Source organism: Neorhizobium petrolearium, from assembly GCF_029854435.1.
Classification (GTDB): Bacteria; Pseudomonadota; Alphaproteobacteria; order Rhizobiales; family Rhizobiaceae; genus Neorhizobium; species Neorhizobium petrolearium.
The window spans coordinates 1,006,490-1,905,146 of the sequence record NZ_CP123000.1 but is presented as its reverse complement, the minus strand read 5'-3'; the positions used below and the strand labels follow the sequence as shown (position 1 = coordinate 1,905,146).

Annotated in this window: 870 protein-coding genes, 18 tRNA genes, 20 pseudogenes, 1 riboswitch and 1 other annotated feature (2 of these 910 cut by a window edge); of the genes and pseudogenes, 378 read left to right on the top strand and 530 right to left on the bottom strand. The window is 60.7% G+C overall.

All coding sequences use genetic code 11. The features are described 5' to 3' along the window. Positions 1 to 2,647 carry the 5' portion of a transcription-repair coupling factor gene (gene mfd, locus QEO92_RS09730; RefSeq protein WP_227702869.1) on the bottom strand. 863 nt of this gene lie to the left of the window's left edge, so 2,647 of the gene's 3,510 nt are visible here — the first part of the coding sequence; it begins with the start codon at positions 2,645 to 2,647; the stop codon falls past the left edge of the window. A gap of 11 nt (positions 2,648 to 2,658) precedes the next feature. Then, positions 2,659 to 2,988, bottom strand: coding sequence for an FAD assembly factor SdhE (locus QEO92_RS09725; RefSeq protein WP_227702868.1), 330 nt, complete (start codon positions 2,986 to 2,988; stop codon positions 2,659 to 2,661). Positions 2,989 to 3,077: 89 nt separating this feature from the next. Here QEO92_RS09725 and recG point away from each other — a divergent pair, with 89 nt between their 5' ends. Beyond that, positions 3,078 to 5,186 carry an ATP-dependent DNA helicase RecG gene (gene recG / locus QEO92_RS09720; RefSeq protein ID WP_227702867.1) on the top strand — a complete coding sequence of 703 codons (2,109 nt, stop codon included), beginning with the start codon at positions 3,078 to 3,080 and terminating at the stop codon, positions 5,184 to 5,186. 1 nt (position 5,187) lies between these two features. Here the strand turns inward: recG and QEO92_RS09715 are convergent, their stop codons facing one another. The 8 genes from QEO92_RS09715 to pcsA all read right to left on the bottom strand — a co-directional run bounded on the left by QEO92_RS09715 (position 5,188) and on the right by pcsA (position 14,964). Beyond that, positions 5,188 to 5,883, bottom strand: a complete 696-nt coding sequence (locus QEO92_RS09715; protein WP_037146851.1) for a DUF502 domain-containing protein — start codon at positions 5,881 to 5,883, stop codon at positions 5,188 to 5,190. A gap of 90 nt (positions 5,884 to 5,973) precedes the next feature. After that, a complete protein-coding gene (glmS, locus tag QEO92_RS09710; RefSeq protein ID WP_037146848.1) occupies positions 5,974 to 7,800 on the bottom strand; it encodes a glutamine--fructose-6-phosphate transaminase (isomerizing) in 1,827 nt (608 codons plus the stop codon). A 122-nt stretch (positions 7,801 to 7,922) separates the two neighbouring features. Then, positions 7,923 to 9,284, bottom strand: a complete 1,362-nt coding sequence (glmU, locus tag QEO92_RS09705; RefSeq protein ID WP_227702866.1) for a bifunctional UDP-N-acetylglucosamine diphosphorylase/glucosamine-1-phosphate N-acetyltransferase GlmU — start codon at positions 9,282 to 9,284, stop codon at positions 7,923 to 7,925. A gap of 138 nt (positions 9,285 to 9,422) precedes the next feature. Next, positions 9,423 to 10,496, bottom strand: a complete 1,074-nt coding sequence (locus tag QEO92_RS09700; protein WP_037146844.1) for a BMP family ABC transporter substrate-binding protein — start codon at positions 10,494 to 10,496, stop codon at positions 9,423 to 9,425. Positions 10,497 to 10,541: 45 nt separating this feature from the next. Beyond that, a complete protein-coding gene (locus QEO92_RS09695) occupies positions 10,542 to 11,456 on the bottom strand; it encodes an ABC transporter permease (protein ID WP_227702865.1) in 915 nt (304 codons plus the stop codon). Continuing rightward, the gene (locus QEO92_RS09690) at positions 11,456 to 12,544 is read right to left on the bottom strand and encodes an ABC transporter permease (protein WP_227702864.1); all 1,089 of its coding nucleotides are present in this window, start codon (positions 12,542 to 12,544) and stop codon (positions 11,456 to 11,458) included. Before QEO92_RS09690 ends, QEO92_RS09695 begins: the two co-directional genes overlap by 1 nt. Then, the gene (locus QEO92_RS09685) at positions 12,534 to 14,108 is read right to left on the bottom strand and encodes an ABC transporter ATP-binding protein (RefSeq protein ID WP_227702863.1); all 1,575 of its coding nucleotides are present in this window, start codon (positions 14,106 to 14,108) and stop codon (positions 12,534 to 12,536) included. The genes QEO92_RS09690 and QEO92_RS09685 overlap by 11 nt, the downstream gene beginning before the upstream one ends. Positions 14,109 to 14,280: 172 nt before the next feature. Continuing rightward, entirely contained in the window at positions 14,281 to 14,964 is a 684-nt protein-coding gene (gene pcsA / locus QEO92_RS09680; protein WP_227705126.1) for a phosphatidylcholine synthase, read from the bottom strand. Between the two features lie 233 nt (positions 14,965 to 15,197). On the opposite strand from pcsA, the gene QEO92_RS09675 reads away from it, so the two are divergent. Continuing rightward, the gene (locus QEO92_RS09675; protein ID WP_227702862.1) at positions 15,198 to 16,400 is read left to right on the top strand and encodes a UbiH/UbiF family hydroxylase; all 1,203 of its coding nucleotides are present in this window, start codon (positions 15,198 to 15,200) and stop codon (positions 16,398 to 16,400) included. On the opposite strand, the gene QEO92_RS09670 is transcribed toward QEO92_RS09675, so the two are convergent. Both QEO92_RS09670 and QEO92_RS09665 read right to left on the bottom strand, forming a co-directional pair. Continuing rightward, a complete protein-coding gene (locus tag QEO92_RS09670; RefSeq protein WP_227702861.1) occupies positions 16,377 to 17,339 on the bottom strand; it encodes an AEC family transporter in 963 nt (320 codons plus the stop codon). The genes QEO92_RS09675 and QEO92_RS09670 overlap by 24 nt on opposite strands. A 45-nt stretch (positions 17,340 to 17,384) precedes the next feature. After that, entirely contained in the window at positions 17,385 to 18,140 is a 756-nt protein-coding gene (locus tag QEO92_RS09665) for a cytochrome c biogenesis CcdA family protein (RefSeq protein WP_227702860.1), read from the bottom strand. A gap of 201 nt (positions 18,141 to 18,341) precedes the next feature. On the opposite strand from QEO92_RS09665, the gene QEO92_RS09660 reads away from it, so the two are divergent. The 8 genes from QEO92_RS09660 to QEO92_RS09625 all read left to right on the top strand — a co-directional run bounded on the left by QEO92_RS09660 (position 18,342) and on the right by QEO92_RS09625 (position 25,808). Continuing rightward, positions 18,342 to 18,417: transfer RNA gene (locus tag QEO92_RS09660), tRNA-Lys, on the top strand. Positions 18,418 to 18,968: 551 nt separating this feature from the next. Next, positions 18,969 to 20,495, top strand: coding sequence for a DegQ family serine endoprotease (locus QEO92_RS09655; RefSeq protein ID WP_227702859.1), 1,527 nt, complete (start codon positions 18,969 to 18,971; stop codon positions 20,493 to 20,495). A gap of 151 nt (positions 20,496 to 20,646) precedes the next feature. Next, complete coding sequence (locus QEO92_RS09650; protein ID WP_265105682.1) at positions 20,647 to 20,772, top strand: hypothetical protein; 126 nt, start codon at positions 20,647 to 20,649, stop codon at positions 20,770 to 20,772. 136 nt (positions 20,773 to 20,908) lie between these two features. Continuing rightward, positions 20,909 to 21,487, top strand: a complete 579-nt coding sequence (locus QEO92_RS09645) for an NADPH-dependent FMN reductase (protein ID WP_227702858.1) — start codon at positions 20,909 to 20,911, stop codon at positions 21,485 to 21,487. Between the two features lie 420 nt (positions 21,488 to 21,907). After that, the gene (locus QEO92_RS09640) at positions 21,908 to 23,197 is read left to right on the top strand and encodes an efflux RND transporter periplasmic adaptor subunit (protein ID WP_265105681.1); all 1,290 of its coding nucleotides are present in this window, start codon (positions 21,908 to 21,910) and stop codon (positions 23,195 to 23,197) included. An 11-nt stretch (positions 23,198 to 23,208) separates the two neighbouring features. After that, positions 23,209 to 23,925, top strand: coding sequence for an ABC transporter ATP-binding protein (locus QEO92_RS09635; RefSeq protein WP_227702857.1), 717 nt, complete (start codon positions 23,209 to 23,211; stop codon positions 23,923 to 23,925). Further along, entirely contained in the window at positions 23,915 to 25,120 is a 1,206-nt protein-coding gene (locus tag QEO92_RS09630) for an ABC transporter permease (RefSeq protein ID WP_227702856.1), read from the top strand. The genes QEO92_RS09635 and QEO92_RS09630 overlap by 11 nt, the downstream gene beginning before the upstream one ends. 64 nt (positions 25,121 to 25,184) lie before the next feature. After that, on the top strand, positions 25,185 to 25,808 hold the full coding sequence (locus tag QEO92_RS09625) for a GntR family transcriptional regulator (protein ID WP_227705124.1): 624 nt from the start codon (positions 25,185 to 25,187) through the stop codon (positions 25,806 to 25,808). Between the two features lie 5 nt (positions 25,809 to 25,813). Here the strand turns inward: QEO92_RS09625 and sufA are convergent, their stop codons facing one another. From sufA to QEO92_RS09590, 7 genes are all read right to left on the bottom strand, one after another. Further along, the gene (gene sufA, locus QEO92_RS09620) at positions 25,814 to 26,203 is read right to left on the bottom strand and encodes a Fe-S cluster assembly scaffold SufA (protein WP_210055455.1); all 390 of its coding nucleotides are present in this window, start codon (positions 26,201 to 26,203) and stop codon (positions 25,814 to 25,816) included. A gap of 78 nt (positions 26,204 to 26,281) precedes the next feature. Then, on the bottom strand, positions 26,282 to 26,662 hold the full coding sequence (locus tag QEO92_RS09615; protein WP_037146799.1) for an SUF system Fe-S cluster assembly protein: 381 nt from the start codon (positions 26,660 to 26,662) through the stop codon (positions 26,282 to 26,284). Between the two features lie 10 nt (positions 26,663 to 26,672). Beyond that, positions 26,673 to 27,914, bottom strand: coding sequence for a cysteine desulfurase (locus QEO92_RS09610; protein ID WP_227702855.1), 1,242 nt, complete (start codon positions 27,912 to 27,914; stop codon positions 26,673 to 26,675). Between the two features lie 192 nt (positions 27,915 to 28,106). Next, the gene (gene sufD / locus QEO92_RS09605) at positions 28,107 to 29,393 is read right to left on the bottom strand and encodes a Fe-S cluster assembly protein SufD (RefSeq protein WP_227702854.1); all 1,287 of its coding nucleotides are present in this window, start codon (positions 29,391 to 29,393) and stop codon (positions 28,107 to 28,109) included. A 21-nt stretch (positions 29,394 to 29,414) separates the two neighbouring features. After that, positions 29,415 to 30,170 carry a Fe-S cluster assembly ATPase SufC gene (gene sufC / locus QEO92_RS09600; RefSeq protein WP_227702853.1) on the bottom strand — a complete coding sequence of 252 codons (756 nt, stop codon included), beginning with the start codon at positions 30,168 to 30,170 and terminating at the stop codon, positions 29,415 to 29,417. A gap of 63 nt (positions 30,171 to 30,233) precedes the next feature. Further along, positions 30,234 to 31,703: a Fe-S cluster assembly protein SufB gene (gene sufB, locus QEO92_RS09595; protein WP_227702852.1), complete on the bottom strand. Its 1,470-nt coding sequence runs from the start codon at positions 31,701 to 31,703 to the stop codon at positions 30,234 to 30,236. 146 nt (positions 31,704 to 31,849) lie between these two features. After that, entirely contained in the window at positions 31,850 to 33,016 is a 1,167-nt protein-coding gene (locus QEO92_RS09590) for a cysteine desulfurase family protein (protein ID WP_227702851.1), read from the bottom strand. 242 nt (positions 33,017 to 33,258) lie between these two features. On the opposite strand from QEO92_RS09590, the gene QEO92_RS09585 reads away from it, so the two are divergent. Continuing rightward, positions 33,259 to 33,936 (top strand): alpha/beta hydrolase, encoded by a 678-nt coding sequence (locus QEO92_RS09585; RefSeq protein ID WP_037146789.1) that lies wholly within the window; start codon positions 33,259 to 33,261, stop codon positions 33,934 to 33,936. Between the two features lie 45 nt (positions 33,937 to 33,981). Here the strand turns inward: QEO92_RS09585 and QEO92_RS09580 are convergent, their stop codons facing one another. After that, positions 33,982 to 35,169 (bottom strand): GGDEF domain-containing protein, encoded by a 1,188-nt coding sequence (locus QEO92_RS09580; RefSeq protein WP_227702850.1) that lies wholly within the window; start codon positions 35,167 to 35,169, stop codon positions 33,982 to 33,984. A 56-nt stretch (positions 35,170 to 35,225) separates the two neighbouring features. Further along, positions 35,226 to 35,438: a hypothetical protein gene (locus QEO92_RS09575; RefSeq protein ID WP_227702849.1), complete on the bottom strand. Its 213-nt coding sequence runs from the start codon at positions 35,436 to 35,438 to the stop codon at positions 35,226 to 35,228. Here QEO92_RS09575 and tyrS point away from each other — a divergent pair. Next, complete coding sequence (tyrS, locus tag QEO92_RS09570; protein ID WP_227702848.1) at positions 35,425 to 36,678, top strand: tyrosine--tRNA ligase; 1,254 nt, start codon at positions 35,425 to 35,427, stop codon at positions 36,676 to 36,678. The two genes, QEO92_RS09575 and tyrS, sit on opposite strands and share 14 nt — an antisense overlap. A gap of 51 nt (positions 36,679 to 36,729) precedes the next feature. On the opposite strand, the gene QEO92_RS09565 is transcribed toward tyrS, so the two are convergent. Then, on the bottom strand, positions 36,730 to 40,122 hold the full coding sequence (locus QEO92_RS09565; protein ID WP_037146781.1) for a YhdP family protein: 3,393 nt from the start codon (positions 40,120 to 40,122) through the stop codon (positions 36,730 to 36,732). Between the two features lie 110 nt (positions 40,123 to 40,232). Here QEO92_RS09565 and QEO92_RS09560 point away from each other — a divergent pair, with 110 nt between their 5' ends. The 5 genes from QEO92_RS09560 (at position 40,233) to QEO92_RS09540 (ending at position 45,075) form a co-directional block, all read left to right on the top strand. Beyond that, entirely contained in the window at positions 40,233 to 40,700 is a 468-nt protein-coding gene (locus tag QEO92_RS09560; protein WP_037146777.1) for a peroxiredoxin, read from the top strand. 13 nt (positions 40,701 to 40,713) lie between these two features. Then, positions 40,714 to 41,541 carry a ferritin-like domain-containing protein gene (locus tag QEO92_RS09555; protein ID WP_037146775.1) on the top strand — a complete coding sequence of 276 codons (828 nt, stop codon included), beginning with the start codon at positions 40,714 to 40,716 and terminating at the stop codon, positions 41,539 to 41,541. Positions 41,542 to 41,612: 71 nt separating this feature from the next. Continuing rightward, positions 41,613 to 42,920, top strand: a complete 1,308-nt coding sequence (locus QEO92_RS09550) for a M23 family metallopeptidase (protein WP_227702847.1) — start codon at positions 41,613 to 41,615, stop codon at positions 42,918 to 42,920. 211 nt (positions 42,921 to 43,131) lie between these two features. Continuing rightward, complete coding sequence (locus QEO92_RS09545) at positions 43,132 to 44,649, top strand: DEAD/DEAH box helicase (RefSeq protein ID WP_037146771.1); 1,518 nt, start codon at positions 43,132 to 43,134, stop codon at positions 44,647 to 44,649. Between the two features lie 6 nt (positions 44,650 to 44,655). Continuing rightward, positions 44,656 to 45,075 carry an NUDIX domain-containing protein gene (locus tag QEO92_RS09540; protein WP_227702846.1) on the top strand — a complete coding sequence of 140 codons (420 nt, stop codon included), beginning with the start codon at positions 44,656 to 44,658 and terminating at the stop codon, positions 45,073 to 45,075. Between the two features lie 185 nt (positions 45,076 to 45,260). On the opposite strand, the gene QEO92_RS09535 is transcribed toward QEO92_RS09540, so the two are convergent. Genes QEO92_RS09535 through QEO92_RS09505 form a run of 7 tightly spaced genes read right to left on the bottom strand, consistent with a single transcriptional unit; the run spans position 45,261 to position 51,177 of the window. After that, positions 45,261 to 45,587, bottom strand: a complete 327-nt coding sequence (locus QEO92_RS09535; RefSeq protein ID WP_037146769.1) for a TfoX/Sxy family protein — start codon at positions 45,585 to 45,587, stop codon at positions 45,261 to 45,263. A 3-nt stretch (positions 45,588 to 45,590) separates the two neighbouring features. Beyond that, the gene (locus tag QEO92_RS09530; protein ID WP_227702845.1) at positions 45,591 to 47,225 is read right to left on the bottom strand and encodes an NTP transferase domain-containing protein; all 1,635 of its coding nucleotides are present in this window, start codon (positions 47,223 to 47,225) and stop codon (positions 45,591 to 45,593) included. Between the two features lie 4 nt (positions 47,226 to 47,229). Beyond that, entirely contained in the window at positions 47,230 to 47,925 is a 696-nt protein-coding gene (locus QEO92_RS09525; protein WP_227702844.1) for an XdhC family protein, read from the bottom strand. Continuing rightward, a complete protein-coding gene (locus QEO92_RS09520) occupies positions 47,925 to 48,251 on the bottom strand; it encodes an XdhC family protein (RefSeq protein WP_037146766.1) in 327 nt (108 codons plus the stop codon). Before QEO92_RS09520 ends, QEO92_RS09525 begins: the two co-directional genes overlap by 1 nt. Continuing rightward, the gene (locus tag QEO92_RS09515) at positions 48,248 to 49,504 is read right to left on the bottom strand and encodes a vWA domain-containing protein (RefSeq protein ID WP_227702843.1); all 1,257 of its coding nucleotides are present in this window, start codon (positions 49,502 to 49,504) and stop codon (positions 48,248 to 48,250) included. The genes QEO92_RS09520 and QEO92_RS09515 overlap by 4 nt, the downstream gene beginning before the upstream one ends. 5 nt (positions 49,505 to 49,509) lie before the next feature. Further along, the gene (locus tag QEO92_RS09510; protein ID WP_227702842.1) at positions 49,510 to 50,463 is read right to left on the bottom strand and encodes an AAA family ATPase; all 954 of its coding nucleotides are present in this window, start codon (positions 50,461 to 50,463) and stop codon (positions 49,510 to 49,512) included. 24 nt (positions 50,464 to 50,487) lie between these two features. Further along, positions 50,488 to 51,177: a flavin reductase gene (locus QEO92_RS09505; protein ID WP_320443016.1), complete on the bottom strand. Its 690-nt coding sequence runs from the start codon at positions 51,175 to 51,177 to the stop codon at positions 50,488 to 50,490. On the opposite strand from QEO92_RS09505, the gene QEO92_RS09500 reads away from it, so the two are divergent. The 4 genes from QEO92_RS09500 to purB all read left to right on the top strand — a co-directional run bounded on the left by QEO92_RS09500 (position 51,155) and on the right by purB (position 55,103). Continuing rightward, the gene (locus QEO92_RS09500; protein WP_227702841.1) at positions 51,155 to 52,228 is read left to right on the top strand and encodes a branched-chain amino acid ABC transporter substrate-binding protein; all 1,074 of its coding nucleotides are present in this window, start codon (positions 51,155 to 51,157) and stop codon (positions 52,226 to 52,228) included. The genes QEO92_RS09505 and QEO92_RS09500 overlap by 23 nt on opposite strands. 59 nt (positions 52,229 to 52,287) lie before the next feature. After that, positions 52,288 to 52,977: a ribulose-phosphate 3-epimerase gene (gene rpe, locus QEO92_RS09495; protein ID WP_037146758.1), complete on the top strand. Its 690-nt coding sequence runs from the start codon at positions 52,288 to 52,290 to the stop codon at positions 52,975 to 52,977. Further along, a complete protein-coding gene (locus tag QEO92_RS09490) occupies positions 52,974 to 53,723 on the top strand; it encodes a DUF2259 domain-containing protein (protein ID WP_227702840.1) in 750 nt (249 codons plus the stop codon). Before rpe ends, QEO92_RS09490 begins: the two co-directional genes overlap by 4 nt. Positions 53,724 to 53,798: 75 nt before the next feature. After that, positions 53,799 to 55,103: an adenylosuccinate lyase gene (purB, locus tag QEO92_RS09485; protein WP_227702839.1), complete on the top strand. Its 1,305-nt coding sequence runs from the start codon at positions 53,799 to 53,801 to the stop codon at positions 55,101 to 55,103. A 74-nt stretch (positions 55,104 to 55,177) separates the two neighbouring features. On the opposite strand, the gene QEO92_RS09480 is transcribed toward purB, so the two are convergent. Next, positions 55,178 to 56,026, bottom strand: a complete 849-nt coding sequence (locus tag QEO92_RS09480; RefSeq protein ID WP_052182678.1) for a DUF2189 domain-containing protein — start codon at positions 56,024 to 56,026, stop codon at positions 55,178 to 55,180. 258 nt (positions 56,027 to 56,284) lie between these two features. On the opposite strand from QEO92_RS09480, the gene QEO92_RS09475 reads away from it, so the two are divergent. Both QEO92_RS09475 and QEO92_RS09470 read left to right on the top strand, forming a co-directional pair. Beyond that, entirely contained in the window at positions 56,285 to 56,839 is a 555-nt protein-coding gene (locus tag QEO92_RS09475; RefSeq protein ID WP_227702838.1) for an RBBP9/YdeN family alpha/beta hydrolase, read from the top strand. Between the two features lie 123 nt (positions 56,840 to 56,962). After that, positions 56,963 to 59,521 (top strand): sensor domain-containing protein, encoded by a 2,559-nt coding sequence (locus tag QEO92_RS09470; RefSeq protein WP_227702837.1) that lies wholly within the window; start codon positions 56,963 to 56,965, stop codon positions 59,519 to 59,521. A 111-nt stretch (positions 59,522 to 59,632) separates the two neighbouring features. On the opposite strand, the gene QEO92_RS09465 is transcribed toward QEO92_RS09470, so the two are convergent. Together QEO92_RS09465 and QEO92_RS09460 are read right to left on the bottom strand one after the other, a co-directional pair. Then, positions 59,633 to 59,947, bottom strand: a complete 315-nt coding sequence (locus tag QEO92_RS09465) for a DUF1476 domain-containing protein (RefSeq protein WP_037146750.1) — start codon at positions 59,945 to 59,947, stop codon at positions 59,633 to 59,635. Between the two features lie 158 nt (positions 59,948 to 60,105). Next, positions 60,106 to 60,420 carry a DUF1476 domain-containing protein gene (locus QEO92_RS09460; RefSeq protein WP_227702836.1) on the bottom strand — a complete coding sequence of 105 codons (315 nt, stop codon included), beginning with the start codon at positions 60,418 to 60,420 and terminating at the stop codon, positions 60,106 to 60,108. 247 nt (positions 60,421 to 60,667) lie between these two features. Between QEO92_RS09460 and purC the strand changes: the two genes are divergently transcribed. The 11 genes from purC (at position 60,668) to QEO92_RS09405 (ending at position 68,658) form a co-directional block, all read left to right on the top strand. Then, the gene (gene purC / locus QEO92_RS09455) at positions 60,668 to 61,432 is read left to right on the top strand and encodes a phosphoribosylaminoimidazolesuccinocarboxamide synthase (protein WP_037146748.1); all 765 of its coding nucleotides are present in this window, start codon (positions 60,668 to 60,670) and stop codon (positions 61,430 to 61,432) included. A gap of 16 nt (positions 61,433 to 61,448) precedes the next feature. Next, on the top strand, positions 61,449 to 61,691 hold the full coding sequence (gene purS, locus QEO92_RS09450; protein ID WP_037146747.1) for a phosphoribosylformylglycinamidine synthase subunit PurS: 243 nt from the start codon (positions 61,449 to 61,451) through the stop codon (positions 61,689 to 61,691). A 17-nt stretch (positions 61,692 to 61,708) separates the two neighbouring features. Then, the gene (locus QEO92_RS09445) at positions 61,709 to 61,966 is read left to right on the top strand and encodes a hypothetical protein (protein ID WP_037146745.1); all 258 of its coding nucleotides are present in this window, start codon (positions 61,709 to 61,711) and stop codon (positions 61,964 to 61,966) included. Further along, positions 61,963 to 62,643, top strand: coding sequence for a phosphoribosylformylglycinamidine synthase subunit PurQ (purQ, locus tag QEO92_RS09440; RefSeq protein WP_227702835.1), 681 nt, complete (start codon positions 61,963 to 61,965; stop codon positions 62,641 to 62,643). The genes QEO92_RS09445 and purQ overlap by 4 nt, the downstream gene beginning before the upstream one ends. Positions 62,644 to 62,699: 56 nt before the next feature. Then, entirely contained in the window at positions 62,700 to 63,095 is a 396-nt protein-coding gene (locus QEO92_RS09435; RefSeq protein ID WP_052182677.1) for a hypothetical protein, read from the top strand. A 217-nt stretch (positions 63,096 to 63,312) separates the two neighbouring features. Continuing rightward, complete coding sequence (locus QEO92_RS09430; protein ID WP_037146743.1) at positions 63,313 to 63,861, top strand: acyloxyacyl hydrolase; 549 nt, start codon at positions 63,313 to 63,315, stop codon at positions 63,859 to 63,861. Positions 63,862 to 64,022: 161 nt separating this feature from the next. Then, on the top strand, positions 64,023 to 66,230 hold the full coding sequence (gene purL, locus QEO92_RS09425; RefSeq protein ID WP_227702834.1) for a phosphoribosylformylglycinamidine synthase subunit PurL: 2,208 nt from the start codon (positions 64,023 to 64,025) through the stop codon (positions 66,228 to 66,230). Positions 66,231 to 66,359: 129 nt separating this feature from the next. Next, positions 66,360 to 66,596 (top strand): BolA/IbaG family iron-sulfur metabolism protein, encoded by a 237-nt coding sequence (locus QEO92_RS09420; protein WP_037146739.1) that lies wholly within the window; start codon positions 66,360 to 66,362, stop codon positions 66,594 to 66,596. Positions 66,597 to 66,604: 8 nt separating this feature from the next. Then, a complete protein-coding gene (locus QEO92_RS09415) occupies positions 66,605 to 66,835 on the top strand; it encodes a hypothetical protein (protein ID WP_227702833.1) in 231 nt (76 codons plus the stop codon). A 148-nt stretch (positions 66,836 to 66,983) separates the two neighbouring features. Continuing rightward, entirely contained in the window at positions 66,984 to 67,319 is a 336-nt protein-coding gene (grxD, locus tag QEO92_RS09410; protein WP_037146737.1) for a Grx4 family monothiol glutaredoxin, read from the top strand. 133 nt (positions 67,320 to 67,452) lie between these two features. Beyond that, positions 67,453 to 68,658 (top strand): multidrug effflux MFS transporter, encoded by a 1,206-nt coding sequence (locus tag QEO92_RS09405; RefSeq protein WP_037146735.1) that lies wholly within the window; start codon positions 67,453 to 67,455, stop codon positions 68,656 to 68,658. 37 nt (positions 68,659 to 68,695) lie between these two features. Here QEO92_RS09405 and QEO92_RS09400 read toward each other — a convergent pair whose 3' ends face one another. From QEO92_RS09400 to cckA, 5 genes are all read right to left on the bottom strand, one after another. Continuing rightward, positions 68,696 to 69,520 (bottom strand): inositol monophosphatase family protein, encoded by an 825-nt coding sequence (locus QEO92_RS09400; protein WP_037146734.1) that lies wholly within the window; start codon positions 69,518 to 69,520, stop codon positions 68,696 to 68,698. A 29-nt stretch (positions 69,521 to 69,549) separates the two neighbouring features. After that, complete coding sequence (ttcA, locus tag QEO92_RS09395) at positions 69,550 to 70,416, bottom strand: tRNA 2-thiocytidine(32) synthetase TtcA (protein WP_037146732.1); 867 nt, start codon at positions 70,414 to 70,416, stop codon at positions 69,550 to 69,552. 52 nt (positions 70,417 to 70,468) lie between these two features. After that, positions 70,469 to 73,129: an alanine--tRNA ligase gene (gene alaS, locus QEO92_RS09390; protein ID WP_227702832.1), complete on the bottom strand. Its 2,661-nt coding sequence runs from the start codon at positions 73,127 to 73,129 to the stop codon at positions 70,469 to 70,471. Positions 73,130 to 73,310: 181 nt separating this feature from the next. Continuing rightward, positions 73,311 to 74,399 (bottom strand): recombinase RecA, encoded by a 1,089-nt coding sequence (gene recA / locus QEO92_RS09385; RefSeq protein ID WP_037146730.1) that lies wholly within the window; start codon positions 74,397 to 74,399, stop codon positions 73,311 to 73,313. A gap of 245 nt (positions 74,400 to 74,644) precedes the next feature. Then, positions 74,645 to 77,251 carry a cell cycle histidine kinase CckA gene (gene cckA / locus QEO92_RS09380; RefSeq protein WP_227702831.1) on the bottom strand — a complete coding sequence of 869 codons (2,607 nt, stop codon included), beginning with the start codon at positions 77,249 to 77,251 and terminating at the stop codon, positions 74,645 to 74,647. 253 nt (positions 77,252 to 77,504) lie between these two features. Here cckA and QEO92_RS09375 point away from each other — a divergent pair, with 253 nt between their 5' ends. After that, positions 77,505 to 78,539 (top strand): flagellar biosynthetic protein FliO, encoded by a 1,035-nt coding sequence (locus tag QEO92_RS09375; RefSeq protein ID WP_227702830.1) that lies wholly within the window; start codon positions 77,505 to 77,507, stop codon positions 78,537 to 78,539. An 86-nt stretch (positions 78,540 to 78,625) separates the two neighbouring features. Here the strand turns inward: QEO92_RS09375 and dksA are convergent, their stop codons facing one another. Further along, the gene (gene dksA / locus QEO92_RS09370) at positions 78,626 to 79,045 is read right to left on the bottom strand and encodes an RNA polymerase-binding protein DksA (RefSeq protein WP_037146726.1); all 420 of its coding nucleotides are present in this window, start codon (positions 79,043 to 79,045) and stop codon (positions 78,626 to 78,628) included. Positions 79,046 to 79,316: 271 nt separating this feature from the next. On the opposite strand from dksA, the gene QEO92_RS09365 reads away from it, so the two are divergent. From QEO92_RS09365 to QEO92_RS09350, 4 genes are all read left to right on the top strand, one after another. Then, entirely contained in the window at positions 79,317 to 79,826 is a 510-nt protein-coding gene (locus QEO92_RS09365; RefSeq protein ID WP_227702829.1) for a SixA phosphatase family protein, read from the top strand. A gap of 71 nt (positions 79,827 to 79,897) precedes the next feature. Then, the gene (locus QEO92_RS09360) at positions 79,898 to 81,367 is read left to right on the top strand and encodes a YcjX family GTP-binding protein (RefSeq protein ID WP_227702828.1); all 1,470 of its coding nucleotides are present in this window, start codon (positions 79,898 to 79,900) and stop codon (positions 81,365 to 81,367) included. After that, positions 81,364 to 82,443 carry a YcjF family protein gene (locus QEO92_RS09355; protein WP_227702827.1) on the top strand — a complete coding sequence of 360 codons (1,080 nt, stop codon included), beginning with the start codon at positions 81,364 to 81,366 and terminating at the stop codon, positions 82,441 to 82,443. Before QEO92_RS09360 ends, QEO92_RS09355 begins: the two co-directional genes overlap by 4 nt. A gap of 102 nt (positions 82,444 to 82,545) precedes the next feature. Continuing rightward, positions 82,546 to 83,100, top strand: coding sequence for a hypothetical protein (locus QEO92_RS09350; protein ID WP_210055368.1), 555 nt, complete (start codon positions 82,546 to 82,548; stop codon positions 83,098 to 83,100). Between the two features lie 18 nt (positions 83,101 to 83,118). On the opposite strand, the gene folK is transcribed toward QEO92_RS09350, so the two are convergent. The 3 genes from folK to folP are packed head-to-tail and all read right to left on the bottom strand — an operon-like array spanning position 83,119 to position 84,795. Continuing rightward, positions 83,119 to 83,661 carry a 2-amino-4-hydroxy-6-hydroxymethyldihydropteridine diphosphokinase gene (folK, locus tag QEO92_RS09345; protein ID WP_407721093.1) on the bottom strand — a complete coding sequence of 181 codons (543 nt, stop codon included), beginning with the start codon at positions 83,659 to 83,661 and terminating at the stop codon, positions 83,119 to 83,121. Further along, complete coding sequence (gene folB / locus QEO92_RS09340) at positions 83,630 to 83,995, bottom strand: dihydroneopterin aldolase (RefSeq protein ID WP_037146714.1); 366 nt, start codon at positions 83,993 to 83,995, stop codon at positions 83,630 to 83,632. The genes folK and folB overlap by 32 nt, the downstream gene beginning before the upstream one ends. Then, positions 83,995 to 84,795 (bottom strand): dihydropteroate synthase, encoded by an 801-nt coding sequence (gene folP / locus QEO92_RS09335; RefSeq protein ID WP_081952718.1) that lies wholly within the window; start codon positions 84,793 to 84,795, stop codon positions 83,995 to 83,997. The genes folB and folP overlap by 1 nt, the downstream gene beginning before the upstream one ends. A 181-nt stretch (positions 84,796 to 84,976) precedes the next feature. Between folP and QEO92_RS09330 the strand changes: the two genes are divergently transcribed. Then, a complete protein-coding gene (locus QEO92_RS09330; protein WP_152601048.1) occupies positions 84,977 to 85,597 on the top strand; it encodes a DUF922 domain-containing Zn-dependent protease in 621 nt (206 codons plus the stop codon). Between the two features lie 394 nt (positions 85,598 to 85,991). On the opposite strand, the gene QEO92_RS09325 is transcribed toward QEO92_RS09330, so the two are convergent. Together QEO92_RS09325 and QEO92_RS09320 are read right to left on the bottom strand one after the other, a co-directional pair. Further along, positions 85,992 to 86,312 carry a 2Fe-2S iron-sulfur cluster-binding protein gene (locus tag QEO92_RS09325; RefSeq protein WP_227702824.1) on the bottom strand — a complete coding sequence of 107 codons (321 nt, stop codon included), beginning with the start codon at positions 86,310 to 86,312 and terminating at the stop codon, positions 85,992 to 85,994. A 135-nt stretch (positions 86,313 to 86,447) separates the two neighbouring features. Continuing rightward, complete coding sequence (locus QEO92_RS09320) at positions 86,448 to 86,816, bottom strand: Hpt domain-containing protein (protein ID WP_037148405.1); 369 nt, start codon at positions 86,814 to 86,816, stop codon at positions 86,448 to 86,450. Positions 86,817 to 87,289: 473 nt separating this feature from the next. On the opposite strand from QEO92_RS09320, the gene QEO92_RS09315 reads away from it, so the two are divergent. After that, complete coding sequence (locus tag QEO92_RS09315) at positions 87,290 to 93,718, top strand: apolipoprotein A-IV repeat region-like domain-containing protein (protein WP_227702823.1); 6,429 nt, start codon at positions 87,290 to 87,292, stop codon at positions 93,716 to 93,718. Positions 93,719 to 93,805: 87 nt separating this feature from the next. On the opposite strand, the gene QEO92_RS09310 is transcribed toward QEO92_RS09315, so the two are convergent. The 4 genes from QEO92_RS09310 to QEO92_RS09295 are packed head-to-tail and all read right to left on the bottom strand — an operon-like array spanning position 93,806 to position 97,820. Then, positions 93,806 to 94,423 carry an ABC-type transport auxiliary lipoprotein family protein gene (locus tag QEO92_RS09310; RefSeq protein WP_227702822.1) on the bottom strand — a complete coding sequence of 206 codons (618 nt, stop codon included), beginning with the start codon at positions 94,421 to 94,423 and terminating at the stop codon, positions 93,806 to 93,808. A 32-nt stretch (positions 94,424 to 94,455) separates the two neighbouring features. Further along, complete coding sequence (locus tag QEO92_RS09305) at positions 94,456 to 95,826, bottom strand: MlaD family protein (protein ID WP_037155331.1); 1,371 nt, start codon at positions 95,824 to 95,826, stop codon at positions 94,456 to 94,458. 3 nt (positions 95,827 to 95,829) lie between these two features. Continuing rightward, entirely contained in the window at positions 95,830 to 96,675 is an 846-nt protein-coding gene (locus QEO92_RS09300; RefSeq protein WP_227702821.1) for an ABC transporter ATP-binding protein, read from the bottom strand. After that, complete coding sequence (locus tag QEO92_RS09295) at positions 96,675 to 97,820, bottom strand: ABC transporter permease (RefSeq protein ID WP_407721089.1); 1,146 nt, start codon at positions 97,818 to 97,820, stop codon at positions 96,675 to 96,677. Before QEO92_RS09295 ends, QEO92_RS09300 begins: the two co-directional genes overlap by 1 nt. Positions 97,821 to 97,937: 117 nt before the next feature. Between QEO92_RS09295 and dgcA the strand changes: the two genes are divergently transcribed. Beyond that, positions 97,938 to 98,921, top strand: coding sequence for an N-acetyl-D-Glu racemase DgcA (gene dgcA, locus QEO92_RS09290; RefSeq protein ID WP_227702820.1), 984 nt, complete (start codon positions 97,938 to 97,940; stop codon positions 98,919 to 98,921). Here dgcA and QEO92_RS09285 read toward each other — a convergent pair. Beyond that, positions 98,873 to 99,982: an MFS transporter gene (locus tag QEO92_RS09285; RefSeq protein ID WP_407721087.1), complete on the bottom strand. Its 1,110-nt coding sequence runs from the start codon at positions 99,980 to 99,982 to the stop codon at positions 98,873 to 98,875. The two genes, dgcA and QEO92_RS09285, sit on opposite strands and share 49 nt — an antisense overlap. A 206-nt stretch (positions 99,983 to 100,188) precedes the next feature. Next, entirely contained in the window at positions 100,189 to 101,004 is an 816-nt protein-coding gene (locus QEO92_RS09280) for a UDP-2,3-diacylglucosamine diphosphatase (protein WP_037155318.1), read from the bottom strand. A gap of 233 nt (positions 101,005 to 101,237) precedes the next feature. On the opposite strand from QEO92_RS09280, the gene QEO92_RS09275 reads away from it, so the two are divergent. Continuing rightward, positions 101,238 to 103,565: an NADP-dependent malic enzyme gene (locus QEO92_RS09275; RefSeq protein ID WP_227702818.1), complete on the top strand. Its 2,328-nt coding sequence runs from the start codon at positions 101,238 to 101,240 to the stop codon at positions 103,563 to 103,565. 120 nt (positions 103,566 to 103,685) lie between these two features. Beyond that, on the top strand, positions 103,686 to 104,348 hold the full coding sequence (locus tag QEO92_RS09270) for a hypothetical protein (protein ID WP_227702817.1): 663 nt from the start codon (positions 103,686 to 103,688) through the stop codon (positions 104,346 to 104,348). 3 nt (positions 104,349 to 104,351) lie between these two features. Here the strand turns inward: QEO92_RS09270 and bluB are convergent, their stop codons facing one another. From bluB to rpiA, 7 genes are all read right to left on the bottom strand, one after another. Next, positions 104,352 to 105,038, bottom strand: a complete 687-nt coding sequence (gene bluB, locus QEO92_RS09265; protein ID WP_227702816.1) for a 5,6-dimethylbenzimidazole synthase — start codon at positions 105,036 to 105,038, stop codon at positions 104,352 to 104,354. A 77-nt stretch (positions 105,039 to 105,115) separates the two neighbouring features. Continuing rightward, positions 105,116 to 105,303: riboswitch (cobalamin riboswitch) on the bottom strand. A gap of 69 nt (positions 105,304 to 105,372) precedes the next feature. Beyond that, positions 105,373 to 107,046, bottom strand: a complete 1,674-nt coding sequence (locus tag QEO92_RS09260) for an NAD+ synthase (protein ID WP_227702815.1) — start codon at positions 107,044 to 107,046, stop codon at positions 105,373 to 105,375. Between the two features lie 64 nt (positions 107,047 to 107,110). Next, positions 107,111 to 107,521 (bottom strand): GFA family protein, encoded by a 411-nt coding sequence (locus QEO92_RS09255; RefSeq protein ID WP_227702814.1) that lies wholly within the window; start codon positions 107,519 to 107,521, stop codon positions 107,111 to 107,113. Between the two features lie 154 nt (positions 107,522 to 107,675). Next, complete coding sequence (locus QEO92_RS09250) at positions 107,676 to 109,049, bottom strand: class II 3-deoxy-7-phosphoheptulonate synthase (protein WP_037155298.1); 1,374 nt, start codon at positions 109,047 to 109,049, stop codon at positions 107,676 to 107,678. Between the two features lie 171 nt (positions 109,050 to 109,220). Next, complete coding sequence (gene gor / locus QEO92_RS09245; RefSeq protein ID WP_227702813.1) at positions 109,221 to 110,609, bottom strand: glutathione-disulfide reductase; 1,389 nt, start codon at positions 110,607 to 110,609, stop codon at positions 109,221 to 109,223. Positions 110,610 to 110,724: 115 nt separating this feature from the next. Then, a complete protein-coding gene (locus QEO92_RS09240) occupies positions 110,725 to 111,354 on the bottom strand; it encodes a DUF2059 domain-containing protein (protein WP_227702812.1) in 630 nt (209 codons plus the stop codon). 18 nt (positions 111,355 to 111,372) lie between these two features. After that, on the bottom strand, positions 111,373 to 112,071 hold the full coding sequence (gene rpiA / locus QEO92_RS09235) for a ribose-5-phosphate isomerase RpiA (RefSeq protein ID WP_037155289.1): 699 nt from the start codon (positions 112,069 to 112,071) through the stop codon (positions 111,373 to 111,375). 179 nt (positions 112,072 to 112,250) lie between these two features. On the opposite strand from rpiA, the gene QEO92_RS09230 reads away from it, so the two are divergent. Continuing rightward, complete coding sequence (locus QEO92_RS09230; RefSeq protein WP_227702811.1) at positions 112,251 to 112,952, top strand: phosphoglycolate phosphatase; 702 nt, start codon at positions 112,251 to 112,253, stop codon at positions 112,950 to 112,952. Between the two features lie 31 nt (positions 112,953 to 112,983). After that, entirely contained in the window at positions 112,984 to 113,385 is a 402-nt protein-coding gene (locus QEO92_RS09225; RefSeq protein WP_227702810.1) for a VOC family protein, read from the top strand. A 166-nt stretch (positions 113,386 to 113,551) separates the two neighbouring features. Here the strand turns inward: QEO92_RS09225 and QEO92_RS09220 are convergent, their stop codons facing one another. Then, entirely contained in the window at positions 113,552 to 115,468 is a 1,917-nt protein-coding gene (locus QEO92_RS09220; RefSeq protein WP_227702809.1) for a L,D-transpeptidase family protein, read from the bottom strand. 398 nt (positions 115,469 to 115,866) lie between these two features. Between QEO92_RS09220 and fumC the strand changes: the two genes are divergently transcribed. Both fumC and QEO92_RS09210 read left to right on the top strand, forming a co-directional pair. After that, positions 115,867 to 117,258: a class II fumarate hydratase gene (gene fumC / locus QEO92_RS09215; protein WP_227702808.1), complete on the top strand. Its 1,392-nt coding sequence runs from the start codon at positions 115,867 to 115,869 to the stop codon at positions 117,256 to 117,258. A gap of 299 nt (positions 117,259 to 117,557) precedes the next feature. Next, complete coding sequence (locus QEO92_RS09210) at positions 117,558 to 118,628, top strand: GGDEF domain-containing protein (RefSeq protein ID WP_037155277.1); 1,071 nt, start codon at positions 117,558 to 117,560, stop codon at positions 118,626 to 118,628. Positions 118,629 to 118,662: 34 nt separating this feature from the next. Here QEO92_RS09210 and QEO92_RS09205 read toward each other — a convergent pair whose 3' ends face one another. Both QEO92_RS09205 and QEO92_RS09200 read right to left on the bottom strand, forming a co-directional pair. After that, entirely contained in the window at positions 118,663 to 119,271 is a 609-nt protein-coding gene (locus QEO92_RS09205) for a pyridoxamine 5'-phosphate oxidase family protein (protein ID WP_037155274.1), read from the bottom strand. A 66-nt stretch (positions 119,272 to 119,337) separates the two neighbouring features. Next, on the bottom strand, positions 119,338 to 120,264 hold the full coding sequence (locus QEO92_RS09200) for an alpha/beta hydrolase (protein WP_227702807.1): 927 nt from the start codon (positions 120,262 to 120,264) through the stop codon (positions 119,338 to 119,340). A gap of 47 nt (positions 120,265 to 120,311) precedes the next feature. On the opposite strand from QEO92_RS09200, the gene QEO92_RS09195 reads away from it, so the two are divergent. After that, positions 120,312 to 120,788: a MarR family winged helix-turn-helix transcriptional regulator gene (locus QEO92_RS09195; protein WP_037155267.1), complete on the top strand. Its 477-nt coding sequence runs from the start codon at positions 120,312 to 120,314 to the stop codon at positions 120,786 to 120,788. 3 nt (positions 120,789 to 120,791) lie between these two features. Here QEO92_RS09195 and QEO92_RS09190 read toward each other — a convergent pair whose 3' ends face one another. Then, positions 120,792 to 121,166, bottom strand: coding sequence for a gamma-butyrobetaine hydroxylase family protein (locus tag QEO92_RS09190; RefSeq protein WP_037155264.1), 375 nt, complete (start codon positions 121,164 to 121,166; stop codon positions 120,792 to 120,794). Between the two features lie 221 nt (positions 121,167 to 121,387). Here QEO92_RS09190 and moaA point away from each other — a divergent pair, with 221 nt between their 5' ends. Then, positions 121,388 to 122,377 (top strand): GTP 3',8-cyclase MoaA, encoded by a 990-nt coding sequence (gene moaA, locus QEO92_RS09185; RefSeq protein WP_052183023.1) that lies wholly within the window; start codon positions 121,388 to 121,390, stop codon positions 122,375 to 122,377. 22 nt (positions 122,378 to 122,399) lie between these two features. Here moaA and QEO92_RS09180 read toward each other — a convergent pair whose 3' ends face one another. The 3 genes from QEO92_RS09180 to QEO92_RS09170 form a co-directional block, all read right to left on the bottom strand. Continuing rightward, positions 122,400 to 123,170, bottom strand: a complete 771-nt coding sequence (locus QEO92_RS09180; RefSeq protein WP_227702806.1) for an SDR family oxidoreductase — start codon at positions 123,168 to 123,170, stop codon at positions 122,400 to 122,402. 85 nt (positions 123,171 to 123,255) lie between these two features. Next, a complete protein-coding gene (locus QEO92_RS09175) occupies positions 123,256 to 123,774 on the bottom strand; it encodes a hypothetical protein (RefSeq protein ID WP_227702805.1) in 519 nt (172 codons plus the stop codon). Continuing rightward, positions 123,755 to 125,170 (bottom strand): lactonase family protein, encoded by a 1,416-nt coding sequence (locus QEO92_RS09170; protein ID WP_227702804.1) that lies wholly within the window; start codon positions 125,168 to 125,170, stop codon positions 123,755 to 123,757. Before QEO92_RS09170 ends, QEO92_RS09175 begins: the two co-directional genes overlap by 20 nt. A 59-nt stretch (positions 125,171 to 125,229) precedes the next feature. On the opposite strand from QEO92_RS09170, the gene QEO92_RS09165 reads away from it, so the two are divergent. Next, positions 125,230 to 126,123 (top strand): LysR family transcriptional regulator, encoded by an 894-nt coding sequence (locus QEO92_RS09165; RefSeq protein WP_280107509.1) that lies wholly within the window; start codon positions 125,230 to 125,232, stop codon positions 126,121 to 126,123. Here QEO92_RS09165 and QEO92_RS09160 read toward each other — a convergent pair. After that, positions 126,120 to 128,681, bottom strand: a complete 2,562-nt coding sequence (locus QEO92_RS09160; protein WP_037155249.1) for a methyl-accepting chemotaxis protein — start codon at positions 128,679 to 128,681, stop codon at positions 126,120 to 126,122. The genes QEO92_RS09165 and QEO92_RS09160 overlap by 4 nt on opposite strands. A gap of 280 nt (positions 128,682 to 128,961) precedes the next feature. Here QEO92_RS09160 and QEO92_RS09155 point away from each other — a divergent pair, with 280 nt between their 5' ends. Genes QEO92_RS09155 through mobB form a run of 4 tightly spaced genes read left to right on the top strand, consistent with a single transcriptional unit; the run spans position 128,962 to position 132,270 of the window. Continuing rightward, positions 128,962 to 129,867, top strand: coding sequence for a DMT family transporter (locus QEO92_RS09155; protein ID WP_227702802.1), 906 nt, complete (start codon positions 128,962 to 128,964; stop codon positions 129,865 to 129,867). Positions 129,868 to 129,905: 38 nt separating this feature from the next. Beyond that, complete coding sequence (locus QEO92_RS09150; RefSeq protein WP_037155245.1) at positions 129,906 to 131,135, top strand: multidrug effflux MFS transporter; 1,230 nt, start codon at positions 129,906 to 129,908, stop codon at positions 131,133 to 131,135. Then, positions 131,132 to 131,758 (top strand): molybdenum cofactor guanylyltransferase MobA, encoded by a 627-nt coding sequence (gene mobA / locus QEO92_RS09145; RefSeq protein ID WP_227702801.1) that lies wholly within the window; start codon positions 131,132 to 131,134, stop codon positions 131,756 to 131,758. Before QEO92_RS09150 ends, mobA begins: the two co-directional genes overlap by 4 nt. Continuing rightward, positions 131,755 to 132,270 (top strand): molybdopterin-guanine dinucleotide biosynthesis protein B, encoded by a 516-nt coding sequence (gene mobB, locus QEO92_RS09140; protein WP_227702800.1) that lies wholly within the window; start codon positions 131,755 to 131,757, stop codon positions 132,268 to 132,270. Before mobA ends, mobB begins: the two co-directional genes overlap by 4 nt. Positions 132,271 to 132,386: 116 nt before the next feature. Here mobB and QEO92_RS09135 read toward each other — a convergent pair whose 3' ends face one another. Then, positions 132,387 to 134,564, bottom strand: coding sequence for an OmpA family protein (locus tag QEO92_RS09135; RefSeq protein ID WP_227702799.1), 2,178 nt, complete (start codon positions 134,562 to 134,564; stop codon positions 132,387 to 132,389). Positions 134,565 to 134,716: 152 nt separating this feature from the next. Continuing rightward, a complete protein-coding gene (locus QEO92_RS09130; protein ID WP_280107508.1) occupies positions 134,717 to 134,872 on the bottom strand; it encodes a hypothetical protein in 156 nt (51 codons plus the stop codon). On the opposite strand from QEO92_RS09130, the gene QEO92_RS09125 reads away from it, so the two are divergent. The 4 genes from QEO92_RS09125 to QEO92_RS09110 all read left to right on the top strand — a co-directional run bounded on the left by QEO92_RS09125 (position 134,871) and on the right by QEO92_RS09110 (position 137,787). Further along, the gene (locus tag QEO92_RS09125) at positions 134,871 to 135,647 is read left to right on the top strand and encodes an ABC transporter substrate-binding protein (RefSeq protein WP_227702798.1); all 777 of its coding nucleotides are present in this window, start codon (positions 134,871 to 134,873) and stop codon (positions 135,645 to 135,647) included. The genes QEO92_RS09130 and QEO92_RS09125 overlap by 2 nt on opposite strands. A gap of 115 nt (positions 135,648 to 135,762) precedes the next feature. Further along, positions 135,763 to 136,545, top strand: a complete 783-nt coding sequence (locus tag QEO92_RS09120; protein ID WP_227702797.1) for an ABC transporter permease — start codon at positions 135,763 to 135,765, stop codon at positions 136,543 to 136,545. Next, entirely contained in the window at positions 136,542 to 137,372 is an 831-nt protein-coding gene (locus tag QEO92_RS09115; protein ID WP_037155228.1) for an ABC transporter permease, read from the top strand. The genes QEO92_RS09120 and QEO92_RS09115 overlap by 4 nt, the downstream gene beginning before the upstream one ends. Positions 137,373 to 137,523: 151 nt before the next feature. After that, positions 137,524 to 137,787 (top strand): usg protein, encoded by a 264-nt coding sequence (locus QEO92_RS09110; RefSeq protein WP_407721078.1) that lies wholly within the window; start codon positions 137,524 to 137,526, stop codon positions 137,785 to 137,787. Positions 137,788 to 137,808: 21 nt separating this feature from the next. On the opposite strand, the gene QEO92_RS09105 is transcribed toward QEO92_RS09110, so the two are convergent. Next, a complete protein-coding gene (locus tag QEO92_RS09105; protein WP_037155222.1) occupies positions 137,809 to 138,531 on the bottom strand; it encodes a DUF2270 domain-containing protein in 723 nt (240 codons plus the stop codon). Between the two features lie 122 nt (positions 138,532 to 138,653). Here QEO92_RS09105 and QEO92_RS09100 point away from each other — a divergent pair, with 122 nt between their 5' ends. The 4 genes from QEO92_RS09100 to QEO92_RS09085 are packed head-to-tail and all read left to right on the top strand — an operon-like array spanning position 138,654 to position 141,008. Continuing rightward, positions 138,654 to 139,463: a methyltransferase domain-containing protein gene (locus QEO92_RS09100; protein ID WP_037155218.1), complete on the top strand. Its 810-nt coding sequence runs from the start codon at positions 138,654 to 138,656 to the stop codon at positions 139,461 to 139,463. A 29-nt stretch (positions 139,464 to 139,492) separates the two neighbouring features. Then, on the top strand, positions 139,493 to 140,047 hold the full coding sequence (locus QEO92_RS09095) for a DinB family protein (RefSeq protein WP_037155215.1): 555 nt from the start codon (positions 139,493 to 139,495) through the stop codon (positions 140,045 to 140,047). 8 nt (positions 140,048 to 140,055) lie between these two features. Further along, positions 140,056 to 140,466 (top strand): CopD family protein, encoded by a 411-nt coding sequence (locus tag QEO92_RS09090; RefSeq protein WP_227702796.1) that lies wholly within the window; start codon positions 140,056 to 140,058, stop codon positions 140,464 to 140,466. 8 nt (positions 140,467 to 140,474) lie between these two features. Then, on the top strand, positions 140,475 to 141,008 hold the full coding sequence (locus QEO92_RS09085; protein ID WP_227702795.1) for a GNAT family N-acetyltransferase: 534 nt from the start codon (positions 140,475 to 140,477) through the stop codon (positions 141,006 to 141,008). 3 nt (positions 141,009 to 141,011) lie between these two features. On the opposite strand, the gene QEO92_RS09080 is transcribed toward QEO92_RS09085, so the two are convergent. Beyond that, the gene (locus QEO92_RS09080; protein ID WP_227702794.1) at positions 141,012 to 142,970 is read right to left on the bottom strand and encodes a cation:proton antiporter domain-containing protein; all 1,959 of its coding nucleotides are present in this window, start codon (positions 142,968 to 142,970) and stop codon (positions 141,012 to 141,014) included. Between the two features lie 77 nt (positions 142,971 to 143,047). On the opposite strand from QEO92_RS09080, the gene QEO92_RS09075 reads away from it, so the two are divergent. From QEO92_RS09075 to QEO92_RS09065, 3 genes are all read left to right on the top strand, one after another. After that, complete coding sequence (locus QEO92_RS09075; RefSeq protein WP_037155213.1) at positions 143,048 to 143,317, top strand: helix-turn-helix transcriptional regulator; 270 nt, start codon at positions 143,048 to 143,050, stop codon at positions 143,315 to 143,317. Between the two features lie 103 nt (positions 143,318 to 143,420). Then, positions 143,421 to 144,293, top strand: coding sequence for an NAD(P)-dependent oxidoreductase (locus QEO92_RS09070; protein WP_227702792.1), 873 nt, complete (start codon positions 143,421 to 143,423; stop codon positions 144,291 to 144,293). Further along, complete coding sequence (locus QEO92_RS09065) at positions 144,290 to 144,979, top strand: DNA alkylation repair protein (protein ID WP_227702791.1); 690 nt, start codon at positions 144,290 to 144,292, stop codon at positions 144,977 to 144,979. The genes QEO92_RS09070 and QEO92_RS09065 overlap by 4 nt, the downstream gene beginning before the upstream one ends. 3 nt (positions 144,980 to 144,982) lie before the next feature. Here QEO92_RS09065 and QEO92_RS09060 read toward each other — a convergent pair whose 3' ends face one another. The 3 genes from QEO92_RS09060 to QEO92_RS09050 all read right to left on the bottom strand — a co-directional run bounded on the left by QEO92_RS09060 (position 144,983) and on the right by QEO92_RS09050 (position 146,750). After that, positions 144,983 to 145,471 (bottom strand): Lrp/AsnC family transcriptional regulator, encoded by a 489-nt coding sequence (locus QEO92_RS09060; RefSeq protein WP_037155205.1) that lies wholly within the window; start codon positions 145,469 to 145,471, stop codon positions 144,983 to 144,985. A gap of 65 nt (positions 145,472 to 145,536) precedes the next feature. Then, complete coding sequence (locus QEO92_RS09055; RefSeq protein ID WP_227702790.1) at positions 145,537 to 146,181, bottom strand: uracil-DNA glycosylase family protein; 645 nt, start codon at positions 146,179 to 146,181, stop codon at positions 145,537 to 145,539. A gap of 2 nt (positions 146,182 to 146,183) precedes the next feature. After that, positions 146,184 to 146,750, bottom strand: coding sequence for a thermonuclease family protein (locus QEO92_RS09050; protein WP_037155200.1), 567 nt, complete (start codon positions 146,748 to 146,750; stop codon positions 146,184 to 146,186). Positions 146,751 to 146,871: 121 nt separating this feature from the next. On the opposite strand from QEO92_RS09050, the gene QEO92_RS09045 reads away from it, so the two are divergent. Genes QEO92_RS09045 through QEO92_RS33220 form a run of 3 tightly spaced genes read left to right on the top strand, consistent with a single transcriptional unit; the run spans position 146,872 to position 148,851 of the window. Beyond that, the gene (locus tag QEO92_RS09045; RefSeq protein WP_227702789.1) at positions 146,872 to 148,407 is read left to right on the top strand and encodes a sensor histidine kinase; all 1,536 of its coding nucleotides are present in this window, start codon (positions 146,872 to 146,874) and stop codon (positions 148,405 to 148,407) included. A 55-nt stretch (positions 148,408 to 148,462) separates the two neighbouring features. Then, positions 148,463 to 148,690 carry a hypothetical protein gene (locus tag QEO92_RS09040; RefSeq protein WP_037155194.1) on the top strand — a complete coding sequence of 76 codons (228 nt, stop codon included), beginning with the start codon at positions 148,463 to 148,465 and terminating at the stop codon, positions 148,688 to 148,690. Beyond that, on the top strand, positions 148,687 to 148,851 hold the full coding sequence (locus QEO92_RS33220) for a type II toxin-antitoxin system RelE/ParE family toxin (protein ID WP_161784781.1): 165 nt from the start codon (positions 148,687 to 148,689) through the stop codon (positions 148,849 to 148,851). Before QEO92_RS09040 ends, QEO92_RS33220 begins: the two co-directional genes overlap by 4 nt. A 123-nt stretch (positions 148,852 to 148,974) precedes the next feature. On the opposite strand, the gene QEO92_RS09035 is transcribed toward QEO92_RS33220, so the two are convergent. Together QEO92_RS09035 and cobT are read right to left on the bottom strand one after the other, a co-directional pair. Next, positions 148,975 to 149,367, bottom strand: coding sequence for a diacylglycerol kinase (locus QEO92_RS09035; protein WP_037155192.1), 393 nt, complete (start codon positions 149,365 to 149,367; stop codon positions 148,975 to 148,977). 5 nt (positions 149,368 to 149,372) lie between these two features. Beyond that, complete coding sequence (gene cobT, locus QEO92_RS09030; RefSeq protein WP_227702788.1) at positions 149,373 to 150,392, bottom strand: nicotinate-nucleotide--dimethylbenzimidazole phosphoribosyltransferase; 1,020 nt, start codon at positions 150,390 to 150,392, stop codon at positions 149,373 to 149,375. Positions 150,393 to 150,476: 84 nt separating this feature from the next. Between cobT and QEO92_RS09025 the strand changes: the two genes are divergently transcribed. The 3 genes from QEO92_RS09025 to QEO92_RS09015 are packed head-to-tail and all read left to right on the top strand — an operon-like array spanning position 150,477 to position 152,207. Further along, positions 150,477 to 151,265 (top strand): adenosylcobinamide-GDP ribazoletransferase, encoded by a 789-nt coding sequence (locus tag QEO92_RS09025; RefSeq protein WP_037155186.1) that lies wholly within the window; start codon positions 150,477 to 150,479, stop codon positions 151,263 to 151,265. 19 nt (positions 151,266 to 151,284) lie between these two features. After that, positions 151,285 to 151,506: a DUF1289 domain-containing protein gene (locus QEO92_RS09020; RefSeq protein ID WP_037155183.1), complete on the top strand. Its 222-nt coding sequence runs from the start codon at positions 151,285 to 151,287 to the stop codon at positions 151,504 to 151,506. After that, positions 151,503 to 152,207, top strand: a complete 705-nt coding sequence (locus QEO92_RS09015) for a TIGR02281 family clan AA aspartic protease (RefSeq protein ID WP_227702787.1) — start codon at positions 151,503 to 151,505, stop codon at positions 152,205 to 152,207. The genes QEO92_RS09020 and QEO92_RS09015 overlap by 4 nt, the downstream gene beginning before the upstream one ends. Before the next feature lie 2 nt (positions 152,208 to 152,209). Here QEO92_RS09015 and QEO92_RS09010 read toward each other — a convergent pair whose 3' ends face one another. After that, positions 152,210 to 153,187 (bottom strand): AraC family transcriptional regulator, encoded by a 978-nt coding sequence (locus QEO92_RS09010; RefSeq protein WP_407721072.1) that lies wholly within the window; start codon positions 153,185 to 153,187, stop codon positions 152,210 to 152,212. Between the two features lie 87 nt (positions 153,188 to 153,274). Between QEO92_RS09010 and QEO92_RS09005 the strand changes: the two genes are divergently transcribed. Continuing rightward, positions 153,275 to 154,483, top strand: a complete 1,209-nt coding sequence (locus tag QEO92_RS09005; RefSeq protein ID WP_227702785.1) for an MFS transporter — start codon at positions 153,275 to 153,277, stop codon at positions 154,481 to 154,483. 35 nt (positions 154,484 to 154,518) lie between these two features. Here QEO92_RS09005 and QEO92_RS09000 read toward each other — a convergent pair whose 3' ends face one another. The 7 genes from QEO92_RS09000 to QEO92_RS08970 form a co-directional block, all read right to left on the bottom strand. Continuing rightward, a complete protein-coding gene (locus QEO92_RS09000) occupies positions 154,519 to 155,280 on the bottom strand; it encodes an ABC transporter permease (RefSeq protein ID WP_227702784.1) in 762 nt (253 codons plus the stop codon). Beyond that, positions 155,277 to 156,203, bottom strand: coding sequence for an ABC transporter ATP-binding protein (locus QEO92_RS08995; RefSeq protein WP_227702783.1), 927 nt, complete (start codon positions 156,201 to 156,203; stop codon positions 155,277 to 155,279). The genes QEO92_RS09000 and QEO92_RS08995 overlap by 4 nt, the downstream gene beginning before the upstream one ends. A 153-nt stretch (positions 156,204 to 156,356) precedes the next feature. Next, the gene (locus QEO92_RS08990; RefSeq protein WP_227702782.1) at positions 156,357 to 156,818 is read right to left on the bottom strand and encodes a DUF5680 domain-containing protein; all 462 of its coding nucleotides are present in this window, start codon (positions 156,816 to 156,818) and stop codon (positions 156,357 to 156,359) included. A 140-nt stretch (positions 156,819 to 156,958) separates the two neighbouring features. Further along, positions 156,959 to 157,726, bottom strand: coding sequence for a sulfite exporter TauE/SafE family protein (locus QEO92_RS08985; RefSeq protein WP_425272377.1), 768 nt, complete (start codon positions 157,724 to 157,726; stop codon positions 156,959 to 156,961). A gap of 627 nt (positions 157,727 to 158,353) precedes the next feature. Next, entirely contained in the window at positions 158,354 to 158,677 is a 324-nt protein-coding gene (locus QEO92_RS08980) for an MmcQ/YjbR family DNA-binding protein (RefSeq protein ID WP_037155168.1), read from the bottom strand. Positions 158,678 to 158,686: 9 nt separating this feature from the next. After that, on the bottom strand, positions 158,687 to 160,117 hold the full coding sequence (locus tag QEO92_RS08975) for an extensin-like domain-containing protein (RefSeq protein ID WP_227702780.1): 1,431 nt from the start codon (positions 160,115 to 160,117) through the stop codon (positions 158,687 to 158,689). Between the two features lie 288 nt (positions 160,118 to 160,405). Continuing rightward, positions 160,406 to 162,238, bottom strand: coding sequence for a methyl-accepting chemotaxis protein (locus QEO92_RS08970; RefSeq protein ID WP_227702779.1), 1,833 nt, complete (start codon positions 162,236 to 162,238; stop codon positions 160,406 to 160,408). Between the two features lie 245 nt (positions 162,239 to 162,483). Between QEO92_RS08970 and QEO92_RS08965 the strand changes: the two genes are divergently transcribed. Together QEO92_RS08965 and QEO92_RS08960 are read left to right on the top strand one after the other, a co-directional pair. Beyond that, positions 162,484 to 162,873 carry an acyl-CoA thioesterase gene (locus tag QEO92_RS08965; protein ID WP_037155161.1) on the top strand — a complete coding sequence of 130 codons (390 nt, stop codon included), beginning with the start codon at positions 162,484 to 162,486 and terminating at the stop codon, positions 162,871 to 162,873. Between the two features lie 5 nt (positions 162,874 to 162,878). Continuing rightward, positions 162,879 to 163,466: a hypothetical protein gene (locus QEO92_RS08960; protein ID WP_037155158.1), complete on the top strand. Its 588-nt coding sequence runs from the start codon at positions 162,879 to 162,881 to the stop codon at positions 163,464 to 163,466. A 15-nt stretch (positions 163,467 to 163,481) separates the two neighbouring features. On the opposite strand, the gene QEO92_RS08955 is transcribed toward QEO92_RS08960, so the two are convergent. The 3 genes from QEO92_RS08955 to QEO92_RS08945 all read right to left on the bottom strand — a co-directional run bounded on the left by QEO92_RS08955 (position 163,482) and on the right by QEO92_RS08945 (position 167,038). After that, complete coding sequence (locus QEO92_RS08955; RefSeq protein WP_227702778.1) at positions 163,482 to 164,660, bottom strand: DUF1501 domain-containing protein; 1,179 nt, start codon at positions 164,658 to 164,660, stop codon at positions 163,482 to 163,484. A 2-nt stretch (positions 164,661 to 164,662) separates the two neighbouring features. Further along, complete coding sequence (locus QEO92_RS08950; protein ID WP_227702777.1) at positions 164,663 to 166,132, bottom strand: DUF1800 domain-containing protein; 1,470 nt, start codon at positions 166,130 to 166,132, stop codon at positions 164,663 to 164,665. Positions 166,133 to 166,336: 204 nt separating this feature from the next. Further along, a complete protein-coding gene (locus tag QEO92_RS08945; RefSeq protein WP_227702776.1) occupies positions 166,337 to 167,038 on the bottom strand; it encodes an IMP cyclohydrolase in 702 nt (233 codons plus the stop codon). A gap of 270 nt (positions 167,039 to 167,308) precedes the next feature. On the opposite strand from QEO92_RS08945, the gene QEO92_RS08940 reads away from it, so the two are divergent. Continuing rightward, positions 167,309 to 169,303, top strand: a complete 1,995-nt coding sequence (locus QEO92_RS08940) for a putative bifunctional diguanylate cyclase/phosphodiesterase (RefSeq protein WP_227702775.1) — start codon at positions 167,309 to 167,311, stop codon at positions 169,301 to 169,303. Between the two features lie 104 nt (positions 169,304 to 169,407). Then, positions 169,408 to 172,611: an excinuclease ABC subunit UvrB gene (gene uvrB, locus QEO92_RS08935; protein ID WP_227702774.1), complete on the top strand. Its 3,204-nt coding sequence runs from the start codon at positions 169,408 to 169,410 to the stop codon at positions 172,609 to 172,611. A gap of 319 nt (positions 172,612 to 172,930) precedes the next feature. Here the strand turns inward: uvrB and QEO92_RS08930 are convergent, their stop codons facing one another. Further along, positions 172,931 to 173,242 carry a putative quinol monooxygenase gene (locus QEO92_RS08930; protein ID WP_227702773.1) on the bottom strand — a complete coding sequence of 104 codons (312 nt, stop codon included), beginning with the start codon at positions 173,240 to 173,242 and terminating at the stop codon, positions 172,931 to 172,933. A gap of 192 nt (positions 173,243 to 173,434) precedes the next feature. On the opposite strand from QEO92_RS08930, the gene QEO92_RS08925 reads away from it, so the two are divergent. Next, a complete protein-coding gene (locus QEO92_RS08925) occupies positions 173,435 to 173,944 on the top strand; it encodes a DUF4231 domain-containing protein (protein ID WP_227702772.1) in 510 nt (169 codons plus the stop codon). A 1,000-nt stretch (positions 173,945 to 174,944) separates the two neighbouring features. On the opposite strand, the gene QEO92_RS08920 is transcribed toward QEO92_RS08925, so the two are convergent. Beyond that, positions 174,945 to 175,295 (bottom strand): hypothetical protein, encoded by a 351-nt coding sequence (locus QEO92_RS08920; RefSeq protein ID WP_227702771.1) that lies wholly within the window; start codon positions 175,293 to 175,295, stop codon positions 174,945 to 174,947. Between the two features lie 491 nt (positions 175,296 to 175,786). On the opposite strand from QEO92_RS08920, the gene QEO92_RS08915 reads away from it, so the two are divergent. After that, the gene (locus QEO92_RS08915; RefSeq protein ID WP_227702770.1) at positions 175,787 to 175,990 is read left to right on the top strand and encodes a hypothetical protein; all 204 of its coding nucleotides are present in this window, start codon (positions 175,787 to 175,789) and stop codon (positions 175,988 to 175,990) included. Between the two features lie 740 nt (positions 175,991 to 176,730). After that, on the top strand, positions 176,731 to 177,201 hold the full coding sequence (locus QEO92_RS08910) for a hypothetical protein (RefSeq protein ID WP_227702769.1): 471 nt from the start codon (positions 176,731 to 176,733) through the stop codon (positions 177,199 to 177,201). Between the two features lie 135 nt (positions 177,202 to 177,336). On the opposite strand, the gene QEO92_RS08905 is transcribed toward QEO92_RS08910, so the two are convergent. The 5 genes from QEO92_RS08905 to cysG form a co-directional block, all read right to left on the bottom strand. Continuing rightward, a complete protein-coding gene (locus QEO92_RS08905; RefSeq protein ID WP_227702768.1) occupies positions 177,337 to 178,149 on the bottom strand; it encodes a ferredoxin--NADP reductase in 813 nt (270 codons plus the stop codon). A gap of 139 nt (positions 178,150 to 178,288) precedes the next feature. After that, positions 178,289 to 178,798, bottom strand: a complete 510-nt coding sequence (locus QEO92_RS08900; RefSeq protein WP_227702767.1) for a DUF934 domain-containing protein — start codon at positions 178,796 to 178,798, stop codon at positions 178,289 to 178,291. After that, positions 178,799 to 180,472, bottom strand: a complete 1,674-nt coding sequence (locus QEO92_RS08895) for a nitrite/sulfite reductase (RefSeq protein ID WP_227702766.1) — start codon at positions 180,470 to 180,472, stop codon at positions 178,799 to 178,801. It abuts the gene before it with no gap. Positions 180,473 to 180,479: 7 nt separating this feature from the next. Next, positions 180,480 to 180,794, bottom strand: a complete 315-nt coding sequence (locus QEO92_RS08890; protein WP_227702765.1) for a DUF2849 domain-containing protein — start codon at positions 180,792 to 180,794, stop codon at positions 180,480 to 180,482. Then, positions 180,791 to 182,233: a siroheme synthase CysG gene (cysG, locus tag QEO92_RS08885; protein ID WP_227702764.1), complete on the bottom strand. Its 1,443-nt coding sequence runs from the start codon at positions 182,231 to 182,233 to the stop codon at positions 180,791 to 180,793. Before cysG ends, QEO92_RS08890 begins: the two co-directional genes overlap by 4 nt. A gap of 364 nt (positions 182,234 to 182,597) precedes the next feature. On the opposite strand from cysG, the gene QEO92_RS08880 reads away from it, so the two are divergent. The 4 genes from QEO92_RS08880 (at position 182,598) to QEO92_RS08865 (ending at position 186,754) form a co-directional block, all read left to right on the top strand. Continuing rightward, entirely contained in the window at positions 182,598 to 183,959 is a 1,362-nt protein-coding gene (locus tag QEO92_RS08880) for a GGDEF domain-containing protein (RefSeq protein ID WP_227702763.1), read from the top strand. A 104-nt stretch (positions 183,960 to 184,063) separates the two neighbouring features. Then, entirely contained in the window at positions 184,064 to 184,651 is a 588-nt protein-coding gene (locus tag QEO92_RS08875; RefSeq protein WP_227702762.1) for a deaminase, read from the top strand. 15 nt (positions 184,652 to 184,666) lie between these two features. Next, the gene (gene mazG, locus QEO92_RS08870; RefSeq protein WP_227702761.1) at positions 184,667 to 185,500 is read left to right on the top strand and encodes a nucleoside triphosphate pyrophosphohydrolase; all 834 of its coding nucleotides are present in this window, start codon (positions 184,667 to 184,669) and stop codon (positions 185,498 to 185,500) included. A gap of 30 nt (positions 185,501 to 185,530) precedes the next feature. Next, positions 185,531 to 186,754 (top strand): FAD-dependent oxidoreductase, encoded by a 1,224-nt coding sequence (locus tag QEO92_RS08865; RefSeq protein ID WP_227702760.1) that lies wholly within the window; start codon positions 185,531 to 185,533, stop codon positions 186,752 to 186,754. Between the two features lie 168 nt (positions 186,755 to 186,922). Here the strand turns inward: QEO92_RS08865 and hflX are convergent, their stop codons facing one another. The 9 genes from hflX to dusB all read right to left on the bottom strand — a co-directional run bounded on the left by hflX (position 186,923) and on the right by dusB (position 198,604). After that, positions 186,923 to 188,275 (bottom strand): GTPase HflX, encoded by a 1,353-nt coding sequence (hflX, locus tag QEO92_RS08860; RefSeq protein WP_227702759.1) that lies wholly within the window; start codon positions 188,273 to 188,275, stop codon positions 186,923 to 186,925. A 74-nt stretch (positions 188,276 to 188,349) separates the two neighbouring features. Next, positions 188,350 to 188,592 (bottom strand): RNA chaperone Hfq, encoded by a 243-nt coding sequence (hfq, locus tag QEO92_RS08855; protein ID WP_037155370.1) that lies wholly within the window; start codon positions 188,590 to 188,592, stop codon positions 188,350 to 188,352. A gap of 105 nt (positions 188,593 to 188,697) precedes the next feature. Beyond that, positions 188,698 to 189,561, bottom strand: a complete 864-nt coding sequence (locus QEO92_RS08850; protein WP_227702758.1) for a D-amino-acid transaminase — start codon at positions 189,559 to 189,561, stop codon at positions 188,698 to 188,700. Between the two features lie 31 nt (positions 189,562 to 189,592). Then, a complete protein-coding gene (trkA, locus tag QEO92_RS08845; protein WP_227702757.1) occupies positions 189,593 to 190,969 on the bottom strand; it encodes a Trk system potassium transporter TrkA in 1,377 nt (458 codons plus the stop codon). A 35-nt stretch (positions 190,970 to 191,004) separates the two neighbouring features. Then, complete coding sequence (gene ntrX / locus QEO92_RS08840) at positions 191,005 to 192,369, bottom strand: nitrogen assimilation response regulator NtrX (protein ID WP_037155107.1); 1,365 nt, start codon at positions 192,367 to 192,369, stop codon at positions 191,005 to 191,007. Continuing rightward, positions 192,359 to 194,647 carry a sensor histidine kinase NtrY-like gene (locus QEO92_RS08835; RefSeq protein ID WP_227702756.1) on the bottom strand — a complete coding sequence of 763 codons (2,289 nt, stop codon included), beginning with the start codon at positions 194,645 to 194,647 and terminating at the stop codon, positions 192,359 to 192,361. Before QEO92_RS08835 ends, ntrX begins: the two co-directional genes overlap by 11 nt. A 332-nt stretch (positions 194,648 to 194,979) precedes the next feature. Continuing rightward, positions 194,980 to 196,431 (bottom strand): nitrogen regulation protein NR(I), encoded by a 1,452-nt coding sequence (ntrC, locus tag QEO92_RS08830; RefSeq protein ID WP_037155105.1) that lies wholly within the window; start codon positions 196,429 to 196,431, stop codon positions 194,980 to 194,982. After that, a complete protein-coding gene (locus tag QEO92_RS08825) occupies positions 196,428 to 197,588 on the bottom strand; it encodes a two-component system sensor histidine kinase NtrB (RefSeq protein ID WP_037155103.1) in 1,161 nt (386 codons plus the stop codon). The genes ntrC and QEO92_RS08825 overlap by 4 nt, the downstream gene beginning before the upstream one ends. Then, positions 197,585 to 198,604 carry a tRNA dihydrouridine synthase DusB gene (gene dusB, locus QEO92_RS08820; RefSeq protein WP_227702755.1) on the bottom strand — a complete coding sequence of 340 codons (1,020 nt, stop codon included), beginning with the start codon at positions 198,602 to 198,604 and terminating at the stop codon, positions 197,585 to 197,587. The genes QEO92_RS08825 and dusB overlap by 4 nt, the downstream gene beginning before the upstream one ends. 155 nt (positions 198,605 to 198,759) lie before the next feature. On the opposite strand from dusB, the gene QEO92_RS08815 reads away from it, so the two are divergent. Both QEO92_RS08815 and QEO92_RS08810 read left to right on the top strand, forming a co-directional pair. Further along, positions 198,760 to 199,983, top strand: coding sequence for a bifunctional 2-C-methyl-D-erythritol 4-phosphate cytidylyltransferase/2-C-methyl-D-erythritol 2,4-cyclodiphosphate synthase (locus tag QEO92_RS08815; RefSeq protein ID WP_227702754.1), 1,224 nt, complete (start codon positions 198,760 to 198,762; stop codon positions 199,981 to 199,983). Then, positions 199,980 to 200,498 (top strand): CinA family protein, encoded by a 519-nt coding sequence (locus tag QEO92_RS08810; protein WP_227702753.1) that lies wholly within the window; start codon positions 199,980 to 199,982, stop codon positions 200,496 to 200,498. Before QEO92_RS08815 ends, QEO92_RS08810 begins: the two co-directional genes overlap by 4 nt. Here QEO92_RS08810 and QEO92_RS08805 read toward each other — a convergent pair. Next, positions 200,489 to 200,944, bottom strand: coding sequence for a type II toxin-antitoxin system RatA family toxin (locus QEO92_RS08805; RefSeq protein WP_227702752.1), 456 nt, complete (start codon positions 200,942 to 200,944; stop codon positions 200,489 to 200,491). The two genes, QEO92_RS08810 and QEO92_RS08805, sit on opposite strands and share 10 nt — an antisense overlap. Before the next feature lie 9 nt (positions 200,945 to 200,953). Continuing rightward, on the bottom strand, positions 200,954 to 201,538 hold the full coding sequence (locus QEO92_RS08800) for a P-loop NTPase family protein (RefSeq protein ID WP_227705121.1): 585 nt from the start codon (positions 201,536 to 201,538) through the stop codon (positions 200,954 to 200,956). Positions 201,539 to 201,824: 286 nt separating this feature from the next. On the opposite strand from QEO92_RS08800, the gene QEO92_RS08795 reads away from it, so the two are divergent. After that, positions 201,825 to 202,010 carry a hypothetical protein gene (locus tag QEO92_RS08795; protein WP_037155363.1) on the top strand — a complete coding sequence of 62 codons (186 nt, stop codon included), beginning with the start codon at positions 201,825 to 201,827 and terminating at the stop codon, positions 202,008 to 202,010. A gap of 23 nt (positions 202,011 to 202,033) precedes the next feature. Here QEO92_RS08795 and lipA read toward each other — a convergent pair whose 3' ends face one another. The 12 genes from lipA to QEO92_RS08735 all read right to left on the bottom strand — a co-directional run bounded on the left by lipA (position 202,034) and on the right by QEO92_RS08735 (position 213,719). After that, complete coding sequence (gene lipA, locus QEO92_RS08790) at positions 202,034 to 203,008, bottom strand: lipoyl synthase (protein ID WP_227702751.1); 975 nt, start codon at positions 203,006 to 203,008, stop codon at positions 202,034 to 202,036. 28 nt (positions 203,009 to 203,036) lie between these two features. Then, positions 203,037 to 203,282, bottom strand: a complete 246-nt coding sequence (locus QEO92_RS08785) for a GlsB/YeaQ/YmgE family stress response membrane protein (RefSeq protein WP_227702750.1) — start codon at positions 203,280 to 203,282, stop codon at positions 203,037 to 203,039. Positions 203,283 to 203,355: 73 nt separating this feature from the next. Beyond that, positions 203,356 to 204,801 (bottom strand): dihydrolipoyl dehydrogenase, encoded by a 1,446-nt coding sequence (gene lpdA, locus QEO92_RS08780; RefSeq protein WP_227702749.1) that lies wholly within the window; start codon positions 204,799 to 204,801, stop codon positions 203,356 to 203,358. An 80-nt stretch (positions 204,802 to 204,881) separates the two neighbouring features. Continuing rightward, positions 204,882 to 205,148, bottom strand: coding sequence for an HP1242/YdcH family protein (locus QEO92_RS08775; protein WP_037155035.1), 267 nt, complete (start codon positions 205,146 to 205,148; stop codon positions 204,882 to 204,884). 86 nt (positions 205,149 to 205,234) lie between these two features. Further along, positions 205,235 to 205,873 carry an SGNH/GDSL hydrolase family protein gene (locus QEO92_RS08770; RefSeq protein WP_227702748.1) on the bottom strand — a complete coding sequence of 213 codons (639 nt, stop codon included), beginning with the start codon at positions 205,871 to 205,873 and terminating at the stop codon, positions 205,235 to 205,237. A 60-nt stretch (positions 205,874 to 205,933) separates the two neighbouring features. Next, positions 205,934 to 207,295: a pyruvate dehydrogenase complex dihydrolipoamide acetyltransferase gene (locus QEO92_RS08765; protein ID WP_227702747.1), complete on the bottom strand. Its 1,362-nt coding sequence runs from the start codon at positions 207,293 to 207,295 to the stop codon at positions 205,934 to 205,936. A gap of 15 nt (positions 207,296 to 207,310) precedes the next feature. Next, entirely contained in the window at positions 207,311 to 208,705 is a 1,395-nt protein-coding gene (locus tag QEO92_RS08760; protein ID WP_227702746.1) for a pyruvate dehydrogenase complex E1 component subunit beta, read from the bottom strand. Between the two features lie 18 nt (positions 208,706 to 208,723). Further along, the gene (pdhA, locus tag QEO92_RS08755; protein ID WP_037155014.1) at positions 208,724 to 209,809 is read right to left on the bottom strand and encodes a pyruvate dehydrogenase (acetyl-transferring) E1 component subunit alpha; all 1,086 of its coding nucleotides are present in this window, start codon (positions 209,807 to 209,809) and stop codon (positions 208,724 to 208,726) included. 195 nt (positions 209,810 to 210,004) lie between these two features. Continuing rightward, positions 210,005 to 210,322: an FtsB family cell division protein gene (locus tag QEO92_RS08750; RefSeq protein ID WP_227702745.1), complete on the bottom strand. Its 318-nt coding sequence runs from the start codon at positions 210,320 to 210,322 to the stop codon at positions 210,005 to 210,007. A gap of 276 nt (positions 210,323 to 210,598) precedes the next feature. Then, on the bottom strand, positions 210,599 to 211,873 hold the full coding sequence (eno, locus tag QEO92_RS08745; RefSeq protein WP_227702744.1) for a phosphopyruvate hydratase: 1,275 nt from the start codon (positions 211,871 to 211,873) through the stop codon (positions 210,599 to 210,601). A 120-nt stretch (positions 211,874 to 211,993) separates the two neighbouring features. Continuing rightward, positions 211,994 to 212,842: a 3-deoxy-8-phosphooctulonate synthase gene (gene kdsA / locus QEO92_RS08740; RefSeq protein WP_227702743.1), complete on the bottom strand. Its 849-nt coding sequence runs from the start codon at positions 212,840 to 212,842 to the stop codon at positions 211,994 to 211,996. Positions 212,843 to 212,846: 4 nt separating this feature from the next. Continuing rightward, a complete protein-coding gene (locus QEO92_RS08735) occupies positions 212,847 to 213,719 on the bottom strand; it encodes a VOC family protein (protein ID WP_227702742.1) in 873 nt (290 codons plus the stop codon). 199 nt (positions 213,720 to 213,918) lie between these two features. On the opposite strand from QEO92_RS08735, the gene lexA reads away from it, so the two are divergent. Next, positions 213,919 to 214,641 carry a transcriptional repressor LexA gene (gene lexA, locus QEO92_RS08730; protein ID WP_227702741.1) on the top strand — a complete coding sequence of 241 codons (723 nt, stop codon included), beginning with the start codon at positions 213,919 to 213,921 and terminating at the stop codon, positions 214,639 to 214,641. Here the strand turns inward: lexA and QEO92_RS08725 are convergent. Further along, complete coding sequence (locus QEO92_RS08725) at positions 214,622 to 216,895, bottom strand: ComEC/Rec2 family competence protein (RefSeq protein WP_341871452.1); 2,274 nt, start codon at positions 216,893 to 216,895, stop codon at positions 214,622 to 214,624. The two genes, lexA and QEO92_RS08725, sit on opposite strands and share 20 nt — an antisense overlap. A 511-nt stretch (positions 216,896 to 217,406) precedes the next feature. Here QEO92_RS08725 and gltA point away from each other — a divergent pair. Continuing rightward, complete coding sequence (gene gltA / locus QEO92_RS08720; protein WP_037154982.1) at positions 217,407 to 218,696, top strand: citrate synthase; 1,290 nt, start codon at positions 217,407 to 217,409, stop codon at positions 218,694 to 218,696. A 30-nt stretch (positions 218,697 to 218,726) separates the two neighbouring features. Here gltA and lpxB read toward each other — a convergent pair whose 3' ends face one another. From lpxB to QEO92_RS08645, 15 genes are all read right to left on the bottom strand, one after another. Next, a complete protein-coding gene (lpxB, locus tag QEO92_RS08715) occupies positions 218,727 to 219,905 on the bottom strand; it encodes a lipid-A-disaccharide synthase (protein WP_227702739.1) in 1,179 nt (392 codons plus the stop codon). Beyond that, complete coding sequence (locus tag QEO92_RS08710) at positions 219,902 to 220,792, bottom strand: LpxI family protein (RefSeq protein WP_227702738.1); 891 nt, start codon at positions 220,790 to 220,792, stop codon at positions 219,902 to 219,904. The genes lpxB and QEO92_RS08710 overlap by 4 nt, the downstream gene beginning before the upstream one ends. Before the next feature lie 6 nt (positions 220,793 to 220,798). Then, positions 220,799 to 221,614, bottom strand: coding sequence for an acyl-ACP--UDP-N-acetylglucosamine O-acyltransferase (gene lpxA, locus QEO92_RS08705; RefSeq protein WP_227702737.1), 816 nt, complete (start codon positions 221,612 to 221,614; stop codon positions 220,799 to 220,801). Next, positions 221,611 to 222,075, bottom strand: coding sequence for a 3-hydroxyacyl-ACP dehydratase FabZ (gene fabZ, locus QEO92_RS08700; protein ID WP_037154974.1), 465 nt, complete (start codon positions 222,073 to 222,075; stop codon positions 221,611 to 221,613). Before fabZ ends, lpxA begins: the two co-directional genes overlap by 4 nt. Then, a complete protein-coding gene (lpxD, locus tag QEO92_RS08695; protein ID WP_227702736.1) occupies positions 222,068 to 223,135 on the bottom strand; it encodes a UDP-3-O-(3-hydroxymyristoyl)glucosamine N-acyltransferase in 1,068 nt (355 codons plus the stop codon). The genes fabZ and lpxD overlap by 8 nt, the downstream gene beginning before the upstream one ends. Positions 223,136 to 223,186: 51 nt before the next feature. Beyond that, positions 223,187 to 225,550, bottom strand: coding sequence for an outer membrane protein assembly factor BamA (gene bamA, locus QEO92_RS08690; protein ID WP_227702735.1), 2,364 nt, complete (start codon positions 225,548 to 225,550; stop codon positions 223,187 to 223,189). 199 nt (positions 225,551 to 225,749) lie between these two features. Continuing rightward, positions 225,750 to 226,871 (bottom strand): RIP metalloprotease RseP, encoded by a 1,122-nt coding sequence (gene rseP, locus QEO92_RS08685; RefSeq protein WP_227702734.1) that lies wholly within the window; start codon positions 226,869 to 226,871, stop codon positions 225,750 to 225,752. A 39-nt stretch (positions 226,872 to 226,910) separates the two neighbouring features. Then, positions 226,911 to 227,744 (bottom strand): phosphatidate cytidylyltransferase, encoded by an 834-nt coding sequence (locus QEO92_RS08680; RefSeq protein ID WP_227702733.1) that lies wholly within the window; start codon positions 227,742 to 227,744, stop codon positions 226,911 to 226,913. Beyond that, positions 227,744 to 228,487 (bottom strand): isoprenyl transferase, encoded by a 744-nt coding sequence (locus QEO92_RS08675; RefSeq protein WP_037154963.1) that lies wholly within the window; start codon positions 228,485 to 228,487, stop codon positions 227,744 to 227,746. The genes QEO92_RS08680 and QEO92_RS08675 overlap by 1 nt, the downstream gene beginning before the upstream one ends. A gap of 36 nt (positions 228,488 to 228,523) precedes the next feature. Beyond that, complete coding sequence (frr, locus tag QEO92_RS08670; protein WP_037154961.1) at positions 228,524 to 229,084, bottom strand: ribosome recycling factor; 561 nt, start codon at positions 229,082 to 229,084, stop codon at positions 228,524 to 228,526. Between the two features lie 48 nt (positions 229,085 to 229,132). Next, entirely contained in the window at positions 229,133 to 229,855 is a 723-nt protein-coding gene (pyrH, locus tag QEO92_RS08665) for a UMP kinase (protein ID WP_227702732.1), read from the bottom strand. A 116-nt stretch (positions 229,856 to 229,971) separates the two neighbouring features. Then, a complete protein-coding gene (gene tsf / locus QEO92_RS08660; RefSeq protein ID WP_037154955.1) occupies positions 229,972 to 230,898 on the bottom strand; it encodes a translation elongation factor Ts in 927 nt (308 codons plus the stop codon). A gap of 168 nt (positions 230,899 to 231,066) precedes the next feature. Continuing rightward, positions 231,067 to 231,834 (bottom strand): 30S ribosomal protein S2, encoded by a 768-nt coding sequence (rpsB, locus tag QEO92_RS08655; RefSeq protein WP_037154952.1) that lies wholly within the window; start codon positions 231,832 to 231,834, stop codon positions 231,067 to 231,069. Positions 231,835 to 232,048: 214 nt separating this feature from the next. After that, positions 232,049 to 232,750 carry a pentapeptide repeat-containing protein gene (locus tag QEO92_RS08650; protein ID WP_037155355.1) on the bottom strand — a complete coding sequence of 234 codons (702 nt, stop codon included), beginning with the start codon at positions 232,748 to 232,750 and terminating at the stop codon, positions 232,049 to 232,051. Between the two features lie 121 nt (positions 232,751 to 232,871). Then, positions 232,872 to 233,705, bottom strand: a complete 834-nt coding sequence (locus QEO92_RS08645) for a cell envelope integrity EipB family protein (protein WP_407721061.1) — start codon at positions 233,703 to 233,705, stop codon at positions 232,872 to 232,874. A gap of 109 nt (positions 233,706 to 233,814) precedes the next feature. Between QEO92_RS08645 and QEO92_RS08640 the strand changes: the two genes are divergently transcribed. The 4 genes from QEO92_RS08640 to QEO92_RS08625 are packed head-to-tail and all read left to right on the top strand — an operon-like array spanning position 233,815 to position 236,679. After that, the gene (locus QEO92_RS08640; protein WP_227702730.1) at positions 233,815 to 234,285 is read left to right on the top strand and encodes a RidA family protein; all 471 of its coding nucleotides are present in this window, start codon (positions 233,815 to 233,817) and stop codon (positions 234,283 to 234,285) included. Continuing rightward, complete coding sequence (locus tag QEO92_RS08635) at positions 234,282 to 235,019, top strand: glycerophosphodiester phosphodiesterase (RefSeq protein ID WP_227702729.1); 738 nt, start codon at positions 234,282 to 234,284, stop codon at positions 235,017 to 235,019. The genes QEO92_RS08640 and QEO92_RS08635 overlap by 4 nt, the downstream gene beginning before the upstream one ends. A gap of 7 nt (positions 235,020 to 235,026) precedes the next feature. After that, positions 235,027 to 236,220, top strand: coding sequence for a GNAT family N-acetyltransferase (locus QEO92_RS08630; protein WP_227702728.1), 1,194 nt, complete (start codon positions 235,027 to 235,029; stop codon positions 236,218 to 236,220). Between the two features lie 27 nt (positions 236,221 to 236,247). Then, positions 236,248 to 236,679 carry an HIT family protein gene (locus tag QEO92_RS08625; protein ID WP_227702727.1) on the top strand — a complete coding sequence of 144 codons (432 nt, stop codon included), beginning with the start codon at positions 236,248 to 236,250 and terminating at the stop codon, positions 236,677 to 236,679. Here QEO92_RS08625 and QEO92_RS08620 read toward each other — a convergent pair. Continuing rightward, complete coding sequence (locus QEO92_RS08620) at positions 236,676 to 236,984, bottom strand: LexA family protein (protein WP_037155434.1); 309 nt, start codon at positions 236,982 to 236,984, stop codon at positions 236,676 to 236,678. The genes QEO92_RS08625 and QEO92_RS08620 overlap by 4 nt on opposite strands. Positions 236,985 to 237,026: 42 nt before the next feature. Here QEO92_RS08620 and QEO92_RS08615 point away from each other — a divergent pair, with 42 nt between their 5' ends. Continuing rightward, positions 237,027 to 238,151 (top strand): IS630 family transposase, encoded by a 1,125-nt coding sequence (locus QEO92_RS08615; RefSeq protein ID WP_227702726.1) that lies wholly within the window; start codon positions 237,027 to 237,029, stop codon positions 238,149 to 238,151. Positions 238,152 to 238,248: 97 nt separating this feature from the next. Beyond that, positions 238,249 to 239,206 (top strand): IS630 family transposase gene (locus QEO92_RS08610; RefSeq protein WP_227702725.1). Its coding sequence is split into 2 segments (ribosomal slippage): positions 238,249 to 238,590 and positions 238,592 to 239,206, totalling 957 coding nucleotides; the frame shifts between segments, so codons are not numbered across the junction. Positions 239,207 to 239,218: 12 nt separating this feature from the next. On the opposite strand, the gene QEO92_RS08605 is transcribed toward QEO92_RS08610, so the two are convergent. From QEO92_RS08605 to QEO92_RS08570, 8 genes are all read right to left on the bottom strand, one after another. Next, positions 239,219 to 239,557: an AzlD domain-containing protein gene (locus tag QEO92_RS08605; RefSeq protein WP_227702724.1), complete on the bottom strand. Its 339-nt coding sequence runs from the start codon at positions 239,555 to 239,557 to the stop codon at positions 239,219 to 239,221. Next, a complete protein-coding gene (locus QEO92_RS08600) occupies positions 239,554 to 240,303 on the bottom strand; it encodes an AzlC family ABC transporter permease (protein ID WP_407722066.1) in 750 nt (249 codons plus the stop codon). Before QEO92_RS08600 ends, QEO92_RS08605 begins: the two co-directional genes overlap by 4 nt. A gap of 80 nt (positions 240,304 to 240,383) precedes the next feature. Further along, entirely contained in the window at positions 240,384 to 242,912 is a 2,529-nt protein-coding gene (clpA, locus tag QEO92_RS08595) for an ATP-dependent Clp protease ATP-binding subunit ClpA (RefSeq protein ID WP_037154931.1), read from the bottom strand. 10 nt (positions 242,913 to 242,922) lie between these two features. Beyond that, positions 242,923 to 243,276, bottom strand: coding sequence for an ATP-dependent Clp protease adapter ClpS (gene clpS, locus QEO92_RS08590; RefSeq protein ID WP_210055531.1), 354 nt, complete (start codon positions 243,274 to 243,276; stop codon positions 242,923 to 242,925). Positions 243,277 to 243,531: 255 nt separating this feature from the next. Beyond that, the gene (locus QEO92_RS08585) at positions 243,532 to 243,882 is read right to left on the bottom strand and encodes a phasin family protein (protein ID WP_037154928.1); all 351 of its coding nucleotides are present in this window, start codon (positions 243,880 to 243,882) and stop codon (positions 243,532 to 243,534) included. A 277-nt stretch (positions 243,883 to 244,159) separates the two neighbouring features. Beyond that, entirely contained in the window at positions 244,160 to 244,363 is a 204-nt protein-coding gene (locus QEO92_RS08580; protein ID WP_037154925.1) for a DUF3126 family protein, read from the bottom strand. A gap of 119 nt (positions 244,364 to 244,482) precedes the next feature. Next, complete coding sequence (gene cysE, locus QEO92_RS08575; RefSeq protein ID WP_037154922.1) at positions 244,483 to 245,307, bottom strand: serine O-acetyltransferase; 825 nt, start codon at positions 245,305 to 245,307, stop codon at positions 244,483 to 244,485. Positions 245,308 to 245,400: 93 nt separating this feature from the next. Then, complete coding sequence (locus QEO92_RS08570; protein ID WP_227702722.1) at positions 245,401 to 246,198, bottom strand: alpha/beta fold hydrolase; 798 nt, start codon at positions 246,196 to 246,198, stop codon at positions 245,401 to 245,403. A gap of 165 nt (positions 246,199 to 246,363) precedes the next feature. On the opposite strand from QEO92_RS08570, the gene QEO92_RS08565 reads away from it, so the two are divergent. Further along, the gene (locus tag QEO92_RS08565) at positions 246,364 to 246,609 is read left to right on the top strand and encodes a zinc-finger domain-containing protein (protein ID WP_210055100.1); all 246 of its coding nucleotides are present in this window, start codon (positions 246,364 to 246,366) and stop codon (positions 246,607 to 246,609) included. A gap of 23 nt (positions 246,610 to 246,632) precedes the next feature. Next, entirely contained in the window at positions 246,633 to 247,796 is a 1,164-nt protein-coding gene (locus QEO92_RS08560; RefSeq protein ID WP_227702721.1) for an FAD-dependent monooxygenase, read from the top strand. Here the strand turns inward: QEO92_RS08560 and QEO92_RS08555 are convergent, their stop codons facing one another. After that, a complete protein-coding gene (locus QEO92_RS08555; RefSeq protein ID WP_227702720.1) occupies positions 247,797 to 248,987 on the bottom strand; it encodes a cystathionine beta-lyase in 1,191 nt (396 codons plus the stop codon). It abuts the gene before it with no gap. A 368-nt stretch (positions 248,988 to 249,355) separates the two neighbouring features. Between QEO92_RS08555 and QEO92_RS08550 the strand changes: the two genes are divergently transcribed. The 4 genes from QEO92_RS08550 to QEO92_RS08535 all read left to right on the top strand — a co-directional run bounded on the left by QEO92_RS08550 (position 249,356) and on the right by QEO92_RS08535 (position 253,649). Next, positions 249,356 to 250,378, top strand: coding sequence for an amino acid ABC transporter substrate-binding protein (locus QEO92_RS08550; RefSeq protein WP_037154914.1), 1,023 nt, complete (start codon positions 249,356 to 249,358; stop codon positions 250,376 to 250,378). Positions 250,379 to 250,489: 111 nt separating this feature from the next. Then, entirely contained in the window at positions 250,490 to 251,683 is a 1,194-nt protein-coding gene (locus tag QEO92_RS08545; protein WP_227702719.1) for an amino acid ABC transporter permease, read from the top strand. 4 nt (positions 251,684 to 251,687) lie between these two features. Further along, on the top strand, positions 251,688 to 252,845 hold the full coding sequence (locus QEO92_RS08540; RefSeq protein ID WP_227702718.1) for an amino acid ABC transporter permease: 1,158 nt from the start codon (positions 251,688 to 251,690) through the stop codon (positions 252,843 to 252,845). Between the two features lie 30 nt (positions 252,846 to 252,875). Continuing rightward, positions 252,876 to 253,649: an amino acid ABC transporter ATP-binding protein gene (locus QEO92_RS08535; RefSeq protein WP_227702717.1), complete on the top strand. Its 774-nt coding sequence runs from the start codon at positions 252,876 to 252,878 to the stop codon at positions 253,647 to 253,649. 52 nt (positions 253,650 to 253,701) lie between these two features. On the opposite strand, the gene QEO92_RS08530 is transcribed toward QEO92_RS08535, so the two are convergent. Further along, positions 253,702 to 254,364: a hypothetical protein gene (locus tag QEO92_RS08530; protein ID WP_227702716.1), complete on the bottom strand. Its 663-nt coding sequence runs from the start codon at positions 254,362 to 254,364 to the stop codon at positions 253,702 to 253,704. A 510-nt stretch (positions 254,365 to 254,874) separates the two neighbouring features. Here QEO92_RS08530 and QEO92_RS08525 point away from each other — a divergent pair. After that, a complete protein-coding gene (locus QEO92_RS08525; RefSeq protein WP_227702715.1) occupies positions 254,875 to 256,017 on the top strand; it encodes a glycosyltransferase in 1,143 nt (380 codons plus the stop codon). Positions 256,018 to 256,091: 74 nt separating this feature from the next. Here QEO92_RS08525 and QEO92_RS08520 read toward each other — a convergent pair. The 5 genes from QEO92_RS08520 to QEO92_RS08500 all read right to left on the bottom strand — a co-directional run bounded on the left by QEO92_RS08520 (position 256,092) and on the right by QEO92_RS08500 (position 257,794). Then, a tRNA-Arg gene (locus QEO92_RS08520) sits at positions 256,092 to 256,168 on the bottom strand. A 48-nt stretch (positions 256,169 to 256,216) separates the two neighbouring features. Further along, positions 256,217 to 256,522, bottom strand: a complete 306-nt coding sequence (locus tag QEO92_RS08515) for an ETC complex I subunit (protein WP_227702714.1) — start codon at positions 256,520 to 256,522, stop codon at positions 256,217 to 256,219. Positions 256,523 to 256,571: 49 nt separating this feature from the next. Beyond that, positions 256,572 to 256,648: transfer RNA gene (locus tag QEO92_RS08510), tRNA-Pro, on the bottom strand. Positions 256,649 to 256,739: 91 nt separating this feature from the next. Next, on the bottom strand, positions 256,740 to 257,216 hold the full coding sequence (locus tag QEO92_RS08505) for a DUF192 domain-containing protein (protein ID WP_227702713.1): 477 nt from the start codon (positions 257,214 to 257,216) through the stop codon (positions 256,740 to 256,742). Beyond that, on the bottom strand, positions 257,216 to 257,794 hold the full coding sequence (locus QEO92_RS08500) for a cold-shock protein (protein WP_037154893.1): 579 nt from the start codon (positions 257,792 to 257,794) through the stop codon (positions 257,216 to 257,218). Before QEO92_RS08500 ends, QEO92_RS08505 begins: the two co-directional genes overlap by 1 nt. A gap of 196 nt (positions 257,795 to 257,990) precedes the next feature. Here QEO92_RS08500 and gloA point away from each other — a divergent pair, with 196 nt between their 5' ends. The 5 genes from gloA to QEO92_RS08475 all read left to right on the top strand — a co-directional run bounded on the left by gloA (position 257,991) and on the right by QEO92_RS08475 (position 259,699). Further along, positions 257,991 to 258,431, top strand: a complete 441-nt coding sequence (gene gloA / locus QEO92_RS08495; RefSeq protein WP_037154890.1) for a lactoylglutathione lyase — start codon at positions 257,991 to 257,993, stop codon at positions 258,429 to 258,431. Positions 258,432 to 258,628: 197 nt separating this feature from the next. Then, a complete protein-coding gene (locus QEO92_RS08490) occupies positions 258,629 to 259,147 on the top strand; it encodes a hypothetical protein (RefSeq protein WP_227702712.1) in 519 nt (172 codons plus the stop codon). 118 nt (positions 259,148 to 259,265) lie between these two features. After that, positions 259,266 to 259,340, top strand: a tRNA-Glu gene (locus QEO92_RS08485). Between the two features lie 152 nt (positions 259,341 to 259,492). Continuing rightward, a tRNA-Glu gene (locus tag QEO92_RS08480) sits at positions 259,493 to 259,567 on the top strand. A gap of 57 nt (positions 259,568 to 259,624) precedes the next feature. Next, positions 259,625 to 259,699 (top strand) — tRNA-Glu (locus QEO92_RS08475). Positions 259,700 to 259,728: 29 nt separating this feature from the next. Here the strand turns inward: QEO92_RS08475 and recJ are convergent. The 5 genes from recJ to QEO92_RS08450 form a co-directional block, all read right to left on the bottom strand. After that, positions 259,729 to 261,561: a single-stranded-DNA-specific exonuclease RecJ gene (gene recJ / locus QEO92_RS08470; protein WP_227702711.1), complete on the bottom strand. Its 1,833-nt coding sequence runs from the start codon at positions 261,559 to 261,561 to the stop codon at positions 259,729 to 259,731. Between the two features lie 92 nt (positions 261,562 to 261,653). Further along, on the bottom strand, positions 261,654 to 261,866 hold the full coding sequence (locus QEO92_RS08465) for a hypothetical protein (RefSeq protein ID WP_037154881.1): 213 nt from the start codon (positions 261,864 to 261,866) through the stop codon (positions 261,654 to 261,656). Positions 261,867 to 262,038: 172 nt separating this feature from the next. Beyond that, entirely contained in the window at positions 262,039 to 263,361 is a 1,323-nt protein-coding gene (locus QEO92_RS08460) for a homoserine dehydrogenase (protein WP_227702710.1), read from the bottom strand. Positions 263,362 to 263,431: 70 nt separating this feature from the next. Further along, positions 263,432 to 264,649: an LL-diaminopimelate aminotransferase gene (locus tag QEO92_RS08455; RefSeq protein WP_037155344.1), complete on the bottom strand. Its 1,218-nt coding sequence runs from the start codon at positions 264,647 to 264,649 to the stop codon at positions 263,432 to 263,434. A gap of 105 nt (positions 264,650 to 264,754) precedes the next feature. Further along, positions 264,755 to 265,156 (bottom strand): hypothetical protein, encoded by a 402-nt coding sequence (locus tag QEO92_RS08450; protein ID WP_227702709.1) that lies wholly within the window; start codon positions 265,154 to 265,156, stop codon positions 264,755 to 264,757. A gap of 124 nt (positions 265,157 to 265,280) precedes the next feature. Here QEO92_RS08450 and QEO92_RS08445 point away from each other — a divergent pair, with 124 nt between their 5' ends. Together QEO92_RS08445 and sfsA are read left to right on the top strand one after the other, a co-directional pair. After that, positions 265,281 to 267,128 carry a PHA/PHB synthase family protein gene (locus QEO92_RS08445; RefSeq protein ID WP_227702708.1) on the top strand — a complete coding sequence of 616 codons (1,848 nt, stop codon included), beginning with the start codon at positions 265,281 to 265,283 and terminating at the stop codon, positions 267,126 to 267,128. A gap of 12 nt (positions 267,129 to 267,140) precedes the next feature. After that, positions 267,141 to 267,848 carry a DNA/RNA nuclease SfsA gene (gene sfsA / locus QEO92_RS08440; RefSeq protein WP_227702707.1) on the top strand — a complete coding sequence of 236 codons (708 nt, stop codon included), beginning with the start codon at positions 267,141 to 267,143 and terminating at the stop codon, positions 267,846 to 267,848. Here the strand turns inward: sfsA and QEO92_RS08435 are convergent. Together QEO92_RS08435 and QEO92_RS08430 are read right to left on the bottom strand one after the other, a co-directional pair. Then, on the bottom strand, positions 267,845 to 268,126 hold the full coding sequence (locus QEO92_RS08435; RefSeq protein ID WP_227702706.1) for a type II toxin-antitoxin system RelE family toxin: 282 nt from the start codon (positions 268,124 to 268,126) through the stop codon (positions 267,845 to 267,847). The two genes, sfsA and QEO92_RS08435, sit on opposite strands and share 4 nt — an antisense overlap. Next, positions 268,116 to 268,364: a type II toxin-antitoxin system Phd/YefM family antitoxin gene (locus tag QEO92_RS08430; protein ID WP_227702705.1), complete on the bottom strand. Its 249-nt coding sequence runs from the start codon at positions 268,362 to 268,364 to the stop codon at positions 268,116 to 268,118. Before QEO92_RS08430 ends, QEO92_RS08435 begins: the two co-directional genes overlap by 11 nt. Positions 268,365 to 268,542: 178 nt before the next feature. Between QEO92_RS08430 and map the strand changes: the two genes are divergently transcribed. Together map and radC are read left to right on the top strand one after the other, a co-directional pair. Continuing rightward, positions 268,543 to 269,379 carry a type I methionyl aminopeptidase gene (gene map / locus QEO92_RS08425; RefSeq protein ID WP_227702704.1) on the top strand — a complete coding sequence of 279 codons (837 nt, stop codon included), beginning with the start codon at positions 268,543 to 268,545 and terminating at the stop codon, positions 269,377 to 269,379. Between the two features lie 2 nt (positions 269,380 to 269,381). Next, complete coding sequence (gene radC, locus QEO92_RS08420; protein ID WP_227702703.1) at positions 269,382 to 270,185, top strand: RadC family protein; 804 nt, start codon at positions 269,382 to 269,384, stop codon at positions 270,183 to 270,185. 11 nt (positions 270,186 to 270,196) lie between these two features. On the opposite strand, the gene QEO92_RS08415 is transcribed toward radC, so the two are convergent. The 7 genes from QEO92_RS08415 to QEO92_RS08385 form a co-directional block, all read right to left on the bottom strand. Next, the gene (locus tag QEO92_RS08415) at positions 270,197 to 272,008 is read right to left on the bottom strand and encodes an ABC transporter ATP-binding protein (protein ID WP_227702702.1); all 1,812 of its coding nucleotides are present in this window, start codon (positions 272,006 to 272,008) and stop codon (positions 270,197 to 270,199) included. Further along, entirely contained in the window at positions 272,005 to 272,769 is a 765-nt protein-coding gene (locus QEO92_RS08410) for a DUF1028 domain-containing protein (RefSeq protein WP_227702701.1), read from the bottom strand. Before QEO92_RS08410 ends, QEO92_RS08415 begins: the two co-directional genes overlap by 4 nt. Positions 272,770 to 272,772: 3 nt before the next feature. Continuing rightward, positions 272,773 to 274,557 carry a gamma-glutamyltransferase family protein gene (locus QEO92_RS08405; protein WP_227702700.1) on the bottom strand — a complete coding sequence of 595 codons (1,785 nt, stop codon included), beginning with the start codon at positions 274,555 to 274,557 and terminating at the stop codon, positions 272,773 to 272,775. A 21-nt stretch (positions 274,558 to 274,578) separates the two neighbouring features. Beyond that, on the bottom strand, positions 274,579 to 275,454 hold the full coding sequence (locus tag QEO92_RS08400) for an ABC transporter permease (RefSeq protein ID WP_227702699.1): 876 nt from the start codon (positions 275,452 to 275,454) through the stop codon (positions 274,579 to 274,581). Further along, positions 275,451 to 276,398: an ABC transporter permease gene (locus QEO92_RS08395; protein WP_227702698.1), complete on the bottom strand. Its 948-nt coding sequence runs from the start codon at positions 276,396 to 276,398 to the stop codon at positions 275,451 to 275,453. Before QEO92_RS08395 ends, QEO92_RS08400 begins: the two co-directional genes overlap by 4 nt. An 82-nt stretch (positions 276,399 to 276,480) precedes the next feature. Continuing rightward, complete coding sequence (locus QEO92_RS08390) at positions 276,481 to 277,992, bottom strand: ABC transporter substrate-binding protein (RefSeq protein WP_227702697.1); 1,512 nt, start codon at positions 277,990 to 277,992, stop codon at positions 276,481 to 276,483. 67 nt (positions 277,993 to 278,059) lie between these two features. Continuing rightward, positions 278,060 to 278,821, bottom strand: coding sequence for a FadR/GntR family transcriptional regulator (locus QEO92_RS08385; protein WP_227702696.1), 762 nt, complete (start codon positions 278,819 to 278,821; stop codon positions 278,060 to 278,062). Between the two features lie 215 nt (positions 278,822 to 279,036). Here QEO92_RS08385 and sthA point away from each other — a divergent pair, with 215 nt between their 5' ends. Beyond that, complete coding sequence (gene sthA / locus QEO92_RS08380) at positions 279,037 to 280,533, top strand: Si-specific NAD(P)(+) transhydrogenase (RefSeq protein ID WP_227702695.1); 1,497 nt, start codon at positions 279,037 to 279,039, stop codon at positions 280,531 to 280,533. Between the two features lie 60 nt (positions 280,534 to 280,593). Here the strand turns inward: sthA and rpsD are convergent, their stop codons facing one another. Continuing rightward, a complete protein-coding gene (gene rpsD, locus QEO92_RS08375) occupies positions 280,594 to 281,211 on the bottom strand; it encodes a 30S ribosomal protein S4 (protein WP_210058264.1) in 618 nt (205 codons plus the stop codon). Between the two features lie 301 nt (positions 281,212 to 281,512). Here rpsD and QEO92_RS08370 point away from each other — a divergent pair, with 301 nt between their 5' ends. Next, entirely contained in the window at positions 281,513 to 281,758 is a 246-nt protein-coding gene (locus QEO92_RS08370; protein WP_227702694.1) for a DUF982 domain-containing protein, read from the top strand. A gap of 5 nt (positions 281,759 to 281,763) precedes the next feature. Here the strand turns inward: QEO92_RS08370 and QEO92_RS08365 are convergent, their stop codons facing one another. From QEO92_RS08365 to QEO92_RS08310, 12 genes are all read right to left on the bottom strand, one after another. Continuing rightward, positions 281,764 to 283,281 carry a helicase HerA domain-containing protein gene (locus tag QEO92_RS08365; protein WP_227702693.1) on the bottom strand — a complete coding sequence of 506 codons (1,518 nt, stop codon included), beginning with the start codon at positions 283,279 to 283,281 and terminating at the stop codon, positions 281,764 to 281,766. Positions 283,282 to 283,399: 118 nt separating this feature from the next. Continuing rightward, complete coding sequence (locus QEO92_RS08360; RefSeq protein ID WP_227702692.1) at positions 283,400 to 283,810, bottom strand: VOC family protein; 411 nt, start codon at positions 283,808 to 283,810, stop codon at positions 283,400 to 283,402. A gap of 8 nt (positions 283,811 to 283,818) precedes the next feature. Continuing rightward, positions 283,819 to 284,451 carry a LysE family translocator gene (locus QEO92_RS08355; protein WP_227702691.1) on the bottom strand — a complete coding sequence of 211 codons (633 nt, stop codon included), beginning with the start codon at positions 284,449 to 284,451 and terminating at the stop codon, positions 283,819 to 283,821. A 9-nt stretch (positions 284,452 to 284,460) separates the two neighbouring features. Continuing rightward, positions 284,461 to 284,832, bottom strand: a complete 372-nt coding sequence (locus QEO92_RS08350) for a GFA family protein (RefSeq protein WP_037154822.1) — start codon at positions 284,830 to 284,832, stop codon at positions 284,461 to 284,463. A gap of 22 nt (positions 284,833 to 284,854) precedes the next feature. Continuing rightward, on the bottom strand, positions 284,855 to 285,493 hold the full coding sequence (locus QEO92_RS08345; RefSeq protein WP_227702690.1) for a LysE family translocator: 639 nt from the start codon (positions 285,491 to 285,493) through the stop codon (positions 284,855 to 284,857). A gap of 73 nt (positions 285,494 to 285,566) precedes the next feature. Then, positions 285,567 to 285,854, bottom strand: coding sequence for a HigA family addiction module antitoxin (locus QEO92_RS08340; RefSeq protein ID WP_037154815.1), 288 nt, complete (start codon positions 285,852 to 285,854; stop codon positions 285,567 to 285,569). A gap of 11 nt (positions 285,855 to 285,865) precedes the next feature. After that, entirely contained in the window at positions 285,866 to 286,144 is a 279-nt protein-coding gene (locus QEO92_RS08335) for a type II toxin-antitoxin system RelE/ParE family toxin (RefSeq protein ID WP_227702689.1), read from the bottom strand. Positions 286,145 to 286,183: 39 nt separating this feature from the next. Then, positions 286,184 to 286,627, bottom strand: a complete 444-nt coding sequence (locus QEO92_RS08330) for a GNAT family N-acetyltransferase (protein ID WP_227702688.1) — start codon at positions 286,625 to 286,627, stop codon at positions 286,184 to 286,186. A gap of 61 nt (positions 286,628 to 286,688) precedes the next feature. Next, positions 286,689 to 286,925 (bottom strand): DUF1127 domain-containing protein, encoded by a 237-nt coding sequence (locus QEO92_RS08325; RefSeq protein ID WP_037154807.1) that lies wholly within the window; start codon positions 286,923 to 286,925, stop codon positions 286,689 to 286,691. 370 nt (positions 286,926 to 287,295) lie between these two features. After that, complete coding sequence (gene murI, locus QEO92_RS08320; protein ID WP_227702687.1) at positions 287,296 to 288,096, bottom strand: glutamate racemase; 801 nt, start codon at positions 288,094 to 288,096, stop codon at positions 287,296 to 287,298. After that, on the bottom strand, positions 288,077 to 288,907 hold the full coding sequence (locus QEO92_RS08315) for an RNA methyltransferase (RefSeq protein WP_227702686.1): 831 nt from the start codon (positions 288,905 to 288,907) through the stop codon (positions 288,077 to 288,079). The genes murI and QEO92_RS08315 overlap by 20 nt, the downstream gene beginning before the upstream one ends. Positions 288,908 to 288,998: 91 nt before the next feature. Further along, entirely contained in the window at positions 288,999 to 289,529 is a 531-nt protein-coding gene (locus QEO92_RS08310; protein ID WP_037154797.1) for a hypothetical protein, read from the bottom strand. Positions 289,530 to 289,756: 227 nt separating this feature from the next. On the opposite strand from QEO92_RS08310, the gene QEO92_RS08305 reads away from it, so the two are divergent. The 3 genes from QEO92_RS08305 (at position 289,757) to QEO92_RS08295 (ending at position 292,181) form a co-directional block, all read left to right on the top strand. Further along, on the top strand, positions 289,757 to 290,971 hold the full coding sequence (locus QEO92_RS08305) for an NADP-dependent isocitrate dehydrogenase (protein WP_227702685.1): 1,215 nt from the start codon (positions 289,757 to 289,759) through the stop codon (positions 290,969 to 290,971). 69 nt (positions 290,972 to 291,040) lie between these two features. Continuing rightward, positions 291,041 to 291,484, top strand: coding sequence for a GNAT family N-acetyltransferase (locus QEO92_RS08300; protein WP_227702684.1), 444 nt, complete (start codon positions 291,041 to 291,043; stop codon positions 291,482 to 291,484). A 67-nt stretch (positions 291,485 to 291,551) separates the two neighbouring features. Next, positions 291,552 to 292,181, top strand: a complete 630-nt coding sequence (locus QEO92_RS08295) for a glutathione S-transferase family protein (protein ID WP_227702683.1) — start codon at positions 291,552 to 291,554, stop codon at positions 292,179 to 292,181. A gap of 62 nt (positions 292,182 to 292,243) precedes the next feature. On the opposite strand, the gene QEO92_RS08290 is transcribed toward QEO92_RS08295, so the two are convergent. After that, positions 292,244 to 292,642, bottom strand: coding sequence for a hypothetical protein (locus QEO92_RS08290; protein WP_227702682.1), 399 nt, complete (start codon positions 292,640 to 292,642; stop codon positions 292,244 to 292,246). Positions 292,643 to 293,017: 375 nt separating this feature from the next. On the opposite strand from QEO92_RS08290, the gene QEO92_RS08285 reads away from it, so the two are divergent. Continuing rightward, positions 293,018 to 293,359 carry a hypothetical protein gene (locus QEO92_RS08285; protein WP_227702681.1) on the top strand — a complete coding sequence of 114 codons (342 nt, stop codon included), beginning with the start codon at positions 293,018 to 293,020 and terminating at the stop codon, positions 293,357 to 293,359. 78 nt (positions 293,360 to 293,437) lie between these two features. Here QEO92_RS08285 and QEO92_RS08280 read toward each other — a convergent pair whose 3' ends face one another. From QEO92_RS08280 to QEO92_RS08240, 9 genes are all read right to left on the bottom strand, one after another. Next, entirely contained in the window at positions 293,438 to 293,647 is a 210-nt protein-coding gene (locus tag QEO92_RS08280) for a hypothetical protein (RefSeq protein ID WP_210058293.1), read from the bottom strand. Between the two features lie 255 nt (positions 293,648 to 293,902). Beyond that, on the bottom strand, positions 293,903 to 294,064 hold the full coding sequence (locus QEO92_RS08275) for a hypothetical protein (protein WP_200883984.1): 162 nt from the start codon (positions 294,062 to 294,064) through the stop codon (positions 293,903 to 293,905). A gap of 255 nt (positions 294,065 to 294,319) precedes the next feature. After that, the gene (locus QEO92_RS08270) at positions 294,320 to 294,505 is read right to left on the bottom strand and encodes a hypothetical protein (RefSeq protein ID WP_037154776.1); all 186 of its coding nucleotides are present in this window, start codon (positions 294,503 to 294,505) and stop codon (positions 294,320 to 294,322) included. 56 nt (positions 294,506 to 294,561) lie between these two features. Continuing rightward, positions 294,562 to 296,061 (bottom strand): FAD-dependent oxidoreductase, encoded by a 1,500-nt coding sequence (locus QEO92_RS08265; RefSeq protein WP_227702680.1) that lies wholly within the window; start codon positions 296,059 to 296,061, stop codon positions 294,562 to 294,564. Positions 296,062 to 296,993: 932 nt separating this feature from the next. Further along, a complete protein-coding gene (locus QEO92_RS08260) occupies positions 296,994 to 298,616 on the bottom strand; it encodes an ABC-F family ATP-binding cassette domain-containing protein (protein ID WP_227702679.1) in 1,623 nt (540 codons plus the stop codon). A gap of 93 nt (positions 298,617 to 298,709) precedes the next feature. Then, positions 298,710 to 299,969: a group II intron reverse transcriptase/maturase gene (gene ltrA, locus QEO92_RS08255; RefSeq protein WP_227702662.1), complete on the bottom strand. Its 1,260-nt coding sequence runs from the start codon at positions 299,967 to 299,969 to the stop codon at positions 298,710 to 298,712. A 206-nt stretch (positions 299,970 to 300,175) separates the two neighbouring features. Then, positions 300,176 to 300,307 (bottom strand): hypothetical protein, encoded by a 132-nt coding sequence (locus QEO92_RS08250; protein WP_265105677.1) that lies wholly within the window; start codon positions 300,305 to 300,307, stop codon positions 300,176 to 300,178. A 321-nt stretch (positions 300,308 to 300,628) separates the two neighbouring features. Beyond that, on the bottom strand, positions 300,629 to 302,122 hold the full coding sequence (gene tig, locus QEO92_RS08245) for a trigger factor (protein WP_227702678.1): 1,494 nt from the start codon (positions 302,120 to 302,122) through the stop codon (positions 300,629 to 300,631). 159 nt (positions 302,123 to 302,281) lie between these two features. Then, positions 302,282 to 302,366 (bottom strand) — tRNA-Leu (locus QEO92_RS08240). Between the two features lie 714 nt (positions 302,367 to 303,080). Here QEO92_RS08240 and QEO92_RS08235 point away from each other — a divergent pair. The 3 genes from QEO92_RS08235 to trmFO all read left to right on the top strand — a co-directional run bounded on the left by QEO92_RS08235 (position 303,081) and on the right by trmFO (position 305,211). Continuing rightward, positions 303,081 to 303,233 carry a DUF1127 domain-containing protein gene (locus tag QEO92_RS08235; RefSeq protein WP_265105678.1) on the top strand — a complete coding sequence of 51 codons (153 nt, stop codon included), beginning with the start codon at positions 303,081 to 303,083 and terminating at the stop codon, positions 303,231 to 303,233. A 260-nt stretch (positions 303,234 to 303,493) separates the two neighbouring features. Then, positions 303,494 to 303,637 carry a DUF1127 domain-containing protein gene (locus QEO92_RS08230; protein ID WP_081952840.1) on the top strand — a complete coding sequence of 48 codons (144 nt, stop codon included), beginning with the start codon at positions 303,494 to 303,496 and terminating at the stop codon, positions 303,635 to 303,637. A gap of 164 nt (positions 303,638 to 303,801) precedes the next feature. Beyond that, on the top strand, positions 303,802 to 305,211 hold the full coding sequence (trmFO, locus tag QEO92_RS08225; protein ID WP_227702677.1) for a methylenetetrahydrofolate--tRNA-(uracil(54)-C(5))-methyltransferase (FADH(2)-oxidizing) TrmFO: 1,410 nt from the start codon (positions 303,802 to 303,804) through the stop codon (positions 305,209 to 305,211). Here trmFO and QEO92_RS08220 read toward each other — a convergent pair. The 4 genes from QEO92_RS08220 to yajC all read right to left on the bottom strand — a co-directional run bounded on the left by QEO92_RS08220 (position 305,189) and on the right by yajC (position 307,456). Beyond that, positions 305,189 to 305,656, bottom strand: a complete 468-nt coding sequence (locus tag QEO92_RS08220) for a hypothetical protein (RefSeq protein ID WP_052182865.1) — start codon at positions 305,654 to 305,656, stop codon at positions 305,189 to 305,191. The two genes, trmFO and QEO92_RS08220, sit on opposite strands and share 23 nt — an antisense overlap. Before the next feature lie 117 nt (positions 305,657 to 305,773). Further along, the gene (locus QEO92_RS08215; protein WP_227702676.1) at positions 305,774 to 306,628 is read right to left on the bottom strand and encodes a phytoene/squalene synthase family protein; all 855 of its coding nucleotides are present in this window, start codon (positions 306,626 to 306,628) and stop codon (positions 305,774 to 305,776) included. 1 nt (position 306,629) lies between these two features. After that, positions 306,630 to 307,016 carry an Mth938-like domain-containing protein gene (locus QEO92_RS08210; protein ID WP_227702675.1) on the bottom strand — a complete coding sequence of 129 codons (387 nt, stop codon included), beginning with the start codon at positions 307,014 to 307,016 and terminating at the stop codon, positions 306,630 to 306,632. Between the two features lie 92 nt (positions 307,017 to 307,108). Next, positions 307,109 to 307,456: a preprotein translocase subunit YajC gene (yajC, locus tag QEO92_RS08205; protein WP_227702674.1), complete on the bottom strand. Its 348-nt coding sequence runs from the start codon at positions 307,454 to 307,456 to the stop codon at positions 307,109 to 307,111. Between the two features lie 197 nt (positions 307,457 to 307,653). Here yajC and QEO92_RS08200 point away from each other — a divergent pair, with 197 nt between their 5' ends. The 3 genes from QEO92_RS08200 to QEO92_RS08190 all read left to right on the top strand — a co-directional run bounded on the left by QEO92_RS08200 (position 307,654) and on the right by QEO92_RS08190 (position 309,688). Beyond that, entirely contained in the window at positions 307,654 to 308,526 is an 873-nt protein-coding gene (locus QEO92_RS08200) for an ATP-binding protein (RefSeq protein WP_227702673.1), read from the top strand. A 253-nt stretch (positions 308,527 to 308,779) separates the two neighbouring features. Then, complete coding sequence (locus tag QEO92_RS08195; protein ID WP_227702672.1) at positions 308,780 to 309,364, top strand: TetR/AcrR family transcriptional regulator; 585 nt, start codon at positions 308,780 to 308,782, stop codon at positions 309,362 to 309,364. A gap of 36 nt (positions 309,365 to 309,400) precedes the next feature. Continuing rightward, the gene (locus tag QEO92_RS08190; RefSeq protein ID WP_227702671.1) at positions 309,401 to 309,688 is read left to right on the top strand and encodes a YciI family protein; all 288 of its coding nucleotides are present in this window, start codon (positions 309,401 to 309,403) and stop codon (positions 309,686 to 309,688) included. An 86-nt stretch (positions 309,689 to 309,774) separates the two neighbouring features. On the opposite strand, the gene QEO92_RS08185 is transcribed toward QEO92_RS08190, so the two are convergent. The 14 genes from QEO92_RS08185 to QEO92_RS08120 form a co-directional block, all read right to left on the bottom strand. Then, positions 309,775 to 311,352 carry a peptidoglycan DD-metalloendopeptidase family protein gene (locus tag QEO92_RS08185; protein ID WP_227702670.1) on the bottom strand — a complete coding sequence of 526 codons (1,578 nt, stop codon included), beginning with the start codon at positions 311,350 to 311,352 and terminating at the stop codon, positions 309,775 to 309,777. A 159-nt stretch (positions 311,353 to 311,511) separates the two neighbouring features. Further along, complete coding sequence (locus QEO92_RS08180) at positions 311,512 to 312,153, bottom strand: protein-L-isoaspartate(D-aspartate) O-methyltransferase (RefSeq protein WP_407721040.1); 642 nt, start codon at positions 312,151 to 312,153, stop codon at positions 311,512 to 311,514. Between the two features lie 8 nt (positions 312,154 to 312,161). Beyond that, positions 312,162 to 312,932, bottom strand: coding sequence for a 5'/3'-nucleotidase SurE (gene surE / locus QEO92_RS08175; protein ID WP_037151380.1), 771 nt, complete (start codon positions 312,930 to 312,932; stop codon positions 312,162 to 312,164). Continuing rightward, positions 312,932 to 314,212 (bottom strand): serine--tRNA ligase, encoded by a 1,281-nt coding sequence (gene serS, locus QEO92_RS08170; protein WP_227702669.1) that lies wholly within the window; start codon positions 314,210 to 314,212, stop codon positions 312,932 to 312,934. The genes surE and serS overlap by 1 nt, the downstream gene beginning before the upstream one ends. 51 nt (positions 314,213 to 314,263) lie before the next feature. Further along, positions 314,264 to 315,088: a twin-arginine translocase subunit TatC gene (gene tatC, locus QEO92_RS08165; RefSeq protein ID WP_037151386.1), complete on the bottom strand. Its 825-nt coding sequence runs from the start codon at positions 315,086 to 315,088 to the stop codon at positions 314,264 to 314,266. Next, entirely contained in the window at positions 315,085 to 315,789 is a 705-nt protein-coding gene (gene tatB / locus QEO92_RS08160) for a Sec-independent protein translocase protein TatB (RefSeq protein WP_227702668.1), read from the bottom strand. Before tatB ends, tatC begins: the two co-directional genes overlap by 4 nt. A 33-nt stretch (positions 315,790 to 315,822) precedes the next feature. Beyond that, on the bottom strand, positions 315,823 to 316,035 hold the full coding sequence (locus QEO92_RS08155; protein ID WP_037151391.1) for a twin-arginine translocase TatA/TatE family subunit: 213 nt from the start codon (positions 316,033 to 316,035) through the stop codon (positions 315,823 to 315,825). Positions 316,036 to 316,075: 40 nt separating this feature from the next. After that, complete coding sequence (locus QEO92_RS08150) at positions 316,076 to 317,176, bottom strand: ABC transporter ATP-binding protein (RefSeq protein ID WP_280107506.1); 1,101 nt, start codon at positions 317,174 to 317,176, stop codon at positions 316,076 to 316,078. 50 nt (positions 317,177 to 317,226) lie between these two features. After that, complete coding sequence (gene scpB / locus QEO92_RS08145) at positions 317,227 to 317,943, bottom strand: SMC-Scp complex subunit ScpB (protein WP_037151396.1); 717 nt, start codon at positions 317,941 to 317,943, stop codon at positions 317,227 to 317,229. Then, the gene (locus tag QEO92_RS08140; protein WP_152601130.1) at positions 317,940 to 318,785 is read right to left on the bottom strand and encodes a segregation and condensation protein A; all 846 of its coding nucleotides are present in this window, start codon (positions 318,783 to 318,785) and stop codon (positions 317,940 to 317,942) included. Before QEO92_RS08140 ends, scpB begins: the two co-directional genes overlap by 4 nt. A gap of 18 nt (positions 318,786 to 318,803) precedes the next feature. Then, positions 318,804 to 319,820 (bottom strand): beta-N-acetylhexosaminidase, encoded by a 1,017-nt coding sequence (gene nagZ, locus QEO92_RS08135; protein WP_227702666.1) that lies wholly within the window; start codon positions 319,818 to 319,820, stop codon positions 318,804 to 318,806. Positions 319,821 to 319,899: 79 nt separating this feature from the next. Then, positions 319,900 to 322,896, bottom strand: coding sequence for an SPOR domain-containing protein (locus QEO92_RS08130; protein WP_227702665.1), 2,997 nt, complete (start codon positions 322,894 to 322,896; stop codon positions 319,900 to 319,902). Between the two features lie 66 nt (positions 322,897 to 322,962). Beyond that, positions 322,963 to 324,720, bottom strand: coding sequence for an arginine--tRNA ligase (argS, locus tag QEO92_RS08125; RefSeq protein ID WP_037151403.1), 1,758 nt, complete (start codon positions 324,718 to 324,720; stop codon positions 322,963 to 322,965). 63 nt (positions 324,721 to 324,783) lie between these two features. Beyond that, entirely contained in the window at positions 324,784 to 326,001 is a 1,218-nt protein-coding gene (locus QEO92_RS08120) for a deoxyguanosinetriphosphate triphosphohydrolase (protein WP_227702664.1), read from the bottom strand. A gap of 132 nt (positions 326,002 to 326,133) precedes the next feature. Here QEO92_RS08120 and erpA point away from each other — a divergent pair, with 132 nt between their 5' ends. Further along, complete coding sequence (gene erpA / locus QEO92_RS08115; RefSeq protein WP_227702663.1) at positions 326,134 to 326,463, top strand: iron-sulfur cluster insertion protein ErpA; 330 nt, start codon at positions 326,134 to 326,136, stop codon at positions 326,461 to 326,463. Positions 326,464 to 326,534: 71 nt separating this feature from the next. Continuing rightward, the gene (gene xth / locus QEO92_RS08110) at positions 326,535 to 327,323 is read left to right on the top strand and encodes an exodeoxyribonuclease III (protein WP_037151411.1); all 789 of its coding nucleotides are present in this window, start codon (positions 326,535 to 326,537) and stop codon (positions 327,321 to 327,323) included. A 39-nt stretch (positions 327,324 to 327,362) separates the two neighbouring features. Here the strand turns inward: xth and exoR are convergent, their stop codons facing one another. From exoR to QEO92_RS08065, 9 genes are all read right to left on the bottom strand, one after another. Next, positions 327,363 to 328,133, bottom strand: coding sequence for an exopolysaccharide production regulator ExoR (gene exoR, locus QEO92_RS08105; protein ID WP_407721033.1), 771 nt, complete (start codon positions 328,131 to 328,133; stop codon positions 327,363 to 327,365). Positions 328,134 to 328,608: 475 nt separating this feature from the next. After that, the gene (locus tag QEO92_RS08100; protein ID WP_037151416.1) at positions 328,609 to 329,838 is read right to left on the bottom strand and encodes an OmpP1/FadL family transporter; all 1,230 of its coding nucleotides are present in this window, start codon (positions 329,836 to 329,838) and stop codon (positions 328,609 to 328,611) included. Positions 329,839 to 330,207: 369 nt separating this feature from the next. Then, positions 330,208 to 331,467, bottom strand: a complete 1,260-nt coding sequence (gene ltrA, locus QEO92_RS08095) for a group II intron reverse transcriptase/maturase (RefSeq protein WP_227702662.1) — start codon at positions 331,465 to 331,467, stop codon at positions 330,208 to 330,210. 206 nt (positions 331,468 to 331,673) lie between these two features. Further along, positions 331,674 to 331,805 (bottom strand): hypothetical protein, encoded by a 132-nt coding sequence (locus QEO92_RS08090; RefSeq protein ID WP_265105677.1) that lies wholly within the window; start codon positions 331,803 to 331,805, stop codon positions 331,674 to 331,676. Between the two features lie 324 nt (positions 331,806 to 332,129). After that, the gene (locus QEO92_RS08085; protein WP_037151419.1) at positions 332,130 to 334,961 is read right to left on the bottom strand and encodes a valine--tRNA ligase; all 2,832 of its coding nucleotides are present in this window, start codon (positions 334,959 to 334,961) and stop codon (positions 332,130 to 332,132) included. A gap of 121 nt (positions 334,962 to 335,082) precedes the next feature. After that, positions 335,083 to 335,952, bottom strand: coding sequence for a PopZ family protein (locus QEO92_RS08080; protein WP_227702661.1), 870 nt, complete (start codon positions 335,950 to 335,952; stop codon positions 335,083 to 335,085). Between the two features lie 253 nt (positions 335,953 to 336,205). Beyond that, entirely contained in the window at positions 336,206 to 336,856 is a 651-nt protein-coding gene (locus QEO92_RS08075) for a protein-L-isoaspartate O-methyltransferase family protein (RefSeq protein ID WP_227705118.1), read from the bottom strand. A gap of 181 nt (positions 336,857 to 337,037) precedes the next feature. After that, on the bottom strand, positions 337,038 to 337,235 hold the full coding sequence (locus QEO92_RS08070; RefSeq protein ID WP_227702660.1) for a hypothetical protein: 198 nt from the start codon (positions 337,233 to 337,235) through the stop codon (positions 337,038 to 337,040). Between the two features lie 173 nt (positions 337,236 to 337,408). Next, positions 337,409 to 337,482 (bottom strand) — tRNA-Cys (locus QEO92_RS08065). 242 nt (positions 337,483 to 337,724) lie between these two features. Here QEO92_RS08065 and QEO92_RS08060 point away from each other — a divergent pair. Beyond that, complete coding sequence (locus QEO92_RS08060) at positions 337,725 to 337,982, top strand: DUF982 domain-containing protein (protein WP_227702659.1); 258 nt, start codon at positions 337,725 to 337,727, stop codon at positions 337,980 to 337,982. A gap of 12 nt (positions 337,983 to 337,994) precedes the next feature. Here the strand turns inward: QEO92_RS08060 and QEO92_RS08055 are convergent, their stop codons facing one another. After that, positions 337,995 to 338,279: a hypothetical protein gene (locus tag QEO92_RS08055; RefSeq protein ID WP_227702658.1), complete on the bottom strand. Its 285-nt coding sequence runs from the start codon at positions 338,277 to 338,279 to the stop codon at positions 337,995 to 337,997. A gap of 402 nt (positions 338,280 to 338,681) precedes the next feature. Here QEO92_RS08055 and QEO92_RS08050 point away from each other — a divergent pair, with 402 nt between their 5' ends. Further along, entirely contained in the window at positions 338,682 to 339,329 is a 648-nt protein-coding gene (locus tag QEO92_RS08050) for an exopolysaccharide biosynthesis protein (protein WP_037151436.1), read from the top strand. Positions 339,330 to 339,359: 30 nt separating this feature from the next. Here the strand turns inward: QEO92_RS08050 and QEO92_RS08045 are convergent. Next, a pseudogene (locus QEO92_RS08045) lies at positions 339,360 to 339,641 on the bottom strand (hypothetical protein); the annotation flags it as partial. Between the two features lie 158 nt (positions 339,642 to 339,799). Between QEO92_RS08045 and QEO92_RS08040 the strand changes: the two are divergent. Beyond that, positions 339,800 to 339,874, top strand: a tRNA-Asn gene (locus tag QEO92_RS08040). Between the two features lie 416 nt (positions 339,875 to 340,290). Further along, positions 340,291 to 341,237, top strand: a protein-coding gene (locus QEO92_RS08035) for an IS630 family transposase (RefSeq protein WP_407721030.1) whose coding sequence is annotated in 2 segments (ribosomal slippage) — positions 340,291 to 340,629 and positions 340,632 to 341,237 — 945 coding nt in all. Because the reading frame shifts where the segments join, the coding sequence is not laid out codon by codon here. 2 nt (positions 341,238 to 341,239) lie between these two features. Here the strand turns inward: QEO92_RS08035 and QEO92_RS08030 are convergent. From QEO92_RS08030 to QEO92_RS08020, 3 genes are read right to left on the bottom strand one after another with little or no spacing between them, the layout of a single operon-like run. After that, the gene (locus QEO92_RS08030) at positions 341,240 to 341,482 is read right to left on the bottom strand and encodes a hypothetical protein (protein ID WP_227702656.1); all 243 of its coding nucleotides are present in this window, start codon (positions 341,480 to 341,482) and stop codon (positions 341,240 to 341,242) included. Next, on the bottom strand, positions 341,466 to 342,524 hold the full coding sequence (locus QEO92_RS08025) for a recombinase family protein (RefSeq protein WP_227705117.1): 1,059 nt from the start codon (positions 342,522 to 342,524) through the stop codon (positions 341,466 to 341,468). The genes QEO92_RS08030 and QEO92_RS08025 overlap by 17 nt, the downstream gene beginning before the upstream one ends. A gap of 54 nt (positions 342,525 to 342,578) precedes the next feature. Further along, entirely contained in the window at positions 342,579 to 342,836 is a 258-nt protein-coding gene (locus QEO92_RS08020) for a hypothetical protein (protein ID WP_037151444.1), read from the bottom strand. A gap of 220 nt (positions 342,837 to 343,056) precedes the next feature. Between QEO92_RS08020 and QEO92_RS08015 the strand changes: the two genes are divergently transcribed. The 3 genes and pseudogenes from QEO92_RS08015 to QEO92_RS08005 form a co-directional block, all read left to right on the top strand. Continuing rightward, complete coding sequence (locus tag QEO92_RS08015; protein ID WP_052182863.1) at positions 343,057 to 343,773, top strand: hypothetical protein; 717 nt, start codon at positions 343,057 to 343,059, stop codon at positions 343,771 to 343,773. Then, on the top strand, positions 343,760 to 344,353 hold the full coding sequence (locus QEO92_RS08010) for an RES family NAD+ phosphorylase (protein WP_227702655.1): 594 nt from the start codon (positions 343,760 to 343,762) through the stop codon (positions 344,351 to 344,353). Before QEO92_RS08015 ends, QEO92_RS08010 begins: the two co-directional genes overlap by 14 nt. Before the next feature lie 252 nt (positions 344,354 to 344,605). Then, positions 344,606 to 345,165: pseudogene (locus tag QEO92_RS08005) on the top strand (DUF932 domain-containing protein); the annotation flags it as partial. A 281-nt stretch (positions 345,166 to 345,446) separates the two neighbouring features. Here QEO92_RS08005 and QEO92_RS08000 read toward each other — a convergent pair. Both QEO92_RS08000 and QEO92_RS07995 read right to left on the bottom strand, forming a co-directional pair. Beyond that, positions 345,447 to 346,031, bottom strand: coding sequence for a dioxygenase family protein (locus tag QEO92_RS08000; protein WP_037151447.1), 585 nt, complete (start codon positions 346,029 to 346,031; stop codon positions 345,447 to 345,449). Between the two features lie 25 nt (positions 346,032 to 346,056). Further along, positions 346,057 to 347,019 carry an MBL fold metallo-hydrolase gene (locus QEO92_RS07995; protein ID WP_037151461.1) on the bottom strand — a complete coding sequence of 321 codons (963 nt, stop codon included), beginning with the start codon at positions 347,017 to 347,019 and terminating at the stop codon, positions 346,057 to 346,059. A 101-nt stretch (positions 347,020 to 347,120) separates the two neighbouring features. Here QEO92_RS07995 and QEO92_RS07990 point away from each other — a divergent pair, with 101 nt between their 5' ends. The 3 genes and pseudogenes from QEO92_RS07990 to QEO92_RS07980 all read left to right on the top strand — a co-directional run bounded on the left by QEO92_RS07990 (position 347,121) and on the right by QEO92_RS07980 (position 349,144). Beyond that, the gene (locus QEO92_RS07990) at positions 347,121 to 348,095 is read left to right on the top strand and encodes a LysR family transcriptional regulator (protein WP_227705116.1); all 975 of its coding nucleotides are present in this window, start codon (positions 347,121 to 347,123) and stop codon (positions 348,093 to 348,095) included. A gap of 135 nt (positions 348,096 to 348,230) precedes the next feature. Continuing rightward, positions 348,231 to 348,923 (top strand): annotated as a pseudogene (locus QEO92_RS07985) (TraB/TrbI/VirB10 family type IV secretion system protein); the annotation flags it as partial. Next, positions 348,923 to 349,144, top strand: a complete 222-nt coding sequence (locus QEO92_RS07980; RefSeq protein WP_037151338.1) for a DUF2274 domain-containing protein — start codon at positions 348,923 to 348,925, stop codon at positions 349,142 to 349,144. The pseudogene QEO92_RS07985 and the gene QEO92_RS07980, both read left to right, overlap by 1 nt. Positions 349,145 to 349,243: 99 nt before the next feature. Here the strand turns inward: QEO92_RS07980 and QEO92_RS07975 are convergent, their stop codons facing one another. The 7 genes from QEO92_RS07975 to QEO92_RS07945 all read right to left on the bottom strand — a co-directional run bounded on the left by QEO92_RS07975 (position 349,244) and on the right by QEO92_RS07945 (position 356,873). Then, entirely contained in the window at positions 349,244 to 350,365 is a 1,122-nt protein-coding gene (locus QEO92_RS07975) for an SDR family oxidoreductase (RefSeq protein ID WP_227702654.1), read from the bottom strand. 184 nt (positions 350,366 to 350,549) lie between these two features. Further along, the gene (locus QEO92_RS07970; protein WP_037151332.1) at positions 350,550 to 351,464 is read right to left on the bottom strand and encodes an SDR family oxidoreductase; all 915 of its coding nucleotides are present in this window, start codon (positions 351,462 to 351,464) and stop codon (positions 350,550 to 350,552) included. A 504-nt stretch (positions 351,465 to 351,968) separates the two neighbouring features. Further along, positions 351,969 to 352,811 carry an IS21-like element helper ATPase IstB gene (istB, locus tag QEO92_RS07965; RefSeq protein ID WP_227702653.1) on the bottom strand — a complete coding sequence of 281 codons (843 nt, stop codon included), beginning with the start codon at positions 352,809 to 352,811 and terminating at the stop codon, positions 351,969 to 351,971. After that, positions 352,808 to 354,319 carry an IS21 family transposase gene (gene istA, locus QEO92_RS07960; protein WP_425272364.1) on the bottom strand — a complete coding sequence of 504 codons (1,512 nt, stop codon included), beginning with the start codon at positions 354,317 to 354,319 and terminating at the stop codon, positions 352,808 to 352,810. Before istA ends, istB begins: the two co-directional genes overlap by 4 nt. Positions 354,320 to 354,423: 104 nt before the next feature. Then, on the bottom strand, positions 354,424 to 355,260 hold the full coding sequence (locus QEO92_RS07955) for an SDR family oxidoreductase (protein ID WP_227702651.1): 837 nt from the start codon (positions 355,258 to 355,260) through the stop codon (positions 354,424 to 354,426). 261 nt (positions 355,261 to 355,521) lie between these two features. Then, positions 355,522 to 356,304, bottom strand: a complete 783-nt coding sequence (locus tag QEO92_RS07950) for a DUF2306 domain-containing protein (protein WP_280107505.1) — start codon at positions 356,302 to 356,304, stop codon at positions 355,522 to 355,524. Positions 356,305 to 356,402: 98 nt separating this feature from the next. Continuing rightward, positions 356,403 to 356,873, bottom strand: coding sequence for a DUF2147 domain-containing protein (locus QEO92_RS07945; protein ID WP_037151322.1), 471 nt, complete (start codon positions 356,871 to 356,873; stop codon positions 356,403 to 356,405). Positions 356,874 to 357,266: 393 nt separating this feature from the next. On the opposite strand from QEO92_RS07945, the gene QEO92_RS07940 reads away from it, so the two are divergent. Both QEO92_RS07940 and QEO92_RS07935 read left to right on the top strand, forming a co-directional pair. Further along, a complete protein-coding gene (locus QEO92_RS07940; RefSeq protein WP_037151319.1) occupies positions 357,267 to 357,728 on the top strand; it encodes a MarR family winged helix-turn-helix transcriptional regulator in 462 nt (153 codons plus the stop codon). Continuing rightward, positions 357,725 to 358,540: an NAD-dependent epimerase/dehydratase family protein gene (locus QEO92_RS07935; RefSeq protein WP_037151317.1), complete on the top strand. Its 816-nt coding sequence runs from the start codon at positions 357,725 to 357,727 to the stop codon at positions 358,538 to 358,540. Before QEO92_RS07940 ends, QEO92_RS07935 begins: the two co-directional genes overlap by 4 nt. Positions 358,541 to 358,669: 129 nt before the next feature. On the opposite strand, the gene QEO92_RS07930 is transcribed toward QEO92_RS07935, so the two are convergent. Together QEO92_RS07930 and QEO92_RS07925 are read right to left on the bottom strand one after the other, a co-directional pair. Further along, complete coding sequence (locus tag QEO92_RS07930) at positions 358,670 to 359,593, bottom strand: AraC family transcriptional regulator (RefSeq protein WP_037151314.1); 924 nt, start codon at positions 359,591 to 359,593, stop codon at positions 358,670 to 358,672. A 43-nt stretch (positions 359,594 to 359,636) separates the two neighbouring features. Continuing rightward, positions 359,637 to 359,759: a hypothetical protein gene (locus QEO92_RS07925; protein WP_265105676.1), complete on the bottom strand. Its 123-nt coding sequence runs from the start codon at positions 359,757 to 359,759 to the stop codon at positions 359,637 to 359,639. Between QEO92_RS07925 and QEO92_RS07920 the strand changes: the two genes are divergently transcribed. From QEO92_RS07920 to QEO92_RS07895, 6 genes are all read left to right on the top strand, one after another. After that, positions 359,758 to 361,074 carry an MFS transporter gene (locus QEO92_RS07920; RefSeq protein WP_227702650.1) on the top strand — a complete coding sequence of 439 codons (1,317 nt, stop codon included), beginning with the start codon at positions 359,758 to 359,760 and terminating at the stop codon, positions 361,072 to 361,074. The genes QEO92_RS07925 and QEO92_RS07920 overlap by 2 nt on opposite strands. Positions 361,075 to 361,137: 63 nt before the next feature. Continuing rightward, a complete protein-coding gene (locus QEO92_RS07915) occupies positions 361,138 to 361,986 on the top strand; it encodes an SDR family oxidoreductase (protein WP_037151308.1) in 849 nt (282 codons plus the stop codon). Between the two features lie 232 nt (positions 361,987 to 362,218). Continuing rightward, on the top strand, positions 362,219 to 363,013 hold the full coding sequence (locus QEO92_RS07910) for a MipA/OmpV family protein (RefSeq protein WP_037151305.1): 795 nt from the start codon (positions 362,219 to 362,221) through the stop codon (positions 363,011 to 363,013). A 136-nt stretch (positions 363,014 to 363,149) separates the two neighbouring features. Continuing rightward, positions 363,150 to 363,791 (top strand): DedA family protein, encoded by a 642-nt coding sequence (locus QEO92_RS07905; protein ID WP_037151302.1) that lies wholly within the window; start codon positions 363,150 to 363,152, stop codon positions 363,789 to 363,791. 50 nt (positions 363,792 to 363,841) lie between these two features. Beyond that, positions 363,842 to 364,459 (top strand): class I SAM-dependent methyltransferase, encoded by a 618-nt coding sequence (locus tag QEO92_RS07900; RefSeq protein ID WP_037151301.1) that lies wholly within the window; start codon positions 363,842 to 363,844, stop codon positions 364,457 to 364,459. 83 nt (positions 364,460 to 364,542) lie between these two features. Further along, positions 364,543 to 365,088 carry a LysR family transcriptional regulator gene (locus QEO92_RS07895; protein WP_052182856.1) on the top strand — a complete coding sequence of 182 codons (546 nt, stop codon included), beginning with the start codon at positions 364,543 to 364,545 and terminating at the stop codon, positions 365,086 to 365,088. Positions 365,089 to 365,109: 21 nt separating this feature from the next. Here QEO92_RS07895 and QEO92_RS07890 read toward each other — a convergent pair whose 3' ends face one another. The 10 genes from QEO92_RS07890 to QEO92_RS07845 form a co-directional block, all read right to left on the bottom strand. After that, positions 365,110 to 365,235, bottom strand: coding sequence for a type IV toxin-antitoxin system AbiEi family antitoxin domain-containing protein (locus QEO92_RS07890; protein WP_280107504.1), 126 nt, complete (start codon positions 365,233 to 365,235; stop codon positions 365,110 to 365,112). 341 nt (positions 365,236 to 365,576) lie between these two features. After that, the gene (locus QEO92_RS07885) at positions 365,577 to 366,386 is read right to left on the bottom strand and encodes a hypothetical protein (protein ID WP_037146288.1); all 810 of its coding nucleotides are present in this window, start codon (positions 366,384 to 366,386) and stop codon (positions 365,577 to 365,579) included. 31 nt (positions 366,387 to 366,417) lie between these two features. Beyond that, positions 366,418 to 367,416, bottom strand: a complete 999-nt coding sequence (locus QEO92_RS07880) for a polysaccharide pyruvyl transferase family protein (RefSeq protein ID WP_227702649.1) — start codon at positions 367,414 to 367,416, stop codon at positions 366,418 to 366,420. 41 nt (positions 367,417 to 367,457) lie between these two features. After that, complete coding sequence (locus QEO92_RS07875) at positions 367,458 to 368,939, bottom strand: lipopolysaccharide biosynthesis protein (protein ID WP_227702648.1); 1,482 nt, start codon at positions 368,937 to 368,939, stop codon at positions 367,458 to 367,460. A 686-nt stretch (positions 368,940 to 369,625) separates the two neighbouring features. Further along, entirely contained in the window at positions 369,626 to 370,192 is a 567-nt protein-coding gene (locus QEO92_RS07870; protein ID WP_227702647.1) for a potassium-transporting ATPase subunit C, read from the bottom strand. Between the two features lie 19 nt (positions 370,193 to 370,211). Then, positions 370,212 to 371,894 carry a potassium-transporting ATPase subunit KdpA gene (gene kdpA / locus QEO92_RS07865; protein ID WP_200883909.1) on the bottom strand — a complete coding sequence of 561 codons (1,683 nt, stop codon included), beginning with the start codon at positions 371,892 to 371,894 and terminating at the stop codon, positions 370,212 to 370,214. Between the two features lie 124 nt (positions 371,895 to 372,018). Beyond that, positions 372,019 to 374,079 (bottom strand): potassium-transporting ATPase subunit KdpB, encoded by a 2,061-nt coding sequence (gene kdpB, locus QEO92_RS07860; RefSeq protein ID WP_037146280.1) that lies wholly within the window; start codon positions 374,077 to 374,079, stop codon positions 372,019 to 372,021. A gap of 43 nt (positions 374,080 to 374,122) precedes the next feature. Then, positions 374,123 to 374,290: a hypothetical protein gene (locus QEO92_RS07855; RefSeq protein ID WP_161784733.1), complete on the bottom strand. Its 168-nt coding sequence runs from the start codon at positions 374,288 to 374,290 to the stop codon at positions 374,123 to 374,125. 46 nt (positions 374,291 to 374,336) lie between these two features. Continuing rightward, positions 374,337 to 374,426 carry a K(+)-transporting ATPase subunit F gene (kdpF, locus tag QEO92_RS07850; RefSeq protein WP_081952684.1) on the bottom strand — a complete coding sequence of 30 codons (90 nt, stop codon included), beginning with the start codon at positions 374,424 to 374,426 and terminating at the stop codon, positions 374,337 to 374,339. Positions 374,427 to 374,644: 218 nt separating this feature from the next. Beyond that, entirely contained in the window at positions 374,645 to 375,286 is a 642-nt protein-coding gene (locus QEO92_RS07845; RefSeq protein WP_227702646.1) for an alpha/beta hydrolase family protein, read from the bottom strand. A 226-nt stretch (positions 375,287 to 375,512) separates the two neighbouring features. Between QEO92_RS07845 and QEO92_RS07840 the strand changes: the two genes are divergently transcribed. The 3 genes from QEO92_RS07840 to QEO92_RS07830 all read left to right on the top strand — a co-directional run bounded on the left by QEO92_RS07840 (position 375,513) and on the right by QEO92_RS07830 (position 377,498). Next, positions 375,513 to 376,154, top strand: a complete 642-nt coding sequence (locus tag QEO92_RS07840) for a DUF47 domain-containing protein (RefSeq protein ID WP_037146276.1) — start codon at positions 375,513 to 375,515, stop codon at positions 376,152 to 376,154. Next, a complete protein-coding gene (locus QEO92_RS07835) occupies positions 376,154 to 377,158 on the top strand; it encodes an inorganic phosphate transporter (RefSeq protein ID WP_037146274.1) in 1,005 nt (334 codons plus the stop codon). The genes QEO92_RS07840 and QEO92_RS07835 overlap by 1 nt, the downstream gene beginning before the upstream one ends. Positions 377,159 to 377,258: 100 nt before the next feature. Beyond that, positions 377,259 to 377,498 (top strand): DUF982 domain-containing protein, encoded by a 240-nt coding sequence (locus QEO92_RS07830; RefSeq protein WP_037146272.1) that lies wholly within the window; start codon positions 377,259 to 377,261, stop codon positions 377,496 to 377,498. A 53-nt stretch (positions 377,499 to 377,551) separates the two neighbouring features. Here the strand turns inward: QEO92_RS07830 and QEO92_RS07825 are convergent, their stop codons facing one another. Beyond that, positions 377,552 to 378,196: a cupin domain-containing protein gene (locus tag QEO92_RS07825; protein WP_280107503.1), complete on the bottom strand. Its 645-nt coding sequence runs from the start codon at positions 378,194 to 378,196 to the stop codon at positions 377,552 to 377,554. A 339-nt stretch (positions 378,197 to 378,535) separates the two neighbouring features. On the opposite strand from QEO92_RS07825, the gene QEO92_RS07820 reads away from it, so the two are divergent. The 7 genes from QEO92_RS07820 to QEO92_RS07790 all read left to right on the top strand — a co-directional run bounded on the left by QEO92_RS07820 (position 378,536) and on the right by QEO92_RS07790 (position 383,989). Next, on the top strand, positions 378,536 to 379,573 hold the full coding sequence (locus QEO92_RS07820) for a cysteine synthase A (protein ID WP_227702645.1): 1,038 nt from the start codon (positions 378,536 to 378,538) through the stop codon (positions 379,571 to 379,573). Between the two features lie 24 nt (positions 379,574 to 379,597). Then, positions 379,598 to 380,335: an alanyl-tRNA editing protein gene (locus QEO92_RS07815; protein WP_227702644.1), complete on the top strand. Its 738-nt coding sequence runs from the start codon at positions 379,598 to 379,600 to the stop codon at positions 380,333 to 380,335. A gap of 27 nt (positions 380,336 to 380,362) precedes the next feature. After that, the gene (sseA, locus tag QEO92_RS07810) at positions 380,363 to 381,229 is read left to right on the top strand and encodes a 3-mercaptopyruvate sulfurtransferase (RefSeq protein WP_227702643.1); all 867 of its coding nucleotides are present in this window, start codon (positions 380,363 to 380,365) and stop codon (positions 381,227 to 381,229) included. A gap of 5 nt (positions 381,230 to 381,234) precedes the next feature. Next, positions 381,235 to 381,804 (top strand): GNAT family N-acetyltransferase, encoded by a 570-nt coding sequence (locus tag QEO92_RS07805; protein ID WP_037146261.1) that lies wholly within the window; start codon positions 381,235 to 381,237, stop codon positions 381,802 to 381,804. A 76-nt stretch (positions 381,805 to 381,880) separates the two neighbouring features. After that, positions 381,881 to 382,384, top strand: a complete 504-nt coding sequence (locus tag QEO92_RS07800) for a DUF1203 domain-containing protein (RefSeq protein ID WP_227702642.1) — start codon at positions 381,881 to 381,883, stop codon at positions 382,382 to 382,384. A 14-nt stretch (positions 382,385 to 382,398) separates the two neighbouring features. Further along, on the top strand, positions 382,399 to 382,812 hold the full coding sequence (locus QEO92_RS07795) for a nuclear transport factor 2 family protein (protein WP_227702641.1): 414 nt from the start codon (positions 382,399 to 382,401) through the stop codon (positions 382,810 to 382,812). Positions 382,813 to 383,042: 230 nt separating this feature from the next. Continuing rightward, a protein-coding gene (locus QEO92_RS07790; RefSeq protein ID WP_407720929.1) for an IS630 family transposase occupies positions 383,043 to 383,989 on the top strand; the annotation gives its coding sequence in 2 pieces (ribosomal slippage) (positions 383,043 to 383,381 and positions 383,384 to 383,989; 945 coding nt in all). Here the strand turns inward: QEO92_RS07790 and QEO92_RS07785 are convergent. Continuing rightward, a complete protein-coding gene (locus QEO92_RS07785; RefSeq protein ID WP_227702640.1) occupies positions 383,961 to 384,647 on the bottom strand; it encodes a PadR family transcriptional regulator in 687 nt (228 codons plus the stop codon). The genes QEO92_RS07790 and QEO92_RS07785 overlap by 29 nt on opposite strands. 206 nt (positions 384,648 to 384,853) lie before the next feature. After that, entirely contained in the window at positions 384,854 to 385,972 is a 1,119-nt protein-coding gene (gene ald / locus QEO92_RS07780; RefSeq protein ID WP_227702639.1) for an alanine dehydrogenase, read from the bottom strand. 155 nt (positions 385,973 to 386,127) lie between these two features. Here ald and QEO92_RS07775 point away from each other — a divergent pair, with 155 nt between their 5' ends. The 4 genes from QEO92_RS07775 to QEO92_RS07760 all read left to right on the top strand — a co-directional run bounded on the left by QEO92_RS07775 (position 386,128) and on the right by QEO92_RS07760 (position 390,059). Continuing rightward, the gene (locus QEO92_RS07775; RefSeq protein ID WP_037146253.1) at positions 386,128 to 386,589 is read left to right on the top strand and encodes an Lrp/AsnC family transcriptional regulator; all 462 of its coding nucleotides are present in this window, start codon (positions 386,128 to 386,130) and stop codon (positions 386,587 to 386,589) included. 92 nt (positions 386,590 to 386,681) lie between these two features. Then, the gene (locus QEO92_RS07770; RefSeq protein ID WP_037146252.1) at positions 386,682 to 387,020 is read left to right on the top strand and encodes a PilZ domain-containing protein; all 339 of its coding nucleotides are present in this window, start codon (positions 386,682 to 386,684) and stop codon (positions 387,018 to 387,020) included. A 125-nt stretch (positions 387,021 to 387,145) separates the two neighbouring features. Beyond that, positions 387,146 to 389,134, top strand: coding sequence for a bifunctional 2',3'-cyclic-nucleotide 2'-phosphodiesterase/3'-nucleotidase (locus QEO92_RS07765; RefSeq protein WP_227702638.1), 1,989 nt, complete (start codon positions 387,146 to 387,148; stop codon positions 389,132 to 389,134). Positions 389,135 to 389,222: 88 nt separating this feature from the next. Then, on the top strand, positions 389,223 to 390,059 hold the full coding sequence (locus QEO92_RS07760; RefSeq protein ID WP_227705114.1) for a PhzF family phenazine biosynthesis protein: 837 nt from the start codon (positions 389,223 to 389,225) through the stop codon (positions 390,057 to 390,059). Between the two features lie 9 nt (positions 390,060 to 390,068). Here QEO92_RS07760 and QEO92_RS07755 read toward each other — a convergent pair whose 3' ends face one another. Next, positions 390,069 to 390,629 (bottom strand): DUF2087 domain-containing protein, encoded by a 561-nt coding sequence (locus QEO92_RS07755; protein ID WP_227702637.1) that lies wholly within the window; start codon positions 390,627 to 390,629, stop codon positions 390,069 to 390,071. 196 nt (positions 390,630 to 390,825) lie between these two features. Further along, entirely contained in the window at positions 390,826 to 391,794 is a 969-nt protein-coding gene (locus tag QEO92_RS07750; protein WP_227702636.1) for a LysR family transcriptional regulator, read from the bottom strand. Positions 391,795 to 391,935: 141 nt separating this feature from the next. On the opposite strand from QEO92_RS07750, the gene QEO92_RS07745 reads away from it, so the two are divergent. Beyond that, on the top strand, positions 391,936 to 392,553 hold the full coding sequence (locus QEO92_RS07745; RefSeq protein ID WP_227702635.1) for an FMN-dependent NADH-azoreductase: 618 nt from the start codon (positions 391,936 to 391,938) through the stop codon (positions 392,551 to 392,553). On the opposite strand, the gene QEO92_RS07740 is transcribed toward QEO92_RS07745, so the two are convergent. Next, positions 392,550 to 393,836 carry a GGDEF domain-containing protein gene (locus tag QEO92_RS07740; protein WP_227702634.1) on the bottom strand — a complete coding sequence of 429 codons (1,287 nt, stop codon included), beginning with the start codon at positions 393,834 to 393,836 and terminating at the stop codon, positions 392,550 to 392,552. The genes QEO92_RS07745 and QEO92_RS07740 overlap by 4 nt on opposite strands. A gap of 294 nt (positions 393,837 to 394,130) precedes the next feature. Next, positions 394,131 to 394,454, bottom strand: coding sequence for an HlyU family transcriptional regulator (locus QEO92_RS07735; RefSeq protein WP_227702633.1), 324 nt, complete (start codon positions 394,452 to 394,454; stop codon positions 394,131 to 394,133). A 110-nt stretch (positions 394,455 to 394,564) separates the two neighbouring features. Here QEO92_RS07735 and QEO92_RS07730 point away from each other — a divergent pair, with 110 nt between their 5' ends. After that, the gene (locus QEO92_RS07730) at positions 394,565 to 395,584 is read left to right on the top strand and encodes a glycerophosphodiester phosphodiesterase family protein (RefSeq protein WP_227702632.1); all 1,020 of its coding nucleotides are present in this window, start codon (positions 394,565 to 394,567) and stop codon (positions 395,582 to 395,584) included. A gap of 56 nt (positions 395,585 to 395,640) precedes the next feature. Continuing rightward, positions 395,641 to 396,639: an alpha/beta hydrolase gene (locus QEO92_RS07725; RefSeq protein WP_227702631.1), complete on the top strand. Its 999-nt coding sequence runs from the start codon at positions 395,641 to 395,643 to the stop codon at positions 396,637 to 396,639. On the opposite strand, the gene ilvA is transcribed toward QEO92_RS07725, so the two are convergent. Beyond that, complete coding sequence (gene ilvA / locus QEO92_RS07720) at positions 396,632 to 397,846, bottom strand: threonine ammonia-lyase (RefSeq protein WP_265105788.1); 1,215 nt, start codon at positions 397,844 to 397,846, stop codon at positions 396,632 to 396,634. The two genes, QEO92_RS07725 and ilvA, sit on opposite strands and share 8 nt — an antisense overlap. Positions 397,847 to 397,984: 138 nt before the next feature. On the opposite strand from ilvA, the gene QEO92_RS07715 reads away from it, so the two are divergent. Further along, positions 397,985 to 399,436 (top strand): TrkH family potassium uptake protein, encoded by a 1,452-nt coding sequence (locus QEO92_RS07715; protein WP_227702629.1) that lies wholly within the window; start codon positions 397,985 to 397,987, stop codon positions 399,434 to 399,436. On the opposite strand, the gene QEO92_RS07710 is transcribed toward QEO92_RS07715, so the two are convergent. Both QEO92_RS07710 and QEO92_RS07705 read right to left on the bottom strand, forming a co-directional pair. After that, the gene (locus tag QEO92_RS07710) at positions 399,433 to 400,080 is read right to left on the bottom strand and encodes a metallophosphoesterase family protein (protein WP_037146231.1); all 648 of its coding nucleotides are present in this window, start codon (positions 400,078 to 400,080) and stop codon (positions 399,433 to 399,435) included. The genes QEO92_RS07715 and QEO92_RS07710 overlap by 4 nt on opposite strands. Before the next feature lie 58 nt (positions 400,081 to 400,138). Next, positions 400,139 to 400,223, bottom strand: a tRNA-Leu gene (locus QEO92_RS07705). 194 nt (positions 400,224 to 400,417) lie between these two features. Between QEO92_RS07705 and QEO92_RS07700 the strand changes: the two genes are divergently transcribed. Together QEO92_RS07700 and QEO92_RS07695 are read left to right on the top strand one after the other, a co-directional pair. Continuing rightward, entirely contained in the window at positions 400,418 to 400,573 is a 156-nt protein-coding gene (locus QEO92_RS07700) for a hypothetical protein (protein ID WP_227702628.1), read from the top strand. Between the two features lie 108 nt (positions 400,574 to 400,681). Continuing rightward, positions 400,682 to 400,886: pseudogene (locus tag QEO92_RS07695) on the top strand (hypothetical protein); the annotation flags it as partial. Between the two features lie 137 nt (positions 400,887 to 401,023). On the opposite strand, the gene QEO92_RS07690 reads toward QEO92_RS07695, so the two are convergent. Next, entirely contained in the window at positions 401,024 to 401,527 is a 504-nt protein-coding gene (locus QEO92_RS07690; RefSeq protein WP_227702627.1) for a hypothetical protein, read from the bottom strand. A gap of 755 nt (positions 401,528 to 402,282) precedes the next feature. On the opposite strand from QEO92_RS07690, the pseudogene QEO92_RS07685 reads away from it, so the two are divergent. Next, positions 402,283 to 402,399: pseudogene (locus QEO92_RS07685) on the top strand (IS630 family transposase); the annotation flags it as partial. 332 nt (positions 402,400 to 402,731) lie between these two features. Here the strand turns inward: QEO92_RS07685 and QEO92_RS07680 are convergent. Beyond that, positions 402,732 to 402,884, bottom strand: coding sequence for a hypothetical protein (locus tag QEO92_RS07680; RefSeq protein WP_227702626.1), 153 nt, complete (start codon positions 402,882 to 402,884; stop codon positions 402,732 to 402,734). A 107-nt stretch (positions 402,885 to 402,991) separates the two neighbouring features. On the opposite strand from QEO92_RS07680, the gene QEO92_RS07675 reads away from it, so the two are divergent. Together QEO92_RS07675 and QEO92_RS33215 are read left to right on the top strand one after the other, a co-directional pair. Then, complete coding sequence (locus QEO92_RS07675; RefSeq protein ID WP_227702625.1) at positions 402,992 to 403,522, top strand: DUF1643 domain-containing protein; 531 nt, start codon at positions 402,992 to 402,994, stop codon at positions 403,520 to 403,522. A gap of 295 nt (positions 403,523 to 403,817) precedes the next feature. After that, on the top strand, positions 403,818 to 404,114 hold the full coding sequence (locus QEO92_RS33215; protein ID WP_081952681.1) for a DUF982 domain-containing protein: 297 nt from the start codon (positions 403,818 to 403,820) through the stop codon (positions 404,112 to 404,114). 168 nt (positions 404,115 to 404,282) lie between these two features. Here QEO92_RS33215 and wrbA read toward each other — a convergent pair whose 3' ends face one another. Then, the gene (wrbA, locus tag QEO92_RS07670) at positions 404,283 to 404,882 is read right to left on the bottom strand and encodes an NAD(P)H:quinone oxidoreductase type IV (protein WP_227702624.1); all 600 of its coding nucleotides are present in this window, start codon (positions 404,880 to 404,882) and stop codon (positions 404,283 to 404,285) included. Positions 404,883 to 405,131: 249 nt separating this feature from the next. Here wrbA and QEO92_RS07665 point away from each other — a divergent pair, with 249 nt between their 5' ends. The 3 genes from QEO92_RS07665 to QEO92_RS07655 all read left to right on the top strand — a co-directional run bounded on the left by QEO92_RS07665 (position 405,132) and on the right by QEO92_RS07655 (position 408,622). Continuing rightward, entirely contained in the window at positions 405,132 to 405,917 is a 786-nt protein-coding gene (locus QEO92_RS07665) for a competence/damage-inducible protein A (RefSeq protein WP_037146216.1), read from the top strand. 103 nt (positions 405,918 to 406,020) lie between these two features. Further along, on the top strand, positions 406,021 to 406,863 hold the full coding sequence (locus QEO92_RS07660; RefSeq protein WP_037146214.1) for a universal stress protein: 843 nt from the start codon (positions 406,021 to 406,023) through the stop codon (positions 406,861 to 406,863). Positions 406,864 to 407,299: 436 nt separating this feature from the next. Then, the gene (locus QEO92_RS07655; protein WP_227702623.1) at positions 407,300 to 408,622 is read left to right on the top strand and encodes a multidrug effflux MFS transporter; all 1,323 of its coding nucleotides are present in this window, start codon (positions 407,300 to 407,302) and stop codon (positions 408,620 to 408,622) included. Positions 408,623 to 408,665: 43 nt separating this feature from the next. Here the strand turns inward: QEO92_RS07655 and QEO92_RS33210 are convergent, their stop codons facing one another. After that, a complete protein-coding gene (locus QEO92_RS33210) occupies positions 408,666 to 408,863 on the bottom strand; it encodes a YjiS-like domain-containing protein (protein WP_425272363.1) in 198 nt (65 codons plus the stop codon). Between the two features lie 429 nt (positions 408,864 to 409,292). Here QEO92_RS33210 and QEO92_RS07650 point away from each other — a divergent pair, with 429 nt between their 5' ends. The 3 genes and pseudogenes from QEO92_RS07650 to QEO92_RS07640 all read left to right on the top strand — a co-directional run. Further along, positions 409,293 to 410,528 carry an MFS transporter gene (locus tag QEO92_RS07650; RefSeq protein WP_227702621.1) on the top strand — a complete coding sequence of 412 codons (1,236 nt, stop codon included), beginning with the start codon at positions 409,293 to 409,295 and terminating at the stop codon, positions 410,526 to 410,528. 139 nt (positions 410,529 to 410,667) lie between these two features. Continuing rightward, positions 410,668 to 410,976 (top strand): annotated as a pseudogene (locus tag QEO92_RS07645) (phosphotransferase enzyme family protein); the annotation flags it as partial. 35 nt (positions 410,977 to 411,011) lie between these two features. Next, a pseudogene (locus tag QEO92_RS07640) lies at positions 411,012 to 411,357 on the top strand (TSUP family transporter); the annotation flags it as partial. A gap of 160 nt (positions 411,358 to 411,517) precedes the next feature. On the opposite strand, the gene QEO92_RS07635 reads toward QEO92_RS07640, so the two are convergent. Beyond that, on the bottom strand, positions 411,518 to 411,859 hold the full coding sequence (locus tag QEO92_RS07635; RefSeq protein WP_037146208.1) for a chaperone modulator CbpM: 342 nt from the start codon (positions 411,857 to 411,859) through the stop codon (positions 411,518 to 411,520). After that, on the bottom strand, positions 411,856 to 412,779 hold the full coding sequence (locus QEO92_RS07630) for a DnaJ C-terminal domain-containing protein (protein WP_227702620.1): 924 nt from the start codon (positions 412,777 to 412,779) through the stop codon (positions 411,856 to 411,858). The genes QEO92_RS07635 and QEO92_RS07630 overlap by 4 nt, the downstream gene beginning before the upstream one ends. A gap of 65 nt (positions 412,780 to 412,844) precedes the next feature. Here QEO92_RS07630 and QEO92_RS07625 point away from each other — a divergent pair, with 65 nt between their 5' ends. Further along, positions 412,845 to 413,213, top strand: a complete 369-nt coding sequence (locus QEO92_RS07625) for a hypothetical protein (protein WP_227702619.1) — start codon at positions 412,845 to 412,847, stop codon at positions 413,211 to 413,213. A 150-nt stretch (positions 413,214 to 413,363) separates the two neighbouring features. Here QEO92_RS07625 and QEO92_RS07620 read toward each other — a convergent pair whose 3' ends face one another. From QEO92_RS07620 to QEO92_RS07610, 3 genes are read right to left on the bottom strand one after another with little or no spacing between them, the layout of a single operon-like run. Continuing rightward, complete coding sequence (locus QEO92_RS07620; protein ID WP_227702618.1) at positions 413,364 to 414,095, bottom strand: ABC transporter ATP-binding protein; 732 nt, start codon at positions 414,093 to 414,095, stop codon at positions 413,364 to 413,366. 4 nt (positions 414,096 to 414,099) lie between these two features. Continuing rightward, complete coding sequence (locus QEO92_RS07615) at positions 414,100 to 415,245, bottom strand: ABC transporter permease (protein WP_037146201.1); 1,146 nt, start codon at positions 415,243 to 415,245, stop codon at positions 414,100 to 414,102. Continuing rightward, a complete protein-coding gene (locus QEO92_RS07610) occupies positions 415,242 to 416,489 on the bottom strand; it encodes an efflux RND transporter periplasmic adaptor subunit (RefSeq protein ID WP_052182629.1) in 1,248 nt (415 codons plus the stop codon). Before QEO92_RS07610 ends, QEO92_RS07615 begins: the two co-directional genes overlap by 4 nt. A gap of 243 nt (positions 416,490 to 416,732) precedes the next feature. On the opposite strand from QEO92_RS07610, the gene QEO92_RS07605 reads away from it, so the two are divergent. Beyond that, on the top strand, positions 416,733 to 416,900 hold the full coding sequence (locus QEO92_RS07605; protein ID WP_227702617.1) for a thioredoxin family protein: 168 nt from the start codon (positions 416,733 to 416,735) through the stop codon (positions 416,898 to 416,900). Next, positions 416,893 to 417,315, top strand: a complete 423-nt coding sequence (locus QEO92_RS07600; RefSeq protein WP_425272361.1) for an OsmC family protein — start codon at positions 416,893 to 416,895, stop codon at positions 417,313 to 417,315. The genes QEO92_RS07605 and QEO92_RS07600 overlap by 8 nt, the downstream gene beginning before the upstream one ends. Before the next feature lie 245 nt (positions 417,316 to 417,560). On the opposite strand, the pseudogene QEO92_RS07595 reads toward QEO92_RS07600, so the two are convergent. After that, positions 417,561 to 417,689: pseudogene (locus QEO92_RS07595) on the bottom strand (type II toxin-antitoxin system VapC family toxin); the annotation flags it as partial. Between the two features lie 175 nt (positions 417,690 to 417,864). After that, positions 417,865 to 418,566: a GntR family transcriptional regulator gene (locus QEO92_RS07590; protein WP_227702616.1), complete on the bottom strand. Its 702-nt coding sequence runs from the start codon at positions 418,564 to 418,566 to the stop codon at positions 417,865 to 417,867. A gap of 143 nt (positions 418,567 to 418,709) precedes the next feature. Between QEO92_RS07590 and QEO92_RS07585 the strand changes: the two genes are divergently transcribed. From QEO92_RS07585 to arsH, 16 genes are all read left to right on the top strand, one after another. Further along, on the top strand, positions 418,710 to 419,753 hold the full coding sequence (locus QEO92_RS07585) for a zinc-dependent alcohol dehydrogenase (RefSeq protein ID WP_037146198.1): 1,044 nt from the start codon (positions 418,710 to 418,712) through the stop codon (positions 419,751 to 419,753). Continuing rightward, complete coding sequence (locus tag QEO92_RS07580) at positions 419,750 to 420,778, top strand: NAD(P)H-quinone oxidoreductase (RefSeq protein ID WP_227702615.1); 1,029 nt, start codon at positions 419,750 to 419,752, stop codon at positions 420,776 to 420,778. The genes QEO92_RS07585 and QEO92_RS07580 overlap by 4 nt, the downstream gene beginning before the upstream one ends. 2 nt (positions 420,779 to 420,780) lie before the next feature. Continuing rightward, positions 420,781 to 422,520: an acetolactate synthase catalytic subunit gene (locus QEO92_RS07575; RefSeq protein WP_227705111.1), complete on the top strand. Its 1,740-nt coding sequence runs from the start codon at positions 420,781 to 420,783 to the stop codon at positions 422,518 to 422,520. Positions 422,521 to 422,563: 43 nt separating this feature from the next. Further along, positions 422,564 to 423,766, top strand: coding sequence for an ABC transporter substrate-binding protein (locus QEO92_RS07570; protein ID WP_037146195.1), 1,203 nt, complete (start codon positions 422,564 to 422,566; stop codon positions 423,764 to 423,766). A gap of 58 nt (positions 423,767 to 423,824) precedes the next feature. Further along, positions 423,825 to 424,712, top strand: coding sequence for a branched-chain amino acid ABC transporter permease (locus QEO92_RS07565; protein ID WP_227702614.1), 888 nt, complete (start codon positions 423,825 to 423,827; stop codon positions 424,710 to 424,712). Between the two features lie 50 nt (positions 424,713 to 424,762). After that, positions 424,763 to 426,520 carry a branched-chain amino acid ABC transporter ATP-binding protein/permease gene (locus QEO92_RS07560; RefSeq protein WP_200883910.1) on the top strand — a complete coding sequence of 586 codons (1,758 nt, stop codon included), beginning with the start codon at positions 424,763 to 424,765 and terminating at the stop codon, positions 426,518 to 426,520. Further along, positions 426,507 to 427,211 carry an ABC transporter ATP-binding protein gene (locus tag QEO92_RS07555; RefSeq protein ID WP_037146189.1) on the top strand — a complete coding sequence of 235 codons (705 nt, stop codon included), beginning with the start codon at positions 426,507 to 426,509 and terminating at the stop codon, positions 427,209 to 427,211. Before QEO92_RS07560 ends, QEO92_RS07555 begins: the two co-directional genes overlap by 14 nt. A 1-nt stretch (position 427,212) precedes the next feature. Beyond that, the gene (fabG, locus tag QEO92_RS07550; protein ID WP_037146187.1) at positions 427,213 to 428,022 is read left to right on the top strand and encodes a 3-oxoacyl-ACP reductase FabG; all 810 of its coding nucleotides are present in this window, start codon (positions 427,213 to 427,215) and stop codon (positions 428,020 to 428,022) included. 52 nt (positions 428,023 to 428,074) lie between these two features. Next, positions 428,075 to 428,920, top strand: a complete 846-nt coding sequence (locus tag QEO92_RS07545) for a shikimate dehydrogenase family protein (protein WP_227702613.1) — start codon at positions 428,075 to 428,077, stop codon at positions 428,918 to 428,920. Continuing rightward, a complete protein-coding gene (locus QEO92_RS07540) occupies positions 428,917 to 430,341 on the top strand; it encodes an FAD-binding oxidoreductase (protein WP_052182626.1) in 1,425 nt (474 codons plus the stop codon). The genes QEO92_RS07545 and QEO92_RS07540 overlap by 4 nt, the downstream gene beginning before the upstream one ends. Then, positions 430,341 to 431,948, top strand: coding sequence for a GMC family oxidoreductase (locus QEO92_RS07535; protein ID WP_037146184.1), 1,608 nt, complete (start codon positions 430,341 to 430,343; stop codon positions 431,946 to 431,948). The genes QEO92_RS07540 and QEO92_RS07535 overlap by 1 nt, the downstream gene beginning before the upstream one ends. A 47-nt stretch (positions 431,949 to 431,995) precedes the next feature. After that, entirely contained in the window at positions 431,996 to 433,450 is a 1,455-nt protein-coding gene (gene gabD, locus QEO92_RS07530) for an NADP-dependent succinate-semialdehyde dehydrogenase (protein WP_037146183.1), read from the top strand. Between the two features lie 606 nt (positions 433,451 to 434,056). Beyond that, positions 434,057 to 434,554, top strand: coding sequence for a xanthine phosphoribosyltransferase (gpt, locus tag QEO92_RS07525; protein WP_210052691.1), 498 nt, complete (start codon positions 434,057 to 434,059; stop codon positions 434,552 to 434,554). 677 nt (positions 434,555 to 435,231) lie between these two features. Beyond that, positions 435,232 to 439,047 carry a vitamin B12-dependent ribonucleotide reductase gene (locus QEO92_RS07520; RefSeq protein WP_227702612.1) on the top strand — a complete coding sequence of 1,272 codons (3,816 nt, stop codon included), beginning with the start codon at positions 435,232 to 435,234 and terminating at the stop codon, positions 439,045 to 439,047. 783 nt (positions 439,048 to 439,830) lie between these two features. Further along, complete coding sequence (locus tag QEO92_RS07515) at positions 439,831 to 440,154, top strand: ArsR/SmtB family transcription factor (RefSeq protein ID WP_210052686.1); 324 nt, start codon at positions 439,831 to 439,833, stop codon at positions 440,152 to 440,154. Positions 440,155 to 440,191: 37 nt separating this feature from the next. Then, on the top strand, positions 440,192 to 440,908 hold the full coding sequence (arsH, locus tag QEO92_RS07510) for an arsenical resistance protein ArsH (RefSeq protein WP_227702611.1): 717 nt from the start codon (positions 440,192 to 440,194) through the stop codon (positions 440,906 to 440,908). Positions 440,909 to 440,936: 28 nt separating this feature from the next. Here the strand turns inward: arsH and QEO92_RS07505 are convergent, their stop codons facing one another. Next, on the bottom strand, positions 440,937 to 441,578 hold the full coding sequence (locus tag QEO92_RS07505; RefSeq protein WP_227702610.1) for a winged helix-turn-helix domain-containing protein: 642 nt from the start codon (positions 441,576 to 441,578) through the stop codon (positions 440,937 to 440,939). Between the two features lie 78 nt (positions 441,579 to 441,656). Here QEO92_RS07505 and QEO92_RS07500 point away from each other — a divergent pair, with 78 nt between their 5' ends. The 3 genes from QEO92_RS07500 (at position 441,657) to QEO92_RS07490 (ending at position 443,657) form a co-directional block, all read left to right on the top strand. Next, complete coding sequence (locus QEO92_RS07500; RefSeq protein ID WP_280107502.1) at positions 441,657 to 442,331, top strand: metallophosphoesterase family protein; 675 nt, start codon at positions 441,657 to 441,659, stop codon at positions 442,329 to 442,331. Positions 442,332 to 442,551: 220 nt separating this feature from the next. Further along, positions 442,552 to 442,965 carry an MbcA/ParS/Xre antitoxin family protein gene (locus tag QEO92_RS07495; RefSeq protein ID WP_037151210.1) on the top strand — a complete coding sequence of 138 codons (414 nt, stop codon included), beginning with the start codon at positions 442,552 to 442,554 and terminating at the stop codon, positions 442,963 to 442,965. After that, entirely contained in the window at positions 442,959 to 443,657 is a 699-nt protein-coding gene (locus QEO92_RS07490; RefSeq protein WP_227702608.1) for an RES family NAD+ phosphorylase, read from the top strand. The genes QEO92_RS07495 and QEO92_RS07490 overlap by 7 nt, the downstream gene beginning before the upstream one ends. Before the next feature lie 386 nt (positions 443,658 to 444,043). On the opposite strand, the gene QEO92_RS07485 is transcribed toward QEO92_RS07490, so the two are convergent. Then, positions 444,044 to 444,475 (bottom strand): EF-hand domain-containing protein, encoded by a 432-nt coding sequence (locus QEO92_RS07485; RefSeq protein ID WP_037151204.1) that lies wholly within the window; start codon positions 444,473 to 444,475, stop codon positions 444,044 to 444,046. A 137-nt stretch (positions 444,476 to 444,612) separates the two neighbouring features. Continuing rightward, positions 444,613 to 445,095 (bottom strand): DUF2380 domain-containing protein, encoded by a 483-nt coding sequence (locus tag QEO92_RS07480; protein ID WP_037151271.1) that lies wholly within the window; start codon positions 445,093 to 445,095, stop codon positions 444,613 to 444,615. Between the two features lie 415 nt (positions 445,096 to 445,510). Between QEO92_RS07480 and QEO92_RS07475 the strand changes: the two genes are divergently transcribed. Continuing rightward, the gene (locus QEO92_RS07475; RefSeq protein WP_227702607.1) at positions 445,511 to 446,191 is read left to right on the top strand and encodes a hypothetical protein; all 681 of its coding nucleotides are present in this window, start codon (positions 445,511 to 445,513) and stop codon (positions 446,189 to 446,191) included. 104 nt (positions 446,192 to 446,295) lie between these two features. Here QEO92_RS07475 and QEO92_RS07470 read toward each other — a convergent pair whose 3' ends face one another. The 5 genes from QEO92_RS07470 to QEO92_RS07450 form a co-directional block, all read right to left on the bottom strand. After that, the gene (locus QEO92_RS07470; RefSeq protein WP_227702606.1) at positions 446,296 to 446,922 is read right to left on the bottom strand and encodes an outer membrane protein; all 627 of its coding nucleotides are present in this window, start codon (positions 446,920 to 446,922) and stop codon (positions 446,296 to 446,298) included. Positions 446,923 to 447,458: 536 nt separating this feature from the next. Continuing rightward, complete coding sequence (locus tag QEO92_RS07465; RefSeq protein ID WP_227702605.1) at positions 447,459 to 448,388, bottom strand: HEPN domain-containing protein; 930 nt, start codon at positions 448,386 to 448,388, stop codon at positions 447,459 to 447,461. A 281-nt stretch (positions 448,389 to 448,669) separates the two neighbouring features. After that, positions 448,670 to 449,455, bottom strand: coding sequence for a class I SAM-dependent methyltransferase (locus QEO92_RS07460; RefSeq protein ID WP_227702604.1), 786 nt, complete (start codon positions 449,453 to 449,455; stop codon positions 448,670 to 448,672). A 126-nt stretch (positions 449,456 to 449,581) separates the two neighbouring features. Continuing rightward, positions 449,582 to 449,767, bottom strand: a complete 186-nt coding sequence (locus tag QEO92_RS07455; protein WP_037151193.1) for a hypothetical protein — start codon at positions 449,765 to 449,767, stop codon at positions 449,582 to 449,584. Between the two features lie 33 nt (positions 449,768 to 449,800). After that, positions 449,801 to 450,751, bottom strand: coding sequence for a homocysteine S-methyltransferase family protein (locus QEO92_RS07450; RefSeq protein WP_037151191.1), 951 nt, complete (start codon positions 450,749 to 450,751; stop codon positions 449,801 to 449,803). Between the two features lie 283 nt (positions 450,752 to 451,034). Here QEO92_RS07450 and QEO92_RS07445 point away from each other — a divergent pair. Then, positions 451,035 to 451,608 (top strand): annotated as a pseudogene (locus QEO92_RS07445) (TetR/AcrR family transcriptional regulator). A gap of 9 nt (positions 451,609 to 451,617) precedes the next feature. Here QEO92_RS07445 and ftsZ read toward each other — a convergent pair. Next, positions 451,618 to 452,643, bottom strand: coding sequence for a cell division protein FtsZ (gene ftsZ, locus QEO92_RS07440; RefSeq protein ID WP_037151188.1), 1,026 nt, complete (start codon positions 452,641 to 452,643; stop codon positions 451,618 to 451,620). A gap of 219 nt (positions 452,644 to 452,862) precedes the next feature. On the opposite strand from ftsZ, the gene QEO92_RS07435 reads away from it, so the two are divergent. Beyond that, the gene (locus QEO92_RS07435) at positions 452,863 to 453,084 is read left to right on the top strand and encodes a hypothetical protein (RefSeq protein ID WP_037151184.1); all 222 of its coding nucleotides are present in this window, start codon (positions 452,863 to 452,865) and stop codon (positions 453,082 to 453,084) included. An 81-nt stretch (positions 453,085 to 453,165) separates the two neighbouring features. Beyond that, positions 453,166 to 454,170 carry a ketopantoate reductase family protein gene (locus tag QEO92_RS07430; RefSeq protein ID WP_227702603.1) on the top strand — a complete coding sequence of 335 codons (1,005 nt, stop codon included), beginning with the start codon at positions 453,166 to 453,168 and terminating at the stop codon, positions 454,168 to 454,170. A gap of 96 nt (positions 454,171 to 454,266) precedes the next feature. Here the strand turns inward: QEO92_RS07430 and QEO92_RS07425 are convergent, their stop codons facing one another. Further along, positions 454,267 to 455,208 (bottom strand): alpha/beta fold hydrolase, encoded by a 942-nt coding sequence (locus QEO92_RS07425; RefSeq protein WP_037151179.1) that lies wholly within the window; start codon positions 455,206 to 455,208, stop codon positions 454,267 to 454,269. Positions 455,209 to 455,541: 333 nt separating this feature from the next. Here QEO92_RS07425 and QEO92_RS07420 point away from each other — a divergent pair, with 333 nt between their 5' ends. After that, a complete protein-coding gene (locus QEO92_RS07420; protein ID WP_037151261.1) occupies positions 455,542 to 455,856 on the top strand; it encodes a DUF1883 domain-containing protein in 315 nt (104 codons plus the stop codon). A gap of 30 nt (positions 455,857 to 455,886) precedes the next feature. Here QEO92_RS07420 and QEO92_RS07415 read toward each other — a convergent pair whose 3' ends face one another. Continuing rightward, positions 455,887 to 457,203, bottom strand: coding sequence for a replication-associated recombination protein A (locus QEO92_RS07415; RefSeq protein WP_037151176.1), 1,317 nt, complete (start codon positions 457,201 to 457,203; stop codon positions 455,887 to 455,889). After that, positions 457,200 to 458,603 carry a DegQ family serine endoprotease gene (locus tag QEO92_RS07410; protein WP_227702602.1) on the bottom strand — a complete coding sequence of 468 codons (1,404 nt, stop codon included), beginning with the start codon at positions 458,601 to 458,603 and terminating at the stop codon, positions 457,200 to 457,202. Before QEO92_RS07410 ends, QEO92_RS07415 begins: the two co-directional genes overlap by 4 nt. A 134-nt stretch (positions 458,604 to 458,737) precedes the next feature. Here QEO92_RS07410 and QEO92_RS07405 point away from each other — a divergent pair, with 134 nt between their 5' ends. After that, the gene (locus QEO92_RS07405) at positions 458,738 to 459,118 is read left to right on the top strand and encodes a YkvA family protein (protein WP_037151171.1); all 381 of its coding nucleotides are present in this window, start codon (positions 458,738 to 458,740) and stop codon (positions 459,116 to 459,118) included. Between the two features lie 39 nt (positions 459,119 to 459,157). Next, positions 459,158 to 459,520: a lysozyme inhibitor LprI family protein gene (locus QEO92_RS07400; protein ID WP_407721001.1), complete on the top strand. Its 363-nt coding sequence runs from the start codon at positions 459,158 to 459,160 to the stop codon at positions 459,518 to 459,520. Between the two features lie 9 nt (positions 459,521 to 459,529). Here the strand turns inward: QEO92_RS07400 and QEO92_RS07395 are convergent, their stop codons facing one another. Beyond that, positions 459,530 to 459,937 carry a DUF3024 domain-containing protein gene (locus tag QEO92_RS07395; RefSeq protein ID WP_227702601.1) on the bottom strand — a complete coding sequence of 136 codons (408 nt, stop codon included), beginning with the start codon at positions 459,935 to 459,937 and terminating at the stop codon, positions 459,530 to 459,532. A 37-nt stretch (positions 459,938 to 459,974) separates the two neighbouring features. On the opposite strand from QEO92_RS07395, the gene QEO92_RS07390 reads away from it, so the two are divergent. Further along, positions 459,975 to 460,418, top strand: coding sequence for an SWIM zinc finger family protein (locus QEO92_RS07390; protein ID WP_052182851.1), 444 nt, complete (start codon positions 459,975 to 459,977; stop codon positions 460,416 to 460,418). Between the two features lie 12 nt (positions 460,419 to 460,430). Here the strand turns inward: QEO92_RS07390 and ilvD are convergent, their stop codons facing one another. Both ilvD and QEO92_RS07380 read right to left on the bottom strand, forming a co-directional pair. After that, positions 460,431 to 462,266 carry a dihydroxy-acid dehydratase gene (gene ilvD, locus QEO92_RS07385; protein WP_227702600.1) on the bottom strand — a complete coding sequence of 612 codons (1,836 nt, stop codon included), beginning with the start codon at positions 462,264 to 462,266 and terminating at the stop codon, positions 460,431 to 460,433. 145 nt (positions 462,267 to 462,411) lie between these two features. After that, on the bottom strand, positions 462,412 to 462,804 hold the full coding sequence (locus tag QEO92_RS07380; protein WP_037151164.1) for a DUF4112 domain-containing protein: 393 nt from the start codon (positions 462,802 to 462,804) through the stop codon (positions 462,412 to 462,414). A 236-nt stretch (positions 462,805 to 463,040) separates the two neighbouring features. Between QEO92_RS07380 and msrP the strand changes: the two genes are divergently transcribed. After that, positions 463,041 to 463,982 (top strand): protein-methionine-sulfoxide reductase catalytic subunit MsrP, encoded by a 942-nt coding sequence (gene msrP, locus QEO92_RS07375; RefSeq protein ID WP_037151162.1) that lies wholly within the window; start codon positions 463,041 to 463,043, stop codon positions 463,980 to 463,982. Positions 463,983 to 463,984: 2 nt separating this feature from the next. Then, on the top strand, positions 463,985 to 464,626 hold the full coding sequence (gene msrQ / locus QEO92_RS07370; protein WP_227702599.1) for a protein-methionine-sulfoxide reductase heme-binding subunit MsrQ: 642 nt from the start codon (positions 463,985 to 463,987) through the stop codon (positions 464,624 to 464,626). A 257-nt stretch (positions 464,627 to 464,883) separates the two neighbouring features. On the opposite strand, the gene rplQ is transcribed toward msrQ, so the two are convergent. From rplQ to rpsL, 31 genes are all read right to left on the bottom strand, one after another. Beyond that, the gene (rplQ, locus tag QEO92_RS07365) at positions 464,884 to 465,309 is read right to left on the bottom strand and encodes a 50S ribosomal protein L17 (protein ID WP_037151152.1); all 426 of its coding nucleotides are present in this window, start codon (positions 465,307 to 465,309) and stop codon (positions 464,884 to 464,886) included. Between the two features lie 45 nt (positions 465,310 to 465,354). Beyond that, positions 465,355 to 466,365 carry a DNA-directed RNA polymerase subunit alpha gene (locus tag QEO92_RS07360; RefSeq protein WP_037151252.1) on the bottom strand — a complete coding sequence of 337 codons (1,011 nt, stop codon included), beginning with the start codon at positions 466,363 to 466,365 and terminating at the stop codon, positions 465,355 to 465,357. A gap of 202 nt (positions 466,366 to 466,567) precedes the next feature. After that, the gene (gene rpsK / locus QEO92_RS07355; protein WP_007766864.1) at positions 466,568 to 466,957 is read right to left on the bottom strand and encodes a 30S ribosomal protein S11; all 390 of its coding nucleotides are present in this window, start codon (positions 466,955 to 466,957) and stop codon (positions 466,568 to 466,570) included. 115 nt (positions 466,958 to 467,072) lie between these two features. Beyond that, positions 467,073 to 467,441: a 30S ribosomal protein S13 gene (gene rpsM / locus QEO92_RS07350; RefSeq protein ID WP_037151149.1), complete on the bottom strand. Its 369-nt coding sequence runs from the start codon at positions 467,439 to 467,441 to the stop codon at positions 467,073 to 467,075. Between the two features lie 294 nt (positions 467,442 to 467,735). After that, positions 467,736 to 468,386: an adenylate kinase gene (locus QEO92_RS07345; RefSeq protein ID WP_037151146.1), complete on the bottom strand. Its 651-nt coding sequence runs from the start codon at positions 468,384 to 468,386 to the stop codon at positions 467,736 to 467,738. Further along, positions 468,383 to 469,723, bottom strand: coding sequence for a preprotein translocase subunit SecY (gene secY, locus QEO92_RS07340; RefSeq protein ID WP_037151143.1), 1,341 nt, complete (start codon positions 469,721 to 469,723; stop codon positions 468,383 to 468,385). Before secY ends, QEO92_RS07345 begins: the two co-directional genes overlap by 4 nt. 238 nt (positions 469,724 to 469,961) lie before the next feature. Then, positions 469,962 to 470,441, bottom strand: coding sequence for a 50S ribosomal protein L15 (rplO, locus tag QEO92_RS07335; protein WP_037151140.1), 480 nt, complete (start codon positions 470,439 to 470,441; stop codon positions 469,962 to 469,964). 16 nt (positions 470,442 to 470,457) lie between these two features. Then, entirely contained in the window at positions 470,458 to 470,664 is a 207-nt protein-coding gene (rpmD, locus tag QEO92_RS07330; protein ID WP_037151137.1) for a 50S ribosomal protein L30, read from the bottom strand. A gap of 12 nt (positions 470,665 to 470,676) precedes the next feature. Beyond that, on the bottom strand, positions 470,677 to 471,246 hold the full coding sequence (gene rpsE / locus QEO92_RS07325; protein ID WP_037151134.1) for a 30S ribosomal protein S5: 570 nt from the start codon (positions 471,244 to 471,246) through the stop codon (positions 470,677 to 470,679). A 185-nt stretch (positions 471,247 to 471,431) separates the two neighbouring features. Next, positions 471,432 to 471,794, bottom strand: coding sequence for a 50S ribosomal protein L18 (gene rplR, locus QEO92_RS07320; RefSeq protein ID WP_037151131.1), 363 nt, complete (start codon positions 471,792 to 471,794; stop codon positions 471,432 to 471,434). Positions 471,795 to 471,806: 12 nt separating this feature from the next. Beyond that, the gene (rplF, locus tag QEO92_RS07315) at positions 471,807 to 472,340 is read right to left on the bottom strand and encodes a 50S ribosomal protein L6 (protein WP_037151128.1); all 534 of its coding nucleotides are present in this window, start codon (positions 472,338 to 472,340) and stop codon (positions 471,807 to 471,809) included. A gap of 44 nt (positions 472,341 to 472,384) precedes the next feature. Next, complete coding sequence (rpsH, locus tag QEO92_RS07310; protein WP_037151125.1) at positions 472,385 to 472,783, bottom strand: 30S ribosomal protein S8; 399 nt, start codon at positions 472,781 to 472,783, stop codon at positions 472,385 to 472,387. Between the two features lie 12 nt (positions 472,784 to 472,795). Beyond that, the gene (gene rpsN, locus QEO92_RS07305; RefSeq protein ID WP_037151122.1) at positions 472,796 to 473,101 is read right to left on the bottom strand and encodes a 30S ribosomal protein S14; all 306 of its coding nucleotides are present in this window, start codon (positions 473,099 to 473,101) and stop codon (positions 472,796 to 472,798) included. 33 nt (positions 473,102 to 473,134) lie between these two features. After that, on the bottom strand, positions 473,135 to 473,692 hold the full coding sequence (gene rplE / locus QEO92_RS07300; RefSeq protein ID WP_037151110.1) for a 50S ribosomal protein L5: 558 nt from the start codon (positions 473,690 to 473,692) through the stop codon (positions 473,135 to 473,137). Then, positions 473,685 to 473,993 (bottom strand): 50S ribosomal protein L24, encoded by a 309-nt coding sequence (gene rplX / locus QEO92_RS07295; protein ID WP_037151108.1) that lies wholly within the window; start codon positions 473,991 to 473,993, stop codon positions 473,685 to 473,687. The genes rplE and rplX overlap by 8 nt, the downstream gene beginning before the upstream one ends. 15 nt (positions 473,994 to 474,008) lie before the next feature. Next, positions 474,009 to 474,377: a 50S ribosomal protein L14 gene (rplN, locus tag QEO92_RS07290; RefSeq protein ID WP_007770138.1), complete on the bottom strand. Its 369-nt coding sequence runs from the start codon at positions 474,375 to 474,377 to the stop codon at positions 474,009 to 474,011. Between the two features lie 233 nt (positions 474,378 to 474,610). Continuing rightward, positions 474,611 to 474,847, bottom strand: a complete 237-nt coding sequence (gene rpsQ, locus QEO92_RS07285; protein WP_003495195.1) for a 30S ribosomal protein S17 — start codon at positions 474,845 to 474,847, stop codon at positions 474,611 to 474,613. An 11-nt stretch (positions 474,848 to 474,858) separates the two neighbouring features. After that, entirely contained in the window at positions 474,859 to 475,059 is a 201-nt protein-coding gene (rpmC, locus tag QEO92_RS07280; RefSeq protein ID WP_037151107.1) for a 50S ribosomal protein L29, read from the bottom strand. Between the two features lie 12 nt (positions 475,060 to 475,071). Next, the gene (gene rplP / locus QEO92_RS07275) at positions 475,072 to 475,485 is read right to left on the bottom strand and encodes a 50S ribosomal protein L16 (RefSeq protein ID WP_037151105.1); all 414 of its coding nucleotides are present in this window, start codon (positions 475,483 to 475,485) and stop codon (positions 475,072 to 475,074) included. A 38-nt stretch (positions 475,486 to 475,523) separates the two neighbouring features. Beyond that, entirely contained in the window at positions 475,524 to 476,258 is a 735-nt protein-coding gene (gene rpsC / locus QEO92_RS07270) for a 30S ribosomal protein S3 (protein ID WP_037151102.1), read from the bottom strand. Further along, positions 476,258 to 476,647 carry a 50S ribosomal protein L22 gene (rplV, locus tag QEO92_RS07265; RefSeq protein ID WP_037151099.1) on the bottom strand — a complete coding sequence of 130 codons (390 nt, stop codon included), beginning with the start codon at positions 476,645 to 476,647 and terminating at the stop codon, positions 476,258 to 476,260. Before rplV ends, rpsC begins: the two co-directional genes overlap by 1 nt. A 2-nt stretch (positions 476,648 to 476,649) precedes the next feature. Further along, on the bottom strand, positions 476,650 to 476,928 hold the full coding sequence (rpsS, locus tag QEO92_RS07260; protein WP_029620128.1) for a 30S ribosomal protein S19: 279 nt from the start codon (positions 476,926 to 476,928) through the stop codon (positions 476,650 to 476,652). A gap of 16 nt (positions 476,929 to 476,944) precedes the next feature. Beyond that, a complete protein-coding gene (gene rplB / locus QEO92_RS07255) occupies positions 476,945 to 477,778 on the bottom strand; it encodes a 50S ribosomal protein L2 (RefSeq protein WP_037151096.1) in 834 nt (277 codons plus the stop codon). 11 nt (positions 477,779 to 477,789) lie between these two features. After that, entirely contained in the window at positions 477,790 to 478,083 is a 294-nt protein-coding gene (locus tag QEO92_RS07250) for a 50S ribosomal protein L23 (protein WP_037151093.1), read from the bottom strand. Beyond that, complete coding sequence (rplD, locus tag QEO92_RS07245) at positions 478,080 to 478,700, bottom strand: 50S ribosomal protein L4 (RefSeq protein ID WP_227702598.1); 621 nt, start codon at positions 478,698 to 478,700, stop codon at positions 478,080 to 478,082. Before rplD ends, QEO92_RS07250 begins: the two co-directional genes overlap by 4 nt. 14 nt (positions 478,701 to 478,714) lie before the next feature. Then, positions 478,715 to 479,356, bottom strand: a complete 642-nt coding sequence (gene rplC / locus QEO92_RS07240) for a 50S ribosomal protein L3 (RefSeq protein ID WP_037151085.1) — start codon at positions 479,354 to 479,356, stop codon at positions 478,715 to 478,717. Positions 479,357 to 479,405: 49 nt separating this feature from the next. After that, the gene (gene rpsJ, locus QEO92_RS07235; RefSeq protein WP_003547547.1) at positions 479,406 to 479,714 is read right to left on the bottom strand and encodes a 30S ribosomal protein S10; all 309 of its coding nucleotides are present in this window, start codon (positions 479,712 to 479,714) and stop codon (positions 479,406 to 479,408) included. A 261-nt stretch (positions 479,715 to 479,975) separates the two neighbouring features. Then, positions 479,976 to 481,151 carry an elongation factor Tu gene (gene tuf, locus QEO92_RS07230; RefSeq protein WP_037154426.1) on the bottom strand — a complete coding sequence of 392 codons (1,176 nt, stop codon included), beginning with the start codon at positions 481,149 to 481,151 and terminating at the stop codon, positions 479,976 to 479,978. Between the two features lie 67 nt (positions 481,152 to 481,218). After that, complete coding sequence (gene fusA, locus QEO92_RS07225; protein ID WP_037151035.1) at positions 481,219 to 483,318, bottom strand: elongation factor G; 2,100 nt, start codon at positions 483,316 to 483,318, stop codon at positions 481,219 to 481,221. A gap of 33 nt (positions 483,319 to 483,351) precedes the next feature. Beyond that, positions 483,352 to 483,822, bottom strand: coding sequence for a 30S ribosomal protein S7 (gene rpsG / locus QEO92_RS07220; protein ID WP_037151038.1), 471 nt, complete (start codon positions 483,820 to 483,822; stop codon positions 483,352 to 483,354). Between the two features lie 80 nt (positions 483,823 to 483,902). Beyond that, complete coding sequence (gene rpsL / locus QEO92_RS07215) at positions 483,903 to 484,274, bottom strand: 30S ribosomal protein S12 (RefSeq protein WP_003507760.1); 372 nt, start codon at positions 484,272 to 484,274, stop codon at positions 483,903 to 483,905. A 490-nt stretch (positions 484,275 to 484,764) separates the two neighbouring features. Here rpsL and QEO92_RS07210 point away from each other — a divergent pair, with 490 nt between their 5' ends. Further along, complete coding sequence (locus QEO92_RS07210; protein WP_037151041.1) at positions 484,765 to 485,058, top strand: hypothetical protein; 294 nt, start codon at positions 484,765 to 484,767, stop codon at positions 485,056 to 485,058. Between the two features lie 125 nt (positions 485,059 to 485,183). Here the strand turns inward: QEO92_RS07210 and QEO92_RS07205 are convergent, their stop codons facing one another. From QEO92_RS07205 to QEO92_RS07155, 11 genes are all read right to left on the bottom strand, one after another. Next, positions 485,184 to 486,248, bottom strand: a complete 1,065-nt coding sequence (locus tag QEO92_RS07205; RefSeq protein WP_227702597.1) for a cytochrome-c peroxidase — start codon at positions 486,246 to 486,248, stop codon at positions 485,184 to 485,186. Between the two features lie 180 nt (positions 486,249 to 486,428). Next, entirely contained in the window at positions 486,429 to 490,637 is a 4,209-nt protein-coding gene (gene rpoC, locus QEO92_RS07200; protein WP_037151047.1) for a DNA-directed RNA polymerase subunit beta', read from the bottom strand. Positions 490,638 to 490,835: 198 nt separating this feature from the next. After that, entirely contained in the window at positions 490,836 to 494,975 is a 4,140-nt protein-coding gene (gene rpoB / locus QEO92_RS07195) for a DNA-directed RNA polymerase subunit beta (RefSeq protein WP_037151050.1), read from the bottom strand. A 253-nt stretch (positions 494,976 to 495,228) separates the two neighbouring features. Then, positions 495,229 to 495,612 carry a 50S ribosomal protein L7/L12 gene (rplL, locus tag QEO92_RS07190; protein WP_037151054.1) on the bottom strand — a complete coding sequence of 128 codons (384 nt, stop codon included), beginning with the start codon at positions 495,610 to 495,612 and terminating at the stop codon, positions 495,229 to 495,231. A 57-nt stretch (positions 495,613 to 495,669) separates the two neighbouring features. Beyond that, on the bottom strand, positions 495,670 to 496,188 hold the full coding sequence (gene rplJ / locus QEO92_RS07185; RefSeq protein ID WP_037151056.1) for a 50S ribosomal protein L10: 519 nt from the start codon (positions 496,186 to 496,188) through the stop codon (positions 495,670 to 495,672). 343 nt (positions 496,189 to 496,531) lie between these two features. Further along, on the bottom strand, positions 496,532 to 497,227 hold the full coding sequence (gene rplA / locus QEO92_RS07180) for a 50S ribosomal protein L1 (protein WP_037151061.1): 696 nt from the start codon (positions 497,225 to 497,227) through the stop codon (positions 496,532 to 496,534). A gap of 1 nt (position 497,228) precedes the next feature. Further along, positions 497,229 to 497,660, bottom strand: a complete 432-nt coding sequence (gene rplK / locus QEO92_RS07175; protein ID WP_037151064.1) for a 50S ribosomal protein L11 — start codon at positions 497,658 to 497,660, stop codon at positions 497,229 to 497,231. Positions 497,661 to 497,836: 176 nt separating this feature from the next. Continuing rightward, entirely contained in the window at positions 497,837 to 498,367 is a 531-nt protein-coding gene (nusG, locus tag QEO92_RS07170; protein WP_037151067.1) for a transcription termination/antitermination protein NusG, read from the bottom strand. 16 nt (positions 498,368 to 498,383) lie between these two features. After that, positions 498,384 to 498,584: a preprotein translocase subunit SecE gene (secE, locus tag QEO92_RS07165; RefSeq protein WP_037151073.1), complete on the bottom strand. Its 201-nt coding sequence runs from the start codon at positions 498,582 to 498,584 to the stop codon at positions 498,384 to 498,386. A gap of 199 nt (positions 498,585 to 498,783) precedes the next feature. Further along, positions 498,784 to 498,859, bottom strand: a tRNA-Trp gene (locus QEO92_RS07160). 113 nt (positions 498,860 to 498,972) lie between these two features. After that, entirely contained in the window at positions 498,973 to 500,367 is a 1,395-nt protein-coding gene (locus tag QEO92_RS07155; protein ID WP_227702596.1) for a capsule biosynthesis protein, read from the bottom strand. Positions 500,368 to 500,530: 163 nt separating this feature from the next. Between QEO92_RS07155 and QEO92_RS07150 the strand changes: the two genes are divergently transcribed. Then, positions 500,531 to 501,829 carry a capsule biosynthesis protein gene (locus tag QEO92_RS07150; RefSeq protein WP_227702595.1) on the top strand — a complete coding sequence of 433 codons (1,299 nt, stop codon included), beginning with the start codon at positions 500,531 to 500,533 and terminating at the stop codon, positions 501,827 to 501,829. Positions 501,830 to 501,926: 97 nt separating this feature from the next. Here QEO92_RS07150 and tuf (QEO92_RS07145) read toward each other — a convergent pair whose 3' ends face one another. From tuf (QEO92_RS07145) to QEO92_RS07135, 3 genes are all read right to left on the bottom strand, one after another. Beyond that, the gene (gene tuf, locus QEO92_RS07145; protein WP_037154426.1) at positions 501,927 to 503,102 is read right to left on the bottom strand and encodes an elongation factor Tu; all 1,176 of its coding nucleotides are present in this window, start codon (positions 503,100 to 503,102) and stop codon (positions 501,927 to 501,929) included. A 267-nt stretch (positions 503,103 to 503,369) separates the two neighbouring features. Next, positions 503,370 to 503,443, bottom strand: a tRNA-Gly gene (locus QEO92_RS07140). Between the two features lie 25 nt (positions 503,444 to 503,468). Next, positions 503,469 to 503,553, bottom strand: a tRNA-Tyr gene (locus QEO92_RS07135). Positions 503,554 to 503,757: 204 nt separating this feature from the next. Here QEO92_RS07135 and QEO92_RS07130 point away from each other — a divergent pair. The 3 genes from QEO92_RS07130 to QEO92_RS07120 all read left to right on the top strand — a co-directional run bounded on the left by QEO92_RS07130 (position 503,758) and on the right by QEO92_RS07120 (position 506,992). Then, the gene (locus QEO92_RS07130) at positions 503,758 to 504,666 is read left to right on the top strand and encodes a TrmH family RNA methyltransferase (RefSeq protein ID WP_037149950.1); all 909 of its coding nucleotides are present in this window, start codon (positions 503,758 to 503,760) and stop codon (positions 504,664 to 504,666) included. A 5-nt stretch (positions 504,667 to 504,671) separates the two neighbouring features. Beyond that, positions 504,672 to 505,457, top strand: coding sequence for a 3'(2'),5'-bisphosphate nucleotidase CysQ (gene cysQ, locus QEO92_RS07125; RefSeq protein WP_037150268.1), 786 nt, complete (start codon positions 504,672 to 504,674; stop codon positions 505,455 to 505,457). A 230-nt stretch (positions 505,458 to 505,687) separates the two neighbouring features. After that, complete coding sequence (locus tag QEO92_RS07120) at positions 505,688 to 506,992, top strand: UDP-glucose dehydrogenase family protein (protein WP_037149953.1); 1,305 nt, start codon at positions 505,688 to 505,690, stop codon at positions 506,990 to 506,992. Positions 506,993 to 506,999: 7 nt separating this feature from the next. Here QEO92_RS07120 and QEO92_RS07115 read toward each other — a convergent pair whose 3' ends face one another. The 28 genes from QEO92_RS07115 to QEO92_RS06980 form a co-directional block, all read right to left on the bottom strand. Next, complete coding sequence (locus QEO92_RS07115; RefSeq protein ID WP_227702594.1) at positions 507,000 to 507,464, bottom strand: hypothetical protein; 465 nt, start codon at positions 507,462 to 507,464, stop codon at positions 507,000 to 507,002. Positions 507,465 to 507,632: 168 nt separating this feature from the next. Then, positions 507,633 to 508,706 (bottom strand): ACR3 family arsenite efflux transporter, encoded by a 1,074-nt coding sequence (gene arsB / locus QEO92_RS07110; protein ID WP_037149959.1) that lies wholly within the window; start codon positions 508,704 to 508,706, stop codon positions 507,633 to 507,635. A gap of 49 nt (positions 508,707 to 508,755) precedes the next feature. Beyond that, complete coding sequence (gene arsC, locus QEO92_RS07105; protein ID WP_227702593.1) at positions 508,756 to 509,190, bottom strand: arsenate reductase (glutaredoxin); 435 nt, start codon at positions 509,188 to 509,190, stop codon at positions 508,756 to 508,758. Then, complete coding sequence (locus QEO92_RS07100) at positions 509,187 to 509,714, bottom strand: arsenate reductase ArsC (RefSeq protein WP_037149964.1); 528 nt, start codon at positions 509,712 to 509,714, stop codon at positions 509,187 to 509,189. The genes arsC and QEO92_RS07100 overlap by 4 nt, the downstream gene beginning before the upstream one ends. Beyond that, positions 509,711 to 510,064, bottom strand: coding sequence for an ArsR/SmtB family transcription factor (locus QEO92_RS07095; protein WP_037149968.1), 354 nt, complete (start codon positions 510,062 to 510,064; stop codon positions 509,711 to 509,713). The genes QEO92_RS07100 and QEO92_RS07095 overlap by 4 nt, the downstream gene beginning before the upstream one ends. A gap of 196 nt (positions 510,065 to 510,260) precedes the next feature. Further along, positions 510,261 to 511,103, bottom strand: coding sequence for an alpha/beta fold hydrolase (locus QEO92_RS07090; RefSeq protein WP_037149973.1), 843 nt, complete (start codon positions 511,101 to 511,103; stop codon positions 510,261 to 510,263). A gap of 61 nt (positions 511,104 to 511,164) precedes the next feature. Next, the gene (locus tag QEO92_RS07085) at positions 511,165 to 512,667 is read right to left on the bottom strand and encodes an ABC transporter substrate-binding protein (protein ID WP_227702592.1); all 1,503 of its coding nucleotides are present in this window, start codon (positions 512,665 to 512,667) and stop codon (positions 511,165 to 511,167) included. Positions 512,668 to 512,744: 77 nt separating this feature from the next. After that, positions 512,745 to 513,887 (bottom strand): PLP-dependent cysteine synthase family protein, encoded by a 1,143-nt coding sequence (locus QEO92_RS07080; protein WP_280107501.1) that lies wholly within the window; start codon positions 513,885 to 513,887, stop codon positions 512,745 to 512,747. A gap of 3 nt (positions 513,888 to 513,890) precedes the next feature. Then, entirely contained in the window at positions 513,891 to 514,277 is a 387-nt protein-coding gene (locus QEO92_RS07075) for a RidA family protein (RefSeq protein ID WP_037150271.1), read from the bottom strand. A 19-nt stretch (positions 514,278 to 514,296) separates the two neighbouring features. After that, positions 514,297 to 514,875: a peroxidase-related enzyme gene (locus QEO92_RS07070; RefSeq protein ID WP_227702591.1), complete on the bottom strand. Its 579-nt coding sequence runs from the start codon at positions 514,873 to 514,875 to the stop codon at positions 514,297 to 514,299. Then, complete coding sequence (locus QEO92_RS07065) at positions 514,872 to 515,363, bottom strand: CMD domain-containing protein (protein ID WP_227702590.1); 492 nt, start codon at positions 515,361 to 515,363, stop codon at positions 514,872 to 514,874. Before QEO92_RS07065 ends, QEO92_RS07070 begins: the two co-directional genes overlap by 4 nt. 4 nt (positions 515,364 to 515,367) lie before the next feature. Then, positions 515,368 to 517,638, bottom strand: a complete 2,271-nt coding sequence (locus QEO92_RS07060) for a molybdopterin-dependent oxidoreductase (RefSeq protein WP_227702589.1) — start codon at positions 517,636 to 517,638, stop codon at positions 515,368 to 515,370. 4 nt (positions 517,639 to 517,642) lie between these two features. Beyond that, on the bottom strand, positions 517,643 to 518,560 hold the full coding sequence (locus QEO92_RS07055) for an ABC transporter ATP-binding protein (RefSeq protein ID WP_227702588.1): 918 nt from the start codon (positions 518,558 to 518,560) through the stop codon (positions 517,643 to 517,645). Next, positions 518,557 to 519,567 (bottom strand): ABC transporter ATP-binding protein, encoded by a 1,011-nt coding sequence (locus tag QEO92_RS07050; RefSeq protein ID WP_227702587.1) that lies wholly within the window; start codon positions 519,565 to 519,567, stop codon positions 518,557 to 518,559. Before QEO92_RS07050 ends, QEO92_RS07055 begins: the two co-directional genes overlap by 4 nt. Before the next feature lie 7 nt (positions 519,568 to 519,574). Further along, positions 519,575 to 520,765: a M24 family metallopeptidase gene (locus QEO92_RS07045; RefSeq protein ID WP_227702586.1), complete on the bottom strand. Its 1,191-nt coding sequence runs from the start codon at positions 520,763 to 520,765 to the stop codon at positions 519,575 to 519,577. Next, a complete protein-coding gene (locus tag QEO92_RS07040) occupies positions 520,762 to 521,619 on the bottom strand; it encodes an ABC transporter permease (protein WP_227702585.1) in 858 nt (285 codons plus the stop codon). Before QEO92_RS07040 ends, QEO92_RS07045 begins: the two co-directional genes overlap by 4 nt. Before the next feature lie 12 nt (positions 521,620 to 521,631). Then, positions 521,632 to 522,549: an ABC transporter permease gene (locus QEO92_RS07035; protein WP_227702584.1), complete on the bottom strand. Its 918-nt coding sequence runs from the start codon at positions 522,547 to 522,549 to the stop codon at positions 521,632 to 521,634. 34 nt (positions 522,550 to 522,583) lie between these two features. After that, positions 522,584 to 524,071 (bottom strand): NAD(P)-binding domain-containing protein, encoded by a 1,488-nt coding sequence (locus tag QEO92_RS07030; protein ID WP_407722060.1) that lies wholly within the window; start codon positions 524,069 to 524,071, stop codon positions 522,584 to 522,586. After that, entirely contained in the window at positions 524,071 to 525,042 is a 972-nt protein-coding gene (locus tag QEO92_RS07025; RefSeq protein ID WP_227702582.1) for a LysR family transcriptional regulator, read from the bottom strand. Before QEO92_RS07025 ends, QEO92_RS07030 begins: the two co-directional genes overlap by 1 nt. Positions 525,043 to 525,306: 264 nt before the next feature. Beyond that, the gene (locus QEO92_RS07020) at positions 525,307 to 526,212 is read right to left on the bottom strand and encodes a LysR family transcriptional regulator (protein WP_265105675.1); all 906 of its coding nucleotides are present in this window, start codon (positions 526,210 to 526,212) and stop codon (positions 525,307 to 525,309) included. 164 nt (positions 526,213 to 526,376) lie between these two features. Next, on the bottom strand, positions 526,377 to 527,870 hold the full coding sequence (locus QEO92_RS07015; protein ID WP_227702580.1) for a carboxylesterase/lipase family protein: 1,494 nt from the start codon (positions 527,868 to 527,870) through the stop codon (positions 526,377 to 526,379). 7 nt (positions 527,871 to 527,877) lie between these two features. Next, positions 527,878 to 528,672, bottom strand: coding sequence for an ABC transporter permease (locus tag QEO92_RS07010; protein ID WP_227702579.1), 795 nt, complete (start codon positions 528,670 to 528,672; stop codon positions 527,878 to 527,880). 8 nt (positions 528,673 to 528,680) lie between these two features. Then, on the bottom strand, positions 528,681 to 529,562 hold the full coding sequence (locus QEO92_RS07005) for an ABC transporter permease (protein ID WP_227702578.1): 882 nt from the start codon (positions 529,560 to 529,562) through the stop codon (positions 528,681 to 528,683). Next, positions 529,559 to 530,626, bottom strand: a complete 1,068-nt coding sequence (locus tag QEO92_RS07000; RefSeq protein ID WP_227702577.1) for an ABC transporter ATP-binding protein — start codon at positions 530,624 to 530,626, stop codon at positions 529,559 to 529,561. Before QEO92_RS07000 ends, QEO92_RS07005 begins: the two co-directional genes overlap by 4 nt. A 24-nt stretch (positions 530,627 to 530,650) precedes the next feature. Then, the gene (locus QEO92_RS06995; RefSeq protein ID WP_227702576.1) at positions 530,651 to 531,733 is read right to left on the bottom strand and encodes an ABC transporter substrate-binding protein; all 1,083 of its coding nucleotides are present in this window, start codon (positions 531,731 to 531,733) and stop codon (positions 530,651 to 530,653) included. A gap of 130 nt (positions 531,734 to 531,863) precedes the next feature. Further along, on the bottom strand, positions 531,864 to 532,865 hold the full coding sequence (locus QEO92_RS06990; protein WP_227702575.1) for a dipeptidase: 1,002 nt from the start codon (positions 532,863 to 532,865) through the stop codon (positions 531,864 to 531,866). Next, complete coding sequence (locus tag QEO92_RS06985) at positions 532,865 to 533,500, bottom strand: 2-hydroxychromene-2-carboxylate isomerase (protein ID WP_227702574.1); 636 nt, start codon at positions 533,498 to 533,500, stop codon at positions 532,865 to 532,867. The genes QEO92_RS06990 and QEO92_RS06985 overlap by 1 nt, the downstream gene beginning before the upstream one ends. Further along, positions 533,493 to 534,959: an NAD(P)-binding domain-containing protein gene (locus QEO92_RS06980; protein ID WP_227702573.1), complete on the bottom strand. Its 1,467-nt coding sequence runs from the start codon at positions 534,957 to 534,959 to the stop codon at positions 533,493 to 533,495. The genes QEO92_RS06985 and QEO92_RS06980 overlap by 8 nt, the downstream gene beginning before the upstream one ends. Before the next feature lie 250 nt (positions 534,960 to 535,209). On the opposite strand from QEO92_RS06980, the gene QEO92_RS06975 reads away from it, so the two are divergent. The 3 genes from QEO92_RS06975 to arsK are packed head-to-tail and all read left to right on the top strand — an operon-like array spanning position 535,210 to position 538,234. After that, the gene (locus QEO92_RS06975; RefSeq protein ID WP_037150282.1) at positions 535,210 to 535,530 is read left to right on the top strand and encodes an ArsR/SmtB family transcription factor; all 321 of its coding nucleotides are present in this window, start codon (positions 535,210 to 535,212) and stop codon (positions 535,528 to 535,530) included. A 53-nt stretch (positions 535,531 to 535,583) separates the two neighbouring features. After that, entirely contained in the window at positions 535,584 to 537,002 is a 1,419-nt protein-coding gene (locus QEO92_RS06970; protein ID WP_037150024.1) for an FAD-dependent oxidoreductase, read from the top strand. Next, positions 536,999 to 538,234: an arsenite efflux MFS transporter ArsK gene (gene arsK, locus QEO92_RS06965; RefSeq protein ID WP_037150027.1), complete on the top strand. Its 1,236-nt coding sequence runs from the start codon at positions 536,999 to 537,001 to the stop codon at positions 538,232 to 538,234. Before QEO92_RS06970 ends, arsK begins: the two co-directional genes overlap by 4 nt. Positions 538,235 to 538,319: 85 nt before the next feature. Here arsK and QEO92_RS06960 read toward each other — a convergent pair whose 3' ends face one another. From QEO92_RS06960 to QEO92_RS06925, 8 genes are all read right to left on the bottom strand, one after another. Further along, positions 538,320 to 539,009, bottom strand: a complete 690-nt coding sequence (locus QEO92_RS06960; protein WP_037150030.1) for a winged helix-turn-helix domain-containing protein — start codon at positions 539,007 to 539,009, stop codon at positions 538,320 to 538,322. Between the two features lie 13 nt (positions 539,010 to 539,022). After that, positions 539,023 to 539,709 carry a phosphate regulon transcriptional regulator PhoB gene (gene phoB / locus QEO92_RS06955; protein ID WP_037150033.1) on the bottom strand — a complete coding sequence of 229 codons (687 nt, stop codon included), beginning with the start codon at positions 539,707 to 539,709 and terminating at the stop codon, positions 539,023 to 539,025. A 42-nt stretch (positions 539,710 to 539,751) separates the two neighbouring features. Beyond that, positions 539,752 to 540,465 (bottom strand): phosphate signaling complex protein PhoU, encoded by a 714-nt coding sequence (gene phoU / locus QEO92_RS06950; RefSeq protein WP_037150036.1) that lies wholly within the window; start codon positions 540,463 to 540,465, stop codon positions 539,752 to 539,754. Positions 540,466 to 540,507: 42 nt separating this feature from the next. Further along, on the bottom strand, positions 540,508 to 541,299 hold the full coding sequence (gene pstB, locus QEO92_RS06945; RefSeq protein ID WP_037150284.1) for a phosphate ABC transporter ATP-binding protein PstB: 792 nt from the start codon (positions 541,297 to 541,299) through the stop codon (positions 540,508 to 540,510). Between the two features lie 35 nt (positions 541,300 to 541,334). Further along, on the bottom strand, positions 541,335 to 542,690 hold the full coding sequence (pstA, locus tag QEO92_RS06940; RefSeq protein WP_227702572.1) for a phosphate ABC transporter permease PstA: 1,356 nt from the start codon (positions 542,688 to 542,690) through the stop codon (positions 541,335 to 541,337). Further along, the gene (gene pstC, locus QEO92_RS06935; protein ID WP_037150042.1) at positions 542,687 to 544,147 is read right to left on the bottom strand and encodes a phosphate ABC transporter permease subunit PstC; all 1,461 of its coding nucleotides are present in this window, start codon (positions 544,145 to 544,147) and stop codon (positions 542,687 to 542,689) included. Before pstC ends, pstA begins: the two co-directional genes overlap by 4 nt. Before the next feature lie 67 nt (positions 544,148 to 544,214). Further along, the gene (locus QEO92_RS06930) at positions 544,215 to 545,255 is read right to left on the bottom strand and encodes a substrate-binding domain-containing protein (RefSeq protein ID WP_037150045.1); all 1,041 of its coding nucleotides are present in this window, start codon (positions 545,253 to 545,255) and stop codon (positions 544,215 to 544,217) included. Between the two features lie 1,340 nt (positions 545,256 to 546,595). After that, the gene (locus QEO92_RS06925) at positions 546,596 to 546,955 is read right to left on the bottom strand and encodes a hypothetical protein (RefSeq protein ID WP_052182821.1); all 360 of its coding nucleotides are present in this window, start codon (positions 546,953 to 546,955) and stop codon (positions 546,596 to 546,598) included. Between the two features lie 920 nt (positions 546,956 to 547,875). On the opposite strand from QEO92_RS06925, the gene QEO92_RS06920 reads away from it, so the two are divergent. Then, entirely contained in the window at positions 547,876 to 548,133 is a 258-nt protein-coding gene (locus tag QEO92_RS06920; RefSeq protein WP_037150051.1) for a BrnT family toxin, read from the top strand. After that, positions 548,123 to 548,443: a BrnA antitoxin family protein gene (locus tag QEO92_RS06915; protein WP_037150054.1), complete on the top strand. Its 321-nt coding sequence runs from the start codon at positions 548,123 to 548,125 to the stop codon at positions 548,441 to 548,443. The genes QEO92_RS06920 and QEO92_RS06915 overlap by 11 nt, the downstream gene beginning before the upstream one ends. 633 nt (positions 548,444 to 549,076) lie before the next feature. Here the strand turns inward: QEO92_RS06915 and QEO92_RS06910 are convergent. Together QEO92_RS06910 and QEO92_RS06905 are read right to left on the bottom strand one after the other, a co-directional pair. Continuing rightward, positions 549,077 to 549,433 carry a hypothetical protein gene (locus QEO92_RS06910; RefSeq protein WP_200883942.1) on the bottom strand — a complete coding sequence of 119 codons (357 nt, stop codon included), beginning with the start codon at positions 549,431 to 549,433 and terminating at the stop codon, positions 549,077 to 549,079. A 70-nt stretch (positions 549,434 to 549,503) separates the two neighbouring features. Then, positions 549,504 to 549,579, bottom strand: a tRNA-Thr gene (locus tag QEO92_RS06905). Between the two features lie 253 nt (positions 549,580 to 549,832). On the opposite strand from QEO92_RS06905, the gene QEO92_RS06900 reads away from it, so the two are divergent. After that, complete coding sequence (locus QEO92_RS06900; RefSeq protein WP_037150056.1) at positions 549,833 to 550,606, top strand: NAD kinase; 774 nt, start codon at positions 549,833 to 549,835, stop codon at positions 550,604 to 550,606. A 4-nt stretch (positions 550,607 to 550,610) separates the two neighbouring features. On the opposite strand, the gene QEO92_RS06895 is transcribed toward QEO92_RS06900, so the two are convergent. Further along, entirely contained in the window at positions 550,611 to 551,267 is a 657-nt protein-coding gene (locus tag QEO92_RS06895) for a TetR/AcrR family transcriptional regulator (protein WP_052182831.1), read from the bottom strand. A 169-nt stretch (positions 551,268 to 551,436) separates the two neighbouring features. On the opposite strand from QEO92_RS06895, the gene QEO92_RS06890 reads away from it, so the two are divergent. Then, positions 551,437 to 552,639: a multidrug effflux MFS transporter gene (locus QEO92_RS06890; RefSeq protein ID WP_037150059.1), complete on the top strand. Its 1,203-nt coding sequence runs from the start codon at positions 551,437 to 551,439 to the stop codon at positions 552,637 to 552,639. A gap of 183 nt (positions 552,640 to 552,822) precedes the next feature. On the opposite strand, the gene QEO92_RS06885 is transcribed toward QEO92_RS06890, so the two are convergent. The 4 genes from QEO92_RS06885 to QEO92_RS06870 all read right to left on the bottom strand — a co-directional run bounded on the left by QEO92_RS06885 (position 552,823) and on the right by QEO92_RS06870 (position 558,644). Further along, positions 552,823 to 553,416, bottom strand: coding sequence for a LysE family translocator (locus tag QEO92_RS06885; protein WP_037150061.1), 594 nt, complete (start codon positions 553,414 to 553,416; stop codon positions 552,823 to 552,825). Between the two features lie 132 nt (positions 553,417 to 553,548). Continuing rightward, positions 553,549 to 554,680 (bottom strand): peptide chain release factor 2 gene (prfB, locus tag QEO92_RS06880; RefSeq protein ID WP_161784755.1). Its coding sequence is split into 2 segments (ribosomal slippage): positions 553,549 to 554,610 and positions 554,612 to 554,680, totalling 1,131 coding nucleotides; the frame shifts between segments, so codons are not numbered across the junction. A 109-nt stretch (positions 554,681 to 554,789) separates the two neighbouring features. Continuing rightward, positions 554,790 to 557,246 (bottom strand): penicillin-binding protein 1A, encoded by a 2,457-nt coding sequence (locus QEO92_RS06875; protein ID WP_227702571.1) that lies wholly within the window; start codon positions 557,244 to 557,246, stop codon positions 554,790 to 554,792. Between the two features lie 252 nt (positions 557,247 to 557,498). Beyond that, positions 557,499 to 558,644: an N-acetylmuramoyl-L-alanine amidase gene (locus QEO92_RS06870; protein ID WP_152601112.1), complete on the bottom strand. Its 1,146-nt coding sequence runs from the start codon at positions 558,642 to 558,644 to the stop codon at positions 557,499 to 557,501. Positions 558,645 to 559,375: 731 nt separating this feature from the next. Between QEO92_RS06870 and QEO92_RS06865 the strand changes: the two genes are divergently transcribed. From QEO92_RS06865 to aat, 6 genes are all read left to right on the top strand, one after another. Beyond that, complete coding sequence (locus tag QEO92_RS06865) at positions 559,376 to 562,261, top strand: Rne/Rng family ribonuclease (RefSeq protein ID WP_227702570.1); 2,886 nt, start codon at positions 559,376 to 559,378, stop codon at positions 562,259 to 562,261. Positions 562,262 to 562,583: 322 nt separating this feature from the next. Then, complete coding sequence (locus QEO92_RS06860; RefSeq protein WP_037150078.1) at positions 562,584 to 563,345, top strand: DsbA family protein; 762 nt, start codon at positions 562,584 to 562,586, stop codon at positions 563,343 to 563,345. A 130-nt stretch (positions 563,346 to 563,475) separates the two neighbouring features. Further along, positions 563,476 to 563,916, top strand: a complete 441-nt coding sequence (gene aroQ / locus QEO92_RS06855; protein ID WP_037150081.1) for a type II 3-dehydroquinate dehydratase — start codon at positions 563,476 to 563,478, stop codon at positions 563,914 to 563,916. 28 nt (positions 563,917 to 563,944) lie between these two features. Next, positions 563,945 to 564,412 carry an acetyl-CoA carboxylase biotin carboxyl carrier protein gene (gene accB / locus QEO92_RS06850; RefSeq protein WP_227702569.1) on the top strand — a complete coding sequence of 156 codons (468 nt, stop codon included), beginning with the start codon at positions 563,945 to 563,947 and terminating at the stop codon, positions 564,410 to 564,412. 5 nt (positions 564,413 to 564,417) lie between these two features. Continuing rightward, on the top strand, positions 564,418 to 565,764 hold the full coding sequence (gene accC / locus QEO92_RS06845) for an acetyl-CoA carboxylase biotin carboxylase subunit (RefSeq protein ID WP_037150085.1): 1,347 nt from the start codon (positions 564,418 to 564,420) through the stop codon (positions 565,762 to 565,764). A gap of 244 nt (positions 565,765 to 566,008) precedes the next feature. Further along, the gene (aat, locus tag QEO92_RS06840) at positions 566,009 to 566,626 is read left to right on the top strand and encodes a leucyl/phenylalanyl-tRNA--protein transferase (RefSeq protein WP_227702568.1); all 618 of its coding nucleotides are present in this window, start codon (positions 566,009 to 566,011) and stop codon (positions 566,624 to 566,626) included. Positions 566,627 to 566,629: 3 nt separating this feature from the next. On the opposite strand, the gene QEO92_RS06835 is transcribed toward aat, so the two are convergent. The 6 genes from QEO92_RS06835 to QEO92_RS06810 form a co-directional block, all read right to left on the bottom strand. Further along, positions 566,630 to 567,049: a DUF2155 domain-containing protein gene (locus QEO92_RS06835; protein ID WP_037150291.1), complete on the bottom strand. Its 420-nt coding sequence runs from the start codon at positions 567,047 to 567,049 to the stop codon at positions 566,630 to 566,632. Between the two features lie 75 nt (positions 567,050 to 567,124). After that, on the bottom strand, positions 567,125 to 567,523 hold the full coding sequence (locus QEO92_RS06830) for an NADH:ubiquinone oxidoreductase subunit NDUFA12 (protein ID WP_227702567.1): 399 nt from the start codon (positions 567,521 to 567,523) through the stop codon (positions 567,125 to 567,127). A gap of 102 nt (positions 567,524 to 567,625) precedes the next feature. Beyond that, a complete protein-coding gene (locus QEO92_RS06825; RefSeq protein WP_037150091.1) occupies positions 567,626 to 568,087 on the bottom strand; it encodes a GNAT family N-acetyltransferase in 462 nt (153 codons plus the stop codon). A gap of 25 nt (positions 568,088 to 568,112) precedes the next feature. After that, positions 568,113 to 568,619, bottom strand: a complete 507-nt coding sequence (locus QEO92_RS06820) for a GNAT family N-acetyltransferase (protein WP_227702566.1) — start codon at positions 568,617 to 568,619, stop codon at positions 568,113 to 568,115. A gap of 60 nt (positions 568,620 to 568,679) precedes the next feature. Further along, positions 568,680 to 570,182 (bottom strand): Asp-tRNA(Asn)/Glu-tRNA(Gln) amidotransferase subunit GatB, encoded by a 1,503-nt coding sequence (gene gatB / locus QEO92_RS06815; protein WP_227702565.1) that lies wholly within the window; start codon positions 570,180 to 570,182, stop codon positions 568,680 to 568,682. A 76-nt stretch (positions 570,183 to 570,258) separates the two neighbouring features. Then, positions 570,259 to 570,768: a GNAT family N-acetyltransferase gene (locus tag QEO92_RS06810; protein WP_037150097.1), complete on the bottom strand. Its 510-nt coding sequence runs from the start codon at positions 570,766 to 570,768 to the stop codon at positions 570,259 to 570,261. 309 nt (positions 570,769 to 571,077) lie between these two features. Here QEO92_RS06810 and QEO92_RS06805 point away from each other — a divergent pair, with 309 nt between their 5' ends. Continuing rightward, the gene (locus QEO92_RS06805; protein ID WP_037150099.1) at positions 571,078 to 571,335 is read left to right on the top strand and encodes a YjhX family toxin; all 258 of its coding nucleotides are present in this window, start codon (positions 571,078 to 571,080) and stop codon (positions 571,333 to 571,335) included. Positions 571,336 to 571,383: 48 nt separating this feature from the next. Here QEO92_RS06805 and QEO92_RS06800 read toward each other — a convergent pair whose 3' ends face one another. From QEO92_RS06800 to QEO92_RS06780, 5 genes are all read right to left on the bottom strand, one after another. Further along, positions 571,384 to 571,659 carry a hypothetical protein gene (locus QEO92_RS06800; RefSeq protein WP_037150101.1) on the bottom strand — a complete coding sequence of 92 codons (276 nt, stop codon included), beginning with the start codon at positions 571,657 to 571,659 and terminating at the stop codon, positions 571,384 to 571,386. 26 nt (positions 571,660 to 571,685) lie between these two features. Further along, positions 571,686 to 572,156 (bottom strand): GNAT family N-acetyltransferase, encoded by a 471-nt coding sequence (locus tag QEO92_RS06795; RefSeq protein ID WP_227702564.1) that lies wholly within the window; start codon positions 572,154 to 572,156, stop codon positions 571,686 to 571,688. 20 nt (positions 572,157 to 572,176) lie between these two features. Further along, the gene (gene gatA, locus QEO92_RS06790; protein ID WP_227702563.1) at positions 572,177 to 573,658 is read right to left on the bottom strand and encodes an Asp-tRNA(Asn)/Glu-tRNA(Gln) amidotransferase subunit GatA; all 1,482 of its coding nucleotides are present in this window, start codon (positions 573,656 to 573,658) and stop codon (positions 572,177 to 572,179) included. 55 nt (positions 573,659 to 573,713) lie between these two features. Beyond that, positions 573,714 to 574,001, bottom strand: coding sequence for an Asp-tRNA(Asn)/Glu-tRNA(Gln) amidotransferase subunit GatC (gene gatC / locus QEO92_RS06785; RefSeq protein WP_037150105.1), 288 nt, complete (start codon positions 573,999 to 574,001; stop codon positions 573,714 to 573,716). A gap of 109 nt (positions 574,002 to 574,110) precedes the next feature. Continuing rightward, positions 574,111 to 574,812: a metal-dependent hydrolase gene (locus QEO92_RS06780; RefSeq protein WP_227702562.1), complete on the bottom strand. Its 702-nt coding sequence runs from the start codon at positions 574,810 to 574,812 to the stop codon at positions 574,111 to 574,113. A gap of 126 nt (positions 574,813 to 574,938) precedes the next feature. Between QEO92_RS06780 and ruvX the strand changes: the two genes are divergently transcribed. Beyond that, positions 574,939 to 575,436, top strand: coding sequence for a Holliday junction resolvase RuvX (ruvX, locus tag QEO92_RS06775; RefSeq protein ID WP_227702561.1), 498 nt, complete (start codon positions 574,939 to 574,941; stop codon positions 575,434 to 575,436). Here the strand turns inward: ruvX and QEO92_RS06770 are convergent. The 3 genes from QEO92_RS06770 to QEO92_RS06760 form a co-directional block, all read right to left on the bottom strand. Beyond that, positions 575,370 to 575,705 carry a DUF6105 family protein gene (locus QEO92_RS06770; protein WP_037150111.1) on the bottom strand — a complete coding sequence of 112 codons (336 nt, stop codon included), beginning with the start codon at positions 575,703 to 575,705 and terminating at the stop codon, positions 575,370 to 575,372. The genes ruvX and QEO92_RS06770 overlap by 67 nt on opposite strands. After that, the gene (locus QEO92_RS06765) at positions 575,702 to 575,872 is read right to left on the bottom strand and encodes a hypothetical protein (RefSeq protein ID WP_210052457.1); all 171 of its coding nucleotides are present in this window, start codon (positions 575,870 to 575,872) and stop codon (positions 575,702 to 575,704) included. Before QEO92_RS06765 ends, QEO92_RS06770 begins: the two co-directional genes overlap by 4 nt. Positions 575,873 to 575,995: 123 nt before the next feature. Beyond that, positions 575,996 to 576,640, bottom strand: coding sequence for a TetR/AcrR family transcriptional regulator (locus tag QEO92_RS06760; protein WP_227702560.1), 645 nt, complete (start codon positions 576,638 to 576,640; stop codon positions 575,996 to 575,998). 180 nt (positions 576,641 to 576,820) lie between these two features. On the opposite strand from QEO92_RS06760, the gene QEO92_RS06755 reads away from it, so the two are divergent. Next, positions 576,821 to 577,756: an AEC family transporter gene (locus tag QEO92_RS06755; RefSeq protein ID WP_227702559.1), complete on the top strand. Its 936-nt coding sequence runs from the start codon at positions 576,821 to 576,823 to the stop codon at positions 577,754 to 577,756. On the opposite strand, the gene QEO92_RS06750 is transcribed toward QEO92_RS06755, so the two are convergent. Next, the gene (locus QEO92_RS06750; protein WP_227702558.1) at positions 577,738 to 579,390 is read right to left on the bottom strand and encodes an acyl-CoA dehydrogenase family protein; all 1,653 of its coding nucleotides are present in this window, start codon (positions 579,388 to 579,390) and stop codon (positions 577,738 to 577,740) included. The two genes, QEO92_RS06755 and QEO92_RS06750, sit on opposite strands and share 19 nt — an antisense overlap. A gap of 201 nt (positions 579,391 to 579,591) precedes the next feature. On the opposite strand from QEO92_RS06750, the gene QEO92_RS06745 reads away from it, so the two are divergent. The 4 genes and pseudogenes from QEO92_RS06745 to QEO92_RS06730 all read left to right on the top strand — a co-directional run. After that, complete coding sequence (locus tag QEO92_RS06745; protein WP_227702557.1) at positions 579,592 to 580,533, top strand: aspartate carbamoyltransferase catalytic subunit; 942 nt, start codon at positions 579,592 to 579,594, stop codon at positions 580,531 to 580,533. 11 nt (positions 580,534 to 580,544) lie between these two features. Next, positions 580,545 to 581,831 carry a dihydroorotase gene (locus QEO92_RS06740; RefSeq protein ID WP_227705108.1) on the top strand — a complete coding sequence of 429 codons (1,287 nt, stop codon included), beginning with the start codon at positions 580,545 to 580,547 and terminating at the stop codon, positions 581,829 to 581,831. 12 nt (positions 581,832 to 581,843) lie between these two features. After that, complete coding sequence (gene plsY / locus QEO92_RS06735) at positions 581,844 to 582,461, top strand: glycerol-3-phosphate 1-O-acyltransferase PlsY (RefSeq protein WP_037150118.1); 618 nt, start codon at positions 581,844 to 581,846, stop codon at positions 582,459 to 582,461. A 64-nt stretch (positions 582,462 to 582,525) separates the two neighbouring features. Further along, a pseudogene (locus tag QEO92_RS06730) lies at positions 582,526 to 582,839 on the top strand (DNA-processing protein DprA); the annotation flags it as partial. A 496-nt stretch (positions 582,840 to 583,335) separates the two neighbouring features. Here the strand turns inward: QEO92_RS06730 and QEO92_RS06725 are convergent. Together QEO92_RS06725 and QEO92_RS06720 are read right to left on the bottom strand one after the other, a co-directional pair. Then, entirely contained in the window at positions 583,336 to 584,565 is a 1,230-nt protein-coding gene (locus QEO92_RS06725; protein WP_037150121.1) for a type II toxin-antitoxin system HipA family toxin, read from the bottom strand. Further along, positions 584,562 to 584,801, bottom strand: coding sequence for an XRE family transcriptional regulator (locus QEO92_RS06720; protein WP_200883944.1), 240 nt, complete (start codon positions 584,799 to 584,801; stop codon positions 584,562 to 584,564). The genes QEO92_RS06725 and QEO92_RS06720 overlap by 4 nt, the downstream gene beginning before the upstream one ends. A 371-nt stretch (positions 584,802 to 585,172) precedes the next feature. Here QEO92_RS06720 and QEO92_RS06715 point away from each other — a divergent pair, with 371 nt between their 5' ends. From QEO92_RS06715 to rpmG, 7 genes are all read left to right on the top strand, one after another. Next, a complete protein-coding gene (locus QEO92_RS06715; protein ID WP_227702556.1) occupies positions 585,173 to 585,433 on the top strand; it encodes a hypothetical protein in 261 nt (86 codons plus the stop codon). Positions 585,434 to 585,687: 254 nt separating this feature from the next. Next, positions 585,688 to 588,354, top strand: a complete 2,667-nt coding sequence (topA, locus tag QEO92_RS06710) for a type I DNA topoisomerase (protein ID WP_227702555.1) — start codon at positions 585,688 to 585,690, stop codon at positions 588,352 to 588,354. Positions 588,355 to 588,425: 71 nt separating this feature from the next. Then, the gene (gene rnr, locus QEO92_RS06705; protein WP_227702554.1) at positions 588,426 to 590,717 is read left to right on the top strand and encodes a ribonuclease R; all 2,292 of its coding nucleotides are present in this window, start codon (positions 588,426 to 588,428) and stop codon (positions 590,715 to 590,717) included. Between the two features lie 2 nt (positions 590,718 to 590,719). Then, positions 590,720 to 591,172, top strand: a complete 453-nt coding sequence (locus QEO92_RS06700; protein ID WP_037150129.1) for a DUF983 domain-containing protein — start codon at positions 590,720 to 590,722, stop codon at positions 591,170 to 591,172. 32 nt (positions 591,173 to 591,204) lie between these two features. Beyond that, complete coding sequence (locus QEO92_RS06695; RefSeq protein WP_227705107.1) at positions 591,205 to 591,855, top strand: NUDIX hydrolase; 651 nt, start codon at positions 591,205 to 591,207, stop codon at positions 591,853 to 591,855. Between the two features lie 10 nt (positions 591,856 to 591,865). Further along, positions 591,866 to 593,050, top strand: a complete 1,185-nt coding sequence (locus QEO92_RS06690) for an MFS transporter (protein WP_037150131.1) — start codon at positions 591,866 to 591,868, stop codon at positions 593,048 to 593,050. A 91-nt stretch (positions 593,051 to 593,141) separates the two neighbouring features. Further along, on the top strand, positions 593,142 to 593,309 hold the full coding sequence (gene rpmG, locus QEO92_RS06685; protein ID WP_003547442.1) for a 50S ribosomal protein L33: 168 nt from the start codon (positions 593,142 to 593,144) through the stop codon (positions 593,307 to 593,309). Between the two features lie 784 nt (positions 593,310 to 594,093). Here rpmG and QEO92_RS06680 read toward each other — a convergent pair. Beyond that, entirely contained in the window at positions 594,094 to 595,464 is a 1,371-nt protein-coding gene (locus QEO92_RS06680) for a PleD family two-component system response regulator (RefSeq protein WP_037150132.1), read from the bottom strand. A gap of 16 nt (positions 595,465 to 595,480) precedes the next feature. After that, positions 595,481 to 595,852 carry a response regulator gene (locus QEO92_RS06675; protein WP_007765577.1) on the bottom strand — a complete coding sequence of 124 codons (372 nt, stop codon included), beginning with the start codon at positions 595,850 to 595,852 and terminating at the stop codon, positions 595,481 to 595,483. Positions 595,853 to 595,976: 124 nt separating this feature from the next. On the opposite strand from QEO92_RS06675, the gene QEO92_RS06670 reads away from it, so the two are divergent. Both QEO92_RS06670 and QEO92_RS06665 read left to right on the top strand, forming a co-directional pair. Continuing rightward, positions 595,977 to 596,285, top strand: a complete 309-nt coding sequence (locus QEO92_RS06670; RefSeq protein WP_227705106.1) for a DUF3572 domain-containing protein — start codon at positions 595,977 to 595,979, stop codon at positions 596,283 to 596,285. A 1-nt stretch (position 596,286) separates the two neighbouring features. After that, complete coding sequence (locus tag QEO92_RS06665) at positions 596,287 to 596,949, top strand: hypothetical protein (RefSeq protein WP_227702553.1); 663 nt, start codon at positions 596,287 to 596,289, stop codon at positions 596,947 to 596,949. 1 nt (position 596,950) lies between these two features. Here QEO92_RS06665 and QEO92_RS06660 read toward each other — a convergent pair whose 3' ends face one another. Then, positions 596,951 to 597,529, bottom strand: a complete 579-nt coding sequence (locus QEO92_RS06660) for a GNAT family N-acetyltransferase (RefSeq protein ID WP_227702552.1) — start codon at positions 597,527 to 597,529, stop codon at positions 596,951 to 596,953. A 72-nt stretch (positions 597,530 to 597,601) separates the two neighbouring features. Here QEO92_RS06660 and QEO92_RS06655 point away from each other — a divergent pair, with 72 nt between their 5' ends. Together QEO92_RS06655 and QEO92_RS06650 are read left to right on the top strand one after the other, a co-directional pair. After that, on the top strand, positions 597,602 to 598,894 hold the full coding sequence (locus QEO92_RS06655) for a DNA polymerase IV (protein ID WP_037150139.1): 1,293 nt from the start codon (positions 597,602 to 597,604) through the stop codon (positions 598,892 to 598,894). A 107-nt stretch (positions 598,895 to 599,001) separates the two neighbouring features. Next, complete coding sequence (locus QEO92_RS06650; RefSeq protein WP_081952802.1) at positions 599,002 to 600,363, top strand: L,D-transpeptidase family protein; 1,362 nt, start codon at positions 599,002 to 599,004, stop codon at positions 600,361 to 600,363. A 35-nt stretch (positions 600,364 to 600,398) separates the two neighbouring features. Here the strand turns inward: QEO92_RS06650 and dnaE are convergent, their stop codons facing one another. Beyond that, positions 600,399 to 603,896: a DNA polymerase III subunit alpha gene (gene dnaE / locus QEO92_RS06645; RefSeq protein WP_227702551.1), complete on the bottom strand. Its 3,498-nt coding sequence runs from the start codon at positions 603,894 to 603,896 to the stop codon at positions 600,399 to 600,401. 378 nt (positions 603,897 to 604,274) lie between these two features. Here dnaE and QEO92_RS06640 point away from each other — a divergent pair, with 378 nt between their 5' ends. Beyond that, positions 604,275 to 604,838, top strand: a complete 564-nt coding sequence (locus QEO92_RS06640; protein ID WP_227702550.1) for an FG-GAP repeat protein — start codon at positions 604,275 to 604,277, stop codon at positions 604,836 to 604,838. A 311-nt stretch (positions 604,839 to 605,149) separates the two neighbouring features. Here QEO92_RS06640 and QEO92_RS06635 read toward each other — a convergent pair whose 3' ends face one another. The 27 genes from QEO92_RS06635 to QEO92_RS06505 form a co-directional block, all read right to left on the bottom strand. Beyond that, positions 605,150 to 605,833 carry an ABC transporter ATP-binding protein gene (locus QEO92_RS06635; protein WP_037150148.1) on the bottom strand — a complete coding sequence of 228 codons (684 nt, stop codon included), beginning with the start codon at positions 605,831 to 605,833 and terminating at the stop codon, positions 605,150 to 605,152. Positions 605,834 to 605,846: 13 nt separating this feature from the next. After that, entirely contained in the window at positions 605,847 to 607,154 is a 1,308-nt protein-coding gene (locus QEO92_RS06630; RefSeq protein WP_037150151.1) for a lipoprotein-releasing ABC transporter permease subunit, read from the bottom strand. A 61-nt stretch (positions 607,155 to 607,215) separates the two neighbouring features. Beyond that, positions 607,216 to 608,541, bottom strand: a complete 1,326-nt coding sequence (proS, locus tag QEO92_RS06625; protein ID WP_227702549.1) for a proline--tRNA ligase — start codon at positions 608,539 to 608,541, stop codon at positions 607,216 to 607,218. 529 nt (positions 608,542 to 609,070) lie between these two features. Next, a complete protein-coding gene (locus tag QEO92_RS06620) occupies positions 609,071 to 609,340 on the bottom strand; it encodes a DUF1467 family protein (protein WP_227702548.1) in 270 nt (89 codons plus the stop codon). 122 nt (positions 609,341 to 609,462) lie between these two features. Continuing rightward, positions 609,463 to 609,846 carry a PAS domain-containing protein gene (locus tag QEO92_RS06615; RefSeq protein WP_227702547.1) on the bottom strand — a complete coding sequence of 128 codons (384 nt, stop codon included), beginning with the start codon at positions 609,844 to 609,846 and terminating at the stop codon, positions 609,463 to 609,465. A 105-nt stretch (positions 609,847 to 609,951) separates the two neighbouring features. Beyond that, complete coding sequence (gene mce / locus QEO92_RS06610) at positions 609,952 to 610,356, bottom strand: methylmalonyl-CoA epimerase (RefSeq protein WP_227702546.1); 405 nt, start codon at positions 610,354 to 610,356, stop codon at positions 609,952 to 609,954. Between the two features lie 153 nt (positions 610,357 to 610,509). After that, positions 610,510 to 612,177, bottom strand: coding sequence for a ribonuclease J (locus QEO92_RS06605; RefSeq protein ID WP_037150163.1), 1,668 nt, complete (start codon positions 612,175 to 612,177; stop codon positions 610,510 to 610,512). Between the two features lie 8 nt (positions 612,178 to 612,185). Next, a complete protein-coding gene (locus QEO92_RS06600; protein ID WP_037150166.1) occupies positions 612,186 to 612,956 on the bottom strand; it encodes a biotin--[acetyl-CoA-carboxylase] ligase in 771 nt (256 codons plus the stop codon). Positions 612,957 to 612,958: 2 nt separating this feature from the next. After that, positions 612,959 to 614,401, bottom strand: coding sequence for an NADH-quinone oxidoreductase subunit NuoN (gene nuoN / locus QEO92_RS06595; RefSeq protein WP_037150169.1), 1,443 nt, complete (start codon positions 614,399 to 614,401; stop codon positions 612,959 to 612,961). Between the two features lie 18 nt (positions 614,402 to 614,419). After that, positions 614,420 to 615,931 (bottom strand): NADH-quinone oxidoreductase subunit M, encoded by a 1,512-nt coding sequence (locus QEO92_RS06590; protein WP_227702545.1) that lies wholly within the window; start codon positions 615,929 to 615,931, stop codon positions 614,420 to 614,422. Continuing rightward, positions 615,931 to 617,931 (bottom strand): NADH-quinone oxidoreductase subunit L, encoded by a 2,001-nt coding sequence (gene nuoL / locus QEO92_RS06585; protein ID WP_037150174.1) that lies wholly within the window; start codon positions 617,929 to 617,931, stop codon positions 615,931 to 615,933. Before nuoL ends, QEO92_RS06590 begins: the two co-directional genes overlap by 1 nt. 7 nt (positions 617,932 to 617,938) lie before the next feature. Beyond that, positions 617,939 to 618,247 carry an NADH-quinone oxidoreductase subunit NuoK gene (nuoK, locus tag QEO92_RS06580; RefSeq protein ID WP_037150176.1) on the bottom strand — a complete coding sequence of 103 codons (309 nt, stop codon included), beginning with the start codon at positions 618,245 to 618,247 and terminating at the stop codon, positions 617,939 to 617,941. A 20-nt stretch (positions 618,248 to 618,267) separates the two neighbouring features. Beyond that, entirely contained in the window at positions 618,268 to 618,882 is a 615-nt protein-coding gene (locus QEO92_RS06575) for an NADH-quinone oxidoreductase subunit J (RefSeq protein ID WP_037150178.1), read from the bottom strand. A gap of 147 nt (positions 618,883 to 619,029) precedes the next feature. Further along, positions 619,030 to 619,521: an NADH-quinone oxidoreductase subunit NuoI gene (nuoI, locus tag QEO92_RS06570; protein WP_037150180.1), complete on the bottom strand. Its 492-nt coding sequence runs from the start codon at positions 619,519 to 619,521 to the stop codon at positions 619,030 to 619,032. Positions 619,522 to 619,561: 40 nt separating this feature from the next. After that, complete coding sequence (gene nuoH / locus QEO92_RS06565) at positions 619,562 to 620,605, bottom strand: NADH-quinone oxidoreductase subunit NuoH (protein ID WP_227702544.1); 1,044 nt, start codon at positions 620,603 to 620,605, stop codon at positions 619,562 to 619,564. A gap of 7 nt (positions 620,606 to 620,612) precedes the next feature. Next, the gene (gene nuoG / locus QEO92_RS06560; RefSeq protein ID WP_227702543.1) at positions 620,613 to 622,694 is read right to left on the bottom strand and encodes an NADH-quinone oxidoreductase subunit NuoG; all 2,082 of its coding nucleotides are present in this window, start codon (positions 622,692 to 622,694) and stop codon (positions 620,613 to 620,615) included. A gap of 57 nt (positions 622,695 to 622,751) precedes the next feature. Then, positions 622,752 to 623,450: a hypothetical protein gene (locus QEO92_RS06555; RefSeq protein ID WP_052182823.1), complete on the bottom strand. Its 699-nt coding sequence runs from the start codon at positions 623,448 to 623,450 to the stop codon at positions 622,752 to 622,754. 4 nt (positions 623,451 to 623,454) lie between these two features. Continuing rightward, positions 623,455 to 624,759, bottom strand: coding sequence for an NADH-quinone oxidoreductase subunit NuoF (gene nuoF / locus QEO92_RS06550; protein WP_037150193.1), 1,305 nt, complete (start codon positions 624,757 to 624,759; stop codon positions 623,455 to 623,457). Between the two features lie 10 nt (positions 624,760 to 624,769). Next, positions 624,770 to 625,918 carry an NADH-quinone oxidoreductase subunit E gene (locus QEO92_RS06545; protein WP_227702542.1) on the bottom strand — a complete coding sequence of 383 codons (1,149 nt, stop codon included), beginning with the start codon at positions 625,916 to 625,918 and terminating at the stop codon, positions 624,770 to 624,772. Positions 625,919 to 625,934: 16 nt separating this feature from the next. After that, the gene (locus QEO92_RS06540; protein ID WP_052182824.1) at positions 625,935 to 626,198 is read right to left on the bottom strand and encodes a hypothetical protein; all 264 of its coding nucleotides are present in this window, start codon (positions 626,196 to 626,198) and stop codon (positions 625,935 to 625,937) included. Then, positions 626,198 to 627,388: an NADH-quinone oxidoreductase subunit D gene (locus QEO92_RS06535; protein WP_037150199.1), complete on the bottom strand. Its 1,191-nt coding sequence runs from the start codon at positions 627,386 to 627,388 to the stop codon at positions 626,198 to 626,200. The genes QEO92_RS06540 and QEO92_RS06535 overlap by 1 nt, the downstream gene beginning before the upstream one ends. Positions 627,389 to 627,537: 149 nt before the next feature. Continuing rightward, positions 627,538 to 627,660 carry a four helix bundle protein gene (locus QEO92_RS06530; RefSeq protein WP_280107499.1) on the bottom strand — a complete coding sequence of 41 codons (123 nt, stop codon included), beginning with the start codon at positions 627,658 to 627,660 and terminating at the stop codon, positions 627,538 to 627,540. A 194-nt stretch (positions 627,661 to 627,854) separates the two neighbouring features. Then, positions 627,855 to 628,457, bottom strand: a complete 603-nt coding sequence (locus QEO92_RS06525) for an NADH-quinone oxidoreductase subunit C (RefSeq protein WP_037150201.1) — start codon at positions 628,455 to 628,457, stop codon at positions 627,855 to 627,857. Between the two features lie 18 nt (positions 628,458 to 628,475). Continuing rightward, on the bottom strand, positions 628,476 to 629,057 hold the full coding sequence (locus tag QEO92_RS06520; RefSeq protein WP_227702541.1) for a NuoB/complex I 20 kDa subunit family protein: 582 nt from the start codon (positions 629,055 to 629,057) through the stop codon (positions 628,476 to 628,478). Beyond that, positions 629,048 to 629,413, bottom strand: coding sequence for an NADH-quinone oxidoreductase subunit A (locus QEO92_RS06515; RefSeq protein ID WP_037150205.1), 366 nt, complete (start codon positions 629,411 to 629,413; stop codon positions 629,048 to 629,050). The genes QEO92_RS06520 and QEO92_RS06515 overlap by 10 nt, the downstream gene beginning before the upstream one ends. A gap of 267 nt (positions 629,414 to 629,680) precedes the next feature. Beyond that, positions 629,681 to 629,757, bottom strand: a tRNA-Asp gene (locus tag QEO92_RS06510). 75 nt (positions 629,758 to 629,832) lie between these two features. Further along, positions 629,833 to 629,909 (bottom strand) — tRNA-Asp (locus QEO92_RS06505). 263 nt (positions 629,910 to 630,172) lie between these two features. Between QEO92_RS06505 and QEO92_RS06500 the strand changes: the two genes are divergently transcribed. The 3 genes from QEO92_RS06500 (at position 630,173) to QEO92_RS06490 (ending at position 632,423) form a co-directional block, all read left to right on the top strand. After that, positions 630,173 to 630,248, top strand: a tRNA-Val gene (locus QEO92_RS06500). A 694-nt stretch (positions 630,249 to 630,942) separates the two neighbouring features. After that, positions 630,943 to 631,668, top strand: a complete 726-nt coding sequence (locus tag QEO92_RS06495) for a helix-turn-helix transcriptional regulator (protein ID WP_037150207.1) — start codon at positions 630,943 to 630,945, stop codon at positions 631,666 to 631,668. Positions 631,669 to 631,787: 119 nt separating this feature from the next. After that, a complete protein-coding gene (locus tag QEO92_RS06490) occupies positions 631,788 to 632,423 on the top strand; it encodes an acyl-homoserine-lactone synthase (protein ID WP_052182825.1) in 636 nt (211 codons plus the stop codon). Positions 632,424 to 632,686: 263 nt separating this feature from the next. Here the strand turns inward: QEO92_RS06490 and QEO92_RS06485 are convergent, their stop codons facing one another. Beyond that, positions 632,687 to 633,199: a helix-turn-helix domain-containing protein gene (locus QEO92_RS06485; protein WP_227702540.1), complete on the bottom strand. Its 513-nt coding sequence runs from the start codon at positions 633,197 to 633,199 to the stop codon at positions 632,687 to 632,689. Positions 633,200 to 633,275: 76 nt separating this feature from the next. Between QEO92_RS06485 and QEO92_RS06480 the strand changes: the two genes are divergently transcribed. Continuing rightward, a complete protein-coding gene (locus tag QEO92_RS06480; protein WP_037150210.1) occupies positions 633,276 to 633,578 on the top strand; it encodes a hypothetical protein in 303 nt (100 codons plus the stop codon). Between the two features lie 183 nt (positions 633,579 to 633,761). Here QEO92_RS06480 and QEO92_RS06475 read toward each other — a convergent pair whose 3' ends face one another. Beyond that, complete coding sequence (locus QEO92_RS06475) at positions 633,762 to 634,370, bottom strand: hypothetical protein (RefSeq protein WP_227702539.1); 609 nt, start codon at positions 634,368 to 634,370, stop codon at positions 633,762 to 633,764. A gap of 151 nt (positions 634,371 to 634,521) precedes the next feature. On the opposite strand from QEO92_RS06475, the gene QEO92_RS06470 reads away from it, so the two are divergent. The 12 genes and pseudogenes from QEO92_RS06470 to QEO92_RS06415 all read left to right on the top strand — a co-directional run. Continuing rightward, positions 634,522 to 635,478, top strand: coding sequence for a lytic transglycosylase domain-containing protein (locus QEO92_RS06470; RefSeq protein WP_227702538.1), 957 nt, complete (start codon positions 634,522 to 634,524; stop codon positions 635,476 to 635,478). Between the two features lie 12 nt (positions 635,479 to 635,490). Continuing rightward, the gene (locus tag QEO92_RS06465) at positions 635,491 to 635,832 is read left to right on the top strand and encodes a TrbC/VirB2 family type IV secretion system protein (RefSeq protein WP_037150214.1); all 342 of its coding nucleotides are present in this window, start codon (positions 635,491 to 635,493) and stop codon (positions 635,830 to 635,832) included. Between the two features lie 3 nt (positions 635,833 to 635,835). Beyond that, positions 635,836 to 636,135, top strand: coding sequence for a VirB3 family type IV secretion system protein (locus tag QEO92_RS06460; RefSeq protein ID WP_081952804.1), 300 nt, complete (start codon positions 635,836 to 635,838; stop codon positions 636,133 to 636,135). 2 nt (positions 636,136 to 636,137) lie between these two features. After that, a complete protein-coding gene (locus QEO92_RS06455; protein WP_227702537.1) occupies positions 636,138 to 638,597 on the top strand; it encodes a VirB4 family type IV secretion/conjugal transfer ATPase in 2,460 nt (819 codons plus the stop codon). Between the two features lie 251 nt (positions 638,598 to 638,848). Beyond that, a complete protein-coding gene (locus tag QEO92_RS06450) occupies positions 638,849 to 639,565 on the top strand; it encodes a type IV secretion system protein (protein ID WP_407720955.1) in 717 nt (238 codons plus the stop codon). A 6-nt stretch (positions 639,566 to 639,571) separates the two neighbouring features. Next, positions 639,572 to 639,784 carry a hypothetical protein gene (locus tag QEO92_RS06445; RefSeq protein ID WP_037150219.1) on the top strand — a complete coding sequence of 71 codons (213 nt, stop codon included), beginning with the start codon at positions 639,572 to 639,574 and terminating at the stop codon, positions 639,782 to 639,784. 15 nt (positions 639,785 to 639,799) lie between these two features. After that, positions 639,800 to 640,828 carry a TrbL/VirB6 family protein gene (locus tag QEO92_RS06440; RefSeq protein WP_037150222.1) on the top strand — a complete coding sequence of 343 codons (1,029 nt, stop codon included), beginning with the start codon at positions 639,800 to 639,802 and terminating at the stop codon, positions 640,826 to 640,828. Between the two features lie 40 nt (positions 640,829 to 640,868). Beyond that, entirely contained in the window at positions 640,869 to 641,567 is a 699-nt protein-coding gene (locus QEO92_RS06435; RefSeq protein WP_037150224.1) for a VirB8 family type IV secretion system protein, read from the top strand. Then, positions 641,564 to 642,367: a TrbG/VirB9 family P-type conjugative transfer protein gene (locus QEO92_RS06430; protein ID WP_037150226.1), complete on the top strand. Its 804-nt coding sequence runs from the start codon at positions 641,564 to 641,566 to the stop codon at positions 642,365 to 642,367. The genes QEO92_RS06435 and QEO92_RS06430 overlap by 4 nt, the downstream gene beginning before the upstream one ends. Further along, positions 642,367 to 643,575, top strand: coding sequence for a type IV secretion system protein VirB10 (gene virB10 / locus QEO92_RS06425; RefSeq protein WP_227702536.1), 1,209 nt, complete (start codon positions 642,367 to 642,369; stop codon positions 643,573 to 643,575). The genes QEO92_RS06430 and virB10 overlap by 1 nt, the downstream gene beginning before the upstream one ends. Beyond that, complete coding sequence (gene virB11, locus QEO92_RS06420; RefSeq protein ID WP_227702535.1) at positions 643,556 to 644,584, top strand: P-type DNA transfer ATPase VirB11; 1,029 nt, start codon at positions 643,556 to 643,558, stop codon at positions 644,582 to 644,584. The genes virB10 and virB11 overlap by 20 nt, the downstream gene beginning before the upstream one ends. Continuing rightward, positions 644,581 to 646,266 (top strand): annotated as a pseudogene (locus QEO92_RS06415) (type IV secretory system conjugative DNA transfer family protein); the annotation flags it as partial. The gene virB11 and the pseudogene QEO92_RS06415, both read left to right, overlap by 4 nt. A 16-nt stretch (positions 646,267 to 646,282) precedes the next feature. Here QEO92_RS06415 and QEO92_RS06410 read toward each other — a convergent pair. From QEO92_RS06410 to QEO92_RS06355, 12 genes are all read right to left on the bottom strand, one after another. Continuing rightward, complete coding sequence (locus QEO92_RS06410) at positions 646,283 to 646,432, bottom strand: hypothetical protein (protein WP_161784756.1); 150 nt, start codon at positions 646,430 to 646,432, stop codon at positions 646,283 to 646,285. A 128-nt stretch (positions 646,433 to 646,560) separates the two neighbouring features. Further along, complete coding sequence (locus tag QEO92_RS06405; RefSeq protein WP_037150235.1) at positions 646,561 to 647,736, bottom strand: M20 aminoacylase family protein; 1,176 nt, start codon at positions 647,734 to 647,736, stop codon at positions 646,561 to 646,563. After that, the gene (locus QEO92_RS06400; protein ID WP_081952805.1) at positions 647,733 to 648,344 is read right to left on the bottom strand and encodes an SRPBCC family protein; all 612 of its coding nucleotides are present in this window, start codon (positions 648,342 to 648,344) and stop codon (positions 647,733 to 647,735) included. Before QEO92_RS06400 ends, QEO92_RS06405 begins: the two co-directional genes overlap by 4 nt. A 9-nt stretch (positions 648,345 to 648,353) precedes the next feature. After that, complete coding sequence (locus QEO92_RS06395; RefSeq protein ID WP_037150237.1) at positions 648,354 to 649,247, bottom strand: NAD(P)-dependent oxidoreductase; 894 nt, start codon at positions 649,245 to 649,247, stop codon at positions 648,354 to 648,356. A 29-nt stretch (positions 649,248 to 649,276) separates the two neighbouring features. After that, on the bottom strand, positions 649,277 to 651,625 hold the full coding sequence (locus QEO92_RS06390) for a xanthine dehydrogenase family protein molybdopterin-binding subunit (protein WP_227705103.1): 2,349 nt from the start codon (positions 651,623 to 651,625) through the stop codon (positions 649,277 to 649,279). Positions 651,626 to 651,630: 5 nt separating this feature from the next. Next, complete coding sequence (locus QEO92_RS06385) at positions 651,631 to 652,113, bottom strand: (2Fe-2S)-binding protein (RefSeq protein WP_037150241.1); 483 nt, start codon at positions 652,111 to 652,113, stop codon at positions 651,631 to 651,633. Next, complete coding sequence (locus tag QEO92_RS06380; RefSeq protein ID WP_227702534.1) at positions 652,110 to 652,988, bottom strand: FAD binding domain-containing protein; 879 nt, start codon at positions 652,986 to 652,988, stop codon at positions 652,110 to 652,112. The genes QEO92_RS06385 and QEO92_RS06380 overlap by 4 nt, the downstream gene beginning before the upstream one ends. Positions 652,989 to 652,992: 4 nt before the next feature. After that, a complete protein-coding gene (locus QEO92_RS06375; RefSeq protein WP_227702533.1) occupies positions 652,993 to 654,090 on the bottom strand; it encodes an ABC transporter ATP-binding protein in 1,098 nt (365 codons plus the stop codon). A gap of 14 nt (positions 654,091 to 654,104) precedes the next feature. Next, positions 654,105 to 655,097: a carbohydrate ABC transporter permease gene (locus tag QEO92_RS06370; RefSeq protein ID WP_227702532.1), complete on the bottom strand. Its 993-nt coding sequence runs from the start codon at positions 655,095 to 655,097 to the stop codon at positions 654,105 to 654,107. Continuing rightward, positions 655,098 to 656,012, bottom strand: a complete 915-nt coding sequence (locus tag QEO92_RS06365; RefSeq protein ID WP_210165750.1) for a carbohydrate ABC transporter permease — start codon at positions 656,010 to 656,012, stop codon at positions 655,098 to 655,100. Between the two features lie 163 nt (positions 656,013 to 656,175). Further along, positions 656,176 to 657,504 carry an extracellular solute-binding protein gene (locus QEO92_RS06360; protein WP_037150252.1) on the bottom strand — a complete coding sequence of 443 codons (1,329 nt, stop codon included), beginning with the start codon at positions 657,502 to 657,504 and terminating at the stop codon, positions 656,176 to 656,178. Between the two features lie 157 nt (positions 657,505 to 657,661). Continuing rightward, positions 657,662 to 658,357 carry a TetR/AcrR family transcriptional regulator gene (locus QEO92_RS06355; protein ID WP_200883945.1) on the bottom strand — a complete coding sequence of 232 codons (696 nt, stop codon included), beginning with the start codon at positions 658,355 to 658,357 and terminating at the stop codon, positions 657,662 to 657,664. A gap of 183 nt (positions 658,358 to 658,540) precedes the next feature. On the opposite strand from QEO92_RS06355, the gene QEO92_RS06350 reads away from it, so the two are divergent. Further along, positions 658,541 to 658,852, top strand: a complete 312-nt coding sequence (locus QEO92_RS06350; protein ID WP_037150255.1) for an NIPSNAP family protein — start codon at positions 658,541 to 658,543, stop codon at positions 658,850 to 658,852. Between the two features lie 709 nt (positions 658,853 to 659,561). Here QEO92_RS06350 and QEO92_RS06345 read toward each other — a convergent pair. Next, positions 659,562 to 660,536, bottom strand: coding sequence for an aldo/keto reductase (locus QEO92_RS06345; RefSeq protein ID WP_227702530.1), 975 nt, complete (start codon positions 660,534 to 660,536; stop codon positions 659,562 to 659,564). Positions 660,537 to 660,715: 179 nt separating this feature from the next. Between QEO92_RS06345 and QEO92_RS06340 the strand changes: the two genes are divergently transcribed. The 11 genes from QEO92_RS06340 (at position 660,716) to QEO92_RS06290 (ending at position 672,355) form a co-directional block, all read left to right on the top strand. Next, positions 660,716 to 661,750 (top strand): GntR family transcriptional regulator, encoded by a 1,035-nt coding sequence (locus QEO92_RS06340; RefSeq protein ID WP_227702529.1) that lies wholly within the window; start codon positions 660,716 to 660,718, stop codon positions 661,748 to 661,750. A 43-nt stretch (positions 661,751 to 661,793) separates the two neighbouring features. Beyond that, positions 661,794 to 663,329, top strand: a complete 1,536-nt coding sequence (locus QEO92_RS06335) for an ABC transporter substrate-binding protein (RefSeq protein ID WP_227702528.1) — start codon at positions 661,794 to 661,796, stop codon at positions 663,327 to 663,329. A gap of 62 nt (positions 663,330 to 663,391) precedes the next feature. Beyond that, the gene (locus QEO92_RS06330; protein WP_227702527.1) at positions 663,392 to 664,567 is read left to right on the top strand and encodes a M24 family metallopeptidase; all 1,176 of its coding nucleotides are present in this window, start codon (positions 663,392 to 663,394) and stop codon (positions 664,565 to 664,567) included. A 38-nt stretch (positions 664,568 to 664,605) separates the two neighbouring features. Then, positions 664,606 to 665,586, top strand: a complete 981-nt coding sequence (locus tag QEO92_RS06325; RefSeq protein ID WP_227702526.1) for an ABC transporter permease — start codon at positions 664,606 to 664,608, stop codon at positions 665,584 to 665,586. Between the two features lie 5 nt (positions 665,587 to 665,591). Beyond that, on the top strand, positions 665,592 to 666,437 hold the full coding sequence (locus tag QEO92_RS06320) for an ABC transporter permease (RefSeq protein WP_227702525.1): 846 nt from the start codon (positions 665,592 to 665,594) through the stop codon (positions 666,435 to 666,437). 47 nt (positions 666,438 to 666,484) lie between these two features. Continuing rightward, a complete protein-coding gene (locus QEO92_RS06315; RefSeq protein ID WP_227702524.1) occupies positions 666,485 to 667,429 on the top strand; it encodes a succinylglutamate desuccinylase/aspartoacylase family protein in 945 nt (314 codons plus the stop codon). A 45-nt stretch (positions 667,430 to 667,474) separates the two neighbouring features. Further along, a complete protein-coding gene (locus tag QEO92_RS06310; RefSeq protein ID WP_227702523.1) occupies positions 667,475 to 668,464 on the top strand; it encodes an ABC transporter ATP-binding protein in 990 nt (329 codons plus the stop codon). Beyond that, positions 668,457 to 669,431: an ABC transporter ATP-binding protein gene (locus tag QEO92_RS06305; RefSeq protein WP_227702522.1), complete on the top strand. Its 975-nt coding sequence runs from the start codon at positions 668,457 to 668,459 to the stop codon at positions 669,429 to 669,431. Before QEO92_RS06310 ends, QEO92_RS06305 begins: the two co-directional genes overlap by 8 nt. A gap of 11 nt (positions 669,432 to 669,442) precedes the next feature. After that, positions 669,443 to 669,922 carry a GAF domain-containing protein gene (locus tag QEO92_RS06300; protein WP_227702521.1) on the top strand — a complete coding sequence of 160 codons (480 nt, stop codon included), beginning with the start codon at positions 669,443 to 669,445 and terminating at the stop codon, positions 669,920 to 669,922. A 13-nt stretch (positions 669,923 to 669,935) separates the two neighbouring features. After that, complete coding sequence (locus QEO92_RS06295; RefSeq protein WP_227702520.1) at positions 669,936 to 671,165, top strand: metal-dependent hydrolase family protein; 1,230 nt, start codon at positions 669,936 to 669,938, stop codon at positions 671,163 to 671,165. A 2-nt stretch (positions 671,166 to 671,167) separates the two neighbouring features. Further along, entirely contained in the window at positions 671,168 to 672,355 is a 1,188-nt protein-coding gene (locus tag QEO92_RS06290; RefSeq protein WP_227702519.1) for a hypothetical protein, read from the top strand. 258 nt (positions 672,356 to 672,613) lie between these two features. Here QEO92_RS06290 and QEO92_RS06285 read toward each other — a convergent pair whose 3' ends face one another. The 7 genes from QEO92_RS06285 to aztA all read right to left on the bottom strand — a co-directional run bounded on the left by QEO92_RS06285 (position 672,614) and on the right by aztA (position 677,653). Continuing rightward, the gene (locus QEO92_RS06285) at positions 672,614 to 672,913 is read right to left on the bottom strand and encodes a GNAT family N-acetyltransferase (RefSeq protein WP_265105674.1); all 300 of its coding nucleotides are present in this window, start codon (positions 672,911 to 672,913) and stop codon (positions 672,614 to 672,616) included. A gap of 287 nt (positions 672,914 to 673,200) precedes the next feature. Beyond that, positions 673,201 to 673,452, bottom strand: a complete 252-nt coding sequence (locus QEO92_RS06280) for a hypothetical protein (protein ID WP_227702517.1) — start codon at positions 673,450 to 673,452, stop codon at positions 673,201 to 673,203. A gap of 38 nt (positions 673,453 to 673,490) precedes the next feature. Beyond that, positions 673,491 to 673,775, bottom strand: coding sequence for a hypothetical protein (locus tag QEO92_RS06275; protein WP_227702516.1), 285 nt, complete (start codon positions 673,773 to 673,775; stop codon positions 673,491 to 673,493). Further along, positions 673,772 to 674,899: a CobW family GTP-binding protein gene (locus QEO92_RS06270; RefSeq protein ID WP_227702515.1), complete on the bottom strand. Its 1,128-nt coding sequence runs from the start codon at positions 674,897 to 674,899 to the stop codon at positions 673,772 to 673,774. The genes QEO92_RS06275 and QEO92_RS06270 overlap by 4 nt, the downstream gene beginning before the upstream one ends. Positions 674,900 to 674,972: 73 nt before the next feature. Beyond that, positions 674,973 to 675,968 carry a zinc ABC transporter substrate-binding protein AztC gene (gene aztC, locus QEO92_RS06265; RefSeq protein ID WP_227702514.1) on the bottom strand — a complete coding sequence of 332 codons (996 nt, stop codon included), beginning with the start codon at positions 675,966 to 675,968 and terminating at the stop codon, positions 674,973 to 674,975. A 19-nt stretch (positions 675,969 to 675,987) separates the two neighbouring features. Beyond that, positions 675,988 to 676,854 carry a zinc ABC transporter permease AztB gene (gene aztB / locus QEO92_RS06260; RefSeq protein ID WP_227702513.1) on the bottom strand — a complete coding sequence of 289 codons (867 nt, stop codon included), beginning with the start codon at positions 676,852 to 676,854 and terminating at the stop codon, positions 675,988 to 675,990. Next, positions 676,847 to 677,653: a zinc ABC transporter ATP-binding protein AztA gene (aztA, locus tag QEO92_RS06255; RefSeq protein ID WP_227702512.1), complete on the bottom strand. Its 807-nt coding sequence runs from the start codon at positions 677,651 to 677,653 to the stop codon at positions 676,847 to 676,849. Before aztA ends, aztB begins: the two co-directional genes overlap by 8 nt. A gap of 120 nt (positions 677,654 to 677,773) precedes the next feature. On the opposite strand from aztA, the gene QEO92_RS06250 reads away from it, so the two are divergent. The 7 genes and pseudogenes from QEO92_RS06250 (at position 677,774) to QEO92_RS06225 (ending at position 681,371) form a co-directional block, all read left to right on the top strand. Beyond that, positions 677,774 to 678,763: a CobW family GTP-binding protein gene (locus QEO92_RS06250; protein WP_227702511.1), complete on the top strand. Its 990-nt coding sequence runs from the start codon at positions 677,774 to 677,776 to the stop codon at positions 678,761 to 678,763. 40 nt (positions 678,764 to 678,803) lie between these two features. Beyond that, the gene (gene aztD / locus QEO92_RS06245) at positions 678,804 to 680,045 is read left to right on the top strand and encodes a zinc metallochaperone AztD (protein ID WP_227702510.1); all 1,242 of its coding nucleotides are present in this window, start codon (positions 678,804 to 678,806) and stop codon (positions 680,043 to 680,045) included. 75 nt (positions 680,046 to 680,120) lie between these two features. Further along, positions 680,121 to 680,534: a Fur family transcriptional regulator gene (locus QEO92_RS06240; RefSeq protein WP_037150258.1), complete on the top strand. Its 414-nt coding sequence runs from the start codon at positions 680,121 to 680,123 to the stop codon at positions 680,532 to 680,534. Positions 680,535 to 680,652: 118 nt separating this feature from the next. After that, positions 680,653 to 680,904: pseudogene (locus tag QEO92_RS06235) on the top strand (TRAP transporter large permease subunit); the annotation flags it as partial. Between the two features lie 4 nt (positions 680,905 to 680,908). Beyond that, entirely contained in the window at positions 680,909 to 681,034 is a 126-nt protein-coding gene (locus QEO92_RS06230) for a hypothetical protein (protein WP_265105673.1), read from the top strand. Continuing rightward, a pseudogene (locus QEO92_RS33205) lies at positions 681,034 to 681,165 on the top strand (hypothetical protein); the annotation flags it as partial. The gene QEO92_RS06230 and the pseudogene QEO92_RS33205, both read left to right, overlap by 1 nt. Before the next feature lie 59 nt (positions 681,166 to 681,224). After that, positions 681,225 to 681,371 (top strand): hypothetical protein, encoded by a 147-nt coding sequence (locus tag QEO92_RS06225; protein WP_227705271.1) that lies wholly within the window; start codon positions 681,225 to 681,227, stop codon positions 681,369 to 681,371. Between the two features lie 274 nt (positions 681,372 to 681,645). Here the strand turns inward: QEO92_RS06225 and QEO92_RS06220 are convergent, their stop codons facing one another. The 4 genes from QEO92_RS06220 to QEO92_RS06205 all read right to left on the bottom strand — a co-directional run bounded on the left by QEO92_RS06220 (position 681,646) and on the right by QEO92_RS06205 (position 686,394). Next, positions 681,646 to 682,683: a zinc-dependent alcohol dehydrogenase family protein gene (locus QEO92_RS06220; RefSeq protein WP_227702509.1), complete on the bottom strand. Its 1,038-nt coding sequence runs from the start codon at positions 682,681 to 682,683 to the stop codon at positions 681,646 to 681,648. 272 nt (positions 682,684 to 682,955) lie between these two features. Then, positions 682,956 to 683,972 carry an AraC family transcriptional regulator gene (locus QEO92_RS06215; protein WP_037150265.1) on the bottom strand — a complete coding sequence of 339 codons (1,017 nt, stop codon included), beginning with the start codon at positions 683,970 to 683,972 and terminating at the stop codon, positions 682,956 to 682,958. A gap of 876 nt (positions 683,973 to 684,848) precedes the next feature. Beyond that, a complete protein-coding gene (locus QEO92_RS06210) occupies positions 684,849 to 685,202 on the bottom strand; it encodes a hypothetical protein (protein WP_227702508.1) in 354 nt (117 codons plus the stop codon). A 202-nt stretch (positions 685,203 to 685,404) separates the two neighbouring features. Continuing rightward, entirely contained in the window at positions 685,405 to 686,394 is a 990-nt protein-coding gene (locus tag QEO92_RS06205; protein WP_227702507.1) for a hypothetical protein, read from the bottom strand. A 347-nt stretch (positions 686,395 to 686,741) separates the two neighbouring features. Between QEO92_RS06205 and QEO92_RS06200 the strand changes: the two genes are divergently transcribed. After that, positions 686,742 to 688,445 carry an ATP-binding response regulator gene (locus QEO92_RS06200; protein WP_227705102.1) on the top strand — a complete coding sequence of 568 codons (1,704 nt, stop codon included), beginning with the start codon at positions 686,742 to 686,744 and terminating at the stop codon, positions 688,443 to 688,445. A 64-nt stretch (positions 688,446 to 688,509) separates the two neighbouring features. Here the strand turns inward: QEO92_RS06200 and QEO92_RS06195 are convergent, their stop codons facing one another. Beyond that, positions 688,510 to 689,136, bottom strand: a complete 627-nt coding sequence (locus QEO92_RS06195) for a response regulator transcription factor (RefSeq protein ID WP_227702506.1) — start codon at positions 689,134 to 689,136, stop codon at positions 688,510 to 688,512. 358 nt (positions 689,137 to 689,494) lie between these two features. Between QEO92_RS06195 and QEO92_RS06190 the strand changes: the two genes are divergently transcribed. From QEO92_RS06190 to QEO92_RS06175, 4 genes and pseudogenes are all read left to right on the top strand, one after another. Further along, positions 689,495 to 690,001, top strand: coding sequence for a hypothetical protein (locus QEO92_RS06190; RefSeq protein WP_037156190.1), 507 nt, complete (start codon positions 689,495 to 689,497; stop codon positions 689,999 to 690,001). A gap of 131 nt (positions 690,002 to 690,132) precedes the next feature. Continuing rightward, positions 690,133 to 690,180: pseudogene (locus tag QEO92_RS33200) on the top strand (hypothetical protein); the annotation flags it as partial. Positions 690,181 to 690,688: 508 nt separating this feature from the next. Further along, the gene (locus tag QEO92_RS06180; protein WP_227702505.1) at positions 690,689 to 690,922 is read left to right on the top strand and encodes a hypothetical protein; all 234 of its coding nucleotides are present in this window, start codon (positions 690,689 to 690,691) and stop codon (positions 690,920 to 690,922) included. A 532-nt stretch (positions 690,923 to 691,454) separates the two neighbouring features. Then, a complete protein-coding gene (locus QEO92_RS06175; protein WP_037156255.1) occupies positions 691,455 to 691,658 on the top strand; it encodes a cold-shock protein in 204 nt (67 codons plus the stop codon). 23 nt (positions 691,659 to 691,681) lie between these two features. Here the strand turns inward: QEO92_RS06175 and dnaE2 are convergent. Further along, positions 691,682 to 692,393: pseudogene (gene dnaE2, locus QEO92_RS06170) on the bottom strand (error-prone DNA polymerase); the annotation flags it as partial. A 231-nt stretch (positions 692,394 to 692,624) separates the two neighbouring features. Between dnaE2 and dinB the strand changes: the two are divergent. Continuing rightward, positions 692,625 to 693,716 (top strand): DNA polymerase IV, encoded by a 1,092-nt coding sequence (gene dinB, locus QEO92_RS06160; RefSeq protein WP_037156201.1) that lies wholly within the window; start codon positions 692,625 to 692,627, stop codon positions 693,714 to 693,716. Between the two features lie 198 nt (positions 693,717 to 693,914). On the opposite strand, the gene QEO92_RS06155 is transcribed toward dinB, so the two are convergent. After that, complete coding sequence (locus tag QEO92_RS06155; protein WP_280107496.1) at positions 693,915 to 694,265, bottom strand: DUF309 domain-containing protein; 351 nt, start codon at positions 694,263 to 694,265, stop codon at positions 693,915 to 693,917. A 376-nt stretch (positions 694,266 to 694,641) separates the two neighbouring features. On the opposite strand from QEO92_RS06155, the pseudogene QEO92_RS06150 reads away from it, so the two are divergent. Beyond that, positions 694,642 to 694,938, top strand: a pseudogene (locus QEO92_RS06150) (transposase domain-containing protein); the annotation flags it as partial. Here QEO92_RS06150 and QEO92_RS06145 read toward each other — a convergent pair. Then, complete coding sequence (locus QEO92_RS06145) at positions 694,843 to 695,088, bottom strand: DUF6429 family protein (RefSeq protein ID WP_037156256.1); 246 nt, start codon at positions 695,086 to 695,088, stop codon at positions 694,843 to 694,845. The pseudogene QEO92_RS06150 and the gene QEO92_RS06145 overlap by 96 nt on opposite strands. A 58-nt stretch (positions 695,089 to 695,146) precedes the next feature. Further along, positions 695,147 to 696,064 (bottom strand): LysR family transcriptional regulator, encoded by a 918-nt coding sequence (locus QEO92_RS06140; protein ID WP_227702502.1) that lies wholly within the window; start codon positions 696,062 to 696,064, stop codon positions 695,147 to 695,149. A 277-nt stretch (positions 696,065 to 696,341) separates the two neighbouring features. On the opposite strand from QEO92_RS06140, the gene QEO92_RS06135 reads away from it, so the two are divergent. The 7 genes from QEO92_RS06135 to QEO92_RS06105 all read left to right on the top strand — a co-directional run bounded on the left by QEO92_RS06135 (position 696,342) and on the right by QEO92_RS06105 (position 702,877). Next, positions 696,342 to 697,946, top strand: a complete 1,605-nt coding sequence (locus tag QEO92_RS06135) for an ABC transporter substrate-binding protein (protein WP_227702501.1) — start codon at positions 696,342 to 696,344, stop codon at positions 697,944 to 697,946. A gap of 72 nt (positions 697,947 to 698,018) precedes the next feature. Beyond that, complete coding sequence (locus QEO92_RS06130) at positions 698,019 to 699,128, top strand: NAD(P)/FAD-dependent oxidoreductase (protein ID WP_227702500.1); 1,110 nt, start codon at positions 698,019 to 698,021, stop codon at positions 699,126 to 699,128. Between the two features lie 78 nt (positions 699,129 to 699,206). Further along, positions 699,207 to 699,557, top strand: a complete 351-nt coding sequence (locus QEO92_RS06125; RefSeq protein WP_037156213.1) for a RidA family protein — start codon at positions 699,207 to 699,209, stop codon at positions 699,555 to 699,557. 60 nt (positions 699,558 to 699,617) lie between these two features. Next, entirely contained in the window at positions 699,618 to 700,715 is a 1,098-nt protein-coding gene (locus QEO92_RS06120; protein WP_037156215.1) for an alpha-hydroxy acid oxidase, read from the top strand. Positions 700,716 to 701,117: 402 nt separating this feature from the next. After that, positions 701,118 to 701,678 carry a Fic family protein gene (locus QEO92_RS06115; RefSeq protein WP_052183056.1) on the top strand — a complete coding sequence of 187 codons (561 nt, stop codon included), beginning with the start codon at positions 701,118 to 701,120 and terminating at the stop codon, positions 701,676 to 701,678. A 240-nt stretch (positions 701,679 to 701,918) separates the two neighbouring features. Continuing rightward, the gene (locus QEO92_RS06110; RefSeq protein WP_037156217.1) at positions 701,919 to 702,188 is read left to right on the top strand and encodes a hypothetical protein; all 270 of its coding nucleotides are present in this window, start codon (positions 701,919 to 701,921) and stop codon (positions 702,186 to 702,188) included. Beyond that, positions 702,188 to 702,877 (top strand): nucleotidyl transferase AbiEii/AbiGii toxin family protein, encoded by a 690-nt coding sequence (locus tag QEO92_RS06105; protein ID WP_081952952.1) that lies wholly within the window; start codon positions 702,188 to 702,190, stop codon positions 702,875 to 702,877. Before QEO92_RS06110 ends, QEO92_RS06105 begins: the two co-directional genes overlap by 1 nt. Before the next feature lie 31 nt (positions 702,878 to 702,908). Here QEO92_RS06105 and QEO92_RS06100 read toward each other — a convergent pair whose 3' ends face one another. Next, complete coding sequence (locus tag QEO92_RS06100; protein ID WP_037156219.1) at positions 702,909 to 703,796, bottom strand: LysR family transcriptional regulator; 888 nt, start codon at positions 703,794 to 703,796, stop codon at positions 702,909 to 702,911. 282 nt (positions 703,797 to 704,078) lie between these two features. Between QEO92_RS06100 and QEO92_RS06095 the strand changes: the two genes are divergently transcribed. From QEO92_RS06095 to QEO92_RS06045, 11 genes and pseudogenes are all read left to right on the top strand, one after another. Then, complete coding sequence (locus QEO92_RS06095) at positions 704,079 to 705,533, top strand: amidohydrolase family protein (protein ID WP_227702499.1); 1,455 nt, start codon at positions 704,079 to 704,081, stop codon at positions 705,531 to 705,533. Beyond that, positions 705,524 to 707,602 (top strand): alpha-amylase family protein, encoded by a 2,079-nt coding sequence (locus QEO92_RS06090; protein WP_227702498.1) that lies wholly within the window; start codon positions 705,524 to 705,526, stop codon positions 707,600 to 707,602. The genes QEO92_RS06095 and QEO92_RS06090 overlap by 10 nt, the downstream gene beginning before the upstream one ends. Next, positions 707,599 to 709,179, top strand: a complete 1,581-nt coding sequence (locus tag QEO92_RS06085; RefSeq protein ID WP_227702497.1) for an ABC transporter substrate-binding protein — start codon at positions 707,599 to 707,601, stop codon at positions 709,177 to 709,179. The genes QEO92_RS06090 and QEO92_RS06085 overlap by 4 nt, the downstream gene beginning before the upstream one ends. A gap of 69 nt (positions 709,180 to 709,248) precedes the next feature. After that, complete coding sequence (locus tag QEO92_RS06080; RefSeq protein WP_037156221.1) at positions 709,249 to 710,169, top strand: ABC transporter permease; 921 nt, start codon at positions 709,249 to 709,251, stop codon at positions 710,167 to 710,169. Then, on the top strand, positions 710,166 to 711,020 hold the full coding sequence (locus tag QEO92_RS06075) for an ABC transporter permease (RefSeq protein WP_037156222.1): 855 nt from the start codon (positions 710,166 to 710,168) through the stop codon (positions 711,018 to 711,020). The genes QEO92_RS06080 and QEO92_RS06075 overlap by 4 nt, the downstream gene beginning before the upstream one ends. A gap of 3 nt (positions 711,021 to 711,023) precedes the next feature. After that, positions 711,024 to 711,743, top strand: a complete 720-nt coding sequence (locus QEO92_RS06070; RefSeq protein WP_227702496.1) for an MBL fold metallo-hydrolase — start codon at positions 711,024 to 711,026, stop codon at positions 711,741 to 711,743. 2 nt (positions 711,744 to 711,745) lie between these two features. After that, complete coding sequence (locus QEO92_RS06065; protein ID WP_227702495.1) at positions 711,746 to 713,047, top strand: amidohydrolase family protein; 1,302 nt, start codon at positions 711,746 to 711,748, stop codon at positions 713,045 to 713,047. A 15-nt stretch (positions 713,048 to 713,062) separates the two neighbouring features. Further along, entirely contained in the window at positions 713,063 to 713,893 is an 831-nt protein-coding gene (locus QEO92_RS06060) for a phosphorylase family protein (RefSeq protein ID WP_227702494.1), read from the top strand. Between the two features lie 94 nt (positions 713,894 to 713,987). After that, positions 713,988 to 714,959: pseudogene (locus QEO92_RS06055) on the top strand (class I SAM-dependent methyltransferase); the annotation flags it as partial. 50 nt (positions 714,960 to 715,009) lie between these two features. Then, complete coding sequence (locus QEO92_RS06050) at positions 715,010 to 716,443, top strand: hypothetical protein (RefSeq protein WP_407720939.1); 1,434 nt, start codon at positions 715,010 to 715,012, stop codon at positions 716,441 to 716,443. A gap of 78 nt (positions 716,444 to 716,521) precedes the next feature. Beyond that, on the top strand, positions 716,522 to 717,034 hold the full coding sequence (locus QEO92_RS06045; protein WP_407720937.1) for a GNAT family N-acetyltransferase: 513 nt from the start codon (positions 716,522 to 716,524) through the stop codon (positions 717,032 to 717,034). Between the two features lie 44 nt (positions 717,035 to 717,078). Here the strand turns inward: QEO92_RS06045 and QEO92_RS06040 are convergent, their stop codons facing one another. From QEO92_RS06040 to QEO92_RS06030, 3 genes are all read right to left on the bottom strand, one after another. Next, on the bottom strand, positions 717,079 to 718,362 hold the full coding sequence (locus QEO92_RS06040; protein ID WP_227702493.1) for a type II toxin-antitoxin system HipA family toxin: 1,284 nt from the start codon (positions 718,360 to 718,362) through the stop codon (positions 717,079 to 717,081). Continuing rightward, the gene (locus tag QEO92_RS06035; RefSeq protein WP_037156231.1) at positions 718,362 to 718,712 is read right to left on the bottom strand and encodes a helix-turn-helix domain-containing protein; all 351 of its coding nucleotides are present in this window, start codon (positions 718,710 to 718,712) and stop codon (positions 718,362 to 718,364) included. Before QEO92_RS06035 ends, QEO92_RS06040 begins: the two co-directional genes overlap by 1 nt. Positions 718,713 to 719,591: 879 nt before the next feature. Further along, positions 719,592 to 720,512, bottom strand: coding sequence for an AraC family transcriptional regulator (locus QEO92_RS06030; RefSeq protein WP_227702492.1), 921 nt, complete (start codon positions 720,510 to 720,512; stop codon positions 719,592 to 719,594). A 74-nt stretch (positions 720,513 to 720,586) separates the two neighbouring features. Here QEO92_RS06030 and QEO92_RS06025 point away from each other — a divergent pair, with 74 nt between their 5' ends. Both QEO92_RS06025 and QEO92_RS06020 read left to right on the top strand, forming a co-directional pair. Beyond that, positions 720,587 to 721,324 carry an SDR family oxidoreductase gene (locus QEO92_RS06025; RefSeq protein WP_407720935.1) on the top strand — a complete coding sequence of 246 codons (738 nt, stop codon included), beginning with the start codon at positions 720,587 to 720,589 and terminating at the stop codon, positions 721,322 to 721,324. Positions 721,325 to 721,521: 197 nt separating this feature from the next. Beyond that, a complete protein-coding gene (locus QEO92_RS06020) occupies positions 721,522 to 721,794 on the top strand; it encodes a hypothetical protein (RefSeq protein ID WP_152601237.1) in 273 nt (90 codons plus the stop codon). A 117-nt stretch (positions 721,795 to 721,911) separates the two neighbouring features. Here QEO92_RS06020 and QEO92_RS06015 read toward each other — a convergent pair whose 3' ends face one another. Continuing rightward, positions 721,912 to 723,702 carry a sensor domain-containing diguanylate cyclase gene (locus tag QEO92_RS06015; RefSeq protein WP_244446949.1) on the bottom strand — a complete coding sequence of 597 codons (1,791 nt, stop codon included), beginning with the start codon at positions 723,700 to 723,702 and terminating at the stop codon, positions 721,912 to 721,914. A 260-nt stretch (positions 723,703 to 723,962) separates the two neighbouring features. Here QEO92_RS06015 and QEO92_RS06010 point away from each other — a divergent pair, with 260 nt between their 5' ends. Next, positions 723,963 to 724,358 carry a YybH family protein gene (locus QEO92_RS06010; RefSeq protein ID WP_227702490.1) on the top strand — a complete coding sequence of 132 codons (396 nt, stop codon included), beginning with the start codon at positions 723,963 to 723,965 and terminating at the stop codon, positions 724,356 to 724,358. Positions 724,359 to 724,418: 60 nt separating this feature from the next. Here the strand turns inward: QEO92_RS06010 and QEO92_RS33130 are convergent. Both QEO92_RS33130 and QEO92_RS06005 read right to left on the bottom strand, forming a co-directional pair. Next, positions 724,419 to 724,508, bottom strand: a pseudogene (locus QEO92_RS33130) (transposase domain-containing protein); the annotation flags it as partial. A gap of 26 nt (positions 724,509 to 724,534) precedes the next feature. Beyond that, on the bottom strand, positions 724,535 to 725,218 hold the full coding sequence (locus QEO92_RS06005) for a DAPG hydrolase family protein (RefSeq protein ID WP_227702489.1): 684 nt from the start codon (positions 725,216 to 725,218) through the stop codon (positions 724,535 to 724,537). Between the two features lie 134 nt (positions 725,219 to 725,352). Between QEO92_RS06005 and QEO92_RS06000 the strand changes: the two genes are divergently transcribed. After that, positions 725,353 to 725,952 carry a TetR/AcrR family transcriptional regulator gene (locus QEO92_RS06000; RefSeq protein ID WP_407722052.1) on the top strand — a complete coding sequence of 200 codons (600 nt, stop codon included), beginning with the start codon at positions 725,353 to 725,355 and terminating at the stop codon, positions 725,950 to 725,952. Further along, positions 725,918 to 726,175, top strand: a pseudogene (locus QEO92_RS05995) (aminoglycoside phosphotransferase); the annotation flags it as partial. The gene QEO92_RS06000 and the pseudogene QEO92_RS05995, both read left to right, overlap by 35 nt. Here QEO92_RS05995 and QEO92_RS05990 read toward each other — a convergent pair. Together QEO92_RS05990 and QEO92_RS05985 are read right to left on the bottom strand one after the other, a co-directional pair. Further along, the gene (locus QEO92_RS05990) at positions 726,172 to 726,306 is read right to left on the bottom strand and encodes a hypothetical protein (protein WP_265105672.1); all 135 of its coding nucleotides are present in this window, start codon (positions 726,304 to 726,306) and stop codon (positions 726,172 to 726,174) included. The pseudogene QEO92_RS05995 and the gene QEO92_RS05990 overlap by 4 nt on opposite strands. A gap of 39 nt (positions 726,307 to 726,345) precedes the next feature. Beyond that, on the bottom strand, positions 726,346 to 727,725 hold the full coding sequence (locus QEO92_RS05985; RefSeq protein WP_227702487.1) for an enoyl ACP reductase FabMG family protein: 1,380 nt from the start codon (positions 727,723 to 727,725) through the stop codon (positions 726,346 to 726,348). Positions 727,726 to 728,268: 543 nt separating this feature from the next. On the opposite strand from QEO92_RS05985, the gene QEO92_RS05980 reads away from it, so the two are divergent. The 3 genes from QEO92_RS05980 (at position 728,269) to QEO92_RS05970 (ending at position 730,521) form a co-directional block, all read left to right on the top strand. After that, entirely contained in the window at positions 728,269 to 728,697 is a 429-nt protein-coding gene (locus QEO92_RS05980) for a MerR family transcriptional regulator (RefSeq protein WP_037156268.1), read from the top strand. Then, positions 728,633 to 729,052, top strand: coding sequence for a carboxymuconolactone decarboxylase family protein (locus QEO92_RS05975; RefSeq protein WP_227702486.1), 420 nt, complete (start codon positions 728,633 to 728,635; stop codon positions 729,050 to 729,052). Before QEO92_RS05980 ends, QEO92_RS05975 begins: the two co-directional genes overlap by 65 nt. Before the next feature lie 287 nt (positions 729,053 to 729,339). After that, positions 729,340 to 730,521 (top strand): MFS transporter, encoded by a 1,182-nt coding sequence (locus tag QEO92_RS05970; RefSeq protein WP_227702485.1) that lies wholly within the window; start codon positions 729,340 to 729,342, stop codon positions 730,519 to 730,521. A 75-nt stretch (positions 730,522 to 730,596) separates the two neighbouring features. Here the strand turns inward: QEO92_RS05970 and dctP are convergent, their stop codons facing one another. The 3 genes from dctP to QEO92_RS05955 are packed head-to-tail and all read right to left on the bottom strand — an operon-like array spanning position 730,597 to position 733,343. Further along, on the bottom strand, positions 730,597 to 731,565 hold the full coding sequence (dctP, locus tag QEO92_RS05965) for a TRAP transporter substrate-binding protein DctP (RefSeq protein WP_037156246.1): 969 nt from the start codon (positions 731,563 to 731,565) through the stop codon (positions 730,597 to 730,599). A gap of 18 nt (positions 731,566 to 731,583) precedes the next feature. After that, positions 731,584 to 732,897, bottom strand: a complete 1,314-nt coding sequence (locus QEO92_RS05960; RefSeq protein WP_037156247.1) for a TRAP transporter large permease — start codon at positions 732,895 to 732,897, stop codon at positions 731,584 to 731,586. Then, a complete protein-coding gene (locus QEO92_RS05955; RefSeq protein WP_052183064.1) occupies positions 732,894 to 733,343 on the bottom strand; it encodes a TRAP transporter small permease in 450 nt (149 codons plus the stop codon). The genes QEO92_RS05960 and QEO92_RS05955 overlap by 4 nt, the downstream gene beginning before the upstream one ends. A 208-nt stretch (positions 733,344 to 733,551) precedes the next feature. Here QEO92_RS05955 and QEO92_RS05950 point away from each other — a divergent pair, with 208 nt between their 5' ends. Continuing rightward, on the top strand, positions 733,552 to 734,085 hold the full coding sequence (locus QEO92_RS05950) for an AAA family ATPase (protein ID WP_227702483.1): 534 nt from the start codon (positions 733,552 to 733,554) through the stop codon (positions 734,083 to 734,085). A 111-nt stretch (positions 734,086 to 734,196) separates the two neighbouring features. On the opposite strand, the gene QEO92_RS05945 is transcribed toward QEO92_RS05950, so the two are convergent. Beyond that, positions 734,197 to 735,987, bottom strand: coding sequence for an ABC transporter ATP-binding protein (locus QEO92_RS05945; protein WP_227702481.1), 1,791 nt, complete (start codon positions 735,985 to 735,987; stop codon positions 734,197 to 734,199). A gap of 538 nt (positions 735,988 to 736,525) precedes the next feature. Next, positions 736,526 to 738,282, bottom strand: a pseudogene (locus QEO92_RS05940) (peptidoglycan D,D-transpeptidase FtsI family protein). A 436-nt stretch (positions 738,283 to 738,718) separates the two neighbouring features. Between QEO92_RS05940 and QEO92_RS05935 the strand changes: the two are divergent. Then, a protein-coding gene (locus QEO92_RS05935) for an IS630 family transposase (protein ID WP_407720929.1) occupies positions 738,719 to 739,665 on the top strand; the annotation gives its coding sequence in 2 pieces (ribosomal slippage) (positions 738,719 to 739,057 and positions 739,060 to 739,665; 945 coding nt in all). Between the two features lie 121 nt (positions 739,666 to 739,786). Here QEO92_RS05935 and QEO92_RS05930 read toward each other — a convergent pair. Then, positions 739,787 to 740,713 carry a HEPN domain-containing protein gene (locus QEO92_RS05930; RefSeq protein WP_227702480.1) on the bottom strand — a complete coding sequence of 309 codons (927 nt, stop codon included), beginning with the start codon at positions 740,711 to 740,713 and terminating at the stop codon, positions 739,787 to 739,789. A 273-nt stretch (positions 740,714 to 740,986) separates the two neighbouring features. Further along, the gene (locus QEO92_RS05925; protein WP_052182998.1) at positions 740,987 to 741,445 is read right to left on the bottom strand and encodes a helix-turn-helix domain-containing protein; all 459 of its coding nucleotides are present in this window, start codon (positions 741,443 to 741,445) and stop codon (positions 740,987 to 740,989) included. A 420-nt stretch (positions 741,446 to 741,865) separates the two neighbouring features. On the opposite strand from QEO92_RS05925, the gene QEO92_RS05920 reads away from it, so the two are divergent. The 3 genes from QEO92_RS05920 to QEO92_RS05910 are packed head-to-tail and all read left to right on the top strand — an operon-like array spanning position 741,866 to position 744,999. Beyond that, on the top strand, positions 741,866 to 743,131 hold the full coding sequence (locus QEO92_RS05920) for an 8-amino-7-oxononanoate synthase family protein (protein ID WP_227702479.1): 1,266 nt from the start codon (positions 741,866 to 741,868) through the stop codon (positions 743,129 to 743,131). Positions 743,132 to 743,133: 2 nt separating this feature from the next. After that, positions 743,134 to 744,435 (top strand): aspartate aminotransferase family protein, encoded by a 1,302-nt coding sequence (locus QEO92_RS05915; protein ID WP_227702478.1) that lies wholly within the window; start codon positions 743,134 to 743,136, stop codon positions 744,433 to 744,435. Between the two features lie 54 nt (positions 744,436 to 744,489). Next, positions 744,490 to 744,999 (top strand): GNAT family N-acetyltransferase, encoded by a 510-nt coding sequence (locus QEO92_RS05910; protein ID WP_227702477.1) that lies wholly within the window; start codon positions 744,490 to 744,492, stop codon positions 744,997 to 744,999. Positions 745,000 to 745,279: 280 nt separating this feature from the next. On the opposite strand, the gene QEO92_RS05905 is transcribed toward QEO92_RS05910, so the two are convergent. The 5 genes from QEO92_RS05905 to QEO92_RS05885 form a co-directional block, all read right to left on the bottom strand. Continuing rightward, a complete protein-coding gene (locus QEO92_RS05905) occupies positions 745,280 to 746,806 on the bottom strand; it encodes a M81 family metallopeptidase (protein ID WP_280107495.1) in 1,527 nt (508 codons plus the stop codon). Between the two features lie 29 nt (positions 746,807 to 746,835). Beyond that, entirely contained in the window at positions 746,836 to 747,885 is a 1,050-nt protein-coding gene (locus QEO92_RS05900; RefSeq protein WP_227702475.1) for an ABC transporter substrate-binding protein, read from the bottom strand. Between the two features lie 86 nt (positions 747,886 to 747,971). Continuing rightward, positions 747,972 to 748,850: an ABC transporter permease gene (locus QEO92_RS05895; protein ID WP_227702474.1), complete on the bottom strand. Its 879-nt coding sequence runs from the start codon at positions 748,848 to 748,850 to the stop codon at positions 747,972 to 747,974. Next, positions 748,840 to 749,745, bottom strand: coding sequence for an ABC transporter permease (locus QEO92_RS05890; RefSeq protein ID WP_227702472.1), 906 nt, complete (start codon positions 749,743 to 749,745; stop codon positions 748,840 to 748,842). The genes QEO92_RS05895 and QEO92_RS05890 overlap by 11 nt, the downstream gene beginning before the upstream one ends. Further along, positions 749,742 to 750,854 (bottom strand): ABC transporter ATP-binding protein, encoded by a 1,113-nt coding sequence (locus QEO92_RS05885; RefSeq protein ID WP_227702471.1) that lies wholly within the window; start codon positions 750,852 to 750,854, stop codon positions 749,742 to 749,744. Before QEO92_RS05885 ends, QEO92_RS05890 begins: the two co-directional genes overlap by 4 nt. A gap of 253 nt (positions 750,855 to 751,107) precedes the next feature. Between QEO92_RS05885 and QEO92_RS05880 the strand changes: the two genes are divergently transcribed. The 4 genes from QEO92_RS05880 to fabG (QEO92_RS05865) all read left to right on the top strand — a co-directional run bounded on the left by QEO92_RS05880 (position 751,108) and on the right by fabG (QEO92_RS05865) (position 755,706). Next, the gene (locus QEO92_RS05880) at positions 751,108 to 751,800 is read left to right on the top strand and encodes a GntR family transcriptional regulator (RefSeq protein WP_227702470.1); all 693 of its coding nucleotides are present in this window, start codon (positions 751,108 to 751,110) and stop codon (positions 751,798 to 751,800) included. 86 nt (positions 751,801 to 751,886) lie between these two features. Further along, on the top strand, positions 751,887 to 753,227 hold the full coding sequence (locus QEO92_RS05875; RefSeq protein WP_227702469.1) for an aspartate aminotransferase family protein: 1,341 nt from the start codon (positions 751,887 to 751,889) through the stop codon (positions 753,225 to 753,227). Next, the gene (locus tag QEO92_RS05870) at positions 753,224 to 754,933 is read left to right on the top strand and encodes an acetolactate synthase catalytic subunit (protein WP_227702468.1); all 1,710 of its coding nucleotides are present in this window, start codon (positions 753,224 to 753,226) and stop codon (positions 754,931 to 754,933) included. The genes QEO92_RS05875 and QEO92_RS05870 overlap by 4 nt, the downstream gene beginning before the upstream one ends. Then, positions 754,930 to 755,706 carry a 3-oxoacyl-ACP reductase FabG gene (gene fabG / locus QEO92_RS05865; RefSeq protein WP_037154458.1) on the top strand — a complete coding sequence of 259 codons (777 nt, stop codon included), beginning with the start codon at positions 754,930 to 754,932 and terminating at the stop codon, positions 755,704 to 755,706. The genes QEO92_RS05870 and fabG (QEO92_RS05865) overlap by 4 nt, the downstream gene beginning before the upstream one ends. Before the next feature lie 8 nt (positions 755,707 to 755,714). On the opposite strand, the gene QEO92_RS05860 is transcribed toward fabG (QEO92_RS05865), so the two are convergent. The 3 genes from QEO92_RS05860 to QEO92_RS05850 all read right to left on the bottom strand — a co-directional run bounded on the left by QEO92_RS05860 (position 755,715) and on the right by QEO92_RS05850 (position 759,166). Further along, entirely contained in the window at positions 755,715 to 756,419 is a 705-nt protein-coding gene (locus QEO92_RS05860) for a GntR family transcriptional regulator (protein ID WP_037154460.1), read from the bottom strand. 196 nt (positions 756,420 to 756,615) lie between these two features. Further along, a complete protein-coding gene (locus QEO92_RS05855; protein WP_227702467.1) occupies positions 756,616 to 758,796 on the bottom strand; it encodes a relaxase/mobilization nuclease domain-containing protein in 2,181 nt (726 codons plus the stop codon). A gap of 1 nt (position 758,797) precedes the next feature. Further along, positions 758,798 to 759,166 carry a plasmid mobilization protein gene (locus tag QEO92_RS05850; protein WP_037154463.1) on the bottom strand — a complete coding sequence of 123 codons (369 nt, stop codon included), beginning with the start codon at positions 759,164 to 759,166 and terminating at the stop codon, positions 758,798 to 758,800. 781 nt (positions 759,167 to 759,947) lie between these two features. Here QEO92_RS05850 and QEO92_RS05845 point away from each other — a divergent pair. Beyond that, positions 759,948 to 760,274, top strand: a complete 327-nt coding sequence (locus QEO92_RS05845) for a sunset domain-containing protein (protein ID WP_227702466.1) — start codon at positions 759,948 to 759,950, stop codon at positions 760,272 to 760,274. A gap of 294 nt (positions 760,275 to 760,568) precedes the next feature. Here QEO92_RS05845 and fcl read toward each other — a convergent pair whose 3' ends face one another. From fcl to QEO92_RS05830, 3 genes are all read right to left on the bottom strand, one after another. Next, positions 760,569 to 761,540, bottom strand: a complete 972-nt coding sequence (fcl, locus tag QEO92_RS05840) for a GDP-L-fucose synthase (RefSeq protein ID WP_227702465.1) — start codon at positions 761,538 to 761,540, stop codon at positions 760,569 to 760,571. Next, a complete protein-coding gene (gene gmd, locus QEO92_RS05835; RefSeq protein ID WP_407720924.1) occupies positions 761,533 to 762,636 on the bottom strand; it encodes a GDP-mannose 4,6-dehydratase in 1,104 nt (367 codons plus the stop codon). The genes fcl and gmd overlap by 8 nt, the downstream gene beginning before the upstream one ends. A 570-nt stretch (positions 762,637 to 763,206) precedes the next feature. Beyond that, positions 763,207 to 764,085: an AraC family transcriptional regulator gene (locus QEO92_RS05830; RefSeq protein ID WP_227702463.1), complete on the bottom strand. Its 879-nt coding sequence runs from the start codon at positions 764,083 to 764,085 to the stop codon at positions 763,207 to 763,209. 214 nt (positions 764,086 to 764,299) lie between these two features. Between QEO92_RS05830 and melA (QEO92_RS05825) the strand changes: the two genes are divergently transcribed. From melA (QEO92_RS05825) to melA (QEO92_RS05800), 6 genes are all read left to right on the top strand, one after another. After that, positions 764,300 to 765,766, top strand: a complete 1,467-nt coding sequence (gene melA / locus QEO92_RS05825) for an alpha-glucosidase/alpha-galactosidase (RefSeq protein ID WP_227702462.1) — start codon at positions 764,300 to 764,302, stop codon at positions 765,764 to 765,766. A 124-nt stretch (positions 765,767 to 765,890) separates the two neighbouring features. Next, positions 765,891 to 767,978, top strand: a complete 2,088-nt coding sequence (locus QEO92_RS05820) for an ABC transporter substrate-binding protein (protein ID WP_265105670.1) — start codon at positions 765,891 to 765,893, stop codon at positions 767,976 to 767,978. Between the two features lie 111 nt (positions 767,979 to 768,089). After that, entirely contained in the window at positions 768,090 to 769,097 is a 1,008-nt protein-coding gene (locus QEO92_RS05815) for an ABC transporter permease (protein ID WP_227702461.1), read from the top strand. 1 nt (position 769,098) lies between these two features. Then, positions 769,099 to 770,232 carry an ABC transporter permease gene (locus QEO92_RS05810; RefSeq protein WP_037154490.1) on the top strand — a complete coding sequence of 378 codons (1,134 nt, stop codon included), beginning with the start codon at positions 769,099 to 769,101 and terminating at the stop codon, positions 770,230 to 770,232. A gap of 10 nt (positions 770,233 to 770,242) precedes the next feature. Further along, positions 770,243 to 771,910 (top strand): ABC transporter ATP-binding protein, encoded by a 1,668-nt coding sequence (locus tag QEO92_RS05805; RefSeq protein WP_037154536.1) that lies wholly within the window; start codon positions 770,243 to 770,245, stop codon positions 771,908 to 771,910. Positions 771,911 to 771,931: 21 nt separating this feature from the next. Beyond that, a complete protein-coding gene (gene melA / locus QEO92_RS05800; RefSeq protein ID WP_227702460.1) occupies positions 771,932 to 773,302 on the top strand; it encodes an alpha-glucosidase/alpha-galactosidase in 1,371 nt (456 codons plus the stop codon). Positions 773,303 to 773,452: 150 nt separating this feature from the next. Here the strand turns inward: melA (QEO92_RS05800) and QEO92_RS05795 are convergent, their stop codons facing one another. The 11 genes from QEO92_RS05795 to QEO92_RS05745 form a co-directional block, all read right to left on the bottom strand. Further along, on the bottom strand, positions 773,453 to 774,511 hold the full coding sequence (locus QEO92_RS05795) for an ABC transporter ATP-binding protein (protein WP_227702459.1): 1,059 nt from the start codon (positions 774,509 to 774,511) through the stop codon (positions 773,453 to 773,455). A 4-nt stretch (positions 774,512 to 774,515) separates the two neighbouring features. Beyond that, on the bottom strand, positions 774,516 to 775,346 hold the full coding sequence (locus QEO92_RS05790) for a carbohydrate ABC transporter permease (RefSeq protein ID WP_037154495.1): 831 nt from the start codon (positions 775,344 to 775,346) through the stop codon (positions 774,516 to 774,518). Positions 775,347 to 775,350: 4 nt separating this feature from the next. After that, positions 775,351 to 776,286 carry a carbohydrate ABC transporter permease gene (locus QEO92_RS05785; RefSeq protein ID WP_037154498.1) on the bottom strand — a complete coding sequence of 312 codons (936 nt, stop codon included), beginning with the start codon at positions 776,284 to 776,286 and terminating at the stop codon, positions 775,351 to 775,353. Positions 776,287 to 776,373: 87 nt separating this feature from the next. Next, positions 776,374 to 777,630: an ABC transporter substrate-binding protein gene (locus tag QEO92_RS05780; RefSeq protein WP_037154500.1), complete on the bottom strand. Its 1,257-nt coding sequence runs from the start codon at positions 777,628 to 777,630 to the stop codon at positions 776,374 to 776,376. 32 nt (positions 777,631 to 777,662) lie between these two features. Further along, positions 777,663 to 778,829, bottom strand: a complete 1,167-nt coding sequence (locus QEO92_RS05775; RefSeq protein ID WP_227702458.1) for a PLP-dependent transferase — start codon at positions 778,827 to 778,829, stop codon at positions 777,663 to 777,665. Next, entirely contained in the window at positions 778,826 to 779,533 is a 708-nt protein-coding gene (locus QEO92_RS05770; RefSeq protein ID WP_037154504.1) for a FadR/GntR family transcriptional regulator, read from the bottom strand. The genes QEO92_RS05775 and QEO92_RS05770 overlap by 4 nt, the downstream gene beginning before the upstream one ends. A gap of 339 nt (positions 779,534 to 779,872) precedes the next feature. Continuing rightward, positions 779,873 to 781,084 carry an alpha/beta hydrolase gene (locus QEO92_RS05765; protein WP_227702457.1) on the bottom strand — a complete coding sequence of 404 codons (1,212 nt, stop codon included), beginning with the start codon at positions 781,082 to 781,084 and terminating at the stop codon, positions 779,873 to 779,875. Positions 781,085 to 781,308: 224 nt separating this feature from the next. Further along, complete coding sequence (locus QEO92_RS05760; protein WP_227702456.1) at positions 781,309 to 782,673, bottom strand: DUF1254 domain-containing protein; 1,365 nt, start codon at positions 782,671 to 782,673, stop codon at positions 781,309 to 781,311. Beyond that, on the bottom strand, positions 782,670 to 783,692 hold the full coding sequence (locus tag QEO92_RS05755; RefSeq protein ID WP_227702455.1) for a DUF1214 domain-containing protein: 1,023 nt from the start codon (positions 783,690 to 783,692) through the stop codon (positions 782,670 to 782,672). Before QEO92_RS05755 ends, QEO92_RS05760 begins: the two co-directional genes overlap by 4 nt. A 51-nt stretch (positions 783,693 to 783,743) precedes the next feature. Then, a complete protein-coding gene (locus tag QEO92_RS05750; RefSeq protein WP_227702454.1) occupies positions 783,744 to 784,535 on the bottom strand; it encodes a hypothetical protein in 792 nt (263 codons plus the stop codon). 48 nt (positions 784,536 to 784,583) lie between these two features. Next, a complete protein-coding gene (locus QEO92_RS05745) occupies positions 784,584 to 785,441 on the bottom strand; it encodes a transporter (protein WP_227702453.1) in 858 nt (285 codons plus the stop codon). A gap of 364 nt (positions 785,442 to 785,805) precedes the next feature. Between QEO92_RS05745 and QEO92_RS05740 the strand changes: the two genes are divergently transcribed. The 5 genes from QEO92_RS05740 to QEO92_RS05720 all read left to right on the top strand — a co-directional run bounded on the left by QEO92_RS05740 (position 785,806) and on the right by QEO92_RS05720 (position 790,961). Beyond that, positions 785,806 to 786,495 (top strand): Crp/Fnr family transcriptional regulator, encoded by a 690-nt coding sequence (locus tag QEO92_RS05740; protein ID WP_037150835.1) that lies wholly within the window; start codon positions 785,806 to 785,808, stop codon positions 786,493 to 786,495. Between the two features lie 33 nt (positions 786,496 to 786,528). Beyond that, positions 786,529 to 787,746: an MFS transporter gene (locus QEO92_RS05735; protein ID WP_052182843.1), complete on the top strand. Its 1,218-nt coding sequence runs from the start codon at positions 786,529 to 786,531 to the stop codon at positions 787,744 to 787,746. Between the two features lie 397 nt (positions 787,747 to 788,143). After that, positions 788,144 to 789,166: an ABC transporter substrate-binding protein gene (locus QEO92_RS05730; protein WP_037150996.1), complete on the top strand. Its 1,023-nt coding sequence runs from the start codon at positions 788,144 to 788,146 to the stop codon at positions 789,164 to 789,166. Beyond that, positions 789,163 to 790,203, top strand: coding sequence for a FecCD family ABC transporter permease (locus QEO92_RS05725; protein ID WP_407720917.1), 1,041 nt, complete (start codon positions 789,163 to 789,165; stop codon positions 790,201 to 790,203). The genes QEO92_RS05730 and QEO92_RS05725 overlap by 4 nt, the downstream gene beginning before the upstream one ends. Next, complete coding sequence (locus QEO92_RS05720; RefSeq protein WP_037150831.1) at positions 790,200 to 790,961, top strand: ABC transporter ATP-binding protein; 762 nt, start codon at positions 790,200 to 790,202, stop codon at positions 790,959 to 790,961. Before QEO92_RS05725 ends, QEO92_RS05720 begins: the two co-directional genes overlap by 4 nt. A gap of 128 nt (positions 790,962 to 791,089) precedes the next feature. On the opposite strand, the gene QEO92_RS05715 is transcribed toward QEO92_RS05720, so the two are convergent. Next, positions 791,090 to 791,485: a hypothetical protein gene (locus QEO92_RS05715; RefSeq protein ID WP_320443009.1), complete on the bottom strand. Its 396-nt coding sequence runs from the start codon at positions 791,483 to 791,485 to the stop codon at positions 791,090 to 791,092. Between the two features lie 506 nt (positions 791,486 to 791,991). Between QEO92_RS05715 and QEO92_RS05710 the strand changes: the two genes are divergently transcribed. The 6 genes from QEO92_RS05710 to QEO92_RS05685 all read left to right on the top strand — a co-directional run bounded on the left by QEO92_RS05710 (position 791,992) and on the right by QEO92_RS05685 (position 796,682). Next, positions 791,992 to 792,432, top strand: a complete 441-nt coding sequence (locus QEO92_RS05710) for a helix-turn-helix domain-containing protein (RefSeq protein WP_227702452.1) — start codon at positions 791,992 to 791,994, stop codon at positions 792,430 to 792,432. A gap of 12 nt (positions 792,433 to 792,444) precedes the next feature. Then, positions 792,445 to 794,256, top strand: coding sequence for a peptide antibiotic resistance protein (locus tag QEO92_RS05705; RefSeq protein ID WP_227702451.1), 1,812 nt, complete (start codon positions 792,445 to 792,447; stop codon positions 794,254 to 794,256). 29 nt (positions 794,257 to 794,285) lie between these two features. Beyond that, positions 794,286 to 794,504: a hypothetical protein gene (locus QEO92_RS05700; protein ID WP_227702450.1), complete on the top strand. Its 219-nt coding sequence runs from the start codon at positions 794,286 to 794,288 to the stop codon at positions 794,502 to 794,504. A gap of 18 nt (positions 794,505 to 794,522) precedes the next feature. Next, positions 794,523 to 795,674: a YcaO-like family protein gene (locus tag QEO92_RS05695; protein WP_227702449.1), complete on the top strand. Its 1,152-nt coding sequence runs from the start codon at positions 794,523 to 794,525 to the stop codon at positions 795,672 to 795,674. Beyond that, positions 795,671 to 796,366 carry a TfuA-like protein gene (locus QEO92_RS05690; protein ID WP_227702448.1) on the top strand — a complete coding sequence of 232 codons (696 nt, stop codon included), beginning with the start codon at positions 795,671 to 795,673 and terminating at the stop codon, positions 796,364 to 796,366. Before QEO92_RS05695 ends, QEO92_RS05690 begins: the two co-directional genes overlap by 4 nt. A gap of 88 nt (positions 796,367 to 796,454) precedes the next feature. Next, the gene (locus QEO92_RS05685) at positions 796,455 to 796,682 is read left to right on the top strand and encodes a hypothetical protein (RefSeq protein WP_227702447.1); all 228 of its coding nucleotides are present in this window, start codon (positions 796,455 to 796,457) and stop codon (positions 796,680 to 796,682) included. Positions 796,683 to 796,879: 197 nt separating this feature from the next. Here the strand turns inward: QEO92_RS05685 and QEO92_RS05680 are convergent, their stop codons facing one another. Next, a complete protein-coding gene (locus QEO92_RS05680) occupies positions 796,880 to 797,167 on the bottom strand; it encodes a hypothetical protein (protein ID WP_227702446.1) in 288 nt (95 codons plus the stop codon). A 703-nt stretch (positions 797,168 to 797,870) separates the two neighbouring features. Between QEO92_RS05680 and QEO92_RS05675 the strand changes: the two genes are divergently transcribed. Further along, the gene (locus QEO92_RS05675; protein ID WP_227705270.1) at positions 797,871 to 798,122 is read left to right on the top strand and encodes a hypothetical protein; all 252 of its coding nucleotides are present in this window, start codon (positions 797,871 to 797,873) and stop codon (positions 798,120 to 798,122) included. Between the two features lie 287 nt (positions 798,123 to 798,409). Here QEO92_RS05675 and QEO92_RS05670 read toward each other — a convergent pair whose 3' ends face one another. From QEO92_RS05670 to QEO92_RS05655, 4 genes are all read right to left on the bottom strand, one after another. Continuing rightward, a complete protein-coding gene (locus tag QEO92_RS05670; RefSeq protein WP_037150806.1) occupies positions 798,410 to 799,024 on the bottom strand; it encodes a biliverdin-producing heme oxygenase in 615 nt (204 codons plus the stop codon). 22 nt (positions 799,025 to 799,046) lie between these two features. Then, a complete protein-coding gene (locus QEO92_RS05665; protein WP_227702445.1) occupies positions 799,047 to 801,614 on the bottom strand; it encodes a TonB-dependent receptor domain-containing protein in 2,568 nt (855 codons plus the stop codon). Positions 801,615 to 801,752: 138 nt separating this feature from the next. Beyond that, positions 801,753 to 802,685 carry a FecR family protein gene (locus tag QEO92_RS05660; protein ID WP_227702444.1) on the bottom strand — a complete coding sequence of 311 codons (933 nt, stop codon included), beginning with the start codon at positions 802,683 to 802,685 and terminating at the stop codon, positions 801,753 to 801,755. After that, positions 802,678 to 803,208, bottom strand: a complete 531-nt coding sequence (locus QEO92_RS05655; protein ID WP_052182839.1) for an RNA polymerase sigma factor — start codon at positions 803,206 to 803,208, stop codon at positions 802,678 to 802,680. Before QEO92_RS05655 ends, QEO92_RS05660 begins: the two co-directional genes overlap by 8 nt. A 491-nt stretch (positions 803,209 to 803,699) precedes the next feature. Here QEO92_RS05655 and QEO92_RS05650 point away from each other — a divergent pair, with 491 nt between their 5' ends. Next, positions 803,700 to 804,485 (top strand): metallophosphoesterase family protein, encoded by a 786-nt coding sequence (locus tag QEO92_RS05650; protein WP_037150801.1) that lies wholly within the window; start codon positions 803,700 to 803,702, stop codon positions 804,483 to 804,485. 13 nt (positions 804,486 to 804,498) lie between these two features. Here QEO92_RS05650 and QEO92_RS05645 read toward each other — a convergent pair whose 3' ends face one another. The 4 genes from QEO92_RS05645 to QEO92_RS05630 all read right to left on the bottom strand — a co-directional run bounded on the left by QEO92_RS05645 (position 804,499) and on the right by QEO92_RS05630 (position 815,635). Beyond that, complete coding sequence (locus tag QEO92_RS05645; RefSeq protein ID WP_037150799.1) at positions 804,499 to 805,281, bottom strand: SDR family oxidoreductase; 783 nt, start codon at positions 805,279 to 805,281, stop codon at positions 804,499 to 804,501. Between the two features lie 32 nt (positions 805,282 to 805,313). Next, positions 805,314 to 806,672 carry an aminotransferase class I/II-fold pyridoxal phosphate-dependent enzyme gene (locus QEO92_RS05640; RefSeq protein WP_227705095.1) on the bottom strand — a complete coding sequence of 453 codons (1,359 nt, stop codon included), beginning with the start codon at positions 806,670 to 806,672 and terminating at the stop codon, positions 805,314 to 805,316. A 71-nt stretch (positions 806,673 to 806,743) separates the two neighbouring features. After that, positions 806,744 to 814,192, bottom strand: a complete 7,449-nt coding sequence (locus QEO92_RS05635) for a type I polyketide synthase (protein WP_227702443.1) — start codon at positions 814,190 to 814,192, stop codon at positions 806,744 to 806,746. A 255-nt stretch (positions 814,193 to 814,447) separates the two neighbouring features. Beyond that, positions 814,448 to 815,635, bottom strand: coding sequence for a polysaccharide biosynthesis/export family protein (locus QEO92_RS05630; protein WP_037150794.1), 1,188 nt, complete (start codon positions 815,633 to 815,635; stop codon positions 814,448 to 814,450). A gap of 456 nt (positions 815,636 to 816,091) precedes the next feature. On the opposite strand from QEO92_RS05630, the gene QEO92_RS05625 reads away from it, so the two are divergent. Beyond that, positions 816,092 to 816,964 carry a DUF6030 family protein gene (locus tag QEO92_RS05625; RefSeq protein WP_227702442.1) on the top strand — a complete coding sequence of 291 codons (873 nt, stop codon included), beginning with the start codon at positions 816,092 to 816,094 and terminating at the stop codon, positions 816,962 to 816,964. Here QEO92_RS05625 and QEO92_RS05620 read toward each other — a convergent pair. Together QEO92_RS05620 and QEO92_RS05615 are read right to left on the bottom strand one after the other, a co-directional pair. Beyond that, on the bottom strand, positions 816,942 to 820,394 hold the full coding sequence (locus QEO92_RS05620; protein WP_227702441.1) for a YhaN family protein: 3,453 nt from the start codon (positions 820,392 to 820,394) through the stop codon (positions 816,942 to 816,944). The genes QEO92_RS05625 and QEO92_RS05620 overlap by 23 nt on opposite strands. 3 nt (positions 820,395 to 820,397) lie before the next feature. Continuing rightward, positions 820,398 to 821,630: a metallophosphoesterase family protein gene (locus QEO92_RS05615; RefSeq protein ID WP_037150960.1), complete on the bottom strand. Its 1,233-nt coding sequence runs from the start codon at positions 821,628 to 821,630 to the stop codon at positions 820,398 to 820,400. A gap of 104 nt (positions 821,631 to 821,734) precedes the next feature. On the opposite strand from QEO92_RS05615, the gene QEO92_RS05610 reads away from it, so the two are divergent. Beyond that, on the top strand, positions 821,735 to 822,721 hold the full coding sequence (locus QEO92_RS05610) for an aldo/keto reductase (RefSeq protein ID WP_037150779.1): 987 nt from the start codon (positions 821,735 to 821,737) through the stop codon (positions 822,719 to 822,721). 61 nt (positions 822,722 to 822,782) lie between these two features. On the opposite strand, the gene QEO92_RS05605 is transcribed toward QEO92_RS05610, so the two are convergent. The 6 genes from QEO92_RS05605 to clpP form a co-directional block, all read right to left on the bottom strand. Beyond that, complete coding sequence (locus QEO92_RS05605) at positions 822,783 to 823,247, bottom strand: GNAT family N-acetyltransferase (RefSeq protein ID WP_037150776.1); 465 nt, start codon at positions 823,245 to 823,247, stop codon at positions 822,783 to 822,785. Between the two features lie 66 nt (positions 823,248 to 823,313). Then, on the bottom strand, positions 823,314 to 825,506 hold the full coding sequence (locus QEO92_RS05600) for an esterase-like activity of phytase family protein (protein ID WP_227702440.1): 2,193 nt from the start codon (positions 825,504 to 825,506) through the stop codon (positions 823,314 to 823,316). Between the two features lie 180 nt (positions 825,507 to 825,686). After that, entirely contained in the window at positions 825,687 to 825,962 is a 276-nt protein-coding gene (gene hupB / locus QEO92_RS05595; RefSeq protein ID WP_007753405.1) for a DNA-binding protein HupB, read from the bottom strand. A 200-nt stretch (positions 825,963 to 826,162) separates the two neighbouring features. Continuing rightward, on the bottom strand, positions 826,163 to 828,583 hold the full coding sequence (gene lon / locus QEO92_RS05590) for an endopeptidase La (protein ID WP_037150768.1): 2,421 nt from the start codon (positions 828,581 to 828,583) through the stop codon (positions 826,163 to 826,165). Between the two features lie 422 nt (positions 828,584 to 829,005). Continuing rightward, on the bottom strand, positions 829,006 to 830,283 hold the full coding sequence (gene clpX, locus QEO92_RS05585) for an ATP-dependent Clp protease ATP-binding subunit ClpX (RefSeq protein WP_210050942.1): 1,278 nt from the start codon (positions 830,281 to 830,283) through the stop codon (positions 829,006 to 829,008). 278 nt (positions 830,284 to 830,561) lie between these two features. Beyond that, positions 830,562 to 831,194 carry an ATP-dependent Clp endopeptidase proteolytic subunit ClpP gene (gene clpP / locus QEO92_RS05580; protein ID WP_037150763.1) on the bottom strand — a complete coding sequence of 211 codons (633 nt, stop codon included), beginning with the start codon at positions 831,192 to 831,194 and terminating at the stop codon, positions 830,562 to 830,564. A 362-nt stretch (positions 831,195 to 831,556) separates the two neighbouring features. On the opposite strand from clpP, the gene QEO92_RS05575 reads away from it, so the two are divergent. The 3 genes from QEO92_RS05575 to QEO92_RS05565 all read left to right on the top strand — a co-directional run bounded on the left by QEO92_RS05575 (position 831,557) and on the right by QEO92_RS05565 (position 835,922). Further along, entirely contained in the window at positions 831,557 to 832,807 is a 1,251-nt protein-coding gene (locus QEO92_RS05575) for a GGDEF domain-containing protein (protein ID WP_037150761.1), read from the top strand. 67 nt (positions 832,808 to 832,874) lie between these two features. Continuing rightward, positions 832,875 to 834,632 carry a gamma-glutamyltransferase gene (gene ggt / locus QEO92_RS05570; RefSeq protein WP_227702439.1) on the top strand — a complete coding sequence of 586 codons (1,758 nt, stop codon included), beginning with the start codon at positions 832,875 to 832,877 and terminating at the stop codon, positions 834,630 to 834,632. 42 nt (positions 834,633 to 834,674) lie between these two features. Continuing rightward, positions 834,675 to 835,922 (top strand): cytochrome P450, encoded by a 1,248-nt coding sequence (locus QEO92_RS05565; RefSeq protein WP_227702438.1) that lies wholly within the window; start codon positions 834,675 to 834,677, stop codon positions 835,920 to 835,922. A 6-nt stretch (positions 835,923 to 835,928) separates the two neighbouring features. Here QEO92_RS05565 and QEO92_RS05560 read toward each other — a convergent pair whose 3' ends face one another. Continuing rightward, positions 835,929 to 836,744, bottom strand: coding sequence for an SDR family NAD(P)-dependent oxidoreductase (locus QEO92_RS05560; RefSeq protein ID WP_227702437.1), 816 nt, complete (start codon positions 836,742 to 836,744; stop codon positions 835,929 to 835,931). A gap of 151 nt (positions 836,745 to 836,895) precedes the next feature. On the opposite strand from QEO92_RS05560, the gene QEO92_RS05555 reads away from it, so the two are divergent. Continuing rightward, positions 836,896 to 837,375 (top strand): MarR family winged helix-turn-helix transcriptional regulator, encoded by a 480-nt coding sequence (locus tag QEO92_RS05555; RefSeq protein ID WP_227702436.1) that lies wholly within the window; start codon positions 836,896 to 836,898, stop codon positions 837,373 to 837,375. Between the two features lie 2 nt (positions 837,376 to 837,377). On the opposite strand, the gene QEO92_RS05550 is transcribed toward QEO92_RS05555, so the two are convergent. Together QEO92_RS05550 and QEO92_RS05545 are read right to left on the bottom strand one after the other, a co-directional pair. Beyond that, a complete protein-coding gene (locus tag QEO92_RS05550) occupies positions 837,378 to 837,722 on the bottom strand; it encodes a cupin domain-containing protein (RefSeq protein ID WP_037150746.1) in 345 nt (114 codons plus the stop codon). Between the two features lie 2 nt (positions 837,723 to 837,724). Continuing rightward, positions 837,725 to 838,321: a TetR/AcrR family transcriptional regulator gene (locus tag QEO92_RS05545; protein WP_037150743.1), complete on the bottom strand. Its 597-nt coding sequence runs from the start codon at positions 838,319 to 838,321 to the stop codon at positions 837,725 to 837,727. A gap of 97 nt (positions 838,322 to 838,418) precedes the next feature. Between QEO92_RS05545 and bdcA the strand changes: the two genes are divergently transcribed. Further along, complete coding sequence (gene bdcA, locus QEO92_RS05540) at positions 838,419 to 839,132, top strand: SDR family oxidoreductase (protein ID WP_227702435.1); 714 nt, start codon at positions 838,419 to 838,421, stop codon at positions 839,130 to 839,132. 31 nt (positions 839,133 to 839,163) lie between these two features. On the opposite strand, the gene QEO92_RS05535 is transcribed toward bdcA, so the two are convergent. After that, positions 839,164 to 840,447 (bottom strand): O-acetylhomoserine aminocarboxypropyltransferase, encoded by a 1,284-nt coding sequence (locus QEO92_RS05535; protein ID WP_227702434.1) that lies wholly within the window; start codon positions 840,445 to 840,447, stop codon positions 839,164 to 839,166. A 131-nt stretch (positions 840,448 to 840,578) separates the two neighbouring features. On the opposite strand from QEO92_RS05535, the gene QEO92_RS05530 reads away from it, so the two are divergent. Further along, positions 840,579 to 841,007 carry a DUF6455 family protein gene (locus QEO92_RS05530; protein ID WP_227702433.1) on the top strand — a complete coding sequence of 143 codons (429 nt, stop codon included), beginning with the start codon at positions 840,579 to 840,581 and terminating at the stop codon, positions 841,005 to 841,007. 5 nt (positions 841,008 to 841,012) lie between these two features. Here QEO92_RS05530 and QEO92_RS05525 read toward each other — a convergent pair whose 3' ends face one another. After that, entirely contained in the window at positions 841,013 to 841,441 is a 429-nt protein-coding gene (locus tag QEO92_RS05525) for a CoA-binding protein (protein ID WP_227702432.1), read from the bottom strand. A gap of 86 nt (positions 841,442 to 841,527) precedes the next feature. On the opposite strand from QEO92_RS05525, the gene QEO92_RS05520 reads away from it, so the two are divergent. Together QEO92_RS05520 and QEO92_RS05515 are read left to right on the top strand one after the other, a co-directional pair. Beyond that, positions 841,528 to 841,881: a hypothetical protein gene (locus QEO92_RS05520; RefSeq protein ID WP_227702431.1), complete on the top strand. Its 354-nt coding sequence runs from the start codon at positions 841,528 to 841,530 to the stop codon at positions 841,879 to 841,881. Positions 841,882 to 842,302: 421 nt separating this feature from the next. Continuing rightward, positions 842,303 to 842,728 carry a PaaI family thioesterase gene (locus QEO92_RS05515; RefSeq protein WP_227702430.1) on the top strand — a complete coding sequence of 142 codons (426 nt, stop codon included), beginning with the start codon at positions 842,303 to 842,305 and terminating at the stop codon, positions 842,726 to 842,728. Here QEO92_RS05515 and QEO92_RS05510 read toward each other — a convergent pair. Further along, positions 842,707 to 842,985 carry a hypothetical protein gene (locus QEO92_RS05510; RefSeq protein WP_227702429.1) on the bottom strand — a complete coding sequence of 93 codons (279 nt, stop codon included), beginning with the start codon at positions 842,983 to 842,985 and terminating at the stop codon, positions 842,707 to 842,709. The two genes, QEO92_RS05515 and QEO92_RS05510, sit on opposite strands and share 22 nt — an antisense overlap. Between QEO92_RS05510 and rplM the strand changes: the two genes are divergently transcribed. After that, the gene (rplM, locus tag QEO92_RS05505; RefSeq protein ID WP_037150730.1) at positions 842,984 to 843,448 is read left to right on the top strand and encodes a 50S ribosomal protein L13; all 465 of its coding nucleotides are present in this window, start codon (positions 842,984 to 842,986) and stop codon (positions 843,446 to 843,448) included. The two genes, QEO92_RS05510 and rplM, sit on opposite strands and share 2 nt — an antisense overlap. A gap of 2 nt (positions 843,449 to 843,450) precedes the next feature. Further along, positions 843,451 to 843,918, top strand: a complete 468-nt coding sequence (gene rpsI, locus QEO92_RS05500; protein ID WP_037150728.1) for a 30S ribosomal protein S9 — start codon at positions 843,451 to 843,453, stop codon at positions 843,916 to 843,918. Between the two features lie 75 nt (positions 843,919 to 843,993). Here the strand turns inward: rpsI and QEO92_RS05495 are convergent, their stop codons facing one another. Further along, positions 843,994 to 844,455: an Lrp/AsnC family transcriptional regulator gene (locus tag QEO92_RS05495; RefSeq protein ID WP_037150725.1), complete on the bottom strand. Its 462-nt coding sequence runs from the start codon at positions 844,453 to 844,455 to the stop codon at positions 843,994 to 843,996. Between the two features lie 151 nt (positions 844,456 to 844,606). Between QEO92_RS05495 and QEO92_RS05490 the strand changes: the two genes are divergently transcribed. The 4 genes from QEO92_RS05490 to QEO92_RS05475 all read left to right on the top strand — a co-directional run bounded on the left by QEO92_RS05490 (position 844,607) and on the right by QEO92_RS05475 (position 848,275). Beyond that, positions 844,607 to 845,398, top strand: coding sequence for a phenylalanine 4-monooxygenase (locus QEO92_RS05490; protein WP_037150722.1), 792 nt, complete (start codon positions 844,607 to 844,609; stop codon positions 845,396 to 845,398). Between the two features lie 83 nt (positions 845,399 to 845,481). Continuing rightward, positions 845,482 to 846,438, top strand: coding sequence for an agmatinase (gene speB, locus QEO92_RS05485; RefSeq protein ID WP_227702428.1), 957 nt, complete (start codon positions 845,482 to 845,484; stop codon positions 846,436 to 846,438). Between the two features lie 65 nt (positions 846,439 to 846,503). Then, positions 846,504 to 847,436: an N-acetyl-gamma-glutamyl-phosphate reductase gene (argC, locus tag QEO92_RS05480; protein WP_037150716.1), complete on the top strand. Its 933-nt coding sequence runs from the start codon at positions 846,504 to 846,506 to the stop codon at positions 847,434 to 847,436. Beyond that, a complete protein-coding gene (locus QEO92_RS05475; protein ID WP_037150714.1) occupies positions 847,436 to 848,275 on the top strand; it encodes an aminoglycoside phosphotransferase family protein in 840 nt (279 codons plus the stop codon). The genes argC and QEO92_RS05475 overlap by 1 nt, the downstream gene beginning before the upstream one ends. Here the strand turns inward: QEO92_RS05475 and QEO92_RS05470 are convergent. Beyond that, positions 848,272 to 848,697, bottom strand: coding sequence for a DoxX family protein (locus QEO92_RS05470; RefSeq protein WP_227702427.1), 426 nt, complete (start codon positions 848,695 to 848,697; stop codon positions 848,272 to 848,274). The two genes, QEO92_RS05475 and QEO92_RS05470, sit on opposite strands and share 4 nt — an antisense overlap. A gap of 98 nt (positions 848,698 to 848,795) precedes the next feature. Further along, positions 848,796 to 849,896 (bottom strand): COX15/CtaA family protein, encoded by a 1,101-nt coding sequence (locus tag QEO92_RS05465; protein ID WP_227702426.1) that lies wholly within the window; start codon positions 849,894 to 849,896, stop codon positions 848,796 to 848,798. Between the two features lie 149 nt (positions 849,897 to 850,045). Between QEO92_RS05465 and QEO92_RS05460 the strand changes: the two genes are divergently transcribed. Both QEO92_RS05460 and QEO92_RS05455 read left to right on the top strand, forming a co-directional pair. Beyond that, positions 850,046 to 850,258, top strand: a complete 213-nt coding sequence (locus QEO92_RS05460) for a DUF2842 domain-containing protein (protein ID WP_037150708.1) — start codon at positions 850,046 to 850,048, stop codon at positions 850,256 to 850,258. 104 nt (positions 850,259 to 850,362) lie between these two features. After that, positions 850,363 to 851,610 carry a GNAT family N-acetyltransferase gene (locus QEO92_RS05455; RefSeq protein WP_227702425.1) on the top strand — a complete coding sequence of 416 codons (1,248 nt, stop codon included), beginning with the start codon at positions 850,363 to 850,365 and terminating at the stop codon, positions 851,608 to 851,610. A 5-nt stretch (positions 851,611 to 851,615) separates the two neighbouring features. Here QEO92_RS05455 and QEO92_RS05450 read toward each other — a convergent pair whose 3' ends face one another. Continuing rightward, on the bottom strand, positions 851,616 to 853,850 hold the full coding sequence (locus tag QEO92_RS05450; RefSeq protein ID WP_227702424.1) for a GumC family protein: 2,235 nt from the start codon (positions 853,848 to 853,850) through the stop codon (positions 851,616 to 851,618). A 185-nt stretch (positions 853,851 to 854,035) separates the two neighbouring features. Between QEO92_RS05450 and QEO92_RS05445 the strand changes: the two genes are divergently transcribed. The 6 genes from QEO92_RS05445 (at position 854,036) to QEO92_RS05420 (ending at position 859,626) form a co-directional block, all read left to right on the top strand. Next, positions 854,036 to 854,611 carry a polysaccharide biosynthesis/export family protein gene (locus QEO92_RS05445; RefSeq protein ID WP_037150702.1) on the top strand — a complete coding sequence of 192 codons (576 nt, stop codon included), beginning with the start codon at positions 854,036 to 854,038 and terminating at the stop codon, positions 854,609 to 854,611. A gap of 13 nt (positions 854,612 to 854,624) precedes the next feature. Continuing rightward, positions 854,625 to 855,785 (top strand): glycosyltransferase family 4 protein, encoded by a 1,161-nt coding sequence (locus QEO92_RS05440; protein WP_227702423.1) that lies wholly within the window; start codon positions 854,625 to 854,627, stop codon positions 855,783 to 855,785. Positions 855,786 to 855,863: 78 nt separating this feature from the next. After that, positions 855,864 to 857,417: an undecaprenyl-phosphate glucose phosphotransferase gene (locus QEO92_RS05435; RefSeq protein WP_037150699.1), complete on the top strand. Its 1,554-nt coding sequence runs from the start codon at positions 855,864 to 855,866 to the stop codon at positions 857,415 to 857,417. After that, positions 857,414 to 858,670 (top strand): O-antigen ligase family protein, encoded by a 1,257-nt coding sequence (locus tag QEO92_RS05430; protein WP_227702422.1) that lies wholly within the window; start codon positions 857,414 to 857,416, stop codon positions 858,668 to 858,670. The genes QEO92_RS05435 and QEO92_RS05430 overlap by 4 nt, the downstream gene beginning before the upstream one ends. A 31-nt stretch (positions 858,671 to 858,701) precedes the next feature. Beyond that, the gene (locus QEO92_RS05425; protein ID WP_227702421.1) at positions 858,702 to 858,998 is read left to right on the top strand and encodes a DNA-binding protein; all 297 of its coding nucleotides are present in this window, start codon (positions 858,702 to 858,704) and stop codon (positions 858,996 to 858,998) included. A gap of 439 nt (positions 858,999 to 859,437) precedes the next feature. Next, complete coding sequence (locus QEO92_RS05420) at positions 859,438 to 859,626, top strand: hypothetical protein (RefSeq protein ID WP_227702420.1); 189 nt, start codon at positions 859,438 to 859,440, stop codon at positions 859,624 to 859,626. A 151-nt stretch (positions 859,627 to 859,777) separates the two neighbouring features. Here the strand turns inward: QEO92_RS05420 and QEO92_RS05415 are convergent. After that, a tRNA-Pro gene (locus QEO92_RS05415) sits at positions 859,778 to 859,854 on the bottom strand. A gap of 288 nt (positions 859,855 to 860,142) precedes the next feature. Between QEO92_RS05415 and QEO92_RS05410 the strand changes: the two genes are divergently transcribed. Then, positions 860,143 to 861,189, top strand: a complete 1,047-nt coding sequence (locus QEO92_RS05410) for a phytanoyl-CoA dioxygenase family protein (RefSeq protein ID WP_227702419.1) — start codon at positions 860,143 to 860,145, stop codon at positions 861,187 to 861,189. Between the two features lie 133 nt (positions 861,190 to 861,322). On the opposite strand, the gene QEO92_RS05405 is transcribed toward QEO92_RS05410, so the two are convergent. From QEO92_RS05405 to QEO92_RS05375, 7 genes are all read right to left on the bottom strand, one after another. After that, complete coding sequence (locus tag QEO92_RS05405) at positions 861,323 to 861,757, bottom strand: BA14K family protein (protein WP_227702418.1); 435 nt, start codon at positions 861,755 to 861,757, stop codon at positions 861,323 to 861,325. 104 nt (positions 861,758 to 861,861) lie between these two features. Continuing rightward, positions 861,862 to 862,398: a MerR family transcriptional regulator gene (locus tag QEO92_RS05400; RefSeq protein WP_037150693.1), complete on the bottom strand. Its 537-nt coding sequence runs from the start codon at positions 862,396 to 862,398 to the stop codon at positions 861,862 to 861,864. A 156-nt stretch (positions 862,399 to 862,554) separates the two neighbouring features. After that, positions 862,555 to 862,893 (bottom strand): integration host factor subunit alpha, encoded by a 339-nt coding sequence (locus tag QEO92_RS05395; protein WP_037150692.1) that lies wholly within the window; start codon positions 862,891 to 862,893, stop codon positions 862,555 to 862,557. Positions 862,894 to 863,012: 119 nt separating this feature from the next. Beyond that, positions 863,013 to 863,984 (bottom strand): beta-ketoacyl-ACP synthase III, encoded by a 972-nt coding sequence (locus tag QEO92_RS05390; RefSeq protein ID WP_227702417.1) that lies wholly within the window; start codon positions 863,982 to 863,984, stop codon positions 863,013 to 863,015. Between the two features lie 18 nt (positions 863,985 to 864,002). After that, positions 864,003 to 865,049 carry a phosphate acyltransferase PlsX gene (gene plsX / locus QEO92_RS05385; protein WP_037150950.1) on the bottom strand — a complete coding sequence of 349 codons (1,047 nt, stop codon included), beginning with the start codon at positions 865,047 to 865,049 and terminating at the stop codon, positions 864,003 to 864,005. 148 nt (positions 865,050 to 865,197) lie between these two features. After that, positions 865,198 to 865,764 (bottom strand): YceD family protein, encoded by a 567-nt coding sequence (locus tag QEO92_RS05380; protein WP_227702416.1) that lies wholly within the window; start codon positions 865,762 to 865,764, stop codon positions 865,198 to 865,200. A 6-nt stretch (positions 865,765 to 865,770) separates the two neighbouring features. Further along, positions 865,771 to 866,319 (bottom strand): ubiquinol-cytochrome C chaperone family protein, encoded by a 549-nt coding sequence (locus QEO92_RS05375; RefSeq protein WP_227702415.1) that lies wholly within the window; start codon positions 866,317 to 866,319, stop codon positions 865,771 to 865,773. A 224-nt stretch (positions 866,320 to 866,543) separates the two neighbouring features. Between QEO92_RS05375 and QEO92_RS05370 the strand changes: the two genes are divergently transcribed. Continuing rightward, on the top strand, positions 866,544 to 867,068 hold the full coding sequence (locus tag QEO92_RS05370) for an outer membrane protein assembly factor BamE (RefSeq protein WP_227702414.1): 525 nt from the start codon (positions 866,544 to 866,546) through the stop codon (positions 867,066 to 867,068). Between the two features lie 74 nt (positions 867,069 to 867,142). Here the strand turns inward: QEO92_RS05370 and QEO92_RS05365 are convergent, their stop codons facing one another. The 4 genes from QEO92_RS05365 to ribH form a co-directional block, all read right to left on the bottom strand. Next, on the bottom strand, positions 867,143 to 869,284 hold the full coding sequence (locus QEO92_RS05365) for a sodium-translocating pyrophosphatase (protein WP_037150680.1): 2,142 nt from the start codon (positions 869,282 to 869,284) through the stop codon (positions 867,143 to 867,145). A gap of 215 nt (positions 869,285 to 869,499) precedes the next feature. Beyond that, on the bottom strand, positions 869,500 to 870,720 hold the full coding sequence (locus QEO92_RS05360; protein ID WP_227702413.1) for an MFS transporter: 1,221 nt from the start codon (positions 870,718 to 870,720) through the stop codon (positions 869,500 to 869,502). A gap of 14 nt (positions 870,721 to 870,734) precedes the next feature. Further along, entirely contained in the window at positions 870,735 to 871,214 is a 480-nt protein-coding gene (gene nusB, locus QEO92_RS05355) for a transcription antitermination factor NusB (protein ID WP_037150948.1), read from the bottom strand. A gap of 4 nt (positions 871,215 to 871,218) precedes the next feature. Beyond that, a complete protein-coding gene (gene ribH / locus QEO92_RS05350; RefSeq protein ID WP_037150676.1) occupies positions 871,219 to 871,674 on the bottom strand; it encodes a 6,7-dimethyl-8-ribityllumazine synthase in 456 nt (151 codons plus the stop codon). A 710-nt stretch (positions 871,675 to 872,384) separates the two neighbouring features. On the opposite strand from ribH, the gene QEO92_RS05345 reads away from it, so the two are divergent. Both QEO92_RS05345 and QEO92_RS05340 read left to right on the top strand, forming a co-directional pair. Further along, entirely contained in the window at positions 872,385 to 872,669 is a 285-nt protein-coding gene (locus QEO92_RS05345) for an acylphosphatase (RefSeq protein WP_227702412.1), read from the top strand. Positions 872,670 to 872,764: 95 nt separating this feature from the next. Further along, positions 872,765 to 873,379 carry a GNAT family N-acetyltransferase gene (locus QEO92_RS05340; protein ID WP_227702411.1) on the top strand — a complete coding sequence of 205 codons (615 nt, stop codon included), beginning with the start codon at positions 872,765 to 872,767 and terminating at the stop codon, positions 873,377 to 873,379. Positions 873,380 to 873,382: 3 nt separating this feature from the next. Here the strand turns inward: QEO92_RS05340 and QEO92_RS05335 are convergent, their stop codons facing one another. From QEO92_RS05335 to QEO92_RS05305, 7 genes are all read right to left on the bottom strand, one after another. Next, on the bottom strand, positions 873,383 to 873,997 hold the full coding sequence (locus QEO92_RS05335) for a riboflavin synthase (protein ID WP_227702410.1): 615 nt from the start codon (positions 873,995 to 873,997) through the stop codon (positions 873,383 to 873,385). Continuing rightward, positions 873,997 to 875,100, bottom strand: a complete 1,104-nt coding sequence (gene ribD, locus QEO92_RS05330) for a bifunctional diaminohydroxyphosphoribosylaminopyrimidine deaminase/5-amino-6-(5-phosphoribosylamino)uracil reductase RibD (protein ID WP_227702409.1) — start codon at positions 875,098 to 875,100, stop codon at positions 873,997 to 873,999. The genes QEO92_RS05335 and ribD overlap by 1 nt, the downstream gene beginning before the upstream one ends. Positions 875,101 to 875,113: 13 nt before the next feature. Then, positions 875,114 to 875,593 carry a transcriptional regulator NrdR gene (gene nrdR / locus QEO92_RS05325; protein ID WP_037150667.1) on the bottom strand — a complete coding sequence of 160 codons (480 nt, stop codon included), beginning with the start codon at positions 875,591 to 875,593 and terminating at the stop codon, positions 875,114 to 875,116. A gap of 29 nt (positions 875,594 to 875,622) precedes the next feature. Further along, positions 875,623 to 876,912 (bottom strand): serine hydroxymethyltransferase, encoded by a 1,290-nt coding sequence (glyA, locus tag QEO92_RS05320; protein ID WP_227702408.1) that lies wholly within the window; start codon positions 876,910 to 876,912, stop codon positions 875,623 to 875,625. Between the two features lie 175 nt (positions 876,913 to 877,087). Then, positions 877,088 to 878,419, bottom strand: coding sequence for a L,D-transpeptidase family protein (locus tag QEO92_RS05315; protein ID WP_037150937.1), 1,332 nt, complete (start codon positions 878,417 to 878,419; stop codon positions 877,088 to 877,090). 357 nt (positions 878,420 to 878,776) lie between these two features. Further along, positions 878,777 to 879,292, bottom strand: a complete 516-nt coding sequence (ldtR, locus tag QEO92_RS05310; protein ID WP_037150934.1) for a transcriptional regulator LdtR — start codon at positions 879,290 to 879,292, stop codon at positions 878,777 to 878,779. Positions 879,293 to 879,525: 233 nt separating this feature from the next. Continuing rightward, positions 879,526 to 879,963, bottom strand: a complete 438-nt coding sequence (locus tag QEO92_RS05305) for a DUF6163 family protein (protein WP_227702407.1) — start codon at positions 879,961 to 879,963, stop codon at positions 879,526 to 879,528. Positions 879,964 to 880,080: 117 nt separating this feature from the next. Here QEO92_RS05305 and QEO92_RS05300 point away from each other — a divergent pair, with 117 nt between their 5' ends. From QEO92_RS05300 to QEO92_RS05275, 6 genes are all read left to right on the top strand, one after another. Next, complete coding sequence (locus QEO92_RS05300; RefSeq protein ID WP_227702406.1) at positions 880,081 to 880,458, top strand: cupin domain-containing protein; 378 nt, start codon at positions 880,081 to 880,083, stop codon at positions 880,456 to 880,458. Positions 880,459 to 880,535: 77 nt separating this feature from the next. After that, positions 880,536 to 881,552, top strand: coding sequence for a porphobilinogen synthase (gene hemB, locus QEO92_RS05295; RefSeq protein ID WP_227705094.1), 1,017 nt, complete (start codon positions 880,536 to 880,538; stop codon positions 881,550 to 881,552). A gap of 62 nt (positions 881,553 to 881,614) precedes the next feature. After that, on the top strand, positions 881,615 to 882,073 hold the full coding sequence (locus QEO92_RS05290) for an RDD family protein (protein ID WP_227702405.1): 459 nt from the start codon (positions 881,615 to 881,617) through the stop codon (positions 882,071 to 882,073). Between the two features lie 120 nt (positions 882,074 to 882,193). After that, a complete protein-coding gene (locus QEO92_RS05285) occupies positions 882,194 to 882,955 on the top strand; it encodes an arginyltransferase (RefSeq protein WP_227705093.1) in 762 nt (253 codons plus the stop codon). Positions 882,956 to 882,970: 15 nt separating this feature from the next. Beyond that, positions 882,971 to 883,870, top strand: a complete 900-nt coding sequence (locus tag QEO92_RS05280) for a DMT family transporter (protein ID WP_227702404.1) — start codon at positions 882,971 to 882,973, stop codon at positions 883,868 to 883,870. Positions 883,871 to 883,931: 61 nt separating this feature from the next. Further along, a complete protein-coding gene (locus QEO92_RS05275; RefSeq protein WP_227702403.1) occupies positions 883,932 to 884,174 on the top strand; it encodes an AbrB/MazE/SpoVT family DNA-binding domain-containing protein in 243 nt (80 codons plus the stop codon). On the opposite strand, the gene parC is transcribed toward QEO92_RS05275, so the two are convergent. Continuing rightward, positions 884,175 to 886,460 (bottom strand): DNA topoisomerase IV subunit A, encoded by a 2,286-nt coding sequence (gene parC / locus QEO92_RS05270; protein WP_037150648.1) that lies wholly within the window; start codon positions 886,458 to 886,460, stop codon positions 884,175 to 884,177. Positions 886,461 to 886,692: 232 nt separating this feature from the next. On the opposite strand from parC, the gene QEO92_RS05265 reads away from it, so the two are divergent. Beyond that, complete coding sequence (locus QEO92_RS05265) at positions 886,693 to 887,883, top strand: hypothetical protein (protein WP_037150646.1); 1,191 nt, start codon at positions 886,693 to 886,695, stop codon at positions 887,881 to 887,883. Between the two features lie 60 nt (positions 887,884 to 887,943). On the opposite strand, the gene QEO92_RS05260 is transcribed toward QEO92_RS05265, so the two are convergent. Together QEO92_RS05260 and QEO92_RS05255 are read right to left on the bottom strand one after the other, a co-directional pair. Then, on the bottom strand, positions 887,944 to 889,431 hold the full coding sequence (locus QEO92_RS05260) for a SulP family inorganic anion transporter (RefSeq protein ID WP_227702402.1): 1,488 nt from the start codon (positions 889,429 to 889,431) through the stop codon (positions 887,944 to 887,946). Between the two features lie 72 nt (positions 889,432 to 889,503). Further along, positions 889,504 to 889,561 (bottom strand) — a sequence feature (sul1 is cis-regulatory element that is thought to sense ions involved in sulfur or methionine metabolism; They are found in Alphaproteobacteria). A 93-nt stretch (positions 889,562 to 889,654) separates the two neighbouring features. Beyond that, positions 889,655 to 889,978: a DUF1236 domain-containing protein gene (locus QEO92_RS05255; RefSeq protein ID WP_037150643.1), complete on the bottom strand. Its 324-nt coding sequence runs from the start codon at positions 889,976 to 889,978 to the stop codon at positions 889,655 to 889,657. 192 nt (positions 889,979 to 890,170) lie between these two features. Between QEO92_RS05255 and QEO92_RS05250 the strand changes: the two genes are divergently transcribed. From QEO92_RS05250 to QEO92_RS05240, 3 genes are read left to right on the top strand one after another with little or no spacing between them, the layout of a single operon-like run. Further along, complete coding sequence (locus tag QEO92_RS05250) at positions 890,171 to 891,583, top strand: cytochrome P450 (protein WP_037150641.1); 1,413 nt, start codon at positions 890,171 to 890,173, stop codon at positions 891,581 to 891,583. Positions 891,584 to 891,589: 6 nt separating this feature from the next. Continuing rightward, on the top strand, positions 891,590 to 892,597 hold the full coding sequence (locus QEO92_RS05245) for a lysophospholipid acyltransferase family protein (protein WP_227702401.1): 1,008 nt from the start codon (positions 891,590 to 891,592) through the stop codon (positions 892,595 to 892,597). A 38-nt stretch (positions 892,598 to 892,635) separates the two neighbouring features. Next, the gene (locus QEO92_RS05240) at positions 892,636 to 893,787 is read left to right on the top strand and encodes a serine hydrolase domain-containing protein (protein ID WP_227702400.1); all 1,152 of its coding nucleotides are present in this window, start codon (positions 892,636 to 892,638) and stop codon (positions 893,785 to 893,787) included. An 18-nt stretch (positions 893,788 to 893,805) separates the two neighbouring features. On the opposite strand, the gene QEO92_RS05235 is transcribed toward QEO92_RS05240, so the two are convergent. The 3 genes from QEO92_RS05235 to QEO92_RS05225 all read right to left on the bottom strand — a co-directional run bounded on the left by QEO92_RS05235 (position 893,806) and on the right by QEO92_RS05225 (position 896,890). Next, a complete protein-coding gene (locus QEO92_RS05235) occupies positions 893,806 to 894,387 on the bottom strand; it encodes a hypothetical protein (protein ID WP_037150635.1) in 582 nt (193 codons plus the stop codon). A 12-nt stretch (positions 894,388 to 894,399) separates the two neighbouring features. Continuing rightward, on the bottom strand, positions 894,400 to 896,190 hold the full coding sequence (gene aspS, locus QEO92_RS05230) for an aspartate--tRNA ligase (RefSeq protein ID WP_227702399.1): 1,791 nt from the start codon (positions 896,188 to 896,190) through the stop codon (positions 894,400 to 894,402). 169 nt (positions 896,191 to 896,359) lie between these two features. Next, on the bottom strand, positions 896,360 to 896,890 hold the full coding sequence (locus QEO92_RS05225; RefSeq protein ID WP_037150632.1) for an isoprenylcysteine carboxyl methyltransferase family protein: 531 nt from the start codon (positions 896,888 to 896,890) through the stop codon (positions 896,360 to 896,362). 171 nt (positions 896,891 to 897,061) lie between these two features. On the opposite strand from QEO92_RS05225, the gene QEO92_RS05220 reads away from it, so the two are divergent. Continuing rightward, entirely contained in the window at positions 897,062 to 898,300 is a 1,239-nt protein-coding gene (locus tag QEO92_RS05220) for an MFS transporter (RefSeq protein ID WP_227702398.1), read from the top strand. A gap of 77 nt (positions 898,301 to 898,377) precedes the next feature. Beyond that, positions 898,378 to 898,657: the 5' portion of a ribonuclease D gene (gene rnd / locus QEO92_RS05215; RefSeq protein WP_227702397.1), read on the top strand. The gene runs 866 nt beyond the window's last position; 280 of the gene's 1,146 nt are visible here — the first part of the coding sequence; its start codon is at positions 898,378 to 898,380; its stop codon lies off the right edge, out of view.

Below are 898,657 nucleotides of genomic sequence, written 5' to 3'. Positions count from 1 at the left end.
CGTCGTAGAAGGCATTCATGATGTCTTCGAGTTCGCCGGCCGGCATCTGCCCGTGGGCAACCGCAACCTTCAATTCCGGCACGTCCGACTGCAGGAAATCCTGGATCTCCGGCAGATCGGCAATCCTCGGGCAGACATAAAAACTCTGGCCACCGCGATAATGCTCTCGCATCAGCGTCTCGCGGATGACGAGCGGGTCGAAGGGCGAGATGAAGGTGCGTACCGCCATGCGGTCGACCGGCGGCGTCGTGATGAGCGAGAGTTCGCGCACACCGGTCATGGCAAGCTGCAGCGTGCGCGGGATCGGCGTCGCCGACAGCGTCAGCACATGCACATCACTCTTGAGTTCCTTCAGCCGCTCCTTGTGCTTGACGCCGAAATGCTGCTCCTCGTCGATGATGAGCAGACTGAGGTTGGCGAACTTGATCCCGGCACCGAGCAGCGCATGGGTGCCGACAACGATATCGACCTTGCCCTCGGCCAAGCCCTTCTTGGTATCCGCCAGCTCCTTGGCGGAGACGAGGCGCGATGCCTGGGCGATCGTGATCGGCAGGCCGCGGAAGCGTTCCTTGAAGGTCCTGTAGTGCTGGCGGGCGAGCAAAGTGGTCGGCACGACGACCGCCACCTGTGCGCCGTTCATCGCAGCAAAGAAGGCGGCGCGCAGCGCTACTTCCGTCTTGCCGAAACCGACGTCGCCGCAGACGAGGCGATCCATCGGCCGGCCGGCGCCGAGATCGTCGCGTACGGCGTCAATCGCATTCGCCTGATCCTCGGTCTCGTCATAGGGGAAGCGGGCGGCGAATTCGTCATAAAGCCCCTCCGGCGTCGTGAGCACCGGCGCGCGGCGGGTCATGCGTGCGGCGGCGATGCGGATCAGGTCGTCCGCCATGTCAAGCAACCGCTTCTTGAGCTTCGCCTTGCGGGCCTGCCATGCACCACCGCCAAGCCTGTCGAGTTGGGCTTCGGCCGCATCGGAACCGTAGCGCGACAGAAGATCGATGTTTTCAACCGGCAGGAAGAGCTTTGCCTGATCGGCATAATGCAATTCCAGGCAAGCGCGCGGCGCACCGGCCGCCTCGATCGTGACGAGACCTACGAAACGGCCGATACCGTGTTCCGCATGGACGACGAGAGAACCTTCATCGAGACCGGTGACTTCCGTCAGGAAATCCGCCCCGCGCTTGCGCCGCTTGCCGCGGCGGACCATGCGATCGCCCAGGATGTCCTGCTCGCCGATGACCGCGATGCTATCCGTCTCAAAACCCGCTTCGAGGCTGAGGACGGCGGAAGCCGCCTCGCCCTTTTCGAGCAGATCCAGGTCGGAGAGCTTTTCAACGGGTCTGATGCGCTTCAGGCCGCGCTCATCCAGAACCTGCAGCAGGCGGTCGAGCGAGCCGGCCGACCAGCCGGTGACGAGGACCTTGATGCCTTCGGCGCGCTTGTCGGCGATGTGCTTGACCACGAGGTCGAAGACGTTGACGCGTTCGTCGCGCGCTTTGTCTTCGGCCTGGTTTTTTGCCCAGCGCGGGCCGGCATGGGCGCCTACTGTCACCACGTGGCGCCCTTCTGCATCCACCTCGTTGAAGGGTGTCACCCGGAGTGCGCCGACGGCGTCGAGCGCCGATGCAAACGCCTTGCCATCGAGATAAAGCTGACCTGGCGAAATGGGTTTGTAAGGGGCGGCCTGTGCTGCAGCGCCCTTTCCTTCTCTGCCGCTATCGCGCCGCGCCTCATAATAGTCGAGAACGAGTTTCGAACGCTCGGTCGCCGCTTCACGCGCCGTATGGTCGGTAACGATGCGGAAGCCCTGGAGGTAGTCGAAGGCGGTTTCAAGCCGTTCGTAGAACAGCGGCAGCCAATGTTCCATGCCGGCATAGCGGCGGCCTTCGGATACCGCCTGATAGAGTGCGTCATCGCGAGTCGCGGCACCGAAAAGCGAAAGGTAGTTCTTGCGGAAACGGCTGATCGTATCGGGCGTCAGCGTCACCTCGCTCATCGGGTTCAGATCGAGCGACCTCGCCTGGCCTGTCGTGCGCTGGCTGGCCGGATCGAAGGACCGGATCGACTCCAGCGTATCGCCGAAGAAATCAAGCCGCACCGGCTCTTCCGTACCCGGCACGAAAACGTCCAGAATGCCGCCGCGCACCGCGAACTCACCGACCTCGCGCACGGTCGCCACGCGCTCGAAGCCGTTGCGCTCCAGTCGTGCGGCGATGTCGTCCATGCGCACCTGATTACCGGGTTTGGCCGAGAAGGCGAGACTTTCGATGATCTCGGCGGGAGCGATCTTCTGCAGCATGGCGTTGACCGTGACGAGCACGATCGCCGCATGCGGCTTCTTCCGATGCGCAATCAGGCCGGAGAGTGCCGCCAGCCTCCGCGCGGAGACATCGGCGCTCGGCGAGACCCGGTCATAGGGAAGGCAGTCCCAGGCCGGCAGCGTGAGGACCGGAATTTCCGGCGCGACGAAGGACAGCATCTGTTCCAGATCGGGCATGCTCTGCCCGTCGGACATGACATAGGCGATCGGCTGGCCGGCGCGCGCGAGCTCCGCCAGGATGAGCGGCTCCATGCCAGGCGGCACGTTGCCGATGGTGAGCGAACTTCCTGCCGCCGTTATTCTTTTCGCGTCAAATCCGGGAATCATCGAGCCAGAAGTCATCGGATGAGGCCGAGCCTCGCTTCCAGAGAAGCCTTGGTGACCGGGTCGAAATCCGGCGTGTAGGCAGCTATGCGCGCAAAAAGCGGTGTCCTCAGATGTTCCGGGAGCGGCTTTGCGCCTGTAATCCAGGCATGCAGATCATGATCGTCCTCACCCATGATCGCCTCGAACTGATCGAGTTCGGCATCGGACAGACGAGCAATCTCCGTTTCCGCAAACTGCCCGAATACGAGATCCATCTCGCGGATGCCGCGATGCCAGCAACGATAGAAAATGCGACGGCGGCGCGGATCGAGATCCGCGCTGGTGCGTGATAGTCCTGTCATGTCGGTGTCCCTGTTTGCGGTTCATATAGGACGCTTTTCCGCCGTCGTCACCTTGCCAAATAGGCAAAATCCATCGCATTTTGCGCTTTATGCGTCCCGCCATTCTCGATCCACTGTTCTCGCCCGTCGCCTCGCTTGCCGGCGTCGGGCCGAAACTCGCCGACCTGATCGCGCGTGTTACCGGCCGCGAGGATGCGGACGATTGCCGTGTCATCGACCTCCTCTTCCACGCTCCCTATTCGCTGATCGATAGGCGCAACCGGCCGGGCATCGCCCTCGCGCCCCAAGGGGCGATCGTCACCATCGAAGGACGTGTCGATCGGCATCAGCCTCCGCCGCGCGGCAAGTCGAACTTGCCCTACCGTGTTTTTCTCCATGACGAGACGGGCGAACTGGCGCTGACCTTCTTCCATGCCAAAGGCAACTGGCTGGAGAAATCGCTGCCGATCGACGAGATGGTGATGGTGAGCGGCAAGGTAGACTGGTTCAACGGCCGCCCTTCCATGGTGCATCCGGATTTCATCGTGAAATCCTCAGAGGCCGAAAACCTGCCTTTGATCGAGCCTGTTTATCCGCTAACGGCAGGCCTGTCGCCCAAAGTGCTGCGCAGGGCGATCGACGGCGCCGTCGCACGTCTACCAACCCTGCCGGAATGGGCGGATGCAGCACTCACGCAGCGTCAAGGGTTTCCTTCCGTTGCGGAAGCCTTCAGGCGTCTGCACGATCCGCGCGATGAGACGGATATCGATCCGCAGTCGCCCGCCCGCCGTCGGCTTGCCTATGACGAGTTCCTGGCCGGCCAGGTGTCGCTCTCGCTGGTGCGCCAACGCCTTCGCAAGGTGCCGGGCCAGCCGATCCGGGTAAAGGGCGATCTATCCGCCAGGATCATAGCCTCCCTACCCTTCTCGCTGACACCGAGCCAGAAGCTGGCTGTCGATGATATTCTGAAGGATATGGCGGCTGATGAGCGCATGCTGCGGCTTCTACAGGGCGATGTCGGCGCCGGAAAGACGCTGGTTGCGCTGCTCGCCATGGCGGCGGCTGTCGAAGCCGGTGGTCAGGCCGTGCTCATGGCACCAACGGAAATCCTTGCCCGCCAACATTTCGCAACAATCTCCAAACTGGCCGGAGCGGCAGGCGTGACGGTCGAAGTCCTGACCGGGCGCACGAAAGGTCGAGAACGCGAGCAGATTGCCGAAAGAATCGCCTCCGGCGAAGCCCGGATCATTATCGGCACCCATGCACTCTTCCAGGATGCGATCAACTATCACAATTTGATGCTTGCCGTCGTGGACGAGCAGCACCGGTTTGGCGTGCATCAGCGTCTCCGGCTGACCGCCAAGGGTATCTCGCCCCACATGCTGGTGATGACCGCGACGCCGATCCCGCGCACTCTGGTGCTTGCCGCCTTCGGCGACATGGACGTTTCCAAGCTCACCGAGAAACCTGCCGGCCGCAAGCCGATCCAGACCGTCACCATCCCGACCGAACGGCTCGGCGAGATCGTCGCACGGCTGAGAAGGGCGATCGATGAAGGAAAGAAGGCTTATTGGATATGCCCACTGGTCGAGGAGTCGGATGTCTCCGACCTCATGTCGGCGGAGGAGCGGTATGCGGTGCTGGCGAAAGAGCTGGGCCGTGAGAATGTCGGGCTCATCCACGGCCGCATGAGCGGTCCGGAAAAGGATGCGGTCATGTCCGCATTCAAGAATGGCGAATTGCGTTTGCTGGTCGCGACTACCGTCGTGGAGGTGGGCGTCGACGTGCCGGATGCAACGATCATGGTGATCGAGCATGCGGAACGCTTCGGGCTTGCCCAACTCCATCAGTTGCGCGGTCGCGTCGGGCGCGGCGACGAAGCTTCCACCTGCATACTGCTCTACAAAGGGCCACTCAGCGAAACCGGACGCGCGCGGCTTTCGATCCTGCGCGACAGCGAGGACGGTTTCCTGATCGCCGAGGAGGATTTGCGCCTGCGTGGCGAAGGCGAGCTGCTAGGCACCCGCCAGTCCGGCACGCCGGGTTTCAGGATCGCCAGTCTCGAAGCGCATGCCGACCTCTTGGAGATCGCCCGCAAGGATGCAGCCTATCTGTTGGAACGTGACCCGGAATTGATGAGCGAACGCGGCCAGAACATGCGCGTGCTGCTCTATCTGCACCGTCGCGACGAGGCTATCCGTTTCCTGAGAGCGGGATAGATCAGCCTTGCGTTACCGGCGGAGGAAGAACTGCCGTGGGTACGCCTCTGGCAGGCTTATAGTCCGGCGCGATCAGCCCCCCGGAAATCAGCAGTTTCGCCCCCTCTTCCGGCGTCATGTCAAGCATGATGAGCTTGCTCTTCGGCACGAACATCAGGAAACCGGCTGTCGGCACCGGCGTCGGAGGCAGGAAGACGGCGACCATCTCCTCGCCATCCGCATTGAGCTTTGCCGCGATCTCTCCCTGTGCGTCACCGGAAATGAAAACCAGCGCCCACATGCCGGGGCTCGGGAATTCGATCAGCCCGCATTTCTTGAAGGAGGTCGACTGTTCCTTCAGCACCGTCTCCAGGATCTGCTTGACGCTCCTGTAGATCGTCCGGACGAGCGGCATGCGATGCAGGATCGACTCGCCGAAATTGACGATCGACCGCCCGATGAGGTTCTTGCCGAGGAAGCCGATGATAGTGATCAAGACGACCGCAATCACCAGACCCGTGCCGGGAATGGTGATATTGAAATAATATTGCGGGTCGTAGCGTTTCGGAATGTAAGGTGTGACCCAGCTATCCGCCCAGTCGATAAAGGTGAAGGTCAGCCATATGGTGATCGCGAGCGGCGCGCAGATGACGAGCCCCGTAAGGAAATTATTCCTGAGCCGGCCCGCCAGCGATATACGCTCTGGACTGTCGCTCATCCGGCTTCCCTGACCCATCTAAACATTGCAGCATTCATCGAGGCGACAATGCCGGATGCGATACTGCGTTGCAAGAAAAAGCCGCAGAGATCACTCGACAGTGACGGATTTCGCCAGGTTGCGCGGCTGATCGACATCCGTGCCCATGAAGACTGCCGTGTGATAGGCAAGCAACTGGATCGGCAGCGAAAAGATCATCGGCGCGATGATCTCGTCCACATTTGGCAGCGCAATGGTCGCCATGGTCGGCAGTTTCGAGGCGGCTGCCCCTTTCTCGTCGGTGATGAAGATGATCCTGCCACCGCGCGCCGCCACTTCCTGCATGTTGGAGACGGTCTTTTCGAAGAAACGATCGTGCGGCGCGATCACGATTACCGGCATGTTCTCGTCGATCAGCGCGATCGGCCCATGCTTCAGCTCGCCGGCGGCATAACCCTCCGCATGGATATAGGAGATTTCCTTGAGCTTCAGCGCACCTTCCATGGCAAGCGGAAAGCTCGTGCCGCGACCAAGATAAAGAACATCCTTGAAACGGGAGAGTTCACGAGACAGGCCCTCGATCTCGGGCTGGATGTCGTTCAACACCCGACTCATGATACGCGGCATCTCGGCAAGATGCTTGACCATCGCCTTTTCGTCGTCTGCATTCACGGTGCCACGGGCGCGACCGGCGCCGATCGCAAGTGCAGCCAGGACGGCCAACTGGCAAGTAAAGGCCTTGGTAGACGCGACGCCGATCTCCGGTCCGGCGAGGATCGGGAAGATCGCGTCCGCTTCGCGGGCAATGGTGGATTCCCTGACGTTCACCACCGCTCCGATCTTCAAGCCCTGATCCTTGCAGTAACGTAGCGAGGCCAGCGTATCCGCCGTCTCCCCGGACTGCGAGATGAACAATGCCGCCTGCGAGGGCGACAGCGGCAATTCGCGGTAACGGAATTCGGAGGCAACATCGATCTCGACGGGCAGGCGTGCATAACGCTCGAACCAGTATTTGCCGATCAGGCCCGAAAGATAGGCTGTACCGCAAGCGGCGATTGCCAGGCCGGAGACCTTGCCGAAATCGATCGCCGTATCGTTCTTCTTCACCGTATGAGCGGCAAAATCGATATAGTTGCCGAGCGCGTGAGAAATGATCTCAGGCTGCTCGTAGATCTCCTTCTCCATGAAATGGCGGTGGTTGCCCTTGTCCACCATGAAGGCGGTGGCTTGAGAAATCTGGCTCTGCCGCTTGAGCAGCTTGCCTTCGTAATCGATAATCTCGACACCTTTGTGGGTCATGATGGCGCAATCGCCATCCACCAGATAGGTGATCTCATTGGTGAAAGGCGACAACGCGATCGCGTCGGAGCCCAAAAACATCTCGCCCCGGCCATGGCCGATCGCCAGTGGCGGTCCGAAACGCGCAGCCATGATCGTGTCCGGATCGTCTTCGAACATCACGACGAGCGCATAGGCCCCGGAGACGCGGTTAAGCATGGCAAGCATGGCCTCGCGGTGATCCATGCCCTGGCGGGTGTATTTGGCGAGCAGATGCGCCACGACTTCCGTATCGGTCTGGCTCTCGAAGACGGCGCCTTCGGCAAGCAGTTCGTCCTTCAGTTCGGAAAAGTTCTCGATGATGCCGTTGTGGACGACGGCGACACCCGCGACGAAATGCGGATGCGCGTTGGTTTCATTCGGCACGCCATGGGTCGCCCAACGGGTGTGGGCAATACCGATCGTGCCGGGCAACGGTTCCGCATCGAGCTTCTTTTCAAGATTGAACAGCTTGCCCTCGGCCCGGCGGCGATCCATCCGGCCCTCGCAGATCGTCGCGATTCCGGCGGAATCATAACCGCGATATTCGAGCCGCCGAAGCGCATCAACCAAGCGTGATGCTACCGGCCCTCTTCCGACGATCCCGACAATCCCGCACATGGATGCTTATCTCCGCTTGGTTGAACCGCGTGAATTCCTATCCGATTACGCGTTTTGCGCAATCGGTTCAGTAGTCACTTTCGATGTCGGAAAGTAATGGTTGGCGGTTAAGGTGCTCTTGTTTATTTCGCTGCTTTTTTAGCGGCCTTGAAAGCAAGCGCACGCTCCCGGATCACTTTGGCACGCTCAGGCTTTATTTCCTGGCGTGCACGGCCAAGGGCCAGCGCATCGGCGGGCACGTCTTCGGTAATCACGCTGCCGGAGGCCACATAGGCGCCGTCGCCGATCGAAACCGGGGCTACCAGCGAAGAATTCGAGCCGATGAAGGCATTCGCGCCGATGCGGGTCTGGTGCTTGTTCACTCCGTCATAGTTGCAGGTGATGGCACCAGCGCCGATGTTCGAATGGGCACCGATGAACGCATCGCCGATATAGGTCAGATGATTGACTTTGGCTCCTTCGCCAATTTCGGCATTCTTGACCTCGCAGAAATTGCCGACCTTGGATTTGGAAAGCAACGTGGCGCCTGGCCGGAGACGCGCAAACGGACCTATTTCCGCCCCCGCCCCGATATGGGCGCGCTCCATATGCGAAAAGGCATGAATGAGAGCCCCGGCCTCGACCTTCACGCCAGGTCCGAAAAAGACATTCGGCTCGATAAATGCGTCCTGGCCGATTTCGGTATCGTAGGAAAGGAAGACAGTCTCCGGCGCGACCATGGTGACGCCCGAGAGCATCAGTTCGTGGCGGCGGCGCTCCTGCCACAGCCTTTCAAGGGCGGCAAGCTCGGCGCGGTTGTTGCAGCCGGCGACCTCCGTTTCGGGTGCATCGACGGCCACCACCCTGCCGCCGTCAGCACGCGCGATCTCGACCAGATCGGTAAGATAATATTCACCCTTGGCATTGTTGTTGCTGATTTTTTCGAGAAGCGACAGCGCCTTGCGGCCATCGATCGCCATCAAGCCGCTGTTGCACCAGGTGACCTTGCGTTCTTCCTCGCTTGCATCTTTCTCCTCGCGAATGGCGATGAGTTCGCCGTTTTCGACAAGGAGCCGACCGTAACCAGTCGGCTTGTCGGTATGAAAGCCGATCACCACGACATCCGCCCCGTCAGCAAGTCCTTCACGCGCCAGGGTAAAGGTCGCGGATGTCACCAGCGGCACGTCACCATAGGCAATCAACACATCGTCGTAGCCGTGAGCGATGGCATCTTTTGCTGTGAGGACCGCATGGCCCGTTCCGCGTCGTTCGGCCTGGAGAAAGGCCTCGACCGTAACGCCCTCGACAGCGCCCGCTTTGGCAACCGCATCCGCATCCCGGCCGACCACGAGCGCTGCGGCGGAAACGCCCGTCGATGCGACCGCGGCCATCACATGCGCGATCATCGGCCGACCGGCCACCGGATGCAGCACCTTTGACATCGATGACCTCATGCGTGTGCTATCGCCGGCGGCGAGGATGACGGCAAGGCAGGAACGGCTCATCGGGAATCTCCTTCATGCAATTGCCCGGCTTTTAGCAGCAAGACAGTTGAAGCGCGATAAACGGCTTGTGTGCAGCAGAAACAAAAAGGGCGCCCGAGGACGCCCTCCATGCTTCCCAAAAGGGAAGTGGATCAGACACTATTGAGGCAGCTTGTCGTCGACGCCTTCAACATAGAAATTCATGCCGAGCAAAACGCCATCCTGAGCCTTTTCGCCCGCAGCAAGCCAGGCAGTGCCGTCCTGCTTGTTGATCGGGCCGGTGAAGGGATGGAGTTCACCCGACTTGATCTTGGCTTCGGTCTCCTCGGCCATCGCCTTCACGTCGTCCGGCATGTTGGTATAGGGCGCCATGGTCAGGATGCCGTCCTTCAAGCCGTCCCAGATCTGTTCGGATTTCCAGGTGCCGTCGAGGAGTGCCTTGGTGCGCTTGATGTAATAGGCACCCCAGGTGTCTACGATCGCGGTGAGCTGGGTTTTCGGGCCGGCGGCGATCATGTCGGAAGCCTGCCCGAACGCCAGGATGCCTCGCTCGGCCGCGACCTGCATCGGAGCCGTCGTGTCGGTGTGCTGGGTCAGAATATCGACGCCCTGGTCGATGAGAGCCTTCGCAGCGTCGGCTTCCTTGCCGGGATCGAACCAGGTATTGGCCCAGACCACCTTCAGCTTGAAGTTCGGGTTGATCGACTTGGCGCCGAGCTCAAAGGCGTTGATGCCCATCACCACTTCCGGGATCGGGAAGGAAGCGATATAGCCTGCCAGCCCCTTCTTCGACATCTTCGCAGCGATCTGCCCCTGGATATAGCGACCTTCATAGAAGCGTGAGTTGTAGGTTGCGAGATTCGGAGCCGACTTGAAGCCGGTCGCATGTTCGAACTTCACGTCCGGAAACTTTTGAGCCACCTTGACGGTGGCGTCCATGAAGCCGAAAGACGTGGTAAAGACCATGGCGCAGCCGGACCGGGCCATACGCTCGATGGCGCGCTCGGCATCCGGGCCCTCCGGAACGTTTTCCAGGAAGGGCGTCTCGATCTTGTCATCGAGAGCCTTCTGGAGCTCCTGGCGGCCGAGGTCATGCGCCTGTGTCCACCCGCCGTCCGTCTTCGACCCGACGTAGATGAAACAGACCTTCTTCTTTTCCTGGGCCTGGGCGCCGGTCGAAAACCCGCCGAGCAAGGCGGCCGATGCGGCAAGGGCAATAATCAGTTTCTTCATTTCCGAACCTCTATTGGCTTGAAGACGTTTGTTTTTGCACCGCGGTCACCGGTCGGGGACAAAGGGTTTCCCGAGCGATGCCGGCGTATTGATGAGCGTCGTGCGGCGATTATGCGAGATGATGATCAGCACGACAATAGTGGCCGCATATGGAAGGGCGGACAGCAGTTGTGAAGGCAGGCCGACACCGAAGGCCTGCGCGTGCAATTGGCCAACCCCGACTGCACCGAAAAGATAACCGCCGGCAAGCACACGCCATGGCCTCCATGAGGCGAAGACGACGAGCGCCAATGCGATCCAGCCCCGGCCGGCAGACATGTTCTCCACCCATTGCGGCGTATAGACGAGCGAGAGCTGCGCTCCGGCAAGCCCGGCGCAGGCACCGCCGAACATGACCGCCAGATAGCGTGTGCGGATGACATTGATGCCCAGCGCATGAGCGGAGGCATGGCTGTCGCCGATTGCCCGGACCTGCAAGCCGGTGCGGCTCCTGAACAGGAACCAGTTGATGCCGATCACCAGCGCGATGGACAGATAGAAGATCAGGTCCTGGCTGAAGAGAACCCGGCCGACGAACGGAATATCGGAAAGCAGCGGGATGACGATCGGCGGCAGCTTGATGCCGGGCTGACCGACGAAGGCCTCGCCGATCTGGCCGGAAAGACCAAGCCCCAGGATGGTGAGTGCAAGGCCGGTCGCCACCTGGTTGGCAACGAGCGTCAGCGTCAGAAAGCCGAAGAGCAGCGAGAAAATCGCCCCGCCCAGAATGCCGGCAAGAATGCCGAGATGAGGCGAGCCGGTCAGTTGCGCGGCGGCGAAGGCGCAGACTGCGCCCATGATCATCATCCCTTCGACACCGAGGTTCAGCACGCCGGCGCGTTCCGTCACAAGCTCACCAAGCGACGCAATGACGAGCGGTGTCGATGCGGTGATGACGGTAAGGAGGATAGCCTCGAACATCAGGCCTTCACCTCCGCCGGTTTGGTGCCTGCAACGATCAGTCGAATTCTGTAGTGAATGAGCGTGTCACAGGAAAGTACGAAGAAAAGCAGCAGCCCTTGGAAAACGCGGCTGACCTTGTCCGAAATGCCGATCGAAAGCTGCGCCGCTTCGCCGCCAAGATAAGTCAGCGCCAGCACAAGGCCCGAGGCGATAATGCCGAGCGGATTGAGGCGTCCAAGGAAGGCGACGATGATGGCGGTGAAGCCATAGCCAGGCGAGATGGTGGGCTGCACATGGCCGATCGAGCCTGACACTTCCGATATACCGGCAAGCCCCGCCAGAGCGCCGGAGAGCAGCATCGAAAACCACACCATGCGGCGAGCAGAAAAGCCGGCAAAGCGCCCTGCCCTTTCTGATTGACCGAGCACGGAAACTTCGAACCCTTTCAGCATGAAGCGCATCATGAACCAGAGCGCGACGGCTGCGATAATCGCGAAGACGAAGGCCCAATGGGCGCGGCCGGAGGAGAGTATTTCCGGCAGGACCGCCTCGACCGGAAAACTCTTGGTCTGCGGGAAGTTGTATCCCTGCGGGTCGCGCCACGGACCACGCACCAACCAGTCGAGATAGAGCTGGGCGATATAGACCAGCATGAGGCTCGTCAGGATCTCGTTGGTGTTGAAGCGGGTTTTCAGAAGGGCCGGAATCCCGGCATACAGGGCGCCGCCCACCATTCCCATGATCAGCATGAGCGGCAGGATCATCGGTGAATGCCAGTCGGGATACAGCACCGGCAGGATCGAACCGGTAGTCGCGCCGATGGTAAATTGGCCTTCTGCGCCAATGTTCCAATTGTTGGACCGATAGCAGACCGCAAGCCCGACACCGATCAGAATCAGAGGGGCTGCCTTGATCGCCAGTTCGTGCAGCGACCAGACTTCCAGCAGCGGCTCGACGAAGTAAACGTAGAGCGCGTTAAGCGGGTTTTTTCCGAGCAGCCAGAACATGACCGCGCCGAAGATCAATGTGAGCGTCAGCGCAAGCAGTGGCGACAGGATCGAAAACAGCGTCGAGACGCGGGCGCGCTTTTCAAGCTCAATGCGCATGCGCCGCCTCCGGAACTGAATGGCTCTCGTGGATGCCGCCCATCATGAGACCGATGCGCTCGAGGCTGAGCGTTCCGGCCGGATACGCCTTGGACAACCTGCCTTCCGAGATTACGGCGATATTGGTCGCGACTTCGAAAATCTCGTCCAGATCCTGGCTGATAACAACAACGGCCGAGCCTGCCTTCGCCAAATCGATCAGCGCCTGGCGAATGCGGCTTGCCGCACCCGCATCGACACCCCAGGTCGGCTGATTGACGACCAGCACAGCCGGCTGACGGTCGAGCTCGCGCCCGACGATGAATTTCTGCAGATTGCCGCCGGAAAGCGAGCCCGCGAGCGGATCCTCACCGCTTTTTCTCACATCCATCGCCTCGCAGATGCGCCGCGTTGCCGAACGGATCGCATCGTGGCGGATGATTGCGGCGAAGCCGGCAGATAAAAATGCCTTCCTATCCGACTGACTGCGGGCGAGCAAAAGATTGTCGGAAAGCGGCATACCCGGGACAGCCGCATGGCCATGGCGCTCCTCCGGCACGAAGCCGGCGCCGAGCAGTCGGCGTCCGTTGATGCCGGTGTGGCCGACCGCCTTGCCGCGGATACGGATCGCCTCGTCTTCGGCGACGGGATATTCGCCCGAGAGCGCATCGAAGAGTTCACCCTGGCCGTTGCCGGCGACGCCTGCGATCGCCAGCACCTCTCCGGCCCGCACCTTCATCGAGATATTCTTCAGCGAGACGGCAAAGGGCGTGCGCGCCGGCACCGAAAGATCGCTGACCTCGATGCAGGTATCCCCAAGCGGCGCTTCGCCATCCCGATGCACCTCGGCCACGTCGGAGCCGACCATCATGCGGGCGAGCGAGGCCGGCGTCTCCTGCTTCGGATCGCAGGCGCCGGTAACCTTGCCGTGACGAAGCACGGTTGCACGATCGCAGATGCGCCGCACCTCCTCCAGCCGATGGCTGATATAGAGAACCGATCGACCTTCGGCCTTCAGCTTGAAAAGCGTTTCAAACAGACGATCAGCTTCCTGCGGCGTCAGAACCGAGGTCGGCTCGTCGAGGATGATCAGCTTGGGATTTTGGAGCAGGGCCCGAACGATCTCGATGCGCTGGCGCTCGCCGACGGAAAGGTCCGCTACATGCGCCTTGGGATCGAGCGGCAGACCATAGGCTTTCGAAAGCGACGCCGCTTCGTCGGAAATCCTCGACAGCGAAATTCTCGGGTCGAGCGACAGCGCGATGTTCTCCGCCACCGTCAGCGCCTCGAAGAGCGAGAAATGCTGGAAGACCATGCCTATGCCGAGATGGCGGGCTTCGCCGGGCGAAGCGATTGTCATTGGTGAGCCGTCCCAAAGGATCCGACCCGCGCTCGGTTGCAGCACGCCGAAAAGCATCTTGACCAGCGTGGATTTGCCGGCGCCGTTTTCGCCGAGAAGCGCATGAATCTCGCCCGGCGCGATATCCAGATCGATCGCACTGCAGGCGGCGAAGCTGCCGAAAAGTTTGGTCAAACCTCGAACCGACAAGAGCGGAACGGTCGCCGGACCTTCGGATAACGTCACTGAACCCCCTGTTTCGCCTGTGTACAGCCTTCTTGCGAGGCTCGGCCGGCACGGCGGCGCATTGTTCTTTGAACGCTTCTCAAGCCTGATGCTGAGCGTTCTTTTGTCATATTGATACCGTTTTTGTTGCTTCGCACAACATCAAAGAAAAAGCACAAGAAGCAACGTCCAACTATTTCCCCAGATTGGGGAAAAGCTGCAGCACGGCACCGATGCAATAAAGGTAGACGCCACTCACGACGACGCCCCAGACCACCCAGTCCGGCGTGGCGAAATGCAGGAGGAGTGCATAGCCACCCAGTGCGCACCAGACAAGACAGACGGCGAGGTTGAATGGTCTCAAGCGTTTCACCCGCACCGGATGCAGGAAATTGATCGGCAGGAACGTGAGGATCACGGAGATTGAGACGACGATCAGCGCCGTCAACGCACTGGCATCGATAGCAAAAAGCGTGAAGATCACCATGTTCCAGACGACCGGGAAACCGGAGAAGAAATACTCCTCCGTCTTCATGCCCGTGTCGGCGTAATAGACGGCGCTCGACACGACGATCGCGCCGGCAGCGAAGAAGGACCAGGGCTCGCCGATCATGCCGCTCTGGTAGAGTGCGAAAGCCGGCAGCAGGACATAGGTCACGTAGTCGATGATATTGTCGAGCGTGTCGCCCGACCAGTTGGGCAGGACTTCCTTGACCCGCACCTTGCGGGCAATCGGTCCGTCGATACCGTCGACAAGCAGCGCAAGGCCGAGCCACCAGAACATGTCCACAAAGCGGTGTTCGGCTGCCGCGACAACACCCAGGAAGGCCAGGAACGAACCCGAAGCAGTTAGAAGATGAACCGAAAAGGCGCGCATTTCCGCATAAGGAACTTTCCGGTAGTTGAAGATTCGTCTGATCACGCCGCCAGTCCACCTCTCTCTCGTTGGGCTGGTATGCGGCCAATCAGCACGCTTTGCAACCTGCCAGCCCTACGCGGCGCGGATAAACCCTTGCTTTTTCTATGCTGCGCCGCGATGCCCCATGGATATGCACGCTTTGAAGTTCTAAATAGTTTCGTCAAGGATATTCGCAGATCAGGACAACGGAAATGCAGCATTTCGAGATCGCCGTGGTGGGCGGGGGGCTTGCCGGATCGCTTGCGGCCCTGGCTCTCGCGCGCGCCGGGCGCAAGGTAGCCCTCATTGCTCCCGCATCCGAAAAAGCAGACGAGCGCACGACGGCCCTGATGGACCAGTCGATCCGCCTCCTGGAACGGCTCGGCGTGTGGGATGATATTGCCCCCTCGGCGGCGGCCCTGTCCATCATGCAGATCATCGATGGCACGAAGCGGCTGCTGCGGGCGCCGACGACACAGTTCCGGGCACAGGATGTCGGCTTGTATGCCTTCGGCTACAATATCCCGAACAAGGCGCTGTCGGGGACGCTGGATGCAGCCGTCACCGCGGAACCGAACATCACCAAGATTACGCAGAGCGTTCAAACCGTGGATTATTCCGCCGAACGGGCAGCGATCACGCTTTCGGATGCCTCCACCATCACGGTCGATTTTATTGTGGGGGCCGATGGACGGAAGTCAAAGACCCGCGACGCGGCCGGAATCGGCGTGCGCCGTTGGTCCTACAGCCAATCGGCACTGGTGCTGAATTTCGCCCATACGCTGCCGCACGGCAATGTCTCGACCGAATTCCACACGGAGACTGGACCTTTTACCCAGGTTCCGCTTCCGGGCCTTCGCTCCAGTCTCGTCTGGGTCGTGACGCCGAAGGAAGCTCAGCGCCTCGTCGCTCTGCCCGTCGAAGACCTGTCGCAGGCTATTGAAGATCGCATGCAGTCCATGCTCGGCAAGGTGACGGTGGAAGACACCCCGCAGATCTGGCCGCTTTCAAGTCTGATGGCGGACCGTTTCGGCAAGGGGCGCCTAGCCCTGATCGGCGAAGCCGCGCATGCCTTCCCGCCGATCGGCGCGCAGGGCCTCAACCTGTCGCTGCGCGACGTGATCGCCCTTTCCGAGCTTCTGGCGCCTATCGGCGACCGGCCGATCCCGGCGGATGCAGGCGATCGTTTCAACCGGCGCCGGCGGCCGGACGTCATGAGCCGCACCTTCGGCGTCGACGTTCTCAACCGCTCTCTGCTGTCGGATTTCCTGCCCGTGCAGATGCTGCGTGCAGCCGGCCTGCATTTCCTCGGCAGCGCCCCGCCGCTCCGCAACCTCCTGATGCGCGAGGGAATCGAGCCTGGCCGCGGGTTCCGTGCCGTCCTTGACGCCTTAAGGAATGAGGTCCGGCGGTAGAATTCCAGCGTTAATGAGGTAGAGAAACACCGGCAAGGTCAGCACCGAGAGTACGGTGATGATCAGGATGCTCGCGGACGCCCTTTCCTGCCAGACGTGATATTGCTGGCTGATGACGAAAACGTTCGTCGCCGTCGGCAGCGCCGAAAGCAGGGTTGCCGAATAGATCCAGACGGGATCGAAATTGCCGATCAGCGACAGCACCACATAGGTCGTCATCGGCAGCATGATCAGCTTGAAAACGGCGATATAGCCGATCTCCACGGGCACGCGGCGGATGGGCCTCAGCGCCAGCGTCACCCCCATGGCGAAGAGAGCGCAAGGGGCTGCCGCCTGCGCCAGATAATCGACCAGGCGCTGGAATGCCTCCGGCGGCCTGATCGCCAGGGCGGCAAAACAGAAGCCCAGCACGGTCGAGATGATGAACGGGTGCAATGCCACCCTTCGGGCAATGTCGGCCGCAACCCGGATCGCCGGGCGCCTGTCGTCCCCGGCGGCCGCCATCATGGCAGGCGCAACGATGAAATGCGCGGCATTCTCGAAGCAAACGATCAACGCCACCGGCACGGCGGCCGCTTCACCGAAGGCCAGCAACGTCAGCCCCGGTCCCATGTAACCGATATTGCCATAGGCACCCGCAAACGACTGGATTGTGCAATCGGCGAAGGAATTGCGCCTGATGAAGAAGCCGATGAGAAAAAGAAGGAAGAAGATCAGATAGGTCGCGCCGATCTCGCCGAGAATGAAGTCGACCCGGGTCAACTGTTCGACCGGCGTGCGGGAGACGAGTTTGAAGAACAGCGCCGGAAGTGCTGCGTAGATGATGAAAGTGTTCATCCAGCCAAGCGCTTCGGCGGGCTGTTTGGTAACCTTGGCAGCAAGGTAACCGATGAATATCAGCCCGAAGAAGGGCAACAGCATTGCAATAATGTCGGCCATCTTTGCTAGCCCAAGGTCCCGGGTCGCGTTGGAAGGAGATTCCCGTTAGCCGATTTGCATGAGGATTGGAAAGGTCTGCTGGAACCAGATCGCGGCAGAACTGACGAAGCCGAAGATGAAAGCGAGACCGGTCAGGATCAGGAATACGCCCATAACTTTCTCGACCGTGCCGAGATGGCGGCGGAAGCGCGTCAGGAACCGCATGAAGGCTCCCGAAAAGCCGGCGGCGATCCAGAAGGGCACGGCAAGGCCGAGCGAATAGATGGCAAGCAGCATAGCCCCCTCGCCTACGGTGTCGCGCGAGGCGGCAACACCAAGAATGGCGCCGAGCACCGGACCTATACACGGCGTCCATCCGAAGGCAAAGGCGAGCCCCATGACATAGGCGCCCGAGAGAGTTGCCGGCTGCCCGCCGCCCTGGAAGCGCGCCTCGCGGGCCAGGAAACCGATTCGGAAGACGCCGAGGAAGTTGAGGCCCATGGCGATGATGATCAGGCCGCCGATCTTGGAGAGAAGGTCCAGATGCTGGCGCAGCAGTACGCCGATCGTCGAAGCCCCTGCCCCAAGCGCCACGAAAACGGTTGCGAATCCCAGGGTGAAGAACAGCGCAGACATCAGCACCGCCCTGCGCGTTCCGCTCCTGAACTCGACAACCGCGGCACCGCCGCCGCGGAACTGTTCAACGGAAATACCCGCCATATAACAAAGATAGGGCGGCACGAGCGGCAGCACGCAAGGGGAAAGGAACGACAGCGCGCCGGCAAGAAGCGCACTCAGCAATGATATTTCGGCAATCGACACGTGTGGCTCCGGATGGCAGTCTTTTCAGACCCGGCATTGCGCTTCACGTAGCGATTCAAGGCGGCGAATGCCAATCACCTTTTCGCATCATCATGGAAAAGCGGCAAGAAGCCGCATTTTTGCTGTTTTTGCGGGTTGACCGCAACGGGTCACCTGCATATGTTCCGCGCACTTTCAAGGACGCGCTGCAGCGCACCACGGGAGAGCGTAGCTCAGCCGGTAGAGCAACTGACTTTTAATCAGTAGGTCCAGGGTTCGAATCCCTGCGTTCTCACCACCTTAAAAATTCTTCATCTTCTCAGCAGAAACATCATTCTTACGAAGAATTCAGGTTTCATCGGACGCGCGTCGGTGAATAAGATGCGGGTAAACAATTGATAAACATCAATTATTCTAATTTTTCCGCGCTCCCGAAACTCAGGTTTCGGCCGAAAATCCGGCAGGTCGCCGGTCTATAACCTTATCAATTGTTAAGCTGACTATCGCGGCTTCGAGGCGTAGTTTTCAATGCAAGACTGAATACCGCCGGCGGCCGCACATGCCGCGACGCGACGGTATGAGACAGCCGATTGAACTTCTTTGATCAAGAACGGAGGCGCCATGCGCTCGTTCATGTCGATAGATCGTCGCCCACCAATCCGGCTACGCCATCCACCGAACTGAACTTCCGAAGAGCACGACCATTCCGTGGTCTACCTGGCTCTCCTTCTCTTCTGACCTCACCGAAAGCCGATCGGCCGCGGGCTTAGTCCGCGGCTTCGATCCCCCTCGCCCCGGAACCCGTCATCAATGCGGGGCCGGAGCCATCAATCAGAAAGGAAAACCAGCATGTCCGATATCCTTCGCAAACACCGCCTCGCCGCCCTTCTTGGTGCAGCCATTGCCGTTGCTCCGCTTGCCATGCCCGTCATCTTCGGCCTCAACGCCGCCGAGGCCGCGACCGACACTGCGCCGATTACCGGCACAGTCGCCCCGGGCGGTTCCTTCGCACCGATCGTCGCAGCCGACAAGCCGGCCGTCGTCACCATCACCACCGTGATGAAAGCCCAGAATGCCGATACTGGCGACAATTCGCCATTCAGCGATGCTTCACCCTTCGATGAGCAGTTCAGGCAGTTCTTCGGCCAGCAGGGCATTCCGATCCCGCGCCAGATGCCGCAACGCCCGACCCCGCATGCAGAGGCCCTCGGTTCCGGTTTTATCATCACCGCAGACGGCTATATCGTCACCAACAATCACGTGATCGACAGCGCGACGAGCATCAGGGTAACCTTGGACGACGGCACGGAACTACCCGCCAAGCTCGTCGGCGCCGACCCGAAATCCGATCTCGCCGTCATCAAGATCAATGCGCCGAAGCCGCTTGCCACCGTTGCCTGGGGTGATTCCGACAGGCTCAATGCCGGCGATCAGATCCTTGCGATCGGCAATCCCTTCGGCATCGGTACGACGGTCACCGCCGGCATCGTCTCTGCCCGCGGCCGTGACCTGCACAGCGGTCCCTACGATGACTTCATCCAGATCGACGCACCGATCAATCACGGAAACTCCGGTGGCCCGCTTGTCGATCTCCAGGGCAAGGTGATCGGTATCAACACTGCTATCTACTCGCCGAATGGCGGTAGCGTCGGCGTCGGATTCGCGATTCCCTCCGATCAGGCGCAAAAGGTCGTCGCCAAGCTGATGAAGGACGGCTCGATCGAGCATGGCTTCATCGGCGTGCAGATCCAGCCGGTAACGGCGGACGTTGCGAGCGCCATCGGCCTTGGCAGGCCTGAAGGCGCGCTGGTCGCCAATGTGAGCGATGACACGCCGGCGTCCCGGGCCGGTATCGAGACCGGCGACGTCATCACGGCCCTCGGCGGGCAGGAGATCAAATCACCCCGCGACCTGTCGCGCATGGTCGCCGATCTCGCGCCAGGAGCCAGGGAAAGCCTCACCGTGTGGCGCGAAGGCGAGACCAGGGACCTGCGCATCACGATCGGCGGCAATCAGGACGACCAGCAGCAGGCCTCCGCCGATAACGGCGACAAGTCGAGCCCGGCCGCACAACGCGTTCCGACGATCGGCGTCGGCCTTGGCGACATTACCCCGGATGTTCGCCAGGCGCTCAACCTGCCGCGCCGGGAAAGCGGCGCGGTGATCGAAAGCGTCGCTCCCGACAAGCCGGCAACCGATGCCGGCCTGCAGCCCGGGGACATCATCGTCTCGGTCAACCAGCGGCCGGTGAAGTCAGCCAAGGAAGCCAAGGCAGCAGTTGCTGATGCGGGCAAGGCCGGTCGCAAATCGGTCCTGCTTCTCATCCAGCGCGGCGACAGCCAGACCTTTGTAGCGGTCCCCTTCTCGGTCAGCTAAACCGCCAGCTCCCGCATCATCATATGGCACAGCCCGGTCTTCGGGATCGGGCTATGTCCACACCGACCATGAATGGTCATCACGTTCTATTGAAACCCAACCAGGAACCTCTACATGTCCGGCACCGTTTATGCGGGCGAAGGAGTTCCTGATGCGGATCATTTTCGTCGTTCTCATCGCCTCGGTGCTCAGCATCCTGGCATTCAAATATGCAGACCAATCCCTCGGCAACGCCGATATCCTGGCGCCCTCCACAGAACTCTCGTCCACGAACTGAGCCGTTTTGGCGAGCATGATCGCGTGAACCCCGCAGCCGCCCCGTCGCAGCCCTCCGGCCGGCTTGACCATTTTCTTCTTGCGACCATATTGCTTCGGTCCCATCCAAATCCCTTTCCCGAAAGCGAGAAAATTTTATGGCCAAGCCGAAGATTGCCATCATCATCACGAGCACGCGCGACGTCCGTTTTGGAGAAAAGCCAGCCAAGTGGATTTACGAGACTGCGTCGCAGCGCGAGGACATGGAATTCGAACTCGTCGACTTGCGCGATTTCCCGCTGCCGTTCTTCAATGAAAAGGCATCCAATGCCTGGGTACCAACCGAAAACGAAGTCGGTCAGCGTTGGCAGAAGAAGGTCGCCAAATTCGATGGCTACATCTTTATCGTGGCAGAATACAACCGTTCGATCACGGCCGTACTCAAGAATGCCCTCGACTACTCCTACAAGGAATGGAACCGCAAGCCGGCGGCGGCCGTGGGCTACGGCAGCGTCGGAGGCGCACGTGCGGTCGAGCATTTGCGCAACATAGCCGTCGAGCTACAGATGGTTCCGACTCGCCCGGGCGTGCACATCCAGGGTGCCGATTTCTTCGCAGTCTGGCAGCAAGGCAAGGATATCAAGGAACTCACCCATCTCGAGCCAGGCGTGAAGACCATGCTGGACGACCTCGCCTGGTGGGCGGCGGCACTGAAAACAGCCCGCGAGACGGCCTGACCTTCTTCACGAGAGGTTGACCCAAAGGTTCCGACCATGGCCGGAACGTTTCGGCGTCCCGGGCTCGGTGCAATAATCACAGATTTGAAAACGACAAAAAGCCGGCATCCCGCGCGAGATGCCGGCTTTTCCATTAACGAACCGATTTGTCGCCCTGTTCTTCTTCGAACGAGACGGCAGCGTCGCCGTCGCGGAAGCCGCATTGATGCCGGCTTCGACGTTCCCAGAAAAAGAGCCGCCGTCTGATGCGGATCAAGGCAGAACTACCTTACCGATATTTAAGTTCCTCCTACACGCGTTTCATGTCATTGGAAGCATAGAGAAATCCGCGACGACCACGCTTCCGGCGGATTCGCGCCGTGTGGCGGCGGGACGGACACGTACGGCCGTCCCATATATCATCCAAAGAGGGACTTGACCTTGAACGTGCAGAAGACACCCGACCCAGCGGTAAAGACGAGCGATGCGCCCGATCTCGCCGCGATCCTGGCAGCGTCGGGCAGCGGCAAGAAGCGCCGCTGGCTCTTCTGGCCAATCGTTTCCATCGTCCTTCTGATCGCTGCCGCCGGCGCCTATACCTATTTCGGCAGCAACGGGACGCGATACGACTATACGACGCAGCCCGCGAAGCGCGGCGATCTTTCGGTCATCGTCACTGCAACCGGCTCCGTCCAGCCGACCGACCAGGTGGATATATCGAGCGAGCTCTCCGGCACGGTGCGCAAAGTCAATGTCAGCTACAACAGCCCGGTGAAGACGGGCGATGTGCTCGCCGAACTCGACACCAACAAGCAGGAGGCCGATGTTCAGAGCGCTCGCGCCCAGCTTGCCTCCGCAAAGGCGAGCGTGCTCAAGGCAGAAGCGGAAGCCGCATCGGCCAAGAATACGCTTGACCGGCTGACCGGCCTTGTCAGCAACCGCATTTCCAGCCAGCAGGAGCTGGACGCCGCCCAATATGCTTATGAAGCTGCCGTCGCGACCAAGGCGGTCAACGAAGCCGCAGTCCTGTCCGCCGAAGCCAGCCTGCAGCTTGCGGAGGTCAATCTCTCGAAACTCAAGATCGTCTCGCCGATCGACGGCGTGGTGCTCACCCGCGATGTGGATCCCGGCCAGACGGTTGCCTCCTCGCTCAATGCGCCGGTGCTCTTCACCATCGCCGGAGACCTGAGGCATATGGAACTTCAAGTCTCAGTCGATGAGGCGGATGTCGGCCAGGTGAGGGAAAGCCAACTCGCGAAATTCTCCGTCGACGCCTATCCGGACCGCAGCTTTCCCGCCGCCATCGAGACTGTCCGCTTTGCATCCGAAACCGTCTCCAATGTCGTCACCTACAAGGCGATCCTGACGGTCGACAATGCCGACCTCCTGTTGCGCCCCGGCATGACGGCAACCGCAGACATTACGGTGGAATCCGTCTCCGATGCACTCCTCGTGCCGAATGCGGCTCTGCGCTATTCGCCACCCGCGACCACCAGCGGCAATCGCGGCAGTTTCCTGACCCGGCTCTTTTCACCACCGCGCCTGCGCACAAACCGCAGCAGCGATGAGGCTTCGGCGGCCAACCGTGCCGTATGGGTCCTGCGTGCCGGCGTCCCCACGCGTGTCCAGCTGGAAACCGGCCCGACGGACGGGCAGTTCACGGTGCTGAAATCCGGCGACATCACGGAAGGCGACCTGCTGATCACGGATGCCGTGGCTCGGGCCAACTGAGGGGCAAGGCCATGACGCTTCCTCCCCTCATTACATTCAAACAGGTCTCCAAATTCTATGGCCGCGGCGAAGCTATGATCCGAGCGCTGGACCATATCGATCTCTCGATCTCGCAGGGCGAATTCGTGGCCATCATGGGGCCGTCGGGCTCGGGCAAATCCACGGCCATGAACATCATAGGCGGGCTCGACGTACCCTCCTCCGGCGAATACTTCTTCCAGGGCATCCCGACGAGCAGCTTCAACCGTTCGCAGCTCACGCTGCTTCGACGGCATATGCTGGGCTTCGTCTTCCAGGGCTTCAACCTGCTTGCCCGCACGTCCGCCGTCGAGAATGTAGAGCTGCCCCTCGTCTACCGTGGCATAGACCACCGTGAACGCCGCCGGCTCGCGCTCGCCGCGCTGGAACAGGTCGGCCTGAAGGGCCGCGAAAGCCATACGACACAGGAGCTCTCAGGCGGTCAACAGCAGCGTGTTGCGATCGCCCGCGCCATCGTCACCAATCCGGCCGTCCTGCTTGCCGACGAGCCGACCGGCAATCTGGACACCAGGACCAGCTCCGAGATCATGGAACTGATCACCCGGCTCAATCGCGAGAACGGCATCACCGTCATCATGGTCACCCATGAGGAAGACATTGCTGCCTATGGCAAACGCCTCCTGCGTTTCGTCGACGGCCGGCTTGCCTCGGATCAAGTGCGGGTGAAGGAGCCGGATCATGTTCTTTGAAACCGCAAAACTCGCCTGGCGCGCGATCAGCCGCAACATGCTGCGCTCATTCCTCACCGTGCTCGGAGTCGTTATCGGCGTCGCTGCCGTGATTGCGATGGTGACGGTTGGCAACGGCACGACGGCACGCGTTCAGAACGAGCTTTCGCGTCTCGGCACCAACACGCTGTTCGTCCGACCCGGCCAATGGGGGCCGGGACGGGTAAGCACCGAGGCCAAGCGTTTTACCGACAAGGATGTGCAGGCGATCCGGGAACAGGTGACCGGTCTGAGGGCCGTTGCTCCGGTAAACCGTGGCACGGCGACCGTGATTGCCGGCGGAGCCAACCATTCGACCAGCGCCATCGGCACCACCAATGATTACCTGATCGCGCAGGACTGGGACCTCGCGTTCGGTCGCAACTTCCTGCCAAACGAAGACCGTGGCAGCCATGCCGCCTGCATTATCGGCGAAACAGTGCGCAAGGAGCTTTTTGGCGCAGCCAACCCGGTCGGCCAGAACATTCGCGTCAGCAACATCGCCTGCCCGGTCATCGGGGTACTTGCCGTCAAGGGTCAGTCGGGCATGGGTGACGACCAGGACGACACGGTGATCATGCCGCTGAAGCTGCACCAGCGGCGGATCGGCGGGACAACGACGATCAGCAGCATCATTCTCTCCGCTCAGGACGGCGTCGCGACGTCGAAGGTGCAGTCTGACGTGGAAAGCCTGCTGCGCGAGCGGCGGCGCATCGCGATCGGCCGCGAGGACGATTTCTCGGTCAACGACATGTCGCAGATCGCCGCGGCGATGACCGGCACCACGGTGCTGCTGACGGGTTTGCTCGGGGCAGTGGCGGCTGTCAGCCTGCTCGTCGGCGGCATCGGCATCATGAACATCATGCTCGTTTCGGTGACGGAGCGCACGCGCGAAATCGGCATCCGACTGGCGATCGGCGCGCTGGAAGGACAGGTGCTCACCCAGTTCCTCGTCGAGGCCGTCATGCTGTCGATTTTCGGGGGCGTCACGGGCATTATGACAGGATTGGCTCTCGCCTTCGGCGTCGTCAGCTATCTCCAGGTGCCCTTCGTAACGAGCCCGACGATCATTGCGCTTGCATTTGTCTTCTCGGCCGCAATCGGCATGATTTTCGGTTACTTCCCTGCCCGCCGTGCGGCTCAGCTTAACCCGATCGAAGCTCTCCGACATGAATAGCGGTTCCGACCGAGCTTCGTCACGGTGCCGGTCTACCGCGATTGCCCGGGGAGAGACCAACATGATGTCATCCGAGGCGGAATCCCTCAGCCGGCAGGCCTATCGGCGGCTGGAGAACCTGATCGTGACGCTGAAACTGAAGCCGGGAGTTCCCGTGACGGAGAGGCAATTGATCGCGCTTGCCGGCCCGGGCCGCACCCCGGTTCGCGAAGCGATTCAGAAGCTCGAATGGCAGGGGCTGATCCGGGTGCGGCCGCGCGTCGGACTGCAAATCGCCGAGATCGTCCCCGGCGATCATCAAGGCATCATGCAGGTGCGCCGGCAGCTCGAACCTCTTGCCGCTGCCCTCGTGGCGGAATATGCGAATGAGGAGCAGCGCTCCGCCTTGGTGGATTGCGCCAAGGCGATGAGTGCGGCTTCCGACACAGGCGACATTTTGGGTTTTCTGGAGGCCGACAGGCGTTTCGATGAGATCTTCGAGGAGGCCTGCCCCAATCGCTTCCTGGTTTCGGCCCTGGCACCGCTTCAGACGCATTCGCGACGGTTATGGTTCTCAAAGGCCTCTGCCCATCGTATGGATCAATCGGCAGCACGACATATCGCCGTCATTCGCGCCATACAGGCGCGTGACATCAACGGCGCGCGACAGGCAATGGAAACGCTCCTCGCCTATCTCGATAATTCATGAGTGGATCAGACGTGGGCCTCGGCCTCGCGCTGCTTTGCAAGCGCGGCCAGATCCGCCGGCTTCAGCTCGACGGACTCGCCGCAGCCGCAGGCGGATGTCTGGTTGGGATTGACGAAGGTGAAGCCGGACCGCATCTTCGTGACTTCGAAATCCATTTCGGTGCCCAGGAGATAGAGGACCGCAGACGGTTCGATCCAGACCTTGGCGCCATCCCGCTCGATCAGATCGTCCTTGGCATTGGGTTCGGTGACGAGATCGATCGTATATTCCATGCCGGCGCAGCCGCCCTTCTTGATCCCGACGCGAACACCTTTCGCATCCGCCCCGGAATTGGCCACGATCTGCTTGACGCGCGCCGCTGCGGCATCGGTCATTGTCATCACTGCAAAGCCCATGGGCCTTTTTCTCCTTCCACAACCGGATTCAAGGTCCGGCGCTTCACGATTCAAATGTAATGTCCTGCCGTAAACGGATCAATACCAACCCACGGCAACCTGAGCTTCTTCGGACATCCGTTCCGGCGTCCACGGCGGATCGAAGGTCATTTCAACCTCTACTCCGGAGACCCCCTCCACGGCGCCGACTGCATTCTCGACCCAACCAGGCATCTCGCCGGCTACGGGGCAACCGGGAGCGGTCAGCGTCATGACGATCTTCACCATGCGGTCGTCTTCGATGTCGATCTTGTAGACGAGGCCGAGTTCGAAGATGTCAGCCGGGATTTCCGGATCATACACGGTCTTCAGCGCGGCAATGATGTCGTCGCCGAGGCGGGCGAGCTCGTCGGCAGGAATAGCGGACTGGATAATCCCCTCGCGGGCATCCCATTTCAGTTCCGTCTCATCGACAGCCATGACAAAATCCTCAGGCAAAGAAATTACGCGCGTATTCCAGCGCATCCGCAAGCGCGTCCACTTCGGCACGCGTGTTGTACATGCCGAACGATGCCCGGCATGTGGAGGTCACGCCGAAGCGTTTCAAGAGCGGCATGGCGCAATGGGTGCCGGCACGCACGGCGATACCTCTGCGGTCGATCACCATCGACACGTCATGGGCATGGATGCCGGCAAGCTCGAAGGAGAAGATGCTGCCCTTGCCCGGCGCATCGCCGATGATCCTGAGCGAGTTGATCGCCCGAAGCCGCTCGGCCGCATAGGCTGCGAGATCCGCCTCGTGGCGGGCAATTGCCGCGCGGCCGATCTTGTCCATGTAATCGAGAGCATAACCGAGCCCGATCGCCTGGACGATCGGCGGGGTGCCGGCCTCGAAACGGTGCGGCGGGTCGTTATAGGTGACGTTGTCCTCGGTCACCTCGAAGATCATCTCGCCGCCACCCTGGAAGGGCCGCATCTCCTTGAGGCGATCCATCTTGCCATAGAGCACGCCGATGCCTGACGGGCCGTATAGCTTGTGTCCCGTCATCACATACCAGTCGCAATCGATATCACGGACATCGACCGGCATATGCACGGCCCCCTGGCTGCCGTCGATCAGCACCGGAATGCCCCGCTCGTGCGCGATGCGGCAAACCTCCTTGACCGGGACGACCGTTCCGAGCGCATTCGACATATGGGTAATCGCGACGAGCTTGGTCTTCTCGGTCAGCGACTTCTCGAAGTCCTCGATGTGGAAAGCGCCCTCGTCATCGACCGGCACCCAGACGAGCTTCGCGCCTTGCCGTTCACGGATGAAATGCCAGGGCACGATATTGGAATGGTGCTCCATGATGGTGACGACGATCTCGTCGCCCTCGCCGATCCTCGGCATGCCCCAGCCATAAGCGACCGTGTTGATCGCCTCCGTCGAGTTCTTGGTGAAGACGATCTCGTCGACCGACCCGGCATTCAGGAAACGGCGCACCTTTTCACGCGCCGCCTCATAGGCCTCCGTCGCAGCATTCGAAAGGAAATGCAGGCCACGATGGACATTGGCATATTCGTGCGAATAGGCATGGCTGATCGCATCAATCACCGCCTGCGGCTTCTGCGCCGACGCGCCGTTGTCCAGGTACACCAGAGGCTTGCCATGCACCATGGTCGACAGGATCGGGAAATCCCGGCGGATCGCTTCGACGTCGTAAGCGGTAACCGGTGTTGTCTGGTCCATTTTCAGACCCTTTCATGTCGCTCCCTAAGGAGCTACCGCAGAATGTTTTGGTTTCGCAGCAGTTGCCGCTTGCTCTACGTCATCCTCGGGCTTGTCCCGAGGATCTATCCACGTCTACGTTCTTGAACTGGCTTAGATCCTCGGGACAAGCCCGAGGATGACGGAGGAGAGATTGCCCCTCCGTCAGCACGCTCAGGCATGCCTTTCAAGCCAGGCCGAAATGACGCCTTCCAGTGCCTCGACCAGCTTCTCGTCCTCGAGTTCCTCGACGATCTCCGCCACAAAGGCGTGGACCAGCATGGCCCGCGCCTTGTTCTCCGGAACGCCGCGCGCCATCATGTAAAACAGATGGTTCCTGTCGATGTCCGCAACTGTCGCACCATGGCCGCAGACCACGTCGTCGGCGAAGATTTCGAGCTCCGGCTTGGCCGAGAACTCGCCATTGTCCGAGAGCAGCAGCGTGTTGCAGGCCATCTTGGCGTCGGTCTTCTGGGCATCCGGTGCAACCCGGATCATGCCCTGGAAGGCGCCGCTGGCGCGATCTAAGACGACGTTGCGGATGATTTCCGTGGAGTTGGTGTGCGGCACGTTATGGCCGAGAACCAGCGTCACGTCCGTATGACCTTCTCCGCCGAGCAGATTGACGCCGCGCAGCGTCAAATCGGCGCCCTCGCCTTCGACGTCGATGCGCAGTTCCTGGCGCACCAGCTTGCCGCCGGCATTGACGACGAAGAGTTTCAGCTTCGCGTTCGTCCCGAGCTTGACGCGAATCTGGCCGAGATGGGTATCGGCAGCGCCCTGGCTCTGCAGGATGATCCAGGTGATCTCCGCACCATCCTCCAGCACGATGTCACTGATCGACGACACGAGCGCGGCATCATCCGTCACCGACCGGTGACGCTCTATGATCGTCGCCTTGGAGGCTGCACCGAAGGAGACCGGGAAACGCGTATGGATCTGCCCCCCTGCATGGAGGGCCTGCAGTTCGATCGGCTCTTCCAGCTCCGCGTTGGCAGGAACCGAGATCGCAAAACCGTCACGTACGAAGCTGCCGTTGATGCGGCCGATGGCATCGTCCCTGTCGAGCGCCGTCAGGCCGGCGACGGCCGAACCATCGGCGAGCTTGTCCCTAAAGCGGGCAATCTCAATTCCGTCGGCCGAAGCATCGTCATCGGCGTCCCCCTGCAGCACCGAAAGGACAACCGAGCCCTCGACCAGCGGCGCTATGGGATCGATCGCGCTGACCGGCGTTGCCTCGGGAACCGCCCGCAACAGGGTTTTCAGGTCCGTATAGTGCCAGGCCTCGATCCGGCGGGTCGGAAGACCGGCCTTCTTCAAATCGTCCAGAAGCCGGTCGCGCGTGCCAGCGACCGCGCCATTGCCCGGCAATTCGCCGAACTGGGCGCCGAAGGCCTCAACCAGAGCGGTTTCCGCAACCGTCATCCGAGCAATAGGCTGGTTTGTCGTCTGCATGTTCATGACACCATCCTTCCCGCGCGCTTAGGCCGCTTCTCCAATGATGTCGGCATAGCCATTCTCTTCCAGTTCGAGCGCGAGCGCCTTGTCGCCGGAGCGGATGATCTGCCCCTTGTAAAGCACATGCACGCTGTCGGGCACGATATAATCAAGCAGGCGCTGGTAATGGGTGATGACGATCACCGCACGGTCCGGCGACTTCAGCGCGTTGACACCGTCGGCGACGATCTTCAGCGCATCGATGTCCAGACCGGAATCGGTCTCGTCCAACACGCAAAGCTTCGGCTCAAGCAGCGCCATCTGCAGGATTTCCGCGCGCTTCTTTTCGCCGCCGGAGAAACCGACATTCAGCGGACGACGCAGCATGGCCTGGTCGATCTTCAGCTTCTCGGCAGCGTCCTTGACGCGACGTATGAAGTCCGGCGTCGTCAGCTCGGCTTCGCCGCGCGCCTTGCGCTGTTCGTTCATCGCGACCTTGAGGAACTGCATGGTGGCGACGCCCGGGATTTCGACCGGGTATTGGAACGCGAGGAAGATGCCCTTGGCGGCACGTTCGGCGGGATCGAGTTCAAGGATGCTCTCGCCGTTATAGAGGATGTCGCCTTCGGTGACCTCGTAGTCCTCGCGACCCGACAAGATGTAGGAGAGCGTCGACTTGCCGGAGCCGTTCGGCCCCATGATGGCGGCGATCTCGCCGGGCTTCACGGTGAGGTTCAGGCCGCGGATGATCTCGGTGCCGTCTTCGGCGATGCGTGCGTGCAGGTTCTTGATCTCAAGCATAATTCTTATCCTTCCGGACTTATTCGGTGACGCGTCAATGCGCGATATTCAGACAGCGGGCCATCAGCCCACGGAGCCTTCGAGCGAAATGCCGATCAGCTTCTGGGCTTCGACGGCAAACTCCATCGGCAGTTCCTGGATGACGTCCTTGACGAAGCCGTTGACGATCAGCGCGATCGCTTCCTCTTCCGGAATGCCGCGCTGCATCACGTAGAACTTCTGGTCGTCGGAAATCTTCGACGTCGTCGCCTCGTGCTCGATTTGCGCGGAGGCGTTCTTCACGTCGATATAGGGCACCGTATGCGCACCGCACTTGTCGCCGATCAGCAGCGAGTCGCAGTTTGTAAAGTTGCGGGCATTCTCGGCGCGGCGATGGATCGACACCTGGCCGCGATAGGTGTTGTTCGACTTGCCGGCGGAAATACCCTTGGAGATGATGCGGCTCGACGTATTCTTGCCGAGGTGGATCATCTTGGTGCCGCTATCGATCTGCTGATGGCCGTTGGATACGGCGATCGAATAGAACTCCCCACGGCTGTCGTCGCCACGCAGGATGCAGCTCGGATATTTCCAGGTGATCGCCGAGCCGGTTTCCACCTGGGTCCAGGAAATCTTGGAGCGCGCACCGCGGCAATCGCCGCGCTTGGTGACGAAGTTGTAGATGCCGCCTTTGCCTTCGGCATCGCCCGGGAACCAGTTCTGGACGGTCGAATACTTGATCTCGGCATCATCGAGCGCCACGAGCTCGACAACAGCGGCATGAAGCTGATTCTCATCGCGCTGCGGTGCCGTGCAGCCTTCAAGGTAGGAGACGTAAGCACCTTCCTCGGCAATGATCAGCGTGCGCTCGAACTGGCCGGTATTCTTCTCGTTGATGCGGAAATAGGTGGAAAGTTCCATCGGGCACCGGACGCCCTTCGGCACGAATACGAAGGACCCGTCGGTGAAGACTGCCGAGTTCAGCGTCGCATAGAAATTGTCGGTGGCAGGAACGACGGAACCGAGATACTTGCGGACCAGATCGGGATGTTCGCGAATGGCTTCGGAAATCGACATGAAGATCACGCCGGCCTTCTTCAGCTCTTCCTTGAACGTGGTGACGACCGACACCGAATCGAAGACCGCGTCGACGGCCACTCTCGGCTTCTCGACGCCGGCGAGTATCTCCTGCTCCTTGAGCGGAATGCCGAGCTTCTCGTAGGTCTTCAGAAGCTCCGGATCGACTTCGTCGAGCGACTTCGGACCGCCAAACTTCTTCGGCGCCGCGTAATAGTAGAGGTCATTGAAATCGATCTTCGGATAGTCGACGCGCGCCCAGGTCGGTTCTTCCATCGTAAGCCAGCGGCGATAGGCGTCGAGACGCCATTCCAGCATCCAATCCGGCTCCTGCTTCTTGGCCGAAATGAAGCGAATGATCTCTTCCGAAAGACCTTTGGGAGCCTTGTCCACTTCGATGACGGTCTCGAAACCGTATTTATACTGGTCGATATCGATCCGGCGGACCTGATCGACTGTTTCCTGGACGGCAGGCATATCATTCTCCAATTCTTGCCGGTTCAAATTCCGGCAATTCTTGTCAGCATTCCGGGGGGACAAACGCCTCCCCTATGTAGTGGCCAAAAGGCTGTTTTCACACCTTTTGGCAAGCGGAAATTTGCGTTTCCGCAAATTCGACAAAATCAGGCCGCTTCGCCCGTCGGCCTCCGGCGGCCGGCAATCTTGGCGAAAGCCGCAAGCGTCCGCGAGATGTCTTCGTCGGTCGTATCAGGCCCGAGCGAAATCCTGAGCGCGCCGAGGTTGGGATCGTACCCCATCGCGCTCAGTACGTGGCTTTCGCCCACTTTTCCCGAAGAGCATGCAGAGCCGGCCGACAGCGCGATGCCTTCGAGATCGAAGGCGATCTGTCCGGTTTCGGACTTCAGACCCGGCAAAGTGAAGAAGCAGGTATTCGCCACACGCGGGACTGTTTCGCCATGGATGATGGCGTCCGGCGCCGCCTGACGCATGCCCGCCTCCAGCCGGTCACGCAGACCAGCGATTGCGGCGTTGCGCTCTTCGAGATTTTCGAGTGCCGCTGCCGCCGCCGCACCAAAGCCGACGATGGCATGAAAATTCTCGGTGCCGGAACGATGGCCCTTCTCCTGTCCGCCGCCGCGGATCAGCGGCTTCGGCATCAGCACCTCGCCGCGCGAGACCAGTGCACCGACGCCCTTCGGGCCGCCAATCTTGTGGGACGAGAGGATCAGGAAGTCGGCATCCAGGGCATTGATATCGACGGGCACGCGGCCGACCGCCTGCACGGCATCCACCACCATCAGCCCGCCATGCGCATGGGCAATCGCGGCGGCTTCCGCCACCGGCTGGATGATGCCCGTCTCGTTGTTGGCCAGCATCACAGCCACCATCGGCAGGCCGGCACTGCGATCATGGCCGGCGAGCAGGTTCTCGAGCGCCGCCAGATCGACGATCCCATCGCGATTGACCGGCACCTCCGTGACCCGCTCCGGGTCGAGACGCCCGCCTTCACGGATCGCCGGATGCTCGATCGCCGAAACATAGAGCCGGCTGACCGTCAACGGAGCGCGGCCCATCCGGAATTCGGGCGTCAGCACATGATTGGCCGCTTCCGTCGCTCCGCTCACGAAGGTCACATGCGGCGCCTCGGCACCCACGAGAGCCGCAACCTGCCGCCGTGCCGTCTCCAGCGCGCCGCGGGCCGCCCTGCCCTCGCCATGCACGGACGACGCATTGCCGGGCAACCGCAACGCATCCAACATGGCAGCGCGGGCCGGCGCACTCAAAGGTGCGGTCGCGTTCCAGTCCAGATATGTGCGGTTTGGCGCCATTGCCTGATCGATTTCCGTTCCTAGATAGCAGTCAAATCTCACGAATGCGGAGAATTCCGCATTTTTGTTGAAATTTCCGCCAGCCTTGCCTTATGAGACATCGCATCGGGCTCCATTTCGATTGGCGCCCAAAGTTTCGAATGGTTCTAAACTGAGTTGTAGAAAAGCTGAGCGACTTCGTCAAGTCAAACTCGACGTGATGACGACCTGTTCGGAACCAGAGCACGTTGACCGGAGTACCAATGCCCGAAGTCATTTTCAACGGCCCCGCCGGCCGCCTGGAAGGTCGCTATCAGCCGTCCAAGGAAAAGAGCGCCCCGATCGCCATCATCCTTCATCCGCATCCGCAGTTCGGCGGCACGATGAACAATCAGATCGTCTACCAACTCTTCTATATGTTCCAGAAACGCGGCTTCACGACGCTCCGGTTCAATTTCCGTGGCATCGGGCGCAGCCAGGGCGAGTTCGACCATGGCGCCGGCGAGCTTTCCGACGCGGCTTCCGCGCTCGACTGGGTGCAGAGCCTGCATCCCGATTCCAAGAGCTGTTGGGTTGCAGGTTATTCCTTCGGGGCCTGGATCGGCATGCAACTTCTGATGCGCCGCCCGGAGATCGAAGGATTCATGTCGATCGCGCCGCAACCGAACATCTACGATTTCGCCTTTCTTGCGCCTTGCCCTTCGTCGGGCCTCATCATCAATGGGGATGCCGATAAGGTCGCACCGGAAAAGGATGTCAACGGCCTTGTCGAAAAGCTGAAGACCCAGAAGGGAATCCTGATCACCCACCGAACCGTCGAAGGCGCCAACCACTTCTTCAACGGCCAGGTGGAAGCCCTCATGGCGGAATGCGAAGACTATCTCGACCGTCGTCTCAATGGGGAACTGGTGCCGGAACCGGCCGCCAAACGCATCCGCTGAGTCGTTCCCTGTGCTCTTGTCAGACGGCTGCCCCGGCGGCCGTTTTCATTTCACGACCCTGATCGATCCAGAAGGCGGAAACCCCGGATGCGCTTGCTTGACGCAATTGCGGCCGGTGCGTTTCGCCTCGTAGAGAGCTGCATCGGCATTGCGCATCGCGTCGGCGAGTTCGCCTCCCGCAGCAAGCTCCGCGACGCCGAAGCTGGCGGTGACGGTAAAGGACGGTGGCAGGGCGCTGATGCGGATCCCCATCGTCCCGGCTCGAAGCGCCTGCGCAAAAATCAGCGCTGTCTCTATCGTCGTATTCGGCATGAAGACACCGAACTCCTCTCCGCCGATGCGGCCGACGATGGTCGTCGTCTTTGTTGCGCTCGTCTTTAAAAGTTCACCGAAAGCACGGATCACCAGATCACCACCATGGTGACCGTAGGTGTCGTTGATGCTCTTGAAGTGGTCGAGATCACAAATGATTACCGCGTGCCGGACATTCGGCGCCATCGAGATCGCCGCCTTCACGCCATTCTCGAAACCGCGGCGATTGGCAAGACCGGATAGGGCATCCTGTTCCGAATTGCTGCGCTCGTCGGCCATGATTTCCAGCACCAGAACCGAAAGCAGCGTCAGCCCGACCGCGACCATCAGCACGGCGGTCGAGCTTTGCGAGATCAGCGCATAATTCGTATGGATGTAATCCTTGGCGGTCGTCCCCGCCCCCGCCAGTACCGCCATGCCGGCCTTGCCGAAGAAATGCAGGCCGGTAACGAGGAGCAGGCCGCCGAGCGCCCGATCGATCGCGAGCCGGCGCGCGGAGGAGAGAACCGCAAATGCGCTGGCCAGGACCACCAAAGCGAAAGGCGTCTGATACGAGAAAGCATGCAGGACAGTCCCGCGCGGCAGGTTGTATATCAGGACATCGAGAATCGTACAGGCAACCAGGAAGCAGATTGCGAAAGGCAGATTGCTCTTCCGGCCATACAGGTCCCCGATGCCGATCCTCAGCAGGATCATGCCGCCGAGCACGGTCGCGAACGCGCCGATCGCCCAAAATCGGGTCAGGGCGGTGTAGGCGACCAGCAGCTCGCAGATCGCCGAGAGCGAAGCGACCGCAAAGCCGGCCGCGAACCAGAGCGCAGCACTTCGGGAGCGGCTGCGAGTCGATACAACCGCGAAGACCAGCGAGAAGGAAATGGCGATGATAAAATTCACCGCCAGGAAGAAGGTCGCCCCGTTCATCAACCCTCAGTGCAGATCGCTGCACGCCACCCGTTTACCGTGTTCCATGACCGATGTTAGATGCGCATGAACAAGAAACGGTTAATACCTAAAATATTAGCGACAATCAGCGTGTCCTGCGTGCCTCCGTATTGGTTGCGGTCCTTCCATTCCTCGCATTGATCGTTCCAAGCATCACTTTTGAAGTGATTGCGGGCAAAAACAGTGCTAGACGCGCCCCACACAGCGAAAACACATCCCTGCCAGAGATTGATCATGTCCAGGTTCAAGTCCGATTTCCTCCGCACGCTCGACGAGCGTGGTTTCATCCACCAGATTTCCGACGAGGCTGGTCTCGACGAACTGTTTTCGAAGGAAACCGTGACGGCTTATGTCGGCTACGACGCTACCGCAACGAGCCTCCATATCGGCAACCTGATCTCTGCCACGATGCTTTACTGGCTGCAGGAGACCGGCCACCGGCCAATCGCGCTGATGGGCGGAGGCACCTCGATGGTGGGCGACCCTTCGTTCCGAGACGAGCAGCGCAGGCTCCTGACCCCAGAGGCGATCGCCACCAATATCGAAGGCATCAAGAAGATATTCTCCCGCATCCTCCGCTTCGGAGACGGCCCGACGGATGCCTTCATGGTCAACAATGCCGACTGGCTCCTGAAGCTGAACTACGTGGAATTCCTGCGCGACGTAGGCCGGCATTTCTCGGTCAACCGTATGCTCTCCTTTGACAGCGTCAAGCTCAGGCTCGACCGGGAGCAGTCGCTCTCCTTCCTCGAATTCAACTACATGATCATGCAGGGCTACGACTTCGTCGAGCTCAGCCGGCGTTACGGCTGCCGCCTACAGATGGGCGGCTCGGATCAATGGGGCAATATCATCAACGGCGTCGACCTCGGTCACCGCATGGGGACACCGCAGCTCTACGCCCTGACGACACCACTCCTGACGACCAGTTCCGGCGCCAAGATGGGCAAGACCGCTTCCGGCGCCGTCTGGCTCAACGAAGATGTCTTCAGCCCTTACGAGTTCTGGCAGTATTGGCGCAATACGGAGGACGCGGACGTCATCCGCTTCCTGAAGATCTTCACGCGCCTGCCGCTTGACGAGATCGCCCGGCTCGCGGCGCTCGCAGGTTCGGAAATCAACGAAGCGAAGAAGATCCTGGCAACCGAGGCGACCGCCATCGTGCATGGCCGGGAAGCGGCGGAAGCTGCTGCGGAAACCGCGCGGACCACGTTCGAGGAAGGCGGACTTTCCGAAAACCTGCCATCCGTCGAGGTTCCAGCCACCGAGCTCGATGCCGGCGTCGGCCTCCTGTCGCTGATGGTACGTGCCGGCCTCGCCGCCTCGAACGGCGAAGCCCGCCGACATGTCCAGGGTGGCGCGGTGCGCCTCAACGATCAGTCCGTTACCGACGAACGCAAGACGGTGGGTGCAGGCGAGATCACCGGCGACGGCGTCATCAAACTTTCGCTCGGCAAGAAGAAGCACATCCTGGTGCGCCCGGTCTGATCCAGTCCTGCGATTTGCAAACAAAACTGGGCCGCGTCTGCGGCCCTTTTTCTATTGAAACTCGAAGATCTGCCGGAAAATGCCGGGAGCGATCAGCGACAGCGGGTTAACGGTGAGCTTCGGCTTGTCGAACGGGCCTTCCAGCTTGAAGGTAATGCCGAGCAGGCCGCGATCACGGCCGTTGCCGAGAATGGCACCGATCAAGGGGAGTTCGCCGAAGAGACGGTTCAATCCATAGGCGGGCATGAACGTTCCGGTCATGTTCATATTGCCTCTGGAATCGCGCACAAGTCCCTGGAAGGTCGCGCCGATCTGTTCGCCGCGCACCACGCCGTTCTCGACGGCGAAAGCCCCGTCGCGGTAAAGAAGGCTCGCAAAACCACGCTGGAATTTGGCCGAGGTGACGTCGATATTACGCTTCGTCGCGGTGCTCAGGCTCCGCCCTTCCTGATCCGGTGTCGAGACCAGAGACTGGAGCTTCGATTCGTTGACGAGCGAAAAGTTGCGCAGATCGATAGATCCCGTCCAGGCGTTACCATTCGCCTTCAGCCGCAGGTTCAGGAGCCCGCCGCGCATGTTGTCGTAAAGATCCGTAAAGCGGATCACCGCGCCTGCATCTCCGCTGGTGATGGAGACCGTATTGCCGCCATTCATCTCGCTGATCACCGCTTGGCCGCTACCCGTCGCGGCAGAGAAATCAGCAGTCGTGACATCGCCGTCGCGCCTGGAAACCAACAGCGACACGTTGGTCAACGTCTGGTCGTTGAAGCCGATCATGCGGTCGAGTTTGGCTCGCACCGTTACGTCATCGTCGTCGCGACCGCCACCACCTTTTCCCTTTTCCTCTGCCCTCAGCCTGGTGATGACCGGCCGCATATCCATTACGGAACCGGTGATCGATATGTCGAAATTGCTCTTCGCTTTCTTCACGGCGACCGCATAATTGTCCGCAGGCGAAAGCTGGACACGGGAGAACTCGGCCGAAGTAAGCTCGTCACTATTGAGCACCAGGCTTCCCCGCGCGCCAAAACCATCACCGGATAGCTCGAAATTGCGGATGTCGGTGCGAGCCCCCTCTCCGGAAAGCTCGAATTGAGCCTTGGCCGGAATGCCGCCGCCCTTCGTCCATCCAAGCCACGGAACGGAGAGAGCCGCGCGACTCAAGTCGAGCGCCACGGTCTGGCGGGCTTCATCAACCCAGATCCAATGCGCAGAGATCGTCCCGTCGATTATCTCGGAAAGTCCCGGAACCAGCTTCTCTCGCTGGTCGTTGTTGAGCACCGTCTTGATAATCCGCTCGCGTTTGACGGGTGATGCGCCATCAACCGGCTCAACGACCGTGATATCCGCCGGCACGTCGTCGATCTCACCCCTGGCGGCAAGCCGAGCGGCTTGCGTGTCGATATCCAGCGTTCCGTTCAGCGCGCCGATCTTGCGACCGGAAAACTCGGTGCCGAGATCGACGTCATCGAGTTCGACATGGGCGTTCCAGGTTGGCTTGGGGGGATTCTGGGCGTTAATCAGACCCATGCGCGCCTTGAGATCGAGCCGGGCATTGCCGGAGAAATCTTCCGGTTTGAACTCTGTCCCCCTAAGAGCGTTGATCGGTCGGAAATTCGCAAGTTCCGCCACTGCGTCCGCAGGTCCTGCAAGTCTCAGCGAAAGATCAGCCATCAAGGGCTTGTCATAAGTGGCGGGAATGGAGAAACGGCCATTCTCCACCGAGACGGACCGCCCCGACGGAAAGAATGACGCCGCATGGGCGATATCGAACTGGAGCACCTGTCCTTTCAGATCGAAACGGCCCTCGATGTCACGGAGCGGTGGGATGTCGCCGGGGAGGTTGATCCGGGCATTGGCAACATCGAAACTGATCTGCAGCTCGTTCCCGTCGAGCTCCATCGGAATGCCAGGGCCTTTCATACGGCCTGCCGGAATGAAGACGGCAATCGAGCCATTGGTCACGGTCCCGCCGAACATATTGCCCATGATCCAATCGCGCGGCTTGCGCGCCATCCAGAAGGGCCAGAGTTGCTTGACGCCGGTCACTTCCATGTTCGGCAGCTGTGCACCGAAGCTGATTTCCGGCGATTGATCGCCGAACCGGATTTTCAAAGCTCCGGCCATCCGTCCAAGAGGGCTGGAAACACCCATTTCATCGAATTGAAGCTCGCGATCAGCCGAGAGGTATCGACCCGTCGCCTTGAGATCGAACTGTGCAGGCTGTTCGCTTTCGGTCGCTCCCACGGCCGTGCCGCTGCTGATCAGAAGGTCCAGGCCGAAGCCAAGCCGCTGATCGTCCGGATTCAGTCGGTTGAGATCGATGACCGCTCCCGTGAACGGCAGGACCGTAGGACCGAAACGGGCTTCCGACTTCAGGAGTTCGATCGAATCCTTGGCAAAATCATAGGCGATATTGATGACGGCGCCGGTAAAGGTCTGCTGGAGGCCATCGAAATAGAAATAGCCCGGAGACTGGCGAAGCGTTGCGGTGATGGCAGGCTTCGTGGTCTCGCGCGCGCGGACGGCGGCAAGGTCGAGATCGAGCGAACCTTCGATCCCCTCGCGCGGCGCTCCCTCCTCGGTTCGCTGCAGCAGGAAGGACGTGACCTCGAGACCCGTTAACTTCGCCGATAGGGATGTGGTGACGCCTCCCACGGTCCTGGACGCAGCCGTCAGCACGGCCTTGCGGCCATTGAGGCTGATCGCACCATTGATCTCCACCTCGCCCTCGATGCTGCGGGTCAGCTCGAGATTATCGACGACCAGCATGATCGGTTTCCGCCCCGGGGCGGCAGGCAGCAGGATTTCGATGCCGGAGATACGAACAGAACCCGTGCCTGTGCGCTCGATGAGACCACGCGCCTCGTCGAGACGTTGAAAAGCCTGTTCGAGCAGAGCGGGCATGGCGTCGATCCGCACCTCGGACAGCGGCAGCGGATCGCCGGACGGCAGTTGCGCCGTGTTGAGGTGGATGTTTTCCGCCTCCATCTGCTTGATGGAGATCCGGCCACCGAGAAGCGCCAGGGGATCGATCGCCATGCGCATGGCGCCCGTCTGGCTCAAATGTTTGCCCGTTGCCTGTTCAACGATATCGACGTCGCGCGCCTCCAGGGCCAGACGAAAACCCGAATCGAAGCGGATGACAGTCGAACCGACCGATGCGGCATAACGCGGGCCGATCGCGTCGTTGAGCGCGCTTTGGGCGCGTGTCGAAAGCGCTCCGTCGACTGCTCCGCCTTCGATCGCGAAGACGGCGCTGCCGAGCGCGACAAGCACCAGCATCAGGAGCAGCACGACCGTCCTGCCGAATCGCTTCACGCGTTTTGGCGGCGGCGGGCAATGGACGATGATCGGATCTTCCGCCTGTGCAGAGGGAAGTTCGTGCAGCGGAATGATGTCCTTCCGGCTGAAACTGACCCTTTCTCCGCGAATTTCCGCCATCAGGTTGAAACTATCTTTCCATACTCGCAAATGATCTGGACGCCGCGGAGGCCAGTATATACCGATTGCGGCGACAATCACTCAAGATACCGGCAAAAGAAAGGAAATCCATGTCCCATTTGATGGTCGGCGACATTGCACCGAACTTCGAGCTTCCACGCGACGGAGGCGGCACCGTTTCCTTGCAGGCTCATTCGGGTAAGCCGATTGTGCTCTACTTCTATCCCAAGGACGACACGGACGCCTGCACCAGGGAGGCGATCGCGTTCTCCGGGCTCTTGCCGGAATTCGAAAAGGCAGGGGCAAGCGTGATCGGAGTGTCTCCCGATAGCGTCAGGAAACATGACAAGTTCGCCAAGAAGCACGAGCTTTCGGTCATCCTCGCCTCCGACGAAGACGCAGCCCTTGCCAATCTCTATGGCGTCTGGAAAGAAAAGAAGATGTATGGTCGCACCTATATGGGTGTGGAACGGACGACCTTCCTGATCGGCGCTGACCGGCGAATCGCAAGGATCTGGCCGAAAGTGAAGGTCACGGGCCATGCCGAGGAGGTGCTGGAAAGCCTCAAGGCACTGTAAGCAGAGGAATCCGATGACGGACACGTTTTCGATCACGTCGCTGAGAGGCGGCGCAACGACTGCGATCCTTTCGGCCGATCTCGACATCAAGACGCGGCTTGCGCAGGAGACCGCCACCCGTTGGTTCGAACGTCGGCTGTCGCTGCGCTCGCCGCTCGATCCGCCGCTGCCCGAGCGGCCGGGCCGACCTGAAAAGCCGGAACTCGTGCCGCCGAAAGCCGTCGAAAAGCGCTCGCTGCATACGCTGAACGGCCGGATCGCGACGCTGCATGCGATCGCCCATATCGAGCTTAATGCCGTCGACCTGGCGCTCGATATCGTCGCCCGCTTTGCGACCGAAGCGGTGCCGAACTCCTTCTTCGATGGCTGGATGCAGGTCGCGTTCGAAGAGGCCAAGCATTTCCGCATGGTCCGCGCACGGTTGAACGACCTGGGAGCCGATTATGGGGATATGCCGGCTCATGACGGGCTCTGGCAGGCAGCCCATTCGACCCGCAACGATCTGACTGCGCGGCTCGCCGTCGTACCGCTCATCCTGGAAGCGCGGGGGCTCGACGTGACGCCGTCGCTGCAGGCCAAGATGCGCGAGACGGGCGATCTGGAAAGTGCGGCGATTCTCGATGTCATCTACAATGACGAAAAGGGTCACGTGGCGATCGGCGCGAAATGGTTCCGCTTCCTCTGCGCCCGAGAGCGAAAAGATCCGGCAGCGACATTCCAGCAACTGGTGCGCGCCAATTTCCGCGGCTCCCTCAAAGCGCCGTTCAACGACATCGCCCGCGCCGAAGCTGGCCTCACGCCCTCGTTCTACCGCTCCCTGACGTCCACCAGCAGCGCATGAAATAAGCATTCATTAACCTTAACCATGTGTAATCGATCCAACGGAACTGGTTGCATCTCCGGGAGATTCACGTGGCGAAGGGAATCGAAAAACGGGCGTTTGGGAAGCGTGCGCCTCAGCACGTCCTCATTCTCGCCAGCGGCGAAAAAATCCGCCACATGACCATTCGCCCCTGGATGGCGGCTCTGACCTTCTGCTTTTTCGGTGTGTTTACGGTCGGCTACCTTGCGGCGACCTCCTATCTCGTCATCCGTGACGACCTGGTCGGCGCGACCATGGCGCGCCAGGCCCGCATGCAACACGATTACGAAGACCGTATCGCGGCGCTGCGCGCCCAACTCGACCGCATTACTTCGCGCCAGCTTCTCGACCAGCAAGTCGTCGAACAAAAGGTGGAAAAGCTGCTTGAGCAGCAGAACGCTCTCTTCGATCGACATGGCAAGCTCGGATCGCTGCTGAACCGAGCGGAAGAATCCGGATTGACCGCGCCCGAGATACCCGCCCCGGCCTTCCAACCGGTCAAGAAGGAGCGGCAGGCCTCGCTTTCCGGAGGAAGCGGCTTCCAGGCCATCGGCAAGCTACTCTCCGGCAAGACTTCCGCCACTCCGCTCGATACAAAGAGTGCGCTCGGGTTTGTGCCGCTGCGCGACAACATTGCCGATCGGGCCGACCGCGTTTTTTCCAATGTGACGCTATCTTTGAAAAACATAGAGAAGGAACAGCTCGCCAAGATTACCAATCTGACAACCGACGCTTCCGCAACGGCAGATGCGATTGCCGCGATCCTCAAGCGCACCGGCGTTCAGGTAGACCCTGCACGAAAGGCTTCAGGAGATACAAGCGAAGGTGTGGGCGGCCCCTATGTCGAGCCGCAAATTGATGTCAGCGGTTTCGATATTTCGCTCGACGAGCTCGACGCAGCACTCAGACGGCTGGAAAGCGTGCGAGAAACGGCTCGCGACCTGCCCTTCGGCAATCCAGCACCCGGCCATGAGATCACCAGTCGCTACGGCAACCGCATCGACCCCTTTCTTGGCCGGCTGGCCCTTCACGCAGGCGTCGATTTCCAGGCGGATACCGGCCAGGCGGTGGTTGCAACCGGCGCCGGCAAGATCATCACCGCCGGGCCTTCCGGCGGTTACGGCAACATGGTCGAAATCGATCACGGCCAGGGCGTCACCACTCGTTATGGGCATATGTCGAAGATCCTGGTCAAGGAAGGCGATATGGTCTCCGTCGGCGATGTCATCGGGCGGGCAGGCTCCACCGGTCGCTCCACCGGTCCACATGTGCATTACGAAGTCCGCCGCGACGGCAATCCGGTCGACCCTATCCATTTCCTCAATGCCGGCATGAAGCTCACGACATACCTCAATTGAGCCTTTCGTTTTGACGAAAGACAACCTTCCTGCCGCGCAAACGATAGCCGGCTTGACTATTTAGTATCTTCGTTCATCAATCCGGCAGCCGAATTGCCTGCTTTCCTTGACTTTCGGGCATTTTGGTCCTATGTCGCGGCCAGTCGTCAGCCATTCGCGCGTCGACCTGCACAGTGTTCGCTTAAGAACCGGAACGGAAACAGAACTCCCTTTGACCACATTCGCTGATCTTGGCCTGAGCCAGAAAGTCCTCTCCGCGGTCTCCGACGCGGGCTACACAATCCCCACACCGATCCAGGAAGGGGCAATTCCCCACGCGCTGCAGCGTCGCGATATCTGCGGCATCGCCCAGACTGGAACCGGCAAGACGGCTTCCTTCGTTCTGCCCATGCTGACGCTTCTGGAAAAGGGACGAGCCCGCGCCCGCATGCCGCGCACGCTCATCCTGGAGCCCACCCGCGAGCTCGCAGCCCAGGTCGCCGAAAATTTCGACAAATACGGCAAGAACCATAAATTGAACGTCGCGCTCCTGATCGGCGGCGTCTCCTTCGAAGACCAGGATCGCAAGCTCGAACGCGGTGCCGACGTGCTGATCGCGACACCGGGCCGCCTGCTCGACCACTGCGAGCGCGGCAAGCTTCTCATGACCGGGGTTGAGATCCTCGTTATCGATGAAGCCGATCGCATGCTCGACATGGGTTTCATCCCGGATATCGAGCGGATCGCCAAGATGATCCCCTTCACCCGGCAAACCCTGTTCTTCTCGGCCACGATGCCGCCGGAAATCCAGAAGCTGGCTGACCGCTTCCTGCAAAATCCGGAGCGAATCGAGGTGGCTAAACCCTCGACGACCGCCAAGACCGTGACGCAGCGCCTCGTCGCCTCGCACAACAAGGATTACGAGAAGCGCGCGGTGCTACGGGATCTGATCAAGGCGCAGGACGACCTCAAGAACGCAATCATCTTCTGCAATCGCAAGAAAGATGTCGCGGATCTGTTCCGCTCGCTGGAACGGCATGGTTTCTCGGTCGGCGCCCTGCATGGCGACATGGATCAGCGTTCGCGCACCACCATGCTGGCGAATTTCAAGGAGGGCGGCATTCAGCTCCTCGTGGCCTCCGACGTCGCGGCCCGCGGCCTCGATATTCCGGACGTCGGCCACGTCTTCAATTTCGACGTGCCGATCCATGCCGAAGATTATGTCCACCGCATTGGCCGCACCGGCCGTGCCGGGCGTTCGGGCCGTGCCTTCACCATCGTTACCCGCTCCGACACCAAATATCTCGACGCCATCGAAAAGCTTATCAACGAGAAGATCGAATGGCAGAGCGGTGACCTTTCCGCGCTCCCCGCTCCCATGGAGAGCCAAGACGATCAGCGTGGCCGCAAGGGTCGCGATCGTGATAAGGAGCGCGGCCGAGGCAGGCGAAGCGATTCGGGCCGCGGCAGCTCTGTTCATAGGGCTGACACGAAGAACCAAGATAATCAGGGCGAGGCCGAAGAGGCATTCGACAAGTCGGGGGCGGAAAACGTGAAACCGGAGCGCAAGACAGACAGGAAGCCGCAGAACGCGAGCGGCAACCGCAACACGCGGCCGAACCCTGCCAATGACGACAACCGCGAACGTCGTGCCCGCTACCATCGCGATCATGATGATGGCCCGACCCCGGTCGGCTTCGGTGACGATATCCCCGCCTTCATGCTGATCGTTGCCAACGCCAAGGCTTAATTCAACGTGACAAAACCGGGCATCGATTTTCCGGGCGTAGGCGCCGGGCTTGTAATCCTGCGCGACGACGGCAAGGTTCTGCTGTGCCGCCGCATGAAGGCACCGGAAGCCGGTTTCTGGAGCATCGTCGGCGGCAAGGTCGATCTTATGGAGCTGTCCGCAGACGCTGCCCGCCGCGAGGCGGAAGAGGAAAGCGGCCTCAGAATCGGCAAAGTCGAATTTCTCTGCGCCGCCGAGGAGATAACCGAAGCCGACCGGCAGCACTGGATTTCGATGATTTATGTCACGCGCGACTTCATCGGCGAACCGACGCTCATGGAACCGGATAAGCTGTCGGAGATCGGCTGGTTCGATCCGCAGAACCCGCCGCAGCCGCTCTCGGCCTTCTGCGTCAAAGCACTGGCCCAGCTCGCAAATCAGCGATGAGAACAACGCCGCTCCGGCGAACCAGAGCGGCTATCTTGATAAAATCATTTTGTTTCTATTCTCGGACGTGATCCTGGTCGATAGTCTCGGCAGCACGCGTCCCCATTACGAAGCAGATGATAAGCTTCCCTGAGTTTCCCGATCAACCTGCGAAATCTTGCACTGTCGGCGGCGACGCCTCGCATTCAGGCTTTCGCGTTCGCCCGCACGGCCGCCTCAAAGGCGAGCCTGACCCATTTCCGCATCTCGTCAGGATCATCATAGGCCGCGTCCGGAACAGACCAGTAGGGCATGGGCACAGGCGTGCCCTTCTTGTTCTGATAGACCCATTGGCGCGCGCCGGCCGCCTCGAATTCCGGACCGCTCAGTTCATCCGCCTTCAAAAGGACCTCGTCGCGCAGATCGATCGCGACGATCAGGCCCTGGTGATAGACACCCTTGCCGCCGAACATGCGACGGATCGAGACCGGACCCAAGCCTTCGAACATTTCCTCGATGCCGGCATTATCCATCACCTATCCCCTCAATATGCCGCCTGCAGCCGTCACCGCTTCGGGCGTATCGACGTCTAGATGCGCGGCCGGCCCGATATCGACATCGATCACCGACAGGCCGGAATTCTCGATGATGGCGCGGGCGCCGACGTCGCCTTCAAGCCTCAGGACCGCGTCATAGGCAATGCGCGGCAGGATGATCGGATTGCCGCGCTTTCCCTCCGAGACGGAACGCACCACCACACCGCCACCCGCCTCGCGGAAAGCGGAAACAAGCATGTTCACATGCTTCGCCGTCACACCCGGCATATCTCCCAGCATGACGAGGACACCATCTCCCGACGCCAGTTCCGGCGCGGAAAAACCCGCAACCAGCGAACTTGCCATGCCGGAGGCATAGTCCGGATTGAATTGGTTGCGAATATCAAGACCGGAAAGCGCCGCCTCGACCTCCTCCCGCCGATGCCCGGTGACGGCAACGACCGGCGCGGCCTGCGAGGCCAACAGCATTTCGGCCACGCGGCGGACGAGCGGCACACCGTCGAATTCCGCCAGCAGCTTGTGCGGGCCATCCTTGCCCATGCGCCGCGCCTGCCCCGCAGCCAGCAGCAAGGCCCCCACCGAGAGAAGTTTCGCTTTCTCCGTCGTGGCGTCGCGCGGACGCGGCCGGGTCGGAATTTCCATCAGAAGCCCGCCGACCCCCATGCCCGTGATATCGAACGACGTGGGCGTCTCGCCGGCCATCAACCGGTTCAGCACCCAATCGAAACCATTCTCCTTCGGCGAGCGGGCGCAACCCGGTGCGCCGAGCACCGGCACGTGACCGATCCGCCCGAGTACCAGCAGATTGCCGGGATCGACCGGCATGCCCACCTGTTCCACATCGCCGCCCGCAGCTCGGATAGCCGCCGGAATTACATCCTCCTTATCGGCTACCGCGGAAGCGCCGAAGACAATAACCATAGCCGGCTCATTAATTTCCTGCAGCGTAAGCTGTTGAAGAACCTCAGTCAGTCGATCGGCAGAATGCGGAATCCGGATTTCTTTTATTAGCCGGCTACCAGATGATGCAAGTCGATGTTCGAGAAGCCTTGCGGTCCGATCCATGACCGAAGCTTTCAGTGATGGAAGTTCGGTCGCCACCAGGGTCACCGCTCGGGGACGGAAGGTTTTTACCTCGAAAGCCACCGATTCTGCCAGAAGCGAAACGGCCTGGGCGATCTTCTCGCCGCCAACCGCCAGAGGAATGATCTTGACGGTGGCCACCATGTCGCCGGCGCGCACCACGACGTGATCGGCAAGACAGGCGAGCGTGATTGCCGGATCAATGCGGTTCAGTGCATCCACCACCGCCTTGTCGGCGACGAAGAGGCCATCGACCCTGGCGTAAACATTCACCCGCCCCGTCGTCGCTTCGGAAAACCGCAAGTTGTCGGGCGCGATCGTGCCGGCGATCACCGCAGCTGCCTCGTCCTCCAGCATATCACCGGGATCAAGCCGGACAGCGACAACGGATGTGATCCCTTCTTCAAAAAGACGGGCAATGTCCTCCTGCGAAAGCACCTGCCCTTTCGATATCCGGCCTGAGGGCAAGCGGATGCTGTGCGCCAGCACCGTGCCCCCTGCTTCCTCAAGCTGAAAGGTTCCGTATTTCATCGCATCACCCCGCAGCGACAAGCTCGCGGCGACGGAAGGCCTGGACGATCTGGGCAAGCGTCGCAAGCGCAATTTCAGCCGGGCTTGCGGCGCCGATGTCGAGGCCGATGGGTGCCGCAATCCGGCCGATCTCGTTATCGGTGCGGCCCATTTCCTTCAGCCTCTCGACACGCTTCGCATGGGTCTTGCGGCTGCCGAGCGCGCCGACATAGAAACAGCCGGCCTTGAGCGCCTCCGACAGCGGGAAATCATCTATTTTCGGATCGTGGGTCAGTGCTGCCAGCGCCGTATAGGCGTCCAGCGGCCGATCTTTCAGCACATCCTCCGGCCAATCGGCGATCAGCTCGACGCCCTCAAAACGCTCCTCCGTCGCAAAGGCGGTGCGCGGATCGATGATCGTCAGGTCATAGCCTGCGACCGGTGCCAGCCGCGCCAGCGCCTGGCTGATATGCACCGCACCGATCACCACGATGCGCGGCGGCGGCAGATGCACGTTGAGAAAGAGAGAGCGGCCTTCGACGTCCACTGTGCCCGCCTTGCCGCTGCGGAAAGCCTTGGCGATTTCCTCGCCGAGCGGGCCGGACACGTCCTCGCCTTCAAGGATCACCTGTATCTTGCCATCGGAAATGTCGGTGACCGCGATCGCCGCCTGGCGCGCGCGCCGGGCCGCATTCAGTTTCTTCAGTGTTTCGAACCGCATCAGGCGAGCCTTTCCACATAGACCCGGATCTTGCCGCCGCAGGACAAGCCGACGCGCCAGGCGGTCTCGTCCGCCACGCCGAATTCCAGCATCTTCGGCGTGCCGGTCGAAATCACGTCGAGCGCCTCGGTGATGACCGCGCCTTCGACGCAACCTCCTGAGACGGAACCTTCGAAATTGCCCTCGCCATCGATGACGAGATGGCTGCCGGCCGGGCGTGGCGCCGAGCCCCAGGTGTCGATCACCGTGGCGATTGCAACATCGCGGCCAGCCTCTTTCCAGCTCTCGGCCGTGGCCAGCGGGTCCAATATTTCGGAAACAGTCATGCGACCCTCCTCATATCCAGATAGCGCCGCGGGTCCGCGGCCTTTGTATGATCATCCGACAACGCAATCGCGAGATCGGCAAGCGACCGCAGATTGTGGACGGCGCGAAATTCGTCCACGTGCGGCAGCATGGCGCGCACGCCGCGCGCTCTCGCCTCGAAGCCGTCGAACCTGAGCAGCGGATTCAGCCAGATCAGCCGCCGGCAGGAACGGTGCAGCCGGTCCATTTCCTTTTCGAGTTCCTCGACACCGTCGCGTTCCAGCCCGTCGGTGATGAGAAGCACCACGGCCCCCTGCCCCAGCACGCGCCGCGACCAGAGACGGTTGAACTCGGCAAGGGTTGCGCCGATCCGCGTGCCGCCCGACCAGTCCCGCACGGCCTCCGTACAGCCCGACAGCGCCTCATCCGGATCGCGACGACGCATCTGGCGCGTCACGTTGGTCAGCCGCGTGCCGAACAGGAAGGTATGCACCCGCGTTCGCTTCTCCGTCAGCGCATGCAGGAAATTGAGAAAAATGCGCGTGTACTGGCTCATCGAGCCGGAAATATCGGCGAGCACGACGAGCGGCGGCGGCGCCCTGCGGCGCTGCCGGAAGCGCGGAAGAATGAGATCGCCGCCGCTCCGCATCGCCTGGCGCATGGTGGCGCGCGGATCGATCCGCTGCGGACGATTCGAGGGCCGGAAACGGCGCGTCATCACCTGGTCGAGCGGCAAAGCGAGCTTTTGGAGCTCACGCCTTGCCTGCGCCAATTCGGCGGCGGTCATCTGGGCGAAATCCATCCGCTTCAGCACTTCGCTGGCGGACGTTGTGAAGCGGGAATCCACCTCGACTTCCGGCGGTTTTCTGCTCGGGTTTTCCGGCTGGTCGGCGGTCAACGCGTCGCTGACGCGGGCAGCACCGGCTTTCTGCTTTTCCGGCTCGCGGTTATCGGCCGCCCGGGGCGACATCATCGCGATCATCTTGCCAACGAGATCGCGCGAGCGCCAGAAGAGCCGGAATGCCTCGTCGAAAACCGGTTGGTCCTCGTGGCGCTTGACGAAAACAGCCGAAAGCGCTGCGTGAAATTCCTCGCGCGAACCGATGCCGATCGCATCGATGGCAGCGATCGCGTCGACGGCAGCGGCCGGGCCGGTCTTCAATCCGGCACGGCGGAGCACGCGGGAAAAATAAACGAGATTGTCCGCAAGCCGCCCGTCGCCGGCCGGGACCGGCGGCATGATCGCTGCGTCTCCATCCAATCCCGCCGCCATTTTCCCTATCCCGCCGCCAGAAGTTCCGCCTTGACCTCATTGAGCACCCGCTCGCCCTCACCTCCCCTGATGCGGGCGATGTCGTCCTGGTATTTCAGGAGCGTGCCGAGCGTGTCGGCAATCGTTTCCGGATCGAGCGCGATGCGGTCTAGTTCGGTCAGCGCCGTCGCCCAGTCGATAGTCTCCGCCACGCCCGGATTCTTGAAGAGATCGAGCGTCCTGAGCTTCTGCACATACGCGACGACCTGTCGCGACAGCGTCTCGGCGCATTGCGGTACCTTGCGGCGGATGATTTCCAGCTCCTGCGCCGCATTGGGATAATCGACCCAGTGGTAGAGGCAGCGGCGCTTCAACGCATCGTGGATTTCGCGGGTGCGGTTGGTGGTGATGATGACGACCGGCGGCTCGGCGGCCTTGATCGTACCGAGTTCCGGGATCGTCACCTGGAAATCCGAGAGCACTTCCAACAGGAAAGCTTCGAAAGCCTCGTCGGTGCGGTCGAGTTCGTCGATCAGGAAGACCGGCGCCGGTCCGCCCGCCTGCCCCAGCGCCTGCAGCACCGGCCGGCGGATCAGATGGCGTTCGGAAAACAGATCGGCCTCAAGCCGCTCGCGATCCTCGATACCCGTCGCTTCCGCAAGCCGGATGTCCAGCATCTGTGCCGGATAATTCCATTCGTAGACGGCAGACGAAATGTCGAGGCCCTCGTAACACTGGAGGCGGATCAGCGGCCGCCCCAGCGCTCTGGCGAGCGTCTTGGCGATCTCCGTCTTGCCGACGCCTGCCTCGCCTTCGAGAAAAAGCGGCCGTTTCATCTTCAGCGCCAGGAAGATCACTGTCGCGAGCGATCGGCCGGCAAGATAATCCTCTTTGCTCAAGAGCGAGATCGTCTCGTCGATCGACCGAGGGATCGATTGGGGAATAGAGGTGGGCAAAGTGCCCGTTTTCCCATCCGGCATATTCATACCCTTTCAAACGGCGTTCTAGAGCGTGCGAAAACCCCGGTCCAGATAGATGAGCGACGGTGCCTCCGGGCCGAAATGGATGGCTTTCACCTCGCCGAACATAACAAAATGCGTCGAGACATGCTTGATGTCGGTCAGCCGGCAATCGAAGCTCACCACGGCGTCGGCGAGCACCGGCGCACCCGTCGCAAGCGTTGTCCAGGTTCCCAGTGCGAAACGTTCTCCCGCCGGCACGCCGCTCAAACCAGCAAAGGCTGTCGCGAGTGCTTGATGACTGGCGGCCAGCGAATTCAATGCGAATATGCCGCTCCTTTCGAAGATCGCGTTATTGGCATTGCTGTGATTGAGGCATACCAGCACGGTCGGCGGATTATCCGAGGCGGAGCACGCTGCGGTCACCGTCACGCCGCGCCGAACCCCTTCGAATTCCGTCGTCACCACCTGAACATGGCCGGCATAACGCGCCATACCGTTGCGATAGATAGCGGGATCGGGAAAAGTCTGGTCCGACAAAGGCATCTCATAAAAGCACCGAGGACAATCGCAGCCCCCTTTTTTGAGATATGGTAGCAAAGATGCTTGATGTCCACGTCCATTGCGGCTTTTTACCATCGCCGGCCGATTCTCTTTGACGGCGGCGACGAGAAGGCTAAATGTGGCCTGAGGTTGAATGCCAGAGCAAAGCATGACAGCACGACGTTTCATCATCGCCGGCCTGCTGGCTTCGCTTGTCGGATGCGGATCGGCATCGGCTGCGGTGATCGGCGTCGTGGCGCCGCGCTCCGGCCCGTATGCCTCTCTCGGCGCCCAGATCGTTCAGGGCGCACGTGCTGCAGCCGAGGCGGCAGGCGATACGGTTGTCGAGGTGGATGAAAGCTGTGATGAAAGCAGTGGTGCTGCCGTCGCCAGGAGCCTTGTGGACGCCAGGGCCGCTGCGGCGATCGGTTTCCTCTGCGTCGAAACCCTTACCACCGCGCTGCCGCAATTGAAGGCGGAGCAGATCCCGGCCATCAGTATTTCCGTCCGCTCGAAAATCCTCATGGAGGACGCCTCGCGCAACGGCTGGCCCTTCTTCCGCATGGCGCCGGTCGAAGGCGACGAGGCGGAAAAGCTTGCCGAAATCATTCTCGACCTCTGGAAGGCCGAGCCGATCGCGCTCGTCGACGACGGCACGATCTACGGCCGCGAGTTGGCCAGCGCCATTCGCCAACAACTGGAGCCGATGGGAATCACGCCGGTCTTTACCGACACCTTCCGCCCCGGTCAGGAGCAACAGGTGGCGCTGGTACGCCGCCTCGCCAAGGCGGGCGCCACGCATGTCTTCGTCGGTGGCGACCGCAACGACATGGCGATCATCGCCCGCGATGCGGTATCGGAGGGCATCCCGTTGACATTGATCGGCGGCGACACGCTTCGTGCCGCCAACCGGCCTGTGCCGTTGCGTGACGGCGTGCTCGCGGTAGCGCTTCCCGATTATGCGACCCTGCCCTCGGCTGCTGCTGCGATCACGGCGCTGCAGACAAGGAATATCGATCCCGATGGCTATGTGCTGCCGGCCTATGCCGCGGTAGAAGTCGTGCATCAGGCAATATCGAGGGCTGGCAACAGGCCAGCGACCGCGGCAATCGCCAGCGGCTCCTTCAATGCGGCCATAGGCCCGATCGCCTTCGGTGTCGACCAGGAACTGAAGGAGAATCCATTCCGCCTGCTCGAATGGCGCGGATCGGCCTTCGCCCTCTCGCATCCGGCAACCGAGTGACGATTGTTCATGAAGCCTGCCGGTGCTAAGTGGCGGGGAAAACCGGAGCTCTTTCGACCATGACCCCAGCCACGCCCTTGGCGATCCGAATCGCACCTTCCATCCTCGCCGCCGATTTTTCCAAACTCGGACAGGAGGTGCGCGACGTCATCGAAGCCGGCGCCGATTGGGTGCATCTCGACGTGATGGACGGTCATTTCGTGCCGAACATCTCCTTTGGTCCCGATGTCATCAAGTCGCTCCGGTCCTATACCAAGGCCTTCTTCGACTGCCACCTGATGATTTCGCCGGCCGATCCCTATCTCGAAGCCTTCGCGAAGGCAGGCTGCGACGGGATTACGGTGCATGCGGAAGCAGGCCCGCACCTGCATCGGTCGCTGCAGACGATCCGCGCGCTCGGCAAGAAGGTGGGCGTCACACTCAACCCGGCAACACCGCTTTCCGTTCTCGAAAACGTGTTGGATGACATCGACCTGATCCTGATCATGAGCGTCAATCCGGGCTTCGGCGGCCAGAAGTTCATTCCCGCGATGGTGGAGAAGATCCGCACTGCGAAGGCAATGATCGGCAGCCGGCCGATCGAGCTCGAAGTCGACGGCGGCATCACCGCAGAAACGATCGCAGCAGCAACCGCTGCCGGCGCGAATGTCTTCGTCGCGGGTTCTGCGGTTTACAAAGGCGAGGGAATCGCGGCCTATCGGGAAAATATCGCGCGGCTGAAAGCTGCGGCGGAGGATGGACGCAGATGACATTGCGCTTGCGATCTTCGGTTCCTGCCTGTGCGGCGATGTTCTTCGCCGGTTCCACATCCGCAGCCGATATCGCCAGCATCCACCCCATCGGCTTTTCCACCGACGGCCAGATCTTCGCCTATGAGGAATACGGCATTCAGGATGGCTCCGGTTTTCCCTATGCCAATATCCATGTGCTCGATCTCACCAAGGACACCTATCTGCCGGGAACGCCCTTCCGGGTGCGCCTTGAAGAGGACGACGCGACGATAGGCAAAGCCCGCTGGAAGGTTCAAAACGATGCGGAAGTGGTGATTGAGGCTCATGAACTCGCCAATCATCCAGGCGAACTCGTCGCGTTCAATCCGATCACCGAAGTCGACAACGATCCTCACCGGCTGCGCTACCGCAGCGTGGCCGTCGTGCCTTCCGTCGGTGAACCCAACACGCTCGTACTTGAGGAAATCCCGCAACCGCATGATCCGCGCTGCGAAGGCCTGGTCGAAAGAAACGTTTCGCTCCGCCTGCATTTTAGCGAACGGGATGGAAAGCCGGTAGATGACATGGTTCACGAGGACCAGCGCATCCCCTCCTCGCGCGGCTGCGTTAGCGGCTATCGCTTGGGCGGTATCGTCACCGGCGTCGTTCCCGGTGGAGCCCGGATCGAGGTCGCCCTCATCATGGTTTTCAGCGCCGGTTTCGAGGGGCAGGACGGCCGCTGGATTGCCATTCCGATCAAAACAGCAAGTCCTGACCTGCGTTGAGACGCCTGCAAACTTGAGCTTGCTCGCACTTCTTGCTACAGCGGCGCCGAACACCATTGAGAAAGCCGAAAGCCCATGATCCCCCGCTATTCGCGGCCCGAAATGGTCGCCATCTGGTCGCCCGAAACGAAATTCCGCATCTGGTTCGAGATCGAAGCGCATGCCTGCGATGCACTGGCTGCGATTGGCGTGATCCCGAAATCGGCCGCCGAGACCATCTGGGAAAAAGGCGGCAAGGCTCAGTTCGACGTTGCCCGCATCGATGAGATCGAGGCCGTCACCAAGCATGACGTCATCGCCTTCCTGACCCATCTTGCCGAATTCGTCGGTCCCGACAGCCGTTTCATCCACCAGGGCATGACCTCGTCCGACGTGCTCGATACCTGTTTCAACGTGCAGCTCGTGCGGGCGACGGACATTCTGCTTGCCGATATCGACAGGCTTCTCGAAGCGCTGAAGCGTCGCGCCTTCGAGCACAAGGACACGGTCACGATCGGCCGCAGCCACGGTATCCATGCGGAGCCGACGACCTTCGGCGTGAAGCTCGCCCAGGCCTATGCGGAATTCGACCGCAACAAGACCCGCCTCATGGAGGCCCGCGACGAGATTGCGACCTGTGCTATTTCCGGCGCCGTCGGCACCTTCGCCAATATCGATCCACGCGTCGAGGAGCATGTCGCGGCCGCCATGGGTCTGAAACCGGAGCCGGTCTCGACGCAGGTCATCCCGCGCGACCGGCACGCCATGTTCTTCGCCACCCTTGGTGTCATCGCCTCGTCGATCGAGCGACTGGCTGTCGAAATCCGCCACCTGCAGCGCACCGAGGTGCTGGAGGCAGAGGAATATTTCTCACCGGGCCAGAAGGGTTCCTCGGCCATGCCGCACAAGCGCAATCCGGTGCTCTCCGAAAACCTGACGGGGCTTGCCCGCATGGTCCGCTCCTATGCCATCCCGGCCATGGAGAATGTTGCGCTGTGGCATGAGCGGGATATTTCCCACTCCTCCGTCGAACGCATGATCGGCCCGGACGCCACGATCACGCTCGATTTCGCGCTCGCGAGATTGACCAGCCTGATCGATAAGCTGCTCGTCTATCCGGAAAACATGATGAAGAATATGAACAAGTTCCGCGGGCTTGTTCATTCGCAGCGTGTGCTGCTTGCGCTGACGCAAGCCGGGGTTTCCCGCGAAGACGCCTACCGGCTCGTGCAACGCAACGCCATGAAGGTCTGGGAAGAGGGCAAGGATTTCCTCGAGGAACTTCTCGCCGATCCGGAAGTCCGTGCGGCACTCTCAGAACAGGATATCCGCGAAAAGTTCGACCTCGGCTACCATACCAAGCATGTCGACACGATCTTCAAGCGCGTCTTCGGGGAATGACGGAAGCTGTTTGACGATGGACGCCGCCGGCTGTTCCGGCGGCGTTTCCATATGACTTGCCTGGAAGCTACGGATCAGGCTTGACCGTTGGTAAGATCATCAATCCTGCGGGGTGACCGGATGGAGATATCAGGAGCCACAAGCTTGCGATAGAGGTGCCAGGTCGCGTGGCCGAGGATTGGCATGATGACAGCAAGGCCGGCGAAGATCGGTATGGTTCCGATGACCAGCAGAGCTGCGACGATCAGCCCCCAGAGCGCCACGGGCACCGGATTGGCCAGCGTGGCCCGGACACTCGTGTCGATGGCTGCTACCGCTCCGACGTCCCGGTCCAGCAGTAGCGGAAATGCCACCACCGTCGTCGCCAGCACGACCACCGCAAAGAGGAAGCCGGCGAGATTGCCCCACAGGATCAGCGCCATGCCCTGCGGCGTCGTCAGGACCTCGTTGAGGAAGGACGAGATGGAGGTTGGAGCCACGTCGCCGAAATAGGCGGTGTAGATCGCCTGCGCCACCAGCAACCAGGATATAAACAGCACGAATAGCAGGAAGCCGACGGCGATGATCGACGGCAACGCCGGCGATTTGAGCACACTGAAGGCATGTCGCCATGAGCTGTCCTCGCCGCGCTCGCGGCGGCGGCTGATTTCATAAAGCCCGATTGCCGCAAGAGGCCCCAGCAAGGCGAACCCGGACATCAGCGGGAAGAGCAGCGGCAGCAGGTTGGCGCCGGAGCTCCAGACCATCAGGAACACACCCGCGAGCGGATAGATCAGACACAAGAACACGTAATGTGAAGGCTTCTCGCGGAAGTCGTTCCAGCCCAGGCTCAGGGCGTCCATAATGTCGGCTACACCGATCTTGCGAACGACCGGACGGACAAAACTGCTGTCTGCACCGGCCATGACATGAAATGTCGTCATAAGGATTCTCCTCCTAGACCCGTCACGGTTCCGCGTTCCCCCATACGCAAAGAACAACGTGGTGGCAGTTCCGATATGGATTCCGCCAAACTGAGCGGAATCGACGATGCATCGATCCACCCGACCACCGTAAGACGTTCGACTAAGAAGAGGCCGACACGCTTCCTCGGCAACCGGCAAAGGAAGTCTAGCAAATTTTGCAGCTTCTGTCGCCTCTTGCCTTGACTTCGAACGCGTTGCTCCTCAAATCGCGCCATCATGAAAGCATCCGAAGCCGATATCCTGATCATCCCCGGCTATACCAATTCCGGACCCAACCACTGGCAGACGCGCTGGCGATCAAAGCTCTCCACCGCCCGCCGTGTGGAGCAGGCGGAATGGTCAAAGCCCGTCCGGGACGATTGGGTCGCTCGCGTCGCCGAAGAGGTCAATGCCTCGATTCGTCCGGTCGTGCTGGTCGCCCATTCCCTCGGCATACCGTCCGCGATCCATGCTATTCCGCTGTTCAATAAGCGCGTCGCCGGCGCCTTCTTTGTGGCGCCGCCCGAGGTGGACAATCCGGAGATCCGGCCCAGGCACCTGATGACCTTCGGCCCTTATCCGCGCGATCCCCTGCCCTTTCCCTCACTGACGGTCGCCAGTCGCAACGACCCGTTCGGCTCGTTCGAACATGCCGACGACATCGCCTCGGCCTGGGGCTCACTCTTCATCGATGCTGGAGAAGCGGGCCATATCAATGCTGAATCCGGCCATGGCCCCTGGCCGGAGGGCACCATGGTCTTTGCACAGTTCCTCAGCCGTCTGAAACCATGACGAGACGATATCTCGTCATGCCCTTGTTGAATTCAGAGGCGGCAATTCGAACGACAATCTTAAGCTGAACTTAATCGGCATTTGCTAAAGTTTTCGCTCATTCGTAGTGAGCCAGGCCCGCCGATGCCGTCAAACGTTCTCTCACGCCGTTTAAACTCCAGTTCAGGAGACGACACCGGCGTTGTAGCGTTGGCCTTGGAAGCTCTTCCTTTCCCGATCGCAGTCATCGATCACGCCGGCGCGCTTTTGGCGGCAAACGCACCATTTCGACGCGATTGGATCGGAAGCGCGGCCGCGACGACCAGCTTTTCGAACCTGTTTGATCCTGAAGGACGCGCGGAGATCGACGAGAAGCTCCTGCAATTGCGCAACGGCTCCTCCTCCGAACTTCTGGAATTGCGGGTCGCCCGGGCGGAGGGGCCTACGCGATGGGCGCTGGTCCATTTGGCTCCGCTTGCACGAAATCCGAAAAACCAGCCACTGCTCTTCGTGCATATCACCGACGTCACCGAGCGAAGACAGCATGTCGAAGAGCTTGCGGAGCGCGAAACCCGCTGGAACAACGCCCTTGTCAGTTCCGTCTCAGGGGTATGGGACCATAACTATGCAACCGGCCAGAAATACTATTCCCCGGTGTGGCGTCAGATTCGCGGAATGTCACCTGAGGATCCGCTTGCCGCCTCCACGCAGGCATGGCTGGAACTCGTGCATCCCGAAGACCGGGAGCGGGTCGCCCACGCAATAGAGCGGCAGAACGCGGGCGACCCGGCCTATGCAGTGTTCGAATATCGCGAGCGCCACAAGCAAGGCCATTGGATCTGGATCGAATGTCGCGGCGCTTGCGTCGAATGGGATGCGAGCGGCAAGGCCACGCGTGTGGTGGGCACGGATACGGATATCACCGCGCGCAAGGCGGCCGAAGAGGCGATGGCAAAGATGTCCCGCCGGCTCGACATGGCCCTCGAAATTTCCGGCATCGGCGTCTACGAATGCGACTTCGACACCGGCGAGGTGGACTGGGATGAGCAGATGTTCCGGATTTATGGCCTGGAAAAAAGCGAAGAGGTCGTCATCGGTGGCCTATGGGAAAGCTTTCTGCATCCGGAGGACGCGGAGCGCGTGCAAGCCAACGTCGAGAAGCATATCCGGGATCAGAAGCGTTTCTCCGATGAATACCGGATCATCCTGCGCGACGGTTCTGAGCGCACCATCCGCACCCAGACCATGTCCTTTACCGACGGCACCGGCCATCAGAAGATGGTCGGCGCCAATTGGGACGTTACCGCTGACGTGATACTCCGTCGCGAGCTCGAACGGGCCAAGACCCTTGCCGAGGCACGCAACCGGGAGCTTGAAGCCGCGCGCAGCCGCATTGAGCACAACGCGATGCACGACTACCTGACCGATCTGCCGAACAGGCGTTACCTGGACGAGATGCTGGAGCGTGTGGCAGCGGAATGCACCCGTCACGGACAGGGCATTGCCATCCTTCATATCGATCTCGATCGTTTCAAGCAGATCAACGACACACTCGGCCACAGCGCCGGCGACATGATGCTGAAGCATGCGGCGAAGGTCTTGAAAGAGACGATCCGGAAAGGAGATTTCGTGGCCCGCATCGGCGGCGACGAATTCGTCATCCTTTCGAAATTCCAGGGATCGCCGCGAAGGCTCTCAAATCTTGCCGAACGGATCATCAAGGAATTGCGCAAGCCGGTTTCGTATGAGGGTCATGATTGCCGTTTCGGCGCCAGCATCGGCATCGCTTGTGAGATGGGGGCAAATGTCGATGCCCGCCAGCTCCTGCTGAATGCCGATATTGCGCTCTACCGAGCCAAGAAGCGCGGCCGCAACCGGCACGAATTCTTTTCGGCGGATACGCAGAACGAGATCATCAGCACCAAACGGATGTCGGACGAGATCCTGCTCGGTCTCGAACGCGATGAATTCGTCCCTTTCTACCAGCTCCAGTTCGACGCCGCGACGCTGGAAATTGCCGGGGTCGAGACGCTTGCCCGCTGGATGCATCCGGAGCACGGTATGCTGCCGCCGGACCAGTTCCTGGAGACCGCCGAAGAACTGGATGCGGTCTCGTTGATCGACGGAATGATCCTTCAAAAAGCGCTGGCGGATTTCCGCGAGTGGAGACAGCAGGGCCTTGAGATTCCGAAGCTCTCGGTCAATGTCTCCTATCGCCGCCTTCACGATGCAGCACTGTCGCGCAAGCTCGAGGCACTGAAGATCGAACCGGGTATGGTATCGTTCGAGCTCCTGGAGTCGATCTTCCTCGATGATTGTGACGACGGCGTGCTGAAGAACCTGGCGCGGCTTAGAAAGCTCGGCATCGATATAGAGATCGACGATTTCGGCACCGGTCACGCCTCCATCATAAGCCTGCTCAGGCTAAACCCACGAGCCCTCAAGATAGACCGGGAGCTGGTGCGGCTCGTTTCGCAATCCCAGGAACAGCGAAAGCTGATAGGTTCGATCGTCGAGATCGGCAAATCCTTGAATATCCGGGTCATCGCCGAAGGCGTCGAAACCTTTGAACAGATCCGCATCCTGCGCGATCTCGGCTGCGACGTGCTGCAGGGTTATGCGCTTGCAAGGCCGATGCCCCGCTCCGGAATTCCCGGCTTCATCCGTTCGGGTCGCGGACGTCTCGGCGAGGTCTCCGCTTAACGAGACCGCCGCAAAGCTCCGCCCACCTGCTGCTTCCTCGATCTTTCCCGCATAAGGAAAGCCGAGCCCGGTCGGGCTCGGCTTTCTTTCGTATCAAAGAACACGGAACGCTTACTGGTTTTCGATCTGATTGACCGCCTCGGCGAGCAGTTCGATCATTTTTGTACGAATGTCCTGGTCGGAGATGGCAACGCCGGCCGCATCAAGATCGCCGCGCAGCTTGCGGAAGACATCCTCATCGCCGGCTTCCTCGAAATCGGCGATGACGACCTCTTTCGCATAGGTTTCCGGATCCGTCTTGCCGAGCAGGCCGGCAGCCCAAAGGCCAACGAGCTTGTTGCGGCGGGCAAGCGCCTTGAACTTCAATTCCTGGTCCAGGGCGAACTTGTTTTCGAAAGCTCTTTCGCGATCGCTGATGCCGCTCATCTCGGGTCTCCCAAAAGTGGACTTTGTGACTGGACCCCTTAATCAAAAGACGCGCGAAGTGCAATCGGCGGCGCTTCGATTCCAGCACAAACGAATTGACGGATGCAAACTATTCAAGGAATGGCGCCAATGTTCCTCCAGCCTTGCTGGCGTCAGCCTCAAGCGGTCTGCATCTCCTTGACGACTTCAATGAGAAGATCGTGCATCTTCGCCTGCAACTGCCCGTCGGTTACAGCGATGCCGGCTGCGTCGAAATCATGACGCAATTTGGTGGCTATGTCGTGCGAAGTCTTGTCGTCGAGGGTGAAGGATACTAGATCCTGAGCATAACCGCCGGCATCGGCCACGCCGAGCAGTGATGCGGCCCAAAGGCCCATCAGCTTGTTACGACGGGCTTCCGCACGAAACTGGAAGGACTGATCGTAGGCGAATTTATCTTCAAGGGCTCTGCCCCGTTCGCGAAGAGCATACATTATGAAATCCCTGCTTTTTACTGGTTATGACTGTCCTTTTCTTGAGGACGCGGTCATTGCTACAGAAAAAGCTTCAAAAATCCGTGTAAGCTGACGATGAATGATTCTTCATTGCTTTTCGTCAAGTCCCCCTCTGCCCACAAGCTTTTGGAGGCCTGCATTGTGAAACCCGTTCTTTTCCGATAAGGGACCGCTCAAACATCATCCATTGCGCCCGCGAGGGGCGCCAACAACGAGACAAGAAACCATGAACCGTCGCCGCCGTATTTACGAAGGCAAGGCCAAGATCCTGTATGAAGGCCCCGAACCCGGCACACTAATTCAGTTCTTCAAGGACGACGCCACTGCCTTCAACAAGAAGAAACATGACGTCATCGACGGCAAGGGCGTTCTCAACAACCGCATCTCTGAATACATCTTCACCCATCTCAACAAGATCGGCATCCCGACGCATTTCATTCGCCGGCTGAACATGCGCGAGCAGCTCATCAAGGAAGTTGAGATGATCCCGCTCGAGATCGTCGTGCGCAATGTCGCCGCCGGCTCGCTCTCGACCCGTCTCGGCATCGAGGAAGGCACGGTTCTGCCGCGCTCGATCATCGAATTCTATTACAAGTCCGATGTGCTTGCCGATCCGATGGTCTCCGAAGAGCACATCACCGCTTTCGGCTGGGCCAATCCGGCCGAGCTTGACGACATCATGGCGCTTGCCATCCGGGTCAACGACTTCCTGTCCGGCCTCTTCCTCGGCGTCGGCATCCAGCTCGTCGATTTCAAGATCGAATGCGGCCGCCTGTTCGAAGGCGACATGATGCGCATCATCCTCGCCGATGAGATCTCGCCGGACAGCTGCCGTCTATGGGATATCGAGACCAAGGAAAAGATGGACAAGGATCGCTTCAGGCGCGACCTGGGAGGGCTTCTGGAGGCCTATTCGGAAGTCGCACGCCGTCTTGGCATCATCAACGAAAACGAGCCGATCCGCGGGATGGGGCCGGTTCTCGTCAAGTAATTCAGGGGGTAGATCAGTGATCAAGGCACGCGTGACAGTCACGCTCAAGAACGGCGTTCTCGACCCGCAAGGAAAGGCGATCGAAGGCGCGCTCGGCAGCCTCGGCTTTTCCGGCGTCGGTCATGTGAGACAGGGCAAGGTCTTCGACATCGAGCTCGACAGCGCCGACAAGGCCAAGGCGGAAGCCGATCTGAAAGCCATGTGCGAGAAGCTTCTGGCAAACACGGTGATCGAGAACTATACTATCGCCCTCGACTGACGGTTGCGGAGCGCGTGATGGCTGAAATCACGAATGAACTGATGTATGAACTCATGAAGCGAATGCATGCAGACATTGCGGATGTGAAGCTTGGTCAACGCGAGCTGAAAGCTGAAATGAACGCAATGCGCGGCACTATGATCTCGATGCAGCAAGACATTCACAATATCTACACGACGCTGTCCAGACACGAAACGCGCCTTGATCGGATAGAAAACCGCCTCGAATTGCGTGAGCTCGCGGAGGCACAAGCAAGGTTTGAACCGCACCCATGAGATCCGCCGTCGTCCAGCTTCCCGGCCTCAATCGCGATCGCGACATGATTGCCGCACTCACCAAGATTTCCGGCAAAGTACCGGTCACCGTCTGGCAGACGGAAACCGAAATCCCGGATGATGTCGATCTGATCGTCATTCCGGGCGGTTTTTCCTACGGCGACTATCTGCGCTGCGGTGCGATTGCAGCTCGCATGCCGATCATGCAGGCGATCAAGGAGAAAGCTGACAAGGGAGTAAAGGTTCTCGGCGTCTGCAACGGCTTCCAGATCCTCGTCGAAGCCGGCATGCTGCCCGGCGCCCTGATGCGCAACGCTTCGCTGAAATTCGTCTGCAAGGAAGTGAAGCTCGAAGTGGTTAATGCGGAGACGGATTTTACGCGGGCCTATGAAAAGGGGCAGATCATCCGCTGCCCGGTCGCCCACCATGACGGCAACTATTTTGCCGATGCCGAAACCCTGGCTTCCATGGAAGGCAATGGCCAGATTGTCTTCCGCTATGCCGAAGGCACCAATCCGAACGGCTCCTTGAACGACATTGCGGGCGTCATAAACAGCCGCGGGAATGTCCTCGGCATGATGCCGCACCCGGAAAACCTGATCGAGGCGGCCCATGGCGGCAATGACGGTCGTGGTCTGTTCGCCTCGGCGCTCGATGTGGTTGCGGCCGCCGCTTAACCCTCTGGTCATCTGCCTCGACCAAAGAGCGCCGTAAATCACGCCAGGACGTTTCGATGCCGTTTTCCATACGCCTTCCCGCCCTCTTTTCCCTCGTTCTCGCGGGCATGGCCCTTTCGGCCTGTCAATCAGGACGGGAAGCCGCGGCACCCAATCGCGCCGCGCTCCCGACCATGGAGCGAGTGGCGCTCGCCGCCAATACCTGCTGGTTCAAGTCGGGCGATGCAACATTCAAACCCTATCGGCTGGCGCCGGAACTCAATTCCTTCTCCGGACGGCCGCGCATCCTCGCCGTTCCGCGCAACAGCCCGGAATCCCGCCCGGTGCTGGTCGTACAGGCGGAAGGAAGCCCCGCGCGCCTCGACGTGTTCGGTCCGTTAATGACCGGGGCCGAAGGAGAGCGAATCAAGCGGGACGTCCTGCGCTGGGCGAACGGCGCGAACGGCTGCTGATATTCGCCATCAACGTTCGCGCCTTCAGGTACAGCCTGTTGCAGGTCTGCACCGCTTTTCCGAATTTTCACATCTTTTTGCCATAAGTCATAACGCCGCCTAAACGCCTGCTGGACGCCCCCCGAGCCCCATTGTACCAATTCGTCCCTGGAGACGGTCGGTCGCATAACGCGGATCGTGCCGGCCGCGAGCAGCGGCAATTGTGAGGGCGATGTTAATGAAGAAGGCATTTTTCGGCTCTGTCATCGGGACAATCATCGCCACTTCGGCGATGTCTTCCTCGGCATTCGCCCAGGAACACCTGCTCGATGAAGTCCGTATCGGCGTTTCCGGCTCGATTCAGGCGAAAAGCACCTTCGAGCCCGGCGCATTCCCGTCAGCCACGGTCTTCTTCGACCCCTTCGACCAGCGCCATGCCCAGAGCTTCCTCGACCATATGCTGCGTCCGAGGGTGCATCTCGGTGCGATTGTCTCGACGGCTGGGGAAGCCAGCCAGGTCTATGCCGGCTTCACGTGGACGGCTCCCCTGACCGACAAGTTCTTCATCGATCTCGGCTTCGGCGGCGCGATCAACAATGTCGACGACGACAACGACGGGCCGCAGGTCGGCTGCAGCGTCCTTTTCCACGAGTCGGCTGCCCTTGGTTACAACATCACCGAAAACTGGCGCGTTCTGGCGACCATCGAGCACTCTTCCAACGCCGGTCTTTGCGACGACAACGATGGACTGTCCTACGCAGGCATCTCGGTCGGTTATAAATTCTGATCGGATCAGATACCATTTTTTGAAAGCGCCGGTTTTTTCCGGCGCTTTTTGTTTTCGCCGCCAGGATGTCGTAACATTCAGCAGCAGCATTTTCCTGTCGCGCCCCCGCGCCACTTAGGTTAAAGAGCGCCAAAGCTTGGCCCTTCAATCCAGAGAAGAACATGACCATTCCGAACAGCATCGCGATCACTCCCGAACTCGTCGCTTCGCATGGCCTGAAGCCGGACGAGTATCAGCGGATCCTCGATCTGATCGGCCGCGAGCCGACCTTTACGGAACTCGGCATCTTCTCGGCCATGTGGAACGAACACTGCTCCTACAAGTCATCGAAGAAATGGCTGCGCACCCTGCCGACCAAGGGACCGCGCGTCATCCAGGGACCAGGCGAGAATGCCGGCGTCGTCGATATCGATGACGGCGATTGCGTCGTCTTCAAGATGGAGAGCCACAACCACCCCTCCTATATCGAGCCTTATCAGGGTGCGGCGACGGGAGTGGGAGGTATCCTGCGCGACGTCTTCACCATGGGCGCACGTCCGATCGCGGCGATGAACGCTCTGCGGTTTGGCGCTCCCGATCATCCGAAGACCAAGCACCTGGTCTCCGGTGTCGTCGCCGGCGTCGGCGGCTACGGCAACTCGTTCGGCGTGCCGACCGTCGGCGGCGAAGTGGAATTCGACCCGCGTTATAACGGCAACATCCTCGTCAATGCCTTTGCAGCCGGCCTCGCGCGTACCGATGCGATCTTCTACTCCAAAGCGGAAGGCGTCGGCCTGCCGGTCGTCTACCTTGGCGCCAAGACGGGCCGCGACGGCGTCGGCGGTGCCACGATGGCGTCTGCCGAGTTCGATGAATCGATCGAGGAGAAGCGCCCCACCGTTCAGGTCGGCGATCCTTTCACCGAAAAGTGCCTGCTCGAAGCCTGCCTCGAACTGATGGCGACCGGAGCGGTGATCGCGATCCAGGACATGGGTGCCGCAGGACTCACCTGCTCGGCTGTCGAAATGGGTGCCAAGGGCGACCTCGGCATTGAGCTCGACCTCGACAAGGTGCCGGTGCGCGAAGACCGCATGAGCGCTTATGAGATGATGCTTTCGGAGAGCCAGGAGCGCATGCTCATGGTGCTGAAGCCGGAGAAGGAAGAGGAAGCAGAGGCGATCTTCGTCAAATGGGGCCTCGATTTCGCGATCGTCGGCAAGACGACCGACGACCTGCGCTTCCGCATCCTGCACCAGGGCGAAGAAGTGGCGAACCTGCCGATCAAGGAGCTTGGGGATCAGGCGCCCGAATATGACCGGCCATGGATCCAGTCGAACGGCCGCGCCCCCCTGCCCGCATCCCAGGTTCCGGCACCGGCCGATTACAACGCGGCGCTGTTGAAGCTGATCGGTTCGCCCAACCAGTCCAGCCGACGCTGGGTCTGGGAACAGTATGACACGCTGATCCAGGGCAATTCTCTGCAGCGCCCGGGCGGTGATGCCGGCGTCGTGCGCGTCGACACCCATCCCAGCAAGGCGCTCGCTTTCTCCTCGGACGTGACGCCGCGCTATGTCGAGGCCGATCCGTATGAAGGCGGCAAACAGGCGGTCGCCGAATGCTGGCGCAATCTCGTTGCGACCGGCGCCGAGCCGCTCGCTGCGACCGACAACCTCAATTTCGGCAATCCGGAAAAACCGGAGATCATGGGCCAGCTCGTCGGCGCCATCAAAGGCATAGGCGAAGCCTGTACCGCGCTCGATTTCCCGATCGTATCCGGCAACGTCTCCCTTTACAACGAAACGAACGGTGTCGCGATCCTGCCGACACCCACAATTGCCGGCGTCGGTCTCCTGCCCGATTGGCAGAAGATGACGCGGATAGGCTCGGCGCGAGAAGGCGACAAGCTGATCATGATCGGCACGGACGGCAGCCATCTCGGCTCTTCCGTCTATCTGCGCGACATCCTCGACACCATCGATGGCCCGCCTCCGGCCGTCGATCTCGCGGCCGAGCGTCGCCACGGCGATTTCGTCCGGTCCATCATCCGCAATGGTCAGGTGACCGCGTGCCACGATATCTCCTCCGGTGGTCTTGTGCTCGCGCTCGCGGAAATGGCCATGGCTTCCGGCAAGGGCTCGAAGGTGAGCTTGTCGGAGCAGCGCGGCCCTGCGCATGCCCTTCTTTTCGGTGAGGACCAGGCCCGTTACGTGATCGCCGTTCCGGCTGACCTAGCCAATTTCGTGCAGGCGAATGCGGAAAGTGCCGGCGTGCCCTTCCGCCCGCTCGGAACCGTTTCGGGCGACAGGCTGGCGATCGACGGTCTTATCGATCTACCGGTGGCTGAACTCGTCAAAGCCCATGAAGGCTGGTTCCCGACCTACATGGATTGATCCCGTGTTTTGCGGATGAGAAGCTGTCGATCGCGGCTCGCTCCCTCTTTGACCCGGGAGCGGCTTTGAGGCACTCTGTCCTCACAAAAGCTCGCGGTGAGTCCGTGAAAAGAAAAAGGGAAAAACATCATGCCTATGAGACCGGGTGAAATCGAGGATCTGATCAAGGCTGGCATTCCGGGAGCCAAGGTCACCATCCGGGATCTTGCCGGAGATGGCGATCATTACGCGGCCGAAGTGGTGGCCGAGCAGTTCCGCGGCAAGAGCCGCGTGCAGCAGCATCAGATGGTCTACGAGGCACTGAAAGGCAATATGGGCGGCGTCCTGCATGCGTTGGCATTGCAGACATCGGCCCCGACGGACTGAGACGATCCATGCCGAACCTGATCAACGAGATCGTCACAGGCATCGTCGAGAGCGCCATGAAGGAGCTTTTGGGGAAGTCGCATGGTCGCACGAGCACCAAGCGCAAGAAACGGCAGACCCGCTCCGCCACGTCGGGCCGCTTCGTCAGGAAGACCACTGCGCGGACCGCCAAACCCGCGAAGAAGCAGGTGAGCCGCCGGCGTACGACGGCAAGCCGCAGCAGCCAACGGAGCCGCTGAGCACAGGTGTGCCGCGCAGATAGCGTCAAAACCCGATGCCGATTGGCGTCTAGCCGACTATTCCGCTGGAATTCCCGGGGCTGCGTTGCTATTTAGGAGAAATGACGCAGCGCAGCGGCCCTTGAAACCGCGTGTGAAAGGATATGACATGAGCGGAGTTCACGAATTCATCGACAACGAAGTGAAGGCGAACGACGTAGTTCTCTTCATGAAGGGTACGCCCCAGTTCCCGCAGTGTGGTTTCTCTGGCCAAGTGGTGCAAATTCTCGATTACCTTGGCATCGACTACAAGGGCGTGAACGTGCTTGCCGACGCCGAAATCCGCCAGGGTATCAAGGACTATTCCAACTGGCCGACCATTCCGCAGCTCTATGTCAAGGGCGAGTTTGTCGGCGGTTGCGATATCATCCGCGAGATGTTCCAATCGGGTGAACTGCAGAATCATCTGCAGGAACAGGGCATCGCCGTCCGCGGCGCCGCCTGAATTCTTCCGGACCACCCGGTCCGGGTTTTATCGAAGACATTTTCAAGGCGCCGCTCCCAACGGCGCCTTTCCCATTGTTTAGGAAACCACTGTGACAAATCCTTCACAAACGGCCCCGGATCGCCTGCGCGCCATGGGCCGAGCCGAATTCATTGCGATGATGGCCATGCTGATGGCGCTCAACGCCCTGGCGATCGATATCATGCTTCCCGGCCTGGGCGAGATTGGCGCCTCGCTGGGCGTGGTGAACGAAAACCACCGCCAATATGTCGTTTCTTCCTATGTATTCGGGCTTGGTGCGGCGCAGATCCTGTATGGCCCGCTTTCGGACCGCTTCGGCCGCCGAAAGCCCATGCTCTTCGGCATTGCGGTCTATATTCTGTGTGCGATCGGCATCGTGGTCGTGCCTTCCTTCGGCGCAATGCTGGTGCTGCGTTTCATCCAGGGTGCCGGCGCCGCAGCAACCCGGGTCATCACCATCTCGATCGTCCGTGACGTCTATGGCGGCCGCGCCATGGCGGAGGTCATGTCGCTGATTATGATGGTCTTCATGATCGTGCCGATCATCGCGCCAGGCACCGGCCAGCTCATCATGTTCCTCGGTAACTGGCACCTGATCTTCGTATTCATCGCGATCGTTTCGCTCTGTATCGGCTTCTGGATGTATAGCCGCCTACCCGAGACGCTGGACGCTGCCGACGTTCGCCCCTTCACTGTCTCCTCGATCCTTGACGGCTTCCGGATCGTGCTGACCAATCGCATCGCCCTCTGCTACACGATCGCCAGCACATTCATCTTCGGCGCCCTGTTCGGCTTCATCAATTCGGCCCAGCAGATTTACGGGGGGATTTACCAGCTCGGCGTCTGGTTCCCGGTTGCATTCGCAGCCGTGGCCGTGTTCATGTCGACCGCTTCCTTCCTGAATGCCCGTTTCGTCGGCCGGTTCGGCATGCGCCGCCTGTCGCACGGCTCGCTCATCGGCTTCATCACCATCACCTTCCTGTGGATGCTGATGCAGGTTTTCGGGCCGCAGCCCATGCCGATCCTTCTGTTCCTGGTGTTTTTCTCGCTCGCCATGTTCCAGTTCGGCTGGATCGGCTCGAACTTCAACTCGCTGGCCATGGAGCCGCTCGGCCATGTGGCGGGCACCGCCTCTTCGGTGCTCGGCTTCATGAGCACGGTCGGCGGATCGGTGATCGGATTGGTGATCGGCCAGGCCTTCGACGGCACGGCCCTGCCGCTCGTCGCCGGCTTCTTCACCGTGTCCATTATCGGCCTGATTTTCGTTTTGATCGGCGAGAAGGGAAAACTCTTCCAGCCGCACAATCCGCGGATCTGAACAGCAAAAAGGCCGGAATAAATCCGGCCTTTTCCAATTAGGCTCCGATGATCTCGTTCCGCAGCATCTGCCAGCTTTCCTTGTCGGTGGCCAGCAGCAAACCGCCATCGACATGATGCGGCAGATAGGCTGAACCGTCGAAGCGCGCCGCATAACCGCCGGCCTCGGTCGCGATCAGCGTGCCGGCCAGATGATCCCAGGGCATCAGCTTGTTGTAGAGCACGAATTGCACATGGCCACCCGCAAAGGTGCGATATTCATGCGCCGAGCAGCGATAGCTCGAAAAGAAGCGTACCTTGGCAAGATTCCCCAGGATACGGTGGCGCATGTCACCGAAGAAATAGCCGGCTGAAGCCATGCCCACCATCGCATCCAGCGGCCGGGGTTGAGCCACGGAAAGACGGATTGCCTCCCCCTCAGGCCTTATCAGGAAAGCGCCGCCCCCCTTCTCCGCCATCACCCAGTCATCGCCCATCGGGTCATAGATGATGCCGGCGACCGTCTCGCCCTTCCAGACGATGGAGGCCATGACACCAAAAGCTGGAATGCCGGAAGCAAAGTTGAAGGTGCCGTCCACGGGATCGACAACGATCGCGAATTCCGCGTCGGCGAGCCTGCCAAGCAAGGCGGGGTCGGCGGCGACCGATTCCTCTCCGACGAACAATGCATCCGGAGCAATCGTTTCGAGCTCGCGCCGGATCAACCGCTCTGCCGCTTCATCTGCCTCCGTCACGAGGTCGGACGGTTCGCTTTTCGAGCGCACGTCGCCGTTTCCGAGCCGACGGAAGCGCGGCAGGATTTCGGATCTGGCAGCAAGGCGCAAGAGATCGGCAAGCTTCGTGACGTCGAGCGGAAGGGTCATCGTTATATCTCAGGTTCTGAAAGAGGAACTCAGGGTGACGGGTTGGTCTGCAGGCCGGCAAAATCGAAGAGTTTCGGATCAAGAAGATGGGACGGATTCACATGGGCGAGAGCGCGCAGCATCGCATCCTTGCGGCCGGGCATGCGTGCCTCGATCTCGCCAAGCATCTGCTTCATCGCATTGCGCTGCAAGCCGTCCTGCGAGCCGCAGAGATCGCAGGGGATGATCGGGAACTGCATGGCGGCGGCGAATTTCGCGAGATCGTCCTCGGCGCAATAGGCGAGCGGACGCAGCACCATCAGGTCGCCTTCGTCGTTCAGGAGCTTGGCCGGCATGCCTGCAAGACGGCCGCCGTGGAAGAAGTTCATGAAAAAGGTTTCAAGGATGTCTTCGCGGTGATGGCCGAGCACCAGCGCGTCGCACCTCTCCTCCCGCGCGATCCGGTAAAGATTGCCGCGGCGTAGCCTGGAACAGAGCGAGCAATAGGTGGCGCCTTCCGGCACCTTCTCCTTCACGATCGAATAGGTGTCGCGGTATTCGATCCGGTGCGTCACCCCGATCGAGGTCAGATAGTCCGGCAGGATGTGTTTCGGAAAATTCGGCTGGCCCTGATCGAGGTTGCAGGCGATCAGTTCGACCGGCAGAAGCCCGCGCCATTGCAGATCGAGCAGTACGGCGAGCAGCGAATAGGAATCCTTGCCGCCTGAAAGGCCAACCAGCCAGCGCTTCTGCCCTTTCAGCATCTGAAAGTCATCGAAAGCCTGGCGCACCTGCCGAAGCAGGCGCTTGCGCAGCTTGTTGAATGAGACCGAACTCGGCGCATCGCGGAACAATGCCGGCACCAGGCCATCGACGGCCTCATCCGGCTCATCCTCGATTCTGGCGTTCACACCCATTCGCCTTCCCTCAAAAACGGAGAAGCGGGCCTCGCCCGCTTCCTATATATCATCAGGCATCGAGCGCCGCTGCCACCGCCTCCAGCGCTTCGTCCGCCCTGGCTCCATCCGGACCACCCGCCTGAGCCATGTCCGGCCGTCCGCCGCCGCCTTTGCCGCCGAGGGCCGCGGAGGCGAGCCGCACCAGATCCACTGCGCTGAACCGGCCGGTCAGGTCCGGCGTCACCGCAACGACAGCACTTGCCTTGCCATCTTCCGACACACCGATCAGCGTTACGACGCCGGAGCCGAGGCTCACCTTGCCTTCATCGGCCAAACCCTTCAGATCCTTGGCATCGATGCCGGTGAGCGCCTTGCCCATGAATTTGATGCCGCCGATTTCGCGGACATCGCCGGCCGAGCCGCCCTGCCCGCCGCCCATGGCAAGCCGGCGCTTGGCATCGGCCAACTCTCTCTCAAGCTTACGCCGTTCGTCGATCAGCGCCTCGACGCGCGAAACGACCTCCGTCGGCTGTACCTTCAGCGCGCCAGCCAGCGTCTTCACCCGCTCGTCCTGCTCGGCGAGATAGGCGCGTGCCGCCTCGCCCGTCACCGCCTCGACACGGCGGACACCGGCGCCGACCGCGCTTTCGCCCAGAATGCGGACCAGGCCGATATCGCCGGTCGCATTCACGTGCGTGCCGCCACAAAGCTCGACCGAATAGGGCTTGCCGGACTTCGGTCCCTCGATGGCCCTGCCCATGGAAACGACGCGCACTTCGTCGCCGTATTTCTCTCCGAACAGCGCCATCGCGCCTTCCGCGATTGCATCGTCGACACTCATCAGGCGCGTGGTGACCGGCGCATTCTGAAGAACGATGGCATTTGCCATGTCTTCGACCTTCTGCAATTCCTCGCTGGTCATCGGCTTCGGATGCGAAACGTCGAAACGCAGGCGTTCCGGCGCGACCAGAGAACCCTTCTGCGCCACGTGCGTGCCGAGAACTTCGCGCAGCGCCTCATGCAACAGGTGGGTCGCCGAATGGTTCGACCGCAGGCGTGAGCGGCGACTGTGATCGACCGCCAGCGCCACGGCATCTCCGACCTTCAAGGTGCCATCGGCGACGATCGCGCTATGAACAAAAAGGCCCTCGCCCTTCTTCTGCGTATCAGAGACGTCCAGCCGGGCACTGTCCGTAGAGATTGCACCGGTATCGCCCATCTGGCCACCGGATTCCCCATAGAACGGTGTCTGATTGACGATCACCTGCACCTGATCACCAGCCGATGCGCTATCGACCGCCTTGCCGTCGCGGACGATCGCCTGGACGACGCCCTCCGCCGTCTCTGTGTCGTAACCCAGGAATTCGGTCGCACCGAACTTTTCCTTGAGTTCGAACCAGATCGTCTCGGTTGCCTTGTCGCCGGAGCCCGCCCAATGGGAGCGGGCTTCGGCCTTCTGGCGCTCCATGGCGTCGGTAAATCCTGAAATGTCGACACCGATTTCACGGGCGCGCAGCGCATCCTGGGTCAAGTCGAGCGGAAAGCCGTAGGTGTCGTAGAGCTTGAAGGCTGTTTCACCGTCGAGCATATCGCCCTTGTGAAGCGTGCTCGTTGCGTCGGACAGCAGCGAGAGGCCGCGTTCCAGCGTCTTGCGGAAGCGGGTCTCCTCGAGTTTCAACGTTTCGGAAATCAGGGCCTCGGCGCGCACCAGCTCCGGATAGGCGCGGCCCATCTGCTGGACGAGCGCCGGCAACAGTTTCCAAAGCAGCGGCTCCTTGGCGCCAAGCAACTCGGCATGACGCATGGCGCGGCGCATGATGCGGCGAAGCACATAACCGCGTCCTTCGTTGGACGGAAGCACGCCATCGGCGATCAGGAAAGCGGTGGACCGCAAGTGGTCGGCAATCACGCGATGGCTCGCGCGACGCTCGCCTTCCGCCTTGACGCCGGTTGCCTCCTCGGAGGCCGAAATCAGTGCGCGGAACAGGTCGATATCATAGTTGTCATGCTGCCCCTGCAAAACGGCCGCAACGCGCTCCAGACCCATGCCGGTGTCGATCGAAGGACGCGGCAGGTCGATGCGCTCCTCCTTCGTAACCTGCTCATATTGCATGAAGACGAGGTTCCAGATCTCGATGAAACGGTCGCCATCCTCCTCCGGCGAACCGGGAGGGCCGCCCCAGATATGCTCGCCATGGTCGTAGAAGATTTCCGAGCATGGACCGCAGGGGCCGGTATCGCCCATCGCCCAAAAATTGTCGCTGGTCGGGATGCGGATGATCTTCTCGTCGGCCAAGCCGGCGATCTTCTTCCACAGGCTGAAAGCATCGTCGTCCGTATGGTAGACGGTCACCAGAAGACGGTTGCGGTCAAGGCCGAATTCCTTGGTGATCAGGTTCCAGGCAAGCTCGATCGCACGCTCCTTGAAATAGTCGCCGAAGGAGAAATTGCCGAGCATTTCGAAGAAGGTATGGTGGCGTGCCGTATAGCCGACATTGTCGAGGTCGTTATGCTTGCCGCCGGCCCGCACGCATTTCTGTGCGGTCGCGGCCGTCGAATAAGAACGGGTCTCCAGACCGGTGAAGACGTTCTTGAACTGCACCATCCCGGCATTGGTGAACATCAGCGTCGGATCGTTGCGCGGCACCAGCGGACTGGAAGCCACGACTTCGTGTCCGTTCTTTCGGAAATAGTCGAGAAAGGTCGACCGAATTTCATTCACGCCGCTCATGCTACGCCCTTCTTCACCGCCGGATGCGGTCCGTTATTTGAAAACCAGAGGCTTGTATCGTCCGCACCCCCAACTGTCCAGCCGCACACCGCTCAACCAAACGAGAAACCGGCCGCGCATCTTTCGATTCGCGGCCGGCTATAAAGTAACCGAGGAGAAGCTCCAAACGCGACGGAACCGCCTACATTTCGGCGGCTTCGCCGCCGTCGTCCGCGTCGGGACCGCCATTCTGGAGGAAACGATCGGCGATGAGACCGGCATTCTGGCGAAGCGACATTTCGATCTCGCGGGCAAGTTCGGGATTGTCGCGCAGGAACGTCTTCGCGTTCTCGCGGCCCTGGCCGAGACGCTGGCTGTTATAGGAGAACCACGCACCCGATTTTTCGACGATGCCGGCCTTCACACCGAGATCAACGAGTTCGCCGGTCTTGGAAACGCCCTCGCCATACATGATGTCGAATTCCACCTGCTTGAAGGGAGGCGCCATCTTGTTCTTGACGACCTTGACGCGGGTCTGGTTGCCGACCACTTCCTCGCGTTCCTTGACCTGTCCGATGCGACGGATGTCGAGGCGAACCGAGGCATAGAATTTCAGCGCATTGCCGCCGGTCGTGGTTTCCGGCGAACCGAACATGACACCGATCTTCATGCGGATCTGGTTGATGAAGATGACCATGCAGTTGGAGCGCGAGATCGAGGCCGTCAGTTTGCGCAGCGCCTGACTCATCAGTCGCGCCTGCAAGCCCGGAAGGCTGTCGCCCATCTCGCCCTCGATTTCAGCACGCGGCGTCAGCGCCGCAACCGAATCGACGACGAGAACATCGACGGCACCGGAGCGCACCAGCGTATCGGTGATCTCGAGCGCCTGCTCGCCGGTATCGGGCTGGGAGATCAGGAGATTCTGGAGATCGACCCCGAGCTTGCGGGCATAGACCGGATCGAGTGCATGTTCGGCGTCGACAAAGGCGCAGATGCCGCCCTTCTTCTGGGATTCGGCGATCGTCTGCAGTGCGAGCGTCGTCTTGCCTGAGCTTTCAGGGCCATAGATCTCGACGATACGGCCCTTCGGCAGACCACCGATACCAAGCGCGATATCGAGACTGAGGGAGCCGGTCGAAACCGTCTCGATCTCGACGATGTTCTCGTTCGAGCCGAGCTTCATGATCGATCCCTTACCGAAGGATCGTTCGATCTGCGACAGTGCCGCCTCCAGCGCCTTGCTCTTGTCCACGCCTTTATCCTCTACGAGCCGCAAAGTATTCTGTGCCATATGATCCCACCTTTAGGTTATTGCCACCGCGCAAGCAATGAAGCAGCCGATAAAGATGATGTACATGTTTTGTTCTCATTTGACAAGCGCCAATCAACTGCTTGACTGCAAATCGTTATTTCCATTCCGTTCTCAAGATGTTCACGTATTCTGGCATGTGGAAAATTCATCAAGGAAAACAAGACATCGCCACATCCAGCGGACGAATCGCAGCGTTTCGAAATTTTTAGAAACCGGCCCGCTTCTCAGTTCGAATCAAGCATCTCCCGGACCGCGACAGCGAGCTGCTTCAGCGAAAACGGCTTTGGCAGGAAGCCGAACTTGGCGTCAGCCGGCAGGTTACGGGCAAAGGCATCTTCCGCATAGCCGGAAACGAAGATGAACTTCAGGTCCGGATAGGATTTGCGCAGCTCGGTAAGCAGCGTGGGCCCGTCCATTTCCGGCATGACGACATCGGAAACGACGATATCGACCTTGCCCTGAAGTTCCTCCATGATCTCCAGCGCCTCGGTGCCGGAACCCGCTTCGTGAACGGTATAACCGCGCGTTTCCAGCATGCGCTTGCCGCCGCGACGGACTGCTTCCTCGTCCTCGACCAACAGCACGACTGCGGACTTGCCTGTCAGATCGAGGTCTTCCGCGGGCGTCACCGAGACGACCGGTGGCGGGGCGGCCTGACCGGCCGGGGCATTGGTGGCAGCCCCCGGAGCGACCGCGACTGCCGCCTCGGGCACGTGGCGGGGCAGGAAGATGCGGAAACTCGTGCCGCGGCCGACTTCCGACTCCGGATAGATGTAGCCGCCGGATTGCTTGACGATCCCATAAACCATGGAGAGGCCGAGGCCGGTACCCTTGCCCACTTCCTTAGTGGTGAAGAAGGGTTCGAAAATCTTGTCCATGATTTCGGAGGGAATACCGGTGCCGGTATCGGAGACTTCCACCATCACGAAATCTTCCGAAGGCAGGTCCGCCTGATGAAAACCCGCGGCTTCCTCCGCGGAGACGTTGCGGGTCTTGATCAGGATCGTGCCGCCCTGAGGCATGGCATCGCGGGCATTGACGCAGAGGTTGATCAACACCTGTTCGAACTGCGAGAGATCGGTGCGCACCGGCCAGAGATCGCGGCCGTAATCCACTTCGAGCTTCACATTCGTGCCGGAGATCAATCGATCCACCAGCATGCGCAGATCGCCGACGACATCGGTGAGGTTCAGCACGACAGGCCGCATGGTCTGCTTGCGCGAGAAGGCAAGCAACTGGCGCACCAGCACCGCCGCACGGTTGGCGTTCCTCTTGATCTCCATGAGGTCCGCGAAACTCGCGTCGGAAGGACGCGCCTGCAAAAGCAGGTGATCGGACGAAAGCAGGATTGCGGTGAGCACATTGTTGAAGTCGTGCGCGATGCCGCCCGCAAGCGTACCGACCGCATTGAGCTTCTGTGTCTGCGCCATCTGGGTCTCGAGCGCCTTCTGCTCGGTCGTTTCGACCGCATAGACGATTGCCGCTTCTTCAGGCGCCTCGTCGCTCTCGTCGATCACGGCATTCACGTAGAAGCGCATATAACGGTTTTCGTCGGCAGGATGGCGCGAATCAATGGGTGCAATGTCACCCTGCCGGTCCTTTGCGGCGGCAAGCGCCTGCATGAGTTGCTGGCGGGAATTTTCATGCACGATGCGGTCGAGATCCGCGCCGGCCTCGACGTCGTCGCGCGATACCACGCCGGCGAACAGTTTCAGGAACGGTGCGTTGATGCGCAGGATCCTGCCTTCGCCGTCGACGGAAGCGATCGCCATCGGCGTGTTGTTGAAGAAGCGCGTGAAGCGCATCGCCGAGGCCGACTGATCTCCCTCGCCGCCCTTCGGCCGCGTCAATACGATCGTGCGGCTTTCACCCGGCGCACCGTCGCGGGTGGCGCTGACACTGTGCACCAGGCGCACGGGCAGGCTCTGGCCGTTGGTACGGCGCAGGTCGAGATCGAGCGTTTCGGTCCGCTGCAGCCCAGGGGCCGCCTGCACCGACTGAATGAGCGCCATGCCCTCACCCGCCACAAGGTCCGAAATCGTCATCGAACGCGGCATGAATTTGGTCAGATCAATGCCGAGCCATTCGGCGAGCGTGGCATTGAGATAGAAGATCTCGCCCTTCTTTCCGGCAGAAAAGAAGCCCGCCGGAGCATGGTCGAGATAGTCGATTGCATTCTGCAGTTCCCGGAAGAAGCGCTCCTGGTCCTCACGTTCGGAGGTGATGTCGGTAATCTGCCAGATATCGAGCTGGCCCTTGCCGGCCGGCCCGAGCAGCCGCGCCTTCAGACGATACCAATGGGCACCCGAGCCGTTGCCGGTGACGCGGCCAAGAGGCTGCATAAGCCGGAACTCCTCGTGACCCTCACGACCCTCACGGAGCGCCGTGGTCAGCCGGTAGAGCGCCTCGGTCGATTCACGGGTCTTGGAAAGCAGTGCTTCCAGGGATTGCACATTGCTTGCCTTGGTCGCGCCGGTCATCCGGCCATAGGCGGCGTTGGCATAGAGAATGCGACCCTTCGGATCGGTGATCAGAATTCCGTCGGGATGGCTGGCGAGGAACCCGCGTGCCAGCTCGTCGGATCGCGACTGCGGCATGACTTCGACAAGGCCGATAAGCGAGGAAACCAGGAAGAAAATGCCGACCATGGCGAGGATGCCGAGCAGTCCGAGCACCACCTCGTTGGCGAGCGCATGCTGGAACAGCACGAAGCCGGCGGCCACCCCGCAAAGCACGAGAGCCAGAAGAACGATCCGGATGATGGTGCCGCCGCGTGCCCCGCGCTCCACCAGAGGCGCCTCGTAGTTGCCGCCTTGCTGCAACTTCGTCATCAATTCCTCGCATTTCGGCCGGCGCCGCGGCCATGGACATCCGCAGGAAGAAATCCCCGCGATTCCTTCTTAGCAAGTTGCAGGTGAAGCAAAAAGCTCCGCAAGGCCACAAAACCCGGGACAGTTCGCAGGTGCGACCTATCTTTACCATTTCATCCCGCTTTTCCGGGATGGGACAACGACAGCGGACGGCTTGCCTCGGCATAAAAAAAGTCGTCTTTTACGGCAGCGTTCATATGAGGAGTGGCAAAAAATGTTGGAAGATCTGTTGAGCGCCTACGGTAGCCGCCTCGTGATCGCAGTCCTCGGTGTCGGCATTGCGCTTCTTCTGCTCGTTGTCGCGCTGTGGATGATCCGCGGCCGCAATGGCCCCTCGCCCTTCGTGCGCGGCGGGAAGAACCGCCAGCCACGGCTGCAGGTACTGGATGCCGCCGCCGTCGACGCACGCAGGCGCCTCGTCCTCGTCCGCCGCGACAATGTCGAACATCTGGTGATGATCGGCGGCCCGACGGATATCGTCATCGAGAGCGGGATTTCGACAGGGGCCACCGGCGTGAATGCGGCATCGGCGTCCGCAGCAAGCCGTTCCACACCTTTAGATCCTTCGGATATGACGGTTCCCTTCTCCGCTTTGCCGGCCGCCGAGCCGCGAACTGCTCTCGCCCAGCGTCCCGTGCCTCCGGAACCTCGCGTGGAGCCGGCAAGGGAACGTTCCGTTTCCCGCGACGCGACGCGTCCGGCGCCAGCCGTCATGCCGCTCGCCACCGGATCGGGGCCGATGGATGCAACGCCCCCGCGGCCCGCGCCGCCCATTCCTGCAGCGCCTCCCGAACATGCGGTCGCGCCGAAGACCGAACTTCCTGTCCGGCAGGCAACTGACGTGAAACCCGAACCCTTGCGGCCGGTCGGAGCAGTGGCGGCCGCCACCACGTCGGCTCATTCGCTCGACATTGCCGCCAATGTGCTTGATGCCGCCCGCGAACGGGTCCTGCAGGACGTCCCCGAGCCGCGCGTCGCGCCCGCCAATCCTGCGGCGGTTCCCCCCGTGCTCCAGCCCGCAGCCGAGAAACTGAAACAGCTCGGCAGCGATTTCGAACGAATCCTCGAACAGGAGATGGCCAACAATCTGGCCGCCCGCGAGGCCGCAGCGCTGGGGCAGCCGCCCGCTCCGACGCTGCCGCGCAATCCATCAGCAGCACCACGTGTCACCGGCGCCACGCCCGAGCCGTCCCTGCAGACGGAGGTCGCCCGCATCTTCGGCGAGATGTCTGTCAACCGCGACAAATGAGCGACGGCCCCCCCTATGATTTCTCGCCAATAAAAAAGGCACGGAGAACCGTGCCCTTGAAATTGCGTTTCGGCGAAATCGTGAAACTATTCGTCCCGGTAGACCTTCTCGCGGCGCTCGTGCCGTTCCTGCGCTTCAATCGACAGCGTTGCAATCGGTCGGGCGTCAAGACGCTTGAGCCCGATCGGCTCACCGGTCTCTTCGCAATAGCCGTAGGTGCCGTCTTCGATACGCTGGAGGGCGGCGTCAATCTTGGAAATCAGCTTGCGCTGGCGATCACGGGCGCGGAGTTCGATGGCTCTGTCGGTTTCGGAGGAGGCCCGATCGGCGAGATCGGGATGATTTGCGCTTTCTTCTGCCAGATGATCCAGCGTTTCGCGCGCTTCTCTCAGGATGTCATTTCTCCAAGCAATCAACTTTGCTCGGAAATACGCTTTTTGATTTGCATTCATGAACTCGTCGTCTTCCGAGAGCACATAATTGCTAAGATCGATCTTCTCACTCAACGCGATTCTCCTGAAGAACATCTCATGCGGCGCCTCTATATCCTATTCGCCTATGCCGGTTCAAGCCTTCCGCCAAGCATTAAGATATTTTTAAAACCGTCACAAAATTCAGCTAAATGGCTATTTTTTAAGCTTTATTGACTGCAGCCAGTATTCTTGTGCTTGACCTTGCCGGCTCATGTCGGTTCCAGCGGAAACATTTCGGGCAGTTGACGAGTATCCCATCGAAAGGCTACCCATCCAGTGAATTTCTTTGGTTCCGGCGCCGGGCATGACGACGATCACTCCTCCTCCTTCCCGCATCTATCTCCTGCGTCACGCCAAGTCTGGCTGGGCGGAGCCGGGACAGCATGATTTCGACCGGGCGCTCGACAATCAGGGCTTTGCCGAGGCCGAGATCGTCGCCGACAAAGCGGCCGACAGGAAATACTGGCCCGATATCGTGATCAGTTCGACCGCGGTCCGCTGCCGTCAGACGGCGGAAGCCGTGCGGCGTGCGACCGACGAGGCGATCGAGCCGGTCTATATCGACGAGCTCTACAGCGGCTCGCTCAGCACCTATCTTGCCGTCCTCGAAGGCCAGAAGGAAAGCACGTCGGTGATGCTGATCGGCCATAACCCGACCATGGAAGAGGTGCTGGAAGCGTTGATCGGCGCCGACCAGATGGTTGCCGCCATTCCGGGCGGCTATCCGCCTGCGGGTCTCGCCGTGCTCGATTATCGCGGGATTGTTGCAGGTTCCGGCGCGGCCTGGGTGCTGATCGACTTCCTGACGGCCTGAGACGTGCCGTCGCCTTTGCGGCATCGTCTCCGCTTCCTATATAGCTGGAACATTGAACCCGGAACGACGCCTTGCCGCCTTCGCTTACCAGCTTCACCGACGACGCGCGGATTGCGCTCGATAATATCACCGATCGGGCCTCGGGCCTCATGCATCCCGCCATCCGGCTTGGTGTCACTGGCCTGTCGCGGGCCGGCAAGACGGTGTTCATCTCATCGCTCGTCCACAACCTTTTGAACGGCGGTCGCCTGCCGCTCTTCGAAGCCGTCCGCTCCGGACGCGTTTCCGCGGTGCGGCTCGAACCACAACCGGACGATGCGATCCCGCGCTTCCAGTATGAGGACCATATCCAGGCGCTGGTGCGCGACCGCATCTGGCCGGATTCGACCCGCGCCATTTCGGAGCTGCGCATCACGCTGGACTATCAGAGCGCCAGCGGCTGGAGCCGGATGTTCTCGCGCGGCCGGCTTTCGATCGACATCGTCGATTATCCCGGCGAATGGCTGCTCGACCTTCCGCTTCTCACCCAGGATTTTCGCGCGTTCAGCGAGAACACCGTAACGCTCGCCGAAACCGGCATCCGCAAGGAATTGTCGCGCGAGTGGCTGGCGCTGGCATCGAGCATCGACATGGACGCGCCGGCGGACGAGATGACGGCGCGGCGCCTTTCGGAGGCTTTTGCAGCTTATCTGAGGGCCTGCAAGGCTGATGAGCGCTCGCTGTCGACCTTGCCGCCCGGACGCTTTCTGATGCCCGGCGATCTGGAGGGTTCGCCCGCGCTCACCTTCGCGCCGCTGCCGAACATTCCGGAGACCAAAGCCTCCAAGGGTTCGCTGCGGGCCATGATGGAACGCCGCTACGACGCTTATAAAAACGTGGTCGTCAAACCCTTCTTCCGCGAGCATTTCGCCCGGCTCGACCGACAGATCGTGCTGATCGACGCTCTTCAGGCGATCAACCGCGGCCCGGAAGCCGTGCAGGATCTGGAACGCGCGCTGACGGACGTGCTCGCCTGTTTCCGCCCCGGCAGCAACAGCTTCTTCTCGTCGCTCGTCGGCCGAAGGATCGACAAGGTTCTGGTCGCCGCCACCAAGGCGGACCACCTGCATCACGAAAGCCATGACCGGCTGGAAAGGCTCACCGGCCGTCTGGTCGATCGCGCGATCCAGCGGATCGGCATGGCAGGCGCGGGCATCGAGGTGATGGCGATCGCTTCCGTCCGCGCCACCCGCGAGGCGACCGTCAAGGAAGACAACCACATCCTGCCGGTCATCGTCGGTACGCCGATGGCGGGAGAGACAATCAATGGCGAACGTTTCGACGGAAACAAGAAAACTGCCATATTTCCCGGTGACTTACCTGATAATCCTGAAGCATTGTTTCAAAATCTCGATGCACCAAATGCGGAACTCCCGGAAATCAACGTCGTTCGCTTCCGCCCGCCGGCGCTGGAAGAATCGAACGGCGGCCTGAAGCTCTCCGTGCCGCATATCCGGCTCGACCGCGCCATGCAGTTCCTGTTCGGAGACCGCCTCGCATGAAACCGCCCGAGACACCTCAGAACGGCAAGCGCCGGCCCGCCTCCTTCACGGTGGAAGAAGAAGCGATATCTCATGGCGAGGCAGCCCCCCCGGTTCGTCGCAGCCCGCGCAGTTTCGAGGGCGAGGTCGTCGTCACCCCTGATGACCAGGACCCTTTCGTGACGCCGGCCGAGCTCGCCCCGGAAGCGATCCCTGTTGCCGAGCCGCGGGCGCGCAAGAAATTCTCCTTCGTCAATCTGGCGCTCGCCGCCTTCGGCACCTTCCTGTCGCTCGCCTTCGGACTGTGGGCCGACCAAGTGATCCGCGACCTCTTCTCGCGCGCCGACTGGCTCGGCTATGCGGCACTGATCGCGCTCGGGGCCGGGCTTCTCGCGGTGGCGGTGATCATCGGTCGTGAAATCTTCGGCATGATGCGGCTTTCCGCCGTCCAGACGTTGAAGACGGAAGCCGAGGAAGCGATCCTTTCCCCTCGTCCGGCAGCGGCACGCACTGTCGTCTCGAGGCTTGCGAAAATCCTCAGCCATCGCGCCGAGACCGCCAGGGGCCGGGCCACGCTCGATGCCACGAAAGATGACATTATTGACGGCCCACAGCTTCTGGAACTGGCCGAACGGGAACTCCTGGCTCCTCTCGACCGCAAGGCCCGCGCACTGATCCTCGGCTCATCCAAACGCGTTTCGATCGTCACCGCCGTCAGCCCCCGCGCGGTCGTCGACCTTGCCTATGTGCTCTTCGAAGTCACAAGGCTCATCCGCGCCATGGCGGAACTTTATGGGGGCCGACCGGGTACTCTCGGCCTCATGAGGCTGATGCGGGACGTGATCGCGCATCTCGCCGTCACAGGCTCCATCGCGGTCGGCGACGGCCTCGCCCAGCAGGTTCTCGGCCACGGGCTTGCCTCGAAACTGTCGAAGAGGCTTGGCGAAGGGGTCATCAACGGGATGCTCACCGCTCGAATCGGTATCGCCGCCATGGACCTCTGCCGGCCACTTCCTTTCAAGGCAGTCAAGCGCCCGGGGATCGGTGATTTCATCTCGGATATTGCAGCGGTCGGCAGCCGGAAAGACGAAGAATAGGCCGATCGAGGGTCGCTGCAATCCGGCCACGGATACCACTCGTTAACCATTCCCGCCTAAATTACGAAGCACTTAACGTCGCTGCTTGTCGGGGAAAGTATCATGTATCCGCGCCTCCTTTCGCTTATCGGCGGGCTTGCCGTTCTGACTGTCGCGGCCACGTCGGCCATGGCTCCGCAAGCGGAAGCCGCTCCTCGCGACAAGGTTTTCTTCCAGTCGGTCGCCGGCGCCTGGAAAGGCCCGGGCGAAATCGTCGCCGGCAAATACAAGGGCACCAAATTCAGTTGCAGCCTGACCGGTGCACCGACTCCGGACGGCGATGTCGGCATCAAGCTCGACGGCACCTGCCGGGTCGGCGTCTTCCAGCAGCCTATGTCGGCGGTTATCACCCAGAGCGGTCGCGGCTACACCGGCAAATTCCTGGACGGCGCGGAAGGCAAGGGTCTCGACATCATCTCCGGGTCGGTCAATGGCGACAAGGTCGTGATGGGCATCAACCGTGCCAAGCTCAACGGCGCCATGGTGGCGAGCCTGCGCGGCGAGAACAAGATGAACATCACGATTTCGGTCAAGGTCGAAGACCAGATGATTCCGGTCATCGGGCTCAGCCTCGACCGGGACCTCGACTCGATCGCCGTCGGTTCGATCAACCAGTAAAGACTGCGTCCGCGGCGCTTACACGCCCCGCCACCAATCCTGGCTGTCCCTTGCGATCTTGATGCCGGCGGTATCCGTTTCCTGGAGCCACTCGCCCACTTTTCGTCCCTTGACCAGAAGGTCTGGTGCGATATCTGCAAGCGGCATCATCACAAAGCCCCGCTCGGTCATGCGGGGGTGCGGCAATTCCAGTTTCTCGCTCTTCTGCTTACGCGTCCCGTAGGTGAGGATGTCTATGTCGATAGTACGCGGCCCCCAGCGCTCCCGTCGCACTCTCTTCATGCCCTGTTCGATCGACAGGCAGACATCGAGAAGTTCCTCGGGGTCCAGCGACGTTTCCACAAGCGCACAGCAGTTGAAGAAATCCGCCTGATCCGTCTTTCCCCAGGGCGGAGTAGAATAAAGTTTCGAAACGGCGAGGACGCGGCAATCTTCGCGCTGGTCGAGTTGCCGCAGGGCTTCGGCCATGGCGGCCGGGGGATCGCCGATATTGCCGCCGATACCCAATGCGGCGATCTCGACGGGCTTTTCAGGCGACGTGCTCAACGCGCACCTCCGCATAATCCAGGATACCCGGGATCGGCACGCTCGGCTTGCGAACGGTGATATCGGCACGCTTGATCTGCGGAGACCAGGCGCAGAGCGCCACGGCGATATCCCTGGCGAGCGCCTCGATCAGGTTGCGGCGGTTCTGCGTCACGACTTTTTCGACAATCTCATAGGCGATGCCGTAGTGGACCGTACTCTCGACATCATCGTTTTCGAGCGCCTCGTCCGCTGCCACATGCATGACGACGTCGACGAAGAAGCGCTGGCCGAGCGTGGCTTCCTGCTCAAATGCGCCATGCCGGGCGTAAAAGCCGCAGTTCTTCAGCGTGATCGTATAGGTGCCCATCAGGTATTTCCTTTTTCCTCATGAGCCCAGGCGGCAGCCAGCACGGCATCCGCCATCGCCAGCGCATCGCGGTTGGCGGCGACATTGTGGACGCGGAAGATCGCCGCTCCCGCAAGCCGCAGGATGGCAGTAGTCGCGGCGGTCGCGACATCGCGCTCCTCCGGCTTGTCGCGGCCTGTCCCAGCGCCGATGAAACGCTTTCGCGATGTACCGACAAGCAGCGGAAAGCCAAGCCGGTGCAGCTCGGCAAAGCGCGCCATCAGCTCCATGTCGTCGTCGCGGTTCTTGGCGAAACCGAAGCCCGGATCGAGTACGATCGCCTCTTCCGGAATACCGGCGGCACGGGCGATCTCAAGCGATTTTGTGAGGAAGAATTCCTGGTCCGCGATGCGGTCGGCCCGCTTTTCCTGCTCGCGGCCCCGGCCGGTATGCATGATGCAGATGCCGGCTCCCGTCGCCGCGGCGACCGTTGCGATCTCCGGCTCGCGCTGCAGGCCGTGCACGTCGTTGATGATGTGGGCGCCTGCCGCCATGGCGAGCCTCGCCGTCTCGGCACGATAGGTGTCAATGGAGATCAGCGCGTCAGTCTCTGCCGCAAGCCTCTCGATGACCGGCAGGACACGGCCCTGCTCTTCCGCGGCCATTACTTCCGCCGCGCCTGGCCGCGTCGATTCGCCGCCGATGTCGAGAATTGCGGCACCGTCGCGGACGCAGGCGAGCGCGTGAGCCACCGCAGCGTCGACGCTTCCGTAGCGTCCGCCATCGGAGAAGGAATCCGGCGTGACGTTGATGATCGCCATGATATGGCCCGTCGGGCCAAGCTCGAGGGTCCGGCCCCGCCCAACGTGCCATGACCTGTTGCGCCGCGATGTCACCGGCTGTCCATCTGTCGAGGGGTAACGCAAAATTTCATGCCTTTGTGTTGCGCTCCCATTGGCTATGCCCCAAGCTTGATTGAAGTTCAACGTCGCAGGCCAGAGAATGTTTTTAATGCGCAGGGTCCGCCGGCTTTCCGGTGCAATTCTTTTCCTCTGCGTGATCCCGGCGGTGGCTTCGGCCCAGCCAGCCATCACCAAGACCTATTCCTATTTCCGGATCGGCGGACGCACGGCGGAAGATCTCGACAAGGAACTCGAGAAGCGAGGCCCCGTCACGCGCACGACCGGACACCGCCACCCGGGGGCGACGGAGATCAAATTCGGCGGCGACGTCACCTATATGGAAAAGGGCGGGCGCTGCGAGATCAGCGGCGCGCGGGTGACGTTGCGCACCCGCATCGTCCTGCCACGCTGGAGCAATCGCAGACGCGCCACAGCCGACCTCGGTTTCATCTGGGACACGCTGTCGACGGATATCAAGCGGCACGAGGAGCGCCATGCGGAGATCGCCCGCAACCATGCCTACCAGTTGGAACGGGAACTGCTCGCCCTTCGTCCGAACAGGAGTTGTGAGGTTCTGGAAAAACAGGTGGCGGAGATCACAAGCCGGCTTCTCGAATCCCATGACAGGGAACAGTTGCGCTTCGATCAGGTCGAGGCGGCGAATTTCGATGCGCGCCTGATGCGGCTCCTGCAGTACAACCTGAAGCGCAGAGGCAAGTAAGCCGCGTTCCTTGAAATCGCCAACTCGAACGCAGCGAAGCTTTCGTGAAGCTTGCGCCTCATCCGGCCAATGACGGATGATTTATCGCGATAGCCTAAAATACGAATCTCATATATAGATGAGACATGGTTGATCTGCCGGCGAGTCGTCGAAAGGCGAAGCAAACGAGGTAGATAGCAACGAGATCAGTGTGCGTTCCGATCGGGCGGCGATATGTTGCACAGCCCCCCTCGGCATCCGTGAGTATCGTTTTCCGCGCTTTTTAGGTTCTCCTGGCGCGTCTTCAGCCACAGGTGTCTCCTCCCTCGCCTGTTGGTGATGCGCCCGCCTCGCCTCGCTTGCAGTTTTGCGCAGCGAGGCTTCTTTTTGCGCTTCTTTCGTGAAAAAGAGAAGGTCAGGCCTGCCGCTCAGGCACGTTGACGATCAGCCCGTCGAGCTCGGGCTTCACCTTGATCTGACAGGAAAGCCGGGAATTCGGCCTCACCTCGAAGGCGAAGTCGAGCATGTCCTCCTCCATCGGTGCGGGCGGCCCCACCTTTTCGGTCCAGGCCTCATCCACATAGACATGACAGGTCGCACAGGCGCAGGCGCCGCCGCATTCCGCCTCGATGCCGGGAACGGAATTGCGAACCGCATTCTCCATGACTGTGGAGCCGGGTTCGGCGTCGATATCGAAGCGCGTTCCGTCGAAGGCAACGATGGTCAGTTTCGTCATGATGTTGGAAATCCGGGATGTTGAAGGGTTACGGCTTATTTAAGCGCGCTGTCTTCCAATAAAACCCCGGTCCAGTCAACATTTTCGGGCGCCGCAGGCTGTCCCATGGGCGCCCTGAGCCAAAAATTAATGCCTCTAGCGGCAGAGCTTATTGATGAAGTTTTCCACTTCGATGACGGCTGCGTCGACAGCGGCCTTCAGAGCGGCGTCCGCACTCTTGTTTTCGAGTTTCTCGGCTGCTGCTGAAACCTGGAAAGCACCGACCGCGCTGGCGGCTCCCTTCAGGCGATGGGCGACAGCCGCGGTCGTCGCAGCGTCGGCGCCGGTCATGTCCTGCAGCGCACGCCGCGCTTGGCGCGCGAACATCTGCAGCACTTCGATTTCGAGCGCCTTGTCGCCCATAGTCTGGTGCGCGAGATGAACGAGATCAATCGGACGGGAGTGCGAGGGGCACGCGCCCCGATGATTTTCCGGCGCTTCGAACGCGATACTGACGGCTGCCATTGCCATGGACCAGTTTTCCCTATTGTTATTCTAAAAGTGTCCCGAATTGTGCGGGGCACATGCCGCTATCCCGTTAAATTCCGGCACAATCGGGGCTGAAATCTTCCCATATGGTTAATTTCTGCTAAGCTCCCGGGATTTTAGGACTTTTGCATCTTTCCATGGTTTAAATTCTGTTAACAACAATCCGAGCCACCGGCCTCAGGCAGGCGTTTTAATTGTGCCAGATGGCCGGATGTGCCACTACAGTACGACTAAGGTGGCGAGGAATATTCTCCTTTTGCCGCAGATGTCAGGTTGGTAAGCTTTCGTTATCATCCGTTTGAAAGAACGGCCGTCCGACCTGAAAGTGAATAGGAAACAGGCTCCATGAGGGAGTTGGGTTTCCGGCAGGCAGTGTTCCGTCTTTCGGTCTGCGGGCGGCAGAGCGTCGGATGGGATGGCCGGGCGAGTATGTAACGAGGCGTAACCGCATGGCGAAGAAAACCAGCAGCGAATCGATCGACGAGACGGCGTTCCAGGCGTTGGAAGATGCTCTGAAGATCAATTTCGACGATGAGCCGCCGCGCCCCAAACCAGCGCTCCATGCCTCGGAGGCCCGCGTGTCAGATACATCCAAGCAGCGTCCGGCTCCCTCGCAGAATCAGGAGGACACCGCCGAATCCTACAGATCGTCGGCTTCCGAGACCGTTGCCAAGTCTCCTGCCCTCCAGCCTGCCAATGACGCCGGCAGGCGCAGTACGACGGCCCTTCTCAGGACACTGGAAGGCGGCGCGATGCGTTCGGCCATCCGCAATGCGGTGATCATCTCGATTCTCTGGGCGATCGCCGGCATCGGGCTTGGCCAGCTCATTTATGGCAGCCAACTGTGGGAAATCACTTCCGTCGCCGGCGTGCTTGCTGCGCCGGGCCTCGTCGCGCTCGTGGTCGGCATCCTTGTGCCAATCATGCTGTTCTTCGCCTTCGCCATCATGATGGCGCGCGCGCAAGATCTCAGGAACGCTGCCCGCTCCATGGCCGAAGTGGCGCTTCGCTTGTCCGAGCCGGAGACGATCGCCTCCGAGCGGATCATGAGCGTCGGACAGGCCGTGCGCCGCGAAGTCTCGGCGATGAATGAAGGCATCGAGCGCACCATCGCACGCGCCACCGAGCTCGAAACCCTTGTGCATTCGGAAGTCAATGCGCTGGAGCGCAGCTTCACCGACAATGAGTTGCGCGTCAGAGGGCTCGTGCACGAACTCGGCGCCGAGCGCGATGCAATCGTCAATCACGCGGAACGCATCCGCTCCTCGATCGTCGGCGCTCATGACCAGCTCAAGGAAGAGCTGTCGCTGGCGACCGAAGAGATTTCGGTCCGCCTGGCAACATCCGGCGAAGCATTCGCTTCGATGATCGATACCCGTGCCGCCGCGCTGATGGAGAAATCCGACGCAGCCGGCGAGGCGCTGGGCACGTTGCTCACCAACAAGGCGGAAAGCCTGCTACAGACCCTGAACTCCTCCGGCTTCGCGCTCGCCCACGAATTCGACGAGCGGATGGAAGAGATCACCTCGGTGCTTTCGCAACGCGGCCAGGCGCTGCTGAACGAATTCGAAACCCGCGCCTCGACGCTCGACGCCAATACTGAAAAGCTGAACGCGGCCCTTGCCGACCGCACCCGACAGCTCAACGAAACCCTGCTCGCCCGCACACGCGAAATCACGGAAGGCCTCACAGACAGCGAAAGGACGCTCACCGGCTCCCTCGACGGTATCCTCGCCACCCTCAACAGCTCGCTCGATGAAAGAGGCTCTTTCTTCCGCCAGAGCTTGCAGAGCACGGTTGACGACGTCGTCATGGACCTCGACATGCGTTCCGGCTTCTTCGAGGAACGCCTGCAGGCAACCGTCGGCCAGCTCAGCACGACGTTTGACGAGAGCATCTCGCAGTTCACGTCGGCATTCGATCAGCGTGCCGGCACGCTCGACAGCAAGCTGATGGACAGCCTTGCCCGCATAAACGAGACCGTTGCAAGCGGCTCGGAGTCGATCGAGAACATCTTAAGCTCCAGCATCGAGCGCATCAGCTCCTCGCTGACCGACCAGTCGCTCGCGCTTGCGACCACACTCGACACCGGCCAGGAAGTGCTCGATTCCGTGCTTGAAAGCCGCGCGCGCGAGCTGTCCGGCGCGCTGACGGCCCGCAGCAGCGAGATCCAGGATACGCTCGCCTCTCGCACGGCCGAAATCCACACCGTGCTTGCATCGCGGACAGGCGAGATCCAGGACGCGTTTTCGAATGTCCACGAGACGATCGACGGCACACTGACCTCCCACGTCGCCGGCATCCAGGATGCGCTTGGATTACGTATCGGCGAGCTTCAGCAAGGGCTTGCGAGTGTTCAGCAGACGATCGACGGTACGTTTGCCGAGCGCAGCAACTACCTTCTCGATGCGCTCTCGGAAAACCAGACGAGGTTCGAGCAGGGGCTGGCAGTCCGCTCCGGCGCGATCATCACCGCCCTTTCCAGCAGCCACGATCATCTGACCGAGGTTCTCAGCCAGAAGACCGCCGCGCTCGACACGCTGATCTCCAATGCGCCGGAGCGTCTGGCAGGCATGTTCGACGAGAAGTCGGCACATATCGCCCGGACACTCTCGGAAAGCGAAGAGCGCATCAGCGGCGATCTCGGCCGCCATGCCACTGCCATGCAGGCATCGCTTGATACCAATCGGGAACGCATTTCCGAGATCCTCGAAGACAAATCGATGGAAATCGCAACGTCCTTTGCGCTCGGCGAGGATCGCCTCACCGGCATGCTGGATGAAAAATCGGAATCCATTGTCCACGCGCTTTCCGAGACCGAACAGAGGATCGGCGACAATCTCGGTCGCCGTACGTCGGAAATCCATGAGACCTTGAATACCAACCGCGAAAAGCTCGCGGAGATCCTCGAAGACAAGTCGATGGAAATCGCAACGTCCTTCGCGCTCGGCGAGGATCGCCTCACCGGCATGTTGAATGAAAAGTCGGAATCCATTGCCCGCGCGCTTTCCGAGACCGAACAGAAGATCGGCGACAATCTCGGCCGGCGGACGTCGGAAATCCATGAGACGTTGAACACCAACCGCGAAAAGCTCGCCGAGATTCTCGACGACAAGACGATGGAAATCGCCACCTCCTTCGCGCTCGGCGAGGACCGCCTCACCGGCGCGTTGAATGAAAAGTCGGAATCCATCCTCCGCGCGCTTTCCGAGACCGAACAGCAGATCGGCGACAATCTCAGCCGGCGCACGTCCGAAATCCATGAAACGCTGAATACAAACCGCGAAAAGCTCGCCGAGATTCTCGACGACAAGTCGATGGAAATCGCCACTTCCTTGGCACTCAGCGAAGATCGTCTCTCGGGCATGCTGGACGAAAAGGCCACCGCGCTTGCGAGCACGCTCACCGATGCGGACGGCCGCATCGAGCAGTCCTTCGCTGCCCGGGTGGATGCCATTCGCAACGCCTATGCCGACAACCAGCTCAATCTCGACCTTTCCCTGGAGAACCGGACCGCCGAGCTCTCGCGTATTCTCGAAAGCGGCGGAGCTCGTCTGGAACAGACCGTCGGCGGGGCAGCAGGTCGCATCGAGAGCACGCTCGCAGACGGCACGCAACGGTTCGAGACGGGCATGGCCGACGGGCTGGAACGCATGGAGACGGTTCTCGGTTCAACACAGGACCGCATTGCCGCGACCATCGGCCTCGGCCATCAGCAGATGGAAGCGACCCTCGGCTCCGGATACGAACAGCTGCGTGAGACGCTCGAAGAACGCACCGCCATGATCGCCGGCGCACTGGGCGAGGCGCATGAGCAGATCGGCAGCCTGATGAACGATCAGGCGACGTCCATCAGCACCTCCATCGCGGCGAGTGCCGGCATGCTGGAAATGTCGCTCGAGCACCAGCAGAGCACGCTGAGGGATGCCATCGACGCGGCTGGCCAGTCGCTGGAAGAACGGCTGCGCAACAATGTCGGCGCGCTCACCACGCAGCTTTCCGACGCGGCCAGCGGCATCGGACAGTCGGCGGATGCCTTTTCCAACCGTGTCCGTGAGACCGTCGGCGATGTCCAGCAGGCGCTCGAGGAAACCGGAAGCCGGATCGAGTCCACGTTCGGTGGTCTCGAAGGCCGTATCCGCGGCGAAATCCTCAACGCAACCCAGCTCGTCGAAGATGCCGGCACCAAGCTTTCCACCACGCTTGGCAGCCGTACGGCCGATCTGGAGCGTGCCGCGGGCGAAGCGACGGACCGGATCGCCGAGACCATGGACAGCCGTACGGCCCGGATCGAGGAACGGCTCGGAACGGTCGACAGGGCGTTGACGATCGGTCTCGACAACGTGACAAAAACCATCGAAAGCAAGGCCGTCGGCCTCGCCTCGACACTGCGCGAAGCGGTCAGCGCCGCGGCCCAGAGCATGGATGGCGAGGCCACCCGATCGGCTGAAGCGCTCGCCCGCGCCGGCTCCGAATTCACGCAGGAACTCGCCAACCGAAATGACGAGTTCACCAAGGCGATCGAAGAGCGTTCCACGGAGATCGTCGGTCGGATTTCGGAAACGCAGAACCGGCTTGCCGGCCAGGCGGCGACCGTGGCGCATGCCTTCTCCGAGGCTGGCAGCGCGATCGTCAGCAAGGTGGCGGAAGCCGACAATCTCGTCAAACGCCAGGTGGCAGCGATTTCGGAAGCGCTCGACGATGCCCAGAAGGTGCTCGGCACCCGCGGCGACGATATCCGCGGCGCGCTCGCCGAAACCGCGAGCCAGCTCGACAGCGCGATGGACGCCGTAGACCGTGCACTTGCCGCGCGCGGCGATGCGATCCGCTCGGCCCTCGATACTCGCGCCCGCGATCTCAATTCCATGCTCGCAAGCCGTTCGGCGGAGCTGTCGCGCATTCTCGACGAGAAGGCAAAGCCGATGGTCGAGGAATACGCAGAGACCGGCCGAGCCGCCGTCACGCAGATCACCGCCGCGGCCCAGCAGGGTGCAGAACGGCTCTCGACCACGGCCGAGGAAACAAGCGCGCGCATCCGTAACGAAAATTCGGCGCTTATCGATGCCATCGCCGCCCGGACGAACGAAACGCTTGCGGCAATCAGCCAGCGGACCGAGGATGCCGCCGGCACCATGCGTCGTGTCGAACAGGGTCTGTCGGTCGCAGTAAACGGCCTCATCGACAAGCTTGCAGAAAGCAATTCCAGCATCAGCGCACTGGTTCAACAGGCGACGCAGGAACTCGGCAGCACCACGGAGCTGGTCGTGGAGCATCTGGCAGAGGCCGACCGCAAGTTTGGCGTGACGGCCAATCGCTTCACGCAATCGGCAACACAAGCCGCGGACATCGTTTCCGGTTCGACCCGCATGCTGGAGACCAATATCGAACGGATGACGGAGGTGTTCAGCCAGACGTTCGACCAGGTGGGTGGCATCGTCAGCCGTTTCGACGAACATTCCAAGATGCTTGCGCAGGCGTCCGATCTCCTTGACGCCGCCCAGTCCAACCTCACCAGCACGCTGGACGAGCGCCAGAGCGCCCTCAACAGCCTGGCTGGCGGTCTCGTCAGGCGCTCAGAGGAAATCGAAGCGACGATGCGCAGCCTGACAAGCCTCGTCGACGGAGCCTTTGAGCGTGCGGAAGAACGTTCACTGCAGGTGGGGTCGCGGCTGCGTGAAAGCCTGCACACCTCGTTTGCCGATATCGGCCGCACGCTCGGAGAAACCCAGCACCGCGCCGAAGTCACTGCGGATGCGATGCGCGAAGCGCTGACCAATGCCGGCGGCGACGCCAATCGTGCCATCGAGGCAACGCTCTCGGAGGCCGAAAAGCGCACCCGCGACCTGTCCGAGCGGATGCGCGGCAGCATCTCGCAGTCGCTCGGCGATATCGAACGGCTGTTGTCGGATGCCACCAACCGGTCCGGCAGCGCGGCCGAGCAGCTTCGCGAGACGCTGCGCGAGTCGGTCGAGGAGGCGATCAACCGGTTCTCCGGAGCGACCGACGAGATCCGCCGTTCGGCCCAGGATATCCGCCGCGAACTCGACGTCACCCGCTCGGAGCTGAAACGCGGTGCCTTCGATCTTCCGGAGGAAGCCAAGGAAAGTGCGGCGGCCATGCGCCGCGCTGTCGCCGAGCAGATCAAGGCCCTTCAGGATATTTCCGCGCTGGTCGGCCGCTCCACGCAGAACTTCGAGGTCTCCGAAGCCTCGACGCCCCGCCCCGCCCCGGCGCCTCAGCCTCAGCCGGCGCCGGCCCGTCCGCAGCCGGCTCCGGCTCCATCCCGCAATGATCCCTATGCCTCGGGCTCGCTGCGCGGCACGCTTCCGCTCGACCGGCCGGCATCGACGCCGGCTCCGCGTGCGCCCGAACAGCAGGGATCGCGCGGTGATGAAGGCTGGATCAGCAACCTCCTGCGCGGCGCCTCGCGCGACGAGCTCGGGGAAGCGCCGGCGGCACGCCAGCCGCAACCCTCCCGTCCGGCCGAACCGGCTCCCGCACCACGCAGCAATGGCGACAACCGCAATCCGCGCCACATGGTCGAGTCGCTGAATTCGCTCTCGGTCGATATCGCCCGCGCCATCGACCACGACGCGTCGGTCGACCTTTGGCGGCGCTACCAGCGCGGCGAGCGCGACGTCTTCACCCGTCGCCTCTATACGCTGAAGGGCCAGCAGACCTTCGACGAGATCAAGCGCAAGTACGAGCGCGAGCCGGAATTCCGCAAGGCCGTCGATCGCTATATCGCCGATTTCGAAAAGCTGCTTGCCGACGTCGCCCGCACCGACCGCGACAAGACGGTGACGCAGAGCTACCTGACTTCGGATACGGGCAAGGTCTATACGATGCTCGCCCACGCCGCCGGCCGGTTCAGCTGAGATTAGGTCAATCGCCTGCCAAACAGAAAAGGCCGCCTTCAAGGCGGCCTTTTCTGTTTTCGCGATGATTTCAGAAGCGACGGTCTATCACATCGACTTCAGCGCCCAGTCGACGATCTCGGCGCCGACCTTGGCAAACGCTCTGTCGAGCGCCTCGATGAAATCGCGGTTCTCCTGGCCGGAAACGGGCGCAGTTGCCGTGAAGACGCTCTGGGCGCGTACCGTGCCGTTGCGGTCGTTGAGAAGCTTTGCGGAGATTTCCACATTCGCTACGCGCGGGCTGGTCGCTGTCACTTCAAAGGCGCGAATATCGGTGACGACCTGATAGTCGATCGCAAGCCCCTGCCCCGGCTTGCCGACGCCGCCAAGGCGGCCGGAATTCTCGAAGGCCTCGACGAGCTTCGATTGAACGAGAGCCGGCAGGCGGTCGCCCCAGCGGGAATCGGCGAGATACTGGATCTCCGACGGCGAAACGCGCACGACGACCTGCTCGCTGTTCAGCAATTTCAGCGCCGTCGGCTCCGGCACCAGGATCTGGCGGTTGCGGGCGGCCGGACCCTGCCCGGAAGGCGTGATCGACAGGTCGAATGTATCGTTGTTCGCCTTGCTGCCGCAGCCGGTTACCAGCATGGCCACGAGCGGCAGCGCCGCGAGCAGAAACGGACGGCGGTCCGCACGTTGTCCCAGGAACTCCGAACCGGTCATCAAACCCCCATTCTCCGACATGAACGTCCCGCTTACCGCCGTGTCCTGCCGTCATATTGCTTTACTGTCTCGCCGCCGAAGATCAGCCGCTGCGGATTCTGGTCGAAATTGCTGATCGTCTGGTCGAGTGACTGCACGGTACGTCGGGCGTCGTTCACGAGCGTCTGGATATCCCTCAGACCGCTCGACGAGAAACGTGACAGATTGTCTGCTATCGGGCCAACGCGCGCATTGATGTTGTCGGCGACGGTGCGGAAGGATTCAAGCGTTCTGCGGGCCTCTACGAAAAGACCTTGTGAATCGTCGCTGGAAACGAGCCCATCGACCTTGGCCAGGATACCGTCTACGCGGCTGGAGGCCTCGTTCAGCTTTCTCGCCAGTTCCGTGAAGTCGCCGATGGCGCGGTTGATATCCTCGCGGCGCTCGGTGAAGCCGTCCACCACATTACGGGCCGAGCTGACGGTCTGCCGGGCATCCTCGGAGGCTGCGGTGATGTTGGCAATGGTCGTCTTGACCTGATCGGGATCGACGGAATTCATCACCGTATCGACCCGCTTGAGAACGTTCTGGGCCTGCACTCCGGCCTGTTCGAAGCTCGCGGCGGCATTCTTCACATTCGTCACGAGGTCTCCGAAATTGTCGGAAGCATTGGCGATGTTGCGGGTGGCGCGTTCGGTGTTGGAAACGACGGCGTTGATCTTTTCCGCGTCGATCGCGCTGACCAGTTTCTCGGCGGCTTCGAGCGTCGAATTCAGCGTTCCGGAGACGCTGTCGATCGTCACCGAGAGCGTCGAAAGGCTGTTCAAAAACTTGTCGATGCTGTCGGAGTTCTGGGCGAGCGACGACGTGAAGGTCTCGACGTTGCGGATGGTCTGGGTCAGCGGCCCGCGTGCATCCGCGGCAAACCCCTGAATATCGCCGATCGCTTCATCGGCGCGCTGGAGGATCTTGTCGGCGGTCGCGAGCAGGTTCGTCACGCTCGATTGTTCGGCAATCAGCACCGCCGGCCGGCCGGTCTCCAGCGATTTCTGGAGGATGTTCTCCTCGCCCTTTGCGCCGCCGGACAGCTCGATATAGGCGGCCCCCGTCAGTCCCTGCACTTCCAGCCTCGCCTGGGTGGACTGGTAGACCGGCGCGTCGGCCCTGACTTCCGTGAACGCGATCGAATAGCGCGGATCGTCCGGGTCGATCGTGAGGCCTCGCACGGAACCGACGGGAATGCCGTTGAAACGGACCGGCGAACCGACGGAAAGGCCGTTGGCCGAACCCGGGATGCGAATCGCCAGCTCGGCCGTGGGTCCGCCGCGGCCGGATTGGGCCATCCAGTAGACAAACCCGAAAGCGGCTGCGATCACCAGAAGTGTAAAGAAGCCGACAAGGGCGTAGTTGGCTCTGGTTTCCATGGATTACGTCTTCTCTACTTCTGCTGTCGGCTGCTTTTCGTGAGCCACGACCGAGCGCGCCCGTTTGCCACGGAAATAGGACTGAACCCATGGATCGTCACAGGCAAACATATCCTCAAGTGTTCCTTCCACCAATACCCGTTTCTGGCCAAGGACGGCAATACGGTCGCAAACCGAAAAAAGGCTGTCCAGGTCATGTGTTACCATATAGACGGTCAAGCCCAGCGTATCGCGCAGCTTGGCGATGAGCGCGTCAAAATCGGCCGCACCGATCGGATCGAGGCCGGATGTCGGCTCATCGAGGAAGACGAGGTCCGGATCGAGCGCGAGCGCCCTCGCAAGCGCGGCACGCTTGATCATGCCGCCTGACAGTTCGGAGGGATATTTGTCTGCCGCATCCGGCGACAGGCCGACCATCTCGACCTTCAGATAGGCAAGCTCGTCCATCAGCGATTGCGGCAGGTCGAGATATTCGCGCATCGGAAGCTGGATGTTTTCCTTGACCGTCAGTGCCGAGAACAGAGCACCGTGCTGGAAAAGCACGCCGAGCCGCATGTCGACCAGCATGCGCTCCTCTTCCGAAGCATTGTCGTAATCGACACCGAGGATTTCGATCGTGCCGGACCGATGCGGCAGAAGGCCGAGCACCGTGCGCATCAGCACCGACTTGCCCGTCCCGGAAGCGCCGACAAATCCCAGGATCTCACCGCGATAAACGTCGAGGTTCAGGTGATCGAGCACAAGCTGGCTGCCGAAGCCGACTGTCACGTCTCGCACCGAAAGCACGACCTGCCGGCCATCCGCATTGACCTCTCCCTCTTGCATCACCGCTTCCAAACCCTTCTCCATCAGAAATCGATCGCGGAATAGAAGATGGCGAAAACTGCATCCATAAGGATGACGACGAAGATTGCCTTTACGACGGATGTGGTGACGTGCTGGCCGAGGGATTCCGCGCTGCCGCCGACCTTCATGCCCTCGACAGCAGCAACGATGCCGATCGACAGCGCCATGAAAGGGGCCTTGATCATGCCGGATGCGACGGACGTGTGGTCGATCGCCTCGTGCAGGCGTGACAGATAGGTATCGAAGGTGATGCCGGAATAAGCCCAGGCAACGACCGCCGCTCCCATAAGCGCGGCGAAGTTGGCAACAATGGTCAGGAGCGGCAGCGCGACCGTCAGCGCCACGAGGCGCGGGAAGATCAAGACGCCCACGGGGTTGAGGCCGATCACCGTCAGCGCGTCGATCTCCTCGCGCATCTTCATCGAGCCGATCTCGGCGGTGATCGCGCTTCCGGATCGGCCGGCGATCATGATTGCTGTCAGGAGCACACCGATCTCGCGCAGCTGCAGGATGCCGACGAGGTCTACGACGAAGATTTCGGCTCCGAAATAGCGGAGCTGGAAAGCGCCCTGCTGCGCGATGATTGCACCGATCAAAAACGACATCAGCACGATGATCGGCACGGCGCGCACGCCCATGCGGTCGATATGGGTGACTACGGAAGCGGGCGAGACGCCGGCGCCGCGGCCGAGCTTCATCTGCGCGCCGCGAACCGCGGAGCCGAGAATATGCATCGCCGCGTAGAAATCGCTGCCGAGTTCCGCCATGGCCTTGCCGGTCGGCGCAAAAAGGCGCTCGAAGAGCGTGCCCTTGTCGCCCTGGTCCGACGGCGGTGCCGGCGCCTTTTCCGGCAATACCCCGATCAGCTCGCGAATTGGTCCTTCACCGCCGATCAATACGGCTTCGCTGCCCTGCTCGCCCTTCGCCGTCATCAGCCGGCGGATCAGCCAGGCTCCGGCCGTGTCGATGCCGGCTATGCCGGAAAGGTCGATTTCCACCCTGCCCCGGCTCCGGACCTGCTCCAGATGTTGGAACTCCTTCAGCATCGACAGGATCGTCTGGCCGCGCCAGTCGCCGGACAGCAGGTAACGCTCACCGTCGCCGCCGGGCAGATCTTCGGCCTTGATTTCGGCAGACCTAAACGTCACAGGCTTCTTTCGTAACAGCGGCTAAAAAAGGTTTCATACGATACAGTTGATCGCATTTTTTGCGACGGGCAATATAGCCACCTCGTAAATATTTGCCACAACGGGAAGCGTAAAACCATGAGCCGTCACCTCGAAGCCACAATCGAATCCTTCCCGATCGCCGGCAAGTTCACAATCTCGCGCGGTTCCAAGACGGAAGCGGACGTCATCACCTGCATGATTCATGAAAATGGCCGTTCCGGCCGTGGAGAATGCGTGCCCTACAAGCGTTATGGTGAAACCGTGGAAGGGGTGATTGCCGATATCCGGTCCATCGCCGAGGCGATTCGCGACGGTTTGACGCGTGAAGAGTTGCAGGCGCGGATGAAGCCGGGGGCTGCCCGCAATGCGGTGGATTGCGCCCTCTGGGACCTCGAAGCCAAGCGGACCGGCCGGCGTGTCACCGATATGATCGGCGCTTCGAATTCCAAGCCCTTCGTCACGGCCTTCACGCTTTCGCTCGGCGAACCGGAGGCCATGGCGGCCGAAGCGCGGAAGAATGCGAATCGCCCCCTCCTCAAGATCAAGCTGGGAACCGACAATGACGAGGTCCGCCTCCGCGCCGTCCGCGAGGCAGCGCCGGATTCCCGCATTATCGTCGATGCCAACGAGGGATGGACGGAGGACAATCTTACCCACCATATGGCGATTGCCGCCGAAACCAATGTGTCGCTGATCGAGCAGCCGCTGCCGGCCGGGAGGGACGCCGCACTCACCGGCATCCGTCATCTGGTCTCTGTCTGCGCCGACGAAAGCGTGCATGCGACCAAGGATTTGGCAAGTCTTCGCGACCGCTATGACGCGGTCAACATCAAGCTCGACAAGACCGGTGGTCTGACTGAGGCACTTGCCATGAAGGAGGAAGCACAGCGTCTCGGATTTGCCGTGATGATCGGCTGCATGGTCGGATCCTCGCTTGCCATGGCACCGGCCGTCCTGCTCGCCCAGGATGCCGATTATGCCGATCTCGACGGTCCGCTGCTCTTGGCCCGCGACCGGCAGGGCGGATTGCGCTACGAGAGCTCGCTCGTGTATCCGCCGGAAGCCAGCCTCTGGGGCTGAAGCTTCGCCGCGAGCGCGATGATCGCAAGACCGATAAGCGCCAGGACCGACATCGCAACATAGCTCGTCAATCCGAACTGCCGGTAGAGCATACCGGAGAGTAACGTCGAAAGTGCCAGAAAGACGCCGTTATAGAAGACATAGGCGCCCTGCATCGAGGTCTCCTGATCTTCGCGCACGGTTTCCACCAGCCTGTGCTGCAGCCCGATATGCACGAAAGCGAAGGTGAAGGCGTGCGCGACCTGCAGCGCCATATAACCCCAAAAGCCCAGCGGCAACGGGAACAGCGTCCAGCGGACAACGGCAACCGCGCAGCCGATTCGCATCAGCGACCAGGGTGAAAGGCGTCTCGCAATCCGCCCGGCCGCAAACAAGACCAATATCTCGGAAAGAACCGCCGCACTCCACAGCACGCCGATCGAACCGCTCGATAGCCCGATCTGCTGCCAATGGATGGTGCCGAACGTATAGAACATTCCATGGCTGGCCTGAGCCACCGACGCACCGATCATCAATACATGCAGATCGAACCGTCCAAGTGAACTCGGCTGCAGCGCCTTGTCTGTTCCGGGCCGCGTCGCCGCCCGCCCGAGCCTGGGTGCTGCGAAGGCGACGGCGACCGTCAGCAGGAAACCGATCACCATGGCCGAAGGGATGGCCTGAACGCCCCAGACGCCGCGCAACTCGCCGACGAAAAGGGTCGCGGCCACGAAACCAATGGAACCCCAGACGCGCATCGATCCGTATTGGAACCCCCAGCGGCGCACTCCGGTCACTGCGATCGATTCGACGATCGGCGGGTAAGGCGCAAACACAGCCGCCTGAATCCCGATGACCAGAAGGACCGACCAGAAGTCACGAACAAAGAACATGGCCAGGGCCGTCAACAACGACAGCGCGCCGGACCATGCAAGAATCAAAGTCCGCTCGCTCAGGCGGTCTGCGAAAAAGCCCGATACCGGCGCTGCAAGCACGCGCAGGAGAAGCTGCATCGCCAATATGATGCCGATTTCGAATTCCGTGAAAGCCAGTGCGTCGAGCCAGACGGGCAGGTAGGGCAAGATAATGCCATTGACCCCGAGCGGCGCTCCGTAGGCAAGGGCACAGCGCAGTTGGAATAACCGGGGCGCTGGAGGCGCCGTATGGGGAGGAATCACGACTTCACGGGCAGGTTGCTGAAATTTCCAGCTTACCTAACACAAGCGCCCCGACCCTGCCTATGGCCAGAAATAGCCATCTGATACGATCCGCCATCCACGGCCGCTTCTCAAGCGGCCTGCATATCCTCGACCGACTGCGGCTTCGGCAGAGCCTTGATCTCGGCCGTGTTGCCGATCTTCTGCCACGAGATCATTTCGAGCGTGCCGTCGTGGTTCTCGGCAATCGCCGTGCAGCTTTCCACCCAGTCGCCGGTGTTGACGTAATGGATGCCCTCGATATCTTCCATCACCGCGTGATGGATATGGCCGCAGATGACGCCGTCGACATTGTTGCGGCGGGCTTCCTCGGCCACGACACGCTGGAACTCGCCGATGAAGTTGACCGCATGCTTGACCTGCAGCTTCGCCCAGGCGGAGAAGGACCAATAGGGCATGCCGAGGCGGCGGCGGACGGCGGCAAGCACGACGTTGATGGCGATCGCCGCGTCATAGGCCCAATCGCCGAGATAGGCGAGCAGACGGGCATTGCGTACGACCACGTCGAATTCGTCACCGTGCAGGATCAGGTATTTCTTGCCGTCCGCCATTTCGTAGATCGCGCGTTCGGCCACTTCGATGCCGCCGAAATGCATTCCCGGAAACGAACGCAGGAACTCATCGTGATTGCCGGGAATATAGACGATGCGGGCGCCCTTTCGCGCTTTGCGCAGGAGCTTCTGCACGACGTCATTGCAGCCTTGCGGCCAGTACCAGTTGCGCTTCAGGCGCCAGCCGTCAACGATATCGCCGACCAGAAACAGCGTATCAGCTTCATGATAACGCAGGAAATCCAGGAGAAAATCGGTTCGGGCGGCCTTGGAACCCAGATGCACGTCCGAAATGAAAAGCGTTCTGAAATGCCTTGTATCCACTTGACCGGTCACGAAGTCGTCCTTTCGCTGCCGCCTCTCGTGATTTCCAAAACCAGACTCGTGTTTCAGGATGATGACAAAACATGGAAAAGCCGCTCCTGAGGGCAGCCGAGCGTCATTCCCGCTCTCCTTCCGATTTCCGCCACGACCGCAAATTAGCTGCTGTTCCGTCGGGTCGATTGATGTAAGGAGGACTCTCTCCTTTCGATCCAGCAGAGACAGAACAAGACAAGCCAGGAGGAACCATGAACGCGCAAGAAAAACCGAAATCGACCGCCACGCCAGCCAGCGGCGATCTCGATGAACAGGCGCTGTTCTTCCACCGCTATCCCCGCCCCGGCAAACTGGAAATCCAGGCGACCAAGCCGCTCGGCAACCAGCGCGACCTGGCGCTCGCCTATTCGCCCGGGGTGGCGGCACCCTGCCTTGCGATCCGCGACAATCCCGATATGGCGGCGGATTACACCGCCCGCGCCAATCTTGTCGCCGTCATCTCCAATGGTACTGCCGTACTCGGCCTCGGCAATATCGGACCGCTCGCCTCGAAGCCGGTGATGGAAGGGAAAGCCGTTCTCTTCAAGAAATTCGCGGGCATCGACGTCTTCGACATCGAAATCGATGCGGCGAGTATCGATGCCATGGTCTCGACCGTCTCGGCGCTGGAGCCGACCTTCGGCGGTATCAACCTCGAAGACATCAAGGCGCCGGAATGTTTCGAGGTGGAGCGTCGGCTTCGCGAAAAAATGAACATTCCAGTCTTCCATGACGACCAGCACGGCACCGCGATCATCGTCGCCGCCGCGATCCTCAACGGACTGGAGCTTGCCGGCAAGAATATCGCCGACGTGAAAATCGTCACGTCGGGCGCCGGTGCCGCGGCTCTCGCCTGTCTGCATCTCCTCGTCTCGCTCGGTGCAAGGAGGGAGAATATCTGGGTCCACGATATCGAGGGCCTCGTCTATGAAGGCCGCACCGAGCTGATGGACGAATGGAAGGCGATCTACGCGCAGAAGAGTGACAAGCGCGTACTTGCCGACAGCATCGACGATGCCGATGTCTTCCTCGGGCTTTCCGCCGCGGGTGTGCTCAAACCGGAACTGCTCGCCCGCATGGCACCGAAGCCGCTGATCATGGCGCTTGCCAATCCGACTCCGGAAATCATGCCTGAGCTTGCGCGCGCAGCGCGCCCGGACGCGATGATCTGCACCGGCCGCTCGGATTTCCCGAACCAGGTCAACAACGTGCTGTGCTTCCCCTATATCTTCCGTGGGGCGCTCGATTGCGGCGCCCGGACGATCAACGAGGACATGAAGATGGCGGCGGTCAAGGCGATCGCAGCCCTCGCGCGCGAAGAAGTCTCCGACGTTGCCGCACGCGCCTATTCCGGCGATACGCCGGTCTTCGGTCCGGATTACCTGATCCCCTCGCCCTTCGATCCACGCCTCATCCTGCGCATCGCGCCGGCCGTCGCCAGAGCTGCCGCTGAAAGCGGCGTCGCGTCGAGGCCGATCCAAGATTTCGATGCCTATCTCGACCAGCTGAACCGTTTCGTCTGGCGCTCCGGCTTCGTGATGAAGCCGATCTTCAACGCCGCCAAGACGGCCGAAAGGAAGCGAGTCATCTTTGCCGAAGGCGAGGACGAACGCGTGCTGCGGGCAGCCCAGGTGCTCTTGGAGGAAAAGACGGCAACGCCGATCCTGATCGGCCGCCCGTCGGTGATCGAAGCCCGGCTCAAGCGTTTCGGCATCCGCATCCGCCCGAATGTCGATTTCGCCGTGGTCAATCCGGAAGACGATCCGCGCTACCGCGATTATGTTGACGATTATTTCGCCCTGGTCGGCCGCAAGGGCATCAACCCGGAAAGCGCCCGCACCATCGTGCGCACCAACAATACGGTGATCGGTTTATTGTCGGTGAAACGCGGCGAAGCCGATGCGCTGATCTGCGGCGTCGAGGGCGGTTATGACCGGCACCTGAAGGACGTCGACCAGATCATCGGCCGGCGTCCGGGCGTCTGCGCCTTCTCGGGGCTCAGCCTCGTGATCTCTCAGCGCGGCGCGCTCTTCCTCGCCGATACGTTCGTCAACTACAATCCGTCGGCGCAGGAGATCGCCGAGATCACCATCCTGGCGGCCGAGGAAGTCCGCCGCTTCGGCATCCTCCCGAAGGCAGCGCTGATCTGCCATTCGAACTTCGGCTCACGGGATTCCGAAAGCGCCCAGAAGATGCGCAGTGCCCTGAAGCTGGTGCGCGAACAGGCTCCTGGCCTGGAAGTGGACGGCGAAATGCAGGCCGGTTCGGCGCTTTCCGAAACGGTGCGCAAGCGTGCTATGCCGAACAGTTCACTGACTGGTGACGCCAACCTGCTGATCTTCCCGAACCTCGATGCCGCGAACATCTCGCTCGGCGTCGTGCGGAACATGACCGACGCGCTGCATGTCGGCCCGGTCCTGCTCGGCGCCGCCATGCCGGTGCATATCCTGTCGCCCTCGGTCACCTCGCGCGGCGTCGTGAACATGGCTGCGCTTGCGGTGGTGGAAGCATCGCAACCCGATCTGGAGATTCAACTTTAAATTTTAAATATAACCACATGATAATTAAGTAATAATCTTTGGGCAGCGGATTTTATGATATTGTCAACCGGCCTGCTCCATGATGCAATCATGTGATTGGAGAGAGCCGGACAATACCTCATGCGCCTTTGCGGCCTGATGATCGCCCCGCTGCTGCTTGTTCCCGCCGCGGCCTCCGCGCGGGATATCGCGACCTGTGCAGCCCTTTACCGGCAGCTCAACAACGCACCGCAGATCATCGGCAACACGGCCGAGATACGGCGCTATGCGCGGGAACTCAGCGACCAGAACAGCGAAATCCGCGGGCTCAGGATCGAGATGCGCCGGGCGGGCTGCGGCACGGGCAGTGTCGTTGTCCTCGGCGGCCCGAAGGACGAAGTCTGCGATCAGATGCGGCAGACGCTCGATGCCATGGAGCAAAGCCGCGACGCGCTTGTTGCGGAAAGAGACAATGCCCGGCAACTGGTTCGCTCCTCCGGCGAGCGCGGCGCGATCCTGGCTGCAATCCGCTCCAACAACTGCATTCCTTCCGATGTGGAAGAGGACCGCAAGGAGAGAATGAAGCTGCAGGGTATCGAGTTGCCGAAGGAGGAGCCCTACTCCGGCATCATCGATCTGCGTGTCAAACAGCCGCAGGCGGCTGCCGCCCAGCCGAACCTGCCGGGGCCGGAACGTCCCTACGATCCGAACAAAAAGGTACGTATGGTCGGCCCGACATTCCTGCCTGAGGAAGACATCGACCTCGCCCATCCGAAATCCAGCGGGCCGCAGCCGCAGCAGTAGTTGTCAGCACTCGCCCCATCGATCGGTGAAAACCAGGTCTTCGAGCGGTAGCCGCTCGCGCCAGCCCTTCACCGCCAATTCCGGCTCCCGATAAAGCTGATCGACGTAGCCGACGCACAGCCAGGCGACGATCCTGATCCGCTCGGGAATGCCGAGCAGGGCGCGCAGATCCTCCTCATGAAAGATGCTCACCCAGCCGACGCCGACCCCTTCGGCGCGGGCGGCAAGCCACAGGTTCTGCACGGCGCAGACGGTCGAATAGACATCCATGCGCGGATCATGGGTACGGCCGATGACGACCGGCCCGGCGCGATCCGGATCGCAGGTCACGCAGATCGAGAGCGGCGCCTTTCGGATGCCTTCGAGCTTCAGGCTGCGGTATATGTCGCGGCGCTCCTCCGGAAACATTTCCGCCGCCTCGTCATTGGCTCGCGAAAAGGCACTCCATGCCGCCTGGCGTATCTCGGGATCCCGCACGAGGATGAAATTCCATGGCTGCATGAACCCCACCGAGGGCGCCGAATGTGCGGCGCCGAGCAGCCGCATCACGAGGTCGTCCGGAAGCGGGTCCGGCAGAAACTGGTCGCGCACGTCGCGGCGGGTTTCGATCACGCGATAGACCGCAGCGCGGTCGCATTCCGGAAATTCGCCTGCAGATATCAAGGCATGCGCAAAAGGATCGGGCTGCATCGTCTATCCCCAACAATGCTGACGCCGCCTGCGCGAACGCGCAGGAGCATCAAGAAACCTCGCCGCCGTCCGCGCGGTTCGATCTATCTTGCCAGGCCGGTCTTCTGACTTGGCTTCATCCGCCCCTGCCGCCGCCTTCCCGGAAATTCCAGTGGCTTTCGAATTGCGGCCAAGCGTCCGCCTCACAGCGTTGGGCACGTTCCGGTTTCCCACCGGATTCCCGATTCTCCTGCGCAAGGCAGGCACCTGACGGAGGCGTTATGCCAAGCCATGATCAGCGTTTCAAGTGGAGCCGCCCGATCTTCCCGTCTCACCCGGTCAAATGATCGGTCACCTATCGGTCCCGGAACCGGTTGGTGATCGGATAACGCCGATCGCGGCCGAAATTCTTCCTGGTGATCTTGACGCCTGGCGCCGATTGCCGCCGCTTGTATTCGGCCAGATAAAGCAGATGCTCGATGCGGTGGACGGTCGTGATGTCGTGGCCGCGCGAGACGATCTCCTCCGTGCCCATTTCCATCTCCACCAGGCATTCGAGAATGTCGTCGAGGACGGGATAAGACGGCAACGAATCCTGGTCCGTCTGATCAGGCCTGAGTTCCGCCGACGGCGCCTTGGAGAGGATATTCTTCGGGATCACTGCGCCCGACGGTCCAAGCGCATCCGGCGGCAGGTGCTGGTTGCGCCAGGCAGCAAGCGCATAAACCTGCATCTTGTAGAGATCCTTGATCGGATTGAAGCCGCCGTTCATGTCGCCGTAGAGCGTCGCGTAACCCACCGACATTTCCGACTTGTTGCCGGTCGTCACCACCATCGAACCGAACTTGTTGGAGATCGCCATGAGAATGGTGCCGCGCGCCCGGCTCTGCAGGTTCTCTTCGGTAACGCCCTCGTCCGTGCCATCGAAAAGCTCCGAGAGCGCCGACGAAAAACCCTCGACGGGCTCGGCGATCGGCACAATATCGTAGCGGCAGCCGAGCGCACGGGCGCAATCGGCGGCATCCTTCAGCGACTCCTCGGAGGTGTAGCGGTAAGGCAGCATCACGCTGCGCACCCGCTCCGCACCCAGTGCATCGACGGCGATGGCCGCGCACAATGCCGAGTCGATGCCGCCGGACAGGCCGAGGATCACGGATTTGAAGCCGTTCTTGTTGACATAATCGCGGAAGCCGAGCAGGCAGGCGCGGTAATCCGCTTCCTCCTTTTCCGGGATGCGCGCCATCGGCCCATCGGTGCAGCGCCAGGTATCGTGGACCCTGTTCCATTCCGTCACCGTCACCGCCGGTTGGAATTGGTCCATCTGGAAGGCAAGTGTCTTGTCCGCATTGAAGGCAAAACTCGCGCCGTCGAAGACCAGTTCGTCCTGGCCGCCGACTTGCGCAGCATAGATCATCGGCAGGCCGGTCTCGATGACCTGTTTCAGCACCACCTGATGGCGGATATCCATCTTGCCGCGATAATAGGGCGAGCCGTTCGGCACGAGCAGGATCTCCGCGCCGCTTTCCGACAGAGTCTCGCAGACGCCGAGCTCACCCCAGATATCCTCGCAGATCGGAACGCCGAGCCTGACGCCGCGGAAATTCACCGGCCCCGGCATTTCGCCGGCAATGAAGACACGCTTTTCATCGAACTCGCCGTAGTTCGGCAAATCTACCTTGTCGCGGATTGCTATCACCTTGCCGCCATCGAGCACGGCGATCGAATTGTGCCGGCCCTCCCTGCCCTGGCGTGGAAAGCCGATGACGACGCCCGGCCCGCCGTCGGCCGTATCGGCCGCAAGCTGTTCGACGGCATCCAGGCAGGTTTTCAGAAAGGCCGGCTTCACCACGAGGTCCTCCGGAGGATAACCGGCAATAAAGAGTTCGGTGAAGAGAACAAGGTCGGCCCCGTTGCGGGCGGCGTCCCGACGTGCTTCACGGGCGAGCGCCAGATTGCCGACGACATCGCCGACGGTCGGATTGAGCTGGGCTATGGCGATGCGGAGGGTCTGGCTGATGTCCTGGGTCATGGTCAGGATTTAGCGCCGGCCGAAGATGGCGGCAACGTGCTCCAGGGAAAATTTTTATGACGTTTCAAGCAGATGTGGGCCTACCGCCGGGATGATGGGGTACGCCATCCTCGGGAATGTCGTAAAAATCCCCCTTATCGGCGCAATAGATGTGTTCACCCATGACAAGCCCGCTCGGCTGATCGAATGCACCGGCCATGATCGAAATCTGATCCACCCCGTCGGCCTGCCAGAAAAGCGCGGATCCGCATGTGGAGCAGAAACCGCGCCGGGCCATGTCGCTCGCGCGGTACCAGGAGAGCGTCTCCTCCCCTTGAATGCGAAGGTTCTGAGGCCGCACGGCGGTTGCGACATAGAAGAGCCCGGTCTGCCTGCGGCATTGCGAGCAATGGCAGGCCGTCGCCGTCCGCAGGGGCCCCGTCGTCTCAAACCGGATGGAACCGCATAGACACCGGCCGCTGTTCGTCTGCTCCACGGGAGCCTCCATTCGAATATGCCCGAATGCAATGTCGCGGGCATGACAGCGCAGGTCAAATCGATTTCGCTTATCCTTATTGTGAGCTGCAGCCATGAGATAACGAAAAGGCCGGCATCGCTGCCGGCCTATCGTTGTCTCGACATGAAAAATGTCAGCCGTTGACGGCCATGCGCTTCTCGTCGCGGCCGCTTTTCATCCGCTCGGCGAGCAGGAAGGCCAGTTCCAGCGCCTGATCGGCATTGAGGCGCGGATCGCAATGGGTGTGGTAGCGGTCCTGCAGGTCGCCGGCCGTCACCGCGCGGGCGCCGCCGGTGCACTCCGTCACGTCCTTGCCGGTCATCTCGACATGGATGCCGCCGGGATGCGTGCCTTCGGCGCGGTGAATCTGGAAGAAGCTTTCCACTTCCGACAGAATACGGTCGAAGGGCCGCGTCTTGTAGCTGTTGAGCGTGATCGTATTGCCATGCATCGGGTCGCAGGACCAGACGACCTTCTTGCCCTCGCGCTCGACGGCGCGGATCAGCTTCGGCAGGGAGTCGGCGACCTTGTCGTGGCCGAAGCGGCAGATCAGCGTCAGGCGGCCAGGCTCATTGGCCGGGTTCAAGGCATCGATCAGCTCGATCAGATTGTCGGCCTGCAGCGACGGGCCGCATTTCAAACCGATCGGATTCTTGATTCCGCGGAAATATTCCACATGCGCGTGGTCGAGCTGGCGGGTACGGTCGCCGATCCACAGCATGTGGCCGGAGGTCGCGTACCAGTCGCCCGAGGTGGAGTCGATGCGGGTGAAGGCCTCTTCGTAACCGAGCAGCAGCGCTTCATGACTGGTGAAGAAGTCGGTCTCGCGCAGGCTGGGCTGGTTTTCGGAGGTGATACCGATCGCCTTCATGAAATCCATGGTCTCGCTGATGCGGTCGGCAAGCTTGCGATAGCGCTCGCCCTGCGGGCTATCCTTCACGAAGCCCAGCATCCACTTGTGCACGTTTTCCAGGTTGGCATAGCCACCCATCGCGAAGGCGCGCAGCAGGTTGAGGGTCGCCGCCGATTGACGGTAGGCCATCATCTGGCGCTCCGGATCCGGCGCGCGGGCCGTCTCGGTGAATTCCGTGCCGTTGACGATGTCGCCGCGATAGGTGAGCAGCGTCTTGCCATCCTGCGTCTCGTGGGAATTGCTGCGCGGCTTGGCGAACTGGCCGGCGATACGTCCGACCTTGACCACCGGAAGCTGAGCCCCATAGGTCAGCACGACGGCCATTTGCAGGAACGAACGGAAGAAGTCGCGGATATTGTCGGCGCCATGCTCCACGAAGCTTTCGGCGCAATCGCCCCCCTGGAGCAGGAAGGCATCGCCTTCCGCCACCTTGGCGAGCTGGCTCTTCAGGCGACGGGCCTCGCCGGCAAAAACGAGCGGCGGAAAGGTCGCGAGCTGAGCTTCCGTCGCGGCCAGCGCGGCCTGGTCCGGATAGTCCGGCACCTGCTGGATCGGTTTTTTCCGCCAACTGCTCGGGGTCCAATTCTGTGCCATCTCACTCACCTGTTTTCACCACGGCGATCGCCTGCCGGGCAGCCTTTCTCGAAATAGACGCGGCTTATAAACCTTAACGGAGCCCTTGCATAGCCGCCTTTCCGGCATTGATGCAGCCATGTTTCACCGTTTCCGGCGTCGCCGTCAGTAGGGCTGTCCGCCGCGAGTGCGTCAGATGCGCTCGCCGTTCCGGACGCGATAGCTCGGGTTATACATGGTGACGAATTCCTCCGCCGCCGTTGGATGGACAGCCATGGTGCGGTCGAAATCGTCCTTGGTGACGCCCGCCTTCAGCGAGATGCCGAGAAGCTGCGCCATCTCGCCCGCATCGTGGCCGAGCACGTGAGCGCCCACCACCTTGCGGCTTGCCGCATCAACGACCAGCTTCATGATCATCTTTTCCGCGCGGCCCGACAGCGTCGCCTTCATCGGCCGGAATTCGGCGCGGTAGATTTCGAGTTCCGGATAGCGTTTGGCCGCCTCTTCCTCCGAGAGGCCCACCGTGCCGATCTCCGGCTGCGAGAAGACCGCGGTCGGGATCAGTTCATGATCCGGGGCCGTCGGATTGTCCTTATAGACGGTTTCGATGAAGCACATCGCCTCATGGATCGCCACCGGCGTCAGCTGCACCCGATCGGTGACATCGCCGAGCGCATAGATATGCGGCACGCTGGTGCGGGAATATTTGTCGACGACGATGGCGCCACGTTCGTTCACTTCGACGCCTGCTGCTTCAAGGCCCAAACCGTCTGTGTTCGGGTCACGGCCAAGCGCCAGCATCACCGTATCGACGGCAATGGTCTCACCGCACATCGTCTTGGCGACCAGTCCGCCAGCCGGCGCCCTGGTCACGTCCTCGATCACGTCGGTCAAGATGATGCGGATGCCCTTCTCCACCATCGCCTTGTGGAGGCCCTGGCGCATGTCGTGGTCGAAGCGCGAGAGAATTTCCTTGCCGCGGTAGATCAGCGTCGTATCGACGCCAAGGCCGTGGAAGATGTTGGCGAATTCGACCGCGATATAGCCGCCGCCTGCGATCAGGATCGAACGCGGCAGTTCCGGCAGGTGGAAAGCTTCGTTGGAGGAGATGCAGAGTTCGTGACCCGGCAGGGCCACGTGAGGGTTAGGAGCGCCGCCGGTCGCGATGACGATCTTCTCCGCCGTCACGGTCTTGCCGGTTTTCGTGAGCCGGATCGTATGGGCGTCGACCAGTTCGGCACGGGTTTCGAGGATTTCGGCGCCGTTGTTCTCCAGACCTTTCCGGTAGAGGCCTTCGAGGCGGGTGATCTCCTTGTCCTTGGCGGCGATCAGCTTCTTCCAGTCGAACGTACTTTCACCGACCTGCCAGCCATAACCTGCGGCATCTTCGAAATGCTCGGCGTATTGGGAGGCATAGACGAACAGTTTCTTCGGCACACAGCCGCGGATGACGCAAGTTCCGCCGAAGCGGTATTCCTCCGCGATCGCCACCCGCTTGCCGAGAGAGGCGGCGACACGGCCCGCCCTCACCCCGCCGGATCCGCCACCAATCACGAAGAGATCATAGTCATAGGCGGCCATCAAAATTCTCCTTCAGGCAGGCGGCGGGATGTGGCCCTCATATAGTGTTTCGAGCCGGCAAAGGAAAAGCCCGGATCGCTCCGGGCTTTCACAAAATTATTGGTCTGTATCGCGATCAGGGTTTCGGCGCGGGGGTCGGCGCCGGCTTGGCTGCAGGAGCAGCAGGCTTGGCCGGCGCGGGTGCCGGCGTTGCAGCCTGGACGTCCGCCGGTGCGGGATCGACGACGGGCGCCGGAATCTGAGCCGCGTCGATGATGCCGCGCAGTTTTGCGGTGCTCTGGTTGGTGAGGTCGCGGGAAATGCCGTTCGCCCAGATTTCGGCTGCCTTGACCAGTTCGCGGGTCACGAGCGGCTGGGTATTGAGCAGCTTCTTGCCCGTGTCGGTGTTGAAGAAGGTCGAGATCGCCTTCAGCTCGTCGGTCGAAAAACTCTTGGCATAGATGGTCGCAGCCTCCTTCTCGAGATCGGCACGGCGCGCCGCAAGCGCGAGTGCCTGCTCGTCGACCACATTCGAGATCTGTTCCTGGAAATTCGGAGAGGCCTGGATGAACTGTGCCTTCAGGCGTTCCGCCAGATTGGGCAGAATATTATCGTAACGGTCCGTGACGTTCAGCGAAGCGATCGCTTCCCGTGCAGCAGCAAGCTGGGCTTCCGACACCTCCTGCGCGCGAGCCGATACAGTGAGGGCGCCGGAGACGAGAATCGCCAGGGCGGCGGCACGGCCGAGAACCGCGAATCTGATCATGAGTAGATTGCTCCTAAGTTACGTCTTCGCCTGAAGCGTCCGCGCTCCCGCCTTGCCGGCGATGATCGCAAGGGACGCCATATGGATGAACAGCCCGTGTTCCACGACACCGGGAATGGAATTGAGTTCCGCAGAGAGAGCCTCTGCATCAGGAATGCGGCCAAAAGATGCGTCGAAAATATGGTGGCCGCCGTCCGTCATGAAGATATCGCCGCCGGATTTGCGCAGCTTCAATTCGCCGCTCAAGCCCAGCTTTGCCGCAGCCCTCTCGATCGCAATGCGGGTCGCCGCCTCGCCGAAAGGATTGACCTCGATCGGCAATGGGAAGGCACCGAGTACGCCAACAAGCTTGCTTTCGTCGGCGATCACGATCATGCGGCTCGAAGCGGCCGCGACGATCTTCTCGCGCAAGAGAGCGCCGCCACCGCCCTTGATGAGGGTCAGATCGGCATCGACTTCGTCGGCGCCGTCGACCGTCAGGTCGAGTTCGGGAAGTTCGTCGAGCGATTTCAGCGGAACGCCGAGTTCGAGGCAAAGTCTGGCCGTCCGCTCGGATGTCGGGACCCCCTCGACCTTTAGGCCCCCATGAACCTTTTCAGCCAGGAGCCTGACGAATTCCTCAGCCGTCGAACCGGTGCCGATGCCGAGCCGCATGCCGTCCTCGACATATGCCAGTGCAGCTTTAGCCGCCTCGACCTTCATTTCCCGGGCGTCCATCCGCCAAAAGCTCCCGCTGTTTCGCCGAACCGCTGTTTACACGCCTCCTCCCGCAAACGAAAGTCCCCCAGCCTGTGTTTTAAGCCGGGTTTTGCCAAGGGCGCGAATCTCGCATATTTGCATTTCGCGGCTACATTCCTTAAGCCGGAAGATATCCCGAAGAGCCCAGCGAGGTTTCATTGACCGCTCCCCTCGTCATTTTCGATCTCGATGGTACGTTGATTGATACCGCACCGGACCTCATCGACAGCCTCAACCATACGATCGCGGCAGCCGATCTTGCTCCCGTCACATTCGATGATCTGACCCATCTCGTGGGCCAGGGTGTGCGTGTGATGATCCGCCGCGCCTTCGAACTGAAGAAAACGCCGCTGGACGAGCGGACAGCCGACCGGTTGTTCGACCGGTTCATCGAGCATTACGAGGGGCATATGCCGGGCAAGAGCCGCCCCTACACCGGTGTCATCGAATGCCTCGACCGGCTGTCGTCAGCCGGCATGCTGCTTGCGGTCTGCACCAACAAGGCTGGCCAGCTCGCCTTTCCGCTCATTGAGAAACTCGGCCTTGCCGATCGGTTTGTGACCATGACATACGGGGATACCTTCTCCGTGCGCAAGCCAGACGCCCGCCACATCCTGGGCACGATCGAACAGGCCGGTGGCGACGCCTCGCGGAGCGTGATGATCGGCGACAGCGTCAACGACATTCTCGCGGCCCACAATGCTCGCATCCCCTCGGTCGCCGTGACATTCGGCTATTCCGACGTCGCGGTCGAAACACTTGGCCCCAATCATGTCATCGGCGGCTACGATGAACTGACGACAGACCTGGTGGAAAAGCTGATGTCCCGCAGCATGCCCATAGCCGCAGCTGCGAAATAAAAACGGAGATCAAATTTCAGGAGGGAATGCGATGCGCTTTGTGAATCCCATCCCTTTTGTCCGCGACATCAATCGCTCCAAGGAATTTTACCAGAAGAGGCTCGGCCTGAGAATATTGGAGGATTTTGGCAACTTCGTCCTTTTCGAGACCGGTTTTGCGATCCACGAGGGAAGTTCGCTCGAACAAACAATTTGGCGGAGAGTGTCTGTTGCGGAAGAACCCTACGGACGAGGAAACCTGCTGTTGTATTTCGAACATGAGGATATTGAGGCGGCCTTCGAAAAGATTGCGCCCCATGTGGAACTGATCCACCTCATTGAGCGGCAGGCATGGGGACAGCGGGTGTTTCGATTTTACGATCCAGACAGACATGCCGTCGAGATTGGCGAGCCACTAAGTCTCGGGCCTTCTGGCAATTCGCAGAAATCCTAGACTAAATTTCAGGAACGGAACGGCATCCCTGAATTCACAAGGAAATAGCTCTCGCGAAATCCGCTCGCAAAACTCCGAGTTATGCGGCTGATTTCGCGACAGCAAGCATTTCCACGTTCCGGCTGAGACCGGACGGATCACCCTTTCTCCAACAGAAAAACCAGACTTAACTATGGGCCGCGCGAGCCTTGGTCGTTGCCTCGAAAGCCTTCATCACCGCAGCATCGCGGCCATAGACGTCGTCGAAATATTCCACCTTGCCGTCCTTGTTCGGCCAGGCCGTGAAATAGGAGACGTAGACCGGAATCCTGACCGGCACCTTGGCGGCCACGTTCTGGCCGGCGGCGATACGTGCGTTGATGTCCTCGACCGTCGTGCCCATTACGGCGGCCGCCATCATGCGCGGCTCGGCAAGACGCACGCAACCGTGGCTCAGCGCACGCATGTCGCGCTGGAAGAAGCTTTTCGACGGCGTGTCATGCATGTAGATCGCATGGGAGTTCGGGAAAAGGATCTTCAGGTCGCCAAGCGCATTGTCGCTCGACGGCGGCTGGCGCACGGAGATGTTCTGCGTCGAGCCGTACCAATTGACGCTGCTCGACGAAACGGCCCGACCATTGACCGATACCTCGTAACCCAACCGGTCGAGATAGCTCGGGTCCTGGCGCAGGTGCGGCAGCATCTCGTTGATGATGATCGACTGCGGCACACCCCAGTAGGGATTGAACTCCACCGTCTCGATCTGATCCTGGAAGAAATAGGTCTGGTTCGACTTGGAGCCGACGACCACCCGCATGGAAAACTGCTCGGCACCATGGTCATAATAATAGACCCTGAAGGCCGGCTGGTTGATGAAGACGTAACGCTGGCCGAGATCGTCGGGCAGCCAGCGGGCCTGCTCCATGGCGACGACGACCTTCTCGATCTTGTCCTCGGATGTGTGGCCGACCAGTTTGCGAACCGTGGCAGCGCCGACCACGCCGTCCGGCTTAAGCCCGGCCTCGGACTGGAAGGATTTCACGAGTTCGACGAGATCCGGCGTGTAGTCCGGTGTCTGCTGATATGCGGCGAACGTGGCCGCATGCGTGGTCCTCAGCTCTTCCGAACCGAAGTGCTCGATCGCCGCGACGACATTGGCCATGTCGGGGTTGCTGCTGCCTGGCTTCAGCAGAAGATTGTCCGGTAGCGACACCTGCATTCCGTCACTGGCGGCCTCGGCGCGCAGCTTCGCGAGCTCTGCCTTCAGCGTCTGGAAATGCGCACTTTGCGGCGTCAGTCCCTCCAGATAGGCGGCGGCATCCGGCCCGTTCTTGGCAAAAGGCAGAACCAGCGAAAGCTTGACGTCCTTTCGCTTGAAATCGTGGTAGCCCGACACCCTGTTCGGATCGATGCGGCCGCGGATCATGTCCTGAGCGAATATCAGCACCTTTTCGGACAGTGCGAGCTCGAACTGCATCAGAGCCCGGTCATGCGTATCCGAGGGGGAAGCTGACGCAGCCGTGACGGAAGCATCCGTCGCGACAGCCGGATCTGCGGGCACCTCAACGCTGGCGGTCGTCAGAGCCGGAACCGGCAGCAGATAGTCGGCCGGCTCAAGACCATATTCCCCGGCCCGCTCGAAAAGAGCCAGCACGCCCCTCGCTTTTTCATTGGCATCGCTGTCGGAAACCCAGATCGGCTTCGCATTCTTACCGTAGAAGGCTTCGAGAGCGGCGGCGATTTCGGCCGGGGCCGATACCTTCGCCTCGGCCAGGAACCGCGTGCCGTCGGTCGCTGAAGCCGCGGCAAAACCGGCGGTCTTTACCGCACGCTCGGCATCCGGCTTATAGGTGTAGTAACGCGGGCCGGAGACCTTCGGCAGCGGCTCGGGGTCGGCGAGCGCCCGTTCGCTCGGCATGCCGGAACGCCCGGTCGCAACGCCCGGAAGCCCGTTGTCGGCCTGCCTGTTCCTGTTGGCGCCGGGGCCACCGCGGAGGATATCGAGCAGCGTTATGGCATGGGCAGGAGCTGCAGCTCCCGCAAAAACCGAAATGCCCGACACGAGCGCCAGCGCGATCGAAGTTTTCTTGTGTTTGTGCTGCAAAGTCGTCCCCGTCACCTGCTTCCGCGTATGATCCGCGGGCTCGAAATATATCACGCCATCTAACCGATCGCGTAAGGGATGGAAAGAAACGCTCAGCTGTCCCGACAGGTTCGCACCCGCCGGAAAAAAGCGTCAAAGCGCAGGCAGAAGGTTAAGAAAATATTCGTTAAATTTTTACTGACGCCAGACAGGTGACGGAGAAGAACGTAACAGAACCGGTGAAACAATTCTCTGGTCCGTGTCATAAAAGGCACGCCAAAAGTCGCACCGAAAGCGGGACATGCCGTCTTGCGGACGCATAACAATCGTATAGTAATGCCGCCGGCCGGCGTTCACGCGATAACGCGTTGTTGATCATCGCGACCGGCAGCGAGCAAGAACAGACAGAGGCAGCGAAGATGGCATCGACCCGCACCGAAACCGATACGTTTGGCCCGATCGAAGTGGCAAGCGACCGTTATTGGGGCGCTCAGGCGCAACGCTCGCTCGGCAATTTCAAAATCGGCTGGGAAAAGCAGCCGCTTGCGGTCGTCCGTGCTCTTGGAATCGTCAAGCAGGCCGCGGCCCGTGCCAATATGGCACTCGGCGGTCTCGACCCGGATCTCGGCAAGGTGATCGTCGAGGCAGCGCAGGAAGTCATCGACGGCAAGCTCGACGACCATTTCCCGCTCGTCGTCTGGCAGACCGGTTCCGGCACTCAATCGAACATGAATGCCAACGAAGTGATCTCCAACCGCGCGATCGAAATGCTCGGTGGCGTCATGGGCTCCAAGAAGCCGGTGCATCCGAATGATCACGTCAACATGAGCCAGTCGTCGAACGATACTTATCCGACGGCCATGCACATCGCCTGTGCCGAGCAGATCGTCCGCCATCTCGTTCCGTCTCTCAAGCACCTCCACGCAGCCCTCGACGTGAAGGTCAAGGCCTTCGCTCATATCATCAAGATCGGCCGCACCCACACGCAGGACGCCACACCGCTCACCCTCGGCCAGGAATTTTCCGGCTACGCGGCGCAGGTCGCCTCGGCGATCAAGCGCATCGAACTCACGCTTCCCGGCCTCTACGAACTTGCCCAGGGCGGCACGGCGGTCGGCACGGGCCTCAATGCCCCGGTCGGCTTTGCCGAGAAGGTCGCGGAGGAGATCGCCAAGATCACCGGCCTGCCCTTCGTGACGGCGCCGAACAAGTTCGAGGCGCTGGCCGCCCACGATGCGATGGTTTTCGCCCACGGCGCGATCAATGCGGCTGCCGCCGCCCTCTTCAAGATCGCCAACGACATCCGCTTCCTCGGCTCCGGTCCGCGTGCAGGCCTGGGTGAACTCGCTCTGCCGGAAAACGAACCGGGCTCGTCGATCATGCCGGGCAAGGTCAATCCGACGCAGTCGGAAGCCATGACGCAGGTCTGCGCCCATATCTTCGGCAACCAGGCCGCGATCACCTTCGCCGGCAGCCAGGGCCATTTCGAGCTCAACGTCTACAATCCGATGATGGCCTACAACTTCCTGCAGTCGGTCCAGCTCCTCGGCGATGCCGCCGTCTCCTTCACCGACAATTGCGTGGTCGGCATCGAGGCCCGCGAAGACAATATCAAGCGCGGCGTCGAGAACTCGCTGATGCTGGTTACCGCGCTCAACACCAGGCTCGGCTACGACATCTGCGCCAAGATCGCCAAGACCGCCCACAAGAACGGCACGACGCTGCGCGAGGAAGCTGTCGGCGGCGGATATCTCACGAACGAGGAATTCGACCAGTATGTCCGCCCGGAGAACATGATCGGCCCGAAATAGGCAGCTTAGGCCAGCAAAAGAACAACAAGGCCCTGCCCTTCAAACGGCAGGGCCTTGTTGTTACAAATATAGATCAAGAACGATATTTTATGACAATGTATCGCATTTACAGACGCGAACCACTGTCCCGAATTGGTACTGTAAAAACCCTTTGTTTCTAGGGGAAATAAGGTATTCCTGAAATGCAAAATGATTTTAAGAACAAGCTCTTCGGTGTTTATCCTTAATTCTTTTCCAATATCTTTCACATACTAATTCCGCTAAGTATATATACGGACGGGATTGAGTGGGGATCGTCGATGACGACGGCAATGGCGCCGAAGGCGCAATCTAGCGATCTGATCGGTCAGATCATCTACGCTGTGCGGTCGATGGGCGTCGCGCCGATCCCGCGCAACTACCAGCTCTTCTACGAAGCCTATATCGGCTCCAATCCTGACTTGACCCGGGAACTTGCCTCGCTCGGAAACCGGGCAACCCAGGAGGAACTGGACGAGTTATCCCATCGCCATCTCGGAACAGGTCAGGCTGTCGTCATCGAGAATGCACATGCCAGGCTTGCGGGTGAGCTCGACTCGCTTCTGAAGCTTCTGCGCCAGGAGCAAAGTTCGCTGGAAAGCTACAGCAAGCTGCTGGGCGAAACCGCCCAGCGGATCAATTCCAAAAGCAATTTTTCGGTCGATCTCCTGAGCAGCGCCATCTCGCTTCTCAGCGAAGCGACGGGCACGACGATTTCCCATGGTGAAATGACCGCTGGAGGCGTCGTGCAACGTTCGCAGGAGATGGATCAGGTCCGGCGGGAGCTTGATGAGTACAAGCGTATCGCCAACACCGATTCGCTGACGCGCATTGCCAATCGCCGGGCCTTCGACGAGCGGCTTGCAGGGGTCTACAATCATCCCGTTGTCCTGCCGCTCACCGCGCTGGTGCTCGCCGATATCGACAATTTCAAGAAGATCAACGACAGCTTCGGCCATCCGGTCGGTGACAAGATTCTCGCCACCGTCGCCTCGGTGATCCGCTCGAACGTCCGCAAGGATGTCTTCGTCGCCCGCTCCGGCGGCGAGGAATTCGCCATGATCGTCGAGGGCAACACGCCGGATGAGGTCATGATCATCTGCGAGCGGATCCGGCGGGCGCTTGAAACCCGCACCTTCCGCAATTCGCGTTCCGGCGTCGACTACGGCCCGATCACCATTTCGCTCGGCTTTGCAATGGGTTCGCAGGCCGATGACCCGGGCGCGCTCTATGCCAATGCCGATACCGCCCTCTATCATGCCAAGAATACCGGCCGTAACCGCGCGATCTTCTTCGAGGAGGGCATGAAGAAGGATTATGTCGGCAAGGGCTGGCTGATCTACAAGAATTGAAATCTTCCGGAACGCCGGCTCGATCCGAACCAACTCACCACATGGTCTTGGCAGCGCGGGCCGGCCATTCACGGTCGTAGGTTTCCTTGTCGAAATCGGCCTTGGCGGCTTTCAGAAGCGTGCCGGGCGTCGGCAGGCTCTTCGGATCGACGAAACGTTCGGGATTCCAGAGTTCGGCGCGCATCAGTGCCCGGGCGCACTGGAAATAGACCTCGTTGACGGTGATGACCGTGACGCTGCGCGGATGTCTACCGTCCATCTCGAAGCTGTTGAGCAGTGTCGGCTCCACCGACACCACGGCATGGCCGTTGATGCGCATCGCCGTGTTCGAGCCGGGGATCAGGAACATCAACGCCACGCGCGGATCGCGGACGATGTTGACAAGCGAATCGATGCGGTTGTTGCCGCGCCAGTCGGGCAGAAGCAGCGTCGCCTCGTCCTGAACACGCACCGCGCCACCCAGGTCACCGCGCGGTGAACAATCGAGCCCCTCCGGCCCGACGGTCGCGAGCGCCAGGAAAGGCGAGGCCTCGATCATCCGGCGGTATTCCGGCGTCAGGACCTTGGTCACCTTGACGAGCGAAGCCTCCGACACGCCGTCGTAGATCGCCTTCAATTCCTCGACGGATGTGATGATGGTCATGCTTCGCCCCTTTGCATCGTCGGCCCTAACCGGCGCAGGCGACAGTATGATGACAGATTTTGCCGATCAAGCGGCCGCGTCGCCACCCGAGGCTTCATGCACGGGCCTGCCATTTTCCGAAAGGAACGAGGCTATCGTTTCGATGACGCCGCGATCGCTGACGATACGGCGATGGCCCAGTCCATTCGCCCAATGAAGCCGCGCCGTCGCAAGGCCGTCAAAACGGCGGGCGTGGTCGGCTGCGACCTCCTTGTCTTCCTCCGCATGCACGACCAGCAGAGGCGTGCGGCCCCGTGCCGCCGCGGCAACCGTATCGAAATCTTCAAGCGAGGCGCCGGCCACCTGCTCCGCCCGCACGATCAACTGTTTCTTGACGCGCGGCGTGAGCCCGATCATCCGCGAAAACTCGTCGAACAGCCAATGGATATGGCTTGGAGAGCCTATGACCACCAGCTTGGAAGGGTTGATCGCACCCGCGCCCCTCATCACGCCGCCGGCGGCAAGCATCAGGGCCGCGCCGCCGAAGGAATGGCCGATCGCCGCATCGAACCTGCCGAAATGCCGCTCCGCCTCGACGACCGCATCCACCGCCTGGCGCATGTTCAGGCTGCGACCGCTGGAACGCCCATGACCCGGAAGATCGAGCACCACGACCTCAGCTCCCGTTTCGGCAAGTCCCGCCGGCAGGGCGGAGATATAGGCGGCGTTCGATCCCCAGCCATGCACCACCAGATAGCGCGGCCGGCCGGTTCTGCCAGAGCCATTGAAACGATAGGCCATGACGGTTGATTTCCCGACTGGAAAGGGCATCCTCTCGGCGGCCTCCAGCCGCTTTCGCCCCTCCGCCTCGGCCGCCTGCGCCTTGCCGCCTTTCGGTCGTCGCGACGGCGTACGGCAGAAAAGCGCGAAGGCAAGCTTCGCCGAGGCTTTGGGGAACGGCCGGCCCAAAGTGGCGAAACCGAGACGGATGACCTTCAGTGCAAAGTTTGGCATAGTGAGGAAATCCCATAATGTTCAATGTTGAACAATAAAGTACAGGAATGAACAAAAATCAATCCCTCCCCTGGGACCACCCTCGTTTTCGAAGCTGGATCGCGGTAGCGCGTGCCTGCCAGCTCATGCAGAGCGTTCTGACCCGCGAGCTCGCGAGCCTGGACATCAAGCCGCCGCATCTCGATGTCCTCGTCAATCTCTACCGTTTCGAGGGGATCTCGCAGCAGGAACTGGCGCGCAAACTGCTCGTCGGCCGCTCCAACATGAGCATGACGCTGCCGCAGATGGAAAAGCGCGGCCTGATCGAGCGGCGCGGCGACGCGAATGACAAGCGCGTGCTGCGTCTCTACCTTACGCCAGAGGGCCGCCATGTCGCCGAGGAGGCGATGGCGATCCAGACCGCGCTCATCGAACGGACGCTTTCGGCGACCCCCATCGAGCAATGTCATGCCATGGCCCAATCCATGGAGAAGATCATTCTCGCGCTGCAGGCGGAGAACGTCGAGGAAACCGAGTCGGCCTGACGATCAGCGCGACCGTTGCGGCGGATCGCGGCTCAGTCCTTTCGCGGCCAGCTCGCGCTCGTAGTCGGCAAACAGCTCGGCGCCACGTTCTCCGAGCTCCCGCAGATAGGACCAGGTAAAGATGCCGCTGTCATGCCCGTCATCGAAGGCGATGCGCACCGCGTAATTGCCGGTCGGCGTGATGGTCCGGATTCCGACATTCCGCTTGCCCGGCACCGTCACCTTCTGCCCCGGGCCGTGGCCCTGGACCTCGGCGGAAGGCGACAGGACCCGCATCGTTTCGGCAGGCAGCGGAAAGGCCGCGCCGTCGCTGAAGGTGATATTCATCGTGCGGCGGTCCTTCGAGACCCTGAGTTCCGTCGGCCAGATATCGCTCATGGTGAAACCTCCGCCTTGTCGTGCATCCGCCGCATGGATTATGAGCTTCACCGGCCGGCTGCAAGCTGTTTTCTGCTCGCCCCTGTTCTTGCCGGGCAGACTGTCATACACTTGACGAGAAGGTTCAAAATCCCCACGTTCGGCCAAAGGGAGATCATCACGTGAACGGTTTCGCAGGGCAGGTTGAAGGTGCAACGCCATTGGTTGCCGGCAAGGCGCCGATGATCGATCCGTTCGGCCGCACTGTCAGCTATCTGCGCGTCTCGGTGACCGACCGCTGCGATTTCCGCTGCACGTACTGCATGGCGGAAAACATGACCTTCCTGCCGAAGAAGGACCTGCTCACGCTGGAGGAGATGAACCGACTCTGTTCCGCCTTCATTTCCAAGGGCGTCCGCAAGATTCGTCTTACGGGCGGCGAACCGCTGGTGCGCAAGAACATCATGTTCCTCGTGCGCGAGCTTGGCCGCCATGTCCATTCCGGCGGGCTCGACGAACTGACGGTCACCACGAACGGGTCACAGCTCGCCCGCTATGCCGATGAGCTCTACGATTGCGGCGTACGCCGCATCAACGTCTCGCTCGACACGCTCGATCCGGCGAAATTCAAGGCGATTACCCGCTGGGGCGATTTCAGCAAGGTCATGGAAGGCATCGACGCAGCACAGAAGGCGGGCCTCAAGATCAAGCTCAATGCCGTGGCGCTCAAGGACCTCAATGCGGCCGAAATCCCTGAGATGATCCGCTTCGCGCACGGCCGCGGCATGGACCTGACGGTGATCGAAACCATGCCGATGGGCGAGATCGAGGAAGACCGCACCGACCACTATCTGCCGCTTTCAGAGCTGCGTGCCGATCTTGAAAGTGAGTTCACCCTTGCCGATATCCCCTACAAGACCGGCGGCCCTGCCCGCTATGTCGAGGTGAAGGAAACCGGCGGGCGGCTTGGCTTCATCACCCCGATGACCCATAATTTCTGCGAGAGCTGCAACCGCGTCCGGCTGACCTGCACGGGTACGCTCTACATGTGCCTCGGCCAGAACGACGCTGCCGATCTCCGCACGGCGCTGCGCGCCTCCGAGAGCGACGAATATCTTTATGCTGCGATCGACGAAGCGATCTCGCGCAAGCCGAAGGGCCACGATTTCATCATCGATCGCCAGCACAGAAAGCCCGCCGTCGCTCGCCACATGAGCGTCACGGGCGGTTAGAAACGGTCAGCGTTTTTCTTCCTCACGTCCGGCAGATCGATACGCCGCCGTCCGCGAGCATCGAGGCCCCCGTCACGAAGCTTGCCATGTCGGACCCCAGAAACAAGGCGGCTTTCGCGATCTCCTCCGGCTGGGCAACGCGTTTCAGCGCATGCAGGCCGTTGATGAAGTGGACTGTTTCCGGAAGCGCTCCGGGAAAATTGATCGGATTGGCATCCGTATCCACCCCGCCCGGCAGCAGCGCATTGACCCGCACGTTATGGGGTCCGAGTTCCGCCGCCAACACCTGCACCAGGCCCGTAAGCCCGGCCTTCGCCGCCGCATAGGCGCCCATGCCCGGCATGCCGGCACTGTGACCGACGAATGTGGATGTAAAGATCATCGAGCCGCCGCCGCGTGCCATCATCGCCGGCGCTTGGTATTTCGCGGCGAGAAAACCGCTCGTGAGATTGAGCTCCAGCGTGGCGCGCCAGTCGTCCGTCGATGTCTCCGTCATCGGCCCGTAACCGACCGTGCCGCCCGCATTGTTGAAGGCGATGTCGAGCCCGCCGAAGCGCTCCACCGCTGTTTCAACCAACCGCCGATGCAGATCCTCGTCGCGGATGTCACCTGCGACGGCCGCGGCGCTGCCGCCTCCTGCCTCGATTTCCTCGACCAACATGCCGAGCAGTTCGCTCCGTCGGGCCGTAACGACCACGTGCGCGCCCTCATCGGCAAAAAGCCTTGCCGCGGCCCGGCCTATGCCGGCGCTCGCGCCGGTGACGATTGCAATCTTCCCTGCAAGGATTCTCATGGGGATCTCCGCTTTGCTGTTTGCATCAATGCGGCATCCAAATTTCAGATCAGGGCACCTTCGGCCACCCGTTTCCTGCTTCGCATCAACGCGATGTCCGCGCGTAGACATCCGGGCTGCAGGGCGAGCGGCCCGACCGGTCGCAGAAGGTCCGCTGAACGTCCCCGGCCTTTACGAAACCGTCCAGCATCGGCCGGGTGAACATGCCGTCGCCCGCGCCGGCGGCTCGATGACAGGTCGCACAGGGCGGATTCGGCCGGAATGCCTCCATACCTTCGCCCCGCCTGATCGAACCATAGGTCCAGCGGCCCGCTTCGCGACGCTTGACGAAGATGGCTGTCAGTTCGTCGCCTGAAAAGCTTTCCATCAGGATCATCATCTCCTCTGCAGGCTTGCCTTCACGCAGTGCGGCAAGCGAAGCATTGTCGACCAGCATGTTGCGATAGCTCCCATCCGGCCGATCGACCCGTGCATAGCGGGTAAAGCCGTCACCGTGATTGTCTGCGGCAACAGCGAAGACCGCGGCCATCGCGGAGAACAACCCCGTGACAGCCGTCAACATGACCGCCGATCGCGCCGGCCGTTCATCGCGAAAGAACGACATGATGAACTCCGTGCGGCAAGGCGACCCGCCCGATCCTTTCCAGCGAAGGAGCCTCCCCCTTCAATACCCGGAAAATCTCCAGCCCCGCCCCGGCGTCCGGCCCGGCGCCTGGATGCCCCTCGAACACCGTCGCCAGCAGATGGTCGCCCGTGAGGTCGAAAGTCCCACCTTCGGGAAGCACGCCCTCGAACGGATGGTCACCGGCCTTTTCCAGCCTGCCGGTTTGCGCATCGAACGTCAGCAGCGAGACTGTCGCCTCACGCTGATGGCGCGGTGATCCCGGCGGAAAGGCGGTTGCGCGCATGTTGATGGTGGCCACGAAGCGACCGTCCGGGCTCACGGCCATGCCCTCCGCCGAATTGCCGGTCTCCACGGCCATCAAATGCTCGTGACGGGCCTCGCCGGCGTCCGGATCGGCAAAGCGTATGACACTCATGGTCGATGGCGTCGTGGGGATGCGTCCGTCGAGGGTCGTTGCGGAAAAATCGCGACCCCAGTTCGAGGTCAGATAGTGCCGCCCGTCCGGGGTGAAGCGCCCGACAAAGGGATCCCTGCCGACGTCGACGACATTGCCCCAGGGCTGCAGCGCAGGCCCTGATTCGCCGTCTGAAAATTCAAAAAAAGCCACGCGATCCTGCGTGTTGATGTTCACCGCAAGGAATCGTCCCGAGGGGTGCCAGTGCACGTTCGTTGCCGTTACCCCTCCGCGGGGTGCTTCGGCCGAGCCGGTGATCCCCAGGCCGGCGAGATCGGTACGGCTAATCTTGCCGAACCTGCCGCCGGTGAACTCGACGATCTGCAGCAGGCTTGCCTCAGCGGTATTGGACACGACGGCGATATATTGTCCGTCCGGGCTCACTGCCAGCGCCTCGGGATGGGTGCCGATTTCGATCGTATCAACAAGTCTCAGATCGGCGAAGTCGGAAAGATCGACTGCGAACAGGCGGTTGCCGGGCGGCAGGTCTCTGACCGTCGTGCCCCCTTCCGGCCTTTCACCAAGACGTTCCGTCACGAAAGCGGTGTGCCCATCCGGCGCCAGTGCAAGGACCTCCGGCGCTGCGGTCACCGAATTCGAGATCGGCAGCGCGCTTTTCGACACGCGGCCGTCGGCAATGGAAAGAACGGTCAGCATATCCCTGTACCCGGCCTCCTTCGGGGCCAGGATCGAACTGCCATAGGTCCCGGCGACAAAGTCGCCATCGGATATTGCGACAACCCGACCGGCTGAAATCGCGCCAAGGATGTCGGCGGATTGCGCCGACGCGCTGCCTGCGCCGCTTATCCCGAGAGCCAGCGCGACAGCCGTGCTGCCTAGAGGATGCGATATCTTCATGATCCAGATTCCTTCCTTCGCTGCGAGGGCAAAGCCCTTGTCTTCGAAAAGGATAAGGATCACTCTGATTGCTTTCCAATCGGAATATCACGATCTGTGATAGGCAATCCGCATCAGGAGACATGATGGATATCCGCTCGATGGCCTGCTTCGTCGCCGTCGCCGAGGAACTTCACTTCCGCCGGGCGGCTGAGCGGCTGCACCTCACCCAGCCATCGCTCAGCCAGCGTATCCGCGCGCTGGAATTCGAAGTCGGCACGGATCTTTTTGCCCGTGATCGCCGCAGCGTAGCTCTCACGCCCGCCGGCCAGGCGTTCCTCGAACCGGCTCGTCGGGCGATCGAGAATGCCAAGGTGGCCAAGGAACAGGCTCTTCGAGCCATGCGCGGCGAAGTTGGCCGGCTGCGGCTGGGCTTCACCGTGATCGCCTTCTACGGTGTTCTGCCTGAGGCGGTGCGGGCTTTTCGCCACCAATATCCACAGGTGAAGGTCGAGCTCTTCGAGATGAATTCGCCGTCGCTTGAAACGGCGCTGATGACCGGAACGATCGATCTAGCCGTCCTGCATCCGCCGCTCGCCAATCCGGACCTTGCGATCCGCAGCCTGCCCGATGAACCCCTCGTCCTCGCCCTGCCCTCCGGCCACCCGCTCGCGTCGCGGGCCGAGATCCGGATTGCCGATCTTGCGGAGGAACCGCTGCTGATCGCACCGCGCAGCATCGGCCCCAGCATCTACGATCGCGTCATCGCGCTCTTTCAGGCGGAAGGCATCAGCCCGCATATCGTTCAGGAAGTAACACCCATGACGACGCTCGCCGGGCTGGTCGCCGCCGGCGTCGGCACCGGTTTCGTGACCGCGGGGCTTTCCCGCCTGCCCCGGCCAGGCGTCAGCTACCGCCCGGTCACGCCGACGCCGCCATCGTTGCCCATGGCGGCGTCCTGGTTGAAACCGGCGCTTTCGGCGAGCGGGCAGCGTTTCCTCGAAACGGTCTCCGCCCTGATCGGCAGGAGTGCCTAGGCGGCGTCGCTTTGGCGCATGGCCGCCCGGCGCTCGTAGGCTCCGGCGTGGAACGAGACGTTCGGATCGCGCGTCTTGAAGCGCTCGATCTTTTCCGACAGGATTTCCACGCGGCGGCGCAGGCCGTGGATCTCGGCATTGTTCTCCTCGACCATGGCGGCGTTGCGCTGGGTGATGAGTTCCACTTCCTGGACAGCCTTGGTCACCTCGTTGATACCCGTCGACTGCTCCCCGGCCGCCGCGGAAATCTCGGCGACCAGTTTGCGGACATCAGTGATGTGCGAGATGATCTCGGTCAGCGCCGTGCCCGTTTCCTCGACGAGATGCACCCCGTTGCTGACCTGATCCGAGCTTGCCGAAATGAGACCCTTGATCTCGCGCGCGGCACCTGCACAGCGCTGCGCCAGTTCGCGCACTTCCTGCGCCACGACCGCGAAGCCGCGGCCGGCATCGCCTGCACGCGCCGCCTCGACGCCGGCATTCAATGCGAGCAGGTTGGTCTGGAAGGCGATCTCGTCGATCACACCGATGATTGTCGCGATCTTGTCGGAGGAGCGACTGATCTCGCCCATGGCGTCGACCGCACGGGCCACGACCTCGCCGGAGCGAACGGCGAACTCTTCCGTCTCGTTCACCGAAACCGAAGTCTGTCTGGCGCTTTCGGCAGTCGAACGGACGATGTCGCTCAGATGCCGCAGCGCCCGCGAGCTTTCCTCCAGCGCCGCCGCCTGCTGTTCGGTGCGGCGAGCCAGATCGTCGGCGGAGGAAGCAAGATTGCCCGTGCCGCCGTCGATTTCCTCGGCGGTCGAGCGGACATCGGCAAGCGTCGCACGGAGCGCTTCAACGGCCTGATTGTAGGTGCGGGCCATTTCGACGAAATCGTCCGGCAGGTTCTCGTCCATGCTGCGCTCCAGATCGCCCTCGGCGAGCTGGCCGAGCACGTCGGACAGCGCAGTCAGCGCCTGACGCTGTTCGGCGGCGATCCGGGCGCGTTCTGCGGCGCGGCGTTCTGCCTCGGCATTGGAGAGGTCCCGCGCCGCGGCGGCTTCCTGCTCCAGGCGGACATTCTCGAGCGCCGCATCGCGGAAGACGGTGACCGACCGGACCATGTCGCCGATTTCGTCGCCACGTTCACGGCCTTCGATCCTCACTTCGAGATCGCCGGCGGCAAGTCGCTTCATCACCTCGGTGACGCGGCGCAACGGACCACGCAGCGTTTCGACCAGCATCAGGCCGCCGGCGATCGCAAGCAGCGTGCCAACCACCATGGCGACGACAGAAAGCTGGGCTGAACGTTCGCTGTCCTCCTTGCCGACTTCCTGGGCCTGTGCGACGAAGTTCTTGAGGCCCGCCATGCCGGCCGTCAGGGTTTCCGTCGCCGTGGCGCGGGCCTTGCTCCATTCGGCGGCGATCGCCAGAAGCTGGGCCGTCTCGTCCTCCATAGACTTCAGCCGCGGCTGCAGCATGGGCGCAAACTCGCGCATGGCGGGATTGCGGGCGAGTTCGGAAACCTCGGCGCTTGCCTGGCTCAGCTTCTCCATGACATCCAGGACGGTCTGCCGTGCCTCTTCGGTCTGGGTGGTGCGCAGACGCTCGACGTAGAGCTCCATGGCGTCGATGAGGCGCAGCGATTCTGCGCTGCGATCGAGGAGCGTGCGCAAGCTGGCAACTTCTCCCTCGATGCTGGCGAAGCGCGAAGCCGCATTGCCGGCCTTGTTCGTAACCTCGGCCTCCATCTCCGACTGGTACTTCATGAATGCGCTTGCGGCGAGCCTGATCGCCTGCGCCTTCTGCGGCACTGGCTGGTCGCTCTTGAGAAGCGCGGTCATTTCGTCGATCGCGCCACGGATCGGCTTCAGCTGCTTCACGCCGTTCGGCGTCAGCATGGGCTGCACTTCCTCGAAGGTCTTGGCCAGGATGCCGAGATACATGTCGGCGGTACCGATCGTGCCGTCATCCGTGCCGGTCCCGCGAACATTGTTGCGAAGCTCGCCGATCTGTTCGGCGATCGCCTTGTAGGCATAGGCTTCGAGCACCATGCCCTTGGCGAACTTTTCCTTGCCTTCGAACTGCTTGCGGACGTTGGCAACCTGATCGGCAACCCCGGTCGCGATGGTGCGGATATCTTCGACGTTGTAATCCAGTGCCGCCGCATTCTGATCGCGTTTCTGCTTGATGGCCCAGAGAGCCTCCGTATCGGCACGCAGCTTCGGGGCAAGGCCGGACACGACGGCGACGCGCTCGCGATCGCCATCGGTGACAAGCAGGCCTTCCAGCACGTCCACGCCGCTCGCCTGCCTGTCGATGCCAGCCTGCACGGCAGCCAGGGATGCGTCGTCAGGCTTGCTTGTGAAATCCTGGAGCACTGCCTGGAGGTTTTCGAAATCGCCGATATTGTCGATTGTCGCGCGCGTCACGGTCATGTGTCCGTTCAGCATGTTCGCGGTGTAGTAACCGGCAAGCCCGATGCCGGCGATCAACAGGACCAGCGGCACCACAAAAAGAAGGACCTTGGTGACAATCCTTCGGCTCTGAAGAAGACGATCGATGAAAGACATTTTTCCCCCACGGCAACCTGGCGCCGGTTTCGCGCCAGCGGCATTCGCGAAACGGTAACGGCATGATTCCAGCCTCATGCGGGAATGATTTCGCCTACAGTCGACAAATTCAGTTGAACAAGGGTTAATTCGGCACCCTTACAAATCGCTTTGCCACATCCCATTGCATATTAGACCCCCTCTAACTCTACTCAAAAGAGTACCGCCCGGTGCATGATCGGGCTGGCGACAGGTAAGCCGTTGCTTTAAGAGAAGCGCTCGATACCGGAGGGAATCGGGAATGGCATCGTCGGAAAACTCGCGGGGAGCGCTCTTCATGGCGCTCGCCATGGCGGCTTTCACCTGTAACGATGCCATAGTCAAATCGATCACGTCCGAACTCGGCGTCGCCCAGATCATGGCGGTACGCGGTGTCATGGCGACTGCGCTCATCTACTGTGTCGCGCGTTACCTCGGCGTCACCCTGTCTCTCAAGATGGTCATGCATCCGCTGGTGCTGCTGCGCACCTTTTTCGAGATTGGGGCCACTCTCACCTTCCTCTCGGCGCTGGCTCATATCGAATTCGCCGCCGCATCCTCAATCATGCAGTCGCTGCCGCTTGCCGTGACGTTGGGAGCGGCCCTTTTCCTGGGTGAACCGGTCGGCTGGCGGCGCTGGACGGCGATCTCCGTCGGTTTCCTCGGTGTCCTCCTGATCATTCGGCCAGGGCCGGAAGGCTTCACACCGGCTGCCCTGCTCGCCGTCGCCGCCTGCTTCTTCACGGCAAGCCGCGATCTCACGACAAGGCGGATCACCGCGGATATTCCGACACTCACCGTTACACTCTTCACGTCGTTTGCCAACACCGTCGTCGGCGTGATCCTGATCGCGCCGATGGGCGGCTGGCAGCCGATCAGCACCCCCACGCTCGGTTATCTGGCGCTTGCCTCCGTCCTCGTCTTCGCCGGATATCAGGCGGTCATCAAAGCCATGCGCGTCGGCGAAATCTCCTTCATCGCACCCTTCCGTTATACCGGCCTGCTCTGGGCATTGGTGATCGGCATCTTCCTGTTCGGAGAGCATCCCAATGCCTATATGCTCACAGGTGCTGCCATCGTCATCGGCTCCGGCCTCTACACCTTCTACCGTGAACGCAAGCGGCGGAGTCCTGTAGCGGAAAAGGCAAGCGTGGCACCGCCGGTCTGACGGACGCCGGAAAGCAGTTTGACGAGAGGAAGGACGACGTGCAGCAAAGCCGATTTCTGGACAGACAGACCCCGCCCCATATCCTGACGCTGGTCGTCTGCGCGGGCCTTGGAGCGCTATCGCTCAATGTCTTCCTTCCGTCTCTTTCGGCCATGGCGATCCATTTCGGCACAGACTATGCCGTCATGCAGCTTGCCGTTTCCGGCTATATCGCCGGCACAGCACTGCTCCAGCTCGTGCTCGGGCCGCTTTCCGATATTTTCGGCCGCCGTCGCGTGATGATCGGCAGCATCCTCATCCTGCTCGTCGGCACGCTGATCTGCCTCGCCGCACCGAATGTCACCGTCTTCATGTTCGGGAGAATGCTGCAAACGGCGGTCGTCGCCGGTTTCGTGCTGCCGCGCGCCATCATCCGCGACACGGTCCCGATGGAGAGCGCCGCCTCGATGATCGCCTATGTCACCATGGGCATGTCGCTGGTGCCGATGATCGCGCCGACGATCGGCGGTACGCTCAGCGACCTGTTCGGCTGGGAAGCGAATTTCGTCCTCATATTGGGACTCGGGCTCATCACCCTGATACTGGTCTCCGTCGACCTCGGCGAGACGAACCGCACGCCGGCGGCGAGTTTCACGGCGCAGTTTAGAAGCTGGCCGGACCTTTTCCGGTCGCGCCGCTTCTGGGGTTATACGCTCACCTCGACCTTCTCCTCCGGCGTCTTCTTCTCCTTCCTCGGCGGCGCGCCCTTCGTCGGCACGGCGATCTACCATCTCACGCCTACCATGCTCGGCGTGCAGTTCTTCCTCATTGCCGCCGGTTACATGGTCGGCAATTTCATCTCGGGACGTTACACCCGGCGCTTCGGCACAATGACCATGATGATCTCCGGCAGCGTCGTCAGCCTGATCGGCGTCTGCATTACCACCGCCATTCTTCTCGGAGATGTCGCGTCGGCAACCGCCTTCTTCGCGCCGCTGGCGCTGACCGGCGTCGGCAACGGGTTGACGCTTCCGAGCTCGAATGCCGGCATCGTCAGCGTGAGACCGCATCTTGCCGGGTCCGCCTCGGGCCTCGGCGGCGCGATCACGGTCGGCGGCGGCGCCGCTCTTTCGACGCTTGCCGCGGCGGTGCTGAAAGAGGAAGGCGGGGCGATACCGCTCCTCGTGGTAATGGGCATCTCGACACTGCTCGCGCTCGCCGCGACCGCCTATGTTCGTCGGATCGACCTTCGTGAAGGTGCGATCGAAACCCGGGATGCCGACCGATGACCGGTCCCGCGCTCCCCCCCGGCCTGATCCTCGCCGGCGGCAAATCGAGCCGCATGGGTTCCGTCAAGGCGCTTCTGGAGGTCGGCGGCGACACCATTCTCAGCCATATCGTCCGGCGGCTCTCACCCCAGGTTTCGGGGATCACGCTCAATGCGTCCGACGATTTTCCCAACCCGCTCGGGCTACGCCTCCTTCCGGACAGGCTCGCCGGCCGGCCAGGACCGCTCGCGGGCGTCCTCACCGGTCTGCGCGACGTGGAAACCCGCGGCATCTCTGCAACCCACCTCCTGACCGTGCCGTCGGACAGCCCCTTCGTGCCGACTGATCTCGTCAACCGCCTTCAAACCGGAACCGACGATCCGGATGCGATCGTCATCACCGCTTCGGACGGACGCAGTCACCCGGTTTTCGGGCTCTGGCCGATCTCGATCGCCGAGGATCTCGAAACCTGGCTCGCCGATCCGGAAAACCGACGCATCAAGGCTTTCCTGCAGCGTCACCGGGTGGCGACCGTCGAATTTCCGCGGATCGAGACATCTCACGGCCTGCTCGATCCTTTCTTCAACATCAACACGCCTGAAGATCTCGAAGAGGCCCGGCGTTTCGCGGAGGTTCTTCAATGAGCTCTCCCCGTGTCTTCGGCATTTCCGGCTGGAAGAATTCCGGCAAGACCGGATTGACAGTGCGGCTCGTCGCCGAACTTACCCGCCGTGGCTACCGGATCTCGACGATCAAGCATGCCCATCATGATTTCGACATCGACAAGCCTGGTGCAGACTCCTTCCGCCATCGCGAGGCCGGTGCGTGCGAGGTGGCGATCGTCTCCGGCAGGCGCTTTGCCATCATGCACGAGCTGCGCGAGGAGTCGGAGCCGCGTCTTGACGATATCCTGGCCCGGCTGGAGCCTTGCGATCTGGTCCTGATCGAAGGCTACAAGCGGGAACCGGTTCCGAAAATCGAGACCCGGCGCCTCGAATCGAAAAGCCGCGAACCGCTTTCGTCAAACGATCCGCATATCGTCGCCATTGCCGCCGACCATGCCGTGACGGACACGGCTGTGCCGGTCTTCGACCTCGACGACACGGCGGCAATCTCCGATTTCATCGTGAAGGTGACGGGACTTCCCAGACAATGAAAAGCCTGCGTGCCGACCGCTCACTCGTCATCCTCGTCCTCGGATTGAACCCGAGGATGAGGACAAGCTGAGCCGCCGGATCGCTCCGGCGGCTTTGTCTTGGGCAGCAGAAACCCTTACTGGTTCGAGGCGACCGGCTTCACCAGCGGCGTGATGCGGCGGATGGTGACGCGGCGGTTTTCCTGGTTCGGGCCGTCGGTCCGAACCTTGAGGTAACGTTCGCCATAACCCTGGGTCGCCAGGTTTTCCGGAGGAATGCCGAAGGCATCGGTCAGCACCCGGGCGACCGATTCCGCTCGCTCGTCGGAGAGGATGAGATTGCTCTCGTCCGAGCCGACCGCATCCGTATGGCCTTCGATAAAGAACGTCTCGGACGGATCTTCCTCCAGGACCCGGTTCATCGCCTCGGCGACCCGGCGCAGCGAACTCGCCTGGTTCATCGGGATCTCGGCGCTTCCGGTCGCGAAGGTGACCGTATCGAGGTCGATGCGCGGCACCTTGTCACGGATACGGGCCGAATAGCGGACTTCATCCAGCGAATAGACGCGCTCGACCTGTTCGACCGGCGGCTGTTCGAGGAACTCGTAATAATCCCGGTCCGGCTCGCTCGAGGTGTCGATGATATAGTTCTCGATCGGCACCGTGAGCCGCATCGGCGGCAGGTCATAGCCCGGATCGCGCCAGACATAGTCGCGGTCGCGGCGCTCGTCCATCAGTTCCGGCGCATAATAGAGAACGTATTCATCCCCGCCCCGGACGATGCGCGACCGCTGGACGATCTCGCCGTAACGGTTGCGGATCGTGACGATGCGGGTGCCGTCGTCACGGATGAAGACTTCGCGTACCCGGCCGTCGCGCAGGCGCTCATATTCCGGCTCCCGGCCGTCGACGTAGAAGCGACGGCTGTCGTCATGGCGGACGAAGGTCTGGTTGTCGATCGAAATGATCGTTCTCGCGCCGTCGCGATCCCGTTCGCGGTCTTCGTCGCGGCTGACGTCCTCGCGGAATTCCCAGCCGCGCGGCCGTTCGAATCGGGGACGCCGGTCAAGCCGTTCGCCGCGTTCCTCGATCATGGCGCGAACCTGCTCTTCCTGCTCACGGCTGAACTGGGTATTGGCCTGGGCTTCGGCGTCGGACTTGGGCGGGGCGAGTTGCTGCTCGGTCTGCTGCGCTGGCCGGCGGCGCGGCCGCTCGCCTTCACGGGGCGGTCGCGGCTCTTCCTTGGCGCTGTCGAGCACCGCAGCACCGTTCTCGACGGGCAGCAAGACCTGCTCGCCCTCGCGGGCCGAAGACGGGTCGCGGGCGATCTGACGGGCCCGTTCGATCTGCTCGGGTGTGCGCGGCGGTTCGGGCCGGGCCTGCTGCTGATCTTCCAGCGGCTCGCCGGGAGCGGGTCGGGCCGGGCTGGCCTGGTCGCGCGGGGTCTCTCCCCGGGGCGGCAGCGGCGGCTGGCCTTCCGTTGTCTGACGGCGCGGCTGTTCGCCCCGGGCAGGTTGCCCCTCGGTGGTCTGGCCTTCCCTTGCCGGCGGCCGGGGACGCGTGTCCTGCGCAGTACCTCTGCCGGAATCCTGATCCCGGGCATTGCGGCGGGTCGGCGCCTCCGGCGCAGTTTCAGGCGCCGCCGCACGGTCTCTCGCGCGCGGCCGGGGTGTCGGGGTTTCAGCCTGATTTTCCGTGGGGGCCGCGTTGCGATCCTGGGCATTGCGGCGCTGCTGGCGGTCACCGCCTTCCGGTGCAATCTCGCGCTGCGGCTGGGCTTCTCTCGTTGTCGGCCGCTCGGTCTCCGGAGCCGCCTGTTCACGCTGGCGGTCCCGGCGCTGCGGGCGCTCGCCGCCCTCGCCCTGTCCGGTCTGCTGTTGCTGACGACGCAGCAGACGTTCTGCGCCACCCTGGTCCTGGTCGGCCTGCTGCTGGCGGCGCTGCGGACGCTCTGCCGGTGCTTCCGCAGCCGGCCGTTCCGCCTGAGGTTCGCGGCGCGGTGCGGCTTCGCGCGGAGCTTCCGGCTCCGCCTGACGCTGGGCGCGCGGCGCCTGTCGCCGTTCGGCACCACCCTGCTCGCGGTCACCGCCCTGCTCGCGCCGCGGCCGCTGCTGCTCTCCGCCGCCTTCGCCTTCCTGCTGCTGCCGCCGCTTCCTCAACAGCAGCGGATCTTCTTCCTGGATCTTGATGATGCCCGGCATCTGGCCGGCCTCGATCATGGGTTTCGGCGGCATGGCCGCCGCCGGCTGCATCATCAGCGGCAGCGAAACGAAAGGCGCTGCGACGCTGGCGAACAGTCTGAATTTCCTCGACATGGACATTTCCTCTTCTCGGGGTGCTATCCCTTTCACGCGTCCTTTATTGCCTTTTTTCAGGCGGACTTACGCTTCGGCTGAATGCTATCCAGCCGGAGATGGTTCCGTTCAAGGCTGTGCCAGCCGGTCTGAACCTCGCGTGAATGTGTTGTTCATGTTTCAGCGGCAAGTGAACGTGCACGTAAAATGCCGTTGCAATTTCGTCCGAGCCGGTATCTATAAAATCCAGAGGGGGCGAAGCGCCCCGCTCCTGACGGCAAAACAAGATGAACCATGCCGTCGGCGCTGCCAACAGAGAGGATCATCATGAATATCTCCACCCGCTTCTTCGCCGCCGCTTCGATCGCCGCGCTGTCGTTCTTCGCCGGCTCGGCGATCGCCCAGGAAAAGCTCGTGATCGGCACGGAAGGCGCCTATCCCCCCTTCAACAATCTCGAAGCCAATGGCGAGCTCACCGGCTTCGACGTCGATATCGCCAAGGCGCTCTGCGAGGAGATGAAGGTCACCTGTACTTTCGTCACCAATGACTGGGACGGCATCATTCCGGCGCTGCAGTCGAAGAAGTTCGACGCGATCATCGCCTCCATGTCGATCACGCCGGAGCGCGAGGAACAGGTCACCTTCTCCAAGAAATATTACAACACGCCGCCGGCGATCGCCGTGCCGAAGGATTCGCCGATCAAGGACGTGGCCGGCCTCAAGGGCAAGACGATCGGCGCACAAGGGTCGACCACCCACTCCAACTATGCCGAAAAGCACATGCCGGATTCCGAGCTGAAGCTCTATCCGACGGCTGACGAATACAAGCTCGACATTGCCAACGGTCGTATCGACGCCGTCATCGACGACATCGTCGTGCTCTCCGAATGGCTGAAGTCGGATGCCGGCAACTGCTGCAAGATCCTTTCGCCCCTGCCGATCGATCCGGAGATCAACGGCGCAGGCGCAGGCGTTGCGGTGCGCAAGGGCGAAACCGCGCTGGCCGACAAGTTCACGGCCGCGATCGCCGCGATCCGCGCCAACGGCAAGTACAAGGAAATCAACGACAAATATTTCGATTTCGACGTTTACGGCGACAAGTAATCGTCTGAATAGCCCTGACAATCCGGCGGAAGGCTTGCCCTTCCGCCGTTTTTCTTTTTAATGAGACCAACATAACATCAGCGGCGCGACAGAAGCCGCGGGGGAAAACGACCTTATGAGCGGATTCTTTTCCGCCCTCTTTGGCGCGCTCGATCCGCTTTGCGGTCCTCTCGGCCTTTTTTCACTGTTCGGTTCGGGCACGCTTGTCGCCTGTGGTGAAGCCGGCTGGGGCGACGAAATCGCTTTTGGCGTAAAAGTGACTATCTCATTGGCGCTTGCCACGCTTCCTGTCGGGCTCGTGATCGGCTTTCTGATCGCGCTTGCGGCGCAATCCGAGGAAAAGCTGCTGAGGCTTGCCGCCGGCATCTACACGACGATCTTCCGCGGTCTGCCGGAACTCCTCACCCTCTTCATCGTCTATTACGGCCTGCAGATCCTCATCCAGTCGGTGCTTTCCTCCCTCGGCTACGAAGGGCGTATCGAGATCAACGCCTTCCTGGCCGGCATGGCGGCGCTGGCGGTCGTCTTCTCCTCCTATTCGTCCGAGGTGCTGCTGTCGGCCTTCCGGGCGATCCCGCGCGGACAGTACGAGGCGGGCGACGCTCTCGGCCTGCGGCGCTGGCGCACCATGCGGCTTATCATCCTGCCGCAGCTCATCCGCATCGCCCTTCCGGGTCTCACAAATCTCTGGCTGATCCTTTTGAAGGATACGTCCTACGTCTCGGTCATCGGGCTTGCCGATATCCTGCGCCAGACCGGCATCGCCGCGCGCGTCAGCAAGGAGGCCTTCTTCTTCTATCTCATCGCCTGCATGCTTTACCTGATTCTGGCGATGATTTCGTCCTTTGGCCTCGGTTTCATCGAGCGCTGGGCCAAACGTTCGGAGGTCAGCCGATGACCGCCGTTACGGAACTCATCCCGCCTCAGCCTGCCCCCGCGGCCGTGAAACGAAAACTCGGCGCCGCCAGGATCGCCGGCATGGCGGTTCTAGCCGTTTGGGTGCTGCTGGCCATCGCACTCGCCGGCATGGTCATCGGCGGTTGGGATCAGGCCAAATTCCTGCGCTACGGGCCGCGCTATCTCCATGGCCTATGGGTGACCATCTCGCTGGTCGGGCTTGCCGTCATCCTCGGCGCGATCCTGTCGTTGCCGATCGCTTTTGCACGCATGTCGAAGAACCGTTTCCTGAACGGCATCGCCTATGCCTATGTCTATGTCTTCCGCAGCACGCCGCTGCTTGCCCAGCTCTTCCTGATCTATTACGGGCTCGGCAGTTTCCGCCCGCAACTGGAGGCCGTCGGTCTCTGGTGGTTCTTCCGCGAGGCCTGGTATTGCGGCCTCTTCTCGTTCGTGCTCAACACCGCCGCCTATCAGGCGGAAATCCTGCGCGGCGCGATCGAGAGCGTGCCCCGTGGCCAGCATGAGGGTGCGGCGGCACTCGGCATTTCGAAATATATCACCTTCCGCAAGATCATCCTGCCGCAGGCGCTCATCGTGGCACTCCGCCCCTATGGCAACGAGATCGTGCTGATGATGAAAGGCTCGGCGGTTGTCGCCATCGTCACCGTCTACGACCTGATGGGCGAGACGCGTTATGCCTTCTCGCGCACCTTCGACTACCAGGCCTATCTCTGGGCGGCGATCTTCTATCTTGCCATCGTCGAGGCGTTGCGGCACGTGTGGGCCTTCCTCGAAGCCCGCCTGACACGCCATCTGAAGCGTTAGCAGCACTCGCCGAAATTCGCTGCTAACATACTGAATATTTTCACGAATACCTCCTTATGAAGCAATTGTAAAGCCTCGGTTAACCGTGGCATGCTCCCCTTGTCGGGTGACGTGAAAGCGTCATCCGGAAAACAAGAAATGGGAACTGCTGATGTCTGAAATGGAAATGATGCTGAAGGGCTACGGCCTCACCACGGCGCAGATTTTCTACCGCCTGCCCGATCACCCCGTGCTGCTGCAAAGCTATGTCTGGCAGGACTACGATCTCGCGCCCGATTTTCCCGCCATGAAGGATTTCCTGAAGTTCTGGCAGGAGAAGCTCGACGGACCGCTGCATTCGGTCCATTACGTCCACCGCAAGCTGATCTCGGCCAGCGAGTGGCGCTCGGTCAAGGGAGAGATCGTGGTCCACTGACGGAGCGTGGACGCCTACGGCCTAGACATGCACCTCGCCGTGGGCGAATTCGCCCTCATCGGGTTCGCGATGCATGGCGGCATATAGGATGGCGCCGTAGAAAAGTGCGACGACCATTGTCACGCTCCACCCCGGCAGCGGCCCAAGCGCCGCGTTCTGCACCGCCTCGGAAATCGTAGAGACGCCATCTGTCGCCGGTTGATCAGGCAGGAGCTTGGGCGTCGATATCTTCAGGAACCATGCAAACAGCAGGATGAGGTACATCCAGACGTAGTTGCGCCGGATACGCCGGAACAACGCCTCGCGATAGCTGATGATGAAGCGGGGATTGCGCAGGCTTCCGGCAATGCCCGCCGCCCAATCCGGCCTGAGATCGGCCTGCGGATCGAGCGCCTGCGCGAAATAGTGCCGCTCCAGCTTGCGCACCCTGGCGCGGTAGACATCGAAGAAGCGGTAGCGCCGCGCCTCGATCAGCAGAAGCAGCGATACCAGCAGCATGGCGAAGATCACCACGCCGTGATGCGAAGTCGGCGTCGACAGCGAGATCGACAAGAGTGCCGCCACCATTGTGATCGCCCAGTTGGAGGTGCGGTCGATGCGGTCGCGCCAGCTCGTCATCCGGCCCAGCTCGCCGCGGTAGTAGTGGATGATCATATTGGCCTTCTCACCGGACGTGATCGGCAGCATGGGCGCCCGCCGCTCGACATTCTTCTCCAGTACACTCGGCTCCTCGACCGCGGCCATGATCCTTTCCTCCCAAGGTTTTATTTGCTTTATCTTTCAACGAACGAACCGGCACGGCGTTCCGTCTCATGGACAAACGCCGGCCGGCGGCTTAAAGCCGCTGCCAAACGAGGAATGCGACCATGAAGAAGATCGACGAGGAAGCGCTGGCAGAGGCCTATAACCGGGCGCTCGCGCTGGAAAAGGCGGGCGACGTCGACGCCGCCGTGAACGCCTACAGACAGGTGCTGGAGATCGATCCGGAAGACCACGGCGGGGCTGCCGTTCGCATCGCCGCCATGGGCCGTGGCGAGACGCCGCCAAAGGCGCCGGACGCCTATGTCGAAACCCTCTTCGACCAGCATGCAGGAAGCTTCGAGGACATCCTGGTCGAACAGCTCGGTTACGCCGTGCCGGTCATGGTGCGCCAGCGCCTGCAGGCATTGGAGCTCGGGCCTTTCAAACGCATGCTCGATCTCGGCTGCGGCACGGGCTTGACCGGCGGCACGCTGCGGGACATGGTCGACGATATCACCGGCATCGACCTTTCCGAGAACATGGTCGAGATCGCCCATGAGAAGGATCTCTACGAAACGCTCTACGTCGCGGAAGTCGAGGATTTTCTCGAAGATAACGACGACGAACCGTTCGATCTCGTAACCGCCACGGACGTACTTCCCTATCTCGGCGCACTCGAACCGCTCTTCTTCGGCGCGGCGGAGAACATGGTTCCCGGCGGCATCTTCGTCTTCTCGTCCGAAACCCTGCCGGCATCCGACGGTCGGCCCTATGTCGTCGGGCCGCACCAGCGCTTCCTTCATTCGGAAGCCTATATCCGCACGCGGCTCGCCGACACCGGCTTCGAGATCGTCGAGATTTCGGAGATCAACGTACGCATGCAGGACGGGCATCCGAGCCCGGGCCATCTGGTCATTGCGCGGTTGAGGGGTTAGTTTTCCCGCCGACAGAGGGAGGAATCGCGATGAGCCCGCAGCGCTATCTTCTCGCGCAGGCCTATAACAATGCCTGGGCCAATCACCGGCTCCTGAAAGCCTGTGGCCGGCTTTCGCCGGAAGAAGTCGCCGCAAAGCGTGTCAGCTTCTTTCCGTCGATCATCCATACGCTGAACCATATCCTGACGGTCGACTGGCTTTATATCAGTGCACTCGAAGGCAACTGCATAGGTGCGGCGGCCTTCGATCCGGAAATCCCTTTCCCCTTCTTCGCTGATTTGGAACGCGAGCAGCGGGCCGCCGACCGACGCCTCATCGATCACTGTCGTGGCCTCGATACCGAGACGCTCACACAAGAGGTTCGCATCCCGCGCCAGACCCATGTGCAGGTGGAGAACACCGATCGCGTGTTGCTGCATCTCTTCCAGCACCAGATTCATCACCGCGGCCAGGTTCACGCCATGCTGTCGGGAACATCCGTCCCTCCGCCGCAGCTCGATGAATTCTTTGCCGCCGACGAGGAACAATTGCGAAAACAGGATTTTGCCGAACTCGGTTTCACCGAAGCCATGATCTGGAGTTGATCTGAACCATGCTTTATTTCGTCATCAAGGCCCTGCATCTCCTTTCCGACTTCCTGCTGATCGGCGGCATGCTGATCAATGCCTTCGTCATCGGCATGGTCCCGCCGGCGATCCGCGTGGGCGTCATCTCGGCGCTGCGCAGGTACGACCGCATCGTGACCACCGCAGCGCTGGGCGGCGCATGGATCTTCGGCCTCTGGCTCGCCTTCGGTTACGGTTTCTACACAAGCGGCTGGTTCGGCTTCAAATTCCTCATCGTCGTCATGCTGTCGGCCCTGCACGGCATGCAGGGTGGCTGGATGCGTCGCATGGAAGCCGATCCGAAACTCGATCCGCCGGCCTTCGTACGCGCCGGCATGCCGATCATTCTCATCTCGGTCGTACTGATCGTGGCACTCGCGGTGATCAAGCCGTTCTGATCCCGGCAATGTCTCCGCCCCGCACCGAGATCAGGACAGATCGCCTGGTCCTTCGTCCGACCTTTGCCACCGACGCGGAACGCGCATTCGAAATCCAGTCGGACTGGGAGGTCACGCGCATGTTGCGCATGGCCAGCTTTCCTGCGGACCGGCAGGCGACCCTCGACTGGTTCGCCGACCATGAACGGGAATGGTCCGCCGGTGAAGCCTATCGCTTTGCGGTGGAGGTCGCCGGCCGCATGGTGGGCCTTGTCGATGTCGATGAGATCAAAGATGGCGAGGGCGACCTCGGCTACTGGCTGGATCGAGCTGCCTGGGGGCGTGGCTATGCATTCGAGGCCGCGAACGCTGTGGTCCGCTTCGCCTTCGGCGAGATCGGTCTTTCGATGCTGAAATCCGGGCATGCAGCGGACAATCCCGCCTCCGGGCGCGTCCTGGCCAAGCTCGGCTTCGTCCCGGTCGACATCGTGGAACGCTTTTCCCGGCCGCGCGGCGAAACCATCCGGCAATGCCGGTATGTCCTCGCTTCCGCGTGCCGCTAGAGGTCAGGTTTTCGGCAGTTCGGCCGGCGGTTCGACATCGGAGGGCGCTGCCGGCTCATCATGAGCCTTGTTCAGTTCAACTCCGCTCAGCTCTGAAGACACCGCAGGCTGCTCGCCTGCGCTCTCCTCGGCGGCGACCTTCTCCAGTATCTCCGCTTCCTCTGTCCGGTAATGCACTTGGTCGAGGCTGCCGAGCATGCCGTTGGCGATCTCCCGCTCGCCCATGATCGTCCTGTCGGCGCCGAGTTTTTCCAGATACTCGATCTCGGCATCGGAATTCGCGCGGCAGAGGATGAGCAGCGCCGGGTTTACCTGCCGCGCCTGCATGACCACGTTACCCGCTTCGAAGGCGTTCGGGATCGCCACGACAAGGCTTTTGGCCGCACCGAGATTGGCAAGCTCCAGCACCTTGGGTGAAGCGGCATTGCCGACAATCACCTCGATGCCCTTTTTCAACAGTTCCTGGACGCGGTTTTCGGAATCCTCGATCACCAGGAACGGAATGCCGGAGGATTTCAGGTTGGCGACGACGATGCTGCCGACCCGTCCGTAGCCGACCACGACGGCATGGCCGCTCAGTCGCGTTGCGGCCACCTCGCCATCCTCGCCGGCCGTCGTCAATACGGGCTCACTCTCCTCCAGCCTGGCGGAAGCCTCCGCCTCGGTCATCGGACCGCTCCCTTCCATCGCTACCTCGGCATCGCTCGGAGCCTCAGCCGGCGCGCGATAGATGCGCGCCTCAAGCCCCGGCCTGATCTTGTCGCAGAGATAGAACATGACCGGGTTCAGGATGATCGAAATGATCGCCCCGGCCAGGATCAGGTCCCGGCCCTCTTCCGGCAGCATGTTCAGGCCGACGCCGAGTTCTGCAAGAATGAAGGAGAATTCGCCGATCTGCGCGAGGCTTGCTGAAATCGTCAGCGCAGTGCCCGCCTTGTGGCCGAATGCCATCACGATCAGGAAAGCGGCGATCGACTTGCCGATAACGATGATGAACACCGTGCCGAGCAGGGTCAGCGGGCTGTTGAGCACGATCGACGGATCGAACAGCATGCCCACCGACACGAAGAAAAGCACGGCGAAAGCATCCCTGAGCGGCAGGCTTTCCTGTGCGGCCCGGTGTGACAGTTCGCTTTCAGACAGGATCATGCCGGCGAAGAAGGCGCCGAGCGCCAGCGACACGCCGAAGAGTTTTGCCGCGCCGAAGGCGACGCCGAGCGCGATCGCCAGCACGCCCAGCCGGAAGAGTTCGCGCGAGCCGCTATGGGCGATGCGATGCAGGATCGCCGGGATGACCCGCCTTCCGACCACCAGCATCAGGCCAAGGAAGGCAGCGACCTTCAATAGCGTCACGCCGATGATGCCCGTGATTCCGAGGTCGATGTTGAGGAGTTGCGCGACGGCGATCGCCACCGGGTCCGAATGCGTCGCCTCGCCGCCGATGCTCGCCAACGCCGGGATCAGCACCAGTGCCAGAACCATGGCGAGATCCTCGACGATCAGCCAGCCGACGGCGATCTTGCCACGATCTGTCTCGACCAGGCGGCGCTCCTGGAGCGCCTTCAGAAGCACCACGGTGGAGGCGACGGACAGGGCAAGGCCGAAAACGAGGCTGCCGCCGAGCGGCCACCCCAGCAGCGTTCCCATGCCCCAGCCGAGCAGCGTGGCAAAGCCGATCTGCACGATCGCCCCGGGCACGGCGATACCGCGCACGGACAAGAGGTCCTTGAGCGAAAAATGCAGGCCGACGCCGAACATCAGCAGGATGACACCGATTTCAGCCAATTCCGGCGCAAGGCTCTGGTCCGCCACGAAACCGGGCGTATGCGGACCGACAAGGATGCCCGCGAAGAGATAACCGACCAGCGGCGGCAAGCGGAAACGATTGGCGATGGCGCCGAAGATGAACGCAAGCACAAGACCGCCGACGATCGTGGAAATCAATGGCGTCTCATGCGGCATCGACGTCTCCCTCTGGAAATCTCCTGACAAACCTGCCATATATGGCTTATGTTGACCAATATGGGCAGCTTTGACACATGGGTCAAGACGCAAGGCAGATGATTTTGACGCCGGCTTTGTGCCGCGCGGCCAGAGGCCTTCTCGATTGGACGCAAAGCGATCTCGCGGAGCGTTCGGAAGTCTCCCGCAGCACGATCCGCGACTTCGAAGGCAGCCGCCACGACATTCACCGCGCGACCGCTGCGCAGCTTCGTCGCGCCTTCGAAGAAGGCGGCGTTATCTTCATGGACGTAGATGGCTGCGGCATGGGCGTCTGCCAGAGGAATGGCAGCCTGCCGCAAGCCTGATATCTCCCGGCAGCGGGCAAAAAGACAGCACCGCCGGCAGACTCTGCTTTTCGAGACGGTCGCATTGCTCTAATCCTCCCTACCGCACACAAGGAGATTCAGCATGGCGAAGGTGGCATTCATCGGTCTTGGGGTCATGGGGTTCCCGATGGCGGGGCATCTTAAGGAAAAAGGCGGCCATGACGTCACCGTCTATAACCGCACCGCGTCCAAGGCTGCCGAATGGGTCAAGAGATATGGCGGCAAGGCTGGCGCCACGCCCTCCGAAGCGGCGAAGGATGCCGATTTCGTCTTCACCTGCGTCGGCAATGACGACGATCTCCGCTCGGTGACATTGACCGAAACGGGTGTGCTTGCCGGCATGAAGCCAGGCTCGATCCTGATCGACAATACGACCGCCAGCGCCGAAGTCGCCCGCGAACTCGAAGCCGCCGCCGGGGAAAAAGGCATCGGCTTCATCGACGCCCCCGTCTCCGGCGGCCAGGCGGGTGCGGAAAACGGCGTGCTCACCGTCATGTGCGGCGGCGACCCGGCGACCTTCGACAAGGCAAAGCCGGTCATCGACGCCTATGCCCGCATGGTTGGTCTGATGGGGCCGGCAGGCAGCGGCCAGCTCACCAAGATGATGAACCAGATCTGCATTGCGGGCATCGTCCAGGGGCTGGCGGAAGCCGTCCATTTCGGCAAGCAGTCCGGCCTCGATATCGAGAAGGTCATCGAGGTGATTTCCAAGGGAGCCGCCGGCTCGTGGCAGATGGAAAACCGCTACAAGACGATGATCGCCGGCAAATATGATTTCGGCTTTGCCGTCGACTGGATGCGCAAGGATCTCGACATCGTGCTCTCCGAGGCCCGCCGCAACGGCGCGAAGCTCCCGCTGACGGCGCTTGTCGATCAGTTCTACGGCGACGTGCAGGCAATGGGCGGCAATCGCTGGGATACGTCCTCGCTGCTGGCACGGCTTGAAAAAAAATGAAGCTGTCGCCGGATTCTCCTGCAGAGGATATCGTTGCGCATCTTCAGACGCTGCGCAACGAGGCCAATATCGCCGGCATGAGCCGCTTCGGCATCGATACCGCCACTGCGCTCGGCATCACCACGCCGCAGATGAAGGCGATCGTTCGCCAGGTCAAGAAAGATCACGCCCGTGCGCTGAAGCTCTGGAATACGGGGCTTCGCGACGCCCGCATGGCCGCCATCCTCACAGCCGATCCGAAAACGCTGACCAGGGCGGAGGCCGATCTCTGGGCGGGCGATTTCAATTCGTGGGAGATCGTCGATACCGCCGCCGACCTCTTCACCAAAACGCCGTTCTGGAAGGAACTCGTCGCTGAATTCGCGGAGGACGAGCGGGAATTCGTGCGCCGCACCGCTTTCGCGATGATCGCCGGCGCGGTCGTGCACAACAAGAATGAGCCGGACGAGACGTTCATCACCTACCTGCCGCTGATCGAGGCCCATTCCGCCGATCCGCGCAATTTCGTGAAGAAGGCGGTCAACTGGGCGCTGCGCAATATCGGCAAGCGCAACCGGACCTGTCACACCCCTGCGCTTGCCTTGTCGCAGAAGCTCGCCGCGTCTGCCGACAAGACTGCCCGCTGGATCGGCAAGGATGCCGTGAGAGAGCTGTCAAACGAAAGGATTCTGGCGCGGCTGAAATAGCCGTTAATCCTCTCCCGACTTCTGGTTGTCGAGCACCATATAGTCGAGCGGCAGTTCGGTCGTGTATTTGATCTGCTCCATGGCAAACGCCGAGGAAACGTCGCGGATCTCGATCTTGGCGATCAGCCGCTTGTAGAAGGCGTCATAGGAGCCGATATCCGGCACGACGACCCGCAGAAGATAATCGACGTCGCCGCTCATGCGGTAGAATTCAACGACTTCCGGGAAATCCACGACGACTTCGGAAAAGCGCTTCAGCCATTCGATCGAGTGGCTGGCAGTGCGGATCGACACGAAGACGGTGACCTTGGTGTTGACCTTGACCGGATCGAGCAGCGCGACGCGGCGGCGGATGACACCGTCCTCTTCCATCTTCTGAATGCGCCGCCAGCAGGGCGTGGTCGACAAGCCCACCTTCTTGGCGAGGTCCGCGACGGCGAGAGTGGAATCTTCCTGCAGAATGCGCAGGATCTTGCGGTCCAGGCGGTCCATTGACAGTCCTTTCGAAATGATTTTTCGTTATACACATAAATCATAGCAGTTAACCGAATTTTGTTTCAACGGATCAGGCTATCCACATTCTGTCGCAGAACCGGCAGCACATCGGCCTCGAACCAGGAGTTCTTCTTCAGCCAGCCGGTGTTGCGCCAGCTCGGATGCGGCAGCGGCAGAACGCGCGGCGCCTCGTTCACGAAGAAATGTTCGCGCCAGTTCCGGACCGTTTCCGTCATGCCCTTCTTTGTGCGGCTGCCGAGATGCCAGCCATGCGCATAACCGCCGACGGCGAGCACGAGCTCGATCTGCGGCATGGCGGCGATCACTCTTTGCCTCCACAATGGCGCGCATTCCCGCCTCGGCGGCAGGTCGCTGCCCTTGTCGTCGTAGCCGGGAAAACAGAAACCCATCGGCACGATCGCGAACCGGTCGGGATCGTAGAACTCCTCGCGACTGACGGCCATCCAGTCGCGCAGCCGATTGCCGGAGGCATCGTTGAAGGGAAGCCCGCTTTCGTGCACGCGCAGGCCCGGCGCCTGCCCGGCGATCAGCACCCGGGCCGTTCGCGAAAGCACGGCCACCGGCCGCGGCTCGTGGGCCAGGCGGTCGCCCTCGCCTTTCGCTGGCGTGTCCCGACAGACGCGGCACGCGGCGATCGCGGCCCGCAGCGTCTCGATCTCCTCATCACGATCGACAATCCGGTCCATGCCTATTCCCAATAGATCACCTGCTTCACCCAGTCCATGAACGTCTCCAAAAGGTTCGGGTCGTCCATCATGCCGCGGGATGTGCGCCAGTCCCGCGGGTCTTCGAATTGTCCGGCCCAGAGCCCCCGCCGTTCCCGCCGGGCGGCCGCCTGTTCCTCGGCATAGCGGCCGGAGGCGATCGCCAGCCCCTGCCGCACCAGCGCGGCGTTGATATTCGACGTGCCCGCATGGCAGCGCACGAGAAGCCGGCGATAACGGTCGCGCTCGCGTCCGAGGCATTCCGTCCCGGGATCGGCCGCGAGCCTCGCCAGAAGCCGCCTCGCCTCGTCTCCGCACGCCCATGTCATGCCGCGGCCGTCCTCGCAGGTCTGACGGAGTTCCGGTGCGTCGATGCCGTTCAGCCGCAGGCGTTCACTACCCGCAGACAGCGTGTCGCCGTCTATGGCGTAGAAAGGTCCGCGGACCACGCTGTCGGCCGCCTCATCCAGCTTCGTAATGATCAGCATTAGAAGGATGAAGAAGCATGCGAGCACCACGCCGTCGCGAAGAAACCTGAATATACGCGCCACAATCCGGCCTTATTGGAAAACGGAAACTTCAGAGAAATGGCAAACAAAACCTTTCCCGGCAGGACTCTCTTAAGGATTTGCCCCTAGTCTCTCAAGCACCCGGGTAAGTAGTTCAGTAGCCATGAGTAACGGCGTCAGCACCTCGACCGACAAGATCATCGTGGATCGATCGCGCAGCCATCGCAACAAGGCTGTGTCGAAAGCCGTACGCGCCACCCGGGAACGCCTGCAGTCCAGCGCCAAGGGCAACCAGATTTTCGACCGCGACATGCTCGCCATGCATGTCAACGCAGTGCTGCAGAGCGCATCCATCATGCCGCTCTTCATCGTTCTGGTGACGGCAATCGGCGTATACCTCAATCCGGATACAGGTCTTTTCGCGTGGGCGCTCCTGATGCTGAGCGTCCACGCCATCAACGTACTTCTGGCGCGGCGCGCGAGCCGCAAGGAAATCACTGCGATCGAGACCAGGAAATGGCGCAACAGGCTGCTTGCCGCGCAGGTGCTGGTCGGTTTCGGCTGGGCGCTTTTTTCGTTTCAGAGCTGCAATACCTGCGCCGGTGACAGCTATTATTTCTACAAGGGGGCTGTTCTTCTCTTCGCGATCTCGATCACGGCGATGAGCGGCTTCATGCTGCGGCTCGGCGTGCTGTTCGGCTTCCTGCCGATGATCGCGGCCCTGCTTGCCACTGCCATTCTCTCGCGACACGTGCTCGATATCGGCCTGACGGCCATATGCGCCGTCGCTGTCGTCTTCTTCCATTACATTGCCGACCGGCTCTATCGCTCCAATCTCACGCTGATGTCCTACCAGTCGGAGAAGGACGACCTGATCGCCGAGCTCGAAGTGGCAAAGTCGATGTCGGACGAGGCGCGCCGACGCGCCGAAGAGGCGAACCTCGCCAAATCCCGCTTCCTCGCCTCCATGTCGCATGAGCTGCGCACGCCGCTCAACGCCATCCTCGGTTTTTCGGAGGTGATGAATTCGGAAGTCCTCGGCCCGCTCGCCAATCCGACCTACAGGGAATATGCGGGCGACATCCACCGCTCCGGCCAGCATCTCCTGAACCTGATCAACGAGATCCTCGATCTTTCGCGCATCGAAGCCGGCCGTTACGAGCTGAGCGAGGAGGCGCTTTCGCTTCTGGAGATTGCCGAGGACTGCATCGGCATGGTGCAGCTTCGCGCCCGCGCCAAGAACATCACCATCCGCGAACAGTTCGAGCAGCAGTTGCCGCAGGTCTGGGCCGATGAGAAGGCCCTGCGCCAGGTGCTCCTGAACCTCCTCTCCAACGCGGTCAAGTTCACGCCGCAGGGGGGCGAGGTAACCGTCAAGGTCGGCTGGACAGCCGGCGGTGGCCAGTATATGGCGATCAAGGACAATGGGCCCGGCATTCCGGAAGACGAGATTCCGGTCGTTCTCTCGGCCTTCGGCCAGGGTTCGATCACGATCAAGAGCGCCGAACAGGGCACCGGTCTCGGCTTGCCGATCGTGCAGGCGATCCTCGCCAAGCACGACGGCCAGTTCATCCTGCGCTCCAAGCTGCGCGAAGGGACCGAAGCGATCGCCATCCTCCCCGCGACCCGCGTGTTGCAAAGCGTCCCCGCCGTCGCCGATGCGCCTGCCGTCGAACGGCGGCGCCGGAGCTTTGCGTGAGGTTTGAACGCAGCCGGGCCTTTTGCATGTGCACCGATTGGTGCACAATGCACACATGACAAAACTTCTCGACCGTGCCCTGAAAATCGTTAGCCAGCTTCCTGCTGAGCGGCAGGATGAGATCGCTCGCGTTGTGCTCACCCTAGCAAGCGAGGAGGAGCTGCTTTATCAGCTTACGCCTGAGGAAGAGGCTTCCTTCGCGAAATCGCTTGATCAAGCTGCAAGACGTGAGTTCGCCAGCGAGGAACAGGTCCACGCCGTCTTTTCAAAATACGCGTCGTGAAGATCCGTTTCACGCCTGAAGCGCTCGATGAACTCCAAAAAGTCCTGGACTATATTGGAGATCGATCACCACAAGGCGCTCGGAACGTAAATGCGCGTATTCAAAGAGTCTTGGCCAATCTCTCTAGCCACCCCCTCACCGGAGCGCCAACCCAGTCTTGAGGGAATGCGGCGTGTCGCGGTGCCGCCGTATTATCTGTCTCAAGATGAAGAGATTGTCGTCGTCGGCATCCGCCACGCGGTGCGAAATCCGTCGTCCATGCCGGATCAGGAGTGACGGCAAAGTCACCCCCACACGCTGCGTACCACCACATAAAGCGTAAACAGCCCGTTGGCGCAGAGCAGGCAGAAGACGGCAAAGGAGCCGAGATCCTTGGCATGCCGGCCGACGGTGGAGATTTCCGGCGAGATGCGGTCGACCAGTTCCTCGACCGCTGTGTTGAGCGATTCGACGCTGAACAGCACCAGCATCAGGACGAGATAAACGAGATAGTCGGTCAACGTGGCGCCGACGATCGCGAAAAGCACGAGACCGGCGACGAAGGCGATCACCTCATGGCGGAAGGCCTCCTCGCGCCAGAGCCGTCTCAGCCCCTGCATCGAATAGCGCGTCGCCGCGATCAGCCGGCGGATGCCGCTCGCCCTTTCGATATCGCTGTCGAGCGGCGTCTTTTCCATGAGGCTCAGTTGCCCTTGTTGCTGACGCCGGCCTGCTCGAAGGTCGCCATGCCGGAATGGCAGGCTGCTGCGGCCTTGACGATGCCCGCAGCCAGCGCCGCGCCCGTCCCCTCACCGAGCCGCATGCCGAGCGCCAGAAGCGGCGTCTTGCCGAGCCTCTCGATTGCTCTCAGATGCCCCGGTTCGCCGGAGACATGGCCGATCAGGCAATGATCGAGCGCGGAGGGATTGGCGGCCTTGAGGATCGATGCCGCCGCCGTCACCACATAACCGTCGAGCAGCACAGGAATCTTCTCGACACGGGCGGCTAGGATTGCGCCGGCGATCGCCGCGATTTCGCGGCCGCCCAGCCGCCGCAGCACTTCCAGGGGATCGGAGAGATGATCCTTGTGAAGCTCGACGGCCTGTTTCACTACGGCGATCTTGCGTTCCAGAAGCTCCCCATGCGAACCGGTGCCGGGGCCGACCCAGTCTTCCGCCTCGCCGCCATAGAGCGCAAGGTTGATCGCGGCGGCGATCGTCGTGTTGCCGATGCCCATCTCGCCGATGCAGAGAAGATCGGTGCCGCCGGCGATCGCCTCCATGCCGAAAGCCATGGTCGCCGCGCAATCGCGCTCGGAAAGTGCGGCTTCGGTGGCGATGTCACCGGTCGGGTAGTCGAGCGCCAGGTCGAAGATCTTCAGGCCGAGATCGTAGGTCACGCAGATCTGGTTGATCGCCGCGCCACCGGCCGCGAAATTCTCGACCATCTGCTGTGTCACCGACGAGGGATAGGGCGTAATTCCGTGTTTCGTCACGCCATGATTGCCCGCGAAGATCGCCACCAGCGGCCGGTTGACTGCCGGTGCTCTTCCCGTCCAGGCTGCGAGCCAGAAGGCAATCTCTTCAAGCCGTCCGAGCGAACCCGGCGGCTTCGTGAGTTGGGCGTCGCGCTCGCGGGCGGCCGCAAGCACCCGCGCATCCGGTCCCGGAAGGTTGGCCAGCAGGGTACGGAAGTCGTCGAAGGGAAGGCCGGTCACGCTCATCTGCAGTCTCTCTCGTCTTTACGCCGGTCTGCTTGTCTTTCCCGGCAAATCGCGCTTCTGTGCGCTTCTCATAGTCGGGGACTCATGGAGGGACAACTGCCAAACGCAAGCGAATTCGTCGCAGACCTCGCCCGGTCCGTGGGTTTTTTAAGCCGCCTGCCGGTGCCGGACCGTTTTTTCCGCGGCCACGACGGCTCGATTTCTCGCGCCGTGCGTGCCTTTCCGGTCGCCGGCCTCGTCATCGCGGCACTCCCCGCATTCATCCTTTTGTTCCTGGCGTCCGGTGATGCTCTGCTCGCTGCGCTGATCGCGCTTGCCCTCATGAGCTTGATGACCGGCGCTCTGCACGAGGATGGATTGGCAGATACTGCCGATGGGCTCGGCGGCGGGCGCGACAGGGACCAAGCGCTTGCGATCATGAAGGACAGCCGCACCGGCGCCTATGGTGTCGTAGCGCTGATCCTTTCCTTCGGGCTCAGGGCCGCCGCGCTTGCCGCCCTCGCCCGCCATGCCCCCCCAGCCGCCGCCCTGGCCTTGCTTGCCGCAGCCGCCGTCAGCCGCGCGGTTATGGTCGCCCATTGGCAGGCGCTTCCGCCCGCCCGCGAGAATGGCGTCGCAGCCGGCGCCGGCCTGCCGGAGGAGAGCGCCCGCAACCTCGCGCTCCTTATCGGCGGTGTCGTGGCGCTTCTCCTGCTGGTGCCGGCGCTAGGCCTGCCCAAAACGCTCCTGGCGCTGATCGTGGCGGCGCTTGCAGCGTTCGGTTTCACCCGTCTTGTCCGCAGGAAGCTTGGCGGTCACACGGGTGACACGATCGGTGCCACGCAACAGTTCTCCGAAATCGCCATGCTGGCCACCCTTGCTCTCGTCATCTGAACCCACGATATAGAACGTCATGATATCGCCCTGCATCCTCGTCTGCTCCATCGACATGAAGACCGGCTATTGTTTCGGATGCGGACGTACGCGCGACGAGATCGCCGCCTGGATGGACTATACCGACATGGAGCGCCGTATGCTGATGGAGATCCTGCCCGCCCGCCTCGATACCGTCGAACGCAGGCCGCGGCGGGAAACGCGGCGCCGGCGTCTCGCCCAGGAGCGGGACAACGCATGAATCCGCTGACGATCATCCTCCTCATCCTCGGCATCGGCCTGGCGCTCCTCATCTTCAATCACGATAACGGCCAGACGTTCGGCATAGCCAACGAAGACTTCGGCCAGATCATCTATCTCCTGCCGATCGCCGGCCTGCTCTCGGTCGGCATCCTCGCCGGCCGGCGCGGCAATTCCGGCCAGGTGCTGCGCAATCTTGCCATCTGGCTGCTGATCGTGCTCGGCCTCGTTGCCGTCTATCTCTATCGCGACGACGCCCGCGGCGTCGGCGCACGCATGGTCGCAGGCCTGCTGCCCGGCACCGCCGTCGTCGTGACGACGAGCGAGGGCCGCAACGAGGTCATCATCCATAAGACGAACGGCGGCCATTTCCAGACCAATGTCCGCGTCGAGGGCCAGGTCCTGCCGATGCTGGTCGATACCGGCGCGAGCACCGTCGTGCTCTCCTATGACGACGCCCGTGCCATTGGTCTCGATCCGGAGAATCTCGCTTACACGGTCAGCGTGATGACGGCCAACGGCCGGGCCCTGGCGGCGCCTGTGCGGCTCGACGAGATCGCCATCGGCCCGATCGTGCGAAACAATATCCGGGCGATGGTGGCCGAAGACGGGCGCCTTCATGAAAGCCTGCTCGGCATGAGCTTCCTCTCCACGCTCGGTTCGCTGCAGATGCAGACGGATGAGCTCAGGCTGAGGGACTGAGATCAGCCGAAATCCTGCGCCGCCTCGCCGTCGCCCTTCTTGCGGAACTGACTGGGCGGTGCGCCGATGATGCGTTTGAAGGCGCGGCTGAAGGAGGCCTCCGCATCATAGCCCAGCCGGTCGGCGACGACGGATACCCGCATCCCGTCCTTCAGCCATTGCCGCGCCTGGTGCATGCGCACCCGCGCCACGTAGCGTGCGGGCGTTTCGCCCACCACCTTCAGGAAGCGCTCGGCAAAGCCGGACCGTGAAACCCCCATGATCCGCGCCAATGCCGCCACGCTCCAGTCCCTGTCCGGCTGCAGGTGAATGGCGGCAAGCACCCGGCCGACCTCGGGATTGCGCACCGCGGCGATCCAGCCGGTCGTATCGCCGCAGCCGTGCTCCACCCAGGTGCGGATCAGCGTGGCGGTCAGCACGTCGGCGAGCCGGGCCAGAATGCCGCCGGCGCCGACCCGGTCCATCTCCACCTCGCGCGCCATGGCGTCGAGAAGATGCGGAATGGCCGGCTCGTTCTTCGCGAGCGCGCTGGTCAGCATCGCCTCCGGCATCATCTGCAAAAGCGGATGCAGCCTGTCGAGGTTGAAGCGCATGGATGCGGTAAACGCCAACGTGCTGCCGGGAGCATCGGCACATTGCACGTCGAAAACCCCCTGGCAAACCTCCTTGCGGCCGAACCGGTCGAAGGGCTTCGGCGTCACACCTTGTGCGCTTGCCAGCACATGCGCGTTGCCGCGCGGCAGAAGCACCGCGTCGCCCGCCTGCAGTGGCAGCCATTCGCCGCACGGCGTCTGGAGCCAGCAGCTGCCGCAGCCGATGAAGTGGAACCGCGCCGCCTCCTGCGCCGGAAAGGATGTCGCCCACGGCTCGGCGAGCCGGCAGCGTCCGTATTCGACGCCGTCGAGCCTAAGCCCGCGCAGCATCTCGCTCAGCGGGTCGGTGAAAACTTCCGGTTCCATTCTGGACGATCTGTCAAGCATATCGGATTTTCTAGCATAGAAACGACAGACTGTCACGCCTAACTCTAAGGCGGTCTCCCAAGATTCCTCCCAACATAGGAAACGACCATGACAGATTACACCTTGGAACGGGAAAATCCGTCGTCAGACGCCCGCCGAAAGGCCGCGTGGGACGCGGTGTTTTCGCTGTCGCTCGGCGTCTTCGGTCTCGTGACTGCGGAATTTCTGCCGGCGAGCCTGCTTACTCCCATTTCCGCCGACCTCGGCATCAGCTCGGGCACGGCGGGGCAAACCGTCACCGTGACCGCCGTGGTCGGCGCCATTGCCGGTCCTGCCGTCGTCATCGGCACGCGAAGCTTCAACCGGCGCTGGACGCTCTTCGCGCTGACGGCATTGCTCATCATTTCCAGTGCTCTTGCGGCACTCGCGAACGGCCTCCCCCTCCTTCTCCTGTCGCGCGTCCTGCTCGGTATCGGGCTTGGCGGCTTCTGGGCCATGTCGGCAGCCCTTGCCATGCGCCTCGTGCCGATGGATCTCCTGCCGCGGGCGATGGCGGTCATCTTCACCGGCGTTTCGGTGGCGACCGTCTGCGCCGCGCCACTCGGCGCCTATATCGGCGCGACGCTCGGCTGGCGGGCGGCCTTTGTGCTGACCGCCGCGGTCGGCCTGCTGGCGCTCCTCGTCCAGGTCGTCACCATGCCCTCGCTGCCGCCCACGGGAAGCGCCGGATTGGGCACGATGGTCGCCGTGCTCAGGAGACCGAAGGTCCGCATCGGCCTTTTCACCACGCTTCTCATCGTCGCGGGACATTTTGCGGGCTTCACCTATATCCGCCCCTATCTGGAGGAAATCCCGCGTCTCGATGTGGAGATGGTCTCGCTTGTCCTCCTCGCCTACGGCATCAGCGGCTTTTTCGGAAACATCGTCGGCGGCATGATCGCCGAGCGCAGTTCAAAGCTCGGCGTGGCCTTCGCATCCAGCCTGGTCGCGGTTGCCGCCGTGATCCTCGTTTCCACCGGCCAGTCGGTCGCAGCCTCGTCTGTCGCCGTCGCCATCTGGGGCTTCGCCTTCGGCGCGCTTCCCGTCAGCATCCAGAGCTATGTGACACGCGCGGCATCGGACGAGGCGGAAAGCGTCGGCGCCCTTCTGCTGACAACCTTCCAGATCGCGATTTCCAGCGGCGCGGTGCTCGGCGGCCTTCTGGTCGACATGCAGGGACCGCTCGGCGTCATGTCCTTCCTCGGCGTGGCCGCGCTGCTTGGAGGCTCGGTCATACTCGCCCGCGGCGGCAGGCAGATGCAGCTGAGCGAAGGCTGACCGCCTCCCTGCCCCGACAATCGTACCGGCTGCGGTCAGCTCCGCAGCCGGTATCCCGTCTTGAAGATCCAGCCGAGGACGGACAGGCAGATCGCCAGGAACAGCCCGATCATGCCGAGGCTGATCAGCGGGTTGACGTCGGCGATCTCGTAGAAACTCCAGCGGAAGCCCGAGACGAGATAGAGGACCGGATTGAAATGGCTGACCGCCTGCCAGAATGGCGGCAACATGTCGATCGAATAGAAGCTTCCACCCAAAAAGGTCAGCGGCGGGACGACCAGCATCGGCACGATGTTGAGCTGTTCGAAATTCTTCGCCCAGATGCCGATGATGAAACCGAACAGGCTGAAGGTCACCGCCGTCAGCACCAGGAAGACGATCATCATGAACGGATGGGCGATCGAGATGTCGACGAAGAACGAGGCGGTGGCCAATATGATCAGGCCGATGATCAGCCCCTTGGTCGCTGCCGCCCCCACATAGCCGATCAGTATTTCCGTCATCGCCACCGGCGCCGACAGGATCTCGTAGATCGTGCCGGTGAATTTCGGGAAATAGATGCCGATCGAACCGTTGCCGATGCATTGCGTCAGAAGCGTCAGCATGATCAGCCCCGGCGTGATGAAGGAGCCGTAGGAAACGCCCTCGATCGTCTGGATGCGTGAGCCGATAGCGGTGCCGAAGACGATGAAATAGAGCGAGGTGGTGATGACCGGCGAGATGACGCTCTGCAAGAGCGTGCGCTGCATGCGGGCCATTTCGAACGTGTAGATCGACTTGATCGCCTCGAAATTCATGCCTTCTCTCCCACCAATGCGACGAAAATGTCCTCAAGCGAGCTCTGCCGCGTGGAAAGATCGCGGAAATGGATGTCCTCGGCGGCGAGCGTCGCCAGAAGCGAGGCGATACTGCCCTGCCCTTCATCGCCTTGGTATTCGTGAACAAGCGCGGTGCCGTCATCCGCAAGCGTCAGGTTGTAGAGCGCCAGGCTGTCCGGCAGCGCTGTCAGCGGCTCGGATAGCTCGAGCCTGAGCTGCTTGCGGCCGAGCTTCTGCATCAGCGCCCTCTTCTCCTCGACCAGCAACAGCCTGCCGCCGTTTATGACGCCCACCCGGTCAGCAATCTCCTCCGCTTCCTCGATATAGTGGGTCGTGAGGATGATGGTGACGCCGTTTTCGCGCAGCCTCTCCACCACCTGCCACATCTCGCGACGCAGATTGACGTCGACGCCGGCCGTCGGCTCGTCGAGAAAGAGGATTTTCGGCTCATGCGCCAGTGCCTTGGCGATCAGCACGCGACGCTTCATGCCACCCGAAAGCTCGCGCAGCGTGTTGTCCTTCTTTTCCCAGAGCGACAGGTCCTTCAAAATACTCTCGATCAGGGCGGGATCCGGTTTCTTGCCGTGCACGCCGCGGGAAAAGCTCACGGTGTTCCAGACCGTCTCGAACATGTCGGTCGTCAGTTCCTGCGGCACGAGCCCGATCAGCGCCCGGGTCGCGCGGAAATCCTTCACCACGTCATGGCCGGCTACCATCACCTTGCCGGAACCGGGATTGACCAGCCCGCAGATGATCGAGATCAGGGTCGTCTTGCCGGCGCCGTTCGGCCCGAGCAGAGCCAGGATTTCCCCCTCCTCGATGTCGAGGTCGATGCCTTTCAGGGCCTCGAACCCGTTGCCGTAGGTCTTGGTGAGTCTGTCAATGGAAACGATAGGTGCCATGTGGAAACGGGTCTTTGCGGAATCGATTTTCGGAATTTGCCGCGAATATAGGTATCGAGGCCTGTGAAACTATCCCCGCTGGAAGAATATTGCGTTCGCTTTTTGCGACCAATGGAGCTGTCCTGGGCGGCCCCGGGAGATTCTCGCGGGGCCTCATGCCCTCAGCAATCCCCCATGATAGTCGAGCGCATAGGCTTCCCGGCTTTCCACCCATATGGCCTCGTGACCCCGGAAATGGGCGGCGTCACCGACGTTTTCGTCGGTATATTTCCCATGCTCTCCTGACCACTCGAAACCGCCGAGAAAGCGGCCCTGCCGATACATCGACGAAAGTGCCGCCTTGATCGTCGCACCAGCACGATGTCCGTCGATCAATTGCGGATGGCGGATATATCCATGGTAGTTCATGGCCCATACCGGCTCCTGCCGGAACCAGATGACTTCCTGGCCGATAAAATCTGTGCCTCCGAAATAGCTGTCGAGATATCGCCAATCCCCATCCGCCCAAGTCAGATCATGAGAGCCCATCCGGCTTGATCTCGCCTTATCGCCACCCCCGACATATGTCGCGGCTTTTGCCTTTACGATCACCCCGGTCAGAAGCTGAATATCCATATCTTGCCCCCTCGCCACAAGAACATAAAGGGAACAAATTATATCGTCATCGTCAAGGGCGTTTGTGAAACAAAATGCGGGTCATCCTGGGAGACTTTGGAGAGACGTCCGGGTTGGCCAGGCAATCGGCGGCGTCTGCCTTACAGGATAACCGTCAGGAAAAACTGCAGCGAGATGACGATGAGAAAGATGCCGAAACCGGCTTCGAGCTGGCGCTTCGACATGGCATGCGCGAGCCGGGCGCCGATCGGTGCCATGTAGAGCGTGATCGGGATCAGCAGCAGAACCGCCAGCCAGTTGATGTAACCGGTGGAAAACGGCGGCAGGCCGGGAACGCCCCAGCCACCCCAGACATAGCCCGCAAGACCCGGCAGCGAGATCAGCACGCCGACGCCGGAGGATGTCGCGACCGCCTGGTGAATCGAACGGCCATAGAGCGTCATGAAGGTATTGTTCAGCACACCGCCGCCGATACCCATCAGGCCCGAGAGCACGCCGATGCCCGTTCCCACCATGAATTTCAGCGGATTGCCGGGCAGGTCGTCGCCGAGTTTCCAACTCGCGCGGTTGAAGATCATCCGGAAGGCGAGCGCCAGCGCGATTACCGCGAAGATCAGACGCAGCTCGACGCTGGAGGCCTTGGCGGCGATCACGGTGGCGATCAGCGTGCCGAGCGGCACGGCGACGATCCAGCCCCTGAGCAGCGCGGTATCGACCGATCCCCTCTGCCTGTGCGCCATGAAGGAACGGATCGACGTCGGCACGATGATCGCCAGCGACGTGCCGAGCGCGAGCTGCATGCGCACGTCCTCGGCAATGCCGAGCAGCCCGAAGACATGGAAGAAGATCGGCACCAGGATGGCGCCGCCGCCGATGCCGAACATGCCGGCCAGCAATCCGGCAACCATGCCGCCGGCGACAAGCGCCAGGATGAAGGGAAGAATCTCAGCGGCGAAATGCAATCTGCTCTCCACTCCGACACCGGGTCTGAAGAAGGAGAATTCATCCACTACCGCTGTCATTTTTCCGTGACGTTCTTACAGCATTGTTCCCGCCAGGCAAGCAACGGTCCCGCCTCTACGCCGCACGTAACCTTCGCGCGACCGTCATCACCAAAGCGTTTCAGCTTCTCTTATTTCCGCTTGCCTCGCATGGACTGCTTTTGAGTATGAGTTTCTCGTTTCGGAGGCCCTGGCTTCTCCCCGCGAGCCCCGCCCCCGCCCTCGCCGGCCACAGCGCCGGCTTTCTTTTTTCAAATCGGGCATCATATGCATGAAAACGGCCAACCCGTTCCGTCACTGGGATGATGAACCTTCGTCAAAGCCTACCTGTAGCGGAGAGCCATGCTCTTTGGAGTAAAGGTATGCGCCTTTTTTGCCATTGCCGCATGACGCGCTTTTTGTTTTCCTTTCTGGTGAGGCATGTGTCGCCCCTCGCCCCGCCTATCCCAACGACGATGCAGCTTCAGCGGCCGGGTCCCCTGCCCGGCCGCCTCGCGTTGATGCGGGGAGCGGCGGGCATTCGGCGACCAGCCGCTATTGCCGTCGCGTTCCAGGCTGCGCATGTTTCCAGGCCATTTCCAGCGCATCACGAAGATCGGCCCGGTCGAGCTTCGACAGGATGCCCGTCGTCCAACCCTGCCGGCCCCAGGCGTTTTGGACAGGCGAGAAGGCTTCCGGAAGCATCATGCACTTGAACTGCTGCTCGTCGGGCGTGAACTTGAAGTTCGCCGTCAGACCGTCGGCGGCGAGTGTCACGTAGGTGCGCCTGACCTTGAAGGCCGCACGGTCGAAATGCGGCGCTTCAACTGTTCCCTCGAGGGAAAGGGCCAGGCTGCGCAGCATCTCACCTGTCGCCATCGTCAGACCTCAATCGCAGTAACGCCTGCCGCTCTTGCGCGAGCGAAGGTCGAAGTGGAAATGGTTCCAGTGTTCCGCATTGCTGCCGGGGCCGAGAACCGTGCTGAAATACTTGCAGCTATCGTTGCGCACCGATTTCAGGAGCCCGCCCTCGCGGAAGGAGAAAAGCCCCTTCTTGCGCACATCGATTTCGTGGCCGTTCTTCAGCACGATCCGGCCGATATCGATCGCATTGCCGCGCGCGTGTTCCGACATCGGATTGTAGCGCTGGCGGCTGTTGTTCATGCGGCGGCAGGAATAGCCGCCCATCGGCACGATCCTGCGGACCCCGGTGAGATAGCGGGTGCGCGCCGAAACGGCGAGCTCGTTCTTGACCCATTTGGCGAAGGCGAGCGTCGTCTGGCAGTTGAGCGTAACGGCCGGCTTGACGTCGATATTGCCCGACAGGCCGGAAAACTTGACCGGATAATCGATGCCGCAGCTCCGACCTTGGGAAATGCGCGGCCGGTCCTCGAACTCGACGCCGAGGCGGCGCAGTTCGGCGCGGCAGCTTGCTTCCGACCGGGGCATGGCGCCCCTGAGTGAGGGCTGTTGACGCTCGCTCATCGGGCCGTCGTCGCTCATCGGACCCCTATTGTTCGCCGGATTGTCCGGACGGATCATCGCCACCTGCTGTGCGCCGGCAGCGGGCGCGCGGCCTGGCGGGATGACGCGCGATCCGTCACTCCAGGTCATGCCCTGGCCGGCCATGCTTCCGTTCGTCAGGTCCCCCTGCAGGCCGGCGCCCTGGCGCTTCGGCGGAACGATCACACGATCGTCGGAGATCGGCTGGGAAATCGGCTGACGGCGGGGCTGCAACGCGACGGGATTGTCGGTGCCGATGCCGTCGACCACCGGCTGGTCGCCGACACCTTCGGCGATATCGCTGTCCTCTTCCTCGGCAAGTCCCGTGACGTCGCTCTCGTCAGGGCCGAAGCCGAATTCGGCATCCATGTTGACACCCTCTTCGGGGATGACCGTCGGCCCGGCGCCTGCCGCAGGCTGCCCCGGCGACATCTGCTGCATCGCCTCGTCGCTGTCGATCATCGGCAGGCGGCCCTGGCGCGCGGCGGCCGGGGCAGTCCCGCCGAGCGGCGCGGACTGTACCGATCCCGGCGCCCTCAGATACTGCCCGGCATGACCGGCTGTGTCGGTCCCTGCAGGATTCGCGGTATTCATGTAATCGACGGCGCTCGCCTGCGAAACGGGCGCGGGGCCGACCGGATAGGCCTGTTGAGAAAGGGGCTCGCGCGGCAGTGAGCGCATCGGTTCGATCGCGCCGACGCGCGTGCCGCTGTCGATCGGCGCGGGCGGAACGAGGTCCACCGCGGAACAGGCAACCAGCATTGTCGAAATCATCAGCGAGGTTACCGCCCGCCGAGAAAGGGAAGCATACGCCATACCAGTTGCCACTCTTCCGGTGCCGAAATGGCACACACGGAAAGTTTAGGCAAAGCCGGTAAACGAAAGCTTGAGGAAACAAGGCCATTTCGGGGCGTTATGAGGCTCTGATCCCAGGTTTTGCAGCTTGGGAGCCGTTGACACCGCCGATACGACAATGCCGCTCAATGGAGCACGCCCGGCAGCCGGCGAGGATGACTGATCCGTGCGAATGAGGACGGGAGCGTCCGATAGAAAAGCCGCCGGACTTGTGAAATCCGGCGGCTTTTTCCTGATGGGCGTCGATCGTTACGCGGCGCGGGAACGCGATGCGGTACGGTACCCCGCCTGCCTGCCGCTGCCGGCGAGCTGGAACGCCGAAAGCAGGGCCTGCAGGTGCAGGCTCTGTTCGGCGAGCGTCTGGCTTGCCGCCGTGGTTTCCTCCACCATCGCCGCATTCTGCTGGGTCATCTGGTCCATCTGGTTGACGGACTGGTTGATTTCCTGAAGGCCCGTCGCCTGCTCGCGGGCGGCGGTGGCGATCGTTTCCACATGCGCATTGACCCGCTCGACCAGCGTGGCGATCTCCACCAGCGCGTCGCCGGTGGAACGCACCAGCGTGACGCCGCCTTCGACCTCACGGGCGGAATTGCCGATCAGCGTCTTGATCTCCTTCGCCGCATTGGCGGAGCGTTGCGCCAGCTCGCGCACCTCCTGCGCCACGACCGCAAAGCCGCGGCCTGCCTCTCCGGCCCGCGCCGCCTCGACGCCGGCATTCAGCGCCAGCAGGTTGGTCTGGAAGGCGATCTCGTCGATCACCGAGATGATCTGACCGATACGGTTGGACGATTCCTCGATGCGGCCCATGGCGTCGATCGCATTGCGGACGATCTCGCCCGAGCGGCTGGCGCTGTCCTTGGTTTCGTTCACCATGGCGCGCGCCTCGTGCGCCCGCTCCGATGCGGTGCGGACCGTGGCGGTGATCTCGTCGAGCGCGGCAGCCGTCTCTTCGAGAGAGGCCGCCTGCTGTTCGGTGCGCTTGGAGAGGTTGTTCGTCGCGCCGGAGATGTCGGCGGCGCTGTCGCGGACCACGAGACCCGTTTCGGCGATCGCCTCGACCGCCCGATGCAGCGAACCGACGGCCGCGTTGAAATCGTCGCGCAGCTTGGCATAATCCTCGCCGATATCGCCGAGCGAGACGGAAAGGTCGCCGCCCGCCAGCGCCTCCAGCGCCAGCCCGAGCTCGCCCATCGCCCGGGTCTGGCGTTCGGCAGCGGCGGCCATCGTCCGTTCGTTGCCGGAGCGCTCGTCGGCAAGCGCACGCGCCTGATCGGCCTCGCGGGCCTGCAAGGCGGCGCGTTCCTCGACCGAATCCCTCAGCACGGCCACCGCGCGGGCGATATCGCCGATCTCGTTCTTCTCGTCGGTGCAGGGGACGGCGCCGCCGGTCTCGCCCGCGGCGATCGACTGCAGCACCTGATTGACCTTGCCGATCGGCCCCGTGACGGTTCTCACCACGAAGGCCGCCCCGCCGACCAGCACCAGCGCGCCGATGCCGAAGATCGAGGCGAAGTTGATCAGGTTACGCCGGAACATGGCATGCAGGTCGTCCACATAGACGCCGGTGCCGATGATCCAGCCCCAGGGTGCAAAGCCGGCCACATGCGAATATTTCTCGACCGGCTCCTCGAAACCCGGCTTCGGCCAGTAGTAGTCGACGAAACCCTTGCCCTTGGCCTTCACGACATCGGCGAATTCCACGAACAGGAACTTGCCGTTGGGATCCTTGTCATTGGAGAGGTCCTTGCCGTTCATCTCCGGCTTGATCGGGTGCATGACCATCCGCGGGGTCATGTCGTTGATCCAGAAATAGCCGGTCCCGTCGCCGTAGCGCATGACGGAAATGGTCGCCTTTGCCTCGGTCTGCGCCTCATCGCGGGTGATGGCGCCCGAGGCTTCGAGCGCCTGGTATTTCTTCAGCACCGTCAGTGCGGCGTCATTCATCTGCGCGAGGCCCGCCTTGCGCTCCACCTCGGACGACCGGTAGCTCTGGAACAGGCTGAAGGTCATTGCGCCGCCGAGAATGATGAGCGACAAAAGCACAAGACAATAAAGCCGCCAGGAAATGGTAAGACGTTTCATGACCCCCTCCGTTTGAAATTCGTCAAACTCTAACCGTGGATAGTTACCAGGTAGTGAAACGGCCACCCATCGCGCGCAGCGCGAATTAGAACCGTCTAATTCCTTGATCGAACGACTGTTTCGGCAGCCGAGGCATGAAATTCCAGCATGAAAGCATGACGAGAACGGCATGGGCTTTTTCGGTCTTTGGCTCTAATTTCCCGTTGGGAGGAGAATCGATCCCCGGATACAAAGGAACCCATGCGATGACCGACGAGACCAGGCCGACCGGCGAACTGACGCTGCGCACACTCGCGATGCCTGCGGATGCCAATGCCGCCGGCGACATCTTTGGCGGCTGGGTCATGGCGCAGATGGACCTTGCGAGCGGTATCCGCGCTGCCGAGCGCGCCCGCGGCCGGGTGGTCACCGCAGCGGTCAAGGAAATGGCCTTCCAACTGCCGGTGAAGATCGGCGATACGCTCAATGTCTATACGGAGATCACCCGCGTCGGGCGCACCTCGATCACGCTCTCGGTCGAAGCCTGGGCGCACCGGGCCCGCCACCGGATGCTGGAAAAGGTCACGGCCGCGACCTTCATCATGGTGGCGCTGGACGAGGACGGCAAGCCGACGCCGGTTCCAGCAGAGGAGTAAGACCCGTGGAAGCCGTGACCAGTGCCGAAGCTTTTACCCATATCCGCATCGTGATGGGCATGGTGGTCAGCCTCGGCCTAGCGCGGCTGCTCAATGGCCTTGCCGGCATAGTCCAGCATCCGCAGTCGGTCCGCATTTACGCCGTCCATCTCGGCTGGGTGGCGTTCATGTTCCTCTTCCTCGTGCATTTCTGGTGGTGGGAACACCGGCTGCACGCCGTGCCGGTCATCAGTTTTGTCGCCTTCCTGTTCCTGATCGTCTTTTGTGCGCAGTTCTTCTTCCTCTGCGCCCTCCTCTTCCCGACCTCGATGCAGGATTACGATGGCTACGAGCACTATTTCCTATCGCGGAAGACGTGGTTCTTCGGCTTTCTCGCCGGACTGCTGGTCACCGATATCGTCGATACGGCGCTGAAGGGGCGGGACTATTTCCTGTCGCTCGGCATCGAATATCCGGTGCGCACCGTGCTTTATATCGTGCTCAGTCTCATCGCCGCGGTGACCACGAACCGGCGCTACCATGTGGCGCTGGTGATCTTCGCGCTCGCCTATCAGTTCTACTGGATCTTCCGCATCTACGACTTCATGACCTAGACGCTTCAGTCCGGATCATCCTTTGAGATAAACCGACGATTCGTTGAAGGTAAGTCCCGGAAAGACCTTGGCGGTCAGGTTGCCCGGCTTGATGCCGAACTGCCTGTAGAGCATGGCGGCGGCGACCTCGCGCACATCGCCGGTCGGCATCAGGTCGCGCTGCTCGAGCAGCTTGTCGTCGGCCAGCCCCGGCCATTGTCCCAGCACCTTGCCGCCGGAGATGGTGCCGCCGGCGACAATCGCAAGCCCGCCGGTTCCGTGGTCGGTGCCGTTGGTGCCGTTCTCACGCGCCGTGCGGCCGAACTCCGTCATTGCCAGCACGACGGTCTTCTTCCAGGCCTCGTCGCCCAGCGCCTCCTTCAGCGTGGTGAACGCGGTCGAAAGATCGCCGACGGCCTTCTTGAACTGCGTCCGCTGGCCTACATGCGTATCCCAGCCGTTGATCGAGAAGCTGGCGATCCGGTATTCCTCGCGCAGCATGCCGCCGGCAAGCCGCGCCATGTCGGCGATGCCCGCGCCGCGCCTGGCGTCGCCATAGAGGGAATCTGCCGCCATGTCCGTCATCTTCGCCTCCTGCATCGCCTTCGCGAAGGTTTCGTCGCCGGCATAGAGCCGGTCCAGAAAGGCGATCTCGTCTTCGGCGAGCGCGAAATTGCTCTGGCTCGACCAGGAATCCGCCTCGTTCGGGCCCGTCAGGATCAGTTCCATCGACGTGTTGATATCGATCGCCTTGCGGGAGGCCGAACGCGGAATGACCGCTAGCGCCCGGTTCAGCCAGCCGGTACGCTCGCTCTTGTCGTTGCCGCCGGTCTCCAGCATGTCCTGCCCGTCGAAATGGCTGCGCTGGTTGCGATAGGGAGTCGAGACGGCATGCACGAAGGACAGTTCCCCCGCCTGCCAGAGCGGCATCAGCGCGGAGGCGGCGGGATTGAGGCCGAAGAAGCCGTCGAGATCGAGAAGACCGGTGTCCGGCGTCAACGCCAGCTTGGGCCGGAGTGCCTGATAGGCCGGGTCGGCGTAAGGCTGCACGAGATCGAGCCCGTCCATGGCGCCGCGCAGGATGATCGTCACGAATCGATTGTCCCCCGGCATGGCGGCAAAAGTTACGGGGGTCAAAACCGGTGCGGCGGCTGCGCAGCAGGCCCCGGCCAGAAAACCGCGGCGCGATAACAGGATGCTTTCCGGAAAGGTCATCGTTATCTCCTGTTGAATTCGGGGGATGCGAGCACCATGGTGATGCCGTGCACCTTGTTGGGCGCCTGCGAAATGATCTGCCGTGTCTCCGGGCGGGCGGCATCGCCGAGCGCCGCCTCCAGAAATTCCGAGGGTCCCATCTTCTGCCCGAAGATCCGGGCGATCAGGCGCGACCAGGCAATCCGTTCGCTGAGCTGGCCCGGAGCCAGCCAGACCAGCGCCTCGTCGGCGAAACCGGCCGGGCTCGGCGGCTGCCAGATCGGCTCTCCCATGCGCTGCAGAGCGCCGAGCGTGATAGCATTGGCCCGCCCTGCCCTGCGTCTTGCATTCTCCCGGGCCGCCGCGCCGCCGGCCATTTCCATGGCCTTGCCGATGGGGCTTTCGTCCTCATTATCCATGTCGCTGACGAGGGTTGCGAAGCTTTTCTCCGGGAGGTCGAGCGCGCGAAAACCGGAAACCACGAATTCGAAGGGCTTCTTGATCTTCTGGCCGGGATCCGACCAGGCGCGCGGATGTTGCAGCATGGCGCGATAGACGTCCGAAAGATTGCCCTGGCTTTTCGTCCAGGCGTCCACCATCGTCTGGACGACCTCGTCCGGTGGATCGTCCGCGATGAAATGGCGGACGAGCTTGCGCGAGACATGCTGGGCGGTCTTGGGATTGGCTGCGAGATCCTCCAGCATCAGGATGTGATCCTGACCGTCGCCCTCGTCATCCTGATATGTTCGGCCCAGAAGGCTGATCGGCCCGGCCTCCGCCAGACGCGGCCGATAGACCACCTCGAGGGCCCGGTTATCAACCGCAAGACCGGTCAGGACGAGGGCTGCGGCGCGCACGTCGTCCTGCGTATAGCCGCTGCCGGCACCGAGTGTATGGAGTTCCAGGAGTTCGCGGCCGAGGTTCTCGTTCAGTCCGCGACCGCTTCTGCGCGCAGCAATCGAATCCGGCCCGACACTCTGGTTCTGGTCGAGATAGATCAGCATGGCCGGATGCAGGATTGCAGCCTGAAGCAGCTTCGAAAAAGACCCGCCGAGATTCGGCCGTATCGCCTGCGCTTCGTAAAGCGGAACGATCGCCCGCATGGGCAACGTTTTCAGCACGCTGGTCGAAAAATGATCGACCCAGAAGCTCGCCAGCCTTTCATAAAAACCCATCGGAGAATGCAATGCCTGCGCGATGCGTGCCATGGCATCCTGACGGTAGATGCGCTGCGCCTCGCGCTGCACTTCCTTGCGGATGTCCTCGTTCGGCTTGCCGGCCTGCCGCGCCTTCGCTTCGGCAGCGAGCACGGCCTGGATGCGCGTCGCGGTTTCGACCCGTCCCGTCAGTCCTTCGCGCGGAAAGCGAGGCTTTTCCGACACCCCTTTGTCGATTTGCGCGAGCAACGCATCAGCGTCGCCCGACACGTCTTCGCCCGGGCGAAGGCCGTAGCCAAAGCGGATTGCGGCCAAAGTCGGGGGTGAAAGAACCATTCGATCATTCCTCGTTGGACCGTCGCTAGCGTCTGCGACAATTGTGGTGGAAACGGTCGAGAAATGCGGCCATTTTGCGACATGGACAATTTGTAATAACCGGCAACGGACGGCTCTCCCCTCTCGGAATCTGGGGGGCGGGCCCCGTAAATTGAGCCGACGCTAGATAACGGCTTCCGGGGCCGAAGCGGTCATTGCATAGACTCAACGGATAGCATTGAGGGTTGCAACTTCAACCCCGGATGGTGACGCAACCCAGGATGCCGCGCAAACCGGCTTCTCGAACTGAGAGAAGACCGATGCATCGGTTATGTGCCGGCAGACTGCTTTCGGGTCGACGGCGTCAAAGTCAGCATCGACCTGTTCAATCCGCGGAAGGGGAAATTCATAGGTCGTGATATACGCGAGTTGGCCATGCGGGACCTCTATCGGCAAAATCGATAAGCTGGTGGCGGTTATGCTGCCGAGCCAAAGCTTGTTTTCCGCAAGGTCAACCAAGCCGCAGATTCGAGGCGTATCATGCTGGTCGAATTCACGGTCCAGGCCAACCAGCACGCTTACAATGGCATCTCGCGGATGGTTACCTGCATTCAGCCGCTCGTAAATTGGTCTGGTGTGAGTGCCGTTGCTGACAACGGCAAAACGAGGACCCCAGATCAGACATTCATAGACGATATACGGGCTGTCCGATGCTGCGTCCGCACTTCCTGGCTTGGCAACGATTTGCACGGTGTTGCCCAGCTTTTCCGCGCTCCTGTTAGGAAATGATCTGCTCGAAACCCTGTAGGCAGCGACTAAATTCCCTTGTCGACTGCGACCAACTCCAACAATCCGACCAACATACATCTCGATCTTCTCCAGCCTAATATGGTTGCCAACGTAGCAATCGATCACCAGGCTGCCCATATCGCTGATCCTGAATACACACCGACTTTTCGTGCTGTCTAAATGCTCCCGGCGACGCAAACGGTCGTTGCGAAACTTTCGTTCCGGCTTGGTAAATGCGTCCTGACCAGGTCTTCAATCGCATGATTACCGTGGATCCGTTAGGCGATGCCGTGGCAGCACGGCCGCCGCGCATAACAATGCTGCAAGTATTTGCAGGCCCTTAAAGGAATTTTATAAGAGACTGAAGCATCGTTCGGCGTCTGATGACCTCGTGACCCAACGGCCTTTATGGAAGCGGATCTGAAAACCGGCAAGACGGACCCCGCGCTTGAAGTCGATGTCAAGCGGGCCCAGGCTTCGATCATGCTCGAACGCCTGCCGTCGACGCTCTTCACCAATGCCGGCATCTCTGCTTCCGCGCTTTTCGTGACGACGCTCAACCGCGGCCTGACGTTCTCCGCAAGCATGTGGTTCGCCGCCGTCATCGTCAGCCTCGTCCTGCGCACCGTCATGGCCGCGATCCTGAAGCAGTGGGAAACCGTGGAGCAGGAACCGCAACAGGCGCTCAATGTCATGGCCGTCGGCGCCCTGCTCAGTGGCACCGCCTGGGCTGCCCTTCCCCTCTCTGTGCCGAATTTCGAACCGCTCGGCGGAGATAGCGGGCTCTATCTCATCATGTGCGGCACGGCGACCGGCGCGGTCCTGATGGGCGTCGGGCACAGTCCTCTCTCGCTTGCCTTCGCGCTGCCCCCGCTCGCAGCCGTCATGTTTTCACTTGCCGTCAGCGGTCAGGTCAGCGGCTGGCTGCTCGCCCTCAACGTCCTGGCGCTGACCATGGTCCTGATCCGCAGCAGCCGCACGAGCGAGGCCATCTTCATCAGCAATGTGCTCGCCAAGCTGAAGGCGACGGCGCTCGCCGACTCGCTGTCGTCGGCCAATTCCGATATCCTGCGTGCCAATCAGCGGCTGGAAGTGCTCGCCAACTGCGACCCGCTGACCGGCCTTGCCAACCGCGCCGCCTTCAACACGGCGCTCTCCGCCGGCATTTCCGCGGCGGTCGTCAGGGAGGAGCAGCTTGCGCTCCTCATCCTCGATCTCGATCGCTTCAAGTCCATCAACGATACGCTCGGGCACGGGGCGGGCGATGCGGTGCTCGTCGAGGTCAGCGACCGGCTGCGTTCGGCGATCAACGGCAAGGGCGTCATCGCCCGGCTCGGCGGCGACGAGTTCGCCGTCATCTTCGGCGGTCGGGATGCGCACGGCCTTGCCCGCGCGCAGGCCGAACGCATTCTCGAACACAGCCGCCAGCCGGTCATGCTCGAAGGGCATCCGACAATCGTCGGGACATCGATCGGCATCGCCATCTTTCCGGACCATGCCGATACCGCCGAGGACCTGTTCAGTTCCGCAGACATGGCGCTCTACCGCGCCAAGGACGGTGGCCGCCGCCAGTGGCGCGAATTCGAACCCGCCTTCCGCTCCCAGGCCGATCGCCGGCACCAGGTGGAGCAGGCGCTCGGCGATGCGCTGGCCGCCGGCGACATCGAGGCGTGGTTCCAGCCGCAGATCGACCTAACATCCCGGGAGATCGTTGGCTTCGAGGCGCTGGTGCGCTGGCACCACCCTTATCTCGGACCGGTCTCGCCCCCCGAAATCGTCGCTGCCGCGCAGGCCGCCAATCTCCCGGACCGGCTGACGGCCACGGTCGCCGAGGCCGCCTGCCGGCTGCTTGCCCGGCTACCGTCGCTGGGCCTGCCGCGCGCGACCGTCGCGATCAACGTCTCGCCCCGCGAATTCGACCTCTACTGCGTTCCCAGCCTGCTCGACCGGATCACTGCGGCGCATCATATCGATCCCGCCCTGTTCGAGATCGAGATCACCGAGGAGGCGATCCTCGATACGCTGGTTTCCGGCGAGCAGCTCAAGCATATCGAGCGCTCCGGCTACAAGCTGGCGGTCGACGATTTCGGCGCCGGCCATTCCTCGCTCGCCTATCTCGTACAGCTCAAGGTCGACCGGCTGAAGCTCGACCGCCGCTTCATCACCGGCATCCGGGCAAGCCGGCAGAACCAGGAGATCGTCGGAGCCATGGCCGGCCTCGGCCGGGCGCTCTCCATGCAGGTGGTGATGGAAGGCGTCGAAAGCGAGGAGGAGGCTGAAGCCCTCAAGCCGCTCGGCATCGAGATCGCCCAGGGCTATTTCTTCGGCCGACCGATGCCCGCCGAGCGCATTCCCGGCTGGATCGAAAGCCGCCGCGCGGCCCTGAAGCGGGCCGTCGCCTGAGCGTTTCGCCGGCTCCCCCGCCTCCGGAAATCCGTTTCCCTTTTGTACTCGTTTTGTGACCCCGCCCCCTTCCCTTCGGCGCGATTCCTCTCCATATTCGGCGCATGGCCAGATCACCGAAAAAATCCCCGACCTCGAAGCCTGACGACAACTGGGGTTTCGAGGAAGCTCCGCAATCGTCCTTCGAAGGCGCGCCCCTGTCGGGCTCCGTCGCCGACTGGGTGAAGCAGCTCGAAGCGGAGGCGGAGGCCTCGTCGGTCGAAACGCAGCGCGAGATCGCCTCCAAGGCGGGCAAGCACCGCAAGAAGATCGAGATCGCGGCGCGCGAAGAGGCCATCAGGCAGGCCGCGAAGGACGCGGGCAAATCCGCGCCCAAGACCGCCAAGAACACCACCGCCTCGAAGACCGCCCGCGGCGTGTCGATCGGCGCCTCGTCGGACCCGAAGACGCGCGCCCGCGCCGGGCTCAACCCGGTCGCCGGCCTCGACGTCTCGCTGGAAGACGCGCAGGCGCTGGCCCCCGGCGCCGTCACCGCCACGGTCGATGCACTGGCGAAACTGATCGAGAGCGGCAATCCGCTGTTCAAGCACGGGCAGATCTGGACGCCGCACCGGCCCGAACGCCCGCAGAAATCCGAGGGCGGCATCGCCATCGAGATGGTCACCGAATACGCCCCCTCCGGCGACCAGCCGACCGCGATTGCCGACCTCGTCTCGGGCATCAACGACGGCGACCGTTCGCAGGTCCTGCTCGGCGTCACCGGCTCGGGCAAGACCTTCACCATGGCCAAGGTGATCGAGGCGACGCAGCGCCCGGCCGTGATCCTCGCGCCCAACAAGACGCTCGCCGCGCAGCTCTATTCCGAGTTCAGGAACTTCTTCCCGAACAATGCGGTCGAATATTTCGTCTCCTATTACGACTATTACCAGCCGGAAGCCTACGTGCCGCGCTCCGATACCTATATCGAGAAGGAATCGTCGATCAACGAGCAGATCGACCGGATGCGCCACGCCGCCACCCGCGCCATCCTGGAGCGCGACGACTGCATCATCGTCGCCTCGGTCTCCTGCATCTACGGTATCGGCTCGGTCGAGACCTATACGGCGATGACCTTCCAGATGACGGTCGGCGACCGGCTCGACCAGCGCCAGCTGCTCGCCGACCTCGTCGCCCAGCAATACAAGCGGCAGGATATCAATTTCGTGCGCGGCTCGTTTCGCGTCCGGGGCGACACGATCGAGATCTTCCCCGCCCACCTGGAGGATGCCGCCTGGCGCATCTCCATGTTCGGCGACGAGATCGACGCGATCACCGAATTCGATCCGCTGACCGGCCAGAAGACCGGCGACCTGAAAAGCGTCAAAATCTACGCCAATTCGCACTACGTCACCCCGCGCCCCACCCTCAACGCCGCCATCAAGGCGATCAAGGAGGAGCTCAAGCAGCGCCTCGCAGAGCTCGAAAAGGCCGGCCGCCTCTTGGAGGCCCAGCGCCTCGAACAGCGCACCCGCTACGATGTCGAAATGATGGAGGCGACCGGCTCCTGCGCCGGCATCGAGAACTATTCGCGCTACCTCACCGGCCGCCGCCCCGGCGAGCCGCCGCCGACGCTGTTCGAATACATCCCGGACAACGCGCTGATCTTCATCGACGAGAGCCATGTCACCATCCCGCAGATCGGCGGCATGTATCGCGGCGACTTCCGCCGCAAGGCGACGCTGGCCGAATACGGTTTCCGCCTGCCGTCGTGCATGGACAACCGGCCGCTGCGCTTCGAGGAATGGGACGCCATGCGGCCGCAGACCGTCGCCGTCTCGGCGACCCCCGGCGGCTGGGAGATGGAACAGGCGGGCGGCGTCTTCGCCGAACAGGTGATCCGCCCGACCGGCCTCATCGACCCGCCCGTCGAGGTGCGCCCCGCCCGTTCCCAGGTGGACGACGTGCTCGGCGAGATCCGCGAGACATCAGCCAAGGGTTACCGCACGCTCTGCACCGTGCTCACCAAGCGCATGGCGGAAGACCTCACCGAATACCTGCACGAGCAGGGCATCCGCGTCCGCTACATGCACTCGGACATCGACACGCTGGAGCGCATCGAGATCATCCGCGACCTGCGTCTCGGCGCCTTCGACTGCCTGGTCGGCATCAACCTCTTGCGCGAGGGCCTCGACATTCCCGAATGCGGCTTCGTCGCCATCCTCGACGCCGACAAGGAAGGGTTCCTGCGTTCCGAAACCTCGCTCATCCAGACGATCGGCCGCGCCGCGCGAAACGTCGACGGCAAGGTCATCCTCTATGCCGACAATGTCACCGGCTCGATGCAGCGCGCCATGGACGAGACCGCCCGCCGCCGCGAAAAGCAGACGGCCTACAATATCGAGCACGGCATCACGCCGGAATCGGTGAAGGCGAAGATCTCCGACATCCTCGATTCGGTCTACGAGCGCGACCACGTCCGCGCCGACATTTCCGGCGTCTCGGGCAAGGGCTTTGCGGATGGCGGCCACCTGGTCGGCAACAACCTGCAGGCGCATCTCAACGCGCTGGAAAAATCCATGCGCGACGCCGCCGCCGACCTCGACTTCGAAAAAGCCGCCCGCCTCCGCGACGAGATCAAACGCCTCAAGGCAGCCGAGCTTTCGGTCATGGACGATCCGATGGCCAAAGAAGAGGCACGCAGCCAGGAACGACGTTCAAGAGGCGGGAAAGCCGCGCCTCCTTCGATCTCCCCCCTTGAGGGGGAGATGTCCGGCAGGACAGAGGGGGGCAATCCACCCTCCGACACCGCGGCAACACCCCCCTCTGCCCCTGCCGGGGCATCTCCCCCTCAAGGGGGGAGATCGACTCGCGGCTCCCTCTTCGCCAAACCCTCGCTCGACGACATGGGCCCCGGCACCGACATGCCGACGCCGCTCTTCCGCAAGCCGCAGTTGGATGAAATGGGCCGCGACATCGCCGAACCCGCGAAAGCATCACTGTTCCGGAAAAACACGCTCGACGAAATGACGGTCGGCCGCACGGAAAAGCCGGTCGACAAGAGGCGTGAAGTGCCGGAGGCACGACAGGGATCAGAAGAAGGCAAGCTGCCGCCGAAACCGGCGAGCGCGCAGCGCTCTACCTCTCCCCTGGCGGGAGAGGATAGTTCGCCCCAAGAGGCGAAGCCGATTGGCGAGGCGAACTTGGTGAGGGGGTCGGACGACCCTCGCCCGTTGGTCCGCGGCAAGATCGGCGCCGGCTCCTATGAAAACGCCGGCGAGCAGAAGCGCAAGAGCCGCACCAAGGGCAAGACCGGCCGGCCGGGACGGTGAGGCATCCGCGACTCCTTATCTCTCCCCTTGTGGGGTGAGGCGTGGTCGGCGCAGCCGGCGAAACGATCCGGCGAATCGTTTCGAACGACGAACGCCCTGATCCATAGCGAAGGGCCGGGGCGGTGAGGCATATGCGGCGCCCTACCTCTCCCCTTGCGAGAGAGGCTTTGAAGCGGTGGCCGTAGGCCAGAAATCGATGAAGTCGATTTCAGCGCACAAAGGCCTGAGCGCACCCCTGCGCGAAGGCAATCACGATCTTAGCGCAGCTAAGTCGTAGATTTTGTTGGAGAGGGGGTAAACCCTCGGTCATACCCGCCCCTCACCCGAACCTTTCATCGGTATGCTGCACGTGCTCGGAAATCACGTTGTCGATCACCACATGCGAGAGCAGGGTCGGACCGACAGCCCAGAGCGCGCGCATATGGTCGGTATCCTCGTGACGGCGATGCGCCTCCTCGCTGGTGAAGGCTTCGGCCAGCAATATCCTGTCCGGATCGTCCGGCATGGGCACGAGCTCGATATAAAGACAGTCCGGATCGAGCCGGCTCTTCTCCAGATGCTCCCGCGCCGCCTCCAGATAGTCCGCCCGCTTTCCCGGCTTGGTGGTGAAGAACCCGACGATGACTTTCATGACGTGCTCCGGAGGTTAGAATTGGAGGGAAGTGGAGCAGATGCAGGGCGAGGCAAGGGTTGAATAGACGGCAAGACGGGCAGGGTAATCCGCCCCACCCGCAATTCCAGGCTGCATGCCTGCGGCCCGCCTCTCGACAATTGAAATCTTCGATGAAATACTCCCGCAAGTTGATATTACGGGGGTAAGTCAATGACAGGGCAGCAGGACACAGCAAAGTGGGAACAGATCGCCGATGATCATGCTGCAAAAGTATCGGCCACGATAAAATACTATCTCAAGGAGATTGAAGACTGCGCGACGCGTGACAGGCAATTGTCGGTCGCGGTCATGATTCTCGGCATTCTGACGCCTGTGCTCGTCGCGCAGGTCGCGGTGTGGGACGGTGATGTGGGGCTTGTGCTGAAGGTCGGTTCGATCGTGACCGCGACAGCGCTCGCGGTCACCGAGGGGCTAAGGAAAATCTACGCCTACGACAAACGATGGGCGGCCAGTTACACCGCTCTGCTGGCTTTGCGGCGCGCACGGGCCGACTACAAGATCAGGAGGCTCGGTCTGCCGCCCGGCAGCGAGGAATGGAAAAAGAATTTCATCACCTACCAGAATCTCTATCACGACACGATCGCCAAGGAGACCCAGGACTTTTTCACGCATCTCGGAAAGGCGGAAAAACAAACCGAAGCCGACACGCCAGCGACTTGAAACGAGTTGTCTCCGTCGAGACCTTGTCGAGGTGCAGTGCTCCCTCACCCGATGCGCCTCCTCGCTGGTGAAGGCTTCGGCCAGCAATATCCTGTCCGGATCGTCCGGCATGGGCACGAGCTCGATACAGAGACAATCCGGATCGATCCGGCTCTTTCCAGATGCTCCCGCGCCGCTTCCAGATAGTCCGCCCGCTTGCCCGGCTTGCAAGGGCACGACGAGAGAGCAACTCGAAAAAGTGATTGGCTAACTCTGGCTGTCGCGCCACCGCCACGACTGCAGTTAAAGACCGTCTTTAACTTTTTAACTGCAGCTTCTCCTTATTCCGGACTCATTTGGAGGAACAGCCTCGCCCAAGCCTCATACAGTAGGCTCATTGTTGGGCACAGGAGCCTCTAATGCAGAACACATCACACGCCGTCATGTCACAGAGGTTTGAGGGGCGAGACAGTCCCGACGATTTTCCAACGCCTCCATGGGCGACAAGGGCTCTGATCGAGCATGTCATCGGGCCTGCGAATGTGGCTGGCATGACGTGCCTTGAGCCGGCAGCAGGTCGCGGATACATGTCCAGACCGCTCGCCGAGTATTTCGGAACCGTAGACTCCGCGGACGCCTATCCCTATGGCTTCGCACCCGTACGGAATTTCCTAACCTATCCGTATGAAGCGCTCTCACATGACTGGGTAATAACTAACCCACCATTCAGATTGGCGGAAGAATTCGTGGCACGCGCGATGAGTGTTGCGCGAGAGGGCGTCGCTATATTGGCACGGACAGTCTTTTTGGAAAGCGTCGGTAGATACGAGAATATTTTTCTTTCCCATCCACCTACGATTTTCGCGCAGTTTTGCGAACGTGTCCCAATGGTGAAAGGCAGAGTGGATCCCAAGGCCTCAACTGCTACCGGTTACGCTTGGTTCGTTTGGCAGAAAGGCAGCACAAGTTCCAAACTTACATGGGTGCCTCCCTGCAGACGATCCTTGGAACGTCAGCAAGACTACACGTCGAGTCCCTCCACCTGATTTAGAAGCTCCCGCCCATTTTGCGTGATTGTCCAACCTTGACGCTGTTGATCATAGACCGCCCAGCCGCGAGCTTCTAATCCCGTGCTATTGGTGCGGTGGGACACCAGATTGCGGACCTTTTGACTGAAATGGCTGTCGGAGCGCCCTTGTAAAGTCGCTGCGTCGATCCCGGAGGGCGAGAAGTAATCCTCGAGGCGAGCAATCAACGTACTTGTTGCGGCAAAGCCGTTGGGAGAGGCCGCAAGGATTCTAAGTGTCGGAATTAAAAGATCTGACTCTCGAACTGACATACTTCCCTCATAGCTGTAATTTGTATTGATCATATGCGGTCTAATTCTTCTTACGACTCTCCCGAGAAATCAATATGGTTTCCGCTATCTACAATAGCTAAAGTAGGTCGATTAAAAGCCACGTTTGACCTGTGTAGTCATTCAGCTTGCTACGAATTTGGAGAACACGCCGATCACCGTGCAGACGCACGGCGGCTCGATCCCGGCTCAGGGCCGGGATGACGGAGGAGAGCCTTGCCGCGCGTGCCCAAAACGCATACTCACCCCCCAAATATCAACAACTTACCCCATCCAAATTCACCTTGCTCAACCCATGCCTACACTCCTCCCGTCCCGCATCGGATACACTCCAAAGTACGGGCCGGCGCGGGGTGCAAGGAAACGACGTAAGTCCCTGCATTCGGGGTCCGCGGAAAATGGCCTCCCTCCGCCAACCTCCCCGCCCCCCTCAAATTGCCCCGCGTTAAACCTCCCTCAACCGGCCCGTGGCTATATCTCCCCCGCGCGAACAGAAGGGAGAACCCATGGCGATGATCGGCTTCAAGAACACCCATAACCAGGATGTCTACGTCAATCCGGCGCAGGTGCTCTATGTGACGCCCTTCGAGGACGGCGTTTCGATCATCGCTTTCGCCATCGCCGGCAGCGGCGGCAAGCCCGTCGCGCTTTATGTCCGGGGCGGCGTCGATGCCGTCCAGCAGCGGCTGAGCGGCAAGCCGGCCCGCTGAACCGCGCCACGTCTTACGCAGAAGACCGGCTTTCCGGACGCCGCCCGCGCCCCGCGCGCGGGGACGATCCCGTGTGCCCGTTCCAATGGGATCAACGGCTTGCGCGAAATTCCGTCCGCACCCATCCCCGTCCTCTTTACCTGTGCCTACAATCTTGCCGTCCCGCATCGGATACACCGCAAGGCGTTGCGGCGAGGCGGGACCGGCGCCGGGTGTGAGGAAACGACGTAAGTCCTTGCATTCGGGGTCCGCGGAAAATGGTCTCCCTCCGGCGACGTGGGGCGGATGAGACGCTGTCGGGCCGACGTCTCGTTTCGCTTCCTTGCATTATGCGCCGGGCGTGCCTGTGAGGCATTGGAGGGTGACGGGACAGCGCCATGCGGCGTCCGAGGGTTTTCTAAACCCGGGCCGCGCGGCACAGGTGGAAGACGGTGCTCCTGAGCAATCAGGATCGGTGGTCATGGCCGCGGCACCGCAAGTCTAAGGGCGTGCATGATGCCTTCCTTTAAGGAGGGGCGCGCCACCGTTCCCACAAATCCCGTCATCGCAGAGGGACCGGAGTCGCGGATAAAAACCGCCGAACGGGGCGCTGAGAGGTGTCACCTAAAACTAAAACTTAAGAGGCAGCTTTCAGCGCCCCGTCCGATCCTCGAGTCAAGCCCGAGGATGACGAAAGAAACGGCCATCGCCAAGGGAGGACTCCGTCCAGCCCATCCCACCCATTCATCAACGGAGCCCCCATGACAGATCCCAGCCTCCCGTCCCTTGACACCCGCATCAGCCGCCGTCTCGCCGAAGTCCTCGGCATGCCGCTGCTCTGCCCGCGCCGTGCCTGCCGCCGCACCGGGTGCTGCGCCGCCGCCGTCTCCGCGGATGGCGAGCCCGAATGCGTCGGCGCCCTGCAGGACTTCCATCGCAATCTGTTCGCTGACCAGAGAAGGATCGCCGGCGGCTGTGCCGCGCGGTTTTCCCGACGCGACCCCTTGCCCGAAGCGGAAAACGAGGCGCAGACTTTTATGCTGAGGCTCAACCTCTCCGCGGCCGTCGCCGCGCTTGCCGAGGAGCCCGCCAACCGTCCGGCCCTGCGCGGCTGGCTGCGCCGTCTTCGCCTCCCGCCACTCGCCCCGCCTCCTCGGAGCATTGCCGGCGCCTTTCTGAGATTCGGCAGGGTCGCGGAGGAGGAAGAGACATTCGTGGAGGGCGGGCAATAGGGAAGCCGAGGCTGTGGAGATGGCGCATGAGGCCGAGTATGCCGCACCGGCGTCCCGGCCGCTCGCTTTGGGCTCGCGGCGTTCCTCGCTGCAATCGATTCACTGGATCGTTTCGTCGGCTGCGCCGACCGGACCTCACCCCACAAACGCCCTTTCGATGACGAATTCGGCGGGCTTGCTGTTGGCGCCCTCGGTCAGCCCCGCCTTTTCAAGCAGCGCCTTGGTGTCCTTCAGCATGTCGGACGAACCGCAGATCATGCCGCGGTCGGTCTGCGGGTCGAGCGGCGGGACGCCGAGATCGGTGAAGAGCTTGCCGCTTTCGATCAGGTCGGTGATGCGGCCCCTGGTCGGGAACTCTTCGCGGGTGACGGTCGGGTAATGCTTCAGCTTGTCCCCGACGATCTCCGCCAGGAACTCGTGGTTCCTGATCTCCTCCACGAGGTCGAAGCCGTATTTCAGCTCGGCCACCTCGCGGCAGGTATGGGTGAGGATCACCTCGTCGAATTTTTCGTAGGTCTCCGGGTCGCGGATGAGGCTCGCAAAGGGCGCGATGCCCGTGCCGGTCGAGAACATGTAGAGCCGCTTGCCGGGGGTGAGCGCATCGAGCACCAGCGTGCCGGTCGGCTTCTTGCGCATCAGCACGATATCGCCCGGCTTTATCTTCTGGAGATGCGAGGTGAGCGGACCGTCCGGCACCTTGATCGAGAAGAATTCCAGCTCCTCGTCCCAGGCGGGACTCGCCACCGAATAGGCGCGGTAGATCGGCTTGTCGCCGACCATCAGGCCGATCATCGCGAACTCGCCGGAGCGGAAGCGGAAACCGGCCGGCCGCGTCATGCGGAAGCGGAACAGGCGGTCGGTGTAATGCTCGACGTCAAGCACCGTCTCGGCATAGACGCCGTCGGGGATCTTGACCGCAAATTCTTCTGTCTTCGCTGGAGCGTTCATGCCTGTCCGTCTCGTCTCAGTCTGTGGCCCATCTTTCGCACTAGCGAAATATACCATAAGGCCGTTCATTTGAAGGCACCCGCGTCCTCAAGTCGCGGGGCTTCAGGGAAAATATGTGCCGGAAAATCCGCTTTTCGCCTCAGGCGGTCGCGGTGCGGCGGCGCCAGCTGTAGCCGGGCGCCTTTTCCGCCGCCCTCGCCGTCGGCTGGTAATGGACCGCGATACCCGGCAGGCGCCCCTCCTCCAGCCGCTTCAGCGCGGTCGCGTTCGTCACCGCAAAACTGTCGATGCCGACCCGCAGCATCAGCGGCACCTGGTCGATCAGCACGTCGCCCACGGCGCGCAGCTCGTTGCGGTAGGCGAGCCGGTCGCGCAGCAGCGAGGCATGGCTGAACGCGCGGCCGTCGTTGAAGGCGGGAAACTCCACCGCGACGATCTCGAGCCGGTAGAGATAGGGCTCGAGCTTGTGGACATCGTCGCCGGGCCTGATCAGCACGCCGAGGCCGACATCGTTGCTGGATTCCGCCTTCTCGATCAGCGCGTCGAGCGGCAGCAGCGCCTTCTGCTCCTCGGTCGCCTTCACCTCTTCGGTCTCGATCACCCAGGGGTCGTTCTCGACGAAGCCGGTTTCTCTCCAGATCCTGGTCATTTACGCAGCCTCCGCCTTGGCATCGCCATAGAGCGCTTCCTTGAACGGCTGCGGCCCGACGCGGCGATAGGCTTGAAGGAAGGTCTCCTCCTTCGAAAGGCGCAAGGCCAGATAGGTGTCGACGATCGTCTCGACCGCGTCCGTCACCTTGCTCGGCTCGAAACCGCGGCCGATGATCTCGCCGATCGAGGTGTTCTCGTCGCCGGAACCGCCGAGCGTGATCTGGTAGAGCTCGGCCCCCTTCTTCTCGACGCCCAGAAGCCCGATATGGCCGACATGGTGATGACCGCAGGCATTGATGCAGCCGGAGATCTTGATCTTCAGCTCGCCGATTTCCGCCTGGCGTTCGGGCGCGCCGAAACGGGTGGAGATTTCCTGCGCCACGGGAATGGAACGGGCATTCGCCAGCGCGCAGTAGTCGAGCCCCGGACAGGCGATGATATCGGTGATCAGCCCGGCATTGGCGGTCGCGAGGTTCTGCGCCACCAGCGCCCGGTAAAGCGGCTCCAGATCAGCCAGAGCCACATGCGGGAAGATCACGTTCTGCTCATGGCTGATGCGGATTTCGTCATGGCCAAATTCTTCCGCCAGATCGGCGATCAGGTCCATCTGCTCGTGCGACGCATCGCCCGGAATGCCGCCGATCGGCTTCAGCGAGATCGTCACCATGCCGTAATCGGGATGCTTGTGCGGCTGGACATTCTGGCTTACCCAGCGGGCGAAGGCCTCGTCCTGTTTCTTCCAGCCCGCAAGCTGCGCCCAGCCTTCGGCGCGATCCGGCAGCGCCGGCGGCGCGAAATAGGCGGCGATCGCCTGGATGTCGGCCTCGGGAAGCTTCAGTTCCGTACCGGCCAGGTGAGAGAATTCTTCCTCGATCCGGCGGGTGATCTCCTCGACGCCCGTCTCGTGGACGAGGATCTTGATGCGCGCCTTGAACTTGTTGTCGCGACGCCCGAACAGATTGTAGACGCGCACGATCGCCGTCACGTAGGACAAGAGGTCCGCTTCCGGCAGGAAGTCGCGGATCTTCTTGGCGATCAAAGGCGTACGCCCCTGCCCGCCGCCGACATAGACGGCGAAGCCCAGCTCGCCCTTGTCGTTCTTCTTGAGATGCAGGCCGATGTCGTGCACCTGGATCGCCGCGCGGTCGCGCTCGGCGCCGGTTACGGCAATCTTGAACTTGCGCGGCAGGTAGGAAAATTCCGGATGCACCGAGGACCACTGGCGCAGGATTTCGGCGTAGGGCCGCGGGTCGGCCACCTCGTCGGCGGCGGCGCCGGCAAAATGGTCCGCCGTGACGTTGCGGATGCAGTTGCCGGAGGTCTGCAGCGCATGCATCTCGACGGTCGCAAGTTCCGCCAGGATATCCGGCGTGTCGGAGAGCTTCGGCCAGTTGAACTGGATGTTCTGGCGGGTGGTGAAATGCCCGTAACCGCGGTCATACTTGCGGGCGACATGGGCTAGCATGCGCATCTGCTTCGAATTCAGCGTGCCGTAGGGGATCGCGATGCGCAGCATATAGGCGTGGAGCTGCAGATAGACGCCGTTCATCAGGCGCAGCGGCTTGAAGGCGTCCTCTGCCAGTTCACCGGAAAGGCGGCGCGCCACCTGATCGCGGAACTGCTCCACGCGGCTCGTGACAAAAGCGTGGTCGAATTCGTCGTAACGGTACATGGTTTCCTCAGACTGCGATGAAGGCCGGATCGGCTGCGCGATAGCCGGCGGCATATTCCATGGTCGGGCCTTGAGCGCGAATGCGCTCGCGAAGGCGGATCGGCCAGAGCTTGCCGCCCTGCTCCTCGACGTCGACGACTGCGACGTCCACGACCTTGTTCTCGGCGAAATCGCGCTTGCCGATCGCCTCCAGCGAAGCAACGGCTTCCGCGTGGCGCGCGACAAGCGCATCCTGCAGGTTTTCCACCCAGCGGCCGTTCGCATCGAGCCAGACGGCGATGCCATCGGAAAGGCGGTTGGCGGTCAGAACCTTGTCGGTCATGCTTTTATTCCTGTCGTTTCCCGAACCGAAACCCTGAAAGATGACAAGTGCTCGGATTTTTCGAAATTCGCACCGGCGACGGCCTCGCCGATGATCACCATGACGGGGCCGACGAGATCGTCGCGCGCCTGAAGATCCGGCAGTTCGCCGAGGACCCCATGGAAAAGCCGGCGGTCGGCGCGGCTGGCATTCTCGACCACGGCGACCGTCGTCTCCGGCGCGAGGCCGGCGCCCATCAGACGTTCCGCCACGGAAGCGGCGACCGTGCGGCCCATATAGACGGCGATCGTCGCGCCCGAAACGGCAAGGCTTGCCCAGTCCGGCAGCACGTCGCCGGTCAGGTCGTGTCCCGTCGTGAAGATCAACGAGGAGGCGACGCCGCGCAGCGTCAGCGGCAGGTCGAAATCGGCGGCGGCGGCAAAGGCGGAGGTGATGCCCGGCACGATCTCGTAGGCGATGCCCGCCTCACGGAGCGCCGCCATCTCCTCGCCGGCGCGGCCATAGACGAGCGGATCGCCGGATTTCAGACGCACGACACGCTTGCCCTGGCGGCCGAGTTCGACCAGCAGACGATTGATCTCATCTTGAGATTTCGAATGGCAGTTCTTGCGCTTGCCGACCGGCAGACGCTCGGCATCGCGGCGGCCCATGTCGACGATCGCCTGGGGCACCAGCGCGTCGTGGACGATCGCATCGGCTTCCATCAGCACGCGCTGGGCGCGCAGCGTCAGAAGGTCCTCCGCGCCGGGGCCGGCGCCGACCAGCCAGACCCTGCCTTCCGCATGGCCGCTTGTCGAAAGCAGCGTATTGGCGGCACGGCGGGCGGCGGCGCTGTCGTTCGCGGCGACCGCATCGGCCACATCTCCGGAAAAGAAGCGGCTCCAGAAGATACGGCGCGACACGCCGCGCGGCACAAACTTCTCGGCAGCATCGCGATATTCGGCCGCAAGCCGGGCAAGCGCACCCAGCGAGGGCGACAGCATCCGGTCGATCCGGGCACGGATCATCTGGGCGAGAACCGGCCCCGCCCCTTCGGTGCCGATCGCGATGGCGACCGGGGCCCTATTGACGATCGCCGGCGTGTAGAAATCGCAGAGTTCCGGTTGGTCGACCGCATTTGCTGGTATCTTCTCGGCGCGGGCGGTCGTGACGATCACCCGGTCCAGCGCGGCATCACCGGTCGCGGCAAACACCAGCACCGCACCCTTCACCTGCTCCGGTGAAAACCGGTCGCGAACGGTCTCTATGCCCTCAGCGGCGAGCCAGGCGGCATAATCGGCTTGCGGCGCTGATGCATAGGCGACGATCCCGGCATCCGTATTGCGCAACAGCCGTGCCTTGGCGAAAGCCTCGTCGCCATTGCCGAACACCAGCACGCTCCTGCCGCTGATGCGAAAGAAGGCCGGGAAAACCGACAGGCGGTCTGGGCTTGAGAACATGCGGGCACCTTGAACCATAGCAGTGCACTATCCGCGATTGAGCATCGAAGTTGAAGGAATGGATATGCGAAGTGTGCTGCGTCGCGGTATTTCTGTTTCGCGTTCCGCGGCTTCTTGAGCAAAAGCCACCGCAGGCTGTCTTTCTCAGCCTTTTCCGAGGCTTGGAACTGGGTTCCCGTTTTGCGGCCCTTCGCTTTCGGCAAGGCGCAGCAGCAAAGGAGGACGCCGCCTTACATCCGGCAGCCCAAGGTCGGGAAGAAATACCCTGCGAAGTGACATGACAACCCGCAATTTTAATAGAATTGAAACAGAAGAATGCTCAGAAAACCGTGTCCGTCCCTCTCGAAAAGCGATGTTTCCGCACATGAGCCCGCCACCTCTGAATTTCTGGCAGTCCTGCGACAGAAACCTTCTTTCATCTGCCCGGGAGACACTGCTGGAGGTGCTCGAGCGGGACGCCGATCGACTGGTCAATCGCTTCTACGACGCTTTCCTCGCCCATGAGAAAGCCTTGCCGTTCCTCAGTCATTCGGTGGTCCATGAGCGGCTGAGCCATTCCCTGCGGAAATGGCTCCTGACGCTCATGGAGATCGAGCCCGACGGCGATCTCTCCGATTTCAACGACCGGCAGAGGCGCACCGGCGAAGTGCATGCGCGCATCAGGCTGCCGATGCACCTCGTGCTCGAAGGGGCAAGCCTGATCAAGACCGATGTGTCGAAGGCCCTGCTCGCCCAATACGGCAACCGGCAGGCAGCGATCGCCATCGTGCTGTTCAACGAGGTCATGGACTACGCCATGCTGCAGATGAGCGAGGCCTATGTCAGCGGTGCGGCGCAGCGCGCCAAGGTCGAGGAGGCCTACAGGCTGTTCACGCTCGGCCAGGATGTCGGCGTGGAGCGGGAAAGCCAGCGGGCCGCGCTGATGGAATGGAGCCAGTCGGTGATCTTCGGCCTCTTCGGCGCCGCCGGCAGCAAGCCACGGATAGAGCCGATCTCCTCATCCGAGTTCGGCCTGTGGTTCCGGCATCGCGCGAGCATCATGTTCCAGGGCTCACTGATGCTGAAGAACATCGAAAAGGACATGCGGGAAATCGACGACCGGCTTCTTCCGAAGATCGAAAATCGCGACGCCGCGGACGGAACGGAGATTGCGGCGGTGGTGGCGCGGCTCCAGTCGCTCGTGGAGGAGATCAAGTTCCTGCTGGCCGATCTCTTCCAGAGCCTCTCGGCCTCCGCCGGCGCGCGCGATGCCCTGACCAATGCCCTGAACCGCAAATTCCTTCCCTCGATCCTCGGCCGCGAGGTCTCGCTCTGTCTGCAGCACGGCACGCCTTTGTCGGTGCTGATGATCGATGTCGACCATTTCAAGCAGATCAACGACCGCTGGGGCCATCCGGCCGGCGACCAGGTGCTGCGGCAGGTGGCCGAGATCATCATCGAACACACCCGCGCAGCCGACATCGTCTTCCGTTACGGCGGCGAGGAATTCCTCGTGGCACTCGTCGAGACCGATCACGACAAGGCGTTCGAGGTCGCGGAGCGGGTCAGGGCCGGTTTCATGAACACGGACCTGAATGTCGCCGACGGGACGAGCATTCGCGGAACGATCTCGATCGGCGTAGCGACGCATCGCGGCCATCCGGACTTCCAGCATCTGATCGATGCCGCCGACAAGGCCCTCTACCTGGCGAAGAACGGCGGCCGCAACCAGGTGATCGCGGCCTGAGACGGCGGTAGCTGCGGATAAGCCCGGACGGCGGCCACAAAGCGCTTTTCCCGCAGGTCCGATGGCCATAGATTGGCGCCAGCCATCTTTGAAGGAAGCCCGCCTTGACCGCCAAGACTATTGCCGCCCGTCTGTTGGACGTGATCGAAACCGACATCCTGCCGCTGACGGAAAAAGGCGTCGCAGCCGGCAACAAGGTGTTCGGCGCGGCGATCCTGAAAAAATCCGACCTTTCGCTGGTCATCGCCGAAACTAACAACGAGGTTGAAAACCCGCTCTGGCACGGCGAGGTACACACGCTGAAACGCTTTTATGAGAAGACTCTAAATTTTCCTTCCAAGGAATTGATTTTCCTGTCGACTCACGAACCGTGCACGATGTGCATGTCGGCGATCACCTGGGCCGGCTTCGACAATTTCTACTCCTTCTTCACCCATGAGGATTCGCGCGACGCCTTCGCCATTCCGCATGACCTGAAGATCCTCAAGGAAGTGTTCGGGCTGGAGCCCGGCGGCTACCGGCGCCAAAACGCCTTCTGGAACTCCTACTTCATCGCCGATCTGGTGGAGAGCGAGGACGAACCGCTGCGCGGCAGTCTCAAGGCGCAGACAGCACGCATCAAGGCGACCTATCAGCGGCTTTCGGACAGTTATCAGTCCGGGAAGACCGAAAACAATATTCCGCTCGCTTGAGCGAAGGATCGCTTCATGGAACCATCGAAGGACATTTCGCGGCTGATCGAGATCATGGCGGCGCTACGCACCCCCGTCACCGGCTGCCCCTGGGACCTCGAGCAGAATTTTTCGACCATCAAGCCCTATACGATCGAGGAAGCCTACGAGGTGGCGGACGCGATCGAGCGCAACGACATGGACGACCTCTGCGAGGAACTGGGCGACCTTTTGCTGCAGGTGGTTTTCCATGCCCGCATGGCGGAAGAGGCAGGTGAATTCTCGTTCGGCGACGTGGTCGAGGCGATCACCAAAAAGATGATCCGCCGCCATCCGCATGTTTTTGCCGTCTCGGATGCCGCCACGCCTGATGCGGTGAAGGTGCAGTGGGACGACATCAAGGCGGAGGAAAAGCGCGAGCGCGCCGAGCGGCGGGCGAAGCGCGGGATCACGGAAGACTTCAAGCACGGTTTCCTGAGCTCCGTCCATCGCAGCCAGCCGGCGCTGACCGAAGCACTGAAACTGCAGCAACGGGCCGCCAAGGTGGGTTTCGACTGGTCGGAGGCCGAGCCGATCCTCGACAAGATCGAGGAGGAAATCGGCGAGTTGCGCGAGGCGCTGCGGGAAAGGCGGCAGGACAAGGTCAGCGACGAACTCGGCGACCTGATCTTCGCGCTCGTCAATATCGGCCGGCACGTGAAGGCCGATCCGGAAGAGGCTTTACGCGGCACCAATACGAAATTCCGGCGCCGGTTCAGCCATATCGAGACAGAACTTCAGAAATCGAATGAAACGTTGGAGGACGCCACGCTGGAGCGCATGGAAGAACTCTGGCAGGCGGCGAAGGCGATCGAGCGGCAGATCGGCTGACAGAATGGCACGACCGGAGGAAGGATCGCCGTGAAGCTCGACGCTCTTGAGGTGGCGATCGCCGGCGCCGGGATCGGAGGGCTCTCGCTCGGGGCGATGCTCGCCAGACGCGGCGTGAAAGTCGTGATCTACGATCAGATGACAGCACCGCAGCCGGTCGGCTCCGGTTTCGTGCTGCAGCCGACCGGCTCGGCCGTGCTTGCGGTGATGGGACTCGCCGACGGAGTGCGGATGCGCGGAGCAAACATTACCCGCATGCACGGCAAGCTGGCGGGGACGAACAAAACGGTGCTGGAGATCGGCTATCGGCAAGGCGAATACGGCATCGCCATCCAGCGCGTTGCGCTGTTCGACCTCCTGTTACAGACTGCGGTTTCTGTCGGAGTCGCATTCGAGACATCGTCGCGGATAACCGGTCTTGCGGAGGGAGAGAAGCCGGCGATCGTGCTCGATGGCGGGCGGATGGCTCCTACTGCCGATCTCATAGTCGACGCCATGGGGGCGAGTTCGCCGGTCGGATATGATCCGGCAAAGGAGCTCGGCTATGGAGCGCTGTGGGCTACCGTTCCGTGGCCGAAGGACGGGCCATTCCATGCCAGCGAACTCGAACAGCGCTACGAACGCGCCAGCCACATGGCCGGCGTGTTGCCGGTCGGTACAGCGCATGACGGCGCCGCCGAGATGGCGACTTTCTTCTGGAGCCTGCGCAACGGGGATATCGAAGCCTGGCGCCGGGCGGGTCGGGCGGCGTGGATCGACGAGGTCGCAGCCATGTGGCCGGAGGCGGCGCGGTTCGCGGAAATCGCCGAACCGGTGCATGCGCGTTATCGGCACCATACGCGCAAACCGATCGCCGGAAGGAGGATGATCCGGATCGGCGACGCCTGGCACGCCACAAGTCCGCAACTTGGCCAGGGAGCGAACATGGCGCTGCTCGACGCGCTGTCCCTAACACTCGCGCTGGAAAAAGCGGAAACAGTCGAGGAAGCCTTCGCACTGCATCTGAAGCAGCGCCAACTACACATCTGGCTCTACCAGATGCTAAGTCGTGTTCTGACGCCCTTCTATCAGTCGGACAGTCGCGCCCTGCCTTTCATGCGCGACGTCGTGATCGGCCCAGCAACACGGCTGCCGCTGGTGCGCTATCTCGTCAGCCGGCTGGTAACGGGAGATTTTCTCAACCCAGTCGGGAGGATCGGCGCAGGGAATTATTCAACAACGGAAATCCCCTCACTTGCGATTTCTAACACTTAGCCTCCGGCCAAGGTGTTGAAATCGCTTTCTCTCCCCCAAGGGGAGAGATAGGAATGCCGCACCGCTGCGAATCTACCTCTCCCCTTGTGGGAGAGGTTACAAAATCATGATCTTAGCTTTAGCTAAGTCATAGATTTTGTTGGTGAGGGGAAAAGCAGCGGCAGCTGACTAACGCTCCCAATCCTCTTTCACCGGCTTCGGGGCGTTGCCGAGCCGGCGTTCCAGATCGGCAGCCTGACGCTCGGTCAGCCGCACGTCGAGCGTGACGGAGCCGTCGTCATTGTCCTTCCGGTCGTCGACGACGGCATCGCCGTAGATCCACGAGACCAGCGAAAGCCTGTCCGGCGGAATGGTGATGGTGGTTTCGGTCAGAACGCCGGAAAGGCGCCTTGCGATCTCCTCCATCAGGGCGTCGATGCCCTCGCCGGTGATCGCCGACACCGCCATGACGTTCTTGCGGCCGGCGGCCCGTTCCGCAATTGCCTCGTGCGCTTCCGGGTCGAGCCGGTCGATCTTGTTCCAGACCTCGATGATGCGCTCGGCCCCTTCTTTCTCGCCGATGCCGAGATCGGCAAGGATGCGCAGGACATCGGAGGCCTGGGCAGCATTGTCCGGGTCGGACATGTCGCGCACATGCAGGATGAGATCGGCCTCCAGTACCTCTTCCAGCGTGGCGCGGAAAGCGGCGACCAGATGGGTCGGCAGGTCGGAGATGAAGCCGACCGTATCGGACAGGATGACCGTGCGGCCATGCGGCAGCTTCATGCGGCGAAGCGTCGGGTCCAGGGTGGCGAACAGCATATCCTCGGCCAGCACGCCGGCACCGGTGATGCGGTTGAAGAGCGTCGACTTGCCGGCATTGGTGTAGCCCACCAGGGCCACGATCGGATGCGGTACCTTGCGGCGCTTGGCGCGATGAAGCTGGCGGGTGCGGACCACCTGTTCCAGTTCGCGCTCCAGCCGCACGATTCGCTCCTGCAGGAGCCGACGGTCGGCCTCGATCTGGGTTTCGCCAGGACCGCCCATGAAGCCCGCGCCGCCCCGCTGGCGCTCCAGGTGGGTCCAGCTTCGCACGAGGCGGCCCTTCTGGTAGTTGAGATGCGCCAGATCGACCTGCAGCGTGCCCTCCTTGGTGGAGGCGCGGCGGCCGAAGATTTCGAGGATCAGGCCCGTGCGGTCGATGACCTTGGCGTTCCATTCCTTTTCGAGATTGCGCTGCTGCACCGGCGTTAGCGGATGATCGACGATGACGAGCCCGGCGTTCTTCTCGTCGAGCAGCGCCTTGATCTCCTCGATCTTGCCGGTGCCGATGAGGGTCGCCGGGCGGGGCTGGCCGACGGGCACGATGAGGCCCTTGACCACCGTCAGGTCGATTGCCTTGGCCAGTCCGATCGCCTCGTCGAGGCGGGCCTCGCTGGACCGCTGCGGCACCGGTGTCGCGGGCGAATCACCCTGCCCGGCCCTATGTCCCGCTTGGGGCCTTGCCTGCTTGAGGACCGGCACCACCACGACCGCACGCATATCGTCCCGGAGCCTTTCAGACTCCGGAACAAGCGATTCGTTCGAAGTGTCGCGCGTTGTGATTTCGTTCGTCCTTAAGCGGCGTTCTCTTCACTTTCGAACATCTGCATGGGCTGGCCCGGCATGATGGTCGAGATCGCGTGTTTATACACGAGCTGAGAGTGGCCGTCACGACGAAGAAGGACGCAGAAGTTGTCAAAAGAAGTGACAACGCCTGTGAGCTTCACCCCGTTGATCAGGAATATCGTCAGGGAAATCTTCTGCTTGCGAACGGTATTAAGAAATAAATCCTGCAGGTTCTGAGAACGTTCCGCCATAGCGCCGCTTCTTTCTTTTTTGCCGGCAAGGGCCGGGATCATGATCAAGCTGGTGAGAGACGACCGGGAAATGCCCTCGTATTCCCTTCCCCTCACGTCTGGTTATCAAATCGGCGTCTTTTCCGCAATGTCGAAAAAGGCGTCACGGATGCTTGCCGACACGGTGCCCGGATGGCCGTTGGCGATGGGCTTTCCGTCGATTTCAACGATCGGGACGCAGATGCCGGTCGCCGACGTGAAGAAGACTTCGCGGGCCGCCATCATTTCCTCGATTTTGAACTCGCGTTCGGCGACCTTGAGATCGAGCGTTGCGGCGACATCCATCAGCGTCGTGCGGGTGATTCCCTTCAGGATTCCATGCTCCGCGGGACGCGTGACCAGTTCACCCTCAGGCGTGACGATCCAGACATTGGAGGAGGCTCCTTCCATGACAATGCCGTTGCGATCGACAAAGATGGCGTCCTGAGCACCCTGCTCTTTCGCCTGCTGCTTGGCGAGTACGTTGGGCAGAAGTCCGACGGTCTTGATGTCGACGCGGTCCCAGCGGTTTTCCGGCACAATGATGACCTTGATGCCATTGGCGTATTTCTTCGCCGCCACGGATGGATCGGTGCTTTTGGCGGTGATCGTGATGGTCGGCGGCGTATCGGGGGCCGGGAAATAATGGTCGCGGCGGGCGGCACCGCGCGTCACCTGCAGATAGAAGATGCCATTCCTGACCCGGTTGCGGCGGAGCACCTCGCGGATCACGAAGGTCAGGGCCGCGCGGCTCATCGGGGATGCCATCTTCAGTTCGCGGAGTGACCGGTCGAGGCGGTTCAGATGCCGCGTCAGATCGACGATCATGCCCTGGCGCACCTCGCAGACCTCGTAGACACCGTCCGCGAACTGGAATCCGCGGTCTTCCACATGCACGGCGGCTTCGGCATGGCGGACATATTGTCCGTTCACATAGGCAATCCTCGACATCAAATGTCCCCTGCTCTTTTCAGAATGCTGCTCAGAAATACTGGATGGAAACGCGGAAAAGCTGCTCTACGTCGCGCACGGCATCGGCGGTGGCGAAGAGCACGACCCGGTCGCGCGCCTTGATCCTCGTATCGCCATCCGGGCGGATGACGGTGTCGCCGCGATAGATCGCGCCGATGCGGATGCCGTCCGGCAGGTCGAGTTCGCGGAACGGCCGGCCGACCAGCGGCGAGGTTTCGAGCGCCTCGGCCTCGATCACTTCCGCCGCGCCCTTCTGCACCGCGTAAACGGAGCGGATCCGGCCCTTGCGGACATGCTGCAGAACGCGGGAAACGGTCACCGCGCGCGGATTGATCTGCGCGTCGATGCCGATGGAATCGGTGATCTGGTGGAGCGAGGTGGAATTGATCAGCACCAGGTTCGACTTGCAGCCGAGGGACTTGCTCAATACCGCGCCGAGAATATTGATCTGGTCGCTGTTGGTCAGCATCACCATCAGGTCGGTATCCTGGATATCCGCCTGCATCAGGATGTTCTGGTCGAGCGCCGAACCGTGCAGCACGATCGTGTTGCGAAGCTGTTCGGAAATTGCCACGGCCCTTTCCCGATTGCTTTCGATGATCTTCAGCCGCGTTCTCGGCTGATGCTCCTCGATCATCTGGGCAACATAGTGCCCGATATTGCCGCCACCGGCGATGATGATGCGCCGCGCTTCCTGTTCCTCGTGACCGAAGAGGCCAAGCGTGCGGCGGATGTGCTCGCGGCAGCAGATGACATAGGCGAGGTCGCCGACCTCCAGCTGGTCGGCGGAACGAGCGGCCGTCAGCCCGCCGTTGCGGAAAATACCGACGACCGTTGCCATCAGATCCGGAAAGAGAGCAGAGAGCTGGTGCAACGGCGTCGCGATGACCGGACAATCCTCCATGCACTCGATCGCCACCATGACAATCTGGTCCTCGGCGAAACGGACCACGTCGGTGGCGCCGGGAAAGGAGATACGCCGCAGCACCATCTTGCCGACCTCGACCTCCGGCGAGATCGTCACGTCGATCGACATGTTCTGGTGATTGAAGAGATCGGCATATTCCGGCTTCAGATAGTTCTGGGCACGGATACGGGCGATCTTGGTCGGGACGGAGAACAGCGCGTGCGCCACCTCGCAGGCGACGATATTGACCTCGTCATAAAGCGTCACGGCGATGATCATGTCGGCATCCTCGGCGCCCGCCTTTTCCAGCGTATCCGGATGCGCTCCGTGGCCTACATAGCCCTTCACATCGAGTGTCTCGGTGATCGCCGCAACCAGGGCGGCGGAAGTGTCGATCACGGAGACGTCGTTGTCTTCCTGCGACAGCTGTTCGGCGATGCCGTAGCCCACCTGCCCTGCGCCGCAAATGATGACTTTCATCGGTCGAGGACCTTTCCAGCGGGGACTTCCATGGATCAGACGCCAAGCGACTTCAGCTTGCGGTGAAGGGCGGAACGCTCCATGCCGACGAACTCGGCCGTGCGGGAGATGTTGCCTCCGAAACGGTTGATCTGGGCGATCAGATAATCGCGCTCGAACATCTCGCGCGCTTCGCGCAGCGGCAGGGTCATGATGTGATAGTCGCCCTTGCCCGCCACTTTGGGCAGCATGTCGCCCAGATCGGTCGGCAGCATATCGGCGGAGATCTGCGTGTCGGGGCCATCGGAGCGGGCGAGAATCATCAGCCGCTCGATATTGTTGCGAAGCTGACGGATATTGCCCGGCCAGTCATGCGCCTGCAAGACGGCCATGGCATCCTCACCGATCCTGCGCGGGCGAATGCCGGCCTGTTCGGAAATTTGCCGCATGAACATGTCGACCAGGAACGGGATATCCTCGCGGCGCTCGGCCAGCGCCGGGACCTTGACCGGAACCACGGCGAGGCGGTGATAGAGATCCTCGCGGAACGAGCCGTCGGCGATGAGATTTTCGAGATTATACGCAGTCGACGAGATGATGCGGACGTCGACCTTGACGCGCTTCGAACCGCCGACGCGTTCGAACTGCTGGTCGACCAGCACGCGCAGGATCTTGTTCTGCGTCTCGCGCGGCATTTCGCCCACTTCATCGAGATAGAGAATGCCGCGATGGGCCTCTTCCAGCGCGCCGATCTTGCGCTGCTGGCCGGGACCGCCTTCGGTGCCGAAAAGCGCCACTTCCATCCGGTCCGGGGTGATCGTGGCGGCGTTCAGCGCCACGAACGGCCCGCCGGAGCGTGCCGACCTCTTGTGGATCATGCGCGCCACGAGCTCCTTGCCGGAACCCGACGGGCCAAGGATCATGATGCGGCTGTTGGTCGGCGCCACCTTCTCGATCGTCTGGCGAAGCTGCGAGACGGCAACCGATGTCCCGACCAGTTCCGCCGCATCACCAGCCCGTTTCTTGAGTTCGGTCACCTCGCGCTTCAGCTTGGAATTTTCGAGCGCCCGCTCGGCGATCAGGATCAGTCGGTCCGCCTTGAACGGCTTCTCGATGAAGTCGAAGGCGCCGCGCTTGATCGCGGAAACGGCCGTCTCGATATTGCCGTGGCCGGAGATCATGACCACCGGCAGCTCCGGATGGCGGCTCTTGATCTCGTCGAGCAATGCAAGCCCGTCGAGCTTCGATCCCTGCATCCAGATGTCCAGGAAAACGAGCCGCGGCACGCGATCCGAAATCGTGGCAAGCGCGCTGTCGCTGTCATGCGCGGTGCGGGTCTCATGCCCCTCATCGGACAGAATGCCGGAAACGATTTCCCGAATATCTGCCTCATCATCCACGACCAGAATATCAGACGCCATAAGCCAATTCCTTGTTTTTGTCCGTCCCGGGAACCACTGCCTTCTGTACGTGCGGCAGCAGAACCCTGATCATGGCGCCCTTGCCATGATCGAAATCGGCGGGTGCGTCGTGCAATTCGAGCTGCCCGCCGTGTTCCTCAATGATCTTCTTGACGATTGCGAGCCCAAGACCCGTGCCCTTTTCGCGCATGGTCATGTAGGGTTCGAGAATGCGATGCCGGTTCTCCTTCGGCAGGCCGCTGCCGTTGTCGATGACGTCGACGACATAGGCCTCGCGCGCCGCATCGAAGACGGAGCGCACCTTGATCTTGCGGCCGTCGCGCTCATCGCCGCTCGGCACCGACTCGATCGCCTCCACAGCATTCTTGATCAGATTGCCGAAAGCCTGGCCGAGCATGCGCGTATCGAACATGCCCCGGAGCGGCTCGTCGCCGAGTTCGCGGATGAATTCCACGTGGGAGGTGCCCATCTCCCTGAGGAAGATCGCGTCCCGCAGGATATCACGCAGATCCGCCTCCTCCTTGGTGGGCTTCGGCATGCGTGCGAAAGCGGAGAATTCGTCGACCATACGGCCGATATCACCGACCTGACGCACGATCGTATCGGTGCACTGGTCGAAGACGGCACGATCATCCTCGGCAATCTGCTTGCCATAGCGGCGCTTCAGGCGCTCGGCCGAAAGCTGGATAGGCGTCAGCGGGTTCTTGATCTCGTGCGCGATGCGCCGCGCCACATCCGCCCAGGCGGTCGAACGCTGGGCGATGACGAGATCGGTGATGTCGTCGAGCGTGACCACGTAAGATTCATGCGCGGCGTGCTGCTCCTCGCGCGTGACCTGGACGGACAGCGTCCGCTCCTTGCCACCGCGCATCAGGTTCACCTGCTTGCGGAAATCAGCACGAGCGCGCGTCCTGGCCTCCGTCAGCACTTGGTCAACCTCGGGCGCGACATCCTGCAGCTTCTCGCCAATCAGCTTCTCGGCGGGGGCACCGAGAACATCCTCCGCGGAAGGGTTGACGATGGTGATTCGCCGGTCCTCCTCGACCCCGATCACCGCTGCGGTGACGCCCGAAAGCACGGCCTCGATGAAGCGACGGCGATCGTCGACCTCATCCTTTGCCTCGAGAATCTCGTCGCGCTGGCTGCGGATTTCCGAAATCATCTTGTTGAAGGTGCGCGACAGGTTGCCGACATCGCCATCCGCCGCCCGCACCGGCACCACGACGTTGAGATTGCCGGCCGCGACGTTATCGGCCGCACTGATCAACAGCCGGATCGGCCGCACGATACGGTCGGCCACCGCGATCGCCGTCCAGATCGCCGCAAGCAGCACGATCAGGGCGAAGCCGAGATAAAGCACCGCGAATGCTATCTGCAGCGACGTGCGTCCCGCCTCCATCTGCTGGTATTCGGCGGTATTCTCCTCCATGAGCCGCATGGCCGAGATGACCTTCGGATCAACCGCCCGGATCGTGTAGAGGAAGGAGCCCGGAATGGCATCAAGCCGGATGACGGCGCCGACGAGATTGGTGATGCCCGGCGGGATCAGTGTCGGCTGGCCTGCGGCTGCGGACTTCAGCGCGTCCTCGGGGATCGCCGGCAGCGGCTTTTCCGTCTTGATATCTGCCTGGACGATCGCCTGGCCGTCCTCCTGCACCAGAAAGGCGCCGAGCATGCCGCGACCACGCGCCTGACGCGTCATCAGCTCGACGAACCCGGTGCGATCGAGATAGAACATCGCGCGATTGCGTTCGAGGTCGTTCGACATCGAGACCGTCTGGCCCTGAAGATAGCTGGCATTCTCAAGCATGTAGGCGCGGGCGACATCCTGCGAGGACTGCACGATCGACTGGGTGCGCAGCGAGAACCAGCGGTCGAGGCCGACATTCAGGGTCAAACTGGCAAAGATCGCCACGAGCACGGCCGGCGTGATCGCCACGATCGAGAAGAGAACCACGATGCGGACGTGCAGGCGGGCAGCGGCGCGTCCGCGATTGCGGGCCTTCAGCAGCCGCGCGACCTCACGGCCGATCAGGTACATCAAGCCCAGGATGAAAAGCGAATTGACGACGGCTGAGGCGATGACGACATTGGTGGTCGGCGCAATCGGCGTCAGGCCCAGGAGCACGAAGAGCGTCAGCGTCGCACAGATCAGCGCGCCGCTCGCCAGCAGGAGACCGGGAAGCGCAAACGACGCACGCCGGTCCTGTGCCGAGGCTGCCAGTTCGATCCCTGGCGGATCGCTATCGGCCTCGGGCGCTTTCACGCCATCCGTCATCGAATCCACTCCAATCCTCGCGGGTCGATCGCTTCGGCCCGGTCAGACCGGGTGAAGCACTAACAACTTCCTGGAAAACGCCCGATTCATCTTCTCAACGGCCGCCACTCCGTCGAGGATTCACCAAGTCCTGCGTGACCTTTAAGCAACGCTTTGTGGCGAAAATGCAACGATGGGCCAAGGGTGTCAAGAAGCCGGGAACAAGGTTTGTCCGTCATTCGCCTACCGGCGCCTTTTTTCCGTTCAGACGGGGAGAAGGACGTAAGCTGCGAACTCCCGGCCCTCTCCGCGCTTGCGGCGAGGGGGCCAGGACGAGAGACAAATTCCAGGTGTCAGGCGCTGCGGGAACTGCGATAAACGGACACGCCGAGTTCGCGGATCTTCTTGCGCAGCGTGTTGCGGTTAAGGCCGAGCAGGTCCGCCGCCTTGATCTGATTGCCGCGGGTGGCGGTGAGCGCCGCGAGAATCAGCGGATATTCCATCTCTGTCAGGACGCGGTCATAGAGGCCGGGCGGGGGCAGGCCGTCGCCAAAGCTCGCGAAATAGGATCGCATGTTCTCTTCCACGGCCTGCGCGATGGTGAGCGAGCCGGTGCGGGCGCCCATCTTGTCGATCGGGCTGTCCGGCACGTCCGAGCGCAATTCCGCCTCGATAATCTCGCGAGTGATGACGTCCTGCGGATAAAGCGCCATCAGGCGGCGCACCAGGTTTTCCAACTCGCGCACGTTGCCCGGCCAGGCATAGGCCTTCATGAGGTCCAGCGCCTCGTTGTCGAAGCGCTTGGCGTCCAGCCCCTCCTTCTCGGCCATCTGCATGAAGTGGCGGACGAGGTCCGGAATATCCTCGGCGCGGTCGCGCAGCGGCGGCAGGCGCAGCGGCACGACGTTCAGGCGATAATAGAGGTCCTCGCGGAACAGACCCTGGTTGATGAGGTGCTTCAGATCCTTGTTGGTCGCCGCGACGATACGGACATCGGTGCGGATCGGGGTGCGGCCACCAACCGTCGTATATTCGCCCTGCTGCAGGACACGCAGCAGGCGCGTCTGTGCGTCCATCGGCATGTCGCCGATCTCGTCGAGAAACAGCGTGCCGCCCTCGGCCTGTTCGAAGCGGCCGGTCGAGCGGTTCTGCGCACCGGTGAAAGCGCCCTTCTCATGGCCGAAAAGCTCCGACTCGATCAGGTCGCGCGGGATGGCGGCCATGTTGATCGCCACGAACGGCCCGTTGCGGCGCTTGCCGTAATCGTGCAGCGCGCGAGCGACGAGTTCCTTGCCGGTGCCGGATTCGCCGGTGATCATCAGCGTCAGGTCCGTCTGCATGAGGCGGGCGAGGACGCGGTAGATTTCCTGCATGGCGGCGGAACGACCGACGAGCGGCATGCCGTCCTGCATGTCATCGTCGAGACGGGCAGGCTTGCGCTTCGGCTCGGCAAGCGCGCGGCCGATGATGGCGATCAGCTCCGTCAGGTCGAAAGGCTTGGGCAGGTAGTCGTAGGCGCCTTTCTCCGAAGCCTTGATGGCCGTCATGAAGGTGTTCTGGGCGCTCATCACGAGAACCGGCAGCTCCGGCCGTGCCTTCTTGATGCGCGGCAAAAGGTCGAAGGCGTTCTCGTCCGGCATGACGACATCGGTGACGACCAGGTCCCCCTCGCCGGCCGAAATCCAGCGCCAGAGGGTCGCGGCGTTGGAGGTGATGCGTACTTCATAACCCGCCCTGGTCAAAGCCTGGTTCAGCACGGTGCGGATCGCCGCGTCATCGTCCGCGACAAGGATCGTGGCAGTCATTTTTCACTTCCTGTGGAGTTCAAAGCGCGGCCGTCGCCGGCCTCTTCCTTATGCATGGGCATCAGAACCCGGAACGTGGTGCGGCGCGCCTGGCTGTCGCATTCGACAATGCCGCCATGCGCGCCGATGATCTTGGCGACCAGCGCGAGGCCAAGGCCGGAGCCGTTCGTCTTGGTGGTGATGAAGGGATCGAAAAGATGCGGCAGCAGATCCGGCGGCACGCCGGGGCCATTGTCGATGACGCAGAATTCGAGCGGCAGCGAAATCTTCTCCCGCGTTCCCGCGACGGACAGCCGGATGCCGGGACGGTAGGCCGTCGTCAGCATGATCTCGCCGTCCGGCTGGTCGCCGATCGCTTCCGCCGCATTCTTGATGAGGTTCAGGAAGACCTGCACGAGCTGGTCGCGGTTGGCATAGACCGGCGGCAGCGACGGATCGTATAATTCGGTGATCTTGATTTCCCGCGCGAAACCGGCCTTGGCGACTGCCTTCACATGGTCGAGGACCGAATGGATGTTGAGCGGCACCCGATCCACCGGGCGTTCGTCGGAGAAGACCTCCATGCGGTCGACCAATGAGACGATGCGGTCGGTCTCGTCACAGATCAACCGGGTCAGCGCGCGGTCCTCGTCCTGCACGGACGTTTCCAGGAGCTGGGCGGCGCCGCGGATGCCGGAAAGCGGGTTCTTGATCTCATGCGCCAGCATGGAGGCAAGCCCCGTCACGGACCGGGCCGCTGCACGATGGGTGAGCTGGCGGTCGATCTTGTCGGCCATGGACCGCTCCTGGAAGACGATCACCACCGAGCCCGGCTCGCTCACCACCGGGGCGACATAGAGGTCCACCAGCTTGTCCTGGCCGAGACGCGGCGAGGAGAGATCGACACGATACTCGTTGACCGGCGCCTTGCGCTCGCGCACCTGATCGATCAGCGCCAGGAGCGGACTGCCGAAAGGAATGAAGGTGGAGATCCTGTTCTTCGCCAGATGGGCGGCGCTGGAGCCGAAAAAGGCTTCCGCCTCCCAATTGGCGAAGGCGATCCGGCCTGCCGCATCGACCAGGATCACCGGGTTCTGCACCGAATTCAGGACGGCCATGGCGAGCGCATTGCCGTTCGCAGCATTCTGCCCATTGTTCGACCCTGGCGACTTCGTCATGCGGCCTCCTTGCGTGCCACGAAGGCTTCGCCGGACAGCGCGGCAATCATCCGGCGCGAGACATCGGCCGGGTCTTTCGAGATCATGATGGCAGCCTTTTCTTCCACGGGCAGGGCCGACGCAAAACGGTCGAGATACCAGCCGAGATGTTTGCGGGCATGACGCAGCCCTGCCTCGCGGCCGTAGAGGGCCAGCATCGCCTCGTAATGCTCGATGACGAGGCCGGCCACCTCGTCCTGCTGCGGCGCCGCATGGCCAGCGAGCCAGCCCGCATGCCAGGGGCGCCCCTGCGCGGCACGGCCGACCATGACCGCGTCGGCGCCGGAACGCTTCAGGATATCGGCGGCGTCTTCCAGCGATTCGACGTCACCATTGGCGATCAGCGGGATGGAGACGGCATCACGCACAGGCCGGATCGCATCCCAATCCGCCCGACCCTCATAAAATTGCATGCGGGTGCGGCCGTGGATCGTCACGAGCCGGACCCCGGCCTCTTCGGCGTGGCGGGCGATCTCGGGTGCGTTGATGGAATTTTCGTCCCAGCCGAGCCGCATCTTCAGCGTCACCGGCACCTTGACAGCATTGACGGTCGCCTCGATGAGCGACAGGGCGTGATCGGGATCGCGCATCAGCGCCGAGCCGGAATAACCGCCCGTCACCTTCTTTGCCGGACACCCCATGTTGATGTCGATGATGTCGGCGCCGTTATCGGCCGCGATTTTCGCCGCTTCTGCCATCCAGTGCGCCTCGCGGCCGGCAAGCTGAACCATATGCGGCGAAATGCCCGCCCCTTTCAGCCGCGCCCAGGATTCGCCGCGGTTCATGACGAGCTCTCGGCTTGCCACCATTTCGGTCACGACGAGCCCGGCGCCGAAACGCCATGCAAGCTGCCTGAACGGCAGGTCGGTCACGCCGGACATCGGCGCCAGGGCGACGCGATTGCGAATGGCGACAGGCCCGATCTGGAAAGGCTTGGCAAGATCCTGGAAACGCAAGTGATGATCTTTCGGGCACATGAGAGTTTTGCACTATTTTTATTCAGTTCCTGAGCGTTTGCCAAGAGCAATTCCGGAACTGCGTTATTTTTGGGCGGGCTGCTGGAAATGGAGCTTTTGAGTCTATAGTTCTCCCGCTGTCAATCCTTCAAGGAAACGCAAACGGGTTACGGTCGATGGACGACAGAACCATGACAATCGGTATCGTCATCGTCGCAGCAGGCCGTGGCGAGCGGGCCGGCTCGCTTGAGGATGGTCCGAAACAGTACCGGCGAATCGGTGGGCGGCCGGTCATCACCCATACGCTGGAACGGTTTCTCACCTGGTCCCGCAGCGGCCCGATCGTGGTCGTCATCCATCGGGACGACGAGGCTCTTTTTGCCGAAGCATGCGGCAAGCTTCCGGGAGCAGAGCGGGTCATCACCACATTCGGCGGCGAGACCCGACAGCGCTCCGTCTATGAAGGCCTCCGGGCACTATCCGGCACCGATGCGACACACGTGATGATCCACGACGCGGCGCGGCCTTTCGTGGACCGGGACGTCCTCGACCGCGTGGCGCAAGCGCTCGACGAGGGGCAGGAAGGCGTGCTGCCGGCAATCCCCGTCACCGACACGCTGAAGCGTGGCGGTTCCGATGGGCTGGTGCACGACACCGTGCCGCGCGCCGGGCTCTACGCCGCCCAGACACCCCAGAGCTTCCACCTTTCCGCAATCCGTATTGCGCATGAGAAGGCGGCGGCACTTCGCCGCGAGGATTTCACCGACGATGCCTCGATCGCCGAATGGGCCGGCCTGACCGTAACGCTGGTCGAAGGCTCGGTCGACAACATCAAGCTCACCGTCAAGCGGGATATCGCCATGGCCGACGAAAAGCTTTCGCAGAGCACCCTTCCCGCCAACTTCCTTCCCGATGTGCGCACCGGCAACGGCTACGACGTGCATCAACTGGAACCGGGCGACGGGGTGACACTCTGCGGCGTCTTCATTCCCCATGACCAGAAGCTCAGCGGCCACTCGGATGCGGATGTCGCCCTGCATGCGCTGACTGACGCGCTGCTCGCCACCTGCGGCGCCGGCGATATCGGCGACCATTTCCCACCGTCGGACATGCGGTGGCGCGGCGCGCCATCAAAGATCTTCCTGGACCATGCGGCAAAGATCGTGCGCGAGCGCGGCGGCACGATCATGAACGCCGACATCTCGCTGATCGCCGAAGCGCCGAAGATCGCCCCGCATCGGCAGAAGATGCGCGAGACCCTGGCAGACATCCTCGGCATTTCGGTCGACCGCTGCTCGGTGAAGGCCACAACCAATGAGAAGATAGGGTTCATCGGCCGCCGCGAGGGCATCGCGGCGATTGCCACCGCCACTGTCGTCTATCGCGGGGAAACCGCATGAGCCTCTTTCCCGGCGATATCGAAGAGCAGGCGCGCAAGATCGTTGTCGACTTCACCGCTCGAGGCCTGATGGTCGCGACCGCAGAATCCTGCACGGGAGGGCTGATCGCCGGCGCCCTGACGGAAATTTCCGGTTCATCCGCCGTCGTTGATCGTGGCTTCGTGACCTATACGAACGAGGCGAAGGTGGACATGCTCGGCGTCACGCAGGCGACACTGCTCGCCTACGGTGCGGTTTCGAAGGAAACGGCGCTGCAGATGGTGCATGGCGCGCTGTTCCGCTCGCGCGCGTCTGTCGCCGTTGCGGTGACGGGGATTGCCGGCCCCAGCGGCGGGACATCGGAAAAGCCGGTAGGCCTCGTGCATCTCGCCGCCCAAAGCCGATCGGGAACGATCCTGCATCGGGAAATGCGTTACGGCGATATCAGCCGGACCGAAATCAGGCTCGCGACCGTCAGGACGGCACTGGAGATGCTGGTCGAGGCCGCCTTCGGCATGAAAAAGGGTCAGGCGTAGACCTTGTCCGCCCGCGTTTCGAAGGCTTCGGCGAACATTCGGAAGGCGCGGTCGAACATCGAGCCCATCAGAGCGCCGAGGATCATGCTCTTGAATTCGTAGTCGATGAAGAAATGCACCACGCAGGCGTCCGGCGAACCGTCCGCGGTTGGCTCGAAACGCCAGCGGTTTTCCAGATACTTGAACGGCCCTTCGATATATTTCACGTCGATGGCGCGCTCGGGCGGATTGAGCAGGACCTGGGTAGTGAAAGTCTCACGGATCGCCTTGTAGCCCACCGTCATATCGGCAACAAGCAGCACCTTGCCGTCACGCTCCTTGCTGGAGCGGATGGCCAGCGCCTCGCAAAGCGGCAGGAATTGCGGATATTTCTCGATATCGGCAACGAGCGCGTACATTTCATCGGCGCTATGCTTGACGGGACGGCGGATTTCGAACTTGGGCATGGAACGCAGTTAAGCGCGAGCTCCGACAAGATCAAGAAGTTCCCGCATTTCCCGACGCGATTTCAACATCAGGACCGGCTTTTCGCCGGCATGTTCGGCCAGCCCGGCCAGAACGCGCTGCGCAAACTTTTGCTCCCAGGTCCACACGAACCGGAAAAATTCCCAATCCACCTTTTCCGGGCAGCCGGGCGCCATGTCCGGCCGCGTGCGGCCCCAATGTTTCGCCGCGCGGCTGAGGATACCCCAGACGCAGACGAGGCGCGGCATGCGCACCCAGATGACGATATCGCTGCGCGGCACGCGGATATCGAAGGTGGAGGAATTGGTGCCATCCATGACCCAGCGATCCTGAAGGATCAGCTTCTCGATGATGCGGCGCTGCTCGCCCCTTTCCCGCTGCACCCAGCCAGGCAGCCACAGCACGTCGCGATCAATCGAGAGATAGACGAGGCCGAAACGGCGGGCAATCTTCTGGGAGAGCGTCGATTTTCCGCCGCCGGAACAACCGACGACCAGGATGCGATCCGCATGCCGGACCTTGTCGGCGGCCTCTGCAATCCCCACGTAGCGGATCACATTCGAGCCCGATTTCATGTCCATGATAAGCTCCCCCGAGAATCAGGCCCCGACCCCACAGAACGCGGCATTAGCCGCCGATGATGACAGGAGGATTTCAATATCGCGCAGAGAATATTATAGAAGTCCGCCGAATACGTCACGGTAGTCTGGTCAGGCAGCCGATCCGACAATCGCCGGGCATTATTCGGATTAAGAAAATTTAATCTAGGATTCATCCGGTTGTAATGTTCCGCTGTAGCGAACACGTACAATGGAATATTCAATCAGCAGAAGACCGGACGCACCCGAAAGAGAAGCATCCATGGACGATTTCTCACAGATGATAAAGCTGCTCGAATCCGCAAAGCAGCTCGCCGACATGAACCAGCTTCCAATGCTCGTCTATCTGATTGAAATGGCAAAGGCCGAAGCGCGAGGTCACCGATTCATCCTGCGCGACCGCAGGCGTGGTCACGACAAGCACGAAAAGGTCGAGGCGGCCGAATAAAGAGCAGAAAACGTGACTGCCGCTTATTCGGCGGCAGCCAGCAGCTTCTTCTCACGTGCAGCCCTGAGGCGGGCGAAATCGTCTCCCGCATGATGCGAGGACCGGGTCAGCGGGCTCGAAGACACCATCAGGAAACCCTTGGTATAGGCAACCGTCTCGTAGGACTTGAATTCCTCCGGCGTGACGAACTTCTCGACCTTGTGGTGTTTGCGGGTCGGCTGCAGGTACTGGCCGATCGTCAGGAAATCGACGTCCGCCGTGCGCAGGTCGTCCATGAGCTGAAGCACTTCGTTACGCTCCTCGCCCAGCCCCACCATGATGCCCGACTTGGTGAACATGGTCGGGTCCAGTTCCTTCACCCGCTGCAGCAGGCGGACGGAGTGGAAGTAGCGCGCACCCGGGCGAACCGTCAGGTAATTGCCGGGCACGGTCTCCAGGTTATGGTTGAAGACGTCCGGCTTGGCTGCAACGACGCGCTCCAGCGCACCGGGCTTCTTCAGGAAGTCAGGCGTCAGGATCTCGATGGTCGTCATCGGAGACGCCGCGCGGATCGCGAAGATCACCTTCTCGAAATGTTCGGCACCGCCATCGTCCAGGTCGTCACGGTCGACCGAGGTGATGACGACGTGGGACAGGCCCATCTGCCGGACGGCTTTGGCGACGTTTTCCGGCTCATCCATGTCGAGCGCGTTCGGCCTGCCGGTCGCGACGTTGCAGAAGGCGCAGGCGCGGGTACAGATCTCGCCCATGATCATGAAGGTGGCGTGCTTCTTGTCCCAGCACTCGCCGATATTGGGGCAGCCCGCTTCCTCGCAGACCGTCACCAGCTTGTTTTCCTTCACGATCGAGCGGGTTTCCGCATACCCTTTCGAAACCGGCGCACGCACACGAATCCATTCGGGCTTGCGCAGCACTTCCGTATCGGGCCGATGCGCCTTTTCCGGATGACGGACGCGCTTTTCTTCGCTGGACCCGATCGTATCGAGAATGGTGACCATAAAAACCTGCTTTCAACCGCGTGCTTTTTCAGCGCCTGACGAGTTTGGCAACGAATAGCAAAATGCAGGCGCCCACGAAACCCTGCACCAGGTAACCCAGCCATCCGCCAGCGACATGGATATTGGCGCTCTCGAAGACGGCGTTGGCGATCACCGCGCCGACGATGCCGATCACGATGTTCATCAAGACGCCGAACCGGAGGTCCATCAGGATGCCGGCAAGCCAGCCGGCCACGCCGCCGATGATGATCGCTGCAATCCAACCAATACCCATATGAATAACCCCGTCCTAAAAAGATGTTCCAGAGATATGGGCGGTTGCCCGCCCTTTCGCAATGCCGGGAATGTCAGGCATTCAGCGCCCTTCCATAGGCGTCGAGCACGCTTTCCTTCATCGTCTCCGAAATGGTGGGATGCGGGAAAATCGTGTGCATCAATTCCTCTTCCGTCGTCTCCAGGTTCATTGCGACGACGAAGCCCTGGATGAGTTCGGTCACTTCCGCGCCGACCATATGGGCACCGAGAAGTTCGCCGGTCTTCTTGTCGAAGATGGTCTTCACCAGCCCCTGGTCCTCGCCGAGCGCGATCGCCTTGCCGTTGGCGACGAAGGGGAAACGGCCGACGCGGATGTCGCGGCCCTCGGCCTTCGCCTTTGCTTCGGTCAAACCGACCGAGGCGACCTGCGGGTGGCAATAGGTGCAGCCGGGAATCTTCAACTTGTCCATCGGATGGACGTTAGGGAGGCCGGCGATCTTCTCGACGCAGATGACACCCTCGTGCTCGGCCTTGTGAGCGAGCAGCGGCGGACCGGCGACGTCACCGATGGCATAGATGCCCGGCACGCTGGTCTTGCCGTAGCCGTCGATGACGATGAAGCCGCGGTCGGTCTTCACGCCGACAGCCTCAAGGCCGATGCCTTCGATATTGGCCTGTACGCCGACGGCGGAGATCATCCGGTCTGCTGTGATCTCCCGCGTCTTGCCGTCCTTGAGCTCGATCGTCGCGGTGACCGAGTTGGCGCCCTTCACGACCTTGGCGACCTTGGCTTCGAGCAGGATCTTCATGCCTGCCCGCTCGAACTGCTTCTTCGCAAGCGCGGAGATTTCCGCATCTTCCACCGGCATGACCTGGCTCATGATCTCGACGACGGTGACGTCGACGCCGAGCGTCCGGTAGAAGCTGGCGAATTCGATGCCGATCGCGCCCGAGCCCATGACCAGCAGCGATTTCGGCATTTCCTCCGGCTTCATCGCCTCGAAATAGGTCCAGATCAGCTTGCCGTCCGGCTCGATGCCGGGAAGCGCGCGCGGGCGGGCGCCGGTCGCGACGATGATATGCTTGGCGGTATAGGTGCCTTCACCGAGCGTGTTCTTCGGAATCGGGCCGATCGGCTCGACCGGTTTCTTGGCGGTCTTGGAGACGACGACCTCACCGGGCTTGGTGATCTTGGCATCGCCCCAGATGATATCGACCTTGTTCTTCTTGAAGAGGAAGCCGACGCCATTGTTCATGCGGTGCGCGATGCCGCGCGAACGGGCGACGATCGCCTTCAGGTCGGCGGTAACCGAGCCCTCGATCTTGATGCCGTAATCGCCCGGATGCTTGGCATATTCGTAAACTTCGGCCGAACGCAGCAGCGCCTTGGTCGGGATGCAGCCCCAGTTGGAGCAGATGCCGGCGAGATGCTCGCGCTCCACGACCGCGACCTTCATGCCAAGCTGCGCGGCGCGGATGGCGGCAATATATCCGCCCGGACCGGATCCGATGATGATGACGTCGTAAGCATTGGCCATAGGCGCTTCACTCCTTGTCTAGCCGGCAAAGGCTGCTGCCGCAGCCCTGCCCTTGTTCTTCCGGGAGTGAAGCTTGGCCCCTATTCGCCGAGTTTTTCGGCTGCCGGTTCGGCCCGCGTCAGCATCCCGTATATTTCATCCTTCAAGGCGAGGCGCCGCTTTCGCATTTCCTCCATGCGGATGTCGTCGCATGGCTCGATATTCGTCTCGGCCTTGTGGATCTGATGGTTCACATCCTCGTAGTCACTGCATATCCGGTGAAAATGTCCGTCCCTCTCACGCAGATGGCGCATCTGGACGGCATATTCCGGAAATTCTTCGGCGAGATGGTGTGGTGTGTTCGACATTTCCCTGACCTCCGTTGGACAATCCGGGAAATGCTAGAACCATTCCATTCCGCTACTCCTTGACCCCGATCAATCCCTCGTTTTCATCAGAGCCCCAGCATCATCCGGACGATGGGCTCCAGGCCCCGTCCGATCGCGCGGGTATTATCCGCATCGAGATGGATGCCGTCGATCGGCGTCGTTTTCGCAACCGAGCCCGCATCGAAGAAACCGCAACCCATCTCGTCGGCGAGATCACGGTAAAGCGAAGCAAGCATTGCCGACTCCTCGATGCTTCCCCTGTAGAGAGCACCGGTCAGCGGATTGGCCGTTTCGCAGAGGCTAGGTGGCGATACGATCAGTATTTCCGGCGGCTCGCATTCCCGCGTCCAATCATGGAAACGAATGAGGCTGATGAGCTTCTTTATCCCTTGTCGCGCGCCGATCGCCGTGCCGTGGATCATCGGCTTCATGTCGTTGGTGCCGAGCATGATGATCACCAGATCCAACGGGCCATGGGTATGCAGGATCGTCGGCAACAGGCGCGCGCCGTTGCGGTCGCAATCCCCAAGCCCGTCGTCATAAGCGGTGGTGCGGCCGCCGAGCCCCTCGGCCACGACGTTCACAGACGGGCCAAGGGCGGCCGCAAGCACGCTTGGCCAGCGATCCTCAAAGGCATGGCGGCCGCCGGTTTCGGCGTCCGTGCCCCAAGTCAGAGAATCGCCATAGCAGAGAACGGTTTTCATCGACGCACTCCTGGTTTCCCCCTCACGCGGACACCCTCCCCGCGAGGGGGAGGAAAGCCATCACACCAGCATCGCCATCGGGTTTTCGATGTAGCGCTTGAACGCAGAGGCAAGCTCCGCCCCCAGCGCGCCATCGATGACACGGTGGTCGAAGGCGAAGGTCGCCGTCATCACCGTGCCCACCTCGATCTTGCCGTTCCTGACGACCGGCTTTTCGACGCCCGCGCCGATCGAGACGATCGAGGCCTGCGGCAGATTGACGATCGAGGTGAAGCTGGAGACGCCGAACATGCCGAGGTTGGACACCGAAGTGGTGCCGCCCTGGTATTCTTCGGGCTTCAGCTTCTTGTCGCGGGCGCGCCTGGCAAGGTCCTTCACCTCGTTGGAGATGACGGACAATGCCTTCTCTTCCGCCTTGCGGACGATCGGGGTGATCAAACCATCCGGGATCGATACGGCCACGCCGACGTCCGAATGCTTGTGCAGGACGCGAGCGGTCGAGGTCCAGGACGCATTCGCCATCGGAACGTCGCGAAGTGCGAGCGCCATTGCCTTGATGATGAAGTCGTTGACCGACAGCTTGAAGGCCGGAACGTCGCCCTTCTCCGTCTTCTTCACCGGGGCCGAGGCGTTGATCTCGGCGCGCAGCTTCAGGAGCGCATCGATCTCGCAATCCATGGAGACGGTGTAGGACGGTACCGTCTGGGTCGACTCGGTGAGCCGAGCGGCGATCGTCTTGCGCATGCCGTCATGCGGCAGAAGCTCGTAGGAGCCTTCCGCGAACAGCTTGAGCACGGCGTCATCCGACGGGCCTTTTGCCATGGCCGGCGCGGCAGCGGGTGCAGCTTGCGGAGCAGTTGTCGGAGCGGCCTTTCCGGTGCCAGAGGCGACGGCCTTCTCGACATCGGCCTTGACGACACGGCCATGCGGACCGGAGCCGGTAACGGCGGAAATATCGATACCGGCTTCCTTCGCGAGGCGACGGGCGAGCGGCGAGGAAAACAAGCCGTTGCCGATACCGGTGCCGCTTTGGGCCGATGCCGGGGCGGCAGCGGGTGCCTGTGCCGGAGCGGGCTCGGAAGCCTTCGGAGCCGGAGCGGCTTCCGCCTTCGGCGCAGGGGCGGCCTCGGCCTTCGGAGCGGAAGCGCCACCACCGGCGGCAGCAGCCGAGACATCCTCGCCCTCTCCGGCGAGGATCGCGATCAGGGCGTTGACCTTGACCGCTTCCGTGCCGGCCGGGACTACGATCTTCGCAACGGTGCCCTCATCGACAGCTTCCACTTCCATGGTCGCCTTGTCGGTTTCGATCTCGGCGATTACATCGCCGGACTTGACCTTGTCGCCTTCCTTGACCAGCCACTTGGAAAGGTTGCCCTCTTCCATGGTCGGCGAAAGGGCAGGCATGGTGATGTTGATCGGCATCGAAACGCCCTCCCCTTATTTGTAGCAGACGGTTTTGACCGCCTGGACGACTTCGCCGACATTCGGCAGCGCCAGCTTTTCGAGGTTCGCCGCGTAAGGCATCGGAACGTCCTTGCCGGCGATCGTCAGGATCGGCGCGTCGAGATAGTCGAAGGCCTGCTGCATGACGCGGGTAGCGATTTCCGTGCCGACCGACGACTGCGGATACCCTTCCTCGACGGTGACGAGGCGGCCGGTCTTCTTGACCGATTCGATGACCGTCGGCAGATCCATCGGGCGGATGGTGCGAAGGTCGATCAGTTCGACGTCGATCCCTTCCTTTGAAAGCTCCTCGACCGCCTTCACGGCATAGGTCATGCCGATGCCGAAGGAGACGACGGTCGCGTCCTTGCCGGTCTTGTGGATGCGGGCCTTGCCGATCGGCAGCACGAAATCATCAAGCTTCGGCACTTCGAAATGATGGCCGTAGAGGATCTCGTTTTCCAGGAAGATGACCGGGTTCGGATCGCGGATGGCAGCCTTCAGGAGGCCCTTGGCGTCGGCTGCCGTGTAAGGCATGACGACCTTGAGGCCCGGGACATGGCTGTACCAGGCGGCATAATCCTGGCTGTGCTGGGCGGCGACGCGGGCGGCCGCACCGTTCGGACCGCGGAAGACGATCGGAGCGCCCATCTGGCCGCCGGACATGTAGAGCGTCTTGGCAGCCGAATTGATGATCTGGTCGATCGCCTGCATGGCGAAGTTGAAGGTCATGAACTCCACGATCGGCCTGAGACCGGCCATGGCGGCACCGACGCCGACGCCTGCGAAACCGTGCTCGGTGATCGGGGTATCGACCACGCGGCGGGGACCGAACTCCTGCAGCAGGCCTTGCGTGATCTTGTAGGCACCCTGGTATTCGGCGACTTCCTCGCCCATGACGAAGACATCCTCGTCGCGGCGCATTTCCTCGGCCATGGCGTCACGAAGCGCTTCGCGGACGGTCATGGTCACCATTTCCGTGCCGGCCGGAATATCCGGGTCGGAGGCCGTCGGCGCGATCGGCTGGGCCGGAACAGGTGCGGATGCGGAGCCGGTTTCGGTCGGCTTTTCTTCCTGCGGCACCTGCGGAGCGGCAGCCTTCGGAGTTTCGGCGGACGCTTCAGAACCAATGTCGGCAGCGCTTTCGCCGTCGGCGAGGAGAACGGCGATCTTGGTGTTCACCTTGACGTTTTCGGTGCCGGCCGGAACGAGCAGCTTGCCGATCACGCCCTCATCGACGGCTTCCACTTCCATGGTCGCCTTGTCGGTCTCGATTTCGGCGATCACGTCGCCGGAGGTGACCTTGTCACCTTCTTTTTTCAGCCATTTGCTGAGCGTGCCTTCCTCCATGGTCGGGGAAAGGGCGGGCATAAGGATATCGATAGGCATAAAATTCCCTCCCCTCGATCAGAGCAGAATGTCGGTATAGAGCTCGGACACATCCGGCTCCGGATCGGCCTGGGCGAAATCGGCGCTGTCGGCGACGATGTCGCGGACGTCCTTGTCGATCGCCTTCAATTCGTCCTCGGTCGCCCAGCCCTTTTCGAGAAGGCGAGCACGCACCTGCTCGATCGGGTCGTGCTCGGAGCGCATCTTCTGCACCTCGTCCTTCGAGCGGTACTTGGCCGGATCCGACATGGAGTGGCCGCGATACCGGTAGGTCAGCATTTCGAGGATGATCGGCCCCTTGCCGGACCGGCAATGTTCCATCGCCTCGTCGGCGGCAGCCTTCACGGCGCGTACATCCATGCCGTCTACCTGGAAACCGGGAATGTTGAAGGAAGCGCCGCGTTGCGAGAAATTGGCCTGCGCCGTGGCCCGGGCGGTCGAGGTGCCCATGGCGTAGCGGTTGTTCTCGATCACATAGACGACCGGCAGCTTCCAGAGCTCGGCCATGTTGAAGCTCTCATAGACCTGGCCCTGGTTGGCCGCGCCGTCACCGAAATAGGCGGTGCTGACCGCATTGTTGCCGCGGTATTTGTTGGCAAACGCAAGGCCGGTGCCGAGCGAAACCTGGGCGCCGACGATGCCGTGACCGCCGTAAAAATTCTTTTCCTTGGAGAACATGTGCATGGAGCCGCCCTTCCCCTTGGAATAGCCGCCCCGGCGCCCGGTGAGCTCCGCCATGACGCCACGCGCACTCATGCCCGTCGCCAGCATGTGGCCATGGTCACGGTAGCCGGTGATGACCTGGTCGCCTTCCTTCAGCGCCATCTGCATGCCGACGACGACTGCTTCCTGGCCGATATAGAGATGACAGAAGCCGCCGATGAAACCCATGCCGTAAAGCTGGCCGGCCTTTTCCTCGAAGCGGCGGATCAGCAGCATGTCACGGAGGGCCTTGAGCTCCTCCTCCTTGCTGAAGTCAGCAAAGGTGCCGCCGTCGAAATTCTTCTTTGCCGGCCTGGATGCCGTCTTGGTAACAGATTTTGCCGTAGCAGACTTTGCCGCGGATTTGCGGCCGGATACAGACGCGGTTTTGGTCGGCGCCATTCATCCCTCCCTCTCGTGCTGCATGGAGAGCGGCTTTAGTGCCCCGACGCTGGCCGTCGGAAACCCGCTCCGGTTTCGAGGCCGTACCATAGGCAAGAAACGAGACCCCAGCAATGCCATAAATGCATGGCTCACATTCCGCACAACACACTGAAAAGACTTGCGAAATGTTAAGTTAACCAGATTCCGGTTAACTCAGAAGTAGTTATTGAAGATGACGATTTCGTCGTTGCGCGAAACATTGAGCTGATAGCGGGCGATCTCATCGAGCATATCTTTCTCCAGAGAGCCGTCACTCATGAGCTGCACCTGCCGCTCAAGCGCCTCGCGTCTGGCCGTCAGCTTGGCGAGCTCCTCGGCACGCGCCTGCCGCTGACGCTCGAATTCCTCGGTGGCGATCAGACCCAGATCACCATGCACAGAATGATAGCCGAAGTATGAAAGGAAGGCGACGGTAATGGCGGGAAGGACAAAACGACCGAATTTTCTTTGTCTGTGATGCTTCGTCCACATGCCCAATCAACGCCTTGTCACGCTCTACGGGGATCGCAGAAATCGATCCGAACAGAATTTCAAATTCGCAGAACTTGCTTAAGCAATCGCTAACTAGAATCGAGTCCGTCGATCTCGACATTCAGGACGTGGAAGCCCCTCATCCGCCCTGCCGGGCACCTTCTCCCCGTTCTGACGGGGAGAAGGAAATATGCCGCGCCGCCTTTGCCATTCGCAACGCCGCGCAAAGGGCACGTCCCCCCGCGGGCGAGAGGGCCAGGGTGAAGGGCTTGGAGTTTAGGCCTTCAGAATGCCGCGGCCGGCATAAGCCGCCTGCGGACCCAGCATTTCCTCGATGCGGATGAGCTGGTTGTACTTGGCAAGGCGGTCGGAGCGCGACAGCGAGCCGGTCTTGATCTGCCCGCAATTGGTGGCGACCGCGAGATCGGCGATGGTGGAATCCTCCGTCTCGCCCGAACGGTGCGACATCACGGCCGTGTAGCGCGCCTTGTGGGCGGTCTCGACGGCATCGAGCGTTTCCGAAAGCGAACCGATCTGGTTGACCTTGACGAGGATGGAGTTTGCGACACCCATGCGGATGCCGTCGCGCAGACGCGCGGAATTGGTGACGAAGAGGTCGTCGCCGACTAGCTGGCACGTGGCGCCGATCTTGTCGGTGAGCGCCTTCCAGCCGTCCCAGTCGTCCTCCGCCATGCCGTCCTCGATCGAAATGATCGGATACTTGCCGACGAGTTCAGCGAGGTAATCGGCCATGGCGCCGGATTCCAGCGTGCGGCCTTCGCCTTCCATCACGTATTTGCCGTCCTTGAAGAACTCCGTCGAGGCGCAGTCGAGCGCCAGGCAGACGTCGTCGCCCGGCTTGTAGCCGGCCTTCTCGACCGACTTGATGATGAAATCGAGGGCTTCCGGCGCGCTCTTCAGGCCCGGCGCGAAACCGCCCTCGTCGCCGACATTAGTGTTATGCCCCTGGGCGGCGAGTTCCCTCTTGAGGACGTGGAAGATTTCCGAACCCATGCGCACCGCGTCACGCAGCGTATCGGCGCCAACCGGCATGATCATGAATTCCTGGAAGTCGATCGGGTTGTCGGCATGGGCGCCGCCGTTGATGATGTTCATCATCGGAACGGGGAGGACATGCGCGTTCGGACCGCCCACGTAGCGGTAGAGCGGCAGGCCGGCGGATTCGGCGGCGGCCTTGGCGACGGCGAGCGACACACCGAGGATGGCATTGGCGCCGAGGCGCGACTTGTTCGGCGTGCCGTCGAGCGCGATCATCGTCTTGTCGATGTGGATCTGGCTTTCGGCATCGAAACCGCCGATCGCATCGAAGATCTCGGTGTTGACCGCTTCGACAGCCTTTTCGACGCCCTTGCCGCCGTAACGCTTGCCGCTGTCACGCAGTTCGACCGCCTCGTGCGCGCCGGTCGACGCGCCGGACGGAACAGCTGCACGGCCAAAAGAACCGTCTTCCAGATAGACATCCACTTCAACCGTCGGATTACCGCGGCTGTCGAGGATTTCACGGGCGATGATATCGGTGATGGCGGTCAAAAGACTCTCCCTGGGCTTGGACGTCGGATCTATATGGTTCGGGGTCACTGAACATGTCCCATAGTCAGTGACACGAAAATTACAATGGAGCCGCTTTTCGCGCTTTTTCAGGCGGGCGCTTCAGGCAGCCTTTGCGACCGCATCGAGAGCGATCAGCCTTTCGAGCAGCCGCGGCATGTCCTTGAGGTGTACCATGCTGGGGCCATCCGAAGGCGCATTGTCCGGGTCCTGATGGGTCTCGATGAAGACGCCCCCGACGCCAACCGCGACGGCCGCCCGCGCCAGCGTCTCGACGAATTCCCGCTGGCCGCCGGAAGAGCCGCCCTGCCCCCCCGGCTGCATCACCGAGTGGGTGGCGTCGAAGATCACCGGCGCGCCCATCGCCGCCATGATCGGCAGCGAGCGCATGTCGGAGATGAGCTGATTGTAACCGAAGGAAACGCCGCGTTCGCAGAGCAGCACATTCGGATTGCCGCTCTGGGTGAACTTGGCCAACACGTTCTTCATGTCCCAGGGCGCCAGGAACTGGCCCTTCTTGACATTGATGACGCGGCCGGTCTTCGCCGCAGCGACAAGCAAGTCCGTCTGGCGGCAAAGGAAGGCCGGGATCTGCAGCACGTCCACGGTCTGGGCGACGATGGCGCACTGCTCTTCCGTGTGAATGTCGGTGAGAACCGGGAAGCCGAATTCTTTCTTCAGATCGGTGAAGATTTCCATGGCGCTTTCGAGCCCGATGCCGCGCCTGCCGGAAATCGACGTACGGTTCGCCTTGTCGAAGGATGATTTGTAGACAAGCCCGATGCCGAGCTTGTCGCAAAGCTCCCTCAGCGCACCCGCCATCATGAAGGCGTGGTCGCGGCTTTCCATCTGGCACGGGCCGGCGATCAGCGACAGGCGGGCATCCTGTGCGAACACGACCTTGCCGTGCCCTTCACCGACGGAGACGCGCGGATTGGCGGAGACTTCCATGAGACTATTCCTCGAAACCGAACAACACACCCTGGCCGGGCGCCGCCTGGACCAGCACACGGCCTTCCCGGCGGACGAATGCGACGTCATTAGCAGCAAGGATGATCTCTGTCACGGCAAGATCGGCAGTCTTGAAGATGATCGCCCGGCCGCGCAGACCTTCGGCATTCGGCAACGGTGCAAGGGCGAATTCCGATTCGAGATCTTGATCCTGCATGACGCGGATGCGTGTGTTCGAAGCGACAAGCTCCACGGCCGCAGCTTCGATCCCGGCTTTCGCAAGCAGCACCTCTTCGAGCAGAGGCGCAAAATCGCCGGGCGATGCGGCCGAAAGAACGATCTCGCTCAAGCCGGTCACCGTATTGGAATGGCGTTCCAGTTCGCCTCGATCGGCCGGCAGGGGATTGATCCGCTGTGCGGAGAACAAGAAGAAGTCCGGCGCACGCTCGTCTCCCGCAAAGGCCAGCCGGAAGCTTGCCTCAGTCTCGGAACCATCCGGCATCTTCACGCCGCGGGAGAATTCCAGGATATCGCCCGCGGAAATCCCGCGCAGCCTGAAACGCGCGTGATCGGCTGCCGCATCGCCCGTGGCAACCGCGAGGGCCGAAAAGCCCTGCCTGTTACGCGCCTTGCGGAAGGCGAGATCCCGGGCGGTGAAGACATTGCCGCGCTTGGCCGCGGCTGCCGCCTGACGCCGGTTGGCGATCGCCAGCGGCTCCAGATAGGCCCCATCCGAGAAAAACACGCAGGCATTGGCCGTGCCGAAAGGATGAAAGGCCTCCGGCGCAACTGTAAATCCGAGTTCTGCCAGTCGTGAACGCGCGACGGCAAGGTCCGCCACCGGCAGAACGAGATGATCGATTAGTCTAGCATTCACGCGAGAGCCCCCAGAATCCGGAATCGCAGCACTACATTGGCAGCGGATCGGCTTCGAGCAAGTGGTGTCGGAAGAGATATGTTGCAGACATCCATGAAGAAAAATCATCATACTTCACGAAAATTTAGGGACTTGCGGAACACATATGGAACATATAGTGTATGTTCTTGATTTGTTTCCGACTCTCAAGGTGCCAAATATGCTCACGCGCAAACAGCAGGAATTGCTTCTGTTCATTCACGAACGCATGAAGGAATCCGGCGTGCCGCCCTCCTTCGACGAAATGAAGGACGCGCTCGACCTCGCGTCGAAGTCCGGCATCCACCGGCTGATCACCGCACTGGAGGAGCGCGGCTTCATCCGCCGCCTGCCGAACCGGGCACGTGCCCTTGAAGTCATCAAGCTGCCGGAAGCCTATCAGTCGAGCCTGCAGCCACGCCGCGGCTTCTCGCCGAGTGTTATCGAGGGCAGCCTCGGCAAGCCGCAGCCGGTCGCTGCCGCTCCGGCCAAGCCCGCAGCCAACGACGATCTCTCCAACGCCACCACGGTTCCCGTCATGGGCCGCATCGCCGCCGGCGTGCCCATCTCGGCGATCCAGAACAACACGCATGATATCGCAGTGCCCGCCGAGATGCTTGGTTCCGGCGAACATTACGCGCTGGAGGTCAAGGGTGATTCGATGATCGAGGCCGGCATCCTGGACGGCGACACGGTGATCATCCGCAACAGCAACACCGCCAATCCGGGAGACATCATCGTGGCGCTGGTGGACGAGGAGGAAGCGACGCTGAAGCGCTTCCGCCGCCGTGGCGCCTCGATCGCGCTGGAAGCCGCGAACCCGGCCTACGAAACACGGATATTCCCGCCCGACCGGGTAAAGGTTCAGGGCAAGCTGGTCGGCCTCATCCGCCGCTACCATTGATCAATTGCCGGAGCGGTTCCGGGAGCGCCGAGGCGAACGTCTTGTTCCGCCAGTCATAGTGGCGATGCCTGCTCCAGGGGCGGTCATGGCCGGCCATGGCGGGGCGAATAGTCCATTGCCGGATGTCGGCTGCGCCGTGCAGGGAAATTTCGAGCGCACCAGTCTTTCGCAAAGCATTGCCGTTGATCATCAATGCGCCGGAGCGGCAATGATCGAAACGGGCGCGCGGGGCGATGATGATATGGGCAGCATCGCAGGCCGCACCGGCATAACGGCTGTCTTCGACGGAGGCTATCATGGTGCCTCCGGAAGTTTTCACCCCGCAAAAGACACGCGGCTCGCAAACGAAATGACCGGCAGGCACCTGCCTGATGCGGGACCGCACTGCTTCGATTTCGGCCTGCGTCAGCTCGCGGCGCTCCTCAGATTTCCCATCGGGCGGTTTGTCTCCTGCTGATGACACGTCCGGTTTTATAGGATCGCCCAGGAGAAGTGCCCGTTTCCACTGGCCGTAGATGAAATCGGGCGGACGGGTGCGGTTGGTGGCAATGCCTTCCCTGCCTATCAGGGCAATCATCGTTCCGTCCTCGGAAACGAGAATATCCGGCAGGGGCTTCGATCGTTCGTGCCAGGAGAACAGCAATGCGGCGGCAACGAGCGGAATGCCGACCAGCCGAAGCCTGCTTCTCAAAAGTGTCAGCAGAAGAAAACCGGCCGTGGAGACAGGCAGGAACCAGGGATGCTGACGGCCGATACCGGCGTCGCCGCCCCAGGCCGCGACATGTCTTGCTATGGAGATCACCGCTTCCAGGCCGAGACCCATGAGCTTCAGGAAAGGCGCATCGAGCCCGAACGGTACGAGCAGCATGCCGACAAGTCCGGCCGGCATGACCACGAAAGAAATGATCGGCATGGCGGCGAGGTTTGCCGCCAGACCGCCGTAGGTCGCAATCCGATGGAAATGCTCGACCGAAAAGATCGCCGTCGACGTGCTGCCGATCAGGGTCGTGGCAAGAATGCCCGCAATGAATTTCCAGGAAGCCAGTACCGGCGTCACCACAGGGTGACGAATTTGCAGCGGTTCCGGATCGTGCTTTTTCGATCGATTTTTCCAGAGCGCATAACCGGCGACCAGCGCTGCGGTAGCCGCAAAGGACATCTGGAAGCTGGGCCCCAGGATTTCCGAGGGCGAAACGGCGATAATGATCAGGGCCGAAAGCGCCACGTTGCGCAAGCTGATCGACGGTCGGTCGAAGAAGACTGCGACAAGCATGACCGCCATCATGATATACGCCCGCTCGGCCGAAACACCGAAGCCGGAAATCAGGTAATAGGCGGTCGCCATCACGAGCGCGCCGGCGGCAGCGATCTTCTTCACCGGATAGGCCTGGGCAAACCCGGGAAAAAACGAAAGGACAGTGCGGACGCCGACGAAGAAGATGCCGGCGGCAAGCGCCATGTTCAGCCCGGAGATCGCGACGATATGGGCAAGTCCGGAAAGCCGGAGCGCCTCGGTGGTCTCCTTGGAAATAGCCCGGCGTTCGTCGGTCACGATCGCGGCTGCGAAGGCGCCCGCATCGCCCGGCACCGTTTCGCGAATATGGCTTGCAATGGCGCTGCGCAGATCAAAAAGCCCGCTTTCGAATTCTGCAATCCAGGCTCGCGGCAACGCCGGGCCTGCCTCCTTATTCGGCACTCCATAGAAAAAGCCGACGGCGCCGATACCATCGAAATAAGAAGAGAAGGCGAAATCGTTAAGCCCCGGCAGCGCAGGCCCCGAAGGCGGCGATATGCGTACCCGGCTGCTGATCGTCTCGCCGGTTCCCGCAGATTCGTGCCGCGCCCTGGCAAGCAGCGACACCCGCTCCGGCGGGCGTCGGATCTCGGGATTGGCCGTCCGTCCGACGCGGACTAAATAGCGCCAGCGTCCATTCGCATCGATTTCCCGCCGCTCGACCACGCCGGTCAGTTCGGTCGTCACCGGCGAATCGAGAACGACTGTACTTTGCCTCCATGTTTCCAGCTCCGCGAGCATCATGCCGCCGAGAAAGAGTGCGGCGGCGACCGGGATGATACGTGGCATGCCGAATTGGTGACGCGTTATGGCGGCAATTACGGTGCATGCGAGAAAAGCCACAAAAAACGGCAGAAAAGCCGGATCTTGCGGCAAGGAGAACCAGCATGCGGCCCCTGCACCGACGACAACGGGAACGAAGAGGAAGCCATGCCCATGCGCCTCCTCTTCCAAGATCATGGACGGCGCATTGCGCCACAGGCGCTTCAAACCCACGGATATACGATGCGGAAGCGCCCTCCCCGGATGCGCCACCGACCTTCGTTCGAACGCTGGAGAAAGCTCAGAAAGATGCCCCTGGTCCACCGATCGGGATGCGTCTTCGCCGAACGCGAAATCCATCGGCCTGGTTGCCGGCCGCCCCGTCTTGATCAGCTTCGGAAACGCAGTGTCTTCCGACATGAAACGCTAAGCCCGCCCCGTCGCCAAATCATGCGACGATGCAACCTGCGCGTTTCCCGCCCTCCCGTCAACTGCCCGGGAAACTTCAGCAATCCCAGAGACCTGAACCGGGTTGCAACAACAAGTTGGAAGCCCAAGCAAAAGCGGTTGCCTAATATTCTTTCGCGCTGCACAAAATGCTACCAACGACTGCTTGGCATCAGCTTTCGGATCATATAGCAAAGCATCGGACGCTTAATTCTTGTGACGCTTTTTGGGCGCCACGCCGCCAAAAGGTTGGAGGATCAGCATGACGGATAAAAGCGCAAACGTGGTAGTCGGCGACAGACAAGTCGATCTGCCGATCAAGTCGGGCTCCATCGGTCCGGACGTAATCGACATCGGTTCCCTCTACAAGCAGACCGGTACCTTCACCTACGATCCGGGCTTCACTTCGACAGCATCTTGCGAATCCAAGATCACCTATATCGATGGCGACGAAGGCATCCTGCTGCATCGCGGCTATCCGATCGAGCAGCTCGCCGAGCACGGCGATTTCCTGGAAACCTGCTACCTGCTTCTCTACGGCGAACTGCCCACCGCCGCCCAGAAGAAGGACTTCGACTATCGCGTCACGCATCACACGATGGTGCACGAGCAGATGAGCCGCTTCTTCACCGGCTTCCGCCGCGACGCTCATCCGATGGCCGTCATGTGTGGCTGCGTCGGCGCACTTTCCGCCTTCTACCACGACTCGACCGACATCACCGATCCGCATCAGCGCATGGTCGCTTCGCTGCGCATGATCGCCAAGATGCCGACCCTTGCCGCGATGGCCTACAAATACCACATCGGCCAGCCCTTCGTTTATCCGCAGAACAACCTGGACTATGCGTCGAACTTCCTGCGCATGTGCTTTGCCGTTCCGTGCGAAGAATATGTCGTCAATCCGGTGCTGTCGCGCGCCATGGACCGCATCTTCATCCTGCATGCGGACCATGAACAGAACGCATCGACCTCGACGGTCCGCCTCGCAGGTTCCTCCGGCGCCAACCCGTTCGCCTGCATCGCGGCCGGCATCGCCTGCCTTTGGGGCCCGGCCCATGGCGGCGCCAACGAAGCGGCACTCAACATGCTGACGGAAATCGGCACGGTCGACCGCATCCCGGAATATATCGCCCGCGCCAAGGACAAGAACGATCCGTTCCGTCTGATGGGTTTCGGCCACCGCGTCTACAAGAACTACGATCCGCGCGCCAAGATCATGCAGAAGACGACGCACGAAGTTCTCGGCGAGCTCGGCCACAAGGACGATCCGCTGCTGCAGGTCGCCATGGAGCTGGAGCGCATCGCGCTTACCGACGAATATTTCATCGAGAAGAAGCTCTACCCGAACATCGACTTCTATTCGGGCATCACGCTGAAGGCGATGGGCTTCCCCACCACGATGTTCACCGTCCTCTTCGCGCTTGCCCGTACCGTCGGCTGGATCGCCCAGTGGGCCGAGATGATCGAAGATCCGCAGCAGCGCATCGGTCGCCCCCGCCAGCTCTACACCGGCGAGCCGATGCGGGACTACCTGCCGATCTCCAAGCGCTGATCGAAGCCAAATTCGAAATGAAAAACCCGGTCAAAGATGGCCGGGTTTTTTCTTGTCCAGAATTTCGAGAACGACGCCGGCCGCTGCTTCGCCTGGGGGTACAGGCACCTGCAGGCGCTGCCAGGTCAGATCGAAACCTTCCATCATGGCATACCGCTGCGTGGTATTGCTGGACAGCCGCTCCGCCCAGCGGCAAAGGCTGCCTGGCCGCACCACTTCGTTGATATATTCCGGCACCACGGGATAATCGGCAATCAGGTTCGGTAGCGCGCCCGACCAGATCTTGATCCGCTTCGACATCAGCGTGATCAGCCAGTCCGCCTTGTAGGCCGAGACCACGGGCACGTTCGAGAGGGCGAGTTCGAGGATGACGGTGCCGGAGGCGGCAATCGCCGCATCGGCTTCCGCGAAGGCTGCCCATTTGCTCTCCGCGTCGACGGTGATCTCGGGCTTGACCGGAAGGGCTGCCGCCAGTTCGCGCACCAGTTTTTCCTGGCGCGGTACGGTCGGCAGCAGGAAGCGTGCCTTGCCGTTGCGCGCGACGAATTCCCGTGCCGCTTCGCCGAACACCGGCAGCAGCGCCTTGATCTCGGCCGACCGCGAGCCCGGCAGAAGCAGGATGGTTTTCTCCTCATGCTTTACCTTCGCGGGACGCTCGGCGCGAATGCCGCGCACCTTGAGCAGCGACGGATCGTCGGTAAGCCGATGGCCGACGAATGTCGTCTCGGGACCGCCGAGCCGCTTCATCGCCTCCGGTTCGAAGGGCAGCACGGCCAACACGTGGTCGACATAGGCGAGCATCGCCGTGGCGCGATATTCCTTCCACGCCCAAACGCTCGGGCAGACATAGTCGATGATCGGCAGATCGGGCAGAGCCGCGCGCACCTTCTTCGCGACTCGATGGGTGAAATCCGGGCTGTCGATGACGACCAACACATCCGGCCTGGCGGCGACGATCGCCGCGGCCGTCTGGTTGATCCTTCCAATCAGGTTCGGCAGGCGGGCCAGCACCTGGGTGAGGCCCATGATCGACAGTTCGGAAAAGTCGAAAAGCGAGGCCAGGCCCTGCGCCGCCAGCGCATCACCACCGACGCCGATCAACTCGACCGGTCCGTCATGGGCCGCCTTCAGCGCCGCTATCAGATCGCCACCCAAAAGATCGCCGGAGACTTCGCCGGCGACAACACCGACCTTCAAGGCCCTGCTCATGACAATCCTCCATTCAGCGAGCCGAAATTCGAGAGACCAAGGTCGATGCCGAAGACGAAAATGCCCGCGGCATCCGCGGCAGCGATCATCGTCTCCTCCTCCAGTACCAACGCACGTCCGGCCTCCACAGCGATGCCTGCGAGCCCGGCCTTCACCGCATTCTCGACGGTCGAAGGGCCAATTGCGGGAAGATCTGCGCGCATATCCTGCTGCGGTTTGCAGAGTTTGACCAGCACTCCTTTTCGACGTGCTGAAATACGTCCCTCGGAGCGCAAGGTGGCGACTCGCTCCAGCATGCGGTCCGTGCCCTCCACACCTTCGAGCGCAACCACGCGGCCGCCGACACTCACCGCGCCCTGTCCGATATCGAGTTCGCCTAAGCGCCGGGCCGCCTCCGAAGCCATTTCGATATCGCGACAGTCCTCTTCGGAAGGCTTGTGGGCGCCAAGCGGCCCGGTTCTCGCCAGCAACCCGGGAGCGATCTCATGCGCGCCGATCACCCGGCAACCCTGCGCCTCGATAATACCGATCGCCGCCTGCAGCAGCGCGTCGTCGCCGCCGGAGACCAGTGTGCGGACCAGTTGCGGCAGCTTGCGCAGCGCCTTCCAATTGGGGCGAATGTCGCGCCAGTCCGGCCGCCGGGTAACCCCGCCGGAAAGCACGACGCGATCGATGCCTTTCTCACGGAAAATCCGGTCGAAGCCGACGATGTCGGCAATGCTGGCCGTGGCAGTCTCGAAGCCGTCAAACCGCTGATCGGACTCGTTGCGCAGCGGAATGATAAAGGGATTTTCACCAGTCACACGTGCGGCCTCCGCCAGGTGGACCGGCAGGAATCCGTTTCCGGCGATGATCGCCAGCCGGCCCTTCGGCGCAAGGCCCGGCACGGCAGATCAGCCCTTGCCGCGGAAGGGAGAAGAGAGAGCGCGGTCGCTGTCGGCCGCTATGAAATCAAGAATCTCGATCACTTCCTTGCAGTCGGCATATTCATCACGGATCGCCGCCGCATTGGTGCGGATATTGCCCTCGCCTTCGAAGATCTGCTTGAAGGCGCGTCGCACCGCGTGGATGGTCGAACGCTCGATGCCGGCGCGCGTCATGCCGACCACGTTCAACCCGCCGAGCACGCCCGGATTGCCGTTCAGCATGCCATAGGGAATGACATCGTAGTTCACGGCCGAAAGCCCGCCGATAAAGGCCTGGCGGCCGATGCGGGTGAACTGGTGCACGGCGCAGCCGCCGCCGAGGATGGCGCGATCCGCCACATACACATGCCCCGCCAACATGACATTGTTGGACATGATGATATCGTTGCCGAGCTGGCAATCATGGGCGACATGGGAATTTGCGAGAAACAGGCAATTGTTGCCGACAACGGTCTTGCCGCCACCGCCGACGGTGCCGCAGTTCATCGTGACGCCTTCGCGAATGGTGCAGTTATCGCCGACCGTCAGCGAGGAACTCTCGCCGGCCTCATGAAGACTTTGCGAAACCCCGCCAATCACCGCCATCGGAAAAATGCGGCAATTGCGGCCGATCTCCGTATTGCCGGTGACGACCGCATGGGAAATCAGCTCAACGCCATCCTTCAGCACGACGCGCGGACCGACATGCGAGAACGGGCCGACGATGACATTCTCGCCGATGACGGCGCCGTCTTCGACCACCGCAAGCGGATGGATGCGCGCGCTGGCAGCGATCTTGCTCATTCGCCGCCCTTACGCATCATCGCGCCGATATCGGCTTCCGCAACAAGCGCGCCATCGACCTTGGCGTCACAATGGAATTTCCAGATATTGCCGCGCTGCTTCTGCTTGATGACATGGTATTCGACCCGATCACCCGGCACGACCGGCTTGCGGAAACGGGCGTTGTCGATGGTCATGAAATAGACGAGGTAGCCGCCCTCGCCTTCCTTCCGCGCACATATGGCGCCGGCAGTCTGAGCCATGCCCTCGATCAACAGCACGCCCGGCATGATCGGCCGATCAGGGAAATGGCCGGTGAAATGCGGCTCGCTGGCGGTTACGTTCTTGATGCCGATAGCGGAATTGTCGCCATCGATCTCAATGATCTTGTCGACCAGCAGGAAAGGATAGCGGTGCGGCAGCAGCTTCATGATTTCCTGAATGTCGGCCGCGCCGAGCTCCGGCTTGGTCTCATCAGTCATTCTTCTTTTCTCCTTTGCGCTTTGCCCGCTCATCCGACCGCGCCATGATCTCGGCCATGTCCCGCAAGAAATCCTTCATCGGCCGGGCGGGAATGCCGCCATAGACCACACCCGGCGGAACATTGGCGACCACACCGCTCATCGCAGCAATCTGGGCTCCATCGCCGATGGTGATATGGCCATTAATGCCAGACGCGCCGCCGATCAATACACCGTTGCCGATCTTCGTGGAGCCCGCAATGCCCGCGCCCGCGGCGATGCCGCAATGGCGACCGATGCGGACGTTATGCGCGATCTGAACCTGGTTGTCGATCTTGGTTCCTTCGCCGATCACCGTATCGTCCATCGCCCCACGATCGACGGTCGTGTTGGCGCCTATCTCCACATTGTCCTGGATGATCACGCGGCCGATCTGCACGATCTTCAGCATGCCCCTCGGACCCGGCGCATAACCAAACCCGTCCTGCCCGATGCGGGCCCCGTTGTGAATGATGACGTTATTGCCGATCAGGGCCACGAAGACGCTCGCGCCTGCGGCAATCGTGCAATCCCGGCCGATCCTGACGTCAGCGCCGACAACGCTGCCCGCGCCGATCCGCGTTCCGCTGCCGATCTCCGCCCGGGCACCAATCACGGCCATAGGCTCGACTTCAACCCCCGGCTCCAGCTTTGCCGTGGGATCGACGAAAGCCGCAGGCGAAATGCCCGGCGGCGATGACGTGACCGGCGCCGGCCGCATTGCCTGCGGATGCAAGATCGCTCCGGCCTGCGCAAAGGCCGTATGCGGCGTCTTGGTCAACAAGACAGGAATATGGTCGGGAACGATCGCACTGATGGCCGACTCGCAGAGAATTGCGGACGCCCGGCAGGTCTCGAGTTCATGCCGGCTCTTGCGGGACAGGATATAACAGATCTGCCCTTCGCCCGCCCGCGCAACCGGCGACACCGAATAGATCATCCGGCCGCCGGCACTCTCGTCAAGCAGCTCGGCCCCAAGACGGACGGCCAGCTCGCGCAGGCTCATGCCATCATGGGGCGGAAAGAATTCGTTGGGGTCCATAAAACCGGAACTCCAGAACAGATTTCCGCCCACTGTCGCGGGCGGAAACGATCAGAACTGGTTCGCCATGCTGAACCGGAATTCCTGGGTTTCGTCGAAGTCTTCCTTGACGACCGGCTTGGCGTAGTCGAAGCGGATATTGCCGAACGGCGATGCCCACATGACGCCGACGCCGACGGACGCACGCCAGGACATGTCCGTACCCTGCGCGGTGCTGGTACCCAGGTTGACGTCATTGCCGTAAAGCGTACCGGCATCCGCGAAGACCGCGGCGCGCAGACCGAAATCCTCCGGGAAAGCCGGCATCGGCATGGACATTTCAGCCGAGGCCGTGAAGTAAGTCGTGCCGCCCAGCGGATTGCCATGATCGACCGTGCGCGGACCGATACCGTCGTTCTCGAAGCCGCGAATCTGGCGACCGCCGATGGTAAACTGATCGAAGACGTGCAGATCATCACCCGTCGAGACAACGTGACCGGCACCGACCGCGATCGAGCCGATCAGGTCCGCTTCCGTCGACAGCGTCTGGAAATAACGGGCGCGGCCGGAAATCTTGTAGAAGTCGGAATCGCCGCCAAGACCTGCATATTCATGCGTGATCGTCGCATAGATACCCTCGCGCGGCAGCGTCTGGCTATCGAGCGTGTTGTAAGTCAGCGTCTGCGAGATCGACGACTGAACGAACGTTCCCTCATCGATCATCGCGGCATAAGGATAGGAAACGTTGTCGTCGGCCGTGAACGGCAGTCCATCGCCCCCGAAAGCGCCGTCGTTGTCGTATTTGATTTCCTTGTAGGTGTAGCGGAACGTCGTCGCCAGATCCTCGGTGATCGGCGCCGTGACGCGCAAGGTGACGCCCTGTTCCTCGTAGTCGTAATAATCGTTCGACGACGTGGAGCTCTTGAAGAGGTCGAAGCCCGCGGCCAGACGGTAACCCAGGAAATAGGGCTCGGTGAACGAAATGTTGTAGGTGCGGGCATCGTCGAGACCGCCGCCGACCGCGACACGAATGAACTGTCCGCGCCCCAGGAAGTTCTTCTCTTCGACAGAGGCCTCCAGGATAAAGCCGTCGCCACCGGCGGAATAGCCGGCACCGATACCGAACGAGCCGGTCGGCTGATCTTCCACATCGACCACGACGACCACCCGGTCGGATGCGCTGCCCTGCGTCGTCGAGATGTTGACCTTCGTGAAGTAACCCAGCGCTTCCAGGCGACGCTTGGCGCGCGAAATCATTTCCTGATTGAAGGCGTCGCCTTCGCTGAAATCGAACTCGCGGCGGATCACATAGTCACGGGTGCGGGTGTTGCCGCGAACCTCGATGCGCTCGACATAAGCACGCTCGCCCTGATCAACGAGATAGCTGACGCCGATCGTGTGGTTTTCCATATTACGGTCGCCGCGCGGAGTGACGCGAGCGAACGGATAACCGGCCGCGGCAACGCGCCGGGAAATCCCTTCCATGGTCTTCTGGATCTCGCGCGCATCGTAAGTGCCGCCCTGGCGAGTCTCTACGAGCCCCTGGAGGTCCTCGCCGCTGACGCCTTCGACGGTGGATTCGACCCCGATGTTACCGTACTGGTAACGCTGACCTTCCTCGACGGTGAAGGTGATGTTGTATTTGTTGGTCGACTCGTCGAGTTCGGCACTCGAGGAAATCACCCGGAAATCCGGATAGCCGTGATTGTAATAGAACTGGCGCAGCGCATCCTCGTCGGCGCGCAGCTTGTCCTCGCTATAAATATCCTTGCGGGTCAGGAAAGAGAGCGGGCCGGATTCCTTCGTGATGATCACGGATTTCAGGCGGCCGTCACCGTAAGCCTGGTTGCCGACGAAATTGATGTCGGCAATCTTCGTACGGTCTCCTTCGTTGACCACGAAGGCAAGATTGACACGGCCCTCGCCGACCGGTGCGGTCTGCGTGGTGACCTCCACATCGTCACGGCCGATCGCCCGGTAGGCTTCGCGGATGCGCTCGATATCGGCATTGATCATCGTCTCGCTGTAGGGACCGAGCGGCTGCGTCTGCACCACCGTCTGCAGCTTGTCGTCCTTGATCTTGCGGTTGCCGTTGAACACGACCTGGTTGATGAGCTGATTCTCGCTCACCGTAACAACCAGCGTGCTGCCGGAAACGCTGATGCGGACATCGGAGAAGTAGCCGGTCGAATAGAGCCGGCGTACGGATTCGTCGATGTCATTGTTGGAAAAGGAGACACCGGGACGGATCGTCAGATTGGAACGAACGGCTTCCTCGCCCGCCCGCTGTGCGCCCCGAACCTGGACGCTCCGGATCACCGCCGCTTCGGCAGAAGGTGCGGAAGCAAGTACCAGTACACCTGCGCCCGATGCAACAACACTAGCAGACAGCGCAACCGCCGACACTGCGTTCAAGAACTTTGAACCAGCCTTCATTTTCAATTCTTACCTTTTCCCGTTGTCCCTCACCGGGTGGGAGCCCGACTCCGGCCACGTGTGTCGTTTTACCTTCTTTTGCCCTACAAGCAAGCGATCGCGTTAATTTCTGTTTACTTCCTTCTCATGCGTGACCCAATCGCCACGCAACAGTTAGAAACATGGTGAATAAACAGTTTCCTTCATCATTTGAAGGACATCAGCCGATCAGGTTGCTGATGTCGTTGAAGGTCGCGAAAACCATCAGGCTCAGCACCATGGCAAGTCCGATGCGAAAAGCCATCTCCTGAGCACCGGCTCCCAGCGGTCTGCCACGCACTGCCTCTATGGCATAAAAAACGAGATGTCCACCGTCCAGAACCGGGACAGGCATCAGATTGAGAAGCCCGATCGATACGGAAAGAACGGCGGCAAGCTGGATCACGGCGGCAAAGCCGAGCGTCGCCATCTGTCCGGATGCCTGGGCGACGCGCACCGGCCCTCCGAGCTGATCGGCCTTCATGCGGCCGGTCACCAGGTTGCCGATATAGCGGAAAGTGCCCGTGATGATATGCCCGGTCTCCGTGACACCTTCTGCCACCGCCTGCAGCGGCGTGAAGCTCTCGACCCGGAAATTGCCGCGCTCCTCGTTGGTGACGATGCCGATCAAGCCGAGCTCGACCTTGTTGCCGAACTGGTCGGTGATTTCCGTCCGCTTGGGGATCATCGGCAGGTCAATATCCTGACCGTTGCGCTCGACCGTCACGACGATCGGGGTCTCGGGCCTGACGCTGACATAACGCCGCACGTCGTCGAAGGTGCGGATGCGCGAGCCGTCAAGCGCCACCAGCCGGTCACCGGGCTCAACGCCGGCCGCCAGAGCCGCGCTGTCCGGCTGCACTTCGGCAACCACCGGATCGGCAACGACCTTGCCGTAAACGCTGAACAGGACTGCGAAGATCGCAATCGCGAGAATAAAGTTGGCGATCGGGCCGGCCGCGACAGTCGCCGCCCTCTTCCACAATTTCGCCCCGGCCAGCGTCTGGGCCTTCTCTTCCTCGGTCATCCCCTGAAGCCCGCTCGCATCCGGCAGGCTCGCCGCATCCTCATCGCCGAAGAACTTCACATACCCCCCGAGAGGGATCGCGGAGATCTTCCACCGCGTGCCACGACGATCGGTGAACCCCAAAAGTTCCGGGCCGAAACCGACCGAAAAGGCGGTGGAGCGGATGCCGCACCAGCGGCCGACAAGGTAATGGCCCATCTCATGCACGAAAACGAGCAGCGACAGGACGAGTATGAAGGGGATGATGTAGCCGGTGATGAAGCTGAGGATGGCCATCAAAGTTTCCGTTTCAACATTCTACCGGTCGCAGCGTCCTCAAAAACCGAAAAGGAAGGCGGCAACCGATATACCAAGATGGCCCGTCGAGGCCGAGTAAACAAGAGTCAACAGAAACGCTGCGAAACAGGCGAAAACGAGGCCGTCGACACGGTCCATGACACCGCCGTGTCCCGGAATGAGATGGCTCGAATCCTTCACGCCGAACCGGCGCTTGATGAAGGATTCAAAAAGGTCGCCGATCTGGCTGGTGACGGACAGCAGGATCGAGATCGCCACGGTCCAGAGGGACAGCCGCGAAAAGACGACCAGCGCCACCGCCGAGCTCGCGATGGCAGCGGAAACGGTACCACCGATCGCACCCGACCACGTCTTTCCCGGTGAGATCCTTGGCGCCAGTTTCGGTCCCTGCAAGGCCCGACCGACAAAATAGGCGAAGATGTCGGTTGCCCAAACGACTGCAAAAATAAAGAGCGTCGCAACGAACCCGGCCTGATCGTCGGCCCGAATTGCGGCGAGCGATATCCCGCTCAGGCCCGCATAAACGATGCCGCCCGGCAACCACCAGCTTCCCTTGCGCCACAGCACGAGGAGAATGGCCGTGATCGCAGCGCCGCCGAGAAGCGGGATCGCCAGATCCCTCTCACCGAAGACGATATTGTAGGCGACCAGAAGGATCGCGACCCAGCCGAAGGCATTTGCCGAAAAATCGCGTTCGCCAAGTTTGGTTATCGTCGACCATTCGTAATAGATCAGGATGGCGATCACCGCCGCCAACGCGCGGAAGGAAAAACCGCCATACCAGGTGGCCGCAAGCACGACCACCGCAAGAACCAGGCCGGAAACGATGCGGCGTTTGAGTTCCGGGCTCATCAACCGACCACTGCGGCGGTCTGGTTCGACAAGCCGCCGAAACGCCGGTCGCGCGACGCGAAAATCCTGAGGGCATCATAGAAGAGCTTGCGGTCGAAATCAGGCCAGTATTCCGGCAGGAAGACGAGTTCGGAATAGGCGGCCTGCCACAAAAGGAAGTTCGAGAGCCTCTCCTCACCGCTCGTGCGAATGATGAGATCGGGATCGGGAATGCCGGCAGTGTCCAGGCTCTCGCTGATCCGGTCGGCATCGATATCGGCCGCCGTCAAAAGACCAGCCTCCACGTCGCGGGCAAGCTTGGCGACCGCACGGGCGATCTCGTTTCTCGCGCCGTAATTGAAAGCGATAACGAGCGTGAGAGCCGTATTGAACCGCGTCGTCTCTTCGGCCTCCACCAGCAACGGCAGAATGTCGCCCTGGAGTTCATCGCGCTCGCCGATCACCCGGATGCGAACATTCTCGCGATGAAGTTCGGCGAGATCGCGGCGGATAAAGCGGCGCAGAAGGCCTAGAAGATCATTCACTTCGGATTCAGGGCGGCTCCAGTTCTCCGAGGAGAAGGCAAACAATGTCAGGTATTTGACGCCTGCCTCGCCTGCAGCGCGCACCGTTTCCCGGACTGCTTCCACTCCTTTGCTGTGCCCGACGGTGCGGGGAAGCCCGCGCTTGTTGGCCCAGCGGCCGTTGCCATCCATGATGATGGCAACATGTTGAGGGATGATCGCAAGTTCGGGATTCGCCATATTCTATGCGGTTCCTTTGGCGGCCAAGGTCAAGCCTTAGACCTGCATGATTTCCTTTTCTTTGTCCGCAAGCAAGCGGTCGACTTCGGAAATCGTATCATCCGTCATCTTCTGCACTTTTTCCGATTGCGCGCGGCTGTCGTCCTGGCCGATTACGCCGTCCTTTTCGGCTTTTTTCAGGCCGTCCATACCATCGCGGCGCACATGACGGATCGCAACCTTGGCCTTTTCCGCATAATCGTGAGCAACCTTGACCAGCGACTTGCGGCGCTCTTCATTGAGTTCGGGAAGCGGGATGCGCAGATTCTGGCCATCAACAATCGGATTGAGGCCAAGATGCGATTCGCGGATCGCGCGATCCACCGCGCCCACCATCGACTTGTCCCAGACGGAGACGGAGAGCATGCGCGATTCCGGCACGGTGATGTTGGCGACCTGGTTCAGCGGCATACGCGAACCATAGGCCTCGACCGTCACCGGATCGAGAATATTGGCCGAAGCCCGGCCGGTCCTGAGCGATGCGATATCGCCCTTGAAAGCGGTAATTGCGCCGTCCATGCGACGCTTGATATCGTTGAGATCGATTGCTCCACTCATCACATCTACTCCCTTATTGTTATTTGGGCAGCCCTGAAAACTTGCGGCTCAGTTGTCCGCTACGATGGTCTTGCGGCCGCCGCCGGTCAAGATTTGGGCGAAGCCACCCTTTTCATGAATCGAGAACACGATGATCGGTATCGCATTCTCGCGAGCAAGCGCTACCGCCGCCACATCCATTACAGCCAGCCCTTTTTCGAGCACTTCGCCATGCGTCAGCGTCTCGAAACGGGTCGCGGTCGGATCCTTCTTCGGGTCGGCCGAATAGATGCCGTCCACCTGGGTGCCCTTGAAGATCGCCTCGGCACCGATCTCGGCGGCGCGCAGCGCGGCAGCCGAATCGGTCGTGAAGAAGGGGTTGCCCGTGCCGCCGGCGAAGATCACCACCCTGCCCTGCCCCAGATGATGCAGTGTGCGGAGCTGGGTGAAGCTCTCGCAGATTTCCGGCATCGAGATCGCCGAAAGTACCACAGTGTCGACATTCAGCTTGCGAAGCGAGGTGGCAAGTGCAAGCGCGTTGATCACGGTGCCGAGCATGCCCATGTGGTCGCCGGTCACCCGGTCACCGCCCTTGGACGCCACCGCCACGCCGCGGAAAATGTTGCCGCCGCCGACCACCACACCGACCTCGACGCCCATGGCGCGGGCTTCTGCGATATCGGAGGCGATCCTGTCTGCAACGTTGACATCGATCCCGAAGCCCTGGCTGCCCATCAGGGCTTCTCCGGAGGCCTTGAGCAAGACACGCTTGTAGAGGGGCTGAGGCGACATGGGGGCTCCTTGGAATCGAGACTGCCTGCGGAGGGAAACGGCTTGCGGATACACGAAGGGCACCGGCTTGTCACCCGGTGCCCTTCGGTTTTGTCGGCTTTTGCCAATGAGCTTAATCAGCCCTTGGCGGCTGCGGCAACTTCCGCCGCGAAATCCGTTTCTTCCTTCTCGACGCCTTCGCCGAGCAGCAAGCGTGCCATGCCGGTTACTTCGATCGGGGCGCCGACGTCCTTCTCGGCAGCCTTGATGGCAGCGCCGACGGTCAGGTCCGGATTGATGACGAAAGCCTGCGAAAGAAGCGCGACTTCCTCGAAGAACTTGCGCATGCGGCCTTCGACCATCTTCTCGATGATGTTGTCCGGCTTGCCGGAAGCACGGGACTGCTCGATGAAGACGTTGCGTTCACGCTCGGCAACGGCCGGATCGACTTCCTCGGCACGGATGGCCAGCGGCGCGGTTGCGGCGATGTGCATCGCGACCTGCTTGCCGATGGCGGCGAGCGCGTCCTTGTTACCGGTCGACTTCAGCGCGACGAGAACGCCGAGCTTGCCGAGACTGTCGGCAACCGCGTTGTGGATGTAGGTCGCAACGACGCCATCCTCGACGGAGAGCAGCGCAGCGCGGCGAAGATTCATGTTTTCGCCGATCGTCGCAACCGCGTCCTTGATCGTGTCGGCAACGGACTTGCCGGACGCCGGATAGGTCGCAGCACCGATCGCGTCGACAGAACCCTCGGTCGAAAGCGCCACTTCGGCAACGCCTCGGACGAGGCCCTGGAAGGCGTCGTTGCGGGCGACGAAGTCGGTTTCGGAATTGATCTCGACGGCGACGGCCCTGGTGCCAGCGCTGGCGATGCCGATCAAGCCTTCGGCTGCAGTGCGGCCGGACTTCTTGTCGGCCTTGGCAATGCCCTTGGCGCGCAGCCAGTCGATTGCCGCTTCCATGTCGCCATTGGTTTCAGCAAGCGCCTTCTTGCAGTCCATCATGCCTGCGCCGGTCTTTTCGCGCAGTTCCTTGACCATTGCGGCTGTGATTTCGGCCATTGTTTACCTCTTGTCGATTCATTTAGCGCCCAGCCGGGTTGGCGGGCGCATGGATTTCGGGACGATTATACCCGGAGTATGACAGCGTGATGTTTCGATCCACACCGCCCGGTCTCGGTTCCGGGACGGGGGAAAGAGGCGGCTTGAGCGCCGCCTCTCCATGAGAAATCAAGCTTCGGCTTCGCCTTCCAGCGCCGGCTCGATCGGGGCTTCGGCAGAAGCGCCGACGTCGCGGCCAGAAGCACCCTGCTGACGGGCAATACCGTCGATGGCAGCGCGGGCAACCAGGTCGCAATAAAGAGCGATGGCGCGCGAGGCATCGTCATTGCCCGGGATCGGGTAATCGATGAGGTCCGGATCGCAGTTCGAATCGATGATGGCGACGACCGGGATGCCCAGGCGCTTCGCTTCGTCGATGGCAATCTTTTCCTTGTTGGTATCGATGATGAACATCAGGTCCGGCGTGCCACCCATGTCGCGGATACCGCCGAGAGCCTTTTCAAGCTTCTCGCGCTCGCGCTCGAGGTTCAGGCGCTCCTTCTTGGTGAAGCCCGATGCTTCCGAAGACAGGATCTCGTCGAGCTTGCGCAGGCGCTGGATCGAGTTCGAGATCGTCTTCCAGTTCGTCATCATGCCGCCGAGCCAGCGGGAGTTGACGTAATACTGGGCCGAACGCTTGGCGCTGTCGGCGATCAGTTCCGAAGCCTGGCGCTTGGTGCCGACGAAAAGAACGCGGCCGCCACGGGCGACGGTGTCGCTGATGACCTGCAGGGCGCGCGACAGCATCGGCACGGTCTGTGCGAGGTCGATGATGTGGATGTTGTTACGATCGCCGAAGATGTACGGCTTCATCTTCGGGTTCCAGCGGTGGGTCTGGTGGCCGAAGTGAACACCAGCTTCCAGAAGCTGGCGCATGCTGAAATCAGGCAATGCCATGCCTTTTTCTCCTTTTCCGGTTGAACCTCCGCAAGGCGATCAGCAAACCCTTCGGGAATGCCACCGGCGGAAAAGCCCGGATTTCTCCCGGACGATCCCATGCCCTACGTGTGGAATGCGGCTGGCCATACATTCGATTTGCCGGAAATGCAAGGGTATGGCGAAAAAAGCTTGAACCTTGCGGAACGCCGTGAGGCGGCGCGCCCGTCGGGCTTCAGTCCTTCTCGGCTTCGGCGCAAGGCCATTTCTTGGGCGTAACCAAACCGGCCGGAAGTTTGGTAGCGGCATTGCCGCAGGCTATGTCCACCTGATGCTGATCGAGACCGATCGCCGCCGAAAGATCCACGCCCTCTATCCGCGTCAGAAAAAAGAAGGCGTCCTCGAAATTGATCGCCCCCTCGAAAACGGCTGTCGTCAGATCGGCACGCGACAGATTGGAATAGGAAAAGTTCGCACCGGTGAGCACGGTCTTGTCGAAAATGGCCCGACTCAGATCGGCTTTCTGAAAATTGGCATTTTCCAGCTCAGCCCGGGAAAAATCGGCGCGTTGCAATTCTGCAGCCATAAAGGATGCGTCATTCGCACGGACGTCCTGAAATCCCGCCCGATAGGCCTCCACTCTTTGAAAATTCGCCCTGTCGGCACGCGCACCGGCGAGCGCCGCCCGAACGAGCGTCGCCTTGGTAAGATCGGCGGAAACGAAATTGGAGTTGCGCAGGTCCGTATAGCTGAAATCGACATCGACAAGATTTGCCTGGACGAAATCGCTGCCGTCCAACATGAGGTTCTTCTTGCCGCATCCATGCCAGTCCACACCGGCGAAAGGACTTGTCCGACAATCCTGGGCCTGCGCCGGGCTCGCCACGAGCCCTCCCGCTGCAGTCAGCAGCAACAAGATACCCGCCAAAACGACCAATTCGCGCACAGTTACCAAAGCCTGTCCCCCATACCGATCAGGATCATTCAACCGTTTATGTATGATACAGGGACCACGATGGAATTTCACCTGGGAACACGCAAATCGCTGCAGCAAGACATCATGGTTTGCAATCCGTTTTACCGAGCATTTCCAGCTTTACCAAGCTTCCCGAGAGTACAAAGTCGCCATAATCCATGGTGAGGTCGCGGGTGATGCCGTTCTCGTAGAGCTTGAACGACATGTTGTAGACCGGCATGGGATCGCCCTGCGTGGCCTCGTTGAAATAGGCGATCGTCACCGGCCAGAAGGGTGTCCTGGAAAATTCGCCGGCCTTGTCAGCATCGGCGTCATCCTTTTGCGGGGTTTGCGGCTTGCCGATCACGGTCGTCGTCAACAGCGCCTGATCGCCGTTTTCCGAACCGTCGAATACCCGTGCCTCGAAGAAATGCTTGCCTTGCTTGGCATTCCGGATGACGTCCAGCATATGGCCGGTCGGGAAATCGCTGGCAGGCAGGTCGATCTCGCGCCCGTCCGGCTGGGTGATCTCAACCTTGACGCCTTTTTCCGCAACGCTCGCATCGCCGCTCACCTGCCGGTCGAGCTGCTCATCGGTGAAGGATTTGGTCTCGAAATGGAACTGTCGAGCGGACATGTCCTCGAAGGTCGTGGTCTGCTGGTCGCTAAGGCGCGTTTCCTCGCCGGTGTCGATCCTGGTGACCAGCCGGAAATTTGTGGAGAAGCCGGTGCAGGCGGAACCGGTGAACTCATAGACCATGCGGCCGAACATGCCTTCGATGCCGGAACGTTCGGACGCATCCTTCAGCTTCAGATCGTAAATGGCCCGATGCGGCACAAGCGCCAGGGCGGCGCTGTCGGTATTTGCATCCGCGGAGGTGGCTGCCATGAGGCTCGCACCGCCGGCAAGGATCACACCGAGGCTCATTCGCAGCATGCACATTCTCCTGTTGGACTCAGTCCGGGGTGTTATAAGAACGCCATCCGGCCAAGCTATGGCTTTGATGCAGGATTTTTGAAGAATTTACAACAAACGGGAGTTGAAAATGACCGAAGCCATTGACGGCCGATTGAAGGAGCTAGGGATTACCCTCCCCGTTGCGGCAGCCCCCGCCGCCAACTACGTGCCCTATACGATCAGCGGCAATACGCTTTATCTTTCCGGCCAATTGCCCATCGAAGGGGGCAAGGTTGCCGTGACCGGACTGGTCGGGCGCGACGTGGATGTGCCTGCCGCTCAGCGCGCCGCCGAGCTTTGCGCCATCAACATTCTCGCCCAGGCGAAAGCCGCGCTCGGCGGGGATCTCGGCAGGATTCGCCGCGTGCTGAAGCTCAACGGCTTCATCGCCTCCGCGCCGGATTTCACCGAGCAGCACATCGTCATGAACGGAGCATCCAACCTCCTCGCCAATGTGCTCGGAGATGCCGGCAAGCATGCGCGTGCCGCCGTCGGCATGGCTGCCCTCCCGCTCAACGCCGCCGTCGAAGTCGACGCCATCATCGAGATCGACGCATGACCTCTGCTGCCTGGATCAAGGATCTTCCCGTCGCCCATCGCGGCTATCACGACATGAATCATCAGGTGTGGGAGAACACGCTCTCCGCCTTCGCCCGCGCCGTGGAGGCCGGTTTTGCGATCGAATGCGACGTGCAGCTCGCCGCCGACAGCGTGCCGGTGATCTTCCACGACCATGACCTCGAAAGGCTCTGCGGCATCAAGGGCGACGTGCGCGAAAAGACCGTGGCCGAACTCGGGCTGCTTGCCGTCGGAGGCACGAAGGACAAGGTGCCGACGCTGAAGCAGATGCTCGATCTTGTCGCCGGCAAGGTGCCGCTCGTCATCGAGATCAAGGGGCGGACAGGCGAAGGCGAAGACGACGGCTTTGCCGAGACGGTGCTCGAAGTGCTCGAAGGCTACCAGGGTCAGGTGGCGCTGATGAGCTTCGACCACCACATTCTGCGAGACCTGAAGAGGGCTGGCTCCCCCTACCCGCTCGGCCTCACCGCCATGGGCGACAAGCCGGAGGAATTCTTCCGGCATGACGAGGCCATGCAACTTGGCCTCGATTTCATCTCCTATCACTACCCCCACCTGCCGAACAGTTTTATCACAGCTCAGAGAGCGGCCGGAATTCCCGTCATTACCTGGACGGTAAGGGATGCAAACGGTGTCGAACATACCTATAAATATGCGGACCAGATGACCTTCGAAGGTTTCGATCCACGGGAGGCTTCCTCCCCCTCCCAGTAAAGAGAGCATGACCGGCAATCTCACGATCCGCATCGAAAAATCCTTCTGCGCGATCAGCCAGACGAGCTGGTCGCGCCTTTCGGGCACCTCCAGGGCTTCATCCGCCGAGGTGCCTTACAATCCCTTCCTTTCCCATGCCTTCCTCTCGTCGCTGGAGGAATCCGGCTCGGCTACTGCCAAGACCGGCTGGCTCGGGCACCATCTCCTGCTGGAGAACGACCAAGGCACGTTGATCGGCGCGGTTCCGGGCTATCTCAAGAGCCACAGCCAGGGCGAATATGTCTTCGACCACGGCTGGGCCGACGCCTTCGAGCGCGCCGGCGGACGTTATTATCCGAAGCTGCAATGTTCCGTGCCGTTCACCCCCGCGGCCGGGCCGCGGCTCCTCGCCGCCTCCGGCTACGACAAGGCTTCTACGGAACTGGCGCTGGCCGCAGGTCTCCAGGAGGTGACGCGCCAGCTCGGGATATCTTCCGCGCATGTGACTTTCATCGCCGAAGACCAGCTCGCCGCATTCGAAGAGACCGACTACCTGCACCGCACCGACAAACAGTTCCACTTCATCAATGACGGCTATGCAAACCACGACGCGTTCCTGGAAACGCTGGCATCGCGCAAGCGCAAGGCCTTGAAGAAGGAACGGCGTGCGGCGGTCGAGAACGGCATCACCATCGACTGGCTGACCGGAAGCGATCTCACAGAGGATATCTGGGACCAGTTCTTCGATTTCTATATGGATACCGGCAGCCGCAAATGGGGCCGCCCTTACCTCACCCGCACATTCTATTCGCTGGTCGGCGAGCGCATGGCGGAAGACATCCTGCTGGTCATGGCGAAGCGCGGGGGAAAATACATCGCCGGAGCGATCAATTTCATCGGCGGAGATACGCTCTTCGGCCGCCACTGGGGCTGTATCGAAGACCATCCCTTCCTGCATTTCGAGGTCTGCTACCATCAGGCGATCGACTTCGCACTCGCCAAGGGGCTCAAGCGCGTCGAAGCGGGTGCGCAAGGGGAACACAAGCTGGCGCGCGGCTATATGCCTGTCACCACCCATTCCATGCACTATATCGCCCATCCTGGGCTGCGCCGCGCGGTCGCCGATTATCTGGAGCGCGAACGGGAAGAAGTGGAATATATGAACGAATATCTTTCCGAGCATGCGCCCTTCCGCAAGGGCGAGCGCCAGCAGGAAGACTGATCAGAAATTCAAGGAGAGGACATAACGATGAGCGGCCAGGCTTACGATCCCAACAACATCTTCGGCAAAATCCTGCGCGGCGAAATTCCCTGCCACCGGATTTACGAGGATGACGATACGCTCGCCTTCATGGATGTGATGCCGCAATCCCCCGGCCACCTTCTCGTCATTCCCAAGGCGCCGTCGCGCAATATCCTCGATGCCGATCCGGTGGTTCTCTCCAAACTGATGCCGGTCGTGCAGAAACTCGCTAGGGCTGCCAAGGAGGCCTTCGAGGCGGACGGCATCACCGTCATCCAGTTCAACGAGCCGGCTTCGGGCCAAACCGTCTATCACCTGCATTTTCACGTCATCCCGCGCTACGAAGGGCTGCCGCTCAAGCCTCATTCGGGGCAAATGGAAGACGGTAACGTACTTGCCGCCAATGCCGAAAAGATCATCGGCGTATTGGGAAACTAGTGTGACGTCTCAGAGATTATGACGGGTTGTTCTATGCCCAGAATTGGCAGGTCTTGCGGGGGGACGAGCAGTTGGATGCTGCGCGCGACACCTGGTTGCTTTTGGATCAATCCGATTTTCTCAAGTGTCTTTAGCATCTGGTGGACCGAGGGTGGGGTGACTTTGAAGTATCGCTGGAAGTCTGCCTCGGCTGGGGCACGGCCATTGATCTGTGAATAGGCCCATATGAAGGCAAGATACTGGCCCTGCTTTGCGGTGAAGGGGGTTGGTCCGCCCGGCTTCTTTTGGTCAAGCAATTGATTCATTTCGGATTCATCCAAGGTCCCTCGACGATGAGGGATATTGTGATGAACGTACGATATCGAGTCGATCTTAGCCAGATCGAACGCGACGAGCTTGGCGCTTTGGTGAGTGGTGGCAAGCAACCAGTCCGACGGCTCAAGCGAATGCAGATACTGCTGGCGGCTGACGCCGGCGTCAGCGATGAGGCCATCGAAGCCTCGGTGCAGACCAGCGGCTCCACCATCTATCGCACCAGGAAGCGCTTTGTGGAGATCAGCCTGGAGGCCGCCCTCAGTGAAGAGCCGCGGCCCGGGGCGGCTCGAAAGCTGAGCGGCAAGGACGAGGTGCAACTGGTCGCCCTGGCTTGCTCGGATCCACCCAAGGGCTGCGCCCGGTGGACCTTGAAGCTTTTGGCCAACGCGCTGCTGGAAGTGGTCGAACATCAGAGTGTCTCACGCGAAACTATCCGCCGCAGACTGGACGACAACGACCTGAAGCCCTGGCAGAAGAAGATGTGGTGCATCGCCAAAATCGATGGCGAATATATCGCCCGGATGGAGGATCTCCTCGATCTTTACGCCGAGCCGAGTGATCCTAAGCGGCCAGTCGTCTGCTTCGATGAAAGTCCGATCCAGCTCATCGGCGAGGTGCGCGTGCCTATCGTGCAGAAACCGGGGAAGCGATACCGCTACGACTCCGAATACAAGCGCAATGGCACGGCCAACCTCTTCGTTATGGTCGACGCCAATAGGTCATGGCGCAAGGTCAAGGTCACTGATCGGCGCGCCAACGAGGACTTCGTCGTCTGCATGCGCGACCTGGTCGACCTCGATTATCCCGGCGCCAACCGGGTCCGTGTCGTGATGGATAACCTATCAACCCACACGGCCTCCGCTGTCTATCAGACCTTCCCGGCCGCCGAGGCGCGTCGGATCTTGCGACGTCTGGAATTCCACTACACGCCCCGCCACGCGAGCTGGCTCAATATGGCCGAGATCGAGATCGGCGTCATGCGCCGACAGTGTCTTGACCGCCGTATCGACAACCGCGACTTGCTCAAATCCGAGGTTGACGCCTGGGAGCGGCGTCGAACCGAAAGTGGCGCTCAAATCCGATGGATGTTCTCGACAGACCAAGCCCGCGAAAAGATGGCAAAGTCTTATCCAATACCTTTGCTCAACGAGTCATAATCTCTGGGACGTCACACTAGAGCGTCGGGCGGCTTTTGTGAATCTGTGGATTCCACTGGCTCCGATTTTATGATTCAACATGGCAGGAGGACTTGCCATGTCTCGGGCGTATTCATCTGATCTTCGTCAGCGGATTGTCGATGCGATATCTGAAGGCAAAACGCGGCGAGCGGCTGCGGCGGCCTTCAAGGTTTCGCCCGCCACGGCGGTACGGCTCAAGCAGCGTTCGGATCGAACGGGTTCGGTCGAGCCGTCCCGACGAGGACGGCCCAGCGGAGGCGGCAAACTGGGTCCTTACCGGGACGGCCTGATTGCCAAGGTGGAGGCACAACCGGATATAACCATGCCCGACCTAGCGGCGTGGCTGGAAGAGCGGCATGGCGTGAAGGCCGATCCCTCGAACCTGTCGAAACTGCTCTGCCGGGCAGGCTTCACTTATAAAAAAAACGATGATGGCATCGGAACGCGAACGCGCCGACGTGCGCCGAGAGCGTGATGAATGGCGCCGGCATCGCCAACCCGCGATGCAGAAGAACCCCGGACGTCTCGTCTTTGTGGATGAGACTTCGGTCAAGACCAACATGACGCCGCTGCGTGGCAGGAGCAAAAAGGGCCAGCGTTTGCAGGCGGATGCCCCTTTCGGCAAATGGAATACCCAGACCTTCATCGCCGGTCTGCGCTGCGATGCCATCACCGCTCCCTTTGTCGTCGATGGCGCCATGGATGGCGACAAGTTCGACACCTATGTGCGAACTCAGCTGGCACCGACGCTTCAGCCGGGCGACGTGGTGATCTGGGACAATCTCAACGTCCACAAGAGCCCCAGAGCGGCGGCGGCCATCGCCGAAAGAAAGGCATGGATATTGTTTCTGCCGCGATATTCGCCAGACAACAATCCGATTGAAATGGCCTTCTCAAAGCTCAAGACACTCCTGCGAAGGCAGAAAGCAAGAAACTACGACGATCTCTGGAAGGCCGTCGGGAAAGTCTGCGACCTGTTTACGCCACAGGAATGCTGGAACTATTTTCGGCAAGCCGGATGCGTTGCATATTAATCGCCCGACGCTCTAAACCCCGATCCACCAGAGGCCGGCGATCAGCAGCCCCATCGGCACGGCGACACCGACTGCGACCTTGCGGCCGGTGACCAGGAAGACGGCAAAGCCGATGCCGGCCGCACCCAGCCGCAGCCAGAGCGGCGTGTCGGCGAGCATGCCGTTCGGGAAGACGATCAGCTTTGCGGTGACGGCCATGACCAGCGCGGTCGCCACCGCCCTCACCCAATAAAGCGCCTCGGATTCCTCGTTCAGCCGATTGCCTGCCACGACACCCAGCCAGCGCCAGATGTCGGTCGCCAGGAATCCGGCGACCGCGATGACGATGAAGGTCCAATAGTCCTCGATCATCGCATGCCTCCTACGCCGCGGCGCTTCTTCTTCCGGCGGATCCTGTCGATGAGATAGGCGATCGTGCCGCCGCCGATGCCGGCATAAAGCACGTCGAATTCCGGCGTCACCAGCGCCAGGAGCGGGCCGAGCACAACGCCCATGACAAAAGCAAGCTTCACAACCGGCTGGCGGGCGCTCGCCCAGATCGACGCGTTGAAATAGACTGGCGTCAGGAAGAAGAGCACGCCAGCGACGACCGGCGGAAAGCTCGATGCGATACCGTAGAAGGTCGCCACGACCAGCGTGCCGCATGTCGTAAGCGTGACGCCGAAACCGGCGAAATAGATCGCCCTATATTCGCGCGGCACGTTGCGCAGCGTGGTGATCGCAAAGACCCAGGATGTGATGGCGATGAAATGCGAGAGGATCAACAGTGCCCATGTCGGCGTGCGGCGTGTCCGTATTTCCGGAATGACCGAGGCGACCATCGGCGTCATGCGGATCGAGGAAAGCGTCACGGCAAGAAAGCAGGCGGCGATATTGGCGCCGCTCGCCATGGTGCCGACCAGGATCACCTGGGCCGGAAGCGCCCAGATCGCGAAGGACATGAACACCGCCTCGGCGCGGGTCAGCCCGGATTCGAGCGCGAAGGCGCTGAACCCGACAATGGAGGCCATCAGGATCAATGCCGGCAGGGAAATCATGCCCCGCATGCCGGTGAAGAACCAGGACAGGGCGCTACGGTCACTCTCTGGGGACATCAGGCTTCCGGCGGGGAAAAGGCGAGTCATAAAACGGCGATGCCGGGACAGGCCCGGCATCGCAAGTGTTCAATCTAAAAGTCTTACTTACTCTTCGGCACACGCGGTACGATGCTGCCCTTGCGCGGCGGTGTTCTCGGCGCCTCTTCCGAAGCAATCACATCCGCTTCGGCCATGGCCCGCGCTTTGGCCGAACCGTCCTTGCCCTTGGGCGAGGACTTCTTCGAGGCCTTCGGCTTGGACGCCCTGGCTTCGGCTTCTTCGGTCGCCTCTTCCACCTCGGCTTCCGGCTTCGGCTTCACGGGCGTCGCTTCGGGGATGGCATCGAGGACCAGCTTGTCCTTGCCATCCTCGTCCTTGCCAACGGTGACGCGAACCACGCCGCCCTTGCGCAGCTTGCCGAACAGGATTTCGTTCGCGAGCGGCTTCTTGATATGCTCCTGGATGACGCGCGAGAGCGGGCGGGCGCCCATCCTCTCGTCGTAACCCTTGTCGGCCAGCCAGGCGACGGCATCCTCATGCAGGTCGAAGGTGACGTTGCGTTCCGAAAGCTGCGTCTCGAGCTGCATGACGAACTTCTGCACGACCTGATGAATGACCTCCGTCGGCAGCGAGGCGAACGGGATCACCGCATCGAGGCGGTTGCGGAATTCCGGCGTGAATAGGCGGTTCAGTGCCTCCTCATCCTCGCCGGTACGCTTGGACGAGCCGAAGCCGATCGCGGCCTTGGCCATTTCCGATGCGCCCGCATTGGTCGTCATGATCAGGATGACGTTGCGGAAGTCGATCTTCTTGCCGTTGTGGTCGGTCAGCGAGCCATGGTCCATGACCTGCAGCAGGATATTGTAGATATCCGGATGCGCCTTCTCGATCTCGTCGAGCAGGACCACGCTGTGCGGATGCTGGTCGACACTGTCGGTCAGCAAACCACCCTGGTCGAAGCCCACATAGCCGGGAGGCGCGCCGAGCAGCCGCGAGACCGTGTGGCGTTCCATATATTCCGACATGTCGAAACGCAGGAGTTCCACGCCGAGCGAAGCAGCAAGCTGCTTGGCGACTTCCGTCTTGCCCACGCCGGTCGGGCCGGAGAAAACGTAGCAGCCGATCGGCTTGTTCGGTTCACGCAGGCCCGCCCGGGCGAGCTTGATGGACGTCGACAGAGCCTCGATAGCGTTGTCCTGCCCATAGACCACCGAACGCAACTCCTTTTCCAGGTTGGCGAGAACCATCTCGTCGTCCTTGGAAACGGTTTTCGGCGGGATACGGGCCATGGTGGCGATCGTCGCTTCGATCTCCTTCTCGGTGATCAGCTTGCGTCGCTTGGAGGCCGGCAGCAGCATCTGCGCCGCACCGGTCTCGTCGATCACGTCGATCGCCTTGTCCGGCAGCTTGCGGTCGGAGATGTAGCGTGCCGACAGTTCGACGGCGGACTTGATCGCCTCGTTGGTATAGCGAAGCTTGTGATAGTCCTCGAAATAGGGTTTCAGGCCCTTCATGATCTCGATCGCATCATCGATCGACGGTTCATTGACGTCGATCTTCTGGAAGCGGCGGACCAGTGCCCGGTCCTTTTCGAAGAACTGGCGGTACTCCTTGTAAGTGGTCGAGCCGATGCAGCGGATCGCGCCCGACGACAGAGCCGGCTTCAGCAGGTTCGAGGCATCCATCGCACCGCCGGACGTGGCGCCGGCGCCGATCACGGTGTGGATCTCGTCGATGAAAAGAACCGCACCCGGGTATTCCTCAAGCTCCTTGACGACCTGCTTCAGGCGCTCCTCGAAATCACCGCGATAACGCGTGCCGGCGAGCAGCGTGCCCATGTCCAGCGAGAAGATCGTCGCGTCGGCGAGCGCCTCCGGCACTTTGCCTTCGACGATGCGCTTGGCGAGACCTTCGGCGATCGCCGTCTTGCCGACGCCGGGGTCACCCACGTAAAGCGGGTTGTTCTTGGAGCGCCGGCACAGCACTTGGATCGTGCGGTTGACCTCGGCATTGCGGCCGATCAGCGGATCGATGCGGCCGTCACGCGCCTTTTCATTGAGGTTGACACAATAGGCCTTCAGCGCATCCTGCGGCTTCTTTGCCGAGCCCTCCTCCTGTTCGCGGGACGAGGGCTTGGCGTCGGAATCCGGCTCTTCGGCGCCGCGCGGCGGACGGGCCTGGGAGGAGCCCGGACGCTTTCCGATGCCGTGGGAGATGTAGTTGACCGCGTCGTAACGGGTCATTTCCTGCTCCTGCAGGAAGAAGGCCGCATGGCTTTCCCGTTCCGCGAAGATCGCGACGAGAACGTTGGCACCGGTCACTTCCTCGCGGCCGGACGACTGGACGTGGATCACCGCGCGCTGGATGACGCGCTGAAAGCCGGAAGTCGGCTTCGAATCCTCGTCGTATCCGGTGACGAGGTTGGCAAGCTCGTTATCGACATAATCCGTGACGGTCTTGCGCAGGGCTTCCAAATTGACGTTACAAGCGCCCATGACCGCCGCTGCATCGGCGTCATCGATCAACGCCAGAAGCAGGTGCTCGAGCGTGGCATATTCGTGATGCCGCTCGTTCGCGAAGGTCAGTGCCTGATGCAGCGCCTTTTCAAGACTAGGCGAAAATGTTGGCACGTCGGGTTCCTCACTTCTTTTCCATGACACATTGCAGCGGATGCTGGTGTTGCCGGGCGAAGTCCATGACCTGGGACACTTTGGTTTCCGCTACTTCGTAAGTATATATTCCGCACTCGCCCACGCCGTGGTTGTGGACATGGAGCATGATGCGTGTCGCAGCCTCCCGGTCCTTCTGGAAGAAACGCTCCAGAATGTGGATGACGAATTCCATCGGGGTATAGTCGTCATTCAACAGGAGTACGCGGTAGAGATTGGGCCGCTTGGTCTTTGGTTTCGTACGGGTGATGACCGAGGTTCCGCGGCCCGCGTTGTCTCCGTCGCCACCCTTTTCGCGTTGCATCAAGATCGGCAGTGCGATCATCTTCATTCATTCCCCAGTCGTCCGGCGATGGTTCAGCGAATGGCCGATCGACCAGACTTCAGACTTCCTAACTTAGTTCATTGAAAGCCGATTTTAAGCCCCCTGTGCGCCCGCGCAATCACTATTCCGCTAGAGAGATCGTCGAAGATGCGGAAAATTGAGGTTTTCCGCCTTGGCCTGAATCAAAAAGGCCGGCAGCACTGAATGCCGCCGGCCTTCGGTTGGAAGGTGTCGCCTCGAAAGGCCGTATTGTCCTCACGCGGCGTTTGCGGTCTTTACGGCTGTCGACTTGGCAATGGGCGCCTCGTAGGGCTTGTAGGCCGACTTCGCGAGATCGGCGTACATATCGCCCATCTTGGCCGCCTCGGCGATGAAGCCTTCATAGGCTGACTTTGCGTATTTGGTCTGAAGGTCATAGGCGGCATCGATGCTGCGGGCTGCAGCAAACGCCTCCATGAAAGCCGTCATGTCCTGGAACGACTTCTTGGAATATTCGCTGGCTTCCGTGGCAATCGCCTGAAAACCCTTGGCGGCTTCGGAATAACCCTTCAGCATTCCATCCATCGCTTCCTTGCTCTTCTTGCTGGCTTCATCGAAGTTGAACATACCACGGTCCCCTGTTCTATTCGGATGCGCTGATAAAAGAAGGGCGACCGACAAAAGTCAAGGATGATTTGTGCAGCGCAAAACCACCCATGGTTGCATTTCCATATATGCAAATGCAGGGATCGATTCAGCGCAATGATTTCGCGATGATATATCAGCTTGCCACAACCACTGCGGAATGGTCGGGCTTTTATTTTCTTTTAACGACAGTGGCAAAGAGCCGCAATCGAAAAGCGGGCGCAAGGCCCGCTTTCGAGATTTTCAAGATTTCCGGCGATCACAGGTCGACGTCGAGGATAGCCATCGAAAAGTTGTAGGAGCGGTCACCGTCCTCGTCGTCGACATAGATGACGCCCAGGAATTCGTCGCCGATATAGACCTCTGCGGAATCATTCTTGCGCGGACGCGCCTTTACGACGATCTGCGGATTGAGCACGCGCTTGAAATAGGCATCGAGCTTCTTGATTTCGTCCGGTTTCACACTTCTCTCCGTCAGCGGTTCCAAGTTGGGGCGCTTTTGGCACGGGACAAAGGCGAAAGTAAAGCCGCCAGAATGCGACCCTGCCGCTCTTTCCCATGGTGAAAGTGCAGCAGGAAAGCTCAGATGTCCGAACCCAGGAGCTGATCCATCAGCCGGGCCGGCTCGGAACACCCTGCTTCTCCGACCACTTTGGCCGGCACGCCGGCGACGGTCGATTTCGGCGGAACAGGCTTCAGAACCACCGAGCCGGCGGCAACGCGCGAGCAGGAGCCGACCTCGATATTGCCGAGGATCTTCGCCCCGGCGCCGATCAGCACGCCATGGCCGATCTTCGGATGCCGGTCAGCGCCTTCCTTGCCGGTGCCGCCGAGCGTCACGCCGTGGAGGATCGAGACATTGTCGCCGATCACCGCCGTCTCCCCGACGACAAGGCCGGTGGCATGGTCGAGGAAAATGCCCTTGCCGATCCGGGCAGCCGGATTGATATCCGTCTGAAAGACACTGGAAGACCTGCTCTGCAGATAAAGCGCGAAGTCGCGGCGGCCGCGATTGAGCAGCCAATGCGCCAGCCGGTGCGTCTGGATCGCATGGAAACCCTTGAAATAAAGCACAGGCTCCAGGAAACGCAGGCAGGCGGGATCGCGATCGTAGACAGCCTGGATGTCGACGCGCAGGATCGCGCCCCATTCCGGCCAATCATCCAGCATTTCCATGAAGGTCTGGCGCAGGAGCACAGCCTGGAGGTCGGGATGGTCGAGACGTTCGCAGATGCGATGCACGACGCATTCTTCAAGCGACCGATGGTTCAGCACCGTGGAATAGAGAAAAGCGGCAAGCAGCGGATCCTGCTGGATTGCCGCATGGGCTTCCTCACGCAACGTATCCCAGATGGGATCCACCGACGTGACCGGCTCCTTCTGGCGGACTTCATTTCTTGCGCCCATGGCCGTCTCCTCGTTTGCCGTGAGAGAGCTTATATAAAACAAGTTTACGGGAAGACCAACGGCTCGCAAATCGCATTCCGTTGATCGTTATGATCAGAGAAGCTGTTCTCTTGCCGAAAGCTCTGCGTAAAAATCCAGGACCGCCTTCCTGAATACCCGATCGCCGACGGCCAGCATATGATCGCGGCCTGGAATATCGAGTGCGATCGCATGCGGCATCAACGCCGCGAGCTCCTGCGGTGAACCGGCGATATCGTCCTTCGTCCCGACCCCGATCAACGTCGGCGCTTCGATGCGGCCCATATCGGCGCGTGAAACAAGATCACGCGAGCCGCGAATACAGGCCGCAAGCGCCTCTCTGTCGCTCTTCGTCTGGTCGGCGAAGGCGCGGAATGTCTTCCCGCGCGCATGGGTGACGTGGTCGAGGGACGGCGCAAGCAGAGCGTCGGCGATCGGGTCCCAATCCCCTACCCCATCCGTCATGCCGATCCCGAGGCCCCCGAGTACCAGCGAGCGCACACGGTGAGGATGGGCAAGGGTGGCGAAAACCGAGATGCGGGCGCCCATGGAATAACCGAAGAGATGCGCTTCCGGAATGCGCAGGTGGTCGAGGAGAGCGATCGAGTCCTCGGCCATCACCCAGGGCCGATAGGCTTCCGGATCAAGCGGCTTGTCGCTTGCGCCATGGCCGCGATTGTCGATCGCGATCACCCGGTAGCCCGCATCGCCCAGCGTTTTCAGCCAGCCCGGATGGACCCAGTTGACGAGCGCACTCGAGGCAAAGCCGTGGATCAGCAACACCGGATCGCCGGAAGGATCGCCTTCGTCAAAATAGGCAAGCTTCAGACCATCGTGGGAAAATGAAGAGAAGGCGGGAGCATTGAGATTCATCAGTCGACCTTTGGCGGCATCTTTTTTATCGGACCATAGGTGATCCGCCGTCCGGTTTGAACCCATGCACGATACGAAATCGGGAGGCCCGCGGCGGTTTTCCCACTACACATTTTGAACGCGCGGCGATAATGTCCGCCGCAAATCAGAAGCATGGAGACCATCATGGCCGGGCACAGCATTCCTCATTTCCAGAACGACGGCGGATATCGGATGATCCAGATCGGCGTGAAGGAATTCATGTGCACCGGCGCGTCCGTGCCGTTCGATCATCCGCATATCTTCATCGACATGGGAGACGACGTCGAAAAGGTCTGCTCCTATTGTTCGACCCTCTATCGTTACAATCCGTCCCTGAAGTCCGATCAGACCGATCCGCCGGGCTGTGTCTTCCACGTACAGGCCGCGTGAATTCCCGCTGACCGGCCGATACGATGTCCATTGAGAGAGTAGCGATCATCGGCGCCGGCATGGCCGGGCTGACGGCTGCGCTTTCCTTCGCGCACCGCGGAATCGCCGCCGACATCTTCGAAGAGGCGGCAGCACTGGTCGAGGTCGGCGCCGGCCTGCAGATATCACCGAACGCTTCCCGCGTGCTGTCCGAACTCGGCGTGCTTCCTGCGTTGGAAGCGGTCTGGACCGAGCCCGAGCGGATCGCTCTCGTCTCCGGCCTTTCACTCCGGCCGATCACCCATGTCCCAGCCGGCCGCTTTGCCCGCGAACGATGGGGGGCTCCCTATGGTGTTCTTCACCGCGCCACGCTGCAGAATGCGCTGCTTTCGGCCGTCAAACATAACCCGCTCTGCACGGTTCATCTCGGCACGCCCGTGCGCGAGAACGCACATGAGACGCTGACAAGGATCACCGGCAAGACCTATCCGCTGATCGTCGGCGCCGACGGCGTCTGGTCGAACCTGCGCACCGAGATTCCGCACGCTCCGAAGCCTGACTTTTCGCACAATGTCGCGTGGCGCTTCACGATCTCGAACGGCGCTATGCCTTCATGGCTGGTTCCCGATCAGGTCACCGCATTCCTCGGTCCTTCGACCCATCTTGTCGCCTATCCGCTGAAAGAGGTCGACGGCTTCAACATCGTCGCCATCGCCTCGGGCATCAGTCCCGGCGAGACCTGGGATGCGGAAGCAAGCGAAGCGCAGCGGCACATGCTGCTCTCGCAATTCCATCGCTGGGACCGGCGCATCGTCGATCTCCTCGAGAGGACCGAAAGACCAACATTCTGGCCGCTATACCAGGTCAGCCCTGGACGCTGGCAGAACGGCCGGAACATGGCACTGATCGGCGATGCAGCCCATGCGATGATGCCGTTCGCGGCCCAGGGCGCAGCGATGGCGATCGAAGATGCCTTCGTACTTGCCAATAGGGTGGCAGGTCCCCTGCCGCTTGCCCAAGCCTTGTCCTCGTTCGAGAGCGACCGCACCGCCCGAGCCGCCAAAGTTCGCGCTCGCGGCCTCTTCAACCGCTTTGCCTATCATGCCCGTGGACCAATCAGGCTCGGCCGCAACATCGTGCTGTCGCTTCGCCCGCCGCAATCGCTCGCAGCGGACCTCGACTGGCTTTACGGCTTCAGGGCCGAGTAATCAGACCTCTGCCGCTGCCGCGAAACCCGCTTCCAGATCCTTCCTGAGATCGGCGACATCTTCGAGGCCGATCTGCAGGCGAATGACGGGGCCTTCCGGCGGCGCCTTGCGAATGGTGCGATCCGACAGGTTGACGTGCACGGCAAGGCTCTCGTAACCGCCCCAAGAATAACCGAGGCCGAAGAAGGAAAGCGCATCCAGGAAGGCGTGTGCCTTTGCCTTGGCGTTTTCGGCATCCGCCTTCAGAACGAAGGAGAAGACGCCGCTCGCGCCCTTGAAATCGCGCTTCCAGATTTCATGACCCGGAAAACTCGGCAGCGCCGGATGCAGGACACGGGCCACGTCGTTACGGGTTTCCAGCCACCTGGCGATATCGAGCGCGCTCTTCTGGTGATGTTCGAGACGGATACCCATCGTGCGCAGGCCGCGCAGGATCTGATAGGAATCGTCCGGCGCACCACAGATGCCGAGCGCGATTCGGGATTCCTCGAGCCGCGGCCAGTGTCTGGCATTGGCGGAAACCGACCCCATGATGATGTCCGAGTGCCCGGACGGATATTTCGTCGTCGCATGGATCGACACGTCGACGCCGAAATCGAGCGGCCGGAAATAAAGCGGCGTCGCCCAGGTATTGTCCATGGTGACGACGCAATCGTGCCTGTGCGCCACTTCCGCGATCGTCCGGATATCCTGCATTTCGAAGGTGTTGGAGCCCGGCGCTTCGGTGTGGACGAGCTTCGTGTTCGGCTTGATCAGCGCCTCGATCCCGGCTCCGATTTCCGGATCGTAATAGTCAATCTCGACGCCGAGCCGCTTCAGCATCGTGTCGCAGAAATGACGGCAAGGTGTGTAGACCGAATCCACGATCAGCGCGTGGTCGCCGGCCGAAAGGTAGGCGAGAAACGGGACCGTGATCGCAGCAAGCCCCGACGGGACGAGAATGGTGCCGGCAGACCCTTCCAGTTCATCGAAAGCGGCGCAAAGCGCCTCCGTGGTCGGCGTGGCGCGCGTGCCGTAGGTATATTTCTGAGCCCGCTTCTCCATCGTCGCGGTGTCTGGGAAAAGCACCGTCGAGGCATGCACGACCGGAGGATTGACGAAGCCATGATAGCCGGACGGATCATGCCCCATATGAGCAAGGCGCGTGTTCGGACCAGCATCGGCGAGCAGGGACTCATTCTTAATCTTCATATCGGGGAAAACTTTCGTTGGCAGGGCATGAACTGGAGTTTTGCCGCTGGAACAAGATACGGTCAACCCCGATTGAAGCAGCCGATTAAACATCAGGAAACCTGCCATCTAACGAGAATCGCTTCAGTTTTGATCACGGTCCGCCTAAACTTTAAGTAACTGATGATTTCCTGTGCCGTGACGAGGAATTTACCTTATTTCCGACGCAATTCGAAACAGCGACACTTGACCCTGCGTTGTTTTGCGAATGAGATAGCACGCGCCCGCACCGGGAGGGTTGCCGGGCGACCGGCCGTATTCAAAGAGAATCAGGGGAGCGGCGCGGTGTCACCAAATCACACAAGACCAAGAGATAAGGTTGGGAAAAAATGAAAAAGACGCTTCTGTCGGCCGCTATTGGCGCAGCGGTCCTGGGCTTTGCCTCGGCCGCATCGGCTGCCACGCTGGATAACGTGAAGTCCAAGGGTTTCGTTCAGTGCGGCGTCAATACCGGCCTTGCCGGCTTTGCCGCACCGGATTCGGCCGGCAACTGGACCGGTTTCGACGTCGATTATTGCAAGGCCGTCGCCGCGGCGATCTTCGGCGATGCGACCAAGGTCAAATATACGCCGACCACGGCGCAGAGCCGCTTCACGGCCCTGCAGTCCGGCGAAGTCGATCTCCTCGCCCGTAACACGACCTGGACGATCAGCCGCGATACCGCTCTCGGCCTGAACTTCCGCTACGTCAACTATTATGACGGCCAGGGTTTCATGGTTCCGAAGAGCCTCAACGTGAAGTCGGCCCTCGAGCTTTCCGGCGCCGCCGTCTGCGTCCAGTCCGGCACCACGACGGAACTCAACCTTGCCGACTATTTCAAGGCGAACAACCTGCAATACAACCCGGTCGTCTTCGAAAAGCTCGAGGAAGTGAATGCCGCCTACCAGGCCGGCCGCTGCGACGTCTACACGACCGACCAGTCGGGCCTCTATTCAATCCGTCTCGGACTCTCCAACCCGAACGACCATGTCGTCCTGCCGGAGATCATCTCCAAGGAGCCGCTCGGCCCGGCCGTCCGCCAGGGCGACGACCAGTGGTTCGACATCGTCATGTGGGCCGGCTACGCCCTGGTGCAGGCCGAGGAGTTCGGCATCACGCAGGCCAATGTCGACGAGATGAAGAATTCGACCAACCCGGACATCCGCCGCTTCCTGGGCGTGGAGCAGGACACCAAGATCGGCACCGACCTCGGCCTGACCAATGAATGGGCCTACAATATTGTCAAAGGCGTCGGCAATTACGGTGATGTCTTCGAGCGCAATATCGGCCAGAACACGCCGCTGAAAATCGAGCGCGGCCTGAACGCGCTCTGGACCAAGGGCGGTCTGCAATACGCTCCGCCGATCCGCTGATCGGCAAACGCTAAGGGACAAGACGGCTTTGCCGTCTTGTCCTTCACATAAGAAAAGACGCATAAAAAGAAAAAGACCTCCAAAGCGAGGTCGCCAGGGGAAAAGGCCAGCATGACAGATCACGCTGCAATTGCGCCTTCCGAGGCGCGGACCTTAAGGTCCTACGCGTATGACCCAAGATTTCGGGGTATTTTTTTCCAGGCGCTCACCCTCCTCATCATCATCGTTGCCGGCTGGTGGATCTTCGACAATACCGCTGAAAACCTCGCCAGATCCGGCACCGCCTCGGGCTACGGCTTCCTGAGAGGCCGCGCCGGTTTCGACATCGGCCAGGCTCTCATTCCTTATACCAGTGACTCCACCTATGGCCGCGCCATCTTCGTCGGTTTCCTCAACACGGTGCTGGTCGCCGTTTTTGGTATCATCACCGCCACGATCGTCGGCTTCATCATCGGTCTCGGCCGTCTTTCAAAGAACTGGCTGATCGCAAGGCTCTGCACCGTCTATGTGGAAGTCTTCCGCAACATCCCGGTGCTTCTCATCATCTTCTTCTGGTACAAGGGCGTGCTGGACTCCCTGCCCCAGGTCCGGGATTCGATCGCCCTTCCCTTCAGCATCTTCCTGAACAATCGTGGCCTTGCCTTTCCGCGGCCGATCTGGGGAGACGGGGCCTGGTTGATTCCGCTCGCCATCATCATCGGCATCGTCGCCACCATGGTGGTTGCCCGATGGGCAAAGCAGCGCCAGATCACGACGGGCAAGCAATTCCATACGGTCTGGGCCGGCATCGGGCTGATCGCCGGCCTGCCGGTCCTCGCCTTCCTGGCTGCGGGTGCGCCGCTGACCTTCGATTATCCGATTGCCGGTCGCTTCAATCTGACAGGCGGCACGCGCATTCTGCCGGAATTCGTAGCGCTTTATCTCGCGCTATCGCTTTATACGGCATCCTTCATCGCCGAAGTCATCCGCGCCGGCATCCGCGGCGTTCCGAAGGGTCAAAGCGAGGCCTCTTTCGCGCTTGGCCTGCAGCCCTCGCATACGACGCGTCTCGTGATCGTACCGCAGGCCATGCGCATCATCATTCCGCCGCTTACAAGCCAATATCTCAACCTGACCAAGAACTCCTCGCTCGGCGTTGCGATCGGCTTTCCCGAACTCTTCTCCACGACCAGTACGACGCTGAACCAGACCGGTCAGGCCGTGGAAGCGATCTCCATCATGCTGACCGTTTACCTGGCGATCAGTATCGCGACCTCGATGTTCATGAACTGGTTCAACGCCAAGATGGCGCTGGTGGAAAGGTAAGGCCATGAATCCGAAAAACCTCGCCTACGTCCGCACCGAAATGCTGGGGCCGGAACCCGCCCCGCTCAGCACCAAGACCATCTCAGGCTGGATCAGGACCAATCTGCTTGCAACGCCGAAGGATACCGCGCTGACGGTGATCGCCGCAGCCCTCCTGCTGTGGACCGTGCCCGGCATGCTCGAATGGCTGTTCTTCGATGCCGTCTGGTCGGGCTCCGACCGGAGCGTCTGCACGACGATCGTCCAGGGAGGTATCCAGCCGGACGGCTGGAAAGGCGCCTGCTGGGCCTTCGTGGGTGACCGCTTCCAGCAGTTCATGTTCGGCCGCTACCCGATAGACGAACGCTGGCGGCCGATGCTCGTGGCGATCCTGTTCGTGGCGCTGCTCGTGCCGATGCTGATTCCGAAAGTGCCGCGCAAGGGTCTCAATGCCCTGCTCTTCTTCGTCGTCTTCCCGATCGTCGCCTTCTTCCTCCTGCACGGCAACATCTTTGGTCTCAGAGAAGTGGAAACACCGCTCTGGGGCGGACTGATGGTGACCCTTATCCTCTCCTTCGTGGGGATCGCGGTATCACTCCCGGTCGGCATCCTGCTTGCGCTCGGACGCCGCTCAAACATGCCGGTGATCCGCATGTTCTGCGTCGGCTTCATCGAGATCATCCGCGGCGTGCCGCTGATCAGCGTTCTCTTCATGGCGAACGTGATGCTGCCGCTGTTCCTGCCGACCGGCTGGACGATCGACAATTTTCTGCGCGCTCTCGTCGGTGTGGCGATCTTCGCGTCCGCCTATATGGCCGAAGTCATCCGCGGCGGTCTGCAGGCGATCCCGAAGGGCCAGTCGGAAGGGGCCGATTCGCTGGGCCTGAGCTATTGGCAGAAGATGCGGCTGGTCATCCTGCCGCAGGCGGTCAAGCTCGTCATTCCGGGCATCGTCAACACCTTCATCGGCCTGTTCAAGGATACTTCGCTCGTATCGATCATCGGCATGTTCGATCTGCTCGGCATCGTGCGGCTCAACTTCACCGACACGACCTGGATCACGCCGGTCACGCCGATCACCGGCCTCATTTTCGCAGGCTTCATCTTCTGGCTATTTTGTTTCGGCATGTCGCGCTATTCCGCCTTCATGGAACGGCATCTCGATACGAGCCACACGCGGTAATCGCCGCGAAGGAAACACAAGGGGATAAAAATGGCTGAAGCCCAACTCAAGAAACTGACTGTCTCCACCACCGACATCGCCGTCGAAATCATCAAGATGAACAAGTGGTACGGCGACTTCCACGTGCTGCGCGACATCAATCTCAAGGTCATGGGCGGCGAGCGCATCGTCATCGCCGGCCCGTCCGGCTCCGGCAAGTCGACGATGATCCGCTGCATCAACCGGCTGGAGGAACACCAGTCCGGCTCGATCATCGTCGACGGCATCGAACTTACCAACGATCTGAAGAAAATCGACGAAGTGCGCCGCGAAGTCGGCATGGTATTCCAGCACTTCAACCTCTTCCCGCATCTGACGATCCTTGAGAACTGCACGCTCGCGCCGATCTGGGTCCGCAAGATGCCGAAGAAGGAGGCCGAAGAGATCGCGATGCATTATCTGCGGCGCGTCAAGATCCCGGAACAGGCCAACAAATATCCGGGCCAGCTCTCCGGCGGCCAGCAGCAGCGCGTGGCGATTGCCCGCTCGCTCTGCATGAAGCCGAAGATCATGCTGTTCGACGAACCGACGTCGGCGCTCGATCCGGAAATGGTCAAGGAAGTTCTCGATACGATGGTGGGCCTCGCCGAAGAGGGCATGACCATGCTCTGCGTCACCCATGAAATGGGCTTCGCGCGCCAGGTGGCAAACCGCGTCATCTTCATGGACCAGGGGCAGATCGTCGAACAGAACTCGCCAGCGGAGTTCTTCGACAATCCGCAGCACGAGCGCACAAAGCTCTTCCTCAGCCAGATCCTGCACTGAGCATTCCATCCGGCCTTGGCGATACGGGGCGTGTCAGCGCCCCGTTTTTATTTCACCATTTGAATGAATAGCGGGCGTTGACGCTGGCAACGGGATCGGGCGCATCCGACGTTCGATCGAGCGCGCCACTGATCGTCATATGCCTGCCGAAATTCTTTTCAACGCCGATGCCGGCGCCGACGACCTTGAAACCATTGGTGCCGGACGCTCGACCAATGACCGCCATACCACTTGGCCCGTGCGACAGCCGCACGGACTGGCTGGCATCGAGGCCACACCATTCGCCGGACGCGCCGTCATAACGCATGCCGTAACTGCTCCGCCTCTCGATATCGATCGTCGGCGTTACGATCTCCTTCTCATAATAATTCATGGTGATCGCCGCGCTGCCACTGCTGCCATCGAGATTGACGCCGACGCCGCGGTTCATCTGATAGGCAGGCATTTCAATCTTCTCGGCCGTGAAATTGCTCCAGAACTTGATGGGCGTATCGACAGGTGCGCCGCTTTTCGTGGTGTTCACTCTCATCGAGACGCCAGCCTCCGGCTCAAGCCGCGACGGCAACTTCAGGCCCAGCTTGACCGAATAGCTGGTATCGGACGTCTTGGAAGGTTTCCAAATCAGTGGCTTGTCGTCCGCAGATGCGGAACCGGTGCCCCAAAAGGCCGCACTCATCAGTGCCGCCAAACCGGCAGCAAGAGTCTTAACGTTCATGAATAACAATCCCTACTTCGAAGGCCCATAAAACATCTGGTACGCTGGGATTGCAGCCTTCATCGCTGCCACACGCAATTTCGAATATGAGGGGCAGTTTTCACCCCGATCGGCTGTGCGAATCATCGCTTCGACTTTCGCCTCGAAGCGAACATGAACAGTATATGAATAAATGCGACGCATCGGAAGCCATAATGCGGCAAGAATGCGATTTTGGGCAGTGCAGCAGGCATCTCGGCCTTGCTGTAGGTGCTTGTGTCCGAACCGCAACAGAGTTCCAGAGATGGCGTCTTTCAGTCCAGGAACAAATTCTGGCATCCCCTTCCTTGGCCGGCGCATCGTGCTTTTTTGACAATTGATTTCGATTTTCGGGCCGATGCGCCAGTTGACGATCAACTGTCATCGAACTGACGCATGACAATGCTGTCCTCGGTGCCAAAGCCCGCCGAATCGACATCACTACACATTACCTTCGAGTGATTGCACGAAGCCGCATTGGAGTGATCGTGAATGGAATACTACCTTGCCATCGCTGCGATAGCCTTCCTGCTCGTCAATCTCGTCAGCATAATCATCGCAGCACGGCGGCTCTCGCCGAGCGGTTCTGCGGCTCCATCCCTTCCCAAACAACCTCCCGCATCGATCGTCATCCCTGCCTGCGGGATCGAGAATTTTACCTCCTTGACGCTCGCGCATGCCTTCGCGCTCGACTGGCCACATTATGAGCTGATCTTTTGCGTTGCGGACGAACGGGATCCGGTTGTCTCCAAGATTCAGGATGCGATTGCGGCCCATCCCGCGGTTCCTGCACGCATCCTCATCGGCGACGACCGCATAAGCGCCAATCCGAAGCTGAACAACTGTGTCAAAGGATGGCGCGCAGCGACAAACGACTGGGTCATATTGGCCGACTCGAACGTACTCATGCCGCCCGACTACGTGCAGCACCTCATGGCCGGCTGGCGAAAAGACACCGGCGTTGTCTGTTCGACACCTCTCGGTTCGCGGCCGGACGGTTTCTGGGCCAAGGTCGAATGCGTGTTTCTCAATACGCATCAGGCCAGGTGGCAATATGCCGGGGAGGCCGTCGGGTTTGGTTTCGCCCAGGGCAAGAGCATGCTTTGGTACAAGCCGATGCTCAATGCCGAGGGCGGCATTGAAGCACTGGCGGCGGAGATAGCGGAAGATGCTGCCGCCACGAAGCTGGTCCACGGGATCGGACGAAAGGTCCATCTTGTTGCTTCGCCTTTCGAGCAGCCGCTCGGTCGACGCAACCTCGCCGAAATCTGGGGCCGCCAGAGCCGATGGGCGAGGCTCCGCCGTGTCACATTTCCCGCCTATTTTGCACCCGAAATCCTGCTCGGCAGCCTGCCGCCGCTCCTTTTTGGAATTGCCGCCGCTCTGATAGCCGATGTCAGCGCGACCGCCGTCGCAGTCGCAGTTCTCCTCGCCACCTATCTCCCGGAATTTGGCCTCGCTCTGGCGAAGAACTGGCCTGTTTCGCTTGCATCCTTCGCCGCAATGATGGTGCGCGACATCATGATGCCCGCGATCTGGCTTAGGAGCTGGATCGGCGGCTCGTTCGAGTGGCGCGGCAGTACGATGACAATCGGCACTGAAGGGTCAGAACTGAACACGCCTTCGGCGGCGTGACGTTCGGCATGTTCGGCATCTTGGGAATGTCACCGAAGGATACCTATCCTTCAGGAATGGACACCAGTGAAAGATGGCGACCCCTGCAGGACTCGAACCTGCGACCTGCTGCTTAGAAGGCAGCTGCTCTATCCAGTTGAGCTAAGGGGCCGATCCCGACAGCGTCCGGCATCACAATGCCTGTGGCCGGACCGCGAAATCAGTGTGTCCAGGGTTGGACGCGGTTGAAGCGAAAATTGTCGGTGTACGAAACGACCTGGCGGGCCGGGTCCTTCGGCTGGATCACCCGGTATTCGATACCTTCACGCTTGGCATAGGCTTCCGCCTGTTCCCGGGTCTCAAAAGTCAGCCGCAACTGCTGTTTCATATCGCCGGAAGACGTATAACCGAGAATCGGATCAATGCGGCGCGGCTGTTCCTGATCGAATTCCAAGACCCAGAGATGGGTCTTGGCCTTGCCGGACTGCATAGCGGTTTTTGCGGGGCGATAGATCTTTGCGGACATTCCTGTGACGCTCCATGGACTGGACCGGCGCAAGCCTCGCCTGAAAGCGTGGTCGGAGTGGAGAGATTCGAACTCCCGACCCTCTGGTCCCAAACCAGATGCGCTACCAGACTGCGCTACACTCCGTTCCTACGTTGACTGCGAGATACACGGTTCCTTTTTGTGTCGCAACATCAAAATAAGGCCTTAGCCCATCAAAGGAAAAGTTAAGTGGGGATCACCACTGATTGCCGATGCGCTTGCCGACCGCCTTGTCGCCCACCTTTATGCCAAGCGCCTTCGCCCGGCCGGCATTGATCTCCAGCACGAATTTCACCGGTCCCTGCGAATCGATGATATCCCGCGAGAAGGGCACGGCGTTCTCCTTGATATGGGAAATCGTGCCGTCCCCCTGGAGGAACAGCATGTCGAGGGCGAGAACGGTGTTCTCCATCCACATGGAAACCCGCCGAGCCTGGCCAAAGTCGAACAGCATGCCGTGATCCGGCGCCATTTCCTTGCGATACATCAGGCCATGCTGCCGCTGCGCGTCGGTGACCGCCAACTCGATCGAAAGCCTGTGAGTCTCGCCAGCCGCCGTCCTGATCGAAAGCTCGTCGCGCGGGAACGTCATCTCCTGCGCGATCGCTGCCCCCGCCAGGAGCAGAAAAAGCGCCGCAAGGGCGCTTTTGATAACTTTCAACGAAATACGCATCAGTGTGACCGACTCACAGGATTGGGATTGTCGGGATGAATTTCGGCGGCCATCAGGCCTTTGTCGCCAGGCCCGTAGCGGACCAGGACCACCTGGCCGGGGCGCAATTCGGTGAGGCCGAAGCGCCGTAGCGTCTCCATATGCACGAAAATATCTTCTGTCCCCTCGCCGCGCGTCAGGAAGCCGAAACCCTTGGTGCGGTTGAACCATTTAACCAAGGCGCGTTCGAGCCCGCTGGTAGCAGTCACTTGTACGTGCGTGCGAACCGGCGGAAGCTGCGAGGGATGCACGGCGGTCGACTGATCCATGGAGAGGATACGGAAGGCCTGGTAGCCACGATCCCGCTTCTGGATCATCGCCACGATGCGGGTCCCCTCAAGGATCGTCTGGTAACCGTCGCGCCTGAGGCAGGTCACGTGCAGGAGAACATCCTGCATGCCGTTATCGGGAACGATGAAGCCGAATCCCTTGGCCACGTCGAACCACTTTACGACGCCGGTGATCTCGATCAGCTCAACCGGCTCACCCGAGAGCTCCTCGAAACCGGCAACGCCCTTCGATGACATCCTGTCTGCCATATCCTGTCGGCCCCTCGATTACGCGTTACGACGTGACGGTTTAACTGATTCCCGAAGGATAGATTAACATCCCGCTAACCGTCCAGCGCAAGTCCCCGTCTTGGCTTTATCCACCTTCATCTCTATTCAGGGTGGCTTGCTCCAGGCTGACGTCTGCGCCATATCCGTACGGCATTCATCGGAGGGAGACATCATAATGCGTTATCTTCATACCATGGTCCGGGTGAAAGACCTGGATGCTTCGCTTCATTTCTATACAACTGTTTTCGGGTTGAAGGAGATTCGGCGCAGCGAAAACGAAAAAGGCCGTTTCACTCTGGTTTTCCTCGCCGCGTCAGACGACCTCCAGGCTGCCGAGAAAAATCTCGCGCCTTGCATCGAGCTTACCTATAACTGGGACACCGAAGACTATACGGGCGGGCGCAATTTCGGTCACCTCGCCTATGAAGTCGACAACATCTACGACTTCTGCAAGCATCTGCAGGATAACGGCATCACCATCAACCGCCCGCCACGCGAGGGCCGCATGGCCTTCGTCAAGTCTCCCGACGGCATTTCCATCGAACTCCTCCAGAAGGGCGAGAACCTGCCGGTCGCCGAGCCCTGGGCGTCGATGCCAAATATCGGCACATGGTAATTCCCTCCGGCGCGGCGCTCTTCAAATCGCCGCGCCGGTCCTCACCCAACCTTGCCTCAAGCTGACCCGACACTCGCGCGCCGGCCTCACACGGCTTGTCCACCCGGCACTTCCGGGAGATGCTCCAAATCACGATTCGACGCGAGCTGACGGGGCTTCCCTTGCCAAAAATGCCTTTCTCTTCTTCGAGCATCCGCATGGCGCTGGCTGCTGCATCCGTTTCCGCCTTGTTGCTGAGCGGCTGCACCACGACGAAGGAAACCGCCGAAGCAGGCATATCGCAGCCTGAAACGACAAAGCCGGCGAGCGCCAAGGGGATTCTCGCCAAAGGCGGAACCATCGCTTCGAACCGCTATGTCGATCCGGTGATCTCCAAGGCTTCGGGAAAGCAACAAGCCCAGGCGCAAACTCCTCCCGCGTCCACCGCGTCGCCGAACGAGAGCGGTTTTCCGGTCGCTCCCACCGCTCCGCAGCCCTCCTCTATCGCCGGCCTCGCGACCCAGCCGACAGCCATCCGTGCCGGCAGCAGCACGATCTTCTCGTCCAATCCGCCGGCTTCCGCGCCTTCCACCTCCCCGTCTGCCAGCGGTCCGGTTCCGGCCGAACTGCCAAGGCGTAATTTCAACGCCACAACCGCAAGCCTCTTCGGTCTTCAGCAGGCCGTTCCTGCCGCGACATGCGGCACCGATCCGCAGGGCAATCCGTTAACTTGCTGATTCGACGCTATTTTTGTCCCTAAATTCGACCGCACGACACCTGTCATTTTTTTGCAAAAAAGATGGTTTTGGCGCTTGCGGGAAAGAAATCACCTCTCTATAAGATCGCTCACCGCACGCGCCCTTCGTCTATCGGTTAGGACGCCAGATTTTCATTCTGGAAAGAGGGGTTCGACTCCCCTAGGGCGTGCCACTTCCTTCTCCCAAGTTTTTGTTTTTGCTTCCCTATCTGCTGATCGCCGGCGGCATTTGCGCGCGCCATTTTTTTGCGTCCGCCAAGTGGAAAAAGTGCATTTTTGCGCTTGCGGGAAGTCAGCACCCTCACTATAAGGGCGCTCACCGCACGCGCCCTTCGTCTATCGGTTAGGACGCCAGATTTTCATTCTGGAAAGAGGGGTTCGACTCCCCTAGGGCGTGCCATCCAGCATTTTTTGCATTCCATCTTTTTCATAGTATGGTGCTGATCGTCAGCAGCAGGCGCCCATCGTCTAGCGGTCAGGACGCCGCCCTCTCACGGCGGTAACACGGGTTCGAGTCCCGTTGGGCGTACCACTTCCCTCTTCAAAATGAACTGATCGCGTTTATACCGCTTTTACCGCGTCGAGCAGGCGGAGCTGGATCCGGCGGTTGCCCTGCCAGTGGTCGGCGCTCAGGCAACCGGCGGCGTGGATCTGGCTTCCTCGCGAATTGAGCAGCATGTTTCCGAGCGGCGTCTCAGCGGCGCGGAAAGCGATTCCTTCAATCCTCGAGCCGTCCACCGCCTCCAGCGTCACCTTGATATGCGCCGTGCCGACCAACCGCGCATCCTTCAGCCGATGGGCGGGGATCGCAAAGACCGGCTGGGCATGGCCGGAGCCATAGGGGCCAGCCTGTTCGAGCATATCGAAAAGCTCCAGCGTCGCACCGGAAGCCGACAGAGCGCCATCGATCTTCAGCACATGGTTGGCGACGAGGCCCGGCACGCTTTCGCCCGCCATTTCCTCGAAGAAGGCGCGCAGACGCCCGAGATTGGCCCGATCGACCGTCAGGCCCGCCGCCATGGCATGGCCACCGCCCTTGACGAGCAGGCCAGCGTCGACGGCGGCCCGAACCATACGACCCATGTCAAAACCGTTGATCGAGCGGCCGGATCCCATCCCCTTGCCGGACGGATCGAAAGCGATCGCAAAGGCCGGACGCCTGAACTTCTCCTTCAGTCGCGCGGCGATCAGTCCGACGATGCCGGGGTGCCATTTCTCGCTTGCCGTCACCAGCACTGACGCGCCCTCGCCCGTTCCGTATTCGGCAAGCACTTCGGCTTCCGCTTCAGCGAGCATGGCCGCCTCCATCGCCTGCCGCTCGCGGTTGAGCTCATCCAGCCGACCGGCGATCTCTTCGGCCTCGACCGCGTCGTCCAGCGTCAGCAGACGACTGCCCAGCGCCGCATCGCCGATGCGGCCACCGGCATTGATACGCGGACCGACGAGGAAACCCATGTGATAGGGCGTCACCGGCCCGCCAAGCCCAGCCTTGCGAAAAAGTGCTGCGAGGCCTGCATTGCCCATATGGCGCGCGGCAAGCAGCCCCTTGACCACATAGGCGCGATTGAGGCCCTTGAGCGGCACCACGTCGCAGACGGTCGCGAGCGCCACGATGTCCAGCCAGGCGAGCAGGTCGAGCGACTTTGCGCGCGGATCGCCACGCTCACGCAGAAGGCGCGCGGCGGCTACGAGCACCATGAAAACCACACCGGCGGCGCAGAGGTGGCCCTGGCCGGAAAGATCATCCTCGCGGTTGGGATTAACGAGCGCCAGGCATGGGGGCAGTTCGTGGCCGAGCTGGTGGTGGTCGATGACCACGACGTCGCAGCCTTCGTCGCGGGCGGCAGCGAGCGCATCATGGCTGGTGGAGCCGCAATCGACGGTGACGATGAGTCCTGCACCGTTGGCGATCAACTGGCGGATCGCCGTCGGATTGGGGCCGTAGCCCTCGAAGAGGCGGTCCGGGATGTAGATTTCCGCGTCGACGCCGAAATGCCGGAGGAAGCGATAGAGGAGCGCGGAAGAGGCGGCGCCATCGACGTCGTAATCACCGAAGATCGCTACCTTCTCGCGCCTTGCGATGGCATCGGCCAGACGGTTCACCGCCTTTTCGCAATCTGTCAGGGTGAAGGGCTCCGGCATCAGCGAACGGATGGTCGGATCGAGGAAGGCCGGAGCATCGTCGAGCGTAACACCGCGCCCTGCCAGAACGCGGGCAACAAGATCGGGGATGCCATGGATCTGGGCAATCGCGAGCGCCCTGTTTTGCGCCGCCTGGTCGAGACGCGATACCCAGCGCTGATCGCTTGCAGAGCGTTCAACACCCAGGAATGCGCGCGGGACGGGATCAACCGTTTCCGCCGCCGACGAAAGCGCGGAGATGAGTCTGGTCATCGATCGCTTTTAGCGCATTCGAGGAGAAACAGTAATCCACCCTACCGAACCATCGTGTGGATTGCGTCCTCTCCTGAATTTATTGTGAGCTCTCAGAGCGAGAACCAGATTATCGCACACGCGGCCAAGCCTATCAGGGCCGCAAAGAAGACGAGCATGAAGCTCCAATTCCCGCGCCCTTCGAAATCGTCACTCGCTTGATCGTTTGCATGGACCAGATGCAAGGTCCGCGAACCCATCGACTTGTCGACGGCTCCACCAATTCCCAGCCGGTAGGCCTTTTTCCCAGTGTTCATGGTGATCACGCAAGCGCCTCCTCGCGATGGTGATTACACCTGACAATCTACGCCCGGGAACCTCGCCCGGCTAGTCTTGAAATCCTCATAAAGCCTGCTTTTTTGACGGCGGGTTCAGGACCATACCGTCCCTTCCGCGCATAAAAAGGCCGGCAAGGAAGCCGGCCATTTTCCTGAAATCCTAGAAGGCTTTAGGCCGCTCGATGCGGATCACCTGAGGCTCCCCGACGAGATAGCTTTCCGTCTTGATCGCATCGACCGCCTTGCGGATCGAAGCCTCGGTCGTCGCATGGGTGACGAGGATGATCGTCTTGGGGCTGTCGTCGCCGGCTTCCGGTGTTGCGCGCTGCACGATCGATTCGAGCGAGATGGCGTTTTCCGCCATGCGCGTCGCGATCGAGGCGAAGACGCCGGTGCGGTCGGCCACCGTCAGGCGGATGAAATAGCCGCCCTCGTGGCTGCGCATGCGCGCGCGCTTGTAGGGAGCGAGCGATGCAGCCGGCGTGCCCAGCACCGGCACGCGTTGCGCGCCCGGACGGCTCTTGGCGATATCGGCGATATCGCCCAATACGGCGGATGCCGTCGCATTGCCGCCGGCACCGGGGCCAACCATCAGCAACTCGCCAAGGATATCGGATTCGATCGCCACCGCATTGGTGACGCCGTCGACCTGCGCAATCACCGTGTCGTGCGGCACCATGGTCGGATGCACGCGCTGCTCTATGCCGCTCTCGGTCTTTTGTGCAACGCCGAGCAGCTTGATGCGGTAACCGAGATCGGACGCGGCGCGGATGTCCTCGATCGAGATATTGGTGATGCCTTCGAGATAGATTTCGTCGGCGGCGATTTCGGAGCCGAAGGCCAGCGTCGTGAGGATGGCAAGCTTGTGGGCCGTGTCGTTGCCTTCGATGTCGAAGGCCGGATCGGCTTCGGCGTAGCCCAGACGCTGCGCTTCCCTGAGGCAGTCGGCAAAGGACAGGCCCTCCTTCTCCATACGGGTCAGGATGTAGTTGCAGGTGCCGTTCATGATGCCGTAGACGCGCGAGACGGTATTGCCCGTCAGGGATTCGCGCAGCGCCTTGATGACCGGAATGCCGCCGGCGACCGCCGCCTCGAAATTGAGGAGCGCGCCCTTTTCCTCGGCGATCTTCGCGAGTTCCACGCCGGAGGCGGCGAGCAGCGCCTTGTTGGCGGTCACCACATGGAGACCCCGCTCCAGCGCCGCCCGGACGGAGTTCGCGGCCGGTCCATTGGCGCCGCCCATCAGTTCCACGAAGACGTCGATATCGGCTTCTGCTGCCAGTTTTTCCGGTGTATCGAACCAGGCGATGCCGGAAATGTCGATGCCCCGGTCGCGATTGCGGTCGCGGGCCGTCACGGCCGTGATCTCGATCGCACGGCCGCACGTGACGGCGAGTTCGTTCGCGCGATTCTGGATGATCCGGACGAGCGAGGCACCAACGGTGCCGAGACCCGCAATCCCGACTTTGAGGGCATCTGACATGCTATTCTTCCTGGTTCCTGGGGAGGAGGAGGCGGACCACGGGGACCCGCCTCATGCTAAAGAAATCCGATCAGCGGCGCGTATTGAGCGAGATGACGTTGTGCATCGTGTCATCCGCCGTCGACAGGAACTTCTTGATGTTGCGCGCGGCCTGGCGGATACGATGCTCGTTCTCGACGAGCGCCAGACGGACGTAGTCGTCGCCCATTTCGCCGAAACCGACGCCCGGCGCGACCGCGACATCCGCTTTCTCGACAAGAAGCTTCGAAAACTCCAGCGAACCGAGGTGGCGGAATTTTTCCGGGATCTTCGCCCATGCGAACATGGTCGCAGCCGGCGGCGGCACTTCGAAACCGGCCTTGCCGAAACTCTCGACCATCACGTCGCGGCGGCGCTTGTAGATGTTGCGGACCTCCGCAATGTCGGAACCGTCGCCGTTCAGCGCGTGGGTAGCGGCCACCTGGATCGGCGTGAAGGCGCCGTAGTCGAGATAGGATTTCACCCGCGTCAATGCGGAGATCAGGCGCTCGTTGCCGACGGCAAAACCCATGCGCCAGCCGGGCATGGAGAAGGTCTTCGACATGGAGGTGAATTCGACGGCGATATCCATCGCGCCCGGCACCTGCAGCACGGACGGCGGCGGCTCGCCTTCGAAGTAGATTTCCGAATAGGCCAGATCCGACAGCACGATGATGTCGTGCTTCTTCGCGAAGCTCACCACTTCCTTGTAGAAATCGAGCGATGCCACATGTGCCGTCGGGTTGGACGGATAGTTGAGAATCAGCGCCAGCGGTTTCGGGATCGAATGCTTCACGGCGCGTTCGAGCGGCGGGAAGAAACTGTCGTCCGGCTCGACCGACATGGAGCGGATCACGCCGCCCGCCATCAGGAAGCCAAAGGCATGGATCGGATAGGTCGGGTTCGGGCAGAGGATCACGTCGCCTGGCGCGGTGATCGCCTGCGCCATATTGGCAAAGCCTTCCTTGGAGCCCAGCGTCGCGACGACCTGGGTCTCAGGGTTCAGCTTGACGCCGAACCGGCGGGCGTAATAGGCGGCCTGGGCGCGGCGCAGGCCCGGAATACCCTTGGAAGACGAATAGCGGTGCGTGCGCGGGTCCTGCACCACTTCGCACAGCTTGTCGACGATCGCTTTCGGCGTTGGAAGATCGGGATTGCCCATGCCGAGATCGATAATGTCGGCGCCACCCGCTCGCGCGCTCGCCTTCAAACGGTTGACCTGTTCGAAAACGTAGGGCGGCAGACGCCGGACTTTATGAAACTCTTCCATGGCTCCCTCGAAAAAATAGATGCGGAAAGCAGGCCTCATTGCGCTGCTTCGTGGCGCATCCTAGACGATTTGTGATTTGCGGCCAAACGGGCCGAAACGCAAGCGCTATTTGGCGATGTTGGCCAAGGCGTCGTTGCCGTGCTCGGCAGCGAGCTTGCGATATTCGGCGACGCGTCGCTGATACTCGGCTTCCGAGATCGAGCCGGTCCTGCGGGCGCGGGCCAGTGCGGCAAGCCGCGGCTCGCTCTTATGGTAATCGTCATCTTCGATCTGCTCTGCGGCAGCCGTCAGAGTCGGGGCGAAGGTGGGATAGATGCCGGTGTTTTTCTTGACGAGCGGACCGGGCGCCGGCGAGGTGCTGGACTGGGCGACGACGGCGGGCGGCGGCGTGTTGGGAATGCCGTCGTCGAGCGCGAAGCTCTGGCTGTTGCAGCCGGTCAAAAGAGGCAGTGCGCCAAGACCCACCCATAGCGGTATGCCGACGATTCCATGCCTCAGTTTTTCCATTTCCGTAACCCAGTTTTCGTGCCGGCAATATATCTACCTGAACGCGCCGATCGCTGGCACTTGTATTCGCTTTCGGGCACAATGTACAAACGAAAACAAACGAGAATTCGCTGGGAGGCCGTGCGTGACGGAAAAGACCGAGGATAAGGGCGGCACGGGACAGGAATTTCCGGGCTTCGATCCCAAATCGGTCGAGGCCTATATGGTCAGGGACCCGCACGCGCTTGCGATGAATGTCGCTCGGGCGCTGGAGAATCTCGGCAAGGCGGCGTCGGAATGGCTCAAGCCCCGAGAGAGTGGCGAGATCGTCGATTCGGCCGCCGACCCGATGACCGATCTCGTGAAGACGCTCTCGAAAGTGACGGAATACTGGATCTCCGATCCGAAGCGGACGCTGGAAGCGCAGACGCTGCTTTTCTCGAGCTACATGGGCATCTGGATGCGCAGCTTGAGCCGGTTCTCCGGCCAGCCGGTCGAACTCGCGCCGGAAATGTTGCCCAACGACAAGCGTTTTGCCGATCCCGACTGGGTGAAGAACCCGTTCTTCGCCTTTTTGAAGCAGGTCTATCTGGTCACCGCCTCCTGGGCAGAAAAGCTGGTCAGTGACGCCGAGGGATTGGACGAACACACCAGACATAAGGCCGCTTTCTACGTGAAGCAGATCACGTCGGCTCTTTCGCCGGTCAATTTCGCGCTCACCAACCCGGAAGTCTATCGCGAGACGATCGCAACCAGCGGCGCCAACCTCGTAGCCGGCATGAAGATGCTCGCCGAAGACATCGCCGCCGGCGGCGGGGAACTGAGGCTGCGCCATACGGACGCGACCAAGTTCGCCATCGGCCACAATCTGGCGCTCACGCCGGGCAAGGTCATCGCCCAAAGCGATATCTGCGAAATCCTGCAATACGAACCTTCGACCGAGACCGTGCTGAAACGGCCGTTGATGATCGTGCCGCCCTGGATCAACAAGTTCTACATTCTCGATCTCAACCCGCAGAAGAGCTTCATCAAGTGGTGCGTCGACCGGGGCCACACTGTCTTCGTCATCTCCTGGGTCAACCCGGACGAGCGGCACGCCAGGAAGGATTGGGAATCCTACATGCGCGAGGGGATCGATTTCGCGCTCACCACGATCGAAAAGGCGACCGGCGAGAAACAGGTGAACGCGGTCGGCTATTGCGTCGGCGGTACGCTCCTCGCCGCCACGCTTGCCTATCACGCAAAGCAGAAGAACCGCCGGATCGCTTCCGCGACCTTCCTCACGACGCAGGTGGATTTCACCCATGCGGGCGATCTGAAGGTTTTCGTCGACGAGGAACAGATTGCTGCGATCGAAAAGCAGATGGATGCGGCCGGCTTTCTCGAAGGTTCGAAGATGGCAACCGCCTTCAACATGCTGCGCGCTTCCGAACTCATCTGGCCCTATGTCGTCAACAACTACCTCAGGGGCCAGGAGCCACCGCCCTTCGATCTGCTCTACTGGAATTCCGATTCGACCAGGATGGCAGCCGCCAACCATGCCTATTACCTGCGCAACTGCTATCTCAGCAACAATCTGAGCAAGGGTGAGATGAAGCTCGGCGGCAAGTTGGTTTCCCTCAAGGACATCAAGATCCCGGTCTACAATCTCGCAACCCGCGAGGATCATATCGCGCCGCCGAAATCCGTCTTCCTCGGCTCTTCGCTGTTCGGCGGACCTGTCGATTTCGTGCTGACCGGCTCCGGCCATATCGCCGGCGTCGTCAATCCGCCCGACAAACAGAAGTACCAATACTGGACGGGCGGCAAGGTGAAGGGAGATTTCGAGGATTGGTTTGCCAAGGCTGAGGAGAGCAAGGGGTCCTGGTGGCCGCACTGGCATCAATGGATCGAGGCGAAGGACGACGCCCAAGTCCCGGCCCGCAAGCCCGGCGGCTCGGCACTCAACGCGATTGCCGACGCGCCCGGCACCTATGTGCTTGCCCGCATCTGACCGCCCTTCGCCATGCGCTTTAATCCGCCGCTCGTTCCCGCGACCCTTTTGCAGCGCTACAAGCGCTTCCTCTTCGATGCGGTCGCAGAGGACGGCACGCCGTTTACCGGCTCCTGCCCCAATACCGGCTCGATGCGTGGGCTGACGGCTCCGGGTTCACGTATCTGGGTGTCGATGCATGACAGCCCGACCCGCAAATACCGGCACATGTTCGAGATGATCGAGGTGGATGGCGAAACGGTCGGCATCAATACCGGCCTGCCGAACCGGCTTGCAGAGGAGGCAATCCGCGCCGGTCTTATCCCGAGCCTCGCCAGCTACGGGGCGATTTTGCGCGAACAGCGCTATGGCCGCAATTCGCGCATCGATTTCCTGCTCTCCGGGGATGGCCTGCCGGATGCCTATGTCGAAGTGAAGAACGTCCATTTCATGCGGGAAACCGGATTGGCCGAATTCCCCGATACCGTGACCAAGCGCGGCGCCAAGCATCTGGAGGAACTGGGCGACATGGCGGAAGCCGGTCACCGGGCGGTGATGATCTACCTGATCCAGCGGCACGATTGCACGCGCTTTTCGATCTGCGCCGACCTCGACCCGCTCTATGCCCTGGCCTTCGAGCGGGCAAAATCCCGCGGCGTCGAAGCCTATGCGGTCCGCTGCCGCGTTTCGCCCGAAGAGATCGTCCCTTCGGGACTGATTCCGGTCGACGGTCTCGGTTAACGCTTCTCGGCCGCCTTGTAGACGGCATTCCGGTCACGCCGGCCAACTGCGATCACTAGCACGATCAGTTGCGCATCGCGGACCTCGTAGACGAGACGATAACCGGCGCTTCTGAGCTTGACCTTGTAGCGGTCCTTGGCGCCGTAAAGCTGGGCGGAGGGCACGCGCGGATTTTCAAGCCGCTCGGCAAGCTTCTTCCTGAATTGATCGCGGATATTGGCGTCGAGCTTTCGCCACTCCTTCAAAGCAACGTCGAGAAAGGCGAGCTCATAGCTCATCCAGCGTCACCTTGACGACGGCTTCCCCTGCCCGGCTGTCCGCCAGCGCATTGAGTTCAAGGTCTTCGAGCCTATCCATCATGACTTCGTAAGCCTTGGCGGGAATGCAATAAAAGGCCGGCTCGTTGCGGTTCAGGATGGCGACCGGGGCTCCCTCGCCTGCGGCGACGGTTCCCATTGGATTGCGCTTCAGTTCCGATACGCTGGCTGTCACTTCGGCAAGGACAACGCTAACCATGGCTCTCTCTTTCGTATATCAATCCGCTCCTTATATAGAGCGCTAAACAGCACTTTAAAAGGCTCTTTCAGTGCGATCAATCCACATCGCCGCCAACAAACCGCTCACGATTCGCTGAACCCGATGGACGAACCCTGTCCTGCTGCTTTATGAACGGAGGAATTGCGAGAGAAGAACCATGGTCAACTACATCGAGGCGGTTTCCGCCCCTCTTAAGAACACGGGCGCGATCCGTCTCTATACTCCGGAAGACTTTGCCGGCATGCGCAAGGCCTGCCTGCTCACGGCACGCTGCCTTGACGAACTCGCGTCGATCGTCAAGCCCGGCGTCACCACCAGTGCAATCGACCGCTTCGTCTTTGAGTTCGGCATGGATCATGGTGCCCTGCCTGCCACGCTGAATTATCGCGGCTACAAATATTCGGTCTGCACCTCGATCAACCACGTCGTCTGCCACGGCATGCCGGATGACAAGCCGCTGCGCGAAGGCGACATCGTCAATATCGACGTCACCTATATCCTGGATGGCTGGCACGGGGATTCGAGCCGCATGTATCCTGTCGGACAGATCAAGCGCGCCGCCGAGCGCCTGCTCGAAGTCACCTATGAATGCCTGATGCGCGGCATCGCGGCCGTCCGCCCAGGCGCGCGCACCGGCGCGATCGGTGAAGCGATCCAGACCTATGCGGAAGGCGAACGCTGCTCGGTGGTGCGCGATTTCTGCGGCCATGGCGTCGGACGGCTTTTCCATGACTCGCCAAACATCCTGCATTACGGCCGCGCCGATGAAGGCCCGGAAATGAAGGAAGGCATGATCTTCACGATCGAGCCGATGATCAATCTCGGCAAACCGCATGTGAAAGTGCTTTCCGACGGCTGGACGGCGGTTACCCGCGACCGCTCGCTTTCGGCGCAATACGAGCATGCCGTCGGCGTGACGGCCACAGGCTGCGAGGTCTTTACGCTGTCGCCCGCGGGTCTCGACCGGCCGGGCCTGCCGCCGCTTTCGAGGTAGCCATGGCGAACCGCTCGGCCTCTCCGCCGGACGATCAGGCGTCCTTCATCGAGGACGAGCGCGGCTTTTTCGCCGAACAGCTTTCCAAGCCGAAAGCCATCAGGAAATCGACGGCTCTGGACAAGGAAGAGCCGAGCGCCCATTACCATGGCCATCGCGAGCGACTGCGCACCAAATACCGCGACCATGGCGACACAGCACTCGCCGATTACGAAGTCCTCGAACTGCTGCTCTTCCGGCTGATCCCGCGGCGCGACACCAAGCCGATCGCCAAGGCCCTGATCGATCGTTTCGGGACGCTGGCCGGGGTCTTCGGTGCGCCGCCGGCGCTGCTGCAGGAGGTCAAGGGCGTCGGTGAGGCCGTAGCACTGGACCTCAAGCTCGTCGCGACTGTCGGCCAGCGGATGCTGAAAAGCGAGTTGCGCGGCAAGCAGGTGCTCTCCTCCTGGTCATCGGTCATCGATTATTGCCATGCCGCCATGGCCTACGAATCCCGCGAGCAGTTCCGCATCCTCTTTCTCGACAAGCGCAATGCGCTGATCGCCGACGAGGTGCAGGGTCACGGCACGGTCGACCACACGCCGGTCTATCCGCGCGAAGTGGTGCGCCGGGCGCTGGAGCTTTCCGCCACCGCCATCATTCTGGTCCACAACCATCCGAGCGGCGACCCGACGCCCTCGCGCGCCGATATCGACATGACGAAGACGATCATCGATACGGCGAAGCCGCTCGGGATCACGGTGCACGACCACATCATCATCGGCAAGGACGGGCATGTGAGCCTGAAAGGCCTCAGGCTGATCTGATTTCCCGGACGTTAGGCCACCTGCACCAGGTGGCCTTCGGAAACCTCACGATATTCCCGCTTCGGCGGCCGGTAATCCATCGGGCGCACGGGGCTCTTCAGTTCCTCGTTGGAAATGCCGCGGCGGATGCCGCGCCGCGCCGGGTCCGGCACCGGAACGGCAGCCATCAGCTTCTTCGTATAGGGATGCTGCGGGTTCTCGAAGACCGCCGCCCGCGGGCCGATCTCGACGATCTCGCCGAGATACATCACCGCCACCCGGTGGCTCACCCGCTCCACCACCGCCATGTCATGGGAGATGAACAGGAAGGCGAGGTTCAGGCTCTGCTGCAGGTCGAGCAAAAGGTTGCAGACCTGCGCCTTGATCGACACGTCGAGCGCCGAGACGCTTTCGTCCGCCACGATCACCTTCGGGTCGAGCGACAGCACCCGGGCGATCGCGATGCGCTGCCGCTGGCCGCCGGAGAATTCGTGCGGATAGCGGCTCGCCATGTCGGGTGAAAGCCCCACCTTGCGCAAGAGGTCGGCGGTCTTCTCCCTCGCCTGCTTCGCCGTCCCGAGCCTGTGCTTGATGAACGGCTCGGCAATCGCCTGGCCTACCGTCATGCGCGGGTTGAGCGATGAAAACGGATCCTGGAAGATCATCTGGATCGTCTTGCGCATGTTGCGCAGACCAACCTGGTCGAGATGCAGCACGTCGTAACCGTCGAGCGCCACCTCGCCGCCGGTCGGCTCGATCAGCCGCATGATGGAGCGACCGGTCGTCGACTTGCCGCAGCCGGATTCACCGACCAGTGACAACGTCTCACCCTGAAAGAGATCGAAGGAAATGTTCTCGACCGCATGCACCGCACCGGTCTGGCGCGCGAAGAGGCCGGAGCGGATCGGAAAGCGGGTGACGAGGTTCCTGACGGCAAGGACCGGCGTCTTGCGCGTATCGACGGTGCCCGCGACCTCGGCGGGTTCGGCCGCTTCGCCGGTCGAAACATCGACAACCGGGAAACGGGTCGGCCATTTGCGGTTCCGCATCGAGCCGAGCCGCGGCACGGCGGAGAGAAGTGCGCGCGTATAGGGGTGCTTGCCGCGGTGGAAGATTTCCTCCGTCGGGCCGCTCTCCACCGCCTCGCCGCGATACATGACGATGGTGCGGTCGGCGATCTCGGCGACGACGCCCATATCGTGCGTGATGAAGAGGACGGACATGCCCTCTTCTTCCTGCAGCACCTTGATCAGATCGAGGATCTGTCCCTGGATGGTGACATCAAGCGCCGTTGTCGGTTCGTCGGCGATGAGCAGTTTCGGCCTGGAGGCGAGCGCCATGGCGATCATCACCCGCTGGCGCATGCCGCCGGAGAACTGGTGCGGGTAATCGTCGAAGCGCGCCGAGGCGTTCGGAATGCGCACCTTTTCCAGAAGCCGCACCGTCTCGGCGCGCGCCTCGTGTTTCGACAGGCCCTTGTGGCGGGTCAGCACTTCCGAGATCTGCCGACCGATGGTGAAGATCGGGTTGAGCGAAGTCATCGGCTCCTGGAAGATCATCGAGGCGTCGTTGCCGCGCACGCCGCGCATCTCCTTCTCGGAGAGCGCCAGCAGGTTCTTGCCGGCCAGCAGGATCTTTCCCTCGATGCGGCTCGAACCCGGCGAAAGCAGCCGCATGATCGAGAGCGATGTGACGCTCTTGCCGGAGCCGGATTCCCCGACGATCGCCACCGTTTCGCCGGGGCCGACGTCGAAGGAGACGTCGCGCACGACGCTCTTCCATTCGCCGTCGACCAGGAAGGAGGTCGTGAGGTTCTTGACGGAAAGGACGGGTGTTTCGCTCATTGGGGCTTCCAGGGCGTGGCAAAGGAGGCGGAGGGGCGGCCTTCCGCCTCGCGGGCGGCTTCAAGCGCTGCGATCTTCTCGTCGATCACACGGCGGTCGATCATGCCGTGCGGGTTCTCGCGAGTCGGCATGGTCTCGGCGACATGCAGGTAACGCTCCTGCGCCACCGCGTAGAGCCGCCGCAGTTCACGAAGCGGATCGGTATGATCGTCGGCGTGGATGCGCAGCCACGGATAATCCTGGTCGCGATAGATAACCATGGCGGCGGATTGCTTGCCCCGCTTGTCACCGCCGGCCGCCTCGCCCGCATCCATGGCATCGAGCAGCCGTTCGGCAAGCGGCGCGCCGGCCGCCGCCCTCTCCTTATAGACGCGCAGCGTCTCGGCGATCACCTCAGGCCCGGCCAGCATGTTGCCGGCGACGGACACATTGTCGTCCACCAGATGGCCGGCCCAGTCGACGCAGTTCTCGCCGGTATAGGCGGCGTTGCGGCCGCTCGCGTCGATCAGGTGGAACTGGCGCTGCCGCCGCCCGTCGTCGCGGGCCGTCAGCGTCCCGACGATCTCTTCCGGCAACTTTCCCTCTTCGAGCAGCTTCAGCCCGTCCGTACCGTAGAGCGGACTGACGAAGGCCTGGGTGGCGACCGCGCCCACCCTTCCCCTGATATGCGGCACGGCGGCGCCGACGGCGAAGAAGCGGCTCGCGACGGCAATCCCCAGATGACCCGTTTGCGGGTCGCGCGCGACGATCGACCATGTCATGGACTACCTCCCTACCGCATAGGCCTGCATCAGGCGCGGCGTCGCCGCCGCCCGCATCAGGCCGTCCGCATCGCGGCGGGCGGCGGTCAGGCGGCCGACGCTCCAGGGATCGGCCACCGTCACCTGATGACCGCGGCGGCGCAGTTCGTCCAGGACCTCGGCGCCGATATTGCTTTCCACCATAATGTTCCCGGGCTCACTGGTGCGCGGATAGAAGGAGCCAGGGAAATGCGTCGTGTGGAAGAGCGGCATGTCGATCGCAGCCTGCAGGTTCTTCTTGTAGTGGACGTAGCGCAGGAAGAACGGCAGTTGCCACTGGTCCTGCTGGTCTCCGCCGGGCGTGCCGAAAACCAGCGTCGGCCGGCCCTGATGCAGCGCAAGCGATGGCGTCAGCGTGGTGCGCGGCCGCTTGCCCGGTGCGAGCGAGGTCGGCAGGCCGGGCTTCAACCAGAACATCTGGGCACGCGAATTCAGTGCGAAACCAAGGCCGGGCACGATCGGCGAAGACTGCAGCCAGCCACCGGACGGCGTGGTCGAGACCATGTTGCCCCATCGATCGATGACGTCGATATGCACCGTGTCGCCGCGCTTCTCGGTGAGGTGCGACATGGTCGGCTCGTAAACCGCCCCCTTGCCGCTTACTTGCGCCAGCATCGCCATCGTCAGGTCGAACTGGTTGTCGTAACCCGGCACGCGGCCGGGGCGGAGTTCAAGCGAGGCTTCCTTGGTGATCAGCTTGCGGCGCTCGGCGTTGTAGCCTTCCGACAGCAGGTATTCGGTCGGGATCTGCGCGAATTCCGGATCGCCGTAATAGACCTCGCGGTCGGCATAGGCGAGCTTCATGGCTTCGACGACGACATGCACGAAGTCCGGGCCCGTCGGGTCCATCGTCGACAGGTCGAACCCCTTCAGCAGCGCCAGGGACTGAAGCAGCACTGGGCCCTGACCCCACGCCGGCGTCTTGGCGACCGTCCAGTCGTGGTAGTCGTAGGTCTGCGGTGCCTCGATGGTGGCACTCCAGTTCGCCATGTCGTCGGCGTTGAGAACGCCCTTATGCCTGGCGCCGCTTGCATCCATGACCGCGGTGGTGCTCACATACTTGTCGATCGCCTCCGCCACGAAGCCGCGATAGAAGGCGTCGCGGGCAGCCTCGATCTGGTTTTCGCGGCCGGTCTTCGCCTCGGCCTCGGCAATGATCCGCTTCCAGGTTTCGGCGAGAACCGGGTTCCTGAAATTCGCCTGCGGCTCGGGTGCGGCGCCGCCCGGCAACCAGGTCGCGTAGGAGGTCGGCCATTCCTTCTCGAAGAAGCCGGCAAGCCCCTTGATGGTGGCGGAAACACGGGCAAGCACCGGATGGCCGTTCTCGGCGTAATAGATCGCCGGCTCCAGCACTTCGCGAATGCTCATCGTGCCGTAGTCGCGCAGCATCAGCATCCAGCCGTCGAAGGCGCCCGGAATGACGGTCGCGAGCAGGCCGTCGCCGGGGATCAGCGTCAGGCCTTCCGACGTATAGTGCTCGATCGTCGCGCCGGCCGGCGCCGGCCCTTGCGCGCAGATGACCTCGACCTTGTCATTCTTTTTCGAGTAGAAGACGGCCGGCATGTCACCGCCCGGACCGCAGAGATGCGGCTCGACGATCTGCAGCACGAAGCCGGTCGCAACCGCCGCATCGAAGGCATTGCCGCCCTTTTCCAGGATCGCCATGCCGACGGCGGATGCAATCCAGTGGGTGGAGGTGACGACGCCGAACGTGCCGAGAATCTCGGGCCTTGTGGTGAATTCAGTCATAATATCGATATTCCTTTCAAATCAGGATTCGCGCGGGTCGAGCGCGTCGCGCAGGCCGTCGCCGAGCAGATTGAAGCCGATCACCACGAGGAAGATCGCCGCGCCCGGCCACATCGCCATCCACGGCGCCTGGGTGAGAAAATTCTTGGCGACGTTCAGCATCGAGCCCCAGGAGGGCGCCGGCGGCTGCTGGCCGAGGCCGAGGAAGGACAGGCTGGCCTCGGCGATGATGGCGGTCGCCACCGTCAGCGTCGCCTGCACGATGATCGGTGCGAAGACGTTCGGCAGGATGTAACGAACCATGATCTCCACATGGTTCAGGCCGACGGCACGCGCGCCTTCGACATAATCTTCCGTCTTTACCGCAAGCACCTGGCCACGGGTCAGCCGCACGAAGATCGGCATGGCCGAAAGCCCGATGGCGATCATCGCGTTCATCAGGCTCGGCCCCAGGAAGGCGGCGAGCGCGATCGCCATGATCAGGAACGGCATGGCGAGCAGCGCCTCGGTGATGCGCGAGATCACCATATCCACCCAGCCGCCGAAATAACCGGAAACGAGGCCGAAGGGCACGCCGATCACGACGGCGATCGCCACCGAGACGACGCCGGCCATCAGCGATGCCTGCGCACCCCAGATCATCCGGGAGAGAATATCGCGGCCAAGATCGTCGGTGCCGAGCCAGTACGCCGCGGACGGCGCCTTGCGGATCGCCGACCAGCTCGTGGCGATCGGATCGATGATCGGCAGGATCGGCGCGGCGACCGCCAGAATGGCGAAGAAAAGAACGATTGCCGCGCCGACGAGTGCGCTTCTGTTTCGCGTCATCTTGCGCCAGGCGCGGCTTTCCCCGCGCTTTGCCACCGTTATGGACGGCACTTGATCGATCGTGGTCATAGGGCTGCCCTCAGACGCGGATTGAGCAGAACGTAGAGAACGTCCGCGATGAGATTCATGAGGATGAAGCCAGCGGCCGTGCACAGCACGACGCCCTGCACCACCGCATAGTCGCGGTTGAAGACGGCATCGACGATCAGCTTGCCGAAACCCGGAATGGTGAAGATCTGTTCTGTCAGGACCGCGCCAGCAAGCAGCTCGCCGAAAAGCAGCGCCGAGAGCGTGACGACGGGAAGCAGCGCGTTGCGGAAACTGTGGCTCAGGACGACCTCGCGGGGCGAAAGCCCCTTGGCGCGGGCGGTGCGGATATAATCCGCGCTCATGACGCCCACCATGGCGGAGCGCGTGTGGCGCATGAGCTGGGCTGCGAGCGCGGTGCCGAGCACAAAGGCCGGCATGATCATGGTCTGCAGGGAGCGCACGGGGTCAACAAAAATCGACTCGTAGCCGGAGGCCGGCAACCAGCCGAGATTGACCGAAATCAGCAGGATCAGCATGATTCCGAGCCAGAAATTCGGGATCGACAGCCCGGAAAGCGCGAAGATGTTCGCGATATAGTCGAGGGCCGTATTCTTCTTGACGGCGGCCAGGATGCCGGTCGGTATGCCGATCACGAAGGCGATGATCATCGACATGACAGCAAGCTGAATGGTCACCGGCAACTTCTGCAGGATGAGTTCGAGCACCGGTTGATTGGTCCTCAGTGAAATGCCGAAATCGCCCTGCACGATGCCGCCGAGCCAGCGGACATATTGCACCGGCACGGGATCGTTCAGATGGTATTTCTCGCGCAGGAATTCGATCACCGCCGGATCACGCTCCTCCCCGGCCATGGCGAGAATCGGATCGCCGGGCAAGAGCTTCTGCAGCGAAAAGACGAAGACGGAGATGATCAGCAGGGTCGGGATGGCGACCAGCAGACGCTTTCCAATATAGACAGGCATGATGCCGTCCCTTGTTGAAGTATGCGGTTCAAAGGTGCGAGGGAAAGATGCCGCACGGGGATCCCCGCGCGGCACCGGCAGATCAGCCTTCCTTCTTGACGCCTTGCAGGCGGATCATCCCGTCCGGGCTCGGCACAAAGCCGCTGACGCTGTTCTTGTAAGCCCAGATCCACGACTGGTGGCCGAGATAGATGACCGGCAGTTCGTCGTTCAGGATGGCGGTCGCCGCGTCGTACTTCTCCTTGCGGATCGCATCGTCGGTCGAGGCGCGCGCCTCGTTGAGCAACTTGTCGACTTCCGGGTTGCAGTATTTGGTATCGTTGATGCCGCCCTTGCAGGTGACGAACTGATGGATGTTGCCGTCGGGATCGACGCGGCCGGACCAGTCGGAGCGGCTGAGCTGGTAGTTGCCACGGGTCTGCTCGTCGAGCAGGGTCGCAAATTCCGTCGACTTCAGGCTGACGTCGAAACCGGCTTCCGCCACCATCGACTGGACGATCTGCATCATCTGCTGGGCGACCGGGTTGTTCGGAATCTGCATCTCGATCGGCACACGGTCGAAGCCGGCTTCCTTGATCAAGGCCTTGGCCTTTTCGACATCGCGCGCCGGGACCGGAATCGCTTTGTTGAACCACGGGCTGTTCGGCGGGAAAGGCTGGTTGCCGCCGACGGCCGTGCCTTCATAGACGATCTGGGTCAGGGCATCGCGATCAATCGCCAGCGAGAAGGCCTGGCGCAGGCGCTTGTCCTTGCCGAACGGATTGTCGGCGCGCGGGCCGTTGCCGATGTTCGCATAAAGCGCCATGTAGCCGATGTTGACGACGGCATCATATTTCAGGCCGGAATCCCCCTTGACTGACGCAACATCCGTCGGCGCCAGACGCTCGATGAAATCGAGGTCGCCGGAACGCAGGTTGGCGAGGCGGACGGTCGTATCCGGGATCGGAAGGTAGGTGACCTTGTCGATGAAGACCTTGTCCTTGTCCCAGTAATCGGCGAACTTTTCGAGTACGATGCGGTCCTGCTGGACGCGCTCGACGAATTTGAACGGGCCGGCGCAGGCAGGCTTGGAACCGAAGTTGGCGCCGAGTTCCTTGGCCGCCGTCGGCGAAACGATCATGCCGGCGCGGTCGGAAAGCTGGGCGAGCAGCGTCACGTCCGGAGCCTTCAGCGTAAACTTGACTTCCAGCGGGCCGGTCGCCTCGACCTTTTCCACCGAGGAGAGCTCGCTCTTGCGTCGGGATTCGGGCAGCGTCATGTTGCGTTCGATCGTGGCGACCACGGCGGCCGCATCGAGCGGCGTTTCGTCATGGAACTTGACGCCCTCGCGGATCTTCATCGTCAGTTCCTTGCCGTCGGCGGACCAATTCCATTCGGTCGCAAGCTGCGGAACGATTTTCAGATCCGGGGAGACATCGACCAGCTTGTCGCACATGGCGGTGTAGACGATGCGGCCCACGAAGGTGCGGGACTGGGCCGGGTCGAGAACATCCGCATCGTCCTGCAGACCGATACGGAGTTCGGCGGACATGGCCGGAAGGGCAAACAGCGCGCCAGCAAGCAACGCTGTCGTCAGCTTGGCAAGTCGTTTCATATGGTCATTCCTCTCTTTTGGTTCTCTGGTTCCTGTTTTTCTGCTGTCCGGCTTGGCTGCCGGCTTCTCATGCAGTCGCGTTCCTTGTCTTCAAATCCTCCGGGGCAGTCTCCGCGCCCCCGTGATCGACGGAGGTCGCACGGATCAGCACCTCCTGGAGCCCGAGAAGATGTTCGCGCATCGCCTCCCCGGCTCGCGCCGGGTCCCGTGCCTCGATCGCATCGATGATGCCGGCATGCTGGATATGGATGGCGCCCTGTCGGCGGTTGCTGGCACGCGCCCGCTCCCGGATCGCCTGCCAGGCCTCGTCCTGGCGAACACGGTTGATGAGGTCGAAAATCGACAGGAAGAGCTGGTTGCCGGCCGCCTGCGCGATCTGGCGGTGAAACGCGCCGTCCCAAAGTTCCTTTGAATCCGCGTCAGTGCTCTCGGCGATCTTGCGGGCAAGATCGCGCATCTTCTCCACGTCGCGGGGCTTGGCGCGCATGGCAGCAAGCTGGGCAAGCTGCGGCTCGATCCTCAACCGGACTTCCATGATTTCCATGAAATCGGTGCCGGCGACGAGATCGCCGAGATGTTCGCTCCAGCGGGCGGGCCGCTCGCCGATGAACGTTCCCGAGCCCTGGCGGCGCCAGATCAACCCCTCGGCCTCCAGCACTTCGAGCGCTCGGCGCACCGCGCGGCGGCTGATCCCGAGCATCTCGGCCAATGCCCGCTCGGTCGGCAGACGTCCCTCAGCGCCGAATTCCCCGGCAGCCATAAGCTCCCTCAGGCGATCAAGCGCATAGTTCGAATTGTCGTGAGCCTCGCTCGTTTTCCCCTGAACCATTTTTGTACCAATTCTTGATTGGTTCAAGTGGATGGCATTTCGCGTGCCCAGTCAAGACACTTTTTCATCAATTTTTGCAGCGCACAAAATTTGTGCAGAAAGGTCGGAATCGAGGCTTGGACGCGCCGCAATCAAAACTTTAGAATAGGTGGTTACAAACGGAATCGTGAGCGCTGCCGCAGTGCGGCAGCCGGAGTTTCGAAGCGGAGTAATCCATGAACCAATACGACCTCATCGTCGTCGGCAGCGGTCCGGCAGGCCGCCGGGCGGCCATCCAGGCAGCCAAACTCGACAGGAAGGTGCTTGTCATCGAGCAAGGCCGCCGGGTTGGCGGCGTCTCCGTCCATACCGGCACCATTCCGTCGAAGACGCTTCGCGAAACGGCTCTCAACCTGTCCGGCTGGCGCGAGCGCGGCTTCTACGGACGCGCCTATCGCGTCAAGGAGGAAATCAGCGCGGAGGACCTGCGCCGCCGCCTCCTGATCACGCTCGATCACGAGGTCGAGGTCCTGGAGCATCAGTTCGCGCGCAACCGGGTCCAGCACATTCGCGGCAAGGCCAGTTTCGCGACGAACGAGACATTGGCCATCGTCAAGGACGACGGCGATATCATGCACGTCACCGGCAAGTCGATCCTGCTGGCCGTCGGCACGCGGCCCTTCCGGCCCGACTACATACCCTTCGACGGCAAGACGGTCCTAGACAGCGACGAGCTTCTGGAAATCGAAGAGCTCCCGCGATCCATGGTGGTGATTGGCGCGGGCGTCATCGGCATTGAGTATGCGACGATCTTCAGCGCACTCGATACCGCCGTCACGGTCATCGATCCCAAATCGACCATGCTCGACTTCATCGACAAGGAGATCGTCGAAGACTTCACCTATCAGCTCCGCGACCGCAACATGAAGCTCCTGCTCGGCCAGAAAGCCGAGAAGGTGGAGCGCCTGCCCGACGGCAAGGTCTCGGTGACGGTCGACAGCGGCCGCCGCATCGTCACCGACATGGTGCTTTTCGCCGCGGGCCGCATGGGTGCCACCGATACTCTGAATCTCGCTGCCGCCGGCCTGGAAGCCGACAGCCGCGGACGTTTGAGGGTGAACCCCGAGACTTTTGAAACCAACGTTCCGGGCATCTATGCGGCCGGCGACGTCGTCGGCTTCCCAAGCCTTGCCTCGACCTCGATGGAACAGGGCCGCATCGCCGCCCGTGTCGCCGTCGGCGCGATAGCCAAGGAGCCGCAGAAATATTTCCCCTACGGCATCTATGCGGTGCCGGAAATCTCCACCTGCGGCTTGACCGAAGAGGAGATGAAGGAGCGCGGCATCCCTTACGAATGCGGCATCGCCCGTTTCCGCGAAACCTCGCGCGGCCATATCATGGGCCTCGACACCGGCCTTCTGAAGCTCATCTTCTCGCTGAAGACCCGCCGCCTGCTGGGCGTGCATATCGTCGGCGAAGGCGCCACCGAGCTCGTCCATATCGGCCAGGCCGTACTGAACCTCAAAGGCACGGTGGAATATTTCGTCGAGAACACGTTCAACTATCCCACGCTCGCCGAAGCCTACAAGATCGCCGGCCTCGACGCCTGGAACCGCATGGGCGAACTGCCGAAGGAAGCACCGATCGCAACCGCCCAGCCGCTCGACACGGCAACGACCGTGACGGGGGCCGAAACCGCAACGACGGAAAAGAAAAAAGCCGCCTCGAAATGAAGCGGCTTTCCCGGAGCCTCGATATGAAAATGGCCCCTTCCGGGGCCATTTTCGTCAGGATCAACGCGAATAGAATTCGACGACCAGATGCGGTTCCATGATGACCGGATACGGCACGTCGGAAAGGCTCGGAACGCGGACGAAGGTTGCCGTCATCTTGTTGTGGTCGGCTTCGATATAGTCCGGAACGTCGCGCTCAGCGAGGCTTACCGCTTCCAGAACCGAAACGAGCTGCTTCGACTTCTGGCGGACTTCGATCACGTCACCGGCCTTGCAACGGTAGGAGCCGATGTTGACGCGAACGCCGTTGACGGTCACATGGCCGTGGTTGACGAACTGGCGGGCCGCGAAAACCGTCGGCACGAACTTGGCGCGGTAGACGATGGCGTCGAGGCGCGATTCCAGAAGGCCGATCAGGTTCTCGGACGTGTCGCCCTTGCGGCGGTTGGCTTCGTCGTAGGTGGCGCGGAACTGCTTCTCGCGGATGTCGCCGTAATAGCCCTTCAGCTTCTGCTTGGCGCGCAACTGCACGCCGAAGTCGGAAAGCTTGCCCTTGCGGCGCTGGCCGTGCTGGCCCGGGCCGTATTCGCGGCGGTTGACCGGGGACTTCGGACGGCCCCAGATATTTTCGCCCATACGGCGGTCGATTTTGTACTTGGACGATTCGCGCTTGCTCATCGCATTTCCTTCTCAACAGGTTACACCGGTTTGTTGCCAAACCGGATCAAGGAAACACGCCCTCCTCTGAGCCTCGATCGAGAAGCTCTGACAGGTTTCTCACGAAAGCGATCGGAGACAACCACGGGACATGTCAAATGAAACACCGGGCGTTGCCACCCGGTGCTGGCGGGGTCTTTAGGCGGATGTCATGGAAATGTCAACAGCAGCGGTTCCTTAACCTCTCAGCAAGGCTGTTTCCAAGGTCGGTTTGACTCTTCGAATCTTCAACCCATCTCATATTTGAGGGAGGTAATGTGTCATGAGACGCACAAACTGGACCAGCCCGCTGAGAGTCGAGGATCCCGAAACCGGCATCATCCGCGCTGTCAAGACCGTACGACAGGCAAAGACCGTGCTGGACCGCTTCTGGCCCGCCCATCACGGCAGCCAGCATCATCGGGCCGAACAGGCCTGCGACGATGCCCTGAAGGGAAAATCCGATCCCACGGAAGCGCGCCGAGCCTTCATCGCCGCTGCCGTGGAAGCGCATTTCCACATTCAGTAAGATCTCTATTCGGCTGCGGCTCTCGCCTCGCCCTCGTCCGCCGCATCTGCATTGCCGGGCGCGGTTTCCGCCTGCAGATCCGGGAAGGCGACGACGCGTTTTCCCGAAAAATCCGTGTGGACGACGATCAGACCCTGCTCCTCGAAGTAACCGAGCAGACGCCGCGCACGGCGGGCCGAATGGGTGCCGTAGGCCCGTGCGATCCGGGCATCCGACGGGCATGGCTCGCCCGTAATCGCTGCCTTCGCCATCATCAGGAAAACACCCTGCAGGTCGTCGGAAACACCGGCCGACAGGGACACCGCCGTGGCCCAGGCCTCGCCCGCGGCGGTCTCGGCATCGACGCCCGAGCGGGCGATCGCCGCCCGGCGGCGGAATTCCGAAAGCGACAGCGGTGGCCCTGGCAGACGCCGCATGCGGGCGCGCACCAGGAAATCCTGGTAGAGCACCGAATCGGTCCGGTAACCCGATTGCGGATCGTCGAGGATTTCCGAGAGCACGGCGGAAAGCCGTTCCTCGCGCTCTTCCGGCGATATCTCCTGCTGGGCGGCGCGCGGCTCCTGCGGCGCGGACGAAGCGGCCGGCATGGAGCGGGAAAGTTCGGCAAGGATATCCGTCGTCGGGCGCGGCGCAGGCGTTGCCCGGCGCACCACGATCGGCCGGGCAAATTCTTCCGGGTCGGGCGTGAAGATCAGATCCTCGACGTCCTGCGGCGCGTCCGGCAGCGGCATCAGCTTCGGGCTCGACGAGCGGGCCGACGTTTCGACCGCGCCGATCACGATCGGCAGCGGCCGCCGCGAGAGCGCCGGGCCGAGGGCGACGAAATTGCCGCGCTTCAAATCCCGGAACATTTCAGCCTGGCGGCGGTCCATGCCCAGAAGGTCGGCGGCGCGCGCCATGTCGATATCGAGGAAGGTGCGGCCCATCAGGAAGTTCGAAGCTTCCGCGGCAACATTCTTGGCAAGCTTCGCCAGGCGCTGGGTGGCGATGACACCGGCGAGCCCCCGCTTGCGGCCGCGGCACATGAGGTTGGTCATCGCACCAAGCGACAGCTTTCGCGCATCTTCGGAGACATCGCCGCCGACGGAAGGCGCAAACATCTGCGCCTCGTCCACCACGACGAGCACCGGATACCAGAATTCCCGGTCGGCATCGAACATGCCATTCAGGAAAGCGGCGGCCGCCCGCATCTGCTCCTCGAGGTCGAGGCCTTCGAGCGTCAGCACGCAGGAGACCCGGTGCTGGCGGATGCGGTTGGCAATGCCGGCAAGTTCGGCTTCGGTGCGTTCTCCATCGACCACCACGTGGCCGAACCTGTCGGAAAGAGTGACGAAGTCGCCTTCCGGATCGATCACCACCTGCTGCACCCATTGGGCGGATTGTTCGAGCAGGCGCCGCAGGAGATGCGACTTACCCGAGCCGGAATTGCCCTGCACGAGCAGGCGGGTGGCCAGAAGCTCCTCGATATCGAGCTTGGCCGGATCGCCCCCGGACACAATTCCCATATCGATGCCGACTTGCAATGCACTTTCCTCTTATGCCGTCTCTTCGCGGCTCCTCACTGGACCGCGACTCTTGAGCCTTAACAGAGATCGGGATTCGTTTCGCCGGGCAAGAGCGAAAATGCACAGGGCTTTGCAGCTACTCGAAATTGATCTGCCAGGAAACGCCGAAGCGGTCATTCAGCCAGCAGAACTTTTTGCTGAAGCCGTAATTGTCGATCGGCATCAGAAAGGACCCGCCTTCCCCAAGAGCTCCAGCCAGCCGCTCGAGTTCCTCCTCCGTCCCGCATTCCACGAAGAACGAAAAGGACGGCGTGAAATCGAAGGCGTGCCTGACCGGACTGTCGATGCAGTCGACTTTCTGGCCGGCAAGCTCGAAGGTGGCGCGAAACACGCTGCCTTCCGCTCCCATCTCGCCTGGTCCGTAATGCTTGATGTCGACTACCCGGCTTTCGGGCAGAACCGAGGTGTAGAAAGTGATTGCTTCCTCGCATTTATTGCCCTGGAACATCAGGAAAGGCCGGACGGATTTGGTCGGGCTTGCCATCATATTCTCCCTCAGGATGCGGCTCGACGGTAGAACGCAAGCGAACCGGCAAGCGCCAGAAGTGCGCCGCCGCAGGCACGGTCCAGCCAGAGCGCACCTTTCCGCTTCAGCAGATGCACGGCCCGTGACCCGAGCAGCGCATAGGCGAACATGACCATAAAGTCGATCAGAGCAAAAACGATGGCGAGAATGGCATATTGCGGAACCTGCGGTGCATCCGGTGTAATGAACTGCGGCAGGAAGGCCGAGAAAAAGAGATACCCCTTGGGATTGGTGACAGCGACGAGAAAGCTTTTCAGGAAAATCGACCTTGCAGACCCCGAGCCTGACGCTGCAGTACCTTCCGTAACGTCAAGCGACCCCTTCGACCGCAAAAGCATGATACCGAGGAAGGTGAGATAGGCCGCTCCCAGCCATTTGACGATGGTGAACCAGAATTCCGAGGCGGCAAGCAGCGCGCCGAGACCGAGCGCTACCGCACCGATCAGCACGAAATCCGAGAGCATGGCACCCGCCATGCCGGGAACCGCGCGGCCGAGACCGTAGCGCGAGCCGTTGGTCAGCGCCAGCAGCACGGTCGGTCCGGGCGTTGCGATCCCAATGAAGGCGACGATCGCGAACGCGAGCAAGGTCACTTCACCCATCTCTCCCTCCTACCAGAGATTCTTGCCGTCGATGACCGTATGCGGCCATTCCTCGGCGTCGAAATCGTCGAACAGACGCGCGTTCACCCCGAAGCGGCGCGTCTTGCCGTCCCAGGTGCCGTCCATCTGGAAATCCGGGCTGTCGCTATAGGTCGTGCAGCCACAGATGCCGCAGAAATGGTGCGCCACCAGCTTCGTATTCCAGCGGTAGACGCTGTCGCTTGCGGGATCCGCCTTCACGCGAACCTGCTTCGGCTCGTAATAGGCGTAAAGCGTGCCGCGCCTGGAGCAAAGGGAACAAGTGCAGCGGGTGAGCGCCTGCGGCAGCTCGCCGTCGATTTCGAAAACGGTCCCGCCGCAATGGCAACGTCCGGTCAGCATCAGATACTCCTCCCAGATTTCCTCAGGCGGCGGCGCGCTTGAAGCCGATCGACAGGAGGCCTGCGCCGATCATCAGCGATCCGCCTGTGCGGTTGACGATCCTCTGGATCTTCGGCTTGCGGATCTGATTGCGCGCCAGGGCGGCCAGCAGGCCGTAAAGGGTGGCGTTGAGCGTCGCGAGCGTCAGGAACGTGACCTCGAAAATCGCCATCTGCATAAAGAGCGGCTGGGTCAGATCCAGGAACTGCGGCAGGAAAGCCACGAAGAAGACGATGCTCTTCGGGTTCAGCGCCGTCACCGCATAGGCATGCAGGAAGATGCGGAAAGGTTTTGCCGATGGCGCCTCGGCCTCTTCCATATCGGCCGCACGTTCGGAGACCGGAGCACGCCAGAGCTTGATGCCGAGATAGATGAGATAAACGGCCCCCGCCCATTTCAGCACCGTGAAGAGCGCCGCGGACGTCGCAAGCAGCGCGCCGAGGCCGAGCATCGAAGCCGTCATCGCGGTGAAATCGCCGAGCGCGACCCCTGCCACCGTGGCCGAGGCGACATTGCGGCCGTGGCTGAGCGCATAGGAAATGACAAGCAGGATCGTCGGGCCAGGGATGGCGAGCAGGACGGACGAAGCGGCGACGAAGGCGAGCCAGTGTTCAAGCGACATGCAAAAAATCCTCTCGATGAGAAAGCGAGCAAGCCATCGAATTTTGCGCTTTGCAAGCGGTGTTTTGTTGGGATCAGGCGGCCTCGTCGCCGATCGGCCTGACCGGCGGCTGCTCTCGCATCAGTGCCTGCGCCAGATCATAATTGGCCTGCATGGACAACCACGCCCGAGCGGTGCTGACACCAGCCCGCTCCAGACGCACGGCGAGATCGGGACTGACAGCAGCCCGACCGTGGAGCACTCGCGACAGAGCGACCCGGGACATGCCGAGGCGCTTGGCCGCTTCCGTCACCGACAGATCAAGCGGCAAAAGGACATCCTCACGGAGCAGTTCGCCAGGGTGAGGCGGAAATTTCATCATCACAAGCTCCTTCAGGGATAATCCTGATAGTCGACCAGTTCGATGTCGACGCCAACAAATCGAAACGTCACTCGCCAATTTCCATTGACCCAAATGGACCATTGTCCTTTCAGGTCTCCCTTAAGCGGGTGAAGCTTGAAGCCAGGCAGATTCAGGTCTGCCGGACCAGCAGCGGCATCGAGCAAGCCCAGGATACGTCCTAACTTGGCGGCATGGGCCGCCTGAATGCCCTTCGTCGTACCCGAATGGTAGAAGGCTTCGAGTCCTTTATGCCGAAAGCTGACTATCATGATTCAATGTATCGTGTATCTTAACGCGATACAAGTCTTCTAGCGTACCCACCGATAGAGCACGTCCGGCTCCTTCTCCTCGTTCGCCGCACCGTCGGTTTCCTTCACGGCCACAAAGCCGTGCCGCTCATAGAAGCGGCGGGCAAGCGTGTTGCGCTGAAAAGTCCAGAGAAAAAGCTCGGGACAGGCTCCCTTGGCGATCTCCAGAAGCGCCGAGCCGATCCCCTGCCCCTGCGCTTCCGGCAGAATATAAAGCTGGTCGATCCAATCCTCGCGAAAAGCGTTGACGGCGAGCAAGGTCCCGTCCCGCTCAGCGCCCCATATTTCGCAGGCCGGAAGAAGATGGCCAGTCCAATAGTCGCGATCTTCCTCGGGCGTATGCAGGCCGGCGAGCCAGGGCAGCCGCTCGTAGAAGGCGGCACGATGCACACGCGCGGCGGCCGGCATGTCGGCAAGGGTGAGCTTGCGAATGATTAGCGTCATTGTACCTCCAGCCGAAAGCAGCTTCGGCGGGCACACCGCCGAAGCTGAACGACAGTTTCTCTCAAAGTCGGACATCCCAGAAGGAACGCCTGGCTTCCCCGGGCGCGTCTTCGCTTTCAGGCACGCCGATATCGCGGCGCATGCGGTTCGACAGATCGGAGATATGATTCTTCATCCGGCGACGCCTCCAGGCGGCCATCACCAGCGCATGCGCCGTCTTCCAGACGCCATGTTCCCGGTACAGTTCATCGACCGTCGCCGACAGCGCATCAGCAACTAAAGATTGTGATTTATACATAGGTTTTCCGTCCCGGCGCAGTCACGCAGCCAGGTCCTCTCGAAGGGAAAGACGCAGTCGGGCAGACGCGGAAACCCCGTCGGCCGGTCACGTCAGTTCATTTGGGAAACGCCGAAAGGCGGATTACGGGCGTATAATCAAGCCCGGAAGCAGATTCCGGCCGGCATAGACACGCCAAGGCTCGACCCCGCGAGGGTCGCTCCGCCGAACAGGCGTACAAACACGGTAATCGATTTCATTGCACGCCTCCTAGTTCGAATTGCGGATGGCGCCCATGATACACGAGCGCCGGCGCTCGGCAAGCGATACAATCGCGAATTGCAAAAATCTCGCAAATTTGTTGCGAGAAAGCAACACCAACCGGGCACGTTTACGCCCGCAAGCCGAACCCCTGCATCAGCCGCCGGGTCGCGAAATCCGGATTGCCGGAAGTGAAGACGGCGAAGTCGGAATTGTCCGGATGCTCGGCGCCATCGATGAGCGGTACTTTCCGTCGCGCCTGTCTTGCGATCGCCTCTGCCGGATCGAGCCAGTCGACCGGCCAGGGAGCCAGCCGCCGGAAGACATTGGCCATGAAGGGATAGTGGGTGCAGGCGAGCACGACGATATCGGTCTTCCTGCCGTCCTTTTCGATGAAGCAGGGAGCGATTTCCGCCATCACCGCTTCGTCGGAGATCGTCTCGCCGCGGATATAGGCTTCCGCCATGCGGGCCAGGTTTTCAGAACCCACGAGCCGGACGTGGCATTGCGTCGCGAAGGACTGGATGAGGTCGCGCGTATAGGCGCGCTTGACCGTACCCGGCGTGGCGAGCACCGAGACAAGCCCGGAACGGGTACGTTCCGCCGCCGGCTTGATCGCCGGCACCGTGCCGACGAACGTCATGTCCGGGAATTTTTCGCGAAGGTCCGCGCCGGCCAGCGTAAACGCCGTGTTGCAGGCGATGACGCAGACTTCGGGATCATAGTCCTTCAGGAGCTTTTCGAAGAGGGTGAGAATGCGCTCCTTCAGCGCCGGCTCCTCCCAGCCCCCATAGGGAAAGCCCGCATCGTCGGCCACGTAGATGAAGCCGCGCTCCGGCATCAGCACACGCGCCTCACGCAGCACGGTCAGGCCGCCGATGCCCGAATCGAACATCAGCACCGGCTTCAATTCATTCCGCGTCCCCGTCATTCCCCGTCTGCTCCCCCGGCTCGCCGGCCTTCGTCTGCTGTTTCGGCCATCTGCGCGGAAAGCGGTCGAGCGAATTGATCACGCCCCGGAACACGCTGATCTCCTGTTCCGTGAAATCCCGCCGCGAGATGACGGCGCGGAGATTGTCGATCATTTTGGGCTTTTTCGCGGGCGGATGAAAATAGTTGCGGGCGTCGAGCGCCTCTTCCAGATGTTCGAACAGGCCGAAGATCTGTTCCTTTGTGGAAGGCCGCTGTTCGACCGGCTGGAAGAGAGTTTCGGACAGGTCCTCCATGCCCGACTTCATCCACTCATAGGACATCAGCAGCACGGCCTGCGCGATGTTGAGCGACGCAAAGGCTGGATTGACCGGAAAGGTGACGATCTCGTCGGCCAGCGCCACCTCCTCGTTGGTAAGGCCCCAGCGCTCGCGGCCGAAAAGGATGCCGGTCTTTTCGCCGGCCCGGAATTTCGCCCGCAATGTCTCGGCCGCGACCACCGGCGAGCGTACCGGCTTGAAGCCGTAGCGCTCCCGCGCGGTCGTGGCATAGACGAAATTCAGGTCGCCGATCGCCTCTTCAAGCGTTTCATAGACCTTGGTTCCGTCGATGACATGGTCTGCCTTCGATGCGGCGGAGCGCGCCTTCTCGTTCGGCCAACCGTCGCGCGGGTTGACGAGACGCAGTTCGGCGAGCCCGAAATTGGCCATGGCGCGCGCCACCATGCCGATATTTTCGCCAAGCTGCGGCTCCACCAGGACGACCGCCGGCCCCTCGGCAATCAGTTCGCGCTCGCTGTTCGTGCCTGACATGGTCCCTTTCCGATGATTGTCCGTGCGGAAATAACCAGCGCAACCCGGATCGGCAAGGGGGGGTGAAAGCTGTTAGGGCGTTGTCGAAGCCTCATTCGCCCTTGGCGATCGACTGCATTTCCTCGATGAGAGAATCCCGCTCGCCGTCAGCGACGCGATGGATATCGTCGATGACCGGCTTGCCATCCTCCTCGACCACGTCGAAATGCACTTCGCTGACGCTGTCCTTCACCTCCGGTTCGTCGACACAGGTCCACATCTTGAAGGTGACCGTCACGTCCGTTGATCCGTTGGCGCCCGGCGCGGAGTTCATGGTGATATCCTTGAGCGGACAGCCGTCCTGCGAACTGGTGATGACGTCGTAGCCGAAGGGATCGCCCGGCTGGTTGTTCTCGGTCTCATAGGCCGGATGCTTGGCGGCTTCCGCATAGGCACCCTGAAATTTCCTGCTGAACAGCCGCGCCAGCGGGTCCGGATCGAAGATGTATTTCCATTCGCTGTCGACGGTGTTCCAGTTGTCCTCGGTGACCTTCATCACCTCCTTAATCGGATCGGCGGCGTCAGTCGCCATGGCGAAGGTGGAGGTCAGCGAAAAGACGATGGCGAGCGGCAAGGTCCGCATGGCGATGATCCGATTTGTTCGAGAGGGATTCCGGCGGACATTAAACCGGGTTTGTGGTTTGGCAAGGGCAATCCTTCGCGAACGCGAAGACACGGTGATTTCTCGCGCGAAAACCCGCGCGCGGCGAGCCGAATGCCTTTGCGTTCCGGCCCGGCGATGCTATAGCGCACCCCACTGGTGTCCACCCGTCGGGATCAACGGTCCCCCTTAGTCTCAAGAGGAATTCCATGCAAAAGATCAAGGTAGCAAACCCTGTCGTCGATCTCGACGGCGACGAGATGACCCGCATCATCTGGCAGCTCATCAAGGACAAGCTGATCCTGCCCTATCTCGATCTCGACATCGAATATTACGACCTCTCGGTTGAGAACCGCGACGCCACCAACGACCAGGTCACGATCGACGCCGCCAACGCCATCAAGAAGCACGGCGTCGGCATCAAGTGCGCCACGATCACGCCGGACGAAGCCCGCGTAAAGGAATTCAACCTCAAGGAAATGTGGAAGAGCCCGAACGGCACGATCCGCAACATCCTCGGCGGCGTCATCTTCCGCGAGCCGATCATCTGCAAGAACGTGCCGCGCCTCGTTCCGGGCTGGACCAAGCCGATCGTCGTCGGCCGCCACGCCTTCGGCGACCAGTATCGCGCCACCGACTTCAAGTTCCCCGGCAAGGGCAAGCTGACCATCAAGTTTGTCGGCGAGGACGGCCAGGTCATCGAGAAGGAAGTCTTCAACGCGCCGGGTGCCGGTGTGGCCATGGCCATGTACAACCTCGACGAATCGATCCGCGAATTCGCCCGCGCCTCTATGATGTACGGCCTGATGCGCAAGTGGCCGGTCTATCTCTCCACCAAGAACACCATCCTGAAAGCCTATGACGGCCGCTTCAAGGATATTTTCGAAGAAGTCTACCAGACCGAGTTCAAGGCTGAGTTCGACAAGGTCGGCATCACCTACGAGCACCGCCTGATCGATGACATGGTCGCCTCCGCGCTCAAGTGGTCCGGCGGTTATGTCTGGGCCTGCAAGAACTATGACGGCGACGTCCAGTCCGACACGGTCGCGCAGGGCTTCGGCTCGCTGGGCCTGATGACCTCGGTGCTGCTCACCCCGGACGGCAAGACGGTCGAAGCCGAAGCCGCCCACGGCACGGTCACCCGCCACTACCGCCAGCACCAGAAGGGCCAGGAAACCTCGACGAACTCGATCGCCTCGATCTTCGCCTGGACCCGCGGCCTCGCACACCGCGCCAAGCTGGACGACAATGCCGAACTCGCCAGGTTCGCCCAGACGCTCGAAGAAGTCTGCGTCGCAACCGTCGAGTCGGGCTTCATGACCAAGGATCTCGCGCTCCTCATCGGGCCGGACCAGCCGTGGCTCTCCACCACCGCCTTCCTCGACAAGATCGACGAGAACCTCCAGAAAGCCATGGCTGCGTAAACCCCAAAAATCGGCTAGACATCGAACGGCAGGACGCAAGTTCTGCCGTTTTCTTTTGGGGAATCAGCCATGACAACCGTCCGCCCGCTTGAACCCTCCGACCGCGCCCAATGGGAGCCGCTCTGGGAGGCCTACCTGCGCTTCTACGAAACCGTGCTGCCGAAGCAACAATACGACCTCACCTGGAGCCGGCTGCTTGACCCCGCCGAGCCGATGCATGGTTTCGGCGCCTTCGACGAGAATGGAAAAATGGTCGGCATCGCGCACGTGATCTTCCACCGCTCCTGCTGGCTGCCGGACTGGACGTGTTATCTGCAGGACCTCTATGTTGCGATGAGCGAGCGCGGCAAAGGCACCGGCGAAGCGCTGATTGACGCTGCCGCCGAGCTGGCGCGGCAGAACAAGGCCGGCCGGCTTTACTGGCTGACCCATGAGAGCAACGCCACCGCCCGCAGGCTTTACGACCGCGTCGCGCAGAATTCCGGTTTCATCCAGTATCGCAAGCCGCTGTGAGCGCTTCTGTCTTGATTCCGCAACATCCGGATTTTAGCACTGAGGGAAAGATCAAGAGGAGGACGTCATGACGGATGAGCTGATACTTTACACCAACCCGATGTCGCGCGGCCGCATCGCCCGCTGGATGCTGGAGGAAGTCGGCGCTCCCTACCGCACCGAGATCCTTCAATTCGGCACGACGATGAAGGGCGACGCCTACAAGACCGTCAACCCGATGGGCAAGGTGCCGACGATCGTTCACAACGGCAAGGTCGTGACCGAATGCGCGGCAATCTGCGCCTATCTCGCCGATGCCTTCCCCCAAGCGGGCCTTGCGCCCCCGACCGACCGGCGCGCCGATTATTATCGCTGGCTCTTCTTCGGGGCAGGCCCGCTGGAAGCAGCCGTCAGCAACAGGGCGCTCGGCTTCGAGGTGCCGCCCGACCGCGAGCGCATGATCGGTTATGGCAGCTATGCCGACGTGATGGACACGCTCGAAAAGGCAGTGCAGGCGAACCCCTATATCGCTGGAGATGTGTTCAGCGCCGCCGACGTCTATGTCGGTGCCCAGATCGGATGGGGCCTGCAGTTCGGTACGATCGAAAAACGTCCGGCCTTCGAGGAGTATTTCGGGCGGCTCGCTTCGAGAGAAGCTTGCCGGCGCGCCAATGAAAAAGACAATGCCGCGGCGGCCGAACTGCAAAAGGCAGGGTGATACTGACGGAATACCCGATTTCAATCGGATCTCCGACAAGCAAGGGCTGCCTTGGCGCCCTTCTAATGCCTGGAGCGCTCGCAATTGGGGGCGGTAGAGATTCGGACGCCGTCGGGACGGCCACGATTACTGCCCCTCTTGCCGTACCCGTCGATATCATAATATCGGCGGTGCACCGACCTGATCCGCGGATCGTCCAGATATCTCGAAGCCGCGGCCAGAGCCTGACGGGGGCTGCAGCCTGGCCGACCATATTCGCCATATCTGCGCTCGTATCGCCGATCGTCGCGCCACTCATCACGGCGGTAATACCGCCTGTCGTCGTCCGGTCTGATGATGCGAACGTCGCCGTCGCCGAAGTCGAATTGCACGACCTGGGCGACTGCCGGTCCGGGCAGGACGCCCAAACCTACAAGCAGGACGGACATGCCCGCCAGCAAAGCCAATTGTTTCGCTTTCATGTGTTCCTCCCAAGCTGGGCTCAAAACCGAGTTCCAATTTAGTGTCGGCAAAATGAACGGGAGCATAACAAAGTTCCATCCCACCCTCCCGGCCGCCAGAATGCTGCACAAGCGGTATAGAAAGCTCCAATCCGGGAAGCGCGCCGGATCTTCTGCCAATATGGCGAATGCTTTTCGGGAAGGGGACCTTGCGCAACCGACAAAACTACACGCCGACTACTACCGCTGGCGCTGCTTCGCGGCCGGTCAGCCTGTAAACGACGGCTAATCCGCGAATACACATTTAAGATTCATGATGAATGCGGCCACGCATTGCCGCCTGAATAGATTATGTTAGGAAGACCTCGCCCGATTCCGGGCTGAGGGGATTTATCCGTGACAAAGTTTATCTATGCCACTGCGGGCGCTCTCGCAGCTATCTTAATATCGGCCAGTGCTTCGCAGGCCGAGGACCTCGTCTTCACGCTGACGAACAAGACGAAAGGGACGCTCGAGCGCTTCTATACATCGCCAGTCGGCATCGACGAGTGGGAAGAGGATGTTTTTGGCGATGATGTACTCGGCCCGGGCGAGAGCATCGAGATCACTATCGCCGATGGCCGCGCGGTCTGCAAATACGACATGCGTTTCGAATTCACCGAGGACTCCGATTTCGAAGACCTCGAAGACGCGCAGGACCTTTGTGAGATGGGCTCCTATACCATCACTGCCAGGTGACAAGCGTCCGCTTCGAGCTGCTCACAACCCCGCCTCGTGCGGGGTTTTTGTTGTCGGAAAAGCTTTCTTCTGTCGGCACTATTCTTCGGCATCGAACGCCAGAGATGTCGCAAGATAGCCGAGCCCGAAAACCGAGCCGAAGCCGTAGATCGTCAGCCATATCTCCAGGAGCCCGATGGAAAGGATCGAACCGGATAGCGACTGCGTCAGTATGGCGACTGCGGTGGCAGCGCCCAGCGCGAAGCCGATCGACACTCGAATGAGGATGTAACTGATCAGAGCGGGCATCTTTCTGCTCCGGCATGTCCTGGAGCAGATAACCGGAAATGCCGGCAAAAGTTCCGCCACCGGATTTCGCCGGGACGGCCGCCTGCCCCGGCGGCCGAAGGGGTTCGCGCCTGAGCGCGTCACCCAAGCCGGATGCAGGCTCCGGCGTGCTGCAAGGCAACCGCAGGAGCCGGTGCTCTTGCTCAAAAGCGCCGGCTGGAACCCCGGCGCGGCGAGCATAACCCCGGCTGTATTATCCGATTTCCAGGAAGCCGCTCAGTTTGAGGGAGCAGGCGTCGTCGGCGCAGGCGTGGTTGGGGCTGTCTCCGTCCCCGTCCCGGTCCCCGCCGGCGGCGTGGTGGAGCTCGGCCACAGGAAAAGGGCCAGCAGGATGACGACGATGACCACGATGATGCCGATGATGGCGTTTCTGCTCATGGGTTCCTCCCCTCACGAAACGATCGGTGGAACAATCATGGCCGACTGTGGCGAGAGTGTGGACTGATGAGCGGCTTTTTTGGAGGTGACGACAGCTCCTCTTCGGATTCGCTGCCGGTATTCCGCTTTCGACGCTCATCTTCCCTCGCTTTGCTGATGTCAGCGGCAGCATGGACCGGCTATCAGTCGTGAGCAACGTCTGAAGCCGGCGCAGAATCCGAAATGGTCGCGACACAAGCGCTGCAATGTCGACCGTCAGATCGAGATATGTGCCTGAATGTAGTCGATATTCTCCTTGATCGGGATATCGCCTGCTGCAGTCACCAGTTTGGTAAACTGACCATCCTCGTGCGGTAGGATTGCAACCACCTGATCAAAGTTGACCAAAAGGTTCACGCCGTCGGACCGCGTGACTTTTAGCCATAGGCCCTGATTGTTCATCTTATCCTCCCAAGGGGCAGGGTTTTCCGTAATGCCCCATTCGTGGTGCGAGCCGTTCAATCGCTCTGCACCGGCAAGGATCCATCTTTATCTCTATTTCTGTCTTCTGAGGAATGGCAATCGGCTGCATCGCGGACAAAAGCGCCTTGAGCGCGCAGGGTCGACTGCAACTCCGCAATCTCGACATCCCGCGGCGTCACACCGCGGTTGGCCGCAATGCCGGCCGCCGCTCCCGCCGCCTGCCCTGTCAGCCAGCATTGGGGAATTTCCCGCATGAAACCATGACTGTTCGCATCGCAGGAGATGTGACGCCCGGCGGCCAGCAATCCGTTCAGCCTCAGAGGCACAAGAGCTCCGTAAGGCACGGAAAGGACCGGAAACTTCGGCGAAACCGAGGGGCTGACGCCCACCTCGTCGGGTTGGATCGCGCCGCTCCCCCACTGGCTGCGCTCGATCCGCCCGACACCCGCCAGACGCCTCGTGTGCCGGACGCCGAGTTGCGGCGCGCTCAGGAGCATGTAGGCGTCCTTGAAACCCGGCGCATGCTTCCGGAAGAATTCGCAATGCGACTGCATGAACCGATGCGAGCGGATTTCGACTTCGGTCATGTCGTCCACGTTGAGCGCCGAGAGGCCCGATTGCCGGGGGCCCAGAAAAAGCGCGATGTCGTTGCGCCAGGAAACGTAGGGCGTCTGAAAGAAGCCGAGCTGCTCTCGTCCCAACGTGTTGAAATCCGCGAATGCCTGCTCTTCCGTTCCGCGGAAAGTCAGCCATGTCTCCATGTCCACGCCGCCCAGCATGAAGCCCGTATTCATCGAGTGATGGACGTCGCCTTCCTCGATGTCGGCCTCGAAGCTTGCTCCCGCGCGGGCAAAGATGTCGCCGTCACCGGTACAGTCCACCACGACCTTGGCCATGATCGCCTGGCGACCCTCCTTGCTTTCGAAGATCACGCCCTCAACGGCGCCATCCTGCACGACCGGCATCGCTGCCCAGGAATGGAAGACAATCCGCACCCCCGCCTCGATCAGCATTTCCTGTGAGGTCAGCTTCAGTCTCTCGGGATCAATGGTCGGGGCCCAGGTGACGATGCCGTGAAAGGCCGATGTGCGGAGCCGCCAGTATTTCGCAAGATCAGGGTCCCGCACGCCCCAAAGCGTCCTGTCCGGGCCGGCCACGGCCTCAGGAGGAAGCCGGCCGATCGCCTCCTCGGCAAATCCGCGAACGACCTGCCGCCCTTCCCAATCGGTCATCCGGTCGATCCAGATCACGACGCCGCCCGTGGAAAGCCCGCCGAGATGATTGTAGCGCTCCAGGACCACGACCTCCGCCCCGGTTCTGGCCGCGGCAAGTGCGGCCGCGGTCCCGGATGGCCCGCCGCCTACGACCAGCACATCACAGCGATGATAGAGGGGGATGTCGCGCGCTTCTTCCCGCAGAACCCCCTCGCCGTTGCGACGGGGGAAAACATGCTGCCCCGATTCAAAGATATCGGAGCTCAGGAAGCGGTTTTCGCTCTGGCGTATCTCCTTCACCGATACGTTGCGGTCATCCATGGCATCCTCCCTCATCTCCGCCGGCCGCCGCTCCCGAGCGAGCCGAAGCGAAATTTAGCCAGGGAAAGGCAGCCTCGGAAAGACACCAATATGCCGATAGAGCTTTCTCGATTCACGATAGATGAAGAAGTGCCGCCCATCGTTCTAGACCCAAGCTAACTTGTGCACCAACCTCACCCCCCTCTGGCCTGCCGGCCATCTCCCCCTCAAGGGGGGAAGATCGGCTGGGCGCATCAGCTTCCCCAAAACAAGCAACCATGCTGGCTGGCGGGAGGTAATGGGACGGGAAGGTCATGCCGCTTGTGATCTCCCCTCTTGAGGGGGAGATGCCCGGCAGGGCAGAGGGGGGTGTGGTGAGGCAAATCAAGGCCTTGAAAGAAATCGGCAGGAAAAATCGCCTTTCTTCATCCCCGCCCTCTTGCGTCATGCCTAGAATTGTCCCGCTTCCGTCGCCGGAGTGTTTCGCGAGACGTTCGCGGGCAGGCGGGAGCCGGCGCTTCCATCGGAACGGTAACGTGCGGGAAAGGTGGAAGAGGTGAAAGCCATGGAGAGTTCGTCGCAAGACAAACGCTCCTATCAAGCCTCCCCCGGGCAGCCATGTCCGGTTCGGTTGAGCCGTGCAAGTGGTGAGCCTGTCCCGAAAAGACGGGCGTGAACGAGACCACGCAGCGAGGCGAGATGATCACCTGTAGGGGCCGGAAGCCCCGAGAGAACGCCGAAGGCCACGCGAATGCGGAGCCACTTTTATTACTATAATCCGAGGTTCCGCATTCGCGTGCGCTTCTCCGGATTGCTCTTTGAAAACCACGGCAGGAAGCTGCGCGTGGGCGAAAATGTTGGAAAAGCCTCGGCGGGGGCACCCTATCTCCCCCTGTGTTCGGCAGGCCAGAGGGGGGCGGACGCGGCACGCCCTCACCTCCGCAAACCGCCGATCAACTCCGCAAACCCGGAGCCTCATAACCCGTCCGCTCGACATACTCGGTATAGCCGCCGTCATAACGGTGAATGCCGTCGGGCGTCAGTTCGAGCACGCGATTGGAAAGTTCGGCGAGAAAATGCCGGTCGTGGCTGACGAACAGCATCGTCCCCTCGTATTCCGACAGCGCCCTGATCAGCATTTCCTTGGTGTCGAGGTCGAGATGGTTGGTCGGCTCGTCGAGGACCAGGAAATTGGGTGGATCGAAAAGCATGGCGGCCATCACGAGGCGCGCCTTCTCGCCGCCGGAGAGAACCCGGCACTTCTTCTCCACGTCGTCGCCGGAAAAGCCGAAGCAGCCAGCGAGCGTGCGCAAAGCCCCCTGGCCTGCGCGCGGAAACTCGGCCTCCAGCCATTCGAAAACCGTGAGATCCCCATCGAGCAGGTCCATGGCATGCTGGGCGAAATAGCCCATCTTGACGCTGGCGCCCACCGTCACGCTGCCCGTGTCCGGTTCGGTCGCGCCGGCCACCAGCTTCAAAAGCGTCGACTTGCCGGCGCCGTTAATGCCCATGATGCACCAGCGCTCCTTGCGGCGAACCATGAAGTCCAGCCCTTCGTAGATCGAACGGCTGCCGTAAGCCTTGTGAACGTTCTTGAGGTTCACCACGTCCTCGCCGGAGCGCGGCGCCGGCTGGAATTCGAAGGCGACCGACTGTCGGCGCCTGGGCGGTTCAACGCGCTCGATCTTGTCGAGCTTCTTCACCCGGCTCTGCACCTGCGCGGCGTGACTGGCGCGCGCCTTGAAACGCTCGATGAACTTGATCTCCTTGGCGAGCATCGCCTGCTGGCGCTCGAACTGCGCCTGCTGCTGCTTTTCGTTCTGGGCCCGCTGCTGCTCGTAGAAGCTGTAGTCGCCGGAATAGCTGGTAAGCGACCCCGCATCGATCTCGATGATCTTGTTGACGATACGGTTCATGAACTCGCGGTCGTGCGAGGTCATCAGCAGCGCGCCGTCATAACCCTTCAGGAAATCTTCGAGCCAGATCAGGCTTTCGAGATCGAGATGGTTCGACGGTTCGTCGAGCAGCATGACATCGGGGCGCATGAGCAAAATGCGGGCGAGCGCCACGCGCATCTTCCATCCGCCCGAAAGCTTGCCGACGTCACCGTCCATCATCTCCTCCGTGAAGCTCAACCCCGCCAGCACCTCGCGGGCGCGGCCTTCCAGCCCGTAACCATCGAGCTCCTCGTAACGGGCCTGCACCTCGCCGTAACGCTCGATGACGGCCTCCATCTCGTCCATGCGATCCGGATCGACCATGGCTGACTCGAGTTCGCGCAACTCGGTGGCGACGACACTCACGGGGCCAGCGCCTTCCATCACCTCGGTTACCGCGCTCACGCCCGCCATCTCGCCGACGTCCTGACTGAAGTAACCGATGGTGATGTTCTTCTCCGTCGCGATCTGCCCTTCATCCGGCAGCTCCTGCCCGGTGATCATCCGGAAAAGCGTCGTCTTGCCGGCGCCGTTCGGACCGACGAGGCCGATCTTTTCGCCACGGTTCAGCGCCGCGGAGGCTTCGATATAGAGAATGCGGTGGCTGTTCGACTTGCTGATGTTTTCGATGCGGATCATGGGAGGACTTCAATCGTTCATGGATCGGGTAGGAGGGGCCTTACGGCATCCCTCCTCCCACACCACCGTGCGTACGGTTCCGTACACGGCGGTTCATGAAGCGTGGTTTAGGCGGTGCAGTTCCCGTTGTAAAGAAATCAGCCCGAGTTGGTCGAAGAGGGCCTTACGGAAGGCATCGTTCATGTGGCTGGCCCCGGCATTCCACCAAGGACCGTGACCATTACTGGTCGAGTCACGTGCCCGTTGCTCCGTCAGGCCGCGCTGCACCAACCGCATGCACCGAGTACGTGGCCGTTTCCATTGCCGCCATAGGATACAGCGCAACCTGCGCCGCAACCAACCATCAAGCTCCTCCAGGATCCCCTTGCCTTCGGTCAGCCGGAAATAGGCCATCCAGCCGCGCAGGATCGGGGTGAGGTCTTTGACGGTGGCGCCGAGGGCGCGACCGCGCCCGGCACGAAAGGCAGCCTTCAGCTTCCCCCTGAACCGCGCCACGCTGGACGCCGCGATCCGTAGACGCGGCGCCCTGTGGAAGGTCATGGTGTAGCCAAGGAACGTGCGCTTCCACGGTCGGTCCACGGCGCTTTTGGCACCGTTGACCGTGAGCTTCAGCCGTTCGGCAAGGAAGCGGGTGAGCGAGGCCATAACCCGCTCGCCGGCACGCTGCGACTGCACATAGACGTTACAGTCGTCGGCGTAGCGGCAGAAGGCATGGCCGCGTCGCTCCAGTTCCTTGTCGAGGTCATCGAGCAGAATGTTCGACATCAGCGGCGAAAGCGGACCGCCTTGCGGGGTCCCTTCGCTGCGTACCGTTTCGATCCCACCCGTCATCAACCCAGCCTGCAGGTAGCGGCGGACCAGTCGCAGCACCCGCTTGTCGGTGACCTTGCGTGCCACGCGTGCCATCAGAGCATCGTGGTTTACTCGGTCGAAGAACTTCTCCAGATCAAGATCGACCACAAAACGGCGACCACCGGCCACATGTGACCGGGCGGCGAGCACCGCGTCGTGAGCGCTCCGCCCCGGCCGGAAGCCGTAGGAGGAGGCCGAGAAGTCCGGGTCGAAGATCGGCATCAGCACCTGATGCATCGCCTGCTGGAGCAGCCTATCGAGGCAGGTCGGAATGCCTAGTTGACGCATTCCTTTGCCGCCGGGCTTGGGGATTTCCACCCCGCGCACCGGCGCCGGCCTGTAACAGTCCGCCAGCAAGTCTTCCCTGATACGCGGCCAATGCTCCGCAAGGTATGGCTTCAGTTGTTCGACAGACATCTTATCGATGCCCGGCGCACCCTTGTTCGCCACCACCCGACGGTAAGCCGCCATCATGTTCTCGCGGCTGAGGATCGTCTCCATCAGTCGCTCATTCGCCTCCGGTCGAGAGGCTAACAGTCCTGCCGTGGTGTCGGATGCACCCAATGCCTGCCCTCGCGGCTTCCGGCCGCTACTCTCAGCTTGGGCACAGGGCATCTCAGCCCCAACTTCTGCACCTGTTCTCACCATCGAAAGACCGATCTCCGTCCCGCACTCCATGTTCAGCCCTTCGCCGCTTGGTCCGGCTACTACGGCTTCTGCTGTCCCCTGCCGCCCCATCCCGACGCCTCTCGACGCCGGTAGCCCACCTGTTTCCAGGGGCAGATCGACAGGTCTCCCAGGGTAAGACGCGTGACCTTCATGCCATATACCTGTCGCATCTACGGCCGCATCCTCCGGGTGATATCGGGCTTCGGGTCTGTTGGCTCCCTCGCCCGGATGCGGACGCCTCATATGCGCTTCCTGTTCGTCAGGCCGGCATTTTGCTTGCAGCTTCCTTCAGACCCTACCTCGCGGCAACGCCCTTGCTGTTCAGCTAACAGTTCCCATCACCAGGGCCTGCAGAGGACTTGCACCTCAAAGTCATCGGCCGGATACCAGCCCGGCCAAACGGTGCTCTCGCACCACGCGCCATGCCTGGCGCACCAACAAAAAAGCCGGATCGTCTCCGACCCGGCTTTTCTATCTCTTGTCTGCGAAATTTATTCGGCGCTGTCTTCAGCGGCCTTCTTCTTCGGCGCAGCCTTCTTCTTCGGAGCGGCAGCTTCCTCGCCTTCGGCCGCATCAGCAGCCTCGGCCTTGGCGGCAGCCTTCTTCGGAGCGGCCTTCTTCTTGGCCGGCTTCGCGGCGGTTTCGCCTTCCTCGTCTTCGGCGAGCAGTTCTTCCTTGGTCACCGTCTTGTCAGTGACGTTGATTTCGGAGAGCAGCTTGTCGACGACCTTTTCTTCGAAGATCGGCGCACGCAGCGAGGCGGAAGCACCCGGCGTCTTGCGGAAGAAGTCGAGGATTTCCTTCTGCTGGCCCGGGAACTGCTGGAGCTGAGCATAAAGGGCGCGCTGCATTTCCTCCTCGGTCACCTCGACGCCGGCCTTTTCGCCGATCTCCGAGAGAACGAGGCCGAGACGAACGCGGCGTTCGGCGAGCTTGCGGTATTCGGCGCGGGCGTCTTCCTCGGTCGTGCCTTCATCCTCGAAGGTCTTGCCGGACTGCGAGAGATCGGTGTTGATCTGGCGCCAGATGTTTTCGAATTCCGCATCGACCAGGCTCTGCGGGGTGTCGAACTGATACATCTCGTCGAGCTGGTCGAGAATCTGGCGCTTCACCTTCTGGCGGGTGACGCTGCCATACTGGCTTTCGATCTGGCCGCGGACGATCTCCTTCAGGCGATCGACGGATTCGATGCCGAGCTTCGTGGCGAGCTCATCGTTGATCTCGATGGCGGCCGGGGCTGCAACGTCCTTGACGGTAATGTCGAAGGTCGCTTCCTTGCCGGCGAGATTTGCCGCCGGATAATCGGCCGGGAAGGTCACGGTGATCTGCTTCTCGTCGCCGGCCTTGACGCCAACCAGCTGATCTTCGAAGCCCGGGATGAAGCGGCCGGAGCCAAGAACCAGTTCGGCATCCTCGGCAGCGCCGCCGTCGAAGGCTTCGCCGTCGACCTTGCCGAGATAGTCCATGGTGACGCGGTCGCCTTCGGCAGCCTTGCCCTTCTTGCTCTCGTAGGTGCGGGCGCTTTCGGCGACCTTCTCGATTTGCTCGTTGACCTCGTCTTCGGTGACTTCGACGACTTCACGCACGACGGAGAGACCGCTGGTCGGCTTCAGCTCGATCTGCGGGATGACCTCGTAGGAGACCGTGAATTCGAAATCGGTCTGAGCGTTCAGGATCTTCTCGGCTTCGGCCTCATCCTCGGTCATCGTGACCGACGGCTGGGTAGCGGACTTTTCGCCGCGATCGGAGAGGATCTGGCTCGGGCGTTCGTTGACGATCTCCCTGACCAGGTCGGCCATGATCGACTTGCCGTACATCTTCTTCAGATGCCCGACCGGAACCTTGCCCGGACGGAAACCATTGATGCGGACCTTGTCCTTGGCGTCGGCGAGACGCTGGTTGAGCTGCGCTTCCATATCCCGCTTCGGGATAACGACCTTGATTTCGCGCTTCAGCCCTTCAGCGAGCGTTTCGGTAACCTGCATTTTTAAACCTTCATATCGTGGCGGCGGTGCCCAAATATCTGGCGTCTACAGCCGTAGTTTCAGTGAGCACATCGCCGGAACTTCAAAGAGACCAGCCGCGGCTTTGCGGAGCGCATGTCGTCCAGCCGAAAGCGGCTCCGACCGCACTCCCGGCGGTTCTGGTGCGGGTAGAGAGACTTGAACTCCCACGCCTTGCGGCACCAGAACCTAAATCTGGCGTGTCTACCAATTTCACCATACCCGCGCCCCAACCGCGTCGAAAATCCTCGTGGCCAGAGGCCTTCCGGAGCGCGCGTCTCTATATCACCCGTTTCAGCCCACGCAAAGGAAAAATGACGCTTTTTTGGCGCTTCCGGAAAAGCCGGGTTCCTGCAGCGGAAGCAGGCCGAAACCGGCTTGAGGAAGATCAATAACTTTTTATTAAATTCGAATATGCATACTTAGAGTCGCGAGCAATGGAAGCCATGCATCAGTCGCATGCCATCCATTCGAATATTGCACTGCACAATGACAGCGCAGTCTCATAGTATGCAGATACAGAGATTGATTGGAACGGATTTCGATCTCTCTGGCTCGGGCGGTCTGGCACCCGCCCGGAAGAAAGAAGTGCCCTCGGGATTGAACCCGTGACAGGAATTCGGGCCACGCACTCCTCCTCCCAGCGTAAGCCCGATGGGACTGGCGATCCTCCTCCTCCCAAATCGCCGGTCATTACAAATGACGCCCACCGGACCTCCTCCCCCGGTGGGCGTTATTTTTTTGCCCCGCAGCATAGAGCCTTGCAAACTTGCCTATGAATTACCCAGGAAGCCGCTTGGTTAATCGTTTCGTAATGCGCAGGACGCATAGGTGCCATACCTAATGAGCGCTGTTTCTTTTTGCGGCGCAACATATATTAGCGGTCATGAGATCGAAGTCAGCGCCGAAGGGGCTGCTGGCAAGGACCCGAGAAAAGGACATGACCGTGAACATCGCACAGAAGATCAGCAGCTGGCGCAAGTACCGCGAAACCGTCAACGAACTCGGCCGCATGAGCGACCGTGAACTCAGCGACCTCGGCATCGGCCGCGCCGACATCCGCCGCGTCGCTCGGACCGCAGTCGGCTTCTAAGCCGCTCGACATATTCGCGTCAGCGACCTTTGGAAAGCGCCTCCTCCGGGAGGCGCTTTTCGTTTGTGCCCCGAAATTTTACGCCTCAAGCACCTGCCCACTTTTCAAGCTTAGCCGGAAAATTCATCAACCCCCTGCACATTTGCATGGCAGTCGCATATTTTTTGCACTGCACTTTCTTATTATGCGGTTGTATAAGACGGTCATCGCTGATGCCGAGACAGAGCGTCAGGACAAAGATGAAATTCGAGGAAACAACCATGAACCCGATCCGCATCGCTAAGAACTGGATCAGCTACCGCCGCACGATGAACGAGCTTGGCAATCTTTCCAACCAGGCGCTCAACGACATCGGTCTGACCCGTTACGACATCCGCCACATCGCGGCCCGCTCCTTCCGTTAATCCGCTTCTCGCAGGCGGGCCCGCGCGGTATCAAGCCGCTGCGACGAGAGGAATAAGTCCGGGAGAACATCCAAGGACGTATCAAAGGCACCTTCTGAGGTGCCTTTTTGATTCCGGCCCATTTTTGATTCCGGTCAAGCAAATGGCGTGATATTGAGCCGGCCATGAACACGAATTCTTTCTCCCCCATTCATGTCGTTGGCGGCGGCCTAGCCGGTTCCGAAGCCGCCTGGCAGATTGCATCGGCCGGTATCCCGGTCATTCTCCACGAAATGCGCGGCGTGCGCGGCACGGACGCCCACAAGACGGATGGACTGGCCGAGCTTGTCTGTTCGAATTCCTTCCGGTCGGACGATGCAACGTCCAACGCGGTCGGCGTCATCCACGCGGAAATGCGGCTCGCCGGTTCGCTGATCATGGCCTCGGCCGACAGGAACCAGGTGCCGGCCGGCGGCGCACTTGCCGTCGACCGCGACGGTTTTTCGGAAGCCGTCACCGAAGCAATCGAAAAGCACCCGCTGATCACCATCGTGCGCGAGGAAATCCAGGGCCTGCCGCCCCGAGAATGGGATCTCGCGATCATCGCGACCGGTCCCCTCACCTCGCCGGCCCTCGCCGCGGCGATCCAGAGCGAGACCGGCGAGGATCAGCTCGCCTTCTTCGACGCGATCGCGCCGATCGTGCATCGCGATTCGATCGACATGGACATCTGCTGGTATCAGTCGCGCTATGACAAGATCGGCCCCGGCGGCACCGGCAAGGATTACATCAATTGCCCGATGGACGAAGCTCAGTACAACGCTTTCGTCGATGCGCTGATCGCCGCCGATACGGTCGGCTTCAAGGAATGGGAGGGCACACCCTATTTCGACGGCTGCCTGCCGATCGAGGTGATGGCGGAGCGCGGCCGCGAAACCCTCAGGCACGGGCCGATGAAGCCGATGGGCCTTACCAATGCCCACAATCCGACGGTCAAGCCCTATGCAGTCGTTCAGCTCCGCCAGGACAATGCGCTCGGCACGCTTTACAATATGGTCGGTTTCCAGACGAAGCTGAAATACGGCGCGCAGGTCGACGTCTTTCGCCTGATTCCCGGTCTGCAGAACGCAGAATTCGCGCGTCTCGGCGGCCTGCACCGCAACACTTACATCCATTCGCCGGTGTTGCTCGACAGGACGCTGACGCTGAAGAGCCGGCCGGGCCTGCGTTTTGCGGGCCAGATCACCGGCTGCGAAGGTTATGTGGAAAGTGCCGCGATCGGGCTGCTCGCCGGCCGTTTCGCTGCCGCCGAACGCAAGGGTGAACCGCTTGTTGCCCCACCGGTCACAACCGCTTTCGGTTCCCTGCTCGGCCATATCACCGGCGGGCACCTGGTTTCGGAGGACGAACCGGGCAAGCGCTCCTTCCAACCGATGAATATCAATTTCGGGCTGTTCCCCGAACTGGAGCCGGGTTCGATCGTCAGGCCGGAAGGCGTCAAGCGCTTCCGCGGCAAGGACAAGACGATCGTGAAGCGGCAATTGCTCTCCGCCCGCGCGCTCAGGGACTGCGCTAGCTGGCTCGGTCGGGAGTGACGTCTTCGGCCGGGGCCTCCGCCTCGGCCGGCGCCTCCGCAATCTCATCGATCTCGCGATCCGTGACGCTGACGTAGTTGTCGAGCAGCCAGAGGGAGACTTCGGCGGCCTCCTTCTCTGTCGGGAAGACGAAGGTTCCGTTCTGGGTGGGCGCATCAAGGAATTCTACGCTGAAACCTTTGGCGTCCGGAAGGGGCGTGACACGCACACGTCCCGGCTCGATCAGATGGCAGGCGTAGTGGTTGCGTCGGCTGCGCATGAAGCCGGCCTTGTTGTCGTGCAGACGCACGAAGATCGCCTCACCATCCGCCGTGACATGCAGGCTACGGATCGCTTCATTGGGAAAGGCACGGCCGAATTCCAGGATCGCCAGACCGGTATCGTGACGATTGCCTTCGGTGCGCTCCCCGCTGACGAGGCGGGTCACGTAATAGGCAAGCCCCATCAGGAGCACGAAGATGATCGACCAGACGATGATGGGGCTCACATCGCTTCTCCTTTGATGGACCTACCTCTGCCCATGCCTCCTTTAGCCGGCGAGGCTTGTGCGAATTTGGTGTCGTCAGAAGCGGCGGCTGACCGCTGCTTTCAAAAGGCGGAGCTGACGCCGCCATTGTGGAGATTGCAGGGACGTATCAAGCACAGCCGCGCCCGCCCGCACGGCCTGACGCAGAACAGGTCCGGCAAGCGCCACCGGCAGGAAAGCCGGCAACACGGAGGCCGGAACGGCACCTGCCTTTCGCGCCCTGGCCAAATGTTCGAGCCCCAGCCCGGCGAAAGCCTCGATGGCAGCAGAGATACGCGGCTTGTCTTCGCCATCCAGGAACGTGTCGCGGTCCAGTCCAGTCGCCGAGAGAATATCGAGCGGCAGGTAGAGCTGGCGGCGGCGGCGATGGATCGGCATCAGCAGCAGGAAGCCCGCGATCGCCTGCGCCACACCGGCATGGCCGGCCGCGTCGGCCGAACGGGCAGCATCGTCGGGGCTGAGGATCAGGCTCGCAAGCTGGATCAGCGCCGAAGCCGTCTCGCCGGCATATCCTTCGAGCGCGTGTCTATCGGTCAGCGGGTCGTCGTAGAGATCGAAGATACGCGCTTCGATCATATCGACGAAGGTCTGGCGCGGCAGACGGTACTTCTCGATTGCGCCGAGCAATTCAACGGCCACCGGATTGCCGCCGCTGTCGCCCTGGGCATTGCCTTCCAGAAGGTCGCGCCACCATTGCAGGCGGATCTCGCCCGGCAGCGGTTCCCGCACCACGTCGCGCACGCGAGCAATCTCGGCATTGAACGCATAGAGCGCGGCCAGCGCGCCGCGCTTGTCTTCCGGCGAGAGGAGGCAGGCAAGATAGCGGTCACGATCCGTCTCGCGGAGCATGGCGAGGCAGGGATCGGAGGTCTCTTTCGGACTTTCAGCCATATCAGACTGCAATCAGCGCAGCCGCCACGGCGCGCGATTCGGCCAGCATGATATTGAAGGTGCGGACAGCGGCCCCCGTGCTCATGGGATCGGACGCGATGCCTCTCGCCTTTAGCGCGGCTTTCAGATCGGCGGGGATCGGCTTCAAATTCTGGCCGGAGCCAACCAGCAGGACTTCGATTTCGCCGGATTCGGCAAGCACCTTGGAAAAGGCCTCAGCCGTCAGCGGATCGCCCTCCTTCATATCCCAGCCATAGATGCCGGACGGCAAGCAGAGCAATGAGCCGCGATGCGACATATCGGCAAAGCGAAACCCGCCGTTGCCATAAGCATCGATGGGAGCGCGACCGGGAAAATGGGCTTCGCGAATTTCGATGCCTTTCGCCATGGTCGAGAGCTTTCTTGAGAAAGTTTCGGGCCGGACGATCCGGCCCTCGGGAAGTTCAACGGACTTGCGGCAACCGCGTTCCGATTGTCCGATCAGGCTTCGGTCTTGACCGGCTCGCCCTTGACGCGGACTTCCGCAATATAGGCGCGCATGGCGCGGATCTTCACACCGTCGGCGATTTCGACTTCCAGTTCGGCGTCGTCAATGACCTTCGTGACCTTGCCGGTAATGCCGCCACCGAGCACGACCTGATCGCCGCGGCGGATGTTGGAAAGCGTCTCGGTACGCTTCTTCTGCTGGGCGCGCTGCGGCCGGATCAGGAAGAAGTACCAGACCACCATCAGCGGCGCGAAGAGGAAAAGCATTTCAAGGCCGGAGCCGAATGCCGAGCCTCCGGGTGCGGCGCCTTCGGCCTGGGCGAATGCTTCGGTAATGAACATCAACAACTCCTAAGATTACCGGAGACGTCGAAGCCCCCGTTTCAAGCCGCCGGAATATAGTTGTGATAGACTGGAATGCAACAGAAACACGCCTTTCCCGTACCAAATCCACGGCTCTCAGGCTTTTGATCCACAAACGAGCGTGTTACCGCACCGGAAAACGGCTCCGAGCGGGTCGACAGGACCGGAGAAACACCATGAGCGACGATTTCAACACCCTGATCCTGGCCGAGGTCCGCAGGCTGGCGGATGCGCTGGAGCGGCTTGCTGGCCCGCCGCCCGCGGTCAACGACTGGAATGCGGCCGAGTGCTTCGTGTGGGTGCCGGCGAACCAGCGCCTCCAACCGGTCCCGCGTCCGAACCGCGTGGCGCTGAAACTGATCCGCGGCGTGGACCACGTGCGCGATATCCTGCACGAGAACACCCTGCGCTTCGCCGAAGGTTTCCCGGCCAACAACGTGCTTCTCTGGGGCGCGCGCGGCATGGGCAAATCCTCGCTCGTCAAGGCGGTCCACGAAGACGTGCGGGTGGCGACCGGCATTTCGCTGAAGCTCGTCGAGGTGCATCGTGAGGATATCTCCTCGCTGCCGGACCTCCTCGATATCCTGAAAACCTCCGGACACCGGGTCATCGTCTTCTGCGACGACCTGTCCTTCGACCATGACGACACGGCCTACAAGTCGCTCAAAGCAGCACTCGACGGCGGCATCGAAGGCCGCCCCGACAACGTGCTCTTCTACGCCACGTCCAACCGGCGCCATCTCCTGCCGCGCAACATGATCGAGAACGAGCAGTCGACAGCGATCAACCCTTCCGAAGCCGTCGAGGAAAAGGTGTCGCTTTCCGATCGATTCGGGCTCTGGCTCGGCTTCCACAAATGCAGCCAGGACGATTATCTGACGATGATCGACGGCTATGCCGACCATTTCGATCTCGGCCTCGACCGCGAAACGCTGCACGCGCAGGCACTTGAATGGGCGACGACGCGCGGGGGCCGCTCCGGCCGCGTCGCCTGGCAATATATCCAGGATCTCGCCGGCCGGCTCAGGAAGTCCCTGAACCGGAACTAAGCCGGGATTTCCACAGTTCGCCAAGACGGGGGAGAGTTCCTGCCAAGCGGGAAACCTTCTCCGGTCATTGCCGACCGCTTCGTCGATCGCCGATGCTCCAAGCCGTTCGGGCGGTCTTCCCATAGGTGCGGCTTGACTTTCCTAGGCCAATCGTCCTAAACCGAATAGGACAATTGACCTAATAGCGCTCACGGCAGCTCTCACGGGGCCGAAGTGAGTGAACGGCATACGCCGGAGGAGGAGAACGGGCAGCATGAGCGCAGCGGATACACGCCAGCAGATTGTGGACGCTGCCGACCGGCTCTTCTACGAGCAGGGTTTCGAAGTCACGTCGTTTGCAGACATCGCGTCGGCCGTGAATCTCTCGCGCGGCAATTTCTATTATCATTTCAAGACGAAGGACGAAATCCTCGGTGCCGTGATCGCCCTGCGGCTGGCCAATACGCGGCAGATGCTCGATGCATGGGAGGCCGAAGGCAGAGAGCCGGCGGACCGCATCCGCTCATTCATCCACATCCTGATCATGAACCGGGTGAAGATCATGGCTTACGGCTGCCCGGTCGGCACGCTCTGCAGTGAACTCGCCAAGCTCGACCATATCGCCAAGGAAGAGGCGGCCAAGCTCTTCATCCTGTTCCGCGATTGGCTGGCGCGCCAGTTCGCCGCTTTCGGCCGGGAAAAAGACGCCGAAGCGCTCGCCATGCACATCCTCATGCGGAGCCAGGGGGTTGCGTCGCTCGCAACGGCTTTCCACGACGCGAGCTTCATCCGGCGCGAAGTCGACGGCATGTGCGACTGGCTGGAGGCACTGCGCCCAGACGAAACCGTTCAATCCTAAACCACATAGAACCATCAAGCCTGAAAGGGGCTCAGCATGTTCATCGTCACGCTCAGATTTTCAGATGGCAGAGCGAAAGCTCCGCAATTCATGGAGGGCCACAATGACTGGATCAGACGCGGCTTCGAGGATGGCATTTTCCTGTTGACCGGAGGCCTTCAGCCAAGCCTGGGAGGAACGATCCTTGCGCACCGGATATCACGCAGCGAACTCGACGCAAGGGTTCTGGATGACCCGTTTGTGGCTGAGGGTATCGTGAGCGCTGAAATTCTCGAAATCGCACCGGGCCGCACCGACGAACGGCTGGCTTTCCTGAAGGCATGAACGCCTGCATGCGGCTTCACGCTCCCAAGACGAAAAAAAGCCCGGCACTGCCGGGCTTTTCTTCATCCCCCTTGAGACGCACTACTCTATTCAAGGTAGGTGACAGGGTTGACCGGGGTGGCGTCCTTGCGCACTTCGAAATGGACCTGCGGACGCTTGGCGTCGCCGCTCATGCCGGAGGCGGCGATCGTCTGGCCGCGGGTGACCTTCTGACCGCGGGCGACGTTGATGCTGCCGGCATGGCCATAGACCGTGACCTTGCCATCGTCGTGGCGAACGAGAACCGTGTTGCCGAGCTGTTTCAGGCCGTTGCCGGCATAGATGACGACGCCGTTCTCCGCAGCCTTGATCGGCGTGCCTTCCGGTACCGAGATGTCGATGCCGTCATTGCGGTTGCCGTCGACATTCTGGCCGTAACCGGCGATGACAGCGCCATTGACCGGCCAGCGATACTTGCCGATGCCGGTGGACTGGGGAGCCACGGCGGCGACGTCCGCCTTCTTCTCGACCTCGGAAACGGAAGCCGTTTCGACTGGCGGCTTTGCAGCAGCCGGAGCGGATGCCTGGACAACCGGGGCGACGGCGGGAGTCGCGGGCTTCGGCTGAGTGACGGGCTTTTCCGCCGATTGCTGCGGAATGGACGCCGTCTTTAGCGTATCGGCGGAGCGTGCTGGTGCACCCTTCGCCACCTTCAGCGTCTGGCCGACACGAATATTTCCGGTCGTCAGGTTGTTGACCGCCTTGAGCTGGTCGACCGACGTGCCAGTCTCGCGAGCGATTTTCGTAAGGGTATCGCCCGGCTTGACCGTGTAGGTATCGCCAAGCGGCTTGCCGCCTGCAGGAGGCGTCAGCTTGGCGGGCTCGGCAAGCGCCTTGTCCCGTGACGGCGTCGGCAGAACGGCAACCTTCTGTTCAGGTTCACGCGCGGGGGCCGGAGCTTTGTTCCGCAAGTCGATATCGCCGGCTGCGGTCTTGGCGGAGTTGGGAGCCGTCCCGAACGTCGGAATGATGACGGCCTGGCCCGGAGCGATCGACCCGCCATTCGCCTTCAGGATTTCCTTTTCCGGCACACCATAGCGCCCGGAGAGCGTCGAGACGGTTTCACCGGGCCTCAATGTCACTCTTGGCGCATTGACGGTGGACCAACCCGACATGGGCTTCACGGTGCCGGTGGTGAGATTGTCCGTTTTGGAGGCAGCCGCAGACGGAGCAGCCAGTCTCGGCGCATTCGACCGATCACCCGGGAACGGCTGCGCCAGCGCTTCCTGACGGTTCACAGGATCGCGACCGGCGGACGGAGCGGAAAGCTCGGAACGCTGGACGGAAACAGGGGCGGAGGCAACGCGGGCAGGAGAAGAGTAACCGCCGGAATTACCCGGATAGGGTTGAGCCATCGCAGCGCCACGCGAACCATAATCGTTCTGCGGGATCGGCGGCAGGTTCTGGCCGGAACCAAGGTCGGCCTGCGGTGTCGGCGCTTGACCGTAGGCCCCGCCCCCCTGGCGCTGCGGAATGGACGCCGTCGTGATATTGTCGGAATTCGAGAAGAGGCCCGAGAAGCGTGTCGCATCCGAGCTGCACCCTGTCGCGGCGCTGGCGAGAAGCACTGCCACGGTAAGCTTGACAGTGGATTTTCCGATTTTCGGAGAACTCTTGAAACGCATGACTCGACCTACAGATACGCAACCATCGTGTAGGTGATTAAAACCCGTTAGTCTTACCGTCGGGTTAAAGCCCGCGTCGTGCTCCAAGATTTTTGTCAAATTGATAACCATGACTCCCGGAAGGCTTCCGCGTCACGGCAAACATGGCTGTCTTTGGCATCAAAGCGCCGCCGCGATATGCGGCACGATCGGCAGATACGGGACGGTAAAGAGGTCTTCCCGCTCGAATCGGCTGCCGGTCTTGGTCAGCCTCAGCATCATGCAGGTGTCGTCATCGATCATCAGCGGCGCAATCATCGAACCGCCGTGGGTCAATTGCTCCGCATAGAATCGCGGCAGCGATGGAAAGGCGGCGGTGACGAATATGCGGTCGAAGGTCCCCTCGCCGGGCATGCCGTTACTGCCGTCTGCCTGGCGCACCACGACATTGCGCAGCCCCAGTGCATCCATGCGGCCTTGGGCGGCGGCCACCAGCGTGCGGTAACGTTCGACAGTCAGCACCCGCTCGGCAATACGCGCCATGACCGCAGCGGTGAAGCCGCTACCCGTGCCGATTTCGAGCACGCGATGGCCGGGCTTCACCTGCAGGCGGTGGAGCAGCCGAACCGCCAGATCGGCTCCCTCCATGAAGGAACCACAATCGATCGGCACTGTCCGGCTGGAATAGGCTTCGTCTGCGAACGGAGCCGGGACGAATTGCGAGCGTGGCGTCTGCTCAACGGCCGTCAGAAGGTCCAGGTCGGAAATACCTTCCGACCGAAGGCGCAGCACGAGCGCCGCAAATCCTTCTTTTTCGACCATGCCCGATTTCAATCGGTCGCTCCGAATCCCAATGCTTCTGCCAGTCGATCCTGAACCGAATGATCGGTCAGGTCCAGTTTCAGCGGCGTTACGGAAATCTTGTTTTCCTTCAGCGCCTGAATATCGGTTCCGTCGCGGAAGTGTCCCTTCCGGTCGCCGAAGCGCAGCCAGTAATAAGGCAGGCCGCGTCCGTCCTGACGGGCATCGATCGTCAGGCCGAAATCGAGCTTGCCCTGGGACGTTACCTCGACACCCTGGACATCCTTCGGCTCGCAGTTCGGAAAGTTGAGGTTGAGGAACGTGCCGTCAGGCAATTCCACATCGGCGAGCTTGCGGATGAGATCGGGCGCATAAAACTCGGCCACGTCCCAAGGAGCAAAACGGCCGTTGTCCCGGCGTACGGCCTGGCTGAGTGCGAGCGAACGGACACCCTGCAAGGTACCTTCGATCGCGCCCGCGATCGTGCCCGAATAGGTGACGTCATCTGCCATGTTGGAACCGTCATTGACGCCCGAAAGCACGAGATCCGGTTTTTCCGGCAGAATTTCGCGGATGCCCATGATCACGCAATCCGTCGGCGTGCCCCGCAGCGCAAAATGCTTTTCGCCAACTTTTCGGAGCCTGAGCGGTTCGGACAGTGTCAGTGAATGGGCAAGGCCGCTCTGGTCGGTCTCCGGTGCAACGATCCAGACGTCGTCCGAAAGCTGCCTTGCGATGCGCTCCAGCACCGCCAGGCCTTCGGCATGGATGCCGTCATCGTTCGTCAGCAGGATCCGCATCAGGCGCGCTCGATCTTCTTGATTCCGCCCATATACGGCAAAAGAGCGTCCGGAATTGTGACCGAACCATCCTCGTTCAGGTAGTTTTCCATGACCGCGATCAGGCAACGGCCGACAGCGACACCCGAACCGTTCAGCGTATGGACGAATTTCAGATTCTTGTCGTCCTTCACCCGATAACGGGCATTCATGCGGCGCGCCTGGAAATCGCCGCAGACGGAGCAGGACGAGATTTCGCGATAGGTGTCCTGGCCCGGCAGCCACACTTCGATGTCGTAGGTCTTGCGCGCGCCGAACCCCATGTCGCCGGTGCAAAGCGTCACGGTGCGGAAATGCAGGCCGAGACGTTTCAGGACATTCTCGGCGCATTCGGTCATCCGCTCATGCTCGGCGATCGAGCTTTCGGCATCGGTGATCGAAACGAGCTCGCATTTCCAGAACTGGTGCTGGCGCAGCATGCCGCGCGTGTCGCGGCCGGCCGAACCCGCTTCCGAACGGAAAGACGGCGTGAGCGCGGTGAAGCGCAGCGGCAGCTTCTCCTGCTCCAGCACTTCGCCGGAAACGAGGTTGGTGAGCGTCACCTCGGCGGTTGGTATCAGCCAGCGGCCGTCAGTCGTGCGGAACAGGTCCTCGGCGAATTTCGGCAGCTGGCCGGTGCCGTACATGGCTTCGTCGCGCACCATCAGCGGCGAGGAGACCTCCGTATAGCCATGCTCGGTCGTGTGCATGTCGAGCATGAACTGGCCGAGTGCGCGTTCGAGCTTGGCGAGCTGGCCGGTCAGCACCGTGAAACGGGCGCCGGAGAGTTTTGCGGCGCGCTCGAAATCCATGAGCCCGAGCGCTTCGCCGATCTCGAAATGCTCCTTTGCGGCATGGTTCCAGCGCGGCTTCTCGCCGACGAGGTGCTTGACCACATTGTCGTGCTCGTCCTTGCCAACCGGCACGTCATCGAGCGGGATATTCGGGACACGCGACAGGGCATCGTCAAGGGCGGCGATGGCTTCGCGCTCCTCCTGCTCGGCAGCCGGCATCGTGTCCTTGATCTCGGCGACCTCGGTCTTCAGCCTTTCGGCAAGCTCGGTGTTCTTCTGTGCCATGGCCGCGCCGATCTCCTTGGAGGCGGCGTTGCGGCGGGACTGCATGTCCTGAAGCGTCTGGATGACGGAGCGGCGCTTGTCGTCCAGCGCCAAAAGAGTTGCCGCCATGGGCTCGGCGCCGCGCTTCTTCAGCGCTTCATCGAGAGCCCCTTCGTTTTCACGGATCCACTTGATATCGAGCATCGTCCCTTGCCTTCAAAGCGAAACGCCGCGTGCCCGGCGAGAGACGGAAGCTCAAGCCTTTTCCGTCTCGGCAACGTTCGAAGAAGCCTGCTCCTGAAGAGCATCTTCAGCACGTTTGCGCTCCACGAGTCGTGCGGCGTAGATGGAAATCTCGTAGAGAAGGATGGTCGGCAGCGCAAGGCCGATCTGGGACATCGGATCGGGCGGGGTGAGTACCGCAGCGACCACAAAGGCGATGACGATCGCGAACTTGCGTTTTTGCCTTAGCCAATCGCTCGTCAACAGACCGACACGGGCAAGCAGCGTGGTGACGACCGGAAGCTGGAAAACCAACCCGAAGGAAAGTACCAGCGTCATGATCAGGCTGAGATATTCCGACACGCGCGGCAGGAGCGAGATGCCGATCTCGCCTTCGCTCGGCGCCTGCTGCATGGCCAGGAAGAACCACATGACCATGGGCGTGAAGAAGAAGTAGACGAGCGCGCCGCCCATCAGGAACAGGATCGGCGAAGCAATCAGAAAAGGCAGGAAGGCCCGTCGCTCGTTCTTGTAGAGACCGGGAGCGACGAACTTGTAGAGCTGTGAAGCAATGACGGGAAAAGCGATCACCAGCGCACCGAACATCGCCACCTTCACCTGAGTGAAGAAGAATTCCTGCGGCGCGGTGTAGATCAGTTCCGACTTCGCGAGGTCGAGTCCGGCCCAGACGACCGCCCATTTGTATGGGATGACCAGCAGGTTGAAGAGCTGCTTGGCAAAGTAGAAGCAGACCACGAAGGCAATGAAAAATGCGCCGATCGACCAGATCAGCCGGGTGCGCAGCTCCATCAGGTGCTCGATGAGTGGCTGCGGCTTGTCTTCGTAATCACCGCTCATGCGTCGCCCTTCTGGGTATCGGTCTTTTTCGGTGCACGCTTGCGGACCGATGTCTTCGCGGCCGCCTTTTCCATGGCCTGAGTAACCGGGGCCTCAGTGACCGGCGCGGACTTCGCCGAGCGGCTGCGTTTCGGTTTTTCAATCGCAGCCGCCGCCGGAGCCGAGACATCGGCAGCGGATTTCGCCCTGGTCACGGTCTTGCGCCCAGCCTTCGGCTTCTCGGCGATGGCGGCAGGCGCCACGGCCTCCGGCGCGGCCGGAACGGGGGTCAGCGGCTGACTTGTCGCGGGCGCAGGCGCCGATGATGGCTCGCTTGCCGTCACGGCTTCACCAGCGGAGGAGCCCTCAACAGCCTGCTGTGCCTCGGTATCGACCTTGGCCGCAGCAGCATCCGTTACTTGCGTCGCCTTCTGCAGATCGGCCTTGATCTCCTGCCCCATCTGCCGGAGCGGATTGATCGCGTCGCGCAGGGCATTCGTCGGATTCAGACGCTGTGCGTCCGAGATTGTCTTGCGGACATCGTCAAGTTCCGATTCCCGCAAGGCCTCATCGAACTGCGTCCGGAATTCGCCAGCCATCTTGCGCAGGTTGGCCGTCATCTTGCCGAACGCCCTCAACATGGGCGGCAAGTCTTTCGGACCAACAACGACGATCAAGACAATCGCGATGACGAGTAGCTCGGTCCAGCCGATATCAAGCATGCTAATGAGGCTCCTGAAACCCTAAACCCGATCTTAGGACCGGCCGGTTTCCTTGACCTCGTCAGGCTTGTGATCGACGGTCTTCGCTGTCGTCGCGTCCGGGGCGTCTTCGTCAGTCATGCCCTTCTTGAAGCTCTTGATGCCTTTTGCGACGTCGCCCATCAGCTCCGGAATCTTGCCGCGCCCAAAGAGGACGAGCACGATGACCAGAACGATCAGCCAATGCCACACACTGAAAGAACCCATAGTTCAACTCCATTAGATCTGTTTAATCGATGTAAGCTCTTTATGGTGCTTTTTCAAACACCAAAATATCCTCGATAAGTACCGTTATCGAGACGTCATTGACCCCGGTCGGCAAGCGGTCTGCGCGGATGCGTGCGCGGATTGGTTCCTCGATGCCGGGAACCGCAAGCGTGAGGAATTCCACCACCCCCAGAAACCGCCTTGAAAGGACACGTGCCGGGATCGCCCCACCCGCCGGCACCACATCGACGTCGGACAGGCGGACGGCAACGGAGACCTCTCTGCCCTCACCGATGTCGCCGGCGGATACGTTTCCGAGCGGCGTTACCACCCTACCGTTCCTGACCACGCCGTCGAACTCATTGATTTCCGAGAAGAAACCGGCGGAAAACAAGCTGGAAGGCCGACGATAGAGGTCATCCGGCGTACCCACCTGCACCAATCGACCATCCTTCAGAAGCGCGATCCGATCGGCCATCCGCATCGCCTCTTCGGCGTCATGCGTGACGACGATAGCGGTCGCGCGGCTTTCCTTAAGGATCGTCAGCGTATCGGCACGTATGGCATCCTTTAACCTGGAATCGAGGCCGGAAAAGGGCTCATCCATCAAAAGCACGCCCGGTCGTGGAGCAAGTGCACGGGCAAGCGCGACGCGTTGCTGCTCGCCACCGGAGAGCGCATGGGGGTATTTTTCCGCATAGTGCGACAAGCCGACGCGCCGCAAAGCCGCCCCGGCCTCCGCAATCGCCTCCCTGGCTGTAAGCGCCGTCAGGCCGAAGCGGATATTCTCCAGAACCGTCATATGCGGAAAGAGCGCAAAATCCTGGAACATCAGCCCGACGCCCCGCTTTTCCGGCGGAAGAAACACGTCCGGACCAGCCACTTCCCGATTGTCGATGGTAACCCGGCCATGGCTCTGCGCTTCGAGGCCGGCAGCAATCCTGAGCAGCGTCGTCTTGCCCGAACCGGAGGGACCGAGCAGGCACAGGACCTCGCCGGGCTCAGCCGTCAGCGAAATGCCGCGGATCGTCTCCTTGCCGTGATAGGCATGGCGGATGTCCTCAAAGGTCAACCGCGAGGCGAACGTGACGCTGACTTTCTGTCTGGTCTCCTTGGTGGCCGACTGTGCCGATTTCATCATATTCCTGCCCGCTCGCACCCGCCAAGCCGGGCCTTCAAAGAAATCTGACGCTATTCCTCCGCTTCACCGCCCGGTGTCAAGAGGCCGAGTTCTTCAAGGTCGAGTTGTGTAATCGGGTCCTCATCCTCCGCAAGCTCCTCAACATCCTGCGGGATCGGAATCGCAAAGCCCGGCGGGATGCGGCCGGACAGGAGACCCGCACCCTTCAATTCTTCGAGACCGGGAAGGTCGCGCAGTTCTTCCAGGCCGAAATGATCGAGGAAGTCCGTCGTCGTACCGAGCGTCACCGGTCGGCCCGGAGTACGGCGACGACCACGGAAACGCACCCAGCCCGCCTCCATCAGCACGTCGAGCGTTCCCCTGGAGGTCTGCACGCCGCGGATTTCCTCGATCTCGGCGCGTGTCACAGGCTGGTGATAGGCGATGATGGCGAGCACTTCGAGCGCTGCACGCGACAGTTTCTTCGCCTCGTTTTCGTCCTTGCGGATGACGAAGGAGAGATCGGCCGCCGTGCGGAAGGCCCAGCGGTCGCCCGTCCTGATGAGATTGACGCCGCGCGGCGCATAAGCGTCCGCCAGCCGCCGCATCACGCCCCCGATATCCGTGCCGCGCGGCAAGCGTTCGGCGAGAAAGGCCTCCGAAACCGGCTCAGCGGAGGCGAAGACCAGTGCTTCCGCGATCCGCTCGACATCCGTCAACGGAAGATATTCGGGCTCGGCCCCTTCCGCCACCGCAACCGGCAGATCTTCGTCCTCTTCGGGCGTCAATCGGCGTCTCCCGTGACAGACTGCGGTATAGGCCGCCTGCCGGACGCCTGCCCCTTGCGCAGATAGATCGGTTGGAAAGCGCCCTCCTGGCGGATTTCGAGCTTGCCCTCACGCACCAGTTCCAGCGAAGCGGCGAAGGCACTGGCTGTCGCAGTCACCCGGTCCTCCGGCGGAAGGTAAGGCAGGAGATAGTGCTGCAGCGCCATCCAGTCGGCGACCTCCCCGAGCATGCGGGTGAGCAGTTCGCGGGCATCGACCAACGACCAGACCTTGCGCCTCTCGATCGTGACCTGCGTGACCGCGTTGCGCTGCCGGAGGTTCGCGTAAGCCGACAACAGATCGTAGAGCGACGCGTCGTAGGCGGACTGGACGCGCTGCGGGATATGTTCGGGCGCGCCGCGGGCGAAAACATCGCGGCCAAGCCGGTTGCGGTTGATGAGGCGGGTCGCGGCTTCCCGCATCGCCTCCAGGCGCTTCAGGCGAAAGGCGAGCGTCGCCGCCATTTCCTCGCCGCTCGGGCCATCGTCGCCCTTGGCCTGCTGCGGAATGAGAAGCTTGGACTTGAGGTAGGCAAGCCAGGCCGCCATGACGAGATAATCGGCGGCAAGCTCGATGCGTACCCTCCGGACGCTTTCGATGAACTGCAGATATTGTTCGGCCAGCGCCAGGACGGAAATACGGGAAAGATCGACCTTCTGGTTGCGGGCAAGATGCAAAAGCAGGTCAAGCGGGCCTTCGAAACCACCGACATCTATCACCAGGGCCGGCTCGTCCGTCGCCCTTTCGACGCCCTGCCAGAGCTTGTCCATCGGAATGGCATTCTGCGATGTAATCATAGCCATTCCCCTATCCCTTCCGCCTCAGGAGGTGGCGAGCAATCCATGAAACTCTGCCCGGATCACGTCCTCGTCGGCGCCGTCGCCCGGTCCGAAGGCCGCCTCCACCGCCTTTGTGCGCCTCAGCGCCTCGCCGGCAAGCGGGATCGCCTCTTTTACCACCGCCTTCATTTCCTCCATGACGCCGTTGCAATGCAAGACGATATCGCAGCCACCCCCAACTATCCTCGCGGCACGCTCGCCGATCGTGCCTTTCAAGGCGTTCATCGACGTGTCGTCGGACATCAGGAGGCCGTCGAAGCCGATATGGCCGCGAATGATCTCCTCGATCACCTTGCCGGAAATCGTGGCCGGTTCGCTCGGGTCGATCGCCGTGAAGACGATATGGGCGCTCATCGCCATCAGTTCGTCCTTCATCGCAATGAAAGGCAGGAAATCGTGCGCTTCAAGCTCGGCACGCGAGGCGGTGACGACCGGAAGCTCATGATGAGAATCCGCCATGCCGCGGCCGTGGCCAGGCATATGTTTCATGACCGGCAGCATGCCGCCGGCCCTCAGCCCTTCGGCCGCCGCCTTGCCCATCTCGGCCACCGCCTGGGGATCATAGCCGTAGGCGCGGTCGCCGATGACGTTGCTCGCCCCTTCGACCGGTACATCGAGAACCGGCAGGCAGTCGACATTGATCCCGAATTTCATGAGATCGAAGGCATGCAGGCGCGACATCAGCCAGGCTGCGCGCAGGCCGTTGTCACGATCCTGCCGGTAGAGTTCGCCGAGTACGGCGGCGGACGGATAACGTTCGATCATCGGCGGGCGGATACGCTGCACGCGGCCGCCCTCCTGATCGATCAGCACCGGCGCATCCGGCCGGCCGACGCTGTCGCGCATCGCCGCCACGAGATCGGTGATCTGTGCCGGCTCGATGCAATTGCGAGCGAAGAGGATGAAGCCCCAAGGCCGCTCGTCCCTGTAAAGCGCGATTTCGTCCGGAGTGAGGGTCGGGCCGCTCGAGCCCAGGATCATTGCTTTTGATTCGCTCATGGTCCGATCTTAGATGATTGGCTTGAAACGAAAAACGGGGCGCTGGACGCCCCGTTCGATCTCTTTCAATGGCAGGTTCCTAACGGGCAACCAGGCAGTTCCCGCCCGCTGCGCGATATTTTTCGCAGAGCGCCACGGCATCACTCTTGCTGCCGGCCGGAATACGGACACGGTAGAAGGTCCCCTTGCCGGCAATTTCGGCTGCCTTGATGTCGACGCCGCGGCCACCGATCACACCGGCATATCTAGCCGACAGGTTCTGATAAGACTTCTGGGCCTCGGCCTCTGAGGGCAGCGAGGCGATCTGGATCAGATACCCGCCCGCGCCGACCGAAGCACCCTGGGCCGACGTGGAAGCCGGTGCTGCGGCTTGCTGGTTCGACGCGCGGACATTGCCCTGATCCGTCACGGCAGCGACCACATTGACCGGCTGTTCCGCCGGGCGTGCGATCGGGACCGGAGCCCGGATCACCGGTGCGGGATCCGAGGCCTCGACCGGAACTTCCGGCGCTGCAGCAGGCTCGACCGGAGCTGCTTCGACCGGAGCCGGTGTGCCGGCCGGCGCTACCGGGTCCACCTTTGCGACCTCGACCGGCTCGGCTGCACGAGCCTGCGTGGAGACAGGAACGATGCCGGCCGCACCGGCGCTAGAAGCAGCGGGGACCTGAGCGGGAGCTGCGGGAATCGAGGCCGCCGCGGGCTGAGAAGCGGCGGCAACATCCACCGGCTTGGTGCCGGCTGCCGGCATCTTTTCAGGCGCAGCGAGCGCCGGCGCCGCGACTTCCTGTTCCACCAATTTGCCATCCGGACGGACGATCATCGTCTTCACCTTGCGCGGCATGACCGTCACCGGCTGCTGCTCGGCAGGTGCGGCCGCCTGTTCGGGCTGCTGCGGCAGAAGGCGCGGGTCTTCGGTCTCGCCGATCTCCGTCGCTTCGATCTCGTTTTCCCCTTCAAGCGGCAACGTATCAGGCATCAGGGTCTTCTGGACGACGTCGACCGGCTCTTCGTTCGAAGAAATCAACGTCTCCTGCTTCGGTTCCTGCGATGCGACACCCGCTACCCGGTCGTAGACAGCCTTGTCCTGGTTGGGAACGGTCTTGCCGCCCGGATTTTCCGGGGCGACCTTCACCGGATCGGTGTCGGCGGCGATGACGACCGGCTCACCGCCCGAGACGGCGTCCGATATGCCGCTACCGAGCCAGGCATAGGCACCGACGCCGCCAAGAACGACGACACCGGCAACAACCAGCGGAACGGCCCATTTCTGCATGACGGAGCGACGCGCATTTTCCACTGTCGCAAGATAATCGGTTTCAGCGTATTGCAGCTCTTCATGCTCTGCCGGTGGCAACGGAGTAGCAAGGCTGCGCCGGAAATCCTCTTCCAGCGCGCGCTCGAAATCATCGAGATCGCCGCTCGACGGACGATCGGCTTGAGCCCTGCGCTCTCCTCCCGCCTGCACCGAAGCCGCTATGTCGATTTCAGGCTTCCGGTGTTGCGCGGCATCTGCCTTGTCCGGCGTCATCAGAAGCGTCGCCAGCTCGGCATCGATATCGAGGTCGTAGTCCGGACGATAGACTGGCGGCTGCTCCGGCTCTTCAGCCGGCAGCGAGGGCACGTCAAGCTCGGCGATCGCCTCAACCTGATCCTCGGAATCGGCAATCTGGGCAGGGTCAAACGGCAAGTCGGCGAACAGCTCGACCTCTTCGACAGCCTCGGCAGACGCTGTTGCGGCAGCCGTCGCGGCAACAGGTGCAATCTGCTCGGCGGGAGCTTCGAGTTTGGCAGGTGCCGCGTCGACAGCTTTCGCAGTGGGTGCCGCCGTAGCCTCTGGTTGCCTGTTGGTTTCCGCCACGACGAGATCAGCGAGATCGAGTTCGAGATCATCGAGGGCAAGCTCGAATTCCTCGTCGGAGAAAGGATCCTTCTCTTCGACGAGCGGCGTCTTAGCCGCCAGAACCTCAGCAGCCGGTGCGGCCGGCTCGACAACCGGCGACGCCACAACGGATGCCTCCGAATCCGTGTTGGCGACAGGGGGCGCAAGCGGTCTGGCCTCGGACGGCAGTTCATACCGCTGGACGTCGTAGATCAATTCATCAAGCTCAGAGAACCGATCCGGCGCGGATGCTGATTCAGCCGTGGCGACGGGAGCTGGAGGGGCCGAAGGAACAGAAGTTGCAGGAACCTCTTCGGTCTCGGCCGTCGGATCAGGAACCGGGGAGCCTGCGGCAACCTGGGCAACGGGAGCTTGCTCTCGTGCCGCAGCCGGAAAGCCCTCAGGAGCTTGTGCATCGGAGACATGCCCGTCCGGCACCGGCGCGGCCGGCTCTTGCCTGGGAGCAGGTGCTGTTGCGCGGGCGACATTGAAATTGACGAGCGGCATGCGGAAACCCGGAGTATACCCCTTGGCTTTCGGTTCCGGCTTCACCTCCGGCTCAGTTTCGACAACCGGCTCGCCGATCGAGCTTTCCAGCTCCGCAGCAAGATCGAATTCCTCGATGGGCTGCTCTGCCGGTTCTGCGAACGAGGCAGACACCGCAACCGTCTCGTCGGACACATCGGGAATCGGCTCGACGGAATTGGCATCCAGATCCGGCTTGCCGACGGACTGAGAGGCATCCACCGTTTCGACCGCGAGCGGCGGCTCCTCGTCGCCGAAACCGAAATCGTCACGGTCGCGCATGTCGTCCCTTGATGGCGGGAAATCCGGCGACAGTTCCGCAACACTCGGCTCTGCCGGGACGAAGTCCGGCTCCTCAAGTTCCACCGGCGGGCCGGAAATGGAAACAGCGGGGGCAGGTTCGACCGAAGCATATGGCGCGTCGTCCAGCGTGATATCCTGGACAGGATCGAGACGGGGCGCATCATAACGCTCGAACTCGCGAAGAAGCTCGTCTTCGAGGTTGAGCGTCGTTTCGTCCTGCGGCGCGGGCGCCACAGCAACCGGCGCCTCCGGTTTCGGGACGGGCCGATCCTCGTAACCTACGATGCGGGCGAGTTCTGCCAGCGGGTCGTCATCGGCAAAGAAATCCGGGAAATCATTCCGGCTACGCACAAGGTTGTTATCTGCCATTACCTCGTCCACTCACCTACATTGCTACGCATATGCCAGTGCAATGTGGGGAAATGGTGGCGTTTCTTACCGCATTTCTTCCGGTGCTGCTGTGCCCGTAATTGCAAGTCCTGACTTCAAAACGGAGGCGACAGCATGCACCAGCCCAAGCCTGGCAACGCTCAATTCTCGGTTTTTATCGTTAACAAAACGTAATTCCGGTTGTTCTTTGCCCTTGTTCCAATGAGCGTGGAAGAAACTTGCCAGATCATAGAGGTAAAAAGCAAGGCGATGCGGCTCTTGTGCGAGCGCCGCCGCCTCAACAATCCGGGGATATTCAGCAAGCTTGGCAATCAGCTGCAACTCATTGGGATCAGTGATCAGTCCGGTCGAGGACGACAGGTCCAGCGAATCAATGTCAAGATCCGGAAATGCTTCCTTCGCCTGACGGAAAACTGAAGCACAGCGGGCATGCGCATACTGCACGTAGAAGACCGGATTGTCCTTCGACTGTTCCGTCACCTTGGCGAAATCGAAGTCGAGAGGCTCGGAATTCTTGCGATAGAGCATCATGAAGCGCACGGCGTCGCGGCCAACTTCATCGACCACGTCACGCAGGGTGACGAAGTTGCCCAAGCGCTTGCCCATCTTCACGGCTTCGCCATTGCGGAACAGCTTGACGAGCTGGCAAAGCAGGACAGTCAGCTTTGCCTTGCCGCCCGAGACGGCACGCGCGACGGCTTCCAACCGCTTAACATAGCCACCGTGATCGGCGCCGAGGATGTAGATCATCTCGTCGTAGCCGCGGTCGTACTTGTCCTTGAAGTATGCAACGTCGGCGGCGAAATAGGTATAGCTGCCGTCGGACTTGATCAGTGGGCGATCCATGTCGTCGCCTACTTCGGTCGAACGGAACAGGGTCTGTTCGCGGTCTTCCCAATCTTCGGGCAACTGACCCTTCGGAGGCGGCAGTGTGCCCTTGTAGACATGTCCCTTGAAGGTCAGGTCATTGATCGCCTGACGGATGCGCTGGGCACCATTGGCATGCAGGGTGCGCTCGGAGAAGAAGACGTCGTGATGAACGTTGAGGGCATCGAGGTCGTCGCGGATCAGCGCCATCATGGCGTCAATCGCCTTGTCCTTGACGATCGCCATCCAGTCTTCTTCCGGCATGTTGTGCAAACGCGGGCCGTATTCGGCGGCCAATTCCTGGCCGACCGGCACGAGATAGTCGCCCGGATAGAGGCCTTCCGGGATCGCGCCGATGTTTTCACCCAGCGCCTCGCGATAGCGCAGGAAGACGGACCGGGCGAGCACGTCGATCTGCCCGCCGGCATCGTTGATGTAGTATTCCTTGGTCACGTCGTAGCCGGCGAACGCCATGAGGTTCGCAAGCGCATCACCCACCACCGCCCCGCGGCAATGACCGACATGCATCGGGCCGGTCGGGTTGGCGGAAACGTATTCAACATTCGCCTTCCTGCCTTGCCCGAGCGTCGAGCGGCCGTAGCCCAGCCCGTCCACAATCACCGAAGAAAGCAGCCGCTGCCAATAGCCGGTCGCGAGGCGGATATTGATGAATCCGGGGCCGGCGACGGAAACTTCGCTGACATCGGAATCATTGCGTAGCGCCGCGGCGATGATATCGGCAAGCGCGCGTGGATTGGTGCCGAGCGGCTTTGCCAGCACCATGGCCGCATTGGTGGCGACGTCGCCGTGACTCGGGTCACGCGGCGGCTCGATGGCGATACGTCCAAAATCGACTTCGCTTCGCTTTTCCTTGATGATATCAAGAGCTTCCAAAGCGTTCTTAATTCTAGTCTCGAAGTCGGCGAACAGATTCATATCACTCATCCGCGTGGAAAACCCGCGCGGGCCCTTGGAAAGCCGTTGTTGTTGGCCGGGTGCCTAGCGCAAATCGGGTGTGTGGTCAAACAGCGCGGCATGCGCCTTTATGGCATAGGTATCGGTCATGCCGGCCAGATAATCCCCGACATGACGCGCCCTTGCTGCTTGGCCGAGCCCCGCGATATGATCGACCCAGTAGTGGCTGCGCATCAATGTCGGATCGTCCATGTAGGCCTTGAAAAGGTCCTGGACGATCTGCGTGGCGCCGGCACGGATGCGCATGATGTCCGGATGGCGGTAGATGTGCGAAAAGAGAAGCTTCTTGATGCGGCGGTCGGTCTCCGCCATTTCTTCGGAAAAGGTGGCGATCACGTGGTTTGCGGCGCGGATATCGTCGGCGCTTTGCGGTTTCAGCTTCTTGAGATTGTCCTGCGCCACGCCGATCACATCCTCCACCATGTGAGTGATCTGCCGGCGCGTGACCTCATAGGCAAAACGGCTGGGCTCGAGATGCGGATAACGCCCCCTCACCTCCGCCATCAGGCCGGCCAGGAACGGGACCTCCTCCAGCATCTCGAAAGTCAGGAGGCCGGAACGCAGCCCGTCGTCGATATCATGGGTATTGTAGGCGATGTCGTCGGCAATCGCCGCGACCTGCGCTTCGAGGCTTGCATAGCTTGCGAGTTCCAGGTCGTGCAGTTCGCAATAGTCCCGGATCGGCTGCGGCACCGGTCCGTGTATCCCCTTGCGATCCTTCGTCAGGAGCGGGCCGTTGTGCTTGACGAGCCCTTCGAGGCTTTCCCAGGTGAGGTTCAGCCCGTCGAACTCCGCGTAACGGCGCTCGAGCTTGGTGACGACCCTGAGCGACTGGGCATTGTGGTCAAAGCCGCCATAAGGCTTCAGCATCTCGTCCAGCGCGTCCTCGCCCGTGTGACCAAAGGGCGTGTGACCGAAATCATGCACGAGCGCCACCCCCTCGGCGAGGTCCTCGTCGAGCTTCAGCGCGCGCGCCAGGGCACGGGCGATCTGCGCCACCTCAATCGTATGGGTAAGCCGGGTGCGATAATGGTCACCATCCGGGCTGATGAAGACCTGCGTCTTGTGCTTCAGCCTCCGGAAGGCCGCCGTGTGAACGATACGGTCGCGATCACGCTGGAATTCCGAGCGCGTCAGGCTCTCTTCCTCGGGGAACATGCGGCCCCGCGACGCCCAGGGGTTGGCGGCGTAAACCGCACGCTCGCCGCTGCCAAACCCCAGCGTCCCGGTATCGATCATCATGCCTTCACCTGTTTCTTCACCAACGCCCTGCCGCCCATTGACGCGCCGTTCACGTCTTCATACCTATAGTAGAGCCGTGCGCAATGCCGGTGACAGTTATTCCCCGGGCCTTGAACCCGGCAGGAGACGGATATGGATGCAAATGTAACTCTCTCGGATGCAGCGGCAAAGCGGATTGCCGAAATCGTCAGTGCGGAAAACGGCAAGCAAGCCCTTCGCGTTTCCGTCGAAGGCGGCGGCTGTTCCGGTTTTTCCTACAAGTTCGACCTCGCCGACGCGCCGCAGGACGACGATGTCGTGGTCGCAAACGGTAATGCCAAGGTGCTGATCGACAGCCTCTCGCTCGTCTATATGGCGGGCTCAGAGATCGATTTCGTCGACAACCTGCTCGGCCAGTCCTTCCAGATCAAGAATCCGAATGCAGTCGCAAGCTGCGGCTGCGGCACCAGCTTCTCCGTCTGACATCCATCTTCTCCCTTCCCAACGCTTCCTCTTTCGCTAAAAGAGGAAGCGGAAAACGGAGGGACGGCCCCATGAAGATCGCCACCTGGAACATCAACGGCGTCAAGGCACGCATCGACAACCTGCGCCAGTGGCTCACCGATTCCCAGCCTGAGATCGTCTGCCTGCAGGAAATCAAATCCGTCGACGAGGGCTTCCCGCGGCTGGAGATCGAAGCGCTCGGCTATCACGTCGAAACCCACGGCCAGAAGGGCTTCAACGGCGTGGCCCTGCTTTCCAAGATCCGTCCGGATGAAATCCTGCGCGGGCTTCCAGGCGACGACGGCGACGAGCAGTCGCGCTATATCGAGGGTGTCTTTTCCGTACCACGGGGCGCCATACGCGTCGCTTCCATCTATCTGCCGAACGGCAATCCGCCCGAAGATCCGGTAAAATATCCCTACAAGCTATCCTGGATGGAGCGGCTGCGGCAACATGCGCGGAACTGCCTCCTCCTTGAGGAACCGCTCATCCTTGCGGGCGACTACAATGTCATCCCCGAGCCGCATGACTGCTTCGATCCGGCCGTCTGGGCGACGGATGCGCTCTTCCTGCCCGAGACGCGCGCCGCCTTCAGGCGCCTTGAAAATCTCGGTCTCGTCGACGCGGTCCGCGCGACGACGGACGCGACCAAGCTCTATTCCTTCTGGGATTATCAGGCCGGCGCCTGGCAGAAGAACAACGGCATCCGCATCGATCATCTGCTCCTTGCACCGGAAGCAGCCGATCGCCTGAAAGCAACCGCGATCGAAAAGCACGTGCGCGCCTGGGAAAAGCCGTCCGATCACGTGCCCGTGGTCGGGTTGTTCGATTTCAACTGAGCCGCGGGCGCCGCCGGTCCAAGCCTCTATTCGGCGCGCCTATTCAACGCCCCTGGCGAACTCCTGGGACAGCGCGATCGCGCCCCGGCGATCCTTTTCGTCGGCGACCGAGAAGGCCTGCTCCTGCAACTGCTGCATCCAGGAACAATCCTTCACGGTGCATTTGTCGAGTGCCGCCGTCATGAAGGCAAGCCCGCGCACCGTCTGGCCTTCCTGGAACAGGACGTTGCCGAATACGGCCATGGCGCCGGCGTGCCCATTCCGACGCGCCTGATTGAGCCATTTCTTCGCCTGCTGGATGTTGGCGCCTCCGCCTTCGCCCGCGAGCATCATCTTCGCAAGCTGGAACTGCGCTTCCGCCACACCAAAGGTCGAAGCAACCTGGAAATAGAGCTGGCGCGCCTGCGACATGTCGGCCTTGACCGGGCTGCCCGGGATGCCGCGGCGATAATAATTGGCGAGCGACAGAAGCGCGTTGATGAAGAAGCCGGTATCTTCCGAACCGGGCTCGATGCCCTGGGCAGCGATCTCGTTGTAGATCTTGAACGCCTCGAAATCGTCTTTCGCGACGCCGTCGCCATAGGCATACATGTTGGCCAGCGCCCAGCGCGAGCCCGTATGGCCTTTCTCGGCAGCATAACGATAAGCTTCGACCGCGTCTTCCTTCTGCCCGTTCTTGTAAGCCTTGAAGCCGAATTTGAAGAGATCGAAAGGCCCCGATTCCTTGGTGATCCCCGACTTGATATCGAAAGCCGCAGCCGCCCCCGCCATAACCGAGGCGAGCGACACTCCAAGAAGCAATACTCTCATGGATCCGATGCCAGACTTCGACATGTTTCAGTTTCTTTCACTTCGTGCGCAGCTTACAGCCGCAGCCCGAGCTTTGCTCGCCGCCAGAAAAGAGGTCGCCCGGGGATATCCCGTGCCTGCTCCTCCCGAGAGGCGAATGAAACTGTAGGTGCCGTTTCCGGCAAGACTTGGACCCGATACCGCGACTTCCGCGAGAAGACAGAACGGCGCCAAGATCCGCCTGCCAGAGCGCAAAAAGCCCGGCTTTTCACTCATAAACCCGCCCATGATGCTCCATTGCGCGCCCCGCCCCCGCGGTCAGCGACTGTTACCCTTCTACCGCTGCGCCCCGTTTGTGGCGGGAAATGGACAGAAACCTCCCTCTCAAGGCGCCTGATAATAGTCCCTCAAAAGTGTTGCCAAATCGTCACAATGAAAGTCGCCAAAAAAGAGCCCGGGTTCGCATCCGGGCTCCTGTAACAATCGATGTCGAAACTCAGAATTTCACCTTGAGCGAAGTCGACAGTGCCGCCACCAGGTCGTCGTCGAACTCGTAGGTGGCCTCGTCGCCTACATCAACGCCGCCGATCGTGGTCGGACCGGAATCCCCGCCCGTCAGGATGCCGATCACGCCTCCAAGACGGATCTCCACATTCTGGTTCGGAGAATAGGAAACGCCGGCACCAAAGAGCCAAGTGTCGGTCTGCGTACCGTATTCCTGAGATGTGCCGCGATCCCAGGTGACGCTGACGGCACCACTCCACTGATCATTGAACTTGTGACCAATACCGCCGGTGACCGTCCAACCGTCACGATAGCCCAGATCAAGAGAGGTGATCTCGACGCCGCTGTTGTAGAACGGAATGCGCTGCAACTGGCTCCAATCCGTCCATTTGACGGAGCCAAAGGCAAGCCAGTCCGGCGCAATGCCCGACTGGAGCTTCAGCTCGATCGCTTCCGGCATCGACGTCGATCCCTCAACCGGAATGATCAGCCCGCCGAGAGGATGAACAAAAGCCGGCACCTGTGTCAGATCAACCGTGCCGGTAACTTCGTTGAGTTTGACTTCGCTGTAGTACATCAGGCTCGCGCGAAGTGCATATTCCGGGATCTCGTAGGCCACGCCGGCACGCCAACCCCAGCCGTCGCCTTCGAGCTCCAGCCGGCCGATGCCTGTTGCTGCGAAACCTATCGCTTCCGGCGGAACCAGCAGACGTTCCTTGAAGCCATCCATTTTCAGATAGTTAACACCACCGATGACGCGGAATTGTCCGGGCCCCATGTCGAATTTGTAGGAGCAGGTCACTGCGTAATTGTCGCTGTTGACCTTCGTTTCGACGTTATCACTCGCACCGGCCCAATGGGCACCCGGATTGGTATGAGCACCATAGGGCTGAGAGTAATCGAACATGCAGTCCGCGGCATCACCTATTGCGGCTTTCACGCCGACACGAGGAGAGAAATAGCTCTCGCTGTCATCCGCAGACGTGGAATATCCCGGGATCGTATTGAGGTTCCCGTTCAGAGGATTGGTATCAGTCACATTCTTCGCCTTGCGCTGCGGCATGACGAAAGTGGCTGTGGATTCAGCCGCAAAGCGCGACGGATCAAAAAGCAGATCGATATTATAGCCGCCGCGCTCAAGGCCTCCCGCCAAAGCCGACGACTGAAGGACCCACCCCGCCCCAAGAGCCAGAAGTCCCCTCGTTATGTGTCTACTTATCATAATTGTTCCCACTCCCTGGTAAGTGACGGGAATCACTGTAGATGGCGACTTCCAAAAGGCAACTTTCGGTGATCGGAACCGTCGCAGCGCAAAAGCCTGCCAAATTTACGTAAACACCTGTGGAACCGGATGCTTGGGGGTAATTCCCGCACAAAATTACTACTTTCCCGTATCCAACACGCAGGTCGGTAGAATTTTCTCACGTGAACAAATTGATCCGTGTCAATTCTGCAACACCCTTGCTTTTCCCCTGTGTGCAGTTGCACAAAGGAACGCACGGAATGGGCGACCGGGCGTTAATCGGGTAGGAGGGGCCTTACGGCATCCCTCCTCCCACACCACCGTGCGTACGGTTCCGTACACGGCGGTTCATGAAGCGTGGTTTAGGCGGTGCAGTTCCCGTTGTAAAGAAATCAGCCCGAGTTGGTCGAAGAGGGCCTTACGGAAGGCATCGTTCATGTGGCTGGCCCCGGCATTCCACCAAGGACCGTGACCATTACTGGTCGAGTCACGTGCCCGTTGCTCCGTCAGGCCGCGCTGCACCAACCGCATGCACCGAGTACGTGGCCGTTTCCATTGCCGCCATAGGATACAGCGCAACCTGCGCCGCAACCAACCATCAAGCTCCTCCAGGATCCCCTTGCCTTCGGTCAGCCGGAAATAGGCCATCCAGCCGCGCAGGATCGGGGTGAGGTCTTTGACGGTGGCGCCGAGGGCGCGACCGCGCCCGGCACGAAAGGCAGCCTTCAGCTTCCCCCTGAACCGCGCCACGCTGGACGCCGCGATCCGTAGACGCGGCGCCCTGTGGAAGGTCATGGTGTAGCCAAGGAACGTGCGCTTCCACGGTCGGTCCACGGCGCTTTTGGCACCGTTGACCGTGAGCTTCAGCCGTTCGGCAAGGAAGCGGGTGAGCGAGGCCATAACCCGCTCGCCGGCACGCTGCGACTGCACATAGACGTTACAGTCGTCGGCGTAGCGGCAGAAGGCATGGCCGCGTCGCTCCAGTTCCTTGTCGAGGTCATCGAGCAGAATGTTCGACATCAGCGGCGAAAGCGGACCGCCTTGCGGGGTCCCTTCGCTGCGTACCGTTTCGATCCCACCCGTCATCAACCCAGCCTGCAGGTAGCGGCGGACCAGTCGCAGCACCCGCTTGTCGGTGACCTTGCGTGCCACGCGTGCCATCAGAGCATCGTGGTTTACTCGGTCGAAGAACTTCTCCAGATCAAGATCGACCACAAAACGGCGACCACCGGCCACATGTGACCGGGCGGCGAGCACCGCGTCGTGAGCGCTCCGCCCCGGCCGGAAGCCGTAGGAGGAGGCCGAGAAGTCCGGGTCGAAGATCGGCATCAGCACCTGATGCATCGCCTGCTGGAGCAGCCTATCGAGGCAGGTCGGAATGCCTAGTTGACGCATTCCTTTGCCGCCGGGCTTGGGGATTTCCACCCCGCGCACCGGCGCCGGCCTGTAACAGTCCGCCAGCAAGTCTTCCCTGATACGCGGCCAATGCTCCGCAAGGTATGGCTTCAGTTGTTCGACAGACATCTTATCGATGCCCGGCGCACCCTTGTTCGCCACCACCCGACGGTAAGCCGCCATCATGTTCTCGCGGCTGAGGATCGTCTCCATCAGTCGCTCATTCGCCTCCGGTCGAGAGGCTAACAGTCCTGCCGTGGTGTCGGATGCACCCAATGCCTGCCCTCGCGGCTTCCGGCCGCTACTCTCAGCTTGGGCACAGGGCATCTCAGCCCCAACTTCTGCACCTGTTCTCACCATCGAAAGACCGATCTCCGTCCCGCACTCCATGTTCAGCCCTTCGCCGCTTGGTCCGGCTACTACGGCTTCTGCTGTCCCCTGCCGCCCCATCCCGACGCCTCTCGACGCCGGTAGCCCACCTGTTTCCAGGGGCAGATCGACAGGTCTCCCAGGGTAAGACGCGTGACCTTCATGCCATATACCTGTCGCATCTACGCCCGCATCCTCCGGGTGATATCGGGCTTCGGGTCTGTTGGCTCCCTCGCCCGGATGCGGACGCCTCATATGCGCTTCCTGTTCGTCAGGCCGGCATTTTGCTTGCAGCTTCCTTCAGACCCCACCTCGCGGCAACGCCCTTGCTGTTCAGCTAACAGTTCCCATCACCAGGGCCTGCAGAGGACTTGCACCTCAAAGTCATCGGCAGGATACCAGCCCGGCCAAACGGTGCTCTCGCACCACGCGCCATGCCTGGCGCACCAAACAAAAAGCCGCGCCCATGGCTGGACGCGGCATTCGTTCCGACGCCGTGGAGAGGATCAGCCGGCTTCGGTGATTCTCTTTAAAGCCGTCTTGAGATTGGCCATCTGAACCTGCAGTTCGGCAAAGCGTTCGCGTTCGGCCGCCACCACTTCCGGATCGGCGTTGGTGACGAATTTCTCGTTCGCCAGCTTCTTGCCGATGCGGTCCAGTTCGCTCTCTGTCTTGGCAACCGCCTTCTCGACGCGCACCTTCTCCGCCGCAAGATCGATCAGATTGCCAAGCGGCAGGCAGGCGGTCGCCTCACCCACCACGATCTGGGCCGCTCCCTTGGGCGCAATGTCCGCAAGTTCGATGGTTTCGACACGTGCGAGACGCCGGATCGCCGCCTCGTGGCGTATCAGGCGCGACTGGCTGGTCTCATTTGCTCCAACCACGATCAGCGGTGCCACGGCCGAAGGCGGCACGTTCATCTCGGCGCGGGCCGAACGCAGGCCCGAGACGAGATCGACCAGCCAGTTGATCTCCTCTGCGGCCGCCCGGTCGAAGAATTCCGGGGCCGGCCAGTCGGCGTGGCAGAGCAGGCTGTCGCGCGGCGCCGTATGGGCCCAGAGCTCTTCGGTCATAAAAGGCATGAAGGGGTGGAGGAGCTTGTAGGTCTCCTCCAGGACATAGGCCGCGCAAGCTTGGGACTCCGCCTTCGCCTTCTCGTCGTCACCTGCAAAGACCGGCTTCAGGAATTCGAGATACCAGTCGCAGACCTGGTTCCAGACGAAGCGATAGAGCGCGCCCGCCGCCTCGTTGAAACGCTGCGTCTCGATTGCCTCGGTCACATCGCGGATCGCCGCGGAAAGTTCCGTCAGGATCCAGCGGTTGATGGTGAGCGTCGCAGTCTCCGGAATGAACGCCGGATCGCGCTTGACGCCGTTCATCTCCGCAAACCGTGTGGCGTTCCAAAGCTTGGTGCCGAAGTTGCGGTAACCGGCGATGCGGGCCGGATCGAGCTTCACATCACGGCCCTGCGCCGCCATGATGGCCAGCGTGAAGCGCAGCGCATCGGCGCCGTATTCGTCGATCAGTTCCAAGGGGTCGATAACGTTGCCCTTCGACTTCGACATCTTCTGACCGTTCTTGTCGCGCACCAGAGCATGGACGTAAACGGTATGGAACGGCTCGATCCCGTTGCCCTCCTCGTCCTTCATGAAGTGCAGTCCCATCTGCATCATGCGGACGACCCAGAAGGGGATGATGTCGAAACCCGTGACCAGAACGCTGGTCGGGTAATATTTTTCGAGCTCCTTCGTCTTGTCCGGCCAGCCGAGTGTCGAGAACGGCCAGAGCGCAGACGAGAACCAGGTGTCGAGCACGTCCTCGTCGCGGGTCAGGATCTCGCCGGGCTTGAAGTTCTCCAGGAGGTCCTCGACATAGGCCTTCATCGGCCCTTCATGTGCAAGATAGTGCTGGATGGCGGCCTGAAGCGCTTCTTCCTCCGTCCTTTCGACGAAAACCTGGCCGTCCGGACCGTACCAGGCGGGTATCTGGTGGCCCCACCAGAGCTGGCGGGAAATGCACCACGGCTGTATGTTTTCCATCCATTGGAAGTAGGTATTCTCCCAATTTTTCGGAACGAATTTGGTGCGTCCCTCGCGAACCGAGGCGATCGCCGGCTGGGCGAGCGTCTTGTTGTCGACGAACCACTGTTCGGTCAGCCGCGGCTCGATCGGCACACCGCCACGGTCCCCATGCGGCACCGTGTGCTTATGCGGCTCGATCCTGTCGAGCAGTCCGGCTTCCTCGAATATCTCGACAATGATCTTGCGGGCCGTGAAACGATCCTGCCCTTCCAGCCGATCCCAGGCACCGTGAAGCGCTGCGGGATGATCCAGGCCTTCCAGGAAATCCTCGTTGTCCTTGACGGTGATGGTCGCATCAACATTCATGACGTTGATGGCGCGCAGCCCTGCGCGCTTGCCGACCTCGAAGTCGTTGAAGTCATGCGCCGGCGTGATCTTGACGGCGCCGGTTCCGGCGGTCGGATCGGCATAGTCATCCGCTACGATCGGAATTTTCCGGCCGACGATCGGCAGAATGACATGCTTGCCGACGATCGATTTGTAACGCTCGTCCTCCGGGTTTACCGCAACGCCGGTATCGCCCAGCATGGTTTCGGGGCGAGTCGTGGCGACGACCAGATAATCACGCGTCTCGAATTCGGTCGGCTTGCCCTCTTCGTCGAACGCAATCGGATACTGGTAGGTGACGCCGGGCTCCAGTGGATAACGGAGATACCAGAGATTGCCGCTGACCTCATGCTGTTCCACTTCCATGTCGGAGATGGCGGTCAAAAGTTTCGGGTCCCAGTTGACGAGGCGCTTGTCCTTGTAGATCAGGCCCTGCTTGTAGAGCGTGACGAAGACTTCGAGGACGGCCTGGGAAAGCCCCTCGTCCATGGTGAAGCGCTCGCGCGACCAGTCGCAGGAAGCCCCAAGACGCCGCAACTGGTTGAAGATCAGGCCGCCGGATTCCTCTTTCCATTCCCAGACCTTCTCGATGAAGGCCTCACGGCCCATTTCGCGGCGGCCCGGGAGCTGGCGCTCCCTCAATTGGCGTTCAACGACCATCTGGGTTGCGATGCCCGCGTGATCCATGCCCGGCTGCCACAGCACGTCCTTGCCGCGCATGCGCTCGAAGCGGATCATGATGTCCTGCAGCGTGTTGTTGAGCGCATGGCCCATGTGCAGAGAACCGGTCACGTTCGGCGGCGGGATCACGATCGTGAAGTTTTCCGCTCCGGGCTTGGCATTGGCGCCGGCGCGGAAGGCATCCGCCTCGTCCCAGGCTTTGGCGATCTTCGGTTCTACGGTTGCGGAATCATAGGTCTTTTCGAGCATTTCCTGACCCGGTTCTGTTCTTGGGAAGATATCGCGGTGTAAATAGGATGGGCTGATCCAAGTCAATAAAAAAGCCGCCCCGTCGCCGGAGCGGCCGTTTCAATCGGTCTCGGCTATGCAATCAGCGGCGCGGGCCGCGGGCCACACGTTCGATCTCCTCGCGCACCAGGCGCTCGACCAGCGTCGGAAGATTGTCGTCCAGCCATTCCTGCAGCATCGGGCGCAGCATGTCCTGCGCCATCTCTTCCAGCGAGCGATGCTCAAGCCCATTGAACACCGCAGCCAGTTCGCTGAAGGATCTCGCGACCTGCGCGCCCGCTTCGGCTGACAGGAGATTGGCGGCTTCCTCAATCCTGGCCGGCAGGCTCTCAGGAGCGGGTTCGGACATGAATTGCGGCGCCGGCCGAAGGGGCATCTCCGCCTCCGGGCTCTGCTCGGGCGTTTCGAGAACCGGGGATGGCGCCCGGTGAACGGCTTCCGGCGCTTCTGTGACGGATACGGCCTGCGGGACCGGAGCAGCGGGGGCCGCCGCCGGCCCCGGCTCACGGAAGTCAGACATGCGCGTCATCCGAGGCCGCGCCTCCTCCTCTTCACGGTAGGCTGGAGCAGGTGCGGGCGCAACCGGTTCGGGAGCAACCGGGGCCGTGGAAAGGCGAACGCTGCCCGTCTCCTGCTGGCGCGCGGAGGCGGCACGTACCCTTGCCGCGACATCGGCAAGCGACAGCGTCCGCTCCGGCTGGGCCGGCTCGCCCGATGGTCTTTGCACCGAATTCAGCGGCTCGTTGCGCGAGGGGATACCGGGATCATTGGCGACTCTATCCGGAACAAAGCCCGTCTCTTCCGAATCCTCCATTTCCTCTTCGTCATAGGCCGAAGACAGCGGGCGGGAGAGCACGTTTTCGGCGTTCGGCTCATTGCTTTCAATGATCCGACGAATGGACGCCAGGATTTCTTCCATGGAGGGTTCACGCGCTACATTTGGCTGAGCCATTTTCATCCCCGCTGTTACCGGCACTCGATTCGGCTCCAAGCAGGAAACCCTGAATCGCAGACACTGTAAGGTGTCGGGGGGGCTGGAAACAACGACAACTGCCCCAGGCGTCCTACCGATACACAGTTTTATTGGCGATGTGAATCCCGGATGTCACACACTTGCCGGAGACGCGAAAGGCAATGCCTCTCCAAACGGGAAAGAGGCCCCGCAGAGGCCCCTTCTCGTCCCCGCCTTCAGACTGCAGACGCGATCAGAAAACGAATTCTCTCATTTTGCGGAAGCCCGGAAGAGGTTTTACCGAGGCGTTGAAATAGGCGCTTTCGGAAATCACGCCCTGCTCCCGCACGAACATCTTCGCCTGGGCAGCATTTCCATAGCCCACGACGGCGATGAGGCGGCCGCCATCGCGAACCTGGTCCAGCAAGGCGGTCGGCACTTCCTCGACTGCGCCGTTGATGAAGATCAGGTCGAAGGGCGCTTCGCTGGCATATCCCTTTTCCAGCTCGCCCGCCACGATCGCGACATTGTCGCAGCCAAGCGAAGAGAGCGTCTGGGTTGCCTGAGCTGCCAGCGCCTCGTCTGACTCGACCGACACGACGGAATCGGCAAGCTGGGACAGAATGGCCGTCGCATAGCCCGTACCGGTTCCGACTTCGAGCACGACGTCATCCTTGATGATCGTGGCGAGCTGAAGGAGCTTGGCCAGCGGCGAAGCCTCCATCAGGTAGCGCCCCGGCGCCACCTCGATGTCCGTATCGACATAGGCGAGCGACTTGGCCTCGGCCGGCACGAAAGCCTCGCGCGGTACTGTATAGAAGGCCCGCAGGACCGAGTGCGACGTGACATCGGTGGTGCGGATCTGATTCTCGACCATCTTTGCCCGTGCTGCTTCGAAATCCATCATCTCAGTCGTCCCAAATCACCCGGCCCGAATCACCCCGGCCCAAATCACCCGGCCATGCGCCGGGCTCACGCAAGTCCGTCTTACTGACGGCGAGGCGTGCTTTCAAGACATCGCCCGGGTTCAGAGCAAAAAACTGGAGGGGATCGCCAAAGCGCCGCAGGCCGCGGACGGGTGAGGATCAGGCGAAGGCCGGCGGCGCCTCTTCCAACCTGCGAACGATCGTATAATCCCGGCGGTAGGACGTGCGCAGGCCATGATCCTTGTCGAAAGCAGACTGTTCAGCGGAGGTCAGCGGGAAAATGCCATCGGCGAAAGTGCCGGTGCCTTCACACTCGTTGGCGGGCTGACGATGGACGGTGATAATCCTGGTGATCATGTCGCTTTCCCTCCGTTCTGCCCATAAAGCAGCAAACAGGCCTTTCTGTTCCCGAGCCTAAGAGAAGAAAGTTAAAAATTAACCATATTGCGGCGCACACAAAACCGCATGGTAAATGCCTGATTGAAAGGGAAAATCGGATTTGAGGAGACGTTTGCGGAGCAGCGAAGTTTTGGAGGCCTCGCCCGGAATCGAACCGGGGTGCAAGGATTTGCAGTCCTCTGCGTAACCACTCCGCCACGAGGCCATCCGAACGCTTAAAGAGCGAGTGGTGTCGGGCGTTTAGAACGAATCGAATGATGGCGCAAGCGGGTTCGCCTCGATTGCCATATTTTTCCTAGGAAGAGAAAGCCAGAATGCCGGGCAGGCCCCGCTGACGCCTGCAAACGCCGAACCGACAAAGCCACGGTTGGGGAAGAATCCGCCAGAATGAGGGAACCAAATCCGGTCGAGCAAGTTTGCATCTCCGCAAATGCAAGGTGTGGGACAATGAATGACGTGACGGCAACAGATGAAGTCCTGTGGAGTTCCCCTGTCAGAGTACGTGTCGGATATGGTTTTCCTGAAGTGGTTCGCGGCCCGCGAGAGGCTCTGCAATACCTCAAGTGGCGTTGGCCGGTGCGCGAAGGCACCTACTATCTCAGGGCATTGAAGGAATGCGCCGCCGGCCTGCAGCGCAGGCTTCCCCTGGAAAAAGTGCGGGAAACCTTCGTGCTTGCCAGTATCGAAGCGAGAATGTTGAGCTGATCGCAGAGGCGTTCAGGCCGGCCAATAGACATCGGAATGAAAGTCGGCCGGAATGTCGGTGAGCCTGCCGATGGCTTCCGCCACATAGCCGATCTGCATGGCGAGATACTTGATTTCGCGCGGGGCCGGGATACCGGTGACCGCCTCACGGTTGCGCCATCTGTCGTAACCGATCGCCCCGATCCGCCGCTCCGCTTCCCGCAACACGTCTTCCTGCGTCGGCGGCGCGTCATCTGTCGTACCGGCAAACGCCGACGAGCGGGCCGAAAGCCCGCCCTCTATCACTCTGAACGCCATATACGGCCTCGTCTTCAATCCCGGAAAACATCCTAGTGATTCGCAGTGGGAATGCCAGAGCCTCCGAGCGTTCGTCAAAGTGGAAAAGCTGCGGGAACCATGCTAAAGGTGTTGCCGTTGTCCGGTGTGAGGAGACACCGGGGCGGCAATCTAGCGGTGGGAGGAGACCGCCATGGAATATCTGGAATTCATCACGGCTCTCAACCCGATCGTGCTTGTAATCCTGGTAATGGTGCTCGCCTGCGGCGCCTATGATCATTGGATGCAGTCGAAATAGGGCACGTGCGCCAAGGACCGAATGAGCGCCGCGCGATGGCTTGAAGCACGCGCGCGTCGGTTTGCGGTCTTTGCTCCCGGACCGAATGCTGCTATGCATCCGGCGCGGGGGAGATTGTGCGGAGCATGAGCTTGGACGAAAGCATCGAATTCCAGGATACCTCCACCTCGCTGAGCGACACGCTGCGCCGGCTCATCAAAGGCATCAAGGGCCAGTCGATCACGCTGCGCGAGCTCATGGATGCGGTCGGAGAACAGGGGCTGCTGCTCATCTGCGCCGTCGCCTCCCTGCCCTTCCTCATCCCGGTTTCCATCCCAGGGGTCAGCACCGTCTTCGGAGCCGCCATCATCCTGATCAGCCTGGCGATCACGGCGAACCGTCTGCCCTGGCTGCCGGGGAAGATTCTTGACCGTCAGCTCGACACGCAGAAACTGGTGCCGGCACTGGAAAAGGGCGTCAACATCGTCACCCGCCTCGACCGTTTCCTGAAACCGCGCCTATCGGCGCTGACGACCGGTGCAATGATCAACCGGCTGAACGGCCTCGCGATCGCAGTCGGCGGGGTACTCCTGATGTTTCCGCTTGGCCTCGTGCCGTTCTCCAACACGCTGCCGGGAATCGCCATCCTGTTATTGTCGACGGGCATGATCCAGCGTGACGGAATGATCGTGCTGGGCGGCTACCTCTTCAACGTCATCACGGTGATCTATTTCGCCGTGCTCGCCTATGCCGCCTTCAGCGCCGGCCAGGGGATCGCCTCGCTGTTCGGCTGATCCAGGAGCCGCCGTAGCGTCATTTTCATTTCCGCTCCGCTTCGCGCGGCGGCGCCTCGCCCACCAGAGCGCCGTTCGGCGTCGTTGACGCCGAACGGCCGGCAGGTCGTGCGAAAGGATCACGAAGCCGAGCGGCAGCATCCAGAAGCCGAGAATCGGCAGGAAGCCCAGCGTGCCGCCCACCAGCAGGGAGAGGCCGACGCCGATACGGCCGGCCCGCGAGCGCGGCAGGGGGATCTGCCAGCTGCCGAACCCCACTCTTCGGGTGTGCGGGTCCACTCCGAATCTCGTCGATTTCCGCTTCTGCGCCACCGGAGACTAGTTTCCTTTTTCCGAAAGGCCGTCTTTCCCGAGCAGATGGGGCCTGAATGGGGATAAAACAAGCAAGTTCGATTTTTTTACAAAAAGCGCTTGGCAAAACGACAAAGCATTTGTATTACCCCCCGCACACGCCGCCACCGAGCGGTTGATCCCTGGTAGCTCAGCGGTAGAGCATTCGACTGTTAATCGACAGGTCGCCGGTTCGAATCCGGCCCGGGGAGCCATTTCGGATTGAAGCTGCGAACGCCGTGCGTCGCCGTTTCCACTCTACGGTTTCCTCCAGACGCGATGAGCGTCTGGAGGAGCGTGGGTTTCGAGCCTTTGATCCTGATTTCGTCGGCTCCGACCTCCACACGCTGGACGAGCGTCTGGATGTGATGCCGTCGGAAACCTCCGTCCTTCGCCCTGACCTGTCGCCTCGCCCGCGAATGCCTCCAGAAGCTCCGGTGTGATCTGGTTCGTCTTCCCTTCGCCTCGATCCTCGGCCCGATCGGCATCGGCGCGCGCCGAGTCCCGTATTCGCTTCAATTCCGCGATTCGTCCCTTAGAGCGGGATGAATTTAGGCGGAATCGGCATGGGGATTCCCTTTTGTGAGCAAATCAGATTCACTATTCAGGCCGGTGCAGGAGGCCGGCCAGGATGGCGAGACCCTTTTCGGATGACCTTAGGGACCGTGTTGTTGGTGCAGTGACGCGCGATGGGGTGTCCTGTCGGGCGGCGGCGAAGCGCTTCGGCATCGGCATCAGCACGGCGATCGATTGGGTACGGCGCTTCCGTGAGACGGGCAGCGCCGCCGCCGGCCAGATGGGCGGGCACAAGCCGCGAGCGATCGCCGGTGAGCATCGGGCCTGGCTAATCGAGCGCTGCCGCGCGCAGGCATTCACCTTGCGCGGGCTGGTCGCGGAATTGGCGGAGCGGGGCCTGAAGGTCGACTACCGCTCCGTCTGGATCTGCGTGCATGAGGAAGGGCTGAGTTATAAAAAAAGACGTTGGTCGCCAGCGAGCGCGACCGGCCCGATGTCGCCGCCCGACGCAGCCGCTGGCTGAAGCATCGCCATCGCATCGATCCGGCCCGCCTCGTCTTCATCGACGAGACCTGGACGAAGACGAACATGGCGCCGCTGCGAGGCTGGGCGCCGCGCGGCGAACGGCTGTTCGGCCAGGCTCCCTTCGGCCACTGGAACACCATGACGTTCATTGCCGCCCTGCGCGTTGATCGCGTCAGCGCGCCCTGGGTCATCGACCGGCCGATCAACGCGACGAGCTTCCTCGTCTATGTCGAAAAGGTGCTGGTGCCGGAGCTCACGCCCGGCGACATCGTCGTGATGGACAATCTCGGCTCGCACAAGGCCGCGGCGATCCGCACCGCCATCCGCAAGGCCGGCGCGCGGCTGTTCTTCCTGCCGCAATACTCCCCCGATCTCAATCCGATCGAAAAGCTCTTCGCCAAGATCAAACACCGGCTACGCGAGGCGCAGGCCAGAAGCCGCAACGCCATCCATGACGCGCTCGCAACCATCCTCCAAACCGTTTCTCCAAAAGAATGCCAGAACTATTTCAACGAGGCCGGATATGAACGGATCTAAAATCATCCCGCTCTAAGGTTGGAATCGTCGAGTTCCGCGAGACCATTCTCAATGGCCGCGTATAACCGGGTCAGCTTGGCCTCAGCGTCCGCAGCCTGCTTCCGAAGAGCCACGATTCGATCCTTGAGTTTGTCGGCATGCGCTTCTCGGCGCTCCAGCACGCCGGCGAGAAGCTTCTCCAGGTGCCCCTTTTCGAGAAGCAGCCCTTCCAGGCACCCGACCACCTTCTCATCCAGCACGTCCATTGGGATCGTTCGGCCTTTGCAGGCGGTCTTCCCGCCGGGCAGTCGTGCAGCAGGTGTAGTAGCGGTACTGACCGCCTTTGCCGGACGTTCGCAACGTCATCGCCCCGCCGCAGTCGGCGCAATAGCAAACGCCGCCCAGAAGGGTGCCTGCCGCAACGAATCTCGGCGCCTTCAGTTGGGGACTGCGTGAACGCATGGTTTCCTGAACTTCGGCGAATTCGTCGGGATCGATGATCGGTTCGACCTCGACATCGACGATCTCGTCCTCGGACTTGCGCTCGCCCCGGCGCTTTCCGGACACATTGAAGCGGTGCCGACCGATGTAGGTCTCGCGCGTCAGAATTTGGTGAACTGCCCCCACCCCCCAGCGACCTCCCGTCTGGGTGCGAATTCCTCGGACGTTGAGGTAGTCGGCGATCTGCCGGGATCCCATTGGCCCGTCTTCCGCGCCGATGCGCGCCAGCCGGAACATGAGCCGCACTGTTTCCACCTGCATGGGATCGGGTTCGATCCGCTTCTTGACCCTCAACCCACGCTGCTCGGCCGCTACAGTGCGGTATCCGAACGGCGGGCGAGACCCGTTCCAGAAGCCTTGGCGCGCGTTCTCGCGCATTGCCCGCAGCGTGTGCTTGGCGTTTTCCTTGGATTGATATTCGTCGAACAGCGCCATGATCTGGCGCATCATCACGCTCATCGGATCGTCGCCGAGATCCTGCGTGATGGAAACGAGACGCACGCCGTTCTTCGCCAGGCGGCGCACATAGAATTCGAGCTGGAACTGATCGCGAAAGAAGCGGGAGAACGAATGGACGATAATCGCGTCGAACATCGCCGGTTTTTCTGCGGCGGCGTCCATCATCTTTTGGAACTCCGGCCGGCGATCGTCGGTCGCAGAGGCTCCCGGCTCTATGAACTCCGCAGCGACGGTGAAACCCTTCGCCTGGCAGTAGGACTGAAGCTGCCTACGCTGGTCGGGGATCGAAAGGTCATTCTCGGCCTGCCGCCCTGTCGAAACCCTCAGATACAATGCGGCACGTCCCATCGACGCCAAGGCCGGAGTCGCGTTGGCGTTCATGACAGGCCTCCGTTCCAGATTTCAGTCTTGCCGCCCCAGCAGCTCGTCGAAGAACTGACCGAAATGCGCCTCAAACACGTCCAGCTCGGCCTCCGTGACCGGCATCCCCGCCGTCCAGTCATGGATGACTTTCGGATCCCAATCCGGGGCACGCCGGCGGCGCACAGCGGCAGACGCGCTGCGCCGTTTCCGCGCCTCGGGGCCTTCCCAGCCGCCTGAGTAGTAGTCATGGAGGCTGACGACGATGGCCGATGCCAGATTTTCTCTTTCGTTTGACATGAGGGCATAATCGCATAATCCTATCTATAATTCATTGTTCTCAATGGGTTACTATGATTTGTTGCGCCGGGAAATTGGATACAGGAGGTGCCTTTCGGCTATGCCCGCCGTCGTTTTCGCGCTCTGGAATAGTGCAAATTCCAAGAGTCGGCGGCGTTTGGCGGCGGTCAGCCTCAGCGATTGAAGTTTCCGTTTTCATGAGTTATATATAGCAGGACAAATGAACATCCTCAAGGGATCGCATCTCATGGCCCCTCCCGTTTCAGCCAGCACTCAGCGCCGTCGCAGCCGCGCCACCAACTTCAGCGGCGAGTCAGCCACCGCTGCATCGACGCGCGCCCGGCGCCCCGAAGCCGGGCCAAGCGAGGACTTGGTCGCGGCGTTCGTCCTGCGCACCGGTCGGGCACTGGCGCGGATCGCCGAGCGGATGCCGCGTGATCGACTCCTGGCGGCCGTCGGCGCATCAACGGACACGGACGTTCTTTTCAGTTCGCTCCACGAGGCAGCCGCCATCGGCGCCGAGATCCTTCCGGATCGGCCCGATCCATTGACCGAAGCGTTGTTGCGCGGATCGGAAATGAAGCGGGAAATGCTGAAGACCGAAGGCGGCGTCCTTTCCGCGCAACAGCTCGCCGAGCACCTTGGCATCACGCCTCAGGGTCTCGGCCGCAAACGCGACCGCAACCAGGTGTTCTGGCTCGATGTGGGCGACGGCTATGTCTACCCTGCCTTTCAGATCGGCAAAAACGGACTGCTATCGGGCATCCGTGACGTGCTGAACGCATTCGTGGTCGACGACCCCTGGATGCGCGTCAACTTCATGCTGACCGGCGACGCCAGATTCGAAGGCCAGCGGCCGATCGATCTTCTTCGCGAGGGTCAGATCGAGGAAGTGGTCAGGGCAGCAGCAGCTTACGGCGAACATGGCGCCGCCTGATCCCGGGCCACTCCCGCCTGCCGATCTCGTCTCCCGCGAGCTGCCCATCGAGATCATCGACAAGGGCACCCGGCTAGTTCGTATCCATCGTTCCGAACTTGACCCAATTTTTTTTGGGTCCTCCGGGGGCAACCGCTTCGATGATCCGACACGTCAATACGGCGTCTGCTACCTCGCCCGCACGATCGAAGGCGCGTTCGCTGAAACGTGTCTTCGCTCTGTCGGTGCCCGTTTCGTCGCTCTGACATTTCTTGAGGCGCGTTCCTTCTGCGAGATCGAAGTTACCGCGCCGCTGCGACTTGTCTCGGTTCACGGCCCTGGTCTGGCTCAAATCGGCGCCACGGGCATCGTGACCAGCGGTCCGCATTCGGTGGCGCAGCAGTGGTCGAGCGCCATCCATGATCACCCGGCCGGAGCAGACGGCATCACCTACCGCTCAAACCACGATAATGGCGAACTCTGCGTTGCGATGTTCGAACGCGCGCGAGACCGCTTGGCCGCGATCGGCTCCACGCCCATGCTGTCGAACCGCGCCCGGCTGGGCGAATTGCTCGCGCGCTACAAGGTCGGTCTCGGATAGTTCACTCGGGAGCTCACGCCGTACCGCGGCTGCGGCAAGAATCGGCGCAAACCGCCTTTGCGATCTTAACGATCGGCTTCTTGAAGCGACCGGGAGGGGAAAGCCTTCCCCTGCGGCCGAGCCTAAGTCTCGGCCGGCCCCTTCTGCGGGGAGACCCCGCAACGCCCCCTGAGAGTGAGAGTGCGGACCGGTTTCCGTGACGGGTGAATAGCTGGGAGAGAGGCTCCCGCGCCCGTCATGGAGATTGGTCCCATGAACATGCAAGTTCTCGATGCGCGCCGCGACACGACCGGCGGTACAAGGTGGATGTCAGCCGCGGCGAGCGGGTCGGCCGCGTCTCGTCGGAGTGGTTCTCGCGTCCGGCCGACGAACGATATCTGTCGTTGTCCGAGCTGGCGCGCTCGGTGCAGGATCGCGCCGATCGCAGCCGGACCCGCGTCGTGGAAAGCGCGCTGATCCATGTCGAGGCGAACCGCAACGCCCCGGAGCGGCTGGCGCTGATTCTACCGGGCACGGACACGCCCATTGCCCCGACCCATTGGAGCTTCGGCCAGCTCGCCAGCCTGGTCGGCGCCCCCGCCGCCTATTTACGGCAGCTCCCGGCCGCACTCGCCGGGATCAACCTGCAATATGGTCTAGCATCCAATCGCGCCGAGCAGATCAAGACGCTGGAAACCGACGACGGCCGCACGGAACTGCGCGCGGTCACCGGCCCGGATTATGGGAGGATATTCGACGCAGAGCTGGTGGAAGCCGTGCAGCGCATCGCCGGCAACGGCACGGGCGACACCCGCTGGAAGGTGCCGGGCGTGGGCGTGGGCTTCACCAGAAAAGAAAGGCGTTGTAGCTGCTATGGTGGCTCCTGTACCCAGAGCACCGATAAAGGCACATCGGCTGAAACCGGAATCCTGCTGTTCGCTCACGCGATAGTCTCCTCTTTTGTAAGCTTGCCTCATGCACGGACCCCTGCGCGCCGCCGGCTGGGCGATCGAACCTCCTAGAAAAAGATGTTCGATGCGGATCGCAATTCCCGAAGCCACCGCGGTCTGGAGCTGGTGACGAGCGCGATCTGGTTGGCTGAAATACCGACGGGTCAGACAACGAAGTCGAAGCGTGCGAACTGGCCGTGACCCGCAGGGCTGATCGTCACGAGCAGCGTTTCATCGAAAATCCGATCGCGCGCATTATCAGGCTCGCCCGGAAAGAAGAGCTGCGTCGTCAGGACATCGCCGCCCGGCCGTTGAACCCTGAAATGGAAGTGTCGCGTCCTTCCCGGATACAGCGCCGGCACGACGGTGTTGAACCACCAGCGTCCCTGCTCATCGGCGAACTGATGTCCCCGCAAGCGGAAGCCTTGCCGATCGTACTCGCCGTTTTCGTCGGCTTGCCAGATCTCAACGAGGCTACGCGGCACAGGGCGGCAGCGATCATTGAGGACGTAGCCGGCGATGGTGATGCGCTCGCCGCGCGGCGCCTCCAGATAGAGATCCTGCTTCAACGGTGAGTTCGGCTTGAAGAACGGACCGGCCTCACGGGCGGGCGTCGGTTCATCGCCGTCGGCACAGCCGCGCGTCAGCGGCAGCAACGGCGCCTCCTGTCCGAAAGCGATCGTGCCAGTCAGTGGCACGATCGGCATGGCGAGAAAACCCGATAGAAGTGCGCGCCTTGATGTCGTCATTGCGGAGCCTCCGTCACTCACCGGATTAGAACTGCCAATTGACCGGGACCCAGGCATAGCCGGCTTCCGTCTTGAGCATTCGGCCAAGGCCCGGGAACGGATAGTGGAAGCCGAGAACGAGGAGCCGGTCTGCCGCCGCCATGTCGAAGATGCGGCGACGGGAGGCGAGAGCCGTGTCCTTGTCGCGATCTGGCCCAGGCAGCCATGGCCGGTCGACATTGACGATCGGGTGGTAGGCGAGATCGGTGGTCAGCAGGAGCTGATCGTTCCCGGATTGAACAAGGAAGTTCGCCATGCCGGGGGTGTGGCCGAATGCCGGAAGCGTGGTCAGCCCAGGGACGATCTCCGCGCCGGCTTCATACAACTCGATTCCCTTCGCGACCGGTTCGACGCTCCGCTTGATAGCCGCTGCGAAATTGCGGCGGAAATCCTCTGGCACCGGCATGTAGGAAAGGTCCGGGTCGTTGCGGACGAAGAAGTGCCAATCGGCACGAGGCGCAAAGACGGTCGCTCGCGGAAATGCCTTGCCTCCGTCCACGGTTCGAAGGTTGCCGACATGGTCCGGGTGCGTGTGCGAGACAACCACAACGTCGATGTCCTCGGGCCGTAAACCGATGGCGGCCAGGTTTTCAAAGATACGACCACCCTGCGGACCCATGGTCTGCCCGGCTCCGGCTTCAAGGAGGATCCGCCTGCCATTCGTCTCGATAAGAAGCGTGTTGAGATTGAGCGTCAGGCGGTCGGTCGGTAAGAAGGTACGCCTCAGGACCTCCTGCAGTTCTGCCTCCGGCGCGTCGCTGGCATAGACCCCCGGAGGACCGCCGATCAGGCCGTCGCTCAACACGGTTGCTAAGATGTCGCCGACGCGAAAGCGGTAGTGGCCGGCATTTCCACCCTGGACTGTCGGCAACGCGGCGGAAGCGGTCTGCGTGAAGGCCATGCCTGTCGGCAAGATCAGTCCCGTCGCGGCCGACGCGGCTGTCAGCATGATCTTCCTGCGTTTCAGTGTGATTTCACCCATAGCTTTGATCCCGTCCAGACACCTGATCGCAGGTGCTCCGTTTGATTTCAGATGTTGTTTCTCTAGGGATGACACAGATTGGCCGCGTGGATAAGCTAATCAAAACGGATCAACTTATTAAGCAGGACTTTGCAATGCGGCCACTGCGCCTTGACAGCTTAGAGATCTTTGAGGACGTCGTGCGCTGCGGTGGTTTTAGAGCCGCAGCGCTTGGCAGGGGCGTCTCGTCGTCTGCTATCAGTCAATCGATCAGCGTGCTCGAGGAAGCGCTGGGCATCCGGCTGCTGAACCGAACGACACGCAGCGTCGCACCGACTGAAGCGGGCGAGCAGCTTCTTGAGCGGCTAAGGCCCGCGCTTCACGACATCAGAACAGCGATCGATGATCTCAATCAGCTTCGCGAGCGCCCATCCGGAACCGTGCGGATCAATGCACCAGGTCCAGCCGCTGACCACGTTCTGTGCCCTCTGGCGTTTGAGTTCATGAAAATCTATCCCGACATCAACGTCGAGATCGTCAGTGATGCCGCGATCATCGATATCGTGGAGCAAGGTTTCGACGCTGGCGTGCGCTTCGGGAACCAGCTCGCTCAAGACATGATCGCCATGCCCCTGGGCCCCGCCTTGCAATATGCGATCGTGGCCTCGCCTGATTATCTTCGCAAGCGCGGTCGGCCCGAGACACCGCGCGATCTCTTACAGCACGACTGTATTCGTCGTCGTTTCCCCGGCGGAACCATGGTGACGTGGAAATTTGAGAGGGACGGCGACGAAGTGGAAATCACCCCGAAAGGTCGATTGACGCTGAGCTCAGCGCATCAAGAGCTCCAAGCCACGCTTGCGGGATCGGGAATCGCCCACCTGTTCGAGGACTATGTCCGTGATGATGTCGAACAAGGCAGGCTTATCGAATTGCTCAGAGACTGGAAGCAAAAGCTGCCGAGCTGGTATCTGTATTATCCGAGCCGGCGGCATACGAGCGCGGCCGTGCGGGCTTTTCTCGACTACGTCCGCGATTACAGACGGGTTCCAATCGTCGAGTAATGCTCAACTCAGAAGATCACTTTAGTCTGCGCTACATGGGATGTCGCAGGCGGCGCTGATCTAACGCGCCCGCTCCCAGATGATCGTCACCTTCGCTCCACCGGGGCGTTGAAAATTCTCAGTCATTCGGTTGGCCCCGACCTGGCGAGCCTCGGTCTCGCTCCCCCGCCGGCCACACCCTCGGCGCAGGATCGGCAGAACGCGTTTCTGAATGCTGCGGCCGATCGAAGGACGGTGGCGCCAGATCGCGTCGTCGCCCCCGCATCGCCGAACATCCTTCAAGCCGGCGCGGTGATCCAGGCGGCGCTGATCACCGGTATTCGTTCCGACCTACCGGGCCAGATCACCGCCCAAGTGACCGAAAACATCTATGACAGCCCAACAGGCCGCATCCTGCTCGTGCCGCAGGGTACGCGCGTCATCGGCCAGTACGACAACAACGTCCAGTTTGGACAAAGCCGCGTGCTCTTGGTCTGGAACCGGCTGATCTTCCCGAACGGACGCTCGATCGTTCTCGAGCGCCAACCGGGCGCAGACGCTGAAGGGTTCGCCGGGCTTCAGGACGGTGTCGACTATCACTGGTGGGATCTTGCCAAGGCGGCGGGTCTGTCAACACTGCTCAGCGTCAGCGCCGAGCTTGCTGTCGACAATGACGACCGTCTGATCCAGGCGATCCGTAACGGTGGGCAGGACACGATCAACGACGCCGGCCAGCAGATCGTGCGGCGCCAACTCAACATCGCCCCGACGCTCACCATCCGCCCGGGCTTCCCTGTCCGCGTTATCGTCACGCGGGATCTGGTACTCGAATCCTATGGAGGATCGTGATGGCGAAGCTGAAGCTCGGCCCAATCGTCGATGATAGGCCTGTGAAAGTCACTCTGGCGCTGCCTGCGGCGCTGCACCGCGACCTGCGCGCCTATGCTGAAGCTCTTGGCAGGGAACAGGGCGAACCAGTCACCGATCCAATTCGTCTGGTTGTCCCGATGTTAGAACGGTTTATTGCAACCGACCGTGGATTCTCCAGCATTCGACGGCGATCAACTTAAGAGCCAGACTGTGCATCGAGACGCACAGCCTAGGGCTATTCATAGGGGCACAAGATCAACGCGCACAGTGGATCGCGCATCGAGCGAGAACTTTGTGCATCAGCCCATTCGCCCGAATGTCACGTCGCCAAGTTGCTCAAGTGTGGTCCACAGCCTCGCCGCAACTTGCTGGTCGTCGGCTTTTTCAGGAATCCCGGCCCAGCCGGGTAAGCCGCCCAGCCCCATCACCCCGTTGGGGCCGTAATATCCGCCAGCCGCCGCTTGCGGCGACGTTGCCGCGTACAGGGTCGGCAAGGCGCCCTGGGCTGCCGTCTGGAACATGAACGGCATGTATCTGTGATTGCGCCCTTCGAGGCTGTCCGGGCCAGGGCCGTCCGGGACAAGGTTCGTGCGGGCGATGCCGGGATGGGCAGCTATCGACGAGATACCCCAGCCTTCCGCCACGCTGCGCCGCTGCATCTCGAAGCCAACTAAGAGGTTGGCGAGCTTGGAGTTATCGTAAACCGCCCCATAGTCGTAGTCCTGAACCAGTTGCAGGTCGGCAAAGTTGATAGCACCTATGAACGAGCGACTGCTGGAAACCCAGACGACGCGCGGGGATTGGCCTTCGCGCAGCAGCGGCAGCAATCGGGCGGTCAATGCAAAATGACCAAGCGTGTTGGTAGCAAAAACCCGCTCGAATCCGTTGGCGCTCACTTCGCGGCTTTTCCGCCCCATGACGCCGGCATTGTTGACGAGAATATCCAGATTTCCTCGGGACGCTCGCATACGCTCCGCAAATCCGGCGACTGAAGCGAGGTCTGAAAGATCGAGCGTCTCGAAGCGGATCGAAGCGCCGGGAACGATGCTCCTGATGTGTCTGACCGCTTCCTCGCCCCGTTCCTGCTTCCGGGACGCGATGGTTACGTCCGCCCCGGCGCGAGCGAGTTCAAGGGCGTCATGAAAGCCCAGTCCGCTGCGGTCGCCCACGGGATAACCATTGCCGCCGGTGACCAGCGCCGAGCGCCCTCGCAGCGAGGGGATGTCGGCCGCCGTCCAATCGGGGATCCTCGGCAGTCCCTGCTGACGCGGGGAAACGGGTGGCCTGTTCGCCCAGACGGCGACGCCGCCGCCCACAGCCGCAACAGCAAGGCCGGCCGCGCCGTATCGAACAAATGAACGGCGCGACAACCCCGATGCTTTGGCTTTGCCAGGCCCATTCCCTCCGCGCGTGTCTGTCATTTCAGGAATCCTTCCGAGTAATGGAATTTTGGATGGTTGGGCGATGTCAGTGTTGCGAAGGGTCAGCGGCGATGCACTCGTTTGCGATCAGCATGAACGGGAGTATCCGGTCGATCGTCGCCGGATTAAGGTCAACGTGTCACTTGCCTTCCCGATGTAAAACGGTGCCCACCACCTCGACGTTTCACACGAACGTCACGCTCGTCAGTTCCTGAGACGCATCCCAGAGGCGCGCCGCCACTGAGGCATCGAGCGCCTGCATGGGAGGCTTCTCTTCGGTCGGATAGCCACGCGTCCCGCCCAACCTGTCAGGTCCGTAGTAGGCGCCGTCGCGCGCTGTAGGCTCGGTAGCCGCATACAGCGTGGGTAATGCGCCCTGCCACGCGGGCTGGAACAGGAACGGCAGGAAGCGGCGCGCCATCCCGGGCGCGCTCGTCTGTCCGGCTCCGTTCGGGAGCAGATCGGTGCGCGAGATACCGGGGTGGGCCGCCAGGCTCTCGACGCCCCATCCGGCCTCCTTGCTGCGCCGGCTCAATTCGAATGCGAACATGATGCAGGCGAGCTTCGATTGGCTGTAAACCGGCATCGGCTTGTAGTCGCGCTCAGCTTGCAAGTCGTCGAAGTTGATCGCTCCTTGGCGTGCCGCGACGCTGCCGAGGGTCACGACGCGTGGGTTCTGCCCTTTCTTCAGGAGCGGCATCAGATGCGCCGTAAGCGCAAAATGGCCGAGATAGTTGGTTCCGAACTGCAACTCGAAGCCGTCTTTAGTTTCGCGACGCGCCGGCGGCGTCATGACACCGGCATTGTTGATCAGAAGATCGAGGCAGTCTTGTTCCCGCGCGAGTTGCGCGGCGAATTCGGCGATCGAGGTGAGGTCGGCAATATCCACCTCCCCAAACCGCACCTGTCCGCCAGGGATAGCTGTCTTGATCGCGGCCACGGCTTCAGCGCCCTTCCGCGCGTTGCGCCCGGCGATCACGACACTTGAACCGGCTCGCGCCAAGGCCAACGCGTCCTCGTAGCCCAATCCTCCAGTGCCGGTGACGACCGCTGTACGGCCGTGTTGCGGCGGAATGTTGCTTGTCGTCCATTTAGTCATATAGGAGGTCCACGCCTTCTCAAAAGTTCAGCGAGACTTCGGGTGAGGATTGTCTCAACGCGCCCGCTTTTTACCTCCCTCAATAGAACGGCTGCGGCACCAAACCTCCATGCCTGAATTGGCAAAAAACATGCCTATTCCTACGTCAATTTGGCTGTCGAGGAATTTCGAAAGAAAGTGGATGCCGACTTGCCGAGCCCATTATGTTGGCGCGGTCAAGGCCTGCGGGCGTCCTACAAGTATGTCCACGTTGGTCAGTTCCAGCGAAATCTCCCAGAGGCGAGCCGCGACGGCTGGGTCCAGCGCTTGGCGAGGAGGTTTCTCCTGGATCGGATAGCCGCGCGTCCCAGCCAGCCTGTCAGGGCCGTAATGGCCCCCGTTCCGCGCTTCCGGATCAGTCGCTATAGCGCGGCGATCTGGGAGGAACTTGCGCGACAATCTAGATGGGACTTTTGTGTCGCGGACGGTTGGGAGTTTAGCAGCGTGATTGTCGCTGGCAAGTGTTCATTGCTCTTGTAATTGTCGCGGAGCGTCAATCTGGGTGGGCTGTGTGATTGTCGCGTAGATGGGAGGCCTTCCGCGCTGCCGTTTTGCCTCCATAGCAGAGCGGCGACGATAGCTTTCGACGTTCATCTCGAAGATCGTGGCGTGATGAACGAGGCGGTCCACCGCGGCGAGCGTCATGGCGGGATCTGGAAAAACTCGATTCCATTCGCCAAAGGGCTGATTTGCGGTCAGCAGGATAGATCGCCGCTCATAGCGTGCGGAGATGAGTTCGAAGAGAACGCTGGTCTCTGCCTGGTCCTTTGCCACATAGGCGAGATCGTCGAGGATAAGCAGATCGAACTTGTCGAGCTTGTTGATGGCGGATTCCAACTGCAGTTCGCGTCGTGCGACCTGCAGTTTTTGAACGAGGTCCGTCGTCCTGGTGAACAGCACGCGCCAGCCTTTCTCGACCAACGCTAAGCCGATGGCTGCCGCAAGGTGGCTCTTGCCGCCTCCCGGCGGCCCGAACATGAGGACATTGGCACCCTTCGCCAGCCAGCTATCGCCTGCCGTCATCGCCATGATCTGCGCCTTGGAGATCATCGGCACGGCGTCGAAGGCAAAGCTGTCGAGGGTTTTGCCTGGCGGCAATCTGGCCTCGGATAGATGGCGTTCGATTCTGCGTCTGTCGCGTTCGGCAAGTTCATGCTCGGCTATAACCGACAGGAAACGGGCAGCAGGCCAGCCCTCTCTGTCGGCCTGTTCGGCGAAGTCCGCCCAGAGCATCTTGATCGCCGGCAGGCGAAGCTCGTTCAGCAGAATGCTCAGGCGGCCGGCATCGATATCGTTGGGATTGGTCATGCGCGTTCTCCTGCATGGCCAGCGACCAGCGCCTCGTATCCGCTTAAAGGCGCCAGATGCACGGAAACGACCGGTAAGGTCGCCGGGTCAGGCGCGAAATGCTTGCGCAATTCGGCCATATCGGGAAGCTCTCCGGCATCGAGCATGCTGGCCAGCCGTTCGGCCAGTTCACGTTCGCAGGTCCGCTCATGGGCCAGCGCCAGGATCTCGACCATGGTCTTGCAGGCCTGCTTGTCGGTCAATCGTTCCAGCAGAGCCTCGAAGGTCTGGCGATACTCCAGCCTCGGGAAGAGCTGGTCTCGATAGACGAGCCGCAACAATGCCATCGGCTTTTGCCGTAGGGAATGAATGACGTGCCGGTAGTTGACGACCTGGCTGTGGCGGCCGTCAGGATGGCTCCGCCCTCGAGAGAGCGTCATGAGATAGGTGCCGCCGACGAACACATCGAGCCGGTCATCGAAGAGACGCACCCGTAGCTGATGCCCGATCAGGCGTGAAGGCACGCTGTAGAAGACCTTGCGCAGCGTGAAGCCACCGGTGCGCATGACCCTGACGACCACCTCCTCGGAGTCTGTCGTCCTGCGCTGCGGCAATTCCTGAAGATGAGGTCTTTCGGCTTCGATACGTTTGAGATTGTGGGCGTTGCGGCGGCTGACAATCTCATCGATGAAGGCACGGTAGGCGGCAAGATCGTCGAAGTCGTTGCTGCCGCGCATGAGCAGCGCGTCGCGGACCGCTGCCTTGATATGCCCGTGCACGCTCTCGATCGAACCGTTCTCGTGTGCGACGCCTTTGTTATTACGCGTCGGCTTCATGTGGTAATGGGCGCAAAGTTCCTCATATCGATGCGTCAGGTCCTCCCGCTCATTGGTGGTCAGGTTACGGAATGCAGCCGACAGGCTGTCGCTACGATGGTCGTGCGGCGCGCCGCCAAGGGACCACAGGGCATTCTGCAGCCCTTCCGCAAGAGCGACGAAGCTCTCTCCGCCGAGGATGACATGGCCATGTTCGAAGCCGGAGTAGGCAAGCCGGAAGTGATACAGGAGATGATCGAGGGGCTGCCCGGCGATCGTGACCTCCAGACTATCCATGTTGGTGAAATCCGAAAGGCCCAACCGGCCGGGCTCGTGAACCTGCCGGAAGATGACCTCCTGCTCTGCGCCATGCACAGCGCGCCAGGAGCGAATGCGCCGCTCCATGGTCCGACGAATGCCGTCTCCAAGCTCCGGGTGGCGGCGCAGCATCTCCTCGAATATCGCTACCGCCCGTATTCCGGGCGCAGCCTGAAGCAGGGGAACGATCTCGGCATCAAAGATATGGGCCAGTGGATCTGGTCGCCGGCGTTCCCGCGGTTTTGTCTTTTGAGATAGGAGACGTGGATCCTTCTCGATCCGGAAAGCTGTCGTGCGGCCGATCGAAGCCTTTGCGGCAGCAACGGTGACGGAATGATTTTGACGTAACTTCATGAAAAGCCTCATCTGATGATCGTTTACATGGCGACCTGGCACAAAGTGATTCTCCGGTTTTGGAAAATCGCCAGATTGACCGCGATCACAAGCGCAAGGCAGGCCTGATTTTGGCGCCGCGGGCCGTGGGCATAACTTCGATCGGGCTACGCCCTCACTCCGTTACGCCCACCACCCGCAAAGTCCCATCTTGATTGACGCTGGAATTCCACGTTGATCGTCGCGCGGCAAGTCGCCGCAAACAGCGTGGGCAAGGCACCCTGCCATGCGGGCTGGTAGAGAAACCATAAGTAGCGCCGCGCAAACCCCGGTACGCTCGACCAGCCCGGTCCGTTCGGTATCAGGTCGGTGCGTGAGATGCCGGGATGGGCCACAAGGCTCTGCACATCCCATCCGGCCGCCTCGCTGCGTCGACTCAATTCGAAGGCGAACATGATGCAGGCCAGCTTCGACTGGCTGTAAACCTGCATCGGCTTGTAACTGCGCTCGGCTTGAAGGTCGTCGAAGTTAATCGCTCCCCACCGCGCTGCCACGCTGCCCACAGTCACGACACGCGGCTTTTGCCCCCGCTTCAGGAGCGGCAGCAGATGCGCAGTGAGAGCGAAATGGCCGAGATAGTTTGTGCCCAGTTGTAGCTCGAAGCCATCGCTGGTCTCGCGACGCTCCGGCGTTCTCATAACGCCAGCGTTGTTGATCAAGAGCTCGAGGCCATCTTGCTCCAGTGCGAGTTGCCCGGCGAATTCACCGATCGAAGCAAGGTTCGCAAGGTCCAGCTTGCCGAACCGGACCTGCGCGCCAGAGACGGCATTTCTAATCGCCGCGACGGCATCAGCGCCCTTCTGGGGATTGCGTCCGGCGATCACAACGTTAGTGCCGGCGCGCGCCAGGGCCAGCGCCGTCTCGAAACCCAGCCCTCCGGTGCCGGTGACGACTGCCGAACGGCCGTGTTGTGGTGGAATGTTACTTGTCGTCCATTTGGTCATCAATCATCCTTGCCTTTTTGACCGCTCGGCGGAGATCTTGAGCGTTGATGGTCTCTACGCACCCGCCTTTTTGTCCTCTTCGGCAGGATGCCCGAAGCGCGGCAACTCTCCATGCCAGAACCAGTAAAAAGTATGCCTGATCCTACATTTGTGCGTCTTGCACCGGCCCGGGGAAGGCAAACAACGGCAGAAGTTCTGATGGTGCTCAGGTTCGCACGGTAACAGGATCATCTGGCATGGCAGTACCGCTTGGCGGATGGCCTACAGTCCCGCTTCCGTGATGCCGCTGATCATTCTCGGGCCCCAACTGCGAGCGGTGAAGCTCCAGGTCGCGAAGATTATGAAGGCGGTTGCAGCCAGGAGCACCGTTGCTGCCGCAAAGCCGGCAACCGCTCCGCGATCCCGCCGGCGCGCCCGAATGAAGAGTTCAGCGACAATGAGATTGGGGACGTAGAAGAACATCATGATCGCGTCGAACCAGCCGGTAAAGCCGCTTGCCGTTCCAATGCCACCGGAGGCCAGGAACCAGGCGCCATATTCCATCCGGTACAGCCAGGAGCCGACCGTCAGCGCAAACAGCCTGATCGCCCAGGCACGATGCCCGTTGAAACTGCCAGCCCGAGCGCGGGCGTAGGCCATGGCGGCGCAGAGCACCATCAACGCGCCGTAGATGCCGAAGCCCGTATCCATCAGTGGGCCACCGATCGTGCCTCTTCCCAATATGAAGCCAAGCCCACCCAGACCAGCTAACCCGGCCGAAATGACGTAGATTCGGCCCAGCCAACGATGGAGGCCCGGCACATTGCGGTGCACGCTCCCGATCAATTGAACAGGTCCGAGCAGCAGGAGCACGCCCCCGGCCATGAAGTGCGCGCCGATGGCTGCCGTAGAAAGCAATGCGCTCCCTTCGTATAAATCGGGAAGAGACTCGTTCCATCGCTCGGCGGCTCCGCCTAACGCGACGCCGCCGAAGAAGGTGAGGATGTAGGTGGCGAAGATGGCGCCGCTGATCCAGCTCGCGGCCACGAGCAGCCGAGCGCTCAAGCGCAAGGCTGCACCATGAGAGCCGCCAGTTGGCCCGGTCGGTTCACGATCAACGATCGATGAACTGTCCGCTATGGGGATGGTCTTAAATCCTGCACTCATTGTGCTCGGCGAAGCACCATGGTCCGACCGAGTATGGCGGTGCCCATATATGCGCGAAGTTCCAGTTTTCCGCTCACCAGCGTTGCTCGAGCGGAGTGGGTCTGACCAGTTGCACCGCTGTAGAAATTACCGCCTTCCCAGCGACCGTCATCGGCATCCCATTTGAGGTTGGTCACGAGAACGGCTCGCTCCAAGGAGCGGCTTCTGAGGTTCGGGTCCGGATTGAGTGTGTCCTTCTTGAAGGTCTTTCCGTCGGCCTCCATCAGAAGCTTTCCGTAGAGGACCCGGGCGGCATAGGTCTCGCCGGCGTCGAACATCTCAAGTTTAAGATTGCCGTCCTCAGACTCCCACACGCCGACAATCTGATCCGGCGAAGACGCCTGTGCGAAAGCCTCTCCAACCGGGAGACCTGTCATTCCTGCGGCTAGCGCGGCGGCCAGCAAAGGCCCTGTTACCAATTTGAGCATCTTGTGTTTCCTTATCGATGGGTTAGCGCGTGTGTGGGATCGGCGCGAAAGATTTCGCGCCGCCCGAAACTTCTTGCCTGCGGAGCGATCCGCCGTTCACCTCGGAAAGCGCTGTGTGGAACCGCGCCCAACCCCTCCCGAGGCAATGCGCCGTGAAGCTACCCGCCGGCTGTACGACGGCGAATACCGATTACCGCGAATTTCCTGCCTGATCCTCCAGCTGGATTGAGGTGAGCCCCGGCCAGTGAATTCTTGCCCAAATCTTGACGGGACAGGATTCGAGGACCGGCAACCAAGGCATCTGAAAACGCGGTCGAGCGAAGCGGACCCCTTGACACTTGCTAGGTGCCTTACATATTTGCTAGGTAGCTAGCGAGATTGGAGGGTGCATCGATGGTTGAGAGTCGGAAAAGCGCGGATCGCGACCTCGTCGGAGCCTGGGCAAAGCGGTGCTATTTCGCTGGCCGGGCAGTCATGGATTCCGTCCTGCGTCCTTATGATCTCGGCTCAGTGCAGTGGTACGTGCTCTACCAGCTCGCGACTGTCGGGCCGACCATGCAGCGTGATCTCGTGCGGTTGCTCGCGATCGAACGGGCGACAATGACCGGCATCGTCGCAACGCTCGTGCGCAAGGGTCTCGTCGAGCAAGAAGCCGACCGTGTCGATCAGCGCCAGAAGCTCCTGCGCATCACCGCCGCCGGCGCGACGCTTTGGGGCGAGTTGCCCGATCTCTCTTTCATCCGCTCGGTCGCCTTCGACGGCGTCGACGATGCCGAAATCGCGGTCGCGGTCCGGGTTCTACAAACCGCGACGGAGCGTCTTGAAAACCTGCTACAGAAAGGAACAGCGTCATGACAGTATTGATAACCGGCGCAACAGGGCTCGTCGGAGCCCGTCTTCTTCCGCGCCTTGTCGAAGCGGGGCTGAATTGCCGCGCGTTGATGCGCGGCGGAAAAGAGGCGCCCGCAGGCGTGACGGCGGTGGAGGCCGACCTTCTCGATCCTACTTCACTCATGCGAGCGGTGGAGGGCGTATCGGCGATCATCCATCTCGCCGCGGTTTTTCGCACGCCCGACACCGACCTGATCTGGAAAAGCAACCTTGAGGGCACGCGCAACCTCATCGCCGCGGCAAGGGCGCATGCGCCCGAGGCGCGCTTCATCCTGGCGAGCACGTCCAATGTCTATGACGCGGACAGCCCGCGGCCCGGCCGCGAGGACGATGCAGCTGACCCGCAACAGGCCTATCCGGCCAGCAAGCTCGCTGCCGAGAACGCGTTGCGCGAAAGCGGGCTGAACTGGTTGATCCAAAGGTTCGGATTCGTTTATGGCGACAAGGACGGACATCTAGAAGAGTTGCCCCGGCTAGTCGCCAGTTTCAAAATGCATCCGGCCCAAAGGATGAGCATGGTTCATCATCGCGATATCGCCACCGCCATGAACCTCGCCCTGACCGGCGCGATGGATGGGCGCATCGTCAACATCGCCGATGAGGCGCCGACCGCGATATATGAGCTCGTCGCCCTGGTCGGCGGAACAATGGAACCGTCTTCGGAGCCGCTTGCCAATCCCTGGCGCCTCCACGTGGATGTCTCGCTTGCCCGCAGCCTCGGCTTCCAACCGGTTGTGAGGACCGTCCACCAGGCCGCACAGGAAGGCTTGATGTGATGTGCGCTCGGCGACGACTGAGAGCCTGACGAATCCTTCCCCGTCAGCGCCGGTATTGGCAATTCTGTTCGCAGATCGGAAAGGCCGCTCCGGGCGCACCGGCACGGAGCCGCCTCCCGCAACACGCGCTTAGGCAGTTCGCGCCTTGCGGCTGGCGTACTGGCTGTACATCCGCTGATGGTTGAGCGCGTCCTGCTTTGGCGCAACGCCGAACATCCGGGAATATTCGCGGCTGAACTGCGACGGACTTTCGTAGCCGACCTTGTAGGCGGCTTCCTCGACGCTTGCAGCGTCCGCCACCATCAGCCGCCGCGACTCGAGCAGGCGCAACTGCTTCTGGAACTGAAGCGGCGTCACCGAGGTGAGCTGCTTGAAGTGCTGATGGAACGATGACGGGCTCATGCGCGCCACCTCGGCCATTTGCTCCACACGCAGCGTCTGGGCGAAATTGGCGCGCAGAAAATAGATCGCTTTCGCGACGCGCATGAAATTCGATTCCGGCACGGCCAGACTGCAGAGTTCGGGCCCGTGCGGGCCGCTCAGAAGCCAGTAGCAGATCTCGCGCATGACCGACGGATAGAGGATCGGGATCGCCTTCGGCGTCTGCGACATCCGGATCAGGCGCAGCACGCATTCCGCCAGCGGTTCGTCGACCTTGCCGACGAACACGCATGGACCCGGCGCGGCAGGTGGGAGGGGCGGCGTCTCCAACTGTTCCAGCACCTCGCGTAGCATCGTCACGTCGAGATCGATGGTGACGCCGATATAGGGCGACTGCTCGGTCGCCTCGACGACCCGCCCGCTGGCCGGCATTTCCATGCTGACGACCAGACACTCCATGTCGCCGTAGCGGAGCGTCTCGTCGCCGAAGAGGATTTCCTTTGCTCCTTGGGCCACGACGCAGAGCGACGGTCGGTATATCTGCCGCATCGGCATCCGCTGCTGGTAGGAGCGAATGATGTTGACGCTCTCGATCTGCGTCGGGAACAGCCCTTCCCCGCCGCCTTGGCTTTCGATGTAGGCGGTGATCCCACCAAGGAGCGATGACGACACGCGGACCTCCGATTGGTTCCGAGGCCAGCGCAACACTCGCCCTTCAGTCGGCAGCATATCGCCGCTTGTAGGAATAGGCAAGTTTCTTGAGGTATCCGGCATTCTGGTCATGGGAGACTTCCTCTAGCTTGATGATGCCCGTCACAGCCAAGGAAGCGCCCAACATGACAGAAACCGCCGCTCCGTCAATAGATCAGCAGAATGTACTGCTGAATATATCTAAGGCGAGCGGCGATGAATACGTCCATGGATGGCGCGTCTCGGTGCTGCTTACTACGCTGTTTCTTGTCAGCGCCACGTCCCAGATCGACCGGATGCTTCCCTTCGTTCTCGCCGAATCGATCAAGGAAGACCTTGATCTGAGCGACACCCAAGTGGGCTTGCTCACCGGCGTCGCCTTTGCGGTCTGCTACACGCTCTTGTCGATGCCGCTCGCCCGTGCCGCCGATCGAGGATCGCCGCGGTTCGTCCTCGTCTTCTGCATCCTGCTCTGGACCGCGATGACAGCGCTTGGCGGTCTCGCTATGAGTTTTCTGTTCCTGGCCTTTACACGCTTCGGCGTCGCGTTTGGCGAGGCCGGCGGGACACCCTCCAGCCACGCGATCATCGCCCGCAAGATCCAGCCCGAACGCCGCGGTCTGGCGATCGGCATCTTCTCGATGGGCATTCCGCTCGGCACTATGGTCGGCTTCGCCGTCGGCGGCGCCATCGGCGATACGCTGGGCTGGCGGACAGCGCTGGTTGGCGCAGGTGGCGCGGGCGTGCTGATCGGTCTGCTGGCCCTCGTCGTCATCGGTCCGACCCCGCCGCTCAAGCGCACGGCCGCCAATAGCGAACCCTTCCTGCGGTCGAGCCTGAAATTGCTGTCGTCCCCGGCATTCCGCTGGCTGTTCATCGGCTCGGTCGCACTCGGCTTCGCCGCAGCGCCATTCTACGCTTTTGCCGTTCCGTTCTTGATCCGCACCCACGGCTTCAGCGCCAGCGAGGCCGGGTTGGCGTTCGGCCTGCTGCAGGGCGTGATGGGGATTTTCGGGACGCTGGTGGGCGGCCGCCTGTTCGACCGCGCGGTGCGCTCGCGCACCGGTCGGGTTCTCGGACCGCCAGCCGTCCTCTTCATGATCGCGAGCCTGACGACGACTGCCGCGCTGTTCGCGCCGGTCGGCTGGCTTTCCATCCTCTTCTTCGTTCCGGGCATGCTGTCCTTCGCGTTTCTGCTGCCCTGGTGCTTCGGCGCCGCGCATCTGGTGGCCGGCAAGGGCAAGGAGGCGATGGCAACCAGCCTCGCGATGATCGGCTCCGGGCTTCTGGGGCCAGCCCTCGGCCCGCTCATCGTCGGCGTGATCAGCGACGCGGCGACAGCAGCGCAAGTTCCCAACGGCCTAGGGATCGGTCTGCTCACCGTCCCGGTCACAAGCATCCTGACCGGCATCGCCATACTGATTGCAAACCAGCGCATCGCCGCTTCGCTCCGACGGCCGTGACCGCCGAACCACGGTCGTAACCGCGCAAGCGTCCGCAACTTTTCGAGAAAGTGAGACTTTCCCATGTCCGACCCCGATAACGCCCGCCGCACCTTCCTGGCGCTCACCGCCGCCGCGCCCGCAGCCCTCGCCCTCGGGGGTGAGGCCGCGGCACAGACCTCCGAGACTGCTACCGGCGCATTGCCTGGCACTGGGCGGGCCGCCATCGTCACAGGCTCGTCGCGCGGCATTGGCGCCGCGACCGCCAAGCGCCTGGCGCGCGACGGCTATGCGGTGACGGTGAACTATTTTACCAGCCGCGATCTGGCCGCTCAGGTCGTGCGCGATATCGAGGCGGCCGGCGGCCGCGCCATCTTCCGCCAGGCCGATGTCGCCGATCCGGCGGCGGTCAAGGCCCTGTTCGACGCCAATGACGAGGCCTTCGGCGGCGTCGATGTGGTGATCAGCAACGCCGGGATCATGAACGTCGCACCCTTCGCCCAGTTCACAGACGAAGCCTTCGACCGGATGATCGCCACCAATGTGAAGGGCAGCTTCAACGTGCTGCGGGAGGCGGCGCGGCGCACCCGCGACGGCGGTCGCATCATCACGCTCGCTTCGACCTCGATCCGCGCGCGTCGGCCGACCCATGGCGGCTATGCCGCGACCAAGGCCGCCCAGGAGATCTATGCCGGCTGCCTCGCCAAGGAGCTCGCCGGCCGCCGCATCTCCGTCAACGCGCTCGCGCCTGGGCCGACCAACACGTCGCTGCTCGACGTGCCGCCCCCGCAGCGTGCCCAGGCCGCGCAGATGACGCCCTATGGCCGCATCGGTGAGCCGGAGGATATCGCCAACGCCATCGCCGGGCTGTGCTCTGGCGACAGCGAATGGATCAACGGGCAACTCGTGTTCGCCAATGGCGGCTTCTTCTGAGGCGATCGCGAGCCGCAAGACATCACACCCGTGGGGCGGCCGAAGCCAGCCATCGCTGCTTCGATCGCCTCGAACTGAACCCGGATCGCGGATAGCCGCCCCACTCCCGCCGATCCGATCGAAGGTCGCCGCTCCCCCATTACACCGGCGGCCTTCAAAACCCCCGAAGGCGCACCGCGAACAAGGCGGGCGCCTTCGGGGGCCCCACCTCCCTCCAGAAGGAGTTTCGACAATGCGTGTAGTCCTTCCCATCCTGCTCGCCGGTGGCGCAGCCTTGTCATCCACCAGCGCCAATGCCCAGGCAGCGCCGCCGGACAACGGCCCCCACGGCGTCGTCGCGATCGGCGCGGGCGTGGTTCCCGAATATGACGGGGCCGAGGATCTCCGCGCGATCCCCTTCGTGCAGGCGGACGTCCACTGGGGCGACATCAACCTGGAAATCCGCGGACTTCGGGCTCGTGCCGACCTCGCGTCCGATCCGCGCCTTTCGATCGGACCTGTAATTGGTGCGCGCCTGCCAAGAAGCGACGTGGATGGCCCGGTGGGATTGTTGCCGGATATCGACACGGCGATCGAAGCGGGCGGGTTCATCGGCTATCGCTTCGGCGGCGACGAGAGCGGCCAAGGTTCGCTGGCGATGGAGCTTTCCGTCGTCCACGATGTCTCGGGCGTCCACGATGGGATGCTCGCGACAGCAAGCGCCAGCTACGCTGCGGTTCGTCGCGACGATTTCTTCCTGTCGCTCGACGCGCAAACGACCTGGGTGAACCAGGACTATGCGCGCACCTATTTCGGCGTCACCCCGGCCGGGGCCGCTGCAAGCGGTCTAGCCGCCGACAGCCCGGGGTCCGGCATCAAGGATGTCGGTGTCGGCGTCACGGCCGGATACTGGTTCAGCGAGCGCTTCGGCGTCACAGGCCGGGTCGGAGCCAACTACCTCGTCGGCGATATCGCCGACAGCCCCGTCACCGAAGAAGGGCGCCGCTGGCAGCCGAGCGGCGGCCTCTCGATCGCCTACCGGTTCTGAAGCGTCGCCAGATCCGCTGATCCAAACCTGGCGCTTCGAGCAGTCGTGGCCGTCAGCCGGACAACGGGCATCTTCATCGTATCACACCTCCATGCCCCGGCGAATTTGACCGCGTGCATCAATTGAGGATTTGCCTATGGATTTCGATCCCGTTGGAGCAGTCATGGCGTGGATTGGCGCCTATGGGCTCATCGGTCTGTTCGCCGTTGCCCTGGCCGAGCGCTTCGTGCTGGTGATCCCGTCCTACGGGCTGCTACTCGCGGTCGGGATCGGCGCGGCGGACGGGGACTGGCCACTGCCGGCTGCCTTCCTTTCGACGTCTGCTGGCAGCATGTTCGGCTGCGCTGCATGGTTCTACGCTGTCCGGGGACTGGGCGACGCGCGATCGACGCGCCTCCTTAACAGAGCTGGCGGGTTCTTCGGCATGTCCGTCGATCGCGTTGAGCGCGGAATCGCTTCCGTTCACCGGAATCAGATCGCGCTGGCCTTCGCACTCCAGCTCGTGCCGACAGTAAGGCTCGTCGCTCCGGCCTTCGCCGCCCTTTCGCGCGGGAACTCCCGCAGTGTCCTGACGGCTTCGGCGGCCGGCATTGCGGTCTGGAATGGCCTTTTCATCGGCATTGGATTTTACGCTTCGCACTCGATCGAGTCGGCGAATTCGACGGTCCTCGCCCTGACTGCTCTCGGCTGCCTGCTCATTGCGGAGGTATCCGTGTTCTGGATCGTGCGACGGGTTGGCGCCCACCGCAAAGCGGGGACCGTGCTATGCAAGATCTGACACCTCGCAGATGCGCGCGATCAGTCGCGTCGTCGCCCCAACGCCAGCGTATGGCGGAAGCGCTCGGCTTCTTCCAGGCGTGGCTCAAGAACCCCCTGCGCGTCGCCGCAATCGCGCCATCGTCGAGATCGCTTGCCAACCTTATCACCTCCGAAATCTCTCACAACACCGGGCCGGTGATCGAGCTGGGCCCGGGAACCGGCGCGTTCACGCGCGCCCTGATCGCCCGGGGTGTCAGACAGGAAGACCTTGCGCTGATTGAATTCGGGTCCGAGTTCGCCGCCGCGCTTCATTTCCATTATCCGCGCGCGCGTACGCTCTGGATGGACGCCGCCCGCCTGCGGGCGGTCGACCTCTTCGACGGAAGGGCGGCCGGCGCCGTCGTCAGCGGGCTACCGCTGCTGTCGATGCCGCCGCGCAAGGTGATCGCCATCCTGACCGGCGCGTTCCGCAAGATGGAGCCGGACGGCGCGCTCTACCAGTTCACCTACGGGCCGCGTTGTCCGGTCTCGCTCAGACTGTTGGACCATCTTGGCCTCGAGGCGGAGCGGATCGGCGGCACGCTCGCCAACCTTCCTCCTGCGGCGGTCTACAGAATCAGGCGCAGGCATCCTATCCCTTTCCACTTTGTCCGCTTTTCGTCGCGGCAGCATTTGCCTGTCGAGTGAGATGACGGAGGCGCGATACACCCAATATCAATCCAGTAGCGCCGTAAGGCGGGGCAGAAGGACTTCTGCTGGATGGGCGACGCATGCCTGACCTCACCCTCGATTTACGCTTCCTGCGCTATGCGATCGTTACCGCGGAATACGGCAGCTTCCGACGCGCCGCACTGGTGTTAGGCGTCCCACAATCCACTGTCAGCCGTCGCGTGCAGCTACTTGAGCACCGCCTTGGAGCGCGCCTTTTCGAACGGCACCACGGTGGAATACGCCTCACCGCCGGCGGCGAGCACTTCCTCAAGGAAGCGGCGGCGATGGCCCGTGGCGTTGAGCGAGCAGCGGATGAAATGGCGGCGGCCCGCAAAGGAGAGGCGGGAAGTCTGAAGATAGGATTATTTACGTCGATATCCAGCGGGTTCCTCAGCGAGTTGCTTGCTGAGTTCCGGGTCAAATATCCCGCCATCAAGCTTATCTTGGACGAAGACACTGCCGAGGCCAATATTGCTGGAGCCATTTCCGGTCGGCTTGATCTGGCTTTCGTCTCAGGAGATCCCCGGGCGCCGAACTGCAACTCCAAAACGTTCTGGCAGGAGAGGATTTACGTCGTGATGTCCTCCGATCATGGCGCGGCCTGACATTTCCAGACAAAGCTTCCATCAAGCCGCTTCCCGCTCGGCTGCGCGATAGAGCCCGTAGCCTTCCCTCACCAACCAGCCTTCCTCGCACATCCAGGCGAGATAGTGCCGCGGGACACCAATGGCGGTAAAATCGCACGTCCTCACGATCGTACGCTGGCGGGCGAATGCGTAGGCTTTTTCCCGTAGCGACGGCCCAGGACCGCCCGCCAGTTGTATGCGTTCAGCACGGTCGCGATCGCGTTTTCTTGGCTGGGGCGGGTTTTTCGGGATTGCGGCGGGAATCTGAAAGAGATAGTTCGCATCTTCGTCGACGTCGGCGAGCCAGTTTCTCGCTAGAGCGCGCCAAAAGCGCGCTCTAGCCGTTTCAAGCCTCTATGACCGACATCACGCCCGTCTCCGCGGCAGCCAATCAGCTTTGGCCGCCGTTTCCATGATTCGGGCGCGGGGCCGGAATTACATCGGGATCGTCGGTGGCAACTGAACGACTATCCCGAAAGCCCGAAAAACTCTTTCTTGTGTTCAGTCGACAGCAGCCGCAACCCCGCCAGGTTTCTCATCGTGCTGACAGGCCGCCTGAGGGCATTCCTGTTCAGGAAATACATGTCGATGAGGCTCGGAGCCTTACTGTGCGACCCCTTGTGTGCAACGCGATAGACGGCACCCCGGAAAGGCAGGGAATTCAATGGCGTCCCGCGTTCGGCCAAAGCCGGTACGACGCGGACGTGACTGCCAAGCATATTCTTGATCCATTCGATCGATGCGTCTTCCGCCTTCGATGGGAGTCCGTACAGATCCGAACGAATGATCAGCGACGTGCCGCAATAATGGTTGAACTGGTCACGGCATAATAGAAGACTGCCGCCGTCGTCCCAGATATAGCCCTTGTCGATCGCCCAGCCGTTTTCGTTCTGGTGCCGGGAAACGTACTCGACGATGCGGGCGCTGACAAAATCGTCGTCATCAACGATCATGAAGAAGCGGCTGTCGCGGGCATCGAGCATGCCCGCGAGGACGCGACGCCCCTTGTCGGCGCGGAACGAGTCCAGAAAATCCTCCTCGGTCGCATCGCCTCGCTCGTGGATATCGTTCGGCGGAAAGTCCACCCACGTCACCGAGAATTTATCCGGCAGCACGGGAAGGTCGGCACCTTCGTTGGCAACGATGATCCCTCGCCAGTCAGAGCTGGTTTGATTCGCGATGGATGCGACGGTCTGCGTGAGATTCCTTTTCAGGAGGCTCCAATCGCGCGCGTTTTTCTGATGCCTCACAGGGATGATGAACGTTAAAACACTCATGACAGCCTCCGGTCGTTGATTTCGGGCAGGGTCAAGCCGCAACAGCCGCCTGCTCTCTTGCCCATCTGATGCCGTCATCGAGCGACGTTGCCTTGTAGGACAGATCCGTGCCCCCTGAAAAAGCATTCATGAAGCGGCGAATCTTTCCATAATTGTTGTCGAGCACCGCATGACGGCGTCCGATGAGAAGCGAGCAGATATGCACGTGCAGTCGGTCGGTCACGATCGCCTTGCCACGGGAAATCTGCCGGATGCCGCGCCGGAAGCGATTGTTGGCCGCCGCATCCAGTTTGCGCAGCCGTACCTCGGAAGGATTGAGCTGTAGCAGCGCGGATGCCGCACCGAGCGCCTTGGCGACGCGCACCTTCGAGGGGTCCTCGGTAATCCAGTCCTCCTTGGGGATGTCGGGATAGGCAGAGAAATCGACCGCACCGACCTGTTCCTTGTCCTGGCGGAGCATCGCAAGGACCGGGAATTGCGGCGCATCAGGCTGGACGGTGCCGATGCAGAAGGCCATGTCCGGGCACAGATAGGTTTCGCAATCGAAATTTTCCTGGGCGAACTGAAACGATTCCTCGTCGCGCACCAGAAGCACGAAGTTCTTGTGCTTGCCGATCGCCCGCCTGCTTTGCTCGAGCCGTTCGGGAGACTTGTAGTGGATCGATTGCGGAAATTGGACAATCTGCCGGTCGGGAAACAGTTCCATCACGCGTTCCCGGAAGTCCTGATGGAATACCCATACGTCGCCGAAATTGCCGCCCCCGTGAATGAAGATCGGACCATTCGGGGCTACGCTCTTGAGTTCTTCGGGTGAAAAATCGTCGGTCGTGCAGACGTAGGAGGGCCGCTTTGCATACCGATGCTGCAAATAAGCCATCTCTCCCAGCCAGATTGCAGAATCCCCGCAATTCTTGATATCGGGAAAATCCAGTATCGCTATGGGTTCATCGGGCTTGACGAACTTTTTCAAACAATCGTGAGTTCTGTCCTGCAGCCTGATGATGAGTTCGGATTGCTGAGCACCTGACATCGTACCTCTCTTTCGAAAGTTGTGAGAAAACAAGCCTGAGATCAGGCGTGACTGACTTTGGAGAGCACCTTGGAGGCGATCTTCCTGACTTCGGTCTCTGGACCATTCGGACGGTCCATGACCAGCCAGAGAAAGACACTGGAGCCGCAATAGAGAACACCTCCAAGGCAAACGAGGACCGCGAGTTGCAGAACCAGCGCCATCTGCGTGGTCTCAACGCCCATATAGCGATGGGCAAGCAAGACGCCCGCAGCCATGACGGCCGAACTGGCGAGCGCCCTGAAATTTGCCCACAACTGCGCCGTGACCGAAACATTGATGAAGCGCTTCACGATGATCATGTTGACGAAAGCGCTGAAGAGGCCGGTGAGCACACGACTGAATATCAGCCCGGGAAGCCCCCAGAACACCAGGCCGATCGTAATCACCGGAACCCGCACAAAGAGCATCTGCGTGTCGCGGATGAAGAGGGTCCGGGTATGTCCCAGCGCCATGCCAAGGGGTTGATTGAGAGAGCCTAACGTCTGCAGCGCGTAAACCGACGCGAGCGCCTGGATGATGAAGATCACGGGAAGCCACCTTTCGCCAAGCACAAGCCTGACGAGGGGATCTGCGATGACTGCCATGCCTATGCCGGCAGGCAATGCGACGGCCGTCAGGAGCGCCTGCGTCCGCTGATAGGCCGCCGCCAGGCGATGAGGATCATGGCGGACATTGGCAAAGGCGGGATAGATCGTCGCGGTCAGCGGCGCGGTTGCTTCACGCGTGGGCGTCATCGCAAGCTGGCCGCCGAGCGAATAATAGCCGAGGGCGGCGCCATCCAGCAGCTTCCCCAGCAAAAGGTAATCGAAGCGCCAATTGAGTGTGTTGACGATCTGCCCCGCAGTAATCCAGATGGAAAACGAAAAGAATTCGCGCATATGGGAGAAGGTTATGCGCGGGCGAAACGGCAGAATGAAGTACGACGCCAGAACGTTCGTCGCCTGCATGACCAAAGTGCCGATCACAAGCGCCCAGTAGCTGTGGTAGATGATCGCGATGGCGACGGTGGCTACAAAGCCGGCGATTTTCTGGGCAACGTTCAGCACGAACTCCTGCCAGAAAATCAGCTCTCGCTGGAGCATGATCCGCCGCGGATTCGCAAGCCCGTTTATCAGGAAGCTGAGGCTCAAGGCGAGGAGAACGCCGAACAGGCGCGGTTCGTCATAAATGAGGGACGCGGGATAGGCGAGCGCTGCGAAGAGAAGGCACAATATCAGGCCACGCGTCGCAGCCAGCGTCCATGCCGCGCTGAAATGGGATTCCCCCGGATCTTCGTGACGGATAAGCGCCTCATTCAGGGAAAGCTCTGTGATCGTCGTCACGATGACGAGCATTGTCGTTGCAAGTGCCACAACGCCAAAGTCCGAAGGCAAGAGATACCAAGCCAGGACAATGGTGCTGAGTGTTGACAGCCCGTTGACGATGACCCTCGAAAGGGTGACCCAGAGGCTTCCTGTCACCAGCCGGTCAGCAATGCTCATGGCCGACCCCTTCAATGCAGTAACAAGCGTATGTGAGCATCGTCATTCCACAGCTACCCTTTTTCGCGCACGTTTTCCGCTCCCTTTGCCTCCTCCCTGTGAACCGCATCCAGAAGACACGGGCTATCTGTTGGGCACGGTAATCATTGAGCCCTGTCTGTCATTTCTCCCTGTTGGATTGGTCCAACCTTATGATTAAGCGAGACGATCGTCTCGGGCCGACGGGTGATATAGAGGGGCCAAAAGCCAAGGCTAGAGGCCCCGATCACTCTTTGGGCGGAAATGATGTTGGTTTTGTGGAGCCCAATCGACTAATGCAGATCGCTGTCGGGGCGGTTTGAAATCACGCTTGCGAAGCCGCAACGGGCGGGCTCTGGGTAGGATTGAGGCAAGGGACGCTCATGACGCTGTCGCCGTCCTGGAGTTCCGGGACTGCCGCATGATTGGAATAGTCGTCGTTGAATGTCTCCGGCAAGGGAACGCTGTTATCCGACCGGAGATGATCGAATTTCGGATCAGGAAGAAAAATTGCGATGCGCCGCCTTGTGGGTGCAGGTCGGAAAGATGGGCCGGCCGCCGCTCATCGCAATCGATGAAGCCGACCGACATCAGGAATCAGATTTTAGGCCGATCAGGCCTAAAATCATCTTGATCTGGCGGCGGCAGCGCCGCCCTGGCTTCAGCTTCTATTGCTGCGGCGTTCCCATGCCGTCGAGCGCGAGGTTCAGTTCCAGCACGTTGACAAGGCGATCCGCCGTCAGAAAACCGCCGGGCGCGAAAGCCATCCGGTGGATCAGCGCCTCGACTTCCGGCTCGGCCAGGCGGCGCGCCTCGGCAATGCGGGCTGCCTGGTAAAGTGCGGCCCGTTCGGAAATATGCGGATCGAGTCCCGCACCGGACGCAGCAGCAAGCTCCGCCGGCAGGGGATTTTCGGGGGTTGCACCATAGGCTGCGACGATCTCGCGGGCGCGATCCGTGAGATCGGGGCTCGTCGGCGACTTGTTGCTGCCGCCGGCGCCCGCGGCATTGTAGTCGACGGCCGACGGCCGTGGCCAGAAATACTTCGGCTGGCTGAATGGCTGCGCGATAAGGCGGCTTCCGATGATGGTTCCGTCCGGACGGGTAATCAGCGATCCGTCCGCCGTCGCCGGTGTGATCGCCTGACCGACGGCCCAGACGGCCGTGGCGTATCCGGCGACGCAGATCGCCATCGTGGCTACTGTGATCCGGACGCTTGCTAAAAGGGCTTCCATGGTTCTGTCTCCGGATTGATCAGTTCATATAGATGAAGTGTTCGGCGATCGGGCCGAGGGTTGCCGCGGGGAAGAAGGTCAGGGCACCCACGACGAGGATGGTCGCCGCCAGCATGGTTGCGAAAGTGCCGCCCTCGACACTGAGCGTGCCGCTCGACTCCGCACTTCTGCGCTTTGCGGAAAGCGAGCCGACGATCGCGAGCGGCAGAATGATCGGAATGAAGCGCGCGAGCAGCATCACGATGCCTGTCGCCACGTTCCAGGGCACGGTGTTGTCACCCAGTCCTTCAAAGCCGGAGCCGTTGTTGGCCGACGCGGAGGAGAACTCATACAGGATCTCGCTGAAGCCGTGCGGGCCGACATTGTTGAGCACGTCCGCGCCCCACGGCGTCGCCGCAAAGACCGCCGTGCCGCCGAGGATGAAGAGCCCGTGCGCCAGAAGAGCAAGAATGGCGAATTTGACTTCGCGGGCCTCAACGCGCCAGCCCAGATATTCGGGCGTGCGGCCGATCATCATGCCGGCGATGAAGACGCCGACGACGATATAAAGGAACATGTTGATCATGCCGACACCGACGCCGCCGAAGTCTTCGTTCAACCACATGCCGATCATCGGCATCATACCCGCGAGGGGGTTCAAGCTATCGTGCATCGCATTGACCGAACCGTTGCTGGTGGAGGTCGTCAGCACGGACCAGAGCGGACCAGCCGATGCACCGAAGCGCAGTTCCTTGCCTTCCAGATTGCCTGTCGTCTGCTCGATCGGGAGGTCCGCGAACGCCTGGGTCGGAGCGGATTCGAACCAGATGCCGCCGGCAACGCGCAGCAGCACCAGCGCCAGCATGACGCCGAATATCACCGTGGCATGGCGCATGCGGCCAACGATCCGGCCAAACATCCAGACGCAGGCCATCGGAACGAGGATGATCGATACCGTTTCCACGACATTGGTCCAGAAGCTCGGGTTCTCGAGCGGATGCGCGCTGTTGGGGCCGAAGAAACCACCGCCATTCGTGCCGAGCTGTTTGATCGACACGAAAGCCGCCACCGGACCGCGGGCAATCGTCTGCTGCACGCCTTCGAGTGTCGTGGCGACTGCGGCACCGTTAAACGTCATCGGCATGCCGCCGACCACAAGCAGGATGGCGACAATAAAGGCGACCGGCAGGAGTACGAGAAACGATGCGCGCTGCACGTCGACAAAGAAATTGCCGAGCTTGCGTCCGGCAAGGCCGCGCGCCAAGGCGGCAAGCGCCGCGATACCGGTCGCCGCCGACACGAACTGGAGCCACATCAATCCGGCCAATTGCGAAAGGTAGCTGAGCGAGACTTCACCGGAATAGTGCTGCAGGTTGGTGTTCGAGGTGAACGAGGCTGCCGTGTTGAAGATCAGGCTGCCCTCGAGCGCCTCCTTTCCGTCCGGGTTAAGCGGCAGATATTGCTGCAGGGCCAGGATTGAGAAGGTGACGACGAACATCACGACGTTGAAAGCGAGGATGGACACCATGTAGTGCTTCCAGTCCTGCGGCCTTGCCGAAACCGAACCGCCGATCGACCGGAAGAGGCGCGTGAAAGCGTTGGGACGTCCCGATGCGGCACCTTCCGGGTCCATGGCCCAGGTCATGTAACGGCCAAGCGGCCAGGAGATGAGCGCGGTGCCTCCAACGATGAGGACGACGAACAGGATGGGTTGAATTAACATGGAAATTTCTCCGGCATCGTTGGAAATCAAACCCGGTCGGCGGCAGAGGTCATGGCCAGCAGAAGCCAGAAGATCGCCACGCCGAGGAGGAGATAGAGGATAGTCATGTCGAATGTTCCTTCGATCAGGCGAGATGGAGGGCGGTCACGACCAGGTCGATCACCTTGATCCCGACAAAGGGTACGACGAGCCCGCCAAGCCCGTAGATGAGCAGATTGCGCCTCAAGAGCGGCCCTGCGCCGATCGCCTTGTATTTCACGCCTTTAAGGGCCAGCGGTATGAGCACGATGATGATCAGCGCATTGAAGATGATGGCGGAGAGAATGGCGCTCTCCGGCGTCGCAAGCCCCATGATGTTAAGCGCGCTAAGCTGCGGATAGAGCCCGACGAACATCGCGGGAATGATCGCGAAATATTTGGCCACGTCGTTGGCGATCGAGAAGGTGGTCAAGGCGCCTCGCGTCATCAGCAGCTGCTTGCCGATCTCGACGATCTCGATGAGCTTCGTCGGGTCGGAATCGAGGTCGACCATGTTGCCGGCCTCGCGTGCGGCGACCGTGCCGGTATTCATCGCTACGCCGACATCAGACTGGGCGAGTGCCGGTGCGTCGTTGGTGCCGTCGCCGCACATGGCGACGAGCTTGCCCTTGGCCTGTTCCTCGCGGATCAGCTTCAGCTTGTCCTCAGGCGTTGCCTGGGCAAGAAAGTCGTCGACGCCCGCCTCGGCGGCAATCGCGGCAGCCGTCATGGGGTTGTCGCCGGTGATCATCACGGTGCGAATGCCCATGCGGCGCAATTCGGCGAAACGCTCGCGGATGCCGCCCTTGACGATATCCTTGAGGTGGATGACGCCGAGCAGGCGACCATCGCGCACGACCGCGAGCGGCGTGCCGCCGGCCTTCGCGATATCATCCGCGATCGCCTGGATTTCGCGTGTGGCTTCGCTGCCGGCGCCCTTGGCGCTGATCTGGTCGAGATATCTCAGCACGGCGTCGACCGCACCCTTGCGGATGGACGAACCCTCCGAATCGATCCCGCTCATGCGGCTCTGCGCCGTGAACGGGACAAAGGTGGCGTGCAGGCTTTGCATGTCACGGGCACGGATGCCGTATTTTTCCTTGGCGAGAACGACGATGGATCGGCCTTCCGGCGTCTCATCCGCCAGCGAGGCGAGTTGCGCCGCATCCGCGAGCTCCTGCTCGGTCACGCCTTTCACCGGACGGAATTCCGTGGCCTGCCGGTTGCCGAGCGTAATCGTGCCGGTCTTGTCGAGCAGCAGCGTATCGACATCGCCGGCTGCCTCGACGGCGCGGCCGGACATGGCGAGCACGTTGAAGCGCACCAGCCGGTCCATGCCGGCGATGCCGATGGCAGACAGAAGAGCGCCGATCGTGGTCGGGATCAGCGTCACGAACAGCGCGACAAGGACGATCACCGGGATGAAGCCGCCGGCATAGGCGGCAAAGCTCGGGATCGACGCGGTTGCAAGCACGAAGATCAACGTCAGGCCGGCCAGCAGGATATTGAGGGCGATCTCGTTCGGCGTCTTCTGCCGCTCTGCGCCCTCGACCAGCGAGATCATCCGATCCAGAAAGGTCGAGCCGGCAGCAGCGGTAATGCGCACCCTGATCCAGTCGGACAGGACCTGCGTGCCGCCGGTTACGGCGGAGCGGTCGCCGCCCGATTCCCGGATGACGGGCGCAGATTCGCCGGTAATGGCCGCCTCGTTGACCGAGGCGATGCCTTCGATCACCTCACCGTCGGAGGGAATGATGTCGCCGGCCTCGACAAGCACCACGTCGCCAATCTTGAGGCTCGTTCCCGGCACCAGCTTGAAATTCTCACGGCTGCCGTTCGCAAGCAGCTTGGCCTGCGTCTCGGTGCGCGAGCGCCGAAGCGAGTCGGCCTGTGCCTTGCCGCGGCCTTCCGCAACGGCTTCCGCGAAATTCGCGAACAGGATCGTGAACCAGAGCCAGAGGATGATCTGGAAGGAAAAACCGAGATTGCCTGCTCCCGTCGCCGCATCCTTGACGAACAGGACTGTCGTCAGCACCGAAACCGCGGCAACGACGAACATGACCGGGTTCTTGACCAGAGAACGGGGATTGAGTTTCTTGAAGGCGTTCCCGATCGCGGGAACGAGGATGCGGGCATCCATGATGCTCGCTGATCTGTCCTGGCTCATAAGAGGCTCCAGCTTGATATTCTGATTGCGCGTTCCGCACCGCTCAAGCGGATGCGAAGAAATGGGAAAGAAGCGAGACAAGCAGCACGGCGGCCAGCAGCAGAAGCGTCATGCCGAGTATGACGTCCGAGGCGCGAAGATGCGTCCCGGCCTTCGGAGTGCCGAGGTGGGGACCGACACATCTGCGCAGGATGCGGAGCCAGCCGTTCATATCCCGTACGCGCCCGACGCCACCGGCATTGCCTGCCGCCCGCCGATCAAAAGCGCTCCGGTCGAAGCAGGGCATAGATCAGATAAGCACTGACGAAGATAAGCACTGCGGCGCTGAGGCCATAATCGAACACCATTTGGGTCTTCCTCGCATTCTCGTGTTGTCGAGATTCGCCAGGCCCGGACGCGAACACGGGGCGTCCAGCCTCGAAACTGGAAGAAATATGGCTCCGAGTTGCATAAAGGTTCGAGAGGAACCCGCGAGGAGAGAAATAGGAATCCTATAGGAGTTTCACGGATACCGCGGCGAGATGCGGCGCCACGCATCTCCTCTCGGGGATGTGGGGGCTTCCGCTCAGGACGTCAGCCCGTCAGCCCAGGCACGTACCGCTTCCGCCATGGTCGCCAGGTGTTCGGCGACGGAGAAGCCGGAAATCTTCTTGCGCGGCTTCAAATCATGATCACCGTCTTCCAGCCAGAGGATCTCGATCCTGTCGGAGAGCTCGTAACCCGAGACCTCTTCCCGCGTGCCGAATTCGTCACGGGTTCCCTGGCAGATCAGCGCCGGGGTGTTCAGCGCTTTAAGATGCTGCGTGCGAAGCTGCTCCGGTTTGGCCGGAGGGTGAAACGGGTAACCGAGGCAGAGAAGACCGGCGATCTTCCCTTCCGCATGAAGCTCGTCGGCAATCATGCTCGCCACCCGTCCGCCCATGGATTTGCCGCCGATGATCAGTGCGCCCTTGGTGCCGAGCTCGGCGACGGCAGCCCTGTATTCCGGGTTGAGGGTCTCTGCCCTGGGTGGCGGCTTGCGTTCACCCGATATACGGCGTGACGCCATATAGCCGAATTCGAAGCGCGCCACGCGAAACCCCTTCTCCGACAGCGCTTTTGCGGCAGCCGTCATCGACGCCGAATCCATCGGCGCGCCGGCGCCGTGCGCGAGAAGGATGGTGAAGCGCGCATCCCCCGGCCCCTCAATCAGAAATCGGTTCAACATCCTGCTCCCTCAATTTGCCGGCGACGAACAGCCGGCCATAGCTGCGGCCGGCGCGCAAAGGCAAGTCCAACGCAGCCTTCACCGATTCCATCGCCAAAGCAAATAATTAGCCGACTTACGAAACCGAACTTTTCTTCCACAGAAAATCCTTTCTCGCGGTTTCCAGTCTCGCCGTCCACGATTTATGACACATTTATGACAGCCAGAAATACGCAAGGAACCTTGGATGCTCGGCCTTTTCAGAAAACTGCTTCCCCGTGAGGATGCCTTCTTCGATCTTTTCGAGCAGCATTCACACACCGTGGTCGGTGCGGCGGAATCCCTGAACGCCCTGCTCACCGGCAACGATATCGAAGGCAACTGCGCGCGCATCGTAGCGCTGGAGGAGGAAGCCGACGACATCACCCGGGAGGTGCTGCAGGCCGTGCGCCGCAGTTTCATCACACCCTTCGATCGCGGCGACATCAAGGACCTGATCCAGTCGATGGACGACGCGATCGACATGATGCACAAGACGGTCAAGACGATCCGGCTCTTCGAGCAGACGAGTTTCGATCCGTTGATGCAGCAGATGGGCGGCGAAATCGTCAAGGCTTCACATCTGATCGCCGAAGGGGTGCCGCTGCTCAAGAGGATCGGTGCCAATGCGCCGCGGCTCGGCGCGATCGCCGAGGAAATCACCCGTGTCGAAGGCCGGTCGGACGACCTGCACGACCAGGGCCTCAGGGATCTCTTCCGTCGTCATGGGGCCGGCAATGCCATGGGCTTCATCATCGGCAGCGAAATCTACGGTGAACTCGAAAAGGTGCTCGATCGGTTCGAAGATGTCGCCAACGAGATCAGCGGCATCGTGATCGAGAATATCTGATGGATGCCGCCCTCGCCTTTCCTCTTCTTGCAGGCCTCGTCGGTGTCGCGCTTTTCTTCGACTTCCTGAACGGGCTCCATGATGCGGCCAACTCCATCGCAACCATCGTCTCCACCCGCGTGCTGAGGCCGCAATATGCGGTCTTCTGGGCGGCCTTCTTCAATTTCATCGCCTTCCTGTTCTTCGGCCTGCATGTGGCGGAAACGCTCGGCACCGGCATCATCGACCCGCAGATCGTTTCGCCGCAGGTGATATTCGCCGCGCTGATGGGCGCGATCATCTGGAACATCGTCACCTGGGCCTTCGGCATCCCGTCCAGTTCGTCGCATGCACTGATCGGCGGGCTCGTCGGCGCCGGTCTCGCCAAGGTTGGCCTCAGTTCGATCGTCTGGAGCGGGCTCACCAAGACGATTGGCGCGATCTTCATGTCGCCCGCGATCGGCTTTTTCCTGGCGCTCGTCCTGGTGCTGATCGTCTCCTGGCTCTTCGTGCGCCAGACGCCGTTTGCAGTCGACAGCACCTTCCGTATGCTGCAATTCGTTTCCGCCTCGCTCTATTCGCTCGGCCACGGCGGCAACGACGCACAGAAGACCATGGGCATCATCGCGGTGCTCCTCTATTCGCAGGGATATCTCGGCGGCGAGTTTCATGTGCCCTTCTGGGTGGTCATCAGCTGCCAGGCTGCCATGGCGCTCGGCACGCTGTTCGGCGGCTGGCGTATCGTCCACACCATGGGATCGAAGATCACCAGGCTCAATCCGATGCAGGGCTTCTGCGCTGAAACCGGCGGCGCGTTGACGCTTTTCGGCGCGACCTGGCTCGGCATTCCGGTTTCGACGACACACACGATCACCGGCGCGATCATCGGGGTCGGCTCCGCCAGACGCCTTTCGGCCGTTCGCTGGGGTATTGCCGGCAATATCGTCTTCGCCTGGTTTGTCACGCTGCCGGCAGCGGCGCTCGTCTCCGCACTGTTCTACTGGATTGCCGGTCTTTTCCAATGAGACGGCTGCGGCGTGCTATCAGCCAAATTCTTTTCATCGGATGGGAACCATTTGCCGTCTTCACCGTTTGACACGGTTGGTATCCTGGGAGGAGGAAAAGATGCAAACCAGCTGGCAGAAACCTGTTCGCGTCGCATTCGGCCATCTCGGCACGGAGGACGTCCATAGCCCGTTCGAGGCGCTGGCCCTCCTGACCGATCGCTGGCCGGACATGCGTGGACCGCAGTTCGTCAAGGCACGCAGCGTTTGCCGCGCGGCCCTCGACGGGCGCAGGTCGCCGGAGGAGGCGCGCCAGCAGTTCGAGCAGGCTGTAAGCGAAGCTCAGCTGCATCTGAACTGAAGACGCGAACGGTTAAACCTGGGCCGGCTCATCGCCGGCCTTTTCTTATCCGTTCAGATGCCGAGGATGTCAGCCGCGAGCCTCCATGGAGAACCGGAGAGCACGATCGGGGCGAACAGGACAGTAAAGCAAATGCACGGCCCCTGCTCTCCCGCAACCGGCCGGTGGTCGAGCGTTTCATCGGCGATCGAGATGTCCCCCTGCCCGAAATTGCCGCGATGATCGTGAAATTCACCTTCCAGAACCAAAGTCAATTCCAGACCCCGATGACCATGACGGGGAAGTGCCCGGCCCGGCCGCACCCACAACAGGCTCGCCTCGACCTCCCTGGACCTTTCTATGACATGCCGGCGAAATCCGGGCAGTCTGGTTTTCCATGGAATACCGGAGAGGTCGATCCCGGCATAGGCCAGCAGCGACGCGGGAAATGATGCCCCGTGGGAGGGCTTTGGTTCAAGCTCGGGCGGCAGCGGAGCGGAGGCGAAAATCTCCCGCAGCCGACGGTCGCGCGACGCCACCGCAAGCGGCTCGCTCTCGCGCAGGGTCGTGCCGGCCAGCTCCTCCAGAGTCTGGGCGAACCGCGCAGCCGGCGCCTGCATTTCCAGATATGATCCCACAAGGACATGCACCGGCTCCGGAAAGGAACCGGCAACGTAATGCGCGATCAGAAGATCCAACCTATCAAGGTTCTGCAGCATGTCCGTTGGCCAGTTTCGCGCGCGGTATTTAAACACCGCACGATAAAATCACGAATGGCACGGATCAATATTCGCTTCAACAGCATTCGGGACGGGCGTAACAGGAAGTTGATATTACTATTTCCAAGATAATAACGAGCGAGATCTCGGCGCCTGCGCCTCATTACAAAAGCTAAACCTAAAATACCTTTCCCGTTCCTACATCGTTTCGGCGACCTGCCGGTGGGAAGATGGATTTTGTCGAAGCAGGCTCCTTCCGGGAACAGAATTTCTTGCCCTGCGGTGCTTGTGCGCCGAAAAGACCGGGCTTAAATCTCCAAGGAACGACAAGGTATCGCGATGACCTATCATCCCTCCGTCCTCAGCGTGATCGGCAACACACCCCTTATCCGGCTCAAAGGCGCTTCGGAAGCGACTGGCTGTGAAATCCTCGGCAAGGCGGAGTTCCTCAATCCCGGCCAGTCGGTCAAGGACAGGGCCGCGCTCTACATCATCCGCGATGCGGAGAAGAAGGGCCAGCTCAGACCTGGCGGCGTCATCGTCGAGGGCACGGCCGGCAATACCGGTATCGGGCTGACGCTGGTCGCCAAGGCGCTCGGCTACCGCACCGTCATCGTCATTCCCGAGACCCAGAGCCAGGAGAAGAAGGACGCCTTGAAACTGCTCGGCGCCGAGCTGGTCGAGGTCCCGGCCGTTCCTTACAGGAACCCGAACAATTACGTCAAAGTCTCCGGTCGGCTTGCGGAAGAACTTGCCAGGACGGAGCCAGCGGGCGCGATCTGGGCGAACCAGTTCGACAATGTCGCCAACCGCGATGCCCATGCCGAGACGACCGCTCCGGAAATCTGGAACCAGACCGAAGGCAAGGTCGACGGCTTCATCTGCGCAGTCGGTTCCGGCGGGACGCTTGCAGGCGTCGCGATGGGACTGAGGGCGAAGAACCCGAACGTCAAGATCGGCCTCGCCGATCCGGACGGTGCCGCCCTCTACGAATACTACGCCCATGGCGAACTGAAATCGGAAGGCTCCTCGATCACCGAAGGCATCGGCCAGGGCCGCATCACCGCCAATCTTGAAGGCTTCACGCCGGACTTTGCCTACCGCATTCCGGATTCGGAAGCACTGCCGATCATCTTCGACCTCGTCGAGAAAGAGGGCCTCTGCCTCGGCGGCTCGACCGGCATCAACATTGCCGGCGCGATCCGGCTCGCCGGGGATCTCGGCCCCGGCCACACGATCGTGACGGTCCTTTGCGACTACGGCAACCGCTACCAGTCCAAACTGTTCAATCCCGACTTCCTGAAATCCAAGGGCCTGCCGATTCCCGCCTGGCTGACCGGCAAGCGTCACATTCCCGTTCCCTTCGAAACACCCTGACCCCTCCTAAACCAAGAGACAGACATGCCCGTTGATGCTCTCTACCGCGACGACTTTTATCTTTCGACAGCCGAAGCGGAGGTGACCACCATCCACGAAGATGGCGGCATCGAGCTCAATCGCACCTGCTTCTACGCCACATCCGGCGGACAGCCGGGCGACACCGGTTTCCTGGAGCGTGCTGACGGCACGAAGATCGCGCTCGCCCAGACGAAGCATGGCGCCACCAAGGACATTATCATCCACGTGCCGCTCGAAGGCGAACCCCAGCCGCTCGTCGGCGAAAAGCTGACGCTGCATGTCGACTGGCCGCGCCGTTACCGGCTCATGCGCATGCATACCGCCTGTCATCTGCTGTCCGTCGTCTGCCCCTATCCGATCACCGGGGCGGCTGTCGGGGAAGAGGAAGCGCGGGTCGATTTCGATATGAGCGAGACGATCGACAGGCATGAGGTGACCGGCAGACTGATGGAGCTTGTCAATCAGAACCACCCGGTTTACGTCCAATGGATCACCGATGAGGAGCTGATCGCCAATCCGGGTATCGTCAAATCCAAGAACGTCCGACCGCCGCTCGGTCTCGGACGCGTCAGCCTCGTCTGCATCGGCCGGGATTCCAGCGTTGACAGCCAGCCCTGCGGGGGCACACATGTCTCCGAAACGCAGGAGGTCGGCGCAATTCACATCGCCAAGATCGAGAAGAAGGGCAAGGAGAACCGGCGTTTCCGCATAAGGTTCGGCGCACCGGGCGCTGAAGCCTGATTCTTTCGATTCAAATGGAGGTATCCCATGAGCGAAACCAGCCGTTTCGTCGTTTCGTCCGAGTGGCTTCAGAATGCGCTCGGCAGTCCGGACCTCAGGGTCGTCGATGCTTCCTTCTATCTGCCCGCTCAGAATCGGGACGCGGATGCCGAATATGCCGCCGGCCATATCCCCGGCGCCGTCCGCTTCGATCATGACAAGGTCGCGGACCACTCGACGGGGCTGCCGCATATGGTGCCGGCACCCGAGGTCTTCGCCGAAGCGGTCGGGAGGATGGGCATTCGGGAGACCGACCGCATCGTCATCTACGATGGCCCCGGCATCTTCTCCGCGCCGCGCGGCTGGTGGCTGTTCCGCATCATGGGCGCAAGGAACGTCTACGTGCTCGACGGCGGGCTGGATGGCTGGAAGGCAGAAGGCCGGCCGCTTGAAACCGCTGTCCCCTCGCCTGCGCCCGTTGCCTTCATGCCGGAGTTCCGGGTCGATAAGGTGATCGATTTCCAGACCATGCTCGAGATAGTCGGCGACAGCTCGCGGCAGATCGCCGATGCGCGTTCTGCCGGCCGCTTTTCCGGCGCCGAACCCGAACCCCGCGCCGGCATGCGCTCCGGCCACATGCCCGGCGCCCGCAGCCTTCCCTCCGGCACGTTCTCGGTGAACGGCAAGCTCAGGTCGCTGCCGGAATTGAGGCAGGCCATCGAAGACGCAGGCATCGATTTCGGGCAGCCGGTGGTGACGAGCTGCGGCTCCGGCATCACCGCCGCAATCATCACGCTGGCGCTCGAATCCCTCGGCCATGAAGACAATGCGCTCTACGACGGTTCCTGGACCGAGTGGGGCAGCCGCCAGGATACGCCGGTCGTCACGGGCCCACCGTCACCCAAAGCTGCCTGATTGCCATGGCGAAGAAGTCAGCATCGCTCAAAGCTCCTCTCAAGGCCCATGTCACGCAACTGGAAATGACCGCACCGCCCAAGACCAGCCTGCCGGTGCCGGTCAACATCCAGACGGCGATCATCCGCGCACCGAATATTCCACTCCACTACTACCGCTATCTCTATCGGCAGGTGGGTAAGCGCTGGCACTGGTACAAGCGGCTCCGGATGACCGACGAGGAGCTTGCCGCAGCGATCCATGATCCGCACGTTTCGGTTACTGTGCTCTACGTCGATGGCGCGCCGGCGGGCTTCTTCGAACTGCGGCAGGAGAACGAGGAGATCGTCGAACTCTCCTATTTCGGGCTGTTCGAGCGGGCGATCGGGCTTGGCATCGGCAAGTGGTTCCTGCTGCAGGCGCTCTACGCCGCCTGGCAGGACAATCCGAGGAAGGTCACTGTCACCACCAACACGCTCGACCATCCGCGCGCCCTGCAACTCTACCAGATGATGGGCTTCTCGCCCGTCTCGACCTACGAGGCTCTGGTCCAGCCGATGACCGACGCGGAATTGCTCAAAGCACTGGACGCCTGATATCCCGGCAAGAAACGGGTGGTTTTACGCTCCGCTTGGCGGCATCTCTTGGCAACACCGATAAAGGAGTTTTGCCATGACGATCGCCTTCGTAGCCATGCCGACCAAAGATGCAGCTCATCTGTGGAACGGCGGACCCGACGCCTACGGTCACCGTCCGGAGACAAAGGTTTCGGATGGCCCCGGATATCCCTGCCGCCATTGCCTGAAAAACATCGATGCCGGCGAGGAACTGCTGGTCCTTGCCTATCGTCCGTTTCCCGAACTGCAGCCCTATGCGGAAACGGGACCGATCTTCCTGCACAAGCAGCCATGCGAGCGCTATGCGGCGGAAGAGGTCTTGCCGCCGATGCTGTCGAGTTCGGACTACATCGTGCGCGGATACGGCCATGACGACCGCATCGTCTACGGCAGCGGTGCGGTGACGCCGACGGATAAGATCGCCTCCCGTGCGGAGGAATTGCTCGCCCGCGAGGACATCGCCTATGTGCATGTCCGCTCGGCGCGCAACAATTGCTATCAGTGCCGGATCGACAAGGTCGAAGCGCCGGCATTTGCGGATACGGGAATTGCCATCTGAGCGGGAGCGGAACCATGACCAGTCTCGATGCCCGCGCCATCGTCGACCGGATGTTTGCAGTCGAAATGGCCTTCCTGACATCGAATGAAAAAGACATCCGGCAATTGGCGAGAGCTTTCGCGGATGATGTCGTTGTCCGTGAACCCGCATCGCTGCCCTACGGCGGCGACTGGCGCGGCCTCGATGGAATTGCCAGACTTTTCGACAGGATGAACGATGTCTGGAGCAATATGGACTTGAAGGAGCTCCATGTCACGGGAGCGCCGGACCGCATTCACCTCTCCTGCACGCTGACAATGGTGGCCCGTTCCACAGGCAAGAGCATTACACAGCCATTTTGCGAATTCCTCCGCTTCCAGGACGGCCGTCTTGCCGAGGGAATTCCGTTTTACTACGACACCAAGGAACTGCTCGACATCATGGCATGAAAAGAGCCGCCCGAGCGCGGCTGCTCCGGCGGCCTGTCTTCATGCTGTATTGCCGGTATGGGAAAGCGCCGGTGGTAAACCGGCGCTCCGGCAGGAGGATCACGCGTCGTTTTGGTTCCGGTCTTCAGGACCGTCTAGAGCGGGATGAATTTAGGCGGAATCGGCATGGGGATTCCCTTTTGTGAGCAAATCAGATTCACCATTCAGGCCGGTGCAGGAGGCCGGCCAGGATGGCGAGACCCTTTTCGGATGACCTTAGGGACCGTGTTGTTGGTGCAGTGACGCGCGATGGGCTGTCCTGTCGGGCGGCGGCGAAGCGCTTCGGCATCGGCATCAGCACGGCGATCGATTGGGTACGGCGCTTCCGTGAGACGGGCAGCGCCGCCGCCGGCCAGATGGGCGGGCACAAGCCGCGAGCGATCGCCGGTGAGCATCGGGCCTGGCTAATCGAGCGCTGCCGCGCGCAGGCATTCACCTTGCGCGGGCTGGTCGCGGAATTGGCGGAGCGGGGCCTGAAGGTCGACTACCGCTCCGTCTGGATCTGCGTGCATGAGGAAGGGCTGAGTTATAAAAAAAGACGTTGGTCGCCAGCGAGCGCGACCGGCCCGATGTCGCCGCCCGACGCAGCCGCTGGCTGAAGCATCGCCATCGCATCGATCCGGCCCGCCTCGTCTTCATCGACGAGACCTGGACGAAGACGAACATGGCGCCGCTGCGAGGCTGGGCGCCGCGCGGCGAACGGCTGTTCGGCCAGGCTCCCTTCGGCCACTGGAACACCATGACGTTCATTGCCGCCCTGCGCGTTGATCGCGTCAGCGCGCCCTGGGTCATCGACCGGCCGATCAACGCGACGAGCTTCCTCGTCTATGTCGAAAAGGTGCTGGTGCCGGAGCTCACGCCCGGCGACATCGTCGTGATGGACAATCTCGGCTCGCACAAGGCCGCGGCGATCCGCACCGCCATCCGCAAGGCCGGCGCGCGGCTGTTCTTCCTGCCGCAATACTCCCCCGATCTCAATCCGATCGAAAAGCTCTTCGCCAAGATCAAACACCGGCTACGCGAGGCGCAGGCCAGAAGCCGCAACGCCATCCATGACGCGCTCGCAACCATCCTCCAAACCGTTTCTCCAAAAGAATGCCAGAACTATTTCAACGAGGCCGGATATGAACGGATCTAAAATCATCCCGCTCTAGGTCTTCCGCGATATCAAGCAGCAGCTTGACGATCTCTCCGGCCTTCTTCTCGTCCGTTTCGAGCTTGCGGGCGATCACCTCGCGCAGGTTCAGCATGGCGGCGTCGATGCTGCGGGGCAGAACAGGGCCGCCGTCGCCGCCACGGCGCTGCGACCGCTCCTGCTTTTCACGGATGCGTTCGGCGAGCTGCGACAAACGATCGAGGATGGTCGAGGCAAAGCTGCGGTTCTCGTCGAGATATTTGCGTCCCTCGTCGGTGATCGCATAACGCTTCTTGTTGCCGTCGGCTTCGGCGGTCACGTAGCCCGCCTCCTCGAGATAGGTGAGCGTCGGATAGATGACGCCCGGGCTCGGCGCATAAAAGCCGTAGGTCAGGTCCTCGATGTGCTTGATGATCTCATAGCCGTGGCGCGGTTCCTTCTCGATCAGGGCCAGCACAACGAGACGCAGATCCCCCTGCATCAGGAAACGGCCGATGCGGCCGTCGCCCTCGTCACCGAAACCGCGACCGCCACCCGGTCCCCCACGACCGCCAAACCCGCGACCGAACCCGCCACCGCGCATGGCGAACATTTCCTCGAAACCTCTTCGGTCGCCGCGTTCGCCGCAGCCGTTCCGTCCATCAAATTTGTGTCCAAACATCGTTATCTCCTTCAGACTATCTTTCGATATATCTAAAGATAGTCCGTTGGTCGATTTCGTCAACAACTTCGATATATCGAAATTATATCTGGTTGATTTTAAAAGCAGAAAAAGCGCCAACAGAAGCCTGCCGGCGCTTTTTGTAAGGGTCAGCGATCAATCAACGCGATGGTTTACGATGTCTTAGATATATCGAAACCTACGACTCACGCCACATTCAGCAGGCTTTCCGGCGCAAAGGCCTCGTAGCCCAGCGCTTCGGCAACCGCCCGGTTGGTTATCCTGCCCTTATGGACGTTGAGGCCGTTGCGCAGGTGCTTGTCCTCGGCAATCGCACGCAGGCCACGGTCGGCAAGTGCCAGGCCATGCTGCAGCGTCGCGTTGTTCAACGCATGGGCAGAGGTGACCGGCACGGCGCCCGGCATGTTCGCCACGCAATAGTGCACGATGCCGTCGACCTCGTAGGTCGGTTCGGAATGGGTCGTCGCATGCGAGGTCTCGAAGCAGCCGCCCTGGTCGATCGCGACGTCGACCATGACCGCGCCCTGCTTCATGCCGGAGAGCATCTCGCGGCTGACAAGTTTCGGCGCGGCGGCGCCTGGAATGAGAACTGCCCCGATGACGAGATCGGCGGAGAAGACTTCCTCCTCCACCGCGTCGATGGTCGAATAGCGGGTATGGACGCGGCCGTTGAAGATATCGTCGAGCTGGCGAAGCCGCGGCAGCGAGCGGTCGATGATGGTGACATCGGCGCCGAGGCCGGTCGCCATCTTGGCCGCATGCAGGCCTACGACGCCGCCGCCAATGACCGCGACCTTCGCCGGCAGAACGCCCGGCACGCCGCCGAGCAGGATGCCGCGGCCGCCATTGGCTTTCTGCAGCGCGGTTGCACCCGCCTGGATCGCCAGGCGCCCGGCGACTTCCGACATCGGCGCAAGCAGCGGCAGGCCGCCGCGCTCGTCGGTCACCGTCTCGTAGGCGACGGCGGTCACGCCGGATGTGATGAGGCCCTTGGTCTGTTCCGGATCGGGAGCGAGATGGAGATAGGTGTAGAGGATCTGGCCTTCACGGAGTTGCACCCATTCCGTCGGCTGGGGCTCCTTGACCTTTACGATCATGTCGGATTTTTCGAAGATTTCTTTCGCCGTGCCGACAATCCTGGCACCGGCGGCGATATAGGCGGCATCGTCCGCGCCAATTCCGGCGCCCGCCTTGGTTTCGATCAGGACCTCGTGGCCATGGGCCACATATTCACGCACCGCGCCGGGCGTCAGGCCCACACGGTATTCATGGTTTTTGATTTCCTTCGGGCACCCGACACGCATACAGCGTTCCTCTCAGTTTGGTGGCTTTCGCCGGTTTACGTTCCCAAATCCAGAAAACCAGAGAATCGGTGAAATGTCCTTGCGAAGAGGAATTGCGGAAATACCATTTTTCGCGGATTATTGCGTCTTGAAAGAGATTTTCGAAGGATATTCGAATGGGAAACCTGGATACCATCGATCTTGCGATCATGCGAACGCTTCAGGACAATGGCCGCATCTCCAATGCGGACCTGGCCCAGCGTGTCGGCCTGTCGCCTTCCGCCTGCTCGCGACGGCTCGATATCCTTGAAAAGAACGGCACGATCAGCGGCTATCACGCACGCCTTTCCAACAAGGCGCTCGACTACAAGATGATGGTGATCGTGCATATTTCGCTGTCGGGCCAGTTCGCCAAGACGCTCGCCGAATTCGAGGCGGCGGTGAAGCTCTGCCCCAACGTGCTCGTCTGCTACCTGATGTCGGGCGAATACGACTATATCCTGCGCGTCGCGGCCAAGGATCTTGAGGATTACGAGCGTATCCACCGCGACTGGCTATCGGCCCTGCCCCACGTGGTGAAGATCAATTCGAGCTTCGCGCTGCGCGAGGTCATCGACCGTCCCAATGTGGGACTGTGACCGGAATCGCTCGACTTTTACGGATCACCCTAAACGCGCCTCAACCTGTCCCTGATATGGAGTTTGCTTGAGAACGGCAATTGAGGGATGTCATGCTCAGCAAGACCATCGGGATGAAGACCCGTAGCGCAGCCCGCCAGAAGACGCGCATCTATGGCACGGTCAAATATTATCATCAGCAGGCAAAGGGGCGCGTCGTCGATCTTTCCGCCACCGGCATGGCGCTCGACCTCGGCGGACCGTTTCACGCTGCCAACGGCAGCCCGGTCAAGATCGAAAGTGAAGAACTCGGCATTCTGGAAGGCACGGTGAAATGGTGCCACCGCGGCCGTCTCGGCATCCAGTTCCGGCCGAACTCGAATGCAGCGGCCCAGGTCTCCTCCTATTTCCGCTTCTTCCACAAGGAAATCAGACCAGTCATCGCCCGGTGACATCGCATGGTCGGCGCGTTCGCCGACCATCGGCGAACCATGCGATTTCCCCTGTCATTTTACTGATGCAAGCGCGTGCGATTGCGCTAAGCTGATCTCGCAAAAGACCCCAGAGGGAGATATCCATGTCGTTTCTAGCCGGCTTTCAACCCATGACCCGCCGCTCACTTCTCGGCGGCATCGCTGCGTCTTCGGCGCTCGTGATGCTGCACCCGTTCGCCGCCCGGGCAGCCGCCAACCAGGCGCATCTGCGCATCATGGAAACGACCGATATCCACGTTCACGTCTTCCCCTACGATTATTATGCCGACAAGCCGAACGATACGCTGGGCCTTGCCCGCACCGCCTCGATCATCGACGCGATCCGCGCCGAGGCCGGCAATTCCATGCTGATCGACAATGGCGACTTCCTGCAGGGTAATCCGATGGGCGACTACATCGCCTATGAGCGCGGCATGAAGGATGGCGACGTCCATCCGGTCATCAAGGCGATGAACGTGCTCGGTTACGATGCCGGCACGCTCGGCAACCACGAATTCAACTATGGCCTCGACTTCATGTTCAAGGTGCTCGCCGGCTCCGGCTTCCCTTGCGTCTGCGCCAACCTGACCAAGGGCCAGCTCGCCTCAGACCCGAAGCAGGACGAGCTCTTCCTGAAGCCCTACGTGATCGTCGAGAAGCAGATCCGTGACGGCTCCGGCGCGACAAGCCCGGTCAAGGTCGGCTTCATCGGCTTCGTACCGCCGCAGATCATGGTCTGGGACGCCAAGAACCTGGAGGGCAAGGCTCAGACCCGCGACATCGTCGACGCCGCCAAGGCCTGGGTGCCTGTCATGAAGGAGGAAGGCGCCGATATCGTCATCGCGCTGTCCCACTCCGGCATCGACGGCAGCGGGTTGAGCGACCGAATGGAAAACGCCTCGCTTTATCTGGCGGGCGTCGATGGCATCGATGCGGTCTTTACCGGCCACCAGCACCTCGTATTCCCCGGCCCGAAGGATTTTGAAGGCATTACCGGCGCAGACATCAAGAAGGGCACGCTGATGGGCAAGCCGGCCGTCATGGGCGGCTTCTGGGGCTCGCATATGGGCCTCATCGACCTGCTGCTGGAAAAGGACGGCAAGAGCTGGAAGATCGTCGACTTCACCACGGAAGCCCGGCCGATCTATCATCGCGACGAGAACCGCAAGATCGTCGCGGACGTGAAGGACAAGGCGGAAGTCACCGCTGCCGTCAAGGACGAGCACGAGGCGACGCTCGCCTATGTCCGCCGCCCGGTCGGCAAGACATCCGCGCCGCTCTATTCCTATTTCGCGCTGGTCGCCGACGATCCGTCGGTGCAGATCGTCTCGAACGCCCAGACCTGGTACATCAAGGACATGCTGAAGGAAGGCCCGTACAAGGACTATCCCGTCCTCTCCGCGGCGGCTCCCTTCAAGGCCGGCGGCCGTGGCGGCGCGGAATATTTCACCGACGTGCCGGCCGGCGATATCGCCATCAAGAACGTCGCCGACCTTTATCTTTATCCGAACACGGTGCAGGCCGTGCTGATCACCGGCGAGCAGGTGAAGAACTGGCTGGAAATGTCGGCCGGCATGTTCAATCAGGTCAAGGCCGGCGCCAAGGACGCGGCACTGCTCAACAGCGCCTTCCCGTCCTACAATTATGATGTGATCGACGGCGTCACCTACCAGATCGACCTGTCGCAGCCGGCCCGCTTCGACAAGGACGGCAAGCTGATCAATCCGGATGCCCACCGCATCGTCGATTTGCAGTTCGACGGCAAGCCAATCGATCCGGCTCAGAAGTTCGTGGTCGCCACCAACAACTACCGCGCCGGCGGCGGCGGCAAGTTCCCGGAAATCGCCGGCGACAAGGTGATTTTCGTGGCGCCTGACACCAACCGCGACGTTGTCGTCCGCTATATCGTCGAACAGGGCACGATCAACCCCTCGGCAGACGCCAACTGGTCGTTCAAGCCGCTGCCGGGAACGACGGCGATCTTCGAGACCGGCCCCAAGGCCCGTCAGTTCGCCGGCGAGATCAAGGGCGCCAAGATCGAGGATGCCGGCGACGGCGAGAACGGTTTTGCGAAGTTCCGGCTGGTGCTGTAACGCCGATCGAAGATGTTGGAATGCCACGGCAGCCCTCGAGCTGCCGTCCTCCTTTGAAGGAAATCCGATTCCATAGGTCCAGATGGCGATGCCCACGTTTCCCTTCCTGCAGGTCGACGTCTTTTCCAGCGAGCCGATGCGAGGCAATCCGCTCGCAGTGGTCGTCGGCGCGGATGTGCTGACGGACGAGCAGATGCAGGCTTTCGCCAACTGGACCAACCTCAGCGAGACCACCTTCCTGCTGAAACCGACCGATCCCAGGGCGCATTACCGCGCACGGATATTCACTCCGAAGCAGGAGCTGCCTTTTGCCGGTCATCCGACGCTCGGCAGTTGCCATGTTTGGTTGTCTCAGACCGGCCAGCCTCCGGATGGCGACATCATCCAGGAATGCGGCGCCGGACTGGTGCATATCCGTCGCAACGGCAGACAGCTTGCTTTCGCCGCACCTCCCCTGCAGCGCAGCGGCCCGGTCGATCCGGCGCTGGTCGATCGCATCGCTCGCGGCCTCGGCGTGCCGATAGCGGGGATAAAGGATGCCAACTGGCTGGATAACGGGCCGGACTGGATCGGCATTCTCCTGTCGTCCCGCGCGGACGTGCTTGCCATCCGGCCAGATTATAGCGCGCTCGCCGGATTTCGCGTCGGCGTGATCGGTCGCTTCGATCCCGGGACGGACGGAGACGATGCGGAATTCGAAGTACGTGCGTTCAGCAATCGGGGCACTGAGGATCCGGTTACCGGCAGCTTGAACGCCGGCTTCGCCCAATGGCTGATCGGCAGCGGCATCGCCCCTGAAAGCTATGTCGCCGCCCAGGGAACGGCTCTCGGCCGGGCGGGTCGGGTCCAAGTACAACGGGATGGTGATGACATCTGGATCGGTGGAGATGTCGTCACCTGCATCCGGGGTACGGTCGACCTCTAAAGGCGCTTATCAGGCCGCTTCCGCCTTTCCGCTGTCGACCCGTTGCAGGAGCAGCTTCAGCTCCGGTACCGGCTTCTTTTCGATGCGGCGATAATCGCTGCCGTCCCGCTTGCGCGTCACGAGGCCGAGGTCGAAAAGGTCGCGGCGCAGAAGTGCCGCGTCGCCGAAGAGGTGCAGCGTGTTCAGGAACTCGCTGATCTCGCGCTCCGTAAACGTGCGGCCACGCGGGATTTTCGACCACAGGAACCACAGGCACAACTCCTGCTGCGAGCGCTTGCCCGGCCAGCGGACGATCCGGCCCTGCGCGTCGAAAACGCGGATGGTTTTCAAGACGCGCGCCTCGTCGGGCCCCGGTTCCGGCGCCGCGGCAATATTCCAGCTGTCAAGCACGTCCGAGGTCTTCGAAACGGAACGGAAATGCTGGTAGTTGCGGAAGCCCGCGGCGCGGCTCAGGAGATTGAGCGTTTCCACATGGCTCGGCTTGTGGTCGAGCCTGCCGATCTGCTCACGGACGGACTTGGCGAAAGCCGAAAGGTCGGCGATCTCCATGGGAAAGATGGATCTGGACATAACCTATCCTCAAATGCGCCGTTCCATCTGGATTGTCGTTGGTCGCCGTCTTGTCGACTTCGGCACGGGATAAGTGCTGATCATCTTGACTGTAGCAGGTTTAGCTTCCCTTTCGGGACGGCGACGCCTCGGTGAACTGCAGACCGTGGCGCCGTTATAGCAGAGGCCGGGATAGGGTCAACTCGGTCGCGTGCAGTCATTCGGCGGCAGCCGGCATGCCGTGCGGAGCTTCGAGTCCCAACATCTCCTGGAACTCCCCATGGCTGGGACAAGCGGAGAGCCGTCGCTGAAATGCCTCGATCAGCCATTGACCGGCCGGCCCCGGCGGATTGGATGTCCTTCGTATGGCATAAAGCGGATATTCACCCTGCTCGTATGCGTCGAGCTTCAGTGCGACCAGCTTGCGCTCCATGATGTCGCGGCCGGCGACGGAAGCCGGCAAACCGCCCCAGCCCAGCCCGCCCCTGATAAGCTGGTACTTGGTGGCGATGTCGCTCACCCGCCAGGTCTTGTAGGAGAGCACGTTGAAGTCGCGCCCCTTGGTGATGCCGGATTGATCGGTCACGACCATCTGGACCTCTTCCCGCACATCGGCAAGGGTCAGCGGCCGATCAAGCCTGGCGAGGGGATGATCGGGCGCGGCGACGGGGATCATGAAGGAATAGCCGATCTTTTCGGCAATGAGGGTATCATCCTGCTTCAAGAGCGCGCCCCCCAAGCCGATATCGGCGCGACCGTTGATCACCATATCCATCACCATGCCGAGTTCGCCGACATTGAGGTTCAGCGCCACACTCGGAAAATTTTCGCGAAATTTCCGCAGTTCCGTCACAAGAGCCTCGGTGGGCACCATGACGCTGATTGCCAGTGAAATCTCGGCTTCGAGCCCTTGCTTGATGCTTTTCGCGCGGGCGCGCATCACCTGCAGGTCGGCGACGATCCGGCGCGCATCGGTGAGCATCGCCTTGCCCGCTTCCGTCAGCTTCGGCTGGCGCGCGCCGCTGCGCTCGAACAGCGTCATCTCAAGCTGGGCTTCGAGATTGCCGATCGTATAGCTCACCACCGACTGCGCCCGATTCAGAGCCCGCGAGGCAGCCGAGAAACTGCCCGTTTCGGCGACCGCCAGAAACACCTGCAACTGGTCTAGGGTTGGATTTGCATCCATAGGTCGTCATCCATTTTATAGATAGATAGCTTCGATATTATCTCAGTTTAATCGATGGCAGTCCATCCCTATCTTCCAGCACGAAGCAGACGGGACCTCCCACCCGTCGCGAACTCAAATCTCCAGATAAGGAAGAAACACATGTCCTCCATTCTTCTTGTCACGTCGAGCCCGCGTGGCGATGAATCGCTGTCCAGCAAGGTCGCCCAGGATCTCGCAAACGAGCTGAGCGCACGCGACAACGGGACCTCGATCGTCCATCGCGATCTCGGCGCCAACCCGATCCCACATCTCGACAGCGTGACGACGTCCGCCATCCGCAAGGCTCCCGCCGACCGCACGCCGGAAGAAGCCGCAGCAGCCGACTATTCCGACAAGCTGGTGGCGGAACTGATGGCCGCGGATACGGTGGTCATCGGAACGGGTCTCATCAACTTCAACATCTACTCCACGCTGAAGAGCTGGATCGACAACGTTGCCCGTGCCGGCCAGACTTTCCGTTACACGGAAAACGGCCCGATCGGCCTTGCCACCGGCAAGAAGGTCTATGTCGTGCTGGCATCCGGCGGCGTCTATTCCGAAGGTCCCGCAAGCGGAATGAACCATGCCGTGCCCTATCTCACCACGGTGCTCGGCTTCATGGGCATGACGGATGTGGAAGTCATCTATGTCGAAGGCCTTGCCTTCGGCCCGGAAGCCGCCGAGAAGGCCATCGCCGCTGCCCAGCAGCGCAACCGGCAGCTTGCTCTCGCGGCCTAAGCCCCCGCCCCTGCCTCTGACGAAGCGAGCCTGCCAAAACGGCCGTGGACATTGTCCCGGCCGTCTTTCTTTGCCCGATAGAGGCGTTCGTCCGCGCATCCGAGGAGCGCATCCTGTACGTGGCCATCTTCCGGCGCGGTGGCGACGCCAATCGAGACAGTCACACACTGGCCGTCCGGCCGCATGACGGAGCGGCAAATCTCGATCCGCAGACGGTCAGCAAATGCCAGTGCGTCTTCGTGATCCATACCAGGCAGGATCAGCACGAATTCCTCGCCGCCGAATCGGGAAAGATGGTCGCTGGGTCTCGAACTTATCCGGAGCCGGGCAACGACGTCTTTCAGGATCTCGTCGCCCTTCAGATGGCCGAAGCGGTCGTTGACTTCCTTGAAACGGTCGACGTCGATCATCACAAGGCTCAGCTCTCCTCCCCGATCAAGACAGCTCCGGATCATCTTTGGCACTTCCGCATCCAGGCGGCTGCGGTTGAAGACTCCGGTCAATCCATCGACGCCGCTTTGGGCAAGAAGAGCCTGATAGCGTTCGCGAAAGGTGAGAGCGTGGAAGATGTCGGTGATCTCGCGGGCCGATCTTGCAAACCGTGGTATCTGTTCGATCTTCAGATAGGCCGCAAAGAGGAGCGAATAGAGCGCGACCGCCAGGAGCTTCGCCCACCAGCCGCCCAGGAATACCGAAGGCGGCGCGTCGAAGAGAAGATTGAGCGCCGCATAGAAGCCGACCTGGTCGAAGGTCAACAGAGCGGCACCACTTAACGCGAACCGCAGCACCACGTGGTTGCGGAAGAATCGCCCGAGCCGCTCGTAAAGCAGAATGATGCCGATCGCGTCGATATAGAGCAGCGCGGTTCCCCAGACCATCAGCCAACCCATCTCGTCCAGGAAGCCCATGTCCGCGCTGCGGCCGCCCGGCAGCGCAACGACCTCGTGAAACTGCAGGAGCTGGGCGATGCCGACCGTCAGCAGATTACCGAGGAAAAGCCCGTAGATCGGCTGGCGGACGGTCGCCGCATCCTCCTTCAGGTAAAGCAGCAGGATCATCATCAGCTTGCCGGCGAAGAAGACCGAAGAGCCGGGAGAGACGGTGCCGAGGGGAAGCTCGATGTAGAAGACCGCAGCGAGATAGGTCTCCATGAAATGCATGACGCCCAGTGCTGCCAGAAAGACACCAAGGCCAAGCTGCCGCCGGAAATGCAGGAAGGTCGTCATGACGGTAAAATAGATGACGGCTTCCAGCAGAAACAGTCCGAGGTTGAACCATTGCATCGATCTGCTTTCAGCTTTGCAGAGGGCCCAAGCCTCTGTAACAGCTTCCTTTTTGGAAGCTCGAATCTATGGAATTATGGCGTTTATACGCCATGTTGCAATAACGGCCGAACCGGTTCAGCCTCGAAAGCGGGATTATCTTTGATCTAGGGTAATTTCTTCGGGATGTTGCGGAGCTGGATGGCGATCGCCCGACCGATATCGCGCGCATGGAAAGGGCATATCAACAGATTGTCCAAACTATCGCCGATCGTTTAATTTTGAGTGATTGCCGCAATTGCCTGAGACGCCGGGTCAGGCGGAGCGCGACTTTTCTCCGTCGGCAAACAGCGATGAACCGTTCTGATCGATGATCTGCTGCGCCTTCTTGATCGTGTATTCCACGGCATCGTCCATCGAAGTGAAGACGTCGGCACGGACGAACTCCCGCACCAGCACATCGCCGTTCACTTCCTTCTCGATACGGCCTGCCAACCGGAACTGCGAGCCCTCTCGAAGAGGTGCCGGATAGATCAGGCAGCCGCCATGCTCGACCGGCTCCACGGAATTGCCGGCCGGATCGGCGGATTTGCTGCCGCCGGAGAAGATCGAAAGGATACTGGACAGAAACGAAACCATGGCGGCTGCCTAGCATATTCCGCAACCGCCCGGAAGCGGTTATCTCGGAAAAGTCGCAATCGAGCCGGACCAAGATTCCTGTCCCAAATCCGATTCGGAGTGAGCCCCGCATGAGATGGAAAATAGCCGCCACGGTGCCGATCGCGATCGCCGCTGCGCTCTGGCTCGGCAATACGTCGCTGTTTTCGCAATTTCCCGAAGGTAAGCCGCTCCGGATCATCGCCCATCGCGGCCAGCACCAGCTCTTCGATGCGACCAATGTCCGCAACGACACGTGTACGGCAAGCCTCATGCTGCCGCCGACACATGACTTTCTGGAAAATACCGTCGCCGGCATGAAGGCCGCCTTCGACGCCGGTGCCGACGTGGTGGAACTCGACGTGCACCTCACGCCCGACAAGCAGTTCGCGGTCTTCCACGACTGGACGCTCGACTGCCGCACCGACGGCAAGGGCGTCACCGAACAGACACCGATGGCCGTCCTGAAGACGCTCGACATCGGCTACGGATATACCTCCGATGGCGGCAGGACCTTTCCCTTCCGCGGCAAGGGGGCCGGCCTGATGCCCGCATTGCCGGAGGTTTTCGAGGCGCTGCCGGAGGGCCGTTTCCTCATCAACTTCAAGAGCCGCCGCAAGGAGGAAGGTGAAGCACTCGCCGCCCTCCTCGATACGGAGCCCGCCTTCCGGCAGGCGACCTTCGGGGTCTATGGCGGCAACGAGCCGACCGAGACCAGCATGGCGCTCGTGACCGGTCTGCACGGCTATTCCGGCCGCTCGGCAAAATCCTGCCTCGTCAATTACCTGGCGCTTGGCTGGAGCGGCCACGTGCCGGAAGCCTGCCGCAATGGCCTGGTGCCGGTGCCGGTCAATCTCGCCTTCCTGATGTGGGGCTGGCCGGAGCGTTTCTACAACCGCATGCAGGCCGCCGGCTCGGACGTCATCCTGATCGGACCGTTCGAGGCCGGCGATTCCGGCAGTTCCGGCATCGACGACCGGGAGGCCTGGAACGGGGTGCCGGACGGCTTTCCCGGCCTCGTCTGGACGAACGTCATCGAGAAGACGCGCCCCGAGGTCGATCGACGCGGCTTCTGCGCCCTGCCCGCCAAACCGGTCATCTGCGCGAAATAGACTTTTCGCCGTCATGGAGCCTGCCTATCATCCCTCCTGTTCGGAGGGAGTGCCGGATGCGGAAAAGTTTTCTGTCATGGCGGGCGATCATCATGGTCACGATGGTCCTCATCACCGCCTTCGGAGTAATGCTGATGGCCGGACCACGCCTGCCTGCCGGCGGTTTTCCCGCTTTCGACAAAGCCCGCCTCGGCACCGACATGGATGCCTATCTCGCGACAGCCGAAGGCCGCTTTTCCGACATTCGGCCGGGTGCTGCCAGACATATCGTCTGGGCTGATCCGGCGACGAAGGCCAGGACGCCCTTCGCGATCATCTATATCCATGGCTTTTCGGCATCGGCCGAAGAGGTGCGGCCCCTGCCCGACCGCGTCGCGTCCGCTCTCGGTGCCAATCTCTATTTCGCAAGGCTTGCCGGTCATGGACGCACCGCCCAGGCCATGGGCGAAGCGACGCTGGAAGACTGGATGGCCGACTTTTCCGAAGCGCTCGCGATCGGCGAGGCGCTGGGCGACAGGGTGATCGTCATGGCCACCTCGACCGGCGCCTCGCTTGCGACGCTCGCGCTCGCCGATCCGCAGATCGCCTCCCGCGTCTCCGCAGCCGTTTTTCTTTCACCCAACTACGGCATCAACAGTTTTGGCGCCTTCCTGCTGGCGACGCCGGTCGCACCGCAACTCTCCCGGCTGCTGCTCGGCTCCACCCGCAGCTTCACGCCCTATAACGAACGCCACGCGGCAAACTGGACCACGGAATATCCGACGGTGGCGCTCCTGCCCATGGCGGGGCTGGTGAAGCTCTCCGTGGAAAGCCCGATCGAGCGGATCGGGACGCCGGCCCTTTTCCTCTATTCGGCGCGCGATCAGATCGTCCGGCCGGACAAGGTGCGCGCGATCGCCGGCCGCTGGGGCGGGCCGCACGAGATCGTCGATGTCGGCACGACCGGCGATCCGATGAATCACGTCATCGCCGGCGACATCATTTCACCGGCAACGACCGGGCCGCTCGCCGACAAAATCACCGCCTGGCTGAAGAAGACGCTCGGCGTCAGATGATCAGGCTCGCGAGGATGTCGTTCTCGGTAATGTCCTGATAGCCCATGCCGGCCGCCTCGAATCGCTCGATCAGCGCGGCGAAATTCTCCGGCCGCCTCGTCTCGATACCGATCAGGATGGAACCGAAATTGCGGGCGGATTTCTTGAGGTATTCGAAGCGGGCGATATCGTCTTCGGGGCCGAGCAGGTTCAGGAAGTCGCGAAGCGCGCCGGGGCGCTGGGCGAGCCGCAGGATGAAATATTTCTTGACGCCGGAATGGCGCATCGCGCGCTCTTTGACATCCGGCAGGCGCTCGAAATCGAAATTGCCGCCCGAGACGACGCAGACGACCGTCTTGCCGGCCAGCCTTTCGGGCCCAAGCGCCTGAAGCGCCGTGATCGACAGGGCGCCGGCCGGCTCCAGCACGACGCCCTCGACATTCAGCATATCGATGATCGTCACGCAGATGGCGTTCTCGGCCAAAAGGAGGACCTGGTCCGGCGAAAAGTGCTTCAGCGCCTCGAAATTCAGGTCGCCGATACGCGCCACCGCCGCGCCGTCGACGAAATTGTCCAGCTTTGCCAGGGTGATTGGCTCACCGGCTTCCAGGCTTTTCTTCAGGCTGGGCGCGCCTGCGGGTTCGGTGAAGACGAAGTTCTCCCGCGCCACCACACCGTCGAGGTAACCGGTCATGCCTGAAGAGAGTCCGCCACCGCCAACGGGCATGATGACGAGATCAGGCCGGACACCCGCGGGCAGTTGCCCGACGATTTCGGCCGCCACCGTCGCCTGGCCCTCGATGATGTCGGGATCGTCGAAGGGCGGCACCATGACGCCGCCGATCTCCTCCACATGAGCGCGGGCGGCCGCATAGCACTGATCGAAGATGTCGCCGATCAGCCTTATGGTGATGAACTCGCCGCCGAACATGCGCGTCTTGTCGATCTTCTGCTGCGGTGTCGTCACCGGCATGAAGACCACGCCCGGCACCTCGAAATAGCGGCAGACGAAGGCAAAACCCTGGGCATGGTTGCCGGCCGAAGCGCAGACGAATGTCTTGCCTTGCGCGCTGGCGGTGATCGCCTTGCGGAAAAAATTGAACGCGCCGCGAATTTTGTAGGAGCGGACGGGAGACAGATCCTCGCGTTTCAGCCAGATCTCGGCGCCATAACGCCGGCTCAAATGCTCATTCAACTGCAGCGGCGTTTCGGGAAAAATCGCCCGCATTGCAGTTCTCGCGTCGTCCACACCTGCCTTCGTCACGATAAACCGTCCATTGAAATCTCAAATCGGTCCCGCTATGCCATAAGCACTCGGTCCAGACAAAGCTTCTTTCTGTTGCCGCCAACCTGGGACAACCTATTCTTGAACGCCAGTCTTCTCCGGTCCACTATCTATATCTCGGCGCTCTGCGGCCTCTATCTTTCCGTCGCGATGTTCCTGCCGGCGATTGTCGACCTTTACAACGGCCACGACGACTGGCAGGTCTTTGCCATGTCCGGTGTCATGGTGGGCGGCTTTTGCGCGGCGGCAGCGCTGGCGACGCGCGGCCCTCCGCCGGTCTTCAACAAGCGCTTCGGCTTTCTGCTGGTCAACGTCCTGTGGCTGGTATTCTCGATTGTCGGCGCAATCCCGCTTTTTCTCGCCGAATACAACCTCTCCTTCGCGCAGGCGCTGTTCGAATCGATATCGGGAATCACCACCACGGGCTCGACGGTGATCGTCGGGCTTGACGACCTGCCGCCGGGCATCCTGCTCTGGCGCTCTCTGCTCTGCTGGCTCGGCGGCATCGGCATCGTGGCACTCGGCCTTTTCGTGCTGCCCTTCCTGAAAGTCGGCGGCATGTCGATCTTCAAGCTCGAATCGTCGGAAACCGACAAGCCTTTCGCGCGCCTAGCGAGTTTCACCCGCGCCTTCCTTGCCGTCTATGTGGCTCTCACCATCGCCTGCGCGATCGCCTACGACCTTGCCGGAATGAGCCATTTCGACGCGGTCAACCACGCCATGACCACGATCGCGACGGCCGGCTTCTCGACCCATGACGCCTCGTTCGCCTTTTTCGACAGCAACACGATCCTGGTGATCGGCGCGATCTTCCTTGCAATTTGCAGCCTGCCTTTTTCGGTGCTCATCCTGCTTGCGGTCAGGAACCGGCTTGATGCCGCGCGCGATCCGCAGATCCTCGTCTTCCTGGGCTATCTTTGCGGCATCTCGATCGCTCTTGCCGTCTATCAGCACCTGAGGAACGGCGTGGAGATGAGCAATGCACTCATTCACGCATTCTTCAACATGACGTCGATCGTTTCGACAGGCGGCTTTGCGAGCGACGATTACACGCAATGGGGACCGTTCGCCGTGCTGCTCGCCTTCTTCGCGACCTTCGCCGGCGGCTGCTCCGGTTCGACGGCCGGCGGCATAAAGGCCTATCGTTTCGTGGTAATATTCAATGTCGTCCGCGCCGGGCTCAGCCGTCTCGTCTATCCGAACGCGATGTACACCGTGCGCTATGGCCGCGTGACGGTGGATGCCGAGACCCAGCGCGGCGTCTTCCTGTTCGTCAGCCTCTACATCTTCCTGTGGGTGGTCGGCAGCATCGGCATGACGCTGTTCGGCTACGATATCCTGACAGCCACCTCGTCGGTCATTACCGCGCTCTCGAATGTCGGCCCCGGCATCGGCCCGATCATCGGCCCGGCCGGCAATTTTTCCACGATCAGCGATCCTGCCCTCTGTCTCCTTTCCCTGATGATGCTGCTCGGGCGTCTCGAAGTCCTGACCGTGCTCGTGCTGCTGACGCCGGTCTTCTGGCGGCATTAGGCCGGAACGCGCAGGAAACGGACCGGGCCGCCGGGCCGGTCGTCATCGAAGACCGCGCAGGAAAGCGCGCCGCCGAAGACGCAACCGCTGTCGATATTGGTGCGGTTGCCGACCGTCCTCGGATTGCCGGAAAAGGGCGTATGGCCGTGGCAGACATGCCTTCCCCAGAAATCCGCCGTATAGTCCTCGGGAAACCGTTTCCAGAGCAGATCATGCTCCCGCTGCCGGTCAAGCGGCAGGGTTTCATCGACGCCCGCATGCACGAAAATGCGGTGATCATCGACATGGATCGCCGGCAGGGCCGCGCACCATTTTACCACGCCATCCGGCACGGTGCCGCCAAAGGAGGCCAGCGTTTGATAACCCCCGTTTTCAACCCAGATTGCCATCTGCCGACCGCCATACCGGCAGGCGCGGACCATCATGTCCTCATGATTGCCCTTGAGGGTCGTCCAGCGCCAGCCTTCCTTGCGGGGGCCTGCCATGAGGAGATCGAGCACGCCCCGGCTGTGCGGACCACGGTCGATGTAGTCGCCGACAAACACGACGTGGCCCGAAGCCTCCTGCTCCTCCACGTGGCCGAGCATGTCCACAAGCTCCCGCAGGCAGCCGTGGATATCGCCGATGGCAAAGGTAAAACCCAAGGCATTTTTCCCTGACGAGGTTCATCAAAAGGAATTCTAACAGAAACCGCGATGAACGTGGTGCGGACGACGGGGATCGAACCCGTATGACCGAAGTCGAGGGATTTTAAGTCCCTTGCGTCTACCAGTTTCGCCACGTCCGCGCCGCCGCTTTTTCAACGTCTTAGGCGAAAAAAGCAAGAGCATGTTTTGCAGTTGATCCCTCGCGTTTTGCAAATGCCTGTTCTCTCGGCGTTCTCGCCCTATCATCTATCGGATGATAGAGATCCCTCCCCCAGCCGTTTCTCCGGGAAACGAAAACCGCCACCTATTCTGCCAGATGGCGGTCGAACTGCCATTGCAGGATCTCATAGAAAGCGCGGTCAAGGTGGGCTGGGATGATAAGGAAGTGCTGGCGTCCATCATCGAGGTCGCGGACAATCTCATGCTGGCGGCCGGCGCCAATGCGGAGGTGGAAGCGCTGTTGCAAGGGCTGAAGCGGAAGCTGGAATAGTGGTGAAAAGGAGATCCTTTCGGCCCGTCTATTTACATAACATCCACAGGTCGCCTGCCTATATGGGACACGCCTTGACTATTCCGGCGACGATGGCAGGTTGCACGTATGACCCCTGCCCGCTTTTCAGAGTGCCTGCTGCACATTCGCTGGACGCCGATCAACATTGCGTCGGCGCTGCAATGTGAGCTGTCATGGATCGAGGCAATGGAGGCTGGCAACGAGGAAGTGCCGGCTGGCCTTGCTGCGTGGCTTGAGACCACTGGCACAAGCGCACGAGGCTCTGCCACCACCGACGACATACCACGCCAGACCGGAACATAGCCCCTCTTCTGCAGTTCGACATTCAGGATACGCGCGTGGCGAAGTGATCTCTCCGCAGATCCCCGTTGATGAACCGCAGCGATCCGGAAGCCCCGCTTGAGCTCCACTCGGCGGGGCTTTTCTTCCTCAGCTCCGCCGCAGATCAAGCTCGGTGGTGACAATCGACCTCCCCGATGACAGGTCCTTATCGATCGTCCGGATGCGAAGCCTGTCGGCGCCGACTTTCTCGATCGTCATCCTTGCGGCCCGGTCACCGTAGATCTCGTTCGCCCAGGTCACATCAAGATCGATCGTATCGCCGGCTCGGCTCCCCGCCAGGGAAGACGGCTTACCCGAGACGCCGACATACGTTCCTGAATACGATCCACCGCCCGCCTTCACCTTCGCCTTGAACGTGCGTGTCACAACGACCATGGCTCGGCAACTGCCGTCCATGGAAAAGCTCTCCGCTTCCGCTGCGGACTGCATGCGGCAGGAGACGTTGACGTTGTCCCCGCCGAGCTTCGTCAGGACCTTTCCGCCACCGGTCCACTGTCCCTCGATCGACTTGAGAAAATCCTCTTCGGACGCGAACGCTCCGGAGGAAAGCAATGATGCCGCTATCAGAGCAGCAAAAGGCAAAACGCGCATCGGTCTCATCCTTTTTGTTGTTGAAGCAGAACCGATGTCTTCGATGCTTTGTTCCGACTGACATCCCCCCTTCCAATTACCCGCCCCTCCGGTCGCTTCGGCGAGCTTTTCTTTTCCAGCATTGCGATTGACCCGCGAAAACCATACCTAGAGGTCATGGCGGCGCCCTATGGAAAAACAGCGGAATTGCTATGGCTTGGATAATTGGCGCTGTGGCCGTCATCACGACGTTCTGGTTTTCCCGCAAGGCCGGGGCCGTCGTACTCGGCATACTCGCAGCCATTTATGTCGGGCTGTTTTTCACCGCTGAGCGGGGAGACCATCAGGTACAATCGAACCGACCCGTCTCAATCGTGGCCGGCCCCGACCCACAGCGATGCCCGGACCCAAGCACTCCGGTCGCCGTCACGTTCACAAACAATACAGATAGAGCTTTGCAGGAGATATCCTTCAGCCTCATTGCCAGGCAGAGCGGACATAGCTCGACAATCTACAGGGCTTATCATCGGAGCAATAAGATCGTTGCGCCTGGCGAAAGCTTCTCGACCTGCTACGGGCTAAATCCTCTCTCTTTTTCCAATCGTACGATCCAATACAATGCTCGCGAACTGGATTGGTTCGCGGAAATCTCCCTTACGCGATTTGTGAGCCAGTGATCGCGGAAATCCCGTGTCACTCCCCCTCCAATTACTCCCCTCGGAAGCCAACAGGGTGCATCTCCCACCTAACTGGTTGATATTCGCTATAGTAGTGGTCGCATGGGCCGCCGCGGCACGCGTCCTATTCAACCCGCTGACCAGCGCTATGAAAGTGCGCATCTGTTCGGCGCCATCTGTCCCGCGCGGGGAACGGGAGCGGCACTGGCGATGCCCTTAGCCGACATCCTCGATGCAAAATCCAAGGACAACAGCCTCGAGAACTGCGCCGCAGTTTGCATCAAGTGCCACAAGATCAAGACTGCCAAGCACGACATCCCGACCGCCGCGAAGACGGTTCGCCAGCAGGACAAGGCGGGTAACATCAAGACTTCTCACGCCAACCCAATCCGCGGCGCCGGCTTCCCCAAATCAGAAAAAGCAGCCTATCGGCGGCCGAAACTGTCCCTGCCATACAGGCCGCTCTATCGCGAGGACCAGCAATGATTCCCTTTTTCCATAGTCTGGACATTTCCTCCGGGCGGGGCCTTACCCAGCCGAGACTTCAATCAGCGTTTCGCTGGTTTCCCCTCTTGGGGCTCAGTCGATGCATCAACGGCCGCGTCGTCACCTGGGTGGTTCTTGTCCTTGCCGGGATTTTGATACGGCTGTTGCTCAGGCTTCGGTTTCGCCTTTTCGTCATCTTTTGCAGTGTTCGGCATTTGCGCGCTCCTTGTCGCGGATCGCGACGATCACTCAATCCCCCAGTCTATAGTTCGTTCCTTATGCTTGCTATGACGGAGGGATCGGCAGAATGAGCGACCTTCTCATGAAACGCCGCGTCGTCTTCTCGGAATGCGGCCTTTACCGATACCTGCTTGAGCACGATTTTGGCGGCACCGGTCCGGTGATCTCACTTGGGATGGTCAATCCGTCCAAGGCTGACGGCGAGAAAAACGATCCGACCATGACCAAGGTCGACGGCTTCGCGATGCGCATGGGCGCCAGCAAGGTTCTGGTTTGGAACCTATGCGCTCTCATCAACAAGGACGTGAAGGCGCTAGCTATCGCTGCTGACCCAATCGGGCCGGAGAACGACGCATACATCGCGAAGGCAATCAATGGCGCCGACATCCACATTGTAGCGTGGGGGCCTTTATCAAAGCTTCCGAAGCCATTGCGCACAAGGTGGCATGCGGTGGTGGACGTTTTGAACGAGGCTGGCGCCAAGCCGATGTGCTGGGGAACCGCGCCTGATGGGCAGCCACGGCATCCGCTAATGCTTGCCTATGCCACTCCTCTCGTACCTTGGGATGCGCCATTTCCCATCCGTCGCCTTGCAGAGCAGGAGGGGACGTGAATGGCTAGATGGACCGGGCCGGAAAGCAAATGGTCTGGCGGTCTCGCTCATTGGGTTGCGGGCGATCGGGCTTTTAAGTCCCTTGCGTCTACCAGTTTCGCCACGTCCGCAGCGGGGAATTTCAATATCTTCGGATGGCGGCAAATGGAAGGGATGCGTTACGGGAAAATGTCGTGCAACCGGTTCGCCGGCAGAAGCTTGGTTCTGTCAACTTTGGAGTAGCCCTGCCTACGTCTTTTTGGTTAAGCAGGGTCAATTGCCGCGCAACATCAGAGACCCCTAAAATGCCTACTCGATGAGTGGGGTTATGTGGGGGTTGATTTTGACTGAGATTATTCCGGTAGCCTTCTCGGCTCGCTGGAGCATGCCTGTGTGCTTCGTTCAAAAGCAGCAAGTGAAGCGGATATCAGGCCCCGCGGACGCCATCCGGCATATGCGGGACTGCTTCATGGACAAATCCGGGCCGTCTTACTCGCGAGCGATTGATATATGTCTGGCCGCCCTTCGCCGGGAAACGGACCCCGATATAGCAAGGGTCTTCTTCCTCGCAGCCTATGAGGACCAACTGGCCAGGGCTCAAAAAGGTCACTAGGACATTCCTCTTGTAGCCGCGTGGACGTCATGGATCGGTAGCAGGCGAACTCGTCCTCGAACGCGCTTCATCACCGGTTCGGCGTTAATGATCGGCGACGTCTATCTCACCTGGCATGAAAAGCGCGACGATCGCTCCTCGCGCTTTTCTTCAAGGTACTATGACGGTTCAGGCCGCGAGCTTGGCGGCCAGCCTGGCGACATGCGCGCCCTGATATTTCGCGCCTTCCAGCTCGATTTCCGAAGGCTGGCGGGAGCCGTCCCCGTTGGTGATGGTCGAGGCACCGTAGGGAGAGCCGCCCTTCACCTCTTCGGTGCCCATCTGGCCGGCAAAGGCGTAAGGCAGGCCGGCGACCGCCATGCCCTGATGGAGGAACGTCGGGATGAAGCCGAGGATGGTCGATTCCTGGCCGCCATGCTGGGTGGCGGACGACGTGAAGACCGAGCCGAGCTTGCCGACCAGCTTGCCCTGCGCCCACAGGCCGCCGGTCTGGTCCCAGAAGTTGCGCATCTGCGAGGCGACAGTGCCGAAGCGCGTACCGGCACCGACGATGATCGCGTCATAGTCTGCAAGCTCATCGACGGTGGCGATCGGGGCTCCCTGATCAAGCTTGTAGTATGAGGCCTTTGCGACCTCTTCCGGAACCAGTTCGGGAACGCGCTTGACCGTCACGTCGGCGCCTGCCGACTTCGCGCCTTCCGCGACTGCATAGGCCATCTTCTCGATATGGCCATAGGCGGAATAATAAAGGACGAGAACCTTCGCCATGATCTTCTCCAATTTGTCTTTCGGTCTGAACAGGGCCGTATCTCGGCCGTAACCGGACCGACATGTAACGCGTTCCCTCGGCCGGGACAGCCCCTGCCCGGTCAACGCACCGTTCAGCATCCGGAGACGACTTTTCGCTTGCCGATCACAAATCCGTAACGAACGTCGTTTCTGCATCCGTCACAACGAAAATCGCTTCTGCCTCGAAAAAATTGGGCTTAGGAGTGTTCGCCCCATGGAGGAATATTCATGCCTGAAGCGTCGCAATCCCCTTCGATCATCACCGCCGCCATGCTTGCCATCGGCGACGAACTCCTGTCCGGCCGCACCAAGGACAAGAATATCGGCCATCTCGCCGATCTGCTGACGCTCTCCGGCATCGATCTCAAGGAAGTGCGCATCGTTGCCGACGAGGAGGATGCCATCGTCGAGGCGTTGAACGCCCTGCGCTTGCGCTACGACTACGTCTTCACCTCCGGCGGCATCGGCCCGACCCATGACGACATCACCGCGGATGCGGTCTCGAAAGCTTTCGGTGTGCCCTGCATCTACGATCCCGATGCGATGAAACTGCTTGCCGACATGTACAAGCGCCGCGAGATGGAATTCACCGATGCCCGGCAGCGCATGGCCCGCATGCCGGAGGGTGCCAGGCACATCCCGAACCCGGTTTCGACGGCGCCCGGTTTCATCATCGGCAATGTCCATGTGATGGCCGGCGTGCCGCAGGTTTTCCAGGCCATGGTCGACAATGTCCTGCCGACCCTCCGCTTAGGCGCGAAGATGCTGTCGCGGGCGCTCCCCTGCCCCTATGGCGAGGGCGATATCGGCACGCTGCTTGCCGAGGTCCAGAAGGCGCATCCGCAGACCAGCATCGGCTCCTATCCGAAATATGACGGGCAGCGGTTTTCGACCGAGATCGTCGTGCGCGCCCGCGACCCGCAGATCCTAGATGCAGCAGCTGAGGCTGTTGCGGAAATGATCGCCGGCATCGACCGGGCGAAGACCCCGACCAATCCCACCGCGGACGCGTGAGCCCGTTTGTCGCGCTATGGTTCTTCTTGACCAGTGTCAAAGTGCGACCCACGTTATTGTCTGAGACTGGCAGTCAGTTTCAGCGCCGTCAGGAGACATCGCCATGGCCTACAAAACCATTCTTGCCGTTCTCGATACCCCGCAAAATGCCACTCAGATCACCGATTTCGGTATCGCGCTTGCCGAACAGTTCTCCGCCCATCTGGTCGGCGTCCATGCCGAAACACTGGCCGCGGTGCCGCTCATCGCGCCGATGGAAATTCCCGATCCCGCCGCCGTGCAGGTGCTGCAGGAAGTGGCGCAGAAGGAAACCGCCGAGGTCGAACGCATCTTCAGGGAGCGGACCGCCAAAGAAGGGCTGTCGACGGAATGCCGCAGCTTCATCTCCTCGGCCGGCTACGGCTCCGTCTCGGTCATGGAAACCGTGCGCAGTTCCGACCTGATCGTCGCCAGCCAGAGCGACCCCGCGCACGCCGACCACCGCGCCGACCTCGAGACCTTTCTCTTCGAAAGCGGACGACCGATGCTGCTCGTCCCCTATACGATGAAGACGCCGCAGCCGATCAGGCGCGTGCTGGTCGCCTGGAACGGATCGCGCGAGGCGACGCGCGCCACCTTCGATTCGCTGCCCTTCCTGAAGGCTGCGGAAGCGGTCGAAATCCTTCTGATCGACCCGCCGGAACGCAATGACCAGACGCCGGAACTGGCCGGAACGGAAATTGCCGCGACGCTTGCCCGGCATGGCGTCAAGGTGACGCTGACGACGCAGGAGACCAGCGGCGGGCTTCCCGCGGCGGCGGCGATCGAAAACCGGCTTGCCGACAACAGCATCGATCTCCTCGTCATGGGCGGCTACGGTCACTCGCGCTGGTGGGAGATGCTGTTCGGCGGCGTCACCCGCAGCCTGCTTGATTCGATGACGGCGCTGACGCTGCTTTCGCGCTGACCCATCGCGCAACCAGCCGGCCTCTGGACCACGGGGCCGGCGTCCGCATACATACATTGCGAAAATGCACAGCAAATGTCAGCAGGCCTGGCCCGCGATGGCAGGTTTGCGGCCATGCACGAACCCGCTTTACGGGAGTGTCGCCTGGTGCTGAGGTGGCGTCGTATTCATAGCCTTTGAGCAAGCCGAGGCTGCAATCCGACCATGGACTTCCCTTCAACGAGAGGAACTTGTCATCGCTCCCCCCTCGATTGAGGTCGCTCGACCGGACCATCCGCTTGAGTTCCTAAAAGCCATCAGTCTGCTATGCCAGAGGCCACATCCGGAATGCGCCAAACAGCAGCCGTTGGACGCACGGCGCACTTTCACGTGGGGGCCGCTAATGGCCCCGAAAGTCATGATTGCTCTCGGGATTTCAGAATAAGCTAGTTCCCCAATGGGAAAGAGGGCGTGCAAAATTCAGCAGTTGCACGAAATAAAACTGCGAGGCCTTTTGGGGAAAACTGGTACAGGTCGAGGCTATTCCTTTCAGTGTACACGGCCTATGACATTCTCTATCAGTTTTCGCGAACGCATCGCCCTCTATGCCCTTCTGACCGCCCTGACCTCCGTCAGCATCGACGCGCTCTTGCCCGGGTTACGCCAGATCGGCGAAGAGCTTGGTGTCGCACCTCCGCTATCCACGCAGCACGTCATATCGCTCTTCATATTCGGTATGGCGTTCGGTGAACTGCTGTTGGGGCCATTGTCCGATGCGATGGGGCGCAAGAAAGCGCTCGTGCTCGGCCTCGGAGTTTATGCGGTCGGAACTATGACTGCCATGCTGGCGGGATCGCTCGAAATGGTGATCTTGGGCCGGTTCCTTCAAGGTGTGGGCGTGTCCGGCCCGAAGATCGCAACGCGCGCCATGATCCGCGATCAGTTCGAGGGCGATGCGATGGCTCGCGTCATGTCCTTGATGTTCACGCTCTTCATTCTCGTGCCGATGCTGGCCCCCGCCTTGGCACAGGGTGTAATCTCTCTCGCTGGGTGGCGCAGCGTCTTCGGCATCTATCTCGTGATAGCGGGGCTGCTCGGCCTCTGGCTGGTGATGCGACAACCGGAAACATTGCCCGCCGAAAAACGGATAGCTTTCCGTCCGAAATTGCTGCTCCGGAACGGCCGACGCATCCTATCGAAGCGCCGTGTGGCCTTGCTGATCATTGCGACCGGCATCGTGTTCGGGGCGCAACTCCTCTATCTCAGCACGGCGGCCGATTTGTTTTTTGACGCCTATGGAATCAAGGAAACCTTCCCCTTCTATTTTGCAGTATTGGCCACAGGAATAGGACTTGCTTCATTTCTCAATGCAAGGCTCGTGCAGCGTTTCGGGATGGATGCCATGGCGCGTGCCGCCTTCATGGGACTGGCATCGGTCGGTTTTCTGATGCTGCTGGCATCTATGCTTTGGGACGGTCGCCTGCCTCTTGTCGCTCTGATGGGGTTCGCGTTCTCGGCCTTCTTTGCCATCGGGATCCTGTTCGGCAATCTCAATGCCATGGCAATGCGCTCCCTCGGCCAGGTTGCGGGCTTGGGCGCATCGCTGATCGCGTCGGGATCGAGCTTAATCGCCACCGTGTATGCCGTCGGCATAGGAAACTTCTACGACGGCACGACCGTAAATTTGGCAGCAGGCTTCTTTATCTCGGGCGTCAGTTCGCTCATTCTGGCGGAACTGGCGATACGGAGTGACACCTCGCCAGTCGAAGCGGTTCGATAATCAGAAGCAAAACACGACGGAGCGCACCACGCCGAATGACGATCTAGTCGGGGCTGTCGTTCGATCTCGTTTGATGCTCGCGGCGTCTGTCCAGTTCGCTCGCCTGTTCGCGGGTTATCCCGAGGTCGTCAAGCAGACGGTCGTCGAGTCTGGATAGCGGCCGATTTCCTTGCGCGCTGCGCCGCCCGCAAAGCTTGCGCCCGAGCGCCGCCAAAGCGGTTCTGAACAGGCCACCGTTCACGGAAGCATCGCCCAAATTCCGTCGAAGGCATATCCGATCGCCAGCGAGCCGATCGCAGCAAGCGTCACGAACCGGCAGAGCTGCATCCTGCCGATGGCGCGTTTGCGGCTTCGGGGGCCGGGTGGTGCGTGAGACGAATTCCTCCTTGCAGCAACCGCACAATATCTCAGGAGGCTGGCCAAAGTCAGGCCACCACATGGGGTCATTGCCCCATGAGAGCAGAACAAATCGATACCTCGCGCTGGGGCGCCGGGCGGAGTGGCGTACCTACTCGGCCCAATTGACAGAAACGAGCGGACGTACAGCCAATTCTAGGATTTTTTTCAACGGTATCCGCCATTAGCGGTTAATCGCAAACACTTCGATCATGACCGAAGCTTGACTCCCTGGAAGCTGCAATAAGGGCCAATCACCATTGGAGCCCACGTCATGACATCTCTACCTACATCCAACACCGCACCATTTTTCGGCTGGTACGTGGTCGCTGCGACCTTCGTTCTGGCAATATTCGGCTGGGGCGTCGGTTTTTATGGGCCACCTATTTATCTGCAGATGGTGGTCCAGCGAACCGGATGGTCCGTCGCACTCGTCTCCACCGCCGTAACGCTGCATTTTCTAATCGGCGCGGCAGTCGTTGCAAACCTTCCTCGACTTTATCGGTTTACGGGCGTTCCGGTTCTAACCGTCACTGGAGCGGTCCTTCTCGCCCTCGGTGTCGTCGGTTGGTCCGTAGCCGATCAGCCGTGGCACCTATTTGCAGCCGCTCTCCTGAGCGGAACGGGCTGGGTTGCGATGGGCGCTGCGGCGGTGAACGCCATTATCGCTCCCTGGTTTGTCCGCAGCCGTCCGGCAGCACTATCCATGGCATACAATGGAGCGAGTGTGGGTGGCATAATTTTCTCACCCTTGTGGGTCATGCTCATTGCTTCGAGCGGGTTTGCACAGGCAGCCATCATCGTTGGTATCTCTATGGTCACCGTCGTGGCCGCCTTGTCTATTCTGGCGTTTTCCAAATCTCCTGATGTCCTGGGTCAATCTCCGGACGGAGCACAGTCAGATCAAGTGGTGCCAAGGACGGCTCCGTCGCTCGCTACGCCCGTGCCAGGCGGTTCGCTGTGGCGCGACCGCCGCTTCATAACGCTGGCAGCGGGTATGGCTGCCGGGCTGTTTGCGCAGATCGGCCTGCTGGCTCATCTGTTTTCGATCATGGTTCCGGTCTTCGGATCACAGGCAGCGGGCCTGCTGATGGGAGGTGCTACCGTTTCGGCAATCGTCGGGCGCACCGGCATCGGTTGGCTGATGCCGCCTTCGGCGGACCGCCGTCTGATCGCGTCCGCAAGCTATGGCGTTCAGATCATCGGCTCCCTGATGTTTTTGGTGACGGGTGGCGATAACGCAGCTGCGATGGTTGTCGGTGTCCTGCTTTTCGGCCTCGGCATTGGCAACGCGACGTCGCTCCCGCCTCTGATCGCACAGGTGGAATTCGACAAAGCCGATGTCTTCCGCGTGGTGCCGCTGATCGTAGCTCTGAGCCAAGCGACCTATGCCCTCGCACCCGCGCTGTTCGGCATCGCAAGGACCGTCTCTGACCTCGCCGTTTTTACACTGGCGGCGGCGATCCAGTTTCTTGCGGTGATAGCGTTCCTGTGCGGACGGCATAAATGACTGGTTTGGGCCGACTGCCGTCCTGGCAGGATCGCGCCAGGAGCCGTCATTGCGGCAGTGACAGAACGCTGTGTTTTGCGAACTCACGAAATTGGCTGCAATCCGAGGACGGCCCTTGAGACTACGACGGGACAAGATCATGCTCGACTTCGATCCGCTGTATTCCACGTCGAAGATCGAGTCGATCGACGCGTTTATCAACGAGCATTATTCCCTCGGAGGACCGGTTTCTGCAGATTACTTCAACACGGGTTGAACGATGTTTATCTCTCTACCGTAAGCGGTCGCGAGCGTTATGTTTTCCGACTTTCACACCACCGCGCGCGGGCCAGCGGACGTCAAAAGTGAGACGGCATTCCTCAACCATCTTTCGGAGACCGGGGTTCCGGTCGCTGCGCCTCTGCCCACCCGCGACGGCACTTTCTTCCTGCAGGAGTCCGTGCCGGAGCTCGATTGCGAGCTTTCTGTACTGACGGCGACGCGGCGAAGGTCGTCGCGGGCATCGAAGCGGGCTTCGCAATCGGCATTGTCGCCTCGCTGCTCGGCGTGGCGAGAGGCGAGTTGCTCATCCCGACCCTCATGCTGCTGTTCAGCGCTGATATCAAACTGGCGAGTCTTTCACTGGCGGTGAGCCTGCCCACCATGCTGATAGGGCTCGCGCGATATAGCCAGCACCAGAGTTTTTTCGACCATCCGCCGCAATGGCAGGTTTGTACTGTTCATGACGGAAGGCTCGACTGTCGGCGCGTTCCTCGGTGGCCAGCTCCTCAGGATGGTTCCGAGCTTTGTGCCCCTGCTGCTCTCGACGGTCAATGTCTGGCGGCGTCAAGAAACGAGACGCTACGCTCTCTGTGTGGAGCTTATGTGCCGGACTTGCGGCCGGTGGCCGCTGACCATCAAGCCCGAGCCAATTAGTGGGTACCGGCTGATTTCGTTGAAGATCAAGAGGGCGGTCGCGGGGTATGATAAATTCTAGCCGACAATAGGTTCTAAGCCCCCCCGTCGGTCCCGCTGCCCGCGTCGATTGCCGCTAGGATTGCTGTCTGCACGGCCTTGTCCTGCGCCGCCACGGCGGCCGTCAATTTCAACAGGCGATGTCGGGTCTGGTAGAGCTGATCGACCAGAGACAGCAAAACCGGCAGTGCCTCCGCGCCGATCTCCAGTTCATAATGCAAAGTACAGATCAGGCGGATACGTGCGCATTCCATCTCCGAAAAGACCGGAGTACCATCCTCATCCTGTGGCGAGATCAGCGCGTCGCGGATCCAGGCGTCGAGATCGCTTCGCTGAAGCGCATCTATCTGCTCGACAATTTCGTCTACGCGGATCATTTCAGCATCTCCTTGCGCGGCTCGTCCGCGGTCTTCGGCTGCCAGGTCTCTAGGAACGCAGCCAATTCTGGCTCTTCGTCGGCGGGCAGAACGACTTTCAAGGTGATCAACTGGTGCCCGCGCTTGCCGGTCTTGCGGTCGAAGACTCCCTTGTCGCGCAGTCGCAGCGTCTGGCCGGTGTTTGCGCCTTTCGGAATCGTCATTGCGACCGGGCCACTGATCGTCGGCACGTTAATGCGCGCGCCCAGTACGGCTTCCTTCAGCGTGATTGGCACCTCCACATGGATATTGTCGTCCTTGCGGTGGAAAAATGCATGCGGCTCGACATGCAGCTCGACAAAAGCGTCACCTGCCGGCCCGCCGCCGAAGCCGGGCATGCCCTGGCCTTTCAACCGCAACATCTGCCGGTCTTCCGCCCCCTCCGGAATCGACACATTCAGCGTCTTGCCCTCGGGCAATGTAATGGTGCGAATGGCCCCATTGGCGGCATCCATGAAGCTGACAGGCAGTACATAGCTCACATCCTGCCCCCGCGCCCGGAACGGGCCTTGCGACCGTCGCGTCCCGGCCCCGGCACCAAACGCGCGAGTCAGGAAATCCTCCAGATCCTCGTTGCTGGCGAAGCCATCCTGTGCAGCGTGCGAGGCGTAAGCAGGTCCATCGGCAAAATCTCGGTAGTACCGCTGCTGGGGCTTCTCCGCGCCGCTGGCGTCGATCTCGCCCGCATCGAACCGCCGACGCTTTTCCTTGTCTTTCAACAGGTCGTTTGCCGCCGAGATGGCCTTGAACCGCGCCTCGGCCGTCCTGTCATCCGGATTCAGGTCAGGGTGATATTTACGCGCCAGCTTCTTGAACGCGTCCTTTATCTCCTTGTCGGTCGCGGTGCGGGCCACGCCGAGGATCTCATAAGGGTCGGTCATGCTTTGATCCCATCTCATGCGCATCTTGATCGGCGAAAGGACCTATCAGGGGCCGAATTGCCCGATTGGCTCGCCTGAATCCTGTCCTTCGAAACCTATTCAGAGCGGCGGCGAGACGCAATGGACACGGCAATCATCTGCGCTTCACCTCGCCAGGCGAGGCCGGCTGCGCCCTATCGCTCGATCATCGTTTTGCCGCCCTGGAAATGCAACTAGAAGAGCGCCTTCACAAAGCCGGCTGGTCTGAGGAAGGGAAAATCCCATCTTCTGCGGCGGCAGGAATGATTTCATCGGTGGCGCGGTGGCCGACGCTCAAGGCCCGCTCTGGCCGATCTGCCCGTGAGCTTGAGCCCATTGCGCAGGCCGCAACCATTGCTGCGGCGGTTCTCAACTCCGTATCAAGAGGGTTTTCCACACACCGCATTGCAGCTTGAGAGTATCCGAAGCACATCCAGTAGGGACGTATCGATCTGCGTCTGCGCGAGGATGGTCCCAGTTCCGAAACGTCTTGCCGCTGCGGATTTCCACGGGGAAGCGGCAAAAAGCGGCGAATCCGCCGGGTCACGGCAGCGACAAAACGAACATCAGTGGTCAGCTCCCGCTGGAGCGCGCGAAAGCTCGTCGGTTTCCAGGCGACCGTCGCGCAGCCGGTAAATATGGTCGAAGCGGTCGAGGATCATCTCGTCGTGCGTGACGACGATAATAGCCGCGCTCTGGTCGATCGCGATCCGCCGTAACAAATCCATCACGATGCGGGCGCGGGCGGAATCAAGCGGCGCGGTCGGTTCGTCGGCGAGGATGATGCGCGGCCGATTGGCGAGCGCGCGAGCAATGGCCACCCGTTGGGCTTCACCGCCGGACAGTTGCGCGGGCATTGCGTGCTTGCGATGGCCGACCTCAAGATAATCAAGCAATTCAACAGCATGCTTATGGGCAGCCGCGGCGCCTAGTCCCGCAAGGTGAAGCACCACGGCGACATTGTCGGTGGCGTCGAGGAACGGCAGCAGATTGGGATACTGGAAAATGAAGCCGATCTTGTCGAGCCGCAGCCGGCGCAGGTCTGCCTTGAGCCAATGGTCATCATAGACGGCTTCGCCGTCGAGCGTGAGCCGGCCGCCGCTTGGCTCCAGAATGCAGGCCATGCAGTTTAGCAGCGTGGTCTTGCCCGAACCGCTCGGCCCCATGAGACCAACGACCTGGCCGGAAGGGACCTCGATGTTGATATCGATCAGCGCGTCGACCCGCGCACTCCCTGCGCCGAAATGCTTGGAGAGATGTTCGACACTTACGACCGCTTGTCTGCCTGGTTCGGTCATGATCTTACCCTGCCGCCGAGAGTGCTTCCGCCGGGTCCACCTTGAGCGCGAGCCGGATGCCCAGGGTGCTCGCGGCAAGGCAGACCACGATCGTGATCGCGAACACGGCCATAACGCTCTCTGGATCGAATACCAGCCGCCGCGGAAAAAAGGGCCTGAAAATAAAGACAAGCGCGAGCCCGGCGACGTAGCCGGTGATTCCCAACGAAAGGGATTGCTGAACGATAAGGCCGACGATGGTGCGATCAGGCGCTCCGACAAATTTGAGTGTGGCGATCGAGCGCACCTTGTCCATAGTCATCGTATAAATGATCAGCGCGATGATGACGGCCGACACGATGATCAGCAGAACCATGATCAGAAGCTGCTGCTTACGCGCCTTTTCGATCACGAACTTGCTCAGCAAAGTCTCCTGCTGGACCTGCGTGAGAGCCGTCAGGTGCTTCCACCGCGAGAGCGCCGCCGCTGTCTCGGCGACCGGAACATAGGGTGACACCTTGGCTATGACAGCGTTGATCTGGTCGTTGGTCTCCATGGATCCCCCGCGCGCCTGCTCGCGCCGCGAAGCCGGAGGTGCCAATTCGAACTGGAGCGCTTGTGCGTCACGCAGAGTAACGTAGGCGACGGGATCGCCGGAAGAAGTGACTTCGTTGCGCATCAGTCCGACAACGGAGAATTTGTGATCACGGGTCCCCAGCATGACTTCTTGGCCCAGCTCAAGACCGGCGGAACGGTCGACGATCATTTCATAGTGGCCGCGCAAGATGTCGCGGCCAGCCGAGAGCTGGCGCGGTCCGCCGGGCCTGCCTGGCTCGAAGCCGATGAGAAACAGGCGGTGCGGTGCACCGTTCAGCTCAGTCTGGACCGATTGATATGTGACAGACCCGGCGCGCTGCACACCGTAGACCCGGCTCACCAGTTCCCTGGTGTCGCCCGGAATGCGCGACGATTCAGCGAACGGCCCATTGGTCCCGGCCTCGACCACCCAGAGATCCGCATTGGCCGCGCGGGCCTGACGCAATGCGTCATCGATCAGGCCGCCATAAACGCCGGTCATCATGATGACGATACCCAATAGCAGGCTCAATCCGAAGTTGGTCAGGACGAAACGCAGGAGATTGTGTTTAATGTCCCGGTAGGCCAAGTTCATCGACTTGCCCCTTCGGCGACCTTTGCTGCACGGCCGACGCGCAGCCCGCTGCGCAACATCTTGAGAACGAGGGCGTGCTCCGGGACACCACCGGTGACCTCAAAACGCCCGTCGAGCAGCCGGTGCCCGAGTGTCACGTTGCGCTGCTCCAGGTATCCGTCCTCGATGGTCCATACGGTCCCGTGATTGCCGCCGAGCCCGGCGATGGCCGTTTCCGGGACCAATAGCGCCTGCGGAAGGCGGACGGTCGTGATGTGAGCCTCAGCCTGTTCACCGAGATACAACTCGTCGGGCTGCGTATCGAACGTGATCTCGACCCGCCGCTCCTCGTTGACCCGGTCGCTTTCCGGCTGGATACGCGCGACGTGGCCGGCGATACGCCTGCCAGGCTGAGATCGCAGCACGATCTCAGCGGGCTCGCCGACGGTGATCTCGCCGGCCTTGCTCTCGTCGACGTAAGCGAGCGCCCACACGGTCTCTGGGTCGATCAGCGTGAACACCGACTCACCCGCGCCGAGCGCGGAGCCGAGTTCCTTGAGGCGCGTGGTCACCATGGCATCGTAGGGCGCCGTGAGGGCGTAAAAGTCCAGTATGGTTGATTGCAGTTGCTGTTGCGCCTTGGCGTCGCCAATATTGGCCTTGGCCACCAGGAGATCGCTTTGCGCCAGATTCACATCGGCCAAGGCTGCGTCCTGTGCCGCTTGTGCTGTCTGCGCCGCTTCAAGCGAGGTGGTATTGCCCTTTAGCAGCGATTGCCGGCGCTCGTTGATGCTCTTGGCATTCGCGTGGTTCACACGAGCCTTTTCGAGACTTGCCGTTGCCCTTTGAAGGTTGGCATCAGCCTGTGCGACGAGCGCGGCCGCGCGGGCAACCTGTGCATTCTGCTCGCGGTCGTCAAGGCGGGCGAGAACCGCGCCCTTGGCAACGCGATCTCCGACATCGGCGCGCAAGTCGATCACTACGCCAGACACCTTGAAGCCAATCCTTGAAGTCACCCGCGCCTCGACCGTCCCGAGACCGAAGACCTGCACGGGCACGTCTTGCTCGGTGCTCGCAACCTGAACCTCGATCGGGCGCAGGAGCATCGCCCATGCGCCGAAACCTGCGCCAATGGCTACGGCCAGCACGACAACGAACGCGTAAACACGAGCCGATCGTCGCCGTGTCCTTCCGATGGCTTGGTCCTGTGCCTTTTCGATGACTGAAGGGTTCTCCTTCATGATCGGCTTTGGAACTTCAAGCATATACGTTCCCTGCGGTGGGGGTGGAGACAGCTCATGCTATCTTTGCTGCGCCCTGGCCGCGGCATTCGCAATGATCTCGATCAAACTGCGGCTTCTGTTTGATTGGCAAGTGTGCGGAGGGGCGCATATGCCGTCGGCCTCCTGTTCAACATGCCGTTTCACTGCGACACACAAGCAACCCGTATGATGAAGGACGTGAAGGTGCTCGGGTCCGGTTGCTAGTGCTGCGAGGCCACGGAGGCGATGATGAAGGACACCGCAGTCAAATTCGGCGTCAACGTTAAGGTCGAGAAGGCGATTGACCATGCCGAGATCGCGAAGTTCGGCATCGCCTCGGAGCCTGGCATCGTCACAGACGGCAAGATTGTCCATACGGACCGCAGAAGGAAGACGCCCTCAAGACGTGGCTGAGGGCATGATGCTGGAATGTTCTATAGAAGCACGCCGCATCGACGCACACCGAAGCCTCACCACCACGAAACAAGCGGAAATTACGCTCGACACCGACGTGAGCGGCCGCTTGGACGCCTTCAACCCGGCCGAACTCTTCCTCGCAGCCTGCATGATCAAGGGCGTTGAACGGGTGACGCCGATGCTGAAGTTCGATTTGCGTGGCGTCGAAGTCAAGCTCCACGGCGTCCGACAGGACGGCCCGCCGAAGATGATCTCCATCGACTATGAAATCATCGTCGATACCGACGAGGAGGATCGTCGCCTCGATCTGCTGTACACCAATGTTCGCAAGTTCGGTAAGCGATCTCTTGAAACTTACGTGAGAATCCAGGTTCCCCAAGCAAGCCATTTTGGACCTGTTTCCTCTGTTTGATAGCTACCATTCCCCACCAGAAAAGTGACGTCTTCGCAGATGCTTGGCGCGATTTCGCGTTTAAAAATCATGTGACGTCCTCCAAAGCCCGGCGATGCCTGGAGCTCTATAAAAAGACGGCTGGGGACCCACTCCCAAAAGAAAATTCTTGTTGTCAATGACTCGAACGAGCTGAAAGCGGAGCCGCTTCCGGGGTGCCAAAGCACCAATCAGCACGCAGCTCCCATCATGCCAAGGTGGCAATGTCATGCAGCCGAACGGATGTCCGTCTCGGTGAAGTCGTTGCCCTTAAATAGCAACGGCTCATCGAAATCCCTGGCGAGAGCATAGGCAAAGCAGTCGCCCAAATTCAATCCAGATTTATGTCTGCCCTTCCGGCGGCGCGCAGACCTTTTCAGCTCGCCACAAGATTGGCTGGGGCCACAGAGGCGTCAGCAACTTCTTCGGTTTGCGCCGCCTTCGAACACGATACTGCAACCTCGTTCTGCCGAAATTTTTCAGTCTGGGTAGCGACCTCCCGCCGCCTGCCAAGACGTTGTTCCGCTTCGATCAATCCGTCGTGTCCGCCGACCTCACATGGGCAAGAAGCCCGTGTCCTCCACGGACGATGTCCTCTTTAATCGCGTCCTGTGCCGCTGCTGCATCCCCTGCCCTCAAAGCTGCTATGATTTTCTTGTGCGGATGTGGTTCCCAATCAGGCAATCCGCCGTCATAAAGGTGTGACAAGATCGGGCCGCAGCGCATCCACAAACCTTCCACAATATCGTAGGTAATCGGCATTCTTCCTGAGCGGCAGAGGCCGAGATGGAACTCGGTATTAAGAACGATCGCCCGCTCGAACTGCTGGAGGCGATGACACTCCGATATTTCGGCGTGGATTGCCTCCAAAGCATCGATCTCTTCTTTCGTCGCGGATTCCGCTGCCGCGGCGGCCGCCCTTCCCTCCAGATCGACACGGATACTGCGGATTTCCACAAGTTCATCAAGGCTCAGGGTCGGAACGACGACGGTGCCTCGTGCGTCCAAGGTTAGCGTCTTTTCGCTCACAAGGCGCAGCAGGGCTTCGCGCATCGGTGTGGCGCTTATCCCGAAGCGGGCAGACATCGGCCGCAATCTCAAACGTTCCCCTGGCTTCAGCTTGCCGTGCATGAGCGCATTCTTAAGGTCGGAGTAGGCCCGCTCGCTGAGGTTTTCTTTAACGATCGGACGCGCCCAATCCTCACCATCGCCGCCCTGCTCATAATTTTGCACCAGCCTTCTTGACACCCGAGATCCTTTGCGAAAAAGTGTTATAACAAATTACATATAGCACCCACTGACGGTTAGGCGAAGCCAAATTTGCTGATGAACCTGGACGAGGAGGTCCAAAGCGGGTGCAATGGGAGGAGTGACATTTGCTTGCCTTTCGTAAGACGGCGCCGGCTTTCGGTGCCGATATCGTTACAGTTCCTGAGCCGACTTTGCCAGCAGCCGGCATGGCGACCATCGAAGTCGCGGCAGCCGGCATCTGTGGCAGCGACATTCATGCCTATGAGTGGACATCCGGCTACGAGTTCATGCAGAGATTTTTGCCCCTAACACTGGGCCACGAGTTCTCTGGTATCGTGGAGGCTGTCGGAGAGGGCGTGCAAGACATCCAGGTAGGCGACCGAGTTGTCTGCTGGCCAACGATCGCCTGTGAAAAGTGCCATGCCTGCTCAGCCGGGCGCCCTCAGGATTGCAGCGATCGCCGTATCATCGGCTTTCATGTCAACGGCGGCTTTGCTGGTCGCGTGACAGTTCCCGCAATCAACTGTCGGGTGGTGCCGACCGATCTTCCATTGGACGTAGCTGCATTGGCCGAACCGCTCGCCGTTGCCGTACATGCGGTCAACACCGCCGACATCTCGGCCGGTGACCAGGTTGTCGTCCTGGGCCCGGGCCCCATCGGGCTGGGTATGGCTTTCGTTGCATCGAAACGAGGCGCCGAAGTCCTAGTCGCTGGTTTCAACGACGATGTGCGCTTGAAACATGCGCGGGACCTTGGTGTCGCGGCAACGGTAGACCTTGCACGGGAAACGCTGCGTGAAGCTGTCGAGCAACATTTCGGTCGGCCTGTGGATCGAGTTCTGGAGGCAACCGGCATCTCCACCTCTGTCGCAGAGGGGCTCGCCGTCCTTCGCTCGAGCGGCATCTTCGTCGTAGCGGGCATCCATTCTCGGCCGCTGGAACTCGATCTGACACGCTTCGTACGCGAGAAGAAGCAGCTCCGCGCGGCCCATGACACGACAAATGAGGCATTGTCGGAGGCAATCTCCCTCCTGGCTGATCATGCACAGGTTCTATCGGCCATGGCGACGCATCGGTGCCCGCTTTCAAAGGCGGCCGAAGGGTTCGAGCTCGCTCGCAGCCGGGAGGCCGTCAAGGTCCTCCTAATCCCTGACGGAGAACAGGAATGACCTCCACTATGCAAGCTGTGATTGCCAAACAGCCGGGCGGACCGGAAGTGCTGGAACTGATCAATCGCCCCTGCCCCGTTCCGGGCGACGGAGAAATGCTGGTGCGGGTTCGTGCGGCCGGCATCAATAGGCCCGACGTCATGCAGCGGCAGGGCAACTATCCTCCGCCTCCGGGAGCATCCGACGTTCTGGGACTCGAGCTTGCCGGAACGGTGGAAGCCGTCGGCCCGAATGTCCAGCGGTTCAAGCAAGGAGACCGGGTGATGGCGCTCGTTCACAGCGGCGCCTATGCCGACTGGGCCATCGTTCAGGAGGGCGCCACACTCCCGATCCCCGACTGCCTCGAGTTTATAGAGGCCGCCGCCTTTCCCGAAACGTTCTTTACGGTTTGGAGCAATGTCTTCGAACGGGCCCGGCTGGCTCCGGGTGAGACCATCCTGATCCATGGCGGCACCTCGGGGATCGGGACAACGGCGATTTCACTCGCCAAGGCTCTCGGGTCACGCGTGATCGCTACGGCGGGTTCGCACGAGAAATGCAAGGCGTGCCTCGATCTCGGCGCTGACGCCGCCATCAACTATCGCGGCGAGGACTTCGTGACGGAATGCAAAGCGCTCACCGATGGGCGTGGCCCCGACGTGATCCTCGACATGGTCGGCGGCGACTACATCGCCCGAAATCTGGAAGCAATCGCCGTCGACGGCCGGATCGCGCAGATCGCTTTCCTAGGTGGAGCAAAGGCTGAGGTCGACTTCACGCCCCTGCTGATGAAGCGCGTCACCCTCACCGGATCCACCCTTCGCGCTCGGCCGATCGAGATGAAAGCAAAGCTCGCGGACGCACTGCGCGAAAGGGTCCTGCCGCTCATCGAGGCAGGCAAGGTGAAGCCGCTGATCGATTCCGTCTTCCCCCTCGAAGACGTGCAGGAAGCACATGGCCGCATGGATGCGGGCACTCACATCGGGAAGATCGTTCTTTCCATGCAGAACGGCGAAGGCAAGGCACACAAGGGAGCAAGGGCATGAACATGGTCGCCAATCATCCGGTCCAGTCTACGGGCAGCAACATGACAGGGGCCCATCTTCTGGCGGCTGCCCTGAAACGTCATGGCGTAAAGGAGATCTTCGGGCAGAGCATTCCCTCCGCATTGTTTCTTGCGGCTCCGGACTATGGCATCCGCCAGATTGGCTATCGTACCGAGAACGCCGGCGCCGCCATGGCAGACGCTTATGCGCGGACATCCGGGAAAGTTGCAGTTGTCACCGCCCAGAACGGCCCTGCGGCCACGCTACTCGTTCCTGGCCTCGCTGAAGCCTTGAAGGCATCGATTCCCATGGTGGCGATCGTCCAGGATGTTTCGCGGCGCTTCACCGACAAGAACGCGTTTCAGGAGCTCGACCATTTTGCCTTGTTCAGCGGCGTCGCCAAATGGGTTCGTCGCGTCGCCGATCCACAGCGGATCGACGATTATGTCGACATGGCGTTCACAGCGGCCGCAAGCGGTCGCGCCGGTCCTGCGGTCCTGCTGGTGCCGCTCGATGTGCTGGACGAGCGGCCTGATCTCGACCCTGCGACGCCGCAACGTTCCGCCTCGCTTGGCACATTCCCACTCGACCGGACGGTTGCTGATCCGGAGAGGGTCTCGGCTGCAGCCGACATGATCGCCGCCGCCAAAACGCCGATCGTCATTGCTGGTGGCGGAGTTCATTCCTCCCAGGCGTGGGCGCAATTGGAAGCCGTGCAAGCGCTCGGTCTTCCAGTTGCTACCACGGTCATGGGGAAAGGCTCGGTGGCGGAATCTCATCCGCTTTCCGTCGGTGTCGTGGGCTATTTCATGGCCCCTCGGAGCCGTTCGTCACACCTGCGCTCGCTGGTCACGGAAGCCGATCTAGTGATCCTTGTCGGCAACCGGACGAACCAGAATGGGACCGACAGTTGGTCCCTTTATCCAAAGAACGCCACCTACATCCATATCGACATCGAAAGCAGCGAGGTTGGCCGAAATTACGAGGCCTTCAGGCTGGTCGGTGACGCCAAGCTCACTCTTTCAGCCCTGGAAGCCGAATTGAAGAAGCGGGATCTCTCGGCGATCACATCTAGACGCCCGACACTCGAAGCGACAATCGCCAGTGGCCGGGCAGCCCACAAGGATGACATGAAACGCCTGGTCAACATGGACGCCTCCCCGCTGAGGCCGGAACGCATCCTTGCAGACATCGACACCGTCCTAACACCCGAGACTATCACCGTAGCCGACGCGAGCTATTCGTCCATCTGGATCGCGAACTTCCTGACTGCACAAAAATCAGGGCAACGCTTCCTCACGCCGCGCGGCATCGCCGGCCTTGGTTGGGGATTGCCCTACGCTATCGGCGCGAAGACAGCGCGTCCGGATGCGCCCGTCATCTGCCTCACGGGCGACGGAGGTTTTGGGCATGTCTGGTCAGAGCTGGAAACCGCGCGACGCATGAAGCTGCCCGTCGTTGTGGTCGTGCTCAACAACCAGATTCTCGGCTACCAAAAACACGCAGAGCTCAGCCTCTTCGGCGGCTTCACCGATGTGTGTGACTTCGAAGCCGTCGATCACGCTGCGATCGCACGCGCAGTCGGCTGCGACGGCGTCCGTATCGAAAGCCCAGCAGACTTCCTGCCTGCGCTGAAGGACGCACTGGCGAGCGGCCGGACGACGGTGCTGGACGTCATCACCGATCAGCGGGCCTATCCGCCTATCACCAGCTTCGAAGGCAGGGACGCCCTGAACTACTGACACATCAGACCCATCAGCAACGACGTTTTCACGGGAGGAAACAATGAAACTGTCGTACCTACTGAAGACCACAGCTATCTCTCTGGCTTTTACTGCCTCCGCGGCAAATGCCGAGGTCAAGTTTGGCGCGCTTTATCCTTTCAGCGGGCAGCTTGCCCTGCTGGGTGAAGAGAGCGCTCGCGGCCTTGAGCTGGCTGTAGAGGAGATCAACGCCGCGGGAGGCATCCAGGGCGAGCAGATCACGTTGGTGCGGGGCGATGCGGTCGATAACAACCAGGCCATTGGTGAAGCACGACGCCTTACTTCACTGGAGGGCGTAAAGGCAATCTTCGGCACCTATTCCTCGGCTCGCTCGATCGCTGCCAGCCAGGTGACGGAGCTGGCAGGCATTCCATATTTTGAGCTCGGCGCCGTGGCCGAAGAAGTCACCGGCCGCGGTCTCAAGTACCTCTATCGCACCAACCCGACCGCCGACGACATGGCCAAGATGATCATCCAGATGGTCGTTGAAAAAGTCGGCCCCGGTATCGGCAAAGGGCCGGCTGACCTGAAGATCGGAATTATCCACGAGGATTCCAGCTACGGAACATCCGTTGCTGAACGGCAGAACGCTTATGCCAAGGAAGCCGGCCTCAACATCGTCAACACGCAGGCATACCCAGCCGCCACGGTTGACATGTCGTCGCTTGTTCTCGATCTGAAGAACCGTGAGGTCGATATCGTCCTACAGACCTCGTATCAGAATGACTCGGTGCTTTTCCTGCAGCAGGCAAACGAGGCGGGTTATAAGCCATCCGCCATCATCGGCGGCGGCGGCGGTTATTCAATGCAGCCCACTGCGGACGCGGTCGGGCATGAGGTAATCGAAGGCGTATTGGACGTCGACTTCACCCAATACAGCGTCAACACAAGTTATACTCCGGGCCTAGAAGAGTTTGTCGAAGCTTATCAGAAGAAATATGGCTCGGCGCCTCGTTCCGGGCACTCGCTGAACAACTATGTCGGTGCCAAGGTCGTCCTGGAAGCTCTCGGCAAAGCGTCCGACTTCGAGCCGGACACGATCGTAGAGGCCGTCAAGTCCATCGACATCAAAGCCGGCGTCACAGCAACCGGTTATGGCTTCAAGTTCGGTGAAGACAACCAAAACGAACGCGCCGAGATGATGGGAATGCAGTGGCAGGATGGCAAACTTGTCACCGTCTTCCCGGACTCAGCCGCCATCACGCCTATGAAACTAGGCGAGTGAGCCTTCTGACCGTGCCGGGCGGCCACCGCCCGGCACCCTTCTGTCCTGGGGAGGCCCGATGAACACGTTTTTGCAAGTTCTCACCAACGGGATCATGCTCGGTAGCCTGTTTGCGATCGTCGCTGTGGGGCTGACCTTGATCTTCGGCATCGTCAAAGTCGTCAATTTCGCTCATGGGGAATTTCTCATGGTGGGCATGTATCTGACATACGTGCTGACGACCTGGATGGGGATTCATCCCTTTGCTACCGTCATCCTCGTCGCGCCAGCCCTCTTCGTCCTGGGTGCCCTGACGCAGCGGTTTTTGATTCAGCCGCTCATGTCTGCGGATGACGATCACATTCAGATCTTCGCGACCGTCGGCCTTTCCACAGCGCTAATCAACCTGGCCCTACTGATCTTCGGTGCCGACATTGCCAGCACGCCCGCAAGTGGGCTCCGCACGCCCTTGCAGCTTGGACCCGTACGCCTGCTGTCAGGGCAACTCGCAATCCTGATTGCTTCCGTTGCAATCGTCTTGGCTCTCCAGCTCTTCCTTTCCCGCACACAAACGGGCCGCGCCATCCGCGCCGTGGCTCAGAACCGCGCTGCCGCCCAATTGATGGGCATCAACGTCAACTGGATCTATATCCTGACGTTCGGCGTCGGCGCCGCCTGTGTCGGGGTCGCCTCGGTCCTCATCGCTCCTCTTTATCCCACGTCGTCGGGCATCGGCACATACTTCGTCTTGACCGCGTTTGTCGTCGTGGTGCTTGGGGGGCTTGGCTCGATCGGCGGGGCCTTCGCAGGTTCGATGATCATCGGCCTGATCGACAGCTTCGCCGGCTTTTATATCGGCTCCGACCTTCGTGAGGTCGCCGTCTTCAGCGTATTCCTCCTGATCCTCATCCTGAAGCCGTCGGGCCTGTTCAGCTCGCGTCTCAACCTTTCGCACGTGTCGCCATGACAGATATCTCCGCCACTTCCGCTCAGTCTCAGGCACTCTCGAATGGCCGGATGCTGAAAGCGCTTCCTCTCGCAGCGATCCTGGCGTCGCTGATCGTAATCCCCTTCATGGTTGGCGATCAGTTCGTCTACCATATCTTCATCACGATCTGCATCTTTGCAGCCTTGTCGACGGCGTGGAACATAGTGGGCGGCTTTGCCGGCCAGCTTTCGCTCGGCCATGCCATTTTCTACGGGATCGGCGCCTACACTGGCGTCATCCTCATGAACATGGGGATCAGTCCCTGGATTGGCATGTTTGCGGGAGCCTCGATTGCTGTGGTGGCCGCGGTGGTCATCAGCTACCCCTGCTTCCGCCTACATGGTCCGTTCTTCGCTCTTGCTACTATTGCGTTCTTGGAAGTGTTCCGAGTTCTCGCCCTTCATTGGCGTGACTTGACCGGCGGCGCCACCGGGCTGATGATCCCGCTGCAGATCGGCTGGGAATGGATGGTCTTCCGTGACCGCCTCCCGCAGTTGCTGATCGCATTCGGTATGCTCCTCCTGACACTGGCGGTCGCCTGGTGGATTCGCTCAAACCGCATGGGCTTCTACCTTGTCGCAACACGCGAAAGGGAATCGGCGGCGCTTGCCGCTGGTGTCGGTACAATAAGGGTCCGGCTCGCAGCCGTGGCGGTATCCGCCGCCCTCACCGCCTTTCTCGGCACATTCCATGCGATGTATCTGACCTTCATCGAGCCGGCTGCGATGTTCTCTCTGCAAACGTCGATCCAGATTGCCATGTTTGCTCTGATCGGCGGTTTGGGTACAGTATTTGGCCCCCTCCTCGGCGCCGTCCTTCTCGTACCGATCAGCGAGCTTGCGCGCGGCTGGCTTGGGGCGCATGCACTCGGTCTTCACGGCTTCGTCTATGGCGTCGTTCTGATGCTGGTCGTTCTGTTCATGCCGAACGGCCTGATGGGCCCAGTCTCCCGCTTCATGAAGCAGAAGCGGGAGCGCGGAGTGTCTGCCGGCACCGTTGCTGCCAGCCCGGCCGCGGCAACCCCAGCAGAACGGGCACCGATCGGTTCCGACATCATGCGTGTAGAACATCTGCAGAAGCGGTTCGGCGGCCTTCATGTCACCAATGATGTGAGCTTCACCCTCCGAGAGGGCGAAATCCTCGGGCTCATCGGTCCCAATGGCGCCGGCAAGACCACGGTCTTCAACATGATCTCCGGCTTCTTGAAGGCGGACAGTGGCTCGGTCACCGTTCGGTCGCCCGACGGCGGTTGGCAAAGTCCGATCACGCCTGGCGATTTCGCTGCGATCGGCGTGGGGCGCACGTTCCAAATCGTTCAGCCCTTCGCCGCGATGACCGTTGAAGAAAACATCATGGTCGGCGCATTCCATCGCTATTCGGACGTTGAGGAGGCCCGTGAGGTTGCGCGCGAAACGGCAGAGCGGATGGGGCTGGCACCATGGCTTAATGCGGAGGCACGCGGCCTGACCATTGGTGGCCTGAAGCGGCTGGAAGTGGCGCGCGTCATGGCCATGAAGCCACGGATCCTCCTACTCGACGAGGTCATGGCCGGAATCAATCAGACGGACGTACGCCGGGCAATCGATCTGATGAAATCTATCCGCGACAGCGGCGTCAGCATCGTCGCGATCGAACACGTCATGCAGGCCGTCATGTCTCTCTCCGATCGTGTCATCGTTCTCAACTCCGGCAAGATCATTGCCCACGGAGAACCCCGCGAGGTGGTCAAGGATCCCCTGGTCGTCGAAGCTTATCTCGGAAAGGAATTCATCGATGCTCAGGCTTGAGAACGTCCACGCCGGCTACGGCCCGACAACGATCCTGCACGATATTTCACTGACGGTTGAGGCCGGAGAAGTCGTAACAATCGTCGGCGCCAATGGCGCCGGCAAGACGACTACTTTGCGCACCATCGCTGGGCTTATCCGTCCGGCGGCGGGAAAGATCACGTTCGAAGGTGAGGACGTCACGCGGCTCTCCTCGCATGACACGGTGGATCGCGGTATCACCCTGATCCCGGAGGGGCGGCAGCTCTTCCCGGACATGACGGTCCAGGAGAACCTGCTGATGGGCGCCTATCGAAAGGCCGCCCGACAGCATAAGGACACGGCCTTGGAGGAGGTCCTGTCGCTCTTTCCGCGAGTGCGCGAGCGTCTTGCCCAAAAGGCTGGTTCACTGTCGGGCGGCGAACAGCAGATGGTCGCGATCGCTCGGGGCATGATGGCGCGGCCGAAACTTCTGATGTTCGATGAACCATCGCTCGGCCTGGCGCCTATCATCGTCGCACAGGTTTTCGAAGTCATTGAGACGATCGTGAAGACGGGAGCAACCGTCTTGATCGTCGAGCAGAACGTCTTCCATACGCTGAAAGCAGCCGACCGTGGCTACGTCCTCGAGAACGGCGAAATCGTTCTGGCCGACACGTCCGACGCACTCCTCCACAACGATCACGTCCGTCAAGCATATCTGGGAATCTGAAATGTCGAATCGGGAAATCAATCCGGAAGAAATCGCCACCAGACCAAGCCACGCAGGACGTCGGGTCTTGGTAACGGGGGCCGGACGCGGTATCGGGCGCGCTATTGCCCAACGCTTTGCGGCCCGTGGCGCAACCGTCGGCGTCGCCGACATGAACGAAGCCGACATCAACGAGACGGTGCGATCGATCCGTGGCAATCGCAAGGGGGCAGCGGTTCCACTGGTGCTTGATGTCTCCGATTACCCCTCGGTCGAGAAGACGCTTGCCCAAGCAGCAAGCCAGATTGGCGGCCCCTTCGACACAGTGGTGAACAATGCCGGAATTTCTCCGAAACATGACGGAGTTGCGCACAAGATCTGGGAGATGGAGCCCGACGAATGGAACCGGGTTGTTGCGGTCAACCTCTCCGGCTGCTTCAACACCATCCGCGCGCTCTCCCCCAGCATGCGGGACATGAAAGCCGGCTGGATCGTCAACATGTCGTCGGTCGCGGGCAAAACATACTCGCCCATCGTCGCCTGCCACTATGCTGCGACCAAATCGGCACTGATCGGCTTTACGAAGCATCTGGCCGCAGAACTCGGGCCATTCGGAGTGCGGGTCAATGCCATCGCGCCTGGGAGGATCGAGACGCCTATGGTTCGCGCGGTTGCGGGCGAGGTCAACGACGAACAGGTTCGGATGACGCCAATGGGACGATTGGGCGCTCCCGAGGAAGTGGCCGATCTCGCCCTCTACCTCACCTCGCCGGAAGCAAGCTTCGTCACCGGGCAGACTATCGACGTAGCCGGTGGCCTCTACATGACCTGAATGCGCAGGCCAATGGACACGTGTCGCTCAAGACAACGGACAGGACCTTCTCATGAACTCTCCGATCGTTGGCGAAGGCCAAGCGCTCCACCGGGGCTTCCTGCCACCCGTCACCGGACGCACCCGCATCTACGGCATCCTCGCCGACCCGATCTACCATGTGAAAACGCCAGAGGTGATGAACGCCCTGTTGACATCACGCGGCGTCGATGGGGTGCTCGTCCCTTTCCACGTCAAGCCCGATGGTTTGAAGACGCTCGTTGATGGCCTTCGGCGCATGGAGAACTTCGGCGGCTTCATCGCCACCGTGCCGCACAAGACGGACATGCTGGCGCTGTGCGACGAGGTCACGGGTGCCGCACGCAATATTGGGGCGGTGAACTGCGTTCGCCGTGAGGCGGACGGCCGCATGGTCGGCGCCATGCTCGACGGCATTGGCTTTGTCGAGGCCTTGCGCGTTGCAAATGCGGATCCTGCGGGGATGAGCGTCTACCTGGCGGGCGCGGGTGGTGCCTCCAGCGCAATCGCCTTCGCGCTTGCCGAGGCGGGGGTGGTTCACATCACAGTGGCCAACCGAACGATAGAACGTGCCAAGGGCCTCACCGAGCGTCTCAGAGCGGCCTATCCGGCACTCACGGTCGACACGGATGCTGATCGCATCGCGAACCACGATCTCGTCGTCAACGGCACCTCCCTCGGTATGCGTTTGAACGACGAGCCGCCACTCGATTTGTCAAGGCTGCGCGGGGACCAGCTTGTCGCGGATGCCATCATGGAACCCGCCATGACCCCGCTGCTCAAGGCGGCAGAGGCCAAGGGGTGCCGGATATTCCCTGGCAAGCCGATGCTGGAATCGCAGATCGTGCTGATGGCGCAGCATATGGGCGCGCTGGCATGACGGACCGAAGCCAACTTCTCTCGGCGCTTGCTGACGTCGTGGGCGGGCGCTACGTCCTGACTTCAAACGAAGATGTCGCGCCTTACGCAACGGATTGGAAGCGAAGCTCCACGGGTGTGCCGGCTTGTGTGGTACGGCCCGCCTCAACATCAGAAGTCGCCGGAGTTGTCCGGCATTGCCGTGAGCTCGGCTTCACCATCGTGCCTCAGGGCGGCAACTCCGGCCTTGCCGCAGGGGCCATTCCTGACAGTAGCGCAGGCCAGGTTGTCTTGTCTCTGAATCGCATGCGAGCAATCCGCTCTCTCGATCCGGTCGGCATGACGATAGAAGTAGAAGCGGGTGCGATCCTCCAGACCGTGCGCGAAAACGCTTCGGAAGTAGGTCGCATGCTGCCAATTGCCATAGCGGCTGAGGGCTCGGCCACCATCGGCGGGGTGATCGCCACGAATGCCGGTGGTCTCAACGTCCTGCGCTATGGGATGACACGCGACCTTACTCTTGGACTTGAAGTCGTTCTCGCCGATGGTAGCGTGGCAAGCGGCTTGCGTCATCTGCGCAAGGATAATGCCGGCTATGACTGGAAACAATGGTTCATCGGCTCGGAGGGAACTCTCGGCATCGTCACCGCCGCAGTCATGCGGCTCGTCACTGTGCCCCGCCACTCGGTCACGACACTCCTCAGCGTCACCAACCTTGACGCGGCGATTTCGCTTTTTGAACTCACTCAACAGGACATCGGCGAGGCGCTCTCGGCATTCGAGCTGATCTCGGCGCAATCGATCGATCTCATCGAGCGCTACGCCCAGTTAAAGAGCCCGATAGCGGCAGGTGAGTGGTTCATCCTGCTCGAAGCGACGTCCAGTTTATCCGGTCTACGGGATGCAGCCGAGGCGGTGCTTGCCGCTGGCTTCGAAATCGGATGGGTAGTTGATGGGGTTGTCGCGGAATCGGACATGCAGGCGCGCCAGATCTGGGCTTTGCGGGAGCACGTCACGGAGGCGGAAGCACGGCGGGGTTCGAGCCTGAAGCACGACATTTCCGTACCGCTCACGCGCATGGGAGCCTTTCTGGCTGATGCCGAGGCTGCATTGGAAACCGTGGCTCCCGGCGCCGGCCTAAACCTCTTCGGCCACCTGGGCGATGGCAATCTCCATTACAATGTCCTCTTGGAACCCGATCACGACCAACAGGCGATCAATCGGGTGGTGCACGATGTCGTGGTCAAGCACGGCGGCTCGATCTCCGCAGAACATGGATTAGGACAGTACCGCGTCGATGAATGGCTGCGTGTCGCCCCGGACGCCGACCTGCGTCTCGCTTCCACGTTGAAGACGGCGCTTGACCCAGACGGTCTGTTGAATCCCGGCAAGATCCTCCCTTCCAAACTCTCCCACTCCAAAGCGATCGGAGAAACGATTTGATGCAGCATGCCCCCGACTCGTTCGACTACATCATCGTGGGTGGTGGCACGGCTGGTTGCGTGCTCGCAAATCGTTTGACAGAGTCAGGAAAGCACACGGTCCTGATGCTGGAGGCCGGCAAGGCCGCCCGAAGCTTTTGGGTGGAGATCCCTGCCGGCTTCAGCAAGCTCCTCACCAACCCGGCCTTCAACTGGCGCTTTCAGACCGAACCTGAGGAAGCGACCGGCAACCGCATCATCTCCGTTCCGCGTGGCAAAGGGCTTGGCGGCTCCACATTGATCAACGGCATGATCTATGTGCGGGGCCAGCCGCAGGACTATGACGGTTGGGCGCAACAGGGCTGCCGGGGCTGGAGCTTTCAGGAGGTGCTCCCCTATTTCCGGAAACTTGAAGACTATGACGGTCCTGCCTCTTCGCTGCGTGCCCGAGGCGGTCCATTGCCGGTCACGCAGGTCAAGGAACGCCCTCTCATTGCCGAAGCCTTCATTGCCGGAGCGAGGAGTGCGGGCTTTGAGCGTAACGTCGACTACAATGGACAGAGTCAGGATGGCTTCGGCTACTACCAGGTGAACCAGCGGCGTGGCCGTCGGGTCAGTGCGGCCGCCGCTTATCTTCAGCCAGCGCTGGCCAGGCACAATCTGGACGTCCGAACCGACGCCCACGTGACCCGCATCCTTCTCGAGAACAGTCGCGCGACAGGAGTCGTAATACAATCGGGCAGCCGCTCCATTGAAATCCACGCACGCCGGGAAGTCATCCTTACCGCCGGCGCTGCTCAGACGCCGCAATTGATGGAGTTGTCTGGTATTGGCGATCCACGGGTCTTGCAGCCGCTGGGGATCGAAGTCCAACACGCCCTACCAGGAGTCGGCGCCAACTACATCGACCACTTTTGTACCCGCATGAATTGGCGCGTTAAGCGGCCGGTCACGCTCAATGAGCAGACACGTGGCATTAGGCTCGGGCTGGCGGTGACGCGCTACTTCGCGATGCGCAGTGGAATCCTGACACTCGGAACCGGTCTCGTTCACGGTTTCGTCCGCACCCGCCCCGGCCTTGAGGGGCCAGATGTCCAGTATTTCTTCATGCATGCGAGTTACGCCAATGCAGCCGAGCGTAAGCTTGACCGGCTGCCTGGCATGACCATCGGCGTCACCCAGCTTCGGCCGGAGTCCCGCGGAACCATTCATTCCAAATCTCCAGACCCCTTTGCGGCACCAGCCATCCGCCCTAACTTCCTGGCAACGGATGAGGATCGCCGGACGATCGTCGATGGAATGAAGATCGCGCGAAAGATTGTCGAAGAGGCTCCCATGGACGGTTTCCGCGACAAAGAAATGAGCCCCGGTTTGGATTGCAGAACGGACGAAGACTGGCTGAACTTCGCAAGACGTGACGGCCAAACTATCTACCATATCTGCGGCACCTGTCGGATGGGAACGGATGAAAACGCAGTCACCGACCCTAGTCTCAAGGTTCGCGGTGTCGACGGCCTTCGCATCGCCGATGCCTCGATAATGCCGACCATGGTCTCAGGGAATACGCAGGCCGCCGTTTTCATGATCGCAGAAAAGGCTGCAGACTTGATCCTTCAGGATGCAAGTTAAGGACCAGGTTGCGGCAAGCGCCCGCTTTGGACAACAGGAATCAAACCATGAAACTCAAGGATCAATCTCTCTTCCGTGAAGCCGCTCTCGTGGGCGGAGACTGGGTCGAGGCGGATGCGAACAGGCGCATTGCCGTCGACAATCCGGCAACCGGAGAGATCATAGGTCATGTGCCGAAGCTTGGGGCGTCGGACACCCGAGCAGCGATTGAAGCCGCCCGCACCGCTCAAAAGGACTGGGCCGCCCGCACCGCCAAGGAGCGCGCCGGCACCCTGCGCAGATGGTACGAACTGATGATGGAGAACAAGGAGGATCTCGGAAAGATCCTGACGCTCGAGCAAGGCAAGCCGCTCGCCGAGGCCATGGGAGAGATCGCATACGGCGCAAGCTTCATAGAGTGGTTTGGGGAAGAAGCTCGGCGTGTCTATGGCGACCTCATTCCAGGACACCAGCCCGACAAGCGGATCATGGTGATGAAGCAGCCTATCGGTGTCGTCGCGGCAATCACACCGTGGAACTTCCCGAACGCCATGATCACGCGCAAGGCCGGTCCCGCGTTCGCGGCTGGCTGCGCCATGGTGCTGAAGCCGGCGTCGCAGACACCGTTTTCAGCCATTGCTATCGCCATTCTCGGCGAACGGGCCGGGCTGCCCAAGGGGCTGTTCAGCGTCGTGACGGGCTCTGCACGCGAGATCGGTGGCGAGATGACCCAAAATCCGGTCGTGCGAAAGCTGACCTTCACCGGCTCGACCGAAGTGGGCGCAGAACTCTACAAGCAGTCGGCGCCGACCATCAAGAAGCTCGGCCTCGAACTCGGCGGGAACGCACCCTTTATCGTCTTTGACGACGCTGATCTCGATGCGGCGGTCGAAGGCGCAATCATCGCAAAGTTCCGTAACAACGGACAGACCTGTGTCTGCGCGAACCGCCTATACGTACAGGACGGCGTCTATGACGCGTTCGCGGACAAGCTGGCTGGCGCGGTCGGTAAGCTCGTCACGGGTAACGGCTTTGACGAAGGTGTCATCCTCGGGCCGCTGATCGACCAGGCGGCACTGGAGAAGGTCGAAGAACATGTGGCGGATGCCCTGAACAAGGGGGCCCGCACCATCACTGGAGGCAAGCGGCTTCCACTCGGGAAGGCTTTCTACGAGCCCACAGTGCTTGCAGATGTCACGGCGGATATGGCGGTCGCGCGGGAGGAAACTTTCGGACCGGTCGCCCCGCTGTTCCGCTTCCGGGACGAGGCAGACGTCATTCGACAGGCCAATGATACTGAATTTGGTCTAGCATCGTATTTCTTCGCAAAGGATATGGCACGGGTATTCCGGGTCGCAGAAGCTCTCGAGTATGGCATGGTCGGTGTGAACACAGGCCTGATCTCAACCGCCGAAGCCCCGTTCGGAGGCGTCAAGCTCTCCGGCCTCGGACGCGAAGGGTCGCGCTACGGAATCGAGGAATTCCTGGAGCTAAAATACGTCTGCCTCGGCGGTATAGCATGAGGTTGGCTGCTCCCCGTGATAGCGGCCCCTTTACTGCCTGAAGACGACCCGGTCAGCTTTGCACGCCTCCGGTAATATACGAGGGGTGGAAATGACAGCTTATGGCGGCTCTTTGATCTGAAGGCGCCAAGAAAGGGCCGAGCGCCTGGAGGCAGCAAGCCCAAGTCTTTCCTATTAGAAAACCGTTGCAAGAGCGGAAATAATTGCCGTCGGAACCGCATGGGCCGGATCGCGTCCTGCCTTGAGGCAGCACATCCCCTTTTGCTGCAAGACGACGAGGCTGTCGAAATCAAAACGCGGTCGAATTCAGCCGACCGAAGAGCACGCGGCGCTATCAGGCCTGGTGGGCGAACAATGACGACTTCCAATCCATGATCCAAAGCCTCACCGGTGCCGTTAGCAAGGCACAAGCCTCAAAACCCGCACCCCTTTCGCGCGAGCGGGCTCGTTCCAAGGCCGGAAGCCGTCGCGTGTGCGGCACTCGTCACCTGCACCGTTCCCATCGGCCATTTTGCAATCCACAGCCGCGAATCGCCGGCTTGCCAGGAAGCCGGGATTGCCGCTATTAGCGAGAGCCAACGAAAGCTCTCGCTGATTGGCTGAACCATGTCTCTTCCTGAAAAAGCATTCCCCGTCTCCTGGGATCAATTCCACCGCGACGCCCGGGCGCTTGCCTGGCGGCTCGCCGGTCTTAACCAGGAGTTCCGCGCCATCGTCTGCATCACCCGCGGCGGCCTCGTGCCGGCGGCGATCATCTCGCGCGAACTCAACATCCGCCTGATCGAGACCGTCTGCGTCGCCTCCTACCACGACTACGTCAACCAGGGCGAAATGGCCCTGCTCAAGGGAATCACTCCCGAGCTCACAAAAAACGAAGGCGCCGGCGTGCTCGTCGTCGACGACCTGACCGATACGGGCAAGACGGCTTCCGAAGTGCGCGCCATGTTGCCCAAGGCGCACTTCGCCTGCGTCTACGCCAAGCCCAAGGGCGTTCCGACTGTCGATACGTTCGTGACCGAGGTCAGCCAGGACACCTGGATCTATTTTCCCTGGGACATGGGCTTCACCTATCAGGAGCCGATCGCCAAAGGCGCCAAAGGCTGATTCTCCCCGCCTGCCCGAGTTCTAACGCCCTGTCGAGAACCCGCCCTGCCGCAGGCCGCGCGGGCTCTTCTATTCCTAGCGGGTGCAAAATCTCCCAGATGCCTCAATATGGTACGCCGGATTCCTGCAAATCCGGCTCAGCCGCGGGCCCGCGAAGCGTCCGAGCGTGAAAAAATTCGCCGGACGCCGTTGCGCAAGCTTCAAGCCATCCTCGCAATACCTTGAGATTCCTCGATTATTTTTTCTCCCCGTTATCCACAGCAGCAAAGCACAATATCTTGTGGTTATAAAACCGTAGCAATCTACGCCTTGACGAATCTCTCGCGTCGTCCGACAGTGTTCCTCATGTTGCGGCGGCGACTGGACCGGGGATAACGAGGCCGGTTCCTTTTCGAGTTGAACGGAAACGACAGATGGCAGATCGGCGGTGAAGAGCCGGCCTGCCAGAGGGCTTTCGTGCGCATCCGGATTTGCTCGCCAAAACTGCGATTGGGACTGGCAAAAAGAACCTGTTAATACTATATTTAGTGTTTGCAGCCAGCATTCATCGCAATATACAGGTAGGCATCCACGATGATTCACCTGGATGGAATTTCAACCGGCTGCACATGATGGCGTGCAGCGGGAGCGGATATTTGCGCCCCTGAGCAAGGGCCAACAGACGAGGGATTAAGGCAATGCGCATCGAACGTCGTTTCACCAAGCCAGGCCAGGGCGCCTATGCGGAAATCGAATTCCGCAAGGCCGTCAGCGAGATCAAGAATCCCGACGGTTCCATCGTCTTCAGGGCGGCCGACATCGACGTGCCGGCGCAGTTCTCCCAGGTCGCGACCGACGTTCTGGCGCAGAAATATTTCCGCAAGGCCGGCGTCCCGAAGATCCTGAAAAAGGTCGAGGAAAACGATGTTCCCTCGTTCCTCTGGCGTTCGGTCCCCGACACGGAAGCGATGAAGGCGCTGCCGAAGGACGAGCAGTACGGCTCCGAGACCGATGCACGTCAGGTTTTCTCCCGTCTTGCCGGCACGTGGACCTATTGGGGCTGGAAGGGCGGCTATTTCTCGTCGGAGGAAGATGCGAGCGCCTTCATGGACGAGCTTGCCTACATGCTCGCCACCCAGCGCGTCGCGCCGAACTCCCCGCAGTGGTTCAACACCGGCCTTTTCTGGGCCTATGGCATCGACGGCCCCGGCCAGGGCCATTTCTATGTCGACCCCTTCACCGGCAAGCTGACGAAGTCGAAGTCGGCCTATGAACATCCGCAGCCGCATGCCTGCTTCATCCAGTCTGTCGAGGACGACCTCGTCAACGAAGGCGGCATCATGGACCTGTGGGTCCGCGAGGCGCGCCTCTTCAAATACGGCTCCGGCACCGGCTCCAACTTCTCCATGCTGCGCGGCGAAGGCGAAAAGCTTTCCGGCGGCGGACGCTCCTCCGGCCTGATGAGCTTTTTGAAGATCGGCGACCGCGCCGCCGGCGCCATCAAGTCGGGCGGCACGACGCGCCGCGCCGCCAAGATGGTCGTCGTCGACATCGACCATCCGGATATCGAGGAATATATCAACTGGAAGGTCAAGGAAGAGCAGAAGGTGGCGGCGCTGGTCACCGGCTCGAAGATCGTCGCCAGGCATCTGAAGGCGATCATGAAGGCCTGCGTCAATTGCGAAGGCGGCACTGGAGAAGACTGCTTCGATCCGTTGAAGAACCCGGCGCTGAAGCGCGAGATTCGCGCCGCCAAGAAGGATCAGGTTCCGGAAAACTATATCGGCCGCGTCATCCAGTTCGCCCGCCAGGGCTACAAGGACATGGAGTTCAAGACCTACGACACGGACTGGGATTCGGAAGCCTATCTCACCGTCTCCGGCCAGAATTCCAACAACTCCGTCTCGCTGAAGGATGACTTCCTGCGCGCTGTCGAAAACGACGGCGACTGGAACCTCACCGCCCGCAAGGACGGCCGTGTGATGAAGACCCTGAAGGCTAAGGACCTCTGGGAGCAGATTTCCTATGCCGCCTGGGCGTCCGCCGATCCGGGCATCCACTTCAACACGACGATGAACGACTGGCATACGTCGCCGGCCGGCGGCCCGATCCGCGGCTCGAACCCGTGCTCGGAATACATGTTCCTCGACGATACGGCCTGCAACCTCGCCTCGATGAACCTGCTCGCCTTCAAGGATGCCTCCACCAAGCGCATCAATATCGCCGATTACGAACATGCCACGCGTCTTTGGACGATCGTGCTCGAAATCTCCGTCATGATGGCGCAGTTCCCGTCGAAGCGCATCGCCGAACTCTCCTACGAATACCGCACGCTCGGCCTCGGCTATGCGAATATCGGCGGCCTCTTGATGTCCACCGGCATTCCCTATGACTCGGCGGAAGGCCGCGCCATCGCCGGCTCGCTCACCGCGATCATGACCGGCATTTCCTACGCCACGTCGGCTGAAATGGCCGCCGAGCTCGGCCCCTTCCCAAACTTTGCGCCGAACCGCGACAACATGCTGCGCGTCATCCGCAACCATCGCCGCGCGGCCCATGGCGAAACCTCGGGTTATGAGGCGCTGTCGGTCAACCCGGTCGCGCTCGTCCATTCCGACAACCCGGACCAGGATCTCGCGGCCCATGCCAAGGCCGCCTGGGACAAGGCGCTCGAACTCGGCGAACAGCACGGCTACCGCAACGCGCAGGTCTCGGTCATCGCCCCGACCGGTACGATCGGCCTTGTCATGGATTGCGACACGACCGGCATCGAGCCCGATTTCGCGCTCGTCAAGTTCAAGAAGCTCGCCGGCGGCGGCTACTGGAAGATCATCAACCGCGCAGTACCCGAGGCGCTGCGCACGCTCGGCTATTCCGAAGCGCAGATCGCCGAGATCGAGGCCTATGCGGTCGGTCACGGCAATCTGAACCAGGCGCCCGCCATCAACCCCACCACGCTTGCTGCGAAGGGTTTCACCGCGGAAAAGATCGAAGCGGTCAATGCAGCGCTGAAGCAGGCCTTCGACATCAAGTTCGTCTTCAACCAGTGGACGCTCGGCGCCGACTTCCTGAAAGACACGCTGAAGGTCACCGACGCGCAGCTTTCCGACGTCAGCTTCAACCTGCTCGAACATCTCGGTTTTGCGAAGAAGGACATCGAGGCCGCCAACATCCATGTCTGCGGCGCGATGACGCTGGAAGGCGCGCCGTTCCTGAAAGCCGAGCACCTGCCGGTCTTCGATTGCGCCAATCCCTGCGGCAAGATCGGCAAGCGTTACCTTTCGGTCGAAAGCCACATCCGCATGATGGCGGCCGCCCAGCCGTTCATCTCGGGTGCAATCTCCAAGACGATCAACATGCCAAACGACGCGACCGTCGCGGACTGCGGCGCGGCCTACATGCTCTCTTGGAAGCTCGCATTGAAGGCGAACGCGCTTTACCGCGACGGTTCCAAGCTGTCGCAGCCGCTCAACTCGTCGCTGATCGATGAGGACGATGCGGACGACGCGATCGAGGAACTGCTCAGCCAGCCGGCTGCCGCCCAAGCGGTGCAGGTCACGGAGAAGATCGTTGAGCGGATCATCGAAAAGGTCGTCCGCTCGCAGGAAAAGCTGCCCGCCCGCCGCAAGGGTTACACCCAGAAGGCCAAGATCGGCGGCCACACGATCTTCCTGCGCACCGGCGAATATGACGACGGGCGTCTCGGCGAAATCTTCCTCGACATGAACAAGGAAGGTTCGGCGCTGCGCGCCTTCATCAACAATTTCGCGATCTCTGTCTCGCTCGGCCTGCAATATGGCGTGCCGCTCGAGGAATATGTCGACGCCTTCACGTTCACGAAGTTCGAGCCGGCCGGCATCGTCACGGGCAATGACGCGATCAAGAACGCCACGTCGATCCTCGACTACGTGTTCCGCGAACTCGCGATTTCCTATCTCGGCCGCCACGATCTCGCCCATGTGGACACGTCGGACTTTTCCAACACCGCGCTCGGCCGGGGTGTCTCGGAAGGCAAGGCGGACATCGTCTCCAAAGGCCTGACCCGCGGATACAAGCCCACGCTGGTGCCGAAGATCGGCGGCGAGCGCCCGGCCGCCTCCGAAGCCAAGGGTGCCGCGACCGCAGCGCCGGCGCGGGCTTCGGCCGGCGCGACCGTCACCGCCTTTGCCGGCGCTGCGGCCCGCAAGCTGGAGCCGACCGTCGCCGTCTCCACTTCGGAAGTGGTTTCCTTCAAGCGGGACTACGAGGAACGCGCCCGGGAGCTTGCCGAAGAGATCGTCGAGGAACTGGCAGAGGAACAGCAGGCGACCACCGGCCTCTTCTCCGATGCTGCAGCCGACGAAGCCGCAACCGCGAAGACCGAAGCCAAGAAGGTGGAGAACGAACGCCGCATGCGCTCCATCGCCCAGGGATATACGGGCAACATGTGCTCCGAGTGCCAGAATTTCACTATGGTAAGAAACGGCACCTGCGAGAAATGCGACACGTGCGGAAGTACAAGTGGGTGTTCTTGAGTACTCATCGTACTCGCGGCAACAGCAGTGAGAAACCGAACCTAGAACTGGCTAAAAAGGCGAAAAACGGCCAATTACTGGCCGATCTGGAAGCCAAAAGCGGCCAACGAGTTGGGACGGTCGCAAGTCCGGCAAATACAGGCGTTTCGACGCCTGTATTTGCTTAATTTTTTGTCTGCTCGAACGTCCTTCGATTGGATATCTCAATGGCTGTGTCCAGCCAGACGAATTTAAGTCGCGACTCCCGAGCAGGGGCGTACTCATCTCGACGAAGCCAAAGCCGCTCTCTCACCCATCTCGGTGCGGCCTGGAGGATTTCGCTCGCCGGATGATCTAGGTGTTGAAGACGTCCCTTCGAATCCGGCGAGCGAACACACTGTTGGAGATGAGATTCTCCAGTCTCCGAATACGTTTTGATAAGTCCGCTAGAGAATGAGGATCCGAGCGTCGACTACCGCCATACCAAGCTCCGTGGGTGCGCCCATGAATTGATGTATAGACGAAATAGCGCCAGTGGCAGGGTACGAAGTCAGGCCTACGCAGATGCACGATGTCGTCGTCCAGAAATGGCATGGCATCCCCCCCTCAGCGCCCTACTCGATACATCTTATAGTAGTGAATTGCATGTTTAAGGGCGCACGATGGGGCAAGCGAGCGACCCATTGGCTGCCGAAAGCAATGGCTGGGCACGCCCTCGAGGTGCCGGATCTTTTTCCAACTCCTCCTTGCACCAAGCCGTCCCGTGACATATCTGCATTATTAGATTTCAACGGATATTGAATCATGGATGACAAGCAGGCGCTAGCCGCCTTTGCGGCACTTTCACAGGAGACCAGGCTGAACGTAGTTCGCACGCTGGTCGTCGCTGGCGCTGACGGCCTGGCCGCTGGCAGGATCGCCGAGATACTGGGCACCTCCCCTTCCAATATCAGCTTCCATCTGAAGGAGCTGGAGCACGCGGGCCTGATCTCGATGCGGCGCGACAGCAGATCGCTCATCTACAGCGCCCGCTTCGACGCCATCGGCAACCTCGTATCATTCCTCCTGAAGGAATGCTGCCGGGGCCTTCCAGTCGATCAGGAACAACTTCCATCCCAGCAGGCATGAACAGCAACGCTGCTGCACAAGACCACGGAGACACGAAATGACAAGCCTCCCCGCCGCCGTCGACGAGCATCTGATGCTCCCTGATGCAGAAGCCCTCCGTCCGCCGATGTCCACCCATAAGCCCCGCATCCTGATCCTCTACGGTTCGCTCCGGGAAACCTCCTACAGCCGACTGTTGGCGCACGAGACGCGGCGCCTCCTCGAGCACTTCGGGTGCGAGGTGAAGATCTTCGATCCACGCGGACTTCCACTTCCGGACGAGGAGCCGGTGAGCCACCCGAAGGTCCAGGAGTTGCGCTCACTTTCCGAGTGGTCGGAAGGTCAGGTCTGGATTTCCCCCGAGCGGCACGGATCGATGAGCGGGATCATGAAGGCGCAAATCGACTGGATACCGCTTTCGATCGGGTCAGTCCGGCCCACGCAGGGAAAGACGCTCGCGGTGATGCAGGTCAGTGGCGGGTCCCAGTCCTTCAACGCGGTCAACCAGCTCCGGGTGCTGGGTCGGTGGATGCGGATGATCACCATTCCCAACCAGTCGTCCGTCGCCAAGGCCTTCCTCGAGTTCGATCAGGATGGCAGGATGAAGCCATCGTCTTACTACGACCGGGTCGTCGACGTCTGCGAGGAACTGGTCAAGTTCACGCTCCTCACAAGGGACGTGTCGCCATACCTCACGGACCGTTACAGCGAGCGCAAGGAGACCGTGGATGAGCTGTCGAAGCGCGTCAATCTTGGCAAGGCTGCCGGAGGCTGAACAGCCGAAGGCAAGTGCGTGCGGCGGCTTACGCCATGCCGTATCCCGCCCCGCGGACCGTGCGAATGGCATCACTCTCCCCTTTCCGGTTCAAGGCGGCGCGTAGCTTCTTCACATCAACGTCGACGTTGCGCTCGTCCCTGCCCGGTGACCACACCTTATCGACGATCTCGGCACGGGACCACAGTCTCTGGGGCTCGGCAAGAAAGAGTTGCAGGAGTCTGAACTCGGTGGGCCCCAGATGAATGACACGTGCTCCCCTGGTCACCCGGTGCATCTCGAGGTTCATTGAAATATCCCCGGCCGCGTAGATTGTCCGACGCAGCGCCCCCCTGCCCACGAGCGTGCTGCTCCGTGCAAAAAGTTCCTGAACGGCGAATGGAGCCGCAAGCACGTCGTCCGCGATCCCCGCCCATTGCCGTTCCGCCTCTGCACGTGCAAGAACGAGAATGGGGGCGGAGGTCGCGAGCCTGATGTCTGTAAAGATATCGATACCGCCCATGGCGGACGTCTCTTCGAGGACTACGAGATCCGTAACGGTCTCGGCGGCACTCCGGGGGATTTCACTGACAGATCCCAGCAGCATTGCACTGAACCCTTCACGCTGGAAGCTCGCCTTGAGGATCTCTCCGAGATAGGGATTGGACTGCACGAGCAGGATGTTGCGCATGGTGCTCCTATCGGTCTTCCCTCCCAAGCTTCCGGGTGTGGGGATATCATTGACCGCGGAGCCCAGAGCAAGGAGGCGGTGGACCTCGTGATCGGAGAACTGCGGAAACGACCGGCCAGCAGGCTCATCCTGGGAAACCATGAGGAAGTCCTTCTCCACTTCCTCGACCGGCCGGACAAGCGGGAAATCATTTTCGATCACTGGATGTCGAATGGCGGAGCGGCGACCGCAGCGTCCTACGGTCTGGATGTCGAACGTCCCCACCCTCGGATAGAAGACGCTCACGAAACGCTCATCGACCTCCTGATGGCGAACCCGGCGCACATCGAGGCAGTGCGGACAGCGGCGGCGCTCATTCCGGAGGACGACTACGTGTTTGTCCACGCCGGCCTTCGACCCGGCGTCGCGATTGAGAAGCAGACCACGAAGGACTTGCGCACGATCCGCGCGGATTTCCTTGAAAGCGATTTCGACTTCGGTCCGATCGTCGTCCATGGTCACACGGTGACGACATCGCGCCGGCCGGAAATCTACGACAACCGTATTGCGCTCGACACCGTAGCTGGAGCATCCGGCGGCCTCTCGGCGCTCGGGATCCTGGACGATGGCGCGCGGTTCTTCCTGCAGGCATCGACAGGGAATGTGGTCAGCATAGCCGAGCCTCTCGACCTTCGTTCGGATCGGGCTCTACCTTGGTGGTCAGATTCTCGTCGACGCCCGCAGAGCCTCGCAGCATCGCTATCCGCAGGCTGAAAAAGTTCCGTTCAACTCTGGAACGCAGCTTAAATTAATCCAGATTGAACTAACTATCGCCCATCAGGGGCGGGTGAAATCATGAAGAAGTTTAAGGACACGCCCTCGGTAAGAAGGTAGGTAGCCCATCACTGTCGATGTGATGTGGCCCGTTCGAAAGCAACTGGATCTTGCCAATTGGCATAAACATGCTAATCTTCCGCCAAAAAGAGAGGATGCCATGCAACTTCAACCCATTGCTTCAACTCCCTTCAACCGAACCTCAACGGAAATCACCGATGAGGAAGCAGGGGCGCTTGCTCGTACCACCGTGAACCTCTTCAACGCCTGGAAGCTCACAGACGCGCAGGCTTGCACCTTGCTTGGCGGTTTGTCAGCTCGAACGTGGGCACGTTGGAAAGAAGGCAGCGTCGGACGTATTGATCGAGACCTGAAAATGCGGATGGCTCACCTGATGGGTATCCATAAGGGGGTGCGACATCTGTTTAAGGATCCGACAAGGGGATATGAGTGGATCAAAGCGCCAAATACGGCCTTTGGCGGCAAGTCGGCGCTGGACGTGATGCTGCAAGGCGAGCTTTCTGATCTTGCCGTGATGCGTGAATGGCTCGATGCGGAGCGCAGCGCTTGGTAAGTGGCCTTGCTGTCCGTTCCCATGTGCGCTGGCCAAAGACCTACCGCATCATTCGATCGATCTATCCACCCATCGATTTGTTCGAGGACATCGCCGATCCCCGCGACTGGGAGGCCCTTGTTGCCGTCGAGGCAAAAACCAATCCGCGGATTCGTTTTGAAGTAGGCGATCTAGGCAAGGTGCCCGCCAACCGTCGCGTTTCTGGCCCCGGCGCGAGTTACGTAATGGCCCCATTCGTCCATTGCTCAACAGGGCGGCCAGGACGCTTCACGGATGGAAGCTATGGCATCTACTATGCAGGCGAGAGTGAAGACGTCGCGCTGGCCGAGACAATCCATCACCAACAGAAATTCATGAGTTCGACGCCCCAGCCTCCAGGATGGACATCGGACTTTCGTGTCCTGGTGGGCAGCGTTGACCGGGCACTTGACGACGTGAACGCGGTGCCTGAGGTTCTGCATCCGGACGATTACACCGCTTCGCAAGTTGAGGGACGTAGACTTCGGGCGGCTGGAAGCGATGGCCTCCTGTGGAACAGCGTTCGAAAGCCTGGTCAACGCTGTATCGGCATCTTCTGGCCGGATACCATCCCTGTTCCCGTCCAAGGGCGGCACTACTGCTATCACTGGAACGGTACTCGGGTAGATTTCGTGCGTCAATACGACACTGGAGCGGTACTTGCAGTCACTTAGCTGGTGGCTTGTGGCGCTTGTTCCACAATACCGTGATACCTGCACTCGATCACTAACCGTTAGAGCGCGAGTTGAACACACGCAGGGAAAGTTATCTCTTCTTGCCCTCATTTAGGCTGTTGTTCGGGAGTTAAATTAGGAGTCTGCCATAAAGCGTAATAGGTAAACGCCGCATCAAAAGTCGCACCGCTCGCAGTCTCAACCTCAATGAGAAACCTGGGACTGTTGATTGCCACTGAGAACTGACCCGGCATTTCCACCGAGAATTCTCAATGGAAATATTGGGCTGCGACGGGTCAGTTCTCAGCGGCAATCAACACCGGCCAGAACAACCGAGATCGTAGCGGCGTTGCGGGTCGCCGATCCCGCAGTCGCCGGTGCGGCACTTATTGCCGCCAGAACGCCTGCATCTCCTCGGGCGTTACCTTGCCGTCCTTGTTCGCATCAACGCTGTCGAAAATCCGCTTGTGGACCGCCGTCACCTCCTCGAAGGACAGGGCACCGTCCCCGTCGGTGTCGGCGATTGCGAACATGATCTTCATCATCTGCCCGCGCATGCCCATCGGCGGCATGCCCCCCATCATGCCGGGCTGCATCATCATGCCCCGCCCCATCATTCCGCCCGGCATCATGTCGGAGCCCAGCGTCCCCTGCCCCTGTCCGGTCACGCCCTCTGTTCCCGAGGGCGAGGCCGCCTGCGACGAGTCCGCCGGATGATGCGGATCCGCTCCGCTTGTCTGCGCGAGGGCGAAGCCTGCACTTCCGACGGCGATTGCCGCGGCCAGCAGGACCGCGGCTGGAATTGTTGTCGTTCTCATCTCGTTTCTCCTTTGGCTTGGCTTGGTCCCTTCAAGGCCGATCTCAAGGTCATCGCGGTCAATCCGGAAGGCACGGCAAGAGCGTTGGCAATGGGCGCGGCTTAAAACAATCCCGCCGGCGACTGCATGCCCCACCCCTACTCCGGCAGGCAGCGTTTTTCGATGTCCTGTGCCGCAAATGCCCCGGCGCGCCGCCAGGCCTCATCGGTATCGCCCCGGTAGCTCAGAAACCGGTCGCAGGTCGGCTTGTTGCTGACCAGGTCGAGCACCGCGAATTTCACCCCGCCGACCAGCGTACTCATTTTCTGAACCTCTCCGACCAGCAGGTATCTTGCCCCGGCTTCTCTGGCCTGGACGGATAGCGCTTCCAGTCCGGCGGTTCTTGCCGTGCATTTGCCGCCCCCACAGGTCAGCGGGACAACATTCATCCTCGCGCTGGTGGAGAGACCTTCCTGCAGCGCAGTTCCCAGCACCTTCAGCCGCTTCGCGTGCTCGGCACGCTGGTCCCTGGCTTCTCCGGACGTGTCCCTGAAATCGAAACCGGATGTCGCCAGAGTGACCGGTTCCGCGGCATCGGCGAAACCGGATGCAGCACCTCCGACGATACCAGCGGACGCCATCAGAAGCGCGCAACATGCAGGAAGATACGAACTTGGCATGGGCAGGTGTCGCATTTTCTCCTCCGGCCGGAAAATGGCAGCCGGAATTATAACGCGAACATGCCGTCTCGTCATGCGTGCAGCGAACGGGAAGCGATCGGGCGGGCAGCAGGCTCGGCAACAGCCTGAGCGCATCCCTGCGAAGACAGTCTCCGGACACCGCCGCCGACCTTCCTTTTGATGAGAGAGGCTTGGCAAAACCCCTCTCCCATCAGACCAAAGTCCTCCCGGGGCCCGACCTTGGTCCCGAGATCTGGATATTTGGTCCCATGCCCATGGATTTGTCCCGACCGCTGCGCCAGACTTACGTAACGGAATGGAGGCGCGAAGCGATGAGCGTCGATTCGTTTTCGCAATGAGCGTGTGGAGGAAAGCGATGAAGCTGAAGAACGTCCTGAAGAACGGCATCGTGGCCATGGGGCTCGTGGTAGTTTCCGTCGGCGGAGGTGTGGCCGGATTTGCCGACATCGCATTCGCCAAAGGCGGTGACGGCGGTGGCGGCGGAAACGGTGGCGGCAATGGCGGCGGAAACGGTGGTGGCAATGGCGGTGGCCATGGGGGCGATCGTGGCCACGGCGGAGGCCGTGACAAGGCCTCGGACCACAGCAATTCGGTCAAAAGCCGCTCGGCATCCGCCGATCGCGGTTCCGGCAAGGAACGGGTCAGGAAGGATACGCCCCGTCAGGTTTCGAAAACGGTGCCCGTGCCGACATCGAAGCCGGCAGCATCCACGCTCGCCGGCCTTAACTCGCTGCAGCGGAACTATCACGCCTATCTCAACACAAGCGATCCGCGCATGGCCTCGCTTTCAGCCTATGTGACGGCCTATGCAGAATATGAGCTCGCCAATGGCATGGATCCGGCCGTGACGGACCCCGCGCTTGGCGAACTGGCGCTGCGTGATGCGCTGGAAGATTTTTCTGGTGCGCCGGTGAGTGACGAAACATTGTCGTGGGCGCAGGATGTTCTGGGCGTCGGCCCTGCGGTCGGCAAGATTGACGAGGTCCGCGAGGATATGACCGTCCAAGCGGCCACCGAACCGGTCATCGAGGACTGATCCACAAAACCAGCGGCGCTGCATCCCCGTTCAGGCATGCAGCGCCGTCATCTTTCAATCCCCGAAATCCGCCTTCGACCCGGACCGGGACCGAAGGCCTCGGCTCAGAACCGATAGTTCACGCCGGCCTTGAGCACCTGGTCACGCACGTCGGTCTTCGAGCTGACGCCGCCGGTGGTGCTGCGGACATCGTTGGTCATGGTATAGTTGTATTCGAACCGGGCCGAGAGATTGTCGGAAAGCTTCTGCTCGACGCCGGCGCCCACGATCCAGCCCGGCTTCCAGCCATCGGGACCATCGGTGCCCCGGTGATCGCCAAAGCTGGTGAGCGCTACGCCTGCGGTGCCATAGACGAGCGTCTGGTTGATGCCGACACCGGCCTTGGCCTTCGCAGCCACACGGCCCTGTTCCTTGATATTGCCGCCCGGAACGCGGCTTTTTACGTTGCCCAGATGGGAAGCCTCGATTTCGCCGCCGATGACGCCGGAATCCAGGTCCATGTTGTAGCCGCCATGGACGCCGAGAACCAGGCCCTTGTCGCCGTCGAAGGGGTTGAGCTTGCGGGACGACATGCCGAGATCGCCACCGACATAGGCACCGCCCCAGCCGGAGTTCGGCGTGGCCGGCTCGTTATAGGCTGGCGGTTCGGAATAGGACGTCAGGTCGGCAGCCCAGACGGGCGTGGTGGAAAATGCGGCGATCAACGCCAGGGCGAAGGGCTTCGCGTTCATGGTATGCTTTACTCCGTACAGCGCCTGCGGATCAAAAAGCGCAAGCAAATTTACTCAGGTTACAAGCGCTGCGCGGCCGTCCCGCCCGTCCTCAGACTTCCCGTACAGCGACGCCGCATCAACGGCGGCTCCCTCTCATTTTCATGAATCTATAAACACTTCCTTAACCGGAGCCCCAGTTGGAGCAGGCAAGCGAAACTGCGAGAGTAACGATTGCGCGAGCACGCCTCACACCCTTTCTGACGGGCCGGGGAAGGCACTACCAGCGGCTATCGGAAGCATAAGCTCGCGGCAGCTGGAATTTCGCCTGCGCTGGCAGGCTCCGCCGTTAAGCTGGCGTGGGTGCTTGGATTACAAAGTTATGGTGAGACGAACGAAGGGGATCAAAGAGGCCCGGTCGGTATCGGCTCGTGTCAGGGAATGCGACATCTCATGCCGCTTGGCGGACGCGTCACGAAGCGTCACATGCTTCGCTTTGCAACGTGTCAACCTTGCCGTAGCAAATCTCGCCCCCGCGCGCACTTTCTCGGCGCACGCTACGGCATTTTTACGAGGCGCTCTTCGCAGCTTATCCGGACGAGCGACAGTAGAACCTTTATGCGTTCGATCAGCCAGCGAAGTTCTTCCTCCGTGATTTCATAATGCGGCGAATACCTTGCATCGACATAGGCGCGATCGAGCCGCTCGAAAGAACGACGCGCGAATTTGGTATCTCGTGGCCATGCCTCGATCAGGCGCGGGTCGATCCGCTCGGCCGAGGATCGCAGGAATTTCAGGCGATGCGACTTTGGCGAGTAGAGGGTCGAGACAAGTAGCGCGCAGTGATAGAGGCGCTCAGTAGCTTGATGAAGCATGAATGCACCATCTCGCCATATATCCTTGGCGAGCGCAAGTTCAGCTACTTCAAGGGCTTGGTTAGAAAGTTTGAACCACTGCTCGAAATAACCCTCAGCCTCCTTCCTCGCAACTTCTTCGGCAAGCGGCTTCGGTGGCACGAACGGATGGCCCTCCTTCTCGTAGAGCATGATGCCGTCGCGGATGAGGTCGATAAAAAACGGCCGTCCACGTGCCAGCTGGTCGTTCACGTCCTGCAGCGTGTGAACGATGATGTTGACCGGCGTCTCGATTTCCTTGGTGATCGTCAATTCGCGCAGGAAATGATCGGATACATCGTGCCAGAGATCATTGTCTTCCCCGACGCTCTTCATGTTGACGACAACGAGAATGTCGTAGTCGGACCTGTAACCGCTCTTGCGGTCTTCCACCCAGTCGCCGCGGGCGTGCGAACCAAAGAGGATGACCTTCAAGATCCGCCCGGCTCTCTTCTTTTCTGAAAGCTTCGACTGCTGTGCCGCCTCGAATTCCTCGAAGATGATTTTCAAGGCGCGCGCCAACTCCCGCTGCTTGCGCTCCGGAAGATGGCCGAGGCCGTCATTGTTGTCCGTCACCAAAACACCCGTGTCCATGGTCTCAGTCGCACCTTACTCGTAGCTGCACCTTCCGCGCTCGGATCCGATTGGCATTCAACATTCACCTCGGACTATCCCCGCCGTCAAGGTCAGAAGAGCGGTAGGCAGCCGATCAACGCGGGCTTTGACCGTCGCGAGAGCCATGTCGCCCGCAAAATGTCCCACATTCACCGGAGCCGAAATTCCGATGAGACAAATCGAGAAAGAAAGATGGAAAACAACGGCCGAAGACAAAATAGTAGGCCCTTGGAGTCTCTAAAGGAAGGCTCATCTTCGTCCTACGGCCTGACTGCACGGATATGCAGGAAGATCGGCGCGACGCGGGTGTCGGCCACCACCGGTTCGGCCGCGGCCACCTCCTCTGAGGCCATCGGCTCGCCAAAGGCCTCGATGACAAGCCCGGCGCCGACGATCATCGATACCCAGGTTGACAGCGTGCGGTGGAAGCGGGGGATCGAAAATGGCGTCAGCCTCGCCCGCTCCTCGGCCGGAATGTCAGAAAACAGCCAGCGCTCTATGCGTCCCTCGGTCTCGTCGAAGTAATCGGCCACCTGAATGGCCACCGCCTCGCCCCGTTCGTCGCGGATATTCCTGCGTGTCGGCGGCACGAAACAGGGATGCAGGATCGAAAACTGCAGGAATCCGCCGGGTTTGAGCACCCGCGCCACCTCCTTCAGCACACCCTGCTGGTCGGCCATGTCCATCATCGACATGAAGGCGGTGACGAAATCGAAACTTGCATCCGGAAAACCGATCGTCTGGCCGTCGCCGAGCACATAATCGATACCGAGTGGATCCTGCTCCTCGGTCTCGCGACCGTAACGCAGAAAGGTCGGCGCAATGTCGAGGCCGGTCATCCTTGCGCCGAGCCTTGCGACGGCGCGGGTGTTCGTCCCCTCCCCGCAGCCGAGATCGAGCCCCTTCAGGCCTGCGACCGGCGGCAGCATTTCCAGAAAGGCCGGCGTGTTTAGCGCATCCCGGTACTTGTCGTGGCCTGCCCGCGAATAGATCGTCCAGGTCTCGGCATTGCCTTCCCAGTGGGCAGCGACAGTTTTCGCGTCCATGCTCGTGCTCCTCGCGCTGATGAAATGGGCGGCGAGCTATATCCGCGGTCGATGACAATGAAAAGACGAAAACACCTTCCGAAGGCAAAACCTCCGGAAGGTGCTGGTCGAAACGGCTCGGCGGGCCTAAAAACCCGGACGGCGGCTGCGGTGGAATCTGGAGACCTCTTCGCGGAAGCCTATATCGCGAAGAAGATGCTCGTCAAACAGGAAGCGGTTGCGGAGTTTTGCCCGGGCGTGCTCACCATCGGTGGCATCCGTGTCATAGGGCGGATTCAGCCAGCGGCCGGAAACACCGAAGATTGCCGCCATTAAACCTCTCCTCAACATCGGCGCCCCTCCCCTTCAGGCCGCCGCGGCCGGAAGGCAGGCGTCGCATATCGCCTGGAGATGCCGGTGATCCGTGCCGCAGCAGCCTCCGAGCACCCGCATTCCCGGATAATTCTTCCGAAGCGTCCGGTAGCGGGCACCGAGGTCAAGCGGATCGCCGATGTCGAGTTCCGGCGCTTCATCGAGCTCCTGATGGCTTTTCACCGACGCGTTGGCGCGGATGCCGGCGATCCGCTTCACCCAGGCTTCACCGCGGGAAAGCGCATCTTCGAAATGGCTCGGATGGGCGCAGTTGACCATGTAATAGGCCGCATATCCGTCAGTTGCCGCGTCCGTCTCCTCGATCGCCGCCTGCAGCGTCTTGCCGTTGACGAGCCTGCCGTCCGTCTCCACGGTGAAGGAGACGACACAGGGCATTCCGACGCGTTTCGCGGCGCGGGTGATACCGACCGCCTCGCCGATATTGTTCATCGTAATCGCCGAGATCATGTCCGCCTGGCTTGCGGCAAAGGCCTCCGCCTGGAAGGCGTGATAGTCCTCGGCCGCCAGCGGGTCCATGTTGCCGTCCCTGTAGCCATCGCCGCGCGGACCGATGACACCGTTCAGGACGACCGGGGCGCCCGGCTTTTCCCAGGCCTTGCGCAGTTCCGCGATGAAGTCGACCGAGCGGATGTTGATCTCTCGGAGCGTCTCGATATCGTAGCCGAGCTGCGGTCCCCAGTCGGCATTCGCCCGCCAGGTGGGCGTATCGAGGATGAAGCCGAGGCCTCGCTCGCGGGCGATCGCAAGATAAGTCTCATAGTATTCCGTCAGTTCCTCACGGCCCTTTCTGTCATCCAGAAGTGGAAAGGCGGCGAATGCCGGAAGATCGATGCCGCGATGAAAGACAAGTGTCGTTTCAAGACCGCCATCGGTAAGGAAATCGCCGCTTTTTAGCTGCGGCAGGTTATGGCGATATTTGGCCATTGTCCGCCTCCTGTGGTAAAAGAAGATCATGGGCGGCCGAATATTGCTCCTGGCCTCCCGGGTAATGGCCGATTTTTCGCAGAAGAACGGGCATCTGCTCTAGTGAGCGCGTGGTACAGCCGCGCGATATTTCGGAAATGCCAAGCGATATCGGGAGGTTAGCATGTCTCCGAGAGAAGAGATGCTTGAGGAACCCGTTTCAGGACGGGGAGAAACTGTACCGGTGGTCAAGTTTTCTGAACCACGGGACACCCGCAAGGGAGCTGCGACCCGTGACCGCATCATGGAGATCGCCCAGGCCGCGGTCCTTGCCAAAGGTTTTGCCGCGACTTCGATCGAGGAAGTCATTGCCGAAGCCGGTATCACCAAGAGCGGTTTCTTCTACCATTTCCGGGACAAGAACGAGCTCGCGCGAAATGCTGCGCCGCTACGTGGCCGAAAACGACCGGATTTTCGACGAGATTTTCGGCCGCGCGCGGGAACTCAACGACGACCCGCTGCAAGCTTTCCTGCTGGGACTAAAGCTGCTCAGCGAACTGGCGCGCGACCTGCCGGGCGGGCATCCGGGCTGCCTCATCGCCTCGATCTGCTATCAGGAACGGCTCTTCGATCGCGACATCCATGAAACGAACGCCAATTCGGTCAAGGCCTGGAACGCCCGTTTCCTCGGCTATATCGAAGAGATCGTCGCCGTTTATCCACCACGCGATCCGGTCAACCTCGAAGACGTGGCGAACATGCTCTCCTGCATCTTTGACGGCTCGATCATCATGTCGAAGGCGCTCAAGGATCCGGCGCAAATGGAGCGGCAGATTCTGGCCTACCGCTCCTACATCAAGCTGCTGTTTTCGAACTAGCCGGGCCGCCTATTGCAGGGTGCGGTAGGCCGCCTGCGTGCCGGCCGGAACCTCCGGGGCGGCCGCGATCTCGCCGCCGTCGAGGCCGGTCGCCACGACCGAGACGCGGAACTTGCCGTCGAGATTGCGGTCGAAGATCGCGCCGACGACGATATCGGCATCATCCATGACCTCGTCGCGGATGCGGCTTGCCGCCTCGTCCACCTCGAACAGCGTCATGTCGGAGCCGCCGGAGATCGAGATCAGCACGCCTCTGGCGCCCTTCATGGAAATCTCGTCGAGCAGCGGATTGGCGATCGCCGCCTCCGCGGCGGTCAGCGCCCGCTGGTCGCCGGAAGCTTCGCCGGTGCCCATCATCGCCCGTCCCATGCCCTTCATCACCGATTTCACGTCGGCGAAATCGAGGTTGATCAAACCTTCCTTGACGATCAGGTCGGTAATGCAGCCGACACCGGAAAACAGAACCCGGTCAGCGGTCATGAAGGCGTCGGCGAACGTGGTTTTTGCGTCGGCGATGCGGAAGAGGTTCTGGTTCGGAATGACGATCACGGTATCGGCCGCCCGGCGCAGCTCCTCGATGCCGGTTTCGGCCGTCTTCATGCGGCGGTTGCCCTCGAAGGTGAAGGGCTTCGTCACCACGCCGACCGTCAGGATGCCGGCGTTGCGGGCAGCCTGGGCGATGATCGGCGCAGCACCCGTTCCCGTGCCACCGCCCATGCCTGCGGTCACGAAGCACATGTGCGAGCCGGAAAGATGGTCCATGATCTCGTCGATCGATTCCTCTGCCGCCGCGCGGCCGATCTCCGGCAGCGAACCGGCACCGAGGCCTTCCGTCACATGCGCTCCGAGCTGGATGCGGCGCGAGGCCTTCGATGTCGCGAGCACCTGCGCATCCGTATTGGCGGCGATGAAATCGACGCCTTCCAGGTTTTCGGCAATCATGTTGTTGATGGCGTTGCCGCCGCCGCCGCCAACGCCGATCACGGTGATCTTCGGCCGCATTTCGGTAATCTGGTGTCTATTGCCGTCCGTCATCGCAATCTCCTTGGCATCGGCTGTGCCGGCGGGGTCGCCCCATCGGCCCCCGAATCAGTTTGTATTTTAGCTGCGCAAGAAGGCAGAGGCTTGGCGAAAGAACAAGCTCCGCGCGGGTGTGGATCGGCAGGCGAGATTTTCCACAAGTAGCGAGGAACTTTTTTCGGGCACCACAATTGTAAAGAATCGATCAAAAAAGAGAGAGGAGCACTGCGTCCCATGCCCACGTCTGCCGCATCCACGTCCGTCGCATCGCCGGATGACCACATCCTCACGGCGCAGGAGGCACTCGAGCCGCTTTTCCTGGCGCTTGAAGAAGAAGCTGAAGTCAAGATGGTTGCCGCTGCGCTGCGTGCCGGATGGTCCGCCGAGGCCGCGGTCGCCGCCATCGACGAGCTGCGCCGTGCGGAGCTCGTGCCAGGCAACCGTGCCCGCCATTGATTCATCACAAAAACTCGTTCGCCTCATAGCGCCGGATGGCCTAAGTCTACCGCATTGCACAAAGCGCAGACGAGGAAGGTCATGACGATCAGGAATATTTGCATCTACGGCGCGGGCGCGCTTGGTGGAGCGTTTGCTGCAAGGATCGCAAGCGGGCTCGGTGAAGAGGTGAACGTGTCCGTCGTGGCACGCGGCGCGCATCTGGCGGCCATCCGTGAAAAGGGTTTGACCGTTGCGAAGGGCGGCAGCGACGCCCCACCGCTTCATGTGCGGGTCGCCGCCACCAGCGATCCTTCGGAGCTGCCCAAGCAGGACCTCGTCATTACCGGTCTCAAGGGCCATCAGCTTGCCGAAGCGGCGGAAGGCCTTGCCGGCCTGACCAAGGACGGCACGCGCGTGATCATGATTCTCAACGGCATTCCGTGGTGGTATTTTCACCGGGACGAGGAAAGCGGTCATGCGGAACGCCAGCTTCCCGAGCTCGATCCGGACGGCGAGCTCTGGCGGCTCGTCGGGCCGGAGCGGGTGCTCGGCTGTGTCGCCTATCAGGGCGCAGAAGTGATCGCGCCCGGCACCGTCCGGCTCAACGGCGACGGCCGCTTCTTCCTCGGAGAGCCCTCCGGCGATCTTTCCAGGGACCTCGTGACGATTGCCGACCTCCTCGGCCGCGCAGGCCTCACCATCATCCCGACCCAGCGCATCCGCGATGCGATCTGGACGAAGCTGATGGGCAATGCCGCCTACAACCCGATCAGCGCGCTCACCCGCGGCCTTATGAACTCCATCATGGAAAATCCGCCGCTGGTCGAACAGATCGGCAAGGTCATGGCGGAAACCAAGGCAGTCGGCGAAGCTCTCGGCGCGGTCTTCAGCAGTGGCGTTCAGGAGGAATTGGGGCGGTCGGGAGGGTTCGGCCCGGTCCGGACTTCAATGCTTCAGGACCTCATCGCCGGCAAGCCGCTGGAAATCGTGCCTCTCACCGGCATGGTGGTCGCGCTCGGTAAGCTCGCAGGCGTTCCAACTCCGACCTGCGAGACCGTGCTGGCGCTCACCGTCCAGCTCGATCGCGAAAACCTCAAAAAATGAATCAACCTCCTCTAATTTAGGATAAGGAAATTGGTGTAAGCATTTGAAGAATAACCAATGCCGATTTCCAACCGGCATTGGTTCCGATGAGGATCTTCACTTTTTCACCTGTTCCGCCCAGTTCGGCGCATTGCTCTTGCCATCCAGGAAGGGCAGCACGGTCGGAACCATAACCGGAGATGCGAAGGCCTCGTAGTGGGTGAGATCGGGCAGTATCGCCAGCCGGTTCTTCGACATGTTCTCGCGCATCCAGCCGGCGTCCTTCAACCCGCCGCCAAGTTTCTGGTAGAACTCGACGATATGTTCGGGACGGATCATGTCGCTGTCGCCATAGACCAGCATGACCGGCATGGTCAGCTTGGCAACCGCTTCCGAAAAGTCGTAGTCGCGACGCATCAGGTCACCCATGGCGTCGAGCAGCCGCGGGAACTCCGAAACGTCCGGCGCCACGGCCTTGTAGGAGAGGAACATCGGCGTGTTCTTCATCATCTCGGCCATTGCGGCGCTGACAGATTCCTGCTGCGGGATCATTTCCGGAAAGAAACCGTTTTTGGCGAAGGGAGCCGAAGCGATGACGAGCCGCCGCACCTTCTCCGGCGCCTGTGCCGCCATTTGCAGAGCGACACCACCGCCCATGGAATAGCCCAGCACATCGACCCGGCTGTAGCCGAGTTCTGAGACAATCTTGCCCATATCGGCGCCGATCGCTTCCAGCGTGATCGGCCGCTTGCCCAGAGGCGTGCGGCCATGACCCTGAAGGTCGACGCCGATCACCTGCCGGTGTTCGGTGAGCGCCGGCATGATCGGCGCAAACATGTCGATCGAGCCAAGACCGCCATGCAGCAGCAGCAGCGGTTCTCCCTCGCCACGGACCTCGTAATAGTAGCTGATGCCGCCTGCCTCGATATGTCCTTTCTTCGATGGCTCAACGACAATGGCCTGGGGCGCGGCAGGCTTGGATTCCTGCGCTATGGCAATAGCGGGAATCATCGATGCAGCAGCGACAGCGATAAGGGTCGCAAACATTCTGATTGGCATGACTTCCTCCTCAAAGGATCGGTTCGTGATGCCCCAAGGACGGTGAACCGGGAGTAAGGCCGACAAAGCCATCCAAAAATTCTTTTCACGAAAGAAAAATCCCGCCGCGAGAGACGGCGGGATATCAAGTCAGGAGGTCAAATATTATTATTGCTCGGCGGCTGCAGGGGACGAAAGCCGCCTGATTGAACTCCGGCACAGCACCTCTTTCGTGCCAGCGCAGAATTCGAAGTTCACAGGAACTAACCCTCAGGTAACCGTAAGGTTCCACCATTCGTTAACGACGTACCGCTAGCATTAATGAACTTCGATGCAGGCATGAATGAGGCAGGGATGGCCGCCCCGAATTTCCGCTTTACCCACTACGATCTGAAACCGCAGCGCGCGGGCACGACGATCGAGGTGACGCTGAGTGCGGTCAACAACGTGCGCCTGATGACGGCCACCAATTTCCAGCGCTTCACCGAACGGCTCGATTTCAAATATGTCGGCGGCGTCGCCAAGCGGTCACCGATCCGGCTGGTCATTCCGGAAAACGGCCATTGGCATCTGATCGTCGATATGGAAGGCCATAACGGACTTGCGGAATCCTCCGTCAAGCTGATTGCCGCCCCCGCCAATGCACTGAGCCAGAAGCAGGCATCGTGAGCGTTCCAAGCCGCGGCCGTGCGCGCACCCCTATTCCGCGTTCCGCTCCTTTCGCAGCTTGACCCACCAGTCGAGCCGCTTCCTGATCTCACGCTCGAAACCGCGTTCCGGCGGATCATAGAAGGTCTTCCGCCCCATCTTTTCGGGGAAATAATCCTGACCGGAGAAGGCGTCCGGCTCGTCATGGTCATAGCGATAGCCTTCGCCGTAGCCCTCGCCCTTCATCAACTTGGTCGGTGCGTTGAGAATGTGCTTCGGCGGCAGAAGCGAGCCGTTTTCCTTGGCGGCCCGTGTCGCTGCCTTGAAAGCGGTGTAAACCGCATTCGATTTCGGCGCGGTCGCCAGATAGACGCAGGCCTCGGCGAATGCCAGCTCACCCTCGGGTGATCCGAGATAATCGTAAGCATCCTTGGCGGCGTTGGCGATGACGAGCGCCTGCGGATCGGCAAGCCCGATATCCTCCACCGCCATGCGCACCAGCCGCCGGCCGAGATAAAGAGGATCCTCCCCGGCATCGAACATGCGCGCAAGGTAATACAGCGCCGCATCCGGATCGGAACCGCGCACCGACTTGTGCAGCGCGGAGATGAGATTGTAATGGCCGTCCTGCGCCTTGTCGTACACCGGCGCGCGGCGTTGGACGATCTCCGTGAGACCTGCCGTATCGAAGATTTCCCCTTCCCTCGCCGCACGCCAGACTTCTTCGGCAAGCGTCAGCACGGCGCGTCCGTCGCCATCCGCCATGCGGATCAAGCTCGCGCGTGCATCGCCATCAAGCGGCAGCGGCTTGCCCTCGGCATGCTCGGCACGCTTCAACAGCTCTTCCAGGCTCTCCTCGTCATGCGAGCGGAAGGTGAGCACCCGGGCGCGGGACAGAAGTGCGGCATTGAGTTCGAAGCTCGGATTTTCGGTCGTCGCACCGACCAGGATGACCGTCCCGTCCTCCATGACCGGCAGAAAGCTGTCCTGCTGGGCGCGGTTGAAGCGGTGGATCTCATCGACGAAAAGCAGCGTCTGGCGGCCGTCCATGCGGCGCATGCGAGCTGCCTCGAAGACCTTCTTCAGGTCCGCGACGCCGGAAAAGATCGCCGAGATCTGCTCGAAGGCAAGCCCCGCTTCGCCCGACAGGAGCCGCGCCACCGTGGTCTTGCCGGTGCCGGGCGGTCCCCAGAAGATCATCGATCCGAGCGAACCGGAAGCGATCATGCGCCGCAGAACGCCGTCCTCGCCGGTCAGATGCGGCTGGCCGGTGACGTCGGCGAGCGTCTTCGGGCGCAGCCGATCGGCGAGCGGCCGCCGGTTGGCGACCTCTTCCGGAACCTTTGGCGCGAAGAGATCACTGCTCATCGAAAAAATTGCCTTATACGCTGTCCGTCGCGTTCAATCTCGACCCGCCAGAAACCCGGATCATCATCCAGCATGGTTTCCAGTGCCTTCGTCGTCGTGACGGTCGTGCCGTTCAGAGAGATGACAATATCCCTCGGCGCAAAGCCGTAGCGGGCGGCCGGAGAGCCGCGCATCACATCCGTCACCACCACGCCCGCCTTTTCCGCCGGGATATGCAGTTCCGTTGCAAGCCTCGGCGAAAGATTGGCAACTCTCAGGCCGGCAAACGGATTGCGACCTTCGAGCAGCCGCTCATCCCTGGGGATCGTCTCCGGCGCCGTGTTGAGCGCAAGATCGATCTGCCGTTCGCCGTCGCTCGTCTGGACCGTCAGGGCGGCCTGCTTGCCGAGACCCGCAGTCGTCAGGCGGTAACCGAGCGCATCCGGGTGCTCGACCTGGACGCCGTTGACCGCCGTCACCACTTCCCCCGGCTTCAGCCCAGCCCTGTCGGCAGGCCCGCCTTCGACCACCCGGACGACCAGCGCGCCACGGGCAGCCTTGAGGCCCAGGGCCTCGGCAACGTCGGAGGTCACCGCATCGAACGTCGCCCCGACATACGGCCGTTCGAATGTCGTCCTGCCTTCGGCAGCCGCAGCCAGGAATACCTTTACCAGGTTCGCCGGAATGGCAAAACCAACACCGTTCGAACCGCCGCCGCGTGAGAAGATCGCGGTATTGATGCCGATCAGCTCGCCATTCATATTCATCAGCGCACCGCCGGAATTGCCAGGGTTGATCGATGCGTCGGTCTGGATGAAGAAACCGAAATCCCCGGTGGTTACCTGATTGCGGGCAAGTGCGGAGACGATGCCGCTTGTCACCGTCTGACCGACACCGAACGGGTTGCCGATCGCGAGCACCAGGTCGCCCACCTCGACCGCGTCGGAATCGCCGATGGTCAGGACCGGAAAATGCTCTTTCGCCTTGATCCGCAGCACCGCGAGGTCGACGCTTTCATCCTTCAAGACGACATCGCAGGGGAATTCGCGGCCGTCGGCCAACGCGATCTTGATGTCATCAGCGCCCTGGACGACATGATTGTTGGTGACCACCAATCCATCTTGCGAAAGGATGACGCCAGACCCCAGCGAAGACTGCTTTTCCGTGCGGTTCGGCATGCGCTGGCCGAAGAACTGCTCGAAGAAGGGATCACCCGCAAATGGATTGAGTCGCTGCACGACGCGCTCGGCATAGACATTCACGACCGCGCCCGCCGTCTGCTTGACCAGCGGCGCAAAGGAGAGCTGCATCTCCTGCCGGCTCTGCGGTACCGTCTTCTGCTCCTGGCCAAGGGCCGTGACGGGCATTACGAGAGTGAGGGCGAGAAGACCTGTCGACACGCGTTTCAGCACGCTCAGCATATGATTCCTCTTTGCTAAATCCGGAACGATTTGTAGCGCGGGACGCTAGAAAGGAAAGGTGGCGGAACCGCGGAAACTACGGCGAAAACCATCAGGATCACCGTGCTATATAGGTGCGATACGGGGAGTAAGCTATGGGATTTGTGGCAAAGGCGAAGGGCTGGGCGAAAAGCCTGAAGCGCGACATCGTGGCGCTGTGGCTTGCTGCCCGCGACGAGCGCGTTCCGCTCCGTGCCAAGCTCGTCGCGGGCGCGGTGGCAGCTTATGCGCTTTCGCCGATCGACCTCATCCCGGACTTCGTCCCAGTGCTCGGCTATCTCGACGACCTGCTGATCGTGCCAGTCGGCATCCTGCTGGCAATCCGGTTGGTTCCCGAAGAACTGATGGCGGAGTTCCGTGTGAAGGCGGCCCACCGGGTGGAGTGCCCCGTCAGTCGTGGCGGTCTCGCCTTCATCCTTGCCATCTGGCTGTTCTGCCTCATCTTGCTCCTTTGGAGCCTCCAAAGGCTGATCTGACCTGCCGGCTCCGCGCATCGAAATCGAGGATAAGCTGGCATGAAACATATCGTCACAACAGTCGCATTGAGCGGATTTCTGTTCGCAATGGCACTCCCGACGCTCCCCCGGAATGCTTCCGCCGCGAGTTTCGATTGCGATCGTCCGGACCTAGCCGCGGACGAAAAGGTCATCTGCGATACACGCGCGCTCAACGATGACGACGTGAAAATGGTGACCACTTTCGAGCTGCTTTCGGGCCTTCTTGCGATGGGATCGAGGGGCGCGATGCAGGACGAACAGGTGGAGTGGCTGAAAAGGCGCCATGCCTGCGGCGGGGATGCGGATTGCATCCGCGCTGCATATCAGGAGCGGTTAAAGCAGTTCGATGAGGTTTATAATAACCTTAACCGGCCGCTTTGAACAAAACCGTTACGGTGGGTTAAGCAGGCCGTCCTCTTCAAGAGCGCGTAATGCCTCCGACAGGGTCAATCCCTCATGGCGCTTCCACCACTGACCCGTATGCCTGTACCAATGCAGGTCAAAGCGATCTGGCCCCATACGATCGAGCCTCGCGAAAGGCGCGTCGAACTCTTCGCCCTTGTTGTGCTGCATGCCCGAGCGATAGCGCTGCACGAACCGGTAGCGGCCGCCCGACCAGCGGCCGGCAATGTCGACGACATAGTTCCATTGCGTCGGCCTGATCTCCGGCAGGAAACGCGGCTTCAAAAAAGTGTCGATAAAGTCTTCACATGCCGCGTCGATCCGCCGCTTTTCGGCGGCTTCGGGCTTTACGGGTCGGTCGGGACTTCGCACCCATATGCCTTTTCTACCCGCCATGATATCTCCCAACCAACAGTGCTCGCGAGTCCAGCGCATGAAACTGCAGCAACATCATATAAGCACTCTCTTCGATCAGCGGTATATCGATCGCGGCAAGGCCTATTTCGAGGAGGGCCTGGTCGAGATCATCTCGTTCCAGGCAGACAAGGTCACCTCGCGCTGCGCCGGAACGAGACTGTACAGGGTCGAGCTCGTCATGAAGGACAGCCAGTTGACCGGCCAATGTACCTGCCCCGCCTTTTCCGACTTCGGCCCCTGCAAGCATATGGCTGCGACCGCATTCGCGGCGACGGTCCATACCCGGGATACCTATCGCCCGAGCGCCGTTTATATCGCGCGCCGGGACAAGTTCGAGGCCCTAAAGCGACAGCTTCGACGCATGACCAAGGCTGAACTGATCGACATCATTGCCCAACATCTCGGTGATGACGAGGAACTGACGAATTCCATTCTCGCTTCCGAAGAGGAACGGGAGTAATCGCCGCCGCGTCTATTCCGGCAAAATCCTCACCGCGCCCTTGTCGGCACTGGCGGCGAAGGCTGCGTAGGCCTTCAGGGCTGTCGTGACGTTGCGCTTGCGGGGCTTTTCCGGCTTCCAGCCGAGCTTGTCCTGCTCAGCGCGACGCTCAGCCAGTTCGGCATCGGAGACCTTCAGGTTGATCGTGCGGTTCGGGATGTCGATCTCGATCGTATCGCCCTGGCGCACCAGGCCGATTGCGCCGCCCTGGGCCGCTTCCGGCGAGGCATGGCCGATCGACAGGCCCGACGTGCCGCCGGAGAAGCGGCCATCGGTGATGAGCGCGCAGGCCTTGCCGAGGCCCTTCGATTTCAGATAGCTGGTCGGATAGAGCATTTCTTGCATGCCCGGCCCGCCTTTCGGACCCTCGTAGCGGATGACGACGACATCGCCGGCCTTGACCTCATTGTTGAGGATGCCCTTCACGGCGGCGTCCTGGCTTTCGAAGACGACGGCGGGGCCGGAAAACTTCAGGATGGATTCGTCAACGCCGGCAGTCTTCACGATGCAGCCGTCGAGCGCGATATTGCCGTAGAGCACGGCAAGACCGCCATCCTTGGAGAATGGGTGGTCGACCGAGCGAATGATGCCCTTCTCGCCGTCGATGTCGAGTTCGTCCCAACGCGACGACTGGCTGAAGGCGACCTGGGTCGGCACGCCGCCGGGCGCCGCCTTGAAGAATTCGCGCACGGTCTCGGAATTGGTCCGGGTGATGTCCCAGCGGTCGATGGCATCGCCAAGCGTCGCCTCGTGCACCGTGTAGCAATCGCGGTTGATCAGGCCGCCGCGATCGAGCTCGCCGAGAATGCGCATGATGCCGCCGGCGCGGTGGACGTCCTCCATGTGCACGTCGCTCTTGGCCGGCGCGACCTTGGAGAGGCACGGGACCCTGCGCGACAGGCGATCGATATCGTCCATGGTGAAATCGACGCCGCCCTCATAGGCCGCCGCCAGGATGTGCAGCACGGTATTGGTGGAGCCGCCCATGGCAATATCGAGCGCCATGGCGTTTTCGAAAGCCTGCTTGGTGGCGATCGAACGCGGCAGGACGCTTTCGTCCTCCTGCTCGTAATAGCGGCGGGCGAGATCGACGATCAGGTGGCCGGCCTCGACAAACAGCCGCCTGCGGTCGGCATGGGTGGCGAGCGTCGACCCGTTGCCGGGCAGCGACAGGCCGAGCGCTTCCGTCAGACAGTTCATCGAATTGGCGGTAAACATGCCCGAGCACGAGCCGCAGGTCGGACAAGCGGAGCGCTCGATGACCTTGACGTCCTCGTCGGAAACCTGATCGTCGGCGGCCGCGACCATGGCGTCAACCAGGTCGAGTGCAACCTTCTTTCCGTGCAGGACGACCTTGCCGGCCTCCATCGGGCCACCGGAGACGAAGACGGCCGGAATGTTGAGCCGCATCGCCGCATTCAGCATGCCGGGAGTGATCTTGTCGCAATTGGAGATGCAGACCATGGCATCGGCGCAATGGGCATTGACCATATACTCGACGCTATCGGCGATGATCTCGCGCGAGGGCAGCGAATAGAGCATGCCGTCATGGCCCATGGCAATGCCGTCGTCGACCGCGATCGTGTTGAACTCCTTGGCGACGCCGCCGGCCGCTTCGATCTCGCGGGCGACAAGCTGGCCGAGATCCTTCAGATGCACGTGGCCGGGCACGAACTGCGTAAACGAATTGACGACGGCGATGATCGGCTTTCCGAAATCACCGTCCTTCATGCCGGTGGCACGCCACAGCCCGCGTGCGCCGGCCATGTTGCGGCCATGGGTCGTGGTTCTGGAGCGATAAGCAGGCATGGTGTCGTCCTCGATGTCCTTCGGGCCTGCAACAGTCTACCGCTTTCTCGGAGGCCGCGCAAAAAGCCCTTGTTTTGCGGCCTTCCTACCGCAAACGGCAGAGGGTGTCACTATCACGACAGGTCAAAGCGGTACGGTTGAACAGCTATCGCTCACGCAACTCGTCCGGATGAACACCAAAATGGTCAAGGATGATCTGCAGGTTCCGCCGGTGAGATTTGAAGAACAGGTCGAAGACGTCGCCTGCCAACGGGACGCTGCCGAGAACGGAGTCGACGGCGATATTGCCAAGCATCGGCACCAGCTTTGCCGACGGCAGACCGAGCCGGCGGGCTTCATTGACGATGTAAAGGCCGACCAGAGCACCGCCCGCATCGCCTATGACCGGAATCAGGCCGAAAACCGAATCTGCGCCGAACCGGATGCCGGTGCCCGGAATTCGCACCGCCGTATCCATCAGCCGCGCGATCGCCGCAAGACGGCGCAGGCGCCGCAACGCCTCAACCTTCTCGATCGGATCTGCAAAACGTTTATCCATCCATTCATTCCATATTCCTGCCGCATCCCCACGCCTGCGGCAGGGTTAAGCATTCCAGCCACGAAGAAATGTGTAGAGGGAAGTAGAGTTCCCCCTGCCGATTTATTCCATCAAGAGGACACACGATTTTTCACGCAAACGTGGCTTGCGGTAATCTTTGCGCCGCTGTGAAACCTTTTCGATCGGCATTACGTATAAAGAGGAGAGGCACATCTTGCCTCAGAGGAGATTTCGCCATGGCCGCCTATCGTCCGCTGCATATTCCCACGTCCGAAATCACACCGCGGGAGATCTATATGTCGCGCCGCAGCTTCCTGGGGACGGCGGCCGCGGGACTGATGCTCGCCGGCTCCGGCAACGCACTGGCAGCGCCGCTCACGGCCTCGCCCAGCGCCTTCAAGGTGGACGAGCCTCTGACGCCGAAGGAGGCGGTGACCACCTACAACAATTTCTACGAATTCGGCGTCAACAAGGAAGATCCGTCGCAAAATGCCGGAGCCTTCAAGCCGACACCGTGGTCAGTCAAGGTCGAGGGCATGGTCGGCAAGCCGAAAGAGTTCGGCCTTGACGAACTCATGAAGATGCAGCTTGAGGAGCGTACCTACCGGCTGCGCTGCGTCGAAGGCTGGTCCATGGTGATACCGTGGATCGGCTTTCCGCTCTCGGCCCTTTTGGATCAGGTCGAGCCGCTCGGCAGCGCCAAATACGTGGCCTTCGAAACGGTCGTGCGACCGGAGGAAATGCCGGGGCAAAGCGGCTTTTTCCAGCCGCTTTCCTGGCCCTATATCGAAGGGCTTCGCCTCGACGAGGCCCGGCATCCGCTGACCATTCTTGCCGTCGGTCTCTACGGGGAAACGCTGCCGAACCAGAACGGCGCACCGATCCGTCTCGTCGTTCCGTGGAAGTACGGCTTCAAGAGCATCAAGTCGATCGTGAAGATCTCGCTCGTAGAAAAACAGCCCGAAACCACGTGGAAGAATGCCAATGCCCGCGAATACGGCTTCTATTCCAACGTCAATCCCGCGGTCGATCACCCGCGCTGGAGCCAGGCGACGGAACAGCGGATCGGCGAAGGCGGCTTCTTCGGTGCGGCCAGGCGCCCCACATTGCCCTTCAACGGCTACGCGGACCAGGTGGCCAGCCTCTATTCCGGCATGGACCTGAAGGCGAATTATTGACCATGGTCGGTATTCCCACCCTGCCCCGCCGCTACCATTCAGCCAGCATCTGGGCGCTCTATGGGATCGGCCTGTGCCCGGCTGTCTGGTATTTCTATCTGGCCGCGACCGGCGGGCTCGGGTTCAACCCGGTCAAGGAGTTCGAGCATCTTCTCGGCATCTGGGCGCTTCGCTTCATCATCGCGACGCTTGCCATTACCCCGTTGCGCGATCTGCTGGGCGTCAACTGGATCCGCTATCGCCGAGCGCTTGGGCTTCTCGCCTTCTATTACGTGCTGATGCACTTTACGGTCTATGCGCTGCTCGACCTCAGACTCGATCTCGGCGCGGTCGGAGGCGACATCGCCAAGCGGCCCTATATCACGATCGGCTTTGCCTGCCTGCTGCTGCTCATCCCCCTCGCGGTCACCTCCAACAACTGGTCGATCCGCAAGCTGCAGCAGGGATGGAACAGGCTCCACAAGCTCATCTATCTGATCGCCGCCGGCGGCGCATTCCACTATGTCCTTGCGGTCAAATCGGTCACCTTCGTACCGTTCATCCATGTGGCATTGATTGCGCTGCTCATTGCCTATCGCCCGCTACGCCGGCCGATCCTCAGCTGGAAACGCGGCAAACCTAAAATGGCGCAAGCAACACGCTGAAATCGGGCAAGATATGGAAAGACCGGGCACAAGGCCCGGTCTTCGTTGGACCGCGGGAAATCGGTCCTTCTGCGCCCTTGGGGAGGAAGCGCAGGTAGCTTGAGCGGCCGAAGCCGCACAGGAAACGACGTCAGCAGACCGCATTCCCTGAAAATCGTCGTTGATCCAAATCAAACAGTCCGGACCTTGCCGGGAGGCAAACGCAAAAAAGCCGGGCTCTTCCACCCGGCTTTCCGATCCGACGGCGCGGATGATCTTCAAGCGGCTTCGGCAGCTTCCGCTTCGGCGGCAACGCGAGCCTTGTCGGCTGCGCCCTTCGCGTCGACATCACGCTCGACGAACTCGATGACCGCCATGGCGGCGTTGTCACCCTGGCGGAAGCCAGCCTTCATGATACGCAGGTAGCCGCCATTGCGGTTGGCGTAACGCGAAGCGATCGAGTCGAACAGCTTGCGAACGGCATCCTGGTCCTGGATCTGCGAGATCGCCTGGCGACGAGCATGCAGGTCACCGCGCTTGCCGAGGGTGACGAGCTTCTCGACGATCGGACGGATTTCCTTCGCCTTCGGGAGCGTGGTTACGATCTGCTCATGGGTGATGAGCGAAGCAGCCATATTGGCAAACATTGCCTTGCGATGGCTTGCGGTGCGGTTGAGCTTGCGGCCGGCTTTTCCGTGGCGCATGTCTGGTCTCCTTCACTTGCAGGCATTCGCCTGCAGTCTGATTAGTTAGTATTGGTCTTCGTAGCGCTTGGCGAGGTCTTCGATATTTTCCGGCGGCCAGGCGGGAACTTCCATACCCAGATGGAGGCCCATGGATGCCAGAACTTCCTTGATCTCGTTCAGCGACTTGCGACCGAAATTCGGAGTGCGCAGCATTTCCGCCTCGGTCTTCTGGATAAGGTCGCCGATATAGACGATGTTGTCGTTCTTCAGGCAGTTGGCCGAACGGACGGAAAGTTCCAGTTCGTCCACCTTCTTGAGGAGCGCCGGGTTGAACGCCAGTTCGGTGACCGATTCCTCTTCGGTTTCCTTCTGCGGCTCGTCGAAGTTGACGAAAACGCCGAGCTGATCCTGAAGGATACGCGCTGCGAATGCGACCGCATCCTCGCCGGAAATGGAACCGTCGGTCTCGATCGTCATCGTCAGCTTGTCGTAATCGAGAACCTGTCCTTCACGGGTGTTCTCCACCTTGTAGGACACTTTCTTGACCGGCGAATACAGGCTGTCGACCGGAATCAGGCCGATCGGCGCGTCTTCTGCACGGTTACGCTCGGCAGGCACATAGCCCTTGCCGTTGTTGACCGTGAATTCCATGCGGATCTCCGCACCCTCATCGAGCGTGCAGATCACGTGGTCGGGGTTCAGGATCTCGATGTCGCCAACCGTCTGGATGTCGCCAGCGGTGACCGAACCCGGACCCTGCTTGCGCACGACCATGCGCTTGGCATCGTCGCCATCCATCTTGATGGCGATTTCCTTGATGTTGAGCACGATATCCGTCACATCTTCCCGAACACCGGGGATGGAGGAGAACTCGTGCAGCACGCCGTCGATCTGCACGGCGGTGACGGCTGCACCCCGCAAAGACGACAGAAGCACGCGGCGAAGCGCGTTGCCGAGCGTCAGGCCAAAGCCGCGCTCAAGCGGTTCGGCAACCAGGGTTGCCTTGGTACGGCCGGAAGAGGTGAATTCCACCTTGTTCGGCTTGATCAGTTCCTGCCAGTTCTTCTGGATCATGTTCAAATACCTTCCGTTCGTTACCACCATCCAATCGTGGTAACCGAGCATGAGGAGCGCCGAGCGGATCATCCATTCCCATCGGGGACTGATGGCCATCGGCGATACGGGTAAAGCCGCCGAACCCCCATGGGAGGATCAGGCGGCCATGCCCGAGTTCACGACAGAGGCCGCCTTGCGGCAGCCTCCTGAATTCCGACGATCAGACGCGGCGCTTCTTGCGCGGGCGGCAACCATTGTGCGGGATCGGGGTCACGTCGCGGATCGAGGTGATCATGAAGCCGGCAGCCTGCAGCGCGCGCAGAGCCGATTCACGGCCGGAACCCGGACCGCAAACTTCGACTTCCAGCGACTTCATGCCGTGCTCCTGCGCCTTCTTGGCGCAGTCTTCAGCAGCGATCTGAGCGGCGAACGGGGTCGACTTGCGCGAACCCTTGAAACCCTTCGCACCGGCCGACGACCAGGCAATCGCATTGCCCTGCGCGTCGGTGATGGTGATCATCGTGTTATTGAAGGTAGAATTGACGTGGGCAACGCCCGACGTAATATTCTTGCGCTCGCGACGGCGAACGCGGGTGGCTTCCTTGGCCATATTGTCCCTTTCGTTGATCTCTGCACCGCCGTAATTCCAGCGGCTCCACCTTGGAGTGGGCGACCCCAGCAGCGAGCAGAGCTACCCCTACTCAACCGCCATCACCCACCCAAAATTACTTCTTCTTACCGGCGATCGCCTTGGCCGGACCCTTGCGGGTGCGGGCATTGGTATGCGTGCGCTGACCGCGGACCGGCAGGCCGCGACGATGACGCAGACCGCGGTAGCAGCCGAGGTCCATCAGGCGCTTGATGTTCATCGCGGTTTCGCGACGAAGATCACCCTCGACCTGATAGTCACGGTCGATGGTTTCGCGGATCTGAAGGATCTCGGAGTCCGTCAGCTGATGGACGCGCTTGTCAGCCGGGAGACCGACCTTGTCCATGATCTCCTGAGCGAATTTCGAGCCGATCCCGTGAATGTAGGTCAGCGCGATGACAACGCGCTTCGCAGTCGGGATGTTGACGCCAGCGATACGTGCCACGCCTATTCTCCTTGGTTCCAGTTGCCATCCGGCAAGTGGTACTTTCTTCCATGAAAGCGGCTCACCAGCCGCCAGTTCAAACGTCATCCGGAACAGGTCAAAACGACCGGTCCCGGATGTCCTTTCGGGAAATCCGCGCCGATCGCTTAAAGCTGTCGCGAGTTGGCGCGGTGTTTAGCGGAATCGGCGCTGAAATGCAACCGCTCCGCCCAAGATTCTTTAACAGATCGATGACGGTCTGCTTTTGCGCATGTCTTTGTCCCAAAACCGGTTCCCGCTTTTGGGAGACATGCGCTAGAGCGCCGCCAGGATTTCTTCGATATCGGCAGTGACCTTGTCCATCTCTGCCATTCCGTCCACCACCTTGAGCTTGCCCTTGGCGTAGTAATAGCCGATCAGCGGCGAGGTTTCCTTGTAGTAGACCTCGAGGCGCTTGGTCATGGTCTCGGCATTGTCGTCCGGACGGCGCTTGAAATGCGTCGATCCGCACTTGTCACAGACGCCTTCCTTGGCCGGCTTCTTGTCCGTGTCGTGATAGACCGTCCCGCACTGGGCACAGGAATAGCGGCCCGAGACACGCCGGATGAGTTCCTGGTCGTCGACACGAAGTTCAACGACGACCGAGAGATCCAGCCCCTTGGCCGCCAGCATCTGCTCGGTCGCATCCGCCTGAACCAGGGTGCGCGGAAAACCGTCAAGGATAAATCCGTTCGCGGCATCCGGCTGGTCGATACGCTCGGAAACGATCGCGTTGACGATTTCGTCGGAGACGAGGTTGCCGGCATCCATGACGGCCTTGGCGCGCTTGCCGACTTCCGTCTGGGCGGCCACCGCCGCGCGCAACATGTCTCCGGTGGAGAGCTGCGGTATGCCGTGCTTCTCCACGATCCGCTGGGCCTGGGTCCCCTTGCCCGCACCCGGCGGCCCCAAAAGAATCAATCTCATCGTCCCCTCTTTCCTCCGCGCAATTTCGACTTCTTGATCAGGCCCTCATACTGCTGTGCGATGAGGTGTCCCTGAATCTGTGCAACCGTATCGAGGGTTACACTGACAACGATCAAAAGCGAAGTACCACCAAGGGCTAATGGAACGCCTGTACGAGCCACCAGGAATTCCGGCAGGATGCAGACGAAAACCAGGTAAATCGCGCCGATGACCGTGATGCGGGTCAGCACATAATCGATGTATTCGGCAGTCCGCTCACCCGGACGGATGCCCGGGATGAAGCCGCCATGCTTCTTCAGATTGTCGGCGGTGTCCTTCGGATTGAAGACGATCGCCGTGTAGAAGAAGGCGAAGAACGCGATCAGCAGGCCGTAAAACAGCATGAACAGCGGCTGGCCATGGCCGAGCGACGAGATGATCATGGTCGCCCAGTTCGGAAGCTCGCTCGTGCCGGCAAAGCCTGCGGCCGTCGCCGGCAGAAGCAGGAGCGACGAGGCAAAGATCGCAGGAATGACGCCGGAGGTGTTGAGCTTCAGCGGCAGGTGCGACGTATCGCCCTGGAACATGCGGTTGCCGACCTGACGCTTCGGATACTGGATCAGCAGCCGACGCTGTGCCCGCTCGACGAAGACGATCAGGGTAATGACTGCGATCGCCACGACGATGACGGTCAGGATCAGCGCCGTCGGAAGCGCACCGGTGCGGCCAAGTTCGAGCGTGCCGGCGAGCGCGGTCGGCAGACCGGCGGCGATGCCCGAGAAGATGATCAGCGAAATGCCGTTGCCGATGCCGCGCGACGTGATCTGCTCACCGAGCCACATCAGGAACATGGTGCCGCCAAGCAGCGTCACGACGGTGGACAGGCGGAAGAACCAGCCTGGCTCGGTCACGATCCCCTGCCCGCTTTCAAGACCGGCGGCAATGCCATAGGCCTGCAGCGCGCCGAGGATCACGGTGCCGTAGCGGGTGTACTGGTTGATGATCTTGCGGCCCTGCTCGCCTTCCTTCTTCAAGGCTTCCAGCGAAGGCACGACCGAGGTCATGAGCTGCACGATGATCGATGCGGAGATATAGGGCATGATGCCGAGCGCGAAGATCGCCATGCGCTCCACGGCGCCGCCCGAAAACATGTTAAAGAGGCCGAGGATGCCGCCAGATTGGCCGCGGAAGGCCTGCGCATAGGCTTCGGGGTTGAGGCCCGGAAGCGGAATATGGGTGCCGAGGCGATAAACGAGCAATGCTGCGAGGGTGAACCACAGCCGCTTCTTGAGGTCCTCCGCCTTGGCGAAGGTGGAAAAATTCAGATTGGAGGCAAGTTGTTCCGCTGCAGAAGCCATGCAATTCTCCGCCTGACCAATTCTCCGGCGGCGGGAAGAGTGCCGGACCCGGAAAGCAGTCTCTCAAATTCTGGTTCAAAAAACCGGGCGCGGAGATTGCGGGCGCAATCAGATGCCTCACCCTGTTTTCCGTGTGATCCCGGCCCAGCGACCGGCAGATCGCATCGGGATCGTGAGGCTCACATATGGAGATAAAATCGCCCGGTGTGAAGCTCAAACCGGGCGATTCTCAAACGATTTATTCCGCGGCAGCTTCGACTGCGGCGAGCAGCTTCACAGAACCGCCAGCCTTCTCGATCTTCTCGACGGCAGCCTTGGAAGCACCGGCGACTTCGATCGAAACCTTGGCCTTCAGTTCACCGTCCGCGAGGATGCGAACGCCATCCTTCGGGCGGCGGATGACGCCGGCAGCCTTGAGCGCTGCGGCATCGATCGTTGCCTTGGGATCAAGCTTCTTGGCATCGATCGCGGTCTGGATACGACCGAGCGAAACGGTGACGTATTCGGAAGCGAAGATGTTGGTGAAGCCGCGCTTCGGCAGGCGACGATAGATCGGCATCTGGCCGCCTTCGAAGCCCTTGATCGCAACGCCGGAACGGGCCTTCTGACCCTTCACGCCGCGGCCGCCGGTCTTGCCCTTGCCGGAGCCGATGCCGCGACCAACGCGGATACGCTCCTTGGAGGCGCCTTCGTTGTCCTTGATCTCATTCAGTTTCATGGTCAATTCCTCCGTCTCACTTCTCGTCGACAATGCGGACGAGATGCTGGACAGCCCGGATCATGCCACGAACGGAAGGCGTATCTTCCAGGGTGCGGGTCCGGTGCATCTTGTTGAGGCCGAGCCCGATCAGCGTCTTGCGCTGGACTTCCGGGCGGCGGATAGGCGAACCGATCTGCTCGATCGTGATCGTCTTGTTGGCGGCTTCTGCCTTCTTGGCCATAATCCGCTCTCCTTATTCTTCCGAGGTGACACCGGAAGAAGCACGGCGGGCCTGAAGCGTTGCATACTTGATGCCGCGCTGGGCTGCGATGTCCTTCGGGTGAACCTGGTGCTTCAGGGCGTCGAACGTGGCGCGAACCATGTTGTACGGGTTCGACGAACCGGTCGACTTGGCGACGACGTCATGAACGCCGAGGGTCTCGAAAACGGCGCGCATCGGACCGCCGGCGATGATACCGGTACCGGCCTTGGCCGCACGCAGCAGAACTTTGCCGGCGCCGTGACGACCATTGACGTCATGATGCAGCGTACGGCCGTCACGCAGCGGTACGAAGATGAGATCACGCTTCGCGCTTTCGGTCGCCTTGCGGATGGCTTCCGGCACTTCGCGCGCCTTGCCATGGCCGAAGCCGACGCGGCCCTTCTGGTCGCCGACGACGACGAGAGCTGCAAAACCGAAACGACGGCCGCCCTTGACGACCTTGGCGACGCGGTTGATCGCGACCAGCTTGTCGACGAATTCGCTATCGCGCTCTTCACGGCTCTGGCGATCGTCGCGCGAGCCTCTTCTTTCCTGTGCCATTGTCCTTTTCCTTTTTCTTTTCCGGGTGCAATCGGCAGATTACAATTTACGTCCACGCAATTCGGGACGGAAAGCCGCCTGGCGCCTTTCCTGGAATTGCCCTGGATCCGGAAGGATATTCCGGAGGTTGCGGCAAACCGCATTTCGCCCGCCCCCCCTTGTTCCGGGAGACCGGGCGAAAACTCTTAGAAGCTCAGACCGCCTTCGCGGGCAGCATCGGCAAGCGCCTTGATGCGACCGTGATAAATGAAGGCGCCGCGATCGAACACGACTTCCTTCACGCCGGCCTCGGAGGCGCGCGCGGCCACCAGCTTGCCGACAGCGGCGGCCGCCGCAACGTCAGCGCCGGTCTTCAAAGACGAGCGCAAACCCGCATCGAGCGTGGACGCGGCAGCAAGCGTGCGGCCGGCCACATCATCGATGACCTGAGCGTAGATGTTCTTCGACGAGCGATGAACCGACAGGCGCGGACGGCCGTTGGCGACCGCCTTGAGCTGGCGGCGCACGCGGCTCGCGCGCTTTGCAAGTGCTTCTTTCCTGCTAGCCATATCGCGTGATCCTTACTTCTTCTTGCCTTCCTTGCGGACGATCCGTTCCTCAGCGTACTTGACGCCTTTGCCCTTGTAGGGCTCCGGACCGCGGTATTCGCGGATTTCCGCGGCAACCTGACCGACCTGCTGCTTATTGATGCCCGAGACGACGATTTCCGTCGGCTTCGGCACGGCAATGGTAATGCCCTGCGGCGGCTCGTAGACAACGTCGTGGGAAAAGCCGAGCGCGAGCTGCAGGTTCTTGCCCTGCATCGACGCACGGTAACCAACGCCGTTGATTTCGAGCTTGCGCTCGTAGCCGTCCTTAACACCCTTGAAGATGTTCTCGATCATCGTGCGGGACATGCCCCACTTCGAACGAGCATCCTTGGTTTCGTTGACCGGGGTCACTGAAACCGCATTGTCTTCGAGCTTCAGCTTGATCTCGTCGTTCGCGACAAAGAACAGCTCGCCCTTCGGGCCCTTCGCAGTCACCTTCTGGCCATCAACAGAGGCCGTAACACCTGCAGGAACCTGAACGGGCTTTTTACCGATACGAGACATTTTTCAATCCTGTCTGTTCGTTATGGAGTTCCCCTGCTTAGGCCTTAGAAGACCGAGCAGAGAACCTCGCCACCAACGTTCTGTTCGCGAGCCTGGTGATCGGCCATCACGCCCTTCGGGGTCGAAAGGATGGTGATGCCGAGGCCGTTCGCGACCTGCGGAATGGACTTTACCGAGACATAGACCCGGCGGCCCGGCTTAGATACGCGGCCGATCTCACGGATCACCGACGCGCCTTCGTAATACTTCAGCTCGATTTCAAGCTCGGACTTGCCGTTGCCGTAATCGATTTCCGAATAACCGCGGATGTAACCTTCGGCCTGCAGGACGTCCAAAACGCGGGCGCGCAGCTTGGAAGCAGGCGTCGTCACGGTCGACTTGCGGCGGGAAGCGCCGTTGCGGATACGGGTGAGCATATCGCCCAAGGGATCAGTCATGGTCATCTAACGATCTCCTTACCAGCTCGACTTGACGATGCCCGGCACCTTGCCGAGGTTACCCAGCTCACGAAGCGCGATACGCGACATCTTGAGCTTGCGATAGAAAGCGCGCGGGCGACCGGTGACTTCGCAACGGTTGCGGATACGCGTCTTCGAGCCATCGCGCGGCAGTTCCGCCAGCTTCAGAGTGGCCTTGAACCGCTCTTCGATCGGCAGTTCCTGGTTCATGATGGTCGCCTTCAGGACAGCGCGCTTGGCGGCGTGCTGGGCAACGGTCTTGCGGCGGCGCTTGTTCTTTTCAACTGCGCTGGTTTTCGCCATATCGGAGTTCCTTTTTAACGCTCGTCGTTACGGTTACTGACGGAACGGGAAGTTGAACTCTTTCAGAAGAGCCCGCGCTTCGTCGTCGTTGGTCGCCGTCGTGCAAACGATGATGTCCATGCCCCACATCTGATCAACCTTGTCGTAGTTGATCTCCGGGAACACAATGTGTTCCTTGAGGCCCATGGCGAAGTTGCCACGGCCGTCAAAGCTCTTCGGGTTCAGGCCGCGGAAGTCGCGAACGCGCGGCAGCGCGATGTTGATCAGGCGGTCCATGAATTCGTACATGCGGGCGCCGCGCAGGGTGACCTTCGCGCCGATCGGCATGTTCTCGCGCACCTTGAAGCCTGCGATCGAATTGCGTGCCTTGGTGATGACCGGCTTCTGGCCGGCGATCGCCGCCAGGTCGGCAGCAGCCACCGTGGGCTTCTTCGAATCAGCGGTCGCCTCGCCCACACCCATGTTGATGACGATCTTGTCCAGCCTGGGGATCATCATGTCGTTCTTGTAGGAGAACTGTTCCTTCATCGCGGCACGGATGCGGGAAACGTATTCCTTCTTGAGCCGCGGCTCGTACTTTGCCTCAGCCATCGATCACATCTCCCGTACGCTTGGCCACACGCACCTTCTTGCCGTCGACGACCTGGAAACCGACGCGGGTCGGCTTGCCGTCCTTGGCGACGATCGCAATGTTCGACAGGTGAATGGATGCTTCCTTGTTGATGATGCCGGCTTCCTGCGTCTGGGTCTGGCGCTGGTGGCGCTTCACCATGTTGACGCCACGCACAACGGCACGATCTTCCTTCGGCAGGACCTGGACAACTTCGCCCGTGCGACCCTTGTCCTTGCCGGTCAATACGACGACGTTGTCGCCCTTCTTAATCTTCTGCATGTGTCCCGCTCCCTCTTACAGAACTTCCGGAGCCAGCGAGATGATCTTCATATGGTTCTTGGCGCGAAGTTCGCGCGGAACCGGTCCGAAGATACGGGTGCCGATCGGCTCTTTCTTGTTGTCGATAAGGACCGCTGCGTTGTTGTCGAAGCGGATGACGCTGCCGTCCGGACGACGGATATCCTTGGCGGTACGCACAACAACCGCCTTCATCACATCACCCTTCTTGACGCGGCCGCGCGGGATCGCTTCCTTGATCGAAACGACGATGATGTCGCCGATCGAAGCGTACTTGCGCTTGGAGCCGCCCAGCACCTTGATGCACATGACACGACGTGCGCCGGAATTATCCGCCACGTCGAGGTTTGTTTGCATCTGAATCATGTCAGGTCGCCTTTTTCTAATGACCGAACCAAAGGACGCAAAGACGCCCTGTTTCGGCTTATGGACAGAATTTCGATGTGCGCGGGATGGGTCTTGCCAAGGTGGTTTCCCTGAAAGGGACCTTCCCTGCGCTCAAAGCAAAAGAACGCCCGTTGCCGAGCGTCCTGCGCCAATGCGCTGCTTCATACAGATATTTCAGCCAGACGCAAGGGCCTGGCTGCATTCTCTGCAAATTAAGCCTGGGCGGAAACGACCGTCCAGCGCTTGTCCTTGGAGATCGGCGCGCATTCCTCGATGGAAACCACGTCGCCAACCTTGTACTGGTTGTTCTCGTCATGCGCTTTGTACTTCTTGGAACGGCGGACCGTCTTTTGAAGCAACGGATGCGCGAATCGGCGCTCTACCCGGACAACAACGGTCTTCTCGTTCTTGTCGGAAACGACTACGCCCTGCAGAATGCGTTTCGGCATATTGTTCTTCCTTAAGCCTTGGCTTCTGCCGCCTTCTGGCGGGCAATGGTTTTCACGCGGGCGATATCCTTGCGGACTTCGTTGATGCGCGAGGACTTTTCGAGCTGACCGGTCGCCTTCTGGAAGCGCAGGTTGAACTGCTCCTTCTTGAGGTCGGCAAGCTTGTCCTTGAGCTGGTCGGCCGTGAGGCCGCGTACGTCTTCGGCTTTCATCGTGCCTTCTCCTTACTCTGCGATGCGCTGTACGAAGCGCGTCTTGACCGAGAGCTTGGCGGCGCCGAGGCGAAGCGCTTCACGCGCCGTGTCTTCCGGAACACCATCGATCTCGAACATGATACGGCCGGGCTTGACCTTGCAGGCCCAGTATTCGACCGAACCCTTGCCCTTACCCATACGCACTTCGGTCGGCTTGGCTGTGACCGGAACATCCGGGAACACGCGGATCCAGACGCGGCCGGCGCGCTTCATGTGACGGGTGATCGCGCGGCGGGCCGCTTCGATCTCGCGGGCATTGACGCGGTTGGGCTCCTGTGACTTCAGGCCGAATTCGCCGAAGGCCAGATCGAAGCCGCCCTTGGCCACACCCTTGATGCGCCCCTTGAACTGCTTGCGGTACTTGGTACGCTTTGGCTGCAACATTTTCTTACTTCTCCGAGCTTATCTTTCGCCAGCGCTTATCAAGCGTTTTCGCGTTCGCGGCGACGATCGCCACGATCGCGGTCACGGCTTGCCGGACCCTGCGCATCGCCTTCCAGCGCGCGACGTTCGGAAGCCATCGGGTCGTGCTCAAGGATTTCACCCTTGAAGATCCAGACCTTGATGCCGCAAATACCGAATGCGGTTTCGGCTTCAGCCGTACCGTAATCGATGTCGGCGCGCAGCGTGTGCAGCGGAACGCGACCTTCGCGATACCATTCGGTACGGGCGATTTCCGCACCACCGAGACGGCCGGCGCAGGTGATCTTGATGCCTTCGGCGCCGAGACGCATGGCCGACTGAACGGCACGCTTCATCGCACGGCGGAAAGCCACGCGGCGCTCGAGCTGCTGGGCGATCGACTGAGCGACCAGCGTCGAGTCGATTTCCGGCTTGCGCACTTCGACGATGTTGAGGTGCGTTTCCGAGTTGGTCATCGTGGAAAGCTTCTTGCGGAGCTTCTCGATGTCTGCACCCTTCTTGCCGATGATCAGGCCCGGACGAGCCGAGTGGATCGTGACGCGGCACTTCTTGTGCGGACGCTCGATGACAACCTTTGCGATGCCGGCCTGCTTCAGCTCCTGCATCAGGTAGGCGCGGATCTTCAGGTCCTCGTGGAGGAGCTGGCCGTATTCGGCGTTATCGGCGAACCAGCGGCTGTCCCAGGTACGGTTGATGCCGAGGCGGAAACCGATCGGATTGATTTTCTGGCCCATTATGCGGCCTCCCCTTTTTCCTCGACTTCGCGAACGACGATCGTCAGATGCGCAAACGGCTTCTCGATCCGCGAGGCGCGACCGCGGCCACGGGCGTGGAAGCGCTTCATCACGATCGACTTGCCGACATAGGCTTCGGAGACGATCAGCGAGTCGACGTCGAGGTCATGGTTGTTTTCGGCATTGGCGATCGCAGACTCGAGCGTCTTCTTCACCGTGCCGGCAATACGCTTGCGCGAGAACTCAAGCTCGGCGAGCGCGCGATCGACCTTCTTGCCGCGGATCATGGCGGCAACGAGGTTCAGCTTCTGGGGGCTGACACGGAGCGTGCGCGCAACTGCCTGCGCCTCGTTATCCTTCAGCCGGCGTTCGGTCTTAGCCTTCGCCATGATTACTTCCTCTTCGCCTTCTTGTCCGCGCCGTGACCATAATAGGTCCGGGTGGGAGCGAATTCACCGAACTTGTGTCCGACCATGTCTTCGTTGACGCTGACCGGGATGTGCTTCGAGCCATTGTAGACGCCAAAGGTCAAACCAACGAACTGCGGCAGGATGGTGGAACGACGGCTCCACATCTTGATCACTTCACTGCGTCCGCCTTCACGTACCTTCTCAGCCTTCTTGAGAAGATAGCCGTCAACAAACGGACCTTTCCAAACTGAACGAGCCATTGAACGACTTCCTCTCTTACTTCTTCACGTGGCGCGAGCGCATGATGAACTTGTCTGTCGACTTGTTCGAACGGGTGCGCTTGCCCTTCGTCGGCTTGCCCCACGGGGTCACCGGATGGCGACCACCCGAGGTACGGCCTTCACCACCGCCGTGCGGGTGGTCGACCGGGTTCATGACGACGCCGCGGTTATGCGGACGCTTGCCCCGCCAGACGGTACGACCGGCCTTGCCGTCATTGATGTTGCCGTGATCGGGGTTCGATACAGCACCGATCGATGCAAGGCAAGAGCCGTGCACCAGGCGCTGCTCGCCGGAGTTGAGGCGCAGGATCGCCATGCCCTGGTCGCGGCCGACGAGCTGAACATAGGTGCCTGCAGAGCGGGCGATCTGACCACCCTTACCCGGCTTCATCTCGACGTTGTGAACGATGGAGCCGACCGGGATGTACTGCAGGGGCATGGTATTGCCCGGCTTGACATCGACCGCCTTGTTGGAAGCGATCACCTTGTCGCCGGCAGCCAGACGCTGCGGAGCGAGAATGTAGGCCTGCTCGCCGTCCGTATAGGTCACGAGCGCGATGAATGCCGTGCGGTTCGGGTCGTATTCCAAACGCTCGACCGTGCCCTCGACGTCGAACTTACGACGCTTGAAGTCGATCAGGCGATAGGTCCGCTTGTGACCGCCGCCGATAAAGCGAGCGGTGATGCGACCGTTGTTGTTGCGACCGCCGCTCTTGGAGAGACCTTCCGTCAGCGTCTTGACCGGCTTGCCCTTCCAGAGGCCCGAGCGGTCGACGATGACCAGCTGGCGCTGGCTCGGGGTCGTCGGATTGTAGCTTTTCAATGCCATTGTCTTATACCTCAGAGACCGGTGGAGACGTCGATCGTCTGACCTTCGGCCAGGGTGACGACAGCCTTCTTGACGTCCTTCTGCTTGCCGATGAAGCCGCGGAACCGCTTCACCTTGCCCTTGCGGACAAGCGTGTTGACGGCCGTGACCTTCACGCCGAACAGCGCCTCGACGGCAGCCTTGATCTCCGGCTTGGAAGCAGTCTTGGCAACGTTGAAGACGACCTGGTTCTGCTCGGATGCCAGCGTCGACTTTTCGGTGATCGCAGGAGAAACGATCACATCATAGTGGCGAAGATCGGTCACTTGAAACGCTCCTCTAGAGCTTCCACAGCAGCCTTGGAAAGCACGAGCTTGCCGCGGCGCAGGATGTCGTAAACATTGATGCCCTGAACCGGCAGAACATCGACATTCGGGATGTTCTGGGCAGCGAGCTTGAAGTTGCTGTCGAGTTGGGCACCGCCGATGAACAGTGCATTGGTCAGGCCGAGCGTCTCGAAGGAGCCGGCAAGAGCCTTGGTCTTGGCTTCAGCGGCGACCAGGTTGTCGACGATGATCAGATCTTCAGCCTTCATCTTGGCAGAGAGAGCGTGACGCAGAGCCAGCGCACGGACCTTCTTCGGAAGATCATGTTCGTGGCTGCGGACGACCGGACCATGGGCCTTGCCGCCACCGCGGAACTGCGGAGCGCGAGCGGAATGGTGACGAGCGCGGCCCGTACCCTTCTGCTTGTACATCTTCGAACCGGTGCGGGCGATTTCCGAACGGCCCTTCGACTTGTGAGTGCCCTGCTGCTTCTTGGCGAGCTGCCAACGAATCATGCGGGCCAGAATGTCTTCGCGAGGATCGAGTCCGAAAATCTCATCCGACAGGGAGACCTTGCCGGCGTCTCTTCCCTCGAGGGTCTTGACGTTATATTCCATTGTAGCTGGCTCCCTTACTTCGCGGCCGACTTGACGGCGTCGCGAACGACGATCCACGAGCCCTTGGAGCCGGGAACGGCACCCTTGACGAGGATCAGGCCACGGTTTTCGTCGGTGGAGACGATTTCGAGGTTCTGGGTGGTGACGCGCGTCTGGCCCATGTGACCAGCCATGCGCTTGCCCTTCCAGACCTTGCCCGGATCCTGGTTATTGCCGGTCGAACCATGCGAGCGGTGCGAAACGGACACACCGTGCGTGGCGCGCAGACCGCCGAAATTGTGGCGCTTCATGGCACCGGCAAAACCCTTACCGATCGAGGTGCCGGTGACGTCCACCAGCTGGCCGGCCTGGAAATGGGCGGCCGTCAGCTCGGTGCCGACATCAATCATGTTGTCTTCGGAAACGCGAAACTCGACGAGCTTCGCCTTCGGCTCGACATTGGCGACGGCAAAGTTGCCGCGCATCGCCTTGGACGTGTTCTTCACCTTGGCCGTGCCGGCGCCCAGCTGAACAGCCGTATAGCCATTCTTCTCGACGGTGCGCTGCGCGACGACCTGGCAGTTGTCCAGCCGCAATACGGTTACCGGGATATGCTCGCCGGCGTCGTTATAGACGCGGGTCATTCCCACCTTCTGTGCAATTACACCCGAACGCATCGGTTCAATCCTTCTCACTCAGTCTGAAACCCTGGCCGAAACCAAGGTCTCAGAGCTTGATCTCAACATCGACACCGGCGGCGAGGTCGAGCTTCATCAGCGCGTCCACCGTCTGCGGCGTCGGGTCAACGATATCGAGAAGGCGCTTGTGGGTGCGCATCTCGAACTGCTCGCGGCTCTTCTTGTCGATGTGGGGGGACCGGTTAACCGTAAACTTCTCGATGCGGGTCGGAAGCGGAACGGGGCCCCGGACGCTAGCACCGGTGCGCTTCGCCGTCGACACGATCTCGCGCGTGGAAGCATCGAGAATCCGGTGATCGAACGCCTTCAGGCGAATGCGGATATTTTGGCCGTTCATTCGACGTTATCCTTGTTGTCTGTTATCCACGTGCCCAAACGAAACGGCACGGGTTGTTCTTCTTCCTAAGGCGGACCACCGGTTTCAAAGATCGAAGGGGACGCCGCAACCGGCATCCCTTTCCAGTCTCCAGGCCCTTAAGGCCCACCTTATGTGTTTGATTTCTGCCTCTAGGCGAAGCAGGAGCAAATCGCGCTGGCGCGCCATTTGCTACATTTTTATGTCATAAGCAAGCGGCTATCCGCCGCTTGCTTAAAAAGATCACTCGACGATGGATGCGACGATGCCGGCGCCGACGGTGCGGCCGCCTTCGCGGATGGCGAAGCGCAGCTTCTCTTCCATCGCGATCGGCACGATCAGCTCGACGTCGACCGTCACGTTGTCGCCCGGCATCACCATTTCCGTGCCTTCCGGCAGCGTCACGATGCCCGTCACGTCCGTCGTGCGGAAGTAGAACTGCGGACGGTAGTTGGTGAAGAACGGCGTATGACGGCCACCCTCTTCCTTCGTCAGGATGTAGGCTTCCGCCTTGAACTTCTTGTGCGGCTTCACAGAACCCGGCTTGCACAGAATCTGGCCGCGCTCGACGCCGTTGCGGTCGACACCACGCAGCAGCGCGCCGATGTTGTCGCCGGCCTGGCCCTGGTCGAGCAGCTTGCGGAACATTTCAACGCCCGTGCAGGTCGTCTTCGTCGTCGGACGGATGCCGACGATCTCGACTTCCTCGCCGACCTTGATGATGCCACGCTCGACGCGGCCCGTCACAACCGTACCGCGGCCCGAGATCGAGAACACGTCTTCGATCGGCATCAGGAACGGCTGGTCGATCGGGCGCTCCGGCGTCGGAATGTAGGCGTCAACCGCAGCCATCAGCTCGCGGATCGCGTCTTCGCCGATCTTCTTGTCGCTGTCTTCAAGCGCAGCAAGCGCCGAACCCTTGATGATCGGGATGTCGTCGCCCGGGAAGTCGTAGGACGACAGAAGTTCACGAACTTCCAGCTCGACCAGCTCGAGAAGCTCGGCGTCGTCAACCTGGTCGACCTTGTTCAGGAACACGACGATCGCCGGAACGCCGACCTGGCGGGCGAGCAGGATGTGTTCGCGCGTCTGCGGCATCGGGCCGTCGGCAGCCGAAACAACCAGGATCGCGCCGTCCATCTGCGCAGCACCCGTGATCATGTTCTTAACATAGTCGGCGTGGCCGGGGCAGTCGACATGCGCATAGTGCCGGGCAGGCGTCTCGTATTCAACGTGCGCCGTCGAGATCGTGATCCCGCGGGCCTTCTCTTCCGGCGCGGCGTCGATCTGGTCATAAGCCTTGAACTCGCCGAAATACTTCGTAATCGCTGCCGTCAACGACGTCTTACCATGGTCAACGTGACCAATCGTGCCAATGTTGACGTGCGGCTTATTCCGCTCAAACTTGCTCTTTGCCATTTCCGGCTCTCCGTTCTTGTCCCCTTCCGGGGATAAAAATCTCTACTGTTTCAGCCTGTTATTCCGGTCACTTCTGACCGGAATACTTTGCCTGGATTTCGTTTGCGACATTGGTCGGGACCGGCGCGTAATGGTCGAAGACCATCGAATACTGAGCGCGGCCCTGCGACATGGAACGCAGGTTGTCGACATACTTGAACATGTTCGCCAGCGGCACGTGGGCGTTGATCACGACAGCGATGCCGCGCGATTCCTGGCCCTGGATCTGGCCACGGCGGGAGTTCAGGTCGCCGATCACGTCGCCGACGTAATCTTCCGGCGTCACGACTTCGACCTTCATCATCGGCTCGAGAAGCTGGGCACCAGCCTTCTTGGCTGCTTCACGGAAGCAGGCGCGGGAAGCGATTTCGAAGGCCAGAACCGACGAGTCGACATCGTGGAAGGCGCCGTCGATGAGGGTCGCCTTGACGCCCAGCATCGGGAAGCCGGCAAGCGGACCGGAAGACAGCACGCTTTCGATGCCCTTCTGGACGCCCGGGATGTATTCCTTCGGGACCGCACCGCCGACGATCTTCGACTCGAACTTGAAATCGTCGCCGTCCGGGTTCGGTTCGAAGACGATCTTGACGCGCGCGAACTGGCCGGTACCGCCGGACTGCTTCTTGTGCGTGTAATCTTCTTCGTGCTTCTTCGTGATCGTTTCACGATAGGCGACCTGCGGAGCACCGACGGTGGCTTCAACCTTGAACTCGCGACGCATGCGGTCGACGAGAATATCGAGGTGAAGCTCGCCCATGCCGGCAATGATGGTCTGGCCGGACTCTTCATCAGTCTTGACGCGGAAGGACGGGTCTTCGGCAGCGAGGCGGTTGAGCGCAAGGCCCATCTTTTCCTGGTCGCCCTTGGACTTCGGCTCGATGGCGATCTGGATGACCGGCTCGGGGAATTCCATGCGCTCGAGGATGACCGGCTTCAGCGGATCGCAGAGCGTATCACCCGTCGTGGTTTCCTTGAGGCCGGCGAGAGCGACGATGTCGCCCGCAAAGGCTTCTTCGATGTCTTCACGGGAGTTCGAGTGCATCTGCAGCATGCGGCCGACACGCTCGCGCTTTTCCTTGACCGTGTTCATCAGCGAGGCGCCCTTTTCGAGCTTGCCCGAGTAGATACGGCAGAAGGTGAGCGAACCGACGAAGGGGTCGTTCATGATCTTGAAAGCGAGCATCGAAAGCGGCTCGTTGTCATCGGCATGCCGGTCGATCTCGGCTTCGGTCTTGACGTCGATGCCCTTGATCGCCGGGATGTCGGCCGGGGACGGCAGATATTCGACAACGGCGTCGAGCAGCGGCTGAACGCCCTTGTTCTTGAAGGCGGAGCCGCAGAACATCGGGAAGAACTTGACGTCGATCGTGCCGCGGCGGATCAGCGCACGGATCTTGTCGTTGTCCGGCATTTCGCCTTCGAGATAGGCTTCCATCGCCTCTTCGTCGATCTCGACGACAGTCTCGATCAGTTTTTCGCGGAACTCTTCAGCCTTGGCTTTCAGGTCGTCCGGGATCTCGACGACGTCCCACTGGGCGCCGAGGGATTCGTCGCGCCAGACGAGAGCGTTCATCTCGATCAGGTCGACGACGCCCTTGAACTCGGTTTCAGCGCCGATCGGCAGCTGGCAGACGACGGCGGTGGCGCCGAGGCGGGTCTTGATCATCTCGACCGAGCGGTAGAAGTCCGCACCGGTCTTGTCCATCTTGTTGCAGAAGATCATCCGCGGGACGTTGTACTTGTCCGCCTGACGCCAGACAGTTTCGGTCTGCGGCTCCACGCCGGCATTGGCGTCGAGAAGAGCGACCGCACCGTCGAGCACACGCAGCGAACGCTCGACTTCGATGGTGAAGTCGACGTGGCCGGGGGTGTCGATGATGTTGAAGCGGCGCATCTTGCCGTCACGGCCCTTCCAGAAGGTCGTGGTGGCGGCAGAGGTGATCGTGATGCCACGCTCCTGCTCCTGCTCCATCCAGTCCATCGTGGCCGCGCCGTCGTGAACTTCACCGATCTTGTGCGACTTGCCGGTGTAATAGAGGATACGCTCGGTGGTCGTGGTCTTGCCGGCGTCGATATGCGCCATGATACCGAAATTTCGGTAGTCTTCGATTTTATACTCGCGAGCCATAGGACTGCCTTTCGAAGTTCGATCGGATGAAGATTACCAACGGTAGTGCGAGAATGCGCGGTTGGCGTCGGCCATCTTGTGCGTGTCTTCACGCTTCTTGACGGCGCTGCCACGGTTGTTGGCGGCATCCATGAGTTCACCGGAAAGACGATCGACCATGGTGGTTTCGTTGCGCTTGCGGGCAGCGGCGATCACCCAGCGGATCGCGAGGGCCTGACGGCGCTCCGGACGCACGTCGACCGGAACCTGGTAGGTCGCACCACCAACGCGGCGCGAACGGACTTCAACATGCGGCGCGACATTGTCGAGCGCCTGATGGAAGATACCCAGCGGGTCGGCCTTGGACTTACCCTGCACGGCGTCGAACGCACCGTAAACGATGTTTTCAGCCACGGACTTCTTGCCGTGAAGCATGATCGCATTCATGAACTTCGTGACGACGAGATCACCGAACTTCGGGTCCGGGTTGATCTCACGCTTTTCTGCACGATGGCGTCGGGACATACTTCTTCTCGTCTCTTCAACTGTTAAGGCGCTTTACCACGCGGAGAACCTCGCGCAGCGCCGGGATAATCAAAACCGAATTACTTCGGACGCTTTGCACCATACTTGGAACGGCGCTGCTTGCGGTTCTTGACACCCTGGGTATCGAGAACGCCGCGAATGATGTGATAACGAACGCCCGGCAAGTCCTTGACGCGGCCGCCACGGATCATGACGACGGAGTGTTCCTGAAGGTTGTGACCTTCACCCGGGATATAGCCGATCACTTCGAAGCCGTTGGTCAGGCGAATCTTGGCAACCTTACGCAGAGCCGAGTTCGGCTTCTTCGGGGTCGTGGTGTAAACGCGAGTGCAAACGCCGCGCTTCTGCGGGTTTTCCTGCAGGGCAGGAACCTTGTTGCGCTTTACCTGCGCCTGACGCGGCTTGCGGATCAGCTGGTTTACGGTAGGCATATAACCATCCCTTGCAAAATCTTCTTCCAAAGCCCTTATCAGGGCCAATCTGATGCCGTTTCCGGCGGCGACACACACATTTCCTCATGCGCAAAACGTGGCCCGATCCGCTTTCCGGATGGACCACAAAAGGCAGAGGACGCATTCCTCATGCGTCATGCGTGCAACATTCGTGTCGTCAACGTGCGTATGGAACCGTGTCTGAGGCGTACTCCGGAACGAGTCGTTCCGAACGGGCAAGCCTCACATCGCTTCCGATGCGGGGCGTTTACTGTTTTCCCCCCCGCCCGTCAAGAGCCGCGCCGAAAATAATGCCTCAAACCCCTGGCTTACCGGGCACAGGGCAGGTTTTCCGACAAGGTTTCGTGAGTTTTGGCCCTTCGCCGGCATTTGTATTTGGGAATCGCTGTCAATGGAACTAAAGAGGACGGAAACCTTTCATCCCGCTTCCGCTTCGGGGCAAAGGTCTTTCCCGTATCTGGAGACAATGATGATGGCGGCCGCTGACAACGACAACAATCTCGACGGGCCGATGATCTTTATCATCATCGGCAAGGGATATGAAGTAAAGGATGGCGAGGGCGTCGACCTCCACATCATGCTGCAGGCACCGGACGACGATTCCGCCGTGCGCGGAGCGCTCAACGCGCTCTCGGAGGAAGGTTTCCTCGAAGCCGATCTCGACCAGATCGGCGTTTTGACCGACGAACCGACGGAAGAACCGCATGCATCCGCCTATCAGGGTGCGCTCGAAGGCGAAGTCTCGATCATCCGCTTCGAATAAAGAGATTAGAATGGATGGCACCCGCTGGTGCGGTGGACCAGCAGGTGCCCCCTCGCCGGCTTATTTTGCGCATGCTGTCCCGAACCGGTCCCCCTTCGGGCGGCATGCTCCAACGCCGGTCTTGTTTATTTGGAAGTCGGTATGATGCTGACCGGCCGCGGCGTTACGTCGGTTTCGGGCGGAAGGATTGGATAGGTCACGTCCGGCACCTTGCCGGTCAGAGAATCCAGGAAGGCGACGATCAGATCGACCTCCTTGCCCTTCAGTTCCTCGCCAAGCTGCGCCGTTCCCATGATCGCGACCGCCTGTTTCAGGTCCCACACTTTCCCTGAATGGAAATAGGGTGCCGTCAGCACGATGTTGCGCAACGGCGCGGCGCGAAAGACGTAAGAATCATCTGCCGTATTGGTGACGGCAAAGCGCCCTTTGTCGTTTTCCGGCAGGACCTCGGCCCCGGGCTTCTCGATCAGTCCGAAGGGATAATACCCCTCCCCGCCGACGTTGATGCCCGCATGGCAGGCCGCACACCCCTTGTCCATGAAGAGCGACAGGCCCCGCTTCGCCTCGACGGTCATGGCATTGTCGTCACCGTTCAGCCAGGCGTCGAAAGGCGCCGGTGTGATCAACGTCGCCTCGAAGGCTTCGATCGCCCTGGCAAAATTGTCGAAAGTGACCGGATCGGCCTCCCCCGGAAAGGCCGCCTTGAACCACTCGACATATTGCGGCATCGACTTCAGCGCCGCGATAACCTGGTCCGGTGTGTTGGCCATCTCGACGCCGGCCTGGACCGGCCCCTTGGCCTGGGCCTTCAAGTCTTCGGCGCGCCCATCCCAGAACTGCGCGATATTGAAGACGGCGTTGAGCGCGGTCGGCGCGTTGCGCGGTCCCTTCTGCCATCCGTGGCCAATCGAGGTTTCGAGATTGTCGTCGCCGCCGGTCGCAAGATTGTGACAGGAGTTGCAGGAAAAGACACCCGAAGCCGACACGCGCGGGTCGAAGAAGAGCGCCTTTCCGAGCGCGATCTTCTCCGTGGTGATCCTGTTGTCCTTCACTGCGGGGATGGTCGACGGCAAGGGCTTGAACACTTCAAGCGCTGTTTCGCGAAGATCGGCGGGGACCGGCGGGTCCGCCGCGTGCGTCACCGTTGCAAGCAAAACGCTGACGGCGACCGTGGACACTAACTTATTCATTTGAGCCTCCATTCGTCATCGAACGGAGACCAGATTAGAAACCTTCCAATGATGCCCGTTTGCCCTTGGTCAACCCTTGAAACCTCACCTATCCCCGAAAACGCGAAAACGCCCGGATTTCTCCGGGCGTTCTTTCTTTCGTCAATTCCAGCGGGTGCGACAGATCGGCACTCCGGCCTATCACTCGGCCGGGGTGTTTTCTCCCGCCATGTCCTGCAGCATCGGGGTTGCCGAGGCGGCTCCCGACCCCTTCTTGCGCTCCTCGAGGATAAGCTCGTCGCGCGAGGTGGCGATGCGGCGGATCTGGGTCATGGTGCCGCCCGTACCAGCCGGGATGAGACGGCCGACGATGACGTTTTCCTTGAGCCCCTGCAGCGTGTCCATCTTGCCGGCGATCGCAGCCTCCGTGAGAACCTTGGTGGTTTCCTGGAAGGATGCGGCCGAGATGAAGGACGGGGTCTGCAGCGACGCCTTGGTGATGCCGAGCAGAACCGGCTCGCCCGAAGCAGGCTTCTTGCCTTCCTCCGCCAAGCGCTCGTTGACGTCGTCGAGTTCGATGCGGTCGACATTGTCGCCAACGATGTACTGGCTGTCGCCGGCATCGGTGATCTCGACCTTCTGCAGCATCTGACGGACGATGACTTCGATGTGCTTGTCGTTGATGACAACGCCCTGCAACCGGTAGACTTCCTGGATTTCGTTGACGAGGTAGGAAGCAAGCGCTTCCACGCCCTTGATCGCCAGGATGTCGTGCGGCGCCGGGTTGCCGTCGAGGATGTAGTCGCCCTTCTCGATGTAGTCGCCGTCCTGAAGATGGAAGGGCTTGCCCTTCGGGATCAGGTATTCGACCGGTTCGACACCGTCTTCCGCCGGCTCGATCATGACGCGACGCTTGTTCTTGTAGTCGCGACCGAGGCGGATCGTACCATCGATCTCAGCGATGATGGCGTGGTCCTTCGGACGACGGGCTTCGAACAGTTCGGCGACGCGCGGCAGACCACCGGTGATGTCCTTGGTCTTGGCGCTTTCCATCGGGATACGGGCAAGAACGTCACCCTGGGAGACCTTCTGGCCCGGCTCGACGGACAGGATCGCATCGACCGACAGCTGGAAGCGGGCTTCGCCGCCACGCGACAGCTTGGCGATCGCACCGGAAGCATCCTTGATGACGATCGCGGGCTTCAAGTCCGAACCACGCGGCGTCGAACGCCAGTCGATGACCTGGCGCTTGGTGATGCCGGTGGATTCGTCGGTCGATTCCGAAACCGAGATCGAGTCGACGACGTCTTCGAACTGAACCGTACCTTCGACTTCCGTCATCATCGGGCGGGTATAAGGATCCCACTCGGCGAGACGCTGGCCGCGGCGGACCTTGTCGCCGTCATCCACGAACAGCTTCGAACCATAGGCGACGCGCTGCGAAGACCGTTCGACGCCACGCTCGTCCAGGATGGTGACCGCCATGTTGCGGCCCATCGCAACGAGAACGCCTTCGGAGTTCCGCAGCATGTTGCGGTTCTTGATCTGGATCGTGCCTTCGTAAGACGCTTCGAGGAACGACTGGTCGACCACGTTCGCCGTACCGCCCAGGTGGAAGGTACGCATGGTGAGCTGCGTGCCCGGCTCGCCGATCGACTGAGCGGCGATGACGCCGACCGCTTCGCCCATGTTGACCGGCGTACCGCGAGCAAGGTCACGGCCGTAGCAGACCGAGCAGACGCCCGTCTGGACTTCGCAGGTCAGTGCGGAGCGAATGCGGATCGACTGGATACCAGCCTTTTCGATCTCGATGACATCCGGCTCAAGGATCATCTTGCCCGCATCGACGATACGCTCGCCCGTGACCGGATGATCGATATCGTCCAACGCGGTACGACCCAGGATGCGGGCGCCAAGCGAAGCAACGACCTGGCCGGCATCAACGATCGCCGTCATGGTGAGGCCGCTTTCGGTGCCGCAATCGACCAGGTTGACGATGCAGTCCTGCGCCACGTCGACGAGACGGCGGGTCAGGTAACCGGAGTTCGCGGTCTTCAAGGCGGTGTCTGCGAGACCCTTGCGGGCGCCGTGCGTCGAGTTGAAATACTCGTTCACGGTCAGGCCTTCCTTGAAGTTCGAGATGATCGGCGTTTCGATGATCTCGCCCGACGGCTTGGCCATCAGACCGCGCATGCCGCCCAGCTGGCGCATCTGGTTCGGAGAACCGCGGGCGCCCGAGTGGGACATCATGTAGATCGCGTTCATCGGCTTCTGGCGACCGGTCTCGGCGTCGAACTCGACGGCCTTGATGCGTGCCATCATGTCCTCGGCGACCTTCTCGGTGGCCTTGCCCCAGGCATCGACGACCTTGTTGTACTTTTCGCCCTGGGTGATCAGACCGTCGTTGTACTGCTGCTCATATTCCTTCACCAGCGCTTCGGTATCACCAACGATCTTTTCCTTGGTGTCCGGAATGATCATGTCATCCTTGCCGAAGGAGATGCCGGCGCGGCAAGCGTGGGTGAAGCCAAGCTGCATGATGCGGTCGCAGAAAATGACCGTGTCCTTCTGGCCGCAGTGACGATAGACCGTGTCGATCATCCTGGAGATGTTCTTCTTGGTCATCTCCTGGTTGCAAATGTCGAACGGCACGTTGACATTCTTCGGCAACAGTTCGCCGATGATCATGCGGCCGGGCGTCGTTTCATAGATCTTCGAAACCGGCTTTCCCTCGGCGTCGACGGTCTTGAAGCGGCCCTTGATCTTGGCATGCAGCGTGACGACCTTGTTTTCCAGAGCGTGGTGCAATTCGCCCATGTCGGAGAAGGCCATGCCCTCGCCCGGCTCGTTCTGGTTCATGATCGAGAGATAATAAAGGCCGAGAACCATGTCCTGCGACGGCACGATGATCGGGGCGCCGTTCGCCGGATGCAGGATGTTGTTCGTCGACATCATCAGCACGCGGGCTTCGAGCTGGGCTTCGAGCGACAGCGGCACGTGAACGGCCATCTGGTCACCATCGAAGTCGGCGTTGAAGGCCGTGCAGACGAGCGGGTGCAACTGGATCGCCTTGCCTTCGACCAGGATCGGCTCGAAGGCCTGGATGCCCAGGCGGTGCAGCGTCGGCGCACGGTTCAACAGGACCGGATGCTCGCGGATGACCTCGTCGAGGATATCCCAGACTTCCGGCTTTTCCTTTTCGACCAGCTTCTTCGCCTGCTTGACGGTCGAGGAGTAACCCTTGGCGTCGAGGCGGGCATAGATGAACGGCTTGAACAGTTCGAGCGCCATCTTCTTCGGCAGGCCGCACTGGTGCAGCTTCAGTTCCGGACCGGTCACGATGACCGAACGGCCGGAATAGTCGACGCGCTTACCGAGCAGGTTCTGGCGGAAGCGGCCCTGCTTGCCCTTCAGCATGTCGGACAGCGACTTCAGCGGACGCTTGTTGGCGCCAGTGATGACGCGGCCACGACGGCCGTTGTCGAACAGCGCATCGACAGATTCCTGCAGCATGCGCTTTTCGTTGCGGATGATGATGCCCGGAGCGCGCAGTTCGATCAGGCGCTTCAGACGGTTGTTACGGTTGATGACGCGACGATAGAGATCGTTCAAGTCGGACGTCGCGAAACGACCGCCGTCGAGGGGCACGAGCGGGCGCAGATCCGGCGGGATCACCGGAACGACCTTCATGATCATCCATTCCGGGCGATTGCCGGACTCGATGAAGTTCTCGACGATCTTCAGACGCTTCATCAGCTTCTTCTGCTTGAGGTCCGACGTGGTGTCGGCAAGCTCCGAACGCAGGTCGCCGGCGATCTTCTCAAGATTCATCGAAGCCAGCATTTCATAGATGGCCTCGGCGCCGATCATCGCCGTGAACTGATCCTCGCCGTATTCGTCGACGGCGATCATGTATTCTTCTTCGGAAAGAAGCTGGTTTTCCTTCAGCGCGGTGAGGCCCGGCTCCGTCACGATGTAGTTCTCGAAATAGAGAACGCGCTCGACATCCTTCAGGGTCATGTCGAGAAGGGTGGCGATGCGGGACGGCAGCGACTTCAAGAACCAGATATGGGCAACGGGAGCGGCAAGTTCGATATGGCCCATGCGCTCGCGGCGTACGCGCGACAGCGTGACTTCGACGCCGCACTTTTCGCAGATGATACCCTTGTACTTCATGCGCTTGTACTTGCCGCACAGGCACTCGTAGTCCTTGATCGGCCCGAAGATGCGGGCGCAGAAAAGACCGTCGCGTTCCGGCTTGAACGTACGGTAGTTGATGGTCTCCGGCTTTTTGATTTCGCCGTAGGACCAGGAGAGAATCTTCTCCGGCGACGCGATCGAGATACGGATCGAGTCGAAGTGCTGCGCAGGCACCTGCGGATTGAAAAGATTCATGACCTCTTGGTTCATGCCTATCTCCTTTAGGGGCCGAAGCCCTCGGCTTGCGATCGGTGCTGTCCAAACTCCCAGGCCCTATTTCCGGGAATGGCAGTCCGATGCTTTAAGTAGTCGTAGCCGCTGAATGCGGCGAAAATTTCCCGATCCTGCCGGCAGGAGCCAGCGGCGGGAGCGGCGCGCGCCAATCCAAGCGCGCGCCTTCTCTTGTCGTTACTCGGCGGCGTCAGGCAGTTGCTGGCCGCCATCCGCCTGCTCGACCTTCGAATTCTCGAGCTCCACGGACAGGCCCAGCGAGCGCATTTCCTTGACGAGAACGTTGAAGCTCTCCGGAATGCCCGCTTCGAACGTGTCGTCGCCACGGACGATCGCTTCGTAGACCTTGGTACGGCCTGCCACGTCGTCCGACTTCACGGTCAGCATTTCCTGCAGCGTGTAGGCGGCGCCGTAAGCTTCCAGAGCCCAGACCTCCATTTCGCCGAAGCGCTGGCCACCGAACTGCGCCTTACCGCCCAGCGGCTGCTGGGTGACGAGCGAGTACGGACCGATCGAACGCGCGTGGATCTTGTCGTCCACAAGGTGGTTCAGCTTGATCATGTACATGTAGCCGACGGTGACCTTACGGTCGAAGGCTTCGCCCGTGCGGCCGTCGTACAGAACCGACTGACCCGACGAATGCAGGCCAGCCTTGGTCAGCATGGCAGCAACGTCCGGTTCATGCGCGCCGTCGAAGACCGGCGTCGCGATCGAAACGCCGCGCTTCGACTGCTCTGCAAGCTTTACCAGCGACTCGTCGTCAAAATTGGCGACTTCGTTCTTGGCTTCGCTGGCATACACGTCCGTCAGCTCGCGCTTCAGGTCGGTGATATCCATCGTCTTGCGATATTCTTCGAGCAGCTCGCCGATCTTCTTGCCCATGCCTGCGCATGCCCATGCGAGATGGGTTTCAAGGATCTGACCGACGTTCATGCGTGAAGGCACGCCAAGCGGGTTCAAGCAGATGTCGACATGCGTACCGTCTTCGAGGAATGGCATATCCTCGACCGGTACAATGCGCGACACGACGCCCTTGTTCCCGTGACGGCCGGCCATCTTGTCGCCCGGCTGGATCTTGCGCTTCACGGCGACGAAGACCTTGACCATCTTCATGACACCCGGAGGCATTTCGTCGCCGCGCTGGACCTTCTCGACCTTGTCCATGAAGCGCTGTTCAAGGCGCGACTTGGATTCGTCGTATTGGGCGCGCAGCGCTTCGATCTCGCCCTGGACCTTTTCGTCCTCGACGGCGAACATCCACCACTGCGAGCGCGGGTACTCCGAGATCACGGCATTCGAAAGCTCGACGCCCTTCTTGAAGCCCTTCGGGCCGGCAACCGACATCTGCCCACGCAGCATGTCCGTCAGACGACCATAGACGTTGCGGTCGAGGATCGCCTGTTCGTCGTCCCGGTCCTTGGCGAGGCGCTCGATCTCCTCGCGTTCGATCGCCATCGCACGTTCGTCCTTCTCCACCCCGTGGCGGTTGAAGACGCGAACTTCAACGACGGTGCCGAAGGTGCCCGGCGGCATGCGCATGGAGGTGTCGCGGACGTCGGAGGCCTTTTCGCCGAAGATGGCGCGCAGGAGCTTTTCTTCCGGCGTCATCGGGCTTTCGCCCTTCGGCGTGATCTTGCCGACGAGAATGTCGCCCGGCTGGACTTCGGCGCCGATGTAGACGATGCCCGCTTCGTCGAGGTTCTTCAGCGCTTCTTCCGAAACGTTCGGAATGTCGCGCGTGATTTCTTCCGGACCAAGCTTGGTGTCACGAGCCATCACCTCGAATTCCTCGATGTGAATGGACGTGAACACATCGTCCGCCACGATCCGCTCTGACATCAGGATCGAGTCTTCGTAATTGTAGCCATTCCAGGGCATGAACGCGACGAGCGCGTTACGGCCGAGAGCCAAGTCACCAAGATCGGTCGACGGACCGTCGGCGATGATGTCACCCTTGTTCAGAACGTCACCGACGGCGACCAGCGGACGCTGGTTGACGCAGGTGTTCTGGTTCGAACGCTGGAACTTCTGCAGACGGTAGATATCGACGCCGGACTTCGACGGATCGAGGTCCTCGGTGGCGCGGATAACGATACGGGTCGCGTCGACCTGGTCGACCACGCCGCCACGCCGGGCAGCGATCGCAGCACCGGAGTCGCGGGCGACGACCGGCTCCATGCCGGTGCCGACGAACGGAGCCTCGGCGCGTACCAGCGGCACGGCCTGGCGCTGCATGTTCGAACCCATGAGAGCGCGGTTGGCGTCATCGTTTTCCAGGAACGGAATCAGCGCGGCTGCGACGGAGACGAGCTGTTTCGGCGAAACGTCCATCAGGTTGATGGTGTCGCGCGGAGACAGCATCACTTCGCCGGCATGGCGGCAAACGACGAACTCTTCGGCAAAGGTGCCGTCATCGTTCATCGGCGCGTTCGCCTGCGCGACGTAATACTTCGCCTCTTCCATGGCGGAGAGGTAAAGCACGTCGTTGGTGACCTTGCCGTCGACGATCTTGCGATACGGGCTTTCGATGAAGCCGTACTTGTTGACGCGAGCGAAGGTCGCCAGCGAGTTGATCAGACCGATGTTCGGGCCTTCCGGCGTTTCGATCGGGCAAATGCGGCCGTAGTGGGTCGGATGCACGTCGCGGACTTCGAAGCCTGCGCGCTCACGGGTCAGACCACCCGGGCCAAGGGCCGAAAGACGGCGCTTGTGGGTGATTTCCGACAACGGGTTCACCTGGTCCATGAACTGCGAGAGCTGCGAGGAACCGAAGAATTCGCGAACGGCGGCAGCCGCCGGCTTCGCATTGATCAGGTCCTGCGGCATGACGGTATCGATCTCGATCGACGACATGCGCTCCTTGATGGCGCGCTCCATGCGCAGCAGACCCAGGCGATACTGGTTCTCCATAAGCTCGCCGACGGAACGGACGCGGCGGTTGCCGAGGTTGTCGATGTCGTCGATCTCGCCCTTGCCGTCGCGCAGTTCGACCAGCATCTTGACCACGGCCAGGATGTCTTCCTTGCGCAGCGTGCGGACCGTGTCCTCGACTTCGAGGTCAAGACGCATGTTCATCTTCACGCGGCCGACGGCGGAGAGGTCGTAACGCTCCGCATCGAAGAACAGCGAGTTGAACATGGCTTCCGCCGATTCCATGGTCGGCGGCTCACCCGGACGCATGACGCGGTAGATATCGAACAGAGCGTCCTGGCGGTTCTCGTTCTTGTCGGCGGCAAGCGTATTGCGGATATAGGCTCCGACATTGATGTGGTCGATGCCGAGGATCGGGATCTCGTCGAAACCTGCGTTCAGGATGACCGGCAGTGTCTTCTCGTCGATCTCGTCGCCAGCTTCCAGGTAGATCTCACCGGTTTCCAGGTTGACAATGTCTTCGGCAAGATAGGTGCCATAGAGATCGTCATTGGTCGCCTTCAACGCCTTCAGGCCCTTTTCGGAGAGCTGACGGAGCAGACGGGGGGTGAGCTTTTTGCCGGCCTCGACAACCACTTCGCCGGTGTCGGCGTCGATCATGTCGGAAAGCGCCTTCGCGCCCTTCAAGGTGTCCGGATCGAACGGAATTCGCCAACCTTCGCCGTCGCGCTCATAGGCGGACTTCGTGTAAAAGGTGGACAGGATTTCTTCACCGTCCATGCCGAGCGCCATCAAGAGCGAGGTCACGGGGATCTTGCGGCGGCGGTCGATACGGGCGAATACGATGTCCTTGGCGTCGAACTCGATATCAAGCCAGGAGCCGCGATAGGGGATCACGCGGGCGGCGAAGAGCAGCTTGCCGGAAGAATGGCTCTTGCCCTTGTCATGATCGAAGAAGACGCCCGGCGAGCGGTGCATCTGCGACACGATCACGCGCTCGGTGCCGTTGACGATAAACGTACCGTTATCGGTCATCAGCGGCATGTCGCCCATATAGACGGACTGTTCCTTGATGTCCTTGATGGACTTCGCGCCGGTATCCTCGTCAATATCGAACACGATGAGACGCAGCGTCACCTTGAGAGGTGCAGCATAGGTCAGGTCGCGCTGGCGGCATTCTTCCACGTCGAACTTCGGCGGTTCGAATTCGTAGGACACGAATTCCAGCATGGAGGCGCCGGAAAAATCGGTGATCGGAAAGACGGACCTGAAGACGGCGTTCAGACCTTCGTCCGGGCGGCCGCCCTTCGGTTCTTCGACCATGAGGAACTGGTCATAGGATGCCTTCTGAACCTCGATGAGGTTCGGCATCTCTGTGACTTCGGGGATTTTTCCAAAAAACTTGCGTACGCGCCTGCGACCATTAAACGAAAGGGTCTGAGCCATCGTCGCTCCTTCAAAATTGCATCCGGGCCTGCAACGGACGGGGTTCGCTGGCCAGTCGATCCCGTCGATCAATGGGTATTCCCAATCTCGTCCCACTTCCCGAACACGCCAGGCCGGATTGCCTTCTCGGTTCGGTTCGGGACCATCCTCTTGAGAACCCATTACCCAAGAACCGTTTTCGCGGTTCTTGGGTAATCAGTTCGGTGGAAATCGGCGGGAGAGGAGACGTCCCCTCTCCCACCGCATTCCGGTATTACTTGACGTCGACCTTGGCGCCGGCATCCTCAAGCTTCTTCTTGAGGTCTGCGGCTTCAGCCTTGGAGACGGCTTCCTTGACAGCCTTCGGAGCGCCTTCGACGAGGTCCTTGGCTTCCTTGAGGCCGAGGCCGGTGATAGCGCGGACTTCCTTGATGACGTTGATCTTGTTGGCGCCGGCCTCCGTGAGGATAACGTCGAACTCGGTCTTTTCTTCTTCAGCCGGAGCAGCAGCACCGCCGGCAGCACCGCCAGCAGCAGCAACCGCTACGGGAGCAGCAGCGGAAACGCCCCACTTTTCTTCGAGCATCTTGGAAAGCTCAGCAGCTTCCAGGACGGTGAGAGAGGAGAGGTCTTCTACGATCTTTGCGAGATCAGCCATTTTACTAGTTCCTTTGTTCGGTTCGAACTGGTTTGATATGAACAGCGAAAAACCGCCTCAAGCGGCTTCGTCCTTCTTGGCATACGCCGAAAACACGCGGGCAAGCTGAGCTGCCGGTGCCTGAACGACGCCTGCGATGCGGGTAGCCGGGGTCTGGATCATGCCCAGCAGCTTCGCACGCAGCTCGTCCAGCGAAGGCAGGGTCGCAAGCGACTTGACACCTTCCGCGTTGAGCGTGGTCGATCCCATGGCACCGCCGAGAACAACGAGCTTGTCGTTGGTCTTGGCGAAATCCGAAACGACCTTCGGAGCGACGATCGGGTCATTGCTGTAAGCAATGAGCGTCTGACCCTTGAACAGGTCCGACATCCCTTCCGACTCCGTGCCCTGAAGAGCGATCTTGGCCAGGCGGTTCTTCGCGACTTTGACGGTGCCGCCAGCAGCGCGCATCTTCGAACGGAAGTCGTTCATCTGCGCAACTGTGACACCAGCATAGTGGGCCACGACAACCGAACCGGAAGCCTTGAAGACTTCGGTCAGCTCCGTGACGAATTCGCGTTTTTCCGCTCTTTCCACTGTCTGTCTCCAGTAGGTAGGACCGCAATCCTGCAGGCCCCACCGGGTTTGCCTTTGCCTCAAGGGATCCTTTTTCTCGGACCCCAAGCGGCGCTTGAGGATCCTGTCCCCTCGCACTGTCCCCTTTCGGGTTCCAGGCACAAGGCACACTAGGCTCGAACCGAACTCGAAAAGCGCCTCGGCGCCCTTCAAAAACTCGTGCTCTTACCCGTCTCATGCAGGCAAGGTGATTAAGGTCGAAACCACCTGCAATCTCGGACAGGAATTCCGGATTTCTCCGGAAATTCCCGGCCCCGAAGGGCCGGGAATTCATGTAGCCGAGACCGAAGCCCCGGCGAATGCTTTAGACCGTTACCGTCGACGGGTCGATCTTGACGCCTGGACCCATGGTCGAGGAGATCGCCACGCGCTTGACGTAGTTGCCCTTCGCGCCAGCCGGCTTCGCCTTGATGACCGCATCGGCGAAAGCCTTGATGTTCTCTTCCAACGCCTTGGCGTCGAACGAAGCCTTGCCGACGCCGGCATGGATGATACCAGCCTTCTCGACGCGGAACTCGACAGCACCACCCTTGGACGCCTTGACGGCACCAGTGACGTCCATCGTGACCGTGCCGACCTTCGGGTTCGGCATCATGCCGCGGGGGCCGAGCACCTTACCGAGACGACCGACGAGCGGCATCATATCCGGGGTCGCGATGCAGCGATCGAAGTCGATCTTGCCGCCCTGGACGATTTCAACGAGGTCTTCGGCACCGACAATGTCGGCGCCGGCGGCCTTGGCTTCATCAGCCTTGGCGCCACGGGCGAAGACGGCAACACGAACGTCACGGCCGGTGCCGTTCGGCAGATTGACCACGCCGCGAACCATCTGGTCGGCATGACGCGGGTCGACGCCGAGGTTCATGGCGATTTCAACGGTCTCGTCGAACTTTGCGATGGCACGGTCCTTCACCATCTTGATGGCGTCGGTCAGGGCAACGAGCTTGGTCGGATCAACGCCTTCGCGGATCTTCTGAATACGCTTTGCAAGCTTTGCCATGTTAAGCCACCACTTCCAGACCCATGGAGCGGGCAGAGCCCTCGACCATTGCCATTGCGCCTTCGACGTCGGCCGCATTCAGGTCCTTCATCTTGCCTTCGGCGATTGCGCGGACCTGCGCCTTGGTGATCGTACCGACCTTCGCACCCTTGCCCGGAGTCTTCGAGCCGGAGGTGATCTTCGCTTCCTTCTTCAGCCAGTAGGTGACCGGCGGCTGCTTCATCGCAAACGTGAAGGACTTGTCCTGGTAATAGGTGATGACGACCGGGATCGGCATACCCTTTTCCATTTCCTGCGTAGCGGCATTAAACGCCTTGCAGAATTCCATGATGTTAATGCCACGCTGACCAAGCGCCGGGCCGATTGGCGGGGACGGGTTTGCCGATCCTGCCTTGACCTGCAGCTTGAGCTGGCCCGCTACTTTCTTAGCCATTTCTCTGCCTTTCGTTATGGACCCGTTGCCCGGTCCGACATGCCGGGCTCGCCCGGCGGCTGCGGTTGCGTGGTTCGGTCGAGGCACCCGGCTAAAGACGCCACCCCTCCCACGCGCTTGCGGCACACGCCGCTCAAGGCTCGCCACGCAAATGGCAAGCCCCAATTCGAAACTCATCAGACCTTTTCGACCTGACCGTATTCCAGCTCGACCGGGGTCGCGCGACCAAAGATCGAGACCTCCACCTTGAGGCGGGAACGCTCCTCGTCGACATCCTGAACGATGCCGTTGAACGATGCGAAGGGACCATCCGAGACGCGAACCTGCTCGCCGATCTCAAAGCTGATCGAGGACTTCGGCCGCTCGACGCCTTCCTGTACCTGGCCCAGGATGCGCTCAGCCTCAAAATCCGGAATCGGAACCGGCTTGTTGTCAGAACCCAGGAAGCCGGTGACCTTCGGCGTATTCTTGATGAGGTGATAAGCCTCGTCGGTCAGGTTCGCACGGACCAAAACATAACCAGGGAAGAACTTGCGCTCGGAATCGACCTTGCGGCCGCGGCGGACCTCCACGACCTTCTCGGTCGGCACAAGGATCTTTTCGAACAGATGCTCAAGCCCCTTCTGGCGAGCCTTGTTCTCGATGTCCTCGGCAACCTTCTTCTCAAAATTCGAATATGCGTGGACGATGTACCAACGCGCCGCCATCTTCACTCTCCAAGAATCAAACGCTGACGTTCAGGATCAAACGTAACAACCAGCCCATCAGCTGATCTGCAGCGAAGAAAAACAACGCAGCGAAAATGACCATAACCAGCACCATAGCCGTGGAGATCATAGTCTCGCGACGAGACGGCCAATGGATTTTCGACGCCTCGGAGCGCACTTGGCGCAGAAACGTGACAGGATTGGTTTTGGATGCCATCGATTGCCCACGCAATTACGGCGCGTAAAGCTGACCTCGCTCAGCCCCACGCACCGCGTGTCTGTTTTGAACCCTACATAAACACCCCTTCCCCTTTACACAAGAGGGAAAACAGTGCCCGATGAAATTTTGCCGCTTTGGGCGGCAACCATTTCCAAACAATCCCGCTGCGGATGTTCCGCGCCAATCGCCTTGGAAATGGCAGGGGCAGAGGGGCTCGAACCCCCGACCTGCGGTTTTGGAGACCGCCGCTCTACCAACTGAGCTATACCCCTTCAACCAGGACGGATCGCGGAATTCTAAAGTCCGGTTCCCGCCACCAGGCCCGGCGCTCCCTTTAAGGGGATGCGTCACGCTTTGCAAGAGCGTTTTTGAATATCCCTGCGTTCTATCTCAGCTTTCTGTTGCTCGCGTCGGAAGCTTCGGTAAATCGCGCAAGAGAAAGCGACTGCCCTCCCCCGGTCGCGAGAATTTCCTTGCCCGGCAGATCGTAGCCGCTCGCCCCTGTCACTGATGATTGCGCTCCCCTTTCGGGCAGCAGCGGCAGACGCCGCCAGGAAAGCCGCGGCGGCCTTTCCACATAAGCGTCCGGCTGATTGACCAGTCCGCCGGAAACGCGGGCGATGATTGCCTCGATAGCCAGCTTGCGGCCGGCCTTGTGATAGAAATTGCCCTTCACCTGCACGCTGCCGGCCAGGGCCTTGATGAAATCAGCCAGAAGCCGCTTATCGATCGGCTCCGGGTGGCGCCAGAAATTGTCAAGACCTCCCTGATGGGTCAGGCCAGGTACGTCGTAGATCGCAGCACCGAGCGCAATGGTCGGAATGCCCGCCCGAAGGCTGTGCAATCCCGTCGTGGAATTGACGACGACCACACCGTGACTATCCCGCAGGATGGCCGACAGATTGCCCTTCTCAATGAAAATCACTCTGCCCTGCACGCGGTGACGTTCCGCAAGACGGGCAACGACCTTGCGCCACCCTTCCAGATCGTTGTCCAGCGGATGCTGCTTGACGACCAGCCGGCCATTTTCGGGTGCGTGGCGCGCAAAGGATTGAATGACCTGTTCCAGCATCTGCGACAGGTGCCGGTAGGGCGAATTTGCGCGGATCTGGTAATCGCTCTGGAGCTGCAGGGCAAGAAGATAGTTCTTCTTCAATTTGTCGTCGAAGAAACCTTCCGGCAGGTCGTGGCGTGCCCTGAACATGCGCGGCACCCAGGAGAGGTAGTCGAAAAGCGGGTCATAATATTTGTCTGCGCGGTAGAAGGGAAACATCAGCCGACCGAAATAGGCCGCAAGGTTATAGACGACTTCATTGGCCGCCTCCTGGCCGAAGGTGTGGCCGTAAAGGGCATGCAGATCAGGCGTGTCCACTTGCGCCGCGATCCGCCGAATATGATCCGGGTCGCTTGGGAAATGAGAAAATCGCCCCATCCCATTCCGCTCGATCGTAATCCAATCGGGTCTCAGATATCCGAACTCCACCGCATGACAGCGCACGCCGAGCTTTCGGCCGACGCGTGCCGCGAGACGATGGTAGGGAAGCCGATCGGCGTAATAGAGGATGTCGGTAATCCCCTCCCGGCGAATCATATCCGCCAGATAGCGCGGCCAGGCCCGCAAGGTCCCGCGATAGTTGATCGCGCCCCGCTTGCGCCAATAAAGCTGGTCTCCCAGCGAGAAGTTCACCCGCTTCGTCTGGAAACCCTGCGCCTCGAACGCATCAGCCAGCTCGCGCCAGAAAATCGATGGAGGTCCCTGCAGAAAGAGGACTTTGGTCATTCGGTAGCCATTGCTGCTGGAGGCTCCATTAAGCGCAGGACTCGTTTATAAGGCAATTTCGATAACGGACTTGTCGATGAATGTTCAGCGGTATTTTGACCATGGCAGTTCCTCCGTCAATGCCAAACCAAACGCGCCCGATCTCTTCCACAGGTTGTGCTACATGACCCCACGTATATTCCTGTTCCTGCAGGGACCGGCCTCGCCATTCCTCCGGCTCCTGGCGGAAGCGATTGAAAAACAAGGCGCTTCCGTCCGAAAGATAAGTTTCTGCCTCGGGGATGTGGTGTTTTGGTGGCCGAGGGAAAGCGACTTCTTTCGCGGCCCGGAGAATGAATGGCCGGTGTATCTCAATTGCTACATCCGTGATCACAATGTCACAGACATTGTCATGTTGGGTGATGGGCGAGCCGCCCATGCGGTTGCGGCGGAGACCGGCATCCGGGAAGGACTGCGGGTCCATGTTCTTGAACACGGCTATCTCAGGCCCGATTGGCTGACGATCGAACCGGACGGCATGTCGGCCCACTCTCGATTTCCGCACGAGCCGGGCGAGATCGAGGCGCTGGCTGCGAGGGAGCCGGCGATTTCATCCGGCGGCCTCTACCGGTCGAGCTTCCTCACCTATGCGCTTTACGACCTCGCCTTCCATATCCCGAACGTCCTCCTTGGCTGGCTTGTGCATCCGAACTACCGGACGCATGGGCCTGTCCATCCGGTGATCGAATACGGCGGCTGGATCCTGAAGGCCCTGACGGGGCGCAAGCGCCGGCGGGCGGCGGAAAAGGCGATAGCGGCATTCCTCACTCCCGAAACCGGTGGGAATGCGGGCCTCTTTTTGTTTCCTCTGCAACTGCCCGGCGATTACCAGATCCGCCGACAGGCACCGGGCGGCGACCTCTTCAGGCTCGTCGATGCGACCATTGCCTCATTCGCCCGATCTGCGCCTGCCGGAAGCCGGCTGCTCTTTAAAGTCCATCCGATCGACAACGGCCTGTCGGGCTGGCCCGACCGGATCGGCAGAACCGCGCAACGACACGGCGCGGCCGCGCGCGTATTCGTCGCGGATGGCGGAGATACGAACATGCTGATCGAAAAATCCACCGGCGTCGTAACGATCAATTCCACCGTGGGGCTGACGGCACTTTCGGCGGGAAAGCCGGTGATCGCGCTGGGCTCGGCGATCTACGACGTGCCGGGCCTGACCTTTCAGGACAGCCTTGCCGCCTTCTGGCAAAGGCCGTCACCGCCGGACCCGGACCTGCTCGACGTCTTCAACCGGGCGCTTGCTGCCACCACGCAGGTTCGCGGCGGCTTCATAGGCCGGGAAGCGATCCGGGCCGGGGTGGACAATGTCGCCGGCCGACTCATGGAAACAGAAGACAGACTTCCGCTTGCCTTCCGCAAACCGCGCGACGCAGCTTTCTTTCGTTACGAGAGCGAACTCTTTCCATCCAGCTGATGCACGGCCGATCCGGTTGCCGACTAAAGCCGGCCCTATATTACAAAAGGCCCCGCCGTTTCCGGCGAGGCCCTTTTTATTCCAATGTCGCCGCCGATCACTCGACGATGGATGCGACGATGCCGGCGCCGACGGTGCGGCCGCCTTCGCGGATGGCGAAGCGCAGCTTCTCTTCCATCGCGATCGGCACGATCAGCTCGACGTCGACCGTCACGTTGTCGCCCGGCATCACCATTTCCGTGCCTTCCGGCAGCGTCACGATGCCCGTCACGTCCGTCGTGCGGAAGTAGAACTGCGGACGGTAGTTGGTGAAGAACGGCGTATGACGGCCACCCTCTTCCTTCGTCAGGATGTAGGCTTCCGCCTTGAACTTCTTGTGCGGCTTCACAGAACCCGGCTTGCACAGAATCTGGCCGCGCTCGACGCCGTTGCGGTCGACACCACGCAGCAGCGCGCCGATGTTGTCACCGGCCTGGCCCTGATCGAGCAGCTTGCGGAACATCTCGACGCCCGTGCAGGTCGTCTTCGTCGTCGGACGGATGCCGACGATCTCGACTTCCTCACCGACCTTGATGATGCCACGCTCGACGCGGCCCGTCACAACCGTACCGCGGCCCGAGATCGAGAACACGTCTTCGATCGGCATCAGGAACGGCTGGTCGATCGGACGCTCCGGCGTCGGGATGTATGCGTCAACCGCAGCCATCAGCTCGCGGATCGCATCTTCGCCGATCTTCTTGTCGCTGTCTTCAAGCGCAGCAAGCGCCGAACCCTTGATGATCGGGATGTCGTCGCCCGGGAAGTCGTAGGACGACAGAAGTTCGCGAACTTCCAGCTCGACCAGCTCGAGAAGCTCGGCGTCGTCAACCTGGTCGACCTTGTTCAGGAACACAACGATCGCCGGAACGCCGACCTGGCGGGCCAGCAGGATGTGTTCGCGCGTCTGCGGCATCGGGCCGTCGGCAGCCGAAACAACCAGGATCGCGCCGTCCATCTGCGCAGCACCCGTGATCATGTTCTTAACATAGTCGGCGTGGCCGGGGCAGTCGACATGCGCATAGTGCCGCGCAGGCGTCTCGTATTCAACGTGCGCCGTCGAGATCGTGATCCCGCGAGCCTTCTCTTCCGGCGCGGCGTCGATCTGGTCATAAGCCTTGAACTCGCCGAAATACTTCGTAATCGCTGCCGTCAACGACGTCTTACCATGGTCAACGTGACCAATCGTGCCAATGTTGACGTGCGGCTTATTCCGCTCAAACTTGCTCTTTGCCATTGAATGCTTCCTGTGAACATAAGAGGTGGACCCGGCGCCCGGGTTTGGTGTCGCCGTTTAAGGCTTTCCATAAGAATGCGCAAGACATAATTGCGACGCGCGGCCGGACAAGGGGAACACGAAAAATCCCCGCAGAACTGCCTCAGGATTTGGCGATACCGCAACGTCATTCAGGACGCCACATGACAATCGACATTGCCGCCCGGGAAAGCGGGCGTCATGGTCCGACAAAACAACCGCACTTAAAGGGATGCATCGGAGAAGATATGGAGCGGGTAGCGGGAATCGAACCCGCGTATTCAGCTTGGAAGGCTGCTGCTCTACCATTGAGCTATACCCGCGGGGTGGTCCGATCCGGCGACAGAATGGTGGAGGGAGTTGGATTTGAACCAACGTAGGCTGAGCCAACGGATTTACAGTCCGTCCCCTTTAACCACTCGGGCATCCCTCCAGTTTTCCGTCTGGATCTACTGACCAAGCTCGTCAGATCGAGGTGCTTTCGGTGCCCCGCGATCTGCGCCGCGTATATGACTGCCCCGCTCCCGTCTGTCAACACGAGGTTTTTGGAAAAATGACGAAAAAAACGACCGCTATGCACAGGGACCTCGACCACGCGGGGGCTTTGCCGAACGGATCGGCGTCGCTATAAAGCGCCATGAGCAAGGACAGCAAACAAGACAAATCCGGCCGCGACAGCCATTATGCCACGCTGAGGCGCGCCGTGCGCGACGCCAAGCGCGACCGCGGCGAAATCCCGATGCCGCCGCAGAGGCGGCAGAAATCCAACAAGGACTGGAAGCCGCCACAGCTTCAGCCGGATCAGGTCTTTCTTTACGGCCTGCATACCGTGCGCGCCGCGCTCGACAACCCCGAGCGTGAGTTGATCAAGCTGTCGGTAACACAGAACGCGTTCGCTCGTCTCGACATCGGCGAAGCGCCCGCCCTTCCCTTCCCGGTCGAATTCGTCTCGCCGCAGGATATCGACGGGGTGCTTGGCCCGGAGGCCATCCATCAGGGCGTCATGCTGGAAACCCGGCCTTTGCCGCTTCGCAGGCTGGAGGCACTGAAGGATAGCCCGCTGCTTCTCGTTCTCGACCAGGTGACCGACCCGCACAACGTCGGCGCGATCATGCGTTCGGCGGTGGCCTTCGGTGCCGGCGCGGTGATCACCACCCAGAGACATAGCCCGACCGAATCCGGTGTCCTCGCCAAATCGGCGTCCGGCGCGCTCGAACTCATACCTTATATACAGGTGACCAACCTCGCCGATGCGATCGGCGCGCTGCACCAGCTCGGCTTCCGGACGATCGGGCTCGATTCGGAGGGCCCCGCTCCGCTTGAAGACACGTTTGTCGGTGACCGTATTGCACTCGTGCTCGGCTCGGAAGGCAAGGGATTGCGCCAGAAGACCCGCGAGACCGTGTCGGCGCTCGCTAGGCTCGACATGCCCGGCGCAATCAAATCGCTCAACGTCTCCAATGCGGCCGCGATCGCCCTTTATGCCACACGCCAGCACCTCGTCCGACTGTCCGTGAATGGTTCAAACGCTTCGAGGGCGTCGTGATGTCCATGCTGGCTACGTTCGAAAGAGCCGCGTTTCTTGCGGGAAAGGCCATCCTGGATATCTACAGGGCGGGACCGGATACTCGTTACAAGGCCGATCGCTCGCCGGTCACCGAGGCGGACGAGGAAGCCGAGAGGATCATCCTCGCCGAACTCGCCAGGGATTGTCCCGACATTCCGGTGATCGCGGAGGAATCAGTGGCCGCAGGTCGCGTGCCTTCGATCGAAGGCCGCTCCTTCATCCTGGTCGATCCGCTTGATGGGACAAAGGAATTCATCAACAGACACAAGGATTTCACCGTCAACATCGCCCTCATCGAAGAAGGCAAGCCTGTGCTCGGAGTGGTTTATGCTCCCGCTCTGCATGTCGCCTATCTCGGCGGACATGGGAGCGCCATGAAACTCATCGTCGGCGATGACCTGACCAGCAGCCGACAGCGGATTTCGGCCCGGCCCGTCGAAACGCCCCCGGTCTGCGTCGCGAGCCGCTCCCACGGTTCCGTCGAAACAGAGACTTTCCTCAAGCAGTCCGGCGCATCGGATATCCGCTCTATCGGCTCTTCACTGAAATTCTGCCTGCTTGCGGAAGGGGCTGCCGATCTTTATCCCCGCTTTGGACGAACCATGGAATGGGATACGGCGGCCGGCGATGCGGTGCTGCGTGCGGCCGGCGGATCGACCCTGGACCTTAATGGAGAACCGCTCCGCTACGGCAAGACCGGACAACCCGGCATGGCGGATTTTGCCAATCCCGATTTCATCGCCTGGGGCAGACGTCAGAACCCCTGCTAGCCGGTCACGCTTATGAACAACCCGTCGAAGGCTTTCATATCAAAGTCATATAGCCGGTCGATGTCCGGCCAAGGACGTCGCTGCGCCGGCAAATGCAGTTTCAGTTGATCGGCAGGAATCCAAGTGGAATTAATCCTGCTCTGAATGATGCGTTGCAATAAAAGCTGGATGCGGTAGGAAAAGCTTAAAATCAGGGCAGATGTTCTGCTCGACCGTGATGAGGATTGCAAATGCGTATTGTGATGGTTGGTTCGGGTTATGTCGGCCTGGTTTCGGGAGCCTGCTTTGCGGACTTCGGACATGATGTGGTTTGCGTCGACAAAGCCGTGGAAAAAATCGAGGCGCTGAAGAAAGGCGTCATCCCGATCTTCGAGCCCGGATTGGACGCGCTGGTCGAATCGAACGTCAAGGCGGGGCGCCTTTCCTTCACCACCGATCTCGGTCAGGCAGTCGCCGACGCCGACGTCGTCTTCATCGCGGTCGGTACCCCGTCCCGCCGCGGCGACGGCCATGCCGACCTTGGTTACGTCTATGCCGCAGCGCGCGAAATCGCCGCAGCGATGAGGGGTTTCACCGTGGTTGTCACGAAATCCACAGTACCGGTCGGCACCGGCGACGAGGTCGAACGGATCATCCGGGAAACCAATCCGGATGCGGATTTCGCCGTCGTCTCCAATCCGGAATTCCTGCGCGAAGGGGCCGCCATCGAGGATTTCAAGCGCCCGGACCGTATCGTCGTCGGCCTTTCCGACGAGCGCGCCCGTGGGGTGATGACGGAAGTCTACCGGCCGCTCTACCTCAACCAGTCGCCGCTCCTCTTCACCAGCCGCCGCACCTCGGAACTCATCAAATATGCCGCGAACGGGTTCCTGGCGATGAAGATCACCTTCATCAACGAGATGGCGGATCTCTGCGAGCGTGTCGGCGCCGACGTGCAGGATGTCTCCCGCGGCATCGGCCTCGACGGCCGCATCGGCTCGAAGTTCCTGCATGCTGGCCCGGGCTATGGCGGCTCATGCTTCCCGAAGGATACGCTGGCGCTTGCCAAGACCGCGCAGGACTATGACAGCCCTGTCCGCCTGATCGAAACGACGATTGCCATCAACGACAACCGCAAGCGCGCCATGGGCCGCAAGGTGATCGCCGCTGCCGGCGGCGACGTTCGGGGCAAGAAGGTGGCCGTGCTGGGACTGACCTTCAAGCCCAATACGGACGACATGCGCGACAGCCCGGCAATCGCCGTCGTGCAGACGCTCAAGGATGCGGGCGCGATCGTCTCCGGCTACGATCCTGAAGGCATGGAAAACGCCAAACAGCTCATGGAGATCGAGTTTGCGAGCGGTCCGTATCAGGCCGCCGAAGGCGCCGATGTCACGGTTCTCGTCACCGAATGGAACGAATTGCGCGCGCTCGACCTTGAGCGCCTCAAGTCCGTCATGAAGACCCCGATCCTTGTCGACCTGCGCAATGTCTATCGTCGGCCGGAAGTCGAAGCTCACGGCTTCACCTATTCCGGCGTCGGAAAGGTGAAATAGCAGAAGCCTATTTCTTCGGGACGGCCAGTTCCGCCCTAAATTTGTCGCCGCGCTCCCTGATGGCATCGAACATGCCTTGGAGCGCGGCGAAATTTCCCCGCTCCTCGGTGCATACCCGGTCCTGATAGAGCGGCAGGTCCACGAAATCCTGGTCGTTGAACCAGTAGATTTCGGTCTCGCCATTGGAGCGGGGCTGTTCGATCGGTCTTTCCCCATCAAGATAGACGTGAGGTTGGAGAATCCGGTGGCGCTCGACTGCGACCTTGATGAACTTGCGCTCGAATGCCTCAGCCGTCTTCATCTTCCAGACGCCGATAGACACCCAGTTCCTGCAGTTGCCAAGCGGTGCAGTGCTCCCGCCCTTGTAGCGCCATCCCTCGATCAGAGAACGAAACCGGTCCTGCCCGCCACCGGAGAACCCGAGTTTGAAGACATATGCCGCAGGGTCGAGAGCATGAGCCTTGCGGGCCACGCATTCGGAAAACAGTACGTAGATGAACGGTCCTGCTAGGTTTGCAAAAGGCGAGGAACTGGTCGCGTATTTGATAAGTTCACATTGTCGGCACGGCATGTCGGGATGGTGAGAATTTTGCCGGCCCTTGTCAATCGACTGCAGAGGTCCCGCCTGAATGCCACGATGTCACTCGGCGGGGACACGATCCATCTGAGAGCCGTAGTAGCGCCTGCCCATCCACAGCGCGAACTGAACGAGGATGATCAGGACCGGCACTTCCACCAATGGACCGATGACAGCGGCGAAGGCCACCGGCGACGCGAGACCGAAGGCCGCGATGGCGACGGCGATCGCTAGTTCGAAGTTGTTTCCGGCTGCGGTGAATGCGACTGCGGTGGTCCGCGGATAATCCGTATTGATCGTCTTCGCCATGAAGAAGCTGACCGTGAACATGACCAGAAAATAGATGGTCAGCGGGATGGCGATCAGCGCGACGTCGAATGGCAGCCGGACGACGTCGCCGCCTTTCAGGCTGAACATCGCAACGATCGTGAAAAGAAGCGCGGCCAGCGTGATCGGGCTGATCTTCGGAAGGAACGCCTTCTCGTACCACTCCCTGCCCCTGACAGCTGTCAGGATGCGTCTCGACAGGTAGCCCGCCAGGAACGGGATGCCGAGATAGATGAGGACGGCTTCTGCGATCGTCCAGAACGAGACGTCGATGACGCTGCCCTCCAGCCCAAACAATGGCGGAAGGAAAGAGAGGAAGAACCACGCGTAGACGCTGAAGAACAGGATCTGGAAGATAGAGTTAAAGGCGACCAGACCCGCGACATACTGGTTGTCGCCGCGCGCGAGCTGGTTCCAGACGAGCACCATGGCAATGCAGCGCGCAAGACCGATCAGGATCAGTCCGGTCATGTATTCCGGGTAGCCGCGCAGGAAGACGACGGCCAGAATGAACATGAGCACCGGACCGATGATCCAGTTCTGGACGAGGGAAAGAAGGAGGATCCGCTTGTCGGCAAAGATCTGATGCAGTTCCTCGTAGCGAACCTTCGCGAGCGGCGGATACATCATCAGGATGAGGCCGATCGCGATCGGAATATTGGTCGTGCCCATGGACATGCTGTTCAGCCAGGCCGGCAGGCCTTCGAAAACCGTGCCGAGGATCAGCCCGAGAGCCATGGCGGCGAATATCCAGACCGTCAGATAGCGGTCGAGGAACGAAAGACGTATCGTAGGGCGAGCGGGCTGCATGGCAAAGCCTCTTTCTGAAAAGTTCGGGGTGACGGCGGCGGGAGCCGGGTCAGGAAACCCTGCGGCCTTCCGCGTCGACGACGGCTTCGCCATCCTCCTTGGCGAACGCCCCTTTTTGAGGCATCGGAAGAATGTCCAGCACGGCTTCCGATGGACGGCAGAGCTTGACGCCGATCGGCGATGCCACGATCGGGCGGTTGATCAGGATGGGATGCTCCATCATCGCGTCGAGGAGTTGCTCGTCGGTCAGGGTTTCATCCTGGAGCCCCAGCTCGGCATAAGGTGTGCCCTTTTCGCGCAGAAGATCCCGGACAGGGATATCCATTCGCGCGATCAATTGCATCAGCAATGCCCGGCTCGGCGGCGTCTTCAGATATTCGACGACGTGCGGTTCGATGCCGGCGTTCCGGATCATTGCGAGTGTGTTTCGTGACGTCCCGCAATCAGGATTGTGATAGATGACGATGTCGATCGGTTCGGTCATGCGACGTCAGCCCTCTTCGACGTGGAGCCTTCCATCTGGCCGATCTCGCGGAGCTTCGTGGTCAGGCTCATGCGCTCCAGGCTCTCGACCGGAAGCGCGGCAAAGGCTGCGATGCGGAGCTTCATGTAACGGAGGGTCTGGCCGAAGGCGACGCGCTTTTCCGCATCCGTCCCTTCCAGGGCGGCAGGATCTTCCAGCCCCCAATGGGCGGTCATCGGCTGGCCAGGCCATGCCGGGCACGCCTCGCCCGCAGCGTTGTCGCAGACGGTGAAGACGAAATCGAGTTCCGGCGCACCGGGGACTGCGAATTCATCCCAGCTCTTGGAGCGAAGGCCTTCGGTCGGATAGCCATGCCCCTGAAGCGTCTCGATTGCGAGCGGGTGAACCTGCCCCTTCGGATAGCTTCCGGCCGAGTACGCGTTGAACTTTCCCGCACCATCCTTCTTCAGGATGCTTTCAGCGATGATCGAACGGGCGGAGTTTCCGGTGCAAAGGAAAAGCACGTTGAATGTGGTCTTGGTCATGATGACACCTTCTGCGGAGGGCAACAGGGGGAAAGTTCGGCAATCAGCGGTTCGCAGAGTTCAGCCCTGCCGCCGCAGCAGTCCTTGACAAGGTACAAGGTCAGATCGCGCAGCGCGGCGATGTCGGCCCTGTAGACCATCAACCGGCTCCTTCGCTCGGCATGGATGAGGCCGGCACGGGCAAGGACACTCAGATGCGAGGACATGGTGTTCTGCGGCACGGCCAGCATTTTCGCGACGTCGCCGGCAGGAATCCCGAGCGGTTCGTGCTGAACGAGCAGATTGAAGGCCTGAAGCCGCGTCGGCTGGGCCAGCGCCGCAAGGGCGAGAATGGCTTTTTCCTGTTCCATATATCCAGATTACTCGATATATGGATGAAGTCAATGGAATATCGACAAGAGCGGTGCGAAGCTCGCTTCTGTCCAGTTTAACTCCGTCGTCTCTCAGCTGACATGATGTGGGCGATCCTGAGTAAGATCGCAGCTGGCGGCGATACCGCCCCTCGCCGCTTCGCACCATGGATGGGAGGCCATCAAACCTGCCCCTTCAGGCTGCGGTCCGTTCCAGAAACTCCCGTATTGCCGCAACGACAACGCCATTTGCTTCAGCATGCACCGCATGGTTCGCCCCCGGCACTTCGAGAAGCTCGCCCCTGGGGGTCCGCTCGGCGATCAACCGGGAATGGTTGGGAGGGCAGATCCAGTCTTCCGCACCGCAGATAACCAGCGTCGGCACAGGGATGTCCTTGAGGCGATCACGCAGGTCGTAGAGCCGTTCCTTGAAGAGCGCATTATGAGTTTCCGCATGCAGGTGCATGGTGCGGGTCCGTTCCAGCGCGGCATCCGGATCGAACTTCTCATAATAGAGCGGCTGCAGGGCGAGCCAGATGAGACGAAGCTCCGTATCGTCCTTCACCTTGTCGGAAAACATCTTGTCGAGCATCGAAAGCGAGGCGCTCGTCGCCTTGTGGAGGCGCTCCTTGAACACCACCATAGCGTCGTCCTCGTGATGATAGCTCGCCGCCGTGCCGCGCAGGATCAGCCGGGACAGGTTGTGCCCATATTTGACGGCATAGGTCAGCGCGATCATGCCGCCGAAAGAACCTCCCTCCAGGATGATCTTGCGGCCGCCGCACAGGTTCACGCGAAAGGCTTCGACGTCATCTGCCAATTGCTCGAACGTATAGGGCGGCGTCAGGCTGGTCTCGCCGCATCCGCGCTGGTCGTAGGCAATCAGGCGGTAGTTGTCCGACAGCGGCTTGTAGGCGTTGAATTCGCCGCGCCGATCGCCGATGCCGCGTCCGCCATGAAGTGCGATGATGGCTTCCGCATCCGGATCACCGATATCGTCGTAAACGAAGGTGGCGTTGTTCAGGGTCACTGTCGGCATGGATTGTCCTCGATCTGGCAGGAAGGCATCCCGCGCCGTGCAAGCGCGGGATGCCGGATCATCAGTTGGCGGGCTTCATGTCGAAGGCGCGGACCCAATCGTCGCCGCGCGGCGTCCAGGTAATGCGCTTGGAAAGCCCAAAGGTTGCCGGCTGCGTGTAGAGGAAAAGCGCAGGCGCTTCATCGCACATTACCTCGGTCGCCTTCTTGTAGGCCTCCTGGCGCTTGGACTTGTCCATGGTCGAACGGCCGTCCGCCAGCGCCTTGCCGAAATCTGCATTATCCCAATAGGCGTACATGTTGCCCGGCGCGAACAAGGTCAGGAGACCGTCGGCATCGATCGTCGGCCAAGCCTGGCTGAGCAGGCTCAAGGGGGCAAGATCCTTCGTCTTCAGATACTTGTCCATGTAGGCGCTGAACTGCATCTCGACGATCTTTGTCTTGACGCCGATCTCCTCGAGTTGGCTTGCGACGGCCTGCACCACCTCCCCGCCGTTGAGATAGGTTCCGCTCGGAACATCGAACTCGATCGGCTCGGAAGGGGCGCCGCCTGCCTGCTCCAGCAGTTCGGCCGCCTTGTCCGGATCATAGGGATAAGGTTTCAGGTGCGGGTTGAAGCCGAAATAGGTCTTCGACATCACTTCGCAACGGGCGATCTCGGCCTGGTCGTTGAAGATGGCCTTGACGATGCCTTCCTTGTCGACGGCGTAATTGAGGGCCTGCCGGAACAGTCTGTTGTCGAGCGGCGGCTTTGTCGTGTTGAACTTGATGAACACGGTGCGCGTGCTCGGCACGGCGCCGGCCTGGGCGCTGCCATTGTCCTTGATGCGCTGGATTTCGGTGGTGGGGATCGAGTTCACGAAGTCGACTTCACCGGCAAGAAGGGCCGCGACGCGGCTCGCCGGTTCGGGGATGACACGGATGACAACCTGATCGAAATCAGGCTTATCGCCCCAGTATTGCGGATTGGCATTGAGCGTGAAGCTTTCGCCCGGCTTGACGGAACTCAGCACGTAAGGACCGCCCGACGCCGTCTCGGTTGCCGGCTTGTGCTCCGCCGCCCATTTCGGCGGAAGCAGGAAGAACATCGAGAGCTGCTCGATCATCGCCGGATAGGGCGCGCTCGTCTTGATCTCCAGCTCCGTCGGGCTGATGACCTTGACGTCGGAGATCAGCGCAAACCACGCCTTGATGCGGGCGTTGAGCGCCGGGTCGCGGACGCGGTCGAAATTCCACTTCACCGCTTCCGCATCGATCTTCTCTCCGTCGTTGAACGTAGCGTCCGACCGCAGCGTGATCCGCCAGGTCAGGTCGTCAACGCTCTTCCATTCGGTGGCCAGCGAGGGCACGATCTTCATGTCCGGCGCGCGCAGCACGAGCGACGGATAGATATGGCTGAGCAGGCTCAGGTCGGTGCCGACCGATGCCGTCATATGCGGATCGAAAGTGTTGATCGTATTGGTAATGCCGATCGTCAGCGTCTTGCCCTCGGCCAGCGCCGTGGTCGACATCAGGGCGCTCAGCGAAAAGGCGGCAATCGCCGCAGATATCATTTTCCTGTCCATGTTCCGTCTCCTTCTGGTTTCTCGAATGTCTTTCTTTTTCATGCCGTTATGTGCATCCGCAAGGAACGGTCTTTCCTCTATCGCGTATCCTTGAGAATAAGCGGATCGAACTTGCCGGTATCGAGGAAGGTCTCGATCATCTGCCTGTGCGGCTCGATGTCGATGCCGTTTTCCCTCAGCCAGTCGGGGTTGTAGTAGGTGGAAGTGTAGCGGTCGCCGCTGTCGCAGATCAGCGAGACCAGCGAGCCCTCCTCCCCGGCCGCCATCATGCAGCCCGCAATCCAGCACAGCCCGAAGAAATTGGTGCCGGTCGAACCGCCAACCCGCCGGAACAGCCGCTCCGACAGGACGTGCATGGCCGCAATCGACGCCGCATCCGGGATCTTGATCATGTGGTCGATGACGCCCGGAATGAAGGACGGTTCGACCCGCGGCCGTCCGATCCCCTCGATGCGCGAGGGCCTCTCGCAGGTAACGTTCACGTCGCCGGAGCAATACGCATCGTAGAAGGCGGAATATTCGACATCCACGACGCAGAGCCTCGTCGGGAAATGCCGGTAGCGGATGTAGCGCCCGATCGTCGCTGAGGTGCCGCCGGTGCCGGCACTCATCACCACCCAGGCCGGATGCGGATGGCGCTCCGCCTGCATCTGCTCGAAGATACTTTCGGCGATGTTGTTGTTGCCGCGCCAGTCGGTCGCCCGCTCCGCATAGGTGAACTGGTCGAGATAATAGCCCTTAGCCTCCTCAGCCAGGCGCTGGGCGACGTGATAGACCTCGCCGGGGCTTTCGACGAAATGGCAGCGCCCGCCGAAGCGCTCGATCGCCTCGATCTTCTGGCTGCTCGTCGAGCGCGGCATCACCGCGATGAAGGGCAGGTCCAGAAGATGCGCGAAATAGGCCTCGCTGACCGCGGTCGAGCCGGACGAGGCTTCCACCAGCGTCGTGCCCTTCCGGATCCGGCCGTTGCAGATGCCGTAGAGGAAGAGCGAACGGGCAAGCCGGTGCTTCAGGCTGCCGGTCGGATGGGTCGACTCGTCCTTCAGGTAGATCGAGATGCCCTTCAACCCCTTGAAGACCGGGTTGACCAAATGGGTGTCGGCCGAGCGGCGGCCGTCGCCCTGCAATATCCCGATCGCGTGCCGCGCCCAGTCGCGATCCTCGCTTTCGGGCAACCGCATCACCGGCGGGCAGGACGGGCAGGATTGCGTATCCGACATGGATCAGGCCTTTGCAGGAATGGCGATGACGGCTTCGACCTCAACCTTGGCGCCCTTCGGCAGGGCCGAGACCTCGAAGGTGGCGCGCGCCGGATAGGGCGCGGAGAACGCCGCCCCGTAGGCTTCGTTGATCGCCGCGAAACCGGAAAGATCGGTCAGCAGGATCGTGGTCTTGATCGTCTTCGACAGATCAGTGCCGGCCGCTTCGGCTATCGCAGCAATGTTCTTCAGGCATTGCTTCATCTGCTCGACGGCATCGTCGGAATTGAAATTGCCGGTCGACGGATCGATCGGAAGCTGCCCCGAGACGAACAGCAAATCTCCATGTCGGACAGCCTGCGAATAAGGCCCTATCGCGGCTGGGGCATTCTCGGTCGATATGGCGTTCATGGTGTTCTCCTTGTTCATGTTATCGGCCGTCAACCGGCGTGGAATGGCCAAGCGTGTGCATCAGGCGGTTGGCCCAGCCGAAGATCGCTGCGGAATGGATAAGGTCGACGATCTCGGCTTTCGACAAGCCGTGGTCGCGCAGCGTCTGCACCTGATCCTGGCCGACATGCGAGGGCGTCTCCGACAGCGTCCTGCAGAAATCGACGATCGCCTGGATCTTCGGCTCGAACGGACCGTTGAGGCCTCGCATGTAGATTTCCTCGACCACGTCGGAACGGTCGGAAAGCTCCACGTAGCGGCGTGCATGAACGGAGGCACAATAGACGCAGCGGTTGACGGCGGACGCGACCAGCGCGCCGAGTTCCCGTTCGGCCCGATCGAGTCCCCCCTTGGCATACATGATGGCATTGAAGAGCTTCGTCCGTGCCACATAGGATTCCGGGTCGTGCGCGAGCGTGCGCACATAGGGCGACACCTTGGTGTTGGAAGGCGTCACCTGCATGGCCGCAAGCTGGTCCTCCGTGGCGGTCGCCACATCGACCGGCTCGATATAGGGCGCCCAGGCGAGCGCCTTGACCTTGAAACGCGACGCACTCATGCCACCCGCTCCAACGCTTCCAGGCCGACGATCACCCGGGCCTCGAAATTGACGAAGGCGATCAGTTCCGAGAGCGCGATGATCTGCGGGTTCGAAAGTCCGGCGGCTTCGAGACGCTCGATATCGGCCCTGGTGTTGTTACGCGGCGTTTTGGTGACGAGATCGGCATGGCGGACAAGCGCCTGTGTGAAGATATCCGCACCCGTCGGAAGTTCGACAGCAGAGGCGATCGCCGCCAGCGTCTCGTCGCTGCCGGCCTCGTCCAGCATCAGGTCATAGGTCCGCGCCAGATCATTCCGGCCGATCAGCCGCGCCATGCGGGCGGCAAGCGCTGCGCGCATCGCGTGGCCGATGTCGAATCCATGGTTGGGCTCCAGCACCGTCTGACGGCACAGTTCCGTCCCTTCCACATAGTCCGGCCGCTCGCGGCGGATCCGGTACAGTTCGGAACCCGGCTTTATCCCTGACAGGATATCAATCTGATCCATGCATTCAGTCCTCATGCTGTTGTTCCGGTGCCGGCCCGCGCCATGCGCGGATCGAAACCAGGCAGGAATTCGGTGCGGTCGCCTGAGACAGGCGGGAAGCGGCCGTGATCGGCGTCAGCGTATTCGGATTGCCGCCATGATCGATCCCGTCGCTATCCGGGCGGAACCAGCCGCCGGTCGGCAGCACGGCCACACCTGGCATCAGATCCGCATCGATCGTCACGGCTGCGATCGTACGACCCCGGTCGTTGTAGAGTTCGCAAAGATCGCCATCCTCGACGGCGAGCCCCTTTGCATCCACGGCGCTCAACGTGAACCGTTCGTACCCCCGCAACTTGGCGCTTTGGCTGGCGGGACCATATTCAAGCTGTCCATGCAGGCGGTGCGCAGGCTGTGGCGAAAGAAGATGGAACCGGTGTTTTGACGCAAGCGGCGCGCCGAGCCATTCCTCCGGCTCCCTCCAGGCGGGATGCAAGCCGATATCGGGATAGCCGAATTTGCCGATCGTGCCGGAGGCGATCTCGATGCGGCCGCTCGGCGTCTTCAACGGCGCACTTTCGGGGTCCTTCGCGAACCGCCGGAAATGATCGGCGGGCGCCGGCGCCTCCTCCCCTTCGTCAAGGGCCGCAAAGCCCCGCAGGCGGAAGGACTGGAAGTCGGGCAGTTCGGGATAGCGTTCCCGATAACCTTCATAGATATGAGCCAGCCAGTCGTCGACGCAGCGGTTTTCATCAAACGCTTCGCGGCAGCCAAGCCTGTCGGCGATCAGGCAATAGGCCTCGTGATCGGTAAGCACCCCTTCCGGCGGTTCCATGACGCGCCGGCTGTAGACCAGCCAGTTGTCTCGCGAAGAGGCTGCGACGTCATCACGCTCGAATGGAAAGGCCGAGGGAAGCACGATATCCGCCATCTTCGCCGTCGCAGTCCACATGTTCTCGGTGACGATCACCGTTTCCGGGCGCCGGAAGGCTTCCGCAAGGCGGTTGAGGTCCTGGTGATGATGGAACGGATTGCCGCCCGCCCACCAGACGAGCCGGATATCGGGCAGTTCGAGGGCCTGGCCGTCGTAGTCGATCCGACCGCCCGGATTTTCAAGAAGCTCGGTTGTGCGCGCGACCGGTATGAAATGGCTCACCGGATTGCGCCCCTGCTCGAATGCCGGCCCCTTCAGCCGGCGCACCGGCTGGCCCACGGCATTGACAGCGGTCAGGCCGAAGGCAAAACCGCAGCCCTTCCTGCCCACATGGCCGGCCATGGAAGCAAGCGTGATCGCCGCCCAGAACGGCTGTTCGCCGAAACGGGCGCGCTGCAGCGACCAGGCAACGTTGATCAGGCTGCGATGGTCGTGCAGGTCTTCGGCGATTTCGATGATCGTCTCGGCCGGCACGCCGGAGATTGCCGACGCCCAGGCCGCGTCCTTGGCAATGCCGTCCCCCTCCCCGACCAGATAGCTTTCGAACTCTCCGAAGCCCGTGGTGCAGCGCTTCAGGAACTCGCAATCGAACAATCCCTCGGTCAACAGCCTGTGGCACATGCCGAGCATGACGGCCGCGTCCGTGTTCGGGCGGATCGGGACGTGCCGGACATTCGGGCCCAAGGGCGCATCGCTTGCCGCCGGGCTGAATACGACGATGCGAACGCCCCTTTCCTGGCAGCGGCGCAGCCATTCGACCGCGCGATGGCTGCCGGTGCCGCCCGCCTCGACCTGCGCATTGGTCAGCCGGAAGCCGCCGAAGCCGACGAGCAATTCACAGTTCTCCAAAATGTCGCTCCAGGAGGGCGATGTATCGCAGGCGTCCTTGTACTCGCTCCCCAGGATATGCGGCAGCAGCACGCCGGCCGCACCGTAGGAATAGCTGTTGACCGAGGAGGTGAAGCCGCCGGCGAGATTGAGAAGCCGCTTGAGCTGGCTTTGCGCATGATGGAAACGGCCAGCGCTCGCCCAGCCGTAGGAGCCGCCGAAGATCGCCTGGTTCCCGTGGGTGGAGCGAACACGCCTCAATTCATCGGCGATCAGGCCTGTGACTTCGTCCCAGCCCACCGCGACGAATCCCTCCCTGCCCCGACCGACGCCCGTGCCGGCCAGCGGGCCATTTTCCAACCAGGAGCGCCGAACCATGGGCGCACGGATGCGCTCGGGATGATCGGCAAGATCGAGATAGCCAAGCCCTATTTCCGAGGGATCGGGATCATGCCGGAAAGGCAGGAGCCGCGGTTTCCCGTTCGCGTCACAGCCGACCTCATAGGTTCCGAAATGGGTCGCGAACAGGTGCATGGCGCTAACCTCCGAGGACGAAGTGCCGATCCCCGACCGCCCGGAGCGACGCTTCCTCGGGCGGCAGGTTGGCATTGACATCAAAAGCGATGGGTCGGCGGTTGCGCTCGATATCCGGGTCGGGAACCGGGATCGCCGAAAGGAGCGCCTTCGTATAGGGATGCTGCGGGTTCTCGAAGATCGCCTCGCAGGGGCCGATCTCGACGATACGGCCGCGCAGCATCACCGCGACCCGATGGCAGAGGTAGCGGATCATCGACAGGTCGTGAGCGATGAAGAGGTAGGTTAGCCCCAGCTCGTCCTGCAGATCCTGGAACAGGTTGACGATCTGCGCCTGGATCGACACGTCGAGCGCGGTGATCGGCTCGTCCGCGACGATGAAGGCTGGGTTGAGCGCAATCGCCCGGGCGATGTTGACGCGCTGCCTCTGCCCGCCGGAAAACTCGTGCGGATAGCGTTTCATGAACGAGGGGTCGAGGCCGACCTTCTTGAAGAGGGAGGCGACCCGGTCCTGCCGCTCCGACCGCGCCCCGGCAAGCCCGTGCACGTCGAGCGGTTCGGCGACGAATTCTCCGACCGTCATGCGCGGATTGAGCGAGGCATACGGATCCTGGAAGATGATCTGCATGTCGCGCCGGTAGGGCTTGAGCATCGTCTTCGACAGGCCGGTGATGTTCTTGTTCCTGAAGAGAATGTCGCCGCTTGTCGGCGCCTCGAGCTGCAGCAGCACGCGTCCGGTCGTGCTCTTGCCCGAGCCGGATTCGCCAACGAGGCCGAGCGTCTCGCCGGCCGCAATGTCGAAGCTGACATTGTTGACGGCCTTGAGCGCAACTGTCCGGGACCCAAACAGCCCCCCTTCACCACCATAGGTCTTGCAAAGCCGGTTGACGGAAACGAGAGGGGTGGCGTGAAGCTCGGTCATGCCTGTGCCTCCATGCGCGCAAGCTCGGCACGCAGGTCGTACCAGGCCGCCACCCGATGGCCGGGAGTGCTGTCGGCAGCATTGACAAGCGGCGGCGTTTCCAATCTGCACCGCTCCGTAGCGAAGGGATTGCGCGGCGCGAAAGGATCGCCGACCGGTTCCTTCGTCAGATCGGGTGGATTGCCGGGAATCTGGTAGAGCCGGTTGATACCGCGCCGGCCGCCATGTGGAAGCGATTTCAGAAGACCCCAAGTATAGGCGCTGCGCGGATCGTGGAAAACGGAGCGGACCGGGCCACGCTCCATGATGCGGCCGCCATACATGACCTGCACCGTATCGGCCAGTCCGGCGACCACGCCCATGTCGTGGGTGATCCAGATGACGGTCGTGCCGATCTTGCGTTTCAGATCGCGGACGAGATCGAGGATCTGCGCCTGGACGGTGACGTCGAGCGCCGTCGTCGCCTCGTCGGCGATCAGGAGCTTCGGGTTGCAGGAAATGCCGATGGCGATCATCACCCGCTGACGCATGCCGCCTGAGAACTCGTGCGGATATTGCCGGGCACGGCGGGCGGCATCGGGAATGCCGACCAGTTCGAGAAGTTCGATCACCCGCGCCCGTGCCTGGCTCGTCGACATGCCGAAGTGCCGGCGCAGCGGCTCGGCGATCTGCCGCTCGATCGTCAGCACCGGGTTGAGCGAGGTCATCGGGTCCTGGAAGACGAAGCCGATCTCCTTGCCGCGCACCTCGAAAAGCTCGCGCTGAGAGAGTTTCAGCAGGTCGCGACCGTTGAAGATCACCTCGCCGCTGACGATGCGGCCCGGCGGCGTGGCGATCAGCCCAACCATCGAAAGCGCATGCACGCTCTTGCCCGAACCGGATTCGCCGACGATGCCGAGGGTCTCCCCCTCCTCAAGGGTGTAGGATACGTCGTTGACGGCATGCACCGTGCCGGACGGCGTGTCGAACGCGACGGTAAGATTACGGACCTCGAGCAGCGGAGCCATCGGACGCTCAGACCTCCAGGTAGCCGCCGGCGGAGCGGGTCAGGTATTCGCGGCCGGTCTCGGTCATGAGAACCGTGTCGGAAATCTGCGTGGCGCAAACGCAGGGCACACGGATATTGGGCTCGAAGGTGAAGATCATGCCCGGCTCCAGCACCAACGGAGAATTGGCATCGAGCGAGGAATGCTCATGGGCGCCGAGCCCGATTCCGTGGCCGATTCGGCCGGGAATATTGGCGCCATAGCCGCGCTTTTTCAGGCCCTCACGGGTCTTCTCGAACAGGTCCCTGTAGGGTGTGCCGGGCCTGATGATTGCGTCGACCTCCTCGCGGATTTCGAGGATGGCGTTGAGAGCCCGCCTGTTGACCTCCGGCAGCGGCCCCATGGCCACTGTCCGCTCGTTTTCCGCATGGATGCCGTTGGCGATCGTCCAGATGAGAACCGAGACCGCCTCGCCGCGCTGCGGCTTGCGCTGGGTGGGGTTATCGCAATTGAAGAACATGCGCGGGCCGGAGAGCACCCAGGTCCAGAGGCCGTTCTGAACGCCGCCCTCCAGGGAGCCGAAATCACAGACCTCCACATCGGGATAGTTTTCCGCCCAGAGCCTGTTCATCGCATGCATCGAGGCGACCGCGACATCCCGCTCCGTTCCGCCTGCCGCCAGCGTTTCGACCGCGGTATCCATGCCGAGGTCGGCGATCTTCGCGGCAATACGCGCCTGGGCGATCTCGTCGGGATCCTTGATCAGCCGGCAATGGTCGATGAGATGGCTGACATCGGTGAATGTCGCGTCCGGCAAGGCCTTGCGAAGCTGGCCGAGCCGCTGGATCGAGACGAACTCCTCCTCGATTCCGACCGTCTTTGCGGCAACGCCGAGGTCGCCGAGGATGGAGGCGAGCGCATCCTGCCAATTCGGCCCCATCGTCACCTTGGTGGACCATGCGCCATAAAGGCGAATGTCCGGTACCCAGGCGCTCGCCCGGCCATGATCGTCGCGCAGCGCATGCACGAGCATGATCGGATCATGGTCACGCGTGAGGATGGCAATCACCGGATGCGAATAGATGATCGGGTTGAAGCCGGTGAAATAGAAGCTGTTCTCCGGCTTGAAGGAAATGATGACATCGACCTCCTGTTTCGCCATACCCGCCTTGAGGCGTCCGACGCGGGGCGGCAGGCTGGATGGGGATATCTTGTTCATCGCATGGTCCTCAATTTCGGATCGAAATAGTCGCGCAGCCAATCCCCCAGGAGGTTGACGCTAAGCACGGTCAAAAGGATCGCGACGCCCGGGAAGGTGACGATCCACCAGGCCGTCGAGATGTAGACGCGGCCATCGGCCAGCATGCGGCCCCAGCTTGGGTTCGGCGGCTGGACGCCGAGGCCGAGGAAGGACAGCGCCGCATCCATGATGATGATGCGGGCGAGCTCCAGGGTCGCAATCACGAGCGCCGGAGTCAGGACGTTCGGCAGGAGATGCTTGATCATGATGCGCCAGGTCCCTGCCCCGATCGCATGCGCGGAAAGGATGAATTCCCTCTCCCGCAAAGCCAGAACCTGACCGCGGATGATGCGGGCGTAGCGCAGCCAGCTCGTCAGCGCGAGCACGACGACCAGATTGGTGGTGGATGGCCCCAGCGCCGCGATCACCAGGAGCGCGAGCAGCATGAGAGGCAGCGCGAGCTGGATGTCGACGATGCGCATCAGCACCCGATCGACCATGCCGCGATAATAGCCGGCGACGATGCCGAGAAGCGTGCCGACGATGCCGCCGAGAACGACGGCGGCCGTGGCGATCGTCAGCGTCACCCGGCTCCCGTAGACGATGCGCGAGAGGATGTCGCGGCCGAGCTCGTCTGTGCCGAGCGGATGGGCGCCCGGCGAAAAAAGCCCCGTCCAGGTGGGTGCCGCCATGCGGGCGACGAGGTTCGAGCGCGTCGGGACCGGCAGGCCGAGATAGGGCGCAAGCAGCGCGGCCAGAACGAAGATGGCGACGAGCGCGAAGCCGAACAGCCCGGCGCGGCTTTTCAGGAGGGCGAGGAAGAAGGACTTCATGGACCGCCCCCCTTATTGCCGGCTGATGCGCGGATCGAGCACGCCGTAGAGCAGGTCGACCAGCAGGTTGATGAGGATGAAGATAGCGGCAACGAGAGCGACACCCGCCTGAATGACCGGGAAATCCTGGGCCTGGATCGCCTGCATGATGATGCGTCCGACGCCCGGCCAGGCAAACACGGTCTCGATGACCACGGAGCCACCAAGCAACTCGCCGGCGATGATGCCGATCATGGTGACGACCGGGATCAGCGCGTTGCGGGCGATATGCCAGAAGAATACCGTGCGCGGCATGAGGCCCTTGGCGCGGGCGGTGCGGACATAGTCCTCGCGCATGATGTCGAGCAGCGACGACCGCAAAAGCCGGGCAATGGAGGCGGAGACGAAGACCGCAAGCGTCAGCCCCGGCAGGACCAGATGGGCGATCGTGCCCGAGCCGCCGGTCGGCAGCCAGCCGAGATCGACCGAGAAGACGAGGATCAGCATGATGCCGAGCCAGAAGACGGGTGTCGCCTGCCCCAGCAGGGCCGCGATCATGACGATGAATTCGGAGATGGTGCCGCGCTTCAAGGCGGCAACCGCGCCGGCGGCGCCACCGATCAGCGTACCGAACAGCAATGCGGTCCCGGCAAGCTCGATGGTCGCCGGCATGCGTTCGAGAACCACGTCCATCGCGGGACGAGTATGCTGGAAGGAGATGCCGAAATCTCCACACAGCATCGCGAACATGGACAGGGCATATTGTTCGAGGATCGGCCGATCGAGGCCGAGGGAGACCCGCAGCGCGTCGATCTCCTGCTGGTCGGCTCCGACCGGAAGCAGCAGCACCGCGGGGTCGCCCAGCACACGGCTGACGAAGAACACGATGGTCACTACGCCCCAGATGGCGAGCAGCGCTTCTGCGAGCTTGACTGCCAGGTAGCGGTTCATGGGCAAGGCCCCGCAGTGGCAAGAACCGTGTCTCTCATTCCGCCGCACCCTTTTCGAGATCGTCGAGCATTGCGGCGGAATCGGTCCACTCGTCGCCAAGCAATTCCGGCGTCTCGTACGCCACCAGGTTGGCAAAATGGGTTTCGCGATCAGCGACGAAGAGGCTGCGGGCGATGCCGCGCGCCAGCCGGCGCCCGCCATCACTGACGGCCGGGATATCGCCCGACAGCTTTCCGTGGCTGAGCGATGCCGGGTAATTGAAGCAATGAACGAGGCGCAACGACGGGCAGCTTCCCGGTGCCTTTTCCAGGAATTCGAAATCGGGACCGAGATAGGGCGAAGTCGCGAGCTCGCCGTTCTCCATGCCCTCGGCGGGCGCATAGGTGTCCTGCCAGAACCGGATGAAGGGCGCGAAATGGTGAAGTTCCGGCCGCTCATCGAGATCCACCCGGAAGCCTGTCGCGAAGATCACGAAGTCGTATTCCAGGTCGCCGCGGCTGGTCTCGACAATCACCCCGTCGCCCTTTTCACGCAGGCCGGTCACCCCGGTCGCCAGAAAGAAACGACCGTTCGGATGACGGGAGACCCGGAGCGTGGAGTCCCGCGGCGGCGGCGTCTGGGCGCCCAGCACATAGTCCATGAACTTCCACTTCCAGTCGTCGCTCAAGCCCGCAAAGCCCTGCACGACGCCCTGGCTGGAAATGCCGGTGAACTTGTTGATGCGCGGCATCTCCTTGCGGCGGATGATCATGTCGGCGCCGGCGGCCCCTGCTTCGAGGGCGGTCGCAGCATTGTCCATGGCCGAGGCCCCGGCACCGATCACGGCGACGCGCTTTCCCTTCAGGGCAGCAAAGTCGATGTCATCGGCCGAATGCGCCCAGAACCTGCGGTCCACGTGGTGTGCGAAGTCCGGCACGTAGCCGCGGCCGAGACCGTCGCGGCCGGTTGCAAGCACGACATGCCGTGCGTAGAGCCGCTCATCCTTTCCGCTTGCGAAGTCGGTCGCATCAATTGCGATCAGGTCGTCATTGACCGGCGCCATGCCGGTGACGGCGATGCAATTTCGAACCGGCAGGTCGAGCACCTTGCGATACCAGACCAGATAGTCCATCCACTGCTCTTTCGGGATTTTGCCAAGCGCCTCCCAGGTGTCCTGGCCGAACTGGGCAACATACCAGGCGCGGAAGGTCAGTGACGGCAAGCCGAGGGCCGGCCCCGTCAGTTGCTTGGGTGAGCGGAGCGTCTCCATGCGGGCGAATGTGACCCATGGCCCTTCGAGCCCCTGCGGAGCCCGGTCAAGGCAGACGACGTTGTGGATACCGAGCATCTTCAGCGATGCGGCCGCCACGAGCCCGCACATGCCGGCGCCGATGACGACGGCGTCATAGACACGCTTGCCGTCGTATTCGGTCGCCGGCACCCACTCCTTGGGAGGAAGCTCGAGGAGCGAAAGGTCGTCGGCCAGTCTGCTTTCGAGACCTGCCAGACCCGTCGCCGGCTGCTTGGCTTGGACGTTCAAGATCAATGCTCCTGTGCATGCTGGCCGGCGCCGAACGTGGCATCGGCAACGCGTTCGATATGACCCGGATCATGCGCGATGAAACCGGGCATGCGGGCGGCTGAAATCCTGATGATCAACTGGATGAGCTCAAGGACGCCATCCGGAAGCGGCCTGGAAGCCGCCGAGAAAATCCCCCAGAGAAACGGGACGTTCATGTCCAGAGGGCGGATTTCGACATTCTTCAGCTCGACGCCATAGGCGGTGGCGGGCTCGACGATCGCGATGCCGAAGCCGGTCGATGCGAGTTGCAACGCATTGAGCGCCGCATTGGTATCAACGATGCGCGACGGCCGGACACCGGCAACCTCAAGCGCCTGGTTGACGCGGCGGCGCAGACGGAAGGGGTTCGCCATGGTGATCAGGCAACGATCGGCGAAATCTTCCATGGAAATCGTCGGCTTGGCGGCCAGAGGATCATCCACCGCGACCGCCGCCACGCAAGGCGACTGAAATAGGCCATGCACTTCAAGACCAGGATGCTCGACCGGCAGCGATGCGACACAGAGATCGGCCGTGCGGGCAAGCACGGACTGGACCGCAGCCTCGGCCGAAATGCTGCGCAGATGGATGCTCCGGGGAAGCAGGCTTTCCGGCATCTCGGCCAGCGCCAGCGGAAGGAGACCGCTCGCGAAGGCCGGGATCGCGGCGATCTCGATGGGGCCGAGCTCAGAGGACGCGATTGTCTTCGCCCGCTCCTGGAGCTGGCCGATCCCGGTCAGGAAACGTTCCGCGTCGGCATGGAAGGCAATCGCCTTGGACGTGGGTGTGATGCGCGGGCCATTCCGTTCGAAGAGCGGAAACCCGACCGAAGCCTCCAGTTCCTGGACAAGCCGTGTCACCTGGGATTGCGAGCGATCCAAAAGGCGCGCCGCGGCGGTGATGCTGCCCGCCGACATGACCGCCAGAAAGACTTCGAGCTGCTTGATTTCCATCGCCAACCCATAATGCGCAAATTGCAGCATTGATCTATGTCAATTCGTTTAGTGCATAATAAGGTTTGAGGCAATAGAAAATCCCGCCTAAAAAATGTGCTTTCGGGATTCGATGTTCGAGCGTCTGCCCTGCTTTCGAAGGTCTCCGCGATCGCTCGACGCGCTCAAACGGACGTGCCGGGCGCAGCCATACTGGTTACGCCCAAGCATCTCGCGTTCGTTTCAAGGCTAAATGTCACCGTCTGGCGACAACCATCATCACGCCTATATGCTCGGCAGGCTGTCGTGCTTGATAAAGCTGGTCAGCTTCGATGCCTGGTGCTCGATCGCATCGATCAATCGCCGGACGGTCGCCGACAGCGGAAGTCCCGTCGCCGTGATCACGCCCCAATGGAACGGGACGTGGAAGCTCAGGGGGATGACGGAGACGTCCTTGATCGGCAAGCCGCTCAGAGTGACCGACTCGACGATCGCCACTCCAAGCCCCGCGCGCGCCAGCGAAAGCGAGACATAGGTGGCGTTGCTGTCGATGACGCCGCCCGGCTCGATGCCATGCTCGGCAAATGCGCGATCAATCCGCATCCGCAACCGGTACGGATTTGCCGAGGCGATCAGCCGGCGGCCGTGCAGATCGGCCGGTTGCAGCATGTCCTTCCCCGCCAGTTCGTCGCCAGCGGCCACGACGGCCACGCATGGCACCTCCCCGATCCAGTGGACGTCGATACCCGGATTGTCGAGCGGCAGGCTGGCAATGCCCACATCGGCCGTCCGCGCCAGAACCGCCTGGACGACATTCTCCGAAGCGATGCTCTGCACATGGACGTGTTCGGGAAAGAGTTCCTTTGGCAACTCCTGCAACGCAAGCGGGATCACACTCGCGGCGATCGCCGGAATCGATGCAAGTTCCACCGCCTTCGCCGGAGCAGTCTCGATCTGCCGGGCCCTTTCGCTGATGGTGCGCAGCCCGCTGAGGAACAGCTCTGCCTGGGAGAAAAAAGCGACCCCCTGCTCGGTCGGGGCGATCCGCGGCCCGTTGCGATGCAGTACCGGAAAACCCAGTTCCTGCTCCAGTTCCTGAATAAGCCTCGTCACTACCGGCTGGGATTTTCCAAGCGCCTTAGCAGCACCCGTCATACTGCCGATGGACATCACGGCCACGAAGGCCTCCAATTGCCGCGTATCAAGATATTCCGGAGGCATAGGGTTTCCCGTCTTCACCCTTACGAGTGACATTCCAGCATTCGTCGACGTGGTTGGTATAGCCATCTTATCCTTGGCGGACCAGTCCGGTTCAGAACGGGCGCTTATCGGTGTGAACGGTCGCGAGATCCTTTTCACGCGCCCGCGGTGCTCCAAAGCGCGGTGCGCCCATCGAAGGGGTCGGCGATGACGCGAAAATCCCTGCTATCCATATGCAGCACCTCTGGCTGCGAGGCCGAATAGCGGGGCCAGTCACCGGCCGGCGACGTCGGCATCTCGTCGCGAATGAAGGAAACCCAGACGTCGTGAACAACCGTCGCGAAATCCGGTTGGGTGACGGCCTGCCGCGTCGGCAGATGGCTGACATCCATGCCGCGCCGGTACCAGACCTCACCGACTTCGGCGCCGTGCGGCGCTCCGAGTTCATCGGCTCCGATCGGCCCGTAGAGGTATTTGTAAACGGGCTGGTGGACCGCACGCAGGCGGGCGAAGCGCGTCGCCGGGTTCTGGAAGACAAGATCGCCACCGACGGCGCGCCAGATGCCGCGTGGAGAATGATCCGGCAACGCACGCCGATAGCGCTCGACGATCCCGGCCCCGGTCAGCCCCATCGGCCGCACGCGTTCGTGCAGCAGGCTTGCGGCGATCTCGAAATCCATGTCCGGCTGCGCCGTCGCATGGGTCACGTATTCGCCGGTCGTGCAGCCGATCATCATCGGCACGGCCATGGTTTCGCCATCCGCTGCGGCGGCTTCCGGGTGTCGCGGAAGCGAGGTGCCGTCGATGACCGGGACGAAGGGGACACCCAGCATCGAGGCCGAGCCGTCCCGCTCGAAGTCATGCCGTTCGTAGGATTCGTTGCAGAGATCGCGCTGCGCAACGAGCAGGGTCTCGAAGGGCATGTCGTGAAGCTCGGCCTCCGTCACCTGCAGGTAGTCGAGCATGCGACGATTGAGCTTCTGCGCATCGTCCATCGTGGAAATGCCGGTGCTCGCTCCGCTTTGCGGCATCGCCCTGGTGAAGAGACCCTGCGCCGCCGGCATGGCCATGACCGCCGCGATCGCGAAGCCACCGGCGGAACGGCCCGCGAAGGTGACGCGCTTCGGGTCACCGCCGAAGGCTTCGATATTGTCGCGAACCCATTGAAGCGCGGCGATCTGGTCGAGCAGGCCGCGATTGTCCGGCGAACCGTCGTTCAGATGCAGGAAGCCGAGCGCGCCCAGCCGATAGTTGACGGTGACCTCGACGATGCCACTGGCCGCAAAGGCGCCGCTTTGCAGAATGGCCTCGTTCGCCGAACCGACGGCATAGCCGCCGCCATGGATCCAGACGAGTACCGGAGCGGAACCGGTTACCGACGGCGTCCGGATGTTGATCGTCAGGAAGTCCGTGCCGAACTCCAGTTTCGATGCGGCCGCCTTGCCTACGGGACCGTAGGTCGGGATCTGCGGACAGACTGCGCTGAGTGTCCTGGCAGAGCGGATGCCGGGCCACCGGGCCACCGGCTGCGGCGCCGCAAAGCGCCGCTCCGGCGTGATCGGCGCGGCATAGGGAACCCCGAGAAAGACGTGATATCCGTTTTCCCGAAAACCCTCGACAGGACCGCCCGTTGTTTCGACGATTGTCATGCCGACCTCATATTGCCCTGCGCAGGCCGACCAATCTTTCGACCGCGACCACGACGCCGATGGAGATCAGGATCAGGATGACGGAAAGGGCGGCGATCTGCGGATCGGTGGAATATTCGAGATAGTGATAAATTTCGGTCGGCAGCGTGGACGCCTTGACCGAGACGATGAAGAGCGAAATCGTCGCCTCGTCGAAGGAGATCAGGAAGGCGATCACGGCGCCGGCGATCAGGCCGGGACGCACCAGCGGCAGGGTGATGCGCCAGAATACCATGGCCGGAGACGCCCCGTGCACCAGTGCGGCCTCCTCCACGCGCGTGTCGACGGCCATCAGGCTCATGGTGATCGTCCGTACCGTGTAAGGGATCGTGATGCCGAGATGGGCAAGTACGATGCCGGGATAGGTGTCGAGCAGCCCGATCGGCGCGATGACCAGCATGATGCCGACGGCCAGCACGATATGCGGCACGAGGAAGGGCGCGAGGATGAGAAAATTCACCGCCGCCTTGCCGCGGAACTTGTAGCGCACCAGCGACAGCGACAGGAGCATGCCGGCCGAAACCGAAACGATGCCGACAATCGTGCCGATCGCCAGGCTGCGCCAGAAGGCCGAAATGAACTTCGCATTGTGGAAGACCTTCACATAGGATCCCAACGAGAAGCTTTCCGGCGGAAAAGCGAGATACTGGCGCGTGTCGAAAGAGATGATGAAAACGATGACGATCGGCGCCAGCAGGAACAGATAAAGCAGCGTGATCAGCGTATTCCAGGCGACGCGGCCGAGGATCGAGGTGTTCTGCATGGCCGACCTCACACTTCGAGCGCGCGCAGCGCACGCTGGTAGAGAAGGATGATGCTGCTGAACAGCACGAGCAGCATGACCGAGAGCGCCGCAGCCAGCGGCCAGTTGAGCGTCACCGTCGCCTCGTTGAAGACTTCCGTGCCGAGGACGAAGACGCGCCCTCCCCCCATCAGGCGCGGCGTCACGAAGGAGGAGATCGCCAGCACGAAGACGAGGAGCGCCGCCGTCAGCACGCCGGGCAGGCTGAGCGGCAGGACGATGCGCGTGAACACCTTGAGCCGGTTGGCGCCGAGCATCGCGGCTGCCTCCTCCAGTTGAACGTTCAGTCGGCCGAAGCCGCTGAGCATGGCGAGGATCGCATAGGGCATCAGGATTTCGATCAGCGCGACGGTGGCACCGAAGCTGTTGTTGGTGAGACGGATGACGCCATCGGTCAGCGACAGCGCCTGCAGCGTGCTGTTGATGACGCCCCGGTCTCCGAGGATCACCATCCAGCCGTAGGTCCGGACGACGGACGACGTCAGCAGAGGTGCCACCGCGAGCGCCGTCAGCACGCCCCGAAAGCGGCTTTGCGTCCGGGCCAGGAAGAGCGCGATCGGATAGGACAGGATGACGGCGAAGATCGCGACATTGAAGCCGAGAACCAGCGTATTCCAGGCTACTCGCCAGTAGAACGGATCGAACAGAACGGTCGTATAGGATTCCGATGTCCAGTCGCCGCCGCTCAGCGCCCCGACAGATGAAGATGCGAATGAGGCACGGAACAGCCAGAGGAGCGGCAGCAGGAAGGTGACGACCAGCGCGACGAGGCCGGGCAGAAGCAGCAGCAGGAGGATGCCTCGCGAGGCGGCCGGCGCGCCGGCTGCAGGCGCTGTCACGGCGGCGCTCATGCAGCCTCCCGACCGATGAGGGTCACGTCTTCGGGCGCGACGGTCAGGGTGACCTGATCGCCCTTCTGCGGCAGGACACCCGCATGCGTTGGCAGATCGGCCTGCAGCAGACGGCTGCCGCAACGCACGCTCAGCGTCAGGATCTGACCGCGATAGACGATGTGCTCGACGGTGCCGGTAAAGCTGTTCGGCTGGCCGTCCTCTCCTGCGAGGAGCAGGCGATGGGGCCGGACCATCAGCCTGACCGGCGATCCGACAGCGGCTTCACCGACGAAACGAAGCGGCGGCAGGCCGTCGACAACCGCCATGCCCGGCCCGGCAACCTTGCCTTCGAAAAAGGTCCCGGCACCGATGAAGGAGGCGACGAAATCGGTCTGCGGCCGGTCGAAGATTTCGCGCGGGGTTCCGATCTGCTCCAGCCTGCCTGCCGACATCACCGCCAGACGGTCGGCCATCGAAAGCGCCTCGTCCTGATCGTGGGTGACGAAGATGGCGGTCACGCCGGTGCGTGCCTGGATGTCGCGGATTTCATCGCGCATCTCATCGCGCAGTTTCGCATCGAGGTTCGACAGCGGCTCATCGAGCAACAGGAGTTCCGGCTCGATCACCAGCGAACGAGCGATCGCCGCGCGCTGCTGCTGGCCGCCGGAAAGCTGGCTGACCTTGCGCTCGCCAAAACCGGCAAGCTTGACGAGGTCGAGTGCCTTCCTGACGCGCTCCTCGCGCTCGGCCCTGCCGACCTTGCGCATTTCGAGGCCGAAGGAGATGTTCTCCGCGACCGTCATGTGGGGAAACAGGGCATAGGCCTGGAAGACCATGCCCATGTTCCGCTTGTAGACGGGAATGGAGGAAACGTCCCTGCCGTCGAGCCTGATCGCGCCCGATGTCGGGGCGATCAGACCGGCGATCATGCGCAGGATCGTCGTCTTGCCGCAGCCGGAAGGCCCGAGCAGGGCCAGCATCTCGCCGCGCGGCAGCGAGAAGCTGACGTGATCCACGGAAGGCTTCTGGGCGCCTGGATAGGTCTTCACGAGATTTTCGATGATGACGTGATGATCAGCCATGACGGCCAGTTCCCTCAAGACAGATCAGTTGAGCGCGATGACTTCGCGGTTGATGCGCTGGATCCAGGCGGAATATTTCTCCGCGACAAAGTTCCAGTCGAGCGACATCTGGGCGGCCTGGGCTTCCTTGGAGCCGTAGATGCGCGCGGCAACCGCGTCCGGCAGGGTCACCTTGGTATTGACCGGTCCATAGAAGCTCTTTTCGGCGAAGGTCGCCTGTGCCTCGGTGCCCAGCGCATAGTTGATGAAGAGCTGTGCCGCCTCGGCATTCTTGGAGTTTTCGACGAGACCGATCGTATTGGTCTGGCCGATCGAGCCTTCCTTCGGCGCGGCAACAGCAATCTTGCCGCCCTGGGTGTCGTGCAGGTATTGCGCGCGGCCGTTCCAGCAGATGGAAAGGTCGACTTCGCCGCTCTGGACGACGGCGTAGCAATCCGGCGCCGGCTCCCAGGTCGAGACGTTCGGGGCGATTTCCTTGAGCATGTCGATCGCCGGATCGACGGTGTCCTTGTAGTCGGCGCCCTTCAGCTTGTCGAGGATCGGCAGCAGGATGACGCCGCGCGTATCACCAAGCTTCGCGGCGATCCTGCCCTTGTATTTCGGGTCGGTCAGGTCGTTCCAGCTTGTCGGCGGCTGCTTCACGCTGTCGGTATTGTAGAGGATCGCCAGATTGTCCTGCGAGAAGGCGACCGCCTTGTCGCCGTCGAGGCGGGCCCAGTCCGGCATTTCGGCAAGGCTCGGGACCTTGGCCGGGTCGAGCTTGGCGAAAATGCCGCTCTTGTTGGCCTTGATGGCGACCGAGACGTCGATCAGGGCCACGTCGATCTTCGGGTCCGCCTGCTGAAGCGTCAAAAGGGCGAGCGTCTCTGCGGAATTCTTGCTCTGCTGGTACGTCACCTCGATGCCGGGATATTTTTCCTTGAAGGCAGCGATGATGAACTTCTGGTAATTGTCGGCGAAAACGCCGGAAAAACCGACGACGTTCACCGTTCCCTTGATCGAGGCATCCTGGGCCTGGGCCGCGCCGGCAAATGCGGCAAGGCCGGCTGCAAGAATGCCGGCGCTGAGGAACATCCGCGAAATTCCGTTTTGCATGCGTATCGTCATGTCCGTCTCTCCAGTTTTAGGCATGGCGTGTGTTCTTATATCCCCATGCAGTTCCCTGATCCCGCAAACGCGGTCTCCCGCTCGATAAGCCGAGGCAATTCTTCCTACCGACAGTCCATGCCGGAGAAGATCAGGCCATCGGCGTCCAGGCCGCGTCGAGCACGCGCAGCCAGTTCCTGCCAAGAAGCTTGAGCACCAGTTCCTCGCCCCAGCCGCGTGCCAGCATGCGGGCCGTCAGGTTCGGCATCTCGGTCATCCGCTGGATTCCCTTGGGCTTTGATATCTTGACCGAACCGAATTCGGTCAGCGTACGTGCGGTACCCTTGTCCTTGTTGGCCCAAAGCAGCCAGGGACCGGGACGCGGCCGGTCTAGCGAGAAGTCCGTGCCGATGCCGACATGGTCCTCGCCGACGAGGTCGATCACGTAAGACATGGCATCGAGGTAATCCTCCACCGTCGCGTCGTTGCCGGCGGCAAGGCCCGGCGCGAAGAGGCTGACGCCGATCAGGCCGCCCTTTTCGGCGCAGGCGACGAACAATTCGTCTGGCTTGTTGCGTTTGACGTCCCGCAGCGCCCGCGGCAGGATATGCGAGATGCAGACCGGCTTCTTCGAATAGGCGATGACGTCGGCACTGGTCTTGTCGCCCACATGGCTCAGGTCGCAGAGCACGCCGACGCGGTTCATTTCCGCCAGCACTTCCCTGCCGAAGCCGGTGAGCCCGCTGTCGACTTCCTCCAGGTAGCCTGCGCCGGAATAGTTCTGGGTATTGTAGGTAAGCTGCATGATGCCGACGCCGAGATCCTTGAAGATCTCCACGTAGTCGAGCTTGTCTTCCAAAGGCGAGGTGTTCTGCCAGCCGATGATGATGCCGGTCTTGCCTTCCGCCTTGGCGGCATGGATATCGGCGACGGTACGGACCGGCCGGATGATGTCGTCGTTCTCGCGCAGGAAGCGCTTCCACTCGGAAACGTAGCCGATCCCTTCGCGGAAATTCTCCCAGAGAAGGGAGGAGACGTTGACGGTCGTCAGGCCGCCGGCGCGCATTTCCTCGAAGATCGACCGGCTCCACTGGCAGGTCTGGAGGCCATCGACGATGATTGCGTTATCATGCAGTTTTCTTGCGTCGGTCATCACGCCGTTTCCTTGCGCATTTCAATGGTCTTGCCGGCCTTCAGGGCGCGGTCGACGAATTCCAGGCGATCCTGCCCCCAGAAGAGTTCCTTGCCGAGGACGTAGGTCGGCGTGCCGAAGACACCAAGCCGCTCGGCCTCCGCGAGATTGCCGTGCCACTCCGCGACGATATCGTCCGGCTGCGGATCGGCGACGAGCCCTGCCGCAGTCTCGCCGGCCGTTGCCCGCGCGATATCGCGGAGGGTGGAGAGGTCGGCGATGTCGCGGTCCTCGGCCCAAAGCGCCCGCTGCACGGCGAACGAGAAGGAAATCGCGTCGAGGCCCGCCTTCTGGAGCGCGATCACCGCCTGCGCGGCTGGCTCGATCGTGCGGCAGGGGTAGAATTTCGGTTTCAGGTTAAGCGGCATGCCGAGATAGTCCCGCCAGCGGCGCAGTTCGACCTCGTGGTAGAGCTGGCGCGCATCGGGACGCTTGCGCAGCGGGATGCCGCCATTCGCCTCGATGATGCGGATCGGCCTGAGCCGCACGCCTGCGTCATTCTCACGGGCAATCGCAACCGCCCTTTGGGCGCCGAAATAGGCCCATGGCGACGAGATGCCGTAGAAAATCTGAAGCTCCGGACGTCGTTCATCCATTGGCAATGCTCATGTCCTCGTCAATATCCGCGTCCGTCCATTCGTCGCCCAGAAGTTCCGGCGTATCGAATGCGAGAAAGCGATCGAGATGGTAGGTCCGGTCCTCCACGAAGAGCGACCGTGCGAGACCCGTCGCCAAGCGCGCCGCGCCATCGCTGATCGAAGGTATCCCGCTGGTGATCTTTCCGTGCGAGGGAACCGCCGGATAGGCGAAGCAGGCGACCCGCGAGACCGAGGCGGCAAGACCGGGATCGAGCCCCGGCTTCGGCAGAAATTCGAAAGAAGGGCCGAGATAGGGCGTCGAACCAACACCTTCATGCTCCCACCCGGCGGGCGGAGTGTAAGCGTCGCGCCAGAGCAGGATCTTGCCGGCGAGCGCGGAAAATTCCGGCCGCTTGCCGAAATCGACCGAGAAACCCGTCGCGAAGATCACCAGATCGGTCCGGTAACGCCCCTTCGGCGTCACCACGTCCACCGCATCGCCGGCCTCGACGAGCTCACTTATCGGGCTTGCCAGATGAAAGAAGGCGTTCAGATGGCGCGAGACGCGCAGCACGCTGTGGCGCGGCGGCGGGATCTGGGCCCGTTCGCCGGCAACCATATAGGTCCACTTGTCCGCATCCGGCAGGCCGACATAACCCTGCGTCATGCCCTGGTTGCCGACCCCGGTGAATTTGTCGACGCGCGGGATATCGGCACGACGCACAAAGATGTCGACGCGCGCAGCACCCGCCTCCAGGGCGGCTGCGGCATTGTCCATCGCCGATGCGCCGGCGCCGACGACAGAAACGCGCTTGCCCTTCAAGGAAGCCATGTCGATGACATCGGCGCCGTGTTTCACGAAGCGCGACGGCACGCGGGCGGCGACATCTGGAAGCGTCGGAGCGCCGAGCCCGTCGAGGCCGGTCGCCAGAACCACGCGGCGGGCGAGAACCTGCTCCTTCGCTCCGGCCCTTTCGAAGTCCAGAGCGATCAGGCCATCTTCGCGAAAGCCGATTGCCGACAGGGTGGCGTCGTTGACCACGTCGAGATCGAGGACCCGCCGATACCAGACGAGATAGTCCATCCACATGGGACGTGGAATGAGGCCCATATCGAGATAGGCCTGAGCGCCATATTGCGCCTCGAACCACGCACGGAAAGTCAACGACGGGATGCCGAGCGCCGGCCCCGCGGCATCTTTGCGGGTACGCAGCGTCTCCATCCGCGCATAGGTGATCCAGGGGCCCTCCCGCCCTTTCGGAGCGCGGTCGAAGGCGCGGACATTGCAGATGCCGACCTTCTTCAAGGCGGCCAGCGTCACCAGCCCGCAGAGACCGGCCCCGATTACGGCCACGTCCAGAACCTCGGCACTATCGACTTCGGTCCTAGGAAGCCAGGCCTTCGGCGGCTGGTTGAGCCACAGGAGATCGAGCTGAAGCCTGCGCTCGAGATCTTCGAGCGAAGCTGGTCGGTGCAAGGATGAACCAGAGAGCGTCACGAGCGACCTATAATTCGGAAAACGAATGACACCTTCATTACGATACAAAAACAGAAATGTAAAGCGTCTGATGAAAAACGGGGCACATTCGACCGCCGCCTTAATTGTGAACAATCGGGATCGTTGTAAGGACCTGGCAGCACCGGCATTGCATGCCTTGGGCTTGGCAAGGAAGCACGTCCGGCAGAAGTGCTTGACGGGCCACGCTCGGCGCGGTATCGGTATTTCCATGAATATCGAAATAGCGTCCTCACAGATGGAATCCCTGGGCAACCCGACGCGGCTGCGGATTTACCGCACGCTGGTTCGGGCGGGCTTCGACGGGCTCCCGGTCGGCGGCCTCCAACAGCGGCTGGAGATTCCGGCTTCGACTCTGTCGCATCATTGCAGGAAGCTGATCGATGCGGGACTGGTGACGCAGGAGCGAAACGGAACGACGCTGATCTGCCGGGCAAACTACAAGGCAATGTCGGCGCTGATCGGCTATCTGGCCGATGAGTGCTGTGCGGACGGCCGATGCGAGGACGTGGAGGCGGCCGCGGTGGCCTGATTTTTTTGCCCACATATTTCGAATTAACTAGAAATACGGAAGGAGACAGGTAAATGCCTTCGAAGCTACCCATAGCAGTTATAGGTGCGGGTCCCGTGGGTCTCGCCGCGGCAGCGCAGCTTATGAAGCGCGGCCTCCGTCCACTGGTCCTGGAAAGCGGGCCGTCGGCGGGAACGTCGCTGCGGGCCTGGGGGCACGTGCGTGTCTTCTCGCCCTGGCGCTATGTCATCGAGAACTCGGCCGCCGAACTGCTTCACCGGTCGGGCTGGATTGCCCCGGATCCCGAAGAACTGCCGACCGGGGCGGAGATCGTCGAACGGTATCTCGATCCCCTCGCCCGGCTCGCGGAAATCGCCCCACATGTCGCCTACGGTTCGACCGTGACCGCCGTGACGCGCGAGAACCTCGACAAAGTCACCAGCCGGGGACGCGGCGCTTCGCCTTTCGTGATCCGCTATGTCGATGCCTCTGGTGAAGAGAAGGCTGTCCTCGCCAGCGCCGTCCTCGATGCGTCCGGGACATGGAGACGCCCAAGCCCGATGGGCGTGGACGGCCTTCCGGTTATCGGAGAAAGCAAAGCGGGCGGCAGGATCGCCTATGGGATTCCGGACGTATCCGGCGTCGGCAAGCCGGACTATGCCGCTGCATCGATCCTCGTCGTCGGCAGTGGCCATTCCGCCATCAACGTGGTGCTGGCGTTGCTCGAAGTCCAGAAGACCGCGCCGACCACGGCCATATCATGGGCGCTGCGCCGCAATGGAATCGACCGTCTTCTCGGCGGCGGATTGAACGATCAGCTTCCGGCTCGCGGCGATCTCGGGCTGGCGGCGAAGGAGGCGATCGACAGCGGCCGCGTGAAGCTGCTGGCCCCCTTCGCAGTCCAGTCCGTCCGCGAGAATGGCGGCCGCCTCGACGTGGAGGCTTTGCACGACGGCCGGCATGAGCGGCTTGCCGTCGACCGCATCGTGGTGGCCACGGGCTTCCGTCCCGATCTCGACATCCTGAAGGAACTCCGGCTCGATCTCGATCCGGCCGTGGAAGCCCCCCACCGTCTCGCACCCATGATCGATCCGAACCTGCATTCCTGCGGAACGGTGCCGCCGCATGGCGTGGTCGAGTTGACACAGCCGGAACCCGGCTTCTTCATCGTCGGTTCGAAATCCTATGGGCGCGCGCCGACATTTCTCATGGCAACGGGGTACGAGCAGGTCCGCTCGGTCGTGGCGGAACTCGCAGGCGACAGCAACGCCGCCCGCGAGGTGCATCTCGTTCTCCCGGAAACCGGTGTCTGCAGCGTAACCAATCCAGTGCTCGCAGAGGCAGCGTCCGGTGGCTGCTGCGGTGGTCCTGCTCTTTCTGAAGTCGACGCGTGCTGCATCGCCGACATGAAGGCCAAGACTGATGGCAAAGCTGGTTGTGGCTGTGGTACATCCACTGCGGTGGAACGGAACGATGTGGAACCTGCAGAATGACCGAGCGGAAAGCTCCCGCGCGCCTGATCTGGGCGCTCGGCGCAACACAGATCATCGGCTACGGTACCCTTTATTATTCCTTCAGCATCCTCGCGCCGGACATGGCACGAGACTTCTCCATCCAACAAGACAGGCTTTTCGGGCTGCTATCGGTGGCGCTGCTGGTTGGCGGACTGTTCGCACCGAGAGCGGGAAACTGGGCGGACCGGTTCGGAGCCGGCCGGCTCATGGTCCCCGGTTCGCTTGCTGCCGCCATCTCGCTTGGCTGCGCGGCCGCATCGCCGAATGCGACGACGTTCGGTATTTCACTCGTCGCAATGGAGATCGCCTCCAGCTTCGTTCTCTACAGCACGGCATTTGCAGCGATCGTGCAGGTTGGAGGCAGCAAGCCACAGCGCAGCATAACCCATCTGACGCTGATCGCGGGATTCGCATCAACGCTCTTCTGGCCGCTCACGGCAACACTGCATGACTATCTCGGCTGGCGTGAGATCTACCTCGTCTTCGCGATCCTGAATATCGCCGTGTGCCTTCCGATCCATTGGTGGGTCGGGAGACTGCCCCGCGACGTGCCCGAACCACGGGCATCAGTAAATCAATCCGGAGCGATGGCCGTTCAGCCTGAAGCCGGCCCCGCGTTCAGTGGCGTCTTTATTCTGATGCTTGCGGGCTTTGCCCTGGAAGGATTCGTGCTGGCCTCCGTGCTGGTCCACATGGTTCCGCTGCTGACAGCACTTGGGCTTGGCACGGCAGGCCTCATGGTCTCCACCCTCTTCGGTCCCTCGCAGGTCGCCAGCCGCCTCCTGAACATGATCTTCGGAGGGCGCTTGTCACAGACGGTGCTCGCCGTGATCTCCGCGGGATTGCTCGCCGTCGCCCTTATCGTCCTGATGGCGACAAGTCCGTGGCTCCCCGGTCTCATCGCATTCGCGATCCTGTTCGGTCTGGGATCGGGGCTCGCAAGCATCGTCGGGGGAACGCTTCCACTGGAGCTTTTCGGAAGGCACGGTTATGGCGCACGGCTCGGCTGGGTGACCGCCGCACGCCAGTTTTCCTCAGCACTTGCCCCCTTTGCGTTCGCTGTCATGCTGGGAACTTGGGGGGTCGGCCAGGCAGTATCGATCAGCATTCTGGGAGGCGCGGCGGCCGTCGGCCTGTTCGGAGCGATCGCCTTCGCCCGCTACAGAGCAACAAGACCAGCAGCTGGACCTTTCGGTGGTTCGCAGGCCTGACAAGACACGACAAACAGGAGATGCAGGCCCCTCGGCGAAGCCCTAAAGAAAAGCAGCATAGGCCTTCCAACGATCGCGAGAAAATTCAGACGTCGCCGAGGGCGTAGCCCGCTCCGCGGACGGTCCGGATCACCTGGTCAGCCTTGCCCAGGCTGATGCCCTTCCGGAGGCGACCGATGTGCACGTCGACGGCGCGCTCGTCCACGGTTGCACCATCACCCCAGAGCGACCTTTTCAGCTCCGTCCGCGAATAGACCCGTCCCGGATACCGCATCAGGAACTCGAGAAGCCGGAACTCGGTGGGGCCGAGCCTGACTTCCTTCTTCTGCCTGTGGACCCTGTGTGCTTCGCGGTCGAGGGTCAGGTCTCCGACCCTGATCATATGGCTCAGAAGATTCGGATGCATGCGGCGAAGAAGGTTCTTCACCCTTATGGCAAGCTCGACGGAGGGGAATGGCTCTACGAGGCAGTCATCCGCGCCGGCAGCGAGACCCGTCAGCCTGTCGCTCTCGCTTTCCGCCGGAACAAGCAGGACCACGGGCACCCGCATCGTTGCTGGTTCGGTACGAAGTCTTCGGCAGATCTCGATGCCATTCAGCCCCGGAAGGGACGAACTCAGCACCAGTACATCGGGAAGGCTCGAAACCAACCGCTCCATCAGCTCGGAGCCCGCCGAAAGCAGCGTCACGTCGAAACCTTCATCGACAAGGGAGAACCGCAGCACTTCGCGCAGCGTTTCATCGCCATCGATCACCACGACAACTCGCGCTCCCATCGCGGTGCTCTCCCTAGTGTCCTTCCATCGAGTATCCGGCGCCGCGGACGGTGCGGATGACATCCTGCATGTTGGAGAAGTTGAGCGCCTTCCTGAGGCGTCCGACATGCACGTCGACGGTGCGCTCGTCCACATAGATGTCGTGGCCCCACACCCCGTCGAGAAGCTGCGAGCGCGAGAAGACCCGGCCGGGCGCGGCCATCAGGAATTCCAGAAGCCGGAACTCCGTCGGGCCGAGCCGCACTTCGCGGCTCTTGCGATGCACCCTGTGCGTCTCCCGGTCCAGCTCGATGTCGCCGCAGCGCAGGACGCTCGACAGCACTTCCGGACGCGCGCGCCGCAGCATCGCCTTCACTCGCGCCATCAGTTCCGGCGTCGAGAACGGCTTTACGACATAGTCATCGGCGCCGGTCGCAAGCCCGCGGACCCGTTCGCTCTCCTCGCCGCGCGCCGTCAGCATGATGATCGGCAGTCGCTCCGTCTCCGGCCGCATCCTCAGCCGCCGGCAGAGTTCGATGCCGGAAACACCGGGCAACATCCAGTCGAGGATCAGAAGATCCGGCGTGCGTTCCTGAAGCCTGATCTCGGCTTCATCCCCGCGCAGAATCGTCTCCACCTCATAACCTTCCGCTTCAAGGTTGTAGCGAAGAAGCACGCTCAGCGCCTCCTCATCCTCCACGACCGCGATCTTCGGCTGCATTCCGTCTTAGCTCCGTCACCATTCCATCGTCATTCGGCGCCATTATTCCGTGATCGCGCCGAGCGTGTTCGACGTATCGTCCTTCGGACGCTCGCCTTCCGGCTGGGCGCCGGTCGTCATGTAGTAGATCGTCTCGGCGATGTTGGTGGCGTGGTCGCCGATACGCTCGATGTTCTTGGCACAGAACAGAAGATGCGTGCAGGTGGTGATGTTGCGCGGATCTTCCATCATGTAGGTCAAAAGCTCGCGGAACAGGGACGTGTACATCGCGTCGATTTCCTCGTCGCGGATGCGGATCGCCTCCGCCTTCTCGGCCGAACGGCTAGAATAGACGTCCAGCACTTCCTTCAGCTGCGTCAGCGCCAGGTCCGACAGGTGCTCGATGCCGCGCGCGAGCTTGCGCGGCACACCGGTGCCCTGCACCGCGATCACCCGCTTGGCAGTGTTCTTGCCGAGGTCGCCGACCCGCTCCAGATCGGAGGCGATGCGCAGCGATCCGACGATGTCGCGCAGGTCGCCCGCAACCGGCTGGCGGCGGGCGATCGTCACGATCGCCTTGTCGCCGATATCGCGCTCGGCATGGTCGAGGATCACGTCGTCGGAGATCACCTTCTGGGCAAGGGCGGCATCGGAATTGACCAGTGCCCGCACTGCATCCGCGCACATCTGCTCCGCAAGCCCGCCCATCTCCGAAATCCGGCGGCTCAGATATTTCAGTTCGTCGTCATAGGCAGACAGGATATGTGTCGAAGACATGGTCTTATCCTCAGATTGTCAGAAAGGGCCCGCAACCGGCGATCAGCCGAAGCGGCCCATGATGTAGTCCTGCGTACGCTGGTCATCCGGATTGGTGAACATCTTGTCGGTATCGTTCTCCTCAACCAGGTTTCCGAGATGGAACATGGCAGTGCGTTGCGATACGCGGGCCGCCTGCTGCATCGAGTGCGTCACGATGACGATCGTGAAGTTTTCGCGCAGTTCGTGGATCAGCTCCTCGACCTTGGCGGTGGCGATCGGATCGAGCGCCGAACAGGGTTCGTCCATCAGGATCACTTCCGGGCTGACGGCAACGGCGCGCGCAATGCACAGGCGCTGCTGCTGACCGCCGGAAAGGCCCGTACCTGGGCTGTCGAGACGATCCTTCACCTCGCCCCACAGTCCTGCCTTCTGCAGGGCCGAAGACACGATATCGTCCAGCTCCGACTTCTTTCGCGCCAGACCATGAATGCGCGGGCCATAGGCGACGTTCTCGTAGATCGACTTCGGGAAAGGGTTCGGCTTCTGGAACACCATGCCGACCTTGGCGCGCAGCTGAACCGGGTCCACCTTGGGATCGTAAATGTTCTCCGAGTCGATCGATATGTTGCCCTCGACACGGCAGTTGGCGATCGTGTCATTCATCCGGTTGATGCAACGCAGGAACGTCGATTTGCCGCAGCCCGACGGACCGATGAAGGCTGTCACGGACCGAGGGCGGATATCGATATTGACATCCTTGATGGCGTGCTTTTCGCCGTAATAAACCTGCACGTTACGGGCGGAAATCTTCGGTTCATTCATGAGTGGAGCTTTCGTCGGCGTCGTCGTCATCGTCGTTGAGATATTATTCATCATTACACACCCCTTTACCAACGGCGCTCGAAGCGGCGGCGAAGAATGATTGCGACCAGGTTCATTAGGATCAGGAATACCAGAAGCACGATGATGGCACCGGACGCACGTTCGACGAATGCCGGGTCGCCGCGCTGCGTCCAGTTATAGACCTGGACCGGAAGCGCCGACGCCGGATCGAAGAAGCCATCCGGCGGACCGGCGGGATATTCGCGCACGAAGGCGACCATGCCGATCAGCAGCAGAGGCGCAGTCTCCCCGAGAGCTCGGGCCAGCCCGATGATCGTCCCCGTCAGGATACCGGGCATCGCCAAGGGCAGAACATGATGGAAGATGGACTGCATCTTCGATGCGCCAACACCGAGCGCTGCGTCGCGGATAGACGGTGGAACGGCCTTGAGGGCGGCGCGAGTGGCGATGATGATCGTCGGCAACGTCATCAGGGTCAGAACAAGCCCCCCCACAACCGGCGCCGATTGCGGCAGACCGAAGAAATTGATCAGTACGGCAAGGCCCAGAATACCGAAGACGATCGAGGGAACCGCGGCAAGGTTCGAGATGTTCACCTCGATCAGATCGGTGAAGCGGTTCTGCGGCGCAAATTCCTCAAGATAGATTGATGCAGCCACGCCGATCGGCAGCGACAGGACGAACACGATCAGCATCATATAGGCGGAGCCAATGACCGCAATCCCCAGGCCCGCCGCTTCAGGCCGGGTATCGGAGGCGTCCGGCGCCGTGAAGAAGCTCCAGTTGAAACGGGTCGTCAGAATGCCCGCCTCCTTGAGCTTGTCCGCCAGCATCAGTTGTTCGGGGGACGTATTGCGGTCGAGCTTCGCGCTCTCCATCGTCACGCGCCCCTTGTAATATCCGTCGATACGGCCCGCGGCCAGAAGATCAAAGGAATGGGTCTGGCCAATCACCGACGGATCGGCCATCACAAACCTGCGGAGATCGGCGGGAGCCTCCTTGGAGATCAGCTCGGCGGCGGCCTTTGCGTTCATGCCGTCGATGGTGATGCCCTTCTGCGCCATCGCGTCGCGGAGCGCCTTCTCGATGATGGGCGCATATCCGAAGGTCGAGACCTTCGCGATGTTCTCCGGCTTGCGATCGCCGGCCTTGTCGAGAACGGCAGCGTCGAGATTGACGTTGAGGGTGATGTAGGTCTGCTGGAACGACGACAGGCCGTTCGACAGGATGGACAGCAGGAGGCCGATCAGTGCGACGATACCGATCGCCACGGCGATCTTGCCCATCAGGCGAAACCGGGCCTCCGCATTGTTGCGACGACGGGTTCGTTCATCGAGGGCAAGAAGGGACTTTCCCTTTGCCGGAACGGCTGGGTTGCCGAATACGGTCACGTCGGTCATTCGTACTGCTCCCGGTATTTGCGCACGATGTAAAGGGCCAGCACGTTCAGCCCAAGCGTTATGACGAAGAGGGTCAGGCCAAGCGCGAATGCAACCAGCGTTTCGGGGCTTCCGAACTCCGTATCGCCCGTCAGCTGACTGACGATCTTGACGGTGACCGTTGTCATCGCCTCGAAAGGATTGAGGTCAAGCTTCGCCGCAGCGCCCGCGCCAAGGACCACGATCATGGTTTCCCCGATCGCGCGACTTGCCGCCAGCAGGATTGCACCCACGATACCGGGCAAGGCGGCCGGCAGAACGACCTGTCTGATAGTCTCCGACTGTGTGGCCCCCAGTCCGTAGGAACCGTCGCGAAGGGCCTGGGGCACGGCATTGATAATGTCGTCGGAGAGCGAGCTGACGAAGGGAATGATCATGATTCCCATCACCAGGCCAGCGGTCAACACCGAAGACGAAGAGGTGCCGAGACCGAGCGGCTGCGCCAGCCAATCGCGCAGGAAAGGACCGACGGTGACCAGGGCGAAGAGGCCGTAGACGATCGTCGGGATGCCGGCCAGAACCTCGATCGCAGGCTTGACGATACCGCGCGTCGTCGGTCCGGCATATTCGGAAAGAAAGACCGCGATCATCAAGCCAAGCGGAACGGCGACGATCAAGGAGATGATCGACACATAGAAAGTGCCCCAGAGCAGCGGCAGAATGCCGAGATCGGAGCCTCCGCGGAATTGGGGATTCCACACGGTGGAGAAGAAGAAATCCTGCGCCGGATAACGCTGGAAGAACTCAAAAGTCTCGAAAATCAACGACCCGACAATGCCGATCGTCGTCAAGATGGCGACCAGGGAGGCCCCGAGAAGCAACGACTTGACAAAACTCTCGCTGATGTTGCGCGCACGCAGCTCCGGCTCTATCCGCCGGTAGGCAAGCATGCCGAGAACAACGGCCATTGCGAGAACCACAACCGTCATCATTAGATTGCCGGTCCTGGAGTTCTCCCTGAAGGCCTTCGCCGCCTCGAAGACCTCAGACGGCACGTCGCCGCCCAAGGCCACCCCAACTTCCGCCAGGCGGCCGCGAACATTGTTGAAGTCCAGCGCTTCGATGGGAACATCCGCTCCCCTCTGCCCGTCCCGCGCCAGAACGGCATCGAGACCGCCCGCGATGCGGCGGACATCGGACATGACCAGGCTGCGCGCACCGCCCTCCGGGATTACGCTGTCGGGGATCATGCCACTCACGCGGCTCTCGACAATCCCCGGCTGAACAAACAGCCAGGCGACCAGAACGACAAAGGCCGGAACGGCCGTGAACAATGCGACGGTCTGGCCATAATAACCGGGAAGGGAATGGAGCTTGACCCCACTCTTCGCGGCAAGAGCCAGCGCCCGCCGCCTGCCGACCACATGACCCAGTGCCGCAAGCACCGCCAGTATTAGGATAATGATGCCCACGTCCATCTTGCCCGCCACCCATCAAGCGAAAAGAGACCGGCGGCGCGTACGCGCCGCCGGAACGGCGTCTGAATTAGTTCAGCGGCCCCATCGGAGTGCGTGCCTTGACGGCAGCCTGGGTCTTGGCCAGTTCCGGATCGGAAACCAGACCGTAGGCCGCCAGCGGACCGTTCGGGCCAGCCATGTCGTCGGAAACGAAGAACTCGATATAGTCCTGCAGGCCCGGGACCACGTCCAGATGCGCGTTCTTGACGTAGAAATAGAGCGGGCGGGAAACCGGGTACTCGCCCTTGGCGATCGTCTCGACCGAAGGCATGATGCCGGACATCGTGCCTACGCGCAGCTTGTCGGTGTTGTTCTGGTAGAAAGACAGGCCGAACACGCCGATGCCGTTCTTGTTGGCGGCAACGCGGGCGAGCGTCTCGGTGTAATCACCGTCGATATCGATCGAGACACCATCGGTGCGCAGCGCCATGCAAGCCTTGGTTGCTGCGGCCTTGTCACCATTGTTGGCAGCCAGATGAGCGTCGTAGGTGCCGTCTTCCTTGCAGCCGTCGATGATGACCTTTTCATCGAACACTTCACGGGTACCGTGCTTGGTGCCCGGAATGAAGGCGAGGATCGGCTGTGCCGGAAGGTCGGCGCGAATTTCGTTCCAGGCTTTGTTGGGGTTGTCGACCAACTTGCCATCCTTCACAACCTTGGCGGCAAGCGCGGCGTGCCAGTCAGCCTGGGTAAAGGCATATTCCGGACCATTGATGTCCGAGGCGAAGACGATGCCGTCGTAGCCGATCCGGACTTCCTGGATTTCAGCAACGCCGTTCTTGGCGCAGAGTTCGATGTCAGCCTTGCTGATGCGCGAGGAGGAGTTGGCGATATCAATGGTGTTCTCGCCCACGCCTTCGCACAGCTTCTTGCGGCCGGCGCCCGAGCCACCGGATTCAACGACCGGAGTGGGGAAGTCGGTGTTTTCACCGAAGGCTTCAGCAACGATCGACGCGTAGGGAAGGACGGTGGAGGAGCCGGCGATCTGGATCTGATCGCGAGCAGTTGCGACGCCCGCGGTGGCCAGCAGAATTGCGGCGACTGCGCAGCTTCCTAGATACTTCTTCATGGATTTTCTCCCGTAGAATTCCGATTGACGCTCTGGCGCCGCCTCCCCTCTACAGGGGCTACATAACAGTTTTGTGACAGTTTTATATCAGTTCTTTAGCGTCGCCGTGACCAACCGGGAAACACGGTCCAGTCGCTTGAAGAATATGCAGCGCACACAAGGGTTTTTCTCAAGAAAATCAGAACCTTGAAGCCGATCAATGAGAATTCGATTCCAAAGACTCATTTCACAGTAAAACTCTTGCCGGCGGCTTATCGAGCTCGGCATGCCGAGGAGACGGAGAACGGCTCGTCGGCCATCGTCGGAATTCCAGTCATCGCCGCTCATCCCTCCATCTGATCGCCATGAGCGGTAAAGAACCGTATCGCCGCCACATGAGAACTGCAAGCGTGCGGTAACGCTGTCCTGTCCCGGCACGCAGCCTGTGGGTATTCACGATACGTTAGCCATGTTCGCTAACGGAACTGGAACCATAGAGCGGCGTGCCGGACAGTCCCGACGCCGCAGGTCCGCCCCCACGGATACCCCCCCTGCGGCGGCTCGGCGTACGCTGCCCATGGCATACGCCGAGTCCACTATATCCAGCCTCACTCAAGTAGCCACACCTAAAATATCGGTATCCGATTTGATGAGGGGCCGCATGATCTACGAATGGGATATTCAACGAGTCGCCGAAGCGCGCGCCAAGAAATACGGCGCGACACTCACCCTCGCCGCCATCGCTCTGCTTCTTTATGTCTGGTTCACCTAAATTTGCGCAGCGGCCGGCATGAGCTCGTTTCCTTCGCGATGGAGAGAAGCCCATTCGTCTAGTCGCCAGCCTCGCGAGCCGGTTTCGATGCTCCGCCAGCGGGCGCCACAACAGGCTTGGGAACACTCTCTGACTGGCAAACTGGCGGCTCTAGAGCACTCCGGGTGGTCGGCTCACCGCCAAGGTTGCTTTGCCCCTGCTCTGCATTTCTATTGGCCGCGCATTTCTCTGGGGCAGAGGTTCCGATGAGATGCAGACGGCCGGGATAGGTGGAGCCCCCGGCCGTCCTTGTTTCAGATTCGGTGAGCATGCCAATCGTGGCTGAAATCACCCGATCAGAAGCCGTTTACTACGGCCGCTAAAGCAAAGCCGACAACGCCACTAAGCACCGGATAAATTGTCCAGCGGGCGCGATAGATACGATCTTTCATGGGAACCTCCAACAACTGCGCCCTCCGAACAAGAACCCCGCGGCGCCGTTCCTGCAATCCGACCTTTGCCCGCCCCAATCAGACCTTGGGCCCAACAGATAGACCTGCATCATTTTGTTCAATGATACTTTATCCCGGACGAAGGCGTCCGTCCGAGATCAATTGCACTTATCTTTTGTGGCAGTCGCTGCGGCCGTTTCACCACCCTTTTGTTGCGAGACAACGTCCTGGTTAGATGTAGCAAGATTGGGGCTCTCACCCATCGGCATTGCTCGGCCATCTTTTTGAGGAGCATTGCCGCCAGCATCTGCGCTGGTCGTTGTCGTCCCGGTCGGAGACTCCGTCCGCGTTCCCGTAACGGCGCCGCTTTCCAAGGGGGCTTGAGTACCATCCTTGGCGATGCCGCTGCGCGCTTCCTTATTCACAGACCCGGTTACGTCCACACAGTCTGCAAAGCTCGGCTGGAACGTGAAAGCAGCAACCCCGATGGAGACTGAAAGCAAAGAAATTGTCTTCATGACGCTTCCTCCTGGTTATAGAAGCAGAACAACGCAGATCACTCCACGGTTCCTTAGAAGTATCTGAAGGCACCATTTTGAAGGATGCGATCGGGAACGTTCATGGACGGCAAGAGTTAAGCCTGTACTTTCCTAGTCACTCCACTTGGCCCGCTCTATAACGGGCCATTTTTTTGCATCCGGCCGTCAGCAGATGGGTCTGCCGCAAGTTCCTCTCATCCAGCTTGGGGAGCTTCTGCTTCCTGTAAGCCGTGTAGCGGGCCTGAGCGTTTGCCCCCAGCCTAAGCTCGTTACCTGTTTCAACAATTCGAGTGACGGGTAGCGGCAAAATCGGACGACTGTGCCCGGACATTTCGTCCCGCCTCGGCACTTTCGATTTTTCATTCTGCTGCCCTCCGCCGTGCTTCCAGTTCCAGCCAACCGAGCGTGGCTTTCATCATTGGGGGATGACGGCGGTGTCACCGACCTCGTACGTTTCGAGCGCGTCTCGAGAGCGGCGCTGGCCTCCATCCGGCACTCCGCAGGCGGCTCCCATGTCTCACGAACATCGAGCGATCCTTCGCAGAAGTACAGGGCTTTGTCGTCGTCCAGGGATTTCGCGAGGTAAGCGTTCCATTCCGCCTTATGGTATCGGTCGCTTCGAGGAGGGTACAACTGGTCATGACCGCACCGCCTTTCAGCGAATTTCCGGTAACGTTAAAGCCGTATTGAGTACCCCACAGAGAGATATGCTTGGATAAATCACCAGCGCTGGCTGCGGTTTGGGAACCGAAGGAAACTCCGCTGCTGTGTCCGCCAATTCCTCGCTGAATATCGTGGGCCTTGCCATTCTCTCACTGATGCTCGCCTGAGGAGCTGCCTTGCATTTTCTGTAGCACTTTTATCCTTGGCGCGACACATTAAATGTGCTACACAAAATCATGGAGATCACTTACGATGAACACAAGCGCCTGACCAATATCGAAAAGCACTTCGGCCTCGACTTTGCCGATCTCGATATGGATTTCTTCGAGGCCTCCACCATCATCCCCTCACGGGAGGATCGGCTTAAGGCCATCGGTGAATTCAGGGGCATGATCGTCATCGCCGTGATCTTCACGCCGCTTGGCTCCGAAGCCATCTCCGTCATTTCAATGCGGCCGGCAAGCAGCAAGGAAAGGAAAGTCCATGGCTACTAAGTTTTCATCGAAGAGGCCCCTCACCAAAGAGGAAGAGGCCGAAATCCAACGGATGATTGCATCCGACCCGGATGCGCCGGAAGCGACCAATGAGGAGCTTGCGAAGGCGAAGCCGTTCCGGGAAGCCCTGCCCCATCTTGCCGCAAGTATCGACCGGGAGAGGGCTAGACGCGGGAGACCTCCGATTGAGAAGCCTCGCAAGCATGTATCTCTGCGTCTCGATCCGGATATCATCGACCATTACAAGGCAACGGGCAAAGGCTGGCAGAGCCGAATGAACGAAGCGCTGCGCAAAGCCGCAGGCCTCTAGCCCTCCTCGATGGGCGGTGGTTAGGCGATGGCGAGCCCTTTCAAACTTAAAGCCACTTCGCGTTGCTATATCGGTCGTCTCGAACACCCGGCCGCCGTTCAGCATGATCGAAACGATCGGATCTTTCTGCCTGCGCTGTCTGGTAGCGATAAGCGGCATTCTCGTGACCCTCTGATCTCCATTTCGAGGGACAGAAGAACACGGTTTTCAAACTGCGAGAATTGAAAGTGTCAGGTAATATTTTGCTTCCCTGCCGAATTAGAACAGGGGCGAAAGGAAATTCCCCCAAAACAGTCAATGCGGTAGTCGTCGGCCCTGCAATTCACGCGTCCGAGCAATCCGATCCCTAAGAGAACTTTCCATCTCATCAGCGGGATAGCCCAGTGGAGCATAGGCGCGAACATCAAGACATTGTTGGAATAGGCGAGTGAGATGATCGTATTCGTTTTGTGGGAGCGTGGAAAGATCGAAGGAGTTGTACCCCCAACAGAAGGCATTTCTCATGTTTACCAGATATTCTGCTTCACCTGCTTCAGAGATGCCGAACTGGATCATATGATATATTAGGCGCCCCGCCGCACCCCATACGTCTTTCTCATTTCGAACCGTGAGAACTCCCGTCTTATTGCCCAATCACGTCAATTCGTTCCTTATCTGATTCCGAAAAGGGTCAGCGATAGAGCCATCTATCGCTGACGACGTCAGGAGGCTTATTAGGGCCTGACTGTGACGCTCGATCGCTTCAAGGGTGGCTTTCTGGCTGACTTTGCTATTCGGCTTGAGGTTGCTCCGCAGGAAGCGATTCGCCGCCGCCTCCAAAGACGCGACCACGGCAGCCTCAGCACCGCCGGCCGTCATCATCACTGTATCGTACTGCTCCAGCAACGCTTTGCAGGGCGGGGTCAGCTCAATCAGCTTTTCGCTGAGATCAGCATCGAACCGGAACTGAGTGGATAGAAATTTCTGGAGTTCGGAGGTGGTCTCGACCACTGCTTTTGCCCCCATTGTGCCCCCGAGATTTTCCGAGAGGTGTGGAAGCAGCGAAAAAGCCTGAAATGACTGGTGCCCCCGGCAGGGTTCGAACCCGCGACCCCCTGATTACAAATCAGGTGCTCTACCAACTGAGCTACAAGGGCACTTTCGAAACGGGGAGTTAGCAGATTTTTCCTTCCTGTAAAGGGAAAAACGTCGCGATCAGATCAACCTTCCATTCCGCTCGCGCCGCCGCGGCACGTTCCAACGACGCAAGGCGCTTGTCCGGAACCCGGTTTTTCCTGTACCTAAGACCGTCCCGCCGGCACGGCCCTCCTCACCGGGCCGTGTTAGCTCACCTGGTTAGAGCATCCGTTGCGCGCCGCGTCAGTCGGCGACACCGTTAAAGGTCCTTTCATGTCGCCCCAGCCGAAAAAGCTCGCCTTCATCGCTTCCGCAACACCGGAGGCGCAATCCGGCCTCGAAGAGCTCGTGCGCCTCTATGGCAACGTCCCGACTGCGGAGGCCGATGTGATCGTGGCGCTCGGCGGCGACGGTTTCATGCTCCAGACGTTGCACGAGACGATCAATACGGGAAAGAGCGTCTATGGCATGAATTGCGGCTCGGTCGGCTTCCTGATGAACGATTACCGCACTGAAAAGCTCGACGAGCGGATCGGCGACGCGATCGAGAACGAATTCCATCCGCTCAAGATGACGACCACCAACGAGGACGGCTCGACATCCGTCGCACTTGCCATCAACGAGGTCTATCTCTTCCGGCAGTCATATCAGGCGGCGAAGCTGAAGGTCGTGATAGACGGCCATGTGAGGCTGGAAGAACTCATCTGCGACGGCCTGATGATCGCGACGCCGGCTGGCTCCACCGCCTACAATCTCTCCGCCCATGGCCCAATTCTGCCGCTCGAGGCGCCGCTGCTTGCCATGACTCCGGTCTCGGCATTCAGGCCGAGGCGCTGGCGAGGCGCACTGCTGCCGAACCATGTCTGCGTCGACATCGACATCCTCGAACCGGAAAAACGCCCCGTCAACGCGGTGGCCGACAATGCGGAAGTCAAGTCGGTCCTGCATGTACGCGTGGCGCAATCGACGGACATTACCGCGCGCATCCTCTCCGATCCAAACCATTCCTGGTCCGACCGAATTCTCGCCGAACAGTTCAATAACTGAAATCTCAGCGCTTGCGGGCGAATGCGCGCAGAAAAGTACGCGTCGCATCCGACGCCATGCGATCGATTTCCGATTCCGGCGTCTGTCGGCCGATCTGCTGATCGTAGCGCAGGTCGGTTGCCAGAAGCGCCATATACTGACGAGCCGCCAGTCCCGGATCGTCGATTTCGAGATACCCTGCATGGGCAAGCTGGGCGAGTCGCGCGGCAATCGCGGGATATTTCTTGCCCGGTCCGTATTCCTTCCAGGTCTCGAAAAGCCCTGGGAAGCGCGCGCCTTCCGTCTCCACCAGCTTGCGCAGCCAACGACCGTTCGGATCGCACAGTGCCTTGCGCAAGAGCTGCGCCGAAAACAGCGCCAGCTCCTTTTCGAGATCCTGTGGTGCGACGGGAAATGTATCGAGCACGCGGAAGAAACCGGCGCTGGAGCGATCGGTAATGTCCGATACCACGACCTTGAACAAATTATCCTTGTCGCCCAACTGGTTATAAATCGTCTGGCGCGAGACCCCTGCCCTTGCCGCAATCGCGTCGATGCTTGCGCCGGCAAAGCCCTGCTCGGCAAAAACATCGGCCGCGGCATTCAGGATCGCCTGGCGCTTGTTCTGTGGCGCCGGCCATATCCCGGCTTCGTGCGTGAGTTCGGCAGACGAATTTTTCATGACATGACCATACAGGCACTTGACCAATTGGACAATTGTGTCCAAAATGTTTTACATGATTGCCTGAGCCTATTTCCCCGCCCGCGGCCGGCTTTCATATTCATCTCCCATAATCGTCTTCCGCCCTGTCGTATCACGGCAGATGTGGTGACGGGAAAGGTTTTTTCCAATGCAAAGCAGAGTACCGTCGCATGCCCTATCGCTCGGGCTGCTCTCCGCTATCGGGCTTTTCGCCCTCGACATGTATCTCCCGGCTCTTCCCACCATCAGCGCCAACCTCAACGCCGACAGCCACGCGGTGCAGGCGAGCCTCATTTCCTTTTTCGCTGCAATGGCGGTATCGCAGATCGTCTATGGTCCCCTTTCCGACATGTTCGGCCGCAAGCGGCCGCTCTATGTCGGCCTGATGCTTTATGCCATCGGCGCGATCGGCTGCGCGCTGTCGCCTTCGATCGACTGGCTGATCGCCTTCCGCTTCCTGCAGGGCACGGGCGCCTGCGCCGGCGTCGTCATCTCGCGCGCCATCGTCCGCGACCTGCATACCGGCCCTGCCGCCGCCCAGCTCATGTCGCGGCTGATGCTGGTCTTCAGCGTTTCACCGATCCTGGCGCCGCTTGCCGGCAGCATCGTCACCGTCTTCGGCGACTGGCGGCTGATCTTCTGGGTCATGGTCGGCGCGGGCGCTCTCGGTCTCGTCGTCGCGACGTTTTTCCTGGAGGAGACGCGTCTGCCCGCGGCACGCAGCGAAAGCAGTATCGGCAGCGCGCTCCGATCTTATGCGACCCTGCTTAAGGATCCTTATTATCTCGGGCTCGTCTTCATCGCCTCCTTCGGCATGTCGAGCTACATGATCTATGTGGCCAATTCCTCCTTCGTGCTGATCGAGCACTACGGGCTTTCGCCCTCCTTCTACAGCGTCGTCTTCTCCTGCAACGCAGTCGCCTTCATCGGCATGTCGCAGCTGAACGGCTGGCTTTCCCGCAAGATCGGGCTCCGGAAGGTGATCCGCGGTGCTGTGCTCGGCTATGCGGCGATGATGGTCACCCTTGCATTCGTCACGTCGCTCGGTATCGACAGGCTGGACGTGATGGCGGCCTTCCTGTTCGGCGGCTACGGCTTCCTCGGCATGATCATCCCGACGGCCGCCGTACTGGCACTGGAACATCACGGGCGGATCGCCGGCACGGCCTCGGCGATGATGGGTACGATCCAGTTCGTGACATCCGCCATCGTCGTCGGCGTTGGTGGCCTGTTCGTCGACGGCACCTCGCTGCCGATGATCACGATCATCGCGATCTGCTCAACGATCGTCTTCCTGCTGTCGCTGGTCGTGCTGCGCAGCCGTGCCGGCGCCATGGCCGCGGCGGAATAGAAGGCGAATCTTTCGAAGCAGTACGGCCGGGGCCAATGAAGCCCGGCCGTTTTGATTCCCTCAAGGGCAGGTTCGCCTGATACCCGCCGCAAGGTGTTCGGCGTACCGCCGATGCAGCCGATAAACACCTTCATCAAGAGGTGCCCTCCGCGACAAACCGTGGGCTGCCTGGCACAAGCTTCCCTACCGGATCAGAGCCGGCAGCAACGACAGGAGAAGAAGCGCCGCGAAAATTATGTTGACGATCCGGTTGGCCAGAGGATCGCGAAACAGACGTGTCAGCGTGGCCCCGGCAGACAACCAGGCCAGATTGACTGCCGCGATCACGAGCGTCAGCACAGCTATCTTGAAGAATGCGTCCGTTGCAGGATCGGCGACGGCCAATGTGAAACCGGAAAACAAGGCGCCCATCGCGGCATAGGCCTTCGGATTAACGAGCGACAGGAAGACACCGCCTGGAAAAGTCGGAGCCCTCCCCGCTGCGGTTTCCTCGCCAATCGGCGGCGCAGTCGCTATTTTCCAGGCGAGGTAGAGAAAATAGACGACCGCCAGGAGCGCCAGAACCTGCAGCATATTGGGGATGGCCAATACCAGACTGGTCAAGCCTGCGGCGACAGCGCTCATCACGACAATCATGCCCGCAAGCAATCCGACCATATAGCCGAGACTGCGGCGTGCCCCGAAAGCGGCCCCTGCCGCTGCGATGCTCAGCGTATTCGGCCCGGGACTACCGGTCAAAGCGAAGGCGGCACCGAGGAAGGTGACTATGTTGTCCATGACCGGTCTCCCATCGAGAAACCGGTAGCATGACGACAAATCCCATGTCTTGAACGAACGTGCAGCGACAGATGCCGTGCACAAAAAAGCCCTGCGGACAGGGCTTTTTCGGATCAGCTTGAAATCATTTCGTCAGTCTACGTCGGCAACGGCAACGTCGGGCTTGCCACTGATGCGGTGCGCAAGCGCGGCTTCCATGAATTCGTTCAGGTCGCCATCCAACACATCGCCCGGCGCCGTGCTTTCCACGCCGGTGCGCAGATCCTTCACGAGCTGGTAAGGCTGCAGCACGTATGAGCGAATCTGATGACCCCAGCCGATATCGGTCTTGGATGCCGCTTCCGCATTCGCTGCGTCCTCGCGCTTCTTCAGCTCCGCTTCATACATGCGCGCACGCAGCATTTCCCACGCCTTGGCACGGTTCTTGTGCTGCGAACGCTCCTGCTGGCAGGCGACGACGATACCGGTTGGTATGTGCGTGATGCGCACCGCAGAGTCGGTCGTATTGACATGCTGGCCACCGGCGCCCGACGAACGGTAGGTATCGATGCGGCAATCGCTCTCGTTGATCTCGATGTTGATCGAGTCGTCGACGACCGGATAGACCCAGGTGGACGAAAAGGACGTATGCCGGCGCGCATTGCTGTCATAGGGCGAGATGCGCACCAGGCGGTGAACGCCCGATTCGGTCTTCAACCAGCCATAGGCGTTGTGTCCCTTCACAAGGATCGTCGCGGACTTGATGCCTGCCTCTTCGCCCTCGTGGACTTCCAGCACCTCGACCTTGAAGCCGTTCTGCTCGGCCCAACGGATGTACATGCGAAGCAGCATGTTGGCCCAGTCCTGACTCTCGGTACCGCCTGCTCCGGAATGGACTTCCAGGTAGGTGTCGTTGCCATCGGCCTCGCCCGAGAGCATCGCCTCGACCTGGAGCCGGCCCGCCTCGGCCTTCAATGCCTTCAACGCATCCTCGGCTTCGCGGACAACCGATTCGTCGCCCTCTTCCTCGCCGAGTTCGATGAGCTCGATATTGTCCTTGAGCTGCTGTTCGAGGACTTTCACACCGCTGATGCCGTCCTCGAGCTGCTGACGTTCACGCATGAGCTTTTGCGCTTCAGCCGCATCGTTCCAGAGGTTTGGGTCCTCTGCCTTGTTGTTCAACCAGTCCAGCCGTCTTACCGCCTGGTCCCAGTCAAAGATGCCTCCTCAGCAGGCTTATGGCCTGCTTGATTTCGTCGACTACATTGATGATTTCCGCACGCATTGCGCTTGCTCTTACCCGCTATGTTTGGAATTTAAAGGTGCCGTGGACATAGTTGCACCGGACCCGGATGTAAAGCCCGCGTCCGATATACGACCTATCGAGAATACGATCAGAAGAGACCCGGCATGCCCGAAGTCACGGCCTGCTGGGCCTGGGGCGAATTGTTGAAAATCTGGTCCTGGGTCATATATTCGCCCTCGCCGATGACCTGGAAGACATCGGCCGGTCCCGTGCCGGGCTTGAAGGCCTCGACGATCGTATCCGGCTCGCCTTCCATGGCCGCCATGCCAGTCTTGCGGTTGACGGCGATGAACTGCATGCCTTCCGGCACATGGAACTTTTCCGCCGGCATCAGCTTGGCGGCCTCCGCCAGGAATTGACCGAAGATCGGCGCGGAGAGCGAACCACCCGTACCGCCGCGACCGAGGGGCGCCGGCGTATCGAAGCCGAGATAGAGACCGGCGACCAGGTTCGGCGTGAAGCCTACGAACCAGGCATCCTTCTCGTCGTTGGTGGTCCCGGTCTTGCCGGCGACGGGACGGTCCTTCACCGGGATCTTACCTGCGGCCGTACCACGAGCAACAACACCTTCCATCATCGATGTGATCTGGTAAGCGGTCATCGGGTCGAGAACCTGCTCGCGATTATCGATCACGGTCGGCTCTTCCTGGTTCGCCCAGTCGTTGGCGTTGCAGCCCTCGCAGGTGCGCTCCTCATGACGGAAGACCGTCTTGCCATAGCGATCCTGAATGCGGTCGATGACCGTCGGCTTGATCTGCTTGCCGCCATTGGCGATCACGGCATAGGCCGAGACCAGACGCATGACCGTTGTCTCGCCGGAACCGAGCGACATGGCAAGCACGGGCAGCATCTTGTCGTAAATGCCGAAACGCTCGGCATATTCGGCGACCAATTCCATGCCCATGTCCTGGGCCAGGCGCACGGTCATCTGATTTCGGGACTTTTCGATGCCTGTTCTGAGCGTGGATGGGCCGGCTGACTGGCCGCCATAGTTTTCCGGTCTCCATACCTGGCCGCCCGTAACGACCTCGATCGGCGCGTCGAGAATGACGGAGGCCGGCGTGTAGCCGTTGTCAAGCGCTGCCGCATAAACGAAAGGTTTGAACGACGAACCGGGCTGACGCATCGCCTGCGTGGCGCGGTTGAATTCCGACTGCGCATAAGAAAAGCCGCCGACCATGGCGAGCACACGCCCCGTATTGGGATCCATCGCCACGAAACCGCCCTGCACTTTCGGCGGCTGGCGCAGCCGGTAGGTCTTTGCCGCTTCATCAATCGGCTCGACATAGACGACATCGCCCGGCTTCAGCACGCCCTCCGGCGACTTCGCCGTCTTGCGTGCGCCGGTCGCGTCACGGAAGGCCCATTTCATGTCGTCGGCAGCAATCGTCCCCGTTTCACGAGCGGGATCGACCTTGCCGTTCGAATCGGTGGACGGCTGCAGGCCGACTGAAACTGATTGCGCCGAAACGTCGGTAACGACCGCAAGCTTCCATTCCGGCACGTCGCGGAGCGACGGCAGCTTGGCAAGTTCCGGCCCCCAATCGCCCGTCATGCCGATCTGGGAAATCGGGCCGTGGAAGCCGCGACGCTCGTCATAATCGAGAAGACCGTTCTGGAGGGCATGGCGCGCGATAATCTGCAGATCGGGATCGAGCGAGGTGCGGACCGAAAGCCCGCCTTCGTAGAGCGCCTTGTCGCCGTAACGGTCGATGATCTGGCGGCGGACCTCTTCTGAAAAAAAGTCCGAAGCGAAAAGATGGGTGCCGCTGCGGCGCGGCTTGACGCCGAGCGGCTGCTTCTTGGCATCGTCCGCATCGGCCTGAGTGATGTAACCGTTCTCCGCCATGCGATCGATGACCCAGTTGCGGCGCTCGATCGCCTGCTTTTCCCGGCGGAAGGGATGATAATTCGCCGGCCCCTTAGGAAGGGCTGCCAGATAGGCGGCCTCCGCCGTCGTCAACTCCGTCACCGACTTGTCGAAATAGGTGAGCGCGGCACCCGCAATGCCGTAGGAATTCAGGCCGAAGAAGATCTCGTTCAGGTAGAGTTCGAGGATCTTGTCCTTCGAATAGGTCTGTTCGATGCGGAAGGAGAGGATAGCCTCCTTGACCTTGCGGTCGATCGTCTGGTCGGAGGTGAGCAGAAAGTTCTTCGCGACCTGCTGGGTGATGGTCGATGCGCCCTCCGGACGGCGACCGGAGCCGAGGTTCTGCAGGTTGGTGATGATTGCGCGACCGAGGCCGGTGATGTCGATGCCGGGATGATTGTAGAAATTCTTGTCTTCCGCAGACAGGAAGGCAGCCTTGACACGGTCCGGCACCGCCTGGATCGGCAAAAAGAGCCGCCGCTCCCGGGCGTACTCGGCCATCAGTGCGCCGTTGCCGGCATGAACGCGGGTGGCCACCGGCGGCTCGTAGGAAGCCAACACCTCGTAATTCGGCAGATCCTTGGTCATCCCGCTGAGATAAATACCCACGCCGGCAGCCACGACCAAAAACAGGACGCAAGCCAATCCAAAGAGATAACCAATCAATCTGACCATATCGCAGCTACCGTTCGGCTTTCCTTCGGCGCGTGAAACACACCATCGCACGGATTGAGGCGTTTTGCACGGTGATTACATGAGCGCAAGGCAAAAGCGGATCAATCGTCCGTCATCCATTGCATTTGATATTCGTCGAGTAACCGCCCGAATGTGAGTAAAATAGGGCTTGAGCCGCCAAATCCCATCCCACCGCGACCAACGGCCCGACATTGCCGCCGCTTGTGGCAGTGCAGCCACGCGAGCCGCGCATCAGCCTCCGTTTGCCAGCGCACGATCCCGATAGCGCCGGACGGCATCGGCAAGTCGACCGGTGACCTTTTCCCGCCAGCCTTCGTCCAGCAGCAACTTCTCATCCTCCAGGTTGGACAGGAAACCGAGCTCCAAAAGTACGGACGGAATGTCGGGCGCCCGCAGCACCTGGAAACCGGCGTAACGATGCGGATTGTTGATGAGTCCGACCTGGCCTTCGAAGGACTCAACGACATTGTTGGCGAGTGCAATCGAGAACGCCTGCGTCTCCCGGCGCGTCAGGTCGAGCAGAATATCGGCAACCTCCGGAGGGCCGCTCTTGATACTGTAGCCGGCAAGCTCGTCGGACAGGTTTTCGCGGGCGGCGAGATTTTCCGCCATCCGGTCGGAAGCTTTGTCGGAAAGCGTGTAGACGGTCGCACCGCGGATATCCTTCTGCGCCAGCGTGTCGGCATGCAGGGAGACGAAGAGATCCGCACGCCCCTGGCGCGCGAGCGTGACGCGTTCGGAAAGCGACAGGAAGGTATCGTCATCGCGCGTCAAGAAGGCCTTGATACCGTTGATCTCGTTCAACCGCTCGGCGAGCATCTTGGCAAAGGCAAGCGTGATCGTCTTTTCCGGTGTATTGGTCCCCGCCCCTGCCGCACCGGCATCGATCCCCCCATGCCCGGCATCGACGGCCACCGTGAAGACATTGTCATGCTCGGCTAGCCCGAGCGCATCAGAGACCGCTTCGATGGGCATTTCCCAGCTTTGTGTCTTGACGAGATTGGCAAAGGTATCTTTCGACGTCATTTCGGCGTCGAGTACCAGGCGATAGCTACCGTTGTCGTTCGGCTGCGCTTCGGCAAGCACAAGCTTCACTGGCTTCTTGGCCGTCAGCACAATACGGGCGCTCGATTCGTCCATCGTGCCGTAGCGAATGTCCTTGAAGAGGCCGCGGGCCGCGAGTTCTTCGGCGGGAAACCCGAAGGCGGTCGCCGGCAGATCGACGATCACCCGCTCCGGCGCCGTGAGGTAATGGACCGAAAACTCCGGCTTCTTTTCAAAATCGATGACAATGCGGGTGCGCGCATCGTCGCCGGCGACCCGCGCGCTGAAAGCAAGAAGCGGTTGCGTCGCCGCCGCGTGCGCGAAGGCGGGCATGAATGCTGCGACAAAGCCGATCAGAAGCGGCAACACAACAGCGATTCGCGCCCAAATGTCTTTCGGGTCCGCGCCGCAGGCTTCCACTGCACTTACCTTCACGCCCGCCCTCAAACAGAAACCTGCATTCAAAGCCCCCGGCGCCCCTCGGTTAACCCGCATCAAACTGTCCGATCCGGAAGGCATTTGCACGTCGAAAGATGCGAATCAACCGCCTGCTCCTTGCCATCCATAGGAAACCTAATTCCATCCAGAATATGGCGAACTTGGCTTTTCCCTTGCTATTGTGACAGATAAACCATACAACGCGCATGAAGGTTAAAGTGTTGACGGGATAGTCTGCCGATTGGCTGCCAGCCGCAACGAGGACCCGGCGCCGAAGACCGACAGTCATCCGCCGTCGCTACACTTTATTCCTGATACTCGATCTATCCGGCGGTGGCCGGAACAATCCGGGGTGGCGTGCCACCCACCGCTCATAACCGAGCACATTCATCGGGCCCGAGGGCCTTAGGTATCGTCATTCTCGTTTGGTTTTTGATGTCGCGGCACAATTTTCAGTACCTGGGAAGATCAAGGGAGCAAGGAGCCCCGTCATCTTTCCGGTTGCCGCCACAACCGCGCCCGACGGGAACATCTTTATCCGGCGCAACGACCGTTTTGCATGACGGGTCAGTCCTCACCAAGGACTTTCCTGCACGCCCCCGGCAGCGCCGAGGAGCAGAATTTCAATGGCAGACAAAATGCTTATCGACGCGTCTCACGAAGAGGAGACGCGCGTAGTCGTCGTTCGCGGCAACCGCATCGAAGAGTTCGATTTCGAATCACAACATAAGAAGCAGATACGCGGCAATATCTATCTGGCGAAGGTGACGAGGGTCGAACCCTCCCTGCAGGCCGCTTTTGTTGACTACGGCGGCAACCGCCACGGTTTTCTGGCTTTCGCCGAGATCCATCCCGACTATTATCAAATACCGCTGGCCGACCGTCAGGCCCTAATGCAGCAGGAGGCGGAGGACCAGCGCAAGATCGCCGAGGCCGAATCTGCCGATCCGGTGATCGATCTCGCCAACGAGGAACAGCCGGACATCGGCATCGCCGCCGGACCGGGCGAGAGTGAACAACCGGCCGAGACGGTTGCGGAAGAAGCCGAGCCGGTCCAAGCAGAGGCAGCAACCGGCGAAGAGGCGGAAAAGCCGAAGGCGAAGCCGAAGCGCAGCCGCTCCCGCAAGAAGGTGGTGGAAGCTGTCGCCGAAGACACAACGTCCGAGGGCGAAACGGCCACCGTTTCCAATAGCGACGACGAAGGCTCCACGCCCGGTGAAATGGCCGCCATGGTCGATACCGATACGATCTCGGAAGATGTCGATAGCCGTCATCGTCGCGATGACGATGACGACGACGATGACGACGGCCATGAGAAGGAAGTGATCGAATCGGTCGGCGCCGAAGATGCAATGGAAGAGGTTCCGGACCGCGTTGTCCGCAAGCCGCGCAAGCAATACCGCATCCAGGAAGTCATCAAGCGCCGCCAGATCCTGCTCGTCCAGGTTGCCAAGGAGGAACGCGGCAACAAGGGCGCAGCGCTCACCACCTACCTCTCGCTTGCCGGCCGATATTCCGTACTGATGCCGAACACGGCACGCGGCGGCGGCATTTCCCGCAAGATCACCAGCCCGCAGGATCGCAAGCGCCTGAAGGAAATCGCCCGCGAGCTCGACGTGCCGCAAGGCATGGGCGTCATCCTGCGTACCGCCGGTGCCAACCGTACCCGCGTCGAGATCAAGCGCGACTTCGAATACCTGATGCGTCTGTGGGAAAACGTCCGTACGCTGACGCTCAATTCGACCGCCCCATGCCTAGTCTACGAGGAAGGTTCGCTGATCAAGCGGTCGATCCGCGATCTCTACAACAAGGATATTTCCGAGATCATCGTTTCCGGCGAGGAAGGCTATCGTGAAGCAAAAGACTTCATGAAGATGCTGATGCCGAGCCATGCCAAGGTGGTCCAGCCCTATCGCGACCTGCATCCGATCTTCTCGCGCTCCGGCATCGAAGCACAGCTCGACCGAATGCTGCAGCCGCAGGTGACGCTGAAGTCCGGCGGCTACCTCATCATGAACCAGACCGAAGCACTCGTCGCCATCGACGTTAACTCCGGCCGCTCGACCCGCGAACATTCGATCGAGGAGACCGCGCTCCAGACGAACCTGGAAGCGGCGGAAGAAGTGGCACGCCAGCTTCGCCTGCGCGACCTTGCCGGCCTCATCGTCATCGACTTCATCGATATGGAGGAGAAGCGCAACAATCGCGCCGTCGAAAAGAAGCTCAAGGATTGCCTGAAGAACGATCGCGCCCGCATCCAGGTCGGTCGTATCTCGCATTTCGGCCTGCTCGAAATGTCGCGCCAGCGCATTCGCGCTTCCGTGCTTGAATCGACGACGCAGATCTGCACGCATTGCGGCGGCACCGGCCATGTGCGCTCACAGTCGTCCGTCGCCCTGCATGTGCTTCGCGGTGTCGAGGAATATCTGCTCAAAAATACCACGCATGACATCAACGTCCGCACTACGCCGGATATCGCGCTCTATCTGCTGAACCAGAAGCGCGCGACAGTGACCGATTACGAGAAACGTTTCGGCGTCTCGATCTTCATCGAATCGGACGTCAGCATCGGCTCGAGCCATTTCGCCATCGACCGAGGCGAACCGGTGGAAAACCCGGTCAAGATCGAAAGCCTGATGCAGCTTGCGGCACTTCCCGTCGAAGATGAGGATGACTACGTCATCGAGTCGGATGAGGAAGAGGACGAAGAAGTAGTTGAAGTACAGGCCGCGTCTCCCCAGGACCGTGCCCAGCCGGGTGAGGAACAGGGCGGACGCAAGCGCAAGCGCCGGCGCCGGCGCCGCGGCCGCAACGGTGACCGTGGAGGCGAGGCCCAGGCCGCACCGACCGGCTCCGAGGACGACGCCATCACCGACGAGGACGAAGGCGACGACGGTGAGGACGATTTGCCCGAAACCACAGCAACGTCGGACGACCAGGGGGACGAAGGCTCACAGCGCAAGCGCCGCCGCCGCGGCAAGCGTGGTGGCCGCCGCAATCGTAACGGCGACGAAATCCCTGAACTGAACGGTTCCGACGAAGGTGCGGAAGCCGATGGATCAGAGGAAGGTGAAACCGTGGGGGCAATGGAAGCTCCCGAGGAAGTCGCTGTGGAAGCCGTGCAGGCATCCCCCGAGACGGAAGAGGCTCCGGCCAGCAAAACCACCGCCAAGCCACGTCGCTCCCGTCGCGGCAAGGCCTCAGCCACGGCAGACACGGAGGCATCCCCTATGGAGGAGGCAACCGCTCCGGTGGAGGTTGTCGTCGAGCAGGTCGAGGCTGCGTTGGGCGTGGAGCCTGAAGCTGCCGCTGAAGCGACGGCCGAAGAATCCCCTCTGTCGGAAGTCGAACAGGCCGATGCCGGCGATGCGAAGCCGAGCCGCGCCAACCGCGCCTCGAACATCTCTTCCTCGGCCGAGGCCGTCGTGAAAAGTTCCGAGGCGGCAACCTCGAACGGCGAGCCGACAAAGCCCAAGAAAGCCGGCTGGTGGCAGCGCCGCGGCTTCTTCTAAGCCGCGCCCATCGGGTCGGATAGCACAAAACGGTCGCTCGTGAGCGGCCGTTTTTCATTTGGCCTGCCGCCTCTCCCTCGAGGTGAGAAATCGATTCAACGGCCTACCAGAGAGATTCCGGAAACACCGCCAACTGCTTGAATACGAATCCAATTTAGGGCATCCAGCGGCTGGAGATCAAACCCGCATACGCAGTTGTGACGCGGCCGAAACCGCTTGGCGACGATTTTGCAGTTTCTTGAAGGGCCCGACTGGCTTACTTTCAGCGCAAACCGAAACAATGGTGCGCCGGATTCGTGTGCCCCGACCGATGAGGATATGGATGACCCGCCTGTTCAAGACGCTTGCTGCCGGTTCGATGGCGGCCCTGGCATTTTCCACCGCCGTGCCCGCCCTCGCGCTGGATGACCAGCAGAAAAAAGAGATGGGCGAATTCATCCGGGAATATCTGACCCAGAATCCCGAGGTCCTGATCGAGGCACAGAACGCACTGGAGGCCAAGCAGCAGGCCCAGCGCGTCGCACAGTCCACCCAAGCCATCGAGGGAAACAAGACGGAAATATTCTCCTCGCCGGCCGATATCACCCTCGGCAATCCGAAGGGCGACGTCACGATCGTCGAGTTCTTCGATTACAATTGCGGCTATTGCAAGCGGGCGCTCTCCGACATGGACGAGATCCTGGCCAAGGATAAGAATATCCGTTTCATTCTGAAAGAATTCCCGATTCTCGGGCCGGACTCGCTAGCCGCACACCGGGTTGCAAACGCCATCCGCCTGCTTGCACCGCACAAATATGCCGAATTCCATCGAGCGCTCCTCGGCGAGCAGGCGCACGCCTCTGAAGAGACAGCTATCGCCGTGGCAACCTCTCTCGGCATCGACGAGGCGGCGATCCGAAAGTCGATGGTGGAAAACCCGAATGACGACCTGGTGCGGCAGGCCTACCAGCTTGCCAACAGCATTGGCATCACCGGAACGCCTACCTATATCGTCGGCAATGAGGCGGTCTTCGGCGCTGTCGGTCTCGATGTGATAGAGGCGAAGGTCGCCAATGTCCGCGCCTGCGGCAAGGCGACCTGCTGAGGCGGCTTTCGACCCTCCGGTCTTTCGTTGCAGTGGACGCACCGGCTTTCGGCAAGCCGGGGGCTTTTCCTTGCCGTCTCACCGGTCTATAGGTGGCCGCTGAATTTCTGGATGGAACAATAGATTACTGATGAGCAAAACGGTCTTCGTCCTCAACGGCCCCAACCTCAACATGCTGGGAAAGCGCGAACCCGGCATCTATGGCGGAAGCACGCTGAAGGACATAGAGAGCGATTGCATCGCAGCCGGCAGGGAACTGGGCTTCGAGGTCGATTTCCGCCAGAGCAATCACGAAGGTGTCCTGGTCGATTGGATCCATGAGGCCGGCGACAAGGCTGTCGTCGGCATCGCCATCAATGCCGGCGCCTACACCCACACCTCCATCGCACTGCATGACGCCATCCGCGCGATTTCCGTGCCGGTGGTCGAACTCCATATCTCGAATGTCCATGCGCGGGAGGAGTTCCGCCACCATTCGATGATCGCACCGGCCGTGAAGGGCGTGATCTGCGGTTTTGGCACCGCGAGCTACGTACTCGCGCTGCACGCCTTGAAATCCATAACCGCGTGACAAGATAAACAGAACAATAGGGTTTGCCATGTCTGAGAAGAAGAACGGGATCGACAAGGGACTGATCCGCGACCTCGCGAACATCCTCAACGATACCGACCTCACCGAGATCGAAGTCGAACAGGACGATCTGCGCATCCGCGTGTCCCGCGCCGGTGCGATGCAATACGTTCAGGCGCCGATTGCGGCGGGACCTGCCTTCGCTCAGGCACCCGCTCCGGCCGCGGTTGCTGCGCCGGTTGTCGCCGCTCCTCAGGACAACAAGAACGCCGTCACGGCGCCGATGGTCGGCACCGTCTACCTCTCGCCGGCACCGGGTGCCCGGCCGTTCGTAGAGGTTGGCGCAACCGTGAAGGAAGGCCAAACTCTCCTCATTATCGAGGCAATGAAGACGATGAACCAGATTCCGTCGCCGCGATCCGGCAAGGTCACGGAGATCCTGGTCAACGACGCTCAGCCGGTCGAGTATGGCCAGTCACTCGTCGTCATCGAGTAAGCCCCATGATTTCCAAGATCCTCATAGCCAACCGCGGTGAAATCGCACTTCGCGTGCTGCGTGCCTGCAAGGAACTCGGAATTGCGACCGTCGCGGTCCATTCCACGGCAGATGCCGATGCCATGCATGTGCGGCTTGCCGACGAGAGCGTCTGCATCGGCCCGCCGCCGTCGCGCGAAAGCTATCTGAACATCCATCAGATCGTCGCAGCCTGCGAGATCACCGGCGCCGACGCGGTTCATCCCGGTTACGGCTTCCTGTCGGAAAATGCCAAGTTCGCCGAAATCCTCGAAGCGCATGGCATTACCTTCATCGGTCCGACCGCCGAGCACATCCGGCTGATGGGCGACAAGATCACGGCCAAGCAGACGGCAATGGAGCTTGGTATTCCCGTGGTTCCCGGCTCGGACGGCGAAGTCAAGCCGGAAGACGCGCTGGAGACCGCCAGGCTGATCGGTTTTCCCGTTCTCATCAAAGCGACGGCCGGCGGCGGCGGGCGCGGCATGAAGGTCGCGAAGACCGAGGACGACCTCGATGAAGCGGTAAGTACCGCCCGTTCGGAAGCCGCGGCGGCCTTCGGCAACCCGGCCGTCTACATGGAGAAATATCTCGAAAAGCCGCGCCATATCGAAATCCAGGTGGTCGGCGATGGCGAAGGCAACGCCATCCATCTCGGTGAGCGCGATTGCTCGCTGCAGCGCCGTCACCAGAAAGTCTGGGAAGAGGCGACCTCCCCCGCCCTCAATGTCGAGCAACGCATGAAGATCGGCCAGACTTGCGCCGATGCCATGAAGAAGCTGAAATATCGCGGTGCCGGCACGATCGAATTCCTCTACGAGAATGGCGAGTTCTATTTCATCGAAATGAATACCCGCCTGCAGGTGGAGCATCCGGTCACCGAAGCGATTACCGGCATCGACCTCGTGCATGAGCAGATTCGCGTCGCATCCGGCGGCGGGCTTTCCGTCAAGCAGGAAGACGTGACCTTCCAGGGTCACGCCATCGAATGCCGAATCAACGCGGAAGACCCGCGCACCTTCGTACCCTCGCCCGGCACGATCACGCTCTTCCATGCGCCCGGCGGTCTTGGTGTGCGCGTCGATTCCGGCGCCTATGCGGGCTATCGCATCCCTCCCTATTATGACAGCCTGATCGGCAAGCTGATCGTGCACGGCCGCACCCGCGTCGAATGCATGATGCGGCTTCGCCGCGTGCTCGACGAATTCGTCGTGGACGGCATCAAGACGACGTTGCCGCTCTTCCAGGATCTCGTCTCGAACCCGGATATCGCCAACGGCGACTACGATATTCATTGGCTGGAACACTATCTGGCCGGTGAGCCCACACACTAGGGCGTCTGGACAGTCCCAGGTTTCAGGCCGTCCGGGCGCGCAATCCTCCCCGAAAATGCCGGAGCATTTTCGGGGCTGCGCACGGGAACTGGCTGAATTACCCATACCGCGCGGCTCAAATCCTGATTGTCCACAAGACCTGACCATCCGTTTTTACGGCAGAACAGATGGTTATTGTTTAATCCCATTTTCAGGCGCAAGATCGGCCACCAATTTTGCCGAGGAATGCTAGAGAAGGGTCTGAATGGCAGGGCGGCGCGGCAGATATTATCCGGCGATTACTCCCCAAACCCTGTTGCGTGCCTATTCCATCGGCCTTTTCCCGATGGCTGAATCCGCTGAGGATCCGGAAATCTTCTGGGTTGAGCCGGAAATGCGCGGCATTCTGCCACTCGACGGTTTCCACGTCTCGAAAAGCCTCGCCAAGGCTATCCGCAGACAACCTTTCGACATCCGCTTCGACACGGCCTTCGAGCAGGTGATTGCGCTTTGTGCGGAACCGGCCGAGGACCGGCCGAGTACCTGGATCAACGATACCATCCGCAAACTGTACAGCGACCTTCACCGCATGGGCCACGCCCACAGCGTCGAGGCATGGGAAGGCGATCAGCTCGTCGGCGGGCTCTATGGCGTGTCGCTTGGCGCGGCCTTCTTCGGCGAGAGCATGTTTTCAAGGCGCACGAACGCCTCGAAGATCTGCCTCGTTCATCTCGTGGAGCGTCTGAAGGCCAAAGGCTTCATCCTTCTCGACGCGCAGTTCACCACCGAGCACCTGAAGACATTCGGAGCCATCGACATTCCAAAGGACGATTATCTCAGGCTGCTCAGGACCGCGGTGGATCTGCCGCACAAGGAATTCTGAAACTCAGTTCGTCGCTTTCGGCGGTGGAACGTCGGAGTTCCCTTTGCATCCCGTCAGCCAAACGTCATAGATCGGATGCTCCACGGCATTGAGGCCGGGGCTGTCGGCGAACATCCAGCCGGTGAAGATACGGCGGATCTTGCGGTCGAGCGTGATCTCGTCCACCTCGACAAAGCCATCGACCTTCTGGGCTTCCGTCTCGTCGCGCGAGTAGCAGACCTTCGGCGTCACCTGCAGAGCGCCATATTGCACGGTTTCGTCGACATAGACGTCGAATGTCGTAATCCTGCCGGTGATCTTGTCGATACCCTTGAAGACGGCGACGGGATTGGAAATCCGCGCGGCCGACACGCCATCCGCCACAAGCACAGCCGCCAGCGCGATCAGGCCACCGACAAACTGCTTGCGTGGAAAAACCGTCATCAATCCCATCATGCTTCCCGCCTCGACAACCCGTAAGAATCGAGACCTAGAGTGCGATTATGGCCAAAACAGGTGTCAGTTGCCGGGCGTCCAGGCGTCATAGTCGCCGGTCACGCGAGGGCGCTCGCCGGTTGCAGCCAGAGAGCCCTTAGGACGATAGGCGAAGGGCGTACCGGTCAGGTTCAGCTTGTGCGGCTTCTGCCATTCGCGCGGATTGTAGTCTTCCTTCGTCGGCGGAACGTCGGTGCGGTAATGCATCCAGCCGTGCCAGCTCACCGGTATAGCTGAGGCTTCGGCATAACCGTTGTAGATTACCCAACGCCTCGGCTTGCCCCAGGAGGTCATCGGGCCTTCGTAGTAGACGTTGCCCAGTTCGTCTTCGCCGACTTTCTTGCCATGGCGCCAGGTGAAGAACCGCGTGCCCATGGTCTGTCCATTCCACCAGGTGAAGATCTGCAACAGGAGGTTTTTCATGAGCTTTCCGTCGACTTGGCAAACAGGATAGCGGAATTCGCTATATGACCGCTTATGCAATCTGTCGTGCCTGATGTCCAGTGATTCCCGTTGCCGCACCCGTCATTTGAGCTTCATCTTGAAGCCAAAATGGCTTTTGACAAACCCCAGTCGCTCGTAAAAGCGGTGCGCATCCGTGCGGGCCATGTTGGAGGTGAGCTGGACGAGCCGGCAGTCGCGACGTTTCGCCTCCTCGATCGCATAGGCGATCATCTGGGCGCCAATACCTCTGCCGCGCATGTCGGTGCGTGTCTGGACCGCTTCGATGATCATTGACAAGGAGCCGCGCGCCGTCAGCGTGCGGTTGAAGACGATCTGGAAGGTGCCGACCACCTCGCCGCCGAACTCCGCTACGAAAAGCTGCTCGTTCTGAGAGGCGTCGATCACATAGAAGGCTCGAAGGTAGTCCTCGAAGGCCCCCTCGTCGGTCGTATCGCCATGACCACCGATATCGTCTGCCGCAAAAATCGCGATCAGTTGATGAAGATCCGCGTCCCTTGCCCTGCGGATCGTAACGTCAGCCATGTGCCCCCTCTTCCTGATGCCACCTTCAATGCGGCAGCAATCTCTTCTCCATGATGATTGCCGGCAGACCGGAATTAGGTGCGCCCCACGCCTCCATGCGGTCGACTTCTGAAAAGCCGAGCCTTTCATAAAAGGAAAGCGCGCGAGTATTTTTTAACGCCACTTCGACCCGCATGATCTCTGCGTCTGGAAAGCAGGTCTCAAGTTCGGCGAAGATGTCTCGTCCAATACCTTCACCCTGGCAGGACGGCCTGACGTAGAGCTGGTGGAGCATCGCGGTCTTGGCCATCTTCGGATACATGGCGGCATAACCTATGCCGCCGATATCCTTGCCGTTGTCGGCCACCAGGAACTCACCGCCCCTCTTCAGGATACGCGAGCGGATCGCTGCTGGTGAATTCCAAGCATCGACCATCCGCTGCACCTGAACCGCTCCATAAAATGGATCGTAGGTGGCGTGAAACGTCTCTCCGAGCAGAGCGTGGACCTGCTCGACATCCCTCTCGCTCGCAGTGCGGACGAAATAGACCATGGCATTTCCCCTGCAGTCCCGCCTCATCAGAACCGTTCTTTGCAGCTTGATCGAGGATTTTTACTCCTCGATCCCCAGCTTCGTCTTGACGAGTGCCTGGACAGCCTGCGGGTTGGCCTTGCCGCCGGTCGCCTTCATCACCTGGCCGACAAACCAGCCCGCGAGCGTCGGCTTCGCCTTCACCTTGGCGACCTGTTCCGGATTTGCGGCAATGATCTCGTCGACGGCCTTTTCGATCGCGCCGGTGTCTGTCACCTGCTTCATGCCGCGCTTCTCGACGATTTCGGCCGGATCTCCGCCCTCGTTCCAGACGATCTCGAAAAGGTCCTTGGCAATCTTGCCGGAAATCGTCTCGGCCTTGATCAGGTCGATGATGCCGCCGAGCTGAGCGGGAGAAACCGGAGTCTCTTCAATATCTTTGCCGGTTCTGTTCAAGGCACCCAGTAAGTCGTTGATGACCCAGTTGGCGGCCGTCTTGCCGTCGCGGCCTTCGGCGACGGCCTCGAAATAATCGGCAATCGCCTTTTCCGATACGAGAACGGAAGCGTCGTAAACGGAAAGGCCGAGTTCGCGTACAAAACGAGCCTTCTTGTCGTCAGGCAGCTCCGGCAGGTCCTTCTTCAGATCCTCGACAAAGGCGTCGTCGAATTCGAGCGGCAGGAGATCCGGGTCGGGGAAATAGCGATAGTCATGCGCTTCCTCCTTGGAACGCATGGAGCGGGTTTCGCCCTTGCCCGGATCGAAGAGACGGGTTTCCTGGTCGATCGTACCGCCTTCCTCCAGAATGCCGATCTGGCGGCGTGCCTCGTATTCGATCGCCTGGCCGATGAAGCGGATGGAGTTGACGTTCTTGATCTCGCAGCGCGTTCCGAAGGGCCCGCCCGGACGGCGCACGGAGACGTTCACGTCGGCCCGCATCGAGCCTTCGTCCATATTGCCGTCACAGGTGCCGAGATAGCGCACGATCGAGCGCAACTTGGTCATGTAGGCCTTGGCCTCGTCGGACGAGCGCATGTCGGGCTTGGAGACGATCTCCATCAGCGCCACGCCGGAACGGTTCAGGTCCACATAGGACATGGTCGGATGCTGGTCGTGCATCGACTTGCCGGCATCCTGTTCCAGGTGCAGGCGCTCGATACCGATCTCGATATCCTCGAACTGACCCTGACGATCCGGACCGAGCGAGATGACGATCTTGCCCTCGCCGATGATCGGATCCTTGTACTGGGAAATCTGGTAGCCCTGCGGCAGGTCCGGATAGAAATAGTTCTTGCGGTCGAAGACAGAGCGCTTGTTGATGTCAGCCTTCAGGCCAAGGCCGGTGCGAACCGCCTGCTTGATACATTCCTCGTTGATGACCGGCAGCATGCCCGGCATCGCCGCATCGACGAGCGAGACGTTGGAATTCGCCGGTTTGCCGAATTCGGTCGAAGCGCCGGAAAAGAGCTTGGAATTGGAGAGAACCTGGGCGTGCACTTCCATGCCGATAATGACTTCCCAATCGCCGGTGGCGCCGGGAATCAAGCGTTTCGGATCAGGCGTGCGGACGTCGACAATGGTCATCGGATGCTCGTGAATGGTCTTGATTGAGTTTTCTGGAGGTAGAGCAAATGGCGGTGCGGTGCAAGCTTAAAGGGGGTCAGAAGCCCGGGCCGTAGGTATCCGGCGCTTCCGCCACGAGCCGCTTCGACAGTCCGACCGACTGGACGTCGCGATCGATCTTCGGGGAATAGACGACCGAGAGCCAGTTGATCGAATAGCCCTGCTTCTCGAAAAAGCCGACGGCCTCCGCATTCTGGGCATGGGTCTCCACCCGGGCAACCTCGAATCCCTGATGGACGATCTCGCCTTCGACCTCCTCCAGCAAAGCCTTGCCGAGCCCGTGGCCCTGGAAGACCGGATCGATCCAGAAATCGGAGATCAGTTCATCGAGGTTTTCGCGCGCGGCCCAACCGGCCACAGTCCCGACCTGTTCGATAACCGTGATGGTGAGCCATGAGGAGCGCGTGAAATGCTGGAATGCCGCCCGTGCGCTCAAGCGCATGTCGGTCATCTCGCCGATGGAGTTCATGGCCTTTTCCCAAGCGCGGAAGCCGATTTCCGCCAGGATATCCACCTCGTCTTCACGCGCATTACGAATAGTGGCCATGTTTTCCCCTGTTGTACGGCAAGTAGAGCACTGAGTCTGCGCTTTTACCAGCACAACCTGTCATCCATCGCCTTGTGGCGCTTGACGCCTGGGGAAAACGGGCTTAGCTGCGATTCCGCAACGAAGCCGCCTCCGCATTTGGGCGATATGCTTCATGGAGTTTTGATGTTCTCTTCGAAAGAGACCCGGTAAGGGGCCGGCCGCCCGAACAGGCGCACCGGCCCAGACAAAAACAAGAGTTCCGACGCCTTTCAGGCGCCGGCATGTTTTTGTGTGCCCTTGAGGGCACTTATCCGGACATCAAAACTCATGGATATTTCCCGCGCCGAACAGCGCATTCTCCATCTGCTCGCCCAGGGCGGCAGGATCGAAATCAGCCGCGACGAGAACCGCAAGATCGAGAAACTTCAGCTCTTCACCCGCGAAGGCTGGGTGTTCTCCGGTATCGACCTCACCACCTTCCGCAAGCTCAAGCAGAAGAAGGCAATCAGATCGGTTGGCGGCAAGCCCTATCGCATCACCGAACGGGGGTTGGTGCTGGTGAGAGCCGAGCAGGACAATCGATGATAGAGGCGGTCGGCCGCGCGTCGTGATCGGCGCGCGGCCGGATATTTATCAGATGAGAGCCGAAAGCTCTGCCTTCATCGCCGACCATTCTTCGGCCACTGTGCCTGCGGCGCGCCTTTTGCCGGCACGGCGGTACCAATAGTCGGCATTCCGGTCGTCGCCTTCGATGCGGTGACAAAGGGCATGGCCCCAATCAAACAACGGTTCGCCTTCGTGGGCCTGGCAGATTTCGTGGACGGCTTGCCATTCCGCACCCATAACGAAACCATTGGCCGCGAGGCTACCGAACGCCTGGACCAATTGTGCGAGATCGTCATTTGCCATGAAACGCCCTCCTCCTCGGCTCCTGCCTATCCGCTGATCAGCGTCTTTTCCAGATGCACCTTTTCGAGCTCGACGCCCATGCTCTTGGAATATTCGCGACCACGCCAGATAATGACGAAGCCGCAGCGCTCGTAAAGCCGGATAGCTCCGGTATTCCGGGCATGCGTATCGAGCCGCGCCGTCACCACGCTTTCGGTCACCATCAATTCGCACAGGTGGAGGAGCAACGCCCTGCCGATGCCCTTGCCCTGATGGTCCGGATGCACCCAAAGATCGGAGACATAGTCCGGTGCATTTTCACGCGCCGTCCAACCGACAATCTCGCCGCTCGTCTCCGCGACAAAGATTTCCCCCTCGACCTCAGACGGAAAGATCGCGAACTCGCGTCTGACACGGGCGACCACTTCGGGATCGAGATAGCTATCCTCGAACGCATCGCTCGCGGACCAGGCTGCGAAGCCGACTTCGCCGACCATTTTATGGTCGGCGGCGGCCATCTTTCGGATCGTGAAACCCGTTACCACCACTGGGCCGGCGTGTATTTTCCGGCGGCCTGCTCGATGACATGGGCGGTACGGAAGAGCGTCTCTTCCTCGAACGGCCTGCCGATCAACTGCAGACCGAGCGGCAGGCCCTTGTGGTCGAGACCGGCGGGGACGGCGATGCCCGGCAGGCCCGCCATGTTCACCGTCACCGTGAAGATGTCGTTCAGGTACATCTTGACCGGATCGGAGGCGAGGTTTTCGTCGGCGACGCCGAAGGCCGACGACGGGGTGGCGGGCGTCAGGATCGCATCGACACCGGCTTCGAAGACCTGCTCGAAATCACGCTTGATCAGCGTGCGGACCTTCTGCGCTCTCAGATAATAGGCGTCATAGTAGCCGGCCGAAAGCACATAGGTGCCGATCATGATGCGGCGCTTGACCTCCTGGCCGAAACCGGCGGCGCGGGTCTTCTCGTACATGTCGATGATGTCCTTGCCGTCGACACGCAGGCCGTAGCGCACGCCGTCGTAGCGGGCGAGGTTCGAGGAGGCTTCCGCCGGCGCCACGATGTAGTAGGCCGGCAGCGCGTATTTGGTGTGCGGCAGGGTGATATCGACGATCTCGGCGCCGGCATCCTTCAGCCAGTCAATCCCTTGGCTCCAAAGCGCCTCGATCTCTTCCGGCATGCCGTCGACACGATATTCCTTCGGAATGCCGATCTTCATGCCCTTGAGCGACTGTCCGAGAGAGGCCTCGTAGTCCGGCACGGGCAGATCGACGGAGGTCGTGTCCTTCAGATCGACGCTCGCCATCGACTTCAGCATGATCGCAGCGTCGCGCACGTCGCGGGCGATCGGGCCGGCCTGATCGAGCGAAGAAGCAAAAGCGACGATGCCCCAGCGCGAGCAGCGGCCATAGGTCGGCTTGATGCCGACGGTGCCGGTAAACGCGGCCGGCTGGCGGATCGACCCGCCCGTATCGGTGGCGGTGGCGCCGGCGCACAGATGCGCGGCGACGGCCGCAGCCGAACCGCCCGAGGAACCGCCCGGTACGAGCTGCTGGTTGGAGCCCTTGGCGCGCCACGGGTTGATCACCGCACCGTAATGCGAGGTCTCGTTGGAGGAGCCCATGGCGAACTCGTCCATGTTGAGCTTGCCGAGCATGACGGCGCCGTCGTCCCAGAGGTTCTGGGAAACGGTCGATTCATATTTCGGCTGGAAGCCGTCGAGGATATGGCTGCAGGCCTGGGTGTGAACGTCGCGGGTGGCGAAGAGATCCTTGATGCCAAGCGGAATGCCTTCCAGCGCGCCGATCTTGCCTGCGGCGCGGCGCGCGTCAGAGGCCTTTGCCATCTCCAGCGCCTTTTCGGGCGTCACGGCGATATAGGCATTCAGAACCCCATTGGCGGCGTCGATCGCGTCGAGATAGGCCTTTGTCAGTTCGACGGAGGTGAATTCCTTGGCCTTCAGCTTTTCGCGGGCTTCGGCAATGGTGAGGCTGGTGAGTTCGGTCATGGTCTCTTCAGAAGGTTCGGATGCATGGAAAGGGTTCGACAGCGCTATTCAGCGCTCACTCGACGACCTTCGGCACCAGGAAGAAATTGTGGTCGGTGGCCGGCGCATTGGCGACGATATCGGCGGCCTTGTCGCCGTCAGTCACGTTGTCGGTCCGCTTGCGCATCTCCATCGGGGTCACGGAGGTCATCGGCTCGACACCCGTCACGTCGACCCCGGAAAGCTGCTCGACGAAGCCGAGAATGCCGTTCAGTTCGCCAACCATGCGATTGGCATCTTCCTCGGAGACCGCAATGCGGGCAAGGCGCGCGACGCGTTTTACGGTAGCGAGATCGACGGACATGGCATAACTCCGATGGGAAATTTTCCCTCCGCTATAATGGCCATGCCCGCCCTTCGCAACAGGTAGCGCGTCTCTATTTCAAGACGTGTCCGCCGATCGGCGGTGAATATCAATAGCTGAGGCTGCCGCCCGGAGCCGGCGTCTCCACGCGGGTGCGGGCGCCTTCCATGCCCTTGACGAATTTTTCCGGCGTCTGATCGACACCCGGGAGGCCGTAGTGGCAGGGAATGGCGTGCTTGAAATCGAAGAAGCGCTGGCAGGCGAGTGCCGCCACCGCGCCACCCATGGTGAAGCGGTCGCCGATCGGCACGATGCCGATATCCGGCTGGTGCAACTCGTTGATCAGGCCCATGTCGGTGAAGATATCCGTGTCGCCCATATGGAAGACAGATGGCTCGTCATCAAAATGCAGCATCAGGCCGTTGGGATTGCCGAGCGCATGGGAAACACCGTCCTCGGTGATCTGTGCCGAGGAATGCAGCGCCTGCGTGAAAGTGGCGGTGAAGCCGCCGAGATCGATCGTACCGCCGGTATTGCCCATCTCCAGCTTCTCGACGCCCTTCTTCGCCAGCCAGACGCCGAGGTCGTAATTGGCAAGGACGGTCGCGCCGGTTTCCTTGGCGATACGCACCGTGTCGCCCACATGGTCGCCATGGCCATGGGTAAGCAGGATGTGCGTCAGACCTTCAGCCGCGGCCTTGGGATCCTGGCCAGCAAATGCCGGGTTACCGGTCAGGAACGGGTCGATCAGGATCTTCGCCTTGGCGGTTTCAATGCGGAAGGCGGAATGGGCGAGCCAGGTGATCTTCATGGAAGGTTCCTCCGATACGATGTGAAGGTTTTGAGGATGATAAGGACAGATAGCCGATATGAGGCTAAAGGAAAGTGGGACAGAAGGTAGGACAAAACCTGTCTCGCTCCAAGGAATGAAGAACACATGACAGTGATGACGATCGAGGAATTGGCCGCGCACCTCCAACCCGGGCAGGCCGTTGCAGGCCTGGACCTCGGCACGAAGACGATCGGGCTTGCGATGTCGGATCTCGGCCGGCGCTTTGCGTCTCCGCGTCCGGTCATCAAGCGAATCAAGTTCACCAGGGATGCGGAAGTCCTGCTCGCCTTCGCCGAAAAGGAGAAAGTCGCGGCCTTCGTCATCGGCCTGCCGATGAACATGGACGGCTCGACCGGCCCGCGCGTCCAGGCGACGCGCGCCTTCGTGCGCTCCATGGGTGAAAAGACCGCCCTTCCGTTCGTCTTCTGGGACGAGCGGCTTTCGACGGTCGCAGCCGAGCGGGCGCTTCTAGAAATGGACGTCTCGCGGGCGAAGCGGGCCGAGCGGATCGATTCCGCCGCGGCGAGCTTCATTCTTCAGGGAGCGCTCGACAGGCTCTCGTCGCTCGGCAGCGAAGCGGCGTCGACGGGCCGCGACGACTGACGCCGGCGCCACCAGGCGGCAATTGCCTTTCGCTTGCGGAAGCCGATGATCGCGAACACGATCATGCTGTCGAAGGCGATCGCACGGGCGACCAGCGGCGGGATTGTTTCCGGCGGGATGCCGAGAACATGGCCATAGATCTGGAAGACCAGGTCGTGTGTGTGGCGGGTGAGCATGAAAAAGCCGAAGCTCATGTCGTAGTAGGAGAGTCCGTACCAGCTCGTCAGCAGCAGGACAGGCCCCGCCCATAAAATCAAAAACCACTTCATGCGGTCTTCCCCCTCGGTTCTGTCGGATAGATCTCCGACGACACGAGCCATCTCGATAGCGCCATGATGCTCAGGACCAAGGCCGGAACGGCAATGTTGAGCGCCAGCACTGCGAAGATCGTCGTCATGACGACCAGCAATGCCGTATCCCTGATTGGGGTTCCCATCTAGAGCGTGTCCGGCCAATTCGTGGTTAACAATGCGTTAATGTCAAATTTAGACGGCCAGGGAATTACCGCAACGGAAACCGGTCGGCATGGTTAATGGGGGGAGACGGGCTGTGGAAAAGATCAGCCGTAAATCGCGCGGACGAGGCGGCGGATGGCGCTGCCGACCTTGTCCCAGTCCTTGTTCGTGCGCAATGCCACGCCGGCGAACTGACCGCTGACGGCGGCGGAGATTACCAGATGCTGGATCGCGGCGAAGAGCACCGCGTTGGTGGTCGCCGCATCGACGCCTTTCGGCGGCGTCAGCGATCCCCGCATCTTTTCCAGCCATTTGCCGAGCGCCTTGGTGCGGGCTTCGGAAAGACTCCGGACCTGCGGCGTATCCTGGGAAACCTCCCAGGCGACGATCTTGCAGACGAGCGGATCATCGCGCAGCGCTTCCATGAAATAGATCGAGAGCTTCTCCATCAGATCGCCGTAGGTGAGCAGAAACATGCCGCCCGTATCCTCCGGGATACGATCCTTGACCCAGGTGCCGAGATCCGCGCCGATCGCCTCGATCAGGCCGTCGAGCCCGCCGTAATAGCGATAGATGAGCTGTTTATCGCAGCCGGCGCGGCGCGCCACGGCATTGATGCCGAATCCCTGAAAACCTTGCTCCGCCAGAAGGTCACGCGCCGCGACGAAAATCGCCCGCTCGGTACCGGCACGGTTGCGCACCTTTGCGACCGGACCTTCATGCGCCGTGATTTCGGAGATTTGCAGCATTTTTCGCCTGTATCGATCAAGTTGCCGATTCCGCGATAATGCGAGCAAGGAGGCCCCGCAAGCGGCTTAAAGAATCATGCACAGGATTGCGCGCGGCTCCATTGAATTGACGGACACTCCCTTGCAGTATCGGCATGGGAGGAATAACGAGGTCACACCCTCCAGCCAGATCCCTCTCTGATGCTCGTCGTTTTCCAAAGTATCCTTCCCATTTTTCTGCTCGTTCTTCTTGGCGTGGCATTGAAACGCGCACCCGTCATCAATGCCGACTTTTGGGTTGGGCTCGAACAGTGCAGCTATTGGGTGCTGTTCCCTGCCCTGCTTTTTGTGACGATGGTAAAGGCGGATTTCTCGAATACCGAGGATTTGGCGGTCAGTTCGGCAGCGATCATCTCGGTCGTCGTCATGTCGGGCGGGCTGCTCGTCGCCTGGCCCCTCTTTCACAAATTGCGCGTCGGATCTCCTGCCTTCACCTCGCTGTTTCAGACAGCGACGCGTTGGAACGCCTTCATGGCGCTGGCCATCGCGGCCAAGACCTTTGGTCAGCAAGGACTGACGACGGTCGGCCTTGTCATGGCGGCAATTACCATCCCGCTCAACCTCATCAATGTGACGGTGCTTCTTTGGTTCTCGGGTCGCGGGCGCAACTACAGAGTTCTCGTCTATCGCATCGTCACCAACCCGCTCATCCTTTCGACGGCGCTCGGCATTCTCGTCAACATCGTTGACATTCCGATCTATGAGCCGGTCATGACGGCAGTAGAGTTGTTGTCGCAGGCGTCGCTCAGCCTCGGGCTGATCACCGTTGGCGCGGGGTTGAGGATCATGGATGCGCTGAAGCCGCAACCGATCACACTGCTTGCCGTGTTCCTGAAGCTGATCTTTTTTCCGCTGGTTGCAGTTGGCGTAGGATTGCTCACCGGTATCGAAGGCAATGGCCTTGTTCTGCTGGCGCTCAGCGCCTCCGTGCCGACCGCCATGAACGGCTACCTGCTGGCCAAGCAGTTGAACGGCGACGCAGACCTTTACGCTGCTGCAGCGACCTTGCAGGTCGCAGGCTCGTTCTTCAGCATACCGGTGATCATGACGCTCGTCGCTTACGCCGCGGCGGGATAAAGCAGATCGACGATATAGCGCGCATCGAACCGGGCATCGAGCATGCCGTAGGTCGAGCGCCAACCGCCCGCCAGCCGCGTTTCCAGGAAAGCGTCGGCAATCTTGCCGGCACCGAGTCGCATCAGTTCCGACGCCCCGGCGGCAAGCGCGAGCTGTTCGACCAGGAGCCGGGCGGCCCCCTCGTCCGATTCGCAAAGCGCCATGGCGGCGCGCAGAACCTCGACCGTCTTCCTTCCGGATGCGCCGAGATCGCGTTCGAAGCCGGCAAGCACCGTATTGAACAGGTCCTTGCCACGCGACAGAACCCGCAGCACGTCCAGCGCCATCACGTTGCCGGAGCCCTCCCAGATCGCATTGACGGGTGCCTCGCGATAGTGCCGGGCGATCGGCCGCTCCTCGACGTAACCGTTGCCGCCGAGGCACTCCATCGCCTCGTAGATCAGCGAGGGGGCGATCTTGCAGTTCCAGTATTTCACGACCGGGGTCATGACCCGCGCAAAGGCGGCATCGGTCTGGCTTGCCGCAGCACGATCGAAGGCATCGGCAAGCCGGAAGCCGAGAGCGGTCGAAGCCGCGACATCGAGCGCCATATCGGCAAGCACGCGCGTCATCAAAGGCTGGTCAATCAGCTTCTGACCGAAGACGCTGCGGCCGCGGCAATGATGCACGGCTTCCGCAAGCGAAGCACGCATGATGCCGGCCGATGCGAGCGCGCAGTCAAGCCGCGTCAGCGTCACCATGTCGAGAATGGTGCGGATGCCCGCGCCGGGATCGCCGAGCAGGTAGCCGAACGCATCGGTGAATTCGACTTCCGAGGACGCATTCGAGCGGTTGCCGAGCTTGTCCTTGAGGCGCTGGAACTGCAGGCCGTTCGCGGCGCCGTCTTCCAGCAGGCGCGGCACGAGGAAGCAGCCGATCCCCTCATTGGTCTTGGCGAGCATGACGAAACCGTCGCTCATCGGCGCCGACATGAACCACTTGTGGCCCGACAGGCGATAGATGCCCTCGCCCACGCGCTCCGCCGTCGAGCGGTTGGCGCGCACATCCGTGCCGCCCTGCTTTTCGGTCATGCCCATGCCAAGCGTGACGGCCGTTTTCTGCAGCGCCGGGCGATTGGTGGAATCGTATTTGCGCGAGAGTATCTTCGGTGCCCATTCCTTCTGGACGCGGGGCGAAGCCATCAGCGCGGCGATCGATGCGCTGGTCATGGTGAGCGGGCACAGATGCCCGCATTCGAGCTGGGCCGTCAGATAGAAGCGTGTCGCGCGCGCCTTGTGTTCGTGGCCCTTGGCTTCCGGGATGCTTTCCCAGACGGATGAATGCAGGCCCGTCTGCATCGAGCGGCGCATCAGCGCATGCCACGCCGGATGGAATTCGACGACATCCAGACGCTCGCCGCGCGGCCCATGGGTCTTGAGCTTCGGCGGGTTCTCGTTCGCCATGCGCGCCAGTTCCTGGGCCTCCGGAGAGGTGACGTAACGGCCGAGCTGGTCGTATTCCTCGCGGATCGTGCGGTTGAGCCCGCTCGTCAAATCGACGATCAAGGGGTCGGAACGATAGGCATTGATGCCGGACCAGGGTTTTGGCTGGTTCAGCTCGGCAAATTTTTCTTCGGCACGCGACATCTGGTTCATGACGCGGTTCTAGCGGAGTTTACCTGGCCTGGGAACGGCGGGAAAAGAGGAATTCGACCGTTCTCAACAAAAGGCCGCACCCCTTCCGGAAAACCATCGTAACCAAGGACCGGCAAAACAAGCGGTGAGATAGCGTCATGACCGCTTGCGGTGACTTCCGCCAGACCTTATAGACCGCCGAACGCAAGCGGAGACGTTTCCATGGTCTTCTTTCCCCATCGCCATCTCCTCGGCATCAAGGGCCTTACCGAACAGGACATCACCTATCTTCTCGACAAGGCCGACGAGGCCGTGAAGATCTCCCGCCAACGGGAGAAGAAGACGTCCACGTTGCGTGGCCTGACCCAGATCAACCTGTTTTTCGAAGCCTCGACCCGCACGCAATCCTCCTTCGAACTCGCCGGAAAACGGCTTGGCGCCGACGTGATGAACATGTCGGTCGGCAATTCCTCGGTGAAGAAGGGCGAGACGCTGATCGATACGGCGATGACGCTGAACGCCATGCGGCCAGACGTGCTGGTGCTGCGCCACTCTTCCGCCGGCGCGGCCGCCCTGCTCGCCCAGAAGGTCGCCTGCTCGGTCATCAATGCCGGCGACGGGCAGCACGAGCATCCGACCCAGGCTTTGCTCGACGCCCTGACCATCCGTCGTGCAAAAGGCAAGCTCTCACGCATCATCGTGGCGATCTGCGGCGATGTGCTGCATTCGCGCGTCGCCCGTTCCAACATCCTTCTCTTGAACGCCATGGGGGCAAGGGTGCGTGTCGTCGCGCCATCGACCCTGCTTCCCACCGGCATCCGCGAGATGGGCGTCGAGGTCTTCCACTCCATGGCGGAAGGGCTCAAGGATGCCGACGTGGTGATGATGCTGCGGCTGCAGCGAGAGCGCATGACCGGCTCCTTCGTGCCTTCGGTGCGCGAATATTTCCGCTTCTACGGGCTCGACGCCGAAAAGCTGAAGGCCGCGAAGGGCGATGCGCTCGTCATGCATCCCGGTCCGATGAATCGCGGCGTCGAGATCGCCTCCGAGGTGGCGGACGGGCCGCAAAGCGTCATCGAACAGCAGGTGGAAATGGGGGTCGCCGTGCGCATGGCGGTCATGGAGTCGCTGCTCGTCTCGCATAACCAGGGAGAGCGCGCATGACTGCCGGACATATGACCGCGACCGTCCTCAAGAACCTCCGCATCATCGATCCCTCGCGCAATCTCGACGAGACCGGCACGATCGTCATCGGCGATGACGGCCGTATCCTCGACGCCGGCAAGCAAGCGCAAAACCAGGGCGCCCCGGAAGGCGCCACCGTCAAGGATTGCAAGGGCCTCGTCGCCACACCGGGTCTGGTCGACGCGCGCGTCTACCTCGGCGAGCCAGGTGCGGAACACCGCGAGACGATCGAATCGGCCAGCCGCGCCGCAGCGGCGGGCGGCATCACCTCCTTCATCATGATGCCCGACACCGATCCGGTGCTGGACGACATCGCGCTCATCGAGTTCGTGCAGAAGACCGCCCGCGACAAGGCGGTCGTCAACGTACATCCGGCGGCGGCGCTCACCAGGGGGCTTGCCGGCGAAGAGATGACCGAGATCGGCCTGCTGCAACAATCGGGTGCAGTCGCTTTCACCAACGGCCGCCGCGCGCTCTCCGACACGCTGCTCCTGCGCCGGATCATGACCTATGCGCGTGAGTTCGGCGCGGTAATCTCGCTGGAACTGCGTGAAAAATACCTCGGTAACGGCGTGATGAACGAAGGCCTCTTCGCAAGCTGGCTGGGCCTGTCCGGCGTTCCCAAGGAAGCCGAGATCATCCCGCTCGAACGGGATCTCAGGATCGCCGGCCTGACGGGCGCGAAATACCATGCGGCCAAGATCTCCGTGACGGAATCGGCCGAAGCCATGCGGGTCGCGCGTTCCCGCGGCGCCAATGTCACCTGCGGCGTATCGATCAACCACCTGTCGCTCAATGAGAACGACATCGGTGAGTATCGCACCTTCTTCAAGCTGTCGCCGCCGTTGCGCGCCGAAGACGACCGCGTGGCGATGGCCGATGCCGTTGCTGACGGTACGATCGACATCATCGTCTCCTCGCATGACCCGCAGGACGTCGATACCAAGCGCCTGCCGTTTGCGGATGCCGCCGACGGCGCGATCGGGCTCGAGACCATGCTTGCTGCGGCGCTGCGCCTGCATCACGACGGCCGCGTGCCGCTGATGCGACTGATCGACGCGATGTCGACCCGGCCCGCGCAGATCTTCGGCCTCGATGCCGGCACGCTGAAACCCGGTGCAAAAGCCGATATCACGCTGATCGATCTCGATGAACCTTGGATCGTCGCCAAGGATATGCTTCTGTCCCGCTCGAAGAACACGCCGTTCGAGGACGCGCGTTTCTCGGGTCGAGCCGTCGCGACCTACGTGGCGGGCAAGTGTGTTCATTCGCTTTGATGGGGAAAAGGCGTGAGTGAGCTTTTCAACTGGCAGATCACCCTGCCCATCGCGCTTGCCGCGCTCGTCTTCGGCTATCTTCTCGGCTCGATCCCCTTCGGGCTCCTCCTCACCCGTGCTGCAGGGCTCGGCGACATCCGCTCGATCGGTTCAGGCAATATCGGCGCAACCAATGTGCTGAGGACCGGCAACAAAAAGCTCGCCGCTGCGACCCTGCTGCTCGACGCGTTGAAGGCCACCGCCGCGGCGCTGATTGCCTGGTACTTACTCGGCAAAGAAGCGGGATTGCTTGCCGGCTTCGCCGCATTTCTCGGCCATCTCTTTCCGGTCTGGCTCGGCTTCAAGGGCGGCAAGGGTGTGGCGACCTATATCGGCACGCTTCTGGGTATCGCCCCATGGATGGTCCTTATCTTCGCGGTCCTCTGGCTGTCAGTTGCCAAGCTCAGCAAATACTCATCCCTCTCCGCTCTGGTTGCAACTCTTGTCATACCGGTTGTGCTGTGGTTCATAGGTGAACCAAAGATCGCGCTCGTGATGGCGATCATGACCTTGATCTCCTGGTACAAGCACAAGACCAACATCGAACGGCTGATCGCGGGCACGGAAAGCAAGATCGGTCAAAAGGGGTAGAGGACCAACCGACATGCCGGACGACAGCGCAAGACGGATGGGAATTGTGTTGAAATGACAAAGGATCGCCTGGTTGAGGCTGATCCGTTCCGACAATGTCGAACCTGCAACCTTGCGTGATCTTACCAATCATTGCGGCTCGGCCGAAAATGCGCTCGCCAAGCTGCCGGAACTGTCCGCCCGCAGCGGCGCCACGCGCACGATCCGAGCAACACCTCGATCGCTGGCGCCAAATTTGCGGCGACGATGGCCCGGGAGTGCGGCCGCGCCGGCTATACGGTCACCTCCGGCCTTGCCCGGGGGATCGATACCGCCGCCCATCGCGCCAGCCCGGAGACGGGCACGATCGCCGTGCTCGCGGGCAGCCGCGACCGACCGAACAGTTCCGTCTGGCAGTGCGCCACCTATTCGAATGGCAAGGAATGGCGCGTCAGCACTAAAACCGACAGCCTGTCCCAGGCGAAGGAGTTTGCCGAGGATTGGTATTTCGAACTCAGGGGCAAGAGCCGGGCTGGTCAGTTGAAGAAGGAACGGACCTTCGCCGGCGCCGCCAAACAGTTCTTTCTGGAATACGAGGCGATTACCAACGGCGAGCGGAACCCCCGCTATGTGAAGGACCACGAGGCGCGGCTGACAAATCACCTCATTCCCTACTTCGACGACAAGGGCCTGAGCGCCGTGACCGCAGGCATGGTGCAGGAGTATCGCGTGATGCGGCTGCGCGCCAACCCGGACACCGGTAAGGTGCCGTCGCGCAGCACGCTGCACCATGAAACCGTCACCCTCCGCCAAGTGATGAAAACCGCCCTGCGGGAGGCCGTTGGCGGGGATGAGTTATAGAACAACATCCTATAACTCACCCAGTTGCTGCGGCTCAGGCTATCGCCTTGCCGATTTGCTGGATGGTCATCTTGCCGACCCCATGCTCCCGCGCCAATTCGGGCCACCGCGCCAGGGCCTGACGCGTCCGTTCAACCGTGTCGGCGACCGCCTTCTTGTTCAGCTTGGCGGCCGCGCCCAGCTTCAGCAGGTGTTCGGCGGCGGGGCTGCGCCCTTCCCCCATGACCATGGTGCTTTGTTCCCCGCGTGGCCCATTGGAGAACGTAAGGTCATAGGCCGGTGACAATCGCCACTGGCCGGTCTCGTCCATCAGGAACGAGAAATTCTTGCTGTGATCGTCGCGGTTATGGGCCAGCACGTTAAACACGGCCAGCCGGAACATCTTTTCGATTTCCCGGACATCTTTCGTCAGCAGGCCCGTCAGGGCAATCAAGTCCTCGTAATCGAGCGCCGGAACGCGGAAATCAGAGTGCAGCAGGCCGCACGCGGTGTGCATATGCAACCGTTTCTCCCCCTCCCGGTCGAACCGTTTGGTTGCGAAATACCCCGCACTCCTCAGGGCTGGAAAGAGATGGACATCAGGCACTTCCACACCGGCTTGCCGCGCCATGAGGGCGTAAACATATTCGACCGCCCCGGCATCGCTGCCATCCTGCGAATTGGCGAACTTCACCAGCCAGTGCTCAAATCCGTCCGGCAACCGGGCCACGCCGTGCGAGATGCGCCGGCGCCCGGCATTCACGCCGATCAACGCCTTGGGACGCGCCCCGGCGGAGGAGCCGTTCAGGAGCAACAGTTCCTTAAGAACTCCTTCCGACGCCCCTTCCAACACCTCCTGCGCCTGCCGGGCCAGTTCGTCGAGGTTAATGGCGTGTTCCGCATCCTCGGCGCTGTAATCCGGTTCGTAGACCAGGGCACCCATGCCGGTGCGACCGACATGCGCCAACCTGTCCAGAGGGGTAAGCGTCTCCGGCGCAACGCCCTGGGAGCGCGCAAAGCGGTCGAATAATAGCCGTCCCCAGCCGTCGGGGAGGCTGTCGCTGAAAACGCCCGGCAGGCCCTCGAACAGCATGCTGTCAAAGCTCATAAGCCCAGGCTTCAGGGGCAGCCGGAGCGGGGAAATCTCTAATCCCTTCCGGATAAACGAGGCATCGTACTGGAAATAGACCCGGCGCTCGCGGGTCGCCAGCCTGCCGACCGGGATGACTTTGCCATCGAAATCTAGACCCACCCTGATTTCCGTTGCGGACGGGTGGTTTTTCATGAGCGACGACCCCGTTTGCGGATAACCTTGTTACCGTCGGCCTTGAGGACATCGTCGATGGAGGCAAAGGATGTCTCTTGCAGTGCCACAGCTTGCACGACCTCTTCCATCCCGCCGACAACCATGAGAAGCTTCAGGAAAGCCTCCAGCGAGATTATGCCGGTCTGCTCGAATTTGCGGAGGCTCGGCAAAGGCACACCCGAACGCCGGGAAAGCCCTTCCTGTGTCAATTCCATGGCCAGTCGCCGGGCACGGACGTGCCCAGCCAGCCTCCGCTGGGCATGAGACGACGTTATAAGTAATACCATAATGTTATTAATATCCATATTTATGTTATTTCTAACACTATAGTGTTAATAATAGAGGTGGCAAGCTGCATCAATCAGCCCGCTTTCGTCGTATCTCAAAGCCGTCCTCCGAATGTCTCCTTGAAAACGATCAACGCAAGCGTTTAGGAATGCGTACCGCGTACCTACGCATCGCCCAAAGCGGACACATTGAGCTATGGGCGATACTCTGCGAGGTTTCCTGACCGGCCGCACGGCGTCCGGAGAAACCGCTAGGTGCGCCAGGCCCCCTGGACCCCGTGCGTGCCGAGGAGAGGCTGGTGGCCATCTACCACCTCAATGTTAAAAACATCAGCCGGGGTGACGGGCGTTCCGTTGTCACCGCTGCGGGCTACCGCGCCTGGGAAACGCTGCCGAACGAAGCCGAGGAACGAATGTCAGACTTTGCCGTCAGCAAAATGTCCCCTGCGGATCGCCGCCCCTCGCTCGGCGCTAACTGCAGCAAGTCTGCGAGCATCTGCCGTATATTGGCGATGTTTTGTCTGGTTTTGTCCTCGCGCCGACCGTGCGCCTCATATTGAGGGACGATGCTTTACTCCTATGGAAAAACGCGGCCGCGTGTCACATATGGTGAATATCTCCCGTATGCGACGGGCCATCTCGCATTCACTTATAATTGTAACCAATTGCAAAACGCCTTTAGATTGCAATTTGTGTAACCCAGAATTTGACGCTAGCCTCTTGACCGCAGCGCAAACGCCCTCCATGTCGGGAGGCTAAGTTTCCGCCTGGAAGCCTCCGCCTCCGGGCTAATCCTCTTTTGCAGAGAAGCAAGATGAAAGTTGTCGTCGTAGAATCTCCCGGGAAAATTAAGAGCATCAACAAGTATCTCGGCCCGGGTTACAAGGTTCTCGCCTCTTTTGGTCACGTCCGCGACTTGCCGGCCAAGGACGGTTCGGTCCTACCCGATCAGGATTTCGAAATGTCCTGGGAGGTCGACAGCGCGTCGCAGAAACGCATCAAGGATATTGCGGACGCCGTAAAAAACTCGGACGGCCTCATCCTCGCGACCGACCCGGATCGCGAAGGGGAAGCGATTTCCTGGCACGTGCTCGACGTGTTGAAGAAGAAGCGCGTTCTGGGCGACAAGCCGGTGGAGCGCGTCGTCTTCAACGCCATCACCAAGAAAGCCGTGCTCGATGCGATCGCAAGTCCGCGCGATATCGACGTGCCGCTGGTGGATGCGTATCTCGCCCGCCGCGCGCTTGATTATCTCGTCGGCTTCAACCTCTCGCCGGTGCTATGGCGCAAGCTGCCCGGTGCCCGCTCGGCCGGCCGCGTGCAGTCGGTCGCGCTACGCCTCGTCTGCGACCGAGAAACGGAAATCGAGCGTTTCGTCTCGGAAGAGTACTGGAACCTTTCGGCATTGCTGCGGACCCCGCGTGGCGACGAGTTCAAAGCGAAACTGGTTTCCGCCGACGGCAAGCGGCTGCAGGGCCGCGCGATCAAGAACGGCGAGGAAGCCAACCGGCTGAAGACACTGCTCGATGGCGCCGCCTATACGGTCGATACCATCGAGGCGAAGCCGGTCAAGCGCAATCCCGGCCCGCCCTTCACCACGTCCACGCTGCAGCAGGCCGCCTCCTCCAACCTCGGCTTCAATGCCTCGCGCACGATGCAGGTGGCGCAGAAGCTTTATGAAGGGGTGGATATTGGTGGCGAGACAGTCGGTCTCATCACCTATATGCGTACCGACGGCGTGCAGATGGCGCCGGAGGCGATCGACGGTGCCCGCCACGCTATCGCCGACCAATTCGGCGACCGCTACCTGCCGGAAAAGCCGCGCTTCTATTCCACCAAAGCGAAGAATGCCCAGGAGGCCCACGAGGCGATCCGGCCGACCGATTTCAACCGCTCGCCGGACAAGGTGCGCCGCTATCTCGATGCCGACCAGGCCCGCCTCTACGAGCTTGTCTGGAAGCGCGGCATCGCAAGCCAGATGGCATCCGCAGAGATCGAGCGCACTACGGTCGAGATTCTGGCGGACAATAACGGCCAGAAAGCCGGCCTGCGAGCAGTTGGCTCGGTCATCCGCTTCGACGGCTTCCTCGCCGCCTATGTCGACAGCCGTGAAGATGCCGATAAAACCGAGGAGGATGAAGAAGATGGCCGCCTCCCCGAAATCAATGCGCGCGAAAAGCTCGACAAGCGCAAGGTGGATGCAAGCCAGCATTTCACCGAACCGCCGCCGCGCTATTCGGAAGCCTCGCTGATCAAGAAGATGGAGGAGCTTGGCATCGGTCGCCCCTCCACCTATGCCGCGACGCTCACGACGCTGCGCGACCGCGAATACGTGACGATCGACAAGCGAAAGTTGGTGCCGGAGGCCAAGGGCCGGCTCGTGACGGCCTTCCTCGAAAGCTTCTTCACGAAATACGTGGAATACGATTTCACCGCCGATCTCGAAGAAAAGCTCGACAAGATTTCCGCCGGCGAGCTCGACTGGAAGCAGGTGCTGCGCGAATTCTGGCAGGACTTCTTCGCCCAGATCGAGGATACCAAGGAGCTGCGCGTCACCAACGTGCTCGATGCGCTGAACGAGGCGCTGGCACCGCTCGTCTTCCCGAAGCGCGAGGACGGCAGCGATCCGCGCATCTGCCAGGTCTGCGGCACCGGCCAGCTTTCGCTGAAGCTCGGCAAGTACGGCGCCTTCGTCGGTTGCTCCAACTATCCGGAATGTAACTATACCCGCCAGCTTTCCTCCGAAGGGGGCGCGGAGGCAGAAGCGAACGGCCTCAACGAACCGAAGGCGATCGGCGCCGATCCGCATACCGGCGAACAGCTCACGTTGCGTTCCGGCCGCTTCGGACCGTATATCCAGCGCGGCGACGGCAAGGACGCCAAGCGCGCCTCGCTGCCAAAGGGCTGGAAGCCAGAAGACATCGATTACGAAAAGGCGCTCGCGCTGATCAACCTGCCGCGCGACGTGGGCAAGCATCCGGAAACCGGCAAGATGATCTCGACCGGCATCGGGCGCTACGGTCCCTTTGTGCTGCATGACGGCACCTATGCCAACCTGGAAGCGGTCGAGGACGTGTTCACCGTCGGCCTCAACCGCGCCGTCACCGTTCTCGCCGAAAAGCAAAGCAAGAACGGCGCGAGCGGCCGGACCCGCGGCACGCCGACGGCGCTGAAGGAACTCGGCGACCATCCGGACGGCGGAGCTATCACCGTGCGCGACGGACGCTACGGCCCCTATGTCAACTGGGGCAAGGTGAATGCCACGCTACCGAAGAGCATGGACCCGCAGAGCGTGACGATGGAACAGGCAATCGCCCTCATCGTCGAAAAGGGCGGCAAGGCTTCGGCCGGCAAGACGAAGCCGAAAAAAGTCGCAGCCAAAGCCGGCGGCGACACAAAAAAGACTGCGACGAAGGCCAAGACGGCAGCCAAGGCCACAACAAAGAAGGCGGCACCCAAGGCGAAGAAGACGGGAACGTGAGAGAACCGCACGACAGATCGAGACCTTCAGGCAGACGCCCCGACAGAACCGTGCGCGGGAAAACCTCTTCGATGAGCGAGAAGCCCGTCATTGTTCAAGGCGCGGTGCCGCCACGCGAAGTCCTGCTTGACTTCATCGCCGAAAACCCCGATCGCGCCTCCAAGCGCGAGATCGCCAAGGCCTTTGGGCTCAAAGGGGAGACACGGGTTGAGCTCAAGGACCTGCTCAGGACGCTGGAAGAGGAAGGCCTCCTCACCAAGAGCCGCAAGTCGCTTTCGCGTCCCGGCGCCCTGCCGCCGGTCACCGTGCTCGACATCACGACCCGTGACAAGGACGGCGACCTGATCGGACGCCCGGCGGAATGGGACGAAGAACTCGGCGTGGCTCCAGCCGTACTCATCCGGCAGCCGTCGGAAGGCCGGGGCAAAGCCAAGGTCCCGGCTGCTGGCCTAAACGACCGGGTTCTGGCGAAAATCTTCCCGAACAAGGACCGCACCGGGCCAGCCTATACCGCCAGAATCATCAAACTCATCGACCGCCGTACCAATGCCTCGCTCGGTGTCGTCAAACAACTTGCCAGCGGCGAAATCCGGCTGCTGCCGACTGACCGGCGCGGCGAGGAAATGGTGATCGAGCGCGAGGATCTCGGCGAGGCGAAGGATGGCGACCTGGTCGAGACGGAAGTCGCCCGCTCCGGCCGCTTCGGCCTGCCGCGCGCGCGCGTCCTCTCGGTCATCGGCTCCGTCGCTTCGGAAAAGGCGATCTCGATGATCGCCATCTATGCTCACGGCATCCCGCATGTCTTCTCGAAGGCCGTGCTCGACGAGGCGGCCGCGGCAAGACCCGCCACCATGGCGAAACGGGAAGATTGGCGCGACCTACCGCTGATCACCATCGACCCCGCCGACGCCAAGGACCATGACGATGCGGTCTATGCCGAACCGGACCGCTCGCCCGACAATCCGGACGGCGTGATCGTCACCGTGGCGATCGCCGATGTCTCGTGGTACGTGCGCACCGGCTCCCCTCTCGACCGCGAGGCGTTGAAGCGCGGCAACTCGGTCTATTTCCCCGACCGCGTCGTGCCGATGTTGCCTGAACGCATCTCCAACGACCTCTGCTCGCTGCGCGAAGGCGAAGACCGGCCGGCAATCGCCGTGCGCATGGTGTTCTCAAAGGAAGGCCGCAAGGCGGGTCACACTTTCCATCGCATCATGATGAAGAGCGCGGCCAAGCTCTCCTACCAACAGGCGCAGGCCGCGATCGACGGCCGGCCGGACAACAAGACCGGGCCGCTGCTCGAACCAATCCTGAAACCGCTCTGGCATGCCTATTCGGTGCTCAAACGCGGGCGCGACCGCCGTCAGCCGCTCGAGCTTGACATGCCGGAGCGCAAGATCGTTCTGAAGCCCGACGGCACCGTTGACCGCGTCTTCGTGCCCGATCGGCTCGACGCCCACAAGCTCATCGAAGAGATGATGATCCAGGCGAACGTCGCCGCCGCCGAAACGCTGGAGAAGAAGCGCCAACCGCTGGTCTACCGTATTCATGACACGCCGGCGCTTTCCAAGCAGGAAGCGCTTCGGGAATTTCTGGCGACGATCGGCATCTCGATGGTCAAGGGCGGACAGCTTCGCGCCAATTCCTTCAACGGCATCCTCGCCAAGGCGCTCGACACCCCACACCAGACCATGGTCAACGAAATGGTGCTGCGCTCCCAAAGCCAGGCGATCTACAGCCCGGAGAACATCGGCCATTTTGGCCTCAACCTGATGAAATACGCGCATTTCACCTCGCCGATCCGCCGTTATGCGGACCTGATCGTGCACCGTGCGCTCGTCGGATCATTGGGGCTTGGCGAAGGCGGCATCAGCGCGGAAGAGGAAGCCCAGCTCGACGACATTGCCGCCGAGATTTCGACATTCGAACGCCGCGCCATGGCGGCTGAACGCGATACGATCAACCGTCTGATCGCCCACCATCTTTCGACCCGCATCGGCGAGGAATTCGAAGGCCGCGTTTCCGGCGTGACCAAATCGGGACTATTTGTCTCGCTTCCGACCTATGGCGCAGATGGTTTCATCCCTATATCCACGCTCGGCAACGACTACTTCATCTACGACGAAGCGCATCAAGCGCTGTCCGGAGAGAAAACCGGTCTGGGCTATCAGCTCGGCGATGCGGTCGATGTGCGGCTTGCGGAGGCAATTCCGCTTGCCGGCGCGCTACGGTTCGAAATGCTGAGCGAGGGCAAGAAACTGCCAACCGCGATCCGCTCCTTCCACAAATCGGGGCGGCGCGGCCGATCCACCGGCCGGGCAAACCCCGGAACCCGGCCGCCGCGCAGCGGCCGAAGGAGATAGGAATGGTACAACAGGGCGAACAGGCGATCCGATACGGCGGAGCACGGGAGCCTGAACGGCCGCTGGGACGCTCGATCAGGCGAGGTATGCTTTGCCGCTGTCCTCATTGTGGAGACGGCCGTCTGTTCCGGGCCTTCCTAAAGCCGGTCGATGCGTGCGCCGTCTGCGGCGAGGAAATCTTTCACCACCGCGCCGACGACCTGCCGGCCTATCTCGTCATCCTCGTGGTCGGCCACGTGCTTTTGACCGGCTACATGCTGACCGACATGGCCTTCCGCGTCTCGCCCTGGGTGCATCTTGCCATCTGGGTGCCGCTCGCGATTCTTGCCGCGATTCTTACGATCCAGCCGATCAAGGGCGGCGTCATCGGCCTGCAATGGGCGCTGAAGATGCACGGCTTCGGAGGCACGGACCACGAGGCCACCGATCCCGGTCGAGGCGGGCCGATCTCATGATTTCATCCGCCGAGGAAGACGCGCCATCCGCCATGGACGCGCTGAAACATGCCCGGATTGCGGGCGTGAGACCCAAGGATGCTGCGTCGCTGATCCTGATCGATCGTTCTGCGGAAAGGCCGCGGGTGCTGATGGGCCGGCGCGGCAGTGGACATGTCTTCATGCCGGATGTCTATGTCTTTCCCGGCGGGCGGCGCGATGCCGGAGACCATACGCTCCCGTTCAGCGCCGATCTCGACCCGCTCGTCTCCGAAAAGCTGCTTGCCGGCACCTCAGCCCGCATGACATCAAGGCGAGCGCGGGCGCTGGCGCTGGCGGCCTTGCGGGAACTCCATGAGGAAACCGGTCTCGCAGGGGTTGCGGCTGCGGATCTTTCGCGGCTGCGCTATGTCGCCCGTGCGATCACGCCGCCCGGCAACGTGCGACGCTACGACACCCGCTTCTTCCTCGCCTTTTCGGACGAGACCCTGTTCGACATGAGGCATCTCAAGGATTCCAGCGAACTTCAGGATGTGCGCTGGCTTGACATTGCAGAGCTTTACGGTCTGAAACTCCCGCGCATCACGCAGGCGGTATTGGAGGATGTGCGAAACCTGATGGCTACCGATCCATCTTTACCGTTTGGCAGTCCGGTCTCCTTCTACTTCATGCGTCACGGACGATTCGTCCGCAGCCGACTGTAAGGAATAATGAATGCCTCAGCCGACGACTGACGCCAACGGCCATGTCGAGGAAATACACTGGCCGTCGCTGATGGCCGCCATTTCCGCCATCAGCGCGGTCGGCATCGCCATCGGCCTCGGTTTGCCTCTCCTCAGCATCATCCTTGAAAAACGTGGCATACCGTCGACCTTGATCGGACTGAACGCGGCCATGGCCGGCATCGCCTCCATGTTCGCCGCTCCCGTCACCACCAAGCTGGCGCATGACCACGGCGTCGCAAAGACCATGATGCTGGCCGTGCTGATCGCGGCTTTGAGCGCTATCGGCTTCTATTATGCAGATGACTTCTGGATGTGGTTTCCGCTCCGCTTCACCTTCCATGGCGCGACGACGACGCTCTTCATCCTGTCGGAATTCTGGATCAACGAAGCGGCTCCGCCGCGCCGCCGCGGCCTTGTGCTCGGCATCTATGCGACCGTGCTGGCGATCGGCTTCGCGATCGGCCCGCTGCTCTTCTCTGCGCTGGGCAGCGACGGTGTCCTGCCTTTCCTGGTTGGCGCAGGCGTCATTCTGCTCGCCGTTATCCCGATCTTCATTGCCCGGCATGAAAGTCCCGTGCTGGATACGAAGCCGGATCGGCATTTCTTTCACTATATCTTCCTGGTGCCAACGGCGACCGCGGCAGTCTTCGCCTTCGGTGCGGTCTCGGCAGGTGGCCTGTCACTCTTTCCGATCTATGCGCTTCGCGAATCTCTCACCGAGCCCCAGACGGCCGTGCTATTGACCGTAATGGGTATCGGCAACATGGCCTTCCAGATCCCGCTCGGCCTTTTCTCCGACAAACTCAAGGACCGGCGCCCTCTGCTGACTGCCATGGCGGTCCTCGGCGTCATCGGTTCGCTCGCACTGCCCTTCCTCATCCAGAACTGGCTGATGATGGCGGTCGTCCTGTTCTTCTGGGGCGGCTGCGTGTCCGGCCTCTATACGGTAGGACTTGCGCATCTGGGAGCGCGTCTCAGCGGGCCGGATCTCGCCGCCGCCAATGCTGCCTTCATCTTCTGTTATGCCGTCGGTACGGTGGCAGGTCCACAGGGGATCGGGGCGGCCATCGATGTCGCCGGCAATGACGGTTTTGCCTGGGCGCTTGCGGGATTCTTCGGCTTCTATGTCGCTGTTTCCGCCTGCCGGATACTTTTCCGGTCAAAACGGAGTTGACTTTTCGGGCGCGATTTGTAATTTCGCGCCAGATTTTGCCGTGGAGCTTACCCGCGTCCACGGCTTCATTTTTCTCAGAGGCAGAACCACCATGGCGAAAGCTACGACCATCAAGATCAAGCTGCTGTCGACGGCTGACACCGGTTTCTTCTACGTCACGACGAAGAACAGCCGTACGATGACGGACAAGATGACGAAAACCAAGTACGATCCGGTTGCCAAGAAGCACGTCGAATTCAAGGAAACCAAGATCAAGTAAGCTTGATCGTATGGTTGTCGGAAGGCGCTGGCCGACAGGCCCAGGCGCCTTTTCTTTTTGTCTTTTTTCCGAAAACTGTGCTCAGGATGTGGCAGGCTGCCCGGAAACGGAAAGGCGCCGCTCCATGGCCTTGGAGCGGCGCCTTCAAACGGGGGTCGACCAGCCTGCAATCACGGCACGAGGAACCGCTTTGGCATGCCTGCCGGTCGACCGACCCCACGACCCAGGAGATGCGGCGGACCTGAGCATCATGGGGTATTGATCTCCCCTTCGGGAGTTCTTTCTTTATTGCGGTCAAAATTGCGCAAAATGGGAAGAAAATCAACAGATTCTTAATTCGGAATTTGATCTGTTTTGGTTGTTGGTTAAAATCGGCGCCGAAAGAACACGCTGCTGAGTGCTTTCGAATATTCATCAAAAAACATATCCATGATATCTTGTTTCCCGATGGTTCTGGAATCTTAGAAATTGGCCGACAGTGCCTAAGAATATCTTGAACAGGCGCTGTCTATCCCTCCAAGACCGACAAAACCTGAGAGCCAATTGGCTTATCTATTCTCGTGCAACTGATCTGAAGACACCTTGGATACATCCGCAGCCACCCGGATGCTGCACTGCAGCTGGATTTCCCGACTACTATTCATAAAAATTCTTACACCAATTCCGACCCGCAAAAAATTGGTCTGGCCTATAAAAATTGATAGATCAAATGGCTTTTTCCACAGCGCCCAACTCGCGCGCATGGCTGCATTACCGTCCGCAAGACAATTCTCTTATACAGCTCTTACGCAGCAGCCGCGACCACTCTGTTACGGCCGCCCGACTTGGCTTCGTAGAGTGCGCGGTCGGCCTGCTTCAGGAGCTGCTCCGGGGTCTCCGCGCCGTAAGTGTTGCAGGCAATCCCAAGCGAGGCCGTTATATTGAGCGTGGCGCCGGCCGCCTTCAGGGCAAAGGGCTGGCTTTCGATGATGCCGCGAAGACGCTCGGCAATTGCGGCCGCCGCAACCGCGTCCGTATCGGGCATGACGACCACGAATTCTTCGCCGCCGTAGCGGCAGGCAAGATCGGCTCCCCTCACCGTCGAGCGGATACGCGCGGCGAATTCCTTCAGCACTTCGTCGCCCGCATCGTGTCCGTAGGTATCGTTGACCGATTTGAAGCGGTCGATGTCGGTGATGCAAACGGACAACAGGCGGGACCGCGCGGCTGCCCGGTTGAACAGCACTTTCAGATGATTGTCGAGATAACGGCGATTGTTGAGGCCAGTCAGCCCGTCGGTCACGGCAAGCTCGATCGTCTGACGGACGCTCATGCGCAGACGGTCATTGTAGCGCTTGCGCTTGATCTGCGTGAGCACGCGGGCAAGAAGTTCGTTCGGATCGATCGGCCGGACGATGTAGTCATTGACGCCGAGATCGAGCGCGCGGACGACGACATCGTCGGCGCCCAGGTCCGTCACCAGAAGCAGCGGCAGGAAACGGGTGCGCTCAATAGAACGAAGCTGTGAGCAGAGACGCAAGGGGTCGTATTCGTCGAAATTGGCGTTGACGATCACGAGATCGATCGGATTTTCCGCCGCCTCGAAAAGTGCTGCCTGCGGATCCGACATGGCGATCACGTCCGCCACCGGCTTCAGTGCCTTGATGATGCGCTCCTGGGAACTCGCGCGGCCATCGACAAGCAATACCTGGGCCGGTTCGTCGCGACCGTCCGTGCCCTTCAGGATGTCCTCGAGCGCAAGATTATGTGCAGTGTCGGCCCGAATGCGCAATTCGTCGCTCAGCGTCTTCAACCGCACCAGGCTTTTCACCCGCGAGATGAGCTGCAGGTCGTTGACCGGCTTGGTCAGGAAATCGTCGGCACCGGCCTTCAGGCCGCGCACACGGTCAGACGGCTGATCAAGCGCGGTCACCATGACGACCGGAATATGGGCGGTGCGCGGATTGGCTTTCAGCCGCTCGCAGACCTCGAAGCCATCCAGGCCTGGCATCATGATATCGAGCAGGATCAGGTCAACGTGGGTACTGTCGCAAATCGCAAGCGCCTTGTAGCCATCATCTGCCGTCAGCACGTCAAAATACTCCGCGAGAAGTCGGGCTTCGAGAAGCTTCACGTTTGCCGGAATATCGTCGACTACCAAAATGCGCGCGGTCATGACGCCCGTCCCGATCTCATGCGTCGCCCAGATAAGTCTTGATGGTTTCGATGAATTTTGGCACCGAGATGGGCTTGGAGACATAGGCTTCGCAGCCGCCCTGGCGGATGCGTTCCTCGTCGCCCTTCATGGCAAAGGCGGTCACGGCGATGACGGGAATTACGTGAAGCTCGTCGTCTTCCTTCAGCCACTTCGTGACTTCGAGACCGGACACTTCCGGAAGCTGGATGTCCATGAGAATGAGATCAGGACGATGCTTGCGGGCAAGATCGAGCGCTTCCATTCCGTTGCGGGTCTGGATCGTGTCATATCCCGATGCTTCGATCAGGTCGCGGAAGAGCTTCATGTTAAGCTCATTGTCCTCGACAATCATGACCCGTTTGGGCATGGCGATCCGTTCCTGTCTTGCAAGCGTGCCTTCAGTATATAAGCTCCCGGAACGGTCGATTCCACAGAGCCCCATTCAGGCACGGTAAGGCCATTTGGTTGAGAAAAAGGTAACTTGGCAGATGATGCGGCGCGAAACCGAATATAGCCGAAGCAATTCGGCCGATGCCGAGGAAACGGCGACCGCCATTCTCGGCTGGCTTGCCAACGAGCCGGAGATGCTTGGCCGGTTCCTGGCGCTTTCCGGCCTGCAGCCGAACCAATTGCGGGGTGCTGCAAACGATCCAGGCTTTCTGGCCGGCATGATCGATTTCCTGATGGGCCATGAGCCGACGCTGCTTGCCTTTTGCGAAGCAACGGGCACAAAACCGGAAACCGTGGCTGCCGCCTGGCGCCACTATTCCGGCCCAGGACCTGATTCCGGCGAATATTGAGATGACCGAGATTTTCGACCTCCGCACCGATCTTTCCCATGTACGCCTTCGCGATCGCCCACTCATCGTCTGCGATGTCGACGATGTCGTGCTGCATTTCGTGGCTCCCTTTCAGGATTTCCTGCGGGGCGAAGGCCATGAACTTTTGCCGCGCTCCTTCCGGCTTACCGGCAATATCATCTCCACCCAGACCCGGATTGCCCTCGAACAGGGCGATGTCCGCCGGCTGGTCGAAGCCTTCTTCGAGGCACAGGAAAGCTGGCAGTTCCCCTTCGATCTCGTCGTCCAGACGCTCGAAACGCTCGGCCGTGACGTCGACGTCGTCTTCCTCACCGCGATGCCGCCGCTTTACCAGGAACATCGTCGCCGGCTTCTCGACCGTCTCGGGCTCGCCTTTCCGCTGATTGCCAGCGAAGAGCCCAAGGGACCGATCGTGCAAAGACTGCATGCGGAACGCCCCTTGCCTTCGATCTTCATCGACGACATGGCGCATAACCTTCATTCGGTGCGGGATCATCTCGCACAATGCCTCCTCCTTCACATGATGCCGGACTCGCCGCTGCATGTCCTTGCTCCGAAGCCTGCTGGAAACATCGTACGGGCGACAGACTGGCCACATGCCGCACAACTCATCCGGGCTCATATCCGTTCCGGCGCTGCCTAAGCTAGAATTCGAGCCGCATCAACGGCCGCCCCTCCTTGCGGCGTGCCACCTCCCTAAACCCGGCCGCCTCGAAGACTCTCATCGAGCCGACATAGAGACCAAGCGATTTCGACGTCTTTGCCTGCTCCATGGGACAGGCTTCGATGCTTCTGGCCCCGCTTTCTCTCGCAAATCGGATCGCCGCATCCAAAATCCGGTGGCTGTTGCCCTTTCTACGATGGCGACTGCCGATGAAGAAACAGCTTACCGCCCAGACCAACGGGTCCCCGGCATCCGCAGGGTCCAACGGTCGAGATACCGTACGGGGCGAATTCCATTGCGGAACATCGGCGCGCGGCCCCACCTGCACCCAGGCCATCGGCTGGCCTTCCACATATCCGAGCACACCGGGCGGCGGGCCTGTCTCGATGCGGTTGCGAATGAATTCCTTCTTGGCCGCGCCGTCCAGCACTTTCCGTTCCGCCGCGGGCATCCGGAAATAGGTGCACCAGCAGCCGTAACAGGCGCCGCTCGGTCCAAACAGCGTTTCAAAATCATCCCATCGCTCAGGTGTCAGTGGATAGGCTGCGAAGACTTCCATGCCGGCTCGCTTCTCTCTTGAGAGTCGCAAGCTTAGGGCTTATCGTCGCGGCGTTCAACCTTTGTTCTCATCATGACGCCCGCGCCTGACAAGACACCCGGCTTCTGTCGCGACTGCCTTGCTGAGCAGAAGGCAGAGGTGCGCCGCTGCCGCGCCTGCGGCAGTCCCCGCCTCGTCTATCACAGGGAACTCTACGATCTCACGCTGGCGCATATCGATTGCGACGCCTTCTATGCGACGATTGAGAAGCGCGACGCCCCGGAACTCGCAGACAAGCCGGTCATCATCGGCGGGGGCAAACGCGGTGTCGTCTCTACCGCCTGCTATATCGCTCGCATCAACGGCGTACGATCGGCCATGCCGATGTTCAAGGCGCTGGAGCTTTGTCCCGATGCCGTCGTCATCCGGCCGAACATGGAGAAATATGTGTCGGTCGGTCGTCAGGTGCGGCAGATGATGATGGACCTGACACCGCTCGTGCAGCCACTTTCCATCGACGAGGCCTTTGTCGAACTCGCTGGCACCGAACGCCTGCATCACGATCGGCCTGCGCGCATCCTCGCCAAACTGGCCACCCGTGTGCAGAGTGAACTCGGTATCACCATCTCCATCGGGCTGTCCTACTGCAAATTCCTCGCGAAGGTCGCCTCCGATCTCCAGAAACCGCGGGGGTTCTCGGTGATCGGCCGGGAGGAGGCGCTGGAATTTCTGGCCGCCCGCCCCGTCACCACGATCTGGGGCGTCGGGAAGGCCTTCAACGCGACGCTGGAAGCGGACGGCATCCGCACCATCGGCCAGCTCCAGACCATGGAGGAAGGCGATCTGATGCGCCGCTACGGCACGATGGGCCAGCGGCTCTACCGGCTTTCGCGCGGCATCGACGATCGCGAGGTGCATCCGAACGAGGCGGCCAAGAGCGTTTCGGCCGAAACCACGTTCTTCGACGATATCTCGCGCCATGACGACCTCGTGCCGATCCTGCGCCGGCTCTCGGAAAAAGTATCCGCGCGGCTGAAGAAGCACGGCATTGCCGGCAGGACCGTGGTGCTCAAGATGAAGACCGCCGACTTCAAAAGCCGTACCCGCAACAGGCGGCTCGAAGATCCGACCCAGCTTGCCGACCGCATCTTCCGAACCGGACTTGCGCTGATGGAGCACGAGACCGACGGCACGAAATTCCGCTTGATCGGCATAGGCCTCACCGACCTCACCGATCCGGCGCTCGCCGATCCGCCGGACCTCGTCGACACGCAGGCCGGGCGCCGCGCCGCGGCCGAGGCGGCGATGGACAAGCTGCGCGACAAGTTCGGCAAGGCGGCGGTCGAAACCGGCTACACGTTCGGGGATCGCCGGCGCGATCCATGAAAGGTGATCCGTTCTTAACCATGATCTTAAGATTATCCCCGCCGCCGAAAACCTTCTTTAACCTCATGCGCTAATATACGGGTCATGTATTGCGTATGGGGTCGGTTATGTTGCGTCACCTGATGTTCGGGTTTGGTTTTCTATCTGCGACCATGCTGTCGCATGCAGCCTTCGCGGAAGGCGCCCGCACGCTGCAGATCATCGTTTCCAAGGATAAGCAATCCCTCACGGTCTATGATGGCGACACGGTCGTTGCGACCTCGAATGTTTCCACCGGCAAGGCGGGACACTCGACGCCGAGCGGCATCTTCTCGATCCTCGAGAAGCGCAAATATCACGAATCGAACATCTATTCGAACGCACCCATGCCCTGGATGCAGCGGCTGACCTGGTCAGGGATTGCGCTTCACGAATCCAGCAGCGTGCCGAACTATCCAGCCTCGCACGGCTGCGTGCGTATGCCGGGCGCATTCGCGAAATCGCTCTACCAGATGACCGAGCGCGGCGCCCATGTGATCATCATAGATGCACAGATCGCGCCGGAACGGATCGAGAGCACGAATCTCTTCATGCCGCGCAAACCCCTGCCAGCCGGGCCGCTCTTTCCGGATGTCGAGCTCAGGACCTCCTCGATCCGAGGGGATTCCAAACCGGTCGAGGTGGCAATGAATGTCGTTCCGGACAATCCTTCGCTCGCTCGTCCGGCCATTGTGACGGATGCGCGGAGCGCGGCGGCCGCAGACGAAGATGCAGCACCGTTGCGTATCCTCATCACCCGTCGCAGCGAGCGCGAAATGCTGATGGATGTGCAGGTGATCCTGCAGGATCTCGGCTTCGAGACCGGCGGCGCCGACGGCTTCGCCGGCCCCCTGACCCGCAGCGCCATTGCCGGCTTCAAGCGCTGGAAGAACCTTTCCCTCAAAGGGCCGCTGATGACGCCGGAATTCCTGAATGCGCTCTATGAGACTGCCGGCAAGCCGCAGCCGCCGGCCGGCCAGATCATGGTGCGGCAGAATTTCGAATCGCTGTTCGAGGCGCCGGTCGGCATCAAGGACCCGCAAATTGCTCTCGGCACGCATTTCTTCACTGTCGACAAAGTCGAGCACAGCGCCGAGACTGCCGAGTGGCTTGGGATAACTCTGCCGAACCAGCTGAGCGATGCAACGATGAAGCGGCTCGGCATCGCAGTCGCCGATGACCCCAATGCCCCGGATGCCACCGCCCGCGCGTTCGACCGCATCGAAATCCCGGCCGATATCCGCGACCGGATCGAGACGCTGATGACCGATGGCACGTCGGTGACGATCAACGACCAGGGCCTTGGACCGGAAACCGGCAAAGGCACCGATTTTGTAACCATCACGCACTCTCAACCCACGATTAGCCAAGCCAAAAATTCCGTGACCAAGCCTCGGCCCGTTCGCCAATCGCAAGCAAGAGCGCAATATCGTTCGATCGGTCTCTATTAAAGGTACGGCGCGCGATCGAAACCGCCGAGCCGGCTCTATACCAGTTCCACGTCGAGGACGCCCGGCGCCGCGCGCAATGCTGCGGCGATTTCCGGCGAGATGCGATATTTCTCTGTCAGTTCCACCTCGATCTCGCGTTTGCCATCATCCTTGATGACGACGAAAGAGACCAGTCCGTCGCCTCGGGCATTCAGATGCCGGGCTACCATCCTCAAAGGCCCTGAATCTCGAACATAGACGCGCAACGCCTTCTGCATCTGCACGGATTTCTCCTCCAGCGACTGGGCCGTCTGGATGCGAAGCCCGATGCCTTCCGGCCGCTCCTCCGCCTGCACGGTAATAAGCAGCGATTTGCCGGGTTCAAGGAGATCGCGGTATTGCGCAAGTCCTTCCGAGAACAGGACGGCCTCGAACTGGCCGGAAGAATCCGAAAACGCCACGATGCCCATCTTGTTGCCGGTGCGGGTCTTGCGCTCCTGGCGGCTCGTCACGGTGCCCGCGAGCTTTCCGAAACTTGCCCCTCCCTTCACCGAGACGGAGAATTCCGCAAAGGTCTGCACCCGCATCTTGGCAAGAATATTTGCATAAGAATCGAGAGGATGAGCAGAGAGATAGAAGCCGAGAACTTGGTACTCGCGCATCAGCTTTTCCGACGGCGTCCACGGATCGAAAGGCGGCAGAACGAGCTTTTCGGGGCCAGAGCTCGCCGACGAGCCGAAGAAATCCGACTGGCCGCTGACTTTCTCCTCCTGGGCGCGCTGCGCATAACCGATGATGCGGTCAAGCCCGCCGATCAATTCGGCACGATCGATGCCGAAGCAATCGAAGGCGCCCGCCGAGATCAGGCTTTCCATGACGCGCCGGTTGATCTGCTTCGGATCGATCCTGAGGCAGAAATCCTCGATGCTCCTGAATGGCCGGTCGCCGCGCACGGCCGTGATATGTTCCACGGCCGAGTCGCCAACACCCTTAATGGCGGCCAGCGCATAAAAGATCTTGTTCTCGCCCGTCTCGAAATGCCTGTAGGAGGTCTGGACGGACGGTGGAATGACGGCAATGCCGAGGCGCCCGGCGTCCTGCCGGAAGTCGTTGAGCTTCTCGGTGTTCGCCATATCGTAGGTCATCGACGCGGCGAGGAACTCGACCGGGTAATGCGCCTTCATATAGGCGGTCTGGTAGGAGACGATCGCGTAGGCCGCCGCGTGCGACTTGTTGAAGCCGTAGTTCGCGAACTTTGCAAGCAGTTCGAAGATGTTGTCGGCCTGCGCCTTGGAGACGCCGTTCTTCACCGCGCCGTCGACAAAGCGCTCGCGCTGCTGGTCCATCTCGGCTTTGATTTTCTTGCCCATGGCACGACGCAAAAGGTCGGCCTCGCCGAGCGAATAGCCTGAGAGCACCTGGGCGATCTGCATGACCTGTTCCTGGTAGACGATGACCCCTTGGGTCTCCTTGAGCAGATAATCGATCATCGGGTGGATCGATTCGATCTCCTCCTCGCCGTGCTTGCGGGCATTATAGGTTGGGATATTCTCCATCGGACCGGGGCGGTAGAGCGCGACCAGCGCGATGATGTCCTCGATGCAGTCCGGCCGCATGCCGATCAGCGCCTTGCGCATGCCGGCACTTTCCACCTGGAACACGCCGACCGTTTCGCCGCGGGAAAGCATCTCATAAGTCTTCTGGTCGTCCAGCGGTATCTTGGCGAGATCGATTTCGATATCGCGCTTCCTGCAAAAATCGACGGCAGTCTTCAGCACCGTCAGTGTCTTCAAACCGAGGAAGTCGAACTTCACCAGGCCCGCCTGCTCCACCCATTTCATGTTGAACTGGGTAACCGGCATGTCCGAACGCGGGTCTCGATACATCGGCACGAGCTTCGAGAGCGGCCGATCGCCGATCACTATGCCAGCGGCATGGGTCGAGGCGTGGCGGTAAAGGCCCTCGATCTTCTGGGCGATGTCGAGAAGGCGCTGGACGACGGGCTCCTTGTCCGCCTCTTCCTGCAGCTTCGGCTCTTCCTCGATCGCCTTCGACAGCGGCGTCGGGTTGGCCGGGTTGTTCGGCACGAGTTTGCAGATCTTGTCGACCTGGCCGTAGGGCATTTCCAGCACACGACCGACGTCGCGCAGCGCGGCGCGCGCCTGCAGCGAACCGAAGGTGATGATCTGCGCCACCTGCTCGCGGCCGTATTTGGCTTGCACGTAGCGGATCACCTCTTCACGGCGGTCCTGGCAGAAATCGATGTCGAAGTCGGGCATCGAGACGCGTTCCGGATTGAGGAAGCGCTCGAAAAGCAGCGAGAAGCGCAACGGGTCAACATCGGTGATCGTCAGCGCGTATGCCACCAACGAACCGGCACCCGAACCGCGGCCCGGGCCGACTGGAATATTGTGCTGCTTTGCCCATTTGATGAAGTCCGACACGATCAGGAAGTAACCCGGGAACTTCATGCGCTCGATAACGCCAAGCTCGAAGTCCAGACGCTCGCGGTAGTCCTGTTCCGTATAGCCGCTCGTCATTCCAAGCGTTGCAATGCGGTTCTCCAGCCCCTCGTTCGCCTGACGGCGCAGTTCCGCCGCCTCGGCCCGTTCGGCCTCTTCCGGATCTGCCGTCGCCCCGGTAAAGCGCGGCAGGATCGGCTTTCGCGTCTTCAGGATGAAGGAGCATCGTCGGGCGACCTCGACCGTGTTCTCCAGCGCTTCCGGCAGGTCGGCAAACAGGGCTGCCATTTCAGCCCGGCTTTTCAGATAATGATCAGGCGTCAGACGGAAGCGGTTATCATCCGAAACGATCGCATTATGGGCGACCGCCATCAGCGCGTCATGGGCGTCGTAATCCGCCTTCGACGGGAAGAAAGCCTCGTTCGTTGCGACCAGCGGCAGGTCATGGTCATAGGCAAGAGTCACCATCTTCTGCTCATGCCGCCGGTCAAATGAACCGTGGCGCTGCAGTTCGACATAAATCCGGTCGCTAAAGATTTCCCTCAGCTTCAGCAGCCGCGCCTCGGCAAGCACCGCATTCCCATCCTTCAAGGCCATGTCGACCGGCCCGCCCGAAGCTCCGGTAAGCGCGATCAACCCTTCGGTGCCGCCCTCCTCCAGCCAGGAACTGCAGATATGCACGGCGCCGTGTCCCTCGCCGCTCAGATAGGCGCGGCTGATAAGGTCGACCAGCCTTTCGTAGCCCGCAGCCGTCGCCGCAAGCACGACAATCGCCGGCAGCTTGGCAAGCTGCTGATGGCCGGCGCGTCGCTCTTCCGACTGGTCTTCCATATCGATCGAAAGCTGACAGCCAATGATCGGCTGCAGCCCTTCATCGATCGCCTTCTGGGCAAATTCCAGCGCAACGAAGAGATTGTTCGTGTCGGTGATCGCGATCGCGGGCTGATGATCCGCAACCGCCTTGGAAAGTATCTTCTTGAGCGGCAGTGCCCCTTCAAGAAGCGAATAGGCGGAGTGAACGCGAAGGTGAACGAATTGCGGGCTATCGCCCAACGATTCCGATCCCGATTTTACGTTCGCCGTATCTGCCATGTCCGCGCCTTACCCACTTCATGAATCGGGCTATTTTCCGGTGCGGCTTGCCGAGAGTCCAGTTCAGATTTCCTCGCTCAACGTCTTTCGGATGACGAGGCCTTAAGCGAGACTTCCCTCACATGGCCATGACGAGCATGGACAGGCTTGCCACGAAGGTGGCGATGGAAGCGAATGCGGCAATGTCACGAAGAATGTCAGTCATCGTCGTCTCCCGTGTTCGTTATGTTTTCAATTTGTTCTCTTTTTGTACAAAAGTCAACAGAAGAACAAAAGGAGAAATCCGGTTTCGGGATTATGGTTAAAATTGGAGAAAAGCCTTTTTCCAAGAGGTTTTGGTGGGCTAGGATTAGCACAACAGACGCAGGAACCTTCCACATGAGAAAACTTGCAATTCTTGTCGCCTATCTCCTTGCCAGCCCGGCGATGGCCGAAAAGGTGATCGATCCCAGCCGAATCGCCGCCGTCGCGACGGGAGATTTTGACCGGGATGGCGACAGCGATCTCGCCATGATCGTGCGTCCGCCACCGAAACACGGCGCGGACGGCAATGGCATCTACATCTATCTCGCCGAACCCTACGAAGGACGGATGACGCTCAAGGCAGCTGCCGCGAACAAAGTGCCCGGCTCGTTTATCTATGCGGGAGAATCGGTTGCAATCGCCGCCTTGCAGAACGGATCAATTCTGGTAACGGCGAAAAACGATACGCCCGGGCAGCGGCATTACGAGATCAGGCTCACGCTTGCCTATCGGAACTCGGATTTCCTGGTGGCGGGCTTCAGCTTTTCAGAGGACGTGCCGGACCCGATCGAATGCGACGTCAACTTGCTGACAGGCAAAGGCAAAGTGAACGGCCAGCCGATCGCCGGCACGCCAGGCGCGGTTCCGGTCGCTCAATGGGAGAACGAGATCGGGCAAGACATCTGCAAGGGGCGATAAGCCGTCTGCCAGCATATTTTCATAGGGGAAACGAGGGGAAGTCCCCCTTGGCGATCACGGTTGTTTTCAGGAGCGGTCGGGACACATCGAGTGCCCCGTATCGAAATTTACAAATGACACGTGACGTATCCCGTTCAGCCAAGTTTTTCCGCACAACTCCGGTTCCTCTGCGGCGATATGGTCTTACGTCTTTGCGCGATGCCCCACGGGGTTGTGTGCGACACACGCGCGACCGACGCAGCGCTGCCGGATCTCTGTGACCGGCACAGGGTAACGGGAATATGGCGCCAATCGCCGGCGCCTAACCGGCCTCACATCTCCACGACCTTGCCGCCCTCAATCGTCACGCGGCGGTCCATGCGGCCGGCAAGTTCGTGGTTGTGGGTGGCGATCAGTGCCGCAAGGCCTGACTGGCGTACCAGCGCCTCCAGCGCATCAAAGACATAGGATGCCGTCTTGGGGTCGAGGTTGCCGGTCGGCTCGTCTGCGAGAAGCACGCGCGGCGCGTTGGCGACCGCGCGGGCGATCGCCACGCGCTGCTGTTCGCCGCCCGACAATTCGGCCGGGCGATGCTCGGCCCGAGGGCCGATGCGCATGTAGTCGAGAAGTTGGGCTGCCCGTTCCTTCGCCTCTGCCTTCGAAAGGCCGGCGATCAGTTGCGGCATCATGATGTTCTCGATCGCCGTGAATTCCGGCAGGAGATGGTGGAACTGGTAGACGAATCCGATCTCCGAGCGGCGAATCGCGGTGCGCTCGTCGTCAGACAAATCGTTACAGGGGCGCCCGCCGATGAAGACCTCGCCGTCATCCGGATGCTCAAGCAGGCCGGCAAGATGCAGCAGCGTCGACTTTCCCGTACCGGACGGCGCGACCAGCGCCACCATTTCGCCGCGCACCAGCTCGAAATCCGCGCCCTTCAGGATCGAAAGCGTGGTGTCGCCCTGGCCGTAGTGACGCTGGACGCCCGAAAGCTGCAAGACAGTTTTGCGTGCCATAAAGGATCGGGACCTATTCGTATCGGAGGGCTTGGACAGGATCGAGCTTCGAGGCCCGCCATGCCGGGAAGATGGTGGCGAGGAAGGAAAGCCCCAACGCCATGACGACCACCGACAACGTCTCGCGGAAGCTCATCTCCGCCGGCAACTGGCTGAGGAAATAGAGTTCCGGATCGAAGAGGACTGTGCCGGAAACCCAGGAGAAGAACTGCCGGATCGATTCGATGTTGAGGCAGACGATGACGCCGAGCACGACGCCGGCGAGCGTTCCGACGATGCCGATCGCGGCCCCGGTCATGAAGAAGATGCGCATGATTGCGCCGGCGCCGGCTCCCATGGTGCGCAGGATCGCAATATCGCTGCCCTTGTCCTTCACCAGCATGATGAGGCCGGAAATGATGTTGAGTGCGGCCACCAGCACGATCAGCGTCAGGATCATGAACATGACGTTGCGTTCCACCTGGAGCGCGGAAAAGAAGGTCTGGTTGCGCTGCCGCCAGTCGGAGATGAATATCTGCCGGCCGGCCGCGGCCTCCACCAATGGCCGGATACCGTCGACATTGTCGGGATTGTCGACGAAAAGCTCAATCGACTGCACGAGGCCATCGGCATTGAAATAGAGCTGCGACTCTTCAAGCGGCATGTAGATGATCGTCGCGTCATATTCCGACATGCCGATCTCGAAAATGCCGGAGATCGGATAGGATTTCACCCGTGGATTGACGCCCATGGGTGTCACGTCCCCTTCCGGCGAAATCAACGTGATCTGGTCGCCGGCATTCAAGCCGAGCTGGGCCGCAAGCCGCGAGCCGACCAGGACGCCCTGCCCTGAAGCGAAACCGACCAGATCGCCGGACTTGACGTTGCCGGCGACCTCGGTGAGCTTTTCGAGATCTTCCGGACGAACGCCGCGCACAAGCGCGCCTGAACCTGCACCACCGCGGCCGGAAGCCAGCGTCTGGCCTTCCACCAACGGAAGCGCCATCCTGACGCCGGGAACAGCCGCGAATTTCTTGGTGAGCTCGGCATAATCGGTGAACGGCCCGTCGATCGGCTGGACGATCATGTGACCGTTGATGCCGAGGATGCGCGAGATGAGCTCGGTGCGGAAACCGTTCATCACCGCCATGACGATGATGAGAGTGGCGACACCCAGCATGATACCGATGAAGGAAAAGCCGGCAATGACGGAGATGAAGGCCTCGCGGCGGCGCGAACGCAGGTAACGCCAGGCAACCATGCGCTCAAAGGCCGAGAAAGGGCCAGCCGAGGGCGAACGCTCCGCCTTTTCCGCCTCACCATTCGCCGCGACGCTCGCCATGCCGTTTCCTCAATGCCTGACGGTCAAGCCCGCCTTATCGTTGTTCACCGGACCCGCTGGCTTATCGGCCGGCAAGTCTGTTCATCGCTGCTTCGACGGTCAGCGTCTCGCGCTGACCAGTTTTGCGGTCCTTGACCTCGACTTCGCCACCTGCGGCGGAACGGGGTCCGACGATCACCTGAACCGGCACGCCGATCAGGTCGGCGGTCGCGAACTTGGTGCCGGCGCGCTCATCCGTATCGTCGTAGAGCACGTCCTTACCGACGGTCGTGAGCCCGCCATAAAGCGTCTCGCAGATGCGGTCGCAGGCCTCGTCGCCGGGCTTCATGTTGATGACCACAACGTCGAAGGGCGCGACGGACGCCGGCCAGATGATTCCGTTCTCGTCATGCGATGCTTCGATGATGGCGGGAACAAGGCGGGTCGGGCCGATGCCGTAGGAACCGCCGTGAATAAGGTGTTCCTTGCCATCCGGACCCTGCACCTTTGCCCCCATGGGCTCGGAATATTTCGTGCCGAAATAGAAGATATGGCCAACCTCGATGCCGCGGGCGGACATGCGGTCGGCTTCGGGAATGGCGTTAAAGGCCGCCTCATCGTGCATTTCGGACGTCGCGGCATAGACCGAGGTCCACTTGTCGAAGATCGCCTTCAGCGCGTCGACGTCATTGAAATCGGTGTCGATGCCGGGGATTTCGAAGTTCACGAAATCCTTGTGGGAGAACACTTCCGACTCGCCGGTATCGGCCAGGATGATGAATTCGTGGCTGTGGTTGCCGCCAATGGGGCCGGTATCGGCACGCATCGGGATCGCCCGCAATCCCATGCGCGAGAACGTGCGCAGATACGCGGCGAACATGCGGTTATAGGAGTGGATCGCGTCTTCCTTCGTCAGGTCGAAGGAATAGGCGTCCTTCATCAGGAACTCACGCGAGCGCATGGTGCCGAAGCGCGGGCGGATCTCGTCGCGGAACTTCCATTGGATGTGGTAGAGGTTGAGCGGCAGGCTCTTGTAGGACTTGATGTAGGAACGGAAAATATCAGTCACCATCTCCTCGTTGGTCGGCCCGAAGAGCATGGCGCGGTCTTGCCGGTCCTTGATGCGCAACATTTCGGCGCCGTAGTCATTGTAGCGACCGCTTTCGATCCACAGGTCAGACGACTGGATCGTCGGCATCATGATTTCCAGCGCCCCTGCCCGGTCCTGCTCCTCCCGGATAATCGCGCAGACCTTGTCGAGCACACGTTTTCCCAGCGGCAGCCAGGAATAGATCCCTTGGCTCTGCTGGCGGATCATGCCCGCACGCAGCATCAGCCGGTGGGAGACGATTTCCGCTTCCTTGGGATTTTCCTTCAGGATGGGCATGAAATAACGGGTGAGGCGCATCGAAATTTCCGAGGGTTGCCAGCCTATCCCTTGTCTGATCAGGAATCGGCCATTTCTGGAGTAATATTGCGAGGGTACATAGCCGTTCCGCGTTCCCAAGGGAACCCGCCCCCGCATGAATCGCCTGGATGTTCGCGATTGTGCGCCTGCCACTGCAGATCGCCCAAAAGTGGGGATTTCGTGGCAAGCGTGCGACATTTTTGTCAACTGAAAAATTTTACCCGACTGTGTCAAAAATACAAAAAAATCGGATGACAAAGCCCAACCTTTGAGCTAGGTTCAGCTCACAAAAGAGGCAAGGAGTTCAAATTCTTGCCATTTCGCGGTCAAGTCTTGGGAGGATCAGATCTTAGGCGCGCTTGTTCGCTGCCCCGGCAACGGTGAAGGATCACGCGGAACTAAAACAAGGCTTAACCGCCTTGTTTTTTTTTGCTTTCTCGAAGCCCTGCCTGTTTTGGCCTCGACGGACCGCGCCTCCTTTGCACGGTCAGCATGACAGGAAGATGACAGGTTCGCGTGTTTTTCTGTCCTATTCGAAACTCGGCACGATGACCGGGATATCGGCAACGCCGAAGCCGAAATATGCCGAGACGAGATGATAGGCCGCATAGAGCACGGCGGAAATCACCGTCGTCAGCAGGATGACGCGGCCGCCGCGGAATTTCGCCGGCGCGCTTTCGACCGTTCCGGTCGTCACCTCGCCCTCCTCCTGCTGGCTGCGATAGCCGAGCGGCAGAACAATGAAGAGCACGGTCCACCAGAGAATGAAATAGATGGCGGCGACCGTCAGGAGGGACATGAGTTGATTTCCGGTTTCAGTTCAGAGAGCGGCGTTATAGGCTGAAAGACAGCAAAGCTCAAAGGGGGGCCCGGGGACGCGATGCCGCACCGGATAGTCCGGAGGTAACCTGCCCTCGCTCCCTAAAGGGGCAATTCCACTGTAATCTTTCCCGATGCGATAATGCCGCCGATCAGCGTTGGCAGGCCGTTTTGAATGCGGCAGGGCCGACTGTGCACAGTCACCCAAACGGGAGCGGAGTTCTTGCGAAGAAGCCTGTGAGAACTCTGGAACGGCGAAGCATTGAGTATCGACTTGTGCTTCTTCTCAGCAAATTCCGGAAGGTCATCAGGATGAACAAGGCTTACATATTCCAACAACCTGATCCCGTCATTCATTTCCTCCGTTGCAAAACCCATGATATTTGCCGCCTTGACATCACCCCACAACAGATCCAGCGCCACATCATAAGTAAAAATTCCACTCTCCAGTAAAGTATCATATTTTCTGCGGGATAATTGGTCCATGAGGCGTCCTTACTCATGACAGGCGATTTATAAATACTATAACGGGCTTCAGGATAAAGGAAGGCAGAGCCAGCCGGGGACAATCAGCTGCGGTTCGTCGCAAGATCAGACCTGTTCAAGCTCGACCAAGGTGCCGTCGAAATCCTTGGGGTGTAGAAACAACACCGGCTTGCCGTGAGCGCCTGTCTTGGGATTGCCGTCGCCGAGCACGCGGGCGCCGCCGGCTTTCAGTCGATCCCGGGCTGCGATGATGTCCTCCACCTCGTAGCAGATATGGTGCATACCGCCTGACGGGTTCTTCTCCAGAAAGGCGGCAATCGGGGAGTCCGCCCCCAACGGTTCGAGCAGTTCCACCTTGGTGTTCGGAAGCTCGACGAAGACGACCGTCACGCCATGTTCCGGCAGCGCCTGGGCCTGCGAGACGCGGGCACCGAGCGTATCGCGGTAGGTGGTCGTGGCCGCTGCCAGATCCGGCACGGCGATGGCGATATGGTTGACGCGTCCGAGCATGTGGTGTCCTCCGAGTTTGGTGTTGCGAGCCCCTCACTTTCGATTTCTGAAACTTAGCCTTCGGCTAAGATTTTGAAATCGCTTTCTCTCCCGCAAGGAGAGAGATAACCGTGCCGCGCCGATTTTTCAGGAGAGGGGCAATCCGCCCACCCCTCACAACCTCGTCACGAACACCGTCACGACCGGCTTCTTGCCCCAGGCCTCGTTGGCAGCGGCGCGCACCGCGCGGCGAACCGCCTCCCGCAACATATCGAGGTCCTTGCGACGGCCTCGCGGAATGCTCTCGACCGCGCCGAGCACCGCGTCATAGAGCGTATCCTCCATTGCCTCCCCTTCGTCGTCGAGTTCCGGCAGGCCGAAGGCGACGACATCCGGATCGGTCAGGAAATCGTAGCGGTTGTCGAGCAGCACATTGACCGAGACATGTCCGACATAGGAGAGCTTGCGGCGATCGCCAATTCCCATTTCGTCGAAGTCGCCAATCAGCTTGCCGTCCTTGAAGATGCGGCCATGCGGCGCCTCGTCGACCACCTCCGCGGGACCCGGCGCAAGCCGCAGAATATCGCCGTTCCGAACACGCGGGATCGTTTTGATGCCGGCGGATGCCGCAAGCTCGGCCTGCGCCATCAGGTGAGCTGCCTCGCCATGCACCGGCACGAGGATCTGCGGCCGGGTCCATTCGTACATCTTCAGGAGCTCATTGCGGCGCGGATGACCGGAGACATGCACCAGCGCATCCGAATCCGTCACCACGTTGATGCCTTGCTCGATCAAGCCGTTCTTGATCTCGATGATCGCCTTTTCGTTGCCGGGAATGGTGCGCGAGGAGAAAACCACCGTGTCGCCGGATGCCAGCGCCACGTTACGCATCTCGTCGCGGGCGATCTTGGCAAGTGCGGCGCGCGGTTCGCCCTGGCTGCCGGTCAGGATGACGACGATCTTGTCGCGCGGGATATAGCCGTACTCGTCCTCGGCGATGAAGGGTTTCAAGCCCTCCATCAGGCCGACATCGCGGGCGACGTCGACGACACGCTTCAGAGAGCTGCCGAGCAGCAACACCTCGCGACCGGCAGCTTCGGCGGCCTGGGCGACCGAACGGATGCGGCCGACATTCGAGGAGAAGGTGGTGATCGCCACCCTGCCCTCGGCTCCCTCGATGATCTTGCGCAGGCCTTCCGAAACTTCTTCTTCCGACGGAGACACGCCATCGCGCATGGCGTTGGTCGAATCGCACATCACAGCCAGAACGCCTTCGTCGCCAAGCGCACGGAAGCGAACCTCGTCTGTCAGCGGGCCAAGCGAGGGAGCATAATCGATCTTCCAGTCGCCGGTGTGGACCACATTGCCGAGCGGCGTGCGAATGACAAGCGACATGGGCTCGGGAATGGAGTGGTTGACGCCAACCCCTTCGATCTGGAACGGGCCGACCGTGATGCGGTCGCCTGCTTTGAAGATCGTTACCGGAATATCGGCCCGCGACCCCTCGTAATTGCGTTTCGCCTCCAGCATGCCGGCCGTAAAGGGCGAGGCATAGACCGGCACGTTGAGGCCCGGCCAGAGATCGTTCAGCGCGCCGTAGTGATCCTCGTGCGCATGGGTGATGATGATCGCCTTGAGGTTATGGCGCTCGCCGGCGAGATAGCGGATGTCCGGCAGAACGAGATCGACGCCCGGCAGGTCCGGCCCTGGAAAGGTGACGCCGCAATCGACCATGATCCACTGGCGCTTCTGCGGCGTTCCATAGCCGTAGAGGGCGAGGTTCATGCCGATCTCACCCACGCCGCCAAGCGGCAGAAACACCAGTTCTTCCTGTTTTGCCATTTCTTCTCTTATTCCGTTCTCTCGAAAAATACATCACCGGCGGCGATCGGAAGAACTCCGCCCGCGCCTGTATCAAGCATCAAAAATCCCTTGTCATCGATACCTGCGAATGTTCCAACAAGCGAGCGGTCGGAGAGGTTGACGGTGATTTTTTCGCCGATGCCGCAGGCGATCTGCCGCCAGCGCTCGCAGATGATCGTTATGCCGCCCCCCTCATCCCACGCTTCAAGAATACTTGCCATCTCTCTGTAAAGATGCGCAAAAATCTCTTCCGGTGAAATTCCGGCGCCATGATCGACAAGGCGTGTGACGCCATAGGGCGCGCTATCCGGCATGTGGCGGATGTTGATCCCTATGCCGATGACCACCGCGCGGCGGCCATCCGGCAGGCTTTCACCTTCCAGAAGAATGCCACAGGTCTTCCTGCGGCCGATCAGGATGTCGTTCGGCCATTTGACCTCGAGGGCTTCGCTGCCGGGCGGCAATACGGCCTTCACGGTCGCATGGACGGCGACGGCGACCGCAAGCGGCAGAGATGCAAGCCGCTCAGGTGGTGCCGGGTCGATCAGCAGCAGTGAAGCATAGAGATTGCCGGGCTCCGAAGTCCATGCCCGTCCGCGTCGGCCCCGGCCGGCCGTCTGGCGTCTTGCCGTGATCCATAACAAACCGGAATCGCCCGCGCGGGCGCGGGCGAGACATTCGCTATTGGTGGACCCTACCTCGCTCAGTGCCTCATGGCGAAACGCGTCGAGCGAGAAGCGTCCAGTCCTGCGAGCCATCCTCAGAAGAAGGACTTGGCGGCAGCGTTCGCCGCACTGCCGATCGGCCCGCCGAACAGCACATAGGCCGTGACGAAGAGGCCGGAGAGACCGAAGACCAGGCGCAGTTCACCGGAGATGCGGGCGAATTCGCCCTTGGCTTCATCGAACCACATCAGCTTGACGATGCGCAGGTAATAATAAGCGCCCACCACCGAGGTCAAAACGCCGATGACTGCCAGCGCATAGAGCTTGGCTTCGATCGCCGCCACGAAGACAAAATACTTGGCGAAGAAGCCGGCCAGCGGCGGAATGCCCGCCATCGAGAACATCAGCGCCGTCAACACCACCGCCATGAAGGGCTTGGTCGATGCCAGGCCGGCGAGATCGTCGACGTTCTCGACGCTGTCGCCTTCCTTGCGGCGCATTGCCATGATGCAGGCGAAGCAGCCGAGCGTCATGACCATGTAGATCGCCATGTAGAGCGTCACGCCGGAAACGCCGGACTCGGTGCCCGCGGCAACGCCGACAAGCGCATAACCCATGTGACCGATCGAGGAATAGGCCATCAGCCGCTTGATGTTGCGCTGGCCGATCGCCGCGAACGAGCCGAGCAGCATAGAGGCGATCGACACGAAGACGATAATCTGGCGCCAATCGGCGACGATCGGCAGAAAGGCGTCGGAGACGATACGCACGAGGATCGCCATCGCCGCAACCTTGGGGCCGGCAGCGAAGAAAGCCGTGACCGGGGTCGGCGCACCTTCATAAACGTCCGGCGTCCACATGTGGAACGGCACGGCCGAGATCTTGAAGCAGGCACCGGCGAGCACAAAGACCATGCCGAAGACGAGGCCGAGGTGCCGCGTCTCGGAAGAGAGAACACCAGCGATCTGGTCGAAGCCGGTATTGCCGGTAAAGCCGTAGACCAGCGACATGCCATAGAGCATCATGCCGGAGGAAAGCGCGCCAAGCACGAAATATTTCAGGCCGGCTTCCGTCGAGCGCAGGCTGTCACGGTTGATGGCGGCGACCACGTAAAGGGCCAGCGACATCAGTTCCAGCGCGAGGTAGAACGCGATGAGGTCGTTCGCCGAGATCAAGAGCAGCATGCCGAGAGTGGAGAGCACAAGCAGAACCGGAAACTCGAAACGGTCGAGTTGTTCGGAGCGGGCGTGTCCCACCGACATGATCATCGCGACGAGCGAACCGATCAGGGCAAGGACCTTCATGAAGCGCGCGAACGGATCAAGCTTGAACGCGCCGCCATAGGCTTCGCCATCGGCTGGCATGAAGATGAGCCAGAGGCCGGCAACGGCAAGCAGTGCCACCGCAAGTCCCGTCACCGTCGGCGCGGACTTCTCGCCGGAGAAAACGCCGATCATCAGGAGAGCGAGCGCACCCACGGCCAGAATAATCTCCGGCATGGAGAGCTGCAGGCTTAGGGAGAGTGTTTCAGCGGTCATGTCCAGTCGTGTCCCGTCTCAGTGCACGTTCAGTGCAAGGTCTTTCGCCGCCTGCAGGGCTGCGGAATAGTTGTTCACCATCAGGTCCACGGAAGCTCTCGTCGCATCGAAGATCGGCGCGGGATAGAAGCCGTAGAAGATGGTAACCGCGATCAGCGGATAGAGGATGAGCTTTTCGCGGGCGGAAAGATCGAGGAGCGCCTTCAGGCTTTCCTTTTCCAGGGCCCCGAAGATCACCCGGCGATAGAGCCACAGTGCATAGGAAGCCGACAGGATGACGCCGGTCGCCGCAAACAGCGCAACCCAGGTATTGACCCGGAAGACGCCGATGATCGTCAGGAATTCGCCGATGAAGCCCGACGTGCCCGGTAAGCCGACATTCGCCATCGTGAAGATCATGAAGGCGACGGCATATTTCGGCATGTTGTTGACGAGGCCGCCATAGGCCGCAATCTCGCGGGTATGGAGCCGGTCATAGACCACCCCGACGCAAAGGAAGAGCGCGCCGGAGACGATGCCGTGCGACAGCATCTGGAAGAGCGCACCCTGCAGGCCCTGAACATTCGCCGCGAAGATACCCATGGTGACGTAGCCCATGTGGGCGACCGACGAATAGGCGATCAGCTTCTTGATATCGACCTGCATCATCGCCACCAGCGAAGTGTAGATGATCGCCAGCACCGACAGCGTAAAGACGAAGGGCGCAAAGTATTCGGACGCCAGCGGGAACATGGCGAGCGAGAAGCGCACGAAGCCGTAACCGCCGAGCTTCAGCATGACGCCAGCCAGGATGACCGAGCCCGCGGTCGGTGCCTGAACGTGTGCGTCCGGAAGCCAGGTATGCACCGGCCACATCGGCATCTTGACTGAGAAGGCTGCGAAACAGGCGAGCCAGAGCCAGGTCTGCATGCCGGCCGGAAAGCCGTATTTCAGGAGCTCGGTGATGTCGGTCGTACCGGCCTGCCAGTACATGGCAATGATGGCGAGCATCATCAGCACCGAACCCAGCAGCGTATAAAGGAAGAACTTGTAGGATGCGTAGACGCGATCCTTGCCGCCCCACACACCGATGATGACGAACATCGGGATGAGCGTCGCTTCGAAGAAGACGTAGAAAAGCACGACATCGAGCGCGACAAAGACGCCGACCATGACCACTTCCAGAAGCAGGAAGGCGATCATGTATTCCTTGAGGCGCTTTTGGACCGACTCCCAGCTCGCGAGCACGCAGAACGGCATCAGGAAGGTCGTCAAGATGACGAAGAGCATGGAAATGCCGTCGACGCCGAGATGATAGGAAATGCCGGTGCCGAGCCAGGCATGCTTCTCGATCATCTGGAAACCGGGATTCGAGTTGTCGAAGCTGAACCAGATGAAGAGCGAGACGACAAACGTGAAGATCGTCGTGAACAGCGAGACGTTCAGGATGTTGCGGCGGCCGTAGGGGCCGTCCTCCCGCGTCAGCAACAGGAGAAGAACGCCGACCAGCGGCAGGAAGGTGACCGTCGAGAGAATTGGCCAGTCGGTCATTAGATTGAGCTCCCGAGCATCATCCAGGTGACGAGGGCGGCAATGCCGATCAGCATCGCGAACGCATAATGATAGAGGTAACCGGATTGCAGCTTGACCACCCGGTTGGTGACGTCGACCACGCGGGCGGCAATCCCGTTCGGGCCGTAGGTATCGATGACGCCGATATCACCCTTCTGCCACAGGAACCGGCCAATCGCCTTCGCGGAACGGACGAAAAGGAAATCGTAGATCTCGTCGAAATACCACTTGTTGAGCAGGAACTCGTAGAGGACCTTCTGCGATTCGGCGAGGCGGCGCGGCAGCGACGGCGACTTGATGTAGAAGTACCAGGCGGTGACGAAGCCGATTGCCATGGCGATGAAGGGGCTCCACTTCACCAGCGTCGGCACGTGATGGAACTCCTCCAATATCTCGTTTTCCGGCAGCGTGAAGATCGCGCCCTTCCAGAACTCGGCATATTCGTGGCCGAAGAAGTAGCCTTCGAAAAGCACGCCGGCGAGAACCGCGCCGATGGCGAGCACGTAGAGCGGCACCAGCATCACGCTCGGTGATTCATGCACATGGTGCATGACGTCGGCGGATGCGCGCGGCTTGCCGAAGAAGGTCAGGAAGGCCAGACGCCACGAATAGAAGCTCGTGAAGAGTGCCGCGATCACCAGAAGGGCAAAGGCGAAGCCGGAAACCACCGAATGGGAAGCATAGGCGGATTCGATGATCACGTCCTTGGAGAAGAAACCGGCGAAACCGAACATGGTGCCGGGGATGCCGACACCCGTCAGCGCCAGTGTGCCGATCGTCATCATCCAGAAGGTGATCGGGATATGCGTGCGCAGACCGCCCATGTAGCGCATGTCCTGCTCGCCGTCGACGGCATGGATGACCGAACCTGCGCCGAGGAAGAGCAGCGCCTTGAAGAAGGCGTGCGTGAAAAGGTGGAAGATCGCCGCGCCATAGGCCCCTACCCCGAGCGCCACGAACATGTAGCCGAGCTGCGAGCAGGTGGAATAGGCAATCACGCGCTTGATGTCGTTCTGGACGAGGCCGACGGTCGCCGCAAAGAAGGCAGTGATCGCGCCGATGAGCGTCACGACAGTGAGCGCATCGGGCGACAGTTCGAAAAGCGGCGACATGCGGGCGACCAGGAAGACGCCGGCGGTGACCATCGTGGCAGCATGGATGAGGGCCGAGACCGGGGTCGGGCCTTCCATGGCGTCCGGCAGCCAGGTGTGCAGCAGGAACTGCGCCGACTTGCCCATGGCGCCCATGAACAGCAGCAGGCAGACGGCGGTGATTGCACCAGCTTTGTCGAGCGGCATGCCGAAGAAGTTGACGATGACCTCAGTCGCCTCCGGCGAGCCTTCCGGCGGCAGGTAGGTGGCAGCCGCAGCGAAGATCGTTTCGAGATTGATCGAGCCGAAAAGCACGAAAACGCCGGCAATGCCGAGCACGAAGCCGAAGTCGCCGACGCGGTTGACGATGAATGCCTTCATCGCGGCAGCCGAAGCCGACGGCTTCTTGTACCAGAAACCGATGAGCAGGTAGGACGCCAGACCTACGCCTTCCCAGCCGAAGAACATCTGGGCGAGGTTGTCCGACGTGATCAGCATCAGCATCGCGAAGGTGAAGAGCGAGAGATAGGCAAAGAAGCGCGGCCGGTGCGGATCATGATGCATGTAGCCGATCGAATAGACATGCACGAGCGACGAGACCGTGTTGACGACCACGAACATGACCGCCGTCAGCGTATCGACACGGAAGGCCCATTCGACATCGATGCCGCCGGACTGGATCCAGCGCATCACCGGAACCTTGATCACCTCGCCCGCCTCGCCATGCGCGAGCGCCACATTGAAGAAGACGATCCAGGACAGAGCGGCCGCGATGAGCATCAGGCCGGAGGTGATGTATTCGGAGGCCTTGGCACCGATCTGGCGGCCGAACAGGCCGGCGATCAGGAAGCCGATCAGGGGAAGGAAGACGATTGCCTTGTAGATCATAACCTGATCAGCCCTTCATCATATTGACGTCTTCAACGGCGATCGAACCGCGGTTGCGATAGAAGACGACGAGAATTGCAAGACCGATCGCAGCCTCCGCGGCCGCGACGGTCAGGATGAACAATGCGAAGACCTGGCCGACGATGTCGTTCAGGAAGGAGGAAAAGGCCACCATATTGAGGTTGACCGAAAGCAGGATGAGTTCGACCGACATCAAGATGATGATGACGTTCTTGCGGTTCAGGAAGATGCCGAAGACGCCAAGCATGAAGAGGATGGCGCTGACCGTGAGATAATGGGAAAGTCCGATTTCCATTTTTCTATTCCTTTTCCGCCTCAGACGCCCTGACCCGACTTGACCTTGACCACCTCGACGCCAGTGGCGGGCGTGCGGCCCACCTGCTTCGAAATATTCTGCCGCTTGATGTGGGTGCGGTGACGCAGCGTCAGCACGATCGCGCCGATCATCGCGACCAGAAGCACCAGCCCGGCGATCTGGAAGAAGTAGACATAGTTCGTATAAAGCACGTCGCCGAGGGCCGCTGTGTTGGTGCGTTCGGCCGGGTTCGGGATCGGCATGGTGATCGCCTTGGCTGCATCCGGGGTCAGCACGCTGCCGCCGATGACCACGATCAGCTCTGCCGCCACGATGAGCCCGATCAAGATGCCGATCGGCGCATATTGCAGCACGCCGGAGCGCAGTTCCGAAAAATCGATGTCGAGCATCATGACGACGAAGAGGAACAGGACCGCAACCGCGCCGATATAGACGACCAGCAGGATCATCGCCAGGAATTCGGCACCGGTCAGCAGAAAGAGGCCGGCCGCGTTAAAGAAGACCAGGATGAGGAAGAGCACCGAGTGAACCGGGTTCCTGGCCGAGATGACCATGAACGCCGACGCCACCGCGACGAACGCGAAGAGATAAAAGAAGATAGCCTGCAGACCCATCGTGGTGCCTTTTCGTCCCTCACCGGAAGCAGGGCGGAGGCCCCTTCCCGTCGAAACCCGGCGGCATGACACGCGCCGGGCATTTCATCCAGATGTCACCGGCACATTGCCCGTTGGTTGGGGCGGTCCCGGTCGAATGCGCCCGCCTTAACGGTAGGGCGCATCCATTGCGATATTGCGGGCGATCTCCCGCTCCCAGCGGTCGCCGTTTTCCAGAAGCCGCGCCTTGTCGAAATAGAGTTCTTCGCGCGTTTCGGTCGAGAATTCGAAGTTCGGCCCCTCGACGATCGCGTCGACCGGGCAGGCCTCCTGGCAGAAGCCGCAATAGATGCACTTCACCATGTCAATGTCGTAACGCACCGTGCGGCGGGTGCCGTCGTTGCGGCGCGGACCCGCCTCGATGGTGATCGCCTGGGCAGGACAGATCGCTTCGCAGAGCTTGCAGGCGATGCAGCGCTCTTCGCCGTTCGGGTAACGGCGCAGCGCATGCTCGCCGCGGAAGCGCGGGGAGACAGGCCCTTTTTCAAACGGATAATTGATCGTCGCCTTCTGCTTGAAGAAGTAACGCATCGACAAGAAGAAGGCGCCGACGAACTCCTTCAGGAACAGGGAATTCACGGCTTGTCCGAGACCTGCCATCTTTATTCTCCAATGATGCCAAAAGCTTGGATGGTCATCTTCATGCCCATCCCGTCAGCTTCAGCACGAATGCGGTGATGACGACCATGGCGAGCGACAGCGGCAGGAAAACCTTCCAGCCGAGGCGCATAAGCTGGTCGTAACGGTAGCGCGGCACAAAGGCCTTCACCATGGCGAACATGAAGAAGACGAGCGTTGCCTTCAGCACGAACCAGATAATGCCCGGCACCCAGTTGAGGATCGCGATATCGACCGGCGGCAGCCAGCCACCCAGAAACAGGATGGTCGTCAGCGAGCACATCAGCACGATCGCCGCATATTCGCCGAGCATGAACATCATGTATGGGGTCGAGCCGTATTCCACCATGAAGCCGGCGACGAGTTCCGATTCTGCTTCCGGAAGGTCGAAGGGCGGGCGGTTCGTCTCGGCAAGCGCCGAGATGAAGAAGACGATGAACATCGGGAAAAGCGCCAGCCAGTGCCAGTCGAGGAAGGAGGCCGGCAGGCCGATCATCGTGCCGAGGCCGTCCTTCTGCGCATAGACGATATCCGAGAGGTTCAGCGAGCCGACGCAGAGCAGCACGGTAACGATGACGAAGCCGATCGAGACTTCGTACGAGACCATCTGCGCGGCCGAACGCAGCGCGCCAAGGAACGGATATTTTGAGTTCGATGCCCAGCCGCCCATGATGATCCCATAGACTTCGAGCGAGGAGATCGCGAAGACGTAAAGGATGCCGACGTTGATGTTGGCGATAACCCAGCCGTCCGCGAGCGGGATGACCGCCCAGGTGGCGAGCGCCAAGGTCACGGCGACCAGCGGAGCAAGCAGGAAGACGCCCTTGTTGGCACCGGCCGGAATGATCGGCTCCTTGAAGACGAATTTCAGAAGATCGGCAAAGGACTGGAAGAGGCCGAAAGGACCGACGACGTTAGGCCCGCGGCGAAGCTGCACGGCCGCCCAGATCTTGCGGTCGGCAAGCAGGATAAAAGCGATGAAGACGAGCAGGCAGACCAGCAGCAGAAGCGACTGCCCGATCATGACGATCGCCGGCCAGACGTAGATCGAAAAGAACGGATCCATGTTCAAATTACTCCGCCGCAGCCTGGAAATTGTTGCGAGCCAATGCCGAGCATTCGGCCATGACCGCCGAAGCGCGGGCGATCGGGTTCGTCAAATAGAAGTCTTTGATCGGAGACGCAAACCCCGACTTCGACATCTCACCTTCTTTTTGGCCGAGTGCGGCAATTTCGTTCACGGAACCCGGCGCGATCTCGTCGATAGCGGCGAAATGCGGATAGGCTTCATAGAGCTTCGCACGCAGTGCAGAAAGCGCGTCGAAGGGCAGCTTCTTTCCGAGCACGTCGGACAGCGCACGCAGGATCGCCCAGTCCTCGCGGGCCTCACCCGGCGCGAAACCGGCGCGAGTGCCCATCTGCACACGGCCTTCAGTGTTGACCCAGGTGCCTGACTTTTCCGTATAGGCGGCACCCGGAAGGATGACGTCGGCATTATGGGCGCCTGCATCACCATGGCTGCCGATATAAACGGTGAACCTGGCGCCCTTCTTCGAGAAGTCGAGCTCATCGGCGCCGAGCAGGAAGAGGACATCCATGCCGGCCAGCATCTTTGCCGCATTCGCGCCCTTGGCGCCCGGCACGAAGCCGAGGTCGAGACCGCCGACGCGAGCGGCCGCGGTGTGCAGCACGGCAAAACCGTTCCAGTCTTCCGTCAGCGCGCCCACAGAGCCAGCGAGCTGTGCGGCAGCCGCGAGGACCGCCGCGCCATCCGGGCGGGCCAAAGCCCCCTGTCCTACGATGATCATCGGGTTCTTGGCATTGCGCAGCTTGTCGACGAAGCTGTTGGCACCCGTTTCCAGATCACGCAGCGTTTCCGGACCGGCGCCGAGATAATCGTAGACATAGCGCAGCTCACTCACCTCGCCGATCACGCCGATCGGGAAGTTGCCGCGGCGGAAGCGCTTGCGGATGCGGGCGTTGAGCACGGCCGCTTCGAGGCGCGGATTGGCACCGATGAGAAGCAGCGCGCCGGCCTGTTCGATACCCTCGATCGTGGGGTTGAAGATGTAGCTTGCACGGCCGAGCGACGGATCAAGCGCCGTCCCGTCCTGCCGACAGTCGAGGTTTTCCGATCCGAGCGAGCGGATCAGCTCCTTCAGCGCATACATTTCCTCGACAGATGCCAGGTCACCGGCGATCGCGCCGATCTTGTCGGCGGAGGTTGCCGACACCGCGGCTTTGATCGCGCCGAAGGCTTCGCTCCAGGAGGCCGCCGCCAGACGGCCGTTCTTGCGGACATAAGGCCGGTCGAGACGCTGCGTCTTTAAACCGTCCCAGATGAAGCGGGTCTTGTCGGAGATCCACTCCTCGTTCACCTGCTCGTTGACACGCGGCATGATGCGCATGACTTCACGACCGCGGGTATCGACACGGATCGCCGAACCGACCGCGTCCATCACGTCGATCGATTCCGTCTTGTTCAATTCCCACGGGCGGGCCGTGAAGGCGAAGGGCCGCGAGGTGAGCGCACCGACCGGGCAAAGGTCAATCACATTGCCCTGCAGCTCAGAGGTCATCGCCTGTTCGAGATAAGTGGTGATCTCGGCATCCTCGCCGCGGCCGATAAGGCCGAGCTCCGAAATGCCGCCGACTTCGGTCGTAAAGCGGACGCAGCGCGTGCAATGGATGCAGCGGTTCATCACCGTCTTCACGAGCGGGCCGATATACTTGTCCTCGACGGCGCGCTTGTTTTCCGTATAGCGCGAGCTGTCGATACCGAAGGCCATGGCCTGGTCCTGCAGATCGCATTCGCCGCCCTGGTCGCAGATCGGGCAATCGAGCGGATGGTTGATCAGCAGGAATTCCATCACGCCTTCGCGGGCCTTCTTGACCATCGGCGTGTTGGTGAAGACTTCCGGCAATTCGCCGTTCGGGCCGCCGCGGACGTCGCGCACGCCCATGGCGCAGGAGGCTGCCGGCTTCGGCGGGCCGCCCTTCACCTCGATCAGGCACATGCGGCAATTGCCCGCAACCGAAAGACGCTCGTGGAAACAAAAGCGCGGAACCTCGGCGCCGGCTTCCTCGCACGCCTGGAGCAGCGTGAAATGATCCGGGACCTCGATTTCCTTGCCGTCTACCTTCAGCTTTGCCATCGTATCACTTACGTCCTCAGTTCCATCCCTCGGACCCGAAGGTCGGGGACATATCTCTTATTTCAACAGGGCTTTCGCCTGGCTGACCCAATCGTCCCGCCTGATGCGTCCCTCGAAACCCAATTCCTTGTCGAAGCGGGCGATATCGGCATCCGTCCAGGCAGCAATCTGCGCCAGGCTCGTGACACCCATGCCCTTCAAAACCCCTTCCAGCTTCGGCCCGATGCCGGAAATCCGCTTCAGATCGTCGGCACCGGAAACGGCGACCGCCTTCGCTGCCGGCTTGCGTTTCGCCGCAGCCTTGGCCGGTGCCTTCGCCGCAACCTTGGGCTTTTCCGGGGGCTCCACCGCAACCGGCTTCACAGCCGGCTTCTTCGCGGCGGCGGGCGCCGCCCCCTTGCGGACCGGCTTTGCCTTCGGCCTGGTGGCGGCCGGCGCAGATTCGGTAACGGCAGGAGCGGTCGGCTCGGCGACGGCGGAGGCTTTTTGCGGGGCCGACGCTTCGGCCGGCGGAGGCTCCTGTGGCGTCGCCTGACGATTGGCCGCTTCCATCGCGCCCTGCAGCGTACCGAAGAAGGCGCTCGCCATCTGGCTGGCAAGGCCGAAACCGATCGCAGTCGCGGCCGCCATTGCTGCGGCCGATTGTGCAAACAGCGGATTGAGCTTCAGCGCCTCGGAAAAATCAGACAGGCGCGCAGGATCATGCGCCGGATGATCCGCCGCCTTCCGATCCTGATCCTTGTCCGTCTTCGTCACGTTCTTACTCCGCAGCTTCCATGACTGCGCCATGATCCATGGCGTTATAAGTATACTGATCGATGCGTGCCTCGATCTCCGCGCGGAAGTTGCGGATAAGGCCCTGGACCGGCCAGGCGGCCGCATCGCCCAGCGCACAGATGGTGTGGCCTTCGATCTGTTTGGACACTTGGAAGAGCATGTCGATCTCGCGCTTCTGCGCATTGCCCTTGACCATGCGCTCCATGACGCGCCACATCCAGCCGGTTCCTTCGCGGCAGGGTGTGCACTGGCCGCAGCTTTCGTGCTTGAAGAAGGCAGAAAGGCGGGCGATCGCCTTGATGATATCGGTCGACTTGTCCATGACGATGACGGCGGCCGTGCCGAAGGACGACTTCTTGTCGCGCATGCCGTCGAAGTCCATGATCGCGTCGTCCATGTCCTCGCCCCTGATGACCGGGCAAGATGCACCACCTGGGATGACGCCGAGCAGGTTGTCCCAGCCGCCGCGGATACCGCCGGCATGTTTTTCGATCAGTTCGCGGAACGGTATGCCCATCGCCTCTTCGACCGTGCAGGGCTTGTTCACGTGGCCCGAGATCATGAAGAGCTTGGTTCCGACATTGTTCGGGCGGCCGATCGAGGAGAACCAGCCGGCGCCGCGGCGCAGGATGGTCGGCGCGACAGCGATCGATTCGACGTTGTTGACCGTCGTCGGGCAGCCGTAGAGGCCCATGTTGGCCGGGAACGGAGGTTTCAGGCGCGGCTGCCCCTTCTTGCCTTCCAGGCTTTCGAGCAGCGCGGTCTCTTCGCCGCAAATATATGCGCCGGCACCGTGATGGACATAGATGTCGAAATCCCAGCCGAGCTTGGTGTTCCTGCCGAGCAGGCCAAAATCATAGCACTCGTCGATCGCCGCCTGCAGCGCTTCACGCTCACGCATATATTCGCCGCGCACATAGATATAGGCTGTATGGGCACCCATGGCGAAACCGGCGATCACGCAGCCTTCGATCAGCGTATGCGGATCGTGGCGCATGATTTCGCGGTCCTTGCAGGTGCCGGGCTCCGATTCGTCGGCATTGACCACGAGATAATGCGGCCGGCCGTCGCTCTCCTTCGGCATGAAGGACCATTTGAGGCCGGTCGGGAAGCCGGCACCACCACGTCCGCGAAGGCCGGACGCCTTCATCTCGTTGATGATCCAGTCCCTGCCCTTTTCGAGGATCTCCTTGGTGCCGTCCCAATGGCCGCGGCTCATCGCGCCTTTGAGCGACTTGTCCTTGAGGCCGTAGATATTGGTAAAGATGCGATCCTGATCCTTAAGCATGTCTCACCCCTTACCGCGGCTTCTTGCCGAAGACCTTAATGTATTCGGCTTCGCCGCCCATGGCGAGCGCCTTGGCCTGTTTGACCCAGTCGTCGCGTTCGATGCGGCCCTTGAAATTCAGGTATCCGTCGACCCATTCGCGCTCCGCCTTCTTCCATGCTGCGACTTGCGCGAAGGTGAAGATGCCGAGCTCGTTGAGAATGCCCTCTATCTTCGGGCCAACCCCGGAGATCATCTTGAGGTCGTCCGGTTCGGCCGGCTTGTCGATCCCTTTCGGGCGATTCTTGTCCTCCAGGGACGGCTTTTCCGCCTTGGTAGTGGCCGGCTTTGCAGCATCGGACGCGGCTGCTTCGCTCTTGGCAGTGCCCGAAAGCGGCTGAATTTCGGCTGCTTTCACATTGTTCGCGGCAGCCTTCGGCGCGGTGGCCGGCGTCTTCAGTTTCTGATCGGTTTCCGGCGCCGTATCCTTGGGACGTGCCGCATCAGCCGGCGGAACCGGCGCGGCATCGGTCGCTGGCTGCGCATCGAGGTTGGTCCGGACGGGTTTCACATCTTCGAGAAGCGTCTGAGGGCCGCCTTCGGGTGCGGAAAAATAGCGGTCGATCTGCGGACCCGGCTTGATCTGATCGCCCTTGCCGGCTTCGAATGCATCGATGATCTCTTCCAGGCGCTCAGGCGTCAGGTCCTCATAGGCATCCTTGAAGATGATGACCATCGGCGCGTTGACGCAAGCGCCCTGACATTCGACCTCTTCCCAGGAGAGCGTGCCGTCGGCATTGAGCTCGAAGGGATCGTGATGGATCTTGTGCTGACAGACCTTCATCAGGTCTTCGGCGCCGCGCAGCATGCAAGGCGTCGTGCCGCAGACCTGGATATGGGCGCGGGTGCCGACAGGCTTCAACTGGAACTGGGTGTAGAAGGTCGCGACTTCGAGGACACGGATATAGGGCATGTCCAGTTTGTTGGCGACATGCTCAATCGCCGCGCGGGTGATCCAGCCATCTTGTTCCTGCGCACGCATCAAAAGCGGAATAACGGCGGATTGCTGCCGGCCTTCCGGATATTTCCTGATCGTTGCCTCGGCCCAGGCGGCATTCTCCTCGTTAAAGGCGAATACTGCCGGCTGGACGCTATCTTCGGCTAATCGACGAACGGACATTCTTTTCCACGCCTTATCAGTTTATGGATCCACACCGCGACCGCGTGAGCGACACGAACTCGCAGGCATAGGCAGACTTGTCTTTCTGCATGAACACTATGAACTTTGTCCCATTGGGAACGGAGGTTTTGATCTCATATCCTTCCGACAGGAGATCACCCATCGATTTCGATCCGCCGGAAGCTGTCGAACCGCCGAGCTGATCGGCCGACTGGTCCTGCTGCGCAAGAGCAGCCGGGCCAGCCAGCAAAAAGCCAGCGAATACGACGGCGCGGATCATCAGCGGTCTACCTCGCCGAACACGATATCGAGCGAGCCCAGCACGGCAGCCATGTCGGCCAGCATATGCCCGCGCCCAAGGAAATCCATCGCAGCCAAATGTGCATAACCCGGCGCGCGGATCTTGCAGCGATACGGCTTGTTGGTCCCATCCGCGACCAGATAGACCCCGAACTCCCCTTTCGGAGCCTCCACGGCGGCATAAACCTCACCGGCCGGCACGCGATAACCTTCGGTATAGAGCTTGAAGTGATGAATCAACGCTTCCATCGACCGCTTCATCTCGGAGCGCTTTGGCGGCACGACCTTGCCGTCCAGCGAAGAGACCGGGCCGGTCCGCGCATCGCCCTTGAGGCGCGAAAGAACCTGACGCATGATGCGAACCGACTGCCGCATCTCCTCCATACGGACGAGATAGCGGTCATAACAGTCTCCGTTCTTGCCGATGGGAATGTCGAAATCGAGATCGGCATAACATTCGTAAGGCTGCGACTTGCGCAAATCCCAAGCCAGACCGGAACCGCGCACCATCACGCCTGAAAAGCCCCAAGACCATGCGTCATCGATCGATACGACACCGATATCGACATTGCGCTGCTTGAAGATGCGGTTGCCGGTCAGGAGCTTGTCGATGTCGTCGAGCGCGACCATGAAGGGATCGCACCACTTTTCGATGTCGTCGACCAGTTCTGGCGGCAGATCCTGGTGCACGCCTCCCGGCCGGAAATAGGCAGCATGCATACGGGCTCCGCAGGCCCGCTCATAAAAAACCATCAACTTTTCGCGCTCTTCGAAGCCCCAGAGCGGCGGCGTCAAAGCACCGCAGTCCATGGCCTGCGTCGTCACATTCAGGAGATGGTTCAAAATACGGCCGATCTCACAGTAGAGCACGCGGATCAACTGGCCGCGGATCGGAATATCGATGCCCAGCAGACGTTCTACCGCCAGGGCGAACGCGTGTTCCTGGTTCATCGGCGCGACATAGTCCAGGCGATCGAAATAGGGGACTGCCTGCAGATACGTCTTCGTCTCGATCAGCTTTTCGGTTCCGCGATGAAGAAGGCCGATATGCGGGTCTACACGCTCGACGATTTCTCCATCGAGCTCCAGAACAAGGCGCAATACGCCGTGGGCAGATGGATGCTCAGGCCCAAAGTTGATGGTGAAATTGCGGACGTTATGTTCAGTCATATGCGCGCTCCGCGCTTGGAGGATTTAGCGAATAGCTGTTTCAACTTGATCATGTCTTTTCCTGCAGACGTCTGATCAGTGCATGGACCATCCGACAATCTCATCGCGCTGCTCCATCAGGCTCCGAAACTGCCGTACCGGAAGGCTCTTCACCTTCCCGGCGATGACCATATGCGCCCCAACTCCTTCAAAGAACCTTGAGCAATCCCGAGAAACTGGATGAAATTACTGGTGTTTTCCCGCCTGCGACTTTCCGCAATACTCGCCGCCACCGAAGCAGCGCCCCTGCGAATTCGAGCGTCTTAACCGTGTATCTCATCCCTCGGAAATCCATCCGTCGCGCGATAGAACTGAACTGCACGCTCAATTGCCCGCGGCCACACGTTGAGATCCTCATGGGAGTTGTTCGTCTGCGTCTTCCTTTCGTTTGGCGACAACTATCCGCTATTCGCCCTGTTTATTTCACCTAAGTCTTGGCCTTCTCGTCTCCCGGCAGCACGTAATCCGTGCCCTCCCATGGAGACAGAAAGTCAAAATTACGGAATTCCTGGCGTAACTCGACAGGTTCGTAGACAACCCGCTTGGCATTGTCGTCATAGCGGACCTCTACATATCCCGTCGTTGGGAAATCCTTGCGCATCGGATGCCCCTCGAAACCGTAGTCCGTCAAGATGCGACGAAGGTCCGGGTGGCCGGTGAAGGGAATGCCATACATGTCCCACGCCTCACGCTCGAACCAGTCGGCGCCCATGTAGACGGCGGTCGCCGAGGGGACGGCCTCGCCTTCGCCGACGGCGAGCTTCACGCGAATGCGTTGGTTCTGCCTCGGCGACAGAAGATGGTACACCACGTCGAAACGCTTTTCACGCTGCGGCCAATCGACGCCGCAGATGTCGACAAAACATATGAAACCACACTGTACATCATCCCGAAGGAAGGTCAGCAGCGGCACGATGTTTTCAACGGTCGCCGTAAGCGTCAATTCGCCAAAGGCGATCGTCGCATCTTCCACGAGGGCGGAGCGCGCCTCGCGGATATAGGTTGCAAGCTCGGTCAGGGCTTCGCTCATCGTCTTGTCCTTAGGCCCTCAGCGCTCGATCGTACCCGTGCGCCGGATCTTCTTTTGCAGCAGAAGCACACCGTAAAGCAGCGCCTCAGCCGTGGGAGGACAGCCCGGAACATAGACATCCACCGGCACGACGCGATCACATCCGCGAACCACGGAATAGGAATAATGGTAATAACCACCACCGTTGGCGCACGACCCCATCGAGATGACGTAACGCGGCTCCGGCATTTGGTCATAGACCTTGCGGAGCGCCGGGGCCATCTTGTTGGTTAGCGTTCCGGCGACGATCATGACGTCCGACTGACGCGGCGATGCACGGGGAGCAAAGCCAAAACGCTCCATATCATAGCGCGGCATCGAGGCCTGCATCATCTCTACGGCGCAACAGGCCAGGCCGAACTGCATCCACATCAGCGAACCCGTGCGGGCCCAGGTGATCAGATCGTGGGTCGACGTCACCAAAAAGCCCTTGTCGGCCAGTTCGTCGTTAACCCCTCCAAAAAAAGCATCGTCACTACCGACCGGCTTACCAGTACTCGGATCGATAATACCCTTCGGTTTCGGCGCAACGAGAGTGCTGCCGTTGTCGACTACTCCCATTCCAGCGCTCCTTTCTTCCACTCATAGATGAAGCCGACCGTCAGGACGGCAAGGAAAACCATCATCGACCAGAAACCGAACCAACCCATATCACCAAAGGAGACAGCCCAAGGGAACAGGAAGGCCACCTCAAGGTCGAAAATAATGAAGAGAATCGAGACCAGATAAAATCGAATGTCGAACTTCATGCGCGCATCGTCGAACGCGTTGAAACCGCATTCGTAGGCCGACAGCTTTTCCGAATCGGGCGCCTTATAGGCCACAGCGAAGGGGGCGACCAGAAGCGCGATACCGATCACCAGCGCAATACCGATGAAAATCGCGATCGGGACATAGGAAGTGAGGAGTTCACTCATGGTATTCGATCCCAGCTTGCCTGAAGCGTCGAGCGACGCTTTAAAGTCAATACACGGGCCAAGCGAACGTGCATTGCAACAAGCCGTGACTAGCGCAGCCGAAGCCCCGGCGCAAGCCTTTTGAGCGCGGCATCCTGTACCTAAATGAAGCAGTTCGGACGAACACCTACGACTTGGTCTCCGCGAGAACCGCAAGCCTGTTTCGCAGGAAACATTCCGCAATCAAATCGGTTTAAGACCGATCGGAAAAATAAAAGAAATCGTGAATGGCGCGAGTGACGGGGCTCGAACCCGCGACCTCCGGCGTGACAGGCCGGCACTCTAACCGACTGAGCTACACCCGCGCATGATGCCGACTTGCGGCATTGAAAAATCTGCCCCTCGCATACTGAAGCGCCAGCAAATTTTCGAGGAAGAGATGGCGCGAGTGACGGGGCTCGAACCCGCGACCTCCGGCGTGACAGGCCGGCACTCTAACCGACTGAGCTACACCCGCGCATTACTCGTGAGGTGTGACACCTCCCGGCCGGCGGCCTCGACCGCTCGGTTGAGCGGCTAACTAAGAGGTTCGTGTTCGGGTGTCAAGCAGGTTTCAAGACAAAAGGATGACGACCCGGTTCTTTCCCTCCCCTGCCCTCCCGGCGATCGCAGCTTCCCCAAAAATTTCAAAAAAACATCATGAAAGCTCTTGCGGTTTTTCCGCGATCCGCATAGATCACGGCCACCGACGCGGCGGGCGTATCTTCTGCAGCCGCGAAAGGGCGATTAGCTCAGTTGGTAGAGCGCCTCGTTTACACCGAGGATGTCGGGAGTTCGAGTCTCTCATCGCCCACCATTTTCTTAAAGATTTCAGGGGCCTGCAGGCAGCGGAAAACGGGACTGCGTAGCGGGTCAGTGTGCGCTCCTTGTTTGGCTGGCGAGACGTTACCGGGCAGCTTTCCGATAAGCACGCTGTTACCCTCATTGTTCCCGCAAGCACACCGAAGCTTGTCTGGCAGGTGCATGAGATATTGATTCCCTTGCCGTCCGGCGCTGGCGATCAACACGCGCCCAATACGCATCACTTGCCCGCGTCTGCTCGTTTCTTCTAACTCGCCTGCTGGCGCTTATCCTTCTCGCGTGCCTTCTTTTCCGTCGCGGTCTCCCGCTTCCGGCTCCTTGTCGACAGATTTGTCATCGGCCTTAACCAACGGTAATCCTTGTGTTTTCCTTTGCTGCATTTCAACCTAATTGCCTCGCCAATCGTCTTCTCTTATGCTTCCATTCCGTGCGACTGGACAGGCTCGACGCGGGGGGCAATTTGGAAAACTTTGTTCAACGGCCACCGCTTTCGAATAGCTTGCGAAAGTTCACGTTAATCAGGTCACACACCTGATCGGATCGTTGCATTTTGATAACAGGAGCATTTCGTCCTATCCAAAAGCCAGAATTGGCCGCTGATCTTCATCTCACAAGTATTTGGGCTCAGCAGGCGTGACCTAAAGGCCATCGTCAGCGGCTCGGCATAACCGTGATAATGGAGCAAAAGGTTGGACAAGTTAGCCTATTTGATGCTTCAGTTTTCTGAGGCTTGCATTTCGACACGAACTGTCGCGGAGGTTTGCGAACTCGTTGAGCGCATAGTGGTATCTTTGGGCGTTGAGCGATTTGCCTTGGCAGGACTTCCACTCCCCCATGAAAGCCTGGAGAGCTACTTCCATCTCAACGGTTGGCCACCAGCATGGTTTGAGCGGTATCTGAGGAAAAATTACTTCCGAGACGATCCCGTTGTGAACCTCGTTCGTCGAGCGGACCGGGCAATCGTATGGTCCGAAACGATTGACAATCAGGCTCTGCCGCCCAAAGCCCGCCAAGTCATGCGCGAAGCTGCCGATTTCGGGCTGGTGGACGGCATCACGATCCCGATCTTCACACGATCAGGCTTTGCGGGCATCTTCTCCGTTGCTGGAAAGAAGGTCTCGTTGCCGGCGCCCCATAGGGACCTCCTTCACATCATAGCAATCAGGGCTTACACCCGACTGCGAGACCTGAACGCTGCGGGCAGCGACATTACCGAAGACGTCATGGTCACCCGCAGCGAAAGCGAATGCCTGACCTGGTGTGTTGAAGGCAAGAAGGATTGGGAAATCGGTGAAATGACCCGGCGTTCGCCGCGGACGGTCCAAACTCACCTTACCAATCTGCAGCAGAAGTTGAACGCAAGAAATCGAGCACATCTGATTGCAGAGGCGTTTCGACGCGGACTGCAACGGTAAAATACGACAATTTACGAATAGTTTTTCCTTACCTCCGGTTGCACATTACACGTGCACAACGGAGGCAATCGATGCTGGAGATTATACGAGGCAGACAAGTCCCGCAAAAACAGTCCATCATGGAGGCGGTTTGGCGTTTCCGCCATCAGTGTTTTGTCGACGAGCTCGGCTGGGAGGCGCTTCGACAAAGCGACGGCCGCGAACGGGACGCGTTCGACACGCAGTCCACCATTCACCTGGTACTGACAGAGGAAAACGAAGTGGTCGGCTATTCGCGTCTGCTGCCGACGATGAAACCACACCTTCTGTCCCATCTTTATCCAGAGCTGATCGGTGAAGAAAGTTATCCAAGAGGGCGCCAGGTCTTCGAATGGGGACGATGTGCAACCGCAAGACACGTAAGGCACGTCCGTGGCATTGCAACTGCAGACGTATTGATGACAGCCGTTCTCGAGTTCCTCGTCTTTTCCAAGATCGAGACCGTCATTATACAGACAAACCCTGCGCTCGTGAAAATGATCCGCAGGAGAGGCTATCGATTGGAGGTTCTGCGTGAGCCCATACTTTATGAGGGAGAACCGGTCATGGTCATTGCAGCCTACCCCTCCTTTCGCCTGCTTCAACAGCATCGCAAGGCCTATGGTATAGATCAGTCCCTGCTTTCCGTGCCGTCGCGCCCATCGCGATCCTCTGCGATCACGGATACCAGCCAGCGCACGGAAGAAGGTTCAGGCAGTTGGGCCGGAGCTGAATAACGGTGATGGAAATCGGAGGCGCAGGACTATGACGAAACTTCATGGAAGGGCTTCGGCTGCCATATTCATCAGGAAGCGACCTCCCTGGGCATGGCGCCTTGACAAGTGAAAGCCGCGGAAAGGCGCCCGCAACGATGTCAACAAACGACCGCTTTGGGCTTTGTCTCGATGTTCTTTTCGCTTGCGAGCTGCAGTGGCAATGTCCGCCGGTCTACACCGTTTGGCGTGCAAGATCTCTTTCATTGAGGTGCGCCCACATCCAATCAGCCGCCATTTGCAACGTCCGCTGATCGCACTTTGATCATCGCATCGACCAGCGACAGCAAGGAATTCACAGCGTCGGCCGGCAGCGCCTCAACGATCTTGATCAGTTCGCGACGTCTGTCGGCTTCGTCTTTTGTCTTTCCAAACCGATAAGGCGCAGCAGCCATGATGACATCGATTGGCGAAAAATCCAGAAGCTCGCTCAGATGAATGAGCCTGGTCACGGTCATCTTCGTTTCGTTGCGCTCGTATCGCCCATAGACTTGAGGATGAAGCGCGAGCAGAGGTGCGACATCAGCATGCGTGAGCCCGGTGCGTTCTCGCGCCTGCCTGAGCGCGTCTGCAATTCGGTTATCAAGTTCGGAAAACTCCGCGATCCCCTCATATCCAGGGCATCGGTAAACCGGCTTGTCGGCTTCGGGACCTTTATGTTCGACGAGACCCTTCTCTTGGATGTGTTTGTCTACTCTGCTTGTCATGAAAGGTGGCCCGCCATTGTTTCTTATCCTCATACATCAACAACGCTTCTTATGACCAGAAGCGAGCTTTCCGCTTTGTGTGAACGGAATAATAATCGAGGGGGCCATCATGGACGACTACGAGGTTCCTCAAGACCTCACCACTCTCCTCTCACGTCATCGCACGCTGCTGCTGGAGTTAAGGCGGCGAGGCGAGACGGTTCGAGTACATTCGTTCTTCGACGAGCTTGAGCTGGAAGAACGCCTGGTTTGCAATCAGATTATTGCATGGCAGCCGGCCGACAGGCGCGAGGCGTTGCAAAAGCTCACGCATTTGGCGGGCTACGTACTGGCCACAGGGATACCCCTTGATGCTGCAACAATTTGCCATTCGGTTGAACCGTTCTTCTACCCCCCGGGCTCTGTCTCATGAACGATATCGCCGACACCGATCGCCCTTGTGATACTCTTTCCGACCAAGCGAACATGCGCGACAGATGCGGGCGCACGCCGAAACGATCGAGACGTGAACCGACCCGGTTTCCTGAATTTTTATCCGCCGCAACACTCAAATCGGATCGCACCACCAAAGGACCGCATCGTCGCAGTTGGGCGGTCATCGCCCCCTCACCCTCGGATCTGCCCACATGCCGAACGACGCCTTTTTGCCAACCTCTTCGGCTTTCGACAGATCCGGGCGAGCCAAAGTACCATCGGGCTCTGTCGAGAGACGAAGGGCGCCAAGCGACACAAGCTGTTCTTCGAACATTTCGACAGCGTCGAGGCTGCCCGGAAAATAATAGTAGCCATAACAGGTTGCATTGTGAACCGGCGACTTCTGCTCGCTGGTAAACGCCCGGCAGAATATCACCTTTGGATTGTTCAGCATGACTTGCAGCTGTTCTTGCGCATAGTCGCGGCAACGTCCTATGAACCCATCCCGTCGACTGACCATTTCGCCCTCGCACGGTTCAACGCCGTAAAGGCGAACCACAGTGTCGTCAGTGACACGAAAGTCGGTCGCCGACAGCGCTTCGAAGGCATTCGTGGTCGCATAACCCTTGCGCTCAGCCACCTCACCACGCCCGTCGTAATATTCCATCACAAGGACGATTTTCCCCGATACCGCCAGGGATCGAACATAGTCCTCATTGATCGGTTGCGCGGCGAAAGCAGGCGCCGCGAGCACGCAAATGCCAAGCGCTGCATAAATTCCACGTCTCATCACCCACCTCCATAACTTAACTCGTATCGTTATTTTATCGACAGGGGTTGAAATCAACCAAATTCTCTGTAGACCTATACGTATTGCGTATTATTTCACTCCAAGAGCAGTCAGTCGTCGAAAATGCTCAGCCACCGATATGAGGGAATCGATGCACACTTACGGTGAACTTTCCCGACTGAAAATCCCTACGTTGATCACTCTTCTGGTGACCTTGATCATCACCGAAGGGGAGGCGAAAGCAAGAGATGAGTCTGACAAAACAAATGTAATTTCAATTTCTTATGAAATCGATCTTCCTGCTTTGGAGGAGCCTTCATCATCGGATGCCTTGGGGCGCAGGAAGATTTCGCAGGCAAGCTTCGATGAAACACCGGGGCCGAGATCAGGACCGCGGACAGCACATGAAACATCGGAAAACGAAATTAACTTATTTCGTTACTTTTCCCTTGCAAAGTCGGCGACATCCGCATGGCCGAACAGAATTTACTACGATACTAAAATCGCTACATCGTCTCAAAGGCCTGACAGCTCAAGGAAAGCACCTCCCGCCACAATTGCGCGAAAGACTGATGAATGCGCGCCCTCACCGCTTACGCCGGAAAGTGTCAGGCGCCTGGTGGTCCAATCCGCCAGGCGTCATCAGGTCGATGAGGTTTTTGCAGAAGCAATCGCCTGGGTCGAGAGCGACTTCGACAGGCGGCGCAATTCACCAAAAGGTGCGCGTGGCCCGATGCAGTTGATGCCCGATACTGCGGCTCGTTTCGGCGTTCACGATATCTGCGACCCCGCCCAAAACATCGACGGTGCGATGAGATACCTGCGGGTGCTCTTCGACGAGTTTCAGAACCCCCTTCTCGTCGCGGCCGCCTACAACAGCGGCGAGCGGCGCGTCTACGAACATGCGGGCATTCCACCCTTTGCTGAAACCGTCAGATACCTCGCAAAAGTCATCAACTACCGACTTGGCCTGCCGATGCCGTCGGCAAAGACAGGCCCGATGCGCGTCCTGCAAACCCCAATCGAAGGCCCAGCTCCCGGCAACGAGGCTGGCGTTATCGCTGTGCAACAACGCCGCCAATTTGTCGGCGGAGTGATGCATTTTTGAAGGAGAAACTCGATGGAACACGAATGGCAGAACATCGGATTGCGGGTGCTGAAGCTTACGACCCTGATAGGCGTCATGGCCGCTGTTCAGGTCATAGCTCCAGACGCTGCCCTGGCTCAGACAAATGGTGGTGGAGCATTTGCGCCGTTAGAAACGGCGGTTCAGATGATCGTCGACTTCATTACCGGCCCCTTCGGCCGGCTTCTGGCGATCATTGCGGTCATCGGTCTCGGCTTCCTCGCGTTTGCAGGCCGCCTTTCCTGGTTCACGGCGGGCGCGGTCGTCATTGGAATCGGGCTGGTGTTTGGTGCACCCGCCATCGTCGATCAAATGATATCAGCCGTCGGACAATGACCAATGACCGGGTTTGAGCGTGAAGGACCGACTTTCATTCCGCTTGTCATCGGCTTGACCAGGCCGCCGACGCTTTGGGGTGTGCCCTATATGGCGGTCGTCGTCACCTTTGGCATTACCGTCATTGGCTGGTTGGCGACGAACGACCTGCTGGCACTCTTGATCGCACCTGTCACCTATCTCGTCTTGTTTTCGCTTTGCGCCCGCGACAGCAAAATCCTCGACGTGCTGCAGGTGGCCTCCCGCAAAACTCCCCGAACGCCTAACATGCACCTTTGGGGCACGAATTCGTACGGACCATAGCCATGCGGAAAGTGATCAGCCAGGAGCTCGGTCTTGGTCGGTTTTCCGGCCGCGAGCGGCCCATGTCTCGGCATATCCCATATCTGCGGCATGTATCCGATACGGTGATCGGGCTGGAGAATGGCTCCCTCTTAAGCGTCATCAGACTGCACGGCTTGTTTTTTCAGACGGAAGATCAGGCAGAACTCAACATGCGCGCTATAGTCCAAAACACGATGATCCGCGCCCTCGGCTCCAGCCGTTATTCGCTGTGGTCTACGGTCGTGCGTCGAGAAGTCGAAGCGCAAATCGGCGGCACGTTCGACAATCCATACTGCGATCTTCTAAATTCCCGCTATATGGAGCAGTTGCGTCACAAGCGCATGTTTCGAAACGAGATCTATCTCACCATTGTGCAGTCGGGAATGCGTGGCGTCCTCGGCGTTGGCGATTCCATTAAACGGATGTTCGCACGAGCAGATCGAGGTGCCGGGCTAAAATACACCCGCGATGACGTCACGGAACTCGAGGAACTCGTCGGAAACCTCGTGCAGGATCTGACCAAATACGGCGCGCGCACGCTCGGTATTACCTACCGGAAGCGTGATGATGATCCGGCGGGAAACGAAGAGCAGTTAAATGCGGCAAAGGTCGAGCCTTACTCTGAGCCTTGCGAATTCTTCAACACGATCCTGACCTGTGGAATACCGCGAAAGATGCGTCTGCCGCGGATGGGAATCTACGGCTTCGTCGGCACGTCGCGGTTGCATTTCGCCAAGCGAACGATGCAGGCTCAAGCAGCCGTCGATGAAGACACCCGTTACGGAGCGATGCTGTCTATCAAGGAATATCCCCCGTTCACCGGTCCGGGTTTACTGGACAGCCTGTTGCAGGTGAACCACGAATTCATCCTCACCCAGTCCTTCTCCATAGCCGACAAGCCGATTGCACAGGAGCGGATCAGCCGGCTGCAGCGGCAGATCAGGGCGTCGGACGGTTCCGGCAGCGCGGTTGAACAAGACATCGACTACGCGCTCAATAGCCTGATGAACCAGGAAGCCGTATTTGGTTTCCATCATCTTTCGCTTCTTTGTCTGTCTCGCGATCTGGAAGGTGTCAGCCGCAGCGTGACAGAACTCGGCGCCAGTCTGACAAACATGAACATCAATTGGCTCAGAGAGGATCTCAACCTCGAAGCGGCTTTTTGGGCGCAACTGCCGGGAAACCACGCTTACATCGCCCGCAAGGCAATGCTGTCGAGTGCAAATTTTTCCGGCCTGTCATCGATGCACAATCTCGCTACGGGAGAGGCTGATCATACCCATTGGGGTTGGCCGATCACCATTCTCGAGACGACATCGCAAACACCTTATTGGTTCAATTTCCATCGTCGTGACATCGGCCACTTCCTTGTCACGGGACCGACCGGATCGGGCAAGACGGTTGCTTTGACATTCCTGTTGGCTCAGGCGATGCGGGTCTCGCCCACACCAAAAGCCGCATTCTTCGACAAAGATCATGGCGCCGAAATATTTGTCAGGGCGATCGGCGGCTCCTATGAGGTATTGTCGCCCGGAACACCGACAGGTTTCAACCCGCTCCAGCTGGAAAACACCGGAACCAACCGCGATTTTTTACTGCGGCTCGTCAAGGCGATGCTGCGATCTGGTGATGGCAGCGCGCTCAGCCAGGAAGACGAAGATACGTTAGAGCAAGCGATCCCCCGCCTGATGCAGGAGCCGAGATCGGAACGAAATCTTTCAAATTTGGCAGACCTTCTCTCGGGCCGGTCGCGGGCCAACGCCAACGATCTTTGTTCTCGCCTTCGCGCTTGGATCGACGGCGAAAAGGCATGGCTCTTTAATGCCGCAGAGGACGTACTTTCTTTCTCGTCCCATCGCGTCTTCGGTTTCGATATGACCCACATCCTCGCCAACGGGGAACTGCGTACACCGGCGCTGATGTATCTTTACCACCGCCTCGATGAACTGCTCGACGGAAACCCCGCCATGTTCTTCATGGATGAGGGCTGGCAGCTCCTAATGGACGAAACTTTCAGCAACTTCATCGTTGACAAGATGAAGACCATCCGAAAGCTGAACGGCATTGTCGGCTTCGGGACACAATCTGCAGCCGATATCGCCAAAGCAAAAGCCTCCCATACGCTGATCGAGCAGGCGGCGACCCACATCCACTTCCCGAACCCGCGGGCCGACGAGGAAAGCTACATAAAACGCTTTGGTCTGACGATGAAGGAATTCAGCTTCATCAAAACGACACCCCCTGAAAAGCGAACCTTCCTGATCAAGCACGGCAATGACTCCGTCATCGCTAGGCTTGATCTCACCGCAATGCCCGATCTCATCAAAGTGCTTTCCGGGCGCAAGGAAACGATCGAGGAATGCGCGCGCTTGCGCGAACGCTATGGCGAACAACCAGAACATTGGCTTGCCCGGTTCTGCGGATGGGAGACAGGCGAATGAAGCAAGGTCGTCTCTTATGGCTTCTAAACCTATCGCTGGCAGTCGGCGTCTCCGGTCCGGCGATGCCACAAGTGCCCGTTGTCGGTCGCGTCAACCCTGCTTTTGGCACTGCCCAAAATGGTGAAGAGGTTAAGATCGCGTCTCGGGTGGCGTCTGCAATCTCCGACAAGGGCATGAATGGAGCCTAACCGAAAGGCCTGCGCACAGAGGCGCGAACGCGAGGCCGATATAGCGCTGATATTGAACGCTGAATGAGGAAAACGACCATGGAGAAATTCTTATTCATCGCATGTTTACTGCCGGTTGCATCCACCGCGTTCGCTCAGGTGCCAGTCATCGACAACGCAAATCTCGATATCGCGAGAAGAACCGCCCAGACGACGGGCGAGATCTTGGAGACGAACGGGCAAGTCCTGAAAACAACCGAAGAAACGCTCGACGCTGTGACCGGCGATCGCGCCGGTGACGCAAACCGCATGCAAAACCTCGCGGTCGGCAATGGCTTCAGCGCGTCGCAGATGCCTTCATTCGACAAATTGTTATCGGGTGGAGTCGCGAACTTTGGGAGCGTAAGCGGAGACGTCTCGCAGGTCGCAACCACATTTCTCAACAGCCTGGAACTGGTAAGGACCCTCTCCGGCAAGGAAAGCAGTTCGTTTTCCGGCGACAAGTCCTATGAGGAGATGGTGAAGACGGTGCTCGGCGTCGCCGCACTCGTTACCGGTTCCCAAAAAGCCGTTCAGACCCGCCGCGCATCATTCGAACAGGCCGGCTCCAGCATCGGTCAGGCCAAGGACATCAAAGGCTCGATCGACCAAAACACCCAGCTTCAGGTCGAAGCGGGCCTGACCATCAACGAGCTGATTGGCGTCATGAACGGCGCTGTGTCCTCGCTGCAGGCAGATAATCAACGCCGGCTCACGGATATCTCGAACTCCCAAAAAGCGCTCAGCTATAGTGACGAGTAACGCACCATGAGCGGCAAGGTATTTCTTTTTTTCATGGTTTCGGTCGGTCTTGTCGGTTGCGGTACTGCCTACAAAGAAAAGACCGCACCTTGCAAGAGACCGAAGCACCTGACCGGATTGGCTCCCGATCCGAGACAGGAATGTGGACCGATGACCCGGGTCAACAGCGACACCTCGGCTGCCGCCCTGGCGGCCATCGATGCAGTGTTGGCAAAATAGCAAAGGTCGGAGGCCATGCACGATTTCCTTGGCGACGTTCTTGAAAGGGTCGAGCAAACAGGATCAAACTTTTCCGAAGAAGCCTTCGGTATCGTTGGTCAACAGCTGATGCCGCTGCTGACAATCCTGTTTGTCGCCTATGTGAGCTACTACGGTCTGCAACTCGTCATGGGAACGGCGCGCGTCAGCGTCAGCGAGATCATCGGCCGCGTCGTGCGCATGTTGGTCATCCTGACCCTCGTCAGCAAGTGGGAGAATTTCAATAGCCTCTTTTATGCCTGGCTGAGCGATACGCCTGAAGAGGTTGGCCGCGCGATCTTGACCGCAACCGGAACCGGCATCACCGAACCCACGAATGGGTTGTCCTTAATCTGGAAGACGGCCAACGAGGCGGCTTCCGCATTCGCGGAACAATCGGGCTACTTCTCCATCCTGCCATCCATGGTCGGCTTTCTGATCATGCTTTGCGTCGGCGTTTTCATCGCCGTGGCGCTGGCGATCCTTCTGCTTGCCAAAGTGATGATGTGGATGCTGATTGGCACCGCTCCCATCTTCATCGCCTGCATGCTCTTTGAACGATCCCGCGGCCTTGGCGCTGCTTGGTTTCAGCAGGTGCTGATGTATGCCCTCATTCCCCTCTTCGTCTACGTGGTTGCAGCCTTCCTCATTGCGGCAATGGACCCGGAATTGACAAAGGTGACGAATGCCGCAGCCCAGAGGCGCCTTCAACTCAGCGATATCTCCGCCTTTCTTTTGCTCTGCTGCGCGGGTGCATTCGTCCTGTTCAACATTCAGATACTCGCCCAGGGCATTACCGGTGGCATTGCGGCCGGTATCGGCAGGATCGCGCGTGACGCCGGACATCTGGCGGGAGTGACCGTCCCGAAAGCGACGTTCGGCGCGGCTCGCTCCTTGGCAGGCACGATCGGCGATCATGGCATGCAAGCAAGGACGCGGACCATGGAAAACATGAGGGCAAATATTCGAAATGCCACCGCCCGAGCGATGCAGAACCGAATCAGCAGCAACAGCCTGCCAAATTGAGTGAACCGTTCGAGGGAAGTGTCTTTAAGGATGCGCGCGAATGAGCAAATCGCATGATGCTGCTCTTGAAAGCTATTTTCAGGATGGCGACCGCTGGGAACAGGAAATCTTGAAGAGCGCCAAGCGATCGCGAGCGATCGCCTGGTTCATCACCATGGTCTTCGGCACCATCACGCTGCTATCGCTGACAGCACTCATCCTGCTGGTGCCACTTAAGAGCTTCGAGCCCTATATCATCGAGGTCGACAAGAATACAGGCTATCTGGAGGTCAAATCCGGCCTTACCAAATCGGTCAAACTAACCGATCTGCAAGCCATCACTCAGGCCAATGTCGTGCGCTACATCCGATCCCGCGAGGGGTACGATCCCTTTGCGGTGACCGAAAATTTCGGCATCGCGGCGCTGCTTTCCACCAATGACGCCGCGCGCGAACTCCAGGAGCTTTATAGCGCGGCAAACCCGGACAATCCCGCGAGAATCTACGGCAAGGATAAAAAAGTCACCGTCGACCTCAAGTCCGTCACCTTCTCAAACCCCAGCACCGCCCTCGTTCGGTTTTCCACGACGGAGAAATCGGACACGGGTCAGATCACCCGCCACTACATTTCCGTTGTCCGCTATCGCTATACGGAATCGCCAGCAACCAATGCGTGGCGCTTCGAAAATCCGTTGGGCTTCCAAGTCTATGACTACCGTCGCGATCAGGAAACGGTCACGCCAGGAGATGCCGGACAATGAGGTTGCTTCTTCTCCCGGCTTTTGCAGTCCTCATCACGGTGGAGGCGTTCGCAAGTCAGGCGCCACGGCCAGGATCGCTCGACCGGCGCGTTACAAGTGTCGTCTATCAGGCGAACAACGTGCTGGAAGTGCCCGCAACCTACGGCATCTCCACCATGATCATCTTCGACGAGGATGAGGAATTCGAAACGATCTCGCTTGGAGATACCGACAGCTGGCAGGTCGCCCCCTCAGAAAAGGGCAACATCCTCTTCGTAAAGCCCATCGCACGAAACGTCGACACCAACATGAACATCGTAACGACCAAGAGGATCTATTTCCTCGAGCTCAATGATCACGCTCCGGACGATGGTAAGCAGGTATTTGCCATTCGCTTCGTCTATCCCGACAAGGACCTGAACGCGCGATGGCGCCAGGAGGCCAAGGATCGGGCCGCCTATCCCAATATCGCCAATATCGACAGGGCAAACGTCAATATCGATTATTCGTTTTCCGGCGATCCGGCCCTGAAACCCAGCATGGTCTTTGATGACGGCAAGAAGACCTTCTTTCGGTTTGAAAAGGCTGTCCCCGCGATCTTTGCCGTCCAATCCGATTTCTCCGAGACCCTGCGCAACTTCCGTAAAGAGGGCGATTACATCGTCGTCGACGGTATCGCCACGCAATACACGCTTCGCGACGGCAACCAATGGACCTGCATCTTTAATCTTGAAAGGCCTGACTTCGGCGTCCCGAACCCTGATTTTTTCGGGCCGGCTTTGGACAGGAATGCGACGAAGCGGCGAAGGAGCGGCAACTGATGAAGTTAAGCCCGGAACTAGAGGCGATGGCCGCGGCCGACGACACGCCGGTCCAGGATCGAAACGCTCGACGAGACCAAAGGCTTGGAGCAATAGCCCTGTTTCTGGGCGGGATTGCCGCCGCGTACCTCGTCGTCACGACCTCCGGCGAAAAAAACACCGAGAACATCCAGAGCGACGAGGAATTTCAGACGACGACCTTCAGGCCGCCGTCCTTTCTGAGGGAAACAGAAAAGCCCTCGCCCGCCCCCGAGCAGCCTGTCATCAATCTGCCGCCACCCGCTCCCCCGGAAAAACCGCCTCCCGAGACGACGACCTTTGACGTACCTCCGCCGAAAGAGGTGGCTCAGCCGCCAATGCCCCCTTCACCTATCGAGGAGGCTTTTCCGAAACGGTACATGTCAAAGCTGATTGCAATGGATGAAATCGCCGGCGGCAATGATGGTCGTAGCCTCCGCAACGAAGGCAGTTCAGGCGTGACGGTCGCCGGCGCCGATCGCAACAGCACATATCTCAATGCAGCCTCCAATCTGGCCAGCCGTAGCGCCAAGGCCCGCCGGATCGAGCGGATCGATGCCATGATTACCGAAGGAACGTTGATCCCCGGCATTTTGGAAACGGCGATTAATAGCGATCTGCCCGGCCAAATCAGGGCCATTACGTCACAAGACGTCTATTCTTTCGACGGTCGACGCATCCTAATCCCGACCGGCACCCGCCTCATTGGAGAATACCAGTCAGAGATCACGCGTGGTCAAAAGCGCATTTTTGTCATCTGGACCCGTCTCATCCGCGACGATGGCGTCTCCGTCAGACTTGATTCAATTGCCACCGACGGGCTGGGAAGGTCTGGATTGACCGGCCATGTCGACAACAAGTTCCGTGAACGGTTCGGCGCCTCGATCATGTTGTCGATCGTCGGTGCTGGCGCAAGCTATCTGACGGGATACGGCAGCGAACGGGCTTCTGGCAACGGCGATGACGCAGAGCGTGGCGCAGAGCTCGCGCGAGAAACGATCGCTGAGACCTTCAGCAATATGGCGAATACCGTTCTTTCGGAAAACCTGCGCATCGCGCCGACGATCAATGTTCCTCAAGGCGAGCGCATCTTTGTCTATGTGCGCCAAGACCTCGACTTCAGCGCCCTTTATGACGATCCGATCACCGAAGCAATGAAGGAGATCCGACGTGAACGTCGCGACAGGTAATGTCATGTCGACCAGGCGCGATCATTATTATTTCCTCAATCGCGCCCTCGAACCGCTTCGGCGGTTCCTTGACGATCCGGCGGTCATGGAGATTGCCGTCAACGGGCCTGGCCATGTCTATATCGAGCGACGTGGTGCCGAATATATGGAGCATCATCACATCAGCAGCCTAACGGCTGACGAAATCCAGAATATAGGCGAGCGGGTTGCAGCGGCGACCGACCAGTTTGTCAGCCGTACAAAGCCGATCCTCAGCGCCTCACTACCGACCGGCGAACGCATCCAGATCGTCTTGCCGCCGGCTGCATCCGGCGGCGGTTCGGTCTCTATCCGCAAACAGGTGATCAATGATTTTACGCTCGAGGAATATCGGGACAACGGCTCGCTGGACAAGGTGTCGGTTGCCGTCGGCGACCTCAGCGACCTCGATCACACGCTGGTTGGGCATCTGCGAGCAAACAGGATTTACGACTTCATTCATACGGCGATCAGTCAGCGGGTCTCCATCCTGATCAGCGGCGGCACGTCCTCCGGCAAGACGACATTCCTCAACGCCTGCCTGAAGAGTATCCCCCAACATGAGCGGATCATCACGCTCGAAGACACACGAGAACTTTTCCCTCCCCAGCCGAACACGGTCCACCTGGTTGCCTCGAAAGGTGACCAGGGTACGGCCGATGTATCGATCCAAAGTTTGCTCGAAGCCTCATTGCGCATGCGCCCCGATCGGCTGTTCATGGGCGAAATTCGCGGAAGTGAAGCTTTTTCCTTCCTTCGCGCCATCAACACCGGTCATCCCGGCAGCATGTCCACGGTCCATGCCGATACACCCTTGGGCGCCTACGAACAGCTTGCAATGATGATCCAGCAGGCCGGTATCTCTTCAGGCTTCTTAAAGCACGACCTCATGTCCTACATCCGGATGGTCATCCCGGTCGTCATCCAGTTGCGCCGCGAAGGCGGCAAGCGGAGCGTCTCTGAGATTTTCTTTGCGCGAGACGAGCCGTGATCAGACAGTTCCAAAGCTTCTACTTGTGCTTCTGCGCCGCGATCGCATTGTTTGTCTGGCTGCTCGCCTACGGCCTGGGGCTTCAGCTTTTCTACGAGGATGGACGGATTCTCAAGGCCACGATCACGAGCAATCCCTTTTCGCCGATCCAGCAGTTCTGGTTCTATCCGACCGACCCTGTCCTACAGAAAGTCGCACTTTGGGCAGCGGTGCCAGCCACGCTGGTCGCCGGTCTCATGGCCCATCTTGGTCTAAAACCGACCACGAACCCTTTAGGCGACGCGGCATTTCAGGACAGGGCTTCGCTTCGACGTGGCAAATGGTTTCGCAAAAAGGGCCATATCTTCGGCCGGCTGGGATCAAGAATTCTAAGGGTCAAGGACGATCGGCACCACGTCATTATCGGCCCGACACGCTCGGGCAAAGGTGCAGGTTACGTCATTCCCAATGCCCTGATGCACCAAGGTTCGATGATCGTCACCGATCTGAAAGGTGAGATTTTCAGGGCAACCGCCGGATATCGCCGTCGAGACGGCAGCGAGGTATTTCTGTTCGCACCGGGGGCGGTAACGACAAACTGCTACAACCCCCTCGATTTCGTTCGCACAGAACGCGGTGACCGCACCGCCGACATTCAAAACATCGCCAATATACTCGTCCCTGAAAATATCGACTCTGAAAATTCGATCTGGCAAGCGACCGCGCAACAGGCGCTTGCCGGCGTCATCAGCTATGTGCTGGAAAGCCCGTTTTATAAAGACCGTCGCAATCTCGCAGAGGTCAATTCCTTTTTCAATACAGGCCTCAATCTTCAGGAGTTGATGAAATGCGTCAAGGAGAAAGAACCTGGCCTTTCGAAGTTCACGATGGAGAGCTTCAATTCCTTTATCGCGCTTTCCGACCGCGCCGCCGCGTCCGCTCTTCTCGATATCCAAAAGGCCATGCGCCCCTTCAAGAATGAACGGGTCGTTGCAGCGACACGCGTTACCGACATGAACTTCCATGCCATGAAGCATCGGCCGATCTCCATTTATCTAGCGCCAAGTCTGAGGGATATCACGCTGTTGCGCCCCCTCCTTACTTTGTTCGTGCAACAGGCCATGGATATTCTCACGCTCGAGCACGATCAGAATTCGCTGCCGGTCTATTTCCTCCTCGACGAGTTCCGTCAGTTGAGGCGGATGGATGAGATCATGATGAAGCTGCCTTATGTCGCCGGCTATAACATCAAACTCGCCTTCATCATCCAGGATTTGAAGAACCTCGATGAAATCTATGGCGAGACCTCGCGTCACTCCCTGCTTGGTAATTGCGGCTATCAGCTCGTCCTCGGCGCCAACGACCAGGCGACGGCTGAATACGCGTCGCGGGCGCTCGGCAAACGCACAATCCGCTATCAATCGGAATCGCGAACGATCGAATTTTTCGGTTTACCGCGACGGACCAAGGTCGAACAGATCCGAGATCGTGATCTGATGATGCCTCAGGAAATCCGACAAATGCCGGAAGATAGGATGATCCTCCTCACCGAAGGACAACGCCCGATCTTCGCGGAGAAACTCCGCTTCTTTCAAACGCAGCCGTTCAAATCGGCGGAAGCTTATTCGCAGGCCAACATTCCACGGGTACCGCAGGTCGAATATCTCCCGCCCAAGCCCGTTCCGGCCACAACCGCCAGCTACCAAGACGCGGTTAACCTCACTTCGGCTCCGCGCTCATGATGATCGCCTCCCCAAGTGGAGCCCGGTAAAGAATGATGCGGCCGGTCGGTATGACCCGCAAGAGCCCGGCGAGCGTTGGGATGCCCGCCATCGCAATGATCAAGCCGCGCTTACGGACCGGAGACATACTTGCACCCGACCCGCCAACCTCAACCATCTCGGAAGTCACCTTACCAAGCGGGCGCCATCCAGACATAACGATGCCGAGCATCGGCTCCGGCTGCTTTGCGACAAGATCCGCGGAGCACGGTCCGGTCAGGAAGCGAGACTATTGAGTGCAAGCGCGCGATGGGCGACTTGCATCCAGTATTGAACACCGAGCGTGAGAGCCTCGTCGTTGAAGTCATAACCCGGACTATGGAGATTTCGCCCACAGTCCGCACTGCCATTTCCGATCCAGATGTAGGCCCCCGGTTTCTTCCGAAGCATGAACGAAAAGTCTTCTGCGCCCATGCTCGCCGGCATATCCTGATAAACCAAACCCTCCTTGGACACGGTTTGCGCAGCCGCCCTGGCGATGTCGGTTTCCGCCTCTGTGTTGATCGTCGCCGGATAACGCCTCTGATAATCCAACTCAGCTCGAGCGCCGAAAGTCTCCGCCACCAGCCGCGCGCGATGCGCCATCTCGGCCTCAAGCCGGTCGCGCACCTCCAGCGTCAGCGATCGCGCCGTGCCCCGAATTAATACCGTGTCCGGAATGATGTTCCAGGTATCGCCTGCGTGGATCTGCGTAATACTGATCACCGCTGCATCTGCCGGGCTCAGCGTGCGGCTGACGATTGCCTGCCAGGCCGTATTGATCTGGCCGGCGACAAGGATCGGGTCGATCCCCTGATGCGGCATGCCGGCATGGGCGCCCTTTCCGATGATCTTCAGTTCGAAATTGTCCTGGGCCGCCATCATCGGGCCGGGATGGATTGCAAATGTGCCTACCGGCAGACCGGGCCAGTTGTGCATCCCGAATATGCGGTCTACCGGGAAGCGATCGAACAAGCCGTCCTCGATCATGACCATGGCGCCGCCATGGTTCTCCTCCGCTGGCTGAAAGATGAAAACGACCGTTCCGCGGGGAGGATTGGCCGCCATCAGACGGGCGGCGCCGAGCAGCATCGCGGTATGGCCGTCATGACCGCAGGCGTGCATTTTGCCGGGCACCTTCGAGGCATAGGGCAAACCCGTCGCCTCGGCGATGTCGAGAGCGTCGATATCGGCCCGCAATGCAACAGAGGGCCCTTCCCCGTTGCGCAATACGCCGACAACGCCCGTGCGCCCGATCCCTTCGTGTACCTCCAGGCCGGCATCCCGTAATTTTTCTGCAATGAAGGCCGCTGTTCGATGCTCTTCAAAGGCCGTTTCCGGGTGCTCGTGCAATTGACGGCGCCATTCGATCAGCTTCGGCTCCAGGGACTTGATGCAGTCTGTAATATTCATTGCATGACTCCCGACACAAGCGTACCCGCCACGCCGATTGCCATACCGACCAGCAACCAGGCGATCCGGTCGATCAACGGTATATGAGCGGTCGCCGATGTCGGGCCTGGGGGCGAGTGCTCATGCCCGTCGGAAGAACCATTTGGCTGCTCGCCGGTCTGGCCCGTTCCGCCGGAAAGCACGGCGGAAAAACTGGAAAAGAAATCCTCCGCATTTTTCTTTGCGATGCTCTGGATCAGCCTCCCCCCGACGCTTGCGAGTTTGCCGCCGATGTCGACATCTGCAACATAGGCGAGTAGCGTGCGGTCTCCCTGCGGCGTCAGCCTGATCCTCGCCGAGCCTTTCGCAAAGCCTGCCGGGCCTCCCTGACCTCGCCCCGATAGTATATAGCCGAAGGGCGGATCGAGGTCGCTCAATTCCACCTTACCCTTGAACGTGGCGGAAACCGGCCCGACTTTCGCGACCACCGATGCCGTGAATTCCCTGTCTCCGGTCTGCAGCATCTCAGAACAGCCCGGAATGCTGCGCCGGAGGGTTTCGGGATCGTTTAGCCCAACCCATACCTTGTCGATCGGCGCAGGGATGACATGTTCACCAACAAATTCCATTGCCGTTTCCTATTTCCCGGCGTGCTGTTCGTAGAGCCTGTAGATCGCCTGCGTTCCCTCCTCACCGAATCCGCTCGACGCGAGCGTCTCATAGAGCCGCTTGGCCAGCGCGAGGCCCGGCAGGTCGAGCTTCATCCGCTCTGCTTCAGCGATGGCGATCGACATATCCTTGATGAAGTGATGCACGTAAAAGCCGGGAGCATAGTCGTCGGCCAGCATCTTCGGGCCGAGGACATTCAAGGCGAAGCTGGACGCGGCTCCGGTTCCGATCGAAGACAGGACCCGTCCTGCATCGAGCCCGGACGCCTTGGCATAGGCGAGGCTCTCGCTGACGGCGATCATGGTAGAAGCGATGGCGATCTGGTTGCTCATCTTCGTGTGCTGTCCCGCCCCCGGCCCACCTTGCAGGACGATGTTTTCGCCCATCAGCCTGAGGAGGGGCAGAGCGACGTTGAACGCGGCTTCGTCCCCCCCGACCATGATCGAAAGTTTGCCCGCCTTCGCACCGACGTCCCCCCCGGAGACTGGCGCATCGAGCGTCCTAACGCCTTTTTGCGCCGCTTTCGCCGCAATCTCGACGGCGAGCGTAGGGCTGGAAGTGGTCATGTCGATGAGTACCGCCCCCGCTTTTGCCCTCTCTACGATCCCGCCAGCGCCGAGGTAGGTTTCCTCGACATCCTTGGGATACCCGACGATGGTGACAAGGATGTCGCACGCCGCCGCCACCTCTCCTGCGCTGTCGTGCCAGACGGCGCCCCTGGCAACCAATTCGGCTCCCTTGCCTTTTGTCCTGTTGTAGACATGCAGCTCGTGCCCGCCGTCGAGAATGTGGCCCGCCATGCTGCGCCCCATGATTCCCAGGCCGACGAAGCCGACTTTCTTCCTGCTATCTGTACTGTTCATCTCGGTTCTGTCCTTTCAGCCAGGCGGGCTCACATGTGCTCGCGCAACAATGACCGCAGGTATTGCGGGGAAAGCGGCTGGCGGTCCGCCACCACGCCGAACGGCGTCAGCGCGTCGTTGACGGCATTGGTCAACGCTCCGATCGATCCCATCACACCGCCTTCGGCCATGCCCTTGATGCCGGCCGGCGTACGCTTGTTCGGTGTGTGGTTGTGGAGAATTTCGAAGTTCGGCAGCTCGCAGGCCGTCGCCACCAGGTAGTCGGCGAACGTGGCGGAGAGATTCTGCCCGTTCTCGTCGTAGACGACTTCCTCCAGCATGGCCCCGCTCAGCCCCATGGCGATGGCGCCCTGCTGCTGGCCACGCACGACGATCGGGTTGATGACGGTCCCGCAATCCTCCGAAACCACGTAACGGGAGATGCTGAGCATTCCGGTGCGGATATCCACCTCGACTTCGCAGGCGTGCGACGAGTTGGAATAGGTCATCGGCGGGGGATCGTAGGTCAGCGAGAAATCAAGCCCCGGCGCGATCCCTTCCGGCAGGTTTGTCGGGTCGAGATAAGCCGTTCTGGCGATGTCGGCGAGGCTGATCCCCGTTGCGTTCCATTCGCCATTGAGGAGCCTTTCCACCCGGCCGTCCAGGAGGTGGAGGTCGGATGCCGAATTCAGGCCGAGCTGGTGCGCGGCGATCCGCAACACGTGGTCGCGGGCTTTTTGCGCGCACAGATACAGCGAACCGCCGCCCGCCGTGCCGCCTCTCGCGCCACGGCTGCCCATGCCGTAGGGAGCCACATCGGTATTGCCGATATGAATCCGAATGCAGGAAGGGTCCACGCCCAATCCCTCGGCAACGGCCTGCGACATCGCCGTCTCATAGCCCTGGCCTGTTGCGCCGAGCCCGACCGAGGCGTTCACGACCCCGCTCGGTTCGATCCTGACCCACGCAGCCTCGTGCCCCGAACCGGGAATGCCGGTCGATTTGTAGAACGCGGAGCCGTAGGTGGTGGATTCGACGACAGTGCAAAGGCCGAGCCCGATATAACGTCCCTCGTTCCGCAAAGCCTGCTGGCGATTGCGGAAGGCGTCGTAGCCGACGGCATCGACCACTCTGCGCAATGTCTCTGCCGGCGTGATGTCCTCCAGCAGTTCGCCCGTGGGCATTCGATAGGGCAGGTCTTCCGCCCCGAGTATGTTGGTCCGGCGGACATCGAGGGGGTCGAGACCGAGCTGCCGAGCGACGGCATCGATCGTTCCGTCCATCACCCAGCTGGTGATGGACATGGGTGCCCGCATCGGGCCGTTCCCGCACTTGTTCGTCAGTGCGATCTTGACGTCGAAAGCATAGTCCTCGATCCGGTACGGGCCGGTCAGGATCATCGCTACGACGCGTGACATATAGTTTGCCGGATAGAAACAATAGGCTCCGAAATCCTCGGTGATTTCCAGTTCCAGTCCGAGAATTCGCCCTTCCGCCGTGACCGACGCGCGCGTGCGGCAGAAGTTTTCGCGCGCGTGGCTTGCTGCCATGAGGTTCTCGCTCCGGTCCTCGCGCCAGCGCACCGGACGGTTCAGATGACGCGCCAGGGCGGCGACCGTCAGTTCCTCCCGGTAAAGCGCGATCTTCTGTCCGAAGCCGCCTCCGACGTCGAGGGATATGACGGCGACCTGGCTTTCGGAAAGTCCAAGGCGGACCGCAAGCTGGCTGCGCAGCGGATGCACGACCTGACTGCCGGTATGGAAAGTAAGGTGCTCCCGCCCGGCGTCCCAGACAGCCACACAGCCCCGCGTTTCCATAGGCACGTGGGTCTGGCGATGCTGGTAGAACGAAGCCTCGACGACCGCGTGTGCCTCCTTGCGGCGCCGATCAACATTTCCGGCGGAAAAGCTCTGATGCGAAACGAGATTGGAAGGCAGCGTCTCGTCGACCAGGACCGCATTGCCGACAAGCGCATTTTCCAGCGAGGCGATCGCCGGCAGCAGTTCGTATTCGACGTCGACAAGTTCGGTGGCGTCCTCGGCGACGTACCGGTCCTTCGCTACCACAACGGCCACCGGATCGCCGTGAAACCGGACCTTATCGATCGGCAACGTCGAAATCTCGGTCGGATGAAGGCCCTCGATCGGCGGCGCCACCCGCAACCGGTTTGTCCATCTGTCGAGGTCTTCACCGGTAAAGACGCCGATTACGCCGGGCAGGTCGCACGCCGCTTCCGTTGAAATCTTCAGGATGCGCGCGTGAGCATGCGGCGAGCGCACGAAGCATGCGTGCAGAGCGCCGGGTACCACGATGTCATCAACATAACGCCCCCGCCCAGTGACGAGACGCTTGTCTTCCTTTCGCGCCAGCGGTTTGCCGATGTAGTGGAAGCCATCCATTTCGCTCACGGCCGCTCCTCGCGAATAGTTCTCGCCGCCTTCAAAACGGCGGCAACGATGTTCTGATAGCCCGTGCAGCGGCACAGATTGCCCGACAGGACGTCGCGCACGTCGTCCTCGCTAGGATCGGGCGTATCACGAAGGAAGGCTTCGAAGGTCATGATGATCCCGGGCGTACAAAAGCCGCACTGGAGTCCGTGCTCCTCATGCAGCGCCCGCTGCAGCGGGCTTAAATCTGTCCTTCCGACGGCCTCGATCGTCGTGATCTCGTGCCCTTCCATCTGGATGGCATAGGTCAGGCAGGCGCGTGCCGGTTGATCGTCGATCAGCACCGTACAAGCCCCGCAAACGCCGTGTTCGCAGCCGATATGCGTCCCGGTGAGCCCGAAATCCTCGCGCAACACGTCGGCGAGCAATTTGCGAGGTTCTACCGTCGCCTCCAGGGTTTCACCATTCACCGTGAGCGAAATCATCCGCGCGACGCTCATGCAGACGCCTTCCGCGAACGCGCCAACGCCGTCGCGAGCGCCTTTTGCGTCAGGGGCGCAGTCACCTCGCGACGAAAGACCGCCGGAATCTGCACGGTGTCTTCAGGCGCGACCGATTGCGCCGCGAATTCGGAGACCGCCTCGATCCAAGTGTCCTCCATGATCACGCCGGAAGGAGCGACTGCCGACAGGTCGAGCCGGAGGGGCACGGGCGCGACACCCCCGAGCGCGACGTGCAGGTCCCCCAGCCTGCCGGCGTCATCGAGCGTCAGGAGCACCGCGACGGCGACCACGGCAAAATCGCCGCGACGGCGGCTGAACAACTCGAATGCCCAACCGGCGTTGATTGGCAGGCGTGGATAGAGAACCGAGGTCACGAGCTCGCCCTCTGCGAGATCGACTGTCATTACCGACTTGAAGAAATCGCCCGCAGCAATTTCCCTCCGTCCGGAGAGTCCGTGCAAGACCAGTCGCGCGCCGCCGAGCACCGCGACCAGCGGCATCTGCGCGGCCGGATCGGCATGGGCGAGGCTGCCGCCAAGCGTGCCGCGGTGACGGATCGCATAATGGCCGATTGTCGCAGCCGCCGCCGCCAGCAACGGATGCGACCTCGCCACTTCCGGCGCGGTCGCCACCCGATGGTGCCGCGTCATCGCGCCCACCTCCAGCATGGCATCCGAAACCCTGATGAAATCGAGCTCCACCAGATCGTTCAGGTCGATCAGGTGCTCGGGACGGGCGAGCCTCATGTTCAGCATCGGACCGAAGCTCTGGCCGCCGGCGATGGGCTTTGCCCGTTCTCCGAAACGGGCGAGCAAACCCAGCGCAGCATCGAGCGTCTGCGGCCGATGGTAATCGAATGACGCGGGTTTCATTCTATCATCCGATCAGGCTCATTTCGCTCGCCGCATCGAAGACATGCAGCCTGTGGGCGTTCGCCGACAGCTTGATCACGTCTCCGTAGCTGTGGCGCAGGTCCTTGTTGACGCGGAAGAAAAGTTCCTCGCCCTCCACTTTCATGCCGAGGAACTGATCGGAACCGACCGGAAGGACGGAGGTTACCGTGCCGGCGATGACTTCGCCGTCTGCGGGCGTATCCCGTTCGTCGACATCCTCGGCGCGAATGCCGAGTTTCACCTTGCGGCCATTATGCGCCAGAAGCTGGCTTGCCCGTTCCGGCGCGAACGACAGCCTTGTCTCGCCCCGCACGAAGGCGACCTTTTGTCCTTCGACCACCAGCTCGCCTGTGAGATAGTTGATGGGCGGGCTTCCGAGGAACGAGGCGACGAAGGTGTTGGCGGGATGTTCGTAGATCTCGTCGGGGGTTCCGATCTGCTGCACGTGTCCGTTGCGCATGACGACGATCCTGTCGGCCAGCGTCAATGCCTCGGCCTGGTCATGGGTCACGTAGACGAAGGTCGTCTGCATCGAACGATGCAGTTCCTTGATTTCCGCCCGCATCGAAATGCGCAGCGCCGCATCGAGGTTCGACAGCGGCTCGTCCATGAGGAACACCGCCGGGCGGCGCACCATGGCGCGACCGAGCGCTACGCGCTGGCGCTGGCCGCCCGACAGCTGGCCCGGACGCCTGTCGAGGAGAGAGGTGATTTCCAGGCGCTGGGCCGCATCCCTCACCCGACGATCGATGTCGTCCCTGGGATGCTTGCGCATAATCAGGCCGAAGGCGATGTTCTCGTAGACCGTCTTGTGCGGATAGAGCGCATAGCTCTGGAAGACCATGGCGACGTCGCGATGATGCGGGGGCGTGAAATTGACGGTTTCATCGTCGAAGTAGAGGTTGCCCTCGGTCACTTCCTCCAGGCCGGCGATCATGTTCAGCGTGGTGGACTTGCCGCAGCCGGAGGGACCGAGCAGAACCACGAATTCCTTGTCATTGATCTCGAGATTGAGATTTTCGAGGGCGACATAACCGTTCGGATAACGCTTGGAGGCATTTTCAAATTCGATGCGAGCCACTGGCAAACTCCCTGTTACCCTTTCACGGCGCCGGCCGTGAGGCCGGAGACGATGTAACGTTCAAAGACGATGGCGATGATCACCGGCGGCACGATCGCAAGAAGACCCGCCGCGTTGATGAACGAGAAGCTTATGGTGAAATCGGACGTGAACGACGCCAGGACGATCGGCAGCGTCTGGGAGGAGACCGTCTGGGTGAACATCAGCGCCAGGAGGAACTCGTTCCAGCTGGTCAGGAACGCAAACAGGATCACCGCCACAATGGAAGGCAGCGACAACGGCAGATAGACATGCGTCAACGTCTGCAGGCGTGAGCAGCCATCGACGCGCGCCGCCTTGTCGAGCTCGTCCGGCAGGCTCTCGAAATACTGGATCAGGATGAACACCGTGAACGGCACGGTGATCGCCAGATAAGTGACGACGAGCGACAGGATGCTATCGAGCAGCCCGAGATTCTTGATGACCAGGAAGAAGGGAACGACGAGGGCGATATCGGGAATGACGCGGGTCGCGAGGATGAAATAGACGGACCCCGTCCGCCCCCGGAAACGGATCTTCGCCATCGCATAGGCCGCGGGAAGCCCGACCAGCAGGTTCAACACGACAACGAGGGTCGCGACGGCGAAGCTGTTGAACATGGCCGGCAGCAGGTTTTTGGCCGTCGACGGGATGAAGCTTCCCGAGGCCGGGTCCTGCCTGTTGCGGGTCTCATAGCTCACCGGGCCTTCGTCGGCCGTAAAGATCGCCTTGAAATTCCTGAGCGTCGGTTCGTCCGGTATCCAGTGCGGCGGCACCGAAACGATCTCGGCTTCGGTCTGCAGCGAGGACGATACCAGCCATGCGACGGGCATCAGGACGACCAGCATGATGGCAAGCGAGCCGGCGAATATGACCCCGCGGTGGAGCCACCTGTAGATCTCACCGCGCCGCTTGTAGTTGATCGAGCGCGGCGGGACGGGTCGCCCGGCCCGGCTCCCGTTGTCCGGGAGGTCGTGAAGGCTGGCCATTTACACACTCCTGCCGAGAATCTTGATGACGAAGTAGGCGAGCGCAAAGGTCACCAATGCCAGGACGTAGGACATCGCGGCGCCGGAACCGAAGGACAGGTTGCGGAACGTCTCGATGTAAATTTCCCACGACAGCACATGGGAGGCCGTGCCGGGACCGCCTTCCGTCAGAACGAAGAACAGATCGAAATGCCGGATGGAAATCATCGTCTCGTAGAGGATGACCAGCATGAAACCCGTGCGCATGGAAGGCAGCGTTACGTGAAGGAAACGCTGCAGGAGCGGCGCCCCATCGACTCGGGCCGCATTGTAGAGATCCTGTGGAATGGATTTCAGCGACACCAGCAGCAGGATCGTTGCCAAGGGGACTTCTTTCCAGACGAAGGCATTGGCGATCAAAGGCAGCGTTTTTTGCTGGTCACCGAGCCAGACCAGGTATTTTTCGATAAAGCCGAGCTGGTAGAGCAAGCCGTTGAGCGCGCCGTAGCCGGAATCGTAGATCCACTTCCACATCAGGGCGTCGGCGACATAGGGAATGGCCCAGGGAATCAACAGGATCGTGCTGACCAGGCGCCGTCCAGGGAACTTCTCGTTGAGGAGCAGGGCGGCCAGGAGCGCCAGCACCGTGATCGCCGTGACGGACATCACGGTGAAGGTGACGGTCCTCAACACCGCGGTCCAGAAAAGATCATCGCCGAACAGCTGAATATAGTTGTCCAGCCACACGAACGGCGTCCGGTTGGGACGCGTCAACTTGATCTGGAAGAGGCTTATATAGAAGGAATAGCCAATCGGGAAAACCGCCACCAGCCCGAGGACCGCCATGACCGGCGCGATGAAAACAAGTGCTGTACGGTCGTCATACGTAAAACGCCGCATCACCTTCGCGCCTATTCCGCCTGCCGTATTTGACATGTCGAGAAGTTCCACCAGATTCCGATATCGATGAGCCAACTGAGATCGATCCCGCCTAGACCTGATCGCGCTTCGCCCGAAACGTGTCCCCAAACCAGATACGGTGCCCCAGATCCCGCTTCCCGGCCGGCCACCCAGCCAGGAAGACTATCTGTCGATGTTATCAGGACTGGGACTTGAGATCGTCCCACTCCTTCCCCGACTTCTTCAACGCATCAGCGGCCGAGGCATTGCCGAGAACCGCCGACTGCCACGCGGAGCCGTTGACCTCGTTCCAGTCGCCGAACCAGGGCGTTATCACGTCCTTCTTGCGGGCGAGCGCCTGCTGTTTCTGGATCAGTTCCACATCGCCATATTTGTTGTAGGCGGCGCGCACGTCGGCATCCTGGAACAGCGGCTTGACGCCGAAACTCGAACCCAGATCGAGGAAAAGCAGCTTCTGGAATTTGTATTCGCCGTCCGCCTTGCCGCCAAACCATTCGATCAGCTTCGCGGCGTTTTCGGCACGGGCCTTGTCGGCGGCAGCCTGCGTCGACATGCCATGGAAACGCATCCAGCCGACCGTCGCGTGCGACCCGTCCTTGCCCTGCGGCATCAGCGCCTGCTTGGCGCGGCCCGCAATCTTCGACTGAGCCGGATCGTTAAGCATGGCCAGGCGATATTTCGGCAGAAGTGCAAAGGCATGGTTGCCGGCAGCAAACGCCTTCAGGCCGTTGAGCTCCCCCGTTTCCAGGCAGGCGGAGGAGACGATCTTATGCTTGTTGACCGCATCGACGATCCACTGGAGGGTCGTCAGGGCGCCGCCCTTTGCCTCCTGCATGACCGAATTGCCCTTGTCGTCGGTGAAGGCGCCGCCCTGCGAAAAGACCATTGCCGACATGAACTCGATGAGCCAGCTTTCCTTGGCTAGCGCCAGCATCAGCGGAAAATCGGAAAGGCCTTTCTGCTTCATCACCAGCGACTGCTCGACGACTTCGTCCCAGCTCGTCGGCGGCGCGGAAAACCCTGCAGCGGAAAGCTTTTCGGCATCGTACAGGAAGCCCATGTAGTCAGTGTAGTAGGTCAGGCCGTACTGGCGTCCGTTATAGGTCATCGAATCCGTACAAAACGGTTCGGCGTCGCCATTATAGGCCATCAGATTGTCGAATCCGTCGATCGGGGCGATCCAGTTGGCTTCGGCCCATTGCGGCAGCCAGCCGTCCGAAACCCACAGGACGTCCAGGGGGGCGCCGCCGGCAAATTTCGTGACCATAGCATCGGGATACTGTGCCCATGGCGCATTCGCGTAATCGACGGTCAAGCCCGTCTTCTTCTCGAATGCAGCGACATGGCTCTTGACCAGATCGACCGCAGCCGACCAGGTCTGCAGGTTGATGTTGCTACCTGCGGCACGCGCAGTCACGCCCGGCAGAGCCAGCGCGGCGCCACCGACCAAGGCCGAAGCCTTGAGAAATTCGCGCCGTCCGAAGGCGCGCCCTAATCCAGTTTTCATCTTTTTATCCCCTCGAATGCGCGACTGTGTCGCGTAACCGGCCCAAGGCCGCGGAAGCCGTCGGCCTCACGGGGAAAAGCTAACAACGTCTGAATAAGTCGTCAACTGACGACTTCAATAAAATGAATCGACCGTCGTACCAAGCGGCAGGGAAAAATCAGGCCTCGATTTTCGCGTACTGGGCAATCATGGCGTCGAAACCGCTCAAGAACAGGCTGACATGCATCTCGACGACCTGCTCCTGCGGGATGACCTGGCTCGCGTGGTAGATGTGCCTGCGAATCCCGTAGTGTGATATCGCACCGTGGATGATCCAGCCGATCTCGTGGATCGCCTCCGGTTTGACGTTAAGGGGCCTGCCCCGCTCATGGGCAGCTTCCGCCACGATCGTCTCCATGAGCTTCGTGATGATCGATGAAATATAGCTCGGCGCCATGTCCGCTTCGGCCAGCGAGGAGTACAGGAAAAGACGCAGCCAGCGCCGGACGAGCACCGCGTCCAGATATTCGTTATAGAAATCGCACAGCCGGTCGTGCATAGGCCGCGAACGGTCGCTAAGTTCAGCAAACCAGACGGCCTGAAAAGGACCGAGGATCGCCGTATCGTAGACCTCTCTGAGCAAATCTTCCTTGGTCGGGAAGAAACGATACAGAAGACGTTGGGAAATGCCGCAGTCAGCCGCCAGGGCGCGGGTTTGCGCCGTCAGTCCATACTCGGAGAACAGTTCCGTAGCCTTCTCCAGGATCTGGGCACGTCGCTCCATATAGGGCAGACGTTTTCCCTTTTTCTTCGAGGTACCAGGTTTCTTGGCAACAGCCTGGTTGCCTCGCAGATTGGTGGACTTGGCTTTCAACAGACCGTCGCTCCCCGCGATAAATGCATCGTGATTCTCGCCCTTTCTTAGCACGAGCAGGGCCGCAGCGATAAATCGAGCCTATTTTATCGTCAATTGACGAATTACTGTCCACTGTGCATTGTCAGAAGCAGGCTTCCACCGAAACATATCGAGCCGGTCTCCAGGAGAAGGACGTCGCTAATGATTTATGAGCAGCGCATCTATCAAGTAACGCCAGGCACCACCGGCGCCTTTCTGAAGGTATACGAAGCCGAGGGGCTTGGCATCATAACGCAATATGCCAAACTGGTCGGATGCTGGACGACCGAAAGCGGCACGCTGAATTCTGTTGTTTTCATTTGGGCCTACGACGATTTCGGCCATCGTTCGGCACAGCGCGCAAAGTTGGGAGCCGATGCCGCGTGGCAGGCGTTCGTGCCCAAGATTCTTCCCTTCCTTGTCCACCAGGAAAGCCGTTTCTTGCTGCCGACCGCATTCTCGCCCTTGAATTAACCTGTAAACTTAGAGATGCGGCCAAGGCGCCGGTGCGCATTTGCCCTCTCGGATGGCGGCGCGGAGGCGTGCGCAAGCGCCCCGTCGGATCTTCTAGATATGAAACGAAGCAAAGATGCTTGCACCGGAGCCAAAGATTACTGCGATTGGTAGGACGCCCGATATCAAAAATGGCCGGATAAACGACTATTGTGTATGGTTTTGACGATCTGAACCTTCCACCTTGTGCGCGACAAACAGCAAACCACTGAACCTACTGAAGAAAGCGCGTGCTCTCGCTTTCACTGGTTGCCTCTCGATGATCGCGTTCAAACCGCGACTTTTTATTCCTGTATGGTCGCGCCAGCCATCGAGATGGATTTTCGAGGACGCACCTGTCGGGCAACCGGCAGGCGCAACTGCGTCAAGCAGTCTTCTGCCACATATGGCTGACTGTGAGCCAAACCGCTGAGACAAGAAAATGAGGAGCACCGAGGCCAGCATAAAGTTCAATTTCTGAAGCCAATGCATTGAATTCATGTACATTCTCGCTTACGTGCATGAGCCGCGCTCTGCCGCTCGCAAAAGCTGCGAAGTTCTATGCCCCGCGAGCCGGTGTCGGGCACAATGTCGTCTCGTCAACTTGTCTGGAAATGCTCTGGAGTTCATCGAGATAGAATTGAAATGGCTCATTGCCGACCCAACCGACCAGAGCTCGGACCACCGCCGACTACACATGGCCGGCGATCGGTTTCGGCAGATAATGTTGTTCGAGCTCGGCCACGTCCTCTGCGGTCAGGCTGATCTCCAGTGCCTTGACCGCATCCTCAAACTGTTGCGGCTTCGAAATGCCCACGACGGGCGCGGTAATGGCTGGACGGGTTGCGACCCAAGCATAGGCAACCTGCGCCATCGGCTTTCCATGGCGCTCTGCAACGGCCTTAAGCGCTGCTATGACGGTGTCGTCGGCTGCCTTCGAGCGGTCGTAAAGGGCGCGTGCCGTACCATCTGTCTGGCCGCGCTTCGTCTGGTCTTGCGCGCGACCTGCAAGCCGCCCGCGCGCAAGCGGACTCCATGGGACGACACCGATGCCCTCGCTCAGGCAAAGCGGCAGCATTTCCCGCTCCTCCTCGCGGTAGATCAGGTTGTAATGCGGCTGCATGGAAACGAAAGGCGCCCAGCCGTGCTGGCGCTGCAGGCCGATCGCCTTCATGAACTGCCAGGCGAACATGGAGGACGCGCCGAGATAACGTACCTTGCCCGCCCTCACCACGTCGTTCAGTGCATCCAGCGTTTCATCGAGCGGCGTATCGTAGTCGAAGCGATGCAACTGATAGAGATCGATATAATCCGTTCCGAGACGCCTCAGACTGCCATCGACCGCCTCGAAAACATGTTTGCGCGATAGCCCGCGATCGTTCGCGTCGCTGCTCATAGGATTGTAGATTTTGGTCGCAATGACCAGCTTGCGCCGCGGCACGAGATCGAGCAGCACCCTGCCGACTATCTCCTCGCTCTTTCCCGACGAATACATATCCGCCGTATCAAAGAAATTGATGCCGAGATCGACCGCTCTACGGAGAATTTCAGCGCTGTCCTCATAATCGAGCACCCAGGGTGCCCACTCGCTCGATCCGAAGGTCATGCAGCCCAGCGCCAAGCGCGACACTTTGAGCCCCGTACGGCCGAGATTGACATAATCCATTGATACACCTCATGCTTCGGAAGCGCGAGAAAACGCGATATCATCCCTTCAATGAGCCATATAAATGGAAACTTTCCAGGCAATCAATCACTTTGCTGTTTGAATGAGCAAATTCTATCAGGGGGTCTTGTCATCCCCGGAATGCATGGTACGGTCTGTGTATCAACTGAGTATTACACATGTTCACCATCGATGCCTCCAGCATTGACCGCTCTTTGCCGGTGCCAGTCGGCAAGCAACTCTATGGGCTTCTGAGCTACATGCTTTCCTTCGGAGACATGCCCAGGGGTGTGAAGCTGCAATCCGTGCGTCAGCTTGCGGCAGAACTCGATATCGCACCGATGACGGTGGCGGAGGTCTACAAACAGCTACGGGCAGAGGGACTGGTGGAAATCAGGCCAGGCCTCGGCGCCTTCACGGTCTATGAGCCGAACCGGCAGGTCGGACGGGTCGCTCCGGCAAACCTCCTCGGCGCCGATATCGACAATCTGCTGGAGAAGGCGGAAAGTCTCGGCATCTCACCGGTCACCCTCGCCTCAATGGTACAGGCACAGGCAAGGCTCCGGAAGCCTCGAGCCTATCTTAATATCGTCTTCGTCGCGATCTTCGAGGCGCCGGCCCGCGACTATATCGAGCAGATCCGCCCGACGCTTGCCGCAAACGACACACTTGGCCTCGTGACTATTGATCAGGTGCGGGAAAGCGAAGAAATCCGCCGGCAATGCGGCGAAGCGGACCTCGTTCTCACCTTCGTACACCGCGAGGTTGAACTGCGCGGCCTCGTGCCGGATGCGAATATCCTGGCGCTGCGCTTTATCCCGTCGGAACGAACCCGCCAGTCGCTCGCACTTCTCGACCCGCGCACGAAAATCGCGGCCGTCACCCATCTCAAAGATTACATCGCCATCATGCGTCCCAGCGTCCGGGAATTCGCGCCCCATGTCTCGGATATTACGGTGACGTGGTCCGATGCAGAAGACCTTTCCGACATCATCGCCCGCTGCGACGTGGTGATCTACGCTTCTGGCGCGGACCATGTCGCGGATCTCGCCGGTCCCAACAAGCGCTGCTTCGAATATCGCCATGCGCCCGACCCCGGCGTGCTGGAAAACCTCCTGGCACCGGCGCTTGCCGAACTGCGCCACAATAAGATCGCCGACAAGACCCCGGACAAGATCTCCGACCTTGCATCGCGAAGAACGAGAAACCGCTGATATCCAACGCTTTGAATGAATCAGAACCAATAAGGGAACAGACATGAGCAAAGCACTATCGATCACGGCCACGGTCCTGCTTGCGGGACTTTCCTTCGCCGCCTTGTCTGCCGCGCAAGCCGCGACCGTAACCATCGGGACCGATGTCGATGCCGGCACGCTCGATCCGCGGCTTGCCCGCGATACGACGGCCTACCGCACCGCCGACCTCATCTATTCCGGCCTCGTCCACCTGACGCCGGGTTTGGAGGCGAAGCCGGACCTCGCCGAAAGCTGGCAGACGCCCGATCCGACGACTTGGATCTTCAAGCTTCGCCCGAACCTGAAATTCTCCGATGGCAGCCCGCTGACGGCCGATGACGTAGTCTTCACCTTCACGACCATTCTCGCCAAGGATTTCAATGCACCGATGCGCGCCCTCTATACGCCGATCTCGGTGGTCGAGGCAGTCGATTCGCAGACCGTGAAGTTCACGCTTTCCGCACCCTACGCACCGCTGCTCAGCTATCTCGACATCGGCATCGTTCCGAAGGCTCTGGTCGAAGGCGGCACCGATATCGCTCTGAAACCCGTCGGCGCCGGCCCGATGAAGCTCACCTCCTGGACACGAGGCAGTGACATCAAACTCGAGGCCAATCCGAACTACTGGGGCGAACGGCCGAAGGCTGACAAGGTCAGCATCAAGATCATCGGCGACGGCTCGGCTCGCGCCCAGGCCTTCGAGGCAGGCGACCTCGACATCATCCAGTCGCCGCTGGCCCCGCAGGACGTTAAACGCCTCGAAGCCGACAGCCGTTTCGGCCATGTCATCCAGGCCGGGCTCGGTGTCACATACATCAACTTCAACACCAAGGACCCGTTGCTTTCGAGCTTGAAGATGCGCCGGGCATTTTCGATGCTGATCGACCAGAGCACCATCGTCAACGACATCTATCAAGGCGTTGACGAAGTGGCTTCGTCGGTGGTCCTCCCATCGTCCTGGGCCTATTCCGCAGATGTCAAACAGCCGGGTTTCGGCATCGAAGGCGCCAAGGCCCTCTTCAAGGAAGAAGGCTGGAGCGACACGAATGGCGACGGCATCCTCGACAAGGGGGGGAAGCCGCTTGCCGTGACGCTCGCTACCCATAGCGAGGACAGCAACCGCGTCCAGACAATCGAATTCCTGCAGGCGAATTTCCAGGCCGCCGGGATTGACGCCAAGACGCAGATCAGCGACTGGCCCTCCTTTTCGACCAATTACGTCCAGAAGAGCCAACATCAGATCGCACTGCTCGGCTGGCTCAACATCGTCGATCCCGACCGCCTGCTGTTTGCACAACTCACCACCGGCGGCTCAACCAACTGGGGCAGCTATTCAAACCCTGCGGTGGACGATCTCCTGAAGCAGGGCCGCTCCGCAACCACGCAGGCCGACCGAGCCGCAGCCTACCAGAAGGCCGCTAAAGTCCTGGCGGACGAGTTGCCTTACTACATCGTTTCCTATCAGGGCTATCAGCTCTTCTACTCAAAGAGACTGCCTTTCGAGGTGCAGGCAACGTCGCGCGGCAACATGCGCGGCCTGATCGGCCTCAAGGACTGATATCCGTCGCGGGCTGGATATTCCCGGCGCGCTCCAAGCACATTGCAGCCCAGGGTATTCCGATGACTTTTTCACAGCGTCTCGGCGCGGATTTTTATGCGACGATCCATTGCGAAATCCGCGCCCGCATGGAAGTGGCCGGCATCGATCTGCTGCTTTTAGATTCCAATGACGATGTCATCTACACGACCGGCTTCTCGCATTACACAACCGAGCGACCCGTCGTCTTCGCCATTACCGCAACGGACGCGTTTCTGCTCATCCCGGAGCTCGAGCGCACGCATGCGGCGCACCAGAAGATCGCGGCGGAGCCAGTCGTCTATTTCGAGTTTCCAGGCATCGATCCGCCCTTCGCGGTGCTCGGCCGGGCCTTTGCTGGCTTCAAGGGCACTGTTGCCTATGGCCATGCGATCTCGCTTGCGCGCGTAAAGCCGATCGAAACGGCTTTTCCGAACGCCGAACGGATAATCCCCAGCAATATCGTGCAGCAGATGCGGCTCCGAAAATATCCCGAGGAGATCGCCCTCCACCGCGAAGCGGCCCGCCTTTCGGATCGGATGGTCGAAGCCGGCGTCGAACTGATCCGTGAGGCCATGCGCAGGGGGGGGCCGCTGCCGAGCGAGGTAGAGATCGAGTCTCACGTCTCCCGGCACGCCATGCGAACGATGCACGAGGAGCATGAGGACGTCATGCTGGTGCAGGGGCTGGCGAGCGGTCTGGTCTATTCCGGCGCCCGATCCGCCTTTCCGCATGGCATGCCGACTGGCAACCCGGTCAAGATCGGCGAGAGCATCATCCTATCACTCGGCTGCCGGGTCGGCGGACGGGCGGCTGAAAGCGAGCGTACTTTCTTCGTCGGCGAGCCGTCGAAACTGCAGCTGCAACATTATGCCGTCGCCTTCGAGGCGCAACGCATGGCGACCGCAGCACTGATCGCCGGCCATACCTGCGCGTCGGCCGACAACCTCGCGCTTGCCTATATCCGCGACAGCGGAATGAGCAATTGTCTGCTCCACCGTGTCGGTCACGGCATGGGGATCATGTTCCATGAACCGCCATGGGTGGAAGGCGGCGATCAGACCATTTTCGAACCCGACATGATCACCTCGAGCGAGCCCGCGATCTTTGTTCCGGGTTTCGCCGGTTACCGCATTGCCGACACCGTGCTGATCGCGGAGCAAGGGCCGGACAGCATGACGCTCTATCCCCGTAAACTCGAAGACGTCATCATTTCCTGAGGTCACGAACATGGGTTTTAGCCAACGGGAGCTTCACTATGTTAGCCTATATCGTACGCCGTCTCCTGCTGCTGATCCCGATGGCCATCGGCATGGTTGTCGTCACCTTCGGCCTGCTGTTGCTCATCCCTGGAGATCCGGCCTCGGTTCTGCTCGGCCAGGAGGCCTCGGCGGAGGCGATCAACAATTTGCGTAATTCGCTTGGCCTCAATGATCCCTGGTATGTACGGCTCGGCTCCTATTTCCTCCAGCTCTTGCATGGCGACATGGGCCGTTCGATCTTCCAGAACCAGGCGGTGTCAGAAATCATCGCCGGCCGGCTCAGCGCAACGATCGAGCTTGCGGTCGTCGCTCTCTTGCTTGCCTGCATCATTGGCATCTCGCTCGGCGTAATCGCCGCGACCCGGCAGGGTTCACTTGTTGACACGATTTCGATGGTCTTCGCGCAGCTTGGGGTCTCAATGCCGGTTTACTGGCTTGGCCTGTTGCTGATGTTGCTTTTTGCCGTGACACTCGGTTGGCTGCCGGCGATCGGCCGCGGCACGTCTTTCCCGGACGCGATCTGGGCGGCGCTGACTGGCCGACCACAAGTACTGCTCGACAGCCTTTCGCATATTCTTCTGCCGGCGCTGGCGCTGGCTGCGAACTCAGCGGCAATCATCTCGCGCCTCGTGCGCACAGCCATGCTGGAAGTCCTGCGCGAGGATTTCGTTCGCACCGCCTACGCAAAGGGGCTCCGCCGCCAACGCGTCATCATCCGGCATGCGCTACGCAATGCTCTGCTGCCGGTGCTGAGCGTTATCGGCCTGCGCTTCGGCGCGTTGCTCGGCGGTGCCGTGCTGACGGAGACCATCTTCGCCTGGCCCGGACTCGGACAGCTCACCATCACGGCGATCTCGCAGCGCGACCTGCCGTTAATCCAGGGCATCGTACTTACGTTCGCGATCATCTTCGCGCTGGTAAACCTCATCGTCGATCTTCTTTATGCGGTCGTCGATCCGCGCATTCGTTTGGGTTGAAGCTCATGGGCTTACCCAGGCGCTTCCGCAATATCTCGCTCATCTTCGGCACGCTCATCGTGTTCGCGATCGTCGTCTTCGCCGTCTTTGCTCCCTACCTCTCGACGCATGGCATTGAGCAGATGGACATGCGCAACCGCTTCTCCGGCCCAACGCTGACCCATTGGCTGGGCACCGACAATTTCGGCCGGGACCTTTGGTCACGCCTGATTTTCGGAGCACGCGTTTCGCTGACGATCGCCTGCATTTCGGTTGTCGTCTCCGCCGTCATCGGCACGGCGGTCGGGCTTGCGGCCGGTTATTTCGGCGGTTGGACCGATCTGATTTTGATGCGGATCACCGATATCTTCCTCGGCTTCCCAGCCATTGTCCTGGCTCTTGCTATCGTCGCGGTGCTAGGCCCTGGCATGGTCAACGTGGCGATCGCCATCATCGTCGTCGCCTGGACGGAATATGCCCGCGTGGTGCGCGCCACGACGCTGGTGCTGCGTGAGCAGAATTACGTGCAGGCCGCCAAGGCACTCGGCGCCCATCCGGTCCGTATCCTTGTCAAGGAAATCCTGCCGAATGCGATGGGGCCGCTCATAGTGCTTGCCTCGCTCGGCTTCGGCGCCGCGATCATTTCGGAATCGGCGCTTAGCTTCCTCGGTTTCGGTCTGCCGCCACCGACACCGACTTGGGGGTGGACGTTGGCCTACGGCACCCGCTTCATGCGCGACGAACCGTGGCTGGCAATCATTGCCGGCGCCACGATCATGGTGACCGTCCTCGGCTTCAACCTGCTCGGCGACGGTCTGCGTGACGCGCTCGACCCCCGCCATCTCTCTCGCTCCGCGGGCAAGAAGAAATAGGCAAAACCCTTCGGATCCACACGACACGACGCTGAAAGGAAACCTCCATGGTCAAGTCGATCAACAAGCTTCGCCACAAGTTCACCACCCACGCGGACGGCAGCGATGCCGTGATCTTCATGCACGAGCTGGTGGGTGAACAGGACGGCCCGACCGTTGGGATTTCCGCCTCGATCCACGGCAACGAAAACACCGGCTCGCAGGCGATCCTCGACCTGTTCCGCATCATCAACGCCATGCCGCTTAGGGGCCGGATCGTGCTGCTTCCGGTCGCCAATCCGCGTTCCTTCGCCGTCAACCACCGCCACAACCCACTAGACCAGTTGAACCTCAATCGCGAATTTCCGGGCGACCCGCGCGGCACATACAGTCAGCAGCTCGCCGACGCGCTGGCGCATGAGTTCTATGCCAAGATAGACTACAATCTCGACCTGCATTCCGGCACCGACCGACCGACCGTCGATTACGTCTACATCTGGAACGACGAGCCGCTGTCGCGCGCCTTCGGTTCGAAGATCCTATATCGCCCGACTATCGGAAAGACCGGCACGATCTATCAGGGGACCAGCAAGTCCGTTTCCATGGACCGCCACGGCACCAAGGTCGTGACAATCGAACTCGGCGGCGGCATCATCGACCAGACGCCATATACGAAGCGCACCGTCGACGGCCTCCTCAACCAGCTGCGCCTGATCGGCTCGATCGAAGGTGAGGTAAAGCCGAACCCGAAACAGGTCGTCGTCACCGAACTCGTCGGCATCCGCCCGAAGCATGGCGGCTGGCTGGAGCCCCTGTCGCCGGCAAACGGGGAGATCATCAAGGGCGGCTCGCTGCTCGGCCGCGTCATCAGCCCCTATGATTTCGAGACGATCGAGGAAATCGCGACGCCGTTCGAAACCGGCATCATGGTCATGCAGCACCTGACCCGCAACCTGGTCGAGGCCGGCGATTACGGCTTCATGGTCGGCAATATCGAAGGGTCTACCGACTGAAAGAAACACTTCGGCAAATGGATTGAACGGGTGCAAGATCGGGCAATGGAAAAGACGATGGAACCGGCACTTGCTGTCAGCGACCTGAATGTCGAAATCCTTGGAGAAAACGGGGCCTTCCCTGTCGTCTCCGAGATGAGCCTTTCGGTCCACCCCGGCGAGACGGTCTGCATCGTCGGCGAAAGCGGTTGCGGCAAATCGATGACCGCGCTTTCGCTGCTTCGCCTGCTTCCCGACAGCGCCCGTGTCGCGTCCGGTTCGATCAAGATCCATGGCGAGGATTTTCTCGCCATGGATCAGCGCAGGGTGGAGGATTTTCGTGGCGACAAGATCGCTATGATCTTCCAGGAACCGCTGACGGCGCTGAACCCTGTGCTGACGATCGGCGAGCAGATCGCCGAATCCGTTCGCCAGCACCGCAAGCTCCGCAGACGCGAGGCCTTTGCCCGGGCCGTCAAATGCCTGGAACTGGTGCAGATGCCGGATCCGCAACGCCGCGCATACCAATATCCGCACGAGCTTTCCGGCGGGATGCGGCAACGCGCGATGATCGCGCTGGCACTCGCCTGCGAGCCGAAGATCATCATCGCTGACGAACCGACGACCGCGCTCGACGTTACCGTCCAAGCGCAGATCCTCGGCCTGATCTCGGACCTGCAGAACCGGCTCGGCACGGCGCAGATCCTGATCACCCACGACCTCGGCGTTGTCGCCGAAATCGCTGACCGGGCGATAGTCATGTATGCAGGCCGGCGGGTCGAGGAATGTAGCGTCTTCGAGCTGTTCGACAACCCGATTCACCCCTACACGATCGGCCTGATGGGCGCCATCCCGCGCCGTGGCGAGACGCAGGCCGCGCCGGAGCGGCTGGTCGATATTCCCGGGACCGTGCCGCCACTCTGGGACCTGCCGAAGGGCTGTGCCTTTGCCCCCCGCTGTCCCGGTGCGTCTGCCCGTTGCCTGAATGAACGCCCTCCCTTCATCGAAAAGAAGCCCGGCCATTTCGCCGCCTGCTGGAAGCACGACAATGTCTGAGAACGCGGCCCCTCTTCTATCGGTCGAAAACCTCAAGGTGCATTTCGCCATCCGCGCCGGCATTTTCCAGCGGCGGATCGGCGAGGTGAAAGCCGTCGACGGCGTGTCCTTCTCGATTGGATCTGGCGAAACGCTCGGCCTTGTCGGCGAAAGCGGTTGCGGCAAGTCGACGACGGGACTGGCGTTGATGGGGCTCGTGAGATCTACCGACGGGCGGATCGTCATGCACGGGGCGGAACATGTGACGCAGATGGGTAACGTGCCGCGCTCCCACCGGCGCCGCATGCAGATCATCTTTCAAGACCCGTTCTCCTCGCTCAATCCGCGCCAGAAGGTGCGCGACATCATCCGCGCGCCGCTCGATATCCACGGGGTCGGCTCTATCGAAGAACGGCGGGCAGAGGTAGCAAAACTCATCTCGCTGGTAGGGCTAAGGCCCGACCAGGCCGACAATTTCCCGCACCAGTTTTCCGGAGGCCAGCGCCAAAGGATCGGCATTGCCCGGGCGCTGGCGCTGAAGCCCGATATCATTGTCTGCGACGAACCGGTCTCGGCCCTGGACGTCTCGGTGCAGGCGCAGATCCTCAATCTTCTTGCCGACCTGCAGAAGGAACTGGGCCTTTCCTATCTGTTCATCTCACATGATCTCGGGGTGGTGGAGCATGTCTCGCACCGGGTGGCAGTCATGTATCTTGGCAAGATCGTCGAGACGGGACCGAAAAAGGCGATATTCTCCAAACCGCTGCATCCCTATTCGGGACTGCTGCTGCGCTCCGCGCCGTCGCACGATCCACACCACAGGCATAAGTTCAGTGCCGTCAGCGACGACATTCCAAGCGCGACGCGAAAACCGTCCGGCTGCGCCTTCCACACCCGCTGCCCGCTCGCGACCGACATCTGCAGGCAGACCGAACCAAAACTTGAACGAAAGGCCGACGGCCAGTCCGTCGCCTGCCACCACCGATAGGGAATTTTAGGATGACCGAAGACTTGATCGAGCTTCTCGCAGAACCGGGCCAGCCAAATTTCTTCTTCGACGCGTTGGACGCCGCACTCGCAGCCCGGGTCGGGCACAGGCTGCTGACTCTGCTCTACAAGGACGGCGACGAGGTGGCGCGGGTCTACTCCAATATGCCGGATGTCTATCCGGTTCTTGGCCGCAAGCCGATGGGCATCACCCCTTGGGGCGATCTGGTGCTGCACCGCCAGCAGCCCTTTCTTGGGCGTGACCGTGAGGCGATCAAATGGGCATTTTTTGATCACGAGTTGATCGCCAGCCTCGGCCTCAACTCGGCGATCAATATCCCGGTCGTCTACGACGGCAAGACGATCGGCACGATCAACCTGCTTCACGAGGAATATTTCTACGAGGAAAGGCATGTCGAGATTGCAAAGAAATTCGCACCGCTGCTGATCCCCGCCTTCCTCGAAGCGAGCCGCGTCGGCGCCAAAGGCTAAAAGGAAAAGAACCGTGTCCGCTATTCTCTTCGAAAACGCTCGCGTCGTCGACGGAACGAGCCCGGAGCCAAGCGAGCCGATGTCGATTCTCATCGAAGGCGATACGATCAGGGAAGTCTCCCGTTCCATTTCCAGCGCCTCGGCCGAGAGGATCGATCTTTCCGGCAAGGTGCTGATGCCGGGCCTGATCGATGCGCATGTGCATGTGATCGCCGGCATGGCGAACCTTGGCCAAAACGCCAAACTTCCCGACCCAGTCGTCACCGTGCGCGCCTTCAAGATCATGGGCGAGATGCTGATGCGCGGTTTCACCACCGTGCGCGATCTCGGCGGCGCGACCTCCGGTCTCCTAGCCGCAACCGAGGAAGCGCCCTGGCCGACGCCGCGGCTCAACATCTGCGGCAAGGCGCTCTCGCAATCCGGGGGGCATACGGATTATCGCGGCCCCTACGACGATCACCCGCCTCCGAAGACCGGCCATACCCTCGGCAATCTCGGCCGCATCTGCGATGGTGTGCCGGAAGTCCGCAAGGCGGCGCGCGAGGAGCTGAAATCCGGCGCTCATTTCATCAAGGTCATGGCAAACGGCGGCATCGCCTCGCCAACCGACCCGATCCATTTCCTGGGCTTTTCGCGTGAAGAGCTGATCGCCGCCGTTGAGGAAGCCGAAAATGCCGGAACCTACGTCGCGGCCCACCTCTACACGGACAAGGCGATCCGCAGGGCAATTGAATGCGGTATCCACTCGCTGGAACACTGCAACCTGATCACCCCAGAGACGGCCAAATTCGCAGTGGAAAACGGCTGCATCTCGGTGCCGACGCTCGTCACCTATGAAAAGCTCGGCATCGAAGGCGCCGCGCTTGGTTTGCCGGCCGCCTCCGTTGCCAAGGTGGATTCAGTGCGGCTTGCCGGCATGGAATCGCTTTCGATCATGCGAGCGGCCGGGCTGCCGATGGCCTATGGCACCGACCTTCTCGGCGAAATGCACCGGCACCAGTCCGAAGAATTCGTGATCCGCTCGCGTGTATTGCCCGCTCATGAGGTAATCGCCTCTGCCACCTATGTCGCCGCGAAACTACTCAGGATGGAAGGCAAAATAGGCTGCATCTCGCCCGCCGCTTTTGCCGATCTGATCGTGATCGACGGCAATCCGCTCGACGACATGTCGCGGCTCACCCATCAGGGCGCCCATATGCCGATCATTATCAAGAACGGCAGTTTCGTGAAAAGTCGGAGGTAGAAATGGAGTTGGGAGGAGAATTGGCGGCGATAACGGCCGGTCTTGACGTCCTCTATCGCAGCCGCAATCGCAATGCAGGCATTCTGGATGCCGAAGGGCTCATACCCGTCGCTGTCGCCACGATATCGCCGCATCGATTTGACAGCTACGACGAAGTGGAAGCCGCCCTCCTGCTCTTTCGCGATCGTCTCGGGCATGCCGAAACCGCGCTGCGTGGGGATTGGCTTAACGAGATGTCCGACTCGCTGCTCGCCCTGATTGCCACATTCCGCGGCGATCCCGTCAGTTTCGGTGAAAGGCTGGAGCGGCAGATCCGTGTCGACGTCCGCGATATACCCGAAGAGATTATCGCGGGATATCACAGAGGGATTCGCGAGGTGTTGGACGAACTGGGCTTTCGCGGCGGAAGCCTCTTTGAGGATTTCGCGGGCTGGGAGCAGCGCGCCCGGATACCATCAGACAAGGTGCTTGACGTGCTTGGGGAATTTCAACGTCAGGCACGAACGCGCTGCAGTATTCTGGCGACCGCATTAAGGGCAGATTGGGTGGATGGCGAATGGATCAAACCTATCGCCCAGCGGGACGTGCCATATTCGGCCTATTGCGATTTCGCCGGCAGACGGCTGCTGCTCAATGTCGACTTTCCCTACACTGCTTTCAGCCTCAAGCATCTGGCAGTCCACGAGGCTTTTCCGGGCCATCTCCTTCACCTGAAACTGCGCGAAAAGCGCGTGGCGGAAGGCTTTCTGCCGCTTGATGCCGCCCAAGTGGTCACGAGTTCGGCAAGTTCGGCCATTTTTGAAGGCATCGCCGACAATGGCATGCAATTTCTCGATTGGATCGAAACGCCGGAGGATCATCTCGGACACTTTCTGCAGCGCCTTCGTTCCGCTCTCAGGTGTCGCGCCGCCTGGCTACTGCTTGGCGAGGGGCAATCCTTTGATGAGGTCGTGCAGAATATCGCGGCTGCTTCCCTGCAGTCTCCTGACGTTACCCGATCCCGCCTCGCCTTCCTTCGTCATGATTTGCGCGCTCCTTTCGTCTACGCATACTGGTGCGGAGAGATGGCGGTTCACTCGGTCTGGTCCAAGACAACGGTTGAAGAAAAAGATGAGTTTTGGGACTATCTCTACAGCAACATGCACACGCCGAATACGCTGGCGAAACATTGGCTTAGTCGCGGCTCTTGACGGCATTCGAGCCGACATATGCCTTGCGTCCTAACGTTATCAGTCACTCGTCCAATACGCTCTGTGCGTTGACACCTTGCGATCAACCGCGCATCCCACGCTTCCCTTCAAGCCGAGCCGCTCGATCCGCACATAAAGCGCGCTCTTGGCGATGCCGAGGTCACGGGCAGCGGAGGTCAGGTTGCCCGATGCCGGCGTCAGCTTTGGCCTGTTCCTATTTCGAGCAGACACGATTTTTTGGTACTTTTGCTGGACCAATCACCCAAGCGAGTGAGACGCCAAGGCATAAACAGTCGCGCTGCAACTCTGCCCTGTGCCATAACTGGCCTCTTCCCGGGTTACCATAGTCGTCACCGTATAGTGGACGCTGAGGCCGCATTGCTGGACGAAGGATGCGAAGGCGCCTTTGTCGAAATGAGTATCGATGCGCAGGAAGCCGCCGGCATGGGCCACAACCTGCGGATGGGTGACCCTGATCGCATCCGCGTCGCAGGCGGCGACGACCGGATCCACGAGATGCCCCCGCCCGAAACGGCGGCGCATCGAATAGGAACGCAACCCTTTTTCCTTCGTAACGACCAGAGCTGATGGAACTGTCGAACAGCCGCAGGAGATGTTGGTGGCGAATCGCGCCGAAAGCCGGTGCATCGAGCGCGATGATCGCCTCCAGATCACCGCGATCGAGCTTGCGCAGAGTAAGCCCGCGCGCCTTGGCCCGTTGCCTCAACTGCCACTGCAGGCAGGGAGGACGCATACTTTGCGCCACTTTAGGATCTGTGCAGATCCTCTGGCAATTTCAGCCTGATATCGACAAAAAGGCGGCACCAGACCTAGCGGGGCATGCCCTATCGGCAGCGCCTAGCTGCGGCTAGTGTCGCTTGGCAGTTGACTACCAAGGACACAAGCGCGCCCTGCTTGTCAGTGGTAACAAGCGTCTCGGCGGCCTGGAGACGGTTAAAGACATAGCCGGTCTGCGCCGGTACGATGCCGGTGATTTCCCACGGGCCAACCACTCTCAGGGCCTCAGCCCCGTACAAATTTACCGGCAGCGATCCAGCGAGCACGAGTGTGAGGAAATGCGCTTTGGCGATGCGCATGCAATTTTCTCCGTTTCAATTTGATAATGGTGCAAAGATCAGTCGGGGTCGGAGGCAGCGGAAAACGCATGGGCCACGTCGTCTTCCGTCACGTCCATCATCGCCTTGTGAATCGAGGCATGGGCCGTCTCTGTGCCCTGCATCACGAGGATCACGGTCTCTCTGAGAGGGCAGCCCGGCACATGGCAGGCAAGCTCGCTTACCGAAACAACAGCTTCGTCCCGTAGCGAGAGCAACTTGCGCGCCCAGGATTTGATCGTGCGAACGCTGTTGATGACCGACGGTCCATTCCGTGCCAATTGGTTGACGAATGCCTCGCTCATGCCGCACCTCGCTTGGCTCTCGCCGCGCGCGGAGCCAGTACCTCGAAGAGATCGCGGATGGGCTTGGCCGGCATGTCCTGGCCGATGAGGACAACCCGGCTGCGGTGATCTTCGTCCGGCCAGCGTTCGAGGCGCTTTAGCGGATAGAGCCGGTGCTGCACGGCGTGGGCGACCAGCGGACGGGCCGGGTCGTCGGTGAGCGCGAAGAGACCCTTCAGGCGCAGAAGACCAGAGCCGACATTGGTCGTCACGATATGCAGGAAGGTCTCGACGGCCTGCGGCGAGAGAGGCACATCATGGCTCAAGCTGATTGCCTCGATCTCATCCCCATGCCGATTGGGGTCGTGGGCATGATCTGCGTGAGCCCCAAGCCTTTCCATCGCCAACCAGCCAGGCACATCCTCGGCCTTGCCCGCGACGCAGTAAGCGCCCTCGGCGAATAGTGCGGCGAGACTAAACCCCCGTCGGTGGCGATCATGGTAGACTGCCGCCGGATTAAGAGCTCTCAGTTCATCCGGCCAGTCGTGAGCCGTATCTGCGATATCGGTCTTGGTCAGGACGACATGATCGGCAAAGGCGAGCTGCTTCCAGCCTACCATGAAGCTGTCGAGCGTAGCGCGTCCATCCAGCACGTCGAAGGTCGTCACAACGCGGGCGAGATGGAAATGGCGGGCCACGACATGATCCCTCAACCCCATTGCAGGTGACCCGCCGGGAATAATGCTGTTGATGATGGGCGCGGGATCGGCCAGTCCCGTCGTCTCGATCACCACCCGTGAGACAGGTGGTATGTCGCCGCGAAACCGCGCCTCGTGAAGATCTGAGAGGGAGCTTTTGATGTCGCTTGTCGCCGTACAGCAGATGCAGCCGGTGGTCGTCCGGAAATAGGTTTCGGAACCTTTGCGGACGAGATCGTGGTCGATCGCAACTGTGCCGAACTCGTTGACGATAACGGCCGTCCCGTGCATGCGCGGATCAGCCAAGATGTCGTTCAGCAGCGTTGTCTTGCCCGAGCCAAGAAAGCCGGTCAGGAGCGTGACCGGGACGGAATCATAGAGCCGTCTCACATCGTCCTGCGTGGTGCCGGGTGCGTTGTGCGAACGCGTGAACAGGCCGCCAAGCATGTTGCAGTAAACCCCTTTGGTCTGAATGCCGGTGGCAGAGGCCTGCCCGGCATGAGCCGGGCAAGCCTTGTGATCAGCTTCCGAGGATCGCGGCCTTCAACGTGTTCACGTTGTAGCGGAACATGTCGATATAGGTGGACGCTGGGCCTCCTTTGCCGGAAAGTGCGTCGGAATAGAGCGTGCCGCCGATCGTCAGGCCGGTTTCCCGGGCGATTTGCTCGGCGAGGCGCGAATTGGTGATGTTTTCGACAAAGATGGCCGAAGCCTTGTCTTCCTTTACCTGGTCGACGAGCTTGGCAACGTCGGCGGCGGATGCCTCCGCTTCCGTCGACACGCCTTCCGGCGCGATGAACTTCAGGCCGTATTCGTGCTCGAAATAGCCGAAGGCATCGTGCGAGGTGATGATGGTGCGCTTGTCCTCGGGGATAGCTGCAACTGCGGCCTTCACCTCGGCCTCCAGGTCGGCGAGCTTTGCCAGATAGGCCTGCGAATTGGCGGTGTATGTCGCGCAACCGGCCTTGTCCGTTTCGCAGAAGGCATCGGCGATGTTCTTAACATAGATCTCGGCATTGTGGATCGACTGCCAGGCATGCGGATCGAACTCGCCGTGATGATGACCTTCATGATCGCGGTCATGGGCGGTTTCGACCTTTTCTTCGGTGGCGTGATCATGTTCTGCCTCCGCATGAGCCTCGTTCTCGTGGTGGTGCTCCTCTTCAGCAGTTTTCAGGGGCTCGATGCCTTTGCTGACTTCGACGACCGGTGCCTTGGTGCCACTCGTTTCGATCAAGCGCGACATGAAGCCTTCGAATTGCAGGCCGTTGACCAGAACGACCTGCGCCTGTTCGAGGGAAGCCGCATCTGCCGGTCGCGGTTCATAGACATGCGCGTCGCCATCGACCGGGACGAGCGTCGAGATCTCGACGCGGTCCCCGCCCACGTTCTTGGCGAGGTCAGCGATGATCGAAAAGCTCGCAACAACCTGGAGTTCGGCTGCAGAAGCGTTGGACGCGAAAGCGCCAAGGGTGAGAATGCTGGCAAACGTAGCAAAACGGAATGTCCTGAACATGGGGATCTCCTTGTGAGTATCAGGTGGCCTTATGCCGGCGCGAGGGGAGCGCGCTGGCAAGTACGCCTCTTCGGCCGAAAAGAGCGGAGAGGATGTAGACGACACCGGCGACCATGATGATCGCCGGGCCGGATGGCATGGAGGCGTGATAGGACAGCAGCAAGCCGCCCAGCGACGAGGCGACGGCGATCGCAATCGCAACCAGGCACAGCGCGCGGACATCGTTCGACCAGAAGCGCGAGGCCACAGCCGGCAGCATCATAAGGCCTACCGACAGCAGTGTTCCAAGCGCCTGAAAGCCGCCGACCAGATTGAGGACAACGAGAACGAGAAACAGGAAGTGCGTCGGCCCGCCAATACGGCTGACGGAGCGCAGAAACAGCGGGTCAAGGCATTCAGCCACCAGCGCTCGCCAGAAAATACCAAACGCCAGGAAAGTCACGAGAGCAATTGCCAGGATCAATCCCAGCGCCTCGTTGTTGAGCGCGAGCACGGAGCCGAACAACACGTGCATCAAGTCGACGCTCGATCCACGCCAAGAGACGAGAAGGACCCCGACGGCCAGCGAAATCAGGTAGAAGGCCGCCATGGAAGCATCTTCCTTCTGGACCGTAAAGCGCGACACAAAGCCGGACCCGAGCGCCACGAGCAGCCCCACGACCAGACCGCCCGTCGTCATCGGCAGGATGTCGAGCCCGAACAGCAGAAAGCCGAGTGCGGCGCCCGGCAGGATGGCATGAGACATCGCATCGCCCGTCAGGCTCATGCGCCGAAGCATGAGGAACACACCAACCGGCGCGCAACTGACGGAAAGGAGTAGCGATCCGAAAAGCGCCCGCTGCATGAAGCCGTATTGCAAGAAGGGAGAGACCAACCATTCAAACATGGACCGCAGTCCTCTGTCGGTCCGCAGCCTGGCCGGGAAGTCCGCTATCGATGCGGTCTTTCGCGACCTGCTGCCCTTCGCACCAGCCGGCCGTTTCGTCCCAGGCTTCCTGGAATGACCGGGCACGCAGAAGGTTGTCCGACGTCATGACATCCGGCGTTGAGCCCCAGGCCACCAACTGACGCGCGATCAGCAGCGTCTGCGGAAAATGCGCGCGTACCAGCGCATGGTCGTGAAGAACGCAAAGGATCGTGCGATTTTCGGCAGCCCACTGTTTTATGAGAACCAGGAGGTCGCGAATCGTCCGCTCGTCCACGGCATTGAAGGGTTCGTCGAGCAGAATCAGATCGGCGTTCTGCAGCATGGAGCGTGCGAAGAGAGCCCGCTGCATCTGCCCGCCGGAGAGACTGTCGAGCGGCCGTTTATCAAAACCCGAAAGGCCGACGGCCTCGAGACAGCCAGCAAGCTTTATCCTGTCTTCACGGGTAATGCGACCGAGAAGACCCCTCTCCTGCCAGAAACCCAACGATACGAGATCAATCACCCGTGCCGGAAAGGTACGGTCGATTTCGGATTGTTGCGGGAGATAGGCGAGCCGCTTGAACGAGGCTGTACAGTCACCACTGATTGGCTTGAGGATGCCTGCTACACCCTTCATCAGGGTAGACTTGCCAGACCCGTTGGCGCCAACGACTGCCGTCAGCGAACCACGCTCAACCAGACCAGAAAGGTGATGGACCGCCGCGTGGCCCTGATAGCCGAGTGTCAGATTGTTGAATTCCAGATAAGTGTCGCTCATCGCAGCCTCGGGGATTGACAGCGACTGCATATGTAATGTTATTACGTCCGTCAATCGAAAATGTTACGTAATAACATAAACTCCAGCAACTCGATGGACGCCCCGATGAGGAGATCAATCATGTCGCAGCAGAACGAACCCACCCCCGTGACGGTGCTGACCGGATATCTCGGTGCCGGCAAGACCACGCTTCTCAACCGCATTTTGACCGAGCCGCACGGCAAGAAATTCGCCGTCATCGTCAACGAGTTCGGCGAGGTCGGGATCGACAATGACCTGATTGTCGAGTCGGACGAGGACGTGTTCGAGATGAACAATGGTTGCATCTGCTGCACGGTGCGAGGAGACCTGATCCGCATCATCGAAGGCCTGATGCGCCGTCCCGGCCGCTTCGACGGCATCCTCATCGAGACGACGGGACTCGCGGATCCCGCGCCGGTGGCCCAGACCTTCTTCGTCGACGAGGATGTCAGGTCGAAGACCCGGCTGGATTCGATCATCACCGTCGTCGACGCCAAGCATCTTCTCGGTGAGATCGACCGCGCTCATGAGGCGCAGGAACAGCTCGCATTTGGCGATACGATCATCCTCAACAAGACCGATCTCGTCAGTGCCGAGGACTTAGCTGCCGTCGAGCAGCGCATCCGGCGGATCAATCCCACCGCCAGCATCATCAGAGCGACCCGTTGCGACATCGATATCGCGAGCCTTCTGGATCGCAAGGCATTCGACCTCGATCGCATCCTTGAGGTCGAGCCCGACTTTCTCGATGAGGAACACGAGCACGAGCATGACGACCATGTCACCAGCTTCTCGCTCGTCGAGCGCGAGCCTATGGATCCGGGCAAGTTCCTGAACTGGCTGCAGACGACGGTTCAGGCCTTCGGAATGGACATGCTGCGGATGAAGGGGATCATCTCCTTTGCCGGCGACAACGACCGCTTCGTCGTCCAAACGGTGCATATGCTGCTGGAAGGCGATCACCAGCGAGCCTGGAAGGAGGATGAGGACCGGGTGACCCGGCTGGTCTTCATCGGTCGTGATCTGCCCAAGGACATCATCAGCGATGGCTTTGCCAAGTGCCGTGCGGTTCGACAGGCCGCCGAGTAAATCGCCGCGCGTAATAAAACACCATGAAGAAAGGAACCCGATGAGACTGTCTCTCACCCGAAACCGACTGCTCTCTGCCGTGGCAGTAGCGTCATTGACCTTCGCAGCACCCGGCGTCTTTGCCGACGAGGCTCACGAGACGACCGAAGCCTGGCGCCTCTTCGTCGCCGACCATACAAATCCGGTCGTGCGTGTCATCGACTTCACTGACGGCAAGGAACTCGCCCGTTATGACGTCAATGGCTACGCAGCCCTGACCGCGAGTGCCTCTGGCCAGACAGTGTTCGCCACGCAGTCGGACCACGACATCGTGCATGTCATCAAGACCGGCATCGACTTCTCCGATCATGGGGATCATCGCGATCTCGAAGTCTCCGATGTCGCCTTGTTGCCCATCACGTTTGAAGGCAAGCGGCCATTCCACGTGGTGCCGCATGACGATCATGCCATCCTGTTCTACGATCGCGGGGGCAAGGCTGACATCATTGATGAGGCAGCCCTTCTTGAGGGTAAAGCCGAGTTCAAGACAATCGATACGACCAAGCCGCACCATGGCGTGGCAGTAACAATGGGCCGCTACGTGCTCGTCTCGGTCCCAAATACAGAGATTGAAACGAAGCCAGATGAATTGCCGCCGCGCATTGGTCTTCGCGTCGTGGATGAAAAGGGCGAGCAGGTTGGCGAGATGGCTACATGCACCGACCTTCACGGTGAGGCGACCTCGGCCCGCCTCGTCGCCTTTGGCTGCAAGGAGGGCGTCCTTGTTGTCCGCCCGGGCGGACTTGATGGGCCGAAGTTGACGATGCTGCCCTATCCGGCCGATTTCCCGAAGGCCCACACCGGCACACTCCTCGGCGGCAAGGCGATGCAATTCTTCCTCGGCAACTATGGCGATGACAAGCTGGTGCTGATCGACGCGGATGCCGAACAACCCTACGAGCTGATCGAGCTGCCGACGCGACGCGTCGATTTCCAACTCGATCCAGCAGAACCGCGCAATGCCTATATCCTGACAGAAGACGGCGACCTGCATGTTCTCAATGTCGTCAAGGGCGAAATCGTCAATAAGGTGAAGGTCACAGAGCCTTACAGCAAGGATGGCCATTGGCGCGATCCGCGCCCGCGCCTTGCTGTCGCCGATGGCCAGATCGCAATTACCGACCCGCGCCATTCTCTCGTTCGCGTTGTCGATGCCGAGACACTGAGGGAAACGCGCACCATCGCGGTCGAGGGGCAGCCCTTCTCAATCGTTGCCGTCGGCGGCTCGGGCGCTTCGCACTGATACGATGAAACCTCTGCCCGGAACTACAGCGCAGTTCCGGGTACACCCTCAAAACCGCACCTTCCGGAGATGAGTATGTTGCAGGCAGTCCATTCCGACGATTTGAAACTGACGAGGAACCAGAGCCTCGTGCTCTCGGTGCTACAATCGTCCGGTCAGCCACTAAGCGCCTATAGCATCTTGGACCGATTGCGCGATGCCGGATTACGGGCGCCGCCGCAGGTCTACCGGGCGCTTGAAAAGCTTATGGAAGCTGGCCGCATCCACCGGCTGGAAAGCATGAATGCCTTCGTCATCTGTTGTCATTCAAAGCATGGGCAGATCCATCCACGGACCACCACCTTCGCGATTTGCGAAGCCTGCGGCAAGGTCAACGAATTCCACGATGCGAAGATCGAGGATGCGCTTGGAAGGCGCGCCAAGGGTAGCGGCTTTAAGATGCGCTCCACCACGATCGAGGTCCACGGCCTCTGCGCCGAATGCCACTGAATTGAACGATCAACGCCTACCGCTCTTGCCTTCGCAATGCTGACCTGGCCAGTTCACCCCGGCGGGCTTTGCCGCCACCTCCGGCTCGCCCGTCGCCACCGCCGCCGCCGTCGGGGCGGTCGCCATTCCGGAAATGAAGAAGGCTGGCTACGATTCGCGCCTTGCCGCGGGATCGGTCGCCGCCAGCGGCGTGCTTGACGTTCTCATTCCTCCTTCGGCGCTACTGATCTTCTCCGCCGCGCTGACCGAGGTCTCCGCCGGCAAGATGCTGATCGCCGGCTTCATATCCGGCATGCTCACTACCGTCGTCTTCATGGCGGGCGTCGCACTTTTCGGGCACGTCATTGCGAACAGGGCGGCTCGCCGGTGACCGCATGCGGGCCACCGGCCAGGCATGGCAGGTGCTGATCCTGTTCCTGCTCGGCTTTGGCGGCGTCTGTCTCGGACTGCTGGCGCCAACAGAAGCGGCGGCCATCGGCGCGCGCCGGCGGCGTTCCTGATGCTGCGTTCGTCCCGGTCCGACAGGGCCCAATTGGTACCGAACCTGCTCTTCAGCTTCAGCTCCACCGCGACGACCACCGTAATGATCCTGTTCATTATCATCGAGGTCGGTATCTTCAGCTACTTCCTGACGCTCGTGCAAATCCCACAGATCGTGGCCCAAGCCATCGTCGAACTGCCTGCCGCCGCATGTCTTTGTCCATCCCGCCATTGCTCTATATCCCGCTCGACATGTTTCTCGATGCCTTCTCCATGCTGGCCATCATCCTGCCGATCGTCTTCTCGACCGTACCGGTCTGGGCTTCGATCCGATCTGGTTCAGCATTCCGTGTGTGAAAATGCGCGAAATCGGATTGATGCCCCCGCGGTCGGACTGAACTGCTTGGTCATTGCCGGTATTGATCGCGACACGTCTCTCTCTCCGACGTTTTCCGCGGCGCCCAGTGGTTCGTGGTCATGGAAATGTTCACGATCGGGCTGATCTTCTTCTTCCCGATGATCGTCACATGGTTGCCGGACACCATGATGGGCCGCGGATCCTTGCACAAACGAAATCCACCGGATTCACGATCGAAACCCGGTGGCCTTTGCATTCGAAGCCTCTACGTGTTCAGGCGGCGAGGATGACCTTCATGGCCTTTTCGCGCGCGGCATTGCCGAACACCTCGTAGGCATCGAGAATCTGGTCTAGCTTGAAGCGGTGAGTAATCAGCTTGCTCGGGTCGAACCTGCCGGCCGCTACCGTCTTCAAGAGCATCGGCGTGGTGTTGGTGTTCACCAGTCCCATCGAGATGTTGATGTTCTTGATCCAGAGATCCTCGATATGAAGTTCCACCGGCTTGCCGTGAACGCCGACATTGGCGATCTTTCCACCCGCCGAGACGATTTTCTGGCAGATGTCGAAGGTGGCGGGAACGCCGACGGCTTCGATCGCCACATCGACGCCGCGTCCGTCGGTCATCTCCATGACCTTCAGAGCGGCATCTTCCGCGCCGACCTGAACCGTATCGGTGGCGCCGAACTGCCGGGCAAGGGCCAGACGCGAGGGGTCCATGTCGATCATCACGATCTTGCCCGGTGAATAGAACTGTGCCGTCAGGAGCGCGGACATGCCCACCGGACCGGCGCCGACGATGGCAACGGTGTCGCCGGGCTTCACGCCACCCGCCTGCACGCCGATTTCCAAGCCCGTCGGCAGGATGTCGGAGAGCATGACCAGCGCTTCCTCGTCCGCCCCGGCCGGGATCGGGTAGAGGGAGTTGTCGCCATGGCGGATGCGGACATATTCGGCCTGCGTGCCGTCGACCGTATGGCCGAGTTGCCATCCGCCGTCGTCGCAATGGGAATAAAGCTGCCGCTTGCAGTTCGGGCATGAGCCGCAGGACGTAATGCAGGAAATCAGGACGGGATCGCCCTCCTTGAAGTTGCGCACCGCGCTGCCTACCTCATCGACCACGCCGACGCCTTCATGGCCCAGCGTGCGTCCCTCGGTAACGGTTGGCACATCGCCCTTCAGAATGTGCAGGTCGCTGCCGCAAATGGTCGTCTTTGTGATTTTGACGATGACATCGGTCAGCTCCTGCACGGCCGGCTTGGGTTTCTCGACCCAGTCTTTCTTGCCTGGCCCGTAATAGACAAGCGCTTTCATCAGATCCTCCCTAGGGGGTATCCCCCTCAGCATGATGTTACAGAGATCGCACAAACCGGCCTCCTGTCCGGGTAGTGAGGTGTGAACCAACACCTATGGCGACATTAGAACAACAAGGAGAGCAGGCGCAGGCCGGGCTTTGATCTATTTCGGAAGCCGATGATCCGAATGAGAAGTAAACCGCAACATGGGAAAGTCGCCTGCCGAAACGGATCGGCAGTCACGGCTCCGGTTGGAATCCTCAGGCGCCAAAGGTCATGACTGGCGGGTCGTCATGCCCTTGCCAGACGATTGCGCAGAGTCTGGTAAGGGCTCTCGCCGAAGCGCTGCCGATAGCTTGCGGTCATCGCGGTGAGGTTGACATAGCCACGCGTGGAAGCGATCGAAGAGACAGTCTCGCCGGGCGGCGCGTCTTCCAAGGCTTTGCGAAGGCCCTCGAGACGCCGTGCCGTCAGATAGTCGTGCGGAGTAATGCCGCGAAACCGCCTGAAACCCTCGGACAGGCTGCGCGCGGAAATGCCGAGCTGTACAGCGATCTCGGTAATCGACGGCGCCTCGTGCGCACGCTCCTCCATCAGCCGCTCCGCTTCGCGCACATATCGCGGCGCTGCACCCCGCGCGCCGGTTTCCAGATTGAGTCCGGAGCATTCGGCCCAGCCGCGCAATAGTTCCAGGCAGAGGGTTTCCTCGATCCGCTTCTCCATCAACGGACTGGCAACGCCATCACTCCGGGCATCGACGGATCGTGTGGCATAATCCAAAAGGGAGAGCCAGGCGGAGTGCCCGCGCCCGAAAACCAGCCGCTTTTTCCAGAGATCGTCCTCGGGCACGAAGCCGTACCATCGCTGCGCCGTTTCCTCCATCAGCCTGTGGGGAATGGTCAGGTTGAATTGCAGGTCATCCCCGTTCGCGACATTCCAGTAATCCGTACGGCTGCAATCGACCACATAGCTGTCTCCGGGCTGCGTATCGATGGTGGCACCGCCCATGAGCGGATGGCACACGCTTCCTCGCATGGTGTTCACGACGATGATGTTTCCCGAGGAGGGGTCAAACTCGTCAGCCTTCGTCGGCACGCCGAAACAGAAGCGACTGAGCACGATTCTGCCGATCGACAGGGTGCGCAACGTGGCATTCGGATCCGCTCCCTGGACGAGTGGTTTCGTGGCAAGCGGCATATAGACCCGATTGCAGAACGCATTGACCTCCGCCCACTCACGGGAAGCATTCAGTTTTCCGCTCAGGAGCGGCTGGCCTTGCGCATCAAACAGCAGCGCATGTTCCAGCACGGTGGCATCCTCCTCCAAATCCCGCCGATATTGTGCCCGGAAGTATGGATATTGCAACAAGCAGATTGGATCGCGCGCCCACAGCAGGAGCTCTAGGCTGATGACGCCGAGCGGCAGTCACCTGCAGGCTGCCTGGCTCCACGCGAAAGGTCAGCCAAGCGCCTTTCCATTTAAAACGCGAGGGCGCACGACATCAAATACGTATAAGGATCGGTCGACTTATTTGGCTGGCCTTGAACAGGCGAGCGTCCACATGAACATCAAACCGTTCGCGGAGTTCATCGCGGAGCGCACCTCTTGGTCAACGAGTAAGGCAGCCTAAAATCATCTGGTTTCGGGTGCGGTGCAATAACCCATATCCGCCTTACGCCCCTTCTGCTCAATAAGGTCGAACAGACGCCATACGAGCAATCCGGCGCCGGGTGGTCCATGTCCGATGGTTGAAATGTCCAACCTGGAAATATTATCGAACCCGTTTCAGTCCGGGAAAAGCACGCCGTCCTCAATCGTGATGATTTTCAGTCAGGTCTCTGCCAGACTATCGCGGGCATCGAGTTCGGCATCGGGAAGTAAGGGTTACCTCCATGCTACCCGATCAGAAGCGCGCCGAATCGTATCAATCAACCGCATAGGGCGCAAAGGCCGTATCAACGGCCTTCCCGCTAAGTGATTGCTCCAGTCACACTCGAATCATAAGAACCTCTGGTCACTTTATTGCCGCCGCCGATGAGTTCCAGCTATCGGCCGGTGAGCAGTCTGTAAAATCGACGGAAGCCAGATATCGCCAATCCAATCGATGCAGCCGCAAGGCCCCAGTAAAGTCCCGTGGCTTCGTCCGGGGAAAGGTGGAGAAGACCGTTCAGAACCAACGCTTTTTCATTCGTCACGGCGATCCATGAGACGAAGAGGGCGCAGGCGACAAAAAACAGAGCTGCCAAGAATGCGATTGCAGGATGGGGTTTCGTCGCCAATGTCTTTTGTTCCGTCATTTTTCCCTTGCTCAAGGTCTATTGTTGATTGACTATCTTCCCGTTGCAGCGCGCCGATTTCCGAAGCAAGCCTCAAGCGCGGGGAGTTGCGTGCAGATGTTCGTGCCACCATCTGGGCCGCCGTCACGACCATAGACATTTGCGCAGCACTCAGGCTCGACGTGCCGCCAACAACGTCCGGTGCGGCAGTTTCATGACCTATTTCACGAGCCTGCCGATGATTGGATCGAAAGCTTTCCAATCAGCCCTATCGTATTCGACGCGGAAATACGCCGCCGCGCCTTCACAGGTGGAAATCGCTCGCTCGTAAAAGATCGTCCCGCTCTTTGCCCTGACCGACTGGCCGATAACGACTTGCGCCGATCATCAAGCTCCGCCGATGGTCAACTGAGAGAGCGGTAGATCGGATAATGCAACCAGACCTGCCACTGGACTTCATGTCGCTATTTGTAGTTCCAATCAAGGACGGCCAACTCAGACTCTTCGCCTGGAACATTCCATTTCAGATAGTCGCCGTAGGTCGTTACCCCCATTCGCTTGCCGCTACCGCCGTCCTCGAAAACCATGCTGCAATGACCATCCCCGGAGCAGGCCTCAAGCTCGGGGAGTTGTGTGCAGATGTTCGTGCCATCATCTGGGCCGCCGTTGCGACCATAGACATTCGCGCGGCACTCAGGCTCGACGTGCGGTGTCCAACCTGCGTTAAGGGCAGCGGCGCGAAACTCAGCGTAACTCATCCCCGGTTTCAACACCGTCGCAAATGCGCCAGGGCTTGCATTCGAAGCCGATGGATCGACCTGCTTACCGCCTTGGGCCGCCTGGGTTCCCGAGAGCGCGCGTAAGTCATAGACACGAAGCGCTTGAATTGTATCCATGCGCGTGTTCGTGAGATCGGTGAAGAAATCACGGGCGGCCTTGCCGTAGCCGCGGCGGCTGATCGCAAACAGTGCCACCCCGCGGGTTCCATCGCTCATCGAGACCGGGAAATAGCGGTAGGCATTCCACTCAACGATCAGCGTACTCGTGCTGCTGTCGCTCAGCATGAAATCGAGAAGAACCTGCCCGTTCTCGGATGGTTCCTGCAGGTCCACCCTGAGCAGAGGATCGCTCCCCTTGCGCTTGGCCAGCATCTCCAACTGACCAGCAACGGCGCTTTCGACGTCCGTACCGCCAGCACGTTCCAGAATGATCATGCTGGCGTAAGAATCCAAACGCTCACCGGCAGGAAGATATTCCTGTTTGACATACCCCGCAGACGGTTGCGAGGTCCACGCCAGTCTGTATTCGATGCCCTCAAATACGATGGGCCCGGGAACGCCAAGCTTGTCTGACGCCGGGACGGATTGAGCGGCGGCAAACGATGAAGAGTATGCAAAAACAGCGGCGGTGGCTATTAATCGCATGAGCTTTACAACCGAATGGCAAAGAGACATCTGAAATCCTTTTGTCGATTCAGCGTGATATTAGGCAGATAGAGATCATCCAAATCGGCCCATTGAGAAGCGGCAAATTCCTGCGTCTGGCCGCCGGCATTGATTATCGGGAAACCAGCACTATGCCCAGTAGGTCATCTGTACTAACAGCGGACGCGCCAAGAAATACGAGTTCCTGCGACCTTCCCAAATGTCGGACAGATTCATAACTTTAGTGCCCTGACGGTCATTGAAAGATCGCTGAAATGATTTGCGAGGTCCGCGCAGTCCCATGCCGACCGGCGGTTAAATTGAGCCGCTCAAGAAGGCACGATATTGGCCACGTCCTCCACCGAAGGGACACATTGATGATTTCGACCAGCACGGGATCCAGCAAGGCGCCACGAGCATCGCTTCGCGCGCGTATTAGCTTATTGCTTGGGCAAAAGGATGGGGAGCATTATGACGCCGAGCGCGGACAGGCGATCGTGCGGATCATCCTCGTTCCACTTTTTTCCCTCTACGCAATTCCTGCGCTCATCCTGACGAACAGCACGGGCACGCTTGTTACGGTGTTTGCCATATACGCCACACTCTATTTCCCGTTGGGTTGGCTCCTGCTTTACGACATCATCAAGCATCCGGGAAACTATCTCTGGCGGCGCATCGCGGCGATGACGGGCGACTATGTCGCGATGACATTCGCAATGTCCGCGGGAGACGCCGCCACCCTTCCGGTTTATGCGACATTGTTGTGGGTGACCGTGGGATACGGCCTGCGGTTCGGCTCCTCCTACCTTGCTGCTGCGACTGCCGCTGCCCTTGCTGCAATTGGGGTGACGACGCTTCTCAATGAGTACTGGCAGACGAACCCCTATCTGGTGCTCACTTTGGTCGTCACAGCAATCCTGGTGCCGGGATATGTCCTGGTTTTGATCAAGCGCCTGCAGAAAGCCTACACTCTTGCTCATGAGGCGAACCTTGCGAAGTCGCGCTTCCTTGCGCAGGCAAGCCATGATCTGCGGCAACCCATCCATGCCATCAGCCTTTTTACGGCCTGTCTGCGCGACGCCGGTCTTGGCCGCGAGGAACAGCAGATGGTCGAGAACATCGATCGTTCCCTGCAAGGCCTTTCGCATCTCTTCCGTTCGCTGCTCGACATTTCGACACTCGACAGCGGCAAGGTGACCCCGCGGATCGACGCGATCCCGATCGCAGCGATTATCGAGAACATTGGCCAGCAGAACGCCCAGTCGGCGCAGTGGGCGAAGGTTACATTGCGCGCTGTCCCTAGCAAATGTTACGTGCAGGTGGATGAAGCCTTGTTGACGACAATGATCCAGAACATCGTCACGAACGCCCTGAAATACGCCTCTGGCCGGCCAGTTCTGGTGGGATGCCGCCGGCGTGGCGGCAAGCTCGCCATCGAGATCTACGACCGCGGCGACGGCATAGCCGAAGAGCACCTGCCCCGGGTCTTTGAGGAGTTCTACCAGGTTCGCGAACGCGGGGATAAAGATGTCGAAGGCGTCGGGCTCGGGTTGCCAATCGTGCGCCGCCTCGGTCAATTGATGGGCTTGTCGATCTCAATGCGTTCCGTGAAAGGTAAAGGAACGGCGATGATTATCGAGGGGCTGCAGATCGTGCCTGCGCCGGCCGCACGGGCTACGTCCGCGGCTCCCAAATTGCCATCTGTTATTGAGGGGCTCCGTATTCTGCTGATCGAAGACGACGAAGACGTGCTGCTTGCGACGGCAATGCTGCTGGAGAAATGGGGCTGCCTCGTGCAAGCCGAAACAGCACCGCCAGCCGAAGGTACGGAATGCGACATTCTGATCACCGATTTCGATCTAGGCCAGAGGCAGACGGGAACCGATTGCATCGCAGCCGTGCGGGAGCAGACCGGGCGGGATGTTCTGGCGATCATCATGACCGGGCATGATGAAGCGCGCGTGCGCGCGGATTTGGATGATCCCACTATTCCGATCCTGTCGAAGCCGGTCCGGCCGGCCGAGTTGCGATCGGTTCTGACAGCTCAGGTGTTGCAGCGCAGGGAACTCGTTGCACGATAAGCCTGTTATATTGCAGAAGTTAGGGCGGCCCATGCGTCTATCTCATTGCCGTCGCAAGAAAACGTCATGGGCACAGCCCATCGGCCACCGCCTTGGCAGCCGCCGCGGTCCTGGAGGAGACCCCCAGCGATCTCAGCAGTGCGGAGACGTGAATCCTGACCGTGAACGGCGAGAGGCGGAGAGTCGCTGCGATCTCCTTGTTGGTCTTTCCTTCGCAGAGCATGCGAAGGACCTCGAGCTGGCGCCGCGTCAGCGTTGACCTCTCATCATCGGCTTCGGGAATCGACGCGCCCGAGGCATCAAGCCGGAGGACCAGATCACCGTCGCGGACAGCTGCAAGAGCCGCAATGATCTCGCGGGGCGGCAGACTTTTGCTGATGAAACCGTTGACGCCCCGTGCCATGACCCGTTCGGCAGCAGCCCGCTCGTCAATCATGGAAATCACGATGATTGAGGAACGGACGAATTCCTGTCTCAATCCGGACAGAGCCCCTTCGATGCTCCTTCCCGCAAAAATGAGGTCGACTACGAGGATGCTCGGTGTCGGTCCGGTACGGGCCAGCGCGAGAAGTTCGTCAAAACTGTTGGCCTCGGCGATTTCCGCGTCCGGTATGGTGCGCTGAATAAGCCGTCGTAGGCCGTCGCGGAAAACCGGATGGTCGTCAGCAAGAAGGATGCGTTCCTTGGGCAACCGCTTCTCCGGAGGCGAAAATCCATCGGTTGGGTGCAACACTGAGCCCCATTCTCCCTAACACAGGGCCGTGCTGTAACACAGTAGGTCATCTGTACTAATGGTCCTCGCAGGCAACATCGGGATATCTATCGTGGTGCCCGAGGTGGCACGATACCCTCCAGAAGAAGGGGAAACGAACCGGCGCAGCGTCTCTTCGGCAGGATGATCGCGCAGACCGCCGCCTGGGGCCTCCGGCGGTTCGCGCTCAGTTGCCGAACGATGTTTCGCGAGATGGCCAAACAGGCAGATTTGGGCGATTTGGCGTTCGAAAGGGAAACCCGGTTCAGATGCTTGTGAAGCTCCTTAAGAGGACACGATGCCAAATCCTGAATTTCAAACGGGAATAGCCGCGTTCTGTGTTGCGGCTCTATGCCTGTCGACGATAGCGCATGCCAGCGGCCAGTTGCCAATGCCCCCGACCACCGAGGAATTCAAGTCCCACGGTGCCTGCGTCGCCGCCCTCCATGCCCTCCACAAGGAAGACCAGAAGCAGGTCAGGCCGAAGAGCGCCAAGGCTGATGGCAGAACTTCGGAAGTGGAGTTGATCACTGGGGGAATCCGACGCATAGGCCAAGGCACCGCGCGTTACGACGCCACGATCTGGTATCACCATGGCAGCATTCGCGATGATGTTGAGCAGAGGGAAACCAGCCACAGCTATGCGCATCGTTTGCGCGAATGCGAGGGCAGGACCATGAGGGTCACCGGACAGGATGGTTATACGTTAAGCACGTTCGAGCCACTGCTGGGTTTTGCGAGAAAGCTCCCGAACCGCTCGAAGCATTCACGGAAAAGTTCGATTTCGCCCCGCCTCGACGAATAACCATCGTCGTCGTGGCGGTGGAGCCCAGAGGCATGAGGCGCATAGTCCAGGAATTCCGGGGGTAGCGCTTCGGACCGACGGCGAGCGAGCTGGCGAGATCACAGACGGCGTCTGTCTCGCCGTCCATCGCCATGTCAAAAGACCTCAAGAAACGTGGATGGTCGTTCATCGGCCTCACAACCGTTTTTGCGTTCATGCAGGCGATGGGACTGATCAACGATCACTCCGAGGGCTGCGTCACCCGGGACAAAGCGAGCGCAGCCGGGGCTGCCCTCAACCGGCTTTGCGAAGTCATCGTTCTGCTTATCCTGAGGTCGGCGATTGACAGCGGGGCGACCGGACTCGGCTTGCTTGCGGGCCTGTCCCATCCCTCGTTACACCGGGCGTTGGTGGCAGTGCATGATGCCCCTGTGCGAGCCTGGAACAGTGGTGACCTTGCTGCAGTGGCAGGGATGAGGTCCGCTCCTCGGAAAAAGCGTTCGATGAGATGCCCGACCTGAAAATCGAAGGTGAGATGCTGGAACTCGCCGTCCCGGCTCGAAGCGCCTGGGTCGTGCTGTCGACGCGATGGACGATGAGATCGGCACCCCGAACGGCAGAACGGCTTGTCTGTGGGCGGACCCGCTCTCCAGATGCGCGATGCGGTCGCGCAGGTCGGACAGGACGGCATTGGAAGCGGATTGGCCCATGTTCTCCTTCTTCGCGGGAGCGTTATTACTTGAGGTGGAACTTCCTGACCATGTTCGGCCCTATCCGGAATTTGATCCCGAGCTCGCAGCAGCACAGGAGAGCTGCTGGAGGGAGGTCTGGGGAGCGGGGGAGGACGCAAATGAGGATGAGGACGAGAGGAAAATGCAGAGCACGTCGATGAAGCACATCGCCAAGGCCGGTTGCAGATACGACAGGCGGTCGCCAGCATGACCTCGCAGGTTTTGATCTCTGTGTTCCTTTCCGACAGCTTCTGGCCGCGCTGATGTGCGCTCTACGCTACGCGCCCCCTGTCCCGGCCATTCAACTTGGCCGCATGGAGGGCTTGATCGCCGGCAAACTTGTTTTGAACACAATGACTGCCTATATAACCGTCATCGGCATTGCTGATGAGCGCTGATGAATTCGCCGCTCGCAATCGCCGCCATCGCTTCGAGACTTTTGACCACGGATGTACTGGCACTGGTGGGTAAGCGATGATGAGGAAGGTCGGTGCGGTTTCGCCCCGGCCTTTTTTGTTGGTGGGAAACATTGTCTTGATGGCGAAGGCGTTGCTCGTGCCCGACGTCGCGTCCATACCGGGCGTTGCGCTTGGACGCGCGCTTCGTACAAGTGGTGGATCCTCTTCCGCTCCAGCTCAGCTCAATAATCGATCGGCCGCGAAATCGACAGGCTATTGATGGCTTATCGAATGGGCGATAAGGTCGCCGCGCGGCAAGCTGCCGCCAAGCGATCAGGAGCTTTCATGCCGACGGGAACTGTTAAATTTTTCAACGAAGACAAGGGCTTTGGTTTCATCACTCCAGACAATGGCGGGGCTGATGTCTTCGTACATGTCTCCGCTCTACAACGAGGTGGCTCTTTGAGAGAGGGACAAAAGGTAAGCTATGATCTCGGCCAGGACCGCAAGACCGGAAAATCGAAGGCCGAAAACGTCGGCGTGGTTTGATCGAGCTGGAAGCGCCGCTTCCGTCACTGAAAATTCCGGCTCTTTATCTTCAGCGTGTCGATATGACGATCTGGCTCGAAGATGTCCTTCGACCTGACCGGCGCTGGTGGCTTTCCGCAGGGATCGGGCGTCGCTGGCGCCCCATGGACGAATTCGTCGCCGCGGCCGGTCGGCGGGCGGAAGGTGCCATCACGAGCAGCCAAGCTCGATAGGTCCGCCGACAGATCGAACAGTTGCTGGGCCACGCGGGCACCACCTCCCCTTCCCTATGGATCCTGCCGTGGATCCCCAGCATGCTGGAGCTGAGAAGAACGCGGCGCGACTTCTCGAAGAGTTTTAGCCAGACCACGACATTGGCGACGCCAGTCTCGTCCTCGCTCGTCACGAAAACGAACCCCTTGACAGAGCCCGGCATCTGCCGCACCAGAATCAGGCCGGCCGCCGTCAACCACTGGCCGTTTCGCGCCTCATCGCGTCGCTGCATGTGGCGATCCTCTTCCGGGCGAGATCGTGGCGCAGGAAGCTCAACGGATGGTGCCGAAGCGTCAGGCTGACGTGGCTGTAATCGTCCACCACGTTGTGCCCTTCCGTCATCTGCCGTAGCTTGACCTCCGGCTCCTGCTGCTCGGCGATGGCGCGCGCCTCGCGCTCTGCCGCGGCCAGGAACAGTGGGAGGGGTTCATCGCGCCGCGCTTCGATCACCCAATGGGCGTCAGGCCATTGAAGCTCAAGGGTGGATCTGCGAGAGCCGGTCATCGAACTCGATTGCCGGCTGTGTCGGCGTCGCGGCGGACACGAGCGGACGCGGCTGGTAAAGGCCTTCGGAGCCGGTGTCAGCTTCGCGGAACTTACGCGGCGCATGACGGTGGGCTGCGAGAGGATGAACACAGTGGAAGGCGACCAATGCGCCACCTATTTCCCATGTCTGATGGAGAGGATATCCTCCTGTGACGAAGACTGAGCCCCATGGACCAGAACGAGCACGCCAACCGGCCACGTAAGATTCTCCATATCGACATGGACGCGTTTTATGCCTCGGTCGAGCAACGCGACAATCCGGAGCTTCGAGGCAAGCCGGTCGCCGTCGGGGGCTCGGCTGCCCGCGGCGTCGTGGCCGCGGCGAGCTACGAAGCCCGCAAGTTCGGCGTCCATTCGGCCATGCCGTCGGTGACAGCCAAGCGCAAATGCCCCGAGCTGATCTTCGTCCGACCGCGCTTCGACATCTATCGCGCCGTCTCGATGCAGATCCGGGAAATCTTCGCTGAATACACCCCAATGATCGAGCCGCTCTCACTGGATGAAGCCTATCTCGACGTCACCGAAAACCTCAAGGGAATGGAGATCGCAACCGAGATCGCCACGGAAATCCGGGCGAAGATTAAGGCGGCGACAGGCCTGAATGCCTCGGCGGGCATCAGCTACAACAAGTTCCTGGCGAAGATGGCGAGCGATCTCAACAAGCCGAACGGCCAGGCGGTCATCACGCCGAAGAATGGTCCAGCCTTTGTGCAGGGCTTACCCGTCAAGAAGTTTCATGGCGTCGGTCCAGCCACGGCCGAGAAGATGCACCGTCTCGGCATCGAGACGGGTGCTGATCTATTTGGCAAGGAACTTGATTTCCTCATCAACCACTTCGGCAAGTCCGGCCCCTACTTCTATGGCATCGCCAGGGGCATCGACAATCGTCAGGTCAAGCCGGATCGCGTCCGAAAGTCGGTCGGCGCCGAGGACACCTTTGTTGAAGACGTTCATGCCTTTGAGCCGGCGCGCGAAGGAATCCAGCCGCTGATCGACAAGGTCTGGAGCTATTGCGAGGTGAACTCGATCGGCGCCAAGACCGTAACCCTGAAGGTGAAATATTCGGACTTTCAGCAGATCACCCGCAGCAAGACCGTACCGGTTCCGTTAACCTCGATTTTTGAGCTGGAGGAGATCGTTGCCTTCTTGCTGCAGCCGGTCTTTCCGGCCCGCAAGGGAATCCGGCTGCTCGGCGTCACATTGTCTTCATTGGAGCAAGGCGCAGAGCAAATGTCACCGCAGCTGGATCTTCCACTATAAAGATATGTGGCGCATCCGAACTCCACGTTCGTCAAGCCGAAATCAGGCTAAAGACTGATATTTAACCCATCTAAATCAGATTAAAGGCTGAGGCACCGTCGAAGGGATTTTTCATGCACGCCCGAGGAAAAACGCAAACACCGGTTCAGGTTTGCCGTTTTCCGCAGTTCGAGGAAGCGTTGCGGCGTCGGCGGTGACTTAGGCAAGATCGGCAAGCAGTGCGGGCGACACGCCCAATTCACCCGAAAACGCTTGATCTGGCAACTGTCGAAGCAGCCCGGCTGCGCGCCCGGTATGACGTCTTGCTGCGGCCCGTTTGCCTTCGCGGATCTTCACCCCGGCGGCAGAAAGCAGGATAAGGCCCTTTAGCAAAGCGCGCAGCGTGCTTCCTTTGTCGGCAAGATGCCAAAGCCCCTCCCATGCCTCATGCGCTTCCCAGTAGTAGCCATGATTGAAGAGATCCTCGCCCCACACGAACTCGTCCGACCCGAGCGATGGGATAACTTGCGCCGGCTGGATCTGGTAGCTATGTCCCGCAGGATCCCGCACCGGATGTGGCTGCCGCCCGGGCAAGTAAGCATAGGCTGGAAAAGATCTTTCCGGAAGCAGACGAGGACGTTCCATCCATTATAGTCCTGTAATGCATCTGTTGTTAAACATGCTCCGAAGGCCTGGCACGGGCAAGCATCAGCTTTGGCTGCTGATACCTTGATGAATCGAACCGCCGGCTGCGCAAAGGCTTTCGGCGGCGTGGGAGGGCACGTTCGGCCCGTGACCTTATACGCGACAGCCAAAAGCGTCAGGTCAAATGCGCTCTACGAGTGCCTCTGTTAGAATACAGCTATTCAGAAAACACACCGCAGCTCCGCGATCGTGCCTTGTCACCAGCCAACCCGGTGCCGCCTCGCTACGGCGGAAAGAGCCCCTGCACGGCGTGGACTGCGGACGAAAAAACTGGAGCCTCGCTGGTTCCGATCGCGGCGCCGACCGGGCTGCCATCATGCTGACACTGATCACCACGGCCGGCCTCAGCGACATCGACCCGAAGGCCTGGCTTGCGGACGTGCTGGCTCGCATCGCCGATTTGTCCGCCTCCCGCCTGCACGACCTGTTACCGTGGGAGCGATCAAGACGGCGGCAGTACCGGCTGCCGCGTAAACAGCTTCTGAAACAGCTCTTCCGACCGACGCAGACCCTCGTCCGTCAGCACCAGCGACTTTGACTTGTTCATCGGATCGCCGATCAGCCCTTTCTGGTGCAGGCGATCCGTCGTCGCCCAGTCAAAACCCTTCCAGGCGCGACGCTCGTTATGAAGCGTCAGCCACAACAGCGCCAGCACCGCGTCGTCGATTTTGTCCTCGTCGATCTCCATCATATAATGCTATCCCACACGACCGCGAAAATCCCGCAACCAACGTCGCATGCATACCTCATTGTAAGCTTCGGTGCATATCATCCCGTTGGTCGAACGGCGCGACAGCCGCACGAATGAAGTCCACCAGTTTCTGCGAGGCGAGCGACAGCGGGCGCCCGTTTGGCGTCAAGAGCCAGACATCCATGAAGGTTTCCGGCAGCAGTGTCCGCCGGACAAGGCGATCTTCTGGATAGTCCAGCCCGACGAAGGGCGGCACGATCGATACGCCGACGCCGTTGGCAACGAAGCTGCAAGCAGTTTCCGACAGCGGCACCTCGATGCGGTTGCGTTTTTGAACGCCCTTGAGCTGAAAGGCCCGGTCGATCGTCATCAGCGAGCAGTCGTCGCGGAAGAGCGAGATGAAGGCCTCATTGCGAAGATCGTCGATCTCGATCACCTGTTTCCCGGTGAGCGGATGTCCGGCGGGAAGGATGCAAACCATGCTGAAGCGCATGATCACTTCGGCGCTGACATTCGGGTGATCGAAGGGCAGGACACTCAGACCGATATCGATCTGCCCGGCCGCCACCAGTTCGCCGATCCGCGGCGACGTCTTGCTCTGCAACGTGAAATGGATGTCAGGCTGTTCGGCAAGGAAAGGCGAAAGCGCGTTGGAGAGGTAGAGGGTGGCAAGCGCCGGGGGCGCCGCGATCGTCACCTCGCCCCATTCTCGATTGCGTACGGCTTCCGCAAGCCGGGCTATTCGCTTGGCGCCGGAGAACATCCGCTCCACCTCTACTGCCAGCATGCGCGCCTCCAGCGTCGGCACCAGGCGCCCGCCGCTGCGTGTGAAAAGCTGGAAACCGCAAGCCTCGGTCAGGCTGCGCAGCAGCTTGCTGACGGCCGGCTGGGAAATACCGAGCCTTTCACCGGCAAGGGTCACCGATCCGGTTTCGATCGTGGTGTGGAAGGCTTCAAGCTGTCTGATGTTCATGGCCGGCGGGATCCCCTCATGCCAAATTTTCCGACATGAGTTTTGGTTATAATGAAGGGAGAACAAGCTATTTGACAATCATATTGCCGAAGCGCTTTAACATGCAAGTGAAGGTGTGAACGGGCGAAACTCGAACGAGTGAGGGGACGTCCGAACTCCGCAAAACAATCATTCTGCAGACCGGTCCGGTCCGGCGGACGGCTTCTTCGAGGCCGGCCGGAGCTTGATCACGCCAAGGCCGCGGCAAGCGGCTGAAAGAAGAAGGGAACGACGACATATGAAGAAAATCCTCGGCCTATCCATCCTGGTCCTGACGGCCGCCGCACCGGCCAATGCCGCGATGCTCTCGGTCTGCATCGAAGGCTCGCCTGAAGTCTTCAATCCGCAACTCACCAGCAACGGCACGACCTCCTACGTGCTCGGCCAGATCTATGACGGCCTGGTTTCCGTGAAAGCCGGATCGTCGGATATCGAGCCGGCGCTGGCTGAGAGCTGGAGCGTCTCCGACGATGCCCGCACCTATACGTTCAAGCTGCGCCAGGGCGTGAAGTGGCAGTCGAACGACAAGTTCACGCCTACCCGTGAGTTCAACGCCGACGACGTGATGTTCACTTTCGAGCGGATGATGAAGCCCGACCATCCCTATGCCAAGGTCAACGGCGGAAACTTCATCACCTTCAACACCAAGCTCGCCGACGCGCTGGAATCGGTAAAGAAGATCGACGATTACACCGTTGCCTTCACTCTGAAGAGCCCGCTTGCTCCCTTCATCGGCATCATGGCGCACCAGTCGCTGGCAATCACCTCCGCCGAATATGCCGCAATGCTATCCAAGGCCGGCACACCGGAACTCATAGACCGCGAACCGATCGGCACCGGGCCATTTCAGCTCCAGGTCTACCAGCAGGATGCCGTCGTCCGTCTGGTGCCTTTCAAAGACACCTGGGGGGCGGCGATCAACAATCCGGCGCGCACGCCGATGGTCGACGGCGTGGTCATGGCGATCGGCGCCGATGCATCCGTCCGCCTGCAGCGCGCCATGGCCGGTGAGTGCCAGATCGCACTCTATCCGAACCTCGCCGACCGCGAGATGATCGGGAAAAGCCCTAATCTCAATCTCGTCCAGACGCCAGTCGCCTCCACCGGCTTCATCACCTTCAACTTCAGGCAGGACAAGTTCAAGGACAGGCGCGTCCGTGAGGCTCTGGCGCATGCGATCAACATGAAGCCACTCGTCGACCTTGTCTATGACGGCATGGGCACCGTCACCGGCGCGATCATTCCCCCGTCGCTCTGGGGCCACGACAAGGATGTCGGCGCCTATAGTTACGATCCGGACCTCGCCAAGAAGCTGCTCACGGAGGCCGGTTTCCCCGACGGGTTCTCCACCCAGCTCTGGGCCGTCCCGGTCTCGCGTCCCTATATGCCGAACGGCCGCCGCGCAGCCGAGATGATCCAGGCCGACTGGGCCAAGATCGGCGTCAAGGCCGAGGTCGTCTCATACGAATGGGGCGAGTACATTACCCGCGCCCGCAACGGCGAGGCCGAGGTTGGCATGTTCGGCGGCATCTACGATTTCCCGGACCCGAGCCAGATCCCCAACAACTACTTCACGTGCGATTCCTCCGGCAAGCCGAGCCCGTCCAATATCGGTGCCTGGTGCGACAAAGAATTCATTGGCCTGATGAACGAGGCCGGCACCGTGACCGATCGGGCCAAGCGCATCGAGCTCTACAAAAAGGCTCAGGAGGAATTTCACGCGGAAGTGCCCGCCGTCATCCTCGGCGGCGCCGACACGATCACCGCCGTCGCCAAGACCGTCAAAGGCTATGCGCCGGCGATCTTCGGCACCAGTCGCCTTTCCGGCGTAACAGTCGAATAGGCCTTCGCATTCCGGCGGGTGATAATCGATGGCATCCGCCGGCCCAAAGTCAAAACATACGGGATTCTTGAAATGCGTGTCTTGATCATCGGCGCCGGCATTTTCGGCGCCAGTGCCGCCTACCATCTCGCCCGCGAGGGCGTGGAGGTGGAAATCGTCGACGAAGCCCATCAGGGCAAGGCCACCATGGCCGGTGCGGGTATCGTCTGCCCCTGGGCCACCAAGGCCGACGAGCCGGACTGGTACAAGATGTATGCCGCTGGCGCCCGCTTCTATGACGGCCTCATCGAGGGTCTGAAGGCGAAGGGCGAGACCGAGCTAGGCTACGGCAAGGTCGGTGCCCTGGTGGTCGCCGAGGACCGCGCCGAATTCGATGCCGCGGCCGAACGGGTGGCGCGCCGGGTCAAGGATGCGCCTGAGGCCGGAGATGTCCGGCACCTGACCCCGACGGAAGCGCGTACACTCTTCCCGCCGCTGCGCGAGGATCTCGATGCAATCTACATCCCCGGCGGTGCCCGCGTCGATGCGCGCCTGCTGTCCGCCGCGATGGTCCGCACAGCCGTCTCCATGGGTGCAAGATTCCGCAGCGAACATGTCACCCTGACGCTCGGCGGCGATCGCGCCCGCTGCCTCGACAGCAATGGCGCCGTCATCGAAGCAGATGAAATCGTCGTGACCGCCGGTGCCTGGGCCTACCAGATCCTTGGACCGCTCGGGCTTATCCATCCCGTTAAGCCGCAGAGAGGCCAGATCATCCACCTGCGCCTGCCAGGCGTGGCGACGGCCAAATGGCCCGTCGTCCTGCCGATGAGCAGCCATTACATGCTCGCCTTCGACGATTCCCGCGTGGTCGTCGGCGCGACCCGCGAGAACGACACCGGCTTCGACTACCGCGTCACCGCCGCCGGCGAGTTGGAAGTGCTCACCGCCGGCCTTAATATCGCACCAGGCCTTGCCAATGCGACGCTGATCGAAACGCGCATCGGCTTTCGCCCGGCGGGCGAGACGATGAACCCGACCCTCGGTCGGGTTCCCGATATCGCCAACCTGACGATCGGCAACGGGCTTGGGGCCGGCGGCCTGACGATCGGTCCGTTTGCAGGCGCCCAGCTCGCTAAGCTGGTAACGGGCCAGAAAGCCGAAATCCCGCTCGACAGATACGCCCCGCAAGGACGCGGCTGACCCCAGCTCAAGACGTACCAACCCAACCTGCCGCGGCCAAGCGGCGGGCACCCTTTCCCTTTGTCAAAGGAACTCAGAATGATCAAACGTCACCGCAAGCACCGCATCATGCACGGCGCCGTCGAACATAACGGCGTGCTTTACCTCGGCGGCCATGCCGCAAGCGACATTTCCGTCGGCATGAAGGAGCAGACACAACAGACCTGCGCCAAGCTCGAAGAGATACTCGCCGAATGCGGCTCCGACAAGCATCACATCCTGTCGGCGCGCATCTATCTCTCCGACATGTCGCGCAAGGAGGAGATGAACGAGGCCTGGCTCGAATGGCTCGACGGCGACGATCTGCCGTCGCGTGCGACGATCGGCGTTGCCGATCTCGGCGATCCCAGACGGCTTATCGAAATCGTGCTGATCGCCGCCAAGAAATAACCTCGATGGCACGGGCGGATTTTGGTCCGCACGTTCGCTTTCACGGACTGGAAAACGTACATGACGGACAAGCCGAACCGGATCGACGATCGCTATGCGACCCGTGAGAAATACACGACGTTGCGCGGCATCTACAAGGATGCGCAACGCCGGCTCTCGGAGGTCGACTGGAACTATCTTTCCTGTGGCACCGGCGATGAGGTGACACTCCGCGAAAACACCGCCGTCTTCGACCGCATCCGGTTCGAGGTGCCGCTTTTCGCCGGCATCAGCAATCCGGACACGCGCACGAAAGTCCTCGGCTTCGACCTCAGCTTCCCCGCCTTCATCGCGCCCTTCGGCGGCGGCGAGGCCGTATTCCATCCGGAAGGGCATCTTGCGATCGGCCGCGCCGCAGCGTCGGCGGGCATCCAGCAGATGGTGCCGGTCGCGGCGGCCCATTCATTGGAGGAGGTAGCGATGGCCTCGCCGGTCGCCTCCATTTTCCAGATGACGTTCGTGGGAGATGAAGGTGCCGTGCTCGAGATGATCGAGCGAGCGAAGGTAGCCGGCTATCAATATATCTGCGTCACCTATTCACCGATACGCCAGTGGCGGGAGCGGATGATGGAGGACCGGTTTTCGATCCGCGGCGAGGAAGGTCCGTCGAACTTCGGTCCCGGCAAGTCCGACGCAGCAGCCCTTGTTGAGCTTCTGGATTTCACCAGGCCGCGCTGGAGCTGGGCTCAGGCCGCCAGCGTGATCAAGAAGGCTCCTCTTCCTTGCATCGTCAAGGGGGTCTCCAGCGTGCGCGACGCCAAGGCCTCGCTCGATGCCGGTGCAGTCGGTCTCTATGTCTCCAATTACGGCGGCCGGACGATCGACCGCACGCCGACAACACTGGAAACACTGCCGGCGATCCGCGATGCGGTAGGCAAGGACGTTCCTGTGATCTTCGATTCCGGCGTCCGCCGGGGAAGCGACATCGCCGCCGCGATTGCACTCGGCGCCGATGCCGTGGCGCTTGGCCGCATCGTTGCCTACGGCCTTGCGGCCGACGGCGAAAACGGGGTGCGGCGAACGCTGGAACTGTTGCAGCGGGAATTCTGGACGACGCTCGGCCATCTCGGCTGCTCGACAGTGGCAGAACTGTCTCCCGCCGCCCTCGCACACCATTGATCACGGCTAAAAACGCTGCGCGACCTCAGCGGAATGGTGCCTTGCTCCTGAACGGACTAGACCCGCGAAACCCAAGCTATTGTTAGTAACTTGCTGTTTCGGTCACCGTTTTGGTGTCCACGAAACCGACAGCAGGCCAGAGGTCGTTTACGACACGCGACGAGCAAGAGGTTGCCGGCTATGCGGAGGTGATGGAGCCCATCTTCAGTGCTTACGAAGCTATTTCATTCACCGAGAATCATATCCGTCGGTTCCACCGCGACCTTCTTGCGAATTCGACAAAGGACGAGCGGCATCGCGGCGCATACAAACCCTCTCCAACAACGTGGAAGCGTTTAACGAACAGGCGAGAGCCTCGGCATAGTTTTCGAAACGGCATCGCCGTTCGATACGCCGCGTCGAATGGAAGAACTGATCGCCTGGCTGGATGAGCAAGGGCGAGAAAAGCGGCTCCATCCACTTTTAGTCGTCGCGATCTTCGTTGTCGTTTTCCTCGAAATCAATCCATTCCAGGATGGTAATGGCCGCCTATCGCGTATTCTGACCACCTTGTTGCTCCTGCGGGCCGGCTACGCTTACGTCCCCTACAGCTCGCTCGAAAGCATCATCGAGCAAAGCAAGGAGAGCTATTACGTCTCGCTTCGGCGCACGCAGGGAACGATCCGCAGCACCGAACCAGACTGGAACCCCTGGATCGAGTTCTTTTTGAAAGCCCTGCATCGGCAGAAGACGCGGCTTGAGAAGAAAATGGAGCGCGAGCGTATTATTCTCGCCGACATGCCGGAATTATCCATTACATTGCTCGAGTTGGCGCGCGAGCACGGACGGATCACGGTCGCGGAGGCTGCACGGATCACCGATGCAAGCCGTCACACCATCAAGGATCATCTCAAGGCACTCGTGGATCAAGGGCACCTCGTCCTCCACGGTGCCGGCCGCGGCGCCTGGTACGGTCTTTCCTAATCAAGGGGATGTCAGGTTCATCTGAATGGATTAGCTCTTGAATGGGTTCGAACCGACGATCCCGCTATTTCACAATCGTTCCAGTTGATGAGAGTAGAACCTGAGACCCCGTCGTTCGATGTCTGGCCTGCCGTTGAAGGGAATCGAGCCAGACGAACGGATGCCGGCAAACGGCTCGCTCCTTGTCTCCCGCGTCGCAAGACGCTATATATGGCAATGTATTAACTGCGGTGAAAATTGATGACATTCGTCACTACGACAGTGTTGGCTACGGTAAACGCCCCTTATGGGACGAGCCTTTCGGCTGAGCAGTTGGCGTCGAAGATTGCCGACCCGGCGAGCGCCGACCATTACGACGCATCGGCATTTGCGTTCTTTTCTGATGTTAGCGAAAGCCTTCAGCATTCGTTTCTCGATGAAATGCATGTCAACCTTGCTGATGCCTCTGTCGTTGCACGACGGTTTTCCGATATGGCCGGATACGAACTGCCGCTCGCCCGAGCCGCCTAGTGGCACAATCTCAAAATAGTCATTGGGCCGAGCTCTTTGACCAGGCCCAGAAGATAATCAGCCAAGCTAATTCAAAGTTCACCGTTCTCGACAGCTGGAGTTTCGGTGGCGGCACTGCGCTGATGCTTCAAATCGGCCACCGGCAGAGTTTCGACGTCGATATCTTCATCGACGATCCTCAGGTGCTGCCTTATCTCAATCCACAAACGCAGGGCTTTGCTCTCGACATACACCCCGAGGCTTATACCTTCGACGGAACGCGTGCGCTCAAAATCGTGTTCAAGGATATCGGAGAGATCGACTTTATCGTCGCAACGCACCTGACGTCTGAGCCCACGAGGGAAAGAGAAATACGAGGGCAGAAGGTTTACCTGGAGACGCCAGCCGAGATCGTTGCGAAAAAGATTTTCTATCGCGGGGCCTCAGTGCAGCCACGCGACATGTTCGATATTGCCTGCGTCCGCGAGAGCGAAGGCCATGATTACCTTGTAGAGGCGCTCATTCCGTTCAAGGAATCATGCGCACGGGCCCTGAAAACGGCACGTATGATGGACGCCCGGCTCGCCGAGGCTGTTATGTCTAAGCTTCTGTACCAGTCGAAATACTTTAGGATACCATCGCAAGCGCAGCAGATGACGATTGAGATTTTAGAGACCATTTGTGGCCCTGAGCCACCAACCGAGACTTAAGCGAGACCACTCGCCTTGAACCGATTGGAACCTACGGTGCGTGACCTCGTGTAATTTTAAGAAGGAAATCAACGACAGCGCGCACCTTTACAGGTGTGCGGCGGTTCGCGGGAAAGACGATCGCGATTGGATCGGCTTCGATCTCGTAGTCCTCCAAAACGGGCACCAGAAGGCCCCGCTGCATCTCCTCACGAAACAGCCACCATGTCGCCTGAGATATCCCCAGACCGGTCATCGCCGCCTCGCGCAGAATGTCGCCGCTGTCTGTCGTCAGGCATCCTGAGACGCGGATTACCTCTTCGCTGCCGTCCTTGCCGCGATAATGCCAGTTTGGCCCGAAGGCGCCGGTGATGCAGTTGTGCCGAACGAGATCGGCCGGCGTCTGCGGCCGGCCATAGCGCTCGATATAGCTCGGAGCTGCCACCGTCTTCTGGGCGCCGCGCACCAGGATACGGTTGATCAGCCGGGAATCAGCGAGCCGGCCGGAATGCACGACAAGATCAAAGCCGCCTTCGATTGGATTCGTTGTCTGGCTCTTGAGGCAGAGGTCCAGCACGACGTTCGGATAACGATCGTAGAATTCCGGCAGCGCGGGAATGACCGTCATGCGGCCGAAGGACGGCGGCAGCGCGATCCGGACCGGCCCACTGGGGGCGATATTTGCCTCACGAATGGAGCCTTCCGCCTCATCAAGATCGATGAGGATCTGGCGGCAGCGCTCGTAATATTCCGCCCCGTATTCGGTCAGATGCATGCGCCGGGTGGTGCGGTGCAGAAGCTGTACGCCAAGTCCTTCCTCGAGCCGGGTCACGCTCTTGGTCACCGCCGATGTGGAGGATGACAGTGCCTTGGCAGCTGCGGTGAAGCCGCCGAGTTCGGCCACCCGCACGAATGACAATATGTCCTGGAACCTGTTCACTTCGGTTCGTTCACTGCTCACATCTTGCGCATTGTGACGCGCCGTTAATCGACAGCTTACGCATTAAAGGGGCAATCGCAAGCAGACAGGTTCCAGCAGCAATTTGCGTGCCGTTCCTCTCCATCCGCCGGGTTTCTATCCGGAAAATGATTTTTTCCAAAACTGCGTATTTTCCTTCGCCGCTAGCTGGGAACACTAGGGCCAAGGATGCCAAAGGCGCCGGGGAACGCATCGACTGGAAAATCTGTGCCGGGATACTGGTTCGAAAACACTTTATGCCTGATGGAAGACGCCGGCCGCTTCAAGACGGAACGGTGGTCGATCGAGGTTGCGGGCGGCCGGATTGCAGCGCTGCATCCCGCAGGCACGCCTGCCCCTACCGGGCGACAGTTCATCGATGCCTCCCGCCTCCTCGCTACGCCCGGCTTCGTCAACTGCCACAGCCATTCACCGGACAACCTGGCTCGGGGGATCGCCGGCGACCTTCCGCTCGAACTCTGGTCGCTGACCTCTTCCGCAGCGCGTGAAAGACGCAGCCATCAGGAGATCTACATCTCGACGATGCTCGGCGCGATCGAGATGATGCGGTCCGGGACGACCGCCGTCCTCGATCACGTGCGCATCTCACCCGATATTGATGCCGGGGCGCTCGATGCCGTCGCCTCGGCCTGGCGGGACAGCGGCATGCGGGCGGTGATCGCGCCGATCGTTTCGGACCGGAGCATTATCGACACCCTGCCCTTCGATGCCGGCGACCTCGTCGGCCTCGATCTTGCCTCCTACGGAAGCCGTCCTCCAGTGCCCGCCTGCGAGCAGATGGCGATCGTCGACGCTTTCTTCCGCCGCTGGAACGGCGAAGCGGGTGCCAGGATCAGCGTCGCGATCGGTCCATCCGGTCCGCAGCGATGCTCGGACAAACTGCTTGTCGCGGCGGCAGATTTCAGCCGGCGGCACGAAACACTCCTGCACACCCACATCCTCGAAACCCGGCTGCAGCGTGAGATGGGCCTGAAGCTCTACGGCCGCGGCATGATCGCCCATCTCGAAGGCCTTGGCCTGCTGACTCCGCGCACCAATCTCGTTCACGCGATCTGGCTGGAGCCGGACGATGCCGCGCGGATTGCCGCCGCCGATGCGACGATCATCCACAATCCGGTCTCCAACGCCCGGCTCGGCAGCGGCTATTGCCCGCTTCCCGACCTGCTCGGCAGGGGCATTCGGGTCGGGCTCGGCACCGACAGCGCCTGCTGCAACGACGGCGCCAATCTTCTCGAAACGATGAAATGGGCCGCTCTCCTACACAATCTCAAGTCCGACGACGAGGAAGACTGGATCGGCCCGCAGACCGCGTTGAAGCTCGGCACGTCCAGCGGCGCCGATGCCATCGGCCTAAAGACGACAGGCCGCCTGGAAGCGGGATACGATGCGGACATCACGTTCTTCCGCCTGGACGCACCGGCATTCCGGCCGCTGAACGATGCACCTCGCCAGCTCGTCCTGTCAGAAAACGGCAGCGCCATCGACCGGGTCATGATCGCCGGGCGCATCGTCGTTTCGAACGGCCGTGCCACGGCGATCGACGAGGCGGCGATCTGGAGCGAGGCCCAAGTCTTCGCCGACCGGCGGCGGACCGAAGGCGCGGCCGCACGGGCCGCAGCTCATGTTCTGGAAGCGCCGATCCGCGGGATGCGGAAGCGTTACGCCAAGCTTTGGGCAGGAGGCTGCGCATGCCATTGACCTCGCCTTTGGCCTGGACCGAAGAGCCGCTGCGTTTTTTCCAGCACCTGTTGCGCGAGACCGATGCCGCGAAATCGACTGTCGACCAGCTCGTCGGCGAGATCAGAAGCGCCGGCGCCAATGCCTGCATCGTTATGGGCGGCGGTTTTTCCACCTGGTATCCGACGAAACTCGCCTCGCAGACGATCAACCCGCATTTGCGGGGAGATTTCCTTGGCGACTTCCTGAATACCGCAAAGGCGGAAGGCATCCGCGTCCTGGTGCGGATGGACATTTCCAAGGGCCGCGAAGGCATGGAGGCGAAACATCCCGACTGGTTCGTCCGCAAACCGGACGGCGCGGTCACCAGCGTCTGGGCCATGCCGCAGATCTGCGCCACCGGCCCGTTCTGGCAAGCGCAGGTCTTTTCGATCCTCGACGAGATCCTCGGCCGCTACCCCGCCGCGGACGGCTTCTTCTTCAACTACCTGCACGTGCCGCGCTGTTATTGCGGCCGCTGCAGGGGCATCGTGCAGGCGGCGACGGGCAAGCCCGTTCCCGCTTCCGACCGTCGAGAACCCGCCTATGAGGCCTGGCGGCAGGATTTCCTCGCCGATTACATGGGCCGCGTCCGCAGTTTCGTGCAGCAGCGCAATCCGGGTGCGGCGATCGTACCCTACCATCACGTCCATGAGGGCTGGAACATCCGTCGCATGGCCGAGGTCAGCGACATCATCGGCTCGCAGGTCTCCAACCCCGTGATGCCGAATCCGATCGATCCGCAGCCGATCTGGAACCTCTGGGCCGCAGAAGAGGCGCTCACGGCCGATGCCCTGAAACCCGGCCGTCCGCCGCTCCTCATCCAGACGACGTCGGAAGTCTTCGCCAGCCGCCAGTCGGCGATGCCGAAGGCGCGGCTGATCCATAACCTCGTTCAGGCGGCGGCGCATGGCGCCAGTACGGCGCCGGCGGTGAACGGTCTGCTCGAGCAGAAAGACGCACGCTTCGTTCCGGCACTGCGGGAATTCGGTGCCTACCAACAGAAGAACGCCCATTGGTACCGTGGCCTGAAGAGCCTCGCCCGCATCGCCGTGGTCCGTTCCGAGCACAGCCGGCTGTGGGGCGAGGACGCCGGCCGGATGGCCGGGGCGCCGAACGGCAATGGCCATGTCGCGGAATTCCGCGGCGCCTGTGAATTGCTGTCCGATCTGCGTTATCCCTTCGCCGTTGTTGTTGCGCCGGGTCTCGATGCAATGGAGCTCGGCTGTTTCGATCTTGTGATACTGCCGGCGGCAGATTGCCTGTCCGATGCCGATGCGGCGGCGATCGACGCCTATGTCCAACAGGGCGGCAAGATTGTCGCCACCGCCGATCTCGCAGCTGCAACCGACATAGGAACACGGCGGGAAACGCCTGCCCTGCGCTGCCTGCCGGCCCTTCCCGGCGAGGCCCGCTCGGTGGTCGGCGCCTATTTCGCGCTGAGGCGGGCCGACCTCGGGAGCGTTGTGGACGGCATCCCGCATATCCCGGCCGCCGGTCCGTTCTGGGCACCCTTCGGCGATGGCGAGACGCAGGACGACCTCCGCATCATTGGCCCGTTCGCGAACAACGCTCCGGAATTCACGACCGTCGAAGGAGACGGCAGCGAACCCGGTCTGATCGAGCGCAGCTTCGGCGAAGGTCGGGCGATCTGGCTTCCCTGGCGCATCGGCGCGCTCTATCACCGCTATTCGATGCCGGAATATCGCCGGATCCTCGGCGCGCTGGTGGAGGCCAAGATCGGCCCGCCGCCCGTCCGCACGACCGCATCGAGTGCCGTCGAGACCATCCTTTACGGCCATCCGGACGGCATGGTCCTGCATCTTCTCAACGGCGCCGCCTCGCAGACCAAGAGGCTGACCGAACTGACGCCGCTCGCCGGGTTCGAGGTCTCGGTGGAAACCGATGCCGATACCGCTCTTTCGCTTCACGACGACACGGAACTGCCCGCTGCAAGGGCAGGTAAAATGATGGTCCTGCGCCTCGGGCGCCTGGATCACTTTGCGGCCATAGCTCTGGTAAAGGGTTCGGCCGGGAGGAAGAAGGCTTGAGGAAGACGACAGATCCGACGGGCCGCTCGGCCCATCGCAGAACAGAAAAGGGTGAACAGATGAAAGATATCCTGAGACGACATTTTGTGGCCGGCACGCTGGGTGCTGCCGCGCTCGCGCTTCTTCCGCTCGGCGCCTCGGCCCAGAACTCCTCGACGATCGTGGTCGCCCAGGCCGCCGACGCATATTCGATGGACCCGGCGAAACATTCCGCCTTCCCGACCGCCAATATCCTCTTCCAGATCTATGACGGTCTCGTCAGCCAGAACGAAAAGGGCGACATCGTTCCCGCGCTTGCGACATCCTGGAGCAATCCCGATCCGCTGACCTGGCGCTTCAAGCTGCGCGAAGGCGTGAAATTCCACAATGGCGAGCCCTTCAATGCGGCCGCGGTGAAATATACCCTCGACCGCGCCCTCGATCCGAATTTCAAGGCGCCCTATTACTCGCGCATCTCGCAAATCAAGTCGGTCACGGTGGTCGACGACTACACGGTCGAGATCAAGACCGACAAGCCTTTCCCAACCATGCTGCTGTCGCTGTATGAGGCGAGCTTCCCGGCACTGATCGTGCCGCCGTCCTACACCGCCCAAAACAACAGCGCCGATCTCGCTGCCAAGCCGGTCGGCACCGGCCCCTACCGTTTCGTGGAGTGGAAGAAGGACGAGCGCGTCGTGCTCGAAGCCAATCCGGATTATTGGGGCGGCAAGCCAGCAGTCGAAAAAGTGATCTTCCGCCCTATCAAGGAAACCCGTACTCGCATCGCCGAGCTGAAGAGCGGTGGCGTCGATATCGCCGTCGATGTGCCGCCGGAGGACATGGCCTCGCTCGACGGCGGCGAGACCAAGATTTCGACGGTCGCCAGCGACTCGCTCTATTTCCTGGCCTTCGACATCACCCGCGACACGCCGCTCAAGGACAAGCGTGTCCGCCAGGCGATCAACTACGCCGTTGATGTCGATGCCATCCAGCAGGCGCTGCTGAACGGCATGGGCATGCGCATTGCGCTCACCCTTCCGGCCAACGCCTTCGGTTACGATCAGGCCTGGAAGCCCTACCCTTACGATCCGGCCAAGGCCAAGGCGCTGCTCGCCGAAGCCGGCTACAAGGACGGCTTCACCGTTCCACTGATGACCCGCAAGGGACGTTACATGAAGGACAGCGAGATCGTCGAAGCGACGGCCGGTTTCCTCGCGAAGGTCGGCATCAAGGTGAACATCCAATATCTCGAGCCGGGCGTCTGGGGTCAGGTTTCGGAAAAGAAGGGCCGTGAGGGCATCACTTTCCCCGGCTGGAGCGGCCGCGACCCGAACCTCGTCTGGTACCCGCTGCTGCACACGGGCGAATACCAGAGCTATTACAGCAATCCGGAGCTCGACAAGCTGCTCGATGCCGGCGCAGGCACGATCGACCAGGCGGAACGCAAGTCGATCTACGAGAAGGCGGCCGCCATCATCAAGGAGGATGCGCCGCATCTACCGATGATCCAGCCGCCGCTGATCTACGGCCTCGACGCCAGGCTCACCTGGACACCGCGTCCGGACGGCATGATCGACCTGCGCAAGGCGCATTTCTGATAGAAACGGCATCCGCGGCCGGCTTCCGGCCGGGCCGCGGATGCCAACGTTGACGGAGCGAAGCAGGTCTTGGCCAATTTTCTGATATCCCGATTGCTCTACGCGGCCATCGTGCTGCTCGGCGTATCGGTCGCCGTGTTTTTCTTGATCCGGATCGGCGGCGATCCGTCGGCGCTTTTCCTGCCGCCAGAGGCCTCGATCGAGGACATCCAGCGTTTCCGTCACCTGATGGGCTTCGACCGGCCGCTGGTCATCCAGTACTGGGATTTTCTCAGCCGCGCGACCAGGGGCGATTTCGGCATGTCGCTGCGATACGAGCAGCCGGCGATGCAGCTCGTGCTGGAACGCGTGCCGGCGACGCTACAGCTTGGCGGGGCCGCCTTCGTGCTGTCGATCGTGCTCGCCGTTCCGCTCGCCATTCTGGCCGCCGCCAATCGTGGCTCGATTATCGATCGCGCAAGCCTGTTGATCTCGCTGATCGGCCAGAGCTTTCCGGCCTTCTGGTTGGCAATCATGCTGATCCTGCTCTTTTCCGAAACATTCCATATGCTGCCGCCTTCCGGCCGCGGAAGCTGGCAGAACCTCGTTATGCCGGCGATCGTGCTCGCCACCTATTCGACGGCGATCATAACCCGCCTGCTGCGTTCCTCGCTGATCGAGGTGCTGCAATCGGATTATGTCCGCACCGCCCGCGGAAAGGGCGTGCGCGAAAGCCGCATCCTCCTTTCCCACGCCCTGCGCAATGCTGCGATCCCGACACTGACCGTTATCGGGCTTCAGGTTGGCGCGCTGCTCGGAGGTGCGGTGATCACGGAGGAGGTGTTTGCCTATCCTGGCATTGGCCGGCTGGCGATCCAGGCGATCGCCAATCGCGATTTCACCGTGGTGCAGGCCTTCGTTCTGTTCATGGCCGCAGTCATCGTCGTCATCAATCTCCTAGTCGACCTCTCCTACGGCCTGCTCGATCCGCGTCTGAGGACGGGCAAATGAGCGCATTTCTCAAACGTTACCTGACGAGCCATCTCGCCGCCTTCGGCCTGGCGGTCCTTCTGGTCGCGCTGTTCGCGGCCCTCTTCGGCCCCTGGTTCGTACCTTACGATCCGAGCGCACAGGACATCCTTCAGCGCCTCAAGCCACCGCTTTGGCAGGGTTCCGAAGGCATCCACCTGTTCGGCACCGACGCGCTCGGCCGCGACATCTTCAGCCGCATCGTCGTCGGCGCCCGCGTCTCCATGCTGGTCGGCGTCAGCTCGGTCGTTATCTCCGGTGCCGTCGGCGTCACCTTCGGGCTGATCGCCGGCTACGAGGACAAATATGCCGGCCGCGTGCTGATGATGCTGACGGATATCCAGCTCGCCATTCCCTTCCTGGTGCTGGCGCTCGCCGTCGCCGCAGTCGTCGGACCGAGCCTGTGGAACATCATCGCCATCCTCGGCCTGACGAACTGGGTACAATATGCGCGCGTCGTGCGCGCCGAATGCCTGGTGCTGCGTGAGCGGGAATTCATCCAGGCGGCGTATATGATGGGGATTTCCTCTCCCCACATCCTGACGCGCCATCTGCTGCCCAATGTGATGTCCTCAGTCATCGTCATTTCCAGCCTGCTGGTCGCCAAGATGATTCTGTTCGAATCCTCGCTGAGCTTCCTCGGCCTCGGCGTCCCGCCCGAAACGCCGACCTGGGGCACGATGATCTCCGAAGGCCGCAACTATATCGGCAATGCCTGGTGGGTCGCGACCATTCCCGGCTTCGCCATCTTCTTCACCGTGGTCGGCACCAATCTCGTCGGCGACCGGCTGCGCGACCTGCTCGATCCGCGGCTCAGGCAGATGGAGGGCTGATCGATGCCGAACCCTGCTTCCTACGACATTCTGATGCCCGGCTTTCCGGGGCGCAGTTCGCGCGGTTTCCTCGGCTGGAGCACGATCCTTCTCCTGAAGACGTACGAAGGTCACGCGCTGTTCGATACCGGCGGCAGCGGCGACCGCCCGGGCCTGATGGCGGCACTCGCCGAGCGTGGCATTGACCGCCACGATATCCGCACCGTCATCCTGTCGCATCTCCATTTCGACCACATCGCAAATGTCGAATGTTTCCCGAAGGCGGAGATCGTGCTTCACGAAAGCGAATTCGCCTATGTCCGGGACCACAGGTTCGATGACCCGGCCATCTCCCGCTTCCAGGTCGAGAGTCTGTTGCGGAGCCCGCAACTCACCCTCGTCTCCGGCGAACTCGAAGTGCTGCCGGGGGTGAGGATGATTTCGACGCCGGGACACAGCGGCGGCCATGTCTCGCTGGTGATGACCGTCGACGGCAAACGTGTGGTCCTCGCCCAGGACGCGATCAAACATCGCGGCGAGATTGAAACCGGCGCCCCCGCCGGCGCCTTCGACGAGGAAATGGCCCGCGCCAGCATCCGCCGCATCGTAGGCATGGCCGATATCGTCGTTCCTGGTCACGACGGTCCGCTGACCATCGAAAACGGCCGTGTCGCCGCAGCCCCTTCCGTTTGCGCCGAGGTCAGCCTGACGCTGGATGGCCGATGTTTCCTGCTGGAGGTCTGAGAATGTTGACACTTCTGTACAACGCCTTTCTCTGCACCGGGCTGCCCGGCGGTTTCCATCCGGACGGTGCCGTCCTGATCCACCGCAGCAAGGTCGTCTGGGCCGGCCCGCTGGCGGAGATGCCACCGCAGGCGGAGCACATCGCAAGACGGGATCTCGGCGGACGCGTCGTCATCCCCGGCCTGATCAATACCCATGCGCATGGCGGTCTTTCGACCCATCGCGGCTGCTGCGACGAGGGCAACCTCTTCGAATGGGCCGCGACGCTGGCACCCCAAACCTCCCACCTTACCGTCGAGGACAACCAGCGCGGCTGTTATCTCGCGATTATGGACATGGTGAGGAACGGCATCACCACCGCCTGCGACTGCACCCGCTACGGCGCCGGCGTCTTCGCCTCGGTCGCGAGCGAGATCGGCATGCGGTCGCTGAGCGGCGCGCTCGCCAACTCGCCGGAACTGCGCCGCAACGGCCGGCCGAACTGGCCGCTCGCCCTGGAGGAGACCATGGAAGCGATCGAGATGCACCGGGGCAACGGCCTTGCCCGCTTCTATCTCGGCGGCCATTCCCCCTATAGCTGCACCCCTTCCCTTTTGAAGGACGTTAAACGCGAGGCCGATCGCCTCGACCTGCCCTTCGTCATCCATGTCGCGGAAAACCGCCGCGAGAACGAGATTGTGATGGAGCAATACGGCCAGTCGCCGACCGCCTGGCTGAACGGCCTCGGCGTCCTGGACAGCCGCGCGGTGCTCGCCCATTGCGTATGGGTGGACGAAAACGACATGGACATCCTTGCCAGAACCGGTGCGGGCGTCGCCCACAACCCGGCGAGCAATGCGAAGCTTGCGAGCGGCATTGCGCCGGTGCCGGAATTGCGCAGGTGCGGCGTGCCGGTCGGGCTCGGCACGGACAGCACGCTCAGCAACAACTGCCTTGACCTTTTCCAGGAAATGAAGCTCTCGGTGCTCCTGCAGCGCGCGACGAGCCTCGACGGCCGGATCATGGGCGCGCGGGACGCCTTTACCATGGCGACGCTCGAAGGCGCCCGCGTTCTCAACTGGGATGCGGAAATCGGCAGCATCGAAACGGGCAAGGAAGCGGACCTCGTCGTTCTCGACGTCAGCCATCCGCTCGGGCTGACGGCCGAACGCGTGCTCTCCGATATCGTCTACCATGCCGGGCCGCAGCATGTGCGCGGCGTCATGGTGGCCGGCCGCATGATCTTCGAGGACGGGCGGCTTCTCAATGTCGACGAACCGGCCATCCGCCGATCCATTCACGAACATTACAGACATCAAGCATAATAAAGGATCAGGACCATGACGGACGCACCTGTCGGGCTCATCACCAGCGCCGCCTCCGACAACCTTCTGAAAGACCGCCGGCTGGAAATAGTCTCGACCCCTTGGGGCGACGCCCCAGTGCTGATCGGCGATATCGGCGGACGGCAATCCGCCGTCATCCTGCGCTACGGCGAGAAGCTGACGCTGCCGAGCCACAAGATCAACTATCACGCCAATATCTGGGCGCTGCGCGAGCTCGGCGTAGAATCGATCATCTCCCAGAACGCCATCGGCTCGGTCAACCCGGCGATCCGGCCGGGCGATATCGTCGTTTCCGACGATTTCCTCGACAAGACGAAATCCCGCGCCCAGTCGCTGTTCGATGAAAGCGAATGCTGGGTGCGTGTCGATTTCACCGACCCCTTCTGCCCGCGCCTGCGCGCCGACCTGATCGCTGCCGCCAACCGGCACAGCAACCGCGTGATCGAACGTGGCACCTTCGTTTGTACCGAAGGCCCGCGCTTCGAGACGCCGGCGGAAATCCGCGCCTATGCGCATGAAGGCGGCGATATTGTCGGCACGCCGCTGGTCCCCGAAGTGATCTTCGCCCGCGAGGCGGAAATGTGCTTCGCCTCCATCGCGCCGGTCATCAATTTCGGCGCCGGCATGGCCCCGGCCGTGGTGCATTTCGGACCGGGTAGCATGAACGAAATCTACTATAAGGAAGGTCTCCACGATCTCATCGAGAAAACCCTCATCGACGCTATCTCCGGCCTGATCGGCGAACGAAACTGCAATTGCCGCACGGCATTGGATGGCGGCTTTCACGGACATCCGCCTGCCTGGTTGAAACGCCGCACCTCCTGAATGACTGCTGTCTCACACGCAAGGTAGGCCTAAAACAACTTAAGCTTTTGATAGGATCAGAACGTGAGACCCGTCATTCGGTGTGAGGCTTGCATTTGAAAGGACCAGGACCAACGCTCCTGTTTCCTCTGCGACAGAACTGAGCCTGCTGGGGTTCGATCTCGATTGCATGACATTCTGGGACACTCATTGGCGTCTGTGGGGCCATTTTGACAACCACTATTTTGCAAGCATCCCCTACCGGCTTGAAGAGGAATGCCGCTTAGCCGCGGCGATACTCTCGTTTGGACTGGCAGCATGGGGACGCAGCGGGCAAGCCGCAACAATCTATACGCTCGGGGCTGGAGCGGGTACGCTGTCTAGAGCACTGGCAAGGCTTGGCGATGGCCGGCTCAAGACCCTGAACTGCAGCCCTACAGACGGCAATCGTATAAGTTTTTTCGACCGGCGAGGAAGCGAGGACGCGTATTTCCATCATGGCCCGTTTTTCGAACTGGACGACGAACGTTATGCCACCGATGAAAATCTTCAGGCATTCCGGGACGGATACGATGTGGTGCTGGAGGATACGACCTTCCAAATGTATAGCCCGGACAGGAATAGTCAGCTCTCTGTCATAGCGCCGCGAATTCGGGCTGGAGGTCTGTTGATACAGGTGCAAAAAATCTCGAACCCGAATGTCGAAACGTACCTTGAACGCGAACGTCAAAAGGACGAACAGTTCAAATCACGGTACTTTTCGCAGACACAGATCGAGGCAAAGAAGCGCGACGTTCTCGATACGATGGTGGATTTCCAGGTCGATCTGGGGAGTTCTATTGCCGCTCTCAGATCGTATTTCGACTATTCCGCCATCACATGGAACAGCGGCAATTTTTACACGATCATCTCCTCCAACTCATTCGCCTCCTTGCGGGATTTCGTCACGTCCATGGTGAAGCCGGCCATACCCCCAGACTATTGTTATGAGCTACTGCCACGCATTTTTGCACGCGAAGGAATGCCGCCGGCGCAGGCAAACTGGACGTGGCGGGCTCCACGATCGGTCGCTCCGGAACCTGAATGATGAAATCGGACAATGTAGCGTTCGGGTCCAGGCGTGGAGGAAACGGATCGATGGACAGCCACCAGCTGGATGCGGAAACCGGTGATAACTGCGGTCATCTGAGCGCTGCGGGCGACGTGAAAAACACCTTGTCACATCTCATGCCGCATCTCGGGCGGTTCTGGACAAGCCCGCTCAAGGACTATGCAGGCGCCATCCATGATGTCGAAAGCTACCGAGATGGCTATACCGCTCGCAGCGAGGCCATGTCCCTCCTGCAGAAATGTGTCGAACGAGCTGCCCTTCGATCGGGAGCGGACCAGCAGGAGGCTCAGCAGGCCGCAAGTCAATTGGCCGCCTCGCCGATCATTCAAAGCGGGCCGCATTGCCATCTGCTGATCGAACCGGACGCCTTTTATACGCATCTGTTCAGCCTGCTCGGCCTTCGCGCGCACGGGCTCCGATGGCATGTCTGCTACAGCGCCTCGACCGTGAAGTTCATAGAAAGAACGAAAAAGGGGCCTGGCTGGCTTCACCTTGAGGGCGAAGTGGTTAATGTTTTCGGACTTCCCCGAAGCAGGATGGATTCCTACAACATTTGCGGCTTCAATGGCCCCTATCGCTTCATGCTGTCGGGTCAGAAGTGTGGGGAGCCCGCGAACGAAGCTGCTGCAAGGCTCAAGGCGATCCTGCCGAACACCGAATTCGCGTCGGCCGCAAACGCAATCAAGGCCGGCAACCAGGCACTCTGGGGGAAGGCATTTCCGCCGCAGGTCCGGCTTCTCCAACTTGACGATATCGATGTCGCAGATCTTGTGGCCGACCATCTTGAGGATCCGGGATCATGGTTTTCGACGCGATTCGTCGGCGATGGTTTGTTTGCTCACTCCATTTTCGAGGAAATCGATAATCTCAATGCCGGTCCATGGGCGGGATGGATCCGCCGCACGACTGATCTCTTCTGGGGGCTGGTAGAGGGAAAGATCTTTCCCTTGCGATTGCGGGACAAAGTTCTTTCGGGTGGATATGGATCACGAATCGCAGTCCGGTTCGAGCCCGTGAGCATCGCTGCCGCGCTTCGTCGGAGGGAAATCGTTCCCAGCCTGCTCACGACGTTTCTGATGACATCCATCTTGCCGGGCGTGCGCGTCCTCGGCGGGTGCCGGCAGACGGTCTATTACCCCCTCATGCGCTACGTTGTTGCCACCGCACTGGAAAGATTAGGAGAACGCGACCTGTTGAACGCTCTCGGCGCCGATATCCGTCCCGGGGTATGGGGGCATCGTGTTCTGAAGCCGAGTGACGGATATCCGTTCTTGGAGATCGAAAAGAGCGGAAGCGTCCTGGATCTGCTGTCGAAGTACGGCGAGCAACCGTTGGCACAGGCGTGCGGGGAGCTCGCCAGCTTCACGAGCGATCCGGTCTGGGCAGAGCTGTCGACGTGCATCGGCAATGGGACCATTCATTCCCGGTCGCCCGAATGGCAATGGGCGCAGCTCTCATAGAAACCCGGCCAATTCGTGAAGGCGCATAAGTCCTCACGCTCAAGCGCAGTGACTCTACGAAACTTATCGGAGGTGAATGTGTCAACGAACAAGGAGGGAGTCCTGATCAAACGCCTCTCAGCGGACGAGATTGACGTCTTCCGCAGCATTCGCCTTGAAGCGCTTTCTAGTGAGCCATCCTCATTTGCAAGCAGATTTGAGGATTGGGCCTATCTGCCCGACGAGGAATGGCGTCAACGGCTGAATAATCCTGTCTTCGTCGCCTTCCTGAATGACCAGCCTGTCGGCATGATGGGGCTATTGCGTCAGCGTCCGAGCAAAATGGCACATCGTGCTACCCTCATCGGCGTCTATGTGCGCAAGAGTCAACGTGGAACGGGGATCGCCGCAAACCTGCTGAAAGCGATTGCGGATTATGCAACAAGCATCAGAGTTCTGCAGCTTGAGCTGGCGGTCAGCGTCGAGAATCCGGCGGCGATGCATTTCTACCAACGGCAGGGATTTATTGAAATTGGCCGGGTTCCCAACGGTTTCCTGGATGACGGTAAGGAAATTGACGAGGTCATCATGATGCGTCGCCTGAATGGATGACGATTTCCCTTGGCCCCTGTCCAGCCTGAATTCACTCCGAAAGCTCAGCCCATTACCTCGTTGACCAGCGTTAGCGTCTTAAGCCTGTCGATGATCCGTTTTGCCCGCTCCTCACCAAGCAATTCGGGAGCCGCTGACGGCCATAGCTCCAACGCGCGTTCCACGGCCAACGTCACTTCACGAACGATCCATTTCGGATCGACCTGGAGAAAACTCGCCACCCGCTCAAAGCGATGTAGATTTACGCTTTCGAAACTGTGTGTTTTGACGAACCTCAGGGCCATCGTGTCGCTTGGCATGTAAAGCACTGTGGGCACGATGTCGTAAGCCGGCGAGAGATGGATTTCGCCCGGCTGCGGGAAGCAAAAAGACCAGTTCTTGAGGTGATTGTCGCCATTTCCCAGCAGGACATCCGCGACCACGCGGCGAATAGCCTCCGATATGTCGGCGCGATGATCGGTGCTGAAGCGCCGAACCATATTGATGATCGTCTCGGTGGTAGCCATGGTATATTTGCGATCGCCAACTGCCCCGATGATCTGCCCTGCATCCTCGATATGAACGCGTTGCCCATCGGCTGTGCGATCAAACCGATCGACGACAAGGACGTTTTCACCGTGCACCAGAAACTCGGCAGGCACACCTTCTATCGCGTCACGCGCGACGAGTCGGCACTTGGCGGTCCGGACTCCGATCATCTCGGCTAGACGCATCGCGCCATATTCCGCCTCGGGAAGGCCGGGGAAGCGCTCGCTTGCCACTTTTACTATGCAACGGCCGGTATCGCCGCGTCCAGGCATGGTCAAACGTTCGCCATCCGGATTGACCGTGAATTTCAGCTGAATGCCGGCAAGCGAGAATTTGACGGCCCCTTCCGGCAGCGGTGCCTGGAAGCCCTGGACATTCTCCAGAGTAAGCGGACCTGCGGACGATGGCACCCCGGTTTCCGGCACGATCAGAACGGCACCCGGAAGATCCGCGCCGAGCCTGGTCAGCACGTCGAACTCGTCGTGATCGCCAGGCCCCATTTCGGCCAAGACCAGCTCTCGAAGAGCCCCTTCCGGCAACAAGCCGGAAAACCAAGGGGGCAATACCCCGTGCAGACCGATCTTGTCCCCTCTGTTCGAAAGCCGGTCGCGCGTGCCCTCATCGTTTTCAGGGTCATACCAGCCGAGGCTTAGAATTGGACGCTCAGACTCTCTAAGATAGGTTTCCGCGACGACAAACGCGATGCCGCCGTCGGCATCACGTGTCAACGTCCCTACCCTCACCGTGCCGAACGCACGATCGAGAAGATAGACACCGAGGATAGCGGAGGCCTTCGCCATCAGTTATCCTCCTCATCCTCTTCGCCGAGATCGATGAACAACTCGTCGAAGGCTGAGGGCGTCTGCTTCGATTGCCGCTTCTCCGAACTGGTTTCCTCGATCAATCGGCGAACTTCGGCAATCCGCGAGCGGGGAACCAAGACGGGTATCAAATCGAGAGCATCACAGATCTCGGCGAAAAGGGTCAAGCGGTCGCGACCCCATCGATTGCTGGCCAGATCGCGTTCGAGTTCGGAGATGCGCGCCCTGTTACGGCCAAGCCGGGCAGCGATTTCCGGCTGGCTCAAACCACGTCGCATCCGGGCGGCCCGAAGCTGAGTACCCAAGATATTGAAGATTGTCTCTGGCATGCGGCATTCCGATCATTTCCCAATTAACATGCGGAATATCGCTATACCTTAATTTTCAGCTTCACAAGCGGAATTCCGCTACTTTTGACATCTTGATGCGGAATAACGCAATTATTTGCCGACAGCGACGAGTTTCCAGATACGTCACAGCTGAGTTTCGCGGCTCTCCTCGGGAAAACTTGCCGCGTCATGGCATTCTCCGTCCCGTTCGACAATAGTATCGACGATTACAGTTGGAAGCAGCAGAGTAGTGAACGATCACAATGTGTGGCGGCAGCCTTTAGCGCCGCCGCGATCGTGGTAAGCAGAAGCAGCAGCGAGCGTGGCGTGTCGAGAAGCGGAAGCGCGCCGAGTGTCTTGTACCAACCAGCCACCCGATCATTTTTGGCGTCGATCGCCAGGACCACGCCACCGACTTCGGTAGCAGCGCGTAGACAACGTCTGCCGGCGGCGAGCAAAAGTTGGCCGCCTAAAAATTCGTTGCGACCAGATCGCAAGCGGCGTGGTGGCCGATCGCATCGCCCACGACCAACACAACACGCTATCTTCCCTGCTCGATGGCTGCTTCGATAGAAGATTGGACGGAAATAAGAATTGCCAGCCTGAGCTCCGCTTTTGGGGCCGCGAGGGGGCAGTCCGATGTTGGGGTACCAAGAGGCGATAGCCGACATCCAAACATCTGGCGGTGTGGTCCGAGTTCGGCCCGAAGGGGTCATTGAAGGAGTGCCCCACCATGACTGAGATGGGGTGGAAAACAGTGCGCCGCTTGCAGGGTGAGGACGATGAAAGCAGTCGCACTCAAGCGGGGCAAAGATTTCCTGACCCACGACCGACGACGTCGGACATTAGCCATGGCCCCGACAACAATCGCAAAGCCAATCAACAACCATCCGACCGTGGCGTACGCCCAAAGGTTCGCTTGAAGGCATGAGAAAAGGCGCTTTGCGAGTTGTAACCTACTGCGGCGGCAACTGCCGCGACGGTCTGGCCCGCATTCAGCTTTCTCTGCGCCAGAACCATGCGCCATCGGGTGAGATAGTCGAGAGGTGGGCGGCCGACACGCTCGGCGAAGCGCTGTGTGAAGGCCGAGCGTGACATGCCGACCTCCGACGCCAGCATTGGCACTGTCCAACGGTACGCGACATTGCCGTGCAACAGTCTGAGAGCCTTGCCGATCCGCGGGTCCGCCAGCGCGGTAATCCAGCCGACACTGGTCGTCGGACTGGTGGCCACGAAAGCCCTGACGGCCGCGATGACGAGGATTTCCGCCAGTCGCTCGGCGACGAGCGACCCACCTAGTTCCGCGTGCGCGACCTCCGTCCTCAGAGCGTTCAGCGTCCTGGCAACAGCCTCGGCGGTGGACGAGGTCCGGTCGACGCGCAGAAACTTCGGGAGCGCATCCAGAACGAACGCGGCGCTGCCATCGGCAAAGCCGCTGCCGCCGCCGATCAGGGCCGTCTCGGTTGCATCGCCTAGGCGTACCAAGTCCTGTCCCGGCGAAGCGTAGAGCGGCATACCATCGATCGCTTCTACCGCCGGGTCACTCGCCACCGTGTAGCGCGTGTTGCTGATGAGAACGACATCGCCTTCCACAAGTTCTTCCGGCGAATGACCCGGAAGAAGAAGCCAGCATCGGCCTCGTGTGACGGCGACGAACTTCAACCGCGCTCGCCCGTCGAAGGCGAGTGCCCACTCTCCCGCCGCTTCGAGGCCGGTCCCGCGAACGCTCCGCGCGCCGAGCGCTGCGAGAACCTCAGAGAACGGATCGGGGGTGTTTTCGGCGGATTGCGATAAAGACATGGTTATTCAAGCATAGATCATCCGACCCACCTCGCATAGGTCTGGCTTTTCATTCAGAAGATGGAGCCCAAATCGTGACCATAGAGAATAAGATCGTCGCCATCACCGGAGCCGGGCGCGGCATCGGCCGGGCAACCGCTATTCATCTTGCTGCGCGCGGAGCGCGTCTTGTGCTTGGTGCGCGAAGCGAAGCGGAGATCGCCGCTGTGGCAGGAGAGATCGGGGCCGCGGGCGGCGAAGCCGTTTATCGGGCAATCGACGTTACCAGACGCGCGGATTTGGACGCCCTGGTCAACCTTGCCTGCGAGCGTTTCGGGCGGCTTGATGTCATCGTCAACAATGCGGGCATTGGGCCGCTCTCGCGCTTCGACGCTCTCAAGGTCGATGACTGGGACGCCATGATCGACGTAAACCTGAAGGGCGCGCTCTACGGCATCGCTGCGTCGTTGCCGGTGTTCAGTCGTCAGGACAGCGGGCACGTTATCAACGTCGTATCAACGGCTGGCATCAAAATCGTGCCAACCATGGGAGTCTACGCTGCGACCAAGAATGCATTGCGGACAGCCACCGAAGCCCTGCGGCAGGAAGCGAATCAGAACCTGCGCGTGACGGAGATATCGCCAGGTTTCATCGACACGACCTTCGCAGATGCCACCGTAACCGATCCGGACATCAGAGCGGCAATCCTAAAGCGCAAGGAAGAGCTGGCCATTTCACCTGATGCGATTGCACGGGCGATAGCCTTCGCGATCGAACAACCCAGCGACGTCGAAATCGGCAGCATCGTGGTGCGCCCGACCGCACAGGATTGACATTCGGGGAGCCTATCGGCTTGGAATACACGCATGTCCGTCGGATTTTGACGAGCGCTGAAGATCCACTGCAGGTTCGCGATGGGGCTGGAATACGATCTTCATTGGCAGCGGAGGATTGTCTCCTATCTGTGCGCAGGCAACGTGACACGGCCGCGGGGCGATGTCTGCTTTAGGCAAGCATTATGACGTCCCCCATGACCGACATGCAGGCGCAAAGCTGCCGGGCGCTTCAGCGCTGCGGCACCGCAAACGTGAGGTCCGAAAGCGGAAATTATTGCCGCTCGCCCGTCCTGTTAACTGATGCTCAAGGCCAGGGCACAAAGATGGCATCCACGGTCGCTCGCGAGGGGAAACAAAGGGCATTTCAAGGCTTTTCCGCTAAGCCATTGAAATCATGTGAGAATAAACGTTTCCCAGCCAGCGTCACTTCCTTGTTGTTTTTCAACTACTTAATTATTCTTGCATGATACGACCCGGAACAGTCGTTCGCATCATTTTTCCGGATCATCGCCAAAATTGTAACGGCGAATCCTGGCCCGCCTATCTGTCGGCGGCCGGGACCATGCAAACAAGCCTCGTCTGATCTATGCGATGATCGCCCGGTCGCGGGAAAAGACCTCTGGCGTCGGCGCCGCCTTGACTGCTCTCCGGGTTCGATTCCGCCCAGCGGTCTTGGCTTCGTAAAGCAGCTTGTCGGCTCGCTCATAGGGTTTTGCGAAACCCTCATTCCCGAAGAGATCCGTCACACCCATGCTGGCAGTCACGGGTCGTCCAAGACCGGAAACCGTATTGGCGACAATTGTGGGGATCGCCTGCCGCCGGATCTCGGCCTGTCCATCAGCGTCGTCGCCGCGCAAGAGAAGCAGGAATTCTTCGCCACCAAGACGGAATGCGCGAACGCTCGGGGCAGCCTGGAGGACATTGGCCACAGCCTTGAGCACCGCATCTCCGACGGTATGCCCGTGAATGTCATTGATCGCCTTGAAGTGGTCTATGTCAAGGATAGCCAGTGTGGCGAAGCCTTCGTTTCGAAGCTGCTCGAACTGCCGCTCGATCGCACGCCTGTTGAGCAACCCGGTCAATGGGTCTGTTTCGGACAGCCGTTCGAGTAGATCGGCCTCGTTGCGGGCGCGGTCTCGCTCGCGCTTCATGCTTACGAAGCGGTCTGCCACGCCAAGCGTCGTAAAGAAGACTTCACACATACAGCCGACATAGAACAGGAACATGGCGTCGACGCTGTATAACCACGGAGCTACGCCGGTGACCAGTCGGATCAAGCCGACAAGGACCATTGGCGAATATCCAACTGCCTGGAACTTTGCGGCACGGCTTCCGCGACGCAATGAGTCGAACATCGACAATATGAAGACGACAAGGACCGGCGCAAACGCCGCCGTGTAAGCGCTCGATTGTATAGGCCGTGCAACGAATGGGAACGCCGCATGAAACGCACTCAGGAACACTGCCCACGCCGCGCAATAGGGCAGCAGGCGCCGTAGAAGCGGGTGCATCAGTCCCGGCTCGATGAAGCTGTAGGTAAACATCGTTCCTGCCCCGACCGTCATCCCGAAGATCAATGTCGTCATCCAGCTGAGCGTCATTGCTGGAGGGTTGAAAAGCATGACCGATAGGCTGGATGAAACCAGGATAGTCATCAGCAGCGAAAATGTCAGAGCCGAGTGCCAGAGAACGAATGGTTCACGAAGCGCCCGATAGAACGCCGTATTGAGGATCATGGGCGTGACGAGCATGCCCGCAAGCCCGGCCAGAATGAGCAGCCACCGCATGTCGCCGTCAGTCGCGTCCGTGGGCGCCAAATATGCCCTCTCCAGGGTCATTTCATGGCTCGGCAGGTCAATCGCGGCGATGATCTGCCGGGTCGCATCCGTCACGTCCGGCAGAGAAGCCTTAAAGTACCCGCCCGCCATCGAACTGGCCAAGGCTGTGCCAGGGATGGAGGAGCGCCGAACCGCGCCGTCGTGATCGATTGCGAGCAGATGCACCACCTCGAGTGCGCTCCGCCTTGAGAGCAGATATCGGGGAAGGACATCGTTCGGGCTGATGTCGAAGCGAAGCAGCACTCGCTCGGCGTCAATTGAGAATTTCGGGTCGGCACAAGACCATCGCTCTGCCTTCCGAGCTATCGTCATCACATCTTCCGACATGCTGCCAGACGCCAAGCAGGAACTGCGAATGCCACTAGAATCCGCCGCGTTGGTCGATCCGGCGTTGAAGTACGCCAGCATCAAAAGAAGCAGAAAAGCCGCCCGAAGTTTTTCTCGAAGATTACCCGAATTCATCAGTCCATGTTGGACCAAAGAGCTTTTGATGCCGTTAATTACCGTGAAATGAGCATCCGCGTTGGGGTTGGCCAAGTTTGAAGGTCTGAAATGGGTTCGTTCATCGTAAACGGTGTGCCGCTGGCACCTTGACTAGCTTGCTCAAAATTGGACGTGATCATTTGCCAGCCGCTAATGCTGGTGATAAAGACGCACTATGGAATTTGTACGCGCTTTCACTTTGATTATTATCACCATTCATCGAGTGGTGGGTTAAGCACGTCATATTTCCAGACAAAGCAACCCGCCGCGAGGCGGGTTTTGTTTTTCCGCTCGCGGCCATTTTGGAGTCCAGAATGTCCGACCATCCCTTGAAAGCCCTTATCGAATCTGCAGACCGTTCCATATCGGCCAAAGACTTCGACGGCTTGATGCGATTTTACACCCATGATGCCACCTTGGTGGTCAAGGCAGGCATGTACGCCAAAGGCAAAGACCAGATCAGGAAAGCGTTCGAAGCAATCTCTGCTCATTTCCAAGGCAAATTGAAAGTCCGCCAAGGGAGGATGGAGGTGATCGAGGGCGGGGACACAGCGTTGGCCATCATGGAAACCTGGTTGGATGCCGTCGACGAAAGCGGCATTGGGACATCGACGGTACGACGTGCCACCTATGTGTTTCGTAGAGACTCGTCTGGGAACTGGTTATGCGCTGTAGACAATTCCTACGGCACGGCTCTCCTCGATAGTTGAAAAGGCTCCCCGGCCCGATGCCCATATTGGGTCGGGGGATAGCGTTCCGATTGGCGCAGATTACGTTGCCGCATACTTCCACGGTAGGAGTTCTTTAATCCGACTTTGCTTGTGACCGTTGACAATGACGGTCAACGTGCTGGTCAGGTATCTTGTGTTATTCCAGTCGGGCGAAGCTACCAGTTGTCGGCAGGTCTAGAATTTGCGAGATCACCATAATATGCAGACGGAAGTGCCTTCGCGAGGAACGAGAACTCCGAATGGCAATGGCGCATCAGCCCCAGTCCGATCTCGTCCGGGACAGCGTGGCCGCCCTTGTCGCTATCGAGACCAAGAACGAATCTGCTTCGCAGAACGAGGCCATCGGGCGTGTCCCGTGTGACGTGCATCATCCGGCCGCCTATTGGAATTCCATGCTCGTCAATCTCAACATCATCGCCAAAGCCAATTCCGGCGTAGAAAAGTGCGGATACGCCGCCCACCTGCTTTGCGGCATCGATGTCCGTGGCACTGAAGTATGCGGCTGGGCTTAGGAATTTGATGGTTGCTTTGACCGGAGGAACCTCTCCTAGTGACTCCGTCGCCCTGATTGTCGCGCCGATGTAGTTCTCACCTTTTTTCCAAAGCTCGTCCCAACCGAAATGGCGCTTGTGGTCAATCGGATGCCACCAGCGAAGATGCTCGTCGGTTTCAAAATACTTAAACCACCATTCCAGCATCGCTCCATTGCACCCTGGCATTATCGTTCTGCAGGCGACCGTGAGGGTGCCGGAGCCGAAGCGCTCGATCCCCATTTCGAGTCTAATTGGGTCGGCGTGCAGCAGTGCGACAGGGATTGCTGTCTCCAAATCATGTTGCATTTCCAATCTCCTATATTTAGGAAACGTATTGCGTTTCCTAAATATGATCGATACACCGTTCGTACGACGTTGGTCAAGGAGATCAAGATTTGGAAAAGCGAGCGAGAGGGCGTCCGGCCCGTAATCGGCTTGAGGTGGAACGCAAAATTCTCCAAGCCTCAACACAGCTTCTCTTTGACCAGGGATTTGCCAAGTTCAGCATCGATGCGGTGTCGCGTAGCGCAGGAGTTGCCAAAAAGACTGTTTACGCTATGGCGGCCAATCGTGAGGAACTGGTCGGGAAAATCGTAGCATCCTGGACAGAGCAACTCCAAACCAGTGGAGATCACCGGCCGGGCGAGGCGCGTCCTGATCCGGGGAGCCTGAGGGCGCTATTGAGCAGGATTTACCGGATCGCCCTATCCAAGGAAGCTGTAGCCCTTTTCCGTCTCATCTGTGCTGACAAGGAAGGTCGAGAACGGCTCGCAGAAATTTATAATCGAAACGGGGTCGAGCGAGGAGTGCTGGCCGTGGCGACCTGGCTGCGCGAGTACCAAGCCGATGTCCCATCATTTGATGTCAACCGATCTGCCCGGATGATCCTTGCCGCTCTTGTTGCCGAGCCCTTGCGCAGGGCCGCTATCGGCCTTGAAACACCATGGAACGATAGCGATGAGGAGGTCACCGCACGGGTTGGAGAATGCGTGGATTTCTACGCACGTGTATTGTTCAAAGAGTTGGGCACGGCACCATAGCGGCCATCGTGGCGCATCTGGTGATAAAGTTTCGTCTCTGATCGACTGGGATGAGTCGCATATCGACGTGCACGACCTTGACCTCGTCTTGCCCCATAATGCTGCCGATCTGGAAGCCGGGGCGTATGACATCGCCGCGCAAGCATCGGCCGCATGGGAAGCCGCCGTCTGTTGGGATGACGAATACGCGAAACAGCGACTTGCCGAAGTTCGAGCGGTCTAGGCGACGGCCGCCCATGGCGTATTGATGCCGTCGAAGCTTAGCTTGATCGACGTCTGCTTTCGGGAAGACGCCATCGCCGGCCCTACGACCGGAATGCGGGCGCATTCCTGTCGCAAGATTCGTCGTTTCATGGCCAAAACACCCAGCTTCCAAGCTAAGCTGGGAAGCCTTCACGCCATCTCAAGGCGCGAGGATTCCATTCCCCGCGCGATAAGCGGCGCGGGAGACTTCGAATGCGTGGGGGAAGCGTTAAGTCGCCGAGCTACGATATCGTGGTTGAGCCACAAGACGGGACCGGAGGGTTCGGAAGATTCGCCAAAAATTAGCTGCCCGGTTGCCTTCACAACGAGACCGCTCAGGAGGTCGCTGATCATCAACTTGCTATCCCGATGCATCTGGGTGATCTCGTTGGACGTGCCGATGGTCAAATCGGCCTGTGCCTGGCTGTTTGCCATGGGCCATGCCGAAAAGTCATAGAACGGACGCATGACCTCGCTGGCCTGCATGTCGGTGATCTTCCGGAAAACATCCTTCATGGTTAAGCCGTCGGCCAGAAGCTGCTGGCAGGCCTGCCACTGTTCGTCTGCCCATTGGCCACCGTTTTCTTTCTTCAACGCAAGCAGCAGCGGTATCAGGGGAAGCTCGATACCCGTGAACACATCGGACGAATTGGTCCGGATTTCGGGACAGTTATAGACAGTTGCCTTGACCCCTGTCGCCCAGGCTTCCTCTGCAATGCCTTCGAGCCGCATCTTCGCATAACCCTGGGTGTAATTGGTGTAGGTCTGCCAACGATAGCTTCCGTCAATGAGGACCGCCGATCCGTGGTAACCATAGGCCGTATATCGTATTTGACCGCCCGAAGCTTCCACGCGCTCGCGGATCGCCGCGCTGAAATCAATGAGATGGCGAAAGGTGTTTGCGGAGACGTCGTCAAAATTCTGCAGGATGAGTTTTCCCAGGTCACTGTCGAGCAAGGTCTGCGACGACATGTGGCGGGTTCCGGTCCCCTTGTAGATTCGATTGGCGACGACCAGGAATACCTTCGCTTTCGGGATGCCCCCGGCCATTGTGTGGGCGAAGAAAACATTGCGGCCAGCGGCGATCATTCCGTCGAGAACGGTCATGACTTTTGAAAGCGACTCCGTAAAACGCGCAGTGGCGATGTCGCGGCATTGCCCGACATAGTCCCAGTCGAGCTTGTCGTGTTCCCAGCTCTCAAGCGTCATCTTTGCCAGGAGATCGGTGGGAGTTGGGCCGTCTGCGGGCGCATCGAGATCGAAACCCGCCATAAGAGGTATGTTGATGATCCTGCCGCCCAGCTGAGCCTCCGCCGAAGACAGTTCCTCGGCATCGAGCGGCCGCAGCGCATTGTTCTCGTCGCGTCGCCCGACGGTGATCCCCACAATCTCCATTCCAGCGCGTCTGGCTTCCTCGAGCAAGCCGGTGGCGTATCCGCGGCCGAACAGTTCGCCGAAGAGTACGAAAACATCGCCTTTACGGAAGACCGTGTTCTCGGAAAGACGATTCAGTGCAACCGGATTTTCCATGCTGTCAGCTCTTTGATTCGTGTCTCGTCGAGCAATGGCTCATACGAGCTTTCGCAAAGACATGACCGCACTGCCACAGAATGGGAACTCATTTTCGGTGACCGTTCATTTCAAAACGTGAAGTCGGTCTCTGTTGTTCCTACAATGCAGCGAAATGCCGAGGCCGTTGGAGATCGGCGCGCCGATACCGAAACGAGTTCGCTGGAAACGCTCGTCCTACGGATGCTTGCGAGGCTATTGACGCTGTCTGAGGCTCATTGTTGGGCGTTCTATCATTGTCGAGTTCACCTATCGTCCGCGTTCCGGAGACCGCTCGAACAGCAGGCCGACAGCTTCCAGGAACTAATGCGGGTGGTGTGAACGACCGGCATGGGGGCGCGAAGCGGATTGCGCCTGTCGGCCCCAAACGGGCATCAGATATCTCGGAAAACGCGGTCGTGAAAGGTTGCATTTTCGCGACACGAAAACGCGTCATTTCTCTATTGACTTAGAGCACACTCTAACCCGTAGCTTTCTGGGCGTCGTGACGAAAGAATGGCGTTGATGAAGATTGGCGAGTTGGCGAAGCGTTCGGGACTGACTGCCTACACTATCCGTTACTATGAACGGATCGGTCTGCTTCCCCATGCCGACAGAGACCAATCGGGCCAACGTGACTACGACGCATCAATCCTGACCTGGATAGAATTTATCGATCGTCTCAAAACGACCGGAATGCCTATTAGGGAAATGCTGCGTTACGCGGCCTTGCGGGAGCGCGGCGTCGATACGGAAGCGGAGCGCGGCGTGTTGCTCGAACAGCACCGCGAGCGTGTACGTGCGCACGTGGCCAAACTAAAAGCCTGCCTTGAAGTCCTCGACACCAAGATTGCCGGATATGCCGGCAAGGAACAAAGGATGAAAGACAATGACGCGCCAATCCACGAACGTCGGCGAAAGCCGGCTGGAACGCGGCAAGCGGGCACTCGCTGAAATCGACGGCGACGCCGGCCACAATGTAATTGCCGCTCTGGCTGACATTGCCCCCGACTTCGCAAACTACGTGTTCGAGTTTTCGTTTGGCGACATTTACAGCCGCCCCGGCCTTGATCTGCGCGCCCGTGAGATTGCGACCATCGCGGCACTGACGGCGATGGGAACAGCGACCCCACAATTGAAAATCCATATTGAGGCGGGTCTGAATGTAGGGTTGACCAGGGACGAAATCACCGAAGTCATCATACAGATGGCGGTTTATGCCGGCTTTCCTGCGGCTCTCAACGGGCTGTTTGCAGCCAAGGAGGTCTTCGCCGCCCGTTTTCCCGTTCAGAAGGGGGAACCGGTATGATCAACCAGGTTTCCGGCGGCAGCAATCTGGCCTTATGGCGCACAAAGGACCCGACGCCGCTGCGAAGACCATGTCTGCGTTCAGGCATGCGCGATAACTGCCTCCATGACCGACATGAAAGCGCTTCTGCGCCATGACAGCCGTCGACCGCAGTCGGCCCCAAACCGGGCTTGCCGTTACGCAGACAAATGCGGTGGTAGTGCCTTTACTATCCTGTCGTCCGACAAAAACATCAACAAAATTGTTAAGTGCCATAAGCGTAGGGCGCTAGGTCCGAATATGCGGGCGTGATACTCGCGGCCATGACCCTATCTGCATCCCCGACCTTCATGTTTCCGCTCATTGCGTTCGGTACAATCCTTGGGATCGCAGGCACCGATCTGGTGCTCCCTGCTGTCCCGACGATGCCGAACGAGTTGGGTGGCACACCAGCTCTGGCGCAGATGGTTCTTGCGGCCTATGCCGCAGGCACGCTTGTGGGGCTGCTGACTTTCGGTGAACTCGGCGCCAGATACTCGCCTCGCAAACTGCTGATCTGGTCTTTGGGCCTGTTTGCTTTCATTTCCATTCTGGCAGCATTCTCGCCTACACTGGAGTGGCTTGTCGCTTTCAGGTTCGCCCAAGGGGCCTTTGGCTCCGGTCCCGCGGTATTTGCGCCCGGTTTCATTCATGGCCTCTACTCTGGTGACAAAGCGGCCGCCATGTTCGGACGGCTCGGTTCGATTGAGTCCCTGACACCCGCACTTGCCCCGATCGCTGGAGCCTTCCTCCTGCAGCTGGGGGGCTGGGAAACATCCTTCCTCGTGCTCGGAGGCCTCGCCGTCTTCTGTGCCGTTGGCAGCGGCGTCTACGCCCAATTGCTCCCGGACCGGCAGGATACCTTCAAAACGCACCGTAGCTATCTATCCATCCTGCGCGATGCCGACTTCCTTCGGCACGGCTTAAGTCAGGCCTTCTCGCTGGCCGGAATCCTTATCTTTGTCTTTGGCGCACCGGCGGTGATGACGGAAGTTCTGGGCGGAAACATCAGAGATTTCATTCTCCTGCAGATTTGCGGCATTACGACCTTCATCCTGGCGTCGAACCTGTCAAGCACGCTCGCCAGCAAGTTCGGAACAGAGCGCATGATCTTTATTGGGACGGCGGCGCTTCTCGTGGGCTTCCTGCTGATCCTTGCCTATGTTGGAATCGGCGGAGGCGGTCTCATCGTACTTGTTCCCCTGTGGATTCTGACGAACGGGGCATTTGGTATCCGGGGGCCGATCGGCTTCCATCAAGCCATCCTTGCCTCGAAGGGCGATCATTCTCGCGGCGCCGCATTGGTCGTGGCGGCGATTCTCGGTTTCACGGCAGCGGGTACCGCTGCCACAGCCTCCTTCCTCAGTTTGGGTTGGTGGCCGCTCGCTATGGCAAGCTGCCTCGCGGCAGCCCTTGCCTTCCTATGCCTGGCGGTGTTTCCGAGAAGCTGAGGCTTGCCTTTCAAAGCAATCCAGCTACCGGACGAGAGCATTAACGATGTCTCGTCCTTTTTTCTGGGCGTTCGCTTACTTGGCGAACAACTCACGCAGCTTGGCGCCCTCAACGGGGCTGGCGGCGACGACGGGCTTCCACCCCTCTTCCTGGGCCATGTCGGTGAAAGCTTTGGCTTTGGTTTCGTCGAGCGCGAACGTGCGAATTCCAGCCTTTTCTTGGCGCTTGAATTCTTCCTTCGCCATATCCCTGTATGCAGCGGACGCGGCTTCCGCCTTGAGCATTTCCTCCTCAAGAACTGCCCTCTGCTCGGCGGTCAGCTTCTTCCAGGTGTTGCCGCTGATATAGATACCCGTCTCGACCTGATAGAAGCCCGGATCAATACGCGCTGCTGTCTTCTCCTGCCAGCCGAGATCGAACACGCCGACGGACGGCCAAGCGTAACCATCAATCGTGCCGCGCTCCAGTGCGGTGAAGACTTCGCCGGCCGCCGTTTGCATCGGAGCGATCCCAAGGCCATCAAAGAAGGCTTTGTAGGTCGGCGCCGAGCGGATCTTCAGACCCTTGAACTCCAGATTGTCAGGATATTTCGACATGTAGATATGGTAGTTCATGTTCTGAACCAGCCGGCCCAACCAGTGGATATTGGCCTTTTTCATATGGATCTCGTCCAGCAGGGCGTAGCCGCCGTTTGAACGCAAGTCGGCCATGGACAGATCCGTCAGCGTCATCGCCAGACCTTCCGGAACCAGATTTGCGTGATAGACGGCAGTCGTGTTGGCAAGGTCGATTACGCCGCCGCGAAGCGCGTTGCCAACCTCGAAGGGAGGCATGGCATCCGGACCGCCAACCAGGTTGATGCGAACTTTGCCCTTCCCGTTCTCATTCACGCTCTTAACAAAGGCGTCGAAAGGCGTGAAAAAAGTCGTGCCCTTCTGAAAAGCGGAGATAGCACGGAGCACGACCTCGTCTGCCGCGGCGGGCACGGCGGCGCTCAGAGTGGCCATCATTGCAAAGAGAGCGGACAGTGCGCGTTTTCTCATGGAGGGTTCCCTTGTTTTCTATTTGAGGAGATTGGGCAGCAAAAGCGTCAGGTCCGGCGCCATGAACATAAGTGCCAGAATGACGAGTTCGATAAGGATAAAAGGAGCGGCAGCACGGTAGATCTTGGGGAGCGCCGTATCGCGGCTAACGCCCTGCATCACCATCAGCAGAATGCCGAATGGTGGCGTCAGCAATCCAAGCTCAATGGCCACCAGCATCATCAAGCCGAGCCAGACCGGCTCGACGCCCGCCGCTTGCGCCAGCGGCATGAAGAAAGGAAGCGTAATCATCATGATCGAGATCTGGTCTATGAAGCAGCCAAGGATCAGGATGATGAGCAGCATCATCGCCACTAAAATGGCGGGGCTTGGGTCGAAAGCTTCGATCAGCCCGATGAAGCCGGTGGTTGCCCCAGAAAAGGATAGAATCTGCGAGAACGTCGTCGACGCCACGATGATGAACAGGATCGAGATGGAAACCTTGGCCGTTTCGACCATCGACTTGATGAAGTTCGCCGGGGTCAGGGTGCGATAGCCCATCGTAGCGATCAAGGCGGCCGCCGAGCCCAGCGCCGCCGATTCCGTGGGCGTTGCGATACCGGCAAGCATTCCGCCTACAACGGCAATGAAAATGCCCGAGAGCGGCAGGACATCACGCACGAACGGCATGATCCGCTCTTTAAGCGGAGGGATCGTTCTGACATCTTCGCGCGGCGCCGAAGATGGGACCATCTGTGCCACGATGATGACGAAGGCCAGGAACGACACCGCCATCAGGAGGCCGGGCATGATCCCACCGATCAGCAATTGGGATATGGAAATGCCCGAGAGCGACCCTAGCATGACCGCGAGCGCCGACGGCGGAATAAGGACGGCGATACCGCCCACTGCCATCGTCGGCCCGAGGGCAAGCGTGGTCGAATAGCCGCGCTTGATCATTTCCTGCGACAGCGTACCGCCCAGCATCGCTGTATTGGCAATCGAAGAACCGGAAAGTGCAGCGAATGCCGTTCCGCCCACGACGGAGACGCAAGACAAACGCGCGGGAAGTCTGACGAGTAGCTTCTCCACCGCATCGATCGCCCTATAGGCAAGACCCGTATGGAAAAGCAGCTCGCCCATCAAAATGAAGAGTGGAATCGGGGCAAGCGCAAAGGAGTTCACTGCGAGCGAGGCATTGCGCGTCAATTGCATCAGGCCGGCTTCGCCGCCCAGGAATATCCATGCACCCACGAGGTTTGCGCCGAGAAATGCGAATGCAACCGGTGTACCGATGGCAAATTGTAGAGCAAGTAGGCCAATCAGTAGAAGAAGTGTCTGCCACCAGATCATGCGGTTTCTCCTGCTTGCAGCAGCTTCGCGAGGAACTCCAGACCGCAGAGGCCAAAGCACCAAATCACCGGCAGCATGAGATACCATTCCGGGAAAACGAGGGTTTTGAAGACCAAGGCGCCGGCCTTATAACTGTCGAGAAGAGTGGCGACGGCGAGCCAGGTGAGGCCGAGCGAGATGACGATTCCGACTACGAAGCAGATCTTGACCATCGCCGACGCTGTGTCCTTGCTCACGACCCGCAGCAGGACGTCCACATTCACATGCCCACTGTGATGCAGCACCCAGGGCGCTCCCGCGAAGGTGCCGACTGTGATGAGATATTCGGTGACCTCGTTAAGCCACGGCCAACTCAAAAGGCCGAGATTGCGTCCGAGAACGTCTAGGATAACTGAAAGAGCGAGCAAGCCGAAGCAGAGTGCTGCGATCGCCCCGGCGAACGCCATAACTCCACTCAGCGCCGCTCTGAACCGAGCGCCGATCATAACAGGTTCACCCACTGGACATGTTTATTGCGGTATAATCCTTTAGGCTTAAAATTTGTCAACGGCAATAATTCTCTGCGAGTCTCTTTGCATGGTAAAGTCGGGCGCAGCGGCATGTTCGCGTACAAAGCCGTCCCATGCTGCTAAAAGACCAGACCACGAGCGTGAGATGTTCATATCCGGAGAAATTCTTATCCTGACTGGAACACCTGGTTCAGGCAAAACGACCGCGGCAAACAGCATCGCGCAACTGCCCGGCGGCCCGAAGGTCCACCTGCATTCGGACGACTTCTGGCATTTCATCAAGGCAGGCTCGATTCCACCGTGGCATCCCGAGGCCCATGCCCAGAATGCAACAGTGATCGATGTGCTGGCCGGGGCGGCCGCCCGCTATGCGAAGGGCGGCTACTTCGTGCTGGTGGATGGCATCATTGGGCCCTGGTTTTTAGACGCGTTCCGAAATATCGGAGCGGTCCTGCACTATATCGTCCTTCGTCCGGATCTGGAGGAGGCAATCAGACGATGCCGCCAACGAGGCGGCGCCTCCCTTTCTGATCCCATTCCAATTTCCGCGCTCCACCAGCAGTTCGCGAATTTGGACGTATTGGAAGGCCATTCGCTGTCGGTCGCAGGCATGAGCGCTGACGAAACTTGCGATTCCATCCGTCAGGCAGTGGAAAGCGGGCGTTTCCGGCTGAGGTAGACCTAAAGTGGTTGAGGGGAGTGTCGTCCGCTCAGAGGGCGCAATCCTGCCGTCGCGCGTTGGAAACGCCAGATGAGTCGGCCCTGGCGTTTCGTTTGTTGAGATGTCGGCCTACGCCACCAACCCCTTGGTCAGTTCCAGCGCCTGCCGCTCGAACAACCGGCGATAGATCCCCTTGTTGAGCCGGATCAGTGCCTGATGGTCGCCTTCTTCGACAATCTTGCCTTTATCGAAGACCAGCAGCCGGTCCAGCGCCCGCACCGTGGAGAGACGATGGGCGATTACCAGCGTTGTGCGGCCGTCCATCAGACGTTCCATGGCCTGCTGGATCTGCACCTCGCTCTCGCTATCAAGGCTCGAGGTCGCCTCGTCCAGGATCAGCACCGGTGCGTCGGCCAGGAAGGCGCGGGCGATGGCGACACGCTGACGCTCGCCGCCCGATAGCTTGACGCCACGTTCGCCGACCATCGTCTCATAGCCCTTGGGAAGGTCCATAATGAACTCGTGCGCATTGGCCTGTTTCGCAGCCTTTTCGATTTCGCGCCGCGAAGCATTCGGCCTGCCATAGGCGATGTTTTCCGCCAGCGTCCGGTGGAACAGGATGGGCTCCTGCTGCACGATGGCGATCTGCCCGCGCAGACTCGATTGCAAGACCTCGGCGACATCCTGTCCATCGATACGAATCGAGCCCGAGTTCACGTCATAGAGACGCTGAATGAGCTTGACGAAGGTTGTCTTACCCGAGCCCGAATGCCCCACCAGACCGACGCGCTCGCCCGGTTTGATGGTGACGGAAAAGTCCTCGTATAGAGGGTTGGGATGAGCGCCGTATTGAAAGGTGACGCGATCGAAGACAATCTCGCCCGCGCCAATCTCGATCGGCACGGCGTGCGGCTTGTCCTCAATGCCGAGCGGCATCTTGTCGAGCAGCACCAGTTCTTCCATGTCGTTGACGGCCCGCTGCAGGTTACGGATGTCCTGACCGACATTGCGAAGATAACCCTGCAGAACGAAGAACATTGCCAGCACGAACGTGATGTCACCGGGTGTGGCCAGCCCCTGCCGCCACATGATCAGGCCCGTTCCCAAAATGCCCGCCTGCATTGTGACCATCATTAAACCCTGGATCGTGCCGCTCGTAGTGCCGCGCTTCCATGTCCGCCGTGTGCGACTGTCCCATCTGGCCAGCTCCTGGCTCAGCCGCGTCTCTTCGCGCTTCTCGGCGCCGAAGGCCTTGACCACCGCATTGCAGCTGATGGCGTCCGCCAGCGCACCGCCGAGCTTGGTGTCCCAGGCGTTGGCAAGTCTTGCGGCCGGCGAAACGAACCCCATGGAAAGCGCCACGGTGACGCAGACATAGATGAACGAGCCCGCCCCCACGACCAGACCCATGATCGGCCAATAGCTGCCGAGTACGATACTCGCGCCGACCAGCATGACGATGGACGGCAGCAGGGCGACCAGCAGCAGATCGTTAAGCGAGTCGAGCGCCCACATGCCGCGGGTGATCTTGCGAACTGTCGAGCCGGCAAAGCTGTTGGCGTGCCAGTCGGTCGAGAACCGCTGCACCCTGTAAAAGCCGTTGTTGACCACATCTGCCATGGTGCGCAACGTCAGCCGGATAATGCCGATGAAGATTAACCAGCGCAGCGCCACGCTGGTCAGGCCCAGCACGACAACGATGACGAAGGCGCTGAGCGCACGATCGGCTCCATTGCCGCCGGCAATGGCATCGACGATCTGGCCGGAAAATACTGGCACCATGACTTCGGTCAGCGTGCTTGCGATCACCAACACGATGATGGCGCCCACGAAAACAGGTCGATAGCTCCAATGATGAAAAACAAAGCCGAGCACCTGGCGATAGGCGTCGGCACGAAAATCGAGCTTCTTGCGAGTCATTGACTTCAGCCCGGCCCGTGTCGGCGCCGGTCCTCAAATCGAGAGTTGAGAGGTACACAGCCCATGCGGGAGACGAAATAATCCCGTGAAATCAATCGGGCTGTGACAAAAGAGAAAACCGCTGGTCGCGCCCGAGGAGGGCCGCGAATGGAAATGACCTAGTGTCGGGTCATTCCGCACGGGAGGTTTTCGACGATCGATACTGTCATTCCAACGCCTCCCTTTGTTCGATCCTAAGCGGTGAGCGGTTTATACCCGAGCAATTCGGTATTGCCAAGCGGTCACCACAACCTGGCGGAAGGTGATGCGCAAACGACACAATTCAGACTGGGAAGGGCAGAATGCCGCTAACGGCCAACGTGCCGGACCTGACAACTGGCCCACAGATGCCATCGCCTCAAAACCAACGCGATGTCTGCTTCGGCAGAGCGAACACCTGCCTCTGTCACCGAAAAGGGGGCATTACCGACCGCCGTACGGGGCTATAAGTGGACACTCGTCATGTCGGAGCAAATCTTCCGTTGTAGGATTAAAGAATTCAGTAGTCCGACAAAGAGTATCTTGCGTTTGGGGAACCAAAACGAGGCTGCACGCCGAGAAGAGGCGCAGCGCGGCTGATAATCGACTTGATCATAGGCGCGGCGGTGGATGCTGCCGTTCGGCCGCCATGTTCACCTGTCTTCGGAGCGTCGATGATCGAAAGCACCACATATTTCGGCCTGTCCATCGGAAATGCTGCGACGAATGCATTGAAGTTGATATCGTTCGCGTACCGCCCGTTGATCACCTTGTCGGCGGTGCCCGTTTTGCCACCCACGTTGAATCCTTCGACTTGGGCGCTCCGGCCGGAGCCTTTCAGGCCATTCCAGGTGTAAAGATAACGCATGTCCGCACTGGTTTTGTCCTTTATGACGGTACGCGACAGCAGTTTCGCCTGCTCGCGACTGCGGCGAAGAAATGTCGGAGGGACAAGACTTCCGCCGTTGATCAATGAAGCGGCGGCGACCGCCGTCTGCAACGGCGTGGTCGCGACGCCATGGCCGAATGAGATCGTCACGGAGTTGATTTTCTTCCATGTGCGCGGCTGGGTCGGCGTTGCGACACCGGGCATTTCGGTTTCCATCTTTGACAGGAGCCCGAGCTTTGCCAGAAATTGCTGATGCCCTTCGATGCCGACCATATCGGCAATTGCGGCCGTACCGATGTTTGATGAATACTGGAAGACTTCCGGGATTGTCAGTGCCCGGTTCTTGCCCTTGAAATCCCTGATCGTGAAGCCGCCCATTCGGATCGGTCGGGATGCGTCGACAACGGAATTCAAGGTTATCTTCTCTTCGTCTAGTCCCATCGCCAAAGTGAAGCTCTTGAATGTCGAGCCCATCTCATAGGTCGCATTGCTCACCCGATTGAGCCAGCCCTTTTCGTATTCCTTGTCCACGTTTCCATCAGGAAGCGTTCGCGACGGTTCGTTCGGATCGTAGTCGGGCACCGAGGCCATCGCGAGGACTTCACCCGTGTCGACATCGAGAATGACCGCACCGGCGGCTTCGGCCTTGTAGGTGGTCATCGCAGTTGCGACCACCTCACGCACGATGTTCTGGACACGAATGTCGATCGAAAGTCTAACGGGCTCCAGCGGCGTATCGCCTGTCATTCCGGCCGCGCGGAGATCCGACAAGCCTTGCTGGTCCAGGTGACGCTCCATTCCGGCGAGACCTTGATTGTCAACGTTCACATGGCCCACGATATGCGATGCGGTAGCACCGCCGGGGTAAAAGCGTCGCTTCTCCGGACGAAAACCGACGCCGGGAATGCCGAGCGCGAGAACAGCCGCCTGTTGCCGAGGCGTCAGCTGCCGCTTCAACCACTGGAAGGCAGTCCCCGAACGCAGCCGTTTGTGTGTTTCGCCCCAATCCAGGTTCGGATAACCTGCGCGAGCTTCTCCACGACCTCGTCCGCATCGACGATGCGCCGCGGGTCCGCATAAAGCGACACCATGTTGACGTCAGTCGCCAGAAGTGCGCCGTTGCGATCGACTATGTCGGGGCGTGATGCAACCACAGTAGGGCTGCCGAGCGAACTGGTGGTTGGGGGATCAGCGATACCATATTGGACAAGCCGAGCGCCAATGAGGAAGAAGACGACCGAAAAACCTGCGATCAAAATCCCCAGTCGCTGACGTGCCTGCCTCCTCCGGCGGACACCGGTGCCAATGAATTCTCCGCGTCCTTCGGCGTCCCGCCGCCTCACTATAAAATGAGCGCGCCTCTTCAATCGAACGACAAAGGAAATCATTGAGGAAATCCATTTAACGCAATAGTCTGGAATGGGCGAAGAATGCCGTTGCTAAAAATTTAATAAACATGCCGATTTGCTCGCGGCAATGAGCGGAGAGCAACCCGCCAGAAACGATCGCTACACGATTAAAGTACAATTAAAGACGTACCATTCTCGGGCTCTGGCATTAACGGTACCAATGACCGCTCCGAGAGCGCGAAGGCGATGGGGTCGCAAAACCGCGCATCGATGGAACGTTCGCTCAAAAGCACTGCAATCCTCCGCCCGTCGAAAAACACGAGGCCGCCTTCGAGCGGCTTTTGACGACCGAACGGCGGCTCTCTGCGTTTTAAGGGAACTAGAGCGGGATGAATTTAGGCGGAATCGGCATGGGGATTCCCTTTTGTGAGCAAATCAGATTCACCATTCAGGCCGGTGCAGGAGGCCGGCCAGGATGGCGAGACCCTTTTCGGATGACCTTAGGGACCGTGTTGTTGGTGCAGTGACGCGCGATGGGCTGTCCTGTCGGGCGGCGGCGAAGCGCTTCGGCATCGGCATCAGCACGGCGATCGATTGGGTACGGCGCTTCCGTGAGACGGGCAGCGCCGCCGCCGGCCAGATGGGCGGGCACAAGCCGCGAGCGATCGCCGGTGAGCATCGGGCCTGGCTAATCGAGCGCTGCCGCGCGCAGGCATTCACCTTGCGCGGGCTGGTCGCGGAATTGGCGGAGCGGGGCCTGAAGGTCGACTACCGCTCCGTCTGGATCTGCGTGCATGAGGAAGGGCTGAGTTATAAAAAAAGACGTTGGTCGCCAGCGAGCGCGACCGGCCCGATGTCGCCGCCCGACGCAGCCGCTGGCTGAAGCATCGCCATCGCATCGATCCGGCCCGCCTCGTCTTCATCGACGAGACCTGGACGAAGACGAACATGGCGCCGCTGCGAGGCTGGGCGCCGCGCGGCGAACGGCTGTTCGGCCAGGCTCCCTTCGGCCACTGGAACACCATGACGTTCATTGCCGCCCTGCGCGTTGATCGCGTCAGCGCGCCCTGGGTCATCGACCGGCCGATCAACGCGACGAGCTTCCTCGTCTATGTCGAAAAGGTGCTGGTGCCGGAGCTCACGCCCGGCGACATCGTCGTGATGGACAATCTCGGCTCGCACAAGGCCGCGGCGATCCGCACCGCCATCCGCAAGGCCGGCGCGCGGCTGTTCTTCCTGCCGCAATACTCCCCCGATCTCAATCCGATCGAAAAGCTCTTCGCCAAGATCAAACACCGGCTACGCGAGGCGCAGGCCAGAAGCCGCAACGCCATCCATGACGCGCTCGCAACCATCCTCCAAACCGTTTCTCCAAAAGAATGCCAGAACTATTTCAACGAGGCCGGATATGAACGGATCTAAAATCATCCCGCTCTAGGCGTGGCATAGCGGCCAGCCGATGATAGGAATCTCACCGGCCGATTACGCATGCACTGCGGACGCCGCGAGAGGCTGGCGTCGGACTTTCCGCGGATCTGGCAGATCATGAATGCCTTGCGAGACGTTCTTCGCAGATGAGGCGAACCAATTTTTGAAGCACCTCTATGCGTTCGATGATCCAGCGAAGCTCTTCTTCTGTTATCTCGAAATGCGGCGAATATCGCGCATCTACGTAGGCGCGATCGAGCCGCTCGAAACAGCGGCGGGCGAATTTGGTGTCTCGCGGCCATGCCTCGATCAGGCGCGCGTCGACCCCCTCGGCCGAAGAGCGTAGGAATTTCAGGCGATGCGACTTAGGCGAGTAGAGGTTCAGGACAAGTAGCGCGCAGTGATAGAGGCGTTCAGCGGCTTGGTGGAAATTGAAGGTGGCCTCATTCACATTGCCTCTTTGCAGTAAAAATTCTGCCGATGCTTTAAAAGCGTCCGCACTTGGATACCAATGATCGAAATATCCCCTTGCTTCTATCTTCGCATCTTCCTGATCCAGCGGCTTCGGTGCCAGGAACGGATGGCCGTCCTTCTCGTAGAGCATGATGCCGTCGCGGATGATGTCGATAAAGAATGGCCGCCCGCGTGCCAGCTGGTCGTTCACGTCCTGCAGCGTGTGAACGATGATGTTGACCGGCGTCTCGATTTCCTTGGTAATCGTCAATTCGCGCAGGAAATGATCGGACACGTCGTGCCATAGATCATTGTCTTCCCCGACGCTCTTCAGGTTGACGACAATGAGAATATCGTAGTCGGAACGGTAACCGCTCTTGCGATCGTCCACCCAGTCGCCGCGGGCGTACGAACCGAAGAGGATGACCTTCAAGATCCGCCCGGCATTCTGCTTTTCGGAAAGCTTCGACTGCTGAGCCGCCTCGAATTCCTCGAAGATGATTTTCAAGGCGCGCGAAAGCTCCCGCTGCTTGCGCTCCGGAAGATGGCCGACGGCCTCGCTATCAGTCACGGGAACACCTGTATCCATTGTCTCCGTCGCTTGTTCTAGTCGATCTGCAGATCCAGAACCTACGCCCTCGTATTCGTCTTCCGTTCAAAATCATGCCTAGCGGAGCATCGGTCAAGCCCGCTCCCAGCGCAGAATGCGAAAGCTTCTACTAGCTCAAATCTCGAATAAAGCGTTACAGGGACACGACATTTATTGGGGGCGCCGAACTCGAAGACAGAAAATCACGTTCGACCGTCCGGACCGGCGAAATGGACAAAGAACTCGCTTATGCGGCCGGTTCGGGGCGCGCGGTCAGGGTTCGCTCGCCGTGGGAGCGATCCTTGCAAGGGTGCGAACCATTCCAAGGATACTGGCCCGCACGGGCATCGGAAGATCCTGGAAGGCGTCGATGAGGTGCTGCCCCTCCACCGTCGAAATATAGGCAAGCCGCGCTGCCCATTCCGGGCTCATGTGACTTCCCTCACCCGCCGCATTCGGCAACGCGCTAAAGAAGAACTCGACCGGAACCTCCAGAATGAGGCTGATCTCGTAAAGAGTTGACGAAGTTACGCGATTGGCGCCGGTTTCGTATTTCTGCACCTGTTGAAACGACATGCCCAATCGCTCAGCAAGTGCTCCCTGCGTCATGCCGAGGTGCGTTCGCCTTAAACGAATCTGCTGACCGATAAGCTGGTCGACGGTTCTCTCGCCAACCTCGGCCGGCAGACCTGTCGATGGGCACTGCGCCCGACGAGCGACTGCATATGTCATGGCAACTCCCTCCAGGAGCAGACAACGTCCGCTACGCGAAACCTGGTGATCGGGGAGTTCGAATGCCGATAGATTCAGCCCCTGCGGCCTTTGGCAAAGCCTGTTTTATACGCCGCAGGCTCCCCGACCATAGAGGAGTGTTGCCTTCCGGTGGCACGGACCGACCTATGGGGATTCGAAGCCCCAAGCAGCCTGCGCTGCTCGACTCCTTTTTAAACTCTCAGATTATTTTTGCAAGCACTGCGAGCAATTCCTGCCAATCTTTCTGTCCCATAGAAGCTCGAATGTTTCCTGTTTTTCCGCTCGCGAAGAGTCGATGGCGCAGAATATTTCCGAAATATATCAGCTGCATAGAATCGATATCATTTCAGTCTTCGAACCTCACCGACTATGCTCGCGTCAGTTGATCTGGAGGCTGAGATGACCGAGAATTCAATTCAGGAGAGAGGTGCTGGTATCTCCGTCACCTCTAGCCGCAACACGCGCGCGATGATCGACAAGGCCGGCCCGCAATTTGATCTCGCATATCAGTCAGGCGTCATGGGATTGTCCGCCAGGCCCATGAAAGAAAGGTTCGTTTCCATTGACCTTGGTGGATCGAATAAATGCGTCCTCGACTTCGTAAGATGCTCCTACCTCGGTCTCGACAACCATCCCGAAATCGTCGCCGGCGCAATCGACGCAGTGACACAATACAAAAGCCTGCATTGGTCCTGCGCTCGCACTCGTCTCAATTTTGCATTGTTGACCACACTTGAGAATGAGCTTGCCGATCTGTTCCAGGCTCGCGTCATCACCTATTCGAGCGTTCTCGCAGCAAACATGAGCGCGCTCCCGCTCATCGCGTCCGGCCATCTTACCGGGAATAAAAAACCGGTGATGGTCTTTGACCGCTTCGCGCATGCGACGCTCGCGTTTCACAAACCGACGCTTGCAGCAGAAACCGCCGTCATCACCATCGATCACAATGACGTTTCCATGTTGGAGCAGATCTGTAAGCAAAATCCCTGCGTCGCCTACATTTGTGACGGCGTTTATTCGATGGGCGGTACGGCGCCGCTCGAGGCCCTTCTGTCGCTTCAACAGCGATATGGCCTTTTCCTCTATATCGATGACGCCCACGGTGTTTCGCTCTTCGGCCGCCAAGGCGAAGGCTTCGTTCGTTCGCAAGTTCCAGACAGCGTTGGTGGCCGGACGATCATCGCCGCCTCACTCGGCAAGGGTTTCGGGGCCTCTGGCGGTCTCTTGATGCTCGGCAGCAACGAACATGAAAAACTCTTCCGCCGATTTGCGATTGCGCATGCCTTTTCCGCATCACTCAATCTTGCAGGCGTGGGTGCCGCGCTTGCCTCAGCGAAACTACATCGCACCGCTGAACTCTTACGCCGTCAGATTTTTCTTGGTGAACGCATCGAGCAGTTCGATCGGCTCTGCAAGACCGACCAGAGCGGACTGCCGCTTCCGATCCGCTTTCTCAAAATCGGCGACGAAACGACTACGATCAGTGCAGCGCGAACGCTGATCGATCGCGGATATTACACCTCCGCCGTCTTTTTCCCAACCGTGCCGCAAGGTGAAGCGGGCCTGCGCCTTTGCTTGTCAGCAAGCCACACCAAAGAGGGGATCGAAGGGCTCTGCCATGCACTTGATGAGGTTCTGCGGCAAGACAAGGAGATAAGGAGATGACGATGAGCCTTTCCCATGCCGCTTATCGGCGCGCACTTAGGGTCATGCCTGGCGGAAACACCCGCACATCCAATTTCGAGAAGCCGCATCCAACCTACCTCGTCTGCGGAAGCGGAGCCTACGTCACCGACGTCGACGGCAGGCGCTATCTCGATTTTCAGAACAATTTTACCACCCTCATCCATGGCTACGGCCATCCCTCAGTCGTCGATGCTATCCGCCGGCAGGCGGGCCTTGGCTTAAGCTTTGCCGGTCCAACCGTCGCCGAAATCGAACTCGCCGAGTTGCTTGTCGAAAGGGTCTCCTATTTCGAACAGATCCGCTTCACCAATACCGGTTCAGAAGCCGTGATGATTGCGATCAAAGCCGCTCGCGCTTACACCGGCCGCGACCTGATCGCCAAATGCGACGGCGCCTATCACGGCAATTACGATGTGGTGGAAGCCAATGTCACGACCCCTCCCCTTGCAGGGACGGAACGGCCGACACCGAAGGGCGAACATTCAGGTGTCGCCCGCTCTGCCCTTTCGGATTGTTTGATCATTCCGTTCAACGATATCGAAAGGACGAGGAAGATTATCGAAAGCGCGGCGGATCGGTTGGCGGCGATCGTCGTCGACCCTTTGCCGTCCCGCATCGGTCTCATTGCGATCAGCGCTGACTACCTCACTTTTCTTAGAAATTTCACGCTCAGGAATTCCAGCCTGTTGATCTTCGACCAGGTTTTAAGCTTCCGGCTCGGCTATGGCGGCGCTCCAGTTGCCAAGCCAAACTTTCCCGATCTCTGCGCGATCGGCAAGATCATCGGTGGCGGGCTGCCGATCGGCGCCGTCGCCGGCCGCACCGATATCATGGCGGTATTTGATCCAGCTCGGGCGGACCGCGCTTGTGTTATCCATTCGGGCACCTTCACCGCCAACCCCCTCAGCATGGCCGCAGGACTTGCGGCAATGACGGCCCTGCCACGATCTGAATTTGACCGGCTGAATGTGCTTGGCGCGCAAGCCCGAAGCCTGATTGCCGAGGCATTCGCGTCTGTCGGCATCAAGGGCACGGTCACCGGCGAAGGATCGCTTTTTCGCCTGTTTGTCGGGCCCGAACAAGTCGCAAGCTACGCCGATACGTTCGCTGCTGCCCATGACCCAAGGCTGAGATCGATTGTCGCGCGTATGCGAGAGCGCAAGGTTCTTTTGTCGTCGATCGGGCTTGGAGCCCTCTCAACCCCGATGACCGGGACCGATATCGCGTATCTTGCTGAAACGCTCGAAGAGGCGCTGCGATCGCTGAAAAGCGAGCCGACTTAAGTCATCTGCAAGCAGGGAGGAAAGCCCGTGAATATAGAAACTCGCCGGCTGTTCATGCGACCCGTCAGCGCACTGGACGGTGATGCGCTTTATCGGCTGCATTGCGATCCGCTGGTGGTGGAACTGATCATGCAAGATCGATCGCCGACCCGCGAAGAATCCGACGCAAGGCTGTCCCTTTATCTCGATGAATGGCGGCGATACGGCTACGGCTTCTGGATGCTTTACCTGCGTGAAAGCAATGGCGATCTGACATTCGTTGGTCGTGCAGGTCTCAGACACTATGATGACAAGGATGTCGAAATCGGCTGCTGTCTCTTTGGATTCAGCTCCGGCAAGAAGATTGCATTGGAAAGTCTAGGACCGATCATTGCTTATGCGTTTGAACGTCTGCCGATCGTCCGACTTGTCTCGGTCATTCGGCCGGAGAACATCCGATCGCAGAAGATGACCGCGAATCTTGGCTTTAGCTACCGCGGCATGACCGAGCATAACGGCACTGCGTTCAGGTTCTATGAGATGAAGCGGGCGGACAACCCTTTCTGCGAGCGCCAAAAAGTCTGACTGCGACCACCCACTCTTCGTACTGCCTTTCCGCTCAGCGCACATCGTCTAACTGATGGCGCAAACAGGGGATGTAGGGTGGACATTAAGCCCGGCTGCGGCAAAGGCGGCTGTGGAATTTCGACGACCCGCTTTTGCGGGCCTTGGATCGCAAACGCAGGTCTAAACGGTCTCCCTTGCCCTGATAAGCGACCCCATGATTGCCGGCACGGCGACGCCTGCTGCCGGCAATCATGTCGAGATCCGTGTCCCCCCCCCTTGGGATGACGACGCCCTTCCATTAGGCGGCCTTGCACTCCTCATCCGTCACCATTCTGACACCACCGTAAATCGCCACATTGATCTCAGGTTGGTCAACGGCATGTTCCGGCCAGAAGCGCGACTTCTCATAGGTGAATGCGCCCTTTCTGTAATAACCGACACCGGGCGTCGAAACGAGCAGCGGCGTTGCAATGCCCGCAAAGTTCATCGTGAAATGATAGCCGGATTTCACGATGACAAAATCGAGACCGCCGATATCGATCCCCTGGCTGGTGAAGACCGCCGGGTCGTGACTGAAGGCCGGCTTACTCGTCAATATCAGATAGATGCGGTCATCGATCAGCAGGACGGCAGTCTCGCCTAGCGAGCTTTCCTCCCCGCCATGAAACGGACCAGCCAGCGTGAAGTTGCCGTCGCTGACATGCAATACCTTCCCGGTTACCTCGCGCGGGCGAAAACCCGGCGTGATTTGCCCGCCAACTTTCATCGTCACGACCGATCCGACGCCGGCTGCAATGGCGGCCCTGGCGCTGGCGGGATCGGTGATCGTCAATGCGCCCCTGAGATCGGCAAACTCATCGAGCACCGCCGACAGGAGGATCACGCTGTCACCCGGCGCGCCAGCAAGGATGCGGTCCCCCATATCCGCCATGACATACGGTCGTTCCCGCGCCTCATTTCGAACTCTCAAAAAGGCCTCATCGATCGACAGGAGTTCATCCTCGAACCGCTCCCGGTAGCGCCAAAAATCTCCCGCCAGATCCTTTGCGATCTTCGCTGAAATGGGCTCGGGCCTATTTGTCATCACGGTGACCACCTGGCCAATATGGTGATCGTCTGCGTAGCGGAAGACATTGTAAATCGAAACATCGAGAACTTCCGGGAAAGCGTTTTGGAACGCGCGGGCCTTGGCATGGATTTCTCCCAGCGGCCCAGATGCAGTCTCTCCGGCTCCCGGCAAGATCATCGGCACGCGAGCGCTCGTCGTCACGGGAAACAGCGAGCCTCGAAGCGTTTGAAGTATCAGTCTTGCAGCCTTCGCGCCGCATTCAACCACGTCGGAATGCGGGTTTTCCTTGCAGGCAATGCACACATCAGTATTGCGCAACATCGCGTCGGTGAGATGCGCATGCAGGTCCAGACCGATGCCAACAGGCACGGCCGGCCCGACCAGCGCTCGCAGTCTGAAGAGCAGGTCGCCTTCAAGATCAGCAAGCCGCGTCGTGGCACCGGCACCATGCAGGTCAAGGACGACCGCATCAGGTTGCAGTCTCTCGATTTCGTCTAAGAATTCCTGCGCGACCCGCTGGTAAAAATCATCATCGATCAACCCGCTTGGCGGTGCGGCAACAGAAAGGGTCGGCAGGATCATCGCCTCGCCCTGAAGCTCCGTGACGATTCCCGCCAAGGTCGAACCGGAAGCATTCAGGACCAACTCACCCCGCTCAATCTCGAACTGTTCCTCTGTGGCAGGCTGCGGATTCAGGCGGTTGGATTCGTGATAGAGCCGACCGACGGCTACTCGAAAAGGCTTCGATGTCATCATCTTTCTCCTATGATGTGCTGAAACGGACGCTATTGCTGGTTCCATTCGTTCCAGCGCTCGATCAAAAGCTGCGTATGGGTATTGATCCACGCCGCGTCCGGCTTGATCAGCCGGCTGAACACTTCAGGCGATGTCGGCACCATGGCGCGAGCCGCCTCCCCCATGGCCGCGGCAGCCGAATAGCGGGCGGGTGTGCATGTCAGCGCCTCGCAGACCTTGGCCTGCGCTTGCGGATGGTCCAGGAAATAGCGCAGGAAACGGATCGCGTTGTCGCGATTTGGCGCGTTCTTGATCAACGCCCAGCGGTCACCAACCAGGAAAGCCTGGTCCTGACGCCAGGCGAGCGGCTGGCCTTCCTGCTTTAATGCGGCCGCGCGGGTCTGCCATATCTGCCCGATCACATATTCACCTGTCCTGAACCCTTGGGTCGACTGGTCACCGGTCTTCCACCACAGCCCGATATGGGGCCTTAAATCGTTCAGCCTCTTGAGGGCTCGGTCGATATCGAGCGGGAACAGGTCCTTGGGCTCCACACCATCGGCAAGCAGCGCCGCAGCCATCACCCGCCACGGATCGTTGAAGTTCGGCAGCGCCCGCGGGCCTGGAAATCGATCGACGTCGAAAAAGTCCTTCCAGTTCGCCGGACCATCCTTCGGGAAACTCTCCGTGTTGTAGACCATCAACGTGGTGCCATAACCGAACAAGACCCCGGATGGATTACAAGCGTCTGAAAGCAGATCCTTGTCAGTGACATAGTCGCTACAAAAGGCCGTCATGTCTTCGTTGAGGGACCGGTGCAGCTCGGAGGCGGCCTGGATCTCGCCTGCCTGATAAAGATCCCATTCGACTTTGCCAGTCGCCGCCATCGCCTTCACGCGGGCTACATTCTCCGCACCGGTACCCGAGACAGTGACGACCTTTATTCCGGTCTCTTTGGTGAAGGGGTCAAAGAAATGCTCGCGCATCTGACGTTCCCAAGTACCTCCGGTCGTGGCAATCACGATCTGCTCGTCGGCGAAGGACGGTTGAGCGGCGGCAATCGTGAAAGCCAGCAGGCAGGCGACAGATCTCAAATGCATGCGCAATGATCTGACGACGTGACTTGTTGGTCTAAAGGAGTGAGCAGTTGCGATCGGCATGGAAATAATCCCTTTCGTTGGGTTCGTTAGCGCTGAGCAGGGACTGGATTACGACTGAAGACATGCAACGCTCCCATCACAAGCAGCGATGTGAGGGTGAGCACCACCGACACCGCGGCAATTACCGGCGTCAGATTGAAGTCGATGTCCTCGAACATCTTGCGGGTGATGGTTTTGCCTTCGATGCCGGAGAGGAAAAACGCGACCGTCGCCTCATCAAAGGAGGCCAGGAAGGCAAATACGGCTCCGCTTGCAACGCCGACACGGATGTTGGGCAGGACGACCGAAAAGAAGGTGCGGATGCGGCCGGCGCCGCAATTGAGTGCTGCGAGCTCGAGCGTCGTGTCGAAGCGCTGCAGGGCCGCAACCACGGTGAGCACGACATACGGCACGGCAAGCATGGTGTGGGCGATCAGGAAGCCCAAAAAGCTGCCGGACAGGTTGAGCGGCGCAAACGCGAGAAACACGGCCACTGCGATGACGATGTGGGGGATGATCATCGGGCTTAGCGTAATCGCCTGAAACAGGCCCTTGCCCGGGAAGCTGCCCCTCACAAAGGCAATGGCGGCAAGCGTTCCGATGATTGTGGCCAAAAGCGTCGTCGCCAGTGCAATCTTCAGACTGAACAAGGTGGCGGCACGCCAGTCGGGGTCCGACAGGTATTGACCATACCAGCGCAGTGTCAGGCCGCGCGGTGGAAACTCCAGGTAGCTGGCGCTGCCGAACGACATGGGAAAGATGATGACGATCGGCAGCACCAAGAAGAGCAATATCAGCAAAATGAGAAAGCCTGCGGTGACCGCGCCGAGACATCTCCAAAGCGACCGGCTATTGCGGGAAACCAAGCTGTTTTCCTCGTTGGCTATCTCACGGGACGCGAGCGCAAACTCCAGATCAGGCGACATTGGAAATCCCCCTGTTGTTGGAAAGTGCCTTGCGGAAGCAGACGACGATCACAAGGGTGACGCAGAGCAGAACAGTCGACAGCGCACCGGCAAACCCCCAATCGAGCGTCTCGGTTGTCTGCTGGCCGATCAAAGTCGCCATCAGCAGGCTGCTTGGGCCGCCGACAAGCGCCGGCGTCACGTAAAAGCCGAGCGCGAGGATGAAGGTCATCAGGCAGCCCGCGAAAATGCCGGGCAGACTGAGCGGCAGCAGGATCCTGGCAAACACGGTGAACTGGCCTGCCCCGAGATTGCGGGCTGCCTGCACGAGCTCGGTCGGGATTGCCCGGATCGCACCGAAGATCGGGAGGATCATGAAGGGCACGAGCACATGCGTCATCGCCAGGATGACGGCGCCCTCGGTGTAGATGAGCTTCAGCGGCTCGGAAATCACGCCAAGCCCCAAAAGCACATCATTGACCAAGCCGCGTCGTTGCAGGATCACGATCCAGGCATAGGAGCGCACCAGCGCCGAGGTCCAAAGCGGCAGCAACACGCAGGCCATGACCACGCCTGCGAGATCGCGTCTGAGCCTTGCCATCGCAAGCGCCACCGGATAGCCAAGCGCCAGGCTTGCCGCCATTACGATCAGCGCGACAATGACGGTCCGGCCAAGCACGCGCAGATAAAGAGGCGTTTCCAGAAGCCGGCGGTAGTTGTCCAGGCCAAAATCGGGCGCAAAGAAGCTTTGTCCCAATAGGCGCCCGACCGGATAGACGAATCCGAAGCCGAGCAGCAGGCAAAGCGGAATAATCAGGATGAGTGACAAGCCGATCGGATAGTGGCGCCACGATTTGGACTTCGTGAGTGATATTGCGGCCCGCACGGGCAGTTTGTGGGTCTTTGCCGTCGTCATGCCGCCTGCCTCTGCTGATGGGAAAACAACCGCACGGCAGACGGTTCGGCGAAGACGTCGACGATATCGCCAGGAACAAGCGGCAGCGATCCGCCATTGGCGGGTAGGCGAGCCTCGACTACCTCCCCTGCTCGCCCATCGATCGCAACCAGAACGACATAGGCTGCGCCGACGAAGAGGGCGGCCTCGACTCTGCCTTTGAAGCCGCCTGGCCTCACATCCCCGCTCGGTCGGACGGACAAGTCCTCGGGACGGATGGCAACGGTCAGGCGCTGGCCGGCCACCGCCGTCGCGCTGGAAATCGGGCATTTCACAGTGGCTGTTTGCGACAGGCGGATCACCGCTTCGTCGCCATCATGGCCGATATATTCGCCTTCAAGGAAATTCATCTTGCCAATAAAGCCTGCCACGAACGCATTGGCCGGCCGATGGTAAAGGTCGATGGGAGCGCCGACCTGCATCAATTCGCCATCGGCCATGACTGCGACGCGATCCGACATCGTCAGCGCCTCCTCCTGGTCGTGAGTGACATAGACGACCGTGACCCCAAGCCGTTTTTGAATCCGCTTGATCTCAAGCTGCATGGTTTCACGCAGCTTCTTGTCGAGCGCGCTCAAAGGCTCGTCCATCAAGAGAACCGGCGGCTCGGCGACCAGCGCTCGTGCGACCGCTACGCGCTGCTGTTGCCCCCCGGACAATTGCTGTGGCAACCGGTCGGCAAACCCCTCCAGTCGAACCATCGCCAACATGGCGTCGACCCGGTCACGCGCTTGCGCACGGCTGCAGCGACGCATACGCAGTGGAAAAGCGATGTTCTGTGCTACCGTCATGTGCGGGAACAGAGCATATCTTTGAAACACCATGCCCACGTTGCGCTTGTTTGGAGCCTCGAAGGTGATATCCCGCGTCCCGACACTGATGCGCCCGCGATTTGGTGCCTCAAACCCCGCAATCATCATCAGCAGGGTCGTCTTTCCCGAGCCGGACGGCCCCAACAGCGACAAGAATTCCCCTGCCTGGACGGCAATCGACACATCGCGAACAACCGCCGTCTCGGCAAAGTTCTTCTCGATCTTTTCCAGAATTACAGTCTCGCCCTTCAAAATCATCCTCCTCATCGCAAGCATGTCAAAATACAGACATTCATCTCATACGTTTTACTATCGAATTTATCACGATTTCATTCCGAAATCTCGAAGTGAGATCATCATATTCTCATCAGGATTGAATTTTTATACTTTTATTCCATCAAATTATCGCTCAGGTAGACTTATAATGTTTTGCACGTTATGGATGAATACAGTTATCAAAAGCATGATGCAACAAAAATATTTCAAATCGCTCGAGGGGGACGAATAGGACATGAGTGACAAACACGAATCTCTCGAACGCGCATCCGGAAAAAGCGTCGGCCTTGGCGATCACGCCTACACAGTCCTCAAGGAGAAGTTGATTCGAGGATCGTTCCGTCCTGGAGAAAAACTGACAGTGCGGAGGGTCGCCCAGGAATTCGGACTATCGAGCACACCGGCACGCGACGCATTGAACCGCCTGGCGATTGAGCATGCGCTCGTCTATGCCGGCCCCAAAACGGTCGTCGTCCCCAACCTTACACTTTCACAGTTGCGGGAGGTCACAGAAATGCGCCTCGCACTTGAAGGGCTTGCCGCCGAGAAGGGAGCAACGGCAATCTCTCCGGATATGATTCCTGCGCTTGAAACCATCCAAAATCGCATCAATGCGGCCCTAGACAGGCAAGCCTATGCCGAAGCCCTATGGGCCAACAAAGAGTTTCATTTCTTCTTTTACGAACGCTCCAACATGCCAATCCTGGTCGCCACGATCGAACAATTGTGGCTGCGCATCGGCGCCACGTTCAACGACCTTTACCCAGCCTTTGCCATCTCCCGGTCCGGCGTAAGCAACCACTGCGCAGCAATCGAGGGACTGCGACATGGCGAACCCCGTGAAGTGCGCGCCGCCATCGAAACCGATATCCGTGACGGCTACCGTCAGTTGCGACACGTCCTTTCCGAGCGCTTTTTGGAAAAATAACCCACATTCGATTTTTTTGTTGCGTCAAAATTGAAAATCTGGCTTCCTTTTGGTGTCACTGGCCTGCCGCCGGCCCGGAGGAACTCATGCCGACACGAACACCGATACTTCAAACACCACCGACGCATATCTCGGAGGATCTTTACCGACGGGCGCGGGTCGTCATTCCAGACGGCGTCAATCGCGCCACCGTTGATCGCGATCCCCGTCCCGACTACGTGGGCTGGGGCCGAGGCGCCTATGTCCACGACGTCGACGGCAACGGTTATCTCGACCTCAACAACAATTTCACGACACTCATCCATGGGCATGCCTTCGAGCCGGTCGTCGAGGCCGTCAGCCGAACGCTCAAGGATGGCAGTTGTTTTTCCAATCCGACGGTGCATGAGATCAATCTTGCCGAATTGTTGTGCGAAAGAATTCCGGCGGTAGAACAGGTTCGGTTTGTCAATACCGGCACCGAAGCCGTGATGTTTGCAATCAAGGCGGCCCGTGCCGCCACAGGCCGTCCCGCGATCGCCAAGATCGAGGGTGCCTATCACGGTGCTTATGACTGGGCCGAAGTCGGCCAAACAGGAACACCCGAAAACTGGGGCTCGCCCGAGGCGCCTTTCAGCGTTCCCTGTTACCCAGGTCAACCGCGTTCGGTGACCGACGACGTTGTCCTGCTTCGCTTCAACGACGCCGACGGTGCTCGTCGCCGCATTAAAGCCCATCACGAACAGTTGGCCTGCATTTTGATCGACCCGGTCCCCAGCCGCGCAGGACTTCTGCAGCCAGACGAAGCCTTCCTGACCGCAGTGGTCGAAACCGCGCGACAATACGGAATTCTCGTTATTGCCGACGAAGTCCTTAATCTGCGTCAAAGCTATAGCGGCGCATCGGCACGCTTCGGGCTCGATGCCGATCTGATTGCCATGGGCAAAATAATCGGCGGCGGATTTCCGATCGGCGCGATCGGCGGAAAAAAGACTGCCATGGCCGTGTTCGACGGGCAAGGCGGTCGGCCGCTACTGCCTCAGGCAGGCACGTTCTCCGCCAATCCCGTTTCGATGGTCGCCGGCTTTGCCAGCATGAGGGCCATGACGCCCGAGCAGTTCGAGCGGCTTGAACGGCTCGGGGATCACCTTCGCACGCGTTTGCGGCAAGTGATTGCAAAATACGAGGCGCCTTTCAGCGTCACCGGCTCGGCTTCACTGTTTCGCCTGCATCCGAGGCTTCAGGCCCCGCGGGAATATCGGGAGGCTTATCTTTCCAGGAACGAGGCCGATACCATGCGCCAGCTCGGACGCCACTTCAAAAAGCATGGAATTATCCTGCCCTTTGGCGCCGCCGCCAGCCTCTCGACAGCGATGGGCGACACCGAAATCGAACTTATCGTCGATGCCTTCGAAAAGGCGCTCGTTTGCGAGGAGTTAGCAGCATGAATTCCCCTTCGATCCCGACGGTTGCCGAACGTATCGCACTTGCTCTGAAACGACACGGCGTCGATGTCATTTTCGCCCAAAGCCTGCCATCTGCGGTTATCCTCGCCGCCGAGGCGATCGGAATTCGCCAGATCGCCTACCGACAGGAAAATATGGGCGGCGCCATGGCCGATGGTTATGCGCGCCGCAAAGGTCGCGTTGCAGTCGTCGCGGCGCAAAATGGCCCCGCCGCAACGCTACTCGTGCCACCGCTTGCGGAAGCTTTGAAGGCCAGCGTTCCCGTCATTGCCCTCGTCCAGGACGTCGAGCGCAACCAAGCCGATCGCAACGCCTTCCAGGAATTGGATCACCTTGATCTTTTTCGCGTCTGCGCCAAGTGGGTGCGGCGGGTCATCAGCGCCGATCGGATCGACGACTATGTCGACATGGCCTTCACGGCTGCTGCATCCGGCCGGCCTGGCCCTGCGGTGCTTCTTCTGCCCGCGGATCTCTTGCGCGAACCAGCGCCGCCAGCACGTTTCGCCCGCAATTCAAGTCTTGGATCGATTCCGCTGGATCTCACCCGGCCCAATGACAACCTCATCCAGGATGCGGCCGAACGCATTGCCTCAGCCCGCGCGCCGATCGCAATCGTGGGAGGAGGTATCCACAACGGCCAGGCCGTTACAGCGCTTGCCGAGCTTCAAGAACTTGCCAACCTCCCCGTCTTCACCACCAACATGGGGAAAGGTGCCGTGGACGAATATCATCCACTGTCAGCGGGGGTGATTACGCTGACCGGCCCAAGATCCCTGGGCCGCCATTGCCGTGATCTCATCGATGACGCCGATCTCGTGTTGTTGGTCGGCACCCGCACAAATCAGAACGGCACCGATAGCTGGCGCCTCATTCCTCAAACGGCAAGCGTCATTCACGTGGATGTCGATCCCCAGGAGATCGGACGCACCTATGAGGCCATCCGCCTGGTTGGCGATGCCGGCGAGACACTATCGGCGCTTTGTGCTTTTCTCGAACGCCAGGACCTCCATCGCCGCCGGGCAAACCGAAAGCACGTCGAAGCCCTGATCGCAGCGGCTTGGGCAAGCTTTGAAGACGATCGCCGCTTGCTCCTCGACGCAAACAAATCGCTTCTTCGTCCCGAGCTTGTCATGGTGGAACTGCAAAGTCACCTCACCCCCGACACCACCGTCGTAGCGGACGCCAGTTATTCTTCCATGTGGATCGTTGGTCAGTTGCGCAGCCTGAAAAGCGGCATGCGCTTTATCAGTCCAAGAGGACTTGCCGGCCTCGGCTGGGGACTTCCGCTTGCCATCGGCGCCAAGGCAGCGGTTCCCCAACATCCCGTCGTAATCGTCGTCGGTGACGGTGGCTTCGCCCATAGCTGGGCCGAACTGGAAACGCTGGTTCGCTGCAATCTACCGGTGATCGTCATCCTGCTCAATAACGGGATCCTCGGCTTTCAAAAACACGCGGAGACTGTGAAATTCGGACGCTTCACCAGCGCCTGCCATCTCAATCCAGTTGATCACGCGAAAATTGCCGAAGCCTGCGGATGTGCGGCCATGCGCGTTCACGAACGATCGGACCTCTCCGCCGCGCTCGATCGCGCCTTTAACGGTGACGGACCGTTGTTGATTGAGGTGATGACCAGCCCCGATGCATTTCCACCCCTGTCACTGTTTGCTCAGCTGGAGGACGTGGCATGACGCAAGGCGATCACTGGCGCGTGGCGATCGTCACGGGTGGAACCAGCGGGATCGGCTTTGCTTGCGCGCAAAAGCTTTTGGAAAGCGGACACCGTGTCGCCATCTTCAGTCAGAGCCGCGAAAAGGTCTGCCATGCCGGCAGTGCGCTTGCACAGGACTTCGGACGCCATCGGGTTCACGCGGCCACCGTCGACATTCGAGATCCTGATGCGCTGAGACTGTTTTTTGCCAAGGTAACTTCGCTTTGGGAGGAACCGCAAGTGCTCGTCTGCAATGCCGGCTGGTCGCCCAAGCCAAATGGCAGACGGACCGAGTTCAGCCGTATCGCACTGGAGGAATGGAACGACACGCTTCGTGTCAATCTGACGGGCGCGATGGTCTGTTGCCAACTCGCAGCCCCGGCGATGTCGGCAGCCGGCTTTGGCCGAATTGTCTTCATCGGCTCGGTCGCGGGGCGCACCTTGCCGCGCATTGCCGGAACCGGCTATGTGGTGTCGAAATCCGCACTCGCCGGCCTTTCGCGCTCGCTGGTGGCCGAATATGGCGCGGCGGGAATTACCGTAAACACCGTCGCACCTGGCCGCATCCTTACGGAGATGACAGGCCCGGCAGATAGCCCGGAGAATTGCGCCGCGCGAACGCGCATCCCCTCTGGCCGACTGGGTCGGCCGGAGGAAGTCGCAGCCGTTGTCGACTTCCTTGCCTCGGATGCCGCCAGTTTTATCAACGGCGCCGTAATCGACGTCAATGGCGGAGAATTCGTGCCCGTATAGGCGGGCGACTAGACGAGGTCCTCAAGTGGCATCCGGACGTGCTGCGCGCGCAGGTGGAGCGATTTCACCAAATCCGGAAGAGCGGCAACCATCTCCTGGCATCGCTCTTCAAGCATCCCCAGCGCCCGTTTTTGCTCGCCACTTGCCAAGGCCGCAGCAAAGCGGCTCAGATCTGCTGGTACTTCACCTGGGCTCGGCATCGACCGCAATGCAAAGAGCCGAACGGGCCTTATGCGATCATTGAATTGCCGCACGGCTCGCACCAGACGCAAGTTGCCAGCCAAGAGAGCCACTTGTTCATAAAAGGTCTCGATATAGACGGTGCACGCGTTGGCGGCCAAGTCGACTTCTCCCTGAAGGTCAATGGGCGTGGGAACGGGCGGCAAATCGTCAAGATTGAACCGATTGGCGCTCTTTTCGATCGCGAAACGCAGCATGAGGAAAGTCAATTCGTAATCGGCGCGCAGATCATCGATGTCGAGCGGTTTGACATAGTAGCCACGGCCTGGAACGAAACCAATCACCTCCTCATGAACGAGCCGGATAAGCGCTTCGCGGATCGGTGTCGGGCTCAATTTCATGCGCTCGGCAAGCGTTCGAATGTTGAAGAACGTGCCAGGAAAAGACCTGTAGCTCGTTACCGCCGATTTGAGCCGGGTATAGGCCTCCGTCGATTTGTCAGGCGAAATGCGATCTCCATGAACTGCTTTCATCAATCATTGCTGCCATTCGATTTTTGCCGTCAACCGGCTCCTGCCCCCTACACGTTCTGGTAGATTAACACGGCTGTTCGGAATGAACTGGTATTTCCAAGCGATATTGGAAATATATCGACCGCCTCCGGAGCTTCTTGCAGCCGAGCAGATTGACGGTCGCTCCGGCTCAAGTGAACGTGCAGAAAATGGCCATTCACCTTTCATACTCATCACGATCGAAATCGCGAGCGCGTCGTTCATGGACAGGCGAAGAGATCTGAAGCTTGGAAGCTTCTGCAATCCTTTCTTCCCGATCCCTGTTCACTCCCGAGGCCTCAGCCGTTCCACGCTCCGGCGTCACGATGCTGTGGTCTTTCGCGACCGCAGGTGCAGCCTCTCGATGAGTAGGGCTTGCCAGCGCGTGCAAGCTAAAACCCGCCTCGGCTCCGGGGATCTCCGCTGCCTTCATAATCTTGCTTTGAAGATCTCGTTTGATGTCTTGCCGAAGGACGTTGATTTCTTGGGCATCGGCTTTGGAGCGAAAGACGACCTCTCTGAAGCGCCTTATCGCCGCGAAGGCGACATGTCCGACGTCGCTCACCCGATTGCCGAACGGCTCGGCTCGATCGGCCTCTTTTGACGGCCCCCACAGCTCTCTGGCGAGAGGATTTCGCGAGCGGCTCTGATCTCCTGCGATCGCGCTTGCGTTCCTTTCTTGCCGCGGTTCAATGTCCTCGGATCCGGCACCTGGCAAATCACGCATGTCGTGTTTCGCACCAGAACGCCCGCCTTCGTCTTCCCTCATCGGCCTGCGATCTGCGCTTCGAGACTGCCATTCGTTGCCATGCTCGACACCGGCCCGCGACCTTGCCATCTGCTCTGGCACGACGGTACGTGTCGCAGCCTGCGATGAATGGCCCAACGATTGTCGATCGAGATCCTGAAAGCGCGCGAGCTTCAAACCTGCAAACTGCTGGATTTGTGCCGTGTAGCCTGCCGTCGACAACAACTGCCAATTCCGTTGCGCAATCGAACTATACGCACGGCTGCGCTCACTTGCAGGTAAATAAGGTAGCTCCCAGCGTTTCGCGCTATAACGGCGCTGGCCGTTGACGCTTGTGCCCTTATACTGCGTGCGTCCGAGGTAGTTGATCGGTCGTACATGTTTGTTCGAATATGCCGGTGCGGTGAGCATGTCGCGGCGGTCGGTCATTTCCAGATTGAGGCCGCGTGCACGGGCCTTCTCTGCCAGAGTCAAGCGCCACCGCCTGAAATCGGAAATCCAAACCGTCAACCTGTCGCCATAGTCTGACAGGGTTGCCACAACGACATGCACATGAATATGCGGCCGTCTTCCTCCCTCCAACTGAGGTTTCGGGTCGTGAACCGGATCATGAACAGTAAAGACATAGCGATGGCCTTCGAAATCCTGCGCCAAAAACGCGCGGACTGCGTCTTCAAACCGGGCTGGATCCGTCCCATGGTGGGCAGAGACGACGAGATGCATGGTGTCACGGGGCCGAATGCTTCCAAGCTTTGCCTGCCACCTTTGCTCGACAAGCTCACTTGCGGCTTTCATGTCGTCGATCGGCTCGCCCCGCTCGTCGTGAACCAGATCACGATGCGTCTCCACCAGGGCTTGAAGCTGCGACCTCCCGTACTGCATACCATGCCCACCTCCGGTGAACCGGAATTCTATTGCCTCCGCCTCCCTCGCGAACGCTTCCATCAACCTCGCCTTTATCGCCTTGCTCGCGTGACGGTCGGTCGCAAGGCGGCCTTCCGTCGGAGACAATAGCACGACCAGTCCCTCAATTCGCGTTGACCCAGAGGTCTGCGTCGCAGCCAGTGCGAAGGACCTGTCTGCAAATGCCTGTCTGGCGACAACCAAGCCAGCATCCTCAGATCGCGCCGTCGCAGGCCGCCACGCCACCTCAATTTCAAATAAACCGATATCCTGGCTCGCCTTCCGGTCGCTTAAAAGCGGTCGCCATTCTCGCGACGTCGCATCGGCGGCATCTTTGCCGCTGCGCGTTTCTCCCCGCTCGTTTTCGATTTTCACCTCACCGTCGCGTGAAATATAGCTGATTTTCCTTTTGACACCGGCACCGCCCCCAAAGCCCAAAACCTTTACGACTGCGGGCTGGGCCCCGAGCGCGAGCGCGATAAAGCGTTGAGGCATGCCGCGTTCAGCCCTGCCCCCAGTGCGCCTTGCGCTCAAGCGCTGTCCTTTCTTGGTAAAAATGCTCATCGAGTCTGGCGGCACTTCTCCGCGAGCACGCCGCCACCATTCCTCAAGTTCCGAGCGCCTTTCCTGATTGGCCGCAAGCTCAATTTTAAGCGCCTCACGCCTGCTGGCCCACTCATTGAGAAAGCTTTGATCGATAGCCTGCATTTCAATCCCTCCTTGATTGCGGGGTAATCTTCTTCGCTCGAGCGGACAGCTCCACACACAGAGCCGCGATCACGCGTTGCATTTTCAGCAAATCGGCCTTGAACGGTGCCTCCGCGAAACGCCCATCACGGTTGAGAGCAATCAAAACCCGCGTGAGATTGCAGCCTTCCGCCCGCAACTCTTCTCGCAAACACAGAAGCAACAGGCGGTCTTCGTCGGTGTAGTACGGTTGGGCCCCAGCACCGCTGAGAGCCACCGATCGGGTGAAGTCGACGACAGTCAGTTTCGCTTGCGCGGCTGCCTGCGCAATAGCCGCATGTTCCTCCGTCGTGACCCGGAGGTAGATCGTTCTTTCACGTCGCTGCCCCATGTCTGCAGTCCTCACCCGCAAGCTGCCCGTCCGTCGTTTCCGCGATGGCGGTTTTAAAACGGACGGTTCAACATGATCTCCAAGGCGACGAACCTTACCGCAATTTCACTTACTCATCCAGAGAAAGTTACTTATTTTATTATATTCCTTTTCCGCAATCTCAGCACGAACCCCGCGGACGACGACCGACCATCACAAAACAAATATTATTTACAATAGATTATATCATGTTTCTGTTTCCTCCGATAAGCACCCAGGAAGGCGAGACGTAAGATGCGACTTCATGATGTTACTGAAATAGTTACATTTCAGATTTGATTTGAGAGCATGCGCCCGAAGCCGCCTCCTGGAATTCTTCACCGCGCAAACCCGCAACCCGAACACCCGCCACGCCTATGCCAGGGCGGCGATGGGTTTCCTGAGCTGGCGCGAGCAACGGGGCCGTGCGGCCTCGCTGGAGACCCCGCTCCTGTCCGGTTTCCTACGGCTGGGGAAGACCGTCGGGGCATGGCCCATGCTCGATACCGCAATGCACGTGAAAACGTTGCCGATATCCGGATCTTACACTGGGCCGCCTGTCGCGTCGGCTGGGTATCCCCTCCCATCAGATAGCGGCCGCAGTTAACCGCACCTCCTGGACGCAAGGTGTCACAAGTCGTGAACGAGTCCCGGAATTGCCGCGATCGTCGTCGCAATTCAGCGTTCCCCAGCGTCTTTTAATGATCTGCAAAACCGCCCATCAATCCCTATGTGCTTTCCATGCATGAACTGGAGGATGTTCATGCGTAGCCCTCGCCAGCATTTGAAACCGAAAAGGCAAAATCGCATCCTTTCGGTTGCCAAGGCCGTCCTTGGCCTTTTGGCCGGCGTTCTCATGATTGGCGCGGTCGGATACTACGGCGCGGGTGATCTTATAGGATCGGTCGCCGCATCGGCACGCGGATGCGACATCAAGGGCAATATCAGCATCAATAGCCGGAAACGCATCTTTCACGTCCCCGGCCAAGAGGACTACGCTGCGACGAAGATCAGCCCGCGATACGGCGAGCGCTGGTTCTGCTCAGAGGACGAAGCCCGCGCAGCAGGTTGGCGCAAGGCGAGGAATTAGGCCTTGCGGTTCTTCGCCTCAGGCGGGCTACCGAAAAGCGCCGGGTCCTGGCGCGCAAGCACCAGGGTTGGCATGAATGCCGCAATGACGAAGCAAGCGACTATCGCCGGCCCGCGGCCAGAGCTCGGAGCCGCGGCATCTCGCCTGTTGGACCCGACAGATCAGGCGAAAGGATATACAAACAAGCGCCCCTCATCACGCGCCAACGCCTTTGCATTTACCTACTCGCTTGGCGACCCTAAACTGGGCTGTCGGGCGAATTGGAGGCGGTTTCTGTTTGCAGTCTCACAGCCATTACGCTGCATCTCCATGCTTACGCACCAGATACGCGCCTTTCAGGAACGCACCGTAGGCATCCGCAACCCCGTCCTTGAGCCCAATCCTCGGCTTCCAACCCAGGCGCTGCAGCTTTTCGGCGCTCATCAGCTTGCGCGGCGTACCGTCCGGTTTGGAAAGATCGTGGACAATTTTCCCCTCGAAACCGACGATCTCGCAGACGAGTTCGGCCAGTTCGAGGATGGTGATGTCCTCTCCAGACCCCACATTGACGTGCGTGTCGCCCGAATAGCTCTTCATCAGGTAGACGCAGGCGTCTGCGCAATCGTCCACATGCAGGAATTCACGGCGCGGCGTGCCGGTGCCCCAAAGGGTAATCTCAGGAAACCCGTTAACCTTCGCTTCGTGGACCTTGCGGATGAGTGCCGGCATGACGTGGCTCGATTTCAGATCGAAATTATCGCCGGGACCATAAAGGTTCGTCGGCATGGCCGAGACGAAATCGCGACCATGCTGCCTGCGATAGGCCTGGCACAGCTTGATGCCGGCGATCTTGGCAATCGCATACCACTCATTGGTGGGCTCCAGCGGGCCTGTCAACAATGCCTCCTCGACAATCGGCTGGTCGGCGAATTTCGGATAGATACAGGATGAACCGAGGAACATCAGCTTCTCCACGCCGACCCGGTGAGCCGCATGGATGACGTTCGCTTCGAGGATAAGGTTGTCGTAGAGGAAATCGGCCGGATAGGTATCGTTGGCAAGGATGCCGCCGACCTTTGCCGCAGCAAGGAAGACCGCATCCGGGCGGTTCTTCTTCATCCACTCCTCCACCTCTTCCTGCCTCGTAAGGTCGACCTCAGCGCGCGTGGCCGTCAGTATCGTGCAGCCTTCGGAAGCCAGACGGCGGGCGATCGCCGAGCCGACCATGCCGCGATGACCCGCGACATAGACTTTCTTTCCGGCAAGGCCATAGATCACGTCAGGCATGGGCAAGCCCCTTATTGCCCCCCGCAGACGGCACGTTGCGCGCCATGACCTTCAGGTCCTCCCGCACCATTTCGGCAACCAGCTGGTCGAGATTGGTCTCATGCCTCCAGCCAAGCTTCTGATGCGCCCTGGCCGGATTGCCGATCAGAAGGTCGACCTCGGTGGGACGGAAATAGCGCGGATCGATCTCGATCACGCATTGACCGGATGTCGCGTCATACCCCTTTTCATCGACGCCCTCTCCGCGCCACTCGACCGGCATGCCGACCTTCGCAAAGGCCTTCTCCACGAAGGACCGCACCGTATGCGTTTCGCCAGTCGCCAGAACGTAATCGTCCGGCTCGTCCTGCTGCAGCATCAGCCACATGCCGCGCACATATTCACGCGCATGCCCCCAGTCGCGCTTGGCATCCAGATTGCCGAGATAAAGCCGATCCTGAAGGCCGAGATGAATGGCGGCCGCCGCGCGGGTGATCTTGCGGGTGACGAAAGTTTCGCCGCGGATCGGGCTTTCGTGGTTGAACAGGATGCCATTCGAAGCGTGCATCCCGTAGGCTTCGCGGTAGTTCACGACGATCCAGTAGGCATAAAGCTTGGCGGCGGCATAGGGCGAACGCGGATAAAAGGGCGTCGTCTCGCTTTGCGGCACTTCCTGCACCTTGCCGTAGAGCTCCGAGGTGGAAGCCTGATAAAAGCGGGTCTTCTTGGTCAGGCCCAGGAGGCGGATCGCCTCAAGCAAACGGAGGGTGCCGATACCGTCCGCATTGGCGGTGTATTCCGGCGTCTCGAAGGAGACCTGCACATGGCTCTGGGCGGCAAGGTTGTAGATCTCATCCGGCTGGGTTTCCTGCACGATGCGGATGAGATTGGTCGAGTCCGTCATATCGCCGAAATGCAGGATGAAGCGCGGATTTTCCACATGCGGATCTTCATAAAGATGCTCGATGCGATTGGTGTTGAAACTCGAGGAGCGCCGCTTGATGCCATGGACGGTATAGCCCTTGTCTAGCAGCAGTTCGGCAAGATAGGCCCCATCCTGTCCGGTGACGCCGGTAATTAATGCAACCTTGCCGTTGCCATTCGAATTTTCACTCATCATGTCCCTCTACCGAAATGCATCGGTTATCGACGCATCACTTCCATTAATTCATGTCACATTGACACTGAAAGGTGGCATCAAGCTTACGTTATTTCGTCCACCACCAAACTTAAAAAACTCGCAGTGGCTTGGCGGATGTGACGCAAGCCATTGAAATGATCCCGGAGACCACGTGGGCCATAAACAATCTTAACCTGCAGTTGAGCGGTTTGTCATCTGTCGACGGCAAACCGGTCGCCGCACCTTTCGACGGCAGCATGCTGTCGTCCAACCGTGGCGTTCTGGCTCTGGCGGCGGCGGTTGCCACCGCGAAGGGGCAAGCCCACTCAGTCTTTCCGGGGAACTTTGAACATTCCCCCGGAATGAGGGGGAAGCCGAAAGCTCGTCCTCGGCGGCGAACAGGGCCGTCAGGTGGCACGAAGCGGAAGCGGCATCTTCACGGGTCCGCATGCGGACTGCGGGCCGAACAAGGCCTGTTAATCCGGGGCCGAACCTCGTCTTCTTCGCAGGCTTTCCGCTGTTGGCTCATCCGTTTGATTGTGCCGACTGGATCGTCGCCCAATTCCATCACCTCAGCTTTCCAACGCTGGCATACATGCCGGTGGTCCTGAATTCCGTTGGCGTGATGGCATAGACGCGGCGGAACACCTTGGCGAAGTAGTTGGCATCCTGAAAGCCGCACATCATCGAGACCTCCTTCACCGGGAGGAAATCTCCCTTGGTGAGCAGTTTTGCGGCCCGCTGCAGGCGCTGCTGCAGGACATATTCGGCCGGCGGCACTCCCTCGCTTTCGGAAAAGCTGCGAGAAAAATGCGCGCGACTTAGGCCGACGATGGCAGCCAAATCACTCACCGGAAGAGGCTTTTCCAGATTGGCATTGATGTAGTCGATCACCGGCTGCATGAAACTTTGCTCAGCGACAAAGGCGGGCGAGCCGAAAACATCGTCGTAAAGGGCCATCGCCGCTTCGTAAGCGATGGCGGATGCGGCTCCCGGTGTCGGAGTTGCGCCCTCAATCAATCGAAGACTGCAATCGGCAAGATGATCGATCGTGGCCGGCTGAAGCCGCAGAACCGGACCGGCCAAGGCCAGAACCATCTTGTGGATGCGCAGCGCCTCTTCGCCATTCATCGAGATCCAGAAATACTCCCAGCGGTCGCCTTTCTCCAGCCAATATCGATGGTTGTGCGGGACCAGCACCAGAAGCGTGTCGCCATCCTGCAGCCTGTAACTCCTGCTCTGGTAGCGCAGCCTGCCCGTGCCGCGAATCGTGTGCTGGAGTACGGTGAAGGGCGTCTGGCCGCGCCTGCGCCCGTCCCAGTCATAGATTTCATTCTCCCTGACCTCATAGCCGGTGCTGGTGGGCATGGCATGCAGGCGTTGGCGCCCGCGCGGCAGCGACACCGTTCGCATCGTCTGTCCATTGGCAATCAAATTCGACAGCACAAAATTACCCTCGAAAGCATAATCCTTCTCTGGTCGGCACCTGTTTTATCCGCATAATCTTGCGTCGGGAAGAGGAAGAGGTCACGGGCCGCGACACGGCCTGGGGGAAAGATGCCCGTAAATTCGGCACTTTTGGACGACATTCGCTGTCATGCAGCCTGTCTTCCTTCATCTGACCTCTTCCCGGCATGGGACGTAATCGAGGTGGAAGCTCATGAGTTTCAAAATCGCTATTATCGGAGCAGGCAGCGTTGGCTTCACCAAAAAGCTGTTCACGGACATCCTCTGCGTGCCGGAATTTCAGGACGCCGAATTTGCCCTGACCGACATCAGCGAACACAATCTTGAGATGATCAAGGCTATCCTCGACAAGGTCGTTGCGTCCAACCGGCTGCCGGCTAGAGTCACTGCAACGACGGACCGGCGACGGGCCCTGGAGGGCGCACTCTATATCATCAGCTGTGTTCGGGTGGGCGGCCTGGAAGCCTATGCGGAAGACATTCGCATTCCCCTGAAATACGGCGTCGACCAGTGCGTGGGCGATACAATCTGCGCCGGCGGCATTCTTTACGGCCAGCGCAATATCCCGGTCATCCTGGATTTCTGCAAGGACATTCGCGACGTCGCCGAAAACGGGGCAAGATTCCTGAACTACGCCAATCCGATGGCGATGAATACCTGGGCCGCGATCGAATATGGCAAGGTCGAAACCATCGGACTTTGCCATGGAGTTCAGCACGGTGCCGAACAGATCGCCGAAGTTCTGGGCGCGAAATCGGTAAAGGAACTCGACTATGTCTGCGCCGGCATCAACCACCAGACATGGTTCATCGACCTGCGGCTCGACGGCCGCAGAATCGGCAAAGACGAACTGATTTCCGCCTTCGAAGCGCACCCCGTCTATTCGCAGCAGGAGAAGCTCCGGATCGACGTGCTGAAGCGCTTCGGCATCTACTCGACGGAAAGCAATGGCCATCTTTCCGAATACCTGCCCTGGTATCGCAAGCGCCCCGAGGAGATCGTCAGATGGATCGACATGTCCGACTGGATCCACGGAGAGACCGGCGGCTATCTGCGCCATTCGACCGAAACCCGCAACTGGTTCGAAACGGAGTTTCCCAGCTTCCTCGCATCCGCCGAAAAGCCGATCGATCCGACCAAACGCTCCAATGAGCACGCGAGCCACATCATCGAGGCGCTGGAGACCGGCCGGGTCTACCGTGGCCATTTCAACGTCAAGAACAACGGCGTGATCACCAATTTACCAGACGACGCGATTATCGAGTCGCCAGGCTTCGTCGATCGCTTCGGCATCAACATGGTCTCCGGGATCACCCTGCCAGAAGCCTGCGCGGCAACATGCACGTCTTCCATCAATGTACAACGCATGTCGGTGCATGCGGCCATCAACGGCGATATCGAACTTTTGAAACTCGCTGTCCTGCATGACCCGCTGGTCGGCGCGGTCTGCACGCCGGAGGAGGTGTGGCAGATGGTAGACGAGATGGTGGTCGCTGAAGCCCGTTGGCTGCCGCAATATGCCGATGCCGTACCTGCCGCCAAGGAACGGCTTGCTCGCTCTACCGTGAGGACCCGCGACTGGGCGGGTGCTGCTCGCCGCAGCGTGCGTTCCATCGATGAACTGCGCACAGAAAAGGAGATGCTGAAGCAGGCCGTGTGAAATGCCGACGTGGGCATGGGCTGAGATGGAGCTTTTGGAGGAAGTCCATCACGTGGAGGCTTGGCCACGATCGTACGGAGAAGATGGAGCAGCCACCGGCGCTCCGGCAAAAGAGGGAGAGACGATGAGCAGTTTGCGAAACATCGGCAGTCTGGCCGGCTTGGCATTAGGTGTTTCAGCCGTGGCGATGGGCGCGCATGCGTCCGAACCGACGGCACCGCCGGTCCCGCCGCAATTTCCGGCAGAAGGCAAGATCAAGCATGTGTCACGGGACTCCATTTTGGAGTTCAAGGCGCTCCCCGAGTATCACGAACCAGAATGGGTGACGACGAAATTCGTCTCCGCCGGAAAGCTGCCGCCGGTCAAGGATCGCTTGCCGAAGGAACCGCTGGTCTTCAAGACGGATAACATGCCCGACGGCATCGGCGTCTATGGCGATGCGCTGCGCCACGTCATCGGCGGACGCCCCGAGGGATGGAACTATGGCGCAGGCCAGACCCAGGGCTGGGGTGGGATCGATATCGGGCTCTCCGAGTGCCTGACCCGCACGGCTCCCCTGTTTCAGGTCGAGGCGAAAGATACCGAACCCCTACCAAACCTCGCCAAAGGCTGGGAATGGTCGGCTGATGGCCATAAGCTGACCATGCACCTGATTGAAAACGCCAAATGGTCGGATGGCGATCCCTTCGATGCTGATGACCTCATGTTCTATTGGGAGGATGAGGTCATCGATCCGAACGTCTCGCCGCTTGGCGGAGGCGCCTCCCCGGAAGCATTCGGCACAGGGACAACACTCCGCAAAATCGACGCCTATACCGTCGAATGGACTTTCAAAGAGGCCTTTCCGAAACAGTATCTCTACACGATGGCCTATCCGAACTTCTGCCCGGGGCCGTCGCATATCCTCAAGCCGCAGCATCCGAAATATTCGAAGAATACCTACGAGCAGTTCAAGAACGCCTTCCCGCCCGAGTTTTTGAACATGCCGGTGATGGGCGCATGGGTACCGGTCGAATATCGTCCCGACGATATCATCGTCATGCGGCGCAATCCCTATTATTGGAAGGTGGACGAAAAGGGAAATCAGCTGCCCTATCTAAACGAACTCCACTACAAGCTGTCGACGTGGGCAGATCGCGACGTGCAGGCGGTCGCCGGCTCCGCAGACTTCTCCAATCTGGAACAGCCAGAAAATTTCGTCGCCTCGCTCAAACGGGCGGCCGAGAAGACTGCACCCGCCCGTCTCGCCTTCGGACCACGGCTGATCGGCTATAATCTGCGTATGAACCTCTCCGGCAACGGCTGGGGAAGGCCGGATGCACGTGGACAGGCAATCCGCGAACTCAATCGCAACGAGGACTTCCGAAAGGCGATCACCATGGCGATTGATCGCAAGGCGATCGGTGATTCCCTCGTTAAGGGTCCTTTCACTGCCATCTATCCGGGCGGCATTTCCTCCGGCACCAGCTTCTACGACCGCAACTCCACCGTCTATTACCCTTATGACCTCGAGGGCGCCAAGGCACGGCTCGCCAAGGTTGGGCTCAAGGATACGGACGGAGATGGGATCTTAAACTTCCCGTCCGGCACGGCAGGCGGCAAGAACCTCGAAATCGTGCTTCTCGTGAATAATGGCTATGCCACTGATAAGAGCCTTGCAGAAGGCGTGATCGGTCAGATGGAAAAGGCCGGCATCAAGGTCATCCTCAATGCCCTCGACGGCCCCAAGCGCGACGATGCGCATTATAGCGGACGTTTCGACTGGTTGATTCAACGAAGCACGCCGGAACTCGCTTCGGTTGTTCAAAACACCGAACAGCTCGCCCCTGTCGGCCCGCGCACGAGCTGGCATCACCGCGCAGGCGAAGATGGTAGCGTCGATCTGCTGCCTTATGAAAAGGAGCTTGTGAGCCTTATCGCCAAGTTCCAGACAAGCCAAAACAACGATGAGCGCGTCAGCCTGATGAAGCAGTATCAAAAGGCGGCGACGCAGCATGTCGATACGGTCGGCCTGACGGAATATCCAGGCGCTCTGATCATCAACAAGCGCTTCTCGAACGTGCCGCAAGGCACGCCGATCTTCATGTTCAACTGGGCCGAAGACTCCGTCATTCGCGAACGGCTCTGGGTCGCGGCCGAGAGCCAAGGCAAATACGAGCTTTTCCCCGAACAGCTGCCTGGAAAACCCGGTGACAAGGGCCCGACGAACTAACGCCTCCCCTCCTTCCAGTGACGCAAATCCGGCCGCGCGTCGTGGCGCGCGGCCGGCGGAACCAACAAAGCAGTCACGGATATTCGGCTGCCAGGAGAAGCGGACCCTCTCATGCTACGATTCCTGCTGGTGCGTATAGTCTCCGCCATCCCCGTTCTCTTCATCCTGAGCGTGGTGACATTTGCGATCATCCAGGCACCGCCGGGTGACTATGCCGATTACATCCGCTCCCAGCTCATAAATCAAAGTGGCGCCTCTTACGCGCAGGCCGAAGCGCAAGCCCAGGCCTACCGTGCCGAGCATGGCCTCGATAAACCAATCATCATTCAGTATCTCAATTGGATCAAAGGCATCGTTACTGAAGGCGACTTTGGCCACAGCATGTATTACAACAAGCCTGTCGCAGATGTCGTCGGCGAACGGTTGCCGCGCACGCTCGCATTGGCGCTGGTCTGCCACCTGCTGGCGTCGCTATTGGGCATCGGCTTCGGCATCTGGGCTGCGACACGGCAATATACCTGGGTCGACAACCTGCTGTCTGGAGTGGCTTTTCTTGGCATGACGGTGCCGCGCTTTTTGATGGCGCTGATCATCGTCTATCTGCTTGTCTTCCAGTTCAACGTCTCCGAAATCGGCAGTTTCTTTTCCCCGCAATATGGCGGGGCGCCATGGTCCTTGGCGAAATTCGTCGATCTCGTCAGCCATGTCTGGCCGGTCGTAGCGATCGCCACCTTTGGCGGGCTGGCCTACAACATGCGCGTCATGCGCGGGAATCTGCTCGATACCCTGAACGCCCAATATGTCGAAACGGCCCGGGCGAAAGGCTTGTCCGCAGGTGCCGTGGTCATGAAGCACGCCGTGCCCAACGCGCTTCATCCACTCGTCATGTACCAGGGCGTGGTCCTTCCATACATGCTGACCGGGGAGATCGAGACGGCGATCATTTTTGCGCTGCCAACGGTGGGCCCGGCCATTGTTGGCTCCATGGCGATCGGCGATGTCTATGTCACGGCGACCTTTATGATGGTGCTGTCGGCCACCCTCATCATCGGCAACATCATCGCCGATATGCTGCTTGCCCTCCTGGATCCGCGGGTCCGTCAGTTCGCGGGAGCCTGATATGTTCGCCTTTATCTCCGCACCGCCATCGTCGCAGGAAGAAGTCACCCCAAATACGCCGGAACACAACGAAAGCTATACTGCGCTCGTCTGGCGTCGTCTGAAGCGATCCTGGACAGGTATGATGGGGTTCATACTCGTCGCCCTGTTGATCATGATGGCCGTCTTCGCCGATTTCTTCGCGCCGATGGACCCGAAGGCGACCAATGTCGGATTCGCACCGCCGCAGATGATCAGCTTTCATGACAAGGACGGCAATCTTTCCTTTCCGCCCCGGGTGTACGCGCTTGCCGAATCCGACGAGCTCGATCCGATCACCTTCCAGCCGATCGTCGGGCCCGATTACGACAATCCGCATTATCTCGGCTTCTTCGTAAAGGGTTGGGATTACAAGCTCTTCGGCATCATTCCTACGGATCGGCACTTCCTCGGCACGACGGACGGGGAGCCGGTGCATTTGCTTGGCACCGACAAGTTCGGGCGCGATGTCCTGTCACGGGCGCTTATCGGCTCGCGAATTTCGCTGATGATCGCGCTTACAGTCGTTGCGATCGTCACCATCATCGGCACGAGCGTCGGCCTGATTTCCGGCTATTTCGGCGGCAGCTTCGATGTCTGGATCCAACGCTTCGTTGAACTGGTTCTCGCCTTTCCCCAATTGCCGCTCTACCTTGCTCTCACTTCGCTCATTCCCATCACCGCGCCAACCAATGTCTTCCTCGGCTTCGTCATCATCGTGATGTCGGCCCTCGGCTGGGCACAGATGTCGCGCGAAGTGCGGGGCAAGACCATGGCGCTGGCCCGCATCGATTACGTGCGCGCGGCAATCGCAGTCGGCGCTACCGACCGGCGCATCATCTTTCAGCACATCCTTCCCAACGTTATGAGCCATGTCATCGTTGCCGTGACATTGCATATCCCAAGCGTGGTTCTTCTGGAATCCTTCCTCGGTTTTCTCGGCTTCGCGGTCAAGCCGCCGCTGATCTCCTGGGGCTTGATGCTGCAGGACACAGCCAATTACTCCGTGATTGGAAGCTATCCCTGGATTCTCTCGCCGGTCTTTTTCGTGTTGGTGACCGTCTTTGCCTTCAACGCATTGGGCGACGGCCTGCGCGACGCGGTCGATCCCTATTGAGGTGATGAAGATGGCTCTTTCTCTCGTCCCGACTTTCGCCCCGCCGGTCCGGCACGATCATGGCCGCCACACCGGCCTTCCCGTAATAGACGCGCGCAATGTCGCCGTAAGCTTCAAGGTCGAGCATGGCACCATCCAGGCAGTCAACGACATTTCCTTCCAGCTCTACCGCGGCGAAACGGTCGCGATTGTCGGGGAATCGGGCTCGGGCAAGTCGGTGACCGCACGCACGGTCATGGGCCTCTTGTCCAAGCGTGCTCTCGTCTCACCGAACTCGATCGTCAACTATGACGGCAACGATGTCCTGAAGTTTTCCGAAAAGGCCCGCCGCAAGCTGCGCGGCAATCGCATCTCGATGATCTTTCAGGAACCGATGAGTTCACTCAATCCGATCTATACCATCGGCAGCCAGATCGTGGAGGCAATCCGGGTTCACCGCAGAATCGGCCGGAAGCGGGCGGAAGCCCGTGCGCTGGAGCTTCTGAATGAGGTCCAGATCCCCGATCCAGAGGCGCGCCTGAAGCAATATCCTCATCAGCTTTCAGGCGGTCAGCGGCAACGCGTAGGGATCGCCATGGCGCTTGCGAACGAACCGGACGTGCTGATTGCCGACGAGCCGACCACTGCTCTCGACGTGACAGTGCAGGCGCAAATCCTCAATCTCATCCGCGATCTCCAGAAAAAGATGCAGATGGCGGTCATCCTCATCACTCACGATTTGACGATCGTGCGCAAGTTCTCCGACTACGTCTATGTGATGCAGCATGGCGAAATGCGTGAACACAATCTGACAGAGCAGCTCTTCGCCGATCCTCAGCATCCTTATACGAAGCAACTGCTTGCCTCGGAGCCCCGCGGACAAGCCAATCCGCTGCCGAAGGGCTCGGATGTCATACTGGAGGCCAGAAGCGTTCGCGTGTCCTTCATGCTGCGTCACGGAGGCTTCTTTAAACCCGATCTTCGCGAACTGGTGGCCGTCGACAGCCTTGACCTTACGCTTAGGCGGCATGAAACGCTCGGCCTCGTCGGCGAATCCGGCTCAGGCAAGACGACCTTCGGTCAGGCACTGGTGCGACTCAACACGCCCGATGGCGGAAAGATCACGTTTGACGGCATGTCGATCCAAAACCGTTCCAGGGCGCAAATGCGGCCGTTGCGCGCGCGCATGCAGATCGTCTTTCAGGATCCCTTCGCCTCGCTCAACCCACGCATGACGATCGGCCAGATCATCGACGAGGGCCTGTTTATCAACGGGCTCGGAGCAACCAAGGCTGAGCGCCTCGAACGTGTACACGCGGCCCTTTCAGCCGCCGGCATGCCGGGAAATATTCTGTCTCGCTTCCCCCATGAATTCTCCGGCGGGCAACGCCAGCGCATTGCAATTGCCCGCGCGATTGCACTGGAACCCGAGTTTATCCTGCTCGACGAGCCGACATCGGCGCTCGATCTTTCCGTCCAGGCTCAAATCATCGAGCTGTTGCGCAAGCTGCAGGACGAACGCGGCTTGAGCTACGTTTTCATCTCGCACGATCTTAAGGTCGTGCGGGCCCTCTGCCATCGTGTGATCGTCATGCAGCAGGGCAAGATCGTCGAAGAAGGGCCTGTCGACGACATTCTCACCCATCCCAAGACCGCCTATACGAAACGGCTCGTCAGGGCCGCTTTCGAGGTCGCCTAAATGCCGATACCGGAGGTATACATGGCAGCTTATCCCAAGATCGCCTTCATCGGAGCCGGCTCGACGGTCTTCATGAAAAACATCATCGGCGACGTTCTGCAGCGACCCGCCCTCTCGGGCGCGACCATCGCACTCATGGATATCAATCCACAGCGGCTCGAGGAGAGCGCAATTGTCGTCAACAAGCTGATCTCGACGCTGGGTGTCAAAGCGACGGCAGAGACCTATTCTAACCAGAAGACGGCGCTGGCCGGCGCCGATTTCGTCGTCGTCGCATTCCAGATCGGCGGTTACGAACCCTGCACGGTCACCGATTTCGAAGTGCCGAAGAAATATGGGCTGCGGCAGACCATTGCCGATACGCTTGGTGTGGGTGGCATTATGCGCGGGCTTCGCACCGTGCCGCATCTGTGGCGGATCTGCGAGGACATGCGCGTCGTCTGCCCGAACGCGATCATGCTGCAATACGTGAACCCGATGGCGATCAACACCTGGGCGATCGCGGAAAAATATCCGGACATCAAGCAGGTCGGCCTGTGCCATTCGGTTCAGGGGACCGCAATGGAGCTGGCGCATGACCTCGACATCCCCTACGAAGAGATCCGCTATAGATCGGCCGGCATCAACCACATGGCCTTCTTCCTGACGTTCGAGCATCGGCAGTCCGACGGTTCCTACAAGAACCTCTATCCCGAGCTACTTCGAGCCTATCGCGAAGGCAGGGCGCCGAAGCCCGGCTGGAACCCGCGCTGCCCGAACAAGGTTCGCTACGAGATGCTGACGCGGCTCGGCTATTTCGTCACGGAAAGTTCGGAACATTTCGCGGAATACACCCCCTATTTCATCAAGGAGGGACGCGACGACCTCATTGAAAGGTTCGGCATACCGCTCGATGAATATCCGAAACGCTGCATAGAGCAGATAGAGCGCTGGAAAGATCAGGCCGCGGCCTATCGAAGCGCCGATAAAATCGAGGTCAACCCTTCGAAAGAATATGCTTCCTCGATCATCAACTCCGTCTGGACCGGCGAACCCTCGGTGATCTACGGCAATGTGCGCAACAACGGCTGTATTACCTCCCTACCGGCAAACTGCGCGGCGGAAGTTCCCTGTCTTGTCGACGCCTCCGGCATCCAGCCGACCTATGTCGGTGAACTGCCGCCGCAGCTAACGGCGCTGATGCGCACCAATATCAGCGTGCAGGAACTGACGGTGCAAGCGCTGATGACGCAAAACCGCGAGCATATCTATCATGCGGCGATGATGGATCCCCATACAGCGGCCGAACTCGATCTCGATCAGATCTGGTCCCTGGTCGACGATCTTCTGGCCGCCCATGGCGACTGGCTGCCGGATTGGGTTCGCACCAGGCATGAAGCCAGCGTAGCATGACCCGACCGGGGCCGCGGGCGCGTGGGTGGATCGCTACCCGTCTCAGGTTTGGAGTGTACCTTTGGTTGGCTGAGGCTGCCGGAATTCCCCTAGAGTAGCCAGCCGGACCTTCCGGCAGTCGATTTTCGACGTGGAATATCGCTCGGACAGCTATCCGATCCGGCTACCTTGATCGTTGAACAGATGAATGTGCTGGACCGGGAAAGACACTTTGATTTCCCCGCCGATTGCCAATGCTTGTCGGTCCAGCGTGAACACCTTCACCGGCATTCCGTGCAACGTCAGATGCACGATGATGCCAAAGCCAGTCGGCTCCACCAGCTCGGCCTCGGCCGATATGCCACCGCTATCGGTCGTGATCGTCAGGTGCTCGGGTCGAATGCCAAGCGTTAGGTCACTTCCTTCCTGAACAGCGACAGGCGGGCTGTCGGCAACGCGGCTTCCGTCTTTCAGTCTGAGCGCGCCGCCGCGATAGGTTACGTCGAGAAAATTCATTCCAGGCGAGCCTATAAAACCGGCGACGAAAAGGTTCGCGGGGCGATCGTAAAGCTCCAGAGGGCTGCCTACCTGCTGCACCACACCGCCATGCATGGCCACGATGCGGTCCGCGAGCGTCATCGCCTCGATCTGATCATGGGTCACATAGATCGAGGTCGCCTTAAGGTCGGCATGCATCTTCTTGATTTCGGCGCGCATCTGCTCGCGCAGCCGGGCATCGAGGTTGGACAAAGGCTCGTCGAACAGAAAGGCTTTCGGCTGGCGAACGATAGCGCGACCCATCGCGACGCGCTGGCGCTGCCCGCCAGAGAGCGCTTTCGGCCGCCGTTCGAGGAGTGGCTCCAGGCCGAGCTTTGCGGCAGCGCCGGCAACGGCCGCACCGATCTTCTCCTTCGTCGCCTTGCGCAGGCGCAGGCTGTAGCTCATGTTTCCCGCAACATTCATATGCGGATAAAGCGCGTAGGACTGGAACACCATGGCAATGTCCCTGTCCTTCGGATGCAGGTCGTTGACGCGGTTGCCGGCAATGCGGATCTCGCCCCTGCTGACGTCCTCCAGCCCCGCGATCATTCTGAGCAGCGTCGACTTCCCGCAGCCCGACGGGCCAACCAGCACGACAAACTCCCCGTCGCGGATATCGAGGTCGATGCCATGCAGCACGGAGACATGGCCGTAGGACTTTTCGAGTTTTTCGATCTCAATGGATGCCATTTGACTACCCTTTGACCGCGCCGGCCGTCAGGCCCTGGACGAGGTAACGCTGAATGAGAAGGAAGAAGAGTCCGGCCGGGATGAGAGCCAGCACGCCGGCAGCCATCATCTGACCGAAGTCGACTGAGAACTTCGAAACGAAGGTCAGGAGCCCGACCGGGAAGGTGGCCGCGTTGTTGCCGTTGATCAGCATCAACGCGAAAAGCAGTTCGCTCCAGGCGGCAGTGAAGACGAAGCCGAGCGTCGCGGCGATGCCGGGCAGCGTAAGCGGCAGGATGATCTGCCGAAAGGCCGTAAACTTCGTCGCCCCGTCGATCATCGCCGCCTCCTCCAGTTCCTTCGGGATGCCGTCGAAGAAAGACTGCATCAGGAAGGTGGCAAAGGGCACGTTGAACGCGGTGTAGACCACCACCAGTCCTGTCAGGCTGTTGGTGAGGCCGAGCGGCGACAGAATCTTGAAGATCGGCGCGACCAGCATGACCAGCGGAAACATCTGGGTCAGCAACATCAGCGCGACGATCCAGTATTTCGCCCGAAAGCTGAAGCGGGAGAGCGCATAGCCCGAAAGCGACGCGCAGACCGTCACGAGCACGGCAGTCGATCCCGATACGATCAGGCTGTTCTTGAAGAAGGTCGGAAAGGCACTGTGCCGCAGCACAAAGGAATAATGGTCGAATGTCGCGCGCGAGGGCCACATCCGCACGCCCTCGGAATAGAGAAGATCGTTCGGCGTCACCGATACTTTCAGCAGCCAGAACAGCGGGAAAAGCGCAAAGACGATGTAGCAGAGGATCGCGAGGCGATGCGCGACGATCAGCAGAAGGGATTGCTTCATGGGTTCAATCCTTGTTCAGCAAAGTCTGCCGCAGCAGGATGATGATCATCGAATAGGCGAGCAAAAGAACGAGCAGCACGAGCGCGATCGCCGATGCGTAGCCGAAATCGAGCGCCTTGAAGGCCTGGGTGAAGATATAGCTTGCGACGATCTGGGTCCGATCGGCGGGCCCACCACCGGTCATCACGACGATCAGGTCCGCAAAATTGGAGATCCACACCGTGCGAAGCAATACGGTGATGGCGATCGTCGGTGCAAGGAACGGCAGGGTGATCGAAAAGAACCGCTGGAACCAGTTGGCGCCGTCGATCGATGCGGCTTCATAAAGATCGCGTGGGATTGCTTGGAGCGCGGCAAGCAGGGTGATGGCGAAAAATGGAATGCCCCACCAGACATTCGCAACGATCGGCCCCCACATCGCATATTGCGGATCAGAAAGGATGTTGCCTGGCTGGGACATCACGTCGAGCCCGAAAAGCCAGTGCGGTATCGGTCCGATCACCGGATTGAAGAGCCAGGCCCAGTTGAGACCGGCGAGGAAGGAGGGAACCGCCCAGGGCAGGAAGACCAGCGCCTGGACGAGGCCCCTGCCCCAGAACGGCTTGTCCAATAGCAGGGCGAGGATGAGCCCGAAGAAAAACTGCAGGAGGACGGAAGCGCCCGTCCACCAAAGCGTGTTCTTCAATGCCCCGTAAAAGGCCGCATCATGGGAAAGCGCGCGGAAATGCTCGATGCCGATGAACCCTCCCGAGAAGGGGTTGAGGAGCTGGATATCCCTGAAGGCGTAGGAGATGCCGATGACCAGCGGCACCAGCATGACCGCGACGATGAGGATCAGCGACGGCGCGCTGTAGAGATAGGGCTCCGAGGCATCAGCCAAACGCGTCAACCATGGCTTTCGGACGGGATGTCCGTTCCTGGTGCCGACAGCAATCATCATGGACAGGATTTCCCCTTCGCGGCTTTTCGCCGTCTTGATCTGGCGGAAGACCGGCCGTCGTTGACGCTGCCGGTCTTCCAGTTCGTCTCATTTCTTGAGGTGCTTCTGCTGCGCCTTGGTCAGATATTCTGCCCATTGATCGGCCAGCTGTTTTGGGGTGATGTCGCCTAAAAGCGCCTGCTGGGACGTCTTGATTGCGAGCGAATCCTTGAAGAAGGCGAATTCCTCGAGATAGGTCGGCATTACGGTCGGGACCGTGTCCGGATCGGCGAGTTCCTCGAACCAGCCCTTGAACTGATCACCGGCGTAAAATGGGTCCTTTTCCGCGGACGTATAGGCCGGCAGGGCGCCGATCTTCTTGTTCCATTCGAGATTGCCTTCCTTGCCTTCAAGCGTTGCGATCAGCTTCCAGGACAAATCCTTGTTCTTGGTCGTCGAGAACATCGACCAGCCGGCATAGCCGATCGTCGGAAAGGATTTGCCGTCCGGCCCCTTCGGCAGCGGAATGACCCCGAAATCCTCCTTCTTCATGCGCTCGGCAATCGCAATCAGCGCGTCCGGATCCTGGTCAAGGAAAGCGCAGGTTCCGGAATAAAAGCCAGCGACCACTTCGTTGAAGCCCCAGTTGACGCTGTCCTTTGGCGCATAGCCTTGTCTGTAGAGATCGACCATCCACTCGATGCCCTTTGTCCAGCCCTCGCTGTTCATAGTCGAGGTACCGTCCTCTTTGAAGTATGTGTTGTCGCCGGCCATCGAGGCGGCGAAGATCATCCAGCCGTTCAGGCCGCCCGGGCCGCCGCGCATGCAGTAGCCGTATTTGCCCGGCAGCTTGGAGACCGCTTCGGAGGCCTTGGCGAACTCGTCCATCGTCTTCGGCGGCGTTGTAACACCGGCATCGGAAAGCAGCTTCTTATTGTAGAACATGGCCCGCAGATAAAAGCCGTAGGGCAGCATATAGGCAGTCTTGTTGACATCGCGGCCGAGTTCGAGCGCCCTCGGCGTCAGCTCCTTGGTGTGCTCCCATTTTGCCAGATAGGGCTCGAGGCTTTCGAGCATGCCGTTGTTGGCGTAAAGCGACAGCCACGTATCCGGCATCTCCATCACATCCGGCGTGTCGCCTGCCGATACCATGGTCGCGAACTTCTGGAAGGCTTCGTTCCAAGGCAGCGAGATGATCTCGACCTTGGCGCCCGGATTGGCGGCCTCGAACTTGCCGACGATCGATTTCAGCGTCTCGGTGCGTTCCGGGCTGGTGATCACCTCGACCAACTTAAGGGTTGTATCGGCCATCGCGCTGCCTGCCATCAACGTCGCGAAAAGCGCAGTTGTTACGAGTGTTTTCATTGTCGTTCTCCCAGTTGTTATCGGTTGATGCTTTAGGAGGCGACGGCAATCGCCTCCTGAAGATCGCTCCACAGGGCCTCTGTTCCCTCGAGGCCGACATGGAGGCGCACGGACCGCGCATGGATGCCGAAGGCATGCGCGGAATTCGGCTGGGCCTTCTGCTGCAGCACCACTTCGCCCGGGACGATCAGGCTTTCGTGGCCGCCCCAGCTGACGCCGAGCTTGAAGAGCTTGAGATGGTCGGCGAAGGCGCGGATATCGACGCCCTCGCGGAAGATGAACGAGAACAGACCCGAGGTGCCGTTGAGACCTACCGGAAGGCGGTTCGCCAGACCCGGATGACACACCTGCGCCACCACGTCGAGTTCATGAAGACGGCGGGCAATGGTGAGTGCAGCTGCCTCATGCGCCTTCATGCGAAGCGGCAGCGTCCGAAGCCCGCGGATCAGGAGCCACGCATCGAAGGGCGAAAGCTTGCCACCCAGATAGGGATAGGCCTCGGCCTTTAGCCTTGCGATCATCTCCTTGGAGCCTGCGACGACGCCCGCGACGACATCGCTGTGCCCGCCGAGATATTTCGAGGCCGAATGAATGACGAGATCGACGCCGAGCGTGATCGGCCGCTGGAAGAACGGACTTGCCCAGCTGTTGTCGATCATCGAAACCACGCCGTGCTTCCTTGCGAGCTCGGCAAGCGAACCGACATTGTGAGCTTCCATCACCCAGCTTGTCGGGCTTTCCATGTAAAAGACCTTCGCGCCCGGCAGGGCCTTGGCAACCGCTTCCTCATCACGGCCGTCGACGTAGGTCACCTCCACCTTCATTCGTTTGAGGATCGTGCCGAACAGCCGGAATGCATCGGGATAGACGTGTTTGACGGCAACGATCCGGTCGCCTGGCTCAACGAAGCTGATTATAGCGGACGAGATCGCCGCCATGCCGCTTGCAAAACCGAGCGCATCTTCCGCACCCTCGAGCTTTGCAAGCATCTCCTCGAATGCGCGCACGGTCGGATTGAGCCCGCGCGTATAGATCGGCCGCACTTTTTCGCCGCGATAGGCCGAGATCATGTCGTCGAAATCGGAGAAGGTGAAGAGCGACGTCTGAAAGATCGGGGGAACCACCGCCTCGGCGTAATTGCCGTCGTCGTGGGCCGTGATCAGCGAGGCGAACTCGAACTGTTCCAAGCCGTCATTCATTTGGACATTTCCTTGATATCTTCTTCGACGATCTTGAGGATTTTCAGTGTTTCGCTGCGTGCCGCTTCCGGATCCTGCGCGGCAATCGCGTTAAACAGGGTCCGGTGGTAAGGAAAGGACCGGCGGGCGAAGTCGAAACGTTCGAACGGATGGCTCCAAAAACGCTCGAAGGTTTCGCGCATCTGTTCGAGCAACTGACGGAAGAGCGGATTGTGAGTGGCATCGTAGACAGCCAGATGAAACGCCAGATCCTCCGGCCCCGAAGCGCCTTTGGCGTGATGGACCCGCTCCATTTCCTCGAGACGCGCTTCGATGATCTTAAGATCAGCAGAAGTCCGCATGCGCGCCGCGACCATGCCGGCCTCGCATTCAAGCCCCCTGCGCACCTGCAGTGTCTGCAACAGCGCATCGCGAAGATTGGCCGTATCGAGCGACAACGGCATGTGGATCGTGCGCCTGGAGATAGGCTTCAGCAGATAATTGCCGCTTCCCTTTCGCGATTCGATGACGCCAAGCGCCTGGAACCGGCGCATCGCTTCGCGGATGGTCGAGCGTCCGACACCAAGCGCCGCCATCAGCTCCCGCTCGGCCGGCAACCGGTCGCCGGCCTTCAGATCAGCGCCCTCCACGTAATCGGCGAGCGCCTCGCCGACTTGGCGGGCCCGATCGACAGGCGGCAGCGCGGAGATCAACAGTTTACTCATAAGGCGAAAATTGGTCTGACATCTGAGCAATAAAATAACCTGCTATCCCACCTGTCAATAGAGAGGTGGCTCCACGCCCCCTCGTCGATTGGTACACGCAGGATCAGGATCGCCACGGGGCAGATGGAAGTCGGCAGTTTCCCTCGTACAGAAGGCGTCGCCTTCAGCTTCGAACGTGATGCTCGCCTTATCGCCCGGCTGAACAGAATGACCAGCGGCCCGACAGGTCGGAGACTTAGCCTCTCGGCCAATGCAATAGCCACTTTCCACGCAGACCGGCGATGGACGGTGAGCCGTGCCGCTCATCAACCCGACGCAGATATCGTTGATGGCGGGGAGTCAATCGATGAGAGGTTTGGAATCGGGCGCTTCAGTGAGCGTTTGAGCGATATCCGGCAGCGGTGAAGCTTGTTGCCGCTTCTCCACGGCATTTAATGGTGCGGAGATTGTTGTTGCCGCAACGGCGCCGATCGTGCGTGCCGTGCCTCCGATGACCGCTGCCACCCCATCTCCCAAGGTCACGTTGGAATCCGTCAGCGTCTGTCCCTTCATCAGCCGCTCGCCAATGAGCTGGACGATTTGCGGACTTTCCGCAAATTTCCCGTGATTGAGGCGATCGCTGGTATCGAGCTTCGTCAAATCAACGACGGTAATGCCTGCTTTCTCAAATTTCGAGCGGTAGACTTCTTCTGCCGGATTGACCGCGCCAAGACGCTGCACCTTGCCGGTAAGGAAGCTGGAAACCGCGAGCGCTTTGTCGTCTTGTGATACGAAAATCGTGAATTTCGCGGTGTGTGGCCCCATCTCGACGAACTGCTTCGCAAAAACCTGTATGTCGATATCGGGCGACGCAAGGATGACATTGGCAATTTTCGGGTTCACGCGACCGTTGCGGATGCCCATCTGACGCAGTGCTTCCATCGTGAGCCACGTTCCCATCGAGTGGGCAAGGATGGTAATGTCCTTGACATCTGGGTTCGATGCCAGAACTTGCAGTGATTGCTCCAAGGCCGTGCGGGAGTAGTTGGCACTCTCCTTGTCATATTCATACGCCATCAGTTGAGCCCGCGATGGCCAGGTGAAAAGGATCGGGGTGGCCTGCATGCGGCTGTCATGGACAATTTGGGCCAAGCGGAAAACAGAATCCTGATATCGATTGTTATATCCGTGAACGAAGACCAGAGCATGACCGCCTGCCATGTTCTGCCTAAACCATGCAGTTGCCTCGGAGAGGGTCTCGACCTGCTTGACCTTCATAACCGCGAATTCGCTGGCCGGGTTCGGCGGCAGTTGCCGAGGCCACTGCACAGCGCCCTGCTTTCTCTCCTGCGGGATGGAAACGGCGACCTCCGTCAGATACGGCTTCGGGCTGCGCTCGCCGTTAAACAGTGTCTCCGGGTCACCAGAAGGCTGACGGTTAGTCGCGACCAGCATCTCCACCTGGGATGTTTTCTGGGAATTTGCGGCCAGCGTGACGGGTTGCATGACACCGGGGGGATGGCCGCAGCTTGAAAGAGTAAGCAAGATACCGAGGAAAAGCGCCTTGTGCATGGCCACTCCGTCGAGGAGCCACCCACGATCCGGTGACCCAGGTTTTGAGCAAGAAGGTTCGCGCGGCGTGCTTCGAACCGTCGAGCTCGCCGCGGACCACGAATTAAAAGCGCTACTGATGCTAACCTTGGACGGCAGGTTGGGGTGGAAGCGAAGGCCACCCCAACGCCTTCAAGGAGGCCTGGAACCGGCCGCTGGTCAAGGGAGCGTCTTGGGCCTTGCGACTAAAGCGTTTCGACCGCCGGCGGCTTCCAACGGCCGTCCAGCGCCTCCGCCCTGGGCAGATAGAGCCTCATGACCGCGTAGAAAGTTTCGCTCGGCGCGGGGAGCCAGTTCGCTTCCAGTTCCGCACCCGGGCTTTCGTGCTGCAGGTAGAGGACAACATCGCCCTTGTCGTTTCTCTTGAGGTCGGCAAGCATCGGCGAGTTGATCAGGTAACGATCAATTGGATTAGGCACCAAAAGCTGCTTGGGCTTGTCATACATTGTGATTGACCAGAAAGCGTCGACGGGAGGTAGCATGTCGACGGAGAAGGTTAGCGTATATTTTCCCCTCCTGCCGTCCAATAGCTGACGATTCCCATCGAAAGCGTAGATGACGTAGAGTGCCTCCTGCACGGAGTTGCCATAGATGCCGCCCTGCGCCGCTGCGGCGCGAGTCATGTATTGGCCTTTCATGAACTCGGGCGTCCCGAATATCTTAGACGAATCCGTCAGCCTGGCAGCCTCGTCACGGATTTCCTTTTCCGTGGCAACCACCACCTCTTTCATCAACGCCACGATATCGGATGAAAGAGCCGTTCCCGGCCAAGTTACTCTTTCCTGGATACCGAGCTTGGCGAGGTTTTCCCGCTGTGCATCATCGCCCGGATAAGGGGGAGCGAACTGGAGCAGGAAGGCAGCAAGCGGCCAGTAGTTCGTGACCATCAACTCGTCCGAGACAGGCATCCAGTCGACCGGCGGCGGGGCGGTGGGGGCCGGCGTGCCGGCATAGACGGAAAGCGGCTGCGCCTTATAGCCGGCCTGAACCTCCTTTACCCTCTCAAGATCGTCGGGCGAGAAGAGCTGCGTCCTGACGATGCCCATGGCGAGCGTCGTCGGCATTTCGATCACGCGCTTGATGCCCTTCGGCATGTCGCCCTTCCAGCCGGGGCCGGCGATCAAAAAGTCGCCGCCGCCATTGCCGTCAACCCGCGTTCCCGGATAGTCGACATTATTGGTGTAGAGGTCGATGAGTTGCAGCGAATAGTAGCGGTCCTTCTCGATCGGCGGCATCGTCACCACGACGGGCTCAGTCCTCAGATCGAAGACGATGAAGGAATAGGGCGTATCGGAATTCGGCGTGATGATTGCCGTATCTTCAGGCGTGTAGACCCTGGCGATGCTGACCAGAGTGTTGAGTGGCCCCTTGTATTGGCTACCGCCCGGTTCCAGCGCGTATTGATACATGGTGAGGTAGTTCTTCACCATCGGATAGGTGTAGATATACGCTTCACGGGCGACCGCCCTGATGTCATCCTGCGCGAAAGCCGGAAGTGACGGCAGCACCATCAATGCGGTGGTGCCTTGCAAAAAAGTGCGACGTTTCATTTCACTTCCTCCAAAACGGGGAATTTCCAGCTTCCGTCGAGAATTTGCGTCTCGGGCCGATACAGGCGGACCATGTAGTTCCAGCTCTCGGGCGTCGGCAGACAGTTGGCGATCTTGCCGTCGCAGCCTCCGAACTGGATCGTGATCGAGCCATCCGTGCTCTTCTGCGCGGTTACGTCGTTCAGCGAGTAGGCATTCAACTCGTTCGGCGTGAAGAAGCCGTCCTTGTTGTAGACCGTGACCGACCAGAAATCTTTTACGGGAACATCCTTGACAGTCAGCCGATAGATGCTCCTGCCATCGTTCTTTTCCGGCGTCACGTTGAGATAGAGCGCTTCCTTGTCCGGGTTTCCTCCCCATCCGAGCGCTGCTCCGATCAGATGCCGGACCGGATCCACCTCATCGCGTGATCCGAACATCTTCGCTGTGTCCGGGAGCAGCGCGCCGAGATCCAGGAGCGCGCGGCGGGTCTTGTCCCGGCTTTTGCCGTCCCACTCGGGAATCTCGAAACGACCCTCTGCCGTCTGCTTGACCGTAACCGCATCCTGAAGCGCATGAACCTTCTTCATGTCTTCCGAGTTGTTGGGGTCAGCAAAAAAGCGGAAGGCAGCCACGACATAGCGGGTCCCTATGTCCTTGCGCGTCAAGGTGTACGAACCAGCGCCGTAATATACGCCATGGGCATAGTGGTCCTGGTCGATTATAAGAAGCGACACGAACCGGCTTCCGGTATCCGGCACGTTGATCGTCACCGGTCCTGCATCCAGATCGAACACGGCGGAAGAATAAAGTGTGTCGCGGTTCAGGCGGATGACCGTCTGCTTGTCAAGCGGCGCCATTTCCCGCGTATGGTCGAACTTGGCGAAGCCTCCGTTCGCAGCGATGCCGGAGAAGTAGAGGTCGCTCTCAGCGCGCACGAAGTTGTCGCTGTTGACGAGGATTGGATCGGCTGCAGCCGGCAACGCATGAAGCAGTGCCGCCGCCGCAATTGTCGAAAAGCTCAATCTTGCAAGAAACATGGAAGTCCTCCAAAGCTAGTTCTGTAAAGAAGCGGATTGATCGACGAACGGTCAGAAGCGCACGACCAGGCCGAGAATCGGGCCTTGCTGCACCACGTCGAAAACAAAACCGTCGTTGCTGTAATCGACGCCTAGTGCGCGATAGCCGGCGACGGCCGAGATCCTGTCATTGAACTGGTAGCCGATGCCGGCAGCGAGATCCCAGTCGAGGTCTGCCTGCCCGGCCCCCACCAATGCCCAGGCGCTGAGATAGAGATTGTCCGTCAGGAAGTACCGGCCGCGCACACCCGCCATCGCGTCGACCCAGGTGGCGCTGTCTTTGGCTGAAACGCCGCCCAGAAGACCGCCGGAAAACGAGATCTCCGTGCTCGCGTGCCAGACGCGCGCGCCGGCGACGACGTCGATGTTGCTGGGGCCATCCTGGAAGACGGCATAACCCGCACCGACAAGTCCAGCGAACGTCTCCGACGTGGCGTCGACCCGTTCTGCGACGATGCCGAGCGGCGTGGATGCCCCCGACGATACCTTGGTGTAGATGACATCGCCGAAGATGCTGAACCGATCGTAACGCGCTTCGCCAACCGCCATGAACCCGAAGTCGAGATCCTTCAGAATGTCGCCGAAATCGGATTCAAGATGAACGGCCGGCAGACCGAACTGCCCGACATCGCCAGAGATGCCGGCGCCCCAGAAATAAGGGCTCACCGCAAAGGTCCAGCCGTCACTTACAGCCGGCTTAGCCTCGGGGATGATAAACGGCTGCTGAAGGTCCGCAGCACTTGCGGCCGAACCCGCGGACGCACTGATCAGTACCATCGCCGTGAATATTCTATGGACTTTCATTGACTGGTCCCTCTGCCAACAAATATCAATCTCGATCCGGCCCCGCATTTATTTCGGGAACAGGAATGCGAGCGTGGTCCGCCCCCATTCCGGGCTGTCCGACGGTACGCCGGCGTAGTACCGTCCTCCGATCTGGGAGCTCATGGCCTGAAAACCCAAGGTGAAAATCTGGGAGACGCCGAAATTGACCGGAACAATCCGTTGTTCGTTGTTCCCGTCATGGTTGGCGTCGACGCTGAGGGAGACCGACCTTCCACCGCCGAAATTATGAGATGCGAAGGGCGGCAGGAGATTGACGCTGACGTCGGGCCGATCATTCGGTCCTGCGATCGACCAGATATGGTTGGCCAGTGCTCCGACCGTCCAAGGCCCCTGCTGAACAAGACCGACGGCTGTCGATCCAAGGCCAAATATTCCTGCTCCGAGGAAGTCGTCCGTGGCTGTCGGCAGTAAAGCAACGGGGCCAGCACCCCAGATCAGTCCGCCGGGTCCTGGACCCTTGGGCGAAAAGAAGAAGCTCGCATTGACGTCACCCAGACCCGAGACATCTGCGCCGGGCAGATAATCGCGGTAGCCGATGGGAATTATGGTGCGCGTAATCAGGTTCCAGTCTTCAGTCAGCTCGAGCGGCATGACCGGCTGGATATTCAACGTATAAGCAAAACCGTGGCCGTTGACGCCTGCGCCGAAATCGACGTTGTTTTGGAGCGGAACGCGGGTCAGATTTGCAGGTGGATTGGCCAGTTTCTGCGAACGGTCGTCCGCAGTTGCCTGCGCCGCGGCATTGCCGCAAGGGAAGCTGACGAATAGAAAAAAAAGGGAAATAAACGCGAGTTCACCGCCGCTGTACTTGCGATTCACGAAGGGTGAATGTCCCGACATTCCAGAATTCATCTTCCGCCCCAAAAGTTCTTTGGCATATTTTGGTCGGCGAGAATTGGTAGGAAGATCTCGCGAAGCTCAAAGGAGGTCCGCGCTATTTCCTGACTGTAATGGTGTGTCGCGATCTAAGCGGGCTTCGATTTCTTCTCTACAAATCAATGCTTGCGCCACACCATGACAATTCATCATCGACGGGCCCAGATTGCATATTCGCCGACATCAAATTGTCCGGATTCGGACATTCTTAGAAAATTCGGACAAGTATATCATCACCGGCATTCCCCGGCTGCTTTATTTTGCGACCGTGATGCAAGCGCGTATGTTCGAGTGCTTTGTAGCTGATCGGTGACATCTATTCTGTCCGGATCTTGGCAATGTGGAGGAAATCATGCTGGATCTGACGCGAAAGAAGGCGGAAGAAGTCATGGCCCAAGGCGCCTGGCTCGCGAGCATGAGCGAGACCTTTAGGACGGAGCTGCTGCGTAACGCGCATTTGCAAAAGTTCACTGCCAACCAGATCATATACCGATACGGCGATCCGGTCGGTGGCATGTATGGGCTAGTCGCCGGCTCCCTTACCATCAATTCAGCGCCACCTGACGCGACCCCCCGGCTGATCCATCTCGGGATGCCGGGTGCGTGGACAGGTGAAGGCCCCTTCTTGACCGGCCAGCCACGCAGGGTCGAGTTGAAGGCCCTTGGTGGCGCTTGGATGATGCATGTGCCACTCGACGCCCTTGAGCAGATGGCGGCACGCGATCCTGGCGTATCGCGTGCGATTGGAATGAACACTGTATTCACCGTTGATGTTCTGCTCCGCATCGTCCACGATTTGCAAAAGCGCGATGTGGGGCGCAGGATCGCATCGGTGCTTCAACGGGCTGGCTGGCTCGGCGACATGCCTATCGGCCTGTCTCAGAGCGATCTTGGCGTCATGGCGAATGCTTCACGGCAGCAGGTCAACATCGCAATGCAGCGTTTCGTTGCCGCTGGTTGGGTCGACTACACCTACCGATCCATCACCGTCGTCAATCCGCAGGCGCTGCGACAGTTCTCGGAAGGCGACGGTTCTGAATAATAGACCATGGAATAACGCTCGCTGGGGGAAACTTTGAACGTTGAATCTCAGACATTCAGGACACAAGCGGCACTCTTTCTAAGCTTGGCGGTCTTTACCACCGGGCAATCCTTCCTTCTTGTCGTCCTTCCTCCGCTGGGCCGGCGTCTGGGCTTCGCGGACCTCCATATCGGTGGCATACTCAGCCTGTCTGCTTTGCTGATAATGGTATCAGCACCTGCATGGGGCTACCTCAGTGAACGTGTCGGGCGCCGTCCAGTTCTGTTGACGGCTCTTGCTGGCGCGACGTTGGGCTCCATGGGATTTGGAGTAATCGTCTATTTTCGACTGTCAGGTGTTTTGAGCGTTTTCGTGGCGCTTATATTGATAGCCCTCGTCCGCGCAACTCAAACCTTGGTCACCAGCGGCATCTTGCCCGCAGCGCAAGCCTACATGGCCGACATTACCACTCCAGCGCAACGTGCAGGTGGCATGGGCACCCTCGGAGCAGCTATTGGCGTTGGCGCTATCGCCGGGGCAGCGCTCGCCTGGCGAGTTGCAGCAGGCAATCCGGCCCTGGCTTTCGCCGTCATCGCGATGCTGGCCGCCATTGCACTGTTGAGCATGCTCCTGGCCAAGGAACCTGTCCGCACGGCGTCAATGACGATTTCAGATGCCCGCCTGCCGCTTGGCCAGATATGGCCGTTCCTGGCGATCACGCTGGCGTCGATTTCTGCCTACAGCATCCTGCAACAGGTGACGGCGCTCCGCTTGCAGGATTCGCTAGGCTTCACGGTTGAGGAGTCGATCGCCCGCGGAGGCGCAGCGCTGATGGCGACGGCGCTTGCCATGATCGTGGTGCAGGCATGCGCGGTTCGCGTCTTCCGTTGGAAGGCCACTCGATTGCTGGGGGTCGGAGCGATCACGGCGGCCATTGCCATGTTGATCTGCACGTTTGTGACAACGTATTCAGGGATTTTCGCCACGTTGATCCTGCTCGGCATTGGTCTGGGCCTGATGTTGACCGGCAATCTCGCTTCGCTTAGCTTGCAGACCGGACGCGGCGCCCAAGGCAAGGTTGCTGGCGTCAACGTCCTGGCACAGGGCCTCGGACAGGCAATCGGGCCAATCGCCGGCGCGGGCCTTCACCGGATATCGCCACAGATCCCGTTTTTCGCGGCAACAACCTTGCTCGCGATGGCGTGTTTCGTTGCGGCTATCTCACGCAGATCTACCGCGACAAACTCGACAATATCTGCGGAATTTTCCTAGATGGACGTATGGAAATGTCAGCGACATCAACGGACTGTCATCAGCGCCAATAAAATTCTGCCGCGGACATGATTCGACGCCGAAGAGACTTTGCAACTGGCGCAATCATCGAATAGCTACCACTTGGAAGCATTAGAGAAGCGTACCGGTTGGAACCGTTGACGACGGCGAAGGGCTGCATGCGGTGTGATCGTCAGAGTCTTGATGGCCGCCACATACCAGCATACCATTCATACCCTCAGTATCCCCTTTAAGAGCAATCCTGAACACCATCGGCAAGTGCGACGGAGTGGAGGTCGCGGAACAAATACTTGACTTCAACAGTCTTGTTCAAGCAGGTCGTTCACGTTATAGGCGCAGCACCACAACTAAAAACTCCACTGATAGGAACATGAAAGTGTCTGCGTTCAGACCTCTTCTTGCCGCTGGCCTCGCAGCCGTGCTCGGTTTTGCCTTAACCGAAGCTTCAGCAACGCCGACGAAATATCCCCTGGTGCTCGACAATTGCGGTGCCCAGGTTACGATCAACAAGGCGCCGCAGCGGGCGATTGGACTTGGCCAGAACAGCGCCGAGATTATGCTGCTGCTCGGCCTGGAAGACAAAATGGCTGGCACGGCATTCTGGCCGAGCAAGGTTCTTCCGCAACTGGCCGCAGCCAATGCGAAGGTCAAGCTCCTGACTGTCGAATTCCCGACTTTCGAAGCGATTCTGGCCGAGAACCCGGATTTCGTCGCCGCAGCCCTCCCTAGCCTGCTCGGCCCGACCAGCAAGGTCGCAAAGCGCGAGGACTTCGACAAGGTCGGTGTGCCCAGCTACATCTCGCCCAGTACCTGCCTCAGCACCGAAAAGGCAAAAGATCAATATGGCAGCCGTGATCAGCTATGGAGCATGGACCTGCTCTATAAGGAGATCGACGAGCTGTCGCAGATCTTCGATGTCGCCGATCGCGGCCAGGATCTGATCGCCGACTTCAAGAAGCGCGAGGCGACCTTGCGCGCTGGCGTCTCGAAGGACGGGAAGAAACTCTCCTACGTCTTCTGGTTCTCCAGCCCGTCACCGACAGCCGACGCGTATCTCGGCGGCAAGAATGCCGCATCGGGCTTCATCGCCGATCTTCTCGGCGGCAAGAATGCGATCATGGCGGAAGCCGAATGGCCGACGCTTGGCTGGGAAAGCATCATTGCAGCCAATCCCGACGTCATCGTCATCGCCAGTCTCGACCGCAACCGCTGGGAACTCGACAAGCCAGAAGCCAAGATCAAGTTCCTGAACAGCGATCCCGCGGTCAGCCAGATGCCGGCCGTCCGGAACAATGCGATCGTCGTCATGGACGGTCAGGCTATGAACCCCACGATCCGCACGATATACGGTGCGGAGCAGGTGGCCGAACAGCTGAAGGCCCTCGGTCTGCTCAAGTGACTGCCTCTCACCGCCCTCTCCCGCAGGCTGCCGTCTTTGGTGCCCTCCTGCTGGCCTCCCTTGCGGCGATCGGATTTGTCGTAGGTGTCAGTGTCGGGATTGGCGACCTGCCGATCCCACTAGCCACGACGTTCGCCGCCGTCACCAACAGGCTGGGATGGACGGCGGTGGAACTGAACCGCATCCATGAGACCGTGATCTGGGATTATCGCCTCAGCCGCGCACTCGTTGCCGCCTTCTGTGGCGCGGGCTTGGCGCTTTCTGGCGCGATCATGCAGTCGCTGCTGCGCAATCCGCTCGCAGAACCCTATGTGCTGGGCATTTCCGCCGGCGCATCGACCGGGGCCGTCGCTATCGTCATCCTTGGCGTTGGCTCGGCGGCCGTCTCGTTGTCGGCGGGGGCCTTTGCTGGGGCGTTTGCCGCCTTCTTCTTCGTGGCCCTCCTGTCGAATGGAACCCGCGGGGGCGCCGACCGGACAATCCTTGCCGGCGTTGCCGCATCGCAGTTGTTCAACGCCGCTACGTCCTATGTCGTGACGACGTCTGGCAATGCTCAGCAGGCTCGCGACGTGATGTTCTGGTTGCTTGGCAGCTTCGGTGGCGTGCGGTGGCCGGAATTCATGCTGGTCTCGGTCATCGTCGGCCTCGGGCTTGTCGCTTGCCTTGCCTATGCCCGGGTTCTGGATGCCTTCGCCTTCGGCGACGAGGCTGCCGCTTCACTTGGCGTCGATGTCGGGCGGGCGCGCATTGTGCTCTTCGCCCTGACCGCGATGATGACGGCGACGATCGTCAGCATGGTCGGCTCGATCGGTTTTGTGGGATTGGTGGTGCCACATGCGGCACGCTTCGTCGTCGGGCCTCTCCATAGCCGGCTGCTTCCGGCCTGCGCCGTCGTGGGGGCTATCTTCATGGTGCTCGCCGACATAACCTCGCGCGCACTCGTCCCTCAGCAGATCCTGCCGGTCGGCGTCGTCACCGCACTCGTAGGCGTTCCCTTCTTTTCCGTCATTCTGTACCGGTTCCAGCGCGCATCATGAGCATCAGGACCCAAGACCTCGTGTGGAAGATAGGCAAGAAGATTATTCTCGATCGCGTTTCCTTCGAAGCACGGCCGGGAAGGATGCTCGGCCTGCTTGGCCCGAACGGGTCCGGTAAAACCTCGCTCCTGCGGCTTCTCGCCGGCCTGAAGCGGCCGCACTCCGGCGAGATCACGCTCGACGGGAAGGATATAGGCAGCATCGGTCGTCGCACGATCGCGCAACGCGTCGCCTTCGTCGAACAGCATGCGACGACCAACGCGAACCTCAGGGTCGTTGACGTAGTCAAACTCGGACGCTTTCCGCACCGCTCGATGTTTTCCGGCTGGACACTCGCTGACGACCAGGCTGTCGAGCAAGCGCTTGAATGCGCCGGTATGATCGATAAACGAAATGCCCCCTGGCAGAGCCTGTCCGGCGGCGAGAAGCAGCGCGCTCATATTGCCAGAGCTCTTGCACAGTCGCCAAAAGAGCTGATCCTCGATGAACCGACCAATCATCTCGACATCCAACACCAGATCAGCCTCATGCGGCTTGTCGCCGATCTACCAATTACCAGCATCATCGCTCTGCACGACCTCAATCACGCAGCGATGTTCTGCGACGAATTGATCGTCATGCAGCGCGGCAGGATCGTTGCGTCGGGCACACCCGACAAAGTCATGACCGAGACGGTCTTAAGGGACGTTTTCGCGGTAGATGCGCGTGTCGAGACCTCACCGCATCACGCACGGCCGCATATTCACTATCTTCCCTGAGCAGCCCACCCAAAGTATCAAGGTGAAAGAGATTGCGTCGCGTTCGCCGATCGTGCTGGAGGTGAGAACGAAACCCCGACAGCCTTGAAAGACAGCCAGGTTAATCGTGACTTATCTGCGGCGGCGCATTAAGTTGCTGCCTTCTTCGCCGCCGCACCCGGCTTCACCGGCACCGGCGATGAACTGCATCCCTTGCTCATCATCGCGGACTGAATTGCCTGGACTTTCCCCTTGGCAACCGCCACTTGCCCTTCCTTGTCACCGCCGAACGTCGAGGACATCGGGACGCCGAGGAGGAAAACGCCAAAGGCATCGCCTGTCGCGGCGTCGTGCTGTTGTTTGGATACACTTGTCAGAGCCGTTTGCTCCTTGATCATCTCCTGACCAAGCTGTTCGCATGACAAATTGGTATATGCCGCCATCGGAATGTCGGCCGGCACGATTGCGTCAGGCCTTTTTGCGCAGCCAGAAACCGCCAGCACAACCGCCAGCGGCATAATATAGATTTTCATGTAGTCCCCCATTCTACCCGCGGGGGGATAAAGCATAATTCAGCCAGAAGTGGAAGCGTCCACCGCAAGAGATGCACCAAAATACGCGTCATGGTTGATCGAAGCGCCTCTGCGAGCCACCCCGCCGGCTCCTCCGCCTTGCCTCCCACCAAAGCCGAATTTCCTTTAAAATTGCGGGCATCACGGGGATCGCTACGACCGCCAACATCAACCAATCCATCTTCGTCATCAAACCGGTCTCCAACGGAGGATTTAAACACTCTGGGAGGGTATGACCGAAATGACTGAGGGGGAGTTCCGGCCGCGAGAAAATCAGGGCGGCTTTATTCAAAACATTGATATATTTGCCTTTATCGCCAGGAGATATTGCCCTCAAGCACGCTCGACGTCCCCGGAAGCTCACGAGACCGGCTATTCCAGTTGCTCAGGCGCCAGGCACAAGCCATGGAACCTCCAGTAATAGTTGCATGAAGGTGACGTTTGTATCACTCTTGTGATCGCGACGGAGGGCTGCAGTGATGGATCAGAAAAAACCAAATCCCATTGACATTCATGTTGGATCACGGATCCGGCTCAGGCGCACGATGCTGAAGATCTCTCAAGAGAGACTGGCCGATGGACTGGGGATCACTTTTCAGCAGGTGCAGAAATACGAAAAGGGAAGCAATCGGGTCGGCGCCAGTCGCCTCCAGAACATTGCAACCTTATTGGATGTGCCCGTCAGCTATTTCTTCGCGGACGCCCCGAATGGTTCGCCGCTGGTCGACGGGAAACCCGTGATGCAAGAGGAAGACGCGGTGACCGCGTTCCTGATGAGCCGCGAGGGGATGGAGCTCAATATCGCCTTTCAAAGGGTGGCAAGTGCGAAGCTGCGCCAGAACATTGTTCAGCTGGTCAAATCGTTGGGGCGCCCCCAAGAACTGGATCGCGACCGCGCGGATTCAGACGCGACGCGTTGACGGATCGTTCCGGTGCTCCGGCTTGTAACTTTTGGCGGCCTTTGGCTTGCCGACGACGAACGAGGGACAGTCCCGCTACCGCAAAAGGCGTTGTTTGCCGTTGTCTATATGCTGGCCAGCCGTGAGTTCGAACTGCCTCGTGATCATCTCGCGAGACTGCTTTGGGCAGGCGACCAGGGTGCCGCGAAGATCAACCTCCGCAAGATGATCGAGCGTGTCCGCAAATGCGCCGCGGAGGGCTGGCCCATTCCTCTGGATTTCACGGCATCGACTGTACGCCTGTCGGCAGAAGCCATTGACCCGGACTTTTCCGTCTTTTCCGCTGATCTTGAACCGCTGCGGCGATTAACCGTGATATCGAAATTGATGAGGCATCAATTTCTAGACGAGGCGAACTTACCCGTCGGACTAAAGTCATGGGTTGGGAAGCAACAGTCGGCCCAGTGGGAGCACTTCAGGGTGGCGTTCTTCGATGCGCAAGCCGCGGCGGCATTCCGGTCGCATTGGGCCAGCGTCAAGGATAGTGCCAAACAACTACTTGAGCGCTATCCGGATGATACCGCTGTTCGCGAGGTGCTGCTTCGGGCGCATCGTCACGATGAGCGAACCGGATCCTTGACACGCGCTACACGCCAGACCGAATTCCAGTTGTCCGCAGAAGTTGCCGTCGCCCCTTCGACACTGATAGAACTTCCCCGGCTGGTTTTGCTTCCTCCCCAGGAAGCTCAGGAAAACTCCGCTTATCCCGCCCGGGCACTGATGGAAGACATCACGATAAGCCTGTGCGCCTTAAGGACGGTCGCGGTCGTTGCCCCTTATACGGCTGCCCGCATTCGGCAGGATGCGGACAAGATCACGCAGTTGGAGAGACATTCCATCTCCTATGTGATCGATACGAGCATCAGTGGCGAGGGTCTCTTTCTACAGATGATCTTCCTGCCATCCGACAGTGTATTGTGGGCAGAGCGTTTTCGCCTCAAACCCGGCTCACTTGCTTCACATCGCAAGCAAATTGCGCAGATGATCGTCAATGCAATCAGCAATCATCTTCAGCGCACCGAACCGGTGCTCGCCGACTTCCGCGCTCACCCCGACGTCTACCGTTCCTATCTTGCAGGCGCACAGCATCTCAACAGGTTCACACTCCCCGACCTGCGCCGGGCCAGAAATGCCTTCAGGGGAACGCTGAAAGCGCGCGCGGATTTCGCGCCAGCTTTGGCGGGCCTGTCGCGTACCTATTCCTGGGAATGGGTGTTGACGGCTCAAGGGGAGAGAGAACTGCTGGTTAAAGCAGAAGAGGTCGCCCAAAAGGCAATCGCACTTCAGCCGGAATTGGCATCGGCGCATCGAGAACTTGGGCTATCAAAGCTCTACCTTGGCGATGTCGACGGCAGTCTGGAGGCATTCGATCGGGCGGAAGGACTGAGCCCGCATCTCGCCGACGCAATCTGCGGGTACGCCGATGCCCTGGTTCATGCATCGAAGCCCGCCGACGGTTTGGCCAAGATCGGCAAGGCTATCCGTCTCAATCCCATCTGCCCTGACGACTACTTCTGGATTGCGGCCGGCGCCAGCTATTTCCTGGGCGAATTTCGTCAGGCGATCAGCTATATTGATCGAATGGGCGACTCCTCGTCGGCCCGCCGATTGCTTGCGGCAAGTTACGCGATGGCGGGTGATGCCGCAAAAGCGCGTATCCATCGGCGCAAGGCTCAGGCGCTCAATCCTCAGTTCGATCTCCACACATGGCTTTCCGTGCTTCCGGTGAAGGAGCAATGGCAAAAGGACCTTTATCGCGAGGGCTTACTTAAAGCTGGATTTTAACTTTAATACCAAACCTAAGGGGGTAAGAGATGGCAAGAGTGGTGATAATCGGACTGCCCGGAGACGATCAGCTCTATGTCGCGGACATCGACGCGGGAACCGTTCAGCCTATGCAGCCGCCGGCTTCCGGACCGCTGGCCTCGGCAAACGATCTTCGAAATGTCGGAGCGACGATCGTCAAGGACGTCAATCTGGCCGTTGCGGTCTCCTCTTCCGAACAGGCTTTCTCCGGCGTCTTCGACGGCTAGGTGGCAGGTGCGTCAGCAATGGAGCGCGCCTACCCTCCCGACGAGACCTATGAGCGGGTGCGTCCTTTTCTGAAGACGCTGGGAATCACCCGCATAGGCCGGCAGACCGGACTTGATCATATCGGCATTCCGGTCTGGTGTGCCTACACGCCGAACGCCAAGTCGATCGTTGTTGCCCAAGGCAAAGGGCTTACCGATGCCGACGCGAGAACATCGGCGGTCATGGAGGCGATCGAACGGGCTGTCGCGTGCGATCCGTTCCTGGCCCGCAACGATACATGCGCGTCAGCTCTATCGGATGCCGGCGAGCGGGTAGATCTCCTCGTTCCGCTGATCGCCAAAGGCCGGCCCCTTCCCCATCAGACCGACAACATGACATTTGCTCCGGGAGAGGATCTACTGAGCCATGGCCGGGTCTTCGTCCCGGTGGAAGCCGTGTCGCTTGACCGGACGCTGTCGAACTGCCGCTACTGGCAGTCTTCGGATGGCCTTGCATCGGGCAATACCCGTGACGAGGCGATTCTTCACGGTCTTCTTGAGCGTATCGAACGCGATGCCCATGTCTTGTGGCAGGTTCTTCCTGAACCGAAGCAGCACTTAAGATGTCTGGCACCTGACGCATTTGACGACGAGAATGTAAGCTCCCTTGCCACAAGGATCGAAGATGCAGGTGTCATGCTGCGCATGTTCGACATGACAAGCGATGTTGGCATACCGTGCATCGGTGCCTTTCTTGCGGCCAAAACCGCGCTCGCGTCCCCGGCGCCGCGTTATATTGACGTGACTTTCGGCTGCGGTGCCCATCCATCTCCCGAGCGGGCAGCCATTCGGGCCTTGACGGAAGCCGCGCAATCTCGTGTCACCTATATCAGCGGCGCGCGCGATGATGTGTTTCATGAGACATATCGACGATCGCTGCCGGAGCGGTTGCACAGGCTATTCGATGCCGATCCTATAGGCCGTCTGCCCTCGCCCGGCCCGCAGACGCTTCCAGGGATCCTGACGAGTTTGAAGGGGGCGGGTGTAACCCAAGCGGTCGCCGTACAGTTGAGCGCACCGGCATTGCCGTTTGCGGTCGTCAAGGTTCTGGTGCCTGGACTGGAAAATCCGCAGGGAGAGCGACGACAAAGATTTGGCAACAGGGCGATGGCAGCGTCGTTTACATCATGAAAGTCATCTTCGTCGGCCCAAGCCTTCCGGACGCAAGGCGTTTCGTTGCGGAGGATATGATCATAAGACCACCCGCGACGCAGGGCGATGTCCGGCTGGCTGTCGATGAGGGTGCACGAGCCATCGGATTGATCGATGGCGCTTTCGAATATGTTGCCCCCGTCTGGCACAAGGAAATCCTTTATGGCCTCTCGAAAGGTGTGGCGATCTTTGGGGCAGCAAGCATGGGCGCCTTGCGGGCCGCTGAGTGCCACACCTTCGGAATGACCGGCATTGGAGAAATCTTCAAAGCCTACGCCGCTGAAACTCTGGTCGACGATGCGGATGTCGCGCTGCTGCATGGACCGGAAGAGCTTGGATATGTTGCCATCACCATTCCCATGGTCAACGTGGACGCGACCCTCGCCCGATGTTGCGCGGACGGTCTTGTTTCGGATCGGGAGGCGCGGTGGCTCAAAGAAATCGCCCGTTCCTTGTTCTTCAAGGTCCGCAGTTGGAACACGATCGTGAGAAACTGCCCGCAAATCCGCAGCACTCGCACCGAAGAATTGTTGCGAATTCTGAACAATAACTATGTCGATCAGAAGAAGGCAGACGCCATAGCCTTGATTGAAGCTCTGCGTCGGAGTGATGGACGTTCGCCACCTCCGTCGTTCGTCTTCAACCAAACATCTCTTTGGAGTGATGGCTGACGTCATCAGCCATGCGTTGTGTCACGCTGATGTCACGCCCATCGCCCCCAAATCGTTTTATGCTGGGGCCTCAGTCGAGGTGTGATGCATGGAATGTCTGGATTTCGAAGGCGTTGACAGGAAAGCAGAACTCGTCGCTTTGGCGAGGCTGGTGATTTACGCGCGAGAGACCGCAAAGGGTCTCAAATCAATCGAGGTGGAGGCAGGGCTTTCCGTGACGCTCGAAGCGATCACCAGGGAGCTCACGGCCGACATGGATATAGACTTGGGGGCGATCGAGCGATCATCCAAGACGCCGGGCCAAACTTACCAATGATAGGAAAAGGTGCAGAATGGGGCGGCACGAAGGGCTCGACAAGCGGCATTGAAAGAGCCTGCCGAGCCCTCGCCGCAGTGGGGGTAACCGCTCGGGGGGCGGCCTGCGGCAGTGGAACTGTCACGGCCGTGGGCTTCGTCCAGTTCAGAGCGCAAATTAAGCGAGCTGTGGATAAATTTCTACCGCGGCGAGTAGATTCACTGGGCCAATCTCTCCAGCCGGGCAATCTCATCAGCGCACCGAATGAGCACGACAGCAAGCAGCTCCGGCGGAATCCTGTCAAGGTTGGCGAGGAGTTTCGGGAGATCAGCCGTAAGGTCGTGCGTCAACGGCACGACATTGGTGGAGATAGCCAACCGTTCGCGCTGATCGTCAATGGTTGTTGCTGCCCGTTCAATGAGACGCTGGGCTTCCAACCGAGACACCAGATGGATCTGGTTAGCCGCAGCAAAGAGTTCACGGACAAAGTCGGACGAAACTGGCATGAATGGAAGACTATCAGACGTAGCTTCGGTTGAGGAGCGTCGAACGGCCGTTAGGGTTTCAACGTTTTACAAGCAAGGGACCACCAGAGGCCGGCGAGTTCATCCTCAAGGCGCGCGCCTTGAGGGGACGTGAGATGGTGTTGTTGCCCCTTCCTGTCTAGCCGGGCCCCGGGGCATTCGCCAGCCCCGCGTTTGGGAATGGATTGAAGATCGCCGCTGCCCACGGTCACTCTACCGCAGCTCAACTTTTCCCCGCGGTGGATGCCAGGCGTATTCCTTTGATGGACATTGGATCATAGGAACGCTCGTGGAGGGTGGCCTCGGAGAAGCTATGCGACCGAACTTTTCGCAAGATACCTCATCAGAGTTTCAGCGCAGTTTGAGACTCATCCTTTTCGGATTGCTCGCCATTCTACTCTCGGTGATAGTATACGGCAGCGGTCTTGCAGCCAGGTCCCAGTGCATCGTCAAGGGCAAAGTAGCCAGCGAGAACGGCGAACGCTTCTATCACTCGCCATGGCAGCAACATTCTGAGCGGTTCCATTTCGATCCATGGCGTGCGGAACAAGGGTATTGCACGCCATCGGAGACTCACGCCGCGGGTTGGCGACCGGCAAATGCGTGAGTACCTATGCGCTTGATGCCGGCTGCCGCGTAGACCTCGACTTAGCGAAATACCCGCATCGATATGAGATGACGGGCCATGACGAACCCTGATCCGCCGTATCGTCGCCATCGCTTTCCTGCTGCGATCATCGCACGCAATGCGGATCTATTTACCCTTCCCTCTGAGCCTGCGGATGGTCGAGGAGTCTCTCCGTTCTGCACGAGGATTGTATTTTCCCCAGATATTCGACGTCATAGAGGTGCATCAAAAACCGGTTTTGCGATTCAACAGCGTATTGTTACTTCGGATTTGCCGAAATTTGAGGGAGTTTACGATGGCACAAACTGAAACTACCCGCCTGCAACATGCCCGGCGAACCGCACGCGACGTAAGCGATATGACGGATCGGGAGTGAGTGCAGCTTCAGCCTTTTCGGCCGATGCCCCGTCGCTAGTCGACGTTTCAAGGGCAGTGACGTCAGTTTTCGTGCTAATCCGGTAAAAACCAAGCCGGGGCCTGATTTCACTTGCCCATGCCGCATCACTCCATGACTGTGCTGCAAAAAGCCAACAAACCCTGGAAGACGCGCCTCCGAGAAAATTTTGTCGAATCAATGCGAATTCGCCACCGGCCATTCAGTGCCTCAGCGACCGGATTGGATCACTCAAAATCTGCTCCACCAGCACATGCACGCGGCGGAAAGCCGCTTTAGCGGCCTCGGCCATTTCCATTTCATCAGCATCGGAAAGATCGAGCGCGTTGAGGGCCGAAACAAAGGTACGCCAATGCAGACCACGCCCGCTCGGATGCGGCGCGAGGTGACGGGCGCCGAATTCCACCGACAGGTCGAGCCTTGCCGCCTCCTTCAGAAGGAAAGCCGCGCCGAGGTTGGAGCCCTCGGCAACGTAGAGCCAGCCAAGCGCAGCTGATACCGTCTGAAGCGGAGCCGTGACGCGCGAAACCGCCGGCATCGTGCCACGGATATCGGCGATATCCTGGCGGAGAAGCGAAAGCCGCGCACGGCTGGCAAGATCCGGTAGCAGTCGGTTGAGCCGCGGGTCGTTGTAGTGCGGATCGACATCTGCGTGGAAATGATGCTGGACGTCCAGGAACAGCGCATAGCGCTCACGGTCTTCAAATGGGTTCGCCGCTATGATGCGCTTGTCGAGGCGCTCATGCGTGGCGGCAGTAAGGGCCTTGAGGCGCTGGGCCCGACTCGGGGTTGCAGGGGTTTCAAGTTCGATCTGCATGGTTTTCCTTGTGTCTGGATTGTCAGAACTTGGCGGTCAGCATGGCCCGGATCGTCCGACCCGGCGCGGGGTTCCAGCCGTCGAGAGCGTCGATGTAATAACGGTCCGTCAGATTCTCGGCCTGGAGATCGAAGGTGAGGTTGTCGGTGATCTTATAGGTCGCGAAGGCATCGACGACCGTATAGGGCACCCACATGCCCGTATACATGCGCGCGCCCGGCGTGACCGGCGAGAGACGATCCCCGGCCTGGGTGGCGCGGATGCCGGCTGTCAACTTGTCATCGAAGAGCCGTGTGCCGATCGTCAGCCGCTTCATGATCTCGGGCGGCATGTGGTTCGCCGCATAGTCCATGTCGACCGTCGTGTCGGCGCAAGTGGAGGACGTGCGGCAGAACGCGTAGTCGGAATAGTAAGTGAGCATTCCCTCGACGAACAGGAATCCGACGTCATAGGACACGGATGCCTCGATGCCGGAGAAGCGCGCTTTCTTGAGGTTGTCGAAGGTAAAGACCGGCTGGCCGGGACCCGCATTCGACGACACGCGTGAGATGTAGTCGAAGTAGTTATTATCGAAATAGGCAAGCTTGATCCGTGCCGAATCGTCAGCCGTGAAAATCCCGTCCCGGCTATAGTTGATCCCGATCTCCCAGTTCTTGGCGATCTCCGGCTTCAGATAGGGGTTCTCGATGACATTACCGTCATTGCCCATCGTCTCACGCATGGTCGGCGGGCGCATGCCTTCCGCATAAAGCGCGTAGAGCTCAAACCCGTCGATGGGCTCGATGACCACGCTGATGGCGGGATTGAGGCGACCGCCGTCTCGCTCGCGCACGCCCGTTCGCGAGGTGACGCCGTCGTCTTCCAGCCGGTAATGGTCGTAACGCAGACCGGCATTGAACTTCAGCCAATCCGTTACCTGCCACTCACCTTGCGTAAAGGCGCTGGCGATCGCGCGACTGCCGACGCTCGGGTTCATCAGCACGCCGATGTCGGTCGCGTAGCCGCGGCTGCGGTAAGGCCGCGAATCGATATCTTCTACCAGGTAGGAGACACCATAATTGACGTTGAACTTGCCATGGGCGGTATCGAACGTGCTCGCGTTGGAAATGTCGCCACCATAGGTATGCGTCATGGCATAGCGCGGATCGTCGCCCGGTGGGCGGGTCTCCGGCGTGATCCACGGCGGCAGGTAGAATGCGAGGCCGGTCGAGATGTTGGTCTGGTCGACGATGCTCATCCAGGCATTGACCTTGAGGTCGACCATGTCGTTCGGATTGTAGCGGTAGCGGGCGGTGAAGGTGTCGGTGACCACATCGGAAAGGGCTGCCTGTCGGAAGGTCTGATCCTGAGTGAAGAGCAGCGATGGCAGCGCCTCGCCGAACGTGCTCTCATAGCGCACATAGCCGAGTTCGAGGCTCTGGTCGTCGTCGAGACGCAGCGTGCCCTTGGCCAGGAAGGACGTCGATTCGGCCGACGTATTGAACACCTCCTCGCCCGGCTTCGTATAGGAGAGCGGATAGTCGCGACCATTGAAATGGTAGGTCGTGGGACCGTCGGAACCGGCGAAATAGTTGCCGCGGTAGCGGCGTGCGGCGGCGATGATGAAATCGAAATTGTCCTGCACGGTGGCGAGCGCCACGCTGCCCGAACCGTTCTTGAAATCGAAGAAATCAGCGGGCTCCGTCTGCTGCATCATGGAGTTGATGGTGAAATCGGAGGTCGTGTTGTCCTGCGCGCCGATCCGGATGCGGCCGCCGTACCGTTTGCCGTCCTCGACAATGTCGGTGGCGCTCAGCGTGCGAATGCCGACAACGCCGCCGTTGACCCCGGCACCGGCTGCCCCGCCCGAAGGCCCCTTGGAAATGGCAACGCCGCCGATCAGGTCCGGATCGATGTAGGTGCGGTCGTCGACACCGGCGTAACCGCGCCAGGTCGTGGTCGTCTGCTGCGTGCCGTCGATCGCAACACGGACGCGGTTCTGCCCCTGCAGGCCGCGGATATTGACGTTGACTGCGCCGCCATTGTGGTTGTTGGCGGAAATGACGCCTGGTGTGTTCTTGAAGATATCGCCGGAGGTGGAACCGCGAAAACGCGCGATCTGCTCGGACGAGATATAGCTGGTCGAACCGGCCGTTTCATAGGGCTTGTCGGCGGGATTATCACCCCCATTGTGAAGCACGATCGGTGCGAGCGTCGTATCGCCGCCGCCGGGCGCCGCCGCACCCGCGCCCGCGGCCAGTGTAACGGTGTTGCCGCTGCTGAACCGGTACGAGACGCCGGTGCCGGAAAGCAGTTTCGCCAGTGCTGCGGCAGGAGCCAGCGATCCGGTGGCGCCGCCCGTCACCTTTCCCGCCGTGATCTCGCTGCGATAGATAAGGCGCAGGTCGGTCTGACGCCCGAGGGCGAGAAGTGCTGTCTCTAGTGACCCGGCGGGAATGGAGACGGCCATCGCCTGCGACGGCATGCTTGGCGGCACAGCCTGTTGCGCGACTGCTGGCAGTATGCCGCCAAGCAAGGATACACCGGCAAGCGCAACCGTGACAGGCCGCCACAATATCGACCCAGCCGGACCAATTTTGACTAAACTCATTTCCACCCCCTGCACTCAAAGCAACATCCGCTCTCACCGCGGTCCTGATGCCTACGAGCAAAGGAAGGCCTCGCCTCCTGAGGTCGATTCTCAAAAAAATGATTTTTCTACTCAGATTTTTTCTGACAGGCGCTCTAGTCAGCGCGAACGCACGAGCGTGACCCAGCCCGCAAGCCGCGTGATACGGATCGGCAGGCTCTGCTCCAGTACCCGAAGGACCTGGTCGATATTGCCCGCGCCGAACACGCCGCTGACCCTAAGTCCCGACGCCCGGTCATCGAGCACGACGATGCGGCCACGGTGATAACGGTCGAGTTCGGCCAGCACCTCGCCGAGCGGCTGCCCGGAGAAGACGAGCTTTCCGCTGCGCCAGCTCGTCAGGCCGGCGACATCGCCGGTGCGCGTCCTCAGGCGGCCATGGTCGTCGAGCTCGGCCATGCCGCCCGCCTCCAGCACTGCGCGCTGCGATCCGAAAGTGACCGCCACATGCCCCTCTTCGACCATTACTTCGTCATGCCTGCCGACCTTGACTGCATAGTGAGTGCCAAGCGCGATCGCCTCGGTTCGCTCACCACTAACGACGAAGGGCCGCGCCGGATTCGGCGCCACATCGAAAAAGGCCTCGCCTCGCAGGAGAATGATTTGCCGCCGCGCCTGGTCATATTTCACCTGGATGGCGCTATCGGTATTGAGGGTGACAATCGATCCGTCGTCAAGAGCGAACCGCCCGATCATACCCACCGGAGTATGGAAGTCGGAACGATACCGGTCGATGACACCGGTTTCATCGGCCATGTAGCCAAGACAGCCCAAAAAAAGGAGCCCGGCGACGCCCGCGCCCGCAACGCGCCTGCCGCGATGGGGAGCGACGGATTTCGGCACCTGAGCGAGATCGCGCCAGAGGATGCTCATTTCTTTGAAGGCGGCTGCATGAGCCAGATCTTTCGCCTTCCAGTGCGCGAAACGCCGGCGATCTTCGTCCGTCGCGTCGCGCGAACTCAACCGGGCGACCCAGCCAGCCGCCTCTTCGGCAATAGTCTTCTCCCGTTCCTCGTCCGACATATCAGCCATGCACGCCCTTCTGGCAAGCCGGCAGAGCTGCCTGACGGGCCTGACGGCACGCCATCAGCGCGCGGATGATATGTTTTTCGACCATGTTTCGGGAGACGCCGAGCTTTTCGGCGATCTCGCCATTGGAGAGCCCCTCCAGTCGGCTCAGCACGAAAACGACGCGGCACTTCGGCGGCAGCGCCAGGATCGTCTCGATCAATAAGGCCAGTTGCTGACGCGCAGCGACCACCCGCTCGGGGCTTGGCGCATCATCGGCAACTTGTGTCTGGTCTAAGTCTTCGCTGAATAGCGCACTGTCGCGCATCAACCGCGCGGTGACACCGTGGGCGACGGACTTCGCCACCTGGAAGAGGTAGGCATGCGGATTGCGCAGGTCCTCCTTTGGCGCTGCCGTTAGCAACCGCAGAAACGTCTCCTGTGTCGCATCCGCTGCATCCTCCCTGTTGCGCAGGCGCCGTAGAAAGAACCGCCGCAACCTACCCTCCTCAGTCTGCTGCAACTGCTCGACAAGACTGATATCCAAACCTCAAACCCCAAGGCGGCACGAAAAAATTGATTGGAACTGCGCTTAGATCCCCTCAAAAAGTAATTCAATGTCAATGATTTGGAATGAATCAAAGCTAACGCAAGAAAGATGACTTTAATAGTCATCTTTTTGTGCAAAATCAGCAGGTTGTCCGCTCAGCCAGCCAATAGGCGGGCAAATGTCGCTTCCTTCAATATGCAAGTGCCGTTGCATATTGGCAACGTTTCGCTCCGGCGCGAAGAATGTCTCATGTCATCTACCAATGGGTTGAAACCGGCATTTACGAAGTCGCGGGCCAGTTCGATGCCCTGCGCCTGTGACAGCGTGGAATGGTGAACTCCGGGGCCGTTTGCGATTGCTCCAAGGCTCGGGCGCATCCTCGCTTCACGGCATGATTGACGCTGTCACCAACATTAATGTTAAGACTCCTTTAGGCAGCTATTCCCATTGTCGGATTCATTTCTTTTAGAGGCTCGGCGGCAGCGCGCATGCGCAAATTCATTGACTGGTTTTCGAGGCGCGGCGCTGAGAGCCCCAGCTCCCCCAAACGCCGCCGGATCGACCTCGGTTCGACTTCGCCCAGCTATCCGATCTATGTCATCGGCGACGTTCACGGCTGCGTCGACGAGCTGAAGGCGGCCGAAACGCGGATCGCAGCGGATATGAAGGCAACGAAACGCACCGGGCTCGTCATCCTGCTTGGCGATTATGTCGATCGGGGGCCAAGCTCGCGCCATGTCCTTGAACATCTCATCAGGCCCAGCGAACTCGGCCTGAAAAGGCTCCCGCTATGTGGCAATCACGACGACATCTTCGCCAAATTCCTCAAGGAGCCGGAGCTCTATTCGGAATGGCTGAGGCTGGGGGGAGAACAGACCCTGATCTCCTATGGGATCGATCTTCATCACCTGACTGCCCGCGCACGAGGCCGCAGCGCGAAACTGAGCGACCACTTGGTGGAAGCAGTTCCGGCATCGCATAGGCAATTTCTAGCCGACCTGCCGGTCTGCCTGGGAATCGGCGAACTGCTTTTCGTTCACGCCGGAATAAGGCCCGGCATCCCGCTCCACGAACAGCATGACGAGGATATGCTCTGGATCCGTGAACCGTTCCTCACAGAAGGGCCTCGGCTTCCGCTTCTCGTCATCCATGGTCACACACCAAAACCTGATCTCGATCTCGGGCCGGGGCGGATCGGCATCGACACCGGCGCCTATTACACCGGCAAGCTCACCATCCTGAAAATAGACGAAGGGCGCGCCACGGTGCTCTGAGCAATGGCGGGCCCTATGCCGGTTTTCGCCGATACCACCACGTCACAAGCGGCTTGACGAGCGAGCCGAAGAGGCCGAGACCGGTGATCGAAAAGCCGAAGTAAAGCCTCGGCGTTCCCCGGTCGATCGCTCGCACGATGCGCCTCGCGACGTCCTTTGCGGGCCAGGGCGAAGCCTTGCCTATGAGGGCCTGCGCCTCAGGCGGACGTTTTTCCAGTTCCCGTTCGAGCTGCGGCGTGAACGTATCGGGGGGAAAGCAGATCGCGATACCGACGCCCGATCCGGAGGCTTCCATGGCAAGCGCCTCGGCAAAACCCGTCAGCGCCGATTTGGAGGCGCAATAGGCCGTGTAGCCGTAGATGCCGATGAGACCCGCGCCGGAGGACACGATCATGATGCGGCCGCGGCCGCACGCCTTCATGCCCGGATAGACGGCCCGGACGGCATTGGCCACACCGAGGAGATTGGTCGTCACCTGTTCGGCGAAGGTGCTGCCCGAGAGCTTTTCGAAGACCTCAGGTTCAACGACACCCGCTGCCGCGACCAGGATGTCGCAGGGTCCGAAATCGGTCTCCGCCGCTGCAATCGCGGCGGAAAGTGCGGCATCGCAACCGACGTCGGTCGCGACGACACGGATATCCGCCTGCACGTCTCCCGGCAGGAGAAGGTCCCGGCGGGCCTCCTCCAGCTTTGCAGGATCGCGGGCGATAAGCGTCAGCCGCGCACCGCGGGCCGCATAAAGCCTTGCGACCTCCAGACCGATCCCACTCGATCCGCCGGTGACGATGACATGCATTTGATCCCGCTCGTCCGGAATTGGCGTTAGGTTCAGGATTTGCCGGCCGCCTGCAGCAACGGCGCAAGCTGCATCACCTTGTCCATGTCCAGTGAAGCTAGGCCGAAATTGCGATCCTGTAAATCTTTGAGCTTGCGGGCCGTGACCTCCACGGAATGACGGATCTGCTCTTCCGTATGGTTGCAGGTGATGAAAAAACGCAGCCTCGCCATACCTTCCGGCACCGCCGGATGGATGATCGGCAGGACGTTGATTCCCTCATCCAGCAGATCGTTGGAAAGCTGCACGGCGCGCAGCGAATCGCCCACGATCACCGGCACAACGGAAAAGCCGACGCTCAGGCCCGTGTCGAGGCCCGCCGCCCTGGCGCATTCGAGGAAGAGCGCGCCGTTGCGGTGCAGCCTTTCGGTCCGCTCCGGCTCGCTGCGCAGTATATCGAGGCCCGAACGCGCCGCGGCCGCCAGGACGGGCGCCAGGCCGACGCTGTAGACGAACCCACCGGCCTCCGCCTTCAGGATATCGACAAGAGCCTGGGAGCCGGCGATATAACCGCCGCAGCTCGAGGTCGTCTTGGAAAGCGTTCCCATCCAGATGTCGACATCGCTCGGGTCGACGCCGAAATGCTCGAACGTGCCGCGACCGCTCTTGCCCAGCACGCCGAGCGCATGGGCCTCGTCCAGCATCAGCCAGAAGCCGTAGCGAGAGCGCAGTTCCAGAAGCGCCGGCAGGTCGGCGATATCGCCGTCCATGGAGTAGACGCCTTCGACGATCACCAATATCCGCCGGAAATCGGCAGACAGCGTCCGCAAGACTGATTCCAGATTGGCGATATCGTTATGCCGGAAAAGCCGCCGGGTCGCCCCGGACTGCTTGATGCCCGCAAGCGCGCTGTTGTGGATGAACTCGTCATGGATGACGAGATCCTGCGGTCCCATGAGACAGCTTATCGCAGCAACATTGGTAAGATATCCGCTGACGAAGCAGACGGCGGCATCGACGCCGTAGACCGAAGCCAGGTCCTGTTCGAGTTCGGTATGAACCGGCCGTTCACCGGCGACGAGCCGGCTCGCCGAAGCGGAAATGCCGAACCGGTCGATCGCCGCCTTCGCCCTCTCCTTCGTTTGTGGATCGGTATTGGTCGCGAGATAGTCATAGGAGGCGAAGTTGATGAACTGCCGCCCGCCCATGGCCGTCGTCGCACCGGCCGCCCCGTCGTGGGAGCGGTAGAAGGGATTGGCAACCCCCGTCAGGTCGCCGGCCATGCGCTGAAGCTGGACACGCTGATATTCCGGCAATTCATCGAAACGCAGGGCCTGGCGTACCGGAGGCTGAGACTGCCGGCTGAGCCGCGCGGCCCGGTTGCGCCCGGACGATTCGCTTGCCTGACGCATCTTGTCCAACAGACCGCGTTTTCCCTCAACGCCGAGCCCTGAGGAAATTTCGTCGTCCGGACCTTCGTTCTTCACTGCGTCGCTGCTTTCTGCTCTCGGGAAACCGAATGGCTCTTCACAAGCCTGTCGACCACCTCGCTCTGGGCGGGGGCCGAATCCTCGGTCTCATCGTTGTGCTTCGACACGCGCTCACGCAGGCGCGTGACGACATCGCCGACGGTCGTATCGTCGCCGACGCCGCTTAAAGGAATATCGAATCCTGTCTTCTGTTGGAAGCCCATGCCGAGTTCCATCGCCATCAGGCTGTCGAGACCGATCTCCTTCAGGACCTTTTCCGGCGTGATGGTATCTTCCGCCACGCGCAGGATCGCGGCGATCTCGGCCGCCACCAGATTGTGAAGGATCTGCTGCGCCTCCTCAGCCGATTTGCCGTGGATCATTTCCTCCAGATCGATCGTATCACCGTCGGCCACGGCGCTGTTGCTGCCGGCCTGGCGGATGATCGTCTCGAAGATCGCGCCCCTGGCGATCGGCAGCATGCGAACAGCGCTCCAATCGACTTCCGCGATCATCACGGCGGCCGCATCGGTGCTGCCGGTATCGGCGACCATGTAACGCTCGACCTGTTCCAATGCTTCGCGCGCCTTCATCGCCGTCTTGCCGATGCGCTTGGCAAGTATCTCGTTAACTTCGGCGTTGCGGGCAAGGAAGCCCGTGTCGGCGATCGCACCGAAGCCGACCGCCAACGCCGGAAAGCCGGCGGCACGGCGCGCGCGGGCCAGGCCTTCGAGGTAACCATTGGCGATGACATAGTTCGCCTGGCCCGGATTGCCGATCATCGTGGTAGCGGACGAGAAGAGCAGGAAGAGTTCGAGATCGTCCCCGGCGGTCAGGCGGTGCAGCACCTCGGCTCCCCTCACCTTCACATCCACGACCGGCTTGTTGCGCTCGGGCGTCAGGTTGGCGAGAAGCGCGTCGTCGAGCACCATCGCGGCGTGGACGATGCCCTTCACGGGACCTTCGGACCGCAGGAGTTCCAGAAGCGAAGCAGTCGCGGCCTCGTCGGTAATGTCGCAGGCGTACACGGTCGCATTGACGCCCTTCTTCTGCCATGCGGCGATTGCCGCCTGCGTCTCGGCGTCCGCGACCCCGCGGCGCGAGCAGAGCGCGATACGGAGCGCACCTTTTGCGACCAGCCAATCCGCAGCCACGAGGCCGAACCCACCGATGCCGCCGGCGACCAGGAACACGCCGTCGCCTGAGAAGCGCAGCGGCTTGCCCGGCGCGGCGAGAACCTTGTCCCTGCCGATTGCCGGCGGCCGGACCACGATCTTGCCGATATGACCGGCATTCTGCATCAGGCGGAAGGCGCTGCCGATCTCGTCATGGGCGAAAGCGCGATAGGGCAGCGGCGTCAGCTTGCCGTCGGCAAACAGGCGCCCGATCTCGGCAAAAATCTTGCCGGTGACCTTCGGCAAATTGACCAGAAGCTGGTCCGCATCGATGCCGAAATAGCTGATATTGCGGCGGAAGGGTCTGAGCCCGATCTTGCGGTCGGAATAATAGTCGCGCTTGCCGAGTTCGAGGAAGCGACCGAACGGCTTCACCAGTTCGATGCTGCGTTCCATGGCCTCCGAAAAGAGCGAGTTGAGCACCAGGTCAACGCCCTCGCCATTGGTGACGCCGCGCACGCGGGAAACGAAGTCGAGCGATCGCGAATCGAAGATATGATCGGCGCCCAGCGCTTCGAGGAATCGGCGTTTCTCGACGGTGCCGGCAGTGGCGATGACGGTCGCCCCCTTCAGCTTGGCGATCTGCAGCGCCGCAAGGCCAACGCCGCCGGCGGCGCCATGAATGAGGATCGTCTCACCCCTCTCGATATGGCCGAGATGGACCATGGCGTAATAGGCCGTCAGGAAGGTGACCGGCACTGTTGCAGCGGCGCAGAAGCCCATCCGGTCCGGGAATTTCGTGACACCGTCGCGGCGGACCCGGACATGGGTCGAGAAGGCAGCCGGCGCAATCCCCATGACCCGGTCGCCCGGGGCAAGATCGGTCACCGCCGAGCCCACTTCAACGACGCGTCCGGCCAGTTCCATGCCGATCGTCGCGCCGGCGAAGCCGTCTTCCAGCGCCTCTTCCGGCAGGAGGCCCATGGCCCACATCACGTCGCGGAAGTTGAGGCCGGTCGCCTCGACCGCAATCACCACCTCGTGCTTGTCCGGTACCGGAAGATCGCATGCCTCCCAGGCGATGCTGTCGACGCGGCCCCCAACGAACTGACGGATGGTCGCCGCCGGATAATCGGAACGCATGACGTCGGAAGACGGGAACGGGCCGGCAGCGGCGCGGACTTCCCGAACGCGGTCATCCACCATCATCCATTCGCGATTGGTCGTGGATGCAGCAAATATCTCTGCGGGAAGTGACGATGCGGTGATCTCGTCGGTTTCGGCATCCAGCAGGTGGACATCGAAGGCGTCGTATTCGTTCTGCAGAACGCGGGCGAACGTCCACAAGCCGGCATTGGCCCCGTCCGTCCTGTCGCCGGCAAGCGGCGAACCGCCCGGTGCGACGATCAGAAGCGTCGGCCTGACAGCCGCCGTCCCGATATTGCGGGGATATGTCGACAGCGTTTCCGCCAGAAGACCCAGCCTGCGCAAGCGGTCCTGCGCAAGCGCCGAGGCCTCGTGAGGCCCCGTGCGCTCCGCAACATAGACCAGCCGGAGCGTCTGGCCTTCCCGGCGCGCGAAGGCATCGGCAAGCGCGGCCTCGTCGGCGTCGATATCGACGGCCTCGATCGCGTCGGTGGCGGCGATCCTGCGATCGGCTTCGGAAAGCATGAGGATCGGAGTGGCGGCTTCGTTTGCGACATCTTCCCGCGGCAATGCTGCCGATGTCGCCGTCGCCAGGATAAGCGCGCCTTCCGGGTAGGCCCGTTCCTCTGCATGCGGCCTTTCGAAGCCGAGGGTGGCGATCAGGTCTTCCACCTGACGCGAAGCCCCAAGCCGGCCGATCGGGAATTCCGAAGACTGGCTGCTTTCGAACCAGCCTTCCGATTGGCCGAATGCGAAGTCGTTGAAGGCGGACGGCGCACGGTCGGCAAACAACAAGCCAGCGCCTTTCGCGGACGCCAGCCGGATCGCCGCACGGATTTCCTCATCGCTCGCCAGAAGCCTCTGGCTCTCTGTGCCCGCAGCAATCACCAGGTCGACAGCCGGCTGTTCGCCAAGCTTCTCGATCTCGGGAAGAACGACATGCACGTCATGTTCGAAGGCGATTTCGAGGGTCCGGCGCACGCCTTCGCGAGGCTCGGCGATGATCAGCATCGCCCCCTTTTCCGCAGCGATCGCCGCCAGGCGGCGACTGAACGCCACGGAGGTCGTTCCGGCTTCCAGGATGGAGCGAACCGCGTCATTCCGTTCGGCAAGAGCCGCTTCAACCGCTTCGACCACGGCGGAAAGGCGTCGTTCAGCGAGCGGCGAATGCACCAGCACGTGGTCGAGCATCGCCTCGCTGGTCGTCTCTGCCTTTGCGACGCTTTCATCGCTACCGCGCAGAGAGGCGATGGAGAGACGTGCGAGCGCATCCCGATAGGCGTTGTTGACAAGCACCGCTTCCGCGACGCGGCCGGCATCTTCGCGATAGATCTCCTGCAGGATCTCGCTCACCGGCGGCAGGGTGAATTCCCGCGGGATATGCCATTCGCCTTCATCCGCCGTGGCAATGCCCGCGTCTTCCAGAACGAACAGGCAATTGGTCAGGAAGGAGCGGAACTCCGCATCTCCCGGCAGACGGCGAGTGGAAATAACGCCTCTGTTGTCCGCGAGCATGGCCGCGATCTCGTGACAGGCCCGGTAAATGGCCGCATCCAGAAGCAGCGTCGCATTGTTGGACGACTGGCCCCGTGCCGACCCGAACACGGTGGCGAGGCCGGGCCGGTCTCCGCTTTCCGATGCGAACAGCGTCGACGGAACGGACTCATAGTGAAACGCGACAGAGGCCAAGGTGTGATGACGGCGGAGCGACGTGCGGCGGAAGCGGCAATCGTCGAAGGTTGCGACGACGTTTCCTTCCGCGTCGAACATCCAGAACCGGACCTTGAGGGAAAATCCGCTGAACCGCTCGATCTCGATCATTGCCCTGGTGATCGGACTGCCCTTGCCGACAACACAGATCGAGCCGAAGCGCACCGGAATGTAGGGCGCGCCCGCCTCATTGCCGGAAAGCTGATCGAATAGAGCAACCAGGCCATGGAAAGCGGCATCGACCGAGAACGGGTTCAGATTGTATTCGACGAAGGGGTGGGCCGGCGCCTCCGCCGGCTTCAGGTCCACCTCGACAAAGGTGCGGCCATAGGCCGTCGCCCTGGAGAGAAGCTGGAAGCGAGGGCCATACTGGAGACCGAAACGCTCAGCCGTCTCATAGGCTTCGCCGGAGGTCACGACCGTACCCTGTCCGCCTTGCGGCAGTTCCATCGGCACGCCGTTCTCGCCGTCGACGGGGCGGCGCGTGCGTGCGACCGCATGCACCGTCCAATCGTCACTGCTCAACCGCTCGCGCGAACGGATCTCGATATAACCGGTCTCCGGCGACAACATGGTCGACAGTTCGGCCACCCGGTCCTGTCGCAGTTCCAGCGGCCGGACGATCTCCAGATTGGAGATTTCGACTTCGTCTGTGCCGTGATAGCGCTGTGCCGCCGTGACGGCGATCTCGATAAAACCGCTGCCCGGCAGGATGGCGCGCGAATCCACCACATGCTCGGCAAGGTCCGGGAAAAGCCGCGCATCGATATGATTCTTCCAATGCGGAGCATTGGGGTCGCTCCGCCAGCCGAGCAGCGTGTAGGGTTTTCTGTTGTTGCGCCCGAAAACGTCGATTTCGTCGGTTGTCGGCGGGCTTTTCAGCTCGATCGGCTCGAACGGCAGGCTCGGCAGATCGACGGAGGCGTTGCGCTTGCCGCTGTGGCGTGACAGGAGCGGCGAAGCACCGTGGGCGACCGCGCGCGCGAAGGATTGCGCGACCGGGTCCCGGCCCGGCATCGGCGCCTCGCGCTGCAGCGTCGCGGTGACGACGGCCTGGACGGACTGATGCTTGGCGATATCGCTCAGATAGTTCGACAGGATCGGGCGCGGCGAAATCTCGATGAAGAGGTTGCAGCCCATCTCCATCGCCACCTGGGCGGCCGCCTTGAACAGAACCGGTTCGCGGACATTGTGCCACCAGTATTCGGCATCCAGCCCGCGACCATCCTGAATTTCACCGGTCACAGTCGAGATATAGGCGCAGGTCCCCGTTTCCGGCTCGATCTGCGGCAGGTCGGCGAGGAAAGCGTCCCTGGCCTCATCGATGATCGGATGATGGAACGGATAGTTGATGTCGAGGACGTGGGCGACGATCTGTGCCTTGCGGGCCGCATCGCGGAATGCATGGATCTGTTCGGTCGGACCGGAAATCGTTACCGAATTCGGCGCATTGATCGCCGCAATGCAAATATTGTCGAGGCCCTGCGATTTCGCAAAGGCGCGTGCGGCCTCCTCGTTCAGGACGACCGCCGCCATCTTGCCCTGGCCGGCGAAAATATCCTGATACTTGGAGCGCTTGGCAACGATCGCGACCGCCTCGGCAGCGGTCAGGGCCTTGGCCGCATAGGCAGCTGCAATCTCGCCCACAGAGTGACCGAAAACCGCGTCCGGTCGAACGCCGAGCGCGACCAGGCAATCCGAGAGCGCGGCCTGGACCGCGAACAGCATGGGCTGGGCGATCTTGGTATCGCCAAGTCGAAGCGCAAGATCCGACGCATCGAGGAGGTCGGTGAGCTTTTCCCCGAGGTGATATTCGAAGAGAGCGCTGAAGGATTGGAAACACTGCCGGAAATGCCGGCTTTCCCGGTAAGCCTCGACGCCCATGCCCGCCCATTGAGCACCATTGCCGGAAAAGACGAAGGCGATTTTCGCGCTCTGGGCCGGCGCCTCGCCGCGCTCACCCTGTGAGGCCTCGCCAGCAAGGTGAGCCTCGATCGCCGTCAGCACGCCTTCGCTGTCCCTGGCCTCGACGGCGAAGCGATGGCGCAGGATCTCCCTGTTGGCGGCCGTGGCGCTGATGATGCGGCGCGCCTGCTCGGGCTTGGACATGGAAAGACACGTCTTGTAGTCTTCGAGGAGCCTCGACAGCGCCGAAACGGTGTGGGCGCTCGCGACAAACAAAGAGCCTTCCGTTTTCGGCGAATCGAGAGGCGCCAGCCGCTCCGGATCGCTGATCACGACATGCGCATTTGTTCCGCCGAAACCGAACGAATTGACACCGGCGAAGCGGGCCTCCTTGGCCGGCAGCAGTTTCACCGCTGACGTGTTGACCCGCACGTTCAGGCTATCGAAATCGATGTCCTCGTTGACCTTTTCGATATGCAGCGAGGCCGGCAGGAAATTTTCCTCAAGCGCGATCATCGCCTTCAGAAGGCCGAACAGGCCAGATGCCGGCTCGGTATGGCCGATATTCGTTTTGATCGACCCGATCGGAACCGGTGCACGGCGGTTTTGCCCGATCACCGTACCGATCGCCCAGACTTCAGCCGGGTCGCCAACACGCGTGCCCGTGCCATGGCCTTCGATAAAGGCGAGACGGTTCACATCGATCGCATTGTTCTCGTAGATCGAATGCAGGAGCGCTGCCTGGGCTTCACGGGACGGCAGGCTGATAAAGTTCGTGCGGCCGGAGGAATTGACGGCAACCGCATGCAGACGCGCATAACTGCGATCCTGTTCACGCCGCGCCCTGTCGGACCGGCGCAGTACGATCGCGACACCACCTTCCGACCGTACATAACCATGACCATTGGTGTCGTAGGCACGGCAGAGCCCTTCCGGCGACAGCATGCGCGCCTGGGCAAAGCCCACGAAGGACAGCGGGTGGACGAGCAGATTGACGCCGCCGACGATGGCCGTATCGATCTCCCCCTTTTCAAGGGCAGCGGCGGCCTGATCGAGAGCAACGAGCGAGGAGGAACAGGCCGTGTCGATCGTCATGCTCGGCCCCTTGAGACCGAAGACATGCGAGATGCGGTTGGAGACGATCGACAGCGTATTGCCGGTCATGAAATACGGACTGCCGGAGGCAGGATCTTCCGAGATCAGGTTGCCGGCTTCCAGGCTGGAAGCCCCGATATAGACGCCGACACGCTCTTCCGAGAGCTTGCTCCAGGGCAGGTTCGCGTCTTCCAGCGCCTGCCAGACCAGGTTGAGAAGAACACGCTGCTGCGGGTCCATCTGCATCGCTTCGCGTTGCGACAGACCGAAAACTGCCGGATCGAAGGCGTAGATATCGTCGAGAACGCCGGCGGCAAAGGTATAGGTCTTTCCGAGAACGCCCTGGGCCGGGTGCCAGTAGCGGGCACATTCCCAACGATCATCGGGAATCCGAGTGATTGTGCAGCGCCCCTCACTCAGAACCTTCTGTAGCTCCTGTACAGAATTTGCGCCTGGGGCAACGCAGGCCCTGCCGATGATTTCGATCGTCATGGTCACTCGGTGTTCGTCACATTTACCGTGGCAAAGCAGTCGCGCCATCTCGCCAGATGACTCTAACAACACACTTATTAAGGGTTGTCACGAAAAAAACTGCATATATTCAACCTTTCGCATAAAACGGGCTTCGCCTGTTCATACGCCATTCGCACAACAAAAATTCACATCCTGCATCAAAAGCTCGACGAATCCTGTCCGTGACTGGATGGATCCGAAAAATTATTCCACTCACTCTAGGCTGTGGACAGCCTAGTCACTGATCCGCTCGAGATTGTAGGCGACTCCTGCCCCTTGCGATGCAATACCGATCGGTGCGCCGATGAGCGCCAGGAATTTCCGCAGGTCGACGGAAGTATGGCGGGAAGCATAGATCACGTCACGGTTCTTAACCGGGAAGGTCTGCCCGACGAGCAGGCTATCCGGATGGGTCATGTCGAAACTATAAACGATCGGATAACGGCCAAGCCTGTCAGGCTTCATCCCCTTGCTGAGCAATTCGTTGAAACGTTGTCTGCCGAGCAGGCTCATCACGATATCCGCTTCCTCATAACGGAAAAGGAAATAGCCCTTGGCGTCAACCGCTGCATCATTGCCGCCGCCGCCAAGCGCCACGGCTTCAAGCAGGTTGAGGTCGCTGGCGCCGAAATTGATGCGGGCGTTCGCCCTGACAGCACCGAGCAGAGTAAAGGTCCGCGGATCGCGGGCTACGAAAATCTGATCTCCGGGCTGGACATAGATGTTCTCGCTCGGATTGTCGATGACCGACGACAGAAGCGCCGTGCCCGTCTTTTTGCCGCGGACAAGCGTGACATAGGTCTCGTAGGGCTGGCCGCTCGGACCGCCGGCCTTGGCAATCACGTCGGTGATCTTTTCTCCGACCAGGCCAAGCGGCACTTGCGCGGAACTCCCCACAGCACCCGAAACAGTGACCTTGCGCGATGCCGTGTTGACGCTGGAAACAATGACGTCCGGCTCGACGGCTCGGCTCCTCAATGATGAGAGAATCTCCTGCCGAGCCTCCTCAAGCGTCTTGCCTGCAAAACGGATGGAACCGACATAGGGGATGGCCGCCGTGCCATCCTGCTGCACGACGACATCAAGACTGGTCTGTTTCGATTCGGTTGTGGAAAACAGGCCATCGGCCCCCGCTTCGAAGATGCTGATCTTCAGCTGGTCCCCCACGCCGATGACCGCGCGGCCGGCGCCGCCGCCAAATCCGAACCGGCGATTGAGAGCCGTGGCGACATAGTCGGACACAAGCTTTGCCGTTCGGTTGTCGACATTGACGATGTCGAATACTGCCGCATCGATCCGTCCGATCTGGGTGGGTGATTGACCTGCATCCTTCTTGATATCCGCCGTCAAAGGCCCTTCGCCAGGTACGGCCTGGCAACCCGCCAAAACCGCACAGATCATGATCGCAGTCATTCGAACCAAATTCGATACTCCAAGTCAGGCCCACGTGCCCGAAGGGCAACGCGGACACTTCGGGGATTCCGACCGCCTTTCAAAAGCACACCAGGCTCTCGACAACAAGCCGGATCACACCGTGCCGTCGAAAATAAAATTCCTGTGCGCTTTTAAGGCCATAGTCCGCGGCACCCTAATATTCACGAGCGAACCTAAACAAGTTGAGTTAAATGCCTTCTAATGAATTTGGTTAACAGGGCCGGCGTCCGATATCCCATCCAGCAGCTCATAGAGCGCTGTGTATTCCGGGCTCGTGTCCCACCGCCCGGCGAAAGCTCGCCGCCGGTATCCACCACCATCTTTCGGTCGCGATCCAGAGTAACCCTGCCTTAACCGGACCAACACGGAGCAGTTTCCCGTTGTCCGGTAATATGTTATGCGCGGGGCCACCCGCCGGAGATTCCTCGATCGGAAATGGAGCCCATGCCGGAAGAGGACCAGGCAAAAATCCTGACGCCAGCCGCCCGGCGCCGCAGGCAGCGCATGGCAGCCTTCGCCTTCAGCCTCTTCCTTGCCGGCACGCTTATAGCACTTGCAGCAACCGTGCTTGCCGTCAACAACGGCCGCAATTTCGAGCGCCTCGTCCGGCAGGTCGGCCTTGAGGACTATCTCCTTGCCGCGCCGCCGGCACTGCGCATCGACAGGCAACGCCGGCAGCCGCCCGCCAGTCGCTTTCCGCCCTGGCTTCTCAGAGCAGGTCTGGAACGCATGGCGCTATTCGAAAAAGCAGCAGCCTTTTCCGCCGAAGAACGCTGCAATCTCCTGCGAACCCAAAAGGGTACACAGCCAACATTCACCACCTCGGACGACGACTGGGAGTGCCTGATTTTCGAGGAATTCGATAACTCGTCCGAACCGGCCTCCTTCTTCATCCAGGCGAGAGGCGGCTTGCCGGATACCTTTCGCAATTTCCGGCTCAAGTTCAGCCTGACAAATCCGCTGACGGAAACCGTTGTCCTCAACGAGGCGATCGCCGCGATGCAGCGCTTCGACCTGCCGATGGCGCCGGAGACCCGCGCCTATCTGGCGCAAAAGCTTACCGCCCGCACCGAGTTCACATCGACCTCGGAAAACTATTGGATGGCGTTCAGGCAGGAAATCATCGACAAGCGGCGGTACAATCTCGTCATCCTGCCTCTGCCGCAGACGATCACCTGTGGCGACCCCGCATTACCGCCGCCGGACAGGGCAGGCAGGCCGATCTATGGCATGACCGTCGGTTGCCTCTCCCTCCAGGCCGCCCCTCGCCAGCCCCCACCTGCGTCTTCGCCGCCTAGCCTCTTTCCAGCTGGATGAGATCGAGCTCACCGCCGATTTCGCGGCGGGCAGTTTCGACCAGGCTCATCTGGTGGGTGAAAAGGATCGTCTGGAATGTCTTGCCTGCCGCTGCGAGCGTACGCAGGCCAGCCGCGGTGCGCTCGTCGTCAAAGGTCTGGAAGATATCGTCGAGGACGAGCGGTGCGGGTTCGTTGCGACTGCAATAGTCCTCCAGGAAGGCGAGCCGCAGCGCGAGATACAGCTGATCACCGGTGCCTTCGCTCAAGCCCTCGAGCTTCACCTGTTCCCCGGTGCGCCGTTCGACGGCGAGCTGCAGCTCGTCCTCATCGTCGTAAAGCTGGACAAGACGTGAAAAACGGCCGCTTGTGAGATCGGAAAAGACCTGTCCTGCCCGCTTCATAACCGGATCGGCCTGGCGTTCGCGATAAGCTTCCATCGAGTTTGCGAGGAGGCTCGAAGCAAGCTTCAACACCACCCATCGTCGCGCGAGTTCTTTCGCTTCGGCCTCGGCCGCGTGCTTCTGAAACACCGCGCGTTCCGCGCCAATGCTCGTCTCCAGTTCCCGCCGGCGGCGGAGATTATCCGCTTCGGCGGTCCGCAGCGCCGAAATCCTGTCGACCTGCCGACCATCCTCAGCCTCCAGCCGTTCGATCTCCAGCCCGGCGGCCACCCGATCGAAGCCGTCAAGCGCCGCACGCACTCCCTCTTCATCCAAGCCATCCGCCTGCTCGGCAAAGCGCACGCGGCACTGGCGAAGGCTGGCTTCAATCCGGGCGCGCTGCCTTAGATCTTCGAGCACGGCGTCGAGATCGGAAGGGGCTTTCGAAACCGATTCGGCAAGCTCTGCGAGCTCCGCCTCAAGTGCCGTCCCTTCTGCAGCGTGCCGCGCCAGCGATAATTCGGCACGTTCCAGCGCCGCCGTCAGCGTGGCCCGCTGGTTTTCGGCAGTCTTCGCGGCCACGGCCCGCTCGTTCAGCAGGCCTGCCGCGACATCGGCCGGGACAGAGGCAAGATCCGGCGCGATCTCCGTGCAGAACGTCCGGACTTCCTCCTCGAACGCCTCCATATCGCGCGCCATGCCGCGCACCCGGCGGTTGCGGTTTTCCCGCTCGGAGAAGAGATCGGGCACCGTGCGCCAGACATCGAGCGCGGCGAGCGCCATATCGACGGTCGCGTCTTCCGGCAGGCCAGCCAGCGCCGCCGCATTGGCGAAGTCGGCACGCCAGCGATCGATCTCGCGGCGCAATTCAGTTTCCCGCTGCTCCAGCCGCTGCAATGCCTCCTCGGCGGAATGGCGCTTGCCCTCCAGAGAGCGGCTTTCCGTCCAGCGATCGGCGATATCACTGATCCGGCGATCGAGTGCCCGTGCAAGAGCGGGCGACGGCAAGGCCGCAGAGTCCAGGCCGATACCATCGGCCAGGGCCAGAAGCACAGGCTTCAGCTTCTCTTCCTTGAGGCGAAGCGCCTCAAGCCCGTCCCTCGCCTCGTCCAGCGCTTCCGCCAAATGGGAAAGCCCGTCCACAGCGCGGCGCCATTCGATCATCCGTTCCGGCGTCGACGGCGAAACGGGCGCCGCATGGAAAAGGTCTTCGAATTCGGTCACCGCATCGGAGGCTGCGATCTCGGCCTCTTTTGCCGCGGCGTCGGCTGCTGCAACGCTTTGCTCCAGTTCCCGCTGCCGCAGGGTAAGCTGTGCATGGCGGGAGACACGCTCGGCATCGGCAAGTGCCGCATCGGCAAGCCGGTCGGATTGGTCGATTGCCGTTTTCAGCTCTTCGAGCGTGTCCGCGGAGGGTCTTGCACCCAACATTTCGACGAGCTCGTCGCGTCGCGCCCGAACGACTGCGATATCTTCGCGGGAAACGATCTTGCCCTGTCCTTCCAGTCCCGCAAGCTGCCCGGCGACCGCTTTCGCCTCATCGCGCAACGCCGTTCGCATCTGTTGCGCCTTGGTGCTTTCTGCCCTGGCTTCCTCGATCAGGCGGCGATGGCTCACCAGTGTCGCGATATCCGGCAGCGGCACGGTCCAGAGCTTTTGGATGTCGCGTACGGGCGGGTCGAGACGGTCGGCGGCGGCGTTGAAATTCGCCTCGGCCCTGGCCACCCTTACCTGCAGGTTTTCGAGCTCCGTCATCGCATTGATGTCGGGCCTTAGCGCCGCAAGCTGTTCCGTCCACGGCTTCGGATCGATGAGGCGACCATCGGCCCCGGTCGCCTCCAGCCGCCGCAGCGCGTCGCGTTCTTCTTCGATGCGCTGGCGGAGCTGCTTCAGGCTACGGTCGAATTCGCCCCCCTCCTCCACCAGTTTCTTCAGCCGCGCCAGATCGGCATCGGCCGGCTGGGCACGCTCGAGTTCCTGGGCGCTTGCATAACCAAGCCGGCGAGCGGCCTGAAAAAGGCGAAGGTCGAAGTCATCGACCTCGCCGCGCACCCGGGCAATATCCTCCCGCGCTTTCAGATATGCGCCCTTTTCCGCATGGGTTGAAAGGATCCTGGGTGCCGCCGCGATCAGCGCCTCGTCCACATGAACGGTCTCGATCTCCTCCCTGAGCCGCGCCACGTCCGCTTCGGCCGCGCCACGGGCCTCACCGTTCTTCCTACCGGCTTCCAGCGCCTTCTCAAGCCGCTCCTCGAAACCGGCCGGCAGCGCGGCAAGCGCTTCGTATTGGGCAAGAAGCTGTTGTTCCCGGTCGATCTCACGCAGCAACGGCTCCAGCGCCAGAAGCCTGCGCAACCGGTCGAGCGAGTGCCTGGTCTCCTGCCGTTCGGCCTGGACCGCGGCCAGATCCGCCTCGATCCCGGCCTGTTCGGCCAAGAGCTTCTTCCAGTCGCCGGATTTCAGCTCACTGTCGCGTTCGGCTCTGCGGGCTTCATCATGGGCATCGATTACCTGATAGAAGAGACGATCCTTCGAACGGCGTTGCGCATAGATGCCATCGGCCTCCGCTTCCAATTGCCTCCGCAGGCCAGAAAGCCCGGTCAGACCGGACGCGGCGGAAAACAATAGACTGCCGATCTCACCACCACTTTTCAGCATGGTTTCCCCACCAGCCCGCAGCGACAGGGAATCGAGCCCGAAGGCACGTTCGAAGACCTCGCGGGACAAGGTGCCGAGGAATGGCGCCAACGCATCTTCGGGCAGCGCCTCTTCGGCCTCTGTCGAAGAAAGCAGCGTATTCTTGCGGCCGCGCCGGCGGCGAAAAGCGAGCGTCTGCCCTTCGCGCGCGACGATCTCGGCGCCGACCCTCAGCGAAGTCGGATCGTGCAGGAAACTCATTTCGGCGGCGCTCGGGAAACCGAAGAGCAGATCGGAAATCGCCGAAAGAGCCGAGGACTTCCCGGCCTCGTTGGGACCGTAGATCACATGCAGCTTCGCATCGGGCCGGAAGGTGAGAGCCCGGTCGGTCAGCGCGCCGTAACGCATAATGTCGAGACGGTTGAAACGCATCTGTCAGCCAGCCCTCGCCGCACGCGCGAGCAAAAGATCGCGGGCTTCGGCCAGCAGCGTTTCCGCGTCGTCACCGAGGGCAAGATCGCCGGCGCCGATGCCACCCGGCAGACGCGCGGTGATCTCAGCGATCCTGGCGTCGGCGTCGGCCAATAGTTCCGGCGGGAATGTCCCCATGGGGATGAGGCCTGCCAAGCCGAGCATGTCCACCGGTACCGTGGCACCGGCTGTCTCCGGCTCCAGCCGCACGTCCAGCTTCTCCAGCCAGATGTCCTCGTGGCAGCGATGGCAGGCGGCCTGCACTTCGTCGCGGAAATCGTCGGCGCGCGCCGTCAGCTCGTTGCGGAAACGGCTCCTGCCGGTCAATCGGATACGGAGCGCCAGCGGCCGTCCTTCCATCTTCTCGGCAACGGATTCCAGTGCATTTTCCAGTCGCCGGAGAATGGCCGGGATATCGTCGTCCGGTTCGACCGTCGCGGCAAGCTCGCCGAAACGGGCGCTGTCGGTGATGATCCGCTCATGGGTGACGCGACCGTCCTCGACCGTGACCAGCACGGCGCCCTTCGCCCCCTGCTCGCGGATCGAACGGCCCTGCAGGTTGCCCGGGAAAACCACCAAGGGGTCTTTCGCGACGATCTCGAAATCATGAACATGGCCGAGCGCCCAATAGTCGTAGCCGCGCGAGCGCAGATCTTCGACCGAGCACGGCGCATAGGGCGCATGCGGCTCGCGGCCGGTCAGTGAGGTATGCAGCACGCCGACGTTGAACCAGCCGGGCTCCGGTTTGGGATAGGCAAGCGCCAGGTTTTCGGTTGCCGAGCGTTCGGCAAAACCCTGGCCGTGCAGCGCCACCTTCAAGTGTTCCAGCTTGAACGTGCCGGGCTTGTTGACCGGAAATTCGCTGACATTCTTCGGCAGCGTGATCGTCTTCGTGATCACACTTTCGGCGTCGTGATTGCCCTTCAGGAGGAAGACTGGGATGCCGGCGCGCTCCAGCCGTGCCACTTCGCGGTTGAAGAACAAGCCGATCTTGTTGTCCTTCCAGTCGCCGTCATAGACATCACCCGCAACGATGAAGAAATCCACCCGGCGTTCGACCGCCTGATCCACCAGTGCCGAAAAAGCCTTGCGGCTCGCCTCAATGAAGAGTTCCGCGATCGCCGCGTCCTTCATCGCCAGCCCCTGGAAGGGACTGCCGAGATGCAGGTCGGCGGCATGGATAAAACGGAAGGTCATCGAATCGCTTGTTTTGATTGCCAGCTTGAGCATGTGTTTTAGGCAAATGCCGGGCGCGACGGAAGCTCCGGCTTGAGCGGCCTGTGGATATATCGGAGGACATCATGAGACAGCACGCGTTCGGACGCACATCCCTCACCGTCAGCGAGGTCGGCTTCGGCGCCTGGCAGATCGGCGGCTCCTGGGGCGATGTCAGCGAGGCGGATGGCCGGGCGGCGCTGGAAGCCGCGCTCGATTCCGGCGTCACCTTCATCGACACCGCAGACGTCTATGGCGACGGCCGTTCGGAAAAGATCATCGCGAGCGTTCTAAAGTCGCGTGGCGGCGCGCGCCCGATGGTCGCGACCAAGGCGGGCCGGCGGCTGAACCCGCATGTCGCCGACGGTTACACCAGAGCCAATCTCGAAGCCTTTATCGACCGCAGCCTCAAGAACCTCGAAGTCGACAGCCTTGACCTCGTGCAGCTCCATTGCCCGCCAACCGAGGTCCTTTACCGCCCGGACGTCTTCGGCGCGCTCGACGATCTTCGCCGCGCCGGCAAGATCAGGAACTACGGAGTCAGTGTCGAAAAGGTCGAGGAGGCCTTGAAGGCGATCGAATATCCCGACGTCGTCAGCATCCAGATCATCTATAACATCTTCCGCCAGCGACCGGCCGACTTGTTCTTCAAGGAGGCCAAGCGGAAAAACGTGGCGGTTATCGTCCGCGTGCCGCTCGCCAGCGGCCTGCTGTCCGGCAAGATCACCCGTGAAACGGCCTTCGCCAAGGACGACCACCGCAACTTCAACCGGCATGGCGAGGCCTTCGATGTCGGCGAGACCTTTGCGGGCGTACCCTTCGAGGTGGGCCTTCAAGCCGTCGACGAGGTGCGCAAGCTGGTGCCGGCCGGCGCCTCCATGGCCGCCTTCGCACTGAAATGGATCCTGATGAACGAGGCGGTCACCGTCGTCATCCCCGGCGCGCGCAACGAGGCGCAGGCGAAGGACAATGCTGCGGCGGCCGAACTTGCCGCACTTTCTGCCGACGTTATGACGGCAACGAAGGAAATCTATGCGCGGCTGGTTGCCCCGCATGTGCATCAGCGCTGGTGAGGGATCAGATGATCGGCGGCGCCCCTCATTCCCCTGCCGACGGTACTTGGCTTTTCTTCCGTCAGCCGATCCTAAACCGGTAAATAGTCTCGCTATCCGATTTCACCCGCTCCAAGTCCCCTCCGCCGGCAGCATCGATCGCCCGCGGCCAGAAGGCTTGGGCCGGCGTGTTCAACGCCATGACGCTCAATTCCCAGCGGCCAGGATGGGCGCGCAGGACGGCGGTGGCGGCGTCGCGTCCAGCGCCATGCCGTCGCGCGTCCGGAACGATATAGAATTCAGCTATCGAAAAATCCGTGCTTCGGCCCGACGGGGACCAAGTATTGACGAAGGCGAAGCCGATGCATTCGCTGTCCCGTCGTATGAGATAGGGCCAGCGGCTTTCGATCTCCTGCCAATAGGCATCGAAATACGGGTAATCAGCGCCGGAGCCGCCATATCTTTCGAACTCTGCGAGATATTGGGAAAGAAGATCTCTCAGCAGAGGCTTTTGCGCCGCGGGTGCCAGCTCTATGCCAATATCCATCGCATCTCCTTACACAAAAAGGCCGGGCGAAACCCGGCCTTTCCTTATTCTGGCATCCATGGATGCTCAGTTGGTGGCCTTCAGCTCGACCGGAAAGAACAGCGTTTCGCCGGAGCTATCGTCGATGCCGTCGTTGTCGGTGACGGCAAAGGCCTTGCCAGACTTGTCGAAGGTAAAGCCTTCGAGCTTGTCGAGGACATAGCCGTTGGTCACCTTCAGGTCCGGGATGAAGTCGTGGACTTCTTCCTTTTTCACCAGCGGCAGTTCGCTGCCGATCTTGCCCGGCTTGAGGTCGGCGATTGCGACGCGATAGAGCTTCTTCAGCCTGGCATTGTCGCCGATCTGGTTGTCGCGCTCGATGATGTAGACGTAATCGCCATGCGCGGTGATTTCCGACAGACCGACCCAACCGGCATCTGCCTTCTCCAGTGGATAGCGGACGGCACCCCATTCCTTGCTCTTCGGCTTATAGGAGACGAGCTTCACGGTGCCCTTCGGGTCGTCCTTCCATTCGCGCTGGATTGCCATCCAGAGCGTCAGGTCGTCGCCGGAGCCAACGGTGGTGATGCCTTCGAAGCCGTAACGGCTCTCGTTGGAAAGCAGATCCGCCGGCAGGCCGATCTCGGTCTTGATCTCGCCCTTGGCGCTGACGCTGTAGAGGCCGTGCCCGACCAGCTTGGAGGCATCACCCTCCGACGCAAGCCAGAAGCCGCCCTTGCCATCGAGCGCGATACCTTCGATGTCGAGCTTCTGGGCCGGCTGCCCTCCGCGGGTCACGCGCAGGACATTGGTGATCTCAGCCGGCGTCCTGGTCGTGTCGATGGTGAAGATCGACGGCTGCATGCCATAGAAGGAATCACTGACGGCATGGAGGATGCCGTCCTTTTCAGCATCGCCGACGAGACCGGACAGAGCGCCCCAGCCGAGCACGTTGCCGTCGACATCCTTGGAAACGAGCGTTGGATAGTTCGGCTGGCCTTCGGCAAGCTCGTAAATCATCACATGCGAGCGTGCACCGCCGTCTTCGCCAAGATCGACTTCGTTGGCGGTGGCAAACAGGTTACGGCCAGGAATGGCGACAGCACCTTCCGGCGAAATGCCCGACGGCAGAAGCTGGGCAAGTTGCGGTTCGGCGCCGGTATCCTTGTAGACGGCCACGACGGAAGCGCGTTCGGAAAGAATGAAGATGTAGTTCTGGCCATTGAAGGAAGCGAACTCCATGCCTTCCAGTTCAACGCCCTTCGACTTCGCACGCTTGTCCGGGAAATGTCCGATGCGGGCGATTTCGCGTTCCAGCGACGCGCCGGACTCGTAGAGAACCTTGCCAGTACGATCGAAGATCGTGAAGCTGCGCGAACCACCCTTCCAGTCGCCTTCATTGGCGATAACGAGGCGGTTGTTGTCCAGCCACTTGATGGCATCCGGTTCGCGCAATACGCCCTCCGCCTTGCCGGTGAAGGAAAGCTGGCCGTCGGTCTTGTTGTCGATGCCTTCCAGATCGGTCTTGCCAGCGGAGAAATGGCCGACGACGGTCGCTGTCTTGCCATCGATGATGGCGATGTGGTTGTTCTCCTGCAGCGTGACGGCTATCTCGCCGGCATCGTTGATGGCAACGAATTCCGGTTCCGGATCTTCCGGCGCGATCTCCGCAAGGCCGGTCAGCGAGACATGCTTGATGGAGGCGCAGTCGGCGGCACCATCCTTCAGCGACACGATGACCAGATCACCGACCGGCATCTGGGGAATGGCGCCGTCGTTCACGTCCTCGTCGCGCTCGTTTTCGATGGCGATCGCAGCAAAGGTCTTGTCCTTCGAAATAGCGATCGAATCCGGCTGGCCGCCGAGGTCGCAGGTTGCTTCGATCTTCTTCGACGCGATATCCACGACATTCAGCTTGCCGGACGGCTTCACGTAGCTTTCCGACGTATTGACGGCGGCGAGAACCTTGGAGCCGACTGCGGCTACGGATGTAGGCTCGCCGTCAAGGAACAGCGCGCCGAGCGCCTTCGGAGCCTTGGGATCGGTGATGTCGATGAAACCGATCGCGCCAAGCGGGCTGTCGGAATAGATCAGCGTATTGCCGTCTTCGCTGGCGGTGATGATTTCCGCCGACGTGGTCGTCAGCTTGTCCTTGTCCGCAGGAAGATTGCTGGCAACGGGGAAGGATGCGATGCGGTTGAAGACCTGCTCTGCGCTGGCAGGCGCTGCGACCGAGGCGAGAAGCACCGCTGTCAGCGCGGCGTGAATACGGAATGTCATAGGAGCCCTCCTGTCCATAAAACCGTCGCTGGTTATTGGAGCATGCGCATGACAGAGGGATGACGGTTTTCACACGTTGGAGCTGCCCAACCTACGATGTTCTGAGAAAACGAAAAAGGCCCGGGAAACCCAGGCCTTTCCGTTATTGAGACTGCTACAGGGTTGCCCGGAGGCAGCGCGTTAGCTGTTGACAGCATCCTTCAGGCCCTTGCCGGCCGAGAACTTCGGCACGTTGCGTGCCGGAATGTCGACTTCGGCGCCGGTCGACGGGTTGCGGCCCTTGGATGCCTCGCGACGGGAAACGGAGAAGCTGCCGAAGCCGGCGAGACGAATGTCGCCACCCTTCTTCAGCTCAGCCTGTACGGTCTCAAAAACGGCATCAACAGCAGATGCGGCATCAGCCTTGGAGAGACCGGCTTTTTCGGCCACTGCGGATACCAATTCGTTCTTGTTCATGTTTCCACCCCTTTCAGCGGTTTTGGAACGACTCATGTATTTCGGCGCCGACAATAGTTCGGTGTCAGGCCTTGGCAACCCAAAAGCTCCGCAATCGCCTGAAAAACAAGGGGTATGCGGCAGTTTTCACAAAAAAAGCCGGCTTGAAACCGGCTTTTTCCGTGGATAGTGCCAATTTGGCATGACCAAAAGACGATCGATCAGTGGGCGACCGCAGTTCCGACGTCGTCGACCCCTTCGACGGTCGCAATCACCGGCGTTTCCACCGTGCCGTCCCATTCGATCGGCTCGGGCTGGCGGACAAGCGCCTGGCGGATCACTTCACCCATACGCGAGACAGGAATGATCTCCATGTTGTTCTTCACATTGTCCGGAATCTCCGCCAGGTCCTTGGCGTTTTCCTCCGGGATCAGAACCTTCTTGATGCCGCCGCGCAGCGCCGCAAGGAGCTTCTCCTTGAGACCGCCGATCGGCAGAACACGGCCGCGAAGCGTGATCTCGCCGGTCATGGCGACGTCCTTGTTGACCGGAATGCCGGTCATGACCGAGACGATCGCGGTGGCCATGGCGACACCCGCCGACGGGCCGTCCTTCGGGGTCGCCCCTTCCGGAACGTGGACGTGGATATCCGACTTGTCGAAGCGCGGAGGTTCGATGCCGAAATCCACAGCGCGCGAACGGACATAGGATGCCGCCGCCGAGATGGACTCCTTCATGACTTCCTTCAGGTTGCCGGTGACCGTCATGCGGCCCTTGCCCGGCATCATGACGCCTTCGATCGTCAGGAGTTCGCCGCCGACTTCCGTCCAGGCGAGACCGGTGACGACACCAACCTGATCCTCACGTTCGGCCTCGCCGTGGCGGAAGCGCGGAACGCCGAGATAGTCATTGATGTTGGCAGCCGTGACCTCGACCGACTTCGTCTTGCCCTTGATGATCTCGGTCACCGCCTTGCGTGCGAGCTTCATCAGTTCACGTTCGAAGTTACGGACGCCCGCTTCACGGGTGTACTGCTGGATGATCGCCATCAGGGCATCGTCGCTCACCGAGAATTCGTTCGGCTGCAGCGCATGCTCCTTGATTGCCTTCGGCAGAAGGTGACGCTTGGCGATCTCACGCTTCTCGTCCTCGGTGTAACCGGCGATGCGGATGATTTCCATACGGTCCATCAGCGGTGCCGGGATGTTCAGCGTGTTTGCCGTGGTGATGAACATCACGTCGGACAGGTCGTATTCGACTTCCAGGTAATGGTCCATGAAGGTCGAGTTCTGTGCCGGGTCCAGCACTTCGAGCAGCGCCGAAGACGGGTCGCCGCGGAAGTCCATGCCCATCTTGTCGATCTCGTCGAGCAGGAAGAGCGGGTTGGACTTCTTCGCCTTCTTCATCGACTGGATGACCTTGCCGGGCATCGAGCCGATATAGGTGCGGCGGTGACCGCGGATTTCGGCTTCGTCACGGACGCCGCCGAGCGCCATGCGGACATATTCGCGGCCGGTCGCCTTGGCGATCGACTGGGCAAGCGAGGTCTTGCCGACGCCCGGGGGGCCGACGAGGCACAGGATAGGGCCCTTGATCTTGGTTGCGCGCGCCTGGACGGCCAGATACTCGATGATGCGTTCCTTGACCTTGTCGAGGCCGAAGTGATCGGCTTCGAGGATCTTTTCGGCGTTGTTGAGGTCGGCCTTGATCTTCGACCGCTTGCCCCACGGAATGCCAAGCAGCCAGTCGAGATAGTTGCGCACGACGGTGGCTTCCGCCGACATCGGGCTCATCTGCCGAAGCTTCTTCAACTCCGCATCGGCCTTTTCGCGGGCTTCCTTCGAAAGCTTCGTCTTGGAGATGCGCTCCTCGAGTTCGGCCATCTCGTCGCGGCCTTCCTCGCCGTCGCCGAGTTCCTTCTGGATCGCCTTCATCTGCTCATTGAGGTAGTATTCGCGCTGGGTCTTCTCCATCTGGCGCTTGACGCGCGAGCGGATGCGCTTTTCCACCTGCAGGACGGAAATCTCGCCTTCCATGAAGCCGAGCGCCTTTTCGAGACGCAGCTTGACGCTGACGGTCTCCAGCATTTCCTGCTTCTCGGTGATCTTGATCGACAGGTGCGAGGCGACCGTGTCTGCCAGCTTCGAATAATCCTCGATCTGGCTTGCGGCGCCGACGACTTCCGGCGAGATCTTCTTGTTCAGCTTCACGTAGTTCTCGAACTCGGAAACCACCGAACGGGACAGAGCCTCGACCTCGACGGCGTCCTCTTCGGGCTCGTCGAGAACGTTCGCCGTCGCCTCGTAAAACTCTTCGCGGTCCGTATAGCCATCGATCTGGGCGCGCGCGCGGCCTTCGACGAGCACCTTCACGGTGCCATCGGGAAGCTTCAGGAGCTGCAGCACGTTGGCAACGGTGCCGACCTTGTAGATTGCCGAGGGTTCGGGATCATCGTCGCCGGCATTGATCTGGGTGACGAGCATGATCTGCTTGTCGGATCCCATCACTTCTTCGAGCGCGCGAATGGATTTCTCCCGTCCGACGAACAGAGGCACGATCATATGCGGAAAGACCACAATGTCGCGCAGAGGCAGCACCGGATAGGTTTCGCCGCCAGGTGCCGCAGACGTTGAATTCGTCATTTCAATTCCTTTCCATCGTCCCGTTTCCGGGATACGTCGCCTGGGCAGATCACAGGGCAATCACCCAGGCACTTCACTCCCGCCCAAAGTGGCGTTTCCGAAATTTGATTTCAAGCCTTGCAGTGCTGCCGCCGCATCAGCATTGTGACAGTAGCATTACAAAGCGCGCACTCGAAACGCTTATACGGGACGCCAAGAACACAGCACGCGGTCACCGACCGTCAGCAACTATAACCGAAGCAGGCCAAGCCGCTATAGAGTTACTGTTGATCTTCCTGCGCATTTTCTAATGCAAGATGCACCCGGCGCAACTCTTCGCAATGCGAAAATGGTGGAATAATTAAAAAAAGCAAGTGTGTACATCGACACGAAAAGAGGCCCCTGTCAGGGCCTCTCCAAGATGATCATCCAGCTTGCGTAGCTCAGGCCGAGACGTTGGCCTTTTCTTCCTGCCGGTCGGCATAGATGTAGAGCGGGCGAGCCGTGCCTTTTACGACGTCTTCGGAGATCACCACTTCGCGCACGCCTTCCAGCGCCGGAAGCTCGAACATCGTATCGAGCAGGATCTTCTCCATGATGGAGCGCAAGCCACGTGCGCCGGTCTTGCGGACGATCGCCCTCTTGGCGATCTCGCGCAGTGCATCCTCGTGGAAGGTCAGTTCCACGTCCTCCATCTCGAAAAGCCGCTGGTACTGTTTGACGAGAGCGTTCTTCGGTTCCGAAAGGATCTGGATCAGCGCATCCTCGTCCAGGTCTTCGAGCGTCGCCAGGACCGGCAGACGGCCGATGAATTCCGGGATCAGGCCGAACTTGACCAGGTCTTCCGGCTCCAGTTCACGCAACACCTCGCCGACCCGGCGCTCGTCCTGGGCGCGCACCGTGGCGGCAAAGCCGATCGACGTCTTCTCGCCGCGGGCGGAGATGATCTTGTCGAGACCGGCAAACGCGCCGCCGCATATGAACAGGATGTTCGTCGTGTCGACCTGCAGGAATTCCTGCTGCGGATGCTTGCGGCCGCCCTGGGGCGGGACCGAGGCGACCGTGCCTTCCATGATCTTCAGCAGCGCCTGCTGGACGCCCTCGCCCGACACGTCGCGGGTGATCGACGGGTTGTCGGACTTGCGGGAAATCTTGTCCACTTCGTCGATGTAGACGATGCCACGCTGGGCGCGTTCGACATTGTAGTCAGCCGCCTGCAGGAGCTTCAGGATGATGTTCTCGACGTCCTCGCCGACATAGCCGGCTTCGGTGAGCGTCGTGGCATCCGCCATGGTGAAGGGCACGTCGATGATGCGGGCGAGCGTCTGGGCAAGATAGGTCTTGCCGCAGCCGGTCGGGCCGACCAGCATAATGTTCGACTTCGCGAGCTCCACATCGCCACCCTTGGAGGCATGCGCCAGGCGCTTGTAGTGGTTATGCACCGCGACCGACAGGATGCGCTTGGCCTGCTTCTGGCCGATGACGTATTCGTCGAGAACCTTGATGATGTCCTGCGGTGTCGGAACCCCGTCGCGGGACTTGACCATCGAGGTCTTGTTCTCTTCGCGGATGATGTCCATGCACAGTTCGACGCATTCATCGCAGATGAACACCGTCGGCCCGGCGATCAGCTTCCGGACTTCGTGCTGGCTCTTTCCGCAGAAAGAGCAATACAGAGTATTCTTGGAGTCGCCGCCGTTGCTGCCGCTGACTTTGCTCATATCACTTTCCTTCCAGCACTCCGCGCTCAAGTCAGAACGGGCGCGGTCCACTCTACAAGCCCGCCAAACCCATCTGACGGGCTTCACGTGCCTGCCCTTAAGGGTACTCTACCGATCCGGGCACATCATGCAGATCGGCGGCAACGAAACCCTCAGGAAACGCATGCTATGTCATAAAAGTTCAACACAGCATTAATAGGTACTAATAGCGCTTTCCGTGCGACTTGAAACCCTTTTTTGCTCACAACGGGGTGAGACACACAGGTTCACGCTTCCACTCAATCTCCCGAGCCGCCTTCGATTTCCTGACGCGAAGTCAGGATCTTGTCGACGACGCCCCATTCCCGGGCCTCGTCGGCATCCATGAAGTGGTCACGGTCGAGCGTCTTTTCGACTTCTTCGTACGTGCGGCCGGTATGCTTCACGTAGACCTCGTTCAAACGTCTTTTCATCTTCAATATGTCACGGGCGTGGCGTTCGATGTCGGAGGCCTGTCCCTGGAACCCGCCCGATGGCTGGTGCACCATGATGCGGGAGTTCGGCGTCGCAAAGCGCATACCTTTCTCGCCGGCCGCAAGCAGAAGCGAGCCCATGGACGCCGCCTGACCGATGCAGAGCGTCGAGACAGCGGGCTTGATGAACTGCATCGTATCGTAGATCGCCATGCCGGCAGTCACGACGCCGCCGGGCGAATTGATGTAAAGGGCGACTTCCTTCTTCGGGTTTTCCGCTTCGAGGAAGAGAAGCTGGGCGCAGACGAGCGACGCCATCTGGTCCTCCACCGGACCGGTCAGGAAGATGATCCGCTCCTTCAGGAGGCGCGAAAAGATGTCATAAGAGCGCTCACCGCGATTGGTCTGCTCTACGACCATCGGCACCAAGGCCATTGCGGTATCAATTGGATTTCTCATGTCCGTCCTTTGTCAAGCACTTGCCGAAGGCAGAGAGGCGCTCCGGAATCAAATGGAATAGGTCATTCCCTACATAGAGTGTCAACGCCCGGTACTTCAAGACGGAGCACCTGATATCCTTAACTGCCGCGGGATGCGTGGGATCGAGCGCTAGTATGATTCCTCCGAGATTGCAGCCGGCCGGGATTCGTTTCCGCTCGCATGCACAAGTTTTTGCCCGATCACGGTAAAGTGTGTGTGAACACATTCGGGCATTGCTTGTTCCGCTTCGCGGCAGGTCCCGGATTCTGTCATCCCGGCAACCTCGTTTTAAAGAGTCTCAGCCATGTTGCTCCTGCCCAAAGTCGGGCGCGGAGGGGCGAGTGGACATTTTGACGGGCCTGCTGATCTGGTCGGTGGAGGCGATGACGCTCGCCGTCCTCTTGTTTTCGCGCTGGTTTCACGAGCGGGACGACTTCTATCTGACCTGGGGCTGCGGCTTCGCGCTGCATAGTCTGGGCGTCGCGCTCGTTGCCTTGCGCGGCGACATTCCCGACTTCCTTTCCATCCAGATCGCCAATACGGTCATATTCGTGGCCATCGGCCTGTGGATCGCCGGCCTCCTGCAATTCGATCGCGAGCCGGTCCAGGGTTTTGTTGCCATTCCGGCACTTATCTGGATCGCCGGCATGTTGCTGGACCCGATCCGGGAGAACTTTGCGAACCGGGTGGTGCTCTACAACGCCGCGGCCATGGTCGGTTATGCCATCATGATCGGCACCCTTGTCAGGAACAACGGGCCATCCCGGTCCACACGCCGCTTCATGGCCAGCTTCATCAGTGTCCAATTCCTGGCGAACGGCGCCAGCGCCGTCCTTGCCGTCGTCAATCGCCCGACCTCGTTTGCCACCGCGCCGAATGCCATGTGGCTTTTCTTTCCCGCCGCCTTCTGCTTCGTCGCCGGTATCATGAGCGGCGCGAAACTGCTGACCGAACGATCGGAGGAGAAACTGAAAACGCTCGCCGTGACCGATCCGTTGACCGGCGTGCTCAACCGTCGTGGCCTCATCGATGAATTCCATGGCCTGCGCATCGTCCAGAAAGCGGAGAAGCCGCTGATCGCATTCCTGCATTTCGACCTCGACGGCTTCAAGCAGATCAACGACCGCTGCGGACACCAGGCCGGCGATGCGGTTTTGGTGGCGTTCTCGCAGGTCGGCCAGACCTCACTGCGCGGCCGCGGCTTCTTCGGCCGCATGGGCGGCGAAGAATTCGCTTCGATCGTGCGCGTCGGCGATATGATCGAGGCCGCCAGCATAGCGGAGGCGATCCGCCTCACCCTAAAGCGTCAGGTCATCGCTGCCGGCGAGCATCGGATCAAGGTCACGGTGAGCGCCGGCATCGCGCTTGCGACGGCTGGCGAAGCCGATCTCGACCAGCTGCTCAGCGCCGCCGACCGGGCGCTCTATACCGCCAAGGAAAGCGGCCGCGACCGCACGGCGATCGATACAGGTGCCGAAGCCTCCATCATCCCCGCCGCCGACCGGCAGGGCGAAGACGAAGCACCGACCGATATCCGCGCCAACCGACAGGTGGCGGCCCTGAAACGCCTCACAGCGCTCGGCAAACGCTGACCCTCTTGTCCTTCCTCCGGTAAAGTCCACATTCTCCGTTAGGGATCAATGGCGGAGGGAATGCCATATGCGAGCAACTTTTTTCATGAGCCTTGCGCTTTCGCTTCTGCTTTCGGCAGGTGTGATCGAGGCTCAACAGGCATCCGATACCATCGCACCGGAACGCGCGACCGGGATGACGGCGGCAAAGCGCGTCGAAGCGAAGAATTTCATGGTCGCGGCCGCCAATCCGCTGGCGGCAGAAGCAGGACGGGATGTGATCGCCAAGGGCGGCAATGCGATCGACGCCATGGTGGCCGTCCAGACCGTGCTCGGTCTTGTCGAACCACAGAGCTCCGGCCTCGGCGGCGGCTCTTTCCTCGTCTACTACGACGCAGCCGCCAACAAGCTTACGACCTTCGACGGCCGGGAAACCGCACCGATGGAGGCAACGCCGAAACTGTTCCTCGATGCGCAAGGCCAGCCGCTGAAATTCATGGACGCGGTGGTCGGCGGCCGGTCGGTCGGTACGCCCGGCACCGTGCGACTGCTGCACGAGGTCCATAAGCGCTACGGCAAGACGGAATGGACGAGCCTGTTCGAAGCGGCCGAAACTCTCGCCACAAATGGTTTCGAAGTCTCTCCGCGCCTGGCCTCCCTGGTTGCCGCCGAAGGCGACCGGCTGAAGAAATACGAAGGTCCGCGCGGCTATTTCTACGACGCTTCCGGTGCGCCATTGAAGGTCGGGGCCATCCTCAAGAACCCCGCCTACGCGGAAACGCTGAAGGCGATCGCCACCGGCGGTGCCGACGCCTTCTATAACGGGCCGATCGCCGAAGCCATTGTCAAAACCGTACGGGAAGCAGCCGGGAATCCGGGCGTGCTGTCGCTTGCCGACCTCGCCAACTATCGGATCAAGGAACGCGAGCTGGTCTGCTTCAACTATCGCGCGCTCGATGTCTGCGGCATGGGGCCGCCGTCGTCCGGCGCGGTCGCGGTCGGCCAGATTCTCGGCACGATCGAGAATTTCGACATCAAAGGCCTCGGGCCGCAAAGCGCCGAGAGCTGGCGGATCATCGGTGATGCGCAGCGCCTCGCCTTCGCCGACCGCGAACGCTATCTCGCCGATCAGGATTTCGTCCCCTCGCCGATCAAGGGTCTCATCAAGAAGGACTATCTCGGCACGCGGGCCGCATTGCTCGACGGCGAGAAAGCGCTTGCCGCCGACGCCGTGAAGGCCGGCGAGCCGGAATGGGACCACGCCCTGCTTTTCGGGAACGGCGAAGCGATCGAACTCCCCTCCACCAGCCATTTCGTCATCGTCGACAGACAGGGCAATGTCGTGTCGATGACCACGACGATCGAAAGCGGTTTCGGCTCGCGGCTCATGACCAACGGTTTCCTGCTCAACAACGAGCTTACCGACTTTTCCTTCAAGACCCATGACGGAAGCCTGCCCGTCGCCAACCGCGTCGAGCCCGGAAAACGGCCCCGCTCTTCCATGTCGCCCACCATCGTCATGAAGGATGGCAAGCCGCTTCTCGCCATCGGCTCGCCCGGCGGCAGCCAGATCATCGGTTACGTGGCGCAGGCGCTGATCGCCTATATCGATTGGGGCATGCCGGTCGAACAGATCGTCGCCCAGCCGCATTTGATCAACCGCTTCGGAACCTATGACATCGAGGCCGGCACGGACGCGGAAAAGCTGGCGGAGCCCTTGAGGGCACTGGGTTATGAGGTGAAGGTTGGCGAGATGAACTCCGGCCTGCATGCGATCGAGATCACCGCGAACGGCCTTGTCGGCAGCGCCGATCCGCGCCGCGAGGGCGTGGCGCTCGGCGAATAGACAGGGCTTCCGCGTTTCAAGGGATTGCGCTAGGCATCGGGCATGAGCAACCTGCCCGATTTTCTCCGCATCGATTCCGAAACCCGCCGCGTCTTTCTCGACGGGCGCAATCCTGCCTTCTATAGCGATCCGAACCGCGTCTACGCGCTTCTCCACGAACACTGCCCGACCTTTTATTGGGAAGAGCAGCGGCAATGGTTCTTCACCGGTTACGACCATGTGAACGCGCTCTTGCGCGACCGGCGGTTCGGCCGGCAGATCCTGCACATCGCCAGCCGGGAGGAGCTCGGTCTCCCCGCTCCTCAGCCGCATCTTGAGAACTTCGATCTTGCCGAGCGCTATTCGTTGCTGGAACTCGAACCACCGGAGCACACGCGACTCAGGACGCTCGTCAACCGCGCCTTCGTCTCCCGGCATATCGAAAGGCTGAGGCCCGAGATCGCCGAGCTTGCTGAAAAGCTGATTGACGGTTTCGAGAAGGACGGCGGAACAGAACTGCTCTCCTCCTTCGCCGATATCATCCCGGTGACGATGATCGCCCGGATGATCGGCATTCCTGACGAGATGGGGCCGCAATTGCTCGCCTGGTCGCATGCCTATGTGGGCATGTACATGTTCAAGCGAACAGCAGAGGACGAAGATGCGGCCGACCGCGCCGCGAAGGAATTCGCGGACTACGTCAAGGACTTGATCGACGAGCGGCGCAGGTCGCCACGCGAGGATCTGCTCACCCACATGATCCATACGGAGCATAAGGGCCAATACCTCACCGACGACGAGCTGGTTTCCACGACGATCGTGCTGCTCAATGCCGGACATGAGGCGACCGTGCACCAGATCGGCAATTCGGTGAGGGTCATACTGGACGGCGGGCTGCCGCCATCGGAACTCTTCCGCGACGATGCAGCGACGGAACGAACCGTAGAAGAGACGCTGCGCATCTGCGCTCCGGTGCACATCTTCCAACGATGGGCGTTGGAAGATGCCGAGATCGACGATTTGACGTTCAAGCGCGGCGACAAGGTGAGCCTCATCCTCGCCGCCGCCAACCTGGACCCGAAGAAATTCTCCGATCCGCTGACCTTCAAGCCGGACCGGCAGGAGGCGCCGAACCTTTCCTTCGGCGCCGGCATCCATTTCTGCATCGGCGCGCCGCTTGCCAGGCTCGAACTCAATACCGTGCTGCCGATCCTCTTCCGTCGCCTGCCCGGAATGAGGATCGCGAAGACGCCCGTCGTCAAGGACGTCTATCACTTCCACGGATTGGAGAGGCTCGATCTTTCCTGGTGAAGCCGATCAAGCGGCTTGCGAAGAGGAAACCCCGAAGCGCGCGGCCGGCCTGTTCAGCGACAGATGGGGCCGCAATTCACTGCGAGCATTTTCGAAAGCCTCATAGAGCGTCTTGTCTGCGAGCGATGGGATAGTGATCAGTTCGCCCTGGTCGAAACCCGCGAGTGCCGTATCGACGAGATCGGTGACATCCATCACCATGTTCGGGTCCATGTTGTCGAATGAGCCTCCGACACGGTCGAAGATCTCCGTGCGGGTGAGCCCCGGCAGGACTGCCTGGATGCGGACGCCGGTTCCGGCAAGTTCGCTCGCCAGAGATTCCGTCAGGACAAGAACGAAAGCCTTGCTGGCGCTGTAGGTGCCGCTGAAGGCCTGGGGCCACAGCGCGACGACCGAGGCGGTATTGATGATCGCCCCCTCGCCTCGCGCCACGAAAGCCTGGGCGGCTGCTACTGCAAGCCGGTTCGCGGCAGTGACGTTGAGATCGACCATCTCGTCAAGATAATCGGCATCGCTCTGGAGTAGCGATCCCTTCGGCCCGATGCCGGCATTGTTGACGAAAAGCGTGATTGAACCGTCCTCGCGCAGACGCTTTTCAACGGCAAGAACGTCGGCCCGCTGCGTCAGGTCGGCGCGCAGCACCTCTGCCGTTACGCCATGGCCCTGCGTCAGGCGCTCGGCGAGCGCTTTCAGCCTGTCCTCATCGCGGGCAACAAGAATGAGATCGTAACCGCGCCTGGCCAGGCGGTCGGCATAGGTCGCGCCGATTCCGGACGAAGCTCCGGTCACGAGGGCAGTTCCGAGTTTCGATGACGTCGTCATTGGTTCATCTCCTTTGATTGAAATTTACTGGCATATGCCACCATATATGAAAACGGGATTTCTAAGTCGCAAGAGGAGAACGGAAATTTTTATCGGGAGTGGAAGCGCCAGCCAAAAGCGGGCATCCTCCCCACGGAAAGCAGGTAAGGACATGGTGAACGACGAAAAAATGCGGGAAGACGGCATCTGGCTTTACTGCAGCAACAGCGCAGTGCGCCGCGCTTCGCGGCAGCTCGGTCAGCTCTATGAGGATGCGATGGGTGACACCGGTCTCAAGGGCACGCAATTCTCGCTTCTGTCGCAGATCGCACGCTCAGGAGAACCGACCCTCAAGAGCCTGGCAGAGGCAATGGTCATGGATCTTTCCGCACTCGGCCACACGTTGAAGCTGCTGATTCGCGACGGGCTGGTGGAACTGGTGCCCGACGCCAAGGATCGGCGGGTAAAACGCGTGAGACTGACGGAGACCGGAATTGCAAAGCAGAAAGAGCTGACCGCACGCTGGCAGATCGCTCAGGACCGCTTCGACAAGGCTTTCGGAAAGGAAAAGTCGGAGGAGATGCGGCGTACGCTCGCCTTCATCTCGTCGCAGGAGTTCGCCGAAGCGTTCAATGGCAACAAGAAGGACTGATTTCAGATCCGGATCACGTAATCCTTGCGAGTCGTTTCAACGACTTCCCAGGTTCCCTTGAAGCCGGGTCTCAAGATCATCCTATCTCCGGCCTTGAGATGAACGGGCCTGCCGCCCTCCTCGGTCACGATCGAATGGCCGGAGAGGATGTGGAAATATTCCCACTCGTCGTAGGCGATCCGCCACTTCCCCGGCGTCGCCTCCCAGATGCCGGCGTAGAGCCCGCCTTCCGCCTCCTCGACATTCCAGGTGCGGAAGGTCGGATTTCCGGAGATCAGCCGGTCGGGCGCCGGAGCGCCCTCTTCCGGTTCGATGCCGGCGAGATCGAATACAGTCCAGGTGCCCATGGTCACTCCTTGTCGATATGTTGCGCGGCGCCATCGGCCGCCATCGCGGCGATGACCCGAAGCCGTTCCGCCAGCATGCCATTGCGGGCGCTCGCCGACAGGCCCGCAAAAGCCGTCATGATGTAATCCGCCAGAAGGTCGGCCTGCAAACTGCCGCGTGCAGCAATCCGATCCCGGATGAAACGCCGGCTTGCCTCCATGCGGGCGCGCGCTTCGGCGCCGGCATCGGGATCGATGATGCCGCGAGCGCCCTCGATCACCATGCATCCCCTGGCGTCACCGCTGACATAGGCATCTGCCGCCTGCCGCAGGACGTCTGCAATACCATCCGAAAGTGGCACGCCCTCGGCCAGCGCGCTGGCGACATCCAATCCCTCGTTCTTTTCGTAGAGCCGCAATGCCTCGGCATAAAGCGCCGCCTTGCTGCCGAAAGCCGCATAAAAACTCGGCGGCTTGATGCCGATTGCCGCCGTCAGATCGGCAACGCTCAGCGCATCATACCCTTTCAGATGAAACAACGCCTGTGCCTTGGCGAGCGCCTCATCCCTGTCGAAAGCACGGGGGCGTCCACGGACTCCCTTCTTTTCTGTATCGCACACTACAAAAATCCTTGACGTCGACCATCACGGGATTTATGTAGCGTTCATTACATTAAATCTCAACCCCAGTGACAAGTGCTGCACAGGAGACATGACAATGACCGACTTCCATGGAAAGAAAGTTCTGATCCTTGGCGGCAGCCGCGGCATCGGCGCCGCACTCGTCCGTCGTTTCGCCCAGGACGGCGCCGACGTGACATTCACGTATGCGGGTTCGAAGGACGCGGCTGAAGAGCTGGCACGGGAAACCGGCTCGAAGACCATGAAATCCGATGCCGCCGACCGCACCGCCGTCATCGAAAGCGTAAAGGCCTCCAGCCCGCTGGACATCCTCATCGTCAGCGCCGGCACGCTGGCCCTGGGCAATCCTCTGGAAATCGAAGCCGATGCCATCGACAAGATGATCGATGTTAACGTGCGAGCGCCCTATCACGCCTCCGTCGAAGCAGCCCGCAGCATGCCGGAAGGCGGACGGATCATCATCATCGGATCCGTCAACGGTGACCGCATGCCGTTTGCAGGCGGCGCGGCCTATGCACTGACCAAGTCCGCCGTGCAGGGCATGGCGCGCGGTCTGGCGCGCGACTTCGGCGATCGCGACATCACGGTCAATGTCATTCAGCCCGGCCCGACCTCCACCGACATGAACCCGGAAGACGGCCCGATGAGCGAGTTCATGCACGGCTTCATGGCCATCAAGCGCCATGGCCGTCCGGAGGAAATCGCCGGTCTCGCCGCTTACCTCGCAGGTCCGGAAGCGGGCTTCATCACCGGAGCGATGCACACGATCGACGGTGGTTTCGGCGCCTGACGCCGAAACCACATCTTCCTGGCCGGTCTCCTCAGACCTTCGAGAGTGCCTGGTCGAGATCGGCGATGATGTCGGCGGCATCCTCGATGCCGATCGACAGCCGCACCACGTCGGGACCGGCGCCGGCGGCGATCTGCTGCTCTTCGGTCAACTGCCGATGTGTCGTGGAAGCCGGATGGATGACCAGCGAGCGGGTGTCGCCGATGTTGGCGAGGTGCGAGAAGAGCTTCAGACCTTCGACCAGAGCTTTGCCGGCCTCATAACCGCCCTTGACGCCGAAAGTGAAGACGGCACCCGCGCCTTTCGGCGAATACTGTTGCTGCAAGGCGTGGTTCGGATCGTCCTCGAGACCGGCATAGTTCACCCAGGCGATTTTCGGATGCTTCTTCAGCCATTGCGCCGCGGCGAGTGCGTTATCGCAATGCCTCTGCATTCTGAGGGGAAGCGTCTCGATGCCGGTCAGGATCATGAAGGCGTTGAAAGGCGAGATCGCCGGGCCGAGGTCGCGCAAGCCCAGCACGCGGGCGGCGATCGCAAAGCCGATATTGCCGAAGGTCTGGTGCAGCACGATGCCGGCATATTCCGGCCGGGGCTGCGAGAGCATCGGGTAATTGCCGGATTTCGACCAGTCGAACGTGCCGCCATCGACGATGATGCCGCCCATCGAATTGCCATGCCCGCCCAGGAATTTCGTCAGCGAATGGACGACAATGTCGGCGCCGTGCTCAAGCGGCCTGACGAGATAGGGGGTTGCCATCGTATTGTCGACGATCAGCGGAATACCGCGCCGCTGCGCCACGTCGGCGATCGCCGCGATATCCACGAAGGTGCCGCCGGGATTGGCAAGGCTTTCGATGAAGATGGCGCGGGTGCGGTCATCAATCTGCTTGTCGAAACTCTCCGGCTCGTCCGTATCGGCCCAGCGGACCTGCCAGTCGAAACTTTTGAAGGCATGACCGAACTGGTTGATCGAACCGCCGTAGAGTCTTCGCGCCGAGACGAAATTATCGCCGGGCTGCATGATCGTGTGGAAGGTCAGCATCTGGGCCGCATGGCCGGAGGCGACCGCAAGCGCAGCCGTGCCACCCTCCAGCGCCGCCACCCGCTCTTCCAGCACCGCCTGGGTCGGATTCATGATGCGGGTGTAGATATTGCCGAACTGCTGCAGGCCAAAGAGGGCCGCCGCATGGTCCGCGTCATTGAAGACGAAAGACGTCGTCTGGTAGATGGGCGTCGCCCGGGCACCCGTGGCGGGATCGGGCTGGGCGCCTGCATGCACCGCCAGAGTTGAAAAGCCCGGATTGATCGTCGGCATGGTCTCTCTCCCTTATTGCCCAAGTGCTTTTTTCAACCTTTTATCACACCTGGGAAATGCGGCCTGGTTGATCTTGATCAACGATCTCCGCTTCTCCGCACGTATGCTCCAAGTGCGAAGAGGAGTATGCCATGAATAATCAAGCCTCCACCACACATGAAAACTTCGTTTCCCGGATCGCCCGCTGGTGTTCCACAACCTGGGACTCCATCGAGGAGGCAAAGGTCCTCGCGAGCCTCGATGACGAGACCGTCAAGATCCTCGCGCATGACAACGCCATGTCCAGGGATGAGTTCATTTCGCTGATCAGGCGCGGACCTCACGCCGCCGACGAAATGGCCTCACTGATGCGCCTGCTGAACATCGATCCGGAAGAGGTCAAGCTCGCCGAGCCGCTGGAATTCCGCGACATGCACATCACCTGTTCCAAATGTCAGGAAAAGGCCCGCTGCCGCCGGGAACTCGCCGATGGCGCCGCCGTCGCAGACTTTGCGGATTACTGCGCCAATGCCGAGCTGCTCAACGAGATGCGGGCCCGGCCGGAACTGCTCGCCGACTGAAGACATCAGGCGACAAGCCGGGGATATTCGATTGCCGGGCAACGGTCCATGACAACCTTGATGCCGGCAGCTTCCGCCCTGGCTGCCGCCCTGTCGTCGCGGACGCTGAGCTGCCCCCAGATCACCTTGGGCAAGGTCTCAAGGGCGAGTGCTTCATCGACCACGCCATCCAGGTATTCGGCGGCGCGGAAGACATCGACCATATCGACCGGCTGCGGCACGTCGGAGAGCGTCCTGTAGACGGTCTGCCCCTGGATCTGCTTGCCCGCCTGACCCGGATTGACCGGAAAGACCGTATACCCCTTCGACAGCAGAAAACCCATGACACGATTGCTCGGCCTATCCGGATTGGGAGACGCCCCGAGAAGCGCGATGGTCTTCACGGTCCTCAGGATATCGGCGATATAGGCGTTGTCGTAATGATCATGATTCATGGACGGCAGACTCCCTGATGATGCCTCTGGCGGCACAATCCTCCCGCTCTATGTAAGTCCGTGTCTCGATAAAAGGGATGCAGGTCATGAAAAAATTTCTCGCAAGCCTTACCGTCATCGCCTGCGGCGGCGCCCTCCTGCCGGTCGAACCGGCCTTTGCCATTTCCCGCTATAATTCCACCGGCATGTCCTGTGCCGCCGTGCAGCGCGTGATCAGACGCGAAGGCGCGGTCATCCTGCGCTATCCATCCAGAAACGTGCGCGGCATGACACTCTACGACCGCTATGTCGTCGACAGCAGCTTCTGCGATGGCCGGGAATTTGCGGATCGCGCAACGGTGCCGGCCGCAGACACACCCCGCTGCCCCGTTCGCGCCTGCAAACCCAGACCTGATCGGGAAGACTGCTTTCCGCTGCAGCCGGGCTGTCTCGGATTCTGACGTGCAGATTCCTGCCCGGCAGCCGCGGAGGCTGTTCTGGGAACGTTCTTGCTATTTTCCGCTTACGTACAACGCATATTAGCATCATCTACAGTTGAATTAGGGGAGCCTACTATTCATGATCCGTGATAATTCGCATTCTCATCAATAGTGACAAAACCAAGTATCCATCACTGTGTCATGTTGAAACCACAAGGGATTTTTTGATCAAACCGCGGCTGCTATATCGCTCTCTTCCCATCCGACTCTGGAGGCTTTGTAGACGGCGGCCACATAAATGACCCCATAGGTTGTATACACAACCATTCATCCCGCCCCACCAATGGGGCCGCGCGCCCAATTACATCGCCCGAAAGCGGGGCGGCGAAAACCTGTCTGTATTCATAAAGAAAACCCTTCCAAGCATCTCGAAAGGAAGAGAATGCGGCCTATCATGACAGTAGAGGAGATCCATGCCTTCCTGGATCGTGAATTTCCGCAAATCCACGTGGATGGACGAGCACTTGCCGTGACGGATGTCCGACCGGGTGAACTTGCCATGCGCTTCGATCCGAGCGACCGGCACCTGCGCCCCGGCAATACGATTTCCGGTCCCTCGATGGTCATGCTGGCGGATGTCGCGGCTTATGCCGTCATCCTTGCCCATATCGGGCCAGTGGCGCTCGCCGTCACCACCAGCCTCAACATCAATTTCCTGCGCAAGCCGCAGCTCGCTCCGCTCTTCTGCGACTGCAGGCTTCTCAAGCTCGGCAAGCGGCTTGCGGTGATCGACTGCCTGCTGACCCAGCAAAGCGGCGGAGAGCCGGTCGCCCATGCGACTGCCACCTATTCGATTCCGCCGCGATAAATTGTGGTATCATAAAACCACACATGTAAGCCTTTGATTTTGTTGTATCTATTTTTCAATCTTGCAAATCCGTCATCTTGACGCTTCGCATCCGCATCGGTATAAGCCGCCACAGATTGCGGACCTTCATGGCCCGCATTCTTTTTGTCGGTCCTTCGCGCCTTTTTTCGGGAATTTCGGCCGACAATCCAAGCAACAAGAAACGCCCTTGCATCCGGTTTCGAATGCCACGGGTCCCAAATGAAAGAGAAAACCATGTCAACCTTCGTTCAGAAGCCCGCCGAGGTGGAGAAGAAGTGGGTGATCATCGATGCCGAAGGCCTCGTTGTCGGTCGCCTCGCCACCATCGTTGCAAACCGGCTCCGCGGCAAGCACAAGGCCACCTACACCCCTCATGTCGATGACGGCGACAACGTCATCGTCATCAATGCGGAAAAGGTTGCCCTTACCGGCAAGAAGTATTCCGACAAGAAGTATTACTGGCACACCGGATATCCGGGCGGCATCAAGGAGCGCACCGCGCGCCAGATCATCGAAGGCCGCTTTCCGGAGCGCGTCATCGAAAAGGCCGTCGAGCGCATGATCCCGCGTGGCCCTCTCGGCCGTCGCCAGATGAAGAACCTGCGCGTTTATGCCGGTTCCAACCATCCCCATGAAGCCCAGCAGCCGGTCGCTCTCGACGTGGCTTCGCTGAACAAGAAGAATGTAAGGAGCGCCTGAACATGGCCGATCTCTCCTCTCTGAAGGATCTCGCTCCGGCGGCCGAAAACCAGGCCCCGGTTTACGTCCGCAAGGTTGACAACCTTGGCCGTTCCTACGCGACCGGCAAGCGCAAGAACGCCGTCGCCCGCGTCTGGGTCAAGGCCGGCACCGGCAAGATCACCGTCAACGGCAAGGATTTCTCCGCCTATTTCGCACGCCCGGTCCTGCAGATGATCCTGCAGCAGCCGATCGTCGCTGCGAACCGTGGCGGCCAGTTCGACATCGTTGCGACCGTTGCAGGTGGCGGCCTTTCCGGCCAGGCCGGCGCGGTGCGCCACGGCCTTTCCAAGGCGCTGACCTATTTCGAGCCGGGCCTGCGTTCGGTTCTCAAGAAGGGTGGCTTCCTGACCCGCGACAGCCGCGTTGTCGAGCGAAAGAAGTACGGCAAGGCGAAGGCCCGCCGCTCCTTCCAGTTCTCCAAGCGCTGATCGCTTGCCGAAAACACCGATTTGCGAAGGCCGGGTTTTCCCGGCCTTTTCTTTTGCGGCGCTTGCAGGCATTTCTCAGATCGGCAGTTCGGTCGTCGACTTCAGTTCGCGCAGGACGAAGCTGGAAACCACGTTGCGCACATGCGGATTGCGCATCAGGTGGCGGGTCATGAAAGCCTCATAGGCTTCGACGTCGCGTGCCCTGATCTTCAGCATGTAGTCGAACGTTCCGGACAGCGCGTAGCACTCCATGATCTCCGGTCGGTCCCGCACGACGCCTGCAAAAGCTTCGATCGCCTCCTCGTGATGATCCTCCAGGGTCACATGAGCGATGATGCAGAGCTTGAGGTCGAGCTTTGCCGGATCGAGAAGAGCAACCCTCTTCCGGATGACGCCTTCGGCCTCCAGTTCCTGAATCTTGCGCCAGGCGGTGCTTTGCGACATGCCGGCTTTCTCCGCCAGTTCGGAGAGCGACAACCCATCTCCGGTCTGCACGAGTTGCAGAAGCCTGCGGGCAGCTTGCAGGTTTTCTTTCATTCTGGCTTCTCCTCCTGGAATATTCTCCCATTTTCAGATCCTAATCCGGCAATCCTGAAATGTTTACCCGCTTTTCCCGGGATATAATGGTGATCTGACAGCCGGAGGCTGGAGCGCCCCGGCTCATTGGACTGATCACGGGAGGCCGGTCATGACCAAGGAAAGCACCTATACGGCGAACCTGCCGGATGCGGACGGCGTCTATCACTACACCGCCGAGGAAGACCAAATCTGGAGCGAACTCTACAGGCGGCAGATGACGCTTTTGGCCGACAGGGCCTGCCGGGAATATCTGGACGGCGTGAAAACGCTCGGGCTGAAGCCCGACAAGGTTCCGCAGCTTCGCGACGTCAATCGGCGACTCAACGAGACCACAGGCTTCGGGGTGGAGGGCGTGCCCGCCCTCATCCCGCCATCGCGTTTTTATGAATTGCTGTCGCAGGGCAAGTTTCCGCTGGCGACGTTCATTCGCCGCCGCGAGCATATCGACTACATCGAGGAGCCGGATATCTTCCACGAGGTCTTCGGCCACTGCCCCTTGCTGACCAACCAGAGCTACGCCAATTTCGTGCGCCGCTTCGGCGAGAAAGCTGTCAGTCTCGGCAAGGGCTATTCATGGCATCTGTTCCGGATATTCTGGTTCACCGTCGAGTTCGGCCTGATCGATACGCCGCAGGGGCGCCGCTGCTTCGGCGCCGGCATCGTCTCCTCCCCCAGCGAAACGGGGGCCGCGATGGAAGGCAAGGAATGCGAATTCCGACCGTTCGACCTGATGACGGTGCTCAGAACGCCCTACCGCATCGATATCGTGCAGCCGATCTATTACGTCATCAAGAGCTTCGCGCAGCTGGAATCGATCATCGAGGAGGATATCGGCGCGCGCATCAACGAAGCCAAGACTCTCGGCGACTTTCCGCCGGCATTCGAAGCCAAGGCCTCCTGAGCAAAGAGGAATTTGTTTCACTCAGGCTTGCCTTGCCGGCTCCGATTGTCCAACGTCCCACCACTGAATGATGGAGGGATGCCATGGCAGAAAAGTCGATCGATCACGCCTTCACGGCAACCAGCCTCACCTCCGCCGCAAGTGATCCAACCTTTGCGGGCGCGCTTTCCTTCATGCGCCGGCGGTTTACCAAGGCGTTGACCGGCGTCGATGCGGTGGTCTGGGGCATCCCTTTCGACGCGGCGACGTCCAACCGGCCGGGTGCGCGCTTCGGGCCGCAGGCGATCCGCCGGGCTTCCGCCATCTTCGACAACGACCCGCAATATCCCTTCTCACGCGATCTCTTCGCGGATCTGGCGGTCATCGACTACGGCGATTGCCTGCTCGACTATGGCAACCACCAAGAGACACCGGCAACGATCGAGCGGGAAGCCGCGAAAATCCTTGGCAGCGGCGCTTTCCTGCTGACCCTCGGCGGGGACCATTTTATCACCTGGCCGCTGTTGAAGGCTCACGCCGCCAGGCACGGCCCGCTTGCCCTCGTCCAATTCGACGCCCATCAGGACACCTGGTTCGACGACAACAAACGCATGGACCATGGTTCCTTCGTGGCGCGCGCCGTGCGCGACGGCATCGTCGATGCCGCCCGTTCGATCCAGATCGGCATCCGCACCCATGCGCCGGAGGATTTCGGCATCCGCCTCCTCTATGGCCATGAGGTGGAGGAGATGACCGCGAGCGAAATCGCCAGGACGATCCTCGAGCATACCGGCGGCAAGCCCGCCTATCTCACCTTCGACATCGACTGCCTCGACCCGGCATTCGCACCCGGCACCGGCACGCCGGTCGCCGGCGGCCCGTCGAGCGCGAAAATCCTGTCGGTGCTCAGCAAGCTCGGCCCCCTCGATATCCGCGGCGCCGATGTTGTCGAAGTGGCGCCGGCTTACGACCATGCCGATATCACCGCCATTGCGGGGGCGACGGTTGCCATGTATATGCTCGGGCTGCGCGCGGAGCGACGTGGCGCGTTAAAAAACTGAATCAACAAGCTGGCACAATGATTCCGGCTCTCAATCCAAGGCACTGATCTTACAGGACAAAGACAATGACAGCGAAAATCTTCATCGACGGCGAACATGGCACGACGGGACTGCAGATCCGCACCCGCATGGCCGGCCGCCGCGACGTCGAGCTGCTGTCTATCCCGGAAGCGGAGCGGCGCAACGCCGCCATGCGGGAAGACCTGCTGAACAGCGCCGACATTGCCATTCTCTGCCTGCCCGACGATGCTTCGCGCGAGGCTGTCTCGATGCTCGCCGGCAACAACAGGGTGCGCGTCATAGACACCTCGACCGCCTATCGCGTTGATCCCTCATGGGCCTATGGCTTTGCGGAAATGGACAAGGCACAGGCCGACAAGATCAAGTCGGCCCGCCATGTGGCCAATCCCGGCTGCTACCCGACCGGCGCGGTCGGCCTCATCCGGCCGCTGCGCGCCGCCGGCCTCCTGCCCGATGGCTATCCGGTGACGGTCAACGCAGTTTCCGGCTATACCGGCGGCGGCAAGCAGCTCATCGCACAGATGGAAGACCAATCGAGGGACGACGCCGTCAGCGCCAACAATTTCCTCTACGGCCTGACGCTCAAGCACAAGCATGTGCCGGAAATGAAGGTTCACGGCCAGCTCGACCGCGCGCCGCTCTTTTCGCCGTCCGTCGGACGCTTCGCGCAGGGCATGATCGTGCAGGTGCCGCTTTTCCTCGAAGACCTCAAGGACGGGGCCACGATGGAGAGCATTCACGCGACGCTCGTCGGGCATTATGCCGGGCAGGATATCGTCACCGTCGTTTCGCTTGAGGAAAGCAAGGCGCTGCCGCGCGTCGATGCTGAGGAACTCGTCGGTCAAGATACGATGAAGCTCTTCGTTTTCGGTACGCCGGGCGGTGCGCATGTCAACCTTGTGGCTCTGCTCGACAATCTCGGCAAGGGTGCGTCGGGCGCCGCCGTCCAGAACATGGACCTGATGCTTTCGGCGTGATGACCGGAAGCTTCTCCTTCCCCGCCGAATGGGCCATCGAAAGCGCACGCCAGATTGCGGACACAGTCGTCGGCACCGTCTATGAAGTGACGCGTGCCGGCGGTGAAGTCGACATTGCCAAGGTGTTGAAACCGCGAGCGCTGGAGGACAGTCTTCGCGGCGCCGATTTCATGGCATGGCGGGACGGCATCGGTTGTGTACGGCTGATCGCCCGATCCCAAAATGTTCTCCTGATGGAGCATGCGGGCAAGGTGACACTGCGCGATCGTATCGCCACACATGGCGACCGGGACGCGACACGGATCGCGGCCGAAGTGCTCACAGAATACCATCGCCCATCCGAGACCCCGCCGCCTGCGAGCCTCCAGCCTCTTCAACGTTATTTCTCAAGCCTCTTCAAGAAAGCCGAGGAAGATCATCGCAACGGGATCACCGGCCCGTTCGTGGAAGCGGCAGAGATGGCGCAAGCGCTGATCGCCGACCAGCGGAACGTCAAGCCGCTGCATGGCGACCTGCATCACGAGAACATCATCTTCGGGCCGCGCGGCTGGCTGATCATCGATCCGGCAGGACTGATCGGCGATGCGGCGCTCGACATCGCCAACATGTTCTCCAATCCGCTCGACCGACATGACCTCACCCGCGATGAAGACCGCATCGCCTTCATGGCCGGTGTGTTTGCCGATACGCTCAAGCGCGACGTCCGGACCATCCTGCGCTATGCCTTCGCCTATGGCTGCCTGTCTGCGGCCTGGCACGAGGAAGACGGCAACGAGAAGGATCGCGGCCACGAGCTTGCCGTCGCCGCCGCAATCAAAAACGTCCTTCGCCAGGCCTAGGCGACCTGCCGCACCGGAGCGAATGCCTGCTTCAGCCCCAGATGGATGGCGAGCTTTTCGCCCGGTCCGTGCACGGCGGCAAACAGCAGTCCGGCCAGGAACGTGAAATGGTCGACGAAAAAGCCGAACTCCGCCTGATTGCCTTCCCAGTGGCTCGGCCCATGAAAGGCGAAGGCCAGGAAGATCACATAGACACCTGCGAGCAATGCGGCTTCCGAGAAGAACGCGCCGCTCAGGAAAGCAGCGGCCAGAGCGATCTCGAAAATCGCGGCGACCCAAGTCAGGAACAGCGGGAACGGAAAACCTGCGCTCGCAATATATGCGGCGGTCGTCTGCATATCGATGAACTTGAATGTCGTCGCCATGACGAACAGGCCGCCGAAGATCAGCCTTGCGACGAGAATTGCGATTGTCTTTGCCATTGTCCTATCCTCTCTGCTTGGCCGCAGCCGTTGAACTCTGCTTCAAGGACGGGCGGATGGAGCGCTTTCCGACAAAGGGCCTGCAAATTTCTTCGACGCTAATTCCGGACTGCGACCGCGGTTTCCGGAGCATATTCGCCGATGAAACCCCGCCAATGGGCAATCGCGAAGCCGAGGACCACCAGCGCGCCGGCCTGGTGCGTCAGCGCCAGGTCAAGCGGCACCTGCATGAGAAGCGTCGCAATGCCAAGCACGGCCTGGAGACAGATCAGGCCGAAGAGCACGACTGCGCGGCGGGCATGTGTCGTGCGAGGCGCGGTCTTCAACATCACCACCATATGCCACAGCGCCAGCGCGAGAAGCGCATAGGCTCCGACGCGATGAACGAACTGCACCGTCTTCGGGTTCTCGAAGAGATTGATCCACCACGGCTGCTGGATGAGGAGATCGCCGGGGACCAACGCCCCGTCCATCAGCGGCCAGGTATTGTAGGAGAAACCCGCGTCGAGGCCGGCGACCAGTGCGCCAAGATAGATCTGGAAAAGGCTCATCGCCGCCAGAAGCACCGCGCCGGCCTTCGCCCGGCCTTCCGGCGCGACATCGTCACTATGCGGAGACAGGCCGCGCATGATCCACACACAGGCGGAGAAGATGAGACAGGCGATCACCAGATGCGTTGCAAGCCGGTACTGCGAGACGCTGACAAGCTTGGTCAATCCTGAAGAGACCATCCACCAGCCGATGAAGCCCTGGAAGCCGCCGAGCGCCAGAACGCCGGTGAGCGGCCAGCGCAACCGCCTTTCGATGCGACCGGTCAACCAGAAGAAAATCAGCGGCACGGCGAAGACGACGCCGATCGAGCGGGCCAGAAAGCGGTGCGCCCATTCCCACCAGAATATCGACTTGAACTCGTCGACCGTCATCTCCTTGTTGACTTCCTGGTATTGCGGGATGCGCTGGTAGAGGCGGAACTCCTCCTCCCATTCCTCGGCCGAAAGCGGCGGGATGACACCGTGGATCGGCTTCCATTCGGTGATGGACAGGCCGGAATCGGTGAGCCGCGTCGCACCTCCGACGAGCACCAGACAGAAGAGCGTGAAGACAACGAAGGCGAGCCAGATGCGCACCGCCTTGCGGTCGCGCTCGCGGCGCTTCGTCTGTTTCAAAACGTCGATGATCACGGCATCGGTCGCCGACATGGGGCACGCTCCTGTCGCTCACGCCAAAGACGCATTCATACGCCTTTTGTTCTTTCGCGTTGCTTTGCCCCATCGACCCGTGCAAAACAAGCCCCGGCGCTTTGCGGCATGCGGTCGCGGACAGGCGGTCGCCATAAAGGAGAAGCATTTTGGTCCCGCGTTTGAGAAGTTTCATCGGCACCATCCTGATCATCATTCTGGTGATCACATATGCGCTTCTCGCCACGACTTTCGCGACGCTGCTCCTCGCCACCTCGCCCTGGTGGGTGCATTTCCTCTATTTCCTGCTCTCCGGCATGCTCTGGGTGCTGCCGGCGATGCTGATCATCAAGTGGATGGCCGGGCCGAAGCCTGGAAAATAACCTTTTTACCGCCGATTAACCAGCAGCAGCGGTTTTGTTGCCTATAAACCGAATCTTGGCGCTCCTTCCCTATCCTGCCTGCAAGAGGCAATAGCGGGCGCGCCATGCAGCAGCGGAAAGTCCAGTACGGGGAGCAGGCCATCGAGACGCCTGGAGAGCGGGCTGGCGACACCGCGATGCGTTTTTCCGAACTGACGCTTGTCATCTCACGCGATCCGCGCTCAGTCGAAGCGGAATGGCGCCGCCTCGAAGGATTTACGAAGAACTCGCTGCATCAGGGTTTCGACTGGTGCCTTGCCTGGACAGAAGCGCACGAAAGCGCGCTTACGATCGTTCAGGGGATTGCCGGCGGACGTGTGGTTTTGATCCTGCCACTCGAAATCGTGCAAGAGAACGGCATTCGGATCGCCCGCTTTCCCGGCGACCGATTCAACAACATCAATACCGGCCTTTTCGATGACGGCCTCGCAGCGCCGAATACGGAGGATCTCCGGAATTTCGCCTTTGCGCTGCGGATCGCCTTGCGGAACGAGGCCGATCTCATCGTTCTCGACAATATCCCGCTCATGTGGCGCGACAGGCAGCACCCGCTGTCCGGACTCGCGACGATCGAGAACCAGAACCATTCCTTCCAGCTTCCGCTCTTTGCGAATTTCGAGGCGACGATCGCGCAGTTGAGCGCCAAGAGCCGCCGCAAGAAGTTTCGCTCTTCAACCCGCAAGCTCGAAGCGATCGGCGGTTATGAACATGTCATCGCCACCGAGCAAAGCGAAAAGCACGCGCTTCTCGACCTCTTCTTTCATCAGAAGGGCGCACGGCTGGCGATGTTCGGCTTGCCGGACGTCTTTTCGGCACCTGTGATCCGCGACTTCTTCCACCGGCTGCTCGATGTGCCGGTTGATGGCTTCGACACACCGCTTGCCCTGCACGCCATCCGTCTGTGTGGCGAGCACGAAGGCCATATTTGCGCGATTGCCGGCCTGTCGCGCAAGGGCGATCATGTCATCTGCCAGTTCGGCTCGATCGACGAAAGCATATGCCCGGAAGCCAGCCCCGGCGAACTTCTGTTCTGGCTGATGATCGAACTGTCCTGCCGGGAGGGTGCTTCGATCTTCGACTTCGGCGTCGGCGACCAGCCCTACAAGCGCAACTGGTGCACACAGGAAACGGTGCAGCACGATATCCTGTTGCCGCTGACATGGAAGGGGACATTCATGCGTCCCCTGCGGGTTGTCGTGACCAGGGCCAAGGCGATGATCAAGCGCAATCCGCATCTTTATGCGATCGTGCAGCGTTGGCGATCCAACCGTTGCCAGAAGGCTCCGGAGTCCCCGATCTCCAGCACGGCATAATTCAATCAGGCGGCGCGGCGGCCGCGGCGCGGCGAATGCCGGTCGCCGGCTTCTGTCATGATCAGCAGATTGCGGTAACCCGCTCCTTCGAAATCCACGACCAGCTTTGCCACGTCCTCGTCCTTGAAACCGGGGACGGAGAGGATGATCTCCGGCGTCTCGTCGCGGGTCAGGCGCGAAATACCGGATATCTCCGCCGGGCCGCATTCGATGAGCACGAGGTCATAGGCATCCGCCAGCGCATCGATGATCATCGTCAGGCGATCCGCGCCGCGCATGGCGCGGTCCGGATCGGAAATGCCGTGCGGGATGATATGGGCGTCGGAGAGCCGGTCCCGATGGATGGCGTCGCCAAAGACGGTTTCGCCGCAGAGCAGATCGGTGATGCCGGGCAGCCTGGGATTGTCCGCCATCAGGCCGGTCGGGCAGGTGGAGCCCGTCATGTCGATCAGGACCACGGTGGAGCCTCGCTCGGACACCTCGCGAGCCAGCATGACGGTTGCGGCCGAGCCCTCGTCACCGGCCGGTGATATGGCGATCGCAACCGGAATGTCGTGGCGCAGGAGGTAGTGAGCGACCGAACCGATCGTGAAGCTTCGTTCCTCGGCTTCGATTGCGTCGCTCCGTTCCTCGACCTCGCGTGCAAGGGCCTCCCCGACCACCTTGGCGCGGACCTTCTCGGCGGTTGTCCTGACGTCCTCCCGCGCTGGCGCGGGCCGATCGAACCGTGCGGCTTCCGCCTGCATCTGGTGGACCGGCAGAGGAGCGGCCGCCACGGGTTCGGCAGGCAGCGGCGCGTCGACCGGCGCGACAACCTCCCCCTCCTCGACCTCGCGCACCCCCGACGGACGGAGTGCGCGGCCGCTGAAGAGCTCGATGACCATGACAATCAGGCAACCGAAGATGAAGGTCGCAAGCGATACGACGATCACAATCGGGATGACCTTCGGGAAATAGGGCTCGGACGGTTCGACGGCGCGCGACACGATACGGGCGTCTGCCGGAGCGGCATTGCCGTCGAGACGGGAGGTCGCCTCGCGATAGCGGGCAAGATAGGTTTCGAGCAACTGACGCTGGGCAGCCGCTTCACGTTCGAGCGCGCGAAGCCCCACTTCCTCCTCGCCGGCCTTGGCGGAATCAGCCTTCAACCCGTTGAGCTGTGCCATGAGCTGGCGTTCGCGCAGCCGCGACACTTCCGCTTCGTTATCGAGGCTTGCAAGAATTTTCTTGGTCTCGGCGTCGATCTGCTGGCGGATGCCGGCGAGCTGGGCCCGCAAGCCTCTCAGCCGCGGATGGCCTTCGAGCAGCGACGTGGACAGGTCAGAGACCTGAGCCTGCAGATTGGCTTCCGCTTCCTTCAGGCGCTGGATGACCTGCGAGCCGACCACATCGGTCAACGTATCGGACGCCCGGCCGGCTTTGAGCGAGGCGCGGACGTTTTCGGCGCGCGCCTCGGCATTCGCCCGTTCCGCCCGCACCCGGGCAAGCTCGGTGGAGATATCGTTGAGCTGCTGGGTCGAGAAACTGTTGGTCTCCGTGGTCTGGAAGAGGCCGTTGGAGGAGCGGTAGTCGGCCACCTTCCCTTCGGCTTCCTTGACCTTCTGCGTCAGGCTGGCGATTTCCGGCTCGAGCCATTTGGCAGTCTCCGAATGGGTATCGAGCTTGGCGCTGCTCTGGATCTGGAGATAGACCTCCGCCATCTTGTTCGGGATGTCGGCCGCGAGCTTCGGATCGTGCGAGGAAAATTCGATCGCGATGACGCGGGAGTTTTCGACCGGATAGACCTGCAGCTTCTCACGGAATTCCTGGATTACCCGATCCTCCGGATCAAGCGTCATCGGATCCTGCTTGAGTCCGATCAGCACCAGGGGATCGGGGAACAGAGATTGCGCAGCCGGATCGAATTCCTCGAGCTCGGCAAGCTTGAGATCGCGAACGACCCGATTGATGAGGTCGGTGGATTGCAGGAGTTGCGCCTGGCTGGTGATGTTGAGCGAGTCGAGGATCGGATCGTTCGCCTGCGGGGTGCCCTCTCCTCCGGTCAGGTTGGGCGACCGGGACTCGATCAGCAGCCGCGTCTCGCCCCGGTAACTCGGTTTCATCAGGCTGGTTCCGACGAGGGCCACGGCGGCAGCGACGATTGTAGCGCCGATGATCCTGGCCTTGCGCTCCCAGACCGCCGAGATGATCCGCCCGAGATCGATATCCACGTCCTGACTGCTGCCGTTTACGCCTGACATCATACGCTCCAACTCATCGATTTCGGCGGATGGTAAAGGATCATGGTAACGCGAGGGTTAATGCTCTTTCAGGGTAGCACCGGCTCCACCATAAAGCGCAAACTTGCAGCCTCTTTACCGGGCATTAACCCTAACGGATCGATAACGGGCGCAATGGTATGAACAGCCGGAGCTCGGAAGCGGAAATGTCCTTCGCTCGCCCCCAACATGTGCTGGCGCTCGCACTTGCCGTGGCCGTGACGGCGATTGCCGGCTGCACGAGCAATGCGCCGGCGCCCAGAAGCTTTCAGGAAGCGACGGTCCAGCCTTACCGGCTCGACAGCGGCGACCGGCTGCGCATCAGCGTTTTCGAACAGCCAAGCCTCAGCAACACCTATACGGTCGACCAGGCCGGTTATATCGCCTTCCCGCTGATCGGTCAGGTGGCGGCACGCGGCCAGACGATGCCGGCACTGGAAGGCGCGATCGCTGCCCGCCTCCGGCAGGGTTACCTGCGCGATCCGGACGTGACGATCGAAGTCGACCGCTATCGGCCCGTCTTCGTGATGGGTGAAGTGGGGCGGCCTGGACAATATTCCTACGTTCCCGGCATGACCGCCCAGAACGCCATCGCGATTGCCGGCGGCTTCACCTCCCGCGGCAACCAGCGCGATGTCGACGTCACCCGCAAGATCAACGACCGGGTGATCACGGGCCGCACGACGGTCACCGCGCCGGTGCTGGCAGGCGATACGATCTATGTCCGTGAGCGGCTCTTCTGACCGGACCATAGATATGGCCGAGCGCGCGCCCTTGAGGATACTCCACTGCTTCCGATCGCCCGTCGGCGGAATCTTCCGCCATGTGCGCGATCTGGTCGAGGAGCATCGGGCCGCAGGCCACGAGGTCGGCATTCTGTGCGACAGCTCGACCGGCGGAGCGCATGAGGACCGGCTTTTCCAAAGCATCGAGCCGCAGCTTTCGCTCGGCCTCACCCGTATTCCGCTGCGCCGTGCGATCGTTCCATCCGACCTCATGGCCATCTACAGAAGTTATAAACATATCAAAAGTTTGAAGCCGGATATCCTGCATGGGCATGGCGCCAAGGGCGGCGCATTGGCCCGGCTGATCGGCTCAACGCTGCGGGTCAACAAGTATCGCGTAGCCCGCCTTTATTCGCCTCACGGAGGCAGCCTGCATTTCGATCGGTCGAGCCTGTCCGGTCGAATCGTGCTCGGCCTCGAACGTTTCCAGGAGCATTTCGGCGATGCCCTCGTCTTTGTCTGCGATTACGAGCGGCGCACCTACGAAGCCAAGGTCGGAAAGCCGCGCACGCTCACCAAAGTCATCTACAACGGCATCAAGGATGCCGAGTTCGAGACGATCGCCGCCGACCCGTCGGCTCCGCATTTCCTCTATATCGGCATGCTGCGCGACCTCAAAGGCCCGGATGTCTTCATCGACGCCTTCGCCCGGACCGAGCGAGCCGTCGGGTACCCACTCCTGGCCCTGATGGTCGGCGATGGGCCGGACCGGGACCGTTACGAGGCGATGATGGCGGAGCGCGGGCTTGGCCGCCGCATCGAGATGAAACCGGCCATGCCGGCGCGGGAGGCTTTTGCTCAGGCGAAGATCGTCGTTGTTCCCTCCCGCGCGGAAGCCATGCCCTATATCGTGCTGGAGGCGCTTGCGGCCGGCAAGGCGGTGATCGCCTCGCGGGTCGGCGGCATTCCGGAAGTGCTCGGCGAGACGAGTGAAGCCCTTGCAGTGCCCGGCAATGCGGAGGATCTCGCCCGCGTCATGACACAAGCGGTCACCACGCCCGGCTGGAAGGATCGCGTCATGCCGAAACCGGAAGCCTTCAAGGCGGTGTTCTCCGCCTCGGTCATGGCCCGGGAGATGCTGGAACTGTATCAAGATCTGTTAGATCCCAACCCTGTTGCAGGACATCGTTAAAGGCTTCCTTCACCTCTTTTTGCTAAGCGGTTCGCATGCCTTCCAACCCGCAGGGGTCGGAGGTCGAAGGGATCGGCCATGAACCAGCCAAGCAAGTCCGAACAGTTCGATATGGAAAGTCTTCGCCGGAAGGCTTCGGAGATACGCAACACCGGCGAAAGCCCTGATCCGGCGGATGTCACTGCGCTCAATCCGTTTGCCCGGCAGATCGCCGAGCAGTTTCGCAACGACAGCACCTCGCCGACCATGCTGATCGGCCAGTTCCGCCTGTTCGAACTCGCGGTGCTGCTGGCGATCGGCCTGCTCGTCGGTGCGTTGATGGCGCCGATCGATACCGGCGATTTTCTTGCCCGCTTCGCCCTCATCACATCGGGGGCGACACTCACGGTCCTGCTGTTGCAGGTTGCCGATACCTATCAGATTCCGTCTCTGCGCGGTGCCAGCCGTACTGCCAGCCGCGTCTTCATCGGCTGGACGCTCGGCTTTCTGGCGACCGCCGCAGCCCTCTATTTCGCAGAGCCTCGCCCCTACTCCATCGCCGCCCTTCTCGTCTGGTTCGTCGCCGGCGCCGGCTTCCTGTTCCTCGAACGCCAGCTCACCGCCTTCGCCATCCGCAACTGGGCCCGAAACGGGGTCATGGAGCGCCGTGCCGTCATCGTCGGCGGCGGCGAGCCTGCCAAGCAGCTCGTGCGCCAGCTCGAGCAGCAGCCCGACAACGACATCCGCATCTGTGGCATCTTCGATGACCGCAACAGCGAACGTTCCCCGACCGTGGTCGCCGGTTATCCGAAGCTCGGCACCTTTGCGGAACTCGTCGAATTCGCACGGCTTGCCCGCATCGACATGCTGATCATCGCGCTTCCCGCCACCGCCGAGCAGCGCATCCTGCAGCTTCTGCGCAAACTCTGGGTGCTGCCGGTCGACATCCGCCTCGCCGCGCACGCCAACCGCCTGCGTTTCCGTCCGCGCTCCTATTCGCATGTCGGCGCCGTGCCGATGTTCGACCTTTTCGACAAGCCGATCCGCGATTGGGATTCGGTTGCCAAGCGTGTCTTCGACATCGCCTTTTCGCTGATCGCGATCGTGCTCTTCTGGCCGATCATGCTTGCCGCGGCGATCGCCGTGAAGACCACGTCCAAGGGGCCGATCCTCTTTCGCCAGAAGCGCCACGGCTTCAACAACGAGGTGATCGAGGTGCTGAAATTCCGCTCCATGTACACCGACATGAGCGACCAGACCGCGATCAGGGCCGTCACCAAAGGCGATCCGCGCGTGACACCGGTCGGCCGCTTCCTGCGCAAATCCTCGATCGATGAGCTGCCGCAGCTCTTCAACGTGCTCCGCGGCGAGCTTTCCCTCGTCGGCCCGCGCCCGCATGCGGTGAGTGCGCAAACGGGAACGCGCAAATATGTCGACGTGGTCGAGAGCTATTTCGCCCGCCACCGCGTCAAGCCCGGCGTCACCGGCTGGGCGCAGATCAACGGGCTTCGCGGCGAACTCGACAGCGACGAAAAGATCCGCGCCCGCACGGCTTATGATCTCGACTATATCGAGAACTGGTCGCTGCTCTTCGACCTGAAGATCCTGTTCCTCACGCCGGTCCGGCTGCTCAACACGGACAACGCCTATTGAGCGCACTCTCCCATGATCACCAGGTGCATTTCGACAGCCGGCTTGCGGCCCTGAAGCTCGCCGGTTCCGGCATGCTCGCCTTCGGCGTCTTCCTGTCCGGCTTCGTGATCTCGGAACCCGCGCCTTACGAACTGATCATGGTGATCCAGATCGCCATCTGGTTCCTGCTGGGCCTTGCGATATCCCGTACGGTCGCGCCGCTTCTGGTCATGCTGCTCATCTTCAACCTGAGCGGCCTCACCACCATGTTCGTCATGAAGGACATGAGCGGGGCGCCGATGTATTTCGCCGTCTCGACTTTCCTGGCGTTGAGTTCGGTCTTCTATGCCGCGATGATCGAAAGCGATCACCGGCGGCTCGACCTGATCTTCAAGGCATGGGTGGCGGCGGCGATCATCACGGCGACGCTCGGTATTGCCGGTTACTTCAACGTCTTTCCGGGCGCGCATGTCTTCACCCGCTACAACCGCGCCATGGGCGCGTTCCAGGACCCGAACGTCTTCGGCCCCTATCTGGTCGCCCCCCTCCTCTACCTGCTCTACCGCCTGCTGACGGGACCGCTTTTGAAGGCGCCGCTGCTGATCCTCGGCATATTGATCCTGGCGCTCGGCATCTTCCTGTCCTTCTCGCGCGCCGCCTGGGGCCTGCTCGTCTTTGCGGGCGTCGCGCTCGTCGTCGTCATGCTGCTGAAAGAGCGGACGACCGCCTTCCGCTTCAAGATCCTGGCGATCTCGGTGGGGGCTGCGGTCTTCCTCGTACTGGCGCTTGCGATCGCGCTGCAATTTCCGCAGGTCTCCGATCTCTTCACGAACCGCGCGAGATTGGTGCAGGAATACGACGGCGCACGTCTCGGACGCTTCGAACGCCACAAGATCGGCTTCCTGATGGCGATGGAACGGCCGCTCGGGCTGGGACCGATGGCGTTCGGCAAGATATTCGGCGAAGACGAGCACAATATCTGGCTGAAGACGCTGACGACCTATGGCTGGCTCGGCGCGATCACCTATCAGGTCATGATCTGGTCGACGCTGTGGTTCGGCTTCCGCTACATGCTGCGCGAACGCCCCTGGCAGCCCTACCTGATGATCGCCTGGGTGATGATCCTCGGCCATGCGATCATCGGCAACGTCATCGACACCGACCACTGGCGGCATTTCTACCTGCTGCTCGGCATCGTCTGGGGCTGCGCCGCACTCGAACATCGCCACACTCTTTCCCGTCGGCCTGCCTCGCCTGCCACAGCCCGGACTTGACTTCCGGCCTCTTCGCGCCAAATCTGTTCCCATGCTGATCGCCTCTCAATTGCGCGCCGCGCGTGCCATGACGGGAATGACGGTGGAGGACCTTTCCGCCGCTTCCGGTCTTTCCAAAACCGCCATCGAGGAAGCCGAAGCCGCCCAGGTCTTCGCCGATGCGGGGGTAACCGAACGGCTGCGCACCATCTTCGAATCGAGAGGCATCCTTTTCCTCGGCGCCGGCGAGGGCGACGATCCCGGCGCGGGACCAGGTGTCCGGCTGCGCCAGCAGTTCCATGACGAAGGCATCCGACCGCAGAACCTCAATGCCGCCAACGACGGCTAGAGCGGGATGCCGAAAGGTGTGAGCGGTTTTCGGGTAATATCCCGCTAACCTTTTGATGTAGACCAGGATTCAGATTTCAGGCAGATCGGGCTTAAAAATCATCCTGATCTGGAGAGAAGGCCGGCTGCGCCTCAAGATCTCCCTGGTCTTCATGCGTGTTTCACCGATCCGGACGGTGAAAGGCGCCGCGCATGACCTGCCCCGACGATTGCCATCTCGTCATCGTCGGTTTGATCCTGATCATTGTCGGCTTCGGTTTCCACGTTTATCGGGAAAGCACCTGATTGCGTCCAGACGATCTTCGTGAGGGCAGTATCAAAGTCTAAGGGACCCGAGGGCCAATTAGCATGTACATTTTTAACAATAAAAGCGCAGAATTCCGGGAACAAAGATTCATTCATGAACATTGAGGTCTGAATAAGCAAAAGAGGGGAAGGCCATGACGACAAACATCAACATCGGCGAAGTTGAGAACAAGGGTTTGAAGAAAGTCTGGAGCGTCGCTGAGTTCGCCAAGCGCTATCGCCTAGACAGGCGGGAGGAAGCCCGTCTCCTGAAGCTTCTCGGCCCCTTCGCATCCCAGCAGGAACTTCTGATGAACGCCAGCCGGGCACCGCGCTTCCGCTGAGTGCCGGCGTCCACAATCTTGCATGATAAGCAGATTCGACCCTCGTTTCCCGAAGTCCTGAACAGGTCGCTTTTCGGTCTTGTCCCCGCGCCACCCCTCTGCCGGGCAGACACAGGAACAACGATTATGACGGGGAATTCAAAGAGTTAAATGGTCGGGGCGGCGGGATTTGAACCCACGACCCCTTGACCCCCAGTCAAGTGCGCTACCGGGCTGCGCTACGCCCCGACCAGCTCTATGAGCAGGATTTCCCTAGTCTTTCGGGCTTGCGGATGCAAGCCCTTATTTTCGGTCACGGAGAACAAATCGGTACAAAAGTCCCACGTGGGACTTTGGAGGCGGAAAGCCGGATGTTCTTCCTCCACCCCGAGGGAGGAAGCGGCTTGCGACGAGGGCCGGTATCGAAGCCTCAACAAGCCCCGTCCGGAAAGTGCTTCGCCGTGACCGTTGACAGGGCCGTGCGAGTTTCTATCCTGTTACTCTCTCCGGTTTCATTGGCATGAGAAGGAAGAACGAGTGGCGAGAAGCGGCCTTTTACGTTTATTGAAGACGATCGTCCTGTCACCCCTCTACACGCTGCAGATTTTTTCCACCGCAAAGAGTTTCCGGAAGAATCCCATTCTTGGCAATGAACGGCTGAACCGGCGCGGATTGCATATCTGGCGTGTGAAGCTGGCCGCGAAAATCGCCGCGTCACGGCGCCGGAAATTGCAGCATCTCGTTCCGGAAGAAGAACGCAACTTTTTTGCCGAAAACGGTTACATTGAACGCCGCAACCTCCTTCCCGAAGCGGCGTTCCGGAAACTCGTTGCCGAGATCGATGCGCTGGAAGCGCCGGCGCTTGAAATGAAGGAGGGGGCTGCCGTCACGCGCCGCATGCCGCTGTGGCCGGGCATTCTCGGCGATTCCCCGACGATAAGGGCTCTCTTGGACGATAGCAGCTGGTTGAATGCCGTTCGCTATGTCGGTGGCTTCAATAGCGAACCCCTCGTCTCGGTCCAAACGATTTTCGGCACGCCTTCCGTTCATCTCGACAAGAAGGATCCGCAGACCAATTTGCATATGGATACATTTCATCCGACGGTGAAAGCCTGGTATTTCCTCCATGACGTGCCCGAGGACGAAGGGCCTTTCACCTATGTCGCGGGATCGCATAAACTTACCAGGCGCCGGCTTGCCTGGCAGAAACGCATGAGCATCAGCGCCGCCCGCGCGAAGTCCGGCGGAGCGTTCAGGATTTCCCGATCCATGCTGAAGCGATTGCATCTGCCGCCGCCGACCGCATTTGCAGTTCCGGCAAATACGCTGATTATCGGCGACACATTCGGATTTCACGCTCGCGGATATTCCGCCCGCCCTTCCATAAGAGTGGAAATCTATACCTCGCAGCGATTGAACCCGTTTCTTCCCTTCGTCGGCCCCGATCTTGCCCGGCTGCCCTTTGTTCGCGGGTGCAAGCAAACCCTCGCCTGGCATGTCGAAAACCTGGCGACGCGGCTTGGCCTCTATCGCTCACCGATGCGCCTGATCGGCAAGGTTCGCCCCCGCCAGCCTCGCACATAGAACCGCTGATCGCCGGCTCCACCGACTGCCGGTGCAAGGGAAAAATCCACCGAATGCACACGACGCCTGCAAAGCCGCTCCGCAAACGGGAACCCGCCCCGCCTTCGGCGACGGAGCGGAGCTTTCCGTGATCTCAGTAATACGGCGAGATGCACCGGCGGCGTGGGCCGTGATAGGGCTGGAACGTATTGTCATAAGCCCTGTACGACCGGTAGCGGGCATAGCACCAGCGCGTATGGGCGCTTGCGCCTCTGTAGTACCGGCGCGGCGGCGCATAGCGTGGCTGTGCCAGCGCACCGCCGATGATCGCACCCAAAGCTAGACCACCGATGATCGCGCCGGCATCCGGACCGTGACGATGATGACGGCGGTAGTAGCGGTCGCGGTAATAGCGGTCGCGGTAATATCGGCGGTCCCGGCGATCGCGATGTCGCCAGTATTGCACCTGTTCTGCGGCCTGCGGCGCCTCGATCTTAGGCGCGCTCACCGACGGAAAGGCCTGAGCCGGCGCGACACCTGTGAAAGCCGTGATCAGGGACAAGCCGATGATGGCAAGTTTCTTCTTCATGATTTACCTCCTCTGATCCTTCCTATTGAAGAAAATATTCCTCCTTTTCGCCTGAACCAGAGGTGAATGGTAAATTCATCGTTATATGCGCAAAGATTAGTGCTCTACCTGACCTGATCGAGCAGGCGCTTGCATTCCAGAAGATCGAACAGCGCCTCCTGCAGGAGCGCGCGATCCTCCTTGCCGACGCTCGACTTGCCGACCGAGACTTCCGGCACATCGTCGTCATGGGAAGAGCCGAAGCCGAAAAACCGGCCGCTCGGCTTGACCTTGGGACGCCCGACGATCTGATCTTCTTCGGTCGTGCTGACCTTCGGCTCGACATGCTTCTCGGTATTTGCCGCCATGAGCGCTTCCATGGTGGCAAGGTCGCCGGAAGCAATCGCCGCAACGAACTTGTTGCCGTTCGTCTTCAGAAGCTTCTGAACGCCCTTGATCGTATAACCATGGTCATAGAGCAAATGGCGGATGCCCTTTAACAGATCCACGTCTTCGGGACGGTAGTAGCGCCGTCCGCCGCCACGCTTCATCGGCCTGATCTGCGGAAAGCGCGTCTCCCAGAAACGCAGCACATGCTGGGGCAGATCGAGATCGTCTGCGACCTCGCTGATCGTACGAAAGGCGTCCGGGCTCTTGTCCAAGTGTCACTCTCCCAACAGCGAACTGCCGATTCTCCCCGCCGATAGGCATCCAGCCTCCGAGACATTCAATGATTATGCGGCGAATCGAACATATCTCAACGGTTTAAGCCGCGAGATTCAAGTATGTTCACAAGATTGGAGAAGACTGCAGCCGCGTCAGGCGACCGGGCTTGCCGGCTTCTGCTTCGCCTTGCGCGCCGTATGCGCCTTCAGAATGCGCTGCTTGAGAACGTTGGAAGCCTTGAAAGTCATGACCCTACGCGGCGAGATCGGCACTTCCTCGCCGGTTTTCGGATTGCGACCGATCCGCTCGTTCTTGGACCGCACCTGGAATGTTGCGAAGGAGGAAAGCTTGACGACCTCGCCCCGGATGATCGCGTTGCAAATCTCATCGATGACCGTCTCGACAAGCTCGGCCGATTCCGTCCGCGAAAGCCCGACCTTGCGGAATACCGATTCTGCAAGGTCCGCTCGTGTCACTGTCTTGCCGGCCATGATCCCCGCCCAATTCTCGATATTGATCTTTTCGAAGCCGATAGAGAGTATTTTGCTTGGGCGCGAGGGTCAAGCACCTGTGCTCAATCACTTATTTGGTTTGACCGGACGGTATCGCCTTACCAGCGGACGAGCAGCGCACCCCAGGTGAAGCCACCCCCCATCGCTTCCAGCATGACCAGATCGCCTTTCTTGATGCGCCCGTCGGAAGCCGCGACCGAGAGCGCCAACGGAATCGAGGCAGCAGACGTGTTGCCGTGCAGGTCGACCGTCACGACCACTTTTTCGAGCGGAATGCCGAGTTTCTTGGCCGAGCCGTCGATGATGCGACGGTTGGCCTGATGCGGAACCAGCCAGTCGAGATCTTCCGCAGTCGTACCGGTCGCGGCAAACGCAGCTTCGATCACGTCGGTGATCATGCCGACGGCATGTTTGAAGACCTCGCGGCCCTCCATCCGCAGATGGCCGACGGTGCCGGTCGAGGAAGGCCCGCCATCCACGTAGAGCTTCTCCTTGTGCGTGCCGTCGGAGCGCAGATGCGCGGTCAGTATGCCGCGGTCGGAGATCGTGCCCTTGCCTTCCTGCGCTTCCAGAACGAGCGCGCCGGCGCCGTCGCCGAAGAGCACGCAGGTGGTCCGGTCCTTCCAGTCAAGGATGCGGGAGAAGGTTTCCGCGCCGATGACGAGCACGCGCTTCGCCATGCCGCCACGGATGTACAGATCGGCGGTCGCCATCGCATAGACGAAGCCGGAACAGACAGCCTGCATGTCGAAGGCATAGCCGTGGGTCATGCCGAGCCGCCTCTGGATGTCGACGGCCGTCGCCGGAAAAGTATTATCGGGCGTCGAGGTCGCGACCAGCACAAGATCGATGTCGTCCGGCGTCAGGCCGGCATTGTCAAGCGCCGCGCGCGCCGCCTCCGCGCCAAGCGAAGCCGTGGTCTCCCCCTCGCCCGCGATGTAGCGCTGGCGAATGCCGGTCCGCTGGACGATCCATTCATCGGAGGTCTCGACGACACCTTCCAACTCTTTGTTGGTCATTACCCGCTTTGGGAGCGCTGCTCCGTAACCGCGAACCACTGAACGGATCATTTACACTACATCCTGTCGTCATGCCGCTTCGGGACCAGCCGGCGGCTGGCGACGGGCATGATAAAAATTCAAATCCTGCGCGATCTTTTCATTGAGATCATTGCGCGCCATGTCGTAGCCGACGTCGATCGCCGCAGCGAAACCCTCCGCATCCGTACCGCCATGGCTCTTGATGACGATACCGTTCAGCCCAAGGAAAACACCGCCATTGACCTTGCGCGGGTCCATCTTCTCGCGCAACCGGTCGAAGGCGCCCTTGGCAAACAGGTAACCGATCCTGGCGAAGACGGTACGGGACATCGCCTCGCGTAAAAGCGTAGCGATCTGCCGCGCGGTGCCTTCTGCCGCCTTCAGCGCGATATTGCCGGTGAACCCTTCGGTCACCACAACGTCGACGGTGCCCTTGCCGATGTCGTCGCCTTCCACGAAACCGTGATAGGCGATCGTCGGCAGGTTGGCTTCACGGATCAGGCGGCCCGCCTCCCTGACCTCTTCCTGACCCTTCACTTCCTCGACGCCGACATTGAGAAGCCCGACGGTCGGCCGTTCCACTTCGAAGAGCGCGCGAGCCATGGCGCCGCCCATCAACGAGAAATCGAGAAGCTGCTGGGCATCGGCGCCGATCGTCGCACCGATGTCGAGCACGATGCTTTCCCCCTTCAGCGTCGGCCAGATGCCTGCGATCGCCGGCCGTTCGATATTGGCCATGGTGCGCAAACAGAATTTCGCCATCGCCATCAGCGCGCCGGTATTGCCGGCCGAGACGACGACATCCGCCTCGCCGAGCTTGACGGCTTCGATCGACCGCCACATGGTCGAGACATAGCGGCCGCGGCGCAAAGCCGCGCTTGGCTTCTCCTCCATGCTGACGGCCAACTCGCAGTCATGGAAGACCGACCTGTCCCGAAGCTTCGGATATTTCGCCAGCCACGGCTCGCATTGGGCTTTCAGGCCATAGATGAGGAAAGTCACATCCGGATGGCGCTCCAATGCCTTGGCGGCACCGGGGATGACGACCTCGGGACCAAAATCACCACCCATGGCGTCGAGAGAAATTCTGATCACGCGTCCCTGATCCTTAATCTTCGCCGAGCGCATCACCCGATCATGGAGCCATGCGCCAGTTTATCGTCTCCAGCGACCCCGCTCATGCGCGGCCCTGCCGGCGAATTCGTGGCCAAAATATAGTTTTTGTTGCCGCTTACAACCGCCCTCAGTCCTTTTTCCAATCTTTCAGGACTGCGAAGGGGTTGGGTCGTGCCGGCGTCTCATCCGCATCGTCTTCCAGGTGATCGGCAAACTCGATACCGGGCTTGCGCGGATAGGGATCGATGGCAAGTGCTGCAAATTCCGCAACCACTGCGCCGGCATCGATCGTATCACCGGAAAAGGTCTCCGGAAGATCCGGCCCTTCCGGATCAAGCACCATCTCGGCGGCATTGCTGGTGACGATCCGTGCAAGTTTCGAGCCTTCCGGCACGAAGATCTGTTCCAAATCCTCGTCGATCTTCGAACTGACGGGCTCAAGCGTCACTACGCAGGCCTGGACGATATCCGCTGTGACCCGCCCTTTGAGGCGCACGCCATCCTTCTTCCAGCGGGCGACCTGGAGGTCTGCCTTCAGCGAATTGACTGCAAGAACCTGCCAAAGGCTAGCCAGTTCCCCCAGCTCGCGCGCATTCGCCTCGATATGCACCGTCACGGGATTGGCGGAGATGTGCCCGACTTTCACGGGATAGGAAAAGGGAGGCTTGTCGCCTCCGCCGTATTTGTTCTTCATGGAACCTCACTTTCCCGCCAAAGGCTCCGGCGGCGGCAGAACGACCTGCCCGCGGGAAATCTCGTCTTCGGACACTCCGGCAAGTGTCACTTCGGCCGCAATCATCCACTCCGCCAACCCACGCATCGCGGGCGCATCTTCTCTCTCCGGATAGATATTGCGCCGGAGCGCTGCCGCAAGTGCCCCGCCATCCCTCTCTTCCAGGGCTGCGGCATAAGTCTCCAGGCGCCCGTAGAACATGCCTGCCAGTTTCTTCATCCGCTTCGGCACGCTCTGGTCGCCGATGCCGAGTTCCCGGATCGAATGGTCGATATCCTGGAAGAAGGCATCAACGATCTCCTGGGCGAGTTCCTGGCCGCTGGCGTCGGATTTCGCCGTGCGGCGAAAGAACAGGATCATCACGATCGAGAGCATTTCGAAACGCCCCATCACCGTGTCGGGCACGTCGAGATCGCTATAAAAGAAAGGAACGCGCGCGGCAGACGTCAAGGCCGCGTATTGCCGGTCGACGATCGACTGATTGCGATTCTTCTTCTTGAAAAGGCCGAAGATCATCCGAATTCCTGTTCCTTGCTTCCGCGAATGACCCAGAGCGACGCCCGGCCATGTTGCATGGAAACGAAAGCTGGTTTACCGAAGCAGGCACGAATTGCAATGCCGTTCCGCCGGATCAGCGAACGGGGCGATGATCTTTGTGCCCGAATATCGGGAGCAAGATCAATCCTATGTCCCCGAATAGCCACAATGGTATGAGCAGCAAGGGCGCGTTGAGTTGGGGAATGCGGTTGAACAAGCGGGTTTTCGGGTACGAGATGACATTCTTGAATAAGACCGCGATGGCGATGGTCGTCGCATCCATCACCGTCTCGGGTTGCACGTCCATGCAAATCGGCGACACCATGTATAACGGCTATGTTATCGACCAGCAGTCGCTGAACCTCATTCCAGTCGGATCGAGTCGCGAACAGGTGCTGCTCACCATGGGCACCCCGTCGACGACGGCGACCTTCGACAGCGAGGTCTTCTATTACATCTCGCAGAAGCGCACGCGGGCGGCCGCCTTCATGAAGCCTCGGCTCGTCGAGCAGACGGTGCTGGCGATCTATTTCGACAAGGACGGCGTCGTCGCCCGCCGCGCCAACTACACGCTGCAGGATGGCAAGGTGTTCGACACGATCTCGCGCACGACGCCGACCGGCGGCCGCGACCTCACCTTCCTGCAGCAGCTCCTGTCCGGTGGCACCGGCGCCGCCAGCGGCGGTGCGGCCGCAGCCCGCAGCATCTTCCAGAATCTCGGAAACTGATTAAAGCCGACTGCGAATGGGAAGGCCCGCGGAGATCGCTCCCCGCGGGCCTTTTCCGTTTCAGGCAGAAGATATCAACCAGCGAGAATCGCAAGCAGCAGCAGCGCCACGATATTGGTGATCTTGATCGCCGGGTTGACAGCCGGGCCGGCCGTGTCCTTGTAGGGATCGCCGACGGTGTCGCCGGTGACGGAGGCCTTGTGCGCATCCGAGCCCTTGAAGTGCTTGACGCCGTCCTTGTCGGTAAAGCCGTCCTCGAAGCTTTTCTTGGCATTGTCCCAGGCGCCGCCGCCCGACGTCATGGAGATCGCCACGAAAAGGCCGTTGACGATGACGCCCAGCAGCGATGCACCGAGTGCTGCGAAGGCCGAGGCCTTGTCGCCGCCGGAGATCAGCAGAACGCCGAAATAGACGACGATCGGCGCCAGAACCGGAAGCATCGACGGCACGATCATCTCGCGGATCGCCGCCTTGGTCAGCATGTCGACCGCACGGCCGTAATCCGGCTTTTCCGTGCCTTCCATGATACCGGGCTTCTCACGGAACTGGCGGCGGACTTCCTCGACCACCGCACCACCCGCCTTGCCGACGGCGGTCATGGCGATGCCACCGAAGAGGTAGGGGATCAGGCCGCCGAAGATCAGGCCAGCGACAACATAGGGGTTGGACAGGCTGAAGGAGATTTCACCGATGCCGCTGAAATAGGGATATTCGGCAGGGTTGGCGGCGAAATACTGCAGGTCGTTGGAATAGGCGGCGAAGAGAACCAGCGCGCCCAGGCCCGCCGAACCGATCGCATAACCCTTGGTGACGGCCTTGGTCGTGTTGCCGACCGCGTCGAGCGCGTCGGTCGACTTGCGCACTTCCGGCGGCAGGTGGGCCATTTCGGCGATGCCGCCGGCATTGTCGGTGACCGGACCGAAGGCGTCGAGCGCGACGATCATGCCGGCAAGGCCGAGCATGGTGGTCACCGCGATCGCCGTGCCGAACAGGCCGCCGAACTGGTATGTGGCGATAATACCGCCGACGATGACGATCGCCGGGAGGGCGGTCGATTCGAGCGATACGGCCAGGCCCTGAATGACATTGGTGCCGTGGCCGGTCACCGAGGCCTGCGCGATCGAGTTCACCGGCCGCTTGTTGGTGCCGGTGTAATATTCGGTGATCACCACGATCAGCGCCGTCACCACGAGGCCGAGCAGGCCGCAGATGAACAGATTCGTGCCGGTGATTTCCATACCCGCGATCGTGCCGATCGTTCCCCAGCCAATGGTGAGCGATGTGGCCGCACCGAGACCGAGGATCGACAACAGGCCGGTGACGATCAGACCTTTGTAGAGCGCCCCCATGATCGAGCCGTTGGAGCCGAGCTTCACGAAGAACGTGCCGATGATCGAGGTGACGATGCAGGCCCCGCAGATCGCCAGCGGATAGACCATGACGGTTTCGAGGATCGGCGCACCGGCAAAGAAGATCGCCGCAAGGACCATCGTGGCGACGACGGTCACCGCATAGGTCTCGAAGAGGTCGGCAGCCATGCCGGCGCAATCGCCGACATTGTCGCCGACGTTGTCGGCGATCGTTGCCGGATTGCGCGGATCGTCTTCCGGAATGCCGGCTTCGACCTTGCCGACGAGATCGCCGCCGACGTCCGCGCCCTTGGTGAAGATGCCGCCGCCGAGACGGGCGAAGATCGAGATCAGCGAGGCACCGAAGCCGAGCGCCACGAGCGCGTCGATCACTTCACGAGAGCCGCTCGGGTGACCGAGGACGGAGGTCAGGATTAGGTAGTAGATCGAAACGCCGAGGAGAGCGAGGCCCGCCACCAGCATGCCGGTGATCGCGCCCGACTTGAAAGCGATATCGAGGCCGGCGGCAAGGCTCTGCGAGGAGGCCTGGGCCGTGCGCACGTTGGCGCGGACCGATACATGCATGCCGATAAAGCCGGCAGCGCCCGAAAGCACAGCGCCGATGATGAAGCCGATCGCCGCCGAGCCGGACAGGAGCAGCCAGGCCAGGATGGCCACCACGACGCCGACCATGGCGATGGTCATGTACTGGCGCGTCAGATAGGCCTGCGCACCTTCACGGATATAGCCGGCGATCTCCTGCATGCGCTGATTGCCCTGATCGGCAGCCAGCACCGAGCGCGTCGCCCAGATGGCATAAATGATCGACAGCAGGCCGCAGACGATCACACCCCAAATTACGGTCATTCGCTTTCCCTCTCCCTAAGCGCCGGACGGTCAAATCCCTCCGGCCATGCACCCCGCGGCGCGGCACCTTTCCCGAAGATGCCAGAAGCACCGCAATATTCCATGCGCATTTCCGCGCAGGCGACCGCCTCCCCTCCCCGGGAGTTCGGGTTCGCTCACGCGGAGGCGAGATTGCGGTGGAGAAGAACCGGCGTCAAGCCCGAAAGGGCAAGACTTCAAGCAGATTTGGTGGAACGCGACTTGGCCATCAGCGCCAGGATGAGGACGAGGCAGAGGATCGTCACCGGCCAGATGATGAGGTTCATGAACGACCAGCCATAAGCGGTGAAGACCTTGCCGGAGGAGAACGACGAGAGGGCCACCGTGGTGAACAGGATGATGTCGTGGAAACCCTGCACCTTGTCGGCCTCGTGCGGGCGGTAGCTGGAGGCGACGATCGCGGTCGAGCCGATGAAGCCGAAGTTCCAGCCGATGCCGAGCAGCACCAGCGCACCCCAGAAGTTCCAGAGTTCGATGCCCATATGGGCGACGACCGCGCAGCCCATGAGGATGAGAAGGCCTGCGGCGACGATTTTCTCCACGCCGAAGCGGGAGATCAGCATGCCGGTGAAGAAGCTCGGCGCGAACATGGCGAGCACATGCCACTGGATGCCGAGAGTCGCCATTTCCGACGGGAAACCGCAGCCGATCACCATGGCGAGCGGCGCGCCGGTCATCATGAAGGTCATCAACGCATAGGAGCCGATGCCGCAGACCATGCCGGTGATGAAGCGCTGCGTCAGCACGATCTCGCGCAGCGGTCGTACGGGCCCCGCCGAAGCGGTGCCGACAGCCTCCGGCAGTTTCAGCGGCGAAAGCATGGCGATGGCCAGCAAGCAGAGCGGAATGATCGCCATGAAGGCACCGGCAAACAGAACCGGCTCGAACAGATCCTGGGTCCAGATCGCAAGTTGCGGGCCGAGCACCGCAGAGACGACGCCGGCCGCCAGAATCCAGGAAATCGCCTTCGGCTTGTAGAAGGACGGCGAGGCATCGGCGGCGGCGAAGCGGATTTTCTGGGTGAAGCCGTTGCAGAGGCCGATCAGCAAGAGGCCCAGCGCGAAGAGCCAGAAATTCGCCTGGAAGAGCGCGATTGCCGCAACGGCTGCGCCGAATGCACCCAGAAGTGCGCCCAGCATGAAGCTCGACTTGCGGCCGAGGAAACGCGAGGAGACGGCGATCGCGACGGCGCCCGCCGCCATGCCGACATTGAAGCCGGTCAGCGGCGCCGTCGAAAGCGATTTGTCGTCACCGAGAAGCTGATAACCCGCGAGCCCGCCGAGCGCAAAGACCATGGGCGGACCCGAACCCAGGATCGCCTGGGTGGCGGCAAGGAGCGCGACGCTGCGCCGGGCCGTCTGCAACTGCTTCTGAAGACCGTCCACCGTTGCGTCCATAGGTCCCTGCCCGGCTATTTCTTCGCTTCGCCGCGCGCCTGCTTGGCGATACGGTCAAGAACGGCGTTGACGATGCGCGGCTCGTCCTCTTCGAAGAAGGCACGGGCGATTTCGACATATTCGGTGACGATGACGGCTACCGGCACGTCCTTGCGCTCGAGAATCTCGAACGTACCCGCCCTAAGGATGGCGCGCAGCGTCGAATCGAGGCGCGAGAGCGGCCAGTCTTCCTGCAGCGAGGCACGGATCAGCGGGTCAATCTTCGTCTGGTCGCGTACAACGCCGGAGACGATGGAGCGGAACCAGGAGGCATCCGCCTTCAGGTAGGTCTCGCCGTCCAGTTCCTGGCCGAGGCGATGGGCCTCGTATTCCGCCACGACCTCCAGCACGCCAGTGCCGCCTATATCCATCTGATAAAGTGCCTGCACGGCGGCAAGACGGGCGGCGCCTCGCTGATTGGCCTGCTTGACCGGCTGTTCGCCTTCCTTTGTCATGAAATCAACCACCATAAAGTTTTTCTCGCAGCGCGATCATGGAAAGCGCTGCCCGGGCAGCAAAGCCGCCCTTGTCCTTGTCCGAACGGCGCGCACGCGCCCAGGCCTGTTCCTCGTTCTCGCAGGTCAGGATGCCGTTGCCGATCGCCAGTGATTCGGAGACGGCAAGATCCATCAGCGCGCGCGCGGATTCGTTCGAGACGATGTCGAAATGATAGGTCTCGCCGCGGATCACCATGCCGAGCGCAACGAAACCGTCGTAATTCCTGCCCCCTTCCTCGGCTGCATCCAGCGCCATCGCGATCGCCGGCGGAACCTCCAGGGCACCCGGAACCGTCACGACGTCATAGGTCGCTCCCGCTTCCTTGAGCGCATGAGTCGCACCGTCGAGCAGCGCATCGGACATGTCGTCGTAAAAGCGCGCCTCGACGATCAGCATGTGGGGCTTGGTATCGGACATGGGTTTTTCCTGCGGAAATTGGCGGGATTTGCATCTTTCCCGATTGCGGCGGTCAAATCATGGCGCGGGCGGATTGGCAAGTGTTTTTAGAGCCGCAGCCCTGCAGCGCCGGCACAGCAGATCTGCCTACGCGCGGAAGCCGGCGTAGTTCGCAATCAGTTACGGGAGAGCCCACGCACATGCGAAACCTCTCAAATGTATAATATGGTGGCTGCGCATGTGCGTGGCCTTCGGCGTTCTCTCGGGGCTTCCGGCCCCTACAGGTGATCATCTCGCCTCGCTGCGTGGTCTCGTTCACGCCCGTCTTTTCGGGACAGGCTCACCACTTGCACGGCTCAACCGAACCTGACCCGGCGGCCAGGGGGAGGCTTGATAGGAGGCGATCGGGTTTGTCGCCCGCTCTCCTCCATGGCTTTCACCTCTTCCACCGTCCCCGCACGTTACGGTTCGGATGGAAGCGCCGGCCCCCGCCTGCCCGCGAACGTCTCGCGAAACACTCCGGCGACGGAAGCGGAGAGATTGTAGGCATGGGTTGGAAGAGCGAGGATGAGAAAAGGGCCAAGTGATTGAGGAATTTGAGCTGCAGAGGGGAAACGTCCTCGCCGCGGGGGATGAACGGCTGGCGGAACCGGCGGCCGAACGCGCTCCGATGCCTCTTGACCCCGCTTCCCTCGTTTCCATTTCAATGGCGTTGCCAAGAGGAGGCGACCATGTCCGATGATCATAATGCCGTCCTTGTCAGAATAACCGGGAGGGTCCAGGGCGTCAGATTCCGCGTCTGGACACGCGACGAGGCGGTCCGGCTCGGTTTGACGGGCTGGGTCCGCAACGAAGAGGACGGGGCGGTGGTCGCCCTGATTGCAGGCCCTCATGCCGAGGTCTCGATGATGATCGAGCGCTTTCGACGCGGGCCTCCGGCCGCATCGGTTTCCGGTGTGGAAACACAAGCGACCACACTGGCAGAGTTTCCGACGGAGTTCCGCATCAGCCGGTGACGGCGCCCACGATGCGCCAAAGAAGACATTGAAAGTTCGGGCTGGCAGAGCGCCACAAAGCGTGGTCTTTTCCTCGCAGAAAAGAGGAGCGCGCCATGAACGAACCGACTGGGCCCGTCGCCAATTCCGCCGATTTCACGTTCGACCCGTTCGAACAGGCTACGTCCCGCAAGGGCGCCGGCATCCCAACGATCGAGACCGAGCGGCTCATCCTCAGACCGCACCGGATCGAGGATTTCGATGCCTATGCGGCATTCTGGGCCGATCCGGAGGTTGTTCGCTTCATCACGGGGGTTCCCTCTACGCGGGAAAACAGCTGGGGGCGGATGCTGCGGGTCAACGGCATGTGGCACCTGATGGGCTTCGGTTTCCTGGCGATCGAGGAAAAGGCGACGGGCCGGCTTCTCGGCGAGGCAGGCTTCCAGGACATGCGCCGCGATTTCGAGCCTTCTATCGAAGGTACGCTTGAAACCGGATGGGCGCTCATCCCCTCCGCCCACGGCAAGGGATATGCGACGGAGGCGGTCGGCGCGCTCCTTGCCTGGGCCGATGCGCATTTTCCAGGCCAGCGAATGACCTGCATCATCAGCCCGGAAAACCAGGCCTCTCTGCGGCTTGCCGCCAAGTTCGGTTTCCACGAATTCGCCCGCAGCAACTACCACGGCCCGATCGTCGTGCTTGCCCGTGAAGCAGGCGCACGGGCGGCGTAGACCTCAGCCCTTTGCCGGAAACTCCGCCAGGCGCGCGGCATAGCGGGCCATGGTGTCGACCTCGAAATTGACGAAGTCGCCCGGCTTGCGGTCGCCCCAGGTGGTGACGGCCAGTGTATGGCGGATCAGGAGCACGTCGAAATCCGTGCCCTCGACCGCGTTGACCGTCAGCGACGTGCCGTCGAGCGCGACCGAACCCTTCGGCGCGACGAAGCGAGCCAAATGTTCCGGCGCGCGAAGACGGATGCGCACCGCCTCGCCTTCCGGCTCGATCGCAAGGATTTCCGCCTTGCCGTCCACATGGCCGGAAACGATATGGCCGCCGAGCTCGTCGCCGATCTTCAGCGGCCTTTCAAGATTGATCCGTGTACCCTCGGTCCATGCGGAGACCGTCGTCAGCCTGAGCGCCTCCTCCCAGGCTTCCACCTCGAACCAGCGCTCGTTGCTGCCTCCGTCCGGAAGAGCGGTCACCGTGAGGCAGACGCCGGCATGGGCGATCGAGGCGCCCATATCGATCGTCTTCGGATCGTAATTGGTGGCGATCCTGAGCTTCAGCCCCTCGTCCATCGGCGTCAGTTCGGAGACCGTGCCGACATCGGTGACAATTCCGGTGAACATCAGGAGACCCTTTCGTATTCGAACGCGCGGTCAGGACCGTATGCGGCTTCGCCGACCAGCTCGAAGCCGTCCGGGATATCGGATGGCACGACGGGCGATTCAAGGCCGTTGCCGTCAATCGTGCCGATGCCCTGGAACAGCAGGATGCGATCCACGAGGCCAGCATTCAGGAAGGATTTCGCGACCGCAGCCCCGCCCTCGACCAGGATGGAGGAGATCCCCCGGGTCGACAGCGCTCCCAACAGCAGTTCCAGATCGTGCGGGTCGCATTGGAGCGTTTCGACACCGGCCGCCCTGAGGGCCTCCCGGCGCTCGATGACGGCCTGATCCGGATCGTCGCTGAACAACGGCGGTTCGCCGGCAACCGCAATCACCGGCACGTCCTTCGCCGTCCGCACAAGATTGGAGGTCAGCGGCAGGACGAGCCGCCTGTCGAGAACGATGCGGGTGGGCGACCTGTCCTCCATACCGGGAATTCGGACCGTGAGTTCCGGGTCGTCCGCAAGCACCGTACCGATGCCGACGAGGATGGCATCGGCCTGAGCCCTCAGCCGATGCACCTCGTCCTTGGCGAGCAGCCCTGTGATCGCCACCTCTTCACCCGGACGGCCAAGCATGCCATCGGCGGAAACCGCAAGCTTCAGCGTCACATAGGGGCGGCCCTTCGTCTGACGCATGAGGTAGCTGGCGAGCGCCCGCCGTCCCTCCTTCTCCATCAAGCCGTTTTCCACGATGATGCCCGCCTCCTCGAGGATCGCCAATCCTCGGCCGGAGACACGTGGGTCCGGGTCGGTCAGGCAGGTGACGACGCGGGCGACGCCGGCTTCCACCAGCGCATTGGCACAGGGCGGCGTCTTGCCGTAGTGCGAGCAGGGTTCGAGCGTGACATAGACGGTCGCCCCCCTCGCCTTGTCGCCGGCGATCGCGAGCGCCTGGGCTTCCGCATGCGGCCTGCCGCCCGGCGCCGTTACCGCCTCGCCGACGATCTCGCCGTCCTTGACAATGACGCAGCCGACCGATGGGTTGGTGCCGGTCAGGCCGGTATGCCGACGCGACAGTTCGAGCGCCCGCGTCATGAACTTTTCGTCATCAGCCGCGGTCATCCGTCACGCTTTCCTATGGCTCCACGCCGGGATCGCGAGCGATCTTGGCATTGATCTCGGCGATCACCTTTTCGAAATCCTCCGCATGGGAGAAATCGCGATAGACCGACGCGTAGCGCACGAAGGCCACGTCATCGAGGCTCTTCAAGGCTTCCAGCACCTGCAGGCCGATTTCCTCCGACGAAATCTCGCTTTCGCCCGAGCTTTCCAGTCGCCGGACGATGCCGGAGACCGCCCGCTCGATGCGGTCGTTGTCGACCGGCCGCTTGCGCAGCGCGATCTGGAAGGAGCGCACCAGCTTGTTGCGGTCGAACGGCACCTTGCGGCCGGTCTTCTTGGTGACCATCAGTTCGCGCAGTTGCACCCGCTCGAACGTGGTGAAGCGGCCGCCGCAATCCGGGCAGATGCGCCGCCGGCGGATGGAGGTATTGTCCTCCGCCGGGCGCGAGTCCTTGACCTGCGTGTCTTCCGAGCCGCAATAGGGGCAGCGCATCGCTTCTCCTTAGGTCTTAGGTTTTCGGCTTACATATAAGGGTACATGGGGAAACGGCCGGTGAGCGCCACGACCTTTTCCCGAACGCCGGCTTCCACGGTGGCATTGCCCTCGTCGGAATTGGCGACCTTCAGGCCGTCGAGAACCTCGACGATCAGGTTGCCGATCGCCTTGAACTCCGCTTCCTTGAAGCCCCGCGTCGTGCCGGCCGGCGTGCCGAGGCGGATGCCGGAGGTTACGAAAGGCTTTTCCGGGTCGAATGGAATGCCGTTCTTGTTGGTGGTGATGTAGCCGCGGCCGAGGGCTGCTTCGGCGCGCTTGCCGGTGGCGTTCTTCTTGCGGAGATCGACCAGCATCAGGTGGTTGTCGGTGCCGCCGGAAACGATGTCGAGGCCGCCGGCCTTCAGCGTCTCGGCAAGCGCCTTGGCGTTCTTGACGATCTGCGCGGCATATTCCTTGAATTCCGGCTGCAGCGCCTCGCCGAAAGCGACCGCCTTGGCGGCGATGATGTGCATCAGCGGACCGCCCTGCAGGCCCGGGAAGACGGCCGAATTGATCTTCTTCGCCAGTTCCTCGTCATTCGTCATGACGACGCCGCCGCGCGGGCCGCGCAGCGATTTGTGCGTCGTCGTCGTTGCCACATGGCAGTGCGGGAACGGCGACGGATGCTGGCCGCCTGCAACGAGGCCGGCGATATGGGCCATATCCACCATCAGGTAGGCGCCGACCGAATCGGCGATCTCGCGAAAACGCTTCCAGTCCCATATGCGGGAATAGGCCGTGCCGCCGGCGATGATCAGCTTCGGCTTGTGCTCCTCGGCCTTCTTCTGCACGTCGTCCATGTCGAGGAGATTGTCGCCTTCGCGCACACCGTAGGAAACGACGTTGAACCACTTGCCGGACATATTGACCGGCGAGCCGTGGGTCAGGTGTCCGCCCGAATTGAGGTCCAGGCCCATGAACGTGTCGCCGGGCTGCAGCAGCGCCAGGAAAACCGCCTGGTTCATCTGCGAGCCGGAATTCGGCTGGACGTTGACGAAGTTGACGCCGAAAAGCTTCTTGGCGCGCTCGATCGCCAGTTCCTCGGCGATGTCGACGAACTGGCAGCCGCCGTAATAGCGCTTGCCCGGATAACCCTCCGCATACTTGTTGGTCATGATCGAACCCTGCGCTTCGAGCACGGCGCGGGAAACGATGTTTTCCGAAGCGATCAGCTCGATCTCATGGCGCTGGCGACCCAGTTCCTTCTCGATCGCACCAAAGATTTCCGGATCGGATTCGGCGAGAGGACGGGAGAAGAAGGCATTGGTGTTCGACATGTGCGAGGCTCCTCGAAGGGGTGGGGCATGCGATGTCGCGTCTTAGCGCCCTGCCGGGTACAGGGCAATATGGAGAACGACATTTGCGGGCCTGAAGACGCGGCGAAAAGCCTTTGAACGAAAAAGCCGCACCCTTTGCGGATGCGGCCTTCGATGGTCTGACGACTGCGCCGGCTTACTGCGGCAGCATGTCGTCCTCGATGGAACCGGCCGGCTTCTCGACACCGGTCGTGGTCTGCAGCGCCAGTTCCTGATTGCCGTCGAGTTCGTAGATGTCGTCGCGGAACTGCACGACGCGGTCCTTCGCCGACCAGGCCGTGACGTAGACGATATAGACCGGCACTTCCTCCGCCAGCTTGATGGGCGTGTTGACGCGGCCGGCGATGACGCGCTCGATCTCCTGGCGCGACCAGCCGGGCGTGTCCCGCAGCAGCCAGGTGATGAGGTCGCGAACGTTCTGCACGCGCATGCAGCCCGAGGATTCGAAGCGCATCAGCTTGTTGAACAGGCCCTGCTGGGGCGTGTCGTGCATGTATTCGTTGTTCGGGTTGTGGAAATTGATCTTCGTCGAGGCCATGGCGTTGATCTTGCCGGGGTCCTGACGGAACATGAAGTTCGGCGCCTTCGGAGCGAACCAGTCGACCGTTTCCGGCGCGACTTCGTTGCCCTTGCCGTCGATCAGGCGGATGTTGTTGCGGGTGAGATAGGTCGGATCCTTGCGCATCAGCGGCACGATGTCCTTCTCGACGATCGAGCGCGGAGCCGTCCAATAGGGGTTGAGGATGACTTCGTAGATCTTCGAGTTGATGGCGTGCGTCGGCCGGTCGATGCGGCCGACGACGGCATTGGTGCGCAGCGCCACGCGGTCGTTCTCCACCGCCTCGATATAGGCGGCCGGAATGTTGACCATCACGTAGCGGGGGCCGAGATCGCCCGAGAACGTCTGGAGACGGACGAGATTCGTGTTCAACTGCTGCAGGCGGACGTCGGCCGATACGTTGAGCGCCTTGACGGTGAATTCGCCGAGAACGCCGTCGGCCGGCAGGCCGTGACGGGCCTGGAAGCGCTTCACCGCGCCGTCGACATAGGAATCGAAAGCGGACGAGATGCCGGCTTCCCGCGGCAGGTCGCCGGAAATCATCAGGCGCTGGCGCAGAACCTGAACGGACGGATCGACGACGCCGATCTTGAGACGCTGCTGGCCGGGATTGATTTCAGGCCAGCCGCCGTTCGAAACGATCTGCTGATAATCGAAAATCGCCTGCTGGATGTTCGCCGGACCGCCGGGGCCGAGAACCGGATTGTTGGAGACGACGCCGACGGCCGTGCGCGACGCCGCCTTGGCGTCGAACTGATCGTCCCAGGTGCCGCGGCGCGGCGCATTGATGAGGTCGTCGACGGCCGACTGCGCAAGAGCAGGTGCGGCAAGCGCCGCAGCTCCGGCGGAAACGGCCGAGCGGAGCAACGCGCGGCGGGACAGAACTTCGGATCCGGTCTTTTTCGACATCATACTACCCATCTGGTCCCGAGTATCGTCTTAAACGCCTACCGGGATATGGTTAACAAATGCGCAAAAGAATGCGCCGCCGGCCACGGCCTCGTCGTCATCGCGATATCGTGAAGCACGAAGTCCCGCACGAAACCCCACCGGCCCTTTGGTTCAGCGGGTCCCATAGCAATATGGCGAATTGGTGTCAGGTGCCGGCGTGTCACAATGCCGTGCGGGGCATGTGATCTTTTTGCATGCCCTTTGCCCGTCAACCGCGAAAACCGGAGGCGCAGGGGACGCATCCGGTTCCGATCGCTGAGGAGGTCTTTTGCCGGCGGCCGCCCCTGTGGATGAGACGGCTGCTGGAGCTTTCGATTACAGACGATAGAGGATCTGGTCGTTCCAGAAACGGTCGAGGCGTTGCAGCAGCTTGTTCATCTGGCTGAACTCGCCTTCGCCGATGCCGCCGACCTTTTCGATCGAGCCGATGTGACGCTCGTAGAGCCTGGCGACGGTTTCGGCGATCGCCTGGCCTTCCGGCGTCAGGCTGATGCGGACCGAGCGGCGGTCGATGCGTGAACGCTGATGGTTGATGAAACCGAGGTCGACCAGCTTCTTGACGTTGTAGGACACGTTGGAGCCGAGATAGTAACCGCGGGAGCGCAGTTCGCCGGCCGTCAGTTCCGAATTGCCGATGTTGAACAGCAGGAGTGCCTGAACGGCGTTGACATCGTCGCGGCCCTGGCGGTCGAATTCATCCTTGATCACATCGAGAAGACGGCGGTGCAGGCGTTCGACCAGATGCAGCGATTCCATGTAAAGGGAGCGAATGGTTTCTTCATGCGGTTCTGCTACTGCCGGTGCCGCCTGCGGCTTCAGTTTCGTGTTCATCATGACTGCCTCACTCTGTTTTGTTTGGCGGTGTTTGTTTCTTCCCGCCTTGAGACAGACACTATCCAATACGCATAAAATTCGACTTAAAACATAGGCTTAACAAAGGCTTAACGCGGCGCGTCGAATTCCGGCGGCCGATTGCCGGCTATGAGAGCCGACACTTCAGGCTATTACAAATCAACAACTTAGCCGGATATTTTTCGTCAAATGCAGCCCCAAAAGCTTTAATTTCAGGGTAAATCAATCCTTACCCGCTCGGCTTTGCGGCGGGCTTCGATCCATAAGGAGAGGCGGAAAACGATATAAAGCGCCGCCACGAGACCGTGCATGAGGGGCACGAGTCGGTTGTAGCCAAAGATTTCGGGCCAGACCATATACATCAGAACCTGCGTCACGGCAGCGATCGCCCAAAGCACCGGTCCCCAGGAAACCGCAAGCCAGAGACCGAGCGAGGCGACCGGGAAAAGAACCGCGAGAGAAGACGCCGCCACCTTCCAGGGAAGGCTCAGGAGATCGAAGCGCGCCATGCCATGCAGCGAATAGCCGACCAGCATCGCCCAATATTGCAGGCCGAACCAGAAGCAGATGAGCGCGATCATCCGCAGGAAGATCACGTAAAGGATTTCCGTCAGCGTGCGCCTCGGTACGTTCAGTGAATCAGGCTCCATAGGATCTACACTAGCCGCCCCGGCCGCCAACCGCCAGTGCCGGACCAGCGCCTGCACAATCGTTCAAGAGCTTTGAATTCGGCCCGGCTAAATCTGCCGCCAACCGAAGGAGCAGACATGAGCAGCGACTTTTCCCGCGCATCAATCAATCTTGCCGAAAAACTGCAGCGGATTCCCGACCTCTGGCAGCCGCGCGTCGTAGCAGAAATGAACGACTACCAGTTCAAGCTCGTCCGCATCCAGGGTGACTTCATCTGGCATGATCATCCCGAGACTGATGAAACCTTCATCGTTCTCGAAGGAGATTTGCGGATCGATTTCCGCGACGGCTCCGTCCATATCGGTCCCGGCGAAATGTTCGTCGTGCCGAAGGGTGTCGAACACAAGCCGTTTGCCGAAAAGGAAGTAAAGATGATGCTGGTGGAGCCGCGCGGCGTTTTAAACACCGGTCACGAAGGCGGCGAACGCACCGCCCAAAACGATCTCTGGATTTAGCGCTGCGGCGATCCCGCCCATTCATAAAGATCCTGCTCCATGATAATAGCGGCGCAATTGCAGAAGAATGGAGCTCTATCATGGACAAGACGCATCTGGTCGACGAGATCACCGGCCATCGCCGCATGCGGCGCAACCGCAAGGCCGACTGGACGCGCCGCCTCGTCCAGGAAAGCCGGCTGACGGTCGATGATTTGATCTGGCCGATCTTCATCGTGCCCGGCACCGGCATCGTCGATCCGATCGCGGCCATGCCCGGCGTCAGCCGCATGAGCGTCGACAAGGCAGTGGAAGCGGTAAAAGAGGCCGCCGATCTCGGCATTCCGGCGATCGCCACATTTCCCGACATCGAAATGGAACTGCGCGACGAGACCGGCTCCAACAGCCTTGTTCCAGACAATCTGATCAATCATGCAACGGCGGCGATCAAAAAGGCGGTACCGAATATCGGCATCATCACCGACGTGGCGCTCGACCCCTTCACCAGCCACGGCCATGACGGAATCCTGCGCGATGGCGTGATCGTCAACGACGAGACGGTGGATCAGATCGTCAGGGCGGCCGTGATGCAGGCGGACGCCGGTGCCGACATCATCGCGCCGTCGGAGATGATGGACGGCCGCATCGGCGCGATCCGCCACGCGCTCGATGCCGCAGGCCACCAGGATGTCGGCATCATGTCCTATGCGACGAAATTCTCGTCCGGCTTCTACGGACCCTATCGCGAGGCGATCAACACGAGCGGCCTCCTGAAGGGTGACAAGAACAGCTACTATATCTCGCCGGCGAACGGCACCGAGGCCCTGCGCGACGCAGCACTCGACGTCGAGGAAGGCGCCGACATGCTGATGGTGAAGCCGGGTCTTGCCTATCTCGATATCTGCTGGCGCATCAAGGAAGCCTTCGGGCTGCCAACCTTCGCCTATCAGGTCTCGGGAGAATATACGCAGATCAAGGCGGCCGCGATGAACGGCTGGATCGACGGCGAGCGGATCATGATGGAGACGCTGCTCTGTTTCAAGCGCGCCGGCTGCGACGGCATCCTCACCTATTTCGCGGTGGATGCGGCGAAGAAACTGGCAAAAAGCCGCTGAGACTTGTTGTATAAATGGTTTCTACCCATATCCTTGGGGTAGAAACAGGAGACACGAACCCGATGACGCTCGACCCGAACCCCGCCTATGCCGCCCCCGACGATTGGCGCGCCTATAGCGGCGTCCTTTCGCGGCGGGTCTTTGCCTTCGTCATCGATTACCTGATCATCCTGCTGCTCTGCATTCCGGCAGCGGTCGTCGTCTTCTTCCTCGGCATCATCACGCTCGGGCTCGGCTTCATGCTCTATCCCGCGCTCTTCGTGATCGTCGCGCTTCTCTATTTCGGCCTGACGCTCGGCGGCCCGAACCAGGCCTCGCCCGGCATGCGCGCCATGGGGGTTGCCATGGCCCGTCTCGACGGCCGGCGGATGGATTTCCTGACGGCGGTCGCCCACACGGTGATCTTCTGGATCATCAATTCGGTGCTGACGCCGCTCATCCTGCTCGTCGGCCTCTTCACCGAACGCTCGCGTCTCGTGCACGACATGCTGCTCGGCACCGTCATCATCCGGACCGCGTAACCGTCACCGACAGAACGTTTGTCGTGCAAGCGGTGCTGTGCCACGCTGCACATGGTTGACGTTTTACTTTTATGCGCCATGGTATGGATTACGATGACAAGACGGGACCACCGCGACGCAATGAATACCCAGGCAACGCCCTCACCGCAGTTTTATCTGACGGCCCCGGCAGTTTGTCCCTACCTTCCGGGCGAGATGGAGCGCAAGGTCTTCACTCACCTGGTCGGTCCGCGCGCCGCCGAAATGAATGATCTCCTCACCCAAGGCGGTTTCCGACGATCGCAAAACATCGCCTATCGCCCGGCTTGCGAATCCTGTCGCGCCTGCGTTTCGGTCCGCATCCTCGCCAATGATTTCGAGCATAACCGTTCAATGCGGCGCGTGCTCGCGACCAACAGCGACCTGGTCTCGACCGTCTATCCAGCGCAACCCTCCACCGAGCAATTCTCGCTTTTCCGCCGTTACCTCGATGACCGGCACCAGCGCGGGGGCATGTCCGACATGTCGGCACTCGACTACGCCATCATGGTGGAGGATACGCATGTCAACACCCGCATCATCGAATACCGCCGTCGCGAGCCGGGTTCGGGCATCAGCAATGAGCCGAAGGGGGAATTGCTGGCCGTGGCACTCACCGACATGATGAGCGACGGGGTTTCCATGGTCTATTCCTTCTTCAACCCCGAACTCGAAAAGCGGTCGCTCGGCACCTTCATGATCCTCGACCACATCAACCGCACGAAGGCGCTCGGCCTGCCGCATGTCTATCTCGGCTATTGGGTCAAGGGTTCTTCAAAGATGGGCTACAAGACCCGCTTCCTGCCGCAGGAGCATCTCACCCCGCGCGGCTGGGAGCTCTACGATCCCTCAACCGACGCCTGATACCCGACCCTCTCCATGAACAGTCACAAGAAGGGCCTCGTGCTCACCACCATCGGCGGGCTCGCGCTCTCCTTCGACGTGCCGCTCGTCAGGCTCGGCCATGGCGAACTGTGGTCGACGATCCTATTGCGCAGCGTCACCACCTTCTTGGCGGCAATCCTCCTCTGGCTCCTCGTCCGCCGCTTCGGTTCCAGCCGCCCGATCCTGATCCCCGGCAAGGCGGGCCTCGCCGCCGGCTTCTGCTACGGCATTTCGACGATCGCGTTCCTCGGCGCCATCTTCAACACGGCGACCGCCAATGTCGTCTTCATCGTCGCCTTCACGCCGATGTTCGCCGCGCTCCTTGGATGGCTGGTGCTGAAGGAACGCCCCTCGCCTGCGACGCTTCTCACCATGCTGATAATGCTCCTGGGTGTCGGACTGATCGTTTCGGGCGGCCTTTCCGGGGGGCATCTCTTCGGCGATGCGCTGGCAATTCTGGTCTCCTTGGTGCTGGCGCTGGCGATCACCATCGGCCGGGCGACGCGCATCGACATGGGCTTCGTGCCGCTCGTCGCGGCTGTCATGCCGGGGCTGATCGGACTTGCCTTCGTGGGCATATCTTCCCTTGCCGGCACGGGCGGCTTTTCGGTCCCCGATCCCTTCTGGGTGATATTCGACGGAGCGGTCATGATGCCGCTCGCCTTCTGGTGCCTGGCAACCGGCCCGAAATATCTCTCCGGCCCGGAAGTCGGCATGTTCTACCTGCTCGAAACGATCCTTGCGCCGATCTGGGTCTGGCTGATCTTTTCGGAAATCCCCTCTTCCCGCACGCTTCTCGGCGGCGCGATCCTCATCCTGGCGCTGATCGGCTATTCGCTCTGGCAGATGCGGAGAGTGGAGAGGGTGAAGGCGCAGATGGCAACCTCCGCCTGATATAGCGCTCGCATTTCAATCTATCTATGGCAGCATCACAGCTCAACCGTGAGGAGCAGCAATGAGCACGAAGGCCACCATCCAGAAAATCGGCGAAGACTATGGCATCGTCCTGCCGCAGGACGTCCTCGATCGTCTCGGCTGGAAAGAAGGCCATGTACTCGAAATCCATGCGGACGATACAGGCATGGAGCTGTTCGATCCCAAAAACGTGTCGGATGAAGACTTCCAGCGTCAACTCCTCGCCGCCAAGATGGCGATGAGGAAATATCACGTCGCCCTCAGCCACTTGGCGAAGACCTGATCACCCCGCAAATTTCCCGCTTCTCGGAAAGCCCTTCGGCACGACGCGTCCGGCGGAGGCGCGGTCGCCTATCCATTCCAGAAGCTCGTCCTTGTTGCGCGTGAAGACACGGCCGGCGCTGTCTTCCCAGGAAAGCCCGTCGGCCATCGCGAAACACTTGACGTCGGAAATGCCGCCGTCCTTGTAGCGCTGCAGGCGCACGCCCTTGCCGCGACTCATCTCGGGAAGCTGGACGAGCGGGAAGACGAGCATCTTGCGGTTCTCGCCGACCACAGCGACGTGATCGCCCGAAACCGGCACGACGAGCTTCGCCTCGTCCGGCATGCCGACGTTCATGATCTGCTTGCCCTTGCGGGTGTTGGCGATCATTTCGCTTTCCGCCACCACGAAGCCGTTGCCCGCAGTCGAGGCGAGGATCAACTTGCGCGACGGGTCATGCACGAAAGCGGTCAGGATGTCCTGATCGTTCTCCATGTCGACCATGATGCGGACCGGTTCGCCGTGGCCGCGGCCGCCCGGCAGCCTGTCGGCGCCGAGTGTGTAGGCCTTGCCTCCCGTCGTCACCAGCAGCAGCTTGTCGGTCGTCTGCGCCGGGAAGGCGAGCTTCGGCCCGTCGCCTTCCTTGAAGGTGAGGTTCGACGTATCGGACATGTGCCCCTTGAGCGCGCGGATCCAGCCCTTCTGCGAGACGACGACGGTGATCGGTTCCTTCTCGATCATCGCCTGGTTGATCGCTTCGATATCCGCCTCCGGCGCGTCGGCAAAACTCGTCAGGCGCGCATAGGGCTTGCCGCGGCCCTTGGCGAAACTCTTGCGGACCTCCTGGATCTGGTGCTCGACGACCCGCCACTGCTTGTCGTCGGACGCCAGCAGCGCCTCGATATCCGCCTTTTCCTTGGTGAGCTCGTCGAACTCGGTGCGGATCTCGAACTCTTCGAGCTTGCGCAGGTTGCGCAGCCGCATGTTGAGGATGGCTTCCGCCTGCGTATCCGTGAGCGACCAGCGCGCAATCATCACCGGCTTCGGCTCGTCCTCCTCGCGGATGATGCGGATCACCTCATCGAGATTGAGATAGGCTATGAGAAGGCCGCCGAGAATGTCGAGCCGCCGGTCGATCGCCGCCAGCCGGAAACGCGAGCGGCGGATGAGCACTTCCTTGCGGTGTCCCAGCCACTCGCTCAGAATCTCGTTGAGCGCCATCACCTTCGGCACGCGGCCCATGGAGAGGACATTCATGTTGAGCGGGAAGCGGTTTTCCAGCTCCGTCAGCTTGAACATCGATTCCATCAGCAGCGTGGCGTCCACCGTTCGGCTCTTCGGCACCAAAACGATGCGAACGTCTTCCGCCGATTCGTCGCGCACATCCTCCAGCAGCGGCAGCTTGCGGGCGAGCAGCAGCTCGGCGATCTTCTCGATCAACCGCGATTTCTGCACCTGAAAGGGGATTTCGGTGACGACGATCTGATAGCCGCCACGGCCGAGATCCTCGATCTGCCAGCGGGCGCGCACGCGAAAGCCGCCGCGGCCGGTCTTGTAGGCCTCGATCATAGAGGCCCGGCTATCGATGATGATGCCGCCGGTCGGCAGGTCGGGCCCCTCGATGCCGCCCCTGGCGGGATCGGCCGGGTCGGCCATCAGGTCCTCGACGGTCGCGTCCGGATGCTTGATCAGATGCAGAGCCGCATCGCACAGCTCATGCACGTTATGCGGCGGGATCGAGGTCGCCATGCCGACGGCGATACCCGAGGTGCCGTTGGCAAGAAGATTGGGAAAGCTGCCCGGAAGGACGACCGGCTCGCTGTCCTCTTCGTTGTAGGTCGGACGGAAATCGACCGCATCCTGCTCGATCCCCTCCAGCAGGAGACCGGCGACCTCGGTCATACGGGCTTCGGTATAACGGTAGGCGGCGGCGCCGTCTCCGTCGATATTGCCGAAATTCCCCTGCCCGTCGACGACCGGATAACGCTGCGAGAAATCCTGGGCAAGGCGAACAAGCGCGTCGTAGACGGATTGATCACCATGCGGATGGAACTTACCAATGACATCGCCGACGATGCGGGCGCATTTCTTGAAGGCCGAATTCGGGCGGATGCCCATCTCGCTCATAGCGTGGATGATGCGGCGATGGACCGGCTTCAGCCCGTCACGCACATCCGGCAGAGCACGATGCATGATGGTCGACAACGCATAGGCGAGATAACGCTCCTCGAGCGCAGCCTTCAGGTCCACCGGAAGAATATTGTCTCCGCCGTCGCCGCCGGAAGGAGGTGTCAGATTTTGTCCCATGGGCCTTGACTACCGGAAAGCCTGATTCCCGGCAAGAATCATGTACGAAGCGTCTGTGGAGAACGGGCCACAGCGATGAATTTCGCCATCCTTTCGTTCCCAGGGCAAAGCCGCAATTTCGCCGCGAGAAATACCGAACAATCCGATGGACGTTTCAACATCCTCGCCTATAACTGCCGCACCAACTCAAATGATCGCGGGCCAAACCTTTGCCCGCCAGGAGGAAAAATCGATGCAATACTCCACCAGGGCCCGGCTGCTTCTCGCCGGCGTCGTGCTTTCCACACTGGCCGGGCCGGCCTTCGCGCTGGACGGCAACGACCTCGTCGCCAAGATCAGCAATGCGATTTCGGTCCAGAGCAGCGGCAGCCTCTCTGCAGAATCGGTCGCGGTCAACGGTTCGGATGTGACACTTACCAATGCCAGGTTCACCGCCACCTCCGGTCAGCCGAGCTTTCCGCTTGGCACGATCCGCCTCGAAGGCGTGGAGGAAAACAACGGCGGCTACACGATCGAAACCGCTTCCTTCGACAATGTGGACATCACGCAGGACAAGACGACTTTCACCGCTTCGGACATCTCGATGAGCGGCCTTGTCGTCCCATCCGATCCTACCGCCAACAGCCTGGACGCGGTCCTTCTCTATGACGAGGCGCATATCGGCAAGATGGCTGCAACGATCGACGGCAAGCCTGCCTTCTCTGTCGATGAAACGAACCTAACGACGGAAGTGGCAGACGACAATTCCTCCATCGGCTTCGATCTCCAGGCCAACGGCATCAAGAGCGACCTGAGCCTCATCGAGGACGCCAAGGCCAGGGAAGCCCTTCAGCAGCTCGGCATTGCCTCCCTCGACGGCAAGGTGACGATGCAGGGAAGCTGGGCGCCGGAAGACGGTGCACTGGACGTCGACGAATATGCGCTCGACTTCGCCGATATCGGCCGCCTCAATCTCACGTTCAGCATCTCCGGCTACACGCTGGACTTCATCAAATCGGCAAACGAGACCGCCAAGGCGATGGAAGCGAACCCCAACAAGGAAGAGGCGCAGCAAGCCGCGAGCCTCGCCATGCTCGGCCTGATGCAACGCCTCACCTTCAACAGTGCGGAAATCCGCTTCGAGGATGCCGGCATCACCAAGCGCGCACTCGACTATGCGGGCAAGAGCCAAGGCACCACCGGCGAGCAGATGGCCCAGATGTTGAAGGGCATGGCGCCGATGATGCTCGCGCAGTACAACCTGCCGGAACTGCAGAACATGGTGAGCGCGGCGGTCAACACCTATCTCGACAATCCCGGCAGCTTCACTATCAGCGCCGAGCCCGAAAACGGCGTTCCATTCCCGATGGTCATGGGCGCTGCCATGGGCGCCCCCGACACGCTACCGAAGGTACTCGGCATCGAGGTCACGGCGAACGACTGAAACGGCAAGCTTCAATTTTTGGCGCCCCGGAGAGCAGAGCTTTCCGGGGCTCTTTCTCCATCAATGAGATGCCGGAGTTGCAAACGAGGCATGCTCCTTGTCGTGAAGCGCAAAGCGATCGATCATGCTGGCGCTTGCTTCATTCACACCGTGAACGCTCACATCGATTCCACGCCGGCGGAATTTCAGCACGACGTCGTCAAGCGCGCCGACTGCGGAAATATCCCATAGATGGGCCTCGCTCACGTCGATCAGCACTCTTTTTATTGGCTCGTCAAAGTCGAAAGCCTTGATCAGGCTTTCCGTGGAGGCGAAAAATACCTGACCGTCAACTCTATACGTCCGGCTCGTGCCATCGGCGTTGAGTTCCGAGCGGACGTGGAAAAGACGGGCGACCTTGCCGGCGAAGAAAATGCCGGACAGCAACACGCCGACCAGAACCCCCTTGGCCAGATCGTGGGTCGCGACAACCGTCACCACGGTTGCCAGCATGACGACCGACGACGGCAGCGGATTGTGCCTGAGGTCACCGATCGAGCGCCAGGAAAACGTGCCGATCGAAACCATGATCATCACGGCAACCAGAGCGGCCATCGGGATGATGCGGACGAGATCGTCGAGCACAACGATGAGGAAGAGCAAGAAAGCCCCGGCCACGAAGGTCGACAGCCTGCCGCGTCCACCCGAGGAAACATTGATGACCGACTGACCGATCATCGCGCAGCCGCCCATGCCGCCGATGAGACCGGAGGCGATATTGCTGACACCCTGGCCGATACATTCCTGGCTCTTGTTGCTGGTCGTGTCGGTCATGTCGTCGACAATCCTTGCCGTCAGCAGGGATTCCAATAGACCGACCGCAGCAAGAGCAAGCGAATAGGGAAAGATGATCTGAAGCGTCTCCCACGTCAGGGGCACGCTCGGCAGGGCGAAGACCGGCAGCGCGGATGGCAGTTCTCCAAGGTCGCCCACTGTGCGGATATCCATGCCGAGGAAGACCGATGCTCCGGTGAGGACAGCAATCGCGACCAGAGGCGAAGGGATGGCTTTCGTGATCCTCGGGAAAAGATAAATGATGGCAAGCCCCGCCGCGATCATGACATAGGTCTCGACCGGAACGCCGATCAGTTCGGGAAGTTGTGCCATAAAGATCAGTATCGCGAGCGCATTGACAAAACCGGTCATGACCGACTTCGAGACAAAGCGCATGACCCGGCCAAGCTTTGCAAGCCCCGCCAGAATCTGCAGCGCGCCCATCAGCAATGTCGCGGCGAAAAGATATTGAAGGCCGTGATCGCGGACCAGCGTCACCATCAGCACGGCAGTCGCAGCCGTCGCGGCCGAAATCATCCCCGGTCGCCCTCCCGTAAACGCCGAGACACAGGCAATGGCGAAAGAGGCGAAGAGACCGACCTTGGGATCGACCCCTGCTATGACCGAAAATCCGATTGCCTCCGGAATCAGGGCAAGCGCCACCACGATGCCCGAAAGAATATCGCCACGAATGTTGGAAAACCATTCACGGCGGTACGCAGAAAGTTTGTTCATCAGGAAACTTCGCAAAAAGAACTGCATCCGCCAGGAAAGAGATATCCGGGTGTCGGAACGGCTGATGCTTTGCGTTGTCCGGCGGATCGGCGGCCGGAAGAGCCACCCGGGAGTTTCACCCGAGTCCTTGTGATGCGACACAATAGCCTGCGAAATGCTGCGCCGCAACACCAACAGCGAAAACCCGGCTGTCCTTGCCGGGCTTCCTGGTTCTCCTGGTGCGTTATTCCAGAACCTGGATTACCGTACGCGTTTGCGGATTGACGACGACGCGCTGTTCGTTGACGACCGTGTAGGCGTAGTCCGGATGATCCTGGATGGTATGGATTTCCACGGTGTCCGGCAGCGCAGTGCCAACCGCGAGCGTGCCGTCATAGGTGACCGACGGAACGGTCTGTTCCATCACATAGGTCCGGACCTCGCCGGGCAGTTCCATCGTCGTCGAGCCGGTAACCGCCGGATCCTTCGTGATGATTGTCGTTTGTGCATAGGCTGCGCCCGAAAGAGCGATCAACGCTGCGGAAACAGCCGCGAGAGTCTTGTGCATGTTCTTCTCTCCCTGTGCTTGAGCCGACCTAACAATGCAAACGAGCGATCGTTCCCGCGCTCCCCGCTTGCGCTGAATGCGGCAAACGACACCTTGACGCCGTAGGCAGGCGCAGGTGAAAACCGCGGTGCGGCGCAATGGGCAGGCTCGATGTTCGGGGAGCGCCGCTATCTATGAAAGGTTTCTATTCCCATGCTGGCATGGCTTGCCGCGGAAACGCAGACGATCGAGAAGCTGGAGACCGCCCGCAAGCGTTTCGAGCCGGCCCACCCCTCCTATTACAGCGGCCGGCCCGGCAACCAGTTGCAGCGGCTGATGACTGCACGCCAGGATTTCCTGTCGATCTGGCGACAGAGCGACCACCGGGAAACGGTCCGGGACATCAAGCTCTTCGGGCGGCAGATCGTTGCCGTGAACTCCCCCGAGGCGATCAAATACGTGGTCGCGACCCGGCACGAGAATTTCGAACGCAAGACGCCACAGATGCGCCGGGCGCTGGAATATCTGCTCGGCGACGGGTTGTTCATTTCGGACGGCGAAACCTGGAAACAGAGGCGCCCGCTTGTCGCGGACATCGTCCACAAGCACCGCGTGCCCGCCTTCGGCGATATCATGAAGAACACGTCGCTCGAACTGGCCGAACGCTGGACGGGACTCGGGGACGGCGCGTCCGTCAATGCGCTCTACGAGATGGCGGGATTGACGGCGGAAATCATCTCCCGCAGCGTCTTCGGCAATGATCTCGGCGAGGAACGCGCCGGCATGGTCACCGACGGATTCACCAGCTATCAGGCGCTGATCGACTCCATCAATATCGGCTATTTCCTCGGCTTCGACGAAGGCCTGCCGCTCCTTCGAACCCCTTCGCTCCGCCGTTCCGTCAAGCGCATCCATGGCATTATCGACCGGGTGATCGAGGATCACCTGGCCGGCAAGGGCGACGACAATTCGATGGTGGAGCTCTTGATCCGCAGGCAGAAGCGCAATCCGGAACTCAATCTCGACGTGGTCGCGCTCCGCAACGAGGCGGCGACCATCTTCATGGCAGGCCACGAGACCACCGCCGCGACGCTCACCTGGGCCTGGTATCTGCTCTCCAGGGCGCCGTGGGTCGAGGAGGCGGTGCATGCGGAGATCGAAGAGATCTGCGGCAGCAACGTGCCGACCGTCGCGGATGTACCCAACCTGAAATGGTGCACGGCGGTGATCGAGGAAACGCTTCGGCTCTATCCGCCCGTCCCGATCCTCGCCCGACAGGCGAAGCAGGCCGACCTGATCGGCGACCTCGACGTCAGGCCTGCTTCCCTCATCCTGATCGTGCCGTGGGTCCTGCACCGGACACCTTCGCTTTTCGCCGATCCGCATCTCTTCAAGCCGGAGCGCTTCCTGGAAAAGCGGCCGACGCCCTACAGCTATATTCCCTTCGCAAGCGGCCCGCGCATATGCCCGGGCCTGCAATTCGGTCTCACGGAAGCGATCCTCTGCCTTGCCGTGCTCGCCCAAAGGTTTCGCCTGCGCGTGCCGGAGGACCACAGGGTCGAGCCCGTCAGCCGGCTGACGCTGAGGCCCCGCGGCGGCCTGCCCGTCACCCTCCATCGGCGGTGAGGGTCGATGACCGAGACTGGAGATATGCCGCCCACCGCAAGCCCGACCAAGCGCAAGGCCTGGCTCTACAGGGAAACCGATGCGCCGACGCTTGGCGATTTCTTCGCCGGCGGCGAGCCCCGGCAGCGCTTCCTCGATTTCTGGCGCCCCGACGCCCTGAGCAACGCCGGCGAAATCCTGATGTTCTTTGCCTTCAAGCTATTGCCGGCAAAGGCGGTTTCCGAAATCGGCGGCGCGCTTGGCCGCTTTGCCGTGCCGCGCTGGCATAAAAAGGCTCTCTCCCGTGTGAGGAACAATCTCAGGGTCATCCGGCCGAATGCATCGGAGGCGGAGATCGACCGATGGGCGGAAGAGTTTGCCGATTCGCAGGGGCGGCAGCGGGCGGAATATTCCGTCCTGCAAAGGCTGGCTGCCGGCCGCAACATCCGCTTCGTCGGCACGAAAGACCTCGTTGCCCAGTGCTCCGGCCGCCCGGTGATCTTCATCGGCTTCCATACCGGGAACCTCGAAATTCTCTGGCAATGCCTGATCAACATGGGGCTTACCGTCACCACCAATTACGATCCGCCGAAGCGCCGCTCGCACCAGTGGATCACCGACCGCATCCGGCGGCGCGGCGGGCTTGGCCTCTTGCCGCCCGGCAGGAGCTATGTCCGGCCTGCCTTGAGAATTCTCCAGTCCGGCGGCAACCTACTCATCTATTGCGACGAGGGATTCGGCGGGATCATGCGCGCCCCCTTCTTCGGACGAAGGCCGCATCTGCAAGGCAATTACGCACTGGTCTCGCGGATGGCGCGAAAGACCGGCGCACTCATCCAGCCCGTCTATCTGACCCGCGACGGCGGGACGCGCTTCACCTTCCATGCTTTGCCGCCGGTCGATTTGCCGCCGGAGGACTCGCCGGGAAGCCGGCTGATCGAAGATGTAGTATTGCTCAATTCCGTGGTCGAGCCGATCATCGCCGCCCATCCGGGCCAATGGTTCTTCCTCGACAACCGGATCGTGCCGCTCTGAATGCATATCGGGGCCGGTCAAGACAGGAGATTTGGCTTATGACTCCCTTCGATGAAAGCAAGCAGAAGACCTACCTCGCCGTCGATAACGCGATCGACACCGCCCTTGCATCGCAACGGCTGGTCGGCACGGTGGTGCTGATCGCCAGGGACGGCGAGACCGTCTATCGCCGCGCCGCCGGCCTTGCGGACCGCGAGGCCAACCTCGCCATGAAAGAGGATACGATCTTCCGTCTTGCCTCCGTCACCAAGCCGATCGTGACGATTGCCGCGATGCGGCTCGTCGAGCAGGGGCGGATCGGGCTGGACGTTCCCGTCACGAAATGGCTGCCGGATTTCAGGCCGCGCCTTGCGGACGGAAGCGAGCCGGCGATCCTGGTCCGGCATCTGCTGACACATACTTCCGGTCTCAGCTATGCTTTCGCCGCGGAGAACGGCCCCTATGCCCGCGCCGGCGTTTCTGACGGTGTCGACCAGCCGGGCCTGTCGCTCGACGAAAACCTTCGCCGCATCGCCTCCGTGCCGCTGCTCTTTGAACCCGGCGCCGGCTGGCAATATTCCGTCTCCATGGACGTGCTCGGCGCCGTCATCGAAAAGGAGACCGGCAAGCGTCTGGGCGATGCGGTGGCGGAACTCGTCATGCAGCCGCTCGGCCTTTCCGACACGGCTTTCACGGTGGTCGACCGCAGCCGGCTGGCCGCCCCTTACGTGGACGCATCGCCCGAGCCGAAGCGGATGGGCGAAACGGAAAAGGTCTGGGCACTCGACGGCTCCGTAACCTTCGCGCCCGACCGCATCTTCGATCCCCTCTCCTTCCATTCCGGCGGCGGCGGCATGGCGGGAACCGCAGGCGACGTGCTGGCCGTGCTCGAGACAGTCCGCAAGGGCGGCGCGCCGCTGCTTTCGGAGAAGACGGTCAAGGAAATGATGACGAACCAGGTCGGGAACCTCCTGGAGCCGACGCGACCGGGCTTCGGGTTCGGCTTCGGATGGGCAATCATCCTCGACCCGTCGGCAGCGACTCTGCCCGTTTCGCCCGGCACGCTGCAATGGGGCGGCGTTTACGGCCACCACTGGTTCATGGATCCGGCGAAGAAGCTCACCGCGGTGGCGCTCACCAACACCATGCTCGAAGGCATGTGGGGCCAGTTCACGCTGGATTTGAAAAAGGCTGTTGCCGCTTCGCTCTAGGCAGGCTCCCTGCCGCCTTCACGCGCGAGACGTCAGCCTGTCGAAAAGGCCCGCGACGGCGTCGGGATCGGCGGCATCGATTGCCTCCAATCCATGTTCCTTTGCCGACGCGCGCATTTCGGAATTGTCGCGCAAGGATCGTTCTATGAATTTGTCGATGAGACCACGGCTGACGTCGTCGGCCTCACCATATTTTGCTTCGGATCGCATCCTTGCCTGCAGGAAATCCGCATCCGCATAAAGACACACCCCCGCAATTTTCTCGGAAACCAGCGGCGCAATATATTCCGGGCGAAGCGCCGAACCCTCGAACACGAAACGTCTCTCGGCCCCGCTCTCTTCCTTGATGATCTGCTCAAGCCGAGGCCACATATTCTCGTGGTGTACCTTCAGAAACCAGCAGATCGTCTCAGGCGAAAGGCGAGAATAATATTCGGCAACGGGCTTGCGGACCTGAGGCCAAGGGCGGCCTGGATGTCGCCCAAGGCTGTCGGTAGAGATCATCCGCCAGCCAAGCGCGTCCGCCAGACGCCTGGCGAGCGTCGTCTTGCCGACGTTTGAACTTCCCGCAATCAGAATGCCCGAGAGGCGCTCCTCCATTGGAGCCGCCGCTCAGTCCTTTTTCTGCGGCGGAATGACCCGGATCGAGAGCTCGCGGAGCTGGGTCGGCGTTGCTTCCGACGGCGCGCCCATCAGGAGGTCCTGCGCCTGCTGGTTCATCGGGAAGAGCGTGATCTCGCGCAGGTTCTTCGCGCCCGTCAGAAGCATGACGATGCGGTCGATCCCGAAGGCGGCGCCGCCATGCGGCGGGGCGCCGTACTGGAAGGCGCGGTAAAGGCCGCCGAAGCGCTCCTCGACATCCGCCTGCGACAGGCCGACCAGTTCGAAGGCCTTGACCATGGTTTCCGGCGACTGGTTGCGGATCGAGCCCGAGGCGATCTCGAAGCCGTTGCAGACGGCGTCGTACTGGAAGGCCTTGATCGCCAGCGGCTCCTTGTTTTCCAGCGCTTCAAGCCCGCCCTGCGGCATGGAGAACGGGTTGTGCGCGAAGTCGATCTTCTTCTCGTCCTCGTTCCATTCGTAGAACGGGAAATCGACGATCCAGCAGAGCTCGAAACGGTCCTTGTCAGTGAGGTTCAGTTCCTCGCCGACGCGGCTGCGCGCCTCGCCCGCGAACTTGTAGAACTTTTGCGGATCTCCGGCGACGAAGAAGCAGGCGTCGCCCCCTTCCAGTCCGAGTTGGTTGCGGATCGCCTCGGTGCGCTCCTCGCCAATATTCTTGGCGAGCGGGCCGGCGCCTTCGAGGACTGCGCCTTCCTGCCGCCAGAAGATATAGCCGAGGCCCGGCTGACCCTGCTGCTGCGCCCAGGCGTTCATCCGGTCGCAGAAGGCGCGCGAACCACCGGTCCTGGCCGGGATAGCCCAGATTTCGACATTAGGATTGGAGGCGATCATGTTGGCGAAGACCTTGAAGCCGGAGCCGGCGAAATGCTCGGTCACCGCTTCCATGACGATCGGGTTCCTGAGATCCGGCTTGTCGGAACCGTATTTGCGGATCGCGACGTCATAGGGGATGCGCGGCCATTCCTTGGTCACCGGCTTGCCGTCGGCGAATTCCTCGAAGATCGAGGTCATCAGCGGACCCATCGTGTTCCAGACGTCTTCCTGAGTCACGAAGCTCATTTCGAGGTCGAGCTGGTAGAACTCGCCCGGCAGACGGTCGGCGCGCGGGTCCTCGTCGCGGAAGCAGGGGGCGATCTGGAAATAGCGGTCGAAGCCTGCCACCATCAGAAGCTGCTTGTACTGCTGCGGCGCCTGCGGCAGCGCGAAGAACTTGCCCTGGTGGATACGGCTCGGCACCAGGAAGTCGCGCGCGCCTTCCGGCGAGGATGCGGTCAGGATCGGCGTCGTATATTCGGTGAAGCCGACATTGGTCATCTCGCGGCGCATGGCCGAGATGACCTGCGTGCGCTTGACGATGTTCTTATGCAGCGTCTCGCGGCGCAGGTCGAGGAAGCGGTAGCGCAGGCGCACGTCTTCCGGATAATCCGGCTCACCGAAGACCGGCAGCGGCAGTTCCTTCGCCGCGGAGAGCACTTCGATTTCCTGCGCGTAGAGTTCGATCTCGCCGGTCGCCATGTTCGGGTTCACCGTGTCCTCGGAGCGGGCCTTGACAAGGCCGTCGACGCGGATCACCCATTCGCCACGCACGGTCTCGGCCATCTGGAAGGCCGGCGAATCCGGGTCGGCGACGATCTGCGTCGTGCCGTAATGGTCGCGCAGATCGATGAAGAGAACGCCGCCATGGTCTCGCACGCGATGCACCCAGCCGGACAGGCGGATGGTGGAACCGACATCGGACTTCCGAAGGGCGGCACAGGTGTGGCTGCGGTAACGATGCATTTCAAGAATCCTGGACTGATGCGTATGACGGCTTGTCGGCGTGCGCAGCACTGCCGGCCGGTCTCATGGAAAATCGGCGCGAAAAGCGCATGATGGGCCTGCTTTGTCAAGGCAGAACCGGTTTGCGGGCAAAAACGCTTCGAACCCGAGGCCGGATATAGGACTGCCATCAAGCCGCGCCAGTGCCCCGGAACAGGTCCCGCATCGCCTTTTCCTCCTGCACGATGCGGATGGCGAGGATGACGAGATAGACCGGAAGCCCGATCGCCAGCGTGAGATAGGCGTGGAAGATCAAGGCATAACCAATGAGTTCCGGCAGGATGTTCAGAAAATAGTTCGGATGCCGGATCACGCGGAACAGCATATGCCGGCTGATCGGATGGTTCGGCGCGATCATGATCTTCACCGTCCAGATATCACCAAGCAGTCCGACGATCCATACGAGCATCAGCATCGCGGCGACGAAGATGGCGAGGCCCGTCATCGACACGGCGTCGAATTGAGCCTGCCTGATCCACCCCTCACCCAGTCCCGCGAAGTAAAAGACCGTGTGAGCCAGCGCCAGCAGCGCGCTGTTCAATGCGCCATATTCCACCGCCCCCTGCTTTCGAAGCTGCCGCTCATGCCGCTTCGACACGACGACGCTTGCGATTCGGGCTGCAGCGGCAGCGAGGAAAATAACAATGAGAATGGGACTCATGACGACTAAGCCTCCGGTCGTCAGCAATTAACCGAAGCCCCGTCGCGAAACCATAGGCATGGGTCGACTGCGGGTGAATTTTCCAAGACAGATGTAACGTTCTTCGTCTATGAGTTGCTCTGAGCGCATCGATCGGCGCGATTCAAGCCCTGCCTCACGCAACAAAGTTCGATGAACCATATCCGTCCGTTGATCCCCCTTCTCGTCACCGCAGGCATCCTGATCGGCGGCAACGGACTGCAGGGAACGTATATCGCGTTGCGCGGCTCTGCCGAGGGTTTTTCCCCCTCGGTCATCGGCATGATCGGCGCCGGCTACAGCGTCGGCTTCGCGATAGGCTGCATCTACGTGACACGGCTGCTGCGCGCCATCGGCCATATCCGCACCTTCTCCGCCATGGCTGCAATCACGGCATCCGCCTCGCTCGGCATGTCGATGATCGTCGATCCGGCCGTCTGGTTCGCCATGCGCTTCCTGATCGGCATCGCGGTCGCAAGCCTCTTTGCCACCGTCGAGAGCTGGATCAACGCCAAGGTCACCAATGCCAACCGCGCCCGGACGCTCTCGATCTATCGCCTGGTCGACCTGAGCTCCGTGACGATCGCACAATACATCATCCCGGTGGCGGGTATCGAAGGTCCACTCGTCTTCAATATCATTGCGATCGCTTTGACGCTGTCGCTCGTGCCGATCTCGCTCGCTGACAGGTCGAGCCCTGCCCCGCCTGAGAAGATCGCCTTCGATCTCAAGGCCGTCTGGCGCATCTCGCCGCTCGCGGTGGTCGGCGTCATTTCGGTCGGCCTTTCCATGGCCGCCTTCCGCAATATCGGGCCGATCTATGCCGAGGAGATCGGCATGAGCATCACCTCGATCGCCACCTTCATGAGCGCCGGCATCATCGGCGGCGTCGTGCTGCAATATCCGCTCGGCATCTATTCCGACAGGCTCGACCGGCGGCGCGTCATCCTGTGGACGACGATCGGCTCGATCATTACCGGCGCCTATCTCTCCTTCGGGGCCGGAACCAACGAGACGGCCAACATCGTCAGCGTCTTCCTGTTCGGCGCCTTTTCGATGCCGCTCTATTCGCTCTGCTCGGCGCATGGCAACGACTACGCGAAGGAAGGCGAACACGCGCTGGTCTCTGCGGGCCTGCTCTTCTACTGGTCGGTGGGTGCGACGATCGGGCCGCTGCTCGCCTCCATGCTGCTCGAATATTACGGACCGCGGGCCTTCTTCGCCTATACGTCCTTCATCTTTGCGGGCTTCCTGGTGTTTACGATCCGGCGCATGGGCGCGCGGCCGCCCGTGCCGCCGTCCGAGCGCAGCTCGCGTTTCCGCGCTCTGCTCCGGACCTCCGCCTATTTCAACAGGCTCGCCGGTCCTCCCGATAAAGACGAGCGCGAGTAACACTTAAATCCCGTTCTGTATTGACATATGCCGTCGGACGCGAAAGGAAGGTTGATCACCCTCAAATGAACGCAAAAATGATCGAAACGACCGCCGCCCTCGAGGAAGCCTGCCATGCGCTGGCCAAATCGGACTTCATCACCATCGATACCGAATTCCTCCGGGAGACGACCTTCTGGCCGGAGCTCTGCCTCATCCAGATGGCAAGCCCGCGGCTGGAAGTACTGGTCGATCCGCTCGCCAGGGGGCTGGACCTCAAACCCTTCTTCGAGCTGATGGCGAACCCTTCGGTCACCAAGGTCTTTCACGCCGCCCGGCAGGATATCGAGATCGTCTACCATCTCGGCAATCTCGTGC

Excerpts from the sequence above, each read along its gene's own strand:
- QEO92_RS09725 (WP_227702868.1), bottom strand. The coding sequence starts at position 2,988 with ATGACAGGACTATCACGCACCAGCGCGGATCTCGATCCGCGCCGCCGT.
- recG (WP_227702867.1), top strand. The coding sequence starts at position 3,078 with ATGCGTCCCGCCATTCTCGATCCACTGTTCTCGCCCGTCGCCTCGCTT.
- QEO92_RS09715 (WP_037146851.1), bottom strand. The coding sequence starts at position 5,883 with ATGAGCGACAGTCCAGAGCGTATATCGCTGGCGGGCCGGCTCAGGAAT.
- glmS (WP_037146848.1), bottom strand. The coding sequence starts at position 7,800 with ATGTGCGGGATTGTCGGGATCGTCGGAAGAGGGCCGGTAGCATCACGC.
- glmU (WP_227702866.1), bottom strand. The coding sequence starts at position 9,284 with ATGAGCCGTTCCTGCCTTGCCGTCATCCTCGCCGCCGGCGATAGCACA.
- QEO92_RS09700 (WP_037146844.1), bottom strand. The coding sequence starts at position 10,496 with ATGAAGAAACTGATTATTGCCCTTGCCGCATCGGCCGCCTTGCTCGGC.
- QEO92_RS09695 (WP_227702865.1), bottom strand. The coding sequence starts at position 11,456 with ATGTTCGAGGCTATCCTCCTTACCGTCATCACCGCATCGACACCGCTC.
- QEO92_RS09690 (WP_227702864.1), bottom strand. The coding sequence starts at position 12,544 with ATGCGCATTGAGCTTGAAAAGCGCGCCCGCGTCTCGACGCTGTTTTCG.
- pcsA (WP_227705126.1), bottom strand. The coding sequence starts at position 14,964 with ATGCGCGCCTTTTCGGTTCATCTTCTAACTGCTTCGGGTTCGTTCCTG.
- QEO92_RS09675 (WP_227702862.1), top strand. The coding sequence starts at position 15,198 with ATGCAGCATTTCGAGATCGCCGTGGTGGGCGGGGGGCTTGCCGGATCG.
- QEO92_RS09670 (WP_227702861.1), bottom strand. The coding sequence starts at position 17,339 with ATGGCCGACATTATTGCAATGCTGTTGCCCTTCTTCGGGCTGATATTC.
- QEO92_RS09655 (WP_227702859.1), top strand. The coding sequence starts at position 18,969 with ATGTCCGATATCCTTCGCAAACACCGCCTCGCCGCCCTTCTTGGTGCA.
- QEO92_RS09650 (WP_265105682.1), top strand. The coding sequence starts at position 20,647 with ATGCGGATCATTTTCGTCGTTCTCATCGCCTCGGTGCTCAGCATCCTG.
- QEO92_RS09645 (WP_227702858.1), top strand. The coding sequence starts at position 20,909 with ATGGCCAAGCCGAAGATTGCCATCATCATCACGAGCACGCGCGACGTC.
- QEO92_RS09635 (WP_227702857.1), top strand. The coding sequence starts at position 23,209 with ATGACGCTTCCTCCCCTCATTACATTCAAACAGGTCTCCAAATTCTAT.
- QEO92_RS09630 (WP_227702856.1), top strand. The coding sequence starts at position 23,915 with ATGTTCTTTGAAACCGCAAAACTCGCCTGGCGCGCGATCAGCCGCAAC.
- QEO92_RS09625 (WP_227705124.1), top strand. The coding sequence starts at position 25,185 with ATGTCATCCGAGGCGGAATCCCTCAGCCGGCAGGCCTATCGGCGGCTG.
- sufA (WP_210055455.1), bottom strand. The coding sequence starts at position 26,203 with ATGGGCTTTGCAGTGATGACAATGACCGATGCCGCAGCGGCGCGCGTC.
- QEO92_RS09615 (WP_037146799.1), bottom strand. The coding sequence starts at position 26,662 with ATGGCTGTCGATGAGACGGAACTGAAATGGGATGCCCGCGAGGGGATT.
- QEO92_RS09610 (WP_227702855.1), bottom strand. The coding sequence starts at position 27,914 with ATGGACCAGACAACACCGGTTACCGCTTACGACGTCGAAGCGATCCGC.
- sufD (WP_227702854.1), bottom strand. The coding sequence starts at position 29,393 with ATGAACATGCAGACGACAAACCAGCCTATTGCTCGGATGACGGTTGCG.
- sufC (WP_227702853.1), bottom strand. The coding sequence starts at position 30,170 with ATGCTTGAGATCAAGAACCTGCACGCACGCATCGCCGAAGACGGCACC.
- sufB (WP_227702852.1), bottom strand. The coding sequence starts at position 31,703 with ATGCCTGCCGTCCAGGAAACAGTCGATCAGGTCCGCCGGATCGATATC.
- QEO92_RS09590 (WP_227702851.1), bottom strand. The coding sequence starts at position 33,016 with ATGGCGCCAAACCGCACATATCTGGACTGGAACGCGACCGCACCTTTG.
- QEO92_RS09585 (WP_037146789.1), top strand. The coding sequence starts at position 33,259 with ATGCCCGAAGTCATTTTCAACGGCCCCGCCGGCCGCCTGGAAGGTCGC.
- QEO92_RS09580 (WP_227702850.1), bottom strand. The coding sequence starts at position 35,169 with ATGAACGGGGCGACCTTCTTCCTGGCGGTGAATTTTATCATCGCCATT.
- tyrS (WP_227702848.1), top strand. The coding sequence starts at position 35,425 with ATGTCCAGGTTCAAGTCCGATTTCCTCCGCACGCTCGACGAGCGTGGT.
- QEO92_RS09565 (WP_037146781.1), bottom strand. The coding sequence starts at position 40,122 with ATGGCGGAAATTCGCGGAGAAAGGGTCAGTTTCAGCCGGAAGGACATC.
- QEO92_RS09560 (WP_037146777.1), top strand. The coding sequence starts at position 40,233 with ATGTCCCATTTGATGGTCGGCGACATTGCACCGAACTTCGAGCTTCCA.
- QEO92_RS09555 (WP_037146775.1), top strand. The coding sequence starts at position 40,714 with ATGACGGACACGTTTTCGATCACGTCGCTGAGAGGCGGCGCAACGACT.
- QEO92_RS09535 (WP_037146769.1), bottom strand. The coding sequence starts at position 45,587 with ATGGATAATGCCGGCATCGAGGAAATGTTCGAAGGCTTGGGTCCGGTC.
- QEO92_RS09530 (WP_227702845.1), bottom strand. The coding sequence starts at position 47,225 with ATGAAATACGGAACCTTTCAGCTTGAGGAAGCAGGGGGCACGGTGCTG.
- QEO92_RS09525 (WP_227702844.1), bottom strand. The coding sequence starts at position 47,925 with ATGCGGTTCGAAACACTGAAGAAACTGAATGCGGCCCGGCGCGCGCGC.
- QEO92_RS09520 (WP_037146766.1), bottom strand. The coding sequence starts at position 48,251 with ATGACTGTTTCCGAAATATTGGACCCGCTGGCCACGGCCGAGAGCTGG.
- QEO92_RS09515 (WP_227702843.1), bottom strand. The coding sequence starts at position 49,504 with ATGGCGGCGGGATTGGATGGAGACGCAGCGATCATGCCGCCGGTCCCG.
- QEO92_RS09510 (WP_227702842.1), bottom strand. The coding sequence starts at position 50,463 with ATGCCGGATGGGAAAACGGGCACTTTGCCCACCTCTATTCCCCAATCG.
- QEO92_RS09500 (WP_227702841.1), top strand. The coding sequence starts at position 51,155 with ATGACAGCACGACGTTTCATCATCGCCGGCCTGCTGGCTTCGCTTGTC.
- QEO92_RS09505 (WP_320443016.1), bottom strand. The coding sequence starts at position 51,177 with ATGATGAAACGTCGTGCTGTCATGCTTTGCTCTGGCATTCAACCTCAG.
- rpe (WP_037146758.1), top strand. The coding sequence starts at position 52,288 with ATGACCCCAGCCACGCCCTTGGCGATCCGAATCGCACCTTCCATCCTC.
- QEO92_RS09490 (WP_227702840.1), top strand. The coding sequence starts at position 52,974 with ATGACATTGCGCTTGCGATCTTCGGTTCCTGCCTGTGCGGCGATGTTC.
- purB (WP_227702839.1), top strand. The coding sequence starts at position 53,799 with ATGATCCCCCGCTATTCGCGGCCCGAAATGGTCGCCATCTGGTCGCCC.
- QEO92_RS09480 (WP_052182678.1), bottom strand. The coding sequence starts at position 56,026 with ATGACGACATTTCATGTCATGGCCGGTGCAGACAGCAGTTTTGTCCGT.
- QEO92_RS09475 (WP_227702838.1), top strand. The coding sequence starts at position 56,285 with ATGAAAGCATCCGAAGCCGATATCCTGATCATCCCCGGCTATACCAAT.
- QEO92_RS09470 (WP_227702837.1), top strand. The coding sequence starts at position 56,963 with ATGCCGTCAAACGTTCTCTCACGCCGTTTAAACTCCAGTTCAGGAGAC.
- QEO92_RS09465 (WP_037146750.1), bottom strand. The coding sequence starts at position 59,947 with ATGAGCGGCATCAGCGATCGCGAAAGAGCTTTCGAAAACAAGTTCGCC.
- QEO92_RS09460 (WP_227702836.1), bottom strand. The coding sequence starts at position 60,420 with ATGTATGCTCTTCGCGAACGGGGCAGAGCCCTTGAAGATAAATTCGCC.
- purC (WP_037146748.1), top strand. The coding sequence starts at position 60,668 with ATGAACCGTCGCCGCCGTATTTACGAAGGCAAGGCCAAGATCCTGTAT.
- QEO92_RS09445 (WP_037146745.1), top strand. The coding sequence starts at position 61,709 with ATGGCTGAAATCACGAATGAACTGATGTATGAACTCATGAAGCGAATG.
- purQ (WP_227702835.1), top strand. The coding sequence starts at position 61,963 with ATGAGATCCGCCGTCGTCCAGCTTCCCGGCCTCAATCGCGATCGCGAC.
- QEO92_RS09435 (WP_052182677.1), top strand. The coding sequence starts at position 62,700 with ATGCCGTTTTCCATACGCCTTCCCGCCCTCTTTTCCCTCGTTCTCGCG.
- QEO92_RS09430 (WP_037146743.1), top strand. The coding sequence starts at position 63,313 with ATGAAGAAGGCATTTTTCGGCTCTGTCATCGGGACAATCATCGCCACT.
- purL (WP_227702834.1), top strand. The coding sequence starts at position 64,023 with ATGACCATTCCGAACAGCATCGCGATCACTCCCGAACTCGTCGCTTCG.
- QEO92_RS09420 (WP_037146739.1), top strand. The coding sequence starts at position 66,360 with ATGCCTATGAGACCGGGTGAAATCGAGGATCTGATCAAGGCTGGCATT.
- QEO92_RS09415 (WP_227702833.1), top strand. The coding sequence starts at position 66,605 with ATGCCGAACCTGATCAACGAGATCGTCACAGGCATCGTCGAGAGCGCC.
- grxD (WP_037146737.1), top strand. The coding sequence starts at position 66,984 with ATGAGCGGAGTTCACGAATTCATCGACAACGAAGTGAAGGCGAACGAC.
- QEO92_RS09405 (WP_037146735.1), top strand. The coding sequence starts at position 67,453 with ATGGGCCGAGCCGAATTCATTGCGATGATGGCCATGCTGATGGCGCTC.
- QEO92_RS09400 (WP_037146734.1), bottom strand. The coding sequence starts at position 69,520 with ATGACCCTTCCGCTCGACGTCACGAAGCTTGCCGATCTCTTGCGCCTT.
- ttcA (WP_037146732.1), bottom strand. The coding sequence starts at position 70,416 with ATGGGTGTGAACGCCAGAATCGAGGATGAGCCGGATGAGGCCGTCGAT.
- alaS (WP_227702832.1), bottom strand. The coding sequence starts at position 73,129 with ATGAGCGGCGTGAATGAAATTCGGTCGACCTTTCTCGACTATTTCCGA.
- recA (WP_037146730.1), bottom strand. The coding sequence starts at position 74,399 with ATGGCACAGAATACTTTGCGGCTCGTAGAGGATAAAGGCGTGGACAAG.
- cckA (WP_227702831.1), bottom strand. The coding sequence starts at position 77,251 with ATGACGAAGTTGCAGCAAGGCGGCAACTACGAGGCGCCTCTGGTGGAG.
- QEO92_RS09375 (WP_227702830.1), top strand. The coding sequence starts at position 77,505 with ATGTTGGAAGATCTGTTGAGCGCCTACGGTAGCCGCCTCGTGATCGCA.
- QEO92_RS09365 (WP_227702829.1), top strand. The coding sequence starts at position 79,317 with ATGACGACGATCACTCCTCCTCCTTCCCGCATCTATCTCCTGCGTCAC.
- QEO92_RS09355 (WP_227702827.1), top strand. The coding sequence starts at position 81,364 with ATGAAACCGCCCGAGACACCTCAGAACGGCAAGCGCCGGCCCGCCTCC.
- QEO92_RS09350 (WP_210055368.1), top strand. The coding sequence starts at position 82,546 with ATGTATCCGCGCCTCCTTTCGCTTATCGGCGGGCTTGCCGTTCTGACT.
- folK (WP_407721093.1), bottom strand. The coding sequence starts at position 83,661 with ATGCGGAGGTGCGCGTTGAGCACGTCGCCTGAAAAGCCCGTCGAGATC.
- folB (WP_037146714.1), bottom strand. The coding sequence starts at position 83,995 with ATGGGCACCTATACGATCACGCTGAAGAACTGCGGCTTTTACGCCCGG.
- folP (WP_081952718.1), bottom strand. The coding sequence starts at position 84,795 with ATGGCGATCATCAACGTCACGCCGGATTCCTTCTCCGATGGCGGACGC.
- QEO92_RS09330 (WP_152601048.1), top strand. The coding sequence starts at position 84,977 with ATGTTTTTAATGCGCAGGGTCCGCCGGCTTTCCGGTGCAATTCTTTTC.
- QEO92_RS09325 (WP_227702824.1), bottom strand. The coding sequence starts at position 86,312 with ATGACGAAACTGACCATCGTTGCCTTCGACGGAACGCGCTTCGATATC.
- QEO92_RS09320 (WP_037148405.1), bottom strand. The coding sequence starts at position 86,816 with ATGGCAGCCGTCAGTATCGCGTTCGAAGCGCCGGAAAATCATCGGGGC.
- QEO92_RS09315 (WP_227702823.1), top strand. The coding sequence starts at position 87,290 with ATGGCGAAGAAAACCAGCAGCGAATCGATCGACGAGACGGCGTTCCAG.
- QEO92_RS09310 (WP_227702822.1), bottom strand. The coding sequence starts at position 94,423 with ATGACCGGTTCGGAGTTCCTGGGACAACGTGCGGACCGCCGTCCGTTT.
- QEO92_RS09305 (WP_037155331.1), bottom strand. The coding sequence starts at position 95,826 with ATGGAAACCAGAGCCAACTACGCCCTTGTCGGCTTCTTTACACTTCTG.
- QEO92_RS09300 (WP_227702821.1), bottom strand. The coding sequence starts at position 96,675 with ATGGAGAAGGGTTTGGAAGCGGTGATGCAAGAGGGAGAGGTCAATGCG.
- dgcA (WP_227702820.1), top strand. The coding sequence starts at position 97,938 with ATGAGCCGTCACCTCGAAGCCACAATCGAATCCTTCCCGATCGCCGGC.
- QEO92_RS09275 (WP_227702818.1), top strand. The coding sequence starts at position 101,238 with ATGAACGCGCAAGAAAAACCGAAATCGACCGCCACGCCAGCCAGCGGC.
- QEO92_RS09270 (WP_227702817.1), top strand. The coding sequence starts at position 103,686 with ATGCGCCTTTGCGGCCTGATGATCGCCCCGCTGCTGCTTGTTCCCGCC.
- bluB (WP_227702816.1), bottom strand. The coding sequence starts at position 105,038 with ATGCAGCCCGATCCTTTTGCGCATGCCTTGATATCTGCAGGCGAATTT.
- QEO92_RS09260 (WP_227702815.1), bottom strand. The coding sequence starts at position 107,046 with ATGACCCAGGACATCAGCCAGACCCTCCGCATCGCCATAGCCCAGCTC.
- QEO92_RS09250 (WP_037155298.1), bottom strand. The coding sequence starts at position 109,049 with ATGGCACAGAATTGGACCCCGAGCAGTTGGCGGAAAAAACCGATCCAG.
- gor (WP_227702813.1), bottom strand. The coding sequence starts at position 110,609 with ATGGCCGCCTATGACTATGATCTCTTCGTGATTGGTGGCGGATCCGGC.
- QEO92_RS09240 (WP_227702812.1), bottom strand. The coding sequence starts at position 111,354 with ATGATCAGATTCGCGGTTCTCGGCCGTGCCGCCGCCCTGGCGATTCTC.
- rpiA (WP_037155289.1), bottom strand. The coding sequence starts at position 112,071 with ATGGACGCCCGGGAAATGAAGGTCGAGGCGGCTAAAGCTGCACTGGCA.
- QEO92_RS09225 (WP_227702810.1), top strand. The coding sequence starts at position 112,984 with ATGCGCTTTGTGAATCCCATCCCTTTTGTCCGCGACATCAATCGCTCC.
- fumC (WP_227702808.1), top strand. The coding sequence starts at position 115,867 with ATGGCATCGACCCGCACCGAAACCGATACGTTTGGCCCGATCGAAGTG.
- QEO92_RS09210 (WP_037155277.1), top strand. The coding sequence starts at position 117,558 with ATGACGACGGCAATGGCGCCGAAGGCGCAATCTAGCGATCTGATCGGT.
- QEO92_RS09205 (WP_037155274.1), bottom strand. The coding sequence starts at position 119,271 with ATGACCATCATCACATCCGTCGAGGAATTGAAGGCGATCTACGACGGC.
- QEO92_RS09200 (WP_227702807.1), bottom strand. The coding sequence starts at position 120,264 with ATGCCAAACTTTGCACTGAAGGTCATCCGTCTCGGTTTCGCCACTTTG.
- QEO92_RS09195 (WP_037155267.1), top strand. The coding sequence starts at position 120,312 with ATGAACAAAAATCAATCCCTCCCCTGGGACCACCCTCGTTTTCGAAGC.
- QEO92_RS09190 (WP_037155264.1), bottom strand. The coding sequence starts at position 121,166 with ATGAGCGATATCTGGCCGACGGAACTCAGGGTCTCGAAGGACCGCCGC.
- moaA (WP_052183023.1), top strand. The coding sequence starts at position 121,388 with ATGATCGATCCGTTCGGCCGCACTGTCAGCTATCTGCGCGTCTCGGTG.
- QEO92_RS09180 (WP_227702806.1), bottom strand. The coding sequence starts at position 123,170 with ATGAGAATCCTTGCAGGGAAGATTGCAATCGTCACCGGCGCGAGCGCC.
- QEO92_RS09175 (WP_227702805.1), bottom strand. The coding sequence starts at position 123,774 with ATGTCGTTCTTTCGCGATGAACGGCCGGCGCGATCGGCGGTCATGTTG.
- QEO92_RS09165 (WP_280107509.1), top strand. The coding sequence starts at position 125,230 with ATGATGGATATCCGCTCGATGGCCTGCTTCGTCGCCGTCGCCGAGGAA.
- QEO92_RS09160 (WP_037155249.1), bottom strand. The coding sequence starts at position 128,681 with ATGTCTTTCATCGATCGTCTTCTTCAGAGCCGAAGGATTGTCACCAAG.
- QEO92_RS09155 (WP_227702802.1), top strand. The coding sequence starts at position 128,962 with ATGGCATCGTCGGAAAACTCGCGGGGAGCGCTCTTCATGGCGCTCGCC.
- mobA (WP_227702801.1), top strand. The coding sequence starts at position 131,132 with ATGACCGGTCCCGCGCTCCCCCCCGGCCTGATCCTCGCCGGCGGCAAA.
- mobB (WP_227702800.1), top strand. The coding sequence starts at position 131,755 with ATGAGCTCTCCCCGTGTCTTCGGCATTTCCGGCTGGAAGAATTCCGGC.
- QEO92_RS09135 (WP_227702799.1), bottom strand. The coding sequence starts at position 134,564 with ATGTCGAGGAAATTCAGACTGTTCGCCAGCGTCGCAGCGCCTTTCGTT.
- QEO92_RS09125 (WP_227702798.1), top strand. The coding sequence starts at position 134,871 with ATGAATATCTCCACCCGCTTCTTCGCCGCCGCTTCGATCGCCGCGCTG.
- QEO92_RS09130 (WP_280107508.1), bottom strand. The coding sequence starts at position 134,872 with ATGATGATCCTCTCTGTTGGCAGCGCCGACGGCATGGTTCATCTTGTT.
- QEO92_RS09120 (WP_227702797.1), top strand. The coding sequence starts at position 135,763 with ATGAGCGGATTCTTTTCCGCCCTCTTTGGCGCGCTCGATCCGCTTTGC.
- QEO92_RS09115 (WP_037155228.1), top strand. The coding sequence starts at position 136,542 with ATGACCGCCGTTACGGAACTCATCCCGCCTCAGCCTGCCCCCGCGGCC.
- QEO92_RS09110 (WP_407721078.1), top strand. The coding sequence starts at position 137,524 with ATGTCTGAAATGGAAATGATGCTGAAGGGCTACGGCCTCACCACGGCG.
- QEO92_RS09105 (WP_037155222.1), bottom strand. The coding sequence starts at position 138,531 with ATGGCCGCGGTCGAGGAGCCGAGTGTACTGGAGAAGAATGTCGAGCGG.
- QEO92_RS09100 (WP_037155218.1), top strand. The coding sequence starts at position 138,654 with ATGAAGAAGATCGACGAGGAAGCGCTGGCAGAGGCCTATAACCGGGCG.
- QEO92_RS09095 (WP_037155215.1), top strand. The coding sequence starts at position 139,493 with ATGAGCCCGCAGCGCTATCTTCTCGCGCAGGCCTATAACAATGCCTGG.
- QEO92_RS09090 (WP_227702796.1), top strand. The coding sequence starts at position 140,056 with ATGCTTTATTTCGTCATCAAGGCCCTGCATCTCCTTTCCGACTTCCTG.
- QEO92_RS09085 (WP_227702795.1), top strand. The coding sequence starts at position 140,475 with ATGTCTCCGCCCCGCACCGAGATCAGGACAGATCGCCTGGTCCTTCGT.
- QEO92_RS09080 (WP_227702794.1), bottom strand. The coding sequence starts at position 142,970 with ATGCCGCATGAGACGCCATTGATTTCCACGATCGTCGGCGGTCTTGTG.
- QEO92_RS09075 (WP_037155213.1), top strand. The coding sequence starts at position 143,048 with ATGGGTCAAGACGCAAGGCAGATGATTTTGACGCCGGCTTTGTGCCGC.
- QEO92_RS09070 (WP_227702792.1), top strand. The coding sequence starts at position 143,421 with ATGGCGAAGGTGGCATTCATCGGTCTTGGGGTCATGGGGTTCCCGATG.
- QEO92_RS09065 (WP_227702791.1), top strand. The coding sequence starts at position 144,290 with ATGAAGCTGTCGCCGGATTCTCCTGCAGAGGATATCGTTGCGCATCTT.
- QEO92_RS09060 (WP_037155205.1), bottom strand. The coding sequence starts at position 145,471 with ATGGACCGCCTGGACCGCAAGATCCTGCGCATTCTGCAGGAAGATTCC.
- QEO92_RS09055 (WP_227702790.1), bottom strand. The coding sequence starts at position 146,181 with ATGGACCGGATTGTCGATCGTGATGAGGAGATCGAGACGCTGCGGGCC.
- QEO92_RS09045 (WP_227702789.1), top strand. The coding sequence starts at position 146,872 with ATGAGTAACGGCGTCAGCACCTCGACCGACAAGATCATCGTGGATCGA.
- QEO92_RS09040 (WP_037155194.1), top strand. The coding sequence starts at position 148,463 with ATGACAAAACTTCTCGACCGTGCCCTGAAAATCGTTAGCCAGCTTCCT.
- QEO92_RS09035 (WP_037155192.1), bottom strand. The coding sequence starts at position 149,367 with ATGGAAAAGACGCCGCTCGACAGCGATATCGAAAGGGCGAGCGGCATC.
- cobT (WP_227702788.1), bottom strand. The coding sequence starts at position 150,392 with ATGAGCGTGACCGGCCTTCCCTTCGACGACTTCCGTACCCTGCTGGCC.
- QEO92_RS09025 (WP_037155186.1), top strand. The coding sequence starts at position 150,477 with ATGGAGGGACAACTGCCAAACGCAAGCGAATTCGTCGCAGACCTCGCC.
- QEO92_RS09020 (WP_037155183.1), top strand. The coding sequence starts at position 151,285 with ATGATATCGCCCTGCATCCTCGTCTGCTCCATCGACATGAAGACCGGC.
- QEO92_RS09015 (WP_227702787.1), top strand. The coding sequence starts at position 151,503 with ATGAATCCGCTGACGATCATCCTCCTCATCCTCGGCATCGGCCTGGCG.
- QEO92_RS09010 (WP_407721072.1), bottom strand. The coding sequence starts at position 153,187 with ATGCTTGACAGATCGTCCAGAATGGAACCGGAAGTTTTCACCGACCCG.
- QEO92_RS09005 (WP_227702785.1), top strand. The coding sequence starts at position 153,275 with ATGACAGATTACACCTTGGAACGGGAAAATCCGTCGTCAGACGCCCGC.
- QEO92_RS09000 (WP_227702784.1), bottom strand. The coding sequence starts at position 155,280 with ATGAATTTCGAGGCGATCAAGTCGATCTACACGTTCGAAATGGCCCGC.
- QEO92_RS08995 (WP_227702783.1), bottom strand. The coding sequence starts at position 156,203 with ATGGCACCTATCGTTTCCATTGACAGACTCACCAAGACCTACGGCAAC.
- QEO92_RS08990 (WP_227702782.1), bottom strand. The coding sequence starts at position 156,818 with ATGGATATTCAGCTTCTGACCGGGGTGATCGTAAAGGCAAAAGCCGCG.
- QEO92_RS08985 (WP_425272377.1), bottom strand. The coding sequence starts at position 157,726 with ATGGTTGCCGGATTGCTGGCCGGCATGTTCGGCATCGGCGGCGGCGCC.
- QEO92_RS08980 (WP_037155168.1), bottom strand. The coding sequence starts at position 158,677 with ATGGCGACAGGTGAGATGCTGCGCAGCCTGGCCCTTTCCCTCGAGGGA.
- QEO92_RS08975 (WP_227702780.1), bottom strand. The coding sequence starts at position 160,117 with ATGGCGTATGCTTCCCTTTCTCGGCGGGCGGTAACCTCGCTGATGATT.
- QEO92_RS08970 (WP_227702779.1), bottom strand. The coding sequence starts at position 162,238 with ATGAAACGTCTTACCATTTCCTGGCGGCTTTATTGTCTTGTGCTTTTG.
- QEO92_RS08965 (WP_037155161.1), top strand. The coding sequence starts at position 162,484 with ATGACCGACGAGACCAGGCCGACCGGCGAACTGACGCTGCGCACACTC.
- QEO92_RS08955 (WP_227702778.1), bottom strand. The coding sequence starts at position 164,660 with ATGACCTTTCCGGAAAGCATCCTGTTATCGCGCCGCGGTTTTCTGGCC.
- QEO92_RS08950 (WP_227702777.1), bottom strand. The coding sequence starts at position 166,132 with ATGGTTCTTTCACCCCCGACTTTGGCCGCAATCCGCTTTGGCTACGGC.
- QEO92_RS08945 (WP_227702776.1), bottom strand. The coding sequence starts at position 167,038 with ATGGGCAGCCTGGTGATCGATTGCTACGTTGGCAACCATATTAGGCTG.
- QEO92_RS08940 (WP_227702775.1), top strand. The coding sequence starts at position 167,309 with ATGGAAGCGGATCTGAAAACCGGCAAGACGGACCCCGCGCTTGAAGTC.
- uvrB (WP_227702774.1), top strand. The coding sequence starts at position 169,408 with ATGGCCAGATCACCGAAAAAATCCCCGACCTCGAAGCCTGACGACAAC.
- QEO92_RS08930 (WP_227702773.1), bottom strand. The coding sequence starts at position 173,242 with ATGAAAGTCATCGTCGGGTTCTTCACCACCAAGCCGGGAAAGCGGGCG.
- QEO92_RS08925 (WP_227702772.1), top strand. The coding sequence starts at position 173,435 with ATGACAGGGCAGCAGGACACAGCAAAGTGGGAACAGATCGCCGATGAT.
- QEO92_RS08920 (WP_227702771.1), bottom strand. The coding sequence starts at position 175,295 with ATGATCAATACAAATTACAGCTATGAGGGAAGTATGTCAGTTCGAGAG.
- QEO92_RS08915 (WP_227702770.1), top strand. The coding sequence starts at position 175,787 with ATGGCGATGATCGGCTTCAAGAACACCCATAACCAGGATGTCTACGTC.
- QEO92_RS08910 (WP_227702769.1), top strand. The coding sequence starts at position 176,731 with ATGACAGATCCCAGCCTCCCGTCCCTTGACACCCGCATCAGCCGCCGT.
- QEO92_RS08905 (WP_227702768.1), bottom strand. The coding sequence starts at position 178,149 with ATGAACGCTCCAGCGAAGACAGAAGAATTTGCGGTCAAGATCCCCGAC.
- QEO92_RS08900 (WP_227702767.1), bottom strand. The coding sequence starts at position 178,798 with ATGACCAGGATCTGGAGAGAAACCGGCTTCGTCGAGAACGACCCCTGG.
- QEO92_RS08895 (WP_227702766.1), bottom strand. The coding sequence starts at position 180,472 with ATGTACCGTTACGACGAATTCGACCACGCTTTTGTCACGAGCCGCGTG.
- QEO92_RS08890 (WP_227702765.1), bottom strand. The coding sequence starts at position 180,794 with ATGACCGACAAGGTTCTGACCGCCAACCGCCTTTCCGATGGCATCGCC.
- cysG (WP_227702764.1), bottom strand. The coding sequence starts at position 182,233 with ATGTTCTCAAGCCCAGACCGCCTGTCGGTTTTCCCGGCCTTCTTTCGC.
- QEO92_RS08880 (WP_227702763.1), top strand. The coding sequence starts at position 182,598 with ATGAGCCCGCCACCTCTGAATTTCTGGCAGTCCTGCGACAGAAACCTT.
- mazG (WP_227702761.1), top strand. The coding sequence starts at position 184,667 with ATGGAACCATCGAAGGACATTTCGCGGCTGATCGAGATCATGGCGGCG.
- hflX (WP_227702759.1), bottom strand. The coding sequence starts at position 188,275 with ATGCGTGCGGTCGTGGTGGTGCCGGTCCTCAAGCAGGCAAGGCCCCAA.
- hfq (WP_037155370.1), bottom strand. The coding sequence starts at position 188,592 with ATGGCGGAACGTTCTCAGAACCTGCAGGATTTATTTCTTAATACCGTT.
- QEO92_RS08850 (WP_227702758.1), bottom strand. The coding sequence starts at position 189,561 with ATGTCGAGGATTGCCTATGTGAACGGACAATATGTCCGCCATGCCGAA.
- trkA (WP_227702757.1), bottom strand. The coding sequence starts at position 190,969 with ATGAAAGTCATCATTTGCGGCGCAGGGCAGGTGGGCTACGGCATCGCC.
- ntrX (WP_037155107.1), bottom strand. The coding sequence starts at position 192,369 with ATGGCGTCTGATATTCTGGTCGTGGATGATGAGGCAGATATTCGGGAA.
- QEO92_RS08835 (WP_227702756.1), bottom strand. The coding sequence starts at position 194,647 with ATGACGGATGGCGTGAAAGCGCCCGAGGCCGATAGCGATCCGCCAGGG.
- ntrC (WP_037155105.1), bottom strand. The coding sequence starts at position 196,431 with ATGACTGCCACGATCCTTGTCGCGGACGATGACGCGGCGATCCGCACC.
- QEO92_RS08825 (WP_037155103.1), bottom strand. The coding sequence starts at position 197,588 with ATGACGAAGTCGCCAGGGTCGAACAATGGGCAGAATGCTGCGAACGGC.
- dusB (WP_227702755.1), bottom strand. The coding sequence starts at position 198,604 with ATGTGCCCGAAAGATCATCACTTGCGTTTCCAGGATCTTGCCAAGCCT.
- QEO92_RS08815 (WP_227702754.1), top strand. The coding sequence starts at position 198,760 with ATGGACGACAGAACCATGACAATCGGTATCGTCATCGTCGCAGCAGGC.
- QEO92_RS08810 (WP_227702753.1), top strand. The coding sequence starts at position 199,980 with ATGAGCCTCTTTCCCGGCGATATCGAAGAGCAGGCGCGCAAGATCGTT.
- QEO92_RS08805 (WP_227702752.1), bottom strand. The coding sequence starts at position 200,944 with ATGCCCAAGTTCGAAATCCGCCGTCCCGTCAAGCATAGCGCCGATGAA.
- QEO92_RS08800 (WP_227705121.1), bottom strand. The coding sequence starts at position 201,538 with ATGAAATCGGGCTCGAATGTGATCCGCTACGTGGGGATTGCAGAGGCC.
- QEO92_RS08795 (WP_037155363.1), top strand. The coding sequence starts at position 201,825 with ATGGACGATTTCTCACAGATGATAAAGCTGCTCGAATCCGCAAAGCAG.
- lipA (WP_227702751.1), bottom strand. The coding sequence starts at position 203,008 with ATGGTCACCATTCTCGATACGATCGGGTCCAGCGAAGAAAAGCGCGTC.
- QEO92_RS08785 (WP_227702750.1), bottom strand. The coding sequence starts at position 203,282 with ATGGGTATTGGTTGGATTGCAGCGATCATCATCGGCGGCGTGGCCGGC.
- lpdA (WP_227702749.1), bottom strand. The coding sequence starts at position 204,801 with ATGGCCAATGCTTACGACGTCATCATCATCGGATCCGGTCCGGGCGGA.
- QEO92_RS08775 (WP_037155035.1), bottom strand. The coding sequence starts at position 205,148 with ATGTCGAACACACCACACCATCTCGCCGAAGAATTTCCGGAATATGCC.
- QEO92_RS08770 (WP_227702748.1), bottom strand. The coding sequence starts at position 205,873 with ATGAAAACCGTTCTCTGCTATGGCGATTCTCTGACTTGGGGCACGGAC.
- QEO92_RS08765 (WP_227702747.1), bottom strand. The coding sequence starts at position 207,295 with ATGCCGATCAACATCACCATGCCTGCCCTTTCGCCGACCATGGAAGAG.
- QEO92_RS08760 (WP_227702746.1), bottom strand. The coding sequence starts at position 208,705 with ATGCCTATCGATATCCTTATGCCCGCCCTTTCCCCGACCATGGAGGAA.
- pdhA (WP_037155014.1), bottom strand. The coding sequence starts at position 209,809 with ATGGCGCCGACCAAAACCGCGTCTGTATCCGGCCGCAAATCCGCGGCA.
- QEO92_RS08750 (WP_227702745.1), bottom strand. The coding sequence starts at position 210,322 with ATGTGGACGAAGCATCACAGACAAAGAAAATTCGGTCGTTTTGTCCTT.
- kdsA (WP_227702743.1), bottom strand. The coding sequence starts at position 212,842 with ATGGAAGTCTCCGCCAATCCGCGCGTCTCCGTCGGTGAAGGGCACGGC.
- lexA (WP_227702741.1), top strand. The coding sequence starts at position 213,919 with ATGCTCACGCGCAAACAGCAGGAATTGCTTCTGTTCATTCACGAACGC.
- QEO92_RS08725 (WP_341871452.1), bottom strand. The coding sequence starts at position 216,895 with ATGATCTTGGAAGAGGAGGCGCATGGGCATGGCTTCCTCTTCGTTCCC.
- gltA (WP_037154982.1), top strand. The coding sequence starts at position 217,407 with ATGACGGATAAAAGCGCAAACGTGGTAGTCGGCGACAGACAAGTCGAT.
- lpxB (WP_227702739.1), bottom strand. The coding sequence starts at position 219,905 with ATGAGCAGGGCCTTGAAGGTCGGTGTTGTCGCCGGCGAAGTCTCCGGC.
- lpxA (WP_227702737.1), bottom strand. The coding sequence starts at position 221,614 with ATGAGCAAGATCGCTGCCAGCGCGCGCATCCATCCGCTTGCGGTGGTC.
- fabZ (WP_037154974.1), bottom strand. The coding sequence starts at position 222,075 with ATGACTGATGAGACCAAGCCGGAGCTCGGCGCGGCCGACATTCAGGAA.
- lpxD (WP_227702736.1), bottom strand. The coding sequence starts at position 223,135 with ATGGACCCCAACGAATTCTTTCCGCCCCATGATGGCATGAGCCTGCGC.
- bamA (WP_227702735.1), bottom strand. The coding sequence starts at position 225,550 with ATGAAGGCTGGTTCAAAGTTCTTGAACGCAGTGTCGGCGGTTGCGCTG.
- rseP (WP_227702734.1), bottom strand. The coding sequence starts at position 226,871 with ATGGCCATCCTCAGCTTCATCACCGGCTACATCATCCCCTTCATACTC.
- QEO92_RS08680 (WP_227702733.1), bottom strand. The coding sequence starts at position 227,744 with ATGAGCCCGGAACTCAAACGCCGCATCGTTTCCGGCCTGGTTCTTGCG.
- QEO92_RS08675 (WP_037154963.1), bottom strand. The coding sequence starts at position 228,487 with ATGGCGAATCCCGAACTTGCGATCATCCCTCAACATGTTGCCATCATC.
- frr (WP_037154961.1), bottom strand. The coding sequence starts at position 229,084 with ATGAGTGGAGCAATCGATCTCAACGATATCAAGCGTCGCATGGACGGC.
- pyrH (WP_227702732.1), bottom strand. The coding sequence starts at position 229,855 with ATGTCGCCTCAGCCCCTCTACAAGCGTGTCTTGCTCAAGGCCTCCGGA.
- tsf (WP_037154955.1), bottom strand. The coding sequence starts at position 230,898 with ATGGCCGAAATCACAGCCGCAATGGTCAAGGAACTGCGCGAAAAGACC.
- rpsB (WP_037154952.1), bottom strand. The coding sequence starts at position 231,834 with ATGGCATTGCCTGATTTCAGCATGCGCCAGCTTCTGGAAGCTGGTGTT.
- QEO92_RS08645 (WP_407721061.1), bottom strand. The coding sequence starts at position 233,705 with ATGCTGCGAATGAGCCTCGGTGTGATCCTTGCCGGCGGTGCGAGCCTC.
- QEO92_RS08640 (WP_227702730.1), top strand. The coding sequence starts at position 233,815 with ATGACCGAAGCCATTGACGGCCGATTGAAGGAGCTAGGGATTACCCTC.
- QEO92_RS08635 (WP_227702729.1), top strand. The coding sequence starts at position 234,282 with ATGACCTCTGCTGCCTGGATCAAGGATCTTCCCGTCGCCCATCGCGGC.
- QEO92_RS08630 (WP_227702728.1), top strand. The coding sequence starts at position 235,027 with ATGACCGGCAATCTCACGATCCGCATCGAAAAATCCTTCTGCGCGATC.
- QEO92_RS08625 (WP_227702727.1), top strand. The coding sequence starts at position 236,248 with ATGAGCGGCCAGGCTTACGATCCCAACAACATCTTCGGCAAAATCCTG.
- QEO92_RS08620 (WP_037155434.1), bottom strand. The coding sequence starts at position 236,984 with ATGAATCAATTGCTTGACCAAAAGAAGCCGGGCGGACCAACCCCCTTC.
- QEO92_RS08615 (WP_227702726.1), top strand. The coding sequence starts at position 237,027 with ATGAACGTACGATATCGAGTCGATCTTAGCCAGATCGAACGCGACGAG.
- QEO92_RS08605 (WP_227702724.1), bottom strand. The coding sequence starts at position 239,557 with ATGATCGAGGACTATTGGACCTTCATCGTCATCGCGGTCGCCGGATTC.
- clpS (WP_210055531.1), bottom strand. The coding sequence starts at position 243,276 with ATGATCGCACTGCCGATCTTGATGCAACGCGAAAAGGGTGGCGACGGA.
- QEO92_RS08585 (WP_037154928.1), bottom strand. The coding sequence starts at position 243,882 with ATGTTCAACTTCGATGAAGCCAGCAAGAAGAGCAAGGAAGCGATGGAT.
- cysE (WP_037154922.1), bottom strand. The coding sequence starts at position 245,307 with ATGGGCGCAAGAAATGAAGTCCGCCAGAAGGAGCCGGTCACGTCGGTG.
- QEO92_RS08570 (WP_227702722.1), bottom strand. The coding sequence starts at position 246,198 with ATGAATCTCAATGCTCCCGCCTTCTCTTCATTTTCCCACGATGGTCTG.
- QEO92_RS08565 (WP_210055100.1), top strand. The coding sequence starts at position 246,364 with ATGGCCGGGCACAGCATTCCTCATTTCCAGAACGACGGCGGATATCGG.
- QEO92_RS08560 (WP_227702721.1), top strand. The coding sequence starts at position 246,633 with ATGTCCATTGAGAGAGTAGCGATCATCGGCGCCGGCATGGCCGGGCTG.
- QEO92_RS08555 (WP_227702720.1), bottom strand. The coding sequence starts at position 248,987 with ATGAAGATTAAGAATGAGTCCCTGCTCGCCGATGCTGGTCCGAACACG.
- QEO92_RS08550 (WP_037154914.1), top strand. The coding sequence starts at position 249,356 with ATGAAAAAGACGCTTCTGTCGGCCGCTATTGGCGCAGCGGTCCTGGGC.
- QEO92_RS08545 (WP_227702719.1), top strand. The coding sequence starts at position 250,490 with ATGACAGATCACGCTGCAATTGCGCCTTCCGAGGCGCGGACCTTAAGG.
- QEO92_RS08540 (WP_227702718.1), top strand. The coding sequence starts at position 251,688 with ATGAATCCGAAAAACCTCGCCTACGTCCGCACCGAAATGCTGGGGCCG.
- QEO92_RS08535 (WP_227702717.1), top strand. The coding sequence starts at position 252,876 with ATGGCTGAAGCCCAACTCAAGAAACTGACTGTCTCCACCACCGACATC.
- QEO92_RS08530 (WP_227702716.1), bottom strand. The coding sequence starts at position 254,364 with ATGAACGTTAAGACTCTTGCTGCCGGTTTGGCGGCACTGATGAGTGCG.
- QEO92_RS08525 (WP_227702715.1), top strand. The coding sequence starts at position 254,875 with ATGGAATACTACCTTGCCATCGCTGCGATAGCCTTCCTGCTCGTCAAT.
- QEO92_RS08515 (WP_227702714.1), bottom strand. The coding sequence starts at position 256,522 with ATGTCCGCAAAGATCTATCGCCCCGCAAAAACCGCTATGCAGTCCGGC.
- QEO92_RS08505 (WP_227702713.1), bottom strand. The coding sequence starts at position 257,216 with ATGCGTATTTCGTTGAAAGTTATCAAAAGCGCCCTTGCGGCGCTTTTT.
- QEO92_RS08500 (WP_037154893.1), bottom strand. The coding sequence starts at position 257,794 with ATGGCAGACAGGATGTCATCGAAGGGCGTTGCCGGTTTCGAGGAGCTC.
- gloA (WP_037154890.1), top strand. The coding sequence starts at position 257,991 with ATGCGTTATCTTCATACCATGGTCCGGGTGAAAGACCTGGATGCTTCG.
- QEO92_RS08490 (WP_227702712.1), top strand. The coding sequence starts at position 258,629 with ATGGCGCTGGCTGCTGCATCCGTTTCCGCCTTGTTGCTGAGCGGCTGC.
- recJ (WP_227702711.1), bottom strand. The coding sequence starts at position 261,561 with ATGACCAGACTCATCTCCGCGCTTTCGTCGGCGGCGGAAACGGTTGAT.
- QEO92_RS08460 (WP_227702710.1), bottom strand. The coding sequence starts at position 263,361 with ATGTCAGATGCCCTCAAAGTCGGGATTGCGGGTCTCGGCACCGTTGGT.
- QEO92_RS08455 (WP_037155344.1), bottom strand. The coding sequence starts at position 264,649 with ATGGAAGAGTTTCATAAAGTCCGGCGTCTGCCGCCCTACGTTTTCGAA.
- QEO92_RS08450 (WP_227702709.1), bottom strand. The coding sequence starts at position 265,156 with ATGGAAAAACTGAGGCATGGAATCGTCGGCATACCGCTATGGGTGGGT.
- sfsA (WP_227702707.1), top strand. The coding sequence starts at position 267,141 with ATGCGCTTTAATCCGCCGCTCGTTCCCGCGACCCTTTTGCAGCGCTAC.
- QEO92_RS08435 (WP_227702706.1), bottom strand. The coding sequence starts at position 268,126 with ATGAGCTATGAGCTCGCCTTTCTCGACGTTGCTTTGAAGGAGTGGCGA.
- QEO92_RS08430 (WP_227702705.1), bottom strand. The coding sequence starts at position 268,364 with ATGGTTAGCGTTGTCCTTGCCGAAGTGACAGCCAGCGTATCGGAACTG.
- map (WP_227702704.1), top strand. The coding sequence starts at position 268,543 with ATGGTCAACTACATCGAGGCGGTTTCCGCCCCTCTTAAGAACACGGGC.
- radC (WP_227702703.1), top strand. The coding sequence starts at position 269,382 with ATGGCGAACCGCTCGGCCTCTCCGCCGGACGATCAGGCGTCCTTCATC.
- QEO92_RS08415 (WP_227702702.1), bottom strand. The coding sequence starts at position 272,008 with ATGAGCGAAACACCCGTCCTTTCCGTCAAGAACCTCACGACCTCCTTC.
- QEO92_RS08410 (WP_227702701.1), bottom strand. The coding sequence starts at position 272,769 with ATGACATGGTCGATCGTCGCGCGCGACCCGCAAACGGGTCATCTGGGG.
- QEO92_RS08405 (WP_227702700.1), bottom strand. The coding sequence starts at position 274,557 with ATGACTGAATTCACCACAAGGCCCGAGATTCTCGGCACGTTCGGCGTC.
- QEO92_RS08400 (WP_227702699.1), bottom strand. The coding sequence starts at position 275,454 with ATGACCACGATCGATCAAGTGCCGTCCATAACGGTGGCAAAGCGCGGG.
- QEO92_RS08395 (WP_227702698.1), bottom strand. The coding sequence starts at position 276,398 with ATGCCTGTCTATATTGGAAAGCGTCTGCTGGTCGCCATCCCGACCCTG.
- QEO92_RS08390 (WP_227702697.1), bottom strand. The coding sequence starts at position 277,992 with ATGAAACGACTTGCCAAGCTGACGACAGCGTTGCTTGCTGGCGCGCTG.
- QEO92_RS08385 (WP_227702696.1), bottom strand. The coding sequence starts at position 278,821 with ATGGTTCAGGGGAAAACGAGCGAGGCTCACGACAATTCGAACTATGCG.
- sthA (WP_227702695.1), top strand. The coding sequence starts at position 279,037 with ATGAACCAATACGACCTCATCGTCGTCGGCAGCGGTCCGGCAGGCCGC.
- rpsD (WP_210058264.1), bottom strand. The coding sequence starts at position 281,211 with ATGAGCAAGCGCGAATCGTCCAAGTACAAAATCGACCGCCGTATGGGC.
- QEO92_RS08370 (WP_227702694.1), top strand. The coding sequence starts at position 281,513 with ATGAGACGCACAAACTGGACCAGCCCGCTGAGAGTCGAGGATCCCGAA.
- QEO92_RS08360 (WP_227702692.1), bottom strand. The coding sequence starts at position 283,810 with ATGATGGCAAGCCCGACCAAATCCGTCCGGCCTTTCCTGATGTTCCAG.
- QEO92_RS08355 (WP_227702691.1), bottom strand. The coding sequence starts at position 284,451 with ATGGGTGAAGTGACCTTGCTCGCGTTCGCGATCGTCGCCTTCATTGGG.
- QEO92_RS08350 (WP_037154822.1), bottom strand. The coding sequence starts at position 284,832 with ATGCTGACCGGACGTTGCCATTGCGGCGGGACCGTTTTCGAAATCGAC.
- QEO92_RS08345 (WP_227702690.1), bottom strand. The coding sequence starts at position 285,493 with ATGTCGCTTGAACACTGGCTCGCCTTCGTCGCCGCTTCGTCCGTCCTG.
- QEO92_RS08340 (WP_037154815.1), bottom strand. The coding sequence starts at position 285,854 with ATGATGAAATTTCCGCCTCACCCTGGCGAACTGCTCCGTGAGGATGTC.
- QEO92_RS08335 (WP_227702689.1), bottom strand. The coding sequence starts at position 286,144 with ATGATAGTCAGCTTTCGGCATAAAGGACTCGAAGCCTTCTACCATTCG.
- QEO92_RS08330 (WP_227702688.1), bottom strand. The coding sequence starts at position 286,627 with ATGACGCTAATCATTCGCAAGCTCACCCTTGCCGACATGCCGGCCGCC.
- QEO92_RS08325 (WP_037154807.1), bottom strand. The coding sequence starts at position 286,925 with ATGTATAAATCACAATCTTTAGTTGCTGATGCGCTGTCGGCGACGGTC.
- murI (WP_227702687.1), bottom strand. The coding sequence starts at position 288,096 with ATGACGGGGACGCGGAATGAATTGAAGCCGGTGCTGATGTTCGATTCG.
- QEO92_RS08315 (WP_227702686.1), bottom strand. The coding sequence starts at position 288,907 with ATGTCAGGCACGAACAGCGAGCGCGAACTGATTGCCGAGGGGCCGGCG.
- QEO92_RS08310 (WP_037154797.1), bottom strand. The coding sequence starts at position 289,529 with ATGCGGACCTTGCCGCTCGCCATCGTCTTTTCGCTGACCTCCACCTTC.
- QEO92_RS08305 (WP_227702685.1), top strand. The coding sequence starts at position 289,757 with ATGCAAAAGATCAAGGTAGCAAACCCTGTCGTCGATCTCGACGGCGAC.
- QEO92_RS08300 (WP_227702684.1), top strand. The coding sequence starts at position 291,041 with ATGACAACCGTCCGCCCGCTTGAACCCTCCGACCGCGCCCAATGGGAG.
- QEO92_RS08295 (WP_227702683.1), top strand. The coding sequence starts at position 291,552 with ATGACGGATGAGCTGATACTTTACACCAACCCGATGTCGCGCGGCCGC.
- QEO92_RS08290 (WP_227702682.1), bottom strand. The coding sequence starts at position 292,642 with ATGAAAGCGAAACAATTGGCTTTGCTGGCGGGCATGTCCGTCCTGCTT.
- QEO92_RS08280 (WP_210058293.1), bottom strand. The coding sequence starts at position 293,647 with ATGCCCGCTCTGATCAGTTACATCCTCATTCGAGTGTCGATCGGCTTC.
- QEO92_RS08275 (WP_200883984.1), bottom strand. The coding sequence starts at position 294,064 with ATGAGCAGAAACGCCATCATCGGCATCATCGTGGTCATCGTCGTCATC.
- QEO92_RS08270 (WP_037154776.1), bottom strand. The coding sequence starts at position 294,505 with ATGAACAATCAGGGCCTATGGCTAAAAGTCACGCGGTCCGACGGCGTG.
- QEO92_RS08265 (WP_227702680.1), bottom strand. The coding sequence starts at position 296,061 with ATGGATGACCGCAACGTATCGGTGAAGGAGATACGCCAGAGCGAAAAC.
- QEO92_RS08260 (WP_227702679.1), bottom strand. The coding sequence starts at position 298,616 with ATGATCCGCATCGAAAACATCAGCAAGTCGAACAGCCACCGCATTCTC.
- ltrA (WP_227702662.1), bottom strand. The coding sequence starts at position 299,969 with ATGGAGACGATCCTCAGCCGCGAGAACATGATGGCGGCTTACCGTCGG.
- QEO92_RS08250 (WP_265105677.1), bottom strand. The coding sequence starts at position 300,307 with ATGCGACAGGTATATGGCATGAAGGTCACGCGTCTTACCCTGGGAGAC.
- tig (WP_227702678.1), bottom strand. The coding sequence starts at position 302,122 with ATGCAGGTTACCGAAACGCTCGCTGAAGGGCTGAAGCGCGAAATCAAG.
- QEO92_RS08235 (WP_265105678.1), top strand. The coding sequence starts at position 303,081 with ATGACCGTGAACATCGCACAGAAGATCAGCAGCTGGCGCAAGTACCGC.
- QEO92_RS08230 (WP_081952840.1), top strand. The coding sequence starts at position 303,494 with ATGAACCCGATCCGCATCGCTAAGAACTGGATCAGCTACCGCCGCACG.
- trmFO (WP_227702677.1), top strand. The coding sequence starts at position 303,802 with ATGAACACGAATTCTTTCTCCCCCATTCATGTCGTTGGCGGCGGCCTA.
- QEO92_RS08220 (WP_052182865.1), bottom strand. The coding sequence starts at position 305,656 with ATGGGGCTTGCCTATTACGTGACCCGCCTCGTCAGCGGGGAGCGCACC.
- QEO92_RS08215 (WP_227702676.1), bottom strand. The coding sequence starts at position 306,628 with ATGGCTGAAAGTCCGAAAGAGACCTCCGATCCCTGCCTCGCCATGCTC.
- QEO92_RS08210 (WP_227702675.1), bottom strand. The coding sequence starts at position 307,016 with ATGGCGAAAGGCATCGAAATTCGCGAAGCCCATTTTCCCGGTCGCGCT.
- yajC (WP_227702674.1), bottom strand. The coding sequence starts at position 307,456 with ATGTTCATTACCGAAGCATTCGCCCAGGCCGAAGGCGCCGCACCCGGA.
- QEO92_RS08200 (WP_227702673.1), top strand. The coding sequence starts at position 307,654 with ATGAGCGACGATTTCAACACCCTGATCCTGGCCGAGGTCCGCAGGCTG.
- QEO92_RS08195 (WP_227702672.1), top strand. The coding sequence starts at position 308,780 with ATGAGCGCAGCGGATACACGCCAGCAGATTGTGGACGCTGCCGACCGG.
- QEO92_RS08190 (WP_227702671.1), top strand. The coding sequence starts at position 309,401 with ATGTTCATCGTCACGCTCAGATTTTCAGATGGCAGAGCGAAAGCTCCG.
- QEO92_RS08185 (WP_227702670.1), bottom strand. The coding sequence starts at position 311,352 with ATGCGTTTCAAGAGTTCTCCGAAAATCGGAAAATCCACTGTCAAGCTT.
- QEO92_RS08180 (WP_407721040.1), bottom strand. The coding sequence starts at position 312,153 with ATGGTCGAAAAAGAAGGATTTGCGGCGCTCGTGCTGCGCCTTCGGTCG.
- surE (WP_037151380.1), bottom strand. The coding sequence starts at position 312,932 with ATGCGGATCCTGCTGACGAACGATGACGGCATCCATGCCGAAGGCCTG.
- serS (WP_227702669.1), bottom strand. The coding sequence starts at position 314,212 with ATGCTCGATATCAAGTGGATCCGTGAAAACGAAGGGGCTCTCGATGAA.
- tatC (WP_037151386.1), bottom strand. The coding sequence starts at position 315,088 with ATGAGCGGTGATTACGAAGACAAGCCGCAGCCACTCATCGAGCACCTG.
- tatB (WP_227702668.1), bottom strand. The coding sequence starts at position 315,789 with ATGCTTGATATCGGCTGGACCGAGCTACTCGTCATCGCGATTGTCTTG.
- QEO92_RS08155 (WP_037151391.1), bottom strand. The coding sequence starts at position 316,035 with ATGGGTTCTTTCAGTGTGTGGCATTGGCTGATCGTTCTGGTCATCGTG.
- QEO92_RS08150 (WP_280107506.1), bottom strand. The coding sequence starts at position 317,176 with ATGATGAAATCGGCACAGTCGGCCACCAAGGAGACCAGACAGAAAGTC.
- QEO92_RS08140 (WP_152601130.1), bottom strand. The coding sequence starts at position 318,785 with ATGGCTATGATTACATCGCAGAATGCCATTCCGATGGACAAGCTCTGG.
- nagZ (WP_227702666.1), bottom strand. The coding sequence starts at position 319,820 with ATGAGCGAATCAAAAGCAATGATCCTGGGCTCGAGCGGCCCGACCCTC.
- QEO92_RS08130 (WP_227702665.1), bottom strand. The coding sequence starts at position 322,896 with ATGGCAGATAACAACCTTGTGCGTAGCCGGAATGATTTCCCGGATTTC.
- argS (WP_037151403.1), bottom strand. The coding sequence starts at position 324,720 with ATGAATCTGTTCGCCGACTTCGAGACTAGAATTAAGAACGCTTTGGAA.
- QEO92_RS08120 (WP_227702664.1), bottom strand. The coding sequence starts at position 326,001 with ATGATGATCGATACCGGGACGCTGGGGTTTGGCAGCGGCGAGCGTGCG.
- erpA (WP_227702663.1), top strand. The coding sequence starts at position 326,134 with ATGGATGCAAATGTAACTCTCTCGGATGCAGCGGCAAAGCGGATTGCC.
- xth (WP_037151411.1), top strand. The coding sequence starts at position 326,535 with ATGAAGATCGCCACCTGGAACATCAACGGCGTCAAGGCACGCATCGAC.
- exoR (WP_407721033.1), bottom strand. The coding sequence starts at position 328,133 with ATGAGAGTATTGCTTCTTGGAGTGTCGCTCGCCTCGGTTATGGCGGGG.
- QEO92_RS08100 (WP_037151416.1), bottom strand. The coding sequence starts at position 329,838 with ATGATAAGTAGACACATAACGAGGGGACTTCTGGCTCTTGGGGCGGGG.
- ltrA (WP_227702662.1), bottom strand. The coding sequence starts at position 331,467 with ATGGAGACGATCCTCAGCCGCGAGAACATGATGGCGGCTTACCGTCGG.
- QEO92_RS08090 (WP_265105677.1), bottom strand. The coding sequence starts at position 331,805 with ATGCGACAGGTATATGGCATGAAGGTCACGCGTCTTACCCTGGGAGAC.
- QEO92_RS08085 (WP_037151419.1), bottom strand. The coding sequence starts at position 334,961 with ATGCTCGAAAAGACCTATGATTCCGCAACCGTAGAACCGAAGATCGCC.
- QEO92_RS08080 (WP_227702661.1), bottom strand. The coding sequence starts at position 335,952 with ATGGCTCAGCCAAATGTAGCGCGTGAACCCTCCATGGAAGAAATCCTG.
- QEO92_RS08075 (WP_227705118.1), bottom strand. The coding sequence starts at position 336,856 with ATGGATTTCGAAGCAGCACGGGCAAAGATGGTCGAGAATCAGATCCGC.
- QEO92_RS08070 (WP_227702660.1), bottom strand. The coding sequence starts at position 337,235 with ATGATCACCAGGATTATCACCGTCCATCGTCAGCCCGCCAACGAGTGT.
- QEO92_RS08060 (WP_227702659.1), top strand. The coding sequence starts at position 337,725 with ATGAATGACGTGACGGCAACAGATGAAGTCCTGTGGAGTTCCCCTGTC.
- QEO92_RS08055 (WP_227702658.1), bottom strand. The coding sequence starts at position 338,279 with ATGGCGTTCAGAGTGATAGAGGGCGGGCTTTCGGCCCGCTCGTCGGCG.
- QEO92_RS08050 (WP_037151436.1), top strand. The coding sequence starts at position 338,682 with ATGAGCTTGGACGAAAGCATCGAATTCCAGGATACCTCCACCTCGCTG.
- QEO92_RS08030 (WP_227702656.1), bottom strand. The coding sequence starts at position 341,482 with ATGGACGTGCTGGATGAGAAGGTGGTCGGGTGCCTGGAAGGGCTGCTT.
- QEO92_RS08025 (WP_227705117.1), bottom strand. The coding sequence starts at position 342,524 with ATGGGACGTGCCGCATTGTATCTGAGGGTTTCGACAGGGCGGCAGGCC.
- QEO92_RS08020 (WP_037151444.1), bottom strand. The coding sequence starts at position 342,836 with ATGTCAAACGAAAGAGAAAATCTGGCATCGGCCATCGTCGTCAGCCTC.
- QEO92_RS08015 (WP_052182863.1), top strand. The coding sequence starts at position 343,057 with ATGAACATCCTCAAGGGATCGCATCTCATGGCCCCTCCCGTTTCAGCC.
- QEO92_RS08010 (WP_227702655.1), top strand. The coding sequence starts at position 343,760 with ATGGCGCCGCCTGATCCCGGGCCACTCCCGCCTGCCGATCTCGTCTCC.
- QEO92_RS08000 (WP_037151447.1), bottom strand. The coding sequence starts at position 346,031 with ATGACGACATCAAGGCGCGCACTTCTATCGGGTTTTCTCGCCATGCCG.
- QEO92_RS07995 (WP_037151461.1), bottom strand. The coding sequence starts at position 347,019 with ATGCTGACAGCCGCGTCGGCCGCGACGGGACTGATCTTGCCGACAGGC.
- QEO92_RS07990 (WP_227705116.1), top strand. The coding sequence starts at position 347,121 with ATGACACAGATTGGCCGCGTGGATAAGCTAATCAAAACGGATCAACTT.
- QEO92_RS07980 (WP_037151338.1), top strand. The coding sequence starts at position 348,923 with ATGGCGAAGCTGAAGCTCGGCCCAATCGTCGATGATAGGCCTGTGAAA.
- QEO92_RS07975 (WP_227702654.1), bottom strand. The coding sequence starts at position 350,365 with ATGACAGACACGCGCGGAGGGAATGGGCCTGGCAAAGCCAAAGCATCG.
- QEO92_RS07970 (WP_037151332.1), bottom strand. The coding sequence starts at position 351,464 with ATGACTAAATGGACGACAAGCAACATTCCGCCGCAACACGGCCGTACA.
- istB (WP_227702653.1), bottom strand. The coding sequence starts at position 352,811 with ATGACCAATCCCAACGATATCGATGCCGGCCGCCTGAGCATTCTGCTG.
- QEO92_RS07955 (WP_227702651.1), bottom strand. The coding sequence starts at position 355,260 with ATGACCAAATGGACGACAAGTAACATTCCACCACAACACGGCCGTTCG.
- QEO92_RS07945 (WP_037151322.1), bottom strand. The coding sequence starts at position 356,873 with ATGCTCAAATTGGTAACAGGGCCTTTGCTGGCCGCCGCGCTAGCCGCA.
- QEO92_RS07940 (WP_037151319.1), top strand. The coding sequence starts at position 357,267 with ATGGTTGAGAGTCGGAAAAGCGCGGATCGCGACCTCGTCGGAGCCTGG.
- QEO92_RS07935 (WP_037151317.1), top strand. The coding sequence starts at position 357,725 with ATGACAGTATTGATAACCGGCGCAACAGGGCTCGTCGGAGCCCGTCTT.
- QEO92_RS07920 (WP_227702650.1), top strand. The coding sequence starts at position 359,758 with ATGACAGAAACCGCCGCTCCGTCAATAGATCAGCAGAATGTACTGCTG.
- QEO92_RS07925 (WP_265105676.1), bottom strand. The coding sequence starts at position 359,759 with ATGTTGGGCGCTTCCTTGGCTGTGACGGGCATCATCAAGCTAGAGGAA.
- QEO92_RS07915 (WP_037151308.1), top strand. The coding sequence starts at position 361,138 with ATGTCCGACCCCGATAACGCCCGCCGCACCTTCCTGGCGCTCACCGCC.
- QEO92_RS07910 (WP_037151305.1), top strand. The coding sequence starts at position 362,219 with ATGCGTGTAGTCCTTCCCATCCTGCTCGCCGGTGGCGCAGCCTTGTCA.
- QEO92_RS07905 (WP_037151302.1), top strand. The coding sequence starts at position 363,150 with ATGGATTTCGATCCCGTTGGAGCAGTCATGGCGTGGATTGGCGCCTAT.
- QEO92_RS07900 (WP_037151301.1), top strand. The coding sequence starts at position 363,842 with ATGGCGGAAGCGCTCGGCTTCTTCCAGGCGTGGCTCAAGAACCCCCTG.
- QEO92_RS07895 (WP_052182856.1), top strand. The coding sequence starts at position 364,543 with ATGCCTGACCTCACCCTCGATTTACGCTTCCTGCGCTATGCGATCGTT.
- QEO92_RS07885 (WP_037146288.1), bottom strand. The coding sequence starts at position 366,386 with ATGAGTGTTTTAACGTTCATCATCCCTGTGAGGCATCAGAAAAACGCG.
- QEO92_RS07880 (WP_227702649.1), bottom strand. The coding sequence starts at position 367,416 with ATGTCAGGTGCTCAGCAATCCGAACTCATCATCAGGCTGCAGGACAGA.
- QEO92_RS07875 (WP_227702648.1), bottom strand. The coding sequence starts at position 368,939 with ATGAGCATTGCTGACCGGCTGGTGACAGGAAGCCTCTGGGTCACCCTT.
- QEO92_RS07870 (WP_227702647.1), bottom strand. The coding sequence starts at position 370,192 with ATGGAAGCCCTTTTAGCAAGCGTCCGGATCACAGTAGCCACGATGGCG.
- kdpA (WP_200883909.1), bottom strand. The coding sequence starts at position 371,894 with ATGTTAATTCAACCCATCCTGTTCGTCGTCCTCATCGTTGGAGGCACC.
- kdpB (WP_037146280.1), bottom strand. The coding sequence starts at position 374,079 with ATGAGCCAGGACAGATCAGCGAGCATCATGGATGCCCGCATCCTCGTT.
- QEO92_RS07855 (WP_161784733.1), bottom strand. The coding sequence starts at position 374,290 with ATGAACGGCTGGCTCCGCATCCTGCGCAGATGTGTCGGTCCCCACCTC.
- kdpF (WP_081952684.1), bottom strand. The coding sequence starts at position 374,426 with ATGGTGTTCGATTATGGCCTCAGCGCCGCAGTGCTTATCTTCGTCAGT.
- QEO92_RS07845 (WP_227702646.1), bottom strand. The coding sequence starts at position 375,286 with ATGTTGAACCGATTTCTGATTGAGGGGCCGGGGGATGCGCGCTTCACC.
- QEO92_RS07840 (WP_037146276.1), top strand. The coding sequence starts at position 375,513 with ATGCTCGGCCTTTTCAGAAAACTGCTTCCCCGTGAGGATGCCTTCTTC.
- QEO92_RS07835 (WP_037146274.1), top strand. The coding sequence starts at position 376,154 with ATGGATGCCGCCCTCGCCTTTCCTCTTCTTGCAGGCCTCGTCGGTGTC.
- QEO92_RS07830 (WP_037146272.1), top strand. The coding sequence starts at position 377,259 with ATGCAAACCAGCTGGCAGAAACCTGTTCGCGTCGCATTCGGCCATCTC.
- QEO92_RS07825 (WP_280107503.1), bottom strand. The coding sequence starts at position 378,196 with ATGCTGCAGAACCTTGATAGGTTGGATCTTCTGATCGCGCATTACGTT.
- QEO92_RS07820 (WP_227702645.1), top strand. The coding sequence starts at position 378,536 with ATGACCTATCATCCCTCCGTCCTCAGCGTGATCGGCAACACACCCCTT.
- QEO92_RS07815 (WP_227702644.1), top strand. The coding sequence starts at position 379,598 with ATGCCCGTTGATGCTCTCTACCGCGACGACTTTTATCTTTCGACAGCC.
- sseA (WP_227702643.1), top strand. The coding sequence starts at position 380,363 with ATGAGCGAAACCAGCCGTTTCGTCGTTTCGTCCGAGTGGCTTCAGAAT.
- QEO92_RS07805 (WP_037146261.1), top strand. The coding sequence starts at position 381,235 with ATGGCGAAGAAGTCAGCATCGCTCAAAGCTCCTCTCAAGGCCCATGTC.
- QEO92_RS07800 (WP_227702642.1), top strand. The coding sequence starts at position 381,881 with ATGACGATCGCCTTCGTAGCCATGCCGACCAAAGATGCAGCTCATCTG.
- QEO92_RS07795 (WP_227702641.1), top strand. The coding sequence starts at position 382,399 with ATGACCAGTCTCGATGCCCGCGCCATCGTCGACCGGATGTTTGCAGTC.
- QEO92_RS07785 (WP_227702640.1), bottom strand. The coding sequence starts at position 384,647 with ATGTTTGGACACAAATTTGATGGACGGAACGGCTGCGGCGAACGCGGC.
- ald (WP_227702639.1), bottom strand. The coding sequence starts at position 385,972 with ATGCGTGTCGGGTGCCCGAAGGAAATCAAAAACCATGAATACCGTGTG.
- QEO92_RS07775 (WP_037146253.1), top strand. The coding sequence starts at position 386,128 with ATGGGAAACCTGGATACCATCGATCTTGCGATCATGCGAACGCTTCAG.
- QEO92_RS07770 (WP_037146252.1), top strand. The coding sequence starts at position 386,682 with ATGCTCAGCAAGACCATCGGGATGAAGACCCGTAGCGCAGCCCGCCAG.
- QEO92_RS07765 (WP_227702638.1), top strand. The coding sequence starts at position 387,146 with ATGTCGTTTCTAGCCGGCTTTCAACCCATGACCCGCCGCTCACTTCTC.
- QEO92_RS07760 (WP_227705114.1), top strand. The coding sequence starts at position 389,223 with ATGCCCACGTTTCCCTTCCTGCAGGTCGACGTCTTTTCCAGCGAGCCG.
- QEO92_RS07755 (WP_227702637.1), bottom strand. The coding sequence starts at position 390,629 with ATGTCCAGATCCATCTTTCCCATGGAGATCGCCGACCTTTCGGCTTTC.
- QEO92_RS07750 (WP_227702636.1), bottom strand. The coding sequence starts at position 391,794 with ATGGATGCAAATCCAACCCTAGACCAGTTGCAGGTGTTTCTGGCGGTC.
- QEO92_RS07745 (WP_227702635.1), top strand. The coding sequence starts at position 391,936 with ATGTCCTCCATTCTTCTTGTCACGTCGAGCCCGCGTGGCGATGAATCG.
- QEO92_RS07740 (WP_227702634.1), bottom strand. The coding sequence starts at position 393,836 with ATGCAATGGTTCAACCTCGGACTGTTTCTGCTGGAAGCCGTCATCTAT.
- QEO92_RS07735 (WP_227702633.1), bottom strand. The coding sequence starts at position 394,454 with ATGGTTTCGTTTCTGTCCAGTATCCTTTCGATCTTCTCCGGCGGCAGC.
- QEO92_RS07730 (WP_227702632.1), top strand. The coding sequence starts at position 394,565 with ATGAGATGGAAAATAGCCGCCACGGTGCCGATCGCGATCGCCGCTGCG.
- QEO92_RS07725 (WP_227702631.1), top strand. The coding sequence starts at position 395,641 with ATGCGGAAAAGTTTTCTGTCATGGCGGGCGATCATCATGGTCACGATG.
- ilvA (WP_265105788.1), bottom strand. The coding sequence starts at position 397,846 with ATGCGGGCGATTTTTCCCGAAACGCCGCTGCAGTTGAATGAGCATTTG.
- QEO92_RS07690 (WP_227702627.1), bottom strand. The coding sequence starts at position 401,527 with ATGCGCGTTTTGCCTTTTGCTGCTCTGATAGCGGCATCATTGCTTTCC.
- QEO92_RS07680 (WP_227702626.1), bottom strand. The coding sequence starts at position 402,884 with ATGCCGAACACTGCAAAAGATGACGAAAAGGCGAAACCGAAGCCTGAG.
- QEO92_RS07675 (WP_227702625.1), top strand. The coding sequence starts at position 402,992 with ATGAAACGCCGCGTCGTCTTCTCGGAATGCGGCCTTTACCGATACCTG.
- QEO92_RS33215 (WP_081952681.1), top strand. The coding sequence starts at position 403,818 with ATGAGTGGGGTTATGTGGGGGTTGATTTTGACTGAGATTATTCCGGTA.
- wrbA (WP_227702624.1), bottom strand. The coding sequence starts at position 404,882 with ATGGCGAAGGTTCTCGTCCTTTATTATTCCGCCTATGGCCATATCGAG.
- QEO92_RS07665 (WP_037146216.1), top strand. The coding sequence starts at position 405,132 with ATGCCTGAAGCGTCGCAATCCCCTTCGATCATCACCGCCGCCATGCTT.
- QEO92_RS07660 (WP_037146214.1), top strand. The coding sequence starts at position 406,021 with ATGGCCTACAAAACCATTCTTGCCGTTCTCGATACCCCGCAAAATGCC.
- QEO92_RS07655 (WP_227702623.1), top strand. The coding sequence starts at position 407,300 with ATGGGAAAGAGGGCGTGCAAAATTCAGCAGTTGCACGAAATAAAACTG.
- QEO92_RS07650 (WP_227702621.1), top strand. The coding sequence starts at position 409,293 with ATGACATCTCTACCTACATCCAACACCGCACCATTTTTCGGCTGGTAC.
- QEO92_RS07635 (WP_037146208.1), bottom strand. The coding sequence starts at position 411,859 with ATGATCCGCGTAGACGAAATTGTCGAGCAGATAGATGCGCTTCAGCGA.
- QEO92_RS07630 (WP_227702620.1), bottom strand. The coding sequence starts at position 412,779 with ATGACCGACCCTTATGAGATCCTCGGCGTGGCCCGCACCGCGACCGAC.
- QEO92_RS07620 (WP_227702618.1), bottom strand. The coding sequence starts at position 414,095 with ATGACCGAACCAGGCAGACAAGCGGTCGTAAGTGTCGAACATCTCTCC.
- QEO92_RS07615 (WP_037146201.1), bottom strand. The coding sequence starts at position 415,245 with ATGAACTTGGCCTACCGGGACATTAAACACAATCTCCTGCGTTTCGTC.
- QEO92_RS07610 (WP_052182629.1), bottom strand. The coding sequence starts at position 416,489 with ATGCTTGAAGTTCCAAAGCCGATCATGAAGGAGAACCCTTCAGTCATC.
- QEO92_RS07605 (WP_227702617.1), top strand. The coding sequence starts at position 416,733 with ATGATGAAGGACACCGCAGTCAAATTCGGCGTCAACGTTAAGGTCGAG.
- QEO92_RS07580 (WP_227702615.1), top strand. The coding sequence starts at position 419,750 with ATGACCTCCACTATGCAAGCTGTGATTGCCAAACAGCCGGGCGGACCG.
- QEO92_RS07575 (WP_227705111.1), top strand. The coding sequence starts at position 420,781 with ATGGTCGCCAATCATCCGGTCCAGTCTACGGGCAGCAACATGACAGGG.
- QEO92_RS07570 (WP_037146195.1), top strand. The coding sequence starts at position 422,564 with ATGAAACTGTCGTACCTACTGAAGACCACAGCTATCTCTCTGGCTTTT.
- QEO92_RS07565 (WP_227702614.1), top strand. The coding sequence starts at position 423,825 with ATGAACACGTTTTTGCAAGTTCTCACCAACGGGATCATGCTCGGTAGC.
- QEO92_RS07560 (WP_200883910.1), top strand. The coding sequence starts at position 424,763 with ATGCTGAAAGCGCTTCCTCTCGCAGCGATCCTGGCGTCGCTGATCGTA.
- QEO92_RS07555 (WP_037146189.1), top strand. The coding sequence starts at position 426,507 with ATGCTCAGGCTTGAGAACGTCCACGCCGGCTACGGCCCGACAACGATC.
- fabG (WP_037146187.1), top strand. The coding sequence starts at position 427,213 with ATGTCGAATCGGGAAATCAATCCGGAAGAAATCGCCACCAGACCAAGC.
- QEO92_RS07545 (WP_227702613.1), top strand. The coding sequence starts at position 428,075 with ATGAACTCTCCGATCGTTGGCGAAGGCCAAGCGCTCCACCGGGGCTTC.
- QEO92_RS07540 (WP_052182626.1), top strand. The coding sequence starts at position 428,917 with ATGACGGACCGAAGCCAACTTCTCTCGGCGCTTGCTGACGTCGTGGGC.
- QEO92_RS07535 (WP_037146184.1), top strand. The coding sequence starts at position 430,341 with ATGCAGCATGCCCCCGACTCGTTCGACTACATCATCGTGGGTGGTGGC.
- gabD (WP_037146183.1), top strand. The coding sequence starts at position 431,996 with ATGAAACTCAAGGATCAATCTCTCTTCCGTGAAGCCGCTCTCGTGGGC.
- gpt (WP_210052691.1), top strand. The coding sequence starts at position 434,057 with ATGTCTCTTCCTGAAAAAGCATTCCCCGTCTCCTGGGATCAATTCCAC.
- QEO92_RS07520 (WP_227702612.1), top strand. The coding sequence starts at position 435,232 with ATGCGCATCGAACGTCGTTTCACCAAGCCAGGCCAGGGCGCCTATGCG.
- QEO92_RS07515 (WP_210052686.1), top strand. The coding sequence starts at position 439,831 with ATGGATGACAAGCAGGCGCTAGCCGCCTTTGCGGCACTTTCACAGGAG.
- arsH (WP_227702611.1), top strand. The coding sequence starts at position 440,192 with ATGACAAGCCTCCCCGCCGCCGTCGACGAGCATCTGATGCTCCCTGAT.
- QEO92_RS07505 (WP_227702610.1), bottom strand. The coding sequence starts at position 441,578 with ATGCGCAACATCCTGCTCGTGCAGTCCAATCCCTATCTCGGAGAGATC.
- QEO92_RS07495 (WP_037151210.1), top strand. The coding sequence starts at position 442,552 with ATGCAACTTCAACCCATTGCTTCAACTCCCTTCAACCGAACCTCAACG.
- QEO92_RS07485 (WP_037151204.1), bottom strand. The coding sequence starts at position 444,475 with ATGAGAACGACAACAATTCCAGCCGCGGTCCTGCTGGCCGCGGCAATC.
- QEO92_RS07480 (WP_037151271.1), bottom strand. The coding sequence starts at position 445,095 with ATGGCGTCCGCTGGTATCGTCGGAGGTGCTGCATCCGGTTTCGCCGAT.
- QEO92_RS07475 (WP_227702607.1), top strand. The coding sequence starts at position 445,511 with ATGAAGCTGAAGAACGTCCTGAAGAACGGCATCGTGGCCATGGGGCTC.
- QEO92_RS07470 (WP_227702606.1), bottom strand. The coding sequence starts at position 446,922 with ATGAACGCGAAGCCCTTCGCCCTGGCGTTGATCGCCGCATTTTCCACC.
- QEO92_RS07465 (WP_227702605.1), bottom strand. The coding sequence starts at position 448,388 with ATGGACACGGGTGTTTTGGTGACGGACAACAATGACGGCCTCGGCCAT.
- QEO92_RS07460 (WP_227702604.1), bottom strand. The coding sequence starts at position 449,455 with ATGGACGCGAAAACTGTCGCTGCCCACTGGGAAGGCAATGCCGAGACC.
- QEO92_RS07455 (WP_037151193.1), bottom strand. The coding sequence starts at position 449,767 with ATGGCGGCAATCTTCGGTGTTTCCGGCCGCTGGCTGAATCCGCCCTAT.
- QEO92_RS07450 (WP_037151191.1), bottom strand. The coding sequence starts at position 450,751 with ATGGCCAAATATCGCCATAACCTGCCGCAGCTAAAAAGCGGCGATTTC.
- ftsZ (WP_037151188.1), bottom strand. The coding sequence starts at position 452,643 with ATGACGGACGGCAATAGACACCAGATTACCGAAATGCGGCCGAAGATC.
- QEO92_RS07435 (WP_037151184.1), top strand. The coding sequence starts at position 452,863 with ATGCCCACGTCTGCCGCATCCACGTCCGTCGCATCGCCGGATGACCAC.
- QEO92_RS07430 (WP_227702603.1), top strand. The coding sequence starts at position 453,166 with ATGACGATCAGGAATATTTGCATCTACGGCGCGGGCGCGCTTGGTGGA.
- QEO92_RS07425 (WP_037151179.1), bottom strand. The coding sequence starts at position 455,208 with ATGCCAATCAGAATGTTTGCGACCCTTATCGCTGTCGCTGCTGCATCG.
- QEO92_RS07420 (WP_037151261.1), top strand. The coding sequence starts at position 455,542 with ATGGCCGCCCCGAATTTCCGCTTTACCCACTACGATCTGAAACCGCAG.
- QEO92_RS07415 (WP_037151176.1), bottom strand. The coding sequence starts at position 457,203 with ATGAGCAGTGATCTCTTCGCGCCAAAGGTTCCGGAAGAGGTCGCCAAC.
- QEO92_RS07410 (WP_227702602.1), bottom strand. The coding sequence starts at position 458,603 with ATGCTGAGCGTGCTGAAACGCGTGTCGACAGGTCTTCTCGCCCTCACT.
- QEO92_RS07405 (WP_037151171.1), top strand. The coding sequence starts at position 458,738 with ATGGGATTTGTGGCAAAGGCGAAGGGCTGGGCGAAAAGCCTGAAGCGC.
- QEO92_RS07400 (WP_407721001.1), top strand. The coding sequence starts at position 459,158 with ATGAAACATATCGTCACAACAGTCGCATTGAGCGGATTTCTGTTCGCA.
- QEO92_RS07395 (WP_227702601.1), bottom strand. The coding sequence starts at position 459,937 with ATGGCGGGTAGAAAAGGCATATGGGTGCGAAGTCCCGACCGACCCGTA.
- QEO92_RS07390 (WP_052182851.1), top strand. The coding sequence starts at position 459,975 with ATGAAACTGCAGCAACATCATATAAGCACTCTCTTCGATCAGCGGTAT.
- ilvD (WP_227702600.1), bottom strand. The coding sequence starts at position 462,266 with ATGCCTGCTTATCGCTCCAGAACCACGACCCATGGCCGCAACATGGCC.
- QEO92_RS07380 (WP_037151164.1), bottom strand. The coding sequence starts at position 462,804 with ATGGATAAACGTTTTGCAGATCCGATCGAGAAGGTTGAGGCGTTGCGG.
- msrP (WP_037151162.1), top strand. The coding sequence starts at position 463,041 with ATGGCCGCCTATCGTCCGCTGCATATTCCCACGTCCGAAATCACACCG.
- msrQ (WP_227702599.1), top strand. The coding sequence starts at position 463,985 with ATGGTCGGTATTCCCACCCTGCCCCGCCGCTACCATTCAGCCAGCATC.
- rplQ (WP_037151152.1), bottom strand. The coding sequence starts at position 465,309 with ATGCGCCACGGAAAAGCCGGCCGCAAGCTCAACCGCACCGCAAGCCAT.
- QEO92_RS07360 (WP_037151252.1), bottom strand. The coding sequence starts at position 466,365 with ATGATCCAGAAGAACTGGCAGGAACTGATCAAGCCGAACAAGGTGGAA.
- rpsK (WP_007766864.1), bottom strand. The coding sequence starts at position 466,957 with ATGGCCAAGGAAGCCACCCGCGTTCGCCGTCGCGAGCGCAAGAATATT.
- QEO92_RS07345 (WP_037151146.1), bottom strand. The coding sequence starts at position 468,386 with ATGAGATTGATTCTTTTGGGGCCGCCGGGTGCGGGCAAGGGGACCCAG.
- secY (WP_037151143.1), bottom strand. The coding sequence starts at position 469,723 with ATGGCTTCTGCAGCGGAACAACTTGCCTCCAATCTGAATTTTTCCACC.
- rplO (WP_037151140.1), bottom strand. The coding sequence starts at position 470,441 with ATGAAACTGAATGAGATCAAGGACAACGAAGGCGCCTCCAAGGAGCGT.
- rpmD (WP_037151137.1), bottom strand. The coding sequence starts at position 470,664 with ATGGCCAAGAAGGCAGAAGCCGCCAACAAGACGATCACGATCGAGCAG.
- rpsE (WP_037151134.1), bottom strand. The coding sequence starts at position 471,246 with ATGGCACAGGAAAGAAGAGGCTCGCGCGACGATCGCCAGAGCCGTGAA.
- rplR (WP_037151131.1), bottom strand. The coding sequence starts at position 471,794 with ATGGCTAGCAGGAAAGAAGCACTTGCAAAGCGCGCGAGCCGCGTGCGC.
- rplF (WP_037151128.1), bottom strand. The coding sequence starts at position 472,340 with ATGTCTCGTATCGGTAAAAAGCCCGTTCAGGTTCCTGCAGGTGTTACG.
- rpsH (WP_037151125.1), bottom strand. The coding sequence starts at position 472,783 with ATGACCATGACTGATCCCTTGGGCGATATGCTCACCCGTATCCGCAAC.
- rpsN (WP_037151122.1), bottom strand. The coding sequence starts at position 473,101 with ATGGCGAAAACCAGCGCAGTTGAAAAGAACAAGCGCCGCCGCAAGACC.
- rplE (WP_037151110.1), bottom strand. The coding sequence starts at position 473,692 with ATGGCTGAGGCAAAGTACGAGCCGCGGCTCAAGAAGGAATACGTTTCC.
- rplX (WP_037151108.1), bottom strand. The coding sequence starts at position 473,993 with ATGCAGAAGATTAAGAAGGGCGACAACGTCGTCGTATTGACCGGCAAG.
- rplN (WP_007770138.1), bottom strand. The coding sequence starts at position 474,377 with ATGATTCAGATGCAAACAAACCTCGACGTGGCGGATAATTCCGGCGCA.
- rpsQ (WP_003495195.1), bottom strand. The coding sequence starts at position 474,847 with ATGCCGAAACGCATTCTGCAGGGCGTAGTCGTTTCCGACAAGAACGAG.
- rpmC (WP_037151107.1), bottom strand. The coding sequence starts at position 475,059 with ATGAAAGCCGAAGACGTACGCGGCCTCACGGCCGACCAGCTCAAGGAC.
- rplP (WP_037151105.1), bottom strand. The coding sequence starts at position 475,485 with ATGTTGCAGCCAAAGCGTACCAAGTACCGCAAGCAGTTCAAGGGGCGC.
- rpsC (WP_037151102.1), bottom strand. The coding sequence starts at position 476,258 with ATGGGCCAGAAAATCAATCCGATCGGTTTCCGCCTCGGCATCAACCGT.
- rplV (WP_037151099.1), bottom strand. The coding sequence starts at position 476,647 with ATGGCGAAGGCTAAGACCGAACGCCGGCTGAAGGATAACGAGGCGCAG.
- rpsS (WP_029620128.1), bottom strand. The coding sequence starts at position 476,928 with ATGGCTCGTTCAGTTTGGAAAGGTCCGTTTGTTGACGGCTATCTTCTC.
- rplB (WP_037151096.1), bottom strand. The coding sequence starts at position 477,778 with ATGGCATTGAAAAGCTACAATCCGACGACCCCGAGCCAGCGCCAGCTG.
- rplD (WP_227702598.1), bottom strand. The coding sequence starts at position 478,700 with ATGGAATATAACGTCAAGACCCTCGAGGGAAGAGACGCCGGCAAGGTC.
- rplC (WP_037151085.1), bottom strand. The coding sequence starts at position 479,356 with ATGCGTTCGGGTGTAATTGCACAGAAGGTGGGAATGACCCGCGTCTAT.
- rpsJ (WP_003547547.1), bottom strand. The coding sequence starts at position 479,714 with ATGAACGGCCAAAATATCCGCATTCGCCTGAAGGCGTTCGATCACCGG.
- tuf (WP_037154426.1), bottom strand. The coding sequence starts at position 481,151 with ATGGCAAAGAGCAAGTTTGAGCGGAATAAGCCGCACGTCAACATTGGC.
- fusA (WP_037151035.1), bottom strand. The coding sequence starts at position 483,318 with ATGGCTCGCGAGTATAAAATCGAAGACTACCGAAATTTCGGTATCATG.
- rpsG (WP_037151038.1), bottom strand. The coding sequence starts at position 483,822 with ATGTCCCGACGCCATCGTGCAGAAAAGCGTGAGATCAACCCGGACCCG.
- rpsL (WP_003507760.1), bottom strand. The coding sequence starts at position 484,274 with ATGCCTACCGTAAACCAGCTGATCCGCAAGCCGCGTCAGGCGCAGGTA.
- QEO92_RS07210 (WP_037151041.1), top strand. The coding sequence starts at position 484,765 with ATGATGGCGGCCGCTGACAACGACAACAATCTCGACGGGCCGATGATC.
- QEO92_RS07205 (WP_227702597.1), bottom strand. The coding sequence starts at position 486,248 with ATGAATAAGTTAGTGTCCACGGTCGCCGTCAGCGTTTTGCTTGCAACG.
- rpoC (WP_037151047.1), bottom strand. The coding sequence starts at position 490,637 with ATGAACCAAGAGGTCATGAATCTTTTCAATCCGCAGGTGCCTGCGCAG.
- rpoB (WP_037151050.1), bottom strand. The coding sequence starts at position 494,975 with ATGGCTCAGACCCTTTCGTTTAATGGTCGCAGGCGCGTACGCAAGTTT.
- rplL (WP_037151054.1), bottom strand. The coding sequence starts at position 495,612 with ATGGCTGATCTCGCAAAGATCGTAGAAGACCTCTCCTCTCTCACCGTC.
- rplA (WP_037151061.1), bottom strand. The coding sequence starts at position 497,227 with ATGGCAAAGCTTGCAAAGCGTATTCAGAAGATCCGCGAAGGCGTTGAT.
- rplK (WP_037151064.1), bottom strand. The coding sequence starts at position 497,660 with ATGGCTAAGAAAGTAGCGGGCCAGCTCAAGCTGCAGGTCAAGGCAGGA.
- nusG (WP_037151067.1), bottom strand. The coding sequence starts at position 498,367 with ATGGCGGCGCGTTGGTACATCGTCCACGCATATTCGAATTTTGAGAAG.
- secE (WP_037151073.1), bottom strand. The coding sequence starts at position 498,584 with ATGGCATCCAAAACCAATCCTGTCACGTTTCTGCGCCAAGTGCGCTCC.
- QEO92_RS07155 (WP_227702596.1), bottom strand. The coding sequence starts at position 500,367 with ATGACCAAAGTCCTCTTTCTGCAGGGACCTCCATCGATTTTCTGGCGC.
- QEO92_RS07150 (WP_227702595.1), top strand. The coding sequence starts at position 500,531 with ATGACCCCACGTATATTCCTGTTCCTGCAGGGACCGGCCTCGCCATTC.
- tuf (WP_037154426.1), bottom strand. The coding sequence starts at position 503,102 with ATGGCAAAGAGCAAGTTTGAGCGGAATAAGCCGCACGTCAACATTGGC.
- QEO92_RS07130 (WP_037149950.1), top strand. The coding sequence starts at position 503,758 with ATGAGCAAGGACAGCAAACAAGACAAATCCGGCCGCGACAGCCATTAT.
- cysQ (WP_037150268.1), top strand. The coding sequence starts at position 504,672 with ATGCTGGCTACGTTCGAAAGAGCCGCGTTTCTTGCGGGAAAGGCCATC.
- QEO92_RS07120 (WP_037149953.1), top strand. The coding sequence starts at position 505,688 with ATGCGTATTGTGATGGTTGGTTCGGGTTATGTCGGCCTGGTTTCGGGA.
- arsB (WP_037149959.1), bottom strand. The coding sequence starts at position 508,706 with ATGCAGCCCGCTCGCCCTACGATACGTCTTTCGTTCCTCGACCGCTAT.
- arsC (WP_227702593.1), bottom strand. The coding sequence starts at position 509,190 with ATGACCGAACCGATCGACATCGTCATCTATCACAATCCTGATTGCGGG.
- QEO92_RS07100 (WP_037149964.1), bottom strand. The coding sequence starts at position 509,714 with ATGACCAAGACCACATTCAACGTGCTTTTCCTTTGCACCGGAAACTCC.
- QEO92_RS07095 (WP_037149968.1), bottom strand. The coding sequence starts at position 510,064 with ATGGAACAGGAAAAAGCCATTCTCGCCCTTGCGGCGCTGGCCCAGCCG.
- QEO92_RS07090 (WP_037149973.1), bottom strand. The coding sequence starts at position 511,103 with ATGCCGACAGTGACCCTGAACAACGCCACCTTCGTTTACGACGATATC.
- QEO92_RS07085 (WP_227702592.1), bottom strand. The coding sequence starts at position 512,667 with ATGGACAGGAAAATGATATCTGCGGCGATTGCCGCCTTTTCGCTGAGC.
- QEO92_RS07080 (WP_280107501.1), bottom strand. The coding sequence starts at position 513,887 with ATGTCGGATACGCAATCCTGCCCGTCCTGCCCGCCGGTGATGCGGTTG.
- QEO92_RS07075 (WP_037150271.1), bottom strand. The coding sequence starts at position 514,277 with ATGAACGCCATATCGACCGAGAATGCCCCAGCCGCGATAGGGCCTTAT.
- QEO92_RS07070 (WP_227702591.1), bottom strand. The coding sequence starts at position 514,875 with ATGAGTGCGTCGCGTTTCAAGGTCAAGGCGCTCGCCTGGGCGCCCTAT.
- QEO92_RS07065 (WP_227702590.1), bottom strand. The coding sequence starts at position 515,363 with ATGGATCAGATTGATATCCTGTCAGGGATAAAGCCGGGTTCCGAACTG.
- QEO92_RS07060 (WP_227702589.1), bottom strand. The coding sequence starts at position 517,638 with ATGCACCTGTTCGCGACCCATTTCGGAACCTATGAGGTCGGCTGTGAC.
- QEO92_RS07055 (WP_227702588.1), bottom strand. The coding sequence starts at position 518,560 with ATGACCGAGCTTCACGCCACCCCTCTCGTTTCCGTCAACCGGCTTTGC.
- QEO92_RS07050 (WP_227702587.1), bottom strand. The coding sequence starts at position 519,567 with ATGGCTCCGCTGCTCGAGGTCCGTAATCTTACCGTCGCGTTCGACACG.
- QEO92_RS07045 (WP_227702586.1), bottom strand. The coding sequence starts at position 520,765 with ATGAACAAGATATCCCCATCCAGCCTGCCGCCCCGCGTCGGACGCCTC.
- QEO92_RS07040 (WP_227702585.1), bottom strand. The coding sequence starts at position 521,619 with ATGAAGTCCTTCTTCCTCGCCCTCCTGAAAAGCCGCGCCGGGCTGTTC.
- QEO92_RS07035 (WP_227702584.1), bottom strand. The coding sequence starts at position 522,549 with ATGAACCGCTACCTGGCAGTCAAGCTCGCAGAAGCGCTGCTCGCCATC.
- QEO92_RS07025 (WP_227702582.1), bottom strand. The coding sequence starts at position 525,042 with ATGGAAATCAAGCAGCTCGAAGTCTTTCTGGCGGTCATGTCGGCGGGC.
- QEO92_RS07015 (WP_227702580.1), bottom strand. The coding sequence starts at position 527,870 with ATGACAATCGTCGAAACAACGGGCGGTCCTGTCGAGGGTTTTCGGGAA.
- QEO92_RS07010 (WP_227702579.1), bottom strand. The coding sequence starts at position 528,672 with ATGCAGAACACCTCGATCCTCGGCCGCGTCGCCTGGAATACGCTGATC.
- QEO92_RS07005 (WP_227702578.1), bottom strand. The coding sequence starts at position 529,562 with ATGAGCGCCGCCGTGACAGCGCCTGCAGCCGGCGCGCCGGCCGCCTCG.
- QEO92_RS07000 (WP_227702577.1), bottom strand. The coding sequence starts at position 530,626 with ATGGCTGATCATCACGTCATCATCGAAAATCTCGTGAAGACCTATCCA.
- QEO92_RS06995 (WP_227702576.1), bottom strand. The coding sequence starts at position 531,733 with ATGACGATACGCATGCAAAACGGAATTTCGCGGATGTTCCTCAGCGCC.
- QEO92_RS06990 (WP_227702575.1), bottom strand. The coding sequence starts at position 532,865 with ATGACCGACGCAAGAAAACTGCATGATAACGCAATCATCGTCGATGGC.
- QEO92_RS06985 (WP_227702574.1), bottom strand. The coding sequence starts at position 533,500 with ATGGATGAACGACGTCCGGAGCTTCAGATTTTCTACGGCATCTCGTCG.
- QEO92_RS06975 (WP_037150282.1), top strand. The coding sequence starts at position 535,210 with ATGAATATCGAAATAGCGTCCTCACAGATGGAATCCCTGGGCAACCCG.
- QEO92_RS06970 (WP_037150024.1), top strand. The coding sequence starts at position 535,584 with ATGCCTTCGAAGCTACCCATAGCAGTTATAGGTGCGGGTCCCGTGGGT.
- arsK (WP_037150027.1), top strand. The coding sequence starts at position 536,999 with ATGACCGAGCGGAAAGCTCCCGCGCGCCTGATCTGGGCGCTCGGCGCA.
- QEO92_RS06960 (WP_037150030.1), bottom strand. The coding sequence starts at position 539,009 with ATGGGAGCGCGAGTTGTCGTGGTGATCGATGGCGATGAAACGCTGCGC.
- phoB (WP_037150033.1), bottom strand. The coding sequence starts at position 539,709 with ATGCAGCCGAAGATCGCGGTCGTGGAGGATGAGGAGGCGCTGAGCGTG.
- phoU (WP_037150036.1), bottom strand. The coding sequence starts at position 540,465 with ATGTCTTCGACACATATCCTGTCTGCCTATGACGACGAACTGAAATAT.
- pstB (WP_037150284.1), bottom strand. The coding sequence starts at position 541,299 with ATGACGACGACGCCGACGAAAGCTCCACTCATGAATGAACCGAAGATT.
- pstA (WP_227702572.1), bottom strand. The coding sequence starts at position 542,690 with ATGACCGACGTGACCGTATTCGGCAACCCAGCCGTTCCGGCAAAGGGA.
- pstC (WP_037150042.1), bottom strand. The coding sequence starts at position 544,147 with ATGGACGTGGGCATCATTATCCTAATACTGGCGGTGCTTGCGGCACTG.
- QEO92_RS06930 (WP_037150045.1), bottom strand. The coding sequence starts at position 545,255 with ATGAAGAAGTATCTAGGAAGCTGCGCAGTCGCCGCAATTCTGCTGGCC.
- QEO92_RS06925 (WP_052182821.1), bottom strand. The coding sequence starts at position 546,955 with ATGAAGACAATTTCTTTGCTTTCAGTCTCCATCGGGGTTGCTGCTTTC.
- QEO92_RS06920 (WP_037150051.1), top strand. The coding sequence starts at position 547,876 with ATGGAGATCACTTACGATGAACACAAGCGCCTGACCAATATCGAAAAG.
- QEO92_RS06915 (WP_037150054.1), top strand. The coding sequence starts at position 548,123 with ATGGCTACTAAGTTTTCATCGAAGAGGCCCCTCACCAAAGAGGAAGAG.
- QEO92_RS06900 (WP_037150056.1), top strand. The coding sequence starts at position 549,833 with ATGTCGCCCCAGCCGAAAAAGCTCGCCTTCATCGCTTCCGCAACACCG.
- QEO92_RS06895 (WP_052182831.1), bottom strand. The coding sequence starts at position 551,267 with ATGAAAAATTCGTCTGCCGAACTCACGCACGAAGCCGGGATATGGCCG.
- QEO92_RS06890 (WP_037150059.1), top strand. The coding sequence starts at position 551,437 with ATGCAAAGCAGAGTACCGTCGCATGCCCTATCGCTCGGGCTGCTCTCC.
- QEO92_RS06885 (WP_037150061.1), bottom strand. The coding sequence starts at position 553,416 with ATGGACAACATAGTCACCTTCCTCGGTGCCGCCTTCGCTTTGACCGGT.
- QEO92_RS06875 (WP_227702571.1), bottom strand. The coding sequence starts at position 557,246 with ATGGTCAGATTGATTGGTTATCTCTTTGGATTGGCTTGCGTCCTGTTT.
- QEO92_RS06870 (WP_152601112.1), bottom strand. The coding sequence starts at position 558,644 with ATGCCCGCCTTCGCGCACGCGGCGGCGACGCAACCGCTTCTTGCTTTC.
- QEO92_RS06865 (WP_227702570.1), top strand. The coding sequence starts at position 559,376 with ATGGCAGACAAAATGCTTATCGACGCGTCTCACGAAGAGGAGACGCGC.
- QEO92_RS06860 (WP_037150078.1), top strand. The coding sequence starts at position 562,584 with ATGACCCGCCTGTTCAAGACGCTTGCTGCCGGTTCGATGGCGGCCCTG.
- aroQ (WP_037150081.1), top strand. The coding sequence starts at position 563,476 with ATGAGCAAAACGGTCTTCGTCCTCAACGGCCCCAACCTCAACATGCTG.
- accB (WP_227702569.1), top strand. The coding sequence starts at position 563,945 with ATGTCTGAGAAGAAGAACGGGATCGACAAGGGACTGATCCGCGACCTC.
- accC (WP_037150085.1), top strand. The coding sequence starts at position 564,418 with ATGATTTCCAAGATCCTCATAGCCAACCGCGGTGAAATCGCACTTCGC.
- aat (WP_227702568.1), top strand. The coding sequence starts at position 566,009 with ATGGCAGGGCGGCGCGGCAGATATTATCCGGCGATTACTCCCCAAACC.
- QEO92_RS06835 (WP_037150291.1), bottom strand. The coding sequence starts at position 567,049 with ATGACGGTTTTTCCACGCAAGCAGTTTGTCGGTGGCCTGATCGCGCTG.
- QEO92_RS06830 (WP_227702567.1), bottom strand. The coding sequence starts at position 567,523 with ATGAAAAACCTCCTGTTGCAGATCTTCACCTGGTGGAATGGACAGACC.
- QEO92_RS06825 (WP_037150091.1), bottom strand. The coding sequence starts at position 568,087 with ATGGCTGACGTTACGATCCGCAGGGCAAGGGACGCGGATCTTCATCAA.
- QEO92_RS06820 (WP_227702566.1), bottom strand. The coding sequence starts at position 568,619 with ATGGTCTATTTCGTCCGCACTGCGAGCGAGAGGGATGTCGAGCAGGTC.
- gatB (WP_227702565.1), bottom strand. The coding sequence starts at position 570,182 with ATGACCATTGTCGACGTCCGCACGCCTGATCCGAAACGCTTGATTCCC.
- QEO92_RS06810 (WP_037150097.1), bottom strand. The coding sequence starts at position 570,768 with ATGGCCACTATTCGTAATGCGCGTGAAGACGAGGTGGATATCCTGGCG.
- QEO92_RS06805 (WP_037150099.1), top strand. The coding sequence starts at position 571,078 with ATGGATATTTCCCGCGCCGAACAGCGCATTCTCCATCTGCTCGCCCAG.
- QEO92_RS06800 (WP_037150101.1), bottom strand. The coding sequence starts at position 571,659 with ATGGCAAATGACGATCTCGCACAATTGGTCCAGGCGTTCGGTAGCCTC.
- QEO92_RS06795 (WP_227702564.1), bottom strand. The coding sequence starts at position 572,156 with ATGGCCGCCGCCGACCATAAAATGGTCGGCGAAGTCGGCTTCGCAGCC.
- gatA (WP_227702563.1), bottom strand. The coding sequence starts at position 573,658 with ATGACCGAACTCACCAGCCTCACCATTGCCGAAGCCCGCGAAAAGCTG.
- gatC (WP_037150105.1), bottom strand. The coding sequence starts at position 574,001 with ATGTCCGTCGATCTCGCTACCGTAAAACGCGTCGCGCGCCTTGCCCGC.
- QEO92_RS06780 (WP_227702562.1), bottom strand. The coding sequence starts at position 574,812 with ATGAAGATCACCTGGCTCGCCCATTCCGCCTTCCGCATTGAAACCGCC.
- ruvX (WP_227702561.1), top strand. The coding sequence starts at position 574,939 with ATGACAGTGATGACGATCGAGGAATTGGCCGCGCACCTCCAACCCGGG.
- QEO92_RS06770 (WP_037150111.1), bottom strand. The coding sequence starts at position 575,705 with ATGAAGTGGTTTTTGATTTTATGGGCGGGGCCTGTCCTGCTGCTGACG.
- QEO92_RS06765 (WP_210052457.1), bottom strand. The coding sequence starts at position 575,872 with ATGGGAACCCCAATCAGGGATACGGCATTGCTGGTCGTCATGACGACG.
- QEO92_RS06760 (WP_227702560.1), bottom strand. The coding sequence starts at position 576,640 with ATGCTGCAAATCTCCGAAATCACGGCGCATGAAGGTCCGGTCGCAAAG.
- QEO92_RS06755 (WP_227702559.1), top strand. The coding sequence starts at position 576,821 with ATGCTCGTCGTTTTCCAAAGTATCCTTCCCATTTTTCTGCTCGTTCTT.
- QEO92_RS06750 (WP_227702558.1), bottom strand. The coding sequence starts at position 579,390 with ATGAACCAGATGTCGCGTGCCGAAGAAAAATTTGCCGAGCTGAACCAG.
- QEO92_RS06745 (WP_227702557.1), top strand. The coding sequence starts at position 579,592 with ATGGTCTTCTTTCCCCATCGCCATCTCCTCGGCATCAAGGGCCTTACC.
- QEO92_RS06740 (WP_227705108.1), top strand. The coding sequence starts at position 580,545 with ATGACCGCGACCGTCCTCAAGAACCTCCGCATCATCGATCCCTCGCGC.
- QEO92_RS06725 (WP_037150121.1), bottom strand. The coding sequence starts at position 584,565 with ATGAAAAACCACCCGTCCGCAACGGAAATCAGGGTGGGTCTAGATTTC.
- QEO92_RS06720 (WP_200883944.1), bottom strand. The coding sequence starts at position 584,801 with ATGGAATTGACACAGGAAGGGCTTTCCCGGCGTTCGGGTGTGCCTTTG.
- topA (WP_227702555.1), top strand. The coding sequence starts at position 585,688 with ATGAAAGTTGTCGTCGTAGAATCTCCCGGGAAAATTAAGAGCATCAAC.
- rnr (WP_227702554.1), top strand. The coding sequence starts at position 588,426 with ATGAGCGAGAAGCCCGTCATTGTTCAAGGCGCGGTGCCGCCACGCGAA.
- QEO92_RS06700 (WP_037150129.1), top strand. The coding sequence starts at position 590,720 with ATGGTACAACAGGGCGAACAGGCGATCCGATACGGCGGAGCACGGGAG.
- QEO92_RS06695 (WP_227705107.1), top strand. The coding sequence starts at position 591,205 with ATGGACGCGCTGAAACATGCCCGGATTGCGGGCGTGAGACCCAAGGAT.
- QEO92_RS06690 (WP_037150131.1), top strand. The coding sequence starts at position 591,866 with ATGCCTCAGCCGACGACTGACGCCAACGGCCATGTCGAGGAAATACAC.
- rpmG (WP_003547442.1), top strand. The coding sequence starts at position 593,142 with ATGGCGAAAGCTACGACCATCAAGATCAAGCTGCTGTCGACGGCTGAC.
- QEO92_RS06680 (WP_037150132.1), bottom strand. The coding sequence starts at position 595,464 with ATGACCGCGCGCATTTTGGTAGTCGACGATATTCCGGCAAACGTGAAG.
- QEO92_RS06675 (WP_007765577.1), bottom strand. The coding sequence starts at position 595,852 with ATGCCCAAACGGGTCATGATTGTCGAGGACAATGAGCTTAACATGAAG.
- QEO92_RS06670 (WP_227705106.1), top strand. The coding sequence starts at position 595,977 with ATGCGGCGCGAAACCGAATATAGCCGAAGCAATTCGGCCGATGCCGAG.
- QEO92_RS06665 (WP_227702553.1), top strand. The coding sequence starts at position 596,287 with ATGACCGAGATTTTCGACCTCCGCACCGATCTTTCCCATGTACGCCTT.
- QEO92_RS06660 (WP_227702552.1), bottom strand. The coding sequence starts at position 597,529 with ATGGAAGTCTTCGCAGCCTATCCACTGACACCTGAGCGATGGGATGAT.
- QEO92_RS06655 (WP_037150139.1), top strand. The coding sequence starts at position 597,602 with ATGACGCCCGCGCCTGACAAGACACCCGGCTTCTGTCGCGACTGCCTT.
- QEO92_RS06650 (WP_081952802.1), top strand. The coding sequence starts at position 599,002 with ATGTTGCGTCACCTGATGTTCGGGTTTGGTTTTCTATCTGCGACCATG.
- dnaE (WP_227702551.1), bottom strand. The coding sequence starts at position 603,896 with ATGGCAGATACGGCGAACGTAAAATCGGGATCGGAATCGTTGGGCGAT.
- QEO92_RS06640 (WP_227702550.1), top strand. The coding sequence starts at position 604,275 with ATGAGAAAACTTGCAATTCTTGTCGCCTATCTCCTTGCCAGCCCGGCG.
- QEO92_RS06635 (WP_037150148.1), bottom strand. The coding sequence starts at position 605,833 with ATGGCACGCAAAACTGTCTTGCAGCTTTCGGGCGTCCAGCGTCACTAC.
- QEO92_RS06630 (WP_037150151.1), bottom strand. The coding sequence starts at position 607,154 with ATGGCGAGCGTCGCGGCGAATGGTGAGGCGGAAAAGGCGGAGCGTTCG.
- proS (WP_227702549.1), bottom strand. The coding sequence starts at position 608,541 with ATGCGCCTCACCCGTTATTTCATGCCCATCCTGAAGGAAAATCCCAAG.
- QEO92_RS06620 (WP_227702548.1), bottom strand. The coding sequence starts at position 609,340 with ATGTCCCTCCTGACGGTCGCCGCCATCTATTTCATTCTCTGGTGGACC.
- QEO92_RS06615 (WP_227702547.1), bottom strand. The coding sequence starts at position 609,846 with ATGGACCAATTATCCCGCAGAAAATATGATACTTTACTGGAGAGTGGA.
- mce (WP_227702546.1), bottom strand. The coding sequence starts at position 610,356 with ATGCTCGGACGCGTCAACCATATCGCCATCGCCGTGCCGGATCTGGCA.
- QEO92_RS06605 (WP_037150163.1), bottom strand. The coding sequence starts at position 612,177 with ATGGCAAAACAGGAAGAACTGGTGTTTCTGCCGCTTGGCGGCGTGGGT.
- QEO92_RS06600 (WP_037150166.1), bottom strand. The coding sequence starts at position 612,956 with ATGGCTCGCAGGACTGGACGCTTCTCGCTCGACGCGTTTCGCCATGAG.
- nuoN (WP_037150169.1), bottom strand. The coding sequence starts at position 614,401 with ATGACCGCTGAAACACTCTCCCTAAGCCTGCAGCTCTCCATGCCGGAG.
- QEO92_RS06590 (WP_227702545.1), bottom strand. The coding sequence starts at position 615,931 with ATGACCGACTGGCCAATTCTCTCGACGGTCACCTTCCTGCCGCTGGTC.
- nuoL (WP_037150174.1), bottom strand. The coding sequence starts at position 617,931 with ATGATCTACAAGGCAATCGTCTTCCTTCCCCTGATCGGCTTCCTGATC.
- nuoK (WP_037150176.1), bottom strand. The coding sequence starts at position 618,247 with ATGGAAATCGGACTTTCCCATTATCTCACGGTCAGCGCCATCCTCTTC.
- QEO92_RS06575 (WP_037150178.1), bottom strand. The coding sequence starts at position 618,882 with ATGGGTCTGCAGGCTATCTTCTTTTATCTCTTCGCGTTCGTCGCGGTG.
- nuoI (WP_037150180.1), bottom strand. The coding sequence starts at position 619,521 with ATGGCAGGTCTCGGACAAGCCGTGAATTCCCTGTTCCTGAAGGAGTTC.
- nuoH (WP_227702544.1), bottom strand. The coding sequence starts at position 620,605 with ATGGATCCGTTCTTTTCGATCTACGTCTGGCCGGCGATCGTCATGATC.
- nuoG (WP_227702543.1), bottom strand. The coding sequence starts at position 622,694 with ATGGCAAAGCTGAAGGTAGACGGCAAGGAAATCGAGGTCCCGGATCAT.
- nuoF (WP_037150193.1), bottom strand. The coding sequence starts at position 624,759 with ATGCTTAAGGATCAGGATCGCATCTTTACCAATATCTACGGCCTCAAG.
- QEO92_RS06545 (WP_227702542.1), bottom strand. The coding sequence starts at position 625,918 with ATGTCCGTTCGTCGATTAGCCGAAGATAGCGTCCAGCCGGCAGTATTC.
- QEO92_RS06540 (WP_052182824.1), bottom strand. The coding sequence starts at position 626,198 with ATGATCCGCGCCGTCGTATTCGCTGGCTTTTTGCTGGCTGGCCCGGCT.
- QEO92_RS06535 (WP_037150199.1), bottom strand. The coding sequence starts at position 627,388 with ATGACTGAACATAACGTCCGCAATTTCACCATCAACTTTGGGCCTGAG.
- QEO92_RS06525 (WP_037150201.1), bottom strand. The coding sequence starts at position 628,457 with ATGAGCGAAGCCCTGACCGAGCTTGCAACCTATATCCGCGAGGCGCGC.
- QEO92_RS06520 (WP_227702541.1), bottom strand. The coding sequence starts at position 629,057 with ATGGGAGTAGTCGACAACGGCAGCACTCTCGTTGCGCCGAAACCGAAG.
- QEO92_RS06515 (WP_037150205.1), bottom strand. The coding sequence starts at position 629,413 with ATGAGTGAACTCCTCACTTCCTATGTCCCGATCGCGATTTTCATCGGT.
- QEO92_RS06490 (WP_052182825.1), top strand. The coding sequence starts at position 631,788 with ATGGAGGCGGTTTGGCGTTTCCGCCATCAGTGTTTTGTCGACGAGCTC.
- QEO92_RS06485 (WP_227702540.1), bottom strand. The coding sequence starts at position 633,199 with ATGAGGATAAGAAACAATGGCGGGCCACCTTTCATGACAAGCAGAGTA.
- QEO92_RS06480 (WP_037150210.1), top strand. The coding sequence starts at position 633,276 with ATGGACGACTACGAGGTTCCTCAAGACCTCACCACTCTCCTCTCACGT.
- QEO92_RS06475 (WP_227702539.1), bottom strand. The coding sequence starts at position 634,370 with ATGAGACGTGGAATTTATGCAGCGCTTGGCATTTGCGTGCTCGCGGCG.
- QEO92_RS06470 (WP_227702538.1), top strand. The coding sequence starts at position 634,522 with ATGCACACTTACGGTGAACTTTCCCGACTGAAAATCCCTACGTTGATC.
- QEO92_RS06465 (WP_037150214.1), top strand. The coding sequence starts at position 635,491 with ATGGAACACGAATGGCAGAACATCGGATTGCGGGTGCTGAAGCTTACG.
- QEO92_RS06460 (WP_081952804.1), top strand. The coding sequence starts at position 635,836 with ATGACCGGGTTTGAGCGTGAAGGACCGACTTTCATTCCGCTTGTCATC.
- QEO92_RS06455 (WP_227702537.1), top strand. The coding sequence starts at position 636,138 with ATGCGGAAAGTGATCAGCCAGGAGCTCGGTCTTGGTCGGTTTTCCGGC.
- QEO92_RS06450 (WP_407720955.1), top strand. The coding sequence starts at position 638,849 with ATGAGGAAAACGACCATGGAGAAATTCTTATTCATCGCATGTTTACTG.
- QEO92_RS06445 (WP_037150219.1), top strand. The coding sequence starts at position 639,572 with ATGAGCGGCAAGGTATTTCTTTTTTTCATGGTTTCGGTCGGTCTTGTC.
- QEO92_RS06440 (WP_037150222.1), top strand. The coding sequence starts at position 639,800 with ATGCACGATTTCCTTGGCGACGTTCTTGAAAGGGTCGAGCAAACAGGA.
- QEO92_RS06435 (WP_037150224.1), top strand. The coding sequence starts at position 640,869 with ATGAGCAAATCGCATGATGCTGCTCTTGAAAGCTATTTTCAGGATGGC.
- QEO92_RS06430 (WP_037150226.1), top strand. The coding sequence starts at position 641,564 with ATGAGGTTGCTTCTTCTCCCGGCTTTTGCAGTCCTCATCACGGTGGAG.
- virB10 (WP_227702536.1), top strand. The coding sequence starts at position 642,367 with ATGAAGTTAAGCCCGGAACTAGAGGCGATGGCCGCGGCCGACGACACG.
- QEO92_RS06410 (WP_161784756.1), bottom strand. The coding sequence starts at position 646,432 with ATGTCTCCGGTCCGTAAGCGCGGCTTGATCATTGCGATGGCGGGCATC.
- QEO92_RS06405 (WP_037150235.1), bottom strand. The coding sequence starts at position 647,736 with ATGAATATTACAGACTGCATCAAGTCCCTGGAGCCGAAGCTGATCGAA.
- QEO92_RS06400 (WP_081952805.1), bottom strand. The coding sequence starts at position 648,344 with ATGGAATTTGTTGGTGAACATGTCATCCCTGCGCCGATCGACAAGGTA.
- QEO92_RS06395 (WP_037150237.1), bottom strand. The coding sequence starts at position 649,247 with ATGAACAGTACAGATAGCAGGAAGAAAGTCGGCTTCGTCGGCCTGGGA.
- QEO92_RS06390 (WP_227705103.1), bottom strand. The coding sequence starts at position 651,625 with ATGGATGGCTTCCACTACATCGGCAAACCGCTGGCGCGAAAGGAAGAC.
- QEO92_RS06385 (WP_037150241.1), bottom strand. The coding sequence starts at position 652,113 with ATGAGCGTCGCGCGGATGATTTCGCTCACGGTGAATGGTGAAACCCTG.
- QEO92_RS06380 (WP_227702534.1), bottom strand. The coding sequence starts at position 652,988 with ATGAAACCCGCGTCATTCGATTACCATCGGCCGCAGACGCTCGATGCT.
- QEO92_RS06370 (WP_227702532.1), bottom strand. The coding sequence starts at position 655,097 with ATGGCCAGCCTTCACGACCTCCCGGACAACGGGAGCCGGGCCGGGCGA.
- QEO92_RS06365 (WP_210165750.1), bottom strand. The coding sequence starts at position 656,012 with ATGTCAAATACGGCAGGCGGAATAGGCGCGAAGGTGATGCGGCGTTTT.
- QEO92_RS06360 (WP_037150252.1), bottom strand. The coding sequence starts at position 657,504 with ATGAAAACTGGATTAGGGCGCGCCTTCGGACGGCGCGAATTTCTCAAG.
- QEO92_RS06350 (WP_037150255.1), top strand. The coding sequence starts at position 658,541 with ATGATTTATGAGCAGCGCATCTATCAAGTAACGCCAGGCACCACCGGC.
- QEO92_RS06345 (WP_227702530.1), bottom strand. The coding sequence starts at position 660,536 with ATGGATTATGTCAATCTCGGCCGTACGGGGCTCAAAGTGTCGCGCTTG.
- QEO92_RS06340 (WP_227702529.1), top strand. The coding sequence starts at position 660,716 with ATGTTCACCATCGATGCCTCCAGCATTGACCGCTCTTTGCCGGTGCCA.
- QEO92_RS06335 (WP_227702528.1), top strand. The coding sequence starts at position 661,794 with ATGAGCAAAGCACTATCGATCACGGCCACGGTCCTGCTTGCGGGACTT.
- QEO92_RS06330 (WP_227702527.1), top strand. The coding sequence starts at position 663,392 with ATGACTTTTTCACAGCGTCTCGGCGCGGATTTTTATGCGACGATCCAT.
- QEO92_RS06325 (WP_227702526.1), top strand. The coding sequence starts at position 664,606 with ATGTTAGCCTATATCGTACGCCGTCTCCTGCTGCTGATCCCGATGGCC.
- QEO92_RS06320 (WP_227702525.1), top strand. The coding sequence starts at position 665,592 with ATGGGCTTACCCAGGCGCTTCCGCAATATCTCGCTCATCTTCGGCACG.
- QEO92_RS06315 (WP_227702524.1), top strand. The coding sequence starts at position 666,485 with ATGGTCAAGTCGATCAACAAGCTTCGCCACAAGTTCACCACCCACGCG.
- QEO92_RS06310 (WP_227702523.1), top strand. The coding sequence starts at position 667,475 with ATGGAAAAGACGATGGAACCGGCACTTGCTGTCAGCGACCTGAATGTC.
- QEO92_RS06305 (WP_227702522.1), top strand. The coding sequence starts at position 668,457 with ATGTCTGAGAACGCGGCCCCTCTTCTATCGGTCGAAAACCTCAAGGTG.
- QEO92_RS06300 (WP_227702521.1), top strand. The coding sequence starts at position 669,443 with ATGACCGAAGACTTGATCGAGCTTCTCGCAGAACCGGGCCAGCCAAAT.
- QEO92_RS06290 (WP_227702519.1), top strand. The coding sequence starts at position 671,168 with ATGGAGTTGGGAGGAGAATTGGCGGCGATAACGGCCGGTCTTGACGTC.
- QEO92_RS06280 (WP_227702517.1), bottom strand. The coding sequence starts at position 673,452 with ATGCGCATCGCCAAAGCGCATTTCCTCACACTCGTGCTCGCTGGATCG.
- QEO92_RS06275 (WP_227702516.1), bottom strand. The coding sequence starts at position 673,775 with ATGAGCGAGGCATTCGTCAACCAATTGGCACGGAATGGACCGTCGGTC.
- QEO92_RS06270 (WP_227702515.1), bottom strand. The coding sequence starts at position 674,899 with ATGCTTGGCGGCCTGTTCACGCGTTCGCACAACGCACCCGGCACCACG.
- aztC (WP_227702514.1), bottom strand. The coding sequence starts at position 675,968 with ATGTTCAGGACATTCCGTTTTGCTACGTTTGCCAGCATTCTCACCCTT.
- aztB (WP_227702513.1), bottom strand. The coding sequence starts at position 676,854 with ATGTTTGAATGGTTGGTCTCTCCCTTCTTGCAATACGGCTTCATGCAG.
- aztA (WP_227702512.1), bottom strand. The coding sequence starts at position 677,653 with ATGAGCGACACTTATCTGGAATTCAACAATCTGACACTCGGCTATCAG.
- QEO92_RS06250 (WP_227702511.1), top strand. The coding sequence starts at position 677,774 with ATGTCGCAGCAGAACGAACCCACCCCCGTGACGGTGCTGACCGGATAT.
- aztD (WP_227702510.1), top strand. The coding sequence starts at position 678,804 with ATGAGACTGTCTCTCACCCGAAACCGACTGCTCTCTGCCGTGGCAGTA.
- QEO92_RS06240 (WP_037150258.1), top strand. The coding sequence starts at position 680,121 with ATGTTGCAGGCAGTCCATTCCGACGATTTGAAACTGACGAGGAACCAG.
- QEO92_RS06230 (WP_265105673.1), top strand. The coding sequence starts at position 680,909 with ATGCGGGCCACCGGCCAGGCATGGCAGGTGCTGATCCTGTTCCTGCTC.
- QEO92_RS06225 (WP_227705271.1), top strand. The coding sequence starts at position 681,225 with ATGTCTTTGTCCATCCCGCCATTGCTCTATATCCCGCTCGACATGTTT.
- QEO92_RS06220 (WP_227702509.1), bottom strand. The coding sequence starts at position 682,683 with ATGAAAGCGCTTGTCTATTACGGGCCAGGCAAGAAAGACTGGGTCGAG.
- QEO92_RS06205 (WP_227702507.1), bottom strand. The coding sequence starts at position 686,394 with ATGTCTCTTTGCCATTCGGTTGTAAAGCTCATGCGATTAATAGCCACC.
- QEO92_RS06200 (WP_227705102.1), top strand. The coding sequence starts at position 686,742 with ATGATTTCGACCAGCACGGGATCCAGCAAGGCGCCACGAGCATCGCTT.
- QEO92_RS06190 (WP_037156190.1), top strand. The coding sequence starts at position 689,495 with ATGCCAAATCCTGAATTTCAAACGGGAATAGCCGCGTTCTGTGTTGCG.
- QEO92_RS06180 (WP_227702505.1), top strand. The coding sequence starts at position 690,689 with ATGTTCTCCTTCTTCGCGGGAGCGTTATTACTTGAGGTGGAACTTCCT.
- QEO92_RS06175 (WP_037156255.1), top strand. The coding sequence starts at position 691,455 with ATGCCGACGGGAACTGTTAAATTTTTCAACGAAGACAAGGGCTTTGGT.
- dinB (WP_037156201.1), top strand. The coding sequence starts at position 692,625 with ATGGACCAGAACGAGCACGCCAACCGGCCACGTAAGATTCTCCATATC.
- QEO92_RS06145 (WP_037156256.1), bottom strand. The coding sequence starts at position 695,088 with ATGGAGATCGACGAGGACAAAATCGACGACGCGGTGCTGGCGCTGTTG.
- QEO92_RS06140 (WP_227702502.1), bottom strand. The coding sequence starts at position 696,064 with ATGAACATCAGACAGCTTGAAGCCTTCCACACCACGATCGAAACCGGA.
- QEO92_RS06135 (WP_227702501.1), top strand. The coding sequence starts at position 696,342 with ATGAAGAAAATCCTCGGCCTATCCATCCTGGTCCTGACGGCCGCCGCA.
- QEO92_RS06130 (WP_227702500.1), top strand. The coding sequence starts at position 698,019 with ATGCGTGTCTTGATCATCGGCGCCGGCATTTTCGGCGCCAGTGCCGCC.
- QEO92_RS06125 (WP_037156213.1), top strand. The coding sequence starts at position 699,207 with ATGATCAAACGTCACCGCAAGCACCGCATCATGCACGGCGCCGTCGAA.
- QEO92_RS06120 (WP_037156215.1), top strand. The coding sequence starts at position 699,618 with ATGACGGACAAGCCGAACCGGATCGACGATCGCTATGCGACCCGTGAG.
- QEO92_RS06115 (WP_052183056.1), top strand. The coding sequence starts at position 701,118 with ATGGAAGAACTGATCGCCTGGCTGGATGAGCAAGGGCGAGAAAAGCGG.
- QEO92_RS06110 (WP_037156217.1), top strand. The coding sequence starts at position 701,919 with ATGACATTCGTCACTACGACAGTGTTGGCTACGGTAAACGCCCCTTAT.
- QEO92_RS06095 (WP_227702499.1), top strand. The coding sequence starts at position 704,079 with ATGGAAGACGCCGGCCGCTTCAAGACGGAACGGTGGTCGATCGAGGTT.
- QEO92_RS06090 (WP_227702498.1), top strand. The coding sequence starts at position 705,524 with ATGCCATTGACCTCGCCTTTGGCCTGGACCGAAGAGCCGCTGCGTTTT.
- QEO92_RS06075 (WP_037156222.1), top strand. The coding sequence starts at position 710,166 with ATGAGCGCATTTCTCAAACGTTACCTGACGAGCCATCTCGCCGCCTTC.
- QEO92_RS06070 (WP_227702496.1), top strand. The coding sequence starts at position 711,024 with ATGCCGAACCCTGCTTCCTACGACATTCTGATGCCCGGCTTTCCGGGG.
- QEO92_RS06065 (WP_227702495.1), top strand. The coding sequence starts at position 711,746 with ATGTTGACACTTCTGTACAACGCCTTTCTCTGCACCGGGCTGCCCGGC.
- QEO92_RS06060 (WP_227702494.1), top strand. The coding sequence starts at position 713,063 with ATGACGGACGCACCTGTCGGGCTCATCACCAGCGCCGCCTCCGACAAC.
- QEO92_RS06050 (WP_407720939.1), top strand. The coding sequence starts at position 715,010 with ATGGACAGCCACCAGCTGGATGCGGAAACCGGTGATAACTGCGGTCAT.
- QEO92_RS06040 (WP_227702493.1), bottom strand. The coding sequence starts at position 718,362 with ATGGCGAAGGCCTCCGCTATCCTCGGTGTCTATCTTCTCGATCGTGCG.
- QEO92_RS06035 (WP_037156231.1), bottom strand. The coding sequence starts at position 718,712 with ATGCCAGAGACAATCTTCAATATCTTGGGTACTCAGCTTCGGGCCGCC.
- QEO92_RS06030 (WP_227702492.1), bottom strand. The coding sequence starts at position 720,512 with ATGTCTTTATCGCAATCCGCCGAAAACACCCCCGATCCGTTCTCTGAG.
- QEO92_RS06020 (WP_152601237.1), top strand. The coding sequence starts at position 721,522 with ATGACCGACATGCAGGCGCAAAGCTGCCGGGCGCTTCAGCGCTGCGGC.
- QEO92_RS06010 (WP_227702490.1), top strand. The coding sequence starts at position 723,963 with ATGTCCGACCATCCCTTGAAAGCCCTTATCGAATCTGCAGACCGTTCC.
- QEO92_RS06005 (WP_227702489.1), bottom strand. The coding sequence starts at position 725,218 with ATGCAACATGATTTGGAGACAGCAATCCCTGTCGCACTGCTGCACGCC.
- QEO92_RS05990 (WP_265105672.1), bottom strand. The coding sequence starts at position 726,306 with ATGAAACGACGAATCTTGCGACAGGAATGCGCCCGCATTCCGGTCGTA.
- QEO92_RS05985 (WP_227702487.1), bottom strand. The coding sequence starts at position 727,725 with ATGGAAAATCCGGTTGCACTGAATCGTCTTTCCGAGAACACGGTCTTC.
- QEO92_RS05980 (WP_037156268.1), top strand. The coding sequence starts at position 728,269 with ATGAAGATTGGCGAGTTGGCGAAGCGTTCGGGACTGACTGCCTACACT.
- QEO92_RS05975 (WP_227702486.1), top strand. The coding sequence starts at position 728,633 with ATGACGCGCCAATCCACGAACGTCGGCGAAAGCCGGCTGGAACGCGGC.
- dctP (WP_037156246.1), bottom strand. The coding sequence starts at position 731,565 with ATGAGAAAACGCGCACTGTCCGCTCTCTTTGCAATGATGGCCACTCTG.
- QEO92_RS05960 (WP_037156247.1), bottom strand. The coding sequence starts at position 732,897 with ATGATCTGGTGGCAGACACTTCTTCTACTGATTGGCCTACTTGCTCTA.
- QEO92_RS05955 (WP_052183064.1), bottom strand. The coding sequence starts at position 733,343 with ATGGCGTTCGCCGGGGCGATCGCAGCACTCTGCTTCGGCTTGCTCGCT.
- QEO92_RS05950 (WP_227702483.1), top strand. The coding sequence starts at position 733,552 with ATGTTCATATCCGGAGAAATTCTTATCCTGACTGGAACACCTGGTTCA.
- QEO92_RS05945 (WP_227702481.1), bottom strand. The coding sequence starts at position 735,987 with ATGACTCGCAAGAAGCTCGATTTTCGTGCCGACGCCTATCGCCAGGTG.
- QEO92_RS05930 (WP_227702480.1), bottom strand. The coding sequence starts at position 740,713 with ATGGATACAGGTGTTCCCGTGACTGATAGCGAGGCCGTCGGCCATCTT.
- QEO92_RS05925 (WP_052182998.1), bottom strand. The coding sequence starts at position 741,445 with ATGACATATGCAGTCGCTCGTCGGGCGCAGTGCCCATCGACAGGTCTG.
- QEO92_RS05920 (WP_227702479.1), top strand. The coding sequence starts at position 741,866 with ATGACCGAGAATTCAATTCAGGAGAGAGGTGCTGGTATCTCCGTCACC.
- QEO92_RS05915 (WP_227702478.1), top strand. The coding sequence starts at position 743,134 with ATGAGCCTTTCCCATGCCGCTTATCGGCGCGCACTTAGGGTCATGCCT.
- QEO92_RS05910 (WP_227702477.1), top strand. The coding sequence starts at position 744,490 with ATGCGACCCGTCAGCGCACTGGACGGTGATGCGCTTTATCGGCTGCAT.
- QEO92_RS05905 (WP_280107495.1), bottom strand. The coding sequence starts at position 746,806 with ATGATGACATCGAAGCCTTTTCGAGTAGCCGTCGGTCGGCTCTATCAC.
- QEO92_RS05900 (WP_227702475.1), bottom strand. The coding sequence starts at position 747,885 with ATGCATTTGAGATCTGTCGCCTGCCTGCTGGCTTTCACGATTGCCGCC.
- QEO92_RS05895 (WP_227702474.1), bottom strand. The coding sequence starts at position 748,850 with ATGTCGCCTGATCTGGAGTTTGCGCTCGCGTCCCGTGAGATAGCCAAC.
- QEO92_RS05890 (WP_227702472.1), bottom strand. The coding sequence starts at position 749,745 with ATGACGACGGCAAAGACCCACAAACTGCCCGTGCGGGCCGCAATATCA.
- QEO92_RS05885 (WP_227702471.1), bottom strand. The coding sequence starts at position 750,854 with ATGATTTTGAAGGGCGAGACTGTAATTCTGGAAAAGATCGAGAAGAAC.
- QEO92_RS05880 (WP_227702470.1), top strand. The coding sequence starts at position 751,108 with ATGAGTGACAAACACGAATCTCTCGAACGCGCATCCGGAAAAAGCGTC.
- QEO92_RS05875 (WP_227702469.1), top strand. The coding sequence starts at position 751,887 with ATGCCGACACGAACACCGATACTTCAAACACCACCGACGCATATCTCG.
- QEO92_RS05870 (WP_227702468.1), top strand. The coding sequence starts at position 753,224 with ATGAATTCCCCTTCGATCCCGACGGTTGCCGAACGTATCGCACTTGCT.
- fabG (WP_037154458.1), top strand. The coding sequence starts at position 754,930 with ATGACGCAAGGCGATCACTGGCGCGTGGCGATCGTCACGGGTGGAACC.
- QEO92_RS05860 (WP_037154460.1), bottom strand. The coding sequence starts at position 756,419 with ATGAAAGCAGTTCATGGAGATCGCATTTCGCCTGACAAATCGACGGAG.
- QEO92_RS05855 (WP_227702467.1), bottom strand. The coding sequence starts at position 758,796 with ATGCAGGCTATCGATCAAAGCTTTCTCAATGAGTGGGCCAGCAGGCGT.
- QEO92_RS05850 (WP_037154463.1), bottom strand. The coding sequence starts at position 759,166 with ATGGGGCAGCGACGTGAAAGAACGATCTACCTCCGGGTCACGACGGAG.
- QEO92_RS05845 (WP_227702466.1), top strand. The coding sequence starts at position 759,948 with ATGCGTAGCCCTCGCCAGCATTTGAAACCGAAAAGGCAAAATCGCATC.
- fcl (WP_227702465.1), bottom strand. The coding sequence starts at position 761,540 with ATGCCTGACGTGATCTATGGCCTTGCCGGAAAGAAAGTCTATGTCGCG.
- gmd (WP_407720924.1), bottom strand. The coding sequence starts at position 762,636 with ATGAGTGAAAATTCGAATGGCAACGGCAAGGTTGCATTAATTACCGGC.
- melA (WP_227702462.1), top strand. The coding sequence starts at position 764,300 with ATGAGTTTCAAAATCGCTATTATCGGAGCAGGCAGCGTTGGCTTCACC.
- QEO92_RS05820 (WP_265105670.1), top strand. The coding sequence starts at position 765,891 with ATGAGCAGTTTGCGAAACATCGGCAGTCTGGCCGGCTTGGCATTAGGT.
- QEO92_RS05815 (WP_227702461.1), top strand. The coding sequence starts at position 768,090 with ATGCTACGATTCCTGCTGGTGCGTATAGTCTCCGCCATCCCCGTTCTC.
- QEO92_RS05810 (WP_037154490.1), top strand. The coding sequence starts at position 769,099 with ATGTTCGCCTTTATCTCCGCACCGCCATCGTCGCAGGAAGAAGTCACC.
- QEO92_RS05805 (WP_037154536.1), top strand. The coding sequence starts at position 770,243 with ATGGCTCTTTCTCTCGTCCCGACTTTCGCCCCGCCGGTCCGGCACGAT.
- melA (WP_227702460.1), top strand. The coding sequence starts at position 771,932 with ATGGCAGCTTATCCCAAGATCGCCTTCATCGGAGCCGGCTCGACGGTC.
- QEO92_RS05795 (WP_227702459.1), bottom strand. The coding sequence starts at position 774,511 with ATGGCATCCATTGAGATCGAAAAACTCGAAAAGTCCTACGGCCATGTC.
- QEO92_RS05790 (WP_037154495.1), bottom strand. The coding sequence starts at position 775,346 with ATGAAGCAATCCCTTCTGCTGATCGTCGCGCATCGCCTCGCGATCCTC.
- QEO92_RS05785 (WP_037154498.1), bottom strand. The coding sequence starts at position 776,286 with ATGATGATTGCTGTCGGCACCAGGAACGGACATCCCGTCCGAAAGCCA.
- QEO92_RS05780 (WP_037154500.1), bottom strand. The coding sequence starts at position 777,630 with ATGAAAACACTCGTAACAACTGCGCTTTTCGCGACGTTGATGGCAGGC.
- QEO92_RS05775 (WP_227702458.1), bottom strand. The coding sequence starts at position 778,829 with ATGAATGACGGCTTGGAACAGTTCGAGTTCGCCTCGCTGATCACGGCC.
- QEO92_RS05770 (WP_037154504.1), bottom strand. The coding sequence starts at position 779,533 with ATGAGTAAACTGTTGATCTCCGCGCTGCCGCCTGTCGATCGGGCCCGC.
- QEO92_RS05765 (WP_227702457.1), bottom strand. The coding sequence starts at position 781,084 with ATGCACAAGGCGCTTTTCCTCGGTATCTTGCTTACTCTTTCAAGCTGC.
- QEO92_RS05760 (WP_227702456.1), bottom strand. The coding sequence starts at position 782,673 with ATGAAACGTCGCACTTTTTTGCAAGGCACCACCGCATTGATGGTGCTG.
- QEO92_RS05755 (WP_227702455.1), bottom strand. The coding sequence starts at position 783,692 with ATGTTTCTTGCAAGATTGAGCTTTTCGACAATTGCGGCGGCGGCACTG.
- QEO92_RS05750 (WP_227702454.1), bottom strand. The coding sequence starts at position 784,535 with ATGAAAGTCCATAGAATATTCACGGCGATGGTACTGATCAGTGCGTCC.
- QEO92_RS05740 (WP_037150835.1), top strand. The coding sequence starts at position 785,806 with ATGCTGGATCTGACGCGAAAGAAGGCGGAAGAAGTCATGGCCCAAGGC.
- QEO92_RS05720 (WP_037150831.1), top strand. The coding sequence starts at position 790,200 with ATGAGCATCAGGACCCAAGACCTCGTGTGGAAGATAGGCAAGAAGATT.
- QEO92_RS05715 (WP_320443009.1), bottom strand. The coding sequence starts at position 791,485 with ATGGGGGACTACATGAAAATCTATATTATGCCGCTGGCGGTTGTGCTG.
- QEO92_RS05710 (WP_227702452.1), top strand. The coding sequence starts at position 791,992 with ATGGATCAGAAAAAACCAAATCCCATTGACATTCATGTTGGATCACGG.
- QEO92_RS05700 (WP_227702450.1), top strand. The coding sequence starts at position 794,286 with ATGGCAAGAGTGGTGATAATCGGACTGCCCGGAGACGATCAGCTCTAT.
- QEO92_RS05695 (WP_227702449.1), top strand. The coding sequence starts at position 794,523 with ATGGAGCGCGCCTACCCTCCCGACGAGACCTATGAGCGGGTGCGTCCT.
- QEO92_RS05690 (WP_227702448.1), top strand. The coding sequence starts at position 795,671 with ATGAAAGTCATCTTCGTCGGCCCAAGCCTTCCGGACGCAAGGCGTTTC.
- QEO92_RS05685 (WP_227702447.1), top strand. The coding sequence starts at position 796,455 with ATGGAATGTCTGGATTTCGAAGGCGTTGACAGGAAAGCAGAACTCGTC.
- QEO92_RS05680 (WP_227702446.1), bottom strand. The coding sequence starts at position 797,167 with ATGCCAGTTTCGTCCGACTTTGTCCGTGAACTCTTTGCTGCGGCTAAC.
- QEO92_RS05675 (WP_227705270.1), top strand. The coding sequence starts at position 797,871 with ATGACGAACCCTGATCCGCCGTATCGTCGCCATCGCTTTCCTGCTGCG.
- QEO92_RS05670 (WP_037150806.1), bottom strand. The coding sequence starts at position 799,024 with ATGCAGATCGAACTTGAAACCCCTGCAACCCCGAGTCGGGCCCAGCGC.
- QEO92_RS05665 (WP_227702445.1), bottom strand. The coding sequence starts at position 801,614 with ATGAGTTTAGTCAAAATTGGTCCGGCTGGGTCGATATTGTGGCGGCCT.
- QEO92_RS05660 (WP_227702444.1), bottom strand. The coding sequence starts at position 802,685 with ATGGCTGATATGTCGGACGAGGAACGGGAGAAGACTATTGCCGAAGAG.
- QEO92_RS05650 (WP_037150801.1), top strand. The coding sequence starts at position 803,700 with ATGCGCAAATTCATTGACTGGTTTTCGAGGCGCGGCGCTGAGAGCCCC.
- QEO92_RS05645 (WP_037150799.1), bottom strand. The coding sequence starts at position 805,281 with ATGCATGTCATCGTCACCGGCGGATCGAGTGGGATCGGTCTGGAGGTC.
- QEO92_RS05640 (WP_227705095.1), bottom strand. The coding sequence starts at position 806,672 with ATGCGTCAGGCAAGCGAATCGTCCGGGCGCAACCGGGCCGCGCGGCTC.
- QEO92_RS05635 (WP_227702443.1), bottom strand. The coding sequence starts at position 814,192 with ATGACGATCGAAATCATCGGCAGGGCCTGCGTTGCCCCAGGCGCAAAT.
- QEO92_RS05625 (WP_227702442.1), top strand. The coding sequence starts at position 816,092 with ATGCCGGAAGAGGACCAGGCAAAAATCCTGACGCCAGCCGCCCGGCGC.
- QEO92_RS05620 (WP_227702441.1), bottom strand. The coding sequence starts at position 820,394 with ATGCGTTTCAACCGTCTCGACATTATGCGTTACGGCGCGCTGACCGAC.
- QEO92_RS05615 (WP_037150960.1), bottom strand. The coding sequence starts at position 821,630 with ATGACCTTCCGTTTTATCCATGCCGCCGACCTGCATCTCGGCAGTCCC.
- QEO92_RS05610 (WP_037150779.1), top strand. The coding sequence starts at position 821,735 with ATGAGACAGCACGCGTTCGGACGCACATCCCTCACCGTCAGCGAGGTC.
- QEO92_RS05605 (WP_037150776.1), bottom strand. The coding sequence starts at position 823,247 with ATGGATATTGGCATAGAGCTGGCACCCGCGGCGCAAAAGCCTCTGCTG.
- QEO92_RS05600 (WP_227702440.1), bottom strand. The coding sequence starts at position 825,506 with ATGACATTCCGTATTCACGCCGCGCTGACAGCGGTGCTTCTCGCCTCG.
- hupB (WP_007753405.1), bottom strand. The coding sequence starts at position 825,962 with ATGAACAAGAACGAATTGGTATCCGCAGTGGCCGAAAAAGCCGGTCTC.
- lon (WP_037150768.1), bottom strand. The coding sequence starts at position 828,583 with ATGACGAATTCAACGTCTGCGGCACCTGGCGGCGAAACCTATCCGGTG.
- clpX (WP_210050942.1), bottom strand. The coding sequence starts at position 830,283 with ATGAGCAAAGTCAGCGGCAGCAACGGCGGCGACTCCAAGAATACTCTG.
- clpP (WP_037150763.1), bottom strand. The coding sequence starts at position 831,194 with ATGAGAAATCCAATTGATACCGCAATGGCCTTGGTGCCGATGGTCGTA.
- ggt (WP_227702439.1), top strand. The coding sequence starts at position 832,875 with ATGCGAGCAACTTTTTTCATGAGCCTTGCGCTTTCGCTTCTGCTTTCG.
- QEO92_RS05565 (WP_227702438.1), top strand. The coding sequence starts at position 834,675 with ATGAGCAACCTGCCCGATTTTCTCCGCATCGATTCCGAAACCCGCCGC.
- QEO92_RS05560 (WP_227702437.1), bottom strand. The coding sequence starts at position 836,744 with ATGACGACGTCATCGAAACTCGGAACTGCCCTCGTGACCGGAGCTTCG.
- QEO92_RS05555 (WP_227702436.1), top strand. The coding sequence starts at position 836,896 with ATGGTGAACGACGAAAAAATGCGGGAAGACGGCATCTGGCTTTACTGC.
- QEO92_RS05550 (WP_037150746.1), bottom strand. The coding sequence starts at position 837,722 with ATGGGCACCTGGACTGTATTCGATCTCGCCGGCATCGAACCGGAAGAG.
- bdcA (WP_227702435.1), top strand. The coding sequence starts at position 838,419 with ATGACCGACTTCCATGGAAAGAAAGTTCTGATCCTTGGCGGCAGCCGC.
- QEO92_RS05535 (WP_227702434.1), bottom strand. The coding sequence starts at position 840,447 with ATGCCGACGATCAATCCGGGCTTTTCAACTCTGGCGGTGCATGCAGGC.
- QEO92_RS05530 (WP_227702433.1), top strand. The coding sequence starts at position 840,579 with ATGAATAATCAAGCCTCCACCACACATGAAAACTTCGTTTCCCGGATC.
- QEO92_RS05525 (WP_227702432.1), bottom strand. The coding sequence starts at position 841,441 with ATGAATCATGATCATTACGACAACGCCTATATCGCCGATATCCTGAGG.
- QEO92_RS05520 (WP_227702431.1), top strand. The coding sequence starts at position 841,528 with ATGAAAAAATTTCTCGCAAGCCTTACCGTCATCGCCTGCGGCGGCGCC.
- QEO92_RS05515 (WP_227702430.1), top strand. The coding sequence starts at position 842,303 with ATGCGGCCTATCATGACAGTAGAGGAGATCCATGCCTTCCTGGATCGT.
- rplM (WP_037150730.1), top strand. The coding sequence starts at position 842,984 with ATGTCAACCTTCGTTCAGAAGCCCGCCGAGGTGGAGAAGAAGTGGGTG.
- QEO92_RS05510 (WP_227702429.1), bottom strand. The coding sequence starts at position 842,985 with ATGGTTTTCTCTTTCATTTGGGACCCGTGGCATTCGAAACCGGATGCA.
- rpsI (WP_037150728.1), top strand. The coding sequence starts at position 843,451 with ATGGCCGATCTCTCCTCTCTGAAGGATCTCGCTCCGGCGGCCGAAAAC.
- QEO92_RS05495 (WP_037150725.1), bottom strand. The coding sequence starts at position 844,455 with ATGAAAGAAAACCTGCAAGCTGCCCGCAGGCTTCTGCAACTCGTGCAG.
- QEO92_RS05490 (WP_037150722.1), top strand. The coding sequence starts at position 844,607 with ATGACCAAGGAAAGCACCTATACGGCGAACCTGCCGGATGCGGACGGC.
- speB (WP_227702428.1), top strand. The coding sequence starts at position 845,482 with ATGGCAGAAAAGTCGATCGATCACGCCTTCACGGCAACCAGCCTCACC.
- argC (WP_037150716.1), top strand. The coding sequence starts at position 846,504 with ATGACAGCGAAAATCTTCATCGACGGCGAACATGGCACGACGGGACTG.
- QEO92_RS05475 (WP_037150714.1), top strand. The coding sequence starts at position 847,436 with ATGACCGGAAGCTTCTCCTTCCCCGCCGAATGGGCCATCGAAAGCGCA.
- QEO92_RS05470 (WP_227702427.1), bottom strand. The coding sequence starts at position 848,697 with ATGGCAAAGACAATCGCAATTCTCGTCGCAAGGCTGATCTTCGGCGGC.
- QEO92_RS05465 (WP_227702426.1), bottom strand. The coding sequence starts at position 849,896 with ATGTCGGCGACCGATGCCGTGATCATCGACGTTTTGAAACAGACGAAG.
- QEO92_RS05455 (WP_227702425.1), top strand. The coding sequence starts at position 850,363 with ATGCAGCAGCGGAAAGTCCAGTACGGGGAGCAGGCCATCGAGACGCCT.
- QEO92_RS05450 (WP_227702424.1), bottom strand. The coding sequence starts at position 853,850 with ATGTCAGGCGTAAACGGCAGCAGTCAGGACGTGGATATCGATCTCGGG.
- QEO92_RS05445 (WP_037150702.1), top strand. The coding sequence starts at position 854,036 with ATGTCCTTCGCTCGCCCCCAACATGTGCTGGCGCTCGCACTTGCCGTG.
- QEO92_RS05440 (WP_227702423.1), top strand. The coding sequence starts at position 854,625 with ATGGCCGAGCGCGCGCCCTTGAGGATACTCCACTGCTTCCGATCGCCC.
- QEO92_RS05435 (WP_037150699.1), top strand. The coding sequence starts at position 855,864 with ATGAACCAGCCAAGCAAGTCCGAACAGTTCGATATGGAAAGTCTTCGC.
- QEO92_RS05425 (WP_227702421.1), top strand. The coding sequence starts at position 858,702 with ATGCTGATCGCCTCTCAATTGCGCGCCGCGCGTGCCATGACGGGAATG.
- QEO92_RS05420 (WP_227702420.1), top strand. The coding sequence starts at position 859,438 with ATGACGACAAACATCAACATCGGCGAAGTTGAGAACAAGGGTTTGAAG.
- QEO92_RS05405 (WP_227702418.1), bottom strand. The coding sequence starts at position 861,757 with ATGAAGAAGAAACTTGCCATCATCGGCTTGTCCCTGATCACGGCTTTC.
- QEO92_RS05395 (WP_037150692.1), bottom strand. The coding sequence starts at position 862,893 with ATGGCCGGCAAGACAGTGACACGAGCGGACCTTGCAGAATCGGTATTC.
- QEO92_RS05390 (WP_227702417.1), bottom strand. The coding sequence starts at position 863,984 with ATGATCCGTTCAGTGGTTCGCGGTTACGGAGCAGCGCTCCCAAAGCGG.
- QEO92_RS05380 (WP_227702416.1), bottom strand. The coding sequence starts at position 865,764 with ATGAAGAACAAATACGGCGGAGGCGACAAGCCTCCCTTTTCCTATCCC.
- QEO92_RS05375 (WP_227702415.1), bottom strand. The coding sequence starts at position 866,319 with ATGATCTTCGGCCTTTTCAAGAAGAAGAATCGCAATCAGTCGATCGTC.
- QEO92_RS05370 (WP_227702414.1), top strand. The coding sequence starts at position 866,544 with ATGCGGTTGAACAAGCGGGTTTTCGGGTACGAGATGACATTCTTGAAT.
- QEO92_RS05365 (WP_037150680.1), bottom strand. The coding sequence starts at position 869,284 with ATGACCGTAATTTGGGGTGTGATCGTCTGCGGCCTGCTGTCGATCATT.
- QEO92_RS05360 (WP_227702413.1), bottom strand. The coding sequence starts at position 870,720 with ATGGACGCAACGGTGGACGGTCTTCAGAAGCAGTTGCAGACGGCCCGG.
- nusB (WP_037150948.1), bottom strand. The coding sequence starts at position 871,214 with ATGACAAAGGAAGGCGAACAGCCGGTCAAGCAGGCCAATCAGCGAGGC.
- ribH (WP_037150676.1), bottom strand. The coding sequence starts at position 871,674 with ATGTCCGATACCAAGCCCCACATGCTGATCGTCGAGGCGCGCTTTTAC.
- QEO92_RS05345 (WP_227702412.1), top strand. The coding sequence starts at position 872,385 with ATGTCCGATGATCATAATGCCGTCCTTGTCAGAATAACCGGGAGGGTC.
- QEO92_RS05340 (WP_227702411.1), top strand. The coding sequence starts at position 872,765 with ATGAACGAACCGACTGGGCCCGTCGCCAATTCCGCCGATTTCACGTTC.
- QEO92_RS05335 (WP_227702410.1), bottom strand. The coding sequence starts at position 873,997 with ATGTTCACCGGAATTGTCACCGATGTCGGCACGGTCTCCGAACTGACG.
- ribD (WP_227702409.1), bottom strand. The coding sequence starts at position 875,100 with ATGACCGCGGCTGATGACGAAAAGTTCATGACGCGGGCGCTCGAACTG.
- nrdR (WP_037150667.1), bottom strand. The coding sequence starts at position 875,593 with ATGCGCTGCCCCTATTGCGGCTCGGAAGACACGCAGGTCAAGGACTCG.
- glyA (WP_227702408.1), bottom strand. The coding sequence starts at position 876,912 with ATGTCGAACACCAATGCCTTCTTCTCCCGTCCTCTCGCCGAATCCGAT.
- QEO92_RS05315 (WP_037150937.1), bottom strand. The coding sequence starts at position 878,419 with ATGTCGAAAAAGACCGGATCCGAAGTTCTGTCCCGCCGCGCGTTGCTC.
- ldtR (WP_037150934.1), bottom strand. The coding sequence starts at position 879,292 with ATGAACACGAAACTGAAGCCGCAGGCGGCACCGGCAGTAGCAGAACCG.
- QEO92_RS05305 (WP_227702407.1), bottom strand. The coding sequence starts at position 879,963 with ATGGAGCCTGATTCACTGAACGTACCGAGGCGCACGCTGACGGAAATC.
- QEO92_RS05300 (WP_227702406.1), top strand. The coding sequence starts at position 880,081 with ATGAGCAGCGACTTTTCCCGCGCATCAATCAATCTTGCCGAAAAACTG.
- QEO92_RS05290 (WP_227702405.1), top strand. The coding sequence starts at position 881,615 with ATGACGCTCGACCCGAACCCCGCCTATGCCGCCCCCGACGATTGGCGC.
- QEO92_RS05285 (WP_227705093.1), top strand. The coding sequence starts at position 882,194 with ATGAATACCCAGGCAACGCCCTCACCGCAGTTTTATCTGACGGCCCCG.
- QEO92_RS05280 (WP_227702404.1), top strand. The coding sequence starts at position 882,971 with ATGAACAGTCACAAGAAGGGCCTCGTGCTCACCACCATCGGCGGGCTC.
- QEO92_RS05275 (WP_227702403.1), top strand. The coding sequence starts at position 883,932 with ATGAGCACGAAGGCCACCATCCAGAAAATCGGCGAAGACTATGGCATC.
- parC (WP_037150648.1), bottom strand. The coding sequence starts at position 886,460 with ATGGGACAAAATCTGACACCTCCTTCCGGCGGCGACGGCGGAGACAAT.
- QEO92_RS05265 (WP_037150646.1), top strand. The coding sequence starts at position 886,693 with ATGCAATACTCCACCAGGGCCCGGCTGCTTCTCGCCGGCGTCGTGCTT.
- QEO92_RS05260 (WP_227702402.1), bottom strand. The coding sequence starts at position 889,431 with ATGAACAAACTTTCTGCGTACCGCCGTGAATGGTTTTCCAACATTCGT.
- QEO92_RS05255 (WP_037150643.1), bottom strand. The coding sequence starts at position 889,978 with ATGCACAAGACTCTCGCGGCTGTTTCCGCAGCGTTGATCGCTCTTTCG.
- QEO92_RS05250 (WP_037150641.1), top strand. The coding sequence starts at position 890,171 with ATGCTGGCATGGCTTGCCGCGGAAACGCAGACGATCGAGAAGCTGGAG.
- QEO92_RS05245 (WP_227702401.1), top strand. The coding sequence starts at position 891,590 with ATGACCGAGACTGGAGATATGCCGCCCACCGCAAGCCCGACCAAGCGC.
- QEO92_RS05240 (WP_227702400.1), top strand. The coding sequence starts at position 892,636 with ATGACTCCCTTCGATGAAAGCAAGCAGAAGACCTACCTCGCCGTCGAT.
- QEO92_RS05235 (WP_037150635.1), bottom strand. The coding sequence starts at position 894,387 with ATGGAGGAGCGCCTCTCGGGCATTCTGATTGCGGGAAGTTCAAACGTC.
- aspS (WP_227702399.1), bottom strand. The coding sequence starts at position 896,190 with ATGCATCGTTACCGCAGCCACACCTGTGCCGCCCTTCGGAAGTCCGAT.
- QEO92_RS05225 (WP_037150632.1), bottom strand. The coding sequence starts at position 896,890 with ATGAGTCCCATTCTCATTGTTATTTTCCTCGCTGCCGCTGCAGCCCGA.
- QEO92_RS05220 (WP_227702398.1), top strand. The coding sequence starts at position 897,062 with ATGAACCATATCCGTCCGTTGATCCCCCTTCTCGTCACCGCAGGCATC.